Here is a 661,601-nt window from a genome sequence, read left to right as displayed (position 1 = left end):
CGCGCGCCGCTCGACATTCCCGCCATCATCGCGGTGCAGAATTTCAAGGGCGGCGTCGGCAAGTCGACCGTCACCACGCATCTTGCCCATTATTTCGCGGTGCAGGGTTATCGCGTGTTGGTCGTCGATTGCGACAGCCAGGCGACCACGACCACGCTCTTCGGCTTCAACCCGCACTTCAATATTCAGCGGGAAGAGACGCTTTATCCCTATCTGTCGATCGATCCGACCCAGGTCGACCTTCTCTATGCGGTCAAGCATACCGCCTGGCCCAATGTCGACCTGATCCCGTCCAACCTTGAGCTGTTCGACGTGGAGTATGAGCTGGCGGCGGCGGGCAGCGACGGCGGTTCCGTCCTCGCTGCGCGTTTCCGGAAGCTGAAACAGGGCCTGATGGACCTGGCGCGTCATTATGACGTGGTGCTGCTCGATCCCCCGCCAGCGCTCGGCACGATCAGCCTTGCGGTGATGCAGGCGGCCAATGCGCTGCTGGTCCCGCTCGCCGCGACGACGCCCGACTTCTGCTCGACCGTCCAGTTCCTCTCGATGATGGATCAGGTCATCAAGCAGCTGCAAACCGCTGGCATAGAGGTCGATTATCAATTCATCCGCCTGCTCTGCTCGAAATTCGACAGCAATGACCCCAGCCATTCGATGGTCCGCGCGATCATGGAGCAGAGTTTCGGCCCTGCCCTCCTCCCCGTGCCCATCCTCGACAGCGCGGAAATCAGCCATGCGGCGCTGCGCATGATGACGGTTTACGAGCTGGAAAAGCCGATCGGCACGCCGCGCACCCACAAGCGCTGCCGCGCCAATCTCGACGAAGCCATGGGCCAGATCGAAGCGCTGGTCCGCCAAGGCTGGGGCCGCGTCGCCCCCGCGCGTGAGGAGGACATCGTCAATGCGGCCTGATTTCACGCGGAGGCGCGGAGGCGCAGAGATGTCCTGCCGCGCCGCAGGCAACCCTTCCTATCCGACGGTTCAGTCAGGTGCTGCCACCTGCATGACCCATAAAGCTGCGCCGCTCGCACACCCTCTCTGCGCCTCTGCGCCTCTGCGCGAACAAAAATCAACGCTGTCCTACAGCGATGTGTTCACCATATGTTCCCCGCGAATCGGAGGACAAGCCCATGGCGCGTAAGCAATCGGACTATTTGGCAGCCCTTTTGTCAGACGAGGCGGAAAACCCCGCCCCCGTTCCAGCGGCCGACGGCCCGCCTGTGGCCGCGGCCGAACCAGCCCCCTGCCCTGCCCCGGCTCGCCCCGAACGCGCGCGCGGCGCAACGCTGCTCGGCCGCGAAACCGCGCTTGCCCGGCTCGCGTCAGGCGAGGTGCGGCAGGTCACGCAATTGCTGCTCGATCCGGCAAAGGTTCGCATCTGGCGCGGCAACGCCCGGCTCTATTCTCATCTGACAGAGGATAATTGCCGCGAGCTGATCGACTCCATCATCGCGGAAGGGGGCCAGAAGGTCCCCGCCGTCGTTCGCCGCGTCGAAGGCGACCCCGATCACGACTATGAAGTGATCGCTGGCACCCGCCGCCACTTCTCGATCAGCTGGCTGCGGGCGCACAGCTATCCCGACATGATGTTCGTGGCGCAAGTCGCCCAGCTGGACGACGAAGCGGCCTTCCGCCTCGCCGACCTGGAGAACCGCGCGCGCAAGGACGTCACCGATCTTGAACGGGCGCGCAACTATGCCGAGGCATTGGGCGCCCATTATGGCAGCCACCTCACCCGCATGGCCGAGCGGCTGAAGCTGTCGAAGGGCTGGCTCAGTAAGATGATCAAGGTCGCAGGGATACCGGACGACATTATCGACGCCTTCCCCTCGCCCGGCGACGTCCAGCTAAAGCCCGCTTATCCGCTGGCGCAGGCGCTCGATGATCCCGGGGCGGCTCCGGCCATCCGCGCTGAAGCCAATCGGCTCACCACGACACAACGGGAACGCCGTTACGCGGGTGCACCGCCCCTCCCCGCTGCTGAAGTCTTGAAGCGCCTGCTTGATGCGCCGCGCGTAGCCGTATCGGAACCGAAGGAAGAGCCCTTCACCTGGACCACGCGCTACGGCCGCCCTGCCCTCACCGTGCAGTCGGTCAACCGCCAGGGCATCACCATCCGCTTCCATGCGGGCTCGGGCGCGGACATGGCTACACTGGCAACCGCGCTCCGCGACACGCTCGAACATCTTGAACGGCAGGGAATGGGTCTACAGCAGTGACAGGCTCGGGGGGGCACAACGGCATCGCGGCACAGGGAAAGGGCATCTTGCCCAACCTTGGGTCACGCGCTGTTTCCCCGGGGAAACAGGGCAGGCCCATATCGTCCCGCCCTCCCCTCTCCTCCCGGAGCCTCCATTCATTCGCCCTAATCCCATCACCGTTTCCCCGGGGAAACACCCTCGCCACCCTGCCCTTGCCAAGGAGCCGCCCATGACGCGCACCGGCAAGGCCGAGCTTACCGATCAGTTCGAGCTGTTCCTTCCCTATATCGCGGACATGCCGCTGCGCGACCAGCGCGAGATGATGGAGCGCCCCTTCTTCAGCCTCGCCAAGTCGAAGCGCGTCAAACCGATCGATTACACCTCCCCCGATGGCAAAGCCTGGGTCCATGTGTCCGCCAATCCCGATTACGGCATGGCCACCATCTGGGATGCCGACATCCTCATCTATTGCGCCTCGGTTCTGGCCGACATGGCCCGGCGCGGCATCAATGATGTTCCGCGCAAGCTGCATCTCATGCCTTATGACTTGCTGCGTGCCATCCATCGCCCGACCACCGGCCGCGCCTATGAATTGCTCGGCCAGTCGCTCGACCGTCTGGTGTCCACCACGATCAAGACCAACATCCGCGCCGAAAGCCGCCGCGAAGCAACGTTCAGCTGGCTCGATGGCTGGACCCAGCTGGTCGATGAACGCACCGAACGATCGCGCGGCATGACGATCGAACTCAGCAACTGGTTCTATGAAGGCGTGTTGATGCAGGGCGGCGTCCTGTCCATCGATCGCGCCTATTTCGACCTGACGGGCGGGCGCGAACGCTGGCTGTACAAAGTCGCGCGCAAACATGCTGGCGGGGCAGGGGAGGGGGGCTTCTCCATCTCCATGCCAACCCTGTTCGAAAAGTCAGGGGCAGAAGGCGCCTATCGCCGCTTCAAGTTCGAAATCGCCAAGATCGCCGAACGCGACCCACTGCCCGGCTACACATTATTGCTCGAACAACCCCAGGGTAAGCGCGAGCCATCGCTACGCATGAGCCGCCGGTCGGCCGAAGCCCCGCGCGCCTCAAACGACGCCCCGGCTGCGAAAATGGGCATCGCCCCCAAGGTTGCGGCTCTGAACGGTACGCGCGCTTCCACCAGCAAAAGTCCGGCGGCCGATCCGCAACCCTTGCTCGACGCCGGGGATGTCATCCGCCGCACAGTCACCAGCCTTTCCTCTCGCGCGACCGCTGGCGAACTCACCGATGCAACCCTCGCCACGCTGCGCACCGAATGTCCGGGTTGGGACTATCAGTCCCTCCATCAGGATTTCCGCAACTGGCTCGATGCTGACCCAACGCGCACGCCGGTCAACTACCAGAAGGCCTTCATCGGCTTCGTGCGCCGTTTCCATGAAAAGAACCGCCACCGCCTTTGACGTTTCGGCGCAAAAGGTCCCCTCGTCAGTCAGGCCTTGCTCGTTAGCGCATAAGCGTTCCCGAAGTGTCGGTTGCTCCACAGTGCGTTCGGCGCCTGATTTCCCGAAGCTATTGCCAACTTCATTTCATCCACAGCTTTTGAACGACATTAAGCGGCCGACCAATGCAACTGATTCAATCCCCGCTGAAATCCCCACCTTATCCGGGCACCATCGACACTCCAGGAACGGCCAACGCTCCTTCAGGAACGATTCCCCGACACATCAGGAACACCAGCCTCGACACTCCGGGAACGAAAGCCCGACCTTTCGGGAACAACCCTGTTCGCCCGACTCGCCTATCTGCGGCACTTTTGCCGCATCTCGCGTCGGCTTAACTCTCTAACTTTCTACTAAACCCTATAACCAGAAGGAGATTCTTCTAGTTTTTGGAAGGGAGAGAAGAAGCGAGCTGCGACACCAATTTGGTCGCTCCTTGATGGGAGATGCCGAGCAGGCGCGTGATCGCCACCTTGCTCAAACCCGGATAGGCCAGCTCCAACCGCATCAGCAGTGGCGCCTTGCTCCGCTTCGTCACTGGCAGCTCTTCGGGAAGCTTTTTGAGCCGCATTTCAAGCCGGTTAAGTTCCGCTAATCCTTGCGCGGCCTGCCGTCCGATCATTTCGATCAGCTGCCCCGCCAGCGTCCTTATATCCACGCCGGGAAAACGAGGCAGATCGACGAAGGACGGCAGTCGTCGTGCCGTCAACCCGCACGCTTCGAGCGCCGCCGGGATGTGCGCCGCCACCACCCATCCCAGATCCGGCCGTCGAGGATCGATTTGCAACCGCCGTCCATCCGCCGTCGTCAGCAACTGACCCTCGCTCATGGGCGCCGCCAGGCCCTCTCGCGCCGCGATGAGCCGCTCCGCCACCTCTTCCACGCCCGTTGCAGGGTAGGGGGCCTCCACAACCGCCTGAACCGCCCGCCAGGCCGGGCCGAAGCGCACCAGATCGTCTGATGCCCATATCTCCGCCTCTTTCCTGTCGTCCAGCAGCTGGCGTGATATGTTCAACGTCGCCCGCGCTATCGGATCGCGCTCGCCCTCGCTCGCCGAAAGTACGAAATGAACCAGCCCCGCGATCGACAAGGGGTCGTTCAGCCCCTCGCTATGGCGCGGCGGGGGCGTCCGTCCGCAAATCCAGTCCTGCAAATCTCCGACGGAAATGGGCACGGACGCGACACTGGCCAGCGCTGCGGCACCTTTAAGGCGCGACCGGGCAAGCCAGATGTCGGTCGCCGGGCTGTTGGCGAGGCGCCCATCAAGCCTCCCCAACAAAAGAAAGGCCTGCTCCGGAGACGAAGAAAAATCCAGCATTGCCGGGCTATATCAGCATATGCGATGTAACCAAACACATAAGTTGGTTACACATGCTTTTCGCCGTTCAAAACGCGATCAATTCACCTTCTCCTTCATGAATTGAACCCCAATCCAGCTTGAAACCCGCCGCTCCCCACGCCATCTGTCCGGCGGCCAAATTCACTGGAGGGCATGAAAGAAACGCCATGACGAACCCGACCGACGCTGCTCCTGAAACCCGTTCCTTCGAAGCTGACGTAGCCAAATTGCTGCACCTGATGGTGCACTCGGTCTATTCGGACAAGGATGTGTTCCTGCGCGAACTCATCTCCAACGCCGCCGACGCCTGCGAAAAGCTGCGCTATGAAAGCCTGAGCGATCCCGCGCTCGCCGCTGGCGCCGGCCCGCAAGTGACGGTGACGCTCGATCCCGACGCCCGCCAGCTCACGATCGAGGATAATGGCATCGGCATGAGCGAGGCCGAGCTTGTCGAGGCCCTCGGCACGATCGCGCGTTCCGGAACAAAGGCCTTCATGGAACGCGTCGCCAGCGCCAAGGACGCGGAGGGCACGCAGCTGATCGGCCAGTTCGGCGTCGGCTTCTATTCTGCCTTCATGGTCGCCGATCGCGTCGACGTCCTGTCCCGCCGCGCAGGCTCCGATCAGGCGGCGCGCTGGTCGTCCGATGGCCTTGGCACCTATACGGTCCAGCCCGCCGAAACGGCCGAAGCGCCCGAACACGGCACGCGCGTCCTGCTGCATCTGAAGGAAGATGCGGCGTCCTATACGGAACGCTATCGCGTCCAGCAGATCATCAAGGACCAGTCCGGCCATGTACCGGTGCCGATCTTCCTCAAGGAAAAGTCGGACGCAGAGGCCGAGCAGATCGCGGATGGCGCTGCGCTCTGGACCAAGCCCAAGAGTGAGATCAGCGCGGAGGAATATACCGACTTCTACCGTAGCGTCGCCGGTCAGTTCGACCAGCCCGCGCTGACGTTGCACTATCGGGCCGAGGGTTTGCATGAATATTCCGTGCTGGCCTTCATCCCCGAAATGAAGCCGTTCGACCTGTTCGACCCTGACCGTACCGGCCGCATGAAGCTCTATGTCCGCCGCGTCTTCATCACCGACGAGGCCGAGATATTGCCGCGCTACCTGCGCTTCGTGCGCGGCCTGGTCGACTCCAGCGACCTGCCGCTCAACGTATCGCGCGAGATGATCCAGCAGAGCCCCGTTCTGGCGGCGATCCAGAAGGGCGTCAGCAACCGCATCCTCACCGAACTTGAAAAACTCTCCGCCAACGACGGCGAGGCATACATCAAATTCTGGGACAATTTCGGCGCAGTGCTGAAGGAAGGGCTGTACGAGGACTTCGCCCGCCGCGAGCAACTCCTTGGCCTAGCCCGCTTCAAATCCACCGCGTCGAGCGACAGCTGGCGCTCGCTGAAGGACTATGCCGACGGCATGAAGGAGAACCAGACGGCGATCTACTTCGCCACTGGCTCCGATCTCGATCGTCTCGCTTCCTCGCCCCAGCTGGAAGGTTTCCGCGCGCGGGGTATCGAGGTGCTGCTGCTGACCGATCAGGTGGACAGCTTCTGGGTCACCGCTGGCGTCGATTATGATGGCAAGCCCTTCAAATCGGTGACGCAGGGCCTTGCCGACCTCAGCCTCGTGCCCCTGCCCGAGGGCGAGACGGCCGCGCCCGCTGCGTCGGAGGAAGTCAGCAGCTTCATCGATTTCGCCAAGGATCTGTTGAAGGATCAGGTTTCCGACGTCCGCGTGTCCGAACGGCTGACCGAAAGCCCGGTCTGCCTCGTCGCAGCCGAACATGGCATGGATCGGCAGCTGGAAAAGCTGCTGGCGGCTGCCGGTCGCGGCGGCGGGGCTTCCGCACCCGTCCTCGAACTCAACCCGCGCCACAGCCTGATCGTCCGGCTGAGCGGACTTCAGGACGACAGCAGTCTGCGCGAGGATGCAGCCTGGCTGCTGCTGGACGAAGCGCGGATTGCTGATGGCGAATTGCCCACCGATCCGCGCGCCTTTGCCGAACGGCTCGGGCGACTCATGGCGAAGGCTTTGGGCTAAGCGCCGTGGATCAAATCGGCCTTACCCCCTGAAACCGTTCGCCCTGAGCTTGTCGAAGGGCTCTTCTTTCTTCCAAAGAAGTGAAGCGCTTCGACAGGCTCAGCCCGACGGATTGTGCATCAAGATTCAACACACTCTGCTTTGGTCGCGGTCGGCTGGCGCGGCATAATCCCGCGCCAGCAACTATCAGCCGAGCGTCACGAAGATTTCTGCCTCGATCAGCCACTCGTCCCGAAGCTTGCGCCACTTCGCGCTGTAGATGCCGGACGCGCTCGGCTCCTGCGTGTCCGCTGCCATCCCTTTCCATTCGCCCTGTTCCATCGCGATCGGTTCGACCGGAGAGACTGTTATGCTGGTGGGCATCCGAACATAGATGATGCGCTCGGGCGCTGCGAACTCGCGCTTCCATGCCATCAGCTGCGCCTTCCGGCCGCTGATCACGCCGCTGTCACTGCCGGTCACCAGTATCGCGGCGGGTGACAGCAGCGGGCCTATCGCGCTCAGGTCCATCTCCGCCAACGCGCGGTTGAATGCCGCACGCCGCATTCGGATCGCAAGATCGCAGGATTGGGTCACTCTACTATTCCGATCAGCGTCGCTTGTGTCAGCCGCCTATGATCCAGCCCGGTCGCCGCTGCAAGGAAGCAGCACAGAGTGAACCCGGCCGACACCCACCCCGATGGCACCGACGCAATCTCTGCGCCCCACGATGCGCCCGGTCGTTAAGCCATTGCAATGAAGATGCAACCGCCAGGATATTGCCGCGTTATAGCTTGATGATTTTGCGGTGCGGTGCGTCTGATCCTGCCTCGGCAGGCGATGGATTTTGTGACTTGATCGATATGCTGACGGCCGTGCTGACGGAGGCATGGTTGAATGACAGGAATTTTTGATCGCGTTTCGACGGGCAATTCCGGGCTCGATCTGGTGTTGGGCGGAGGCCTGCCTGCCCAGAGGCTGTATCTCCTTGAAGGTGCTCCAGGATCAGGAAAGACGACGCTCGCGCTGCAATTCCTGCTCGAAGGCGTGGCGGCCGGCGAGCCGGTCCTCTACGTGACGCTGTCGGAAACCAGCGAGGAGTTATCGGTCGTCGCTGCCTCGCACGGCTGGGATTTGAACAACGTCAACCTCTTCGAATTGGCTTCTGCCGATTCAGTGCTGGGCATAGGACGGGACCAATCGATCCTTCACAGCTGGGAAATGGAACTGGGTGGCACCATCGAACTCATCCGGGAGGAGGTGCAGCGGCTGAAACCCCGCCGCATCGTGTTCGACAGCCTGTCCGAATTGCGGCTTCTGGCGCAGGACCCGCTCCGCTACCGGCGCCAGCTGCTGTTCCTCAAACAGTTTTTCGCGCAGATCGACACCACGGTTCTGCTGGTGGACGACCTGACCGGCGGCGCGGGTATCCGCGACAATCACCTGCACAGCCTCTGCCATGGAGTGATAACGCTCGAGCGGCTGACGCTCGATTTCGGCGCGGCGCGGCGGCGCATGCAAATTCAGAAGATGCGCGGCGTCGATTTCGTCGCCGGTTATCACGATATGATCATCCGCAAGGGCGGCATCGACATATTCCCCCGTCTCATCGCGTCCGACCATCATGCGCCGTTCGTCGGCGAACCGGTGCCCAGCAAGATTCCGGCGCTTGACGCTATCCTGGATGGCGGTCCCCAACGCGGTACGAGCACGCTCATCACGGGGCCTGCGGGCGCAGGCAAAACCACGCTGGCCCTGCAATATGTCATCGCCGCCTGCGAACGCGGCGAAAATGCGGTGATCTACGAATTTGATGAGCGGATCGGCACGCTGATTGCCAGAGCGCGATTGTTCGGAACGGATCTACAGGCGTTGATGGACGACGGCCGCCTTGTCATCCGCCAGATCGATCCGGCAGAGGTAGCGCCCGGCGAATTCGCCGCCATGGTCCGACAGGAGGTCGAGGAGCGTAATTCACGCATCATCCTGATCGACAGCCTCAACGGCTATCTGGCGGCCATGCCCCAGGAACAGCAGCTGATCCTGCAATTGCACGAACTTTTGTCCTACCTCAGCCACCGGGGCGTCGTGACCTTGCTTGTCAATCCACAGCAGGGTTTCTTCGGGTCGATGCGAACCGACGAGCTGAATGTGTCCTACATAGCGGACATCGTCATCCTTATGCGCTTTTTCGAGGCGGATGGACGCATTCGCAAGGCGCTGTCGGTCGTCAAGCACCGCAGCGGCGCGCATGAGGACTCCATCCGCGAATTCAGGATCGACGCCCACGGCGTTCGCGTCGGTGCCCCCCTCTCTGATTTCAGAGGCGTGCTGACCGGGACGCCGGAATATCTGGGAGCGTCTTCACCACTGATGGAGGACCGCGACGGCCGTGCATAAGGCCGCCGCATCTTCAGCCCTCCGGGTCATCGTCAGCGCACCCTATGGCAGCGACGCGGACAGCGTGACGCGGCTGCTCCGAGGGGAGGGGCATCAGGTCCAAATCTGCCCCACCCTGACCGAGGTGGCAGAGGCGATCGACGAGCAGACGGGCGTCGCGCTCGTCACGGAAGAAGCGTTGTTCACCGACCTTGGTCCCTTGCACCGCGCGCTGGCGGCGCAGCCTGCATGGTCGGACGTTCCCTTCATACTGCTCGCCGGGCGGCAGGCGGGCCGTTTTGCTTCCAGCGAAGCCATAAGGCGCCGATTGCCCGATAACGCGCTCAGCGTCATCCTGCTGGAACGCCCCGTCAGCGGGGAATCGCTGATAAGTGCCGTCGCATCGGGCATAAGAGCCCGGCAGAAGCAATTGCAGATCCGCGACCAGTTTGCGGCCATTGATGCAGAACGTAGCCGCCTCAATACGTTGCTCGAAAACCTCCCGGTCGGTGTCGCCTTCATCAACGCCGACGGCAGCACGCTGCTTTCCAACCCCGCATTCCGCCGTTTCCTGCCAAGCGGAGAACTCCCCGCCCGGTTGCCCGACGCGGAGGACCGTTGGGAAGGCTATGAAGAGGACGGCAGCCGTATCACGCGGGATCGCTTCGTGACGATGCGCGCTCTGAAGGGCGAGCAGGTGCGGGGGATCGAGTTTCTGCATCACCCGACAGAAGGTCCTCCGGTCTGGACCCGGGTAAGCGGCGTGCCATTGCTCGACCCCGGCAGCGCACGGGTCACAGGCTCGATTTCAGTGATCGTCGACATAGACGAGCAGAAGCGGAGCCAGCAGGCGCTTGCCGAAGCCGCTCAGCGACTGGAGCAGGAGGTTGACGCCCGCACCCGCGAATTGCGGGAGGCGCTGCTGCGACTGGAAGCTGAGGCGGAAGAACGCGCCCGGGCCGAGGAAGCGTTGCGCCAGGCGCAGAAGATGGAGGCGGTCGGTCAATTGACTGGCGGGATCGCGCATGACTTCAACAATATGCTTACCGGCATCATTGGAGCCATCGACATTCTGAAGCGCCGGATTTCCAGTGGCCGACTGGACGACCTTGATCGTTTCATGGATGCCGCCAGCACATCGGCACAGCGCGCGGCGGCGCTGACATCCCGATTGCTCGCCTTTTCTCGTCGGCAGTCGCTCGACAGCCGACCCACCGACGTCTGCAAGCTCATTCATTCGCTGGAGGACCTGCTTCGCCGCACCATGAATGAATCGATCGAGGTGGAAATCCTTTCCTCCCCCCCGGTGCCGACGGCGCTGGTGGACGCCAATCAGCTGGAAAGCGCGATCATCAACCTTGCGATCAATGCCCGCGACGCGATGCCTGATGGCGGCCGACTGACGCTGTCATGCGAAGAGGTCGAACTGGATGAGGAGTGCTGCGCGCGCAATCCCGGAATTACGCCGGGCCGCTATATCATGGTTGGGGTGTCTGACACCGGCGTCGGCATCGATGGCGATACGCTGGACAAGGTGTTCGATCCCTTCTTCACTACCAAGCCGATCGGGCAGGGCACGGGCCTCGGCCTGTCGATGGTCTATGGCTTCGCCAAGCAATCCAACGGCTTGGTGCGGATCAACTCGACGGTGGGCGAAGGGACGGTGGTCAGGATATTCCTGCCGGTCGCAGGTCAACAAACTGAAGCCGAATCCGTGGAACATGCCGCCATTCACCATGGCGACGGCCAGTCGGTGCTGCTGGTCGAAGATGATAACTCCGTTCGACTCCTCGTGCGCGATGTGCTTGAGGAACTGGGCTACAAGGCGACCGAGGCCGCCGATGGACAGCAGGCGGTGCGCATATTGGAGTCCGGGCGGCGTTTCGACCTCATGATCTCGGATGTTGGCTTGCCGGGAATGAACGGGCGGCAATTGGCGGAAATCGCGCGAGCGCATTTGCCCGACCTGCCCATTCTGTTCGTCACGGGCTATGCGGAAGGGGCAGCCGTGCGGGGCGGCTTCCTGTCCAACAACATGCAGATGATCACCAAGCCATTCCAGATCGAAATGCTCTCCGCCCGCATCCGCGAAATGCTGGAAAGCTGACGGGAAGCTAGCCGGTTACTCCGTGGGACGATTCGCCTGCGACTAATGGGCGACCTTTTCCACCGCTTCTAAGTATGTTTCCTCATACCTGCTATAGATGACGCGCCTTAACCTGATGCCTTTGTCGTGGAGGCGGTTATGAAGAATATTCTTCTCCTGGTACATGATGATGAGGGTCAGGAAGCTCGACTGCAAGCAGCACTGGATTTGACCCGTGCCCTCGGCGGCCATCTTCAATGCATCGATGTCACGCCATTTCCGGTCATTGCTGGCGATCTTTATGCAGGTTTTGGCGAAACGGCTGTCCTGCTTGATGAGCGCCAGAGCGAAGCCCGGAACAAGACAAAGATCAACGCCCGCCTCGCCAAAGAGGATGTGAGTTGGGACTGGGTCGACATCACAGGAGAGATAGCAAGCTGCCTTCTGAAGGAGGCTGCACTCGCGGACATCGTCGTTCTCAACCGGCAATTGGACAGTTATCCCCTTCCAGACATGCGGACGATCGTCGGTCAGGTGCTGATGCACGCCCGGGTTCCGGTGCTAGCCGTGCCACAAGAGGTCAATGGCTTCAGCATCAAACGGGCATTACTCGCTTGGGATGGCCATCCTTCATGTATCGCAACGATGCGAGCCTGCACGCCTTTGCTCGCGCTGGCGGAGGAAGTCGAAGTGCTGACCATAAACGACGGCTCGATTCAGGCTGAACCCGGTGACGCTGCCCGATATCTCTCGCGCCACAATGTGCACGCGAGTATCCGGGTTCTCAACGATCGCCTTCATCCCGCGGACGCGATAATCGAGGAAGAGGCCGACCAATGGCGGGCGGACTATATCATCATGGGCGCCTACGGCCGCGGAAGGATCATGGAAACATTCGGTGGCGTGACACGGCGTCTGCTTACCCGCAGTCAACGGCCTCTGATACTCGGCCATTGAGCTGATGCCAGCGCTCCATCCCATGTTGCGCGTGGCGTGAAACTCATCCGATCGCAATCCAGACGGCAAGGCTCGCCGCCGCCGCTGCAAGAGCGGCGAACAGCGGTATTGCAGCTCTCATGCCGCCGTGGCCCCAGCCGATGACCACCGTCATCACGCCTTTGGCCAGAGTGTTGGCCAGAACTGCGCCGCCCAGAACGAAGCCAGCGGTTTGATCGTCGATCGCATGTGGGGGGAGCCCCGCCATCGTCATCACGGCGGCATCGACGTCCGATATGCCGGTGAGGGTCAGGACGACCGCCATGCCTTCCTGCCCAAAATGTTCCAACGCCCAACGCGCGGCGAGCGACAATCCCGCGACAAGGGCAGCCAGCAGGAGCGCAGGGGTAAAGCCCAGGGGATTGGCGACGGCGGCTCCGTTGCCGCCTTTGCCGTGGGCACGCCATGCGGTCAGGGCGAAGGCGACGGCTACAAACGCTGCCGGAGCCATGGTCAGAGCCAGAGAGGGCAGCGCGCGGGGAACGAGAACGAGTGCCACCAGCTGCACCCTTATGAACATCACGATTGATGCCACCGCAATGCCCGCCGTCAATAATCCTCGGCCATCGGGTTCGTCGCGGAGCCGCCTGGCATAATCGGCGGTGACGGCGGTGGACGACACAATGGCCCCGGTAAGCGCGACCAGCAAAACGCCGCGATCGCGGCCGAAGCGCCTGGAGATTGCATAGCCGGCGAAGGATAGTCCCATCACGAAGACGACCACCATCCAGATCTTCCTAGGGTTCCAGGCGTCGTAAGGGCCATAGGAGGCATCTGGCAGTAGTGGCAGGATGACGAGAGACACCAGCAGGAAGCGGGACACACCTTCAATCTCGCTCTCATCCATTCCCCGGAGCAGAGCGTGCATCGATTGCCGTGAGCTCAATATCGCAAAGATCGCTGCACCTATGGCCAGGCCCAAAGCAGGCGAGATGCGCGTGGCGCAGAAACCCGCGCCAAAGGTCAGCAGGCCCGCCAATGTTGTGGTTGCGGACAGATGATCCTGATCGGCGCTTCGGCTGTAGCCAACCGTCAGCACAGCCGAGACGCCCAGGCCCAGGGCAGCGGCGACCATATCGGGGGCAAGGCCGCCGAGTCCCCCAAGCAACCCGATCAGCCCGAAGGTGCGAAAGCCCGCAACCCTGCGCCCTTGGCCGAAGTTCCGCTGTGTCCAGCCGCGCTCCATCCCTACAAGCAGGCCCACTGCGATCGACGCGATCAGGGACAGATAAGGGTGAGCGATATTGAACATAGTCGCAGCTAACCTAAGCGCATCGGAGCAGATCGCGATAGGTATAAGTCGCAATCAAACCGTCTTCATCTTCACCGGAATTTTGAGATAGCGAACGCCGTTGCTTTCGGCTTCGGGGAAACGTCCTGCGCGGATATTGACCTGAATCGAAGGCAATAGCAGCCGAGGCACGGGCAGCGTCGCATCACGGGCTTCGCGCATGGAGACGAAACTGTCTTCATCCACTCCGTCATGGATATGGACGCTTGCGCGCCGTTCTTCACCTACTGTCGTTTCCCAACGATAGTCATCGCGGCCGGGCGCCTTATAGTCGTGACACAGAAACAGGCGGGTTTCATCGGGCAAGCTCAGCAGCCGGCGGATGGAACGGTAAAGAATGCGAGCGTCGCCACCGGGGAAATCCGCCCGCGCCGTGCCATAATCAGGCATGAACAATGTATCGCCGACAAAGGCCGCGTCGCCGACCAGATAAGCGATGTCCGCACGTGTATGCCCCGGAACATGCATGACGGTGAAGCGCAGCATGCCCACTGAAAACTGCTCGCCATCTCGAAACAACCGGTCGAAATCGGAACCATCGATTTGCATGTCGTTGAATCCGAAGACGGGACGGAAGATTTTCTGTACGTCGCAAATATGCTCACCAATGCCGATCGGCGCACCAGTCTTGCCCTTGATAAAGGGTGCTGCGGACAGATGATCGGCATGGGCGTGCGTCTCCAGCACCATAGTGATCCGCCAACCCTGCTTTTCAGCAAAGGCCAGCATCTGCTCGGCTGAGCGCGTATCAACCTCCCCGCTGGCAATGTCGAAATCCATCACCGGATCGATGACCGCCGCCTCCCGGGTTTCGGGGTCAGCGACCAGATAGCTCACCGTATAGGTCACCTCGTCGAAAAAGGCTTCGATCAGGGGCTTTGTGTCCATGTCGTCCTCCATTGCTCCTTGACAATATATTACATGTATCTAAATTAGCAATATCTAATGGAGTACATGATGATCCGTCCGTTGATGAACCTCGCCACCTTCGAAAAGAAGGCGGGCGAAGTCTCGAACCTGCTGAAAGCGATGGGCAACGCCCGGCGCCTGATGGTGCTGTGCAAGCTGGTCGAACATGGCGAAATGACCGTGGGCGACCTCGCGCAAGAGGTAGGTTTGTCGCAATCCGCCTTGTCGCAGCATCTCGCCAGGATGCGGGACGAAGGGCTGGTCGCTTTTCGACGGGAGAGCCAGACGCTCTGGTATCGCATCGCCGATGCGCGGACGGAACAGTTGCTCGCCAGTCTCTACACCATCTTCTGCAAGGAATGATCCGATGCCGATCACAACCGTTACCCCGCACGACGCGGACAAAGCCGTGGCCAAGGGCGCCACGCTCGTCGATATCCGTGGACCGGACGAACATGCCCGCGAGAATATCCCGGGGGCGATCCATGTCCCGCTCGATCGTCTGGCGGAACTGCCACAGGTGGCCGGGCCAATCATCTTTCACTGCAAGTCAGGCATGCGAACGCAAGCCAATGAGGCAGCCTTGCAGGCGGCGGCGGGCTTCGCGCCCTGCCATATACTTCAGGGCGGTCTGGACGGCTGGCGCGCAGCGGGACTGCCGACGCGCCTTGACCGGGCACAGCCGTTGGAGATCATGCGGCAGGTGCAACTGGTGGCCGGTGGCCTCGTGCTGCTGGGCGTCCTGCTCGGCTTCCTCGTCGCTCCTGCCTTTTTTGGCCTGTCGGCCTTCGTCGGCGCGGGGTTGATGATGGCAGGGGCGACCGGCTGGTGCGGCATGGCGAAGCTGTTGCAGGCGATGCCATGGAATCGCCGTTCTCTCGGCGCGTAGGCCGATCATGTCTCCGGCCATGATCGTCGCGGCTCTGGCTTCGGGCGGCCTGATCGGCACCGTGTTGGGTCTGGTCGGGGGCGGCGGCTCGATCCTTGCCGTGCCGCTGCTGGTCTATGTGGTGGGCGTGGGGTCTGCTCATGCCGCCATCGGGACGGCAGCGGTCGCCGTGGCCGCCAATGCGGCTTTCAGCCTGATCGGCCATGCCCGCGCCGGTATGGTGAAATGGCCATGCGCCCTTGTTTTCGCGGGAGCTGGCGTCACTGGCGCGGCGATCGGCGCGGAAATCGGTAAGGCTGTAGACGGCCAACGATTGCTGATGCTGTTTGGCTTGCTGATGATCGGCGTGGGGCTTTCCATGCTACGGACGAAGCGCACCACTGAGGCGCCTGATGTACGACTGTCGCGAGCAACCGCTGGTCGATTGTTGCCGCGCCTCGTTCCGATCGGCCTTGGAGTGGGATTGGCCGCTGGCTTTTTCGGGATCGGCGGCGGCTTCCTGATCGTGCCGGGGCTGATGATGGCGACTGCCATGCCGCTTAAAAATGCAGTGGGAACGTCGCTCGTCGTCGTTACCGCGCTGGGCCTCACCACTGCGGCCTCCTATGCGCTGTCGGGTTTTGTCGATTGGTCACTCGTGGGAGTATTGATTGCGGGCGGTGTCGGCGGGGCGGCTATAGGTATTGCTCTCGGCCGAAAGATGGCGGCGCGCAAAGGGCTGCTGGAGCGGCTGTTTGCCGTCACGGTGACCGCCGTGGGCGCATATGTCGCGCTGCGCGGCGTCTGAGTTCCCTTTCATCGCGGTCGAACGTCGGTTCTGCTGGCTCGGATCATGCTCTAAGGGAAGCAAGACCCATCTGCTCTGGCTTGATCGCGCTTGCGTCCGCACATCAGGAAGTGGCAGCCCATTTTCTCGTCCGAGGGTAACGTGGGCTTGTGTCGGCCTGGAGGTATCCAACCGAGAGGGGTTGGGCCGCAGAAATAGGGCGAACGCGCCGCAAAGTGGGGCACCTGTCCGGCCGAGAGGCTGGCAAAGGCGAGGCTTGCCAGCGCCAGCGCACTAAACCGCATGGCTGAACCGCTTTTCCGCTGGTTGCAGATAGCTGTCGAATGCGGCGGCTATGCTGCGGGCGTAGGGGAGCGCGCCGGGGGTCAGTTGCACTCGGCCTTCGCTCAATCGCAATAGGCCAAGTCGCTCGAAGCGCGACAGGTCGGGCTGGGGCAGGGCAGTATCCACATGCGCTTCGCCCCGGCAGAGGATCGCCTCGATGATCCGGCCGCGCCGCCGGTCATCGCCGGTGCGCAGCGTGCCCCGGGTGGCGGAAAGTTCGCCGCGCTCTACGCGTTCGCGCCAAGGTCCGGCCTGCTTCTCATTCTGGATGATGAGGTCCGGGAATTGGCTGATCGCACTGGCGCCCAGACCCAGGAGGATATCAGCGGGATCATCGGTAAAGCCCTGGAAGTTGCGGCGCAGCCGTCCGTCACGCGCTGTTATTGCCAGGCCGTCTTGCGGAAGAGCGAAATGGTCGAAGCCGATCGCCGCATAACCAGCGGCGGTTAACATGCGATAGCCTTGTGCGGCCATTTCGAAGCGCGTGGCGAGATCGGGCAGATTGCTGCCATCGATGCGGCGCTGGCGGGGCAGTAGCTGCGGCATATGGGCATAGCCGAACAGGGCGACACGGGCGGGTTGCATCGCGATGCTTGCTTCCAAAGTCGCCGCAAGATCGTCGAGGCTTTGACCGGGTAGGCCATACATAAGGTCGAAACCGATCGCGATCCCGGCTGCGCGGAGTTGATCGACGGCTCGCTCCACCATGTCGAGCGGCTGAATGCGGCCAATCGCGGCCTGAACATGCGGGGTGAAGGTCTGTACGCCAAGGTTGACCCGGCTGACACCCATGGCCGCCATGGTGGAAATCCAGGTGGCGTCGAGGCGGCGGGGGTCGAGTTCGACGGAAATTTCGGCCTCGCGCGCATCGAAACAGATCAGCAACTGCTGAAGCAGGCGGACGAAATCGACGAGCGGCAGCGAATTGGGACTACCACCCCCGAAGGCGATCCGCGCGACACGTCCGCGTCCGCGCAAGCGCCCCGCGATGGAAGCCATCTCTCGTTCCAGCGCCTCCACATAAGCGGTCAGCCGCTGGGCGCGATTGGCCGCTCCTGTATTGCAGCCGCAATACCAGCATATGTCGTGGCAATAGGGGATATGGACATAGAGGGAGAGGGGGGCATCCGTTTTCACCCCGTCCAGCCGGGCTGCAAGGTCATCGGCGCCCACATCGGCGGTGAACTGCGCGGCGGTGGGGTAGCTGGTGTAGCGCGGCACCGGCTGGGCCAGCAGGTCGGGGTGATAGGTCCACATGCCACAGCGGATCGCATGGGGTGCCGCCCAGCGCATTGAGGCAGGTCAAATTGCCGGTTGCGCCGGATCAATGCTGGGCGTGCGGCACCGGGGCAAAGCCAAGTCACCGACAACAGGGATGGAGACTTTGGAAATGCACATCAAGACTATCTTACTTGGAGCGGCAGCTGGCTGCGCCGCCATGTCCGCACCCGCGCAGGCTGCGCAGGGCGACGTTCTGGTGCGGCTGCGCGCCATCATGGTTGCGCCCAATGAACGAAGCGGGAGCGTGCTGCCCGCCTTTCCTGGCGAAAAGGTGAAAGTCGATAACAGCGTGATGCCGGAGATCGACGTGACCTATATGGCGACTGACCATGTGGGCTTTGAACTGATCGCCGCCACGACCAAACATAGTGCCAGCGGGCGCACTGGAACGACAGGGACGATAGGCCGTCTCACATCCACCTGGGTGCTGCCACCCACGCTGACGGCGCAATATCATTTCCTGCCGGAAGCCAAGATTCGGCCCTATGTCGGGGCGGGGGTCAACTACACGCTGTTCTACAATGAAAAGGCGTCGAACGCGTTGGAGGGCGCGGTGGGCGCGACCATGGTGCACATGTCGGACAGCTTCGGATGGGCGGCGCAGGCCGGGGTTGATGTCGATTTGACGGACCGGGTCTTCCTGAACCTGGATGTCAAATATATCGATATCGATACGACGGCCCGGCTCTCGACCACGGCGGCTGGCGTGCAGAAGGTTCGCGTGCATCTCGATCCGCTGGTCTTTGGCGCGGGTGTGGGCGTAAAGTTCTGAACCCTATGCTGCGGCGAGCGCCTTCACCACGAAGGGCAGGCGCTCGCCATCCCGCTCCGTCAGCGTCAGATAGCTGCCGGGCTGAATTGCATGCGCGTCCAGGCGGAAGAGTTGCTCGTCATCCTCCTCACCCGGCTCATAGGATAGCGCCCAGCCGTTGGAAGTCCGTAGCAGCCAGCCATGGCGGTCGGGTTCATTCGGCCAGAAGCGCCGGACGGTGGCGAGTTCGGGTTTATGCCGATATTCCTGCTCGTCGATCAGGCCGTCCTGACCCAGCGGCAGGCGCATGACATAGCTGCGAGCTGCCGATCCGTTTGGAAAAGCGGGCGTGCGTGCGAGTTCGAGGCGTATCGTTGTCCATGTCATACCACCCAGATCGGGTTTTCGGGGGACAAAGACTATAAGGACTATCCCGGATGGCGGCGGAGGCCGTCAGAACCTAGCCAGCAAAGACAAGGTACGGTTCCTCGGCAGGAGACGTGAGATGAAATCGATACTGCTTCATATCCATGACGATCGAGGCGCGGAAAGCCGCTTGCAGGCAGCGTGCGACATCGCTCGTGCCACGGGGGCGCACATTCGTTGCGCTCAGGTGACGCAAATGCCGGACATGGTGGCCGCAGACATGTATGGCGGCGCGGCGCTGGCGCCTTCCATCATCAACGAGCTGCGTGAAATCGACGAGCGTATCAAGGCGCACACCGAGGAAAGGCTTCGCGCGGAAGGTGTCAGTTGGGATTGGCGGCAGATCGATGGCGATATCCTTCATGGCCTACTGGCTGCCTCGACATTGACCGATGTCATCGTCGTGACCCTGCCCGAAGGGCCGCGCAGGGTACTCACCGATCCACTGCCGATTGCCGCCCAACTGGCCCTGTCAGGGCCTGTGCCGGTGATGGCGGTCCCGCAATCCGCGAAATCACTGATGGTAGCGGGGCGGGCGCTGGTCGCCTGGGATGGATCGCAGGAAGCATCGGCGGCTCTGCGGGGCGCGGTTCCGCTGCTGAAACTCGCGCAGGATGTGCACATCGTGATAGTGGAGGAAGTAGGCAAAAATGCCTTCCCCGCGACTGATGCCCCCGAATATCTTGCCCGCCATGGGATCAAAGCGGAAGTCCATAGCTGGCCACGGGACGGGCGCGCTGTGGAGGATGCCCTGATGGCCGCTGTCGAAGCGCTGAAACCCGACTGGATGGTGATGGGCGCCTATGGCCACAGCCGGTTGCGCCAGTTCGTGTTCGGCGGCGTGACCCGAAAGATGCTGCGCGAAGGGCGTGTGCCTGTCTTGCTGGCGCACTGAAGACAGGGCATTGTAACCCGATGGCGGTGGCGGACGATGACACGGAAGGCTTGAGCGAGCGCGAGCATAGCCTGGAACAGGCGCTGCTGGGATCGATCCTGGCGACGGTGCCCGATGCGCTGATCGTGATCGACATGGCGGGCCGGATCGTGTCGTTCAGCGCGGCGGCGCAGCGCATGTTCCAATATGCTGAAACGGACGTACTGGGCGAAAATATCTCCATGCTGATGCCGTCGCCGGATCGGGAACGGCATGATGGCTATATCGACCATTATCTCAGTACCGGCGAAAAACGGATCATCGGCATCGGCCGCCTGACCAGCGCGCGACGGCGGGATGGATCGACCTTTCCGATCGAATTGTCGGTGGGGGAGGTGCATGACCGGGGACAGCGGCTGTTCACCGGCTTCATCCGCGACCTTACCGAGCGGCAACAGGCCGAACGGCGCGTGGCGGACCTTCAGGCGGAACTGTCCCACGCCAGCCGGGTGACGGCGATGGGAACACTGGCGTCCGCGCTGGCGCATGAGCTGAACCAGCCGCTGACGGCGATCGCCAACTATCTGGAGGCCGGGCGCGACCTGCTGGATGCCGACGGGCCGGTGGACCGCGAGATGCTGCGCGAGGCGATGGACGAAAGTGCGCGGCAGGCGTTGCGCGCGGGGGAGATCATCCGGTCGCTGCGCGAGTTCATCAAGCGCGGCGAGACGATGCGCCAGCCGGAATCGCTGCGGGAACTGCTGGCCGAAGGGGCGGCGCTCGCGTTCATCGGCATGGACAGCCGGGGCATCGACATGGACATCAGCGTCGATCGGCGGGTGGACAGGGTGCTGGTCAACCGCGTGCAGTTGCAGCAGGTGATCATCAACCTCATCAAGAATGCGATGGAGGCGATGGCGCACAGCCCCGCACGCATCCTGCGCCTGTCCGCCGCACCGGCCGACGACGGGCGCGTAGAGGTGATTGTCGCGGACAGCGGAACGGGGCTGGACCCCGACATGTCGCGCACGCTCTTCACGCCCTTCACGACCAGCAAGCCGTCCGGCATGGGCGTGGGCCTGTCGATCAGCCAGACCATCGTCGAAGGCCATGGCGGCCGCATCTGGGCGCAGCCGTCGCAATGGGGCGGCACGGCCTTTCACTTCACCCTCGACCGCGCGGATTAAGGCATGAGCGAACCCTTCCCCATCTATGTCGTCGATGATGACGAGGCGATCCGCCGGTCGCTGTCCTTCCTGCTGAAGACCAGCGGCTATGCGGTGCGGCTGTTCGAGGGCGGCACGGCGTTTCTAAAGGAAGCGGCGGGACTGGAACCGGGATGCGTGCTGCTGGACGTGCGGATGCCCGACATTGACGGACTGGAGGTGCAGCGGGAGTTGCGCGCGCGGGGCGTCATGCTGCCGGTGGTGATCATGACCGGCCATGGCGACATCGACATGGCGGTGGCGGCGATGAAGGCAGGGGCGAGCGACTTCATAGAAAAACCGTTCGAGAAGGCGGCGTTGCTTGGATGTGTCGAAGCGGCGCGGCGGGTGGCGATCGCCGACCGTGGCGCGGGCGCGCGGGCGGAGGATGCGCGCGCGCGGCTGAATGTGCTGACCGATCGGGAGCGCGATGTGCTGGATGGGCTGGTCGAAGGGCTGCCCAACAAGACGATTGCCTTCGACCTTGGGATCAGTCCGCGAACGGTGGAGATTCATCGCGCCAACCTGATGCAGAAGCTGGAGGTGAAGAGCCTGGCCGAAGCGTTGCGCATCGCGTTCCATGCGGGGCTGGAGTGAATTGATGACATCGTCACCCCCGGCTTGACCCGGCGTGACGGATGTGGGGACGGTTAGGGACATTTACGGATAGGTCTGAAACCCGCGCAGGGGCATGCAGCGGGCATGGATATGCAATTTGATCTGGCGCAAAAGGCGCCCCGCGATGCCGAGATGGCGGCGATGATGACTCCGGCGGCCGGAGGCTGCGGAGCGGGTTATTGCGATCGTTGCGAAGTGCGTGACCAGGCGATCTGCGCCGATCTCAACCCGCAGGAGCGCGCCGCGCTCAACCGGATCGGGCGGCGGGTCACGTTGCAGGCCGGGCAGACGGTGATGTGGGAGGGCGATGACAGCATGGTTGTCGCCAATGTGATCGAAGGCACGCTGAAGCTCGCCACATCGACAGGCGACGGGCGGGAGCAGATTGTCGGCGTGGTCTATGCGTCAGATTTCATCGGTCGGCCCTTTGGCGCGCGCACGCCGCATAGTGTGACGGCGCTGACCGATGCGCGGCTGTGCCTTTACCCGCGCGGCGCTTTCGACGGCTTTGCGCGCGAGCATTCGCAGCTGGAGCACCGGCTGCTCCAGAGGACGCTGGACGACCTTGATCGGATGCGAGCCTGGATGCTCCTGCTGGGGCGAAAGAATGCGCGAGAGAAGGTCGCGTCTTTCCTGCTGGACATGAGCAGGCGGCTGCGCGCGGACCCCGACGGCGTGATTGACCTACCTCTGTCGCGCCAGCAGATCGCGGATATATTGGGGCTAACCATAGAAACCGTATCGCGTCAGATCAGCGACATGAAGCGGCTGGGCGTGATCGCGCTTGCCGGGCGGCGGGGCGTGCGGATCTGTGATGCGGACCGGCTGGAGAGCATGGCCGAGGGCGCGTGAGGGCGGGCTTCCGTTTCCGGGACTTTCCCCTCCCGTAAACGGGAGGGGGAGCTTTTAGTCGCAGCCCGCTCCCGCCTGTGGGAGGGGGAGTGAGGCGACAATTTGCCTAAGGACATTCCCCTACATACCCGCCGCGCCGCCTTTGCCAGAGGTCAGGGCATAGGGGCGGCGACCGGACGAGGGGCGTCGCAAGAGACCTTTCGCGGGGAAATCCGATGGATCGATTGTTATTGAAATCGGGCGGCTGGTTCGCGCTGGCGGTGGTCGCCTTGCTGGCGGCGCTGATGGCGGTGGACAGCGGCTTTGCCGTCCATATGGCCATAGCCTGCGCGGCGGCGTTGCTGATGGTGGTGGTGACGATCGGCGGGGCCGATTATGCCGGTATCGCGCGCGGCCTGCTGAAGATGCCGGCCGATCAGGGGAAATATGATGACGATCCGATCCGCTGGGGCGTGATCGCGACCGTCTTCTGGGGGCTGGCGGGATTTTTGGCAGGGCTCTACATCGCCTTGCAGCTGGCCTTTCCCGCCCTGAACCTTGGCATTGAATATACCAGCTTCGGGCGATTGCGGCCGCTGCACACATCGGCGGTGATCTTTGCCTTTGGCGGCAACGCGCTGATCGCGACGAGCTTTTATGTCGTGCAGCGCACCTGCCGCGCGCGGCTGGCCTTTCCCTCGCTGGCTCGGTTCGTGTTCTGGGGATACCAGCTGTTCATCGTGCTGGCCGCGACCGGCTATGTCATGGGCATCACCGAGGCGCGCGAATATGCCGAGCCGGAATGGTATGTCGATATCTGGCTGGCCATCGTCTGGGTCGCCTATCTTGTCGTCTTCGGCGGCACGATCCTGCGCCGCAGCGAGCCGCATATCTATGTCGCGAACTGGTTTTACCTGAGCTTCATCCTGACGATCGCGATGTTGCACATCGTCAACAACCTGTCGGTGCCGGTCAGCCTGCTCGGTTCCAAGAGCTACAGCGCTTTCGCGGGCGTGCAGGATGCACTGACCCAATGGTGGTACGGGCATAACGCGGTCGGTTTCTTCCTGACCGCCGGTTTCCTGGCCATGATGTATTATTTCGTGCCCAAGCAGGCGGAGCGTCCGGTCTATAGCTATCGGTTGTCGATCATCCACTTCTGGTCGCTGATCTTCCTCTATATCTGGGCGGGTCCGCATCATCTTCATTACACCGCGCTGCCGGACTGGGCGCAGACTTTGGGCATGGTCTTTTCGGTCATGCTCTGGATGCCGAGCTGGGGCGGGATGATCAACGGCCTTATGACGCTGAACGGCGCATGGGACCGCATCCGCACTGATCCGATCATCCGCATGATGGTGATGGCGCTGGCCTTTTACGGCATGAGCACTTTCGAAGGGCCGATGATGTCGGTGAAGGCGGTGAACAGTCTTAGCCACTATACCGACTGGACGATTGGTCATGTGCATAGTGGTGCATTGGGCTGGAATGGGCTCATCACCTTCGCCTGCCTCTATTATCTGACGCCAAGACTGTGGAAGCGCGAGCGGCTCTATTCGCTGCGGCTGGTGAACTGGCACTTCTGGCTCGCGACGCTTGGCATCGTTCTGTACGCCGCGTCGATGTGGGTGGCGGGCATCATGCAGGGGCTGATGTGGCGCGAATATGGCAGCGACGGCTATCTCGTCTACGCCTTCTCCGAAGTCGTGAGCGCCATGTTCCCCATGTATGTGATCCGGGCTGCCGGGGGCCTCATGTACCTCGCCGGGGCGATCATCATGGCCTGGAATATCGGCAAGACCATCGCGGGCAGCCCGCTGCGTGCGGAGAAGCCGATGAGTGATGCGGCCTATGATCCGACGGCGGACCGGCCGCTTGTCGCCCAGCCTGCTTAAGGACGCCAAGACATGACTAGCAAAACCACGGGTAAGTTCTGGGACCATGGCAAGCTGGAGCGCAATGTCTCCCTGCTGGGCATTGCGTCGCTGATTGTAGTCGCCATCGGCGGCATCGTGGAGATCGCGCCGTTGTTCTGGATCGATAACACGATTGAGAAGGTGGAGGGTATGCGGCCCTACACGCCGCTGGAGCTGGCGGGGCGGAACATCTACATCCGCGAGGGCTGCTACAATTGCCACAGCCAGATGATCCGGCCGTTCCGGGACGAGACGGAACGCTATGGCCATTACAGCCTCGCGGCGGAGAGCATGTACGACCATCCGTTCCAATGGGGATCGAAGCGCACCGGCCCCGACCTGGCGCGGGTGGGGGGCAGATATTCGGATGAATGGCATGTCCAGCATCTGAAGGACCCGCGGGCCGTGGTGCCGGAGTCCATCATGCCGGGCTATGCGTTCCTCGCCGAGCGTGAACTGAAGGCGGGGGATATGGGCAAGGACCTGACCGCGCTGTCCAATGTCGGCGTCCCCTACAGCAAGGATGCCATCGCCAAGGCTAATGACGACCTGAAGGCGCAGGCCGATCCGGATGCGGACGCCAAGGACCTGATCAAGCGCTATCCCAAGGCGCAGGCGCGCGATTTCGACGGTGATCCCGGCAAGGTGACGGAGATGGATGCGCTGGTTGCCTACCTCCAGATGCTGGGCACGCTGGTCGATGTGGAAAGCGCCAAGCCGCAGGAGGTGGAGCGATGAGCTACGACGCCTTGCGGCATTTCGCCGACAGCTGGGGGCTGGTGTTCATGGGCGTGACCTATGCCGTCCTGATCGGCTGGCATTTCCTGCCAAAGGGGCGTGAACGCAGCGAAGAGGCCGCGCTCGCTATATTTCAGAAAGACCCTGCGGAGGCCGATCATGGCTGATGAAAAGCGGATCGACGCCGCCACCGGCACAGAGATCAAACATCATGAGTGGGACGGTATCCAGGAACTGGACACGCCGCTGCCGCGATGGTGGTTGTGGAGCTTCTATGCGACGATCCTGTTCGCGATCGGCTATGTGATCGCCTATCCGGCGTTGCCGATGATAGATCGAGCGACCGGCGGCGTGCTTGGCTGGTCCAGCCGGGGCGCGCTCGACAAGGAACTGGCGGCGCGGGAAGCGCAGATCGCGCCGATACGGCAGGCGATCGCCGACACCTCCATCGAAGTGCTGCCGACGCGGCCGCAGCTGATGCAGGCGGCGGTCGAGGGCGGGCGCGCGGCATTTCGCGTGCATTGCGTGCAGTGCCACGGATCGGGCGCGGCGGGATCGAAGGGCTATCCCAACCTGAATGACGACGACTGGCTGTGGGGTGGCGATCTCGTCGCGATTGAAAAGACCCTCACTGACGGCGTGCGCAATCCCGATCATGACGCAACCCGTCAGTCGCTGATGCCCGCTTTCGGCAAGGATCAGCTACTGACGGCGGCGCAGGTCGATGATGTGGTGGCGCATGTGCGGGTGATCAGTGGGCAGGACCGTGCCAGCCCGGCATCGCAGCGCGGGGGCAAGGTCTTTGCCGACAATTGCGCCGTCTGCCACGGGCCGACGGGCAAGGGGAACCGGGAGCTTGGTGCGCCGAACCTGACCGACGCGATCTGGCTCTATGGCGGCGACGCGGACACTATCCATGAGACTGTCTGGAACAGCCGCCATGGCGTGATGCCGCGCTGGGACGACAAGCTGGACAAGGCAACGATCCGCATGCTGGCCGCCTATGTCCACAGCCTGGGAGGGGGCGAGGCTGCGCCGGTGAAGGTTGCTGCGGCTAAGGTGCCGGGCGATGCCGCGCAATAATAGCCGCGCCCTTTTCGTCACCCCAGACTTGATCCGGGGTCCCGCTGCCCTTTGCAACGGGTGTGGGGAAGAAGCGGGATCCCGGATCAAGTCCGGGATGACGGAGGAAGGGAGGCGGACATGCTGATGTCGGATTCCCTCTCGCTCTATGAGAAGCGCAAGGGCGTCTATCCCAAGGCGGTGGATGGCTTTTACCGACGCCTCAAATGGGCGGTCATGGCGGTGACGCTTTCCATCTATTGGGGCACGCCCTGGCTGCGGTGGGATCGGGGGCCTTATGCGCCGGATCAGGCGGTGCTGGTCGATCTGGCGCACCGGCGCTTCTACATGTTCGCGATCGAGATCTGGCCACATGAATTCTACTATGTGGCGGGGTTGCTCATCATGGCGGGGATCGGCCTGTTCCTTGTCACATCGGCGGTGGGGCGGGCCTGGTGCGGCTATGCCTGCCCGCAGACGGTGTGGACTGACCTTTACCAGCATGTCGAACGCTTCATCGATGGCGATCGCAATGCGCAACTGAAGCTGGCGAAAGCGCCGTTGAGCATCTCCAAGCTGGCCCGGCGGCTGGTGAAATGGACGGTGTGGCTGGCGATTGCATTCATCACCGGAGGCGCATGGATTTTCTATTTCGCCGACGCGCCCACTTTGCAGCAGCAATTTTGGAGCGGCACGGCTGCGCCGGTCGCCTATGGGACGGTTGCGGTGCTGACCGCCACCACCTTCATTCTGGGCGGCTTCATGCGTGAGCAGGTGTGCATATACATGTGCCCTTGGCCGCGCATCCAGACGGCGATGCTGGATGAGAAATCGCTCGTCGTCACCTATAAGGACTGGCGTGGCGAGCAGCGCGGCAGCCTGAAGAAGGCGCAGGCGCATCCCGGCGACTATGGCGACTGTATCGATTGCAACCAGTGCGTCGCGGTCTGCCCCACCGGCATCGACATTCGGGAAGGCCCGCAAATCGGCTGCATCACTTGCGCGCTGTGCATCGACGCCTGCGACAAGGTGATGGAGCAGGTCGGCCGTCCGCGCGGGCTGATCGATTATTGTACCGAGGATGATGCCGAGGCGGAGAAGAAGGGTGCGGCGGCCAAGCCGGTGCTCAAGACGCTGCTGCGTCCGCGCACGATTGCCTATTTCACGGTCTGGGCGAGCATCGGCGCGGCGATGCTGTTTGCTCTGGGCGCACGTACGCGGCTGGACATCAGCGCGCAGCAGGACCGTAACCCGATCTTCGTGCGCTTGTCCGACGGCGCGATCCGCAATGCCTATACGGTGAAGGTGCGCAACATGGAGACGCGGCCGCGCCCCGTGGAAGTAAGCGTGACTGGCCTGCGCGACGTGAAGATGTGGACCGAGACAGGATCGCGGGAGGCGGCGGGCAGCGCCGTCCGCGTCACCGTTCCCGCCGACAGCGTGGCCAAGCTGCGCCTGTTCCTGACTGTCCCCCCGGCAGGTCCGGTGCGGGAGGATTTCAGCTTCACCGTGCGCGCCATGGACCGTGAAGGCGGCGGCGACAGCGAACCAGCCCGATTTGAAAGGCCCTGACAGATGACCGACGTCCGCAACCGCGCCCGCGCATTCACAGGTTGGCATATGACGGCGATCCTCGTGGCGTTTTTCGCCGTGGTGATCGCGGTCAACATGCTGATGGCGACGATCGCCGTGCGCTCCTTTGGCGGGGCGGTGGTCGAGAACAGCTATGTCGCCAGCCAGAAGTTCAACGGCTGGCTGGCGCAGGCGCGCGCGCAGGAAAAGCTGGGCTGGCGCGACAGGGTGACGCTGGACGCCGCGCGCCATGTGCGGATGGAACTGAATGTGCGGGGCGCGCAGATGCGTGCCGTGGCGCAACATCCGCTTGGGCGCGCGCCGGACATCATGCTGCGCCTGCATGAGGCCACGCCGGGACTTTATGTGAGCGATCGCGCCTTGCCCGGTGGCCGGTGGCAGCTGCGCTTCGACATTCGCCATGGGGGCGGAGAAGAACATTTGCTGCGGGAGATCGACTGATGGCCAGCCAGCCTGTTCTCAATGAGGAAGCTTCGGTTGAGGCAAAGGAAAGCCTGTTCGCGGTGCCCGGCATCCATTGCGCGGGATGCCTGTCGAGATCGAAAACGGCCTGCCGCTGACGCCCGGCATCCATGCCGCGCGCGTCAATATGAGCGCGAAGCGGGTTGCGATCAGTCATGATCCCGCATTGACCCCGCCGGAGTTGAAGGCGGCGATCGTTGCGCTGGGGTTCGATGCCGAGCCGCTTGCCGATCCGGGTCAGGACGTCGCGGCGGCAGAGAGCAGGGCGCTGGTGCGCGCGCTTGCTGTGGCGGGCTTCGCGGCGATGAACATCATGCTGCTGTCGGTGTCGATCTGGTCGGGCGCGGAAGGCGCGACGCGGACGATGTTTCACTGGCTGTCGGCGCTGATCGCCTTGCCGACGATTGCTTATGCGGGCCAGCCATTCTTCCGTTCCGCCTGGGCTGCGCTCAGGCAACGGCGCACCAACATGGACGTGCCGATCAGCATCGGCGTGCTGCTGACGACGGCGATGAGCCTGTTCGAAACCGTCAGCGGCGGCGAACATGCCTGGTTCGATGGGGCGGTGATGCTGCTGTTCTTCCTGCTGGCGGGGCGTTGCCTCGACAGCATGATGCGGGGGCGCGCACGGGCTGGCGTGGCGGCGTTGCTCAAGCAGACGGCGCCGGGCGCGCTGGTGCTGGATGAGGGTGGCCGCAGCCAGTGGACAGCGGCCAGTGCGCTGCGTCCCGGCATGCGCATGATCGTCGCGGCGGGCGAAAGGCTGGCCGCCGACGGCCGGGTCGTTGAAGGAGAAAGCGGCATCGACCTCGCTTTCCTGACCGGGGAAAGCGCGCCGGTACGTGTGAGAGCTGGCGATGCCGTCCAGGCCGGGGCGATGAATATCGAAGGGCCGATCACGGTCGAGGTTACGGCGGCCGGGGCCGACACTGTGATCGCCGACATCGCCCGGCTGATGGAGGAAGCGGGGCAGGGCAAGTCGCGCTATGTCCGGATCGCCGACCGGGCCGCACGCTACTATGCGCCCTGTGTCCATCTGCTCGCCGCGCTGTCCTTCGCGGGGTGGATGATCGCGGGCGCGGGCGTGCATCAAGCGCTGCTGATCGCGGTGGCCGTGCTGCTCATCACCTGCCCCTGCGCGCTTGGCCTTGCGGTTCCGGCGGCGCAGATCGTCGCCTGCGGTGCGCTGATGCGGCGGGGCGTGCTGGTGAAGGACGGATCGGCGCTGGAGCGGCTGGCGGAAGTGAGCGAGGCGCTGTTCGACAAGACCGGCACGTTGACGCTGGGCCGTCCGGTGCCGCAGGCGCTTGACCGCCTGGGGCATGAGGATCAGTCGATCCTGCTGGCGCTGGCAAGGGTCTCTCGCCATCCGTTGAGCGATGCGCTGCGGCAGGCGCTGGAGGCTCGGCAAGTCGCCCCCGCGTCCCTCGACCAAATCCGCGAAATTCCGGGTGAGGGCATATTCGCTGATCATGGCGGCGTGGCGGTGTCGCTGGCCCGGCCACGAAGCGTCGTCAGCCTGTTCGGCCTTGCGAGCGAATATCGGTTCGGCGAGCGTTCGGTGCTGCTGCACTTTTCCGACGCCCTGCGCCCGGATGCGGCCGAAACGCTGAGCGAGATGCGCTCGATGGGCCTCAAGACGTTGATCGCCAGCGGGGATCGTCCCGAAGCTCTGGAAGAGATCGCGCGTGCGACCGGAACGACGGCGATCGGCTATCTGCGCCCGGCGGATAAGCTGGCGCTCGTCGGGCGGTTACAGGCGCGCGGCGAGAAGGTGTTGATGGTGGGCGACGGGCTGAATGACGGCCCGGCTCTGGCGGCGGGTCATGCCAGCATGGCCCCGGCCTCCGCCAGCGACGCGAGCCAGTTGACGGCGGATGCGGTGTTCCTGGGCGACAGGCTGGAGCCCGTGGCGGTGACCGTTCGCGCGGCGCGCCGGACGATCGCCGTGGTGAAGCAGAATTTCGCGCTGGCGATCGGCTATAATGTGCTGGCGGTGCCGCTGGCCGTTGCGGGCAAGGTCACGCCGTTGGTTGCGGCGGTTGCCATGTCCACATCCTCGCTGATCGTCATCGCCAACGCCCTGCGCCTGAAGGGAGCCGCGAAATGACCGGCCTTGGACTGTTGATCCCGATCGCATTGTTCCTTGGGTTGCTGGGCCTTGCCGCCTTTTTCTGGGCGCTGCGGGATGGGCAGTTCGATGACAGCGAAGGCGCGGCGGCGCGGATATTGATCGACGAGGATTGAGGGCGCAACGCCATCAGGGCACGTCGCAAGTCAAATGATCTAACCCCCGTTCGGGCTGAGCTTGTCGAAGCCTTTTCCTTCCTCAACAAAGAAAAGCCCTTCGACAGGCTCAGGGCCAACGGGGTAAGGCAGTGCCCATATGAAAAGGAGCCCGATCCGAATGGATCGAGCCCCTTTTTTTCTGTCTCTAGCGAAGATCAGGAAATGACCATCGCGTCCGCATCAGGATTGCGCGTCCAGTTCCAGTATTCGGCGAGCTTGAACGGGCAGGACACATAGTTGCGGCCTTTGCTGTTCAAATAATAGCTTTTGGCCTTGGGGTGGGTCCAGACCATCTGCTTCATCTGCTCGTCGACCTTCTCGTTCCAGTCGAGATAGGCCTGCTCGGTCGGCTCGATCGCCTTGCCGCCAGCGGCCACGATCCTGTCGAGCGCTTCAACGATATAGTGAATCTGCGCTTCCAGAACCATGTTGACGCCCGCCGCATGATTGGGTGCGCTGTTCGGCCCGAGCGTCATGAAGAAATTGGGATAGGCGGGAGCCATTACGCCCAGATAGGCGCGCGCCTCGTCCTTGCCCCATGCCGCCGCCAGATCGCAGCCGCCCCGGCCATAGACTTTGAGCGGGCCAAGCGCGGGAGCCAGTTCAAAGCCGGTGGCGAGCGCGATCACATCGACTTCGTAACGCTTGCCGCTCCTGGTGACGATCGCATTTTCCTCGACATGGTCGATGGGGTCGGTTTCCAGCGTGACATTGGGCTTCAGCAAAGTGTCGAGCCAGCCGCCATCGGCGTCCAGAACAATGCGCTTGCCAAAGATCGGATAGTCGGGAACGACCTTTTCGATAAGGTCGGGACGGCCCGCCAGCTTGCGATGGATATATTGCAGCGCATAGCTGCGCGCGCCGTCATTCTGGGCAGAGATTGAGACGTCCTGGTTGGGCCAGTTCGGGTCTCTCTTCACATTGCCATAGAGGCCATCGCCGGTGAACCAGTATACGCGAAAGCGGAACCATTCCTTGTAATGGGGAATGTTGCGCAGCGCGAAGCGGATATCGTCGTTCACCGGGGCGGTGATTTCGGGGTTATTGAGCACCCAATGTTTTGACCGCTGGAAGATGACGAGGCTGGAAACCTTGTCAGCGATCGCGGGGGCGAGTTGGGCGGCGCTGGCGCCCGTGCCGATCACCGCCACGCGCTTCCCGGTGAGGTCCATATCCGGGTCCCACCCGGCGGTGTGCATCTTGGTGCCCTTGAAGCTGTCCAGACCGGGGATATTGGGGAAGGACCAGCGGTTCAGAACGCCGTGGGCGAGCAGGACCGCATTGACCACTTCCACTCGTTCGGCGCCAGTCTTCACATCCTGCAAGGTGACGTGCCAGTTGCTGTCCGCATCGCTCCAGCGGGCGGCGAGCACCTTCGTTCCGAACTGGACATGATCGCGGATGCCATATTTGTCGGCGACGCCGGTCAGATAGCTGTGAATTTCCGGCCCCTTCGGATGGTAGCTGCTCCAGTCCGGGTTCAGTTCGAACGAATAGGAGTAGAAGTGGCTGGGCGTATCGACGCCGACGCCGGGATAGCGATTTTCCAGCCATGTGCCGCCAAGGTCAGGGTTCTTCTCGATGATCGTATAGTCATAGCCCGCCTCGCCCAGCTTGATCCCTGCGGCGATGCCGGTCATGCCGCCGCCGATCACCAGCACGCGGAAACCGGCGGGCGGATGGATGCGGCCGGGCATGTCCTTGCGCGGCACCGGGCGTTCAAAGCCCATCTGGTCGTAAAGCACCGGCATGATGGCGGGATCGACATCTTCACCCACGCTGACGCCCATCATCCGGCGCAGCAGTTCAGGATCGATCGGGCGTTCCACCGGCGGCTTCGGGTTGGTCAGCAGCGCGAAGAGGCGATCCCGCAGATCCTGCGCCATTTCGTCCGGCACGTTCGACGGCGCTTCCGCCGTGTATATGCCGGTCAGGTAGGGCGCGAAACTGTCCAGATACTCGCGGTCCTGCGCATAGGTCGTGTAAACCATCAGCAGGCTAGGCAGGTTGGCGTCCTGCAACGCCCTGCGAAGTCCATCCCGGTCGGCGATGGGCAGGGGGCATGTGGTCGCCTGATGTGGCTGGCTATGCGCGTTCATCTTCGCTCCTCTCTTGGTGCGCGGCGGCAGAAATGCCGGTTCGCTCAAGAAGTGAGTATATACTTACTTGGCGCGAACAAATTGACGTGCGTCAAATCGGGCAGTGCATATGGCAGCGGCGGAGCGGCCTTAAGGGAAGCTCCGTCGGCAATCACTCAACTATGGATATTCAGGCCGCAGCCTTGCTCCCGCGCAGGTCCACGGTGGTATGGACGCCGTTGACCCGCTTCTGGAATTCGCTCGCGCGGGCGCGCGGATTGTAGAATTGGCGATGCCATAGCCGCCCCTTGTGGAACGGCCCGTCGTCCGGCACCTGAAGGATGTTGATGGCCGCTTCCTTATATTTCCACAGCTCGAAATCCTGTGAGAAGGCGGCAAGCCCTGCCTCATGATAGGCGCGGGCGGTGGCGCGTTCCTCTGCCGTCGCTTCGCCGTTCGCAGCGGTTTGCGCCATCACGGCGAACCAGACCCGGACCTCGCCATCCTCGACCGGCGTGTTGCAGATCATCATGAGCGAGGGATGCTTGCCCTCCATGCGGGACAGCAGGATGCCCGGCCCGGTGTACCAGGTGTCGGTTTCCAGCAGCCCGCTGCCATCCACCAGCGTCCGGTGGCCCGACGCAAAGCGCTGGCGCATGATGTGCCCTTCAAATTCATTTTCGAAAAATACATTGCCCGACGATCCATGGACCGGCGCGAAATGGGCATAGTCGGTCATGTTGTCGAGGATTTCCTGCGGGTGGATCGGCAAGGTACCGAGAGGGTCCACCTGCCAGCGGACCCATCCCTCGCCGGTGCGGTTCCATTCGGCGAAGTCGGGCAGGTCATGGTCGGGTTCGCCCCCCTCCATATCATGCCATATCCAGATGCAGCCTGCCTTTTCCACGACCTTGTGCGACTTGATGCAGGCGGCCTTGGGGATCTTGTGCGTCGAATAGGGAATGTCGTCGCACTGCCCCTCGGGCGTGAAGCGCCAGCCATGGGCGGGGCAGCGGATCGAATCCCCTTCCACCTGATTGCCGTCGCGCACGACATAGGATGTGCTGTTGCGCGCGATGTTGACGCGCATGTGCGGGCAATAAGCGTTGAGCAAAACGACGCGTCCGCTCTTGCCGCGATAAAGAGCCATGTCCTGCCCGAAGAAGCGGACGGGTTGCGGTTGCTGCGTCACCTCATCGGCGGTCGCCACCATGAACCAGCCACGGGGAAAGGTCAGTTCACCCAGGCCATATTCGGCTGTCTTTGTCATGATCCGCGCCCTTCCTCTTAAATGAAGCTGTCGCCGTTGGGCGCGCCGAGCATGACGCCGCCGAAGTTGCGGCCGACCACGCCCGGATTGTTGGCGACATGGGCTCGCCCGGCGTGGATGTCGCAGAAGGCGCGCGCGATCGGATTGCCGCGATAGATGGCTTCCGCGCCGCTCGCCGCGAAGATGCGGGCGATCAGCGCGCAGCAGCGGCCAGAAATCTGCGCCGACTGGAAACGGTAGTGGAGACGGGTTTCAAGGTCCGCCTGCTCCCCTGCGCGCGCCTTTTCGGTCAGATGCTCGAAGTTGCGGAACAGGATGGTCTTCATCTCGTCGATCGCGACGCGGGTTTCGGCGATCACCATCTGCACATCGGGGTCGGCCGACGCGCTCGCCCCGCTATTGGCGCTCCTGCGCTTGGCGCCCTTTTCGATGAAGCTATCCAGCGCGCCCTGAAGCGCCCCGATGGACGAGGAAGACACGGCCCGCACGAACACCTGCCCGAACGGCAGCTTGTAAAGCGGCGCGGGATTGACCTTTGCGCCGGGGTTGGTGGAGGCAAAGCCATCCTTGGACCGATGCGTGCGGTAAGCCGGGACATAGGCGTCCTCCACCGTCACATCATGGCTGCCTGTGCCGCCCAGCCCGATCGTGTCCCAGATCGGCAGCACCTTGAAATCGCCCCGAGGGACCAGGAAGGTCCAGAAGTCGGGCTCGCCCGTCTCGGGATCGTTGACGAGGCCACCCAGAAATGCCCAGTCGCAATGATCGACGCCGCTGGAAAATCCCCAGCGCCCGCTGATGCGGTATCCGCCCTCGACCGGCGTCACCTGCGCGCGCGGCATGTAGGAGGAGGAGATGAGGGTGGCGTTATCTTTGCCCCACACATCCTCCTGCGCCTGCGCGTCGAACAGGGCGAGCTGCCAGTTATGCACGGCGACGACGCCCAGCACCCAGGCGGAGGACATGCAGCCTTCCGCCAGCTTCATCTGCACCGCGTAAAAGGTATCGATGTCCATCTCATAGCCGCCATGCCGACGGGGCTGGAGGATCTTGAAAAAGCCCGCTTCCTGAAAGTCGCGGATGGTTTGGTCCGGCACCTTGTTGCCCGCTTCGCAGGCATCGGCCCGTTCGCGCAGAACCGGCACCAGCGCTGCCGCCCGATCGACGAGATCGGCCATGGCGGGCGCTGTGGTCGCATTGGCAAGCGTCATATTCCCTCTCCTTATGATCAGGCCGCGTCGGCCAGTTTTGCCTGTTCGTCGGCGCCGAAGCCGACACTGAAATCATGGCCCCACAGGCTGGCCGATGTGCTTTCGAAAACGGTGTGGTGATCCCAATCCATGACCCGCCCGCCGCAGCCATATTCCAGCGCGAAGCCGCCGGGCGTTTCGACATAGAAGCTGATCATGTGATCATTTGTGTGGCGGCCCATCGTCGCCATGAGCCTTGCCCCGGATGCGAGCACCCGGTCATAGGCGTGGCCGACCTCGTCGATGGTGGCGACCTCGACCATCAGATGGACACAGCCCGATGGCACCTCACCCTCGAACAGTGCCAGGCTGTGATGACGGCCGTTGGCGCAATGCAGGAAGTCGATCCGCATTTCGGGGCCGCCTGCTCCTGCCGGACGGTGGACCATGAAGTCGGACAGGCGCAAACCCAGCACTTCGGCGAGGAAGCCGCGCGTCTCTGTGATATTCGGTGCGGGCAGAACAGCATGGCCGTAGCCAAGGCCGTCCGTGACGAAGCGCACCCCTTGCGGCGAGCAGAAGGGAGCGAAGCTGCTTACATAGCCATAGCAAAGTTCATGGCGGTTGCCCGAGGGATCGCGGAACCACACCATCGCGGTAACATGGCGCAGCGCCCGCTCAGCCTGCGTGGCGTGCGTGTACGCGATACCCCGCGCGTCCAGAGAGGCGAGGGCGGCGGCATATTGATCTTCGTTGCGCACTTCCCAGCCGCTGGCGCAATAGCTGTCGCGGTCGCCCTCGACAATGAAGAGCCGCCCAGCGCGCTCGTCAATGCGCAGCGCCAGGCCGCCGGGAAGCGCGTCAACGGAAAATCCCGCAATTTCCTCAGCGAAGCACACCCACTGCTGGGGATCGCGGGAGGTAATGATGCTGTAGGCGAGAGCCGCGACTTCCATGTCGTCCTCCGTGGGTGAGGAGGCCATGATGGACCAGGTCGAGCGAGAGGGAATTGACCATCATCAAATTTCAGGAATTTTCGCTTTCTTGAAGCAATGTTTCTCCGATCATCAGAGGTCAATGCGCTAAATCAGCGACAATATTCGTTACAACTCGATCAAAATTCTACGCGCATGTTTGAAATTTGACCTGCCTCAAAGCGCGTGAGGCGACTTCGTCTTCCTATCAGGGGGCCGGGCGTGTTCGAGGCTGCGGCAGAGAGGAACAGCATGAACGTCCAATCGACCATGCGCGCAAAGGCGGCGCAGACAATCAGCCACATTAACCTGCACTATCCCCGGCCCGAAGATGGTCCGGCGGCTGCGTTGCTGCTGGAAACCGCCGGGCTCATGAAGACCCAGCAAATGGAACTGCCGCAAGGTGGCATATTTTATCGCTTCACCACCAATGTCCTTGCCCCCAATGGCGGGGACAACATCGTCTATCTCAGCCCGCTACCGGCGGCGACAGCGGCGCTACTGACTGCGGCGCGCGAAGCGCTGGGGTTGGGCACCGACAGCGAGCATCCCGCTGTTTCAGCCTATCGGGCAGCACAAGCAGCCGATCCCGAATATGATTTTCATGTTGGGTTCCTTCATGCATCGCTTGAGCAGCTGGAAGATCGCTATCTGGCGCTCCAGGCGCTGGAGGCCAATGACGCGCGCTTTGCCGGGCGATTGAAGTTTCTGGTCAATCGCGCTTTGCCGGGCGACGCGGAGATCGACGCCCGGCTTGATGCATCACCAGTCTATCGGGGCGTCACGCGCTACACCTACGGGCGCAATGGCGTGCAGGCCTTTTGCGAGACAGACCTGATCGTCGATGGTCCTTTGGGCGGCGGCTTGGTTCTGGAGTTCGATTATATCTTCCCCGGCCGTGCGGACCACATACTTGCGGTTTCGGATGCCAGCCGGTGATGCAAAAACTGCCCCCGGCGACCTGCGCGGGGGCAGTCAGAATCAGGCGCGAACCATGGCCGATGCCATCGCGTCGAAGACGCCGCCAATGCGCGCCGCCAGATGCTCTTCCACGCCGCAATCCTCCATCGCCTTCCGCATCGCCGACGTCCATTGAACGGCAACGGCATCGGTGATGGGAAAGCGGGCGTGGAGCGACATCATGCATTTACCGGGGTTGGCCGCGAACCAGTCGCTGTCGCCACCCAGCCAGCCGCACAGAAAGCCGCTCAACGACCGCCGCATAGGCGTCAGGTCATCGGCATGCATCGCCCGCAGGTCGCGATAGGCGGGGACGGAGTCGATGAGGTCATAGAATCGATCCACGATCCTGCTGACCCCTTCGCGTCCGCCCACGGCGTGGAAGGGCGGCTGCTCTTCGCTCAATTCCGGCCGCCGCGCATGGCATCCTGGAGGCTGAGGCCACCAAGAACGAGCATGAACACGATCATCAGGCCAGCGACGAAATGCGGGAAGTAAAGGCCAAACAATTGATCCATTTAATGTCTCCTTTCCAAAGACATTAATTCTTCAGTTCCGGCGACGAATTGACGTGCGTCAAAATCAGCGATTTCAGCGGGACGGAGGGTTTGAGTTCTCGTTCATCGCGATCGGATGTCGGTTCCGCTGATACGGCCGTCCAGCATCGATATCTGCACATCGGCTGCGGCAGCGACGTCGGGATCGTGGGTCACGCACACGACCGCGCGGCCCTGATCATGGGCGAGTGCGCGAAACATTTCGACCACGTGGGCGCTGTTCTGGCTGTCGAGATTGCCGGTTGGCTCGTCACATAACACCAGCGCGGGGTCGTTCGCGATCGCTCGGGCGATCGCCACGCGCTGTCTTTCGCCGCCCGAAAGGCGGTTGGGCGTCTTGTCCATCTTATTGGCCAGACCAACGTCGGCCAGCAGGCTCTGTGCCGTTTCCCGCGCCCGTGGCTGCGTCAGGCGTGCCAGCCTGCGCATTGGCAGCATGACATTTTCCAGCGCCGTGAATTCGGGCAGCAGGAAGTGGAACTGGAACACGAAGCCGAAATGCGCCAGTCGGATCTGCGCGCGCTCGTCGCCGTCCAGTGGGTTCATGTCGCGCCCTTCAAACAGTACGGACCCTTCGGTCGGGCGGTCCAGCAACCCCAGCAGATAGAGCAAGGAGGATTTGCCGCAGCCCGACGGCCCGACGATGGCGACGAAGCTGCCCGGGTCAATCGCCAGCGAAACATCGGCAACCAGCGTGACCGGGGGTGTCCCGGCCAGTTCGCGGGTCAGCCCCTGCGCCTGCATGATCGGGTTCATACCGCGCCCCGCAATATATCGACGGGATCGAGGCGTGCCGCCTTTCGCGCCGGGAGCCAGGCCGCTATCACCCCCGAAAACAGCGATGCGGCAGCGGCGATGGCATATTGGCGGGCGGAGCGATCGAGGGGCAGGCGCTGGTCCTCCCCCGCGATGGGAAATTTGAGGGAGCCCAGGATCGCCATCAATCCGTAGCCAAGCAGCCATCCCGCAAGGATGCCGATCAGCGCCAGCGCCAACCCTTCGAACACGAAAATCAGTTGGAGGTCGCCTTCGGAAAAGCCGATGGAGCGCATGATCGCGATATCGCGTCTCTTGTCCGACACGCTGTTCGACACGACGGTGTAGATGCCGAAGCTGGCGACCAGCAGGATCGCCGAGACGACACTGTACATGATGACATTGCGGGTCACGAGTAGCGAGAGAAAGTCGGCGGATCGCTCCTCCCAGCTTTCGGCCTTGTAGGCAAAGCGCTCTTCCAGGCGTCGGCTGATGGGCTGCGCGCCATAGGGATCGTCCAGATGCACGCCGATGCGGTTGATGATGAAGGGTCGGCCCAGCAGTGATTGCGATTCCCGCAGAAGCACATAGCCGAGCGAAGAGGACAGCTGGGTCTGGCCGCGCTTGAACAGGCCGACGATGCGGAGCGAACGGTTGTTGCCCGATGCCGAGGTCGCACCCACGACATCGCCCATGGCAAGGCCGAGCCGCCGCGCCATTTCCTCGCCGATGATGATGCCGCCTTGCGTGCTTTCCAGATCGCGGAGGCGTCCGGTGCGCAGTTTGTCTTCAATAGCGCTGACCTTCTCCTCGACCGCCGGATCGACGCCAACGATCGTCAACGCTTCCTCCCGCCCGCCGCTGCGCAAGGTGATAGCCCCCGTCAGGCTGGGTGAGCCGACCGCGCCGGGCAGCGCATTGACGGCCCGCAATATCTCCGGCCAGCCTTTTAGGCCGCGCACTTCGTTGCGGACCTTATAGTGGCGTAGGTCTATCGCCGCACCCTTGTATAATCTGACGCCCGGTTGCGGCGGCGGGCTTCGCAGCTCGTCGGAAATGATGATGTGCGGCGCCGCATCGATCAGCGTCTTGATGAAATCATTCTGGCTTCCAATCATCATAGCGGAGACGGCCAGGAAGAAGCCAACGCCTACCGCAACGCCGCTCACGGCAACCAGAGTCTGTCGGCGCCGACCTACCAGATGCCGGGCGGCGATGCTTGCCAACAGCCGTAATTGTCCGCTCATCGCGTTACCCGCACTCGCATATTGTCCGACAGTTTGCCCTCGGGCGCTTTCACGATCATTTCGCCTTGCGATAGACCTGAAAGGATCTGGACATCGCCGGACCCTGCGATGCCCGTCCGCACCGCCCGCGCATGAGCGCGTCCGTCGCGGATGACCCAGACCTTGCCGTCCTCTATTGCGCTCGTCGGCACCAGCAGCGCGCGATCCGCGCGCCGGGTGACAATGTTGACTTCCAGCGTCAGCCCGAGTGGCAGCGCCAGAGGCTGGTCGGTAACGATATAAACGCGGAAGGCGCGCTGTTCGGGATCACCGCCGGGCGTCACTTCGCGGACATGGCCATGCAGCACCCGACCGGGCCAGGCATCGCTCGACATCAGCGCCGCCTGGCCTGCGTGAATCCTCGGCACGTCGCGTTCATCGACGGTCGTGGTAATTCGGACGCGGGCGGGATCGCCCAGCGTCATGAGCGCGCGGCCGGGGGTTGCGAGATCCCCCGGTTCCACATCGCGGCGCAGGACGATGCCATTGATGCCTGACCGCACCACCATCTGATTGAGGCGGGCACGCGCGCCTTCCTCCGCCGCCTTTGCACTGTCGGCTGCGGCAACGGCGGAATCACGGGCGGCCCGTGTGACCCATCCTTTGGCGAACAGCGCGAGCGTGCGCCGCTCCTCCTGCAAGGCAACGCGACGCTGCGCCGTCGCCTGTTGCACCGCATGGCGCTGTTCCTCGTCATCCAGCAGGACGAGCGGCTGGCCGCGCCCCACGCGCTGCGCTTCCTCCACCAGCACCTGACGTACAGGGGCGGTGAGGCGCGCGGATATGGTGACAGGATGTTCCGCCTCGACAAAGCCGGTGGCATAGACCAGTTCGACCGCATCACCGACACGAACGGGCATGAGCCTGACGTCGTGCGCTCGCCCGGCGAGCAGCCAATAAACTGCCGCCGCCGCCAGCAGCGCCAGCGGCAACAGCCAGAGCGCAATGCGTTTCATGCCCCCTCTATAGCATCATGCTGAAATCATTGCGTGCCCGTATCGGTTCGCCAGTCGGGTTCTACTTCGGTCCGATCGGGATCTGGTGTGGCTTGCTTGCCTCGGTCGCGAGACGCGGAACGATGACCTTCAGAAGCCCTTTTTCCAGATGCGCGCTGGCTTTATCGGCATCCGCTTCGAAGGGCAGGGCGACCCGCCGCAAAAAGCTTCCCCGGCTGCGCTCGATCAGATGATAATGCTTCTTTTCGTCCTTCTCTTCGCGATCCTCCTTATGCTCGGCCTTGATGGTGAGTATCCCGTCATGGACGTCCAGCGACACATCCTTCTCGTCAAAACCAGGCAGTTCGGCGGTCAATTCAAGTCCGCCGTCGGTCTCGGCAACGTCCACCTTGGGCAGGAGAAATCCCTTGCGGTCGCCAGTGTCGCTGGTGAGCCAGCTGCGGCCGAAGTCATCGGTCAGGCGATCCATTTCCTTGCGCAGATCGGCAAGCGGATCAAATCCACTACGAAACATGCCGGTGCGTCCAAAGGGAATCAGCGAACGAAAGTCGGTCATTGTCCTTCTCCTGCTTTTTGTGCGTGGCGGTTCGCCCTGTCATTGTTTGGGCTGTTGCGGCTTTTCGGAAGCCACCGGGCTGTGCATCTCGCTGCAATGTTGCATGCCGTCGGGCATCTGCTGAGCTGATCCCATGGCCCCCGATGGCGGGTGCATGCCATCGGAGTGCATCCTGTGGCCGCCTTCATCCTTCATCATAGGGCAATCATGCTGGGGCTCCGCTACCGCAGACGGGGCGCTTTCCGCTGCTTCGGCCGGGTGGTGCCCGGCGTGCGGCTGTGCAGTCTGTGCCGATACACCGGCAATGAACATCAGGTTCAAGAATCCGGCACCGGCGATGAAAAAGCGGCGCATGAACAGTCCTCCGTAACAAGACTCCGGGTGGGAGTGTCGTCCTGCACGCGAAGTGGCGCCATAAGTAGAGTCACGAACTCATGGATCAGGGCACGAGCACTGCGGCGCCTTTGATCTTGCCTGTTCGCAACCGTTGCAGCGCGTCATTTGCATCTTCGAGCCGGAAGGTTTCCGTGACGGTGTGAAGGGGGATGTCACCTGCCAGTTCGAAAAAGGAGGTGCCGTCTTCTCGCGTCAGATTGGCGACCGAGAGTATCTGCCTTTCCTCCCACAAGTCGGCATAGGGGAATGAAGGAATGTCGCTCATGTGGATACCGGCACAGATGACGCGGCCACCTTTCCTGACCGCTTGCAGGGCACGCGGCACCAACTCTCCTGCGGGTGCGAAGATCAGCGCTGCATCAAGTGGCGCTGGCGGATCGTCGGAAGAGCCGCCCGCCCACTCGCAACCCAGCGAACGCGCGAACGCCTGTCCGTCCTCATCGCCATCCTTGGTGAAGGCATAGACGGTGCGTCCCTGATGCCGGGCGACCTGTGCGAGGATATGCGCCGCAGCGCCAAATCCATACAGACCGATGACCGGCGCAGGGCCGGCCAGCCGCAATGCTCTCCAGCCGATCAGGCCGGCGCAAAGGAGCGGCGCTGCTTCCACGTCGGAAAAACGATCGGGCAGATCGAAGCAATAATGGGCGTCGGCAATCACATGGGTGGCATAGCCGCCGTCTCGCGTGGCGCCGGTGAAGAGCGGTGCGTCGCAGAGATTTTCCTTTCCTGCCTGGCAGTAGGGACATTGACCGCATGTATGTCCCAGCCATGGAACACCCACCCGCTGGCCTACTGCAAAACCCTCCACGCCGACCCCGATCGCTGCGACGCGACCCACGATTTCGTGGCCAGGTATGATCGGATAACGTGCGGGGATTTCGCCATCGAGCACATGCAGATCGGTTCGGCAAACCCCGCAGGCAGCCACTTCGATCAGCAATTCGCCGGGACCCGGATGGGGCACAGGACGCTCGATCCGAACCAGGGGTTCCCGGGGGGATTTGATTTGCATTGCGACCATTCCGCTCATGCGCGGGTTCCTTCCGTCCGAAAGGGGCTGTCAGTCTAATCGATCGCTCGGGCAGGCGACGTTCGTGAATCTACGGATGTGGGCCATGATGATCCGTGGCGTTGCGAAATAGCGATCTGCACGGAGCAGTTAATTTCGATAGCGATGCTGCGGTCTTCAGGTCGGATTGGCCGCTGCCATGCCTTTTCTGGCGATACGAATGGTTGGATCGTCCGGATCGACGATCGTGACGAAACCCAGCTCACGCTCCATCCGCAGCGCCGCGTCATGATCGGCGCACTCGACCGATTCAACCATGCCGATGCCTTCCGACTTTGCATAGCTCAGCACATGTTCGAACAATGTCCAGCTTATCCCCTCGCCTTTACTGTCCGTCCGCGTGGTGAGCGCGATTTCCGCCCGGCTGCGGTCGGGGTCCGTCGCCAGCATGGCGATCGCCATGACCTCTCCACCCTCTTCACCGAAGGCCAGGAAGCTGATCGTCCGGACATAGTCCACCCGCGTCATCATGGTGATCTGCTCATGCCGCACCTTGGGAACCCCGGACATGAAGCGGAAGCGCAGGTCTTCGGCTGAAACATGATCGAAGAAGCTTGCGACAGCCGCCTCGTCGTCCGGCCGTACCGGCCGTACGTGAAAACGGACGCCATGCTCCGTCACAAGGTCGGAAGCCCAGCCTTCCGGCGGCGCGCGCAGCACCAGGCGCGATTGTGGCGCTGGCTCGGCGGTGATACGCGCCCGGGCATCCAGCGCAATGACTCCCGCCGCGCTTACCAACAGGGGATTGATGTCGAGTTCAATCAGGTCGGGCAGATCGACCGCCATCGCCGACACGGCGTCCAGCACATCGGCGAGGCTGTCCACATCGGCGGGCGGCACGTTGCGGTATCCGGCAAGCATGGCCGAGATGCGCGTTCGCGCGATCAGGGCACGTGCGCCCGCATGGTCGAGGGGAAGAAGGTCGATAGCCTTGTCGTGCAGAATCTCCGTGGCGGTGCCGCCCGCGCCCGTCATGATGATCGGGCCGAATGTCGGATCGGTCGCGATGCCGACAATCATCTCGGTGCCGCCCTCGGCCTGAATCATGTCTTCCACGGCAAAGCCCTGGATGCGCGCGTCCGGGAAATCGCGTTGGATTCGTCGTTCCATGTCTTGTGCGGCGGCAACTGCCGCATGAGCATCGGGCAGGTTGAGCGCCACTCCGCCCACATCCGATTTGTGCGGCAGATCGCGAGAGACGATCTTGACGGCATAGGGCGCGCTGAGCCAGCTGCAGGCTTCCTCCACTGCTTGCACGGACGCGGCAAAGCGGGTTGGCGCGATGGGGACACCATAGGCTTCCAGCAGCTTCTTCACCTTTAGCTCGGACAGCAGCGTGCAGTTGTCCGCCTGTGCGCTGGCGATAATGGCGCGGGCGGCGGTGCGGTCGGCCTTGACCTCGCGCGTTTGCGCGGGTGCATCGGTCAGGCTTCTGCGAATGCGGCGCGCCTGCGCCAGATAGCCAAAGGCGCGCACGGCGTCATCTGGCGTGGAAAATACGGGGATGCCTGCCGCCGTGAAGATGGACCGTACTGCATTGGCGTTTGCGTCGCCGAGCCAGCAGGCAAGGACGGGCTTGCATATGCGCTCTTGTACCGCCGCGGCGACTTCCCGGCATATCGCCAGCGCCGTCTCGCCTGCTTCGCTGCGTGCCGTGGGGCAGTTCATCACCAGCACTGCGTCGCTTGCCTCGTCCCGCAAGATGGCTCGCAACGCGACGCTGTATCTGGTCGCGTCGGCATCGCCCAGCACATCAACGGGATTGCTGCGCGACCAATCGGCGGTCATGTCCTCCTCCAATATTGCCTGCGTTTCCGGGGTCAGCTCGGCGAGCTGAGCACCGGTTCGTGCAAGGGCGTCGACCGCCAATATACCGGCGCCCCCGCCATTGGTGAGGATCGCCAGCCTGTTGTCAGCGATAGGCTTGCAGGTGCAGAGGATTTCGGCGGCATCGAAAAGCTCCGTGAGGCTGTCGACCAACAGGATGCCCGCCCTGGCAAAGGCCGCCTCATAGACATCATAGGCGCCGATCATGGCGCCGGTGTGAGACAGCGTCGCCCGGGCTGCGAGCTCGCTCTTTCCGGCCTTGATCGCGATGATGGGCTTGGTGAGCGCCGCCGCCCGTGCCGCCACCATGAATTCGGCTGCCTGGGTTACGCCCTCGACGTAGAGAAGAATGGCATGGGTGTGCGAGTCGGTTGCAAGAAGATCGATAAGGTCGCCGAGGTCAGCGTCGGCCATGTCTCCGGCCGAGATGATGGCGGAAAACCCGACGCTGCGGGTCTGCGCCCAATCGAGCACGGCGGTAATCAGCGCGCCGCTTTGGGATATGAGGCCCAGATGGCCGGGCTTTGCCGGGGTGCGTGCGAAGGTGGCGTTGATCTTGGCATGGGGAGACATGATGCCGAGGCAATTGGGGCCGACGATCCGTAGGTCATGCCGCTTCGCTGCGTCCAGCACCTCGCCGCGAAGGCCGCCGGCATCGGTCAGCCCGGCTGAAAGGATCACGGCGCAGCGCGTGCCGAGCCTCCCCAGCTGATCGATGATCGGAGCTACCGTCGATGCCGGTGTCATGACGATCGCTAGTTTAGGCGCCTCGGGGAGGTTGTCGATGGTCGCGAACCATGTCGCGCCTTGTCGGGCGACCGGATGCGGATTGACGACATAGACTTTGCCCTCAAATCCGTCGGCAAGCAGATTGTCGAGCACCAGGGTGCCGACGGCTCCCTTGCGCTCCGATGCTCCGACCAGAACTATGCTTTTGGCATGAAGAAGGGGCGACAGGTTGCGGATCGTCATGGCTCGTACAGCCTTTCACTCAAATTCGCCGCTGGCGCTTGCCTGAGTGATCCTAGGGGATGCGCTGCTCTGGCCGACATTCGTAAATGCCGCAGGCCAATCGCCGAACGGGATTTGAGGAGCATCATCGGTGGAGCGACGCGCGACCGGGCCTCCTTTTTGGAAACTTGCCTAAGACGAGCAATGCTCATCTGCTGTGAACGGTAGTGAGTCGATGAGAACCGCAGCCGTCAGTACGAATCCTATTGGAGCAGAAACTTAGAACTGAAAAATAATCATGTTGATTTTCATAATTTTAAATCGGCATTCATTAGTTCGTATTTCTTGGCGAACCTGAAAGAGATAGCGTCGCATAAGCGAAGTGAACTCCTTCGACAGGTGAGGCAGTGCTCAAGCGGATAACCGCGCCCTTGGCTGGCTATGCGGCGACTGTCCTCGCTGTTGCAATCGCATCGGCGGTGCGGATTTTATTAGATCCCTGGCTGGGCGACAGGTCGGCCTATATGCCATTTATCGTCGCCGTCATGGCCATCGCGCTGTGGGTGGGTGAAGGGCCAGCAATCCTTGCCACATTGCTCGGCATTGCCGCGAACTTCCTTTTCCTGGGCAGGCCCGCCGTCCAAGGCCACGACATATTCGAAGGGGTCATGTTTGGCGCCACAGCCGCCATCATCATCCTGATGATCCGTTTCGTTGGTAAGGCCAACCTGCGTTTGGAGCGGGCTGAATTGGCGGCGAAGGCGAGCGAACAGATGGCCATGGAGCTGAACCTGTTGATCGACGGTGCTCAAGGCCTGGCCATCTACATGCTCGATCCGATGGGGCGGGTCACGATCTGGAACCGGGGGGCCGAGCGGCTCAAGGGATGGACCGAGGAAGAGATACTGGGCCAGCCAAGCGCCCTATTCTATCCCAGCGAAGCCGTTGCCGTCGGCAAGCCGCAAGCCGACATCGAGCGCGCGCGCAAGGAGGGAAGGTTCGAGGAAGAGGATTGGCGGCTCCGCAAGGATGGGTCGGAATTCCTTGCGGCCGTCAGCTGGACGGCTCTTTACGACGAAGGCGGGGAACTGCGGGGCTTTGCGAAGATCATTTCCGATATCACCGAAAAGCGTTCCGCCGAAGACCGGTTGCGTGCCCACGAAAGCCAATTAACCGCCATCTTGTCTACCGTCCCCGATGCCATGGTGGTCATTGATGAAAGCGGCAAGATGCTCTCGTTCAGCGTTGCGGCAGAGGCGCTTTTCGGTTTCACGGAATCTGAGGTGTTGGGCAGGAATGTGCGAATGCTCATGCCGTCGCCGGATCGTGAGCGTCATGACAGCTATATCCACCGTTATCTGGAAACCGGTGAAAAGCGGATCATTGGCAAGGGGCGGGTGGCCTTTGGCCAGCGGGCCGATGGATCGCTCTTTCCGATGGAACTGTACATCGGGGAAGCGGTGCGGGGAAATGAGCGGATATTCACCGGCTTCGTTCGCGATCTTACCGAACGACGTATGATTGAGCAGCAGATGGCGACCTTGCAGGCCGAACTCATCCACGTGACGCGGGTCAGTGCGATGGGCACCATGGCCTCAACGCTGGCGCATGAGCTTAATCAACCGATCGCGGCGGTCACAAATTATGTCGAGGCGGTTCGCGATCAGATGACCAGCCCCGACAAAAGCGAATGGCCCATGATGCGGGAAGCGCTGGGGGAGGCCGCCAGCGAAGCTCTGAGGGCGGGGCAGATTGTGCGTCGGCTTCGGGAATTTGTTTCGCGAGGCGAAGTGGAAAAAACCATCGAAAGCTTGCCCGACCTTGTGGATGAAGCCTCGGTGCTGGGACTAGCGGGATCGAGGGAGATGGGGATTGAGGTGCATTTCGATCTCGATCCCGGTGCGTCACCCGTGCTGGTCGATAAGGTTCAGATCCAGCAGGTCCTTATCAATCTTATTCGGAATGCGTGCGAAGCGATGGTCGATAGCCCGATTAAAAGGCTCACCATTTCAAGCCGTGCCGAAAAGGACGGTAACATCCAGGTCACCGTATCGGACACCGGTTGCGGTATGGCGCCAGGCGTCGCCAAGCAGTTGTTCACCGCATTTGTCAGCACCAAACCCGAAGGGATGGGCCTGGGTCTGTCCATATGCCGCACGATCGTGGAAGTGAACGGCGGCAAGATATGGATGGATACGCACAAGGGGCAAGGCACCGATTTCCATTTCACCCTCATTCGAGCGCAGGCGGAGGAGGCATATGACCGACAGGAAGCTCATTCACATCGTTGATGACGAGGATTCCATCCGGCGATCGGTCGGCTACATGCTCAAGACCTCAGGCTATGCGGTCGAGGTGTGGCGTTCGGGGGCCGAATTTTTGAAGGATTTGCGATCGGTGGAGGCGGGCTGTGTCCTGCTGGATGTCCGCATGCCCCGAATTGACGGTCTGGAGGTACAGCGGACCATGGCGGAGCGCGGGATCACGATGCCTGTCATCATCATGACCGGTCATGGCGAGGTATCGGTGGCCGTGCAGGCGATGAAGGCGGGTGCGGTCGATTTTCTGGAAAAGCCGTTTGAAAAGACCCTATTGATCGACGCGATCGAGCGCGCTTTCGGCCGCGTCCGCTCTGCCCAGGGTGCAGCGGCACAGGCCGCCAGTGCCGACGTGATCATCGGCGCCCTGACGGCACGTGAACGGGAAGTGCTGGAAGGACTTGCTCAGGGCCTTCCCAACAAGACGATCGCCTATGATCTTGGCATATCTTCGCGAACGGTGGAGGTGCATCGGGCTAACCTCATGACAAAACTGCATGTCCACAGCCTGTCAGATGCGCTGCGGATCGCCTTTGCCGCGAGGATGGGACAGAAGGACCTGACTGGGATCAATACTTAAAGACGTAGCGACGCCGCCGTGCCACCACTCGCGCATGTTGCTGAATCCTGCGGCGCAAGGCGCGAAGACAATGGCCGTTCTACCAATCCCCATAGTCATATTGGACGACGACGCGGGATCGAGGAGGTCGATGCAACTCCTGTTGCAGGGACGAGGGTTTAACGTCCGCTCTTTCGCGATACCGGAATTGCTGATCGCCGAGGTGAAGGCGAATAATCCGGCTTGTCTGGTGACCGATTACCTGATGGCGGGGCATGACGGCCTTCAGGTATTGGCCGCGCTCCGCTCGGCGGGATGGAAGGGGCGGGCTATAATGGTGACCGCCTTCGGCTCGACCGAATTGATGCAGAAGGCGATCGCGCACGGCTTTGATGCAGTGCTCGACAAGCCTTGCAAGGAGTCCGCGCTCGTCAATGCGGTTATCGATGCGACGACGCGGGACGTGGATCCGCAGGTGTGACCATGACGGGCATAACCAAGAAGCAGCCACAGCGACGCTCTTCCGCTGTCGCTCTGGACCTTTTGACGCCGCGCGAGCGTGAAGTGCTTGTGGCGGTCGCCAATGGCCTTACCAATCGGCAGACCGGCGAGTTGCTGGGCATCAGCCACAGGACCGTCGAGGTCCATCGCGCGAGGTTGATGCGCAAGCTGGAAGTACAATCGGTGGCCCAGCTTGTTGCGCTTTATCTTCTCAAGGGCTTGCCACGCCCAGGCATCGACAGCGCCCCGACCCCATAGCGGTTCTCAAAAGCAGCCGTCCGCTATCATGCCCGGCCCGCCTGACACCTCGTATATTCCCCAATACCTATTGCCGCCGATTTCGCGATCATGGCGCCTGAGTCCATTTGATGGCGTCATGGATTGGAGAAAATCATGACCTATGTGTCGGAAGTCATGCATCCCGGAGTCGATCGGGTGGCGCCGGACACCGGCCTCGCCGAACTGGCCCGGATCATGAGGGAAAAGGATATAGGCGCGATCCCGGTGAGCGATGGCAACACGCCGTTGGGGATCGTGACGGACCGAGACATCGCCTTGCGCGGCTTTGCCGGGAACGGACAGGCAAGAGCGATGACAGCCGCAGACATCATGTCGAAGCCTGTCGTCTTCTGTCATGCCGAAGACAGCATCGAGGATGCGATCAGGGTGATGGAAAGCCGACAGGTCCGCCGTCTGCCGGTTGTGGATGATCAATCGAACATGGTCGGTATCCTGTCGCTGGGTGACGTCTCGCACTGTGGCCACCGCGATCTTGCGATTGAAGTCATGGGGGCGGTGAGCAGCCATCACGCCTGAGGGAATGACATCCTGACGATGTGAGGAAGAAGATGACCCAGGCAACGATGTTTGACCGCTCGACTACTCAAGCGCCCGATGAGCTTGTACAGGCTCTCAGGCACCATGCTGAGCCATTGCCCTCGCCTGACAAGGTGGACGACTTCGGTGCCTGTTTCGATCGGTTCGGAGATGCCAGGGTCGTCCTTCTGGGCGAGGCGACACATGGAAGTTCCGAATTCTACCGGGCACGCGCCGCGATCACCCGCCGGCTGATAGAGCGGCACGGCTTCACGGTCGTGGCGGTAGAAGCGGACTGGCCCGATGCCGCGCGCATTGACGATTATGTGAGGCACCAGGCGCCGCGTCCCAGGCGGGGCGATGTGTTCATACGCTTCCCGACATGGATGTGGCGCAACCAGGAAGTGCTGGCCTTCGCCGATTGGCTGCGGGGACATAATCAGGGCGTGGCGGAAGCGCGCCAGGCATCAGTCCATGGCCTGGATGTCTACAGTCTCAGCGAATCCATCCATGCCGTGTTGACCTATCTAGACAAGGCCGATCCGGCCGAGGCGGAGGACGCGCGCCGCCGCTATGGATGCCTGACGCCATGGCAAGATGAACCCGCGCATTATGGACGGGCAGTCACTCTTTCCGGTGGCAAAGGGTGTGAAGATGGCGTGGTGGCTCAGCTTCGCCAGCTTCTCGATCAGAGGCTGGACCTGCTCAAACAGGATGGCGAGGCATGGTTCGATGCCTATCAGAACGCCCGCATAGTTCGCGCCGCGGAACGCTATTATCGCGCCATGTACCGCAGCTCGACCGAAAGCTGGAACCTGCGCGACCGACACATGTTCGAAACGCTCCAGGCGCTGATGGCGCATCGCGGCAGCGGAACCAAAGCGGTCATCTGGGCGCATAACAGCCATGTCGGCAATGCAGCCGCAACGGCGATGGGTTGGCAGGGTGAATTCAACATCGGCCAGCTTTGCCGCCTCGCCTATGGTGACGATGCCGTGTCGATCGGCTTTGGGACTGACACAGGACTTGTCGCGGCGGCCAGCGACTGGGGCGGGGCGATGGAGATCAAGTCCATCCGTCCCGCACGCCCGGACAGTTATGAACATGCGTTCCGGCGCACGGGCGTCGTTCGCAGCCTGACTGACTGGCGGGGGCCGGGCAAGGAAGCGCTGCGGGAGTTGCTCGGCCACGCGCTCCTAGAGCGCGCGATCGGCGTCGTTTATCGGCCCGAAACGGAGCGGCTCAGCCATTATTTCGAGGCTGTGCTGGCGGAGCAATTCGATGCCTGGGTCTGGTTCGAACAGACCTCGGCGGTAACGCCATTGGGACCGGAACGCCCTTCAGGCGCGCCGGAAACCTGGCCTTTCGGATTATGACCATGACGCAGATAACGGTGAACCGGCAGGATGTGACAATCGGCAAGCATGGGCTGCAGGGCTTCCTCGACATGCCGGATGGCGCGACGGGCTTGGTGATATTCGCTCATGGCAGCGGCAGCGGGCGGCACAGCCCGCGCAACCAATATGTGGCCGCTGGTTTGCAACGCTCCCAGCTCGCGACTTTGCTGGTCGACCTGTTGACGCCGCAGGAAGAGCTGGACCGACGCAATGTCTTCGACGTGCAGTTGCTTGCGCGCCGGTTGAGGGAGGCTGCTGACTGGGCCGACGGCATGCCGCCGCTCGCCAAGCTGCCGCTTGGCTATTTCGGCGCGAGCACAGGCGCAGCGGCCGCGATCATTGCTGCTTCGATGCCCGATGACAGGGCTGCTGCCCTTGTCTCTCGTGGCGGCAGACCGGATCTTGCGGGGGCTGAGGCTTTGGGCCGGGTTCGTGCCGCGACGCTCCTGATCGTCGGCAGTCTGGACCGTGATGTGGTGAGCCTCAATCATGACGCAAAGGCGCTCATGACGGCGCCTGCGGAACTGGTCATCGTGCCCGGAGCGAGCCATTTGTTCGAGGAGCCCGGAACACTCGATCAGGTCATCAGCCTGGCCAGACGTTGGTTCAACTCTCACCTGAAGGGGGAGACCCGATGAAGCCTCAATCCATGCTGTTTCACGATCGTCGTGATGCAGGCGTCCATTTGGCCAAGGCGCTGGCACGTTTTGCGCCGAGCCATCCGCTGGTTCTTGCCTTGCCGCGAGGAGGCGTGCCAGTCGCCTTCGAGGTGGCAAGAGCGCTTGATGCCGACCTGGATCTTCTCTTCGTGCGTAAGCTCGGTGCGCCGGGTTACGAGGAACTGGGCATTGGCGCGGTGGTTGACGGTGCCGAGCCACAACTCGTCCTCAATGAGGAAATCGTGCGGCAGTTGGCGCCCACGCCGGAGTATATTCGCGCCGAGATGCGCAAGCAGTTGGCTGAAATCGATCGGCGTCGGCTCGCCTATCTGGGGAATAATGAACCCATTCCGGTCGCGGGCCGTACCGTGATCGTGGTGGATGACGGCATAGCAACCGGAGGCACGATCAAGGCGGCGCTGAAGGGCATGAGCAAGGCGCATCCCGCGCGGCTCATTCTGGCGGTTCCGGTAGCGCCTGCGGCGGTGATCGCAGGTCTGCGGGAGGAATGCGACGACATCATCTGCCTTTACGAACCCCATCCCTTCTATGCGGTCGGCGCGCATTATGTGGTATTCGATCAGACGAGCGATGCCGAAGTGGTCAAGCTGCTGACTGATGCGCGTCGGCAAAAAAATACCCAATCGGCGTGATTGGGACCTCGCGGCAAATTCAGCCCAGTTCGTGCTGCAATAGCCCGTTCAGGATGATCCATAGCCATTCTCCGCTGATCAATTGGGTGGCCAGCAGGGTAAGGATCAACGCGGCTGCGACTATGGCCAATATCAGCCATAGACGTGTCGCGGGCCTGTCCCGTTGCGTCATGGTTACTCTCCGGCGGGCCAGCAGTGCACGGTTCGGCCTCAAGGGTTGGTCCGGCTGGCGACCACGGCCGATCCGTCGGGCTGGATTTGGATGAGATGATAAGCCTTATCCTCGCATTGCGCCCTCCAGGCGGCGGACGGCGCGGTGGTTCCGGGCATCGGGCCGCTGTCGATTACTTGCTGGCAAGGCAGGCCAGCATCCCGGATAGCACGGAAAAAGGCCGCATCGCGGGCCTCTTTGGGCAAGGCCGCGATCTCCTCGACATAGTTCATCGTCGAACCATTCGCCTGGGGCGCGGGCGCTTCCGTCTCGTTCGCCGGCTTACACGCGCTGATGATCAACACAGCGGCCAATAGCGGAAGTGTTCGCATTGCGATGCTCCTTCAACTGACAAGATGGAGAAGCCTATTTCCCACGTCCGGGATGCGTCGCCCATCGGGACATATACTTATTCCAGCCGTCGGGAGGGGCGCATAGCCTCACGGGCATGAAGAGGATAGTCACGCTCACGATGAATCCGGCCATCGATGTCGCCTATGAGGCGGATCGGGTCTTTCACACCCGCAAGATGCGGGCGCGCCAGGAACATTATGATCCGGGCGGGGGTGGCATCAACGTGGCTCGGGTGATTGCGCGGCTGGGCGGCACGGCGCGCGCTTATTATCTGTCCGGTGGAGCAACCGGGCCTACGCTCGACGGGCTGCTGGATCAGCATGGGCTGGTCCGGTTCCGCATACCCATTGCAGGCGACACCCGCATCAGCACATCCATCTATGAGCGGGAGACGGGTAAGGAATATCGTGTCGTGCCACAGGGGCCAGAGCTGACGGCCGAGGAATGGCAAGCTGCCCTGCATCATCTCGATGGTCCGCAGGCGGAATTTCTTGTCGCCAGCGGATCGCTGCCTCCCGGCGTGCCGGACGATTTCTACAGCCAGGTGCGTCAGCTGGCGCAACGCCACGGCATGCGCCTCATCCTCGATACTTCAGGCAAGGCGCTGCAAGAGGCGGTCAGCGGCGGGGGCCTCTATCTTGTCAAACCCAGCATCGGTGAGTTGCGGCAACTGGTTGGCCGAGCGTTGATGGAGGAAAGCGAAATCTGCGCCGCCGCGCAGGAAATCGTGGATGGCGGCAAGGCGGAATATGTGGCCGTGACGATGGGCCGCGACGGCGCGATACTGGCTAGCCGCTCAGGGACCTGGCGATTGCCTGCCATCCCTGTGGAAACCAGGAGCGCAGTGGGGGCTGGCGACAGTTTCTTGGCGGCAATGGCTTTCGCGCTCGGCTGTGAGCGCGACCCCGTCGAGGCATTCCGCTACGGGATTGCCGCGGGTGCGGCGGCGGTGCTCACGCCGGGCACTGACCTGTGCCATCGCGAGGATGTCGAGCGCCTGTTCGCCCTCGTGCCATCGATAGCGCCAGCATCGCTGGAAGCAATTCGGGCGGGCGCACAGGCCTAACCTGGCGAAAGAAGGATGATGGTCATGAAAGCAAGCGATGTCATGACGTTGGGAGCGGCCAGCACAACGGTGGACGCTTCTTTGGCCGATGCGATCCGATGCATGGGCGATCACCGCATCAGTGCGCTTCCCGTGCTAGACGGGGAAGGCCATTTGCGGGGCATTGTCTCGGAAGGCGACTTCTTCAGGCGAGATGGCGGGGCGTTGCGGCTCGATGCCTTGGTTGAGGCTGACAGCGCAGAGCGCGCACGCTTGCTTGGTTCAAGAGAAGTTTCAGATATAATGTCCGCGCCACCCGTCACCGTGGACGGACAGGCATCGTTGGAAGAGACAATCGGGATAATGGAGCAGCGTAAACTGAAACGGCTCCCCGTCATGTCGCACGGCAAGCTGGTCGGATTGATCAGCCGCGCCGACATTCTACGCTTTCTGCTGGATAGATGATCTAAACCAGCCCGTTGTCGCGCAGCGCGGTGCCGATCAGGGGCGCGAGATGGGCTTTGCTCGTAGGTCCATCGATACTGTCGCTGCTGAAAATGGGTGCGATACGCTCTGTCTTCATGATGGCAAGATCGTCGGCACTGGCCAGGCAATGTGTCACGATAGCTTCAACCGATTTCGCGCCTGTGTCGTGCAGAAGCCGCGCCGCCTCGATCAACGTCTGGCCGCTGGCAATCATGTCGTCCACCAATATGGCGCGGCGGCCACGAACCTTATTGATACCAGGGATGGCAAGCCTCACCTGCCGGTCGCCCAGCCGCTGCTTCGTTGCCACCAGCGTGCTGAGGCCCAGTGGTGCTGCGATAGCCTCGGTCCATTGACGGGATTCACTGTCCGGCCCGATGATGACGGGATTATCCCGCGCGTCGATCTGCGTAGCGAGTAGGGGCGCGGCGGATAGGCTGATCGCAGGGATGCCGGGAATGACCTCGCTCAGGGTGGTTATGCGATGGAGATGAGGGTCGACCGTCACCAGTCCATCTAAATGGCTGGCTATCAGGCCGCCGATGACTTTCTGGCTGACGGCTTCTCCGGAATGGAAGGCTTTGTCCTGCCGCATATAGGCAAGGTAGGGCGCGACCAGAATGACGCGTTCCGCGCCCTGATCGCGCGCCGCCGAGGCCGCCAGCAACAATTCGATGATCTTGTGGTCGGGATCGTCGAGTGAGCGATAGAAGATGGCGGTGCGAGCTGGCGCCGGCACGCGAACCAGGCATTCCCTGTCTGGAAATCGGTGGACCTCGATGGGGATCGTCGGCACGCTCAACAGCGCTCCCAGCCTGCGCGCCGGTGCTATAGCATCGTCGAAGGCGAAAAAGACCGTGCTCATCGAGCGACCTCATAGCCGGAATCCTCCATTGCCAGATCGCGCGCGAAGCCGAGGCCGGTTCGCGACTGGGCATGGATACGATACAGCGCCTGACCCTTGCGGACGTCGCTGCCAACCTTGTGCAGCAGGTCGATGCCGGCGCCCTTGTCCATCGGCGCGCCGGCAAGCCGGGCGATGCGCGCTATGCGATGGCAATCAATCGCGTTCACCCGTCCATCATGGGGCGCATGAATCTCGTGAACATGCTCGCCCGGCGCATATCGGGTCATCTGCCGCCCCTGCGCCTCGATCAGCCGTTCCATTGCTGCAAGTGCCTCACCCGAGGCGAGCAGTTCCATCGCCCGCGCATAGCCTCTGCCACCCCGCAGCGCGGGATCGAAATCGAGCACTCGTCCGGCCAGAAACAGGGCATGTTCGCGAAGGTCTGGCGGAGCATCGCCGTCGTTGCGCAGCACGGCCATGACATCGCGTGCCTCGAGTACCGGCCCGACTCCGCGACCGACAGGCTGCGATCCATCCGTGGTCACGATGTCGATCACGAGACCGATCTTGTCGGCCACATGTTCGAACAGCTTGCGTAGCCGGACTGCATCATCCTGTGTGCGGACCTTCGCTGTTGGGCCGACGGGTATGTCGAGCACCAGATGCGTGGAACCCGCCGCCAGTTTCTTGGACAGGATGGAGGCGACCATCTGGTCGAACGTGTCAATCCGCAACGGCCGCTCGACCGAGATCAGCACATCGTCCGCTGGCGACAGGTTCACCCGGCCGCCCCAGGCCAGCACCGCCTTTTCGCGGGCGACGATAGCGCGCATGTCCGCCTCGCATATATCGACATTGGCGAGCACTTCCATCGTGTCGGCCGTGCCCGATGGGGAGGTGATCGCGCGTGACGAGGTTTTGGGCATGATGAGGCCGTGGGCCGCTACGATCGGCACCACGATCATCGATGTGCGGTTGCCCGGAATGCCGCCGATACAGTGCTTGTCCACCACGAGCGGGGCTTTCCAGTCGAAACGGTTGCCGACATCGGCCATCGCGCAGGTAACCGCCAGCGTTTCCTGCGTGCTCATGAAGCTGGCGCAGGCGACCAGGAACGCACCGATTTCCATAGGGGAATAGCGATGCGCGGCGATGTCCCGGATGATGACTGAAATTTCGTCATCCTGCAGCGTGTCGCCGTCGATTTTCCGACGGACAAATTCCAGGCTGGTCGGCGGCATCGCCTGTTCGATCGCTACTGGCGTGCCTTCGGGCAAGCCGAGCCGCCGGAACGCCTGCTCGCCCAGGCCGATCTCTCCCGGCTTCAGCATTGTCGGCTCGTCCACGAGCGCCAGCGTCGCGAGGATTTCGGCGCTGTCCCCGCTGACCCGTATCTTGCGCAGCGCCTGAAATTGTTCCGCAGAATAGCCGTTGCTTTGGCGCAGAAGAAAGGCGGTGTTTTCCGGATAAGTGTCGATCGCCAGACGCTTGATCGTCAGCATGGCCTGCCCACCTCATGTCGTTGCCCTTCGCCCATCGGGAATTTTCAGCTTCCGTCGCTCGTGCGTGGGGGCAGGGGCGTTCCAAAGAGTTCCTCGGCCACGCGCGCGCAGATGCTGGCGGCGCGGTCGCGGACCCGCTGGAGTTGGCTCTCGAAAAAGGCGGTATCCGCGCTCTCTATCACGTCCCCGATATGCAGCGCCTCGGATGATTGCATCGCAAAGGCGCGGAAGAGGTAGGTGCCCGAAAGCGCGCGAAGCGCCTCTGTCTGACCCTGGGCGTCAAGCCAGTCCTCCGAAGCACCAGAGGTCGTGATAGCGCAGAGATGACCCTTGCCGAGCAGTCCTTCACCTGACTTGTCCTGAACCTGACGCACAGTCGTTCCCGCGCCCAGAACGCGATCGATATAGCCGACAAGCATGGCTGGCGGCATGCCGAACCAGATCGGAAAGACGAAGACGACCACATTGGCGCCGCGCAATATGTCCAGTTCCGCCTTTACGTCGGGAGACAGGTGGTAGCCCTTGCGATCAGGCCGTTCGCCATTCTTCAGCACCGGGTCGAAATTCATGGCGTACAGGTCGCGCAGGATAGACTGTTGCCCCGCAGCCTCCACGGCCTGGCAATAGGCATGGGCGATGGCGGCGTTGAAGCTGTGGGGATCAGGGTGCGCGAGCACCACTGCATGCCGGATAGGAGAAGGAGCAACTCGGGGCATCGGAACCTCCATCTTCACTTATGGCGATGTCTCGCCTCCTCATATCCATCCAGTATGCGCCGCATTTGGGCGAGGGCCTCGCGGCGCGCCCGCTCGTTCCTGATGCGGCCAAGATGCTGTTTGAGATGGGTGATAAAGTCGGCATAATCATTCTGCCAATCCGGCCCGCTCAGCTGTTCCATGTCCACGCGGCCTGTCTGGATGCGCTTCGCCTGCGTTCCCGGCTCAAGCGCGTAGACCTCGCCGATCTGCGGCGCGATGATATTTGTGGCGGGATCGTCTGCCTGAACGAGGGTCCGCAACGCTGCCACCGCTTCGGGTTCGCCATGATCCAGGAACAGGCTGCCGGCTATCGGTCGGCGCTCACTGATCCAGTCGTGCAGTTCGTCGCGGTCGGCATGGGCGGAATAGCTGTCGATCCGCCGAATGCGCGCGCGTACGTTAACGTCCTCGCCGGAGATACGGACACGCTGCGCGCCGTCGAGCAGGACCCGGCCAAGCGTGCCCTTCGCCTGGAAACCCACGAACAGGATCGTCGATTCCCGCCGGAAGAGATTATGCTTCAGATGATGGCGGATGCGGCCTGCCTCGCACATGCCCGATGCCGCCATGATGATCGCGCCCGACATGGTGTTGAGCCGAATGGATTCCGTGACATCTTCGACATAATGGATCGAGGGATGCCGAAAAATATTCTCGCCGCCCGTATCCTCCAACTCCGAAGCATGAGCCGCGAACACCTTGGTCGCCCGGCTTGCGAGCGGTGAGTCGACGAAGATCGGGACGTTGGGAATCCGGTTGGCATCGGCCAGCTTGGCAAGGTCGAGGAGCATTTCCTGCGTCCGCTCGAGCGCAAAGCTGGGGATCACGAGATTGCCGCCGCGGCTCAAGGCATCCTTGATCTCGGACTCAAGTTGACTGCGGCGCTGCTCGATCGTGAATTTATCCCGCGCGCGATCGCCATAGGTCGCTTCGCAGACCACATGATCGACGCCGGTCGGGGCTTGCGGGTCGGGATGGAAGGCTTTGTTGACCGGCCCCAGGTCTCCCGACATCAGCAGGCGCACGCCCGCTGCCTCGATTTCCACGGACGCCGCGCCCAATATGTGCCCCGCATTCCAGAAGCGCGCGCGAAATCCGGGCGCCGGATCGAACCAGTCGCCCAGCGGCACAGGACGACTGAGCCGCCATGCGTCCAGCGCATCCTCTTCGGTGTATAGGGGCACAAACAGGCTCTCACCCGCGCGGTCGCGGCGTCGGTTACGGCGATCCGCCTCGCTTTCCTGAATCCTGCCAGCATCCGCCAGCATATATTCCAGCAGGTCAGACGTCGCGGGGGTGCACCAGATTGGCCTCTTATAACCCTGCGCCGCCATTTTGGGCAAAAGACCGCAATGATCGATATGGGCATGGGTCAGCACAACCGCGTCGATCTTGGCGGGGTCGAAGCTGAAGGCGCCGTGGTTCAAGGTTTCAAGCGTGCGCGATCCCTGGAACAGCCCGCAGTCGACAAGGATGGCTCGATCGCCGAGCCGTAGTTCCATGCATGAGCCCGTGACCGTGCCTGCCGCGCCGTGGAATGTCAGAGTCAACGCTGAACTCACGCGAACTTCTCCCACTCATCTTTTCCCCGATCATAACTCAATAGGCCAAAGAAGGAGAGAGGCAGTCCGTAGTTATACGGATGAGGCGGCCCCCACGCCTGTCATCCGTATCATTCCCAATGTTCCTGATGGCATGGCCCCTGCAAACTCCCGCCCCATGACCACACAAACGCTAGCTGCGCCCCCGCCCGTCAAGGATGACGTGATCGTCTGGTTCGATGCGCTCGGACGCGCCGATGTCGGGCGCGTGGGTGGCAAGAACGCCTCTCTTGGCGAGATGGTCGCCATACTCGGCAAGGCAGGCGTGCAGGTTCCGCCAGGCTTTGCAACAACGGCGTGGGCCTATTGGGCGCTCATCGACCATAACCGCATTGGGGACCGCCTCGCGGCCATCGTAGCGCAGTATCGGAGCGGGACGATGCCGCTTCATGAAGCGGGTGAGGCAGCCCGCCGCCTGCTTCTGGATGCGGAACTGCCGCCGCAAATCGCCGAACCCATTATCTCCGCTTATCGCGATTTATCGCGCAATGCCTGCAAGCACGAAGTCGCTGTCGCGGTGCGATCCAGCGCGACAGCGGAGGACCTGCCGGACGCCAGTTTCGCGGGGCAACAGGAGAGTTTTCTCAACGTCGTTGGCGAGCGCGCCTTGCTCGACGCATGTCGGCGTTGTTTCGCCTCGCTCTTCACCGACCGGGCGATTGCCTACCGCGAGGCCAAGGGTTTCGACCATCTGCGGATCGCGCTTTCCATCGGCATCCAGATCATGGTGCGATCCGATTTGGCCGGGTCGGGCGTCATGTTCTCGATCGACACGGAGACCGGATTTCCGCGCGTCGCCGTCATCAGCGCGGCCTGGGGCTTGGGCGAGACCGTGGTGCAGGGCCGCGTCGATCCCGACAGCTATCTGGTCTTCAAGCCTTTCCTTTCGGACGGGCGACTGAAACCGATCGTGGAGAAGCGGATCGGTGCCAAGGCACAGAAGCTGGTTTACGCGACGGGCGGCAGCGCGCGCACCCAACTGGTCGATTGCAGCCATCACGAGCGCGAGCATTATGTCCTGGAAGACGAGGAGATACTGGAACTGGCGCGCTGGGCCGTGCTGATCGAGCAGCATTATGGCTGCGCGATGGACATGGAATGGGCCAAGGATGGGGAAAGCGGCAAGCTCTTCATCGTGCAGGCGCGACCGGAAACCGTGCATGGCGCGCGATCCGCCACAGCGCTCAAAACCTGGCGGCTGACGGCCAAGGCGCCCGCGCCGCTCGCCACGGGCGCAGCCGTCGGCGACGCGATCGCGGCCGGGTCGGCCTGCATCATTCGCAGCACCGATGACATAGCGAGCTTTGTCGATGGAGCCATCCTCGTCACCGACAACACCGATCCTGATTGGGTGCCCGTCATGCGGCGCGCGGCGGGCATCGTCACGGATCATGGCGGCCCGACCAGCCATGCGGCTATTGTCAGCCGCGAGCTGGGCGTCCCTGCGGTCGTGGGCACCGGCGATGCCACTAGCCGCATCGCGGCGGGCCAGGAAATAACGCTCTCCTGCGCCGAAGGCGACCGGGGTCAGGTCTATCCCGGCCGGTTGCCTTTCACAGGCGAAGAGGTCGATACGGCCAGCCTGCCTGCAACGCGGACGCAGTTGATGCTGAACGTCGCCAGTCCTGCCAAAGCCTTCCGCTGGTGGCGGCTCCCATCTCATGGCGTAGGCCTGGCCCGGATGGAATTCATCATCAGCAATCTCATTCGTGTGCATCCGATGGCACTTGCCCACCCTGATCAGGTGACGGACATCGCCGAGCGCCGCGAGATTGAAAACCTGACCCGCGGCTACGCCAATCCCCGCGATTATTTCATCGAAACATTGGGTCGAGGCATTGGGAAGATTGCCGCCGCGCACCATCCGCATCCTGTGATCGTGCGCCTATCCGACTTCAAGACCAATGAATATGCCCATCTGCTGGGCGGCGCCGCGTTCGAGCCGCATGAAGAAAATCCCATGCTCGGTTTCCGGGGGGCGTCACGCTATTATCATGAACGGTATCGCGACGGCTTCGCACTCGAATGCCGCGCCATCCGGTTCGTGCGGGAAACGATCGGCTTTGAAAATGTCATTGTCATGATCCCCTTCTGCCGGACGCTGGCCGAAGCCGACAAGGTTGTCACCGAAATGTCGCGCCATGGGCTGATGCGCGGCGAACGGGGGTTGCAACTCTACATGATGGCGGAAATCCCGGCCAATGTGGTCCTCGCTGAACAGTTTGCCGCCCGTTTCGACGGCTTTTCGATCGGCTCTAATGATCTGACGCAACTCGTCCTTGGCGTCGATCGTGATTCCGATCTGCTCGCACCGCTGTTCGACGAGCGCGATCCGGCGGTAATGCAGATGATCGCAGATCTCATCGCTCGTGCGCGAAAGGCGGGCGTCAAGGTGGGAATATGCGGGCAGGCGCCGAGCAATTATCCCGAATTCGCGGAATTCCTCGTGCGCGAGGGCATTGATAGCATCTCCCTCAACCCCGACAGCTTCGTTGCCACGCTGAAAATAGTTGCCGTAGCGGAGGCCAGGCAGAAATCTCCGGTTGCATGATGTCAGGTGCAGCATCTTATAGGTGCAGATCGACCATGGGGAGATAGCCGTAATGATGGCGGGTGGGCAGGAAAGCCTTGTCGGCCTCTCCACGTCACAGGCGCGCGAGCGGCTGGCGGAGGATGGCCCCAACGAATTGCCCCGGCCAAACCGACGGACGCCCCTGCGCATCGCGATGGAGGTGCTGCGGGAGCCGATGTTCGCCATGCTGCTCGCGGCGGGCACGGTCTATCTGCTGATCGGCGACCGTACCGAGGCGCTGGTCCTGCTCGGCTTTGCTGGCTTGTCGATCATCATCACGATCGTGCAGGAGGCGCGCACCGAACGCACGCTTGAGGCATTGCGAGACCTCTCGGCACCGCGCGCCCTGGTGGTACGTGACGGCGAAACCCTGCGCATCCCCGGTCGTGAAGTGGTGAACGGCGACATACTGGTGTTGGAAGCGGGGGACCGGATCGCAGCGGATGCGCTGGTGGTCGAGGCACGGGAGCTTGAAGCCGACGAATCGCTGCTGACCGGCGAGGCTGTGCCGGTTCGCAAACGGCCTGGGGTCGCCGGGGATGCTGAACGGGCGGAACCGGGGGGCGACGATACCCCTCATCTCTTTTCTGGCGCGATCGTGACGCACGGCGGGGGCATCGCACGGGTGACGGCTACCGGCACGCACAGCCGGATTGGCCAGATCGGACGGTTCCTCGAAACATTGGAGACAGAGGCTCCGCATCTTCACAAGGAAACCACCCGAATGGTCAGCCTGTGCGCGGTCGGCGGGGTCGCCGTCGCGCTGCTGGTGGTCCTGCTGTACGGATGGCTGAGGGGCGACTGGATGGCCGCGCTGCTGGCCGGGATCGCGACGGCAATGTCGTTGCTGCCTGAAGAGTTTCCGGTGGTCCTCACCATATTTCTCGCCATGGGCGCGTGGCGCATTGCACAGGTTGGCGTGCTTACCCGGCGCGCGTCCGCCATAGAAGCTCTGGGCGCAGCCACGGTCCTGTGTACAGACAAGACCGGGACTCTGACCCAGAACCGGATGACCGTCATGGAATTGTGGCTGCCGTCAGGTGAGGCGGCGGTCCTTGGCGAGGGATTACCGCAAGCGCCATTCCATGACCTGATCAGCGCGGCCGCGTTGGCGAGCGCTCCCGTGCCGGTCGATCCGATGGAGGTGGCATTCCACACCGCTGCTCGGGATGTGCGGGTTCCCGCCCGCGAAGACTGGCTTCTGGTCCACACCAATGGTCTTCAGCCGGACCTCCTGGCAATGTCCAATGTCTGGCGGCCCGCGAACGCCGGGGAACCATTGCTTGTTGCGGCGAAGGGCGCGCCGGAAGCAATCGCGCGCCTTTGTCGGCTGGATGAAGGGGCACGTTCGGCCCTTGAGCAGGCGGTTCAGGTCATGGCGGCTCGCGGGATGCGTGTTCTGGGCGTGGCTTCTGCCAATATAGCGGAGCCAAATGTCGGGATAGGGCATGAAGCGCACGAGTTCGGTCTTCTCGGGCTGATCGGCTTGTCCGACCCGCTGCGGGCGGGGGTTCCGGAAGCCGTCGCCCAATGCCACACGGCCGGGATCCGGGTGGTCATGATCACCGGCGACTATCCCGCCACCGCGCAGGCTATTGCGCTACAGGCGGGGATCGGCGCAGGCGCGCTCATGACCGGCGGCGACGTCGCGGCAATGTCCGACGCGGAGCTTTGCGCGGGGGTGAAGGACGTCGCTATTTTTGCGCGCACCATGCCGGAACAGAAGTTGCGAATTGTCTCGGCGCTCAAAGCGGCAGGGGAAGTGGTTGCCATGACCGGCGACGGTGTCAACGACGCACCGGCGCTAAAGGCCGCCCATATCGGCATCGCCATGGGCAAGCGCGGCACGGATGTAGCCCGGGAGGCTGCGGCCATCGTCCTGGTTGAGGATGATTTCGGTGCCATCGTCGTCGCCATTCGGCTTGGCCGCCGTATCTACGACAATATCCGCAAAGCCATCGGCTTCATCTTCGCCGTGCATGTGCCGATCGCAGGGCTTGCCGTTTCCCCACTTCTGCTGGACCTTCCGCTGGTGCTGGGGCCAATCCAGATAGCCCTTCTCGAAATGATAATCGATCCGGTGTGCGCGCTCGTCTTCGAAGCCGAACGGGAAGAAAACCGTATCATACGCAGGCCACCGCGCAATCCGGACGAACGCCTCTTTTCCGGGCGTCTCGTCCTGCCTAGCATCGCTTATGGCGGGATTGCCTTCGCGCTGCTCCTCGCTCTCCATGTCTGTGCAAGCCTATGGGGCTATGATCCCGGCCGCGTGCGAGCGCTCCTTTTCTTCGGGCTGGTGGCGTCCATCATGGCGTTGGTGCTGGTCAATCGGTCCTTCAGTACATCCCTGACGAGCGCCGTCTGGCGACACAATGTTTCGCTGCGCTATGTCGCGCTGCTCGTCCTTTTGGCTTGCGCACTGATATTCATGCTGGAACCTCTGCGCCAGGTTCTGGACTTTGCTCCGTTGAAGCTGACGGATTTGGCCCTCCTGATCCTGCTGCCAGCCTGCGTTCTCCTTCTATGCGAACTGCTCAAGGGCCGCATGGGATGGAACGCACGTCGCGCCGCGCGCGCGGATTGACCTGCCCCAGATCAATGCTTGCGCACAAACTCCGCCCGGAGAACCAAGCCTTTGATGCCCTCATAGCGGCAGTCGATTTCCTGTGGGTCGCCGGTCAGCCTGATCGACTTGATCACGGTGCCTTTGCGCAGCGTCTGCCCGGCGCCCTTCACCTTCAGATCCTTGATCGTGATGACGCTGTCGCCGTCCGCCAGAAGGTTACCGGCGGAATCATGCACTTCAACCCGGTCTGCGAGCTGGTCCTTGGCCGCAGCCTCCGCCGCGGAGATCCACTCGCCCGACGCTTCGTCATATACATACTCGTCGTTTGTATCGGTCATTTCAAATCCCTGTTTCTGTTGGTTAGTTGAGCCGCTGGGCCGCGGAAGTTGGTGCGAGAATGATCGCCCTTGCGAGGCGAAGGGCATCGGGAAAATCATCGCTGAAGATGACGCGCCGATCCGCCGGTCCCAGCGATACCCGCTTGAGCATCGCCATGGGTTGTGCCTGGACGCCTGAAACGATGATCTGCGTCCCGGCGGAGGCCGCTTGCCGGACGATTTCCTCGATCGCCGTCACGCCGCTTGCATCAAGCAGGGGCACCTGCCGCAGCCGAAGAATGATGACCTTCGGCGTGGGGCCGACCCGCCGCAGCGTATCGAGCAATTCATTCGCGACGCCAAAGAAGACCGGCCCATCGACACGGAACACCTCGACACCCGGCGGAAGCGCATCGCGCTGGTGGATGTCCTCCCTTTCTTCGGATGGCGGCGTTCCATTACCGCTGTCGTTCGCAATCTCCACCGTGCGGCTCATGCGCATCATGAAAAGCAGCGAAGCCAGCGTCACGCCTACGCCGATCGCCACGGTGAGATCGACCAGAACAGTGAGGCCGAAGGTCAGCAGCAACAGGCCCCGGTCGCCATTGGGCATCCGCAGCAACTGGATGAAGCGATGATGTTCGCTCATGCCCCAGGCGACCATGAACAGGATGGCGGCGAGTGCTGCCAGCGGCACGAACGCCATGAGATCTGAGGCGAACAGGATGAACAGCAACAGGAACAGCGCATGCATCATGCCCGCGATCGGCGTGATGGCGCCCGCCTTGATGTTGGTCGCTGTGCGGGCGATGGCGCCCGTCGCTGGCAGGCCACCGAACAATGCGGATGCGATGTTGGCGATGCCCTGGCCGACAAGCTCCTGATTGGATCGATGCCTTGATCCGATCATGCCATCGGCCACGACCGCGGACAGAAGCGCCTCGATTCCCGCCAGAAACGCGATCGTGAAGGCAGAGGGGACGACCGCCTGAAGCTTGGCAAGAGAGAAATCTGGCAATGCGGGGACAGGAATTCCGGTGGGCAGGTTGGGAAAGCGCGATCCGATCGTTTCCACCGGCAACTGGAGCAGCGCCGCCAACGCTGCCGCCAATATGACCGCGATCAGGAATCCCGGCGCCCGTGGCGCCCATTTGCGCAGGGCGATGATCAGCGCCAGCGACCCGGCGCCAATCGCCAAGCTCAGTATCTGGATGCTGCCCAGCGCAGAGAAATAGGCCTGCCATTTGGGGATGAAATCGGCAGGGACGCCGCCGTCTATCCGCAGGCCTAGAAAATCCTTCACCTGGCTCGACGCGATAATGACGGCGATGCCTGCGGTGAAGCCGATGACGACGGGTTGGGGTATGAAGCGGACGAGACTGCCCAGACCCGAATATCCCGCTATGACCAGCATCAGCCCAGCCATCAGCGTCGCCAGGAGCAGTCCGTCATAGCCATGTTGGGCGATGACCCCGAAAACGACGACGACAAAGGCGCCGGTCGGCCCACCGACCTGGACCCGTGAGCCGCCGAGCGCCGAAATCAGGAAACCGGCTATAACGGCTGTGATGAGCCCCTTGTCAGGAGACGCTCCACTCGCGATCGCCAGCGCCATGGCAAGGGGCAGGGCGACAATCGCGACAGTGAGTCCGGCAATGCAATCGCGCCGCAGGCGATCGGCCGAATAGCCCTCGCGCAGGACCGTGATCAGCTTGGGCGTGAAGGCGAGAAGTCGTGCGTTACGATCCATCGTCTTGGGCCGTCTGATCGAACAGCACGGAGGGCACGCGCCGGGGTTGCTGGCCGGACTCTGTTTCCCTCAGGCGGACACCGCGTCCCGCGCCACTACTCGGGGCATTCTCGCCGATAATCTCGATCCCTGCCGCTTCGAGCGCGCTGATCACCTTCACCAATGTATCAACGACGCTTCGCACCTGCCCATCGGAAGCTTCCATGCGCTGAATCGTCGGCAGCGACACGCTCGACAAAGCGGCGAGTTGGCGCTGATCGATTCCGAGCAATGCTCGCGCGGCCCGCATTTGCTGAGAAGTGATCATTGGTCCTCGAATGATGTATAAAACATCAAATTGCAATCTTTGAACATATATATGCAATGCAAGAGGCCAAATCCAGATTTCTTTTATCGGATTTGTCGGACTGGCGACAGCAGACCCACCGTCGCAATGAAGTCAAACTGAATAGTCCGGAGGACCGTCGTCCTCACGCACCATTTCGCCGCATCAGTTTCTCGCGCGGAAGGAAGAGCAACCCGAAGCCTCACCTCCAACGAAATGCTGGTTTAAGCGCCGCATCGGATCGGCGCGACACCCCTCTTTTACCTTGCGGCAAGCTGGGGTGGCGCTATGAAGAGCGCGCCGGGTCCCGCCATGGGGGGCTTGCACGGATAGATCCGGCGAGGCTGGGGGGATAGCCTTGGGCACTATAGGAAATTTTTGTCGGATCTTGGCCGGGCTGGGCGCTTTGGGCCTGTCATCCGCGCTGGCCGCGCAACCGGAGCTCGACCGGCCGCTGTTGCAGGACAGCTTTCGCATCGGCAGTGGCGGCGGAGCGCTTTGTCAGGCGCAGAGCGTCAACGGCGATCCGGCAAGCCGCACCATGTTCGATCGCGCCTGGGCCGTTGTATGTCGTGACGCCGCGCGTCCGGTAGGCCGCATCCATGCCTTCCGGCGGAGCGAGGCCGATAGCGAAGCGGCGCTGCTTGAAAGACTGTCGGCATCGCGGCGATCGTCCGTGAACTGCGGCGCGCCGGGCGGCATGACCTTGCCCGATATTGGTGCTGTAACAGTCCGCAATTGTTCCAGCGACGCGGGCGCTTACCGCATCCTGTCCGCCGAACGGGGTAAGACGCTTTATGTGACGCAGGGCTTCGCGCCCTATGACACGGTCCTGGACCTTGGCCTGCGCACCGTCGCCTTGGGCCGCACCGTGCCGGGCAAGATCGACATCGTCACGACGGGCGGCAGCAACGCAGCGGCTTTCGCCCGGATGCAGGCTGCGACCCTCGATCCGCAGACTGTGTTGGCGGAGGGCTATCGCCGTAACGCGTCGGGCAATTATGCCGAGGCTGCGGAATTTTTCGACAGCCTGACCGATCGCCTCGCCCGTGATCCCGATACGAAAGCCCTAAGCCCCGCCGAACGGGCGAACCGACAACACGAATATCTCGTGAACCACGGTTTGCAATTGTCCAACCTTGGCCTGTTCGATCAGGCCGATGCCGCCTTTGCCCAGGCTCGCGCCGTGCCGACGGCAGATGCTGTCCAGCTCCGCCTGCGCCGTAATTTCCAAGCGGTGCATCACCTCAATCAGCAGGACCTTCAGGGCGCGCTCGCCGTGCTCGACCAGTCGCTGGAAGGCGGGACGGCGCTTGTCGCTGGCACTGATGGCGCAGTGACCTTGCCGGGCGACGTGGCCGCGGAATTGAGCAGCGGCTCGCCTGAAACGCGGGCACTGGGCGTACGGCAGGATACAGCACTTACGCCGCGTGAGCGGGCGGCCATACTCGATGCGCAAGCACAGCAATTGCGCGGCACCATCTTGCGCCTGTCGGGTAAGCCGCAGGAGGCGCGCACAGTGCTCGTCCAGGCGCTTAACGACGTGCAGCAGGTGCGCGATGGCCGCGTGACATCGATCACCCGGCTGCGCGCGCAACTGCTGGGCGAGATCGCGCTGACGCACGAAGCGGAACAGGATTATGGCGGTGCCGAGGCGCGGCTCAATCAGGCCGTCAGCCTGATCGCCGCGCAATATCCCGAAACGATGGCCCTCAACGGCGCGCGTGCCCGGCTGGGCGCCTTCCTCGTGCGGCGCGGGCGGACGGATGAGGCGCTGAAGACCTATCGCGCGATCATGACGTCCACCGTGGCCAATCGTGGCACGCTGACGGCGATGGCGAACCAGTTGCAGCCCTATTTCACGCTGCTCACAGCCGAAATGCCCCGACGTCCGGAACTTGCAACGGACCTGTTCGAAGCGTCGCAATTGCTGGTGCGACCCGGTGCGGCCGAGACGCTGGAATTGCTGAGCCGCGAATTGTCGGCGGGCGACGGAGAGGCCTCGCGCCTGTTCCGCCAGTCGACATCTCTCTCGCGCGATATAGAGCGCGGCCGCATCGCCCTCGCCCAATTGCGTGAAGCGGGCAAGGGCGACAGCGCGACCCAGGATGAGATCGCGCGGCGACAGGCAGAGATCGACGCCCTGGCGACCGATCAGGCCGCGACGCTGACGGCACTGGCCGCCTATCCCCAATATCGCGCCGTCAGCCCGCAGGCACTGACCCTTGGCGAAATGCGCGGAACGTTGAAAGCGGGGGAGGGCTATTACAAGCTCGCGCAGCTTGGCGATGCCCTTTATGCCCTGTGGATAGACGGGCAGGGCGCGACCGGCTTCCGCTTGCCTGTCAGCGCTGGCGAGGTGGCACGCAAGGTCGCGGCGTTGCGCGACACGATCTCGACCGACGTCGCGGGTGTGCAATCCACCTATGCGCTCGACCTGCCGGTGGCGCGCAGCCTCTATCTCGACCTGTTCGGCCCGATCGATGAGCGGCTGAAGGCCGCGCGCCATCTGATCTTTGAGCCGGACGGCGCGATGCTGCAACTGCCGGTTAACCTGCTGGTCGCCAGTCAGCCGGGCGTCGATGCCTATGCTGCGCGGCTGGAGAAGGGCGGCGACGAGTTCGACTTTCGTGGCGTCGACTGGCTCGGCCGCGATCATGCGGTCAGCACCGCCTTGTCGGCCCGCGCTTTCCGCGACGCCCGGCTGACCCCGCCATCGGGCGCACCGCAAAGCTATATCGGCTTTGGCGACAATGCGCCGATTGCCGGACCAAGGCTTGCCGCCCTGACGCGTGGCGCGTTGCCCGGTCAGGCTGACGATTGTAGCTGGTCGCCTGCCCAATGGAATCACCCGATACCAGCGGACGAATTGCGTCAGGCGGCGCAGGCGGTTGGAACATCGGGCAGCGAACTCGTCACCGGGGCGGCTTTCACAGATGAAGTGGTCAAGGCGCGCAATGACCTCAACCACTTCCGTATCCTGCATTTTGCGACCCACGGCCTTGTCACGCCGCCGCGCGCGGGATGCCCGGCCCGTCCTGCCTTGCTGACCAGTTTTGCGCCCAAAGCCGGGTCGGACGGCCTGCTGCAATTTGGCGAAATCTTCGACCTGCGGCTGGATGCGGACCTTGTCATATTGTCGGCCTGCGACACGGCCGGGGCGGCGGGGGCCGAAACGACCCGCGCGGCCGGGCTTTCCGGCAGCGGCGGAGCGCTCGACGGATTGGTGCGCGCATTCATCGGCGCGGGTGGCCGTTCCATCATCGCGAGCCACTGGCCTGCTCCGGAAGAATATCGCGCGACCGAAAGGCTGATGGCCGGGCTGTTCGCGGCGGCTCCCGACCAACCAGTGGCTGAGGCGCTGCGTTCGGCCCAGATTCAGCTGATGGATGACGCGGACACTTCGCATCCCTTCTACTGGTCCGGCTTTGCCGTCATAGGCGATGGCGCCCGTCCGTTGATCGCCCGACGCTGATCCCGATGGCGGCGCAGGGCCTGTTGCGTCGGGGTGCGCGCGTCATGCAGGACGCGGGGCGATGGCGGCTTGCCGGGACGGCGCTGTTATTGCTGCTGGCGCTGTTCGTTGCGGGGTGGAACTGGACCAAGCCATTGGGCGGCGCCGGTTCAGAGCGGGAGATGCCGACCGCCGACGCAGAACGCGGCCTGTATGATTGGCGCGCGGCCACTTTCGCGCCCCGTGTCGAGCAGGACAAGCGCATCCTGATGGTCGTCTATGATGACCAGACATTGATCGCCACGCGCAAACGCTCACCACTGGATCGCGGTCTTTTGGCGCGGGCGCTGCGCAATCTCGATGCGATGGGCGCAACCTCCATCGGCATCGATATATTGTTCGATCAGCCGCAGGATGAAGACGCGCAGCTGTTGTCGGCGTTGCATGCAATGCGCACGCCGGTCTGGCTCGGCTACGCCAATTTCGGCGACAACCGCGAACAGATCATCTTCGAACAGCAGCAATATCTGGACCGGTTCATCGCTGAGGCGCGGACCTCACGGGTGCGGCCTGCGAGCATCCGCCTGGAAACGGATTCCGACAATGTCGCGCGCAGTTGGCCAAAACCGGTGCCGGGCCAGCCACCGCTGTTGTCGCTGGCAATGCACCCGTCGGCGCCCTTTGCGCATTATGGCGGCGCCATCCGTTTCCGCATGCCACGGCCCCAAGCGGACGGATCGGAAGAACCGGTGATCCCGAGCCTTCAGATCGATCTGCTCGCCGACCCCTCCATGGCCGCTGCTCTGGCGCCGATGGTGCGGGGCCGACATGTGCTGATCGGCGGCGACATCGTCGATATCGATCAGTTCGAAACACCGCTGTCCGGACGGCAGGCGAAATCGACGATGATCGGGCTGGAAGTGCATGCGACCATGCTCGCGCAACTGCTCGATCGCGCTGCGCTGCCTGCGGTCCCCGGCTGGGCATTGTGGATCGCGGCGGCGCTCATCGTGTTGGCCGCAGCGCTGACCAGCCTCGCGGATTTGCGTTGGTTCTGGCTGGTGCCCGCGCTTGGACTTCAGGCCGTGGCCATAGCGGGCTTGCCGCTCTGGTTGCAGGCGAGCGGCTGGGATACCAAGGGGCTGCCTGCCGCCGGGTGGGCGCTGGGCTGGGTCGTCACCTTTGCGGCAGTCAGCGCCGCAGCGCGGGCGGTCAATTCGCAACAGCGCCGCTTCGCGCAGGCGGCGCTGGGCAAATATCTGCCCCGCGACATCGCCGCGCAGATTCTGGCGGAACCCGAGAAGCTGGCGCTGCATGGCGAAAAGCGGCCTATCTTCACCCTCTTCACCGATCTGGAGGGCTTCACGAAGCTCAGTCACGCGATCGCGCCGGAAATGGTGGCGCAGTTGCTGAACCGCTATCTCGACATGTTGAGCGACGTCGTCCTCGCCCATGGCGGGACCATCGACAAATTCGTCGGCGATGCGGTCGTCGCATTCTGGGGCGCGCCGATCGCGCGAGAGGATGACGGGCGCAATGCCGCACTTGCCGCCTATGCCATGCGGCAGGCGGGCGAGGCGTTCCGGCAAGACCTTCCGCCCGGCGTCCCGCCGATCGGTCGAACGCGGGTGGGCCTGCACCATGGTGATGCGATCGTCGGGAATTTCGGCGGCGAAGGGCGCATTCAATATACGGCTCTGGGCGACAGCATGAACACGGCCGCGCGGCTGGAAGCGGCGAACAAGGCGCTGGAAACGTCAGTCCTGGTTTCGCGAGAAGCAATGGAGAGGTCGGGCCTCGACTGGTGGCGACCGATGGGCCGGGTCCGCCTTCGCGGGCGGTCGACGCCGGTCGACCTGTTTGAACCAGCGCCGAATTTCGCGACCGCCGATCGCGCTCGGCTGAGCGCCGCGCTTGCCGCCTTCGACACCGAAGATGCGGAGACGCGGGCGACGGGGCTGGCCGAGTTCAAAGCAGTGGCGCAGGAGCATCCGGATGATGCGGCTCTCGCCAATCTGGTGTATCGCTATGAATATATTGGAGACGGAGGAACTTATGGTCTGGGCTAAGGGGGCGGTGGCGCTCGGGATGGCGGTGGCCGTGGGCGCGGGGACGCCTGCATGGGCCGACAGCCTGGTGGTGCGGTCTTCGGGACCCTCGGCGGGCAGCTATACGCCGGGCAAGAAGCTCGCGGATGGCGGGGCGCTGCTGCTCAAGGCGGGGGACGTTGTGACGTTGCTCGATGCGAAGGGCACGCGAACGCTGCGTGGACCGGGCCGTTTCAACGTGACGGCGGCGGCGACAGTGCCTGCTTCCAATGTGACCATGGCCGCGCTGCTTGATACGAAAAGGGTTCGCCGGGCGCGCACCGGGGCCGTGCGCGGTGCCTTGGGGGACGCGTCAGCGGTGGCGAAGCGGCCCAATCTGTGGTTGGTCGATGTTGCGCAGCCGGGGCCGCTATGCGTGTCCGATCCCGCCGCCGTGCGCCTGTGGCGTGCCGATGCCAAAAAGTCGGCAACCGTCCGCATCAGCGGCGGTGGCGCGCAGGGTACGGCCAGCTTCGCCGCTGGGGAGGCGATGGCGGCATGGCCCGCAGCGCTCCCCGTCAAGGATGGCGCAATCTATCGGGTGGATGCCGATGGGCGTACCACCGACATTCGCTTTGCGCTGCTGGGAGCGCCCGCTGGGGGAATGGACAACACGGCATCCGCGCTGATCGCGAATGGATGCCAGGCGCAGCTTGATCTGCTGATCGATACGGCGGCACGCTAGGGACTTGATAAGCCGACGGGCGGCGGGCAGAGCGCCTTCACCCGGACGGTCGCAGCGACAGGGACGACAGGCCATATGGCCGCTCCCGTCGCACTTTGGGGGAATGAGACGGCTATGGGGTTTCAGGGGGCAGCAACATCCCGCATGACGGGGCGTGCGCAATGGCGGATGGCGTTGGCATTGACTGCCTTGGCGCCAATGCCCGCCATGGCGCAGGTCGCGCCGCGCGCACCGACGCGGGAGGAACTGTCCCCGGGGCAGCAGGCCGCCGACGTCGCAGGCGAAGGAAGCCGTCTGACCGTCGAGGGCGGCGTCGAGCGGGCGCCTTGCCCGCTGGCCGATCCGCGCTTTGCCAATGTCACTGTGAACTTTGCCGATGTGCAGTTTGACGGCCTTCGCGGCGTTGACGCAGCCATACTGAAGGACAGCTGGGGCGATCTGGCAGGGCGCGACGTGCCGATCGCCAGCCTGTGCGAAGTCCGTGATCGGGCCGCGACGGCGCTGCGGCAGCTCGGCTATCTGGCGGCGGTGCAGGTCCCGCCGCAACGGATCGAGAAAGGCGGCATCGTCCATTTCGACATATTGATGGCGCGGCTGGTCGCTATCGAGGTGCGGGGCGACGCGGGCCGGAGCGAACGGTTGATTGCCGCGCATATGGAAGCGCTCAAGGGGCAACCGCTGTTTAACGTGCATGAGGCGGAACGCCACCTGCTGCTGGCGCGCGACCTGCCGGGCTATGACGTGCGGCTGGCGCTGCGGCCCGCCGGGACGGCGCCGGGTGAGGTCATCGGCGAAGTGCAGGTGGTTCGTCGCCGGGTGGAAATGGACGTCAATGTCCAAAACCTTGGCAGCAACGCGGTGGGGCGCTTTGCCGGCCTCGCGCGGGTGCGCTTCAACGACCTGACCGGGATGGGGGACAGCACGGTCCTCAGCATCTTCAACACCGTGCAACCGAGCGAGCAGACGGTGCTGCAGGTCGGGCACAGCATCGCGTTGGGGAGCGACGGGCTGCGGCTGTCGGGCGACTTCACCTATGCCTGGAGCAAGCCTGATATCGACGGGCTGGACCTCTCGTCCAAAACGATGATCGCTTCGGCCGCGCTGTCCTATCCCTTGGTGCGGCGGCAGGTGCACACGTTGTTGGCAAGCGGCGGACTGGATGTGGTCGATCAGGACCTTCGCATCGGCTCTCTGCTCTTGTCCCGCGACCGGCTGCGGGTGCTGTTTCTTCGGCTGGAGGGAGAGGCGATTGATGCCGACAGCCTGGGGAGCACGACCGGCTATTCCGCGATCGAACCCAAATGGCGGATCGGCGGTAATCTGGAGCTGCGCCACGGGCTTGCTGGGCTGGGGGCGAGCGAGCCTTGCGGCAATCAGGCCGCCTGCATTCCGACAGGACAGTTGGACGGAGACGCCTCTGCTTTTCTGGTGAGGGCGGGGGTGCAGGCGGAATATCGCCCCACCCCGAAGCTGACCTTCGCGCTGTCGCCGCGCGCGCAATATAGCCCCGACCCGCTGCTATCTTATGAACAGATGAGCGCGGGCAATTATACAGTCGGGCGCGGCTATGATCCGGGCACGTTGACGGGTGACAGTGGCGTCGGGTTCGGTGCGGAGGTTCGCTATGGGCGGATCACGCCGAAGGGACCGGGCGCGATCGCGGTGCAGCCTTTCCTTTTCTTCGACGCGGCGTGGATGTGGCACCAGAGCAGCGTCTTTGCCGGGCTTGATCCGCAAAAGCTCTATTCGGCCGGTGGCGGGGTGCGGGCGACCTGGTCCAATCATGCGCGGATCGACGTGACGTTGGCAACGCCGCTGCGGCGCGCGGGGTTGCAGACGGAGCGGGGCGACACGCGGTTGCTGTTGTCGGTCAGCACTCGAATTCTGCCGTGGAGGCGTTGATGTCGAAAAAGCGTAGCAAATCCTGGCTTCTGACCCTGTTGGGCCGCTCCAGCGCGGTTGCGCTCGCGGTGGGCTGCGTGGGCGGGGCGAAGGCGCAGACGGCGTTTCAGGGCGGGTTCATTTCCAGCACCGGGGCGCCCTCGATCACGCAGGGGACGTTAGGCGGGACGACGGATGTCATCACGGTAAGCAGCCCGGAAACGATCATCAATTGGCAGCCCACGGACACATCGGCCCCGGCGGAGATTGATTTCCTGCCGACCGGCAAGACGGCATCGTTCGTCAACGGCATGTCGGGCGGCGGCGATTATACGGTGCTGAACCGCATTCTGCCGGTTGATGGCAGCGGGCAAACCGTGTCCAGCATCATTGCGCTGAACGGCACGGTGCAGAGCGGCGCCGACGGCAAGATATGGTTCTACGCGCCGGGCGGGATCGTGGCTGGTCCTAACGCCTTGTTCAATGTCGGGTCGCTGGTGCTGACCAGCAATGACATCGACACGACCGGCGGGCTTTATGGGAGTGGGGGCGAGATCCGTTTTCGCGGTCCCAGCAACGTCCTGACATCGGTCGAACTGAAACCGGGCGCGCAGATCAATGCGCTGTCGAGCGGCAGCTACGTCGCGCTCGTGGCGCCGCGCGTGGTGCAGGGCGGGACGGTGGCGGTCAATGGCGCGGCTGCCTATGTCGGCGCGGAGGCTGCGGACATCAGGATCAACGGCGGCCTGTTCGACATCAGCATCAGCGCGGGCACGACCGATGCCAATGGCGTGGTGCATACGGGCAGCACGGAACGGCCGGGCGCGACGGTTACCGATGCGCAGCATGTCTTCATGGTCGCGATGCCAAAGAATCAGGCGCTGACCATGCTGCTGTCGGGCAATGTCGGCTATGACGCAGCGGCGAGCGCGGTGCAGTCGGGCAGCGCGGTGGTGCTGTCGGCTGGCTATGACGTAGCGGGCGGCGTCATCGGTCCGCGCAATATGACGGGCGCGGGCGAGGCGAGCATCAGCATCGGCGGCGGGATCTGGCAGCCGGATGTGACCGGGCAGGCGACCGGCAATATTGGCGTTCAGCCAAGCGCTGCCGCGAACTTCGCGAACCTCAACCTGACGGCGGAGCGGGCGATTACGCTGCAATCCGGTGCCGCGGGAGCCATAGCGGCAACCGGCACCATGGACCTGAAAGCGGGTGAGGCGATCACCGTGCGCGCCGATCAGGGCGGCAGCATCAGCGTGGGCGGTGACATGAACCTGACCGCCGGGATTGGCGGCACGGGCGGGACCATCGACGTCCTGACCTTTGGCGGCAGCGGCTTGCCATCGGGCAACGGGCAGATCGACGTCACCGGGGCGCTGCGGCTGGATGCCAACGCCTATGGCTTGGGAGGCATTAATTTCCCGGTGCTGGCCGGAGGGGATGCGACGGGTGGTGCGATCAACGTCATCGCGGCAGGCGGTTCGATCAGCGCGTCTAGCCTGCTCGCCCATGCCGATGCGACCGCCGGGGTTGGCAGCGACAGCGCGGGCAATGCGACGGGCGGAGCCATCACCATATCGGCACGGACCGCGGCAGGACCGAGCGGGCCGCTGGCGGGGGGGATCGATTTTGGCACCATGACGTTGAGTGCGTCCGCCGGGGTCGAATACAGCTTTCCCGTCCCCGCCGTCACAGGCGGCAACGCGACCGGCGGAACGATAAACGTTTCGGCGGCGGGCGGCAGCATCACGACCGGCTATTTTGACATATATGCCAATGCGACAGGTGGCGACTCCATCGCGGTGGCGGGCACCGGGACGGGGGGTGGCATCACCTTGTCGGCCAGTGCGGAGAGCGGCTTGCGCGGCAGTTTCGCGGCCGATTGCACCTCTTATTGCAACATCACCGCCGATGGCCGGGGCGGCTATGGCGCGAACGGAGCGAATGGCACTGGCGGGTCGATCCTGATCCATGCGACCGACGCGAGCTTTGTGGCGGATGGCAGTCTGTATCTGCACGCGAAAGGCGTTGGCGGGGAAACGGCGTCTTTTGACGGCGTTGCGGGCCGAGGCGGCGACGGGCTGGGCGGCAGCATATCGGTGGAGAGCAGGGCCGGTGCGGCGGGAAGCGCGGTGATGCGCTTTGGCGCCTTGTCGGCCTATGCTGACGGCGTTTCTACTTACAATGTCGAAGGGACGACCTACAACGAAGGCGATGGCGGGAATGGCACCGGCGGCACGGTGAACCTGCTGGTCGCCGGAGGCAGTTTCGATGCCGCGATGCTGTCGGCGGGCGCTTATGGTCGAGGCGGAGCGTCCTCTGTGAATTGCCCGTCATGCGGTGACGGCGTCACGCCGTTTCAGGCTGGCAGCGGGCAGGGCGGATCGATCCAGTTCCTGATGACCGGCGGCACCGCCAACATCGCCAATCTGGAACTTGGAGCAGGCGGCATCGGCGGCGAAGCGGTCGCGGCGAATGCCAGCGATGAAGTGACCAGCCTGGCCGGGTCGGGCACTGGAGGCACGGCGATATTGGAGTCGCGCGGTGGCGTGCTGAACGCGGATAGCCTTTCGATCGAGGCCAATGGCGCGGGCGGCGGCCCCGACCCCTATTATTCCTTCTACTCCTATAACGGTCCCAATGGCGCGGACGGAGGCGCGGGCATTGGCGGCACGGCCCGGTTGCTGATGGGCGCGGGCGGCACCGGCCAGATCGTCGTGACCACAGAACTGGCCATCCGGGCGCTGGGCCATGGCGGTGCCGGTGGTCAAGCAGGATTGGGCTCACCCGGCGGCCTGTATACGGCAGGCGCTGGCGGCAATGGCACGGGTGGCACGGCGGAACTGACGCTGGCAAGCGGAGCGCTGACCGCGCCGTCGCTGCTGGTATCGGCAGAGGGTATCGGCGGCGCAGGGGGCGACAACAGCAGCGACCTTGCAGGAGGCGCGGCAGGCAATGGCACGGGCGGCAGGGCGCGCGTCGCCTATCTGAGCGAAGGCCATACGATCGGCGCGTTGACCGTGTCGGCGGAAGGCAAGGGCGGCCTGGCGGGGATCAACCGCTACATCAGCGGCTTTGATCAGGTCACAGGCGATCCGATCTATGCCTTTGGACCCGGTCAGGGCGGCGCGGGCGCCGCCGGGACGGGCGGCACGGCGGACATGCTGATCGATGTCGATCCCAGCTTTGTCAGTCTGATCGTCAGCGCCGACGGCTTTGGCAGCGCGGGCGCGGATAGCGCCAGCAGTGGCGCGGGCGGCACGGGTACTGGCGGTATCGCGGCACTCAACATCGGTTTTGGCGCGACCAGCGTCAGCGGCGAGTTGCGCGTGTCGGCTTCCGGCTTTGGCGGTGCTGGCGGAACGGCGTTCAGCGGAGCGGCGGGCCGGGGTGGCGACGCATTTGGCGGCACTGCGACGCTGGGGCTGACCGGGGCATCGACCTCTCTCGACGCGGGGGACATCGGCGTTCTGGCCGAAGCACTGGGCGGCGCGGGCGGCACTGGCGCATTCCAGAGCGGGCTGGGCCTCGCGGGTGCGGATGGCGGTGACGCGCAGGGCGGGACGGCGCTGTTCGCGGTGAATGCCGGGGCGAGCGCGGTGACTGGCGCGGAACTGGTGCTGAGCGGCAACGCGACCGGCGGTGCCGGTTCGGCCGGGATCGACGGACTTGCCGGTGGCGCAGGCGGTTCGGGCGGCAATGCGGCGGGCGGGTCGGCGACATTGCGGATCGACGGCGGGAAATTGCGTGTCAGCAACAGCTTTTCGACGCTGCCCGCCTATAGCATCACGGCGGTTGGTCAGGGCGGCGCGGGCGCCGATGGCGGCGTTGCGAATGGCGCAGGCGGCAATGGTGGAACGGGCGCGGGCGGCGTGGCCTCCTTCGCAGCGAGCGATGGCGATTTCCTGCTGGGGCCGCTTTTCATCGTTACTGACGGCGCGGCGGGACTGGCTGGCGTCGGCGGGATCGACGGCCTGACGAGCGGGGGAACGGCGTCCCTCGCCAACGGCGGCAGCGTCGCGCTGGGCGCGGGTGTGCAGCGGCAGCTGGCTTCACTGGCGATGACCGCCAATGGCGATGCGGGCGGCCGGATCAGCTTTGCCGACAGCAGCAGCGCAGCGGGCGGCGGCCTGCGCGTGGCCGGGCCGATGACCTTGCATGCGACGGGCACGGTGGTGCCGGGCTTCACCGGCATCAGCTTTGCCGCGTCTGGCAATGGGGTGCAGGTCGATGGGGCGGCCGATTTCCTGACGGAAGGGCCGCTGTCCTTTGCTTTCAACGGCGGCGGCGCGCTGGCGGTGACGGGCGCGCTGACCGGCTATTCGGGGACGAGCATCGCGTTCAGCCATGCCGGACGGGCGGCAGGCACGGACAGCCTGTCGGCGGCCAGCATTGCCCTCGATACGCCGGGCAGCATCAGCGCGGCGGGCGCATCGCTGCGTTCGGCGGGATTGCTGACGATGACCGGCGCCGGGATCAGCGCGCAGGCTCTGGCTTCGGGTGGCGCTGCGACTCTGGATGCGGGCGCGGGTGATCTGGTGGTGAACGACCTGCTGGCGCAGGGTGCGATCACGGCCTTGGGGCGGAACATCAGCCTGGGGTCGAGCGGCGGGATGGCGATCGCCAATGCCGTGGCGAGTGGCGACGTGTTGTTGAACGCCGCCGGACTGGTGGCGGTGAATGGCCAGGTCAGCGGGCAGGCGGTGACGATCGGTTCTGGCGACATCGCGATTTCCGCGAATGGGCAAGTGAGCGCGGCGGGGCTGTTGCGCTTCGATGCCTCAGGTGCGCAGGCGTTCATCGGCGGTGGCGATGCGACGGCGGGTTACAGCCTGTCGGCGGCGGAGCTGGGCCGTGTATCGGCTGGCCGCATTGCGATCGCGGGCGCGGGGGATGTGGCTGTGCGCGACCTGACGATCGGGACCAATGTGCTTCCGGGCGACGGCGTGATGAGCATCGGCGCGGCCGGGCTGTTGCGTGTGCAGGGCGCGGTGGCGATGACCGGACGAACGGGCGACGGCGGGCTGACGCTGACGGCCGGAGACGCGCTGGAGGTGATTGCGGGGCTTGGGTCCATCTCGGTCAGTGATGGCAATGGCGGGCTGGGCGGCGTGCTGACGCTTGACGCGCCGTCCATCTATGTCGCGACGGCGGAGGCGATCGCCGATGTGCGGGCGGCGGACTCGCTGACGGCGCGGGATTTGCGGCTGGCGCGGAATGACGGGCTGGCGCTGGACGTGGGGATGTTGCAGGCGGGGACGATCCGTTTGGCCGCGACCGACGGCATCTTCATCCAGAATAGCGGGCTGTCGACCAACTTTGCCGACCGGCGCGGCTTTACCGCCAACAGCCTGATCATCAGCAGCGGGAGTGGGCGGCCGCAAATTGCGATCAACGGGCGACTGGCGACTGCTGGCGGGGGCTTTGCGACCGGGCTGGACACGATCCCGCTGGTGGCGATTGATGGGGAATATGCCGCGGGATCGAAGATCAACGGCTGCTTCATCTTTGGCTCGTGCACGACATTGAGCGTGGATAATCGGGATACGATCGACGGGTTGCTCGATCCGTCGGCGGCGGTGTCGCGCACCTTCCCGGCGGCGCTGATCGAGTTGCGCGATGTCGTGACGGAGGGCTTTCCTCCGCTGATCGACGAGCCGGTGACGGGCGCGGGCAACGAGGATCTGTGGGATCGCCCATGCGGCGGGCCGGGCGAGCAGGCCTGCGATGCGCAATAAGCGGAAAGACCAAGAGAAACGGGATTGAAAGGGTGGCGCGGACGCGGCTAGAGCGGTCGCGCGCAAGGGGGCGTGTGAATGGGGGGCTTCAGAAGCTACGGCGTGAGCAGGCGGGCGGCTGGCATGGTGCTGGGCGCGGCGATGCTGCTCGTGCTGCTGCTGTGCGCCTTGCCGGGGGGTGGCCGGGGGGCGGCTGACGCTGCTCCGGTGACGCGCGGCTTTACCGGCGTTGCCTCCTGCGCGGGATCGACCTGCCACGGGCGGATGGAAGGCGACGGCAAGGTCGTGCGTCAGGATGAGCTGATGCGCTGGCAGGAGCCTTCGACGCCCGGTGGCGCGCATAGCCGGGCTTTTGCGGTGCTGAGCGGCACGCGCGGGCGGCAGATCGCGGCGACACTGGGGCTGGGCGATGCGACGGCGGCGCCTGCTTGCCTGGGGTGCCATTCGACTCCGGCGGCGGCAACCGGCGCGCGGGTCCTCGCGAGCGATGGCGTCGGGTGCGAAGCGTGCCACGGCGCGGCGGGCGGATGGATTGCGAGCCATTATGCGGTGGGCGCGACCCATGCGTCCAACGTTGCGGCTGGGATGATGCCGCTCGACCGGCCGCAGGCGCGGGCTGCTGTCTGCCTCGATTGCCATTTCGGGAGCGACCGGCCGGGGCAGTTCGTCGATCACCGCATGATGGCGGCTGGCCATCCGCGTGTCTCGTTTGAACTCGACCTTTTCTCTTCCATGCAGGCGCATCATGATGAGGATGCCGACTATGCGCGGCGCAAGGGGCGGACGGACAGCCTGAAGCTGTGGGCCGTGGGGCAGGCGATGGCGGTGGAGCGGGCGTTGACGCTCTATGCCAGCGCGAAGGGGGCGGAAGGGGCTTTCCCGGAATTCTATTTCTTCGACTGCCAGAGCTGCCATCGGCGCATCTATGATCAGGCGGAGCGCAGCAAGACGTGGGAGGCGAACCCCGGACGGCCGATCCCGGCGGGCATGCCGCCTTTCAACGACGAGAATATGATTCTGCTGTCGGCTGCGGCGCGGGTGGCTGCACCGGGGCTGGCGGGCCGGTTCGATGCCGACAGCCGAGCCTTCCACGCGGCGATCGCGACCGACCGGCGGGCGGCGGTTGCAGCGGCGGGCAAGCTGGCGGCGAGCGCGCGGGCGCTGGGCGATGCCTTTGCGAGTGGCGGTTTGAAGGGCGACATGGCCTTCGCCATCGTGCGCGAGATCGCGGGCGGCGCGATCAGCCCGCGCTTCACCGATTATGAAGGGTCGGTGCAGGCGGTGATGGCGATCGACACCTTGCTCAACGGCATGGTGAAGTCGGGCCGCGTGACCATGGGCGCGGCGGCGGGTATCCGGGCGGACGTCAACCGCGCCTATGCGGCGGTGAAGGAGCCGAATGGCTATCAGCCTGCCGCGTTCAGGGCGGCGCTGGGCAATGCGGCGCGCAGCATTGGGGCTTTGCGGTGAGGGCGTTGCGGCACAAATTTGGCGCGCTGGTTGCGCTGTCGGCGTTGATGCTGGCGTCCTGCGGCGGTGGCGGCGGGAGTAGCGGCGGCGGGGGATCGCCCACGCCTACTCCTACGCCCACGCCGACGCGGCTCTATGCCGATCCGGCGCAGGAGGCGCTGACGGTTGCCGATGTCGAGACGGTGGTTGCCCATGCGGCGGCGGAGGCGCAGGCGAGGAGCCTGCCTGCGGTGATTGCTGTTACGGATCGCGTGGGCAATGTGCTGGCGGTGTTTCGGATGAATGGGGCGCGGGCGACGGCTACGACCAGCGCGGCGCCTAACGGGCAGAATATCGATGCGCAGAATCTGACGGTTCCGGCGGAGGCTGGGGCTATCAGCAAGGCGATTACCGGCGCCTATCTGTCGAGTGGGGGCAATGCCTTTTCGACACGCACGGCGAGCATGATCGTGCAGGAACATTTCCCGCCCGCGCCGGGGACGGTGGGGCTGGAGAGCGGGCCGCTGTTCGGCGTGCAGTTCAGCCAGTTGCCCTGTTCGGACCTGTCGGCGCGCTATGTGTCTTCGGGTTCACAAGCGATGATCGGGCCGAAGCGGTCGCCGTTGGGGCTGGCGGCTGATCCGGGGGGCTTTCCGCTTTACAAGAATGGCGTCGTGGTGGGCGGCGTCGGGGTGATGGCGGACGGGGTCTATGGGTCCGATGCCGATGTGACCGACACGGACAATGATCCGGAAGAATATATTGCGCTGGCGGGGACGCTGGGGTTCGAGGCGCCGGAGAGCATCCGCGCTAACCGCATCTTCGTGGACGGGACTTCGCTGCGCTATTCGGATGCGGCTTATTCGGGGTTGATGGCGAGCGGCTCGGCGAGCTTTGCCGCGATCAACGGCAGCGCGGGATCGCTGGTGGCGGTGCGCGGCTATTATGGCGATCCTGCGCCGATGGTGCTGGCGGGTGTCGCTTATGGCAGCGAGCTTTCGGGCGTGCGCGCTTCGCGAGTGGCGGAATTTTCCAATCGGGACGCTTTCGTGCTGACCGATGGGTCGGGGAATAACCGTTTTCCGATCCGGGCGGCGACCGATGTCGGGGATGTCGCTCAGCCGCTGACCGCCGCAGAGGTGACGGCGGTGCTGGAGGAAGCCTTCACCATCATGAGCCGGGCGCGGGCGCAGATCAGGCAGCCGCTCGACAGCCGGGCGCAGGTGACAATCAGCGTGGTGGATACGCGCGGCGCGGCGCTGGGGATCGTGCGGTCGCCCGATGCGCCGATCTTTGGCACCGATGTCAGCTTGCAGAAGGCACGGACGGCGGCTTTCTTCTCGGGTGCTCATGCTGCGCCGGATTTGCTGGCGAGCAGCAGTGCGGATGTGGCGGCTTTTGTGGGGAAAGCGCGGACTTTCCTGAATGATCCGGCGGCGCTGACGGGGACGCATGCGTTCACGGATCGGGCGAACGGCAATCTGTCGCGGCCTTATTTTCCCGATGGTGAGGTGGGGCGGCCTAATGGGCCTTTCTCGCGCCCGATCGCGCAGTTCAATCCTTTTTCGACCGGGTTGCAATCGGCTTTGGTCGTGGGTGATCTGGCCGCGCATTTGGCTTTCGTGACGGGCGCAAGTGCGACCGACACGCCGCAGCGTTGTTCGGCGGTGACGGGTGTGGGTGCGGGCAATCGGGTGCAGAACGGCATCCAGATTTTCCCCGGCTCCGTGCCTATCTATCGCGGTGGCGTGCTGGTGGGTGCGATCGGCGTGTCGGGTGACGGCATCGATCAGGATGATATGATCAGTTTCCTGGGCGCGCATAATGGCGGGCAGCGGGGCGGCGGCATCGGCAATGCGCCCGCCGCGATCCGGGCGGATCAGATCGTCGTGGACCTTGGCAATGCGTCGGTGCGGCTGCGTTATGTGAGCTGCCCCTTTGCGCCGTTCCTCGACAGTTCGTCGCAAAATGTGTGTCAGGGGCTGTAGGTGGGACTTGCCGCTTTCCTGCCGCTGTTGGCGCTGGCGCAGCCGGGCGAGCCTGTGCCGCCTCCTCCTCCCGATAATTGGGAGGAGATATTGAATGCGCCCGAGGTGGGGGCGGACGACCAATCAATCGATGGGCGGCGGCGGCCGGGCTATGAAGCGCCGCTGCCCGAGGCGGTGACGCAGAATAATGAGGGGGCGGTGCGGGCACCTCCGCCCGAGGCTTTTCCGGTGGATCAGGTGCCGATCCCGGATCGCTGGCGGTTGATTGAATCGCTGGGCGTGGTCAAGGAACGCTGGTTCGATCCCTATGGGCAGAACACGCTGAAGGGTGACCGGCCGATTGACCGCGAGAAGGTGAAGTGGTTGCCGATCAAGGGCGAGGATTGGTTCTTCGTCGCCAATGCGGTGAGCGACACGGTGATCGAGCCGCGCACTTTTCCCATTCCGGTGGGCGTGCAGACGACCGAGCGGCCGGGCAGCATCGATGTGTTCGGCAAGGATGCGAGCTATGTGCTGAGCCAGACCTTCATCGGCGGCGTGGCGCTGATCAAGGGATCGACTGCGTTCAAGCCGCCGGAGATCGAGTATCGGCTGACGCTGGCCTATAATATCAACCATGTGAATGTGCCCGAACGGCGGGTGCTGTTTGTCGAGCCATCGAAGCCTTCGCACCGCACCGACCATTTTCTGGGCGTGCAGGAGCTGTTCGTCGATTATCATCTGGCGAATACGTCTGATCGCTATGACTTTCGGTCGATCCGTGTGGGCATTCAGCCTTTTCAGTCGGATTTTCGTGGCTTTCTGTTCAATGATCAGCAGCTGGGCATCCGGTTGTTCGGTAATCGGGACAATAATCGGTTCCAGTTCAATCTCGCGGCCTTCTGGCGGTTGGAGAAGGACACCAATTCGGGCCTGAATTCGGTGGTGCAGTCGCCTCGGCGGGACTGGGTTTTTCTGGCGAACCTGTATCGGCAGGATTTCCTGATACCGGGGCTCACCAGCCAGATCACCGCCGTCTATAATATGAACCGCGAGGCCGGGCGGATCGAGGTTGATGATAATGGCTTTCCGGTGCGGCCTGCCTTGCTGGGCGACCTGCGCGGGCGGGATTATGATGTCGTGTATCTGGGCTATAATGCCGATGGGCGGATTGGACGGATCAACCTGACGGCGTCGGTTTACGGGGCGTTGGGGGAGGATCGGAACAGCTTCTTTACGTCGGAGCCTGCGCAGATCAGGGCGTTTTTTGCCGCTGCTGAGGCGAGTATCGACAAGGACTGGATGCGGTTCCGGCTGTCGGGGCTGTATGCGAGCGGGGATGGCGATCCTTACGACAATCGCGAGAACGGGTTTGATGCGATTTTCGAGAATCCGGTCTTTGCGGGGGCGGATACGAGTTATTGGATCAGGCAGACCATTCCCTTTGCGGGCGGTGGGCGTGTCATTGGGATCAATGGGCGTAACGGCATCTTGAACTCGCTGCGGTCGTCGAAGGAGCAAGGGCAGTCGAACTTCAACAATCCGGGTACGATGCTGCTGGGGGCAGGGGCGGATTTCGATGTGCTGCCGGAGCTGCGGGTTTCGGCCAATGCCAATCATCTGTGGTTTCAGAATACGGCAACTTTGCAGGCGCTGCGCAACGAGGGGAGCATTCCCAAGTCGATCGGCTGGGACCTGTCCACCGCCGCGATCTGGCGGCCGAAGGCGACGCAGAATATTGTGTTTCGGTTGTCGGGGGCGACTTTGCTGCCGGGGGCGGGGTTTCGTGATCTTTTCACCAATAGCGAGCGGAACCGGAATTATTATTCGGTGCTCGGCAATTTGATTTTGAGTTATTGATGCGTTTCGTTCGCCTCCTCCCTTCGTCATTCCCGCGTAGGCGGGAATCTATCTCCCGGCGTTTCGGCTGGGGATATGGTGGGAGATGGGTCCCCGCTTTCGCGGGGATGACGGTGTTGGTGTTGGCAGTGTTGTTGTTGCCCGTCGCGATGCTGCGGGCTTCGGATGCGGAGAAGCCGGTCGAGCGCGTCTACGCCAAGACCGCGCCCGCGCCGATGAGCCAGACCTCCGAACAGGTCGCGGCGAAGTCGGACGGTTGCTATAGCTGTCATACCAAGACCGATGAGCCGTCGATGCATGCGACCCCGGCGGTGATGCTGGGTTGCGTCGATTGCCATGGCGGTGATGCGGCGGTGCGGGGCGATCCTTCGCATGGCTTCGAAGATCCCGCCTATGTGGCGGCGCGGGACAAGGCGCATGTGCTGCCGCGCTATCCGGGAAGCTGGCATTATCCGTCCTCGGCCAATCCCAAGCGAACTTACACGCTGCTCAACCGGGAAGCACCGGAGTTTGTGCGATTCGTCAATCCCAGCGATTATCGCGTGGCGCGGGAGGCTTGCGGCTCTTGCCACATGCAGACGATCGAGGCGGCGGAGCGATCGCTGATGGCGTCGGGGGCGATGCTGTGGGGTGGGGCGGCCTATAATAATGGCATCGTGCCGTACAAGAATTACATCTTTGGCGAGGCTTATACCAAGGATGGCAAGCCCGCGAAGATCGTCTCGCCCGGTTCGCCGCCGGGCACCCTGACGGCGGAGCAGAAGGCGCGGGGCGCGCTGGCGGAGCTTTATCCGCTGCCGAACTGGCAGGTGACGCCGCCGGGCGATGTTTTTCGGGTGTTCGAGCGCGGCGGGCGGAACATTGCGACGCAGTTCCCGGAGATTGGCTTGCCAAATCCGACGGGCTCCATTCAGAGACTGGAGGAGCCGGGGCGGCCTGACCTCAAACAGTCGAGCCGGGGGGCGGGGACGGGGCTGCGCGTGGCGATCCCGGTCCTGAACCTGCACAAGACCCGCCTCAACGATCCCTATATGTGGTTCATGGGGACCAATGATCAGCCGGGCGACTATCGCCATTCGGGCTGTTCTGGATGCCATGTCGTTTACGCGAACGACCGTGAGCCGAGGCATAGCCTGACCTATGCGCAATATGGGCGGGATGGGCAGACGGCTACGGTGGACCCGACGATTGCTGCGAAAGTGGAGCATGCGGAGAAGGGCCATGGCGCGCTGAAAGGGGCGCATGACGAGACGCCGGATCATCCGATCGGCGCGGTGAAGGAAAGCGGGCATCCGATCCGTCACACGTTCACCCGCGCGATCCCGACTGCGCAGTGCATGAATTGCCACATGCACCAGCCCAATATCTTCCTGAACAGTTATCTCGGCTATACGATGTGGGACTATGAGTCCGACGCGGCGCTGATGTGGCCGAAGGAGCAGAAATATCCGGACGCGGCGGAGGTTCACAAGTCGCTGGAGCGTAATCCAGAGGGCGCGGGGCCGAAGGGGAATTGGGCGGACCTCGACTTCCTGCGCAACGTCTATGACCTGAACGACAAGGCGAAGGATACGCAGTTCGCCGACTATCACGGCCATGGCTGGAATTTCCGCGCGATCTTCAAGCGCGATCGCGAGGGCAATCTTCTTGACGCGGACGGCAAGATCGTGTCGCCCGACGATCCGGAGAAATGGCGCAAGAAGGGCGAGGGCAAGTTTGTCCAGCCCGGCACCAATCCGGGCAAGTCCGTCCACCTGATGGACATCCATGCCGAAAAGGGCCTGCAATGCGCGGATTGCCATTTCGCGCAGGACAGCCATGGCAACGGCTTCATCTATGGCGAGGTGGCGAACGCCATCGAGATCGGATGCAAGGATTGCCATGGCACGGCGGACGCCTATCCGACGCTGCTGACGTCGGGACCGGCCGCGCCGCCAAAGGGCACCAACCTGGCGCTGCTGCGCAACCCGGACGGCAAGCGGCGGTTCGAATGGTTCTATGACGCGAGCGGGCGGCGCAAGCTGATCCAGCGCTCGATCGTCGATCCGAACCTCGAATGGGAGGTGTCGCTGGTGAAAGACAGCGTCGATCCCGCCAACCCGCACTTCAATGCCAAGGCCGCGCGCGCCAAGCTGATGAGCAAGTCAGGCGCGGAGGATGGCAGCTTCGCCTTCGGCCCCGGCGTGGCGAAGGCCGACCGGGCGCATGGCGATGACTCCATGGCCTGCTTCACCTGTCACCTCAGCTGGACGACGAGCTGCGGCGGCTGTCACCTGCCGATCGAGGCGAACTGGAAGACCTCGCTGCACCATTATGACGGTGAGGAAACGCGCAACTTCGCGACCTACAACCCGCAGGTCGCGCGCGATGAGATGTTCCAGCTTGGCAAGCATATGACGACCAAGGGGAATGAGACGGCCCCGGTGCGATCGACGTCCGCGCTGGTGCTGTCATCGACCAACATCAATCGCGAGCGCATCTATATTCAGCAGCCGCCGGTGTCGGGCATCGGCTTTTCGTCACAGGCGTTCGCGCCGCACTTCCCGCATACGGTGCGCAAGACCGAGACGAAGACCTGTTCCGACTGCCATCTGTCGGCGAAGGACGACAATAATGCGATCATGTCGCAGCTGTTGCTGCTGGGCACGAACTTCGTCAATTTCGTGGGGCTGAATGCCTGGACGGGGCTGGAAGGCGGGTTCGAGGCGATCCGCGTTACGGAGTGGGACGAGCCGCAGGCGGTGATCGGGTCTTACCTCCAGAAATATGCCTATCCCGATTATTGGAAGCTGCATGTCGAGCAAAATGGACGCGAACTGAAGAACTGGGTGCGTGGGCGTACCTTCGACAACAAGGCGTCGGGCGAGACGCAGCCGATCGAGGAATTCCGCAATGTCGTAAAGGGCACCGCCGATCGCGTCGGCTGCCTGCAATTGCGCGGCGAATATATGTATGTGGCCGAAGGGAAGGGCGGCTTTCGCGTCTATGATGTGGCGTCGATCGCGAACAAGGGCTTTTCCGAGCCGATCGTGAGCGGGCCATTCTCGAAGCTCGGTCATAATACAGGCGTAGCGTCGAAGAATGCGACCTGCATGGCATTGCCGACCAATCAGCCGATCAACCCGCTGCGCAGCACCAAGGAACTGCGCGAGATTAATCAGGAACAGCCCTTCCTGCCGATCTACAGCTATGCGGCGGTGACGGACAGTTTCGAAGGGCTCATCATGGTCAATATTGAGACCATGGCCGACGGCGAATTCCGCAACAATTTCCTGAAGCGCGCCGTCACCTGGAACCCCGATGGCGTGCTGAACGGCGCGCGACATATCCAGCTTGCCGGGCAAATCGCCTATATCACCGCCGATGTGGGGCTGGTGGTGGTGGACCTGAGCGATCCGCTGCGTCCGAAGCTGGCGGCGGTGCGGCCGATGCGGGATGCGCGGGCGAGCGCGATCCAGTTCCGCTACCTCTGGGTCACCGACGCCGACGGGTTGAAACTGTTCGACGTGACGAAGCTCACCGATCCGGTGGCCGTGCCATCCGCGACCGTGCGGCTGGCTGACGCACGCCGCATCTATCTGGCGCGCACCTATGCCTATGTCGCGGCGAAGGCCGAGGGCTTGGCGATCGTCAACATCACCAATCCCTTGAAGCCCAGCCTCTATGTCAGGGAGACGTTCGGCGGACAGATGACGGACGTGGAGGATGTGATCGTCGGCACCACCAACGCCTCACTCTTCGCCTATGTCGCGGACGGCCGCAACGGCATGAAGGTGATCCAGCTGACCAGCCCGGCGAGCCAGCCCAATTTCTACGGCTTCTCCCCTGCGCCCAAGCCCGAACTGATCGCGTGGGCACGTACGCCCACGCCTGCGGTGGCTCTTTCCAAGGGTCTGGATCGCGATCGGGCGGTGGACGAGACGGGCGGGCAGATCGCGGTGTTCGGACGCCTCGGATCGCGGCCCTTCACCCGGCCGGAGATGGAGCGGCTGTTCCTGACGTCGAAGGGCGTGCCCTACAAGGTCAGCGACGATGTGGATATGAAGAGCTGGCGACCGCCTTTGCTGCGGTGAGGGGGAGGTGCGGTCGCGTCGGCCATCGAAGGGGGGAATGATATGAGGCTAGCGTCCAAAATACTGATGACGGCAACGCTTATTGCTGTGCTGTCGGGCTGTTCCGTCGGCGTGAAGCGGACGGCGGGCATGAAGGCCTATGGCCGGGGTGATTTCGCAACTGCGATCCCACTGTTGAAGGAAGAGATCGGCCGTGGCGATGTGTCCGCGCGCTATTCGTTGGGTTTGGCATATCGCGACGGCAACGGCGTGGAACAGGACAAGGAACAGGCAGAAATATTGCTGACCGGCGCCGCAGTCGGCGGCGACCCGCGCGCGGTGGCGGCCATCCGCCAGATGCTGCTCACGCAGGCTCTCTGCCCAAAGGACAAAAGGCTGCACGATCTGTGGGGCAGCCTGGCGATGCACCGGAACATCGTTTACGGCACCTATGAGCTGAATAGCGCCCCGCCGGGAATATTGATGGCGATGGCCGCAATATATGACGATCCATGCCGGCCCCGGCCAGTTCAGGCGGAATCTGCGCGCAGCCTTCGGGCTATGGCAGGCGGCCCACGCCATATATGGATATATGTGCCGGGCTGACCAGGACGCTATGAGCTAAAGAGCGATCCCCACAGTTTCCAGCCTACGCCCAGGGTGAGGCCGATCAGCGCGGTGACAATGAGCACATCGAGCGCTGACAGATCGTCGTCGTTCCGGGCCATTGGCTGGTCTCCTGCTGCCGCCGATCGTGGCGCCGACGACGGCCGCGCGCGAGCCTATCATGTTTCGGGAGCGAAATGCGATGGGGACGATGGAGTAGGGAACGGGCGACTGCTTCCAAATACTGATCCCGCTGCCAACCGTTGAGAGTTCAAAGCTGGCATTGCCGCAGTGATACGCTCGCTATAGAGAGTCTGAAGGGGGATCTGCATGAAGCCTGTTTGCATGGGGGCAGCAACGGTGGCTGCGCTATTCTGCTTGGCCACGCCGGCCTTGGCGGAAGGTCCCTATTATTTCCATCAACGCGGCATTGGCCACGATCGTTACATGGACGATGTGAACGATTGTACGGAACTCGCAGGTGGCGTGCGGACGACACATGTTCGCTTCACGGCCTATGGCTCGAGTGCGGCCAACAACGCCATAGCTGCGGGTATAGGCTCTTTCTTTGCTTCAATGGCGGCAAGCCGGGAACGGCGGCGGCTGATTTCACGCGTCGAAAGAACTTGCATGGCGGACAAGGGCTATGAGCGCCGTTCGATCGACAAGGCAAGCCATGCGGAAATCAGGAAGCTGGAAGGTGAAGCACGGATAGATCGCATGTTCGCGCTCGTCGCTGCGGAACAGCCTGTGGGGGAGGTGCTGGTTGAATGAAGCGATATCTTATTCTTTGCCTTGCCATGATAGCCGCCTGGGCCGCGCCAGCAGCATCCAGCGGGCTCAGCAAGGTGCCATCGGCACTCGATCCTACCAAAGCCTATGTGGTGGTGGAAATCGGCAAGCTGGACGATGCCATGCTCTATGGCACGCTGATTCTCGGCCGTTATGATTCCGCCAAAAACGATATTGCCACACCCACGCCGCCGCCCGGCGGTAAGATACCGCGTGGAGGATGGGTCCTCGACAACCGTGTTCACCTCATCAAGCCTGCAATGAAGGACAAGGAGCGGCGCCTCTACATCGCTGAACTTGATCCGGGGAATTGGGTGGTGGAAGGGGCCAATGATACCGCCTTTTCGCTTGGCTCCTCGGCGATGCAGCTTGCGGCAGGCACCGTCACCGACCTGGGTGTCGTGTCCGTCTACAGCGACTTTCCTCAAGGCCAGAAGCGTGATGTATTGACGGCAGGGCGTTTGCTTAAAGGCGCACTTATGGGGGGCATTTTCGGCAGTACTTTGCCGCAGCCAATGCCAAAAGCTGTCGATATTCGACCGCGCGAGCCAAGTGACATGCCGCTGCCCTCTCTGTTGGCACGGGCGACGCCGGTTGTTTGGTCAGGGGAGGTGCGTTTCGGGAACCATCTTGGCGGGTTGATCAATCGGATGGGCGGCCGCAAGGCCCGCTTGCGAGCGCTCGTTGCAGAACAGGCGACGGTGACAGCGGAGGCTGAAGACGAAACCGCCAAGGATGGAGGCAGCGCGTCGGTAGAGCATGTGGCTGCACCAGCGACCCCTCAATAGAGAAGCTGGCGGCGCCCGTCAGGACACGTTCGATCCCCGTCTTCGCTGGATGACCAATGCGACGCCGCCGTCACGCCGGCCGTTCATCCATCAGCATGCGGACCAGCGGCTGCATGCCGGTGTCGAACTTGGCCAGCCCGACATGATCGTCCGCCGTTTCAAAATGCGTGACAAGGCCATGCTCCGTCCAGCGGTGGAGCGCGTAGGCGGGCGCATCGGCGATGATCATCGGCCGGTTGTCCGGGGCGTCCGGATCCATTGGCCGCAGGTCCAGCGCGAGCTGGGGCGCCGTGGAGGAGCAGATGGCGACGGTCGTGCCCTGCCACGGCGCGGTGATGGTGCGGTGAAGGTGACCGCAGAGCAGCGCAGCGATGTTGGGGCGGCTTGCGATGGTAGCGGCGAAGCGCTGGACCCAGGGCTCGTCCGGGTGGGTGTTCATCCATTCGATCCCAGCTTCGACCGGGGGATGATGCATGACGATGAGGGTGGGGGTGGCGCTGTCCTCATTGAGGCGGGCGGCGAGCCATGCGGCGCGGGCTTCGCAGAAGGCGCCGCCGTGGCGGCCGGGCTCCAGCGTGTCGAGGACGAGGATGCGACGGTTTTCCAGCGGGATGGCGTAGTGGACGAAGCCGTCGTGCTGGGGGATGTGGGGGAAGATCGCGGCGAAGTTGGCGCGGTCATCATGATTGCCCATGCAGGGCCAGACCGGGAAAGGGCAGGCGGCGAAGGCTTGCGCCAGGGCGCGATAGCTTTCCGGATCGCCCTGATCGGTGAGGTCGCCGGTGGCGAGCAACAGGTCGGGGCGGTTGGGGCCATCGATCAGGGCGCGCAGGACCTGATCCAGACGCTGGCGGTTCAGCTCGGCGGGGTTGCCGGGGTCGAAGCCGAGGTGAATGTCGGTGATCTGGGCGATCAGCATGGTCCTTGCTCCCCCCTCAACTCTCGCGGCCTGTCTTGCGCGGTCTGTCGGCCTGATCTCTTCTGACGGTTTGATTGGCGGGCGTCCATGGCGCGCCGTCGCCGATATGATAGCTGTGGCACATGGCGCAGCCGGAGGGCACGTCCGCGCGGGACTTTTCGCCGCCGTGGCAGGTGCGGCAGCTGTCGATGCCGGGCAGGAGGAGCTGGCGCGCGTCATGGGATTTGGGCGCGGCGTGGCAGCTTTCGCAGGTTTCGGTGCTGTGCGCTTTGTGGTCGAACCAGCCATTCATCATGTAGCGCATCGGCTGGTTGACGGGGGTGACTTGCCAGTTGATTCCGCCTCCGGTGACGGTGTGGCAGTCGTAGCAGGCTCCGCCTTTCGAGAAGACGGCGCGGATGGCGTCGTCGGCGCGGGAGGGGCGGGCGGCGACTGCGCCGAAATAGGCGTGATAGACGCGGCCCTGCGCATAGTCGCCGGGGCGGCGGCGGGCCATGCCGCCGAGGGAGAGCGGGGTGGCAGGGCTGGTGGAGCGGTAATAGGCGCGCAGGTCCGCGATCACCTGTTCGGGCTGGCCGTGGCGCAGGGTGCGTACGGTGCCGCCGATCGTTTCGAAGGCGAGGCTGTGGCAGGATTGGCAGTCGCGCTCCATATCGACGGGCAGGAAGCGGACGCCGTCTGCGGTCGGCTTGTGACAGTCCTTGCAGGCTAGGGCGTCGCCATAGCCTCCCAGCGTGCGGGCCATGCGGGCGACGCCGCCGGTTTTCGATAGGTGAACGTCGTGCGGGAATTTTAGGCCGCTGTCATCCATCGGTTTCGCGTCGAGGCTGGCGCGGGTGAAGCTGGGGTGCTTGCCGGGGTTGTATTGGACAAGCGCCGAGAATTGCGGGTGGGCGGTGCCGAAGTCGCTGGCGTTGGCGAGTTTCGTGTCTTTGAGGCGGTCCTTCAGGCTGCCGTGGCAGTCCGTGCAGAAGGCCTGGGGCGCGGGCTGCATGGGACCAGCGCCTTCATGTTCGCGATGGCAATCGACGCAGGCGCCCTCGGGGGGCTTGCCGAAGGTGGCGGCGACAGTCGCCAGGAACTTGCCGCCGATGCCGGGTTCCGCGCGCGCCGCCGCGATGCGGGCGGCGGGGGCGTGGTCGTGGACGGACTTGTGGCAGGTCTGGCAGGCTGAATCGCGGACGGAGACGAACGCCTTTTGGTGGCAGGTCTCGCATTTGCCTTCGAGCGCGTGGTGGGCCTGGCTCAGAGGGCCGGAGGACCAGGCGCCGTCGCCCTTCACGCTGTAGATGTTGCGCGTATCGTCGGCGGGGCGGGTGGCGTAGCTGTAGATGGGAACCGCGAGGAAGCCGATGAGGATCGCGAGCACAAGGCCCCATGCGGTCAGGCGCTTGGGCGGGGCGAGGCGAGCGAGAGAGAAGACGCGGGCCTCCTCCTTTTCCTCCGAGGCTTCGGAGACGGCATCGACGCGGCGGATGGAGAGGATTGTCGCGCCGTCTTCGCTGCTGACGGTGATGCGATGGCCGCCGAAGCGCAGTTCCGCGCCCTTGGCCGTGTCGATGTCGGCCGAGCGGGTGGTGCGGCCTTCGATGTCGAAGCCGAGGGTGCCGGTGGCGCGGACACGGAGGGTGCGGGCGTCGAGCTGCTCGATCCGCGCGTGATCGGGTTCCAGCGCGAGGTCGGGGAGGTGGATGTCGTTGGTCGATGCGCGGCCCAGCGACAGCTGCGGCTTGGCAAGCGTCGCGCTGCGGACGATCTCGCGGCCGTCTGCGGTCAGGCTGATCTGGCGGACTGTGAAGCTCATTGCGCTCACCAGTAGAAGAAGACGCTGACGATGTGCGCGGTGAGCGCGGCGAGCAGGGCGAAGGTGGCCGGAACATGGATGTAGAGCCAGATTTCCAGCAGTGCCTTTAATCGCAGGTGCCGGCGGAGGCGGGCGAGCATCGCCTGCTTGCGTTCGAGGAGGGCATCGATCTTTTCGAGCGGTTCCTTGCCTGTGTCGGGATGGTCGCCGGTCCAGTGGCGCAGGGCGGCCTGCGCGGCGGCGGTGGCGCAGCGGGGGTAGCGGCCGGACAGGCGGGCGATGAGGCTGCCGCCGAAGGGATCGTCGTTGAGGGACTGGCGGACTAGGCTCGCCTGTTCGTGGGGCAGGGGCTGGGCGGCGTCGTGCAACTGGCGATCAATGGCGCGGATCGCTTCGAGCATCTGCACCTGCGTCATTTCCGCGCGGTTGTTGCTGAGCGCGGTAGGCAGCGTCGCATAGACGATGATGCCGAACAGGCCGGAGAGGATGACCAGCATCATGAGGACATAGGCGAGGGTGTGGACGTTCCAGCCAAGCTGGAAGCCGGTGTGCAGCGTGCCGATGACGATGAGGCTGAGGCCCAGATAGACATGGGCGCTGGTCCATGCCTTTAGCGACCAGCGGCCGCGCGTCATGGCGCGCTTGCGGAGGCCCAGCAGGGTGAGCCAGAGGATGAGGCCGACGCCGATCGTGCCGAGCGTATAGCCGTACCAGCTGCCGCCGTTATGATGGGGCGTGACGTCGATCATCAGATAGCTGGTGATCGTGAGGATGCAGAGGATGGTGGCGATCTTCAGCCAGCGGAAGTTCGCGTGGCGGAGGAAGCCGTCGTGGAGGGTTTCGCCCTTGGTGCGGCGCGGGCGGGTCGGGGTTGCTCGGGTGGCCATCAGAGCGTGTTCGCTTTGGTGTGGAGCGTGATCGTATCGAAATTAGCTCTCATCCGTTCGGGCTGTTTGAGCGAGCCCCCTGTCTCGCTTAAATGTCGAAGCCCCTTACTCTCTTGAAGAAAAGTGAAGCCCTTCGACAAGCTCAGGGCGAACGGAGGTAGGGGATTGCCATTAGCTGGGAGATCGATCCCCGACTGCGGGGGGATGACGGAAATGATGTAGGCAGAGATGCCCATGCTCAATTCGCCTCCCGATCGAGGCGGGCGACGGTCAGGAAATCCTCTGGCGACACGCGGATGGCGGCGCCGGTGGGGCAGGCGCGGACGCAGGCTGGGCCGCCGTCAATGCCCGAGCACATATCGCATTTGATGGCTTTTTTGGGCTTTTCGACGCCGGGTTCGGTGTTTTTGTAGCGCCATTTCTTGGAGGGCTCGCCGGGGCCGGGGCCTGCGCCGAAGAACATCCAGCTCAAGAGGCCCGGCTTCTTGGGCGGGACGCTGTCCATGCGGATCACGCCATAGGGGCAGTTGCGCTGGCAATTGCCGCAGCCGATGCAGGTTTCGTCGATGAAGACTTCGCCGTCCGGGCCGCGATGGATGGCGTTGGGCGGGCAGTCGGCCATGCAGTGCGGATGCTCGCAATGGCGGCAGCTCGTCGGCACGTGAAGATGGGCGTAGGTGCGCCCGGCTTCGCGATCGAGGCGGGACAGACCTTCATGGCTGTCGGCGCACGCCTTTTCGCAATTGTCGCAGCCGACGCAGAGATGTTCGTCGATGAGGAGGACGTCGGTCGCTTCGCCGATGCCGTTATCGACCAGGAATTTTGCCGTCTCGCTATACATGTCCACGACGGTGGAGAAGCTGTCCTTGCGGCTTTCGATGAAGGCGTTGACGTCCTGCCGCGCGGCCATGTCGCGGCGGGCGCGTTCGAAGAGGGCGGGCTTGGCGGCCATCAGCCGGGCGAAGGCGTCGCCATTGAGCTTGATGACTTCGGACTTGACCGTCGCCTTGACGGTGGCGGTGCGTGGGCCGCCTGCGATCAGGGCCATTTCGCCGACATAGGACCCGGCAGGGAGGTAGGAGAGGAAGACGTTTTTGCCGCCGATCTTCTTTTCCACGATCATGGAGCCGACGCGGATCACGTAAATGTCGTTGCCGAGGTCGCCTTCGGTCAGGATGGCTTCGCCCGCCTTGACGGTCTTGATCTCGGCGCTGTCGAGGACTTCGGCGAGATCGGCGGGGGTTAGCCCTGAGCCGAACATCTGGAGCAGCTGGCGCTCGGTCGAGATGCGGGTGATGGCGCGCTTGGCGGGCGGGTTGGACGACATGAGCTTCAGCGCCGCCGTCCGCGACACTTCCACCATGATCGAGTCCGTCCCCGCGCGTACCGTCGAGCCACGGCGGCGGCCGGAAATGAGGCCGACTTCGCCGAAGATGCTGCCCGCTTCGATGGCGACGTTGGTGTCGGGCGCGACCTCCACCAGCGCCTGCCCGCCTGCGATGCCGAAGAGGGAGGAGCCGGGGTCGTGCTTTTCGAAGATGACTTCGCCAGCGCGATAGGCGCGGACCTCGCTGTCGAGCATGAACTCGCGCATCTGGAGGGGGGAAAGCCCTTCCAGGATCGAGACGTTGGTGCGCAGATATTCGAGCCATTCGGACACGCTGCGTTTTTCGGGAAGCGCGGCGAATTTGGCGGCCAGGATGGGTTCGTCGGCGGGCTTCAGGTCGTTGTTGCCGTTGATGAACTCGACAACGTCATAGCCCTGGTTCATGCAGTGCTTGATCAGCGGATAGCCCGCCAGCGCGCCGATCACGAAGATGCCGGGCGCGGTGCTTTCGAACACCGGGGAGAGCTTCGGGAAGGCCAGGCGGTCGTTGCTGGCGAATTCCACGCCGCAGCTTTCCACGAAGGCGCGCGGCGGGGCGGAACCCATGCGGGCGATGATGCGGTCGCATTTCAGCTTCACCTCGCCATCGCGGCTGTCGAGGGTGATGAAACCCGGCTCGATCTTCGCCGTGGTGGATTCGGTCATGATGGTGAGGCGGCCTGCTTCGGCGGCGGCCATCAGTCCCTTGACGTTGGCGGGTTTGGCGCTGGCGAATTCGGTCGAGCGGTTGAGGATGGTGACGACATTGCCCTGCGCCTCGTCGGCGGCGAGGCCCATCGCATTTTCGATGCCCGCGTCCCCGGTCCCGACGACGAAGATATGTTCGTCATTATAATCGGCGGGGTCGTCCAGCTGATATTGGACATGGGGCAGGTCCGCGCCGGGGACGCGCATCAGGTTGGGATTGCCCTGCGTGCCGATCGCCATGATGACGGCGTCGGCGATGACTTCGCGCTCGCCGGTCAGGGTCAGGCGGTAGGGCGGGGCTAGGCGCTGGATTTCCTTGGTTTCGGTCGTGCCGTCGCGCTTGCGTTCGACGATCTTCTGGATGCTGCCGGGGATGGGATCGCCGGTGCCCGTGATGGCTTTGACCTCGGCATTATAGGCGATGTTGAGGCCTTGGCTCGCGGCCTGCTCGTTCCAGCGGCCAAGGATCGCCTCGCGCTTGCCCGCGTCGAAATCGCAATCGGAACGGAGCACGAGCTGGCTGGGCGTCGCCATCACATGCTTGCCCTTCTGATATTTGAAAATCGTGTCGGACAGATGGTCCGTCTTTTCGATCAGAAGATGCGGGATGCCGAGCTGCGCCGCGCGCGCGGCCGCGCTCATCCCCGCCGGTCCCGACCCGACGATCGCGATACGCACGCGGTCAGTCACTTGATACCCCCCTCTTGCGAGATCACCCGCAGCCCCGGCTTTAGCCCCTGCCGATTTATGGTGCGCGGATCAAGTCTTTGGGCACTCTATCAATTTGAATGGGCGGCGCTAGAGAGCAGTTGGTGATTTCGAGGGGGATGACGTGGCGGCGAAGCTGAGCATGGGACGGGTGGCGCTGATCGGGGCGGCGGCGCTGGCGGTCGTGTCGGTGGGCTATAATATGTGGCGTGACCGGCCGGAGAAGGAGGAGGCCGCGGCTTCTGCGCCCTTCGCAGCGGCGGGGCAACCCGACCCGGAAAGCGTCATTCGCGGCTTGCAGGAAAGGGTAGGCGCCAACCCCAATGACGCGGAAGGCTGGCAGATGCTCGGCTGGGCCTATTTTGACGCCGGGCGCCATGCGGACGCGGCGCGGGCTTATCGCCGTGCGGTGAAGCTGGCGCCGGGCAATGCAACCTTCTGGTCGTCGCTGGGCGAAGCGGTGGTGATGGCGAGCGAGCGCGATCCGATGCCCAAGGAAGCGGCGGAGGCCTTCGACAAGGCGGTGAAGCTGGACCCCAAGGAGCCCCGCGCGCGATATTTCCAGGCGGTGCGCAAGGACCTTGCCAAGGATCATGAGGGCGCGATCCGCGATTGGCTGGCGCTGCTGGCCGACACGCCGCCGGGGGCTCCGTGGGAAGCGGACCTGCGGCGGACGATCGAGCAGGTGGGGAAGATTAACGGGATTGATGTTGCGCAGCGGCTGGCGGCGGTGAAGCCTGTCGCGCCGCATCCGCCGATCGGTTCGGTCGCGACGGCGGCGATCCCCGGCCCAAGCCGCGAGCAGATGCAAGCCGCCTCGCAGCTTCCCAAGGGACAGCAGGACGCGATGATCGAAGGCATGGTGTCGGGGCTGGAGGCGAAGCTGAAGGCCAATCCGGGCAATGTCGATGGGTGGATCATGCTGATGCGTAGCCGGATGACGCTGGGTGAAACGGCCAAGGCACAGGCGGCGTATGAGGCGGCGCGGAAGGCTAATCCGGGACAGGCGGGCAGGCTGAAGGAAGAGGCTCGGGTGCTGGGGGTGCCGGGGGTCAGATAAATCCTCCCCATCGTCAGATGGGGAGGTGGCAGGCCAACGGCCTGACGGAGGGGAAGGAGCGCGACCTGCGTAATTCCCCTCCACCATCCTGCGGATGGTCCCCCTCCCCCCGCCTTCAGCGCGGGGAGGATTAAGGGGGCGGAGCGGAACACTCGCCCCCCTTCACCCGTTGCCTTGCTGAAATGACAGCAGACCCCGCGATCTTCGATCCGCCGCCGGACTCGGTGGCCTTCTACACCGAAAGCCTCCAACATCTGGTGGAATCCGGCATCCCCTTCATGCTTTCGGGCACCTACGCGCTGGGCTGTCACACCGGCATCGTCCGCCCGACCAAAGACCTCGACGTCTTCTGCAAGGCCGGAGACGCGCCGCGCATCCTCGCCTATTTCAAGCATCTCGGCCATGAAGTCGAATTTGAGGACGAACGCTGGATCGGGAAGGTCTGGAAGGACAAGAACTTCTTCGACGTGATCTACAACATCTCATCGGCCAGCGTCCCCGTCACCGAAGAATGGTTCCGCGCCGAAGATCATGCGCAGGTCTATGGCATCAACGTCCGCATCACGCCGCCGACCGAATTCATCCTGTCGAAAATCTTCATCCAGGACCGTTATCGCTATGACGGTGCCGATGTCGTCCATGTCATCCTGCGCCAGCATGAGCGGATCAACTGGCAATGGCTGCTCGACACGATGGAGCTGCATTGGGAATTGCTGCTGATCCATCTGCTCAACTTCCGCTTCATCTACCCGACCGAGCGCCATTGCATTCCGCTCTGGCTGTTCGAAGAATTGCTGGGCCGCTTGCAAACGCGAGCGGAGCTGCCGGTGCCCAACATCCGCGTATGCCGGGGGCGGCTGCTGTCCCCGCGCGACTATCTGATCGACATCACCGAATGGGGTTTCGCCGATGTGGTCGGCAAGGGCCTTGAGGAGAGCCATGACCGCAACAAATGAACCAGCCCGGCACGAAGGTCTGACCCTCGCCGCGATCGGGGACCTGCATGTCACCGACACGTCCGAGCATCGTTACCGCGCGATGTTCGAGGAGATATCGGAAAAGGCCGACATATTGGCGCTGTGCGGCGACCTCACCAATTTCGGCAAGACGCGCGAGGCGGAGATATTGGCGGAGGATTTGCGCGCCTGTACGATCCCCACGGTCGCGGTGCTTGGCAATCACGACTATGAATGCGGCCAGCCCGAAGAAGTCGCCCGCATATTGCATGGCGCGGGCGTCACTGTGCTGGACGACCAGGCGGTGGAGATAAAGGGCGTCGGCTTTGCCGGGGTGAAGGGCTTTGTCGGCGGTTTCGGCCGGGGCGAACTCGGCGCCTTCGGGGAAAAGGGCATCAAGACCTTTGTCGAGGAAGCGATCAACGAAGCGCGGAAGCTGGAAAATGCCCTCCGTTCGTTGCGCACAGACCGTTGCGTGGCCGTGCTGCATTATGCCCCGGTGGAGGACACGGTGGAGGGAGAGCCACGGGAAATCTATCCATTTCTGGGCTCGTCGCGGCTGGCCGAGGCGATCGACCGGTTCGACAATGTCCGTTTCGCCGTGCATGGCCACGCCCATCGCGGCGCTTTTGAAGGTCGCACGCCGCGTGGCGTTCCCGTCTATAATTGCGCGCAGTTCGTCGTGTCTGAACGGTTCGATCGGCCCTACGCCCTGATCGCGCTGTGACTGGAGGGGCGATCTCACCGGTCTGGTGACGATTACCGCTTATCCGACGGAGAATCGGCCGAAATTGCACCAAATCGGTTCTATTTCGGGGGCAAATCGCAAAGACATTGCTCTAGGCCCTGATGCTGGCAGTCGCCATTTTCCATGGCGCGGGGCGGCATGGGGCAAATGGGTTTCGACAGGGTTCTGGATCGGCTGAAGGCGATTGTGGCGGCGGTGGCGCTCGTTACAATGACCGCCCCTGCAACGGCGCAGATCGGCGGGGCGGGAGGGGGTGCGTCTGCGCCCGTGATCGACCGGGACAGGGCCGATCGGGTTGCACCGGGAATTGCGCCTGCGCCTTCCGTCACTGTCGCCGCGCCCGTCCCTGCGGTCGGAGCGGTGGGCAGTTCGGCCGAGAGCGTCAGGCTGGCGCGGGCGCATTATATGGGAAGCTCGCTGCCCGTGCCGCTGCTGGGCAAGGCGATGGCTCCGTTGATCGGACGGCCATTGACGCGCGAGACATTGCAGGCGGTGGCGAAGGCGGTAAGCGATGCCTACGCCCGCAGCGACATCGCCTTCTATTCCGTGTCCATCCCGGCACAGGTGCCCGCAGGAGGACAGCTGATCGTGCGGGTGGTCGAAGGACGGGTGAAGGAATATCGGCTGGCGGGCGTTTCCCCCAGCATGCCGACCCGCCTGATCGAAGCGCAGATGCGGCGGCTGAAGCGCGATACTCCGCTGCGCAAGGCGACGCTGGAACGCGCGCTGGGCCTGCTGCGTGACATACCGGGCCAAAGCGTCGAGGCGCGGGTGCGGCAGGGTGGCGGCGAAGGCGATCTGATCCTGGACCTGATCGTCAAGCGGGAGCAGGTGCAGATCGGCATCCTGATCGACAATAGCGCCGTCAGCAACGTGATCGACGGCGTGCAGGCGCAATTGTCGGTCACGGCCAATGGGCTACTGCGCGAAGGGGACAGTAGCCGGATCGCGGGATATCTGCCCTTTTACCCGGAGCGTTATCAATATTATTCGCTGAGCCATTCGACCCCGATCGGCAGCAACGGCACGACCCTGTCGGCCAATATCGCCCATGTCGAAAGCCGCGTGCGTGACCGGCCGATCGAGGGGGAAGCGACGCTGGCGGGGGTGGCGATCAGCCATGCGCTGGTCCGGTCGAACAAGACGAACCTGACCGTGAACGCCTCGATCGACGGGATCGACAGCAGCAATTATTTCCTCGACGTCCGATTCGGCGACTATAAATCGCGGGCGGTGCGGCTGGGCGCGTCCTGGTCGCATTCCGACCAGCGGCAGGGACAAGCCCTGTCGGCGGTCGTCAGCCGGGGCGTCGGCATACTGGGCGCGCGGGCCTTCACCGGCTTTTCGGAGAAGATTTTCACCAAGGTCAATGTGCAGGCGGTGGCGGTGCGCACCCTGTCGAAGCGCGTCACCCTGAAACTGAATGCGAAGGCGCAATATTCCCGCGACAGGCTGCCGGTGACGGAGCGTTTTTCGCTGGGCGGCAGCGGCGCTGGCATGGCGTTCCCGTTGGGGATCAGGACCGCCGAACAGGCCATTGCAGGCGGCGCTGAACTAAGCTGGACGCCTGCGCGATCCGGGGTTTTGCAGAAGGCGACGCTCTTCACCTATGCCGATGGCGCGGTCGCGCATGCGGTGGCGCGTCCCTATTACCGCCTGCCCGCCGAGAATGTCTCGCTCGCGTCGGCTGGTGGCGGCGTGCGCATCGGCATCGGCAGCAAATGGCGGGCGAGCGCGGAAGTAGCCGTGCCGATCAAGCGCATCGACGGCGCGGATTCGCGTCGGGCGCGCTTCTTCTTCGGGATCGGGCGCGCCTTCTGACCCCGTTTTGCGTGCACGCAAAGGAAGGCTGAGATCATGAACAATGTGTGGGAAGTGTGGCCGTCAGCGCTGACGGCCGCCGAATGCGACGCCATCGTCAAGCGGGCGGATTCCTACGCCGACCAGTCGGCGACGGTCGGCTTTGCGGACAGCAGCCGCGACAATCAGGCTTATCGGTCTTCGATTATCCGCTGGTTCGATCCGCTGCGGGAAAAGGACATCGTCGATCGGGTGATGCAATTTGTCGGCGCTTCCAACCGGACCAACTTCGGCGTGGACATCGTCGCGCCTTACGAAGTGCAGTTCACCGAATATCACGCCACCCAACAGGGCAAATATGACTGGCATCAGGATGTGTGGCTGGAATCAGGCCGCCCCTTCGACCGCAAGCTGTCGGTCGTGGTCCAACTGTCGGAGCCGGACGAATATGAAGGCGGCGCGTTCGAGTTTTTCTGCGTGGCGCAACCCGGCGCGACATTCGCGGCGCGGGGAAGCCTGCTGATCTTTCCGTCCTTCCTGCAACATCGGGTGTTGCCGGTGACGGTGGGGGTGCGGCGGAGCCTGGTGACCTGGGTCGAGGGGCCAAGGTGGCGGTGATGTCGGGCGTATCGCTAAGGGCTTTACATTCCCTCTCCCCTTTAGGGGAGAGGGTGCCGAGCGTAGCGAAGGCGGGAGAGGGGACTGTAAAGCACGACCGTCGCTCCCCTCTCCCCAACCTCGATGAGAGTCACGCGCCTCTCATCGACCCCTAAAGGAGAGAGGGAGCAGGTTTCTTCCCACGGCCGACTGAATCGGAAAGATCGAACCAAAATGGACAAAGCCCAAAAACATCCCCAAGCCGCCTTTTTGCGCGCTTAAAACCTCACCCAGCCCATTTCCCTTATCGTCGCCCCCATTTTCCACCCAAAAATCACACCCTCGCGCCCTTTGCGTACCTAATCCCACGCTTCCCAAATCCCCTCCCACACCTCTTCGCCCCCACCGCCCCAATCTCACCAAATCGGTGATTTTAGAACAAGCCGTAAGGGAATGCCGTGCTTAGCCTTGTGGCCTTGCGATGATGTTCGCATTGAACAGGGAGGTTATAGCATGTCTTTGGTTGGGCCAGCGCGGTCAGGGCGGCGTCTGCTGCTTTGCGCCACGGCGATTCCGCTTTTCCTACTCGGCGCCTGCTCCGATGGCGTGGGTTTCAGTGTCCGCACGGCAGGCGGCAATACGCCCTCCGGGCCATCGGGTCCCGGCGGCCCAACCGGCCCCGGTGGGCCGAGTGGCCCGAGTGGTCCATCCGGTCCGAGCGGCCCGGATGGTTCGGGCGGTCCCACAGGCCCAGGCGGGCCGACAGGTCCCGGTGGCCCCACAGGTCCCGGCGGTCCCACGGGTCCGGGTGGTCCGACAGGCCCCGGCGGCCCAACAGGACCGAACGGCCCGACAGGTCCCGGAGGTCCTACTGGACCCGGAGGTCCCACCGGCCCATCTGGCCCCAGCGGCCCGACTGGCCCCACCAGCGGCTCGCTGATCGGGGTCAATCTGGGCGGCGAAGCGGTCACGGGTCCGACAGGCTCCGGATCATTGGTCGGCCTCAACGCCCTGTCCGCCACCGGGGGCGCGACCGGAACCGTTGCCACGGTCGATCTGCTGAACGGCGATGGCACCGTTGTGCAGGCCACCCTGCCGACCACCGTCACGGGCGTGCAGCAGGGACTGGCGCCTGTGGGTTCGCTCGCCGGAACCTTGCTGGGCGATCAGGCGGGCGGCACCGTCACCCAGTTGACCGATGGCCTCGCGCCCGTAGTGGCAACGGTAACATCCGCCGCCACTCAGGTGACGGCGCCACTGCTCGACACGCTGAACGGCGCGCTCGCGCCTATCACGGCGCCGCTTGTCGGCAGCGATGGTGCGCTTGCCCCCGTTACGGGTCTGGTCGAGACTGTCGCGGGCGGCCTGACAGGTGCGCTCGGCGGTGGCGGCGAAGCGCCGGGCGCGCTGCTTGGCGCTCCGCTGATCGGCGCCAATGTCGGTGGTGAGGCGGTAACGGGTCCCTCCACCAGCGGCACGCTGGCCGGGGTCAACCTGTTGCCGTCCACCACGGCTCCCGCGCAGGGTCAGCTGCTGACCGCCGATGTGCTGACGCAGGGGACGATCGTCGATGTGACGGTCCCGACAACCACGGCGGGTGTGGAGGCCGGGCTCGCGCCGGTCGGCAACCTCGTCGGCGGCGTGCTGGGAGCCGAGGCGGGCGCTGCGGTCAATCAGGTCGTGACCGGCACCGCGCCCGTTGTCGCCACGGTGACATCGACCGTCGACAGCGTCGCTTCCCCCGTGCTCGATGCCGTCAACGGACTGGCCCCGGCGCTGCCCGCAGGCGGTAGTGGCGGCGGGGAATCGCTGCTGGCGCCAGTAACCGGATTGCTCGGTGGCGCTTCGGCTCCACCGACGGGCGAGCAAAGCCCGATTGCGCCGGTTACCGGCCTGTTGGGAGGCTTATTGGGTCGCTGAGCCTTCCCACGGAGGGGAGAGGAGGCGGCAGGCGCGCCGCCTCCTCGAACCTTCCTGTCCCTTTCCTTGTGCGCCGGGTTCACTGAATGGATCTGCCTTTGACGAAACCCCATCAGGCCGAGCATCTGCTCGTTATAAGTCTCAATAATTTTCATGCGATCGAAGCGGCCTATGGTGCCGATGCCGCCGGTGGCGCGGTCGATCATCTGATCCATGCGGCGCGGCGGCATCTGGGCCGCATCAACCTTCGCGGCGTGGAGGGAGGCCAGATCACGCTGACCGCGCGCTATCCGCTCATGCGGTCCCTGCCCATGGGAAGGCTAGTCGAAAGGCTCTGCGAGGCACTCGACAGCGAACCATTCCGGTACGAAGGGCGGGATATATTGCTGTCCATATCCGCAGGCCATGCCGCCGCCGGGGAAGGTGAGGCGCGCGCCCGTATCGCCGCCTCCAGCCTTCATCAAGGGGCTGCTGCCATCCGACCCGGCGAGGCCGCAGCCCAGTACCGCGAGGACATGGCGGAGGCGGCCGCCCTCTTGCATCAGGTGCAGGACGGCACGGCCTTCCTCCGCTGGCGCCCCGTGTCGCAGGCTGAGGATGAAGGCGCTACCCTATATCATAAAGCGACCTTGCAGCGAGTGGGCAAGACCGACTGCGCCACAAGCTACACCGCGCTGGAGCGGCTCGGCCTCGCCCATCTGATCGACCGATTGCTGGTACGCGACGTGCTGCGCGAACTGGAGGGCGACCCGACCGCCTGCCTGTCCGTAGCCCTTTCGCCGCAAAGCCTGTCGCTAAATCTGCATGGCGAAGGGGCGGGCTGGGGCGAATTGGTCGACCGGCTAAGGCACGCCCCCCAAATCGCACGGCGGCTGGTGATCGAGATCAGCGATAATAGCGACATCGTCCTGTTTCGCGACGCGCTGGCCTTCGTCAGGGCCTTGCGCGCGCTGGGCGTCCGGATATCGGTATCGCGCTTCGGGTCGGGCCGAGCGTCGGTAGGGCAGCTGATGGCACTGTCCCCCGATATGGTAAAGCTGGACAGCCCGTTTCTGCGCACGGCCTATCCATCGGAACGCAACCGGTCCTGCGTCGCCTATCTTCTGGGTCTTGCCCGCACCATGACATCGACCGTGATCGTCGATGGCGCCGGGTCATCCTACGCTGATCCCGCTTTTGCGTACACGCAAAGAAGGCTCCCGGCGTCCCTCACTTGCACCATTACGGACGCAGTCCAGCGGGCGGGGCAGGGGACATGGCGCTAGTGCAGTCCCAGCAACGGAGGATGGATGGAATGGTAGCCCTGATACGGGAGATGATGGCGACACTGTCCCGCGATGGCAAAGCTGCACGCGCGGCCATGGCGGAGCAGGAGGCGCTGGGTCGCCTGGACGATCGGCTCACCAGCTTTGCCGAGGCCAGGATCGACAGCCGGGCGCCGATGCTGATCCGGCCGGACGAATGCGTGGTCTGGGACGGCAATTCGCGCGATCAGCCGGGCCTCAATCCCGACAGCTGCCGGTCGCTGATCGAATCCATCGCGGCCGAAGGCGGCAATCGCATTCCCGTGCTGGTGCGGTCGAACCCCGGCGGGTCGGAGCAGCCCTACCAGTTGTTGGTCGGCAGCAGGCGGCGCTTTGCGATCGACTGGCTCAATCATAATGGCCGCCCCGAACTGCGCCTCAACGCGCTGTTGGTCGAGCTGTCCGACGAGGAAGCCTTCCGTCTCGCGGATATCGAGAATCGGGAACGGGCCGACATTTGCGAACTCGACCGCGCGCGCAGTTATCAGCAGGCCGTGGATCGCTTCTATGGCGGCGTCCAGTCGCGCATGGCGCAAGCGCTGGGCCTGTCCAACAGCCAGCTGAGCCGCCTTCTCGCCCTTGCCCAACTGCCCGAAGAGGTGATCCAGGCCTTCGCCACGAAGGAGGATCTGAAGGTCCGCTATTCCGAATTGCTGACCCCGCTGCTGCGCAGGCATGAACAGCGGGCGGACCTGATCGCCGAAGCGCGGATCATCGCGGCAGAGCAGCAGGCGCGCGCGGCCAGTGACGGGGCGATGCTGCCATCCGCAACGGTCCTGTCCCGCCTGCGTCAGGCCGCCGCGCGGCGACCCAGGGATATGGGTGAGATCGCGATCCTCTCAGACGGCGACCGCATCGGGCGGGCACGGGTCGCCAAGGGGGCCGTCACGCTGGACGTCAGCATCGCCAACGATGCCGATCTCGACGCCTTGCTCGCGACCTTGCGCGAAACCATATTGGCCGCGCGGGCTATGGCTTAAGCGGCCACGGCACCGTGACTTTGCGCCTACGCCACGTCGGGGTGACGGCGGGCGGCCGTTTCTCCAATGCGCAGCATTAAGGGCCGGTTCAAGCTTATTGGCGATAAGTAACTTGCGCGGGCGGATGGCTTTGCGTAAATTATATGGCATCAGTTATCATCGACGGGCTGATCGCCATATGGTTCATATGGGCGAACGGCCCGCCCTGCTACGCCAGGTAGCGAGTGAGAGGATCAAGAAATGGCGACATCGTCGGACTATCGTCTGGGAGAATTCACCTTCCCTCGTGGCTGGTTCATGGTGGGTGAGAGCGCCGAGGCGACGAGCACGCCCAAGGCGATGCGCTATCTGGGCCAGGACATGGTGATGTACCGTGGCGAGAGCGGCAAGGTTTATGTGACGGAAGCCTACTGCCCGCACATGGGCGCGCATCTGGCGAAGAACACGACGAGCTATATCGTGCGCGATGGCGAGCAGGTGGAGGGCGAGTCGATCCGCTGCCCCTTCCACGGCTGGCAATATGGCCCCGACGGCCAGTGCAAGAACATCCCCTATTCCGACTTCGTGCCCAAGGCAGCCAAGCTCAAGACCTTTCCCGCGATGGAACGGGCGGGCACGATCTGGATCTGGCATGATCCCGAAGGCCTCGAACCCAATTTCGACCTGCCCGATTTCGGCGGCCATTATGATGCGCCGGGCTGGGTCAACTGGAAGATCGACTATATGGGCGATCTCGACATCCATCCGATCGAGGTGGTGGATAATATGGCCGACTTTGGCCACTTCATCCCGATCCATGGCGCGAAGGACTTTGTCTACTTCGCCAATGAGTTCAAGGATCATATCGTCCACCAATATTATGCCGCCGGACACCGCACGCTGACGCTCAATCCCGAAGACGTGCTGACGCTCGATACCTGGTACACTGGCCCCTCGATCCTCCAGTCGGAGATGGCGGGGACGTTCGACAGCTTCATCATGATCACCCACACGCCGATCGAGGATGGCAAGATCCGCGTCTGGCACGGCCTGATGGTGCAGGTGAATGACGGCACAGCGCCCGTCACCGACGAGCTGCGCGCCGCAGCCCTCGAATATCAGGAAGGCAGCCGCCTTGCTTTCGCCCAGGATGTCGAGATCTGGCAGAACAAGAGGGCCTGCCTCAACCCGCTCGTCATCCCCAATGACGGCCCCTATGGCAAGGTTCGGACCTGGTACAAGCAATTCTACAACCCGCGCGACAAGACGCCCGATCTGCACAAGCGCACCAACGGCCTGCATGTCACACTCGACAAGCGTAGTTCCACGCAGGCGGCATAATGGCGGAGCAGGTTGCGCCGACGGTCGCTTGGCGCAACTAACCGCGTTCAGGATGGATGGCCCGATCGGGCGGATTTTCCAGGCAATGACAGCCGTGTGAGCGGCTGGATCAGGAGGCACGAAAAATGGCGACATTGGCGGTAGAGGCACAGGATTGCATGCGTTCGATGGGGCATGTTGCCCTATATTATCCGAATGCGGAGGACGGCCCTGTCGCGGCCAAGCTGCTGAAGCTTCTGGGCTTCGTGGAAACGCAGATGCTGCCCTTTCCCCAGGGAAACTTCTATCGTTTCGTGGTACATAACGATAACCGCAGCCGCGGCGATGGCATCTTTTACTTGGCCGCGCTGCCCGCGGCGCAGGCCGCGCTGAACAAGGCCGCGCGCGAAGCGCTGGGCTACGGCACGGACAAGGAACATGCGGCGGTTGCCGCGCTGCGCGAGGCGGTGGAGTCCGATCCCGAATATACGTTCCACATCGGCACGCTGGTCGATTCTTTCGAAGTGATCGAAAAGATGACGCTCGCCCTCATCGACGCGAACGAAAATGATCCGGACCTGAAGGGTCGCCTGAAGGTAAAGGTCAATCGCCCCCGTCAGGGCAATGCGGAAATCGACGCGCAACTGGACGCGTCACCCGCCTTCGGCAACGTCACCCGCTATGCCTATGGCCGCAACGGCCTTCAGCTGTTCGTCGAGACGGATTTGCTGACGAGCGGCCAGATCGGCGACACGCTGATCCTGGAGTTCGACTATGTGTGGCCGGGCTTTGACAGCCACATCCTGTCGGTGGTCGAACTCTAATCTACGGGGTAGCAAGGGGAGCCTGCTCGCAGCCGCCAATGGCGGCGCGGGCTGCTCCCTGACCCCCATGATCAGCGTCAGATGTATGCGGCAAGCTGCGCCCCATCGCAGCCCCATGCCGACGATGGATGTCACCACTCCGGCGACTAGAGCGCGCTGCGTTAAATCGGACGCAAGACGGGCGCTCTAGTTCTTTGTTTTCGCATCGTTTTAGGCGCAAAACCGGTTCCCACTTTTGCGCACGATGCTCTAGCGGACGGGAAGGGAAAAGGGAGAGGGTGGTAAGCCCTCCCCTTAACATCCTCTCACAAACCGCCCTACGACAGCATCAGACCCCGAAGCCGCCCGATACTGAAATCACCTGCCCGGTCACATAGCAGGCGCGTTCCGATGCGAAGAACACCGCCGCCTGTCCAATATCCTCCGACTGGCCCCAACGCTTCAGGCACAGCAGCTTCTTGGTCTCCGTGATCCAATAATCGTCGAACACGCCCTGCGCGGTCAGTTCATGGAACATGCCCGCGTCGATGACGCCGACCAGCACCGAATTGGCGCGGATCTCGTGTTTGCCCTCTTCCTTGGCGATGCCCTTGATCAGCGCTTCATTGGCCGCCTTTGGGGCCACCGACAGGCCATCGAGCTTGGGCCACCAGTCATGGCCCGCCGATCCCAGATGGACGAACGACCCGCCGCCCTTTTCGCGCATGTGCGGGATGAAGGCGCGGGCGGCGTTGTAAAAGCCGAACACTTCGACCTCCATCGCCTGCCGGAACTGCTCATCGCTCCATTCGGCGATCGCGACCTGCGGCACCAGCGGCCCCGCGCCCCACACGACGCTATGCACGCGGCCATGGGCTGCGGTGGCGGACGCGACGACCGAGTCCACCGAAGCGCGATCCCGCACATCGACCTGATGCAGGCTGGCCTTGACGCCCAGAGCTTCGATCGCCTGCGCTGTCGCTTCGGCCACGTCCTTCTTGCTGCGATAGCAGATGGCGACATCCGTGCCCGACTTGGCGAACTCGACCGCGACGCCCTTGCCGATCCCGCCGCTCCCGCCAAAGATCAGCGCCGCGCCTTCCGGGAAATCCCTGTTCATTTCTACACTATCCTCTGTTTGTTATGAATGTCATTCGGCCGCTGCGGCCGTCGGCGCCTGATCCAGCCCCTTGGTGGCATGGTCGCCATTGGCGCGGCCCTGATGGCCTGCTGCCTGCGCGCGCGGATTGTAGAATTGCCGATACCATGCGCGGTTGCGGTGGAACGGCCCATCGGTCGGCAGGCGCAATATCTGCAACGCTGGCGCCTTCGTCCGCCAAATCTCGAAATCCTGCGAGAAGGCGGACAGGCCCAGCTGCTGATATTGCCCATGCAGTTCGACATCTTCTGCGGAAGGCGGCACCTGCCGTCCCCGCGTGATGATGCCATGCCACACATGGGTCACGCCATCCTCGACCGGCGTATGCAGCACGATCTGCACCGCATCCGTCTCACCCGAAAAGCGCGCGATCAATATGCCCGGCCCAGTATAATAAGCATCGACGTCCAGCACGCCGCCCTCGCTGGTCATCGTCTCATGACCTCCGCCGGAAAGCTGCCGTCCGGTGACGCCGTCGAAGCGCGAGTTGAAATAGGCGAGCCGTTGCCCATGGACCGGCCCGAAATGCCGCGCATCGACCAGATTGTCGATAATCTCCTGCGGATGCACCGGTATCTGCCCCAGATCATCATAGATGCAGCGCACCCAGCCCGCATCTTCCCATTCCGGCAGGTCCGGCAAGGGGTAGTCGGGCTCCATCTGCTCCGGATCGTGCCATGCGAACAGACATCCGAACCGCTCCTCCACCGGATAGGCGCGCACCCGCGCCGCCGGGGGCAGCGGCCCGTCGAAATAGGGCACATTATTGCAAATGCCGTCCGGCCCGAAGCGCCACGCATGATAGGGACAACGGATCGAGTCCCCCTCGATCCGCCGCGCGCCCGCACCGGAACTTTGCTCGGCCGCCAGATGCGCGCCCATATGCGGGCAATAGGCATCGAGCAGCGCCGCCCGCCCGCTTTCCCCCCGATACAGCACCAGATCGCGCCCGAACATGCGCAGCGCGGTGGGCGCGGCAACGGCATCTTCCGCCCGTGCGATCATGAACCAGCCACGGGGGAAAGCATATTCGCCCAAGCCATAGTCGGCCGTGGTCGCCATCCGTCCATCCTCTCTCTTATCTCGTGCGCATAGTGGGATAAGGACGCCACCGGATCAATTCACGCTTGCCCCCGGCAATCATTATATGATCCGATGCGATCACTTAACGATCGGACTTCAGACATGCCCCAAAATGAAAGCCCCGGCGTCGCCGCCATCCTGGCCCAACTCCGCCACGAACTGCGCGTGCAGGGCGTCCGGGTCGCCGACCTCGCCGCCCGCATGGAGGTAGCGGAGCCGACCCTGTGGCGCTGGCTGCGGGGGAGGGGGCTGACGCTCGACAATCTCGACCGCCTCTGCCTCGCCATCGGCATCGACCTGCGCGACCTGCTCGCCCGATCGGCCGACAGCGGCGCGGATCGCTTCACCCTCGCGCAAGAGCGCATCCTCGCCGCCGACCGCAGCCTGGCGCTGCTCTTCTTCCTCATCCTCAACGGCGCGCAGCGGGCGGAGTGCCAGTCGACGCTCGGCATCGACACGGCGACCCTGGACGAAGCGATCGAGCGGCTGCGGCGCCTCGGCCTGGTCGACCGCCTGCCCGGCGGCCGCCTGCGCCCACTCACCAGCCGCGCCGTCCGCTGGCGCCCAGGCGGCCCGCTCGACCAAGCCTTCAACCGCGTGGTGAAGCATTTCTTCCTCGGCCCCTCACTCCTCGAAGGAGACGCGCGCTATGTCTCCGACATGCTCTGGCTCGGCCCCAACGGCCGCGACCGAGTGCAGGCCCTGTTCGAACGACTGCGCGACGACGTCTATCTGATCGCCCGGCAGGAACGCGAGGCCGCCGCAGACACCGGCGACTGGTCTGCCCTCTTCCTGCTCGTCCGCCCCTTGGCAATGGCCCGCGTCACGCAAGACCTTTAAGCCCCCAGCCACCACAGCATCCCGATCAGCGTGATCGACGCCATCGTCGTCGTCAGCATGACCGCCCATGCGCTCAGCTCCATCGCCCAGCGCCCCGCCTTGCCCGCCAGCACAAAGCTCGACGCCCCGCACGGCATCGCCGCCATCAATATCGCGACCTTCGCCCAAAGCGGCGGGATCGGCGGCAGCATCCACAGCAGCCCTGCCGTGATCAGCGGCTGCACAAGCAGCTTCAGCGCAACGACCCGCCCAATCGGCCCGGGCGTCGCGCTGCGCCGGGGCAGGGCGATGAAAATGCCGATCGCCGTCAGCGCGCAGGGCGCCGTCGCCTGCGCCAGCGTCTGCATCAATATGTCGGCCGGCCCCGTCAGTGGCAGGCGCAGCACCGACCAGACGCACCCCAGCACCGCCATCAGGATCAACGGATTGCGCACCGTCGACCGCGCCGCCAGCTTCAATCCAGTGCCCACCCCATGGCCCTGGCTGGCCGTCACCTCGCTCATCACCAGACCGACCGTGAACACGATCGCCGAGTAGATCAGCATCGTCACGGACACCGGCGCGACCGCCTCCGGCCCCCAGGCCAGCGTCGCCACCGGCAGGCCGATAAAGCCCGTATTGCTGAAACAGGCGCATAAAGCCGCGATATTCGCATTCGCCCCCGACCGCCCGAACCGCCGCGCAATCGCAAAGGCCAGCGCATAGGTGATCAGCGCGCCCAGCGTCACCGCGATGAACATGCCCGGCACGGCCAGATTGCTCGGGTCCATATGCGCGATCGAACGAAAGGTCAGGATGGGCAGGGTGATGGCGATGACAAAACGGTTCAGCACCTCGAACGCGCGATCGCCCAATATGTCATAGCGCCCGCACACATAGCCGATCAGGATCAGCCCGAACACCGGGACCAACGCGCCCAAAATCGTCACAGCCATGAAAAGCGCCCCATCATGCTCGACGGTTTCGCCCCCGTCGCGATGCACCTCCTATGACAGGACCGTTGCGGCGGAAACGCCTTTCTGCGCAATCGTCAGTGCGCGTAGGACAATCAGCTAAGGGACAAACTGCGCCACGCTGCTCTCAAAGCTGCGCCGCGCGGCTTCGGTCAGCGGAAGCTGGCGAAACGCATCGGACAGGATTTCCACGCCATAAGGGCCGTCATAGCCCGCCAGACCCATCGCGCGGATAAAGCCCGGCACATCAAACTCACCTTCGCCGCACAGCTTGCGATGACGCATCGTATCTTCCGTGATCTCACCCTGCATCGCCATCGTCGCGTCGCATAGTTCAGCGGCGATGATGAAACGCGCAGGCAACCCTGCAACCTCCTCCATCGTGCCGCCAGAGCGCATCACATGCCAGATATCGACCAGCAGCCCGCCATTGGGCGCGTCCGCCGCCGCCACCATCTCCAACGCGGCACCCAGGTTCGGCAGCATCGAAAAGGGCAGCATCTCCAGCCCGATCATCACGCCATGATCCGCCGCCTGCGCACAAAGCGCCGCAAACTCGCCAGCCAGATCGTCACCTGCCGGATCGTCGGGCTGGAAGGGCGGCATCACCTTGATATGGCGCGCGCCCAGCGTATCGGCGGCGCGGAACAGCTCCGCCCTTGCCGCATCCGACCGAACCCGGCGCTCCCCCGATGCAAACCAGTCCGCCAGATATTCCAGCTCGACGATCTTCTGCCCGGCATCATCCAGCCGCCGCTTGAGCGAGCCATAATCCCGCCCGCTCGCCTCCCAGGCAAGAAGGTCGCCCAGCCAGAACCCGGTCCCCGCATAGCCCGCGCGCGCCGCCGCATCGATCCGCTGCTCCAGTGGAAAGCGGCCCAGATTGTCCGGCCGGTCGGGCCGGACATTGCCTGCCGTGGTCCAGCAGGTGGCGATCAGTTGCGGCGCGCCCACGGCCTTTCCGGATCAATCCATGCGCGGCGTTTCGACACCTGCGTTGCGGCAGGCATAGTCGAGCAGCGCCGAATAATCCTTGTTCGCATAGTCCGTCGCCCGCGCGCCACCGAACGCGGCATGCGCCGCCGCGCCCATGGGCAGGCCGACGCGGTTTTCCGCCGCCGCGTTCATCGCCAGGCTCAAATCCTTGAACGCCAGGTCAATGGTGAAGCCCGGCTCCATATCGCCCTTCAGCACCTTGTTCACCATCAGCACATGGAACTGGCCGTTGCGCGCCGTGGTGTTGCCGGTCACGTCATGCATGGTCTGGATGTCGAGGCCCAGCTTCGTACCCAGCGCCAGCGATTCCGCAACGATCTGTGCCGTCGAAAGCAGCATGAAATTGTTGATCACCTTCATGCGGCTGCCCATGCCCGGCTTGCCGCAGCGGAAAATGTCGGTGCCCATGGCCTTCAGCGCCGGTTCGACCCGCGCGAATTCCGCGTCCTCCGCGCCGACCATGAACAACGATTCCCCGCGCTCGGCATGCAGCGCCAGACGGCCGATCGGCGCATCGACGAAGCCGATGCCCTTGGCCGCGCAGGCGGCAGCGACCCGGTCGGTGCCCTTGGCGTCGATGGTGGACAGGTCCATCAGCACGGCGCCCGCGTCGATGTTGGCCAGCACGCCGTCCTCGCCCAGCACCACCGCTTCGACATGCTGCGTCGCGGGCAGGACGGTGATGACGATGTCCTGACCCCGGCTCGCCTCGGCGACGGTGGCGGCCTTGGCCGCACCCAGTGCTGCGACCTTGTCCATCTTCTCCGCGTCGATGTCGTACACCGTGACGGCAAAGCCCTTGCGCTGAAGGTTCGATGACATGGGCAGACCCATGGCGCCCAGGCCGATGAAACCGATCTTGGTGGTCATGCTGAAAATCCTCTCAATCTTGAGCCGGGCGTCCCCGGCATGATGAACTGTTGTTTCCCGATCTATCAAGAGCGAAGCGGAGTGGTACTCCTGCAGTCTTCGTCACCCCGGACTTGATCCGGGGTCCCGCTACGCTCACGGCACCGCGAAAAAAAACGGGACCCCGGCTTTCGCCGGGGTGACGGAGGGGAAGGGCCATAATCACCGTCCTCCGCGTCTCTGCGCAAAAATCAATGCAGCTTTTCCGCAATAACCCCCGCTTCCACAAGCGCCGCGATCTGCCCTTCGGACAATCCCAGCACGTCGCTCAACACATCGCGCGTATCTTCCCCCGAACGCGGCGGCGCACGGCGGTAATCGGCGGGCGTCTTGGAAAATTTGCCCGGATAGCCCAGCACCTTGACCGGCGTGCCGTCCGACCGAACCATGTCCTTGATTACACCGCGCGCGGCGATATGCTCGTCCGCAAGGATGTCGGGTATCTCATTGACCCGTCCGCCCGGCAGCTTCGCCGCTTCCATGGCTGCGATCAGATCGTCCGACTTCCACTTGGCGATCGCTGGTCCCATCTCATCCTGCAACGCCTTGCGGTTGGGCGACCGGTTGCCATTGTCGACAAAGCGCGGATCGTCCGGCAGGTCCGGCCGCCCGATCAGATCGCAGAAGCTGCGGAACTGCCGGTCATTGCCCAACGCCACCAATATGTCGCCGTCAGAGCAGGAGAAATCCTGATAGGGCACCGTATTGGGATGCTCATTGCCCAGCCGCCGGGGGATCATGCCCCCGTTCATATAATTGGACGCCTGATTGGCGAGCAGCGCCACCTGCGTGTCGAGCAGCGACATGTCGATATGCTGGCCCTCGCCCGTGCGATCGCGATGGGCGAGCGCTGCGAGGATCGAAATCGCCGAATAAAGCCCGGTCACCAGATCGCTGATCGGAATGCCGACCTTCATCGGCCCGCCGCCCGGCTCACCGTCGGGACGGCCGGTGATCGACATCAGCCCGCTCATGCCCTGAATCAGGAAGTCGTAACCTCCGCGATCCTTGTACGGCCCATCCTGACCAAAGCCGGTGATCGAACAATAGATGAGCTTGGGATTGATCGCCGACAGCGACGCATAATCCAGCCCATATTTATTCAGCCCGCCGACGCGGAAATTCTCGACCACGATGTCCGCGCCCAGCGCGATCTCGCGGATCAGGTCGGCGCCGCGCGGGTCGGCCAGATTGATGGCGACCGACTGCTTGTTGCGGTTCGCGCACAGATAATAGGCCGCGTCCTTCGACCCGTCGTCCAGGAAGGGAGGCCCCCAGCGCCGCGTGTCGTCGCCTTGCCCCGGCTGCTCCACCTTGATCACGTCCGCGCCCAGATCGCCCAGAATCTGCGTGGTCCACGGCCCCGCCAATACGCGCGACAGGTCGAGTACCTTGATCCCCGCCAAGGGACCGGTTGAGGTCTGCTGATCGCTCACTTGTTCTTGAACTCCGGCGCGCGCTTGCCAAGGAAGGCGGCGATCGCTTCATGATGATCTTCGGTATAATGGGCGAGCGACTGATAGCCCGCCGCCATTTCCAGCAGCGTGGTCAGCTTCATGTCCGCGCCTTCGCGCATCAGCCGCTTGGCCATGCGCGTCGCATGACCCGGATTGGCGGCGATCTTGCCCGCCAGTTCCAGCGCCCGGTCCATCAGCTTGTCGGCGGGCAGCACTTCGGCGACCAGCCCATATTCCAGCGCGGTCTTGGCGTCGATGGCATCGCCGGTCAGCGTCATGATATTGGCGCGCTGCGGCCCGATCAGGCGCGGCAACAGCCAACCGCCACCGCCGCCCGGAATGATGCCCAGCTTCACATAGCTTTCGGCGACCACGGCCGTGTCGGCCATCAGGCGGATGTCGCACATGCAACTGATGTCGAGGCCAAGGCCGATCGCCGGGCCATTGATCGCCGCGATGATGGGCACTTCCAGTTCATGGATAGCCGGGCCGATCATCTGCACGCTGGTGCGATAGGCGTTGCGGATTTCATAGGGCGTGCCGCCGAACATGCCCGATCGTTCGGCCATATATTTGACATTGCCGCCTGCGCTGAACGCCTTGCCATTGCCGGTCAGGACGATCGCGCGCACCGAATTGTCCCGCACCATCTGGCGGCAGAAATCGACGATCTCCTCGCTATGCGCGACCTCGGTGATCGTGTTGCGTTCGTCGGGACGGTTGAAACGGGCGATGACGACGGGGCCGTCGCGCTCGACGAGAAGAAACGGGTCCAAGCGGGGCTCTCCCAATCCAAACATGAAAAGATCGCAGGACGCTAGGCGCTCGCTTTCTATCAAGCTAATATTGATTTTCGATTGTTCGATATATGGAAGCTATCATGGAACTGCGCCAGCTCCGCTATTTTGTCATGCTTGCCGAAACCGGCAACTTCCACCGTGCGGCGGAGCGGCTCAACATGTCGCAGCCGCCGCTGACGGTCGCCATCCGCAAGCTGGAGGATGAACTGGGCGCCGCCCTGTTCGTGCGAAGCGCGCGCGGCGTCACGCTGACGGCGGCGGGCCGCGCTTCGCTCGACATGGCGCGGGCGACCCTGGCGCAGGCGGATCGCTTCCGGGAAGCCGCGCGGGAAGGCGCAGCGGGGGAACGCGGCCAATTACGGGTGGGCTTTGTCGGATCGGCCACCTTCGAACTGCTCCCCCGCCTCATCGCCGAATATCGCCGCCGCTATCCCGCCGTCGAGCTGGTGCTGGAGGAAGCGACCAGCGCCGAAATCGCGCGAAAGCTCGCCGCCGCCGAGCTGGACGTCGGCCTTGTGCGCCTACCGCTGCTCCAGATCGCGGCCGTGGACACGCAGGTCATCGACCCCGACGAACTGCACGCGGCCTTGCCCGAAGGCAGCTCCTTCGCCGACGCGGACAGCGTGGAATTAAGCGATCTGGCGCAGCAGCCCTTCATCCTGCAAAGCCGCATCAGCGTCCTCCACTCGATCACGCTCACCGCCTGTCAAAAGGCCGGCTTCATGCCCATCGTCGCCCAGGAAGCCGCGCAATTGAGCGCCGTCCTCGCTCTCGTCCGCTCCGGCCTCGGCGTCGCGCTCGTCCCCTCCCGCGCGGCAGGCTCGGTGCCCCAAGGCGTCCGCCTCGTCCGCCTCGCCAACAAGGTGCCCGTCCTCACCGGCGTAGCCCTCCCCCGCGACGCAGCGAGTCCGCTCGCCAAAAACTTCGCCGCCATCGCCTCCGATAGCCATTGAATATCGAATAACCGAAATTCGATATTGGACTATAAAGTCACAAAACGCGATCTATTCGCCACTTCCTTAACGGTTTCACGAGGCCGGCTTGTTCGAAACACTGACCCTTTCCACCCTCCCGCCCGAGGATGAGGCGATCCGCCCAGCCCTCCGCGCGCTGATCCAGGAAGCCATCGCCGAACTGCCGGTACACCGCCGCGCCCGATCCTGGCAGGGTTTCGACGCAGCCTTCAGCCGCAAACTCGGCCAAGCCGGTTATCTCGGTCTCTCCCTGCCCAAGGAATATGGCGGCGTCGGCCGCGGCCCCTTCACCCGCTTCGTCGTGGTCGAGGAACTGCTCTCCGCAGGTGCCCCGGTCGCCGGGCACTGGATCGCCGACCGCCAGAGCGGCCCGCTGATCCTGCATTACGGCACCGAAGAACAGCGCCGCTTCTACCTCCCCCGCATCTCGAAGGGCGAAGCGCTTTTCTGCATCGGCATGAGCGAACCGGGCTCCGGCTCCGACCTCGCCAGCGTCCGCAGCCGCGCCGATCAGCAGGCCGACGGCAGCTGGTTGCTGAACGGCCAGAAAATCTGGACCACCAATGCGATGCACAGCGATTATATGATCGCTCTCGTCCGCACATCGGGCACCAGCGCCGATCGGCAGCAGGGGCTGTCCCAGCTGATCGTCGACCTGAAGGCGCCGGGTGTCAGCATTCGCCCGATCGTCGACCTCACCGGCGACGCGCATTTCGCCGAAGTCTTCTTCGAAGACGTCCACCTCGCCCCCGACGCCCTCATCGGCGCGGAAGGGCAGGGGTGGAAGCAGGTCACCGCCGAACTCGCCTTCGAACGCAGCGGGCCTGAGCGCATCTATTCCTCCGTCGTGCTGATTGACGCTTGGGTTCGTCATCTGGAGGCGGTCGGCCGCAAGGACAGCGCCACGCTGCGCCTCGTCGGATCGCTGATGGCGCAGCAGGCGGTGCTGCGCGAAATGTCGCTGGCCGTTACCGCCCGACTGGTGGCGGGTGAAAGCCCGGTCGTTGAAGCCTCGCTGATGAAGGATCTCGGCACCAGCTTTGAACAGGCCGTGCCGCAACTGATCGGCGATGATCTGGCCGCCAACCCGGATGAGCCGATCGATCCTGAACTGTACCGCACATTGCTTTACGTCACCCATATCGCGCCCAGCTTCTCGCTGCGCGGCGGCACGCGTGAAATCCTGCGCGGCATCATCGCCCGCGGCCTTGGCCTGCGCTGAAGGGAGCCACTTCATGGACATGTCCGAACTGATCGATCCCTTCGCTCGCCTGATCGAAGATATCTGCACCCCCGCCGCGATCCGCGAGATCGAGCAGGGCGACGACAGCAGCGCGATGTGGAATGCCTTTGTCGAATCCGGTTTCCTCGATGCCCTCGTTGCCGAAGAATCGGGCGGGGCAGGGCTTTCGTTGGAGGACGCCGCGCCACTGATCGCCTTGCTCGGCCGCCATGCTGTGCCGCTGCCGGTCGGCGATACGATGGTCGCACGCGCGCTGCTCGCCGCAGCTGGCGTCGAAGCGCCCGAAGGCCCGATCGCAATCGCCACGGGCGCTGGCGCAGTGCCCTTCGCCGCAGTCGCCTCGCACATCCTGTCTGGCACCCTGGACGCGCCGGTGCTGACCGCCGCAAAGGTCGAGCCGACCGGCGTTCCGCATGATGGCGACGCTTATGTGGCCGGGCTGAACGGGGCCGCATTGCGCCCCATCGCTGCTGTGCTGCGCGCGCAGCTGATCTCCGGCGCGGCGGGTCGGGTGATGGAAATGACCGTCGCCTATGCCAATGAGCGTGTCCAGTTCGGCAAGCCCATCGGCAAGCAGCAGGCGGTGCAGCAGCAATTGTCTGTCCTCGCCGAACAAGCCGTAGCCGCCCGCATCGCCGCCGCGATCGGCGCGCGCTCGGGGCTTCAACCAAAGCTCGCCGACGCCGCGATCGCCAAGCATGGCACCAGCCTCGCGGCAGGGCAGGTTGCGGCGATCGCCCATGCCGTCCACGGTGCCATCGGCATCAGCGAGGAATATGACCTGCAACTGCTCACCCGCCGACTGCATGGATGGCGGTTGGCCGATGGGTCGGAAAGCTATTGGGCCGGTGTTCTGGGCGAATTGAGGCTGGCGTCCGCCGCATCGCCGACCGCCGACTTCATTCGCGGGGCCTGAACGGGCCTTTCATTGGCGGCTGGGTCTTGTCCCTTCCATGGCGGGAAGGGTAAGAGGCCGCCAACTAATGCGCGCGCAGCTGTCCAGTGGATGAGCTTTGCAGCGCATGCCGGACCTGGAGGATCAAGCACATGACCAATTCGACGCCCCGTCCCATCATCGACGGTCAGGAACGCAGCCAAGGTTCGCTCGGTACGATGCAGCTGGTCAACCCGGCGACCGAGGAACTGATCGCGACGCTGCCGTCGTGCGGCGCGGCCGAAGCTGCTGAGGCCGCGCGGCTCTCGGTTGACGGCTTCGCGCAATGGTCCGCCATCTCGCCCTTCGAACGCAGCAAGGTCCTGCGCCGCGCAGCTGACCTGATGCGCGCCGAGGCTGACGAAGCCGCCGCCGAAATGACGCGCGAGGGCGGCAAGCCGCTTGCGCAGGCGCGCGGCGAATGGCTGGGGTCAGCGGACCTGCTCGACTGGTATGCGGAAGAAGGCCGCCGCGCTTACGGACGTCTGATCCCCACACGGGCGAGCGACATGCGCTGGGCGGTGCAGCGCCGTCCGGTCGGCCCGGTCGCGGCCTTCACGCCGTGGAACTTCCCGGCATGGACCGTCATGCAGAAGGTCGCACCAGCATTGGCGGCAGGTTGTTCGGTCATTCTGAAGTGCGCCGAAGAAACGCCCAGTGCGGGCTGGCGCATCGGCCGGGCGCTGCTGGCCGCTGGCCTGCCGCCCCGTGCGATCAGCGTGATCTGGGGTGATCCCGCTGCGATTTCCGCCACCCTTTGCGCGGCGCCGGAAATTCACAAGGTGACGCTGACGGGATCGACCCGCGTCGGCCGCCTGCTCGCAAGCGCCGCCGGGCAGCACCTGAAGAAGGTGACGATGGAGCTTGGCGGACATAATCCGGTGATCGTCGCGCGTGATGCCGACCTTGCCACCGTCGTTCCCCTCGCCACCGAATTCAAGTTCCGCAATGCAGGCCAGGTCTGCGTATCGCCCACCCGGTTCCTGATCGAAAAGCCGCTCTATGCCGATTTCGTCGCGGGCGTGACCGAAGTGGCCAGCAAGCTGCGCGTCGGTGACGGCATGGCTGCGGACACGCAGATGGGGCCGCTAACGACAGCAGGCCAGCTTTCCAAGATCGAGGCGCTGGCGGCTGACGCGGTGCAGCACGGTGCTAAGATCGAAACCGGCGGGTCGCGGATCGGCAATCGCGGCTATTTCTTCCAGCCGACTGTCCTGTCAGGCATGACGCCCGAAATGGATGCGATGAATGAGGAGCCGTTCGGTCCCCTCATGCTCGTGATGCCGGTCGATGACATAGACGCCGCGCTGACAGAGGCGAACCGCTTGCCCTATGGCCTTGCATCCTATGCTTTCACCAACAGCATGAGCACCGAACGCAAGATTTCCGAAGGAATCCATGCGGGCATGCTGGGCATCAACCATTTCGCGATGGCGATGCCGGAAACGCCCTTTGGTGGCGTCGGCGACAGCGGCATGGGGTCCGAAGGCGGCAGCGAAGGCATGGAAGCCTATCTGCGGCCCTTCCTCATCTCCGCCAAAATCGGATGAAATAGCCGTCGTGCCCCGGCGCGAAGGGGCCGCTTAATGCTGATCGAATGATGCTGCCCCGTGCCTGTCAAAAGGTGCGGGGCAGTTTTCGTTCGCGCTACATTCGGCCCGCCGTCAGCCGTTTCCCTTCTTGACTCGGAAACTGATTGGTTTACCAGTTTCGCCGAACAAAAAAGTGAGGAGAGGACGTCATGAGCGATTCCCAAGGCGCGGGCGCTAATCCGGATCAGCAAAATTCCGCAACCATGCCGCTCGCGCGCGTTCATGGCGTTGGCGACATGCGCGTCGATCAGGTCGCGATGCCGGTCGTCGGTCCCCGTGATGTGCTGGTGCGCATCGGCGCCATCGGCGTGTGTGGCAGCGACTTGGGCTATGTCGCCGCAGGTGGCCTGGGCGGCGGCGCGCCGCTCGCTGAACCCCTGCCCATCGGCCATGAATTTGCAGGCATCGTGGAAAAGGTGGGCGCGCAGGTGCACGGCATTCAGCCGGGCCAGCGCTGTGCCGTCAATCCCGACGCGGGCCTTATCGGCGGGGGCGGGCCGACGGGCGCCTTCGCTTCGTTCATCCTTGTGCCCGATGCGCGCGCCGGATCAGACATCTGCCCTATCCCCGACAGCCTCCCGCTTGAAAAGGCGGCGTTGGCCGAGCCCCTGTCCGTGGGGCTGCATGGCGTGAACATCGGCCGGGTGCAGCCGGGCGACAAGGTGGTCATCCTCGGCGCGGGTCCGATTGGCCTCTGCACAGTCATCTGCCTTCGCCATCGTGGCGTGAAGGACATATTGATCGCCGACTTGTCCGACGCGCGGCTCGAACGCGCTCGCCAGCTTGGCGCTGCCGTCACCGTCAATCCCTCGCGCGAACCGCTGGTCGAGGCGATCGGGAAGGCGCACGGAACCGGTGAGAGGTTCGGCATGCCCTTTGTCGGCACGGACGTCATCATCGACGCCGCCGGAGCGCAGCCGCCGTTGGCCGAGTTGCTCGACGTCGCCAAATTCCGCGCGCGGATCGTGATCGTCGCGCTCCACAAAAAGCCGATGCCGGTCAATCTGTGGAAGATGATGGCCAATGAGTTCAGCATTTCCGGATCGATCGCAACCGACCGCGAGGATGAGTTCAACGAATGCCTCCAGATGCTGGCGAGCGGCGAGATCAATGTCGATCCGCTAATCAGCCATCGTATCGCGTTCGACAAATTGGACGAGGCCTTCCGCATCGCCGCCGATACCGAAGCATCGGCCAAGGTCATCGTCACTTTCCCACAGGCTGCGTGAAGCTGGTTTCAGCCACGCCAAAGGATTCATAAAATGAGCGGAACCATGCTGCCGGAAGCGCCGGAAATTCATATCGACGACATGGCGGACCCGATCGTCACGCCAATGATCGCCGCAGCCCGTCAGGGACCCGCCGACCGGCCTGACCGTATGACCGTGGACGATGTTCTGGCCCGGGCCATCGCCAATTCCGGTGGCCTTGATGATTTCGGTGAGGATCAGAGCTTTCGCGAACGCATGGCGGTGACGCTTCAGGCGTGGGATGAGGATGAAGGCCTGACCCGTGGTGGCCGGATAACCTTGCTCGATCATCTTGTCCGCGTCATGGTGAACCGCCTGCGGATCGAGGATATCGTCAAGCGGCATCCGGAAATCCTCGACATCCAGATCGATCGTCCGTTGTTCATTGCGGGGCTGCCGCGTTCGGGCACGACGCACCTCGTCAACTGGCTCGCCCGCGATGAGCGATTGCGATCGCTGACACTCTGGGAAGCCGAGGAGCCCGTCCAGGTGCGCGAACTTGCGCCCGGCGAAGTTGACCCGCGTATCACCCGCAGTGCCGAACTATGGAGCGCGTTCGAGGCGATGCTGCCCCACATGGCGGCGATGCACGGCATGGATGCAGCATCGATCCATGAGGATAATGAGCTGCTCTATATGGATCTCAACTGTTACAGCTGGGAGTTCCAGTCCCGCATTCCCCGTTGGATCGACCATTATTTCGCCCATGACCGGACCCCCAGCTATGCCTATGAAAAGAAGGTGTTGCAGGTGCTCACCTGGCACCGGGGGCCTAATCGTTGGCTGCTGAAATCACCGCAGCACATGGAAAATCTGGCCGCGATCAAGGCTGTTTTCCCCGATGCCACGATGGTCATCACGCATCGTGATCCCATCGCTGTTCTGCGGTCGCTGACCACCATGCTTGGCTATAGCGACCGTATCCGCCGCGATCCGGTCGATCCTCCTGCGCTTGCCCGCCTCTGGCTGGACCGGATCGAGCGGTTGCTGCGCGCCTGTGTCGATCAGCGGGACGCATGGGGGCCGGACCAGTCGGTCGACCTGTTGTTCCACGAATATATGGCCGATCAGGAACGGGTGATGCGGGAGGTTTACGCGCTGGCGGGATTGGAATTGACCCCAGAGGTCGAAAATCAGCTGCTTGGTTATCTCAACGAAAATCCGCGGAACAAGCATGGCAAGGTGATCTACGACCTCGAAGGCGTGTTCGGCCTGGACGAAGCCGCCGCACGGGAACGCTTCGCCTTTTACTATGACCGCTTTCCAGTGCGGCATGAGGCCTGATGGGGACGTCCGCAACCGCATCTGCTGAGGTGGAATCGGTGCCTGTCCCGACGCGGATGGGCCGGGCAGACCAGACTCTCGCGAAGAAGCGGCGTCTGTTGCAGATCGCGCGTGAGGAGTTCATCCGCCAGGGCTATCGTGCGGTCACCATGGATGCGATCGCGCAGGCGGCAGGTGTCTCCAAGCGCTCCCTCTATCTCTGGCATGAGGACAAGGCGGCCCTTTTCCGCGCCTGCCTTGCTGCGGGGATAGAGCGTTTTCCCCTGCCCCAACTTAGCGATCCTGCTGAACCGGAAGCGGATCTGCGTGCTTTTGGGATCGCGCTGCTGATGGAATTTACCAGGCCATCGACCATCGGCATGGCGCGGCTGTTGTTGCGGGAAGCGCATGAGTTCACCGAATTCGGCCCGATGATCCGGCAGAGTCAGGATGATTATCTCATCCTGCCCTTGGCGAACCATCTTGAGCGGGCCGGGATCGCAAATGGTGACAGGATGGCGGCTGCGAAATTGCTCCTCGCCATGTTGCTGATGCCGGTTCATAATTACCTGCTGATCGATGCCGCGCTCCCGGATGAAAGTGGATGCGAGGGTCATGTGAGCATGGCCGTGCGCACCTTTCTTCAAGGGTGCGCGGGGCGCCGGAATAGGACGGATTGACTCAAAAAACGATGTTCATTATCCATAAGTAAGCGTTTACTCACAAACGAATGAGTCGGAGAGGATTTCAGGACGATGGTTGGACATGTCGATGGCGCGGTGATGGCACGAGACTGGCACGACCGTAGCCTGCCGCTTGCCGATAGCGAAGAATTGCGCAACGCGCTGGAGGAAGCCAATATCCAGACGCTGCTGATGGTCTATGTGCATCTGACCCACGACGCGGCGATGCTGGACATTTTCGGCAACTATATCAAACCGCCTTTCTCCGTTCCCAACACCGAAATCCCCACCGAATATAGCCAGGAACTACGCGCCAAGCTGCTCCACGTACTGACGACCCCTGGCGCCGCGCGCGAGGATGATCCCTCCGACGCGCTGATGAAGCGGATGATGAGCGTCGGCGTGGGCGAGGAAGTGGCTGACGAATTCCTGCCGCTGCTGTTCGACCAGATCGGTTTCAAATTGCCCAAGCCGCGCAAGGAAATCGAAGGCCGCCCCGCGCCGAAGGCGGACTTCAAGGTGCTGGTCATCGGCGCCGGCATGACCGGCCTTGCCGCCTCGCTGAAACTGGAAGAAGCCGGTTACGAGCATATCGTGATCGAAAAGAATCCCGAAGTCGGCGGCACCTGGTACGAAAACCGCTATCCCGGCGTGGGCGTCGATACGCCCAGCCACTTCTATTCCTATTCCTTCGAAATCACGCCCGAATGGTCGCATTACCATCCCAAGGGCGTCGATATGCAGAAATATCTGCTGCACGTGGCCGACAAGTACGACCTGCGCCGCAACATCCGCTTCAATACCGAAGTGGTCGCCCTGCGCTATGACGATGCCGAGGCGGTGTGGAACGTCACGGTGCGCGGCAAGGATGGCACGGAAGAAGTCATCCGCGCCAACGCCGTCATCAACGCTCATGGTCCGGTGAACCGCTGGAAGTGGCCCGACATTCCCGGCCGCGAGGAATTTCAGGGCAAGATGATGCACACCGCGACCTGGGATCCGTCCGTCCGGATCGAGGGCAAGCGCGTCGGCATCATCGGCACCGGCGCCAGCGCCGCGCAATTGATCGGCGCGATCGCGGATCAGGTCAGCGATCTCACCGTGTTCCAGCGCACCCGCTACTGGTCGATCTACAATCCCGAGATCAATCATGAGGTGTCGCCGGGCATGAAGTTCGCCTTGCGCTACATCCCGCATTTCCGCGAATGGTTCCGCTTCCGCGTTTACTGGTTCGCGGCGGACGGCCTCTACGCCAATGTCGTGAAAGACCCCGAATGGCCGGTCGACAGCCCGTCCGTGTCGGCGGCCAATGAAGGCGCGCGGCAGTGGGCGCTGGCCCATCTGGAAGCGAAGTTCCACGACCGTCCCGACCTCAAGGAAAAGCTGACGCCGGACTTCCCGATCTTTTCCAAGCGCATCATCCTGGACGCCGGCTGGTTCGACGCGCTCAAGCAGCCCAATGTCACGCTGGAAGATGGCGGCATCGAATGCTTCACGCCCAAGGGTATCCGCACCAAGGACGGCAAGGAGTATGAATTCGACATCATTGTCTGCGCCACCGGCTTCGACGTCGCCAACATGATGGGCAAGCTGGAAATCCACGGCAAGGGCGGCCGATCGCTGCGCGACGAATGGGGTAAGGACGACCCGCGCTCCTATCTGGGCGTGACCGTGCCGGGCTATCCCAACTATTTCATGACGGTTGGCCCCAATAGCGCGCCCAACCATGCGGCGGGCCAGAACCTGATTTCCGAAGCGCAGGTCAACTACATCATCGAATGCCTGGACTGGATCAATGAAAGCGGCGCTCGTGCTGTCGAACCCACGCAGCAGGCGTTCGAACAGTGGAACCGGGAGGTCGAGGAACAGATGAAGAATATGATCTGGACCCACCCACGGGCGAACAGCTACTATAACAACTCGACAGGCCGAGTATTCCTGTCATGGCCGTGGCGACTGGTGGACCTTTGGAACCAGACACGTGGTCCCGCCAAGGAGAATTTCGAGCTGCACTGATCGGATCGGAAGGAATAACATAGCGAAAGAGCCGGTCTGGAAGGACCGGCTCTTATCGTTTCTGCACTTTTTGTATCGATTGGAGCTTCGTGCTTTAAATCGGCTCCATCTACTAATGCCGTTCGCCCTGAGCCTGTCGAAGGGTTCTACTTCTTTTTAGAAAGAGGAGGGCTTCGACATTTGAACGAGGCAAGTGACTCATTCAAACGGCCCGAACCGGCTTGGGTGATTGAGATTGAAGGCACGATGCTCCAGAGTATTTGGGGCGATCGATACGACATCAGCCCGAAACGGTGTACCCACCGTCAACAGCCAAGGTCTGACCCGTGATCCACGCCGCGCCGGGGCTCGACAGGAACAGGATCGCGTTGGCGATATCTTCGGGCGCGCCCGGCCGACCCAGGGGCGTCCTTGCGAGCGTGGGCGCCATCCAGTCTTCCTGCGCGAAGGTTCCTTCGGTCATGCGGCTGCGCGTCAGCCCTGCGGCGACGGCGTTGACGCGGATGCCGCGCTCTCCCCATTTGACCGCGAGTGACCGGGTCAGGCCGAGCAAGCCGGTCTTGGCGGCGCCATAGCCCGGTACGATCGGAATACCGAAATAGCTGCTCATCGATGCGATGCTGACGACGCTTGCGCCGCCTGCCATGCTGCTTTGCGCCAGTAGGTCCGCGCTCTGCCGGGCCATGCGGAAAGCGCCCACCAGCAGCATGTTGACGGCGCGGGCGAATATATCGGGCTCATATTCGTCAAGGCCGAGGCTGGGCAGCGCCATCCCGGCATTGTTCACCAGAACGTCCAGCTTATCGAGGCTTGCGGCCACAGCGTCGATGCTCTTGCCATCTTCTATGTCCATCTGAAGATAGCGGTAGCCTGACAGGTCGCCGTCATAGTCGGCGGCACTGCCGCGCGTGCCGGTGATCGTCACATTCGCCCCGGCTTCAAGATAGGCGGCAGCGGCGGCGGCACCTATGCCGCTGGTGCCCCCGGTAACGAGGACATGCGCCCCGGAAAAATCATAGTATGGGTTCGTCATACAGCCTCCACTTCAACCCAGCGGCCTTCCGCCGCAGAAAGGCGCGCGGCATCGAGCACGGCCTGTCCTGCCGCCGCATCAAGAAAATCGCCCGCCGGATCAGGCAGGGGCGGCGCGCGCCCTTCAATTCTTGCCTTCAACTGGCGGAACAGCTTGGTATAAGGGGCGACATCGAACCCCTGCGTGTGCCAGCGATCCATTTCCGTCTGGATCAGCTCCGCGACGGCAAAGGGTTCGGGCGCGGGATTGACCAGTTCGGCAGGCATCGGAACCTGCCGCGCGCCGTCCGCGTCCTTGATCCACACCTCTTCGGGATCGCCAAAGGCGCTGCCCGACTGGATCCACGCGGCGCCCTTAGTCCCCGCCACCTTGGTCGCCATGACGAACGGGCCGGGGAAGTTCATCGCCGCCTCGATCACGCCTATGCACCCGTTCGCGGTCCTAAACTGCACATTATAATAATCGTCGGATGTCATCGCAGGGCGGGTCGTGGTCAGCTTGCGCAAGATCGCGTTGACCGCGACGATCTCGCCCAACGTTGAACGAACCTGATCGATCATGTGCGTGCCGAAGGCGCCCAGGAAGCCGCCGCCCTGCGCCGCATCGGTCCACCAGTCGGCCAGCGGTTCTTCCTCGCCTTGGCCCGGCTGCTGGTAGATGCGGCTGAACATCAGCGGATCGCCGATCAGGCCATCCTGCACCACGCGCCGCAGCAGCGCCTGCGCACTGTCGAAACGGAATTCCGCGCCCAGCGCGTGGACGATGCCAGCCTTATTCGCTGCATCCAGCATTTCGCGCGCCTGCGCCAGATCGCGCGCAAAGGGTTTCTCGCACATCACATTACGCCCGGCGGCAATGGCCTGTATGACAGGCGTGTAATGCGCATGTGGTGGCGTTGCGACCGTCACCAGCCGGATCGCCGGATCGTTGGCAAGCACCTGTTCCAGATTATCCGACGCCAGCGGGATGCCAAGGGGCGCCGCACGCTCCGCCGTACGTTCCCGGTTGCGCCCGACAATGGCACGAACCTCAAAGCCCGCTTCCCGCAGCGCCCTGACATGCGTGAACAGGCCGAAGCCCGTGCCCACGACCACCGCGCCTATCGGCGTTTCTTCTCCACTCATTGTGTTTCTCTGGCCTTTCTGATGATGTCGCGGGCGGCTGGCGCCCATGAGGCGATGGCTTCGGCCATCGGCGCCGCGCTGGTCGCGGCCGAAAATATCTCGACCGATATGGGCGCAATCGCCCCGATCCGATCAAGCGTGCGAATGAAACGGATGAGGTCGAAGCTGCCCTGTCCCGGCACAAGGCGGGCGGTCATCGTCTCGTGAACCAGGTCTGATTGCGGCTGCGCGGGCGCGTCATTTATCTGGATGGTGTGGATGCGCGACCCCGGAATGCGCTCCAGCAGATCGAAGCTCGACCCGCTGCGGAAGAAATGCCAGCTGTCGAGTGTCAGGCCGCCATTCGGCCGTCCCGCCGCCTGTACGATCGCCCAAGCACTCGCAAGGTCGGGAATGCCGCCAAAGGGAAGGAACTCGATGTGCGCCTTTAAACCATGATCGGCGGCGAGGTCGCACAAATCGGCAAAGGCTTCCGCAGCTTCATCAAGCGACGGAGCGACCCCCATCATCTCCACCGCCGTGACGGAGGGTGACCCGATGCGCGCGGCGGTTTCCACTACGCGGTCGGGCGTCATCGAGCGGAGCAGGGCGGCCATAGGGACATCATCCCCCGCGCTGCGATGGCTGGGCAGCCAGCAGGCCGTGCAATCCATCTCCATGATTGCCAAGCCATGATCCGCTATCCGCATGCCGATGTCGGCGGCATTCATCCCCGCCTCTTCCAAAGCCCAGATGTCGCCGGGCATCAGCGATATGGCGGAAAACCCTGCATCGCGCGCGGGGGTCAGTCGTTCCAGCAGCGGCACATGGACGAAGGGTGGGGCGGACAGGACCAGCATCGGATCGTTCGTCATGCCTGATCCAGACGGAAATTGAGTTCCAGGATGATCCCGTTCCGCTCTTCCACGAACAGTTGGCAGAGATTGGCCGGCGGATAATCCTTGCGCACGACGCCAAGACCGGCGGCTTCCAGTCGCGCGAACATTGTAGGGAGGTCGTCGCATTCCAACGCCACATGATGCACAGCGCCGCTGCCCCGCGCGGGGGTGAAGGGAAACGCATCATCACTGGGATAGCGGCCCTCGACAGGGCCGATATGAATGATCGGACGATCGCCAGGATCATGTATCCAGCAGCCCTTGTCGATGGACTCCGCCCCCGGCGCGACATCGGCGCGCAGGCCTAGCACGTCGCGGAAGAAGGCGGCGGTGCCGGGCACGTCCGCTGTCCGGATGTTCACATGGTCAAGTGTCCGTACAGTCATGACGTCAATCCGCAAACTGGCCGGTCAGGATTGCCGCGCCGGGATCGAGAGCGGCCGTGCCTTCTGTTTCCAAGCGCGCAAGCGGCAGGCGCCACAGATTTACTTCCGCCGTGCTTTCGGTTCGCACCAGCCGAAGCCCCCAAATGCCTCGTTCATGCCCATAGCTATTCACCCAGTTGCCGCCGAGGCCGGGGTCGCGCTCGGCTATGACGATACGGACCCGGCCATCAGGCTCCGCAACGAAACGATAGTTGTTCACCCATCCGTTGCCATCTTCGAACGTGTCGAGATTTTCCTGCCACATGTTGCAGATCTGAAAGTTCCAATATTCGCACTCAGGCGGCACGAATTCCAGCACCAGCGCTTCGTCCAGCCCCTTTTCCCAGCCTCCAAAGGCTACATGGCGGTCGGGTACGCCGCCGTTCGACAGATATTGCGCGCGGCTATAGTCCAGCCGGTTGAGCTTCGCCGCGAAATTGCCCTGCGTGCCGTTCCACCAGTTGCGCACCAGTTCCGCATAGCCCAGCACGCCCTGCGCGGCCCATGCCAGATTGTTCGCCATCAGCGCGGGCGTCACGGGTTCAGGCACCGCGCCATCCATCCGCTCGATCCGCAGACCCGGAGCGATCTCCTTTTCCCGGTCGCTCCAGACCAGCCGGATGAGGATGCAGTTGGTATCGGGTTGCAGCTTCAGCCAGTTCTTGCCTTCGCCCGGATCATTTTGCGACATGATGATCTCGAACGTCCCGTCAGCTTCGATATGAAGCTGCTGACTGCCCAGGAAGCCGGTGGTCTTCAGGTTGGAGGGGTCGAACTGTTTCAATCCCTCTACACCGAGCTGCGCCCAATCACGCGCGCCCAAATCGTCGGGCGCTGGGGCGGTCAATATGGCGAGGACGAAATAGGGTATGGTCCCTCGTGTGCCAATGATCCGGTAATCGCGGGCTTCATCGAACTGGCACATCAGATGGTCCTGATCGACCGTCTGCACGTTGATCGACTGGCGCCACACCATGTCGCGCAGGCGCGGCCGGGTGGGTTCGGCGTTCTCGATCAGCCGCTCAAAGCTCGACCGGGCGACCCGCGTCAGGAACCGATACCATTCCGCCCGGTCGAGATCGGACGGATCATCGCCGAACCGGTCTATCATTTTACCGGCGACTTTCAGGACGTCGCAGAAATCTTCCCATGACTGGCCGGACAACAGCCGCTGCGCGGCCCGCGATTCAATCGCGCGCTTGTCCATCGATCCTTTCAAGGCGTCAGTCATCGCGCCGTATCCTCTCCTTATGTGATGGAGGAAGGTGCCATCATCCCTGTCGCGCGGCCAGCCAATCTTCTGTCGATACCGTGCCATTATCCTTCCTGTGTGACGCAAAACATCCGCAGCGGGGGCGATGGACATTTCCGTGCCGCCGAGGATTGACCAAAAAGTTATAGTACGATAACTTTACGGTGTTTAAAGGCGGATCGGATGATTCGTCCGGTGTCTGGAGAGGAGTTGCAAAGTCATGTTGAGCAATGAACAGAAGCGGCGGTTGTCCGACCTGCTGCAGCCTGTTTCACCCCCCCGTGAATTGAGCAACGTATACACCGAGGATCAACGTCGGCGGCTGCTGGATGTCGTCCACAGCGGCGCCTGGAAGCTCATCATCGCGCAGCATTTTCCGACGCCGGAATCTCTGATCGCCACCTTCGCGGGCGGTTTCCCGGAAGGGTTCGAGCCGACGCTCGACATGTTCCTGACGCCGACATTCCGCGGCTTCTACGCCAATTATTCGACCTGCATGTACCCGGAGATTCAGGATACCTTCTACAATCCGACGTTCCTGGAATATGCCAAATCCTATTGGAATGCGGACTACGCCAAGCCGCAGATGATGCTGTTCAACGTGAACGGCCCCTGCGGCAATACTGATCCGGGCCATCTGGATTCGCCCAGCTTCCGTGGCGTTCGCTATGAAAACTCGCCCACATGGCTATGTTCGATCATGGGCCGTTCGGGCCTGTTCCAGGACTATCTGATCAAAATGGCGCAGGTGATCACCTGGTTCAGCCATGATCCCAATAGCGGCTTCACCTATTGGCCCAAGGGTCCGCTGGAAAAGCCCGCGCGGTTGCAGCCGCCCGTCTATAACCGTGGCGTGGTTGTGCAGAACGAAATGCTCGTCCATCGCGGCGAAGCCAATGGTCCGATCGAGCGCCGCAAGCCGAAGGGCCTGGGCTTTGACTCCCTTTTCAGCGGCGAACCGGGCAACCCCGATGGCTGGCTGGTAAAGACCGGGGACGAAGTTATCGAGCGTTATCATACCGACGATCTGCGTTTCCTGGTCCACTGGTCGGCCGAAGTGTTCGAAGATTATGCCGAGCTCAAGAAGAACATGGATGGGTCGGATAACCTCAGCTATGATCAGGTGTTCGACACGCTGATCAAGGATGTCCGTTCGCGCGGTTTCCAGATCGAAACGCCGATCGATCCGATCAACGATCCGGTTTTCATCAAGGCGCTGAACGCCGCTTACGACTATGGTGGCCCGGCCGAATATCCGGCCGAAGCGCCGCGCGAGCTGGTGGCCGCCTGAGCGCTGCCGGGTCGCAAGACAGGAAGAAGGGGCGTCCCGTCAGGACGCCCCTTTTTTCATGGCCTCCGTTCAGGGGGCTGGTTCCATGTCTTCCGGCCCCCAATAGGCCTTCAGGATGGTGATCTTTCCCTCTCCATCAAACGTGCAGACATCCAGCGACCGGATCAGCAGGCGCGGGCCTTCCGGCGGCTGAAACGTCACATCGAACACGAGCGCGGCCGCATTGGCATGCGATCCCCGGATCGGTGCGACCGGCTGGATGTGTGTGTCAAAAGCGATCGTGTCGCTGAACCATGCACGGATTTCCTCCCCGGTCTTGGGCGGAGAACCAACCGGGTCCTCGATCACCGCATCACGCGCGAATAGCGCCAGAACGCCGTCCCGATCGCCCGCGTTGATGCGATCCACATAGGCCTGAAGCGCGGCCCGCATGTGCGTTTGGTCAGGTCCCGGTACGCCGGGTGGAGAGGATTCGGACATATCCTGTTTACCTCGTTATCCATAGAGTCATAACGGCTATGAATCGCGCATTTAACATATGAACTTGCCTTTATAATGATGTTTTGCGTAGAAAGCGGAAGATTTCAAAAAGGCTATAAGCGAGGCTGTGACTCGCCGCATTAGCTGCTAATTTGCCATGGGCAGTGAGAGGATCAAGAAATGGCGACATCGTCGGACTATCGTCTGGGAGACTTCACCTTTCCGCGTGGCTGGTTCATGGTGGGTGAGAGCGCTGAGGCGACGAGCACGCCCAAGGCTATGCGTTACCTCGGCCAGGACATGGTGATGTACCGTGGCGAGAGCGGCAAGGTCTATGTGACCGAAGCCTATTGCCCGCACATGGGCGCGCATCTGGCGAAGAACACGACCAGCTACATCGTGCGCGATGGCGAGCAGGTGGAGGGCGAGTCGATCCGCTGCCCCTTCCATGGCTGGCAATATGGCCCGGACGGCCAGTGCAAGAACATTCCCTATTCGGATTTCGTGCCCAAGGCGGCCAAGCTCAAGACCTTTCCCGCGATGGAACGGGCTGGCACGATCTGGATCTGGCATGATCCCGAAGGCCTCGAACCCAATTTCGACCTGCCCGATTTCGGCGGCCATTATGATGCGCCGGGCTGGGTCAACTGGAAGATCGACTATATGGGCGATCTCGACATCCATCCGATCGAGGTGGTCGACAATATGGCCGACTTTGGCCACTTCATCCCGATCCATGGCGCGAAGGATTTCGTCTACTTCGCCAATGAGTTCAAGGATCATATCGTCCACCAATATTATGCCGCCGGGCACCGCACGCTGACGCTCAATCCAGAGGACGTGCTGACGCTCGACACCTGGTACACCGGCCCGTCGATCCTCCAGTCGGAGATGGCCGGGACGTTCGACAGCTTCATCATGATCACCCACACGCCGATCGAGGATGGCAAGATCCGCGTCTGGCACGGCCTGATGGTGCAGGTGAATGACGGCTCCGCGCCCGTCACCGACGAGCTGCGCGCGGCCGCGCTGGAATATCAGGAAGGCAGCCGCCTCGCCTTCGCCCAGGATGTCGAAATCTGGCAGAACAAGCGCGCCTGCCTCAACCCGCTCGTCATCCCCAATGACGGCCCCTATGGCAAGGTGCGGACCTGGTACAAGCAGTTCTACAACCCCCGCGACAAGACGCCGGACATGCACAAGCGCGCCAACGGCCTGCATGTCACACTCGACAAGCGTAGTTCCACGCAGGCGGCCTGAAGGAGAAAAGACAATGGAGAGAAGTGAACGTCCGGTCGCCATCGTCACCGGTGCCAGCCGAGGCGCGGGTCGTGGCATTGCGGTGGCGCTGGGGGAGAAGGGCTATCGCGTCTATGTGACGGGCCGCTCCGTTCGCGAAGGCGATGCCGAACTGCCCGGCACCATCGGCGCGACGGCGGCGCAGGTCGATGGTGCCGGCGGCGAAGGCCGCGCGGTGCAGGTCGATCATGCCGACGAGGGTGCGATTGCCGCCCTGTTCGAACGTGTGCGGGACGAAAGCGGCAGGCTCGACATATTGGTCAACAATGTCGCCGCCCTGAACGACGACCTGGTCAAGCCCGGCCCCTTCTGGGAAAAATCCCCCGGCCTCGTCGATATATTGAACGTCGGCCTGCGGTCCCATTATCTTGCAAGCTGGCACGCCGCGCGCATGATGGTTCCGGCTGGCAGTGGCCTCATTGCCTTTACCTCCTCCTTCGGTTCGGTCTGCTACATGCACGGCGCTGCTTATGGCGCGCAGAAGGCGGGCGTGGACAAGTTCGCCGCTGACATGGGGGTCGATTTCCGCGGAACCGGGGTTGCGGCGATCGCGCTCTGGATGGGGCCTCTGCACACCGAGCGCAGTGCCCGCACGCTGTCCGAACATCCTGAGCAATATGAGAAGTTCATGGCCGATGCCGAGACGCCTGAATTCAACGGCCGGGTCATCGCCGCCATCCATGACGATCCAAACCGGGACGAACTGAACGGCCAGACGCTGATCACGGCTGAGATTGCGCAGCGATATGGCATCACCGAAGCTGGCGGGCGCACCCCGCCATCCTATCGCGCGATGCTGGGCGATCCGCGCATCCCGCACCCTGCCATAGTGGCTTAGGAAACGGCGATGGACTTCGGGCGCCGATTTGCAGGCAGGTCGATCATTGTCACCGGCGCTGCCTCCGGCATAGGCCGCGCGACCGCCATCCGGCTGGCTGCCGAAGGCGGTCGGGTGCTGGCGGTCGACCTGGACGAAAAAGGGCTGGAAACGCTAAGGCAGGAACAGCCCGACATCGCCATCCGCGCAGGGTCGGTGGCAGACGAGGCGACTGCCCGCTCGATCGTGGCGCAATGGGTGGAGGAGGCCGGGCAACTCGACGTCCTCGTCAACATGGCGGGCATCATCCGGTCGAGCCACGCGGCAACGACCGACTATGAAGCCTTCATGTCCCTCATCGCGGTCAATATGGGCAGCACCTTCCTGATGTGCCGCGAAGCCTTGCCGCATCTGGAAAAGGTGAAGGGCAACATCGTCAACGCCGCGTCCACATCAAGCCATTTCGGCCATCCCTTCCTCACCGGCTATGCCGCCAGCAAGGGCGCGGTCGCCGCCTACACCCAGAGCCTCGCCTGGGAATATGTGAAGCGCGGCGTGCGGGTGAATGCTGTTGCGCCGGGCGGCATCGAAACACCGCTCGCCAACAGCGTCCAAACCGGCATGGTGGAAGGCGCCGATTGGGAGTTGTATAATCATCTCGGCCCGATCAATGGATTTGCGACCCCGGACAAAATCGCGGGCGTCATCGCCATGCTGGCGAGTGAGGATGGAGGGCACATGAATGGCGCAATCGTGCGTATCGACGGGGGCGTTCACGCCTGAACTATCAGGCGTGGCAGGGGGCTGGTTTTCATGACGCCCCCTGAAAATGGCTTTTGCCTGGACCATCTTTCGCTGGTGAACCTCGACGCCCTGACGGTGATCGAGGCGGCCGCCAGCGCAGGCTTCACCGCCGTCAGCCTGTTCGTGACGCCGATCCCGATCAGCCCGACGCCTGACCTCATCCTGGACAAGAGGGCGCGCAAGGCGATGATTTCCGCATTGCGCGACACCGGCCTTCGGGCAGGTGTCATCGAGCCTTTCATGCTGGATGCCGACCCCGATTGGGGTTTGCTGGAAAGCAGCGCGGAACTGACCGCCGAGTTGGGCGGGACCGTCAATATATTGGGCCTCGACCCGGATCACGCACGGCTGCGGGAGTCGCTGGCGCGCATGGTGGAGATTTGCCAGCGGGCGGGTGCTTCCGCCGTCATCGAACCCTATCCGCTATCTTCTATCCGGTCGCCTTCACAGGCGCTTGAGATCGCCCATTCCCTGGGCGCGGAGGTGGGTCTGTGCATCGATACGCTGCACGTCATTCGTAGCGGCGGAAGCTGGGACGATGTGGCCTGCCTGCCGCCTGAGCGTATCCGCCATGTCCAGCTGAACGACGGCCCGCTTGAGGCGCCTCATGACCGGGTCAATGAAGCCGTGTTCGACCGCTTGCTTCCCGGTGAAGGCGAGTTTGGCCTCGCAGCTTTGCTTCCGCTGCTCCCGGCCCATGCGACCATCGCCGTGGAAGCGCCATCGCGTGCCTCAGCAAAGGGAGAACCACATGAGCGCGCGGCGCGGCTGATAGAAGCGATGAAAGCTTTGTATGCGCAGAGTTAGGCATAGCGCACATCGTCTGTCTCCCCGCCGTTCGCCCTGAGCTTGTCGAAGGGCCTCACTTCTTAAAGAAGAAGGGCTTCGACAGGCTCAGCCCGAACGGGTGGGGGGTAAGCTCTGTGACTCGGACACCGCGCTGCTTCCGATCCCGGGCGAAGCACTGCCCCGCCCGGAAAATTCATCATTCCGCAGCCAGCGTCGCCTGCTCACGGAAATAGGGGATCACCTTCTCGCCGATGTTGCGGATGGTCTCCATGATCACTTCATGCGGGATGCCGCCCATCTGGAACATGAAGAGGATTTCGTCGGCGCCCGCGTCCTGCAGGCGCTTGACCTGCCGGATGCAATCTTCCGGCGTGCCATAGGCGTCTTCGACAACCTCGAAGGATTCGGTGTGGTGGCCACCGATGGTGATCTTCTCTTCCGACAGCCAGGCCACCGTTTCTTCCTTGTGGCGCTGAAGCGCGGCAAGGCTTTCGCTCGCGTCCAGGTCCTCCACATCGGGAGCGGGGCCGCCCGAATACCAGTGGCCCAGCGATTCCACGAAGAAGCGCTGTCCGCGAAGGCCGATGCGGCGTGCCTTCTCCCGGTCTTCCAGAACCACGGCGGGGCAAAGCGCCGCGAGATGCTCGGTCGGACGGTAGCCAACCTGATCCTCTGCCTTGCGGTTGGCGAAGGCCTCACGATAAATGGCGTTCTTCTGCGCGATGTCGCTCGGTCCGGCAAAGCCGAGGACCAGTGCGCCAATGCCGCGCGATCCGGCGGTGGTCAGCGTGTCGGCGCGGGTGCAGGCCATGTAGATCGGCGGATGCGGGTCCTGCATCGGGCTCGGGTGGATCGGGCGGAACGGGATCTTCACGAACTCGCCATCATGTTCGATCTCGCCATGCTTCAGGATCTTGGGGATCAGATACATGCTCTCGTCGATCATCGGCGGCAGGTCTTCGAGATTATAGCCGAAGGTGCCCGCTTCCTGCTGCGTCCCGCCCTTGCCCATACCGAAATGGACGCGGCCATTCGACAGAATGTCCAGCGTGGCGATGCGTTCAGCGACCTTTACCGGATGGTTCATCGCGGGCGGCAGGCAGACGACGCCATGGCCGATGCCGATGCGCGACGTGCGCCCGGCGAGATAGGCCAGGAAAGTTTCCGGTGCGGACATGTGCGCATATTGGGTCAGCGCGGTATGTTCGACGGCCCAGATCGTGTCGAAGCCCATTTCCTCGGCATGGATGGCTTGCTCGATAATGTCGCGGAACACCTGCTGTTCGTTCTGACGCGACGTGTCCGCCATCTGCGCTTCGTAAATGATCGAGAATTTCATCATCTTCTCCACAAAACTTTCTTTCGTGGAGACAGGCTATGCCGAGTGCCGTGCCGCCACATCATCCAAATGGATCAGATTTCAGACTCGCTGCCGATGGAACGCAGCAGCGTGACCAGTTCGACCTGCCGATGCGTGTTGGTCTTGGCGAATATCGCGCGCAGATGGGATCGCGTCGTATTGTAGGCGATGCCCAAAGCGTCCGCGGCGTCCGCTAACGTGGCGCCGTGCGCCAGATGAACGGCAAGTCCCGCTTCCGCCCGCGTGAGGTGAAAGCGTTCGCGCAACAGCTCTTCCGATGGACCGGCGGGTCGGCTGGGGTCCGCGATGAACAGGGCGATCCATGCCCCGTCGCCATAGGCGGACGAAGGAATGGCCCGCGCCCGCGCATGCAGCGGCTGTCCGACGGTAGAAGCGATCTCGAACAGGATTTCCTCGCCCAGTGGCGGCGGGGAGGAAAGGATGCGGTTGATCGCCGCAGCGCTGGAGCCGGTCCTGGCCTCCAGCTTGCCATGCTGCTCGGAAACGATGGCGCCTTCTTCCAGCATATGCGTGGCGAGCGTGTTGCGGCGCAGAATACGGCCTTCCCGATCAAGGATCAGGGTCGCTACCGCCAAACCAGCCATCGCGCTGCTGAACAGTTGGCTTTCCGCCTGTGTGCTTGTGAGCCGCGCGTGAAGGTCAAGCGCGATGCGCAGATGCGGGATCAGCCGTTCGAGCAATTCCCGTTCGGTATCGCCAAATTGCGCATGGTCTTCGTCCCGCGTCAGGCGCAGCCGGACGGCGATATCAGGCAGACGATGCAGGTCTACGCCCAGAATTTCACTGCTGCGCGCCACGTCCAGCCAGTCGCGGAAGCGCGCGGGGACATGGTGCACGAAATCACGGAAGGAAACGACTCGCCCCTCGGGCAGGCCGACGAAGGGATCGGCTTGCGAGATGCGCTGATATTCCTGGGTGCGCTCCGGGTCCGCGCCGGGGGTGACATGAGCATCGATCCCGGCGCTCCCCCGACCGATCAGCAGCGTGGCGAAGGTTGTGTCGGTGATGGCCGCCAGCGCGCGCAGGAAATCCTCCCATGGCGGGGACCGCGTCAGCCCGCCGTAGAGCGTCTGCAACAGGTCGGCAAAGGCGGTGTCATCGCTCATCATTCAGATTCCCGCCTCCAGCCTCGACGATGGCAGTCACCGTCGAGGCCGTACCCGGTTCAGCGTCGCAGGGCCAGCGTCACGCTGTAGCGGCGGGGCGGCGAATAATAAGCCTCCGTAAAGCCGAAGCTGGTCGATGCATCATAGCCCGCCGTGATGATGCGGCGATCGGTGATGTTATCGACGCCCACGCGCACCGACAGGCCGCTGTCCGCAAAGCGCAGTTCGGCGCTGGCGTTGAGGATCACGTGGTCGGGCTGCCGCAGGAGCGGCGTGTTTTCCGCATCGACAAAGACCTGGCTTTTATAGGCTGCGTCGAGCCGCAGCACGCCCTCCACATTGTCGCTGAGCGGCGCCTGATAGATTGCGCTGGCATTGGCGGTGATATCGGGCGCCTGCTTCAGCTTGCGGTCGCTGACGTCGGTCGGCACGCCATTGATGACGGACACATATTCCAGATATTTGGCGTCCAGCAGGCCAAGCGCGCCGGTGACGGTGAAGCGCGGCGAAACCTTGAACGCGCCTTCCAGCTCGATGCCCTGAATACGCGATCGGCCCGCATTCTCGTTGCGGACGACGATCAGGCCGGTCGTCGGGCTGACGGTCGATACCAATATCTGCTGGTCGCGATATTCGTTGCGGAACACGGCTAGGTTGATGGTGGCGATACGGCCGAAACCTGCCTTCAGCCCCGCTTCGTAGGAGGTCAGATGTTCCGGATCATAGGAACCGATTTCCTCAAGCGATGTAGGCCGCCCGTTGAACCCGCCAGACCGGAAGCCCCGCGAATAGGAGACATAGGTCATCAGGTTCGGCCGGAACTTGTAGGAAAGCGAGGCACGCGGCGTGAAGGCGTCCCAGCTCTTTTCCAGCGTATAGCTGGGCGTACCCGCCAGCAGCGGCTCGCCCGAATAAATGCGGATCGCGGATTGGGAAAACTTCTTCTTCTCCCACGTATAACGGGCGCCCAGTTCCAGCGAGAGGCCGTCGGTCAGTTCATAATTGCCGTTCGCGAACAGCGCGAGATTGTCGGTGCGCTGCCGGTTGCGGAAATCGATGTTGAAGTCCAGTGACGACGCCGGAACAGCAAAGGGCGGGAAGGGCACAGGGAAGGGATCAAGCCCTGCCGCCACCAGCGCGTCAAACAACCCATCCGCCACGATCAGCCGCGTATTGTCGCGCGTCTTTTCGCGATAGGCGAATGCGCCCAGCAACAATGTGCCGCGCCCGCCAAGGTCGAGCGACAGCTGCAATTCCTGGCTGATCTGCCGCGCCCGCTCGTCATGAATGTCGCCCGCATAATTGACCGCCGACGAAGCATCGCCATCGCGGCCGAACAGCGCATCGACATAGCGATAGGCGGTGATCGACTTCAACGTCGCCCCGCCCAGATCCTTGGTCAGGGTCAGCGATGCGTTCACCGCGTCGGTCTGATCCTTGTTCAGCTCTGGGTTGCTGTCGGTACGGTCGATGTCGCCCGGCACGGTGCAGCAGGGCGTCAGGAACGTCGATTGCAGGAAGGAGAAGAAGGTCGGCGTGAAGGCGATCATGCTATGCGGCGCGCTGTGCTGGCGCCGGTGCAGACCATCGACCTGCAACACCGCGTCCAGCCCTTCGCCATCATAATGCAGCGCCAGCTTGCCCGCGACGACGTTGCGGTTGCCCAGATTGTCGCCGGACGGGATTTTCTGCCACCCCTCGCCAAACTCGCCCAGCGCCGCGACGCCCAGCGACCAGCTGTCGGACAGCGGCGTTTCGGCGTAGACCCGCCCGCGCACCGTGTTGAACGATCCGTATCGCAGGTCGGCTTCGATCTTCTGCTCCCGGTCCGGCACCGCCGACACGATGTTGATCGCACCGCCAACGGTATTCTTGCCGAACAGCGTGCCCTGAGGGCCGCGCAGCACTTCGATGCGATCGATGCCCAGCAATTCGGTCGTCGCGCCAAATGTGCGGGCGACATAGACGCCATCGATATAGACGCCGACAGCGGGGTCGGAGGTGATGATGAAGTCATTTTCGCCGACGCCCCGAATAAAGGGCGCGATGCCACCGCTATTGCCACCCTGGCCCGGCGTGAACTGAATATTGGGCGCGATCTGGCTGATCTGCGTCACATTGTCGAGGCCCCGGCTGTTCAGAGCCGAAGCATCAACCGCGCTCACCGCGATCGGCACATCCTGCAACCGTTCTTCGCGGCGGCGGGCCGTGACGACAATGTCACTGTCGCTGGCGGCGTCTGCTCCCGCCGCTGCCGTTTGCGACAGCGCGGCCCCCGGTGCGGCCAGAGCGATCAACGATACGATCGGATATAGCGTCTTGCGCATGCTTTCCTCCCCAAAAAAAAGCGTCATTCTGTTATTTGCGCGCGACTATAACGCCGCTCGCTTTATTCTTCAGCAGCCCGCCGCAAAAATGCCGCAGCTGTTGCGTTCGTGCATCATCCGTTGGCTCAGGCCGCTTCCCACTCGATCAAATGGCTGATATCGCTGCGCTGTTCGGGCTTGCGGCCTGCGGTGGCGAGGTGGTGCGAGGTGATCTGCGCGTCGGCGGCCAGCGGGCGGATCATTTCGAACACACGATCATATTCGGTGCGCGCGATCTTCCATACGCCATCTTCACGCCGGTAGGCATCGCGGTAGATCGCGCTGCCTATGGTGTGGCTACCCCGTTCCACGTCGATGAAGATATCCTCCAGATACCAGAGTCCCTCGGCGTCATTTTCGCCGGTCAGGGTGATTTCGGGCATGTGGCCGTGATGCATGGCAACCGCGCCGGAATGGAAGCTGTTCGCCAGAAATTCCAGCATATTGTCGCGGCCCGCCAACCGGACGCGATAGGTGCCGCCACGATAATCGACGGTCAGATCGTTGGTGAAGAGCGTGCCGAGCAGCGCAAGATCGGCGGTATCGATTCCCCGAAAATAACGATGCTTGAGGGTCCGGATATCTTCCAGATCGCTCAGCTGCTGCACAGTATAAGCCATCAAACCTCTCCATATGTGACGCGATATGCGATTATTATGCGTCCCCTATACCTGATCTGCGTAACAATCTGCAATGACCACTGCATTATGTCTGGCGAAGGATGGCGCAGATTGAGTATGGGGCCTATCCATGCGATGCGCCCGCTGCGCATTTCTCGAAACTGAAAGGATAGGGCCGTGGGCGAAACGGGTGTTGGCAAGTTTGCAATCGTCACAGGCGGCACGCGCGGCATAGGCGCGGCGATTGTGCGGCGTTTGTTGGCGGAGGGCTATGCGGTTGCGACCTGCGGGCGCACCGCGCCGGAAGAACCGATTGGGGTCGATGGAAAGACGGCGGAATTCGCATCCTGCGACATTCGCGATCCTGCGGCGGTGTCCGACTGGATTGCCCAGCTTGTCGCGCGCCATGGCCGCATCGACCTTGTCGTCAACAATGCGGGCGGATCGCCGCAGGCCGACGCTGCAACGGCCAGCCCGCGCTTTTCCGAACGCATCCTGCAATTGAACCTGCTCGCCCCGCTGCATGTCGCGCAGGCGGCCTATCCGCATCTGAAGGCCGTGGGCGGATCGATCGTCAACATCGCCAGCGTATCGGGCGCGCGCCCTTCACCCGACACCGCGATCTATGGCGCGGCGAAGGCGGGCCTGCTCAGCCTTACCACCAGCCTGGCGCAGGAATGGGGGCCGGATGTGCGGGTCAACGCCATCATCGTCGGCCTGATCGAGACCGAGACGGCCGAAATGACCTACGGCACGCAGGCGGCGCAGGATCGGATCGCGTCATCGATTCCGCTGAAGCGCATGGGCCGGGGCAGCGACATTGCCGAAGCTGTGGTGTTCCTGGGTTCGTCAGCCGCCGCCTATGTCAGCGGCGCGCGCCTTGAAGTTCATGGCGGCGGTGAACGGCCGCTGTTCCTGGAAATCGTCAAGGAAGAGGCCGCGAAGGCCTGATAAAGAAGGGCCGGGCGAGCCTGAACCCGCCCGGCCTTTGCTTCAGATACCCAGCAGCGCGCGCTGCTGCTCGCCCAGTTCGGGATTGCTCTGTTCCTGGAAGAAGGCGATACGGCCAGCGACCGCCTGCTCGGTCATTTCCGGCTGGCTCGAAATCCAGAATTTGCGTGCGGCAAGGCCCTCGACAAACACGCGGCAGCCTTCGTCCAGATCCATGCCGTAACTGGCCATCAAATGGGCCATGGTGGCACGGTGCCCCGAAGCGCTCTCCGGCTCGCCAACGCCTGCATCGGCGTCGAAGATGCTGGTCTTCAGCATGCCCGGAATGATCGAGCAGACGTTGATCGGTGCCTTGGCGACCTGCATCTCCAGATAGAGGCACTCGCTGAACGACTGGATGGCGTGCTTGCTCATGATATAGGCCGCCTGCGTCGGCATCTGGCCGAAGGAGCCAACGGACGCCAGATTCGCGATCCATGCTTCCTGACCCACGCGCAGCATGTGCGGAACGAATGCGCGGACGCCATGCACGACGCCATGGATGTTGACGTTCAACGTCGTTTCCCAGCGCGCCGTCGGGATTTCCCAGACATTGCCGATGGTCTCGATACCCGCATTGTTGATCAGCAGGCGAACCGCGCCATGCCGGTCGAACACGTCCTGCGCCAGCGCGTCGAGCGCTTCGGGCTTTGACACGTCCAACTGGATCGCTTCCGCCTTGCCGCCAGCTGCCACGATCTCGGCGGCAACCTTGTCGGCGCGGCCCTTGTCGATGTCGGTGACGACGACGGTCATGCCGATCTGGCCGCAGCGGCGGGCAAAGCCCATGCCGATGCCAGCGCCCGCGCCGGTAATGACGGCGACGCCGCCCGAAAAGACCTTTTCTTCTTCAGTCATGTTCATGCTTCTCCGAAAACCAGTAAGCTATTAGATAGAGCTCAATCCCGCAGGCGCAGCAGGCAGATAATGGTGATAATAGCCAGCCGTCCAGCCGCCATCGACCGCAAGTTCAGCGCCGCAGATGTAGCTGGCCTCGTCCGAACAGAGGAATAGGGTGGCGGCCGCGATTTCCTCAGGCTCGCCCATCCGCTGCAACGGCACGCGCTCATAGCCGTAATTCTTCGCATCGCCTTCCAGCGCATTGGGGTTGCCCATGGCCGTGTTGACGCCGCCGGGGTGAACCGAATTGACGCGCACGCCCTGATGGCTGAACTCCATCGCCGCGCTCTTGGTAAAGCCGCGAACCGCCCATTTGGAACTGCTGTAAAGCGATACCGCGTTCACGCCGCGAAGGCCGTCCACCGACGATATGTTGACGATGGCCCCGCGCCCGGCGGCGCACATCTTCGCCCCGACATGCTTCAGGCCCAGCATCGTGCCCTTGACGTTGATGCCCAGAACGCGGTCGATCTCTGCGACGGTCAGGTCAACGATCGGGCCGAAAGCCACGATGGCCGCATTGTTTACCAGCGCGTCGATCCGGCCATGGCGGGCCATGACTGCATCGACCAGCGCGGTCCAGCTGCCTTCGTCCGACACGTCGAGCCGCTGGAACATCGCCGCATCGCCAATATCGGCGGCCAACGCCTGGCCTTCGGCTTCCAGCACGTCGGCGATGACCACCTTAGCGCCCTCGCGCGCGAACAGGCGGATCGTCGCTTCGCCCATGCCACGCGCACCGCCGGTGACGATGGCGACCTTATCTTGCAACCTGCCAGTCATGATTCCTGCTCTTCCTTGCTGATCAAACTTACTGAATAAAGGCCTTGAACGCGTTCCAAGGCACGTCCGAGGTGTAGAGGGCGGCTTCGTCCATCGACCCAGCCGGAATATGGAAACCGTTCGTGTCCATCACTGTGTTGAATTGTGCAAGCGCCGTTTCGGGGGTCCAGTCCTTGTCGGTCGCGCGATAGCCGCGCGTGACGCCCGCGAACACGCGAGTATAGCCGCCCCCGCCCGCCGTGAACATCTCGCCATTGCACGGCGCGCTGTCATGGGCCAGCATCGCTACGACGGGGGCCACCGCCCGCGCGGGGAAGTCACGTTCCATCAGGCCGTGAATTTCCGGTCCCATTAGCTGCGTCATCCGGCTGCCCGCTATCGGCATGATGGCGTTGATCTTGACGTCCTTGCCCTGCGCTTGCGTCGCTGCGGCGAGGCCACGCGTCATGGCCCACACCGCACCCTTGGCGGCGGGATAGGGCACCGCACTGCCCATGCCGAACCATGACCCGGACGAGATGTTGACGATCCGCCCGAAATTGCGTTCCAGCATCCCGTCCCATACCGCGCGGCACAGGTAAAAGGTGCCGCTGGCCGACACGGCCATGTCGTTATCCCATTGCTCGTCGGTCACCGTCGACAATATACCCGATGCACTGACGATGCCCGCATTGTTGACCAATATGTCGACGCGGCCCCATCGCGTCAGCGCGTCCTGCACGATCGCCTCCGCACCCGCCGATGTCGCGACACTGTCGCCATTGGCCTCTGCGATCCCGCCAGCGTCGCGGATTTCGCGGGCGGCGGCGTCGGCATAGCCCTGATCGCTGCCCTCGCCCTGAAAATTGCCGCCAAGGTCGTTGACCAGCACCTTGGCCCCGCGCGCGGCGAGCAGGGCGGCATAGGCCTTGCCCAAGCCGCCTCCCGCACCCGTGACGATCGCCACCTTATCGTCGAAACGCAGATCAGACATCGGCCTCTCCTTTATCTTCCCGATCGCAACAGCGTCAGGCTTTCAAGATCATGTCGGCGGCCTTTTCGGCCACCATCATGGTCGGGACATTGGTGTTGCCGCCGGGCACGCGCGGCATGACCGACGCATCGACGACGCGCAGCCCCGCCACTCCGTGGACACGCAGCTGGGGATCGACGACCGCCATCGGATCATGTCCCATGCGGCAAGTGCCTACGGCGTGAATGTCCGAAGTCGCCGTCTCGCGCAGATAGGCGTCCAGCTCATCATCCGACTGGATGCTTGCGCCGGGCGCCAGTTCCTCGCCCCGGAAGGGATCGAAGGGCGCCTGCGCGAAAATGTTGCGCACCGCGCGGATGGCGGCGCGGCCCATCGCCATGTCGTTGGCGGTCGAAAGGATGTTGGGATCGATCGAGAGCGGCGCGGACGCATCCGCTCCCGTCAACTTGATCTCGCCCACGCTTTCCGGGTTCAGCAGGTCGATATGCGCGAAATAGCCATGATCCATGATGAGCTTGCGCCCCATCGCCTCATAAAGGGCCATCGCGAAATGCACCTTCACGTCGGGATATTCCGCGCCCGGCATGGTCTTCAAATAAGCGCCGATCTCCGCCGGAGGACTCGCCAGCGGCCCCTTCCGGAACAGCAGGAAGTTGGCGACCGCCTTCGCGGCGACCAGCGGGTGGAAAACGTTGAAGAGCGACACCGGCTGCGTGCAATATTGCTTCACGCTGACCGCCACATGATCCCGGTAATTCTGACCGACGCCGGGCAAGTGATGCACCACCGGCGCGCCAACCTGACGCAGATGGTCCGCGTCACCAATGCCGGACAGCATCAATATCCAGGGCGAATGGATGGCGCCTGCCGACAGAATAACCTCGCGCGTCGCGTTCGCCTGTTCAAGCTGTCCCGCGCGCCGCCAGCTGACGCCGGTTGCGCGCCCGTCCTCCACGATCACCCGCTCCACATTGGCGCCGGTGATGACACGCAAATTCGGCCGCTTGAGCGCAGGCGTCAGATAAGCGCGCGCCGCGCTCCATCGCCGCCCGGCCGACGCGGTGACATCGGCGGGCACCACGCCCTCGCGCTGCGATCCGCTGGGATCGTCATTATAGGGCACGCCCGCCGCCACCGCAGCATCGCGGAACGCCTTGGCCAGCGGATTGTGGATGCCCGGTCGCGAGACCAGCACCGGCCCGCCCCGGCCATGATAGCCTTCCTCGCCGCCGGGCTGGAAATCCTCCAGCTTCTTGAAATAGGGGAGCACATCTTCATAGCTCCACCCTTCATTCCCTAACTGCCGCCAGCCATCATAGTCCGCCGCCGCGCCCCGGTCATAGACCATGCCGTTGATGGAGGAGGAGCCGCCCAGCACCTTGCCGCGCGGCGTATACATCTGCCGTCCGCCAGCGTTCGCTTGCGGCACGCTGACATGCATCCACTGGAACATGCCGCGATACATGATCGGTAGCAGCCCGCCCGGCGCATGGATGAAAATGCTTTTATCCTTGCCGCCTGCCTCAAGCAGCAGCACGCGATTGCGCGGATTTTCCGACAGGCGCCCGGCCAATGCGCATCCCGCAGACCCGCCGCCCGCGATGATGAAGTCGTAACTATCGGCCATTATCTCTCCCGCGCGTCATGCTGACGTCTGTTGTGCTGTGCGATGCCGACGCCGCAGGGACTCGGCCGAATATGCCGGTGCAAGCGGGGTCGCATATGATGTCTTGCGTGCTGAATTGGTCAATATGATACGCAGGTCAAGCCGGATTTGCCCGGCCGCCCGCCATTGACCCGCGACCGACCGCTGCTATTGTCTACGCAAACAAACGCGCCATTCAGCGGAAGCTGCGGCATTCGCGTCGCTAAAATGCGGTGCCACGCTGGCCGGTTTGCACATATCAAGGAGAAGAGGATGTCCACCGAAACCCTGACCGCTGATCGCTTCGATCCGTTCAAACTCTATGATCCCGAGACGCTGGTCGCATCCGATCCCATCGAAATCGATGCGCCCGCGATGGTGGTGTGGAAAATCCTGACCGACATGCCGCGTTATGGCGAATGGAATCCCTTCTGCGTCTGGGCGGAATCCACGCTTGAGATGGGCGCGCCCGTCTATATGCGGCTGGTCAATTACGCCAATCCCGGCTCGCTCGCGCCCAATTGCGAATATGTCTGCGCGTTCGAACCGGGCCGCCTCCTGTCTTGGGAACTGAAGGATAGTGAAGCATGGCCCTATCCCGCCCGCCGCGATCAGATCATCGAGGAACTCGGCCCCGAAAAGTGCCGCTATCAATCGACCGACGCCTTCACCGGCCCGAACGGCATCCACGTCATGCGTTTCTGCGGCCCATGGGTGACGCGCGCCTTCAACGACTCAGCCAAGGCTCTGAAGGCCCGCGCCGAAGCGATGCACCGCAGCGAAATAAGCTGATCGCCGCTGCCAAGGGGTGAGGATAACTTTACGCCAGATCGCGGTATTCGAAGCCGTCGCCCGCACCGGCAGCGTGGCGGGCGCGGCTGACGAGATAGGCTTAAGCCCCTCGGCAGCGAGCATGTCGCTCAAGGACCTCGAAACCCACCTCGGCGTCCAACTGTTCGCCCGCTCCGGCCGCCGCATGGCTCTGACCGACCGGGGCCGCCCGATCCTTGAAATGGCTCGCGGCATCTTGGTCCAGGTCGCGGACCTTGAATCCCTCTCCCTGCCCGAAGAAGTGCGCGGACGGTTGCGCATCGGCGCGGCGGTTCCCGTCGGCGATTATGTGCTGCCCGGCCTTTGCGCCGCCTTCATGCGCCTGCACCCCGGCGTTCGCGTCGAAATGCGCATCATGCCGTCCCATGAAGTGATGGAGGGTGTGCGCAACATGGCGCTCGACATCGGCTTCGTCGGCGCGCCGGTCAACAGCAGCTATCTGGAGGCCGAGCCTTGGCTGCGCGACCGGCTGGTCGTGTGCGCCGCCCCGGACCACTCCCTCGCTGGCCGTCCCACGGTGCCGCTCGCGGACCTCGCGGACCAGCCATGGGCGCTGGAAAAAACCTTATCGAGCGAACGCATCTCGTTCACCGTCGAAACACTCAAATCCATGAACTCGCTCAACATCGTGTTCGAAGGCGAAAGCGTCGAAGCGATCAAGCGCATCGTGCGCGACGGCGCAGTGCTCGCCTGCCTTTCCAGCCTGACGGTGGCCGACGAGCTGGCGCGCGGGGAACTGGTCGAACTGGCCGTCCCCGAACTCGACTTCACCCGCATCGTCAGTCTGGTCAGCCGCCGCGACACGCAACAGCCCCATGCCTGCCGCGCTTTCCATCAATTCGCCCGCCAGTGGGGCAATAAACTGCCGGATCAGGAAAATCGGCCATCCTCTCCCTGATCCATCAGTTTTTCTGATGTCATGCGTCGGAATTACGAAATGGTAGCATCGCGTCCAAAGGCCTAATCTGGCCGCGCACGCCCGGTAGGTGTGTTCAAGGAGAGTGATGTGAAGGCCATGGTCTGCAGCGCGTTCGCGCCGGTCGAAAAGTTGCAACATGGCGATTTCCCCGAGCCACAAGCAGGGCCGGGGGAAGTGGTGATCGACGTGGCGGCCGCCGGGGTAAACTACCCCGACGTGCTGATCGTGCAGGGCAAATATCAGACAAAGCCAGCCCTGCCGTTCGTCCCCGGCAGTGAAGCAGCGGGGCGCATCGCCGCCGTTGGACCTGATGTAACAGGCTTCACTGCCGGAGACCGCGTCATCGCCTTCACCGGCAGCGGCGCTTTTGCCGAGCAGGTGCGCGTCCCCGCGACGCAGGTCTGGCCGGTGCCCGATAGCGTCGATCTGGAAGTCGCGGCGGGCATCTCCATCACCTATGGCACATCCTATCACGCGTTGAAGGACCGCGCGCAGTTGAAGCCCGGCGAAACGCTGCTGGTCCTTGGCGCGGGCGGTGGCGTTGGCCTCACCGCCGTCGAACTGGGCAAACATATGGGCGCGCGCGTGATCGCCGCCGCCTCCAGCCCCGAAAAGCTGGCTCTGGCGAAAGCGCAGGGCGCGGACGAACTCATCGACTATGCGCAGGAGGATTTGCGCGAACGCATCAAGCAGCTGACCGATGGGAAGGGCGTCGATGTCGTCTATGATCCGGTCGGCGGCCCCATGAACCTGACGGCGGTCAAAAGCCTCGCCTGGGGCGGCCGCCTGCTGATCATCGGTTTTGCCGGGGGCGAAATCCCCTCCATCCCCGCCAATCTTCTGCTGCTGAAAAGCGCGTCGGCAGTCGGCGTCCTCTGGGGCAACAGCGTCCGCGCCGATCCGGTCGGGCAGGGCGAAAACATGCGTCAACTGCTCGCCTGGCTGGCCGAAGGCGCATTGAAGCCCGTCATCGACACGCGCTTCGCCCTGCCCGACGCAGTGGCCGCGCTCCAGCATCTCGAAAAACGCAAAGTGAAGGGCAAGGTGCTCCTGACCCTCCAGACCGCGTCCTGAACAGGAAATCCCTCATGTCGCAAACAGTCAGCTTCCACACCCACGGCGCGATCGCCGAGGCGGTGATCGACAATCCCCCGGTCAACGCCACCTCTGCCAGCGTGCGGCAGGGCCTTGCCGAAGCCATCCGCAAGCTGGAGTCCGATCCCGCCCTCCACGCGCTCGTCATCCGTTGCGAAGGCAAGACCTTCATCGCGGGCGCGGACATCAAGGAATTTGGCAAGCCCATGGCCGATCCGGGCCTGCCGCTGGTCATGGAAATGATGGACCATTCGACCAAGCCGATCATCGCCGCCGTCCATGGTACGGTGCTGGGCGGCGGCCTCGAAGTCGCGCTCGCCTGCCATTACCGCATCGCCGCGCCGGGCACCAAATTCGGCTTTCCCGAAGTGAAGCTCGGCCTCATGCCCGGCGGCGGCGGCACGCAGCGGACGCCGCGCCTCGCTGGCCTTGCCACCGCAATCAAGCTGGTGACCGAAGGCAATCAGATCGGCACGGATGACGCGCTGAAGTCCAACCTCATCGATGCCGTAGCGACAGGCGGCGACCTCACAGCCGAAGCCCGCAGCTTCGCGGAAAAGCTGGTCGCGGAAGGGAAGGGCGCGCGCAGCTCCTCCACGCTCCCCATGCCCGCCGATGATCCGGCCCTGTTCGAAGAAGCCCGCAAAACCGTCGCCAAGAGGATGCGTGGCCAAACCGCACCCCTGCGCGCGCTCGAAGCCATGCGCCTAGGCTATGAACTGCCCTTCGACGAGGCGGTCAAACAGGAACTCGCCATCTTCCGCGAATGCATGAACGGGTCGCAGTCCAAGGCGCTGCGCCACCTCTTCGCCGCCGAACGCGAAGTCGCCCGCATCCCCGGCCTTTCGCCCGACACCCTGACCCGTAACATCGAGCGGGTGGGCGTCATCGGCCTTGGCGTCATGGGACGCGGCATCGTCATGGCGGTCGTCAGCGTCGGCATCCCCGTCATCGCCGTCGGCCTTGATCAACCAAACATCGACGCCGCGATGAGAGCCATCACCAAAATGTGGTCCTCCTCCGTCGCCAAGGGCAGCATGTCGCAGGAGACGATGGACAAGCGCCTCGCCCTCATCACCACCAGCGACGATCCCCGCGACCTGTCGCCCACGCAATTGGTGATCGAGGCGGTGACAGAAGACCTGGAAACCAAAAAGGCCGTGTTCGCGAAATTGGGTGAGGTGACGCCCGCCGGGACGATCCTTGCCTCCAACACCAGCTTCCTCAACATCGACACGCTGGCCGAAGCATCGGGGCGGCCCGAAGATGTCTGCGGCATGCACTTCTTCAACCCCGCCAATGTCATGCGCCTGCTGGAAAATGTCCGCGCCGCAAAGACGGACCCCGAAGTCGTCGCGACGATCATGGCGCTCGGCAAACGCATCGGAAAATTGCCGGTCCTGTCGGGCGTATGCGATGGTTTCATCGTCAACCGCATGCTCTCCAAGCGCTCACGCGAAGGCTTCTTCCTGGTGGAGGAGGGCGCCAAGCCCGCCGCCATCGACAAGGTGCTGCTGTCCTACGGCTTCCCCATGGGTCCGTTCGCGCTGGGCGACCTTGCGGGGCTGGACGTTCAGGCCGCCGCCCGCAAGGCCCGCGCCGCCACCGCGACGGAGCGCGAATTGCGCGCCGACTTCCCCGAACAGATGGTCGCCGCCGGACGCCTCGGCCAAAAGACCGGCTCCGGCTGGTACAGCTATGACGAAAACCGCAAGGCCAGCGCCAACCCGCTGACCGACGAGATGATCGCGGCCCATGCTGAACGCCACGGCCTCAAACTCCGAGAAATCGGCGAGGACGAAATCCGCGAACGCCTGCTCTACGCCATGGTCAATGAAGGCGCCAAGCTGCTGAGCGAAGGCATCGTACCGCGCCCGCACGAAATCGACGTAGCGCTGGTGAACGGCCTTGGCTGGCCTGCTTATACCGGCGGTCCCATGCATTGGGCCGACCAGATCGGCCTCGACAAGCTGCTCGCCACCATCGAGAAATTCCGCGCCGAACAGGGCGACGCCTATTGGACCCCAGCGCCGCTGCTGGAGCAATATGCGCGCGAGGGCAGGGGCTTCTACGCATGAGCTATGAGCCTAACGCGAAGACTGCGGACCTGCTCGCCCGCCTGCGCACCTTCATGGACGCGCACATCTATCCCCATGAGAAGGCCTATTATGAGGAGGTGGCGACCGGCGACCGCTGGGCGCACGTCACCCTGATCGACCGGCTCAAACCATTGGCGAGGGAAGCAGGCCTCTGGAACCTGTTCCTGCCCGAAAGCACCCACGGCGCCGGGCTCACCAACCTCGAATACGCCCCACTCTGCGAGGAAATGGGCCGCGTCCACTGGTGCCCCGCCGTGTTCAACTGCGCCGCGCCCGACACCGGTAATATGGAAACGCTCGAACGCTTCGGCACCGCCGAGCATAAGGCGCGCTGGCTGGAGCCCATGCTGGCGGGCGAAATGCGCTCCGCCTTCGCCATGACCGAGCCGCAGGTGGCCTCCTCCGACGCGACCAATATCGAAAGCTCGATCGTCCGCGATGGTGATGACTATGTCATCAACGGCCGCAAATGGTGGATTTCCGGCATGGGCGAGGCGGACTGCGCGCTCATGATCTTCATGGGCAAGACCGATCCGACCGCGCCCAAGCATAAGCAGCAGTCGATGATCCTGGTCCCACGCGACACGCCCGGCATCACCGTGCTGCGCCCGATGACCGTGCTCGGCTATGACGACGCGCCGCATGGCCACATGGAAATCCTGTTCGAGAATGTCCGCGTGCCCGCGTCCAACATGCTGCTCGGCGAAGGACGCGGCTTCGAGATCGCGCAGGCCCGCCTCGGCCCCGGCCGCATCCATCACTGCATGCGCATGATCGGCATGGCCGAACGCGCGCTGGAAGCCATGTGCCGCCGCGTGAAGAGCCGCGTCGCTTTCGGCAAGCCGCTCGCCGAACAGGGCGTCATCATCGAACGCATCGCCAATTCGCGCATCATGATCGATCAGGCGCGACTACTGACCCTCCACGCCGCGCATCGCATGGACACGGTCGGCAACAAGGTGGCGAAAGCCGACATCGCGATGATCAAGGTCGCCGCCCCCAACATGGCCTGCCAGGTCATCGACTGGGCGATCCAAGCGCATGGCGCGGCGGGCATCAGCCAGGATTTCTTTCTCGCGAGCTACTACGCCCACGCCCGCAAGATCCGCTTCGCCGATGGCCCGGACGAGGTGCACCGCCACCAGCTCGGCCGCCTCGAACTCGCCAAATATGACTGACGTCCGCACGCTCGACACCAGTCGGCTCGGCCCATGGCTCCACGCCTATGTGCCGGGCGCGCAGGGCGAAATCGGAGCGGAAAAATTCGCAGGCGGCCAGTCCAACCCCACCTATCTCCTTTCGGTGGACGGCGAACCGCGCTTCGTCCTGCGCCGCAAGCCCGATGGCGTGCTGCTCCCCTCCGCCCATGCAATCGAGCGCGAATATCGCGTCACCGATGCCCTGAAGGACAGCGCCGTCCCCGTCGCTCGCCCGCTCGCCCTATGCGAGGACGCCAGCATCGTCGGCACGCCCTTCTTCATCATGGCCTATGCGCAAGGCCGCAACTTCTGGGACGCCCGACTGCCGGACCTGACGCCCCCCGAGCGCGCCGCGATCTATGACGAAATGAACCGCGTCCTCGCCGCCCTTCACGCCATCGACCCGGTGCAGGTCGGCCTCACCGACTATGGCAAGCCCGGCAATTATTTCGCCCGTCAGGTCGCCCGCTGGACCAAACAATATCGCGCCACCCAGACCCAGCGGATCGATGCGATGGAGCAGCTAATCGATTGGCTCCCCGCCAACGACCCCGGCCTGGAAGCCAGCCGCATCGTCCACGGCGACTATCGCAACGACAATATGATCTTCGCCCCCGCCGAACCCCGCATCATCGCCGTCCTAGACTGGGAGCTCTCAACCCTCGGCCACCCCCTCGCCGACCTAGCCCAGCACCTGATGGCCTGGCGCGTCCCCAAGGAAGGCTATCGCGGTCTGTCCGACGCAGACCTCCCCACCCTCGGCATCCCGTCCGAAGCCGCCTATCTCCAGCGTTACGCAGAACGCAGCGGCGCAGGCCGGATCGACCCTGCCCATTGGCGCTACGCCCTCGCCTTCGCCATGTTCCGCAACGCCGCCATCCGCCAGGGCGTCTATCATCGTGCGATCAGCGGCAATGCGTCCAGCGAAGCCGCCGCCATCCACGGCGCCCGAGCCGGAGAAATAGCAAGCCTCGCCTGGCGCATCGCCTGCGGGGAAGAGGACGCGCATCTATGACAGAAAAACGGATCGACGTAGGCGGCTATCACCTCCGCGCTATGGAGCAGGGGGAGGGGCCGCTGGTCCTCATGATCCACGGCTTCCCCGGCCTCGCCTGGTCCTGGCGGCACCAGATGGAACCACTCGCGCAGGCAGGCTTCCGCGCCGTCGCCATCGACAGCCTCGGCTATGGCGGCAGCGACCGCCCCACCGATCCCGCCGCCTATGATGCCGACCATATGCAGGCCTATCTCATCGCCCTGCTCGACCATTATAAGGCGGACAAGGCGGTCATCGTCGGCCAGGATTTCGGCGCCCAATATGCCTGGAACCTCGCCGTCCGCGCGCCCGAACGCGTGGCGGGCCTCATCGCCACCATCCCCTATGACTATGACATGGCCGGACGCGCCATGCTCGGCAGCGCCCCACGCCTCCCAGCCGACGAGCCCGCCCGGCCAGAGGCATCCTCGCCCGACCGCCTCCCCAGCGAACGCTTCGCCGCCATGGCCGCCGAGCATTTCGTCCACTTCCACTATTTCATGGAAGCAGGCCCCGCCGAGCGCGAACTCGCTGACCGAGCCCCCGAATTCCTCGCCCGCCTCTTCTACGCCCTCTCATCAGAAGGCGATCTCTGGAGCTGGAAAACGGTCTCATCAGTAGGCAGCGGTTATCTAGACGTCCTGCCACCCGCACCACCGCTCCCCTGGCCCTGGCTCTCCCAGACAGAGTTCGACCGCTTCGTCAGCGAATATGTCGCCGCCGACCCGATGCTGCGCTTCATCGGCGGCCTCAACAGCTATCGCACCGCTGATGCAAACTGGCGCATCGGCGAGAAATGGGCCGACCATGATGTCGAAACGCCCACCCTGTTCCTCTATGGCGAAAAAGACCCATCCTTCGGCTTCTTCACCGATTGGGAAGCGCGGATGCGCCAACGCGTGCCGGGCCTGCGCGACATCATCGCGGTCCCGGAGGCAGGCCATTTCGTGCAACAGGAACAGCCCGCTGCGTTCAACAAGGCGCTGCTCGACTTCGCCCGCTCGGTGACGCGATGACCACCCGCTGGCCCATCGGCGGTCATCTCGGCCTCAGTTCCCCCGACCGGCCGATGCTCGCCCATCTTGCCCGCTCCACCAGCCCGCTCGACCAGCTCGACGCGCTCGCCGACCATGGCTTTCGCGGCGTGCAGGACCTGTTCCTGAAGCTCCGCCCGCCAGCCGAGCAAGCCGCCATGGCCCAACGAATGTCCGCTCGCGGCCTCGCCCTCTCTAGCTTCGGCGGCGACCCCATGCACTGGAACAAGCCGCTCTGGAGCACACAGGATGAGGCTGGCCGCGACGCCCTGCGCGCCAGCGTGGCCGACAGTATCGAACTGGTCGCCCGTTTCGGCGGCGGCGGCGCGGTGTGCGTCGCTGGCCTCGACGAGCAGCGCCCGCGCCCGGCACAACTCGCCGCAATGACCGAAAATCTGAAGCGCCACGCTGAACAGGCGGCGCGCGGCGGCCTGACGCTGCTCGTCGAACCCATCGCGCCCAGCCGCATTTCCGGCCTCCTGCTCGACCGGCTGGAGGATGCCGTGGAGATGGTGCGCGCCGTTGCCATGCCATCCGTCCGCCTGCTGTTCGACACCGGCCATGTCGCGATGATGGGCCATGACGTACCCGCCGCCTTCGCGTCCTGCGTTTCAGAAACCGGCCTTATCCAGTTCGCCGACATCCCCGGCCGCGTCGATCCCGGCCTTGGCGAACTGGACTGGCCCGCAATCCTTCGCCAGATTGAGCATCAGCACTATCGCGGCATGATCGAGCTGGAGTTTGAACCAGCGGACGCGACTGCGACTGGCGAAACGCAGATGCTCACCCGCTTGAAGGCGATGGCTATCCTCTGACCGGCGACTGCAACCGGCGCCAATGTCCTGATCTGTTCCTAATGACTGATCCTGCTCACAGCCCTTGATAGGCCCTGGCTCACCTCTTTGGTAAAAGGCCGCAAAGAGTGATCAGGAGAGTCTGCCCGATGAGAGTGGTTGCCAATCTTGCCCTATGTCAGGGGCATGCCCGATGCGAAGACCTGTGCCCGGAAGTGTTTTCGACCGATGCGGTGGAGGGCAAGGTCGTGATCGAAAACCCCGAATTTCCGCCTGAACTGGAGGATAAGGTGCGGCTCGCGGTGCGCAATTGCCCTGAAGGCGCACTCCGCATCGCGAAGGGGAACGCGGCATGACGGTCACCTATTTCCCCGCCGCGCCAACCCATGTCCCTGAAGACCTGATCCGCGATTTCGACTTCTTCGACATGCCCGCCGACGTGTCCGATCCGGTGCAAATCTGGCACGGCCTTATCCAAAAAGGTGCGCCGCCCATCTTCTACACGCCGCGCAATGGCGGTCATTGGGTGTTCCTGCGCTACGCCGACATTGCCGAAGCCTATCGCAATCACGAGATTTTCTCGACGCACAAGGCGCAGATTCCCCCGCTCGAACCCTATCCAATTCTTCAGCCCAACGGCGTCGATCCGCCACAGCATGACGTGTTCCGCAAATTGCTGGCCCCCATGTTCACCCCGCTTGCCGTCCGCCGGATGACGGACGGACTGCATAGCCGCGCCGAAAGGCTCATCTCTGGTTTCGCCGGGAACGGCGGCTGCGATTTCGTCAAGGATTATGCAGCCAAATTCCCGACCGGCACCTTCCTTGAACTGTTCGGCCTGCCGGAAGAGCGCCTGCCCGAATTCCTGCGCATCTCCGACACCTTCTTCCGCAGCACCGACCCGGACATTCGCGCCGCGAACCTGCTGGAAATCTTCGATGTGCTGGAGGAACTCTTCCGCGAGAAAGAGCTCAATCCGGGCACGGATATCGCCTCTACCGTCGTGCAGTCGCGCGACGCGGACGGCAATCCCTTCCCCTGGACCGACATCATCAACTGCGGCTTCCTGCTCTTCGTCGCGGGGCTCGACACGGTTACCAACACCATGACCTATGTCTGGCGCTACCTCGCGACATCACCGGACGCGCGGCAGAAGTTTCGCGACAGGCTGGACGATCCATCCGCATTCCTCCTCGCGATCGAGGAACTGATGCGGATCAACGCGGTCTCAAACATTTACCGCCGCGTCACCCATGATTGCGAGTTCAAGGGTGTGCAGTTCCGCCGCAACGACCGCGTCGTCCTGCCTAACACAGTGGCCAATCGCGACCCGAGAATGTTCAACGACCCGCAGACGATCGACCTCGATCGCAAGGTCAATAACCATGTCACCTTCGGCCTCGGACCGCATCGCTGCATCGGATCGCACCTCGCCAAGCGGGAAATCATGATCTCGCTACAGGAATGGCTGCGGCAAATTCCCGATTTCGAACTCGATCCCGATCAGGACGCGGAGTCCGTCTTTGGCGGCCCGGTCATGGGCTTCACCTCGCTCAAATTGCGCTGGTGACGACAAGGCGCGGGGGGCATCGCACAAGCCCTCCGCGCCCCTCACTCCATCAAAGCCGCCGACCGCTGCCGATATTCGCGCGGCGACAATCCCGTTGCACGGCGAAAGGCGCGCGCAAAGCTGTTGCCGTGGGAAAATCCGGCTTGCTCGGCCACCTGCTTCATCGGCACGTCGCCACGCGCCAGCAGCAGCTTCGACTGCTCGATGCGGTAGGTTTCGATATAGTCTGAAATCGTCTTGCCGGTCAGCGCCAGGAACTGCCGGTGCAGATGCCGTGTGCTGATCCCGCACAAGGCGGCAAGTTCGGCAACGCCGGGCATGGGCGCGCCTGCCTCTATCCGTTCGCGAATACGGCGGAACTGCCAGGGAGCGAGACGGCTTGCCGTCGCCGCACCCGCCGCCTGATGGAACACGCGGCCCAATTCTATCCGCACGAGCTGGAATAACGCTTCCATGGCCTCGTCCGAACGATCCACCGGATTGATGAGCTCCCGATGAGCAAGCCGCATCAGGCTACGCAGCGCGTCGTTACGGATATTCAGCAGCCCTTGCAGGAAAGGCAGCGAAGGCGCACCCGCCCCGATGATCGCCGCGCCATGCCGCTCATCGAACACGCATCGTACCACGCGAATTTGCCTGCCTTCCGATCGGCCGCCGATGGCGATGCCCGGATGACGGACGAACAATGCCCCCATGAAGCAGCGGCGATCGGGATCAATGTCGGGGAAATAGGCCGATGCATCGGCTGCCATCGGGGGGAGGGACATTTCCAGCATCAACTGCTGCTGCGTCTGCTCAAAACTCACCATGTCCGGCCAGTGCCATTCCACCAACTCGAACCGCCCGCCCGACACCGGGCAGGATTCGATGACTGTGGCGGTGAAGTCGATTTCGCTCATTGATCTTGGTCCTTAGAACGTCTCTTTCCCGGTTTGAACCATCCGTTCAAGACCACTTTTCCTCCGTTCGCCCTGAGCTTGTCGAAGGGCTCTACTTCTTCATAGGCTTCACGTCAGAGGGGAAGTGAAGGGCTTCGACTAGCTCAGCCCGAACGGGGGTAGGGGTATCTTACCCCTACCGCATCAACGCCCGCCAAGCCCCAGGCGGCCGCCCCGTCTCGCGCCTGAACGCAGCGCAAAAAGACGGCGCCCCCGCATAGCCCAACGCCCGCGCAACCTCCTCAATCGATCCCTTATCCTCCGTCAGCATCGCCTTAGCCCGATCGATCCTCCGCCGCCGGATCGCCGCACCCGGACTGATCCCCGTCGTCTGGTGAAAGCAGCGGATAAAATGATCCCTGCTGATCCCACACCGCTCCGCCATCGCATCGATCGACGGGGCAGGGCCGGGCGCATCAATCATCGCCAGCGCCACCCGCAGCGCCCGCGCGGATAGCCCGCCCCGCCGCCGCCCCGCGCGCTCCGTCGCCTGCGCAAGGAACCGCCGCAAATCGAGCAGGATCAGCGACACCAGCGCCTCCCCAATATCCGCGCTGTCACGTCCGGGATGCTCAACCTCCGCCGCCAGCCGCAGCATCGCCTCTTCGATCGACGGCGCATGCATGTCGAAACAGGCGCTCAGCGTCGCATCATCAAAACTGATCGCCGCCAGCGCCGGGGCAATCCGCTGGTCATCGAAGCGGACGCGGATGGTGTCGAACGCGCCTTGCGCGACATGAAACTCCATCGGCACGCCAGCCGGACGCAGTGCCAGCGCCCCCATGCGCGCGAACGGGCGGCGCGGGTCGCCTGCCTTTCGTCCCTCCGACCCGGTCAGCAGTCGCGATAGGCCCAGCATCAGGACCGACTGCGGTTCGATCATCTGGACCGTTTCTTCGCGCACTTCGGGAAAAGCGCATATCTCCACCACGGCGCCATCGACCCTCAGCGACCCGCGCACGAGATCGGCGCGCTGCCGCGCCTGCCGGATCGAAATGGCATCCATGCCCCGCGCTTATCATATAGCGATGAAAATTACGAGATCATGCGACAATCATGCGCATCGGCTTCGACGATCCTTGAGCCAGCCCTTCGGCGCCGGATAGCAATAGGCCAAGGAGAGTGCCCGCATGAATCGTCCGACCGGACCCATTGCGCCCGCAACGGACGCCATCGCTCAGGAAGAAACGCGCTGGCGGCAGGAAACGCGTGGTCCCGCCATCGAAGGGCGCCCGGAACGCCGCGATCCCTTCGTGACGCAGGCGCTTAAATGGCCGATCAAGCCGCTCTATACACCCGCCGACCTCGATGCGGTCGGCTTCGACTATATGGCGGACCTCGGCTTCCCCGGCGAATATCCCTACACCCGCTCAACCCGCCCCAACGGCCATCGCTCCGATTTCTGGACGATGACCCAGGTCACCGGCTTCGGCAAAGGCGAGGATTGGGCAAAGCGCGCCCGCTACATGCTGGATCAGGGCCTCTCCGGCCTCATCCTCGAATATGACCTCGCCACCACCAACGGCTATGACAGCGACGATCCCATCGTGGAGGGCGAAGTCGGCCGCGCTGGCATGGCGCTCGACAGTCTCGAAGACCTCGAAAAAGCCTTCGACCTCCCCTTCGACAAGCTCAAATATCTGATGAGCGTCTGCAACGCGCCGCAGCCGGTCAACCTCGCCATGATCATCGCCGCGCTGGAGAAGAAAGGCGTCGACCCGAAAGACTTCGTCCTTCACATCGTGAACGGCATCCTGATCGAATATACCTGCGTCGGCCGCTACATATATCCGCCTGAACATGGATTGCGCATCGCCACCGACTGCATCGAATATATCATCCGCAACCATCCCAATTGGGCGCCCATCTCGATCATCTCGGCCCAGCTCCAGCCCGCCAAGGCGAACCCGGTGCAGGAGATCGCCTATTCGCTCGCCATCGCCTGCGCCCATATCGACGCGGTGCTGGAACGCGGGCTCGATATCGACACGGTCGCGCCCTACATCAATCACTTCGTCGTCAATGTGGACATGGATTTCTTCGAAGGCGTCTGCAAGCTGCGCGCCTTCCGCAAATGCTGGGCGCGGCTGATGAAGGAGCGTTACGGCGCGAGCAAGCCCGACGCGCTGAAGATCCGCATGATGACCTCGCCCACCACCATCGCGCTGACGCTCCAGCAGCCGCTCAACAACATCGCCCGCCTCGGCATCATGGCGACCGCCTGCGCGCTGGGCGGGGCAGGGGAGGCGATGACCACCCCCCTCTACGACGAAGCCCACGCCCTGCCAGCCGAAAACGCCATCCGCGTCGGCGCGGCGATCCAGCATATCGTTGCCCATGAAACCGGCGTCGCCGAAACGATCGATCCGCTGGCAGGCTCCTATTATGTCGAGACCCTGACCAAGCAGATGGAGGACGCCGCCTTCGCCCAGATGGACAAGATCTTCGCGATGGGCGGCGCACTTAAGGCCATCGAGACCGGCTACATCCAGCGCGCGCTCGGCCGCGAACAATATGAGCGCAACAAGGATGTCGAGGAAGGCCGCCGCAAATGGGTCGGGGTCAACCACCTCACCCGCGAGGATGAAGAACGCGAAATCGAAATCTTCCGCCTCGATGACGCGATGGAGGAGCAGCAGATCCGCAAGGTCCGCGACCTGCGCGCCCGTCGCGATCAGCCCGCCGTCGCTGCCGCGCTGGAAAAAGTCCGCGAAGCCGCCCGCACCGGCGCGAACATGGTCCCGCCCTGCCTCGAAGCGGTAAAGCTCTACGCCACGCATGGCGAAATCTGCAACGCGATGCGCGACGTCTTCGGCGTTCACAGCGCCGACAGCCAGCTGATGGGGATTTGATCAGCATGACCACATTCAAACGCCCCTTGCGCGTCCTGCTCGCCAAGCTCGGCATGGACACCCACACGGTAGGCGTCACCGTCATCGGCCACGCCCTGCGCGAAGCGGGGATGGAGGTCATCTTCACCGGCCTCAAGCAAACCCCCGAAATGGTCTGCGCCGCCGCCATTCAGGAGGATGTGGACGTCGTCGGCATCTCCACCCTGTCCGCCGGTCACACCCGCAGCCTGCCCAAGCTCGCCCGCCTGCTCCGCGAAGCGGGCGCGGGCGACAAGCTGCTCGTCGCGGGCGGCGTCATCCCCGAAGAGGACAAGCTGATCCTCGAAGAAGCAGGCGTCGATCGCATCTTCACCATGGGTGCCGACACACGCGACATCGTCGCCTATCTCGAAAGCTGGTGGGCGCAGCGTCTGGCGGAGGACGCCGCCTGATGCGGCAGGGCGCGGCTGACATAGCCGACCGCCTCCTCGCCGGAGAAGTCGCGGCGGGGGCACGAGCCATCCGCTGGCTGGACGACCGCGACCCGCGCGTGGCAGAGGTGCTGGCGGCCATCTACCCGCACACCGGCCGCGCCCAGCTGGTCGGCGTCACCGGCTCGCCCGGCGCAGGCAAATCCACCCTCACCGACGCCCTCGTCACCGAATGGCGCAAGCGCGGCCAGCGCGTCGCCGTCATCGCCGTCGATCCATCCAGCCCCTTCACCGGCGGCGCGATCCTTGGCGACCGCGTCCGCATGAGCCGCCACGCGCTCGACCCCGGCGTCTTCATCCGCTCGCTCGGTACGCGAGGCCAGGCAGGCGGCCTGTCCCGCTCCACCCATGACGCCTGCCTGGTATTTGACGCCATGGGCTATGACATCGTCCTCATCGAAACCGTCGGCGTCGGCCAGGACGAAATCGATGTCGTGAACCTCGCCCACAGCACCGTCATCGTCGCGGTGCCGGGCCTAGGCGATGAAATCCAGGCGGTAAAGGCGGGCCTCATGGAGGCAGGCGACATCTTCGTCGTGAACAAGGCCGACCGCGATGGCTATGACGCCACCCACCGCCAGATGGAACTGATGCTCCACCTGCGCGCCCAAACCGTCAAAGACCAACGCTGGGAGGTGCCATTACTGCGCGCCGTTGCTGCAAAGGGGGAGGGGGCAGGCGCCATAGCCGACGCCATAGCCACCCATCGCGCCTTCCTGCAAAAACATGGCGACTTCACCGCTCGCAGCCGCCTGCGCGCAAGGGAGCAACTCTTCTCCCTCGTGCGCGACGCCCTCGCATCACGCGCAATGACCCTGTGCGGCGACGCCATCCTCGATCAGGTCGAAACGCGGCGACTTGATCCCTACGCCGCCGCAGAGCAAATTGTCGCAGCCCTTCCCGACAAGAGTGCCTCCGCATGACCAAGTCCATCTGCGCTCTGGCCCACAAGCCGGGCACCACTCGCGAAGATTTCCAGCATTACTATGAAGAAAATCACGCTCCGCTGGCGATCAGTCATTTCCCCTTTTCTGCCTACGCCCGCAACCACGTCACCGGGGCGCAGCTATTCCGCTGGGACACGATCAGCGAATTCTGGGCCGACGATATAGAGGCAGCGGCGGCGCTCATGGCCGGGCCGGTCGGAAAGATCATGGCCGCTGACGAAGAACGCTTCATGAACCGCCCCCTCATCGCCTCGGCTGGGGTCGAAGAAGTCATCCTTTCCCCCGGAGACCCCGCCGGGATCGACGGCCGCCGAACCGCCTTGCTCGTTCAAAATGCCACCGAAGGCGTCGATCTACGCTCAACGGTGATGAAGTGGGCGAAGGGATTCGCCCATAACATGCCCGGCGTCTCGATCGACTTCTTGAGCAACTGGACCGCCCAAGCCTTTCCAGCAAAGGCCGTCCTGTGGCTGCCGGGATGGCAAGCCCAGGCGGCCATTCCGTACGGTCTTTCCACCCAAACCCTACTGATCCGCCATGTCAAAACTCCGGCTGCCCAATTGCTGGGCGCCCATTCCGCCTCTCGTTAGGCGCCAAGATTGCCAGAGTGCAAATGTGCAACAGCGTAGATATAAACGTCAGATAATACGCAGATTGACGCAATCATCCTTGATGTAAGCGATAATTGCGACTAACGGAGCTGCATCGGACATGTTTATCCATGTTCGGGGTCAACAGGCGCTTTTTCCCGTGTGGCGCGTGCAGATAACGATAAAGAGCCGGGACTGTTGACCAAGAGCAGCATGTGTTGGGAGGATGTATGAAATCCATATTGCTTGCGGGCGTTACCGCAATTCTAGTGCCTTTTTCGGTTTCGGCGAACGCTCAGGAACAAAGCGCCGCTCAGGAACCATCGGCCACTCTCGGTGACATCGTCGTGACTGCGCGCCGCTCTGCGGAAACGCTGCAGGATGTCCCTGTCGCCGTCACCGCACTCAGCGGCGACTTCATCGAACGGCAGAATATCTCTGATCCGACCGATGTGCCAAATTTCGCGCCGAACATCACGATCGAACAGCAGCCGTCCAGCCTTTCGGCCGCGACCATCTATATTCGCGGCATCGGCAACAACGAACCTTCGGCCGTGTCCGAACAGGGCGTGGGCGTCTATCTCGACGGCGTCTACCTCGCCCGTGCGGCCGGTGCCGTGTTCGACCTTATCGATCTGGAACGGATCGAAGTGCTGCGCGGTCCCCAGGGCACGCTGTTCGGCCGCAACACCATCGGTGGCGCGCTCCAACTGATCACGAAAAAGCCCGCCAACGACATGCATGTCACCGCGAAGGCTGGCTACGGCCGCTTCAACGAATGGTATGCCCGCGCGCGTCTGGACACCGGCTATATTCTTGGCGACGTTCTCAAGGCGTCGATCGCCTATCAGCATCGCCAGGGCGACGGCTATGTGAACAACACGCTGACCCCGTCCTCGCAGGACCCCGGTTCGCTCAATGCGGACTCGGTCGCGATCGGTTTGCAGGCAGACCTTGGCGATCTCACGGTCAATTATAATTTCGACTATGACAATCGTAAGGGCACGCCCGCTTTCTTCCAGATCGTGGCGGCCACGCCGACCGCACAGGATTATTATTCGCAGTCGCCCAGTTTCGGCGGCGCGCCTTTCCTCGTCAGCCCGGATCGTCAGGGCACCGTTCAGCAGGCGGGTTTCACCGACCGCAACGGCAACTTCCGCTATGGCAGCAAGACCCGCGTGCAGGGTCATGGCCTGACGCTCAGCTATGAAGCAATTCCCGAGCTGACGCTCAAGTCGATCACCGGCTACCGGAAGTTCTTCCAGGACACCATCCTGAACCTGTCGGGTAACGGCGTGCTGCGTGGTCCAGTTGTCGATTTCAACTCGGCGACCCTTACCTCGATTCAGGATGTCGTTCCCTACACCGGTAACAACGCACCGCAGAAGCAATGGCAGTTCAGCCAGGAATTCCAGGCTCTCGGCAAGGTCGGTGACCTCAGCTACCTGCTCGGCATGTATTATTTCTACGAAAAATCGTCGGAATATAACCAGCAGGCTCTGACGATTTTGGCGCCGGTGGCCGCGCTTGATTTCTACGGCCTCCCCGCCGGCACCGCAGCAGCCGTGGCGGCAGCCAACCCGGGCCTGGCCACCGTTGGCATCAACGCCAACCCCGTTCAGGCATTCGGCGGCACGTCACAGTCGATGGCCCTGTTCGGCCAGGTCAGCTGGAAACCGTCCTCGCTCGACGACAAGCTGGAAGTCACTTTGGGCGGCCGTCACACCGCCGATGACAAGACCATCTATCTGGCCGGTGACGTCTTCCCCGTGCAGCGTGGCCGCCGCAGCTTCGACAACTTCTCCTGGCTGGGGTCGGTCAGCTTTGAGGTGATGGACGATGTCATGGTCTATGGCCGCGTATCGACCGGCTATCGCTCGGGCGGCATCAACCCGCGCGGCGGCAGCATCAACGGCTTCGATCTTGAAAAAGCCACCTCCTATGAAGCAGGCTTCAAGTCGCAATGGTTCGACAATCGCCTGCGCCTGAACGTCGCTGGCTACATCACCGACTATAACGATCTTCAGGTCCAGCAGTTCGCCGCAGGCAGCGGCGGCGCCACCTCGCTGATCGTCAACGCGGGCAAGGTGCGCCTGTCGGGCTTCGAAGCGGAACTGACGGCGGCCCCCTTCCGTGGCTTCCAGATCGACGGCTCGGTCGGTTATGTGAAACATGACTATAAGACCTTCCTCTTCCGCGATCCGGGCACCAACACGGTGGTGGACGTCGCTGACGAGGCACGGCCCCTCTACACGCCAAAGTGGAACGTCCATGTCGGCGCTGAATATTCGCACCCGATCGGCGACGGTGACACGCTCGTCCGTCTGCGTGGCGACTATTCCTATCGCACGAAGATCTACTTCAACGCGCTCGACAACACGGCGCCGTTCAACGAACAGATCGTTTCGCCCAGCCAGACCAACCTAAAGGCGCGTCTGTCTGTCGAAGGCTTCGATCTTGGCGGTGGTAAGCTCGACGTGGGCATCTGGGGCGACAATCTGCTGAACCAGAAGCGTCTGGTCTACGGCATCGACTTCGGCGCCCTGGGCTTCGCGGGCGCGACGTTCAACAAGCCGACCTCCTACGGCGTGGATGCCAAGATCGCCTTCTGACCTCAAAATCCTCCCTGCGCGAAGCGTAGGGAGGGGGACCAGCCACAGGCTGGTGGAGGGGAAAATGGCACAACCTGTGAGATTCCCCTCCACCATTCGCTTCGCGAACGGTCCCCCTCCCCATCTCACGATAGGGAGGATCAATGTCCGCACTTCCACCCTTTAACGAAGAACTGCCTTGCACTGCTCAGCCCGAACCGGGTCAAGCGAACAACGAAAAGACGCCCCCTGAATGGCCTCAGCGGCTACTCATCCCCTGCCATCCCAGCCCCAAGGCCTTCTGAACATTGATAAAACTGACCGTCAGTCCCGCCTCCGCCTGAACCCTCGCGTGCGAAGCCGCCAAAACCAGACGCCGTTGCTTTAAATAATCGATTCCCGAAATCGTCCCCGCCTCACTGCGCTGCCGCGCAAGCTCTGCTCCCATTGCCGCCTGCCGTTCGGCCCGCGCCAGATCGGTCAGGCTTTCGCGTTGCCGCTGAAACCGCGCCAGCGAACCCTCGGCATCCTGCAACGCATTCAGCACCGCCGCGCGGTAATCCGCCGCCGCCTCATCCCGCTGCGCCTCCGCCGCATCGATCCGCGCGCGCGCTTTCCCGAAATCCAGGAAAGACCAGCTGATCCGCGGCACCGCCGCCACCGTGAACTTGTCCAGATCGACCAGATCCTCCGGCGCCGATCCGCCCAGCCCGATCAGCCCCAGGAAGCTGATATGCGGAAAGCGCGCCGCATCCGCCACGCCGATCCGTGCGGTCTGGGCGGCCAGCTTGCGTTCCGCCGCGCGTATATCGGGGCGGCGCTGCAACAGGGCGGCCGGATCACTCACCGCGACCTCGGCAGGGGGCAGCGGCAGAGCAGCCGTCCGGTCGAGCAAGCCGTCCAGCGTCCCCGGCACCGCGCCGGTCAGCACCGCCAGCTTGTCCTTCAACGCGTCAATCTCGGCCCGCATCGGTGCCAACTGCGCGCGCGCCCGATCCCTGTCGGACTCCTGTTGCAGCAGTTCGCCTCGCGCAATCGTCCCGCGTTCAAAACGTTGGCTGGTGAGCGCGACCTCTTCATCCTGCAACGCCAAAGCCTCGACACCCAAGGACAGGCGCTGCTGCCGATCGCGCAGCTCGACATAGCTTTGCGCAACCTCCGCAGACAGGCTGACGCGGGCGTCGTCCAGCCCTGCCTCGCTCGCCGCGACATCGGCGCGCGTTGCCTCGATAGCCCGGCGGCCGCCGCCGAAAAGGTCCAGTTCCCAACTCGCATCGAAACCGACATTGTACAGGTCGAGCGTGGTGGCGCTCCCATCCTCCGACTGTCCGGGCAAGCGCGCCTTTGCATAGATGACGGAGCCGTTGATTGTCGGCAGCTCTTCGGCCCTTTTCTGGCGAAGAGCCGCGCGCGCCTGACGAATGCGCGCCGCTGCCGCGTCCAGGCGTGGGTTCCCGGCCAGCGCGCGGTCCATCAACTGGTTCAGCACCGGATCGCCAAGGCTCGTCCACCATGGCGCGGCCGCTTCCACTGGCCCGGACCCGGCGTCTCCGCGGACGAAATGCGGCGGTGGGGCAGGGGCCACGTCCGCAGGGCCGCGATAGTTGGGGCCAGCGGTGCAGGCCGTGGTCTGTAGCAGGATGAAGGCAAAGGCGGATCGGTTACGCATCGACAATCTCAATGGGCGGCCACAGGCGCGGCATGCTGTGGCAGCGGGCGGAGGAAAAAGACGAGCGGCACGGTGCACAGGATGGCGATGATCAGCATCCAGAACAGGTCGATAAAGGTCATGGTGAGCGCCTGCGTCTGAATGCCCTGTTCGATCACCCGCAATGCCGCATCCCGGCCGCCCAGCGCGAGTGCCTGCGCATCGACATAATGTTGGAGGTCAAGGCCATTGGCGGCCAGATTCTCCTCCATCCTGCACGCGTGCAGCCACAGCCGCTGGTCCTGCACCACCGCGATGCCCGCCAGCGCAAAGGAACCGCCCAGATTGCGCGCGGCGTTGTAGAGGCCTGACGCGTCCGCAGCCAAAGACATCGGCACTGACCGGATGGCCGCCTGATTCAGGAACATCATGACGCAAATGGTGCCAACGCCGCGCATCAACTGGGAATCGACGAAATCGGCACCCGTGGACACCGACGTCAGTGATGTTTCCAAATAGGTGCTGAGGATCAGCAGGACCAATCCGATCAGGACCGAAAGATGGATCGGCACCGTGCGGATCGCCCATGGCATGAACGGCATCATCAGCACCATCGGTACGCCTGACAGCAGCACGATCTGCCCCGACTGAAGCGCATTATAGCCTGCGATCAGCGTCAGGAATTGCGGGATCACATAGGATGTGCCGTAAATCACCATGCCGATCATCATCGCCATGATGAATACGGCCCCAAACTGCCGGTCCAACAGCAGCCGCAGCCGGATCACCGGCCGTTTGGCCAGCAGCTGCCCGGCCAGCAGCATGGCGAACCCTGCCACGGCCGTGACGGTCAGCCATATGATCGTCGATGACTCGAACCATTGTTCCCGCTCGCCCTCCTCCAGCACAACGGTAAGCCCGCCCAGCCCCAGGATAAGGCCGAACACGCCCAGCCAGTCCGCTTCACCGATAAGGTCAAGACGCGGCCTTTCATGGGGAAGCGCGACCAGCAGCAGAAGCAGCAGAGCAAGCCCCACCGGAAGGTTGAGGAAGAAGGCATAATGCCAACTGATATTCTCGGTCAGCCATCCCCCCAGCACCGGCCCCATGATAGGCCCCAGGATCGCGGTCGCCCCGAACAGGGAATTGCCCACAGCTTGCTGATGGCGCGGTAATCGCGTCGCGATGATGGTCATCGCCGTGGGGATCAGCGCCCCGCCCGTAATGCCCTGACCGATCCGCCCCCCGATCATGACGGGCAATGTCTGCGCCATGCCGCAGATCATCGAAAAGCCCACGAACCCCACGGTGGCGATCAGGAGGAAATTGCGCAGCCCCAGCAGCCGCTGCAACCAGCCCGCCAAGGGAATGATGATGATTTCCGCGACGATGAACGACGTCGCGATCCACGTCCCTTCCGTCCCGCTGGCGCCGATTTCGCCCTGGATGATCGGCAGGGCGGAATTGACGATGGAAATGTCGAGCATCGCCATCATCGCACCCAGCGTGCCCGCCGCCACCGCGAGCCAGTCCGCGACGCTGGCGCGCTCGGCTGTCTCAGGCAGTCTTGCATTCACTTATGTGCGTCCCGCCGGACCTGCTTGCTATTCTTCAGCCGTTCCAGCTCCTCGCGGGCCGATCGGGTGTCCACCGAAACCTCAACCGACATGCCGGGCAGCAACAGCTTCTTGATCGACGGGTCCGCATCTATGGCGATGCGCACAGGCACGCGCTGCACGATCTTGGTGAAGTTCCCCGTCGCATTTTGCGGAGGCAGCAGCGAAAATTGCGCTCCAGTACCGGGCGCCAGGCTGGCGACATGGCCATGCAGAGTCACGCCCGGCAGAGCGTCGATTTCAATCTCCGCCGGTTGCCCCTGACGCATCAGCCCCAGCTGCGTTTCCTTGAAATTCGCTTCCAGATAAAGCTGTTCCACCGGCACGACCGACATCAGGCGCAGGCCGGGTTGCACGAACTGGCCGATGCGCGCCGAAAGATCGCCCACCCGCCCCGCGATGCTGGCGCGTATCACCATGTCCCGGACGTTGCGCTGCGCCGCGTCCAGCTGGGCACGCGCGCTCTGGCCTTGCGCTTTCGCCTGCGCGATCTGGGCGCGCAGGCTGGCGATCCGCCGCTCCGCGCCCTGTGTCGATGCTTTCTGCGCCGCCACATCCTGCGCGGCCTGAGCCGCCTGGGTGCGAAGCGTCGCCAGCTTTTCGGCCGGTTCCGCGCCACTCGCCGCCAGCGGACTGTATCGCGCAACTTCGGACGCTGCGAAGCGCGCCTTCGTCTGCGCCGCCGCCAGCATCGCCCGCGCCTGCTCGATCGCCGCTTCCTGTTCCCCGATCAGCGCTTCCGCATTGGCGGCGTTTGCCTGCGCCAGGTTGATCTGCGCCTGCCCCTGCGCCGCCTGCGCCGGATAATCGGGCGCTTCGATCCGCAACAATGGCTGGCCGGGCTTCACATCCTGATTTTCATGGACCAGCACTTCACTGACGTAACCGGACACCCGCGCCGAAACGGTGACGCTGTCGGCCTGCAAATAGGCGTCCTGCGTGCTTTGCTGATATTTGCCGTACAGCTCGTGTCGGGCAAACCAGAACGCACCGGCTATAAGAACAACCACGGCCGCAATGCCCAGAACAAGGCCCAGCCTCCGCCGCTTCGGGCGGCTTGCCCCTTCGCCAATCGCATCGTCGGGCAGGGGCTCTGCATCGACCGCATCGGCCAACGACCCCGTTGGTTCTTTCATGGAAATCCTACCGTCTGGGCTTCGAAGCGATGACTTAAAGTTTGCCGCAGGCGGAAGGCAAGTTTTTTCCGACGCGGAATCGGAAATGAAATTATGTCAGCAGAAGGATGACGCTGAATCCCACTAGCGCGGACAGGCCGCTGGCCAGGCACAGCAATCGAAATGGACAGAGCAGAAATACCGAGCTGTCAGGTTCCATCCTCTTCCCCATTTTCTTTGGCGGGGTTGCATGGATAATAGGCGATTTACGCTCCATCGCCAAATGATTTGGACGGGAAGTCGCCCTGTCGCGAAAATGGCAGACGGGCTCTTTTGCGCTTTCCTTACCGGCGGGATGAGGGCTATCCCGCATAACGATAATATGCGCGTAACCGCCCGCTAATGGAGAGATAGATGTCGCAGCCATTGCTCGACCGGATTGCACTACAGGATCTGGTCATGCGCTACTGCCGTGGATGTGATCGCCGCGACTTCGCCTTGGTGCGGACGCTGTATCATGATGACGCCATCGACGATCACGGGGCAATGTTTCAGGGAGGTCCGGACGACTTCGTTGCCTGGTTGCCGGAAGTCACTTCGCATTGGGACCTCACTCGCCACAATATTACGAACAGCTTGTTCGTCATTGATGGCGACCATGCCGAGGGTGAGCATTATGTGGAGGCGTGGCACCGGACCCATGGGCCGGGCGCAAAGCTGTTCATCGCCCTTGGCCGCTATCTCGATCGATATGAACGGCGGGATGGCGAATGGAAATTCACATATCGCAGCCTGGTGTTCGATCATGGATCGATCGTGCCGGTTGATGAAGAGGCTTTTGAGCGCATGAGCAAGGACGCACCCAATGGCCGCGCGGATCGGGACGATCCGTCCTTCCGTTATCCCCTGCTGGCGGGGTTGAGCGCATGAGGGCCGCAGTCTGGGATGGACAGTCGCTCTTCGTCAGCGACCAGTTGGCGCTTCGTCCCGTCGGTCCGGGCGAGGTGCGCGTCCGCGTGCTGCGGTCGGGCATCTGTCATAGCGACATCGCGATGCTGACCCCGCATCTGCCCAATTTGCCGGTCGTCCTGGGGCATGAAGCGGCTGGCGAGATCGCGGAGCTGGGTGCTGGCGTTGAAGGCTGGGCCATAGGCGATCATGTCTGCGTGGGTACGCAAACGCCTTGTGGGGAGTGCCGTGAATGCCAGCGTGGCGAACCGCATAATTGCGACATCAATTGGGGCTTCGCGCCGGGCTTCCCCTTCACGCTGGATGGAAAGCCCGTGGCTTCCTTTGCCAACGTCTCCTCCTTCGCCAGCGAAATCGTGGTGAAGGCGTCGCAGCTCTTCGCCATCGATGATCTGCCTTTGGATCAAGGCGCGCTGATCGGGTGCGCGGTCTCGACGGGTGTCTGCGCCGCCCGCGTTCTGGGCCGCGTGCGCGCCGGGGACACCGTGGCCGTTTTTGGTGTCGGCGGTATCGGCGTCAACGCTATCCAGGGCGCCGCCCGGAATGGCGCCCATGTGATCGCTGTCGACGCCAATCCCGCCAAGGAAGCGACGGCGCGGCAATTTGGCGCGACCGACTTTGTACTGGCGGACCCCACACAGGACAGCGAAACGGCCGCCGCCGCTTTGGCTAGCGAATATGGCCCTATCGATGTGGTGGTGGAATGCAGCGGCGCGGTCGGTGCCATCAACACCGCCTTGCGCTCCACGAAGCGCGGGGGACGCGTGGTGTTGATCGGCATGTCACGCCCCGGCGCGGAAGCGGCGCTCCCGCTCGGCAGCTTCGTCATGGGCGGCGAGGTGATCGCAACCATGAACGGCGGCGCACTGCCTGATCGGGATTATCCCGAACTCATCGCACAGGCGCGCGACGGCCGGTTGAACATCGCCGACCAGATCAGCGGCATCTGGCCGCTCGATCAGATCAACGATGCCATCGCCGCGCTGAAGGCAGGGGAAGTTACCCGCGCCGTCATCGACCACGAAATGTGATCGAGAGCATCATATTCCCTTCCGTCACCCCGGGCTCGACCCGGGGTGATGATCACTCAAACCACACATCCTAGGACTTCGCGCTTTATTTCGGCACCACCTCATAACCCCGTTCGCCCTGAGCCTGTCGAAGGGCTCTACTTCTATTTAGAAAAGGGAAGGGCTTCGACAGCTCACCCCGAACGGGTTGAGTGATGCAGATTAAAGGCGCTAGGCGTTCAGCATCTGTAGCAACTCAATCCTGTGGCCTTGGGGGTCGAGGATATAGGCCATCTGCAAACCATGTTCGGGTACGTCGGTCGCACCGAGTTCGATCGTCGCACCGGCGGCGGTCGCAACCGCCAAAGTCGCGTGAAGATCATCCACCACGAACCCCGTCGTCGCCTCTCCGGTGGCGGGGCAATTCCGGTTGGGATAGCTGACAAGAATGAAATTGGGCGCGGGCGGCTGAGCGCCAGCAGTCTTGAGGATCACCTCGTTCATCAACGCTTCGCCTTCGCCAAGATTGATATACCCCACCACCTCAAGGCCGAACAGCTGGGTGTAGAAATGTTCGGCCGCTGCAAGGTCCTTGACGATGATCTTGGTGAAACTGAAGGCTAATGCCGTCATTCCTCAACCCCTTTCATGTTACGCATTTATGTGAGACAATCTCCATATCAGCGCCTGAAAATAGCGTAAACCAATCCATCTAATACGCATATAGGAGAGTATGGTGACCGGACAGGAAGGTGGAGAATTGCGGTTGTCGGCCGTCTGGCGGACTTTCTGCGACCAGCTGGCTCAGGCGGGCGACGTTCTGGACCGCCCCAGCGCACCCGGCACCGCGATCGATCAGGCGGAGGGATTGCGTTATCTTTCCCGGCTCACGCGGTCGGCTCTCAACATGCTGGTCGATTCCAGCGATCCGGACTTTCCGCGCATTTTCCTGCTGACCGATGACGCGATCAAGATTGGGGCCGATAATCCGGACAATCTCTATCAGCAAATGGTCGTCCGGGGTGATCGCGACTATCGCATCACTGGCAAGCGGAACAGCGTGCCCTATTTTTCGATCGGGTCGAAGGCAAACCGTTACGCGATCGATGGCACAATGGCCTCCACGGGGGAGATCGAACTTGCCGACATGCAGGTCGGGCCGGATGGCAGCTTCGAGATCATCGTCAGCAAGACGCAAAAGCCCGGCAACTGGCTGCCGATGGCGGACGACACGACGCTGCTGATCATCCGTCAGACCTTCAATGACAAGCGCGCGGAAGTCGCGGCGGACGTGCGTATCGAACGGATCAGCGAGGGGCCTGCCGTCCCCGTCATATTGGCGCCCGAAACGATCGAGGCGCAGTTGAACGGTGCTGCTGCATGGGTGCGCGGAACAGCGAACACCTTCGCGGACTGGTCGCAATGGTTCATGGAACAGCCCAACCGCTTCTATGATGGCAAGGATCAGCCTTTTTACCAGCGCGCCGGGGGCGACCCGAAAATCTGGTATGGTCACATCTATTACGACCTTGCGCCTGATGAAGCGCTGGTCATCACAGCCAAGCCGCCCCGCTGCCGCTTCTGGAACTTCCAGATCGACAATTGGTGGATGGAATCCATGGACCATGTGAACCGCAAGGTGTGGGTCAACGGCGCGCAGGCCAAATATGAGGATGATGGCAGCGTCATACTCGTCTGCGCCGACAAGGACCCCGGCTACGGCAACTGGATCGACCTGTCGGGCCATCGTCAGGGAACGGGCCTCTGGCGCTGGATAGAGGCAGACGAGCATCCGGTGCCGCAATGCAAGGTCGTAAAGCTCTGACCGCCTCGGCTGACCTCCCCGCGCGTATCGCCATCCTTGAAGACCGGGAGGCGATACGCGACCTGATCGCAAGCTATGGCCCGCTGGCAGACGCGGGCGATTGCGCGGGTGCCGCCGCTCTATGGGCCGAGGATGGCGTCTATGAAGTCGGCGGGTTCGGCAGCTACACGGGCCGTGCCGCAATCCAGACTTTGCTGGAGGGTGAAAGCCACCAGAGCTTGATCCATGGCGGCGCCGCTCATGTCCTCAGCCCGCCGGTCATCGATCTGGACGGCGACAGGGCAACCGCCCGAACCTATTCCGTCGTCTTCCGCAAGACGGGCGATAGTTGGGAAGCCCATCGCGCCTCCGCCAATATGTGGCACCTCGTGAGGGTCGGCACGGAATGGAAGGTGGCCCGGCGCGTCAACCGTTTGCTTGACGGATCGGCCGAAGCGCGTGCGCTGATCGGCGGCGGCACTTCACAAGAAATGTGACAGCCTGCTTTGGATTGTGAGGAAGGGCGGCTCAAACTGGTGAGCCGCCCCTTCTAGTGTTCGTTCAAGCGGTCTGACGAGCGACCGCAAACTGCTTTTTCGCAAAGGCGCAGGCATCCGCCATCGCCTCCTGCGCGCCCGGCAGGAAACCGATCCATGACACGAACCCGTGCACCATGCCGGGATAGCGCTTCACTTGGACTTCCACCCCGGCCTTCTCCAGCACCGGAGCATAGGCTTCCACTGCGTCGCGGATAGGGTCGCATTCGGCGCTGGCGATAAAGGCGGGCGCCAGGCCCTGGTGGCTCGCTGCCTTCATCGGACTGGCGCGAAAATCGTCGTAATCGCGCTCGTCCTTGATGTGCAGTTCCCAGAAATAATGCGCATCTTCCAGGCGCAGCACAGGGCCGTTCGCAAATTCAAGCGCGGACCCCTCTTCGGGGATCGGATGGATGCCGGGGCCATACCAGTTGATCTGCGCCGCGATACGGGGCGCGCCCGCGTCTCTTGCGAGAAGGGCGCAGGCGCTCGCCAGCACACCGCCCGCGCTATCGCCAGCAACGGCGATCAGGGCCGGATTGCCCCCCAGTTCGGCCGCATGCGCCGCCGCCCACTGCGTCGCGGCCCAGCAATCCTCGAAGGCCGCCGGGAATTTATGCTCAGGCGCCAGGCGATAGTCAACGGACACCACGATGGTCTCCGCACCCGCCGCCAGTCCGCGCGCGATCATGTCCTGCGTGTCGAGATCGCCGACAACGAACCCGCCGCCATGGAAATAGGCAGTGACTGGGAAAGGTCCCGCGCCCTCGGGCGTATAGATGCGCACCGGAATTTCCCCGGCCGGACCCGGAATGGTGCGATCCGAAATAGACGCCAACGATACCTGCGGAGGTGGCATTTGGATCGAACTTGATCTCACCGCCTCCCGCAATGCGGGTACTGGGACCGTCTTGATCGGCGGCCATTCTGGCTGATTGGCGAACATGGCCTCAAGCTGTGGGTCGAGCGGCATCCCTATTCTCCTCGTTTCAATTGTGCATCTTCTTCTTTAATTCGAGAGCGCCGCCAGGGCCACGCACTGAATATTCCTCACCCTCTAGGTTCTCTTGGCATAGCTAGTCCGCGTTCAGCGATGATGTTGCGCTGGATCTGGTCTGTTCCGGCATAGATGGTGTCGGACCGAGACATGAGGTGCATGGTGGTGAGGGGTCCCATGCGTTCGTCGTTGACGCCGATTTCGCCTGGTTGGCCCATGACCTCCATGGCGAGGTCGCCGAGGGCGACGTGCCAGCGGGACCAGTAGAGCTTGTAGGTGTAAGCGGCGCCGGAGAGGTCTGCGCCTTCGCCGTCGGAGAGCATGCGCAGGCCGTTGTAGCGCATGATCTTGAGGCCCGCATGGGCGGTGGCGATCTTCTGGCGGGTGAGGGGGTCTTGTGCCTTGCCGTTGGCTTTGGCGATGGCGATGATCTCATCGAGTTCGTTGCGGAAGTGCATCTGCTGGGCCAGCGTGGAGACCCCGCGTTCGAACCCAAGGAGGGCCATGGCGACCTTCCAGCCTTCGCCTTCTTCGCCGATGCGGTCGATCGCGAGCGCCTGCGCGCCATCGAAGAACACCTCGGCAAACTCGGCCTCGCCGGTCATCTGGCGGATCGGGCGGGCATCGACCCCGGGCTGGTCCATCGGGACCATGAGGAAGGAGAGACCCTTGTTGCCGACGCTGCCCGGCGTGGTGCGGGCAACCACGAAGCACCAGTCGGCGATGGTGCCCATCGAGGTCCAGATCTTCTGCCCGTCGATGATGTATTTGTCGCCTTCGAGACGGGCCTTGGTCTTGACGTTGGCAAGGTCGGAGCCCGCGCCGGGTTCGGAATAGCCCTGGCACCAGATGGCGCGGCCATGGGCGATGTCGGGGAGGAACCGGGCCTTTTGCTCCTCGGTGCCCATGGCGAGCAGCGTGGGGCCGAGCAGTTCTACGCCCAGATGCCCGGCGCGCGGCGGACCTTTCGCGCGGGCATATTCCTCGGCGAAGATGATCTGCTGCGCGATCGAGGCATTGCGCCCGCCCCATTGCTCAGGCCAGCCCACGACGCTCCAGCGCGCAGCCCCGAGGGCTGCTTCCCAGGCGCGGCGTTCCTCGACATTATCGACCTGGTTGGTCTGGCCGCGAATGGATTTGAACGGGCCTGCGAGCTGTTCGTTGAGCCAGCTCGCGGCCTCCTCGCGGAAGGCTTTGAGTTCAGGGGCGAAGGCGAGTTGCATGGATCAGGCGACCTCGAACAGACCGGCCGCGCCCATGCCGCCCGCGACGCACATGGAGACGACCACATATTTGACGCCGCGGCGTTTGCCTTCGATGAGGGCATGGCCAACGAGGCGGCTGCCGGTCATGGCGAAGGGATGGCCGATGGCGATGCCGCCGCCATTGACGTTGAGCTTTTCGGGGTCAATGCCGAGGGTGCGCTGGCAATAGATCGCCTGGTTGGCGAAGGCTTCGTTGAGTTCCCACAGGCCAATGTCGTCGATCTTCAGACCCGTGCGCTCGAGCAGCTTGGGGATGGCGAACACCGGGCCGATGCCCATCTCGTCCGCGCCGCAGCCTGCGACCTGGAAGCCCCGATAGATGCCGAGGATGGGCAGGCCTTCCTTCTGCGCGGTGGCGAGGTCCATGACCACCTGGGCCGAGGCGCCGTCGGACAGCTGGCTGGCATTGCCTGCGGTGACATGCTTGCCTTCCTTGATGACCGAGCCGTTCTTGAACACGGGCTTCAGTTCGGCGAGCTTTTCATAGGTCGTGCCTGCACGGATGCCCTCGTCCTTGGTCAGGGTCAGCTCTTCCTTGCCGGTCTCATTGCCTTCCTTGTCGAACAGGGCCTTGGTGACCGTGATCGGCACGATCTCGTCATCGAACTTGCCTGCTGCCTGGGCGGCGGCGGCGCGCTGCTGCGACTGGGCGGCGAACCGGTCCTGATCCTCGCGCGAAATGCCGTAACGCTCGGCAACGATCTCGGCGGTCTCGATCATCACCATATAGGCGTTGGGATCGCGCGCCTTGATGAACTCGGAGCGGTTGCGGAAGGCGGGATAATGCTTGTCGATGGTGAGCGAGACATTCTCGACGCCGCCCGAGACGGCGCAGTCGATCTCGTTGGCGATGATGCCGCGCGCAGCAAAGGCGAGCGCGTTGAGGCCAGACGAGCATTTGCGGTCCATCGAGAAGCCGGCGGTGGTGTCGGGCAGGACCGATCCGTGGACGGTCAGGCGGCCGACATTGTAGCTTTGCGTGTTCCACTGGTTGGCGACGCCCAGATACACGTCATCGACGCGGGCGGGATCGATCCCGGCGCGGGCGATGGCGGCGTCCACGACATGCGAGGACATGAACGGCGCTTCGGTGTCGTTGAACGCGCCGCGATAGGCTTTGCCGACGCCAGTGCGGGCGGTGGAGATGATGGCTGCTTCACGCATGTGTATCGATCCTTGGATTAAAAGCCGTGCATGTTGGTGGGACCCCAATAGGCGCGCATTTCGACGACCTCATTGGCTTCGTTGAAGCGGAAGGTGTCGATGACGTCGATGCGCTTGTGGCCGCCATCATAGTTGAGGTTCACCGAGAAGGGGAAGACGGCATAGTCGCCCGCGACCCGGACCGGGCCTTCAAGCTTCAATTTCGCGCCGGTCTTCATGGACTCGGCATAGAAGGCGCGGATCGCCTCGCGGCCATGGTGGATGGGGGAGCCGATCGGGTCTTCGACCGTCGCGTCTGGGGCATAGAGGGCGGCCACCTGGTCGGCGCTGCCCGCCTCGAACGCGGCGACATAGGCGTGGACGGCGGCTTCCATCTTGACGGGATCAGGCATGGTTTTGGCTCCAACGGGATTGGCGGCGAGAAGGCAGAGGGCGAGGGCGGCGCCCAAGCTCAGCTTTCCGGAAAATAGCGGTTGATGGTGTCGACCACGCAGGCGGGCTTGTCTTGTCCTTCGATCTCGACGGTGACGCGGATCACGGCCTGAATGGCGCCGCCCTTCACTTCCTCGACCGAGACGATCTCGCCGGTACCGCGAATGCGCGAGCCCACGACCACTGGACTGAGGAAGCGGGTCTTGTCCATGCCGACATTGACCCCTGCGGAGAAGCGGCGGACCTCGATGATCTGCGGCATGAACAGGTTGACGAGGGCAAGCGTCAGATAGCCATGGGCGATGGTGGCGCCGAACGGACCGTCCTTGGCGCGCACCGGATCGACATGGATCCACTGATGGTCGCCTGTGCAGTCGGCAAAGGCGTCGATGCGTGACTGGTCGATGGTGAGCCAATCGGCGGTGTCGAGCTTGACGCCCTCCTGCCCCAGCAGCGCGCGCGGCGTTTCGAAGATGGTTGCCATCGCGTCAGGCCCGCTGGCTGGAGACCGCGACGATCTCGCCGGTCATGTAGGAGGAGAGATCAGAGGCAAGGAACATCATGACGTTGGCGATTTCCCAGACCTCGGCGGGGCGCTTGAAGGCTTCCTTCTCGACGAGCTTGTCCAATGCTTCCTGGGTCGTCACCTTGGCGAGGAACGGGTGCATGGCAAGGCTTGGCGAGACCGCATTGATGCGCACGCCATGTTCGGCCGCCTCGATCGCGGCGCAGCGGGTGAAGGCCATGACCCCTGCTTTCGCGGCGGCATAATGAGCCTGGCCCTTTTGCGCGCGCCAGCCCAGCACCGAGGCGTTGTTGACCATGACGCCCGACTTGTTGGCGTACATCGACGGCAGGAAAGCGCGGGTCATGCGGAACAGCGAGGTCAGCGTCACGTCGAACACGCGCGCCCACTGCTCGTCGGTCATGTCGACGATGTCGGCCTCGCCGCCCAGGCCCGCATTGTTGATGAGGACATCGACCTTACCCAATGCGGAGAGCGATGCATCGCGCAAGCCCTGCACGGCTTCCTCGCTGGTGACGTCGCACACAAATACAGCGGGGCGCTCGACCTTGGCTTCGTCGGCGATGCGGTCGGCCGCTTCATTGAGGCGGCGTTCGTGGAAGTCGCTGATGAGGAGCTTTGCCCCTTCTTCCGCCGCGCGCTTGGCGGCGGCAAAGCCGATGCCGGTGCCAGCGGCCGCAGTGACGACCACGGTCTTGCCCTTGAGCATGCCGAGCGGGGTCGGATAGGGGGGAACAGGCGAGGTCGGGGTCATGCGGCGTCCTTCATGATGATCTTGGCGAGCGCTTCGCGATGCTGGTCGGGGGTTCCGAGCCAGCTGGCGCAAGCTCTGGCGCGCTTGAAATAGAGGTGGGCGTGATGTTCCCAGGTGAAACCGATGCCGCCATGGAGCTGGATGGCATCGCCCGAAACCGAGCAATAGGCGTCGGTGACATAGGCGCGCGCGGCATGGGCGGCTTCGGCCAGTTCCTCGCCATTTTCGTCGATCGCGGCGGCGGCATAATAAGCGGCCGAGCGCGAGGCTTCGACGAGCAGCATCATGTCGGCGAGCATATGCTTGTAGGCCTGGAAGGAGCCGATGAGGCGGCCGAACTGGACGCGCTGCTTGGCATAGTCGACCGTGGCGTCGAGGCTGTACTGCATGCCGCCGGTCTGTTCGGCGGCGAGCAGGCCTGCGCCGATGGTGAGGGTGCGTTCGATTGCGGCCTTGGCGCTGCCGGGCGCGCCGAGGATCATGGCGTCGGTCACGTCGCAATCGAAGCTCAGCGTGGCAAAGCGGCGGGTGCGGTCGAGGCTGGGGAGTGCTTCGATGGCAAGGCCGGGGGCGTCCGCTTCCAGCACGACGAGGCTGTCGTCGGCGGTGGCCACGACGATCAGCTGCGCGACATGGGCGAAGGTTGCGAACTCCGCCGTGCCGGTCAGCTTGCCGTTCGACAGGGTCGGGCGGCTTGCGGTGCCCGCGAAGCTGGCGCGCGTGCCCGACGCGAGGCGGGGCAGCAGCGCCGCCTTCTGCTCTTCGCTGCCTGCGGCGAGCACCGCTTGCACCGCAAGTACGGCGGTCTCGAAGAAGGGGACGGGTGCGAGCACCCGGCCGGTTTCCTCGAGCACCAGCGCCATTTCGACCGCGCCCAGGCCCAGGCCGCCAAAGCCTTCCGGGATCATGAGCCCGGTAAAGCCCATTTCGGTGAGGCTGGCCCACAGGCTCTCGTCAAACCCGCTCGCCCCTTCGACGGCGGCGCGGATGACGTCGGGGTTGGCGGCGTCGGTCAGGAAGTCACGCGCCGTTTCCTGGATCGCGCGCTGGTCGTCGCTGAGCGCGAAGTCCATCAGGCGGCTCCGTAAACGGGCTTTGCAGGCTCGCGGGTCTGGAGGAGCCCGCGCACGATCGCGTCCATCTCGCTCGCTTCAATCCGCGCGCCCTTGTCGAAGGCGGGGCTGTCGGTCCAGCCCTGCGAGAGGAAGACCTGACCGCCTTTCAGCTCGAACACCTGACCGGTCACCCCCTTCGACTGTTCGGAGACGAGATAGGCGACCAGCGGGGCCATGTTTTCGGGCGCGAACAGGTCGAACTCGCCTTCCTTTGCGTCCATGTCGAACGCGCCGGTATTGGTCATGCGGGTGCGGGCATTGGGCGCGAGCGCATTGGCGGTGATGCCGAGACGGCCCAGCTCGGCGGCCTGCACCAGGGTGAGCGTCGCGATGCCGCCCTTGGCCGTCGAATAAGCCGACTGGCCGACCGAGCCCTGCAGGCCTGCGCCGGAGGTCGTGTTGATGATGCGCGCATCGACCGGGTTACCGGCCTTCGCCTCAGCGCGCCAATATTCGGCGGCGTGACGCGAGGTGCAGAAATGGCCGCGCAGATGGACGCGGATCACTGCATCCCATTCTTCGGGGGAGCAGGTGAAAAACATGCGGTCGCGCACGAAGCCTGCATTGTTGACCACGGCATGAAGCGCGCCGAAGCTGTCGAGGGCTTGCTCGACCATGCGCTTGCCCGATTCCCATTCAGCGACGTCGTCGGTGTTGGCGACGGCTTCCCCGCCCATCGCGCGGATCTCGTCCACGACCTGCTCGGCCGCGCCCTTGGTCGCGCCTGCCTCGCCATGGGTGCCGACGCCAAGGTCATTGACGACGACCTTGCAGCCTTGTGCGGCGAGGCCCAGCGCATAGGCTTTGCCAAGGCCATTGCCCGCCCCGGTCACGATCGCAACACGTCCTTCGCAGATACCCACTTTGTCTTACTCCTTGGCTATAGCATCTTGAGCGGCGCGCTCTTCGCGCAGTTGCGCGGTTGCGCCCGAAAGCCGCACGGCGACGGCCTCTGACTGGCTGCGCTGGCTTAGCCGCTCCGGGGTCGCCTGGCTGAGCGGCTGCGCTTCGACAAGCTCGGTGAGCGCGGCGCGGGCGAGCTTCTGATACTCCCCCTCGCCATTGTTGCGCCAGGTCACCTGCTGCGGCTCGAAACTCTTGACGACCTTGGCGGGATTGCCCGCGACCAGGCTGCGCTCGGGCGTCACCGTGTCGGACTTGACGAGGGCAAGGGCGGCGACGAGATTTTCCGCGCCGATCACCGCATTGTCGAGGATCACCGCGTTCATGCCGATCAGGGCATTTTCGCCGATCTCGCAGCCATGGATGATCGAGCCATGGGCGATGGTCGCGCCCCGGCGGATGATGGTGTCGCGCAGCTGGTTGGCATGGACCGACACATTGTCCTGGATCGAGCTGTCGCCTTCCACCACGATCCGCCCGAAATCGCCCCGCAGCGAGGCGCCGGGCGCGATGAAGCAGCCCGGCCCGACGATCACGTCACCGATCAGCGAGGCGAGCGGATGGACGTAGCTCGATGGATCGACCACGGGGGTGATCCCCTGATAGGCGTAGGCGGGCATGGGACGCGCTTTCCCGTCAGAGCCGCTCGATGATGGTGACGTTGGCCTGGCCGCCGCCTTCGCACATGGTCTGGAGGCCATAGCGGCCGCCGGTGCGCTCAAGGGCGTTGAGAAGCGTCGTCATGAGCCGCGCGCCGGTGGCGCCGATCGGGTGACCAAGCGCGATCGCGCCGCCCTGCACATTGACCTTTTCGTGCGGGATAGCGAGTTCCTTCATCCAGGCCATGGTGACGCTGGCGAACGCCTCATTGCATTCGAAAAGGTCGATGTCGGCAATGCTCATGCCCGCCTTTTTGAGCGCATATTGCGTCGCCGGAATGGGGCCGGTCAGCATCCATACCGGGTTGGCGGCGCGAACCGACAGGTGATGGATGCGCGCGCGGGGCGTGAGACCATGGTCCTTCACCGCCTGCTCGCTGGCGATCAGCAGCGCGGCGGCGGCGTCGCAATTCTGGCTGGCTACCCCTGCGGTGATGATGCCGCCTTCATTGACCGGCTTCAATGACGCGAGGCCCTCCAACGATGTGGTCGGGCGGATAGTTTCGTCGCGGGCCAGGCCCTCAAGCGCCACCACTTCCTTGTCGAACCAGCCATTGTCCCAGGCCGCCTGCGCGCGCTGGTGCGACGCGAGCGCGAACTGCTCCATCGCTTCACGGCTGATGCCCCATTTGTCGGCGATCATCTCGGCGGACTTGATCTGGTTGACCTCTTCCATGCCATAGCGCTCGACCCAGCCCTTCGACCCGTGGAAGGGGCTGTCGAAGCCATATGCCGCGCCAGCGATCATCGCCGCCATGATCGGAATCTGGTTCATCGCCTGGCTGCCGCCCGCGACGACCAGATCCTGCGTGCCGCTCATCACGCCCTGCGCGGCGAAGTGGACGGCCTGCTGGGAGGAGCCGCACTGGCGGTCGACGGTGACGCCGGGCACTTCTTCAGGCAGGCCAGCGACCAGCCAAGCGGTGCGACCGATGTCGCCCGCCTGTCCGCCGATGGTTTCGGTGCAGCCCCACACCACGTCATCGACGCCCGCCGGATCGATGCCGGTGCGCTTCACCAGTTCGCGGATCGGGTGCGCGCCAAGGTCGGCGGGATGGACGGCGGCGAGGCTGCCCTTCTTGCGGCCGATGGGCGAACGGACGGCATCGACGATATAGGCTTCAGGCATGTTCAAGCTTCCTGCTTTTGTCCAGCGTCTCTGGCAAAGGTCTGGTCCGGCCCCATGGGCTGGGTGAAGATGCGCGTGGCGATGCGCGCGCGGTGAGTGGCGGGGGTGCCCCAGCTTTGCGTCAGGGCAAGGGCGCGTTTCAGGAACAGGTGGACGTCCACCTCCCAGCTATAGCCCATCGCGCCATGCACCTGGATCGAGGCTCGGGCGGCCTTGTCGGCGGCTTCGAGCGCGACCAGCTTGGCATGGCTGACGCGGGCGCGGGCTTGCGTGTCGCGCGCGCTGATTTCGGCGGCGGCGGCGGCGATCACGGGCTTGGCGAACTCGATCGCGACCTGGGCGGACGCCAGGTGATGCTTGACCGCCTGATAGCTGCCGATGGGCTTGCCGAACTGCTGGCGTTCCTTGGCATAATCGACGGCGAGGTCGACCGAACGCTGGGCAAGGCCGAGGCCAAAGGCGGCGTTGAAGAGGGCGGCGCGGTCGAAGGCGAGGTCCCAGTCGGCCTTGCCCAGAGCCGTCGCCTTCTCCTTGCTCCACTCGACCGAAAAGAGGCGGCGGAAGGGATCGATGCTCGGCTGCGCCGTCAGCGTCACCTGATCGGGCGTGGCGAGCCAGGCCTCGCCATCGGCATGCAGGAGGATGCCGCCTGCGCTGTCGGCATTGGCGACATAGGGGTTCGACGGATGCTGGATGGCGATCGTCGCATTGGGATCGCTGAGCAGTTCATGCTCGGGTGCCAACGCGGCAAGCAAGGGCGCGGCGACGCCTGCGCTCTCGATCAGCGGCTCAGGCAGAGCAACATAACCGGCCTCCTGCGCGATCAGGGCAAAGTCGGTCTCGGCAAGCCCGATGCCGCCCGCTTCTTCGGGCAGCAGCACCAGGGTGAGGCCGGTCTCGACGATCGAGGCCCAGCGCGCATCGTCGCGTGCGACGCCCGCTTCCATCATCTTGCGCCAATGATCGGGCGTGCAGCTGTCGGCGAACAGGGTTCGCGCCGTCTCGGCGAACATCAGCTGTTCATCGCTGAGGGTGAAATCCATTTCTCTGTTCCCCCTTAGCGCGGCAGGCCGAGCATGCGCTCGGCAATGATGTTGCGCTGAATCTCGTTGGAGCCCGCATAGATGGGTCCGGCGAGCGCGAAGATATAGTCGTCGATCCAGTCGACGGCCCCAGCGCCGGGCGCTTCGTGCGTCAGTTCGGCCTGCGGCCCCAATATGGCGAGCGCGGTTTGCGTCAGGTGAATGTCCAATTCCGACCAGAAAATCTTGTTGGTCGAGGCTTCCGGCCCGATCTTGGCGCCCGCCATCAGCCGCGATGCGGTCTGGTAGATGTTGAGCGCATAGGCGTCGGCATTCATGTGCGCGCGCACGACATCGGCTTCGAGCGCGGGGTCGGCGGTTTCCTTGTTCGCCTGCCACAGTTCCGCAAGCTTGCTTGCCGCCACCTGGTAGCGGGCGGGCGAGCGCAGCATGAGGCCGCGTTCAAAGCCTGCTGTCGCCATGCAGATATGCCAGCCCTGACCCTCGTCGCCGAGGCGATTGAAGGCGGGGACGCGGACATTTTCGAGGAAAATCTCGGCAAAACCGACATGGCCGTTGATCTTCTTGATCGCGTTGACCGTCACGCCCGGCGCGTTCAGCGGGAAGAAGATGAGGCTCATTCCCTTGTGGCGCTCGGAGCCCGGCTCGCGGAACAAGCCGAAGGCCCAGTCGGCGAACACCGCGCGGCTCGACCAGATTTTGTGGCCGTTGAGGATATAGTCGTCGCCATCCCGAACCGCCGTCGCGCGCACGCCGGCAAGGTCTGAGCCCGCCATCGGTTCGGACCAGGCTTGCGCCCAGATTTCCTCGCCCGACGCCATCTTGGGCAGGAAGCGCTGCTTCTGCTCATGGGTGCCGAATTCGATCAGCGTCGGACCCAGCAGGAAAATGCCATTCTGGTTGACGCGGCCCGGCGCACCCGCGCGATAATATTCTTCCTCGAAAATCAGCCACTGGATGAGGTCAAGGCCGCGCCCGCCATATTCCTTGGGCCATGTCACCATGCCCCAGTCGCCGGACTTCAGGGTCTTTTCCCATTGGCGGTGGGCCTCGAAACCCTCGCGCGTGGCGTCGAAATGCTCCAGCGGCTCGCCGGGCACATGGGCTTCGAGCCAGGCGCGGACTTCGGCGCGGAACGCCTGCTGCTCGGGGGTGTAAGTGAGGTCCATCAGAATTTCGCCGCGCCCTTGTTCTCCACGAAGGCGTCGCGCGCCTTCTGGCTGTCTTCATGCATGTACATTTCGAGCGTGAAGCCTTGTTCGATCCGGTAATGGGCCGAGGGGTCGGTGGGCTCGATCAGGTTGAGCGCCTGCTTGGCGATGACCAGCGCGGCGCGGCTCTTGGACGCGATCACCTCGCAAAAGGCGTAGGCCTCGTCCCTGAGCTGCTCCAGCGGCACCACCTTGTGCACCGAACCGTGACGGTAGGCGTCTTCCACCGGAATGCGCCCGCCGGTGAAGAAATTGGCGCGCACCATCTGGACCGGGAGCATGCGGCTCATGAAGGCCGCGCCGCCCATCGCGCCGCGATCGATCTCAGGCAGCGAGAAATAGGCCCCCTCCGCCGCGATCAGCGCGTCGCACGCGCCCGCGATATTGACGCCGCCGCCGATAACGAAGCCATGCAGCGCGCCCACCACGGGGATCGCGCATTCGCGGATCGCCTTGAAGGTCAGGTAATTATCCTTGTTCAATTTGGCGATGCGCTCGGGGTGGGCCGCCATCTCCTTGATGTCGACGCCGCCGCAGAAGCCCCGGCCTTCCGCGCGGATCAGGATGCACTTCACATCTTCGTTCGCCGCAGCTTCGTAAACCATGGCCGGGATCGATTCCCAACCCTTGGTGTCGAAGGCGTTGACCGGGGGATGGTCGAACAGGATTTCGGCGATGGCGCCCTTGATGGTCAGCGTGATCGGCATCTTTTAAGTCCCTTTTCCTCAGGCGGCGCTGGCGGTTTCGCGGCCCATCGCGGCGAGCGCGGCCAGGCGGTCATGCGCCTCTTCGACGATGCGGTCGACCAGCTGTTGGCAGGTCGGGACCTCGCTAATCCGCCCGCCCACGACGCCGGTCGCCATCACGCCATGTTCGATGTCGCCATCGACCACCGCCTTCTGGATCAGCATCGGCATGGTCGCGGCCATCATCGCCTGCTTCAATGGCATCGCGCCATGCGCGGTCATGCCGCGCGCCGACTTGATGAAATCCATCCAGCTCGCGCCGGTCTGCTTCTTCATCGCCATGCCCGCCTCGATCGCGCGCAGCCACATGCCCAATGACCCGGACTTTTCGATCCGGTCCATCAGCTTGGTGCGGACCATCCGCTGCGGGATGCCGTCGAGCTTGGTGGTGACGACGATCCGGTCGGTCGAGGCTTTGAGATATTCCGCCTTGGCGCTGTCAGGCACCGGGCTTTCCTTGGTCAGCAGGAAGCGCGTGCCCATGGCGATGCCGACCGCGCCATAGGCAAGCGCGGCGGCAAGGCCGCGCCCGTCGGCAAAGCCGCCGCTGGCGATCACCGGCACGTTCACTGCGTCCAATACTTGGGGAAGCAGCACGGTGGTCGGCACCGACCCCGTATGCCCGCCGCCTTCGCCGCCCTGTACATTGACCATGTCGACGCCCAGTTCGACCATCTTCTGCGCATGTTTGACCGCGCCGACGGTGGGGATGCACAGGATGCCCGCATCCTTGAAACGGCCGATCATCTTGGTATTGGGGCCACGGCCAAAGCTGACCGCGCGCACCTGATCCTTGTTGGCGAGGATCAGCTCGACAATCTGGTCGGCGCCGGGCTGAAAGCTGTGGAAGTTGACGCCGAAGGGCTTGTCGGTGCCTTTGCGCACGGCGAGGATTTTTTCGCGCGCTTCGTCCGGCGTCATCACCGCTGCGCCCAGAAAACCGAACGCGCCTGCATTGCTCGACCCGATCACCAGCGAAGGCTCGGCGACCCAGCCCATCGCGGTCTGGATGATCGGCCAGCGGCAGCCAAGCCGTTCGGTCAATATGGTGTGCAGCGGATCGCCCATCATTCGCTCGCCTGTTTCTTATTCGCTTCCGCCATCTTCTTGGCGTCCAGGCCCGCGATCGAGCTGCCCTGGACCAGGTCATTCTGGGCATGGGCGAAATGGTGCATATGATATTGCGCCTCCATCGCGTTCCTCTTGCCCATCAGCTCCTCGACATGGTTGATCGCCTGCTTGGTGAGCCAGTTGCCGAGGCGCGGCTGCGCCACCAGCTTGGCCGCGAGTCCCGCGACGGTCTCGCGCAGCGCCTCGCGCGAGACGATCTTGTTGACCATGCCGAAGCTCTCGGCCCTTTGCGCGCTCATTCGTTCGCCCAAAAGGAGGAATTCCTTGGCGACGCGCGGGGGGAGCTCATAGGCATGGGCGAAATATTCAACGCCCGGTATCCCCATGCGGTTGACCGGGTCCTGGAAGAAGGCGTCGTCGGTGGCGACGATGAGGTCGCACACCCAGGCGAGCATCAGCCCGCCCGCGACGCACGCGCCCTGCACCATCGCGATGGTCGGCTTGGGCGCGTCGCGCCAGCGGCGGCACATGCCGACATATTGCTCCTTCTCGCGGGTATAGAGCAATTCAGCGGCGGGCTTGTTGACATGGCCGGGCACCAGCAGCCGGTTCTCGAAATGCTGGTGCACGTCGCGGCCGGGCGTGCCGATGTCGTGGCCTGCCGAGAAATGCTTGCCGTTGCCGCCCAGCACGATCGCGCGCACATCGTCATCGTTCACGGCGCGCACGAACGCGTCATCAAGCGCATAGGTCATCTGGCCGTTCTGGGCATTGTTGAAGCCCGGACGGTTCATCATGATCCATGCGACGTTGTCGATCACCTCATAGGTGACCGGCTCGTCCGTCTCGTAAACAATGTCGACCTGCTGCGGTTCGACCAGGCGGTCGGTCTCGTTCATCTCAGGCTGCCCTTCTGTCTCCGGCCGGGTTGTCCTTGAACACGGTGGCACGGACGTTGTTCGGGTCGATCTTGGCGATCAGTTCCAGCTGCTCGGCCGTCGGTGCAGGGGTGGTCGGGATTTCGCCATCGACCTTTGCCAGCGGGAAGCCGGTATTGTCCTGTACCTCCTCGAAGGTGACGCCCGGATGCAGCGAGATCACGCGGATCTGGTGATCGGGGCCGCCAAAATCCATCACGCACAAATTGGTGATGATGCGGCGCAGGTCCAGACCCTGGGGCGGACCGCCATTGCGGTAGCGCGCCGGGTTGTAGCCCGCCATGCAGACGAAATCGACTTCGCCTTCCACGAACGCACGCTTGTTGTGGTTCTGGAAGAAGAAGCTGTTGGGATGGCTGATCGAATTGCCCGGAAAACCGCGCGCGCCCAGCATCGCTGCCTTGGGCTTCTTATGATCGCCGATCACCGAAATGTTCGCCTGGCCGAAGCGGTCGATCTGCACCGGCCCGACCAGTGCGTGACGGCGTCCGCTCCACAGCGCGGAAAACACGCGGTCATAATTGGCGATGCCTTCGAACTCAGGCTCGGCGGTACGCTTACCGGGGCCGACTGGCTCGCTGGTGTACCAGGCCTCGCCATCGGTGGTCTGGATCGCGGGCGCAAAGCTCAGCTTGGCCAGACCCGCACCGATGCGGGGCAGGGGGCCGATGCCGGTCGCCATCACTTCACCATCGTCGCGCCAGACTTCGGCGCAGGCGGCGATGACCAGTTCGGCGAGCGAATAGCTATTCTGGGTCATGTCAGTCTCGCTCAGTAAATGGGGACGGGCAGTTGCTTGACGGCGTCCGCGCCGCCGATCGCTGCCTGATAATCAGCTTCGGACACGTCGATATATTTCGCCTTATACTCGGCCCACGCTTCGGGCGAGGCGGCGCTTTCGACATAGGTCTTGATGTGCTTGAGATCGAGCTGATAGTCGGGATCGGCGCTCGACGGATGCGCGCCCAGCGGCGCCTCGGCCACGCCGGTGATCATCGCCCGCTCGACCAGATTGTAGCGGCTGTTCTTCTTCATATCGAGCTGCGCCGTCGGTACGATCTTCTCGACCGTGGCGTAGCTCCTGGTTGCCGCACGCACCAGCAGTTCGTCGAACAGCGCGTCCTTGCTCAGCGTCAGGAGGTTGCCGCGCTCGTCGGAACGGTGGGCGTGGATCAGCGCGATGTCGGGCACCAGCGCGGGCATGGCGACGAATTCCTCGCCATCGGCATAGGGGCTCTTCACGAATTTGAAGTCGAAGCCGTCTTGCGTGATGATGTCGGTGCCGATGCCGACGCGGGTCGGCAGGAAGGGCAGCTTCATCGCGCCTGCGCGCAGGCCCCAATGATACATGCCTTCGTCCAGCTCCAGCACCTCGAAGCTGCCTGCCTGGCGGGCGTTGCGGAAATGCGGCTCAAGCGGATAATGGTCGAGGCTGGCAAAGGCGAAGACCAGCTTTTTGATCTTGCCGGTGGCGGCGAGCAGGCCGATGTCCATGCCGCCATAGCCCGCCATGACGGTGAGGTCTTTCAGGTTCGACCGGGCGATGGCGCGAATGAGCGCCATGGGCTTGCGGCGCGTGGCCCACCCGCCGATGCCGATGGTCATCCCGTCGGAAATCTGGTCGACGATGTCGTCCACCGTCATGCGCTTGTCGAGCATAATGTCAGTCATCCTTTTGCGTCAGTCCTGCTCATGAGCCCATTTATGGCCCCAGTCGCTTACAGAAAGGCTGGTGGTGGGGACCCATGTCGCCGGGTCTATTACCAGGCCGTTCCAGCCATATTCGATGTCAAATCCACCCGGCGTCTGCATGTAGAAGCTGGTCATCTTGTCGTTGACATGACGGCCAAGCGTCGCCGAGAGCGGCACCTTGCCCTTGCTCTTCAAGACCCGGTCATAGGCGCGGCCGACATCCTCAAGGGAGCCGACCTCGAGCATCATGTGGACAGCGCCATTGGGGCTTTCAGGCAGCTGGCCGAGCGCCAGGCTGTGATGGCGCGGGTTGCAGTGCAGGAAAGCAAAGCCCACGCCCGGATCGTCTGCGCCGCCGCCCATCAGGTAGAAGCGGCCAAGGTCGGTGTCGCCAAAGCCCATGACGTCCTTGTAGAAGCTGTGGGTCTCGTCGAAATTGGGGGCGGTCAGCACGACATGGCCCATCCCCATGTCGCCGTCCGCGCCGTCCGGGCTGCCGGTGACGAAACGGCTGACGCCTGCGGGCGAGACGAAGGGGGCATAGTCGACGAAGCGGCCGTAGAAGATTTCCATCGGATTGCCCGCAGGGTCCGATGAACGGGCCAGTTCATAGACCTGACGGCCACGTGCTTCCATGACGCCCGCCCGTTCCACCGGACGGCCTGCTGCCTCGAGGCGGGTCAGCACCGATTCGAAGGCGTCACGATTCGCGCATTCCCAGCCCGGCGCCACGAAGCGGTCGGCCGCGCCTTTCTGCACCATGAGGCGCCAGGGCCGGTCGTCCATGCGGAACAGTGCGACGTCTTCGTCCGGCGAAGGAGCCGCCATCAGTCCTGCGATATTGCAGGCAAAATCCTGCCACGGCCCGAGCTCCCGCGCCTCGATCACCACATAGCCTAGCGATATCACTGCCATTTCAAGCGCCTCGCCTTCTTTCCTGTCTGCCAGCCATGCTCTGCCGCAGAGCGTTGCAAAATGACCTTCCCCATACGCATATGGCAAGCGCTGCCGCCTGTTTTGCACTTGCTGGGGGAGGCGCAGTTAAGCGCGCTCACGAGCTTATGGCAATTCGTTCCCAATCCGCCTATAAGCAACGGCCCAAATGCGCAAGCCCTGTTTGCCTTGACAGTTTGCGTAATAGCAGTTTACATAATCTACGCATATAGCAAATCTGAAGCAGAGTCGCCTACAATGGAGAAGATCATGACCGGGGCAGTAGCAAGCCGACCCATTGACGAGGCGAATGCCGGGATACCTTCGCCCGAAAGCCTGATCGCTAAGGCCAAGGCGATGATCCCGGTGCTGCGCCAGCGCGCGCGCGCCTGCACCATCGCCCATGACGTGCCCCCCGAGACCGTCGCCGAGATGAAGGCGGCCGGCTTCTTCCGCGTGCTCCAGCCCAAGCGCTACGGCGGCTATGAGATGCACCCCAATGTCTTCTTCGAGATCCAGAAGGCGTTGGCGCAAGGCTGCATGTCGACAGGCTGGATCTACGGCGTGCTGGGCTGCCACCCCTATGAACTCGCCCTCTTCCATGACGAGGCGCAGAAGGAAGTGTGGGGCGATAACCCCGACATGCTCGTCTCCTCCACCTATCAGCCGGTCGGCAAGGTGGAAAAGGTCGAAGGCGGCTTCTATCTTTCGGGCCGCTGGGGCTTCTCGTCGGGCTCCTCCCATTGCGGGTGGGTGCTGCTTGGCGCGATCAACTTCGACACCGATGGCGGCCCGCCCGACATGCGCACCTTCCTCTTGCCGCGTTCCGACTATCAGGTGATCGAGGGCACCTGGGACACGTTCGGCCTCCAGGGCACCGGCAGCTTCGACATCCTCGTCGAGCGCGTGTTCGTGCCCGAACATCGCACCCACAGGGCCAGCGACGGCTTTGCCGGGACCAATCCGGGCCAGGAAACCAACACCTCCCCGCTCTACCGCATCCCCTGGGCGCAGCTCTTCATCCGCTCGGTCTCCAGCGCCGCCTTTGGCGGCATCCGCGCCGCCACTGGCGCTGCGATGGAGATCATGGGCAGCCGCGTCTCGACCAACACCGGCAAGGCGTCCAAGGCCGACCCCCATCTCCACGCCGCCATCGCCCGCGCGATCGCCGAGACCAATGAGATGGAACTGACGCACAGGACCACGTTCAACGAGCTGATGGGTTATGCCGAGCGCAACGAGCCGGTGCCGATGGAAAAGCGCGCGCTCTTTGCCTATCAGTCCGCCAGCGTCGTGCGCCGCATGGCCGAGCTCGCCGACGGCATGGTCAAGCTGCTGGGCGGCCGGGCGGTCTATATGTCGAGCCCGATCCTCCAGCCCTGGCTCGACCTCCACGCCGCGCGCGCCCATGTCGCCAATGACCCGGCCAACCGCACCAGCGACGTCATCGGCACGATCAATGGCGAACCGCCCGCCTTCACCTTCATCTGACCATCTGGCATCTGACCATCTGGCATCTGATCGGCGTCGGTCACCGGCATCTGGCACAGGCAAAAAAAGAGGATTGCCCATGGGCAGTGAATTGATCCGCAAGAGCTACAATGTTGCGGGCGGCTATGAGATTTCGATCGCGGAAATTGCGGGCGCGCCAGCCAATGCGCCCATCGTCATCTTCATCCATGGCAGCGGTCCCGGCGCGTCGGGCGCGTCCAACTTCCGCAACAATGCGCAAGTGTTCGCCGATGCGGGCTATCGCGTCATCCTGCCCGACCTCATCGGCTATGGCGCCTCGTCCAAGCCCGAGACCGACTATCCGCTCGAGCTGTTTACCCAGACCCTGCTCGATGCGCTTGGCCAGCATGGGATCAGCGGCGGCCACCTCATCGGCAACTCGCTGGGCGGCGGCATCGCCCTCCAGATCGCGCTCGACCATCCCGAGTTCACCATCGGCAAGCTCGTCCTGATGGCGCCGGGCTGCGTGGCTGAACAATCAAGCTATTTCACCATGCCCGGCATCGCCAAGATGCGCTCGGGCTTTGGCAGCCCTGAATTCAACATCGAGGAACAGCGCCGCCTGATCGGCAACCTCATGCATCCCTCGTCCGCGCACCACATCACCGACGCGCTGGTCGAGGAACGCTTCGCGGTCGCGCGCACCCAGCCCAAGGATGTGCTCGCCCGCGTCAAGACCCCCGACCTTGGGCCGCGCCTGGGCGAGGTCACCCAGCCCATCTTCGTCCTCTGGGGCCTCAATGACGAATTCTGCCCCGAAAGCCACGCGCGTCTCTTCCTCGACGCCTGCCCTGACGTTCGCTGCCTCACCTTCTCGCAGACCGGCCATTGGGTGCAGGTCGAGCGGACAGAAGAGTTCAACCGCTACTCACTGGACTTCCTGAAGAATGGCTGACGCTGCTCCTGCGCAATCCGTGCCTGTTCCAGAGCCCGTCGATGTCACCGCTGGTCTGAAGGGCGCGATGCGCCGCCTGCCCTCGGGCGTGGCGATCGTCACCGCGCTGGGCGAGGGCAAGACGCCGGTCGGCATGGCCGCAACCTCGATCACCTCGCTTACCATGGACCCGCCCGCCGTGCTCGTCTGCGTCAACCAGACGGCCGGCATCCACGCCCATCTCTCGCCCGGCTGCCCGGTCAGCATCAACCTCCTCTCGCGCCACCAGCGCGAAGTGTCGGCAGCATTCGGAGGTGCGGTGGCGCGCGAGGCACGCTTTGGCGTGGGGCAATGGACCCCCGATGCCCATGGCCTCCCCATCCTCGATGAAGCGCAGGCCAACCTCTCCTGCACGATCGAGAGCATGACCCCCTTTGGCACCCACAGCATCGTCATCGCCCGGGTCAAGGCGGTGCGTCTGTCCGACGCGGTCGATCCCCTCATCTTCCAGGACGGAGCCTATCTGTGAGCGAGACGCTGAACGAAACATTGGCGGACGAGCTCTACCGCGCGCTGCGGGACAAGCGCACCGTGCCGCCGCTCATCGCGCGGCACCCTGAGCTGACGATCGATGATGCCTATGCGATCTCGCTGGGCGCGCTCGACAAGCGCAAGGCGGACGGCGAAAAGGTCATCGGCAAGAAGATCGGCGTTACCTCCAAGGCCGTGCAGGACATGCTGGGCGTGCACCAGCCCGATTTCGGTTTCCTGACCGACCGGATGTTTATCGAGGGCGATATCGATGTCGCGGCAAACGGCCTGATCGCGCCGCGCGCCGAGGCCGAGATCGGCTTCATCCTGAAAGACAGCCTCAAGGGGCCGGGCGTCACGGCCGAGGACGTGATCGCCGCGACACAGAGCATCGTCCCCTGTTTCGAGATCGTCGACAGCCGCATCCAGGACTGGAAGATCGGCATCGTCGACACCGTTGCCGACAATGCCTCCTGCGGTGTCTATGTGCTGGGCGAGGCCCGCGCGAACCCGCGTGACCATGACCTCCCCAATCTCCACGTCACCGTGACCAAGAACGGGCAGCCGCTCTCCGAAGGCCATGGCCATGCGGTGCAGGGTTCGCCAGCGCAAGCGGTCGCCTGGCTCGCCAATACGCTCGGCGCCTATGGGGTAACGCTCGACGCCGGCGATGTGATATTGTCAGGGAGCCTGGTGCCGCTCGAACCGGCACAGGCGGGAGATGTGTTCGAGATGCAGCTCCACGGGGTTGGCAGCTGCACCGCGCGCTTTATCTGAAGATTTATGAAGAGGGTATCGCTGGCACGCGATGCTGTGAGGAGTATCTGATGACGGGCAAGGTCAAGGCGGCGATCATCGGGTCGGGCAATATCGGCACCGACCTCATGATCAAGATGATCAAATATCCGCAGAATATGGAGCTGGTGGCCGTGGTCGGCATCGACGAGGCGTCCGAAGGGCTCGCCATGGCGCGCGAGCGCGGCGTCGCCACCACCCATGAGGGGCTTGAAGGCCTCATGAAGATGGACGTTTACCCCGAGATCGGCATCGTGTTCGACGCAACCTCGGCCTACGCCCACAAGGTGCATGACGAAGCGCTGCGCAAGGACGGCAAGCAGGTCGTCGACCTCACCCCCGCCGCGATCGGCCCCTACACCATCCCCACGGTCAATGGTGAAGCCAATCTCGACGCCGGGAACGTCAACATGGTGACCTGTGGCGGCCAGGCAACGATCCCGATGGTCGCCGCCGTCAGCCAGGTCGCGACGGTGCATTATGCCGAGATCGTGGCCTCGGTCTCCTCGCGCTCGGCAGGCCCTGGCACCCGCGCCAATATCGACGAGTTCACCCGCACGACTGCTGGCGCCATCGAAAAGGTCGGCGGCGCGGCGCAGGGCAAGGCGATCATCATCCTCAATCCCGCCGAACCGCCGATGATCATGCGCGACACGGTGTTCACTTTGTCCGAAGGCGCCGACGAGGAAACCATCCGCGCCTCGGTCGAAGCGATGGTGAAAAAGGTGCAGGCCTATGTGCCAGGCTATCGCCTCAAGCAGGACGTGCAGTTCGAGCGCTTTGGCGACAATAACAAGCTCACGATTCCTGGCCGCGGCGAGTTCACCGGGATCAAGACCATGATCCTGCTCGAGGTCGAAGGGGCGGGCGACTATCTCCCCAGCTATTCGGGCAATCTCGACATCATGACCGCCGCCGCCAAGGCGACCGGCGAGCTGCTCGCGCAGCGCATCGCCCAGGGCAAGACGGTCGCCGCTTGAAGCGCGCGCCCACGGAGTATCAAGACATGACCAGCACATTCAACGTCGAGGCGGGCGACAAGCTCTATATCCAGGACGTCACCCTGCGCGATGGCATGCACGCCATCCGCCACATGTATGGCATCGACCATGTGAAATCGATCGCCAAGGCGCTGGACGATGCAGGCGTCGACGCGATCGAGGTCGCCCATGGCGACGGCCTCAATGGCGCGAGCTTCAACTATGGCTTTGGCGCGCATACCGATTGGGAATGGCTCGAAGCGGTCGCCTCGGTGCTGACCAAGTCGGTGCTCACCACGCTGATCCTGCCCGGCGTCGGCACGGTCGAGGAACTGCGCCGCGCCTATGATATCGGCGTGCGCTCGGTGCGGGTCGCGACCCATTGCACCGAGGCGGACGTCTCCAAGCAGCATATCGGCATTGCCCGCGATCTTGGCATGGACGTCTCAGGCTTCCTGATGATGAGCCATATGATCGAGCCGGACAAGCTCGCTAGCCAAGCCCTGCTCATGGAAAGCTATGGCGCGCAGTGCGTCTATGTGACCGACAGCGGCGGCGCGCTCGACATGGACGGGGTCAAGGCCCGGTTCGAAGCCTATGACCGGGTGTTGAAGCCCGAGACCCAGCGCGGCATCCACGCCCACCATAATCTCTCGCTTGGCGTCGCCAACTCGATCGTCGCCGCCCAATGCGGTGCGGTGCGGATCGACGCGTCGCTCACCGGCATGGGCGCGGGCGCTGGCAACGCGCCGCTCGAAGTGTTCATTGCCGCTGCCGAGCGCAAGGGCTGGAATCATGGCTGCGACGTCAATGCGCTGATGGACGCGGCCGAGGACCTCGTTCGTCCCTTGCAGGACCGGCCGGTCCGGGTCGATCGCGAAACCCTCGCGCTTGGCTATGCCGGGGTCTATTCCTCCTTCCTGCGCCACGCGGAAAAGGCCGCCGAAACCTATGGCCTCGACACCCGCGCCATCCTGGTTGAACTCGGCCGTCGCAAGATGGTCGGCGGACAGGAAGACATGATCGTCGATGTCGCGCTCGACATGCTGAAAGAACGCGCCTGACCCCATGCCGGGGCGGCCGCACGAGGCCACCCCGGCAGGCCAGCCAACCAACAAGAGGAGAGGATATGGCCGATAGACGCCTGTCGCTCGACCATATCACCGTCACCGACACCACCCCCTGGCAGCTTGCCGAGATCGCCGCAGAGGTGGGCTGCCAAGGCATCTGCCCGTTCCTCCATTCCATGGAGGTGTTGCCCGCCATGCCCAGCTACGACCTGGTGCGCGACCCGCAAGCGCTGCGCCAGACCCGCGCCGCGCTCGCCGCCACCGGGGTCAGCGTCGACCTCCTCTACCCCTTCACCATGGCAGGCCGCACCGATCCCGCCAGCTTCGCCCCCGCGCTCGAAACCGGCGCAGCGCTCGGCGCGCCGCTTGCCAATGTGCTCTGCTACGATCGCGATCCCATCCGCCGCACCGAAAGGCTCGACGAACTCGCCGAACTCGCCGCAAAGTTCGACATCGCGCTCGCTATCGAATTTTATCCCCCCTCCCAGGTCCAAAGCCTAAGCGCCGCCCTCGACGAAATAGCCCGCTCCGGCCGATCCGACATCAAGGTCACAGCCGACCTCCTCCACATCATGCGTGGACCCGAACCCCAAACCAGCTTCCCCCTCCTTGCCCATCCCGCCATCGCCATCGCCCAGATCTCCGACGGCCCAACAACCATCGATCCCAGCGAACTCGAACGCGAAGCCGGCATCCAGCGCCAACTCCCCGGACAAGGCGCGTTCAACATCCCAGCGTTCCTCCACGCCCTCAACCCCAGCACCCCAATCAGCGTCGAAATACCCCAGCAATACGCCATCGACAAAGGCTTCAACCCACAAAGGCGGGCAAAGTGGGCGGTGGATGCGGCACGGAGCGTGCTGGGATCGTGACGGCATTTCTGGGCTGTGCCCGAGAATTTTTTACATAGCTGAATTGCGCGGTTGTTACGCATCGGCTCGCTGAGCGACGATCTCTGTCACAATATTCGGCGAGGTTACGTGGTAGCGTTGCGTCCTCGCGAAAGGCGCCAAGGCGTATGCCGTCGGCTTCATACGCCTCAGGTGGCACTCTCCATTTCCACACGCTATACCTCCGTGGATCGACGGGAGTCATGGCGGCATGCAGATAAGGAATGGGCGGATTACAGCGCCGCCCTCATTGGACGCGCTGGACAATAATATCATCGAAATCTTGCGGACTAACGGACGAGCGACCAATCAGGATATTGCGCAGCAGCTATCGGTGACCGCTGCGACCGTTTCGGCACGGTTGCAGAAGATGGAAGACGCGCGCGCTATGCGCGTGGTCGCCGTGACCGACTTCGCCGCCAGGGGATATAATGTCATCCTGGCCGTGGGCGTCAGGGTGCAGGGGCGCGGCATTCAGGATGTGGGCCGCGATCTGGCGAAATTCCCCGAGGTGCTTAGCGTCAACGCCATGAACGGCGGGTATGACCTGGAACTGATGGTGGCGCTGCACGATTTTTCCGAGGTTCAGCAATTCCTCTACGATCATATTTCCGGCATCGAGGGTGTTGCCCATATCGATTCCGGTATCGCGGTGGATATCGTGAAATATGAATTCAATGTGGTGCCCTTGGGGCCGACCTGACTTTCACGGGGTCTGCCCTGCTGAGAGCGACGGCTTGGGCCTGATGGCGCAGGCGGCGGCGAGATCGTTGGTTACGTTGCCCACCGTGCGAAACAGGTCCGGTATCGCCTCGATCGCGAGGAGCAACGGCAGTGCTGTGACGGGAATGCCCGCAGCAATGCAGACAGGGGCGATCGTCGCGAAAAAGGATATTTGGGCCGGAAGACCTACTGCGCCAAGGCTGATGGGAACGGCGACGAGTGCGATCAGCGCGAGGGTTGCGGCCCCCGGAAGAACGCCGTGTACATGCCCGAGATAAATAGCGACGGCGACGTTTGCGGCTACGCTGGCCGCGCGGAACAGCGAAACCGCCATCGGCAGTACAATGGCAGCTGTTTCTTCGGGAACATTCAGCTTGCGGGCCGCATCCACCATCACCGGTAAGGTCGCGAGTGATGATTGGGTGCCCAGTGCTACCGCCTGAGCGGCCAAGGCCGATCGCCCAAAGCGCAACGGGGAGCGACCGCCTGCCAAAGCTGCCCAGATATAGGCGAGCAGCGTGGCGGCAAGGCAGCAGGCTATGACAACCGCTACATATTGGGCAAAGGCGCCGACCACGCCGACGCCCAGCTTCGCGCCCGCGCCGAATGCCAAGGCGGCTACGCCGACAGGTGCAACTGCCAGCACCCAACCCACGATAATCAGCATGGTTTCGACCAGTCCGCGCAGTAGTCCAAGCAGTGGATCGGCCAGGTCCGTGCTGATGCGGGAGATGGCGAAGCCGAAGAATATCGCGAATGTGACGAGCGGGACCATGGCAGTTTCGGCGGCGGCCTTCAGAGGATTTGCAGGAATGATTCCGCGAAACCATTCGCCTTGTGAAAGAGGGGGAGGGGAGGTGCCTCCGGCCTCCGCCAATCCTTGAGTGACAGGCCAGAGCCGCAACAGCCCTTCTGCCAATAATGCCGCTGTTATGGAGGCGGCGGCCAGCATCAGGGCGAAGAGGATGAGGACGCGGGTCGCGATGCTGCCAGCAGCGGCATTGCGGGAGGCGGAGGCGATGCCGGTGACGAGCAGGCCGAAGATCAGCGGAACCACCGTCATGGTTAGGGCATCGAGCCACAGACTGCCGATCGGCAGCAGGATTTTACCGACCAACTCCTGTGGCCGCCCGCTGGTGGCGATGCCTGCAATCAGGCCGATGAGAAGACCGGCAAGAAGGTGCAACGGCCGACCCTTCACCGCGATCAAGCTGCGCTGTCCTTTCGTTGGATGATCGCGGCTATGAGCGCGATGCGGTCGACATCGGAATAGGCCTGATTTTCCAATTCTTCGCCAAACACATCCGGGTCGATTTCGGTGTAGCGCAGTGCGCAGTTCCGCGCCGCCGCAAGATCGGCCAATCGCTCCTTCAGCTGGTCGCGGCCATCGACGATCGCGCTACCAGTGTAAAGGATGAAGCGCCCGTCAGCGGTCAGCCGGGGAAGGGCCTGCTGTGCCATCATCAGCGATACTTCAGCACCGTGCATGCCCCCGCCGTCACGATAGGCGCGGCCTGCGGCGTCCATGATATAAGGAGGGTTCGCGAGCAGGAGGTCGAACGTCCCATGTGTCGCGGACAGATCGCCGGTCTGGCGGAAGCGGGCCGTGATACCGGCGGCCTGCGCGTTGATGCGGGCGAGATAAAGCGCGAGGGGATTGATGTCGGTCATCAAAATATCGACAGCAGGGCAAAGATGACCGGCCACGATCCCGCCTACCCCAGCGCCCGTGCCGATATCGACAAGCCGCGCGCCTTTCTGCTGTGGGCATCGAGACAATTCATCGCTGATCAATCGCGCGAAACGGTAGCTGTCAGGCCCAAAGAATACCGCTTCCTGACAATCAGTCGGATAAGCGGAGTGAAGGAATAGGTCGTTCCCAAGCGACGACACGCGGAAGCGGCTTTTCACGCCGTCGTCACATCTTTCCAGTGCGTTGGCCTTTGTCAGGATGCGAGCAAGTTCCGCGTCCAGAAGCTTCGGATCGAACGGTAGCGACCAGCCGAAAATATCCCGCAGGTCATGGGCGGGCCGACGCGACGCTCGTTTGACAGCCCGTGCATGCGTGGCGGGCGTGGGCGTGACGAAACTATATCCACGGTTCTTCAGGACGTGTAGCAGATCAAGCAGAGCAGCGGCCCGGCCGTCGCCAGCCGCGATGTCCCCGTCCACGCTATCTTCTTCCGATGGCTCGAACGCCGCCGGTGCCCCCAACTCCATGTGCTCCATGCACGCTTCTCCCATCATGAGGGCAAAACGCGGTGAGTGGCGTGTCGGGTCCCGTTATCGCATTTCTCTGAGGGGTGGGAAGGTCAGCTGTCCATTTTTCTCAGGTTCGAACGGATGCCGTTCAGGAACAGTCCCGTGACCAACTGTGCATGCGCGGCCATTTCGCTGAGAGTAAGCGGAGGCTCGCCGAACAATAAGCGGCGTTGCCATTCGCCAAAGGCCATGGCGACGAATTGCATGGCGAAGCTGCGGCTTTCTGCGGCGGAGGCGCCTTCTTTCTCCAACATCGCCGCAACCGGACTGACCTGATACCTTTCAAACTGGTGACGAGCGAGCTTTCGCAGTTCGTCGAACTCTCCGCCTTCCCGGTAGATTAGCCGGGAAATGCGCATGCTACGGGTCGAGGAAAGCTGGCACTGCATTTCCGTCGCGTAGGTGACAAGGCGCGTGTGTAGGTCGCCCTTTAAGTCGGGGACGTCCGGCTGAAGTTGTGCGCCGGAATATTCAAGGCAGGCGGCAAAAAGCGCCAGCTTGTCGGGGAAATGATTGTAGAGGGTGCGGCTCGACACCTGCGCCTTTTCCGCGATGTCGCGCAAGGATGCCGCGTGAAAGCCCGCACGGGCAAATTCCTCCACCGCGATGAGAATCAGGTTCATGCGCTTCTGTTCGGCCGCCTCCGCCGTCGGGCGGCCCGCTCGCCTCTTGGTGCTCGTTTCATTCATCTTTTGCCTCGTCGCGCAGCGGAGGAGCAATGGCAAGCAGAGTTGTCATTGACCAATTACACACTAATGTGTAATATATTCTCATCGAGTCCGAAAGCGGGCACATATGAGGAGAAACAGGATGCACGAACGGGTGCTGGACACAAATGCCAGGGTCGATGCCGCGATCGATGCGCTGGACCCCACCATGGCGCTGATGGCGTTGATCCAGATGACCGGCAATCGGACGCTGCTGAACCACTATTGGGATGCGATCGACGGCCGCCAGGAAGATCTGGTGGAGACGTTCGTCGATATCCATGCGCACGAGGAGCGGCCGTCCATCGATCCGGCCGTGGTCGCCGAGATCCGCGATCGCCTGCGCGTGGCGGTAAAGTCCGGGAAGCCTCCGGTCATGCCACAGCTGGACCGGCCGATGTTCAAGCGGATGAGCCGTTTGCTGCTGGGCCAGGACCTTCCCGAAATGTCGGTGGATGTCGCGTTCCAGCATGCCGGGTTCACCACCGACACGCGCATTCGCAAGGCTGCCGATGTCCCGCCCGCCGATTTCAAGGTGCTGGTCGTGGGCGCGGGCATGATGGGCATCAACGCGGCCATCAAATTGCAGCAGGCCGGTTTTGACTTTACCGTGCTGGAGGCGATGGACACGGTGGGCGGCAACTGGCTGACCAACACCTATCCGGGCGCGGCGGTCGACACGCCGAGCCGCGTCTATTCCTTCTCCTTCGAGCCCAATGCTTCGTGGACGCAATTCTACCCGCGTGGCCCGGAATTCCTGTCCTATCTCGATCGCGTCACCGACAAATACGGCCTTCGCGACCGGATCCGGTTCGGCACCTGGGTCGAGGGTGCGGAATGGGACGAGAAGCGCAAGATCTGGACGGTGAAGGCGGTTCGGAACGGCAAGCCGGAAAGCCATGAGTGCAACGTCCTCATCATGGCGGTGGGACCCAACAACAATCCCAATTATCCCAAGGTGAAGAATCTCGACAGCTTCAAGGGGCCGGTCATTCATTCGGCCGCCTGGGACCATAATGTCGATCTGACGGGCAAGAAGGTCGTCCTGGTCGGCACGGGCTGTTCAGGCGTGCAGGTGGCGACGGCCATTGCCGACAAGGTCGGCGAACTGGTGATCGTGCAGCGCCAGCCGGAACATATCATCCCCAATCCGCAGGCGCATGCGCCGGTGGCCGAAATCGAGCGCTGGGCGATGGAATATGTGCCCTTCGTGGCGCAGTGGAAGCGGCTGCAAAGCCTGCACAGCCAGATGCGCGACATGCACGGCATGATCATGAAGGATGAGGATTATGCCGCGAAGACGGGCGGCTTTGGCCCGATCAACGATGGCATGCGGATGATGTGCGAAGGCTATCTGAAGAGCCATTTCCCGGACGATCCGGAAATGGTGAAGCTGTTGACACCCAACTTCCCGGTGTTTGCGAAACGGCCCATCCTGGATTGCGGTTTTTACGACACGCTCAAAAAGCCCAATGTGTCGATCGTGCGTGGCGAATTGGCCGAGGCCGAGCAGGACGCGGTGATCCTGGCCGATGGCACGCGGATCGAATGCGACGTGCTGTTGCTATCGACCGGCTATAATCTGCATTTTGGGCGGCAGTTCGACATTCGCGGCGCCGGCGGCGAAACTTTGACGGACGCGTTCGACCCGCATCCCTTCTCCTATGAAGGCATGCTGATCACCGGCTTCCCCAACTTCGTCTTCATGGGCGCGCCCTACAGCTATCTGGTCGCCAACCATGCGGTGGTGAGCGAGCAGCAGGTCCATTATATCATCGAACTGCTGCAATGGATGGTGGACGATCATCTGTCGTCCGTCGATGTCTCGCCAGAGGCGACGCAGGCGTTCATCGACGATGTCGACGCGAACCTGGCCAAGACCGCCTGGGTCCAGTGCGGCAGCGCCCATGGCTATTATCGCGACAAGGGCGCCGACGGGCAGAAGAAGGTCATCCTCGCCATCCCGCGCCACAACTCGCGCATCTGGCATGTCCTGCGCTCGCCCCGCGAAGAAGACTTCAACGTCACCCGCGCCGACGATGCCGTCAAGACCGCACCGCCCGAAATGGAAATGCTGACCATCTGATCAGGGGCAGCGGCGGACAATAAAACAAGGAGAGATGTAATGGAACTTCCTTTCGGTGCCGAGCAAGATATCGACTTCATGTTCACGAAGTTGATCGTTCACGACATAGAAAAGTCTGACGCCTTCTATAAATCTGTGTTCGGTCTAGTCGAAATGAACCGAATGGAAGCGAATATCGCTGGTCGGGCGGTTGTGGAGATCGTTTATCAGCCGACTTACAAGGGCGGCCCGCTGTTCATTCTGGCGAGCTTTCCCGACGACACGCAACCTGCTCGCAATGAATCGATCATCGGCTTTGCGAGCGGAGATTTCGACGCTTGCCTGCAGCGCATCGAGAAGGCTGGCGGAACCGTGTTGGAAGATCGATCGATTCCCAACGTGGGGCGTCACGCTTTTGTGAAGGATCTTGAAGGGCATCTCCTTCAGATCAGTCAGCGGCACGGCTGAGTGGTTATGCAGGGAAATATGCTGATGCACCGTAGATCGCTGCCTGATCGCAAGCTGTTCGACCAATTGCACCGGACGGTTGCGCCGGGCGATCATTATGGTCTTGCATTCCCCATCTCTCCAGAAATGCTGGCGGAATTTGGTGCGGCGTTTCTGACAGAGGCCTTCCGGGCTTCGGGGGTCATGTCCGCCGACAATGAAGTCACGGCAATAGTCGCGCTGAATCCGATCAGTGTTCCGGGAGCGTCCGAACGGGCGCTTCTTACCGTAGCCTATGCGCGGGACGAAGAAGGATTGCACACCGAACTGTTCGCCAAGTTCCCACCGGCGGATGCCGATCATAAATTTGGCCTGATCCGCCTGGGTAGCGGCGAGATCGACATGCAGCGCCTTGCGCGTGAAGTCGATCTTCCGGTCACGACGGCGAAATATTATTTCGGTGACTATTCTGGTAGCACGACCAATTATATCCTGATTACGGAGCGCATCGCCTTCGGCGTGGCGCCGATCGAGCCGGCTCATCGCAAGGGATATGATCACGAGATCAGCAATGTCGAGGACCATTATGTGTTGCTCGCACGATCGTTGGCGCGTCTGGTTGCGGCGCAAAAACGCGGCGCGCTTGGGTCGGACATCGAGAGAATATTTCCCTTTGGAGAAGCCGCGCGCGACTTCGATCCGATACCGGATGCCACCGCCAAGATCGCAACGCTCGAGAAATTCGTCACACGTACCGCGCCACATCTATTCATAGATGAGGTGTCCGATCCAGACTTCATGGCGCGTTGGCGAGAGGATGTGCTGTTCGGGCTGGAGCATAAGGACGCGGTTATTGCTTACCTGCACGAGGACCGCGATTATACTGGCCTTTGCCATCCAAATCTGAACGTGGATAACGCCTGGTATTGGCGCGAACCATCGGGAGAGCTCAAGGTCGGGTTGCTCGATTGGGGAGGCGCGGGCCAAATGAGCATCGCGCAGGCGTTGAGCGGCATGATGATGATGCCGGAGCCGGAAAGATATCGGGAACTGGTCGATCTGGTTCTCCGCACCTTCACGGCTGAACTGGAGGAGAAGTCCGGAGTCCTGTTGGATTCCGTCGAGCTACGCCTGCAATATAAAGCGTCGCTCTATTCCTCGGCGATCTGCATGATCCTGGATATAATCGCCGGTGTACTTGATCAGATTCCGGCAGATTTCTGGGCGTCAATGCAGAACCGTTCGGATCAGGCATTGAGGGATAGTGGACTTTTGCCCGCGATAATCTGGGTCGACAATATTCTGCGCGAATGGTGCGAAGACATCACTCCTGGAGATGCATGCCGTCAGATCGTTGCGCCGCTCCAATCCGCGAAGACTTCATCCGGTCAAGGTCGCTGACGGCATCGACCTTGATCTGTCTGGAGGCCCGAGCCTGAGTTGCTGTATCTGGGCGCGCATGGAGGATGCCGATCGACCGATGGGACAAGACGCTATGGCGATCGGCGTCGGCTGCGCCGGGCGTTGATCCCGGTGCAGCGTGTAGAGTTTACTTGTGATGATGGTTCGAAAGGACATAAGGGGCATAGAGTTTAAGCTTTGGGTGTAACATGCCGCTTACGGGAGAAACGACAGAAAAGGCGGATTCCGGTGAGGCAAAGGCCGCCGATCGGCTGACGCCCAATCGCCGAACCGGCCGACCGCCTAAGAAAAAGGCGGGCCAGATCGATGAGGCGATCTTGAGCGCGGCGCGAGATCTGTTCCTGTCGGTCGGATATGAGGCGACCGCTATGGAAGCGGTCGCCCAAGGGGCAGGGGTTTCCAAAAGAACCCTATATGCGCGCCATTCGACCAAGGAAGCGCTCATGAAAGCGGTTGTGGAAGACCGTGTGCAGAGATGGTCGAATGAAGCAAGCGCCAATAATGTCGATCTTCCCCAGGAATTTCCCGAGCGACTGAAACGTCATGCCCGGACTGCGATGGCGTCATTGGGAAATCCAGAAATTCAGCAGTTCGATCGGCTGATCCTGACAACAGCTTCGCGGTTTCCCGAAATCGCCGAAACCTTCTACAAGATCGGATATTGTTACGAACTTCAGTTCCTGACCGACGAAATTACCGAGGGAACGAAGAATGACCCAGTTCCGGCCGCAAATCCACAGCGCGTCGCCCGGCAATTGCTGAGCATGATCCAGGGATGGCGCCGGACAGAGGAAACGATACGGGTCTTGAGCCTGGAAGAAGCAGCGAGTTTCGCTGACGATGCCGTCGATGTCCTGTTACGTGGGCGGGACAGCTGGTAATCGTCCACCCAAAGCGGAAGCGGTTCAGGACTGGATGCTAATAAACTGGCCGGGACTGATAACCCCGGCCAGTAGCATTTTCCGTCTTATTTCTTTGGGAGCTTCGCCAGGTCTGTGTCAATGTCGGCGAGAAGCTTGTCCGTGATCGCATCAGGCGAATATTGCTGGATATCCTTGAGGGTCATCGCGCGTGCCATGTCGATCTGATCGCTGGTCGTAATTTCGGGAATATGCTTTGCCAGAACAGCCTTTGCTGCGGGATCATCCAGCAAAGTGCCGATTTCCGTCGTAGAGGAGGAATAGGCCGTCTGCGCCAAGGCAGGCATAGGCGACATGGCAATCAAGGCGGCGGCGATCATCCAATTCTTCATCATACTCTCCGTTTGTAAGCCAATTGGGGGTAATGCACCTTTGTAAAAATGCAACGCATATGTTTACTTCGCCACGAATATACGGCTATGCCTTGCTCGCTGCTGAACAACCACGCCGCAGGGATGGATGGAAATATATCTTACCCAAAATTCGAGCGGGTGGCACGGATATATGTCGGCCTGACTCGCAGCGGCGCGGCTGATTGGTCAGATCGTGTTTCAAGAAGCCGGGACGGTGATATTTAAAAGGCGGGAGAGAAGTTGATGGCGAGGGGCAAGAGCGTGGCGATGCGCGTCCTCAAATGGCTGGTGGCGTTCATCGTCCTGGCGGTGATTGCGCTGGCGGTCATGTTCACGATGGCGGTGGGGCCGGGCAATGCAGGCCGCCTCGTCTTGGGCATTGGCGCGAGCTATGACAAGACCCCGCCGCAGCTACCCGCCAAGCTTTCCGGCAATGCTATCCTCATCTTTTCGAAGACGAACGGCTTTCGCGATGATGAGCAGATCGTCGCCGCAAATCGCGCGCTGGAGGAGATTGCCCGGGCGCGTGGCTGGAGCAGCTACACGACGGAAAATGCCGCCATATTCAATCCGGCGCAGCTCGCCCGGTTCAAGGCGGTGGTGTGGAACAGCGTCAGCGGCGACGTGCTGACTCCGGAGCAGCGCAGCGCCTTTCGCGCATGGCTGGAAAGGGGCGGCGGCTTTGTTGGTTTGCATGGCGCAGGTGGCGATCCGCAATATGCGTGGCGCTGGTATGTCGATGATCTGATCGGCGCGCAGTTCATCGGGCATGTCATGGACCCGCAATTTCAGGCGGCGAACCTGAATGTCGAGGATCGCGATCATCCCGCGACGCGTGGACTGCCCAAGGTCTGGCGGCGGACGGACGAATGGTATTCCTTCGCGTCAAATCCGCGAGACAAGGGCTACCATATCCTCGTCACCATTGACGAGAAAAGCTACAGCCCGTTTGAAAAGCTGCTCCCCTTCACCAAGCCCAAGGACATCCGCATGGGCGCCGATCACCCAATGGTGTGGACCCATTGCGTCGGTGATGGACGGGCATTCTATTCCGCGCTTGGCCATGCCGCGTCCACCTATGGCGAACCGCTACATCGCAAGATGATCGGCGGAGCTATCGCCTGGGCGGCGGGGCTGGAAGGGCCGGGCTGTGCTGGTGGCGCGCTTTCGAAATAATGGGTCAGGCGGCGGCGTGTAGCCGCCGCAGTTCGGAAGAAAAACGGCTCAGGGTTTCGCTTGCTTCAACCCGTCCGCTGCTTGCCGGGTCGATCAATATCCCGATCTTGCGACGTTGATCGAAGCCGGAAAGCGCGGGCATCGCTATGCCGGGTTGCAGGAAGCAGCGTGGCATGACGGTGATGCCCAGCCCGGCGCGGAGGAAGGCGATCGCGCGGTCGTCATTGATCGTGCGGGCGGTGAAGAATGGACGGACACCGCGCTGTGTGAAGAAGCGGCTGACTGCGGTAAGCGCTTCGCAATTGCGGCGGACGAGCATGTCCATGCCTGCGACCTCATCCGCGTCCAGCTTTTTTCGATTGGCTAGTGGATGCCTGTCCGACAGGGCAAGGGCGTAGCCTTCTTCGAACAGAGTTTCGCGCGCGCGCGCATCATTGTCCAGCACGCCAATGACGGCATCGATCCGGCCACGTTCAAGGCGCGGCAGCAACTCGCGCATGCGGCCTTCGACTATTTCCAGCCTTTCGCCTTCTGCCTCACAGGCTTGTCGAGTGGCTTGTTCGATCCAGTGGGACGGCAATGTCGATATTATACCCAGGCGGATGAGCTTGCTGCTGTCATTTTCCGCCATCGCCTGTTGCGCGCGGGCGAATTCCGCTTCGATCCGGCGGGCATGGGCGGCAAACCGGCTGCCTGCCGGGGTCAATTCCACCCGGCGATTGGTGCGATGGAACAGGACGTGCCCGATCTGGGCTTCCAGCTTGGCGATGCCCACGGACAATGTGGGCTGCGACACGCCGCATTGTTGCGCAGCGCGGGAGAAGTTGCCGTGATCCACCACTGACAGGAAATAATGGATCAGATAGCGCTCAATCATAGACCACATCTATGATATCATTAGTGTCTGGTCAATTTTCCAGCCGTCTGGCGGCATGGTAGAAGGGCGAAAGATATTCAGGAGAGGCCATGACGCCCGATTTCGACTTCGCTCTGAGTGATAATGCCCAGATGATCCGGGAAACGACCCACCGCTTCGCTGCGGATTTGATCGCGCCGCTTGCTGTGCGGATCGATGCGGAGGACTGGTTTCCGCGTGACGAACTGTGGCCCGCGATGGGCGCGCTTGGCCTGCACGGCATTACCGTTGCGGAGGAGGATGGCGGCCTTGGCCTCGGCTATCTGGAGCATGTTGTCGCGCAGGAGGAGGTCGCACGGGCCTCCGCCTCCATCGGGCTCAGCTATGGCGCGCATTCGAACCTGTGCGTCAATCAAATCCGCCGCTGGGGCAATGCGGATCAGAAGGCGCGCTACCTGCCCAAGCTGATTTCGGGCGAGCATGTCGGCAGCCTTGCCATGTCGGAAGCAGGTGCTGGGTCCGATGTTATTTCGATGAAGCTGAAGGCGGAAAAGAAGGGCGACCGCTATATCCTGAATGGCACCAAATATTGGATCACCAATGCGCCCTATGCCGACACGCTGGTTGTCTATGCCAGGACGGGAGAGGGGTCGAAGGGGATCACGACCTTCCTGATCGAAAAAGGCTTCAAGGGCTTTTCCATCGGTCAGAAGATCGACAAGGTCGGCATGCGTGGATCGCCGACTGCGGAATTGGTGTTCGAGGATTGCGAAGTCCCGGAAGAGAATATCATGGGTCCGCTGAATGGCGGCGCGGGCGTGCTGATGTCGGGTCTGGATTATGAGCGCACCGTGCTGGCGGGTATCCAGCTTGGTATCATACAGGCATGCCTCGACACCGTGGTGCCCTATGTCCAGGAACGCCAGCAGTTCGGCAAGCCGATAGGTGCGTTCCAGTTGATGCAGGCCAAGGTGGCCGACATGTATGTCGCGCTCAATTCGGCGCGTGCTTATGTCTATGCCGTGGCGCGGGCATGTGACGCGGGCAGGACGACGCGGTTCGACGCAGCGGGTGCCATATTGCTGGCGAGCGAGAATGCGGTGCGGGTATCGCTGGAGGCGGTGCAGGCGCTGGGCGGGGCGGGTTATACGAAGGACTGGCCGGTGGAACGCTATATGCGCGATGCCAAGCTGCTGGATATCGGGGCTGGGACCAATGAGATCCGCCGCATGCTGATCGGCCGGGAGCTGATCGGCGCATGAGCGGGCCAGCGCTCGACACGAAGCTGTCATCGCAGGCGGATGGGTTTCGCGCCAATGCTGCCCATAATCTGGCGTTGGTGGAGGAGCTGCGGGCGAAGGTTGCCGCTGCGGCAGTCGGTGGGCCAACCAAGGCGCGGGACAAGCATGTCGGGCGCGGCAAGCTGTTGCCCCGCGAACGGGTGGAGCGGCTGCTGGACCCCGGCAGTCCTTTTCTCGAGATCGGGCAACTCGCCGCCAATGACATGTATCATGGCGAGGTGCCGGGCGCTGGGCTGATCACTGGGATAGGCCGCGTCGAGGGGCGGCAAGTGATGATCGTCTGCAATGATGCGACGGTGAAGGGTGGCACCTATTACCCGCTGACGGTGAAGAAGCATTTGCGGGCGCAGGAGATCGCGCTCGAAAACCGGCTGCCCTGTGTCTATCTGGTCGATAGCGGCGGTGCGAACCTGCCCAATCAGGCCGACGTATTTCCCGATCGCGAGCATTTCGGGCGCATCTTCTACAATCAGGCGCAAATGTCGGCGCAGGGCATTCCGCAGATCGCGTGCGTCATGGGCAGCTGCACGGCGGGTGGGGCCTATATGCCCGCCATGTCGGACGAGACGGTGATCGTGCGCAATCAGGGGACGATCTTCCTTGCCGGGCCGCCATTGGTGCAAGCGGCGACGGGAGAGGTCATCAGCGCCGAGGATCTGGGTGGCGGCGACCTGCATGGGCGCAAGTCCGGCGTGGTGGATCATGTCGCGGAGAATGACGAGCATGCGCTGAGCATCGTTCGGGACATCGTATCGACGCTCCAGCCCGCGCCGGTGATCGATATCAACATGCGCGATCCGGTGCCGCCGAAATTTGATGCGCAGGAACTCTATGGCATCGTGCCGCAGGATGTCCGCGCGCCCTATGATGTCCGCGAAGTCATCGCGCGCATCGTGGATGGTAGCGAGTTTCATGAGTTCAAGGCGCTCTATGGAACGACGCTGGTGTGCGGTTTTGCGCATATCTGGGGGATGCCGGTCGCCATCCTTGCCAATAATGGCGTGCTGTTCAGCGAGAGCGCGGTCAAGGGCGCGCATTTCATCGAATTGGCGTGCCAGCGGAGGATACCGCTGCTGTTCCTGCAAAATATCTCCGGCTTCATGGTGGGGGGGAAATATGAGGCCGAGGGTATCGCCAAAAATGGCGCGAAGCTGGTGACGGCGGTCGCTACCGCCAGCGTGCCGAAAATCACGCTGTTGATCGGCGGCAGCTTTGGCGCGGGCAATTATGGCATGTGCGGCAGGGCCTATAGTCCGCGTTTCCTGTTCACCTGGCCCAATAGCCGCATATCGGTGATGGGCGGTGAACAGGCGGCGAGTGTGCTGGCGACAGTGCATCGGGATGCGGAGACATGGACGGCGGAGGAGGCGGAAGCCTTCAAGGCGCCGATCCGCCAGAAATATGAGGATGAGGGCAATCCCTATCATGCGACCGCTCGCTTGTGGGATGATGGCGTCATCGATCCGGCGCAGACGCGCGATGTGCTGGGCCTGGCCTTTGCAGCGACGCTGAACGCTCCTGTAGCCGAGCGCCCGTCGTTCGGCATTTTCCGGATGTGATGACGATGATCCAGTCTCTTCTCATCGCCAATCGTGGCGAGATCGCATGCCGGATCATCCGCACCGCGCGGCGGATGGGCATTCATACCGTCGCTGTTTATTCGGATGCTGACGCTGATGCGCTGCATGTGCGCTCTGCTGACGAGGCGGTGCATATCGGCGCTTCGCCTGTGCGCGAAAGCTATTTGCTGGGAGAGCGCATTATTGATGCGGCTCGGCGGACGGGCGCGCAGGCTATTCACCCCGGTTATGGCTTCCTGTCGGAAAATGCGGAGTTCGCGCAGACGGTGATAGACGCCGGATTGATCTGGGTCGGACCCAATCCCGACAGCATCACGGCGATGGGCCTCAAGGACGCAGCCAAGAGGCTGATGAGCGAGGCGGGTGTGCCGACGACGCCCGGCTATCTGGGGGAGGATCAGAGACCCGACCGGCTGCAAGCGGAGGCGGACGCTATCGGCTATCCCGTGCTGATCAAGGCAGTCGCTGGCGGCGGCGGCAAGGGGATGCGCAAGGTCGATAGCGCGGCAGACTTTGCCGATGCGCTACTGTCCTGCCAGCGGGAGGCGGCGTCTTCCTTTGGCAACGATCAGGTGCTGCTGGAAAAATGGGTGACGAACCCGCGCCATATCGAGGTGCAGGTGTTCGGAGACAGCCACGGTAATGTGGTCCACCTGTTCGAGCGCGACTGCTCGCTCCAGCGGCGGCACCAGAAGGTGATCGAGGAAGCGCCCGCGCCGGGCATGGATGAACAGACGCGGGAGGCGATTTGCCAGGCAGCGGTTCGCGCGGCCAAGGCGGTCGACTATGTGGGCGCCGGGACGATCGAGTTCATTGCCCATGGGTCGGAGGGCCTGAGGGCCGACCGCATCTGGTTCATGGAAATGAACACGCGCCTTCAGGTCGAGCATCCGGTGACGGAGGAGATTACCGGGCAGGATCTGGTCGAATGGCAGTTGCGGGTGGCGTCGGGCGAGCCTTTGCCCAAGGCGCAGGATGAACTGTCGATCAGCGGTTGGGCGATGGAAGCGCGCCTTTATGCCGAGGACCCGGCGAAAGGCTTCCTGCCCTCGATCGGCAGGCTCGACCGTTTCGATATCGGGCCATGTTATCGAGTCGATACCGGGGTGGAGCGGGGGGCGGAGATATCGTCCTTCTACGATCCGATGATCGCAAAGCTGATCGCCTGGGGTCCAGATCGCGACGCCGCACGGTTGCGCCTGTCGCAGACGCTTGTGGAGACGGTCATATGGCCGCTCAAAACCAATGCCGGTTTTCTGGCGAAGGCGCTTCAACATCCGGATTTCGCTGACGGTCAGGTAGATACCGGACTGATCGGGCGTGAGGGGGAGGCGCTGTTGCCGGCTGCCTTGCCCTCAACGACGGTTCTGGAGGATGCGGCGTCCAAGCTCGCCGCGCCGGGGCCGATGGCGGGCTTTCGCCTGAATGCGGAGGCGCGGCGCGACGGCTGGTTCCTGCTGGATGGAGCGCCGGTGAAGGTTGCGCTGGCGGCTTCGAGCGGGGCTAAGGCCGGACGCAGCGTGATCGTCGCGGAGAGCGGGCAGAGTTGGCAGCTGACGCCTTGGCGAGCTGGCGGGCTGGGAGGCGGTGAGGCGTCCGATGGCGCGATCCTCTCGCCGATGCCTGGGCGGATCATTTCCGTGTCCGTCGCGGCGGGGGACAGGGTGGCGAAGGGGCAGAAGCTGTTGACGTTGGAGGCCATGAAGATGGAACATGGCCTTGTCGCGCCGTTCGATGGGGAAGTTGTCGAACTGCATGGCGTCGAAGGCGGGCAGGTGAGCGAAGGCACGCTGCTCGTCAAAATAGCAAAAGCGGAGGCAGGCTGATGGCGGGGAAGTTTTTCGAACAATGGGAAGTGGGGCAGACCATTGTTCACGAAATCCGGCGGACGGTTACGGAAACCGATAACCTGCTTTTTTCGACGATGACGCATAATCCGCAGCCGTTGCATCTGGATGTCGAAGCGGCCAAGGCGAGCGAATTTGGTCAGATACTGGTCAACGGCACCTTCACCTTTGCATTGATGATCGGCCTGTCTGTAGGTGACACGACGCTGGGGACGTTGATCGCCAATCTGGGCTATGACAAGCTCGTCATGCCCAAGCCCGTATTCCTGGGCGACACGTTGCGCGCCGAGACCGAGGTCATGGAGTTGCGGCCGAGCAAATCCCGGCCGGGTTCGGGCGTCGTCACCTTTTCGCACCGGCTGCTGAACCAGCGGGATGAGCTGGTATGTCAGTGTCTTCGTATGACGCTGATCAAGGGCGGCGGTGCATGATCATTGATGCACAGCTATATGATTTTATCGGCAGTAGCAGCGCCGCCCCAACTCTCGCTGGCTTTTGAAGGAAGTTGTCATGCAGAATGATCCTGTTGTCATCGCTGGATATGCCCGCACGCCCATGGGTGGGTTCCAGGGCATCTTCTCGCCTTTAAAGGCGACCGATCTGGGCGCGGCTGCGGTGAAAGCGGCAGTGGAGCGCGCGGGTGCGCCCGTGGACGTGATCGACCGCATCTACATGGGCTGCGTCCTGCCAGCAGGGTTGGGACAGGCGCCCGCGCGGCAGGCGGCGTTGGGCGCGGGCCTTGGCCTCGACACGCAGGCGACCACCGTGAACAAGATGTGCGGTTCGGGCATGCAGGCCGCCATCATGGCGCAGGAAGCGTTGCAAGCAGGCGCTGCCGACCTGATCGTGGCGGGTGGCATGGAAAGCATGACGAACGCGCCCTATGCCCTGCCCAAGCACCGTTCCGGCGCACGCATTGGTCACGACCGGATCATTGACACGATGATGATGGACGGGCTGGAGGATGCCTATCAGCCCGGCAAGGCGATGGGTGTCTTTGCCGAGGAGGCGGTGCGTGATTATCAGTTCACGCGCGCGGAGCAGGACGGCTATGCGGTTCGATCGTTGGAGCGAGCGCAGGCGGCCATCGCGAGCGGCGCTTTCCGGCGCGAAATTGCGGGGGTGATGGTGCCCGGACGTGGCGGCGATACGTTGGTGGATACCGACGAGCAGCCGGGTAAGGCCCGTCCGGACAAGATCCCCTCGCTAAGGCCCGCTTTCGTCCCCGACGGCACCATCACGGCGGCGAATAGTTCGTCCATCTCCGACGGGGCAGCGGCACTGGTGATGACGCGGCGCAGTGTGGCGGAGCGCATGGGTTTGCCGGTAATAGCCACAGTAGTGGCCAGCGCCGCACACGCCCATGAACCGGCGCGTTTTACGACCGCGCCCGTTCCGGCAATGCGCAAGCTGCTGGACAAGGCTGGCTGGTCCGTGGCCGACGTCGATCTGTTTGAGGTGAACGAAGCCTTCGCCGTCGTTGCGATGATCGCGGCCAAGGATCTTGGCATCCCCGCCGACAAGTTGAACGTGAATGGGGGCGCGACTGCGCTGGGGCATCCGATCGGCGCCTCGGGCGCGCGGATCATTGCTACTCTGCTGGGTGCGCTGGAGGAGCGCGGTCTCAAGCGTGGCGTGGCGAGCCTGTGCATCGGCGGTGGCGAAGCGACAGCGATGGCGTTTGAGCTCGCCTGACGCATTGGCGCCTTCCCTTTTCAGCGCGGCAACAATAAGCCTCTCGCCCTGAGATCAACTATCGAGAGGCAGGTTCTGGATGAAGGCGGTAGGATTCAGGCAAGGCGGCCCGCTGGAGCGGGAAGACTCGCTGATCGACATTGAAGTCGCCGATCCGTCGCCCGGCCCTCGCGATCTGCTCGTTCGCGTGCATGCTGTGTCCGTCAATCCGGTCGACACGAAAGTGCGCGGCGGCGCCAAGCCCGCTGAGGAGCCGATGGTTCTGGGCTATGACGCGGCGGGCGTGGTGGAAGCCATTGGCTCTGACGTCACGCTTTTCGCGCCGGGTGATGAAGTCTTCTATGCTGGCACCATCAAGCGGCCGGGGACCAATTCGGAACTGCATGTCGTCGATGAGCGGATTGTCGGTCCAAAGCCGCGTTCCTTCGATTTCGCACAGGCGGCGGCGCTGCCGCTGACCGGGCTTACGGCATGGGAGCTGCTGTTCGACCGTCTGCGCGTGCCGCGGGGCGGCGGTGAAGGGCAGACGATCCTGATCGTCAACGGTGCTGGCGGCGTTGGTTCGATGCTGGTGCAATTCGCCCGGCAACTGACCAGGCTGCGCGTGATCGCTACCGCTTCGCGCCCGGAAACCATCGCCTGGGTGAAGCAGATGGGCGCGCATGATGTAATCGACCACCGCAAGCCCTTGAATGAAGGGCTAGCCGCGATCGGCGTCAAGGCTGTCAACTTCGTGGCAAGTCTGGCTGCGAGCGAGCAGCATCTGCTAGCCTATGCCCGCATCATCGCGCCTCAAGGAAGCCTGGCGGTTATCGACGATGTAAAGAGCTTCGACATCGTGGCTCTCCGGCAAAAGTCGATCACGGTCGCGTGGGAGGGTGTTTTCACGCGCTCCATCTACGAAACCCCGGACATGATTGAGCAGCATCGCATATTGTCCGAGATAGCGCGGCTGGTGGATGAAGGGGTCCTGCATGGGACGATGACGCGTGATCTTGGACCGATGAATGCTGCCAGCCTGAAGGCTGCGCATGGACTGGTCGAAACGGGCGCATCCATTGGGAAGGTCGTTCTGCGGGTTTAGGTTTTCCCCACTGGGCTTCTTCAGCCATGCTGCTGCGGCCTTGACCTTCCCCTCCCAAGATATGCAAAGACGCACGACGATCAGCAGAAGAGAAAATGCATGGGACGAGGGGATGAGGCGTTGAGCCACGGCAGGGCCACTCTACGGCAAGGTCATGTCGCGCTTGGCATATTTCTCGTCGCCTATATCCTTTCCTTCATCGACCGGCAGATATTGAGCCTGATGGTCGAGCCGATCAAACAGGATCTGGGCCTTACCGATTTGCAGGTCGGATTATTGCAGGGATTGGCCTTTGCCATGCTGTATGCGGTGGTCGGTATTCCCATCGGAATGCTGGCTGACCGCATCAGTCGCCGACGGATCATTGCGGTAGGGGTTTTATTCTGGAGCGCCTGCACCGCGCTTTGTGGCTTTGCAGGGAGCTATGCACATCTGTTCGTCGCGCGCATGGGTGTCGGTTTGGGAGAGGCATCGCTATCCCCTTCGGCTCACAGCTGGCTAAGCGATGCCTATCCGCCAGCGCAGCTCTCCCGGGCGATGGCGATTTATAATCTGGGCATCACCATTGGCGGCGGGCTGGCGCTGCTGGTGGGGGGCGCCGTTGTCGATATGGTCGCGGCGCAGGGTGCGCTGGTTCTGCCCGGCATCGGGCCGATGCCTACCTGGCGGGCGGCATTCCTGCTGGTGGCGTTGCCCGGCCTGTTGGTGACGGCGCTGGTCTTCGTGGCCCGTGAGCCGACACGCCGTGCGGGGTGGGTGAAGGCGGGCATGCCGTTTCGCGCGGCACTGTATCACCTGCGTGCGCATTGGCGGACATTCGCGGCGATCTATGCCAATTCCACCTTGCTGGGGACCATGGGTTATGGCCTGTCGGCATGGTATCCGACATTGCTCATCCGGACCTTTGACATGACGCCCGGGCAGGCTTCGCTTCGTCTGGGGCTGATCTACCTGCTGCTTGGGAGCTTGGGTTCCTTGGCGGGCGGTTTCGCGGCGGAGAGGCTTTCGCTGAAAGGCGTGCGCGACGCCAATTTGAGGATGACGATGATCCTCGCCTTTCTGTGCGTAATTCCAGCGACGCTTGCGCCGGTCATGCCTTCCTCAACGCTGCTGCTGCTGCTCTTTTCAGTGCTGACCTTCTGCTTCAACGGCTATTTCGGCTGCTCGCTGGCTGCGATCCAACTCGCGACGCCACCCAGCATGCGAGCGACCGGAGCCGCGCTGTTCCTTCTGGCAAATAGTCTCGTAGGCTTGTCGCTCGGAACAGCGATCGTGCCGTTGATCGACAACGCCTTGTTCGACGGCAACGGCCAGATCGGCCCCGCGCTGGCCACCGTGGGCCTATGTGCGTCGCTAATCGCGGCCCTCGCCGCATGGTCCGGATTGCGCAGCTATGCCGCAACCAAAGAGGTGGTGGCGTGCGGCTGAGCGCAGCAAGTGCAGCGAACGATGTGATATTACTGATTATAGCGTTGGTTATACCTTGCGTGAAACGCCCCAGTTTTCGGGACAATTCAAAGGTATGGAACCAATGCGCAAGTTTTGCGGACGGTTCGCAGCCGGAACCGTAGCCCTGCAAAGCTGGTTAGCGAGAAGCAGGTTATCCTGCAGTGCGACCCAAACTGCCCTGCCTTCTTCTCCGGAGGTAGGGCTTTTTGCGGTTCAGGTCATACGGTCGAATTGCAGCCGCGCGTGAGATGGTTCAGGCGACGGGCCGCAAATATTCAGGAAGTTCTTCCGCTAAGTGATTGCGGCACTCGATCCGTGGCGAGGCGCTATAGGTGCTGAAGTTCTCAAGGGGTATGGCCGATCCGCAGAAACTGCATTCGGCAGTCATTCGCCCTATGATCCAATGTTGCCTGTCACATCCGGGACAATGATTGGGCTCATCCTCCCGATATAGTGGAGAGTAGCTATAGGTTGCCGACCAGCCCGTCGCGTCTATTTGCCTCATCTTTTTTACGACCTTCCTTGTTAACGGAAGGCGAGGCGTTCAGTTGCATCTGCATAGGACCGCCACTGGGCTGGCGGCTGCGCGACTTCCCCGCTGATCAGGACAGGAATTTGATGATCGAGGAGAAATCCTGACCAGTTTCGCCCTTGTTGGCCAGCAACTGATAAAGGCTTTCCGCCTGCGCGCCCATGGGTACGCTGGCGTTGACGGAGGCCGCCGCTTCCAGCGCGAGTTTCAGGTCCTTCAGCATCAGGGCAACGGCAAAGCCGCCGTTATAGCCATTGTCTGCCGGTGATTGCGGACCAACGCCGGGCACGGGGCAGTAGCTTGTCATGGACCAGCTTTGTCCCGACGAAACGCTGGAAATGTCGTAGAAGGTCTGGGCGTCGAGCCCGATCTTCTCCGCCATGGCAAAGGCTTCGCACGTCGCGACCATGGTCGCGCCCAGCAGCATGTTGTTGCAGATCTTGGCGGCTTGGCCGTTGCCGTCACTACCGGCGTGGATCACGGCCTTGCCCATGGCGGACAGGATCGGTTTTGCCATGGCAAAGGCCTCATCGTCGCCGCCCACCATGAAGGTTAGTGATCCCCCATTTGCAGCGGCGATCCCTCCGGAGACCGGCGCGTCGGCCATCAGGAAACCCTTCGCCTTCGCGGCGGCGATGACGCGGCGAGCCGTCGCCACGTCGATGGTCGAACAATCGAGGAACAGCGCCCCTGCTTTTGCCGCGCCGAAAACCTCGTCATTATAGACCGCTTCGACATGCTTGCCAGCCGGTAGCATCGTGACCACTGCGTCAGCCCCCGCGACGGCTTCAGCCGCGCTGCTGGCACGGGTCGCACCCGCCGCCTCGGCCTTTGCGAGGGCCGCGTCGGAAAGATCGAAGGCGCGCACGGCAAAGCCATTCTTGACAAGGTTGGCGGCCATTCCGCCACCCATGTTACCCAAGCCGATGAAGGCGATAGTCTCAGTCATGCCGACTTCCCTCTGTTGATTGTCTGGCCGCCTTCATGGGCGCAGCAGGTCGCGGGCAACGATCATGCGCATCACCTGATTGGTGCCCTCCAGGATCGAATGCACGCGCAGGTCGCGCCAGAAGCGTTCGACCGGATAGTCCATCAGATAACCGTAGCCGCCATGCAGTTGCAGCGCGCGATCGGCGATGGCGGAGCCCGCGTCGGTGGCGAGCCGCTTTGCCATGGCGGCGAAGCGGGTCTTGTCGGGCGCATTTTCCGTCACCTTGACCGCCGCCATATAAAGCAGCGCGCGCGCTGCCTGCAGCTCGGTTTCCATGTCGGCGAGGGTGAACTGCGTGTTCTGGAAATCGGCGATGGCTTGCCCGAACTGCTTGCGGTCCTTGGTATAGGCAATCGCTTCATCGAGGCAGCGCTGCGCGCCGCCCAGTGAGCAAGCGCCGATGTTGAGCCGTCCGCCGTCTAGGCCCATCATGGCAATGCGGAAGCCTTCGCCCTCAGCCCCCACGAGATTTTCCGCAGGCACGCGGACATTGTCGAAATTGACCTGCGCTGTCGGTTGCGAATGCCAGCCGAGCTTACGTTCCTGCGCGCCGAAGCTGACGCCCGGCATGTCTTTTTCTATGACGAGGCAGCTGATGCCCTTGGGGCCTTCCTCGCCCGTGCGGACCATGGTGACATAGATGTCGTTTTCGCCGCCCCCGGAGATGAACTGCTTGGAGCCGGTGACGAGATAGTCGCTGCCGTCCTTCACGGCGCGTGTCTTGAGCGCCGCTGCGTCCGATCCCGATCCGGCCTCGGTCAGGCAATAGCTGCCCATCTGCTCCATCGGCACCATCGAGGGGAGATATTTGTCCTTGACCGGCTGGCCGCCGAAACGGTCGATCATCCAGGCGGCCATGTTGTGGATCGATATGAACGCGCTGGTGGAGGGGCAACCATAGGCCATGGCTTCCATGATCAGGGCGGATTCCAGCCGTCCAAGGCCAATGCCGCCCGACTCCTCCGACACATAGATGCCGCCAAAGCCAAGCTCCGCCGCCGCGCGGATCGTGTCGCGCGGGAAGATGTGCTTTTCATCCCACTCGGCCGCGTAGGGCGTGATCGCGTCAGCGGTGAAGCGCCGCGCCATCTCCTGAATCTGGCGTTGGTCGTCGGTAAGGTCGAACTGTGTCATCATGCATCCTGTTGCGGCGATGGCGTGCCGCTGGCTTTTGCGGGAGAGCATGCGCTCTCCCCGCGCGGCTGTCACCCCATGGTGGGGATGACGAAGGCGCTGTCGCCCGACGCGCCGCCATCGGGCCAGCGCTGGGTGATCGTCTTCACCTTGGTCCAGAATTTGATGCCTTCCATGCCGTGCTGGTTGGTGTCGCCAAAGGCAGAGCGCTTCCAGCCACCGAATGTGTGGTAAGCGACCGGCACCGGGATCGGCACGTTGATGCCGACCATGCCGACATTCACCCGCGCGGCGAATTCGCGCGCGGCATGGCCATTGCGGGTGAAGATCGCGACGCCATTGCCATATTGATGTTGGCTGGGCAGCGCGATTGCGTCCTCGAAGCTTTCGGCTCGCACCATTTGCAGCACGGGGCCGAAAATCTCTTCCTGATAGGTCCGCATGCTGGGCTTGACCTGATCGAACAGCGTCGGGCCGACGAAAAAGCCCTGCTCATGCCCCTGTAGGGTGAAGCCGCGGCCATCGACCACCAGCTCGGCGCCTTCATCGATACCCATCTGGATATAGTTTTCGATCTTCGCCTTGTGCGCGGCGGTGACGACCGGGCCATAATGGGCTTCGGGATCGGTGGAGACGCCGACGCGCAGCGCCTGAATGGCGGGGATCAGCTTTTCGCGTAGGGCGAGGGCGGTCTTCTCGCCCACCGGCACCACGACGGGCAGCGCCATGCAGCGTTCGCCAGCAGAGCCGAAGGCCGCGCCCGACAGGTCGTTGACGACCTGATCCAGATCGGCGTCCGGCATGACGATGCCATGGTTCTTCGCGCCGCCCATCGCCTGCACGCGCTTGCCGTTATCGACCCCGCGCTTGTAGACATAATGGGCGATGTCGGAGGAGCCGACGAAGCTGATCGCGCCGATGTCCGGATGATCGAGGATGGCATCGACCATCTCCTTGTCACCCTGCACGACTTGCAGAATGCCTTCGGGCAAGCCGGCTTCAAGGAAGAGTTCGGCGAGGCGCACGGGAACGGATGGATCGCGTTCGGAAGGCTTCATGATGAAGGCGTTGCCCGTCGCGATCGCCACGCCCGACATCCACAGCGGGATCATCGCGGGGAAGTTGAATGGCGTGATGCCAGCGCCAATGCCGATCGGCTGGCGCATGGAATAGACGTCGATGCCCGGACCTGCGCCCTGCGTATATTCGCCCTTCAGCGCATGGGGGATGCCACAGCAAAATTCGATGACTTCCAGCCCGCGCTGGATATCGCCGCGCGAATCCGCGATCACCTTACCATGTTCGGACGAAAGCAGATGCGCCAGCTCGTCCATATTCTTCTCGACCAGCGTCTTGAAGTTGAACATGACTCGGGCGCGCCGTTGCGGATTGACTGCCGCCCAGGCGGGCTGCGCCGCCTTCGCCGCCTCTACCGCACGGTCGAGGAGGGCGCGGTCGCCCAAGGCGACACGGGCCTGAACCTGCCCGTCATTAGGATTGAACACATCACTGTAGCGCGGCGCTTCGCTGTCATGAGCAAAGGCGAGCTTGTGGGAAATTTCGCGCATGGCACCCTCTCGATGAGATTTGCCTTATCATGCCGAATGGCGTTAATGCATTCAATTCCCCTTTGTTGCAGAGTTGATCTGCATTTTTGCATAGGTGCGGCCGGATGTTCGATTGGGATGACTTGCGCATATTTCTGTCGGTCGCGCGGCTGAAGAAGGTGGCTCCCGCGGCGCGGGCGCTCGGCATTGATGCGACGACGATTTCCCGGCGCTTGGGGCGATTATCGCAGGCGCTCGATGCGCAATTATTCGAACAGACTGGCGCGGAAAGGGCGCTGACGGAACATGGCGCCGCCTTGCTCCGTCATGCTGAAAGCATTGAAAGCGCCGCGATGTCGGCGATCGTCGATGTGAAGGGGGAGAGGCACAGTCTGAACGGCCAAGTGCGGCTGTCCGTTGCAGAGGGCTTTGGCCGGTGGATTTTGGCGCCTGCTATCCCCGAATTTCACGCGCGCCATCCGGGCATCCGGCTGGACGTGATTACCGCGTCGGGATTCCTAAATCCGTCGAAACGGGAAGCGGACATGGCGGTGATGCTGGCGCGGCCGCAGCGGGGGCATTTGGCGGTGCGGAAGCTGGCTGATTACAAGCTGCACCTTTATGCGTCGCCCGGCTATCTCGCGGCGCGGGGGGCTCCGGTGTCGCGCGAGCGGCTGCATGAGCATGTGCTGATCGGCTATGTGCCTGAGTTTCTCTACTCGCCGGAACTAGACTATCTGGACGAGGTCTATGCGGGACTGGAAGCGTCGCTCCGGTCGAGCAGCATCGGCATGCAGCGCCAGCTGATACTGGACGGCGCCGGGATCGGCGTGCTCCCGGACTTCATCGTCGCCGATGATGAGAAGCTGGTGCGCCTTTTTCCAGAAGAGGTGGAGATTGCGCGCTCTTTCTGGCTGGTGACGCATCCGGAAATGACGAAGCTCGCCCGCATCCTCGCCGTGTCCGACATGCTGCGGGAAAGATCGGAAGAGCTGCTAGGCGGGGGCGCTTCGATCGGTTGAAGCGCCCCGGCGAAGTTTGGCAAGTCAGGCGACCAGTCGTGGCTCGATCGGGTCCTGCGGCACGCCCTTGGGCGTTCCCACATCATAGACTCGGGTCAGCAGGCGAATGAAATTGGTGTCGTGCAGCGGATCGCTCGGCATCTCGAAGATCTCGCCGCGCGCGCGGAGGTCCTTCACGAATATCTCGAACGCCATGTCGGTCGTGATGTCGTCGCTATGGTCGCGCGAAATGCGGAGGTCGTTGAGGTCGGTGTAAACCTGCGCATTCCAATGGAGTAGCAGGCGGAATTCCTGCTCCGGAATCCTGGCTACCACATCGTCGCCGGTCATGATCCGCCAGCCATCAGCGACGTCAGGGTCAGGCGACATGGTCGAGTTGATCGCAAGGCCCGCAGGTTTGCGCTGATCGACCGGGCCGCAGCCTTGAGCGGTGTGAAACATCATTTCATTTTCGACTACGACGCCGCGTCCCCACATCGGCGCTTCGAGGCAGACCGGATCATTTTGCGGCCCGTTCGGCCAATAGTGGAAGCCGCCGCCGATCGAACCCTGATAATACCAGGCGATGACCTGCGCCTTTTTCGCCTGCCAGCGCCGGAATAGCCCGGACTTGGCCATGATGTTGAGCAGCCAGATCGGGCAGTTGACCGCGTATAGTCCGCGAAAATGCGTGCCATCGACATGCGGCGATCCACCCGCCGAGCTTGGACCCTGAATGTTGAACATCAACTGGTCGCATTCGACATAGGGCGTGTTCCAATAAGCGCGCGCCATATCGAGGAACTTCTTGTTATAGAAGCAATCGTCCAATTCCGGATAGCGATTGACGCCATTGTCGGCGAGGTAGCCTCGGAACACCGGGTTCATGAACATGTCCCAGGTGGGCGTGAAGCCTTCCGGAATGGAACCGGTGGAGGTCGCGATCACTTCCTCCGGCGAGGCGAAATATTGCGCCAGGATCAGGGACCAGGGGCCTTCCCGACGGATGACGTCCAGAACCCGCTGATGCTGATCTTCGGTATAGAGATTATCGACGATTCTGGGCGGCGCGACGGGCAGGAAAGTGGAAGCGACATCGGCGGGCATAGGCTCTCTCCAGCAAGCAATTTCCCGGCGCGAACGGCAGGGTCTGAAGACGGGAATATCCCATCACCGCTTCGCTGGCAATAATTTCCGAAAATATGTTCGACTATTCGCCGCGCCGTGCGGCCAATCCGTCTAGGACCAGTGCCAACGTAGCGCGCCAGCGAGGGAGGGCGGTGTCAGCATAGGCGTCTGGATTGGCGGCGATGACCGGTACGTCTTCCGCCGAACGCTGCCTGATCGAGGAGCGCACGGCTTCGCGATATTCCGCTTCGCCGCCTGCAACCGCACGGGCGTAGGAAGAGAGGAATGCGCCCCCGAGTACGATCAGGTCGATGGAACGCAGCAGGTCCAATGCGTCGGGCAGGTCGAACCCGCGTGCCAGCATGACTTGCAGCCATTGTTCCGAACTGTCGATCTCGACCGCTGGTCCCAGATTGCCGCTGACGAGGGTGGAGACAAGCTGCCCTTCCTCCACCAGCTTGTGCAGCGCTTCAGCATATTGGGTGGCATATTCGCGCCAGGATTGGCCCTCATCCTCCGGGAAGGTGGCGGCTCCCGAAGCGCGCTGCGCCGCTAGCCGCACCAGCTCCTTGCGGCCGGTGACATAGGTGTACAGCACCGCCGGGCGGACGCCGAGCCGATCGGCGAGCGCCGCGATCCTGAGGCCATCGAGCCCCATGTCGATCGCGGCGTCGAGTATTTGAGCCAAGGTCAACCGGCGCGGCCGACCAACAGCGCGGGGAGTGGGTGGCGGCCCCTCCACCTTAACAGAGGAAGATTCAAGATTTTCGCTGCTCATGGCCTGACCCATAGCGTTCGAAGGATCAGCCGTCGATCCGGCTCCATGGGGCAACGCAGCCGACGGGGACGATCGATCCGCATAATTATGCGCGCTTCACGACATAAATTGGGGCTGATGACGCACGGGCACCTGCGGTAGGCATCGGTGGGCATGCGCTTCTAACTATGATGCTACGGGCGATGACTTGAATGGCCTCCAACACATTTGGACATCTTCTTTCTCCCGGCCGGATCGGCGGCATGGAATTGCGCAACCGCATCGCCGTGACGGCCATGGGCGCGAGCCTTGCCGAAGCCGATGGCCACTGCGGTGAGCGGATCATCCGCTATCATGAGGAGCAGGCGAAGGGCGGCGTTGGCCTGATCATCACCGGCGTCGCGGGCGTGGCCTGGCCGGTGGGCGGCAACCAGGTCAACCAGATCGCGATTTCCGATGATCGTTTCCTGCCGGGACTGACTGCGCTCGCGGAGGCGGCCCACAAACATGGGGCCAAGATCGCTCCGCAAATCCATCATGGCGGCCTTGTCGCAATGGAGGACATGCTTAACGGACGCCCGGTCTGGTGCCCGTCGCTGCCCGAGGCGCCGGAAGGCGACTTTACCGAGGCGTTCCTTCTTGAAGAACTCGCCGTCGCGCCGTTCAGCAAGATCCAGAGCGTCAGCTTCAAGGAAATGACGCTTGAGGACATTCAGACGGTCGTCGGCCAGTTCGCCGCTGCGGCAGACCGGGCGAAGCGCGCCGGTTTCGATGGCGTCGAAATCCATGGCGGGCACGGATATCTTCTGTCCTCCTTCATCTCGCCCAAATCGAACCGGCGGACGGACGCCTATGGCGGGCCGCTGGAAAACCGAGTCCGCATCTTGACCGAGGTTATTCAGGCGGTGCGCCAGGCCGTGGGTCCTGACTTCCCCGTCTGGTGCAAGCTGGATTCGCGCGAAGTCGGGAAGAAGGGCGGTTTGACGATCGAAGACGCGGCCCAGGTCGCGCGCATGGCCGAAGCGGCGGGCGCCGACGCGATCACGGTGACGGCCTATCATGACACGGCGCAGGGAAAGCTGCACTCCGGATCGCACACGCCGCACGAACCTGCGGTGAACCTTCCCTACGCCGCCCAGATCAAGGCTGCGGTCGGCATTCCGGTCATCGCGTCCGGCCGGATCGAGCCTGAGGTCGGCGACAAGGCGATTGCGAACGGGCAGATCGACTTTGTCTCCATGGGCCGCAAGTTGCTGGCTGATCCGCACCTGCCGCGCAAGCTGACCGAAGGGCGGGCGGCCGACGTCCTGCCCTGCATCTATTGCTATACCTGCATCAGCGCCATCTATGTGTGCGATCCGCTGCGTTGCGCGGTCAATCCCGAGACGGGCTTTGAATATCTGCGTTCAGACGCGCCATCGTCTGCTGGCAAGCGCGTCGTCGTTATCGGCGGCGGCCCGGGCGGCATGGAATCGTCGCGCAGGCTGGACGCCTTGGGGCATCAGGTCATCCTGTTCGAACAAAGCGAATTGCTGGGCGGAACGTTGCGCTTCGCGGCGCTGGCTTACCCTGCGAATGAGCGGCTGCTCGATTGGCTGCAACGGCAGATCGCTTCTTCGAAGGTGGATGTGAGGCTGCGCACGCAGGCGACGCCGGAGCTGTTGAAAACGCTTCAGCCTGATGCGGTCGTCGTCGCCACGGGGGCGGTGCGCGGCATGCCGGACATTCCTGGCAATGATCTGAGCCATGTCTTCTCCGGCGATGACATGCGCCGGATGGTGCTCGGCCAAAGTTCCGATGAATTGAAGCGTAAGACCGGGTTGCTGACCCGAGCGGCGACGAAGCTCGGCTCCATGACGGGCATGACTGCCAATCTCGATTTCGTGCGCAAGGCGACGCACCAATGGATGCCGCTCGGCAAGCGGATCGTCATCATCGGGGGCGAACTGGTCGGCTTGGAGCTGGCGGAGTTTCTGAATGAACGTGGACGCCAGGTGGTGGTGGTGGACGATGCGCCGCGATTTGGCGCGGGTCTGACGATCGTCCGCCGGATGCGGTTGCTGGCGGAACTGAACGAACATGGCGTTCAGCTCTATCCGGCGTCGAGCGCCATCCGGATCGAGCGCGATGCTGTCCGCTTCATGGACAAGGGCGGAACGGAGCAGGCCGCCGCTGCCGACCATGTGATCGTGGCGAAGGGCGCGACGGGCGAACTGACGCTCGCCGGTCAAATGCAAGCACAGGGCTTTACCGTTCACGTCGTCGGCGATGCCAATGGGGTTGGCTATATCGAAGGCGCGATGCGCGGCGCCGCGCAGGCGGTTGGCGCAATAGCCGGGTGAATGCCCAGCCCGTATCCACACGGAACCAGCGGGGGAATGTGCGCTGTGGTCCGCAAATATCGATTGTCGAGGACATATGAACCGTACTGATACACGCCTTTCCTCTCAGGATGCGGAGCCTGCCCCGTCAGGCGGCGGCAACGGGACGCGCGGGAAGAAGGGGCGTCGTGGCTTGCGCCGTGCTGCGCTGATCGGTGTTGGCGCTGTCGCGGTGCTGGGCGGAGGATATTGGGCCTATAGCGCCAACCTGTTCCGGGCCAAGCCAGCGATCGATTATTCCGGGCCGACGGCGGGCTGGAGCTATTATGGCGGGGACGCGGGCGGGACGCGCTATTCGCCGCTGACGCAGATCACGCCTGACAATGTCTGGGCGCTGAAGCCTGCCTGGACCTATCATATCGGCATGGTCACGGCGCCGGAGCCGCTTTCCCCGACATTCCAGGCGACGCCGATCATTGCGGAAAACCGGCTTTATCTCTGCTCCGGCAATGGCCGCATCGCGGCGGTTGACCCGGAGACTGGTAACGAAATCTGGGCGAAGCAGCCAAGCTCGGACAATTTCAGCACCTATCTGCTGAACTGCCGTGGCGTCACCTATGCGCGGGACGAAAGCGTGCCAGCGGGCGCGGAATGCGCGGGACGGATTTTTGCCGGGACGCTGGACGGGCGGCTGGTGGCGCTCGATTCCGCCACGGGTCGCGAGTGCCGTTCTTTCGGGCAAAATTCCGTGGTCGATCTGAAGCCGGCTCTGGGCAAGATAGAGCGGGGCGACTTATCGATCTCTTCACCGCCCGTCGTCATCGGCAATGCCATCGTGGTGAACGGACGGCTGACCGACAATATGCGGGTCGATATGCCCGCTGGAGCGATCCGGGCGTTCGATATTCATTCGGGCAAGCCCCTCTGGTCCTGGAACGGCTTGCCGCCGGGGATGAGCGATGCGCAGAACGCGCCGAAGGGCGAGCAGTTCGTGCGGAGGACGCCTAATAGCTGGGCGCCGATGGCGGTCGATCCCAAGCTCAACCTTGTCTATGTGCCCATGGGCAACGCGCCGCCCGACCATTATGCCGCCAACCGGGCGGGCCTCGACTATTATGCAAGTTCGGTCGTGGCGCTCGATGGGACGACCGGTCAGGTCAGGTGGCGGTTCCAGACGGTTCATAACGACGTGTGGGATTATGACATTCCCGCGCAGCCGGTGCTGTTCGACCTGCCAATGGCGACCGGATCTGTCCCGGCGCTCGCGCAGACCACGAAGGTCGGGCATATCTTCATTCTCGACCGGCGCACCGGCAAGCCGATCTTCCCTGTGATCGAACGCCCTGTGCCGCAGGAAGGCAAGGTGCCGGGCGAAAAGCTGTCGCCGACCCAGCCTTTCCCCGCCAATCCGGCGTTCATCATCCGCGATCCGGACCTGCGCGAAGAAGATATGTGGGGCTTTACCCCCTATGACAAATATAAGTGCCGGGAGTTGTTCCGGTCAGTGAACTATAAGGGCGTCTTCACGCCGCCCTCGACAAAAGGCTGGCTGCAATGGCCAAGCTTTGAGGGAGCGTCCAACTGGGGTGGCGTGACCGTCGATCCACAGCGGGGCATCCTGATCGCCAACACGACGCAGGTGGGCGCGATCATGAAGCTGATCCCGCAGGCCGAGATCGCGTCCCGCACCGCCGCCGGGGAAGCGATCCTGCCGACCAAGGGCGCGCCCTACGGTCTGCAGTTGAAGCCCATGCTCTCGCCCTTCGGCGCGCCGTGCAACCGGCCGCCCTGGGGACGCCTGACCGCGATCGACCTGAAGGCTGGCAAGACGCTGTGGAACGTGCCGCTTGGGACCACGCGCGACCAGGCGCCGCCGCCCATGTGGTTGAAGCTTGGCGTGCCGAACCTTGGCGGCAGCGTCGCCACGGCTTCGGGACTGGTGTTTCTTGGTGCGACCACGGACAATTATCTGCGGGCCTATGACATTACGTCCGGCAAGGTCGTCTGGCGTGTTCGCCTGCCTGCGGGCGGGCAGGCGACGCCGATGACCTACCGCCTGAAGAAGGATGGCCGCCAATATGTCGTGATTGCCGCTGGCGGGCACAAATTCCTCGGCACGAAGCTGGGCGATTCCCTCATCGCCTACGCTTTGCCCAAATGAGCCGCCCGGCGGCGGCTGATCAATCTTGTCGCCGCCGCCGCGTCTTTCCAATAAGAGGGCGCAAAGACTCGCCACGCACATGGCGCGGCGGATGGAGAGCGCAGAAGTGCACGAATATGTCACCTGGACAGAGGAACGTCTTGCTACGTCTCGCATTCCCGGTGTCGTCGTTCGGCTGAACCTTCCGTACGGGGGGAGTTTCCCTCAGCATCTCGCAGGACGGGAGCCTACTCATCAGGTCGGCATGTGGACGTCGAGCATCTACAGGCCGCGCGGCCGGTTTCGCTACGCCACCCAGTCCCACTATCAGGAATTGAAGCAGGCCACCTTTGTCCCAGCCGATATCGACTGGATCGCCGAAGTCGAAAATTCCGGTCCTCTCAAACCCGCAATCTTCTGCGATTTCGAGAAGGAATATTTCAACGAGACCACGGGCATAGAGCCGCTCAACCATGTCGAGCAGCTACTATATTGCGAGAATGGGAACGTCTCTCAACAGGCGTTGAAGCTTCTTGCGGATGAGCTTCGCGCGCCCGGCTTTTCGCATGCCGTGAAGGTGGATTCCCTGTGCCGGTTGATCCTCGTGGAATTGGTGCGGCAGCTTGACGATACGCACATCAATGCGCGCGCTGGCAAGGGTGGAAAGCTCGCATCATGGCAGCTTCGCCGGATCCGCGATATCGTGGAAGCCATCGAAGGACGGCCAATCACCGTCCGCCAATTGGCCGATGAATGCGGTATCAGCGCGCCGCATTTGCGTCGCCTGTTCAAGGCCAGCACGGGAACTTCCGTCAGCGCCTATGTCGATGGCATTCGCCTCGAAAGGGCAAAGACGCTCCTCGCCGACCGATCGCTTCCCTTGAAAGGGATAGCGCACCGTCTGGGTTTCGCAAATGCCAGCGCCTTTTCAGCGGCATTCAAGCGCGAGGCGGGAAGCAGCCCGAACAGATATCGTCAGCAGATCGCATCCTGACGTCGCGAGTTGTCTAACGGCCTGTCGGCGCCGTCAGCACAACGGGTCCAGAAATGCTGTGCAGCTTTGCGTGGTAAGAAGGAACGCCTGGACCCAAGACGCGTTTGCGTCCTGAATTTCAGGGAGAATGAACATGGCGCGTATCACGTCGATGATCCTGGTCGCAGGGTTGACGCTGGCGGCCTGTAATCAGGCGAGTGAGCAGCGCAATGCCGACGCACTGAATGCGGCGAAGAACGTTGCTGAAAATGCTGGTGACAGGATCGAGAATGCGGCGGAGAACGCGATCGATGCATTGAAGCCAACCCCTGATGCGCAGGATTTCGTGAACCTTGCAGCCAGAAGCGATGCGTTCGAGATCGCGGCTGCGAAGCTGGCCTCGGCCAACGCCACGTCCGCTGAGGTAAAGGCCTTCGCCGTTCAGATGATCAAGGCTCATTCGGAGTCTACCGCGAAGATCAAGTTGGCAGCGGGCAGGGCACGGCCTGCCGTCATACCGAACCCTGACCTTACCGCTGGGCAGAAGAAGGATTTGGATGAACTGCGGCAGAAGAAGGGCGCGGCGTTTGACGAGGAATATATCGATAGCCAGGTCGATGCACATGAAGACGCTCTTGCGCTGATGCGTTCCTATGCGTCGGGCGGGACGGACGCGGCGTTGAAGGCGGCAGCGGGCGAGATCGCTCCGGTGGTAGAGGGGCATCTGAAAATGGCACGGGCGCTGGAGAGCAAGACTGATAAGTGATCGCCGTTATCGGTCTTTCTCCTGAGCGCCCTCATCAGCAAACAGGGGCGGACTATCGCCCGCCCCTTGCACTTTAGAGCCCGTCGAGGCCTTTGCTGACGAGCACATTCACCGCGACGCGGCGGTTCTGCGCCTTGCCTTCGACCGTATCATTGCTGCTGAGCGGGTCCGCTTCGGACATGCCGGTGGGGGTCAGCATGCGGTAGGGCTTCCAACCGCAGGTCTGCTGAAGATAGTTGACCACCCGACTGGCCCGCTGTTCGCTAAGCGCCTGATTGAAGTCGTCGCTGCCGGTGGAATCGGTATAGCCCACGACGAGCAACAGGGCGTTGTTCATGCCATCGGCTGCTGACGCAGTGGCGCACAGGTCGTTCTTCGCCTGTTCGGACAATACCGCCTTGCCGACGTCGAAGTTCACGTTGGTCGTGCTTTTGACATTATATTTATCGATGTCGCCCACGCGGCTGCGCAAGGCTTCCGTCGCGGCGGTCTGTTCGGCAAAACCCTGGGCAGTGCCGCTGCGGATCATAGACGCGGTCTTTAGGTCCTTGCTCTTCAAATCGATCTGACTGGCGATCAGGTCAGCACCCGACTGAAGCGTCTTGATGGAAACCGGCAGGCCGTTCAGCAGCGAAGCTGTGGCAAGCTTGCTGCGGCTGAGGCCAAGGAAACCGCCGCTGGACTTGACCCGGGTGGCATCATTGATGGTGACCACGGTGTTGGTGCCGTCGGCAGCGGTCACCTGCAATTTATCGCCGCTGCGTGCAGAGATGAGGCCTTCGATCTCAGGCCCTTCGGTCAGTTGGGCCGCTTCGGGCGCAGGGGCGTTGTAGGTGGCCGACAGATTGGCTTCAGGCGCCTCCTGTTGCGTCTCCTGCGCGAAGCTGGCTGAAGCGGTCCCGACAGCTGCGGACAACAGTAAAAAAAGTTTCGGACTTTTTAGAATGTTACTCATTGCGCTACTCCTTCAAACTCGATCGGTCGGGCCTGCGTGATCGCAGCTTCTCGTCCGACCGCCGCATCCGTGATGTCGTAACGGCTGTCAGAACCCCCTCCATGTAGTCTCATTATGACGCGCGGTATTCGGCCGCACCTGAACAGCATGGGCGTCCTGCCTGTTCAGCCCAACCTTTCGCGGAGATGAACGCGTCCGGTCGCGCTCCGCTGCTGGGGCTGGTAGGACTGCTTCATGCGACGAACCGATGTCGGCGGAGTAAGTTTATTAACCCGAAAGTTAAGATTAAGCAATTTCCCAGCGACGCCGCGATCGCCGCGAGGATTAGCGGCGTGACTCGGACGGCCAGAATGCCACTGGAGCTCCCAGGGATTTTCGGGCATGCTGGCACATACTGGCGGATAGGGCTTACGCGGTTGAAATATCTTGATTTCATCTGGTCTATGCCTTCGCCTTCATTGCCGATCGGTGCTCAGGGCTATCTTCTGATGGTTTCCGATTCCAGCGCGCCCAAGAACCACGGGGTGGAATGGAACCGCCCGGACGCTGAACAGGGGGAATAAACCATGTCCGAACGGCAGCTGAAGGCGTGGCAGGAGGCGGGGCTGATCGACGCCGATACCGCCGAACGCATTCGCGCGTGGGAATTGACGCATAGTCGGCCTGTCGGATTATGGGCTATCGTCGGCCTGGGTGCGTTGACGATCGGGTTGGGGATCATCTCCGTCGTCGCCGCGAATTGGGACGCGATACCCGGTGAGACGCGTCTGGCGATCCACTTCGCCCTAATGATGGGCTTTGCTGGGCTGCTCTGGCGGTATCTGCCCAGGGCAGCGGCGAAAAACCATTATTTCAGCGATGGATTACTGTTCGTGGCTGCGGTTCTGGGTTTCGCCTTCTTTGGCCATGTCGGGCAGGTGTATCAGACCTCCTCGCCGCTCTGGCAGCCGCTGCTGGTGTGGCTGGTCATTTTTTCGCCGCTGCTGCTCCTGTTTGGAAGAGGCTGGCCGGTCGCGGGCCTCTGGCTGGCAGCGGTAGTCGGCACGGCATGGTCTCACGCCGACGAATATGGTCATGCATGGGTATGGGGGCAGCATGTGCCCCAACCTGCTTTTCCGACACTCTATTGGGGCCTGATCGCTTGCCCACCCATGGTAGTGGCTGCCTTCGCCGCGTTCATGCGAGACCGGAGTGACCGGCCCGCCTTCTGGCGTTTGCTGGAACAACTGGCGATCAGCGTGATCCTTTCTGGCATCAGCATCGCCATCATAGCGGGCGGCTGGAGTAGCCGGACCCACGCTGTTCTGGGCAGCGTCGCCATACAGAGTGTGGCGCTGATCGGGGCCGCTGCAATCATATTCCGCGTCGCGCCCACACGATCCGGGACAGCGACGGCGGGGATATTGGCGGCTGGGGCGCTGCTGCATCTCGCGCAGGCCTTGCTGATCGATCTTCATGGCCCGATCCGCAGCCCCTGGATCGGAGCGTCATTCTTCGTCATGCTGTGGGGTGCCGTGGCCGCAGGGGCCATCTTCGCCCGGTGGCGGCGCCTGTTCCAGGGGGCGATCGCACTGGTGGCGCTGCGCATCATCATTTTGAGCTTTGAACTTAATGACAGCCTGCTTGAAAGCGGGGCGGGCCTTATATTTTCCGGGGCTTTCGCCATTGCGGTGGCATGGGCGACCGTCCGTATCTCGAAACGCTATGCACCGGCGGGAGGGATGGTGGCATGAAGAGGTTTGCGTCATCGCCACGGCTTCTGCTCGCCGCCGCCCTGCTGCTGCCGATCATGGCCTTGGCTTATAGCTGGATCACGACCTATCGTCTCGCGCAGCAAGGGCAAGAATGGCTCATTCCCATTCGGGGTTATGATCCAAGGGATTTGCTTCGCGGGCACTATATTCAATATCAATATGACTGGCCTGTGGATGCTTCGCGCGACGGCCACAACGGCGACAAGACTTCCTTTGATGCATCACTTGCCAGTCAATTATGCATTCAGGGCACCGCTCCGCACATTGTAAGGGTTCGCGAATTAAATCCCATTGCAGGTCGTCCCGATGCTCAGCAAATAAAGGGGTGCGCGATCATCGTTCGTGCCTCGATTGGCGCGCGGCGCGAGGTTCGGGGACTGGATTCCGGCATATTGTTCACGTCGCAAGCTAATGCGCTGTCTTTATCGCGCCGATTGGCGGACGCGGACGAGCAGGGTCTGGTGCGCGTCAGGATCAGGCCGGATGGGGTCATGCGGCCGGTAAACCTGGAATTCGGAAAGCGTCAGCACCCAGATTGATCATTCTTTCCGCAATAGTGACAAAAGTGCATCACAATTGCGCATTGCTCAATTGCGTAGTTTGTTTCCCTATTCTACTCTGAAGATCGACCGCCTGCACAAAGGCGGCGAACTAAAATAGGGAGGGGATTTTGAGGAAGCATTCCGCACTGCTTTTCAATAGCGTAGCCTCATGCGCTGTTCTGATAGCCACGCCTGCCTTGGCGCAGGACCTGTCAGGCACCCAGCTTGGTGCAACGGCCGACATCATCGTGACGGCCCAACGCCGCGCCGAACGCGCGCAGGACGTGCCTATCGCGATTACGGCTTTTTCACCCGAACGCCTTCAGCAACAAAACATCACCCAGTCGCAGGATCTGAACGCCAGCGTCCCGTCGCTGGTCGTCGGGTCGGCAGGACAGGGCTCACGCGACTCCCAAACCTTTACGTTGCGCGGTCAGGGGGCCACGTTTCAGGCTTCGCCGGGCGTCGTCCTTTACCTGAACGAAGTACCGCTACCGGCGCCGATCACGCTCAGCTAGCAGGGTGGACCCGGCAACTTCGTCGATCTTGAAAATCTTCAGGTGCTCGCCGGCCCGCAGGGCACGTTGTTCGGCCGTAACACGACTGGTGGCGCGATCCTTCTCGTGCCGCATAAGCCGACGAACGACTTTTCCGGATCGCTGCTTGCGAAATATGGCAATTATGACGCCAAGGAGATTGAGGGCGTCATCAACGTGCCCGTGGTCGAGGACAAGCTGCTCGTCCGCGTCGTTGGCGCCTATCATGATCGCGACGGCTATACCCATGACGTGATCTGGAACAAAGATCGCGACGATACGCACTGGTATTCGGGCCGCATCGGTATCACCTTCCGTCCGACCGAGCGCATCGAAAATTACCTGATGGCCTATGGCTCCTATTCGCGCTTCAACGGCACGGGGCTTATTCATAAGGGCTTCAATATCGATGGCACCGCCGGTCTGGCTCAGCTGGGCCTGTGCTCCAACACGCCGATCGCGACGAGCGGGCCATTTTCGTGCGACGTCTATCGCGCGACCACGGCTCAGGCCGACGCGCTCGGCCCTCGCCAGACTGCCCACGGCATTGATGATTATCAAAAGACCAAGACCTGGGGCATCACCGATACCCTGTCCTTCGATCTCAACGATGAACTCGTGCTGCGTAACATAGTCAGCTATCAGAAGTTCAAGAGCTTCTACCGCTATGACGGCGACGGCACCGTCTTGCAGCAATATGATGTCGATCCCTACAAGCTGCCCGCGCCGGGACAGGTCACGCTTCCGGGCGTCGGCACGCCGGTCGTGTATAATAATACGTCGCCGGTCACGCTGCCGCGTGACAGCTACAAGCAGTTCACCGAAGAATTCCAGATCCAGGGCACCTACCTCGATAACAAGCTGACCTTCACGGCGGGCGGCTTCTACTACAGCCAGAAGCCTGACGGCGATCAGGCGGGCAGCGCGGTCAACTATTGTCCGGCGGGTCTGACTGGCACCCCCCTTCCGGGTATCCCACCTACCTGCGTAGCCAACGCGACGCCGGGCTATGTCGCTACGACCTCAAAGGCGCTCTATGCGCAGGGCACATTCGATTTCGGAGCGATGACGCCGTCTCTCGACAGCCTGCGGCTTACCGGCGGTTTCCGCTACACCTGGGATAAGATCAAAGGCTTCTCGCAAAGCTATACACCAACCCTCACCGGACAGTTTATCTGCTCGGCGGACTCGACGCTGGTGGACGCGATCTCGGATTGCAACTTCACCGCTTCGCTGAAGAGCAAGGCGGCCACCTGGGTCGTCGGGCTGGATTACAAACCGATCCGCGACCTGATGGTGTTTGCCAAGGTCAGCCGTGGCTACAAGGCAGGCGGGTTCAATCCTTACGCGGTTCGCGAAACCACCCGAACGTTCGAACCGGAAAAGGTCACCTCCTATGAGGCTGGGTTCAAGTCGGACTTCCGGATCGCGAGCGTGCCCGCCCGGTTGAATGCCTCCTATTATTATCTGAATTACCAGAATATCCAGAAGGCAACCGGTGATTTCAACACTGTAACCTTGGCCAGCGGCGCGCGGATCAACGCGGCGAAGGCCCATGTTTCAGGTGTCGAGGTCGAAGCGTCCATCCGGCCGTGGAAGCCGATCGAGATCGGCGGCAATTTCAGCTACACGCGCTTTAAATATACCGAATATACTTTGCCATCGAACGGCTTCCTGGCGGATTGTTCCGGCACGGCGCTGCCGCCCGGAGCGCCCACGGACCTGACCTGCCTGCCCGGTCAGTATGTTGTGCCGTACATCTACAGCTTCCACGTGGCGGTGAACCTGCCCATCGCTGAAAGACTGGGAGACCTCTCCTTCTTCGTGAACTATGCGCACAATTCGTCGCAGCATACCGAAGCCACGGTCGTCGCGCCGCAGCAGCCGGGCGAGAAGCTGGACGCCTTCGGCTTGCTGAACATGTCGCTGGATTGGAACAACATCGCAGGTTCCGGCCTGGATGCAGGCTTGTACGTCACCAATGCCACGAACAAGCTCTACCGGATCAGCAACACGGACGTGTACCAAGGCGGCTCGTTGCTGTCCTGGGCGACGATCTACGGTGAGCCGCGCATGTATGGCCTAAAGCTTCGCTATCGTTTCGGCGGAGAATAAGGCTTAAAGAAGGGGACGGCGGTCATGACGGCCGCCCCCCCCACTCAGTATCCCCGGCCGGTTCAACAGTGTTTGCGTTGGACCGGCCGATCTGTTCCGGCAGCCGCTCCTTTAGAGGATGCTGGCAATGGCCAGATGCCCGAAGCCCCCCACCGATCAGTGTTCGTTAGCAGCGAAGGCGCCGATGCCGGTCTCGGCCCGTACGCGCTGCGCCGCATAGCCAGCCCTGTCGATCGCCCCACGTGATGAACGATCGAAGTGCGAGATCAGCCAGATAGCAAGAAAGCCAGTCGGCACTGAAAATATCGCGGCAGAGCTGTACGGGAAAGGAGCCGGACCAAGGTTGAAGGTGCTTGTCCAGACTGTCGGCGACAGCAGCGTGAGGATGAAAGCCGTAAGCAGGCCGATCGTGCCGCCCACTGCTGCGCCACGCGTGGTGCAGCCATTCCAGAGAAGGGAAAGGATCAGCACGGGGAAATTACCCGATGCGGCCAATGCGAAGGCCAGGCTGACCATGAAGGCCACATTCTGCTTCTCGAAAAGAAGACCGAGCAACACCGCCAACGCGCCCAGCGCCAGCGTGGTCAAACGCGACACGCGCAGTTCGTCTGCCGGTTCCGCCTCGCCATGTTTCATCACGGTTGCATATAGATCATGGCTGATCGCGGAGGCTGCCGACAGGGTCAGCCCCGCGACCACCGCAAGAATAGTCGCAAAGGCGACCGCAGAGATGAAGCCGAGGAAGAGATTCCCGCCGATCGCATGACCAAGATGGATCGCCGCCATATTGCCTCCACCCCGCAGCGCGCCTCCGGCATCCAGATAGGCAGGCTGCGTCCCGACCAGCACGATCGCACCAAAGCCGATGATAAAGGTGAGGATATAGAAATATCCAATCCAGCCGGTCGCCCACAGCACCGATTTGCGCGCTTCCTTTGCATCAGGCACTGTGAAGAAGCGCATCAATATGTGGGGCAAGCCCGCCGTCCCCAGCATCAGCGCGAGGCCGAAGGAAATCGCGGACACCGGGTCCTTGATGAAATTGCCCGGCGCCATGATTGAACGCCCTTTGTCAGCAGCATCGGCAGCGCTGGCGCCCGCATCGAACGCCGCCGCCGTCTTGACTTCAACCGCGCGGGCGAAGAGCGCCTCCAACGAGAAACCGAACCGCGCCAGCACCATCACGGCCATGAAGGTGGCGCCGCCGAGCAGCAGCACGGCCTTGATGATCTGGACCCAGGTGGTCGCGCGCATCCCGCCGAACAGGACGTAGAGCATCATCAGCGTGCCAACGATCACCACCGCAACCGCATAGGGCAGGCCGAATAGCAATTTGATGAGCTGTCCTGCCCCCACCATCTGAGCGATCAGGTAGAAGCTGACGACCAGAAGCGTGCTGACCGCTGCAAAGCTGCGCACCGGCGGCTGGGCAAAGCGGTAGGAGGCTACATCGGCGAAGGTAAAGCGTCCGAGGTTGCGGAGCCGCTCCGCCATCAGGAACAGCAGGATCGGCCAGCCCACCAGAAAGCCGGTGGAATAGATGAGGCCGTCATATCCGTCCAAGTAGATCTGTGCTGAAATGCCGAGGAAGGACGCGGCCGACATATAATCGCCCGCCATCGCGAGGCCGTTCTGAAAGCCGCTAATGCCTCCGCCCGCCGTGTAGAAGTCCGAAGCTGTGCGCGTGCGCGCAGCCGCCACCTTCGTGATCCACAACGTCAGCCCGACGAAAGCGACGAACATGCAGATCGCGATCCAGTTGACGGGTTGGCGTTGAGCCTGTCCTCCCAGCGCGGCCGCAAAAGCGGGTAGCGGGGCCAGCGTTATCGAAGCCAGGGCGATCGCTAACAAACGCCCCATCACGCGCTATGGTCCTTTCGCCGATGTTCCTGAAGAATTGCGGCCATTTGTTCGTCATGATGACGATTGGCGTGCGCGACGTAGATTCCGGTAAGGGCGATCGCCAGCAGTATGAGGCCAAGGCCGACGGGTATCCCGACCGACGTCACACCATCAGCAATAGGTGCGCCAAGCGCTGCCTTGTCGAAGGCGATCAGCAGCAGATAGCCGATAAACGCAAGGAAGATGATAGCGGACAGCCACCAGCCCAGACGCGAGCGCCTTGCCACCAGGTCAACATAACGCTGATCGGCCGCCACACTGGCGACCAAGGCATCTTCCCGGGCATTCATCACACTGCTCCCCCTGCAATATTATCATGCTAGGCGCGGCGCCCATGATTGCAATAGCGTCTGCCCAATTTGGAAGACCTTCACGAAGCGCGGGAGTCCGCCGTTTGGAGCGTGAAAGCAGCCTCACCCGCTATCCGAGGGCTGAAGCAATTTGCGGCGGAATTCGGTTGGGGCCATGCCGGTCCATCCGCGACAGGCTCGACGCAGCGCGTTGGAATCGCACAGGTCGAGCCGTTCGGCGATGTCCTCTATCGACAAGCGGCTGTTGGTCAGCATGTCGACGGCCATTTCGTGGCGCAGTTCGTCCCGGATCGCCCGGAAAGAGGTGCCAGCGCTATGCAGCCTGCGCCGCAGCGTCATCGCTCCCACGGTCAGGTGTCGTGCCAGTTCTTCGAGCGAGGGGAGCTTGCGCCTTTCCCGCAATGCCATCGCCATGAAGTGACGCGAACGGCGGACGATTTCCAGCGGATCCTCACCCGTCCGCAACCCGAACAGGAAATTGAGCGTCGGCAACGCTTCGCAATCGGCCATGGTGCGGATAACCGGCTGATCGAGAAGGGATCCCGCAAAGCGCATTTCCAGTTGATCCGCGCCCAGCAGCAGATCGAACGGCAGCAGTTGGCCGTCCAGATGCCGTCGGGCGAATTCGGGGAAATCGAGTGCCAACGTGCCTTCCAACGGCTTGCCGATGAGCCAGCTGAAAATGGAGTGGAACATCAATTGGCCGTGCAGAATGACGATGAAGTCCATTTCTTCATCATCGCTGCGCGCGCCCGTATATGACAGGCAGGCCTGTCCACCTGTCCGCTTCAACGTCATGTTGCCCATGCGCCCGTCGATCGCCAACAGCAGTTCCGCCGTCCGCATGATGGCTTCGCGCAGGGTGCGGCTACCGACCAGGCAGTAGAAAAGCAGGCGCCAGTCGCCACCGCGAAAAGGGAGCCGTCCGGTGGCGTAGGCCTGCATATCGGACAGTTCCACGCTGGCACGAGACGAAAGCTTTTGCAGGCTTGCGATGTCCAGAGACGGGAGGGTGGCGGTCAGAAACCGGTCGAGCGGCTCGTCAAACCCGTTGACCCTCAAGACGCCGACCGCATTTCCCCCGCGTCGTGCGATAAGGCGAAGAAGGCGCGCAACGATGTGATGGCCTGGCTGCCCGATATCGCTGGAAAGCGGACCACGGTCTTGATCGCATCCTCCTCGGGGCGCGGCTTCGTTCACCACGATCTTGTCCATCATCCTCTCTTCTCGTCGCCAAGAAAATCTAACGACGGCGGCGAGTCAATGACGGGCGTGATCGTGCCTGTTCCATATCATGGAATTGGACGGCGAAATATTTGATCTACCCACCGGATTCGGTGTGAAGATGAGCGGTGCTTTAAAGGGGGCGTAGCGCCCGGATAGATTCCGGGCGCTACTGCACGCGGTGGCAGACGACTGACCAACCGCCTTTCCGAGCGCTCAACCCGAAAGATCATCGGCGCACTTCAATGCGTGAATTCGCAGATGTTGCGTGGGAGGTCTTAAACAAAAAGGTCCAGCGGCGTCGCTGAACCTTGAGTTTGGGGGAGGCGTAGGCAGTAGTGACCGGGGGATCGCCTAAGCAATCCCCCGGCCAGTCGATCACCAGTTGAAGCGCAGTGTCGCACCAAATTCGCGCGGCGCTGTAATGTTCGCCAAGCGATAACCGGAGTCGAACGGGATGGTGCCGAATGATTCCAAGCCGGGCAATGCGCCGGTTGCGACCTGGAAGTTTCCTTGCGACACGCGTTGTGCGCGGGTCTGATCGAGCAGGTTCTTCACAAACAGGTTCAGCTCCCAGCGATCTTCACCGCGCAGACCGACGAACAAATCGATCTTGGTGAAGTCGCGATAGGTGTAGTTGCTGTTTTCTGACTTGAATCCTGGACGATAGGACAGGAGCCCGCGAATGAACGGGGTTAGCGAGCCCATACCGAACCGGACTTCGCCATTGCTCGACAGGCTGAACTTCGGAACGTCCGCGATACGATCGTTACGAGCGCAAACCGCGACTTGCTCGGTCCCAGGAACGCTGGGCGTGCCGATCGAATCCGGGACGCCGTCGCCATTATAATCGTTACAATAAAGCTGGGCGTTGTCGTAATGCGCATCAGCATAAGTGGCGTTCACGTTAAAATCGATCCACTGCGAAGGTTGAAAGCCGAGTTGGACCTCAACGCCCTTGCTGATGGCATCACCAAAGGTTGGTAGTGGTGCCGTCGCTGTATCGACAGCACCGGGGACACGGGACGAGTTGGTCGTAAGCCCCGGTGCAAAGTCAACATAATTTTTGAACTTCTGATAGAACGCCGCGATGTTCAGCGTAACTTTGCGGTCGAACAGGCTGGATTTCAGGCCGACTTCAAAACCATCCGACGTTTCGTCAGGGGTTTGAAGATATTGCGGATCAAGCGGTGTTGAGACGCCCGTCGCGGCAACCCCCGGACGGAAGGACCGGCCGTAGTTCGCATAAACGTTCAGATCCGGATTGATCCTCCAACTGATTGCCGCGCCCCCAGTCAACGCGCTTGGCTTCACGACACTCACTGCTGTGGTATCGACGCCGATCACCGGAATGACCAATCGCTGCGAACGGGTCGTCTTGCCCCAGGTTTGGCGCAGACCGCCTGTGATGGTCAGTCCATCAGCTACCTCATATCCCAGCAGACCAGACACTGCGTAGGACTTGCTGAGGATAGGCAGGATGACAGACACGTCCACAGGGAATACGAAAATTTGCGGAGGCACTGGACCGGGGCCGGTCATGCCGGGGAAGATGGACCCGAAAGGATCGGTGAAGAAAGCGTCGTTGCTCTGATTTACGCGGACGTCGTTGAACTTAGAATAATCATAGTTCGCGGCAATTGCCCAATTCAGCCGAGAGCCGCTAGGTGACTGGAGACGAAGCTCCGTCGTCCATAGATCGTAAGGCGTGTGAACATGCTGGTTCAGCTGATAGCCGGGAACCGCGTTGCCTTCGTCCTGATCGCGTTGCTGTTCCAGCCGCGTCTTTTGATATCCTCCATTGAATACCAGTTCGCCCCAGCCAAAATTATAATTGGTGTTGAGGGTGACAAGATGCGTTTCATTGGTGAACCGCAGTGCGCCTTCGCTTACCGCCAAGCGATCGTTAAGGCTGATCGTGGGACCGTTGCGCAGCGGAAAGAAGCTGTTCGGGCTGGGCTGGTTGCCCGGGCCGAATACCGCGCGAAACGGCCGTGTGTCGGTCCAGAGATACTGGTAGACAAGGTCGGCGCGGAAGTCGGACGACGGCTCCCAAGCGAGTGAAATGCGACCGCTCATCGTTTCGTTATATGATTTGCGCCCGTCGATATTCTTGACCTGACCGGCACGGTTGCGATCATAAAGCAATGCGCCCCGGACGGCCAGGCTGTCCTGAATGATCGGAACGGATGCCGCGCCCTGGAAGTTGCTGGCGTGCAGATCGCTGGCTGCGACCTGTGCATAACCGGTTGGCTTGCTTAAGTCCGGACGTGCCGAGCCGATAACGATAGAACCTGCGGGCGATACCTTGCCACGGAACAAGCCCTGAGGACCACGAAGAACCTGGATCTGGCCGAGATCGTAGATTGCGCTGAAGAAAGTGTTGGGATCGACGTCGATTTCATTGAAATAGACCTGAACCGCGTCGCTCGATCCACTATCAGGATTGAACGAGATACCGCGCAAGGTTGCGATGTTGCTGCGGCCGTCTCCGTTTTCGAGCGTGAGGCCGGGGACGATGTTCTGAATTTCTTTGACGTCGAACAGATTGAGCTTGGCAACTTGCTGTCCTGATACGACGTCTACTGCCAACGGCGTTTGTTGTAACGTCTCGCTACGGCGTGTAGCTGTGACGATGATCTCGGCAGCATTCGGTTCCGCAGCGCCTTGCTCAGCTTGCTGCGCAGCCGCGCCGCTGGCAATGGCCAGCCCGCAAGCGCAACTCAACAGCTGTATGAGATGACGACCTCTTGATCTCTTCATAGTCCCCTCCATTTTAACCCCGAAACCTTTTGTTCGGATATTGAACGATTCAGGGTTATATAAGAGCGAGAACATCTTCAGAAGCGGCCATCCCACCATGTGGAACGGAACGCCAATTCTAATTATTGCCGAACGTTCCGATATAGAGTCCCACCGGATGGCCGGACTTTCCGGACGGGTCTTTGATCGCGAAGGCAATGCGGCGGCCGTCGGGGGACACCGTCGATTGATGCGCCTGCGCGCCGGACGGGCTGATGTTGGTCAGCGCCCGGCGGGATTTGCCATCCATGGTGATGACGAAGATATCGAATCCCTTGCCGGAATTCGCCGCAGCGATTTCCGCTGCACGGCTTTCGCCCTTGAAGCGCAAAATCTGCTCGACGCCCGGCCTGATATGTCCGCTGATGCCGCGATAGGGGCCATCCGGATCGGAATGGATATTCGCTTCCTCCAGGCCATAGCGTTCGTCGGGAAATATGTGGGTTTCGTTATGGGAAGGAGTGGCATAGACCTTGCTCACCGCCTTGGTCGCGATGTCGACTTTGTACATTTCGCTGTCCAGCGCCGCCATTTCGGTGGTCCAGAACATGACGCTGCGCCCGCCATCGATGAAGTCATAGGCTTCGGGGAAGCTTGCCGGGCCGGGCTGGCCGGGGCGGTAGCTATAGACGGCCTGCATGTCGGCAAGCCGCGCGGTCCTGCCGTCACGGACCAGCCGAGCCACCGTCAGGTCGAGGCCGGTGGCCGAAGGACGCGACCAGGATAGGTTGATCGATCCATCGGCGTTGGGTTCGCGCGCTATGGCGATGTCGCCCATCGCTCCGCTGTTGAGCGAAACCGGGCGGGCGAGCGACTTCGACATCCAGAACAGTTGGGTTCGGGCGGCATCGGCCGCGCCGCCGCTGCCCCCCTTCATGCCCGGCGCAGCTTCGATCAGGAAGCTGTTGTCGGGCAGGTAAAATATGCGGGTGACGAACTGCGTTTCACCGAATTTACAGGTGAGGCAACGCACTTTTTTCGTGCGTACGTCTATTTCATACGCCGGGCTGTCGATCAGATCGTCTTTGGTGAAGGCAATGCGACGGCCGTCGGGCGACCAATTGGGCCTGTTGCCCCAATCCAGAATGCGCTGCTGGTGAAAGGGTGCGGTCAGATAGTCGATCTTCGTATCCTTGGCCGTGGCGGCAGGCGCTGCCATCAGCGACAGGGTGGCGGTCAACAGCGCCGCGCTCAGAAGTTGAGCAGCAATGCTGGATTTCCTGCGCTTGATAAGGTTCGTCACGTTCAGGCTCCTTGAGTTCAATATTCTAGCTCGTGTGTGCAATGGCCGTCTCCAGACCATGCAGTACGGCAATGCGATCCGGGATGGAGGCCGCCGCGCCGAGTGACTGAACGGCGATAGACGCCGCCATGTTGGCCTCCGCCGCAGCATGTTCGATGCGATCGCCCCGCGCGAGACCGGCGGCGAGATAACCACAGAAACAGTCGCCTGCTCCGGTCGAGTCGACCACAGCCGTAGGCCGTCCCGCTATGCGCTGGACGCCGCTGGCCGCAACGATCGCCACGCCATCCGCGCCTAATGTCACCAACAGGGTTTGGCCATGTTGCAGGCCAAGCAAGGTTTTGCTCGACAGCAATCCTGTGTTGTCCAGCATAGGGACGCCCTCAGCATCCGTCAGCAAGGCCAACTCGCTTTCATTGACAATCAGCAGATCGCAGAGCGGCAGCAGCTGGTGCGCAGCGGTTGACGCTGGCGCAGCGTTGAGGATGGTGCAGGCTCCGGTGGCGCGAGCATGCTGAAACAGCGCTACCGTAGCGGGGACGGGCGTTTCCATCTGGGCGAGGCAGACATCATCCGGGCCAAGATCAATCTCGGCGAAGGTGGCATCGACATCCGCATTTGCCCCGGCGACATGAATGATCTGATTGTCCTGTGGCGATGTCGCCACCAGCGCACAACCGGTGGGGGAGGAAGTGGTGCGTACCCGGCTAACATCGACGCCATGATCGGCAAGCGCCGCGACCATCTGCGCGCCGTCCTCGTCCGCCCCGACCGCGCCCAACAGGATGCAATGCGCACCCGCACGCGCTGCGCCGACGGCCTGGTTCGCGCCTTTGCCGCCCAGTTGACGCGTCAGATTTGTTCCCGACACCGTTTCACCCGCGCAGGGCAGACGCAGGGCGGTGATCAGAAGGTCGAGATTGACGCTGCCCAGCACCACGACCTTGCCCGCGCGCGCCGTCGTCATCCGCCTTGCTCCAGCGATGCGAGCTTCGCGACGCGGCGGCGGAAATGCTCTTCGTCGCTGAACTGTGCGGCCAGGAAATGGCGAATGATGTCGAGGGCTATCTGCGGCCCTGTGATCCACGCGCCGATGCACAATACATTGACGTCGTCATGCACCACCGCCTGCCGCGCGACATAGGTGTCGTGCGCGACAGCGGCGCGGATGCCGCGAACCTTGTTAGCGGCGATGCACGCCCCAGCGCCCGTGCCGCACAGCAGGATGACGCGATCGGTCTCCCCATCCAGGATGGTTTGTACCGCCCGGCGGGTAATATCGGGAAAGTCCACTGGCTCTTCCGATCGCGCGCCGACGTCGATGATGCGGCCGCTGTGGCGGCCTAGCAGGTCCAGCACTGGCGGGCGCAGCGGGAAACCGGCATGGTCGTTGGCAAAGCCGATGACGTCCCGGAAAGGTATATGCTGTTCGTCCCCCGACAATGTTTCTGGCTTGTGCATGGATTCCCCGAGTTCCGCGCCAGTGCCGCTTCCGCAGCATTTCACCGACAGAATCGAACCTGCCCACTGGCGCTTTGATTGCACTGTGGTATTACCAGTTTGGAATCCGATCAAGGGGGAGGACCGAATGACGCGTGGCAGGGAGGATGCGATGGGGCGTGGAAGGCTGGCCGCCTTTTGCGTCACCGCGCTCGCGATCCAGGCTTATGCGACGCTGGTCACGGTGTTCCTGCCCGAATTCTACGCCAATGCGCTGGCTCTGCCGGTCGGTGCGGTCGGCACGGCCTTCATGACGGTGCGGGTGTTGGATCTGATGATCGATCCGCTGCTGGGCGGAATGATGGACGCGACGCGATCGCGCTGGGGGCGCTACCGTCCCTGGCTGGCGGCGAGCGCGCCAATTCTGATGCTGTCGACTTACGCCCTGTTTCAGGCGGAGCGAGGGGTCGGCATGGCTTATCTTTGGGCCTGGCTGTTCATCGCCTTCATCGGCTTTTCGATGATCGTGCTCTCGCATCTGGCCTGGACGGCGACCCTGTCCACGGCATCTACGGAGCGGACGCGCATTTTCGCCTGGTGGCAGGTATTCGCGACGGCAGGGCAGTTTTCGATCCTTGCCATATTGCCGGTGGTCGCCAGTGCCTATCCCGGCGATCCAGGGGCCGGCATGCACGCGGCGGGATGGGTCATGATCGTGCTGATCCCCGGCGCGATCTTGCTGGCGCTGCGGACCACGCCGGAAAAACAGCCGGGAGAGGGCGCTCAGGCGGCGCTCGCCGTGCGGGATTATATCGCGCTCTTCTCGCAAGGGCCGGTTGTCCGGTTGGTGCTGGCTGATCTGCTGATCGCCCTGTCCACGGGTGTCGCCAATGCGGTGGCGTTGTTCTTCTACATGGGGCAGCTTGGTTTCGACCGGGCGGTGGCGAGCACCCTGATCCTCATCGCCTATGCCGCCGCCTTTGCCGGGACGCCATTGTTCGCCAAGCTGGCCGGGCGGATCGGCAAGGCGCGGGCGTTGCAGGCGGGCGCGTTCATTCAGGCGTTGCTGCAATTGGGGATGGCGGTGCAGCCCGCCAATTCCTTCTGGCTGACGGCGGCCAATGTCGCGGCGCTTGGCCTCTGCATCCCGATCGCCTGGTTCCTGCCCCGTGCGTTGATGGCCGATGTCGCCGACGCTACGCGCGCGCGCTTCGGCGTCGATCGCACGGGGCTGCTCTATGCGACGCTTAATGGATCGATGAAGCTGGCGTTGGGGCTGGCGGTGGGCCTCGCCTTCCTGTTGCTCGCCTGGCTCGGCTTCGATCCCGCCCATGCCGGTGACCCGCGCAACGGCCCGCCCCTGCGGAGCTTGATCGGCATCGTGCCAGCGCTCTTTTCGCTGGGCGTAGTCCTGTGCATGATGCGCTACCCTGAAACATCCCTGCGAGAGGCGAGCCGCCAGTCCGCGCTCGCCTGAAACTTCGAAAAGCTGAAAGAGATTGCCAATGAACCGTCGCGACCTGCTCAAATCCTCTGCTCTCCTGATGCTCGCAGCCGGTGTTCCTGCGGCTGCGCGACGGAAATCTGCTCCCCTGCTGGGGGAAGATGGCGCGGGCGTGCAGCTCTATATGTTCGAACCCGACCTGCACCGTGACCTTGACGGGACGCTCGCCGCGATCGCTGCGGCAGGTGTGCGATCGGTGGAGCTTGCGTCGCTGCATCGCCGGACGCCTGCCGAGCTCCGCGCTGCCCTGGACGAGGCAGGTTTGAAATGCCGCAGCGCCCATGTCGCTGCTTCATCGTCGGTGCCCGGCGCGAGCGGGCTGAACTTCGACAATCTGGACAAGCTGGTCGAGGAGCTGAACATATTGGGATCACGCAACGCCGTGCTGCCGCTGTTCCAGTTCCCCAAGGACCCGAAATGGGGTCCGCCGGTGTCCTTCATGTCGCTGATGAAGCCGGGCGGCCCGCCGGTGCCAGCCGAGCGCTACGAACGCATGGCCGACTTCCTCAATGAAAAGGGTTCCGTCCTCAAGAAGCATGGCATCCGCATCGGCTATCACAATCATAATGGCGAGTTGGCTCCGCTCGGGGAGAAGACCGGCCTTCAAATCCTGCTGGAAAAGACCGACCGGCGCATCGTCGATTTCGAAATGGATGCGGGCTGGCTGGCGGCGGGCGGGCAGGACCCGGTCGCCTGGCTCAAACGCTATCGCGGGCGTTTTACCCAAATGCATGTGAAGGACATCGCGGCTGGGACCCAGGTCAATTATCATATGCAACAGAAGCCGACGGAGGTGGGATCGGGCACGATGGATTGGCCCGCCATCCTGAAGGCGGCGCAAATTGCGGGCGTGCGCAACTTCTTTGTCGAGCAGGAGCCGCCATTCCCCGGCGCGCGCATCGGCTCTCTAAAGAAGAGCCTTGCCTACCTTCGGACGCTGGAGACTGCACGATGAACTGCCGCCTGCTGACTCGCACGGCAATCTTCGCCTCACTGATCGTCGCAGCCATGCCGGGACAGGCGCAGAATGATGCAGCGTCAGCCCTGCTGTTTGACGATGTGACTGACACGCATGTGCCCGTTTCCAAATATCTCCACGCGCTGGACGTCGCGCTGGTGGATGTGGATGGCGATGGGGATCTGGACGCGGCGATCGCGGTCGAAATGGGTGCGAACCGGCTCTACATCAATGATGGGCAGGGCCACTTCACCGGGAAGCAGGGCGCGCTCGGCACCAAGGCGCATGACACGGAACATGTGCTGTCGGCCGACTTCAACCGTGATGGCTATCCCGACCTGATCTTCGTCGCGGAAGAGGACCATGCGCACCAGCTGTTTCTGGGCGGACCGGGGGGCGAATTTACCGATGCTTCGAATCGGCTGCCGAAAATGAGCGAGGGCAATGGTCTTGCGGTGGGCGACGTCAATAGTGACGGCCTGCCCGACATCGTGATCGGCAATTCGGCGGAGGTGCGCTGGAACAAGCCGCGCGCGTCGGGGCAGAACTTCCTGTGGCTGAACGATCCCAAACAGCCCGGCACTTTCATTGATGCGACGGCGACGCACCTGCCCGCTTATGAAGACGATACGCAGGACATCGCGCTGGCCGACCTGGACGGTGACGGCGACCTCGACATGGTGGTCGCGAACGAAAGTCCGCCGAACCGTGTGCTGATGAACGATGGTAAGGGGCATTTTCGCGAGACGCCCAAGGCGCTTCAGCTGCTCACGCCGCTGGAGACGCGCGAAGTGCACGTCTTCGACGCCAATGGCGACAAGCGTCCCGACATCCTGTTCCTGAATCTGACCAGCAACAACAAGAAATGGGACAAGGACCCGCAAGCGCGGTTGCTGATCAACAAGGGGCGAGGCAAGTTCCGCGACGAAACCAAGACGCGCCTGCCCGCCAACCGCTTTTCCAGCTGGGGCGGGATGGTGATGGATTTCAATCATGACGGTCATCCCGACCTGATCGTTGGCGCGATCGACGTGCCGGGGTTCAAGCCGTTGCAGCTGCGCGCCTATGCCAATGACGGGAAGGGACGCTTCACCGACGTGACGGCTTCGGTCATGCCTGCCGCGACCGTCGCGCGCAGTTGGAGCATGGCTAACGGCGACGTCAACGGAGACGGCGTGGAGGACTTGCTCGTTGGCAGCTGGGGCACGCAGGCGCGCCTGCTGCTGGGCAAGCGTAAATAAGGGGTGGCCGATTCCTGTTCCGCCAGGCGGAATTGCAGTTTCCGTCAGTTGCAAATTGCAGCTTTCATTGCCGATTTGTAAGTCCAGTGCAGAACGGCGGCGAGGGAACAGGTTTTGACGGACGGCGAGGGTATGAAAAAGGCGCGGATCGCGCTGGCGCGGGAGATGTTCGACGTCGCGCTGTCAGCGGTATCTGCGGAGCGATGCTTGCCTTCGCATATGCCATCCCCGCCGAAAGGACGGCGGCTGGTGCTTGCAGTGGGCAAGGCGGGTGCGGCGATGGCGGATGTCGCGCTTCGCCACTCGCCACCGGGGACGCAAACGATCATCCTTACGCCCTACGGCCATGGCCTGCCGCCCGGAACCTTCCCCGCCGACGCCCTCGTGATCGAGGCCGGGCATCCCTTGCCCGACGAACATGGTCAGCGCGCGGCGCAAATGATCCAGGAAGCCGTGCGAGACCTTGGCGAAGAGGATCAATTGCTGGCGCTGATCTCCGGCGGTGGCTCTGCGTTGTTGGCATTGCCGGTCGATGGCGTGTCGCTGGATGATAAGCGCCGTGTGACGCGCGAGCTGCTGTTTTGCGGCGCCACCATTTCGCAGATCAATTGCGTGCGGACGCATTTGTCACAGGTCAAGGGCGGGCGTCTGGCCGCGCTGGCGCATCCTGCGGAGGTCGTCACGTTGGCCTTCTCCGACGTGCCGGGTGATGATCCAGCCCTGATCGCTTCAGGCCCTACGGTCGCGGATCGCACGACGTTGGCCGACGCGCGGCGGGTGATCGAACGCTATCGCATCACCGTTCCAGACAATGTGATGTCGGTGTTGAGCGACGATCGACATGCGACGCCGAGACCGGGGTCGCCAGAGTTCGCGCGGGCCGATACGCGGATCGTCGCGCGCAACCGCATGGCGCTGGAAGCCGCGGGGGAAGTCGCCATGGCGGCGGGATATAGGCCCGTCTATCTGGGCGACGATCTGGAAGGGGATGCGACCGAACTTGGCATCGTCCATGCGGCGCTCGCTCTGCATCATCAGCGCAAGGGCGGACGCTGGGCGCTGCTGTCTGGTGGCGAAACCACCGTGCTGGTCGGCAATCCGTCAGGCAGTGGCGGGCGCAACAGCGAATATATGCTGAGCCTTGCCATGTCGCTGGACGCCGCGCGGGGCATATCGGCACTTGCGTGTGACACGGACGGCATCGACGGCGTGGGCGGCCATGCGGGGGCCATCGTCGATGAAAGCACTTTGGCGCGGGCTCGTGCCGCGGGCATGTCGGCCAGCGGGATGCTGCGCGAAAATAACAGTTTTGGCTTCTTCAACGCGTTGGGAGATCTGGTGTTTACCGGGCCGACGCGCACCAACGTCAATGATTTTCGCGCTATCCTGATCGACGGGTGAACCCACATGCGGAACGTCAGTCGGCGGGAGCCCCATGAATTTTCCAGGCCGCGCCGATAGCGAAATGGCTAAGGATCAAGTCGTCCGCCACCAGCGCGTCGCCCGCGCGGACAGCTTCATAGATGCGGCGGTGATGATCGACCAGATATTCCCGAGCCATCGGGCTGTCCGCAATGCGTTGGCGCCGTTCGACATGGGACCGTTCCAGCAGGTGCGTGATCGTGCCGTAGACGGTAGACAGCGCAGGTGAATGCGCAGCCGCGACCAGCTGCGTATGGAAATTGAGGTCGGCATGACCACCTTGGGCGACATCGCCGATCGTCGCTTCTATATCTTCCAGCGCCTGTTCAAGGTTTTGGCGATCTTCTTCCGTGGCGCGGGCGCAGGCCAGCCGTAGCGCCTGCCGTTCGAGCGCGATCCGCACCTCGACAATATCGTCGATGATTGCCGGTTGCTGCGCCAGAGCGAGGGAGAAGAATTCGCCCAGCACCGATGCATCGGGAACGCGCACGGTGCTGGCGCGGCCGTGGCGTGTTTCCAGCACGCCGATCATCTCCATCGCCCGTACGGCTTCGCGCACGGCCGGGCGGCTTACCCCAAGGCTCAGCGCCAGTTCCCGTTCGCCCGGCAGGCGGTGGCCGGTCTGGACGCCGCCATTCACCAGCAGCTCGCGCAAATGGGCAAGCACCCGGCGATATCCGGAACTTTCTGGCTCTGCGGCTAGAGTGGCGCACTCCATGGTCATCGTTCGGCTTTATCGCCCGCAAGCGCTGCTGACCAGTGGTTAGTCTGGCTGTCCACATAGTGAAACGGCAATAGGCCCCGCTTGACTTATTACGGCCATCACGTTGCTTGCGCAGGGACAAGGAGACAGATCGATGAAGGCAAAATATCTCTCGCTATCCGTCATGCTCGCGGTGCTGCCCCTGTCTGCGCTTCCGGCGCAGACCTTTACGCGGGGCGAGGCCGTTCCCGCAACGCTGCCGCTGGGGAACAAGCCCGGCAATCCAATCCAGGACATGCCGCCTGGCCAACGGCTGATTTCAGCCTTCGGGGAGCGGCCGGTCTTTTCGCCCAACGGCGAGAAGCTCGCTTTCATTGGCAAATCCTACGGTGATGCTTTCGAATATGACATGACGACGGGGCGCACCCGCAACTTGACAGGCCATGCGCCGAGCGAAGGTTATTTGCGGGTGCATTATTTTGCTGATGGCAGCTACGCGCTGCTCGGTCCCCGTATATTGGGAAAGACAAGGGAAGAGACGCGCCACGGCCGCATCGAACTATTCTGGATGGACCCGCAGGCGGTGCGCGCACCAGTGCCACTGGGCATCACGGTGTTCGAAGGGATAGCGCTCAGCCCACGCAGCAACATGATCGCCTGGAGCCAGGTAAAACCTGCAGCAGGTGGCAAACCGGCATCGACCACCATTTATACGGGGCGCGTTGCCGTTAACGCGCAATCAGCGAAGTTGGAAGATGTACGGGAAATCGTGACAACGACTGAATGCTTCGTCGAAGCGCAAGACTTCCTGCCGGGCGATAAGGGGCTGGTCATGCCCTGCTATGGTTTTGGCAAGGGGCCGACGGGCGTGGAGACAAAGGTGTTGTCCGTAGATTTCGCGACCAAAAAGATCACCGAATATCCGACGCCTTCCACCCTATATGGCGAGGTCGAAGGCATCTTCCCGGATGGCAAGCGGACATTGGTGGAATGCGCACAGGACCGCGCCAAAGGCATGGACCTGTGCGTCCTTGATCTTGATCCAAAGAAGCCGCGCTACACGCGCATGACGAACATCGTGCAGTATGGCGGATGGAAATATGGCAATCCGGTCGTGCGGCCCGATGGCCGGATGATCGCCGCGCAAGTGGGATCGGCGGACGTGATCGACGCGGGCGTGGGGCAGGGCATCGTGCTGATGGACCTGGCGCCGGACTTTTGATCGTATCGGGTTGGGGAGGAACTGAGAGTTTCCTCCCCAACCCCGCAGTCAAGCAAGCGTCAACTGCACCGCTTCGAACGTATCGACTGGCGGCAGGTCGAACCACAGATGGTCGCCATCGCCATTCCTTCGCTTGCCCTTTACCGATTTGCCCGCCACCAGCATCTGCGCCGTGCTGCCCACTGATCCGCGTACCCCCAGCTTCAGGCCGTGGGCGATGACCGGATCGCCATAATGGGTGTCGCGTTGGCCCGAATAGTTGATGACGTGCACCAGCATCTTGCCCGTATCGGCCTGCCGCATCGCCATCATCTCTATCGGTCCCGGACCTTCCAGCACCAGCGGCGGAGGCGGCGCGTAGCGGGCGATCAGGCTTTCGAAAAGCACCCGATGTGCATCCAGTCCGTCGCGATAATAGAGCCAGTCAGGCAGCCATGGGACGTGCACATGGTGCCCCTTGCCATAGGCCATGACCAGCGCGCCAGCGTCGGCGCGCGCCGCTTCGCCCGGCCGCGCATAGGAAAATTCGGGCGGGCCGAAACGCTGGTCGGGCGCGAAGGGGATCAGGCTCGACGCGCCGCTGCGGGGGATGACTGGGAAGAAGTCCGCATCGATTGGCATGCGGCCGGGTCCCATGGGAATAGCGGCCTTGCTCATGTCGAGCGACCAGCCATGGCCATCGCGCGGCTCACCGAAGTTGCTCACCGGGCTGGACTTCATCGCTGAGCCGGAGCGCGGCTTTCCCCCTTGTCCCTGTGCGCCGGTATAGCCGGTCGCGATGAGCAGGCCGCCGGCTTCGACGAAGGCATCGAGCGCATTGGCATCCTCATCGCTCAAGGTCATGATATGCGGCATGATGATGACGTCATAGGCTTTGTCGCGCGTCGCGTTGCGCACCTGCATTCCGTTAGTCATCCAGAAGGGGAGGCGGGCATCGACCAGCGCCTGATATGCCCCGCGCTGCGCACCGATGCCATAGCGCGCCAGCCCGGCGCCGGGTGACTGGAAGATTGATCCTATATTGTAGATCGCGACGCGGGCAGCCGGGGTCAGCCCGGCATAATGCCGTTCATTGGCGGCGTGCCAGTGGAAAAGGCGCGAGACGGGAGGCAGAAACCGAGGATCGTCCTGATCGTTGAGCGTTCCCATCAGATAAAGGTCGAGCTTGGCGCCCGTGCCAAGCGCCTGCGCGAAACGCAACATGTGGTTTTCGGTGCTTTCCGTTACCTGCCGCCACGGATAGTCGATATGCGCAGTGGAGGTTGCGGAAAAGGCCTTGCCCGGTGCAAGCGCCATGAGCGCCCGTGTCTGTTCGCCCATGGCGTACGGCCATTCGGGCGCCTTGCGCGACACCCGGCGCTGCACCTCTCCACGCGCAACGACGCCGCCGAAAAAATCCATCAAAGGCACATCGGGCCGTGCCGCCCCGATGACTGTGCGTGCTTTTGCAGAAAGCTCTGTCATGACGCGTGTTTGAAACTGCTGATAAGCATCCCAATTGGGATCGGTGCCGTCCTCGGTTTTGGGCAGGTCCAGCTTGTACAGTTCCCGGAATCGTCGCTTGCAATTGTCGCATACGCAAATGCCATGATCGACATCGGAATAGTCGGTGCGGACGAAGCCGGTCATGTTGAAGAACAGGCCGTCTACTTCATGGCGTTCGACCCCTTCCTTCAATATCTGAAGGCTGTAATCCTGCGCCCAGCCGCCATTAGGGCAGGCCTGGTAGGTCCCGGCATATTCACGCGGACTGCCATCGCGGTTGCGCATGAACCATTCGGGATGCGCGTCATAGGCAGGCTTCATCGCCTTGGACAGGTCAAAACGGCCGATATAGGCCAGCCCTTCAGCATGGGCGGCGGCGACCATCTCGCCTGCGAAATCGTTTTTCAGATAGGGGTTGCGATAGTGGAGCGGCAGCTCAGTGGGGTAGAAGGCAACGATCCCGCCGATGTTCGAAACGATCATGTTCGCACCGAAGGCCCGGGTTTGCCGGGCGATCTCTCGCGGATCTTCCAGGGCGTCGATTTCGCGCAGGTTGGTCTGGACTATGCGATATTCATGCTTCCACCATTCGCGCCGGTTAAAGCCGCCGATGTTCAGAGCAGACCAGGCTGGGCCGGGAATGGCGCTCATCATAGCTGCGGTGGGCAAGGCGCGTACGAGATCGCGGCGCGAGATCCCGCCGTTCGCTTTCAAGTCCATCCTCCTCATGCTCCTGAATTGACAGATTGGAAGGTTCAGTCTGCACCGGCGTGCCTGGATGGACAATGATGCCACCGACGCCGTTCCGCGATATGGAACGGCACGGCGCCCGCCACAATGTCTGTTCCGCATCGCGGAAAGGCGGGTATCTCTTGCCTGTCATCCCCCTTAGCGACGGTCGAATGGCCAACGGCGGGGACGAGTGGCGATACCACGGAAATTCCGCATGATTTGAAATAGACCATGATAGGAAAAGGGCAGGGATGGCGCCATGATCTGGGCACAAAATTACGACCCTTTCGGCAATGGTTTGCTGTCGGCTCTGGTTGCGGCCGTCCCCGTCGTCGTGCTGCTGGGGGCGATCGGCCTTTTTCATGTGCGGGCGCATATCGCCGCCCTGATGGGCCTGGGTGCGGGCCTGGCGGTCGCGGTGCTGGCATTCGGCATGCCTCCGGGCCTTGCAGTGCGCGCAGCGGGTTTCGGGGCGGCCTATGGGCTGCTGCCGATCGGCTGGATCGTGCTCAACATCATCTTTCTCTACCAGCTGACGGAAACGACCGGGCAGTTCCACATCCTGCGCGGCGCGATCACGTCGATCACCGCAGACAGCCGGTTGCAGCTACTGCTGATCGCCTTCTGCTTCGGTGCCTTCTTCGAAGGAGCTGCGGGGTTCGGGACGCCGGTTGCGGTCACGGGTGCGATGCTGATCGGGCTTGGTTTTACAAGGTTGCAGGCGTCCGGCTTGTCGTTGATCGCCAATACTGCGCCGGTCGCCTTCGGCGCGCTCGGAACGCCGCTCGTTACGCTTTCGGGGGTGACCGGTCTGCCGCTGCTCGAACTATCGGCGATGGTGGGGCGGCAGATGACGCCGTTCGCCATCATCGTGCCATTTTGGCTGCTGGTCGCCTATTGCGGGTGGCGGCGGACGATGGAGGTGCTGCCTGCGGTGCTGGTCGCAGGCGTCAGCTTCGCGCTGGTGCAGCTCCTCATCTCCAACCTTCATGGCCCTTGGCTGACCTCCATCGGCGCGGCGCTCGCGTCGATCGCCGCGCTCATCGCTTTTCTGCGGATATGGCAGCCCGCGCGCATCATGCATGTCAACGAAGCGAAGCTCGCGCCGGGTGACGAGCGGGACGTGGCCGCGACCGTGGACGCCGCCCATGCGCAGCCCCTGCATGATTCCGCTGCCGTCCGGCGTGCCTGGATGCCGTGGATCATCCTGACGGCGTGTGTCTTCCTATGGGGGCTTCCCTTCATGAAGCAGTGGCTGGACGCCATCTTCGCGCTGCGCCTGCCCTTTGCCGGACTGGACGGGGTGATCCAGCGCCTGCCTCCTGTCGTCACCGCGCCGGAGTTTGAAAAGGCGGTCTATAATCTCAACCTGCTGTCGGCGACGGGTACGGCGATATTGGTGGCCGCCCTTGCCTCCGCGCTGCTGTTGCGGGTGCCTTTACGCACGGTCGGTCGCGTTTATCTGCGCACGTGGAAGCTGGTACTGCCGTCGCTGCTCACCATCGCGGCGATGTTGGGGCTTGGCTATCTCACCCGTTATGGCGGCATAGACGCGTCCATGGGCCTCGCCTTCGCGGCGACGGGCGTGCTCTATCCTTTCTTCGGCACCATGCTGGGTTGGCTGGGCGTTGCCGTCACTGGATCGGACACGGCCTCCAATGTCCTGTTCGGCGGATTGCAGAAGATCACGGCTGAACAGTTGAACCTGTCGCCTGTGCTAATGGCGAGTGCGAACAGCGCGGGCGGGGTCATGGGCAAGATGATCGATGCGCAGAGCATCGTCGTCGCCTCCACCGCGACCCAATGGTTCGGTCAGGAAGGCCGCATATTGCGCCATGTCTTCGTTCACAGCCTGGTGCTGGGTTCGCTGATCGGACTTTTTGTGATGCTACAAGCCTATGTCTATCCCTTCACTCTCCTCGTTCCCTGAGATGGCGCCTATTATGCAAACGGCCGCCGCCCGCGCTCTGCTGGAAAGCATCTATCTTGAGGCGCTGCAGTCGGTGCGCGGCGAAAGGCTGGTCGCATCGCTGGGCATTCCCGAGGGTGGCCATTGGTCCATTCGCCACCAGGGCAAAGCCATAGACTGGCCACTGGATTCAGATGGTCGCCTCGTTGTGATCGGCGCGGGAAAGGCCGTGGGGTCGCTCGCGAAGGGGCTGGAAACGCTGCTGGGAGAACGGATTTCGGACGGCTGCATCATCGTCAAACACGGTCATGATGAGCTGCTCACGCGCATCCGACAGCTTCAGGCGGGGCATCCGATTCCTGACGCGCAGGGGATGGAAGCCACCGCCGAAATGCTGCGGACGGTTGAAGGGCTGACCGAGCGTGACAGCGTGATCGTGCTGCTCACCGGCGGCGCGTCTGCGTTGATGGTCGCGCCGGTCGATGGCGTTACGCTGGAGGAGAAGGCTGCGGTAACAGAAATGCTGCTGCGTTCGGGCGCATCGATCGAGGAGATCAACGCCGTGCGCAAGCGCCTGTCGCGGGTGAAGGGCGGCGGGCTGCTGGACCATGTCGGCCCCGCATCGGTGCTGACCTTGCTGATATCCGACGTGCCGAGCGGCGACATCTGTATGATCGGATCGGGGCCAACTCTTGCGGGCGGGGAAGGAGCGGAGGACCCAATCGCCATTCTCAAGCGATATGGGCTGGAAGATATTGTGCCCGTATCGATCCGGCGTGCGCTTGCCAAGGACGTGCATCCGCAGCCCAAAACGGTGGGACGGCGCGAGACATTGCTGCTGGCCGACAGCGCCACGCTGGTGGAGGCCGTGCATCGCATTGCGGCGCGGGAGGGGGTGACCGTGCGAGATGTGGATACGGCGATGGCGGGCAACACTCATGACGCGGCGCTGGCGATGGCCGCTGCCCTGCGCATAGTACCGCCGCAGGATCGCCCCATGCTGTTGGTGTCGGCTGGGGAAACCACGCTTCAGGTGACGGGCGACGGGCTGGGCGGACGCAACCAGGAATTTGCCCTGGTCGCCGCCATGGCGCTGGCTGGGCAGGACAATGCCGTCCTGCTTGCCGCTGGCACCGATGGCACCGACGGGCCAACCGATGCGGCGGGGGCTTTTGCCGATGGCGGGCTTCACGAGCGCGCGCGGGCGGTTGGGCTCAACCCGGCGGAGAGGCTGGCGCGCAATGACAGCTACCGGTTGTTCGACGCGACGGGCGACCTGTTTCGCACCGGACCCACGGGCACCAATGTCATGGATCTGGTGCTGGGTCTCGCCTTCTGACCAGGCGCGAATTGAAAAGAGAGGAAGAGACATGGTCAAGCTGGCCGCCAATCTGTCGATGATGTTCCAGGACCTACTCTTTCTCGACCGCTTCGATGCGGCGGCGGAAGCTGGCTTTTCCGGCGTCGAGTTCATGTTTCCCTATGACCATGGCGCGGAAGAGGCGGGTGAACGGGCGCGGCGATGCGGGCTGGATGTCGTGCTGTTCAACCTGCCCGCAGGCGATTGGGCTGGCGGAGAGCGGGGCATCGCGGCGCTGCCTGATCGCGTGGAGGAGTTTCGCGCGGGCGTCGCTAAAGGGCGGGACTATGCCAATGTGCTGGGCTGCCCACGCCTGCATCTGATGGCGGGGAAGGCGCCCGCGAGCGCGGAATGCCGGGCTGTATTGGTGGACAATATCGCTTACGCAGCCGATCTGGCGTCGGCCCATGGCCTCGAGATATTGATCGAACCGATCAACACCCGCGTGGATATTCCCGGCTATTTCTACGGCACGACCGACGCGGCGCTGTCGGTGATTGACGAAGCGGGCCGCGACAATGTCCGCCTGCAATATGACATCTATCATATGCAGATCATGGAAGGCGACCTTGCCCGCACGATTGAGCGCTTGCTGCCCCGCATCGGCCATATGCAGCTAGCCGACAATCCGGGCCGCGCCGAACCCGGCACCGGCGAGATCAATTATCCCTGGCTGCTGAGCCACATCGACACGCTGGGCTATGACGGGTGGATCGGATGCGAATACCGGCCTGCGGGCGACACGAAGGCGGGCCTTGGCTGGGCGCGCGATTATCTGAAATCTCAGGAGAGCGTGACATGAAGATCGGTTTCATTGGCCTCGGCATCATGGGCCGTCCCATGGCCGGGCATCTACAGGCGGCGGGCCATGCGATCTACAGCTGTGCCAACCGCACGCCGATGCCGGATGAGCTGCGCGAAAGCGGTGCGGTCGCCTGCGCCACGCCCGCAGATGTGGCTGTAGAGGTGGAATGCCTTATCCTGATGCTGCCCGACACGCCGGACGTCGAACGCGTACTGTTCGGCGCGGACGGCGTGACGCAGCGGTTGAAGCCCGGCACGATCGTCATCGACATGAGCTCCATCGACCCGATCGCGACACGTAACTTTGGAGGGCGGATAGAGGCGCTGGGCTGCGCCTATGTCGACGCGCCGGTTTCCGGCGGTGAGGTGGGGGCTAAAAATGCGGCGCTGACCATCATGTGCGGGGGCAAGGCGGATGTGTTCGAAAAGGTCCGGCCGCTATTGGAACTGATGGGCAAGAGCATCACATTGGTAGGCGACGTCGGCGCGGGACAGGTGACCAAGGTCGCCAACCAGATCATCGTTGCGCTGAATATCGAAGCGGTGTCCGAAGCGCTGGTCTTCGCGTCGAAGGCGGGGGCAGACCCCGCGCGGGTGAGGGAGGCGCTGATGGGTGGCTTTGCCGCGTCGCGCGTTCTGGAGGTGCATGGCCAGCGGATGATCGACCGAACCTTCGACCCCGGCTTTCGCATCCGGCTCCACCAGAAGGATTTGAATCTGGCGCTTTCCGGTGCGCGTTCACTGGGAGTTGCGCTGCCTGCGACGGCAAATGCGCAGCAACTTTTCAACAGTTGCGTAGCGCACGGCGATGCGGAAAAGGATCACAGCGCGATGGTGACGGCGCTCGAACGAGCTGCTAACCACTTGGTGAGTGGTTACTCAACCGACGAAGTTTCCAACACCGACAGCTTATCCGGAGGATGCTCATGACCAGCAACAATCGTCTTAAAGACCGCCGTATCATCGTGTTCGGCAGCGCGACCGGTATCGGCGCTGCCACTGTGAAGCGCCTAGCCGAGGAAGGCGCGCGCGTCTGCGCCGCCGACATCAACCTCGAAGGCGCGACGCAGGTGGCGCAGGAAGCGGGCGGGGAAACCTTCGCCGTCTATGTCGACATTGCCGACGAGGCATCGGTGCAGAAGGCGACGGAAGAGGCAGTGAACCGCTTCGGCGGCCTCGACGGGGCGCATATCAATGCGGCAGACCTGCGCGTTATCATGGAAGACAGCGACGCGTTGGCCATTGACCTTTCCACATTTGACCGCACGATCGCTGTGAACTTGCGCGGCCACCTGCTGTGCACCCGCGCGGTCGTGCCGCACCTCGTTAAGAGCGGTAAGGGCGCGATTGTCTACACCAGTTCCGGCTCGGCGCATGGTGGTGAACCGACGCGGCCCTGCTATGCCATGGCGAAGGCGGGCGTGAATGCGCTGGCCCGCCACGTCGGTGCGCGCTGGGGCAAGGAAGGCATCACCGCCAATGTGCTCGCGCCCGGTTTCACCGTGACCGGCGAGATGAAGGCGGCGATGGAAGCGAACGCCGAGGAAGCCACCAAGTGGGCCGACTATTTCATGTCACGCACCCCACACACCCGGCTGGGCCAATCCGAAGACCATGCCGGCGTCGTTGCGATGCTGTTGTCTGAGGATGGCCGCTGGATCAACGGTGCGATCTATGACGTCAATGGCGGATCGATGATGCGCGCTTGACGACACTGGCTGCGGCGCTCGCTTCTGCACCGGCGGGCGCCGCAGCGCTTGTTCAAAAGAGCGCGATCACGCGCGCGGGCATGCCGGTGGCGTTTTCCAGCGGCGCGACGCCTGCGAACAGCAACCCGCCCGCAGCAGGTGCGCGGTCGAGATTGGCGAGCCCCTCCAACGCCCAGCGCCCGCTGCGCAGCCATGCCTGATGAACGGGGAAGGCGGGCATCGCCTCACCCGCATCGATCGACATGGTATCGACGCCGATGCCACGCACATCCCGCTTCATCAGAATGTCGATTATGGTATGATCGAAGCCGGGGCTCTTGCGCCGTTCGGCGGGGGTGAGGCTTGCATAGCTTGAAAAGGCTTTCAGCGGATCGCAGCCCGACAGCATGGCAACGCAGGAACCGGACGGGATGCGGCCATGGCGGCGTTCCCATGCGATGACATCCCGCAGTTCCACCCGAGCGTCGCGATCGGCTTTCACCTTGTCCCTTATGTCGATTATGACGAGCGGAACGATCAACTGGCTGACGGGTAAGTCGCCGACCGATGCCCCATCAGGCGCGAAATGGCGAGGGGCGTCGAGATGCGTGCCGGTATGTTCGACGATCGAGATGCGGTTGAGCGCCATCCCTGCCTTCGTTCCCGATCCTTCCACGGCTTCCATGGTGAGGCGGCCGGGGGTGAAGGCGAAGGCCCGCGTCAGCTTATGCGTGAGGTCGAGGATGTGCAGTTTCCGCCCGTGCAGGGAAAGGCTGGCCTGATCCGGCGTCACTGGAGCAGCATCAACGCGGGAAGCCGTGCCTAGGGCGAGCGCCCCAATTGCTCCCATAGCGAGCATGTCGCGGCGGTCGATCATGGCGGCTTGTTCCTTTTCTTGGTCGAAAGCGACTTGAGTTACATGGGACCATCTCAACTCCGTTCGGGCTGAGCTTGTCGAAGCCTCTTCCTTTTTCTTTCAGGAAGTAGAACCCTTCGACAAGCTCAGGGCGAACGGAACATGAGTTCGCAGGAAGGCTCAGCGCTAGGCGAAATCAATCGCGACAACTTCGTGGAAGTCTATGTACGGCACATCGACTTCCACCCAGCCGTTCGTCGTCCCGTGTGGCACAGCCATCCCTGCGGTCAGCAGCCGGGCCTGCGCAGCGCCTTTGCCTTGTGGCAGTTGCATGCGGACCCGGTAGGGACCGGTCCTGATCGCCTCGCGATAGCTGCCCCGCATCGTCATGGGGTTGTTGAGATTGACCAGATGCGCGGTCATCGATTTTTCCTGGCGCCAGCAGGCGATGTCCAGCAGACCCGGACCTTCGATCTGTAGCGGATGCGCCTCCTGATGGGTCCAGTCGAGCATTGCGCGCAGCAATGTCAGGTGATCGCCATGGCCAAGCTCTGCAAAGGTGCGGTCGATGTCCATGGGCAGATAGGCGATGCGGCCACGGCCGACTTGACCGCAGATCGCCATCGGCAGGTCGGTTTCCGTCTTGTTAGTGAAGACGCGCTCCATCGGCAGGTCGGGATAGCTGGGCACCAGCGTCAGTGCCACGTCCCTCTGGTCGCGCGCGGTGACAGGCTGGCGGAAGAGCGGGCCGATGGCGCGATTGATGTCGCTCAGGTCGGCCATGGCCGGGTGTGCATGGCGTAGGGTGAGATAGGCGTTCTTGAGCGGCCCTTCGGGCTCCCCGGTGATGGAGCAGCCGAACATATCCGCCAGGCCAAAGTCCGCCCGCTGCCGTCCGTCACCATCGTAGAGAGAGGTCTGGTACGTGGCGATCACGTTGCCGCCCCGCTTCACGAAGGCGCGTATCTGATCGCATTGCGCGTCCGACAGCACCGCCGCATTGGCTAGAATGATGGTGCGGAAGCGCGACAGGCTAGCTTCGTCCAGAAAATCCTCATCAATGAGGTCGAAGGGCACGCGCGATTCAAGCGCCGCTTGATAGAAGCCGCGCGAATGACCCTCCAGTTGCCCGCGCTGATTCCAGCCACCCATATAGGCAGTCGTCCTGGGCGAATGGATGATCGCGACCCGCGCCAGATTGCCGTTGTTGCGCAGATAGGCTTCGTTGGCGTGGTGCCAGCTGTAGATTTGCCGGACGACTTCCATCCAGCGGCGGTCAAGCGGCTTGGCATTGAACTTGGTGATCCACGGCCGCGCGCCTTGGGCGATCGCGCCTGCCGCCCAGATGCGGATTTCGGCCGGGCTCTGCACCGAATCCTTCCAGCGATAGGCTTCTTCCACCCCCACGGAGATGATGTGGCCGACCGGCTTGTCCTTCATGAAGGCGCGCAGTTCGCGGGTGTAGCGGCCCGCGCCCCAGACCTCGGGACCCGTGCCCCAGCCCGAATCGTCGGACGAGCGTGCCTGGCGATCGCAAAAGGCGAGAGGAAGACGCTTTGACAGAGCGGGGCCGTTCAGATCGACCAGTCCCCGGCGGTCACCGCCGGGGATGAAGAAGGCCTGGGGCCGGTGCTTGCGCGCCGCCGCGTTCCAAAGGTCCATGAGGGCGAAGAGCCGATCTTCAACCCAGGCCGCATATCGCCGCCCTTCCGGCTTGGAAGGGTCGGGGTCAGCCGGAATCTCCTGGCCAGACGCGGCGCGGTAGAGCGTCCGGCAGCTTTGGCAATAGCAGGTGCCGCTGCCGTTCCAGCGGTTGCCGAAGAAGCCATCCACTGGATAGCGTCGGGCGATTTCCTCGATCACCTTGGGCATCAGCTCGAAATTATAGGGGCCATAGGCGCAGGTGAGTGTCAGATCGGGGGCGCTGCCGTGCCGCTTGATCTTGCCGTCCGGGCCGGTCAGCGCCCATTCGGGATGGGCAGCGGCGGCGGCCGCGTTCATTGCGTGCGGATCGATACGGGCGAGCACGCGCATGCCCAGCTTCTTGCACGCGGCGACCATGTCGCCGAACGGGTCCATGCCCTTGCCGATGCCCTTCGCCATGCCATGATAGGGAATGGCCGTCGGGTAGAAGGCGATGCCTCCTCCGGCACTCAGGCAGACGCCATCGGCGTGAATCTGCTGGAAATAATCGATCCAGAAAGCGGGATCGTAACGGCCCGGATCATCTTCGGTAAAGGCAAGCTGGAACCAACGCATGGGTTCGCTCGCCCAGTCCGGCGCGCCGCTTTGTCCGATTTTGCGGGCAAAGGCGGGCTCGATACCGGACAGCAGCGCACCGGCCCCCAACCTCAATGCCGTGCGGCGATCGAGCGGTAAGATGTCAGGCATGATCCTCTCCTCAACTTGGCCTGATCCTTAACCCAAGGCCGTCGGTCCACAATCGATCATCCCATGATGTGGGACGGCGATGCGAACAGGATGTCTTCCTGAAACGCATGATGGATAAGGGCCGATCGAAGGCCGACGCAAAGCATATCGACAAAGGTGAGGAAACAGGTCATACCAGTTTCTCTAAGGCTGCGTTCGCGCGACGGCGGCTTGGCAGGTGAGGAACAGGATGTGACCGATAGTCAGCAAGAGCCGGAGGACGGTCTGCTTGGGCGAGTCCAGTCGCTGGTGCGGGCATTCGGCATTCTCGACGAATTGGCCAAGAGCGATCATATGACGCTCAGCGACCTGTCCCGTGCCGTGGGCCTGCCGCGATCCACTACCCATCGCCTGCTGACGACCATGGAAGCATTGCGCTATGTCGCTTTCGACCGGCGGAAAAATGGCTGGTCGGTCGGTGTCCAGGCCTTCACCGTGGGCGCGGTTTTCGCTCAGACGCGGGACTTGGGCCAGTTGGGCCACACGATCATGCGGTCATTGATGTCGGAAGTGCAGCATTGCGTGAACATCGCCGTGCCCGAGGGGGCGGGTGTCTGTTATGTTGGTCAGGCTGCGACCAACGGGTTTCGCCAGACTGCGGCGCGACCGGGCGCGGTGCTGCCGCTGCATAGCACGGCGTCGGGCAAGGTGCTGATGGCGCAATGGTCCCGGCCGGAGCTCGACCGCTATCTGGACAGCACGCCGCTCAAGGCCCGCACCGCGCGCAGCATCATCGACGGTGACCGTCTGCGCAGCGAATTGGCGCAGATCAGGGCGCGTGGATATGCACTGGATGACGAAGAGCATAGCGACGGGCTGCGCTGCGTCGCGGCGGTGGTCAAGGATCGCTACGGACTGCCCAAGGGGTCGCTGTCGATTTCGGATCGATCGTCTCATCTGACCCGCGCCCGGCTGGACGAATTGGGGCCTGCGTTGATCAGCGCGGCGCAGCGGATGAGTGTGGAAATCGCGACGCAGAGTTTCTGATCAGCCTGGTCTGTCTAAAGCCAGCCTCACCAGACATATCGGATCACTTCTGCCGCTTCGGTGAACAGTAACGCCGTGGCGCACGCCTGCGCGGCTGCGTGATAACGGACGCAGAAACACCGGCGTAACAGCGCGGGCGGCAGGAGAGGGCGATGAAAGATATGAGATCCCATGTGCGCGACAGGCGCGTCGCGGCGGGATTGCTGGCGGTGGGTAGCATGATGGCGGTTGGTGCGTCCGCGCCGCCGCCTCAGACCTTTTCCTTTGCGCTGACCAACATCTATATCGCGGCTTACGAAGATGAAAAGGCATGCCGCGCACCGTCGCTCAGTTCGTCCGACCTGTTTCTCAAAAGCCTGTCGTCCGCCGAGCGCGCGAAATATGAGGCGCCCGACAAGGTGCAGGAGTTGCACAAGCTGATGGGCCAGCGCCTTGGCTTCAAGATGGTGCCCACCGGCAAGCCTTCCGGCTCCAATGGCAGCATGGCTCAACTGAGCGAAGCGGAACAGGAAGCCTTGCGCCAGAAATATCATATACCGAAGGGGAAGGGCACCGCTGCCTTCCTGGGCACCCGTTTCGCCTATGACAGCTGCACCAATCCGGAAGACTTTCCCTTCATGGAAAAGGGAAATGAGGATTATCGCGGCCCCATCGCCTACGGCATCGATCTGGACGGCCGCGCGAGCAAGGGTGATTATGTCAGCCCCGATCAGAAGCCGGGCGTCGATAACCAGCTGATCCGGGCGGTGGGATGCACTTTTTCCACGCGCGATTTCGGCACGCCCAAGGTGGCGGACGAGGTGATCACATCGATGTCGTCGCCCACGCTGGTCGAGGTGAGTGGCGTCGATGATCCGGTCAACGACGATGATGTGACGGTGCGCCTTTACGCCAGCGGCAATCCTTTGGAACTGTCGGGTGCGGGGAAGCCGCTGGCATGGGCCAGTCTGGATGTTGATCCGGATCGCCGCTTCATGGCGCAGGCCAAGGGAAAAATCCGCAACGGCGAACTGCTAACTGAACCGTTCGACTTACGGTTGCGGCTGCGTGAGCAGATTATCGACAGCTATCGCGAGGTCCGGCAAGCGCGCATTCAGGCGAAGATCAAGCCGGGCGAAGCCATAGAGGGTGGCATTTACGGCTATCACACTTTGGCGAGCATTGAGGACAATTATCATCAATCGACCCAGGTGGGCGCCAATCTGACGCGCATGTCCTGCCCGGCGTTGATCAAGGCGGTGCGGCGCTATGCCGATGCCTTTCCGGACCCGAAGACGGGACGCAACACGGCCATTTCATCAGCATTGCGGTTCAAGGGCGTGCCCGTCTTCCTGATCAAACCGCAGCAAGTGGCGCAAGGGGTGCAGCAGTGAGCGGGTCGGTGAATTCATCGCGCATCCTTCGCGCGCTGTCCGCCGTGACGGCGTTCTGTTCCATCGGCGCAATCCTGATGGGCGCCAGCGCCGGACAGGCGGATGCGCCAGCGCAGCAGCAGGCGCAACCACAGGTGCCCAAGTTCCGTCGGCTGACCGAGGCGCAATATCGCGCGACCATCGCCGATATATTCGGGCCTGACATCAAGGTGAGCGGTCGGTTCGAACCAGACATGCGGATCGGCGGCCTGCTGGCGGCGGGCACCAGCGCAGTCTCGCTCACCCCGGCGGGGGCGGAGCAATATGAGCAGATCGCGCGGGGGATCGCCGAACAGGTGGTTGATGCGAAACATCGCGATCGCCTCGTGGGGTGCGCGCCGTCGGCGTCTGATCCGCAAGGCGCGGCCTGCGCGGCGCATTTCTTCAAGCGGGTCGGCCTCAGGATTTACCGACGGCCCCTGACCAACGGGGAGGTGAAGCTCGCCGTTGCCCAGACGCTGGCAGCGGCGGCGACGGTGAAGGATTTTCACGGCGGGCTGGCGATCATGCTGACGGCGATGCTGTCGGACCTGCCCTTCCTGTTCCAGACCGACCGGGAGGTGGCCGACCCCAGTGCGCCGGGCGGACGGACGATCGATGCATGGTCGCGCGCGAGCAAGCTCAGCTATTTTCTTTGGAACAGCACGCCTGACGAACAGCTGCTGCAGGCGGCGGCCGACGGCAGCCTGATGACGAAGGCGGGGCTTGTCCGGCAGGTCGATCGGCTGATGGCCTCGCCACGGTTCGAAACCGGCGTGCGGTCCTTCTTCGACGACTTCCTCCAGCTGGAAGGCATGATGTCGCTGTCGAAGGACGGGATCATCTACCCGGCCTTCCGTTCTTCCGCCGCACCCGCCGCACGGGAACAGACGCTGCGCACCATCACGACGCTGCTGGTGGAGGAAAATGGCGATTATCGTGACCTGTTCACCACCCGCCGGGTGGCGATGAACCGGCAGTTGAGCCCGCTCTATCGCATACCCTATGGCCCGCGCGATTGGTCGATGATCACCTTGCCGGACAATGATCCGCGCGTCGGGCTGCTGACGCAGATCAGCTTTCTGGCGCTCCATTCGCATGAGGGACGATCCTCGCCCACGTTGCGCGGCAAGGCGCTGCGCGAAGTGCTGATGTGCGAACATGTGCCGACGCCGCCCGCCAATGTGAACTTCACGATCGTTCAGGACACGAGCAATCCCGCCTTTCGCACTACGCGCGAACGGTTGAAGGCGCATCTTGACGATGAGGAATGCGCGGGCTGCCATAAGCTGACTGACCCGATGGGGCTGACGCTCGACAGTTTCGACGGTGCCGGACAGTTTCGGCCTACGGAAAATGGCGTGCCGATCGACACGTCGGGCATGCTGGACAAGGTCGCTTTCAACGATAGCGCGGGTCTGGGCAAGGCTTTGCACGACAATCCCAAAGTGACGCAGTGCCTGGCGCAATCTGCATGGCGCTACGCGGCGGGGCGGTCGCTGCTGCCTTCCGAAGAGCCTCTGACCACGCGCCTGCATGACGATTTCGCCCACGCCGGATTCCGCATCCGGCCGCTGTTCCGGCGGATCGTCATCGATCCCCAATTCTTCGCTGTCCGGGCGCCAGTGGTATCCCGGATCGCGGGCAAGCCATCGTCAGGAAGGAAAGGTTGATGACGCAGTTCGACAGGCGCGGCTTCTTGCTGCGCGGCATGCTTGGCGGTGGCGCGGTGGCCGTGGGCTTGCCGTTCCTCGACTATTTCCTGGACAATAACGGCGCTGCGGTTGCCGCGACCTATGGTGGTGGCCGCTTGCCGGTGCGCTTTGGCACTTGGTTCTGGGGCTGCGGGATGATCCCTGATCGCTGGAATCCCAAGACGGCTGGCGCCAATTACGACCTGCCGCCTGAACTCACGCCGATCAAGCCCGTGCAGGACAAGGTTTCCGTCCTTTCAGGCTTCGGTGTCACCTTGGGCGGCAAGAGCAACCAGCCGCATATCTCGGGCAATGTGGGCCTTCGAACGGGGACGCCCAGCGATACATGGCAACAGCTCGTCGGCCCGACATTCGACGTCAGCATCGCGGACGCCATCGGCTCGGGCACGCTGTTCCGCAGCCTGGAACTCAGTGCCGACGGCAATGCGCGCACCAGCTTTTCCTATCGCAGTGGGACAGAGATGAACCCCAGCGTCGCATCGCCCATGGAACTGTACCGCCGCATCTTCGGCGCCGATTTCCGTGATCCCAATGCGGCGGAATTCACCCCCGACCCCAAGGTGATGGCGCGCCGCAGCGTCTTGTCCGCCGTGACCGACGAGCGCCGCAGGATGCTGGGCAAGCTGGGGGCGGAGGACAAGGCGCGGGTCGATAGCTATTTCACCTCCATCCGTGAGGTCGAAAATAAGCTGGCGCTGCAACTGGAAAAGCCGCCCCGGGCCGAGGCGTGCGTCGTGCCGGCACAGCCTGCTGACTTGCCCGCCAGCACGGACGTGACCGCCCGCCAACAGTCGCACAAGCTGATGGCGGAACTGCTGGCGATGGCCGTCGCCTGTAACCAGACAAAGGTGTTCAACATGGTCTTTTCCACCGCCACTGCCGATCTGCGGCAGGCCGGATCGCCCACCGCCTATCATCAGGCTACGCATGAGGAACAGGTGGACCGGACAAAGGGCTACCAGCCGACGGTCGATGCCTTTTCCACGCAGAGCATGCAGGGATGGGCCGACTTCGTAACCGCAATGTCGGCGATCAAGGAAGGGGACGGCACCTTGCTCGACAACATGCTGGTCGTCGCCCATTCCGAGGTCAGCTACGCGAAAAACCATGACGTGAATGGCATCCCTGTGATGCTGGCTGGACGAGCAGGCGGGAAGGTGAAGAGCGGCATCCATATCGCGGGGCAGGGCGACCCGATTTCGCGCGTCGGCCTCACCATGCAACAACTGATGGGGGTTCCCGTCGATGCCTGGGGCACGGACGCCATGCGGACGTCGCGCAGCTTGTCGGAGATCATGGCATGAAGCGCGCCGCGATGATTGCCCTCTCCGCGCTGCTGGCAACAGCGCCCGTTTACGCGCAGACGCAAGGTCAGCCTGAGCTGTCAGGGTTCAGTTTCCTGTCGCTGGAGGTGGCCGATATGGCCCGCGCCCGATCCTTTTATGTCGATGCTCTCGGCATGAAGCCGGTCTTTACGATCAGCAAGCCGGGTGATCCTGCCGAAAAGATCGCATTCAATTTTTCCGGTGATCCCCGGTCCAGCGAACCGCTGCTGATCCTCATTCACTATGAAAAGCCGAACGCCACCCAGAACCGTTCGACGGGGGCCAAGGTCGGCATTCGGGTCAGTGACAGTCGGGCCGCCGCGCTGCGCGTGCAGACGGCGGGTTTTCCCATCGTCAGGATCGCTGCGGCTGACGAGAAGGGGCCGGTGATCAACAGCGTCGTGCGCGATGCCGATGGCGTAATCGTGGAACTGGTGCAATTGCGGGGTCAGTAGGGCATGTCCGAAGGCGCGGCGAGCTCTGTTCCGTCTCTTCGGGAACGACCTTCTCTCGCCTATTGTCAGCATTGCATGAGACATTTATGGCCGATTCGAACGGTCAGGTGGCGGACTGTGCGCAGACAAGTTCGCCTGATTCTGCTTAAAATGCGGATTTTTTGATCGATCGCCGTCAGGGAATCGCGCCAAAGCTATTCCCTGCCGTCCGCCGCGCGTGTAATGGCGCGCTCGCAAGATCGCACGGAATGGAATGTGAATGGCTTACCCAAGCAAGCAAGGTTTATATGATCCCGGTAATGAGCATGACGCATGCGGCGTCGGCTTCATCGCCAACATAAAGGGATTAAAAACCCACGATATTGTTCTTCGTGGCTTGGACATTCTGCGCAATATCGACCATCGTGGCGCAGTCGGCGCAGACCCTTTGGTGGGTGATGGCGCGGGTATTCTGATTCAGATTCCTGATTCGCTGTATCGCGATTGGGCCACCGGCGCGGGCATCGATCTGCCGCAGTCCGGCGATTATGGCGTTGCTATGTGCTTCTTGCCGCGTGACGGGGATGCCGAAGCCGCCGCCGTGCAGCAGCTTGAGCGCTTTATCCTGAAAGAAGGCCAAGTCCTGCTGGGTTGGCGCGACGTGCCGGTGACGCTCGACGGGCTGGGCCAGACCGTCCTCAATGAGATGCCGACTATCCGTCAGTGCTTCGTCGGCCGAGGCGCCGGAACGAAGGATCAGGATGCGTTCGAACGCAAGCTGCTCGCCATCCGCAAGCAGACGCAGAATCCACTGAAGGAACTGTCCGAAAAGCAGGGGCTGGAAAGCCTGGCGGAATTTTACGTGCCGTCCTTCTCCACCCGGACGATCGTATATAAGGGCCTGCTGCTCTGCGATCAGGTCGGCAGCTTCTATGACGATCTGCGCAGCCCGCTGTGCCAGTCGGCCTTGGCGCTCGTCCATCAGCGTTTTTCGACCAACACCTTCCCTTCATGGAAGCTGGCGCACCCCTATCGCTTCATTGCCCATAATGGCGAGATCAACACGGTTCGCGGCAATGTGAACTGGATGAACGCGCGCCGCCGCACGCTCGAATCCCCGCTGCTGGGCGCGGATCTCGACAAGATGTGGCCGCTGATCCCGCATGGTCAGTCCGACACGGCGTGTCTCGATAATGCGCTGGAGCTGTTGGTAGCCGGCGGCTACCCGCTGGCGCAGGCGGTAATGATGCTGATCCCGGAAGCCTGGGCGGGCAATCCGCTGATGGACCCCAAGCGCAAAGCCTTCTACGAATATTTCGCCGCGCTGATGGAGCCGTGGGATGGCCCCGCCGCCATCGCTTTCACCGACGGTCGCCAGATTGGCGCGACGCTGGACCGCAACGGCCTGCGTCCGGCGCGCTTCATCGTGACCGATGACGATCATATCGTCCTGGCATCGGAAAGCGGCGTCCTGCCCTTCAAGGAAGAAAATATCGTCCGTAAGTGGCGGCTTCAGCCGGGCAAGATGCTGCTCATCGACCTGGATCAGGGCCGCATCATCGAGGATGAAGAGATCAAGGCCCAGCTCGCGGACGAACATCCCTATGAGGAGTGGCTGAAGGAAACGCAGTACAAGCTGGAGGAGTTGCCCGCATCGCTCGGCGAGGACCTGCTGCCGTCGCGCGGCAATGATGCGGCTGCGTTCCTCGATCGCCAGCAGGCGTTCGGCTATACCCAGGAAGACGTGCTGAAGTTCCTGGAGCCGATGGCGCGCAACGCGGAAGACCCGATCGGGTCCATGGGCATCGACACGCCCATCGCCGTGCTCAGCCAAAAATCGCGTCTGCTCTACGATTATTTCAAGCAGAATTTCGCTCAGGTCACCAACCCGCCGATCGACCCGATCCGCGAGGAACTGGTGATGAGCCTGGTGTCGATGATCGGGCCTCGCCCGAACCTGCTTGGCCATCATGCTGGCACGCATAAGCGGCTGGAGACTCTCCAGCCCGTGCTGACCGACGCTGATCTTGCCAAGATTCGCGGCATCCATGATGCGCTGGACGGTGCATTCCGCACGCAGACCATCGACATCAGTTGGCCGACGGCGGAAGGAGCCGCCGGTCTGGAACGCGCGCTCGATCGCATCTGCAATGAAGCGACCGAAGCGGTGCTGGCGGATCAGAACATCCTGATCCTGTCCGACCGCAACGTGTCGGCAGAGCGCATCGCCATCCCCGCTGCTCTGGCGACCGCAGCGGTTCACCATCACCTCATCCGCCAGGGCCTGCGCATGCAGACCGGCCTGGTTGTGGAGACGGGCGAAGCGCGCGAAGTGCATCATTTCTGCGTCCTCGCCGGTTATGGCGCGGAGGCGGTGAATCCCTATCTCGCCTTCGAGACGCTTGAGCAGATCCGCTTGAAGCAGAACCTGCCGCTGTCCGCTTACGAAGTTCAGAAAAACTACATCAAGGCGGTCGGCAAAGGCATATTGAAGGTCATGTCCAAGATGGGCATTTCGACCTATCAAAGCTATTGCGGCGCGCAGATTTTCGACGCGGTCGGCCTCAATTCCGCGTTCCTGGAGCGCTATTTCACCGGCACCGCCACCACTATCGAGGGCATCGGCCTTGCCGAGATCGCGGAGGAAACGGCCAATCGCCATCGCGAGGCGTTCGGCGACAATCCGATCTACCGCAACATGTTGGATGTCGGGGGCGCCTATGCTTATCGCGTCCGTGGCGAGGAACATGCCTGGACGCCGCAGAGCGTCGCGTCGCTCCAGCATGCGGTGCGCGGCAATAATCCGAAGGAGTATGAAGCCTTCGCCGCGTCCATCAATCAGCAGAATGAGCGGCTGCTGACCATTCGCGGCCTCATGAAGTTCAAGTTCGCGGATCAGGCAATCCCGCTTGATGAGGTCGAGCCCGCCAGCGCGATCGTGAAGCGGTTCGCGACCGGCGCGATGAGCTATGGCTCGATCAGCTGGGAAGCGCACACAACCCTGGCCGTTGCCATGAATCGTATCGGCGGCAAGTCGAACACGGGCGAAGGCGGTGAGGACCCCAAGCGGTTCACGCCGCTGCCCAACGGCGATTCCATGCGCTCGGCGATCAAGCAGGTGGCCTCGGGCCGCTTCGGCGTGACCACCGAATATCTGGTCAATGCCGACGATGTGCAGATCAAGATGGCGCAGGGCGCGAAGCCCGGCGAGGGCGGTCAGCTGCCGGGTGACAAGGTCGACAAGACCATCGGCAAGACGCGCCACTCGACGCCGGGCGTTGGCCTCATCTCGCCGCCGCCGCACCATGACATCTATTCGATCGAGGATCTGGCCCAGCTGATCCACGACCTGAAGAACGTCAATCCGGGCGCCCGCATCTCCGTGAAGCTGGTGTCGGAAGTCGGCGTGGGCACGGTTGCTGCTGGCGTCAGCAAAGCTCGGGCAGACCATGTCACCATCTCGGGCTATGAAGGCGGCACCGGCGCGTCGCCGCTGACGTCGCTGACCCATGCGGGCTCTCCTTGGGAAATCGGCCTCGCCGAAACCCAGCAGACGCTGCTGCTCAACGGCCTGCGCACCCGTATCGCCGTTCAGGTCGATGGCGGCCTGCGCACCGGCCGGGACGTGGCCATTGGCGCGCTGCTCGGCGCGGATGAATTCGGCTTCGCCACCGCTCCGCTGATCGCGGCGGGCTGCATCATGATGCGCAAGTGCCATCTCAACACCTGCCCGGTCGGCGTCGCGACCCAGGACCCCGAACTGCGCAAGCGTTTCACGGGCCAGCCGGAACATGTGATCAACTATTTCTTCTTCGTCGCGGAAGAACTGCGCACGATCATGGCGCAGCTCGGCTTCCGCACGATCGATGAGATGGTGGGCCGCGTCGATCGCCTCGACATGCGCGATGCCATCGACCACTGGAAGGCGAAGGGCGTCGACCTAAGCCGCCTCCTCCATCAGGTCGCGCCGGATCAGGATCTGGTCCTTCGCAACACGGAAGGCCAGGAACATGGCTTGGATGCGGCACTTGATCAGGATCTGATCAAGGCATCGATGGATGCGCTGGAAAAGCGCGAGCCGGTTCGCATCGAACGGCCGATCCGCAACGTCAATCGTACGGTCGGCGCGATGCTTTCGGGCGAGGTCGCTCGCCGCTTCGGTCATGCCGGCCTGCCCGACAATAGCATCCTGGTGAAGCTGCAAGGCGTTGCGGGCCAGAGCTTCGGCGCTTTCCTGGCGCATGGCGTGACGCTGGACCTGACCGGTGATGCGAACGACTATGTGGGCAAGGGCCTGTCCGGTGGTCGCATCATTGTCCGCCCGCCAGCAGATACGAAGCGCGTCCCCACCGACAATATCATCGTCGGCAACACCGTACTTTATGGTGCCATTTCCGGTGAAGCCTTCTTCAGCGGCGTCGGCGGCGAACGTTTTGCCGTCCGCAACTCGGGCGCGATCGCAGTCGTCGAGGGCGTGGGTGATCATGGCTGTGAATATATGACCGGCGGCGTGGTCGTCGTGCTCGGGCAAACCGGCCGCAACTTCGCGGCAGGCATGTCGGGCGGCATCGCCTATGTCTATGATCCCGACGGCAGCTTCCGGTCGAAGGTCAATCCCGCGATGGTCGATGTCGATCCGATCCCGGCGAAGGCTTCGGACGACGATGGCCTTGGCCGTCCGCTGCAACGCGGCGTGGACGTCAATGACTGGGGCATGGGCGACATGCTGCGCCACGACGCTGACCGCCTGCGCATCCTGCTCGAACGGCATAAGCTGTACACGGGTTCGGAACGCGCCGAGGCGCTGCTGGCTGATTGGCAGGGCACGCTCGCGAACTTCGTCCGGGTCATGCCGAAAGATTATCGCAAGGCTCTGCAGAGCATGGAAGATGAACGCGTTGCCGTAGCCCCCGTGGCCGCCGAATAGGCTTCATGGGGTGAGGGCATTACTCCCTCGCATGCGACAAGATTGAGAAGTTTGGAGAAAGAGTTTGGGCAAGCCCACCGGTTTCCTCGAGGTTGAGCGCAAAGATCGCAGCTACACCGCGCCCGAAGAGCGTCTGAAGCACTGGAACGAATTCATCGTACCGCTGTCGAAGGAAGAGATTCGCGACCAGGCTGCGCGCTGCATGGCCTGCGGCATTCCTTTCTGTCACAATGGCTGTCCGGTGAACAACATCATCCCGGACTGGAACCACCTCGTCTATGAAGACGATTGGAAGACGGCGCTGGAAACGCTCCACAGCACCAATAACTTCCCGGAATTCACCGGCCGGGTCTGTCCCGCCCCGTGCGAGGCGAGCTGCACGCTGAACATCGTGGACTCTCCCGTCACCATCAAGTCGATCGAGTGCGAAATCGTCGATCGCGGTTGGCGTGAAGGCTGGATCGAACCGCAGCTGCCCGCGCGCAAAACCGGCAAGCGCGTCGCCGTCGTTGGTTCCGGCCCCGCTGGCCTCGCCTGCGCGCAGCAGCTCGCCCGCGCTGGTCACACCGTCACTGTGTTCGAAAAGAATGACCGGGTCGGTGGATTGCTGCGCTACGGCATTCCCGACTTCAAGATGGAAAAGCATCTGATCAACCGCCGCGCCCAGCAGATGGAAGCGGAAGGTGTCGAATTCCGCACTTCGACCGAAATCGGCGTCGCCATTTCGATGGACGCGCTGCGCAGCAATTATGACGCCGTGGTTCTATCCGGTGGCGCCGAACATCCCCGCACGCTGGACATTCCCGGAAGCGAGCTGGCTGGCGTGCGGCTGGCGATGGAATTCCTGACGCAGCAGAACAAGCGCAATGCTGGCGACGATGAACTGCGCGCCGCGCCGCGCGGCACCTTGTCCGCGCAGGGCAAGCATGTCGTCGTCATCGGCGGCGGTGACACGGGGTCGGACTGTGTCGGCACCTCCAACCGACAGGGTGCCGCTTCGGTCACCCAACTGGAAATCATGCCAAAGCCGCCCGAGAGGGAAGAAAAGTCGCTTAGCTGGCCCAATTGGCCGCTGAAGTTGCGCACGTCTTCCTCTCATCAGGAAGGGTGCGATCGCGACTGGGCGGTCACCACCCGGCGGGCGATCGGCAAGAACGGCCAGATCGAGGCGCTCGAATGCGTGCGCGTCGAATGGGTTGATGGCAAGATGCAGGAAATCGCGGGCAGCGAATTCCAGCTGAAGGCCGACCTCGTCCTGTTGGCGATGGGCTTCGTTGGCCCTCGCAAGGCTGGCATGGTCGAGCAGTCGGGTGCCGAACTCGACGCGCGCGGCAATGTGAAGGCGAACATGACCGACTATGCCACCAGCCAGCCGTCGGTATTTGCCTGCGGCGACATGCGTCGTGGCCAATCGCTGGTGGTCTGGGCCATTCGGGAGGGCCGACAGTGCGCGCGCGCCGTCGATCTGCACCTGATGGGGGTCAGCGATCTTCCTCGTTAAGCGCTGAAGGCAATTGCGACGGTGAAAGGCTCCGAAGGACGGGGCCGATCATCCGTGTAACCCTCGCAAGGCCTCGACCCGATCGCTCTACGTCGTTGCTCGCCTGCTCTCGAGTGAGGGGCAGCGGCGTTCGAATGGCGATAGGGGCCGGGGCCTTGTGTTTAACCCTGTGAGTTGGCGACGAACGGATAGCCTCCTCTATAATGAGGACTAGCAGATGCGGTGGACGCGTTGCAGCGTCTCATTCTCGATGACCTGAGGCACGAAAATATTGGCACCATCGCCGAGGGTGTCTATCCCCACCGACGGTTCGTCACCTGGTCGCTGGCCTATATCGTGCCTCCGGGTTCTGAATGGCTCCCGGAGGTGTTCCGCTTTTCCACGAAATCAGTCTATTGACGGCGCGCCATATCGTATTTAGCCCGCGCGGGGCTGGACAACTTCACGGAATAAACCGCGACGCGATCTGGACTTCGAAGGCCCAGCCGAACGTGGCGATCGGCCGCTGCAAAGGACTGGACTATGCTGCTGCCGGGCATCGCTGCGGGAATGTTGATGATGGGCGCACAGGCGGCAACGGTCGACGCGCCGCCACCCGAGGCGTCGCCGACAGTGGATGTGGCAAGCGCTGCGGCAGCGTTGAACATATCTCTGGCTCCCAAATCGGAAAACGGCGCGGAGGAACAGCCCACCGACATCGTGGTGACCGGCGCAGATCGGCCTCCGGCTGGCGACCCGCTTGAGCATCTCAATGCAAAAAGCTTTGAAGCGGTTCAGTCGGTTGACAAGGCCGTGGTCGAGCCCATGGCGAAGGCCTATAATAAGGGGCTGCCCAAGCCCGTTCGGAAGGGCTTCCGCAACTTCTTCGCCAATTTGCAGGAACCGGTGGTGTTCGCCGCTTATATGCTCCAGCTGAAGCCCGGCAAGGCGGTGGAAACGGTGGGGCGCTTCACCATTAACACGACGCTGGGGGTCGCGGGCCTGTTCGACGTCGCCAAGCGCAAGCCCTTCTTCCTACCCTATCGGCCCAACGGTCTCGCCAATGTGCTTGGCTATTATGGCGTAGGTCCGGGGCCATATATGTATCTGCCCATCGTCGGGCCGACCACGTTACGCGATATCATCGGCGATACGGTGGACAAAATGGCGGTGCCCTTCCTGATCGGAAAGCCCTTCACAAAGCCTGCCTACGTCATTCCGGCGACGATCCTCAACCAGCTTGGTGAGCGCGCGGCCTTTGATGATGCCGTCCAGAAAATCCGCAAGGAGGATGATCCCTATGCGGCGTATCGCGAGCTGTATCTGAATCAGCGTAAGGCGGAGATTGAGGCGCTGCACGGCCGGGCGAGCAATGACGTGGTGCCGGTTTATGGGCGACAGATGGGAGAAGGTGGGGCGGCGTCGCAATAACGGGCGCTCTGCTGATCTTCGATACCGATCAACCTGGATTGCATCATGAATTGAAGGGCGCCGGGGGCAGCATGCCACCCCCGGCGAGGACAATCATTCGGCCGCGACGGCTTCAGGCGCCTTTTCGATCCTGACCGACCGGCTGCTGCGGCCGTCGATCGCAACCGGCACATCACCTGCAACCGTGGCGCGGCGCAACGTGCGGCGTTGCAAGCCGAAGTCGGCGATGGCGCGATGTTGCGTCGATCGGTTATCCCAGATGGCCACGTCGCCTGACCGCCAGCGCCAGCGAACCGTGTTTTCCGGCTTCGTGATGTGATCCTGCAGGACGGCGAACAGCCGCTGTGAATCCGCCGGGTTCAGGCCCACAAACTGCTTCACGAAATGGCCGAGCAGCAGGCTGCGCTCACCACTTTCGGGATGAACCCGCACTACCGGATGTTCCGTTTCATACACGGTCGACGCGAAGATCTTGCTATATTCCTCGGAACGCTTGGCGTCCTTGCTGCCCAGAGCGGCGGCATAATCATATTTGTTGGAATGCACGGCCCACAGTCCATCGACCAATGTTTTCAGGGCCTCGGGCAACTCTTCATAGGCGGTCGCGCCATTGGCCCATAATGTGTCGCCGCCCGCCTGGGGAACGTTGATTGCTCGCAGGATGGACGCCTGGGGATAGGCTTCGACGAAGGTGACGTCGGTGTGCCAGCTCGATGCGGCATAGCCTTCCTTCGAATCCAGTTCGAGCAGGTAGCGAGATCCTTCCGCCACTGGCACCGTGGGATGCGCCACCGGGTCGCCCAGGAGGGCGGCGAAATCCTCATGCCTCTGGTCTGTCAGCTGATCCTGATCGCGGAAGAATATGACCTTGTGCCGCACCAGCGCGGCGCGGATCGCGGCAAGTGTCACGGGATCTATGTCGCCCGACAGGGCAATGCCCCGGATTTCCGCGCCGATGCGACCGGCGACCGGAATGATGTCAAGCGGACTGTCGGCGTCCTTGGCATTGATGAAATTGTGAATCTGGTCAGTCACGTCATGTCTCCTTGGGGGTGATGAGAAGGAAGGTTATTCGGCGGGCTGGGCAGCGTGGTCGCGTTCGTCCAGCGCGCGGCGAATTTCGGTGTGAGCGGCCTCATCCAGCGGAAACCCGTGGATCAGCCAGGCGGAAAGAAGATGGGCGATGGCGGGGCCGAGCGCGAAAACCGCGAGCAGGCCGTGCAGCGCTTCGGGCGTGTTGGTCGTGGCTCGTGGATCGAAGCCGAGCCAGCCGACGAGCGGCAGGGCGATGCCCACGGCTGCCGCCATGCCCGCCTTTGACGACAGGCTGAACGCCGAGAAGAAGAGCGCTGTTTGATCCTTGCCGGAACGCAGCCGATGCTCGTCGGCGATATCGGCGACCATGGACCGCAGCATCAGATTGCCCGATCCCTGCGCCAGACCCTGTGCCAGCGTCAGGGCCAGCAGCAGGCCAATCTGGCCCGGCACCACCAGTAGCAGCCCGACATTGATCGCGACCTGCACCAGCTCGCCTGCGACTGCGGCGCGATGCTTGCCGATGCGATAGCCGATTTGCGCCCAGATCGGGCCAGCGACGATGCCGAAGATGAACTGAAAGAGGAACAGGCCGCTCGCCCATTGGGGAAGGCCGATATAGTGGGTCACGAAAAACACGATCAGCGCGCTGCGGATGCTCTGCCCCACCGTCACTGCGAAGTCCGAAAGCAGGACGCGGCGCAGGAGCGAGTGGCCAAACAGGGCGCCAATCGTTTCTTGGAGCGACAGGCGAACCTGCGGGGAGGGCGCTGCGGGCGTTTCGCTCTGGCTGCGCAGCGTCAGTACCAGTGAGACGATCAGGCTGATCAGCACCACGCTGCCCATCGCCGCGAGTTTCAGCGCGCCATCTTGGGGGCTGGTCTGGTCGAGGATCGTGGGCAGGATCAGCACGACCAGCAGGGACACCGATCCAGCGACCGTTTGGAAGGTCGCGATGCGCGTACGGTCGTGATAGCCGCTATATGTCTCGCCCGACCAGGCCAGATAGGGAATCTGGAGCATCGACCAGCCGAGGTAAAAAAGGAACAGGCTCGCGGCCAGATAGAGCGGCGACACCCAGGACGCTGCCGGGAAGAAGAGCAGCGCCCCCGACACGCCGAACAGCGCCGCTCCGGCGACGATCCACGGCCGCCGCCGACCGAAGCGCCCATGGGTCCGGTCGCTCAGCGCACCGATCAGCGGGTCGGCCAAGGCCCCCCACAGCCGCTCGCCCAGGAAGATCGCGCCGATCACCGCCAGCGACAATCCGAACTGCTGCGCGTAGATCGCGGGCAGATGTACGGCGAGCGGCATCTGCGCCGCCGTGATCGGCACAAATAGCGAGGCAAAGCCCGCCAGCCGCCAGCTGCTCACGCGTTTCACATCTTGCGGTGCGGCCCGAACGGGACGATGCCGCGCGGCGTAGGAAAATGCGGTAGCCATCAGAACCTCACAATTTGGTCTTGAGGGTGGCGCCGATCGTGCGCGGGTCGCCGATCGTGCCGGTGACGAACCCGAACGCGCCTGGATTGAGCGCCTGGAAATATTGCTTGTCGGTCAGGTTGCGTGCCCAGACGCTGATGTCCCACAGACCGCTATCGGCGCGGATGCCGATACGGGCGTTGAGCAGGCCGTAGCCAGGCACCTGCGCATAGCGGCTGCTGCTGGACGAGGTGTTGAAGCTGGACCGGTGCGAGAAATCGGCATGGCCGTAAATCTCTGTCCCGCCGCCGCCGATCGGCTGCGCGACGTCCGCGCCCAGCGTGTAGGTGAATTTGGGAATGCCGCTCAACTGCACGCCGGTCAGATCCTGCTTTGGCGCTAGCACCGCGCTGCGTTCGGGGGCCTGAGGGGCGTTCCTGTAATCGCGATAGGTTGCGTCGATATAAGACCCCGACGCCGTCAGGCTGATCCATTTGCTTGGGGCATAGGTCAGGTCGCCCTCGATCCCGCGCGACCGCACCTTGGGAATGTTGGAGATATATTGGACGAAGGTGCCAATTACGTTCGGCTGGGTGATTGCGGTCTGGTAGTCGCTGACCTCGGTCCAGAAGGCGGCGGCGTTCAGCGTCAGGGTGCGGTTCAGCCAGGCACTCTTGAAGCCCAGTTCGTAACTGTCGACGGTTTCCGGTTTTACTTCCGGCACCGCGCCGTTCGGTATGTTGGTAAGGTTAAGGCCGCCTGACTTGTTGCCGCGCGAATAGCTGCCATAGACAAGGGCGTCGGGCGCGACCTTCCAGCTCAGCGTTGCCAGCCCCGACACGCTGTCGTCCTTGGTCGCGGCGGCGTAGCTGGTGCGCGGATTGAACTGGTTGCGGATAGCGGTCGCGGCTGCGGCATCGGTCGCCGACAGGGTCGAAAGATCGGCCCCCCCGGCCCACCACTGGCGAAAGGCGCCTCTCTTGTCCTCATGAGTGTAACGAAGGCCGCCGGTCAGGCTTAGCGCCTCGTAGATGTTCCAGCTCGCCTGTCCGAACAACGCGTAGCTTTTGGTGGTCGGTTCCGAATAGCTGCGCGTCTCAAAACCATTGAGCGCCGCGTTGGACACCACCGGGCTGACAGCGGGCAGGAACCAGTCGGGCGCGGCCGATCCATAGGCCGACGCCCCATATCCCCGGATCGTCTGCCAGAAATAATAGGCGCCCACAGTCCAGTCGATAATGTTGCTGCCGGTTGAACCAAGCCGCACTTCCTGGCTGAATTGGCGCTGCCGGTTGGCCTGCTCCGCCTTGGTCATCACCGGCAGGCTGGTGCTGTCACCGTCATTGGCCGGATCCCAGTCCCACCAGCGATAGGCTATGATGGAGGTCAGCGCGACCTTGCCCAGATCCCAATCGATCTGACCCGATGCGCCATAGCTTTCCATGAACGCCTGATAATGGCTGTCGGAATCGCCTTCGCGGGCAAAGGGGCGGGCGGGTAGCAGCGTGTAACCGGCCCGCGAGGTACGGGCGAAAATATTGTTGGCGATCGTCGCGCCGCTGTCATAATCGCCGAAATAGGCAACGGGAATGTTCAGCACATAATGCTGCTTCTGGTGCGAATAGTCGCCGATGAGCCGGACGGAGAGCGTATCAGTCGGCTTCACCAGCAACTGCCCGCGAATGGAAAAATTATCGTAGTCCTGCGCCTTCGACCCATCGTGCAAATTGGTCAGGAAGCCGTCGCGATGAGTGTCCGCGACTGAAAGACGGAAAGCGACGCGATCGGCGATGATCGGCGCTGACACTGAAGCGCGCAGCTGGTGATAGCCATAGTCGCCGAGGCTGATCTCGCCTTGTGCTTCGGGCGCGAACGTTGGCTCGCGGCTGGTGATGTTGATCGCACCGGCAGTTGTGTTCTTGCCGAACAATGTGCCTTGCGGTCCACGCAGAACTTCGATCTGCTGTAGGTCGACCAGATCGAACTGGGACTGGCCCGGACGACCATAATAGACATTGTCGAGATAGAAGCCGACGCCATTTTCCAGGCCGTCATTGGTCAACGCGACATTAGCCCCTAGCCCGCGAATATTGACGTTTGTATTACGGGGATTGAAACTGAAAATCTGGAGACTGGGTACCAACTGCTGCACCTGTCCCAGCGTGAAGTTCCCGGTCTTGTCGAGTGTGTCAGCGCTCACCACGCTGAGTGCAATCGGTACGTCCTGCGCATCCTCTTCGCGCCGACGAGCGGTGACGGTAATCTCGGCGTCACTTTCAGCTGCGTCGAACGAGGCTGACTCCGCAGTAGCAGCGGTGGTCGGCGCCTCACCAGCGAAGGCCGGGCCGCAACCAGCTGCGCCGAAGAGGGCAACGGACAGCAGGAATTGCTGGCGTGCGGCGAATAAACCCTTTGATCGGTTCTTATGACTCACTGATTTTCCCTGTCGGATTTTTGAAGTGGATTGTTGGCGAGGGCAGAAGCGCCCCGGCGTTGTTCACCGAACGGCGTGACGTCGAAGATCGCGGCGGCAGCCTGCTGCAAGGAAACAGGGTAGACGCGCGGCTTCGCACCGCCACAAAACGTGGCTTCGCTGTTGTTCGTGGCCATGGCTCATCCTTTCGGCCAGCGCAGGTGATGCGCTCGTCGATCAAGTGCGGATGCGCATAATGCTCCGCTGAATGGATCGGATGGACCTCTTCAGGTCAGCAGGTTCGACACGTCCCTGCTCGATGCCCGAACATTGTCGCGTTAAGCGGGCGGACGGTATTGGGATGATGGTTCGTTGGATATCTATGCATCGTCTATTCTCCTGGGGGGAGAACACGATCCCGGGCGTGGTCGCCTTAGCATCGCGCGCTTTAGCCGTTGTTGACGCGGAGCAAGCTGCACCCCTTCAAAAGCCGCGGGTCGGTATATTCGCAAATCCCGGAGCGACGACCAACTGCTCCGTGTGCAATCTCTACATAACCGATAGAGATTATAGCTCAAGGCAAGTTTTGCTTTTCGCCCGCCAATTTCAAGTGTCGCGGCCATGCTTATATCCTGCCCGCGCACTTAGTCATCGGTGCCCCAATGGGAGGCTTCGCGCCCAAGGCCTGATTCCTTGACGCCGCCGAAGGGCGCGACCAGCCTAGAGATCAGACCACTTGGCCGATGACGCCCATAGTGTATTGAGGAAAAACCCTATTATCGCCTTATTGGCCTAGTGCTAAGAGGCGCGATGTCATTTCGGATCGAGGAAATTGAATGAAAACCCGCGCCGCCGTCGCTTTCGAAGCGAACAAGCCCCTTGAGATAGTGGAGTTGGACCTGGAAGGACCAAAGGCTGGCGAGGTCCTAGTGGAAATCATGGCGACGGGCATTTGTCACACGGATGCTTACACGCTCGACGGTTTCGACAGCGAAGGCATCTTCCCCTCGATCCTTGGGCATGAGGGGGCGGGGATAGTTCGGGAGGTCGGGTCAGGCGTGACCTCCGTCAAGCCCGGCGATCACGTCATTCCATTGTACACGCCCGAATGCCGCCAGTGCAAAAGCTGTCTTTCGGGCAAGACCAACCTTTGCACCGCGATCCGGGCTACCCAAGGCAAGGGGCTGATGCCCGACGGCACGACCCGCTTTTCCTACAAGGGGCAGCCGATCTTTCACTATATGGGTTGCTCCACTTTCTCCAACTTCACCGTTCTGCCTGAAATCGCGGTAGCGAAGATCAGGGAAGACGCGCCGTTCCAGTCGAGCTGCTATATCGGTTGCGGCGTCACCACCGGCGTGGGCGCGGTCGTCAACACCGCAAAGGTGAAGGCGGGCGAGAATGTCGTCGTCTTCGGCCTTGGCGGCATCGGCCTCAATGTGATCCAGGGTGCCAAGATGGTCGGCGCGGGCAAGATCATCGGCATCGACATCAATGCCGACCGTGAGGAATGGGGCCGCAAGTTCGGCATGACTCATTTCATCAACAGCAAGGGCCTGTCGCGCGACGAAACCGTGGCGAAGATCCTTGAGGTCACGGATGGCGGGGCCGACTACAGCTTCGATGCCACCGGCAACACAGAGGTCATGCGCACCGCGTTGGAATGCTGCCATCGCGGATGGGGTGAAAGCATCATTATCGGTGTGGCAGAGGCGGGCAAGGAAATCAGCACTCGCCCGTTCCAGCTCGTCACCGGCCGGGTCTGGAAGGGGACGGCTTTCGGTGGCGCGAAGGGCCGGACCGATGTCCCCAAGATCGTCGACTGGTATATGAACGGGCATATTCAGATCGACCCGATGATCACGCATCTTCTGACGCTCGAAGAAATCAACAAGGGCTTCGACCTCATGCACGCGGGTGAAAGCATCCGCTCCGTGGTCCTTTTCTGAAAACACCGATTGAAAGAGAGAGGAATATCCAGATGGCAGTTATCTCCGGTGACGGCGTGTTTTCGCACGCCTGTGTTGGCGCAAATGACCTCGCGCGCTCCTCGGCCTTTTACGACGCTGCGCTAGCGCCTCTGGGCGTCAAGAATCTCGGCCAGTTCGGAGAGAATGCGGTTCTCTACGGTAAGGATAAACCCGCCTTTCTGGTTCTCCGGCCCGGCAATGGCGAAGCCCCTTCCGGCAATGGGGTGACGATCGGCTTTGCGGCGCAGGAGCCGGGTCAGGTTGATGCTTTCCACGCCGCCGGTCTGGCGGCCGGAGGCGTCTGCGAAGGTGCCGCTGGTCCCCGCCAGCACCTGCCCGGCGCCTATGCCGCCTATCTTCGTGATCCGGCGGGCAACAAGATTTGCGCATACGGCTTCACGGAAGACTGACCGATGGGCATAGAGCAGGTCAGCGCCAACCGTTCCTTCGGAGGCGTGCAAGGCGTGTACAAGCACGCGTCTAGCACCACCGGAACAGAGATGACCTTTTCGGTCTTCGTCCCACCACAGGTAGAGGGAAGCAAGCTCCCGATCGTGTGGTATCTGTCCGGGCTGACCTGCAACCACGCGAATGTGACGGAAAAGGGCGAGTTTCGCCGCGCATGCGCTGACCTTGGGCTGATCTTCATAGCGCCGGATACATCGCCGCGCGGCGACGATGTGCCGGACGATCCGGCGGGCGCCTATGACTTCGGCCTTGGCGCGGGCTTCTACGTCGATGCGACCGAAGCTCCCTACAACCGCCATTATAAGATGTGGTCCTATATCACGGACGAACTGCCGCGAGTGATCGCGGACAATTTCCCAGCCGATATGACCCGGCAGTCGATCATGGGCCATTCGATGGGCGGCCATGGCGCCTTGACCATCGGACTGCGCCACCCGGAACGATATGCGGCAGTTTCTGCTTTTGCCCCCATCGTTGCCCCAAGTCAGGTGCCGTGGGGGCAGAAGGCTTTGTCAGGATATCTCGGCAACGACCGCAACGCTTGGCGAAAGCATGACGCAGTAGCCCTGATCGAGGACGGCGCCAGGGTCAGCGCGCTGTTGGTAGACCAAGGTGGGGCAGACACGTTTCTGGATCAGGAACTGCGCCCTCATCTGCTGAAGGACGCCTGCGTCGCAGCGAACATCGATCTCACCCTCAACATGCGCGAGGGCTATGATCATAGCTATTATTTCATTTCCACCTTCATGACGGATCATCTCCATTGGCACGCGTCACGTTTGGCCTTTCATAAATGACCAACGGATTGGCTTCCGTTCCGCTCAGAAGTCGGGCTTCTGACGGGCGCGGAAGGCGGCCACGCCGACCTGGAAATCGGATCCATCGAAGGCGTCATCGAACAGGCGATCGGCCATGGGATCGCCAGCAAGGATGCGTTTCAGGCTAGCGACGCTAGTCCGTGAGTTGGTGGCTATCATGGTGGCGAGCGTGATCGCCGCGTCGCCCGCGTTCGCCGCTCGTTCCTCCACCAAGCCTATGGCTTGGGCTTCGTCCGCCTTTACCGTCATCCCCGAAAAGAGAAGTCGCGCGGCATGACCGGGACCGATCAGGCGCCGCAGCCGCCCGACATCGCCTGCCGGGTAAGCGATGCCGAGTTTGGCGGGGGTTATCCCGAACGCTGCCTGATCACCTGCGATGCGCATGTCGCACGCCAGTGCCAGCGCCACGCCCGCCCCATAGCAGCCGCCGTCTACCGCAGCGATCGTGGCGATGGGCAATGTCGCCAGGGCGTCGAATGTTCGCGCCATTGCTTCGCGGAAACGGCGCCGTAAGCTCACGTCGCTGGCGAGTTGTTCCAGTTCGCTTATGTCTGCGCCCGCACAGAAGGCGCCGACTGTTGCCGATCGAACGATCAGTGCCCGAGCATCGGACGCCGCCACTCGGCCGATCGCCCGATGCAGATCGTCCCAGCCGGCAATGGAGATTGCATTGCGCGCATTCGGATTATTGAGGTTGATACGGGCGACGGGGCCGATGGCATCGATGGAAAACATGTTCAACCGATGGCTCTTCTAACCGGCCTTGTCACCATTCTTCGGTAACTCTGTCCTGAGTATTGCAGCTTTGCGGCGTGGGGCACGTCTTGCCCAAATTTGTTGGGGTTTGGGCGCGCGCTTTCTGGCAGTCAGTGCCCCGGCGTTTCACGAAACTCGCTCACGGGGATGTCGGTCGAACCAGAAGTCGCGCGCCTGAAATGGTCAGCTATCCGTTCAGAGCGCGTAGTCGATCTGCGCCCAGAATTTCTTCGTGTCAGCGTCGCCGGTAAAGCTGGCGGCACCCTTGCGCTCATAATCGGCATATTTGACGAGCGCGCTCAGATGCTTGTTAATCTTCAGCGTGACCTGCGCATTATATTCGTCACCATAATGGATCGACAGCCGGTCGCTGCTGAAATGATGATAGGTGAAGGACGCGACGAGCGGCCCCGCCTTGCCGATCTTGGGCACGGTATAGCCGACGCCCGCATAATAGTCCTGAATGCCCGTGCCCGGTGTCGTCAGGAACTTGTCGGCCCAGCCGTTGAACTTGTGCAGCGTTGCGAAGGGCGTCTGGAAGGCGAAGCCGCCCGCAATCCCCGTCGCGCCCGCATCGGAGCTGAGCAGTTCATATCCGCCGGTCAGCTTGAATGCGGCGACATCCAACCCCAGCTCCGCAGCGGCGTAATCCGCCGAATAATCGACCGGATTGCCCCTATAGTCGCTTTGATGCGCATAGCTGGCGAGGTAGCTGAGCTTCACCTTCTTCGACAGCGGCATCGCGCCCGCGAACCGCGCGCCATAGGTCTGGCTGCTGTTCCGGCGCAGCGCCACCACAGCTTCATCCTCATCGACTAGATAAGCAATGCCGGTCAGCGTACCGAACTTGGTCTTGTAGGAGACATTGGCGAAAACATTATCGCCATCGATTTGGGTCGGGCGGTTGGCCGTACCGAACTTGCCGCCGTCGATACCCCAGATGGTCCGGGCCGAAATCGCGTAGGTCACATCGACCTTCAAATTCTTGACGCCCATATATTCGACCCGCACGGCATCGAACGTCTGTTCATTCTGGCGCCAGGCGACCGATCCGACGAAACGCTGATCGTCCAGATTGATCCGCTGACGGCCGACGGTCACCACTAACGGCTTCGTGCGATACTGGAACTGGAGACGGTTCAGCTCGACATTTTCCGGGTCGGGCACCACCGGATAGAGCGTCTTGCCATTGACGCCGCTATTATAATCCTCGTCGATCGCCAGCGTGCCTTCCCCTTCAGCCAGGAAGGCGAACGGCCCCTTGGAAATCTCGCCGCCCGCGCGCAGGCGCACGGTCACCGCATCGGCATCGCGGCTGCTGGTCAGCGGCGCAGGACCATCCTGATCCACCGTCTCATACCGCAGACGCGCCTCAATGATCGGCTTGAACACAATGTCCTGCGCCAGCACCGGTGTCGCGATCGCGGACAAGGCGGTTGCCGACAACAGAAATGAAACTCTACCCATAAAACCCCCTTAAAATTGCTCCCGATGGCCATTTTCGGCCTATCAGGGCATCCTCTCCAAGCTGGACTATTTTGGTGAAATCTCAGGCGGCGAGCGTTGCAGGATTTCGGTAACGCTCGTGCAGGAAGTGGATGACGGCCGATCGTGCCTCGGCATATTCAGGCGTATCGATGGCTTCGAGCCGGTTGCGCGGCCGGGCGAGGGCGATGGAGCGATCCTCGCCGATGCGCGCCGCCGGGCCGTTGGTCATCATCACCACCCGGTCGGCCAACAATACCGCCTCATCAACATCATGGGTGATCATCAACACGGTGTTGTTGAGCCGCGCCTGCAATTCCATGACGACATCCTGCAACGCCGCCCGCGTCAGCGCGTCGAGCGCGCCGAAGGGCTCATCCATCAACAGCACGCGCGGGTTCATCGCGATGGCGCGGGCAATGCCGACGCGCTGTTTCATGCCGCCCGAAAGCTCGCCCGGCCGCTTGGCAGCGGCATGCGCCATCTGGACCAGTTCCAGATTATGCATGACCCAATCCTTGCGTTCGGCCTTGCTCTTGCCCTGCGCCGTCTTGTCGACCGCCAGCCGCACATTTTCCTCGACCGTCAGCCAGGGCAGCAGCGAATGGTCCTGAAACACCACCGCCCGATCCGGCCCCGGCGCGTCCACCACTTCCCCACCGAGGAAGATGGCGCCGCGCGTCGGCTTGACCAGACCCGCCACGGCATTGAGCAGGGTCGACTTGCCGCAGCCCGAATGGCCGATCAGGGCCACGAACTGTCCTTTGTCGACTTCCAGATCGATCCCGTCGAGCGCGCAGAAGCGTCCCGCCTTGGTCGGAAATTCGACCGTGATACCTTCTAGCGCGAGATAGCTGCGTTGTTTCATGAACGCCTCCCTTGTTCAGCCTGCGCGGCCGATGATGCGGCCCGCAAAGGCGACGATGCGGTCCAGCGCGAAGCCCACCAACCCGATCCAGATCAGCGCGACGATGGTGTCGGTCAGCAGCGAGCTGTTGTAACTGTCCCAGATGAAGAAGCCGACGCCAGTGCCGCCCTGCACCATTTCAGCCGCAACGATGGCGAGCCAGCTCATGCCGACGCCGATACGTAGGCCGGTGAACATATGCGGCACCGTGGCGGGCAGCATGATGCGGGTGAAATATTCGATCGGATTGAGCGCCAGCACCTTTGCGACATTGCGATAGGCCGCCGGAAGGGTTTGTACGCCCGCGGCGGTATTCAGGATGACCGGCCAGATCGCGGTGATGAAGATCAGGAAGATCGCCGAGGGCTGCGCCTGCTGAAAAATGGCAAGGCTGATCGGCAGCCATGCCAGAGGCGGCACCGTCCGCAACACCTGAAACAGGGGATCGAGCGCCCGGAAGGCAAATATGCTCTGCCCGATCAAAATGCCCAGCGCCACGCCGACGACCGAGGCCAGGCTGTAACCGATCAACACGCGGCTAAGGCTGGTCAGCACATGACCGGCAATGCCGACATCGCCGCCGTCCTGAATGCTGAAATGGGTTAAGCCAATGTCCACGCCCTTGAAAGGATGGACGATCACCTCATGACTTTCCTGCCAGACCTTGAGCGGGCTGGGGAAGGTCGCGTCGGGCGAACTGCACAGCAGCTGCCAGAAGGCGAGCAGCCCGACCAGCATCACCAGCGTGGGCAGAACACTGGCGGCCACGGCTTGCGCCGCCTTGACCAGCGGATGCACCGGCGTCGCGACCGGTTCGAAACTGCGACGCGCAATCGCTTCTTCGGGATAGGGCAGGATGACCCCCAATTCGGTGGTGGCTGTAGCGGCACCGGCGGCCGAAGCCGACGGTACGCTTTTGCCGTTGGATGATGGTGAAGCCATGGCTTTCTCCCTCAATCAGACGCGCTTGATCGCCAGGCTGGCCAGATAGGCCTTGGGATTGGCAGGATCGAATGTCTTGCCGTCGAAGAATTTCTCGACGCCGCGGCTGTCACTGGCCGGACCCTTGCCACCCAGCATCGCGGCCGCCTTGCGCCAGATGTCGGATCGGTTGACCTTTGCGATCGTGCCCTTGGTGTCAAGCGCCATGGGCAGCTTGCCCCAGCGCTGCTCCTCGGTCAGGAACCACAGGTCATGGCTCTTGTAAGGGAAGCTGGCATAGCCGTTCCAGAACTTCATCTTGAACGGTGCGTTCGGATATTTCCGCCCGTCGCCCATTGCGAAATTACCCTGCAACCGGTCGGCAATGTCGGTGATCGGACATTTCAGATAATCGCGACCCGCAATAGCCCCGGCGAGGCGCGTGACATTGTTCGGATTGTCGGCCCAGCGCTGCGCCTCCAGCACCGCTGCCGTGATCGCCACCGCCGCGCGCGGATATTTGGCGACCCAGTCGGAGCGCATGGCAAAGCTTTTTTCGGGATGGTTCATCCACATCTGGCCGGTCGACACGGCGGTATAGCCCAGTTGTTGCGCAACCAGCTGGTCGTTCCACGGCTCACCCACGCAGAAGGCGTCCATCGTGTCCGCCTTCATGTTCGCGACCATCTGCGGCGGCGGAATGGTGATCAGTTCCACATCCTTGTCCGGATCGATCCCGCCCGCCGCCAGCCAATAGCGAATCCAAAGGTCATGCGTGCCGCCGGGGAAGGTCATGGCCATGGTGATCTTCTTGCCCGCGTCCTTGCGCTGCGCGATCACGCCCTTCATCTTGGCGGCGTTGATATCGGCCTTGGCACCCAGATATTCCTTGGACACCGAAATGCCCTGGCCGTTGACGTTGAGGCGGGCAAGAATGCTCATTGGCGTTGCCTTGCCGATCCGGCCCAGCGTCAGCAGATAGGGCATGGGGGTCAGTATATGCCCGCCATCGATGCCGCCGCCTGCGCTGCCCAGCACCAGATTGTCCCGCGTCGCGCCCCAACTCGCCTGTTTCGTGACCTGTACATCAGGCATGCCGTATTTGGCAAAAAGGCCCAGTTCCTTGGCGATGATCAGCGGCGCCGCATCCGTCAGCGCAATGAAGCCGAGCTTGGCGCCGGTGACTTCCGGCCCGGCTCCTGCAGCAAAGGCGCCGGACGGAAAAGCCTGTTGCACTGCGGCGAAGATGGCCGCAGTTCCGGTCGTCTTGAGCAGCCCGCGCCGACTAACGCCATTTGGATTGTCCACCTCTGCCATTCCCCAAATTCCTTCCCTGTTGTGCGCTTGCGCTGCGCGAAGGGCGCAGCCAGCCATCGCCGGAAATGCGTTCCGGCGTTTGAAGATGATGTTGAGAGCCGCCCGGCAGCATCCAGGCCGCCAGCGGAAAACCAATAAAAAAGCCGCCTGGATAGAGGTCGATCGACCTATCCGGGCGGCGTCATTGCCGTGCAGATCCGTTCCAGGACCGTAATTGAACCCTGCCGTCATCGGCTCGGTTCAACTTATGGATCGAAGCGCCCCTGCTCCGATCAAGAGCAAGCTGTCATCGATTCATTGGAGTCGCAAGCATTTTTTTGCGGCGCACAAATTTAATTCGGCCAATGGTCCGAGGCGCGAAATGAGGCTATTGAGATAGAGGCCTCCCGATGGTGACATTCGCGCACCCGGGACGAACGATTTGGCACCGTCACCAGGATTAGGGATATGCCAGTGTAATGCCGAACCAGCTGTCGCTGGTATCTCATTCGGAATGCGCCACATGGATCACAAAATCACCGTGAATGGCCGCAGCATGTCGGTCGAGGCGGACGAAGAGACCCCCTTGCTGTGGACCTTGCGGGAACAACTTGCGTTGCGAGGTACCAAATTTGGGTGCGGCCTGGGTCAGTGCGGCGCATGTACGGTGCTGGTCGATGGCAGCCCTAGCCGCTCATGCGTAACGCCAACAGCCTCCATCGGAGACGCGAGCATAGTCACGATCGAGGGCGCGGCTGCGGATGCCGTGGGACAGCGGGTACAGTTGGCTTGGGAAAAGCTGGCCGTCGTGCAATGCGGATATTGTCAGAGCGGCCAGATAATGGCTGCCATCGCACTGCTGAAGTCCACGCCCCGGCCGACGGACGCCGATATCGACGCAGCGATGACCAATTTATGCCGCTGCGGCACCTATCCCCGTATCCGGGCGGCGATCCATCTTGCAGCGAAGACCGAAAATCATGGATGATGCATCTCGCCCCGCTTTTGGGCGTAGGCACTTTCTCGGTGCGAGTGTGATGGCCGGGGCGGCCCTGGTGATCCCGGTGCGATTACTGGCGAAGGTCCCAGAGATGCCGGGAGAAACCGGATTCGCGCCCAATGCGTGGGTCACGATCCTCGCCGACGGGTCGGTTGAGATCACGATGGCATATATTGAAATGGGCCAGGGTGCGCAGACCGGACTTGCGATGTTGGTGGCCGAGGAGTTGGACGTCGCCATGGACGCGGTGCGCCTTCGGCAGGCTCCCGCAGACGAAGAACGCTACGGGCCGCAGATAACGGGCGGTTCCCAGTCGATCCGAAGCGGCTGGCTCCCAATGCGGCGTGCCGGAGCGACGGCGCGAGCGATGCTGGTCGCCGCAGCTGCCGCGCGGTGGGCCGTAAAGCCGGAAAGCTGCTCGACCGCCAACGGGGTCGTGCGCCACGACGCAAGTGGCCGCAGTGTCAGCTATGCTGCCTTGATCCCTGATGCGGCGAAGTTGCCCGCTCCCCTTGAGGTACCGCTGAAGAAACCGTCGGATTTCAAGCTGATCGGACGCACCAGTCCTCGCGTGGAGGGTATCGCGAAAATTCGGGGCGAAGCCGTATTCGGCATCGACGCAGCCGTGCCCGGCGCGCGCATCGCGACACTGATCCAGTCCCCGGTGTTCGGCGGCAAGCTGGTGCAACTGGACGATGCGGCAGCCAAGGTGTCACCGGGCGTCAGCCAGATCGTGCGGCTGGACGATGCTGTTGCAGTCATCGCCGATACCATGCCGCACGCGCGGCAGGCGGCAGCTTTGCTGAAACCGCAATGGGACAATGGCCAGTCCGCGACGATCAATAGCGGCGCGATCCGGGCGTCGTTGCTGGCGGCGCTTGAGGCGCCCGGAGCCGTCGCCAGCAGCGTCGGAACACCGGGTGCGGTGCCGGGCCGACGGATAGCGGCGACCTATGAGCAGCCGTTTCTTGCCCATGCGCCGATGGAACCGATGAATTGTACCGTTCAGGTCACGAACGAACGATGTGACATCTGGACCGGCACGCAGGTGGCCACCACGGCGCGCGCGGCCGTCGCCGGGCAGCTTGGCCTGCCAGTCACCAGCGTCATGCTGAACGTGTATCTCATGGGTGGCGGATTTGGCCGTCGGCTTGAGATCGATGGCATCCTTCGGGCCGTGCAGATCGGCCGTCAGGTGGCCGGACCCGTCCAGGTCATCTGGTCACGGGAGGAGGATATGCAGCACGACATGTATCGGCCCGCTTATGCCGATCGTATCGAAGCGGTCCTCGACGATCACGGTCGGCCGGTCGACTGGATGCATCGCATCGCCGGTTCCTCGATCATAGCGCGCCTGTATCCTCAAGCGTTCAAGGGCGTGGACAGTGACGCAGTGGAATGCGCCGCAAAGCCGCTTTACGATCTGCCCAACCTCAAGGTCGAGTTCCAGCGTGTCGAATCCGGGATTCCGACATCCTGGTGGCGCGGCGTCGGCGCCACCCGCAGCCTGTTCGTCGTGGAAAGCTTCATCGACGAACTCGCATTTGCGGCGAAGGCAAAACCGATCGCCTATCGCCGCGCCATGCTCAGTGACCAACCTGCGCTGGCTGTTCTGGACCGGCTCGAAGCCATGATGACCGCGCCAGCCAACAGGACCTCCACTGGCGCATGGGGGGTGTCGCTGTTCCATGCGTTCGGAAGCTATTGCGGACTGGCGGCTCACGTCTCCCAGGAACAGGGTGGTATAAGGGTACGCAAGGTGCTGGCGGCGCTTGACTGCGGCAGGGTGATAAATCCCGACCTGGTCAAGGCACAAATTGAGGGCGGATGCATCTTCGGCGCTGGGGCGGCATTGTCTGGCGAGATCACTATTGCCGGTGGTGCTGTCGAGCAGAGCAATTTCGCTGATTTTCCGATGATGACGATGGCGACGGCGCCGCAAGTGGATGTCGAGATTCTGGCGAGCGAAGCCGATCCGGGCGGGGTGGGGGAGGTCGGCACCGCCGGTATCGCGCCCGCAATCACCAACGCCATTTTCGCGCTGGGTGGCAAAAGGATCCGCCGTCTGCCGGTGTCGTCGACGATGCCGGTCTGGTCTGCATGAGCGTTCAACAAATGAGGTATGTCAGGGTGATGCATAAGAAATTACTGGCGGCTATTGGCGTGACCATGATCATGTCGTCGGCGGGAGCGGCAGCTCAACCTGCGGCGGCGGGCGCAGCAACGTTCAAGCAGCGGTGCATGATGTGTCATACGATCACACCCGGCGCGAAGGGCACAGCGGGTCCTAACCTGAGCGGGGTCGGCAATAGACCGGCGGCCAGTACCGCTTTCGCCTATTCGCCTGCGTTGAAGCAATCAAAGGTGAAGTGGACGGCCGAAAATCTTGACAAGTTCCTGACGGCGCCAAGCAAGATGGTGCCGGGCACGCGGATGTTCGTCGGAATTCCCGACCCGAAGAAGCGTGCGGAGGTCGTGGATTATCTCCTCTCGCTCAAATGATGGGGGTTTCAGCGGGCACCGATGACCGGGGCGGAATGCGCCGCGATCGCGCAACATCTGCCGCTGCTCCACAGACCCGACTTCCTGGATTATGCTCGTTTCAGCCTGACGCAAAAGCGCGTTGTCAACCACGCCCCGCTACAGCATAACCGGTCGCCCAAGTGGCTTCGCGATGTTGTAGTTATGCGATGGGGGAAGCTGCAGCAGCTTCGAGGGCTGGATTATGAATCAAAAGATCGACACCGAGGCATCGTTGCGCCTGGTGCGTTCGCAGAAGGCATCCATCCCACCCTTTGCGGCGCTCAGGGCGTTCGAGGCGGTCGGGGTTTGCGGAGGGATCAGGCGCGCAGCTGCTGCCTTGTCGGTCGATCATGCCGCCGTCAGCCGTCATTTGCAGGCGCTGGAACATTGGACCGGCATGACGCTGATAGAAAGGGTGGGCGGCGCTTACGGCACATTGACGCCACAGGGGCGAATTTATCATCAACGGATCAGCGCGGCGTTGGCTGAAGTAGCGCGTGCGACCCAGGATCTGATGCGCCGCGACGATGATTCCCGCTTGCGCTTGTGGGTGGCGCCCGGACTTGCATCGGAATGGCTGATGGGCAAGATCGGCGAATTCATCAAGCGCCATCCCAAGATAGACCTGGAACTGCAACCTTCGGGCCATGCGCCGGATTTCGGTGCAAACGAAGCCGATACATATCTGCATTATGTCGCGGACGGGGCTATCGATCAGGTCTTGCCGTCACTTCGTTCGGTCGAAATCGCCAGACCGCCGATCCTGGCGGTCGCCAGCCCGCAATTTGTCGAGCTGACGGGCGTGATCCGTACCCCGGCGGAGCTCCTCGGTCAGACGTTGCTTCATGAGACAAGCCACGATCAATGGCGGAAATGGTTCGCGGCGCATGGTCTTGGCGATATCGGGCCGTTGGCCGGACCCAAATTCTTCCAGGGTCACCTGACCTTGTCAGCCGCGCGGCAGGGGCAGGGTATTGCATTGGCCAACGCATTACTCGTCAGCAACGATATAGCCAGTGGCCGCCTCGTGTCAGTCGGGCAATTTCCCGAGGTGTTCCTCGGAAGCTATAATTTCACGGCGCGCCGGGATTGCTGGCGGACAACTTCAATCGCCAGCTTCCGGCGCTGGCTGGAAAACGCCATTGCGGCAACGCGGTGCGGTGATTCCTAAACACCGGAGATCGGGATTTTATCATCTGGCGGCTTGCAACGTACTCCTTACTCCTGGAGCCACAATGAGGGGCATGGTTGTGACTAACGCCGAGACGATTCTTGAACGACAATTTGTGTGAAGTTCCGATGGATCGGCGAGCGCTATTGACCTCGGCGCTTGGCATGACCGCCCTGAGCGCGTGTGGCGGGCGCATTCGGGATCCGAATGAAGTGATCATCGGCTCTTCTCCGACGGGCGTTCCGTTCAGCTTCGTTGATCCGGCCACGAACGCGCTGACGGGATCGATCGTCGAAATCGCGCAGGCCGTCACCGATAGCCTGTCTCTTCAAGCGGAAATGCGGATCACGCCCTTTTCAGCGTTGCTGCCGTCCCTCCTGGCTCGCAAGATCGACGTCATCGCCGCTGCCATGCTGCGCACGCCTGAGCGTGAGAAGGTCGTGGCTTTCAGCGATCCGGTTTACGCCTATTCCGGCGCACTGGTCGTGCCCGCAGCCGACCGCCACATGTATCGCGACCTGCACGCCGTTCGGGATCTGCGTGTTGGCGCGCAAGTCGGGACGCGTTTCGTTGATCAATTGCGCGACGCGGGCGTGCAGAATGTCTCGACCTATGACGGCCTGTTCGACATCCTGCGCGATCTCGACAATGGCCGTATAGACGCCGGTTACGGCGATGAACCCATATTGCGCTATCAACTCCGGGTAGGCCCGAAGCGCGCCGTCAGGCTGGCGCCGGGCTTTCGGGCGCCTGCACGCGAAGAACTCTGCCTGATACTGCGCAAGGACGACCCCCTGCTCCACCGCGCGAATTTGGCGATCGAGCATATGAAGAATGGGCGATTTCTCGACATTGCGCGACGCTGGAAGCTGGAGGACTGATTTGAGCGAATTTCTTCCGGATGCCGTGCAGTTCATGCCGCTGTTGCTGCGTGGACTTGGGACGACGGTCGTGCTGACGCTGTGCGCGCTGGGATTGAGCCTGATGCTGGGGATGATCTGGGCGTTGATGGCGCTGTCATCGTCCAGACTGTTGCGCTTGATCAGCGTTACGATCGTCCAGACCGTGCGCGGTATTCCGATTATCGTTCAGTTGTTCTGCGTCTATTTCGTGCTGCCGGAGTTCGGCATCGATCTGCCGCCTTTCATGGCGGGCGTGGTCGGGCTGGGTGTGGCCTATTCGGTGTATCAGGCCGAGAATTTTCGTGGAGGGTTCGGATCGGTCGATCCTCAATTGGTCGAGGCCGGATTGTCCCTGGGCATGAGCAACGGCCTTGCTTTTCGCCGCATCGTGTTTCCGCTGGGACTGCGTACGGCCCTCCCCTCCCTCGGCAACACTACGGTGATGTTGCTGAAGGATTCGTCGATCGCATCGACCATAACGATAGCGGAATTGACCAGGGCGGGCCAGCTTCTGGCCATATCCACGTTCAAGAATGAAACGGTCTATCTGTTGGTCGCCCTGCTGTATCTGGCTGCAAGCCTGCCCCTTGCGGCTCTGGTCCGCCTGTTCGAACGCCGGATGGCTCGCGCATGATCCGCCTCTCTCAGGTGACCAAGCATTTTGGTGCGAACCACGTTCTCCGGGACGTCAGCTTCACGATCCCACAGGGGCAAGTGGCTTGTCTTATCGGTCCTTCGGGGTCCGGAAAGTCGACCGTGCTGCGCTGCATCAACGGCCTGGAGCGTCATGACGGCGGCGAAATCGACGTTCTGGGGCATCCGGTCACGGTAGCAAATTATCCCAGCATTCGCCGCCAGGTGGGAATGGTATTCCAGCGCTTCAATCTGCTGCCGCATCGAACCGTTCTGGAAAACATCATCGAGGGGCCGGTGCAGGTGCTCAAGGAAGAACCCGCGCAAGCAAAAGACCATGCGATGGCCCTGCTCGAACAGGTCGGCCTCGCCGATCGGCATGGGGCGATTCCAAGCCAGCTTTCCGGGGGCCAGCAGCAGCGCGTCGGCATCGCACGGGCATTGGCGATGCGCCCGAAAGCCATATTGTTCGACGAGCCGACCTCAGCCCTCGACCCGGAGCGCGTGGGTGAAGTCCTTCAGGTCATGAAGTCGCTGGCGGAAAGCGGCATGACGATGATCGTCGTGACGCATGAAATTGCTTTTGCGCGGGAAGTTGCCGATCGCGCCATTTTCATGGCGGACGGGATCGTGGTGGAAGATGGCCCGGCGCGGCAGGTTCTGGAAAATCCGCAAGCGGCGCGAACCCGCCAATTTCTGGATCGGGTCATCAACCCTTTTTAGGTTTCGACCAGAACCCGATCGGAAGAAAACCCGCGCGACATCGTGTTTCGGGAATGCTGAACTCTTGGCTTCCTGATCCGGTCATATGATTTCCGTAATATTGGGTCCAACCCCTTTTGGGGAAAGTGGTGAACGGCGCCCATCCGGTTTGGATCAACAGATTTCGTGCTCATCGTGCCAGCATGGTGATTGGCACTCACCGGCATCGAAGCAATACACAACTGTCACGCGAGGGATGGAGGAGGCATCGTTCAACGACATCAAAATACGGATATCGCCTAATGCCCGCTGTCTTGTTCGATCCGAAGACCCTTCTCGATACGGCAGGACCGCCGAAAGTCATTACTCCCCGGCTGTCCGATACCGTTCTACGGGCTCGTTCGGCGTCGATCACCTCCGGTTCCAATCCCTCGAACCGTTTTGGCATATGGGAGTGCAGCCCAGGCCGTTGGCGCCGGGAAGTGCGGCAGGCTGAATTCTGTCATTTCCTCAGCGGGCGCGCCACGTTCACACCAGACGACGGACCTCCACTGGAAATCGCCGCAGGAGACGTGGTCCATTTTTCCGCATCGACGCAGGGTGTCTGGGAAACGCATGATGTCTGCGTCAAGCTATTCATCGTCTATGACGAGGGCATCGGACAGTGACCAAGTCGCGCGCCGTTTCCAATGGCCCAGAAATCCAAACGATTGAGGGCGACTATTGGCTATCCACATCTGGCGATGATCTTAAAGTGCGTCCCCCATTAGACGGTGATGCTCTTGTCGATGTTGCTATTCTAGGTGGCGGATTTTCGGGTCTGTGGACCGCCTTTTTTCTACTGACCGAGAATCCCGGCCTTCGGGTTGCAATCGTCGAAAAGCACTTCTGTGGCTATGGGGCATCGGGCCGCAACGGCGGCTGGTGCTCTCCGCGCTTTCCGGTGGATGCTGGCCCCCTTATCCGGCGCTATGGCATGGACCTGGCGCGGCAGACGATCCTTGCTCAACAACGCTGCGTCCGGGATTTCCCGGAACTCCTCGCCAAAGCGGATATCGATGCCGATTTTCGGCGAACCGGGCTGCTGAGCCTGGCGCGAAGCCCGGGGCAGATGGCGTCGCTCGTCTCCACCTTCGAGACTTTCGCCAAGCTTGGACTTTCGGCTGACAGCCAGCTGCTGGGCGCCGATGAAGCTCATGAAAAGGTTCATGTCACGAAATTGTCGGGCGCGTTGCGATCCATTCACGGGGCAAGCCTTCATCCCGGCAAGCTGGTGCGCGGGCTGGCGGGGGCGGTCGAGCGAATGGGGGCGACGATCTTTGAACAGACGCACGCCTTGACGATCCGGGGTGGAGATGACGCGGCGATCGTCACGGAACGTGGCACCGTTCGCGCCCGGCGTGCGGTCGTAACGGCGGGGGAGGCCTATATGACGGATATGCCCCAATATCACCGTGACGTGCTGCCAATGTCGTCGATGATCGTGCTGACGGCACCGCTGACGACGTCGCAGTGGGACGCCATCGGCTGGGCCGAAGGCGAGTGTTTGAGTTCCCAGGTCCACACGAAGAATTACCTGACACGGACGCGCGATGGCCGGATACTCTATGGCAGCCGAGGTGCGCCCTATCGCTTCGCATCGGACATGGCGGAACGCGCGTTGCAGGATGAGGAAACCTTTGCATGGATGCGGTCCACCGTGAAGGAATGGTGGCCCGCCCTGCATGACATCTCGTTCACCCATTCGTGGGGTGGTTATCTCGGCATTCCGCGCGACTGGATGCCCTCGGTCAATTTCGATCCCGTCAGCCGGATCGGGCGACTATATGGCTATACGGGCCGCGGCGTCGCGACGAGTGCGATGTGCGCGCGCCTGCTGGCGGGACGGATCGGGGGATGGACCACAGGCCTGGAAGGCCTGCCGTTCCATCGACCGGAAGCGCCGCGCTGGGAACGGGAGCCGCTGCGGTGGGCAGGCGTTCGATATACGCAGAACGCACTGGAGCGGGTCGATGAAGCGGACGATCAGGGTCGTGCACCGCCGATCGATGCACGGCTCGCCGAATATCTGACCTCGCAATGATCGCGGGAAGGGGCGCCGATCATGCGGGCGCGATGATCATGCAAACCATCTCTATGTTCAGAAATTCATCGCCCCCTAACGCGAAGACTCGCGCCCCAGGCCGGATTCCTTTACGCCACCAAATGGCGCCATCTCTGCCGAGATGACCCGCGTCATCCGGTCGCCGTCACAAGTGAAGGCCAGCTATCGCTTGTCTAACGAGACAGCGTGCACCCCAACTCGGTAGAGGACGCCCGCCCTCTACCGCCCAATGCCACCGATCAGACGCGCGTGCCCCATGGCCATTCATGAAGCACCTGCAACACGTCGGTCGCAATCTCGTTCACGGCCCGGTGAGCTTGATCGAATGCCGCTTGCGTGAGGCATATGGCCCCCGCATCGGAATTGGCGATGGCAATTCGGCCGACACGTTTCCGGCCGACGACCCACGGCCGATCTTCGGGTGCCCAGTCCGGGTCGTATAGCGAATTGGCGCAGGCGGCGTAGCCGTGGGGATGACGGTTGACGGTGATTGAAACGATATCCCGATCAACGTCGAAACCGACCGGCCCGAACGCGGTACGGAGCAGATCCCGCGTCGCCGCCTCGATCGTTTCGATATCCGTCGCCAACAGTTCCGCGCGCCCGGCGCGGAACTGGTCCTTCGCATTCAAACCCGGGCTGGTGGGAACCTTTGAAAGGTGAATCGGCATGGGATCCGAAGGCGTCTCGGCGGGTCGATATCCCCCGACCTTGGAGGGCCAATCCACACCGATCGTGTCCCACCAGAAGGTGTTGCCGGGACAGCTGACGGCACCGATGCCCAGCTTGGCCAGCATTTCCCAGTTGCGGACGACGGCTGTCCCGTACACCAACGGCATCCGCACCGCATTGTGCAGCGCCGCTTTCTGAGGCTCTGGTATTTCCGGAGCGATATAGGGGATGATCGCGTTGTAACAGGCCATGACGACGGCATCTGCGCGCACCATTTGCGCCTTGCCGTTACGGATGTAACTAATCTCAACGCCCGTCGATTTTTCAGGGGTTCCACTGTGCACCACACGTCCGACGGTACTGTTCAACCTTATCCGAACGTCATGTTCCGGCCGGTCCAGCTGGCTGTAATCGGTGCGGGTGAGCACGGAATCCTCTTGCGTGCTGCCAGGCAGCGCCGAGGGGATCAGCCACCTTATCAACAATTTTGCCAGCCCATGATTTCCATCCGGGAAATGAATGTCATCGCCCTCGCCATCCGGTAGCCAGCTTTGCGGCCTAGGCGTCTCGATCCCGAGTTTGGCGAAACCGGGCAAGCCACGCTCGAATGCGTGCATGGCACTGATCGTATCAATGCCGGCTGCCCCGTTGACGCCGCTGTGGATCTCCTTGATCATCATGGTGATGACTTCCGGGTTCACCTTCACATGGCGGGTGAGATAGTCCGCATAGCTCGTCTTTTGCAGCAAGGCGGCCTTTTCGGTCGCTGACATGCCCGCCAGATAATCCACCGGCCGCGTGTTCAAACGAAGCAAATCGTCCTTTGTGCGCTGGGACAGGGGAGCCTTGGCCAAAAATGCGGACCATGCCTTAGGGTTCGATCGATCTGCTCCTTCAGGAATATCGACCACCAGCTTATCGACGCCGAATGTGGCCTTGTCGAACAACACGGCCCGTTTAAGGTTGAATGCCGTATCGAGTCCACGCCAGACGCTGCGAGGTCCCGCCGCCGCCCGAAAGCGTTTAATATCGACGCCCACATCCGCCAGCAATTGGCGTCCCTCGGCCGTGTATGCGCGCGGGCTGAGGATGTACATTGTCCCACCATAACCGAGCACGGTACGCCCATCGACATCCGTCTCGTTACGGCGGGCATGGCCGCCAAAATCATCGTGATTATCGAGGATCAGGATTTTCGCTTTGGGAAACTTCTTTTTCATGAAGTAGGCCGAAGCCAGCCCGCTCATCCCGGCGCCGACGACGACAAGGTCATAACGCTCGCCAATGTCGGGTGCTTCCTTGAGTGCCGAGCCATCCCGAATAGCATGGGCTGCTTCGAATGAAGCCGGGTGGCTGCCGCGCATTCCGGTCAGCGTGGGCGGGTAATAAGTGCCCGGCGGCAAGGGAGGCGACGATGCGGTCGGCTCCGTCGCCGCCTGTGCGATCGTGCTGATCCCGGTGCCGCCCAGGATGGATGCTCCCCCAACAAGAAATCCGGTACCCCCGACCAACTGGCGGCGGGACAAGCCGGGCTCACGGCCGTTCTCATGTTGGTCGTCGTTCATGATCGCATCCTTGGCTCTGTAAAATTGACTTCTTGTTGACAGCGTCAGTCACGGTTTGGCGGGCCGAATGGGGCGTGGTTCATGATCGCTCCAGGCCCTGATTTTGCCATCGACCACCACGAAAACCCCTGTCACACGGAACGGGACCTGCTCTCCGGTTGTCAGCAAAGACGTGTCTTCGCGATCATTCACGACGACATTGCCGCTCTCATAGGCGCTATGGACGCTGATCCGGTAGCGCTGACCGTGAGCGAACAGCCCGCGCAGCTTCTGGGTGACAGCGGATTTGCCGCGCCCGGGATCGTCAAATTCACCGAAACTAACGACCGCGTCATCTGCGAACAGATCGGCCAGGCTATCGACGTTGGGGGTTGGCGATGCGATACCCGCCAGCAATGCCCCCACCACCGTGCGAGCGGGCACAACCGGCGTTTCGGCCTTTGCGGGCAGAGCTCCCGCGAGGGCGATCAAACCGGTCCATCCTGCCAGGCTCGCCGATGAGAATGCCACCATGAGGCCACCCCGAATTTGCTTCGCCTTCATTCTGCGCCGTACAAATCGACAGATATGTACCCGGAAGGTCATTGTTTGAATATCGCTTGCAGAATGAAGGCGCGCGGCCGCCAGGACGTGCCAGAAAATACGGGCCAGCCCTGACTGGGACGGGTACGAGTGAGAAGCTCGCTGGAATTGAGCAGATTATCGACATAGAAGGAAAGACTGAAGCGGCCGACCGTCGTGCCGATACGGGCCGTCACATAGTCCCGTGCGGGAGGCTTCGTCAAAGCGGGGTCATAAGATGTCGTCGCGGGATCCAACTGAGCGGTCAGACCAGCGAAAGTATCGATATGCTGGTAATCGACCCGCGCGAAGCTCTTGTTGCCCAAGGCCTCGAAATTATACTGCCCACCGACGGCCAATGTCCACTCGGGAGCGCCCAGAGATTGCCCGCGGCTGACGATCAGCGCTGGTCCGCTCGGCGGCGCGATCGCCTTCGTCAGGCGTGCATCGGTGTAGGCCGCCGCCAAATTGACGTCGAAATCATTGCCGATCGTGGTTTGAAGTTGCAGGTCAAAACCCTTGCTGCGCGCTTCGCCCAGATTATCGATGTAGCGAAAACCGCAGACCGGTAGCGATATAGCCTGCTGAATGCCCGTCCATTTCACATAGTAAACACTCGTGGAAACGCTGACATCGCCTAATTTGTTCTTTGACCCGACTTCATAATTCCAGGTTACGTCCCCATCATAGGATGAGGGCGCCTGATTCAGCCCCAATTGCGCCAGATCGGATGCGCATGGCGTCACCGGGATCGGAGCGTTGGCGCCACCGATGCGAAAGCCTTTGGAGGCGGTGGCGTACACCATGTTGTCAGGATCGATCTGGAAAGCAAGGCTGGCGCGGGGAGTGAAGGGCTTTTCGGACTGCTGGCCGGTCGATCCGGTGGGGCCACCATTAAGGGGGCCGCCCTGGTCATTCTGGAACTTGATCTTCACCTTCGCATAGCGCGCGCCGAGCGTGAGTTTCAATCTGTCCACAAATTCCCAGGTCGCCTCGCCAAATATGGCGAGCTGGGTATCCTTGACGCTATTGGTCCCGAAATAGTTCAGGTCTCCTACAAGGGATGAACCGTAGTAATCCTCGTAGCTGATGCCATATAACGCCTGGATGAGGCGCTCACCCATGGGATCGACAATCTCTTCATAATTTTTATATCGGTTGTTGCTGTAAAAACCTCCGATAACCCAGTTCAAACGTGAATCAGTGGCTGACTGAACGCGAACTTCCTGAACGAAATTATTCTGACTGTTGTTGATGTGCGCTTCGGAAAAATAATCGCCTATCGGAAGCCTGATCCCCATCGACGTGCCCAGCGAGCCAAAGTCATTGAGCGTAGGAAGGCCCACCGAATCATAGAAGCGCGCCAGATAATCGGTTCCGCTATAGCCAGTACGCTGTCGGCGTCTGAACCAGGAAGTATTGGAAAGAACGGTGACGGCGCCGAGGTTCAGTTCTGCCTTGATGGTCGGCAGATACCAGCTGTCACGGTTCGGCACGACGGTAGCGTCGGTAGTTCGAAAATCGCCCCCGCTGATGTCGGATGCCGCGATATTGAAATAATTCTCTCGCTCCTTCGTATATTGATATTGAAGCGAAGGCGTGATTTCCAGATCACCCAAAGCAAAACGAACGGCGCCGCGCAAGGACACTGTCTTGCGGGAATTGGCGTCTTTCTCGTCGACCTGGTATGTTCGCCAATCGAGCTGGTCGATCCAGCCGCCATCGCGCCGCGCGAAGGCACTGACGCGCACGGCGATCTTGTCCTCGACGACAGGTATATTGAGCGCGACGCCCGTCTCTGCGTCGAAATCACCCTTCGTGATGGCGCCGATTTCGCTGCGAGCGTAAATCTTTGTCGAAGACAGGGAGGGTTGGGGCGTGATGTACCGTACGACGCCGCCCTGTGCGCCAGCACCGAACAAGGTTCCTTGCGGACCACGCAGCACTTCGATGCGATCCAGATCAAAGACCGTTGGCAAGGCATTTTGCGAGAGGATACCAATATTCAGAAGCTGAAACGGCGTGTCATCAATGTAGACACCTGTCGTTGGAGCACCAGCGGACGAACTGATCCCCCGTACCGCTACGGTGCGCGTATCGACATCTATGGTGACGCCGGGCAGTTGGCGCTGGAGATCGTTGAAAGTCTTGATGCCCTGCTGATCAAGCTTGGTCTGGCCATAAGCGCTGATGCTGATCGGAACTTTGGAGGCGCGCATTTCCTGCCGCGTCGCTGTGACGACAATATCATTGCCGATGTCGTTTATACGAGCATCAGACGGCGACGTTGACTGTCCGGCAGGTTGACTATCCCCTTGGAGTGGGGCGCCATGAACTGCTGTAGAAGCCAAACCTAAACCCGCTACTGCCACACTTGTGAACAAGCGCAGACGATGCCTTGTAAGCTTCATTTGAATCCCCTCTACAAGTCGAAGTCTCGCTGAGAGGTCATTCCTCTTCAGGACACTGTTCCGCCCTTAGACGATACGATCCACGGTCTGCGTGCAACAGGTTTTTGCACGCTTCTCTCTGGTTAGGGCATGCGGATATGCAGCGAAGCGGCATTTCTTCGCTGATATTTTTTCCTTTTAATTCAGTATGCTTTCACCAAAAAGATCGCGATATGCCGGGCGAAGCATCTGTCACTTACGACAGGACCAGTGATATTCCGACACCACCTGGGTAGCCGTTTACACCATCATATGGCGAGGCCGAGGGATAGAAGAAAAATCGCATCTTGGATCAAGAGGCGCCGGATGACAGAAGCTGCTGTCCGCGAGAGGAATGAGTTCGAAATCTTATGCCGTGCCATTTTTCCCCGGCCGGATATCGGACTATTCAGAAAAGGCCGACGAAGACTATTTTGGCGCCGAAACGGGCGATGAATATAAAAGGACAGGGAACGGGGATGAAAAACCGCAATTGGGTAGGGTTCAGTGGATCGGCCTTGGTATGGTTACTGTCCACATCGCCTGTTTTTGCAGAGCAAACCTACGCAGATCTTATCGTTACCAACGGCAAGATCGTTACAGTGGACCCAAAGGACAGTATCGTTAGCAGCGTCGCCGTCGTGGGCAACCGGATCGTCGCCGTCAGCGACGACGTCCAGGCGTGGCGCGGTCCCGCGACCAAGGTGGTCGATCTGCGGGGGAGAACCATGCTGCCCGGCTTCATCGACGCGCATTCGCATGTCGAAGGCATGGCCAACGTCGAGGCCAACTTCATCAATATCCAGGCGCCGCCGCTGAAGGACGGCAAGGCGATCATCGCCAAGCTCAAGGAAGCGCAGGCCAAACTGCCGCCGGGCGCATGGCTGGTTGGTCAGGGGACTTATATGCAGGTCATGCCTTCGCGAGCGGAACTAGACGCGGCATTTCCGGACAATCCTGTACGCCTGGACTGGAGCGCACACGACAAGCTCATCAATCATAAAGCTGCGGTTGTGATGGGGATGGACAAGAACTGGCCGGAGCCCCCGGCAAGTTCAGGCGGCCGCTATGAACGCAATGCGCAGGGCGAAGTGGTGATCGTGCGGGATGCTCCGGCCCCGTGGCCCAAAAACCATGAGTTCACCTATCCCGAGATGAAGGAAGGCGTGCGAAAGATATTGGAGGACTTTTATCTTAAAAAAGGCGTCACCACCGTCTCCGACATGTCTCCCCCGAAAACCTACCTCGCTTATCAGGAATTGCGCAAGGAAGGCCGGTTGCCGACCCGCGTGCGTGTGAACTATGTCCTCCGAAACCCGAATGCCACGACTTCCCTCATGGAAGGGGCAATTGCCGCAGACCAGCTCTTGCCGACCGGCATCACGACCGGGATGGGGGACGACTGGATTCGTGTCGGAGCGATCAAGTTATTCATGGACGGTGCCTGGGGAACGACCGTGGCGCTCTATCGGCCGCAATGGAAAGGTGCTGGTACGACCTGGGTGCCCAACAATTACGGCACACCCATGATGGATCAGAGCCAACTCAATGACATCGTCCTAAAGGTCCGGCAGGCTGGCTGGCAGATTCAAATCCATGCGAATGGCGATCGCGCGCAGGATATGACGCTTACAGCCTACGAAAACGCCAACCGACTGTCTCCGAAAGCCGACGCGAGGGACCGCATCGAGCATTTTGGTCATTATCTGACGATCGACCCTCAACGCACGCAGGAACGATTGGCGCGTTTGCAGCGCGACCATGTCATCCCCTCCCCACAGGTCGCCTTTCTGTGGCGATTGACGGACGTCGGTATGAAGGAACCGAACGTCAAATTTTTCGCGATGAAAACGCTGATTGGTCTCGGTCTGCATCCTCCTGGTGGCGTCGATACAGTCGGCACGCAAAATTTTGCGACATATCCGCTATTTTCCATCGAGCGGGCCGTTCATCGCGACACGAAATATGGGAAGATCGTGCAGCCGGAGGAAGCGATCAGCGTGATGGATGGCATCCGCATGTTTACGATCTGGTCGGCCGAAGCGAATTTTATGGAAAAACAGCTAGGTTCGATCGAAACGGGCAAACTTGCTGACTTCGTCGTGCTTGCGCAGGACCCACTGACGATCAGCGCTGACAAACTCAGCGACATTCCTGTCGATATGACAATCCTGGATGGCAAGGTCGTTTATCAGCGGTGACGATCGAGGCCCGTCACCTCGCTTCATGAACTCGACACCGATGCGTCGGCTCCTTGAGCGCACCGCTCAGTGTACCCTTGGACGGTAGTAATGGCTGGACATCAAAACGGAAATAGTGCAGGTCTGGCGCCAAATATCGACCCGACCGATCACGCATATGATTATCCACTTCTTCTAAAATATCTTCTGGCGACAGCGCTGGCTCGCGATCCTGCGCAAGAGATCGTTTATCGCGATCTCGTTCGGCATGACTATCGAACGCTGCGTGATCGAGTCGGCCGCCTGGCGGACGGGCTGACGGCCCTTGGCCTGAAGGCCGGGTCCATCATCGGCGTATTGGATTGGGATAGTCACCGCTACCTTGAAGCCTATTTCGCGATACCCGGGATGGGTGCGGTCCTCCATATGGTGAACGTCCGTCTGTCGCCGGAACAAATCCTCTACACGATCAATCACGCGGCAGACGACGCCCTGTTGGTGCATGTCGACTTTCTGCCGATGCTGGAAGCGATTTGGGACCGTGTCGAGACGGTGCGCACGATCGTGGTGATCACCGACGACGGGCAGCTGGTCCAAACCAGCCTGCCGATCGCCGGGGAGTATGAGAAGCTGCTCAACGGCGCATCGCCGGAATTTCTGTTCCCCGATCTCGACGAGAACAGCAGGGCGACGACCTTTTACACGACTGGCACCACCGGCCTGCCAAAAGGCGTGTTCTTCAGTCATCGGCAACTGGTTCTGCATACGCTGTCACTGGCAACGACACTCGCGAGTTCGCCCACGCAGGGAAGGCTCGATCGCGGCGACGTCTACATGCCGATCACGCCCATGTTTCATGTCCACGCATGGGGCTTTCCCTTCGTTGCGACCATGCTTGGGCTGAAGCAGGTCTACCCGGGACGATACACGCCCGATATACTGATAGCCCTGCAGCAGACTGAGAAAGTCACCTTTTCGCATTGTGTGCCGACGCTGCTGCACATGCTGTTCGCCAGCCCGGAAGCAGCGGCCGCCGACTTCACGGGTTGGAAGGTGATCGTCGGTGGAACTGCGTTGTCGAAGGGATTGGCATATGCTGCGCTCGAACGCGGCATCGACGTTTTCGCAGGCTACGGAATGTCCGAAACATGCCCGGTTCTCACCATCACGCAGGTTACGCGGGATCAGTTGCAAGAAGGCGGCGTCGCGGAGGTTGAGCTTCGGACCCGCGCCGGCATGCCTCTCCCACTGGTGGAACTACAGATCGTAGATGCCGATATGCGTCCTCTCGCACATGATGGGGAAAGTGCCGGAGAAATCGTTGCACGGGCTCCGTGGCTGACAAAGGGCTACCTCGCCGACCCTGGCAGTTCCCAAGCGCTTTGGCGGGGCGGATATCTGCATACCAATGACATCGGCGTCATCCATCCGGACGGTTATCTCCAGATTACTGACCGCATGAAAGACGTCATCAAGACCGGAGGCGAATGGATATCTTCGCTTGAGATCGAGGACATCATCTCTCAGCACCCAGGCGTGAGCGAGGTTGCGGTCATTGGCATCCCCGACGCCAGATGGGGTGAACGTCCGTTGGCCATCGTCGTAGTCAAGGCAGGGCATGCCGAGGCCGTTTCGGAAACATCCATTAAAACTCAGGTGCAGGATTTTTGCGAGCGTGGCATCATCTCAAAATGGGCCGTGCCGTCAACGGTGCTGTTTTGCGATGCGCTCGAGAAAACAAGTGTCGGCAAGCTCGACAAGAAAGCGTTACGCCAGCGATATATAGGCAGTTGAGAGGCGCTGAACGCCTTGTCGTGCGAATGAGCCGCGATCTGAGTAAGGACTCTCATTGCGGCGACGATCAAATCCGATCAAAGATGAGTCGCTGCATGGGGGCATTCGCGATCTCCGCCATGAACAGATGATGATCGGCGAGGTTTATCGCGAGATGGGCGATGCGCCCATTGGTGTCAGGGGAGGTGATCTTCCAGTCGAGAACCAGCGGCTAATGCGGGGCGGCAGGCTGCGCCTGACCGCAGGGCGATGATCCCAGCAGCAGCGCCGCCGCCGATTCTTTCCAGCGGGACGTCAGATTGCCTTGGTTCGCAGCGACGGCAACAAGCTTTAGTGCGGCGGCGAGGTGTCGCGTCAGCTTCTGCGCGTCATCACTGGCCCAGAAGTGCGCGAAGAACAGGCGCGGTTCGATCAGCCTCCGACGCCCTGTTTCATTACTTTCCCCTCAGACGAGGAGGACATAGGCCGCCCCCAAGCCAGCGCACGTAAACAGGACCGGGATCATGCCGACCTTGAAGCGGAAGACGGCGATCGCGGCGCCGACGGCCAGAACAAGCGCCGGAAGGTTCAGCGACGCCAGAACGGGCATATCGAAACTGCTGCCCAGGAGATTGATCGGCCGTACTTCGTGGAACAGGGTATGGATCGCGAACCATAGCGCCAGGTTCAGGATAACCCCAACCACGGCGGCGGTGATCACGCCCAGCGACGCCGAAAGTGCCTGGTTCCCTCTCAGCCTTTCAACAAAGGGCGCGCCCGCGAAAATCCAAAGGAAGCAGGGCACGAACGTAACCCAGGTGGTGAGGATCGCCCCCAGCGTTGCCGCCACGAGCGGGTTCAACCCGGTCGCTTCGCGAAATGCCGCGAGGAAGCCGACGAACTGCGTCACCATGATGAGCGGCCCGGGCGTCGTTTCCGCCAGTCCCAGACCATCCAGCATCTCGCCGGGGCGCAACCAGCCAAAGGTGCCTACCGCCTCTTGTGCCACATAGGCCAGAACCGCGTAGGCTCCGCCGAAGGTCACGACCGCCATCTGGCTGAAGAAGGTCGCGATTTTGGTGAAGACATCGTTGGGTCCCGCGAAAACGAACAGCAGGACTACGGGCGCAAGCCAGAGGAACAGCAAGGTCCCCGAAATCTTGAGCGACCAGAAAAGGTTCGGCCGGGCGTGATACGGCAGCCCTTCGCCAAGTGCGGTGTCGCGGTCATGGACAATGTTGCCGCGGCCCGATCCGTGGCCGCCGCCGCCCTTGAACGCGGGAAGACCCGCTCGGCCGCCAATATAACCGCCCAGTGCGGCCGCCAATATGATGACGGGGAAGGGCGCGCCCAGGAAGAAGATGGCTGCGAAAGCTGCGACCGCGATGCCCCGCATGACGTTGTTCTTGAGTGCGCGGGAGCCGACGCGAACAACCGCCTGAACGACGACCGCCAAAACTGCGGCTTTGAGGCCGAAGAAAAGGCCTTCGATCAAAGGCGCATGACCAAGCAGCACGTAAATGTAGCTCAGTGCCAGGATCGCCAGGAAGCCGGGGAGGACAAACAGGGCTCCTGCGACCAAGCCGCCCTTGGTCTTGTGCAACAGCCAGCCAATATAGGCCGCCAGTTGCTGCGCCTCTGGACCAGGCAGCAACATGCAATAATTGAGCGCGTGCAGGAAGCGTTCCTCACCGATCCAGCGTTTCTCGTCGACAAGGATGCGGTGCATGACGGAGATCTGACCTGCTGGTCCGCCGAAACTCAGGGCGGCGATCCGTGTCCAGACGCGCACGGCCTCACCAAAGGCGATTCCATGATCTCCGTGCGAAACAGCGATGCCGTCGTCAAGATCGGTGATGGTGGTGCTCATCGGTCGGACTTTCTCGTGCTGAAATAGGCGTGGAACTGGTTGAGCGCCTCGCTGGCGGTGGCAATGCGGTGGAGATCGTCGTCAGTCGATGCGCAGACACCCGACAGCATGGCGCCGACGCCCGCCGTTTCCGGCCGGGCGAACTTGCCGTCGCCAATGTCCAGTTCATGGATGATCTCGCCGATCGCCACGAGCGCGTGATCATTCATCAGGTTAGCGCGCAACATCAGCGTCTCGAAGCTGCAACGATCGCCTTCATGTGTAAATTCGGCATCGACCATGTCGAAGCGCAACTCGCCCTCGACGGGATCATAATGGCGGCTATCGACGAATTTGAATCGGGCGTCCCGGTCGATGAAGCGCCGGATCAGCCAGGCGCAGGCGATGCGATCGACATGGACGCCGCTGCGCGTGACCCAAGTACGGCCGACAAGGTCGATCGGCTGTGGCGTGTCCGCCCGTTCGGCTCGGTTTACATCGGGATGTTGATAACGTTGGCGGTCCAGTTCCGCCAGCGCCGCCTCGGCGTCCTGACGACCATGAGCGCCGAAGAAATCCAATCGGCTGACCTCTTCCATCCGTTTTTGCAGGCGCGCAATATCGGCGCCGCCGGGCGGCCCCGTATCCAGCAAACGGCGCGCGGCCTGCGCGATCTCGTCATAATCCGCATCTCGCGCGGTATCGAACAGCGTGCGGACGTCCAGGTCGGTCTGGCCAACCAACAGCCGGGCCTCGATGAGGGTGGCTTCGCCGCCATTTTCCGTGATCTCGGTCAGAAGCTCCCGGAACGCCGCCTCACCCTCGGCCGAGCGCGGCAGGACGTGGACGGCATTTTTGAGAGGAACGGCGCCAATCGCTTGCAATCGCCGCCAGATTTTCACCCGCAGATAGGGCGGCTTCGCGGGAAGCTGATGCAGAAGGGCAAGCCAAAGGCTGGTATCGGTGCGAATCATGATGCATATGTATCATCCAAGTGAAATTGATGAAATATACATATCAATGTTTCGTATATGAATGCTTTGCATACAGGCTTTGCATAGCTGAATGCGATTTCTGTACTTTTCGGCATGGGCCGATGGCAGATAGTGTCTTACAAAATCGCATTTATCGGGATTGAAATGGGCACTGCCGCACAGGAAGAGACGTTTTCAGACATTCGTGAGGGCATCCGCCGTCTTTGTGCGCGGTTTCCCGGCGCCTACTGGCAGGAACTGGACGCTGAGCGGCGCTATCCCACGGAGTTCGTGACCGCGCTCGCTAGCGAAGGCTGGCTTTCGGTGCTGATCCCGGAAGAATATGGTGGCTCGGGGCTTGGGCTGGCTGCTGCAACGGCGGTGCTGGAAGAAGTGCATCGCTCAGGCTGCAACGGCGGCGCGGCGCATGCGCAAATGTACACGATGGGCACTGTCCTTCGACACGGGTCGGAGGAGCAGAAGGCGCGCTATTTGCCCAAGATCGCGTCGGGGGAACTGCGCTTACAGGCATTCGGCGTCACCGAGCCGACGAGCGGCACTGATACGACCCGCATTCGGACATTCGCCAAGCGGGATGGCGATGACTATGTGGTCAACGGCCAGAAGATCTGGATCAGCCGCGCTGAACATTCCGATCTCATGGTTCTGCTGGTGCGCACGACGCCGCGCGAGGAATGCGCCAAACCCACCGACGGCATCAGCGTGCTCTTGGTCGACATGCGCGACGCGGTGGGCAATGGCCTCACCATCCGGCCGATCCGGACAATGCTGAACCACGCGACGACGGAGTTGTTCTTCGACGATCTGCGGGTGCCAGCGGAGAATTTGATCGGCGAGGAAGGCAAGGGCTTCCGCTACATCCTGTCGGGCATGAACGCCGAACGCATCCTGATCGCGGCGGAGTGCATCGGCGATGCGCGTTTCTTCATCGATCGCGCGAGCGCCTATGCGAAGGACAGGTCGGTATTCGGCCGTCCGATCGGCCAGAATCAGGGTATCCAGTTCCCGATCGCGCGGGCCTATGTGCAGACGACCGCCGCCGCTGCCATGGTTGATAAAGCGGCAGCGCTGTTCGATGCGGGCGTGCAGCCGGGCACGGAGGCGAACATGGCCAAGATGCTGGCGTCCGAAGCATCCTGGTTTGCCGCCGACATGTGCGTCCAGACCCATGGCGGCTTCGGCTTCGCGGAAGAATATGACATCGAACGCAAGTTCCGCGAAACGCGCCTCTATCAGGTCGCGCCGATCTCGACGAACCTAATCCTCAGCCATGTGGCGACACATGTGCTGGGCCTGCCGAAGAGCTTCTGATGGGAAAGGTGCTCGAAGGCTTGCTGGTCGTCTCGCTCGAGCAGGCGGTGGCCGCGCCGCTATGCACGAGCCGTCTTGCCGAAGCGGGCGCGCGAGTCATCAAGCTGGAGCGAGCGGAGGGAGATTTCGCGCGCGGCTATGACTCGGTCGTCCATGGCGAAAGCGCCTATTTCGTCTGGCTCAATCGCGGCAAGCAGTCGCTGCGCATCGACCTCAAAGACCCGGTCGACGCGGCGCTGGTCGAACGGATGCTGTCGAAGGCGGACGTTTTTGTCCAGAATCTTGCGCCCGGTGCGGCAGCGCGATCGGGGTTCGGATCGACTGATCTGCGCGCCCGCTATCCGCGCCTCATCACCTGCGACATCACCGGCTATGGCGAAAGCGGCGAAGCGGCGGGGATGAAGGCCTATGACTTCCTGATCCAGTGCGAAGCGGGGCTGGCGAGCATCACCGGCACGGCCGACGATCCCGCGCGCGTGGGCGTGTCGGTCGCTGATATCGCCTGCGGAATGAACGCCCATGCCGCGATCCTTCAGGCGCTGATCGAGCGGGGACAGACGGGTAAGGGGCGTGGCATCGCCGTGTCTCTGTTCGACGGGCTGGCCGACTGGATGACGGTGCCGCTGCTGCACTATGATTATGGTGGGAAGGCTCCGTCGCGCGCTGGGCTGAAGCATCCATCGATCGCGCCCTACGGTGCATTCCCGACCGCCGATGGATCGCAGATCGTGGTGTCGATCCAGAATGAGCGGGAATGGTCGAAATTCTGCGCCACGGTGCTCGGCGACGCGGCTCTTGCGACTGACTCGCGCTACGCGTCCAACACGTTGCGTTGCGCCAATCGCGCTGAACTGGACGCGCTGGTTGGTCGTGTTTTTGCAGCCGAAATGCCGGAAGCGCTGATCGCCCGGCTGGAGGCGGCTGGCACCGCGTGGGCGCGGCTGAACGGCGTCGATGGCCTGTCGCGGCACAGTCAGCTTCGCCGGGTCACCGCCGACACGCCGACGGGGCCAGTCGCCTTGCCAGCCTCACCCATAAGGTGGGATGGGGAGGAAGCGGTCGCGCTGCCAGTTCCGGCTTTGGGCGGTGATGACGAAGCGATACGCGCGGAGTTTCTGTGACCGAAGCGGCCGAACATCGCACCGATATAGCCGCCGCTCGTCAGGCGCACTTGCTCGCCGCGCTGCTGGATCATGACACGCCGCCGTGGCGGCCGGGCGAATTGCCGCTGCTCGCGCACTGGCTGCTGTTTCCGCCGGATACGCGGCAGTCCGGTATCGGGCCGGATGGGCATCCGCTGCGGGAGGACGATGGCCTGCCGCGCCGGATGTGGGCGGGTAGCCGCGTTCGCTTCCTTGCGCCGATCATGCTCGGCAGCGAAGTGGAGCGGGAGACGAGCGCGATCGCGGTCAATGACAAGCAGGGGCGATCGGGGCGGATGCGCTTCGTCACCCTGCGTCACTTGTTGAAGGTGGACGGCCAAGTCTGCGTAGAGGAAGAGCAGGACATCGTTTATCGCGAAGCCGGGCGGAGTGGGGCTCCTCTTCCGCCCGAAACGGTGACTCCTGCGCCGCCAGTAGCGCGTGTGGCAACGATCAATCCTGTGCAGCTTTTCCGCTTCTCGGCTCTCACCTTCAACGCGCATCGCATCCATTATGACCTGCCTTATACGCGAGAGGTCGAAGGGTATCCGGGGCTGGTCGTCCATGGCCCCTTCATCGCGACTTTGCTGATGGATCATTTCCTGCGCCACGCTCCGGCCGCGCAGGTTGCAAGCTTCTCCTTCCGCGCGCAACGGCCGATTTTTGCGGGAGAGCCGTTTACGCTGGGCCTGTCGGGCGGCGACTTGACCGCTATCGATCATGCGGGTGGGCTGGCGATGCAGGCGCGGGTGGAAACGCGTTAGCCTCAGCTATGCTGCCAGGTTGGTCAGCTTTCTAACATCCGGCAGAGAGGCGAGATCAAGTGCAGCCATGGCGAGCGCGTCGGCCTTGTCTGCCCTAAGCACCGGAGCGGCAAGCGCCATAAACTTCTCCAACAGCTTGTCCTTGCTGAGGAAATTGGATGGCTCGCCCAGCGGCACGACAACCTTGCGGCCGAATGTCTGGCCGCGTGCTGTGATGGTGATTTTCCCCGACATGTTGGTGGGGAATTCAGCCTCGATCTCCGGGTCGTGGATGCAATCCACTTTGGGCAGCATCGCGCGGATTACCGGGTCATTCAGCCGCCGATAGCTGTCCCACTCCATTGCGCCCGTCACCAAAGCGCAGGAGAGTACGAACGGCGCGCTGAACTGCGCATCCACGATATTGCGCGGATTGCGCTTATGCTCGATCGGCGCGCCGACCAGCAATAGGCCCGCGTTCGACAGGCCATAGGTGATGCTGTCGACTTCGTCCGGCTGCAATCCATGCTCTGCCCGTAGCGCGAGCACTGCGTCGATACCGGCATGGCCGTAGCGACAGGATGGATAGGGTTTGATGCCAGTATGCATCAGTTCGTAAATTGATCCGAGGTCCTGCACGACCCGTTCTGGGCGCGGCGAGGGCGCATAGCCTTGAAGGAAGCCGTGGCGTCCCTCGATCGCTTCGCCAGGCCCCTTATAGCCATTGCGCGCCAACGTCGCAGCGGTCAGGCCAGCCATCGCAGCCCAGCCCACCTGAAACGGCTTGGTCTGCGCGCCATCGGCCAGGAACTGGAGACTGCCCGCGCTCTGGCTGAGCGCAATGCCCAATGCGGAGCTGATCCCCGCCGCGTCGAGGCCGAAGATGCGCGCCGCAGCGGCAGCAGCGCCGAACACGCCGCAGGTCGCGCTGGGATGAAAGCCACGTGCATAATGATCGCCCGCCGGCAGCGCCACCGCGATCCGGCAGCATGTCTCATAGCCTGCGACGATGGCGGCGAGAATGTCTGCGCCGTACGCTCCGGTTATCTCCGCTGCGGCAAGAGCGGCCGGGATTACTGGCGCGCCGGGGTGCAATGTCCCGGCGGCATGGGTATCGTCAAAGTCGAGCGCGTGGCCCAGTGCGCCATTGAGCAACGCGGCGCCCGCCGGGGCATAGCTGGCTGGATCGCCATACACTCTGGCCGCGCCGTTATGGAGCCCCATTGCGGATACCGTGGCGAGCAAGGGGGGAGCGACCGCTGCCTCGCTGCGCGCTCGGGCGATGCTGCCGATGAGGTCGAGCAGCAGAAGGGGGGTGCGATCGACAACCTCCAGCGGAAGGGAATCTATCGAGACGTTGGCGCAAAAATCCGCCAAGGCTTCCGTGATTTTCATCATCTCACCGGATGACGAAGGGGTTCGACACGGGCGAACCAAGGTCGATCCACACGCTCTTGGTCTGGAGATATTCGTCCATTGCCTCTTGGCCGCTTTCGCGGCCGATGCCACTACGCTTCATGCCGCCAAAGGGGGCCATGAAGCTGACGGCGCGATAGGTGTTGACCCAGACCGTGCCTGCTTCGACCCGTTCCGACATGCGGATGGCGCGGCCGATATCCCGCGTCTATACCCCAGCGGCGAGGCCATAAGGGCTGTCATTCGCGATCGACAGCGCCTCTTCCTCATCATCGAACGGAATGATGGCGAGCACAGGCCCGAACACTTCCTCGCGCGCGATCGACATCTGGTTGTCGACGCCGGTGAAGATGGTGGGTTGCACGAACCAACCGCCTTCCAGACCCGCAATCGTGGGCAGCCCGCCGCCCAGCACGCACTCCGCGCCTGAATGACGCGCGCCCGCGATATGATCGAGTATCTTGCCCCGCTGCGCCAAGGTCGTCACCGGTCCTACTTGCGTATCGACAAGCTTCGGATCGCCGATGCGAGCGGTGTCGGCCAGGGCGACGAGGCGCTCCACCACCTCGTCGTGGACATTGCGCTGCACGAGCAGGCGTGATCCGGCAATGCAGGTCTGGCCCGATGCCGCGAAGATGCCGGACACCGCACCATAGACGGCGCGTTCGAGGTCTGCATCGCCGAAGATGATGTTGGGCGACTTGCCGCCCAGTTCCAGCGTGACCTTCTTCAAGTTTTCGGCCGCCGAGCGATAGACGGCCATGCCGCCTGGCTCGCCACCGGTGAAGGCGATCTTGGCAATGTCGGGATGCTTGACCAAGGGCTCGCCACATTCCTGGGGCAGGCCGGTCACGGTGTTGACGACGCCCGCAGGGAACCCCGCGCGTTCGAAAAGTTCAACAAAGGCGAGCGTGGAACAGGAGGCATGTTCGGACGGCTTTATGACCGCCGTATTGCCCGCCGCCAGCAATGGCGCCAGCTTCCACGCGAGCAGCAACAGGGGCGAGTTCCACGGCGTGATGCAGGCGATCACCCCCAGCGGCTCGCGGCGGGTGAAGGCATGCATCGACGGCTTGTCGATGGGCAGGACATGACCCTCAATCTTGTCGGCCAGGCCAGCGAAATAGCGATAATAAGCGGGCAGATAGCCAAGTTGCGCCCGCATTTCCGCGATCAGCTTGCCATTGTCATGCGTCTCGATCTGCGCCAGCCGTTCCGCCTCTTCAGCGAGGATGTCGGCAAAGCGGTAGAGCAGGGCGCCGCGCGCGGTTGCGGTGAGGCCGCGCCACTCGGGCGAGCGGAAGGCGGTGCGCGCCGCCTCCACCGCTGCATCGACATCGGCAGAGGTGCAGCGCGGAATTAGCGCCCATGCCTCACCCGTCGCAGGATCAAGGCTCTCAAGCCATTCGCCGCCCGTTGCGTCGCGCACGCTACCCGCCAGCAGATTGCGGAACCGGACCAGATCCTCAGCCATCACACATTCTCCCCAAGCCTACGTGGGCCGCTGCTTCAGTTCGGCCCAAAGCCCAGATGTTCGCGCATGCGCGCTTTCAGCCATACACCGTCGCGCGCGGGCAGGGCACGCGGCGTTTCTTCATGGACAATGCGGATGACGATGAGGCGCGGTCCTTCGCCGATGGTGCCGATCGCTTCGCGTGCCCGAGCAATGCCAGCCTCGTCCGTGACCTCGAAACATTCGGTGAAGCCGCAAACGCGCGCCAGTTCGGCCAGGTTGATGCCTGCTCCCGCATGGCTCATCTGGCCGCCCGTCTCGCCATAATGGCCGTTGTCCAGCACGACGATCGACAGGTTCTTCGGCTGCTGCACGCCGATGGTGGCGAGGCCGCCAATGCCCATCAGCTGCTCGCCATCTCCAGTGACGACTGTCACGGGCCGATCCGGCTGCGCCAGAGCCAAGCCTAGCCCGGTCAGTGCCGCGCCGCCCATGGCACCCCAGAGGTAGAAGTTGCCGGGATGATCGCCCGCCGCGAAGACATCATAGGTTGGCGAGCCGAGGCCCGTGACGATCAGCATGTCCTTGCGATCGGCGAGCAGGTCCGCCACGGCCGGGCGGCGGTGGAGACGGTTCACTTCAGCCATTTCTTGGCTCCCAGCATGCTTGCGACAACAGGATGGCGATCGGCTGATCGCTTTCAAACGCCATGGTGGCGGCGGAGGCCATCATGGGGGCGAGGTCTTCCAGCCGGTCGATGCGTATGGTGGTGACGCCCATGATCTCAAGCGCGGCCGGCGTCGCCCGGCCCATCGAAACCTGCCACGGGTTGAATTCCTGAAACTCGCCGCGCATGGTGACGATGGTCAGGAACGGAATGCGGCAGCTCGCCAGCAGTGAGAGCATGTTGATGCAGTTGCCAACGCCGCTCGATTGCATGAGGAGAGCGCTGCGCTCCCCGCCCAGCCATGCGCCGGTGCAAAGCGCGATGCCCTCTTCCTCGGTAGTAAGAACAACGCTCTTCATGTTCTCGGCGGCGCTGCACATGCGGATCAGGCGCGCATGGGCTGCGTCCGGAACATAGCTGACCTGCCGGATATTTGCCTGCTGCAAGGCGTCAAAGATTATCGGTGCCCAGGGGGAGTCGGCGTGCGCCCCTGTTTCCGTCTCGCTAATGGTTGACATGCGGTCCTCAAAGTGGATTTCGCAAAGCCTATTGCGGCATTTGCTAAACCAATAGGAACAATCTACGCGTCCAGCTATGTCGGTTAGGCATGATAGAAAGGTGCGTGCAGGTGGATTTCCGGCGGCTTGAACATTTCCTGAAAATCGCCGAACTCGGCTCGCTCAGCCGGGCGGCTGACAGGATGCGGATTGCCCAGCCCGCTCTTAGCCGCCAAATGCGCATCCTGGAGGAAGAGGCTGGCACGCCCCTATTTTACCGCCATCGTCGGGGCATGCAGCTCACCCCGGCTGGTGAGGAATTACGCCAGCATATCGCAGGGCCAGTACGACAAGTCCGGCAGGCTTTTGACGACATACGAAACCGCTCTGCGGAGGGGGGCGGCCAGATTGCCCTCGGGGTTCCGCCTACGGTCAGCTATATTCTGGCCGGTCGCCTTGCCCGCCGTGTCGCGGAGCAGGCGCCCAATATATCGCTGCGGATCGTCGAGGGCTATGCAGGGCATCTCATCGACTGGCTGCAACGAGGCGAGATCGATGCGGCGCTTCTGTACGGCCCGGCTTCCGATTTCCAGATGAATGTCGCGGAAATGCTGTACGAGGAATTGGTGCTCGTAGGCCCGTCTTCCTCCGATCTGGACCCCGCCGTTCAAGTTCCGATCCAGGATGTCGTCAAGCTGCCCATCGTATTGCCCAGCCAGTCGCACGGGCTTCGGCTGATCGTGGAGGCGGCGGCGCGCAAGGCTGGGGTGCCGCTCAACGTCCGATTTGAAGCGGACTCCTTCCTGGTCCTGAAGGAGTTGGTGGAGTTCGGGCTTGGCTATACAATATTGCCACTGTCCTCCATGAGCCGGGAGGTTGATGCAGGCATCCTGCGCTATGCGCCGATCGGTCATCCGCCCGTTGTTCGCCAGCTGGTGCTCGGGATGCCGCGCGAGGAGCAACTGACCCGATCCACGCGTATCATCGTTCGGCTGGTGCGCGAAGAGATCAAGCATCTGGTGGATAGCGGCGTCTGGAAAGCGCAGCTCCAATATTGATTTTTCAAGCCCCGGCGCGGTGCGGGCATAGCGATCTGGCATAGGTCCCGTTAGCTGTTCTATGACTATCAACACGGCGTACGGCCTATTCTGCCGCGATGCCGGGTTGTAAAAATAGTGGGGAGGACAGCGTTGGATAGGCGGGAAGCCGAGCCATCGGCCCGGATGAAGCGGAAGGTGGCGCGCGTTCTGTCCCTCAATGATTATGAAGCGCTTGCGCGTGCGCACTTGCCGCGCCCGCTGTTCGGCTATGTCGCTGGCGCATGCGAGGATAATCTGACCGTCGCGGCCAATCGGGAGGCGATGCGCCGTGTCACCTTCGTTCCCCGGGCATTGCGGGACATGGCGGGCCGGACCCAGCAGGTCTCCTTATTCGGCCAAACCTGGACTTCCCCGTTCGGCATAGCACCCATGGGTCTATCCGCCCTGATCGCGATGCGCGGAGACGTTGCTCTCGCATGTGCCGCCCATGCCGAAAATGTGCCGATGCTGCTCAGCGCGACGTCGCTCATCCGGCTGGAGGAGGTGCGCGCCGTCTCGCCCTCTTGCTGGTTCCAGGCCTATCTTCCCGCTGATCGCGACTGGATCGATGGTGTGGTCGACCGGGTTGCGGCGTCAGGTTTCGGAACGCTCGTCATTTCCGTCGATGTGCCGGTGCTGGGCAATCGCGAGAATTTGATCCGCGAACGTTTCTCCACGCCCCTCAAGCCTTCTCTTCGACTGGCGATGGATGGCCTGCTGCATCCTCGCTGGCTGCTCGGCACATTCGCGCCGACACTGATCCGCCACGGCATGCCCGCCTTTGAAAATTCCAGCGCTACGCGCGGCGCGCCCGTGATCGCCCGCAATGCCGAGCGCAGCTTCGGGCAGCGCGACAGGCTGACCTGGGATGGCATCAGATATATTCGCGACCGCTGGCACGGCAATCTGATCATCAAGGGGTTGCTTCATGCCGAAGATGCCAGGCTGGCGCGGGAGGTTGGCGCGGACGCCATCATCCTGTCGAACCATGGCGGTCGGCAGCTCGATGGCGCGATCGGCACGCTCGACGCCTTGCCCGCCGCCGTCGCCGCCGCAGGTGACATGCCCGTCCTGATCGACAGCGGCTTCCGGCGCGGCAGCGACATATTGAAGGCGATCGCGCTGGGCGCGCGCATGGTACTGATTGGGCGTCCCTTCCTCTATGCAGCGGCGGTCCATGGGGAAGCGGGGGTACGTCACGCCATCGGCCTGCTGCGTGCGGAGATCGACCGGAACATGGCACTCCTCGGCACCAACTCGCTCGATGAGCTTGGGCCGGACTATCTCCACCGTACGGACGGAGCAATCATATGACAGAGACCGACCAGCCCCGCGCTTGCCCCGGTCCGCCTGCCGGGCAGGGTCCGCCGACCCGCTTCCTGATGCCCGCAGGCGCGATCGACACGCATTGCCATGTGATCGGTCAACCGCCCGAATATCCATTTGCCGCGGAACGGTCCTACACCCCGCCGCCTGCGAGCGCGGAGGCCTATCTGGCGATGCTGGATGCCGTCGGCTTTGCCAAGGGCGTACTCATTCAGGTCAGTGTGCACGGAACGGACAATCGACTGCTCTGTGAGACCCTGTCGGCGCATCGTGAGCGGCTGCGCGGCGTTGCCGTCATGCCTGCCGATCTACCCGGCCGAGCCTATGCCGAGGCGCATGAGGCGGGAGTGCGCGGCCTTCGCCTCAACGACTTCATCCGCGATGGTGGGGGGCTCTACGGCGGAGGAATAGGCTTCAAGGATCTGGAGCGGTTCGATGCGCTGGCCTGTGAGATGGGCTGGCATCTCCAGCTCCTGCTCGACGGCCGTGAGCTGGTGGAACTCGCCCCGCGCATCGCCCGTCTTCGCTGCCCCTGGATCATCGATCATATGGGGCACATCCCTTACACAGCGGGCATCGATCATCCGGGTTTCCAGATGCTGGTCCAACTCGTCGCCGACGGCGGATGGGTCAAGATTTCGGACGCATTCCGCATGTCGGAACAGCCGGACTATCGCGATTCCATCCCCTTCGCCCAGGCGCTGGTCGCCGCCGCCCCCGATCGCTGCGTCTGGGGATCGGACTGGCCCCACGTCGCGCAATGGCGGCCGATGCCCACGGTATCAGGACTGCTCGATCTGCTCGCCGAGTGGGTGCCGGACGAAACGGTGCGCGACCGCATCCTGGTGGACAATCCGGCACGTTTCTACAACTTCTGAAAGGTTGCGACAAAAGGCTCGGTGATCTTATCCGCCGTCAGCACGATCCGATATTCAGGGCCAAGGCCCCGCACCTTGATCCAACAGACAAATTTTCCGGTCTTGCGATTGTGAAGGATGTGCGGGCGTTCGGGGAAGACGCTGGCATTTTGTGCAATGGCAGAGGAAACATGGTTGGCGCAAATCATCAGCGCCAACTTCAATGTGAACGGACTTCCCCGCATCATGTCTCACCTCTCACGAAGACATGCTTAGCCGACCTTAAAAAGAACGGAAACGTGCGTTTTATCGCCATTCGCGAGCCCGAAGCAATAGAAGGCGGTGGTCATGAAGCGCCAGCAATCTGGCGATGTTGAGATCGGGAAGGTTTTTTGCTAATGGCACCCGCTGCGACGCTTCATGCCGCATTTTTTAGCGCCCGGTGCGCGATTTATATCGAATTCAAGGATAAGCATTGCCTTCTTATAAAGCTCCCTCGTTCCAAGATCGTATCGCCGCAGCAGGATCGGCCAAACAGAAGGCCCTGGATGCGTTGAGAGCCAAGCCGCCCGTCGATGAGGCAATTATGGCGGAGCGACGCCGAGCGCGCGAAGCCAAGGATCAAGCAATTGCAATCGAGCGAGCTGCCAAGGCTGAGGCTGCTGCTTTAGCCAAGGTTCAAAAGGCGGAACGCAAAGCGGCGGAACTGGCGGCAGAAGCTGAAAAGCAAGCCGCTGCAGAGGCTGCGGCAGCACTCAAAGCGGCCAGGCTGACGCCCCCCAGCGCCGCTGAAATGAAGGCCGCGCGCGATGCGCGCTACGCTGCGCGCAAAGCTCGAAATAGATAAGTGATGCCCGCGCCGGTGCCAGCAGGCGTCCTGCATATATGGGCAAGCCGGACTCACATCGTCTCGAATGAGCTGCTCAGCACAGCCTATTAACGCTGTGCGTGCCCCGGAATTTCGGAGAGAATATGGCCGATTTGTATCTGAAAGCATTGGAATCGGAGCGCCGAAGCCTATGGGCCGAATGCAGGCTGAAGGGCCTTGCGAAGGATACTCCGGAGCGCATTCGTATAGCGGAACTGGACGGACTGCTCGCAAAGCATAAAGCTAAGAAAAGCAGTGAATCTGCTCCGTCCGGCCCGGAAGCGAAAACTCGATGAACGGGTACGTCAAATTTGAGACCCCCGATGGTGACGTTCTTGTCATCAATGCAGACCGTGTTAGCTTCGTTCGGCGGTACAAAGGCACTGATCAAGCCAGCGCCATCAACTTTGAAAGAGGACACTACATCGTCGTTCGTGGCGGCCTCGAATCAGTAACGGACGCGCTCGCCAAAGCGTAGCTCGCTGAGTGCGACCCTTTGCGGTCGTTCAGCGTCGAGTTTTCGTTCGCGACTCCGGCACGACAGCTTTTCCGCCTTTGCCTCTTGAAACTGGCGCAAAGTCGCCGCGCACTGGCGGGGGATTTCCCTGCCTACGCAGACCGTTCATTCCTAACTTAACGGGATACTGACCGTACCAACAACAACGGCAGGCGCTCGGCCGCCCCGCTCATGATCGTGTGAAGCGCCAGCGATCGTTCTCGCTCTCTTCCGGATCGAACCGGTATCCGTCGCTGTCAAAGCCGCGCATGGCCTCAACGTCGGTGATGTGATGTTCGCACATCCAGCGCGCCATCATGCCCCGCGCCTTCTTCGCGTTGAAGCTCACGAAGCGCGGACCATTGGGACCAGGATCGCGAAAATCTATGTTGATCACCCGCAAGCCTTCCAGCTTGCCTTCGACAGCCGCGAAATATTCCTGGCTTGCGAGATTGAGCACGGTGTCCGATCCCTCCTCGGCAACCTGCGCCCGCATCAGCGTGGCAATGCGATCGCCCCACCAGTCTGTCAGCTTCTTGTGCCGGGGCGCCCAGCGGGTGCCCATTTCCAGACGATAGGGGCGGATCGCGTCGAGAGGCCGGAGCAGCCCATAAAGCCCCGATAGCATCCGCACATGATTTTGTGCAAAGGCGACGCCGGCTTCGTCCAGCGTATCGACCTCGAAACCGGTGTAGACGTCGCCGGCAAAAGCATACAGCGCCTGCCTCTCGGGCAGGTCAGCGAAATCGCGGAAACGGTCTGCATTGAGTTTTGCGAGGCGCGGCGAGATATGCATCAGCTCCGCCAGACGCTTTTGCGACAGGTTCGCCGCCGACTTGGCGAGACCGCGCGCCTCCTCGGCAAAATGCGGGGTAGTGACGGCGAGTGGCGGCAAGGCGCGCTCAAAGTCGAGCGTCTTGGCGGGAGAAAGCAGGGCAATCATGCCTGGGGCGGTAGCTGCGGCAGCCCCGGTCGTCAAACCGTCGATCTTCAGACTTTAAGCGCGACCCCAACTTCAACGGGCGATACAAATTTCCCCGGAGCAGGCTTGCCCACGGTCACCCGATCAGCCGTGACGCGCAGATTTCCGAGCCACGCTGATCATCGCGCGAAACTGGCCATGTCAAACGCGCCTTGCAGAAGGCTCTTCAAGGTTCGAACGAAGCCCGTTACAGCGGGCGCATGCCTCAAATCCTAATCGATGCCGATGCTTGCCCCGTAAAGGACGAGATCTACAAGGTTGCGTGGCGGTATGATGTACCCGCCATCGTTGTTTCCAACAGCCCCATCCGGGTGCCGGTGCATCCACTCGTCTCGCGGGTAGTGGTGAGTGACGGATTTGATGCAGCGGATGACTGGATCGTGGAACATGTGGACGCAGGCTCCATCGTTATCACTGCCGACATATTGTTGGCCGACCGGTGCCTCAAGGCTGGAAGCGGGGCTGTGATCGCCCCGAATGGGAAGCCTTTTACCCCTGCATCCATTGGCAGTGCCGTCGCGACACGAGCCATCATGGCTGACCTGCGGGCGGGCATGGCCGGCGATGCCCTCGGGGGTCCAGCACCGTTCGGAAAGGCGGACCGATCGCGCTTTTTGTCCGTACTGGATGAGACGATAGTAAGGCTCCGACGAAAAATGTAGTGTGCAACCTTCAAAGATACCGGAAACGACAAAAACTTCGATAGGAAGCTCGTTGGAAACATCTATTTACCCTGCGCCTGTTCCCAGAATTACCCCTCCCACAGTGTCTTGATATTCAGGCGGCAAAGCAGAGCGAAATATTCGGCAAGTCTACTCATATGAAAATGAGAGATTGCGTCAACTTTGCCGCATATATCTTACACGGACTCGATCAACACTACGCCTTCAGCCGGAAGATCAACCGTCAACTGGCTGCGGCTGTCGAGGGTTCTTGTTTCGGACTCGGCGATCTCCGCAGCCTTGCGGATCGTCTCCAATTGGTTCCGGGTCGGATATTGCGGCGATCCGAGTGCCCGCCAAGCCGGGTAAGGAGATCCGCGCTGCTGGTCGACATAGCTCAATTGCACACGGTCCCCAAGATTAGCGCCCTTTATCGAGACTGTCAGTGTCTTACGCTCACCGATCACTTTCCGTTCCTTGCTTGCGCCCGGAATACCGGGGGCCTGCTGCACATCTGCAAGGTTCCAGACCAGCGCTGCAAAGTGCCCGTCTGCCTTGCGCGACGCCAATACCGGCCCCTCAGCAGCCAACCTGCGATGACCCAGCCGGTGCAGCAGCTTGTAGGTATTGAACTCCGGCTTTGCGACGCTGCCGCGCGCTAACATTCCCCAGCCATTCTGGCCTTCCTTAAAGACCCAGTTGGCGACCATATTCTCCTCATATTCACTGCTGATCTGCCACTGACACATGGCATGACAATGAGGCAGGCTGTTCGTGATGGCGTGCGCGATCATCGCCGGACTATCGGCGCTCCATTCATTCAGCCACAACTCCGCTCCTCTGTACCGAGTGGCGTCGATCTGACGGCGGGCCAGAGCTATGCCCGCCGGCACCACATCATACTGCTTATATTTATCGGCGGCACCGAAGATGGCAGCCTGATCATCGCCCGGATAGATATGGGTGGATACGAAATCCACGGGAGCGTTGTTCTTTTCGCAAAAGTTCAGGAACTGCGGGATCCATTGCACGGCGGATGTCGCCGGGCCACCGGTCCTTATCGCAGGATCAACTGCCTTCACCGCCTTCGCTCCCGCAGCGTAAAGCGCGAAATATTCTTCCTGCGTGCCAGTCCAGAACCAGGACTTGAGGTTAGGCTCGTTCCACACCTCGAAATACCATTGCCGCACCTCGTCTCTGCCGTAGCGCTGCACAAGATGACGGACGAACTTCTCGACGAGTTCCCCCCATTTTTCAAATGAGGTAGGCGGCGTCACATTGGCATGATAAAAGCCGAATTCCTTGGTTCCGCTCGCCAGTCCGCGCGGCATGAAGCTCAGTTCCACGAATGGCTGAATGCCTCTGTCCAGAAGTCCGTCGTAGACTGCGTTCACATTTTGAAAATTGCCACCCGCGCCAACGCCAAGTTCATCGTTGAATATGCCGTGGAAACGTATGCGCTCTAGCCCCGCTTCATTCTTGAAACGCTCCAGATCCTTGCGCCATGGTTCGCGCAAGGTAATCGCGGCGCGGTCTGAGCCCATGCAGCGGGACCAGATATGATCCAGCGCGCCAGTCTCCTTCCGCAGGTTTATCTCGACGATGTCTGTCCTCGCCTTTGCCTGCGCTGCAACCGGGGAGGCCACGGCAGCGAGAGTGAGCGCTCCCCCGGCCACTGCGAATTCGCGACGCGTCCACTCGCCACTACTCATTACCATCCCTCTCCGTATACGCTGCTATAAGGGGACACCTATCCAAGCGGCGAGAATAATGCAACTCGGTCGTATACTTTTAGCGCTGTTCGCGGCTATGCTCGCGTTCCGCTTTGGAGTGGTAGAGGAAATCGGCACGCGCGCGACGAGTACGCGCTGCTTCGACTGACCGGCCTCCGCGACCCGGCCGTTATAGCCGGGTTCGCGGGCAGGTGCATTGGTCGGGCGAGCATTCTGGCCGCTCGTGCCAAACCGCTCAGTCGCCCTGCACTTCGCGCAACAGGCCCACCGGTCCGATGAGGCCGGATGACGGTAGTGGCGTGTCGGCAGTGTAGGGCGTGCCGCCGAACGGCTTGCCGCCCGGGCCGATCGTGTCGAACACGCTGCGCGGCTGCTTGAAGCCAAGGCTGGCGGCGTCCTCATGGGTGAAGCTGATCCGTTCGGTCACCCCCGGTTGCCGGTCACCGACCACGCGGTTGACCCATAGGTTGCTGCTTTTTACCTCGATCTTGTTGGGGCCGGGCTTCAGCAGGCCGGTGACGTCCAGCTTGTACGGCGCGGTCCAGGCGATCCCGGCGGATCGACCGTTGACCAGCACCTCGGCGATCACTTCGACCCTGCCAAGGTCAAGCTGCAACCGGCCGCCATCCTCCAGCCACGCCTTGGGGACCCGTACGGTGCGGGTGTAGTTCGCCGTTCCCGAAAAATAGCGCACGCCCGCATCGGCGTCTGTGCTGAGGTCGCGAAGCCGGTCGAGCCGCAGCTTCGCAGGTGCCCCCTTGTCTGGCGGGAAAGCGACGGTCCAGTTGTCCGACAGATCGGCGAGCTGCTGCACGGCCGCTGCTGGCAGCTGCCGACTTGCCGCGCCCTCTCCCCGGAACAGCACGAAGACAGACCCGAACGGATCGAACGGAATATCGACGATGGTGCGCCCGCCATCAACCCGATAGCTCGCTGGCCGCGAAAGGCCGGTCACCGGATCCAGTATCTGGACATCCTTGCCCGTGACGCGGAAAGCCGCCTGCACCGTTTGCGCCCGATCCTGGCGATTGGATACGAAATAGAGGTCGGCATCAGGCAACCGTCGATGAAGGAAGCGAACCTCCGCATCGACAGGCGCTTGCACCAGTTCGAAGTCCGGGCGTATCTGTTCTGCGGCAATGGCGGCATCCAGCGCGGTTGTCGGATAGACTCTGCCCGCGCCGACCTTGCGCACCCCGCCATTTTCGGGCCACAGTTCGGCGATCACTGCGGCGACCTTCTTCTGATCGTCGCTCAGGCTGGGCGACCCGAGGGGCCGCTCTCCCACCAGCACCGCACCATCGCGCACCAAGTTGCGCAGCCGTTCCAGCGTGGGCAAGGTCAGCCACTTCGTTTGGCCGCTCATGTAAAGAAGCCGCCAGGACATGCCGTTGGACGTCGCCAATCGTCCGTCCTTGACGGTGAGACGGGTCTTGATCGCGTCCGCGTTGACATAGTCATATTGCAGACCGTTGGGCACGGCGGGGGGCGTCTCGCCGAACAGGCCAGTGATGGACGTGCCCTCGCCATAAAAGACCGCGACGTCGTTCACGGCCTGGCCCTGTTGCAGCAGGTGGGAGGCGCGGGCGAGGTAGGAGACCCACGGTCCCGCCTGCTCGGCCCAGGTGTCGTTGCGATTGAACCAATGACCGAACGGCCCGAGCACGAGACCCGGCGCCTTGTCGAGCAGCGGCTGATGCACCGAACTATGCAGGATGAACCTGTTCACCCCCGCCAGCATCATCAGGTCGGCATCGGGCTTCAGACGTCGCGGAAAGACAGACCAGGGCGAGCCGTGTACGGTCAGGGATTCCGCAGCGACGATATTCTGGCCCCAGATATGGGCGACCGAAGCCGACTCCCGAATGTCGGCAAAGGCCGACGGCTGGAAAACGCCCGGCTTTTCCTTGACCCACATCGCCGCCATCGGAACGTCGGCCGACGCCTTCATCTCCATGCCGTCGCCCATGGCGGCGGGTGGACCTTCATGGGATTCGCCGTAACGGATCATCCCCGCCTTGTGCAGCTCGGCAGTCAGCGTGTCATAATGTTCCGTCTTCAGCAGGTCCTGCAGGGTGCGGCGGAAATCCCACAGGAACCGGTCGCTCACTTCGGAACTATCGACCATATATCCGGCCAGCACGGGCAGGAACGGCGTTGCGTCATAGCCGCGCAGGCGCTTGAACTGGTCGAGGATCGCAGGGGTCCAGTTCGCTTCCCCGGCTTCCCAGCTGTCGAACACCATGTTGGTGACGCCGCCTTTGCCCAGCTTGCCGCCACTCGCCTCGCGATAGCGATCCAGATATTGCGTGATATAGCTGGTGACGTCCGCCTTGCTGAGCTTGTCCACCTCCAGCCCGCGGCCCGACGCCTGTGCAGGCGCGTTGGTCTGACCGGTCAGTGAATAGCCCAGCCGCAAAACCGTCCAGTTCCCCTTGGGCGGGGTCCAGTCGAGCGACCCGTCAGGCCGCAGCCGTGTCGTAAGGTCAACCACATCTCCTGCTCGCACGGCGCCGGCGGCGGACGGAGTAGCCAAGGCGTAATAGTCGCGGGAGAGGACGAAGCCCGCTTTGCTTTCCCAGGCATTGACCATCGGGGCGCCGTGCAGCACCAATTCGGAAACCAGCAGCTTGCCTGCCGTGGATGTCCCAAGATTGAGGCCGCTGGACTTGCCTGCGGGTTCCTTACCCGCTGGCACGATGACCCTGAACCAGCGCGCCGTGGCCGCCTGGACTGCCGTAGTGCGTTGCGGCCCCGCAGTTTCCAGGCCGCCGACCTGCCGCCAGCTGCGGCCGTCGCTGCTCGCTTCCAGCCGAGCGTCAGGTCCAAGACCAGCGCCACCCCGGCCACCAAAATGAGCGTAGCTGCCCGTCGCGACGGTGACCGCCCGAACCGTAACAGGGCGGCCATAGTCGAACTGCAACCATGCTTCGCCGCCCGGAGAGACGGGGGCCAGCTCGCTGGCAGACACAACGTCGCCGTCCGTCAGCTTCTCCGCTGTGAAGCTGCCACCACTTGCGCTGATAACAGGCGTTGGCAGGATGACGCTTCGTGGCGTGCGGAAGGCGATTACCCTGGCGTCGCGGTAAAAGCCTGAGCTGCCGCCAAAACCAGCGCGATTATTCTGGAACAGCCCAGCTGAAGAAGGCGGGCTTGCAAGCTTGCCGGTGAACGGCTGACCACCCGTCAGCTTTGTCTCGCTCCACACATATTTCTTCATGGCCTGTTCGGGCTTGACCCAGGGCGCGCCGGTCTCGCTCCAGCCCGGCGATCCCGCGACGCCGATGTCGAAGCCCTTGACCAGGCTCTGGTCGACGGCCTGCTTGAAAGCCTCCTTCCAGCCTTCGCTCATGTAGGGCAACGGGTTTTCCACCACGCGAGGCGCGCCAAGATCGACGTCGAACGCCTGGTATCCGCCCAGGCCGATCCGCTGCATCCAGTCGAGGTCAGCTGCGATCCCGGCGGCGCTGATCTGTCCGTTGTTCCAATGCCACCACACCCGGGGCTTGGCGGCGAGAGGCGGTGACCGGAACGCCTCCAGCAACTTGTCATCCTGCGCAGCCGCCGTGGGCGCGCCAATCGCCATCAACGGCGCGAACAGCGCGAGCAGCACTGGCGGAAGCGACTGGAGGACTCGTGCACGTGGCTTTGTCTGACAAATCATGCGCGTGAAATCGGCGCATTGAAGCTGACCAGTCAAGCAAAATACCTCGCGATCAATTGGGACTTGGAGCGTATGGAATGGCGGACGGCCCAGGCCACACCTGAGCGAAGAAGGCGTTCGCCACCGCAATATCGTTATAGGATTCAATGTCTCTCTGGCAAATGGGGCACCAATGCCCCCCAGCCAGGTAAAGATTTGGTGACATATGGAAGCTGTGGCCGACGCTGCATTCAAAGTGCGCCGGGGAGTACGGGTCGCAAAGCTCGTCGGCATGGCACTTGCCACCACGATAGGCCGCTGCCGACCTCAGATCTTCGATGGACCATTCATTCTTCGGCTTGCTGTCATCATAGCCATGGTTGAGCGGTGCGGGATCGCGTGAGGGCTGTGCGAACAGGAAGTCATCCCAGCTCGCGGGGATTTGTTCCCATTCTTCGCGAGAGCCGAAATAGGCATTGATATGTTCGACGTCGTTGGTACGCAGCCAATGGACCGGACCGCCAGCGCCTTCCGCCGTCTTCTGGATCTGCTTGCGCGCGAGGCCAGGGAAGAGGCGCATGATGGTACGCACTATCCACGGGATGCGGCGCGGAAGCTCCGCGAAGAAGTCTTCGATCGTGGTGTGGCGGTACGGTACGAGTTCGTGCAGCCGGTCGGAATCCAGATACCATTGGCCGTGGAAGTTTCGGGTGGCCAGCCATTTGGGGTCGAGCAGACGGCGAAAGTCCCTGACCCCCATCGCGGCCATCATCTTGACCATCAATTCATGGTTGACGAGCCGCGCGGACGCACCGCCGCCTATATTGTAGAAATGGCGCCAGAAATGCTCCGGAACATCGTCGCCGCACAACGCCGCCATCAGTCTGGCCGAATCCTCGACTGTTGACCACTCCATCACCCCGTTAGGCGGGTTGTGGAACATGATCGGACCTTGCGTCTTCCACATGTCATAATGTGCCATGCCCGTCTGCCGGATCGACACCCAATGCTTGAGGCCGGATTCCGCGACGATCGCTTCGCCCTGGGCCTTGGTGCCGGCATAATGGCCGTTGAATCCGGTGCAGATCGGGTCTCCGGTGCGCCCCCAGTGGATTGGCGGATTGCGGCTGCCGGTCTGTGCCACGGTGCCGATGTACACCAGGCGGATGTCATCGGCATTCGGCTGCGCCTTGATTGCCTCTACGACGTTGCGGGTGCCGCCGACATTCACTTTCTCAACGATCGCTGGCGGCAGTTCGTCGGCTAGCGGCGAGACGAGTGCGCCCATGTGCAACACGATGTCGGCGCCTGCGACCGCCTGATTGATCGAGGCGGCGTCCGTGAGATCGCCCCAGGCATAGTCGATGCCCTGACGTTTGCGCAGGCGGCGAATGACCGGGTGTTTTCTTTCCTCCGGACGGACCAGCACACGAAGCCTGATGTCTGACTGCTGCAACAGCGCGTCCACTACCGCGCGGCCCATATTGCCGGTCGCGCCGGTCACCAGCACCAGCTTCCCGTTTTTCGGCATGTTCTGTCCTTCGATCCGATGATCTTCGCGTCGTTAAAGCCCGAAAACGCATTTGCCAATTGAAATGTACATTGATGTCCATTTAAGGGCTGCGGGACGATTCTTTTGCCCGGAAGGGAATGCCAGGATGAGCGATTTTCAAACCGAACCACGGCCGGGGGACCCCCACTGGCATAGCGAGGTCGAAGCTCCGCTTGTCGTCGATGATGTTGGCTCGATCGAATGGGATTTCGCTGCGGATGTCGTCATTGTCGGTTATGGCGGGGCGGGTGTGTCAGCAGCGCTGGAGGCGAGGGAGCAAGGTCTTACCGTACTCGCCATCGACCGCACCGACGGCGGCGGCGCGACTCGCATCAACGGCGGCATCTTTTACGGAGGCGGCGGCACTCCCGCGCAGCAGGAAGCGGGTGTGGAAGATTCGGCGGAAGATATGTTCCGCTATCTCCAGCTAGAAACCCAAGGAGTGGTTAGCGACGATACATTGCAACGCCTCTGCGACACGAGTGCGGAAACGGCACGCTGGCTCGCCAGGCACGGCGTGCGCTTCGAAGGGCGGCTCTACGCCAAGAAGACCAGCTACCCGCACACCGATTATACGCTCTACCATTCGGACAACAGCCTCGCGCCCAATTATAAGGCCGTGGCGAGACCGGCGGCACGTGGGCATCGGGCGCTGGTCGATAAGCTCGATGCGCCGATGGGCTACGGGAAGGGCCTCTATGACCCGCTGCGTGCGTCGGCCGATCGATCGGGCGTCGAATGCCTCACCTCCGCCAAGGTGCGCCAACTCGTCGTTGATCGGTCCGGCCGTGTCGTCGGGGCCTGCGCAATTCAGATCCCAGCTCACACAAAGGAGGGACAGCGCCACGCCGCCTTGATGCGGCGCGCGACTGCACTGGTGCTGCGTCTTCCTCCGTCGATGCCTTTTGCCGGGCTGCTGGCGCGCCACGCCGCTGGCCTCTTCGCCAAGGCCAGGGATCTGGAACAAAGCATCGGTATCAAACGGCTGGTACGCGCTCGCAGGGGCGTGTGCCTGTCGGCGGGCGGCTTCATCTTCAATCGGGCGATGGTCGCCCATTATGCGCCCAAATATCTGAAAGGAATGCCGCTCGGCACGCCGGGCGACGATGGCAGCGGCATAAGGCTGGGGCAGAGTGCAGGGGGCTCTGTGTCGCGTCTGCACCATGCCAGCGCGTGGCGTTTCATCAATCCCCCCATGGCGTGGGCACAAGGCATGGTGGTGAACCGCAAGGGTCAGCGATATGTCAACGAGATGCTCTATGGCGCATCAATTGGCATGCCGATGGTTGAGGATCATCAGGGCGTGTGCTGGATTGTGCTGGACGACGAGCAGTTCCGCAAGGCTAAGGCGCAGTGTCGCAGTAAGGCCATATTACCTTTCCAGGGCTATCCGGCGCTTGCTGCCATGTTGCTGGGGTCGAAAAAGGCCGCGAGCGTCAAGGCTCTTGCTCGCAAGTGCGGCATCGACCCTGTGGGGCTGGAACAATCCATTGCAGACTATAACCGGCTGGCGGGCAGCGGTGATCGCGACCCGTTCGGCAAAGCGAACGAGGATATTGTGCCGGTTCGCAAAGGGCCTTTCCACGCGATCAACATGTCCATCGATGCAAAGCTCAGCTTCTTGCCCGTGCTGACGCTGGGCGGGCTGAAGGTCGACGAATCTAGCGGCGCGGTGCTCGACCAGCATGGCGCCGCGATTGCTGGCTTATACGCTGCGGGACGAACTGCCGTTGGGGTCTGCTCAAACATCTACGTTAGTGGCCTGTCAGTCGCAGACTGTGTTTTTTCCGGGCGGCGCGCGGCACGGTCCATGGCTCAGGTCGCTTGACACCTATTGTCATGGACGCAGCTGTGCATCAAAGGCGATAGCATGGCCCATCCGAAGCCCAGCCCAGATAAGCTCGCGATCAAGCGCGGGCGTCCCACAGCCGAGGATGTCGCACGGATCGAACAAGCGATCCTCTCAACGGCACGGGGGATGTTTCTGGCCGAGGGGTTCGACGGCGTCGCCATGGAGGCTGTCGCCGCCGAGACCGGGGTTAGCCGCACTACCCTCTATAGCCGCTACGCGACTAAGGCGGCGCTATTTCGGGCTGTAGTCCAAAATACCGTTGAGCTCTGGTATGCGCGCCCCCGCCCAAACGACTTGCTCGATCATGCTGATATTCGCACCATCCTGCTATCTCGTGTCGCGGACATGGCAGCCGTCCTTGTAGATCCGCTATTCCGCGCCTTCCATTCGCTGACTTTGTCCAACCGGCATCGGTTCCCGGAATTGGGGATGATGATGCACGAGCTCGGCTATCAAAATGCCGTGCGGCTATTATCCCAGGACATACAAAATTCGGCTCAGCGGGACCGCGTTCAAGTTAAGCGCCCTGAATTGGTGGCCCAATTGATCATCAACGGAGTATATGGCTGGTTCGTGCAGCATGATCTGGTCCGGGAAGTAGCAGCGTCCGAGATCGAAGTTCAGGGCCAATCCGTCGTAGATATGCTGATGCAGTCGCGCGAAACCTGGTAGGAGTTTCCAGCAAGCGTGCTCTCATGTGAGCGCATGCAGCGGCCGACCTTCGGATCACCAGGCGGCTTGGCCTCCAAAGATTACCTCAACCGCATCTTTGGCGAATGCCTCTACTTCCCCTTTTTCAAGCTCGCGAACGAGGTCTTGGGTGCGGCGCCACCCGATGATCATGCTGAGCAGCTGTTGCGCAACGCGCTCTGGGTCCTGGACCGGCCTTGAGGTTCCTGCAGATCCCTTGCGGATTTCCGCCGCCAGGAACTCCAGTTCGTACCGATAGCCAAGATCGTGAAAGGCTTTGGCAAATTGAGGGAAACGCGAAGAGGTCGCTTGAATCAATCGGTCAAACGTTCGCACCTCTGTCCCGCCCAAGGCGTGGGCGAAGGTTTGCGCATGCCTGATCATCCTCAGTTTGAAATCGTCAGGCAGATTCACGTCATTCTCACCGGCAGCGGCAGCCCATTGCCTCACGCGATCTTCGATAACCCCATTCATGAGGGCCTCCTTCGTCGCGTATCGGGAGTAGAGCGTTCTCTTTGACACTCCTGCGCCCATCGCCACTGCAACCATTGAAGTTGCGTCGTAACCATGGGTAAGAAATAGCTTTGTCGCCGTTTCCAGAATAACGTTCTCTTTCAAGCCCGCTTCTTCCAAAGTGGGTCTTCCCATCTTGCCCTTTCGGTTCACCCTTTTCGACGCTTCCAAAATCAACGGTCCTCATCAGCTTACCCGCTGCTCCTTTTTGCATCTTGGAAACGCAGGGTTAGGGTCAACCACCGGCTATTATGGCGGCATACCCCTAATCCCGCTTTAGCGGCCCGGCAGAGGAAATTGCAATCAATCTGGTCGCTGACCGCAGGGGCGAGGCGAGCAGCGAAAAAATGATCCTTATGTGTTTACTTCTTGACCGATTCAGTTCAAGTGAATGACGCTACTCTGCAAAGTGAGGGTGTTTGAACTAGGCCAAATGGGTCGAAGCACGGATGATTTGGCCTGCAATGATAGCGCTACCATTCGATCAAAGTTTAAAATGAGGGAGGAAGTATGAAAGGGATGTTACCAAAGAAAAAGCTGCTGTGGCTGATGACCGGCGCAGCTTATGGCGCTTTCTCGGGAGGGGCGGGGGCGCAAGAAAATGCGCAAAATGTGGCTAACGGCGCAAACCTCTCCGACACGGAAATCGTAGTGACTGCTACCCGCCGGGCGCAGGCGCTGCAGGATGTTCCAATGAGCATCAATGTTGCGACTGGCGAGCAGATTGAGCGCCTCAAAATCTTTGACGTCAAGGATGTGCAGCAACTCGCGCCCGGCCTCGAGCTGAGGAACGACAATGGCCGCAGCAATACTGCGACACTGCGCGGCGTCTCCTTCGATCCTGATCAAGGCACCGGCCCGTCAGTAGATCTCTATTTCAACGAAGTTCCCGTGGACGCACAGACCGCGTTCACAGCCATCTATGACATCGACCAGATTGAGGTACTTCGTGGTCCGCAGGGCGGTCTGCGTGGTCGTACGGCCCCATCTGGCGCCATCACCATCCGCACCCGTCGGCCAAACCTTAATGCCATTGAGGGCTATGGACAGGCTACGGTCACGGAGGACGCTGGTTTCAATGTGCAGGGCGGCGTTTCGCTGCCACTGGTGCAGGACAAGGTCGCGCTCCGTGCATCGATGCTGGTCGATGGCAATCGCGGCGCCCAGGTCCGCAACATCAATCGTGACGATTGGACGCGCAGCCGCACTATGAGCGGGCGCCTGTCATTGGCGTTGCAGCCCGCCGAAGGCTTCGACATCAATCTGATGTACCAATATCTGAACGCGGATAACCGCGTCTACCCGCAGGTTTTCGGTTCGGGTAATGCCGCGATCGGCAATCCGCCTATCGCGCTGGGCGATCGGCTGGCTGTCGCCGAGGGTCTCAGCCGCTTCGTTAACAACAGCCATTTGCTCACTCTCGACGCAAATTACGATCTTGGACCGGTTACGGTGGCGCTTGTTGCCGGTCATCAGGAATCGAAGCTGACGCAGACCGGCGAGACTGACGGCGGAAACGCAATCCACAACTACACACCGACGCAGATTACGCGGACGCCCTATAATGTGGATACGGCTGAACTTCGGCTACTGTCGAATAATGACGGCTTCTTCAACTGGACGATCGGCGCCTATTATACCAAGCAGACCGGCAATGTGACCGTCAGCAACCCACTTGACTACATCGTTGGTGCTCCCGGTGTGCCGTTCCCCGTCTTCATTCAGCCTGTTCAGGGCTTCATCCAAATACCTGTCAGCGGTGAAACCATGGCGGTGGCGGGCAGCGTCCGTCTGAAGCCGACCGACAATCTGACGATCGAGGCGGCGGGCCGTTATACCCGCCTCAAGAGCAAGCAATTCGCCACGATCACTATCCCGGGGACCGGAACCTTCCCCATTGTCGATTTCGACTCAAAAGCGCATCCTTTCACTGGATCGGCCACGATCACTTATGAGTTCAGCCCTGATCTCACCGTGTATGGCGCTTATGGTCGGTCTTATCGCGGCGCGACGGCGGGCGTTGGCACTCCGCAAAATGTCAGCACCGACCTTGTGATCAGCAAGCCTGAACGATCTGACTCCTTCGAAGTCGGCTTCAAGTCCGCTTTCCTCGACCGGCGGCTTTCGCTCGACGTGTCGGCCTTCTACCAGAAGTTCGACAATTTCATTTCCCGCTTCACCGGGATCGCCACGGATCAGGGGACCCAAGTCTTCCCTGGCTTCTTCGCAGGGCCACCAAACGGCTCGGTCGATACAAATGCCGACTATAACTACAATGGCAAGGCCAAGGTGAAGGGCATTGAAGCCACCCTGGCGGGCAGGCCGACGGACAATTGGGACTTCTCGGTCAGCGCGTCCTACGTCAAGGCGCGTTTTCAGAATGCTCTTCTGCCGTGCAACATAGTCGATCCCGCAACGGGCCGGAATATTGTTGTCCCCAATGCGGCGTTCGGGGGCCTGAACAATGTCAGCTTCTGTGAGCGTAATTCGCGCCTGGCAGATGTCCCGGACTTCAGCCTTACCGCTAACAGCGAAATCCGCTTCGGTTCCGGCCCGATACAGCCATTCATCCGTGGCTTGATCAGCTATCGTCCGAGCGTATTTTCCGAGCGGCAACAGTTCCGTTATCCGCATCGGGAATTGATCAACTTGTTTGTCGGTTTGCGCGGCGAAGAGAATAAGTGGGAAGTTTCGGCCTTTGTCCGTAACTTGCTGAACCAGAACAAGCTGACAAACGTTTCAATCACCAACGCGATCACAACGGCCAGCAACGATCCGTCGATCACCTATGACTCGGGTTATCGCACCGCTGTCCTTACCAATCCACGCGAATTCGGCCTGTCGGGGTCGATCCGCTTCTGATTGACTAGGCCCGCCAGCCTTATTCCGGCTGGCGGGCCAACTTGCACAGTTGAAATAAACGCAACTGACCTGTTTACTTAATGCCTGGCGGTATTGTAAAAGACTGATAGGATTTTGGCTCGCCTGAGATGGCGAGAGCATTAACATCATTCATGGAGGATTTTGTGGCGGAGCGGCTGGCAGTTACTCGGCGCATGTTTATCGCGACCACCGCTTTGGCCATGCCTGCTGCAGCAATGGCGCAAATGGGAGGCAGGGCCGTCTACCGCGATCCAAAGGCGCCGGTAGAGGATCGCGTCCGCGATCTGCTCAGCCGTATGACGCTGGAGGAAAAAGCCGCGCAGATGCGCTCGATGGCCTATACCAAGGCGTCTTTCCTGGAAGGCGATAATTTCTCGCCAGACAAGGCGATGAAGGTCTTCCAGGACGGCATCGGCCAAATCGGCAATCCAAGTGACACGAACGGCACCAAGCGCGCTGCGACCGACGCTTATCGCGCACCCGGTGAGACGATCGACTTGATCAACGCGATCCAGCGCCATCTCGTCGAACAGACACGGCTCGGCATCCCTGCGCTCTTCCATGAGGAGACGGCGCACGGGCTGAAAGCGCGCGACGCGACCATCTTCCCTATTCCTCTCGGCCTCGGAAGTACTTGGGACCCAAGCCTTATCCAACAGGCGTTCGAACTCGCGGGGCGCGAGGCGCGCATGCGTGGGGCAACGGTCGCGCTCAGTCCGGTGCTCGATCTCGCCCGTGATCCCCGCTTTGGTCGGGTTGAGGAGTTTTTCGGCGAAGATCCTTATCTTGTGAGCCAGATGGGCATCGCCTCAGTGCTAGGCCAGCAAGGGGCGCGGCCACTTGCCGCCGATAAAGTTTTCACCACGCTGAAGCATTTCATCCACGGCTCTCCGGAGGGCGGGCTCAACACCGCGCCCGCCGACATGAGCGAACGGACTTTGCGGGAGAATTTCCTGGTCCCCTTCGAACAGGTGATCAGGAAAGCCGACCCCGCTATCATCATGCCCTCCTATAATGAGATTGAGGGCGTTCCTTCCCACGCCAATTTTGAATTGCTCCAGCGCACAGGTCGTGAGCGGCTTAAGTTCCGTGGCGCCTATTTCAGCGACTATGGCGGCGTTACCAATCTCGTGACCCACCATAATATGGCTGCGAACGATGATGAGGCGGCAGTGCTCGCGCTTCATGCGGGCGTCGATGCCGAATTGCCGGAGGGCCAGGCCTATGCGCGCCTTCCTGAACTGGTCCGCGCCGGCCGCATCCCCGAAGCCAGCCTGGACGCAGCGGTCAGCCGCATCCTTGCGCTCAAGTTCGAAGCTGGCCTGTTCGAAAATCCCTATGTGAACAAGGCCCGAGCGCTGCGACAAGTGAATGCCCCGGCCAGCAAGGCGCTCGCTCGCAAGGTCGCACAAAAGTCGCTGGTGCTTCTGAAGAATGATGGGCTGCTGCCCCTCGATCCCGCTGCTTCGCGCAAGATCGCGGTGATTGGCCCCAATGCGATAGAACCTCTCTTCGGCGGCTATTCATCGGTCAATGCGCACGCGGTCGGCATCCTGGCAGGCGTGCAGGCGGCGGCAGGCAAGAATATCACGATCGAACATGCCGAAGGCGTCCAGATCGTCAAACCCGATAAGATGGCGCAGCATCTCCCCGGCAGGCCCGCGCGCTATGCCGATCCGGCGGAAAATGCCGCGCGCATCGCGCAGGCGGTTGAAGTGGCCAAGCGGTCCGACGTCATCCTCCTTGTCGTGGGCGACGTGCCGGAAATCACGCGCGAGGCAATCCATGCGGGCGCGCCTGGCGATCGCAACAGCCTCAATCTGTTCGGCGATCAGGACGCGCTGGTCGAAGCGATGATCGAGACCGGCAAGCCGATTATTGCGCTGCTCATCAACGGGCGGCCGCTCACCGTGACGCGGCTTGCGGAAAAAGCGAACGCGCTCGTCGAAGGTTGGTATCTCGGACAGGAAGGCGGCAACGCTTTTGCCGACATGCTGTTTGGCAAGGTCAATCCCGGCGGCAAGCTGCCGGTCACCTTCCCCCGCTCGGTCGGCGATCTGCCGATGTTCTACAACCAGCATCCGTCGGCCAAGACCGGCAAGCGCTATGTCGAGGGCAAGCCCATACCCTTGTTCCCGTTCGGCCATGGCCTGAGCTACACGACATTCGACATTTCCGCGCCCCGCCTCGCCAAATCGACCATTGCCGTAGGTGAAACCGCGATTGTCGAGGTCGATGTGACCAACACAGGCTCAAGAGCCGGTGACGAGGTGGTCCAGCTTTATGTCCGCGATGATGTAAGCTCGGTGCCGCGCCCGCTGCTGGAACTGCGCGGGTTTGAACGCGTCACCTTGAAGCCGGGCGAAAAGCGTAAGGTGCAGTTCCGGCTTGATCCGGACAGCCTAGCCTTTTGGAACATCGATATGGCCTATGTCGTCGAGCCAGGGACCTTCACAATTCATGCGGGTCCCAGTTCGGACAAGTTGAAATCAGTGAAGCTGACGGTCGCCTGACCGCGACGCGAGGGAGTCGGATTGATGTGGAACCGCCGGGAAATCATGGGCGCTGGCGCTGCTGCTTTCGCAGCTTCTTCCTTGACCCGGACAGCCTTTGCGCAGGCGGAACAGGAGCAGGTCGAAATCGACCTGCGTCAGGACATCGGCGCGCTTGATCATATCTGGTCGCGTTGCGCCGGCTCGGATCGCGCATCTGCGACCCTGCGGGAGGCGTGGCGGAATGATCTGGAGCGCTTTCGTAACGAAACAGGTCTGGAGCGGGTGCGCTTCCATGGCATCTTCAATGATGATCTGGGCGTCTGGCCAGGCGGCATGAATGGCAAGGACCCGAACTTCCAGAATGTCGATGCCGTATATGACGGCCTGCTGGAGCGCGGCGTCCAGCCCTTTGTCGAACTGAGTTTCATGCCCAAGAAGCTGGCGAGCGGGAATACAAAGCTCAACTTCACCTACAATGCCAATATCACGCCTCCCGCGTCGCCCGAAGCCTGGGGCCAGTTCATCGCCGGGTTCGTGCGCCATTTGATCGATCGCTATGGCGCGAACGAAGTGCGCCAATGGTATTTCGAAGTGTGGAACGAGCCTAATCTGACCTGGTTCTTCAGTGGGACCCAGGCTGACTATTTCGCCATGTACAAAGCAGCGGCGCAGGCGATCAAGGGGGTGGATCACAAGCTGCGGGTCGGCGGTCCTTCGACAGCCGCAGCGCAATGGATGCCGGAATTCCTTGGCTTCTGCGCACAGGAAAATCTGCCAGTCGATTTCGTATCGACGCACATCTACGCCGGCGACGACCAAAAGGAATTATTCGGCCAGGCCAATCGCTATCCACACAAGGATGTGATCCCCGCAGCCATGGCGCAGGTCCGCAACCAGATCGACGCCACCCGCTACAAGGGCGCGGAATTGTGGCTAAGCGAGTGGTCGTCCGACAGCCCGGCGATGATCGCCCATGTGATCAGCAATTGCCTGCCCTACTGCCACGCGATGTCGCAATGGTGCATCAGCAATGTGTTCGAGGAAATCAACTTCCCCAACTTCATCATTAAGGAAGGGGATGGCGGCTGGGGCATGCTGGCGCAGCGCAATATTCCGCGCCCTGCTTTCAACACCTACAAGCTGCTGCACCGGATGGGACAGCGCCGCCTCGCCGCAACTGGCCCAGCGCTCGCAAGCCGGACGAAGGAAGGCGCGGCGGCGCTGGTCTGGAACCTTGCAGAGGTGAAACAGCCTTCCGGAATTCCGGGCATGAGCAGCCAGCGCATCGTTAATGGCGAACGGAAACATATGCTGGTTGCCCTCAAAGGCGCGCGCCCAGGTGCTGCCGTCCGCGTCAGCTATGTCGATCAGGAACGCGGCTCGCCCTTGCCCAAATGGCGTGAACTGGGGTCGCCGCAATATCCCAAGAAAGATGAAATCGATCAGATCCGGCGGTCAGCGGAACTAGCGCCGCCCGAAACCCGGCGGCTGGACAAGCAGGGTATGCTCACGCTCGATTTGCCGCCGGAGGGTGTGGCGCTGATCGAGTTGAAGGCCTGATCGGCAATTGTGAGAAGGGAAGGGGCAGCCGGGTTTACCACCGGCCCCGGTCGGGGGTAGGCTGGCCGGGCATGCTGATCCCGGCCAGCCTCCCGTCTTACTTCTTCAGCTTGGCCAGATCGGCATCGATCTCTGCCAGTACCTTATCGGTAATCTCGTCAGGCGAATATTGCTGAATGTCCTTCAGCGTCATGGCACGAGCCATATCAACCTGGTCATTGGTGGTCATGCCGGGAACATGCTTTTCCAGGATCGCCTTGGCCGCAGGGTCATCAAGCAGCGCGCCGATTTCAGTGGTGCTCGACGAATAGGCGGCTTGCGCGAACGCGGGCATCGGTGACATCGCCATCAGGGCAGCGGCGATAATCCATTTCTTCATCATACTCTCCGTTCGATGGGTGGCTTGCCATGTAAAGCAGCTTCACGAAAAAATGCAACTGAACTGTTTACTTTATGCGGATTAGGCGGCTATGCCTTGCTCGCTGCTGAACGAAAATATCCGGGAACCACCATGACAGTATCGCCGCACCCCCTGGAGCTTCCCCGCATGTCGCGCGACATCTCCGTCAGCCGCCGCTCGCTATTGATCAGTTCCGCCTGCCTTTTCGCGTGGCAGGCGTCAGGCATTCCGGCGGCGATGGCGGCTGTGCGCCGCCCGCTGTCCAGCCGCGTCAAATCGCTGATCGCGCAGATGACGATCGAGGAGAAGGCGGGCCAACTTACATTGATGCCGACCCCCTGGACGTCAGCGGCCGCTGCCAAGATCAACCCTGCCGCCGCTGTCAAAAATGTCGAGAATATGCTGGGCGACGCCGAATCTGGGCGGCTAGGCGGCGTGTTCAACGGCTTTGGCGTGGACGCGCATCGCAAGCTTCAGACTGCCGCGATGAAGGGGCGTCTCGGCATCCCGATGATCTTCGCGGGCGACGTCATTCATGGCTACCGCACCGTTTTCCCCGTACCGCTCGGCGAAGCAGCCAGCTTCGACACCGCCCTGGCAGAGCGCACCGCGCGCGCGGCGGCAGAGGAAATGGCGGCGACCGGTTTCGACTGGGTCTTCGCGCCGATGGTCGATATTGGCCGGGATGCCCGCTGGGGTCGGACGGTCGAGGGGGCAGGGGAGGACGTGCTGCTGTCGAGCGACATGGCCCGTGCCCGCACGCGCGGCTTCCAGGGCCGCTCGCTCGCCGATGTAGGATCGGTCGCGGCCTGCATGAAGCATTTCGCCGCCTATGGCGCGGCGGAAGGCGGTGTCGACTACAACACCGCCGATATTTCCGAACGCACGCTGCGCGAAGTCTATCTGCCCCCGTTCCAGGCGGCGATCGATGCGGGCTGTGCGACTGTCATGGCTGCGTTTGAAGATATTGCCGGCCGTCCCGTCCATGGCAGCCACGAGATGCTGACGGATATACTGCGCGGCGAGATGGGCTTCGACGGGCTGGTCGTCGGCGACTATAATGGCGATGTGGAAATCGCCGCCCGTGGCCTTGCCGCCGATGCCCGCGACGCCGCGCGCATCGCCATCATGGCGGGGCTCGACATGAGCATGGCGAGCGGCATCTATCGCGACCATCTCCCTTCCCTGGTCGCTGCGGGCGAAGTGCCGATGGAGCGGGTGGACGAGGCGGTCGGCCGCGTCCTCACGCTCAAGGAAAGGCTTGGATTGTTCGACGATCCGTTCCGCCGCATGGACCTCAAGCGCCAGCAGGTCCGCATGCGCACCAAGCCAGCCCTTTCCCTGGCGCGAGAAGCGGCGCAGCGTTCGATCGTGCTGCTGAAAAATGAGGGCGATTTGCTGCCCCTGCCGCGCGCGGGCAAGCGCATTGCCATCATCGGTCCCTTTGCCGAAGGGCAGGGCAACCTGCATGGCCCCTGGACCCTGTTCGCCGACAGCAAGGAAGCCGTGGACCTCGCAACCGGCATTCGCGCGGCGGTTGCCGACGCATCTCTGGTGACGGTGGTCAAGGGCAGCGAAGTCACCTCGCCGGTGGATGGCGGCATCGACGCCGCCGTCGCCGCTGCCCGCGCCGCCGATATCGTCATCCTCGCCATCGGCGAGCGTGAGGCCATGTCGGGCGAGGCATCCTCGCGCGACCTCATCGTCCTGCCCGCGCCGCAGCAGGCATTGGCCGAAGCGGTCGCCGCAGTGGGCAAGCCTGTCGTCGTCGCGCTGCGCAACGGCCGCGCGCTGGCGCTGGAAGGCGCGGTGCTGAATGCGCCCGCAATCCTCGTCACCTGGTTCTTGGGATCGGAATCTGGCAACGCCACCGCCGACATCTTGTTCGGCGCGACCGGACCGTCGGGCCGCCTGCCGGTCAGCTTTCCGATTTCGCCAGGCCAAGTGCCCTATTATTACGCGCACCGCCGCCCCGGGCGCCCCACCAACACGCGCTTCATCACGGTAAAGAATGAGGCGCGTTTCCCCTTCGGCCATGGCCTGACCTACGGCAAGATCAGCTATTTGGACCTCAGCCTCTCCGCCAAGCAGATAGGGCGGGACGGGCAGCTACGCGCGACCGTGACCGTGAAGAATGACGGCAAGCACGCCGCGCGCGAACTGGTCCAGATCTATGTGCAGGATGTGGTGGCCAGCGTCACCCAGCCGATCCGTGAGCTGAAGGCGTACCAGCATGTGGATCTCGCGCCCGGCCAATCGAAGCAGGTGAGCTTCACCCTCTCGGCCGCCGACCTCGCCTTCCTCGGCATGGATCTGAAACCGCTGATCGAGCCGGGTCAGTTCATCCTATGGGCCGCGCCCTCCGCCGAAGCTGAGGGCCTTAAGGCCATGTTCGAAGTCACCGCTTAGAAAGTTCCCTTTTGGATCGATATCATCTTTCCACCCCTCCAAGCCTACCAAAAAGATTTTCTACCCATTCAATCCGCCTTTGTGCTTCGTCTTTCTGTTTTTCGCTACGGGCCGTTAGGGAACCACTGTAGAAAGCCATATTGATGACGGATCTGTTCTGCCCGCTGTCCTTCAGCCGCGGCCCTGGCATGAAAAACCGGCTGATGCTCGCGCCGTTGACGAACCAGCAAAGCCATGCCGACGGCCGCCTGTCCGCCGCAGAGTATCATTGGCTAACGAAGCGGGCGAGCGGCGGTTTCGGCTTGGTCATGACGGCGGCTTCCCATGTGCAGGTGGTGGGGCAGGGCTTCCCCGGCCAATTGGGCATATTCGGCGACGAGCACCTCGAGGGGCTCACGCGGCTGGCAATAGGCATAAAGGAGCGGGGTGCGCTTTCGGCCGTCCAGCTACACCATGCAGGTTATAGAGCGCCGAAAGAGCTAGTAGGCACGCCTGTCTGCCCTTCTGATCATGACGAAACCGGGTCGCGCGGCCTTACCCTGGACGAAGTACACCAACTGCGGGAAGATTTCATTGCGGCAGCCCGGCGGGCGGAGGAGGCGGGTTTCGACGGCGTCGAGGTGCATGGCGCGCACGGCTATATCCTGGCCGAATTCCTCTCGCCCGAAGTTAATAAGCGCACGGATCAATATGGTGGCAATGCTGAAAACCGCGCGCGCCTTTTGTTCGAGATCATCGACGGCATCCGGGCCGCCTGCCGCCCTGATTTTCAGGTCGGGTTACGCCTGTCGCCAGAACGCTATGCGCAGCAGTTGGACGAGGTGGTTGCTGTCGCCTCTCGCGTGATGCGAGAGGGGAAGATCGACTATCTCGACCTGTCGCTCTGGGATGTGACCAAGGAACCGGAAGATGAACGGTTCAGGGGCCGCAGCTTGCTGAGCTATTTCACCGAACTGCCGCGCGGCGATGTCCGCCTGGGAGCCGCAGGCAAGGTGATGAGCGGGCAAACCGCCGCCTGGGTCGTCCAATCCGGCTGTGATTTCGTTACCATTGGTCGCGGCGCAATCCTGCGCCACGACTTCCCCGAACGCGTTCGCGCCGACGCCGCCTATGAATCACCTGCGCTGCCTGTCACGATTAGCCATTTGCTGGATGAAGGTCTATCGCCGCCGTTCATCGATTATATGAATAGCTGGCCCGGCTTCGTGGCGGATCAATCGGATAACTGATCCGCCGACGCTGGTTTGGGGGGCGGAGCTGACGACAGCCTCGCCCAACGTTTTGCTCCTGGTGGCTAAGCAGGGGGATCAAGGCTACCGCTCGGCGCTTCGCCCTTATCCCTGCATGTCTTCCAGCTCGATGCCCTTGGTCTCCTTGACCATGCTGTTCACGAAGATCAGCGAAAGCAGCGCGAACGCCGTGTACATGGCATAGGTGAACGGCAGACCTAGATTTTTCGCGAGCCAGGGAAAGCTGAAACTGACGAGGAAATTCGCCAGCCATTGCGCCGCGCCCGCTATCGCCAGGGCCGAACCGCGCATCTGGTTCGGGAACATCTCACCCAGCATGACCCACATGACCGGACCCCAGCTGAGATTGAAGAAAATGACGAAGATGTTTGCGGCGAACAGCGCGACCGTACCGGTTGCGCCGGGCATGTGCAGCACCCCGTTCACCATCTCCGTCTGACTGAAGCACCAGGCGAGGGTGCCGAGAGTCAGCGTCATGCCCGCCGACCCGATCAGCAGCAAAGGCCTGCGTCCCAGCTTGTCGATCAGCATGATCGAAACCAGACAGGCCAGGATCGACACAAGACCCGAAACGATGTTGATTTTCAGCGCGTCGCCTTCGGTGAAGCCAACCGCCTGCCATAGGACGGCGCCATAATAAAAGACGACGTTGATGCCGACCAATTGCTGGAAAACGGCAAGGCCGATGCCCACCCACACGATCGGCCGCCACCCGCCGTCTGGCTTGCGGATGTCGGCCAGGCTGGGCCGGTGATCATGGGAGATGGACGCGTCGATCTCCGCCAGCTTGCTCGTCGCGGCCCGATGTCCCAGCAATCGGGCAAGGACCCGGTGCGCCTCCTCCTTGCGTCCCTTCGCGACCAGGAAGCGCGGGCTCTCGGGAATGCCCAGCAGCGCCGCAAGGAACAGCAACGCGGGGAACGCCTGTACCCAGAACATCCATCGCCAGGCGGGTTGCCCGCCCCAGATGATGCCCAGCGACGATCCGGCAGTCTGCGCCAAATAATAGTTGGCGAAAAAGGCGCCGGTCAGGCCCGAAATGATCATGATCTGCTGCAAGCTCGACAGGCGGCCGCGTATCTCGGCCGGGGTCACCTCGCTGATATAGGCAGGCGAAAGGACGCTCGCGGCGCCGACGGCCATTCCCGCGAAAAAGCGGGCGAGGGCGAGCATCAGGGCGGAGCTGGCCGCGCCTGACGCGACAGCGCTCATGATGAAGAGGACAGCGGCGGTCATCATGACCGTCCTGCGCCCCCATATATCGGCAAAGCGCCCCGCCATGAATGCGCCCAGCGCGCAGCCGGGAAGCAAGGCGCTGACCGTCAGGCCCAGCTGCGTCTCGCCCAGCGCGAATGCGTGTTTCAGGCCGTCCTGCGTGCCGTTGATCGCGCCGGAATCATATCCGAACATGAAGCCGCCGATCGTCGCCACGGCCACGATACGCCCGATCAACGCCAGGTTGAGACCGTCCCGCTCAATTGCCTGCATGAAAGCCATCCTCCCTATGAGAGCGCTAACATCACCTTCTTCTCGTCTGCGTCAAGTGACTGATTGTAATTGTGCGTCAGACTCCCGCCGGACGAGTTCGAACGGCAGGAGAATTCGCTGCATGGTCACGGGTCGAGCATCGTCCTTCCGGCGCACTGACTCGGCCAATATGGTGATGGCGCGATAGGCCATCGCCGACACTGGCTGCCGAATAGTGGTGAGTTCCGGCCAGATCGTCGTGGCGATCGCGGTGTCGTCGAAACCGCAGACCGACAGCGCGCCCGGCACATCCAGGCCCCGCCGGTGCGCAGCGCCCACGACGGCTGCGGCCATGTCGTCATTTGCCGCGAAAATGGCCGTAGGGCGGGCCGACAGGTTGAGCAGGCGTTCGGCCGCTTTCATCCCTGATCTGTAGGTGTAATCGCCTGGTACGATCAGCGTCTCGTCTATGCTGATGCCAAAGGATTCGAGCGCCCTTTCATAGCCGCGTCGGCGCAAGTGGCTCGCGGATTGATCGGGGCTTCCCGAAACATAGCCGATCCGCTGATGGCCCTGCTCCAGCAGGTGCGTCGTCATGGCGAAGGCGGCCGCCTCGTCGTCGATCAGGACGGCATGGGCATCGGGTGCGGGCTTCCCCGTCGCGACCTGTGTGACCTCCAGCCTATGGCTAGCAAGTGACGCCAGCAGCGTCTTATCGTCGCAGAGCGGCGGTGGCAGCAGCACGCCATCGACCCGGTGAGCCGCCAGCCGGGCCGCCAGGGCTGCCGGTCCTTCACTGTTGTCATGTTCTTCGATGATTAGTTCCGCATCGCACTTGCGCGCGGCCGCCAGACTGCCCAGAAGAAACTCGCTCAGATAGGCGGCGCTCGGGTTCGTGTGCAGCAGGACCAGCCTGCACTGACGCGCACCAGCCAGGTTGCGGGCTGCCGGGTTGGGCACATAGCCCAGCTTGCCGATCGCCTCCTGAACGCGATCGCGGGTGGCCTGAAGCACCCGGGGATCGCCATTTATGACCCGCGAGACGGTCATGGGCGAAACCTCCGCCGCGACCGCAACATCCGCGATCCTGGGTCCGTCTCGTCTTTTCCGCGCGTATTTCCTGTCGCTCATGGTTTTGATGTGCTCCCATCCAACCGCTATCGGGCCATCCTCTTGCGAGCAAGCCTGCGGTCTCTCTGGACTCCTTCGCCGGGTTAAAAAAAGGGGCGCCTTAAAGGCGCCCCAGGCGGAGAGGGAGGCGGCTCAAAACCTGCCTCACAAAAAAGGCGTTCAATTCGCTACTTCTTTCGTGATTTCGGCCGCCGAAAATTTGACGCCTGCCGAAAATACCTCATCCTTCAAAAGCCATTGCATATCGGGTGTGCCATCCGCATTCAGGGCGTCGGTGCTATGCGTCACCGGCTCAACACAGAAAAACCCCGCATCTTCCGGGGTATAAACCACCGTGTGCTGGAAAACCGCATCGGGCGTCATCTCCAGCGACAGCCCTCGGCTGGGCCAGTCAATTCGCAGCGGGCCAACCCTGTTGGTATAGACTGTATCGACTGATCGCCGCGTCACCGCCGCGCCACCCCACCAATCCAGGGCCTCTGCCCGCAAGTCGAGCTGTTCAGGCAGGCAGTCGGCGCTGTTCTGCCACTCGCCCCGGTGCAGACCATGATACACAGTGTCGGCGTCACATGGGAAATACGGATGAAAGCCCAGCCCTGTCGGCATCTCCTCTTCGCCCAAATTCACGATCGACAGGGTCATGGAGAGCCCTTCTCCCGAAAGCACAAATCGCTGTTCAGCGCGATAGGGCCAGGGCCACTCACCGCCTGGATAAAGATGCTCGAGCGTCGCACTGCTCTCGTCAGCCTGCATCACATTCCACTGTGACAACCAGCCGAAACCGTGCAGCGTATGCGGATGGTCTGTACCGGGAAAGTTCGGGGCAAGCGTGACCGTCCGTTTGCCCGCTTGGAAACGGCCGAAGGCAATGCGGTTGGAGAAAGGGACGAGGGGAAAGCAGGCAGCATCCAGCACGGATGGACCTTTATCTCGCCGGAAAAGGGGCATCCCGTTCCAGTCGAATTGCAGCACCGAACCGCCCCTGCGCGGGTCGATATCAATCCGATAGTCACCTGCCCCCAGCGTCAGCATCAGAAGCGGTTCGCCATATTTTCGAGCCATTCCTGACGTCCGGAGCGCGGCTGCGGCTGCAAGCCGCGTTCGGCCGCAATATCGGCAATCGACGCCAGCGTCGCATCTTCCTTGTGAATCGCTTGGCCAAGCTCGCCTTTCCACCCGGCATAGCGTTCGGCCCGGAAAGCATCGACGCGTCCATCCTCGATGATAGCGGCGGCCTTCACCAACGCATGCGCGATCGTATCGACTCCGCCAATATGGCCGTGGAACAGGTCCACCGCGTCGATACTCTGGCGGCGCACCTTCGCATCGAAGTTGAACCCGCCGGTCGTGAAGCCGCCCGCACGGATGATCTCGAGCATGGCCAGCGTCAATTCCTCCACCGAATTTGGAAATTGGTCTGTATCCCACCCGTTTTGATGGTCGCCTCGATTGGCGTCGATGGAACCGAAAATGCCCAGTGCGCGGGCCATGGCAATCTCATGCTCGAAAGTGTGGCCGGATAGTGTTGCGTGATTGGCTTCGATGTTCACGCACACTTCCTTTTCCAGGCCGAAGCGCTTGAGGAAGCCGTACACGGTCTGAGTGTCGAAATCATACTGATGCTTGGTCGGCTCGTGCGGCTTGGGTTCGATCAGGATCGTGCCGTTAAACCCAATGCGATGCTTGTGATCGACGACCAGGCTCAGGAATCGTCCGAAATTTTCCTGCTCGATGCCGATTTCCGTGTTCAGAATAGTGTCATATCCCTCGCGGCCGCCCCAAAGTACGTAATTCTGTCCCCCGAGACGATGGGTCGCCTCCAGCGCATCGCGTACCTGACTCGCTGCCCAGGTATAGACTTCGGGATCAGGATTTGTGGCCGCGCCAGCCATGTAGCGCGGATGGCTGAAAAGGTTGGCGGTGCCCCAGAGAAGCTTGCGGCCATGTTTGACCTGCAGTTCCTCCAGATGATCAACCGCTTCGGCAAAGCTCTTTCGGAACGCCCCGATGTCGTCTGCGTCCGCCATGACATCGACGTCGTGGAAACAGTAGAAGGGCAGGTCCAGCTTCTCCACGAACGCCAGCGCAGCTTCCCGCTTTTCGCGCGCTGCCGCGGCGTCGTTCGGGCCGACGTGCCATGGGCGGCGAAATGTGCCACCGCCGAACACATCGCTGCCCGGCCAGCAGAATGTGTGCCAGAAGCACACCGCGAAGCGCAGATGATCTTCCATCCGCTTGCCAAGGACCACGCGATCCTTGTCGTACCAGCGATAGGCGAGATCGTTGGCGCTATCAGGTCCTTCATAGCGAACGGGGGCGAACTCGGCGAAATAGTCAGCGGACATGGGAAATCCTTATTGGAGTGATTTGAGCGCGGAACAGGCTGCGCGAAAACGGGCGAGACGGGGAGCGAGGCGATCCGCAAGGGCGGATTCCGGCTCAACGACATCTGTAATAGGAGGAGGGGCGCAGGCTTCGGCAATGCTGGCCCCGGTTACCGCCATTAAAGCGAGCTTTGCTGCGCCAAGAGCCGGCCCAACCTCTCCGCCGTCGAGATAAGCAAGCCGCACGTTCAGCGCCGATGCCAATATCCGTCCCCAATAGCGCGAGCGCGCGCCTCCGCCGATGACAGACAACTCGCTTATAGTCGTTCCGGCCTCTCGCAATACGGCCATGCCATCAGCATGGGCGAAGGCAACGCCTTCCAGCACTGCGGCAGCAATGCGCCCTTTGTCCGTTTCGTTACCAATGCCAAGCAGCGCGGCCCTGATGTGAGGGTCATTGTGCGGTGTACGCTCCCCAGACAGGTAAGGGAGGAACAATTCGGACCCGGTAGCAGGACCTGCCGCCTCCGCCAGGGAGAAAAAGGCTGCGGCCCCCTCTACGCCTGTCACTCGGGCTCCCCAGTCCACGCAGGAGGCAGCAGACAAATGCACGCTCATCTGGTGCCACATGCCAGGTAAGCAGTGGCAGAAGGCGTGAACCGCGCGCCCCGGGTTCGGACGAAAATCATTTGTTGCAACGAAGATGACGCCCGATGTTCCCAGGGAAAGCAGCGCGTCCCCATCGTTTACGACGCCCACGCCAGCAGCTCCTGCCGCATTGTCTCCACCGCCCGCGACAACGGGGATCGCTTCCATACCCCAGGCCGAAGCGACCTCTCTGCGCAGCATCCCGGTGATTTGGTTGCCTTCGAAAAGCCGGGGCATTTGATCGCGAGCGAGGCCGGTCGCGTCGAGCATCGCATCGCTCCAGTCGCGTTTCGCAACGTCTAACCAGAGCGTGCCGGCACTATCCGCCATGTCGGAAGCCTTGTCGCCCGTCATGCACAAGCGAACATAATCCTTGGGCAGCAGCACCGCGCGGATCCGGTCAAAGAGAGCCGGTTCCTGCCGCTTGACCCAGAGCAGCTTGGGCGCTGTAAAACCTGGCATGGCCAGATTGCCGGTGATCACCCGAGATTGTGGAACAAGTGCTTCCAGTTCCCCGCACTCGGCGAAGCTACGACCGTCATTCCATAATATCGCAGGCCGCAACGGCTTATCGTCCGCAGCCAGCAGGGTTGCCCCATGCATTTGCCCCGCGAGGCCAATACCACGCACTTGAGCACGAAGCGCAGGTTCGAGTGCAAGGACGGCGATCTGTGTCGCATCCCACCAGTCTTCCGGACCCTGCTCCGACCAGAGCGGATAAAGATTGGAAACGCTGAGCGGAACTGTCTCTGACGCTACCACCCGTCCGTCGATCCCGACGATGACGGCCTTGACGCCCGAGGTCCCAATGTCGATGCCGAGAAACATGCCTCACCTACTCCTACAAAATATGGTAGCGCTATCATAGATACCGTGCAAGCCGGTTTTGGCGGCGCGGCGTCCGATTTCATCGGTTATGTCGTGGGCAAACATTATGGTCTGAAATGCTATGGTCAGATCATCGGCCTCATCTGTGCCATTGGTGCTGAAGGGGGACAGTCTGTGGCATCCTCGGCAGCAGGCGAAGAGGTGGCGGTGTCTTCTTTCGTTGAGGTGGCGATGTGAGGCAGCCTCGGGGTGCATCGCGTCGGCAGGACCGTGCGCGAATGGGGTGTGCCCACTACTCCCGGTCCTGCATGGAAGGAACGGGCGCAAGGGCAGCAGGCATCAACCGGGGATTATTCCGGGAGGCGCTGCGGGAGGTCTGAAGGAGTCCGGCGGAACGATTGCGGGGCCGTCCGGTTTCTTACTCCGAGAGTGCGGCCCAATTGGATCAGGTTCGTATGAACTGGGACCTTTCGGATCGCGTTTCTGTTTTCAGCTGCCGCCCGTCACCGTCCCTAAGGTCGAAAACCCATATGCCTTCCGCTTGGCGCACGTCCTCCAAACGCAGTTGGCAGATTTCCTCCTGACGCATTCCCGAAAACACAGCGATCAGGGGCAGCCAGAATTTCTCATCCCGAATGATATGCGTCCCCGGCTTCGACCTCCGGTGTTCGGATTGGCAACCCGTCCAGATCGGCGACTCGAAGAGCTCCTTTAGTGCATCGATCACTACGAATAATTCCTCCGACCGTAGATACAGGCAGCGCGACAGGAACCGCGCTTCTCCTGCTTGATGCGTGAGGAGGCTGCATGTCAATTCGCTGTGTGGCAGCCGTATCCGCAGCCCCACGGGAACCGCCCGCCGGAAGTGATAAACGCCCCCGCGTCGTACCGTATTCGGGATGCCTCCCATGCCCACAAAGCCCCAACTTTGTAGCAGGGTTCTGTAGCAGACGCCCCACCACGGTTCCGGCGTCGTCCGAAAAGCCAGGTTTCGCAGTATGTTGGGAAAAACTTGGCTGGGGCGGCAGGATTCGAACCTGCGCATGGCGGCATCAAAAGCCGCTGCCTTACCGCTTGGCGACGCCCCAGCATGTGTGCGGCGACCGCCGCGCGGGACGGCATATAGCGTCTGTTGCGCGAAAGGAAAGCCTAGTCATGTCACTATGGCTTCGCCAATATGCGGGCTTCGAAATCTTCCTGGACGCCCCGCATGAATGCAAACAGTTCGCCCGCCAATGCACCGGTTTCGCAGATCACGCCTGCGTCGCCCCTCTTCCTGCGCGAGGATGAGATTCGGCGGGGGATCGAGATGCTGTATTTCGGCTATTCCGCGCTTACCCGGTCGATCGACGACGGGCTTGCGGCACAGGGGCTAGGGCGTGCGCATCACCGCGCGCTGTATTTTATTTCGCGTCAGCCGGACCTGACGGTGAAGGAATTGCTGCGCCTGCTGTCCATCACCAAGCAGTCGCTGGGCCGGGTGCTCAATGACCTGATAGAGCGTGGCTATATTGAAACGCGGCAGGGGGCGAGCGACCGGCGGCAGAAGCTGTTGCGGCTCAGCCCGTCGGGCAAGATGCTGGAGGCCGAGTTGTTCCGCGCACTGCGTGAAAAGATGGCGGCGGCTTATGCGCAGGCGGGGCAGGGGTCGGTGACGGGCTTCTGGCGGGTGCTGGAGGGGCTAATCCCCGACACAGATCGATCGATGGTTTCCGGCCTGCGTAGCCGCTGACCCACAGGCAACCATAAGGCTGGCTAACGGTTGGGCTGATGCGTTTGACAGCAAGATGAGGGAAGCATGAAAGCATCAATTGTGGCCGCTTTGGTGATTGTCGCAGGGGTGGGCCTGTCGGCCTGCTCGGAAAAAGCATCTGATAGCCTGGAAAATGCGGGGTCGGCGATTGGCAATGACGTCAGCCGGGCGGTCGATCAGGCAGGAGCGAAGATCGACAATGGTCTTGATCATGCCGAACGGGCGATCGACAGAGGCGCGAACGAGATCGGTGCGGCGACGAGAAACGCAACGCAGGATGCAAGGCGCGAAGCCCGGGAAGTGAAGGAAGATGCGGGTGCCGCTATGGAACGCGCGGGGAATGACTTGAAGAGGGATTGAACAAGCGGCGTGAGTCTCAGGGCTAAGATTCTAACGCCCACTCATGCCTGAGATTGACCGGATAGCCGACTGAGCGCTGCGGCAACATAGCGGCGGCGCTCAGGATCGCGGCTGATCTCCAGCATGGCGCACAGGCTCCCCCGGGCGGCTTCCACCTCGCCATGTTCCAACTGCAATCGGGCAAGCGCCCACCAGCCTGCATCATGTTCGGGTGCAACCACCGTCATACGCTCATAGATCGAGCAGGCCCGCCATGTGTCGTTCGCCTGTTCCGCCCGAGTGGCCTGATTGAGGAGCAGGCGCACAAGGGTCATGCGGTTCGACATCGGCTCAAGGGTCGAAACGTTTTGCCTGCCCGTCGATGCGGCGACCGTGAAAAGCCCGGCCACTTGCCCGGCCTGCACCAGCGCGCCGCCACGGAACGGATCAATGATCGCCGGAGCCTCATCAGGCCCGATGCTGACCAGGACATGGCCGGGCGTGTTCAGCGCATGCGCTTGCCATCCGGCGCGTCGGGCGGCTGCGACATAGAGGATGGAAAGGCTGACCGGCAGCCCCCTTCGACGATCCAGCACCCGGATCATGTCGCCGTTCAAGGGCGCGTCGTAGGTCAGGCTATCGCCTTCAAACCCGAACTGGCCGCTGAATATATGCGCGAGAAGGGTGCCCTGCGCTTCTCCCGATTGCAGATCATCATCATCGATGTCCGCTCGTTCCACCTCGATCGCGTCGCCGATTTCGCGCAGCAGGGCCAGATAGGGTTCGACGTCGATCCCTTCATGGTCCAGAGCGCTCAACATCAAGGCGGCGCTGTCCAGCTCGATCTCTTCGTCAGCCAGCAGGCCGATATAAGCGATGCTCTCGTTCATGCGGGCACCGCGCAGTTAGACGTACGCGATAGCCGATGGCGTTGCGGGAAAGCGGCAGTGAATTTTTCCATGCCCCCTACATGGTGGCTATTGCGCGAATTTGCACCATCTATGGTAGGAAAGGGCATGGCGAAGCGGAAAAGACAATATCTGACAGCAACGATGCCGGACGGATATGTGAAGCGGATCGGGCCGACGACCGACCCCTTCACCCATTATTGGCGGATCGTTGCCGAACTGGAAAATGGCAAAACCGAAATATTCTGGGGTCATGTCAAATCGCTTGCCGAAGCGAAGAGGAAACGCACGGCGGCAGAGGAGGCATCAAGGATGCGCGGGTGGCGCAGCTTCCTGTTCGAAATCGCCGAATTGACTGTCGAGCCCGCCTGAAACAGCCCCGCTATTTTCCTCACACAGCTTGCCACTACAGTGCAGTAATGCCTTAGGATCAAACGGTTTGCTGATGAGCAACCGATCCTGAAACTGTTCAGGCAGGCTTTCGCGTCCATATCCTGTGACGAAGGCGAAAGGTATCTCCCTTTCCGACAGAGCAGCCGCCACATCGTCGACCGGCATGCCTTGCAAATTGCCATCCAGTAGCGCGGCGTCGAAATCCGCATGCTGTATCAACGCCAGAGCCTCTTGCGCACATCCCGCTATGGTGACGGCGGCCGCGCCATCCTCCAAAATGCTGGCAATCTCCATCGCCACAAGCGGTTCGTCCTCGATGATGAGGAAACTGCGCCCCGCTATCGCGCCGCCTTGCACCGCCAACGCCTCTTCGTTCAGATTCATGGCGGCACTGGCGGTGTTGATGCGGCTGATCCGTGGCCCGCAGGGCAGCGTCATGGTCCAGCAAACCCCGCTTTCCTCATATTCCACGCTGGCCTGGCCGCCTTCCGCCTTCAGACTGCGTTCGATCAGAGCCGTGCCAAAACCTCTGCGCGACGGTGGAGTGACGGGCGGCCCGCCGCTTTCGACCCAGCGGATTAACAGCCGGTCCCGCTCCATCTTCCACGATAGCGACACAGTTCCCGCCGGAATGCAAAGCGCGCCATATTTATGCGCGTTGGTCACCAGCTCATGCAGGATGAGTGCGACGTGCAAAGCCAGCTCAGGCGCCAGTTCCAGTTCCGGCCCCTCGATGGTCAGCTGCCCAAGATCGATCGCGCCAATGTCGATCTGCCCATTGACCAGTTCCCGCAGCGACGCGCCTTGCCACGTCGTACTGCTCAGCAACGAGTGCGCGCGGGCGAGGGCATGGATGCGCCCGGTGAAGGTTGGCGCAAAGTCCGACGGACCGGACGAATGCCGCAATGTCTGCACCGCGATCGCCTGAACCGAGGCGAGGGTATTTTTAACCCGATGATTGAGTTCTCCGATCAGCAGGCGCTGCGTGTCCTCGGCCCGCTTCCTTTCCGTCACGTCCAGCACTTGGACGTTGACCGACACGAGCCGCCCCTGACCATTCAGCAGCGCAGAACAATAGCATTCGCATTCCAGCGTCGGCCCCTCTGCCGTCCGCATGCGCAGATGCTGGACCGCGCGAACGGATCGCCCGGCGATAAGGTCACTCATCAGGCTGTCGAACGTGGCCTCGTCTTCCGGGTCGATCCATTTCAGCTCGTCCGCTTTGAAGCCAGCAACTTCCGGCGCCCGCCATCCAAACAGCCGCTCTGCCCCGTTAGACCAGGCCACGATGTGCCGCCCGGCATCGAATTCGATGATCGCGAGCGGGGAATTGTCACTATGGGCATGCAGCCGGGCGAGGGCGGCGGCAATCTCGTCGCGCTGTCGGGCCAGTTCCTGCCGCTGCTCGAATAGCTCCACGAAAACCGCCGTCTTGTTGCGCAGGATATGCGCATCGACCGGCTTCAGCAGATAATCGACCGCGCCTGCTTCATACCCGCGGAAGCGCCGCCGTTCATCGGTCGCGACCGCCGTCAGGAAGATGATCGGGACCCTGCGTGTCCGTTCGGTGCCGCGCATCAGTTCGGCAAGTTCAAAGCCGTCCATGCCCGGCATCTGCACGTCCAGCAGCGCGAGCGCCACATCATGCACCAGCAGCAGTTCGAGTGCCTGAACCCCAGATCGCGCCTTGAGCAGTTCGACGCCTTCCCCGGCAAACAGGGCATCCAACGCCGTCAGATTTTCCTCAACGTCATCGACAGCCAGGATCTTGGGCTTTTCAGGCGGCATGGCGCAGATCCTCCATATCCTTGACGTTGCGGCGGTAGATTTTTTCAGCCTCGTGGAAGTCGGCGAAGGCTTCGGAATAGCGGGAAAAGCGGAGCGTCTCCTTCGACCCCAGACCCAGGAACCCGCCGCGCACCAGCGATCCGCCGAACAGCCCAAGCGCGCGGTCCTGCAATTCTCGATCGAAATAGATCAGCACATTGCGGCTCGACACCAGCTGCACTTCGGCAAACACCTCGTCACTGGCGAGATTATGCTCGGCGAACACCGCGCGGCGGCGCAGCGTCTTGTCGAAGACGGCGGCGCCATAGGCGGCGGTATAATAGTCGGACAGCGACCGCTTGCCGCCAGCCAGCCGGTGATTTTCCGTGAACTGCGCGATGCGGTCGAGATCATATATCCCGGCCTCCGCCTTCTTCAGCGCGGCGGGACTGATGTCCGTGCAATAGAAGATCGTGCGATCCTCCAGCCCCTCTTCCCGAAACAGGATCGCCAGCGAATAAAATTCCTCGCCATTGGCACAGCCCGCGATCCAGATTTTGAGCGACGGATAGGTGCGCAAATGCGGCACCACCATTTCCCGCAGCGCCCGGAAATAGGCCGGATCACGGAACATCTCGCTCACCTGAATGGTCAGGAACCCCATCAGGTCGGCAAACACCGCCGGGTCGCGCAGCAGCAGATGCTGGAGTTGCGACAGGCTTTCGCATTCATGCCGTTGCTGCGCGCGAGCAAGGCGGCGATGCAACGAACCACGCGAATAGCCGCGAAAATCATAATGATAATGCCGCCACAGCGCCTCAAGCAGCAAATCGAGTTCCAACTCCTCGTGAGGTGCGAAAACCTCTTCGCTCATCGCGGCATCCACACGCGCGTGAGGCTCAGCAGCTTGTCGACGTCCAACGGCTTGGCGAGATAGTCGTTCGCGCCCGCGTCCAGGCAATCCTGCTGATCGCGCGCCATCGCCTTGGCGGTCAGCGCGATGATCGGCATCTGCCGACCCCATGGCTGCGACCGGATTTCCCGCGTGGCGGTCAGGCCGTCCATCTCCGGCATCATCACGTCCATCAGCACCAGATCGACCGGATCGGACAGCCCGCGTGCAGCCTCGTCCAGCGTCTGGAGCGCCTCGCGCCCATTGCGGGCAATCCGCACCTTAGCCCCGTGCGGCTCGAATATGGAGGTGAGGGCATAGACGTTGCGAACATCGTCCTCGACCACCAGGATTTCGCGTCCGTCCAGCGCCGCGTCGCGGTTCAACGACTTGGCGATCAACGCCTGTTGCGGTTCGGGCAGGTCCGACACGACCTGATGCAGGAACAGCGTCACTTCATCCAGCAGCCGTTCGGGCGACTTCGCCCCCTTGACGATGATCGACTTGCTGTACCGCCGCAGCCGCATCTCCTCTTCCTGGGCGAGGTCGCGCCCGGTGTAGACGATGACGGGCGGAAAGCCGACGGCTTCGTCGGCGCTCAGCCGCTCCAGCAGGTCGAGGCCGGATGCATCGGGCAGGTTGAGGTCCAGCACCATGCAATCAAAGGTTTCGCGGCCAAGCAGTTCGAAACATCGCGCGGCGGAATGCGCTTCCACTGTTTCGACATCGCGTGACGCCAGCAGCAGCTTGACGCTTTCGGCCTGTTGCGCATCGTCCTCGACCACCAGAACGCGACGCATGCGCTGTGCCATGCGTGCTTCCAGCCCTTCCAGCATCTCGACCAGCGCGTCGCGCTTCACCGGCTTGAACAGATAACCGATCGCGCCGCTGGACAGCGCCGCCTGACTATCGTCGTCAACGGACACTACATGAACCGGGATATGGCGAGTGCGTACGTCGCGCTTGATCCGGTCCAGCACGGACAGGCCGGTATGATCGGGCAGGTTCATGTCCAGAATGACGGCATTCGGCACATATTGCCGCGCCATCAGAGCGCCCTCATCCGCGGTGCTGGCGATCAGGCACTGAAAATTCAGTTCGTGCGCCACATCGCAGAGTATCTTGGCGAAAACAGGATCATCCTCAACGATAAGGATGACGCGGGCGTCCCCCGACAATCTTTCGCGATCGTCCTGCGCAGCGGGGCCTCGGCGCGGGCGGCTAGGCTTGGGATTGGATGGCGCGGATCGGAACTGCTCGGCAGGCCGTATCCTGTCCGCCAATGCCGCCGCCGCGCCGTCATATCGCTCGGGCAGGATCAGCGTGAAGGCGCTGCCTTCGCCAGCGGTGCTTTCTACCTGCACTTCGCCGCCCAGCAACCGGGCAAGCTCACGCGAAATGGAAAGGCCAAGGCCGGTGCCGCCATATTTCCGGCTGACCGTGCCGTCCGCCTGGCGGAACGCTTCGAAAATCACCTGCTGCTGCTCGGCCGGGATGCCGACGCCTGTGTCGCGCACGGTGAACGCGATGCGCCCATCGGGTGTGCCGTTGACGCTCATCTTGACCGATCCGCGCTCGGTAAACTTGATCGCGTTCGACAGGAAATTCTTCAGCACTTGCTCGATCCGCTGAGGATCGCTTTCCATCTCGGCTGGCGCGTTGGGGGAGGGGCTCGCGTCGAAGGCCAGCCCCTTGGACTGAGCGGAGGGGGCGAATATCGCTTCCATCTTCTCGGTCAGCGCGCGGATGCTCATGCGGCGGGGCTGCAATTCCAGCTTGCCCGCTTCGATCTTCGAAATGTCGAGAATGTCGTTGATCAACGTCAGCAGGTCATTGCCCGACGTCTCGATCGTCTCTGCATGGCGGACCTGGTCAGGGGAGAGATTGCCGCCGCGATTTTCCGCCAGCAACCGCGCCATGATCAACAGCGAATTCAACGGGGTGCGCAGTTCATGGCTCATATTCGCCAGGAACTCGGATTTATAGCGGCTCGCCTGCTCCAGTTCGCCCGTCTGGTTTTGCAGCGAATGCTGTGCCCGGGTCAGATCATCGCGTTGGATCTCCAACTGCCGCGCCTGCTCTTCCAGCTGGGCGTTGGTCTGTTCCAGTTCGGCCTGCTGCGCTTCCAGCCTTGCGGCCGATTCCTGCAACTGGCGGCTTTGCTGCTCCAACTCCTCATTATTGGCGCGCAGCTCCTCGCTCTGCGCCTGCAATTCCTCCGCCTGCTGCTGCGTTTCCTCCAGCAACTCGCGCAGGCGCGCACGATATTTGCCGGAACGAATGGCGACACCCAACTGCCCTGCGACCCTGTCCAGCAACGCCAGTGCATCGCCATCGGCATCCTTGGGAAGTCCAAGTTCTATGACGGCATTGATCGTGCCGTCAGCCTGCGTGGTGCTGATCAGCAGGCTGTCCGGTTTCGACTGGCCCAGCGCCGATCCATAGGACAGATAGCCCTCAGGTACATCTTTCAGGAAAAAGCTGCGGCGATCGCTCACCGCCTGTCCTAGCAAACCGTCTCCCACCGAAAAGCGTTCGGGCAGGGGTGCATCAGCAGGAACGGCATAGGTGGCGTAGCGGCGGAAACCTTCCCCATTGGCGATATAAAGCGCTCCTGCCTGTGCCTTAAGATAATCGGCCATGAACGTAAGAGCGCTCGACGCCAGCGTATCCAGCGGCTGTTCGCCACCCACTGCTTTGGCAAGGCCGACTTGCCCATTTTGCAGCCATTCCTCCCGCAATATCGCCAGGCGGTTGCGAATGAACAGGACGCCGACAATCGCCAGTATCCAGCAAGTCACGCCCGCCAGCGAACGGTTGGTGATGGCAACCTGTGGATCGACGCCGACCGGGGCGAGGGCGAAGCCGACGGTCATCAACAGTGTCGCGGCTGTTGCGACGACGATCGGGACTAGTGGACGTCGGGCGACATAGGACAGCACGAGCGGCAGCAAATATGCCACCCATACGGCCGTTCCCAACGGAAAGATTATATCAGCCATAAAGGGAAGCGCGAGCAGGACGACCAGCGCCGCATAAAGCCCCGCCTGCGTGATCGACGATTTGATTTGCTGCATTTTAAAAAAGAGCCCCTGTAACGCTCCAAGCGCACAGGAAGCTCGCTCCCCCCTTTAGATCCATTCCCTGATCGAACATCCAGACCCTGCAATACAGGGCGATCAGTTCCATCCCGGCGAACTCCAACGACCCAAGCGCACATTGGTTCCACGATAATCAGGCTGCACCAATTCACGCCCTTGTTCACTCGGGCCGTTCGCCTCTATGCAGGCGTCTGGGAGCAGGAAGGGCAGGAGGGGCTATGCTGACCGGGACGAACACACCGACCGTTGCGGCGGCATCTGGCGTCAGCAGGCGTGAGCTACGGACGGTCGTGGGCGCCAGCCTGATCGGCACGATGATCGAATGGTTCGACTTCTTCATCTATGGCGTCGCTTCGGCACTGGTGTTCAACCGACTGTTTTTCCCGTCTTTCGATCCGCTGACGGGCACGCTGCTCGCCTTTTCGACCTATGCCCTCGGCTTCCTTGCCCGGCCGCTCGGTGGCGTGGTCTTCGGCCATTTCGGCGATCGGATCGGGCGCAAGACGCTTCTCATGATCAGCCTGCTCACCATGGGCCTGTCGACCACAGCCATCGGCCTGCTGCCCACCTATCAGCAGATCGGAACCTGGGCGCCGATATTGCTCGTTCTGCTTCGGTTGTTGCAGGGCTTCGCCGTCGGCGGCGAGTGGGGCGGGGCGGTCCTCATCGTGGCGGAGGTCGCGCCCGCGTCGCAGCGTGGTTTCTGGACCAGCTGGCCGCAGGTCGGCGCGCCCGCAGGCAACCTGCTCGCCGCCGCCGTATTCGCCGCGTCATCCGCGCTGCTGACGGAAGCGGACTTTATGGCCTGGGGCTGGCGCATTCCCTTCCTTCTGTCGATCGTGCTGGTATTCGTAGGCTGGTGGCTCCGCCGCGCCGTTTCGGAAAGCATGGTTTTCGCACGCGAAGCGGCCGCAGGCGGCGTCGAGCGCTTCCCGGCGGTAGAAGCGATCCGGCGCAAGGGCCGCGCCCTGCTCACCGGAGCCGGGCTCCGCTTTGGCGAGAATATCTGCTACTATGTCGCCGCGACCTTCTCGATAACCTATTGGACCGAAATAAGGGGCGGCGACCGTTCGCTCGTCCTGAACGCGGTGTTGATTGGCTCTGCCCTTGAATGCCTGACCATGCCCTTTTTCGCCGCACTGTCGGATAGGATCGGACGCAGGCTCGTATATGGCGCGGGCGCGATATGCGTTGCAGCCTGGTTCACGATCTTCTTCTCCCTGCTGGACAGCGGGACGATCTGGACCGTCGGACTGGCAATCACCATCGCGATGGTAGCGCACGGCGCCATGTATGCGCCCCAGGGCGCGATGATCACCGAACTCTTCCCGACGCGCCTGCGCTATTCGGGCGCCAGCATCGCCTATCAGGCGACGTCCATCGTGGCAGGGTCTCTCGCCCCCATCATCGCCCTATCACTATACAAGGCGAGCGGCGGAACGGGCATGGTCGCCGCCTATGTGATAGGCGGCCTGCTCCTCACCCTGATCGCCGTCGCTGCGGCCCCCGAAACGCGCGGAGTGGATTTGAACAGCGTGACCTGATGAGAATGGCGCTCTGCTTCTTCTAGCCCGGTGACGGAACAAGCTGAAGGTCCAGCTGTTCAATATCCACCTGGAGGAGGTACAAGATGGCCGAAGTACATAAAGATCCCTATACCGGAGACCGCGTGGTCGTTCATAAGAGCAGCGGAGGGCGCACGGTCGCGATCGTGCTGGTCGTCATTCTGGCGATTGTCGGCATCCTGTTTGCCACCGGCTTCTGGAAGGCCGACGTATCTGGCGGTGATGTTCCGGAAGTCAGCGTGAAGGGCGGAGAGCTTCCCAAAGTGGACGTTGATTCCAAGGAAGTGGTGGTCGGCTCCAAAAAGGAGACCATCGACGTCCCGACCGTTGGCGTAAAGGACAATGGCGAGGAGTAACACTCGCTCAATCAAATATTTTGAATAGATAAACGGGCGAGATGCCGCGATGGCCGAAAAAGCTGTAGCGATATCTCGCCCGCTCTATTCTTTGATAGCAGGCGGCACGGGCGATCAAACCTCAGCGATGATCACCTTCACCCCGGCTTTATCCAGCATCGCTCTCGCTGCCGGGGCGACGCCCGGATCCGTCACGACGATATCCACTTCATTCAGGCCGCATACGATCGCGCCCGATGAAGAGGTGAATTTGCTACTGTCGACCAGCAATATCACCTGCTCCGCTCGATCAATCAGGCGGCGTTCGGCGGCAACCAGAATGACGTCCTGTTGCATCACCCCCTGTGGCCCCACCGCCGCCGCGCCCATGAACAGCTTTGGCGCATGGAAACGCGGCATCGATTCTTCACCCGCAGGCGCGAGAATGATGTTCTGCTCCCTGAACAATGTCCCGGAAGGCAGCAATATCTGCGTTCCCGACTGAGGCAGCAGCGCATTGGCGATGTGCAGCGAATTGGTCAGCACCGACAGGTCCAGTCCGCCAATATGCGGGCACATCTGCAATGTCGTCGTGCCGCCATCGATCATGATGCCTTCGCCATGCTGGCATAGCTGGGCGGCGGCCCGCCCGATCGATCGCTTTTCCGACAGATGTTCCGTGATCGACTGGGCAAAGGGCGTACCCGCCAGCCGGGCGGCGCCTTCAGGCTTGCCGCCATGGCTTTCCGTCAACCTTGCACCACCACGAACGCGGTGGATTACCCCCTCTTCCTCCAGGCGAGTCAGGTCCCGGCGGATGGTGGCGGGGGACGCCGCAAGCCGCGATTCAAGAGCGCGATAGCTGACGAAGCCCGTAAGGCCCATGGCTTCAATGATCAGCCTTTCGCGTTCTTCCGCGTGCATTGTCCCCGAACCCCCTTGATCAGGCAGTCGCCCGTTCAGCCTCAAGCTGTTCCAGCGACTTGCCTTCGTTGCGCGGCGCCCAAAGGGTGCCGATAATGCCACTTATGACGAGGAAGCCTGTCAAAATCCACGCCAGCGTCGTGAAGCCCGTAGCGCTCAGCATCGGAACGAAAAAGCTGAATATGCCAAGGCTGATGCGAACGATGGCAAAGCACAGGCCTTGCGCGGTGGAACGGAGCGCCGTCGGGAACATCTCCGCACTCCACAGCTGGAAGAAGCTCTGGGCGCCGAAACCACCGCCGAACTGAAGCAAGAACACGTGCAGCAGCGCGATGGGGATGGTCAGCGGGAAGATGGCGAGCAGAGCCATGCCGATCACCTGGATGATCGCGGAGATCGCGAACAGCATCCGCTGATTGACCTTGTCGGCATAGCGCATGAAGATGAGGCCGATCGACGCCATGCCGATCGCGAAGGACAGCGCCTGAATGGCGACCGATTGCGCCTGCGTGGCCGCGCCGACCGTGCGCAGAATATAGGGGAAGAAGAAGCCGTTCGTCCCGGCCCACAGGTTCCAGAACCCGTACATGCCCACCAGACCCAGGATGGAGGCGAGATATTTGGGCTGGAACAGCGTGGACACCGGCAATTTGGTGACGCCTTCCTTCTGCGCGGCTTCCCACCGTTCCGACTCCTTCATACGCGAACGCAGAAGGGTCAGGCCAAGCGCGATCACCAGCAGATGCGCAAAGACGATGCGCGCGCCCAGTTGGCCCAGGTTGGTCAGCGCCAGGCTGAGCAGCAGAACGACCACCGGCCCCAGATACCACAGCACCTGCGCAACGCCTGAATGCTTGCCCCGCCGGTCATCTGGCGCCTGCTCCGCGATCAGTGACCAGGATGCCGGAATGTCCGCGCCCACGGCCACGCCCACGATCAGGAAGCCCACCACGATCATCCATGGCGCGAATGCAAAGACCAGCATCGCCATGCCGATCGCATAAATCAGCATGTCCCACTGATAGATCTTCTTGCGGCCCAGCTTGTCGCACAATCGACCCCCCACATAGGCGCCAATCCCGGCGCCGATCGCGTTAGGCCCGAACGCGCCGATCAGGCCGATGAAGTCATTCGACAGGCCATAGCTTTCCTGCCAAAGCGCGAGGGCGGCAGAGCCCGCGACGATCGAACCGGCATCGATATAGTTGGCCAGACCCGCGAGGATCGTATTGCGCCAATTGTCCTTCTGTGCTCCCGCACTCATTTCACGTCCCTCCCGGCCAAAATGCTCTGGTCTATGTCGGCGATATTGGAGCAGCCGGTGAGCGCCATCGCCACGCGCATTTCGGCTTCAATTAATTGCAGCATCTTCGTAACACCCGCTTCCCCCTGCGCTGCCAGCGCATAGGCCCAGGCCCGGCCGAGCAGCACGCCCTTGGCACCCAGCGCCAGCATGCGGACCACGTCCAGACCCGATCGAACGCCGCCATCGGCCAGCACCGTCAGCTTGTCGCCAACCGCCTCGGCAATCGGGGGCAGGGCGCGTGCCGTGGACAGCACGCCGTCCAGCTGTCGCCCGCCATGGTTGGACACGATGATGCCGTCCGCGCCCAGCGCAGCGGCCTCCCGCGCGTCCTCGGGGTCTAGAAGGCCCTTGATGATCAAGGGACCCTTCCATTCGGATCGAATGAAATCCAGATCGCGCCAATTGATCGACGGGTCGAAATTGTTGCGCATCCAGGCGAAGAAATCCTCGATCCCGGTCTTCCCCTTGAGCACGGGAGCGACATTGCCCAGCGTATGCGGGCGGCCGCGAACGCCCACATCCCATGCCCAACCGGGCTTCATGGCGGCTTGAGCGGCACGCCAGATCGCGCCCTTCAGGCCATCCGCGCCCGCAAGGCCACTATGATAATCGCGATAGCGGCTGCCCGGCACCGGCATATCCACGGTGAAGACAAGCGCCGAACAGTTGGCCGCCGCTGCCTGGGCCAGCAGGTCCTTCATAAAGGCCCGGTCCCGGATCATGTACAGCTGGAACCAGAAAGGACGCGATGCCGCACGCGCGACTTCCTCCAGCGAACAGGCGCCTACGGTTGACAGGGTGAAGGGCACGCCAGCGCCTTCGGCCGCCTTCAGCGCCTGACATTCGCCGCGCCGCGCATTCAGCCCCGCCAGCCCGATCGGCGCGAGCGCCACTGGCAGCGCCAGCTTCTGCCCGAACAGGTTGGTCGAAAGATTGAGTTCAGACACATCGCGCAGCACCCGCTGGCGAAGCGCGACATCGCTCAGCTCGCTCACATTCTTGCCCAGCGTTACTTCGGCGTAAGAACCGCCATCAATATATTCGAACAGGAACCGGGGCAGGCGGCGGCGGGCTGCCTCGCGGAAATCGGTAACGCTGGCTATCGGCATTCGCGGAAACCTTTAAGAAGCCATCTCACCAATTCCAGCCAACCAACTGGAACGGTAAGAGGAAATATCCTGATCGAGCGGTTTGACAAGGCTGAGCGATCCCTGCGGCTTCAGGCGCGGATCAATCAGGCGCAGCGCACCGAAGGACACGTCATTATGGGCGTTGGCCGTATAGACCTGCATTTCGGGCCGCAGGGAAGCCAGAGCCCGTACGAACACCTCCGCATCGGCAAAGCGTCCTTCGACCAGCAGGCGGTCGCGCGAGCCGATAAGGTTCAGCATCGTGTCGGCCACCAATGCGGCATAAAGGCAGACCGCCGCGCGCCGCTGATACCAATCTTCCGGCCGTGCGATCCAGTTGCCGCTTCCGGTGGGGTAGGGGCCAAAGCCCTGCGCTAAAGTCGGCAGCAACATCGCGCCCGATTGCAGGACGTCCGACACAGCGGCCAGCAGGGCCGGTTGATCGGGTTTGATATCGACGCGGCGCGTGTCAAATTCGATCACAGTCTCGATTTCGCGGCCACCCATGAAGCGGGCCGAAGGCACGGCGCATCCATAGGCGTCGACGTTGACCAGACAATCGCGCCCTTCGGCAAGGCTGCTGGTTGCCAAAGCTTCTTTTGGCAAGCGCATCGCGATGAACCAGGTGCCGGTGGACAGGATGGTCGAATCGCCTTGTGCGATCTCGTCAAATCCGCGCGCGGCAAGCAGCGCCGCGTTGGAATCGTGCAGCCCGGCAAGAACGCGGATATTGGGAGAAAGGCCGGTGCGCTCCGCCAGCTCGGGCCGGATAGTGCCCAGGCTGTCCGCCGCCTTGACCAGCGGCGCAAAACGCTCCGCCCAGCCGAGCCGTTCGGCCAGCGGCGAGAAACGGGCCTGATCGGGCGTCCATAGGTCGCTGTGGCAGCCGAGGCTTGTCACTTCCGTCGCTGCGGTCCCCGACAGGAACCAGCCCCAATATTGCGCCCAGGGCAGCAGGGTCGCCGCCGTCATTTCGGCCGGGTAAAGGCGATCGAGCCAGTAAAGTTGCGACCCGATATTAAGGCCGTCGGGCAGGGCGGGCGAGCCGGTGATCGCAAAGGCATCGCGCTCCTTGCGATAGGCGTCCATGACTTCGTCCGGAATAGGCTGCTCATAATCGAGCGGCGCGAAGGCAAGTGCATCGCCGACAAGCGCAGCTACGCCTGCGCCATGCGCGACGGGGACGATGACTTCCACGGGACTCGATGCGTAGCGCGACAGTGATTCTGTGAGCCAGTCGGCGATGCCTGCAGTGTCGAGGCGGCGAATCCCGTCCTCGATCCGCACCTCGTTCGGGCGGACCTGGCGGTCCAGAATCTGGCCGTCACGAGACCAAAGGGACACTTTACTCAGCGTTTTGCCGATATCGACGATGATGGCGAAGCCGCAGTTCAGTTCGTCCTCCCGCATGAAACTTTTCTCATATTGTTTGATCGAATATGATCGATTAGTAACGCAAAGGATTGATAGAGGAAAGCGCAAATGATAATAGGAGCGCCATGAACATGCAAAATCCAGTCTCGTCGGCGGCCATCCCCTTTGCCGTTCCCTCCAGCCGCTGGGATGACGGCGTCGCCGCGACTCTCAGCCCTGCCGAATTGCTCCTCTATCGGTCGAACCTGCTCGGTTCGGACCTGACGGTGACCAATTTCGGCGGCGGCAACACCTCCGCCAAGATCGTGGAGACCGATCCCCTGACCGGCGCGCAGACCGAAGTGCTGTGGGTCAAGGGTTCCGGCGGTGACATCGGATCGATGAAGCTGGATGGCTTTTCAACGCTCTATCAGGAAAAGCTGCTAGGCCTTGAGAAGCATTATGGCGGCCCGAACGACGACGACAAGATGGTCGGCTACCTGCCTCACTGCACGTTTAACCTGAACCCCCGCGCCGCCTCGATCGACACCCCGCTGCATTCGCTACTTCCTTTTGCACATGTCGATCACGTCCATCCCGACGCCATCATCGCGCTTGCCGCGTCTTCGGGTGGCGAAGCAGCGACCAAGGAAATCTGGGGCGGCAAGATCGGGTGGCTGCCGTGGAAGCGCCCCGGCTACACGCTGGGCGTGCAGCTGCGCGACTATGTGAAGGCTAATCCGGGCGTCGAAGGCGTAATGCTCGCGGGCCACGGCATCATCTGCTGGGCCGACAGCGCCAAGTCCTGCTACGAGCATACGGTCGAACTGATCGCGGACGCAGCCAATTATCTGAACGCCAAGCTGGCGCAAAAGCCTGCCTTTGGTGGTCAGGTCGTTGCTCCCAATACCGATCGTGCGGCGATCGCCGCCGACCTGATGCCCCGCTTGCGCGGCCTGATGACCGGCGCGCGCACCAAGGTCGGCCATTATTCGGACGACGCCGAAGCGCTGGAGTTTGTCGGTTCGGCCGAATTCCTCCGCCTCGCCGGATTGGGCACATCCTGCCCCGACCATTTCCTGCGCACGAAGATCGCGCCGCTGCCGCTCGATCCGGCGAAATTGCAGGACGATGCCTATCTGGCGGAGCAGATCGCGGCCTATCGCGACATGTATGCGGCCTATTATGAGCGTTGCAAGCGGTCCAACTCGCCCGCGATGCGCGATGCCAACCCCATCGTCGTGCTGGTGCCGGGCGTCGGCCGCATCACCTTCGCCGGTGACAAGACCACCGCGCGCCTGGCCGGAGAGTTCTACGGCAACGCCATCAACGTGATGCGCGGCGCCGAAGCGATCGGTGAATATATCGCGCTGGACGAACAGGAAGCGTTCGACATCGAATATTGGCTGCTGGAAGAAGCGAAGCTCCAGCGCATGCCCAAGCCCAAGCCGCTGGTTGGCAAGATCGCCCTCGTAACTGGCGGCGCGGGCGGCATCGGAGCCGCGACCGCCGCGCGCCTGCTGGCCGACGGTGCTTGTGTCATGCTCGCCGACCGTGCCGCCGACGCGATCGAAGAGGTCCGCGCGGGCTTTGCCAAGCAGTTCGGCAAGGATGTGATTCGCGCCGCCGTCTGCGACGTGACCGACGAAGCGCAGGTCCAGGCCGCGTTCGATGATTGCGCCCGCGAGTTCGGTGGCCTCGACATTCTGGTCGCCAATGCGGGCATCGCCTCGTCGGCGCCGATCGAGGAAACGACGGTCGCCCTGTGGCGCAAGAATTACGATGTGCTGGCCGAGGGCTATTTCCTCACCGCTCGCGCCGCCTTTCCGCTGATGAAGCGGATGAAGGAGCAGGGCGGCGCATCAATCGTGTTCATCGGTTCGAAGAATGGCGTCGCCGCCGCGACCAACGCGTCGGCCTATGCTTCGGCCAAGGCTGCTGCCAACCATCTGGCGCGCTGCCTGGCGCTCGAAGGCGCGCCCTTCGGCATCCGCGTCAACACGGTGAACCCGGATGCGGTCATCAAGGGCAGCAAGATCTGGGACGGCGACTGGCGCAAGGAGCGCGCCGGAGCGCATGGCATTGACTCGGGCAAGGAGCTGGAGGAGCATTACCGCCAGCGTTCGATGCTGAAGCGCGACGTGCTGCCGTCCGACATCGCCGAAGCGGTTTACTTCCTCGCTGGCGACATGTCGGCGAAGTCGACCGGCAACATGATCAATGTCGATGCGGGCAACGCCCAAGCGTTCACGCGCTGATCGGCAACGGAGAGGCTATCAATATGACCAACCTGCCCATTTCCGCCGAACTGATCGCGGAAGCCAATGCCCGCGACACGCAAGCACTGGAAGAAGATTATGCCGCGCTCGGCCGGAAGCTGTCGCGCACCGGCATCGACATCGAAGCGATCAAGGACCGCGTGGCGGGCTTTTCCGTCGCCGTGCCCAGCTGGGGCGCGGGACGGGGCGGCACCCGCTTCGCCAAGTTCCCGATCGCAGGCGAGCCGACGAACATTCACGAGAAGCTGGAAGATTGCGCCGTCATCAACCAGCTGAGCCGCGTCACGCCACGTGTATCGCCGCACTTTCCCTGGGACAAAGTAAGCGATTACAAGGGCCTGCGCGAAGAAGCTCAGAGCCTCGGCCTGGGCTTTGATGCCGTCAATTCCAACACCTTCCAGGATCAGGTTGGACAGGCGCAGACCTACGCCACGGGATCACTGTCCTCGACCGTGGAAGCTACGCGTCAGCAGGCCGTCGAGCACAATATCGAATGCATCGAGATCGGCCGTCAGCTGGGTTCAACCGACCTCACCGTCTGGGTCGGCGACGGCACCAACTTCCCGGGCCAGCAGGACTTCGCCCGCAGCCTGGACCGCTATCTGGAGGCTGCAGCTCAGGTCTATGCGGCGCTGCCCGACGATTGGCGGATGCTGCTGGAACATAAGATGTTCGAGCCGGCCTTTTATTCGACGGTGATCTCGGATTGGGGTTCGTCGATCCTAGCCGCGCAGGAACTGGGTCCGAAGGCCAAGTGCCTTGTTGACCTTGGCCACCATGCGCCCAACGTCAATATCGAGCAGATCGTGGCGCGCCTACACCGGTTCGGCAAGCTGGGCGGCTTCCACTTCAACGACAGCAAATATGGCGACGATGATCTGGACAGCGGTTCGATCAACCCGCACCAGCTGTATCTGGTCTTCAATGAGCTGGTCGAGGCGGAACTGCACCCGCGCGACGGGTTCAACCCCAGCTACATGATCGACCAGTCGCACAATGTGACTGACCCGATCGAATCTATGCTGTCGTCTGCCGAGACGATCACAGCTTGCTACGCCAAGGCGTTGCTGGTCGATCGCGACGCGCTCCACGCCGCGCAGGAAAGCAATGACACGATGATGGCGTTCCAGGCGCTGCGCCGTGCCTATAATGTCGATGTCGCGCCGATCATTGCCAAGGCACGTCTGGAAGCTGGCGGAGCAATTGATGTGCTTGCGACCTACCGCGCCAGTCTATGGCGCGAGCGCAAGGCGCAGGAGCGCAAAGCCGTTGGGCTGGGCGCAGGCATCGTCTGATTTGAGAATGTGAAAGGCCGCAGCCATATTCTGGCGGCGGCCTCCTTGCTCCATTTGTCTTTGTTTCCCGCATTTTTTGCCAGCAGATAATAACATCTGCTTCGAAAAATGCTCTAGGCTAATCGGCCTATTCAGACGCTTGGCGCAGACTGCGGGCGCCATTCGCCAAAAGCCCGATGTCGGTGCCGACAGACAGAAAATCGACCCCTTCAGCGATGCGCTGCTGTGCATCATCAGGTGAAATGGCAAACAGGCCCGCTGGTTTTCCAACCGACCTGATGCGGCTCAGCGCCTTGGAAATTGCCTGCTGCACATTAGGGTGACCGGGATTACCAAGATGTCCTAACGACCCGGCGAGATCGGCGGGGCCGATGAACAGCGCATCCACACCCGGCACGGATGCGATATCCTCTATCGCATCCAGTCCTGCTCGGCTTTCGATCTGAACGATTGTGAATATCCCCTCATGCGCGGACGCCAGATAGGATCTATCGACGCCGAACCCCGATGCGCGGCTGGTCGCGCTTGCGACGCCGCGTATGCCAAGAGGTGGAAACCGTGTAGCCGCGACGATCCTTTCAGCCTGCGCAGCACTTTCCACCATAGGCACCAACAGGGTCTCGAATCCGATATCGAGATACTGTTTGATGATTGCCGTTTCGCCAACGGGAACGCGTGCAACCGGGGCTACCGGATAGTTGGAGATCGCCTGAAGCTGCGCCAGCAACGTTTGCAATGTGTTGGGCGCGTGCTCCCCATCGAACAACAGCCAATCAAAGCCCGCACCCGCGCAAATCTCTGCCGTATAAGGATTCGCCAGCGCCTGCCAAAGCCCGATCAACGGGCGTCCTTCATCCAACAGCGTACGAAAAGCGCTCATGCGAAGCGCACCGAAATGGCGCCCAAGGGACCATAGTCCACATGAAAGCTGTCTCCCGGACGAGCGGGCACCGGCGCGGTAAAACTGCCGCCAAGGATAATTTCTCCCGCCTCCAGATACTCGCCATAAGGAGTCAGCTTGTTGGCCAGCCAGGCCGGGCCATTGGCCGGATGATTGAGCACCGCCGCGGCAACGCCCGAATCCTCGATCACTCCGTTGCGGTAAAGCAGCGCGGAAACCCAGCGCAGGTCAACGTCCATCGGACGGATGGGCCGACCCCCGAGTACGATTCCGGCATTGGCGGCATTATCCGATATCGTATCGAACACCTTCCGCGTCACGCCACTTGCCTTGTCCACCTGCTCAATGCGCGCATCGATGATCTCGATCGCTGGAACAATATAGTCCGTCGCCGACAGAACATCGAAAATCGTGCAACCGGGGCCAGTTAAACGACTTTTGAGGATAAACGCCAACTCCACTTCGACGCGTGGAACAATAAACCGATCGATCGGGATATCCTGGCCATCGGGAAATAACATGTCATCGAGCAACAGCCCGAAATCGGGTTCGCTGATATTGGACGATCTTTGCATCGCGCGGCTGGTGAGGCCGATCTTGCGCCCAATCGCGCGTCGTCCAGCGGCGATCTTCCTAGCAACCCATGCGCGCTGCACGGCGTAGGCATCCTCAATTGTCATGTCGGGATGGGCCAGTGAAAACTGGGCAACCTGCGTGCGCGATTGTTCGGCGGCCTCGAGTTGATCCGCCAGGCGGGCGATGGTTTCATCGGCGAGTGGCATGATCAAAATAATCCGGAGTTTGAGGCAACTAAAGTGCGCATTTTCTGCTCGTTGCGATCATTTCACGCACTTCCTTAGATCGTCCCGCTCGACACGCGGGGCCTCCAATACGCAGCCCGCTATCTATTTAACATGATAACTTGTCAAGGCATATCCCAAAGCTCTGCACGTGATGACGCGGCATCGTCATGCTTCCGTCCACGCCCCACATTGGCGCCCGCGCGCCAGAGGTCTGGCGATGAAAATATATGAAAAAGGAACGAACAGCTATATTCATGAACGATATAAATTAACATAAGATATATTCACATGCCACGCAGAATATAACAATTCACTTCTTCTCGATAAAATCAAGAAAAATCAGCTCAGCAGCAAGCAACTGGTACAGACGCATACGTTATCATTGCAATTTTTTGTACATTAAAGAGGTTGAGAGTTCGGCGCGAGGAACATCAAACAGTCTCCCGTCATCAAGAAGGACGGCAGATGCCTCGTCAACGTTTGGCCGTCCACTAAAGCCTTGAATGAATCCTCATCAAGATCGATAGGGTATGCTCCTTCAGAGGGGAAATGGACAGATTCATTGCAGTCCAACCGGAGCATCTGAAGAACATTTCGGTAATCTTCCAGGTCGTCAAAGGTGCTATGATGTGGGCTTGTAACGGTTCGCAATCCACGCCTGTCGTCTGGCGTGTAATTGCTGGGGCACCCGCTAAGATGAGGTAAACGGCTTGAAGCTATCCCTTTGTAATTCATGAACAAAGAATCTAGAAAGTCCCTCACCGTTTCCTCGTTGAGGAACTAATCTTTTAGAAACAGGGAAACGCCGTCACGCTTTCTTGGATTGAAATTTATTTTCAGGACGGGCAACTGCGACGAGGGATGACCAAAATCGAGGGCTCGTATTCCTGTTTCGAATCGGCATGATGAGGTGCTAACAGTAGATTTTGGTTCCGGTAGCGCGGCAGAGCACATCCATACTGGCTAACGGACATTGAGGTCTTTTTGCATGCAAGAGGCGGCAGCTGCCGAGCGCCTCAGATCGGTATCCGCCTTGCGCAACCGTAGAATAGCGACGGACTGCCAGGGCCTACGACGGGAAATGAAGCCGCGAGAACCCGATGATATGATCGATCAATGGAAGAATATGTAGCGATAAGGCCCGCCAACTGACTCATTGATCGGATGGATATGCTGGCGACCGAACAGGCTTGGATTTAGACACGAAAATGGCATTTTTCGGAGGCTCCGATCATCATTTTGCCTGCACAAATGAGTCCAGCGCTATGTCGTTTGTCCAGTGAGAGGTGTCGCCTTATAACAATGATGGTCAGGCAGGGGGCATGCCCGAATAGCCGCCACGGTCATTATGATCGATAATATATATTATGTTAAATAACTCTCGGGCGAGCGCGCAGAGCCTACCTCGGCGATCCAACCCAGCCCTCAATTCTCAGTCCTGGTAGGGGGTCTACGTACCGCTCCGCTGGCGGTTTCTGCTCGCATGGTTCCCGACCGGTATCGGCGGATCAAATGGAGAAACGAATGTTCGGCTCGAAGCGCCACCGGCCCCATTGACCGATGGCGCTTCGCCTTACTCAACTACCGAAATGATATCGGATCGATACGCCGTACATTCGGGGCTCCCCATATATGTAGGAGTTGAAGCCATTCTGATAGGATACGCCCTGGCTACTGATGATATACTTTACGTTAGTAAGGTTGGTTGCGAACGCGCCAAGGTCGAAGTTCGATCCTCCGACATTCTGCCACTGCAAGTTCATGCTGAGCAAGCCGTAGCCATCACCCGGGCCGCACTGGCCTGACCCGGCATAGGCTCCGGAATTCAGGCGGGGGCAGTTTCCGCCGATATAGGCGAACGGTTCGTCAACGGGTGCCTTCGAAGGCGACGTGTATTGGGCATCGATATAGGAATAGGTAGCGGAAATGCTGACCTTCCCGATAGACTCATCCAGCGGCAAATCCACCCTGCCGGTAATGCTGAACTGGTTCTTCGGCGTGAACTGGAAAGGTATGCCAGTCAGGACGCACTGGCCCGTTGCGCCATTGAACGGAACGCCCACGCCGCAGTCGAAGCCGGGCGGCAGGCCGTAGGCGGGAATGCCGTCAGGAAACAGCGATGGCGCCGTATATTTGTCGTATTTCGCAGCGATGTGCGAATAGGTCCCCGATAGCGTGAGCCAGCTTGCGGGCCGCAACTCGCCTTCGAATTCCACACCCTGGATATGCGCTTTCCCCGCATTGCTGGTCTGAGCGCCAAAGACTTGCTGCCCATTATAGAAATAGGCGGTTCCTCCTGTCCTCTGCAGATCCTTATAATCCGTGTAGTAGTAATTGATATTCGTGCGGATCGGAATGCTGCCGATGTGCCAATCGGCTTTTATGCCTGCTTCATAAGCCGTTACGAATTCGGGCTGGAACGAGCGCAGTTCAGGCGCGGGCGTTGCAGTGCCGACGCCGCCTGTCTTGTATCCACGACTGACCTTTGCGTACAATAACACATTCTTGTCGACATTGTAGTCGAGGCCCGCTGTCCAGTTTGGCGCCTTGAATTTGGCACTCGATGACGTAACCGGAGCGTCGGGGAGGCCGAAGTTTGAGAAGGCCGTCAGCTTGTCCCATGTATAGCGATAGCCGACTGTCAACCGTAGCCCATCAAGACTATCAGAGAAACTGCCGAACGATAACGTTCCCTGCGCATAAAGCGCTTTGCTGTCTGACCTTTGGCCTCTTCTTGTCGGGTTAGACGCGCTGACAAGCTGCGGACCTGTCGGCTTAACATTCTGGTAGTAAGCGCCTACCGTGAAGTTAAGCGCGTCTTCACCCAAATTGCCCTGAATCTGAGGTTCGATCGAATATTGGCGTGCGTCAGTGTAATAGTTATATTTCGAAAATCCACCGGGACTAATCTCATCCCCCCCGATCAAAGTTCCGCCATTTGTCGATAGCGGCCTGTGATCGTCGGGATAACCGTCACCGTCAAAAGGCGCGCTGTTCTTCAGATGCTGATAATTGGCGATGTTGCGGAACGTCAAAACATCCGTGAGTTTTGCCGAGAAGATATCTGTTACGGAGAAATAGCGCGTGCGTTCGCTAAAGAGCAGTGGGCTAAGGGCTACCGAACGGATACCGCGATCAATCTGCTGTTGCAGATATGTGCTGAACGGCAACCCCGTCTGAGGATCCACACCGTCGGGAACCGCGTTGAGCACCGTCCCGGTGCCATGTTCCTGAACGCGAGCGAAGGTCGCAAGAAGATAATTCTCAATCCCCTCCGCCGGGCGCCAAGTTAAGCCTGCGCGGAATGAATAACGGTTGCGATTGTCCAAGTCTGTGTCAGTGGTGATCTCGTGCGTAAAGCCGTCCCGCTTTTGATAAATGCCGGCGACACGCAGCAAGAGTTTGTCTTCAACAATTGGCACGTTGAGAGCACCGCGCAATTCGATCGAATCGTAATTGCCATATTGGATCTGGCCATAGCCTTCGAGACGATCGGTTGGACGCTGCGGCTCGAACAAGACGGCGCCGCCTGTCGTGTTGCGGCCGAACAGCGTGCCTTGCGGCCCGCGCAATACCTGCAGGCTGGCGAGGTCATAATAATTGAGGCCGCCACCATTCTGCGCATTATTGCGCTGATCGGCGATGATCGGAACCTCGGCGGAATAGAGCACCACGCCTGGGGCTGCATTGAAAGTCGCGCCTTGGCCACGGATGGTCACGTTCTCGCTATTGCGCTGCTGGCCAGAGCCGCCGACAACGAGCGACGGCACTTGTCCGAGCAAGTCCTGCGTGTTTGAAATATTTCGCTGCGTGAGCGAGCCAGCATCAAAGGCAGTGGCAGAGATCGGGACATTTTGAAGCCGTTCGGCCCGCCTGCGTGCCGTCACGATGATTTCCGACAGACCGGAGGGCGCAGAACCGCTTGCCGCTGTCGTGGGCTCATCCGGTCCCGTCGACGTCTGAGCAAAGGCCGTTCCAGCGCAGCCGACGAGAGCTACACTCCCCATCAAGGTGCGAACGAGAAATAGATGTCGCGCAATCATGAAATCTCCCCTTTTTGCCTGGTAATATTTTTCGAATATTTTTCGATCATCTAATGGACATAATAGTTATAAAGATAATCGTATATCTAACGATATAAAAGTTCATGCCATCAACCAGAATGGTTATGACTTGAATCACGTCAGAATTCTCAATCACGAATCGATTTACGAACTTATCAGCTCTGATCTTAAACTCAGCAGGATCATCCCGACTCGGAGATCGGATCATCAGCGGATGGAGTCTTTCCTTTCTAACTCTCCGTGATATCTGCCCCTTTCCTATACCTCCCCGCTGAGCAACGTGTGTTCGCGCCAAATACTTGGTGGATGACAAGGTTTTGTCAATGGGGAAAATCAGATGCCCCGGACGATCGTCAGGGAGAAGCGCGATTCGAGCGTCTCACCGCAAGCCCACTGGGTCTCCCTGATCTTTTCCCATTTCTGTTTCGTCGGTTGATCGCCGCCCAGCCAGAGATATAAGCGGCCCATGAACGATGACCGTATTGGAACCAAGCGCCGGAAACCCGGCGTCTATTCGCGCGGAGCCGAAACGGTGAACGCCATCCTTAAGGCGGCGCTGCATGTATTGGTCGAGGAAGGCTCCAGCGCCTTTACGCTCCAACGCATCGCTACCGAATGCGGTTTGAAGGTCGGACACGTCAATCATCACTTTCCGCGCAAGGAGTTGTTGGTCGAGGTGCTGCTCGACGAAATTCTTGTTGCGGGCGAAACCCAGATCAACGGGGCGATGGAACAGCCCAGCCTTTCCGCAGAGGACGGGTTAGCGCGGTTGATCGCCCATATTCTTGATGACGTCAGCACGAAGCAGACCGCGCATCTGTTTACCGAGCTTTGGGCAATGGCCAACCATAACAAATTGGTGGCGGACAGGCTGGGGGTACTGCATCGCCATGTCCATCAGATGATAACCTCTTTCGTGGAGCGGTTGAACCCCGCGTTGAGCCATAAGGATGCGGAAGTGGTGGCCATATTCATATATGGCGCGACAGATGGAATGACGATGTTTTCGGGCTTTGGGCGGCCCTGGGCATCCGACATGCCCGGCGTCAAAAATATCGCGATCAAGGGGTTGGTAGAGCTCGCGAAAACGATCACTCCGCGAGACATATCGAAACTCCCCAAGGCAGACGCTAAATCCCGGGCCAAGTAGGGCTGACGCGCAGGGCGCCAAACGGAAACGGGATGACCAGATGCACGGCCTCTTCTAGGCTTTGCCTCTGCGCGCGCGCAGGAAATGCGCGTTGCTCAAAAAACGGTCATTGACAAAACTTGGTGATTGCCAAATATTCAGACCATGCTTCTGACGACGGAATTGCCCGGCGGCAGGAGCCGTAGTTTCACGACGCAAGGCAAAAGTCGGCACCGCAGCCATACTGCGCAACGGCTGCAATTTCGATCATCCTCATCGTTAGATGGATGAACTGAATAAAGATGTTCCGGACAATAGAATGATATTGTTCTGAATAAGATAATTTCGAGAGGTGATATGGGTATTCAGGACAAGCTGGATCGCTCGCAATACACGGTGTCGATAGATGATTATGCCGAAGGCATTGCAACACGGCTGAAGTTATTGATCGAAACCGATCCGCAAGTCGCGGCAGCGATACCGGACCCTGCAATCAACACTGCAAAGCGTCTCAGCGGTCTCGGCTTCGCCCAGATCGTGGCGATTTGCATGGAGGGCTATGCTGACCGCCCTGCGTTGGCGGAGCGCGCGGTGGAACTGAAGGTCGATCCCGCGACTGGCCGGGCCACGCGGGAAATCCAGAAGCATTTCGAAACAACGAGCTACGCCACGCTATGGGACCGGGCGCGTCGACTTGCGGCCTTCTGGCACAATAATCCTGATCAGTTGCTGGGAGCCGATGAGTTTCTCTGCCTTCTTGCCTTTGGCAGCGTGGACTTTGCGACGGTCGATCTTGCCGCGATCCACAATGGGGCGGTAGCGGTTCCCCTTCAGGCCAATGGGGCGTTCCAGCAGTCGCTGTCCATCTTCAACGAGGTGGCGCCAAGTTGGCTCGCGGTCAGCCTGGAGTATATCGAAACGGCCACCGAACTGGTCATCCAGGGCCATCGTCCGCGCGGTGTGCTGCTGTTCGATTATCATCCGGAGGTTGATGACGAGCGCGAACGGTTCGAAGCCGCCCGGGCAAAGCTCGCCGATGCGGGTCTGTCGCATTTGCTGGTCACGCTGGAAACGGCTCTGACGGAGGGCAGCGCCCTGCCGCCCGCGCCGCTGTTCGACAGGGCGGACGGAGAGCGGTTGAGCACGATTTACTATACATCGGGAAGCACCGGCCTGCCCAAAGGCGCGATGCTGCCTGAGCGGATGATCAAGCAGCTGTGGCTCGTCGATTCGCCCATGCCGATGATCAACCTCATCTACATGCCGATGAACCACACGTCCGGGCGCAGCATCGTCTTCTCGCTCCTGGGGCTGGGGGGCATCGGCTATTTCACGGGTAAGAAGGACCTGTCCGAACTGTTCGACGACATGCGCATTTGTCGGCCGAGCTACATGATGCTGGTCCCGCGCGTGTGCGAAATGATTTACCAGCAATATCAGGTCGCGCTCGACCGGCGCTCCGTACCCGGCGCGGACTTGGACACGGTGAAGGCCGAGTTGCTGCGCGAAACGCGCGATATTCTCCTCGGCGGGCGGCTGCTCGTCGCTTCATTCGCCTCGGCCCCGCTCGCCCCTGAACTATCGCAGTTCATGGAAGAATGTTTGGGCTACAAGCTCGGCAATAATTATGGCGCCACCGAAGTCGCCGCAGTGCTGACTGACAACCGCATTCAGCGTCCGCCGGTGATCGACTATAAGCTGGATGATGTGCCGGAGCTTGGCTATTTCAAGACCGATAAGCCCTATCCGCGCGGTGAGTTGCGGATCAAGACGTCGAGCATCATGCTTGGTTATTATAAGCGACCTGATGTGACCGCCGAAGTTTTCGACGAAGACGGATATTACAAGACCGGCGATATCATGCAGGAGATCGCCCCTGACCATCTGGTCTACATCGATCGCCGCAACAATGTGCTGAAGCTCGCCCAGGGCGAGTTCGTCGCCATTGCCCGGTTGGAGGCGATCTTCACCAACGGCGATCCGCTCATCCGGCAAGTCTATCTTTACGGCACCAGCGAGCGCGCATTTCTGGTGGGCGTGTTCGTGCCCAATGAAGCGACGCTCCAGCAGATGGGCATCGCCGATGATCCGGCTGCGATCAAGGACGCGTTGCGCGAAGCGATCCAGAACATCGCGCGCGCAGAACAGTTGCAACCTTATGAAGTGCCGCGCGACTTCATCGTCGAGCATGAGCCCTTCAGCGCAGAGAATGGCCTGCTGGCGGGCATCGGCAAATATCAGCGGCCCAAGTTCAAGGAACGCTATACCGGCGCGCTTGAATCCGTTTACGACAGGATCGCGGCAAGCCAGCAGGATGAGCTTGAGGCGCTGCGCCGTGAAGGCAAGGAGCTTCCCGTGCTCGAAGCCGTCGCCCGCGCCGTCAAGGCGACGCTCGGATTGGAGGATGTCGATCTTTCCAAGCGGATGAGCTTCTCCGATCTGGGTGGAGACTCGCTCTCGGCCGTGTCCTGCTCGCTGCTGCTTGAAGATATTTACGGCATCGATGTACCGGTATCGGTCATCAACAGCCCTGCCGGAAGCATGCAGGACCTCGCCCAGTTCATCGAACGGGGTCGGAGTGGCGAGGCGAAGGGAACGACTTTTGCGTCGGTACACGGCGCCGGTGCGAAGGAGATCCGCGCGAGCGACTTGACGCTGGATCGCTTCATCGATGGCAGTGTCCTCGACGCGGCGCGCAACGCCTCGCCTCCTTCGACGGAAGTGCGGACGGTTTTCCTCACCGGAGCGAACGGCTTTTTGGGGCGGTTCCTCTGCCTGGAATGGCTGGAGCGCATGGCCGACGTAGGCGGCAAGCTGATCTGCGTCGCGCGTGGTCGCGACGCAGCAGCGGCACGGCAGCGCATAGCGCAGGTCTTCAGCAGCGACCCACAACTTAAGAGCCGCTTCGAGGCACTCGCCGACGTGCATCTGGAGGTTCTGGCAGGCGATCTTGGCGAACCGCAGCTTGGCATTGCCGATGCCGATTGGAAGCGGTTGGCCCAGGATGTGGATCTGATCGTCCATCCGGGCGCCCTCGTGAACCATGTGCTTCCCTATCATCAGCTGTTCGGCCCCAATGTCGCTGGCACGGCGGAGGTCATACGCCTGGCGATCACGCATAGGCTAAAGCCCATCAACAATGTCTCGACCGTGGCAGCAGCCCATACGCCGGACGGCGTGATGATCGACGAAGACGCCGATGTGCGCACGACCTCCCCCGTCCGGCCACTGTCGAGCGAGGGCTATGCCGATGGCTATGCCAACAGTAAATGGGCGGCCGAGGTTCTGTTGCGGGATGCGCATGACCGCTTCGGCCTGCCGGTTGCGACCTTCCGATCGGACATGATCCTGGCGCACAGCCGTTATGAAGGGCAACTCAACGTCCCCGACATGTTCACCCGCTTGCTGCTCAGCATCGTAGTGACGGGGCTGGCGCCGCGGTCATTCTACAGCGGCACGGCCAAGCCCCATTATCCCGGGCTGCCGGTGGACTTCACGGCAGAGGCCATCGCCGTCCTGGGGGCAAAGGCGACGAGCGGCTATCGCACCTACCATGTCATCAATTCCCATGATGACGGCATTTCGCTGGACAGCTTCGTCGATTGGATCGACGCCGCCGGATATCCCGTTCAGCGGATCGAGGATTACGCCGACTGGCTCGAACGTTTCGGCACCGCCATGCGTGCGCTGCCCGAGGATCGGCGGCAACATTCGTCGCTGCCGCTGCTGCACCAGCTGCAATATCAGATGCCGGGAGAATTCGGGACCAGCGTTCCTTCCGCCCGCTTCCGCGCGGATGTGATCCGACATGAAGTGGGCGCTGCCAAGGATGTCCCGCATCTGTCGCGAGAACTGATCGGCAAATATCTGGCTGACCTCTCCGGTCTCGGCCTCATCTAAGGACAATAGACACAGTCATGACCAACTTGACCAAAGGCTATGCCGCGCTGGCCTCCGATACCGATCTGGAGCCCTTCTCCTTCGCCCGCCGGGATCTTCGTGCCGACGACGTGGCGATCGATATCCTCTATTGCGGCGTGTGCCATTCCGACCTGCATCACGTTCGCAACCACGGGGGGTATGTCACCTATCCTACCGTTCCTGGCCATGAGATCGTTGGCCGGGTGGCGGCTGTCGGGAGCAGCGTCAGCAAATTCCAGCCCGGCGACATGGTTGGGGTGGGCTGCTATGTGGACTCCTGCCAGAAGTGCAAGCCATGCAATGCGGGTGAAGAGCCCTATTGCGTGGAATATGCGACGCCCACCTATGGGTTCGCGGATCGGCATGACGGCATGCCATCGCAAGGGGGCTATTCCGAGAATATCGTCGTTTCGGAGAAGTTCACGGTGCGCATCCCCGATGGGCTGGATGCGAAGGCGGCGGCGCCATTGCTGTGCGCAGGCATCACCACCTATTCACCGCTGCGCCACTGGAAGGTCGGCCCGGGGCACAAGGTCGCGGTGATCGGCCTGGGCGGCCTGGGTCATATGGGCCTGAAGTTCGCCAAGGCGATGGGCGCCGAAGTGACGCTGTTCACGCGCAGCCCCGACAAGGAGGAAGAAGCACGCCGCCTGGGCGCGGACCATGTCGTGCTGTCGACTGACGAGGCGCAGATGGCGGCGGCGGCCAACAGCTTTGACTTCATCCTCGACACTGTTCCCAACGCGCATGACGTGAATCCCTATGTCGCGACACTTGCGTGGAACGGGACACTCATCCTGCTGGGATTGCTCGGCCCGATCGATCCGCCGCTGCACAATGTGTCGCTGATGATGGGCCGCAAGTCGGTCGCCAGCTCCAATGTCGGCGGGATCGCCGAAACGCAGGAGATGCTCGATTTCTGCGCAGAGCATGGCATCGCGAGCGACATCGAACTGATCGACATTCAGGACATCAATGCCGCCTATGAGCGCATGGAAAAGGGCGACGTGCGTTACCGATTCGTCATCGATAACGCATCGTTGCGGGAAAAATGAGGCAGCTATTGTGAGCAAAGGTAGCCGCTCGTCACAGTTGATGTGGCGGCTACGCTCGCCTTCTCCACTTTTTTGGGATCGCCATAATATGAGCAGCCTTGCGCAACGGCGCGCCGCCGCTGACCCGAACAGGCGGACAGCGCGCATGATGCTCGTCCGGGCATTTCTCGCGCAGAACACAGCCACAGGGTGCGCGTTTGGCGGCTTTGCGGTCAGCATATTGGCGATTCAGGCCCGTTTCGACACGACGCGGAGCATGGCCGCGATGGTCCTTGCCCTCACGGTGCTGGCGATGAGCGGGCTGGGTCTGATCGTCGCGGGCATGATTTCCCGCATCGGCCTGCGCAACACCATGATGACCGGTGCTGTGCTTTCGATAACAGGCTATTTTCTGCTTGCCTTGGTGCAATCGATTGAGGCTACACTTATCGTATGCACGCTCGCGATCGGCCCTGGCGCTTCTCTGCTCGGAGGCTTGCCGCCTAGTATATTGGCCGGGAACTGGCATCCACATGCGCGAGGAAGGGCGGTCGGGATTGCGTATATTCCGCTATTCGTCACTGTCATTCCCCTGCTCGGCCTTGCAGTCATACAAAGATTTGGCCTGCCGGCATTCTTCGTGACCCTGGCGGTACTGCACATTTTGCTCCTGCCCGTACTGCTGGGCGTTTCGGAGCCGCCGCAGAGCGATTACCCCGAAAGCGCCACAGTGGCTGCGGGCTCACGACCTTCCATCCTCTCGCAGCCGCTGTTCTGGGGGGTGTTGATCGGCGAGGGTGTCCTTCAGGCGAGTACCATCACTGGGTCTGCCCATATCGTTGCCATCGCAACCGAATATGGGGTCGCGGCCCGCTGGGGAGCGCTGCTCCTGTCCATCAAGGGCTTTGCAAGCATATTCGGGTCCATCCTGGCAGGACTGGCTTGCGATAAATTTGGCCCCGCACGCACATTGAGTGCTGCCGGTGCAGGATTGACCGTCAGTTGGATCCTAATTTCAGCAAGTGGCTGGTTTCCCGCATTGGCGCTGGCGATGATCATCATGGGCATATCGGGAGCGGCTATTTTCCCGCTGGTTGCGGTTCTTGTCGCCCAGACATTCGGGGTAGCGGCATTTCCGCGCACTATAGGATTTCTGGGCGCTTTCACTCTGCCTTTCACGTTCGGTGCTCCAGCCGCAGGTTGGCTGCGCGATACGACGAACAACTATCATGTGGCGATGCTGCTGTTCATGGCGCTATCTTTCGGGGCGGCTATCAACTTTGCTTGGATGAGCCGGACACAGGGCGGTAGAGCCTTGGCGTCGTGAAGATTCTCATCCTTGCTCTTACAGCAGAAAGCGCTGGGCTATCTGCCACATACAAATGCTGGCGGTTGGAGACGCAAGATAAAGGCGAGGCGGAAGCGGCCTGATCAACAGGGGAATGGTGGAATGAAGACCCGGATTACCGAGCTTACTGGCACGCGCTATCCCATTATTCAGGGTGGCATGCAGTGGGTGGGCCGCGCGGAGCTGGCTTCGGCGGTGTCCAATGCGGGTGGCCTCGGCATCCTGACGGCGCTGACGCAGCCGACGCCCGAGGCGCTGGCGGCCGAGATCGAGCGGTGCCGGACGATGACGGACAAGCCGTTCGGCGTGAACCTGACCATATTGCCGACCGCGCAGCCGGTCCCTTACGAAGCCTATGCCGAAGTCATCGCCGACTCCGGCGTTGGTGTGGTCGAGACCGCCGGGCGCAGTCCTGCCGAGTTCATCGCCCGTTTCAAGCAGGCGGGCGTCAAGATCGTGCATAAATGCACTGCCGTCCGCCATGCGCTGTCGGCGCAGCGGGCTGGCGTCGATGCCGTGTCGATCGACGGGTTCGAAGCGGCGGGTCATCCGGGCGAGGATGATATTCCGGGCATGGTGCTGATCCCCGCTGCGGCGCGGGCGCTGGACATTCCGATCCTGGCGGCGGGCGGCATGGCGACCGGACGCAGCATGGCGGCGGCGCTCGCCCTGGGCGCGGAAGGCGTGACGATGGGCACTCGGTTCATGCTGACCAAGGAAGCGCCGATCCATGAGGCGATCAAGCAGGCGGTGGTGCAGGGGACGGAGCGCGATACGACGCTGATCTTCCGCCAGTTACGCAACACCGCGCGCGTGTTCCGCAATGCCGTCGCCGAGGAGGTGAACGTCAAGGAACGGGAGCCCGGCGCGACGTTCGAGGATATCCGGCCGCTGGTCGCCGGTGCGCGGGGACGCGCTGCGCTGGAGAGCGGCGAAGTGGATGGCGGGCTGGTCTGGGCAGGGCTTGGCATCGGTTTGATGGACGACATTCCCACCTGCGCCGAACTGATCGGGCGCATCGTGGGCGAATGCCGCGAGGCGCTGGGCCGCGCCGTGGCACTGACCGGGGAGGCAAATTGGGTGATTGACCCGCCTATAAGATAGCGCCGTTTGTGCCATATTCTGCGGCAATTATATCTTTGACCCGAGCGAAGTCTGCGAGTCCGCCATTATGCGGTTAGAGACTTGGCAACGGAACAAGGGGACTGTCCGCAGCGGAGATCGGAGTCTTTTCGACTAAACGACTGCGATGGGTCGCCGTCAGAGGTGACCTATAAGGAAGTTAGGTGAGTTTATCGAATTTCCCTAAGGCGGATGGCGGATTCTATTTCGAAGTGCGAAATCCCAGGATTTATAAGGGTTTGATCCCCTTTCCAGGAAGGCAAAGCAAACCTCACCTCGCTGGTCGAACGTCGCAGCCGTTTCACTTTTCTCGCGCGTAGTCCGAGTCGGCATTCCGCCGGGGTCATGGCCGACATCGATCGGCATTTGCGGGGCATCCGCCCTGCCCTCTGGCGCAGCATCACCTTCGATCCGGACACGGAATTTGCCGCTTTTGCGAAACTGCGAAACAACTCGGCATCTCCAGCTATTTCTGCCTGCCGTCCGCGCCCGGCAGAAAGGCGGCGTGGAAAATTGCAATGGACGGATACGGCGCTTCCTGCCCTCCAACACGTTACGCTGCTGTCGGACAAGGAAATCCACAAGCCGCTGATCGCCTCAACAGCACAACCCTCAAGTGCCTGAGCTATCGCACCCCGCACGATGTCGTGGGAGAACAGGTCGCCCTCCTCAAGCCGGATGAAATACTATGCATAACCCCGGGTGTCACACTTCAAATCAAAGCCGCCGAAAGGGATAGCCATTTTCTGACGGGGAAGGCGATATACCCGTCCGTCGCAATAAGACATGGCGTGTGTGTGTCGACAATAACGAAGCAGCCGACACACACACTTGAAGTTCAGAACGCGATACCGACGTCGATCCCGTATGTGCGCGGAGCCTGGAAGGTGCCGAGTACCCACGTATCGAAGATCGGAAACAGAAACTCTGGCTTATCCGAATTGTTGAGATTTTTGCCCCAGAGGGAAATCTTACCCTTGGCGTTGCCTACCGGGATTTCGGCAAAGGTGAACCGTGCGCCTATTTCCCAAGTTGCCCTTATCACCAACTGGTCGTCGAGCACGGGGTCGCCAGCGCCGATACAACCGTCCGTCGCCGATTGTGTGGCCCCCACCGGGCACTGCAACCGGAAATGATCGCCCTTATACTGGCCATCAATGCGGAAGCTCATTTTGGTGCCATCTGGAAATTCGGGGAACTCATATTGTGCAGCGACATAGCCGGTGCGCCGGGGTTGATATGTACGCACCGGGGTAGCGGCCGGATTAGCCGTCTGTGGCTTTGTGTTGACGTCCGTAAAGCCATAAGTGCCGGTCAGAGTAAGGCCGTCTACCGGGAGGATCGTGGCTTCGATCTCGTAGCCCCGCGCTCTTTCGCTACCGGCATTCAGCAGGATGTTGCCACCCTGATTGGGATCAAAGCCCGTCACCTGGAGGCCTTTTCGATCCGCCTGGAATAAAGCGACGTTAAGCCGGACGCGCCGATCGAGAAATTCAGACTTCACGCCCGCTTCGTAGGATTTAATGGTTTCCGGCTGGAATTCCGCGCCATGGAAGATACCCCCCGAAACGAAGCCGGTGGCAAATTTCGCATAGATGTTGCTGCTCTGGGCAAACTGATACTTCAATGATGCGTCATAATCGACGCGATCCTGCTTGGCGTTGAAGCTGCCGCGCTGAACCGTGGGGGTCCGATCCGCATCAATCAGATCATTCTCCGTGCGATCATCTTTAGAGTAGCGGATGCCGCCGCCCAGTTCGAGCGCATCGGTCAACCTGAGATTGGCATGGGCATAAGCCGCGTAAGATTTGTTGAGCACCTTAAGCAGATCGCCACCCGCAAGATAGCTGCCGGGATTATCGATGGGGATCGGGACGCCCGGCTGGCTGACCTGTCCGAAGATGGTGGGGCTATTGAGGTAGGCCTTTTCGCGATAATAAAACAGGCCACCAACAAAATCCAAACTGCCGGTCTGACCGAGGAGTTGCAGTTCGTGGGACGACTGCCGCTGCTTTGCATAGCGCTCGGCTGCAAGCGCCTGATAATATCCGCCCGTCCCGCCATAAGGGTCCACCAGCGAATTTCCGTCGAGATCAGACGATGAGTTCAGCGTAAATCCGCGCAGTCCGCCGATATATTTAAGGCTCAAAGAATCGCTAAGCTCATAAACAGCCGTAAGGCTGTGGCCCCAGGTTTTCTGGGTAGCTGGAGAAAGGCCATCGATCGGAATGCGGTCGAGACGCGTCAGGCTCTCCACCATCGTGCCGCCAAGTGCAGGCTGGTTCGGGAAGTTGGTGATGCCGCTAAATGCGGCGCCGCTGTGCAGTAATTGCATGGCGTCGAGCGTGGTTACCGCGTCGGTATAGTTGAAGCGATAATCGAGCGTCAGGCCATCGATTCCGGCATAACGGATTGCTGCGAAAAACGACTCGGTGTTGTTCGCGCCAAAGCTCTTCGCGCTGGTGGACGGCCCGAACGGTGCCGGATAAAGGAATGTGCGCTGCGGTGCGGAATTCTTCACATAACCGTCATTTTCGTCATGGACATATGTGAAGCGCGCCGAGAGACCAGCCCATTCAGGCGTGTTGACCGTTATCCGCCCGCGACGCCGCTGATAGTTTCCTAGCGTGCCTTCGGCTTCGACACCGAATTTGCCAGTCGGGCTGGCCGTCACAAATGAGATTGCGCCGCCGGTCGAGTTGCGGCCAAAGAGTGTGCCCTGTGGACCGCGCAGGACTTCGAGATGTTCCAGATCGGCCAGATCGAAGGCGGAGTTGCCGGGTCGGCCGAGATAAACGCCATCTACATAGAGCGCGACGCCGGAATCGACCTGGAAGTTGATCGAGCCGGACGAAACGCCGCGAATATTGAATTGCGGCGCGCTGGGCGAGCCTGCCTGCTTCTGGATATTGACGTTTGGCGCGGTCTTGCCGACGTCCTGGAAGCTCTTGATCTGATAATCCGCGATTTGAAGCGCACCGAGAGCTGTTACAGCTGTTGGGACATTCTGAAGGTTTTCAGTACGCTTCCGCGCAGTAACCACGATGTCCTGAAGGCCCACGCCCTGCGTCGCTTGGGCGGGTGCTGCTGGCGAAGAATCCTGCGCATTTGCCTGCGACGCTACCAGAGCAAGCATCAATGCCGAACCAGCAAGATAATGATATTTTCCGTAAGCCATCTTCGATATCCCCTCAGTCCTGTCCGCTTTGGCGCGGATCCTGTGGGGTTGAACATCGTCCTGCTCAGCGCCTTGCAATACCTTCAAATCAATTAGGTTGGATAATTTAGCGGCGAACGACGGCGAGTTCGGGCAGACTGGTGTGGATGAGATGCACAAGCTGTGATTGGCGGGTCGCGCCCGTCTTGGCAAAGATAGAGCGGAGATGCGCGCGCACGGTGTTTTCGGCAATGCCCAGCCGATGCGCGGTCTCGATCACCGACACGCCGTTTGCAAGCGAAGCCGCGATCGACGCCTCTGTCGGGGTAAAGGCGAACAATTCCCTCAGGGCATCGCTGGTCACGACGCACTGACGTTCCGGATCGCCCAGGAAAAGCGCGATGGCCGGCGTTGTGCCGCCATGCATGAAATTAGGAATAGTGATTGACCGAATGACGATTCCGATGTCCCGGTGGCCCGATGGACGTTCGACCAGGAATACTGAAGGAGATGATCCTGGCGCGACGTTCACCGCATCCTTGAGTTGCTGGCGAAATTCGCGGTCACGGCTGGAATTGGCGATCGCCAGACGCTGCCCCACGATGCTTATCCCATCCCCATCGGCCAGGATGGATGCGGCAAGTTCGTTCATCTTGAGAACATTCAGATTATGATCGAGCATCACGGTGCCGACAGCGAACTGTTCGATGGCGCCGGTCATCACTGCCTGCTCCGAACGGGACACCTCCAGTCGGCGATAGAGTTCGACCGCCTGCCGCAGATGGGGCACGATTTCTTCTATACGGCCGCGCTCTTCAGTATCGAAAGGCGCGCCATGAGGCGCCCTCGTCAGCCGAAGTCGGGCTTCCAGGCCATTGCTTATGCGCAGATCCACGCCAAGAACGTGCGAACCGTCGATGCCTTCCAGCCACCCTTTATAATAGGCTGAATTTTTGAGTTTCGCCTCGGCCACATATTCGTACAACGCCACGACCTTGCCTTCGGGCAGGCCGACAAAGGGGTCGATCTGCATAAAGCGGTCAAGATATTCCTGAATCGCAGGCGGTGGTGCGGTGGGCGTTATCATTGTGCCCAAACCATCCATATTGGGCGGCGTGAGGATCAGCGTTGCCCATTTTGCGTTCACATGATCGCGAAGCAGCAGCAGAAAGTCTCGCCATGGATCTTCGCTGACCAGCGAAGCATTGAGTGCCAGGATCATACGCGAAAAGCAGGCGACCTCATTCGCGTGTGCGACCATCCTATTATCTCCTTCGCGCTCCTTTACCGGATGCGTCTGATGGAGAGCGTAGTCGGTTGCGCGAGGCTTGCCAATCGTCACCATGTCTTTGGCAAGCATCATGCCTCAGCGATCATATACCCGCCGCTCGCCACCAGACATTCCCCCGTCACAAACCGCGCAGCCGCACTGGCGAGGAACAGGGTCGGCCCTGTTATGTCGTCTGGTGTTCCCCAGCGGCCAAGCGCCATCCGCTGCGCCGTGCCGGGACCATAGACAGGGTCATCGGCGTAGCGCGCCGTCATCGGCGTGCGAACCGGACCGGGCGCCACGGCGTTAATCCGCACGCCCTTTGCCCCCCACCCTTGCGCCAGCGATTTGGTCAGTAGCAGAAGGCCAGCCTTGGCCGCGCTATATCCGGGGAACATGGAGTTGCCAAAGATCGCCATCATCGAGGCGATCGTCACGACCGCGCCGCCGCCGTCGTGCCGACTTTGCACCAGCAGCGGCAGGCAGGCGATCGTCAACGCATGGACGCCTTTCAGATTGGCGTCGATGGCTGCGTCGAAATCCTCCGGGACGGACGTACCGCCCGCATTGTTAATGAGGATGTCCAACGCCCCCAAATCCGCCACCAAGGCGTCGATGCTAAGCCGGTCGCCAAGACGAAGTGGGCAATAGGTGGCGCCTGGCGGAATGTCTTCATAATCCGCCTCTGTCGGCCGTGTACCCGTGACGATAACATGTGCGCCCGCAGCGATGAAGGCAGCAGCGATGCCCGCGCCGATCCCGCTGGTCCCGCCGGTGACGAGCACGTGCCGTCCGGTAAAGTCGAACATCGCCATTCCTTTCTTCAAATATCAATCACGGCGTCGGCCGCATCCTGCATCGCACCTTCGATATAGCCTACACCATTGGCGTCGCCGATGCTGCGCACACTGAATCCGGCCGCTTTCAGTTGGTCGGCCAAACGAGAGTCGCCTTGCGCGCCCTTGGCGACGATCACCTGGTCGGCAGCCACCGTTCTCACTTGTCCGAAGCTGTTGCGGTAGCTGACGTTCTTATCGCCAATCGCAATGTCCCCGGCGTTCGGCAGGAGCGTGACGCCCAGATGATGAAGTTCATCAAGCACCCGCCAGCGGCGCACGACCTGAAGACCCGCACCCATCTTGGCCGCTTCGTCGATCACGACGACCTTTCGACCGCGCTTGGCAAGGAATTCGGCCAGTTCCAGCCCAACCAGTTCGCCGCCGATAATCACCACGCGTTCGCCAAAGGGCATGAAATAGGTGCTGGCAGCGCGGATGAAACCGGGCCGCCCCGTCAGGCCAGTGACACGACCTGCACGCATCATCAGCCGCGTCTTGGTATCGACCTTGCGCGCCAGCTTGCCCAGATCCTGTCCCAGCATCAGGCTGCGCATTTCGTCGCCGCTGAACACGTTGTCGCGATCCGCGCCGGGAATGGAGGGCAGCGCACGTCGCGCGCCGGTAGCGACCACGACTTCGTCGGGGATCAGGGTAGTGAGCAGTTCGGGCGTCGCCTTCGTGCTCAGTTGCACGGTGATATTCGGATCGCCCTTCACTTCCCGTTTCAGCCAATCGACAATGCCCTGGTTCGGGGCATAGGCGATCGATGCGAAGCGGGCGGTCCCGCCTAAGGAGTCTGTTGCCTCCAGCAGCGTGACCCGATGGCCCCGCTTTGCCAGCCGACGAGCCGCCTCCATCCCGGCGGGACCACCGCCGATCACGACAATATGGCGAGCGGCGGCGGCAGGAACGAGCGCGCGCTCACGCTCAAAGCCTGTTTCGGGATTGACCGCGCATTTCACCGGACGACTGAAAAATATCTGGCTGATGCAGGTGTAGCAGTAGACGCAGGGGCGAATCTGATCGGCCTTCCCCGCGGCCAGCTTGGCCGGCAAATGAGGGTCGGCCAACAGCTTACGGCCCATCGTCACGAAATCCAGCTTCCCATCAGCGATGAAGCGGTCGGCATCTTCCGGCTCGATCCGGCCGGGACAGATGATCGGTATAGTCACATGTGCCTTGATCCGCGCTGCCGCCTCGACAAACCCGTTGCGCGTGTCGGTTGCATGTCCGGTCGAATAGGTAAGGCCCCGACCCGGATGGCCATCGGCCGATATGTGGATGGCGTCTGCTCCTGCCTCCTGCGCCAGCCGGGCGGTCGCGGCCGCGTCCTCCACTGTGATGCCGCCGTCGATCAGGAAATGCTGGCTGTCCAGGCGCGGCCATATCGGCATGTCGGGGCCGACGGCAGCGCGCACGCCGCGAATGATATCGCATAGCAAGCGCGAGCGGTTCTCGATCGAGCCGCCATAATCGTCGTCGCGCTGGTTGATCAATGGATTGAGGAACGATGAGATCAGGTAACCGTGACCGGCATGAAGTTCGACCGCATCGACGCCTGCGCGCTGGGCGCGTTGCGCGGCGCTGGCGAACATCTGGACCAGTTGCTCGATATCCTGCACGGTCATGACGCGGTAGTTGGGCGCACCCATGGCAGCAAATGGCGCGGTAAAGATGGCCAGTTCATCCTCCAGGAAGCCGTCCATCATATCGCCATCGCTCTTGCCGACCGCCGGGATCGAAGGCGTCCAGATCGGTCGTCCAGCCAGCATGTCATTCATCGCGACCAGACCAGCGTGCTGAAGCTGCATCGCGAGTTTCGCGCCATGAGCGTGGACCGCGTCGGCCAGCGCCCGCACGCCCGGCACATGGCGCTCGTGCGAAATCGCCTCGTTGCGCCAGTTGCCGGAGCCTTCGGGATAGCCGATCGATACCGATCCCATCATGATCAGCGCCGCGCCGCCCTTTGCGCGTTCCTCATAATAAGCGCGCAGCCGTTCGCCGGTGATCCCGTCCTCGTCCGCAAGGTTGGACCCCATCGGCGTCATGAATATCCGATTGCGCAAGTCCATCGCGCCGATACGTCCCGGTGCGAGCAGATGGCTATAGGCCATGTGGCGATCCTCCTTCACCCTGCTCGGATGGCAGGTGCTAAACATCCTGATTGGTGGTTACGCATCAGGCGCGCATCATCAATTTGTAGGGGATCAGCGCCGTTCCAGCATGGTTATGAGCCTGTCCTTCATCGGATCGACCCATTCCGCCTTAAGCGTGGGGCTGAGCAGACCCGCATCCTCCAGCTCATCGCACAGGCGCATCTGGTGGGCGATGTCGAACAGATCATATTGCGATGAAAATTTCCCGCCGCCGCCATAGGTGATCAGCGATACGCCATGCGTCTCGTAAAATCCCCCGTCCGCTCGTCGGCCGGGGCCGCGATTGACCCAGTGACTGATGATCCGATCATCCGCGATCGCCCAGTCCAATATGGGGAAGGTCCAGCCCTCCCACCCTGAACCGACATCCATGTCGCGGCCATAATGGGTCCGTCTTATCGCCTCCCGCCCGTCCGCACGAACGGGCATCGCGCCACCATAGGGACAGATATAGACGCAATCCTCATGGTAGAGTTCGTCGGCGATCCATGACCAGTCGTTACGCGCCTCCGCTTCGACAAAGGCGTCGCGCAGGCGGGTGATGGCGGCCTCGACCTCTTGTTGTGGATAGGATGCCATGCCTAGATGCCGTAGCCACCCGATACGTTGATCTGCTGCCCGGTAACATAGGCGGCGCGGTTGGATGCAAGGAACACCGCCGCCTCACCGATCTCTTCCGGCTGGCCCCAACGCTTGAGGGCAAGGCCCTTTTGCACTTCCGCCACCCATTCGGGACCGAACACGCCCTGTTTCGTCAGTTCCAGGAACATACCGGCCTCGATCACGCCGACGAGCACGCTGTTCGCACGGATGCCGTGCCGTCCCTCTTCCCGCGCAATGCCGCGGACGAGCGATTCATTGCTCGCCTTGGGTGCGACAGACAGACCGTCTTTCTCCGGCCAGCGCATCTGCCCCGCTGATCCCAGCGTGACGAACGATCCGCCGCCCTGTTCGCGAAAATGTGGCAAGGCAGCCTGCACGGCATTGAAGAAGCCATGGACCTCTATGTCGATCGCGCGACGCCATTGTTCGTGGGTGGTATCGCCCAGCATGACCTGATCGACCAGTGGCCCGGCGCCCCAGACAACGGTGTGGATGCGTCCGTGCGCTGCGACCGCCGCTGCGAATGCCGCCTCGACCTGTTCACGATCGCGCACATCGGCACGATGCGTTGATGCCTTCTGCCCCTCGCTCTCAATCGCGCTGGCCAGCGTTGCGGCGGCATCGGCCTTCGAATGATAGCCGATCGCCACGTCCGTTCCGGCTTCTGCGAAACATTGCGCCACACTGCGACCGATCCCGCCGCTGCCGCCGAACACCAAAGCTGCTCCTGCGGGAAATTGTACCTTGCCCATCGTCATCCTCTCAATATTTTTTCAGGCCGCCGCGCTGCTGCCGCGCGTGTCATATGTCGTGATCTTGCCGTCCACCCGATCCTGAAATTCACTGGCGCGGGCGCGCGGGTTGTAAAATTGTCGATACCAGATGCGCACCTTGCCAAACGGCCCATCCGCCGGAATTTGGAGTGGATTGAAACAGGGACGCTTGTTGGCCCAGATTTCAAAATCCTGCGCGAGCGCCAGCCGTCCCGCCTCGGCATAACCATATGCGATTGCGATGTCATCCTGCGTTGGCGGCGTGTTGGCAGCCTTCGACATCAGTGCATGCCACACCATGACCACGCCATCCTCGACCGGCGTATGGCAGATCAGCATCAGCGAGGGATACGCCCCGGTCAGTCGCGCCTGAAGGATTGCAGGCCCGGTATACCATGTGTCGGTTTCCAGCACTGCGTCGCTGCTGACCAGCGTACGGTGGCCCGCGCCGAACGTCTGGTGAAGGATCGGCCCGTTAAAGGCGTTTTCGAAATAGGCGCAGTCGGTCGATCCGTGGACCGGAACCATGTGCGCGGCGTCCGCCATATTGTCGAGTATCTCCTGCGGATGGCAGGGGATGATGCCCAGATGATCGACCTGCCAGCGCACCCAGCTTGGATCGTCCCATTCCGCAAAGGGGGGCAATTCGATATCCGGCTCCTGGCCTTCGGGGTCGTGCCAGTACCAGATGATGCCCGCGCGCTCGATGATCCGGTGGGTCGGCAGGCAGGCAGCTTTGGGGATAAACTTTGAATAGGGGATGTCGTCGCACGCACCATCCGGGCCGAAACGCCATCCATGATAAGGGCAGCGGATCGATTCGCCCTCCACCTGCTGTCCATCGCGCACGATGTAAGAGGTCGTGTTCTTGGCCAGGTGCGCGCCAAGATGAGGACAATAGGCATCGACCATGTGCGCCGTACCACTTTCGCCGCGATACAGGACGAAGTCCCGGCCGAAATAGTGGATCGTGCTTGGGGTTGCCGATACTTCGCTCCCTTCGGCGACCATGAACCAGCCGCGGGGGAATGTATATTCGCCCAACCCATAGTCTGCGGTTTGTGCCATCTTCGCTCTCCAATCCGACTTTTGACCGCTATTTGAGACCTTCGATCCGGCCGCCGATACCTCGAAATAGACTAGGCCGTGCGTGCGCCGCCCGTTTCGCTCCACCCGGCATTCTCACCGAGCACCTTCGACACGACCTGAGGGTTCACATATTCGCGCCAGCGCGTGATCCGGCCTTCGGCGAAATCAAGAATGCTGACATATCGGTTGGAATAGGGTTCGCCCGTCGGAATATAGCGGCTGTGCGAGCTATATTCGGCAATCAGCCGATCCTCGGCGGCCAGATCGTGGATGACCTCAATGCGATAGGCGTAAGGATCAAAATCGCGCCAACTCGCTTCCAACGCATCGCGAAACCAGCGCGCACCACGGTGTTCGAGCGGAAAGCCCTCCATAACGGGAAAGGGCCATTCGAGCTGTATGTCGTCGGCAAGGCAGGATTCGAACGTATCGAAATCCTTGATACCAAGCGCCGTCAGCATCCGAACGAACAAATCACGGTTGGCGGTACTGGTCATCGATCCTCTCCTTTTGCCTGGCGCTAACCGATTTTCGAAAGTCGCGATTACTTGATTTGGGGGGAGGAGCGAGACGCGGCGCAGGATAATGACGGGCGAGATAGGAGAGAGACAATGACCAGTAATAAAATCGTGGTCGTCACAGGCGCGAGCCGAGGCGCGGGCAAAGGGATCGCGATCGCACTGGGGGGCACGGGCGCTAAGGTCTATGTTACCGGTCGTTCGCTGAGCGACGAGGGGCTGCCGCTCCCCGGCACGATCGGTGCCACCGCGCGCGCCGTAGATGACGCGGGCGGACAGGGTGTCGCGGTCGCACTCGATCATCGTGATGATGCGGCGGTGGAAGCCTTTTTTTCGCGCGTCGCGGATGAGGCGGGCCATATCGATATTCTCGTCCACAGCGCCACCGCGCTTTCCGACGATCTGGTGAAGCCGGGACCTTTCTGGGAGAAGTCCGGCGATCTGGCCGATATTCTAGATGTCGGACTGCGTTCCGCCTATATCGCGACACGCGCAGCCGCTCCGTTGCTGCTAAAGGCGCAGGCCGGGCTGGTCGTCGCGGTCTCGTCGCCGGGCGCGCATTGCTACATGCATGGTCCCGGCTATGGCGCGCAAAAGGCGGGCCTCGACAAGATGATGTTCGACATGGCGCACGACTTCCGCCCGTTCGGCGTCGCCACATTGTCGATCTGGCCGGGGCCGATGCGGACCGAACGGCTGGAATTGGGGCGAAAAGAACGGCCCGAAGTCTATGGCCAGATGTATGACGCCGCCGAAACGCCCCAATTGCAAGGGCTGGTGATCGATGCGGTTGCGCGTGATCGGGACCGGATGGCGCTATCGGGCAAGGCCTTTTACACTGCGGATCTCGCCATGCGTTATGGCCTTACCGATATCGATGGCCGTGAACCCGCCTCCTTCGCAGCGATGCTCGGCGAGCCACGTCCCTTCCATCCGGCCGTCATCGAATAGCGCTTCTCAATTTGCGCCCGTTGCATCGCGGGCGGCGATGTAGGCGAAGGTCATCGCCGGGCCGATCGTCGATCCCGCACCGGGATAGGATCGGCCCATCACCGAAGCGGCGCTGTTACCGACCGCATAGAGTCCGGCAACGGGCTGGCCAGCTGCATCAAGCACACGCGCGCTGGCATCGGTGGCAAGGCCGCCGCTGGTGCCGATATCGCCTGCATTGATTGGCAGCGCGTAGAAAGGCGCTTTTTCGAGCGGCAGCAGATTGGGATTGGGCTTCACCTTCTGATCGCCATAATAGCGGTCATAGGGCTGCTGCCCACGGCCGAAATCAGGGTCCTGCCCAACCCGCGCATTTTCGTTGTAGCGGATGACGGTCGTTTCCAGCACGGTCGGGTCGACACCGATCTTCCTTGCCAGTTCCGCGATGCTGTCCGCCTTGCGCATGAGTGCGCGGACAGCGGATGAATGCATCCAGTCCGGTATCATCGGCATCAACGGCCCCATCGGATAGCGCCAGCGGAACCGCGCATCGAGCAGGATCCAGGCCTGCCCCCCGCCTGCAGCGCGCATCGCTTCGCCAGCCTTGTGATAGGAGGCGGCTTCGTTGAGGAATCGCTTGCCGGAACTGTCGACGATCATTGATCCAGGCAGCGAGCGTTCGAAGAAGAGCGGCCGGGCGCGATCTTCGCCCGGAACCTTGATCGTGGGCGCCCACCACGCCGAATCCATCCGTGTCGTGACCGCGCCAACGGCCTCCGCCGCGCGGATCGCGTCGCCGGTATTACCGCTCTGGCTGCCCGACCAGTCGGGGTTGGGCGAGCCGGTGAGATAGCGTGCCCGCATTTGTGCATCACGTTCGAACCCACCGGCGGCCAGGATCACGCCCTTGCGCGCTCGGATACGCCGCTCGCCCGCGTCCGTTTGCACCACCGCGCCCTCGACGCGGCCATCGCGCTGGATCAGGGACAGGAGTGCGTGGCGATAGCGAATATCCACCTTGCGCGTGTCGAGCGATAATTTCAGCCGGGCGAGCAGCGCGTTGCCAGAGGTCAGGAAGCGGCTCCGCTTCGATCGCAGGCGCTGGCCGAAATCGGTATAATGGCGCCACAAGGCCTTCGTCAGCATCTTTTGCCAACCGGGCATCCGCGTGATGAGCGGCGCGGCCTCGGCGGCGGTCCAGCTTATCCGGCCGAACAACATCCCAGCGGGATGCGTCGGCCGCAAGCGATCAAGATCATCGCCCAGCGCGCGGCCATCGATCGGTTGTGGATCATGGCTGCGCCACCCCATTTTGCCACCTGGAAGCTCGGCGTGATAATCGGTGTAGGGGATCGAAGCGTAGCGCACCTGCGTCTCGTGTTCGAGGTAGGCCAGCATCGCCGGGGCATTGTTGACAAAGGCCGTGATCTGATCCGCATCGACGTCATCACCGGCGAGCGCGGTGATGTAGCGCGCGGCTTCTTCGGGGCTATCGTCCGCGCCGGCGGCTTTGGCCAGGTGGCTTGCAGGAATCCAGATCACGCCGCCCGATGTGGCGGATGTACCACCGAACTGGTCGCTTTTTTCAACGATGGCCACCGTCGCATGGTTATCCGCAGCCACGATCGCAGCCGTCAGCGCACCGGCCCCTGATCCCACGATGAGGATGTCGACCTCTTCATCAAATCCGTTCATCGCGCTCATGACTTCTCCATCGTCAGCATCACTTTCAGGGCTTCCGGCGCGCATTGTGCGGCAAATGCCGCTGCCGCCTGGCCGATCGGAAATTGATGGGAGACCAGCCCCCCCCGATCGACTCGTCCCTCCGCCATCATCGCCAGCGCCTCGACCAGTTCTTCTGGTGCATACCCGTTCGATCCCATGATCGTCGGCTGCTTTTGGATCACCGGACCGAAGTCGATCGTCATGCGATCCTCATAACCACCGAAACATACGATCCGCCCGCCATCCAGGGCGATCAACCTCAGCGCCGTTTCCAGTGGCGGTGGGCCGGGCATATGCTTGATGTATCCGGCGCAATCGAACACCACGCCGATCCGGGCCGAGATGCCGTTATAGCCCTCCTCAATACCAGTGAGAGCGGCAATCTGATCGAACACATCACCATCGCGCGCGTTGATCGCCGCGGTAGCACCGACTGCCAGCGCCGCTTCAAGCCGCGCGGCATGCACATCTACCGCGATCAGTGAGCCGGTCTCTATTCCCCTGGCGCGGATCGCCTGGATGACGCCCAGCCCGATGATGCCAACGCCGAATATGACGACATTCTCTCGGCTTCGAATTGCCGCCTTGCGTACCATCTGGAGCGCATCTGCCATTGGCTCCGTGGTTGCCGCTTCAATGAAGCCAACCGCGTCCGGCACGCGCACAAGCTGGTATGGATTGACCGGCACCGCGACAAAGTCGGCCATGCCGCCACCCATGCCGGTAACGCCGACGACCCGGTCGCCAATCGACCAGCCCGTCACACCTTCGCCCAAGGCGGCGATGGCGCCCGCAAACTCGTGGCCGGGGACATGATATCCTTCCGGCGTCGAACGGACGAGTTGATCGCGATAGGCGCCGTTACGGAACATGTGCAGGTCGGACCCGCAAATTCCGCAGGCCGCGACTGCTACTATGACCTCGCCAGCGGCAGGCGCAGGGATCGATGCATCGCGCCGTGCATCGACCGTGCCCGGCTCCACGAAATCGGCGGCGCGCATCACGCGTGGTTCGGCAGATGAATGCATAACAGTCCTGTTCCTCACCCTGGCATGAACTCGCCACCATTGATGTCCAGGCTCGCGCCTGTAACTACCGAACAATAATCCGACAGCAGCATGATGATGGGCCGCGCGCACTCGCGATCGGTCGGCATTCGGCGCAGCGCGATGTTCGCTTCCTGCGCTGCCTTTAGTTCCGCCACCGACTGGCCGCTTTCCTTCGCCATATGGTCGAACGCCTGCTCGACCGAATGACCCCACATCCACCCCATGAAGGTCGAATTGACCCGAATGTTCCACTGCCCGACTTCGGTCGCCATCTGCATCGTCGCCATCGCCATTGCGGCTTTGGACGTGGCATAGGCGGCTTGCTGCACCCAAGGCTTGCGCGTCACCTGTGTGTTTACATTGACTATCGATCCGCCGCCTGTCTCGCGCATCTCCCGTATGACTGACTGGCAAAGGTCCAGTGTTCCGAACAGGTTGACGTCGAAGGTACGCCGCCACTCGTCGAAATCAGCATCCACGACATCGGTGAAGGCGCCGGGAATATAGGCGCTGTTGATCAGGCCATCGATACGTCCGAAACGCTCTTTGGTAGCGGCGACCAGCCGTGCGACATCCTCGCGCCGGGAAATGTCGGTTGGGACCTTCAGTACCTCGACATCATGCCCCGCCTCTCGGATCAGCGCTTCGGCTGCGTCCAACTTTGCAGAAGTGCGCGCGGCCATCACGACATGGCCGCCTTCGGCCGCCACCAGAGAGGACAGTTCCTGTCCCAGCCCCGGGCCAATGCCCGAAACGATCACTACCTTGTCCTTAAGAATCATGTTCATCTCCAGATGTCTTGGAACAATGTCAGTCAGCAGCGCGGCTCGCGCGACGCTCGACCAACAGGAAAATACAGGCGGCCAGGCCGAAGCCGGCGATTTGCAGCACGATCGGCGTCCAGTAACTGCCGGTGGCGTCGAACAGCGCGCTCGCCAGCGGTGAAATACCGAAGGTGAACGGGACGGTGAACAGTGTCACAAGACCCATTGCGCGGGCAAAATTACGGATGCCGAACAGCCGGGTCAGCAGCACGCCCTGCGCTGCCGCAATCCCGCCACCGCACGCACCCACTATAATCGCATCCAGCACCAGCAGCGAATAGCCGACCGGCTGGAGGAAGATGAACCAGACGATGCCCTGGACAAGGCAGTTGAGCGCCAGAGCCTGCCCCGGCCCGAGCCTGTCGGCAAGCCAACCGAACACAATCGCGCCCAATATGCCTGTACCGCCGGAAATGGCGAACAGGAAGGATGCTTCTTCCAGCGGCCAACCCTGTCCCATGACGAGTGGCACCAGATGAGCGGCTTTCAGGATGCCGCCCCCCACGGCGATCCCGATGGCGGCGGTGACGAACCAAGTCACCGGTCGGGACAGCATATTCCGCGCGGATAGCAATGACCGCGCCTCGACCGGATTCTTGGCTTCGTCATGACCGAGCGGAACCTGGCCAACCTGTTCGGGCCGATCGATCACGAACGGCATGAACGGCAGGACGATCAGATGGGCAAGGCCAAGCCCGATGAGCACGGCATCAAGTCCGAACCGCTGGAGTGCCCATGAACTGATCATTGGCACGATCATCACGAACACCGGCATGGTGACGAAGCCCAGTGCACGGCCCTGTCCACGAATGAACCAGTTGCTTGCCAGGATGTTGGACGGCATCACGCCCAGCAACAAGACTCCGGGCGACACGAGCAGACCGAACAACGCAAGGAACATACCGATGCCCGTAGAGAAGGGCAGCAGCACATAGCCACTAGCGGCAAGCAATGCGCCGATCGTCATCATGCGGCGGATCGACATACGCACAAGGAGCATGCCGATCATCGGCGCACCGAGCGATAGGACCAGAATAGTCAGCGAAATGGCCAGCGTCGAAAGCGTTCTGGTCGTCGCGAAACGCTGCTCGATGGCAAGAACAAGCGTGCCGAACGACCCGAAAGTAAGCCCGACCGCCACATTCTGCGTCAACGCGGCGATCCACACCATGCGCCACCCCAGAAAGCGGGATGGCCTGTCCCCTGCCGGCAAGAAAGCTGCTTCACTATCAAATCGCTGCGGTTGCATCGCCTGACCCGTGCTCGCGGTCATTGTGAGCCAGCTTGCCGCTCGGCATGGAAAGCCTCAGCACGGGCCTTGAGCGCGCGGGCGGTATCGTCGAACGCACGTTTCACCCACGGACCGCAAAAGCGCATCACATGGACGCCGTTTTCACCCAGAAACGCGTCAGTCGACCAATAACGGCAAATACCTTCTGCAACGGGTTCGATCATCTGGTCGCGGCGTGCGGCATAGGGCCATGCCTCGTGCCACGGCGCCTCCCACGCCAGTCGCCGCTCTGGCTCAAACGCGCAGACATATTCGCAATTCACCAGCAGCGCGCCGGGATTGGGATAGTTGACAAGGCTCATATGGACCGGCGCGCCGATTTCGAGCGTGGATGCCGCCTTCACGCAAAAGGGGTTCCATTCCCCATAACGGTCCAGATCGACCAGAATCTCCCACACTATTCCAGCAGGTGCCTCGATCGTGACCTTGTCGGAACTCACGACATTGGCCGGATCAAAGCCGGTTTTCTGATCGAAGGCGGTGTCGAGCATGGTTGGTCCTTTGTTCAGTTGGCGTCTGGGGCGGTCGGAAAGGCAGACAGCAGCGCTGCGTCGACAAGCTGCGCCTGCCCATTGATTGCCGCCGATGCCGGTCCCATCAGGAACAGCGCGACTTCCGCCACCATCTGCGGCGTCAGTTCACCACGGTAGGTCGGCGGCGTGATCTTTTCCGGCGGCAAAAGCTCATCCTGCGGAGGTGCGCCTACCATTGGCGTCTGCACCGGGCCGGGACAAATTGCGTTGACCCGCAGGCCGCGCGCAGCAAATTCGCGCGCTGCGGCGCGAACCAGGCCAACGACGCCGTGCTTGGCGGCGGTGTAACCCACGGCATCGGAAAAGCCGAGTAACGCGGCGGCGGACGCCGTCACCACTGCCGCGCCACCGGGGCGCAGTCGCCTTTGCGCCTCTCGCAGCCCCAGGAACGGCCCGCGCAGGTTGATCGCAATCATCCGGTCGAACTGTTCGACCGTGATCGTGTCGAACGGGCCATAGTCCTGCAACGCCCCGGCATTGAGAAAGGCCATGTCCAGCCCGTCGAACGCCGCTTCGGCTTCATCGAAAAAGCGGACAGTATCGGCTTCGCAGGACACATCGCCCGCGATGGCGATAGCATGGCCACCGCGTCTCGCGATCAGGTCGACGATCCGCTGCGCTTCGCCTGCCCGGATATCAGCGATCGCGACGCGGCAACCTTCCTCGGCAAGACGCATTGCCGCAGCGGCGCCGATTCCCGAACCGCCGCCCGTGATCAACGCGGACCTGTTTTTGAACATCATGAAACCGCCCGATCCTCATCCTATGCTGGTCGTATCGCCAGTTCTGTTCCGGCAACATGCTCCGTTGGAAAAACCGGTGCCTCATCCAAACAGAGGAGGTCCCGCAAATCTTCATCTAATCGATTTGGGGGTGGAGCGACGCCGTCTTTTGGACCAGCCAATGGAGATCGGATGCGCCGCACGACATCCGGCTAAGGAGAAGATGTTTGGAACAGCTACGCTATGACGGCCAGGTCGCCATCGTCACCGGTGCGGGGCGGGGTTTGGGCAGAAGCTATGCCCGGATACTGGCTGCGCGTGGCGCAAAGGTCATCGTCAACGATCTGGGTGGATCGACTACAGGTGGTGGAAAATCGTCGGACCTGGCCGAGGCCGTGGTCGGCGACATCATGGCGCTGGGCGGTGAGGCGATCGCCGATGCTGGCGACGTGACGGACCCCTCGACCGCGCAACGCCTTGTCGCGCTTGCACTCGATCGTTGGGGCCGTGTCGATATCGTCATCAACAATGCGGGCAGCATCGCGCCGGACGTCACACAATCCTTCGCTGAGATGGAGTTGGCGCAGTTCGACCATCAGATGCAGATCCACGCCTATGCCCCCTTCCATCTGGTGCACGCCGCATGGCCAGCGATGCTGCGTCAACAATATGGGCGCATCGTGTGCACATTGTCGGATTCGATGTTCGGGATGGGTGGAAGCGCCGGAATCGGCTACCCGGTGGCAAAGATGGCGATGATGGGGTTCGTGCGGGCGTTGGCGATGGAGGGCGCGCCGCACGGGATTACGTGCAATGCGATCTCGCCAGCCGCCTTTACCCGGCTGGTCGCCATGCATCTTCCCGACAGCGACATTCGCGACTGGATGGAAAAGGCCGCCACACCCGAACGCGTGGCGTCGGTGGTCGCCTGGCTGGTCCATCGCGATGCAACCTGCACCGGCCAGTCAATTGCTGCATCCTCTGGCCGTTTCGCCAAAATCGTGACTGGCTTTTCAAAGGGTTATGCCGGTGGTGACCTGACCATCGAGGAAGTGCGCGACCATTTCGATGAAGCCGTTGCGACCGACCATATCGATCTCATCGAAAATACCGGCGATGCGATCGCGCTATACCTTAGTGCGCTCAAGGAACGACGGCTGTCCGAGTTGAACAGTCCGCCCGAATGGGTCGCCTGAACGCCCATGCCACAGAATCACCACGACCAGATCGAAAGTGCACCGACTCATGGCTAAACAGGAAATGGAAACCGGCCACCGCAGATTACGGTTTGCGATAATTGGCGCGGGTATGGCCGGGCTGCTTGCCGGGATTCGGCTGGACCAGAAGGGTGATGCAGATTTCACCATCTACGAAAAAGGCGACACCGTCGGCGGCACATGGCGGGAAAACCGTTATCCGGGCCTGACCTGCGACGTTCCCGCCCATGCCTATACCTATAGTTTCGCGCCCAACCCTGAATGGACGCAGTTTTTCTCCCCCGGCCCGGAGATTCAGCATTATTTCGAACGGATCGCGGACGATTACCGGCTCCGTGACCGCATCCGCTTCAATTCGGAAGTGACGGACTGCCGCTACGTTGATGGCCACTGGCATATCGAGACGTCCGATGGCTGCAAAGACATCGTCGATGTCGTCATCGCCGCGACCGGCGTGTTGCATCATCCCAATATCCCGGCCATTCCGGGCCTACAGAACTTCGGGGGCGATAGCTTTCACAGCGCACGCTGGGACGACAGCGTGGCGCTCGACGACCGCCGCATCGGCGTGATTGGCAATGGTTCGACCGGAGTCCAGATCGTCTCGGCCCTGTCGACCCGCGCCAGCACGCTGGTCCATTTCCAGCGGTCGCCACAATGGATCATGCCGGTCCAGAACTTCATCTATTCGGAAACCGACCGCCACGCCTTTCGTTCGGATGTGTCCAGGATCGACGCGATCCGCTTCGGCGATGAATATTGGGCCGGGATCCGGCGGTTCAACAAGGCGATCATTGAGGTGGATTCGCCCGAAATGGCGGAGATAGAAGGCATCGTCCTGCGTAATCTGGAGGACAATGTTCAGGACCCGGTCCTCCGCGAAAAACTCCGGCCCGATTATCGCGCTGCCTGCAAGCGGCTGATCTATTCGCCCGACTATTATGAGGCGGTGCAACGTCCCGGTGTGATCGTTGAGACGGGGGCGATCGAACAGGTTGAGGCCACGGGCGTCCGCATGAAAGACGGCACGCTGCACGAACTGGACGTGTTGGTATTGGCAACAGGCTTCAAGACCGACCGTTTCGTGCGCCCCATTAAGGTAATCGGACGAGGCGGTAGTAACCTCGATGATGCCTGGGCGCTGCGCCCGACCGCTTATTACGCAATCACCGTGCCCGATTTCCCCAACCTGTTCCTGCTCAACGGCCCCACCGCACCAGTGGGCAATTTTTCGCTGATCGACATCGCTGAGCGGCAATGGGACTATATCGACCAACTCCTCGATCTTTTGCGCGACGGAACCTGTTCCGCGATCGCTGCAAAGCCCGAAGCCATGGCTGATTATGAGGAGCGCCGTATCGCGGCCGCGAAACGGACCATATTCGGCTCTGGATGCACGAGCTGGTATCTAGACGCGCAGGGCGTGCCCCAGACATGGCCATGGAGCTACGACCATTTCGCCCAATCGATGGCCGCGCCACGGATGGAGGATTTCGAACTGGCGTAATCGCTCGCGCAGCCCGCCAGTTTGGGCGGCTTACCACAAATGAAGGTGGATGATCGCCAGAGCCACCAGTAATCTCGATGACGCGGCAAAAGACCGCAAAAGGAATTAAAATGACCGGCGAGGATTATTTCGAGATACAGAATCTCATTTTCACCTACCCCACGCTGCTCGACGGGGGCGATTTCGACGCGGTCGGTCGCCTTTTTGAACATGCTGTCGTTTACAGCGCGGGGATGCTGATGGCCGACCGCGATCCTGCCGCATTGGCAGCGTCGTTCCGCGACTGGGTCATTACCTATTCGGACGGAACGCCGCGGACGCGCCATTTCATAAGCAACGTCATCATTCGGCCGAAGGATGAAGGCACAGCCGTCGTCTCATCCTATGTGATGGTCTTCCAGCAAACCGACACGCTGCCGCTCCAGCCGGTCATTGGCGGAGATTACCGCGACACCGTGGCAAAGGTCGATGGCCAGTGGCGCTTCATCGAACGCCATATGGGCAATGACCTTATCGGCACGCTGACCGATCATGGACGCGATCTGCGCGCGATAACGCCCACGCGAGCGAACAGGAGCGGATCTCATGCGATATAAAGACAAGGTCGTCATAGTAACCGGTGCCGCATCGGGCATCGGCCGTGCCACCGCCCGGCGGATGGCATCGGAAGGCGCGATACTTGTGCTTGGTGATCTAAACGAAGCGGGTGCAAAGGCCGTGGCTGACACGCTCGATACCCTGACCACGCCAGTGGTGATCGGTTTCGATGCTGGCGATCCCGATTCCTGCCGCGCGTTCATCGCTGACGCAGCAAAGGCGGCGGGCCGCATTGACATGCTGTGCAACATCGCGGGCATCATGGACTGGGCTCCCCTCGCCCGTTTCGAAGACAGCCGCTGGGAGCGGATGGTACGCGTCAATCTGAGCAGCGTATTTTACCTCTGCCAGGCGGCGATGCCGCACCTGATCGCCGCGAAGGGCAATATCGTCAACATCAGTTCGGCGGCGGGCCTCGTCGGCATCGCCTACACCACGGCCTACTGCGCCACCAAGCATGGCGTGATCGGCATCACCAAGTCGTTGGCAGTCGAATTCGCAAGCACTGGCGTTCGCGTCAATGCCATCTGTCCGACCGGCGTGAAAACGGCGATGACCGGGGAACTCGTCTGGCCAGATGATGTCGATGTCAGCCTGCTGACGCGAAATGCATCGAAGATGGGCGACATGATCGACGCTGAAGAAGTCGCCGCTGCCATCGCCTTTCTGGGATCGAACGACGCGCGGAGCGTCAGCGGTATCGCCATGCCCGTCGATGGGGCGCAGACGGCGGGATAATGCGCGCGCGCCTTGCCGCAAACAATCAAATGGGAAGAGGGCCAATGTCGGAGCCAAATTCAGAACTCGTCGAGACGATGTTCTCGCGCATGGCGGTATCGCGCGCGATCGAACGGTTAATGCTGCGCCACACGCGGGATCATAAATTCTCCGGCTGGTGGCATCCGGGCGAAGGACAGGAGGCTGCGCCCATCGGCGCGTCCGCCGCTCTCGCGACATCGGATTATCTTTGGTATCAGGGACGCGGCGCTGCCTGGGCGATTGGCAAGGGGATGGCGGCCGGTCCCATCCTTGGCGACCTACTCGGCAAGATGTCGGGCGCGACACGCGGCAAAGGTGGCGGTGTTCCTCATTGGGCCGACTATTCGATCGGCATAATGGGCGAAGGCGCGACGCTGGGCAGCGTCTATCCCTTGGCTGGCGGGTCAGCTCTGGCGTCCAAGATCCGAAAGGACGGGCGGGTCTCGCTGGCCAATTTCGGCGACGGCACGTCCGCAAGGGGCACGTTTCACGAAACCATGGTCCACGCTGCGGCATGGAAATTGCCGCTGATCTATTTCTGCGAGAATAATGGCCTGTTGGTTGGTACGCGTCTGGGATCGGTCAACCCGACGACGGACATCGCTGACTACGCGGCGGGCTATCATATTCCGGGCGTTATCGTCGATGGTCAGGATGCCATCGCCGTCTATGAGGCGACCTGTGAAGCGGTCGATCGCGCGCGCCGGGGGGACGGGCCGACGCTGATCGAAGCCAAGGTCACGCGCCGTCGCGGGCATTATGCTGGCGATCCGCAAAATTATCGCAGTGATAGCGAATTCGACGACTATCGCGATCCGCTGGATGTTCTGGCCGCGCGGCTTTCGGGAAACACCGCCGCTCGGTTGATCGAGGAGGCGGAAGGCATCGTGGATGCAGCCTATCGGGAGGCAAAGGCCGCACCCGACCCCGACATGTCGGTTATCGAACGGGATCTTTATTATGTCGACTGAAACGATGGGCTATAATGCGGCGATGGGCCTTGCCCTGGTTGAGGAAATGCGCGCCGACGGCAGCATATTCGTACTGGGGCAAGGTGTCGCCACGGGCGGATGGTTCGGCACGGAAAAGGGACTGATCGACGAGTTCGGCGTCGACCGCGTTGTGGATAGCAATATTTCCGAAGCGTTCGAGGCGGGCCTGGCCACCGGGGCGGCGATTGCGGGGATGAAGCCCGTCATCAATATGGGCTTTGGCGACTTCGCCCTGATTGCTGGCGATGAAATATATCATAAGCTGGCCAAATGGCGATATATGCACGGCCTGAATGTGCCGATGACTGCCGTCATCATTTTCCCGATCGGAGCGATGGGCGGCGCTGGACCCGAACATTCAAGCTGCACTGAAGTCTTGGGGATGCATTTTCCGGGATTGAAAGTGGTCGTTCCCTCGACGCCGGAAGATGCAAAGGGGCTTATGAAAGCGGCGCTCCGCGAACCCAACCCCGTATTGTTTCACAGTGTCCAAAGTCTGGGGTGGAGCAAGGGATCTGTCCCGCTCGACCCTGAATTCATCGTTCCGATCGGCAAGGCCGCGATCCGCCGCCCCGGCAACAGCATGACGCTGATAACCTATGGGTCGATGGTATCTCGCTCACTTGCTGCGGCCGATCAGCTCGCTGCCGACGGCATCGATGTCGAGGTGATCGATCTTCGCAGCCTTGTGCCACTGGACTGGGACTGCGTGCTCGGATCGGTGCGCAAGACGCATCGTGCAATGGTTGTCCATGAAGCGGCCAAGACCGCTGGCCCCGGCGCGGAAATTGCGGCGCAGATACAGGAAACCGCATTTTTCGATCTGGAAGCACCAATCCTGCGCCTTGGCGCGAAGGATTTTCCGTTGCCGCAGCACAGTGATCTGGAAGCCCTTTCGATCCCGTCCATCGATGCCATCGCACAGATGGCACGGGACCTGATGAGCCTTTGAGGAAATGCCAATGTCCATTCTACACACCCTCAACATTCCGCAAATGGGCTCGGTAGAGAATGCCAAGATCCTTGAATGGCGCATTTCGGAAGGCGACAGTTTCAAAGAAGGCGATATCCTCTACGAGGTGGAGACGGACAAGACCGCAACGGAAGTCGAAGCGGTCGAGGCCGGGATACTCGCCCGACAGATCGGTCGGGCAGATGACGAGATGAAGATTGGCGACAAGGTTGGCCTCTGGGTTCCGCCCGGCACGTCACCGACCGCGATCGCGGAGGCGCTGGCGGCAATTGACGAGGCTGGCCCGGCCGCAGTTGCGGAACAGGCCATTGCGCCCTCGACCGCAACGGCTGACCCGACTGACATGAAAGGCATTGCGGGACGGATAAGCCCGCTGGTTCGCAAACTTGCAAAGGATCATGGCGTTGACCTGTCAGCCGTGACCGGAACCGGACCCGGCGGCAAAGTCACGCAGGACGACGTTCTTGCCGCAGGCGGCGGCGATCGGCCGACGCTCGCGCCGCACTCGATGCGGCGCAAGGCCATTGCCCAAACGCTGACGAAAGCAGCGGCAGTGCCTTCTTTGACGGCGGATATGCAAATCGATCTTTCGGCGCTGTTCGCAAGGCGCGCCGCCCTGAAAGAGGCGGGGCAACCCACGCCTTCCATTCTGGGCTATATCGCCCATGTCACTGCGACAACCATCCTAAAACATCCAAAATTAAATGCGACTTGGGGCGAGCAGGGACTGTCGCTTTGGCCAACGGTCAATCTGGGGATCGCGGTCGATGCGGAAGACGGCCTGATAGTGCCGGTGATCCGTAACGCGGAACAGCAAGACCCGATGGCTCTCACTCAGGCAATCGCCGCATTGGCGGAGAGCGTCCGGGCCGGATCGGTCAGGCAGACGGATCTGGAAGGTGGAACGTTTACGATCTCCAATCCCGGCTCTGTCGGACCTGTCATGCGCGCCGAAGCCTTGCTGAATGTTCCGCAAGTTGCGCTGCTGGGCGTGGGCGGCATCGTTCACTCGCCTCGCGCAGCGATGGTAGACGGTGAATGGACTGTGGCGGTGAAGCCGATGGTCTGTTTTTCACTGACCTTCGACCACCGCGCGATAGACGGAGGCCCCGTCATCGCTTTCCTCAATGCATTGAAAGCCGGGATCGAGGCGCTGTGAGGTCCAACAGGGCAACAGGCAGTCCTTCCGTCCAGCCATGTGCGGGGATACATGTTGATGAAAAATGATCTCGACGAAGCGCAAATCATCGCTGGCAAAGTGGAAGCTTTTGTCAGGAATGTCGTCATCCCTTTTGAGACGGATCATCGCCAAGGAGATCATGGGCCATCCGATGCGTTGGTCCAGGAGATGCGGGCCAAGGCCATCGCTTCGGGGCTGCTGACACCGCATATTCGGCCAGATGGGTCTCACTTCACACACCGAGGGACCGCACTGATCCTGCGCGCGTCGGGCCTGTCACCGCTCGGCCCCGTCGCTTTGAACACATTCGCGCCGGATGAGGGCAATATCTACCTTCTGCGCCATGTCGCAACGAACGAGCAGAAAGCGCGTTTCCTTGACCCGCTGATCGCGGGGCACGGCCGCTCCTGCTTCCTGATGACGGAACCGGCGGAAGAGGGCGGCGCGGGGTCCGATCCCTCGATGATGATGACGATGGCGCGGCAGGACGGCGACTACTGGATCGTGAACGGGCGCAAGGCGTTCGCGACGGGCTTCGAAGGCGCGGCGTTCGCGATCCTGATGGCAAAGACGGTGCGCGATGGCAAGGATACCGCGACCATGTTTCTGGTCGATCTTCCGCATCCCGCGATCAGGCAGGATCGGCTGATCGATACGATCGACAGTTCGATGCCGGGTGGCCACGCGGTCGTCACGATCAAGGATTTACGCCTGCCGACGAGCGCCATCCTCGGTGCGCCGCACGAAGGGTTCGCCTACGCACAGATACGCCTCAGCCCGGCCCGGCTGACACATTGTATGCGCTGGTTGGGGAGCGCTATGCGTGCCAACGAAATTGCGACGGCCTATGCAGTCAAGCGCAAGGCTTTCGGCCAGTTGCTGATCGATCACGAAGGCGTCGGCTTTATGCTGGCGGAAAATTTGATCGACCTCAAGCAGAGTGAATTGATCATCGACTGGTGCGCCGATGCACTCGACCGCGGAGACAAAGCTGTGACTGAAAGCTCCATGACAAAGGTTGCGGTGTCGGAGGCGCTCTACCGTGTGGCTGACCGTTGCGTACAGATATTGGGCGGCACGGGGGTATCACGCGATACGGTCGTCGAGCAGATCTTTCGCGAAATCCGGGCTTTCCGCATTTATGACGGTCCGACAGAAGTTCATAAATGGTCGCTGGCCAAAAAAATCAAGCGCAGCTTCGCGATTGCGAATATTGAATGAGCACCGATACGCAGTCCAATGTGGGCACGACCCCGGTACGCGCGGGTCAGGGCTTCGATGAGCAGGCGATGGCCCGCTGGATGAAGTCGAATGTCGCGGGTTTCACCGGTCCGTTGAGTGTTGACCAGTTCAAAGGCGGGCAATCCAACCCGACTTACCGGCTTATGACGCCGGGTCGGGCTTATGTTCTGCGCTGTAAGCCTATGGGGCAGTTACTGGCCGGGGCGCATGCGATCGAACGCGAGGCGCAGGTATTGACCGGCCTCGAAAAAGTCGGCTTCCCGGTGGCACATGTCTATGGGCTGTGCACTGACGATAGCGTGATCGGCCGATGGTTCTATGTCATGGAATTGGTGGAAGGGCGCATCTTCTGGGATGCTACGCTGCCAGAGGTTAATGTTGCCGACCGCCCAGCCTATTTCGATGCGATGAACGCTGCTATGGCCCAGCTTCACGGGGTTGATTACCACGCCGTAGGGCTGGGTGAATATGGCCGACCTGGCAACTACTTTGCACGCCAGATCAACCGCTGGACACGGCAGTACCTTGGAGATGTCGAGGCCGGACGCGATCCGAACATGGATCAACTGATCGAATGGCTGCCCGCTAATATTCCGCCCGACGACGATTCATCGATCGTGCATGGCGACTTCCGCGTTGACAATATGATCTTCCACCCAACGGAACCGCGGGTTGTGGCCGTTCTCGATTGGGAATTGTCGACGCTCGGTAATCCGCTCGCGGACTTCGCCTATAACGCGATGATGTACCGTATGCCGCCCCACATCGTGGCGGGGTTGGGCGGCGTCGACCTTGCCGCATTCAATATTCCAACTGAGGACGAATATATCGCGGCTTATTGTAAGCGGACAGGCAGAGCCTCTATTCCCAATTACCATTTCTATATTGCGTTCAATTTCTTTCGGTTGGCGGCCATCTTTCACGGCATCAAAGGCCGCGTCATCCGCGGCACGGCGTCATCCGTGCAAGCAGCGGAGCGGGCCAAAGCATTTCCGGAGCTTGCACGATTAGCGTGGCAGCAAATACAAGAGTTTCGCTAGGCTACATCTACACCGGACTATGGCGATTGCGGCTCTGCAACCTAAGGCCTGTGGGGATCATAGAACCCTCACTTTGGCCAGTCCTTCGTCGGCTGCCGCCACGAGAGGATTGCGAAGCCGCATGGTGAAGGCGTCCGCCTCTATTTCGAATATATCGCCCGCCCGCGTTGCCACCTGATCGGTGAAAGAGAGGGTCGCCGTGCCGAAGAAATGCACATGCACGTCGCCGGGACGCCGGAACAAGTCATATTTGAAATGATGATGCTCAAGATTCTCGATGCTGTGAGACATGTTCGCCTCGCCAGAAAAAAATCTACTTTCCCACAATATCTCACCGTCGCGGATAATCCTGCTGGCGCCGCGAACATCGGCGGGCAGGTCGCCCAGCAACAATTCCGCGCCGAGCGACGCCTGACGCAGCTTGGAATGGGCGAGCCAGAGATAATTGACCCGTTCGGTTACGTGGTCCGAAAACTCATTGCCGATTGAGAAGCCCAGGCGAACCGGCGTTCCATCCGGCGCGTTGAGGTAGATGCCGGCGATTTCCGGTTCCTCGCCCCCATCTCCCGCAAAAGCAGGTTTACGGAAAGGCGCGCCCGGTGGCACCAGGATCGATCCATCGCCCTTGTAGAACCATTCGGGCTGCACACCCTCAATTCCGGCAGCTGGCTTTCCACCCTCCTCGCCCATCAGGAACATACGCATGGAGTCGGTGGCCTGACCGGCGGCGGCGGCCTTGTGCATCTTGTCGCGGCCTTCGGCGGAGCCCAGATGCGTGAGGCCGGTGCCGCTGACCAGCAGATGGGCGGGATCTTCATGATCGATCGGCGGCAGCAAGGTAACAGCGGCCAAATCGATCGAGGCCCCTGCCCGTTCCTCGGCAAGAGCGGCAAGCGTGGTAGACGACGCCAGCGCATCGCCAGCCAGCATCCGTACGGACGCCGTATCACGCACGATCAGGGCTGATCCGCTCTCGTCCAGAGCGGCGACGCCACGTCGGCCATCCTGTTCATATTGAACGAGGGATCGGATCATTGGGCAGTCTCCATCTTGCCATCAAGGCGGCGCGGCAAGCGCCAGGGATTACCATCCTGCAATGGCGGCGGGGTCAGATTCGCGCCGATATCCTGAAAGCAGACCGGCCGCAGAAAGCGCGACATGGCGAGGGTGCCGACCGACGTGGACCGTCCGTCCGTGGTGGCGGGGAACGGACCGCCATGAACCATCGCCCAGGTCACTTCGACACCCGTCGGCCAGCCGTTCGCCAGGACCCTGCCCGCCTTTTGCGCAAGAAGCGGGAGTATGGCGGCCGCGTCGGCAGCATCGGAATCCTCCATGTGGATCGTTGCGGTCAACTGCCCCTCCAGTCCAGAGATGACCTGCGTCAGCGCATCGACATCCTTGCAACGGATCACCACGGACGACGCACCGAACACCTCTTCGGCAAGGGCGGGTTCAAGCGCGAGTTGCTCAGCCTGGCTTTCGAACAGCGCCGCACCGGCACGCCCTTCGATAGCTTGGCCCCGTGCGATCAACCTGGCGCCCGGCATGGTCTCCAGCTTGGCCACGCCATTGGTGAAGGCGGCCCGAATGGCGGGCGTCAGCATCACCTGCGGCGACGCCTCGCTGACGGCCGAAGTGGCCGAAGCGAGGAAGCGGTCGAGGTCCGGTCCGTCGATCGCGATGACCAGTCCGGGATTCGTGCAAAACTGTCCTGCCCCCTGCGTCAGAGAGCCCACAAATGCCGTCCCAAGCGTCTCGGCGCGGGTTTTGAGAGCGCCCGGCATCAATATGACGGGATTGACCGCGCTCATTTCGGCATAGACGGGGATAGGTTCAGGACGCCGGGCCGCTATCTCGGCGAGCGCCAGTCCGCCTGCCCGCGATCCTGTAAAGCCGACCGCGCGGATGCGAGGATCGGCCACAAGGGCAGCGCCAAGCGCATTGCCAGTGCCGGGCAGATAGGAAAAAACGCCCGGATGAAGACCGCAGTCCGTCACAGCTTGGGTCACGGCGCGAGCGATGAGCTCTCCGGTTCCGGGGTGACCCGGATGCCCCTTGGCCACTACCGGACATCCCGCCGCGAGCGCCGACGCGGTATCGCCGCCAGCCACGGAAAAAGCGAGCGGGAAATTGGACGCGCCGAACACCGCCACCGGCCCGAGCGGCACATTCATACGGCGAAGGTCGGGACGCGGCGGGGCGCGATCCGGCAAGGCGCGATCGATCGTCACGTCCAGCCAGTAGCCGGCCCGCAATTCAGAGGCGAACAGGCGGAGCTGCCCGGTTGTGCGCCCGCGCTCACCTTCCAGACGCATGCGGGGCAAGCCCGTTTCCGCCATAGCTGTTTCGATAAGCAAATCGCCGATCGCATCGATCCGCTCGGCTGCGGCTTCGAGAAAGCGCGCTCTCGCGTCGGGCGTCAGCCCGGCAAAAGACGGTGCCGCATCAGCCGCTAGGGCGCATGCGTCCGCGATGTCCTCTGGCGAGGCTTGTGAATAGCTTTGGGCAAGAGGTAGGTCCGTTGCCGGATCGATACCCTTGAACCGCTCTTTCTGCTGGCGTGCGTCGCCGCCCACCAGAACGCTGCCGTCGATCACTTGTGCATTCTCCATCACTGATTGTCGCGGGGGCAGACCCGGGGTCTGAAAGGCCGGATAGGAAAACCGCCCTTGCCGCGCCGAAGCTCTGCCAAGGCGGCACTGACGCCGTTAGTGATGGTATATACTCATACTAATTAAATATCAACGAGGGGGACGGGCCTGGCCGATCCATTGAATTGAATGTCCCGCAGCTCACGCCAAGTGGGGCTGCGCGGCCTTTTGTAGAACAGCTTCTTCTTGTCGCGCTTGGCTCACCCAATGAGCGAGAGGGACGGGCCAAGAGCTGCAGCCAGCATCAGGTAAGACGACAGGAGGGCCAGCGGGGCAACGAAGATTGAATGTGTCATTGAACTTCCTTTCATTTTCTGGACCTCAATCTACCGCTTGGCTCATTAGGTGATAATCCACTATAAAGTTGATGGGTCATGTAGCTGGATAACATAATGGATCGCAGTCTTCTCGACGCCATCGAGGCATTTGTTCGCGTTGCGCAGCGCCGCAGCTTTCGTGCTGCCGCTGATGAATTGCACCTTTCCCCTTCGGCTCTCAGCCAGAAGATCAAGGCGCTTGAAGCCAAAGCCGGGGTTGCACTGCTCATGCGGACAACCCGCAGCGTCGGGCTGACGCAGGCGGGCGAGATATTGCTCGCGCGCGCATCGCCTGCTTTCGCCGATCTCGCCAGCGCTTATGATGAAGCCCGGAACCTCAGCACGCCATCGGGCTTGCTCCGCATACATATGCCGCGCGGTATGATCGCCCTGCTCATCGAACCGATAATGAAGGGGTTCTGCGAAGCCTATCCTCAGATCGACTTGGACATTTGGGCCGAAGATCGTCCGACCGATCTGGTTGAGGGCGGATTTGACGCTGGCGTTCGATTGGGTGAACTGCTCGACCCTGACGTGATCGCACTGCGAGTGACGCCACCCATCCGCTTCGCAGTCGTGGGCGCACCGGAATATTTTGCCAAGCACGAAAGGCCCAGCAGTCCAACCGACCTGCGCCGCCATAACTGCATCCGGATGCGGAGCGGGCCTGAAGGAATTGCCAACTGGCACTTTTTGGATAACGGGCGGGCAACGGATGTGGCCGTCGCCGGTCGATTGATCGTGAACGACTTCGGTTTGGGAATTTCAGCAGCGCTGCAGGGATTGGGGCTGCTGTACATCCCCCAAAGCATGGTGGATGATCACATTGCTGGCGGCAAACTGATCACGGTCCTGGACGATTACGGGATAACTTCGTCAGGGGTGTTCCTATATTACCCGAGCCGGACGCAGGCACTGCCAAAATTGAGGGTCTTCATCGACTATATTCTTGGCAATGCGCGTTAGAACATGATCCGATCACGTTGAATCGGATCATGCTCTATCTATCTTTTGTTCTCCGTGTCTTTCGAGACGGAAAATGATTGGCTTCGCCGAACTGGCGTTTCCATCTGCTTCGAACACACCCTAGGCGCGCCGCCAGGTCAAGCGACCTCAAACTCTTCCGTCAGCCCTGCCGCCTCAGCGGACTGCGCGATCCACAATTTGAACCGGCCAGCCTCGATCAAGGGCTTCAGATCGACGCCGATGAAGGCAAGGTCTGCGGCCCGCAAATCCAGCGTCACCTGTTGCGATTGGCCCGGCGCCAGTTCGACATGGCGATAGGCCTTCAGCTCACGGATCGGCTGGGTGACGGATGCGACGACATCCTGAACGTAGAGCTGCACCAATTCCCGGGCGGCATATTGCCCATGGTTGCTGACCGTCACCGTGACCCGCAGTTGGCCGTCCATCCCGATCTTCTTGGAGGAAAGGACGAGATCGGAATAGCTGATCTTTCCATAGGTCAGGCCATGGCCGAACGGAAAGCGCCTCATATTTCGACGTGATATAGCGCGTGTTGTTTGGGCGGCCCGGCCGCCGGTGCGCATAATAATAAGGCACCTGCCCCGCCGAGATGGGGAAGCTGACCGGCAGGCGGCCGGACGGGCCAGTCGCGCCGAACAGGATATCGGCCGTCGCGTTGCCGGATTCCGATCCCAGGAACCAGGTAACAAGGATTGCGGGGCATTCAGCACAGCGCCTTCCAGCGCCAGCGCGCGCCCGTTGCGCAGGGTCACGATCATGGGCTTGCCGACGGCGGCAACGGCTTCTGCCAACGCCTGTTGGGGGGGGGGCTGCCGTTTCGATCATCTCGACCTGATTCCAGCTGCGGCCGTCATTGCTTGCTTCCAGCCGTGCAGCCGACCCAAGGCCCGCACCGCCGCGACCTCCGAAATGGGCGTAGCTGCCGGTTGCGGTCGTGACCGCGCGGACGGCGACGGCGCGACCATAGTCAAATCGCAGCCAGGCATCGCCATCGGGGCCGGGGGTCAACTCCGTGCTTTTCACGACATCGCCGTCGCTCAACATCTGCGCGGTGAAGTTGCCACCGCTGGCCCTGACCGTGGGGGTCTAGCCCCGCACGCTCGCATTACTGCGCTGCCTCGCCAGATATTTCCAGAAGCAGGCCATACTCCACCCCCGGATTAATGCAACGTATCTGTATACTTATTTGCCAGCCTGGCCTATGTCACGGGGCATCTGACGCATCAGTGGGGTAGTCTTGTGGGAAGTTCGGTACGAAACGGGGCGGTATGTAAGGCTCTGCACTGGGTAACGGCGAGCCTGTCCGTCATGGCGTTGGTCCCGTTCGTCCCGGCAGAGGCAGCAGGCAGGTCGCGCATGGCGACCTATGCAAATCCTGTTGATCTACCCTATCGTTACCAGACGCCCGTCAAGATCCCGCAAATCCAGCTCAAGCTCGGCGAAGCCTATCGGGAAGCGGCCGATCCCACGATCATCACATATAAAGGCCTGTACTACCTCTTCGCATCGCATTCGAAGGGCTATTGGCATTCGCCAGACCTCCAGCACTGGACTTTCGTGGAAGCGAGCGGCTACGCCGTGGACAAATTCGCTCCGACCGTCGTCGTGATCCGGGGCCGGATGTATTTGGCCACTAGCGAAAGTACGCGCCGCATTTGGACGACCGACGATCCAAAGTCCGGGCGCTGGTATGAAGCCGCCGTCATCGAACAGCGTTATGAGGACCCGGACATGTTCCTCGACGATGATGGCCGCCTGTACATGTACAGCGGTCTGGCATCGAAAGGTCCGCTCCGCGTGGATGAACTCGACACCACCACCTTCCGCGTGATCAGAACCGCGCAGATATCGCAGTCCCGTGACAAGGATGGTCGCGGGTGGGAGGTGCCGGGCGACAATAATGAAAAGCCCGGCGCGCCCTCCTTCGTCGAAGGCTCCTGGATGACCAAGCACGACGGTCGCTATTATCTGGAATATTCCGCGCCAGGCACCGAGTTCAAGACCTATGCTAACGGCGTCCTCGTTGCGGACAATCCGATGGGGCCATTCGTCTATCAGGATTACAGCCCCTTCGCTGTAAAGCCCACCGGCTTCATTACCGGCGCGGGGCATGGCAATACCTTCAAGGATGAGGCGGGACGGTGGTGGCACGCAGGCACCATGACTATCTCGCAGCGCCATATTTTCGAACGGCGGCTGGGACTGTTCCCGGCTCGTTTCACACGGACGGGCGAAGTTCTGTCGGACACCTACCTGGGGGATTATCCGCGTTACTTCAGCGGCAATCGTGACCTGACGGGATGGATGCTTCTTTCGCGCGGCAGGACTGCCACCGCGTCCTCCACGCTGGACGGCTTTCCGGTCGAAAACGCCGTCGATGAGGAGTCGCGGACATCATGGTCGGCACGATCGGGCGGCGACGAATGGTTCCAGATCGACTTGGGGGCGAAAAAACGCGTCGACGCGATTCAGATCAACTTTGCCGATCAGGGCAGCCAGGGCCGCGGGATCAGCCGGGATAGCTACCGCTATGTGCTGGAGCTGTCGGATGATGGCCAACGCTGGCGCACCGCTATCGACCACGCCCACGATGGGCGTGACGCGCCGCATGACTATCAGGTGCTGCCCCGGGCGCAGCGCGCCCGTTTCGTGCGCCTGCGCAATATGCACGCGCCCGACGGCGGCAACTTCTCCCTCTATGATCTGCGGGTATTTGGCAAGGGCGCGGGGCGGCGTCCCGGACGGGTTGGCGCGGTGCAGGCTATTCGCAGTGTCAAGGATCCGCGTCGCGTGACCATCAACTGGCAAGCCGCTCCGGGTGCCGAGTTCCATATCGTTCGCCTCGGTCGCCGCCCGGATTTGATGAACCAGAACTTCCAGGTTTATGACGGAGTAACATCACTGGAGATCGGTAGTCTGAACCTTAGCAAGAGGTATTGTGTCGCCATCGACGCGGTCAACGAAAATGGCATCGCTCGATCAAAGAATGTCCGCTGCTTCGACTGACTTTATTGCGCGAATGTGGGAGTCGCGGCATCGTAGTGCGGGAGGTAATCAGAAAGACACGAGCCCGACGCGGGTATTGAGATTGTGTCTACAAACGGCACGCTGCATTCCGCCAGGCTCCTGTCGACCAACTTAAGCCGTCATTCCTGTCTCGTTGAGCAGGCCGACAGTGGTATGCCCTCATTTTAGCCGTTCAATTCAACGTAGCGTAGGCAACTTAGCAGTCCGGTGTGCCGCCGCCGATCAACTTCCGCATTACCAGTGTAAGTCACCTTCATCGTCTCCGCCCGGTGGTCGTTGGCTTCTTTAAAGTCTGCAAAAATGACTATCACCGGCAATTATCACTTAAGAGGTTCGAGCAATGATAGACCGCCGTAATTTTCTGAACGCGGGAATATTGACGGCGGCCGGAGCGCTGATCGTCCCAGCGCGCGCTGCGGAAACCCCAGCGACCCTGTCGCTCTCGCTCAATGGATCGGCGCAAGGGCCGCTGGTGCCCCGCGACTTCGTCGGCCTGTCCTACGAGACGCAGCAGCTTGAAACGCCCGATTTCTTCAACGCGCGTAACCGCCCGCTGGTCCGCGCTTTCCGTGACCTGACGCCCGCTGGCATTCTGCGCATCGGCGGCAACACCAGCGAATTTTCCTGGTGGAAGGAGCGCCCCGGCGACAAGCAGCCGCCGCGCATCGAACGGCCGATCAAGCCGGGCCAGCCGCGCCCGGACCTCAGCTACGCCGTCACCCCAGCAGCCATCGATGCGCTCAAGGGATTCCTGGATGCGACCGGATGGCGCTGCATCTACGGCCTTAACCTCGGCAATGGCGTGCCGCGTGACTTGGCCCGTGAGGCAGCCTATGTCCAACGGCGGCTTGGCAAGCGGTTGGTCGCGTTCGTCATCGGCAATGAAGTTGATGTGTTCGGCTCGCACCTGCGCGATCCCAAGACCTGGGGTCTCGACACCTATCTTGCCGAGTGGCTTGCCGCTGCCTATTCGATCACGGCGGTCAGCCCGGATGTCCGCTTCATCCTGCCCGACGTCGCTTACAAGCTCGACTGGCTGCCCGCCCTCGCCGACCGCTGGGCCTCGATCAAGAACCCGCCACGGATCGAGGCACTGTCGCATCATTTCTACAAGGGCGGTCCCAATGATCCGCGGATCAAGACCGACCGCCTCCTACTGCGCTCAACCCGGGAGGCTCAGGAAGGCAAGCTGACCAGCGACGCCGCGCGCAAGATGGGTGTTGCCTACCGCATGACGGAAGGCAACACCGCCTACCACGGTGGCAAGCCGGGCGTGTCGGATAGCTATGTCGCAGCGCTCTGGGCCGCTGATTATATGCTCCAGCTCATGTCGCTGGGCTATTCCAGCGTGAACCTGCACGGCGGCGCTGGCCCTGCGGTTGCCAACTCGGTCGGTGGCCTTGCGGGCGAAAAGATGCTGCCCGACGCGCAGCCCCGCCCGCGCCCCTTCTACACGCCGATCGGCAATATGGACGGGCAAGTGCAGCCGCAGCCGGTCTATTGGGGCATGAAGTTCGCCGGGCTGTTCAGCGGCGCACGCATGCGGACCGTCCAGTTGGACGCGCAGGGCCTCAACGTGGTCGCCTATGCAGCCGACACGGCTCAGGGCACGCTGCTCGCTATCCTCAACAAGGAAGTCGGCACCGACGTTCGCCTGCCACTGCCCCGCCACCAGAGCGTCGCCACGTTGAGCGGCCCGTCCCTCGACAGCCGTGAGGCCCGCCTGGACCTCGCCTCCCGCAGCGTCCCTGCTGCTACTGTCGACATCGCGCGGTCATCGGCCACCATTGTCAGATTGGGCAAAGTCGTTGCGGCTGATTGATTGCAGCTTCGGATCCTGCCGGGGATGGCGTCGCCAACCGCGGCAGGCTTGACGGCCCCCCAGGCCAGGCTTTTTCGACGTGCTCAAAAGAACTCGATAATATAATTAGGCGGGATCGACATTCAACGTAGCCAGATCATGGCGGCGAGGTGAATGAAACCGGCAAAGTGGATGGTTCGCCGATCGTAACGCGTAGCGAAACGGCGAAAATGCTTGAGGCGGCCGAAGCATCGCTCGCTCCGCGCTACAACACGGTGCCCTATGAATCAGCGATCGGTCCGCTTAGGAATCCAGAGGTTTCTGTGAGGTCGCGCGGGGTTGGTCGTGCGTCATGGCGCGGTGCGCGACCTCATTGAAGGCGGATTGAGCGCACTCGCTGTCATGGCAGACGCTAAGGGGTTAGCGGCTCCTGTCCCGGTCCTTGTCAAGAAACAGGCGGTCGTGAGAGGGGGCTGACCGGAGACGGAGGCGTCCGGGATGGTATGAAGGCCGATGTGGGCAATGGTGAGCGGCAAGTACTGTAATGTAGGTCTAGGCGGAGGATGACCGATGTCGAAGGCGACAAGCCCAAGCGGAGCAAGTTCAAGAGCTACCCAATCGGCTTCTTCCACATCGACATCGCTGAGGTCCGCACCGAGCAGGGCAGACTGTACATGTTCGTGGCAACCGACCGCACCAGCAAGTTCGCCTTCGTCGAGTTGCATGAGAAGGCTAAGACCGCGACTCTGCACGCGATTTCCTGCACCGGCTGATCGCGGCCGTTCCCTACAAGGTCCATACCGTGCTGACCGACAACGGCATCCACTTCACCACGCCGGGTGGGGGTGGCTCGGCCGTGCCGCTGATCAAGGATGCGACCGTCAAGCGGTTCTACTACGAGACCCATGACCAGCTGCGCGACCACCGCCGCCTACAACTTCGCCAAGCATCTGAAGACCCTCCACGGCCTCACGCCCTACGAGTTCATATGCAAATGCTGGACAAAAGAGTCCCACCGCTTCACTTCAAACCCGCACCATCAAATCCCGGGACCAAACATCTAGAGCCCGGCGAACAGTACCGATATACCATAAGCCCGCAGGCCCCAGTCCTGGCTTTAGCCCAAAACGCTGCGCCTGCTCAGACCGGCGCATGGCTCGCGAAAGGCGCCATCGCTCCTCGCGAGCCTGTTCCCTACAAAATCAACCGCCGTTCTGGCTCAGTTGAAGCATGTGGCCCTCTGGATCGGCAACAAAGGCAACCTGCATGCCGCCCATGCCGGGAACCTCCCGCGCTGGCTCCAGAACACGTCCACCGGCTTTTTCCACCCGGGCGATCAGGTCGGCAATATCCTTCGTTGCCAGGCCCAGGATCAACTCGTTTGCGGCAGGCGTCTGGGTGTCGTGGAACTGAGCAAGAATGAACAGCGGCCCGCCCTCGTAGGTCGGCATAAACACGACTTCGCTGACCTTCCGTCCATTGATTTCAGCTTCAACGCGGTTCATCTCGACCAGACCAATGGCCGAGGAATAGAAGGACACCGCCTTGTCCAGGTCCTTGACCTGGAGCTTGGTGAACATGAAATCGGTGTCGCCGTTCTTGCCAAAGGGTATAGCCACGTTTTGTCTCCTATTCTGACATTCTCGCACAGCAATCGACTGTTCGCCGAACTGCGTGAAGCGGTGGACGAAGCCGCCCTTAGGCGGCTTCGTCCATTGCATCGGGCGGGATGTTTGTAGGACCGCCAATATCATAGACCTTGGCCAGAAGACCAACGAACGCATTGTCGTTCATGGGATCGGTCGGCACTTCGAACTGGACACCACGCTTCTTCATGTCCTCGATCAACATGTTGATCGCCTGCTCATGGGTGATGTCGTCGCGGTGATCGTAGGTCAGCTTGAAATCGTCCATGTCCTTGAACAGGCGAGCGCCCCAATGGACGAGGAAGCGCATTTCCTCTTCCGGCACCTTCTGGGTGACCTTGCCAAAAGTTTCGATCTGCCAGCCGGTCGGATCCTGCGCATCAGGGCCAAAGGTCGAACTGATGTCGAGCCCTTGCGGCCTGCGCATGGCGACCGGACCCGCAGCCTGTCCATGGTGGAACGTCATCTCGTTTTCGACGACCACCGCGCGGCCCCACATGGGAGCGTTGATCTGCATGACCTCACCGCTCGGCCCATCAGGCCAGCAGTTGAATCCGCCGCCGATCTTGCCCTTATAATACCAGGCGATCACCTGGCCCTTCTTCGAGCGCCAACGATTGAACAGGCAGGACTTCGCCATGGTCAGCAGCAGCCAGAGCGGCGTGTTTTCCATCGTCAAACCACGGAAGACCGTGCCATCCAGATGGGGCGGCCCGCCAAGGGGGGTTGGTCCCTGGATATTGAAGAGGAAGGTCTCGGGCTCGGCATATTGGCAGTCGTAATAATTACGCACCAGCTCGAGAAAGCGGGAGTTGTAGTAGCAATCCTCGATCTCCGGGTAGAAGCAGGTGCCCCCACGCGCCAAATATCCTCGAAATCCGGGATAGATGCCAATCATGTCCCAGGTCAGCTTGACCCCTTCCGGCAATTGCTTGCCTGCGCCTGAGGTTGTGGCGATAACCTCCTCTGGTGTCTTGAAGTTTTCCGCCAGCATCAACGGCCAAGGACCGTTGTTACGAGCAACACTCAACAAACGCGCATGCTGATCGTCCGTATAAGCTTTATCGATCAACTGCGGAGGTGCGACAGGGCGGAACTGCTCAGCGAGATCACGAAGCATCATCTAGTCTCCCAATATCATTCGGTTGTCATCCGTTTCCTGTTTACGGAAGCGGATCAGATAGTCAGCATTTCCATTTCGCGCGGTGGGGTCTTGACGGCATCGTCGGCACGGGTGACGTTGAAGTCTTCTTCGCGGGGCGAGCGCAGGACATGCCAGATGCGCGAGTTGTGGCGCGGGATGGCGAGGATGACCTTCTTCTGCCCGTCGGCGCCCTTGTCGCGATAATAGCCATGGGCGCTGCCGCACTGGACCCAGGCGGTCTTGGCCAGGTTCGCGTCGACATCGTCGATGAACGCCTGCGTCGCCTCTGGCGAGACATCGACGGACGACAGATGATCGTCCACCATCCATTGCAGCAGTTCGATGATATAATGGACCTGCTGCTCGCTCACCACCGCATGGTTGGCGACCAGATAGCTGTAGGGCGCGCCCATGAAGACGAAGTTGGGGAAGCCGGTGATCAGCATGCCTTCATAGGAGAAGGGATGCGGGTCGAACGCGTCCGTCAAAGTTTCGCCGCCGGCGCCGCGAATGTCGAACTGCCGCCCAAAATGCAGATTATAGCCGGTCGATAGCAACAGCACGTCGCATTCGATCCGCGTGCCATCGGCCAGGATCACCGCGTCCTGCTCGGCCTCGGCCAATTCGCCACGCACGATCGACACATTGGGCTTTTTGAGCGTGTCGTAAAAACCGCAATCCAGGATGGGCCGTTTCGCAAACACCGGGAAGTTGGGTGTCAACAGCTTCACCATTTCCGGATCGTCCGGGAAATGGCTCTTCAGATAGCCTTCGCACATCATCCGCATGCCATCGTTGATCGGGCCAAAGCCGCCCGTCTTCGCGGCATAATCCTCATCCTTCATGATCATGCCGTGCATGTCGCGCATCTGGCTGTGCAGGCTTTGCAGCCGCTTCCACTGCGCCACGAAGGGCACATATTCCATCGCCCAGCGCTCGATTTCGGCCACCGGCGCATGCGCCTGCGGATTGGGGATGATATGTTCCGGCTGGCGCTGCACGATCACCAGTTCGCCGACCTTGTCGGCAATGGCCGTCGCCACCTGCACGCCTGAACAGCCCGTGCCGACCAGGACGACCTTCTTGCCCGTCAGATCGACATTATGGTCCCAGGCGGCCGAATGAATGACCGGCCCCTTGAAGCTGTCGAGATTCTTCACCTTGGGATAATTGGGATTGTTGTTGGGTCCCACCGCCATGATGAGGACGTTGCACTCATGGCTTTCCGGCTTGCCGTTCCGAACCGCCTTCACCGTCCAGATCTTGCGCTTCTCGTCCCATTCCGCACCCTCGACCCAGGTGCCGAACCGGATCCGGTCGCGAAGGCCGTATTTGTCGGTGACGCGATCGAGATAGGACAGGAATTCCGGGCCACGCGGGTAGAATTGCGTCCACGAAGCATTGGGCTCGAAGGAGAAGGAATAGACGCGGCTCGGCGTGTCGACCGCCGCGCCCGGATAGGTGTTGGTCAGCCAGTTGCCGCCCACCGTGTCCATCGCCTCCAGCACGGTAAAGTCAAAACCGGCCTGCTGCAATTTGATGGCCGCGTTGATGCCCATCATGCCCGCGCCCACGACCAGCACCTTGAAATCGGCGGGCGGGACATCGGCAGCCTTGCGAATGCGCGTGTCGGTGGTGAACCCGGCATGCTGGAACGCGACATCCACCGACATTTCGGGAAGGTCCTGGCCCAGCAGCAAACGGCTCATCCGCTTGAACATCGGCCGGTCCAGCTGTGGCATGACCGGAGGCTTCCCGGACTTTACCGCCACGCGCAGGCGATCGCGGATCTCGGCGACCACGGCCGGATCGATGGACGGCCGCTCCTCGTGCGCATGGATATCGACGAACGTCTCCACCAGATCTTCCTGGCGGCCGTCGATCGCATCCCAATAGTGGTTCAGCAGCGTCCGATTGCCGGTCATCTGGATCAACGCCATCAGCGCCATGGTGGGGTCCAGCGCATCGATCGCGGCATCGACCCTGGCATTCATGTCCAGCACCCGTTCGTGCATCCCGTTTCTCCTCATATGTGCCCGCTTTCGGACTCGATGAGAATATATTACACATTAGTGTGTAATTGATCAAGCGACATTCGCCGACAGCGGCCAAATGTGATGCCGCGCCGCCCTACTGGCCTGCTCCATGTCAACGGCGATCGCCCCAGGATCATCCGCTGCCAAAACTCACCGAGGGCTTCGTCACCATTCATTGGGGGCGTTGCGCCAAAAATAGCGATGCCGCATCCAAGCTGGTGGCAGCAAAAGCCCCATCCCCATTTTCCGTGTCGGATCAATTGGTGAGCCCATATGGTCACTTCACGTTAGACATGCAGGCGCTGTCCATGAAATGCCAATTCAATCTGTGACAAATTTTCGACATTGGCGATGTTTCCGATGGAGCTTGTCGGCAACGTTAATGGCGAACAACTATCCACCATCTCGTTACGGACTCACCGGCATATGGAACCATCCGCTGCCGGACGGCCCGCTGCGAATTAGCAACGTCCGTCTCGTCAGCTTTTTAGACAAATAGGGTTCATCGCTAGGTTAAAGGAATTCTCTCGCATGTCACTCGCCCCCGCCATTGCCTCCCCTTCCTCTCCGGTCATCATCACCGGTGGCGCATCGGGCATAGGTCTTGCGTCCGCTCATGCGCTGGCTGTCATTGGCCGCCCTGTTGCTCTGTGGGACATCGACGGCGACAAGGCATCGGCAGCGGCCCGCGCCATCGTGGCGGAACATGGCACGGCGTCCACGGGCATTGCGATTGATCTGCGTGAACTTGGTGGCATCGAAGCTGCCCTGGCGGCGACGCGGAAAGCGATCGGCAGGCCAGGCGGACTGGTCCATGCTGCTGGCATTGTTGATACAGCATCGCTGGACGGGCTGACGGCGGAAAGCTGGGACAGTGGGATAGCGATTCATCTCCGATCCCTCGCTTTCATCGTTCAGGCGCTCCATCAGGATCTGGCGGCGCAGCCGGGCTCCGCAATCGTGGCGATAGCTTCCATCAACGCAACGCTCGGCAATGCCATGAACCCGATCTACAGCGCGGCGAAAGGCGGAATATTGTCGCTCGTCCGATCAATGGCCGATCGGCTGGCCCAAGATGGCGTCCGCATCAATTCGGTATCGCCGGGCCAGATCATGACGCCCATGATGCGTCCCGCAGTCGAAGCCCTGCCCCATGGGCATTTCGAAAAGCGCATCCTGCTCAATCGCCTTGGCGATCCAGAGGAAGTGGCGCGGGTTGTACGCTTCCTTTTGTCCGATGAGGCAAGCTATATCACCGCGTCCGAGATTGTCGTCGATGGCGGCAACATCTCGTCCCAAAGAGGATAAGCATAAGGACCGCGGTTTCCTTCCCGATCTCGGCGCATTCTTCCCGAATCCTCGGATAGCCAGAACGAGGGCATTTGACTCCTGTTCATAAATGAAACGTAGTTGTTTACATTGCCGACCTCGCACACTAAAACCGCCGCTAATATGTAGCTTACAGGGCTGCGCTCGCCATGCCGACGACCGGACAAGGCCTGTCACGCCTGGCCCAGTGGCAAGTAGCAAGGCTTACGAATGGTCTTGCCTGAAACGGGCCTAATGAAAGTCGACGAGGAGATCACGTGCGCCACCCCTTCCGTTATCTGACGCTCATGCTTTGCGGCGTTACGCTCGCTGGACAGGCTACCGCTGGTGAAATACCGCGCCTGCGCACGGAAAATGGCCGCCATGCGCTGATGGTTGACGGCAAGCCCTATCTGATGCTGGGCGCGCAAGTTCATAATTCCAGCAATTATCCTTCGGTACTGCCGCAGGTGTGGCCGGTAATGCAGGCTTTGAGCGCCAACACGATCGAGATTCCGGTCGCTTGGGAACAGTTCGAACCGACCGAAGGCAAGTTCGACTATAGCTGGGTCGATACGCTGCTGACCCAGGCCCGCCAGAACGACATGCGCGTCGTGCTGCTATGGTTTGGCAGCTGGAAGAATGGAGAATCGACCTACACGCCGGAATGGGTGAAGAGCGATACCAAGCGCTTCCCCCGCCTGATGCGCCGCGATGGCCGCCCGACAATGACCTTGTCGCCGCTGGGCGAAGAAACGCTCAAGGCTGATCGCAAGGCCTTCACGGCACTGATGCGGCACTTGCGTGAGGCGGACGCCAAGCACACGGTGATCATGGTCCAGGTCGAAAATGAGATCGGCAGCCATGGGGTCGCGCGTGATTATTCGGCCGCAGCAGAGCAGCTGTTCGCGCAGCCAGTGCCTGAAGATGTCCGCGTCGCGTCCGGCAAGCCTGCGGGTACTTGGGCCGAAGCCTTCGGCAAGGAGGCGGATCAGGCATTTGCGGCATGGACATATGCGCGCTTCGTCCAACAGGTGGCGGTCGCGGGTAAGGCCGAGAAGAATCTCCCCCTCTACACGAACGCAGCAGTGTTCGACGCCACGGGGACGGCCATGGCGGCTCAGGTTGCGAGCGGAGGCCCCAATTGGAATGTGTTGCCCATATGGAAAACCGTTGCGCCCGCGCTAGACCTCATAGGTCCTGATCTCTATCTGCCCTTGGAGAAGACCTATCTAGGCCTGCTGGATCGTTATACCCGCCCTGACAATGCACTATTCGTTCCGGAAACGAGCAACGCGGCTTGGGCAGCGCGCTACTTCTGGTCGGCACTAGGTCGTGGAGCTATTGGCTACGCGCCGTTCGGCATGGATGCGACCAGCTATTCAAACTATCCGCTGGGTGCACGGAAGCTGGACGCAGCCACGATCGAAGCCTTTGCCGCGCCCTATCGCCTGTTCCGTCCGATCGCGAGCGACTGGGCGGCGATCGCCAGCAAAAATCCCACTTGGGGCACTGCGAAGAATAACGCGGGCGAAGACTCCACCACTATGGGCAGCTGGAAGATTTCGGTGACCTACGGTCACAACAACTTCGACGTGCCCGCCTGGCCAGGCATGGAACCGCCGCCCTGGGCCAAGGAACCGGTCGGCGGAGGGGTCGTTGCTCAGTTGGCTCCCAACGAATTTTTGGTCGCGGGACAATATAGCCGATTCCAGTTCACGCCGACGGATTCGGCTGTCAACGGGCAGATCCTCAGCGCGGAAGAAGGGACGTTCGTGAACGGCCAGTGGGAAGCACGGCGCCGCTGGAACGGCGACCAGATTTCCTACGGCTTCAATTTCAACGAAGAGCCCGCGCTCCTTCGCATAAAATTATCCACCTATTGAGGTTCAAGCTTGGGGGCGGCCCGTCCGCCCCCTCAACGCTGACCGCCAGGCGGAACGGGCTGCTGATCGATAATCCCGTGATTTCATTGCCACTGCATTGATGCTTCCGCAGTATCAGCGATTTGCACGCCGTTAATCCCCAACTTCATGCGGGCTTGGCGGCCTTTTCGTTGTGATCGATGGGCTGTTTCATTCCTTCTGCACCGCGCCGGGAGACAGGCAGGTGATGATCGGCCCATCCGGCCCCGGTTCGGTACTGGGCCATGCGACGCGGTTCAGCGGCGGCCCTCCGCTGGTGACCGCTATATCGGTCGAACCGAGCATGTTGCTGGAGGTTTTGCGCTATATGACGACACACACCGGGCCGCTTGCAGGCTTCAGCACAGACGTCATGGCTTATCTGCGATCAGGTGCGCCAGGGCATGACGAGCTTGCCGTTGTCTTCACCCCGGACGGAGTGTTCGAGATTACCAAATCCGGCGACCAGCCAACCCGCCTCGTGACAGGAACAAAAGAACTTGCGGGGTTTTGCGCGGAAGTCAGTGAATATTATCAGGGGCTCCATTTTAACACCCCGCCCCGCCTTCGCATTGATGGGGATGTGGCTTGGGGCCAGGTACACTTCCAGTGGATCGGCATCTTCCGGCCCGGGGCAACGCATAGCGGCCAACGCCACGCGGCTGGCTACTATCAGGTGAACTACCGTCGGCTCGAAATCGGCTGGCGTATCGAACGGCGCGTCGAAACGCAGATCAGCGGAAGCATCGTAGAAGTCTTCGACCCGGTAATCGCTGGTATGAGCCGCGACGTTTTCAGTAAACCTTGAATATGACCCATTGATCCAGACGGCGGGTCAAACGCCGATGAACGCCACGCGACTGTCCTGCGACCTTGCAGCCTCGCGCTCGCGCGCCTGTTCCAGCGCTTCATGATTGTCGCCGATCCAGTCGCAAATCTGGCTGACGGTCCCCAGGAACCCCCTGCCCAGATCCGTCAGCCGATATTCCACACTCGGCGGCATGGTCGGCCGGACCTCCCTCGATACCATCCCGAAACGCTCAAGTTCGCGCAGCGTCTGGCTCAGCATCTTGGAGCTGATAGGCGCTGCGCAGCGCTTGAGGTCGGAAAAGCGCATCTCGCCACCACCCAGTCTGTAGGTGACGAGCATTGTCCACTTGTTCCCGACCAGTTCGAGAATCTCCAGCGCGGTTTGCGGGTCCACTTTAGTATCCATAAGATACCTAATACCCTATCGGTGCCTTGTTGCAAATAGAAACTAGAATCGGTAGCCCTCTTTCATCAGGAGGCGCGAGGCACCCGTGGAGAGGAAGCTATCATGAAAATTCTTGTTATCGGCGGAACCGGCATGATCGGCGGCCATGCGGCCCTTCATCTTGCATCGCAGGGGCATGATGTCACCGTCTCGGGCCGCAAGCCTGCGCAACAAAACACCGAATTGTCGCACCTGCCCTTTTTGCAGGGCGATTATGTCGAGGGCAGCTTCACGACTCAGGACTTGACCGGCTTTGATGCCATCGTCTTCGCGGCGGGCAACGACATCCGCCATGTTCCGGAAGGAGCGGATTATGACGCCCATGTGTTGCGCGCCAATGCCGAAGCCGTGCCGCAGTTCGCCGCGCTCGCCAAGCAGGCAGGCGTCCGGCACTTCATCCATATCGGCAGCTTCTATCCGCATATTGCACCAGAACTGCTGGAGACAAATGTCTATATCCGCGCCCGCAAGCTAGCGACCGACGGTATTGCCGCGCTGGCGGACGACAGCTTCCATGTCGTCAGCCTGGATGCGCCGTTCGTCGTCGGCACCGTTCCGGGCATGAGCTTGCCGATGTTCGAAGCCTACACCCGCTATGCCGAAGGACAGCTTGGCATCCCGCCTTTCGGCCCTGCTGGCGGCACTAACTTCATTTCCACCCAGTCCTTGTCGGAAGCCATCCAGGCCGCTCTGGAACGGGGTGAAAATGGCAAAGCCTATCTGATCGGCGACGAAAATCTGAGCTTCGCAGACTATTTCAAGCTGTTCTTCCAGGCCGCCGGAAATGACCTGGATGTGCCTTCGCTCGACCAGGAGCACCCCATGCTGCCCGACGCCGCCATCTTCACCGGGCGCGGAAACATGGTGCGCTACGAGCCCGACGCGCAGACGATGGCCGACCTTCGCTACCGCCGCAACGATGTTGCTCGTGCCGTAAAGGAAGTCGTCGATCAGTTCCGGTCGGTACAATGAATATGGCTTCTCTGGTCGGCCAAACGGCGGTCGTTACGGGGGGCAGCGGCGGTATCGGCACGGCTTGCGCACGGGCGCTGGTTGCCGATGGCGCGCGCGTGCTCATCACGGGACGCAGGCAGGAGGCGCTCAACGCAGCGCGCGCCCGGATAATCGGTGATTTTCCGGAAGCGCAGGTCGCCACCTTTGCCGGTGATGCGACGTCCGAAAAGGACGTTGGCAACGCGCTGGCTCAGGCATATTCCATGGCAGATCGCCTCGACATTCTGGTGCCTGCGGTCGGAGGCGGCGGCTTCGGCCCCTTCCTCTCGACCAGTGTAGAGGATTTGCGCCGGGATCTTGACCTCAACATTACCAGCGCTTTCATCGCGATGCAGGCCGGAGCCAGGTTGATGCGCGAAGGCGGGTCAATCGTGTGCATATCGTCCACGGCCGCGATCCTCCCCTTCCCCGCGCTCGCCACCTATTGCGCCAGCAAAGCCGGGCTAGAAGCATTGATCCGAACCGTGGCCGACGAACTGGGCGCGCTCGGCATTCGCGTGAACGCGGTTCGCCCCGGCCTCACTCGCAGCGACGCGACGGCGGATATGTTCGCCAGCCCGACGGTCATCGATCGCTTTCTGGAGCAAACGCCGCTCAAACGGACGGGAGAGCCGGAAGATATCGCGGCGGCGGTGGCCTATCTTGCCAGCCCCGCTGCGTCCTGGGTCACAGGACAATCCTTCGCGGTCGATGGCGGACAGGAACTGCGGCGCAATCCGGACCTGCTGGGCAGCGCCTGATCAACGGACAGAATAAGCGAGGATAGGATGATGCTGGACTTCACGGGCAAGACGGTTTTGGTGACCGGTGGCGGCGCGGGGATCGGGCGCGCCTGCGCCGATGCTTTTTCACGGCAAGGCGCGCAGGTCTTCGTTGCGGAGATTGATCCGAAACGCTGTGCCGATTTCACCGTTGGCAAAGCGATTCAATGCGACGTCAACGATCCGCAACAAGTTGATGCGCTGGCCGACCGACTGAAACAGGAAACAGGCGGTAAGCTCGATATTCTTGTGAACAATGTCGGCCATTTCCTTCATGCTAAAGCATTTTCTGATCTTTCACGTGATGAGATGCAGGAGATTGTCGGCCTCAACCTGATCAGTCTCATGCACGTGACGAACCGCCTGCTTCCGCTACTGAAGGCATCAGCACCCGGCAGTTCCATCATAAACATCACGTCGATCGAGGCCTATCGCGGCATTCCCAACTGCTCCGTCTATGCCGCCGCCAAATGGGGGATAACGGGCTTCACCAAGAGCCTCGCGCTTGAACTCGCGCCCCTCGGCATCAGGGTGAATGACATCGCGCCGGAAACCACGGACACACCCCAGACCCCGATCGATTATATGGTGCCGCCGGAAAATCGCGAACATGTGCAAAGATGGGTGCCGCTCGGCCGCTTCGGCCATCCGGACGACTGCGCGGGCGCGGCGCTTTACCTTGCCAGCCCAATGGCGTCCTGGGTCACGGGAACGGCCATCAATGTCGATGGCGGTTCGCTGGCGGCGGCGGGATGGATCCGCGATATCAACGGGACCTGGACCAACATGCCGATCGTGACTGGCAACGGAATGAACCTGTGAGCGGCGCGATGAACAAGCTGATCGACGAAGCGGCGCTCCGGCGCTCAGCGGAAATTTACGCTCAGGGTGCGGATCGCAGGGACAAGCAACTATGGCGATCCGTGCTGGCAGACGACTGCCGGATCGAAGGGCCGGGCTTCGTCACAGAAGGGCTGGAGGCGACATTGATGTCGATCGACGGACTTGCGCAGATGTTCCGTTCGACCTTCCACCGCGTCCATAACCAGATAGTTATGATCGACGGTGACAGAGCCAGCGGCGAGACCTATTGCACCGCCGATCATCTGCTCAACGACGCAGACCAGATTTTGCGCTGGACGATCCGTTATCTCGATGAATGGCGTCGTGATGGTGACGCGTGGCGCTTTACCCGGCGCAAGCTCGAACTGTTGTGGGAGGAAATGGTGCCCGTGACGGTTCGTCACGGCTAACGCAAATCCCAATTCATTGGGAAGCAATCAAAATCGCGCTACACATGTTGGACCTGTCCAGCCCGGATCATATACCGCACCGTCGGCGTTGTAGATCCGGGCAACAAAGTGGGATGCGATGAACGAAAGACGTGCCTGCATAAACGCGATAGGTTGCGCCGTTCCTGACCAGGATGTGCATTCCCCTTTCATTCGATGGGCCAGTCAGCAATTAATGGATGAACGGGCGCGCAGCCTGTTCGTCCGCATGGCAGAGCGCAGCGGCATCAATCATCGCTGGTCGGTCCTTCCCCAAGTGGACGCGGAAGCCTCACCTGTCGATCCCGGCGGCTTCTATGCGGACGCCATGCCTTCGACGTCGCAACGGATGCGACTCTATCATCGCTACGCCCCTGAATTGGCCCTGCGAGCCATCGACGCCTTGCGCGCGAAAATGGTTCTCGATGGCGTTACCCATCTCGTCGTCGCCAGTTGCACAGGCTTCGTCGCACCCGGTGTCGACCAGATCATAGCCGACACGCTGGGTCTGGCAGGGGTGGAGCGGACACTTGTAGGTTTCATGGGCTGCTACGCGGCGGTCGCGGCGCTTCGGACTGCGCGGCATATCGTGCGGTCGGAACCCGATGCGCGCGTGCTGGTGGTCACCGTCGAACTGTCGTCGCTTCATCTTCAGCGGGAACAGCAGGTCGAAAGACTGCTGATGATGCTGCAATTCGGCGATGGCGCGGCGGCGGCACTGGTCAGCGCGCAGGATCGCGGTTTCACGATGGATGCGCCCTTCGCGATAAATCTGGAAGATTCTGCCGATCTTATCCGGTGGGAGATAGGCGACGCCGGTTTCGTCATGCACCTGTCCGGTGAAGTCCCCAGCCGCATACAGACCGCTCTGCGAGACAATGGCGTCAGGGACCGGATTTGCGGTTCGACTGATCCCGCATCGGTCGCGAATTGGGCGGTTCATGCGGGGGGGCGGTCCATATTGGACGCGGTCGAAAGCGGCATGGACCTGCAACCCGATGCTCTGGCCGTGTCTCGCGGCATCCTCGCGCGCCATGGCAACATGTCGTCCGCAACCCTGATGTTTATCCTCAGCGACCTGCTCGATGAAGGGAGCCCCGGCCCCGGCGTTGCGCTCGCCTTCGGACCGGGCGTCGCTGCGGAAGGATTCCGCTTTTCGCGAGCCGGATGATGAAAGGAGCGGCCAAGCTGGAGGCGCTCATCATCGGCGGCGGCCCGGCCGGATCGGCAGCGGCCATCACCCTCGCCCGCGCCGGAATGAGGCCGCACCTGATTGAGCGTCAGGTCGCTGCCCCCGCTGGCGTGTGCGGCGGCTTTCTCGGCTGGGACGCGATCGCTGGCCTTATGGAATTGGGAGTGGACCCCTGGAAGCTTGGGGCGCGGCCCATAAGCCGCTTCAGGCTGGCCACGGGGACAGGCTGCGTCGAAGCCGCCCTGCCCGCCACGGCCGGCGGTATTTCCCGCCACGTCCTGGACAATGCCCTTATCGAGGCAGCGGCCGACGCCGGTGCTATTGTCAGCCGGGGCCGAACAGCCCGCACAGCCGATCCAGATAGCCGCGCCGTGCGCTTCGACAATGGCGAGACCCTTACCGCAGACGCCCTGTTCATAGGCGTTGGCAAGCATGAGCTGCGCGGCGTGGTCCGGGATTTCTCAAGCTCATCGGTCGGGCTACGCACCTCCCTCCCTGCGTCCTCCGTATTGCATGGCGCGCTGTCTGGCTTCGTTGAACTGCATTTGTTTAACCAGGGCTATGCGGGACTGCTGTTGCAGGAGGACGGATCGGTCAATCTCTGCCTTTCGGTAAGCAAGGATCGGCTCACTACAGCGGGGAGCGTTCCTGCGCTGCTGGACGAGTTGCAACAGGAGGCGCCACTGCTCGGCAAACGGCTTCAGGGCGTCCCCACCCATTTCGATGCTGTGGCGGGCGTTCCCTATGGCTGGCGCGCGCCGCAAAGCCACAAGGGCGTCTTTCGCATCGGCGACCAGAGCGCCGTCATAGCCTCACTCGCGGGCGACGGCATCGCCATCGCCCTGGCCAGCGGAGCGAGCGCGGCCGGAGCAATGCTGGCCGCAGGACCTGAAGCTTCACCGGCATGGCAGGACAAATGGCGGCGGCAATGCGCGCGGCCTGTCGGCATTGCCGAAGCCTTGCGCCATGGCGCCGCAGCACCCCTGACCCGCAACATCCTCATGTCGCTGCTACGGTTCGCGCCCGGGCTGGGAACGGGCGCCGCATCCCTCACACGGATTAGGAAAGGATAAGCGGCGTCTCCCGCACACGCTCCACGCACAGGCGAAAAGCGAAACGGCGCACTATCCGCACCTGATCCTCGGATATGCCAGCCTGCGCCAGCAGATCGATCCATTCCCGACGCCGGAACGATCGGGCGATCGATAATTGACCGTCTTCCCGCACGATCCTGTGTACGCGCAGCAGTCGCGCCAGAATCGGGAAGCCCCAATGCGCAAAACCGTGGCGGTGCAGGTCGCAGATCAACCAGCCCATCCTCGCATTCGCTTCCATATGATGCAGGAAAGTCATCAGCTGCGCGTCGGTCATATGATGCGTGACCTGGCTTGAAATGATGAAGTCGAACGCTTCCGGCTGATCGAGATAGTCACCGGCCCGATAATCAATCGGCAGGTCTGACGGGGTCGCATGCCGCGCGGCCTGCAAACTCTTTTCGTTCAGGTCCACGCCTATCAGTTCGGCATCGATACCCCGGCGGCGCGCCCATCGGGCAATAGCGCGCAGGACGTCGCCGTCGCCAAATCCGACATCAAGCAGGCGGAAATGTCTTGCCTGTCCCACTGTGCGTTGGAGAAAGGCGATGGTGGGCCAGGATGTGAATGTCCATCGGTTTACCCGCGCCAGATCGTGCAAAACCCGCTCATATACCGCCGGATCGAGATCGGGCGCGTCCATCTGCTCTTCCTGACGCGATCTTGTAATGAGCTTTGCCATCAAAGCGCTTCCCACTGGAATATTCCATAACGCATCGCCCCTGTACGTAAGGCGAGGATGAGGCGCGGAAGGCTCAATATGAAATCACGGCTCGTCGTGGCACGGCCGAGGGCAAGCCGACGAATGTCCTGGTCGCTCAAGACGCTCTTCACCAGACGCCCAAGGCAGATCGACCAGGTACGGCGCACGTCTCGGCTGATGTCCCGATAATCCATCGGGCGAAACCCAGCGTTCGAGGCCATTGTCAGATAATCTTCCCGGCTTCCCATGCTGGGCAACCTGCCCTCCTTGCATATCGGCAGCAACAAATGCCGCACCTCCCAAGCAGATGCCCCCTCCCCCTCCAGCCAGGCGCACACGACCAGACGGCCGCCCGGCCGCAATATGCGCCTTGCCTCGGTGAAGAAGCGCTGCTTATCCGTCATATGCTCGGAACTTTCGATCGCATAGGCGTGGTCGAACGACGCCGTTTCCAGGCCATTGTCCAACCAATCCCGCACCAGACAGGTAAAGCGCGACGAACGCTCTTGAGCAATTCCATGCTGGGCCGCCGACAGCGTCAGGCCGACGATCGACACGTCATGGCGTGTCAGGATATCGGCTGCCGTCGCCCCATATCCGCAACCTATGTCGCAAATTCGGTGCCCGGCCTCGATGCCAAGCCTTTGCTCCACCGCGGCCACCAGCTCGGCAGCGGCCTGCTCAGGCGTTTCGGTCCCGGTGCGCCAATATCCGTGGTGAACATGATCGCCCCAAATGCGACGATAGGCGAGGTCAAGCTCATCATAGTGAAGCGCGACGCTTCGGGACGTTGGCGCTTGATCGGGAACAATCATGCGGTTCAGGGCACCGACCGATCCGCGTGCGTCGCGGTCAGGAAAGACGGATATATCATAGTGACGGAAGCCGCAGCGATAATGACGAGAGCAGCGATCAACGCGGTTCCGCTACTCAACCGCCCCCGATTGCGCGCATAAAGCACCAGGCCGAGCAGGGCTGCGGCGATCAGGATGATGATGGCAGTAAGGCCGGTTAGCGACATCGATCAAACTCCTGAAAATGAGGAAGATCGGTCCCTCGTGCAGGGATCGCAAAGATTGCAATTACCGATGCGGCGATTCGTTCCGCCTCTCGTCCCCAGCTGGTGCTGCGGTTGCAGAGGCTGGGACCGCCACATCGGACGTTCGCGATGCCGGATCGGGCGCACGCACGCTGGTATAAGCTATGAGCGCCGCCAGAGCCAGACCCGCAGCGACGATCGCCCACAGCCATCGCTTGGCATTTCGTCGCTGCCTCCGCTCTTCATCCCTGGGCATTAGCCAGCCTCTCTCTGCGCTTTACCTAATCGAACGGCGGTTAAACCGGTTCCGGCAGATAAGGATGGATATTATGAATGACCGCAATGCACATCTCGCAATTGTATGTGCGCTCAGGCAGGCGGTGGCGCGATCCGGTCGAAGCCCCCTTGCGTTCCCTTCGCGATAGGCAGAACATTGCTTCCACAAGAAGACCGTCTTCGCCACGAAAGACGGGATGAGGAGAGCAAGGATGAGCGGCACGCAATCGCGCTCCATTGCGCTGATCGGCCCCGCCGGAGCGGGTAAAACAAGCCTCGCGGAAGCAATCATGCACATCAGCGGGGCTGTTTCGCGACAGGGATCGGTCGAAGCTGGCACCAGCGTCGGCGATGCAAGTCCGGAAGCGCGAGAGCGGGGAAGCTCCACCGAACTCAATCTCATGCAGTTCGAATGGATGGGGGATCATTTCTCCCTCGTCGATATTCCGGGCTCGCCCAGCTTTGCCGATGACGCGGCCATTGCTCTCAATGCGGTCGATCTTGCCATCGTCGTCATCGATCCGGACCCCGCCCGCGCCCCTCTGGCAGAGCCCACACTGCGCAAGCTCGAACGGGCGGGCGTTCCGCATGCCCTGTTCGTCAACAAGATCGAGCAGGCGCGGGGCAGCATCCAGGATCTGCTTACGGCCCTCGCCCCCATGAGCGCCGCCGCGCTCGTCGCCCGGCAGATCCCGATCCGGTCGGGCGATCGGATCGATGGCTTCGTCGACCTCGCGCTGGAACGGGCCTATCATTATGAAACGGGCAAGCAATCGCAGCAGATCGCACTCGCCGAAGAGTTGAAAGCTGATGAAAGCCAGGCGCGCTTCCATATGCTGGAACAACTGGCCGATCATGACGATATCCTGCTTGAACAGCTTCTGTCGGACGAACAGCCAAGCCTTCAAACCATCTTCGCCGATCTCGCGCAGGAAACCGCCAGCGGCCTCATCGTGCCGGTGCTGTTCGGTTCCGCTGCCAATGGCTTTGGTATCCGCCGTCTGCTCAAGATGCTGCGGCATGACACACCCGCCCCCGCGAAGACGGCGGAGCGGCTAGGCATCAGCGGTGCAGCGGCACAGATATTGAAGATTTCTCACGCCGCGACGGTAGGGCGCCTGGCGATCGCGCGGCTGTTCGGCGGCGATTTGCAGGACGGCGCCGACCTGCAGGACAATGACGGACAATCCCTGCGCGCGGGTGGGATATTTGCGCTCCAGGGTCTTGCCACGACCAAGATCGCAACTGCCGAACCGGGCGCGATCGTCGGTATTGCCAAGATGGACACGGTGAAGGCAGGTGACCTGATCGGCATCGGGGCCAAACCCGGCGGCACAGGGCTGCTCGCTGATCGACCGGCAACCAATTGCGCGGTAGCGATCGCCGCGAAGGATCATAAGGACGAGGTGCGCCTGTCCACAGCGCTCAATCGACTGGCGGAGGAAGATCATGCCCTCCACTGGAGCCAGGACGAAGCATCGCGGGAGACACTGCTTCATGGCGTGAGTGACGAGCATCTGAACGTCGCACTGGCCCGCCTGAAGCGCCGCTATGGCGTGGCCGTATCGGTGCAACAGCCGACGATCGCCTACAGGGAATCGATCCGAAAAGCGGTTACGCAACGCGGGCGGCACAAAAAACAGTCCGGCGGGCATGGGCAGTTCGGCGATGTCGTGCTGGAAGTGCGCCCCCTTGAGCGGGGAGAGGGTCTTCGCTTCGAGGAACGGATCACGGGCGGCGCGATACCCAAGCAGTGGATTCCGGCGGTTGAAAAGGGCGTGCATGATGCTCAGGCAAAAGGCCCTCTCGGCTTTCCCGTCGTCGATGTCGCGGCGACTTTGGTCGACGGCTCCTTTCATAGCGTGGACAGCTCCGAACTCGCCTTCCGCACCGCTGGACGGATAGCGATGAACGACGCACTGGCCGCTGCGTCCCCCTATCTGCTGGAACCGGTCGCGCATGTGACGATCATGACGCCCGGCACCGCATCATCCCGCATCACCTCCACCGTGGCCTCCCGCCGTGGTCAAATGCTGCGGATGACGAGCCGCGAAGGCTGGTCGGCCTGGGATGTGATAGAAGTCCTGCTACCAGAAGCGGGGCTGCAAGGTCTGGAAGCGGAAATCCGTTCGATGAGCCAGGGCATGGCTCATTTCGAAGCGCATTTCGATCATTTGGCGGAGGTTGCCCCGAAACTCGCCAGCAGCATCGTCCAACGAGTCAAGGAGCCCGCCTGATCACGCAGGCAGATGCTGCCGCGCCCAACTGACGATCGCAGCCATCGGCATGGCGCCCGCATTGCGCGCAATTTCCCGCCCCTTGTGCAGGATCACCAGCGAGGGAATGCTCCGGATCGCATAGCGGGCGGCAATATCGGCTTCCGCTTCCGTATCAATCTTCCCCAGCCGGGCATGTGGTTCCAGCTGCGCGGCAGCGGCTTCGAAGGCTGGCGCCATCTGGCGACAGGGACCGCACCAACTCGCCCAGAAGTCGATGATGAGCGGAACGTCGCTGCTGGCCGCATGCTGCGAAAAATTGGCGCTGGTCAGCGTCACCGGCCGACCCTGGAACAATGCCTGCTTGCACCGCCCGCAACGCCCCGCGCCCAACCGTTCCTTCGGCACACGGTTCAGCGTAGCGCAGGCCGGGCAACTGATCACAAGGGGTCCCTCCATGCTACACGGGCCTTTCGCTAAGCCGCCAGCCCGCGCGATCGAAGCAAGGCATCGACTTCTGGCGCGCGTCCGGCGAAAGCCCGGAAGTTGTCGGCAGCGGAACGGCTGGCGCCCGCCGCCAATATCTCGCGGCGGAAGGCGGTCGCGCCTCCCCCCGGCAGATCGGCATGAGAGAATATCTCAAAGGCGTCGGCGGACAGAAGTTCAGCCCACAGATAGGAATAATAGCCCGCCGCATATCCGCCCGCGAAAATATGGCTGAACGCATGGGCAAAGCGGTTCCATTCAGGCGGATGGACGACAGCCACCGCCGCCCGCACCTGTTCCAGCGTCTGCAACACACGCGCCCCCTGCGCCGGATCATAGTCGCGATGCAGCAGCAGGTCGAAGGTCGCAAATTCGATCTGACGCAACAATGCCAGCCCCGCCTGGAACTGACGCGCGGCAAGCAGCCGGTCAAACAGAGGTTCAGGCAACGGCTCGCCCGTGTCCACATGCCCGGACAAGCCGATCAGCGTGTCCTTTTCCCAGGCGAAATTCTCCATGAACTGGCTGGGCAACTCGACCGCATCCCATTCGACGCCCGAAATGCCGCCGACCGACGGCAGATCGACCTCCGTCAGCAGATGGTGCAGCACATGGCCAAATTCATGGAACAGCGTCACCACGTCATTATGCGTCACCAATGAGGGGCGATCACCCGCAGGCGGCGCGAAGTTGGTGGTCAGATAGGCAATCGGCCGATGGAAAGCATCGGCATCCCGGAACCGCGCCCGGCACACATCCATCCACGCCCCACCCCGCTTACGAGCCCGCGCGAACAGGTCGAGATAGACCCCCGCAACAATCTCGCCGCTCGCATCCAGCACATCATAGAAAAGGACATCAGGATGCCAGGTGGAAACAGCTTCCCGTTCCATCAGGCGCACATCGAAAAGCCGCTCAATCAGCTTCTGCGTACCCGCCAGCACACGAGGCAGCGGGAAATAGGCTTTCAGTGCTTCCTGATCGACCCCATGCAACGTCCGTCGCATCGCTTCGGCGACGTAAGACAGGTCCCACGGATAAAGTTGGTTCAAACCAAAATGCTCAGCGGCAAAAGCTCGCGCCTCCTCCAGTTCCTTCTCGCCGACCGGCCGAGCGCGCTTGGCGAGGTCAGCCAGAAAGGCCAGCGCCTCGTCCGCATCCGCCGCCATCTTGGTTTCGAGCGAGTGCGCGGCGGAATCGTTGAAGCCCAATATCTGCGCCGCTTCATGCCGCAGCGCCATGATCTGGTCGATCCGCTCGCTATTATCATGGCTGCGGTCATCCGACTGATCGGACGCACGCGTATTGTGGGCGCGATAAACCCGCTCCCGCAGTGCCCGATCGTCGGCATGCAGAAGGATCGCCACCACGCTGGGCTGGCGCAGAGTGATCAACCAACCCGGCAGGCCCTTTTCCTGCGCATAGGCGGCAAGAATGGCCTTGTCGCTTTCCGGCACCCCGGCGAGCGCCGCCTCGTCGGTCACATGCTCGCTCCACGCTTCCGTCGCGTCCAGCACGGCATTTCCAAAGCGGGTGCCAAGGTCGCTCAGCGCCACGCCAATGTCGAGGAAACGCTGACGCGCCTCGCCCTGCAAAGCCACGCCCGCCAGACGGAACGCCCGCAACGCCAATTCGACGGCCCGCTTCTGCGCAGGAGGAAAATCAGTAAAATCGGGCCGGTCGGCCACGCGCGCGACCGCATCATGATGCGCCCGGTTCTGCCCCGCCTCCATCAGGTAAGCCGTCGTCAAAGCCTGCGCCGCAGCGTGCGCTTCCCGCAATTCCGGCGTGTCGGCTACTCCTGCAAGATGGCCAATGGGCGACCATGTGCGCGACAGGAGAAAGTCCGCCCGCTCCGCCGCCAATATGACGTTGCCGAAGTCATCAGCTTGCCCAGCCGTAATCTGCTCGATCGCCGCGCGATGCTGGTCAATCGCAGCCTCTATGGCGGGAACCACATGTGCTGCCTCGATGGCGGCGAAATCGGGCAGGTCGGTATCGGCAAGGAGGGGGTTAAGCGAAGTCATGATTACTCTTGGTTGAGGCAGCCAAAACGGGCTGGGGAGCTCCTTAATTGGGCCATGACACCCCGCTCTTCAAGCTCCTGTCGCTAGCTCCCCCGCACAATCTTAGCGCGCGTCCACCCCGTTGATCGCCAGGACCGACATGACAAGAGCCGTCGTCCCACTGCAGATACGGATCCGCCACTTGCACGTAGAGCGGAGAATGGTTGGTGGGCGGCGTGAACACCTCGCGCCGCCTTTTTTACTTGGCCAGCAATTCCACAACCTCGATCAGATGCCCCTCGGTATCGGTCACGAAGGCAACCTTCACACCATGAGCTTCCCTGACTTCAATCGGCTGCACAACGTTGCCGCCAGCCTTTTGAACCCGCCCGACAAATGCCTCAAGGTCGCTCGTCTGAAATCCCAGGATCACCTCATCCTGTGCAGCGGTATCCCGATCCAGAAACTTGAACAAAACGAAGGTAGCGCCGCCTTCGCCCGTAGCATTAAACAGGATTTCATCGATCTGCCGATCGCCAACCGTATCCTGAATCCGCGCCATTTCAACCAGGCCCACAACATCCTTGTAGAAGGCGGCGGTGCCCTCCAGATCTTGCACCACAAGCTTGGTAAAACCAAAATGCGAAGTCATTCATCCTACTCCACGAAAGATACAAGAAAGGGCCAGTGGATGGTCTCCACTGGCCCTCTGTGATCCTAAACGAACGACAGGATCAAGATTAGAACCGGAACATTCCGGTCAGGCCGAATTCGCGCGGATTGGTGACATTCACCGTGCGATAGCCGGAATCATAAGGGATTCCCGCGGCCGTATTGATCTGGGCGGTGCCCAGGTTGGTGTTGGTGATCCGCTTCTGGTTAAGCAGGTTCTTCGCGAAAGCGGTCAGCTCAAACCGATCGTCTTCCGTGCGGAAACCTGCAAACAGGTTCAGCAGGGTACGCGAACGGTAGTCATAATCGACCTGGTCGGCATAGAAGCCCGGACGATAGTTGACGAGCGCCCGCACGAACGGGGTGAATTCACCCATCGGGAAACGGATTTCCGTATTCGCGGTGAGGGTGAAGTCCGGGGTCTGGGACAGGCGACCATTGGTCACGCAGTAGCTCACATTGCCAGGGCCAGTTATGACAGGGGAGCCGTCCTGATTGGGAACGCCCGTACCTGCGTAGTCATTGCAAGGTACGCGAGCATCTTTGAAACGCGCACGAACATAGGATGCGCTAATGCCCAAGTTCCAATTATCGTTGATGCGACCATCGATGGAAGCTTCCACGCCCTTGATCTTGGCATCGCCATTATAATTGAAGTCGAAGCCGCCGTTGGTCGGTTCTCCAGGGGCGATCGCCGTTCCATTGACACTGCAGGCCCCGTTCAATTCAGGGCAGTTATACTGGATACCCGTGAACCGGCTCAGATAATTATCAAGCGTCTGGTAAAACGCCGATACTGTGAAATTCACCCGATTGTCGAACAGCTTGCCCTTCAGACCGGCTTCGAAAGAATCGGTCTTTTCGGGTTGTGTACGGATCAGGTCCCGGCTCACCCCGGCGGGAACAGCGACCCCCGTGCTACCGGCCCGATAGGAGTGGCCATAGGCCAGATACACGTTGAGGCGCGGATTGAACTCATAGGAAACCGTCAGGCCGCCTGTCAGAGGCTTGTTCGTAAACCGCTGCAGATCGGCCGGAACGCCTTCCTCAAATCGCTCAAAAGCAGGAATGCCGAAACCAGCATAACCCGGAGAGGTCAGGAAGATGTCCGTCGTCTGAACATTCTTGATAATGGAATAGCGCAGACCGCCTTCGATCGAGAAGCCATTGGAACGGTAACGCAAATTGCCGTTGAACGACCATGTCTGCGCATTCACCGGAGTGAACACCTCTGTATCGATCGGCAGATACACGCCAAACGCGACAGGAAGCGGAGCAAAGAACTGGTCTGATCGCTGATTGGTCACAACGGTGCCAGTCTGTTTCGTGTAGAACGCACCTACACCCCAGCCGAAACCTTCCTTGTTGTTGGACGCCAGGCGCAGTTCCGCTGAGTCCACCTTGTAGGGCGTGTCAATGGTAGACGCTTGCACATAGTTGGGGATCGCGTTGCCCGTGTCGAGGTCGCGTTCCGCCTTCAGCCTGCTGTACTGGTGAGCGCCTGCGAAGGACAAGGTGGCCGGACCAAGATCATAATCGAAGGCCAGATTGACGATGTGGCTCTCATTCTGGTTGCGGAACCGGCCGTCCGACACTGCGGCATAATCCGACTCAGAAAGGGCCGGCCCCGACGGGTTAAAGCCGTCCGGCACATTGCCAGCACCGACAACCTGCTGAAACTGGCTGTTATCCGCAAACAGATACTGGTAGCTCAGATAGGCAGTGAAGTCGCTGCTCGGCCGCCAGCCCAGCGTTACGCGCGCGCTTTCGGTGCGGCTGCGTGAGCGCTCGCCCGTCGTGATGTTGCGGACATTGTTCAGGCGGTTGCCATCGACCAGGCCAGCGACGCGGATCGCAAGCGTGTCGTTGAAAGGCAGGGAAACGCCAGCCTGCACGTTGTAGCCATCGCGCGAGGTAGCGGTCGCCTGCGCATAGCCCTCGATTTCATCGAAGTTCGGGCGGCGGGTCGCGATGGTGATGGAACCGGCCGGTGAAGATAGACCGCGCAGCAGGCCCTGCGGACCACGCAGCACTTCGATCTGCTGAATGTCATAGAGCGCCGTATAAACGGTCTGCGCATCCGTCGGAATTTCGTTATAATAGACCTGAACCGCCGGGCTGGTGCCCTGATCGGGATCGAAGGTCACGCCACGCAGGGTGGTCGTGTTGTTGCGGCCCGAGGTGTTGGTCAGCTCAAGACCAGGTGCAAGCTGCTGCACGTCCTTCGCGTCGAAAATGTTGAACTTCTGGAGCTGTTCACCGGTCGCAACGTTCACGGCCATCGGCACCGACTGAAGCGAACGCGATTCACGAGTCGCTGTTACGACGATTTCGTTGGTGGCGCCGTCATCGTTGCTGACGCCTTCCTGCGCCCAAGCAGCAACAGGGACAATCAGTGCCGCACCGCACAACAATGCAGAAATTCCGTTAACCTTCTTCATGACATCCTTTCCGAGAAGCCCGGACTTGGCCCGAGCGATGTGGAGCCCGCTAACGGCCATAGGACTTCATCGCAATCCGGAGACTCATCACCTTGCCGATTTTCGCACGCAACCGTGTTTTATGAGCAACACCTGACCAATTCATTCGTAGAGAATGCGATCGTGACATCCGCATATATATGAATGAATATTCATCTGATCGTATTTTTCGTTGATCGACGGGGAATCGATATCGATGTCCCGATTGTTCCGCTCAAACTACATTCTTGTTATTGGCACGCCAAAGTGCGATTAATGTCGCATAATTTGGGGACGCATCATGACCGACAGCCGCAAGACAATTTTCCTGACCGGGGCCACCGGTAATATGGGCCGCGAGACGGTGAATCGCATTGCGGAAAAGGCGGACACGCTGCGCCTGCGAATATTGGTAAGGCCAGAGGAAAAGTCGCACCCGGTCGTCAAGGACGTCCAGCGCCGTGGTCTGGCCGAGGTCATATGGGGCGACCTCACCGACCCCGCCTCGATCCGTAAGGGGGTTGAGGCCGCCGATGTCGTGCTTCATGTCGGCGCTCTGGTGTCACCGCTTGCGGATCGCCTTCCGGCCGAGCTTGTGACCCGCGTCAACGTCGGCGGCGCGCAGAATATCGTCGATGCGATCCACGCGGTGGGCGACCCCAAGCAGACACGGCTCATCTATATCGGCACCATCGCCGAAACCGGCAGCCGCAATGCACCTGTGCATTGGGGGCGGACGGGCGATCCGATCAAGATCAGCGCCTATGATCATTATGCGGTCACAAAGACACAGGCTGAAGCGATCGTCGCACAAAGCGGCATCACCCATTGGGCATCGGTGCGCCAAAGCGGGATGGCGCATTTCGAAATGTGGAAGATTTTCGATCCGATCATGTTCCACAATCCGCTCAATGGCGTGTTCGAATGGTCTACCGCCAATGACAGCGGCCGCTTGATGGCGGCACTGTGCGGCGACGACGTGCCGGATGCATTCTGGCGCAATTTCTACAATCTGGGCGGCGGCGCGTCATCGCGCGTGGTGAATCATGAGTTCATGGAAAAATCCATGCCCAACTACCGCAAGGTGCTGAAACCGCACTGGTTTGCCACCCGCAATTTCCACGGCCAATGGTATGCCGACTCCGACCGGCTCGAAGCCTTGGTGCCCTTCCGTGAACAATCGCTCGATGAGTATTTTCGCGAAGCCCCACGGCATATGCCGTGGATCGCCCGCATGGTGCCCAAGCTGATGCCGGGTGTCATATCAAAACAGATCGAGAAACTGGCCAACGGGCCGGACGGCAGCCTCAACTGGTTCGCCACCAATAATGAAGCCAAGATCCGCGCCTATTTCGGATCGCGCGCGGCATGGGAAGCCATTCCCCGCAATTGGGCCGACTTCCACTTCGCCCAGCCTTCGCGGGAACCGACCCTGCTCGATCATGGCTATGACGAAAGTCGTTCGCCGGAAGACTGGCGGATCGATGATCTGAAGGCAGCGGCGGAATATCGCGGCGGCAAATATCTTGGCAACTCTTTCGATGGCCCGGATGTACCCGTCGAATGGCAGTCTGCCGTAGGCCATCGCTTCACGATGACGCCGCGTCTATACCTCCAGGGCGGTCATTGGTGCCCCGTCACCATGCTCGATACCACCGCCTATGAAGCGGAAGCGGCGCGCAATCCCTTCTTCGCGCAGGTATGGGGCGACGCCGCCGGTTAAGCCGGAGAAGATATAGGGAGAGGTGGAATGAAAACGACGCTTGTTTGCCTGGCTGCCGCATGGATTCTAGGGACCACGGCGGCGCCTGCCCAGCTGCCCGCCCCGTCGGAATTGCAGCAGGCGATCCCTCTTGGCACCGGCCCCGTGCCCGGGGGCAACGGACCTGAAATCTGGTTCGGCAAATCCGGCAACATGAGCGTCCGCAACACCAGCGAAGCCGCCTTGCTGCCTGTCCTGCCCGACCCGGCAAAAGCGACCGGCACTGCCATGGTCATTGCGCCGGGCGGCGGCTTCATGACGCTTTCCTGGGATCATGAGGGGATGGAGGTCGCTCGCCTGCTGGCCGATCAGGGCATCGCCGCGTTCGTGCTCAAATACCGGCTGGACCCGACCCCGCGCGACTGGCCAGCTTTCGGAAAGATGATGCAGGGCAGAATGACCGAATGGGTCGGCAAGCCCGGCGAAGGTCTGCGCATCGTCACGCCTCCTTATGCGATCGCCGATGGGATCGCGGCGCTGAAGCTCGTCCGCGCGCGTGCGGCGCAATGGCATGTCGATCCGACCAAGGTCGGCATGATCGGCTTTTCTGCTGGAGCGCGAACGACGATCCGCGTGACCATCGACGCGCCACCCGCCGACCGTCCCGCCTTCTCCGCCATGCTCTATCCGCCGATGGAAAAGGTGGACGTGCCCACCGACGCGTCGCCCGCCTTCGTGGCGATGGCGACCGACGACCCGCTGTCAGGACGCGCGGGCTACGGGCTCATCGAAAGCTGGATCGCTGCTCGCCGCCCGATTGAGTTCCACGCCTATCAACGTGGCGGTCATGGTTTCGGCCTGGGTGACAAGGGCACGGCCACACAAGGTTGGACGGAAGCGTTGTTCCGCTGGATCGACCTCAACGGCTTCGGGGCAAAAGAAGCCCCGAAGCGCTGAGTTCGCTGCCCCGTCCTAGGGCCGATCGAAATTCAGGAGATGGCGTGTCGAAAATGGTGGTTTTCCGTGAGCCGAAGCGCAGCGTACTCAAAGTACGTGAGCACCGGAAGCGCGGAGAACCGCCATTTGCAGGTCGCCAGAACTGAATGTCGATCGGCTCTAGCGTAACGGCACCTTCAGCTTGGTGGTGGCGCGGGTCAGCGGATAGCGCTTGCCATTCCACAGGAAATCCCCCGGCAACCCTGTCGGCCGGGTGATCTCGGCATTCAAGGTGCTTCCCGAAATTCGGTAGCGCACGCTGACCGGCCCCTGAGGCGTGGCAGCGGTTGCGGACAGGCTCTTGAGCGATCCCAACGCGGGCTCAACCTTCAACCGCGCATAGCCCGGCGCGTCAGGTCCAATCCCGGCCACAATACCCAACAAATCCGCGCTCGGGTGCGCGCTCCATGCATGGCTATCCGATCGCGTCGATTGGCCCTTGCCCCCCTGCCCCGCGTCGTCGCGCTCTTCCGGCCAGGTCGTGTAATGCATCGCCAGCAGATCACGCCACGTCTTGAGCATGTCGAGATAACGGTCGCTCTTCCCCGCATGGACCAGCGCCTGCGCCAGATACCAGGAGAAATAATAGCTGACGCTGGTGATCCCTTCCGACGCATCTATCCCTTTGCCCGGCACCATTATCCGGTCGATGATCGCCCCGGCCTCATCACGGCTCGCAACATCATAGAGGACGGCGAGCGCGTTCATATGCTGGCTGAATCGGTCGCCATCAGGATTATCGGCATAAAGACCGCGCGCCGGAACCCAGCACCGGTTGCGGATCGCTGCCTTCACCGTCTCGGCACGCGCGGCATAGCGCTGCGCCTGAGTGGCGTCGCCAAAAGCGGCCTCGATCGCGGCCCCCTGCTGGAGAGCGCCGAGCCAGCTGACGCTCATCAGGCAGCTTTCGTCCGTCTTGCCATAGGAAGGAAAGATGGTCCGATCGGTGGCGGACTGGCCAACCCAATCGATGAAGTTCCATTGCGGGTTCTTACCCAACAGGCCACTGGGGCGCCGGTAAGTCTCGAACCAGTCCAGAACCCGGCGCATGCGCGGGATGTTGCGGACGATGGGCGCGGGGTCAGGCTGGCGCAATCGCCAGTCATCCAGCATGCCGACCCACATCAGCGCGAAGGGCGCGATCACATTATTGCCGCGCGTCGGCCATGCGCCTTCCATAAGCCCGCCATCGACATCGGATGCAGCGAAGGCATCGATCGCCTGCTCGGCCAGACGAGGGTCCCCCGATACGGCATAGGAAATCAGCATCTGAAGGCGCGTGTCGCCCGCATATTGCAGCTGTTCCCAATAGGCCGTGTCCATATAGGTTTCATGCGCATCGACCCGCGCCGTGCGCCAGCCAATATCAAAAATCCGTGCAAGTTCAGGGTCATCGCTTTCAAACTTGCCGACCTCTTGGAACGGATAGCCAGTCTCGTACGCTCTTAGCCCCTCCAGCACCAACGGCTGATCCTTGGTCTCGACGGTGATTTCGACATAGCGCCATGTCCGCCACCATAGCGGGGCAAAACTGCGCTTTCCTCCATCAGCGATAAAGCTGTCCCATATGCCGATCGGCTTGCGATCCTCGATCAGGTTGCGGTCGCCCTTGCGGCCCTGAGCATCGTATAGCGCCTCGGTCCACAGCAGCTTGATCGCCGCCCCCTTCCCGTCGGACACGTCCAACTGAGGATAGGCCGACACCATCGCATCGCGCTGAATGAGCAAAGTCACCTTGCTGTTGGCCGGGATCGTCACCGCCCGCGCAGGAAAGGCCATGGCGGCAGGCAGGTCAGTCCGCACCACCTTGCCCGCTGCCACAGGCGTATAGGATTGCTGCGGCAGCCGGTCGGCCACCAGCGTCCGCTTCGCCGCATCGGGAGCGGGAACCGCGTCCTGCCAGCCCTCGCCCTTTTCCTGCGGCCCGGCGACATCGAAATCAGCCTTCGCCGCATCGATCTTCTCAGGGTTGCCCGCGACATAATACCATCGCTTCACCTGCCCCCAGCCATTGGCGAAGCCACGACCCTGGTCCCGCTTCACCCGCCACCCCTGCCGGTCGGTGGAAAGCTCCGCCGCCTCGCCTTCGCCGATCAGGCGAAACCCGGTCGCGACGCTCTGCTGGAACAGCGGCGCAGTGTTGGTGAACAGCGAGCTGCCCTGAGCCGCCGAAGCCTGCGCGGGCGTGGCATTGGTCGGCAGCTTCAGCGGCTGCACCCCGTTCCACACCGTCGCCGCGATGACGTTGACGCCTCGCTTCATATAGGGCGCAAGGTCGATGCTCTCCTCGCGCCAATGGGCGATGTCGCCCGTCGAAGGCCCTGTGGCCACTCTCACACCATTTACAAACAATATGAAACGGTTATCTGCCGTAGCTCGCACCTTATAAGAGCGCGGTTTGCCCGGCAGGTCGAGCGTGCGACGGAAATGCAGGACGATCGGGCGCACCGCTGGCCCCGCCTCCGCATGGCTGATCCAGCCCTCAGCGCCACCAGTCTGAGCGATAGCGGCGGGCGCAGCGCCCAACATCAGCGAAGCAGCCAGCAATGCGCCCATCCTCATCATTTCTTCTCCGGCGAAAGGGCGCGGGCCAACGCCGCATCGAGCGCGGCATTGAATTGCTGGGATATGGCCGCGCGCGGCACGATCAGCTGGAACCCATGGAAAGCGCCCGGTATCACCAGCAATTCGGTAGGGACATCCGCATCGATCAGGCGGCGGGCAAACTCCACATCCTCGTCCACGAACAGGTCGATGGACCCTACCCCGATAAAGGTCGGCGGAAGCCCATTGAGGTTCTTCACCCGCGCAGGCACCGCGCCTTCAGGCTGAGTGGCAGCGCCAGGCCGCCGCCCAAGCAGCGCCTGCCATCCCTTCCGGTTCCACTCCGCCGTCCAGATCAGCTGGCCGATATGCGGCGGCACAGGACGCGAAGAGCCCGTCCGATCGTCCAGCATGGGGTAGATAAGCGCCTGAAACGCGACCGGCACCTCGCCCCTGTCACGCGCCGCAATCGTCAGCATGGCAGCCAAGCCGCCACCCGCGCTTTCACCCATGACGACAATCCGCCTCGGATCGACGCCCAGCGCGGCGGCATTGCCGTGCAGCCATTTCAAACCCGCATAGGCATCTTCCAGAGGTCCGGGAAAACGCGTCTCCGGCGCCAACCGATATTGCACCGACACGATCACGCAGTTCAGCCGCTCGGCCAGGCTTTTGAGCGCGGGCAGATTTTCCCGCGCATCACCGCCGATGAAACCACCGCCATGGACAAAGAAGATGGCGCCCCGCGGCGCTCCCTGCTCGGCACCAGCGTTCACGACATAGACCGGCACCGGCGGATGCCCGCGCGATCCGGGTGCCTGGCGTTCCTCGACCCCTGCGGGCAGTGGGCCGAGCTTGGCAGGCTTGTACATCGCCCCGCTGCGCTGCGCCTGCATGATGCCGCGCGCGACCGGCCGCAACTCCGGATTGACCGACCTCAATCCTGTTTCCGGAGAAGGTACGACCGGCGCAGCCGCGATCAGCAGGCAGGATGCAATCGCGGCTGCGAAACGCCGCCCTCTCACCGTTGCGCCTCCAGTTTCGCTGGCCCCACCCATCCGGCGGGAACCGGCTTCAGCTTCTTGTAGATCTTGTCCTTGGGATCGATCATCGCATTCTGGGGTACGTTGGCGACAGCAACGCTGATGTCATTCTTGCCCGCGCGAACCAGCTTCGTCACATCGACGCGGAACGGTGCGCTGAACAGGGTAGGCAAGCTTTGCCCGTTGACCGTCACCGTGGCGACGTCGTGCACTTCGCCCAGATCCAGCATCACGCTTGTTCCCTTGGTCAGCCAGCCCGCATCGACATTGATCGTGCGCCTGTAGGTTCCCGTCCCTGCAAAGCGCGCCAGTTCAGGCACCTGCTGCCAGTCCTTCAGACTGATAGAGGCGAAATCCTGGCTATAGGGCTTGCGCTGGACATGACCGGTCGCCTGAAGCCGCCATCCATCCATGGGCAGCGTCATGCTGGCCACGCTAGCGGATGCAGGAACGGTCACAGCCTGCGTCTGCGGATCAAGCATCAGGAGCGCGCTTTCCCCCGCCGCCAGGCTAAGAGGCACGTCCGTCCCCTGCCCAGCGACGCGCGCCGACACAGGCGCAACCGTGCCGTTCATCGCATTCCACCGCGTCACGCCCCCCACTTCGGGCAGCGTCAGCGTCACCTGCCGTGCGGCCTCTCCTCTGTTGTACACAAAGGTCGCTGTGCGGCCGTCGACCTTCCGCTGGACGAAGTAAAGATCGGTCGCATCGCCGGAAAAGCGCAGATTGGCCGGAATCGCCGCTGCCCGCAGAGCATCGATCATGTCAGCGGCGGGAACGATCTTCGCTCCGGATTTCAGCGCGGCGGTCACTGCCTTCTTCACCCTCGCATCGCGCTGGCGAGCCTGGGCCAGCCCTTCATCCCGGCTCGGCGCCCGATCGGTGAAGAACACCGGCAGTCCCGCCTTCGCAAAACGCGCGATCGCCTCGGCTGTTTCTGCCTGAATGCCATCGATCGGCGGCAACACCAGCACCGGGTAGCGCTGGCCACCCTGCGAAACGAGCTGTTTCCCTTCGATCCGGGCATGAGCGATCGAATCCGGGTTGATCCGGTCGAAATCATATCCACCCGCCAGGAACGCCTTTTCCGCTGCCTGCTTGGCCGCGCCGTCATCCTCGATGCCGACATAATAGCCGTAGCGGCCATAGAAATAGGCGACCGGAACCACCGCCTCACCTGCCTGCATCACCGCCTGCAATCGGCCGATATAGCCCGCCAAAGGCTTCATCGCGGGCCAGATCGGATTGGTCTCGTTCAACATGCTGGAAAAGCCCCCGGCAAAGGGGCTTGGCTGGAAAGCGTGCCAGCCGGGCCAATCGTCCGCATGGAAGCGGTAATTATAACCATGCAGGATCATGGAGTTGACGCCACCCGCCATGAAGGCATCGACCCGACGCCGCATTTCGTCGGGCGTCACGTCATAAGGGCGATTCCCCCATGCCAGGCTTTCCGCCGATACGATTGGACGCCCATAGAGATGCGCGCCCGACCGGGCCATGCGCATGAAAAAAGGATCGCCTGAACCGGGCAGATCTTCGGTCTCCGGTATATCGACCAAACCATATCCCCGGATCGTATCGAAAGCGCCGCCATGCGCCTGGAACTTCGCCTTCAGGCCATGCGCATGGTTCCACGCGACGAAAGGCTGGATGAACCCCTCGATCATCATGTCGGAAACCGTGCGGCGATAGTCGGCGCGAACCCGTTCCGCCACATCGCTGTTCGCCGTGTCGAAATAGGGCGGCGACCAATGCTCGCTCCACGCCTGCATCCAACCGGGCTGGACAACGAAGGGCAGATAGGGCGTCAGGTCATATCCGCGCCGCTTCCTGAACTGTTGCAGCAATTCAGGTCCCCACTGAATATCCTGCATCAATTCCAGGCTGTCCACGAATGTCGATCGGATTCCGACCGGGTCATTCCCCAACGGATCACCGACGCGCGCCGCATGGGCTGCAAAGGCTTGCGGGTTCATATGATCCAGTATCAGCTGCGGCCCCTGCCCGGCCGCGCCCAGCACACCGACGTCGGACGCATATTGGCGGAACACGAAGATTTGCCAATCGCCGGGCGGCGGCGTCCAGTCGAGCGTGCCATCATCACGCAACTTGCTGGTCAGGAGCACGCTACTTGCAGGGTCCAGCGTGCCTGCCGTCACCACGTCCCGCCATGGCGTCAACGTCATGCCCATCGCGCCCGGCACGGACGGCTGAAGCACGGGCGCATTGCCCTTGACCGCCACGACCGCGACAGTGCGCGCCCGAGCCTCCATCCGCTTGCCCCAGTCGGCGACCTTCGGGTCCTTGACACGCGCATCGAACATACTGAGCGCACCCAGCCGCTTTGTGCGCTTGGGTATATTAAGCTTGATCGGACCAGCTTCGCCGCCCTTGACCTGGGTGCTGGCCATGGCGAGTTCGGTGAACGCCAGTTCCGGCGTGATGGCAAAGCCGCCGCCGGACGGCCAGGACGAACCCAGCGTATAGTCCAGCGTCAGGCCCAACGCCTTCGCCGCCTCCCCCGCAGCGCGGACATGGGCGAAGAAGGACGGCTCGGCATATTGGTCGACGCGTGCCTTCTCATCCGGCGTAAGCGTCACGAAATTGGGCGTGAAAGACTGAATCTCCGCACCGGCAAATCCGGTGTCCGCCATCAGCTTCAGCTCACGCTGCAATTCCTGATCCGTCACCGCATCGCCCGGCCACCACCAACGCAGCCGGGGCCGAGCATCGACGGGCGGGCTCTGGAAATGATCGTCCAGCGGACCTGCAAAGGCCGGAGCCTCGACAAGTGCAAGCATAGCTGTTGCGGCCAGCAGGCAGGTCTTGATCAAACGCTTCGCTGTCATGGCTCAGGGCCTCCGGATCATACGGTTCAGCCGCGCCGTGCCGGTCAGCACCGGATCAGCGGCGGATGTGCCCACCTCTACCTTGACGTCACCCGCTGGCACCACCCAACGCTGCGCCTTTGCATCGAAGTCCGCGAGCACGCGCATGTCCGCCGTAACCGTGACTTCCTTGCTTTCGCCGGGCTTGAGATTGGGCTTCGCCCACCCGATCAACCGCTTGGCCTTGCCCGGCCGGGTAACGTAGACCTGCGGCACGTCCGCACCGTCCCGCTGGCCGTTATTCACCACGGTGAAGCGGACAGACAGCGCCTTTCCGCCCGTGACCTTCAGCCCTTCATAGCGGAACTGCGTGTAGCTAAGACCGTAGCCGAAGGGGTAAAGCGGCTTCAGCCCCTTCTTGTCGAACCAGCGATAACCGGCGTCCGATCCTTCCGGATAGACGATGTCGAACGGCTTCAAACCCGCCTGAAGACCATAGACGGCGCGCGTTTCCTTATCTGCTGGCGGCGCGTCGGAGCCGGGAAGCACTGGATTGGGCAACTGATCGACGGAGGCCGGGAAGGTCACGGGCAGGTGACCGGACGGGTTGACCTTGCCGGTCAAAACCCGCGCAATGGCAGCGCCGCCACGCTGGCCACCATACCATGCCGACAGGATGGCCGGGACCTTGGCCTGCCAGGGCATCAGGACGGGGTTGCCGGTTTCCAGTACGACGACGGTCTTTCCGTTCACGCTCGCCACGGCGTCGATCAGGTCGTCCTGCCCCTCGCCCAGCGACAGGTCCTTGTGGTCGACGGCCTCGGTCGCGTACTTCTCCGCGAAAACGACAGCGATGTCGGCCGACTTCGCTGCCTGGACAGCGGCTGGCACATCCTTGCCGTCCAGATAGCTGACAGTCGCATTCGGAAACTCTGCGCGCAGGGCATCGAGCGGCGCCGTGCCCCCATAGCCGCGACGGGCAAAGCCAGCAGCGGGGCCGCTTTCCGCGCCCTTGGAAACGCGCTTCAGCCCGCCGACGGGATTGACCTGGCTCGACCCGCCGCCGCTCGGCACGCCAACATCGGCATTGCCTCCGACCACCAGGATCGTCTTCGCCGAAGCGGCCAGCGGCAGGATGCCACCCTCATTGCGCAGCAGGACGATGCCTTGCTCCGCCGCACGCTGCGCGATGTCGCCGTTGGCGTCATAGTCTATCGGCTGCCCCGGCTGTAGCGGCTTGTCGGCCACGCCATGGGCATAGATGGCGTAGAGCACGCGTCCGGCCGCCTTGTCGACCGCCGACTGCGGCACCTTCCCCGCCTTGACCGCTTCCACCATCAGGTCGGAAAAATAGCGCTTGCCGTCGATCTGCTCGCCTGATTGCTGATCAAGGCCTGCGATGATGGCTTCGGTCGAATGCACTGCGCCCCAGTCCGACATCACATAGCCCTTGAAGCCCCAATCGCGCCGCAGCACGTCGTTCAGCAGGAAAGGATTCTCGCAGGCGTATTTTCCATCGACGCGGTTATAGCCGCACATCACGGACCCCGGCTTGCCGCGTTCCATGCCGATCTGGAAAGCCAGCAGATCGCTCTCGCGCATCGCCTGCTCATCCATGTTCACCGATGCGATGTTGCGACCGGTTTCCTGATTGTTGAGCGCGAAATGCTTGATCGTGCCGATGATGTCATTGGACTGCACACCGCTGATCTGACTTCCGACCAGTTCGCCCGCCAGCAGCGGATCTTCGCCCAGATATTCGAAATTGCGGCCAGCGCGCGGGTCGCGCACCAGATTGACGCCGCCCACCAGCATCACGTTGAAACCCTTGGCCCGCGCCTCTGCACCAATCATTGCACCGCCCGCATGGGCGATTTCCGGGTCCCATGTGGACGCAAGCGAAAGCCCTGAGGGCAATGCCGTCGCCACATCGCCCTTGCGCATTTCCATCAGGTTGGACACGCCAAGGCTTGCGTCGCTTTCCACCAGCGTAGGAACGCCGAGATGCTCTACGCCTTCGATATATCCCGCGCTGACGGGTACTCCCTGCGGCCGCTTCGACGCAGGGACGAGGCCAGTCATGGGTCCGTGGATGAGCCGGATCTTCTCTTCACCCGTCATTTTCGACAGGGTCTCAGCCGCCCTGCGCTCAGGTGACTTCTGGGTATCGCGGGCATATCCCGCGACCGGCGTCAACATCGTCCCGGCGGCGGCAAGCAACAGGATGGATGAGGAATTCTTCATGATGTGCAGCCTCTCCGCTGGGGGGACATTTTCCGATTGTCGGCAGTTTACATTCTTACGTTCCAGGAGCGCACACGTCAATATTCGATCGGTGTCGTTCGATTTATTTCAGAAGGCCATTGCTTCCGCCCATGGCTTGAGTCAGAGATGCGGTCATGCCAGCCACGAAGACCGAGAAAGCATTCACCCCAAAACGCGGCCGACCCGACGCGAAACAGGTCGCCGCGATCGATCGTGCTATCCTGGCCACCGCCACCCGGATGTTCCTGGAACTGGGTTATGACGGCGTGGCGATGGAAAATATCGCTGCGGCCACCGGCGTTTCCAAAGGCACGCTGTACGCCCGCTATCCCTCGAAGGAAGCGTTGTTCACGACCGTCATCCATGATCGCGTCAAGCAATGGTCGCTTATGTCGGCAAGCCAGGATCATCTGCTGACCGATGACATTGCCGAACGCCTCCACCATCACGCGCAAGTGATCGCGCGATCGCTGCTTCAGCAGGAAGTGCACGCGTTCCAGGTCCTGACGCTCGCCAATCGTGAACGCTTCCCCGAACTCGCCCGCGCCATGTATGAAGCAGGCTATCTCTACATCGTGCGCCTTATCAGCGACGACATCAGCCAGGCTGCCGCGCGCGACGGCATTCCTGCCCGCGATCCGTCCGCGATCGCTCGACAGCTTGTAGCCGCCATCACTGGCTGGGAATTGCAGGAAAGCAGCGCCGGTCCGATCGTCGAAGCCGAACTGTTGGGCGCCGCCCGGAAAACCGTCGATCTTTTGATGGCCGCCCGCAAAAGCTGGTGACTTGAATTTAGCACGATATCGTGCGATATAGAAAATATTACAAACGGAGGATCCTGTTCCATGCGATTTTTGATTCTTGCTGCCGCTGCCCTGTCGCTCGCCACTCCGGCGCTGGCGGAAACTGCTGCTACCGCCAAGTACACCTCGGCCGACACCGAACTGGGCGTCCTGCTCGACAACCCCGCTGCCAAGGCGATTATCGAGAAGTACATTCCCGGCATGACCAGCAATGATCAGGTGGACATGGCCCGCGCCATGACGCTGAAGTCAATTCAGCAATATGCGCCTGATGATGTCACCGACGCCCGTCTGGCGGCGATCGACGCCGATCTGGCCAAGCTGCCCTAACGACAAAAAGCTCAGGCTTTATTGAGGGAAAAGGGGCGCGCAAGCGCCCTTTTTCTGTTGGGCACCCCTACCGCCTCATAAAAGAAAGGGCCGGTTTGTGGCCGGCCCAGGTAGGTGTAGGAGAGTGCCTGAAAGGCGCATCTAATTGAACATGCATGTTCGATAAGTCAAGCGACCGGCGAGCGCCTGTCAACACTCCCATCATATGGGAAACGGATCGTCATCTCCCGGTTGACGCGGCGTCACCAGACGCGCCGCCCTTGGCGTGATCCACCTTTCGATGCTTTCGACGATCTCATAGATCACCGGCACGAAGATCAGCGACAACGCCGTTGAGGTGATGAGGCCGCCGATCACCGCCAGCGCCATCGGCTGACGAAATTCCGCGCCTTCGCCAATGCCCAACGCGGTCGGCAGCATGCCCGCCGCCATCGCCACCGTCGTCATGACGATCGGCCGCGCCCGTTCACGGCATGCGTTGCGCAGCGCCTCCGTCATCGGCGTGCCCGCCCGCTCCTCCTCGATCGCAAATTCCACCAGCAGGATCGAATTCTTCGCGCACAGGCCAAGCAGCATCAGCAGGCCGATCATCGCGGGCAAATCCAGCGTCTTGCCAAACAGCGTCAACGCGGCAAAGGCACCCAGCAGCGACAGCGGAAGCGCGGCCAGGATGACCACCGGTTTGAAGAAGCCCTTGAACAGCAGCACAAGCACCGAAAAGGTCAGCCCGATACCCCCCACGATCGCCAGCATGAAGCCGCCAAACAGCTCGGACATCGCTTCTGAATCGCCCGTCTTCGCTTCCTGGACCCCGTTGGGCAGGTTACGCATGACCGGCAATGCGTTCACTTCCTGCAAAGCCTGACCCAATGTCCGCCCGGCGATCAGATCCGCCTCCACCGACACGCGCCGCTCCCGGTCATAACGCACGATCTTGCCCGGTCCCGCCTTGAACCGAATATCCGCGACCGCCGACAAGGGCGTCGTCTGTCCATCGATGGTCGGAACGCGAAGGTTCGCGATCGTCTCCAGATCCTGACGCGATCCTTCGGGCAGGCGGACGCGGATCGGCACGCGCTCGTCGCCATCCGAATATTTCGCCACGCTGGCGTCGATGTCGCCGATAGTCGCGATACGCAGCACCTGGGCCAGCGTCCGGCTATCGACGTTGAGGCGCGACGCCTCCTCCGGCCGGGGCGTCACGATCAACTCCGGGCCTGCGGGCGGCGGCGCGGGTCGTGGGTCGGAAATCGACCGCACGTTGCGCATCTGCCGCAACAGTTCGATTTGCGTCCGTTCCAGCGCCTGCCCGTCCTCCCCGGCCAGCACGATGTTGACGCCAGCCGAACCGAACGTGCCCTGATTGGACAGGCGCACGTCAGGAATATCGCGCAATTTCGGCCTTATGATCTGGCGGAACTCATCCGTCGTGACGTCGCGATCATGTTTCAATACCACGGTCAGCGTGCCCGTGCGCATGTCGTCGCCCGCGCTGAAGCCGCCGGACGTCGATCCCACCTGGGCAAAGACCCGTTCCACTGCGGGCTCTGCCGAAAGCATGCGGGTGGCGTCGTTCACTGCCCGCGCCATGTCGTCACGCGTCGCGCCGGGCGGACCCTGCACCGCGATATAGAGATAGCCCGGATTGCCGACCGGCTGAAATCCCACCGGGGTAAGGCTCGCCAGCAGGAGCGACAGAAGGAAAATCCCGCCACCGATCGCCATCGTCATCCATCGGTGGGCCAAGGCCCAATCCAATATGCGGCCGTAAATCGGATTCACCGGCCGCTTTTCCCGATGCACCCGATCCTTGAGCGGCACGAGAAAATAGGCCGCCATCAGCGGCGTCAGCAAACGCGCCACGACCAGCGAGAAGAGCACGGCGACGGCCACGGTCAAACCGAACTCGCGGAAAAATTGTCCCGCCTGCCCTGGGATCAGTGACACGGGCGCGAACACGGCAATGATCGTCGCAGTCGTTGCGATCACGGCCAGACCGATGGCATCCGCGCCGATCAGCGCGGCGCGATACGGTGTTTCGCCGGTCTCGATACGCTTCTCGATATTCTCGACCTCCACGATCGCGTCATCGACCAGGATGCCGATCACCAATGTCAGCGCCAGCAGCGTGATGCTGTTGAGGCTGAACCCCATGGCTGACATCAGGACGAAAGTGGGGATCAGGGATAGCGGCATGGCCACCGCCGCGATGATCGTCGCACGCCAGTTGCGCAGGAACAGATAGACGACGATTACCGCCAGAAAGATGCCCTCGATCAACACATGCTGGGTCGATGCAAAGGTCCGCCGCGTCGAATCCACCGTGGACACCAGCTTGGTGAAGGTGACGCCCGGATGCTCGGCCTGAAGCTGGGCTATCGCCTTGACCGCCCGGTCCTCGACACTGATGTCGCTCGCTTCGCGCGTCTTGCTGATCTGGATCGCGGTCACGGGCCTGCCGTCCAACCGCGCAAAACCCCGCTGTTCGGCCGCGCCATCGCCAATCTCGGCAATGTCGCCCAAGCGGACATAACGCCCCTGAACCGGGATCGCCAGATCACGCAACCTGTCGATGGTGATGGATGACCCAAGGACACGGATCGTCTGTTCGACCGCGCCCACATCGGCACGGCCACCCGGATCGTCGCTATGAAACGCGGCGAGCGCGTTGTTCACCTGCGGCGCTGTCACGCCCAGTGCCGCCATGCGCTGCGCATCCAGCACGACGTTGATTTCCCGATCCGCACCGCCGATGCGGTGAACCTGCGCCACGCCTTGCTGGGCCTGCAATGCGCGCGTGACCACCTTGTCGACGAAGCGCGACAATTCCGTGTTGCCCATCGCGGGCGCGCTGACCGCGTAGGTCAGAATGGGTGCGGCATCGATGTCCAGACGCTGCACCAGCGGCGGGTCGATCCCCGGCGGCAAATCGATGCGCGCGCGCTCCACGGCGGTACGGACATCGTCCGTCGCCTTCTGCATGTCGCTGTGCAGTTCGAACTCGACCGTCGTCGTGGACGATCCCAGCACGGCCGTCGAACTGATATGCTTGACCCCGGCCACGCTGCTCAGCGCATTTTCGATCGGCCGCGTGATCTGGTTCTCGACTTCGCTGGGCGCCGCCCCATTTTGCGTCACCGTCACGCTGACGACAGGGAAATTGACGTTGGGGAACTGCTTTATGGGCAGGCCGATATACGCCACGATCCCCGCGATCGTCAGCAGGATGAACAGCGAAACGACCGGGATCGGATTGCGGATGGCCCAGGCGGAAATACGCATGGTTATTTGCCCCTGCCTGCGGCGATCCGCACCCGGTCACCCTCCAGCAGGAAAGCGCCGCCGCCCAGCACTGCTCGCACGCCGGGCTTCGCGCCGCTCAATATCTCGACCATGCCACCCGCGCGCCGCCCTGTCCGCACCGAAGCGCGATGAACCCGGTCGGACTTGTCGAGCAACAGCATATAGGCGCCGTCGGCATCATAATGCACTGCGGCTTCGGGCGCGGCCAACACGGTGCCGCTGGCTTTGACGAACTCCGCCTTAGCAAATCCGCCGGGCCGCAATTGCGGGTTTACCGGCAAGGCGATGCGGGCGCGTGAAAGCCCTGTCTGATTATCGACACGCGCGCCCAGCAGTCTGATCTTGCCCGACAGCCTGGTGCCCGACGCCAATGTCACCGTGGCGGGATCGCCGATGGACAGCGTTCCCATGGCTGCTTCCGCAACTTCGGCGTCCAATTCGACCAGATCGTCGCGCGCAATGGTGAACAGCACCGTGCCCGATGCGGACGGCTCGCCCGGCCGCGCGGATCGCTGGAGAACACGGCCCGCCACGGGCGATCGGATGATCAACCGGCTCTGGCGGGTCAACAGGTCGTCAAGCTGCGCCTTCGCCACGCCCACGGCGGCCTGCGCCGATCGTGCGGCGATGCGCCGCTGGTCGATCGCCTCCTGCGACAGCACGCCCTGATTGTCGAGCCCCGCCACCCGGCCCGCGTCCATGCGAGCCCGCTCATAGGCGACCTGTTGCTGGCTCAACTGCGCGCGCGCCTGATCGATCTGCGAACGCAGCAGCGTATCGTCCAGCACCGCCAATACCTGTCCCGCGCCTACCCTGGCGTCTTCTTCCACCAGCACGCGCGCGATGCGATAGCCCGAAAGCTCCGGCGCGACCGCAACTTCCTCGCGCGGGATCAGTCGGCCCGAGGCGCTAAGGCCTCCTGCCAGCGCCCGATGATCGACCATGGCCACCGTCACGGTCGGAGGCGGTGGCTCCTTCGCCGCTTCCTTGCCCCCACCGCAGGCAGCAAGCAGCAGGACGAGGGGAAGCGCCATGGCAAAGGGATGCGGCTTGAAGGTCACGGCATTTCCTTGGATTGAATAGGCAGGGCGACCGGCGGCTGTTCAGGCGCCGTCGCGGGATCGTCCGGGCTCCATCCGCCGCCTAAAGCACGGAAGGCGCCGACGGCATTGCCCAGCGCCTGTGTCCGCGTATTGGTAAGGGCACGGCGCGCGGCGCGCCATGTCTGTTCCGACTGAATCAGCGTGGTAAGGTCGATCAGCCCCGCGCCATAGCCCTTGCGCCCCGCGTCAAACGCAAAGCGTGCCCGTTCCTCGGCAAGACTAAGGTCGGCGAGCCGCACCCGATCGGCAGCGACCAGTGCCAGAGCGATGTCCGCATCTCGGAAGGCTGCCTGCACTGCTGCCTCATAGCTCACCACGGCGCGTTCGCCCTGCGCCTCCGTCGCGCGCAGCTGCGCCATCAGTCGGGTGCGGTCCAGGACCGGCAGGCTCAATCCGGCAGCGATGGACCAGAGGCTGGAAACGCCGCCCGCCACCCCGGACGTGCGGTTGATGCTGCCATTGCCTTGAAGCGTGAAACGAGGGAACAGCGCCAGCCTGTCGACCTTGACGGCGCTCGTCGCTGCCGCGACCCGCGCCTCGGCAGCCAATATATCCGGCCGCCGCGTCAGCAGCGACGCGGGCAGCAGCGGCGGCACCGGCGGCGCCGTGTCGAGCCGTGCCTCTATCGGCAGGCTATCGGTCGGGGCGTCCGGCGTTCCGATCAGGACCAGCAAGGACCGCTTGGCGTTTCGCAGCGCCGTCTCGATCCGCGTCAGCTCTGCCTGCGCTGTCGCCGCATCACCTTCCAGTCGAGCCGTTTCCGAAGCCGCTACCAGCCCGCGATCGCGGCCGAGCTGCGAGGCTCGCTCCAATTCTCTCGCAATGCGCAGCCCCTCCTGCGCGTCGTCGCGTTGCACTGCCAATCCTCGCGCCTCGAACAGCGCGCTCGCAACATCGGCGGCTAGGCTCAACCGGGCAGCATGATAATCATAGGCAGCCGCCACATAGGTCGCCCGCGCCCCTTGTCCGATCGCGCCCAGCCTGCCGAACAGGTCCAGTTCCCAGCTGGGGCTGAAGGCCAGCGACTGGCTGTCACTGCGCGCGGTGGACCCGAACAGATCGGTTCCCGACAGCTGGCGGCCATCCTGTATCTTGGCCGATCCGCTGATGGCGCCCGTCGGCATGCGCTGGGACAGCGACTGGTCACGAATCGCGCGAGCCTCGCGCAGCCGGAAATAGGCTGAACGAGCGTCGGTGTTCTGCGCGAGCGCCTGTTCCACAAATGCGGAAAGTTGCGGATCGTTGAAGCGGCTCCACCACCGGTCCAGCCTTTCCTCGGCCGCCGGGGCGGGTGCCGCTTCAAACCGCTCGGGCAACGCGATCCTGGGGCGCGCGAGTTCGATCGACGGTGCGCAACCACACAGCAGCGCACAGAACAGAAGTGATGAACGGCGCGGGCCAGAAAGCGGCAAGCGGAATGACTCCAACCTTGATCGACAGCGACACGGATAGCGCCGCGACAAAAAGAAACAAGATTGTTTATTTTCAACCGAAGCTTTTTTTGCCAATGCTTTCCTTCATGACTTCCACTCCCCCCATCCGCCGCCCCGGCCGCCCCCGCCGCGAAGAAAGCGGCGACGTCGAGCAGCGCCTGGTCGACACCGCGATGCAGCTGCTCGTCGAACATGGGCCGAACCTCACGATGAACTCGATCATCGCCGCATCAGGTCTCTCGCGGAAAACCGTCTACGCCCATTATCCCAACAAATCCGCGCTGTTCGCCGCAGTAGTGCGACAAATGCTGAATTATGGCCTCGAACCGATGACCGTCCCTCCCCGCCCCGACTGGCGCGAAAGCCTGCTCGCGTTCGTTGAGGCCTGTCTTGTCGAGGTGTGCGAACCCTATGCCACCGGCATGCGCCGCCTGTTGATGTTGAACCCCTCCTTCATGGAAGAAGCCCGCCCTCATATCGAACAGGTCGTCGTGCGCCGTTATCTCGATCCCATGATCGCATTTCTACAATCGCAGATCGACCAGGGCACCATCCCCGATCAGGATGTGGCTTTCGCGGCTGAGTCTCTCACCAGCCTCATCCTCTCTGAATCCCATCGCCGCTTTTTTCAGGGCGAGGCCGAAAACCGCATCGACCCGGCCCATCTCAATGCTCATGCACGCCGTTTGACCGGCTTGTTTTGCGGCGGCATCTTGGCGCCAACGCAAAGCTGCTGAAAGAAGGTTTAGCATCACCCTTCCCGCTCGGCTCAACCAACCGACCAAGCAATTTTGCTCATCCGGTTCATTTCGCACGTCGCCGTTCAGAAAAGCGTTGCCAGCGTTGTCCACTCGAATATAGTGCACGAAACGGCCCAAACTAACGAGAGCCGTTTAACAGCAACACCCTCAGGGGAGGATTATCGATGCGAATTAAGCGTGTCTCACGCGTAGCGCTTCTGTGCGCTGGCGTTTCTGCTTTTGCTGTACCCGCGCTGGCTTATGCACAGGCCGGAGCTGAAAATAGCTCAAGCGACATCATCGTAACCGCCACGCGCCGGGCGGAAAAGCTGCAGGACGTTTCGATGTCCGTAAACGTGGCCACTGGCGAACAGCTCGAAAAATTCAAGATCTTCGACATCAAGGACGTCTCGCAACTCGCACCGGGCCTTGAGTTGAGCAACTCGACCGGGCGGAATAATACGACCACGCTGCGCGGCATCACCTTCGATCCGGATCAGGGTACCGCTCCAGCGGTCCAAGTCTATCTTAACGAAATTCCGGCCGATGCGCAGACCGTTTACACCGCCATGTACGACATCGGGCAAATCGAAGTGCTGCGCGGCCCGCAAGGTCTGCTGCGGGGCCTCTCTGCACCTGCGGGTTCCATCACGATCACGACACGGCGTCCGAACTTTGACGCGCCAGAAGGTTATGCCCAGGCAACTGCGACCGACCGCGCTGGCTATAACGTGCAGTTTGGCGCTTCTCTGCCTTTCAACGACAAGCTGGCTATTCGCCTCGCCGGCGTGGTGGACGGCAATCGCCTCAATCACGTGCGCAACGTCAATCGGAATGGCGAACGGTCAAGGAGCCGCACCGAGAGCGTGCGTGGCACCCTGGGATGGAAACCGACCGAGGATTTCACCGCCTATCTGACCTATCAATATCTGTACGCCGACAACCGGCAGTTCCAGCAGGTCATAGGCAGTGGCAACACACCCTTCTATCTTGATGGCTTCGATTTTGCGCAGCCTTCCTATGGTTTCGGCTTCATTGTGGCTCCAGACCCCTCGGTTTCGTCTGGGCCGCCGTTGAGCACTTCCGACTACAAGGCGGTGCAAGAAGGGGTGTTCCGTAACCGCAACGAAACTCATATCGTCAATCTGGTGACCGATTGGGATTTGGGTCCGGCTACGCTTTCCGTCGTGGCCGCTCACCAGTTCACCAAATTGAACATCAGCCGCGACCTCGACACGGGTAATGCCGTCCCCGGTTACGCGCCGGCTTCGACTGTGGTCACGCCATATAAGGTGGATACGGCCGAAATACGGTTGTCGTCGAACAACGACGAAGGGTTTGGCTGGGGCGTTGGCGCTTTTTATCAGAAGCAGACCGGCACCACCGTTGTGAACCAGGCGCAGGATACAATCATCGCCCCAACGTTGCCGCTTACCCTCTCCCCTCTGGATTTGAGGATCGTGGTCCCGGTCGATTCATCGACTTGGTCGTTCAACGGCAATCTGCGTTACAAAACGGGTCCGCTGACGGTCACCGGTGGCCTACGCTACTCCATCATGAAAAATACGCAGGTCACCAGCATCTTTTTCGATCCGTTGCCCGCGTCGATCCCGTCAAATCCCATTGTGGACGGACCATTCCGTGGCAACGAAAAGCCGATCACTGGTGGCGCGACCGTCAACTACGCTTTCTCACCCGCTCTGAATGCCTATTTCTCCTATGGCCATTCTTTCCGTGCGGGCAGCCATGCGGTCGCAGCGCCCACCTTCATTTCCAACGATCTGGTTCAGACCTCACCTGAAAAGACCGATTCCTTTGAAATCGGCCTCAAAGGTTCCGCCCTCGATCGCAAGATCGATTTCACGGTCGCAGCCTTCTATCAGAAGCTCGACAATTTCTTGAATCGTTTTACTGGCATTCATTATAATGTGGTGCGCTTCGGGGGAGCCTATCAGGCTACTGGCAGCTTCGACTTCAACTACAACACTAAAGCCACAGTCAAAGGCGTGGAGGCCGAGATTAATGCTCGTCCGACTCCGGATTGGGATCTGAATATCAGCGGATCATATGCCAAGGCCCGTTTCGACAATGCCACTGTTCCATGCAACACATTCGACGCGAACGGCAACCCAACCGTCGTCGGCACGGGAGACGTGAGCTATTGCACGACCAGCGGACGCATGGCGGAAGTTCCGGATTTTACTCTGAGGGCCAACACGGAAATCCGTTTCCCCATGGGATCGGTTACACCCTATATCCGTGCCCTGCTGGATTATCGCCCCGGCTTCCATTCAGAACGCGTGAACTATAATTACCGGGATCGCGAATTGCTCAATCTGTTCTTGGGCGTGCGCTCGGATGATGCGGGCTGGGGCGTTGAACTGTTCGCACGCAATGTGCTTAATCAGAAACGTATCACGAACATCTCAGCGGGCAACAGCACCATGTCGACCTACTGTGCGCCCGGATATTATCTAAATCCGGCACTGTGCAACGGTAGTGGGTTAACACTCAATTCGGGCTATCGTGGGGTGAACGTGATGAACCCGCGCGAGCTCGGCGCAACGCTCAGCTTCAAGTGGTAATAACCTCTGTGGCCTCCCTCTCCTTTCGGGGGTAAGGGGGCGCAGACCTGTCCAATGTCTGAACCCTGTTCCTGCATTGCGGGGGCAGGGTTCTCTTTTGGCGAACAGCGGCCCTGCTGAAGAAGCGGTCGCAGAGATCAACAGATTTCTCCGCTATCGTTGATGCTTCCCCTGAACGTTCGGGAACCGCGAGCGTCGGTCATGGCAGCCCACTTCAGCAACCGAGTGGTTTTAACCCATTTGGTTCTCCATATATCGGTCAGGGAGTTCTCTATGGCTCGCGCTTGCGCGTCTTTCCTGACGATAGGATGTCGGAGAATGGCCGGTCCATGTGCGAAAGGCTTGGCGGAAGGCGTCTGAATCACAATAATCCAGTCGCCCAGCGATTTCCTCGATGGACAAACCAGTCCTTCGTAACAAATGAAGTGCCAGCTCGCGGCGGCAGCTTTCGCGTACCTGACGGTAGCTTGTGCCCTCCCGCGCCAATTGACGGCGCAGCGTTGCCTCGCTTCCCCCAAGAGTAATCACTATCTCCCCAAAGGCAGGCAAGCGCCGGTCGCTCTTCAGGGCCGCCATAACAATGCCGCGAACGCGTATCTCGGTTGGCATGCGCTCGGTGTCCCGCGCACTCGAAACGAACAGGAGATTGCTGAGCGGCCGACGATGATGATCTTCCCAGCTGCGCATTACGGGATAATCCAGCAGAGACGCACTAAAATCAAAGCCGCTCCAGCCTTCGTTCAGGCGCACCGGAAAAGGCAAGGCTGGCAGGCTCAGCACCTCGAATATTTCCGGAGCATGGTTCAACCAGGCATTGCGTGCTGGGATCGCATGATCGATCAGCCAACCGAACAGGCCATGTATTTCCATCACGCCGAAAAGGTCGATCAAGCAGCCCGCTGACGTCGATCCGCCGGTTCGCATCGCTTCCAATTGAAGTTCAGCCCTGTCCCCATAGGTCCGCAGCGCCATCTTGCCACATCGCCAGTCGATGGCTTCAAAACAGTCGCAGCAGCGCATTATCGCTTCACGCAAGGTTCGTGCGCTCGTCAGGCTGTACATTATGACGCGCCAATCACGTGGGCCTAGCCCCCGGCGTCCTATCATCACCGCGTCCCGGCGCGCCAGTTCGTTAATCGCCTGGCTGGTCATCCGCGCAAGATCGGAAACTGGCAAGCTTCTCAATGAACTTCCGCCATCGATCGACCGGCCTACATGGGCAAAAAGTGGTTCAGTGGACCCGAACGCTTCGGCATAAATGGCGAGCACGCGCTCAGCCACGCTCTCGGCAAGATGCCATTCGCCGGATTCCGTCTGTAATGGCCGCATTGATACTTCCCTTGATTTTCGATCAACCTAGTCGATCCGGCACCCAGGATAAATCTTTCTGTTTCCGGTGTTGGCGCAGAATGGATGCGCGAAATTGCCGCGCCACATGATCGATTTTGGGGTGGTGGCAAAACGCAGGAAGAGTCATGAAATCTGAAGCACCCGCCTAAAGCGGCATCAGAGAGGAATATATGAAGGGCAGATTGGGATCGACCGGCGGTCGACCGACCAGAACATATGTGGCCCTGCCCCTGATCGCGGCGTCCCTCATCGGCGCCGACGCGCCCACCGGCGGTGAAACCGGCGTCCACGCCTTCCTACTCAGCAATGTCTATCTTGCCCAGGGTGGAGAGAAAGACAGCTGTCCCGTGCCCGATAGCGGGGACCTCGATCGATTCTATGCCATGCTGCCGCCTGTCGAACAGGCCAAATATGCCGGTAAGGAGAAACGGCAGGAACTTGAGCAGCGGATGAACGAATATTTCAAATTCCGCAGAATATTTCTGCGCGGCGACCGCTCATCTTCCGTGACCTTCCCGCCGGGTTATGATCCAAAGGCAGAGCCGACGCAGGAGCTGGCGGCGGCGATCGGCGCTCTGAACGGTTTACCCAAAGGCGCCGGGCGGCTCGCCTTCCAGAAGCGCGAAGTGGTTTACAGCGCCTGCTCCAACCCCGCCGATTTCCCGGCTTTGGCGAAGAACTTCAAAACCTATGAGGGCAAGGTTGCCGCCGGTATCAACCTGGACGGTAAAAAAGGAAAATTGGATTTCGAAGGGCCAGATGGCACGAACGGCGTCGATAACCGGCTTTGGCGCGCCGTCGGCTGCGTTTCCACCTTCCGCGAAAACGGCAAGGAAGTAGTCGCGGGTAAGACCATGATCTCGGCCCGCGCGCCCACTGTAATCGAGCTTCGCGGCGTCGACAGCCTTCAGGATGACCCTGAAGTGAGCGTCACCATTCTTGCTGTCAGGGAACCGCTGACCCGCGACGGCCGTGGCGGCCCGCTGGCGCGCGCCACCTTTACGCCCGATCCCGATCCCCGGCTTCGTGCCACAGTATCAGGCCGCATTACCGGAGGCGTCCTGACGACGGACCCGGTCGATCTGACCATGAACTACAAGGAACAGATAGTGGATGCGCCCCGCCACATCCGGGGCGCCCGGTTGCGTGCCAAGTTCAGCCCTGATGGCTCGATAGAAGGTAGCATCTTTGGCTATTACACATTGGACAGCTTCTATGACTCGATCGAACAGATGACCCAGAATGGTGCCAATCTGACGCGAGTATCCTGCCCCGGTGTTCGCAAGGCGATCGATCGCCTGGCCGACGGCTATCGTGATCCGCGCACGGGTCGCTTCACTGCCATATCGTCGGCTTATGATTTCGTCGGCGTCAAAGCCTTCGTTGCTGCGCCCAGCCAAGTCGCACAAAGCGAGGTGCGTCCATGAAGGTCCGCGCCCTTCCCTCGCTTGCCCTGGCTGGCGCCTGCCTCACCCTTGGGCTCAGCATCGCCCTCAATGGAGCGCGCGCCGATGAAACGCACGCGGACACACCTCCCAGCCAGATCCGGCGCTTGACGGAAAGCCAGTATCGCAGCGTCATCGCCGATATTTTTGGCCCCGACATCAAGATTGTCGGCCGGTTTGAGCCAGACCTGCGCATTGACGGACTTCAGGCGGTTGGCACCAGTGCCGTCTCCGTCACGGCAGCAGGCCTTGAACGATATGAGACGTTAGCCCGCAGCATCGCGACGCAGGTGACGGACGAGCAGCACCGCGCCAAACTGATCGGTTGCGCGCCTGCTCCGGCGGACAAGGACGGTTCAGCGTGTGCCCGCCAGTTTATTCAACGTGTCGGCTCGCAGCTGTATCGACGCCCCTTGAGCGAGGGCGAAGTCGCGGCTCTGACAAGGTCAGCGACAGAGGCGGCCGCTACGCTCGGGAATTTTCACGCAGGTCTGGCGGCAACGCTCGGCGGAATGCTGACCAGCCCCGAATTTCTGTTCCGCATAGATCGCCCCGGCCCCTCGCGCCGGAGCGTCGATGCATGGTCGAAGGCAAGCCGCCTGTCCTTCTTGTTATGGAACAGTTCACCAGACCAGACATTGCTCGACGAAGCACGCAGCGGCGCGCTCGACACCCAGGCAGGACTTGCCAAAGCCGTCGATCGCCTGATCGCCTCGCCACGGTTCCATGAGGGTGTTCGCGCCTTCTTCACCGACTATCTTCGCTTGGACGGAATGGACGATCTGGCGAAGGACACCCTTATCTATCCCGCCTATTCGCAGGCCGTCGGCGCTTCGCTGCGAGACCAGACGCTGCGCACCATCAACTGGTTGCTGGTGGATCGGAAGGGCGACTATCGCGACCTTTTCACGACGCGGTCCATCGCGATGAACCGCACGCTCGGCCCGATTTACGACATACCGGTGACCAAGCCCGACTGGTACATTTATGAATTTCCGCAAGGTGATCCGCGAACCGGATTGCTCACGCATGCCAGCCTACTGTCACAGCATTCGCATCCGGGCCGCACCTCACCGACACTTCGCGGGGTAGCGCTCCGCGAGATATTCCTTTGCGAGAAAATCCCCGCCCCGCCGGCCAACGTGAATTTCGCGGTGGTGCAGAATGTCGATAACCCGACGCTCAAGACGACCCGCGCCCGGCTACAGGCGCACCTTGATGACGAGGAATGCGCCAGCTGCCACCGCCGCACCGATCCTATAGGCTTGGGGCTGGAACAGTTCGACGGCGTCGGCCAATTCCGAAAGGTCGAACATGACGAGGTGATCGACGTCACCGGCGATTTCGAAAAGCAGGCCTACAATGGTGCCGCTGCTCTTGGGCAATTGTTCCACGACAGCCCGCGCGTCAGCAGTTGCCTAGTCCAGTCGGCATGGCGCTACGCCAATGGACGCAATCCGGTGGAAGCAGACGGAGCCGGGATAGCGCAACTGAGCCAGGGCTTTTCGGCGGGCGGCTATCGCTTCCCATCCCTGATGCGCGCGATTGCGCTGGACCCCGCATTTTACGCCATGCCGCGCCTTGCTCCTGAAAGCCGCGTGGCAACTGTTCGCAGATCGAAGGAGACTGGCTGATGTTGATGAATGGAACGACACGGCGCGGTTTCCTGCTGCGCGGGATATTGGGCGGCGGTGCAGTTACGTTGGGGCTGCCCCTGCTGGACGCGTTTCTGGACAATAGCGGCACCGCCTTTGCCGCGACGCTGGGGGGCGGGCGCCTGCCTGTGCGCTTCGGCACATGGTTCTGGGGATGCGGGATGATCCCCGATCGCTGGCAGCCAAAGTCCATGGGGGCCGATTATGACCTGCCGCCACAACTTGCACCCATTGCCGCCGTGAAGCAGCATGTAAGCGTCCTGACCGGCTTCGACGTGATGCTGGATGGCAAGGGCAATCTGCCTCATCTGTCTGGCAACACCGCCGTGCGCACGGGCGCGCCCGCAGACGACTGGCTCGCCATTCGGGCACCTACGCTAGACGTCCTTATCGGCGATGCGATCGGCGGCGGCTCCTTCTTCCGTTCGCTTGATCTTTCAGCGGACGGCAATGCGCGCACCAGCTATTCATTCCGCGACGGACGCAGCATGAATGCCGCCACGCCAAGCCCGGTTGAATTTTACCGCAAGATTTTCGGCCCGGACTTCAATGATCCCAACAAGGCCGATTTCAAGCCCGATCCGCGCATCATGGTGCGCCGGAGCGTATTGTCCGGGGTTACCGAACAACGCCGCGCACTGGAAGCCAATCTGGGCGCGACCGACAAGGCCCGCCTGGACCAATATTTCACCTCCGTCCGAGAGATGGAAGGAAAGCTCGCGCTACAGTTGCAGAAGCCCCCCCCGGCCGAAGCCTGCGTCGTGCCCGCCGAAGCACCGGCCATGTCAGGCGACATCACGGATGTCCAGCAGCGGAAGATCAATCACAAGCTGATGGCGCAGATGCTGGCAATGGCGTTGGCCTGCAACCAGACCCGCGTGTTCAACATGAATTTCTCGACAGCGGCGTCCGATCTGCGTCAGGCGGGTCAGACGACGGGGTATCACCAGAACACGCATGAGGAAATGATCGACCGCGCCATCGGGTATCAGCCGACCGTGGATTTCTTCGCCACCCGCAGTATGGAAGCCTGGGCGGATTTCGTATCAGCCCTCGCCGCGATCAAGGAAGGCGACGGCACCCTGCTCGACAACACGCTGGTATTTGCGCATTCGGACGTGTCTTATGCCAAGAACCATGATGTTCTGGGCATTCCGGTGATGCTGGCCGGGCGCGCAGGCGGAAAGGTCAAATCCGGCATCCACGTCCATGGCAATGGAGAGTCGATCAGCCGTGTCGGCTTGACACTCCAACAGGTTATGGGAATTTCGGTCGACTCATGGGGCATGGATGCCATGAATACCAAGCGACCCATCGGCGAAATATTGGCGTGACGATCACAGAAAGAATGAGGCAGAAGATGAAGCTTCCCTACTCCCTGGCTTTGGCAACCCTCGGCTTGGCCGCAAGCTATGCGGCCTATGCCGCCACACCTGCGGTGACCAACGCGATCAAGGCGCGCCAAGCCAGCTACAAGGAGATTGGCGGAGCTTTCAAAAGCATCAATGATGAGCTGAAGTCCGGATCACCCGACATGAACAGCGTCCGCCCGCTGGCGCGTGATATTGCCACTCGCGCCGCTTTGCTGCCGAAATATTTCCCGAAGGGCAGCGGTCCGGAATCGGGCATAAAGACGCGCGCCAAGGCCGAAATCTGGAAGGATAACGCCGCCTTCGTGAAGCTTCAGGGCGACATGATCACGGCTGCGAAGGCCCTGGATGCCGCCGCCGCCAGCGGCAATGTCGCTGGCCTTGGCACGGCGCGCAGCAGCCTGGGCGGCACCTGCAAAAGCTGCCACGACCGTTTCCGCGCGGAGCTTTGATGGTGGATGCGGAAATGAGCGGTGCGCCGATGCGCGTGCGTATCTGGGATCTGCCGATCCGCCTGTTTCACTGGACACTGGTGCCATTGCTGGGTTTCGCCTGGTGGACGGCTGAAGAGCGGATGCTGGATTGGCATCGGCTCGCCGGTTACAGCATTTTCGCGCTGCTGCTCTTTCGTCTGATCTGGGGTTTTGCGGGCAGCAGCACGGCCCGTTTCTCCAACTTCGTTGGCGGCCCATCGACCCTGCTTCGCTATGTCCGCGGCCACATGTTCAACCGGGCCGCCACACCAGCCGTTGGCCATAATCCCGTTGGCGGCTGGAGTGTGATCGCGATGATCACCATTCTCGCGGTGCAGGTGGGGCTCGGCTTCTTTTCCGTGGATATCGACGGTATGGAGTCCGGTCCCTTTTCCTATCTAGTCGATTTCGAAACCGGCCGGATCGCTGCGGAATGGCACGCCTTCATCTTCAACGTCATTCTTGCCCTCACGGCTCTTCATGTCGTCGCCGTTCTTTTCTACCTTCTCCACCGGCGCGACAATCTTGTCGGACCAATGATCAGCGGAACGCGGAAATGGTCAGGAGATCGGCCAACGCTGCGGTTCGCATCGGCCTGGAGCGCGCTTATTCTCTTCCTGCTGATTGCGGGCGGAACATGGTTGTTGATCGCCCAGTTCGGCCGGGCTTGACACGCGACCTGCGCTAATGCGCTATAAGGAAGGCCCTCTTCGCATTCAGCGCAGAGGGCCTTCCTCTCATTTCAGGTAGTCACCTGAAAATCCATCTCAAGCCTTGAGATGCTTCGCCAAATGCTTGTTCATTTCGAACATGCTGGCCTTCTTGCTTCCAAATATCTTTTCCAGCTTGTCATCGGCCAATATCTCCCGCCTGTCCTTCGGATTTTGAAGGTCATTGGCCTTTATGTAGGCCCAAATCTTCTTGACCACTTCGCTTCGCGGAATCTTGCTATCGCCAATAATGTCGGCCAGCTCAGGAGAGGGCGTAACCGGCGCGGTGATCCCTCCGCGCGCGCCACCGGTGGCCTTGCCTGTACTCTTCACCTTGGCGACAGCCGCGTTGGTTTCCTTTTCGCCACGCTGCTCACGAGTCTGCGCCATGAACTTCTCCCTTGCTGGTCGCTAACGGGTTGATGTTCATGCCAAGTCATGAGGCACGAAAAAGTTGCCTCTCATGTGACATTCGGGTGACCGGGGCACCTCTTCGGCTGTATGGGCCAAGCTGTCCCGCGCAGTCTGATGCACAATTTCACCGTTCAGTGCGGCACCCACGATGACGATAGGGGTCAAGCCGTGCCATCTAACCCGCGCACCGGAACATTGAGACGTTTGAGCAGGTGAAGGCTGCGGACGATATTGCCGCTAAGTTCACTCGCGGGGCGGTGGCAAAGTTGAAGTGCCGCTTCCGCCATGGCCTCTACAGGCTCCAGATGGTCTCGCTCATCCCATCCACCAACCGACAACGCACCTTCGCTCGCCACAGCTCCGACCGGCGCCAGCGCATTGACCGCGATCTTCTCGCGCGACAACTCCACCGCCCATCCGGCCGTCAGTCGATCGAGCGCCGCCTTGGTCGTGCCGTAAAGCGTTGCATGGCCATCGCGATTGAAGCGGACGTAGCGATCATCCGTGTCATAGGGCGCGGGCGGCGGCATGTCCGCCGTGGCGCTGGATATATTCAGGATCCATCCTTCACCATGATCGCGGAAATGGGGCAGTGCCTGTTGCGACAATTCTTGCGGCGCGTGGACATTCATCTGGAAGGCCAGGTGAAAATGTTTAGGCTGCGCTTCCCAGATAGGCACAAAGCGCGACCAGGCGGCATTGTTCACCAGAATGTCCAGCCTGCCGAAATGGGCGACGGCTTCAGCGACGATACGGGGCCGATCCTGTGCGTCGGCAAGATTGGCCTTGATGGAGAAACACTCCCCTCCTCCCGCGCGGATCGCCGCCGCTGTTCCGGCAAGTGACCCAGCAAGGCTGCTATCCCCCGCATCCAATGTCCGCGCAACGATCGCGACCCTCGCTCCCTCGGCGGCAAAGCGGCGCGCAATGGCAGCGCCAATGCCCCGGCTGGCACCGGTGATGATCGCGACCCGCCCGCTCAACAGCGCCATGATCTTCTCCCTTCGACCCTTAATCCAACAGCAGATGCATTCGTCCTGTCGCGATGGGCTTGCCCTTGTCCGCCTGCCAGCAAACGGCATCGGCGTTCACAACCCGGCGCCCGACGCGAACAAGCCGGGCCTGCGCATAGCTGTCCACCATCAGCCCACCGCGCAGGAAATCGAAAGACATGTTGATCGGTTTGGGCCAGGGCTCCCTCCGATCCTGCGCGACGGCCTCAAGACATGCGAGTTCCAGCAGACTGGCAATGACGCCGCCATACAGAAACCCCGATCGCCCTTCGAGCGAAGGAGCAGCGGGCATCATCAGGACGGCGGATTCGCCATCCAGCGCAACGCTCCGGATGCCCAGCATCTGCGCGTAGGGCGTGCGAACGATCATGACTCGTCCGTGAAGAAGAAGCTGGCGGTTGCCGTGGCGATCGGCGCCTGCGGGTCGCCATCATGCACATCGCAACGGGTGAAAGCGACTTTGCGCGTTATATGATGACAATGAGCGCGCGCATGGAGGCTGTGCCCTGCCCTTGCTGGCCGCAGATAATCAATATGCAGGTCGAGCGTAGCCATCCCCCGCCACTGCCGCGTGCGCGCTATGATGGCGGAACCCGCCGCCGCATCGACCAGCGATATGATGGGTCCGGACGATACCAGGCCCGCATCGGCATCCATCAGAAATCCGGGAGCGAAAGGGCAAGCCAGTTCCGCCCAGTCCGGTCCGTGATCGACAGTATAGATGCCCAGCAACGCATGATGCCCCCGCGGCGGCAGGTTCTTCAATCGCTCGAAGGCATCTTCTTCTTCCACCGTTCAGGCGTTCCCGCGCGGTTCACGCGGCAGGCCGAGCCCCCGCTCCGCGATCAGGTTGCGCTGGATCTGGTTGGTGCCACCGTAAATGGTGTCGGCGCGAGAGAAGAGGAACAGGTTGGGCAGCGTATCCCATTCATATTCAGCATGATCGCTGATCTCGCCGCCCTGGCCCAACACGTCCATGGCGAGTTCCCCAAGGTCGCGGCGCCAACTGGCCCACTGAATCTTGTAGGTCAGCGCCGCGCCGTCGATTTTGGAATGATCGGTTTGCGACAGCATGCGCAAGGCCCCGTACCGCATCAGCCGCAAGCCCACTTCCGCTTTGGCGAGGCGCTGGCGGATCAGCGGATCATTCGCCGCGCCATTGGCCTTGGCCGCAGCGATGATCTCGTCAAGTTCATTGCGGAATCCCATTTGCTGACCCAGCGTCGACACACCCCGCTCGAAGGCCAGCAGGCCCATCGCGATCCGCCACCCGTCGCCCACCGCGCCGATCAGGCTGTCAGCCGGACACCGCGCGTCGGTGAAGAAGGTTTCGTTGAACTCCGCATCACCGTTGATCTGGCGGATACCCCGAATTTCGATACCCGGCTGATCGATGGGCATCATCAGGAAGGTGAGGCCCTTCGGCCCCTGCGACCCCTCTTCCGTACGCGTCACGACGAAGATCCAGTCGGAAATATGGGCAAGGCTCGTCCAGATTTTCTGGCCGTTCACGACCCATTCGCCGTCTTCAAGCCGCGCCTTCGTCCGCACGCTCGCCAGGTCCGAACCGGCATTGGGCTCGGAAAAGCCTTGACAGAAAATGGTCTTGCCGCCCGCAATGCCCGGCAGAAAGCGCTGCTTCTGCTCCTCGGTGCCGAATGTCAGGATTGTGGGACCGGCAAGCTCGATGCCGATATGGTTGACGCGACCCGGAACGCCCGCTCGGGCATATTCCTCGGCAAAGATCACCTGCTGCGCCAATGTCGCGTCGCGCCCGCCCCATTGCGATGGCCAACCGATGCAGGACCAGCGGTGCGCGGCAAGCTGCTGCTCCCACTCCTTGCGCCGTTCCGGGCTGCCGGTCAGTTTGGTGACGCCCTTGATGTCGCGAAATTCGCCCGCCATCTGGCCATTCAGCCAGTCGGCGCACTCCTGCCGGAACAGTTCTTCTTCTGGGGAAAATCCGAGTTTCATGCCGCTTCTCCCAGGATCATCGTGGCGATCTTCTCACGATGCCAAACATTGGCGCCAAGCATCGTCTGAAGCGCACGGGCGCGCTTGAAAAACAGATGCGCGTCATGCTCCCAGGTGAAGCCGATGCCGCCGTGCAACTGAATCATGTCACCGGCGCAGCGGAAATATGTGTCGGTGGCAAAGGATTTGGCGGCATGAATGGCCATCTCTGCCTCCTCGGCGCCCTCATCCACGGCGCAGGCGGCCCAATATACCGCCGACCGGGCCTGCTCGATCTCCACCATCATGTCCGCCAGCCTGTGCTTATAGGCTTGAAACGACCCGATCGGTCGACCGAACTGAATCCGCTCCTTGGAATAATCGACCGTCCGATCGAGACAAGCCTGCGCGCCGCCCAGTGCTTCCGCAGCCGCCGCGATAAAGCCAGCGCGATGGGCAGCGGCCAGCGCAGCCACCGGGTCAGCAAGCCGCTCGCCCGCCACATTGTCCAGCTGCACATGAGCGAAGGGCCGGGTCTGGTCCATGCTCGTCTGGCTCGCCACGCTGACGCCCGGCGCATCCGCGCGGACAATCCAGACCTGCCGCATGTCGGTCACTACGAACATGTCGGCAGCGGCGCCATGGGCGACGAAACGCGATCCGCCCGTCAGCCGGTCGCCATCCGACCGGATATCCGCACCATAGAAATAACCGCCGATCACCTCGCCAGAGATCAGGCGCGGCAGCCACTCATTCTGCTGCTCCGCATCACCGCCAGCCGCAATCGCCTGAGCCGCTTGCACAAGACTGCTCAGCATAGGCAATGCCGCCACCTGAGCGCCTGCCGCCTCAGCGATGATCGCCAGCTCCACCATGCCCAGACCTGCGCCGCCAGCGCTTTCCGGAAGTCCGATGCCCGATAGCCCCAGTTCCTGACAGAAAGCCTGCCAAAGCGCCCGGTCGATGCCGTCGCCCGCCATCGCCTTGCGCGTGCGCTCGCTAGTGGCATTCTCCGCGAAGAAGCTGCGCGCCGTCTCCGCGATCATTTGTTGTTCGTCGGTAAATGCGAATTCCATCTCGGCCGCCTTTAAATATGCTGGCGGAGATCCTTGCCCCGGCACCCGACGGGGCCAGCCGTCCAGTTGCCCGGCGGCTCTCTCCTGCCAATGACGGTCGGCAGTCATGTCCCGCCAAACGCCGTTCACATCCTGCTATATGAGCTTATTTTCCTTTTCAAGCGCTCATATGCGGAATTATGAAATATTTAAATTCCGAATTTCACTGTTCGGTTCAACTTTAGCTGCCGACCGTTTGCGCGTCCGTGATCCGCACTACGCGGTTACTGAACTTCACAGTTCTGACAGCCAGGGAGGTTTCGACATGATTTACCCCCTCCATCGACAGAATCTGCCCCGACGCCATCTTGTGAAGGTCGTCAAGGTCATCATAAAGGCATGTCGCCATGATGTTGCACGGCCCCAATGTGATCATCACGGCCTTGATCAGCGGTATATGCGCGATGTCGCGCGCGATCTGTCGCACATGACTGACGTCAGCCTGCACCGCGATGAAGGCCACATTGGTCGCCTTCTCAAGCTTCAATCCCGTCAGAGCGGTGAAGGCGATCAGCTTTTCCTGCTGCAACCGCTTGATCCGTCCTCTGACCGTGCCCTCATTCACGCCCAGATCGGCCGCGATCTTGCGGTTGGACACGCGCGCATCCTGCGCCAATATGTCGATCAGCTGGTGATCCAGCTCGTCGAGATCGGGCCTCTTCATGCAAGCCTCCTGCGATCAATCGGCGCGGTGTCCAGGCCATAGCGGACAATGTCGAGCCCGATCGCAGGCGTCATCGATCTTATTCCCCGTACCTTCGACAAACGATCCGTGATCAGCGAGGGAAGCTCATCAATGTCACGGAGCGTCAAGAGCAGGCTAATCTCATAATTACCCGTCACCAGATGCGCGGCGAAGACTTCAGGAAATACAGCCAGTTCTTCCGCTACGTCCAATGCCGACCGCCCACTCACCTGAACCGCCAGGTGGATGAGGACATGATAGCCATGCACCGCAAAATCGGACACGGCCACAACGCGCAGCATCCCCGCATCCTCCATCCGCCGAATGCGCGTCGAAACGGTGGAAGCGATCAGGTTGAGGGATTCCGCGATCTGCTGATTGGTGGCCCGGCCATTTTGCCGCAGCTGTTCGACAATCTTCCGGTCCGTCTCGTCGAACGCAAACGTCTCGCTCATATACCCACTCAACCTCTTTCAACCGCTGCTCTTGCCAGCAAAGGGCAAAAAGGTCGAATCGAAAGCACATCCTCCGGCCAGCAGCATCGCCAGCACCATCCAAGGGTTGGAAGCAGGGGGCATGCCATCAGTCTCGCAAAAGCGATCCGCCATTCACATGCCAAAGCTGCCCGTTGACCCATTCACCGTCGTCGGAGGCCAGGAAGGCAACCGCACCCGCAATGTCGTCGGGCTTGCCGAGGCGACGGTGCGGCAAATTCTCCAGCATATTGTCCACATAATCCTGCGTCAGATGCTGGGCAACCGCTTCGGTCAGGACGACCCCAGGACAAATGCCATTGGCGCGGATGCCCTGCTTACCGAACTTGCGAGCGACGTGCCGGACGAGCGCATGCAGTGCATTTTTCGTCATCGGGTAGGCAACCTGCATAGGATTGCCCGAAATGGCGGCACCCGATGAGGTATAAACCATCGCGCCACCCCCACGCTCCAACAGCACAGGAAGCGCCGCCTGGGTCGCCAGAAAATGGCTCTTGGCATTGATCGCGAAGGACCGATCCAGCACCTCTTCCGAGCAGTTCAGCACATCGATGTCGCCTTCGGTGCCACCCGCCAGATTGCTGTGATAGAAGTCGAGCCGCCCAAACTCGGACAAGGCGGCTTCAACGATCGCCGCCTGAGACGCCGCCTTCGTACCGTCGAGCACCACGCCTATCGCACGTCCACCTTCCTCGCGGATAGCTCGCGCAGTCTCTTCGGCCCACTCGCCAACAATGTCGCCGATCACGACCGACGCACCTTCGGCCACCAGCCGCCGCGCCGTGGCCGCACCGATACCGCGTCCACCGCCCGCGACGATCCCCGCCTTGCCTTCCAATCCGCGCATCATATTCTCCAATATGTCAAATCGCCGGGCGCCTGTTCTTCCACGGCGCGGCGCCTTCCAACTGCCCGGCTAGGCGAAACAGCAGCGCCTCGTCGCCATAGCGTCCCGTAAACATCACCCCGATCGGCAGGCCCGCCGATGACATGGCGAGCGGCACCGACATGGCAGGCTGGCCAGTCATGTTCGCAATCTGGGTAAAGGGCGAGAAGACCGCCGCGCGCTGTCCCCACGCCGCAAAATCGACATCAGGGGTCAGGCTGATCTGCCCCAGCTTCAGCGGCGGAGCGGCCAATGTCGGTGAAAGGATCACGTCATAATTTCCCATGAACTGCGCCATGGTTATAGCGGCTGCCTGCAACGTGTTGTTCGCGCGAGCAAAGTCCATGCCGGTCGCCTTCTGCCCATAGCCGACAAAGCCCAGCGTGATCGGCTCCAGCACATCCGGCCCGACCGCGATGCCCGTCGCCTTGGCGCGATCCATCATGTCCGCAGCCACGGACGAACCGATCAGCACGAAACTCGCCGCGCCCATCGCCGCAATGTCCAGCTTCGGTGCCGCTTCCTCGACATGATGGCCCAGGCTCTCGCACAGCCGCGCCGCCTTGCGCGCCGCTGCCACGCATTCCGGGTCGACCGGCGATCCAGCAGGCGCATTCAGCATCAATGCTATCCGCAATCGGCCCGGAGCCTTCCCGACTTGCGACAGGAAAGTCTCACCCGGCGTCGGCGCGGCATAGCGGCCGCCCGGCTCTGGCCCCTGCGTGGCATCCAATATGGCGGCGGAGTCCCGCACACTGCGGGTGACGGCATGATGCACTGACAGTCCACCCCAGCCTTCGGTGCGCGGCGGCCCCATAGGTACGCGTCCCCGGCTAGGCTTCAATCCGAACAGCCCGCAACAGGATGCCGGAATGCGGATCGACCCGCCCCCGTCAGTCGCGTGAGCGGCGGGCAGAACCCCCGCAGCCACCGCCGCCGCAGCACCGCCCGACGATCCGCCCGTAATCCGGCTCACGTCCCAAGGGTTGCGCGTGTCGCCAGTCAGCTTGTTCTCGGTCGTCCCGGTCAGGCCCAGTTCCGGCACCGTCGTCTTGCCAAAGATGACGAAGCCAGCCTTCTCGATGCGCCGCACCAGCTCGGACGTTACCTCAGGTTTGTATCCCTTGTAGAAGCGGCTCCCGTTTTCGGTCGGTAGACCCGCAATATAGGTGTTGAGGTCCTTCAGTAGCCAAGGAACGCCGCTAAACGGCCCTTGCGGTAAACCCTTGGCAATCGCCGCGCGACCATAATCATAATGTTTCTGCGCAAGGAAGTTGAACCGGGGATTCAGCACCTCCGCCTTGCCGATCGCCGCCTCCAGCAACTCGCCGGGCGAAACCTGCTTCTTGGCGACAAGTTCAGCCAGCCCAAGCGCGTCGTGCGTGTCGAGCGGAGTGGAGCGCGGCGTCGCAGCCTTGCCAGTGCCCGCCAGCCCCACAAGCGCCGCACCGCCTGCCACTGTTTCCCGGCGTGTCATGTCCATTTCTATCTCTCCAAGAGGTTCCTTTGGCGTGACAGCCATAGGGGATCATCCACCGCCGCCCGGTTCGCCCTGAGCCTGTCGAAGGGCCTCACTCTCTTTTTGCAGAAGAAGAGGGCTTCTACATTCGAACGAGACAAGCGGCTCGTTCGAACAGCCCGAAGGGGCCTGGTGGGTGCAAATGGACGTAATCCGCGCTATGCTTCTGCCGCCGCGCTCTGATCCGCATAATAGCGCGCATAATATTTGCGGAACTGCGGGATCGGGCCATCACCATCGCAGATGATCGGGTTCGGCTCGAATTTCTGCCGGTCCCACACGACCTTGTCCTGATCGAACTGCTTGCAGATGTCGCGGATGATCGCTTTGGCGACGCCTGCGCGCTCGCCTTCAACCTGCGCCTTGGGCTGAGTGAAGCAGAAGCGCACATGCACATGATCGAGTTCGACCGGGGCCAGACAGGCAACCAGCAGCGTCTCCGAAATCCCGGTAAAGCGCGTCCAGCTTTGCCCCGGCCCCATCGTATCATAGCTGATACACCCATCGACCTCGCCCCAGGGCGTGCCCATCTTCGCCTTCACGTCTGCCCCACGGCCCCACTCGCCCCAGCGCAGTTCGCCCAGCGGCACGTTCGCGGTGCCGTGGATGAAACGGAAATGCGCTACGTCCACGCCATTTTCCGCCATATTCTGAAGCGAACCCCACACATTCCACTCATGAACCTCATAATCGGTCCATTCAGGATCGCTCGCCTCTGGCAGCACCGCGACTTCGAACAGTGGCGCGACGTCCTGCGGGTGATACCAAGCCCAGATAAAGCGGTTTTCCTCAGTGATGTGCCAGTTGCGCGTGCATTTCCGCTTCACCTGCGGGGGGATGTTGCGGGCGTAGGGCACCTCTTTCACCGCCGCCTCGTCGCCATCATAGCGCCACGCGTGGAAGGGGCATTCCAGCAGATTGCCATGCACCTTGCCGCCATGGCCCATATGCGCGCCCAGATGCTTGCAATAGGCGTCCAGCATGCGAACCTTGCCGTCCTCACCCCGCCAGATCGCCAGATCCTTGGAGAAATAGCGCAGCGGCTTCACCTCGCCGACCTGCAACTCCGACGACAGCAGGATCGGATACCAGCCAAAGGGAATGCCGATATTGAGGTTACGCTCCTCGATCGACGCGCGGTCCTTCACTTCGGCCATCCGCCAGTCGAGCAGGTCCTGTCCTTTCAGCTTTTCAAGGATTTGCCAGACAGCAACGGGCGGCGTGCGCGCATCAGTGGCTGCGCTGGTTTCGGCATTGGACATGGAAAGCTCCGTCAGATTATTTAAAGGCCAAAGACCTTGATGGCGTTTTCGCGCAGAAACTTCGGCCAGACTTCGTCCTTGAAGGGGACATTCTGCATGTCGCTGAATATACGCTCCAGGCTGAGTCCCATCGGGAAATATCCGGCGTAGATGATCTTGTCCGCGCCGCGCGTATTGGCGTAGTCGATGATCGCCTTGGGATAATGTTTTGGCGCAAAAGCGCTGGTCGAATAATAGAGGTTCGGCCATTTCAGCATCAGCTTGACCGCCAAGGCTTCCCACGGCTCCGCACCATGGCGCATGACAACCTTCAGGTCAGGGAAGAACCAGCAGACCTCATCCAGATGCTCGACCTTCTGTGTTTCCATCGGAATACGCGGCCCCGGAATACCGGCATTGAGCAGCACGGGTAGCCCCAGTTCGGCGGCAACCGTATAGAGCGGGAACATATATTTATGATTGATCGCCACCTGCGGCAGCGTGCCCGCCGGGAAGACACTGATCGCCGACAGCCCGACCTCGGCATGGATGCGCTTGATCCGCCTTACTTCCTCCATGCCCTTGTTGGGATCACAGGGCAGGTCGAAGAAGAAGCGGTCGCCGTACATTTCCTTGGCGCGATAAGATGTGGCGTTGTCGCTCCACCCGACCAGCGCCTTGTCGATGCCATATTGGTCCATCTGCTCGACGGTCCAGGACACGAAATCATCGACCTTGCCGGTCTGCGGAATGTCCTTGAACATATATTGCGCGGGCATCGCGAACTGCTGGAGCGTCTGCTGGTCCTTGATCAGCGGACGGAAGGGATCGAACCAGGCGGAGCGGTCTTCCGCGTCCGGAATACCCAGCATGCAATCGATTATCTTTATGTCCTTGGGCATGCCCATGGGAACTCTCCTGTTCAGTTGTTTTCGGCCAACTCGGGCCACAGCGCACGAAGCGCGATCTTGTTGATTTTCTGCGACTGGTTGCGCGGCAGCGGCTTGGCCGAAAAAGCGACACGCACTGGCGCCTTGTACGGCGCGAGCCTGCCCGCCACCCAATCGATGACACTACGTTCGTCCAGGCCATCCGCCTGAACCACCGCGACCAGGGCCTCGCCCAACCGCTCGTCCGCAATGCCGAACGTCGCACATTCTGTGATCTGCGGCATTTCGCTCAGGACGCGCTCGACTTCGGCGCAGTAGATATTCTCGCCGCCTGAAATCACCATGTCCTTGGCGCGATCGACGATGAAGATATAGCCTTCCTCATCCTGATAGCCGATGTCGCCAGTGCGCAGCCAGCCATCGGTCGTAAGGCTCTTTGCCGTATCCTCCGGCCTGTTCCAGTAGCCATTCATGATCATGGCACTGCGCACGATGATCTCGCCGGTTTCATTGGGTCCACAGACCGCGCCGTCCTCCCGCTCAATCCGCAAATCCACCAGCGGCAGCACACGCCCGGCCGACGCGCGCCGAGCCAGAAAGTCCGCGCCTACCGCCTGAGCGATCGCGCCCGATGTCTCGGTCATGCCATAGCCGGTCCCGATCATCGCGTGGGGGCACAGCTTACGCACCTCTTCCAGCAGGTTCAGCGGCAGCGCCTGTCCACCCGATCCGATGTTCCGCACGGAACCCAGGTCCGCATCCTTCGTGCGTGCGCGGTGCACCATGTCCCACAGCATCGTGGGCACGGTCGACAGCTGCGTCACCCGCTCCCGCTCGATCAGCCGGACAGCCTCATCCGCATCCCAGCGGCGCATGACGACGATCTTGCCGCCCGACAGGAATGGCGCGAGGAAGCCAGCGCCCAGCCCCGAAATATGAAAAAGGGGATAGACCAGCAAAATAGCCTGAGGCGGCACCTGCGCCGCGATGGCTTCCACCGGAGCCCCATATTCGCGCGCCATGTTGTGCAGCACCATCATTCCGGTCAACTGCGTGCCCAGTAATCCGGTAATCAGACTGCGGTGTGATAGCACCGCGCCCTTTACCCGTCCGGTCGTTCCCGATGTGAACAATATGGCACACGGATCGCCCGGTCCCGCAGCCGCATTGTTCGCGATCGGAGACGTGTCATCACCCCACGGCTGCGTCACGTCGATCAGACGCCCCGCATAACCTCCGTCGCGCAGCAGCGCCGCCCTTTCGGTGTCCGCCAAAACGAGGTCCGGCGTAACCTCCTCGACCATCGCGTGAAGCTCGGCGGGCGACCCGCGGCTATTGAGCAACGCCGCAACACCGCCCTGCTTCACAACCGCCAGAAACGCCACCACCCACTCCGCGCGGTTGCGCATGCAGATTGCGACCCGCTGCCCCCGCTCGACGCCCAACCGGGCGGCCAGCTCATCCCGCCAGGCAAACATATCCGCAAAGCTCAGCCGCCGCTCACCCTCCGGCCCGTCAAAATCAACGATACAGACCTGCTCTCCGAAGCGGCGCGCGCCTTCTATCAATTGATTGAGGTCCGACGGCGCGTTTACGAAAAATCGCAGCCCATCCTGCTCGCCAATCTCAAAGGGCGTGCCCGGCGCAGTGACTGTAGCGAAAATTGGGTCGATCTTGCTCATGCTATCCTTGGGATCACTCTACCGCCGTGGAATTTCCCGACGAGAGTTGGCGCCGAAGCCGCAGCCCCCGCGCGTTCCCGACATCCTCTATCCTCGACTCGTCGCCTGCTTTTGTTGAGGCCGACTTTATTCCCTCATTCGCGTAATTCAACAATATTATTTTTCCGCACGTTCCAGGCTGCCGTTGATACTTCCTCCGCAAGCGAGGAACTGGCTGAAATACCCTGAAATCGAAAAGATTTTCGCACAATCTCAATCTAAGAAATAGCGGATCACAACCTCATTCCGATGCCGTCATATATCCGTTACGACGCCCCAAAACATCCATATTCGGAATTTATGGATTTACAAATTACGAATTCTGAATGATCCTGAGTCGCATCGCACCGGTCTCGGCAAGAGTGTGATTCTGTTTAGGTGAGGTTCTGGACGTCGAATGAGCGAGGATTTTCAAGGCCGCGTCGCCATCATCACGGGCGGCAGCGATGGCATCGGCCTCGCGACCGCCACCTTGTTGGCGCAGCGCGGCGCTCAGGTCGTCATCTGCGGCCGCAGGCAGGCGCTGCTCGACAGCGCGCGCGACAGCATCTCTGCACAAGGCGGCCGGATCGAAGCAATCCAACTCGACGTCACTGACACCGATGCCCTTGCGGCGATGGTCGAAGGCACCGCGCAAAAATATGGGCGTCTCGACATGCTGGTGAACAACGCCATGTCGACCCATTATGCGCCGATCAGCAAACTGACACTGGAACATTGGCGCAAGGATTTCGCCGTCAACAGCGACGCCGCCTTCGTCAGCACCAAGGCCGCCCTGAAAGTAATGGCTCAGGCGGGCAAGGGATCGATCGTCAACATCGCCTCGACCTGCGGCATCCGCGCGACCGTGAACATGGCAAGCTATTCCGCCTCAAAGGCCGCGCTGGTGCACTTCACCGCCGCCGCCGCGATGGAGGCGGCGCCACTGGGCATCAGGATAAACTCGATCATTCCCGGCCAGGTGCAAACCGCACCCACCGAACTGTTCTCGGCACGCGCAGCGGACACTGCCGCTCGCACCACCGCAGCCATACCGATGCAGCGTGGGGGCCAGCCCGAAGAACTGGCCCATGCCATCGTCTTCATGCTGTCCGACGCTGCAAGTTACATCACGGGAACAGCTCTACCCGTCGATGGCGGGAAGGCGGCTCAACTTTACATGCCGAGCTGAGGCCCGAACCAGTGACATCCAGAACTGAATAGTCCGGCACACGCAAATAGACTTCGGCGCGTCCGCATTCGTCACAACTACGAACCTTATAATATCTATGGGAGAGATATTGATGGCCAAGACATATACATGTGCAGCGCTACAGCTGATCATCGGGGTCAGCGGTCTGGCTCTTGCCAACCAATCAATGGCACAGACCAGCGCGACACCTTCGGAGCCGGGGCTCGACGAAATCGTCGTCACCGCCCAGAAGCGCGCACAGAATCTTCAGGATGTCCCCATCGCCATCAGCGCGATCAGCGCCGAAAAGGTGGAACAGCTCGGCATTCGCGACAGCCGGGACCTCAGCGGCCTTGCTCCAAACGTCGTCGTGACGCAGGGCACCACGAGCAACAGCGCGGCGGTCTTTTCCATGCGCGGCATCTCAAACGGCGGCAGCGAAAGCTTCGGCATCGATGCTGCCAACGGCCTTTACGTGGACGGCGTCTATATCGCGCGCGGCGGTGCCATGGGCCTTAGCGTCATGGACATTGAACGGGTGGAGGTTCTGCGCGGGCCGCAGGGCACCCTGTTCGGCCGCAATACAACGGGCGGCGCAATCCACTTCATTTCCCGCGCGCCCTCATCCACCTTCCGGCTGAAGGCGGAGGCTGGCTACGGCAATTTCAACGCCTGGAACGGCAAAATTTCCCTCGATCCCGGTGAGATTGCAGGCATCTCAACCACCTTCTCCTACAGCCACAGTGAACGTGACGGGGTTATCGACAACATTCTGCAACCCCGCGACTCCCGCGATCCGGGCGCTCGAAAGTCAGATGCGTTTCGCGCTGGCGCCAAAATCGACCTGGGCGGAACCGGCAGCATCCAATATGTTTTCGACTGGAACCGTATCAAGGGCACGCCGCTGCCCTTCATCCTGACCCATCTCGCCGATGGCACGCCCAATGCCCCCATCACCGTCGATGGTCGGCAGGCGCTGGTGACGCAGCAGGCGCCGGTCGCTCAATATCTGGCGGGCGCGACCTTCGCCGATCCCGAATGCGCGGCACTGGCCACCCCCCGCCGCACCTACCGGCACGAAGTCTGCAACAACATCCTCAGCCGCGCCGTCGATAAGACCTGGGGTCATAACCTCCAAGTCCAGAATGATTTTGGCGGGTTCAAAGTCAAGTCGACCACAGGCTATCGTTTCTGGAACAGCGACTATGTAACCGATCTGGACGGCCTTGGCGCGTTTAGTGGCCCGGCCTTCTCCAACGCAACATTGTTCAATGGAATGCCTGCATTCCTGCTTCAGCAAATTCCCACCATACCGGCCGTCGCCATTCCGTTCATTTCTGCCGCGCCGGTGCCGACAGTCAGCCAGGATTTGTTCTTCGTCGACAATAAACGGCGCCACAAGCAATTCAGCCAGGAAGTCGAAATTTCCGGCGACAGCAGCTCGCTGGACTGGGTCGTTGGCGGCTTCTACTTTTGGGAGAAGGGCTCCGAAAACGGCCGTCAAAATAGCGGTTTCATCCTGGACACCAACTCGGTCTTCCTCGCCAATTTCGGCCCTCTTGGACCGGACTTCGCCGCCAACAATCGAGCCCGTTACCGGCTCGTCCAGACGCTTGCCCGGCTTGACTACACTACATCGAGCGAGAGCACTGCGGTCTATGGCCAGTTCACCTTCTATCCGGGTGGCCGTGACAGTGGCATCCGCTTGACTGCGGGCGGCCGTTACACCTGGGACGAAAAGAAGATGATCCGTCTCCAGAACGGCGCAGCCCCGCCTCCCGTCCCGGAATATGGCGCTGCCAAATTCAGCAAGTTCACCTGGAACCTGATGGCGGGCTATGATGTCGCCGATGGCATCAACGTCTATGCGCGCGCCGCCACGGGCTATCGTTCGGGTGGCTTCAATTCTCAGGACCCCGCGCTCACCGGCACCAACCAGCTGGGCAGCTTTGAACCGGAGAAGGTGACCTCCTACGAAATCGGGGCAAAGACGGAATTGTTCAACCGCCGCCTGCGCCTGAACGTCGCGGCCTATCACAACATCTACGACAATTTGGCTGTTATCGGCCCGGTCACCGACGCTCCAGCAGGCACATTTGCTACCCGCATCATCAACGCGGGCAAGGTCGTCTATAATGGCGTCGAAGCCGAAGCGCAGGCGGTCCTTTCCGACAACTTCTCCATCGATGGCAGCATTGGCTATATCGACATAAAATATAAGGAGTTCCTGGCCGGACAGTCGCCCGTGGCCGGGGAGCCTCCGGTCAACATCGCGTCGATCGCAACGCCCGGCTATACATCACCTCTGACCGCCAATGTGGCACTGAACGCGCAATTCCCGCTGAACTGGGGCAATGCCACCCTGCGCGGCCGGATCGGCTATACGCACGAGGACGGCAAATATAATTTCAGCAGCAGCCTCGGTTCCCCGTTCAACGAACAGATCAAGGGCGATAATATCGACCTGATCGACGCACAGATCGGCGTTGACGGCATTCCTCTGGGAACGGGCGAAGGCGAAGTCCGCCTGTGGGTGAAGAACCTCACCAACGCGAAGGATTTCGTTCGCGGCATCGACTTCGGCCAGCTCGGCTATGCGGGCGGATATTATGCCGAACCGCGAACCTACGGCATCACCGTCGGCGCCAAATTCTAACCCTTTTCGGGGCCATCCCGCCCTCCCATGCCCCGTCTCCTCCCGGAGGCGGGGCCTTTTTCTGCCTGGCCTTGGCGATCATTTCACTTCGCATTCAGGCTCATTGCGCTAAAACAAGAAACCGACCTAGCGCGAAGGGATACGCCGAACTTGCTGAAATCATTGGCCGCCGCATCCCTTCTTGCCCTGTCTTCAGGCTTCATTGCGACAGCCAATGCCGAAACCTATTATGTGAGTTCCACGCTGGGCGACGACAGCTTCAACGGCACCTCACCAACGCAGCCGTGGCGCTCTCTCTCCCGCCTATCGACTTTCCCGCTGCAACCCGGCGATCAGGTCAAGCTGATGGCGGGATCGGTATGGCGAGAGCCTCTAACGCTCACCCGTTCCGGAAGTGAAAAGGCCCCCATCACCGTCACTTCTGACGGAACAGGTCCCCGTGCGCGCATTGATGCAGGCGGCGTTTCTCCCCATGCCGTCGGCATCATCAATACAGATTATGTGACGGTCAGCGGCCTCGAAATCACGAACGACAGCCCCCTTCCCGCCCACCGCACCGGCCTTCTCATATCGGCCGAGGATCGCGGCATCACGCGCGGTATCCGTGTTCGGGACATGTACATTCACGATGTACGCGGGACCAACGACCGAAAGGATAATGGCGGCATAGTCTTCCGCGCCACAGGGCAAAAGCTGCCTACCCGTTTCGACGACCTCATCATTGAACGCAACATCGTCTGGCGCGTCGATCGATCCGGCATAGCCGGGATCAGCGATCAGGTAACATCCTCCAACTGGTTTCCCAGCGAAAAGGTCGTCATCCGTGACAATTATGTGGAAGATGTGGGCGGCGACGGCATCGTACCACGGGGCACCAATGGCGCGCTCATCGAACATAATATCGTGCGTTATGCGGGCAGCCGCGCGCCCGGCTATAATGCAGGCATCTGGCAATGGAGCACGGACAACAGTCTGATACAGTTGAACGAGGCCGCCTATACTCGGACCCGTTACGATGGTCAGGGCTTCGATTCCGATTTCAACTCCCGCCGCACGACGTTCCTCTACAACTACAGCCATGACAATGCAGGCGGCTTTCTGCTCATCTGTTCGCCCGGCCAGGACGACAGCGCCAATATCGGCAACCACGGAACAGTCGCGCGCTTCAATGTCAGCCGCAATGACGGCACGCGCATATTCCAGATCGCAGGCAATGTGTCAGACGCGCTGATCGAGAAAAATGTCGTCCATGTCGGAAAGGCGATGGACGTGCAGATGGTCGTCGCGACGCAATGGGACGGATGGGCGCGCGGCGTCCGCTTCCGCAGCAATGTGTTCAAGGTTGCGGGGACTGCCCGCTACGGTAGCGAGATCGGGCGCAACGGCCCTGACTATCTGATCAAGGCGGGCTTTGACCCAGCGGAATCTTTCCGGTTCAAGGGCAATAGCTATCTGGGCAGTCATGTCGATGCCCCCGATGACGGCGGCGCCCAGATCGAAACCAGCTATGAAGAACAGCCTGCTGACTGGCAGGTGCCCGTCTTCGACCCCGCCAAACCGGACGGCTTTCCCGAATATATCGCAAATCATCGGCTGTGGATGCTGGGCATGCTGCGCCGCGAACTCGGAACTTTCGTGAAACTGAAGCAGCCCCGCCGCCTTCATGTTTCAGAAGTGCGGAGGTAGAGCATCTTGGCCACGCCACCTCTCTATGACATGCTGATCGTCGGCGGAGGGATAAACGGCGTCGGCATCGCGCGCGATGCGGCTGGACGCGGCTACCGGCCCCTTCTGGTGGAACAGGACGATCTTGCCAGTCAAACCTCCTCCGCCTCGACCAAGTTGATCCACGGCGGCCTGCGTTACCTGGAATATGGCGAGTTTCGGCTGGTCCGTGAATCCCTGATCGAACGGGAACGGCTTTGGCGCATGGCGCCTCACATCATCTGGCCGCTTGCCTTTCTGATGCCGCAAAACCTCTCGACGCGCCCGGCATGGTTGGTGCGCCTCGGCCTCTTTATCTATGACCATCTGGGCGGCCGACGGAAATTGCCCGGCACACGCACGATCGCGCTCGATCGATCGCCCCTGGGAAACAGCCTTGCGAACCGCAAGGGACGCGGCTTCCTCTATTCGGATTGCTGGGTCGAGGACAGCCGCTTGGTGGTGCTGAACGCGATGGACGCGGCCAAACGCGGCGCGCAAATTGCAACCCGCACCCGCCTGCTCCACGCCCGCCGGGACGGGTCAGTCTGGTCGGCCACCATCGCGGATGCGCATGGCGTGAAGGAAGTGCGCGCACGCATTTTGGTCAATGCCGCAGGCCCTTGGGTCGCCGACATCATCGCCCGCTCCGGCCTCCATAGCCGCCGGAAAATCCGCCTCGTAAAGGGCGGTCATATAATCGTCCCGCGCCTCCACGAAGGGGACCATGCCCTCACGCTTCAGCATGTTGACGGCCGCATCATCTTCGCCATTCCCTATGAACATCACTTCACGCTGATCGGCACCACCGAGCAAGAATGGCACGATCCACCGGGCAAACCACAAATCAGCGAAACCGAGATCGACTATTTGCTCGGCGTCGCAAACAGCTACTTCGCCCGGAAAATCGCGCGCGAAGACATAATCTGGTCCTATTCAGGCATCCGCCCGCTTTATGACGATCAGGCGGGCAATGCCTCCGCCGTCACCCGCGACTATGTTCTCGATCTCGACAGCGAAGGCGCTCCCCTTCTCAGCATCTTCGGCGGCAAGATCACCACCTACCGGAAACTGGCCGAGCAGGCGCTCAACCTCCTCACGTCTCAGGGGATCGAGACGCAGGGCGCCTGGACCGCGAACGCACCGCTCCCAGGCGGGGACATGCCCGGCGGGGACTTCAGCGCCTTCGTGCAAGAATTGGAGCGCCAATATCCCGCCCTGCCCCATTCGCTCCTCCACCGCCTGGCCCGCGCTTACGGCACCTGCGCCCTGAAATTACTGGGCGCGGCCGAAACGCTGGACGATCTGGGGGAGATGTTCGGCGGCGACCTCAGTCGTGCGGAAGTCGATTATCTTGTCAGGGAAGAATGGGCACAGACCGCCGAAGACATTCTCTACCGCCGCAGCAAGCTCGGCCTGCACCTGACGCCGGAGGCAAGCGAGGCGCTTGCCCGCTATCTCGACCATCCTGTTTCATGCCGATCCGATGCCCGGAATGAATGAAGCACAGCGCCCCAGGTGGGGAGATGGGTCTTTGGGACGCTGTGCTTCTCTCCCACAGTGCGACCCGAGGGAGTTGAGGCAGCGCGACATGGCAGGACGATCCCGCACATGATCGCGGTATGTCTGTAACAGGGACCGCGCAGGCTCGATCGATATCCTGCGCCCGCCCGAACGGATGACTAATTCAGCCCCGACGGCAAATCGCGTGGCCAGGCGGCCCAAATTTCAGCAATGGAGAAAAAAGGATAAGCGGTTTCATCGCGTCATGTCCTGCTTCGGTAACCCCGCTGTCTCAATCAAGAGATCGGAAGCTTTGCGTCCTGCCGTCACCAGCAGTTTGCCTTTTCGTCAGATCACTCGCCGCAGCGCGCTTCTCTGCCTTGGGGATTATTTAACCGAATTATCGCCTCAAGTCAAATATTTGTGGCTAAAAAAAGAGGCGGTCTGACAACTTTGCTGCCGATCCATCTGTAGTTGTTCATCTCTTCCCAACAAGCCGCAGCCCCTTCCCCGGAATGATTTGAACCGATAACAGCATCATGCGACGCCAGCGAAACAGGTGGGATAAGAATGACGGATCAGTTGATCATCTTCGTGCAAAATGGCGTCGGCCGCATCCGCCTGAACCGGCCAAGAGCAATACATGCGCTGACCACCGAAATGTGCGCCGCCATGATCGATGCCCTGCTCGCCTGGCGTCACGATGATGACGTGTCAGCCGTCATGCTCGACCACGCCCCCTCCCCCGATGGCGATCCCAAATTGTCACGCGGCTTCTGCGCGGGCGGCGACATCGCCATGATCGCCATCAGCGCGAAAGGCGACTTTTCGGAAGCGGAACACTTCTTCCACACCGAATACCGGCTGAACCATCTGCTGTTCACATATGAAAAGCCCGTGATCGCCTTCATCGACGGCATAGTCATGGGCGGTGGCGTCGGCATATCCGATCCGGCGCGCTTCCGCATCGCGACGGAACGCACCGTCTACGCCATGCCCGAAACAGGCATCGGCCTGTTCCCCGATGTCGGCGGCGGCTGGTTCCTGCCGCGCATGCCGGGCCGGACCGGCACATGGCTAGCCACCACCGGAGCCCGCATCAACGGAGCGGACTGCGCGGCGATCGGCATCGCCACCCATTATATGGCCTCGGAAAAGCTCGACGCCGTCAAGGCCCGGATCATCGCCGACCCCGACGGCATCGGCGAAATCCTCGACGAGATGAGCGACCCGCCGCCCCCCTCCCTCTGGGAAGCACAGCGGGCCGACATAGACCGGCTGTTTGCCTCCAACCGCTACGAAGACATCCTTGCTGCCCTGCGCGCAGACGGATCGGAATGGTCACGCGCGCAGCTAGAGGTTCTCGCAACCAAATCGCCCCAGACGATCAAGGTTGCCCTGCGGCAAATGGCAGAAGGCGCGGCCTTCACGGATTTCGCGGCCAACATGCGCAATGAATATCGCATCGCCTGCCACGTCATCCGCCGCCCCGACTTCATCGAAGGCGTGCGCGCCGTCATCTTCGACAAAGACAATGCGCCAAGATGGAACCCGGCCACCCCCGAAGAGGTGACGAATGCGCTTATCGACAGCATCTTCGCACCACTCTCACCGGACAGGGAATGGACACCGCTTCCCGAACTCGGAGAGTGAATATCTGGCGCCCATTCCCCCCTATACTGCGATGGCACATGGCAATATGAAATCCGGACAGATAATCGGTATTGTTGAAAGGGAGACGACTTGATGAGGCACCTGGCCCTAACCACTCTGACCTTGGCGATTGCTGCCCCCGCCGCTGCGCAAATGCAGATCAAGCCGATCGCCCCACTCACCAAGGGAGAGTTGCCGCTCTACCCCAACGACAAGACCCCCGATAATGAGCAATGGGAGCATGCCAGTGCTCGATATGGCCCACTGGTCATCGAAAATGACACCGTCCGCAACGTCACGCGTCCCACCATAACGCCCTATCTGCCTGATCCTGCCAAGGCCACTGGAGCGGCGGTACTCGTCGCGCCCGGCGGCGCCTTCATGACGCTGTCAATGTCCAGTGAGGGTGAAGTCATCGCCCGCTCGCTCGCCGAGCAGGGCATCGCCGCCTTCGTTCTCAAATACCGCCTCAACGAAACGCCGCGGGACAGCAAAGCCTTCATGGCCGCGATAGGTCAACGCATGGCGCAGGCCGCCCGCGGCACCCCCAACATGGAAATCAAGGAACCACGCGCCACCCAGGATGCTCTTGCGGGCTTGGCCATGGTCCGCAACCGAGCAAAGGAATTCCGCATCGATCCGACTCGTGTCGGCATGATCGGCTTTTCCGCAGGCGCCATGACCGCTCTCAATGCCGCGCTGGAAGGACAAGGCGAAGCACGCCCGGCTTTCATCGGCTATATCTATGGCCCCATGACTGCCGTCACCGTACCCGCCGACGCGCCACCCATGTTCAATGCCATCGCTCTCGACGATAACCTTTTCAAAAAGCAGGGATTCGGCATTGTCGAAGCATGGCGCAATGCGCGCCGCCCGGTCGAACTTCACGCCTACGAACGCGGCGACCATGGCTTCGGCATCGGTCGCCCAAACACCACTTCCACTGGCGTCCTGCCACAATTCGTCGCTTGGTTGCGCATGCGCGGAATTTTGAAACAGCAGGTTCCACAATGAGCGAACGGGCCTTGATCCGGATTCCGCTTTATGCCCCGCCAATCAGTCACACATCCCAAACGCCGCTAGCCGCCGCATCCCGCGCATATTCGGAAAAGCGTCTCGGCTTGCGGCCCAAAACCCGCTCAACATCGTCCGTAACATAGGCCAGCTTGCCGTCAGCGATACCAGAATAGGTATAGGCATATTCCTCGGGCAACCCGTTCGACAGGATCGACTCCCGAAATGCGTCGAAACTGATGGGGGTGAAACTGATCTTCCGTCCCGCCGCCTTCGTCAACGCATAGGCGGCTGCTTCAAAGCCTATCGATTCCGGCCCGGTCAGCTCATAAATCTGTCCACTATGCCGACCGTCCAATAACGCCTCTGCCGCGACAGCAGCGACATCTTCGATATCGATAAACGGCTCGGTCGCGTCACCGACCGGCAGCACGATCTCACCCGCCAGCACCGCGTCGAGGAAGAACATTTCCGAGAAATTCTGCATGAACCATGCCGGACGAAGGACTGTCCAGTCCGCCGCGCTCGCCCTGAGTCCGCCTTCAACCGCATCCAGAAAGCCCTCATCGGCTCGCCCGGAAAGCAGCACCTGCCGCTTAACCCCGCAATCGAGCGCAAGCTGTGCAAGCCGCCCAATCTGTGCGCCAGCATCGGGATGCGTATTGTCATGATGCGCGATATAAAGGCCATCCGCGCCCTCCAGCAGAGGTTTCCAGCTGGCCTCATCCTCCCACGCAAACGGCTGCGCCGCGCTACGCGAACCAATGCGGACAATGTGACCAAGAGCCGTCAGACGATCGGCCAGACGACGACCCGTCTTCCCCGTGCCGCCGACGATGAGAATGGTCGATTTCTGGCTCATTTCTATCCCCTCGGCTGCCATCAGCATATCAATTACAACGATGAATGTAACCTGGCGCCCGCTTTGTCCATGAAGAGTTCCTATACCGGCAGCTCTCCCGGCGACTGGCGCGTTAGCCAAGGACAGGCTATCAGCCCGTCATGAGCGAGGATATCCGCCACATTCTCGATCGCCTGCGTACGCCGCCCGACAATGTCGTGGCCCGCGCCCGCCGTATGGTCGAAGCTTATGTGCCGGAGGATCGTCGTGGCCCCGGTTGGGACCGCCACTGGCGCGAACTGGAAGCCTATATAGAATTGCCCGGCCGCTGGATCGGCGGAGAGAAAACCGAAGATGACGTCTGACAAGATCACCGATCTCCTCGTCGCCCGCCTTGTTCGCGACCACGGCCGCAGCAAGCATCACTGGCGCAAGCTACTCGGCGCCGTTCGCCTCTACAGCCGCGCCACCCATCCGCATTGCAACTGGACGATCACACCAACCGGCACCTTCCATGAAGTTTCGGTGATCGAAGGGCTGATGGATGACCTTAGAATGCGTTATCCGGTGATCAGCGGCTGAAGCGACGATCCGCCTTCAGGCCGATCTCATCAACTGCCTGCTTGCGTATTAACTGGCGGTGCCAGCGGGTTGGGATCCTTCACTTCGCCTTTTTCGATCCTTTTCTCCGCTTCGCCGCTTTCCTGATCGCCACCGGCCAGCGGTGATCCCCGTTCCGGCGGCGGTGTATCGTCCCGGCCTTCTGCCGGTTCATCAGATGATTGGCCGCTCTTCCTGTCCTGCTGCATCCGACTTTTCCTTTTTGCTGCTATCTTTGGTCAACGCCGTGAGGGCAGCAGATATCCATGCGCGAAGCTGACGCTAACATCGGCATGTCGGTTAGCTTGGCATCCCAATGCCATCGAAGGCGTTCAGCCACCATGGCACGCGCGCTCAAGGTCTATCGCACCCCTATCGGCTTCCACGACGCCTATGTCGCTGCGCCCAGTCAAAAGGCGGCGCTGGCAGCCTGGGGCGCCGACGCCAATCTTTTCGCGCGCGGTTCTGCCGAGCAGGTCACCGAAGCAGAATTGATGCGGGAACCACTCGCCAATCCCGGCAAGGTCATCAAACGACCACGCGGCAGTGAGGCGGAACATCTGGCATCCCTTGCCAAATCACCGCAGCTACCCGGCAGGGCGAAATCCCGCCCGGGAAAAGCGACTCCTCCCAACTCGCCACCGAAGCGCGAATCCCCTCCAACACCACGACCCAGTCGGGGACCACTCGACAAGGCGGAAGAAGCCCTCGCCCAACAAGAGGAAAAAAGTAGGGCGGCGCTGAGACAACTCGAAGAAAAACAGGCGCAGCTTCGCATGCAGATCGAACAGCTGCGCAAGCAGCAGCAGGCCGCCGATCGTCAGCTGGCCGAACGCGTGGAAAACGAACGCCGGAAATATGATACCGCGCTTGAACGCTGGCGCGCGTCATGATCGATCAACCCGCCAAAAAGATAAGGATTATTACCGCTTCCCGCCAACAGCTTGGCACCAGATCGACTTTGCATCGTTATCGTCATTCAGGAGGGGTCTTGAATGGACACCCGTGAAGACATTGTTGCGATAGGGCTGCTGACGCAGAACGATATTAAGCGGCTTGGCGAAAGTTTTTCCCGGCTCTTCCCGCTCCCGCGCGACGGCGCCTTCGACGATCTGATTAAGGCGATCGATGAAGCCGACCGCGAAAAGGACCGCCGTCCCAAACCATGATCGGCTGCCCATTGGCTTGGCTCAAGGGCTAAAGGAAAGTCGGGTCCGGCTGTAAAGCTTCGACCTTATAATGGTCGGGGCAACCGGACCCGGTTCCGCGAGATTGGGGGGAACCTCGCGGAAGCCGCAAGCTCCCCGAGCACCGGCGACTGAGCAGCATTCTACAATGACGCGGCTCTGCAAACACTGACGCTTAATGCTGCCAGTCCGGCGATTTGGGAGGAAGCCAAATCTCCTTTAGGAGAGTTGACGGAAAGCAGTGCTATCCCCATGGAATCGCAACTGGCTATCCCGATAACAGCAGGCTTGAGCAGGCCGCCGCTGTGCCGTTATGACGCAACCATGCGATCCTCCCTTTTGCCGCTTTTGCTTGCCCTGTTTATCGCTGGGTGCGCGTCGTACCAGCCCGTATCGGACACGCCGGTTCGCGTCGGGTCGCCCTATACGGTGCGCGGCGTCACCTATGTTCCCGCGCAACAACCGGGCTATGATGAGGTCGGCTATGCCAGCTGGTATGGAAATGAATCAGGCAACCGTACCGCGCGCGGAGAGAAGTTTCGGCCGAGCGGGATCAGCGCGGCCCATCCCACCTTGCCGCTGCCTTCCTATGTCGAGGTGACGGAGCTGGGCAGCGGCCGCACCGTGCTGGTTCGCGTCAATGATCGCGGTCCCTTCACGCGCGGGCGGATTATCGACCTTTCCCGAGGGGCAGCGGAAGCACTCGGGATACGTAATCAGGGGCAAAGCGCCGTGCGCGTCAGGCTTGCCGAACCCCGCGAGAAGGATCGCCAACGCCTGCGCAAAGGCAAGCAAGCGAGCGAACGGCCGCCGCTCACCGGCGAAGCCCTTGCCGCGCAACGCCGCCGCCTTCTTGCACCACGTTGAATTTGGCCTCGCCTTGACGGCCAACCGCTGTATAGCGGCATATATACCTCAGGCGTCAGGCGTCGCATGCATCGGTTCCTTGTTCTGCTCCTTCTGCTCGTTACCGGCTTTGCGTTTGAACCCGCTGAGGCGCGCGAACGCGGGCCTTTGGTGTTGGCCGCCGCCAGTCTCCAGGAATCGCTGACCGCCGCCGCCGATGCCTGGACGGCGCAGGGACATGACCGGCCAATCCTTTCCTTCGCCGCTTCCTCCGCCCTCGCCCGGCAAATAGAGGCCGGGGCGCCTGCCGACCTGTTCTTGTCGGCGGATGAGCCTTGGATGGATGCGATCGCTGCGAAAGGGCTCGTCCGTCGCGGCACCCGTGTTCCACTGCTCACCAACCGGCTCGTCCTGATCGCACCGGCGGGCAACGGCACGAAAATGACGATCCGCCGCGACTTTCCCCTCGCTCGTGCAATCGGCAATGGCCGCCTCGCAATGGCTGACCCAGACAGCGTTCCGGCCGGAAAATATGGAAAGGCGGCGCTTGTGGCACTCGGCGTTTGGCCAGCGCTATCCGGTAAAGTGGCTGCGGCGGAAAACGTCAGGGCGGCCCTTGCGATGGTGGAGCGACAGCAGGCGCCCTTTGGCATCGTTTATGAAACCGATGCGCGGGCTACGAACGCCGTCCGTGTCGTCGGTGTTCTTCCTGCGGCCAGCCACCCGAAAATCACCTATCCCCTAGCGCTGCTAAGGCGCTCCACCCATGCGGAAGCGGCGGGATTCTATCGCTTTCTCCTATCTCCACGCGGCAAGGCGATCTTCCGCCGCTACGACTTTGGGACGCGATGACGATGGCAGCCTTTAGCCCGGAAGAATGGGAGATCGTCCAGCTGTCCCTGAAGGTCAGCTTCGCGGCCATGCTCTTCTCTCTCCCCTTGGCCTTCGCACTCGCCTGGGTCCTCGCGCGCTGGCGTTTTCCGGGCAAGCTGCTGCTCGACGCGGCGGTTCATCTCCCGCTTGTCCTGCCGCCGGTGGTGATCGGGTGGCTGCTGCTCCTGACCTTCGGGCCTGCCGGCCCTGTAGGAAGCGTCCTGGAACGGTGGTTAGGTGTGACCGTCATGTTCCGCTGGACCGGCGCCGCGATCGCCGCAGGCATCATGGCGCTCCCCCTGATGGTGCGCGCCATCCGCCTATCGATCGAAGCCGTAGATCACCGTCTGGAAGAAGCCGCCCAAACCCTCGGCGCCAGCCCCGCCTGGTGCTTCCTGACAATCCTCCTCCCCCTATCTCTACCCGGATTAGCTGCAGCATTCATTCTTGGTTTTGCCCGCTCCCTCGGCGAATTCGGCGCCACCATCAGCTTTGTCTCAAACATTCCGGGAGAAACCCGCACCCTGTCGCTCGCCATCTACAGCGCCCTCCAAATCCCCGGCGCCGACGCCGTCGTGTGGCGGCTCGCCGTGATTTCGATCTGCCTGTCGCTAGGCGCACTGTTGCTTTCGGAAGCGCTCAGCCGCCGGGTATCGGCGGACAGGTCCAGCCATGTCCTTTGACATCGACGTCCGCAAGCTTCTCGGCCCCACCCTCGTTACGGCGCGCTTTGCAGCATCAGATGGCATCACCCTGCTCTGGGGACCTTCCGGCGTAGGGAAGACTTCTATCCTCAACATGATCGCTGGTCTGCTGCGCCCGGATCAGGGCCATATCAGCGTCGATGGAGAAATATTGTTCGATGCCGATGCCGCCATCGATTTGCCCTCCTATCGTCGTCGCATCGGATATGTTTTCCAGGATGGACGCCTTTTCCCACATCTTCGGGTGCGGGCGAACCTGCTCTATGGCTATCGGCTTGCGCCGCCGCAGGACAGGTGGATGTCTCTACAAGCGGTCGTCGATTTTCTCGGGATTGAACATCTACTCAGCCGCTGGCCACGCACGCTGTCAGGCGGCGAAGCACAACGCGTTGCCATTGGCCGCGCGCTCCTGTCTGGCGCCCGGGCTTTGCTCATGGACGAGCCTCTGGCCTCCATTGACCCCGCCCGCCGGGAAGACATCATGGATGTTGTGCTGCGCATACGGGACGAGATTCGGCTCCCAATAATCTATGTCACCCATAATCCAGACGAAGCCGATCGTCTGGCAACGCGAAAGATCGAAATTACGCCTTCATTTCGATAAGGGCGACCAGCCCGCCACCTTCCGCATTCATCAGCCGGACGGACGCATCGAAGGTGAGCGCCAGTGACCGCGCTATAGTCAGACCGATGCCCGTGCCGGGCCGCCCGCCCGGCTGCCCTGACGCCCCGCGAGTAAAGGGCTCAAACATCTGATCTAGTTGTTCCGGCGGTATGCCCGGCCCCTTGTCCCTGATGTGGATGACAAGTCTGCATCCCTGGCGGAAACATCCGATTTCGGCCCCGCCACCATATTTGATGGCGTTACTGACCAGATTACTGATGCACCGGCTCAGTGCATTGGGTTTGGCCCGGATCGTCCCGCCACACCCTCCCGCGAACCGCAATGGAGCGCCCAGATCCTGTGCATCCTCGACCATGCTTTCCAGCATGGAATCGATGTCGATGACGGACCATTCTTCCTGCGTCTCGGTACTGGCGGCGAGATCAAGCCCCTCCTTGACCAAGGTTTGCATCGCCTGATGGTCCTGCAACAGCCGCGCACGCAACTCGTCATTTTCGACGAGTTCAAGCCGCAACCTTAGCCGGGTAAGCGGCGTCTGCAGATCGTGGCTGATGGCCGCCAGCAATTGCGTACGCTCGGCAAAACCAGCACGCGCGCGCCGTTGCATGAGGTTGAAGGTCGATAGCGCCGCACGCACTTCTTCCGGCCCATTTTCCGGGATTTCTTCAGGATCAAGCGACAGGGAGAAGGACTCCGCCGCGTGCTCAAGGCGCCGCAGTGGTTGGGTTACGATTCGGGACACGATGATAGCAAGACCAGCAGATGCGATGATGATCAGGAGCATATAGAGCGGGTTGGCCATCATGCTGGGCGGACGCTCCATGCGCGGCAGGTTGAGCGCCATGGACCGCCGAGCACCAGTGCTATCGGTAAATCGCACGATCCAGCATGACGGGCGCGGCGCGTTGACCACACCCGCAGCGCCCGCCGATGGATCATAACGCAGACGCGGAAAGCAAAATCCTGCAGGAACCTGACTAGCCTCCGGGTTGGACCCGGGGCCGAACCGCGCCCTGAGCGCTTTTGCAAGCTCAGCATCCGGTTCAGCCACCGCGATGCCCTCCGGCGCTAACGCTGCGCCCATGATCTGCTGGGCCGCCAGCATGGCCTCCACCCGCTTGGGATCACGCTGAAGGCGATGGCCGATGTCCTCGGCGCTCGCCACCACCCGCTGCATGCGCCATTGCTGAAAGTCATGGCTCCTGCTCTGTTCAGCGATCAGCAAAGCCAGCATCGCGGCCAACGACATGCCAATCGTCAGCAGCAGGAATATCTGCCCTGTCAGTGAGCGCAGAAAGCCTCGAACACGGCTCCAAAGACGCTCAATCATTCGTAGGACACCGGACTGGCGAGTACATACCCTTCGCCCCGCACCGTCAGAATGAGTTCCTCACCCCCCGGCATGGTCGCCAGTTTCTGCCGCAATCGGCTCACCTGTAAATCGGTCGAGCGGTCGAACGCAGCAGTCGCTCGACGTTCAGGCACAAGGTTTTCCCGTGAGAGGACCACATTGGGCTCATCGATAAACCGGGACAGCAGACGGAATTCCGCTGATGAAAGCATCACAAGTCGGCCGTCTTCAGCGATCAGCCTGCGCTGGAAGAGGTCGAGACGCCAGGGACCAAGCCGGGCGATACGCACGCCTTTGTCGCGCTGCCGGTCGGGTTCGTCAGCATGGGACCGGCGTAACAGATTGCGTATGCGAACGAGCAATTCGCGTGGCTCGAACGGCTTTGTGAGATAGTCATCCGCTCCCAGTTCCAACCCGAGCACCCGGTCGATCGCACTGCCTCTGGCGGATACCATGATGATGGGGACGTCATTTCCTTCGGCCCGCAACTCCCGGCACAGGGTGAGCCCGTCACCGTCCGGGAGGTTGAGGTCAAGCACGATGAGGTCGGCCGGATGCACCACAAGGGCCTGATAAAGCTCTCCCAAGCTGCCTGCGGCTACCACCTCATAATGTTCCTGCCGCAGCTGCTGAACAATCAGGTCCCGAATATCGGGGTCGTCATCAACTACGATCAGGCGTGCTTGGCGGCTGTTCATCTGGTCAGGCATCGCCGCCTTTTAAGGTGTTCAGCATGAAAAGTCTGCCTTCCTCAGAGCCCCTGATACGCGCTGATACATTCCGACATATTGCGATGCACAATGGCACATGTTCGGCCTTTTCAAACACCTGCCAAGAAGCGAAGAGGGGGTGTCGGAGCCGGTCAATAGCTGGCCCGTCCTTCACCCGGCGCTCCCCCTCCCCCTGCGCCGGGTGAAGCTTCCGCACTGCTGAACCCCGCCATTGGATCGCCTGCCGCCATGCCGTCGCGCTTTGCACTCTCCTCATCCCGCTACGCTCAATTAGGCGCGGCATTCTGTTTGCTCGCGACCGCGTGCAGCCAGAGCAAGCCGCCAGAGAAGAAGCAGGTTGAGGTCGGCGTGGTCACGCTTCAGGCGCAGGATGTCACTGTATCGACCGAACTCCCCGGACGCACCGCTTCGACGCTGATGTCCGAGGTGCGGCCACAGGTTGCTGGCGTCATTCAAAAACGCCTCTTTACCGAAGGCTCCTACGTACGGGCGGGCCAGCCATTATATCAGATCGATCCGTCCCTTTATCGCGCCTCTCGCGATGAAGCGCAGGCTGCGCTAGCCAATGCACAGGCAACGGCGGTTGCAGCTCAAGCCAAGGCGCGCCGCTATCAGGCGCTTGGACAGACAGAGGCCGTAAGCGCGCAGGAACGAGACGATGTGGTCGCGGCTTCGCGGCAAGCCAGCGCCGCCATTCAACAAGCCCGCGCGTCGCTTCAGACTGCCAGCATAAACCTGCGCTTCACCGAAGTCCGGGCACCGATCAGCGGGCGCATTGGCCGTTCCTCGGTTACGCCGGGCGCATTGGTCACAGCTAGTCAAACTGCCCCCCTCGCCACGATCCAGCAACTCGATCCCATTTTTGTTGATATCACGCAGTCCAGCGCGCAGCTTCTGGCGCTGCGCCGCAATCTGGCTGCGGGTAAAGCACTGCCCGCCAGTGCCACTATCCGGCTAAAACTGGACGACGGCAGCGACTATCCGCTTGAAGGCCGAATAGAATTTGCCGAGCCCATCGTGGACCCCAATAGCGGCACGATCACCCTGCGCGCGCGCTTCCCCAATCCTGACAGTCTCCTCCTCCCCGGCATGTTCGTCCGCGTCGTGGCCCCGCAGGCAGTCGTCCCCAATGGCATACTCGCGCCCCAGCAGGGGATCAGCCGTGATCCCAAAGGCAATGCCACGGCGCTTGTCGTCAATCGCGCAAACAAAGTCGAGCAGCGTACCGTCACGACAGCACAGGCGATAGGCAACAAATGGCTCGTGACCGCAGGCCTCAAGTCCGGTGATCGGCTGATCGTCGAAGGAACGGACAAGGTGAAACCGGGCGATACCGTACGCGCCGCAACCGTTGGCCAAGGGACCTAGGTCCTCCGATGCTCAGCCGCTTTTTCATCGATCGGCCAATCTTCGCCTGGGTGATCGCGATCGGCATCATGCTGGCCGGACTTGGCGCCATGCTGTCGCTGCCTATCGCTCAGTATCCAGATATCGCGCCACCTGCGGTCAACATCAGAGCAAATTATCCAGGCGCTTCGGCCGATACTGTAGAGACAAGCGTCACGCAGGTCATCGAGCAGCAACTGACTGGCATCGATGGCCTGATGTACTTCTCATCGACATCTACGGCCAATGGCCAGTCGCGTATCACTGTCACCTTTGATAAGGGCACCGACCCCGATACCGCGCAGGTACAGGTTCAAAATAAGGTGCAGCAGGCGTTAAGCCGGTTGCCCAACGCCGTTCAGCAGCAGGGCCTGACCGTCACCAAATCGCAGACCGATTTCCTGATGCTGGTCGCGCTGTACGACCGCACCGATCGAACCACTCAGACTGATATTTCGGATTATCTGGTCAACAATTTTCAGGACCCCATCTCGCGTCTGGAAGGTATCGGCAACGTTCAGATTTTTGGATCGCAATATGCCATGCGCATATGGCTGGATCCTTATAAACTTGCGACGGTAAAGCTCATGCCGTCGGACGTTGAAAGCGCGATCCGGTCCCAGAATGTCGAAGTTTCCGCCGGTCAGATCGGCGCTGATCCGGCGCCCGCCGGACAGCAACTGAATGCCACCGTTCGCGCGCGTGCACGCCTCCAGACTCCCGAAGAATTCCGCAACATCATCGTAAAGACTCAAAGCGATGGGTCCGTCGTCCACCTCTCCGATGTTGCTCGGGTCGAACTTGGGAATGAAAGTTACACCTCTTCAGCCGCGCTGAACGGACATCCTGGATCGGGCATCGCGCTCCAACTCGCTCCGGGCGCCGACGCTCTGAAGACCGCCGAACTCGTCAAGGCAAAGGTCGCAGAGCTGTCCACGAACCTGCCCCATGGGTACAGCATCGCATTCCCGCGCGATACGACACCCTTCATCCGGCTTTCCGTGGATGAGGTCATCAAGACACTTATCGAAGCCGTCGGGCTGGTCGTCGTGGTCATGTTCGTCTTTTTACAAAGCTGGCGCGCGACGCTGATCCCTGCGGTGGCAGTTCCGGTCGTCCTGCTCGGGACCTTCGGCGTGCTGGCCCTTTTCGGCTATTCCATCAACACGCTCACCCTGTTCGGCATGGTGTTGTCCATCGGCCTTCTGGTCGATGATGCGATCGTCGTCGTCGAAAATGTCGAGCGGTTGATGCATGACGAGGGACTTGACGCGCGAACCGCCACGATCAAGTCAATGGAAGAGATCAGCAGCGCGCTGGTCGGCATCGCGCTCGTCCTTTCAGCCGTTCTTCTGCCCATGGCCTTTTTCGGCGGTTCGACGGGGGTTATTTACCGGCAATTCTCCATCACCATTGTGTCCTCCATGCTTCTGTCCGTGGTGGTTGCACTCATCCTGTCGCCCGCCCTGTGCGCCACATTGTTGAAATCGGCCAGTGAAGAGCGCCGTCAGCAGGGATGGGCGGGCCGGTTCAACCGCTGGTTTGGGCGCGTGACCAGCGGCTATATGCGGCGGCTTGAGGCAATCATGCATCGGCGCGCCCTCTTCTGGACGATCTATCTGCTGATACTGGGCATCCTTGCGCTGATCTTCGTCCGCTTGCCGACCAGCTTCCTCCCCGTAGAGGATCAGGGGCAGGTCATGGTGCAGATGACCCTTCCCGCTGGCGCCAAGTCCACGCGAACCGCGCAAGTGGTCGAGAGTGTTCGCAACTACTTCCAAAGCGAAGAAGGAAATAACGTCGGTAATATATTCATAGCCCAAGGTTTCAGTTTTGCAGGACAGGGCGAAAATACCGCGCAAGGCTTCATCAATCTCACCCCCTGGGAAGACCGGGAGGGTGAAGCGAACAGCGCAACCGAGATCGCGAACCGAGCTACAAAGCAGCTCGCAGCCATACGTGATGCGAAAATTCTGGCCATGACACCGCCCGCCATCCGTGGCCTGGGCCAGTCGAACGGCTTCACCTTCGAGCTGCTCAACACAGGCGGCCTCAGCCGAGACAAATTCCTGGCCGTGCGCAACCAGCTACTCGCTGCAGCTTCGCAAAGCCCCATGCTCGCGGGTGTGCGCGCCGCTACACTCGAGGACACGCCTCAGTTGAAGGTCGATATCGATAATGAAAAGCTGGCTGTGCTTGGACTTACACAAAATGATGTGGACAATGTGCTGAGTTCCGCCTGGGGAAGTAGCTATATCAATGACTTCATTGATCGGGGACGCGTGAAACGGGTCTTTATGCAGGCTGACGCGCCTTATCGAGCTTTGCCGACCGACATTGAAAACTGGCAGGTACGCTCTGCCGCCACGGGCGAAATGGTTCCATTTGCCGCTTTCGCTACCACCCATTGGGAAATGGGTCCGACAACAGTGTCGCGCTTTAACGGCCAATCCTCTTACGAAATACAGGGACAGGCCGCACCCGGTGCGAGTTCGGGAGAGGCCATGGATGAAATGGTGCGTTTGCAGCAGCAATTGCCGACCGGAACCAGCTATGCCTGGAGCGGCCTTTCCTACCAGGAACAATTGTCCGGCGGACAGGCGCCTTTGCTCTATTCTCTTTCCGTGCTGGTTGTCTTTCTCTGCCTCGCGGCCCTTTATGAAAGCTGGTCGGTGCCGCTCGCAATATTGTTCGTAATCCCGCTGGGCCTGATCGGGGCAGTCGTCGCGGTGTGGGCGCGCGGGCTGGAGAATAATGTATTCTTCCAGGTAGGCCTCCTTACCACGATGGGGCTGGCGGCCAAGAACGCAATCCTCATCGTTGAATTCGCCGAGTTTGCCTATCGCGATGGCAAGGACGCGATGAGCGCGGCGATCGAAGCAGCCAAGCTCCGTTTCCGACCGATCATAATGACCTCGCTCGCCTTCATTGCAGGCGTTATGCCGCTGGCGCTCGCTCATGGCGCTGGCGCACAGAGCCGCATCGCCATCGGCACGGCTGTCGCAGGCGGCATGCTGACTGGAACCCTGCTGGCGATATTTTATGTGCCGCTGTTCTTCTTCACGATCATGCGGCTTTTCAGACGCAAGGACCATTCTTCTGTCACCGGATCGGAGGTGCCCGCATGAGGCGCTTGATCCCCCTCGGCCTGTCCGTGACCCTGACCGCCTGCAATCTGGCGCCCGCATATGAGCGGCCCACCGCGCCCGTTCCGCCCGCCTGGCCAAATGGGTCCGCATATTCAGCCGCCCTTTCTACAGAAAAGGCAGGTTTGCCCTGGACCGCTTTGGTCGGCGACGAACGGCTGCGGACCATCATTGATCGGGCGCTGATCAACAATCGGGATCTTCGCGTAACGCTGGCCAACGTTCTCGCGGCGCGCGCCCAGTATCGCATTCAGCGGGCCGCCCAGATGCCTACGGTTACGGCAGATGCCAGCGCGACGCTCACGCGCCGGAATGACCAGCGTCAGGACAGCTATAGCGCCGACATCGGTTTTAGCGCGTTCGAAATCGATCTGTTCGGCCGCCTGCGCAACTTGAGTGAGGCCTCCCTTCAATCCTATCTCGCAAGTCAGGAGGGCGCACGCGCCGCGCGCATCGCGCTCGTCGCGGAGACGGCCAGCGCCTATGCGACGCTTGCTGCGGATCAGCAATTGCTCGCCGTAGCTCGCGATACGCTCAGCAGCGCCGAACGAACGCTGGCGCTTACACGATCGCTCAACGGCGTCGGTCTTTCCGGCAAGCTCGACCTCCATCAGGCGGAAACTATCGTCGAACAGGCGCGCTCCGATGTCGCGGCCTCGGTCACGCAGGTGGCGCAAGATCGCAATGCGCTGGACCTGCTCGCCGGGGTGCCGGTGGAAGAAGTCCTTCTCCCGCTGTCGCTCTCCACGCTGATCAGTACGACTGCGCAAGTCCCTGCCAGGATTTTATCAGATGTCCTGCTCCAGCGACCAGATGTGCTGCAATCGGAACACCAGTTACAGGCTGCAAACGCGAATATCGGCGCCGCACGGGCTGCGATGTTCCCGAAGATCAGCCTGACGTCAGCGATCGGTGTCGCGAGTTCAGCACTGTCGTCGCTTTTCACGGGCGGCGCATTCAGTTGGACGGCTGCGCCATCGGCGAGCCTTCCCATCTTCGGCGGCGGTGTCAAAGGCAATGTCGAATATAGTAAGGCGCAACAGCAGGCAGCAATTGCCAGCTATGAGAACGCCATCCAGAGCGCCTTTCGTGAAGTCGCCGATGCCCTGGCACGCGCAGGCACCATAGGTGAACAGCAGCAGGCTCAGCGAGCTCTGGTCATGTCAAATGAGAACGCTTATGCCTTGTCCGAACAGCGTTATCGCGCGGGAATTGATCCGTTCCTGACCACACTTGTGAACCAACGCTCGCTCTATTCCGCCCGACGAAGCGCGATCGCGACAGACCTTGAACTGTTGCTAAACCGTATTTCCCTTTATCGCGCAATCGGCGCCGATTTTTAGGTGTTACTCGTATTGGCTGGAGCGCCGCAACCTCCCTCTCCACCAAGTTCGGTCAAGCCGGGCGAACTGACTTTGGGCGCGACAGTTTCCGTGCAGTTTTCTTTGACGAAATGAGCTTCGAGCCACGCCGCGTTCTGCGCGGCATGGCTCGATCCTCACTCAACAGGCATTGGCAGTCCTCAGCTTTGATTATCAGGCGCTGACCTGAACCTCGCTGATAAGGGCCAATAACTGCTGAGCATGTTCTTTTCTGCAAATGAGCAGGTCGGGCAGATACACATTTGCCTGATTGTAGATCAGCGGGCTGCCATCAATCCGGGAGCAATGCAGGCCATGCGCCTTCGCCACGGCGACAGGTGCCATACTGTCCCATTCATATTGGCCGCCGGAATGCAGGTAAATGTCTGCCTGCCCCAATATCACCGCCATCGCCTTGGCGCCGGCCGAGCCCATCGGAACAAGCTCGGCACCCAGCTTTTCCGCGACCGCGACAGCTTCGGCGGCCGGGCGAGTGCGGCTGACGACCATGCGCAGCTTTTCGGGTGCAGGCGGGATCGGCTGCGGCTGATCCGACCGAACTATTGTACCCTGCCCTGTTCCAGTCAGGTCAAGGCCCGGCAGCGCTACAGCGCCGATCTCCGGCTGCCCATCGATCGCCAGACCGACATGGACCGCCCAATCGGATCGCTCCTCGCCATATTCGCGGGTACCATCGACAGGATCCACGATCCAGACGCGGCTTTGGCTCAGCCGCTCGGCATTGTCCTTCTCTTCTTCAGACAGCAACCCGTCTTCGCCCCGTTGTTCACGCAGGGCGTGAACAAGGAACTGGTTGGCCGTTTGATCGCCCGCCTTGCCCAGCGCCTTGGCGCTGAACATGCCGCTGGCGCGCACCTCAAGCAGGATGCGTCCAGCGGTTTCGGCAAGATGCGCCGCGAGGTCGGCGTCGCTCATGCCGCCGCTCATGGGATCAGCCTGGCGACGATGGCGTCAGCGGCTTCCTCGGCAGTCATGGCCGTGGTGTCGATGCGGATTTCCGGGTCCTCTGGAGGCTCATAGGGGCTGTCTATGCCGGTGAAGTTCTTGAGATCCCCGGCACGCGCCTTCTTGTACAGGCCCTTGACGTCCCGTGCCTCTGCTTCAGCCAGCGGGGTGTCGATGTGGACCTCAATGAACTCGCCCGGTTGCATCATCTGCCGCACCATTTCGCGCTCCGACCGGAAGGGCGAGATGAAGGCGGTGATGACGATCAGACCCGCATCGGTCATCAGCTTGGCGACTTCGCCCACGCGGCGGATATTCTCCACGCGGTCGGCGTCGGTGAAGCCGAGGTCCTTGTTCAGGCCATGACGCACATTGTCGCCGTCGAGCAGGAAGGTGTGGCGGTTCATCCGCGCCAGCTTCTTTTCGACGAGGTTGGCGATGGTCGACTTTCCCGCGCCCGACAGGCCGGTGAACCACAGCACGGCCGGCTTCTGGTTCTTGAGGCCCGAATGGAACTCACGAGTGACATCGGTCGCCTGCCAGTGGACATTCTGCGCCCGCCGCAGCGAGAAGTGCAGCATGCCTGCCGCGACCGTCGCATTGGTGATCTTGTCGACCAGAATGAAGCCGCCGAGCGTCCGGTTCTGCTCATAGGGCTCGAACACGATCTGCTTGTCGGTCGACAGGTTCGCGACACCGATGGCGTTGAGGTCCAGCGTCTTGGCCGCCAGATGCTCCATCGTGTTGACGTTCACCTGATATTTCGGGTGCTGCACCGTCGCGGTGACGGTCTGCGTGCCGATCTTCAGCCAGTAAGGACGGCCCGGCAGCATTTCCTCGTCCGCCATCCAAACGATGGTCGCTTCGAACTGGTCGGCGGCCTGCGGCGGATTGTCGGCGAGCGCGATCACGTCGCCGCGCGAACAGTCGATCTCGTCAGCAAAGCAGATGGTGACCGATTGCCCTGCCACCGCCTGGTCCAGATCGCCGTCCAGCGTCACGATGCGGGTGACGGTGCTGGTCTTGCCCGAAGGCAGCACGCGAATCGCGTCGCCCGGCTTCACAGTGCCGGTGGCGATCAGGCCGGAAAAGCCGCGGAAGTCGAGGTTCGGGCGGTTGACCCACTGCACCGGCATGCGGAACGGCTTTTCCGCGTCGGTCGCGCTGTTGACTTCGACCGTTTCCAGATGCTCGATCAGGGCCGGGCCCTTGTACCAGGGCGTGTTTTCCGACGGGCCGGTGATATTGTCGCCCTTGAAGCCGGAAATCGGCATCGGCACGAAATGTTCGATACCGATCGAGCGCGCGAATTCGGTATAGTCCTTGACGATGCTGTCATAGACCGCCTGGTCATAATCGACCAGGTCCATCTTGTTCACCGCCAGCACGATATTCTTGATGCCGATCAGGTGCGCCAGATAGCTGTGACGCTTCGTCTGCGTCAGCACACCCTTACGCGCGTCGGTCAGGATGACAGCGAGATCGGCGGTCGATGCGCCGGTCACCATGTTGCGCGTATATTGTTCGTGGCCGGGCGTGTCGGCGACGATGAACTTGCGCTTTTCGGTCCCGAAGAAGCGATAGGCGACGTCGATCGTGATGCCCTGCTCGCGCTCGGCGGCGAGGCCATCGACCAGCAGCGCGAAATCGATCTCCTGGCCCTGCGTGCCGACCTTCTTGGAGTCCGCCTCCAGCGCGGCGAGCTGATCTTCGAAGATCATCTTGCTGTCGTAGAGCAGGCGGCCGATCAGCGTGGACTTGCCATCGTCCACCGACCCGCAGGTGATGAAACGCAGCATCGTCTTGTGCTCATGCACCTTCAGATATTCGTCGATATCCTCGGCAATGAGGGCGTCGGTCTTGTAAATGGGTTCGTCGAGAGTGTCGGTCATTGGTCTAATCCCGTCATCCCAGCGAAAGCTGGGATCTCGTTGATCTGGGGGAAGGTTCGGCTTGGAGGCACGAGACCCCAGCCTGCGCTGGGGCTGACGCTTCGGAACGCTCGCGCATTCCGTGGCGCGTCAGAAGTAACCTTCCTGCTTCTTCTTCTCCATGCCTGCGCCGCCTGCATCCTTGTCGATGGCACGGCCCTGGCGTTCGGACGTGGTAGTCAGCAGCGTTTCCTGAATGACCTCGGGAAGCGTTTTGGCCTCGCTCTCCACCGCGCCGGTCAGCGGGTAGCAGCCCAGCGTGCGGAAGCGGATCGACCGCATCACCGGCGTTTCGCCTTCCTTGAGCGGGAAGCGCTCGTCATCCACCATCAGCAGCATGCCGTCACGCTCGACGGTCGGGCGCTTATCGGCGAAATAAAGCGGCACGATCGGCACATTGTTGAGGTGGATATACTGCCAGATGTCCAGCTCGGTCCAGTTGCTGATCGGGAAGACGCGGATGCTTTCACCCTTGTTCTTCTTGGCGTTGTAGAGGTTCCACAGTTCCGGGCGCTGGTTCTTTGGGTCCCAGCCATGCGAGGCGGTGCGGAAGGAGAAGATGCGCTCCTTGGCGCGGCTCTTTTCCTCGTCGCGACGTGCGCCGCCGAAGGCTGCGTCGAAGCCATACAGGTCGAGCGCCTGCTTCAGACCTTCGGTCTTCCACATGTCGGTGTGGAGCGCACCATGGTCGAACGGATTGATCCCGCGATCCTTGGCTTCCTGATTGTGATAGACCAGCAGCTCCATGCCGCTTTCCTTGGCCATCCGGTCGCGCAGCTTGTACATTTCCTGGAACTTCCAGGTCGTATCGACGTGCAGCAGCGGAAATGGCGGCGGCGAGGGATAGAATGCCTTGCGGGCGAGATGCAGCATCACCGCGCTGTCCTTGCCCACGCTGTACAACATGACTGGCTTTTCAGCCTCGGCCACAACCTCTCTCAGAATATGTATGCTCTCCGCTTCCAGGCGCGCCAGGTGGGTGAGCGTTTTTGTATCTGTCATCGTCTTGTCCAGCCTTTCGCAGACCCAGATGACAGAAGGCGCGAATCATCAAACCTCCCAGATGGGAGAGCGATATTTCTTCCATTGCCGCGCGACGAAAATTTAATCAGCTGCAAGAGCGCGAGCCGACTTTTCAGGCATTCTGAGGCGACGCTTCGTCTTCACCCAACCTCAGTTCCACCTCATAGCCAGAGATGATCCGCTCCAGTGTTGTGCAATAATCGCCAAGGATGTCCGGCAGGGGTCCCCAATTGTCGGTCTCGTACTCAGGGAGTTGGATCAGCACCTCCCTCCGCATCATGCTGATCGCAGCACCGATCACGACCTGATTTATCTCGATATAGACGTTCAGGGCCACAGCGGGAGGAAGCCCCCTCGCCTCCAGCATCGCGAGTACCCTCTGTGAATAGTCGAACGAATGCTGTTCAGGTTCTTTTCCAATCAGATTGGTGATGAGGTGAGGCAGGGACCGGAAGAGACGATAGGTAACTGTCGCATGTTCGCGCAGTATATCCTGCCAACTCTGCCCTTCATCCTTGATCAGCGCTTGCCCTACTAGACGCTGTGCCACGAGTTGCAGCAGATGTTCCCGCCCCCGCACATAGCCATATAGCGTAGCGACGCCGGTATGCAGCCTTTCGGCAACCAGACTCATTTCCAGCTTGGCGATACCGACCTCGCAGGCGGCATCGACAATCATTTCCAGCGTCAGCCTTCGGGGACGCCCTACCATCCGTTTCGCCTGCCCTGGCATTCCGCTCTCCAAATTCGATTTCAAAGCGATTCTAGCGCGCCTGTTAATATTGACAACGTTTCCCTGCATTTTTGCACGAACTGGTTGATCTATGGATAAATTATATCGATCGCCTCGTCTCGGCGGTCAGGCGTGTCCGCGCGCCACCGCACCGATCCGGTCGGCCGTTCGAGGCGCCGCCGTACCCGCCCCTCGCTGCGACCCATGTGGAATATATTGGCGGCGTCCTCGATCTGACGGTCGCCCATCGTCATACGATCGCGTTGGTGCAGATAATCTCCCCAGGTTGGACAATGATAATGTTCGGTCCAAAGTTCAGGATCGGCGATGTCACGTGCCACGGACCAGCCAAAGGCACCACTTCGGAGGCGGGCGCTGCGCACCTTCTGCATCGCGGCATAAAAGTCGCGCGCCTTGTCAGTATCTACCCGATAATCGATTTCCACGATGATGGGACCACTGCGCGAGGTCAGTGCAAGGCCAACCTGCGGCTGATGACTGAGAATGCTTTGTTCCAATCCATCGGGGAGCGATCGTGCCAACGGAAAGAAGAGGCCGAGAATAGTGCTGAACACCATCGCTGCCCCCGACATCATCATCGCTTCACCTGTTCCTAGAGCAGTAGCGACCGCTCCCCACAGCCACGCGCCCAGAGCGAGCCCACCCGTCAACGCCGAGCCATAGCAGGCAAGCGCGCGGGCCGTGACCCAGCGCGGCGCTGACATTTGGACAGCAACGTTGAACTGCGCGACCAGGATCATCCAGGCAAAGCCCGCGACCAGCAGTGCCGCGCAAGTCAGGAGGGTGTAACTGCTGATCCCGGCGAGAATGATCATCGCGCCCAGCAAAACCGACAGCAATCGCGCAGCCTGCTCAGGCCGAAGGCGCCGACGCACGAGATCAAGCCCCGTGGCGCCCAGCACCGCACCCACGCCATAGGCGCCCAACAACAAGCCATAGGTGCTTGCCGACCCGTGCAGCAGGTCCTTTGCAATCAAAGGCGTGAGTGCGGAGACCGATGCACCGGCCAGACCCACGACATGGGTGCGGATGAGTACGACCCGAATCGGAGGCGAATGCACCGCATAACGGACCCCCGAGACGATCGCCCGATCGATCCTTTCCGGGGGCAAACGCGATGGCTTATGTTCACGCTGCCACATCAGGAAGGCGAGGATCAGCGGCAGATAGAAGAAAGCGTTGGCCGCAAAGGCCGCCATCGCCCCCAATGAGGCAACGATGATGCCGCCGATCGCGGGGCCGAAACTGCGCGCCACATTATAGCTGATCGTGCCCAGCGCGATCGCTGCGGGCAGATGTTCACCACTTACCTGCTCGCCGATTGAGGCCTGCCAGGCAGGGCCATATAGTGCGACCCCCGTGCCGATCAGGAAACAGAAGAGCAGCAATGTCCAGGGGGATAGCAGTTCCGCACCGGCAAGCAGCGTGAGGCAGATCGCCATCAGCGAAGCGAAGGCAAGACCAGCCAGCGCCACCTTGCGCCGGTCGAACATGTCCGCGATCGCCCCGGCGGGCAGAGCGACCAGCATCAACGGCAGCATGAGGGCCGTTTGCACCAGCGCGACCATCTGCGGCGATGAACTCAGCCGCGTCATAAGCCAGGCCGCGCCGACGCCTTGTATCAGCTGCCCGAAGTTCGAAAACAGGCTGGCGATCCAGATGGTGCGGTAGGTCCGCTGACGCAATGGCTCCAGAAGGGCGAAGCGGCCTGCCGGTGAAGGGGAAGATTCAGCCATGGCCGACCTTGTCGCTCATCTACCTTGGTCTCGTTTCACGCTGAACATTTGTCTTGTCGGGCACCGGGACAGAATATTGCTGAACGTCTTGAAGTTTTCCAGCAAGGGTTTCAATTTAGATAACCTTGTGACTATCAGACGACCGAGAGACGGCTCCCGCTAAGTTCAATCGCGACGAAATACAGGGGCGCGCTTTTCGAAGAAGGCAGCGAAGGCTTCCTGAGCCTCTTCGGATTCCAGCATCTGTTCGAAGAGCCGTGCCTCCTCCTCGATCCTGCCGAGCAGCACGGCAGGATCGCCCTTTAGCAGCCGCCGGGTGGCCGCCAGCGCTTTGGGCGGCTTCTTCATGAGGGCGGCCCCCTTCGCCCGAGCGTGACCAAGCAGTTCCTCGGTGGGTATGACAGCTGTCACCAGACCTGACCGGTCAGCCGTTTGGGCGTCCATTGGCTCGCCCAGCAACAGCATCGCCGCTGCTTTTGCATGGCCCAGCGTCGCGGGCGCTAGCAGGCTTGAGCCAGCTTCCGGCACGATGCCCAGATTGACGAAGGGCATGATGAAGCGCGCGTCGGACGCCGCATAGACAAGGTCGCAATGGAACAGCATCGTCGTGCCCACACCCACGGCCAGGCCCTGGACGGCAGCGATCAGCGGCTTGTCGAAGCCTGCAATGGCGCGGATGAAGGCGAATGCAGCCGCGCCACCCTGCGGTCCTTGAGTGAAGTCCTTAAGGTCATTGCCTGCGCAGAAGGCGTCACCCTTTCCTGCGATCAGGACAGCGCCAATGTCGCTCCGCGCCGAAGCGTCGGAAAGGGCTGCGGTCATGCTGTCGTACATGGCTGCGGTAAGCGCGTTCTTCTTATCGGGGCGGTCGATGTGGATTTCCAGGACGCCGCCCTGTTCGATGATTTCGATCCCGTTGCTCATGACCGCCTCCATTTCCTAAGCGCCCACTAATGTGTCGATCGGTCGGGCGTCTATCCTTTTTCCGTCAGACTGCCTACAGCCACGGCATGAGCCGTCTCCGGGAAATTGCCGACCCCTTCCTGCTGCTGCTGCTCACCATGGTGGCGCTGGCCTCCTTTCTCCCCGCGCGGGGAGAGGGTGCGCATATCGTTGGCATCCTTGCGGATGCGAGCATTGTGCTGCTGTTCTTCCTGCATGGGGCGAAACTATCGCGCGAAGCGATCTGGAGCGGGGCGACGGCGTGGAAGCTGCATCTGGCGACGCTGGGAACGACATTCGCTCTGTTTCCCCTGATCGGTCTGGCGACGCAGCAGGTGGAAGCGATCCCCGGGCAGATGCGAGCGGGGCTGTTGTTCCTGACGCTGTTGCCATCGACGGTGCAATCGTCGATCGCCTTCACGGCGATAGCGCGGGGCAACGTCGCGGCGGCGGTGGTGAGTGCGTCCTTTTCCAACTTGCTGGGGATCGTTCTGACGCCGGTGCTGGTGGCGTTGCTGATGCAGAAGAGCGTCGGGGGGACCGGCGGTCTGATCTCCCTGTCGGCGGTGGAGGGGATTGTGTCGCAGTTGCTGCTGCCGTTCCTGCTGGGGCATCTGGCGCGGCCGTGGATTGGCGGCTTTGTGTCGCGGCACAAGGCGATGCTGGGGCGAGTGGATCGGAGTTCAATCCTGCTGATCGTCTATTCGGCGTTCAGCGCCGCAGTGGTCGAGGGGCTGTGGCATAAGGTGTCGCGGGCAGAATTGTTGTTGCTGGCGCTGTTGTCGATTGCGATTTTGGTGGTGGTGCTGCTGTTCACCTGGGGACTGGGGCGCTTGCTGGGATTGTCGCGGGAAGATGCGGTGGTGCTGCAATTTTGCGGGTCGAAGAAGAGCTTGGCGACGGGGGTGCCGATTGCCGGGGTTTTGTTTCCGGCGAGTGTGGTGGGGCCGATATTGTTGCCGTTGATGTTGTTTCACCAGATTCAGTTGATGGTTTGTGCCGGACTGGCGCGGCGTTATGGAAGTCGTGAAGGAAATGGTGAATAGAACGGGATTTTCCGAAAGTCCGTGAGTTGTTATACATATGTATAAGTATGACGCGGTCATTATCGGGGGTGGGCATAATGGGCTGGTGTGCGCATTCTATCTGGCGCGCGCGGGTTACCGGGTCCGCATATTGGAGCGGCGGCACGTCGTAGGCGGCGCGGCGGTGACGGAGGAGTTCCATCCCGGTTTCCGCAATTCGGTCGCCAGCTACACCGTAAGCCTGCTGCATCCCAAGGTCATCGCGGACATGGCGCTGGCCGACCATGGCTATCGCGTGATCGAGCGGCCGATCGCCAATTTCCTGCCGCAGCCGGACGGACGCTATCTGAAGGTGGGCGGCGGCATCGAAAAGACGCAGGCGGAGTTCGCAAAGTTCAGCGCGAAGGACGCGGCCGCCCTGCCCCATTATCAGGACGCACTGGAGGCGATAGCGGACCTGTTGCGCGACATGATGCTGAAGGCCCCGCCCAACGCGGGCGATGGCCTGTCGATGCTGACGGCGGCATTGTCGCAGGGGCGGCGCTTGGGCGCATTGTCGCTGGACGAGCAGCGCGACATGCTGGACCTGTTCCTGAAATCGGCGCGCGCCTTTCTGGACGGCTGGTTCGAAAGCGAGGCGGTGAAGGCGGCCTTCGCCTTTGACGCGGTGGTCGGCAATTATGCATCGCCCGATACGCCGGGCAGCGCCTATGTCCTGCTGCACCACGTCATGGGGCAGGTGAACGGCAAGAAGGGCGCATGGGGCCATTGTGTCGGTGGCATGGGCGCGATCACCCAGATCATGGCGAAGGTCGTCCGCGCGATGGGCGTGGAGATCAGCCTGGAGGCGCCGGTCGAGCGGGTGCTGGTGGACGGCGGGCGGGCCGTCGGCGTCAGGCTGGAAAGCGGGGAAGAGGTCATGGCGACGGCGGTGATCGCCAATGTCGGCCCCAAGCTGCTGTACGAACGGATGATGGACCCGGCTGACCTGCCGCCCGATTTTCGCAAGCGCATCCGGGGGTTCAGGACGGCGTCGGGAAGCTTCCGCATGAATGTCGCGTTGTCGGCGCTGCCCGACTTTTCCTGCCTGCCGGGACCGGGCGAGCATTTGAAGGCCGGGATAATCATCGCGCCGGACATGGACTATATGGACCGCGCCTTCATGGACGCGAAGACAAGGGGCTGGTCATCCGCGCCCATCGTCGAGATGCTGATCCCGTCGATCATCGACGACAGTCTGGCGCCGCCGGGATGTCATGTGGCGAGCCTGTTCTGCCAGCAATTCGCGCCGCAGCTGCCCGATGGCCGAAGCTGGGATGAGGTGCGGAGCCAAGCGGCGGATGATGTGATCGCGACGGTGGACGCGTATGCGCCCGGCTTTGCTGCGTCCGTGATCGCGCGGGACATATTGTCGCCGCTGGACCTTGAAAGGAAGTTCGGGATGGTGGGTGGCGACATCATGCATGGCGCGATGACGCTGGATCAATTGTGGGCGGCAAGGCCGGTGCTGGGCCATGCGGGCTATCGCGGACCTGCCGAGGGCCTCTATATGTGCGGCGCGGGCACGCATCCGGGCGGCGGTGTCACGGGCGCGCCGGGACATAATGCCGCGCGGGTGGTGTTGACGGACATGGCGCTCGGCGGACGGCTTTGGCGGCGGCGGCGCGCTGATTGAACCGCCCGATGAGGAGCGTGGACTCGTGCCAGACGAGCCGGGATTGATGCGGACGGAACGAGACTCGGGCGCCGCGATCCGGCCTGTGACCCTCGCCAACCCCCTAAATATGTCAAATCCGGCACGAAAATATCGGTTAATGGGCAAAAACACCCCTAGTTGCGGGCGATGAGACAGGTTAAGACCCGTCGTCCACGAAAGGGAGACGATCGATGAACAATACCGAACTCGCCGAAGCAGTTGCAGCCGAGCATGGCCTGACCAAGGCCGACGCCCGCAAATATGTGGACGGCGTGTTTGCCGCTATCGCTGGCGCCGCTGCCAAGGGTGACGAAGTTTCGCTGAGCGGCTTTGGGAAGTTCAAGGTCAAGGATCAGCCGGCACGCGAAGGCCGCAATCCGTCGACCGGCGCAACCATCCAGATTGCAGCATCGAAGAAGCTGACCTTCACGCCCGCAAAGGCGGTCAAGGATCAGCTGAACGGCTAACAGGCCGGGCGCCCCTTCCGGCAAGGAACGGGGCGCCGCGAATGTTACGATTGCATGACGTGCAATCGACATGCCAATCTAAACAATTGTCAGGAGAGGATCGCGGCGGCAAATGCCGCCCTGCCTTTCAGGCATCCTCTCCTAAAAACTCATTAGGCCGGTCCTTTTTGGACCGGCCCTTTTTTTTGGTCCGTAACGCGACGGCCGGTTACTTTCGGCGATGGCGACGTATTTTGGATGCGCATTCTGCGGCCCTCCCCCGGCGATAGTATATAAGATGGTTACGGCCCAAATTGTGGACAGAGCCGCGTTCAATCAACATCTTCACCCATCAGTCGATAATGAGCCGGGACAAGATCAGCCCTCTACTAAGGGCGCCACAGCAGCGGAACATCAGAAGCGTCCTTGATAGGGACAGATATCGCCACACTAAAAGAGTCGAGGTGATTTACATTTGAGTTGAAAGCGCGCAGAAGGTCGCCACAGTTATTCAGTGCGGAGAAGCGTGCCAATGTCTGAAAATTCGCAGCCCGACATCACGACGCTCACGGTTCAGCTTTTGAGTGCGTTTGTCTCCAACAATTCGGTTACGAGCGAGGGGCTCGCCGAGCTTATCCGGACAACCCGGATCGCCTTGACTGAAGATCCGGCTGCGGAGTCTGCCGAGGCGCAGGCAGCGACTTACACACCGGCCGTTTCCGTTCGCAAAAGCCTGTCGTCACCCGACCACATCCTGAGCATGATCGACGGCAAGCCGTACAAGACGCTGAAGCGCCATTTGGCGACGAATGGTCTTTCGCCAGACGAATATCGTCAGCGCTACAACCTGCCCAAATCCTATCCGCTGGTTGCGCCCAGCTATTCCGAAGCGCGCCGCGCCGTTGCCACGCGCCTTGGCCTGGGCCGCAAGCCCGCAGTCGCCAATGGCGTGAAGGCAGCCGCACCCGCGCAGGCAAATGCAGGCACCAAGGCGGCGCCGAAGGCAGCCGGTGCCGCAGCAAGCGCCAAGGCGCCCGCGGGCAAGGCGGCGAAGGCTGCAAAGCCCGTCAAGGCAGCGGCGAAGCCCGCCGCAAAGCCTGCCGCCGCTTCCGCAAAGGCGGCTGACGGCGCGCAGCCCAAGGCGGCCAAGGCAGCACGCAAGCCTCGCGCAAAGGCGGCAGCGGCCGGAGCAGAAGCCAAGAGCTGACGCTCCCTTCCTTTTCGAGATAAGGAACGGGCCGTTGCGGTTGGCGCAATGGCCCGTTCTTCGTCAATCGAAGGTCAGTCGTCCCTGGCGGTCACGCGCACCGGTACATGGCCCACCCGCTTGGCGAGTTCGGCCGCATCGGTCAGTTGCAGGCGGCCCGAACGCAGGATGACATCGCCACGCCGCCGCATCTGTTGCAATGTGCGGTTGACGTGAACGGACGTCAGGCCGAGGGCATCGGCAAGAGCGTTCTGCGTCAGCGGCCATGCAAAGCTGCCCTCGCTCACCAAGCCGCACAGCGCCAGACGGTCGCGCAATTCCAGCATGAGATCCGCGATCCGTTCCTCCGCGCTGAGGCGGCCGAGGCGCGTGATCTGGGCAAGCAGATAGGCTTCGTCCAGGGCGTGGCTTATCCGGTAAGCCTGCTGAAGCGCCGGGGAGCCGATGGAGGGCGCGGCGCAGACCGTCAGCTGGCTGAGCGCGACGACGGTCGATACCGACAAGGGGCGGTCGTGATGGCAATTGCCGACGAGGTCGCCGGGCAGGATTATGCTCATGATCTGCCGCCGTCCGTCGGGCAGGAAGCGCGTTCGAGCGGCCCAGCCATTGAGTATCAGCAGCGGGTTCAGAACAGACGCGCCCTCCGCGATCAACTCGCGGGCGGGCTTCAATATGCGGCTGCGCAGGGCGGCATCGGCCAGCGCCATCTCCGCATCCTGATCGAGAGGGGCAAGCGCGGAGAGCCTGCGGATGGCGGGGCGCGCCGGAGCGGACAGGCGGGTGATGACGGTCATGGCCGGGACACCGCGTTGATGGCGGCGCGTTTTCCGATCAACCACGCCATCGCGAACGGTTTTCCGAACCGGGGCGCGTCAATGGACCGCAAGCCACCCCTAATTGCCATGGATAGCGGCAAGTTCTTCATTGGGAATGCCTGTCCCATTTCACGGACCTCCAGAAGCATCGATTTTGCCTGCAAAGGTTAATATGAACGGATGGGAAACGATGTTGGAGGCGAAAGGGTCCACATGTGGTGGTCAGCCGGGACCGGTTCGTCTTAAGCCTGCCAATGGAGCTTGGCATTCGCCCGATGGCGTCGCGGGCGATGGAGCGTTATGCGCGTCAGCACATGTGCGTCATTGGGGGGGAACAAAGGGGAATTAGAGCGTCGTGCGTTTTATCTGGATCACTCAACCCCGTTCGGGCTGCCCGAAAGAGTCACTCGCCTCATTCGGATGTCGAAGCCCTTCCCTTTCTAAAAAAAGAAAAGCCGTTGGCTTCGCCGGCCTTCGGCTCGACAAGCTCAGGGCGAACGGTAACAGAGGAAGATTCTGATTTAAGGCACTATGCTCTAAGCAGAGTATCGACGGACGCCGTGGGCCGGTTCCATCGATAATGCGGTCGGGGCGGTCAGAGACCAAGCTCCCCCTGTCGCGGGCGCACTGGTGCGGATATTGGCGGGGAAAGCGGCGGATGCATGGGCGGCATCGCGGCGGACGCTATCAGGATGCGAGCGAGGCCGGTGAGCGTATAGACGGCCTGCCGCTGTGCGCCGCGATTATGGTGATCGACGCGGTAGCCCTGATAATGACGGCGCAGCAATCCCGCCGCGACCATTTCCGATACGGCGCGGCTAAGGTTGGTCTTGCCCGAAGCGCGGACGCGCAGCTTCACCTCCTCTTCGACCGCGAGACTGGCGGCGTCGGGATCGGCGGGAAGGCGACCCTGTACGGCAAGTTCAGCGCGCACGCGCGCGGTCAGCGCCATGCGGCGGGGATCGCGGCCGCCCATGGGGGTCAGCGCGTCGCACAGCCAGTCACGCAGGGGCTGCAAGCTGCCCTCTTTCGCCACTAACGGCCCGGCGCTGCCGTCCGGGCGCGCCGCTTCGGCAATCAGGGTCAGCAGCATGAAGGCGTAGCGTGGCCGCGTGCTGACATGGGCAAGCCGGTCCAGCAGGGCGGAAAGATCGCCACTGGCCGAAGAACGAGGCTTGATCGAACCGTGAAACATAGCGGGGACGAATCAAGCACAGGTGGAGGCCAATGTGAATCCCTTGCGTTGGGCATTGGTCGCTTTTGTCGCGAATGACACTTTACCCTCGGGCAAAGTGTCATTGTTGGCACTTTGGTCGGTGGGGTAGTTGACGGAAAGAGGACGGCGATCAGTGGAGGCCTGAACCACCCCCCGCCAGTTCCTTGGCGATGGAGCCGACCATGTCCTTGGCATCGCCGAACAGCATCTGGGTGTTGCTGTTATAGTAGATCGGATTGTCGATCCCGGCAAAGCCCGCGTTCATCGAACGCTTGATCACGAACACCGACTTGGCGCGGTCCGCCTCGATGATCGGCATGCCCGCGATCGCGCTCTGCGGATCGTCGCGCGCCGACGGGTTCACCGTGTCGTTCGCGCCGATGATCACCGCCACGTCCGCCTGCGGCAGTTCGGGGTTTATGTCGTCGAGGTCCACCAACTGTTCGTAAGGGACATTGGCTTCGGCCAGCAGCACGTTCATATGGCCAGGCATGCGGCCCGCCACCGGGTGGATCGCGAACTTGACGTCCACGCCCTTCTTGGTGAGCGCCTGGTACAGCTCGCTCACCTTGTGCTGCGCCTGCGCAACGGCCATGCCGTAACCGGGGATGATGACCACGCTGCTGGCATTTTCCAACTGCATCGCGGCTTCCTCGGCAGACGCCGAGCGCACGACGCGGTCGTCCTTGCCGCCAGCAACGCCCGCGACCACCTTGCCGAAGCCGCCGAACATGACATTGGCAAAGCTGCGGTTCATCGCCTTGCACATCACCAGCGCCAGGATGAAGCCCGATGCGCCATCGAGCGCGCCCGCGACGATCAGCAGCTTGTTGCCCAGCGCAAAGCCCATGGCGCTTGCGGCAAGCCCCGCATAGCTGTTCAAGAGCGCGATCACGGTCGGCATGTCCGCGCCGCCGATCGGGATCACCAGCAATATGCCGAACAGCAGCGCCAGGCCCGCGAACAGCGGGAACAGCCAGGTCTGCGTCGGGTCAAGCGCCAGCGTCACGCCGATCGCCACCGTCGCCAGCGCCACCGCGCCATTGACGATGCGCTGGCCGGGGAAGGACACCGGACGGCTGCCCATCAGTTCCTGCAGCTTGGCAAAGGCAATGATCGAGGCCGTGCAGGTCAGGAAACCCAGCAGCATTTCGAACATCAGCGCCCACAGGATGAAGCCGCCCGCATATTCGGCATGGGCATGCTTATAATATTCAGCGGCACCGATCAGGCCGACGGCCAGCGCGCCAAAGGCGTGGGAGATGGCGGTTCGCTGCGGGATCGCCGTCATCGGCATCAGCAGCGCCATCGGAATGCCCGCCGCCGCGCCCGCGATCATCGCGATGATGATCAGGTTGTAATCAACCACCTCATGGCTAACCAGCGCGCCGATGATCGCGATGACCATGCCGATCTCGCCCGCGCGCACGCCGCGACGAGCGGTCGAAGGATGGCTCATCCACATCAGCGACAGGATGAACAAAGCGGACGCGACGATCGCCGCGAAGGGTACGAAGGCGTCCATCTCTTACTTCCCCCGCGGCTTGAACATCTTGAGCATGCGATCGGTGATCATGAAACCGCTGACCAGGTTCACCGTCGCGCAGAACACCGCGATGAAGCCCAGCGTCTTGGCCAGCGGCGTCGCCCCCGCCTCACCTGTAATCGTGATCGCCCCCACAATCACCACCGCCGCAATCGCATTGGTCAGCGACATCAAAGGCGAGTGCAAAAGCGGCGACACCTTCTTGATCAGCTGAAAACCAAGAAAAGCCGCCAATATGAAGACGAACAGATAATCTGCATTGAAAGCGTTCACTGACTTATCCCCTGTGTTCAGGCCGCCGCTGCCTGCACGAAGCGCGGGTGGACGATTTCGCCATGGCGGGTCAGCGTAACCGCTTCGACCAGCGCGTCATCGGCGGGCATCGTCAATCGGCCTTCGGCCTTGTCCCAATAGGCTTCGATGAAATTATAGCAGTTGCGCGCGAACAGGTTCGATGCGTCCACGGCGACCTTCGCCGCGCCATCGACAAGCCCGATGAGCTTGACGCCATGACGCAACACCATTTCCCCGGCGACGACGCCTTCAACATTGCCGCCGCTTTCGGCCGCCAGATCGACGATCACGCTGCCGGGCTTCATGCTTGCGATCTGCGCATCGCTGATGAGGCGCGGGGCGGGCCGTCCGGGGATGAGGGCGGTCGTGACGACCATGTCCTGCCCGGCGATATGTCCGCTGACGAGCGCCGCCTGACGTTGCCGATAGGCTTCGCTCATTTCCCCGGCATAGCCGCCCACCGCTGCGGTCAGCTGGTCGCCGTCCTGAATCTCTTCGAATATGGGCTTGGCGCCCAGAGACATGATCTGCTCGCGCGTTTCGGGGCGCACATCGGTGGCGGAGACGACCGCGCCCAGTCGCCGCGCGGTCGCGATCGCCTGAAGGCCCGCGACGCCCACGCCCATGACGAACGCCTTGGCGGCAGCGATCGAGCCTGCGGCCGTGGTCATCATCGGCAGGCAGCGATTAAGTTCGGTCGTGGCCCGCGCGACAGCATGATAACCAGCGAGATTGGCCTGGCTGGACAATATATCCATCGCCTGCGCGCGGGTGGTGCGCGGGAGCAGTTCAAGCGCCATCGCTTCCACTCCCAAATCGGCATAAGCCGCCATCCGGGCCGGATCGGCAAAGGGTGCCAAGCCGCCGATGAGCTTCGTTCCCCGCCGAACCCCGAGCAGTTCGGCGGCAGCCGGAGGACGGATCGTGACCACGACATCCGCCTGCGCCAGCGCTTCCTTGCGATCCGCGATCAGGGCGCCCTGGGCGGCATAGGCGTCATCGGAGAAGCCCGCAGCAAGACCTGCGCCGCTCTCGACCAGAGTAGACAGGCCAAGCTTTGCATATCGCGCGACAATCGAGGGCGTCATGGCTACGCGATGCTCACCAGCCACCTGATCGGCCAGGACGGAAATATTTACCATCGATCCTCTCTCTGCCTCAGTCAGCCACGCAACGATCGCCGCAGCTGATATGCCTCGCTATGCGGGGATAGCCCGATTCAGCCTTCGGGGGCCGCGCCAGTGATAAACCTTATCTGACATATGTCAATTATTAATGCGGCCCACGCAGGGGCGTGCAGCAGGCCGTCATGGAGCAGGCGCCGTCATGAAGACTGGCGCCTGCCCAAAGGTTCAAAGCGAAATGCCGCCGTCGACGCAGGTGATCTGGCCGGTGACATAGGACGCCTGTTCAGATGAAAGGTAGAGCACCATGCTGGCAAGCTCCTCGCCCCGACCCGGCCGATTGCCCAGGCGAATGCGGCTGGTCATCCATTCCAGCGCTTCGGCCCCAGCGTCGCCGCCGGTCATGGCACGGCCCGGATCATCCAGCGAAGCCTCCGTCTTGTCGATCGCGCCCATGCCGAAGTTGAACCAGCCCAGGCGGACGACATTCGCGCGCACTCCGTAGACAGCCTCTTCGGCCGCCAGATAGAGGGCCATGCTTTCCAGACCCGCCTTCGGCACCGCCGACTGACCGTCGCGATCGAAGCGACGGGCGTTGCCGAAGCTGGTGCACACAGTGATGACGCCTTTGTTGGCGCGCATCTGTTCCCTGGTGGCGCTGATCACATTGAAGAAACCGAACAGTTCGGTCTTGATGAGAAACTCCATAAAGCTGGGCTTCACATCGGCCAATTGCAGAGTGTTGTCCCACATCGGCCCGGACGCATAGATGACCGTGTGGATATGGCCAAAACGCTTCACCACGCTGCTGATGCATTGTTCGACAGCCTGCAAGTCTGTTATGTCCAGCTTGCTGGCCGATGCCGTTACGCCTTCGCTTTCCAGTTCATTCACCAACGCATTCGCCTTGGTTTCATTACTGTTGTAGGTGAAGGCGATATTGGCACCAGTCTTTGCAAAGGCGCGCACGATCGCTGAACCCGCGCCGCCGGTTCCGCCGATGATGAACACGGCACCTTCGCGCCGCACCGTCAAATTATAGGTCATTTCTTCCTCTCCATAAGTCCGCGTTGCAAGCACCCAATCCGCCAGCGAACGCCAGGTGTTTGCATATTACCTGACGGTTGTCGTTCATTTAGTCAATGACCAATGCGCTGTGCCGCCACCAATGGGCCGCCTCCCCCGCCCCATTTAGTCGGTGCCGCCATTTATCAATTTGACGAATGAAGGCATATTCGTTAGCAGACATTTGTCGTTTGTCGAGAAATCAGCGACGGAGGAGCAGGGCATGAGCCGCTCCGGGTAGAGGATGAATGATCATCAAAAGGTCACCAAAAGCGCTGCATAGCGGACGGCCAGATCGCTCAAGGGCCAGGAAATACGCTGGTTTTCGGACCTGCGGCATGTCCTTGGTCACCAGCGACCGACATGGTCCAATGCCGTCGGCGAAGATCGGATCCCTCGCGCGATTACCCTCACCGTCGAATCAATCATCTGACAATTGTCTTTGAAGGAAGCAACGCCATGAGTGATTTTATCTTCACACCCGCCCTCGCGATCACGCAGATTGCCTTTGTGGTGCCGGACGCCATCGAAGCGGCCCGTGCCCATTCCCGCCGTTATGGATCGGGGCCGTTCTGGGCAGTCGAACATTATCCGCTTCACGTGCATCGCTATCGCGGCAAGGACAGCGTCATCGACGTTACCTCCGTCTATGGTCAGTGGGGCAATATCACCGCCGAATTCGTGCAGCAGCATGATGATGAACCGTCCGCCTATCGCGACCTGGTGAAGAAGGGCGAGTCGCGGATTCATCATTTCGCCATGTTCGTCGATGATCTGGACAAGCGGATGGCGCAATATGAAGCTGAAGGCTGTGAGGCTGCTCTTTATGGCGAAACCTTCCCTAATCGTATGGGCCGCTACGCCATCATGGATACGTCGAAACAACTTGGCGTGATGACTGAACTTTATGAAGAAGAGGGCACCCGTCCCTTCTACGACCATATGAAGAAGTCAGCGGAAGGATTTGATGGAACCGATCCGATCCGCCGGATGCAGTTCACCGACCTTTAAAGCGAAGTGGAGCCGCCCCGACAGCTGACAGGTCGGGGCGGCTACCGCATGTAGCAAACGGATTGTGCAAGCGGCTACTTCCCCGCCAGATTCAATATCGGATGGCAAAATCCGAGCCGTGAACGCGGCCAGAGCATGGTGCCTTAAATCAGAATCGCTCTCTGTTACCGTTCGCCCTGAGCTTGTCGAAGGGCTTTTCTTCTTTTTAGAAAGGGAAGGGCTTCGACAAGCTCAGCCCGAACGGGGTTGAGTGATCCAGATACTGCCAGCAGCGAAAAAGGGAGGGTATCCAGCGCTACCCTCCCTTTATTTATTCCCTGCGCCATTCGGGCGGAAGCAATGCTCCCGCCCGCACCGCTCTGTCGTTGTCAGCTGCTCAGATGCGCCGTGGCACGCGCGGCCACCTCGCCCAGTTCGGACAGGATCGGGTTGCGGCGGAGTGTGAGCCCGCCATTCACCTGAAGATTCTGGCCGGTCATGAAACATTCGTCGGATGCCAGCCACACGACGGCAGCCGCAATATCTTCGCGCGTGCCGAGGCGGCCGAGCGGATATTCCTTTGCAAAGGCGTCGATCAGTTCCTTCACGCTGAAGCTGTCGCCAGCCATCGGCGTTTCGGTGAGGCCCGGCGAAATGGAGTTCGCTCGAATGCCGCGCGCACCATATTCGTTGGCCACGGTGCGGATCACATGGTCGATTCCGGCCTTGGTGCCCATATAGGCGGCGTGATTTTCGAGCATGATGGTCGCCGTGGCGGAAGAGATCTGAATGATCGATCCGCCCTGCCCCATGACCCGCAACATCGCCTGGATGAAGAAGAAGGGACCTTTGAACTGGATGTCCATGATCTTGTCGAGATCGGCCTCCGTCGTTTCATGGGTCGGCTTCATCAGCCCCCAGCCAGTTGCGTTCACCCCGACGTCCAGCTTGCCATAGGTTTTGACGGCAAAGTCGGCGGCGGCATCGACATCGGCCTTGCTGGTAATGTCCATCAATATGTAGCTGCCACCGATCTCTGCCGCGAGCTTGCGCAACGGCTCTTCGTGACGACCGGTCACGACAACCTTCGCGCCCTCCTGAGCGAGGCGCTCGGCGATCTTCTGGGCCATGTTCTGTTCGCCCGCGGCGCCGGTGACCAGTGCTACTTTTCCTTCAAGCCTCATATTCAACTCCTGGGATTTTCGGTGCCTCGCCACTGCCTGATGAAAAGCGAAAAAAGACCGGGCCACCTCGCCAGGCTGACGAGGCGGCCCGCCATATCGTGTCAGAAGCGCGCGGTCAGCGACGCACCCCAGGTCCGGCCTGGCGACGGGTTGGCCCAGTCGATGAAGGTGAATACCGCCTCGCCCGACGTGTAACCGTCGTACGTGGTGTTGTCGGTCACGTTCTTGACGAAGCCCGCGACTTCGAGCGTGGTGTTGCCACTCACCGGGAACTCGTAGCGTACACCGAGGTCGATCTTTGTCACCGGCGGGATCGACGCACGCGGATCGTTGATCACGTCCGTTTGGTAGCGCGACGTATGGAACAGGGCCGCGTTCAGGCCGATGGTCCCCGGACCGGCGTCGAAGCTGTAGTCCGAAATCAGACCACCGGTCCATTTCGGGGTGCGCCGCAGCTTCAATCCGGAAAGGTCCGTCTCTCCCTGACCAAGATTGCCTATGAAGTTCAGATACTTCGCTTCAAGATAGCCGAGCGATCCGGAGATCGTCCACCCCCGCATCGGCGCAACGGCCAATTCGGCTTCGATGCCCTGATAGCGAGCCTTGGCGGCGTTCAGGGTGTTGGTGACGTTCGTGGTTCCGACGACCTGCAGGATATTTTCCTGCTTGTCGCTCAGCGTGTTGTGGAACGCGGAAAGGTTCAGGCGAACCCGGTTATTGAGGAATTCGGTTTTGAGACCGATCTCGAACGCATCCATCGTTTCGGGCAAATAGGCCTGTACCGCAGTAACCAGGTTGCCAGGACGACCGTTGAAGCCGCCGGTGTTGTAACCACGGCTGTACTGGGCATAAGCCATGACGTCGGGCGTAAACTTATATTGCAGGTTCACCTTCGGCGTGAACTTTTTGAACTTGGCGCGCCCCTCAACGCTTCCGACCAGCGGCCCGATAACATCATTGTCCCGCACGGTAGAAAATACGGGACCCCACAAACTATAGGCAGTCGTCTTCCTGTCCCAGGTCTGACGGGCACCAACCGACAACTGCAGTTTTTCGGTGATGTCATAGTCCGCCTGGAAGAACAAGGCGAAGGTCTTGTTGGTCTGATGCGTATCGTAGCGGTTGAGTGAATTGAGGAAGCCTACGCCCGGCGGAGTCGAGAAAGTCGGCAAGCCGTTCGTGAGGATCGGACTCCCCGTGGTGAGAAACCCGTCGGGCAGCATCGACACGTCAAGCGACGGATCTTGCACCTCCGTATAGGAGTAGTTCATGTAAAATGCACCGGCAACGACGTTGAACGGCCCGTCGAACGACGTTTCGAAGCGGGCCTCCTGCGAGAACTGCTTGGCATCGACCCGCGCCTTGTCGCGGAACAGCGCAAAGCGGGTTGCGTCGAAATCGCTGGTCTGCCGTTCGTGGAACTCGCGATAGCCGGTCAGCGAAACGAATTTGACCTGATCGGTCAAATCGTACGACACCTCACCGGTCGCCGCAGTCATGCGCAGAGATGCGGGAAGCTGGGTCGTTTCGACGACATTCTTGCCCTTGTCGAGATTGGCAAGCGGGCCGCAGACGATGCTCGTCGCCGGATTGTAACAGGTCGCGTTTGCGCCACCGACATAGCCCGGCAACGGATAAGGGATGAAATCGGGGACGTTAAGAGGCGTATAGGGCGGAATCTGGCTGTCGTTTTCCAGCCGGTCGAATGCCAAATAGATATTCAGGCGATCGGTGGGGGTTGCAACAGCGGCGAGCGAGTATTGCCGGACATCACGATCGCCCTCCCGTCCGCCGGTCACGATGTTGCGGAACTGGCCATTGTCCTTGCGCACCGAAACGGTCGCCTTGACCGCGAGTACGTCCTTGATCACCGGGGCCATGATGTAGCCTTCGTAGTCGTTCTGACCGAAGCTGCCCACCGTGAAGCGCACCTTGCCCGTCGTGTCCGCCGACGGGTCGGGCCGGAGGCGGATCACGTTGATCACCCCGCCGGTCGTGTTCTTGCCGTTCAGAACGCCTTGCGGGCCGCGCAGAACCTCCACGCGCTGGACATCGAACGCATCCATGAGCGCGCCGCGCTGGAACGCGATCGGAATGCCATCGAGCGTGATGCCGATACCGGCCTCGACGCTGGGAAGCACGTCCTGGATCGAAATGCCGCGAAGGCTGAGCTGCGGAACATCAACCGCTGCGCCCGAACGCGTGACGGTCATGCCCGGCACGAGGCCGCGAAGGCCCGTCAGGCCATCGACGCGGGCCTTTTGAAGCGTGTCATTGCTGAATGCGGAAACGGAGACGGGCACACTTTGCAGCGGCTCTGCGCGCTTTTGCGCGGTTACGATGATGTCCGAAAGTCCTTCGGATTGCTGCGGCTGATTAGCTGCGGTTGCGTCCTGCGCTTGCTGCGGCTCTGCGGCCAATGCCGCCTGAAAGCCGCCCAACGCAGTTGCGATCGCTATTGCCGACGAAAATGCCAGGCCTCGCATATGCCCTCCCCATTCAACGCTGATTTTTAATCCGATGTGGCCGCGACTCTTTCTGAATCGACTTGTCGCTACACAAGTGTGCTAGCTAACTGCTTTTCGCCGGAGGGTCAACAGTGAAGCATGCGCAGCAAGCGCTTGCGAGCATTTTTATCTGACATATGACGGTTATTTTTTCATTTCGTGGCGGGTTAAGCGGCTATCCCTGTCACGCGAGCGACCAGTCTTTGATGCATCATGTCGTCGCTTGAATATCAGACGTTCGTCATTTATCATACGAATGTGCGGTGAGAGCCAGGCTCCGGCCGCGATCGCAAGGAGTGGATATCAGATGAGCGTTTATCTTCAGGCAACGTTGGAACTCGATTATGAGACGCTTCCCGTCTTTTTGAACATAGTTCCTGAGATGAAGCGCATCGCCGAAGGCGCGGGTTGGGAGATGATCGCAGGGCTCGTCACCAAGATCGGGCGGGCCAATACCGTCATCCATCTTTGGAAATTGCCGGACATGAACGCTTTCGATGCCGGTATACAGGCGATGGCGAGCGCGCCTGAAGGTGGCAAAATCTATCAGGAAATCTGCCGGAGCGGTGCGAAGGAAACGCTGATCTTCGCTGATGCAGCGCCCTATTCACCGGCGCATTGACGCAGAGCTGAAAATGAAACGGCGGGAGGCTTAGAGCTTCCCGCCGTTTTTATACGGGTGCTCCCCGGCCGCAGTGACCGGGGACCGTCGCTAATTACAGCTGATCCAGCTCAGCCATTATGTCTTGCGGCAAGACTGTCATGCAGGCCTGCGCATTGGCGTAAACCTGTTCGGGCTTGGTCGCCCCGGCGATCACGGATGAGACGAAGGGCTTTGCGGCGAGCCAGCCGAGAGCAAGCTTCACCATCGGAATGCTCGATTTGCGGGAAATCTCGCCGAGACGGCTGACTTTCTCAAACCTTTCGGGTGTCAGGAACTTGTCGAAGAAAGGTATCTGCTTGAGGGTTTCCAGACGGCCCGAACTGTCGTCGCCGCCCAGATATTTGCCCGTCAGCAACCCGTTGGCGAGGGGGAAATAAGGCAGAAACCCGACGCCATTGGCGACCATCAGGGGCGCAAGTTCGCTTTCGACATCGCGTGCCAGCAGGCTGTATTCGGATTGGCATGATATGAAAGCCGCACGATTGGTGGCTCCGGCTGCGTCCAGTGCTTCAGCGAGTTGCGCGGCGCTGTGGTTCGCACAGCCGACATAGCGCACCTTGCCCTCCTGAATCAGCTGGTCGAATGCGGCCAGCGTTTCGCCGATCGGGACGTTCGGATCGGGATAATGCAGCTGATAGAGATCGACATAATCGGTGCCCAAATTGGCCAGGCTCCCTTCTATAGCCTGCCGCACATAGGCAGGGGCGGCGCCCTGATTATCGTCGCTGTCGCCAACCTTGTCGCCGACTTTCGTGGCGATGATCACGGAATCCCGGCGGCCGCGAAAGGCTTCGCCGAGAATGCGCTCCGATTCCCCCGGAGGAAAACCATAGTTGTTGGCGGTGTCGAAGAAGTTGATCCCGGCGTCCAGTGCAGCCGAGATCACTTCGAGGGATTTTCCCTTGTCGAGGAACCAGCCGAAATTATTGCAGCCAAGACCAGCAATAGAGACTTTAAGGTCGGATTTCCCGAGATTGCGCTTTTCCATGTCGAGAATATCCCCTTCAGGGTTGGCCATATATGTATCGGATGGGATCGGACCCGTCCCAGCCGTCGGCGGCATCCCGCACCATCTTGTAAAAGTCGCTGACGACGGCCTCTTCATAGAATTCGGTCAGCATGCCGAACTCCTTGCGCGTGTCCATCATCGCATAAGGGCTGGGCTTGGAGTCGCCGAGCGGTGAGACGACGGAATAGAGGATGTTATCAAAGCCCTTGCTCTCATAGTCCTTTATCGCGGCGTGAATGTCGTCAACGAACACTGTCATATGGTGCAGGCCGGGACCGCCGGTCGGATAAAGTTCGCTGTAGGCCGATGGCGTGTCACAATGCTGTTCCACCAGTTCGACCATCACATCGCCCCATTGGCCGACGACACCTGTCGTATCGAGGTCGATTTCCTTGCCGCGATAGGTTTGCAGGTCATGGGGAAGGTGCGCGAGCACGAAGAAGGGGCCGGAGCCGAAGCGGGCCATGTGTCGGCGCGCCCATTCGATCGCGTCCGGTACAACGAATGCGATCTGCCGCACCTTTTTGAGTTGGCCTGAAACAGGGTCCAGGAACATCGAGCCTCTCCTTGTCTTTAGAGCGCCGCCCGTGGGTGCGGGCGCACGTCTTGCGTTTCGCCAGTTACCGGACGACATCCGTTACACCAAAGGCGCTGCGGACGCGTACGCCCGCAGCGCCGTTCGTCATTCAGCGGCGATAGACATCCCATTTTCGGCGATCAGTTGATCGATGCGGTCGTGATAGTGGGAAATCCGCTTTTCCTGCCCGGCCAGTTCCGCGCCATTCCACCCGCGCGAATGCATGCCGCGCTGCTGCGCCTCCATGATGCCCGCATCGCCGTCGAGCGTGATGCCAAGGCTTCCTTCGCCGAAGTTGCGCCATTCGCGTTCTACAGGCGCCCGCACGGTGTCGGCCACGCCGCCCGCCGAGGTCAGCATCTTGGTGAAGAAATCCTCTGAACCCGTCGCATAGAACCAGGTGTCGAAGGTGCATTTTTCGGGGTCGGTCGGATGCGGCCAGGCGCGCAGGAACAGCATGCCGTCCGAAAAACAGGTCAGCGTCAGGTTGGGGAAGATCGAATAGAGGAAGGTGTCGGTCAGCTGCGCGTCTTCCATCCGGTCATAATGGCTATGGCCGCGTTCGACGCCCAGCTTCCGCTTTTGCGCGATGATCGCTTCGCGGATCGCCAGCGGCTTGTCCTTGAAATCTTCCGGCTGCAATTCCCAGGTCTTGAGATCCTGGATCAGATACTCGTCGATCGCCAGCTTGCCAGCGGGCAGATAGCGCGAAGGCTGGCTGCCCGGCGTCACAAGGCGCGCGTGCCCGTTCTTCAGCGTTTCGATGACCGCTGTCACATAATAGGGCTCGTTCACATACAGCCCCTCCGGATGGGCGGTGGGGATGTGATATGTTTCGCGGAAATTGTCCGAAATGATCTTCCAGTTGCAGGGCATCCGCACCGATATGGCCTGGGTGCAGTGCATCTGCTCGAAGGGATAGCGCGCCAATGGCTCGTATAGTTCGCCCAGATATTCCTTGAGAGGCATCGGGTTGGCGTCCATGTTCACCCAGACGAAGCTGGCGAAGGTCTCGCTGTTGATCTCCGCGAGCCGCTTGCGTCCGCATGGGGAGCCTGCGGCGAAGTCCTCCGGGTCCTGCGCGCCGATACATTCGCCTTCCAGTGACCATTTCCAGCTGTGATAGGCGCAGGTGAAGGACGGCATGGACCCTTCCGCCACGGACACCAGCTTGTTCCCGCGATGCTGGCAGACATTGTAGAAGGCCTTGATGCCGCCATCTTCCTGACGCACCACCAGAATGGATTCCGCGCCAACCTCTTCCACCAGGAAGTCACCCGGCTCAGGAATCTGGTCTTCGCGGCTAACCACGAGCCAGCTCTTGGTCCAGACCGCATCCCACTCCCGCCCCGCGAAGTCGCGGTCGAAATAGCGCCAACCCTGAAGTTTCGAAGAACGTCCGGCTCCCGCCTCGGCGACCAGATTTTCCGTCATTTCCATCTCCTGTCGATTCAATCCAGGCGCATCCCGGCGCGCTGATCCTGTTTCCAATCGTCCAGCTACATCCAACGGCCCGCTTTACGCGCACTAGGCAAAGGGCGGCCAGGTTCTGGACGATCATGCATAACGGACATTTGTCCGTCAATAGCGGAGTATCCTTCCCTCGCGGAGTCAACGCCTTTACGGCCGACCCCGCGCAAGATTTATGCTTGTGACGGCTTGTCGACCGCCTGGGCGATCTTCATCGCCAAATCTTCAGCAACCGGCTTTAGCATCGGTCCCAGCAGCAGATTGAGAACCGGGCCGGTGGCTCCACCCGCCTGAACGTTCAGCCGGAAAGTGATCTGCGTGTTCGGATCGCCCGCATCTGCCACGGGCGCCGTCGCTTGCACATCGACGCTGTTGGTGACGCGCCGCAGCAACCAGCGGGACAGGCGTTCCCACAATCCGCTGAGCCAGCCGCCAGAGGATGAATGCCCGGGGACGGCGGCGGGTGGCGCGGCATTGGGCATGCCGCCGCCCAGGTCAATTGCCAGAAACTCGCCCGAGCCGGTGACAGGCTCTTGCAAGCCCTGCATCACGAAGGTCACGCGGCTAGGCTCGTTCCATTCCGTAACCTGGACCTTGAACTCCGCACTGCGAGTCAGGCCGCCCAGCTCGCCCTTCACAACCCAGATGGATTCATCGCGGTTGATCTTCTCGTGGCGCTGATACCCTGTGAGGAACGGCGCCCAATTGTCCATGTCCTCGACGAAATTCCAGACCTGAGGCAGGGAGGCGGTGACCGTTGTGGTATGTTCGACTTCGGGCAATGTCGCCTCCTTTTTCAGAACCTGTTGACGCTGGACGCCGCCTCGCGTCCGGCGATGTGGCCGAAGACCAGACCCGGCCCGATCGTGGCCCCGGCCCCCGGATAGGCCATGCCGGTGAACCCGCCGGAGACGTTCCCTGCGGCGTAAAGGCCGGGGATGCGGCCGCCCCTGACATTCACCACTTCTGACTTGGCGTTGATCTTCGGACCACCCTTCGTGCCGAGAACGCCGGAATAGACCCGGCAGGCGTAGAAGGGACCTTGCTGGATCGGTCCTAGCGACTGGAGTGCCCCTTCGCGTGACGGATCGCCATAATGGCGGTCATATTTGCTCCGGCCACGGTGGAAGTCGGGGTCCTCACCCCGTTCGACACTCGCGTTGAAGCGTGTGACCGTGTCTTCAAGGCCATCGGGGTTTACGCCGATTTTCTCCGCCAGTTCGCGCAGCGTCGGCGCGGATTCGAGCCATGCCGGAATCGGATCGCCAGGATAGCGCGTGCCGAACGGATATTTGTCGAGGAAAGTCGCATCCAGGATGATCCAGGCGGGCAGGTTCGGATAGTCGAACGCTACCGGATCGAAATTGCGGAAGGAGCGGCCGACGTCATTATAATTATGGGCTTCGTTGACGAAACGCTTGCCCGCGCGGTTGACCATGATCGAACCGGGGGAGGCTCTTTCGCCGACCACCATGCGATTGAGTTGCTGCCCCTCATATTCGTCACCCGGAATGCGGATCATCGGCATCCACCAGGCTTCATGGGCGTTGGCCATGCTCGCCTGCGCTTCGGCCGCCATGATCAGGCCATCGCCCTCATTGAAAGGGGGGCTGAGCGGACCTTCGATGGGAGCGCCCATCAGGTCGGTCGCCATGTCCTTGTTCCATTCAAAGCCGCCGCTTGCCAGAATGACGGCGCGACGCGCGCCGATCCGGACCATGCGGCCATCCTGTTCGACCTCAATGCCGACAATGGCGCCATCGTCGATCACCAGACGGCGACCACGGGCGTTGCGGCGAAACTCCACGCCCTTGTCCACCGCGCCCTTGATAAGGCCAGCCATCAGCGCCATGCCGGTGCCCACCATGCCCTTGGCGAGGCGGTCGCCGATGATTTCAGGATCCAGCATGTTTGTCCCGTCATCGATGTCGGTCATCGCGACAGGCAGCGGGAAGCAGGGCGCGGAACGCAGATGCGCGCGCAGTTCACCCAACTCGCCCGCAGGAAAGAGGCCGGGGCTTACCGAGCGGCCGAAGGTGCCGCCGGGATGTTCCGGGTGATAGTCGGGCGTCTTGAGCGCCCGGAACGCCAGCTGGGTCTCTTGCTCAAGATAACGCAGCACGCCTGGCGCTTCATCGACATAGGTTTCGGCCAGTTCGATGTCCATTTTGCCGAGCGAAAGGCTGCGAAGATAGGTGAGTGCCTGTTCGCGCGAGTCGGTCGTTCCAACCTCGTGCATGTGGTGATTGTTGGGGATCCACGGCACGCCGCCCGACACGGCGCTCGTCCCGCCCAGCTTGTCGCTGCGCTCCAGCACCAGCGTCTTGCAGCCGCGATGCTGTGCCGCGATCGCAGCCGACACGCCCGCCGCGCCGGAGCCCATGACCACCACGTCGAAAACCTCATCCCATACCGGCATTATAGCTCTCCAGTCGCTCGCGGTTCGCGCCGCTTCCTATGTCGTTTGCACTTGTCACGCATGGCTGCGGCCCCTGACCAGGTCCGCCGCCTTTTCGCCGATCATGATGGCGGGCATATTCGTGTTCCCGCCGACGAGCGTCGGCATCACCGACGTGTCGGCGACCCTCAGCCCGCCAATGCCCCTGACCCGCAGACGGGCGTCGACGACGCTGTCATCGTCCGATCCCATCTTGCATGTCCCGGCAGTGTGATAATCCGCACTTGCATTAGCACGGATGAAGGCATCGATCTGGCTGTCAGTCTGTACCGACGCGCCCGGCGACAATTCATCGCCGCGATAGGGATCGAAGGCGGCCTGTCCGAAAATCTGGCGGCACACTCGGATGCCGTTGCGGAAGTCGACCATGTCGCGGGCATCGCTGAGGTAGCGGTGATCCACGACCGGGGCGGCATGCGGGTCGGGCGAGGCCAGCGTCACATGCCCTCGGCTGTGCGGCCGGACGACGCAGACATGGGCCATGAAGCCATGACGCGGCATCAGGCCGGTCAGCGTGTCATTCATCAGCGCCAGCACCAGCGAGAGCTTTATGTCGGGTTCGGCGACGTCCGGCCGCGATCGCACATAGGCGACTGCTTCCATGCCAGTGCTGGCGAGCGGCCCCTTACGGAAAGCCAGATATTGCGCGAAGGCCAGCGCGCCCTTCAGCGGGCTGACATATTGATAATGGGATACTGGCTGCGTCACCGCCTGCTTCACATAAGTGGACAGATGGTCCTGAAGATTCTGACCGACGCCGGGCAGATTATGGACCGGGTCGATGCCGACCTGTGACAGGGTCGCCGCGTCACCGATGCCGGACAGCATCAGAAGCTGGGGCGAATTGATGCCCCCGCCGCAGAGGATCACCTCGCCCCCTGCACGAAGGTCAAGCTCCTGCCCTTTCTCGCGGATGCGGACGCCGACGGCGCGGCCGTTTTCGACCAATATCTTGAGCACTTGCGCGCCGAGACGCACGTCGAGGTTCGAGCGTGAGCGAACCGGCTTTATGTAGGCGGTCGCCGCGCTCCAGCGGCGGCCCCGGCTGACGAACATGTCGACGGGACCGGCGCCATCGCGAACCGCGCCGTTGGTGTCGTTATTGTAAGGATAGCCAGCTTCTTCACAGGCTTGCAGGAACGCCTTGGCGAGTGGATTATGGACGCCGGGACGGCTGATCCTGACCGGCCCGGAGTGACCGTGCCACCGCGCATCGCCGCCCGGCTCGTAACTTTCGGCCCGCTTGAAATAGGGCAGCACGTCCTCATAGGACCATCCGACATTGCCCAGCGCCGCCCACCGATCATAATCGCTCGGCGTGCCTCGATCATAGATCATGCCGTTGATCGAGCTGCCGCCGCCCAGAACCTTGCCGCGGGGCAGAAAGAGGACGCGGTCGTTCAGTTCCTCCTGCGGCGCGCTCCTGTAGTTCCAGCTATGCTTGCCCGACGTCAAAAGCGGCATCAGTCCGCCGGGCGCATGGATGAGGGGATCACGGTCAGTGCCCCCCGCCTCAAGTAGAATCACTTTGTGACGGCTGTTTTCCGACAGACGGTTGGCGACGGCGCAGCCCGCCGCCCCCGCGCCGACAACGATATAGTCCGCGTTCAACGCCCGCACTCCGGCAACGAGGCCTGCCCATCGTCAGCGGAGGTCCCGCTGCAATGGCTGGCCAGCGCGCAGTGGCGGAAATGCAAATGAGCTTGCAACGATCCTACTCCTTCAAGGCGCTTGTTCCGCCCCAATTTTTCCACTGGCGCCCTTATGCGCCCTGCCGCACCTTATGCGACCCTTGTCACATTACGCAATGGCGGCCGATCGCAGCTGTCTCAACTTACCTCCGCAGGCACCGCGACCTCTACCTGGCCATCCACAACACGCGTTTCGAACGTGCGGAGCGGCTTGTCCGTCAGCTGACCCTTGGGATTTCCGGTTCGCAGATCGAAGGGCATGCCATGTTCGGGACACAGCACCATGCAGCGCCTGATGCGTCCGGCCGCCAGGGAAAATGCGCGATGCGTGCATTCATTCTGCACACAGAAAAACTCTCCGTCCGCGTGACACAGCAGAAGGTCCAGGCCGTTCACTGTTATCGGCTTGCTGCTGTTGTTCGGCAGGTCGGCTGCCGCCGCGACGGGAAGGAAATCGGCGCTCATGCTATGGTCAAGCCTCCATCAACGACAAATTCGGCACCCGTCACATAGGACGCTTCTTGCGATGCCAGGAACAGCGACATGTTCGCGACATCTTCCGGTCGGCCCAAGCGACCGAGCGGGATCGGCGCAGTGGCCGCGTCGATAGCGGCCGGATCGCCCTGAAGCAATTGTTCGACCATCGGCGTTTCGATCGTGCCGGGGTGCACCGAATTGCACCGGATGCCATAGGGCGCTTCATCGAGCGCGACACTTTTGGTCAGCGCACGAACAGCCCCCTTGGTAGCAGCATAAGCAGCGCTTCTGTGAACACCCGTCAGTGCGGCGATCGACGAGATATTGACGATGGAGCCGCCGCCATTGGCACGCATGTGTGGGATCACCGCCTGGCAGCCCAGAAAAGCGCCCCGTAAATTGATTTCGAAAAGGCGGTCGAGCATGGCGACGGGTGTGTCAGAAACATATGCCGCATGATAGATGCCCGCATTGTTCACAAGAATGTCGATGCGCCCGAACCGTTTGAGGACGTCGGCGGCGAGTTCCTGCCATCCCTCTTCCTGACGGACATCCTGTGATCGGGACGACGCAACGCCGCCTTCCTGCGTGATGGAAGCCGCCACCGCCGCAGCGCCCGTTTCGTCAAGGTCCGTCAGGATCACCGACGCGCCTTCCCGAGCAAACAGACGGGCGGTTGCCGCGCCCATGCCGTGCATCGAGCCAGCGCCTGTGATAATTGCCGTCTTGCCAGACAGTCGACCGCCCAACGCACCTCTCCCTACAGCCTGCTCCATACCCGGCGTGATCGACCACCACGGCCTTTCAGAGACAGACAAATGTCATATAAGGACCATCTATCGCGCCGACGGAAAGCTGTAAAGTGATATCGTGCGCTAGGATACTATTTTTGCGACATCGGAGTTGACAGCCGTTGTCGAACCGACTTCACTTGAAACCTCACCCCGCTATGATATGGTTCAATGATGAAAAAACAGGGACTGGCGCCGCTCAAAGGTAAAGCGGAGAAGATATCAGCAAAGATCAAGCCTCACAGTTTGAAAGCGGATTCCGAGACTAATACCCTTCAGCTTCTTCAAAGCGAGTTGCTCTCCGAACGGGAGAAGCTGGGGCAGCGCGCGCCGGGCAGAGCGCGCGTCGACCGGATCATCGAAGCGACGATTGAACTGCTAAAGGCGCATAAGCCAGCTGACATCTCCATCGCCATGATCGCCGACCATGGCGGCATCACCCGGACATCCATCTATTCCCACTTCGCCAGCGTCGATGAGATATTGGGCCAGATCGCGATCCGGTTCGTCCAGCAGACTGGCGTCGAAGTGGAACGCTATGTTCGGCGGCGCAAACCGGAAAGCCTGGAGCAATTGGTCACGTTGATGATCAAGGGAATCCAGGATTATTTCAACCAACCCAGTCCAGCGAAGCCAGGCGCGCTGGCCCGTCACATTCCGTTCGAGTCCCGCCATTTGGTGCGGGATTTCGACAAGGTTGCTGCCCTGCCCTACCATACTTTGTGGCATACAGGCTGGGCGATCGAACCGCTGTCGGAAGAAGACCCGTTCCGCACGCTTGTCATCATCCAGTCAGCCATTTTCGAAGCCAGCATCCAGCAGCAGGGCAAGATCACGGATCTGGCGGTAAAGCAGGCGACAGAAGTCGCGCTGGATTTTCTTGCTCGGGCCGAAGCGCGTTACGGTGCAGCGCCAGAAGAAACCACGCCCGCAGAACCCACGCCGGAAGACAGGATAATGGCGGCCGCCAGAACCCTGGCCGCGCACGACGACCCGGCGCTCATTGAGATGGCCACGGCTCAGATCGAATTGCTCGCGTCCACGGTCACCAAATTGGCGGCCAAGCCAGCGGCAAGGCGTCGCAAGAAAGCGTGAATTAAGCAATGCCGACGCTGTGTCGGCATTTTCGCTGAAGTTCCCCGGCCCAACCGGCACGATCGCTCGGCCGGTGGGCGGGTGGCCGTGAAGGACGAGTCGTTCGCCTTCCCATCACCGCCACATCTCCGTAACCCGGCACCCGTCCGATTACGGCATTGTTCCGCGCCCATGACGCCGACGCGGTGAGCGGCGGCGCGGTTCCCCTGTCGCCCCCTTTGTCTTTGCTTTTCAACGTCCGACAAGCGTCAGATACTGGTCGGCGATCACCGGCTTGGTCCTACGGCCTATTATCCAACTTTCCATTATGTCCGGAATGGGTTTTCATATGATCCGTGGCCGTCCCAGGACGAGCCATCGGTAATCAGATTTATAGTCGCGCGAAAAATGACGCGACAAACGGAAGACCGACAACAGACATAAATGGAGGGGATAACATGCGGACCTTTACAGGAACTTCGCTCTTGGCGCTCAGTTTGGGCGTGATGGCACCCGGTAGCGCCTTGGCGCAAGCTTCGGCGGACTCGAAACAGTCCTCGTCGACTGAGCTGGCGGACATCATCGTCACCGCCCAGAAACGGGCCGTGCCGTTGCAGGATGTCCCCGTCGCCGTGACGGCTTTCACCGGCGAGGCCATGCGCGCGTCCAACCTGGATGCGTTGACGGGCCTGCGCGGCATGGTGCCGGGCATGACGATTTCACGCTCGGGCGCTGCGCTCAACACACCGCAGATCAGCCTGCGCGGCATCTCGCTTCAAGATCCCAACCGCGCCGTTGAATCCGGCATCGGTTTCACCATCGACGGCATTCCGCTGGCATTTCAGCGGGGCACGCTGCTCGACGCGTTCGACATCGAACGACTGGAGATTTTGCGTGGCCCGCAGGGCCTGCTCTTTGGTCGCAACACGACGGGCGGAACGGTGAACGTCATCCGCTCCCGTCCCGATCCCGACGCTCCCACAAGCGGCAGGCTGCGCGCGACGGTGGGCAGTTTCGGACGAACGGACTTTGAAGGTGTCGTGATGGCGCCGATCATTCCCGGCCTGTTGGCGGTCAAGGGCGCGATCGCGATCAAGAAACATAAGGGCGAGTTCCGCAACAGCATCACCGGCGATCGCGAAGGCAAGCGCGATATGCGGGATTATATGCTGTCGCTGGTCGCGACTCCTTCAGATCGGACGAGCATCTACCTTTCGCTCGAGCGGATGGAAGATGATAGCGAAGTGCCGCCCTATGTGCCGCTCCTTACCCCCGACCTCATTCCACTGACCGGCCCCAAGCTGCTGACGGCCAATGGTCTGGGCACGCTGGGATATCCGACTTATGTGTCGGGACAAAACATACAATGTCTCAATCCTGCGACCTCGATCGTTTGCAGGCCGCTCAGCAAGAAGCGTAATGATGTCGAGACGACGCAGTTTCCGGCCTATTATAATCTTAATGCCGTGACGCTGGAGATCGCGCACGAACTTGACGGCGTAAAGTTGGTCAGCCTGTCGGGTTATCGCGAGGATAAGGAAGATCAGCTCGGCGACTTCGACGCGACCCGTTTTGCGATACAGCGTAACGACAAGCGGGAAAGCTCCTGGCAGTTTTCGCAGGAGTTGCGTGCGGAAACGCAGTTCGATGGCCCGATCAACTTCGTGGCGGGCGCTTTCTTCATCGAATATGCGTTCACCGCGCGGCAGTTCCCGTCGGTCGATTTTGCCGGGCTGTCGGCGACTACCGCGCCGGGCACGGCCTACTTCAATTCACTCAACGCCTATCGCATCCGGCAGAAAAGCCGTTCCTTCGCGGTCTTCTTTCAGGGTGACTGGGACATTACGGACAAGCTGCGCCTGACGGCCGGTGCGCGGCAGACGTGGGATCGCAAGCAGACGAACTTCACGCTTTGGGGAAGGCTACAGCAGCCGATCCGCGATCAGTTCGTACTTGGCCCGCAGCAAGGTCCGGTGAGCGCTACGGTCAAGTTCGACGAACTGACGCCGCGCATCGGGTTGCAATATGAGGTCCAGCCCGACCTGCTCGTCTACGCCAATTGGAGCCGGGGCTATAATGCGGGCGGGTTTAATGGTCGCGCAGGAAGCATCGTCAACGCCGTCATTCCCTATCGTCCTGAAATCATGGATGCTTATGAATTCGGCTTCAAGAGCGAATGGTTCAACAAGCGGGTTCGCCTGAACGTCGCGGCGTTCCACAACACGCTGAAGGACAAGCAGGAAGATGTCCTGACGGTCGCACCGGGAGGGGGCATCGTTACGGCGACAGTGAATGCCGCCAAGGCGCGATACAAGGGCGTGGAGGCCGAATTGGCAGTGGTCCCTGTCGCCGGATGGACGATCACCGGATCAGCGGGCTATCTGGACGCGAAATATCTGAGCTTTGTCGGCAACCTCGCCGGTCAGGGCCTTGCGGACCTATCGGACCTGAAGCTGCGCCGCACGCCCAAATGGACTGCGGGTCTGATCTCCGACTATGCTTTCGACCTGGGGTCGGGGCGAGCGGGGCTGAACGCCGCCCTCTATCATACGTCGCGTTATGAGACGAGCGTTCTCAATGATCCGCGCGGATCCATTCCCCCTGTGACCAAGATCGACCTTGCCATGCGCTACCAGTTCCCGGTGCATGACAAACTCGACCTGACGCTGACTGGCTTCGTCAAGAATGTGACAAACAACACCACTTATGACGGGTTCACGTCAAGCAACACGATCGGGTCGTTCATTGACTTCGCGATCCCGTCGGTCGGCAGGACCTGGGGCGTGTCTCTGGCGGCAGACTTCTGATGGGATTGGAAGAACTCATTCCGCGCAATGAGAGGATGGCGCTGTTGCAGAATTGCTGGGTCGTGGCGGACCTGGACGATGCGATGGAGCGATGGCTGTCCATGGGGGTCGGGCCGTTTTTCCGGCGCGACTCCGACTATCCTGGCGCATTGTATCGCGGGCGGCCCGAGCCGCTCGCTTTCAAGGCGGCGCTAGCGCAAGCGGGGCCGGTTCAGATCGAACTGATCCAGCAGACGAGCAAGGGGCCATCCGCCTATCGCGACATGGTTCCCGAAGGCCAGACCGGCTTTCATCACATGTGCCGGATAGTGCACAATGTCGGTGAAGAAATCGGGCGCCTGAGAGCGCGAGGCATAGAGATGGCGAGTGAGTTCCGGTCGGTGGGCGGGGCGCAGGTCGCCTATGCCGACACCCGCAACGAACTGGGCTGCATGCTGGAACTGGTGCCCGCAGAGCCGGTGTTGATCAACCTGTTCCGCGACGTGGCGCAAGCCGCGCAAGATTGGGACGGGACCGATCCCGTCCGCATGCTGGAACTCAAAGACGGCTCGGCCGCACGAGTGGGAGGATCACAGTGAAGACAGAGGCAGCCAAGACGCTGGACGAAGTTACGTTCGCGACGACGGCGGATGTTGTAATTGCGGGGCTGGGAGGAGCTGGCGCTTCTGCCGCGATTGCCGCAGCCGAAGCGGGGGCAGAGGTTCTGGTCATCGAAAGAACCTCCGGCGGGGGAGGCTCTACCGCTATGTCCGGGGGGTTCATCTATCTGGGCGGCGGCACGCCTCCGCAAAAGGCCAATGGCTTTGCCGATACGCCGGAGAATATGGCCCGGTTTCTGAAGGCCACGCAGCCGAAGGCCGCCGTGGACAAGATCGAGGCCTATTGCGAGGGCAGCGTCGGTCATTATGACTGGCTGATGTCGTTGGGCGTCACGTTCAACGAACGCTATTTCGACGGCAAGCATTTCCACCCCCATAGCGATGAAACGCTGGTGTGGACCGGAAGCGAAGCCTGCTGGCCCCTGTCTGAAGCAGCGGAGCCTTTCCCGCGTGGTCACAAGCCGGGGGGCGGATTTGTCGGGCACCTGCTGTTCGACCGGTTGCTCCAGCGCCTGCATGAACTCAAGGTGCGCGTGATCTACGATGCAGCGGTCAACGCGCTGGTTCGGGACGAGGCAGGCGCGGTCGTCGGCGTCCAGTATCGGCAGGAAGGCCGCAACATGGCGGTGGCGGCGCGCAAGGGTGTGGTGCTGGCGACCGGCGGTTGCGAGTGGGACCGGGAACTGGGCCTTGCCCATGGATCGAAAGCTGGACGGGAAGGCATCGCTCCGCTGGGCGTGCCGACTGCCGACGGATCGGGCATAGCGCTCGGCCAGAGCATGGACGCGGCGATCGTCGGGCTGGATCAGAGCATGATCACATCGCCCTTCTATCCGCCCGCAAGTCTGGTCAAAGGCATATTGGTGAATAGCGCAGGCCGCCGCTTCGTGGCGGAGGACGTCTATCACGCATGGTCGACCGACGCGATTTTGAACCAGCCCGAGGGCAAGGCTTACCTGATCTGCGACAATGTCAATTTCGGCCGACCGGAGCTTGGCGACATCCGGTCCGAGCGCAAGCATGAGGTGGTCGATGCCTGGGACAACATACCCGAAATGGAAGCGGACCTCGGCATGCCTGAAGGGGCGCTGGTGGAGACGATCGGCAATTATAATCGCTATGCCGCGACAGGCTATGACGAGGAATTCCGCAAGAACCCCAAGTGGCTCGCCCCGATTTCGGAGATACCCTATGCCGCGATCGATTGTTCGGTAGGTTCGGCCTATTTCTGCTGCATCAGCCTGGGCGGCGTTGATACTGACGTTGATGGCCGGGCGCTGAAAGCCGATGGCACGCCTGTCCCCGGCCTTTATGCGGTCGGTCAGGTCGCCCCCAATCTGTCGGTCGAAGGCTGGGGCTATGCGAGCGGTCTGTTGATCGGCGGCGCGACCTTTTTCGGACGCAGGGCAGGCAAGGCTGCCGCCGCCGAACCGGCTCGCCGCGCTCTCGATCCCGGATCGAAGCACCCCGAATTACCGGCAGATGTCGCCTGATCACGCGCGAGTGATCGGCCGCCCCTCACATACCTATCATTTCAGGAGCATTTCATGACATCCACCCCCACGGCCAATCTCTACGAAAGATTGGAAGAAGATCCCTGGCGCTTCCTGGAACTGAGCCAGGAGGAACTGTTCGACCTGGATTATGCCGAAGTCGAAAAGATCCAGCTCGCCCTCTTCCAGCGGCGGTTCCGGGATTTGAAGCCCAAATTGCGCGCGCTCCAGCGTCTGGCCGAAGAAGTGGGGCTAGAGGAAATCAGCGGGTTCGATGACCTGACGCGTCTGGCAATGCCCCACACCATGTTCAAATCCTATTCCGCGCTGGACGTGCAGAAAGCGCGCTTCGACAAGCTGACCCGCTGGCTTCAGGCGCTTACCACGCACGACCTGTCGGCGGTCCATGCCGAACATTGTGAATCGATCGAACAATGGCTGCTGGAAGTCGAGCGGGTGACGCCATTGCGGCCCGTCACCTCGTCAGGGACGAGCGGCAAGATTTCGCTCTTCCCCCTGAGCACGGTCGAGGAAACGCTGTTTGTCGACAAGAACACCTATATCGTTGAACCTTATCGTGACGAGCCGGGGATCAACGCAAAAAGCGGAGAATATGTTTTCGTCTGTCCCTGGCCTTCCCGCTACGGCCGTCACAACATTCCGCTCATCATGCGTGTCCTGAAGGAAAATTGCTACGATGGCCGCGAGGACATGTTCATCACGCTGGACGATGGCACACTGACCGCAGACGAAATGTGGCTGAACGGACGGCTTCAACGCGCACAGGCGCTGGGTGAGGAGCTGGAACTGAGCCCCGCCGAGCAGGCGATCGCCACTGCGCTCTCAACCCGCGCGGCCAATGCGGATGAACGGTGGACCCGCTTCATCGAAAATGCCGTGATTGGCCTAAAGGGCCAAAAGGTCATGTTCTACGGGGCCAGCATGAATCTCTATCTCATGGCCGAAGCCTGCCGGAAAATGGACATCTTCGTCGAATGGCATCCCGATTCCATGATCATGACCGGTGGCGGTACTAAAGGATTCAGCTTTCCCGAAGGGTGGCGCGATGTCGTCGCCGAACGCTTCCCGCATCATGTGCCGGGGCGCGTGAAGGAAGTCTATGGCATGACCGAGTCCAGCTCGACAGCGGTCTGTTGCCCCCATGACAAGCTGCATCCCCTGCCCTGGGGCATCACGCACCTGATGGACCCGGCAACCGGCCAGTCGCTACCGCGCACCGGCACGCAGACAGGACGCATGGTCGTGTTCGATCCCATGCCAACCACGTTCTGGGCCGGGGTCATCACGGGCGATCAGGTGACGGTCCATTTCGACGGCGGATGCCCATGCGGGCGCAAGGGTCCGTTCATGGACAATGACATCAACCGCATTTCGGAACTGAATGGCGGCGACGACAAGATCGTGTGCGCCCGCACGCCGCAGGCCTTCCAGAGCCTGGAAGATTTCCTGGCCAAGGCGTCCTGATCCAATCTGTCTCGGAGTATCGAAGATGAAAGAATATACTATCCCGCTCATCATCCGGGGCCGCATCATAGAAGATGACCTGGTCCGCTTTGAAGGACGCCGGGGCGAAATCGCGTTCCTGACCCCCGACGTGAACAAATATCTGGACCAGATCGTCCTGCGCAATGGCGCTGACCTTCAGGATTATTATTCCGTAAGCCTGGACAATATCCTCGACTTCCTGGAGGAATTGGGCCGCAGGCTGCACCCGGACACCAATCCCGACATTCGGTTGGCGCTGGAAATGAATATGCAGTCGTCGGGCCAGTCGCCCGATATATTGCGCACCGCCTATGTTTCCTTTGCCGCGAACCTGCGGCGGACCATCGTCGAGGAAGCCGTCGATCAGAATATCGGCCGCGACTATCTGGAAGGCTGGAAGGCGAGGCCACTGCATGACCGCGACGCGATGGTGCGCGCCTTTGGATCGCGCATCGTTCACCTGAACGCAGGCAACGCGCCCAATGTGGCCTTGCACGCGGTGATCAACGGGGCGGTGCTGCGCTGTGACAATATCGTCAAAAGCCCGTCGAACGACCCCTTCACCGCCGTCGCGATCGCCAAGACGATGATCGCGATGGACCCCGATCATCCCATCACCCGCCACATGACGGTCGCCTATTGGAAGGGCGGCGACCTGGGCTTTGAGAAGAAGCTGTATGACACGCGCAACATCGACAAGATCGTTGCGTGGGGTGGCCCTGCGTCGATGAACCACATCCGCCAGCATCTGACCTCCGGCCTCGACCTGATCGCGCTCGATCCCAAGGTCAGCGCCTCGATCATTGGCGCGGAGGCGTTGGAATCGGAGGAGCAGATGGGCTGGGTTGCGCAGCAATTGGCCAAGGATTTCGGCTATTTCAATCAGGAAGGCTGCGGCAACAGCCGCCTCGCCTATGTCGTGTGCGGCAGTGATGATGCGTCGCTCGATCGGCTGAACCGCTTTGGCCGACTGGTGCATGAAGCGTTGCAGGTGCTGCCCGCTGCCTATAGCTCCCCCCATCCCGCGTTCGACCCGGTGTTGCGCGACGAGATAGAGGGCATCCGCTATTCCGACGATTATCGCGTGTTCGGCGTCAAGGCGAACGAAGGCGGCGTCATCGTATCGCAGCAGGCGGAGGCGGTTGAGTTCAGCGACCGGATCGGCGGGCGCGTCATCAATATCATTCCCGTGCCGGACCTGGATGCAGCTGTGGCAGCCGTTACCATCCACACCCAGACGATCGGCATCTATCCCAATGCGGCGCAGGCGGAAATTGCCGACCGGTGCATGTTGCGGGGCGCGCAGCGCCTCTCACCACTGGGCTGCATCGCTTATGAAGGGCTGGGTTATCCGCATGACGCCATGGAAATCATGCGCAGGCTCGCCCGCTGGGGTGTTCGCGAGCAATTTGACGAAGCCGTTGCGGAGGCAGGCGCAGGGATGATGTGCGCCGCCTGACGAGGCGGGGCACATTTTGAAGGGGAGCGGGATCATGGATTCTCCGATGGGCCGCTCAATGTTACGATCTTCCCCGATCGGGCGGCTCCGGTCAAAGCTCCCCTTCCTTTTTTAGCGCGCGGTTAAAGCACCGCCATCACATTTGGCGGTAGCGCTCGTCGATAAGCTTGACGGCCTCTTCTTCCCAATTGTTCAATATGTGACTGATCTGGTGGCCGATCTCCGACATGATCTGGCCCACCAGCATCGGGGAAAGGACAATGGAGGTGATGGAAAAGGCTGCAACTTGCGGGTCGGTATCCGCCCGATAATATCCCTGACTCACCAATGTCCGGACCAATTCCTGCATCCGGATGAAGCTGCCCTGCGATTTCTTCTGCCGATAGGAATTCCATACGGTCGAGTAGGGGCGGAAACTTTCGATCAGGACCACGCTGGCCGTGCCCCGGTGCGTTTCCAAAACCTTCATCCAGGCACTGACAATCTTGCGCGTGGCGTCCTGGCAGTCGGTCAGGAACAAAGTGTTGAGATCATTGAGTATCTGCGCGATGTCGCTGCTCAGATTGTCCAGCGCCGCGTCGATCAGGCCGTTCTTGCCGTGATAATAATAGTGGATCATGCCGGCATTGGTCCCGGCGGCGGACGCGATTTCCCGCGTCGTCAGATCCAGATGGCTCTTGTTCCGCAAGCCATGCTCCATTGCATGGAGCAGTTCGTTCGACACTTCGCGGTGGTCGGAGACCGTCGGCCGACCACGCGCAGAAGCTGCGTCAGGGCGGGCGTCGCCTGCGTTCGTCATGGGTATCTCTCCATCACTGTATCGATGCAGTCACTCCCGCCGACATTGTCCCATGAAAGGAAGAGAGGCGCAACCGCTACGGAAGGTGGCAGCGGCGCGCCTCACTCATGGATCGATTTGTCTTACTGAGCGATCTGGTGCAGCGCGCAGAGCTTGTTACCGTCCGGATCGCGCAGATAGGCAAGGTACAGAGCCCCCATCGGCCCCTCACGCACGCCCGGGGCGTCCTCAATGGAAACGCCGCCATTGGCTACCCCTGCCGCATGCCATGCGTCCGCCTGCTCAGGTCCCTGAACGGCGAAACCGATCGTGCCGCCATTGGCATGCGTCGCCGCCTGGCCATCAATGGGCTTGGTAATCAGCAGCGACAGACCGTTGTGCATGTAGATCAGCCGTCCGTTATCATCGACAAAGGCTGGCGCGCCGCCAAGCGCCCCAAGCGTCGCGTCATAGAAGCGCTTTGATTTCTCTATGTCATTACTGCCAAGCACGATGTGCGAAAACATGAAACTCTCTCCATAAAATATCACCCTTGCGGGCGGGAATGTGCAGATGGGAGCTGGGTATATTTCGAAATAAACGACATATGTCAATAACAGCACGGACTGTAGATTGACAGATGTCCGTCAATCCGTTGTTCAGGCGGGAGCGAGCGCGTCCTGCTCCGCCTCTCGCAAGCAGGACTGAGCGGCCCTGCGCCCTGTGAACACGCAATCCGCCAGGGAAAGGCCGCTGATATAAGTGCGCGATGGTATGCTTCCGGTAGCCCGGCCCGCAGCATAAAGGCCCGCTATGGTGCTGCCATCGGCGCGCCGCACCGCGCCTGTCGCCTCTTCGAGCGCCAACCCTCCCAAAGTATGGAAGGTGATGAAGCTATAGCGGTTGGCGAGGGACACGTTCATTGCGACATAGGGACCGTTGCCGAGCGACTTGAGATGATCCTTCAGCTTCGAAAAGTCATCGTCATGCCGGTTGCGGACCATGTCTTCATAGCGCCGTACAGTCTGGCGCAGGCGATTGGGGTTGATGCCGCATTTTTCCGCAAGCACGTCCAGGTCCCTCGCGCGCTTGGTGCCGCCGAGCATGAGATTCAGCATGGCGGGTGCGCCAAAACGCATGAACGCGTCCAGACCGTCCGTTGCCACCTGGCGCATCGCCTTGCGAATGTCCTTGGTGGACATGATCAGCCACGCCTTGCCCTCCGGTTGATCGGCAATGGCGCGGCCCAGAGTGCCGACATAGACGGCTTCGTTGGCGAACCGGTCCCCTGTCTGATTGACAAGAATGCCATCCAGCAGCGCGGCGGGAGGAGATTGGACCCGCCCAACGAACATCGCGTCCATGCCCACGGTATCCGCGCCCAGCGCCGTGCCGAGCTGCACGGCCGTGCCATCGTCACCCAGGGTGCCGAGGCGCATCATGGTCTTGTAATGCTTGCTCAGCATGGGCGCATGTTGGCCGAGCATGTCGAGGTTGAAGACGAAACCGCCCGTCGAAAGGATGACGCCGGTCTTCGCTCTTACATAGCGTAGCTGGCCATGCTCTCGCTCCATGACGCGCGCTGCACCGCTCGCGGCTTCGGCCTTGCTCTCCTTGAAGGGAGCGGTAGGCGGGAACTTGTCGTAATATTTCTGATGCTCGGCATGCTTGGCGGCCGGAAGCTCCAGCGCAGCGACGCCGACGACGCGCCCATCACCATCGACAATCAGGCTCTGCACGATCGTATGCAGCTTCTTGCGAATGGCTGACCGATCGGCGGTCTCGCGCAAGGCGCGATACAGCTTGTTGCCTGTGAAGCCGCGCCCCAGCGTCCGGTGCCCTCGCGGTGCGGGTTTGGCGTCGCGGCAATAGGCCTCTACTTTCTCATTGCCGGAATATTGCAGGAAATAGCCTTCCGGCGGATAGGTCGTCTTTCCGATGTAAAGCTTTGTCCCGAACACAACGCCATGCGACTGCAACCATTGCAGATTGCCTGCACTTTGATCGCAAAAGCGTTTCAGTGTTTCCGGCTGAACGACATCGCCGACTTCCAGCCGCAGATATTTCAGCATGTTGTCGGGATCGTCCTCAACGCCGTTTTGCCGTTGAATGTCGGTCCCGGCCGCATAGACGACGCCGCCGCTGAAGGCCGTTGCGCCGCCGCCATTGAAGCGGTCTATGGCAATCACGCTGGCGCCGTTTTCCACCAGTTCGAGCGCGGCACAAATTCCCGCGCCGCCATAGCCGACCACGACGACGTCAGCCGTGTCGTCCCATTGGAACATGTCCGCATTTTCGATGGAAATCACCGGCTGACCATCTTGGGAAATCATTTCATCTCTCACGCCATCATTTCCTTCGAAGATATTTCTCTGCCGTAGCTCATCACCGATCCGAACAACCATCCGCTTTTCCGCCAGCGCCGATTACAACCTCATGCCGCCGCTCGCCTGAATAATCTGTCCGGTGAGCCAGCCCGAGGCCGGGGATGCGAGGAACAGAACGATCTGCGCTATGTCATCAGCGGTGCCGATGCGGCCAAGCGCGGCCATGCTTTTGAACATGCGCATTGCCTCCTCACTGTCCCGATAGCCGTTGATGAGGTCGGTATCGACCGGTCCAGGGGCCACAGCATTGACCCGAATATTGCGCGGCGCAAGCTCTACAGCCATCGAAACCGTAAACGAATTCACCGCCGCCTTGCTCATGGCATAGGCGAAGCCGGGCGGCTGCGCCATCAGCCCGCTCATCGACGAGATATTGACGATCGCGCCACCATCATTGAGGCGCTTCAACGCCTGTTGGGTGACCAGTATCGGCGACTTGAAGTTCACCCGATACATGCTGTCGATTTCTTCTTCATCGATCGTGGTGATTGGAGAGGTTCGTCCAGCGCCGGCATTATTGACCAGAATATCAAGCTGCCCTCCAGCCTGTTCGTCAAACTGCTGGAACAGCTGCCCGACGCCTTCGGAATGGCTGAGGTCCGCCTGCACAATCACGGCATCGCCGCCCACTTCGCGCACTGCGGCTGCCGTCTGTTCGGCGCTTTCGCGGCGCGAAGAATAGTGCGCGACAATCCGCGCGCCGCTTTGCGCCAGAGCAACGGCGATCTGCCGACCAATGCCTCCCGAGGCGCCGGTCACCAGCGCAACCTTCCCGTCCAATACAGCCATCTTCACACCTCTCCCAATCAATTGCCCGACGCTTGAGGCCGGGCCAGCCGTCTTCACAAGACGGCGTCTTACGGTGTCATTACGTGACTAATGTCTGACAAACTGTCAATACTGCCCGCATATGTCCTTGATATGCGGTCGGGCAGACAGAGAGGGGAAAGCCCATTGTGTCTGCCAATCCGCCGTGTCATAGAAGCGTATATAAGACGAATGTCATTTAATTTCTGGAGAGGTCATGACTGAGGAGTTCGACTTCATCATTGTGGGCGCAGGCAGCGCTGGTTGCGTGCTTGCAAACAAGCTTTCCGAAAATCCATCGAATCGGGTGCTGCTGCTGGAAGCCGGTGGCGAGAACAAGCATATGTTCGTTCGCATGCCAAAGGGTGTGGCGAAGCTGGTCGGCGACCCGACATTCGCACAATATTTCCCGGTCCAACAGCCGCGTGAAGAAGGACTGGACGCGAGCGAGATCTGGCTGCGGGGCAGAGGCCTGGGCGGATCTTCCGCTATCAACGGCATGATCTATATCCGGGGCCAGCCTGAAGATTACGAGCAATGGGAAGAGCGCGGCGCGAAGGGATGGGGCTGGAACACCATGCTGCGCGCCTTCAACGCGATTGAGGATCATGAGCTTGGCGCGTCCAACGAGCATGGCGTGGGCGGCCCGGTGCATGTCTCGACCTCCAAGTTCCATTATCCTCTTGCAGACCGGATGATCGAAGCGGGCAAGCAAATGGGCTTGCCGCGTAACGATGATTTCAACGCCGGGAGCCGGGAGGGCGTCGGCTATTATCATTATAATATCAAGAACGGGCGCAGGCAGAGCGCGGCGGTCGCTTTTCTGGACCCGATACGCCATCGGCCCAATCTAGTGATCCGGACGGGCGTACAGGTGGACCGCATCATCATCGAACAGCGCCGGGCCAAAGGCGTCATGTGCAGGATCGGCGGACGCAAGACGGAGTTCCGCTGCCGGGGCGAAGTCATCGTGTCGGCAGGCGCGATCGCATCCCCCAAGCTGCTCCAGCTTTCGGGGATCGGGCCAGCCGAGGATTTGAAAGCTGCGGGCGTCGATGTCCTTGTGGACAGCCCGGACGTAGGCCGACGGATGCAGGAACATCCCATCTACGGCATCAACTACGACTTGCAGGGCGAAAAGGGCCTGAACCATCGCTATCGCGGTCTGGGTCTGGCCCGTAGCCTTGCCGAATATTTCCTGTTCAAGGGCGGCCCGATGGCGACGGTCCCGCAGGAGGTCGGCATTTTTGCCCGCAGCCGTCCGAGTGTAACCCGCCCGGACCTCCAATGCTTCGTTGGTGGCGTCACCCTGGCGCAGGGCGAGGCGGATGTTGCGGTTCCGACCAACGGCGTCAACAAGACGCCTGGCATGATGATCGCCACGGCGATGCTGCGAGCCACCAGCGAGGGTTGTCTTACCATTACGTCGCCCAATGCCGACGATCCTTTGCGCATCCATCCCAACTGGCTGACGACGCAGGAGGATTGCGAGACGGCGGTCGCGATGGTGCGTTTCGTGCGCAAGTTGATGACCCAGCCTGCCATCGCGCCCTTCGTGACGCGCGAAATCGCGCCGGGGCTGAACGGTAATGATAGCGACGACCAGATATTGACCGCCGTACGCCGTCATCTGAGCTGCGGAACCCATGCCGTCGCAACGTGCCGGATGGGCAGCGATGATGAATCCGTGGTCGATCCGCGGACCCGCGTTCGCGGAGTGGACGGCCTGCGGGTGATCGACTGTTCGATCATGCCCAACCTGACCTCGGGCAACACCAACGCACCGGTGATGGCAATGGCCTGGCATGCGTCTTCGCTGATCCTGGAAGACGCGCGCTAGAGCGATTTCCAAGCGATCGAGATCGATCGCTGGTTAAGAAATCGCGGCAAACAAAGGGTTAGGGCGACGTAGGGCAGCCGCGAGCAAGACCCGCAAAGGGCGCGCGCGACCAGCCAAAGGATAGAATGCAGGAGAGATAATTGTGACGACCCAATGGGATGAGGAAACAGACGTTCTGGTGGTAGGCTCTGGCGCGGCCGGTTGCTCTGCGGCGCTGGCCGCCCGGACGGCGGGCGCAGAGGTGCTGCTGCTCGAACGCACGGACAAGCTGGGTGGCACGAGCGCCGTTTCAGGCGGCGTACCGTGGATACCCAACAACCATCATATGCATGAGATCGGGCGCACCGATTCCCGCGAACAGGCCCTCACCTATCTTCGCCGCATTTCGCTGGGCAAGATGGACGACGTCATGATCGAAACCTTCGTGGATACGGCGCCGCAGGTACTGTTGTTCCTCGAAAAGGAGACCAATCTTCGCTTCCGCGCGCTCCAGATGCCCGATTATCATCCTGAATTTCCCGGCGGCAATATCGGCCGTTCGGTGACCGCAGGGATTTTCCCCGCTGGGCAGCTTGGCGAACTGCGTCCCGCGCTCCGGGCGAGCGCGCATTTCCCTATCCCCATTTCCATCGCGGATGTGGAAGACGGCATCAATGTGCTGGATTCCGAGATTATCGGCGGGCGCCTTAATGAAGATATGGTCGGCATGGGCGGCGCGTTGATGGCGGGCCTGCTCAAGGGCGCCATGGACCATGGCGTCCAGATCAAGCGCAATATTCGCGTGCTGCGACTTGTGCAGGAAGGCGACGTCGTGGTCGGCATAGAGGCGGACAATGGCGACAAGTCCCTGCGTATCGGCGCGCGCAAAGGGGTGATCCTGGCGTGCGGCGGGTATGAGTGGAACGAGGACATGACCCGGCAGTTCCTGCGCGGCCCGATGCATGGTCCGCACAGCCCGCCGTGGAACGAAGGCGACGGGCTCAAGATGGCGATCCAAGCTGGCGCCGCCCTTGGCAACATGTCGGAGGCATGGTGGCAGCCGTCCGTTACGATACCGGGCGAAGAATATGACGGGCGGCCGCTCGTCCGGCTGACCGGCATCGAACGCTGCGGTCCCGGATCGATCATCGTCAACCGGACAGGTCGCCGATTCGTCAATGAAGCCTGCAACTACAACGACATCGGGCGCGTGTTCCAGGCCTTCGACCCTGTGAACTTCGACTATCCCAACCTGCCCGCCTGGCACATCGTCAGCCAGGATTATATGGATCGCTTCCCCTTCCTGACCCGCTATCCGGGTGATCCGGTTCCATCCTGGATGGTGAGTGCGGACACGCTGGCTGAACTGGCGGGCAAGATCGGGGTCGATCCTGCCGGGCTGGAGGCGGAAGTCGCGCGTTTCAATGATAATGCCCGCAAAGGCGTCGATCCCGACTTCCATCGCGGTGAAAGCGTCTATGAGCTGTATTGGGGCGATGCTCAGGCAGAGGGCGCCGCGAAGACGCTGGGACCACTCCAACGCGGTCCCTATTATGCGGTCGAAACCAAGATCGGAACGATCGGGACGAAAGGCGGCCCACGCACCAACGAGCGGGCCGAAGTGATGAGCCTGTCGGGCGGCATCGTCCCCGGCCTTTACGCAGCGGGCAACGCCATGGCGAGCATCATGGGCATGGCATATCCGGGGGGTGGTGCGACGCTCGGCCCCGCGCTGACCTTTGGCCACATTGCTGGCCGTGAAGCCGCGCGCGGATCAAACCGCTTTTGAACACCCTGTCGAGCGGAAGCGGCCTCCCTCTTCCTGCGATGTTGACGAAGGAATTCCATCATGAATGATCCGAAAATTGTAGCAACCTATTACACGATCGCGGGCGATGCTTATCCCGGTGCGCCGGTCGCCAGCCCTTTTCCGCTGGAACGGCGCGCTGCGGCGGCGGTTGCTGCGGGCTATTACGGCATGGGCCTGTCAGGCGATGATCTGGCCGCGAATGTTGCCTTGCACGGCACGGCCGGAATTCGCCGCATCCTGGACGATGCCGGTATCCAGTTCCTGGAAATTGAGTGCCTGACAGACTGGTTCGCTCAAGGGGAGGCGCGGGCCGCTTCTGACAAGATGCGGCGCCTCTGGCTGGACACCGCCGTCGAGATCGGGACCAAGCATATCAAGATCGTCGGGGACATGGGCGACAGCGGCGTATCGATGGAGACCATGGCCGCCGACTTCCGGTTGCTCAGCGATCAGGCTGCGGAGGTGGGCGCCCATGTATCGATTGAGGTCTTTCCCCTGGCGAATATCCGCGACCTCAATTCGGGGCGGCAACTTATCGAAATGGCCGGGACGGATAATGGCGGGCTGTTGATCGACATCTGGCACATGACGCGTCCGGGTATACCGTATGAAGAGGTAGCTGCCCTTCCCGCCAGCTATATCAAGCATGTCGAGTTGGACGACGCGGCGGCCGAAGTCGTTGGTGGCCTTTTCGACGATTCGACGGACAATCGCCTGCTGCCGGGCGAAGGCAGCTTCGATGTACCGGCATTTCTGCGAGCCATCGCGGCGACCGGATATGACGGCTGTTACGGGATCGAGATATTGTCGCACGAATTTCGTGCGCTTGAGCCGGAGGAAGCGGCGAAGCGTTCCTTCGACGCCGTGGCGCGCCAGTTCGCGCTGGCACGGGAAAATGCCTGACCGGCCGTGGCGGCGCCTTCAATCGCGCCGCTGCAAGGACCATATGACAGTTTCAGGAGGACAGGGTGCCCGAGCAGGATCGGATTGAAGAAACCGACGTCATCGTGATCGGCTCTGGCGCTGCGGGACTCGCTGCGGCGCTGAGTGCCCGTCATGCGGGAGCAGATGTCGTCATTCTGGAACGTTCGGAAAAACTCGGCGGGACCACCGCGATGTCAGGGGGCGTGCCCTGGATTCCGTGCAATCACCATATGCATGAGGTCGGAACCAGCGACAGCCGCGAGGCGGCCCTCACCTATATGCGGCGCCAGTCTTTGGGCCGTATGGATGACGAGATGATCGAAACCTATGTCGATCAGGGCGCGGACGTCATCAAGTTCATCGAGGCGCAGACGGACATTCGATTTCGCGCGCTGAAATGGCCCGATTATCATCCGGAGCTTCCCGGCGGGACATTCGGGCGATCCCTGTCGGCTGGGTTGTTTCCCGGTAATAAGCTGGGAGATTTACGGTCGAGATTGCGGAGCAGCCTGACCTTTCCCATTCCGGTGTCGAGCAACGACCTTGAGGATGGCGTTGACATCTTCGACCCTGCCATAATCGGCGATCGGCTGGAAAAGGGACTGGTGGGCGTCGGCCACGCGCTCGTGGCAGGACTCACCGCCAGCGTGGTTGAGAAAGGCGTGCGCATTCTGTTCGGCATGCGCGTGCAAAGCCTTGTCATGCATGAAGGCGCGGTTACGGGAGTTGCGGGCAGCAAGGACGGCGAACCTTTCGAGATGCGTGCGCGGCGTGGCGTCATCATCGCCAGCGGCGGCTTTGAGTGGAATTCGGGTCTGGTGAAGGACCTGCTGCGCGGCCCGCACGAGGGGGCAGCGAGCCCGCCGGACAATGAGGGCGATGGCCTGTTGATGGCGGCGGAGGCCGGAGCTGCCCTCGCGAACACGGATGAGGCGTGGTGGATGCCGATCATGAAGATTCCGGGCGAGGAATATGATGGCAATCCCGCAATCCGTTTTGCCGTGACGGAGTTGACGAAGCCGGGATCAATTATGGTGAACCGCAAGGGGCAGCGGTTCGTGAATGAGGCCTGCAATTATAATGACCTTGGCCGTTCTTTCTTTCAGTTCGACCCTCAAACGTTCGACTATCCCAATCGGGAGGCGTGGATCATCTTCCATCAGGCTTATCTGGACAAATATCCTGTACTCACGCGCTATCCGGGCGATCCCTTGCCGAACTGGATGATACAGGCGGCGACGCTGAGCGCGCTTGCAGAACAGATCGGCGTCGATGCCGATGGCCTGGAGCGGACGGTTGAACAGTTCAACAGATCAGCCCGCGAAGGCAGCGACCCCGCCTTTCACCGGGGCGAGAGCCAATATGATCGCTACCATGGGGATTGGTCGCTCGACGGCGCATTGCAAACCGTCGGGCCGCTGGATCAGGCCCCCTTTTACGCCTGCCGGGTTTATCCCGGCGTTCTGGGAACGAAGGGCGGCCCGAAAATCAGCATCAGAGCGGAAGTGCAGAATTTGCGTGGAGGCAATATCCCCGGCCTCTATGCGGCTGGCAATGCCGCCGCGAGCATTACCGGCATGGCTTATCCCGGAGCGGGCGGAACGATCGGCCCGGCGCTGGTCTTCGGCCACATTGCTGGCCGGGAAGCTGCGGTCAGGACGAACCGCAGATAGGCTTCCTCAAAAAATAGATACATATATTTATCGTTCGCATGTTTACTTACTTGACAGCCGTCGTTGATGGTGCTGGAATGCGCCCACTTGATAGGGGTGCGGCAGTTGGCACCCGATGCGAAGCGGCCGAAAATGGTACTACTTCATAACAAGGTCAGACAAAGAAAACACAATATTCGCTTTGTCATACTTTCGGTCGAGTAATTCATAATTATAATATTTAGTCGAGGGGAAGATCAATGAAGAAGAAGACATTTTCGATCGTGGGCTTATTATTGGCGAGCGTGGCCCCCATGCCCCTGCTTGCCCAGACTGATGCAGCCCCGCAAAATGACGCAGCGTCCACATCCTCGCCAGTAGGGCTTCAGGAGATCATCGTTACGGCTCAGCGCCGCAGCCAGAACCTGCAGGATGTCCCCGTCGCGGTAACAGCGTTTACAGGAGAAGCTCTGGAAACAAAGGGCATTTTCCGCGTGTCGGACCTACAGCAGGCCGACTCGTCACTATTCGTCTCACAGATGTCCGGCGTTGTTGTGCCGTTCCTGCGCGGCGTTGGAAATCCCGGCGCATCGACACCGGGTAACGAGGCAAGTGTTCCTGTTTATATCGACGACGTCTATTATTCACGTCTTGCGAGCGCCTATCTGGAACTGGCGAACATCGAGCGCGTCGAAGTTCTCAAAGGCCCGCAAGGCACTTTGTTCGGCCGCAATTCAACCGGCGGCCTGATGCAGGTGTTCACCCGCGATCCCGGCGATACCACCGATCTTTCGGCAACGCTGGGCTATGCCAATTACGACACGATCAGCGGCAAGCTTTATGCGGCGACGCCGCTGGGCGAAGGCGTGGCAGCCGGAATTTCCTTCAGCGGTTTGAATCAAGGTGATGGGTGGGGGAAAAACCTGTTCACCGGCAAGGACACCTACCGGCGCAAATTCTATAATATTCGATCCAAGGTCGTGTTCGAACCGAGCGACACAACAAAGATCCGCCTGAGCGGCTTTTATACCTATCAGCGGCAGAACCAGGGCAATTCGGTCCGTATCTATCCGGGAACGACCCGTGGCTATCCTCTGGGATCACCACTTGAGGGCACCCAATATTTCGATCCGCCGGGCTTTTACGATATCAACGAGAATACCGAGATTTTCCATCGCCTGCGCGGTTGGGGTGGTTCGATTAAAATCGATCAGGAACTTGGCTTTGCGGATTTCACCAGCATCACTTCCTACCGGAAAGCCAAGGAATTACTGAATTATGAGGGCGATCATACCGAGTTGAACTGGCTGGCATTTCCGATCAAGATCGGGGACCGGCAGATTACCCAGGAACTTCAGTTGAAGTCTTTGTCTTCATCGAAGATCAGCTGGATATTGGGCCTTTTCTACATGAATTCGCGCACCGACGTGAATATCGCTCTCAATGGTGACGCCCTCACTCTGAACGGTCTTGCCAGCCAGAATATTGGTAGCCAGCAAAGGATCGAGTCGCTGGCTCCCTTCGCGCAGGCGACTTTCCCCGTCGTGGATGACAAGACGAATGTCACGCTTGGCCTGCGCTACACGAAGGATCGCGTGGTAGGGGACGGCCGTGTTTCGCTGACACCGCTAGTTGGAGCCGACATTCCAGCTGGTAGCTATCACCAGGTCGCCAACTTCGACAAATGGACCTACAAAGTATCAGTCGACCACAAATTTACCGACGATATCATGGCTTATGCGACATGGAGTCGCGGTTACAAGTCGGGTACGTTCAATACCATTCCGCTGGCCGCGCCACCGACCAATCCGGAAACGGTGACGTCCTACGAGGCGGGTTTGAAGATGACCCTGTTCGATCGCAGGGTGCGCGCAAACCTTGCCGTGTTCCGCAACGACATCAAGGACCCGCAGGTCCAGCTCGTCCAGCTTGTGAATACGCCAGCAGGACCGACGCCCTTTGTCGCCTTTGCCAATGCGGACAAGGCTCGGACCAAAGGTTTCGAATTCGACACAACAGTTCTGGTGACCGAGCGGTTGAGGCTCGATCTGGCGGGACAGTATCTCTGGGCGAAATTCCTCAGCTTCGACAGTGCGCCGATCAACGTTCCCATCTTCACGCCGCCTTGGGGCGTCGCGCTGGCAGTCGGCGATGTTAGTGGAAACCGGCTGTCCCAGACCCCGAAATGGAAAATCAACGCTGGTTTCAACTATGATCTGCCAACCTCTGTCGGTCAGTTCAGCTTCGCCGGTCAGATGTCCTATCGTTCCAGCCTGAAGTGGGATCCCGACAACGTGTTGACGGAACCGAAGCTGACCCTGTTCAACGGCAGCATCTCGTTCAAGCCGGAATTCAATGACAAGCTGACCTTCCGTCTATGGGGCGCCAACCTCACCAACGAGAAATATTACAACAACGAACTTCCGCAGACCAATACCCCTGCCGGTGATCTGGGCGGCGTTGGAGATCCGCGGACGTACGGGGTCGAAGTCCGCTTCGATCTCTGATCACGGTCGCCTGCATGGTTGCTGAAAAATAGGAAGATGACCCGCGCCAAGTAAGACTGGCGCGGGTCATGGACATAACCGGCATCGCCATATTTATGGTCGACAGGGCGCCTTTGCGCCCTTTTCCCGCTTTTTGGAGGCGATTATGCTCCTGCACGAAGATTATCCCCACACAGTTCCGGCCCGAGCCTGGTTGCGTTGGAAGGAAAATTACTTCTGGGTCTTCATGGACCCCGATCGCGACCTGTGTTGCCTGGCACATAGTACGGCAGAGCCGACCTTCGTCAGGGCTTTTGCCTCCTTCACGGTGCTGCATAAGGGTGTGAAGGTCAGCCATAGCGGCGAGGTTCCCCTGCCCCAGCCGTTCGAACATCAGAAGCTGCTGCGCTACGGCAATCAGACGGTGCATTTTCTGAAACCGCAGGAAGAATTTCTCGTTGAATATGAAGACGAGAATGTCGCTGCGTCGCTGCGCTTTACCCGGCGCATGCATCTGTTCGACTTCCTCGCCTGCGCGGACGTCAATCCCGACCAGTTTTCAATTTCGGAAAATACCGCGCTCGATAGATCCGGCTTCCGCCATCAAGGTCAGTGCATGAATGCCACCGGCAAGGTGACGTTCAAGACAGGAGAGCTTGCGGGTGCGTCCGTTGACGTGAACGGCTCGGGCTACCGCGACCACAGCTGGGGCATGCGCAATGACCAGATTGTGATGGATCACAATTGGTCCTTCTTCAACTTTCCTTCGATGGGCTTCCACCTGTTCACCGTCCGTAACATCGTTCGCCCCGAGAATATGACGGCGGAAGGCTATATCGCGCGGCCGGAGGGGAATGAGGTCATCAAGACGCTCCGGATCGAGAATGTCGGCGAAGGGCCGGAAGGAATGCCCGACAAGGTCATATTCCACACCATGACCCTTGGCGGTGAGAAATTCACCCTGACCGCTGACGTCGGCAACGCCTTTGCCCGCCTGCCGCTGCATTCGCAGAAGCCCGGCGCGAAGGTCTATTATAATGTCGAAAATATGTGCCGGGTGCGATGTGAAGAGACCGGCGAGGAAGGTCTGGCCAATGTCGAGATCGGGACGTTGAAGGACGTATGAAGCGCTGACGCGCCATTCGGGCAGAAAACCCGGATGGCGCGGTCCTACACCTCCCGAATATGCGCGCCGGGGATGGTCCGCTCGTAGCAACCATAACCCTTCACCGTCCCGTTGAGGAGGAGGGTGACGGACTGCTCGTCAACCACGCGCGTCGGACCCGGATCGGTAGGATAGACGCCGACATAGGTGTCATTGGGCGAAGCGAGCGACAGGTAGGAGCTGCCGTGGAATCCTGCCGTCTCGATGACCAGCGTGCCGTTCTCATAACTTAGCACCGTCCGGATCAGCTTTTGGTCGTCATCCACATGGTTGCATCGTTCGATCTGTTCGATCTTGGCTTCGAAGCTCTTGCCATCCTCGTAGATGACTGCCTCTGAAAACACGACCTGCTCGCCCTGATCGATCTCTGCATCGAAGAGCAGAAAGGACATGCCATTTTCAAAATAGCCCTGAAACCACTGGTGGCTGTGCAGATTGCGATTATCGCGCCCGCCAAGGCTATGATCCCGGTTGGCCATCGCGTTGAAGGTGAACTGCTCGCTGCCGACGCGGATCGATCCGGAAAGGAGCCCCGGCTGTTCGATGTGGCCAGCGGGGAGAAATTCCTGCAACGCGCCCACCTTGTGGAGATCCCAGATGTCGGCCGTCGATGTGAAGGTGAGGTCGAACGAAGCGGGCGTGCGCCGTCCGTCTCCGACCAGTCCGTCGAGCATCTGCGCGGCGGGAACACGCATCACGCCGCCTTTGAAGTGGTAGGTCAGCTTGCGCCCTGGTTCGACGATCCGCACCGCCAGATGAGGTCCGCCAGGGCCGGCCGCCGCAACGAAAGCATCGCCTATGGCGCGATGGGCGATCACCGTTCCGTCAGGCAAGCGGATGATCACGACTTCACGGAACTGGGTGAGATCATGATGCCAGCGGCCGATATGGAACCAGAGGCCCACGCCCGATTGCGGATCGAACCCGGCGAGGCAGAAATTCTCGCTCCAATTGTCGATTTCGGGAAAGGCGCCCTCCCAGGGCGTTTCCTTTAGCGGGATGTGCATGATCTTCTCCAACGCACGGGGAGCCCCGCGCCTTTAGCGGACGGAAGGGAAAACCGGCGCGCGCTTTTCCAGAAAGGCTGTCACGCCTTCTTCGAAATCAGCGTCGCCTACGCAGGCAACGATGCCATCTGTTTCGGCATCGAGGATCTGCGCAAGGCTGCGCGCGGCCGCTTCATTGACTAGCTTTTTCGCGGCCACGACGGCGCGCTGCGGCGCCAGCGCGAGGCGGCGGGCGATCTTCATCGCCTCCCCTTCCAACGCTTCTGCTTCAACGATCTTGTGGAGCATGCCCAGCCGGTGCGCTTCAGCGGCGTCGACCTTCGCCCCTGTCAGTAGCAGCATGCGGGCCATGCGCGTTCCCACCACCTGCGGCAGTACAGCTGTCACGCCGCCATCGGGGCTGAGCCCCAAACGCTGGTGTGCGAAGACAAAGGTCGCGCTTTCGTCGCCAATCGCATAGTCGGCGATCAGAGGGTAGAACAGTCCCGCGCCCGCGACCGCCCCTCGCACCGAAGTGACGATTGGCCGATCAAACGCGACGACGGCCTCCACCAAGTGTCGGGCCAAGGGCAGGCGGCGCGCGAAATCCGCCTGCCGCACCGCCACCTCCTGCTTGATCGAGTCCGCAAAGCTCGCGACGTCGCCGCCCGCCGAAAAAACCTTGCCCTCGCCCCGAACCAGGATGCACCGCACGGTTCGATCCGCCTGCGCCGCGCGGAAAAGCTCGGTCAGCAGCGGCACCATCGCCTTGGGAATAGCGTTGCCTTGTTGCGGCCGGTTGAATGACAGACGCAGGACGCCATCTTCCACATCGACCAGATAGCTTTCGTCCGGCGCCGATTGAAGCATGCCCGCTATTCCTTCCCTGTTGATCAGGCCAGCGCTTTGCGAACGGCGGCCTGGATCGTATCGGCGCTGGGCGCGAACGCCTGCTCCAGCGGTTTGGAAAATGGCACGGCGCAATAGGCCGCGCCCACGCGCTGGACCGGGCCTTTGAGCGTGCCCCACAATTCCTCGGAGATGACCGACGCGATTTCGGCGCCGATGCCGAACTGCTTCACCGCCTCATGCACGACAACCGCCCGGCCAGTCTTGCGCACAGAAGCAAGCACGGTTTCCCGGTCCCAGGGCGAGATGGTGCGCAGGTCGATGACCTCGACCGAGATCCCCTCCGCTGCCAGTGCGTCCGCCACGGCCAGGCTGAGCGTCACCATCAGAGAATGCGCGATGATCGTCACATTGGCGCCTTCGCGAGCGATGCGCGCCTTGCCGATCGGCACCACCTGCTTGGTCACCGGCGCGGGGGTCCAATAGCTTGGCATATTTTCGATGAACAGCACGGGATCGGGGTCATCGATCGCCGCCCGCATCAGGCCATAGGCATCATCGGGGGTTGAGGGCGCGACGACTTTTATGCCTGCCGTATGGGCGAACCATGCCTCAAGATAGTCACTATGCTGGCCGCCCGTGGAGAAGCCCGAGCCCGTCATGGTGCGGATGACCATCGGCACGCCGGTCTGGCCGCCCGACATGAAGCGCAGCTTGGCGGCATGGTTGAAGATCATGTCCATCGGGACCGCGATGAAGTTCATCAGCATGATCTCGGCCACCGGCTTATACCCGCCCACGGCTGCGCCAATCGCTGCGCCGATAATCGCCTGTTCGGATATGGGCGTGGATTTGACGCGCTCTTCGCCGAAGCGGGTCGATAGCCCCTTGGTCACCCCCATGACGCCGCCATCCTGCGGATCGGCAACATCCTCGCCAAGGACGATCACCTTGGAATCAGCCTCCATGGCATCGTGAAGCGCCAGATTGATGGCTTCCACCATCGTCATCTTCTTGGGTTCGGTGTCCTGCGACGCGGGTGAAGCCTGCGCGGCGGATGCAGTGATTGTGTCGGTCATTGCCATTACCTCAAGCGATTTCTTCAGCGAACACGTCACGCTTCAGTTCGGCGACGTCAGGGAAGTCTGCGGCCATGGCGGCTTCGATCGCTGCCACGATCCGGCTGTCCGTCTCCTTTTCGATGGCGGCCAGATCGGATTCCGTCGCGATGCCTTCCGACAGCAGCCGGGCGCGCAGGACCGGCATCGGGTCCTTGGTCTGCGCCTCGGCATAGATGGCCTTGTCCATATAGTGACCGGGTTCGCCGAGGATATGACCATTGAAGCGGAAGGTCATAGCCTCGATCAGCGTCGGCCCCTCCCCCGCCCGGGCACGTTCGATCGCAACCTTCGCAGCGCCGTACATTTCGTCGGGATCATTGCCATCCACGGTCACGCCCGGCATGCCATAAGCCGCCGCACGATCCGAGATGCGATCGATTGCGCGCGAATATTCAGGAGCCGTATGTTCGGCATAATGGTTGTTCTGGCACAGGAAAATGACGGGCAGCTTCCACACGGCCGCCATGTTCATCGATTCATGGAAGGCGCCGATGTTGGTCGCCCCGTCGCCAAAATTCGCAACGGATACCCGGTTGCGGCCGTCGAGCTTGGCTGCCCAGCCAAGGCCGGTGGCGATCGGCATGGACGATCCCACGATGCCGGTCGTCACCATCATGCCCTTTTCAGGGCAGGTCAGGTGCATCGGCCCACCCTTGCCCTTGCACGTGCCGGTTACCTTACCCGCCAGTTCCGCCCATAGCTCATCCAGAGGAAAGCCCTTGGCGAGCATGTCGTGGATGCCGCGATAGATGGTGCAGATGTAATCATCGTCATCCAGGCTGACGGAGATCGCCGAGGGGATGATTTCCTGCCCGCGTGGGCTGTAATAGGGCATCACCAGCTTGCCCGCCATCATCTGCTTGATGACATGTTCGTCATTCTGCTTGATGAGCGTTGCCTTGCGATAGATTTCCAGGAGCGTTGCCGCGTCTGGTTTTGGCCAATTGGACATGTCATCCACTCCAGCTGATTTTCTTAATAGGACTTCGGCAGATCCAGGACTTTTTCGGCGATGAAGCTCAGGATCAGTTGCTCGGTGATCGGCGCGATTCGCATCAGGATTGACTCGCGGAACAACCTTTCCACCTGATATTCGGTCGAATATCCCATGCCGCCATGCGTCATGACGGCGCGGGTGCAAGCGTCAAACGCAGCGCGGCCGCCCAGGAACTTGCCCGCATTCGCCTCCGCACCGCAGGATTTGCCCGTGTCATACAGGTGGGCCGCCCGCATGATCATCCAATAGGCGGATTCCAGATAGGTCCAGTTTTCCGCCAGCGGATGCTGGATGCCCTGATTCTGGCCAATATAGCGGCCGAAAACCTTGCGCTCCCCGGCATATTTGGCCGCTCGCGCCAATGCTCCCCGGCCCAGCCCAACCGCCTCGATGCCGACGAGTATGCGTTCGGGATTGAGGCTGTGCAGGATGTAATGGAACCCCTTGCCCTCTTCGCCGATCCTGTCCTCATCCGGCACGAAATAATCATCGATGAAGGTCGCGTTGGAATCCACCGCGTTCCGGCCCATCTTGGGGATACGGCGCACCTCAATCTGACTTTTGTCGAGGTCGGTGTAGAACAGCGTCATGCCGTCGGTCGGCTTCTTGCATTGTTCCTTGGGCGTCGTGCGGGTCAGCAGCAGGATTTTGTTCGCGACCTGCCCGGACGATGTCCAGATTTTGCGCCCGGTGACGCGATATCCGCCCGGCACCTTTGTCGCGAAGGTCTTGATGCTTGTCGTATCTAGCCCGGCGTCCGGCTCCGTCACGCCGAAACAGGCGCGATCCGTGCCCGCGATCAGCGGTTCGAGCATACGCTTCTTCTGCTCGGCCGTGCCGTGAACCACCACGGCATGAGGACCGAAGATGTTGAGGTGGATCGTGCTCGCCGCCGAATAGCCGCCCGCGCTTGCCGACACCTCATGCATCATGATGGCGGCTTCGGTTACGCCCAGATTGGCGCCGCCAAATTCTTCCGGCATGGTGATGCCCAACCATCCGGCATCGGCCATCGCCTTGTGGAATTCGGATGGGAACGTCTTCTCATCTTCGCAGCGGGACCAATAATCGTCCCCGAACTGGTCGCACACCTTCCGCACACTGTCGCGGATGGCTTCCTGGTCCTCTGATAAGCTTATATCCACTGCACTGCTCTCTTTGCGCGGGGCTTGCCGATTCAAGCGCGCCTAAACATTGGTACGCGATATTACTATATGCTTCCTGCCCTGTGTCAAGCGGGCTGAATCTCGACTTCCGACAATGCGTCTGTTGATTAATATGTCATCGTACCATATGCATGCGGTCTAAAGAGGAAGCCAATGACAAACGCACGTCATATTTGGGCCGTGGCCGAAGCCTTGCAGCGGGATGTCCGCCCCTTCGTCACCGACAGCGATGCACGCGCCACGCTGGACAACGGCATACGGGTCCTGACGGCTACGGCGAACGGATTGGAGCCGGGACCGGCTGCCTTCATGGACTCGCCTAGTTCGTCGCAACTCGCTGACACAGATCGTTTAGGAGGCCCCGCTGAAAATGCCGCCGCCTATCGGACGACGGGCGCGGTCATCACAGATATGGCCGGATGTCTGGATCGAGGCGATCAACTTACCGCTTTCCGAGATGCGATAGCCGGTGAACGCGGGCTTCTGGAGGCAGCCGTCGCGCGCATGGACGAGGTCGAGCGTGCCCCGCCCCGGCAAGTGGGAGCGGATAAGGACGCCATCGATCCCAAAAGATTGGAAGCCTATCTGCGGCAACGAACCGGACGCCAGGAATTGCGCGTCGATTCGTTCAAGCTGGTCGTCGGCGGCAGATCGCGCCAGACGGCGCTGCTCGGTCTCACAGATATGGGCAATCTTCCTGCCCGTTTGGTCATCCAGCGCGGCATCCCCAATCTCGCCACCAATGACAGCTTCCTGGACGAACTGACGCAGTTCAATTTGCTGGGCCTGCTGCACAAGGCAGGCATGCGCGTGCCAGCCCCGGTTCTGGTGGAGACGGACCCCGCGTGGCTCGATGCCCCCTTCATGCTGGTCGAGCATGCTCCGGGCACTACCGCGCAACCGGAATATTGGCTGCCGGTCGCTGACCGCAATGTCGTGCTGGATCTCGCCAGGCAGATGGCGATCTTGCACAAGCAGCCGGTCGGCGAAGTGGGACAGGGTCTGCGTCCTTCGCGCAGTTCATTCGACATCGAAAGCTGGAAGACCGAGCTGGAAGAGATGGCGAGCGAATGGCACGCCCTTGCCCGCTGGCCATCCATCACCATGTCGGCCGCCATTTCCTGGCTGCGCGCCAATGTCGACTGCCTGGATGATCGGCGATCGATCGTCCACAATGACATGATTTTTCATAATATTCTGGCTGAGAACGGCAACATCACCGCAGTCCTTGATTGGGAGCAAGCGGCAATCGGTCATCCCGGTGAGGACCTTGGCTATTGCTATCCGGTCGTGATCGCAGCGACTGACTGGGAAAGTTTCATGGACGCCTATCGCACTGCGGGCGGCCTGGACATACCGCAGAGGCAAATCGATTATTTCGCCCTGCGCGCCGGATTGCGGCTCATGAATCTGGTGCTCAAGGGCGGACGCGATACCTTTGAGCAGGGCCTGAGTGACGACATATTGGTTGCAAGCGCAGGGGCGCATTTCACCCAGCGGCTGATGCACCGCATCGCCCTGGTGTTGCGTTCCGTGCTGGAGCGTTCGTGATGTCCCTCATAGAACCGTTCGCGCTGCACGTTCCGCAGGAGCAGCTTGACGATCTCCGCCAGCGGCTGGAGCGGACGCGCTGGCCGGACGAGGCGCCTGTGTCAGGCTGGGAACAGGGCGTGCCATCAGCCCGGCTGCGCGCCTTGGCCGATCATTGGCGGACAAATTATGATTGGCGGAAATGCGAGGCGCTGCTTAACGGCCTTGGCCAATTCCGCACGCGTGTCGACGGTCTGGATATTCATTTCCTGCACATCCGTTCGGCCGAGCCGGATGCGATGCCGCTCCTGCTGACACATGGCTGGCCTGGTTCGGTATTGGAATTCCGCAACGTCATCGGCCCCCTGACAGACCCGCTCTCTTATGGCGGGAAGGCTTCAGACGCGTTCCACCTCATCATACCTTCCCTTCCGGGCTATGGCTTTTCCGAAAAACCCCCGGTCACTGGTTGGGGGGTGGAACGGATTGCAAAAGCCTGGGCCGAGTTGATGCGACGGTTGGGCTATGATCGTTATGTGGCGCAGGGCGGGGATTGGGGGTCGTTGGTGACGATGTGCCTCGCTGTCGATGAACCCCCGGAGCTGGCGGCCGTTCACTTCAACATGCTTTCTATCGTGCCGCCCGATCTGGCGGACTCTCTTCACCCTGAGGAGCAGACGGCGCTGGAATCTATGCGGCAGTTTAATGACGTGGAATCCGCCTATGCCCGGCTTCAGGCGACCAAGCCCCAGACCATCGGCTTTGCGCTGGCGGACTCCCCAATTGGTCAGGCAGCCTGGATTTATGAGAAGCTTCAGCGCTGGTCCGATTGCGACGGAGTGCCGGAAAGCATCTTCTCTCTGGACGAGATGCTGGACAACATCACGCTTTATTGGCTGACCAACAGCGGGGCGTCGTCCGCGCGGCTCTATTGGGAAAGCATGAGCGGTTTCCGGCCCAGATATGTCCGGGTGCCGCTGGGTTACAGCCACTTTCCGCGAGAAATCATCTGGCCTGCCCGCGCGTGGGCAGACCGCTACTTTGAAAACATCATTCACTGGAACAACGTCGATAAGGGCGGCCACTTCGCTGCTTGGGAACAACCCGGCATCTTCGTGCGCGAATTACGCGACTGCTTTCGAGCGCTGCGCAACTGACAGCGCGTGCAGCGCAGCGCGACCCCATCACTGATATTGAGGGCATAAAATGGCGTCTAACAACATACTCCCCCTGACGGGCATCAGGGGAATCATCGCGCAGAAGATGAGTGAAAGTCTGCAAAAGACCGCCCAGCTCAGCTTCTTCTGCGACATTGATGCATCCGCGCTTGTCGCTGCGCGCAACAGTTGGAAAGCGGCCGACACGAAATTGGGCTATGAAGACCTGATCATCGCCGCGCTGACATCCATCCTGCGCGATTTCCCCCTGTTCAATGCGGTGGAGACAGATCGCGGCGTGGAGCCGCAGGAGCAGATTCACGTCGGTTGCGCGATCGCACTGCCCGGCGCGCTGGTCGCACCGGCCATTTTCGATGCAGGCAACCTTTCCTTGCCAGACATTGCGGAGCGACGTGCTGACCTGGTGGCAAGGGCAAAGGTGAACAACCTCACCATCGCCGAACTCACGGGGGCCACGGTGACCGTCACCAATCTGGGCCTGACGCGCGTCGAGCATTTCACGCCGATCCTCAGCTATCCTCAGCAAGCGATCATCGGCCTGGGGCGCATGACAGCCAAGCCATGGGTAGCCGAAGATGGTCAGACCATAGTGGTGAGGCCGGTCATGGGCTTGTCGCTGACCGTCGATCACCGGATCATTGATGGCGCCCCCGCAGGCGATTTCCTCACCCGTTTGGCGCAGGAACTGGAAAGCGGCTCTGCCTTCTCTCCTCCTGCGATCTGATCCCTAGCTGACAGAAAAAGGGGCCGCGCATCATCCGATACGCGGCCCCTTTGGCCTTACCATGCCATTTCTGGCGAAATAGCTTAGCTCAGCCCCCCTTTTTGCCTTCCAGATAGAGATCCAACTCAGCATAGAAATGCTGAATCCGGCGCTCCTGCTCGGAAAAGACGATGGTGCCGTTCAATCCCTTCGATCGCATGCCGCGCTGCATCGTCACCATATTGGCGATGTCCTGCTCGACCACTTCACCAGCCTGGGGGTTGTCGTGGGTCGAACGGCGGATCGGGGGGCGAACCTTGCCCGAAACATCGACGTCGTCCTCCACGCCCATATAGGCTGGCGGCCGCCGACCTTCCGCCAGCTTGGCAGACAAGACGAATACGTCCTGGTATCCGCGTTCCGGGTCGGTCGGATGAGGGCGGAACCGCTGGAGCAATATGCCTTCGGGATGCATGTTCATCGTCACGTTCGGGAACAGCGACGGGTTCCAGTCATCGGTCAGCTGATTGTCGGTATAGCCGGAATAATCGACGCCAAAGGGATTATTCTCGCTTCGCTTGGCCTGCTGCAACGTCCGGCGGACATGCCGCGCGTCGCCTTTAAGCGCCGACATCTTCACGCCCGCTTCCTGAAGAAAATAGGCGAGACCGACATTCACGAAGCGATTATCCGGCCAGCGCGGGCTGACAGAGCCTACCGAGAACAGATTGCGATTATGCCCGTTACGGTAGAAGTCGTACTGGACATAGTGATCATCGACATAGGGTTTGATCTGGGGATGCGTCGCGTGCGCGTGGTACGTCTCATTGAACGCCGAGTACATCGTCTTCCAGTTTGCGGGGATATCGACCGTCAAATGCTTGACGACGAACATCTCCTCAATCTTGTAGGAAGCCAGCATCGGCAGAAGATCGGCGTAATATTCCTCAAACGGCATCGGATTGGGATTCATGCTGACGAACACCAATCCGCCCCATTCCCTGACATGGACCGGGGTCAGGTCCAGATTCTGGCACAGCGCCTCCTCGCGGAATGTCTCCCGGTCGGTCACGCGGACATTCTTGCCGTTCAGGTTGAACCGCCAACTGTGCACGATGCAGGTAAAGGACGTGGCGCCATGGCCGAAATCATCCTGTACCAGCTCATTCCCTCGATGTTTGCACACATTGTAGAAGGCGGCCACGCATTCCTTATTGCGGACAATGATCATGGACTGCTTGCCCACGTCGAACCGGAACCAGTCGCCGACATTGGGGATATCGCTGGAGACCCCCGCCAGCAGCCAGACCTTGCTCCACAGCCGCTCCTCCTCGGCGGCCATGACCGCCGGATCGATGGACCTACTGGTTTTGACGGTGCGATAATCGGCGATATTAGGGTGGAGGTCTTCCAGACGCCAAGGCGACTTTTTTTCAAAGTCGGCGGTGACTTCCCCCGGCTCCAGGATAAAGCTTTCCGGATCAGACAGCTGTTCTTTAATAGGACGGTCGTTGAACCGGATTTCCGCGTAGCGAGCATTGGCCGCCATTTATCTTACTCCTGAGTACCCCCGGATCAGAACTGGACACGCTTCGTAAAGCCGCCGTCGATGACCAGATTGGCCCCCGTGACATAGCCGGCTGCCGGGCTGGCAAGGAATGCGATCGACTTCGCAACCTCTTCCGGCGATCCCAGCCGCCCCATGGGGATCTGGGCAACGATGCCGTTATAAAGGTCCGGCATAAGCGCCTTTGCGCCTTCCCAGTTCCCGCCTGGATAGCTGATCGGACCAGGCGTCACCATGTTTACGCGTATGCCCTTGGGCGCCCAGACCTGCGACAACTGCTTGCCGTAGGTGATCAGCGCCGCCTTGATGGCGTTGAACGCCTGGGGCATCAGGAATGTCTCGATTGCTGCCGTGCTCGACATGAAGATGACAGAGCCAGCTTTTGACTTTTCAAGATATGGCTCGAGTGCTTCGCAGGCATCGACCGCGCCCAGCATGTCGATACGATAGCTTTCGTCCCAGTCCATGGCGCCTTGCGCGCCCGACGAACTGATCGAATGGATGAATATGTCGCATCCGCCCAGTTCATCGGCGAGGCCCGTCAGCATCGCCTTATAACCTTCGCGATCTTCCAGCGTGAATTCCCGCGTGACGGCCTTGCCACCTAACTCGCTGTTGAATTCCTCCAGCGCGTCTCCGTTGCGCGAGAAGAGGCCCAACTGTGCGCCTTCCGCCGCGAACAGTTCGGCGGCGGCGCGGCTGATCCCGCGGGTCGCGCCGCCCATGATGACCTTCAATCCTGACAAGCCGAGATCCATGAACCCTCTCCCATTTTTGGATAATGACTGGCAAAGCCGGACGACCGGCCTCCGCACCCATCATCGTTACTATGCTAGCATACTATTTTCAATAGACGACATTAGTCATTTTTCCAGTAAAGCTGATCCATGCCTTCGCCAGCGTCGAAGCGTGCCTGAATCGCCTTCATGCTGGCCACGCTGTCGGGATGCGCGAACAAGCCCTGGCTGATCAGCTGATCATTCTCGATGCCCTGGCTCTGGTTGAGGTCCTCCGCTTCACCCAGCATCTTCTTCATGCCCGCGACCGACTGCGGCGGGAGCGATGCGATATGCCGGGCGAGCGCAAGCGCCTCATCGACTGCTTTGCCTTTGGGAACCACGCGATTAAGGCCGCCAAGCTCATATAGCCGTTGCGCGGTCAGGGGGCGCCCTGTCAGGACGACTTCGGCAGTGGCCGTCCGCCCTATCAGACGCATCAGGCGGGACGTTCCGCCGATCCCGGTGCCTGCGCCAATGGCTACTTCCGGCTGGCTGAAGCGCGCTTGCTCCTCGGCAATCCGCAGGTCGCATCCCCAGCCCAGCTCACAACCGCCGCCCGATGTGTCACCGTTGATCGCGGCAATCGTGACGGCAGGTCCACGGTTGAGAAGCTGGAGCGAGCGGAACCACCCGGCGGGATCGCCGGTGGCGGCCTTCCCTTCGACCAGGTTCACGATGTCGCTCAAATAGGCATGTTCGAGCCAGTGCCCCTCCATGGATGACGCGAGCACGATGACGCGGGCCTTTTGCTCGATCGCCGCCTCCAGTGCGTCCGCAAGCAGGCTCACCGTGGCGCAGGTGGTAAGGCTTCCCGATACGCCGCCATCGCCCACCGTGATCAATGCGATACCCTCAGCGGGCCATTGCGTGTCCACATTTCCCTTCACGTGCTTCTCTCCTGATTCTGGCAGATCGCGTTTGCGTATCGCTCAACGCTCCTTGACAACCGTCACTACAATATGGCGCATAAACATACAAATGTCATTTATTGATGCAGACGAGGGCATGATGCAAGGTGGTGACGCAAGGCCGTCGCCCAACGCCTGCATGATTCGCTGCGGCATCGACACGGAACAAAGGGGCATGAGGGTGGCGAGAAGCAGTGACAAGATGAAGCGGGCGGAAAAGCCGGATAACGACGCGCAACAATGCTCATTCCCGATGTTCAAGAAGACATTGGCATATCAGGCGCAATTACTGGCACGTATCACGCAAGCGGATTATCTTGAGAGGATCAGGATGACAGGAATAGCGCCCGCGCAAGCTTATGTTCTTGGAGAATTATGGCTGGAAGAACCTCTCTCTCAGGTAGAATTGTCGCGAAGACTCGAGATTGGCAAAGCCACAATCGGGCAGACGCTTCAGAGGCTTGAGAAGGCGGGCATAATAGAGCGGCGGCGTGTCGCGGCTGATCGGCGGTTGGTGATGGTCCACTTGACCGCCAAAGGGCAAACATTGCACCAACCGTTGAAAATTGGGGCGGTTGAGCAGGACGAACTGCTCGCGCGAAAGCTCGGGTCCGCACGAATCGCCATGCTGACTGACCTTCTGGAGGAATCAAACCGACTCTTGTCCGGCAGCTTGCCGATCGACGCTGAACGAACGGAGATATTGGAATGACGCAAATTCTGCACAGGCCACATATTTTCACGGATGATAGTATGCTAGCGTTCTAAGTTCTGCTATCTGTTGCTACAAGGTCGAGCGAACCCAAGCATCACTGGGAGAGGACATGAAGTTCGAGCATTATGAAACCCTGGCTTTCGAGCGTGAAGGACGGGTTCTGACCATAAGGATGAACCGCCCGGACGTGCTGAACGCCGTCAGTTCCGCTCTCCATGAGGAAATGGCCCGCGTCTTCTTCGACGCTGCGGACGACCCCGAAAGCGATATCATAGTCCTGACCGGATCAGGCAGCGCCTTTTCCGCAGGCGGCGACCTGGAGTGGTTGGAAGACCAGGCCGCAGGCCGCCGTGAACCTTTCGTCAATGACGCAAAGAGCATGCGCCGCATCGTCATGGGCCTGCTCGACTGCCCCAAGCCGGTGATCGCCAAAGTGAATGGCGACGCGATCGGCTTCGGCGCGTCGATCGCGCTGTTGTGCGACATCGTCATCGCCGCCGATCATGTCCGGTTCGCCGATCCCCACGTCAAGCTGGGCCTCGTCGCGGGGGACGGGGGAGCCCTGATCTGGCCGCAACTGATCGGTTTCGGCAAGGCGAAGCATTTTCTGCTGACCGGCGAGGCAATCGGCGCGGTGGAAGCGGAAAGATGCAATCTGATCAGCTTCGTGGTCCCGGCCGCCGAATTGGACGATTATGTCGCCAAATATGCGACACGTCTCGCTCGCGGCGCGCAATCGGCGATACGCTACACCAAATCGGTCACCAACATCGCGCTGCGGCAATTGTTTAGTTCCGTGTTCGAAGCTGGCGTCGCTTATGAAGGACTGGCGACCTACACCGCCGATTTCGGCGAAGCGTTGCGTGCGGTTCGCGAAAAGCGGCATCCGTCCTTCACTGGCCGTTGATCGCATGGAAGGAGCGCTTTCCATCTTGCGCCCCCCTGCATTACGTATGTATGCATATTATATTGATACACACTATTTAGGGCTAGGTTGAGCCTATGGATCCCGCCTACAGTGAAGAGGATAAGGCGTTTAGAGCCGAAATCCGAGCGTTTGTGGAAGCCCACCTTCCAGCAGAGCTTGCCCGGCGCGGCCGCCACGACTTTCATCCCCACCGCGAGGATCAGGCGGCCTGGACGCGCATTCTCGCCGAGCGGGGATGGTCGATGCCGCATTGGCCTGCTGCTCACGGGGGTCCGGGCTGGAGCGCTGTTCAACGGTTCATCTTCGAGGATGAGATGCGCCGCGCCTATGCCCCAACCGCGGATCGGATTGGCGCTGAACTGGTCGCGCCTGTCATCTACACTTTCGGTTCCGAAAAGCAGCGGCAGGCCCATCTTCCCGGCATCAGGCTGGGCGAGACATTCTGGGCGCAGGGATTTTCGGAACCGGGCGCGGGCTCCGATCTGTCATCGCTGCGCACGCGCGCGGTGAGGGATGGCGACCATTATGTCGTCAACGGGCAAAAGACCTGGACTACCGAAGGGCATCATGCCGACATGATGTTCATGCTTGTGCGGTCCAACCCCGACGTCAAGCCGCAAGCTGGTATATCGTCGCTGGTCGTGGACCTGAAGACGCCCGGCATCACCCGTCGCCCGATCTGGACATTGGACGAGGGATTGACGGTCAACGAATTCTTCTTCGACGATGTGCGCGTGCCAGTAGAAAACCTCATCGGGGAGGAAGGACAGGGCTGGACCCACGCCAAGTTCCTGCTGGGGAATGAGCGCACCAACAGCGCCGAAGTCCCGCACACCCGGCGCGACATCGCCCAGCTTCGCGAAATCGCGCGGATCGAAAGGAAGAACGGGCGACCGTTGATCGAAGATCCGGTCTTTCGCGCGAAGCTTGCCCGTATCGAGATCGACACGAAATCGCTGGAAATCGCGGTGTTGCGCGCGTTGACGTCCGACAATCATGGCAGCGCGTCCGTCGCGTCTTTGGTCAAGGTTCGTGGATCGGAGCTGCGCCAGCGCGTGGCCGACCTCGCCGCCGAAGCCTTGGGCGACTATGGCATAGCCGTCAGCACCGATGGCGATGCGGAATATCGCCTGTACGATCAGGACCATGGCGCCAGCCCCACGCCGGAACATGGCATCGGCGTCGCGGCCAAGGCGATGTTCCGCCGCGCAACCACCATCTATGGCGGGGCGAACGAAATTCAGCGCACCCTGATCGCCAAGACCGTCCTGGAGCTGTGACATCATGGATTTCAATTATACAGCCGAGCAGGACGCTCTGCGGGACAGCGTCAGGCGTTTCATCGAACGGGAATATGACTGGGAAAAGCGGTTCGCCATAATCCGATCGGCGGACGGGGGCGCGCCGGACCATTGGGGAGCCTTTGCCGAGCTAGGATGGCTGGGCGCGGGACTGACGGAAGAGTCGGGCGGTTTTGGCGGCGGCGTGGTGGAAAATGCGCTGATAGCCGAGGAACTGGGACGCGGTCTGGTGACCGAACCTTTTATTGGGCATGTCCTCGCCACCCAATTGCTGGCGGCTATCGGATCGGACATGGCGGGCACCATGCTCGCGGACCTGGTCATGGGCGAGCAACGCGCCGCTGTCGCTTTGCAGGAACCTCAAGGGCGCGGCGACTGGCGGATGGTCGAAACGCGCGCGGAAGTTTCGGGGTCGTCGAGGCTCCTCACCGGGGTCAAATCTCTGGTTGAGGGCGCGAACCACGCAGATATGTTCCTCGTGACCGCTCGGCATGACGATCAGGTCGGCATTTATCTTGTTAAACAGGGCCAGGCTGGTGTCGATCTGCACCCTTATCGTACCCTGGACAATCGGCGGGTCTGCGACATCCATCTGGAAGGCGCGTCGGCCGAATTGCTCATGGAGGGCGCTGAGGCCGAACGTGCGGTCGCGCTGGCCGTTGATCATGCCATCGTTGCCGTTTGCGGCGAAGCGCTGGGCATTATGGACGCTGCGCTCTGGGCGACGCGTGATTATCTGAAGGTCCGCAAGCAGTTCGGCACGACCATCAGCAATTTCCAGGCTCTTCAACACCGCATGGCAGACATGCTGATCGAGGTGGAGATGACCCGCTCCGCGTTGTTCCATGCGCTGGGTGCGATGGAGGAAGAAGAGGCGATCAGGACTGCCGCCGTGTCAGCGGCCAAGGTTCAGGCGTCAACGGGTGGGTTGTTCGTGGGCCAACAGGCGATCCAGCTTCACGGCGGGATCGGCGTGACCGAGGAGCTGAATATCAGCCACCATTATCGCCGCCTGTTCGTCATCGCGCGGCAGTTTGGCGACGCCGACCTGCATCTTGCTCGCTTCGCTCAAGCGACGGACGAGGTAGAAAGTCGTTAGGGTTGGCCGACACCGCGAAACAGGGCAACTTCCTGGTTCCCTGCTTCGCGTAGCGTGACAAGGCCCATCTCCTCGATCAGCCATTCTCCGGCGGCCAGCCGAAAGCCATAAGAGAGCAGCCCCCAAAGCTCGTGAAGCGGCGGCGTCAGTTCTTCGCAACTGGCCCAGCCATAGCGTTTCGCGCGCAAGGTCGCATGTTCCGCCGTCACGGAGACGATCGGGTTGAGCAACATATGGCAGGACGTCTTGGCGGGAGGATTGAGGGACGCGATTCCTGCCACCAGATCGTCCACAGGCACGACGGCAGCCTCATCGCCTACCAGGACCCCTATCCTCACGGTGACCATGGGCGTGAAGCTACGCCTGACGCGCCGCCAATCTTTCGCATCAACGGCTTCGTCGAGCATATATGCGGCCTTCAATACCGCTTCGACAGGGCTGGGATGGGTCATGGCGCGTTCACCGGCATGCGCGCGCCCCAGCGGATCGCCCGCCGGATGACTTCCATATAGACCGGATTGTCCCACGGTCCCACCTGCGGCTCAATCTCCGCGATAAAGGGCTGCATATCATATCGTCCACAGCTGTGGCCCGGCGCCAGGAACAGCGCCTCGCCCGCGCCGTGTCGATGCAGCACCGCTTGCGGACGCGGCGCATCCTCCAGCCATGGCCCCTTCACATAGCCGGGCGCATCGCCGGTATAGCGGGACTCGAGCAAAATCTCGCTCTCCCCTCGTAGTTCCAGAATATAGGGTTCGTCCACCACCTCGAAAGGCGGCAGGCCCGCTACGATCGGGTGGGCGGATACGGAGCGCACGGTAAAAGGCTGCGGCGCGAGATGGGAAAGAAAGCGGCAACCCAGCAGATCCATATAGGCCGGATGCCGATCGGGCGTATCCGTAAGACCGGGCAGTTTGATGCCGCCAATCTCCACCTCTGGGCCGGAAAACTCGATGTAGGCCGCGCTACCATGGACGGCGAGCCATCTTCCGCCGCGCGCCAGGAATTGTTTCAGTTCTGACAGCGCTTCGCCTTCCGGGAAGATATTCGTGGTGTAGGTCACCAGAAAATCAGCAGCCCTCAGCGCGTCCAAATCATGAAAGTCGTTGGTGCATATCGTCCTGATCCGCTCATGCTCCCCGAGCTGCTCCAGCAAGCGGCGGCGCACCATGTCGAAATCATGGAAGCTGCCACCGATGACGAGCAACGCCCGCACGATGCCACTCGCTGGTTCGTCTTTCATCGCTTCTCCCTTCAGTTCCAGTTCGCCTGACCGCCGTCCACCGGGATTGTCGCGCCGGTGATGTAGGCGGCATCGTCGCTCGCGAGGAAAAGGACGGCGCGACCGATATCGGCTTGGGGGTCACCGATCCGCCGCATGGGGATGGTGGACAGATAGGCGTCCGGTCCTTCCGGCTTGGCGTCCAGCCAGGCGAGCATGGCGGGTGACCCCGCCAATGGCGCGATATTGTTCACGCGGATGCCGTCTGGTCCCCATTCGGATGCCGCCGCCCGCGTGATTACACCGATCGCCTGTTTCGCGGCCGAATAAGCGGCCGTCCCGCTCGTGTCCCAGTTGACGGCGGTCGAAGAGACGATGTTGATGATCGCCCCGCCGCCGCGCCGCTTCATATGGGGATGAACCGCCTTCATCATGCGGAACGCCGCGAACGGCCCGCTCTCGAAGGTCAGCAAGAGCCCCTCATCATCTATGTCGAGCAGCGGCGCCAGCACTGCCTGCTGCGCATTGTTTACCAGAATGTCGATGCCGCCATGGCGATCGACGGCATAGGCGACGAGGGCATCAATGTCGGCCGCGTTCCTGACGTCGGCGGGGGGAGCCACGTCCGACTGGCCACCCGCAGCCGCTATCTCGGCTTGCACGGCCTCCAGTTTGGCCTTTGTGCGGCCTGCCAGTATGACCAGCGCTCCGCCAGCCGCCAACGCCAGCGCGATACCCCGACCCACGCCCTGCCCGGCTCCGGTGACGATCGCGATCTTGCCCATGATGTTCATAAGTCTGAACCCTTCAATATTGCGCCGACTGCCCGCCATCGATCGGGATGATGGCGCCGTTCACGAAGGATGAGTCGGCGGACAGCAGGAAGGCGACGACCGAAGCGACCTCATCGGGATTGCCCATGCGGCGCATCGGATTATGCGCGACGAACTGCTCGGCGGCTTCCTGCCAGTCATCCGGATTTATCTGGCGCAGCGATGCTTCGACCAATGGCGTCAGGATAGCGCCCGGAGCGACCGCGTTGATGCCGATGCCCATGGTGCCATATTCCAGCGCTGCGTTGCGGGTCAGGCCCACGATCGCATGTTTGCTCGCGGTGTAACCGGCCTGCCGCCCAGCGCCGCGAATACCCAGCGCAGAGGCGGTATTGACGATCCGGCCATGTCCCTGCCTCGCCATCACTTTCAGCACATGTTTCAGGCCCAGCAGGACGCCCTTGGCATTGACCGCCATGATGCGATCGAAAAATTCGGCATCCACATCCTCGGTGGCCACCTGACGGTCTTCGATGCCTGCATTATTGAAGAAACCGTCGACTGTGCCAAAGCGGGCGACGGTCTTTTCCACATAGTTGCGGACCTGATCTTCCTGCGACACATCAGCTTGCACCAGCAGAATGTCCGCCTCCGGGCAAAGCTGCAGGACCACCCGCTTTGTTTCTTCCAGACCCTCCGCCTTCACGTCGACCAACACCAACTGCGCGCCATCCTGCGCACAGCGGATTGCTGCCGCCCGGCCAAGGCCCGAACCCGCGCCAGTGATGATGATGACCTTCCGTTCCAACCTTGCCATTGCCGCCTCTCCTACCGGGCCTTCCCCTATATGCTGAGCATTGCCGCAGCCACCAATACGCGACATATGTCATTTTTATTCCTGTGGCACCGCCCTCGGTGCTGACAGATGTTGCATAAACGATCTAAAGCATATAGTACGCATACGGATTAGATGCGTAAAGAGCAAGGACGGGTGGGGCCTATGCGACGGCTCGGTTCGGCCGCTGAGCGCCGACATATTTCCTAGGTAAGCAAGGAAGAGGGCATGAGTTTTCTAGAAGGCAGAGTGGCGATCGTTACGGGCGGCGGGCGTGGCGTCGGCCGCACCTATGCGCTCAAGCTCGCACAGCATGGGGCGAAGGTCGTGGTCAACGACCTGGGCGGCGACGCAGCGGGCGGCGGGGCTGACACGACCCCGGCGCAGGACGTGGTGAGCGAGATCAAGGCCATGGGCGGCGAGGCCGTCGTCAACGGCGGCGACGTTTCCAACTGGGATAATGCCCGGGAGATGGTCAGCCAGGCCGTTGAAACCTTCGGCCGTCTCGACATCCTCGTAAACAATGCGGGCATCCTGCGCGACCGGATGCTGGTCAACATGACCGAGGAGGAATGGGACATCGTCGTCAAGGTGCACCTGAAAGGCACCTTCGCGCCCACGCATCACGCTGCCAATTACTGGCGCACGGAAAGCAAGGCCGGGCGCCAACCGGACGCCCGTGTCATCAACACGACATCGCACTCGGCCCTGTTCGCCAATATCGGTCAGGCGAACTATGCCGCGGCCAAGGGTGGCATTGCGAGCTTCAGCCAGGTCGCCGCCCGCGAATTGCAGCGGATCGGCGTGACCGTAAACGCCATCGCGCCGCGTGCCGAAACGCGCATGACGGCAGGGTTGCGCGAGTGGACGCCTGAGCAGTTGGAACGCCGCGACCCCGAATGGATCGCCGGTTTCGTCGCCTGGCTCGCCAGCGCTGAGGCAAGTCAGGTGAGCGGCCGCGTGTTCGAAGTCTGGGGATACGGCATCACCGTCGCCGAAAGCTGGCAGCATGGTCCCAGCTGCGAAGCGTCGAAGGACCCGACAGTGCTCGGCGAACGCGTCTCCAAGATCTTGAAATTCGCGCGTTCGAACGCCGGGATCAACCCGGGCGAATGGCTCGATCCCTGATAGCAGGGTGACGGCGGCGGGCCGTCGAACGTCCGCCGCCTCTTTGGATGGGTAAGCTCGCAGGAATATGACAATGTCTCTGGACGCTTTGTTTGAACCGCTGACGATAGGGTCGCTGGAAATCCCGAACCGGGTGGTCATGGCGCCCCTGACTCGTGCCCGTGCGGACGACCGGCACGTGCCGACGCCGCTTCAAGGCGAATATTACGCCCAGCGCGCGGACGCGGGCCTCATCATTTCCGAAGCGACTGCCGTCGATCCGCTGGGCATGGGCTGGTATCGCGCTCCGGGCATTTGGTCCGACGAGATGACGGCAGGCTGGAAAGCCATCACGGAGCGTGTCCATGCGGCGGGCGGGCGCATCTATTGCCAGCTTTGGCACATGGGCCGATTGGTGCTGCCGGATTATATCGGGGGGCAGCAGCCGATTGCTCCATCGCCCATCGCCGGGGAAGGCGAAACGATGGCGCCGCCTCCTGAAGACTATCAGGGCGGTTTCCTGCCGATGAAGGCCTATGTAGTACCGCGCGAAATGACGCAGGCGGATATCGGCCAGCTTGTCGCCGCCTATGGCCGGGGGGCAAGGAACGCGAAGCGCGCAGGCTTCGATGGCGTCGAAATCCACGGCGCCAATGGCTATGTCATCGACCAGTTCCTGCAATCGAAAAGCAACCATCGGCAAGATGGCTATGGCGGCAGCGTGGAAAACCGCGTCAGGCTGTTGCGGGAGGTGATCGAGGCCGTGACGGCAGAGGTCGATCCTGCCCGAGTGGGCCTGCGCGTCAGCCCTACAAGCGAGCGCAAGGGGATGGGCGATGTGGACCCGGGAGCCTTGACTGAGGCGATCGGCCGCCTCGCGCAGCAGAGCGGGCTTGCCTATATCCACTTGATAGAGCCCATCGCGTCAGGCTTCATGGAGAAGCCCGATTATCCGGTCATGGAGCGGCTGCGCGCCGTCTTTTCAGGGACGATCATTCAGAATGGCAGTTTCGACGGCCCCGCTGCGGGCGATGCCATTGCCAAGGGCAAGGCGGATGCCATTTCCTTTGGCCGTCCCTACATTGCCAATCCCGACCTCGTCGCCCGGATAAGGCGCGGCCTTCCGCTTGCGGAAGCGAATTTCGACTATGCCTATGTCGGAGAGGAAAAAGGTTACACGGACTATCCTGCTTTCAGCGCGTCGGAGTGTTCCGTCTGAGAGAGACAAATATCAGGCGCATGGACGCGCACGTCGTCCATGCGCCACCATGCTAAATCGATCATCTTCGGCGTCACGGTAGCGCCGCCCAAGGAGAAAATATCATGTCGACTGAAATCCTGCTGCCCAAGCTCGGCTTTTCGATGAATGAAGGGCTGCTGTCCGAATGGCTCGTGGCCGACGGCGGGGCAGTGACGGCCGGGGAACCGCTATTTGCCCTGGAAAGCGACAAGTCCGCACAGGAAGTGGAAGCACCCGCGTCGGGCACCTTGAAGATTTTCAAGGAAATCGGGGAAACCTATCCTGTGGGCACTGTGCTGGGCGAGATTATCTGACGAATTATTGATAAAAACTGTCATCTCTGGAGAGGCGGCGCAAAGCCGAAAGTCATATGAAACGCACTGACAAGGTCATCATTACCTGCGCCGTCACCGGGTCGATCCATACGCCGAGCATGACCCCCCATCTGCCGATCACCGCTGACCAGATCGCCGCCGAGGCGATCGCCGCAGCAGAGGCAGGGGCCGCGATGGTTCATCTGCATGCCCGCAATCCCGAAACAGGGCAGCCATCACAAGATCCGGAGCTCTTCCGGCAATTCCTCCCGCGCATCAAGCAGTCCACCGACGCCATCGTCAACATCACCACCGGCGGCGGCCTGGGCATGAGCCTGGCTGACCGGCTGGCGCCCGCGAAGATGTTCAGGCCCGAAGTCTGTTCGATGAACATGGGATCGGTGAACTTCAACATTTCCGGGGCCGGAGCGAAGATTTCGGATTGGCAGTATGATTGGGAACTGCCCTATCTGGAGATGACCAAAGACTTCATCCTGTCGAACACCTTCTCCCAGATCGAGCAGGCGATGACGCAATTATCGGATCAGGGCACCCGGTTCGAGTTCGAATGCTATGACGTCGCGCATCTTTACAATCTCGCCCATTTCGTCGACCGCAAGATGGTAGAGCCGCCCTTCTTCATTCAGGGCGTGTTCGGCATATTGGGCGGCATCGGGCCTGATCCTGAGAACGTCATGCACATGAAGACAACGGCCGACAGGCTGTTTGGCGAAGACTTCATCTTTTCCGCGCTCGCCGCAGGAAAGCACCAGATGCGGCTCGTCACCCTGTCCGCGCTGTTGGGCGGATCCGTGCGCGTCGGTCTGGAGGACAGCCTCTATGCCGGCAGGGGCAAGCTGGCGACGTCCAACGCCGAACAGGTGGCGAAGATCCGCCGCATACTGGAAGAACTCAGCCTGACCGTGGCCACGCCGGACGAAGCCCGCGCCCTGATGCAGACAAAGGGTGGAGACGATGTCGCATTCTGACGGTGAAGCGATCGGCGGACTGCTGGCGCAGGGTCTGGCGCTCGCGGAAGGGCCGCCGCTCGACGATAGCGGCCTTATCCTGCCGTCCGATTATCCCAATGTCGCTGCCGCCGTTTCGCCCGACAAGCCAGCCATTATATTTGGCGATCATAGTTGGACTTATGCCCAGTTGGACCGTGGCTGCGATGCGGTCGTCACATTACTTGCGGAGCATGGCGTCAAGCAGGGTGGACGGCTGGCCTATCTGGGCAAGAATAACGACCTTTTCTTCCTGATATTGATCGGCGCCATTCGCGCTGGCGCGGTTCTTGTCCCGGTTAACTGGCGCAATACGGCTCCGGAGACGGCCTATGTGCTGGAAGACAGCGAGGTCAGCCTGGTCATTGCCGATAGCGAGTTCCTTCCGCTGCTCAAGGAAGCGGACAAGCGAGGCCTTCCGACGCTAGTCGTGGATGAGGAGGGACCGCAAGGCCTGCGCAGCCGGATTGTGGCAGCTCAGCCAGCGGCTCGCACGCCGATAGACCCGCATGCGCCCTGCCTGCAACTCTATACGAGTGGCACCACGGGGCGTCCGAAGGGTGTCGTCACATCCCAATATGCGTTCGGCATCCATCGCCATGTTGAGAATGTGTCCGGCTATTTCGCCGATTGGGGGGATGACGAGGTTTTGCTGTCCCCCCTCCCCACCTTTCATATCGGCGGGATGTCCTGGGTATGCACAGCCTTGGTGCGCGGTGCGACCGTCCACATCATCGCGGACACCGCGCCTGCGACCATCCTGGATGCTTGCCTGGAATTTGGCGTTACCCGCACCTTCATCGTGCCGACGCTGGTGCGCGGGCTGATAGCGGAAATGGATGCGCGCAATGTTCGCGTGCCGACGCTGCGGGGCATTCACTATGGTGCCGCGTCGATGGACCCCGGCCTGCTGGAACGATCGGTCGATCGCTTCTCCTGCCACTTCCTGCAATATTACGGCATGACCGAAAACACCGGGACGATGTCGATCCTTGGGCCGCAAGAGCATGACATCCGTCGTCCTCATCTGCTCCGGTCGGTGGGGCGGCCCTCGCCCGGTTTCAGCGTCGCGATCCGCGATCCTCAGGGCCAACTCCTGCCCGTGGACCAGCCAGGCGAAATCTGGGTGAAGTCGCCCAGCCTGCTGATCGAATATTGGAACAATCCGAAGGCAACGTCGGAAGCGTTGATCGACGGCTGGTATCGATCGGGCGACGGGGGAAGGCTGGACAAGGACGGTTATCTGTTCCTGACCGACCGGATCAAGGACATGATCGTATCGGGCGGAGAGAATGTCTATCCTGCCGAGGTCGAGGCCGTGCTGCGCGATCATCCGGCCGTGATGGACTGCGCCGTGTTTGGATTGCCGCATCCCAAATGGGGCGAAGGGGTGACGGCGGCGGTGGAAGTTCGTCCCGGCCATGAACTCGATACGGAAGAGCTCATCGCCTTCGCGCGGCAGTCGCTGGCTGCCTACAAGATTCCGCGACGGATCGAACTTGGCGTTACACTTCCCCGCACAGCGTCGGGGAAGGTCCAGCGCGGACTGATCCGCAAGCAATTCCTGGGCGGGGAATAAGCAGAGCATCGGCGCGCACGGAGGCAATCCGCGCGCGCCGATGCCGCCCCTATGCTTCGCTCACCTGCGCCGAGCAGCGATCGAGTACCACCACATCCCGTTCCGCCGCGACGGCGCGGAAACGCAGCTGGCCGCCGCCCTGCTCGTAAAATTCAAAGCGGATCGTCTCGCCCGGCATGACCGGCTTGCTGAAACGGACGAACATGCCCTTGAAGCGCGCAACGTCATTGTCGCAATAATGCGCCAGCACCGCGCGATTGGCCAAGCCCTTGGTGCACAGGCCATGCAGGATCGGCCGGTCAAACCCCGCCTTTCGTGCAATCGCTGGCTCTGCATGCAACGGATTCCAGTCCCCGCTCAAACGATAGATCAGGGCCTGTCCCGGACGGGTCGTAATTTCCACCACCGCGTCGGGCTTTCCTTCGGGCACCGGATCAGCGGCCGGGATGGCATTGCCGAAACCGCCCTCCCCGCCATTGCCGCGCATGAACAGCGTCGATCGCACGGTCGCCAGATGATCCCCCGTGGCCGTATCATACAGCGCCTTTTCCTGATGGAGCAGCGCGCCGCGTCCTTCACCTTTGTCCTCGACCCCCGCCACGCGATATTCACCCCTTATGGTGCCCGCCGGGGGTAGCGGCTTGTGCATCGTCAGATGCTGCTCGGCATGGAGTATCTTCACCCAGTCGATGCCGAATTCCGGCCGTTGCGCCCAGAAGCCGGGATGACACAGGATGTTCGCAAAGCAGGGCAAGGAACGCAGTTCTTTTTCGTAGACGAACGGCAGCTCTGCCTCATCAAGCGGGTCCAGACCATAGCCCAGCCCCAGCGCATGGAGGATCGTGTCGCGTTTGTCATAGGATTGGACGATGGGCTCAATCGTCAGGTTCCTGATTTTCTCAATGTCCAAGCGTCATCCCTCCAATGGCGTTTCAAGACCACTCAACAGCCCCAGTGGCGTTATATGGTGCGTTATCGTACCATACGCATTATATCTGATTTGACAACCTTTGGTGCGGGGATATAGATTGCAGGCATACGAGTTATTGACGCCTGATATGGAGCTTGCGTGCCGGACTTCATTCCTCCGTTCAGCACCCGCCTGACGAACCGGCAGGTGATACTTTCGCACCGTCCGGCCGCCAGCCCCGTCGCTGCCGATTTCGCCCGCAAAGACGTCAGCATTGCATCGCCCGGCGACGGCCAATTTCTGGTGCGCAACCTCTATCTTGCGGCGGACCCGGTACAGCGCGGTTGGGCGGCCAACGAGGGCCTCACTCCATTGGGTCAGCCGATGCGCGCCCTTGCGGTCGGCGTGGTCGTGGAAAGCCGCGATGATGGCATCAGATCAGGCGATGTGGTCTACGGCTTTTTCGGTTGGCAGGATTACAAGGTCGCGGCACGCGGCGACCTGTTGTCGCACATCCCACATCCGCGCGCGCCGCTTTCGGCATATGCCGGGGTACTTGGCATGCCCGGCGTGACGGCATGGCTCGCCTTGCAAGACATCGCTCCCCCCTATGAGGGCGCGGCCATGCTTGTCTCAACGGCGGCGGGGACAGTGGGCAGTGTCGTGGGCCAGATCGGGCAGCGCGCGGGCGCGTTCGTCGTCGGCCTGACTGGCAGCGATGAGAAGGTGGAAAGCTGCGTTCGCGACTATGGCTATGACGTCGCCTATAATTACAAGTCCGTCGATCTGGCGGCTACCCTTGCGGAGGCTCGCCCCGGCGGCTTCAACATCTATTTCGACAATACCGGCGGCCCGATCCTGGACACGGCGATCCGTGCAATGGCGAGGCACGGGAGGATCGTGCATTGCGGCACCGCCGCCACGCCCAGCTGGAATCCTCCGCCGACCGGCCTTCGCAACGAACGCGAGATATTGATGCGCGCGCTTGTCTGCGGCGGGTTCGTTATCTTCGATCATGTCGCCCGCTTTCCCGAAGCCGTGGAAAAGCTGAGCGACATGGTGCTGAACGGCGACCTGAAGTTTCACGACCATGTCGAACCCGGTATCGACCGGGTCAGCGGAGCCCTGGAGGCGCTTTTTGCGGATAGCAACGCGCCCAAGACGCTGGTCTATATCGGCGAGGATTAACGGGCTTTTGGCCGGTGTTTGGGTTTAGAGCATCGTGCCGTAAATCAGAATCATCCTCTGTTACCGTTCGCCCTGAGCTTGTCGAAGGGCTTTCCTTCTTTTTAGAAAGGGAAGGACTTCGACAAGCTCAGCCCGAACGGGGTTGAGAGATCCTGATAAAAGGCACAATGCTCTAATCGGGCCGCCACTCACCTATGGCAGGCCGCACCGGCTGAACGACGAAATTGCCCGTGAACACGCCTTCCTTGGTGAAAGGGTCGCCTGCGAGCAGCGCGCGGACTGCGGCCTCATCTTCGGCCTCCAACAGGAAGGAGCTGCCTTGAGGGCTTGAGTCCGGCTTGTCTCCATCCAGCATCGCGCCAGCGACTTTCACCGCAGCCCCCTGTTCCAGCCAATAATCCAGATGGCGCTGCCGATGCTCCAGCCGAAGCGGAAGCGCATCCGGCTTGTCGGCGGCCAGAACGATGAAAAACATGAGATTCCAGCCTTCCCGTCGCTGTTTTCAGTCCTCGCCCTCGATCAGACTCGAACCACCCTGCTCTCGCAGGACATCCTTCAAATTCTGCTTCACCTGCAACAGCACGTCCTCGCACACTTCCCGGTTCGCATCCGACACGCCTTCCAAGATGCGGCGGTTCATCGTCGCGGCCAGTTCGATCATGAGGCCGATCACATCGAACCCCTTTTCTGTGATGAACACGCGCTTTGCCCGGCGGTCGTTGGCATCTGCCCTGCGTTCGACATGGCCCGACGCTTCAAGCCGATCTATCAACCCGCCGACGGTCACCTTGCCCACTTCCATCAGCCGGGCGAGATCGACCTGCATCATCCCGTCATTGCCTGCTCGCGACAAGGTGCTGAGCACCGACCATTGCGACCGGGTGATCCCGTAAGGCCGCATCAGCAAGTCCATCACGGTGCGCCGGATACGCGATACGTCATGCACCAGATAGCCGAACGTGAACTGTTTCGCAGAGGGCCGTTTCGGCGTCTTCTTTTTCGGTGCGGCAGCTTTCAGCGTGTTCGTCATTCTCACCATCCAGTTAAAGGCAATTTCGGTGCATCATCTTCGTCCGATGATCTATAATTCGCCCTCTATTGCAATAGCGTATGATAGCGAACCCGATGATCAGCAGGCGTATGATGTTTCATAGCCTCTCTATTCTGACTAACTATGATCTGGCAACCGCCTTCATTTGCCGAACAGGTCGCGGCCGATAATCTGTTTCATCACCTCCGCCGCGCCGCCCGCGATGCGCACGATGCGCGCGTCGATATAGGCCCGTGCGATCGGATATTCGGTCATATAACCATAGCCGCCGAAAAATTGCAGGCATTGGTCCACGACCTTCACATGCAGATTGGTGACGACCAGCTTCACCTTCGCCGCTTCGACGCCGGTCAACTCCCCTGCAAGGAAGCGCTTTATGCACCAATCGGTGAAGGTCCGGGCGGACAGGATTTCGGCCGACAGTTCGGCGAGCACGAATTGCGTGTTCTGAAAATCCGCCAGCGTCTGACCGAACATCTTGCGTTCGGCGGTGTAGGCGACGGTCCATTCCAGCGCAGCTTCCGCGACGCAGATGCTACGCACCGCCTGCGTCAGCCTTTCCTGCGCCAGCTTGCCCATCATGATCCCGAAGCCGCCGCCCTCGCGACCCAGAAGCCTCCAGGATTCCGCGCGCGCGTCCTCCAGGAAAATTTCCGACGTATCCTGGGCTTTTAGGCCGATCTTCTCAAGATTGCGGCCGCGTTTAAAGCCCGCTTGATGCGTGTCGATCGCGATCAGGCTGACGCCCTTGGCGCCTGCCGCCGGATCGGTCTTGCAAGCACAGACCATTATGTCGGCGAGTTGGCCGTTGGAAATATAGACCTTCTGCCCATTCAGCACATAATCATCGCCCTCGCGAATGGCGCGGGTGCGGACTTCCTTTACGTCTGAACCAGCGCCCGGCTCGGTCAATCCAAGCGCGCCGATATACTCACCCGCGACCATGCGGGGCAGAACCTCGCGCTTCAGCTCCTCGGTGCCTGCCGTCAGGATATAGGGCGCGACCATTTCCGAATGCACCATGAAGCCGGGGCCGGTGATGCCCTTCTTCGCCAGTTCTTCGATGACGACGACATTGTAGAGCCAGTCGGCGCCAAAGCCGCCATATTCCTCGGGAATGTTGGGGCAAAGGATGCCCACCTCGCCCGCCCGTTTCCAAACCTCGCGGGGGACGACTTCGTCCTTTTCCCACTGATGATGGTTGGGAACCAGTTCCTCATCCACGAACCGCGCGACCGTTTCGCGAAATTGTTCATGCTCGGCGGAAAAGATGCCGCGTCCGCCTTCGCTGCTGTGCTGCACGTCAACCACGGCGCGCCTCGTGCATTGCCAATGTTCTTTCCGCCTGTTTCAGATGAGGGATGTCCAGCATCTTGCCGTCGAGCCCCAATGTTCCGGCATCCGGGTTGGCGGCGAACAGGTCGACCACCCGCCGGGCGAAATCCACCTCATCGGCGGAAGGCGAAAAGCTCTCGTTGATGATGTCCACCTGCGCTGGATGTATCGCCACGCGGCCGGAAAAGCCTTCCGCCCGCGCGGCCTTGCATGAGGCGCGCAGACCTTCAGGATCACGAAAATCGACGTAGAGCGTGTCCACCGCTTCGCCGCCCGCAGCGTGCGCGCCGAGCAGACAGAGCGAACGCACCATCTTGTAGGTGTGCGTCCATTCGCCATTCGCATCGATGTTGCCGCTGGCGCCGATCGCTGAACTCAGATCCTCCGCCCCCCATGTCAGCCCGTAAAGCCGGTCCAGGCCCGCCGCCGCATAATCGCCCAGTCGGAAGGGCGAGACTGCGGTTTCGGTCGCCACCGGCAGGATGCGGATCGAACCCTGCTCGACACCGGATGCCGCTTCCAGCGCACTCAGATAATGGCTGACCTGCGCCACATCCTCTGGCCCGTTCACCTTGGGCAGCATGATGCCATCGGGCGCGACTGGTACGATCGCGGCCAAGTCTTCCAGAGTCCAGGGGGTGTCCAGCGGATTGACGCGCACCCACAGTTGAGACTTTCGTCCAGCGCGCGGACGTCCCTTGATAAAGGCCGGAACCATCTCCCGCGCTACTGGCTTGCGCGCCACGGCGACAGCGTCTTCCAGGTCCAGGATGAAGGCATCGGCAGCGACGCCATCAACCTTGCCCAGCTTCTTCTCGCTGTCTCCGGGGATGAAGAGGAAGGAACGGATCGGCAACGTCATGACGCGGGCCTCTTCATCTGGAGGCCAGACCGCTTGCACGACGCCACCAGTTCATCCTTCTGATTATAGGCCTTGTGAAGGAATGTAACGATCCCGGCTTCGGGCCGCGACTTTGATTCACGCAGATCGATGACCTCGCTCGTGACATGGATGGTGTCCCCGTGAAACAGCGGATTCGGGAAACGTACCTCATCCCAGCCAAGGTTCGCGACCGCAGTGCCCAGCGTCGTGTCCCCGACCGAAATGCCCACCATCAGGCCAAGCGTGAAGGCCGAATTGACCAGCCGCTGCCCGAAGGGCGTCCCTTTCATATATTCCTCATCCAGGTGCAGCAGCGCCGGATTATGGGTCATGCAGGAAAACAGAACATTGTCTGTTTCGGTGATGGTGCGCCGAATGGGATGGTCAAAGACCATGCCGACTTCAAGCTCGTCAAACCAGACTCCAGGCATCACGCAAGTCCCAGGATAGAGATGGCGGCGATGCCCTGATAGGGAACACCGCCCAGATTGTGGGTCAGCCCGATGGACGGGTTCGACAGCTGCCGCTCCCCTGCCCGGCCCAGCAATTGGCTGTAGACCTCATAGGCCATGCGCAAGCCCGAAGCGCCGATCGGGTGCCCGAAGCATTTGAGACCGCCATCGATCTGACAGGGCATCGCCCCATCGCGGTCGTAGCGCCCGTCCAATATGTCGAAAACCGCCCGGCCATCGTCGGAAAAGCCAAGGTCTTCCATCGTCACCAGTTCGGTGATGGAGAAACAGTCATGCACTTCGCTGAGGTTCACCTGGCGCTTGGGATCGGTGATCCCAGCTTCCTTGTACGCCCGCGCCGCCGCGTTGCGGGTGGTGGCGACATAGCTGCCGTCCCACTCATTGGTCTGGGTCTCGCGGCCGGAACTGGTCGACAATTGCAGCGCCTTGATCGTCACCAGGTCCCTCTTGCCCAGAGCTCGCGCGATTTCCGGCGTGGTGACGATCGCACAGGCCGCGCCATCCGACACGCCCGAACAGTCGAACAGGCCCAGCGGATCGGAGATCATCGGCGCGTTCATGATGGTTTCCATCGGCACGGCCTTCTGGAAATGCGCCTTGGGGCTGTGCACGCCATTCTGGTGGCTTTTCCACGACACATGGCTGATGGCGCGCTTCAAGTCTTCCTTACTGGTGCCATATTTGGCCCGGTAGTAGGGCGCGAGCTGAGCGAAGCCGGCGGGCGCGGAGCCCATCGGCATCCACATGTCATTGAACGTCCCTTTAAAGGCTGGAGGCAGGCCGCCAAAACCCGTGTCCTTCAGCTTTTCCGACCCGATCGCCAGCGCGATATCCACCGCACCCGACGCGACGGCATAAGCGGCTCCGCGCAGCGCTTCGGTTCCGGTCGCGCACATATTTTCGACGCGGCTCACGGGAATGCCTTCAAGCCGCAGCGCCATCGCGGCGGGAATGGAGCTGTTGCCGACATTGACGCTATCGCCCCAGCAACCGAACCATGCCGCCTCGATCTGGTTACGCTCGATCCCTGCATCGGCGAGCGCTTCCTCGAACGCCTCCTTCATCAGGTCGGGCGACCCCATGTCCCATCGTTCGCCGAATTTGGAGCAGCCCATGCCCAGAAGGGCCACCTTGTCCTTGATACCCGTCGCCATGTCGCGAACTCCTCAGGCCGCGCTCAGCGGCGTCGATTTCCAGAAGTAGCGGTTATATCCCCGCTGGCGGTCCTTCTCCTTGATGCGGAAGACCATGCGGGCCTGATCGCCCGTTTCGATCCCATCCGGGCCGATATCGACCATCTCCATCAGGACGCGCGCACCATTGTCGAACTTGACGAAGCCGACCCACAGCGGTGGTGAAGGATGATAGGACAGCCAGTCAGCGGTTGACGTCAGGACTTCCGCAGTCTCGTTCCGTAAGGGAACGTCAGTGAACTGCTCCCCCGGGGCGTGACATTGCACGCAATATTGCATCTGGGGGAACTGAACCGCGCCGCAATTGCCGCATTTACCGGCGTTAAAACCTTCGAGTTGGTCGGCGGAGCGATACTGTTCGGTCAGAGCCGTTTTGGCGCTCTTCTCCGAACGCATGCCCCATTCATTTTCGATCCCGCCATAGAATGACAGCATCCGCAGATAGCTGTCCGTTCGCAAGGCATCCGCGATGGAGCCCGCGACGCCCCGCGCAGGGCGGACGGATGCGATTGCCTCTGTCGCCTGGAATATCAGGACATCAGCACCCTGACCGAAACCGACCAGCAAGATCCGATCGCCCGGCTGCGCCTTTTCCAACGTCGCGGAGAGCATCAGCAGCGCATGGGCCGCACCGGCATAACCGACGCCGTCGTCCAACGCCCCGGCTACAGCGCCTCCAAACTTCAGCTTCTTGGCCACCATATCCGCCGCACCCTTCAGATAGGAGGGCATGACGAAATGCTGAATGTCGCCGATGGAGAGTTGCGCTTGATCCAGTGCCGCCCTGACAGCTTGGGGCACGATCTTCGCATAACCTTCGTCGCGGACCCACCTTTCTTCCCAGCCATAGTCGCTCTGGGCGTTCGCCGACCGGAAATGATCGACGAAAACTTCGGTGAGAGACGCTGATCCGATCAGCCGGGCCACGACATCGCGGTCTGAAATCACAAAGGCCGCCGCCCCTGCCCCAAAGCTCATTTCCTGCGTACTGGCGGGTTTCGCGAAGGGATTGTCGGATGCCACCACAAGCGTTGCTTCCACGCCCTTGAGCGCCTGCAGCAAGGCAGAGGTTCCCGCCCGCTGCGACCCAGCAGCGTCGGACGTAGCGACGCTTGCCGGGGCGCCGATCGCCCGTGCCATGATCGCTGCATTCTGAAGGTCGGCATAAGGCAGGCTGGTCGATGCCAGCCGTACGGCCTTTACATCATCAAGGCTGGTATCCGCCAAGGCATCGCGGGCAGCTTCGACGCCCATAGTGATGGCGTCTTCATCCCAACTGGTGAACGCCCTGCTGCCTTTCGCCTGCCCCCGCAGGCTCGGCGCCATCCAGCCATGCGCTTCTGCTATCAAGGAACGATCCAGCCGAAGCCGGGGAACATAGGCGCCATAGCGCGAAATGCCGAGTTGAGTCATTCACCTCACCTGCTCAAGGACGCGGCACTCCGCCGCCTGCCGTCGCTCACCGTGACGGCCATATTCAGCCGAAGACTCATTTAGTTCGCTAGATTACGTTACGCAAGGGTCTTATTCGATGCCGCCGGCTTTACGGCAGGAGGTTCGTGTTATATATGACCGTATGCTTGCATACTTATGGAGAGATGCATGAAGATCCTTGTGCCCGTGAAGCGGGTCATTGACTATAATGTGAAGCCGCGCGTGAAGGCGGATGGGACGGGCGTCGATCTGGCGAACGTCAAGATGAGCATGAACCCGTTCGACGAGATCGCGGTCGAGGAAGCCATCCGCCTGAAGGAAAAAGGCGTGGCGACCGAGGTCGTGGCGGTGTCGATCGGCGTTGCCAAGGCGCAGGAAACGCTGCGCACGGCGCTGGCCATGGGTGCGGACCGTGCGATCCTGATCCAGACCGATGACGAAGCCGAACCGCTGGGCGTCGCCAAGCTGCTCGCCAAGGTGCAGGAAGAGGAAGGCGCTGGCCTGATCATCCTGGGCAAGCAGGCGATCGACGACGACAGCAACCAGACCGGCCAGATGCTCGCCGCGCTGCTCAATCTGCCGCAGGGCACCTTTGCATCGAAGGTCGAGGTTGAGGGTGACAAGGTCAGTGTGACCCGCGAAGTCGATGGCGGCCTGGAAACGGTGAAGCTGAACGTCCCCGCGATCGTCACCACCGACCTGCGCCTGAACGAACCGCGCTATGCTTCGCTGCCCAACATCATGAAGGCGAAGAGCAAACCGCTCGCGAACAAGACGCCCGCTGATTATGGCGTGGACATTTCGCCGCGTCTGGAGACGCTGAAGGTCACCGAGCCCGCCAAGCGTTCGGCTGGCGTCAAGGTCGCCGATGTCGATGAACTGGTCGCGAAGCTCAAGGCTCTGGGAGTTGCAGCATGAAGACTCTGGTATGGGTTGAACATGAGGGCGGCGCCGTCAAGGACGCGACCCTTTCCGCCGTCACCGCCGCTGCAAAGCTGGGTGAAGTGCATCTGCTGGTCGCTGGCGCTGGCGTCGGCGGCGTGGGTGAAGCTGCTGCGAAGATCGCTGGCGTGGGCAAGGTCCATGTCGCCGACGACGCGGCCTTTGGTCATGCGCTGGCCGAGAATGTCGCGCCGCTGGTCGTCGAACTGATGGGCAGCCATGACGCGTTCGTCGCGCCAGCCACCAGCAACGGCAAGAATATCGCGCCGCGCATCGCGGCTCTGCTGGACGTGATGCAGATCAGCGACATCCTGTCGGTCGAAAGCGAAGACACGTTCACGCGTCCGATCTATGCCGGCAACGCGATTGCGACCGTCAAGTCGAAGGATGCGAAGAAGGTCATCACCGTTCGTGGCACCGCTTTTGAGAAGGCGGCGCGCGAGGGAGGTTCGGGCGCGGTGGAAGCCGTGACTTCGACGGGCGACAAGGGGCTGTCGAGCTTCGTCGGCGCCGAGATCGCCAAGCAGGAGCGTCCGGAACTGACCTCGGCCAAGATCATCGTGTCGGGTGGTCGCGCGCTGAAGGATGGGCCGACCTTTGAAGAGGTGATCTATCCGCTCGCCGACAAGCTGGGCGCGGCGGTTGGTGCTTCGCGTGCTGCTGTTGACGCGGGCTATGTGCCCAACGACTATCAGGTTGGCCAGACTGGCAAGATCGTGGCTCCGGAAGTCTACATCGCGGTCGGTATTTCCGGCGCGATCCAGCATCTGGCGGGCATGAAGGACAGCAAGACCATCATCGCCATCAACAAGGACGAGGATGCGCCGATCTTTCAGGTCGCGGACATCGGCCTGGTCGGTGATCTGTTCAAGGTTGTGCCGGAGTTAAACCAGAAGCTTTGAAGCTTCCTTTCTACACCTCGCGGGTGAGCCCTCGATCCTGCGACGAGGGCTCCCATCCGGCCATCGGGGGCAAGCATCGAAACGACTGCCTTGCCTTAGGGCCGATCGACATTCAGGAGATGGCGAGCCGAGCCGAAGGCCACCGAAGGTAAAATGGTGGTTTTCCGTGACCCTTGAAGCGAGTCACGCGCCTCGCTTCAACGCAGCGTACTCAAAGTACGTGAGCACCGGAAGCGCGGAGAACCGCCATTTGCAGGCCGCCAGAACTGAATGTCGATCGGACCTAGCCTTGCCCCTCAAATTCCTCCATCATCGCCTGACGGATCAGATACTTCTGCACCTTTCCAGTCACCGTGGTCGGGAAGGCGTCAACGATCCGTATGAACCGGGGTATTTTATAGTGGGATATCTGGTCCACACAAAATGCCCTGACCTCATCTTCGGCCAGTTTTCCGTCGGCGCGTAACGTTATCCACGCACAGACTTCCTCCCCCATATGATCGTCCGGCACGCCCACGACGGAGACATCCTCGACGGCGGGGTGCCCCCGCAGAAAATCCTCGATTTCGCGCGGGTAGATATTCTCCCCCCCACGAATGATCATGTCCTTTATCCGGCCTACGATGCTCCCATAGCCAGCGTCGTCCAGGACGGCCAGATCGCCGCTGTGCATCCAGCCGTCTGAATCGATGGCGGCCGCCGTCTGCACGGGATCGTTCCAATATCCCATCATGACGGAATAACCTTTGGTGCATAATTCTCCCGGCGTTCCGCGCGGGACGATCGCGCCGTCGGCATCGACGATCTTGCATTCGAGATGCGGTTGGATCTGGCCGATGGTGGTGGTTCGACGTTCGATCGAATCTCCAGGCACGGTCTGGAAACTGACGGGGCTGGTCTCCGTCATCCCATAGGCGATCGTCACATTTCGCATGTTGAGGCGATCCACAACGTCCCGCATCAATGGCTCCGGACAAAGCGCCCCGGCCATGCACCCAGTGCGCAATGAGGACGTATCGGTCGCATCCGTCTCGAGCCGTGCCAGAACCGCAATGAACATCGTCGGAACGCCATATAGGGCGGTACAGCGTTCCTCCGTCACCGTGCGCAGCACCGCCGCAGGATCGAAGGCGCTCGATGGATAGATCATGGCCGATCCATGCGTGATGGCGGCAAGGTTTCCCATAACCATCCCGAAACAATGGTATAGCGGCACAGGTATACAAATGCGGTCGCCGGGGGTCAGACCCATGGCGCTGCCGACAAAATAACCGTTGTTAAGGATGCCGCGATGGCTGAGCGTAGCGCCCTTCGGCAAACCTGTAGTGCCGCTGGTGAACTGAATGTTCACGGCGTCCTCCGCTCGAATTTGCGGCTCAATCGAACGCAGATGATCCAGAGACGGAGCCGACGATAGCAGGTCATCAAAGCGCAGCCAGCCCGGACGCGGCTGTTCACTGATAAGGATGGCCGCCTTGAGCGTCGGCAGCCGCTTTGCTTCCAACTGCCCCGGTACGCAGCGGGGCAGCTCCGGAGCGAGCGTCTCGATCATGTCGGCATAGGCACTGGTCTTGAACCGTTCGGCTGCAACCAGCGCCCGCAGGCCGACATTGTTGATCGTATATTCGACTTCCGACAATCGATAGGCGGGATTGATGGTCACCAGGATCAGACCGGCACGGGCGGCTGCGAACTGGGTCAAGGTCCATTCCGCGCAGTTGGGCGACCAGATGCCGATGCGGTCCCCTGGCCGCAAGCCCAGCTCCAACAGTCCAGCAGCTAGCTTATCGGCAAGAGCAAGTAGATCGTCATAGGTCCAGCGGATGTTCTGTTCCACCGAAACCAAAGCATCGCGATCACCCCACCGAGCGGCAGCGTCCGCCAGAGCCTGTCCTATCGTCAAATCCAGAAGCGGGGGATCCGTTCTACCCCGGACGTAGCTGAGAGCGCTCACTTTCCACATCCCCTCAGGGCCACTGGCATACTCCTCTCGAATATTGGCTGCGGTTCCGCAGCGACAAATTGCATAAGCACCTGATTGTCGCGGACAGCGTCGCCTCTGCAAGTATGCTACTGTTAGGCACTTGCCTGTGAGCCGCCTCACCTTTCCGTTGCTTTGCGACTAAAGTCAGGCAATGTTCCTGAGCCGGGCAAGGATCGATAACCCGACAAATGACGGAGAGGCAACGGTGACGATGAGGCGATCATCCATTGACGCGCGCAGCGTTCCCCCTCTTGGCGCACAGGAGATGCAGGCGCATTTAAACAAAGTGCTGATGAGCCCCGTCTTTGAACGCAGTCCCCGTATGCAGCGATTTTTACGCTATCTCTGCGAGGAGATGTTCGCGGGGCGAGGATCGCTCCTGAAAGAATATAGTATTGCGCTTGGGGTCTTCGACAAGCCTCAGGATTTTGATCCCGGCACCAGCGCGACTGTCCGGGTGGAGGCAGGACGCCTCCGCCGCCTGCTGACAAGCTACCAGATCAACCATGGTCAATCCGACACCATTCAGATTGTCATTCCTAAAGGAGGATATGTCCCAAGCTTCCAACGCAAGACGGAACAATCGGAAATTGTTGAGCGAGACGATGACGCTCCTGCAAAGGCTGCGACCCCGGATTTGCCTTCGCATATGGAACTGCGCAGGGTAACGGTCTTATCCTGCTCTTTCCGGCTAAAAGGCATTTCCCAACTGACGGCTGAGTTTCTTGAAGAATTCGACCGCTTCCACGCATATTTTTCCTCGACCGTGAAGCAGTTGGGCGGCGTCATGGAGAACGGCGCAACGGCTCGACTGACCGTCTATTTCGGCTGGCCCACCTCGCTGGAAGATGCTTCGGGACGGGCCATGACGGCGGCAACGGAGATCATTGCCTATGCGAGGCGTGAACATGGAGATAATTGTGAGGTCCGTGTGGCCATTGATACAGGCAAGGTTCTCTCACGACCCTGCCTGGAACAGCCGCTGATATTGGGTGACGTACCCACCATTGCCCTACAGATAATCGATCACACGCCATCTAACGCAATTCTCGTTTCGGAGGAAACCCGCCAACATTCACGCACCGCATTTGAAACCATTCCGGCTGGATCAATAGAAGGCGAGGATGGGCACCAAATTCTTCTTTGGCGTCTTCTGAGCCCCAGATCGACAACATGCTTTCTAGCCAAACAAGATGCTCCGTCGGCCGACATCATCGGCCGGGGTGCTGAATTGGACCTGCTACGCAACCGTTGGCTCCTGGCTTCCGCCGGAGAGGGACAATCCGTCATCGTGGAAGGTGAAGCGGGTATCGGCAAATCCTGTTTGTCCGAAGCACTGATCAAACGGCTGCGGCCAAGGGGCTATCAAATTCGCCTGCAATGCTCTGCGCACCACAGCAACAGCGCACTTTATCCCATTATCCAAATCCTCCGCCGGTTGATGGCAGGGAACGATCCATCAAACGCCGTACTGGGCCGATTTCTTGAAAGAGTCGGTTTGGACGGGCCGATCAACAGGGCGCTTCTTCAAACATTGCTCGCTCAGGCGGATGTGGAAGAAAATATGGAGGGCATCCTTCCGTCGGCGAGCGAAAAGAAAGAGAAGACACTTCAGCTTCTAATCGCCATCCTTTCTGCCTTATGTAACCGCAGGCCGGTTATCCTTCTTGTCGAAGACATACATTGGGCGGACCCCACGACGCTGGAGTTGATTGGATTTGCCGCGTCGGCATGCCAGGATCTACGGCTCTACCTGCTAACGACGGGCAGGTCAGGGTGCGCGGCGCTCTTTGGACCGGGGCAACCGGTTACTGTTCTTCGTCTCACCCGTTTATCCCGTCAGGATTGCAGCCGGATGATTGACGGTATTGCGGGGGATGCGGCGTTGCCAATCCCAGCCCGGGACACGATTATCGACAAAGCCGACGGGGTGCCGCTCTATCTGGAGGAACTGACGAAGCTCCTGCTTGCCCAAAATGTTGGGAAGGACGATCTGTCGACAGTACCCGATAGCCTGAACGATTTGCTGGCATCTCAGCTCGGCTGCATGGGCTTTGCGCGCCGGGTTGCGCAGGTGGCTTCCATAATAGGGCGGGACTTCCATGGCGAGATATTGAGGGCTCTGGTGGGCGATGAGGATCAGCGGATGGCCGCTGCGATCGACCAGCTGCTGGCCGCCGGCATTCTGACGCGCGGTCGCTCCAACGGCAAAGGTCGATACGCCTTTCGGCACGCGTTGCTCCGCGACGCGGCCTACACGTCAATGATGGACGCAGATCGTCAGGACCTGCATTCTCGAACTGCCGACATCCTGGTTGACTATTTCCCGGAAATCGCAGCCGATCACCCCGAAGTGATCGCGGGACATATGCGCCATGCGGGGCGTTTCGACGAGGCGGTATCCTTCTGGCTGGATGCTGGCCGCAAAGCGGCACAAAGATATGCCCTCGCCGAAGCAATCGCGAACTATCGCGCGGCAATAGAAACCCTTGCATCGATTTCACCAAGTATCGGACGAAGCGAACGCGAACTCGACGCTCTGTTGGAGCTGGGCGCGACTGTCCGGGAAGCAGAAGGCTATTACGCCCCCGATTTGAAGCAAATTTACGAACGCGCGCACCTGCTGGCCAAGGAGGTCGGACGGCCTGAAGCACTGGCGGCCAGCCTGCATGGGCTTTGGACCGTGGCGGCGGGCCGTGGGCGCTGGAAGCATGCTGACCTGTTGGCGATCGAGTTCGACCAGTTCATTCATTCACTGGGACCAAATGCCCGCCTGGAAGCGGAAGGAGGGCGCCTACTGGGCGCTGGCGCGGCATTTCGGGGAGACTTTGCCGCAGCCCGAACGCACTTCGAGCGCGTGGTCGTTGTCTATGATCCCGCGCAACACGGCCGCAGCTTCGGCTATGATCCCGGTGCGGCCTCCACGGCCTATCTTTCCTGGGTGCATTGGCACACCGGCAATCCTGAACAGGGGCGGCGCGAGGCTGAGCGCGCCTTGGCCATGGCGGAAACCCTTGGCCACCCGGCAACTTTGTCGCTGGTGCTGGTGTGGCTGCTCTTCCACGCAGTTTGCGAAAGGGATTACGGCCGTATCCACACCTATAATGACCGGCTTCAAGAGCTATGCTCGCAGCAGCTTTGCCGGTTCTGGCAGCCTTTCGGGCGAGCATGTCTGTCCTGGGCGTCGTTCCATTCGACGCGTGATCCGTCACATCTGGATCAGCTCCTGACCCATACGAAGGCCTTTTCTGAGCATTATCTCACATCCTGCCTGCATCTGCTCGCCGCTGATATCTGCGACGAAATGGGCCATTACGAAAAAGGCCTGCACCATACCGGTTTGTCCGCGACGTTCATGGCCCAACATGACGAGCGGATATGGGAAGCGGAATATTGGCGCTTGACCGGACAGTTGCACGCACGCTGGGGGCCGGACAAGAGTGAGGCGCGGCGTTGCCTGGAACAGGCGCTGGCCATCGCGCGTCAGCAAAACGCGGTCATGCTGGAACAGCGGGCCATCGTCGGCCTGCAAGCTCTGTCGGGAGCGGATATCGGCCTCGTTGTGTGAGCTGCCGACGCTGACCACGAGATGATGCCCGATGATCTGGGAAGCCCGCCTAGCTGCGGGATGTTGCCCGGTCAGCCATAGGGCAGCAGGGACAATGGCATCTCTACAGGCGGCGCCTCCTCAACCGGAAGGGGCCGAGTGTAAAATCGTCCGGTCTCTCCCGAGGGGAAGGGCGTATCTATCCATTGCCTCGGCCGATCGGCGGGCACGACAGGCAACTCGATCGCCGATGGCCGTGCGGCATCGTGATGGATCGTCTGGCGCGCGATCCGATAATCTTTTGGAGCAGCGGTGGAGAGGTCGATGAAATCCTGGGGGTTCACTTCGCTGTTCGGATAATCGCTGCTCGAAATGACGATGCGAACGCGATGCCCCTTTTTGAACAGGTTGCTGGTCGGCGCCAACTCGATCTCATATCTTTCGACGGCATCCGGCATCAGCCCTTCCGGAGCCGTGCGGGATTTACGATAGCGCGCCCGCACCATGCCGCTCGCCAGATTGTAGGAACGGCCGTCCGGAAACAGGTCGATCAGCTTCACGAACCAGTCGCAGTCGGTTGCGGACGATTGCGCATGGAGGATGACCCGGATCGCGCCCGTCACCTCCATATCCTCTTCCAGCGTCGCCGTCGTATAGACAAGAATGTCCGGCCGATGGTCATTGGGCCGTTGATCCGCAGGGCCACCGTGCAACGAATGCCCACCCAGCGAAGACACGGGGTTAGCAGGATCGCTGACATAATGATCAACGGGTTCATCCGCGCCCGGAGCAGCCTGAGACAGCAGCCCGCCGCCCTCTGCGCCGTTCGCGTTACCATCGCTGTGCAAGTAGAACAGCGTCGGCCGAGCATCCGGAAGCGGCCAATCCTGCTCGGCACGCCAGCGATTTTCACCCATCACGTACAGCATGACCCGATGGTCGTCCCCTTCCCCCGCGACTCCGAGAAGATGGCGGTCCATCCACGCCCCCATCATGGCGACGTCATCGACCAGCGCATTGGGGAAATGACACAGCATCCCGTTCGCGACGTGACCCCATGGCCCTATAATCAGCCGCTGCCCCTGACGCGCCGCTTCAGTAGCGCCATGGCGAGAGATATTGACGAACGCGTCCAGCGAATTGCGGTTGAACAGATCGTACCACCCGGTGAAATGCAGGACCGGCACCTTCACTTTGTCAAACCGCGAGGCTGCATCGTTCGGGGCGAAGAATTCCGGATTATCCCTGTTGTCGAGCCAAGCGTTCCAGAATTGCATATGCCGGTTAATCGGGACGTCCTTCAGTGCGTGCCCGCGCGCGATCTCGAAAGCCAGGTCTGGGGATGCCATTAACATTTGCGGAGCCGCAAAGCCGCTGGGCAAGCCGACCGCCCGAGCGTCAGCCTTGATCGCTGCGGTCACCTCTTCGCCCATCCGTGCCGCGGCGGTGAACGCCATGCCCATGGTCCAGCACAAGGCCGTGCTATCCATCACGCCCCCCTTGTAGACCCAGCCATTGTTGAACTGGTTGACGGCCGGAACCTGAACGAACGCGGCGTCGATCTCATTACCTTCGGCCTGGAGGTGCAGCAGCTGCGTCCCACCCATATAGGACTGGCCAGTAGTGCCCACCTTCCCGTTGCACCAACCTTGCTGTTTGATCCAGCGGACAGTATCGATGCCGTCCTGCCGTTCGCCCCACCCCTCATTCATCATCGGGTCGAACACGCCGCCCGATCCGTTCGTACCGCGCACATCCTGAACCAGAACCGCGTAGCCTCGCCGGGTCAGATAAGCAGGTGTGCCGAACGAACCCTGCACAAACAATTTGTTATAAGGGGTGCGGATCACAACCACGGGATAGCCGACGTCGGGCTCCACCTGTCCCGACACCATCGGCAGGTAGAGGTCGGCGGCCAGCTCGACACCATCGCGCATTGGCACGTCAAGGTTCCGGAAAACAGCTGTTTGCGCGGTTGTCAGATCCGATGGCACAATGGTCACTCCACTGATTGAAGGGCGCAGCGGGCCGTATCCCAACCCATCGCTGTGTTTGCCCCGATATACTCTTCCCAGACGCCGTTGGAACATATCAGTTCGCTATCTAACCGTATGCTACTATCATCAAATAGCGCATTGGGAGAGCATTCCCGAAAGGCTCGGATGAGGCCTGAAGAATATGTCGGAAAATGCATTGGAGGGGAATTGAATATGTCTGTCAGGAAGTGGGCGCTATTGGCCTCTGCGCCGCTGTTTCCGGCCATGGCCCATGCGCAAACCCCGCAGTCGGAGGACCAGCCTTCAGGCGCGGGAATGCTGCAAGATATTATCGTCACGGCGCAAAAACGTGCCGAGCCACTGCAATCGGTGCCTGTTGCGGTTTCCGCTTTCAACAGCGAAACATTGGAACATGCACGTCTGGATAACCTGACCGGACTGCGCGGACTGGTGCCGGGGTTGACGATCAACCGATCCGGCGCGTCCGTGGACGTTCCCCAGCTTAGCTTGCGCGGCATGTCCATTCAGGACGTGCTGCCCAGCCTTGAATCCAGCATCGGCTTTACCGTTGACGGCGTCCCGATCGCCTTCCAGCGCGGATCGCTCATGGACGCCTATGACATTGAGCGGATCGAAGTGCTTCGCGGCCCGCAGGGTGTCTTGAACGGCAAGAACACGACGGGCGGCACCATCAACGTCATCCGCTCACGACCCGACCCGGCAGCCGACGCAACCGGCAAGGTTCGCTTCACCATCGGCAGCTTTGGCGAAAATGATTATGAAGGCGTCATAATGGCGCCGATCGTCAATGACCTGTTGGCGGTCAAGGGATCGATCACGGTACGGAAAAACAACGGCCAGTTCAGAAATATCGTGACGGGTGGACGCAATGGAGATCGGGACGTGCGCACGTTCGGATTGGCCTTCGTCGCCACGCCAACGGACAAGCTCAACCTGTATCTCGCGCTGGATCGGGTAGAAAATGACAGCGACTTGCCGCCCTATTCCCAATTGCTGACGCCAAATCTGATCACCTACAAGGTGCCGGGTTATTTCGGCGGCGCGAACTCGCCTTGCCTTAATCCCTATACGGCGTCCATCTGCACGCCTCTCACCAAAGACAAGAATGTTGTTGAATCGAGGCCATTCCCCGGCTCCCTGCGGCTTAATGCCTTGACCGGCGAAATTTCATATCAAGCAACGGATGATGTGCGGCTCGTCAGCCTGACCGGCCTTCGCGAGTTCAAGGAATATACGCTCGGAGACTATGACTCCACGCGCTTCGCCCTGGCGCGCAACGAGAGCAATTTGAAGGCACATCAATTTTCCGAGGAACTAAGGTTCGAAACGTCTTTCAATGGCCCCTTCAATCTCGTCGGCGGCTTCTTCTACATGAACTATGAATATACCCAGAAGACCAACTTGTCGGTGGACCTTGCCGCCTTGCCTCCCATCGCCACGGGATTGCCCGACTGGCTGCCGCCAGGCTTTGCCTACCTCAATTCGGTGGATGCCTATGTCACCAACCAACATAACCGGTCGACCGCGCTATTCTTTCAGGCCGATTATGACCTGACGGACCAGCTTCGCCTGACTGTCGGTGGGCGCCAGACCTGGGACCGCAAGAAAACGCATTATGTCCTTTATTCGGCCGTGCCGGGAACGGTGCGGGACATGAGCGTTCTGGGACCGCTGGTGGGCGACGTCTCCGCTGGGGTGAGCTTTCAGAAGTTCACGCCAAAGGTCAACGTCCAGTATAAGTTCAATCCTGACATACTCGCCTATGCGAGCTACAGCCGAGGTTACAATACGGGAGGCTTCAGCGGTCGCACTGGCAATATTGTAACAGCCGTTCAGCCCTATGACCCCGAAGTGATGGATGCATTTGAAATCGGGTTCAAAAGTGAACTCTTCGATCATCGTGTCCGCTTCAACATCGCGGCATTCCATAATATTCTCGACAACAAGCAAGAGAATGTTCTTCAGGTTGATGGATCGCGCCTATTGTCCAGCACCTTAAATGTCGCGAAGGCGAAATATACGGGGGTAGAGGCAGAGTTGACCCTCGTGCCCACTCGGCACTGGACGATCCTGGCGACAGGCGGCTATCTGCACGCCAAATATTCCGAGTTCAGGGGCAACCTTGGGCAGGGGGACGCTGACCTGTCGGTACTCCGCCTGCGTCGCACGCCCAAATGGACCGCTGGCCTCGTTTCCGACTATACGATGGACGCCGGAACCGGGAAATTCGGCCTGAATGCTGCTCTATACTATACCTCACGATATGAAACCGACGCATTGAACGATCCGCGAGGGTCGATCCCGCCTGTTGCCCGAATGGATTTGGGCATTCGTTACGAACTGCCGGTCAGTGATGCCACCAAGTTGGAAATTTCCGGCTTCGTGAAGAATGTTACCGACAACACCACTTACGACGGCATTACATCGGGCGAGAGTCCCGGCTCATTGGTCGAGTTCGCGAACCCGATCACGGGCCGGACATGGGGCGTTTCCCTGTCCGCGCGCTTCTAAAACGGTTCGATCCGAAAGCTCGTGCCGGTCGCACCAAGTTGCGGCTGGCACGAGCCAGGGAATTATCCAACAAGCAAGCCAGCGACTGATCGCCTGATCAGCGACCGCGCCACGCCCCCGCGCGCTTCTCCACAAAAGCGCTCATGCCTTCTGCCCTGTCCTCGGTAGCGGTGAGGATCTGGAAAAGGCGCCGCTCGGTCAGGATGCCTTGAGCCAGCCCCGTTTCAAAGGCGATGTTCACCATCTCCTTGTTCACCATTGCTGCCATTGGCGGCATCGCGGCGATGGTGGCGGCGGTTTTGAGCGCCTCTTCCAACAGCTGCGCGGCAGGCACGACGCGACTTACCAATCCGGAACGCTCTGCTTCGGCGGCATCCATCATGCGGCCGGTCAGGCACATTTCCATCGCCTTTGCCTTGCCAACGGCACGGGTCAGGCGCTGGGAACCGCCCATGCCAGGGGCTACGCCCAACTTGATTTCGGGCTGGCCGAACTTTGCCGTGTCGCCTGCGATGATGAAGTCCGCCATCATCGCCAATTCGCAACCGCCGCCCAGCGCAAAGCCCTGCACTGCCGCGATCCACGGCTTGCGCGTTGCCACCACGCCAGTTTGCCAGCCAGAAAAGAAATCCTCCAGGAAGAAGTCCGCCGCCTGCTTCTCGACCATCTCCTTGATGTCGGCGCCTGCGGCAAAAGCCTTCTCACCGCTCCCGGTCAACACGGCGCACCGTTGTGCCGGATCGGCATCATAGGCGGCGAATGCAGAGGTCAGATCCTTGAGCACCTGGCTGTTGAGTGCATTGAGCGCTTGCGGCCGGTTGAGCGTGATTAGTGTGACGGCGTCATGCTGTTCGACGATAATGGTTTCATAGGTCATGGCAGGTTTCCGTTTGAGGCAGAGGGGTCCATTCCTTGTCCTGCGGCAGAGGCGCAAAGAGACTATCTATCAACCTGTCATCAACCTCCTCTGGCGTGGACGGAGACCATTTGGGAACGTTGTCCTTGTCAAAGATCACTGCGCGCACACCCTCGACGAAATCGGGACGGCGAATGATATGGCAGGCCAGGCGATATTCGTTCCGCATATTGTCGGCAAAGTCCGTGAAGGCAGCGCCCTCTACCAGTTGGCGCAGGGCGACCTTGACCGCTTGTGGCGATTTGGTTGCAAGCACCGCGAGCTGCTTGTCCGCCCATTCCGACCCGTCCGCCTGAAGGGCAGCAAGGATATCCTCCAGGGCATCGCTCGCGAACAGGCGATCGATCCTGTCCCGCTGCGCCATCAACCGGGATTCCGGAGCGAGTTCATTTGCCTGATCGAGGATGGTCGCAACATCGGAGGGATGCGCAAGGATTTCAGCCTTGAGCGCATCCAGCCCATCAGATCCGACATAATGGGTCGCAATCCCGATCGCGACGCAATCCGCGCCATCCAGACGTGCTCCAGTCGCGGCAAGCCATGTGCCGATCCGCCCCGGCAGCCGAGGCAGAAACCAGCCTCCACCCACATCGGGGAAAAGGCCAATTCCTGTTTCAGGCATGGCAAAGGTCGTACGCTCCGTCGCGACACGATAACGGCAAGGCAATGACAGACCGACGCCGCCCCCCATTACAATCCCATCGATGAAGGCAACGATCGGCTTGTCATAGACAAACAACAGATGGTTCATTCGATATTCGACGCGGAAGAAATGCTGGGCCGCTGCGCAGTCCGTCTTTGCGCTATTGGCGATAAGCGCGATGTCACCTCCGGCACAAAATCCGCGCCCTTCGGCATGGTCGATCATGACCATGCGCACCGCCGGATTGTCGCGCCAGTCCAGCAGCGCCTGATTGATCGCCTCGCACATCTCCGGGGTCAGCGCGTGGATAGCTTTGGGACGGTTCAGCCGGATGCGGCCCACGCCATTTTCGACCGAGAGGATGAGCTGGTCAGTCATATCTTTTCCCTGCACGCGCGGAGCGTCTCCGATCATGATCCGGCGCGTGGTCTGGCTGTGTTTCCCCGGATCGATATTCCAAAGAGCACAGCAGTACCGCCCAATCGCCATGGAGCTATGCTGTCCATGCGCGGGCGCGATTGTGCAATCAACATCTCATATTCGCAAATTAAGTCTGCATTTTTGCAGCAATCGGCATGATCAACATCGACGACGCGTCGCTCGACTGAACAGCTGTTAGCGCAATACTTCTCCCCCAAGCTGCGGGCGAACCCCTATGAAAAAAGCCCGCTGCTTGTGGGGCAGCGGGCTTTGTCTTGTGCGGTTGAGGCGGGGTTCAGTGCAAACCCGAGCCGCCGCCCGCCAGTTCCTTGGCGATGGAACCGACCATGTCCTTGGCATCGCCGAACAGCATCTGGGTGTTGCTGTTATAGTAGATCGGATTGTCGATCCCGGCAAAGCCCGCGTTCATCGAACGCTTGATCACGAACACCGACTTGGCGCGGTCCGCCTCGATGATCGGCATGCCCGCGATCGCGCTCTGCGGATCGTCGCGCGCCGACGGGTTCACCGTGTCGTTCGCGCCGATGATCACCGCCACGTCCGCCTGCGGCAGTTCGGGGTTTATGTCGTCGAGGTCCACCAACTGTTCGTAAGGGACATTGGCTTCGGCCAGCAGCACGTTCATATGGCCAGGCATGCGGCCCGCCACCGGGTGGATCGCGAACTTGACGTCCACGCCCTTCTTGGTGAGCGCCTGGTACAGCTCGCTCACCTTGTGCTGCGCCTGCGCAACGGCCATGCCGTAACCGGGGATGATGACCACGCTGCTGGCATTTTCCAACTGCATCGCGGCTTCCTCGGCAGACGCCGAGCGCACGACGCGGTCGTCCTTGCCGCCAGCAACGCCCGCGACCACCTTGCCGAAGCCGCCGAACATGACATTGGCAAAGCTGCGGTTCATCGCCTTGCACATCACCAGCGCCAGGATGAAGCCCGATGCGCCATCGAGCGCGCCCGCGACGATCAGCAGCTTGTTGCCCAGCGCAAAGCCCATGGCGCTTGCGGCAAGCCCCGCATAGCTGTTCAAGAGCGCGATCACGGTCGGCATGTCCGCGCCGCCGATCGGGATCACCAGCAATATGCCGAACAGCAGCGCCAGGCCCGCGAACAGCGGGAACAGCCAGGTCTGCGTCGGGTCAAGCGCCAGCGTCACGCCGATCGCCACCGTCGCCAGCGCCACCGCGCCATTGACGATGCGCTGGCCGGGGAAGGACACCGGACGGCTGCCCATCAGTTCCTGCAGCTTGGCAAAGGCAATGATCGAGGCCGTGCAGGTCAGGAAACCCAGCAGCATTTCGAACATCAGCGCCCACAGGATGAAGCCGCCCGCATATTCGGCATGGGCATGCTTATAATATTCAGCGGCACCGATCAGGCCGACGGCCAGCGCGCCAAAGGCGTGGGAGATGGCGGTTCGCTGCGGGATCGCCGTCATCGGCATCAGCAGCGCCATCGGAATGCCCGCCGCCGCGCCCGCGATCATCGCGATGATGATCAGGTTGTAATCAACCACCTCATGGCTAACCAGCGCGCCGATGATCGCGATGACCATGCCGATCTCGCCCGCGCGCACGCCGCGACGAGCGGTCGAAGGATGGCTCATCCACATCAGCGACAGGATGAACAAAGCGGACGCGACGATCGCCGCGAAGGGTACGAAGGCGTCCATCTCTTACTTCCCCCGCGGCTTGAACATCTTGAGCATGCGATCGGTGATCATGAAACCGCTGACCAGGTTCACCGTCGCGCAGAACACCGCGATGAAGCCCAGCGTCTTGGCCAGCGGCGTCGCCCCCGCCTCACCTGTAATCGTGATCGCCCCCACAATCACCACCGCCGCAATCGCATTGGTCAGCGACATCAAAGGCGAGTGCAAAAGCGGCGACACCTTCTTGATCAGCTGAAAACCAAGAAAAGCCGCCAATATGAAGACGAACAGATAATCTGCATTGAAAGCGTTCACTGACTTATCCCCCTGTCCAGAAGCTGCGACCCGATCAAGAAACCCTGGCAGTCTTCCAATTTCGCACGGGTTCGGAGCATATTGCCCCTGCCATGATCGCTGGCTCCCATAAAATCCCTCCACGCATTATTGAGCGTGCCATATTGATCGAGTAGATCACAGGCAAGCCGGTCAGAGCCATTTATCACATAGTCGATTCGCGCAACGAATTTATTCAACCTCTACGACAAGTAGGGCTACGGGCATCAGCGATTTTCAAAATCGCTTGCAGCCGCGCCCTTCTTCATCCGCCTTGCTTGAGTGTCAGGGGCAGGCCAGCAGCCACAAATACCACACTGTCGCAAGCGGTCGCCACATGCTGATTGAGCAGGCCCGCTTCGTCTCTGAAGCGGCGGGCAAGTGCATTTTCCGGGACGATGGAGAGACCGACTTCATTGGCGACCAGCACCATGGGAACGGTGCAGCCAATGATGGCGGCGATCAGTTCTTCGCTCCATCGGGCGATGTCCTCTCCAGCCAGCAGCAGGTTGGACAGCCAAAGGGTAAGGCAATCGACTAGGATGGGGCCAGATGGCGTGTGCGCGTGGGCATTCCGGATCGCGGCGGGCAGATCGATTGGCGCTTCGACCGTTCGCCAGCGCACGTTGCGGCGGGCGCGATGCGTCGCGATCCTTTCGTGCATTTCGGCGTCATACGCCTCGGCCGTGGCGATGTAGGTCATGACGCCGGGCAGGGCTTCGCATTGCGCTTCGGCATGGCGGCTCTTGCCCGAACGGGCGCCTCCCAGCACGAGCAGCTTTTGGAAAGCGGTCATGGGCTGACCCCTGCGATCAGCGCCGTCGCGAGCCAGAGCAGCGCGCAGGCGCGAACATAGAGCGCCAGCGCGGCGCGGGCGACAGCGGGTGTGGCTTCACCCCCTTCCCCGCCGATCCATGGCTTGGCATGATATTGGCCTTCATAGGCGACCGGCCCGGCAAGGCGGATTTCGAGTGCGCCTGCCATCGCCGCCTCCGGCCAGCCAGCATTGGGCGATGCATGACGGCCATGGTCGCGCCAGAGGATGCGCCAGCCGCCCAAGCCCGCGAGGCAGATCAGGAAACCGGACAAGCGCGCGGGGATCAGGTTCAGCAAGTCATCGAAGCGAGCAGCAGCCCAGCCAAAGGCCACAAACGGCTCCTCGCGATGGCCAATCAGGCTGTCGGCGGTGTTAACCGCCTTATAGGCCCAGATGCCGGGCAGGCCACCGATGAGCAGCCAGAAAAGGGGCGCGACGACCCCGTCGCAGAAGCTTTCGGCGAGGCTTTCTATAGCGGCGCGGGCAACGCCTGCCTCATCGAGGGTGGCGGTATCGCGTCCGACGATCTGGCTGACGGCGCGGCGAGCGGCGAAGAGATTGCCTGCTTCTAGAGCCTGAACGACGGGAAGGACATGGTCGTACAGACTGCGCTGCGCAAGTGCTGGCCATGCGGCAAGCGCGAGACCGACCCAGGCCCAGGAGCCGAGGACGTGGCGGATGATGAATTCTGCGGCCCAGCCCGTTGCAATGGTGGTCGCGAAGAGCAACAGCAGCGTGGCGATACCGCCGAGGCGGCGGCGCGCAGTACCGAAGTGGCGTCGGTTCAAACGGCGCTCACACGCGGCGATGATCCGGGCGAAGGCGCCGACCGGATGGCCGATGCGCGCATGCAGCCGGGCAGGCCAGCCAAGCACCGCATCGAGGATCAGGGCGGTCAGTTCAACCAAGGGCTTCGTCCAGACGGGCCATGGCGGCATCGTCCGTGGGGAGGCCGAAGCGAAGCCAATGGGGCTGATCTTCGAACGGGCGAGTGAGGATGGCGCGGCACGCGAGGCGGTCGAACAGGGCGGCGGCGTTCCGCGTTTCGATCAGGCGGAATAGCGGGCAATCGCCGCGCGGGATGAAGCCGTGGCGGATGAGTAGTGCGTTTAGGCTGGCGGCGCGGGTCGTCAGGGTCGCGATCGTCTCATGAATCCAGCGCTGGTCGCGATAGGCGGCGCGGCCGAAGTCGATCGCGGCTGCGGACAGCGGCCAGTCTCCCAGCAACCTGCGACAGGCGCCAATGATGGGGGACGGGCCGAGGAGGAAGCCCAATCGCACACCCGCAAGGCCGAAAAATTTGCCGAAGGAACGGAGGATGAGCAGGCGGTGGTGATCCGCGACTTCGGCCACCATGCTGGCACCGGGCATGCAGTCGGCGAAGGCTTCATCAACGATCAGCCAGCCGCCTTCCCTTTCCTGTTGGGCCAGAATCTCCTGCATCTGCGCCTGCGTATAGAGACGGCCATCGGGATTGTTGGGATTGGCGAGCAGGAGTGCGGTGCCCGGTGGCGCGTCTTCGGGTTGCGGCAACGGGCGCGAGTTCGGGAAAGCCTGCGCATGAGTGCGGTAGGACGGCAGCAGGTGATAGCCCGGCGCTTCGATCAGAAGACCAAGCAGGCGTAGGCCGGTTTCGCTGCCCGGCAGCGCGCAGATGTGATCGGGAGACACGCTGAAATATGTGGCGGCGGCCTGTTCAAGATCGGCAAGTGCTGCGGGATCGGGGAGGGATTGCCAGTCCGGGGTGATCGTGGCGGTGCCGGGCCAGGCGAGCGGGTTTATGCCGGTGGAAAGATCGATCCAGGGCCGATCAACGGCTGCATAATGCTTACGCGCCGCTGCCAGACGACCGCCATGCCAGTGGAAGATGTCCCTCATCGTGCCAGCACCAGTGCGGCTAGCAGGCCGCTTTCGATGAGTTCGATCCCGGCACCATGGCCATCGCCCGAAATACCGCCGATCCGGCTGCGCAGCCACCATGCCCAGAGGGGAACGAGGATAGCGGCGGACAGGAGGGCGGGAATGATCAGGCAGAGAGCTACCGCCAGCATCGTCCAGCCTAGCAAATGCACCGGGCTGATGCTTTCGCGGAAGCGGCTGGCCAGACCCTCATGGAGCGGCGGGAGCCAGAGGGTCCATGCCAGCGGACCGATCCGCGCGACGAAGGGCACGGCGATGATCGTCAGGGGCGTGAGATGGTCCGCCCATAAGCGCAGCAGGACCAGCTTCGCCAGCAGTTGCAGGACGATGGTGACGACGCCGAAGCTCCCAATATGCGGATCGGCGAGGACAGCGGACAGCTTTGCCCGGTCGCCATGGGCCGCCCCTGCCCCGTCAGCGATGTCGCCAAGACCGTCGAGATGCAGCGCTCCGGTGATGGCGACCCAGGCGATGAGGCCGAGCAATGCCGCCATCCAGGGATCGACGCTGAGGCCGATCGTCATGGCCGCAGCGACGGCGAGGCCGACGATGAGGCCGGTCGCGGGAAACCATCTGATCGCGGCGGCGAAGTCCTTTTCCTCCGCGCGCACATGCGGAAGCGGCAGGCGGGTCATGAGTTGCAGGGCGAGGATGAGGCGAGTCATGTTACGAGCCCGGTAATCTGCGCGCCGGGATTGTCTCCCGGCCAGACGCGCAGGCTGAGCAAGGCGCCATAGGGAAGGTCGATTGCCCAGGCTTGCTGGTAGGTGAAGCCACACAGCATCGTCAGCGCGCCACGGATCGCACCGGCATGGGTCAGGACCAGTGAGGGCCGGTCGATTTCGCAAAGCGCCGCCTTTACGCGCAGACAAAGGCTGGACCAGCTTTCCCCTCCCGGCGGAGGATGGTCGTCCGGGGATGACCAGAAGCGACTAATTTCCTCGGCGGGGAGAGTTGCGGGATCAGTGCCCTCCCACGCGCCGAAGTGCAGTTCGCGCCAGCGCGCGTCGATGTCGTACGGCACCTGCCGGGCGGCGGCGATTAAGTTGGCCGGGGTGCGAGCTCGTGTCAGGTCGGAGCTGATCAGGCGGTCGAATGCCAGCGCGCGGGATCGTTCGATGCAAAGCTGCATGGCAGCCCGGTCGGGCGGCATGTCCATATGACCGAGCAGGAGGCCAGGCGTTTGTGGCGCTGCGTGGCGCATCAGGTGGAGCGTGAGCGGGCTCATAGCGCGTTAGCCACGGAGGCTTCGGCAAAGGTTGCCATCTGGTCATGCGCGGCGAGGGCCGAGCGGATGAGTTGCGCCGCGACCGCCGCGCCGCTGCCTTCGCCGAGGCGCATGTCGAGGTGAAGCAAGGGGTGCAGGCCGAGCTTTTCTAGCAGCCGGGCATGGCCTGCTTCGGCGGAGCAGTGGGCTGCGAGGCAGTGGGCCGTAATAGCCGGATTGTCGCGGGCCAGAGGGGCGACGGCCGCGCCGCAGATAAAGCCGTCGAGCAGCACCGGCACGCGCATCATGCGCGCGGCGAGGATGGCCCCTGCCATCGCCGCGATCTCTCGCCCGCCAAGGCGACGGAGCGTTTCGAAAGCGTCGGCGCAATGGGGCGCATGCAGGGCATGCGCGATCTGGACGGCTTGGGTCTTGCGGGTGAGGGCTGCTGCATCGATGCCGGTGCCCCACCCCGTCCAATCCTGGGCCTCGCCGCCGAAGGATTGAAGGCACAGTGCGGCGGCGGGCGTGGTATTGGCGATGCCCATTTCACCTGCGAAGAACAGGTCGCAATCTTGCACGACGGCGGCGGCGCCTGCGTTCAGGGCGTCGAGGCATTCGGCCTCCGTCATGGCCGAGGCTTCACATATGTCGGCGGTGGGTTTGTCGAGCGCGAGCGGGACGATGGCCAACTCGGCTCCGCAGGCGCCCGCAAGCGCGTTGATCGCCGCGCCGCCTGCCTGGAAGTTTGCGACCATCTGCGCGGTGACAGAAGGCAGGAAGGCGCTGACACCACGCGCGGCGACGCCATGATTGCCCGCGAAGATGGCGGCGCGGATGCGGTCGGCGCGTGGACGTTCGCTACCCTGCCACCCTGCCATGAAGAGGGCGATATCCTCCAGACGGCCGAGCGATCCGGCGGGCTTTGTCAAAGAGGCTTGCCGCGTCGCTGCGGCTTCGATCGCCGCTGCGTCCGGTTCTGGAAGCGTGGCCAGCGCGTTGTGGAACTCGGTGCGATCCTGAAAGCGGATCATGTGCAAACGAAGCCTTCTGGCGGGGTGCGGACGATGAAATGGCCCTTCACCCCCTGCGGCCATTCGGCGTAACGCACGACGCCTTCTTCGCTGGCGGCGTGGAGCAAGGCATAGTCGAGGATGGCGCGGGCGGCGTCCGCGTCCGGGGTGAAGTCGCCCAGCACATAGCCGACTTTGCCGGGACCACGCACATGGACGGTGCAATGACGCTGGCAGGCGAAGAGGCAGGGCATGTCCTGCACGGCAACCGCATCATAAGCAGGCTCGGCCGCCTGAAGGTCGCGCATGGCCGCAACCAGCAACGCGCCGCCGCGTCGCCCTGCCCCATCTTCCCGCTGTTCGGCGGACAGGCGGCAGGTCGAGCAGACCACCACCGACGCCCCGTTTTCGACCGCGCACAGCATCAGCGGCGCACTTCCATAACCATGTGAACATGAAAGACCGTCATCATGGTCCTCCCCGCAAAATCGAACCGCAAACGGCCCTGCCCCGCCCGAAGGCGAGCAAGGCGGTGGCTGTCGTCCGCGAGGGGAACCCCGTTCGTCCGGCACACCCTGTCCGGTCGAAGAACGACTGCGGCAGGCAGGTCTCCTGGCTCACGGGTCGCTGCGCACCGGCCGCCTTCTCGGGGGAAAAGCTCCCCCAATGGCTGCGTGGCCGGTCCACTCACCGCTTACAGTTGCAGGGGCAGCGCGGGCATTACACCCGACTTCCCTTTTGATCCCCGAGGGGAACCTGTCGCGGGGCTGCTGATAAAGAGACGGGGCCAAGCCCGCAAGCGGTAGATGAAGCGGTTTACGTCAGTCGGGCAGGTCACCCGCCGCCAGCACGGCATCGGGCCGGGCAAGCACGACGATCGGCAATCCGGCGCTGGCCCCGCGCTCGGCTGCCAAACGCGTGGGAGCGGAGATGGTGACGAGCAGGGGGCAATTGGCGAGCGCCGCCTTTTCCACCAGCTCAAAGGAACAGCGGGAGGACAACAGCGCGAAGCCGCCATCCCACGACAATTGCCCCCGCCGCATGGCCCCGATCAGCTTGTCGAAGGCATTGTGGCGGCCCACATCTTCATAGGCGAGGCGGATGGCACCATCCGTCCCGGCCAACGCCGCCACATGGACCGCGCCAGTTTGCCGATTAAGCGGCTGATGCGCGGCAAGATCGTGCAGGGCACCGAAGATCGCTTCCCGGCTCGCGTCCGATCGGGCAGTCACGGCAGGCAAGGGACGCAGCGCCTGTTCCAGATTTTCAACGCCGCACAGACCACAGGAGGAATCGGAGACGCGATGACGGACCCGGCCTAGCAGCCCCTCGACCCGGTCTTCCGGCAGCGTAGCCCGTGCGACCAAGCCCTGCTCCGTAGCATGGACATCGACGTCAAGCGGCGCGTCGGATGGGATGACCAGCCGCTCGGCCAACGCAAACCCCTGCACCAGTTCCGCAACATCGGTCGGCGTCGCCATCAACACGGCATAGCCAACGCCGTTGAACTCGATCGCGACAGGCGCTTCCTCCGCCAACTCGCGCGTCACCGGCGATGCCTCGCCGTCGGGGGTGATGCGGGTGAAGGAGAAGGGCGAAGACATAGACGCCGGTCTAGGCGGGCAAGGTGCACGCGGCAATATGGCATGGCAGGCAATCGGACGCGGCCATGCAACTGCCGCTTTCCTTTGGCGGCCAAGCCATCTATGCACGGCCACGATCGCGCCGGTGCCCGAAAGGGCTTTAAAGGGAATGCGGTGCGGGTTGCTGACAAGGCGCCCAAATCCGCGGCTGTCCCTGCAACTGTAAGCGGTGAGCGAGACGCATAGCGACCTTCCGTCACTTGTCGGAGGGTCAGCCACTGGGCCGGACGCTAAATCATGCGAGGCCTGGGAAGGCCATGTGTCGAGCGATGACCCGCAAGCCAGGAGACCTGTCGGCGTCTGGTCGCTCTTGCTTTGGCCCAGGGGATGGCCGGGGCACGGTATTCCGTCTGAGCGACGCGTGCGGCGGGTCCGCACCGGCATGCGTGCCGGGCGCTATGATGCGTCCGTCCGGCGCGGAATGTCGGCCGCTTAGCGGAGGTCCCGTCCAGTCTCGCTGACGCTGACGGGAGCCATGTTTTTATGGCCATGCAATTTCCGGCGCTGCGACGACGCGCCGCTTTCATGTTCGCGGGGCTGATCGCGATCAATATCGGGCTGTGGCTGTGCGCCTTGCTGATCTTTGCGGGCGACACGATGATGCTGGGCACCGCCCTGCTGGCGTGGAGCCTGGGGCTGCGCCATGCGGTGGACGCGGACCATATCGCCGCGATCGACAATGTGACCCGCAAGCTGATGCAGGATGGACAGCGGCCGCTGACCGTGGGGCTGTGGTTCGCGATCGGACATAGCGGGATCGTGCTGATCGCCGCCGTCGGAATCGCTTTCGCCGCTAGCGCGCTAAGCAGCGTGGAGGCGGCGGGCGAGATCGGCGGGACGATCGCGACGATCATCTCCGCCACATTCCTGTTCGCCATTGCCGCGATGAACCTGATGATCCTGCGGTCGGTTCTGAAGACGTTTAACCATGTTCGCAGTGGCGGCGCCTATGCCGATGAGGACATGGACATTTTGCTCGGCAATCGGGGTTTTCTTGCCCGCCTGTTCCGGCCGCTGTTCCGGCTCGTGACGCGCAGCTGGCACATGGCGCCGCTCGGGTTCCTGTTCGGTCTTGGGTTCGACACGGCGACTGAAGTCGCGATCCTCGGCCTGTCGGCGGGTCAGGCGGCGAGTGGGCTTTCGATCGCGACCGTGCTCATCTTTCCGCTGCTGTTCGCCGCAGGCATGGTGTTGATCGACACGGCGGACGGGGCGCTGATGATGGGCGCCTATCAATGGGCGTTCGTGAAGCCGATCCGCAAGCTCTACTATAATATCACCATCACATCGGTGTCGGCGCTGGTCGCCATCGTCATCGGCGGGATCGAGGCGGCGGCGCTGCTGGGCGACAAGCTGGGCCTGACGGGCGGCGTCTGGTCGGTGGCCGCCAATCTGGGCGAGCATTTCAACAGTCTCGGTTTCTTCATCATCGGCCTGTTCGCCGCCTGCTGGCTGGTGAGCTGGTTCATCTACCGCTGGAAGCGCTTCGACGAGATCGAAGTGCTCCTCTCCAATCAAGGACAGACTTTATGAGCAAGGTTCCTGCTACCGTCATTACCGGATTTCTGGGTGCCGGGAAGACGACGCTGATCCGCCATTTGATCGAAAATGCGGGCGGCCGGCGGCTGGCGCTGATTATCAACGAGTTTGGCGATGTGGGCGTCGATGGGTCGCTGGTGAAGGGGTGCGGCGATGAGGCTTGCCCGGATGACGACATTATCGAGCTGGCCAATGGCTGCATCTGCTGCACTGTTGCGGACGATTTCCTGCCGACGATGCAGCGGCTGCTGGACCGGGATGTGCCGCCCGATCATATCATCATCGAGACGTCGGGGCTTGCCCTGCCCAAGCCGTTGGTGAAGGCGTTCCAATGGCCTGACATCCGGACGCGGGCGACGGTGGATGGCGTCATTGCCCTGGTCGATGCGGACGCTCTGGCGGCGGGGCGCTTTGCGCATGACGAGGCGGCATTGGCTGCGGCGCGGGCGGCTGACCCGACGCTCGACCATGACAGCCCGATCGAGGAATTGTTTGAGGATCAGCTGGCCTGTGCCGACCTGGTGCTGCTGAACAAGACCGATCTGGTTGCGCCGGACGGGCTGGTGGAACTGGAGCAGCAGCTGGGCGGCGAGGTGCGGCCGGGCGTGCGCATCGTCCGCACGGCGCGCGGGGAGATCGACCCTGCCATCCTGCTGGGCCTGGGCGCGGGTGTGGAGGAGCAGATTGACGGGCGCCGGTCCCATCATGACGATGAGGACGATCATGATCATGAGGATTTCGACAGCTTCGTCGTGGAACTGGGGGAATTGGGCAATCCTGCGCCGCTGCTGGAGGCGTTGGGGCGCGTTATCGCCGATCATGACATATTGCGGGTGAAGGGCTTCGTGGCCATTGCGGGTCGCCCGGCGCGGCTGGTCATTCAGGCGGTCGGGCCACGTATCCAGCATCATTATGACCGGCACTGGCAGGCGGGCGAAGCGCGCGCTTCGCGGCTGGTGGTGATCGGTCAGGCCGGGCTGGATCGCGCGGCGATCGAAGGCGCGCTTTCAAAGCAGCTGGCAGGGCAGATGGCGGGCGCCTGATGCATCTGCTGACCGCCACGCCGGGGACCGTTTCGAACGGGGACGAAGCAATCGACCTTGGCCAGTCGCCGGGCGACATCGTGCTGCTGACCGTGGCGGACAGCGACCTTGCCTGCTTTGCGAGCGCGGCGGCGATCCTGGGGGATGGCGCGCCGGTGATCCGGCTGGCCAACCTGCTGCAATTGAAGCATCCCTATTCGGTCGACCTATATGTCGAACAGGTGATTTCGCGTGCGAAGTTCGTGTGCGTGGTGCTGTTAGGGGGCAAGAGCTATTGGCCCTATGGCATTGAGGAAATTGCCAATGTTGCGCGGGAAAAGGGCATCGCCTTTGCCGCGATCGCGGACGGGCGGGAGGATGATCCGGAACTGCGCGCCGCCTCTACCCTGCCGCCGGAGATATGCGATCGGCTGCGCGATTATCTGCGGCAGGGGGGCGTCGCCAATGCCACGGCCTTCCTGAAGACGGCCGCGCGGATCGCGGGGCTGGACGCGGGGGTGGCTGACCCGCCGGTGCCGGTCGCGGACGCCGGATTATATTTGCCCGGCGTGGAACGTCCGGTGCTGGATCAGGTGAAGGCTGGCTGGACAGAGGGGCAGCCGGTGGTGCTGTTCCTTTTCTATCGTGCGCTGATGATCGCGGGGACACTGGAAGCGGTGGACGCGATGATCGGCGGGCTGCGGGAAGCTGGCCTGAATGTGCTGGCGGTGCATGTGCGGGCGTTGCGGGAACCCTTTGCGCGGGACTTTCTGCAAGGGGTGATGGCGACGGTTCGGCCTGACGTCATCCTGAACGCCACCGCCTTTGCCGCGTCCGCGCCGGGCGAGCCGCGCACACCGTCGATATTGGAGCAAGCGGACTGCCCCGTCCTTCAGACATTGTTCGCCAGTGCGGAACAGTCGGTGTGGCAGGACAGCGCACGAGGACTGGGGCCGCGCGATCTGGCGATGCATATTGCCTTGCCCGAGGTGGACGGGCGGATCTTCACGCGGGCGGTCGCTTTCAAGGCGGCGGCGCGCTTTGATGCGCGGACGGAATGCAGCATAGTCGTGCCGCAGGTGCTTTTGGATCGTGTAAGGTTCGTTGCGCAACTCTCTGCCAATTGGGCGAAATTGGCGCGGGAGTCTGTTGAGAACAGGCGGGTTGCGCTCGTGCTTGCCAATTATCCGAACCGGGATGGACGGATCGGCAATGGCGTGGGGCTGGACACGCCGGAAAGCGCGGCGGCGATCCTGCAGGCGTTGGGTGAGGCTGGCTATATGATTGGCGATGCGCCTACCGATGGCGCGGCGCTGATGCGGCATATGACGGGCAGCGAAGAGAGGTGCGCGCTGCCGCTGGGGGTGTATCGGGCCGCATTTACGCGCTTGCCCGAAGGGGTGCAGAGGGCCGTGACGGATCGGTGGGGCGAGCCGGAGGGCGACCCATTTTGTGAGGATGGGGCCTTTCGCCTGCGGGTGCATCGCTTCGGCCATGTCGCAGTCGCGGTGCAGCCGTCGCGCGGCTATGACGTCGATCCCAAGAGCAGCTATCATGACCCGGCGCTGCCGCCGCCGCATGGCTACCTCGCCTTCCATATCTGGCTGAACTGGGAATTTGGCGCGCATGCGGTCGTCCATGTGGGCAAGCATGGCAATCTGGAATGGCTGCCGGGCAAGGCGATCGCGCTGTCGGAGAATTGCTTTCCCGAAATCTGCGCCGGGCCTGTGCCGCAAATCTATCCCTTCATCGTCAACGATCCGGGCGAAGGCACGCAGGCGAAGCGGCGGATCGGCGCATGCATCATCGACCATCTGACGCCGCCGCTGACGCGGGCCGAAACTTATGGGCCGCTGAAGGAACTGGAGGCGCTGGTCGATGAATATTATCTGGCGGCGGGGATGGATCCGCGCAGGCTGGAGACGTTGCGGCGAGATATATTGGCGCTGGCGGCCGCGCAGGGGCTGGACAAGGATGCGGGGGCGCAAGGCAGCGGAGATGATGCGTTAGCAGCGATCGACAACTATCTGTGCGAACTCAAGGAAATGCAGATACGCGACGGGCTGCATGTCTTTACCCGGTCGCCTGAAGGGGCGCTGCGCCGGGACCTGCTGATCGCGCTGGCCCGTTGCCCGAGGGGGCTGGATGACGGGCAGCAATCGCTGTTGCGGGCGCTGGCGGACGATCTGGGGCTTGGCTTCGATCCGATCGATTGCGGCATGGGGGTGCCTTGGGAAGGGCCGAGGCCGGAGGCGCTGGCTGGCGTTGCGCAGGATGTGTGGCGCAGCACGGGCGATACGGTGGAGCGGCTGGAGCTGTATGCCATGCAGCTGATCGACACGGGCGAGGCTGCGCCGGGGCTGTCCAGTGCGCGCGTTCTGGAGGTGATCCGCAACGACCTTGCGCAGCGCGTGGATGCTTGCGGCGGGGCGGAGAAGGCAGCGCTGCTTCAGGCGCTGGATGGGCGGTTCGTGCTGCCCGGCCCGTCCGGCGCGCCGACGCGGGGGCGGCCCGATGTGCTGCCCACCGGGCGCAATTTCTATTCGGTCGATACGCGCGCGGTGCCGACCGTCGCGGCTTGGAACCTGGGGCAGAAGTCGGCAGAATTGGTCGTGCAGGACTATCTCCAGCGCGAGGGGGATTATCCGCGCGCCATCGCCCTGTCAGCCTGGGGCACGGCCAACATGCGGACGGGCGGCGACGATATCGCGCAGGCGCTGGCGCTGATGGGTGTGCGGCCGCGATGGGAGTGGGCTTCCGGACGGGTCGTCGGTTTCGAGGTGATGAAGATTGCCGAGCTGAACCGACCGCGCGTGGACGTGACGTTGCGCGTATCCGGATTTTTCCGCGACGCCTTTCCCGAACAGATCGACCTTATCGACAGCGCCGCCCGTGCCGTCATGGCGCTGGACGAGCCGGATGAGGATAACCCCGCTGCGGCTCGTCACCGGGCGGAAGCGGCCGCGCTGATCGCGGAAGGGACACCCGAGAAGGCGGCGCTGCGGCGCGCGGGTGCTCGCGTCTTTGGGTCGAAGCCCGGCGCTTATGGCGCGGGCTTGCAGGCGATGATCGACGAGCGGCTGTGGCATGATCAATCGGACCTTGCGAACATCTATCTGGATTGGGGCGGCTATACTTATGGCAGCGGGGTCGAGGGCGATGCGGAACGAGGATTGTTCGCGCAGCGGCTGACGGAGGCCGACGCCCTCATCCAGAATCAGGACAATCGCGAGCATGACCTGCTCGACAGCGATGATTATTATCAGTTCGAGGGCGGGATCGCGGCGGCGGTCGAGCATCTGTCGGGGCGCACGCCGCTCAGCTATCATAATGACCATAGCAGGCCCGAGCGGCCGGTCGTCCGCACGCTGGAGGATGAGATCGGCCGGGTGGTTCGGGCGCGCGTCACCAATCCCAAATGGATCGCGGGCATGATGCGCCACGGTTACAAGGGCGCGTTCGAGATTGCCGCTTCGGTCGATTATCTCTTCGCCTTCGCCGCCACGACCCATGGCGTGAAGGACCATCATTTCGACGCCGTCCACGCCGCCTTTATCGAGGATGAGGCGGTGCGCGCCTTCATGGCCGACGCCAACCCCGCCGCGCTGCGAGAGACCGCCGCGCGCCTCCACGAAGCGCTGGACCGGGGGCTGTGGCGGCCACGGTCGAACAGCGCGGCCATGATCCTTGCCCAACTGAAGGAAGACCGCCCATGATCGAACGCACGCCGGAACAACATGCCGAAAAGATGAAGAAGAAGCAGGCCGCCCATGACAAGATCATGGCGACCAAAACCCAGGAAAAAGGCCTGCTGATCGTCCACACCGGCAAGGGCAAGGGTAAGACGACTGCTGCGCTGGGCATGGTCGTGCGCGCTATCGGTCATGGCAAGCGGGTCGGCGTCGTCCAGTTTGTGAAAGGCGCGATGACCACCGGAGAAAAAGTGGTGTTCGATGCGTTTCCGGACAATGTCATATTCAAGCCGATGGGCGAAGGCTTCACCTGGAACACGCAGGACAAGACCCGTGACATTGCGCTCGCCCGTGAAGCGTGGGACGAGGTAAAGCGGATGATCGCCGATCCTGCCTATGATATGGTGCTGGCAGATGAGCTTAATATCGTCCTGCGCTACGATTATCTGCCCGTTGATGAGGTGCTTGAGGCCGTGGGGAGCAGGGACGAGATGAAACATGTCATCATCACCGGCCGCAACGCGCCCGAGGCTCTGATGGAGGCGGCGGACCTCGTGACAGAGATGACGCTGGTCAAACACCCCTTCCGCAGCGGCGTGAAGGCGCAGGCAGGGATTGAATTCTGACATGAGCGGACCCGCTATCACCCCGATTGACAGCGCGCAGTTCGAGGCGCTGGTGCGGGCGCGGCGGGACATTCGCCATTTCAGGACCGACCCGATCGACGAGGCGGACGTCGAATGGCTGCTGAGCATGGCGCATCGCGCGCCGTCGGTGGGATTGTCGCAGCCGTGGCGTTTCGTGCGGATAGAGACGGCGGAGTTGCGCGAGGGGCTGGCCTGCCATGTCGACCGCCAGGTGCGGGAAGCGGGCAAGGAATATGACGGTGATCAGGACCGGCTCTATCGCAGCCTGAAACTGCATGGGCTGCGTGAGGCGCCGGTGCTGTTTGCCGTCTATTGCGACGATGGAACGGAGACCGGCCATCATCTGGGCGCGGTCACCATGCCCGAGGCACGGCGCTATAGCTGCGTCATGGCGGTGCATACGCTCTGGCTGGCGGCGCAGACGCGGCGGATCGGCATGGGGTGGGTGTCGATCGTGGAGCCGGAAGGCGTAAACGCGATGCTGGATATTCCGGCGGGCTGGGCGTGCCTGGGGCTGCTGTGCCTTGGGCGGCCGGTCAGCGAGGAGGATGTGCCCGAGCTGGAACGGCGGGGATGGGAACAGCGGACGGATTGGCATTCGGTCGTAGTGCGGCGTTAGGGATTACGCCCACACCCCTGCCCGTTCGGGCTGAGCCTGTCGAAGCCCACTCCTTCTTGAAAGAAAGTGAAGCCCTTCGACAAGCTCAGGGCGAACGGGGGAGAGATTAGCTGTTCACCCCCGCAAAAAGTCCAGAGCCAGCGCTTCAAACCGGTCCTTGTGCTCGATCATCGTCCAATGGCCGCAGCGCGGGAAGACGTGCAACTCGGCATTAGGGATAATGCGCATCGGCAACAGCGCGCCGTCCAGCGGGCTGACCTTATCATCGCGACCCCACATGATCAGGGTCGGCGCCTGGATTCTGCCGAGATAGTCGATACGCTGCGAAACGGCGGGGCCGCTCATCGACTGGGCGATGAAGCCAAGCGCGGTGCGCGTATACATCTTGCGGCTGCTTTCCATCGTCACCGGCTCCAGCGCCGCCTTGTAGCGCATGTCGATCAGCTCATCGGTGATGATCGACTTGTCGTAGACCATCGATTCCAGCCAGGCGATGATGTTTTCCCGCGTCGGATTTTCGATGAAATCGACCAGGCGGGTCAGCCCTTCATTGGGAAATGTCGATGTGATGTTGAAGCCGATGCCGCCAATCGTGATGTAGCGCAGCACCCGGTCAGGATGGGACGCCGCCAAATGCCCGCCCACGATCCCGCCATAGCTGTTACCGACGACATGCGCGGCACCGATGCCAAGCCCGTCCATGAGCGCGACGACGGCATCCCGCGCGACAGCCACCGGATCGCCATCGGCGGGATCGCTCTTCCCATAACCAGGCGCGTCGAGAATGATGGTGCGGAAATGCCGGGAGAAGAAGGGCAGATTGCCCTGGAAATTCGCCCAGCCGGTGACGCCGGGGCCTGATCCGTGGAGGAGCAGGAGCGCAGGACCCGATCCCGCTTCATGATAATGCAGCCGCCCCTTGTCCGTTTCCAGAAAGCGGCTGGTCGCTTCGAAGCTGAAATCGCTCATCTTTTCCTCTCCATTCTGCGTATGTTGATGCGGGCGTAGCGGCGGCAGGTGATTGGCGCAAGGAAGCGGCCTGTGACTACTTCCCTTTCCCCTGCATCCCCCTTATGAAGCGGGTCGAGCCGGGTCCGCCCGGTTCATCGATCGCGCCGGTGCCCCGCTAGAGGGGCTTAAATGGGAATGCGGTGCGGGAGGGTTTCCTCCCTAATCCGCGGCTGTCCCTGCAACTGTGAGCGGCGAGCGAGGCATGGACCGGCCAGTCCCGACAACGGGGGCGGCCAGCCACTGGAGCGATCCGGGAAGGCCCCATGCCAAGCTGTGACCCGCAAGCCAGGAGACCTGCCGGAGCAAAGGTCGCTCTTGCCATGATCCAGGGGATGGTCACGGCTCGGTTCTCCGTTTGAGCGACGAATTTCGTGCGGCTGCGGCCGTGCAGGCGTGCGGCCTGTCCGCCTGCCTGTGCGTGCCGTCCGTCTGTCGTGGCGCTGGTGCGGGAGGGCTGGATCAATGCAGGAGCTGATGCCGTGCGACGCGGTCGGCACAGGCGTGCGCGGCTGGTGCCCGACCGCATGGCGGCCGATGATGGCGGGCGACGGCCTGCTGGTAAGGGTGCGCCCGGCGCTGGGGCGGATGATCCGGGCGCAGGCGATCGGTTTGTGCGAAGCCGCCATCGCCTTTGGCAACGGCCATATCGACGTTACCAATCGCGCGGCCTTGCAGATCAGGGGAGTGGCCCAAGCGAAGCATGCCGCGCTGATGGAGCAGCTGGTCTCGCTGGGGCTGGCGCATGCCGATGCGGAGCAGGACGGCCGGATGCCGATGCTGATCAACCCGGATTGGCGTGAGGGTGATAATAGCGCGACTATCGCGACGGAGCTGGCTGGGCGGCTGGACGACTTGCCGGATTTGCCCCCGAAGGTTGGCTTTGCGATCGACGTCGGCCCCGCGCCGGTGCTAAGCGACGCTCCGGCCGATTTCAGGGTGGAACGGTCTGAGAGCGGCGCGCTGATCCTGCGGGCTGACGGGCGAGCGCATGGCACCCCGGTCCACGCAGCGGGCGCAGCGGAGGGGCTGATCCGCATGGCCCATTGGTTCGTGGCGAGCGGTGGCGTTCAGGCGGGACGCATGGCCCGACATGATGCGCCGCTGCCCGAAGTTGCGGTCGAAGCCCCCGCCCCCGCGCGATCCCGTGCCGCAGCGCTGGCCGCTGCGCCCGGTCCCTTTCGCGCAGCGCCCTTTGGCCGGATCGAGGCTGCGACGCTGCTTGCCATGATCACGGACGATATGCAGGCGGTGCGGGTCACGCCATGGCGGGGGCTGGTGCTGGAAGGCAGCAAAACGCCGGGCGATGATCCCGCCGACCCACGCCTTTTCGCCGATGCCTGTCCCGGTGCTCCTGCCTGCCCACAGTCCAGCGTCGCGACCCGTGAACTGGCCGCGCGGCTCGCGCCCTCTGTGCCAGGACTGCATGTCTCCGGTTGCGCCAAGGGCTGCGCCCGCCCCTCGCAAGCGCCGGTCGTGCTGACCGGGCGGGAGGGCCGCTTCGACCTTGCCCATGATGCGCGCGCAGGTGCGCCGCCGCTGCATGCGGGCCTGTCGCCCGATCAGATATTCGCCCATTTCGGAGCCCATTGATGCCGCATCTTTACGAAACCGACGGCGCGGAAATCTATCGCCAATCCTTCCGCATGATCCGCGCGGAATCGGCGCTGGACCGTTTTTCGCCGGAGGAAGAGCGGGTCGCCGTGCGGATGATCCACGCGGCGGGCATGACCGGTCTTGCCCCGCACATCCGCTTTTCCCCTGAGTTCGCCAAGGCGGCGATTGCCGCTCTGGAGGCGGGCGCGCCGATCCTGTGCGATGCGCGGATGGTGTCGGAAGGGATCACGCGCGCTCGCCTGCCCGCTGGCAACGCGATCATCTGCACCCTGAACGACAGCCAAGTGCCCGATCTCGCCCGGTCGATGGCGAACACTCGATCGGCGGCAGCGCTGGAACTGTGGCGGCCTCATCTGGCAGGTGCAGTCGTCGCGATCGGCAATGCCCCGACCGCACTGTTCCACCTGCTCAACATGCTGGAAGACCCCGCCTGCCCACGCCCGGCGGCGATCATCGGCTGTCCGGTCGGCTTTGTCGGCGCGGCAGAATCGAAGGAGGCGCTCTGGGAGAGCCAGCCCGTGCCCTGCTGCATTGTCGAAGGACGTCTGGGCGGCAGCGCAATCACGGTGGCCGCAGTCAACGCGCTCGCGAGTGCGGCGGAATGAGCGGGACGATCCACGGCGTGGGACTAGGCCCCGGCGCGCAAGACCTGATGAGCGTGCGGGCCGATCGGCTGATCCGCGAGGCTCGCCACATCGCCTATTTCCGCAAGCCCGGCCGTCAAGGCCATGCGCGGAAGATCGTGGAAGGGCTGCTGCGCCCCGACGCGGTCGAATTTGCGATGGAATATCCCGTGACGACCGAAATCCCGGTGAGTGACCCGCGCTACAATCAATGCCTGTCCGCCTTCTACGCCGAATGCACCGCGCATCTGCATGGGCTGGCGAAGGCGGGCGAGGATGTGGTCGTACTGTGCGAGGGCGACCCCTTTTTCTACGGCAGCTTCATGCATCTGCACAGCCGCCTGTCCCCCCTCGCGCCGGTCCGGATCGTGCCTGGCATTACCGGCATGTCGGGCGCTTGGACGGCGAGCGGGACCCCGATTAGCTGGGGCGATGATGTGCTGACCGTGTTGATGGCGACCCTGCCCGAAGAGGAGCTGGCGCGGCGCATCCATGACAGCGATGCTTTGGTCGTGATGAAGATCGGCCGCAATCTGGCGAAGCTACGCCGCGCGGTGGAGGCGGCGGGCAAGGATGACTGCGCCTGGCTGGTCGAATATGCGACGATGGCGGACCAGAAGATCACGCCGCTGCGCGAGGCGGAGGCGGTCACCAGCTATTTCTCCATCCTGCTGATCCATGGTCAGGGTCGGCGGCCATGAGCGGCTGGGTAGCAGTGGCTGGGCTTGGTCCGGGCGCTGACGGGCTGGTAACGCCGGAGGTGACGCAGGCGCTTGCCGAGGCGACCGATCTGGTGGGCTATGCACCCTATGTCGCTCGAGTGGCGGATCGCCCCGGCCTTTTGCGCCATGCGTCGGACAATCGGGTGGAGCTGGAGCGCGCCGCCCATGCGCTGGAACTGGCAGCTGCGGGGAGGCGAGTGGTGGTTGCTTCATCCGGCGATCCGGGCGTGTTTGCGATGGCATCGGCGCTGTTCGAGGCGCTGGAGGCGGGGCCGGAAGCTTGGCGCGCGATCGACATTCGGGTGCTGCCCGGGATTACCGCGATGCTGGCCGCCGCCGCGCGGGCGGGTGCGCCGCTGGGCCATGATTTCTGCGCGATCAACCTTTCGGACAATCTGAAGCCCTGGGCGTTGATCGAGCGGCGCTTGCGTCTCGCGGCGCAGGCTGACTTCGCCATGGCCTTCTACAATCCCCGGTCGAAAGCACGGCCGGATGGCTTCGCCAGCGTGCTCGATGTGTTGCGGGAGGAATGTGGGGGGGAACGGCTGATCCTCTTTGCCCGCGCCGTGTCGATGCCGGAGGAGCAGTTGCGGGTCGTCACGCTGGACGAGGCGACGCCTCAGATGGCAGACATGCGCACGATGGTGATCATCGGGTCGAGCCGCACGCGCCTGATCAAAGGAGCGGCCCGCCCGATCCTCTATACGCCGCGATGGGCCGAATGATCGATCCACGCCAGCACATCGCCAATGTCATGGACGGTTGCCACCGGCGGCACGGCTGGCCGGTCGATCATGATGACGGGCACGCCAAGCGTCCGCGCCGCGTCAATCTTGGCGCGCGCGCCCTCCCCACCGGCATTTTTGGCGACGACCAGATCAATGCTGTGATCGCGCATCAGGACAAGGTCTCCGTCCAGCGTGAACGGGCCGCGATCCACCAGCAGATGGTGGCGGGACAGTGGAGGCGGCACCTCTGGCGCGTCGACGAAGCGCAACAGATAATGATGCTGCGGTTGCGCGGCGAAGGCTTCGACATGCATGCGCCCGAGTGCGAGCATGACGCGGCGGGGCGGGCCGTCGAGCGCGCGGACAGCGCTGGCGATATCAGGGACATGGGTCCAGCGGTCGCCCTGCCCCGCTTGCCATTCCGGGCGGGTGAGCATCAGATGCGCCACACCCGCAACGCGCACGGCGGCCGCGGCATTGGCGCTGATCGTCGCAGCAAAGGGATGGCTCGCGTCAATGAGGTGAGTAAAAGCTCCAGCCTTCAGGAACGCCGCCAACCCTTCAGCGCCGCCAAAGCCGCCAACACGCACCGGCACCGGCTGGGCACGGGGATTGCCGGTGCGTCCGGCATAGCTCAGCATGGCGATTTCGCCGCGATGGGCAAGGGCTTTCGCAACCGCGCTCGCCTCGGTGGTGCCGCCAAGGATCAGGATATGGCGCATGGCGGCTGAAGCTCCCTGGCTGACGATCATCGGCATTGGCGAGGACGGGGCGGCGGGCCTGTCCGATGCCGCGCGCGTGGCGCTGGAACAGGCGCGGGTCATCATGGGCGCGCCGCGCCAGCTGGCGCTGCTGCCACCCCTTAGGGCGGAACGGCTGACCTGGCCAGTGCCGTTTGAGGACGGCGTGGAGGCGCTGCTTGCCCGGCGGGGTGAGCCGATAGTGATGCTGGCTTCGGGGGACCCATTCTGGTTCGGCGCGGGGGTGAGCATCACACGACACCTGGCGCCGGATGAATGGGTGTCGCATCCGGCGCCGTCGAGTTTTTCGCTGGCGGCTTCGCGGCTGGGCTGGGCGTTGCAGGATGTCGCCTGTCATGGCCTGCATGCCGCGCCATTTACGCGGCTGAGGCCCATGCTGGCGCCGGGGCGCCGTGCCGTCATACTACTGCGTGATGGGGCGGCGGTGCAGGCGCTTGGCCGTTATCTGGCGGAGGCGGGATTTGGCGCATCGACGCTGCATATCATGGAAGCGCTGGGCGGGCCGCGCGAGCGGGTGCGGCAGGCGTTCGCCGAGCAGATCGCCTTTGACGATATCGCGCATCCCGTGGCGGTCGGAGTGGACGTGGCGGGGGGTGGCGAAGTGATGCCGTGCGTCAGCGGACTGGCGGATGACTGGTTCGACCATGACGGGCAGATCAGCAAGCGGCCGGTGCGCACGCTAACGCTGTCTGCGCTGGCCCCGCATCCCGGCGAGACATTGTGGGACATTGGCGCGGGATCGGGATCAATCGCGATCGAATGGCTGCTGAGCCATGCTTCGACGCAGGCGGTGGCATTTGAGGCCGACCCGATCCGAGCGGCGCGTGCGAAGGGCAATGCACAGCGGCTGGGCGTCGATAGGCTGACGCTGGTCGAAGGGCGAGCCCCGGCAGTGCTGGCGGGCCGCGTCCGCCCTGACGCCATCTTCATCGGCGGCGGTTTGAACGAGGCAATGATGGAAGCAATCATCGCCCTGCCGGGGAAGCGGACGCGGCTAGTCGCAAACGCGGTGACGTTGGAATCGGAAGCGCTGCTAGCGCGATGGCATGAGCGGCTGGGCGGCGAACTGCTGCGGATAGAGATGGCGAGCGCCGCGCCGATCGGCACGCGGCGGGGGTGGAAAGCCGCCTACCCGCTGGTGCAGTGGAGCGTCACGATATGATCGTCGCTGGCTTTGGCTGTCGCAGCGGGGCGAGCCAGCAAGCCTTGCGGACGGCGCTGGGCGGGCATGGCGCTCGCGTCACCGCGCTGGCGACCTTGGCGCATAAGGAAGCGCTGCTTGTTCCTCTCGCCCGCGCATTGGGCTTGCCGCTGATCCTGATCGATCCTTGCGCTATCGAGGGCGTGGAAACGCCCACGCGCTCCAGCGCCAGTCTGGCGGCTTACGGCACCGGCAGCGTCGCCGAAGCAGTCGCTCTGGCGGCAGTGGGGCCGGGCGCGCAACTGATCGCCACCCGCATCATCTCGCCGGATGGGCAAGCCACCTGCGCGCTGGCCCAAGGAGTATCGCCATGACCGTTCATTTCATCGGCGCGGGGCCGGGTGCGCCCGACCTGCTGACGCTGCGCGGCCGCGACCTGATCGCCGCCTCGCCCGTCTGCCTCTATGCCGGGTCGCTGGTGCCGCGCGCTCTGCTCGATCATTGCCCGCCCGGTGCGCGGATCGTGAACAGCGCGCCGCTGACGCTCGACGAAATCATGGCCATCATCGCAGAGGCGGACGCGGCCGGACAGGATGTTGTGCGGCTGCATTCAGGCGACCTGTCAATCTGGTCGGCGATGGGCGAGCAGATCCGCCGCCTCAGGGCTCTGGGCATCGCCCATACGGTGACGCCCGGCGTTCCGTCCTTCGCGGCGGCGGCGGCGGCGCTGGAGGCGGAGCTGACGCTGCCGGGGCTTGGCCAGTCGCTCGTCCTCACCCGCACGCCGGGCCGGGCGAGCGCGATGCCGCCGGGCGAGACGCTGGCGGCCTTTGGCGCGACCGGCGCGACGCTGGCGATCCACCTGTCCGTTCACAATCTGGCGCAGGTCGTTGCGGACCTTACGCCGCTCTATGGCGAGGACTGTCCGGCGGCGATCGTGTGGCGGGCGAGCTGGCCGGACCAGCGCGTGGTGCGGGGAACGCTCGCCACCATGGAGGCGCTGGCGGCGGGCGGGCCGGAGCGGACCGCGATCATATTGGTGGGGCCAGTGCTGGGCGGGGGGGACTTCGCCGAGAGTCAGCTTTATGCGCCCGGCTATGACCGGCGATTTCGGCCTGCCACGGCGGAATCGCGCTTTGTCGGCTTGGACGAATGACGCCCGGCCTCCTCATCGCCGCGCCGCGATCCGGGTCGGGCAAGACGGTCATTACGCTGGGCCTGCTCAGGGCTTTGAAACGGCAGGGCGTCTGCGTTCAGTCCTATAAATGCGGGCCGGATTATATCGACACGGGCTATCACCGGCTGGCGAGTGGACGCCCTGCCTTCAACCTCGATAGTTGGGCGATGGACGGGGCGCTGCTCCACAGTCTGGCGGGTGAGGCAGCGGACGCCAGCCTGATTGTCGCGGAAGGCGTGATGGGCCTGTTCGACGGCGCTCCGGCGCGGGGCGCGAACGGTAATGGGAGCAGCGCGGACATAGCGGCGGCGCTTGGCTGGCCGGTGGTACTAATCATCGATGTGTCGGGGCAGAGCCAGTCGGCCGCCGCCATCGCGCATGGATTTCGCATGCTGCGGCCAGACGTGCGGGTGGCAGGCGTTATCCTCAACCGCATCGCCAGCCCGCGCCATAAGGCCATGATCCGGCAGGCGACGGACGAAATCGCCATGCCCGTGCTGGGCGCGATCCCGAGATCCGATGCCCTTTCCATCCCGGAGCGGCACCTTGGCCTTGTGCAATCGGGCGAGCAGGAAGAGGTTGAGCAGACGATCGACGCAATTGCGGACCTGATCGAAGCGCATGTCGATCTTCCGGCTCTTCGGAGGGTGGCCGGTGCGTTGCCCGGCACATCAGCAGCCCCCTATCGCTGCCCGCCGCCGGGGCAGCGGATCGCGCTGGCGCAGGATGCGGCCTTTTCCTTTACCTATGCCCATATTTTGAACGGCTGGCGCGCAGCGGGGGCGGAGATATTGCCCTTTTCCCCTTTGGCCGACGAGGCACCCGATCGCCAAGCCGACGCCATCTGGCTGCCCGGTGGTTACCCCGAACTGCATGCGCCACAACTTTCCAACGCCGCGCGATTTCTGGAGGGTTTGCTCCGACATGCGCTCGACCGTCCGATCCATGGCGAATGCGGCGGTTATATGGTGATGGGGCAGGCCATCATTGATGCGCAAGGAAAGGCCCATGCGATGGCGGGACTGCTGGGGCTTGTGTCCAGCTTCGCCAAACGACGGTTGCAACTGGGTTATCGGCAAGCGCGGCTGCTGGCGCCGATGGGCGGCCATGAGGCGGGCGCGACGCTGCGCGGACATGAGTTTCACTATTCCACGATTGTCGATCAGCCCGACGAACCGCTTGCCCATGTCGTGGATGCGACGAGCGCGCCGGTTGCCACAACCGGATCGCGCCGGGGGCGGGTGTCGGGCAGCTTCTTCCATCTGATCGCGGGTGCCGCATGATCCGCTTGTCCCTGATCGGCATCGGCACGGGCAATCCCGATCATCTGACGCTCGCCGCCATTCGGGCGATGAACGATGCTGACCTCATCCTGCTGCCGCGCAAGGGAGAGGCCAAGTCCGACCTGATCGACCTGCGCCGGTCCATCTGTGCGCAGCTGCTCACCGGCCCTGCGCGAGTGGTCGAGTTCGACATGCCCAGGCGCGCGGATCAGACCGCTTATGTCGAGGCGGTGACCGACTGGCATGACGCGATCGCGGCGATCTGGATGGAGCAGATCGCCCAACACCTGCCCGATGGCGGCACGGTTGCGCTGCTCGTCTGGGGCGACCCTTCGCTCTATGACAGCAGCCTGCGGATCGCGGAGAGGCTTGGCCCATCGATCGCGATCGACGTCGTGCCCGGCATCACCAGCATCCAAGTGCTGACGGCCGCGCATGGCATCTGCCTTAATCGGCTGGCGGACCCGGTGTTGATCACCACCGGCAGGCAGTTGCGCGAACGGGGCTGGCCCGGCGACGTGCACGATGTCGTCGTAATGCTGGACGGGCATTGCGCATTCCAGACGCTGGAGCCGGAGGGGCTAACGATCTGGTGGGGCGCCTATCTGGGCATGGACCATCAGTCGCTGGCCCACGGGCCTTTGGCGGTCACGGGACCAACGATCGTCGATCGCCGGGCACAGCTGCGCCAGCGGCATGGATGGATCATGGACGTGTATCTGCTGCGCCGGAACGCCTGAGGAAATGCGGCTCAGGCGGCGTTGACGGTCAGCTCGATTACCGGTTTGCTGATCACCGGGCTGACTCCGTCGATGGTCCCCATCACGGCGCGGCGGCGAAATTCGGCGGCCATTGCCTGATGCATGGTCCGCGCAGACGCATCGGCAGTTGTCGCCGCAAGCTGTTCATGCATCCGGGCTCGTTCAAGACATTCCTGTGCATTGAGGGCATGAGTCATGAAAATGCTCTCCTGCTTCTTGTTGAGCGCTCCATGCATCGCAGGATGCGACCGATCGCTGGAGCCACTCGCGAAACGCGGCAGAATTTACGCTTTTCCGCCCTGCTTTGGAAATGGAATCTTTGGACCGCCGGCGGCTTGCCGCCACGGCGCACCGCTTCAGCCGATCCAGCCCTGCTGTGGCTGGCAACGATGGCTTTTCAATTCCTTGCGGCTCTCGGCATGAACTTCACTCAACGCCACTTCATAACCCCATAGATTGGCGAGGCTTTGCAACACCATCGTCGCGTCGGACGCGTCCAGCACCACGCCATCGGTGACCGCATGTTCCAGCATCAGCGTCCGGTCGCCCGCCAGATCGACATCCACCACCTGAATATCGGGCTCCTGCCGGGCAATGTCATGCTCGCGGGCGAGGGCGCGGCGGATACGGCGATAACCGCGCTCATCATGAATGGCATCGACGCGCAGTTCCGACTCGCTTTCCTTGTCGATCAGCTTGAACAGGCGCCACTGGCGGATAAGATGCGGGCTAAGGAACTGCGAAATGAAGCTTTCGTCGCGATAATTGGCCCAGATATCCTTCAGCACCTCGACCGGGTCGCGCGAACCGGCAAAATCGCTGAACCATTCGCGATCCTCTGGCGTCGGGTCCATGCAGATCCGCTCGATATCGGACATGATGCCAAAACCCAACGCATAGGGATTGAAGCCACCGAAATGGCCTGAATCGAAAGTCGGCTGATAGACGACACCTGTGTGCGACTGGATGAATTCCATGAAAGCACCATCGGTGATCCAGCCGCGATCGTGCAGGATCGTCATGATGCGATAATGGGTGTAGGTCGCACACCCCTCGTTCATCGCCTTGGTCTGGCGCTGGGGGTAGAAATATTGGGCGATCAGGCGGACGATGCGCAATATCTCGCGCTGCCAGCTTTGAAGGAGCGGCCCGCTTTTCTCCAGGAAATAAAGGATATTCTCCTGCGGCAGGCCAAGCGCGGCACGGCGCTCGTCCGACGGGACGGCGGCAGCCTTCGCGCCCACCGGCACCGTGCGCCAGAGGTCGTCATAAATGCGATCGCGATAGGCCTGGCGCTCCGCCTCCCGTTCGGCTTCTGCCTTCAAATCGCGGGGACGAATGCGCGGATAGCGATGCACGCCCTGATTCATCAGCGCATGGGCAGCATCCAGCACCCGCTCGACGGCGAGCTGACCGAAACGCTCCTCGCAACTGGCGATGTAGCGTTTGGCGAACTCCAGATAGTCGAGAATACCTTCCGCATCGGTCCATTGGCGGAAGACATAGTTGTTCTTGAAGAAGTGATTATGCCCGAATGCGGCGTGGGCGATGACCAGCGTCTGCATGGTCGCGCTATTTTCCTGCATCAGATAGTTGATGCAGGGATCGCTGTTGATCACCAGCTCATAGGCAAGCCCGCGAAGCCCCTTGCGATAGAGCATTTCATTGGTCACGAACTGCTTCCCGAACGACCAATGTTTGTAAAATAGCGGCATGCCGATGGATGAATAGGCATCCAGCATCTGTTCGGCACTGATGATCTCTATCTGATTGGGATAGATGTTGAGCTTCATCTCCTGAAGCGCGATCGGCTCGATCACTTCATAGATGCGATTGATCAACGAGAAATCCCAGTCGCTGCCAGCGAACAGCGGGGCGGGTGCGCGCGCGCCCGTCAAGCGGGCGTCCTTTCACCCACGCCGCGCCGCTGGAAAAGCTCACGGAACACCGGATATATTTCCCGCCGGTGTGACACCTTGCGCATCGTAAATTGCCGGTTGGCCTCGCTCACGGGCGCATAGGCTTCCCAAAGGCCCGTGGCGGAGGTTGCCGCTTCGATCGAGGCGAATTCTTCCCGACCAACCTCCAGATAGGCGAAATATTGGCAGAAGGGCAGGATTTCATTCTGCATCAAATTGGCCACGCGCGCATTATCCGATGCCAGCGTGTCGCCATCCGAAGCCTGCGCGACATAGATGTTCCAATCGCTCGGGCTATACCGATCCTTCACCACCTCGATCAGCTTGTCGAGCGCGCTCGATACCAGCGTGCCCCCCGTCACTGTGCTGTAGAAGAAGGTCTGCTCATCCACTTCGGCGGCGCGGTCGGTGTGGTGGATGAACACCACGTCCACATGCTCGTAACAGCGCGACAGGAACAGGTGCAGCAGCGCAAAGAAACGCTTGGCGAGATCCTTCATATGCGCCGTCATGGAGCCCGACACGTCCATCAGGCAGAACATGACCGCCTGAGCCACAGGCCGGGGGACCGGCTCGAAACGGCGGAAGCGTAGGTCAACAGGGTCGATATAGGCGATGAGGTTGCGGCGGCGAATGATGCGCGCCCGCTCCTCCCGCAGCCTTTCCAGCGCCACGGCATCGTCAGGCAGGGGCACCGCACGCGCCTCGATCTCGGCAATGGCCTCATCGATGCGGGTGAGGTCTCTGCCACTCGGGCGGCGCAGTGCGATGCGGCGGGACATGGCCTTTTGCATCGTGCGCGGGACGGACAGATTGGACGGGTTGCCGATCGTCGAATAACCCGCGCGGCGTATGCCTTCTATCTTGCCCGCGACCAGCTTTTTCTTGGCCATGTCGGGCAGTTCAAGGTCGTCGAGGAACAGGTCGAGAAATTCCTCCCGGCTGAGCGCGAAGCGGAAATCATCCTCATCCTCGCCCTCCCCCGCCTGTGACCCGCCACCACCGCCGCCGTCGGGGCGCTTGATCCGGTCGCCTTCCAGAAACTCCTTATTGCCCGGAAGCACGCGCTCCCGGTCGCCGCCCTTCGCCGATCGATGCAGCGTCGGTTCATGGATCGCGTCGCGGCGGATGGTGATTTCGCCTTCTCCGGCGAGGTCCTTGATGCTGCGGTCCTTCAGGCTGTCGCGCACCGCCTGACTGATATAGGCCTTCGCCCTCCTCAGGAACCGTTGCCGGTTGACAAGGCTCTTGCCCCCTGGGTTCAGCCGTCTGTCGACTATGTGCATGGTGGCCTAAGCACCTCCATCCGTTTACCCGGCCTGCTTGACCCTTATATACCATTCCACCAGCCGACGGACCTGCCGTTCGGTGTAGCCCCGTTCGATCATCCGCGCGACGAATTCGTCATGCTTGCCCGCCGTGTCGCCGTCCTTCTTGGACCCGAAACTGATGACGGGCAGAAGGTCCTCGACCTGGCTGAACATCCGCTTTTCGATGACTTCGCGAATCTTCTCATAGCTCGTCCAGCTGGGATTGCGCCCGTCGTTGCTGGCGCGCATGCGCAGCGCGAACTTCACCACCTCGTTCCGGAAATCCTTGGGATTGGCGATCCCGGCGGGCTTTTCGGTCTTGGACAATTCCTGATTAATGACTTCCCGATCCAGAAGCTGCCCCGTGTCCGGGTCCTTGAAATCCAGATCCTCGATCCACGCGTCGGCATAGGCAACATAGCGGTCGAACAGGTTCTGACCGTAGTCGTTATAGCTTTCCAGATAAGCCTTCTGAATCTCATTGCCGATGAACTCGGCATAGCGCGGCGCAAGCTCGCCCTTGATGAATTCCAGATATTTGGCTTCCACATCGGCGGGGAATTGCTCCTGCCGAACCATCCCTTCCAACACATACATGAGGTGGACGGGGTCGGCGGCTATTTCGCTGCTGTCATGGTTGAAGGTCGCAGACAGCGCCTTGAAGGCGAAGCGGGTCGATGTGCCCGACATGCCCTCATCCACCCCGGCGGCATCCCGATATTCCTGCATGCTCTTGGCGCGCGGATCAATCTCCCGCAGCATTTCGCCGTCATAAACGCGCATCTTGGAATAGAGATTGCTGTTCTCATGCTCCCGAAGGCGGGTAAGGACAGAAAAGCGCGCAAGCATGTCCAGTGTCCCCGGAGCGCAAGGCGCCTTGCTGAGGTCAGACTCCCTCAGAAGCTTTTCATACACATGCCGTTCCTCGGTAGCCTGCAAGCTATAAGGCACCTTGATGACATAGATACGGTCGATGAAAGCCTCGTTATTCTTGTTATTCTTGAAATTCGACCATTCCGATTCATTGGAATGCGCCATGATGATGCCGTTAAAGGGGATGGCGCCGATATTCTCGGTGCCGATATAATTGCCCTCTTGCGTCGCGGTCAGCAGCGGGTGGAGCATCTTGATCGGCGCCTTGAACATCTCGACGAACTCAAGCATTCCCTGGTTCGCACGGTTCAGACCACCCGAATAGCTGTAGGCATCGGGATCATTCTGGGACAGCATCTCCAGCTTGCGGATATCGACCTTGCCGACCAGCGAACTGATGTCCTGATTATTCTCGTCGCCCGGCTCGGTCTTGGCGATGGCGATCTGCCGCATGCGCGATGGCATCAGGCGGATGACCTTGAACTGGGAGATGTCGCCGGAAAACTCGTCCAGCCGCTTGCGTGCCCACGGGCTGATCATGCCGGTCAGGCGGCGGCGCGGAATGCCGTAATTTTCCTCGATGAACGCGCCGTGCGTTTCCGCGTCGAACAGGGCCAGCGGGCTTTCGAAGATCGGGCTGATCTCATCCCCGGCCTTCAGCGCATAGATGGGATGCGTTTCCATCAACGCCTTCAGCCGTTCGGCCAGCGACGACTTACCGCCGCCGACCGGGCCAAGCAGATAGAGTATCTGCTTGCGCTCCTCCAGACCCTGGCTGGCATGACGCAGGAAGCTGACGATATGTTCGATCGTCCCTTCCATGCCGTAGAAATTGGCGAAGCTTTTGTAGCGGCGGATGGTGCGGTTCATGAAGATCCGCCCGAGCCGCTGATCGCGTGATGTATCTATGATTTCCGGCTCGCCAATCGCCGCCAGCAGGCGTTCCGGTGCTGATGCATGCATCAGAGGATCATTGCGGCATCCCAGCAAATAATCCTCAATCGACATCTCGGCTTGACGCCGTTCGTCAAAATTCCGCGTGAAGCTCGAAAACAGTTCGTTTTTCGTCACTGACGACTCCCGCCGCAGTAGTCATGTTACGAATATAATACGCACGAGCCTGCAAAAATAGGCCTACAAAATTGAATGACTGCAAAAAAATATTTCTGACCAGCTGAACATTTCGCGATAAGGTGTCTGCCGGGCCGCGTCTCTTGCCGATGCCTGTGCCCCGCTGCGAACTTTGCTGGAGTGAGCGAAGCCAACCTTCTCGCCGCGCCCTCCAACGCTTCAATTATTGCCCCTGCCGTTGCCCGAGCTTCCATTCCCGGAACTGCCGTTCCCCGAATTCCCGTTGCCCGAGCTGCCATTTCCTGAACTTCCGTTGCCCGAACTGGCCCCGCCCGTCGTCGTCCCGCCAGTGCTCGTCGTCGTGGTACCACCTCCGCCGGTGCTGGAGCTACTTCCCCCGCTTGATGAGCTTGACGAACTGGTCGAGCTACTCCCAGCGGATGATGCGAACAGGGCTACCTGCTGATTCATCTGACTGCCCACCGCCTGCCCCAAAAGCCAGGTCGCCCCGACCATCCCGCCGCCGATGATGGCCAGCAAAAGCGCATATTCGGCTGCCGTAGCGCCTCCACGATCGCGCCACAATCCTGATATTGAAGCTGAAAAGATTCCAGGCATGATGCTTCCCCCATTCGCCGATGCGCCTTCCCGGCGCACGGCGTCCACACCCGCCTTTGGATATATAGCATAAATGCTATTAACCGCGATGGGCAAAGAAGGGTATAAGAAGGCGACCATTTTTCGCGGTCTTAAGAGCATGGAGAGGCGCGATGACATCCATTCTGCTCCACATCCACGACGACAGCGCTATGGAGAGCCGACTCCAGGCCGCCAGTGACATCGCCCGCGCGCTAGATGCGCATATCCACTGCGTGCAGGTCACCTCCATGCCTAATCTTGTCGCGGGGGATCTTTACGGTGGTGCATCCATCGCCCCCGCGATCATGGCCGAACTGCATCAGATCGATGCGCGCATGCGTGTTAAGGTAGAGCAACGGCTGCAACGCGAAGACGTGAATTGGGATTGGCGGCAGGTCGATGGCGACATCGTTCACGGCCTGCTTTCAGCGTCCGCCTTATGCGACTTAATGATCGTGACGCTGCCCGCTGGCCCTCGGCGAGAAATGAGCGATCCATTGCATCTCGCCGCCGATCTGGCGATGGGCGGCCGCACGCCGGTCCTCGCCGTGCCGGAGGACGCGCGGGGCATGATGATCACGGGCCGGGCGCTCGTCGCCTGGGAAGGATCGCGCGAAGCGTCGGCCGCGCTCCGTCTGGCCGTGCCGCTGCTCAAGCATGCCGCAGAAGTAGATGTGGTGACCGTGGAGGAAGCGGGCAAATACTCCTTCCCCGCGACCGACGCCCCCGAATATCTCTCCCGCCATGGCGTCAGGACGCAATTCCATACATGGCCGCAGGATGGCCGCACCGTTGAGGCGACGCTCAAAGCCGCGATCAATGTGCTAAAGCCCGACTGGATGGTGATGGGCGCGTTCGGGCACAGCCGCTGGCGCGAACTCGTCTTCGGGGGCGTGACCCGCACGATGCTGCGCGAGGCGCATGTCCCGCTGTTGCTGGCGCACTGACGAGGCTGCATCGAAGCTCCGATCCGGAGAGATTGCGCCAAATTGAACCTTTCACGTGGTTGGGCACACGCAAGAAAAGCCCTTGCGCGCGCCGCGCCACGCAAATGCCGGGCGAAGAAGTTAACGGCGGGCAATATTTGCCCCTCCGGTCCCATCAAATCGGCGGCATCTCCGGTCCCCTCGGCCGCCGATAACGCATAGATTCCCCGAAGCTACAGGGTCTTGCCTCGATGCGGGGCGATTTGCGTGGACGCAAGATCAAGGGGGAAATTGATGCAATTGGGGTGGAAAGCCAGGATCATGATGGTTGCGGGCATGGTTGCCGCCATGCTGTTCCTGCTGCTGGGCGTGCGTGAAATGCAACGGTCATCAGCCGCGACGGTCCCGCCGATCCGGTCGGCAACGGACAGTCGATCCCCCCAGCCCGTCGTCCTTGCATCCGCCGCCCGCCCGATCCGGACAGGCGAGACGATCACTGCCGCCATGATCCGCAATGCGATAGCTGACCCCACTCGCCACCCGACCGCCGCCACGCCCGCCGAACTAATCGGCAAGGTCGCCACCCGCGCCATCGCCGCAGGCGCGCTCATCCCCCGGGACGCGGTCGGCGGCGAGGAAAAGCTCGCGATCCGCGTGCCCGTCGGTATGCGGGCGGTCAGCATCGACACCACGGCCGAAATCGCGGTGGCGGGCCTCGTCCGCCCCGGCGACCGTGTGGACGTACAGGTCGTCTATCCCGGCGCCGATGCCATCAGCGGCGCGCGCGGCGCAGGCCGCAGCCGCGCCCAGACATTGTTGCAGATGGTTCAGGTCCTCGCCGTGGGTGAGACGGTCCTCGGCACGACGCCAGTATCAGGGACGAAAGACCAGCTCTCCTCCCCGCCACCGCCCGCCCGAACCGTGACACTGGCACTCGATCCCCGTCAGGTCTCCATCCTGTCGCTGGCGAAAAGCACGGGCGCCCTTACGCTCTCCCTTCGCAATCCGGTGGACAGCGAGCAGGTCGCGGTCGCACCAGCCAATTCCCAAGGACCTGATGCAGCCCCGCTCACCCCGGCCCTACCCGTGCGCCCCGCGCCCGTGGCGGCACAGCCCCGTCCCGCCCCTGCCCCCCGTCAGCCGATCGAGCTGGTCATCGGCGACCGCCGCGAAACCCTCTATTCGGGGAGCGCCCGGCGTTGAAACTCATCCTCGCCCTCGCAGTGGCGCTCGCCCCAACAACTTCCGCCCAGGCGCAGGAACAAAGGTCGCTATCGATCCAGCAGAAGCGCACGCTCACCTATCCCCGCCCCATCGGCCGGATAGAAGTCGATCGCGACGACGTCATTTCGGTCGCCGCGCCAACCGCCCGGTCCTTGAGCGTCACCGGAATAGGCGCTGGCACCACCACGATCAGCATATTCGGCCGCGACGGGGCACTGATGGCGGAAACGCGCTTTGCCGTGTCATCCTCCCCCGCAACCGCACGAGTGCCGGGCGCGCTCATAAGCCCCCGCATCGTCGCAGGCGAACAGGTCGTTGCCGTCGATGTGCAGTTCGCCGCCGTGTCTTCCTCCACGCTCAAGGCGTTGGGCTTCAACTTCTCTAAATTGAGCGGCGACATTCAGGGCGCGGTCGTCTCTCCCAGCAGTTTCAAGAGCGCCAGCTTCGCGCCCGGCGGCTCCTCGCTCGACGCCAGCGTGCCCATCCAGAATGCCTTCAACCTGTTCCTGTCCGCCCCCAATCGCGGCATCAACGCGGTGCTCAGCGCCCTTTCCTCCAACGGCCTGTCCGAACTGCTGGCCCAGCCCACCCTGCTGGTGCGCTCGGGCGAGCAGGCGAGCTTCCTCGCCGGGGGCGAAATACCGGTCCCCGTGCCGCAAGCGTCAGGCACCGGCAACGCCATCTCCATCCAATATAAGGAGTTCGGCGTCCGCCTCTCCGTCACCCCCTTCGTCCTCTCCCCGGACCAGATCGTGCTGAAGATCGCGCCGGAAGTCAGCGAACTCGACTATAATAGCGGCGTCCAATTGCAGGGCTATGTCGTGCCCGGCCTGCGCCGCCGCTCGGCAGAGACCACGGTCGAACTGGGCAGCGGCCAGAGCTTCGTGATCGCAGGCTTAAGCTATTCCAGCCAATCGACCACACGAGAAAAGACACCGCTGCTAGGCGACATCCCCGTGATCGGCGCCTTCTTCCGCCGCCAGCAGACCCAGAAGGAACGGCAGGAATTGGTCATCGTCGCCACGCCCCGGCTGGTGGGGCCGGTGCAGGCCAAGGATGTGCCCGCCCTACCCGGATCGCTGCTCGACACCAAGGACCCTGCCGTCCCCTTCGGCGTGGTGAGGCCATGACGATGGCGCGCATCATCCTCCTTTCGGTCGATCACAGCCTCGCGGCGCGGATCAGCGAAGCCATGCAGGGCCGCGCGGCGGTCGAACTGGCGCAGGCGGTCACGCCGGATATGGTCGAAGGCCCCTGCGTCATTCTGGTGGACCGGGACGCAATCCCTCCAGAACGCTCGATAGCAACAGCCCTGTCGGCAGTGGCCGAAGGCGCGTCCGGACGCCCGATCGTGCTTGTCACCGGCGAAACAGGAGCCGACGAGATATTGCACGCCATCCGCTCCGGCGCCGACGATGTCATCCCCCGTGAGGCGGAGGGAGAAGAAATCGCCGCGATCCTCGGCCGCCTCCTCAACCGCTCAACCGCCGATCATGGCAAGGGCGGACGGCTGACCCTGGTCCTAGGCGCCGATCCGGAAGCCGCCGCGATGGTCGCGACCGACATGGCGGTCAGCCGCGCCCGCGCCGGTTCCTCGACGCTGCTGATCGACTTCACCATGCCGACCAGCGCGGCCGAAGCCTATCTCGACCTCCCGGTAAGCTACGGCATTGCATCAGCCATAGCCGACATAGAGCGTCTGGACGCAAGCCTGCTGTCCAGCGCGCTCGCCCGGCATGATCCAAGCGGCCTCATGCTCCTCACGCTGGACGGCGGCGCAGGAACGGAACCGGCCGGGATAGCCCCTGCCGACATAGCCGCGCTCGTCCGCCTGCTGCGCGCCTGCTGCGGCGACCTTATCCTCTGCGCGGGCAGCCTGCGTCACCCGGCGTTACTGCGCACGCTGGCCTCCCTTGCTGACCGGATCGAGCTGGTCTGCGCACAATCGATTCGCGAGATGGACGCATGCCGCCGTCTCATCGACCGGATCGGCGACGATGAAGCCACGCTCGCCCGCACGCAGCTGCTCGTCTGGGATCATCAACCCGCCATTCTGCTCGATACCCGCCGCATGGGCGACATCCTGCGCACAAACAGCACCCTACCGCTCCCCATCGACCAAGTCCGCCTGCGCAATGCCCTGAACGCAGGCCGTCCGCTTGCGATGGAAGCCACCCCAGACCGCTACATGCGCGCGATCCGCACCGCCTGCGGCATCGAACCACAGCGATCGTCCAAGAGCCTGGAGCGTCTCCGCCGCCTCCTCCAGCGCCCGGTGGAACCAGCAGCATGAGCCTGCTCTTCGACACCGGCCTGCCACGCGGCACGGCACGCCCCGCTCCGGTAGCGCAGCCAGCCGCCCAGCGGATGAGCGACAGCTATCAGGCCGTCATGGCCCAGACCTGCGCGCAAGTCATCGAACAGCTGGAAGCACGCGGCAGCACCGCCGAAACATTAGGCGCACGGGCACTGCGCGCTGAGATCGAGCAGGTCATCACCAGCCGAAGCAGGCGCGGGCAGTTAGCCCTCAATGCAGCGGAAAGATTACTGCTAATCGAGGATGTGGAGGACGAAGTCGCCGGACTCGGCCCGCTAGCCCCACTACTCCGCGATGGCAGCATCGACGACATCATCGTCAACGGCCCCGGCACCATCTATGTCGAACGCAGCGGCTTGCTGGAGAAGGTCGACCGGCGCTTCCGCGACGACGCCCACCTCATGAACATCATCCAGCGGATCGTCGGCCCCATCGGCCGCCGCGTGGATGAAGCCAGCCCCTATGTCGACGCCCGCCTCGCCGACGGCTCCCGCGTCAATATCGTCATCCCGCCGGTCGCGCTCGACGGGCCGATGCTGTCCATCCGCAAGTTCCGCATGCAGGCGCTGGGCATAGAGGATTTCATCAACCGCCAGGTGATGAGCGCCGAAATGGCCGCCTATCTGGCCGCCGCCGTGCGGTCACGGCTCAACATCCTCATCTGCGGCGGCACGGGCGCGGGCAAATCCACCCTGCTCAACATGCTGTCCCACTTCATCAGCGATCGCGAGCGGTTGATCACCATAGAGGACGCAGCCGAGTTGCAGTTGCGGCAGGACCATGTCGTCCGGCTGGAAACCCGCCCGCCCAATGTCGACGGCAATCGAGAAATCAGCGCACGCGAACTCGTCCGCAACGCGCTGCGCATGCGCCCCGACCGCATCATCCTGGGCGAAGTGCGCGGCGTCGAGGTGGTGGAGATGCTGCAAGCCATGTCCACCGGCCATGACGGATCAATGGCGACCCTCCACGGCAATAGCCCACGCGATGCCTTCGCCCGTCTCGAAATGCTGATGGGCTTTGCCGGGGTTCAGAATGACATCCGCGCGATCCGGCGCTTCATCGCCAGCAGCGTGCATGTCGTGGTGCATATTCAGCGCCTCTCGAACGGCAGCCGCCGCGTCACCGGCGTGACGGAAGTCACCGGCATCGAGGGCGAAACCTATTCCTTCAACGAGCTGTTCAGCTTCCACGAACAACCCGCCATGTCCGGCATGGGCGAATTTCGCAGCCACTCGCCCCGCCCCTATTTCGCCCCCCGTCTGCGCGACTATGCGCCCGCCCCCCTCCGGCAGAGCATAGTGTGAAAGCGGCGGCCTTCATCCTGCTCGCGCTGCTGACGCTGGCAGCTTCGGCCTCCCCCCTGCTCGCCATGCGCGCGCGGGAACAGGCGCGCTTGTCGCGACGGCTGGCGGCAATCGCGCCCGGCAATGCCCCCGCGTCCCGCCAAAGCGTCCGCCTGACCGTCCCCAGCCTCGCCGCGCCACTGCTGGCCCGCGCGCAACTGGAGATCACGACCCGCGCGATCGGCATCTTGGGCGGCTGCATGGCGTTATTCACCCTCGCCACACTGCTGGCCACCGGGCCGGTGATGACGGTCGTCCTATTACCGCTCCCCCCCGCCATAATATTCCTGTGGATCAGGGCACGGGCGCAGCGCCGCGTGAATGCCCTTATCGAAGCACTACCCTTCTACATCGATGCCGTGCGCCAGATGCAGGCAGTCGGCAGCTCCCTGCCTCAGGCGCTGGAACGATCGCTCACCGACGCACCCGGCATCGTCCGCAGCTATCTAGCTCCAGCCGCACGCCGCCTCGAACTCGGCGCCCCGGTGAGCGAGGCGATGCAGCAACTTGCCGACCGGCTGCGCGTTCCTGAAATGTCGATGCTGGCCGCCGCGATCCGCACTAATATGCGCTATGGCGGCCCCGTCAGCGCGGCGCTGTCGAACCTCTCCGCCATCCTGCGCGAACGCATCCGCATCGCGCGCGAACTGAAAGCCGCGACGTCCGAAGCCAAGGTCAGCTCCCGCGTGCTGATCGCCATGCCGATCGTCGCGATGGCGCTGCTGATGGCGTCCAACCCCGCCTATATCGACTTCTTCCTCGACGATGCGCGCGGGCACCGGATGGCATTCATCGCCATCGGACTTCAGATCGCAGGCATGCTGGTCATGCGCCGGGTGATGAGGCTCGCCTTCTGATGCCCTCGGCCTTTCTCCTCGCCTGCCTCCTCATGGCGCTCGTCGGGATCGGGATCGCCATCCTCGGCGGCCGGATGCTGATCGCCGACCAAAGGCTAGAAGCACGGCTCGCCCGGCTTACGCCAACGAGGCAAGCCAAGCCCGCGCTGCGCCTACCCACCATCCTAGGAGCTGAGGGCCGCAACCGGTCCACCCTCGAACGCCAATTGCAGCTCGCAGGCTATCAAGACCCGCGCGCCATCAACCACTTCCTCTGGCTGCGCCTAGCCACAACAATGTTCGCGGCCCTGCTGACCGCGCTCCTGTGCCGCATCGTCTGGCACGGCTGGCTATCACGCCCAATGCTCATCATCATCGCCGCAGGGCTCGCCTTCGTGGGCGCGCGCCAAGCTCTGAACCTGCTCGCCTCCGGCCGAGCCAGGAAGATCACCGCCGAATTCCCTTCCTGCTCGACCTCATGCTGATGATGCTGGAAAGCGGCGTGTCGCTAGACCAGTGCTTCCGCTCCATCGCCCGCGACGAACAGGTCGCTGTGCCGCACCACGGCCAACTGATCGGCCTGCTGGTGACCGACCTCGATAGGGGCATGCGCTACGAACTGGCACTCGATCGCTGGGCCTCACGGGTAGCAGTCAGCGGCGCGAAAGAACTCGCATCCCTCTTCCGCCAGGCCATGTTCCAGGGGATAGAGCTTGCCCCCGCCCTACGCGAATTCGCCCGCGAATTCACCCAGCGCCGCGTAGCCCGCGCGCGCGAAGCGATGGGCGGCATCACCGTGCGCATGGTCGTGCTGATGATCCTCTTCTTCATGCCTGCCCTGTTCATCGTTCTGGGCGGGCCTCCCGTAGTCGCCATCCTCGACACCTTGCGGGCAAGCGCGCGATGATGTGGCTCCTCCCCCTGCTGCTCGCTGCCGCCGACACATCCGGTTCGACCCGCAGCCTCTATCTACAACTCATCCATCAGGCGCGCGCCGACGGCAGGCCGCGCGCCGCCATCGCCTATCTCGACGATTTCGACCGCCGCTACCCCGGCGACCGCGACGCCCGCATCCTGCGCGTCAACAGCCTGCTAGACCTCAACGACCTCAATGCGGCCGAAGCAGCAGCCGCAGCGCTCCCCGACCACGGCGGCAGCGCGTTACGCGGCCACCTGCTCGCCGCACGCGGACACTGGTCCGAAGCCATAGCGTCCTACAGCCAAGCCGTGCAGGCAAGCCCCGCCGACCCCATGCTCCGCAACGCCCTCGGCTTCGCCCAGCTACGCGCGGGGCTAGCGGCAGACGCGGCGGAAAGCCTGCGCGGCGCGCTGGACCTGTCGCCGGGCACACCAGTGATCCGCAACAACCTCCTGCTCGCGCTAAAGGCAGCCGGTCAAAATGCCGAGGCGGAAGCCCTCCTCTCCACCATCCGCGATAGCCATGAGCGCGACGCGCTTCGCCGTCAGATCGCCGCGCAAGCCGCTCGTCTTCCCGCACCAAAGGACCGCTGATGCTCTACCTTTGCCTCCTGTCGGCCGCTGCCCCCACGCTCCCCCAGCCTGATCAGGCGCGCCGCGTCATCGAATGGCAGCTACGCTCACCACCCCGCGCCCCGGAAAGCACCGGCCTCAGCGCGGAAGAAGCAGAGGTCATTCGCAACCGCTACCTGCAATCCATCGGCCAGCCCCTGCCCCGCTCCGCCGATCAGGACGCCCCCGCCTTCCCATGATGCTGCTCCGCCGCCTCCATCCCCTGTGGCAAGACCGGCGCGCAGCCGTGGTGCCGATGGTCGCGGCGTTCGGCGCAGCGCTGGTCGGCGCGATGGGCTTCGCCCTCGACGCAGGCCTCTATTATGCGGGAAACCGCGACCTGCGCGCCGCGACCGAAAGCGCCGCCCTCGCCGCCGCCCTGTATCCCGCACAAGCCGAAGCGCGCGCCCGCGACAGCCTCAGCCGTAACGGCTATGATCCCGCAATCCTGCGTTCGGTGGAGCTTGGCCGCTATTGCCCCGACGCGGCCCTATCCGCGCCCCAGCGGTTCGACGCCAGCTTCTCCCGCTGCCCCGGCAACGGCCAGCCCAATGCCATCCGCATCCGCACCGGCAAGCCCAGCCGCCAATTCTTCACCCGCGTTCTGGGTGGCGCCAATCCCATACCTGACCTGTCCGCCACCGCCACCGCCGCGCGCATCGACGAAGCAGGCGTCGGCGTCAGTTCCGGCATCCTCGCCGTTACCAATTCGCTGGTGAACAGCGTCAACGATCTGCTCGGCGGGCTGCTCGGTATCCAGTTGCAGTTGGGAGCCAGCGACGTTCAGACGCTGATGGGCGGCTATGTCGATGCAGGCCGCTTCTTCGACGCACTGGCGCAGCGCGTAGGCGAAACGGGCACCTATGGCACCCTGACCAGCCGCAGCGTGGGTTTGCGCGACCTGATGCTAGCGGCGGCAAGCGCGGCCGACCAACCAGCCACCGCCGCCACCCTGACCCTAGTCGCAGGCCAGGTGAGCAATAGCTACTCCGTGCCATTGCAGGGCCTCTTCGGCCTTGGCGTCTGGAAGAACATGCCCGTCGGCGAAGCGGACGAACAACCCGGCCTGCGCGCCGGGCTCAACGCCTATCAGCTTTTCGCCTTCGCCGTTCAGGCAGGCAATGGCAGCATCGACCTGTCCGACGCCATCAGCCGCGTCGCTTCTGGCAGCACGATCCGCCTCGCCGCCGTCGCCACCGGCCCGGTTGACAGGCCCCGCTTCTCCTTCGGACCAGCGGGCGAGACCAGCGCCAGCACATCGGCGCTACGGTTGCAGCTGACCCTCGGCCTCAACCTCAACATATTGGGGATCGGCGTCGAATCCGTCCCCCTGCTTATCGACGTCGCCGCAGCCCGAGCGGACGTCAGCGCGATCGATTGCGCCAACACAGCGGAGCAGGCGCGCGACAGCCGGGTGAGCATTCTCGCCAGCTCCGGCCTCGTCAACGCCTATATCGGTCAGGCGCCCGCCAACGCCATGACCCGCCCGATGCCGCCGCTCTCTGCCGACGATATAGCGCCCGCACGGATCCTGAGCGTCCTCAACCTTATCACCGCCGACGCCCGCGCGGTCGCGCAGCCGGTGATGGGCAATAGCGGAACGCTGCTTTTCGGGCCGGGCGGTCAGGGCACGATCGGCCGCCCGGGAACACCGGGCACGCCAGCCAGCATCGGCAACGGGTCGCAGACGGGACCGCTGCTGACATCACTCACCAACAGCCTCAGCGACGTGAACGGCCTCCAGGTGAAGGCGCTCAACCTCTGCATCTGGCCCGTCTGCGACGCAAGCGCCACGCGGACCCAACTGCTCGGCGCCATCACCACCCCGCTGGCGGCCCTCATCGGCACCACCGCCGATCCACTGCTCGACAATCTGCTCGCCGCGCTCGGCATCCAGCTCGGCCATGCGACCATGTGGGTCACGGGCGCCCGCTGCGGCGTGCCGGTGCTGATTTAAGGAGACCGGCGGCGCGATCCCCTCCACGCGCCGCCGATCATGACCGGAGGGATTTGAGGAGAAAGACGATGATCATCGATGTGGCACGAAAGTTCATGAAGCGCCTGGCGCGCGACGAAAAAGGCCTCACCGCCGTGGAATATGCGGTACTGGGCGGCGTGGTCGTAGCCGCCATCTCTGCACTAAGGGGCGACTTCACCGCCGCGCTGGACGGCGCCTTCACGTCCCTGTTCAACAGCGTCACCTAAACCCCCGATGAAAGCCCATCGCAGGAGGAGCCGCCCGCGCGCGTTCCGGCTCCTCCACCGGCTCCTCGATTGCCAGAAAGGCATCGCCGCGCTGGAATTCGCGCTCGTCGCTCCAGCGCTGCTGATGCTCATCTTCGCGATCATCATCTATTCCTTCTGGTTCTCCGCGCTGCTCGGCGTCCGCCATGCCGCTGCGGAAGGCGCGCGCGCCGCGATGGCGGGCCTTTCCTCCAGCGAACGCGCCACGCTGGCCCGCGCCCGCGCACAGGCTGTCATCGATGGCTATGGCGCACTGCTCTCTGCCGGAGGGACGCCCGACATTCAGGCGCAGCCAGACGGCGTCGGGCAGTTCAAGGTGCAAGTTCGCTACGACATGAGCGGATCACCACTGATGCGCTATTCCACCTTTATCCCGCTGCCTTCGACCACGCTCGGCGCAACGGTGATCGTCACCAATGGCAGCTATTGATCGGCCCGGCTGCCCGCCCTGCCGTAACAGCTACGAATATCAACAATCCCCCTTTCCTTTTCGCCGACGGCTGCGTAACTGTCCGCTCTCGCCATGACGCGCGCGCAACATTGATTGTCCGCGCGTCGCGGGATGTCCGGAGCGGCGCTTAGCACTAGCTCGGATGTCCGCGGGGTAGTTTAGGGCACACTTTTGCACCCGCAAGAGACGCCGCCATGCAGGAGTTAGCCATGCTTTCAAAGGTCACGCTCGCCAATACCGACCTCTCGGTCAGCCGTCTGTGCTATGGCACCAACATGCTCGGATGGTCGATCGACCAGGACCGCAGCAACGCGATCCTCGACAAGTTCCTGGAGCTGGGCGGCAATTTCGTCGACACCGCCCGTTCCTATGGTGACTGGATGCCCGACGCGCCGAAGGGCGCCAGCGAACGCGCCATCGGCGCCTGGTTGAAGGGCAAGAAGCGCGAAGACGTCATCGTCGCGACCAAGGGCGGCCATTTCGACATGCGCGCTGGCGACTATCGCAACCGCGTCAACCCGACCGACATCGGCAGCGACCTTAACGAGAGCCTTGAGCATCTGGGTGTCGACACGATCGACCTCTACTGGGTCCACATGGACAATCCGGAAACCCCGGTTGCCGAACTGATCGACTTCCTGAACGACGCCAAGAATGCGGGCAAGATCCGCTATTTCGGCGCGTCCAACTGGTCCGACGCCCGCGTGCTCGAAGCCAATGAATACGCCAAGGCGAACGGCAAGGCTGGCTTCATCGCCGTCGAGCCCTTCTGGGGCCTCGCCAAGCCGAATGAAGAGGCTGCCACCGCCCAAGGCTACCAGATGTATTTCGAAGATCATGGCGGCAAGCTCAAGGATGCCGGCCTCGCCATCATCCCCTATTGCTCGCAGAGCCGCGGCTACTTCGCCTTCGCTGAAAAGGGTGAAGTGCCCGAACATCTTCAGGGCTTCTACGACAACCCGGTCAACAAGGATCGCCTGGCCGCCGCCAAGGACATCGCCGCAAAGCATGGCGTCAGCGTTTCGGACGTAGCGCTCGCCTATCTGCTGAACCAGCCGCAGCAGGTGATCCCCATCTTCGGCGCGTCCAGCCCGGCCCGTATCGAGGAAGCCGTCAAGGCCGCCTCGCTCACCCTGTCGGCTGACGAGGTAGCGGCGCTGAAGATCGGCTGATCTTCCTAAGCTCAAAATGAATGAAAGGGGGGCGATCCGACGATCGTCCCCTTTTTTATTGTTCATCCCGATCAAATTTGCGCGAAGCGATCAATCTGGAGTAGATCGTGCAAATTCTTACGCGATCACCATTATTTTTGCCTGACTAACGACAAAGAACGCGATAAAAGGATGACGACCATACGCATGTGGCAAATCTAGGAGATCATGATGACCGCTGCCCTTTCACAATCACGGTCGGGCGCAGCGCCTGCATCTCTCACCAGTCCGGGCCAGATCGGCGCGCTGGCCCTCCCCAACCGAATCATCGTCACCGCCATGGGCGTCAGCCTGGCCGAAGCAGACGGCACGGTCAGCCAGCGCCTGATCGATTATCATGTCGCGCAGGCAAAGGGTGGCGCGGGCCTGATCATCATGGGCGTCACCGGCGTCGCTTGGCCAGTAGGCGCGGTTCAGCCCAACCAGACCGCAATTTCCGACGACCGCTTCCTGCCGGGACTCACGAAACTCACCGAGGCCGTCCACGCAGCCGGCGGCCGGATCGCGGCACAGCTTCACCACGGCGGCCTCGTCGCAGGCCATAGCGCGCAGGACGGCCATCCCCTTTGGGCTCCGGCTTATCCGCCCCCCTTCGCGGGCGATTTCCCCGACTTTTTCCTGCCCGAAGAAATGGCGGCCTTCGCTGGCGGCGTGGTGCCGGAAATCAAGGTTCTAGAGAAAGCCGACATCGACCATGCCGTCCGCCAGTTCGCCGACGCAGCGCTCCGTGCCAAGCGCGCCGGAATGGACGGCCTGGAAATCCATGGCGGCCATGGCTACCTCCTCTCCTCCTTCGTGTCGCCGTCCACCAACACGCGGCAGGATGAATATGGCGGCGACGTAGCGGGCCGAGCACGCCTGTTGCTGGAGGTCGTACGCGCCGTCCGCGCGGCGGTCGGTCCCGACTTCCCGATGTGGGTCAAGATGGACTCACGCGAACTGGGCAAGAAGAACGGCATCACCATCGACCATGCCCTAGAACTGGCACCATTGGTCGAAGCAGCGGGCGCCGACGCCCTCACCGTCACCGCCTATCATGATGTGGGTCAGGGCAAGCTCCACTCCGGCTCCAACATCCCGCACGAACCCGCCTTCAATCTGGAAGCTGCCGCAGCCATCCGGAAGGTCGTTTCCATCCCCGTGATCGCATCGGGCCGGGTGGAAATCGACCGCGGCGAAAAGGGGTTGGCGCAGGGCGAATTCGACTTCCTCGCCATGGGCCGTAAGCTGCTCGCGGACCCGGACCTGCCCCGCAAGCTGGCGGAGGGCCGGGTCGCCGACATCCGCCCCTGCATCTACTGCTATACCTGCGTCAGCACCGCCTATCTGCGCGAACAGGTCCGCTGCGCCGTCCGATCGGAAACGGGCTATGAGGACCTCGACTGGTCCCCCGCGAAGGTTCCCGGCCATGTCGTGATCGTGGGCGGTGGCCCCGGCGGCATGGAGGCCGCGCGCAGGCTGGACCTCGCGGGCGCCAAGGTCACGCTCATTGAAAAGTCCGATCGTCTGGGCGGCACGCTGCGCTTTGCGGGTCTCGCCTATGAACCCAATGAGCGGCTGCTCAACTGGCTGCGCGACCAGATCGGCCAATCGAAGGTCGATGTGCGCCTGAAGACGGTGGCGACCCCAGAACTGATCGCCAGCCTGATGCCCGACAAGGTCATCGTCGCGACCGGCGCCGTGCGCGACATGCCGCCGATCCCCGGCAATGATCAGGACTTCGTTCTGTCGGGCGACGATCTGCGCGGCATGATGCTGGGTGAGGACTCCGCCGAAATCCGCCGCAAGACCAGCTGGACGACCCGCGTCGCCACAAAGCTCGGCGCGGCAACCGGCGCAACCGCCAATCTCGATCTGGTGCGCAAGGCGACCCACGCCTGGATGCCGCTCGGCAAGCGTGTCGTCATCATCGGCGGCGAACTGGTCGGCGTGGAGCTAGCCGAATTCCTGATGGAGCGCGGCCGTGAAGTCACGGTCATCGGCGAAGCCGTGAAGTTCGGCGGCGGCCTGCTGCTGGTGCGCCGCATGCGCCTGCTGGCGGAACTGCGCGAACATGGCGTGGCCATGTTCCCCGGCGCGAGCGGCATCGCGATCGGCAAGAACAACGTCAGCTTCACCAATACAGACGGCGAGCAGAAGAGCGTCGCTGCCGATCATGTGGTGGTGGCCATGGGCGCCCACGGCGACTCCACCCTCGCCAACGCGCTCCGCGCGCAGGGCCATGATGTGGTGGAGGTCGGCGACGGCACCGGCGTCACCTATATCGAAGGCGCGATCCGGGGCGCGGCTGAAGCGGTTGCCGCCATGGGCCGCTGATCGGACGTTCAACGCCAAAGAAGAAGGGGAGCGCGACAACGCTCCCCTTCTTCATTTAAGCTGCCCTTATCGAGAACACCTAACCCCCGTTCGCCCTGAGCCTGTCGAAGGGCCTTACTTGTCTTAAGAAGTAAGAGGCTTCGACATTTGAACGAGACAAGCGGCTCGTTCAAACAGCCCGAACGGAATTGAGGAATCAAAATCCCTACCCCCCAACCAATTCCGCCCCAGCCTCAACCCGATAATCCGCCAGCACCGGAGCCGCCATCGCATCGGCAAACGCCTCATAGCTCCAAGGCCAGCTAGCCGGGACGCCCGTCGCATCCAGATACCAGCTGTTGCAGCCCGATCCGAAGATTGTCGTGCGCGCCGCCGCGATGCGCCTTTCCTCATAATCAGCATGAGCGTCAGCACTCGGTTCAACCGTCCGCGCCTCTCCGGAGCGAAGGAGGTCCAGCAACTGATCGACATAGGCCCATTGCTTCTCCGCAATATCGATCAGGGAGAAGTTGCCGACCGGCCCCGTCGGCCCATTCAACATGAAGAAGTTCGGAAAGCCCGGTATCGTCACCGCATAATAAGCGGTCGGCCGAACGGCCCACACATCGTCCAGCGCAACGCCGCCCCGGCCCAACACCGTTGTCGGCCGGATGAAACGATCGGCATGGAAACCCGTCGCCAGCACCAGCGTATCGAGTTCATGGAGCCGTCCATCCTCCATCCGCACACCCTTGGCTTCGACGCGCGCGATGCGGTCACGCTCCACCTCGACGTTCGGCGATTGCACGGCGTCATAGTATGACCAGCTGTAGATCAGCCGCTTGCACGCCGCCCGATAATTGGGGCGCAGCTTTTCCTTCAATTCAGGATCACGGATGCTGTTTTCCAGATTGTCGAGGCAATATTGCTCGATCGCCGCGATCTCCGGGCCATGCGTGTCCGTGATCGCATGCGTAAAGCGGAAGATGTTGTCCCAATATTCCTTGTTGTTGCGAATGTCGTCGATCAGCGCGGGATCGCGACGAAATGCTTCCTTTTCCTCTTCGCTATACTGGAAATAGGGAACCGGCATGATCCACTGCGGCGACCGCTGGAAATGCACCAGTTTCGACGCACATGTATTGAGTGCCGTGATGATCTGCACGCCGGTAGACCCATTGCCAATCACGCCCACCCGCGCGCCATCGACCGGGGCATCATCCTGCCAGCGGGCACTGTGGAAAGCCTGCCCCTCGAAACTGTCCAGCCCTTCAATGTCGGGCAGCTTGGGATGGTGCAGCACACCCGAAGCGGCAATCACGACTTCGGCCTCAACCTCTTCGCCAGTGATCAGCCCCAGCCGCCAGACGCCAGCGCCCTCGTCCCACGCCGTAGACACGACTTCGCTGTTGAAACGGACATGCGGCATGATGCCGTATTTCTCCGCCGTCTTTTCGAAATATCTCTGTATTTCGCCGCCCTTCGCATAATAGGCGTCCCA

557 protein-coding genes, 1 tRNA gene, 7 pseudogenes and 4 riboswitches (2 of these 569 running past the window's edge) are annotated in these 661,601 nt (G+C 61.8%); of the genes and pseudogenes, 300 read left to right on the top strand and 265 right to left on the bottom strand.

Annotated elements, in window-relative coordinates; all coding sequences use genetic code 11:
* The 3 genes from ACZ5TB_RS16745 to ACZ5TB_RS16735 form a co-directional block, all read left to right on the top strand.
* On the top strand, positions 1–912 hold the 3' portion of the coding sequence (locus ACZ5TB_RS16745; protein WP_464780649.1) for an AAA family ATPase. Its footprint begins 285 nt before the window's first position; 912 of the gene's 1,197 nt are visible here — the last part of the coding sequence; its start codon lies beyond the left edge, outside the window; its stop codon occupies positions 910–912.
* A gap of 218 nt (positions 913–1,130) precedes the next feature.
* Complete coding sequence (locus ACZ5TB_RS16740) at positions 1,131–2,219, top strand: ParB/RepB/Spo0J family partition protein (RefSeq protein WP_464792799.1); 1,089 nt, start codon at positions 1,131–1,133, stop codon at positions 2,217–2,219.
* A gap of 211 nt (positions 2,220–2,430) precedes the next feature.
* Positions 2,431–3,636 carry a replication initiator protein A gene (locus ACZ5TB_RS16735; protein ID WP_464792798.1) on the top strand — a complete coding sequence of 402 codons (1,206 nt, stop codon included), beginning with the start codon at positions 2,431–2,433 and terminating at the stop codon, positions 3,634–3,636.
* Between the two features lie 421 nt (positions 3,637–4,057).
* Here the strand turns inward: ACZ5TB_RS16735 and ACZ5TB_RS16730 are convergent, their stop codons facing one another.
* Positions 4,058–4,993, bottom strand: a complete 936-nt coding sequence (locus ACZ5TB_RS16730; RefSeq protein WP_464792797.1) for a hypothetical protein — start codon at positions 4,991–4,993, stop codon at positions 4,058–4,060.
* Between the two features lie 188 nt (positions 4,994–5,181).
* Between ACZ5TB_RS16730 and htpG the strand changes: the two genes are divergently transcribed.
* Positions 5,182–7,062, top strand: coding sequence for a molecular chaperone HtpG (gene htpG / locus ACZ5TB_RS16725; RefSeq protein WP_464792796.1), 1,881 nt, complete (start codon positions 5,182–5,184; stop codon positions 7,060–7,062).
* Positions 7,063–7,248: 186 nt separating this feature from the next.
* Here the strand turns inward: htpG and ACZ5TB_RS16720 are convergent, their stop codons facing one another.
* Positions 7,249–7,638 (bottom strand): nuclear transport factor 2 family protein, encoded by a 390-nt coding sequence (locus ACZ5TB_RS16720; RefSeq protein ID WP_464792795.1) that lies wholly within the window; start codon positions 7,636–7,638, stop codon positions 7,249–7,251.
* A gap of 300 nt (positions 7,639–7,938) precedes the next feature.
* Between ACZ5TB_RS16720 and ACZ5TB_RS16715 the strand changes: the two genes are divergently transcribed.
* The 3 genes from ACZ5TB_RS16715 to ACZ5TB_RS16705 all read left to right on the top strand — a co-directional run bounded on the left by ACZ5TB_RS16715 (position 7,939) and on the right by ACZ5TB_RS16705 (position 12,463).
* The gene (locus ACZ5TB_RS16715; protein WP_464792794.1) at positions 7,939–9,441 is read left to right on the top strand and encodes an ATPase domain-containing protein; all 1,503 of its coding nucleotides are present in this window, start codon (positions 7,939–7,941) and stop codon (positions 9,439–9,441) included.
* Complete coding sequence (locus ACZ5TB_RS16710) at positions 9,434–11,527, top strand: response regulator (RefSeq protein ID WP_464792793.1); 2,094 nt, start codon at positions 9,434–9,436, stop codon at positions 11,525–11,527. Before ACZ5TB_RS16715 ends, ACZ5TB_RS16710 begins: the two co-directional genes overlap by 8 nt.
* Before the next feature lie 138 nt (positions 11,528–11,665).
* The gene (locus tag ACZ5TB_RS16705; RefSeq protein ID WP_464780641.1) at positions 11,666–12,463 is read left to right on the top strand and encodes a universal stress protein; all 798 of its coding nucleotides are present in this window, start codon (positions 11,666–11,668) and stop codon (positions 12,461–12,463) included.
* Positions 12,464–12,506: 43 nt separating this feature from the next.
* On the opposite strand, the gene ACZ5TB_RS16700 is transcribed toward ACZ5TB_RS16705, so the two are convergent.
* Complete coding sequence (locus ACZ5TB_RS16700; protein WP_464780640.1) at positions 12,507–13,754, bottom strand: MgtC/SapB family protein; 1,248 nt, start codon at positions 13,752–13,754, stop codon at positions 12,507–12,509.
* 54 nt (positions 13,755–13,808) lie between these two features.
* A complete protein-coding gene (locus tag ACZ5TB_RS16695) occupies positions 13,809–14,681 on the bottom strand; it encodes an MBL fold metallo-hydrolase (RefSeq protein ID WP_464780639.1) in 873 nt (290 codons plus the stop codon).
* A 66-nt stretch (positions 14,682–14,747) separates the two neighbouring features.
* On the opposite strand from ACZ5TB_RS16695, the gene ACZ5TB_RS16690 reads away from it, so the two are divergent.
* The 3 genes from ACZ5TB_RS16690 to ACZ5TB_RS16680 are packed head-to-tail and all read left to right on the top strand — an operon-like array spanning position 14,748 to position 16,378.
* Entirely contained in the window at positions 14,748–15,065 is a 318-nt protein-coding gene (locus tag ACZ5TB_RS16690) for an ArsR/SmtB family transcription factor (RefSeq protein WP_464780638.1), read from the top strand.
* A gap of 4 nt (positions 15,066–15,069) precedes the next feature.
* Positions 15,070–15,591: a rhodanese-like domain-containing protein gene (locus ACZ5TB_RS16685; protein ID WP_464780637.1), complete on the top strand. Its 522-nt coding sequence runs from the start codon at positions 15,070–15,072 to the stop codon at positions 15,589–15,591.
* Between the two features lie 7 nt (positions 15,592–15,598).
* Positions 15,599–16,378 carry a sulfite exporter TauE/SafE family protein gene (locus tag ACZ5TB_RS16680; RefSeq protein ID WP_464792792.1) on the top strand — a complete coding sequence of 260 codons (780 nt, stop codon included), beginning with the start codon at positions 15,599–15,601 and terminating at the stop codon, positions 16,376–16,378.
* A gap of 273 nt (positions 16,379–16,651) precedes the next feature.
* On the opposite strand, the gene hemN is transcribed toward ACZ5TB_RS16680, so the two are convergent.
* Positions 16,652–17,959 (bottom strand): oxygen-independent coproporphyrinogen III oxidase, encoded by a 1,308-nt coding sequence (hemN, locus tag ACZ5TB_RS16675; RefSeq protein WP_464793273.1) that lies wholly within the window; start codon positions 17,957–17,959, stop codon positions 16,652–16,654.
* 133 nt (positions 17,960–18,092) lie between these two features.
* Between hemN and ACZ5TB_RS16670 the strand changes: the two genes are divergently transcribed.
* Positions 18,093–18,755, top strand: coding sequence for an OmpW/AlkL family protein (locus ACZ5TB_RS16670; protein ID WP_464792791.1), 663 nt, complete (start codon positions 18,093–18,095; stop codon positions 18,753–18,755).
* 3 nt (positions 18,756–18,758) lie between these two features.
* Here ACZ5TB_RS16670 and ACZ5TB_RS16665 read toward each other — a convergent pair whose 3' ends face one another.
* A complete protein-coding gene (locus tag ACZ5TB_RS16665; protein WP_464792790.1) occupies positions 18,759–19,121 on the bottom strand; it encodes a hypothetical protein in 363 nt (120 codons plus the stop codon).
* A 118-nt stretch (positions 19,122–19,239) separates the two neighbouring features.
* On the opposite strand from ACZ5TB_RS16665, the gene ACZ5TB_RS16660 reads away from it, so the two are divergent.
* The 12 genes and pseudogenes from ACZ5TB_RS16660 (at position 19,240) to ccoS (ending at position 30,706) form a co-directional block, all read left to right on the top strand.
* Complete coding sequence (locus ACZ5TB_RS16660) at positions 19,240–20,055, top strand: universal stress protein (protein ID WP_464792789.1); 816 nt, start codon at positions 19,240–19,242, stop codon at positions 20,053–20,055.
* A 20-nt stretch (positions 20,056–20,075) separates the two neighbouring features.
* Complete coding sequence (locus tag ACZ5TB_RS16655; RefSeq protein WP_464792788.1) at positions 20,076–21,221, top strand: sensor histidine kinase; 1,146 nt, start codon at positions 20,076–20,078, stop codon at positions 21,219–21,221.
* Positions 21,222–21,224: 3 nt separating this feature from the next.
* Positions 21,225–21,836, top strand: a complete 612-nt coding sequence (gene fixJ / locus ACZ5TB_RS16650) for a response regulator FixJ (protein WP_464792787.1) — start codon at positions 21,225–21,227, stop codon at positions 21,834–21,836.
* A gap of 105 nt (positions 21,837–21,941) precedes the next feature.
* Positions 21,942–22,709 (top strand): Crp/Fnr family transcriptional regulator, encoded by a 768-nt coding sequence (locus ACZ5TB_RS16645; RefSeq protein WP_464792786.1) that lies wholly within the window; start codon positions 21,942–21,944, stop codon positions 22,707–22,709.
* A gap of 215 nt (positions 22,710–22,924) precedes the next feature.
* Positions 22,925–24,583, top strand: coding sequence for a cytochrome-c oxidase, cbb3-type subunit I (gene ccoN / locus ACZ5TB_RS16640; protein ID WP_464792785.1), 1,659 nt, complete (start codon positions 22,925–22,927; stop codon positions 24,581–24,583).
* Between the two features lie 12 nt (positions 24,584–24,595).
* A complete protein-coding gene (gene ccoO / locus ACZ5TB_RS16635; RefSeq protein WP_464792784.1) occupies positions 24,596–25,342 on the top strand; it encodes a cytochrome-c oxidase, cbb3-type subunit II in 747 nt (248 codons plus the stop codon).
* A complete protein-coding gene (locus ACZ5TB_RS16630) occupies positions 25,339–25,509 on the top strand; it encodes a cbb3-type cytochrome c oxidase subunit 3 (protein ID WP_464792783.1) in 171 nt (56 codons plus the stop codon). The genes ccoO and ACZ5TB_RS16630 overlap by 4 nt, the downstream gene beginning before the upstream one ends.
* Complete coding sequence (ccoP, locus tag ACZ5TB_RS16625) at positions 25,502–26,425, top strand: cytochrome-c oxidase, cbb3-type subunit III (protein WP_464792782.1); 924 nt, start codon at positions 25,502–25,504, stop codon at positions 26,423–26,425. Before ACZ5TB_RS16630 ends, ccoP begins: the two co-directional genes overlap by 8 nt.
* Before the next feature lie 120 nt (positions 26,426–26,545).
* Entirely contained in the window at positions 26,546–27,976 is a 1,431-nt protein-coding gene (ccoG, locus tag ACZ5TB_RS16620; protein WP_464792781.1) for a cytochrome c oxidase accessory protein CcoG, read from the top strand.
* A gap of 3 nt (positions 27,977–27,979) precedes the next feature.
* On the top strand, positions 27,980–28,438 hold the full coding sequence (locus ACZ5TB_RS16615) for a FixH family protein (RefSeq protein ID WP_464792780.1): 459 nt from the start codon (positions 27,980–27,982) through the stop codon (positions 28,436–28,438).
* Positions 28,438–30,569, top strand: a pseudogene (locus tag ACZ5TB_RS16610) (heavy metal translocating P-type ATPase). Before ACZ5TB_RS16615 ends, ACZ5TB_RS16610 begins: the two are co-directional and overlap by 1 nt.
* Positions 30,566–30,706, top strand: coding sequence for a cbb3-type cytochrome oxidase assembly protein CcoS (gene ccoS / locus ACZ5TB_RS16605; protein WP_464780621.1), 141 nt, complete (start codon positions 30,566–30,568; stop codon positions 30,704–30,706). The pseudogene ACZ5TB_RS16610 and the gene ccoS overlap by 4 nt, the downstream one beginning before the upstream one ends.
* A 197-nt stretch (positions 30,707–30,903) precedes the next feature.
* Here the strand turns inward: ccoS and ACZ5TB_RS16600 are convergent, their stop codons facing one another.
* The 4 genes from ACZ5TB_RS16600 to ACZ5TB_RS16585 form a co-directional block, all read right to left on the bottom strand.
* Positions 30,904–32,847 carry a flavin-containing monooxygenase gene (locus tag ACZ5TB_RS16600; protein ID WP_464792779.1) on the bottom strand — a complete coding sequence of 648 codons (1,944 nt, stop codon included), beginning with the start codon at positions 32,845–32,847 and terminating at the stop codon, positions 30,904–30,906.
* 169 nt (positions 32,848–33,016) lie between these two features.
* The gene (locus ACZ5TB_RS16595; RefSeq protein ID WP_464792778.1) at positions 33,017–34,096 is read right to left on the bottom strand and encodes a Rieske 2Fe-2S domain-containing protein; all 1,080 of its coding nucleotides are present in this window, start codon (positions 34,094–34,096) and stop codon (positions 33,017–33,019) included.
* Positions 34,097–34,113: 17 nt separating this feature from the next.
* The gene (locus tag ACZ5TB_RS16590) at positions 34,114–35,307 is read right to left on the bottom strand and encodes a flavin-dependent monooxygenase (RefSeq protein WP_464780617.1); all 1,194 of its coding nucleotides are present in this window, start codon (positions 35,305–35,307) and stop codon (positions 34,114–34,116) included.
* A 17-nt stretch (positions 35,308–35,324) separates the two neighbouring features.
* A complete protein-coding gene (locus ACZ5TB_RS16585; RefSeq protein ID WP_464792777.1) occupies positions 35,325–36,242 on the bottom strand; it encodes a VOC family protein in 918 nt (305 codons plus the stop codon).
* A gap of 240 nt (positions 36,243–36,482) precedes the next feature.
* Between ACZ5TB_RS16585 and ACZ5TB_RS16580 the strand changes: the two genes are divergently transcribed.
* Complete coding sequence (locus ACZ5TB_RS16580; protein WP_464792776.1) at positions 36,483–37,199, top strand: hypothetical protein; 717 nt, start codon at positions 36,483–36,485, stop codon at positions 37,197–37,199.
* 42 nt (positions 37,200–37,241) lie between these two features.
* Here ACZ5TB_RS16580 and ACZ5TB_RS16575 read toward each other — a convergent pair whose 3' ends face one another.
* The 8 genes from ACZ5TB_RS16575 to ACZ5TB_RS16540 form a co-directional block, all read right to left on the bottom strand.
* The gene (locus ACZ5TB_RS16575; RefSeq protein WP_464792775.1) at positions 37,242–37,625 is read right to left on the bottom strand and encodes a group II truncated hemoglobin; all 384 of its coding nucleotides are present in this window, start codon (positions 37,623–37,625) and stop codon (positions 37,242–37,244) included.
* 215 nt (positions 37,626–37,840) lie between these two features.
* The gene (locus ACZ5TB_RS16570) at positions 37,841–38,533 is read right to left on the bottom strand and encodes an ABC transporter ATP-binding protein (protein ID WP_464792774.1); all 693 of its coding nucleotides are present in this window, start codon (positions 38,531–38,533) and stop codon (positions 37,841–37,843) included.
* Positions 38,530–39,780 carry an ABC transporter permease gene (locus ACZ5TB_RS16565; RefSeq protein ID WP_464792773.1) on the bottom strand — a complete coding sequence of 417 codons (1,251 nt, stop codon included), beginning with the start codon at positions 39,778–39,780 and terminating at the stop codon, positions 38,530–38,532. Before ACZ5TB_RS16565 ends, ACZ5TB_RS16570 begins: the two co-directional genes overlap by 4 nt.
* A complete protein-coding gene (locus tag ACZ5TB_RS16560; RefSeq protein WP_464792772.1) occupies positions 39,777–40,775 on the bottom strand; it encodes an efflux RND transporter periplasmic adaptor subunit in 999 nt (332 codons plus the stop codon). Before ACZ5TB_RS16560 ends, ACZ5TB_RS16565 begins: the two co-directional genes overlap by 4 nt.
* A 61-nt stretch (positions 40,776–40,836) precedes the next feature.
* A complete protein-coding gene (locus tag ACZ5TB_RS16555) occupies positions 40,837–41,331 on the bottom strand; it encodes an Hsp20/alpha crystallin family protein (protein WP_464792771.1) in 495 nt (164 codons plus the stop codon).
* 39 nt (positions 41,332–41,370) lie between these two features.
* On the bottom strand, positions 41,371–41,685 hold the full coding sequence (locus ACZ5TB_RS16550) for a hypothetical protein (protein ID WP_464792770.1): 315 nt from the start codon (positions 41,683–41,685) through the stop codon (positions 41,371–41,373).
* Between the two features lie 85 nt (positions 41,686–41,770).
* Complete coding sequence (locus ACZ5TB_RS16545; protein ID WP_464780814.1) at positions 41,771–42,751, bottom strand: zinc-dependent alcohol dehydrogenase family protein; 981 nt, start codon at positions 42,749–42,751, stop codon at positions 41,771–41,773.
* 165 nt (positions 42,752–42,916) lie between these two features.
* Entirely contained in the window at positions 42,917–45,598 is a 2,682-nt protein-coding gene (locus ACZ5TB_RS16540; protein ID WP_464792769.1) for a bifunctional acetate--CoA ligase family protein/GNAT family N-acetyltransferase, read from the bottom strand.
* A 386-nt stretch (positions 45,599–45,984) separates the two neighbouring features.
* Here ACZ5TB_RS16540 and ACZ5TB_RS16535 point away from each other — a divergent pair, with 386 nt between their 5' ends.
* The 8 genes from ACZ5TB_RS16535 (at position 45,985) to ACZ5TB_RS16500 (ending at position 52,480) form a co-directional block, all read left to right on the top strand.
* The gene (locus tag ACZ5TB_RS16535; protein ID WP_464792768.1) at positions 45,985–47,868 is read left to right on the top strand and encodes a PAS domain S-box protein; all 1,884 of its coding nucleotides are present in this window, start codon (positions 45,985–45,987) and stop codon (positions 47,866–47,868) included.
* Positions 47,837–48,475, top strand: a complete 639-nt coding sequence (locus tag ACZ5TB_RS16530; protein WP_464792767.1) for a response regulator transcription factor — start codon at positions 47,837–47,839, stop codon at positions 48,473–48,475. Before ACZ5TB_RS16535 ends, ACZ5TB_RS16530 begins: the two co-directional genes overlap by 32 nt.
* Positions 48,476–48,509: 34 nt before the next feature.
* Positions 48,510–48,935, top strand: coding sequence for a response regulator (locus tag ACZ5TB_RS16525; RefSeq protein ID WP_464792766.1), 426 nt, complete (start codon positions 48,510–48,512; stop codon positions 48,933–48,935).
* A 2-nt stretch (positions 48,936–48,937) separates the two neighbouring features.
* The gene (locus ACZ5TB_RS16520) at positions 48,938–49,213 is read left to right on the top strand and encodes a response regulator transcription factor (RefSeq protein WP_464792765.1); all 276 of its coding nucleotides are present in this window, start codon (positions 48,938–48,940) and stop codon (positions 49,211–49,213) included.
* A gap of 135 nt (positions 49,214–49,348) precedes the next feature.
* Entirely contained in the window at positions 49,349–49,771 is a 423-nt protein-coding gene (locus ACZ5TB_RS16515; RefSeq protein WP_464792764.1) for a CBS domain-containing protein, read from the top strand.
* Positions 49,772–49,803: 32 nt separating this feature from the next.
* Entirely contained in the window at positions 49,804–51,147 is a 1,344-nt protein-coding gene (locus ACZ5TB_RS16510) for an erythromycin esterase family protein (protein ID WP_464792763.1), read from the top strand.
* Positions 51,148–51,149: 2 nt separating this feature from the next.
* Complete coding sequence (locus ACZ5TB_RS16505) at positions 51,150–51,806, top strand: dienelactone hydrolase family protein (RefSeq protein WP_464792762.1); 657 nt, start codon at positions 51,150–51,152, stop codon at positions 51,804–51,806.
* Positions 51,803–52,480, top strand: coding sequence for a phosphoribosyltransferase (locus tag ACZ5TB_RS16500; protein ID WP_464792761.1), 678 nt, complete (start codon positions 51,803–51,805; stop codon positions 52,478–52,480). Before ACZ5TB_RS16505 ends, ACZ5TB_RS16500 begins: the two co-directional genes overlap by 4 nt.
* A 19-nt stretch (positions 52,481–52,499) precedes the next feature.
* On the opposite strand, the gene ACZ5TB_RS16495 is transcribed toward ACZ5TB_RS16500, so the two are convergent.
* Entirely contained in the window at positions 52,500–52,652 is a 153-nt protein-coding gene (locus tag ACZ5TB_RS16495) for a hypothetical protein (protein ID WP_464792760.1), read from the bottom strand.
* A 38-nt stretch (positions 52,653–52,690) separates the two neighbouring features.
* Positions 52,691–53,023, bottom strand: coding sequence for a hypothetical protein (locus ACZ5TB_RS16490; protein WP_464780600.1), 333 nt, complete (start codon positions 53,021–53,023; stop codon positions 52,691–52,693).
* 116 nt (positions 53,024–53,139) lie between these two features.
* Here ACZ5TB_RS16490 and ACZ5TB_RS16485 point away from each other — a divergent pair, with 116 nt between their 5' ends.
* Positions 53,140–54,111: a 1-phosphofructokinase family hexose kinase gene (locus tag ACZ5TB_RS16485; RefSeq protein ID WP_464792759.1), complete on the top strand. Its 972-nt coding sequence runs from the start codon at positions 53,140–53,142 to the stop codon at positions 54,109–54,111.
* 24 nt (positions 54,112–54,135) lie between these two features.
* On the top strand, positions 54,136–54,555 hold the full coding sequence (locus ACZ5TB_RS16480) for a CBS domain-containing protein (RefSeq protein ID WP_464792758.1): 420 nt from the start codon (positions 54,136–54,138) through the stop codon (positions 54,553–54,555).
* A 1-nt stretch (position 54,556) separates the two neighbouring features.
* Here the strand turns inward: ACZ5TB_RS16480 and ACZ5TB_RS16475 are convergent, their stop codons facing one another.
* Genes ACZ5TB_RS16475 through ACZ5TB_RS16460 form a run of 4 tightly spaced genes read right to left on the bottom strand, consistent with a single transcriptional unit; the run spans position 54,557 to position 59,245 of the window.
* Positions 54,557–55,441: a ribose-phosphate diphosphokinase gene (locus ACZ5TB_RS16475; protein ID WP_464792757.1), complete on the bottom strand. Its 885-nt coding sequence runs from the start codon at positions 55,439–55,441 to the stop codon at positions 54,557–54,559.
* Positions 55,438–56,925, bottom strand: coding sequence for a thymidine phosphorylase family protein (locus tag ACZ5TB_RS16470; RefSeq protein ID WP_464792756.1), 1,488 nt, complete (start codon positions 56,923–56,925; stop codon positions 55,438–55,440). Before ACZ5TB_RS16470 ends, ACZ5TB_RS16475 begins: the two co-directional genes overlap by 4 nt.
* A gap of 44 nt (positions 56,926–56,969) precedes the next feature.
* Positions 56,970–57,641, bottom strand: coding sequence for an NAD(P)H-dependent oxidoreductase (locus ACZ5TB_RS16465; RefSeq protein ID WP_464792755.1), 672 nt, complete (start codon positions 57,639–57,641; stop codon positions 56,970–56,972).
* Between the two features lie 14 nt (positions 57,642–57,655).
* Entirely contained in the window at positions 57,656–59,245 is a 1,590-nt protein-coding gene (locus tag ACZ5TB_RS16460) for an MBL fold metallo-hydrolase (protein WP_464792754.1), read from the bottom strand.
* Positions 59,246–59,402: 157 nt separating this feature from the next.
* On the opposite strand from ACZ5TB_RS16460, the gene ppsA reads away from it, so the two are divergent.
* On the top strand, positions 59,403–61,835 hold the full coding sequence (gene ppsA / locus ACZ5TB_RS16455) for a phosphoenolpyruvate synthase (protein ID WP_464792753.1): 2,433 nt from the start codon (positions 59,403–59,405) through the stop codon (positions 61,833–61,835).
* 52 nt (positions 61,836–61,887) lie between these two features.
* Complete coding sequence (locus ACZ5TB_RS16450; protein ID WP_464793272.1) at positions 61,888–64,440, top strand: cation-translocating P-type ATPase; 2,553 nt, start codon at positions 61,888–61,890, stop codon at positions 64,438–64,440.
* 11 nt (positions 64,441–64,451) lie between these two features.
* Here the strand turns inward: ACZ5TB_RS16450 and ACZ5TB_RS16445 are convergent, their stop codons facing one another.
* From ACZ5TB_RS16445 to ACZ5TB_RS16435, 3 genes are read right to left on the bottom strand one after another with little or no spacing between them, the layout of a single operon-like run.
* The gene (locus tag ACZ5TB_RS16445; RefSeq protein ID WP_449469547.1) at positions 64,452–64,760 is read right to left on the bottom strand and encodes an alkylphosphonate utilization protein; all 309 of its coding nucleotides are present in this window, start codon (positions 64,758–64,760) and stop codon (positions 64,452–64,454) included.
* 22 nt (positions 64,761–64,782) lie between these two features.
* Complete coding sequence (locus ACZ5TB_RS16440) at positions 64,783–66,489, bottom strand: SulP family inorganic anion transporter (protein WP_464792752.1); 1,707 nt, start codon at positions 66,487–66,489, stop codon at positions 64,783–64,785.
* Positions 66,479–66,796 (bottom strand): helix-turn-helix domain-containing protein, encoded by a 318-nt coding sequence (locus tag ACZ5TB_RS16435; RefSeq protein ID WP_464792751.1) that lies wholly within the window; start codon positions 66,794–66,796, stop codon positions 66,479–66,481. Before ACZ5TB_RS16435 ends, ACZ5TB_RS16440 begins: the two co-directional genes overlap by 11 nt.
* A gap of 424 nt (positions 66,797–67,220) precedes the next feature.
* Between ACZ5TB_RS16435 and ACZ5TB_RS16430 the strand changes: the two genes are divergently transcribed.
* The 12 genes from ACZ5TB_RS16430 to ACZ5TB_RS16375 all read left to right on the top strand — a co-directional run bounded on the left by ACZ5TB_RS16430 (position 67,221) and on the right by ACZ5TB_RS16375 (position 92,173).
* Positions 67,221–70,289 carry a CHAT domain-containing protein gene (locus ACZ5TB_RS16430; RefSeq protein WP_464793271.1) on the top strand — a complete coding sequence of 1,023 codons (3,069 nt, stop codon included), beginning with the start codon at positions 67,221–67,223 and terminating at the stop codon, positions 70,287–70,289.
* A 5-nt stretch (positions 70,290–70,294) separates the two neighbouring features.
* Positions 70,295–72,337 (top strand): CHASE2 domain-containing protein, encoded by a 2,043-nt coding sequence (locus ACZ5TB_RS16425; RefSeq protein WP_464792750.1) that lies wholly within the window; start codon positions 70,295–70,297, stop codon positions 72,335–72,337.
* Positions 72,324–73,040 carry a hypothetical protein gene (locus tag ACZ5TB_RS16420; RefSeq protein ID WP_464792749.1) on the top strand — a complete coding sequence of 239 codons (717 nt, stop codon included), beginning with the start codon at positions 72,324–72,326 and terminating at the stop codon, positions 73,038–73,040. Before ACZ5TB_RS16425 ends, ACZ5TB_RS16420 begins: the two co-directional genes overlap by 14 nt.
* A gap of 144 nt (positions 73,041–73,184) precedes the next feature.
* Complete coding sequence (locus ACZ5TB_RS16415; RefSeq protein ID WP_464792748.1) at positions 73,185–74,942, top strand: ShlB/FhaC/HecB family hemolysin secretion/activation protein; 1,758 nt, start codon at positions 73,185–73,187, stop codon at positions 74,940–74,942.
* Entirely contained in the window at positions 74,942–80,659 is a 5,718-nt protein-coding gene (locus tag ACZ5TB_RS16410; protein ID WP_464792747.1) for a beta strand repeat-containing protein, read from the top strand. Before ACZ5TB_RS16415 ends, ACZ5TB_RS16410 begins: the two co-directional genes overlap by 1 nt.
* A gap of 78 nt (positions 80,660–80,737) precedes the next feature.
* Entirely contained in the window at positions 80,738–82,129 is a 1,392-nt protein-coding gene (locus tag ACZ5TB_RS16405; protein ID WP_464792746.1) for a multiheme c-type cytochrome, read from the top strand.
* Positions 82,130–82,176: 47 nt separating this feature from the next.
* Entirely contained in the window at positions 82,177–84,096 is a 1,920-nt protein-coding gene (locus ACZ5TB_RS16400; protein WP_464793270.1) for a heme-binding protein, read from the top strand.
* Positions 84,097–85,935 (top strand): hypothetical protein, encoded by a 1,839-nt coding sequence (locus tag ACZ5TB_RS16395; RefSeq protein WP_464792745.1) that lies wholly within the window; start codon positions 84,097–84,099, stop codon positions 85,933–85,935. It begins immediately after the preceding gene.
* 107 nt (positions 85,936–86,042) lie between these two features.
* Positions 86,043–90,008, top strand: coding sequence for an LVIVD repeat-containing protein (locus tag ACZ5TB_RS16390; protein ID WP_464792744.1), 3,966 nt, complete (start codon positions 86,043–86,045; stop codon positions 90,006–90,008).
* Positions 90,009–90,074: 66 nt separating this feature from the next.
* Complete coding sequence (locus tag ACZ5TB_RS16385; protein WP_464792743.1) at positions 90,075–90,593, top strand: tetratricopeptide repeat protein; 519 nt, start codon at positions 90,075–90,077, stop codon at positions 90,591–90,593.
* A gap of 378 nt (positions 90,594–90,971) precedes the next feature.
* Entirely contained in the window at positions 90,972–91,367 is a 396-nt protein-coding gene (locus tag ACZ5TB_RS16380; RefSeq protein WP_464792742.1) for a hypothetical protein, read from the top strand.
* Entirely contained in the window at positions 91,364–92,173 is an 810-nt protein-coding gene (locus ACZ5TB_RS16375; RefSeq protein ID WP_464792741.1) for a hypothetical protein, read from the top strand. Before ACZ5TB_RS16380 ends, ACZ5TB_RS16375 begins: the two co-directional genes overlap by 4 nt.
* A gap of 70 nt (positions 92,174–92,243) precedes the next feature.
* Here ACZ5TB_RS16375 and ACZ5TB_RS16370 read toward each other — a convergent pair whose 3' ends face one another.
* From ACZ5TB_RS16370 to ACZ5TB_RS16355, 4 genes are all read right to left on the bottom strand, one after another.
* Positions 92,244–93,092: a metallophosphoesterase gene (locus tag ACZ5TB_RS16370; protein ID WP_464780579.1), complete on the bottom strand. Its 849-nt coding sequence runs from the start codon at positions 93,090–93,092 to the stop codon at positions 92,244–92,246.
* Between the two features lie 16 nt (positions 93,093–93,108).
* Positions 93,109–94,896: a cytochrome c3 family protein gene (locus ACZ5TB_RS16365; RefSeq protein ID WP_464792740.1), complete on the bottom strand. Its 1,788-nt coding sequence runs from the start codon at positions 94,894–94,896 to the stop codon at positions 93,109–93,111.
* A gap of 5 nt (positions 94,897–94,901) precedes the next feature.
* Positions 94,902–95,783: a hypothetical protein gene (locus tag ACZ5TB_RS16360; protein WP_464792739.1), complete on the bottom strand. Its 882-nt coding sequence runs from the start codon at positions 95,781–95,783 to the stop codon at positions 94,902–94,904.
* Positions 95,784–96,021: 238 nt separating this feature from the next.
* Positions 96,022–98,535 carry a cyclic nucleotide-binding domain-containing protein gene (locus tag ACZ5TB_RS16355; protein ID WP_464793269.1) on the bottom strand — a complete coding sequence of 838 codons (2,514 nt, stop codon included), beginning with the start codon at positions 98,533–98,535 and terminating at the stop codon, positions 96,022–96,024.
* 232 nt (positions 98,536–98,767) lie between these two features.
* Here ACZ5TB_RS16355 and ACZ5TB_RS16350 point away from each other — a divergent pair, with 232 nt between their 5' ends.
* The 10 genes from ACZ5TB_RS16350 to ACZ5TB_RS16305 all read left to right on the top strand — a co-directional run bounded on the left by ACZ5TB_RS16350 (position 98,768) and on the right by ACZ5TB_RS16305 (position 110,053).
* Entirely contained in the window at positions 98,768–99,625 is an 858-nt protein-coding gene (locus ACZ5TB_RS16350) for a tetratricopeptide repeat protein (protein WP_464793268.1), read from the top strand.
* A 182-nt stretch (positions 99,626–99,807) separates the two neighbouring features.
* Positions 99,808–100,581, top strand: a complete 774-nt coding sequence (locus ACZ5TB_RS16345; protein WP_464780576.1) for a nucleotidyltransferase family protein — start codon at positions 99,808–99,810, stop codon at positions 100,579–100,581.
* Positions 100,565–101,308, top strand: a complete 744-nt coding sequence (locus ACZ5TB_RS16340; RefSeq protein WP_464780575.1) for a metallophosphoesterase family protein — start codon at positions 100,565–100,567, stop codon at positions 101,306–101,308. The genes ACZ5TB_RS16345 and ACZ5TB_RS16340 overlap by 17 nt, the downstream gene beginning before the upstream one ends.
* 144 nt (positions 101,309–101,452) lie before the next feature.
* Positions 101,453–103,150, top strand: coding sequence for a ShlB/FhaC/HecB family hemolysin secretion/activation protein (locus tag ACZ5TB_RS16335; protein WP_464792738.1), 1,698 nt, complete (start codon positions 101,453–101,455; stop codon positions 103,148–103,150).
* Positions 103,151–103,186: 36 nt separating this feature from the next.
* The gene (locus ACZ5TB_RS16330; RefSeq protein ID WP_464792737.1) at positions 103,187–103,747 is read left to right on the top strand and encodes a 2OG-Fe(II) oxygenase; all 561 of its coding nucleotides are present in this window, start codon (positions 103,187–103,189) and stop codon (positions 103,745–103,747) included.
* Between the two features lie 492 nt (positions 103,748–104,239).
* Positions 104,240–105,646: a hypothetical protein gene (locus ACZ5TB_RS16325; protein ID WP_464792736.1), complete on the top strand. Its 1,407-nt coding sequence runs from the start codon at positions 104,240–104,242 to the stop codon at positions 105,644–105,646.
* A 98-nt stretch (positions 105,647–105,744) separates the two neighbouring features.
* Positions 105,745–106,911 carry an EAL domain-containing protein gene (locus tag ACZ5TB_RS16320; RefSeq protein WP_464792735.1) on the top strand — a complete coding sequence of 389 codons (1,167 nt, stop codon included), beginning with the start codon at positions 105,745–105,747 and terminating at the stop codon, positions 106,909–106,911.
* A 29-nt stretch (positions 106,912–106,940) separates the two neighbouring features.
* Entirely contained in the window at positions 106,941–107,930 is a 990-nt protein-coding gene (locus tag ACZ5TB_RS16315; RefSeq protein WP_464792734.1) for a ParB/RepB/Spo0J family partition protein, read from the top strand.
* A gap of 240 nt (positions 107,931–108,170) precedes the next feature.
* The gene (locus ACZ5TB_RS16310) at positions 108,171–109,250 is read left to right on the top strand and encodes a Rieske 2Fe-2S domain-containing protein (RefSeq protein ID WP_464792733.1); all 1,080 of its coding nucleotides are present in this window, start codon (positions 108,171–108,173) and stop codon (positions 109,248–109,250) included.
* Positions 109,251–109,375: 125 nt separating this feature from the next.
* Positions 109,376–110,053: a hypothetical protein gene (locus ACZ5TB_RS16305; RefSeq protein WP_464780568.1), complete on the top strand. Its 678-nt coding sequence runs from the start codon at positions 109,376–109,378 to the stop codon at positions 110,051–110,053.
* A gap of 328 nt (positions 110,054–110,381) precedes the next feature.
* Here the strand turns inward: ACZ5TB_RS16305 and ACZ5TB_RS16300 are convergent, their stop codons facing one another.
* Together ACZ5TB_RS16300 and ACZ5TB_RS16295 are read right to left on the bottom strand one after the other, a co-directional pair.
* Positions 110,382–111,152, bottom strand: a complete 771-nt coding sequence (locus tag ACZ5TB_RS16300) for an SDR family NAD(P)-dependent oxidoreductase (RefSeq protein WP_464792732.1) — start codon at positions 111,150–111,152, stop codon at positions 110,382–110,384.
* Between the two features lie 30 nt (positions 111,153–111,182).
* Complete coding sequence (locus ACZ5TB_RS16295) at positions 111,183–112,253, bottom strand: Rieske 2Fe-2S domain-containing protein (RefSeq protein WP_464792731.1); 1,071 nt, start codon at positions 112,251–112,253, stop codon at positions 111,183–111,185.
* A gap of 123 nt (positions 112,254–112,376) precedes the next feature.
* On the opposite strand from ACZ5TB_RS16295, the gene ACZ5TB_RS16290 reads away from it, so the two are divergent.
* Positions 112,377–113,114, top strand: a complete 738-nt coding sequence (locus ACZ5TB_RS16290) for a helix-turn-helix domain-containing protein (RefSeq protein ID WP_464792730.1) — start codon at positions 112,377–112,379, stop codon at positions 113,112–113,114.
* Here ACZ5TB_RS16290 and ACZ5TB_RS16285 read toward each other — a convergent pair.
* From ACZ5TB_RS16285 to ACZ5TB_RS16265, 5 genes are all read right to left on the bottom strand, one after another.
* Entirely contained in the window at positions 113,111–114,049 is a 939-nt protein-coding gene (locus ACZ5TB_RS16285; RefSeq protein ID WP_449469512.1) for an AEC family transporter, read from the bottom strand. The two genes, ACZ5TB_RS16290 and ACZ5TB_RS16285, sit on opposite strands and share 4 nt — an antisense overlap.
* 117 nt (positions 114,050–114,166) lie before the next feature.
* Positions 114,167–115,021 carry a sugar phosphate isomerase/epimerase family protein gene (locus ACZ5TB_RS16280; RefSeq protein WP_464792729.1) on the bottom strand — a complete coding sequence of 285 codons (855 nt, stop codon included), beginning with the start codon at positions 115,019–115,021 and terminating at the stop codon, positions 114,167–114,169.
* Positions 115,022–115,033: 12 nt separating this feature from the next.
* Entirely contained in the window at positions 115,034–115,933 is a 900-nt protein-coding gene (locus tag ACZ5TB_RS16275; RefSeq protein WP_460988624.1) for an NAD(P)-dependent oxidoreductase, read from the bottom strand.
* Between the two features lie 230 nt (positions 115,934–116,163).
* On the bottom strand, positions 116,164–117,408 hold the full coding sequence (locus ACZ5TB_RS16270) for a CaiB/BaiF CoA transferase family protein (protein WP_464780561.1): 1,245 nt from the start codon (positions 117,406–117,408) through the stop codon (positions 116,164–116,166).
* A complete protein-coding gene (locus ACZ5TB_RS16265; protein ID WP_464792728.1) occupies positions 117,405–118,205 on the bottom strand; it encodes a crotonase/enoyl-CoA hydratase family protein in 801 nt (266 codons plus the stop codon). The genes ACZ5TB_RS16270 and ACZ5TB_RS16265 overlap by 4 nt, the downstream gene beginning before the upstream one ends.
* 104 nt (positions 118,206–118,309) lie before the next feature.
* On the opposite strand from ACZ5TB_RS16265, the gene ACZ5TB_RS16260 reads away from it, so the two are divergent.
* The 8 genes from ACZ5TB_RS16260 (at position 118,310) to ACZ5TB_RS16225 (ending at position 128,184) form a co-directional block, all read left to right on the top strand.
* The gene (locus tag ACZ5TB_RS16260; protein ID WP_464792727.1) at positions 118,310–119,182 is read left to right on the top strand and encodes a LysR family transcriptional regulator; all 873 of its coding nucleotides are present in this window, start codon (positions 118,310–118,312) and stop codon (positions 119,180–119,182) included.
* Between the two features lie 88 nt (positions 119,183–119,270).
* A complete protein-coding gene (locus ACZ5TB_RS16255) occupies positions 119,271–120,425 on the top strand; it encodes an acyl-CoA dehydrogenase family protein (RefSeq protein ID WP_464792726.1) in 1,155 nt (384 codons plus the stop codon).
* Positions 120,426–120,438: 13 nt separating this feature from the next.
* Entirely contained in the window at positions 120,439–121,362 is a 924-nt protein-coding gene (locus tag ACZ5TB_RS16250; protein WP_464792725.1) for an acyl-CoA dehydrogenase family protein, read from the top strand.
* A 131-nt stretch (positions 121,363–121,493) separates the two neighbouring features.
* On the top strand, positions 121,494–122,930 hold the full coding sequence (locus ACZ5TB_RS16245; RefSeq protein ID WP_464792724.1) for an NAD-dependent succinate-semialdehyde dehydrogenase: 1,437 nt from the start codon (positions 121,494–121,496) through the stop codon (positions 122,928–122,930).
* Positions 122,931–123,121: 191 nt separating this feature from the next.
* Complete coding sequence (locus ACZ5TB_RS16240; protein WP_464792723.1) at positions 123,122–124,201, top strand: zinc-dependent alcohol dehydrogenase; 1,080 nt, start codon at positions 123,122–123,124, stop codon at positions 124,199–124,201.
* A 33-nt stretch (positions 124,202–124,234) separates the two neighbouring features.
* Positions 124,235–125,506: a sulfotransferase family protein gene (locus tag ACZ5TB_RS16235; protein ID WP_464792722.1), complete on the top strand. Its 1,272-nt coding sequence runs from the start codon at positions 124,235–124,237 to the stop codon at positions 125,504–125,506.
* Complete coding sequence (locus ACZ5TB_RS16230) at positions 125,506–126,165, top strand: TetR/AcrR family transcriptional regulator (protein ID WP_464780553.1); 660 nt, start codon at positions 125,506–125,508, stop codon at positions 126,163–126,165. Before ACZ5TB_RS16235 ends, ACZ5TB_RS16230 begins: the two co-directional genes overlap by 1 nt.
* 75 nt (positions 126,166–126,240) lie before the next feature.
* Positions 126,241–128,184, top strand: coding sequence for a flavin-containing monooxygenase (locus ACZ5TB_RS16225; RefSeq protein ID WP_464792721.1), 1,944 nt, complete (start codon positions 126,241–126,243; stop codon positions 128,182–128,184).
* Between the two features lie 280 nt (positions 128,185–128,464).
* On the opposite strand, the gene ACZ5TB_RS16220 is transcribed toward ACZ5TB_RS16225, so the two are convergent.
* The 5 genes from ACZ5TB_RS16220 to ACZ5TB_RS16200 are packed head-to-tail and all read right to left on the bottom strand — an operon-like array spanning position 128,465 to position 132,875.
* Positions 128,465–129,217, bottom strand: coding sequence for an SDR family NAD(P)-dependent oxidoreductase (locus tag ACZ5TB_RS16220; RefSeq protein ID WP_464792720.1), 753 nt, complete (start codon positions 129,215–129,217; stop codon positions 128,465–128,467).
* Entirely contained in the window at positions 129,214–130,341 is a 1,128-nt protein-coding gene (locus ACZ5TB_RS16215) for a Gfo/Idh/MocA family protein (protein WP_464792719.1), read from the bottom strand. The genes ACZ5TB_RS16220 and ACZ5TB_RS16215 overlap by 4 nt, the downstream gene beginning before the upstream one ends.
* Positions 130,338–131,195: a sugar phosphate isomerase/epimerase family protein gene (locus ACZ5TB_RS16210; RefSeq protein WP_464792718.1), complete on the bottom strand. Its 858-nt coding sequence runs from the start codon at positions 131,193–131,195 to the stop codon at positions 130,338–130,340. The genes ACZ5TB_RS16215 and ACZ5TB_RS16210 overlap by 4 nt, the downstream gene beginning before the upstream one ends.
* Positions 131,192–131,605, bottom strand: a complete 414-nt coding sequence (locus ACZ5TB_RS16205; protein WP_464792717.1) for a VOC family protein — start codon at positions 131,603–131,605, stop codon at positions 131,192–131,194. Before ACZ5TB_RS16205 ends, ACZ5TB_RS16210 begins: the two co-directional genes overlap by 4 nt.
* 4 nt (positions 131,606–131,609) lie before the next feature.
* A complete protein-coding gene (locus ACZ5TB_RS16200) occupies positions 131,610–132,875 on the bottom strand; it encodes a DUF1214 domain-containing protein (protein ID WP_464792716.1) in 1,266 nt (421 codons plus the stop codon).
* A 241-nt stretch (positions 132,876–133,116) separates the two neighbouring features.
* Between ACZ5TB_RS16200 and ACZ5TB_RS16195 the strand changes: the two genes are divergently transcribed.
* Complete coding sequence (locus ACZ5TB_RS16195) at positions 133,117–134,187, top strand: hypothetical protein (protein ID WP_464792715.1); 1,071 nt, start codon at positions 133,117–133,119, stop codon at positions 134,185–134,187.
* Between the two features lie 69 nt (positions 134,188–134,256).
* Here the strand turns inward: ACZ5TB_RS16195 and ACZ5TB_RS16190 are convergent, their stop codons facing one another.
* Positions 134,257–134,667 carry a nuclear transport factor 2 family protein gene (locus ACZ5TB_RS16190; protein WP_464792714.1) on the bottom strand — a complete coding sequence of 137 codons (411 nt, stop codon included), beginning with the start codon at positions 134,665–134,667 and terminating at the stop codon, positions 134,257–134,259.
* Between the two features lie 180 nt (positions 134,668–134,847).
* On the opposite strand from ACZ5TB_RS16190, the gene ACZ5TB_RS16185 reads away from it, so the two are divergent.
* The 4 genes from ACZ5TB_RS16185 to ACZ5TB_RS16170 are packed head-to-tail and all read left to right on the top strand — an operon-like array spanning position 134,848 to position 138,394.
* Entirely contained in the window at positions 134,848–135,927 is a 1,080-nt protein-coding gene (locus ACZ5TB_RS16185; protein WP_464792713.1) for a Rieske 2Fe-2S domain-containing protein, read from the top strand.
* A 13-nt stretch (positions 135,928–135,940) separates the two neighbouring features.
* Positions 135,941–136,804 carry an SDR family NAD(P)-dependent oxidoreductase gene (locus tag ACZ5TB_RS16180; RefSeq protein WP_464792712.1) on the top strand — a complete coding sequence of 288 codons (864 nt, stop codon included), beginning with the start codon at positions 135,941–135,943 and terminating at the stop codon, positions 136,802–136,804.
* Positions 136,805–136,813: 9 nt separating this feature from the next.
* Positions 136,814–137,566 (top strand): SDR family NAD(P)-dependent oxidoreductase, encoded by a 753-nt coding sequence (locus ACZ5TB_RS16175; RefSeq protein ID WP_464792711.1) that lies wholly within the window; start codon positions 136,814–136,816, stop codon positions 137,564–137,566.
* 30 nt (positions 137,567–137,596) lie between these two features.
* Positions 137,597–138,394 (top strand): sugar phosphate isomerase/epimerase family protein, encoded by a 798-nt coding sequence (locus ACZ5TB_RS16170; protein WP_464792710.1) that lies wholly within the window; start codon positions 137,597–137,599, stop codon positions 138,392–138,394.
* Between the two features lie 178 nt (positions 138,395–138,572).
* Here the strand turns inward: ACZ5TB_RS16170 and ACZ5TB_RS16165 are convergent, their stop codons facing one another.
* From ACZ5TB_RS16165 to ACZ5TB_RS16150, 4 genes are all read right to left on the bottom strand, one after another.
* Positions 138,573–139,715: an LLM class flavin-dependent oxidoreductase gene (locus ACZ5TB_RS16165; RefSeq protein WP_464780807.1), complete on the bottom strand. Its 1,143-nt coding sequence runs from the start codon at positions 139,713–139,715 to the stop codon at positions 138,573–138,575.
* A gap of 74 nt (positions 139,716–139,789) precedes the next feature.
* On the bottom strand, positions 139,790–140,866 hold the full coding sequence (locus ACZ5TB_RS16160) for a helix-turn-helix transcriptional regulator (protein WP_464792709.1): 1,077 nt from the start codon (positions 140,864–140,866) through the stop codon (positions 139,790–139,792).
* Positions 140,867–140,922: 56 nt separating this feature from the next.
* The gene (locus ACZ5TB_RS16155) at positions 140,923–143,190 is read right to left on the bottom strand and encodes a TonB-dependent receptor (protein ID WP_464792708.1); all 2,268 of its coding nucleotides are present in this window, start codon (positions 143,188–143,190) and stop codon (positions 140,923–140,925) included.
* A 125-nt stretch (positions 143,191–143,315) separates the two neighbouring features.
* A complete protein-coding gene (locus ACZ5TB_RS16150; protein WP_464792707.1) occupies positions 143,316–143,849 on the bottom strand; it encodes a nuclear transport factor 2 family protein in 534 nt (177 codons plus the stop codon).
* 177 nt (positions 143,850–144,026) lie between these two features.
* Between ACZ5TB_RS16150 and ACZ5TB_RS16145 the strand changes: the two genes are divergently transcribed.
* The gene (locus ACZ5TB_RS16145; protein WP_464792706.1) at positions 144,027–144,800 is read left to right on the top strand and encodes an SDR family oxidoreductase; all 774 of its coding nucleotides are present in this window, start codon (positions 144,027–144,029) and stop codon (positions 144,798–144,800) included.
* A 42-nt stretch (positions 144,801–144,842) separates the two neighbouring features.
* On the opposite strand, the gene ACZ5TB_RS16140 is transcribed toward ACZ5TB_RS16145, so the two are convergent.
* Genes ACZ5TB_RS16140 through ACZ5TB_RS16125 form a run of 4 tightly spaced genes read right to left on the bottom strand, consistent with a single transcriptional unit; the run spans position 144,843 to position 149,122 of the window.
* On the bottom strand, positions 144,843–145,697 hold the full coding sequence (locus ACZ5TB_RS16140) for an SDR family NAD(P)-dependent oxidoreductase (RefSeq protein WP_464792705.1): 855 nt from the start codon (positions 145,695–145,697) through the stop codon (positions 144,843–144,845).
* 30 nt (positions 145,698–145,727) lie between these two features.
* Positions 145,728–146,522 carry a glucose 1-dehydrogenase gene (locus ACZ5TB_RS16135; protein ID WP_464792704.1) on the bottom strand — a complete coding sequence of 265 codons (795 nt, stop codon included), beginning with the start codon at positions 146,520–146,522 and terminating at the stop codon, positions 145,728–145,730.
* A 28-nt stretch (positions 146,523–146,550) separates the two neighbouring features.
* A complete protein-coding gene (locus ACZ5TB_RS16130; protein WP_464792703.1) occupies positions 146,551–147,495 on the bottom strand; it encodes an SDR family NAD(P)-dependent oxidoreductase in 945 nt (314 codons plus the stop codon).
* Positions 147,496–147,529: 34 nt separating this feature from the next.
* On the bottom strand, positions 147,530–149,122 hold the full coding sequence (locus ACZ5TB_RS16125; RefSeq protein ID WP_464792702.1) for a GMC family oxidoreductase: 1,593 nt from the start codon (positions 149,120–149,122) through the stop codon (positions 147,530–147,532).
* A gap of 291 nt (positions 149,123–149,413) precedes the next feature.
* Between ACZ5TB_RS16125 and ACZ5TB_RS16120 the strand changes: the two genes are divergently transcribed.
* The 10 genes from ACZ5TB_RS16120 (at position 149,414) to ACZ5TB_RS16075 (ending at position 159,717) form a co-directional block, all read left to right on the top strand.
* Positions 149,414–149,932: an SRPBCC domain-containing protein gene (locus tag ACZ5TB_RS16120; RefSeq protein WP_464792701.1), complete on the top strand. Its 519-nt coding sequence runs from the start codon at positions 149,414–149,416 to the stop codon at positions 149,930–149,932.
* A gap of 16 nt (positions 149,933–149,948) precedes the next feature.
* Positions 149,949–150,869: a LysR substrate-binding domain-containing protein gene (locus ACZ5TB_RS16115; protein WP_464792700.1), complete on the top strand. Its 921-nt coding sequence runs from the start codon at positions 149,949–149,951 to the stop codon at positions 150,867–150,869.
* Positions 150,870–150,977: 108 nt separating this feature from the next.
* Entirely contained in the window at positions 150,978–151,964 is a 987-nt protein-coding gene (locus ACZ5TB_RS16110; protein ID WP_464792699.1) for an NADPH:quinone oxidoreductase family protein, read from the top strand.
* A 14-nt stretch (positions 151,965–151,978) separates the two neighbouring features.
* Positions 151,979–154,063: a 3-hydroxyacyl-CoA dehydrogenase NAD-binding domain-containing protein gene (locus ACZ5TB_RS16105; protein ID WP_464792698.1), complete on the top strand. Its 2,085-nt coding sequence runs from the start codon at positions 151,979–151,981 to the stop codon at positions 154,061–154,063.
* Positions 154,060–155,262, top strand: a complete 1,203-nt coding sequence (locus ACZ5TB_RS16100; protein WP_464792697.1) for an acyl-CoA dehydrogenase family protein — start codon at positions 154,060–154,062, stop codon at positions 155,260–155,262. The genes ACZ5TB_RS16105 and ACZ5TB_RS16100 overlap by 4 nt, the downstream gene beginning before the upstream one ends.
* On the top strand, positions 155,201–156,298 hold the full coding sequence (locus tag ACZ5TB_RS16095) for a phosphotransferase family protein (protein WP_464792696.1): 1,098 nt from the start codon (positions 155,201–155,203) through the stop codon (positions 156,296–156,298). The genes ACZ5TB_RS16100 and ACZ5TB_RS16095 overlap by 62 nt, the downstream gene beginning before the upstream one ends.
* Positions 156,295–157,335 (top strand): alpha/beta fold hydrolase, encoded by a 1,041-nt coding sequence (locus tag ACZ5TB_RS16090; RefSeq protein ID WP_464792695.1) that lies wholly within the window; start codon positions 156,295–156,297, stop codon positions 157,333–157,335. The genes ACZ5TB_RS16095 and ACZ5TB_RS16090 overlap by 4 nt, the downstream gene beginning before the upstream one ends.
* Positions 157,332–158,168 (top strand): TIM barrel protein, encoded by an 837-nt coding sequence (locus tag ACZ5TB_RS16085; protein WP_464792694.1) that lies wholly within the window; start codon positions 157,332–157,334, stop codon positions 158,166–158,168. Before ACZ5TB_RS16090 ends, ACZ5TB_RS16085 begins: the two co-directional genes overlap by 4 nt.
* Positions 158,169–158,296: 128 nt before the next feature.
* Entirely contained in the window at positions 158,297–158,503 is a 207-nt protein-coding gene (locus ACZ5TB_RS16080; RefSeq protein WP_464792693.1) for a ferredoxin, read from the top strand.
* Positions 158,500–159,717, top strand: a complete 1,218-nt coding sequence (locus ACZ5TB_RS16075) for a cytochrome P450 (RefSeq protein ID WP_464792692.1) — start codon at positions 158,500–158,502, stop codon at positions 159,715–159,717. The genes ACZ5TB_RS16080 and ACZ5TB_RS16075 overlap by 4 nt, the downstream gene beginning before the upstream one ends.
* Before the next feature lie 41 nt (positions 159,718–159,758).
* Here the strand turns inward: ACZ5TB_RS16075 and ACZ5TB_RS16070 are convergent, their stop codons facing one another.
* The gene (locus ACZ5TB_RS16070; protein ID WP_464792691.1) at positions 159,759–160,616 is read right to left on the bottom strand and encodes a helix-turn-helix transcriptional regulator; all 858 of its coding nucleotides are present in this window, start codon (positions 160,614–160,616) and stop codon (positions 159,759–159,761) included.
* Positions 160,617–160,791: 175 nt separating this feature from the next.
* Entirely contained in the window at positions 160,792–161,661 is an 870-nt protein-coding gene (locus tag ACZ5TB_RS16065) for a helix-turn-helix domain-containing protein (RefSeq protein ID WP_464780521.1), read from the bottom strand.
* 124 nt (positions 161,662–161,785) lie between these two features.
* Here ACZ5TB_RS16065 and ACZ5TB_RS16060 point away from each other — a divergent pair, with 124 nt between their 5' ends.
* The 5 genes from ACZ5TB_RS16060 to ACZ5TB_RS16040 all read left to right on the top strand — a co-directional run bounded on the left by ACZ5TB_RS16060 (position 161,786) and on the right by ACZ5TB_RS16040 (position 168,126).
* Positions 161,786–163,507, top strand: a complete 1,722-nt coding sequence (locus ACZ5TB_RS16060) for a methylmalonyl-CoA mutase family protein (protein WP_464792690.1) — start codon at positions 161,786–161,788, stop codon at positions 163,505–163,507.
* A gap of 5 nt (positions 163,508–163,512) precedes the next feature.
* Entirely contained in the window at positions 163,513–163,938 is a 426-nt protein-coding gene (locus ACZ5TB_RS16055) for a cobalamin B12-binding domain-containing protein (RefSeq protein WP_464792689.1), read from the top strand.
* Entirely contained in the window at positions 163,938–164,900 is a 963-nt protein-coding gene (gene meaB, locus ACZ5TB_RS16050; protein ID WP_464792688.1) for a methylmalonyl Co-A mutase-associated GTPase MeaB, read from the top strand. The genes ACZ5TB_RS16055 and meaB overlap by 1 nt, the downstream gene beginning before the upstream one ends.
* Positions 164,897–165,514: an EthD domain-containing protein gene (locus tag ACZ5TB_RS16045; RefSeq protein ID WP_464792687.1), complete on the top strand. Its 618-nt coding sequence runs from the start codon at positions 164,897–164,899 to the stop codon at positions 165,512–165,514. The genes meaB and ACZ5TB_RS16045 overlap by 4 nt, the downstream gene beginning before the upstream one ends.
* A gap of 230 nt (positions 165,515–165,744) precedes the next feature.
* Entirely contained in the window at positions 165,745–168,126 is a 2,382-nt protein-coding gene (locus tag ACZ5TB_RS16040; RefSeq protein WP_464792686.1) for a TonB-dependent receptor, read from the top strand.
* Between the two features lie 238 nt (positions 168,127–168,364).
* Here ACZ5TB_RS16040 and ACZ5TB_RS16035 read toward each other — a convergent pair whose 3' ends face one another.
* The 3 genes from ACZ5TB_RS16035 to ACZ5TB_RS16025 are packed head-to-tail and all read right to left on the bottom strand — an operon-like array spanning position 168,365 to position 172,505.
* Positions 168,365–169,774, bottom strand: coding sequence for an efflux transporter outer membrane subunit (locus ACZ5TB_RS16035; RefSeq protein ID WP_464792685.1), 1,410 nt, complete (start codon positions 169,772–169,774; stop codon positions 168,365–168,367).
* A gap of 8 nt (positions 169,775–169,782) precedes the next feature.
* Positions 169,783–171,330, bottom strand: a complete 1,548-nt coding sequence (locus ACZ5TB_RS16030; protein ID WP_464792684.1) for an MDR family MFS transporter — start codon at positions 171,328–171,330, stop codon at positions 169,783–169,785.
* Positions 171,327–172,505, bottom strand: coding sequence for an HlyD family secretion protein (locus tag ACZ5TB_RS16025; RefSeq protein ID WP_464792683.1), 1,179 nt, complete (start codon positions 172,503–172,505; stop codon positions 171,327–171,329). Before ACZ5TB_RS16025 ends, ACZ5TB_RS16030 begins: the two co-directional genes overlap by 4 nt.
* Positions 172,506–172,898: 393 nt before the next feature.
* Between ACZ5TB_RS16025 and ACZ5TB_RS16020 the strand changes: the two genes are divergently transcribed.
* Both ACZ5TB_RS16020 and ACZ5TB_RS16015 read left to right on the top strand, forming a co-directional pair.
* The gene (locus ACZ5TB_RS16020) at positions 172,899–173,414 is read left to right on the top strand and encodes a nuclear transport factor 2 family protein (protein ID WP_464780512.1); all 516 of its coding nucleotides are present in this window, start codon (positions 172,899–172,901) and stop codon (positions 173,412–173,414) included.
* On the top strand, positions 173,411–174,484 hold the full coding sequence (locus tag ACZ5TB_RS16015) for an alcohol dehydrogenase catalytic domain-containing protein (RefSeq protein WP_464792682.1): 1,074 nt from the start codon (positions 173,411–173,413) through the stop codon (positions 174,482–174,484). The genes ACZ5TB_RS16020 and ACZ5TB_RS16015 overlap by 4 nt, the downstream gene beginning before the upstream one ends.
* 210 nt (positions 174,485–174,694) lie before the next feature.
* Here the strand turns inward: ACZ5TB_RS16015 and ACZ5TB_RS16010 are convergent, their stop codons facing one another.
* Positions 174,695–175,096, bottom strand: a complete 402-nt coding sequence (locus tag ACZ5TB_RS16010) for a VOC family protein (RefSeq protein ID WP_464780510.1) — start codon at positions 175,094–175,096, stop codon at positions 174,695–174,697.
* A 100-nt stretch (positions 175,097–175,196) separates the two neighbouring features.
* Here ACZ5TB_RS16010 and ACZ5TB_RS16005 point away from each other — a divergent pair, with 100 nt between their 5' ends.
* Entirely contained in the window at positions 175,197–176,288 is a 1,092-nt protein-coding gene (locus ACZ5TB_RS16005) for a DUF1214 domain-containing protein (protein ID WP_464780509.1), read from the top strand.
* Complete coding sequence (locus ACZ5TB_RS16000) at positions 176,267–176,764, top strand: nuclear transport factor 2 family protein (protein WP_464792681.1); 498 nt, start codon at positions 176,267–176,269, stop codon at positions 176,762–176,764. Before ACZ5TB_RS16005 ends, ACZ5TB_RS16000 begins: the two co-directional genes overlap by 22 nt.
* Before the next feature lie 64 nt (positions 176,765–176,828).
* Here ACZ5TB_RS16000 and ACZ5TB_RS15995 read toward each other — a convergent pair whose 3' ends face one another.
* The 18 genes from ACZ5TB_RS15995 to ACZ5TB_RS15910 all read right to left on the bottom strand — a co-directional run bounded on the left by ACZ5TB_RS15995 (position 176,829) and on the right by ACZ5TB_RS15910 (position 193,363).
* On the bottom strand, positions 176,829–177,776 hold the full coding sequence (locus ACZ5TB_RS15995) for an alpha/beta hydrolase (protein WP_464792680.1): 948 nt from the start codon (positions 177,774–177,776) through the stop codon (positions 176,829–176,831).
* Positions 177,777–177,853: 77 nt separating this feature from the next.
* On the bottom strand, positions 177,854–179,023 hold the full coding sequence (locus tag ACZ5TB_RS15990) for an acyl-CoA dehydrogenase family protein (RefSeq protein WP_464792679.1): 1,170 nt from the start codon (positions 179,021–179,023) through the stop codon (positions 177,854–177,856).
* 3 nt (positions 179,024–179,026) lie between these two features.
* Complete coding sequence (locus tag ACZ5TB_RS15985; RefSeq protein WP_464792678.1) at positions 179,027–180,229, bottom strand: acetyl-CoA C-acyltransferase; 1,203 nt, start codon at positions 180,227–180,229, stop codon at positions 179,027–179,029.
* Between the two features lie 17 nt (positions 180,230–180,246).
* Complete coding sequence (locus ACZ5TB_RS15980) at positions 180,247–180,621, bottom strand: steroid Delta-isomerase (RefSeq protein WP_464792677.1); 375 nt, start codon at positions 180,619–180,621, stop codon at positions 180,247–180,249.
* 59 nt (positions 180,622–180,680) lie between these two features.
* Positions 180,681–181,145, bottom strand: a complete 465-nt coding sequence (locus ACZ5TB_RS15975) for a MaoC family dehydratase (protein WP_464792676.1) — start codon at positions 181,143–181,145, stop codon at positions 180,681–180,683.
* Between the two features lie 4 nt (positions 181,146–181,149).
* A complete protein-coding gene (locus tag ACZ5TB_RS15970; RefSeq protein WP_464792675.1) occupies positions 181,150–181,941 on the bottom strand; it encodes an SDR family oxidoreductase in 792 nt (263 codons plus the stop codon).
* A complete protein-coding gene (locus ACZ5TB_RS15965) occupies positions 181,938–183,014 on the bottom strand; it encodes an acyl-CoA dehydrogenase family protein (protein ID WP_464792674.1) in 1,077 nt (358 codons plus the stop codon). The genes ACZ5TB_RS15970 and ACZ5TB_RS15965 overlap by 4 nt, the downstream gene beginning before the upstream one ends.
* Positions 183,014–183,919: an SDR family oxidoreductase gene (locus tag ACZ5TB_RS15960; protein WP_464792673.1), complete on the bottom strand. Its 906-nt coding sequence runs from the start codon at positions 183,917–183,919 to the stop codon at positions 183,014–183,016. Before ACZ5TB_RS15960 ends, ACZ5TB_RS15965 begins: the two co-directional genes overlap by 1 nt.
* Before the next feature lie 6 nt (positions 183,920–183,925).
* The gene (locus tag ACZ5TB_RS15955; RefSeq protein WP_464792672.1) at positions 183,926–184,579 is read right to left on the bottom strand and encodes a gamma carbonic anhydrase family protein; all 654 of its coding nucleotides are present in this window, start codon (positions 184,577–184,579) and stop codon (positions 183,926–183,928) included.
* Between the two features lie 16 nt (positions 184,580–184,595).
* Positions 184,596–185,747 (bottom strand): acetyl-CoA C-acetyltransferase, encoded by a 1,152-nt coding sequence (locus ACZ5TB_RS15950; protein ID WP_464792671.1) that lies wholly within the window; start codon positions 185,745–185,747, stop codon positions 184,596–184,598.
* A gap of 2 nt (positions 185,748–185,749) precedes the next feature.
* Positions 185,750–186,790: an acyl-CoA dehydrogenase family protein gene (locus tag ACZ5TB_RS15945; RefSeq protein WP_464792670.1), complete on the bottom strand. Its 1,041-nt coding sequence runs from the start codon at positions 186,788–186,790 to the stop codon at positions 185,750–185,752.
* A gap of 14 nt (positions 186,791–186,804) precedes the next feature.
* Positions 186,805–187,959: an acyl-CoA dehydrogenase gene (locus tag ACZ5TB_RS15940; protein ID WP_464792669.1), complete on the bottom strand. Its 1,155-nt coding sequence runs from the start codon at positions 187,957–187,959 to the stop codon at positions 186,805–186,807.
* The gene (locus ACZ5TB_RS15935; RefSeq protein WP_464792668.1) at positions 187,959–188,708 is read right to left on the bottom strand and encodes an enoyl-CoA hydratase family protein; all 750 of its coding nucleotides are present in this window, start codon (positions 188,706–188,708) and stop codon (positions 187,959–187,961) included. The genes ACZ5TB_RS15940 and ACZ5TB_RS15935 overlap by 1 nt, the downstream gene beginning before the upstream one ends.
* Before the next feature lie 18 nt (positions 188,709–188,726).
* Complete coding sequence (locus tag ACZ5TB_RS15930) at positions 188,727–189,815, bottom strand: NAD(P)H-dependent flavin oxidoreductase (RefSeq protein WP_464793255.1); 1,089 nt, start codon at positions 189,813–189,815, stop codon at positions 188,727–188,729.
* Complete coding sequence (locus ACZ5TB_RS15925; protein WP_464792667.1) at positions 189,815–190,717, bottom strand: enoyl-CoA hydratase; 903 nt, start codon at positions 190,715–190,717, stop codon at positions 189,815–189,817. The genes ACZ5TB_RS15930 and ACZ5TB_RS15925 overlap by 1 nt, the downstream gene beginning before the upstream one ends.
* A gap of 1 nt (position 190,718) precedes the next feature.
* Complete coding sequence (locus tag ACZ5TB_RS15920; RefSeq protein WP_464792666.1) at positions 190,719–191,516, bottom strand: CoA-transferase subunit beta; 798 nt, start codon at positions 191,514–191,516, stop codon at positions 190,719–190,721.
* A gap of 11 nt (positions 191,517–191,527) precedes the next feature.
* A complete protein-coding gene (locus tag ACZ5TB_RS15915; RefSeq protein WP_464792665.1) occupies positions 191,528–192,427 on the bottom strand; it encodes a CoA transferase subunit A in 900 nt (299 codons plus the stop codon).
* A 9-nt stretch (positions 192,428–192,436) separates the two neighbouring features.
* The gene (locus ACZ5TB_RS15910; RefSeq protein ID WP_464792664.1) at positions 192,437–193,363 is read right to left on the bottom strand and encodes a VOC family protein; all 927 of its coding nucleotides are present in this window, start codon (positions 193,361–193,363) and stop codon (positions 192,437–192,439) included.
* A 288-nt stretch (positions 193,364–193,651) separates the two neighbouring features.
* Between ACZ5TB_RS15910 and ACZ5TB_RS15905 the strand changes: the two genes are divergently transcribed.
* From ACZ5TB_RS15905 to ACZ5TB_RS15870, 8 genes are all read left to right on the top strand, one after another.
* Entirely contained in the window at positions 193,652–194,872 is a 1,221-nt protein-coding gene (locus tag ACZ5TB_RS15905) for an acyl-CoA dehydrogenase family protein (protein WP_464792663.1), read from the top strand.
* A gap of 79 nt (positions 194,873–194,951) precedes the next feature.
* Positions 194,952–195,788, top strand: coding sequence for an alpha/beta fold hydrolase (locus ACZ5TB_RS15900; RefSeq protein WP_464792662.1), 837 nt, complete (start codon positions 194,952–194,954; stop codon positions 195,786–195,788).
* Complete coding sequence (locus ACZ5TB_RS15895) at positions 195,781–196,296, top strand: flavin reductase family protein (protein ID WP_464792661.1); 516 nt, start codon at positions 195,781–195,783, stop codon at positions 196,294–196,296. The genes ACZ5TB_RS15900 and ACZ5TB_RS15895 overlap by 8 nt, the downstream gene beginning before the upstream one ends.
* On the top strand, positions 196,293–197,075 hold the full coding sequence (locus ACZ5TB_RS15890; RefSeq protein ID WP_464792660.1) for a fumarylacetoacetate hydrolase family protein: 783 nt from the start codon (positions 196,293–196,295) through the stop codon (positions 197,073–197,075). Before ACZ5TB_RS15895 ends, ACZ5TB_RS15890 begins: the two co-directional genes overlap by 4 nt.
* A 50-nt stretch (positions 197,076–197,125) precedes the next feature.
* Positions 197,126–198,073 carry an acetaldehyde dehydrogenase (acetylating) gene (locus ACZ5TB_RS15885; protein WP_464792659.1) on the top strand — a complete coding sequence of 316 codons (948 nt, stop codon included), beginning with the start codon at positions 197,126–197,128 and terminating at the stop codon, positions 198,071–198,073.
* A 26-nt stretch (positions 198,074–198,099) separates the two neighbouring features.
* Positions 198,100–199,137: a 4-hydroxy-2-oxovalerate aldolase gene (dmpG, locus tag ACZ5TB_RS15880; RefSeq protein ID WP_464780127.1), complete on the top strand. Its 1,038-nt coding sequence runs from the start codon at positions 198,100–198,102 to the stop codon at positions 199,135–199,137.
* A 65-nt stretch (positions 199,138–199,202) separates the two neighbouring features.
* Positions 199,203–200,015 (top strand): sugar phosphate isomerase/epimerase family protein, encoded by an 813-nt coding sequence (locus ACZ5TB_RS15875; RefSeq protein ID WP_464792658.1) that lies wholly within the window; start codon positions 199,203–199,205, stop codon positions 200,013–200,015.
* A 229-nt stretch (positions 200,016–200,244) separates the two neighbouring features.
* Complete coding sequence (locus ACZ5TB_RS15870) at positions 200,245–200,736, top strand: Lrp/AsnC family transcriptional regulator (protein WP_464792657.1); 492 nt, start codon at positions 200,245–200,247, stop codon at positions 200,734–200,736.
* Positions 200,737–200,739: 3 nt separating this feature from the next.
* Here ACZ5TB_RS15870 and ACZ5TB_RS15865 read toward each other — a convergent pair whose 3' ends face one another.
* The 3 genes from ACZ5TB_RS15865 to ACZ5TB_RS15855 form a co-directional block, all read right to left on the bottom strand.
* Positions 200,740–201,957 (bottom strand): dicarboxylate/amino acid:cation symporter, encoded by a 1,218-nt coding sequence (locus ACZ5TB_RS15865; protein WP_464793267.1) that lies wholly within the window; start codon positions 201,955–201,957, stop codon positions 200,740–200,742.
* A 5-nt stretch (positions 201,958–201,962) separates the two neighbouring features.
* Positions 201,963–202,976, bottom strand: coding sequence for a methyltransferase (locus ACZ5TB_RS15860; RefSeq protein WP_464792656.1), 1,014 nt, complete (start codon positions 202,974–202,976; stop codon positions 201,963–201,965).
* Positions 202,977–203,068: 92 nt separating this feature from the next.
* The gene (locus ACZ5TB_RS15855) at positions 203,069–203,707 is read right to left on the bottom strand and encodes a TetR/AcrR family transcriptional regulator (protein WP_464780130.1); all 639 of its coding nucleotides are present in this window, start codon (positions 203,705–203,707) and stop codon (positions 203,069–203,071) included.
* 121 nt (positions 203,708–203,828) lie between these two features.
* Between ACZ5TB_RS15855 and ACZ5TB_RS15850 the strand changes: the two genes are divergently transcribed.
* The 4 genes from ACZ5TB_RS15850 to ACZ5TB_RS15835 all read left to right on the top strand — a co-directional run bounded on the left by ACZ5TB_RS15850 (position 203,829) and on the right by ACZ5TB_RS15835 (position 208,540).
* Complete coding sequence (locus ACZ5TB_RS15850) at positions 203,829–205,811, top strand: flavin-containing monooxygenase (RefSeq protein WP_464792655.1); 1,983 nt, start codon at positions 203,829–203,831, stop codon at positions 205,809–205,811.
* 39 nt (positions 205,812–205,850) lie between these two features.
* Positions 205,851–206,258, top strand: a complete 408-nt coding sequence (locus ACZ5TB_RS15845; RefSeq protein WP_464792654.1) for a VOC family protein — start codon at positions 205,851–205,853, stop codon at positions 206,256–206,258.
* Positions 206,259–206,282: 24 nt separating this feature from the next.
* Positions 206,283–207,638, top strand: a complete 1,356-nt coding sequence (locus ACZ5TB_RS15840) for a hypothetical protein (RefSeq protein ID WP_464792653.1) — start codon at positions 206,283–206,285, stop codon at positions 207,636–207,638.
* A gap of 209 nt (positions 207,639–207,847) precedes the next feature.
* On the top strand, positions 207,848–208,540 hold the full coding sequence (locus tag ACZ5TB_RS15835) for a TetR/AcrR family transcriptional regulator (protein ID WP_464780134.1): 693 nt from the start codon (positions 207,848–207,850) through the stop codon (positions 208,538–208,540).
* Between the two features lie 86 nt (positions 208,541–208,626).
* On the opposite strand, the gene ACZ5TB_RS15830 is transcribed toward ACZ5TB_RS15835, so the two are convergent.
* The gene (locus ACZ5TB_RS15830) at positions 208,627–208,914 is read right to left on the bottom strand and encodes a hypothetical protein (RefSeq protein WP_464780135.1); all 288 of its coding nucleotides are present in this window, start codon (positions 208,912–208,914) and stop codon (positions 208,627–208,629) included.
* Between the two features lie 261 nt (positions 208,915–209,175).
* Between ACZ5TB_RS15830 and ACZ5TB_RS15825 the strand changes: the two genes are divergently transcribed.
* Entirely contained in the window at positions 209,176–210,108 is a 933-nt protein-coding gene (locus tag ACZ5TB_RS15825; RefSeq protein ID WP_464792652.1) for a ThuA domain-containing protein, read from the top strand.
* A gap of 4 nt (positions 210,109–210,112) precedes the next feature.
* On the opposite strand, the gene ACZ5TB_RS15820 is transcribed toward ACZ5TB_RS15825, so the two are convergent.
* The gene (locus ACZ5TB_RS15820; RefSeq protein ID WP_464792651.1) at positions 210,113–210,985 is read right to left on the bottom strand and encodes a LysR family transcriptional regulator; all 873 of its coding nucleotides are present in this window, start codon (positions 210,983–210,985) and stop codon (positions 210,113–210,115) included.
* 89 nt (positions 210,986–211,074) lie between these two features.
* Here ACZ5TB_RS15820 and ACZ5TB_RS15815 point away from each other — a divergent pair, with 89 nt between their 5' ends.
* The 7 genes from ACZ5TB_RS15815 (at position 211,075) to ACZ5TB_RS15785 (ending at position 219,899) form a co-directional block, all read left to right on the top strand.
* Positions 211,075–212,226 carry an acyl-CoA dehydrogenase family protein gene (locus ACZ5TB_RS15815; protein ID WP_464792650.1) on the top strand — a complete coding sequence of 384 codons (1,152 nt, stop codon included), beginning with the start codon at positions 211,075–211,077 and terminating at the stop codon, positions 212,224–212,226.
* The gene (locus ACZ5TB_RS15810) at positions 212,223–213,824 is read left to right on the top strand and encodes a carboxyl transferase domain-containing protein (RefSeq protein ID WP_464792649.1); all 1,602 of its coding nucleotides are present in this window, start codon (positions 212,223–212,225) and stop codon (positions 213,822–213,824) included. The genes ACZ5TB_RS15815 and ACZ5TB_RS15810 overlap by 4 nt, the downstream gene beginning before the upstream one ends.
* Before the next feature lie 5 nt (positions 213,825–213,829).
* Positions 213,830–215,671, top strand: coding sequence for an acetyl/propionyl/methylcrotonyl-CoA carboxylase subunit alpha (locus tag ACZ5TB_RS15805; protein ID WP_464792648.1), 1,842 nt, complete (start codon positions 213,830–213,832; stop codon positions 215,669–215,671).
* On the top strand, positions 215,671–216,123 hold the full coding sequence (locus tag ACZ5TB_RS15800; protein WP_464789787.1) for a MaoC family dehydratase: 453 nt from the start codon (positions 215,671–215,673) through the stop codon (positions 216,121–216,123). Before ACZ5TB_RS15805 ends, ACZ5TB_RS15800 begins: the two co-directional genes overlap by 1 nt.
* A 79-nt stretch (positions 216,124–216,202) precedes the next feature.
* Entirely contained in the window at positions 216,203–217,387 is a 1,185-nt protein-coding gene (locus ACZ5TB_RS15795; protein WP_464792647.1) for an acetyl-CoA C-acyltransferase, read from the top strand.
* 79 nt (positions 217,388–217,466) lie between these two features.
* Positions 217,467–218,471 carry a zinc-binding alcohol dehydrogenase family protein gene (locus tag ACZ5TB_RS15790; RefSeq protein ID WP_464792646.1) on the top strand — a complete coding sequence of 335 codons (1,005 nt, stop codon included), beginning with the start codon at positions 217,467–217,469 and terminating at the stop codon, positions 218,469–218,471.
* Positions 218,472–218,570: 99 nt separating this feature from the next.
* The gene (locus tag ACZ5TB_RS15785) at positions 218,571–219,899 is read left to right on the top strand and encodes an MFS transporter (protein WP_464792645.1); all 1,329 of its coding nucleotides are present in this window, start codon (positions 218,571–218,573) and stop codon (positions 219,897–219,899) included.
* 623 nt (positions 219,900–220,522) lie between these two features.
* On the opposite strand, the gene mmsB is transcribed toward ACZ5TB_RS15785, so the two are convergent.
* The 3 genes from mmsB to ACZ5TB_RS15770 all read right to left on the bottom strand — a co-directional run bounded on the left by mmsB (position 220,523) and on the right by ACZ5TB_RS15770 (position 224,145).
* Complete coding sequence (gene mmsB / locus ACZ5TB_RS15780) at positions 220,523–221,401, bottom strand: 3-hydroxyisobutyrate dehydrogenase (protein WP_464792644.1); 879 nt, start codon at positions 221,399–221,401, stop codon at positions 220,523–220,525.
* 33 nt (positions 221,402–221,434) lie between these two features.
* Positions 221,435–222,577, bottom strand: coding sequence for an acyl-CoA dehydrogenase family protein (locus tag ACZ5TB_RS15775; RefSeq protein ID WP_464793266.1), 1,143 nt, complete (start codon positions 222,575–222,577; stop codon positions 221,435–221,437).
* Positions 222,578–222,648: 71 nt separating this feature from the next.
* Positions 222,649–224,145: a CoA-acylating methylmalonate-semialdehyde dehydrogenase gene (locus ACZ5TB_RS15770; RefSeq protein ID WP_464792643.1), complete on the bottom strand. Its 1,497-nt coding sequence runs from the start codon at positions 224,143–224,145 to the stop codon at positions 222,649–222,651.
* A gap of 104 nt (positions 224,146–224,249) precedes the next feature.
* On the opposite strand from ACZ5TB_RS15770, the gene ACZ5TB_RS15765 reads away from it, so the two are divergent.
* Positions 224,250–225,146 carry a LysR family transcriptional regulator gene (locus ACZ5TB_RS15765; RefSeq protein ID WP_464792642.1) on the top strand — a complete coding sequence of 299 codons (897 nt, stop codon included), beginning with the start codon at positions 224,250–224,252 and terminating at the stop codon, positions 225,144–225,146.
* A gap of 24 nt (positions 225,147–225,170) precedes the next feature.
* Here ACZ5TB_RS15765 and ACZ5TB_RS15760 read toward each other — a convergent pair whose 3' ends face one another.
* Together ACZ5TB_RS15760 and ACZ5TB_RS15755 are read right to left on the bottom strand one after the other, a co-directional pair.
* Complete coding sequence (locus tag ACZ5TB_RS15760) at positions 225,171–226,232, bottom strand: hypothetical protein (protein ID WP_464792641.1); 1,062 nt, start codon at positions 226,230–226,232, stop codon at positions 225,171–225,173.
* A 103-nt stretch (positions 226,233–226,335) separates the two neighbouring features.
* Complete coding sequence (locus ACZ5TB_RS15755; RefSeq protein WP_464792640.1) at positions 226,336–227,031, bottom strand: TetR/AcrR family transcriptional regulator C-terminal domain-containing protein; 696 nt, start codon at positions 227,029–227,031, stop codon at positions 226,336–226,338.
* A gap of 191 nt (positions 227,032–227,222) precedes the next feature.
* On the opposite strand from ACZ5TB_RS15755, the gene ACZ5TB_RS15750 reads away from it, so the two are divergent.
* From ACZ5TB_RS15750 to ACZ5TB_RS15735, 4 genes are all read left to right on the top strand, one after another.
* Positions 227,223–229,352 (top strand): oxidoreductase, encoded by a 2,130-nt coding sequence (locus ACZ5TB_RS15750; protein WP_464792639.1) that lies wholly within the window; start codon positions 227,223–227,225, stop codon positions 229,350–229,352.
* Between the two features lie 76 nt (positions 229,353–229,428).
* Positions 229,429–231,492 (top strand): pyrroloquinoline quinone-dependent dehydrogenase, encoded by a 2,064-nt coding sequence (locus ACZ5TB_RS15745; protein ID WP_464792638.1) that lies wholly within the window; start codon positions 229,429–229,431, stop codon positions 231,490–231,492.
* Between the two features lie 79 nt (positions 231,493–231,571).
* Complete coding sequence (locus ACZ5TB_RS15740; RefSeq protein WP_464792637.1) at positions 231,572–232,465, top strand: helix-turn-helix transcriptional regulator; 894 nt, start codon at positions 231,572–231,574, stop codon at positions 232,463–232,465.
* 133 nt (positions 232,466–232,598) lie between these two features.
* On the top strand, positions 232,599–233,210 hold the full coding sequence (locus ACZ5TB_RS15735) for a DUF4142 domain-containing protein (protein ID WP_464792636.1): 612 nt from the start codon (positions 232,599–232,601) through the stop codon (positions 233,208–233,210).
* A gap of 73 nt (positions 233,211–233,283) precedes the next feature.
* Here ACZ5TB_RS15735 and ACZ5TB_RS15730 read toward each other — a convergent pair whose 3' ends face one another.
* Complete coding sequence (locus ACZ5TB_RS15730) at positions 233,284–234,165, bottom strand: OmpA family protein (protein ID WP_464792635.1); 882 nt, start codon at positions 234,163–234,165, stop codon at positions 233,284–233,286.
* Between the two features lie 566 nt (positions 234,166–234,731).
* On the opposite strand from ACZ5TB_RS15730, the gene ACZ5TB_RS15725 reads away from it, so the two are divergent.
* The 4 genes from ACZ5TB_RS15725 to ACZ5TB_RS15710 all read left to right on the top strand — a co-directional run bounded on the left by ACZ5TB_RS15725 (position 234,732) and on the right by ACZ5TB_RS15710 (position 239,112).
* Positions 234,732–235,898 carry a DUF2157 domain-containing protein gene (locus ACZ5TB_RS15725; protein WP_464792634.1) on the top strand — a complete coding sequence of 389 codons (1,167 nt, stop codon included), beginning with the start codon at positions 234,732–234,734 and terminating at the stop codon, positions 235,896–235,898.
* The gene (locus ACZ5TB_RS15720) at positions 235,841–236,458 is read left to right on the top strand and encodes a GDYXXLXY domain-containing protein (protein WP_464792633.1); all 618 of its coding nucleotides are present in this window, start codon (positions 235,841–235,843) and stop codon (positions 236,456–236,458) included. Before ACZ5TB_RS15725 ends, ACZ5TB_RS15720 begins: the two co-directional genes overlap by 58 nt.
* Before the next feature lie 131 nt (positions 236,459–236,589).
* Positions 236,590–236,979: a TonB-dependent receptor plug domain-containing protein gene (locus ACZ5TB_RS15715; protein ID WP_464792632.1), complete on the top strand. Its 390-nt coding sequence runs from the start codon at positions 236,590–236,592 to the stop codon at positions 236,977–236,979.
* 42 nt (positions 236,980–237,021) lie between these two features.
* Positions 237,022–239,112: a TonB-dependent receptor gene (locus ACZ5TB_RS15710; RefSeq protein ID WP_464792631.1), complete on the top strand. Its 2,091-nt coding sequence runs from the start codon at positions 237,022–237,024 to the stop codon at positions 239,110–239,112.
* Between the two features lie 156 nt (positions 239,113–239,268).
* Here the strand turns inward: ACZ5TB_RS15710 and ACZ5TB_RS15705 are convergent, their stop codons facing one another.
* From ACZ5TB_RS15705 to ACZ5TB_RS15675, 7 genes are all read right to left on the bottom strand, one after another.
* Entirely contained in the window at positions 239,269–240,972 is a 1,704-nt protein-coding gene (locus ACZ5TB_RS15705) for a cation acetate symporter (protein WP_464792630.1), read from the bottom strand.
* Positions 240,972–241,304 carry a DUF485 domain-containing protein gene (locus tag ACZ5TB_RS15700; protein ID WP_464792629.1) on the bottom strand — a complete coding sequence of 111 codons (333 nt, stop codon included), beginning with the start codon at positions 241,302–241,304 and terminating at the stop codon, positions 240,972–240,974. The genes ACZ5TB_RS15705 and ACZ5TB_RS15700 overlap by 1 nt, the downstream gene beginning before the upstream one ends.
* Before the next feature lie 123 nt (positions 241,305–241,427).
* Positions 241,428–242,543, bottom strand: a complete 1,116-nt coding sequence (locus tag ACZ5TB_RS15695; protein ID WP_464792628.1) for a helix-turn-helix domain-containing protein — start codon at positions 242,541–242,543, stop codon at positions 241,428–241,430.
* 384 nt (positions 242,544–242,927) lie between these two features.
* The gene (locus tag ACZ5TB_RS15690; RefSeq protein ID WP_464792627.1) at positions 242,928–245,411 is read right to left on the bottom strand and encodes a TonB-dependent receptor; all 2,484 of its coding nucleotides are present in this window, start codon (positions 245,409–245,411) and stop codon (positions 242,928–242,930) included.
* Positions 245,412–245,430: 19 nt separating this feature from the next.
* Complete coding sequence (locus tag ACZ5TB_RS15685) at positions 245,431–246,594, bottom strand: hypothetical protein (RefSeq protein WP_464792626.1); 1,164 nt, start codon at positions 246,592–246,594, stop codon at positions 245,431–245,433.
* A gap of 25 nt (positions 246,595–246,619) precedes the next feature.
* A complete protein-coding gene (locus ACZ5TB_RS15680) occupies positions 246,620–247,561 on the bottom strand; it encodes a ribokinase (protein WP_464792625.1) in 942 nt (313 codons plus the stop codon).
* Entirely contained in the window at positions 247,558–248,055 is a 498-nt protein-coding gene (locus tag ACZ5TB_RS15675; protein ID WP_464789764.1) for an RpiB/LacA/LacB family sugar-phosphate isomerase, read from the bottom strand. Before ACZ5TB_RS15675 ends, ACZ5TB_RS15680 begins: the two co-directional genes overlap by 4 nt.
* Positions 248,056–248,182: 127 nt before the next feature.
* Here ACZ5TB_RS15675 and ACZ5TB_RS15670 point away from each other — a divergent pair, with 127 nt between their 5' ends.
* The 4 genes from ACZ5TB_RS15670 (at position 248,183) to ACZ5TB_RS15655 (ending at position 253,138) form a co-directional block, all read left to right on the top strand.
* The gene (locus ACZ5TB_RS15670; RefSeq protein ID WP_464792624.1) at positions 248,183–249,511 is read left to right on the top strand and encodes an MFS transporter; all 1,329 of its coding nucleotides are present in this window, start codon (positions 248,183–248,185) and stop codon (positions 249,509–249,511) included.
* 28 nt (positions 249,512–249,539) lie between these two features.
* The gene (locus tag ACZ5TB_RS15665) at positions 249,540–250,493 is read left to right on the top strand and encodes a sugar phosphate isomerase/epimerase family protein (RefSeq protein ID WP_464792623.1); all 954 of its coding nucleotides are present in this window, start codon (positions 249,540–249,542) and stop codon (positions 250,491–250,493) included.
* Positions 250,490–251,737, top strand: a complete 1,248-nt coding sequence (locus tag ACZ5TB_RS15660) for an FG-GAP repeat domain-containing protein (protein ID WP_464792622.1) — start codon at positions 250,490–250,492, stop codon at positions 251,735–251,737. Before ACZ5TB_RS15665 ends, ACZ5TB_RS15660 begins: the two co-directional genes overlap by 4 nt.
* Positions 251,738–251,869: 132 nt before the next feature.
* A complete protein-coding gene (locus ACZ5TB_RS15655; protein ID WP_464792621.1) occupies positions 251,870–253,138 on the top strand; it encodes a glycerate kinase type-2 family protein in 1,269 nt (422 codons plus the stop codon).
* Positions 253,139–253,154: 16 nt separating this feature from the next.
* On the opposite strand, the gene ACZ5TB_RS15650 is transcribed toward ACZ5TB_RS15655, so the two are convergent.
* Positions 253,155–253,883, bottom strand: a complete 729-nt coding sequence (locus tag ACZ5TB_RS15650; protein WP_464792620.1) for a FadR/GntR family transcriptional regulator — start codon at positions 253,881–253,883, stop codon at positions 253,155–253,157.
* A 133-nt stretch (positions 253,884–254,016) separates the two neighbouring features.
* Between ACZ5TB_RS15650 and ACZ5TB_RS15645 the strand changes: the two genes are divergently transcribed.
* On the top strand, positions 254,017–255,084 hold the full coding sequence (locus tag ACZ5TB_RS15645; protein WP_464792619.1) for a TolB-like translocation protein: 1,068 nt from the start codon (positions 254,017–254,019) through the stop codon (positions 255,082–255,084).
* 48 nt (positions 255,085–255,132) lie between these two features.
* Here ACZ5TB_RS15645 and ACZ5TB_RS15640 read toward each other — a convergent pair whose 3' ends face one another.
* A complete protein-coding gene (locus ACZ5TB_RS15640; RefSeq protein WP_464792618.1) occupies positions 255,133–257,289 on the bottom strand; it encodes an alpha-amylase family protein in 2,157 nt (718 codons plus the stop codon).
* A gap of 271 nt (positions 257,290–257,560) precedes the next feature.
* On the opposite strand from ACZ5TB_RS15640, the gene ACZ5TB_RS15635 reads away from it, so the two are divergent.
* From ACZ5TB_RS15635 to ACZ5TB_RS15615, 5 genes are read left to right on the top strand one after another with little or no spacing between them, the layout of a single operon-like run.
* On the top strand, positions 257,561–259,231 hold the full coding sequence (locus tag ACZ5TB_RS15635) for an L-lactate permease (protein ID WP_464792617.1): 1,671 nt from the start codon (positions 257,561–257,563) through the stop codon (positions 259,229–259,231).
* A gap of 13 nt (positions 259,232–259,244) precedes the next feature.
* Positions 259,245–260,549, top strand: coding sequence for a glycerate kinase type-2 family protein (locus ACZ5TB_RS15630; RefSeq protein WP_464792616.1), 1,305 nt, complete (start codon positions 259,245–259,247; stop codon positions 260,547–260,549).
* Between the two features lie 31 nt (positions 260,550–260,580).
* The gene (otnI, locus tag ACZ5TB_RS15625; protein ID WP_464792615.1) at positions 260,581–261,372 is read left to right on the top strand and encodes a 2-oxo-tetronate isomerase; all 792 of its coding nucleotides are present in this window, start codon (positions 260,581–260,583) and stop codon (positions 261,370–261,372) included.
* Positions 261,369–262,304 (top strand): 2-hydroxy-3-oxopropionate reductase, encoded by a 936-nt coding sequence (locus ACZ5TB_RS15620; protein WP_464792614.1) that lies wholly within the window; start codon positions 261,369–261,371, stop codon positions 262,302–262,304. The genes otnI and ACZ5TB_RS15620 overlap by 4 nt, the downstream gene beginning before the upstream one ends.
* Positions 262,301–263,083, top strand: coding sequence for an SDR family NAD(P)-dependent oxidoreductase (locus ACZ5TB_RS15615; protein WP_464792613.1), 783 nt, complete (start codon positions 262,301–262,303; stop codon positions 263,081–263,083). The genes ACZ5TB_RS15620 and ACZ5TB_RS15615 overlap by 4 nt, the downstream gene beginning before the upstream one ends.
* A 52-nt stretch (positions 263,084–263,135) precedes the next feature.
* On the opposite strand, the gene ACZ5TB_RS15610 is transcribed toward ACZ5TB_RS15615, so the two are convergent.
* Together ACZ5TB_RS15610 and ACZ5TB_RS15605 are read right to left on the bottom strand one after the other, a co-directional pair.
* Positions 263,136–263,939, bottom strand: coding sequence for a cyclase family protein (locus tag ACZ5TB_RS15610; protein ID WP_464792612.1), 804 nt, complete (start codon positions 263,937–263,939; stop codon positions 263,136–263,138).
* A gap of 165 nt (positions 263,940–264,104) precedes the next feature.
* Positions 264,105–266,309, bottom strand: a complete 2,205-nt coding sequence (locus ACZ5TB_RS15605) for an alpha-amylase family protein (protein WP_464792611.1) — start codon at positions 266,307–266,309, stop codon at positions 264,105–264,107.
* A gap of 231 nt (positions 266,310–266,540) precedes the next feature.
* On the opposite strand from ACZ5TB_RS15605, the gene ACZ5TB_RS15600 reads away from it, so the two are divergent.
* The 9 genes from ACZ5TB_RS15600 to ACZ5TB_RS15560 all read left to right on the top strand — a co-directional run bounded on the left by ACZ5TB_RS15600 (position 266,541) and on the right by ACZ5TB_RS15560 (position 280,038).
* A complete protein-coding gene (locus ACZ5TB_RS15600; protein WP_464792610.1) occupies positions 266,541–267,335 on the top strand; it encodes an IclR family transcriptional regulator in 795 nt (264 codons plus the stop codon).
* A gap of 152 nt (positions 267,336–267,487) precedes the next feature.
* The gene (locus ACZ5TB_RS15595) at positions 267,488–268,708 is read left to right on the top strand and encodes a hypothetical protein (protein ID WP_464792609.1); all 1,221 of its coding nucleotides are present in this window, start codon (positions 267,488–267,490) and stop codon (positions 268,706–268,708) included.
* The gene (locus tag ACZ5TB_RS15590) at positions 268,705–270,399 is read left to right on the top strand and encodes a DUF1592 domain-containing protein (RefSeq protein WP_464792608.1); all 1,695 of its coding nucleotides are present in this window, start codon (positions 268,705–268,707) and stop codon (positions 270,397–270,399) included. The genes ACZ5TB_RS15595 and ACZ5TB_RS15590 overlap by 4 nt, the downstream gene beginning before the upstream one ends.
* Entirely contained in the window at positions 270,399–271,745 is a 1,347-nt protein-coding gene (locus ACZ5TB_RS15585; protein WP_464792607.1) for a DUF1552 domain-containing protein, read from the top strand. Before ACZ5TB_RS15590 ends, ACZ5TB_RS15585 begins: the two co-directional genes overlap by 1 nt.
* Positions 271,742–272,221 carry a VOC family protein gene (locus ACZ5TB_RS15580; RefSeq protein ID WP_464792606.1) on the top strand — a complete coding sequence of 160 codons (480 nt, stop codon included), beginning with the start codon at positions 271,742–271,744 and terminating at the stop codon, positions 272,219–272,221. The genes ACZ5TB_RS15585 and ACZ5TB_RS15580 overlap by 4 nt, the downstream gene beginning before the upstream one ends.
* A 259-nt stretch (positions 272,222–272,480) precedes the next feature.
* The gene (gene gltB, locus ACZ5TB_RS15575) at positions 272,481–277,127 is read left to right on the top strand and encodes a glutamate synthase large subunit (protein WP_464792605.1); all 4,647 of its coding nucleotides are present in this window, start codon (positions 272,481–272,483) and stop codon (positions 277,125–277,127) included.
* A gap of 64 nt (positions 277,128–277,191) precedes the next feature.
* Positions 277,192–278,628, top strand: coding sequence for a glutamate synthase subunit beta (locus tag ACZ5TB_RS15570; protein WP_464780185.1), 1,437 nt, complete (start codon positions 277,192–277,194; stop codon positions 278,626–278,628).
* Positions 278,629–278,850: 222 nt separating this feature from the next.
* Entirely contained in the window at positions 278,851–279,027 is a 177-nt protein-coding gene (locus ACZ5TB_RS15565; RefSeq protein WP_464792604.1) for a BLUF domain-containing protein, read from the top strand.
* Positions 279,028–279,150: 123 nt separating this feature from the next.
* Complete coding sequence (locus tag ACZ5TB_RS15560) at positions 279,151–280,038, top strand: MlaA family lipoprotein (RefSeq protein ID WP_464792603.1); 888 nt, start codon at positions 279,151–279,153, stop codon at positions 280,036–280,038.
* 93 nt (positions 280,039–280,131) lie between these two features.
* On the opposite strand, the gene ACZ5TB_RS15555 is transcribed toward ACZ5TB_RS15560, so the two are convergent.
* The 4 genes from ACZ5TB_RS15555 to ACZ5TB_RS15540 are packed head-to-tail and all read right to left on the bottom strand — an operon-like array spanning position 280,132 to position 285,105.
* Positions 280,132–281,073, bottom strand: coding sequence for a TauD/TfdA dioxygenase family protein (locus ACZ5TB_RS15555; protein WP_464780187.1), 942 nt, complete (start codon positions 281,071–281,073; stop codon positions 280,132–280,134).
* Between the two features lie 33 nt (positions 281,074–281,106).
* Positions 281,107–282,516: an MFS transporter gene (locus ACZ5TB_RS15550; RefSeq protein WP_464792602.1), complete on the bottom strand. Its 1,410-nt coding sequence runs from the start codon at positions 282,514–282,516 to the stop codon at positions 281,107–281,109.
* A gap of 7 nt (positions 282,517–282,523) precedes the next feature.
* Positions 282,524–284,929: a TonB-dependent receptor gene (locus ACZ5TB_RS15545; RefSeq protein WP_464792601.1), complete on the bottom strand. Its 2,406-nt coding sequence runs from the start codon at positions 284,927–284,929 to the stop codon at positions 282,524–282,526.
* The gene (locus ACZ5TB_RS15540) at positions 284,926–285,105 is read right to left on the bottom strand and encodes a hypothetical protein (RefSeq protein WP_464792600.1); all 180 of its coding nucleotides are present in this window, start codon (positions 285,103–285,105) and stop codon (positions 284,926–284,928) included. The genes ACZ5TB_RS15545 and ACZ5TB_RS15540 overlap by 4 nt, the downstream gene beginning before the upstream one ends.
* A gap of 639 nt (positions 285,106–285,744) precedes the next feature.
* Between ACZ5TB_RS15540 and ACZ5TB_RS15535 the strand changes: the two genes are divergently transcribed.
* The 3 genes from ACZ5TB_RS15535 to fghA are packed head-to-tail and all read left to right on the top strand — an operon-like array spanning position 285,745 to position 288,143.
* The gene (locus ACZ5TB_RS15535) at positions 285,745–286,857 is read left to right on the top strand and encodes an S-(hydroxymethyl)glutathione dehydrogenase/class III alcohol dehydrogenase (protein ID WP_464792599.1); all 1,113 of its coding nucleotides are present in this window, start codon (positions 285,745–285,747) and stop codon (positions 286,855–286,857) included.
* 32 nt (positions 286,858–286,889) lie between these two features.
* The gene (locus ACZ5TB_RS15530; protein WP_464792598.1) at positions 286,890–287,288 is read left to right on the top strand and encodes a VOC family protein; all 399 of its coding nucleotides are present in this window, start codon (positions 286,890–286,892) and stop codon (positions 287,286–287,288) included.
* A gap of 9 nt (positions 287,289–287,297) precedes the next feature.
* Positions 287,298–288,143, top strand: a complete 846-nt coding sequence (gene fghA, locus ACZ5TB_RS15525) for an S-formylglutathione hydrolase (RefSeq protein ID WP_464793265.1) — start codon at positions 287,298–287,300, stop codon at positions 288,141–288,143.
* A 24-nt stretch (positions 288,144–288,167) separates the two neighbouring features.
* Here the strand turns inward: fghA and ACZ5TB_RS15520 are convergent, their stop codons facing one another.
* The 5 genes from ACZ5TB_RS15520 to ACZ5TB_RS15500 all read right to left on the bottom strand — a co-directional run bounded on the left by ACZ5TB_RS15520 (position 288,168) and on the right by ACZ5TB_RS15500 (position 293,550).
* Positions 288,168–288,899, bottom strand: coding sequence for an enoyl-CoA hydratase/isomerase family protein (locus ACZ5TB_RS15520; protein ID WP_464780824.1), 732 nt, complete (start codon positions 288,897–288,899; stop codon positions 288,168–288,170).
* Positions 288,900–289,115: 216 nt separating this feature from the next.
* Positions 289,116–290,387, bottom strand: a complete 1,272-nt coding sequence (locus ACZ5TB_RS15515) for an alginate export family protein (RefSeq protein ID WP_464792597.1) — start codon at positions 290,385–290,387, stop codon at positions 289,116–289,118.
* 82 nt (positions 290,388–290,469) lie between these two features.
* On the bottom strand, positions 290,470–291,273 hold the full coding sequence (locus ACZ5TB_RS15510) for an ABC transporter ATP-binding protein (protein ID WP_464792596.1): 804 nt from the start codon (positions 291,271–291,273) through the stop codon (positions 290,470–290,472).
* A 15-nt stretch (positions 291,274–291,288) separates the two neighbouring features.
* Complete coding sequence (gene ntrB / locus ACZ5TB_RS15505) at positions 291,289–292,254, bottom strand: nitrate ABC transporter permease (RefSeq protein ID WP_464792595.1); 966 nt, start codon at positions 292,252–292,254, stop codon at positions 291,289–291,291.
* 15 nt (positions 292,255–292,269) lie between these two features.
* A complete protein-coding gene (locus ACZ5TB_RS15500; RefSeq protein WP_464792594.1) occupies positions 292,270–293,550 on the bottom strand; it encodes a CmpA/NrtA family ABC transporter substrate-binding protein in 1,281 nt (426 codons plus the stop codon).
* Between the two features lie 502 nt (positions 293,551–294,052).
* Between ACZ5TB_RS15500 and ACZ5TB_RS15495 the strand changes: the two genes are divergently transcribed.
* From ACZ5TB_RS15495 to ACZ5TB_RS15455, 9 genes are all read left to right on the top strand, one after another.
* Positions 294,053–294,517, top strand: a complete 465-nt coding sequence (locus ACZ5TB_RS15495) for a (2Fe-2S)-binding protein (protein WP_464780196.1) — start codon at positions 294,053–294,055, stop codon at positions 294,515–294,517.
* 49 nt (positions 294,518–294,566) lie between these two features.
* Positions 294,567–296,633 (top strand): xanthine dehydrogenase family protein molybdopterin-binding subunit, encoded by a 2,067-nt coding sequence (locus tag ACZ5TB_RS15490; RefSeq protein WP_464792593.1) that lies wholly within the window; start codon positions 294,567–294,569, stop codon positions 296,631–296,633.
* A 29-nt stretch (positions 296,634–296,662) separates the two neighbouring features.
* A complete protein-coding gene (locus ACZ5TB_RS15485) occupies positions 296,663–297,031 on the top strand; it encodes a c-type cytochrome (RefSeq protein WP_464792592.1) in 369 nt (122 codons plus the stop codon).
* Between the two features lie 223 nt (positions 297,032–297,254).
* Positions 297,255–298,223 carry a LysR substrate-binding domain-containing protein gene (locus ACZ5TB_RS15480; protein WP_464792591.1) on the top strand — a complete coding sequence of 323 codons (969 nt, stop codon included), beginning with the start codon at positions 297,255–297,257 and terminating at the stop codon, positions 298,221–298,223.
* A gap of 164 nt (positions 298,224–298,387) precedes the next feature.
* Complete coding sequence (locus ACZ5TB_RS15475) at positions 298,388–299,104, top strand: substrate-binding periplasmic protein (RefSeq protein ID WP_464792590.1); 717 nt, start codon at positions 298,388–298,390, stop codon at positions 299,102–299,104.
* A 1-nt stretch (position 299,105) separates the two neighbouring features.
* Positions 299,106–299,759 carry an amino acid ABC transporter permease gene (locus tag ACZ5TB_RS15470; protein WP_464792589.1) on the top strand — a complete coding sequence of 218 codons (654 nt, stop codon included), beginning with the start codon at positions 299,106–299,108 and terminating at the stop codon, positions 299,757–299,759.
* Positions 299,756–300,481, top strand: a complete 726-nt coding sequence (locus tag ACZ5TB_RS15465) for an amino acid ABC transporter ATP-binding protein (RefSeq protein WP_464792588.1) — start codon at positions 299,756–299,758, stop codon at positions 300,479–300,481. Before ACZ5TB_RS15470 ends, ACZ5TB_RS15465 begins: the two co-directional genes overlap by 4 nt.
* Before the next feature lie 281 nt (positions 300,482–300,762).
* A complete protein-coding gene (locus ACZ5TB_RS15460; RefSeq protein WP_464792587.1) occupies positions 300,763–301,128 on the top strand; it encodes a cupin domain-containing protein in 366 nt (121 codons plus the stop codon).
* Positions 301,125–302,543 carry an NAD(P)/FAD-dependent oxidoreductase gene (locus ACZ5TB_RS15455; protein ID WP_464792586.1) on the top strand — a complete coding sequence of 473 codons (1,419 nt, stop codon included), beginning with the start codon at positions 301,125–301,127 and terminating at the stop codon, positions 302,541–302,543. The genes ACZ5TB_RS15460 and ACZ5TB_RS15455 overlap by 4 nt, the downstream gene beginning before the upstream one ends.
* A gap of 19 nt (positions 302,544–302,562) precedes the next feature.
* Here the strand turns inward: ACZ5TB_RS15455 and ACZ5TB_RS15450 are convergent.
* The 4 genes and pseudogenes from ACZ5TB_RS15450 to ACZ5TB_RS15435 form a co-directional block, all read right to left on the bottom strand.
* Positions 302,563–302,690 (bottom strand): annotated as a pseudogene (locus ACZ5TB_RS15450) (aldehyde dehydrogenase family protein); the annotation flags it as partial.
* Between the two features lie 113 nt (positions 302,691–302,803).
* Positions 302,804–304,801, bottom strand: a complete 1,998-nt coding sequence (locus ACZ5TB_RS15445; protein WP_464792585.1) for an NAD(P)-binding protein — start codon at positions 304,799–304,801, stop codon at positions 302,804–302,806.
* A gap of 48 nt (positions 304,802–304,849) precedes the next feature.
* A complete protein-coding gene (locus tag ACZ5TB_RS15440; RefSeq protein WP_464780206.1) occupies positions 304,850–305,344 on the bottom strand; it encodes a nuclear transport factor 2 family protein in 495 nt (164 codons plus the stop codon).
* A gap of 38 nt (positions 305,345–305,382) precedes the next feature.
* On the bottom strand, positions 305,383–307,581 hold the full coding sequence (locus tag ACZ5TB_RS15435) for a TonB-dependent receptor (protein ID WP_464792584.1): 2,199 nt from the start codon (positions 307,579–307,581) through the stop codon (positions 305,383–305,385).
* 644 nt (positions 307,582–308,225) lie between these two features.
* Here ACZ5TB_RS15435 and ACZ5TB_RS15430 point away from each other — a divergent pair.
* Positions 308,226–309,992, top strand: coding sequence for an amidohydrolase (locus tag ACZ5TB_RS15430; protein ID WP_464792583.1), 1,767 nt, complete (start codon positions 308,226–308,228; stop codon positions 309,990–309,992).
* A gap of 90 nt (positions 309,993–310,082) precedes the next feature.
* Positions 310,083–311,765 (top strand): long-chain fatty acid--CoA ligase, encoded by a 1,683-nt coding sequence (locus ACZ5TB_RS15425; RefSeq protein ID WP_464780209.1) that lies wholly within the window; start codon positions 310,083–310,085, stop codon positions 311,763–311,765.
* A gap of 445 nt (positions 311,766–312,210) precedes the next feature.
* Here the strand turns inward: ACZ5TB_RS15425 and chrA are convergent, their stop codons facing one another.
* A complete protein-coding gene (chrA, locus tag ACZ5TB_RS15420; RefSeq protein ID WP_464792582.1) occupies positions 312,211–313,614 on the bottom strand; it encodes a chromate efflux transporter in 1,404 nt (467 codons plus the stop codon).
* Positions 313,611–314,567 carry a chromate resistance protein ChrB domain-containing protein gene (locus ACZ5TB_RS15415; protein ID WP_464792581.1) on the bottom strand — a complete coding sequence of 319 codons (957 nt, stop codon included), beginning with the start codon at positions 314,565–314,567 and terminating at the stop codon, positions 313,611–313,613. Before ACZ5TB_RS15415 ends, chrA begins: the two co-directional genes overlap by 4 nt.
* Positions 314,568–314,732: 165 nt before the next feature.
* Here ACZ5TB_RS15415 and ACZ5TB_RS15410 point away from each other — a divergent pair, with 165 nt between their 5' ends.
* Genes ACZ5TB_RS15410 through ACZ5TB_RS15400 form a run of 3 tightly spaced genes read left to right on the top strand, consistent with a single transcriptional unit; the run spans position 314,733 to position 317,805 of the window.
* Positions 314,733–315,899 (top strand): acyl-CoA dehydrogenase family protein, encoded by a 1,167-nt coding sequence (locus ACZ5TB_RS15410; RefSeq protein WP_464793264.1) that lies wholly within the window; start codon positions 314,733–314,735, stop codon positions 315,897–315,899.
* Entirely contained in the window at positions 315,899–317,020 is a 1,122-nt protein-coding gene (locus ACZ5TB_RS15405; RefSeq protein ID WP_464792580.1) for a CaiB/BaiF CoA transferase family protein, read from the top strand. The genes ACZ5TB_RS15410 and ACZ5TB_RS15405 overlap by 1 nt, the downstream gene beginning before the upstream one ends.
* The gene (locus ACZ5TB_RS15400; protein ID WP_464792579.1) at positions 317,017–317,805 is read left to right on the top strand and encodes an HTD2 family dehydratase; all 789 of its coding nucleotides are present in this window, start codon (positions 317,017–317,019) and stop codon (positions 317,803–317,805) included. Before ACZ5TB_RS15405 ends, ACZ5TB_RS15400 begins: the two co-directional genes overlap by 4 nt.
* A 6-nt stretch (positions 317,806–317,811) precedes the next feature.
* Here the strand turns inward: ACZ5TB_RS15400 and ACZ5TB_RS15395 are convergent, their stop codons facing one another.
* The 4 genes and pseudogenes from ACZ5TB_RS15395 to ACZ5TB_RS15380 all read right to left on the bottom strand — a co-directional run bounded on the left by ACZ5TB_RS15395 (position 317,812) and on the right by ACZ5TB_RS15380 (position 321,838).
* On the bottom strand, positions 317,812–319,182 hold the full coding sequence (locus ACZ5TB_RS15395; protein WP_464792578.1) for an MmgE/PrpD family protein: 1,371 nt from the start codon (positions 319,180–319,182) through the stop codon (positions 317,812–317,814).
* Position 319,183: 1 nt separating this feature from the next.
* Positions 319,184–320,674 (bottom strand): annotated as a pseudogene (locus ACZ5TB_RS15390) (aldehyde dehydrogenase).
* Between the two features lie 35 nt (positions 320,675–320,709).
* Complete coding sequence (locus ACZ5TB_RS15385; protein ID WP_464792577.1) at positions 320,710–321,300, bottom strand: thiamine pyrophosphate-dependent enzyme; 591 nt, start codon at positions 321,298–321,300, stop codon at positions 320,710–320,712.
* Positions 321,288–321,838 (bottom strand): annotated as a pseudogene (locus tag ACZ5TB_RS15380) (hypothetical protein). The gene ACZ5TB_RS15385 and the pseudogene ACZ5TB_RS15380 overlap by 13 nt, the downstream one beginning before the upstream one ends.
* An 89-nt stretch (positions 321,839–321,927) precedes the next feature.
* Here ACZ5TB_RS15380 and ACZ5TB_RS15375 point away from each other — a divergent pair.
* The 3 genes from ACZ5TB_RS15375 to ACZ5TB_RS15365 all read left to right on the top strand — a co-directional run bounded on the left by ACZ5TB_RS15375 (position 321,928) and on the right by ACZ5TB_RS15365 (position 325,100).
* The gene (locus ACZ5TB_RS15375; RefSeq protein WP_464792576.1) at positions 321,928–322,875 is read left to right on the top strand and encodes a LysR substrate-binding domain-containing protein; all 948 of its coding nucleotides are present in this window, start codon (positions 321,928–321,930) and stop codon (positions 322,873–322,875) included.
* 165 nt (positions 322,876–323,040) lie between these two features.
* On the top strand, positions 323,041–324,210 hold the full coding sequence (locus ACZ5TB_RS15370) for an alpha-hydroxy acid oxidase (RefSeq protein ID WP_464793263.1): 1,170 nt from the start codon (positions 323,041–323,043) through the stop codon (positions 324,208–324,210).
* On the top strand, positions 324,207–325,100 hold the full coding sequence (locus tag ACZ5TB_RS15365; protein WP_464792575.1) for an amidohydrolase family protein: 894 nt from the start codon (positions 324,207–324,209) through the stop codon (positions 325,098–325,100). Before ACZ5TB_RS15370 ends, ACZ5TB_RS15365 begins: the two co-directional genes overlap by 4 nt.
* Here the strand turns inward: ACZ5TB_RS15365 and ACZ5TB_RS15360 are convergent.
* Positions 325,088–325,327: a hypothetical protein gene (locus tag ACZ5TB_RS15360; protein ID WP_464792574.1), complete on the bottom strand. Its 240-nt coding sequence runs from the start codon at positions 325,325–325,327 to the stop codon at positions 325,088–325,090. The two genes, ACZ5TB_RS15365 and ACZ5TB_RS15360, sit on opposite strands and share 13 nt — an antisense overlap.
* A gap of 227 nt (positions 325,328–325,554) precedes the next feature.
* Between ACZ5TB_RS15360 and ACZ5TB_RS15355 the strand changes: the two genes are divergently transcribed.
* Both ACZ5TB_RS15355 and ACZ5TB_RS15350 read left to right on the top strand, forming a co-directional pair.
* On the top strand, positions 325,555–325,926 hold the full coding sequence (locus ACZ5TB_RS15355) for a DUF6481 family protein (RefSeq protein WP_464792573.1): 372 nt from the start codon (positions 325,555–325,557) through the stop codon (positions 325,924–325,926).
* 125 nt (positions 325,927–326,051) lie between these two features.
* Entirely contained in the window at positions 326,052–326,243 is a 192-nt protein-coding gene (locus ACZ5TB_RS15350) for a hypothetical protein (RefSeq protein ID WP_464792572.1), read from the top strand.
* Positions 326,244–326,633: 390 nt separating this feature from the next.
* Here the strand turns inward: ACZ5TB_RS15350 and yaaA are convergent, their stop codons facing one another.
* Positions 326,634–327,386 (bottom strand): peroxide stress protein YaaA, encoded by a 753-nt coding sequence (gene yaaA / locus ACZ5TB_RS15345; protein WP_464793254.1) that lies wholly within the window; start codon positions 327,384–327,386, stop codon positions 326,634–326,636.
* A gap of 239 nt (positions 327,387–327,625) precedes the next feature.
* Here yaaA and ACZ5TB_RS15340 point away from each other — a divergent pair, with 239 nt between their 5' ends.
* Entirely contained in the window at positions 327,626–328,087 is a 462-nt protein-coding gene (locus ACZ5TB_RS15340; protein WP_464780221.1) for a YaiI/YqxD family protein, read from the top strand.
* A 197-nt stretch (positions 328,088–328,284) separates the two neighbouring features.
* Here the strand turns inward: ACZ5TB_RS15340 and ACZ5TB_RS15335 are convergent, their stop codons facing one another.
* The 3 genes from ACZ5TB_RS15335 to ACZ5TB_RS15325 all read right to left on the bottom strand — a co-directional run bounded on the left by ACZ5TB_RS15335 (position 328,285) and on the right by ACZ5TB_RS15325 (position 334,994).
* Positions 328,285–329,799 carry a GH39 family glycosyl hydrolase gene (locus tag ACZ5TB_RS15335; RefSeq protein ID WP_464793253.1) on the bottom strand — a complete coding sequence of 505 codons (1,515 nt, stop codon included), beginning with the start codon at positions 329,797–329,799 and terminating at the stop codon, positions 328,285–328,287.
* 256 nt (positions 329,800–330,055) lie between these two features.
* Complete coding sequence (locus tag ACZ5TB_RS15330; RefSeq protein WP_464793252.1) at positions 330,056–333,433, bottom strand: glycosyl hydrolase; 3,378 nt, start codon at positions 333,431–333,433, stop codon at positions 330,056–330,058.
* 103 nt (positions 333,434–333,536) lie between these two features.
* The gene (locus ACZ5TB_RS15325; RefSeq protein WP_464793251.1) at positions 333,537–334,994 is read right to left on the bottom strand and encodes an NAD-dependent epimerase/dehydratase family protein; all 1,458 of its coding nucleotides are present in this window, start codon (positions 334,992–334,994) and stop codon (positions 333,537–333,539) included.
* A 127-nt stretch (positions 334,995–335,121) separates the two neighbouring features.
* Between ACZ5TB_RS15325 and ACZ5TB_RS15320 the strand changes: the two genes are divergently transcribed.
* Positions 335,122–336,843, top strand: a complete 1,722-nt coding sequence (locus tag ACZ5TB_RS15320; RefSeq protein WP_464793250.1) for an FAD-binding protein — start codon at positions 335,122–335,124, stop codon at positions 336,841–336,843.
* A gap of 42 nt (positions 336,844–336,885) precedes the next feature.
* On the top strand, positions 336,886–337,539 hold the full coding sequence (locus ACZ5TB_RS15315) for a TetR/AcrR family transcriptional regulator (protein ID WP_464780226.1): 654 nt from the start codon (positions 336,886–336,888) through the stop codon (positions 337,537–337,539).
* A 54-nt stretch (positions 337,540–337,593) separates the two neighbouring features.
* Here the strand turns inward: ACZ5TB_RS15315 and ACZ5TB_RS15310 are convergent, their stop codons facing one another.
* On the bottom strand, positions 337,594–338,205 hold the full coding sequence (locus ACZ5TB_RS15310; RefSeq protein WP_464793249.1) for a TetR/AcrR family transcriptional regulator: 612 nt from the start codon (positions 338,203–338,205) through the stop codon (positions 337,594–337,596).
* 375 nt (positions 338,206–338,580) lie between these two features.
* Between ACZ5TB_RS15310 and ACZ5TB_RS15305 the strand changes: the two genes are divergently transcribed.
* The 3 genes from ACZ5TB_RS15305 to ACZ5TB_RS15295 all read left to right on the top strand — a co-directional run bounded on the left by ACZ5TB_RS15305 (position 338,581) and on the right by ACZ5TB_RS15295 (position 345,008).
* On the top strand, positions 338,581–340,932 hold the full coding sequence (locus ACZ5TB_RS15305; protein ID WP_464793248.1) for a TonB-dependent receptor: 2,352 nt from the start codon (positions 338,581–338,583) through the stop codon (positions 340,930–340,932).
* Positions 340,933–341,084: 152 nt separating this feature from the next.
* Entirely contained in the window at positions 341,085–343,466 is a 2,382-nt protein-coding gene (locus tag ACZ5TB_RS15300) for a glycoside hydrolase family 3 N-terminal domain-containing protein (protein ID WP_464793247.1), read from the top strand.
* 24 nt (positions 343,467–343,490) lie between these two features.
* Positions 343,491–345,008, top strand: a complete 1,518-nt coding sequence (locus ACZ5TB_RS15295; RefSeq protein ID WP_464780230.1) for a GH39 family glycosyl hydrolase — start codon at positions 343,491–343,493, stop codon at positions 345,006–345,008.
* A gap of 97 nt (positions 345,009–345,105) precedes the next feature.
* On the opposite strand, the gene ACZ5TB_RS15290 is transcribed toward ACZ5TB_RS15295, so the two are convergent.
* The gene (locus ACZ5TB_RS15290) at positions 345,106–345,387 is read right to left on the bottom strand and encodes a hypothetical protein (protein ID WP_464780231.1); all 282 of its coding nucleotides are present in this window, start codon (positions 345,385–345,387) and stop codon (positions 345,106–345,108) included.
* A 168-nt stretch (positions 345,388–345,555) separates the two neighbouring features.
* Between ACZ5TB_RS15290 and ACZ5TB_RS15285 the strand changes: the two genes are divergently transcribed.
* Both ACZ5TB_RS15285 and ACZ5TB_RS15280 read left to right on the top strand, forming a co-directional pair.
* Entirely contained in the window at positions 345,556–347,817 is a 2,262-nt protein-coding gene (locus ACZ5TB_RS15285) for a glycoside hydrolase family 3 N-terminal domain-containing protein (protein WP_464793246.1), read from the top strand.
* Between the two features lie 143 nt (positions 347,818–347,960).
* Positions 347,961–349,046, top strand: coding sequence for an NADH:flavin oxidoreductase (locus ACZ5TB_RS15280; protein ID WP_464780233.1), 1,086 nt, complete (start codon positions 347,961–347,963; stop codon positions 349,044–349,046).
* A 105-nt stretch (positions 349,047–349,151) separates the two neighbouring features.
* Here the strand turns inward: ACZ5TB_RS15280 and ACZ5TB_RS15275 are convergent, their stop codons facing one another.
* The 5 genes from ACZ5TB_RS15275 to xylB form a co-directional block, all read right to left on the bottom strand.
* Positions 349,152–350,555: a sugar porter family MFS transporter gene (locus ACZ5TB_RS15275; RefSeq protein WP_464793245.1), complete on the bottom strand. Its 1,404-nt coding sequence runs from the start codon at positions 350,553–350,555 to the stop codon at positions 349,152–349,154.
* 51 nt (positions 350,556–350,606) lie between these two features.
* On the bottom strand, positions 350,607–351,665 hold the full coding sequence (locus ACZ5TB_RS15270; RefSeq protein ID WP_464780235.1) for a LacI family DNA-binding transcriptional regulator: 1,059 nt from the start codon (positions 351,663–351,665) through the stop codon (positions 350,607–350,609).
* A gap of 159 nt (positions 351,666–351,824) precedes the next feature.
* Positions 351,825–352,697, bottom strand: coding sequence for an aldose 1-epimerase (locus tag ACZ5TB_RS15265; RefSeq protein ID WP_464793244.1), 873 nt, complete (start codon positions 352,695–352,697; stop codon positions 351,825–351,827).
* The gene (gene xylA / locus ACZ5TB_RS15260; protein ID WP_464793243.1) at positions 352,697–354,010 is read right to left on the bottom strand and encodes a xylose isomerase; all 1,314 of its coding nucleotides are present in this window, start codon (positions 354,008–354,010) and stop codon (positions 352,697–352,699) included. The genes ACZ5TB_RS15265 and xylA overlap by 1 nt, the downstream gene beginning before the upstream one ends.
* Before the next feature lie 9 nt (positions 354,011–354,019).
* A complete protein-coding gene (xylB, locus tag ACZ5TB_RS15255) occupies positions 354,020–355,465 on the bottom strand; it encodes a xylulokinase (protein ID WP_464793242.1) in 1,446 nt (481 codons plus the stop codon).
* Positions 355,466–355,510: 45 nt separating this feature from the next.
* On the opposite strand from xylB, the gene ACZ5TB_RS15250 reads away from it, so the two are divergent.
* Positions 355,511–355,702, top strand: a complete 192-nt coding sequence (locus ACZ5TB_RS15250; RefSeq protein WP_464793241.1) for a hypothetical protein — start codon at positions 355,511–355,513, stop codon at positions 355,700–355,702.
* 208 nt (positions 355,703–355,910) lie between these two features.
* On the opposite strand, the gene ACZ5TB_RS15245 is transcribed toward ACZ5TB_RS15250, so the two are convergent.
* Positions 355,911–356,375 carry a DUF6538 domain-containing protein gene (locus ACZ5TB_RS15245; protein ID WP_464793262.1) on the bottom strand — a complete coding sequence of 155 codons (465 nt, stop codon included), beginning with the start codon at positions 356,373–356,375 and terminating at the stop codon, positions 355,911–355,913.
* Between the two features lie 103 nt (positions 356,376–356,478).
* A tRNA-Gln gene (locus ACZ5TB_RS15240) sits at positions 356,479–356,553 on the bottom strand.
* A 122-nt stretch (positions 356,554–356,675) separates the two neighbouring features.
* Here ACZ5TB_RS15240 and ACZ5TB_RS15235 point away from each other — a divergent pair.
* Positions 356,676–357,197 (top strand): MarR family winged helix-turn-helix transcriptional regulator, encoded by a 522-nt coding sequence (locus ACZ5TB_RS15235; RefSeq protein ID WP_464780242.1) that lies wholly within the window; start codon positions 356,676–356,678, stop codon positions 357,195–357,197.
* A gap of 66 nt (positions 357,198–357,263) precedes the next feature.
* Entirely contained in the window at positions 357,264–357,578 is a 315-nt protein-coding gene (locus ACZ5TB_RS15230) for a hypothetical protein (protein ID WP_464780243.1), read from the top strand.
* 41 nt (positions 357,579–357,619) lie between these two features.
* Here the strand turns inward: ACZ5TB_RS15230 and ACZ5TB_RS15225 are convergent, their stop codons facing one another.
* Positions 357,620–358,447 carry a transglutaminase family protein gene (locus ACZ5TB_RS15225; RefSeq protein ID WP_464793240.1) on the bottom strand — a complete coding sequence of 276 codons (828 nt, stop codon included), beginning with the start codon at positions 358,445–358,447 and terminating at the stop codon, positions 357,620–357,622.
* Positions 358,448–358,573: 126 nt separating this feature from the next.
* Here ACZ5TB_RS15225 and ACZ5TB_RS15220 point away from each other — a divergent pair, with 126 nt between their 5' ends.
* Positions 358,574–358,837 (top strand): hypothetical protein, encoded by a 264-nt coding sequence (locus ACZ5TB_RS15220; protein ID WP_464793239.1) that lies wholly within the window; start codon positions 358,574–358,576, stop codon positions 358,835–358,837.
* On the opposite strand, the gene ACZ5TB_RS15215 is transcribed toward ACZ5TB_RS15220, so the two are convergent.
* Genes ACZ5TB_RS15215 through ACZ5TB_RS15205 form a run of 3 tightly spaced genes read right to left on the bottom strand, consistent with a single transcriptional unit; the run spans position 358,772 to position 364,594 of the window.
* Positions 358,772–360,646 (bottom strand): response regulator, encoded by a 1,875-nt coding sequence (locus ACZ5TB_RS15215; protein ID WP_464793238.1) that lies wholly within the window; start codon positions 360,644–360,646, stop codon positions 358,772–358,774. The two genes, ACZ5TB_RS15220 and ACZ5TB_RS15215, sit on opposite strands and share 66 nt — an antisense overlap.
* Complete coding sequence (locus ACZ5TB_RS15210) at positions 360,636–361,499, bottom strand: CheR family methyltransferase (RefSeq protein WP_464780247.1); 864 nt, start codon at positions 361,497–361,499, stop codon at positions 360,636–360,638. The genes ACZ5TB_RS15215 and ACZ5TB_RS15210 overlap by 11 nt, the downstream gene beginning before the upstream one ends.
* Positions 361,496–364,594 (bottom strand): response regulator, encoded by a 3,099-nt coding sequence (locus ACZ5TB_RS15205; protein ID WP_464793237.1) that lies wholly within the window; start codon positions 364,592–364,594, stop codon positions 361,496–361,498. The genes ACZ5TB_RS15210 and ACZ5TB_RS15205 overlap by 4 nt, the downstream gene beginning before the upstream one ends.
* Positions 364,595–364,836: 242 nt before the next feature.
* Here ACZ5TB_RS15205 and ACZ5TB_RS15200 point away from each other — a divergent pair, with 242 nt between their 5' ends.
* Together ACZ5TB_RS15200 and ACZ5TB_RS15195 are read left to right on the top strand one after the other, a co-directional pair.
* Positions 364,837–366,162: an MFS transporter gene (locus ACZ5TB_RS15200; protein ID WP_464793236.1), complete on the top strand. Its 1,326-nt coding sequence runs from the start codon at positions 364,837–364,839 to the stop codon at positions 366,160–366,162.
* An 86-nt stretch (positions 366,163–366,248) separates the two neighbouring features.
* Positions 366,249–366,539 carry a hypothetical protein gene (locus tag ACZ5TB_RS15195; protein ID WP_196227272.1) on the top strand — a complete coding sequence of 97 codons (291 nt, stop codon included), beginning with the start codon at positions 366,249–366,251 and terminating at the stop codon, positions 366,537–366,539.
* A gap of 114 nt (positions 366,540–366,653) precedes the next feature.
* Here ACZ5TB_RS15195 and ACZ5TB_RS15190 read toward each other — a convergent pair whose 3' ends face one another.
* The 4 genes from ACZ5TB_RS15190 to ACZ5TB_RS15175 are packed head-to-tail and all read right to left on the bottom strand — an operon-like array spanning position 366,654 to position 371,288.
* Positions 366,654–367,442, bottom strand: coding sequence for a DeoR/GlpR family DNA-binding transcription regulator (locus ACZ5TB_RS15190; RefSeq protein ID WP_196227271.1), 789 nt, complete (start codon positions 367,440–367,442; stop codon positions 366,654–366,656).
* Positions 367,443–367,461: 19 nt separating this feature from the next.
* On the bottom strand, positions 367,462–368,706 hold the full coding sequence (locus ACZ5TB_RS15185) for an MFS transporter (protein ID WP_464793235.1): 1,245 nt from the start codon (positions 368,704–368,706) through the stop codon (positions 367,462–367,464).
* Entirely contained in the window at positions 368,703–369,857 is a 1,155-nt protein-coding gene (lldD, locus tag ACZ5TB_RS15180; protein ID WP_464793234.1) for an FMN-dependent L-lactate dehydrogenase LldD, read from the bottom strand. The genes ACZ5TB_RS15185 and lldD overlap by 4 nt, the downstream gene beginning before the upstream one ends.
* Before the next feature lie 12 nt (positions 369,858–369,869).
* On the bottom strand, positions 369,870–371,288 hold the full coding sequence (locus tag ACZ5TB_RS15175; protein WP_464793233.1) for an FGGY-family carbohydrate kinase: 1,419 nt from the start codon (positions 371,286–371,288) through the stop codon (positions 369,870–369,872).
* Positions 371,289–371,377: 89 nt separating this feature from the next.
* Here ACZ5TB_RS15175 and ACZ5TB_RS15170 point away from each other — a divergent pair, with 89 nt between their 5' ends.
* A complete protein-coding gene (locus ACZ5TB_RS15170; RefSeq protein WP_464793232.1) occupies positions 371,378–373,489 on the top strand; it encodes a bifunctional rhamnulose-1-phosphate aldolase/short-chain dehydrogenase in 2,112 nt (703 codons plus the stop codon).
* A 23-nt stretch (positions 373,490–373,512) separates the two neighbouring features.
* Positions 373,513–374,805 carry an L-rhamnose catabolism isomerase gene (gene rhaI, locus ACZ5TB_RS15165; RefSeq protein WP_464793231.1) on the top strand — a complete coding sequence of 431 codons (1,293 nt, stop codon included), beginning with the start codon at positions 373,513–373,515 and terminating at the stop codon, positions 374,803–374,805.
* A 127-nt stretch (positions 374,806–374,932) separates the two neighbouring features.
* Here rhaI and ACZ5TB_RS15160 read toward each other — a convergent pair whose 3' ends face one another.
* The 4 genes from ACZ5TB_RS15160 to ACZ5TB_RS15145 all read right to left on the bottom strand — a co-directional run bounded on the left by ACZ5TB_RS15160 (position 374,933) and on the right by ACZ5TB_RS15145 (position 381,041).
* A complete protein-coding gene (locus ACZ5TB_RS15160; protein ID WP_464793230.1) occupies positions 374,933–375,685 on the bottom strand; it encodes an HpcH/HpaI aldolase family protein in 753 nt (250 codons plus the stop codon).
* Complete coding sequence (gene hpaH, locus ACZ5TB_RS15155) at positions 375,682–376,488, bottom strand: 2-oxo-hept-4-ene-1,7-dioate hydratase (RefSeq protein ID WP_464793229.1); 807 nt, start codon at positions 376,486–376,488, stop codon at positions 375,682–375,684. The genes ACZ5TB_RS15160 and hpaH overlap by 4 nt, the downstream gene beginning before the upstream one ends.
* A 1,598-nt stretch (positions 376,489–378,086) precedes the next feature.
* Positions 378,087–380,552 carry a TonB-dependent receptor gene (locus tag ACZ5TB_RS15150; protein WP_464793228.1) on the bottom strand — a complete coding sequence of 822 codons (2,466 nt, stop codon included), beginning with the start codon at positions 380,550–380,552 and terminating at the stop codon, positions 378,087–378,089.
* Between the two features lie 354 nt (positions 380,553–380,906).
* On the bottom strand, positions 380,907–381,041 hold the full coding sequence (locus ACZ5TB_RS15145; RefSeq protein WP_464793227.1) for a hypothetical protein: 135 nt from the start codon (positions 381,039–381,041) through the stop codon (positions 380,907–380,909).
* Here ACZ5TB_RS15145 and ACZ5TB_RS15140 point away from each other — a divergent pair.
* The 6 genes and pseudogenes from ACZ5TB_RS15140 to ACZ5TB_RS15115 all read left to right on the top strand — a co-directional run.
* Positions 381,040–381,723, top strand: a complete 684-nt coding sequence (locus ACZ5TB_RS15140; protein ID WP_464780261.1) for a TetR/AcrR family transcriptional regulator — start codon at positions 381,040–381,042, stop codon at positions 381,721–381,723. The two genes, ACZ5TB_RS15145 and ACZ5TB_RS15140, sit on opposite strands and share 2 nt — an antisense overlap.
* Positions 381,724–382,059: 336 nt before the next feature.
* The gene (car, locus tag ACZ5TB_RS15135; RefSeq protein ID WP_464793226.1) at positions 382,060–385,602 is read left to right on the top strand and encodes a carboxylic acid reductase; all 3,543 of its coding nucleotides are present in this window, start codon (positions 382,060–382,062) and stop codon (positions 385,600–385,602) included.
* A 17-nt stretch (positions 385,603–385,619) separates the two neighbouring features.
* Positions 385,620–386,678 carry an NAD(P)-dependent alcohol dehydrogenase gene (locus ACZ5TB_RS15130; RefSeq protein WP_464793225.1) on the top strand — a complete coding sequence of 353 codons (1,059 nt, stop codon included), beginning with the start codon at positions 385,620–385,622 and terminating at the stop codon, positions 386,676–386,678.
* Between the two features lie 88 nt (positions 386,679–386,766).
* The gene (locus ACZ5TB_RS15125; RefSeq protein ID WP_464793224.1) at positions 386,767–387,984 is read left to right on the top strand and encodes an MFS transporter; all 1,218 of its coding nucleotides are present in this window, start codon (positions 386,767–386,769) and stop codon (positions 387,982–387,984) included.
* A 123-nt stretch (positions 387,985–388,107) separates the two neighbouring features.
* Positions 388,108–389,109 carry an NAD(P)H-dependent flavin oxidoreductase gene (locus tag ACZ5TB_RS15120; protein WP_464793223.1) on the top strand — a complete coding sequence of 334 codons (1,002 nt, stop codon included), beginning with the start codon at positions 388,108–388,110 and terminating at the stop codon, positions 389,107–389,109.
* 276 nt (positions 389,110–389,385) lie between these two features.
* A pseudogene (locus tag ACZ5TB_RS15115) lies at positions 389,386–389,801 on the top strand (IS30 family transposase); the annotation flags it as partial.
* Positions 389,802–389,965: 164 nt separating this feature from the next.
* Here ACZ5TB_RS15115 and ACZ5TB_RS15110 read toward each other — a convergent pair.
* The 8 genes from ACZ5TB_RS15110 to ACZ5TB_RS15075 form a co-directional block, all read right to left on the bottom strand.
* Positions 389,966–392,305, bottom strand: a complete 2,340-nt coding sequence (locus ACZ5TB_RS15110) for a TonB-dependent receptor (protein WP_464793222.1) — start codon at positions 392,303–392,305, stop codon at positions 389,966–389,968.
* A gap of 106 nt (positions 392,306–392,411) precedes the next feature.
* Positions 392,412–393,545: a helix-turn-helix transcriptional regulator gene (locus tag ACZ5TB_RS15105; RefSeq protein WP_464793221.1), complete on the bottom strand. Its 1,134-nt coding sequence runs from the start codon at positions 393,543–393,545 to the stop codon at positions 392,412–392,414.
* A 98-nt stretch (positions 393,546–393,643) separates the two neighbouring features.
* Entirely contained in the window at positions 393,644–394,363 is a 720-nt protein-coding gene (locus ACZ5TB_RS15100; protein WP_464793220.1) for an SDR family NAD(P)-dependent oxidoreductase, read from the bottom strand.
* A gap of 14 nt (positions 394,364–394,377) precedes the next feature.
* On the bottom strand, positions 394,378–396,507 hold the full coding sequence (locus ACZ5TB_RS15095; RefSeq protein ID WP_464793219.1) for an FAD-dependent oxidoreductase: 2,130 nt from the start codon (positions 396,505–396,507) through the stop codon (positions 394,378–394,380).
* Between the two features lie 93 nt (positions 396,508–396,600).
* Positions 396,601–397,128 carry a nuclear transport factor 2 family protein gene (locus ACZ5TB_RS15090; RefSeq protein WP_449469274.1) on the bottom strand — a complete coding sequence of 176 codons (528 nt, stop codon included), beginning with the start codon at positions 397,126–397,128 and terminating at the stop codon, positions 396,601–396,603.
* 2 nt (positions 397,129–397,130) lie between these two features.
* On the bottom strand, positions 397,131–397,904 hold the full coding sequence (locus tag ACZ5TB_RS15085; protein ID WP_460989099.1) for an SDR family NAD(P)-dependent oxidoreductase: 774 nt from the start codon (positions 397,902–397,904) through the stop codon (positions 397,131–397,133).
* A gap of 21 nt (positions 397,905–397,925) precedes the next feature.
* The gene (locus ACZ5TB_RS15080) at positions 397,926–398,993 is read right to left on the bottom strand and encodes a Rieske 2Fe-2S domain-containing protein (RefSeq protein WP_464793218.1); all 1,068 of its coding nucleotides are present in this window, start codon (positions 398,991–398,993) and stop codon (positions 397,926–397,928) included.
* Positions 398,994–399,064: 71 nt separating this feature from the next.
* Entirely contained in the window at positions 399,065–399,511 is a 447-nt protein-coding gene (locus ACZ5TB_RS15075; RefSeq protein WP_464780273.1) for a nuclear transport factor 2 family protein, read from the bottom strand.
* Positions 399,512–399,625: 114 nt separating this feature from the next.
* Between ACZ5TB_RS15075 and ACZ5TB_RS15070 the strand changes: the two genes are divergently transcribed.
* On the top strand, positions 399,626–400,483 hold the full coding sequence (locus ACZ5TB_RS15070) for an SDR family NAD(P)-dependent oxidoreductase (RefSeq protein ID WP_464793217.1): 858 nt from the start codon (positions 399,626–399,628) through the stop codon (positions 400,481–400,483).
* A gap of 6 nt (positions 400,484–400,489) precedes the next feature.
* Here ACZ5TB_RS15070 and ACZ5TB_RS15065 read toward each other — a convergent pair whose 3' ends face one another.
* The 6 genes from ACZ5TB_RS15065 to ACZ5TB_RS15040 form a co-directional block, all read right to left on the bottom strand.
* Positions 400,490–402,166 (bottom strand): FAD-dependent oxidoreductase, encoded by a 1,677-nt coding sequence (locus ACZ5TB_RS15065; RefSeq protein WP_464793216.1) that lies wholly within the window; start codon positions 402,164–402,166, stop codon positions 400,490–400,492.
* A complete protein-coding gene (locus tag ACZ5TB_RS15060) occupies positions 402,163–403,215 on the bottom strand; it encodes a zinc-dependent alcohol dehydrogenase (protein ID WP_464793215.1) in 1,053 nt (350 codons plus the stop codon). Before ACZ5TB_RS15060 ends, ACZ5TB_RS15065 begins: the two co-directional genes overlap by 4 nt.
* Positions 403,216–403,229: 14 nt before the next feature.
* Positions 403,230–404,024 carry an SDR family NAD(P)-dependent oxidoreductase gene (locus ACZ5TB_RS15055; RefSeq protein WP_464789691.1) on the bottom strand — a complete coding sequence of 265 codons (795 nt, stop codon included), beginning with the start codon at positions 404,022–404,024 and terminating at the stop codon, positions 403,230–403,232.
* 22 nt (positions 404,025–404,046) lie between these two features.
* On the bottom strand, positions 404,047–405,231 hold the full coding sequence (locus ACZ5TB_RS15050) for an MFS transporter (RefSeq protein WP_464793214.1): 1,185 nt from the start codon (positions 405,229–405,231) through the stop codon (positions 404,047–404,049).
* A 98-nt stretch (positions 405,232–405,329) separates the two neighbouring features.
* Positions 405,330–405,842 carry an SRPBCC domain-containing protein gene (locus tag ACZ5TB_RS15045; protein ID WP_464793213.1) on the bottom strand — a complete coding sequence of 171 codons (513 nt, stop codon included), beginning with the start codon at positions 405,840–405,842 and terminating at the stop codon, positions 405,330–405,332.
* Between the two features lie 14 nt (positions 405,843–405,856).
* Positions 405,857–406,627 carry an SDR family NAD(P)-dependent oxidoreductase gene (locus ACZ5TB_RS15040; RefSeq protein ID WP_464793212.1) on the bottom strand — a complete coding sequence of 257 codons (771 nt, stop codon included), beginning with the start codon at positions 406,625–406,627 and terminating at the stop codon, positions 405,857–405,859.
* Between the two features lie 206 nt (positions 406,628–406,833).
* Here ACZ5TB_RS15040 and ACZ5TB_RS15035 point away from each other — a divergent pair, with 206 nt between their 5' ends.
* The 9 genes from ACZ5TB_RS15035 (at position 406,834) to ACZ5TB_RS14995 (ending at position 416,113) form a co-directional block, all read left to right on the top strand.
* Positions 406,834–407,802, top strand: coding sequence for an SDR family NAD(P)-dependent oxidoreductase (locus tag ACZ5TB_RS15035; protein WP_464793211.1), 969 nt, complete (start codon positions 406,834–406,836; stop codon positions 407,800–407,802).
* A gap of 64 nt (positions 407,803–407,866) precedes the next feature.
* Entirely contained in the window at positions 407,867–409,330 is a 1,464-nt protein-coding gene (locus ACZ5TB_RS15030; protein WP_464793261.1) for a flavin-containing monooxygenase, read from the top strand.
* A 110-nt stretch (positions 409,331–409,440) separates the two neighbouring features.
* A complete protein-coding gene (locus tag ACZ5TB_RS15025) occupies positions 409,441–409,926 on the top strand; it encodes a nuclear transport factor 2 family protein (protein ID WP_464793210.1) in 486 nt (161 codons plus the stop codon).
* On the top strand, positions 409,916–410,665 hold the full coding sequence (locus ACZ5TB_RS15020) for an SDR family NAD(P)-dependent oxidoreductase (RefSeq protein ID WP_464793209.1): 750 nt from the start codon (positions 409,916–409,918) through the stop codon (positions 410,663–410,665). The genes ACZ5TB_RS15025 and ACZ5TB_RS15020 overlap by 11 nt, the downstream gene beginning before the upstream one ends.
* A 44-nt stretch (positions 410,666–410,709) precedes the next feature.
* On the top strand, positions 410,710–411,657 hold the full coding sequence (locus ACZ5TB_RS15015; RefSeq protein WP_464793208.1) for a thiamine pyrophosphate-dependent dehydrogenase E1 component subunit alpha: 948 nt from the start codon (positions 410,710–410,712) through the stop codon (positions 411,655–411,657).
* Complete coding sequence (locus ACZ5TB_RS15010; protein WP_464793207.1) at positions 411,647–412,630, top strand: alpha-ketoacid dehydrogenase subunit beta; 984 nt, start codon at positions 411,647–411,649, stop codon at positions 412,628–412,630. Before ACZ5TB_RS15015 ends, ACZ5TB_RS15010 begins: the two co-directional genes overlap by 11 nt.
* A 10-nt stretch (positions 412,631–412,640) precedes the next feature.
* Entirely contained in the window at positions 412,641–413,810 is a 1,170-nt protein-coding gene (locus ACZ5TB_RS15005; protein ID WP_464793206.1) for a dihydrolipoamide acetyltransferase family protein, read from the top strand.
* A gap of 57 nt (positions 413,811–413,867) precedes the next feature.
* A complete protein-coding gene (locus ACZ5TB_RS15000) occupies positions 413,868–415,052 on the top strand; it encodes an acyl-CoA dehydrogenase family protein (RefSeq protein WP_464793205.1) in 1,185 nt (394 codons plus the stop codon).
* Complete coding sequence (locus ACZ5TB_RS14995) at positions 415,049–416,113, top strand: phosphotransferase (protein ID WP_464793204.1); 1,065 nt, start codon at positions 415,049–415,051, stop codon at positions 416,111–416,113. The genes ACZ5TB_RS15000 and ACZ5TB_RS14995 overlap by 4 nt, the downstream gene beginning before the upstream one ends.
* A gap of 57 nt (positions 416,114–416,170) precedes the next feature.
* Here the strand turns inward: ACZ5TB_RS14995 and araD1 are convergent, their stop codons facing one another.
* Together araD1 and ACZ5TB_RS14985 are read right to left on the bottom strand one after the other, a co-directional pair.
* Positions 416,171–417,148 (bottom strand): AraD1 family protein, encoded by a 978-nt coding sequence (araD1, locus tag ACZ5TB_RS14990; protein WP_464793203.1) that lies wholly within the window; start codon positions 417,146–417,148, stop codon positions 416,171–416,173.
* Complete coding sequence (locus ACZ5TB_RS14985; RefSeq protein WP_464793260.1) at positions 417,145–418,713, bottom strand: aldehyde dehydrogenase (NADP(+)); 1,569 nt, start codon at positions 418,711–418,713, stop codon at positions 417,145–417,147. The genes araD1 and ACZ5TB_RS14985 overlap by 4 nt, the downstream gene beginning before the upstream one ends.
* 446 nt (positions 418,714–419,159) lie before the next feature.
* On the opposite strand from ACZ5TB_RS14985, the gene ACZ5TB_RS14980 reads away from it, so the two are divergent.
* Positions 419,160–420,050, top strand: a complete 891-nt coding sequence (locus tag ACZ5TB_RS14980; RefSeq protein ID WP_464793202.1) for a LysR family transcriptional regulator — start codon at positions 419,160–419,162, stop codon at positions 420,048–420,050.
* 137 nt (positions 420,051–420,187) lie between these two features.
* On the opposite strand, the gene ACZ5TB_RS14975 is transcribed toward ACZ5TB_RS14980, so the two are convergent.
* Positions 420,188–420,580, bottom strand: a complete 393-nt coding sequence (locus ACZ5TB_RS14975) for a fibronectin type III-like domain-contianing protein (RefSeq protein ID WP_464793201.1) — start codon at positions 420,578–420,580, stop codon at positions 420,188–420,190.
* A 91-nt stretch (positions 420,581–420,671) separates the two neighbouring features.
* Positions 420,672–420,896 (bottom strand): annotated as a pseudogene (locus tag ACZ5TB_RS14970) (glycoside hydrolase family 3 C-terminal domain-containing protein); the annotation flags it as partial.
* Between the two features lie 483 nt (positions 420,897–421,379).
* Here ACZ5TB_RS14970 and ACZ5TB_RS14965 point away from each other — a divergent pair.
* The 3 genes and pseudogenes from ACZ5TB_RS14965 to ACZ5TB_RS14955 all read left to right on the top strand — a co-directional run.
* Entirely contained in the window at positions 421,380–423,077 is a 1,698-nt protein-coding gene (locus ACZ5TB_RS14965) for a family 43 glycosylhydrolase (protein ID WP_464793200.1), read from the top strand.
* Positions 423,078–423,438: 361 nt separating this feature from the next.
* Entirely contained in the window at positions 423,439–424,920 is a 1,482-nt protein-coding gene (locus ACZ5TB_RS14960; protein WP_464793199.1) for a hypothetical protein, read from the top strand.
* A gap of 539 nt (positions 424,921–425,459) precedes the next feature.
* A pseudogene (locus tag ACZ5TB_RS14955) lies at positions 425,460–425,963 on the top strand (DDE-type integrase/transposase/recombinase); the annotation flags it as partial.
* Positions 425,964–426,101: 138 nt separating this feature from the next.
* Here ACZ5TB_RS14955 and ACZ5TB_RS14950 read toward each other — a convergent pair.
* Genes ACZ5TB_RS14950 through ACZ5TB_RS14940 form a run of 3 tightly spaced genes read right to left on the bottom strand, consistent with a single transcriptional unit; the run spans position 426,102 to position 429,704 of the window.
* Positions 426,102–426,620, bottom strand: coding sequence for a VOC family protein (locus tag ACZ5TB_RS14950; protein WP_464793198.1), 519 nt, complete (start codon positions 426,618–426,620; stop codon positions 426,102–426,104).
* Positions 426,598–427,668, bottom strand: a complete 1,071-nt coding sequence (locus ACZ5TB_RS14945) for a hypothetical protein (RefSeq protein WP_464793197.1) — start codon at positions 427,666–427,668, stop codon at positions 426,598–426,600. Before ACZ5TB_RS14945 ends, ACZ5TB_RS14950 begins: the two co-directional genes overlap by 23 nt.
* A 53-nt stretch (positions 427,669–427,721) precedes the next feature.
* Positions 427,722–429,704, bottom strand: a complete 1,983-nt coding sequence (locus ACZ5TB_RS14940; RefSeq protein ID WP_464793196.1) for a flavin-containing monooxygenase — start codon at positions 429,702–429,704, stop codon at positions 427,722–427,724.
* 552 nt (positions 429,705–430,256) lie between these two features.
* Between ACZ5TB_RS14940 and ACZ5TB_RS14935 the strand changes: the two genes are divergently transcribed.
* Positions 430,257–431,033, top strand: a complete 777-nt coding sequence (locus tag ACZ5TB_RS14935) for an SDR family NAD(P)-dependent oxidoreductase (RefSeq protein ID WP_464793195.1) — start codon at positions 430,257–430,259, stop codon at positions 431,031–431,033.
* A gap of 278 nt (positions 431,034–431,311) precedes the next feature.
* Entirely contained in the window at positions 431,312–432,919 is a 1,608-nt protein-coding gene (locus ACZ5TB_RS14930; protein WP_464793194.1) for a DUF5597 domain-containing protein, read from the top strand.
* 189 nt (positions 432,920–433,108) lie between these two features.
* Here ACZ5TB_RS14930 and ACZ5TB_RS14925 read toward each other — a convergent pair whose 3' ends face one another.
* Entirely contained in the window at positions 433,109–433,243 is a 135-nt protein-coding gene (locus ACZ5TB_RS14925) for a hypothetical protein (protein WP_464793193.1), read from the bottom strand.
* A 22-nt stretch (positions 433,244–433,265) separates the two neighbouring features.
* Between ACZ5TB_RS14925 and ACZ5TB_RS14920 the strand changes: the two genes are divergently transcribed.
* The gene (locus ACZ5TB_RS14920) at positions 433,266–433,745 is read left to right on the top strand and encodes a nuclear transport factor 2 family protein (protein WP_464793192.1); all 480 of its coding nucleotides are present in this window, start codon (positions 433,266–433,268) and stop codon (positions 433,743–433,745) included.
* Between the two features lie 27 nt (positions 433,746–433,772).
* Here ACZ5TB_RS14920 and ACZ5TB_RS14915 read toward each other — a convergent pair whose 3' ends face one another.
* Positions 433,773–434,153: a winged helix-turn-helix transcriptional regulator gene (locus ACZ5TB_RS14915; protein WP_464793191.1), complete on the bottom strand. Its 381-nt coding sequence runs from the start codon at positions 434,151–434,153 to the stop codon at positions 433,773–433,775.
* A 102-nt stretch (positions 434,154–434,255) separates the two neighbouring features.
* On the opposite strand from ACZ5TB_RS14915, the gene ACZ5TB_RS14910 reads away from it, so the two are divergent.
* The 6 genes from ACZ5TB_RS14910 to ACZ5TB_RS14885 all read left to right on the top strand — a co-directional run bounded on the left by ACZ5TB_RS14910 (position 434,256) and on the right by ACZ5TB_RS14885 (position 439,503).
* A complete protein-coding gene (locus ACZ5TB_RS14910) occupies positions 434,256–435,164 on the top strand; it encodes an NAD-dependent epimerase/dehydratase family protein (protein ID WP_464793190.1) in 909 nt (302 codons plus the stop codon).
* Positions 435,161–435,946: an SDR family NAD(P)-dependent oxidoreductase gene (locus ACZ5TB_RS14905; protein ID WP_464793189.1), complete on the top strand. Its 786-nt coding sequence runs from the start codon at positions 435,161–435,163 to the stop codon at positions 435,944–435,946. The genes ACZ5TB_RS14910 and ACZ5TB_RS14905 overlap by 4 nt, the downstream gene beginning before the upstream one ends.
* A gap of 30 nt (positions 435,947–435,976) precedes the next feature.
* On the top strand, positions 435,977–436,789 hold the full coding sequence (locus ACZ5TB_RS14900) for an SDR family NAD(P)-dependent oxidoreductase (protein ID WP_464780829.1): 813 nt from the start codon (positions 435,977–435,979) through the stop codon (positions 436,787–436,789).
* Positions 436,786–437,220 (top strand): nuclear transport factor 2 family protein, encoded by a 435-nt coding sequence (locus tag ACZ5TB_RS14895; protein ID WP_464780311.1) that lies wholly within the window; start codon positions 436,786–436,788, stop codon positions 437,218–437,220. The genes ACZ5TB_RS14900 and ACZ5TB_RS14895 overlap by 4 nt, the downstream gene beginning before the upstream one ends.
* 118 nt (positions 437,221–437,338) lie before the next feature.
* A complete protein-coding gene (locus ACZ5TB_RS14890) occupies positions 437,339–438,409 on the top strand; it encodes a type III polyketide synthase (protein ID WP_464793188.1) in 1,071 nt (356 codons plus the stop codon).
* Complete coding sequence (locus tag ACZ5TB_RS14885; RefSeq protein ID WP_464793187.1) at positions 438,406–439,503, top strand: NAD(P)/FAD-dependent oxidoreductase; 1,098 nt, start codon at positions 438,406–438,408, stop codon at positions 439,501–439,503. The genes ACZ5TB_RS14890 and ACZ5TB_RS14885 overlap by 4 nt, the downstream gene beginning before the upstream one ends.
* Here ACZ5TB_RS14885 and ACZ5TB_RS14880 read toward each other — a convergent pair.
* From ACZ5TB_RS14880 to ACZ5TB_RS14870, 3 genes are read right to left on the bottom strand one after another with little or no spacing between them, the layout of a single operon-like run.
* On the bottom strand, positions 439,490–440,206 hold the full coding sequence (locus ACZ5TB_RS14880; protein WP_464793186.1) for a methyltransferase domain-containing protein: 717 nt from the start codon (positions 440,204–440,206) through the stop codon (positions 439,490–439,492). The genes ACZ5TB_RS14885 and ACZ5TB_RS14880 overlap by 14 nt on opposite strands.
* Entirely contained in the window at positions 440,206–441,042 is an 837-nt protein-coding gene (locus ACZ5TB_RS14875) for an SAM-dependent methyltransferase (RefSeq protein WP_464793185.1), read from the bottom strand. Before ACZ5TB_RS14875 ends, ACZ5TB_RS14880 begins: the two co-directional genes overlap by 1 nt.
* A gap of 5 nt (positions 441,043–441,047) precedes the next feature.
* A complete protein-coding gene (locus ACZ5TB_RS14870) occupies positions 441,048–441,248 on the bottom strand; it encodes a hypothetical protein (protein WP_464793184.1) in 201 nt (66 codons plus the stop codon).
* Positions 441,249–441,754: 506 nt separating this feature from the next.
* On the opposite strand from ACZ5TB_RS14870, the gene ACZ5TB_RS14865 reads away from it, so the two are divergent.
* The gene (locus ACZ5TB_RS14865) at positions 441,755–443,779 is read left to right on the top strand and encodes an elongation factor G (RefSeq protein WP_464793183.1); all 2,025 of its coding nucleotides are present in this window, start codon (positions 441,755–441,757) and stop codon (positions 443,777–443,779) included.
* Here ACZ5TB_RS14865 and trxC read toward each other — a convergent pair whose 3' ends face one another.
* The 4 genes from trxC to ACZ5TB_RS14845 all read right to left on the bottom strand — a co-directional run bounded on the left by trxC (position 443,780) and on the right by ACZ5TB_RS14845 (position 449,363).
* Positions 443,780–444,217 carry a thioredoxin TrxC gene (gene trxC / locus ACZ5TB_RS14860; RefSeq protein WP_464793182.1) on the bottom strand — a complete coding sequence of 146 codons (438 nt, stop codon included), beginning with the start codon at positions 444,215–444,217 and terminating at the stop codon, positions 443,780–443,782.
* A 17-nt stretch (positions 444,218–444,234) separates the two neighbouring features.
* Positions 444,235–446,271: a M3 family metallopeptidase gene (locus ACZ5TB_RS14855; protein ID WP_464793181.1), complete on the bottom strand. Its 2,037-nt coding sequence runs from the start codon at positions 446,269–446,271 to the stop codon at positions 444,235–444,237.
* A 238-nt stretch (positions 446,272–446,509) separates the two neighbouring features.
* A complete protein-coding gene (locus ACZ5TB_RS14850; RefSeq protein WP_464793180.1) occupies positions 446,510–446,902 on the bottom strand; it encodes a VOC family protein in 393 nt (130 codons plus the stop codon).
* Between the two features lie 88 nt (positions 446,903–446,990).
* Positions 446,991–449,363 (bottom strand): TonB-dependent receptor, encoded by a 2,373-nt coding sequence (locus tag ACZ5TB_RS14845; protein ID WP_464793179.1) that lies wholly within the window; start codon positions 449,361–449,363, stop codon positions 446,991–446,993.
* A 319-nt stretch (positions 449,364–449,682) separates the two neighbouring features.
* Here ACZ5TB_RS14845 and ACZ5TB_RS14840 point away from each other — a divergent pair, with 319 nt between their 5' ends.
* On the top strand, positions 449,683–451,104 hold the full coding sequence (locus tag ACZ5TB_RS14840; protein WP_464793178.1) for an NAD-dependent epimerase/dehydratase family protein: 1,422 nt from the start codon (positions 449,683–449,685) through the stop codon (positions 451,102–451,104).
* 27 nt (positions 451,105–451,131) lie between these two features.
* On the top strand, positions 451,132–452,040 hold the full coding sequence (locus tag ACZ5TB_RS14835; RefSeq protein WP_464793177.1) for an alpha/beta hydrolase: 909 nt from the start codon (positions 451,132–451,134) through the stop codon (positions 452,038–452,040).
* A gap of 159 nt (positions 452,041–452,199) precedes the next feature.
* Here the strand turns inward: ACZ5TB_RS14835 and ACZ5TB_RS14830 are convergent, their stop codons facing one another.
* Genes ACZ5TB_RS14830 through ACZ5TB_RS14815 form a run of 4 tightly spaced genes read right to left on the bottom strand, consistent with a single transcriptional unit; the run spans position 452,200 to position 460,738 of the window.
* Complete coding sequence (locus ACZ5TB_RS14830) at positions 452,200–454,644, bottom strand: alpha-L-rhamnosidase-related protein (protein ID WP_464793176.1); 2,445 nt, start codon at positions 454,642–454,644, stop codon at positions 452,200–452,202.
* Entirely contained in the window at positions 454,641–455,648 is a 1,008-nt protein-coding gene (locus tag ACZ5TB_RS14825) for an alpha/beta hydrolase (protein ID WP_464793175.1), read from the bottom strand. The genes ACZ5TB_RS14830 and ACZ5TB_RS14825 overlap by 4 nt, the downstream gene beginning before the upstream one ends.
* Positions 455,645–458,515: a glycosyl hydrolase gene (locus ACZ5TB_RS14820; RefSeq protein ID WP_464793174.1), complete on the bottom strand. Its 2,871-nt coding sequence runs from the start codon at positions 458,513–458,515 to the stop codon at positions 455,645–455,647. The genes ACZ5TB_RS14825 and ACZ5TB_RS14820 overlap by 4 nt, the downstream gene beginning before the upstream one ends.
* A 3-nt stretch (positions 458,516–458,518) precedes the next feature.
* Positions 458,519–460,738 (bottom strand): glycoside hydrolase family 3 C-terminal domain-containing protein, encoded by a 2,220-nt coding sequence (locus ACZ5TB_RS14815; RefSeq protein WP_464793173.1) that lies wholly within the window; start codon positions 460,736–460,738, stop codon positions 458,519–458,521.
* Between the two features lie 155 nt (positions 460,739–460,893).
* On the opposite strand from ACZ5TB_RS14815, the gene ACZ5TB_RS14810 reads away from it, so the two are divergent.
* Entirely contained in the window at positions 460,894–461,544 is a 651-nt protein-coding gene (locus ACZ5TB_RS14810; protein WP_464780329.1) for a TetR/AcrR family transcriptional regulator, read from the top strand.
* Between the two features lie 60 nt (positions 461,545–461,604).
* Positions 461,605–461,892: a hypothetical protein gene (locus ACZ5TB_RS14805; protein WP_464780330.1), complete on the top strand. Its 288-nt coding sequence runs from the start codon at positions 461,605–461,607 to the stop codon at positions 461,890–461,892.
* Between the two features lie 201 nt (positions 461,893–462,093).
* Here ACZ5TB_RS14805 and ACZ5TB_RS14800 read toward each other — a convergent pair whose 3' ends face one another.
* From ACZ5TB_RS14800 to ACZ5TB_RS14790, 3 genes are read right to left on the bottom strand one after another with little or no spacing between them, the layout of a single operon-like run.
* The gene (locus tag ACZ5TB_RS14800) at positions 462,094–465,174 is read right to left on the bottom strand and encodes an efflux RND transporter permease subunit (protein ID WP_464780331.1); all 3,081 of its coding nucleotides are present in this window, start codon (positions 465,172–465,174) and stop codon (positions 462,094–462,096) included.
* A gap of 2 nt (positions 465,175–465,176) precedes the next feature.
* On the bottom strand, positions 465,177–466,256 hold the full coding sequence (locus ACZ5TB_RS14795; RefSeq protein WP_464793172.1) for an efflux RND transporter periplasmic adaptor subunit: 1,080 nt from the start codon (positions 466,254–466,256) through the stop codon (positions 465,177–465,179).
* Positions 466,253–467,710, bottom strand: coding sequence for an efflux transporter outer membrane subunit (locus ACZ5TB_RS14790; RefSeq protein WP_464793171.1), 1,458 nt, complete (start codon positions 467,708–467,710; stop codon positions 466,253–466,255). Before ACZ5TB_RS14790 ends, ACZ5TB_RS14795 begins: the two co-directional genes overlap by 4 nt.
* On the opposite strand from ACZ5TB_RS14790, the gene ACZ5TB_RS14785 reads away from it, so the two are divergent.
* Together ACZ5TB_RS14785 and ACZ5TB_RS14780 are read left to right on the top strand one after the other, a co-directional pair.
* Positions 467,683–468,468 carry a TetR/AcrR family transcriptional regulator gene (locus ACZ5TB_RS14785; RefSeq protein ID WP_464793170.1) on the top strand — a complete coding sequence of 262 codons (786 nt, stop codon included), beginning with the start codon at positions 467,683–467,685 and terminating at the stop codon, positions 468,466–468,468. The two genes, ACZ5TB_RS14790 and ACZ5TB_RS14785, sit on opposite strands and share 28 nt — an antisense overlap.
* A 188-nt stretch (positions 468,469–468,656) precedes the next feature.
* The gene (locus tag ACZ5TB_RS14780; RefSeq protein WP_464793169.1) at positions 468,657–471,056 is read left to right on the top strand and encodes a TonB-dependent receptor; all 2,400 of its coding nucleotides are present in this window, start codon (positions 468,657–468,659) and stop codon (positions 471,054–471,056) included.
* A gap of 231 nt (positions 471,057–471,287) precedes the next feature.
* Here ACZ5TB_RS14780 and ACZ5TB_RS14775 read toward each other — a convergent pair whose 3' ends face one another.
* Positions 471,288–472,385, bottom strand: a complete 1,098-nt coding sequence (locus tag ACZ5TB_RS14775) for an AraC family transcriptional regulator (RefSeq protein WP_464793168.1) — start codon at positions 472,383–472,385, stop codon at positions 471,288–471,290.
* 191 nt (positions 472,386–472,576) lie between these two features.
* Here ACZ5TB_RS14775 and ACZ5TB_RS14770 point away from each other — a divergent pair, with 191 nt between their 5' ends.
* From ACZ5TB_RS14770 to ACZ5TB_RS14750, 5 genes are read left to right on the top strand one after another with little or no spacing between them, the layout of a single operon-like run.
* Positions 472,577–473,833 (top strand): hypothetical protein, encoded by a 1,257-nt coding sequence (locus ACZ5TB_RS14770; RefSeq protein ID WP_464793167.1) that lies wholly within the window; start codon positions 472,577–472,579, stop codon positions 473,831–473,833.
* Positions 473,830–475,485: a DUF1592 domain-containing protein gene (locus ACZ5TB_RS14765; RefSeq protein WP_464793166.1), complete on the top strand. Its 1,656-nt coding sequence runs from the start codon at positions 473,830–473,832 to the stop codon at positions 475,483–475,485. The genes ACZ5TB_RS14770 and ACZ5TB_RS14765 overlap by 4 nt, the downstream gene beginning before the upstream one ends.
* Positions 475,485–476,840 (top strand): DUF1552 domain-containing protein, encoded by a 1,356-nt coding sequence (locus ACZ5TB_RS14760; protein WP_464793165.1) that lies wholly within the window; start codon positions 475,485–475,487, stop codon positions 476,838–476,840. Before ACZ5TB_RS14765 ends, ACZ5TB_RS14760 begins: the two co-directional genes overlap by 1 nt.
* A 26-nt stretch (positions 476,841–476,866) precedes the next feature.
* A complete protein-coding gene (locus ACZ5TB_RS14755) occupies positions 476,867–477,328 on the top strand; it encodes a c-type cytochrome (protein ID WP_464780340.1) in 462 nt (153 codons plus the stop codon).
* Entirely contained in the window at positions 477,328–478,020 is a 693-nt protein-coding gene (locus tag ACZ5TB_RS14750; protein WP_464793164.1) for a cytochrome b/b6 domain-containing protein, read from the top strand. The genes ACZ5TB_RS14755 and ACZ5TB_RS14750 overlap by 1 nt, the downstream gene beginning before the upstream one ends.
* Before the next feature lie 96 nt (positions 478,021–478,116).
* On the opposite strand, the gene ACZ5TB_RS14745 is transcribed toward ACZ5TB_RS14750, so the two are convergent.
* The 13 genes from ACZ5TB_RS14745 to ACZ5TB_RS14685 all read right to left on the bottom strand — a co-directional run bounded on the left by ACZ5TB_RS14745 (position 478,117) and on the right by ACZ5TB_RS14685 (position 489,951).
* Entirely contained in the window at positions 478,117–478,449 is a 333-nt protein-coding gene (locus ACZ5TB_RS14745) for an SWIB/MDM2 domain-containing protein (protein ID WP_464793163.1), read from the bottom strand.
* Positions 478,450–478,634: 185 nt separating this feature from the next.
* Positions 478,635–479,465 carry an SDR family NAD(P)-dependent oxidoreductase gene (locus ACZ5TB_RS14740; RefSeq protein ID WP_464793162.1) on the bottom strand — a complete coding sequence of 277 codons (831 nt, stop codon included), beginning with the start codon at positions 479,463–479,465 and terminating at the stop codon, positions 478,635–478,637.
* Between the two features lie 19 nt (positions 479,466–479,484).
* Positions 479,485–479,856, bottom strand: a complete 372-nt coding sequence (locus ACZ5TB_RS14735) for a PaaI family thioesterase (RefSeq protein WP_464780344.1) — start codon at positions 479,854–479,856, stop codon at positions 479,485–479,487.
* The gene (locus ACZ5TB_RS14730; RefSeq protein ID WP_464780345.1) at positions 479,853–480,278 is read right to left on the bottom strand and encodes a PaaI family thioesterase; all 426 of its coding nucleotides are present in this window, start codon (positions 480,276–480,278) and stop codon (positions 479,853–479,855) included. The genes ACZ5TB_RS14735 and ACZ5TB_RS14730 overlap by 4 nt, the downstream gene beginning before the upstream one ends.
* 3 nt (positions 480,279–480,281) lie before the next feature.
* Positions 480,282–481,460, bottom strand: a complete 1,179-nt coding sequence (locus ACZ5TB_RS14725) for an acyl-CoA dehydrogenase family protein (RefSeq protein WP_464780346.1) — start codon at positions 481,458–481,460, stop codon at positions 480,282–480,284.
* Entirely contained in the window at positions 481,457–482,515 is a 1,059-nt protein-coding gene (locus tag ACZ5TB_RS14720; RefSeq protein ID WP_464793161.1) for an acyl-CoA dehydrogenase family protein, read from the bottom strand. Before ACZ5TB_RS14720 ends, ACZ5TB_RS14725 begins: the two co-directional genes overlap by 4 nt.
* A 220-nt stretch (positions 482,516–482,735) precedes the next feature.
* Positions 482,736–483,218, bottom strand: coding sequence for an Lrp/AsnC family transcriptional regulator (locus ACZ5TB_RS14715; protein WP_464793160.1), 483 nt, complete (start codon positions 483,216–483,218; stop codon positions 482,736–482,738).
* Complete coding sequence (locus ACZ5TB_RS14710) at positions 483,215–483,694, bottom strand: Lrp/AsnC family transcriptional regulator (protein ID WP_196227172.1); 480 nt, start codon at positions 483,692–483,694, stop codon at positions 483,215–483,217. Before ACZ5TB_RS14710 ends, ACZ5TB_RS14715 begins: the two co-directional genes overlap by 4 nt.
* Positions 483,695–483,821: 127 nt before the next feature.
* The gene (locus ACZ5TB_RS14705; protein WP_464793159.1) at positions 483,822–484,583 is read right to left on the bottom strand and encodes an SDR family NAD(P)-dependent oxidoreductase; all 762 of its coding nucleotides are present in this window, start codon (positions 484,581–484,583) and stop codon (positions 483,822–483,824) included.
* Between the two features lie 13 nt (positions 484,584–484,596).
* Positions 484,597–486,096 (bottom strand): amidase, encoded by a 1,500-nt coding sequence (locus tag ACZ5TB_RS14700; RefSeq protein ID WP_464793158.1) that lies wholly within the window; start codon positions 486,094–486,096, stop codon positions 484,597–484,599.
* A 200-nt stretch (positions 486,097–486,296) separates the two neighbouring features.
* Positions 486,297–487,400 carry a Rieske 2Fe-2S domain-containing protein gene (locus ACZ5TB_RS14695; protein ID WP_464793157.1) on the bottom strand — a complete coding sequence of 368 codons (1,104 nt, stop codon included), beginning with the start codon at positions 487,398–487,400 and terminating at the stop codon, positions 486,297–486,299.
* Positions 487,401–487,420: 20 nt separating this feature from the next.
* Positions 487,421–488,287, bottom strand: coding sequence for an amidohydrolase family protein (locus ACZ5TB_RS14690; protein ID WP_464793156.1), 867 nt, complete (start codon positions 488,285–488,287; stop codon positions 487,421–487,423).
* A gap of 14 nt (positions 488,288–488,301) precedes the next feature.
* Complete coding sequence (locus ACZ5TB_RS14685) at positions 488,302–489,951, bottom strand: class I adenylate-forming enzyme family protein (RefSeq protein WP_464793155.1); 1,650 nt, start codon at positions 489,949–489,951, stop codon at positions 488,302–488,304.
* Between the two features lie 436 nt (positions 489,952–490,387).
* On the opposite strand from ACZ5TB_RS14685, the gene ACZ5TB_RS14680 reads away from it, so the two are divergent.
* The 6 genes from ACZ5TB_RS14680 to ACZ5TB_RS14655 all read left to right on the top strand — a co-directional run bounded on the left by ACZ5TB_RS14680 (position 490,388) and on the right by ACZ5TB_RS14655 (position 499,691).
* Entirely contained in the window at positions 490,388–491,161 is a 774-nt protein-coding gene (locus ACZ5TB_RS14680; protein WP_464793154.1) for an SDR family NAD(P)-dependent oxidoreductase, read from the top strand.
* 112 nt (positions 491,162–491,273) lie between these two features.
* Entirely contained in the window at positions 491,274–493,817 is a 2,544-nt protein-coding gene (locus ACZ5TB_RS14675; protein WP_464793153.1) for a TonB-dependent receptor, read from the top strand.
* 150 nt (positions 493,818–493,967) lie between these two features.
* Entirely contained in the window at positions 493,968–495,503 is a 1,536-nt protein-coding gene (locus ACZ5TB_RS14670; protein ID WP_464793152.1) for a right-handed parallel beta-helix repeat-containing protein, read from the top strand.
* A 30-nt stretch (positions 495,504–495,533) separates the two neighbouring features.
* Entirely contained in the window at positions 495,534–497,024 is a 1,491-nt protein-coding gene (gene glpD / locus ACZ5TB_RS14665) for a glycerol-3-phosphate dehydrogenase (RefSeq protein WP_464793259.1), read from the top strand.
* A gap of 274 nt (positions 497,025–497,298) precedes the next feature.
* A riboswitch (cyclic di-GMP riboswitch) is annotated at positions 497,299–497,376 on the bottom strand.
* A 218-nt stretch (positions 497,377–497,594) separates the two neighbouring features.
* The gene (locus tag ACZ5TB_RS14660) at positions 497,595–498,677 is read left to right on the top strand and encodes an enoyl-CoA hydratase/isomerase family protein (protein ID WP_464793151.1); all 1,083 of its coding nucleotides are present in this window, start codon (positions 497,595–497,597) and stop codon (positions 498,675–498,677) included.
* Positions 498,678–498,770: 93 nt separating this feature from the next.
* Positions 498,771–499,691: an alpha/beta hydrolase gene (locus ACZ5TB_RS14655; protein WP_464793150.1), complete on the top strand. Its 921-nt coding sequence runs from the start codon at positions 498,771–498,773 to the stop codon at positions 499,689–499,691.
* Between the two features lie 46 nt (positions 499,692–499,737).
* On the opposite strand, the gene ACZ5TB_RS14650 is transcribed toward ACZ5TB_RS14655, so the two are convergent.
* The gene (locus tag ACZ5TB_RS14650) at positions 499,738–500,553 is read right to left on the bottom strand and encodes an NmrA family NAD(P)-binding protein (RefSeq protein ID WP_464793149.1); all 816 of its coding nucleotides are present in this window, start codon (positions 500,551–500,553) and stop codon (positions 499,738–499,740) included.
* A gap of 140 nt (positions 500,554–500,693) precedes the next feature.
* On the opposite strand from ACZ5TB_RS14650, the gene ACZ5TB_RS14645 reads away from it, so the two are divergent.
* Both ACZ5TB_RS14645 and ACZ5TB_RS14640 read left to right on the top strand, forming a co-directional pair.
* Positions 500,694–500,897, top strand: a complete 204-nt coding sequence (locus ACZ5TB_RS14645) for a hypothetical protein (RefSeq protein WP_464780361.1) — start codon at positions 500,694–500,696, stop codon at positions 500,895–500,897.
* Complete coding sequence (locus ACZ5TB_RS14640) at positions 500,887–501,114, top strand: hypothetical protein (RefSeq protein ID WP_464780362.1); 228 nt, start codon at positions 500,887–500,889, stop codon at positions 501,112–501,114. The genes ACZ5TB_RS14645 and ACZ5TB_RS14640 overlap by 11 nt, the downstream gene beginning before the upstream one ends.
* A 29-nt stretch (positions 501,115–501,143) precedes the next feature.
* Here the strand turns inward: ACZ5TB_RS14640 and ACZ5TB_RS14635 are convergent, their stop codons facing one another.
* Positions 501,144–501,341: a hypothetical protein gene (locus ACZ5TB_RS14635; protein ID WP_464793148.1), complete on the bottom strand. Its 198-nt coding sequence runs from the start codon at positions 501,339–501,341 to the stop codon at positions 501,144–501,146.
* Between the two features lie 132 nt (positions 501,342–501,473).
* Between ACZ5TB_RS14635 and ACZ5TB_RS14630 the strand changes: the two genes are divergently transcribed.
* From ACZ5TB_RS14630 to ACZ5TB_RS14605, 6 genes are all read left to right on the top strand, one after another.
* Positions 501,474–502,025, top strand: coding sequence for a hypothetical protein (locus tag ACZ5TB_RS14630; RefSeq protein ID WP_464793147.1), 552 nt, complete (start codon positions 501,474–501,476; stop codon positions 502,023–502,025).
* 102 nt (positions 502,026–502,127) lie between these two features.
* A complete protein-coding gene (locus tag ACZ5TB_RS14625) occupies positions 502,128–502,301 on the top strand; it encodes a hypothetical protein (RefSeq protein ID WP_464793146.1) in 174 nt (57 codons plus the stop codon).
* A gap of 342 nt (positions 502,302–502,643) precedes the next feature.
* Complete coding sequence (locus ACZ5TB_RS14620; RefSeq protein ID WP_464793258.1) at positions 502,644–503,186, top strand: septal ring lytic transglycosylase RlpA family protein; 543 nt, start codon at positions 502,644–502,646, stop codon at positions 503,184–503,186.
* 66 nt (positions 503,187–503,252) lie between these two features.
* Complete coding sequence (modA, locus tag ACZ5TB_RS14615) at positions 503,253–504,017, top strand: molybdate ABC transporter substrate-binding protein (protein ID WP_464793145.1); 765 nt, start codon at positions 503,253–503,255, stop codon at positions 504,015–504,017.
* 2 nt (positions 504,018–504,019) lie between these two features.
* Positions 504,020–504,721: a molybdate ABC transporter permease subunit gene (gene modB, locus ACZ5TB_RS14610; protein WP_464793144.1), complete on the top strand. Its 702-nt coding sequence runs from the start codon at positions 504,020–504,022 to the stop codon at positions 504,719–504,721.
* Entirely contained in the window at positions 504,711–505,346 is a 636-nt protein-coding gene (locus ACZ5TB_RS14605) for an ATP-binding cassette domain-containing protein (protein ID WP_464793143.1), read from the top strand. The genes modB and ACZ5TB_RS14605 overlap by 11 nt, the downstream gene beginning before the upstream one ends.
* On the opposite strand, the gene ACZ5TB_RS14600 is transcribed toward ACZ5TB_RS14605, so the two are convergent.
* Together ACZ5TB_RS14600 and ACZ5TB_RS14595 are read right to left on the bottom strand one after the other, a co-directional pair.
* Positions 505,327–506,697, bottom strand: a complete 1,371-nt coding sequence (locus ACZ5TB_RS14600; protein ID WP_464793142.1) for an ATP-binding protein — start codon at positions 506,695–506,697, stop codon at positions 505,327–505,329. The genes ACZ5TB_RS14605 and ACZ5TB_RS14600 overlap by 20 nt on opposite strands.
* The gene (locus ACZ5TB_RS14595; RefSeq protein WP_464793141.1) at positions 506,694–507,428 is read right to left on the bottom strand and encodes a response regulator transcription factor; all 735 of its coding nucleotides are present in this window, start codon (positions 507,426–507,428) and stop codon (positions 506,694–506,696) included. The genes ACZ5TB_RS14600 and ACZ5TB_RS14595 overlap by 4 nt, the downstream gene beginning before the upstream one ends.
* A gap of 249 nt (positions 507,429–507,677) precedes the next feature.
* On the opposite strand from ACZ5TB_RS14595, the gene ACZ5TB_RS14590 reads away from it, so the two are divergent.
* Genes ACZ5TB_RS14590 through ACZ5TB_RS14580 form a run of 3 tightly spaced genes read left to right on the top strand, consistent with a single transcriptional unit; the run spans position 507,678 to position 513,324 of the window.
* Positions 507,678–508,817, top strand: a complete 1,140-nt coding sequence (locus ACZ5TB_RS14590; RefSeq protein ID WP_464793140.1) for an efflux RND transporter periplasmic adaptor subunit — start codon at positions 507,678–507,680, stop codon at positions 508,815–508,817.
* Between the two features lie 8 nt (positions 508,818–508,825).
* Entirely contained in the window at positions 508,826–511,963 is a 3,138-nt protein-coding gene (locus ACZ5TB_RS14585; RefSeq protein ID WP_464793139.1) for an efflux RND transporter permease subunit, read from the top strand.
* On the top strand, positions 511,960–513,324 hold the full coding sequence (locus tag ACZ5TB_RS14580; RefSeq protein ID WP_464793138.1) for an efflux transporter outer membrane subunit: 1,365 nt from the start codon (positions 511,960–511,962) through the stop codon (positions 513,322–513,324). The genes ACZ5TB_RS14585 and ACZ5TB_RS14580 overlap by 4 nt, the downstream gene beginning before the upstream one ends.
* 192 nt (positions 513,325–513,516) lie before the next feature.
* Here the strand turns inward: ACZ5TB_RS14580 and ACZ5TB_RS14575 are convergent, their stop codons facing one another.
* The 6 genes from ACZ5TB_RS14575 to ACZ5TB_RS14550 form a co-directional block, all read right to left on the bottom strand.
* Positions 513,517–514,278 (bottom strand): 3'(2'),5'-bisphosphate nucleotidase CysQ, encoded by a 762-nt coding sequence (locus ACZ5TB_RS14575; RefSeq protein WP_464772820.1) that lies wholly within the window; start codon positions 514,276–514,278, stop codon positions 513,517–513,519.
* 8 nt (positions 514,279–514,286) lie between these two features.
* Positions 514,287–516,200 carry a sulfate adenylyltransferase subunit CysN gene (cysN, locus tag ACZ5TB_RS14570; protein ID WP_464793137.1) on the bottom strand — a complete coding sequence of 638 codons (1,914 nt, stop codon included), beginning with the start codon at positions 516,198–516,200 and terminating at the stop codon, positions 514,287–514,289.
* Positions 516,201–516,329: 129 nt separating this feature from the next.
* The gene (gene cysD / locus ACZ5TB_RS14565) at positions 516,330–517,241 is read right to left on the bottom strand and encodes a sulfate adenylyltransferase subunit CysD (protein ID WP_464780373.1); all 912 of its coding nucleotides are present in this window, start codon (positions 517,239–517,241) and stop codon (positions 516,330–516,332) included.
* Positions 517,242–517,374: 133 nt separating this feature from the next.
* Complete coding sequence (locus ACZ5TB_RS14560) at positions 517,375–517,974, bottom strand: TetR/AcrR family transcriptional regulator C-terminal domain-containing protein (RefSeq protein WP_464793136.1); 600 nt, start codon at positions 517,972–517,974, stop codon at positions 517,375–517,377.
* 110 nt (positions 517,975–518,084) lie between these two features.
* Positions 518,085–519,752: an MFS transporter gene (locus ACZ5TB_RS14555; RefSeq protein WP_464793135.1), complete on the bottom strand. Its 1,668-nt coding sequence runs from the start codon at positions 519,750–519,752 to the stop codon at positions 518,085–518,087.
* A gap of 165 nt (positions 519,753–519,917) precedes the next feature.
* Positions 519,918–520,676 (bottom strand): enoyl-CoA hydratase, encoded by a 759-nt coding sequence (locus ACZ5TB_RS14550; protein ID WP_464793134.1) that lies wholly within the window; start codon positions 520,674–520,676, stop codon positions 519,918–519,920.
* A gap of 86 nt (positions 520,677–520,762) precedes the next feature.
* On the opposite strand from ACZ5TB_RS14550, the gene ACZ5TB_RS14545 reads away from it, so the two are divergent.
* The 4 genes from ACZ5TB_RS14545 (at position 520,763) to ACZ5TB_RS14530 (ending at position 525,068) form a co-directional block, all read left to right on the top strand.
* Complete coding sequence (locus tag ACZ5TB_RS14545; RefSeq protein ID WP_464793133.1) at positions 520,763–521,740, top strand: bile acid:sodium symporter family protein; 978 nt, start codon at positions 520,763–520,765, stop codon at positions 521,738–521,740.
* A gap of 37 nt (positions 521,741–521,777) precedes the next feature.
* Entirely contained in the window at positions 521,778–523,394 is a 1,617-nt protein-coding gene (locus ACZ5TB_RS14540) for a phytoene desaturase family protein (RefSeq protein ID WP_464793132.1), read from the top strand.
* Between the two features lie 212 nt (positions 523,395–523,606).
* Positions 523,607–523,882 carry an HU family DNA-binding protein gene (locus ACZ5TB_RS14535; RefSeq protein ID WP_097093579.1) on the top strand — a complete coding sequence of 92 codons (276 nt, stop codon included), beginning with the start codon at positions 523,607–523,609 and terminating at the stop codon, positions 523,880–523,882.
* A gap of 511 nt (positions 523,883–524,393) precedes the next feature.
* Positions 524,394–525,068, top strand: coding sequence for a Ros/MucR family transcriptional regulator (locus tag ACZ5TB_RS14530; protein WP_464793131.1), 675 nt, complete (start codon positions 524,394–524,396; stop codon positions 525,066–525,068).
* 74 nt (positions 525,069–525,142) lie between these two features.
* Here the strand turns inward: ACZ5TB_RS14530 and ACZ5TB_RS14525 are convergent, their stop codons facing one another.
* From ACZ5TB_RS14525 to ACZ5TB_RS14500, 6 genes are all read right to left on the bottom strand, one after another.
* A complete protein-coding gene (locus ACZ5TB_RS14525) occupies positions 525,143–525,907 on the bottom strand; it encodes a Crp/Fnr family transcriptional regulator (RefSeq protein ID WP_464793130.1) in 765 nt (254 codons plus the stop codon).
* Between the two features lie 571 nt (positions 525,908–526,478).
* A complete protein-coding gene (locus tag ACZ5TB_RS14520; RefSeq protein WP_464793129.1) occupies positions 526,479–527,078 on the bottom strand; it encodes a hypothetical protein in 600 nt (199 codons plus the stop codon).
* A 151-nt stretch (positions 527,079–527,229) separates the two neighbouring features.
* Positions 527,230–528,624: an NAD(P)(+) transhydrogenase (Re/Si-specific) subunit beta gene (locus ACZ5TB_RS14515; RefSeq protein ID WP_464793074.1), complete on the bottom strand. Its 1,395-nt coding sequence runs from the start codon at positions 528,622–528,624 to the stop codon at positions 527,230–527,232.
* Between the two features lie 3 nt (positions 528,625–528,627).
* Entirely contained in the window at positions 528,628–528,918 is a 291-nt protein-coding gene (locus tag ACZ5TB_RS14510; RefSeq protein ID WP_196227069.1) for an NAD(P) transhydrogenase subunit alpha part 2, read from the bottom strand.
* Positions 528,919–528,935: 17 nt separating this feature from the next.
* The gene (locus ACZ5TB_RS14505; RefSeq protein ID WP_464793128.1) at positions 528,936–530,081 is read right to left on the bottom strand and encodes an NAD(P) transhydrogenase subunit alpha; all 1,146 of its coding nucleotides are present in this window, start codon (positions 530,079–530,081) and stop codon (positions 528,936–528,938) included.
* A 210-nt stretch (positions 530,082–530,291) separates the two neighbouring features.
* On the bottom strand, positions 530,292–531,110 hold the full coding sequence (locus ACZ5TB_RS14500) for an SDR family NAD(P)-dependent oxidoreductase (RefSeq protein ID WP_464793127.1): 819 nt from the start codon (positions 531,108–531,110) through the stop codon (positions 530,292–530,294).
* 477 nt (positions 531,111–531,587) lie between these two features.
* On the opposite strand from ACZ5TB_RS14500, the gene ACZ5TB_RS14495 reads away from it, so the two are divergent.
* Positions 531,588–532,139 carry a VOC family protein gene (locus tag ACZ5TB_RS14495; RefSeq protein WP_196227136.1) on the top strand — a complete coding sequence of 184 codons (552 nt, stop codon included), beginning with the start codon at positions 531,588–531,590 and terminating at the stop codon, positions 532,137–532,139.
* A gap of 368 nt (positions 532,140–532,507) precedes the next feature.
* On the opposite strand, the gene ACZ5TB_RS14490 is transcribed toward ACZ5TB_RS14495, so the two are convergent.
* Positions 532,508–533,302: an SDR family oxidoreductase gene (locus ACZ5TB_RS14490; protein ID WP_464793126.1), complete on the bottom strand. Its 795-nt coding sequence runs from the start codon at positions 533,300–533,302 to the stop codon at positions 532,508–532,510.
* A gap of 101 nt (positions 533,303–533,403) precedes the next feature.
* Complete coding sequence (locus ACZ5TB_RS14485) at positions 533,404–535,788, bottom strand: TonB-dependent receptor (protein ID WP_464793125.1); 2,385 nt, start codon at positions 535,786–535,788, stop codon at positions 533,404–533,406.
* Between the two features lie 328 nt (positions 535,789–536,116).
* Here ACZ5TB_RS14485 and ACZ5TB_RS14480 point away from each other — a divergent pair, with 328 nt between their 5' ends.
* A complete protein-coding gene (locus ACZ5TB_RS14480; protein ID WP_196227133.1) occupies positions 536,117–536,431 on the top strand; it encodes an NIPSNAP family protein in 315 nt (104 codons plus the stop codon).
* A 94-nt stretch (positions 536,432–536,525) separates the two neighbouring features.
* Here ACZ5TB_RS14480 and ACZ5TB_RS14475 read toward each other — a convergent pair whose 3' ends face one another.
* From ACZ5TB_RS14475 to ACZ5TB_RS14440, 8 genes are all read right to left on the bottom strand, one after another.
* Entirely contained in the window at positions 536,526–537,461 is a 936-nt protein-coding gene (locus ACZ5TB_RS14475; RefSeq protein WP_464793124.1) for an aldo/keto reductase, read from the bottom strand.
* 16 nt (positions 537,462–537,477) lie between these two features.
* Positions 537,478–538,038 carry a VOC family protein gene (locus ACZ5TB_RS14470; RefSeq protein ID WP_196227132.1) on the bottom strand — a complete coding sequence of 187 codons (561 nt, stop codon included), beginning with the start codon at positions 538,036–538,038 and terminating at the stop codon, positions 537,478–537,480.
* A gap of 126 nt (positions 538,039–538,164) precedes the next feature.
* Positions 538,165–539,493: an aromatic ring-hydroxylating oxygenase subunit alpha gene (locus ACZ5TB_RS14465; RefSeq protein WP_464793123.1), complete on the bottom strand. Its 1,329-nt coding sequence runs from the start codon at positions 539,491–539,493 to the stop codon at positions 538,165–538,167.
* Positions 539,494–539,702: 209 nt separating this feature from the next.
* Positions 539,703–540,311, bottom strand: a complete 609-nt coding sequence (locus tag ACZ5TB_RS14460; RefSeq protein ID WP_464793122.1) for a CoxG family protein — start codon at positions 540,309–540,311, stop codon at positions 539,703–539,705.
* A gap of 14 nt (positions 540,312–540,325) precedes the next feature.
* Positions 540,326–541,948: an FAD-dependent oxidoreductase gene (locus ACZ5TB_RS14455; RefSeq protein WP_464793121.1), complete on the bottom strand. Its 1,623-nt coding sequence runs from the start codon at positions 541,946–541,948 to the stop codon at positions 540,326–540,328.
* A gap of 54 nt (positions 541,949–542,002) precedes the next feature.
* Positions 542,003–543,607, bottom strand: a complete 1,605-nt coding sequence (locus ACZ5TB_RS14450) for a GMC family oxidoreductase (protein WP_464793120.1) — start codon at positions 543,605–543,607, stop codon at positions 542,003–542,005.
* 209 nt (positions 543,608–543,816) lie between these two features.
* Positions 543,817–544,143: a Rieske (2Fe-2S) protein gene (locus ACZ5TB_RS14445; RefSeq protein WP_196227127.1), complete on the bottom strand. Its 327-nt coding sequence runs from the start codon at positions 544,141–544,143 to the stop codon at positions 543,817–543,819.
* A complete protein-coding gene (locus ACZ5TB_RS14440) occupies positions 544,140–544,973 on the bottom strand; it encodes an SDR family NAD(P)-dependent oxidoreductase (RefSeq protein ID WP_464793119.1) in 834 nt (277 codons plus the stop codon). The genes ACZ5TB_RS14445 and ACZ5TB_RS14440 overlap by 4 nt, the downstream gene beginning before the upstream one ends.
* Positions 544,974–545,192: 219 nt before the next feature.
* On the opposite strand from ACZ5TB_RS14440, the gene ACZ5TB_RS14435 reads away from it, so the two are divergent.
* The 6 genes from ACZ5TB_RS14435 (at position 545,193) to ACZ5TB_RS14410 (ending at position 553,884) form a co-directional block, all read left to right on the top strand.
* The gene (locus ACZ5TB_RS14435; protein WP_464793118.1) at positions 545,193–546,041 is read left to right on the top strand and encodes a TetR/AcrR family transcriptional regulator; all 849 of its coding nucleotides are present in this window, start codon (positions 545,193–545,195) and stop codon (positions 546,039–546,041) included.
* Positions 546,042–546,478: 437 nt separating this feature from the next.
* Positions 546,479–548,827, top strand: coding sequence for a TonB-dependent receptor (locus ACZ5TB_RS14430; RefSeq protein WP_464793117.1), 2,349 nt, complete (start codon positions 546,479–546,481; stop codon positions 548,825–548,827).
* A complete protein-coding gene (locus ACZ5TB_RS14425; RefSeq protein ID WP_464793116.1) occupies positions 548,827–549,405 on the top strand; it encodes a VOC family protein in 579 nt (192 codons plus the stop codon). The genes ACZ5TB_RS14430 and ACZ5TB_RS14425 overlap by 1 nt, the downstream gene beginning before the upstream one ends.
* Positions 549,402–550,919: an FAD-dependent oxidoreductase gene (locus tag ACZ5TB_RS14420; RefSeq protein ID WP_464793115.1), complete on the top strand. Its 1,518-nt coding sequence runs from the start codon at positions 549,402–549,404 to the stop codon at positions 550,917–550,919. Before ACZ5TB_RS14425 ends, ACZ5TB_RS14420 begins: the two co-directional genes overlap by 4 nt.
* Before the next feature lie 54 nt (positions 550,920–550,973).
* Positions 550,974–552,404: a long-chain-fatty-acid--protein ligase gene (locus ACZ5TB_RS14415; RefSeq protein ID WP_464793114.1), complete on the top strand. Its 1,431-nt coding sequence runs from the start codon at positions 550,974–550,976 to the stop codon at positions 552,402–552,404.
* Between the two features lie 25 nt (positions 552,405–552,429).
* A complete protein-coding gene (locus tag ACZ5TB_RS14410) occupies positions 552,430–553,884 on the top strand; it encodes an acyl-CoA reductase (RefSeq protein ID WP_464793113.1) in 1,455 nt (484 codons plus the stop codon).
* A 136-nt stretch (positions 553,885–554,020) separates the two neighbouring features.
* Here ACZ5TB_RS14410 and ACZ5TB_RS14405 read toward each other — a convergent pair whose 3' ends face one another.
* The 4 genes from ACZ5TB_RS14405 to ACZ5TB_RS14390 form a co-directional block, all read right to left on the bottom strand.
* Positions 554,021–554,683, bottom strand: a complete 663-nt coding sequence (locus ACZ5TB_RS14405; protein WP_464793112.1) for a TetR/AcrR family transcriptional regulator — start codon at positions 554,681–554,683, stop codon at positions 554,021–554,023.
* 122 nt (positions 554,684–554,805) lie between these two features.
* Positions 554,806–555,189 carry a VOC family protein gene (locus ACZ5TB_RS14400; RefSeq protein ID WP_464793111.1) on the bottom strand — a complete coding sequence of 128 codons (384 nt, stop codon included), beginning with the start codon at positions 555,187–555,189 and terminating at the stop codon, positions 554,806–554,808.
* A gap of 132 nt (positions 555,190–555,321) precedes the next feature.
* Positions 555,322–557,007 (bottom strand): FAD-binding protein, encoded by a 1,686-nt coding sequence (locus tag ACZ5TB_RS14395; protein WP_464793110.1) that lies wholly within the window; start codon positions 557,005–557,007, stop codon positions 555,322–555,324.
* 81 nt (positions 557,008–557,088) lie between these two features.
* Entirely contained in the window at positions 557,089–557,838 is a 750-nt protein-coding gene (locus ACZ5TB_RS14390; RefSeq protein ID WP_464793109.1) for an SDR family NAD(P)-dependent oxidoreductase, read from the bottom strand.
* Between the two features lie 235 nt (positions 557,839–558,073).
* On the opposite strand from ACZ5TB_RS14390, the gene ACZ5TB_RS14385 reads away from it, so the two are divergent.
* The 6 genes from ACZ5TB_RS14385 (at position 558,074) to ACZ5TB_RS14360 (ending at position 567,673) form a co-directional block, all read left to right on the top strand.
* Positions 558,074–559,696: a GMC family oxidoreductase gene (locus ACZ5TB_RS14385; RefSeq protein WP_464793108.1), complete on the top strand. Its 1,623-nt coding sequence runs from the start codon at positions 558,074–558,076 to the stop codon at positions 559,694–559,696.
* 142 nt (positions 559,697–559,838) lie between these two features.
* Positions 559,839–561,464 (top strand): FAD-dependent oxidoreductase, encoded by a 1,626-nt coding sequence (locus ACZ5TB_RS14380; RefSeq protein ID WP_464793107.1) that lies wholly within the window; start codon positions 559,839–559,841, stop codon positions 561,462–561,464.
* Positions 561,465–561,524: 60 nt separating this feature from the next.
* Positions 561,525–562,388 carry a sugar phosphate isomerase/epimerase family protein gene (locus ACZ5TB_RS14375; protein WP_464793106.1) on the top strand — a complete coding sequence of 288 codons (864 nt, stop codon included), beginning with the start codon at positions 561,525–561,527 and terminating at the stop codon, positions 562,386–562,388.
* A 65-nt stretch (positions 562,389–562,453) separates the two neighbouring features.
* Positions 562,454–564,082 (top strand): FAD-dependent oxidoreductase, encoded by a 1,629-nt coding sequence (locus ACZ5TB_RS14370; protein WP_464793105.1) that lies wholly within the window; start codon positions 562,454–562,456, stop codon positions 564,080–564,082.
* 239 nt (positions 564,083–564,321) lie between these two features.
* Positions 564,322–566,568 carry a TonB-dependent receptor gene (locus ACZ5TB_RS14365; RefSeq protein ID WP_464793104.1) on the top strand — a complete coding sequence of 749 codons (2,247 nt, stop codon included), beginning with the start codon at positions 564,322–564,324 and terminating at the stop codon, positions 566,566–566,568.
* A gap of 145 nt (positions 566,569–566,713) precedes the next feature.
* The gene (locus ACZ5TB_RS14360; RefSeq protein WP_464793103.1) at positions 566,714–567,673 is read left to right on the top strand and encodes a hypothetical protein; all 960 of its coding nucleotides are present in this window, start codon (positions 566,714–566,716) and stop codon (positions 567,671–567,673) included.
* Positions 567,674–567,717: 44 nt separating this feature from the next.
* On the opposite strand, the gene ACZ5TB_RS14355 is transcribed toward ACZ5TB_RS14360, so the two are convergent.
* From ACZ5TB_RS14355 to ACZ5TB_RS14335, 5 genes are all read right to left on the bottom strand, one after another.
* On the bottom strand, positions 567,718–568,719 hold the full coding sequence (locus ACZ5TB_RS14355; protein ID WP_464793102.1) for a hypothetical protein: 1,002 nt from the start codon (positions 568,717–568,719) through the stop codon (positions 567,718–567,720).
* A 33-nt stretch (positions 568,720–568,752) separates the two neighbouring features.
* Positions 568,753–569,568: an enoyl-CoA hydratase/isomerase family protein gene (locus tag ACZ5TB_RS14350; protein WP_464793101.1), complete on the bottom strand. Its 816-nt coding sequence runs from the start codon at positions 569,566–569,568 to the stop codon at positions 568,753–568,755.
* Between the two features lie 23 nt (positions 569,569–569,591).
* Positions 569,592–570,557, bottom strand: a complete 966-nt coding sequence (locus ACZ5TB_RS14345) for an alpha-ketoacid dehydrogenase subunit beta (protein WP_196227445.1) — start codon at positions 570,555–570,557, stop codon at positions 569,592–569,594.
* 79 nt (positions 570,558–570,636) lie between these two features.
* Positions 570,637–571,620, bottom strand: a complete 984-nt coding sequence (locus tag ACZ5TB_RS14340) for a thiamine pyrophosphate-dependent dehydrogenase E1 component subunit alpha (protein WP_464793100.1) — start codon at positions 571,618–571,620, stop codon at positions 570,637–570,639.
* Between the two features lie 23 nt (positions 571,621–571,643).
* On the bottom strand, positions 571,644–572,810 hold the full coding sequence (locus tag ACZ5TB_RS14335) for an acyl-CoA dehydrogenase family protein (protein ID WP_464780412.1): 1,167 nt from the start codon (positions 572,808–572,810) through the stop codon (positions 571,644–571,646).
* A 174-nt stretch (positions 572,811–572,984) separates the two neighbouring features.
* Between ACZ5TB_RS14335 and ACZ5TB_RS14330 the strand changes: the two genes are divergently transcribed.
* Genes ACZ5TB_RS14330 through ACZ5TB_RS14320 form a run of 3 tightly spaced genes read left to right on the top strand, consistent with a single transcriptional unit; the run spans position 572,985 to position 576,263 of the window.
* On the top strand, positions 572,985–574,382 hold the full coding sequence (locus ACZ5TB_RS14330; protein WP_464793099.1) for a phosphotransferase family protein: 1,398 nt from the start codon (positions 572,985–572,987) through the stop codon (positions 574,380–574,382).
* On the top strand, positions 574,382–575,518 hold the full coding sequence (locus ACZ5TB_RS14325) for an epoxide hydrolase family protein (RefSeq protein ID WP_464793098.1): 1,137 nt from the start codon (positions 574,382–574,384) through the stop codon (positions 575,516–575,518). Before ACZ5TB_RS14330 ends, ACZ5TB_RS14325 begins: the two co-directional genes overlap by 1 nt.
* A 49-nt stretch (positions 575,519–575,567) precedes the next feature.
* Complete coding sequence (locus ACZ5TB_RS14320) at positions 575,568–576,263, top strand: 2-oxo acid dehydrogenase subunit E2 (protein ID WP_464793097.1); 696 nt, start codon at positions 575,568–575,570, stop codon at positions 576,261–576,263.
* 88 nt (positions 576,264–576,351) lie between these two features.
* On the opposite strand, the gene ACZ5TB_RS14315 is transcribed toward ACZ5TB_RS14320, so the two are convergent.
* The 3 genes from ACZ5TB_RS14315 to ACZ5TB_RS14305 all read right to left on the bottom strand — a co-directional run bounded on the left by ACZ5TB_RS14315 (position 576,352) and on the right by ACZ5TB_RS14305 (position 579,475).
* Positions 576,352–577,791 carry an aromatic ring-hydroxylating oxygenase subunit alpha gene (locus ACZ5TB_RS14315; protein ID WP_464793096.1) on the bottom strand — a complete coding sequence of 480 codons (1,440 nt, stop codon included), beginning with the start codon at positions 577,789–577,791 and terminating at the stop codon, positions 576,352–576,354.
* Positions 577,792–577,817: 26 nt separating this feature from the next.
* Positions 577,818–578,567, bottom strand: coding sequence for an SDR family NAD(P)-dependent oxidoreductase (locus ACZ5TB_RS14310; RefSeq protein ID WP_464793095.1), 750 nt, complete (start codon positions 578,565–578,567; stop codon positions 577,818–577,820).
* Between the two features lie 101 nt (positions 578,568–578,668).
* Positions 578,669–579,475, bottom strand: a complete 807-nt coding sequence (locus ACZ5TB_RS14305; protein WP_464793094.1) for an enoyl-CoA hydratase/isomerase family protein — start codon at positions 579,473–579,475, stop codon at positions 578,669–578,671.
* A 91-nt stretch (positions 579,476–579,566) separates the two neighbouring features.
* Between ACZ5TB_RS14305 and ACZ5TB_RS14300 the strand changes: the two genes are divergently transcribed.
* The 4 genes from ACZ5TB_RS14300 (at position 579,567) to ACZ5TB_RS14285 (ending at position 583,539) form a co-directional block, all read left to right on the top strand.
* Entirely contained in the window at positions 579,567–580,208 is a 642-nt protein-coding gene (locus tag ACZ5TB_RS14300; RefSeq protein ID WP_464793093.1) for a MarR family winged helix-turn-helix transcriptional regulator, read from the top strand.
* Between the two features lie 112 nt (positions 580,209–580,320).
* The gene (locus tag ACZ5TB_RS14295; protein ID WP_464793092.1) at positions 580,321–581,118 is read left to right on the top strand and encodes an enoyl-CoA hydratase/isomerase family protein; all 798 of its coding nucleotides are present in this window, start codon (positions 580,321–580,323) and stop codon (positions 581,116–581,118) included.
* A 95-nt stretch (positions 581,119–581,213) separates the two neighbouring features.
* Positions 581,214–582,419: an acyl-CoA dehydrogenase family protein gene (locus ACZ5TB_RS14290; protein ID WP_464793091.1), complete on the top strand. Its 1,206-nt coding sequence runs from the start codon at positions 581,214–581,216 to the stop codon at positions 582,417–582,419.
* A 4-nt stretch (positions 582,420–582,423) separates the two neighbouring features.
* Positions 582,424–583,539 (top strand): acyl-CoA dehydrogenase family protein, encoded by a 1,116-nt coding sequence (locus ACZ5TB_RS14285; RefSeq protein ID WP_464793090.1) that lies wholly within the window; start codon positions 582,424–582,426, stop codon positions 583,537–583,539.
* Here the strand turns inward: ACZ5TB_RS14285 and ACZ5TB_RS14280 are convergent.
* From ACZ5TB_RS14280 to ACZ5TB_RS14265, 4 genes are read right to left on the bottom strand one after another with little or no spacing between them, the layout of a single operon-like run.
* Positions 583,536–583,991, bottom strand: a complete 456-nt coding sequence (locus ACZ5TB_RS14280; RefSeq protein ID WP_464793089.1) for a nuclear transport factor 2 family protein — start codon at positions 583,989–583,991, stop codon at positions 583,536–583,538. The two genes, ACZ5TB_RS14285 and ACZ5TB_RS14280, sit on opposite strands and share 4 nt — an antisense overlap.
* Positions 583,988–584,782, bottom strand: a complete 795-nt coding sequence (locus ACZ5TB_RS14275; RefSeq protein WP_464793088.1) for a ThuA domain-containing protein — start codon at positions 584,780–584,782, stop codon at positions 583,988–583,990. The genes ACZ5TB_RS14280 and ACZ5TB_RS14275 overlap by 4 nt, the downstream gene beginning before the upstream one ends.
* 11 nt (positions 584,783–584,793) lie before the next feature.
* On the bottom strand, positions 584,794–585,555 hold the full coding sequence (locus ACZ5TB_RS14270; protein ID WP_464793087.1) for an SDR family NAD(P)-dependent oxidoreductase: 762 nt from the start codon (positions 585,553–585,555) through the stop codon (positions 584,794–584,796).
* 13 nt (positions 585,556–585,568) lie between these two features.
* On the bottom strand, positions 585,569–586,351 hold the full coding sequence (locus ACZ5TB_RS14265) for a glucose 1-dehydrogenase (RefSeq protein WP_464793086.1): 783 nt from the start codon (positions 586,349–586,351) through the stop codon (positions 585,569–585,571).
* A gap of 246 nt (positions 586,352–586,597) precedes the next feature.
* On the opposite strand from ACZ5TB_RS14265, the gene ACZ5TB_RS14260 reads away from it, so the two are divergent.
* The 5 genes from ACZ5TB_RS14260 (at position 586,598) to ACZ5TB_RS14240 (ending at position 591,616) form a co-directional block, all read left to right on the top strand.
* Positions 586,598–587,497, top strand: coding sequence for an SDR family NAD(P)-dependent oxidoreductase (locus tag ACZ5TB_RS14260; RefSeq protein ID WP_464793085.1), 900 nt, complete (start codon positions 586,598–586,600; stop codon positions 587,495–587,497).
* 79 nt (positions 587,498–587,576) lie between these two features.
* Positions 587,577–588,695 (top strand): alkene reductase, encoded by a 1,119-nt coding sequence (locus ACZ5TB_RS14255; RefSeq protein WP_464793257.1) that lies wholly within the window; start codon positions 587,577–587,579, stop codon positions 588,693–588,695.
* Positions 588,696–588,799: 104 nt separating this feature from the next.
* Entirely contained in the window at positions 588,800–589,030 is a 231-nt protein-coding gene (locus ACZ5TB_RS14250; RefSeq protein WP_464793084.1) for a biotin/lipoyl-containing protein, read from the top strand.
* 56 nt (positions 589,031–589,086) lie between these two features.
* Positions 589,087–590,019 (top strand): 3,5-dioxohexanoate:acetyl-CoA acetone transferase, encoded by a 933-nt coding sequence (gene kce / locus ACZ5TB_RS14245; protein WP_464793083.1) that lies wholly within the window; start codon positions 589,087–589,089, stop codon positions 590,017–590,019.
* Entirely contained in the window at positions 590,006–591,616 is a 1,611-nt protein-coding gene (locus tag ACZ5TB_RS14240; protein WP_464793082.1) for a class I adenylate-forming enzyme family protein, read from the top strand. Before kce ends, ACZ5TB_RS14240 begins: the two co-directional genes overlap by 14 nt.
* A gap of 49 nt (positions 591,617–591,665) precedes the next feature.
* Here ACZ5TB_RS14240 and ACZ5TB_RS14235 read toward each other — a convergent pair whose 3' ends face one another.
* Positions 591,666–592,526, bottom strand: a complete 861-nt coding sequence (locus tag ACZ5TB_RS14235; protein WP_464780431.1) for a MaoC/PaaZ C-terminal domain-containing protein — start codon at positions 592,524–592,526, stop codon at positions 591,666–591,668.
* A 159-nt stretch (positions 592,527–592,685) separates the two neighbouring features.
* Between ACZ5TB_RS14235 and ACZ5TB_RS14230 the strand changes: the two genes are divergently transcribed.
* Positions 592,686–593,714 carry a zinc-binding dehydrogenase gene (locus tag ACZ5TB_RS14230; protein WP_464780432.1) on the top strand — a complete coding sequence of 343 codons (1,029 nt, stop codon included), beginning with the start codon at positions 592,686–592,688 and terminating at the stop codon, positions 593,712–593,714.
* Positions 593,715–593,886: 172 nt separating this feature from the next.
* Here the strand turns inward: ACZ5TB_RS14230 and ACZ5TB_RS14225 are convergent, their stop codons facing one another.
* The 7 genes from ACZ5TB_RS14225 to ACZ5TB_RS14195 all read right to left on the bottom strand — a co-directional run bounded on the left by ACZ5TB_RS14225 (position 593,887) and on the right by ACZ5TB_RS14195 (position 600,062).
* Entirely contained in the window at positions 593,887–594,189 is a 303-nt protein-coding gene (locus ACZ5TB_RS14225; protein WP_464793081.1) for a YciI family protein, read from the bottom strand.
* Positions 594,190–594,216: 27 nt separating this feature from the next.
* Positions 594,217–594,744 (bottom strand): MarR family winged helix-turn-helix transcriptional regulator, encoded by a 528-nt coding sequence (locus tag ACZ5TB_RS14220; RefSeq protein WP_464793080.1) that lies wholly within the window; start codon positions 594,742–594,744, stop codon positions 594,217–594,219.
* 162 nt (positions 594,745–594,906) lie between these two features.
* Positions 594,907–596,067, bottom strand: coding sequence for an acyl-CoA dehydrogenase family protein (locus tag ACZ5TB_RS14215; protein WP_464793256.1), 1,161 nt, complete (start codon positions 596,065–596,067; stop codon positions 594,907–594,909).
* Position 596,068: 1 nt separating this feature from the next.
* On the bottom strand, positions 596,069–596,962 hold the full coding sequence (locus ACZ5TB_RS14210) for an HpcH/HpaI aldolase/citrate lyase family protein (RefSeq protein WP_464780435.1): 894 nt from the start codon (positions 596,960–596,962) through the stop codon (positions 596,069–596,071).
* Complete coding sequence (locus ACZ5TB_RS14205; RefSeq protein ID WP_464780436.1) at positions 596,959–597,414, bottom strand: MaoC family dehydratase; 456 nt, start codon at positions 597,412–597,414, stop codon at positions 596,959–596,961. Before ACZ5TB_RS14205 ends, ACZ5TB_RS14210 begins: the two co-directional genes overlap by 4 nt.
* A complete protein-coding gene (locus ACZ5TB_RS14200; RefSeq protein WP_464780437.1) occupies positions 597,414–598,610 on the bottom strand; it encodes an acetyl-CoA acetyltransferase in 1,197 nt (398 codons plus the stop codon). The genes ACZ5TB_RS14205 and ACZ5TB_RS14200 overlap by 1 nt, the downstream gene beginning before the upstream one ends.
* 12 nt (positions 598,611–598,622) lie before the next feature.
* Entirely contained in the window at positions 598,623–600,062 is a 1,440-nt protein-coding gene (locus tag ACZ5TB_RS14195; RefSeq protein WP_464793079.1) for a hydroxymethylglutaryl-CoA synthase family protein, read from the bottom strand.
* Between the two features lie 189 nt (positions 600,063–600,251).
* Between ACZ5TB_RS14195 and ACZ5TB_RS14190 the strand changes: the two genes are divergently transcribed.
* A complete protein-coding gene (locus ACZ5TB_RS14190) occupies positions 600,252–601,001 on the top strand; it encodes an electron transfer flavoprotein subunit beta/FixA family protein (RefSeq protein WP_464793078.1) in 750 nt (249 codons plus the stop codon).
* The gene (locus ACZ5TB_RS14185; RefSeq protein ID WP_464793077.1) at positions 600,998–601,927 is read left to right on the top strand and encodes an electron transfer flavoprotein subunit alpha/FixB family protein; all 930 of its coding nucleotides are present in this window, start codon (positions 600,998–601,000) and stop codon (positions 601,925–601,927) included. Before ACZ5TB_RS14190 ends, ACZ5TB_RS14185 begins: the two co-directional genes overlap by 4 nt.
* Before the next feature lie 283 nt (positions 601,928–602,210).
* Here the strand turns inward: ACZ5TB_RS14185 and ACZ5TB_RS14180 are convergent, their stop codons facing one another.
* Positions 602,211–603,890, bottom strand: coding sequence for an AMP-binding protein (locus tag ACZ5TB_RS14180; RefSeq protein ID WP_464780441.1), 1,680 nt, complete (start codon positions 603,888–603,890; stop codon positions 602,211–602,213).
* Between the two features lie 313 nt (positions 603,891–604,203).
* Here ACZ5TB_RS14180 and ACZ5TB_RS14175 point away from each other — a divergent pair, with 313 nt between their 5' ends.
* Entirely contained in the window at positions 604,204–607,479 is a 3,276-nt protein-coding gene (locus ACZ5TB_RS14175; protein ID WP_464793076.1) for an ATP-binding protein, read from the top strand.
* Positions 607,480–607,550: 71 nt separating this feature from the next.
* Here ACZ5TB_RS14175 and ACZ5TB_RS14170 read toward each other — a convergent pair whose 3' ends face one another.
* A complete protein-coding gene (locus ACZ5TB_RS14170) occupies positions 607,551–609,395 on the bottom strand; it encodes a CocE/NonD family hydrolase (protein WP_464793075.1) in 1,845 nt (614 codons plus the stop codon).
* A gap of 273 nt (positions 609,396–609,668) precedes the next feature.
* Here ACZ5TB_RS14170 and ACZ5TB_RS14165 point away from each other — a divergent pair, with 273 nt between their 5' ends.
* A complete protein-coding gene (locus ACZ5TB_RS14165) occupies positions 609,669–611,987 on the top strand; it encodes a TonB-dependent receptor (protein ID WP_464780443.1) in 2,319 nt (772 codons plus the stop codon).
* A gap of 97 nt (positions 611,988–612,084) precedes the next feature.
* Here the strand turns inward: ACZ5TB_RS14165 and ACZ5TB_RS14160 are convergent, their stop codons facing one another.
* The 12 genes from ACZ5TB_RS14160 to ACZ5TB_RS14105 all read right to left on the bottom strand — a co-directional run bounded on the left by ACZ5TB_RS14160 (position 612,085) and on the right by ACZ5TB_RS14105 (position 622,529).
* A complete protein-coding gene (locus ACZ5TB_RS14160) occupies positions 612,085–612,864 on the bottom strand; it encodes an enoyl-CoA hydratase-related protein (protein ID WP_464780444.1) in 780 nt (259 codons plus the stop codon).
* Complete coding sequence (locus tag ACZ5TB_RS14155; RefSeq protein WP_464780445.1) at positions 612,854–613,924, bottom strand: enoyl-CoA hydratase/isomerase family protein; 1,071 nt, start codon at positions 613,922–613,924, stop codon at positions 612,854–612,856. Before ACZ5TB_RS14155 ends, ACZ5TB_RS14160 begins: the two co-directional genes overlap by 11 nt.
* A 337-nt stretch (positions 613,925–614,261) precedes the next feature.
* Entirely contained in the window at positions 614,262–615,656 is a 1,395-nt protein-coding gene (locus ACZ5TB_RS14150) for an NAD(P)(+) transhydrogenase (Re/Si-specific) subunit beta (protein WP_464793074.1), read from the bottom strand.
* Between the two features lie 3 nt (positions 615,657–615,659).
* Positions 615,660–615,950 carry an NAD(P) transhydrogenase subunit alpha part 2 gene (locus ACZ5TB_RS14145; protein ID WP_196227069.1) on the bottom strand — a complete coding sequence of 97 codons (291 nt, stop codon included), beginning with the start codon at positions 615,948–615,950 and terminating at the stop codon, positions 615,660–615,662.
* 283 nt (positions 615,951–616,233) lie between these two features.
* Positions 616,234–616,764, bottom strand: a complete 531-nt coding sequence (gene cobU, locus ACZ5TB_RS14140) for a bifunctional adenosylcobinamide kinase/adenosylcobinamide-phosphate guanylyltransferase (protein ID WP_464793073.1) — start codon at positions 616,762–616,764, stop codon at positions 616,234–616,236.
* Positions 616,761–617,723: an adenosylcobinamide-phosphate synthase CbiB gene (cbiB, locus tag ACZ5TB_RS14135; RefSeq protein WP_464793072.1), complete on the bottom strand. Its 963-nt coding sequence runs from the start codon at positions 617,721–617,723 to the stop codon at positions 616,761–616,763. The genes cobU and cbiB overlap by 4 nt, the downstream gene beginning before the upstream one ends.
* A complete protein-coding gene (locus ACZ5TB_RS14130; RefSeq protein WP_464793071.1) occupies positions 617,686–618,663 on the bottom strand; it encodes a threonine-phosphate decarboxylase in 978 nt (325 codons plus the stop codon). Before ACZ5TB_RS14130 ends, cbiB begins: the two co-directional genes overlap by 38 nt.
* Positions 618,660–619,370 (bottom strand): adenosylcobinamide-GDP ribazoletransferase, encoded by a 711-nt coding sequence (locus ACZ5TB_RS14125; RefSeq protein WP_464793070.1) that lies wholly within the window; start codon positions 619,368–619,370, stop codon positions 618,660–618,662. The genes ACZ5TB_RS14130 and ACZ5TB_RS14125 overlap by 4 nt, the downstream gene beginning before the upstream one ends.
* Positions 619,367–619,933 (bottom strand): histidine phosphatase family protein, encoded by a 567-nt coding sequence (locus ACZ5TB_RS14120; RefSeq protein ID WP_464793069.1) that lies wholly within the window; start codon positions 619,931–619,933, stop codon positions 619,367–619,369. The genes ACZ5TB_RS14125 and ACZ5TB_RS14120 overlap by 4 nt, the downstream gene beginning before the upstream one ends.
* Positions 619,930–620,946 carry a nicotinate-nucleotide--dimethylbenzimidazole phosphoribosyltransferase gene (gene cobT / locus ACZ5TB_RS14115; protein ID WP_464793068.1) on the bottom strand — a complete coding sequence of 339 codons (1,017 nt, stop codon included), beginning with the start codon at positions 620,944–620,946 and terminating at the stop codon, positions 619,930–619,932. Before cobT ends, ACZ5TB_RS14120 begins: the two co-directional genes overlap by 4 nt.
* Complete coding sequence (locus ACZ5TB_RS14110) at positions 620,943–621,350, bottom strand: DUF1636 domain-containing protein (protein ID WP_464793067.1); 408 nt, start codon at positions 621,348–621,350, stop codon at positions 620,943–620,945. Before ACZ5TB_RS14110 ends, cobT begins: the two co-directional genes overlap by 4 nt.
* A gap of 160 nt (positions 621,351–621,510) precedes the next feature.
* A riboswitch (cobalamin riboswitch) is annotated at positions 621,511–621,700 on the bottom strand.
* A gap of 46 nt (positions 621,701–621,746) precedes the next feature.
* Entirely contained in the window at positions 621,747–622,529 is a 783-nt protein-coding gene (locus ACZ5TB_RS14105; protein WP_464780454.1) for a formate dehydrogenase accessory sulfurtransferase FdhD, read from the bottom strand.
* Positions 622,530–622,634: 105 nt separating this feature from the next.
* Positions 622,635–622,880: riboswitch (cobalamin riboswitch) on the top strand.
* A gap of 171 nt (positions 622,881–623,051) precedes the next feature.
* Between ACZ5TB_RS14105 and ACZ5TB_RS14100 the strand changes: the two genes are divergently transcribed.
* Genes ACZ5TB_RS14100 through bluB form a run of 5 tightly spaced genes read left to right on the top strand, consistent with a single transcriptional unit; the run spans position 623,052 to position 630,087 of the window.
* The gene (locus ACZ5TB_RS14100) at positions 623,052–624,101 is read left to right on the top strand and encodes a HoxN/HupN/NixA family nickel/cobalt transporter (RefSeq protein ID WP_464780455.1); all 1,050 of its coding nucleotides are present in this window, start codon (positions 623,052–623,054) and stop codon (positions 624,099–624,101) included.
* Entirely contained in the window at positions 624,098–625,150 is a 1,053-nt protein-coding gene (gene cobW / locus ACZ5TB_RS14095; protein WP_464780456.1) for a cobalamin biosynthesis protein CobW, read from the top strand. The genes ACZ5TB_RS14100 and cobW overlap by 4 nt, the downstream gene beginning before the upstream one ends.
* Positions 625,150–628,845 carry a cobaltochelatase subunit CobN gene (cobN, locus tag ACZ5TB_RS14090; protein WP_464793066.1) on the top strand — a complete coding sequence of 1,232 codons (3,696 nt, stop codon included), beginning with the start codon at positions 625,150–625,152 and terminating at the stop codon, positions 628,843–628,845. The genes cobW and cobN overlap by 1 nt, the downstream gene beginning before the upstream one ends.
* Positions 628,842–629,447: a cob(I)yrinic acid a,c-diamide adenosyltransferase gene (cobO, locus tag ACZ5TB_RS14085; RefSeq protein WP_464793065.1), complete on the top strand. Its 606-nt coding sequence runs from the start codon at positions 628,842–628,844 to the stop codon at positions 629,445–629,447. The genes cobN and cobO overlap by 4 nt, the downstream gene beginning before the upstream one ends.
* Before the next feature lies 1 nt (position 629,448).
* Positions 629,449–630,087, top strand: coding sequence for a 5,6-dimethylbenzimidazole synthase (gene bluB / locus ACZ5TB_RS14080; RefSeq protein ID WP_464793064.1), 639 nt, complete (start codon positions 629,449–629,451; stop codon positions 630,085–630,087).
* Between the two features lie 114 nt (positions 630,088–630,201).
* Here the strand turns inward: bluB and ACZ5TB_RS14075 are convergent, their stop codons facing one another.
* A complete protein-coding gene (locus ACZ5TB_RS14075; protein WP_464793063.1) occupies positions 630,202–631,056 on the bottom strand; it encodes an alpha/beta fold hydrolase in 855 nt (284 codons plus the stop codon).
* 130 nt (positions 631,057–631,186) lie between these two features.
* Positions 631,187–631,414: riboswitch (cobalamin riboswitch) on the top strand.
* Between the two features lie 146 nt (positions 631,415–631,560).
* Between ACZ5TB_RS14075 and ACZ5TB_RS14070 the strand changes: the two genes are divergently transcribed.
* From ACZ5TB_RS14070 to cobJ, 4 genes are read left to right on the top strand one after another with little or no spacing between them, the layout of a single operon-like run.
* On the top strand, positions 631,561–632,688 hold the full coding sequence (locus tag ACZ5TB_RS14070; RefSeq protein ID WP_464793062.1) for a cobalamin biosynthesis protein CobG: 1,128 nt from the start codon (positions 631,561–631,563) through the stop codon (positions 632,686–632,688).
* The gene (locus tag ACZ5TB_RS14065) at positions 632,688–633,317 is read left to right on the top strand and encodes a precorrin-8X methylmutase (RefSeq protein WP_464780462.1); all 630 of its coding nucleotides are present in this window, start codon (positions 632,688–632,690) and stop codon (positions 633,315–633,317) included. Before ACZ5TB_RS14070 ends, ACZ5TB_RS14065 begins: the two co-directional genes overlap by 1 nt.
* Entirely contained in the window at positions 633,314–634,036 is a 723-nt protein-coding gene (gene cobI / locus ACZ5TB_RS14060; RefSeq protein WP_464793061.1) for a precorrin-2 C(20)-methyltransferase, read from the top strand. Before ACZ5TB_RS14065 ends, cobI begins: the two co-directional genes overlap by 4 nt.
* Complete coding sequence (gene cobJ / locus ACZ5TB_RS14055; protein ID WP_464793060.1) at positions 634,033–634,782, top strand: precorrin-3B C(17)-methyltransferase; 750 nt, start codon at positions 634,033–634,035, stop codon at positions 634,780–634,782. Before cobI ends, cobJ begins: the two co-directional genes overlap by 4 nt.
* Here cobJ and ACZ5TB_RS14050 read toward each other — a convergent pair.
* Positions 634,758–635,507, bottom strand: a complete 750-nt coding sequence (locus ACZ5TB_RS14050; protein ID WP_464793059.1) for a cobalt-precorrin-6A reductase — start codon at positions 635,505–635,507, stop codon at positions 634,758–634,760. The genes cobJ and ACZ5TB_RS14050 overlap by 25 nt on opposite strands.
* Between ACZ5TB_RS14050 and cbiE the strand changes: the two genes are divergently transcribed.
* The 5 genes from cbiE to cobF are packed head-to-tail and all read left to right on the top strand — an operon-like array spanning position 635,506 to position 639,887.
* Entirely contained in the window at positions 635,506–636,708 is a 1,203-nt protein-coding gene (gene cbiE, locus ACZ5TB_RS14045; protein ID WP_464793058.1) for a precorrin-6y C5,15-methyltransferase (decarboxylating) subunit CbiE, read from the top strand. The two genes, ACZ5TB_RS14050 and cbiE, sit on opposite strands and share 2 nt — an antisense overlap.
* On the top strand, positions 636,705–637,061 hold the full coding sequence (locus ACZ5TB_RS14040; RefSeq protein WP_464793057.1) for a cobalamin biosynthesis protein: 357 nt from the start codon (positions 636,705–636,707) through the stop codon (positions 637,059–637,061). The genes cbiE and ACZ5TB_RS14040 overlap by 4 nt, the downstream gene beginning before the upstream one ends.
* Entirely contained in the window at positions 637,058–637,843 is a 786-nt protein-coding gene (cobM, locus tag ACZ5TB_RS14035) for a precorrin-4 C(11)-methyltransferase (protein WP_464793056.1), read from the top strand. Before ACZ5TB_RS14040 ends, cobM begins: the two co-directional genes overlap by 4 nt.
* Positions 637,840–639,147, top strand: a complete 1,308-nt coding sequence (locus tag ACZ5TB_RS14030; protein ID WP_464793055.1) for a cobyrinate a,c-diamide synthase — start codon at positions 637,840–637,842, stop codon at positions 639,145–639,147. Before cobM ends, ACZ5TB_RS14030 begins: the two co-directional genes overlap by 4 nt.
* Positions 639,144–639,887, top strand: a complete 744-nt coding sequence (gene cobF / locus ACZ5TB_RS14025; protein WP_464793054.1) for a precorrin-6A synthase (deacetylating) — start codon at positions 639,144–639,146, stop codon at positions 639,885–639,887. The genes ACZ5TB_RS14030 and cobF overlap by 4 nt, the downstream gene beginning before the upstream one ends.
* An 11-nt stretch (positions 639,888–639,898) precedes the next feature.
* Here the strand turns inward: cobF and ACZ5TB_RS14020 are convergent, their stop codons facing one another.
* From ACZ5TB_RS14020 to ACZ5TB_RS14005, 4 genes are all read right to left on the bottom strand, one after another.
* Positions 639,899–640,105 (bottom strand): hypothetical protein, encoded by a 207-nt coding sequence (locus tag ACZ5TB_RS14020; protein ID WP_464780471.1) that lies wholly within the window; start codon positions 640,103–640,105, stop codon positions 639,899–639,901.
* Between the two features lie 159 nt (positions 640,106–640,264).
* Positions 640,265–641,806, bottom strand: coding sequence for a SpoVR family protein (locus tag ACZ5TB_RS14015; RefSeq protein WP_464793053.1), 1,542 nt, complete (start codon positions 641,804–641,806; stop codon positions 640,265–640,267).
* Positions 641,803–643,113, bottom strand: coding sequence for a YeaH/YhbH family protein (locus tag ACZ5TB_RS14010; protein WP_464793052.1), 1,311 nt, complete (start codon positions 643,111–643,113; stop codon positions 641,803–641,805). Before ACZ5TB_RS14010 ends, ACZ5TB_RS14015 begins: the two co-directional genes overlap by 4 nt.
* A gap of 24 nt (positions 643,114–643,137) precedes the next feature.
* Complete coding sequence (locus tag ACZ5TB_RS14005; RefSeq protein ID WP_464793051.1) at positions 643,138–645,081, bottom strand: PrkA family serine protein kinase; 1,944 nt, start codon at positions 645,079–645,081, stop codon at positions 643,138–643,140.
* Between the two features lie 770 nt (positions 645,082–645,851).
* Between ACZ5TB_RS14005 and ACZ5TB_RS14000 the strand changes: the two genes are divergently transcribed.
* The 15 genes from ACZ5TB_RS14000 (at position 645,852) to ACZ5TB_RS13930 (ending at position 660,121) form a co-directional block, all read left to right on the top strand.
* The gene (locus ACZ5TB_RS14000) at positions 645,852–646,667 is read left to right on the top strand and encodes a universal stress protein (protein WP_464793050.1); all 816 of its coding nucleotides are present in this window, start codon (positions 645,852–645,854) and stop codon (positions 646,665–646,667) included.
* Positions 646,668–646,940: 273 nt separating this feature from the next.
* Positions 646,941–647,849 (top strand): Flp pilus assembly protein CpaB, encoded by a 909-nt coding sequence (gene cpaB / locus ACZ5TB_RS13995; RefSeq protein ID WP_464793049.1) that lies wholly within the window; start codon positions 646,941–646,943, stop codon positions 647,847–647,849.
* Complete coding sequence (locus ACZ5TB_RS13990; protein WP_464793048.1) at positions 647,846–649,000, top strand: type II and III secretion system protein family protein; 1,155 nt, start codon at positions 647,846–647,848, stop codon at positions 648,998–649,000. Before cpaB ends, ACZ5TB_RS13990 begins: the two co-directional genes overlap by 4 nt.
* 2 nt (positions 649,001–649,002) lie before the next feature.
* Entirely contained in the window at positions 649,003–650,163 is a 1,161-nt protein-coding gene (locus ACZ5TB_RS13985; RefSeq protein ID WP_464793047.1) for an AAA family ATPase, read from the top strand.
* Complete coding sequence (locus ACZ5TB_RS13980) at positions 650,160–651,494, top strand: CpaF family protein (RefSeq protein WP_464793046.1); 1,335 nt, start codon at positions 650,160–650,162, stop codon at positions 651,492–651,494. Before ACZ5TB_RS13985 ends, ACZ5TB_RS13980 begins: the two co-directional genes overlap by 4 nt.
* Entirely contained in the window at positions 651,491–652,390 is a 900-nt protein-coding gene (locus ACZ5TB_RS13975; protein ID WP_464793045.1) for a type II secretion system F family protein, read from the top strand. Before ACZ5TB_RS13980 ends, ACZ5TB_RS13975 begins: the two co-directional genes overlap by 4 nt.
* Entirely contained in the window at positions 652,390–652,854 is a 465-nt protein-coding gene (locus tag ACZ5TB_RS13970; protein WP_464793044.1) for a hypothetical protein, read from the top strand. The genes ACZ5TB_RS13975 and ACZ5TB_RS13970 overlap by 1 nt, the downstream gene beginning before the upstream one ends.
* On the top strand, positions 652,848–653,276 hold the full coding sequence (locus tag ACZ5TB_RS13965; RefSeq protein WP_464793043.1) for a type II secretion system F family protein: 429 nt from the start codon (positions 652,848–652,850) through the stop codon (positions 653,274–653,276). Before ACZ5TB_RS13970 ends, ACZ5TB_RS13965 begins: the two co-directional genes overlap by 7 nt.
* Positions 653,273–653,881, top strand: a complete 609-nt coding sequence (locus ACZ5TB_RS13960; protein WP_464780483.1) for a tetratricopeptide repeat protein — start codon at positions 653,273–653,275, stop codon at positions 653,879–653,881. The genes ACZ5TB_RS13965 and ACZ5TB_RS13960 overlap by 4 nt, the downstream gene beginning before the upstream one ends.
* A complete protein-coding gene (locus tag ACZ5TB_RS13955; RefSeq protein WP_464780484.1) occupies positions 653,881–654,099 on the top strand; it encodes a hypothetical protein in 219 nt (72 codons plus the stop codon). Before ACZ5TB_RS13960 ends, ACZ5TB_RS13955 begins: the two co-directional genes overlap by 1 nt.
* Positions 654,096–655,856, top strand: a complete 1,761-nt coding sequence (locus tag ACZ5TB_RS13950; RefSeq protein WP_464793042.1) for a TadG family pilus assembly protein — start codon at positions 654,096–654,098, stop codon at positions 655,854–655,856. The genes ACZ5TB_RS13955 and ACZ5TB_RS13950 overlap by 4 nt, the downstream gene beginning before the upstream one ends.
* Before the next feature lie 68 nt (positions 655,857–655,924).
* A complete protein-coding gene (locus ACZ5TB_RS13945) occupies positions 655,925–656,104 on the top strand; it encodes a Flp family type IVb pilin (protein ID WP_449468804.1) in 180 nt (59 codons plus the stop codon).
* Between the two features lie 7 nt (positions 656,105–656,111).
* Positions 656,112–656,573, top strand: coding sequence for a TadE/TadG family type IV pilus assembly protein (locus ACZ5TB_RS13940; RefSeq protein WP_464793041.1), 462 nt, complete (start codon positions 656,112–656,114; stop codon positions 656,571–656,573).
* A 230-nt stretch (positions 656,574–656,803) separates the two neighbouring features.
* Entirely contained in the window at positions 656,804–657,766 is a 963-nt protein-coding gene (locus ACZ5TB_RS13935; protein WP_464793040.1) for an aldo/keto reductase, read from the top strand.
* 207 nt (positions 657,767–657,973) lie between these two features.
* The gene (locus ACZ5TB_RS13930; protein WP_464793039.1) at positions 657,974–660,121 is read left to right on the top strand and encodes an oxidoreductase; all 2,148 of its coding nucleotides are present in this window, start codon (positions 657,974–657,976) and stop codon (positions 660,119–660,121) included.
* A gap of 205 nt (positions 660,122–660,326) precedes the next feature.
* Here the strand turns inward: ACZ5TB_RS13930 and ACZ5TB_RS13925 are convergent, their stop codons facing one another.
* Positions 660,327–661,601, bottom strand: the 3' portion of a protein-coding gene (locus ACZ5TB_RS13925) for a flavin-containing monooxygenase (protein ID WP_464793038.1). 222 nt of this gene lie beyond the right edge of the window; only the last 1,275 of its 1,497 coding nucleotides appear in the window; its start codon lies beyond the right edge, outside the window; its stop codon occupies positions 660,327–660,329.

It is taken from the genome of Sphingobium sp. TomTYG74, from assembly GCF_055393875.1.
The sequence above is the reverse complement of the archived record's forward strand: the minus strand, read 5'-3'. Positions and strand labels throughout refer to the sequence as shown.

Excerpts from the sequence above, each read along its gene's own strand:
- ACZ5TB_RS16740 (WP_464792799.1), top strand. The coding sequence starts at position 1,131 with ATGGCGCGTAAGCAATCGGACTATTTGGCAGCCCTTTTGTCAGACGAG.
- ACZ5TB_RS16735 (WP_464792798.1), top strand. The coding sequence starts at position 2,431 with ATGACGCGCACCGGCAAGGCCGAGCTTACCGATCAGTTCGAGCTGTTC.
- ACZ5TB_RS16730 (WP_464792797.1), bottom strand. The coding sequence starts at position 4,993 with ATGCTGGATTTTTCTTCGTCTCCGGAGCAGGCCTTTCTTTTGTTGGGG.
- htpG (WP_464792796.1), top strand. The coding sequence starts at position 5,182 with ATGACGAACCCGACCGACGCTGCTCCTGAAACCCGTTCCTTCGAAGCT.
- ACZ5TB_RS16715 (WP_464792794.1), top strand. The coding sequence starts at position 7,939 with ATGACAGGAATTTTTGATCGCGTTTCGACGGGCAATTCCGGGCTCGAT.
- ACZ5TB_RS16705 (WP_464780641.1), top strand. The coding sequence starts at position 11,666 with ATGAAGAATATTCTTCTCCTGGTACATGATGATGAGGGTCAGGAAGCT.
- ACZ5TB_RS16700 (WP_464780640.1), bottom strand. The coding sequence starts at position 13,754 with ATGTTCAATATCGCTCACCCTTATCTGTCCCTGATCGCGTCGATCGCA.
- ACZ5TB_RS16695 (WP_464780639.1), bottom strand. The coding sequence starts at position 14,681 with ATGGACACAAAGCCCCTGATCGAAGCCTTTTTCGACGAGGTGACCTAT.
- ACZ5TB_RS16690 (WP_464780638.1), top strand. The coding sequence starts at position 14,748 with ATGATGATCCGTCCGTTGATGAACCTCGCCACCTTCGAAAAGAAGGCG.
- ACZ5TB_RS16685 (WP_464780637.1), top strand. The coding sequence starts at position 15,070 with ATGCCGATCACAACCGTTACCCCGCACGACGCGGACAAAGCCGTGGCC.
- ACZ5TB_RS16680 (WP_464792792.1), top strand. The coding sequence starts at position 15,599 with ATGTCTCCGGCCATGATCGTCGCGGCTCTGGCTTCGGGCGGCCTGATC.
- hemN (WP_464793273.1), bottom strand. The coding sequence starts at position 17,959 with ATGTGGACCTATCACCCCGACCTGCTGGCCCAGCCGGTGCCGCGCTAC.
- ACZ5TB_RS16670 (WP_464792791.1), top strand. The coding sequence starts at position 18,093 with ATGCACATCAAGACTATCTTACTTGGAGCGGCAGCTGGCTGCGCCGCC.
- ACZ5TB_RS16665 (WP_464792790.1), bottom strand. The coding sequence starts at position 19,121 with ATGACATGGACAACGATACGCCTCGAACTCGCACGCACGCCCGCTTTT.
- ACZ5TB_RS16660 (WP_464792789.1), top strand. The coding sequence starts at position 19,240 with ATGAAATCGATACTGCTTCATATCCATGACGATCGAGGCGCGGAAAGC.
- ACZ5TB_RS16655 (WP_464792788.1), top strand. The coding sequence starts at position 20,076 with ATGGCGGTGGCGGACGATGACACGGAAGGCTTGAGCGAGCGCGAGCAT.
- fixJ (WP_464792787.1), top strand. The coding sequence starts at position 21,225 with ATGAGCGAACCCTTCCCCATCTATGTCGTCGATGATGACGAGGCGATC.
- ACZ5TB_RS16645 (WP_464792786.1), top strand. The coding sequence starts at position 21,942 with ATGGATATGCAATTTGATCTGGCGCAAAAGGCGCCCCGCGATGCCGAG.
- ccoN (WP_464792785.1), top strand. The coding sequence starts at position 22,925 with ATGGATCGATTGTTATTGAAATCGGGCGGCTGGTTCGCGCTGGCGGTG.
- ccoO (WP_464792784.1), top strand. The coding sequence starts at position 24,596 with ATGACTAGCAAAACCACGGGTAAGTTCTGGGACCATGGCAAGCTGGAG.
- ACZ5TB_RS16630 (WP_464792783.1), top strand. The coding sequence starts at position 25,339 with ATGAGCTACGACGCCTTGCGGCATTTCGCCGACAGCTGGGGGCTGGTG.
- ccoP (WP_464792782.1), top strand. The coding sequence starts at position 25,502 with ATGGCTGATGAAAAGCGGATCGACGCCGCCACCGGCACAGAGATCAAA.
- ccoG (WP_464792781.1), top strand. The coding sequence starts at position 26,546 with ATGCTGATGTCGGATTCCCTCTCGCTCTATGAGAAGCGCAAGGGCGTC.
- ACZ5TB_RS16615 (WP_464792780.1), top strand. The coding sequence starts at position 27,980 with ATGACCGACGTCCGCAACCGCGCCCGCGCATTCACAGGTTGGCATATG.
- ccoS (WP_464780621.1), top strand. The coding sequence starts at position 30,566 with ATGACCGGCCTTGGACTGTTGATCCCGATCGCATTGTTCCTTGGGTTG.
- ACZ5TB_RS16600 (WP_464792779.1), bottom strand. The coding sequence starts at position 32,847 with ATGAACGCGCATAGCCAGCCACATCAGGCGACCACATGCCCCCTGCCC.
- ACZ5TB_RS16595 (WP_464792778.1), bottom strand. The coding sequence starts at position 34,096 with ATGACAAAGACAGCCGAATATGGCCTGGGTGAACTGACCTTTCCCCGT.
- ACZ5TB_RS16590 (WP_464780617.1), bottom strand. The coding sequence starts at position 35,307 with ATGACGCTTGCCAATGCGACCACAGCGCCCGCCATGGCCGATCTCGTC.
- ACZ5TB_RS16585 (WP_464792777.1), bottom strand. The coding sequence starts at position 36,242 with ATGGAAGTCGCGGCTCTCGCCTACAGCATCATTACCTCCCGCGATCCC.
- ACZ5TB_RS16570 (WP_464792774.1), bottom strand. The coding sequence starts at position 38,533 with ATGAACCCGATCATGCAGGCGCAGGGGCTGACCCGCGAACTGGCCGGG.
- ACZ5TB_RS16565 (WP_464792773.1), bottom strand. The coding sequence starts at position 39,780 with ATGAGCGGACAATTACGGCTGTTGGCAAGCATCGCCGCCCGGCATCTG.
- ACZ5TB_RS16560 (WP_464792772.1), bottom strand. The coding sequence starts at position 40,775 with ATGAAACGCATTGCGCTCTGGCTGTTGCCGCTGGCGCTGCTGGCGGCG.
- ACZ5TB_RS16555 (WP_464792771.1), bottom strand. The coding sequence starts at position 41,331 with ATGACCGACTTTCGTTCGCTGATTCCCTTTGGACGCACCGGCATGTTT.
- ACZ5TB_RS16550 (WP_464792770.1), bottom strand. The coding sequence starts at position 41,685 with ATGCGCCGCTTTTTCATCGCCGGTGCCGGATTCTTGAACCTGATGTTC.
- ACZ5TB_RS16545 (WP_464780814.1), bottom strand. The coding sequence starts at position 42,751 with ATGGTCGCAATGCAAATCAAATCCCCCCGGGAACCCCTGGTTCGGATC.
- ACZ5TB_RS16540 (WP_464792769.1), bottom strand. The coding sequence starts at position 45,598 with ATGACGATCCGCAACCTGTCGCCCCTTCTTCATGCCAAAAGCATAGTT.
- ACZ5TB_RS16530 (WP_464792767.1), top strand. The coding sequence starts at position 47,837 with ATGACCGACAGGAAGCTCATTCACATCGTTGATGACGAGGATTCCATC.
- ACZ5TB_RS16525 (WP_464792766.1), top strand. The coding sequence starts at position 48,510 with ATGTTGCTGAATCCTGCGGCGCAAGGCGCGAAGACAATGGCCGTTCTA.
- ACZ5TB_RS16520 (WP_464792765.1), top strand. The coding sequence starts at position 48,938 with ATGACGGGCATAACCAAGAAGCAGCCACAGCGACGCTCTTCCGCTGTC.
- ACZ5TB_RS16515 (WP_464792764.1), top strand. The coding sequence starts at position 49,349 with ATGACCTATGTGTCGGAAGTCATGCATCCCGGAGTCGATCGGGTGGCG.
- ACZ5TB_RS16510 (WP_464792763.1), top strand. The coding sequence starts at position 49,804 with ATGACCCAGGCAACGATGTTTGACCGCTCGACTACTCAAGCGCCCGAT.
- ACZ5TB_RS16505 (WP_464792762.1), top strand. The coding sequence starts at position 51,150 with ATGACGCAGATAACGGTGAACCGGCAGGATGTGACAATCGGCAAGCAT.
- ACZ5TB_RS16500 (WP_464792761.1), top strand. The coding sequence starts at position 51,803 with ATGAAGCCTCAATCCATGCTGTTTCACGATCGTCGTGATGCAGGCGTC.
- ACZ5TB_RS16495 (WP_464792760.1), bottom strand. The coding sequence starts at position 52,652 with ATGACGCAACGGGACAGGCCCGCGACACGTCTATGGCTGATATTGGCC.
- ACZ5TB_RS16490 (WP_464780600.1), bottom strand. The coding sequence starts at position 53,023 with ATGCGAACACTTCCGCTATTGGCCGCTGTGTTGATCATCAGCGCGTGT.
- ACZ5TB_RS16485 (WP_464792759.1), top strand. The coding sequence starts at position 53,140 with ATGAAGAGGATAGTCACGCTCACGATGAATCCGGCCATCGATGTCGCC.
- ACZ5TB_RS16480 (WP_464792758.1), top strand. The coding sequence starts at position 54,136 with ATGAAAGCAAGCGATGTCATGACGTTGGGAGCGGCCAGCACAACGGTG.
- ACZ5TB_RS16475 (WP_464792757.1), bottom strand. The coding sequence starts at position 55,441 with ATGAGCACGGTCTTTTTCGCCTTCGACGATGCTATAGCACCGGCGCGC.
- ACZ5TB_RS16470 (WP_464792756.1), bottom strand. The coding sequence starts at position 56,925 with ATGCTGACGATCAAGCGTCTGGCGATCGACACTTATCCGGAAAACACC.
- ACZ5TB_RS16465 (WP_464792755.1), bottom strand. The coding sequence starts at position 57,641 with ATGCCCCGAGTTGCTCCTTCTCCTATCCGGCATGCAGTGGTGCTCGCG.
- ppsA (WP_464792753.1), top strand. The coding sequence starts at position 59,403 with ATGACCACACAAACGCTAGCTGCGCCCCCGCCCGTCAAGGATGACGTG.
- ACZ5TB_RS16450 (WP_464793272.1), top strand. The coding sequence starts at position 61,888 with ATGATGGCGGGTGGGCAGGAAAGCCTTGTCGGCCTCTCCACGTCACAG.
- ACZ5TB_RS16445 (WP_449469547.1), bottom strand. The coding sequence starts at position 64,760 with ATGACCGATACAAACGACGAGTATGTATATGACGAAGCGTCGGGCGAG.
- ACZ5TB_RS16440 (WP_464792752.1), bottom strand. The coding sequence starts at position 66,489 with ATGGATCGTAACGCACGACTTCTCGCCTTCACGCCCAAGCTGATCACG.
- ACZ5TB_RS16435 (WP_464792751.1), bottom strand. The coding sequence starts at position 66,796 with ATGATCACTTCTCAGCAAATGCGGGCCGCGCGAGCATTGCTCGGAATC.
- ACZ5TB_RS16425 (WP_464792750.1), top strand. The coding sequence starts at position 70,295 with ATGGCGGCGCAGGGCCTGTTGCGTCGGGGTGCGCGCGTCATGCAGGAC.
- ACZ5TB_RS16420 (WP_464792749.1), top strand. The coding sequence starts at position 72,324 with ATGGTCTGGGCTAAGGGGGCGGTGGCGCTCGGGATGGCGGTGGCCGTG.
- ACZ5TB_RS16415 (WP_464792748.1), top strand. The coding sequence starts at position 73,185 with ATGACGGGGCGTGCGCAATGGCGGATGGCGTTGGCATTGACTGCCTTG.
- ACZ5TB_RS16410 (WP_464792747.1), top strand. The coding sequence starts at position 74,942 with ATGTCGAAAAAGCGTAGCAAATCCTGGCTTCTGACCCTGTTGGGCCGC.
- ACZ5TB_RS16405 (WP_464792746.1), top strand. The coding sequence starts at position 80,738 with ATGGGGGGCTTCAGAAGCTACGGCGTGAGCAGGCGGGCGGCTGGCATG.
- ACZ5TB_RS16400 (WP_464793270.1), top strand. The coding sequence starts at position 82,177 with ATGCTGGCGTCCTGCGGCGGTGGCGGCGGGAGTAGCGGCGGCGGGGGA.
- ACZ5TB_RS16390 (WP_464792744.1), top strand. The coding sequence starts at position 86,043 with ATGACGGTGTTGGTGTTGGCAGTGTTGTTGTTGCCCGTCGCGATGCTG.
- ACZ5TB_RS16385 (WP_464792743.1), top strand. The coding sequence starts at position 90,075 with ATGACGGCAACGCTTATTGCTGTGCTGTCGGGCTGTTCCGTCGGCGTG.
- ACZ5TB_RS16375 (WP_464792741.1), top strand. The coding sequence starts at position 91,364 with ATGAAGCGATATCTTATTCTTTGCCTTGCCATGATAGCCGCCTGGGCC.
- ACZ5TB_RS16370 (WP_464780579.1), bottom strand. The coding sequence starts at position 93,092 with ATGCTGATCGCCCAGATCACCGACATTCACCTCGGCTTCGACCCCGGC.
- ACZ5TB_RS16365 (WP_464792740.1), bottom strand. The coding sequence starts at position 94,896 with ATGAGCTTCACAGTCCGCCAGATCAGCCTGACCGCAGACGGCCGCGAG.
- ACZ5TB_RS16360 (WP_464792739.1), bottom strand. The coding sequence starts at position 95,783 with ATGGCCACCCGAGCAACCCCGACCCGCCCGCGCCGCACCAAGGGCGAA.
- ACZ5TB_RS16350 (WP_464793268.1), top strand. The coding sequence starts at position 98,768 with ATGTGGCGTGACCGGCCGGAGAAGGAGGAGGCCGCGGCTTCTGCGCCC.
- ACZ5TB_RS16345 (WP_464780576.1), top strand. The coding sequence starts at position 99,808 with ATGACAGCAGACCCCGCGATCTTCGATCCGCCGCCGGACTCGGTGGCC.
- ACZ5TB_RS16340 (WP_464780575.1), top strand. The coding sequence starts at position 100,565 with ATGACCGCAACAAATGAACCAGCCCGGCACGAAGGTCTGACCCTCGCC.
- ACZ5TB_RS16335 (WP_464792738.1), top strand. The coding sequence starts at position 101,453 with ATGGCGCGGGGCGGCATGGGGCAAATGGGTTTCGACAGGGTTCTGGAT.
- ACZ5TB_RS16330 (WP_464792737.1), top strand. The coding sequence starts at position 103,187 with ATGAACAATGTGTGGGAAGTGTGGCCGTCAGCGCTGACGGCCGCCGAA.
- ACZ5TB_RS16325 (WP_464792736.1), top strand. The coding sequence starts at position 104,240 with ATGTCTTTGGTTGGGCCAGCGCGGTCAGGGCGGCGTCTGCTGCTTTGC.
- ACZ5TB_RS16315 (WP_464792734.1), top strand. The coding sequence starts at position 106,941 with ATGGTAGCCCTGATACGGGAGATGATGGCGACACTGTCCCGCGATGGC.
- ACZ5TB_RS16310 (WP_464792733.1), top strand. The coding sequence starts at position 108,171 with ATGGCGACATCGTCGGACTATCGTCTGGGAGAATTCACCTTCCCTCGT.
- ACZ5TB_RS16305 (WP_464780568.1), top strand. The coding sequence starts at position 109,376 with ATGGCGACATTGGCGGTAGAGGCACAGGATTGCATGCGTTCGATGGGG.
- ACZ5TB_RS16300 (WP_464792732.1), bottom strand. The coding sequence starts at position 111,152 with ATGAACAGGGATTTCCCGGAAGGCGCGGCGCTGATCTTTGGCGGGAGC.
- ACZ5TB_RS16295 (WP_464792731.1), bottom strand. The coding sequence starts at position 112,253 with ATGGCGACCACGGCCGACTATGGCTTGGGCGAATATGCTTTCCCCCGT.
- ACZ5TB_RS16290 (WP_464792730.1), top strand. The coding sequence starts at position 112,377 with ATGCCCCAAAATGAAAGCCCCGGCGTCGCCGCCATCCTGGCCCAACTC.
- ACZ5TB_RS16285 (WP_449469512.1), bottom strand. The coding sequence starts at position 114,049 with ATGGCTGTGACGATTTTGGGCGCGTTGGTCCCGGTGTTCGGGCTGATC.
- ACZ5TB_RS16275 (WP_460988624.1), bottom strand. The coding sequence starts at position 115,933 with ATGACCACCAAGATCGGTTTCATCGGCCTGGGCGCCATGGGTCTGCCC.
- ACZ5TB_RS16260 (WP_464792727.1), top strand. The coding sequence starts at position 118,310 with ATGGAACTGCGCCAGCTCCGCTATTTTGTCATGCTTGCCGAAACCGGC.
- ACZ5TB_RS16250 (WP_464792725.1), top strand. The coding sequence starts at position 120,439 with ATGGACATGTCCGAACTGATCGATCCCTTCGCTCGCCTGATCGAAGAT.
- ACZ5TB_RS16245 (WP_464792724.1), top strand. The coding sequence starts at position 121,494 with ATGACCAATTCGACGCCCCGTCCCATCATCGACGGTCAGGAACGCAGC.
- ACZ5TB_RS16240 (WP_464792723.1), top strand. The coding sequence starts at position 123,122 with ATGAGCGATTCCCAAGGCGCGGGCGCTAATCCGGATCAGCAAAATTCC.
- ACZ5TB_RS16235 (WP_464792722.1), top strand. The coding sequence starts at position 124,235 with ATGAGCGGAACCATGCTGCCGGAAGCGCCGGAAATTCATATCGACGAC.
- ACZ5TB_RS16230 (WP_464780553.1), top strand. The coding sequence starts at position 125,506 with ATGGGGACGTCCGCAACCGCATCTGCTGAGGTGGAATCGGTGCCTGTC.
- ACZ5TB_RS16225 (WP_464792721.1), top strand. The coding sequence starts at position 126,241 with ATGGTTGGACATGTCGATGGCGCGGTGATGGCACGAGACTGGCACGAC.
- ACZ5TB_RS16220 (WP_464792720.1), bottom strand. The coding sequence starts at position 129,217 with ATGACGAACCCATACTATGATTTTTCCGGGGCGCATGTCCTCGTTACC.
- ACZ5TB_RS16215 (WP_464792719.1), bottom strand. The coding sequence starts at position 130,341 with ATGAGTGGAGAAGAAACGCCGATAGGCGCGGTGGTCGTGGGCACGGGC.
- ACZ5TB_RS16210 (WP_464792718.1), bottom strand. The coding sequence starts at position 131,195 with ATGACGAACGATCCGATGCTGGTCCTGTCCGCCCCACCCTTCGTCCAT.
- ACZ5TB_RS16205 (WP_464792717.1), bottom strand. The coding sequence starts at position 131,605 with ATGACTGTACGGACACTTGACCATGTGAACATCCGGACAGCGGACGTG.
- ACZ5TB_RS16200 (WP_464792716.1), bottom strand. The coding sequence starts at position 132,875 with ATGACTGACGCCTTGAAAGGATCGATGGACAAGCGCGCGATTGAATCG.
- ACZ5TB_RS16195 (WP_464792715.1), top strand. The coding sequence starts at position 133,117 with ATGTTGAGCAATGAACAGAAGCGGCGGTTGTCCGACCTGCTGCAGCCT.
- ACZ5TB_RS16190 (WP_464792714.1), bottom strand. The coding sequence starts at position 134,667 with ATGTCCGAATCCTCTCCACCCGGCGTACCGGGACCTGACCAAACGCAC.
- ACZ5TB_RS16185 (WP_464792713.1), top strand. The coding sequence starts at position 134,848 with ATGGCGACATCGTCGGACTATCGTCTGGGAGACTTCACCTTTCCGCGT.
- ACZ5TB_RS16180 (WP_464792712.1), top strand. The coding sequence starts at position 135,941 with ATGGAGAGAAGTGAACGTCCGGTCGCCATCGTCACCGGTGCCAGCCGA.
- ACZ5TB_RS16175 (WP_464792711.1), top strand. The coding sequence starts at position 136,814 with ATGGACTTCGGGCGCCGATTTGCAGGCAGGTCGATCATTGTCACCGGC.
- ACZ5TB_RS16170 (WP_464792710.1), top strand. The coding sequence starts at position 137,597 with ATGACGCCCCCTGAAAATGGCTTTTGCCTGGACCATCTTTCGCTGGTG.
- ACZ5TB_RS16165 (WP_464780807.1), bottom strand. The coding sequence starts at position 139,715 with ATGAAATTCTCGATCATTTACGAAGCGCAGATGGCGGACACGTCGCGT.
- ACZ5TB_RS16160 (WP_464792709.1), bottom strand. The coding sequence starts at position 140,866 with ATGATGAGCGATGACACCGCCTTTGCCGACCTGTTGCAGACGCTCTAC.
- ACZ5TB_RS16155 (WP_464792708.1), bottom strand. The coding sequence starts at position 143,190 with ATGCGCAAGACGCTATATCCGATCGTATCGTTGATCGCTCTGGCCGCA.
- ACZ5TB_RS16150 (WP_464792707.1), bottom strand. The coding sequence starts at position 143,849 with ATGGCTTATACTGTGCAGCAGCTGAGCGATCTGGAAGATATCCGGACC.
- ACZ5TB_RS16140 (WP_464792705.1), bottom strand. The coding sequence starts at position 145,697 with ATGACTGAAGAAGAAAAGGTCTTTTCGGGCGGCGTCGCCGTCATTACC.
- ACZ5TB_RS16135 (WP_464792704.1), bottom strand. The coding sequence starts at position 146,522 with ATGACTGGCAGGTTGCAAGATAAGGTCGCCATCGTCACCGGCGGTGCG.
- ACZ5TB_RS16130 (WP_464792703.1), bottom strand. The coding sequence starts at position 147,495 with ATGTCTGATCTGCGTTTCGACGATAAGGTGGCGATCGTCACGGGTGCG.
- ACZ5TB_RS16125 (WP_464792702.1), bottom strand. The coding sequence starts at position 149,122 with ATGGCCGATAGTTACGACTTCATCATCGCGGGCGGCGGGTCTGCGGGA.
- ACZ5TB_RS16120 (WP_464792701.1), top strand. The coding sequence starts at position 149,414 with ATGTCCACCGAAACCCTGACCGCTGATCGCTTCGATCCGTTCAAACTC.
- ACZ5TB_RS16105 (WP_464792698.1), top strand. The coding sequence starts at position 151,979 with ATGTCGCAAACAGTCAGCTTCCACACCCACGGCGCGATCGCCGAGGCG.
- ACZ5TB_RS16100 (WP_464792697.1), top strand. The coding sequence starts at position 154,060 with ATGAGCTATGAGCCTAACGCGAAGACTGCGGACCTGCTCGCCCGCCTG.
- ACZ5TB_RS16095 (WP_464792696.1), top strand. The coding sequence starts at position 155,201 with ATGGCCCGGACGAGGTGCACCGCCACCAGCTCGGCCGCCTCGAACTCG.
- ACZ5TB_RS16090 (WP_464792695.1), top strand. The coding sequence starts at position 156,295 with ATGACAGAAAAACGGATCGACGTAGGCGGCTATCACCTCCGCGCTATG.
- ACZ5TB_RS16085 (WP_464792694.1), top strand. The coding sequence starts at position 157,332 with ATGACCACCCGCTGGCCCATCGGCGGTCATCTCGGCCTCAGTTCCCCC.
- ACZ5TB_RS16080 (WP_464792693.1), top strand. The coding sequence starts at position 158,297 with ATGAGAGTGGTTGCCAATCTTGCCCTATGTCAGGGGCATGCCCGATGC.
- ACZ5TB_RS16075 (WP_464792692.1), top strand. The coding sequence starts at position 158,500 with ATGACGGTCACCTATTTCCCCGCCGCGCCAACCCATGTCCCTGAAGAC.
- ACZ5TB_RS16070 (WP_464792691.1), bottom strand. The coding sequence starts at position 160,616 with ATGAGCGAAATCGACTTCACCGCCACAGTCATCGAATCCTGCCCGGTG.
- ACZ5TB_RS16065 (WP_464780521.1), bottom strand. The coding sequence starts at position 161,661 with ATGGATGCCATTTCGATCCGGCAGGCGCGGCAGCGCGCCGATCTCGTG.
- ACZ5TB_RS16060 (WP_464792690.1), top strand. The coding sequence starts at position 161,786 with ATGAATCGTCCGACCGGACCCATTGCGCCCGCAACGGACGCCATCGCT.
- ACZ5TB_RS16055 (WP_464792689.1), top strand. The coding sequence starts at position 163,513 with ATGACCACATTCAAACGCCCCTTGCGCGTCCTGCTCGCCAAGCTCGGC.
- meaB (WP_464792688.1), top strand. The coding sequence starts at position 163,938 with ATGCGGCAGGGCGCGGCTGACATAGCCGACCGCCTCCTCGCCGGAGAA.
- ACZ5TB_RS16045 (WP_464792687.1), top strand. The coding sequence starts at position 164,897 with ATGACCAAGTCCATCTGCGCTCTGGCCCACAAGCCGGGCACCACTCGC.
- ACZ5TB_RS16040 (WP_464792686.1), top strand. The coding sequence starts at position 165,745 with ATGAAATCCATATTGCTTGCGGGCGTTACCGCAATTCTAGTGCCTTTT.
- ACZ5TB_RS16035 (WP_464792685.1), bottom strand. The coding sequence starts at position 169,774 with ATGCGTAACCGATCCGCCTTTGCCTTCATCCTGCTACAGACCACGGCC.
- ACZ5TB_RS16025 (WP_464792683.1), bottom strand. The coding sequence starts at position 172,505 with ATGAAAGAACCAACGGGGTCGTTGGCCGATGCGGTCGATGCAGAGCCC.
- ACZ5TB_RS16020 (WP_464780512.1), top strand. The coding sequence starts at position 172,899 with ATGTCGCAGCCATTGCTCGACCGGATTGCACTACAGGATCTGGTCATG.
- ACZ5TB_RS16015 (WP_464792682.1), top strand. The coding sequence starts at position 173,411 with ATGAGGGCCGCAGTCTGGGATGGACAGTCGCTCTTCGTCAGCGACCAG.
- ACZ5TB_RS16010 (WP_464780510.1), bottom strand. The coding sequence starts at position 175,096 with ATGACGGCATTAGCCTTCAGTTTCACCAAGATCATCGTCAAGGACCTT.
- ACZ5TB_RS16005 (WP_464780509.1), top strand. The coding sequence starts at position 175,197 with ATGGTGACCGGACAGGAAGGTGGAGAATTGCGGTTGTCGGCCGTCTGG.
- ACZ5TB_RS16000 (WP_464792681.1), top strand. The coding sequence starts at position 176,267 with ATGCAAGGTCGTAAAGCTCTGACCGCCTCGGCTGACCTCCCCGCGCGT.
- ACZ5TB_RS15995 (WP_464792680.1), bottom strand. The coding sequence starts at position 177,776 with ATGCCGCTCGACCCACAGCTTGAGGCCATGTTCGCCAATCAGCCAGAA.
- ACZ5TB_RS15990 (WP_464792679.1), bottom strand. The coding sequence starts at position 179,023 with ATGCAACTCGCCTTCGCCCCTGAACTCAAAGCCTTCCGCGAGGAGGCC.
- ACZ5TB_RS15985 (WP_464792678.1), bottom strand. The coding sequence starts at position 180,229 with ATGCGTGAAGCAGCCATCATCTCCACCGCCCGCACTGGCGTCGGCAAA.
- ACZ5TB_RS15980 (WP_464792677.1), bottom strand. The coding sequence starts at position 180,621 with ATGCCTGATCCCGTCAAGATGGAAGCCGCCGTCCACGCCTATGTCGCC.
- ACZ5TB_RS15975 (WP_464792676.1), bottom strand. The coding sequence starts at position 181,145 with ATGGCAACCATCTTCGAAACGCCGCGCGCGCTGCTGGGGCAGGAGGGC.
- ACZ5TB_RS15970 (WP_464792675.1), bottom strand. The coding sequence starts at position 181,941 with ATGACCCCGACCTCGCCTGTTCCCCCCTATCCGACCCCGCTCGGCATG.
- ACZ5TB_RS15965 (WP_464792674.1), bottom strand. The coding sequence starts at position 183,014 with ATGGACTTCGCGCTCAGCGACGACCAGCGCGCGATCCAGGAAACGGCG.
- ACZ5TB_RS15955 (WP_464792672.1), bottom strand. The coding sequence starts at position 184,579 with ATGCCCGCCTACGCCTATCAGGGGATCACCCCCGTGGTCGATCCATCG.
- ACZ5TB_RS15950 (WP_464792671.1), bottom strand. The coding sequence starts at position 185,747 with ATGCCTGAAGCCTATATCGTCGATGCCGTCCGTTCGCCCATCGGCCGC.
- ACZ5TB_RS15945 (WP_464792670.1), bottom strand. The coding sequence starts at position 186,790 with ATGGATTTCACCCTCAGCGATGAACAGCTGATGTTCGCCGAGACGGCG.
- ACZ5TB_RS15940 (WP_464792669.1), bottom strand. The coding sequence starts at position 187,959 with ATGGACCTCACTTACACCCCCGAGCAGCAGGCGTTCCGCGCCGAAGTC.
- ACZ5TB_RS15935 (WP_464792668.1), bottom strand. The coding sequence starts at position 188,708 with ATGCCGATCACGCTGACCATCAAGGGCGCCATCGCCGAAATCCTGTTC.
- ACZ5TB_RS15930 (WP_464793255.1), bottom strand. The coding sequence starts at position 189,815 with ATGGGCGATCCGCTGCACACCATATTGACCGAACGGCTTGGCTGCCGC.
- ACZ5TB_RS15925 (WP_464792667.1), bottom strand. The coding sequence starts at position 190,717 with ATGAACGAGACCGACCGCCTGGTCGAACCGCAGCAGGTCGACATTGTT.
- ACZ5TB_RS15920 (WP_464792666.1), bottom strand. The coding sequence starts at position 191,516 with ATGACCCAGAATAGCTATTCGCTCGCCGAACTGGTCATCGCCGCCTGC.
- ACZ5TB_RS15915 (WP_464792665.1), bottom strand. The coding sequence starts at position 192,427 with ATGACTGACATTATGCTCGACAAGCGCATGACGGTGGACGACATCGTC.
- ACZ5TB_RS15910 (WP_464792664.1), bottom strand. The coding sequence starts at position 193,363 with ATGGCAGTGATATCGCTAGGCTATGTGGTGATCGAGGCGCGGGAGCTC.
- ACZ5TB_RS15905 (WP_464792663.1), top strand. The coding sequence starts at position 193,652 with ATGACCGGGGCAGTAGCAAGCCGACCCATTGACGAGGCGAATGCCGGG.
- ACZ5TB_RS15900 (WP_464792662.1), top strand. The coding sequence starts at position 194,952 with ATGGGCAGTGAATTGATCCGCAAGAGCTACAATGTTGCGGGCGGCTAT.
- ACZ5TB_RS15895 (WP_464792661.1), top strand. The coding sequence starts at position 195,781 with ATGGCTGACGCTGCTCCTGCGCAATCCGTGCCTGTTCCAGAGCCCGTC.
- ACZ5TB_RS15885 (WP_464792659.1), top strand. The coding sequence starts at position 197,126 with ATGACGGGCAAGGTCAAGGCGGCGATCATCGGGTCGGGCAATATCGGC.
- dmpG (WP_464780127.1), top strand. The coding sequence starts at position 198,100 with ATGACCAGCACATTCAACGTCGAGGCGGGCGACAAGCTCTATATCCAG.
- ACZ5TB_RS15875 (WP_464792658.1), top strand. The coding sequence starts at position 199,203 with ATGGCCGATAGACGCCTGTCGCTCGACCATATCACCGTCACCGACACC.
- ACZ5TB_RS15870 (WP_464792657.1), top strand. The coding sequence starts at position 200,245 with ATGCAGATAAGGAATGGGCGGATTACAGCGCCGCCCTCATTGGACGCG.
- ACZ5TB_RS15860 (WP_464792656.1), bottom strand. The coding sequence starts at position 202,976 with ATGGAGTTGGGGGCACCGGCGGCGTTCGAGCCATCGGAAGAAGATAGC.
- ACZ5TB_RS15855 (WP_464780130.1), bottom strand. The coding sequence starts at position 203,707 with ATGAATGAAACGAGCACCAAGAGGCGAGCGGGCCGCCCGACGGCGGAG.
- ACZ5TB_RS15850 (WP_464792655.1), top strand. The coding sequence starts at position 203,829 with ATGCACGAACGGGTGCTGGACACAAATGCCAGGGTCGATGCCGCGATC.
- ACZ5TB_RS15845 (WP_464792654.1), top strand. The coding sequence starts at position 205,851 with ATGGAACTTCCTTTCGGTGCCGAGCAAGATATCGACTTCATGTTCACG.
- ACZ5TB_RS15840 (WP_464792653.1), top strand. The coding sequence starts at position 206,283 with ATGCACCGTAGATCGCTGCCTGATCGCAAGCTGTTCGACCAATTGCAC.
- ACZ5TB_RS15835 (WP_464780134.1), top strand. The coding sequence starts at position 207,848 with ATGCCGCTTACGGGAGAAACGACAGAAAAGGCGGATTCCGGTGAGGCA.
- ACZ5TB_RS15830 (WP_464780135.1), bottom strand. The coding sequence starts at position 208,914 with ATGATGAAGAATTGGATGATCGCCGCCGCCTTGATTGCCATGTCGCCT.
- ACZ5TB_RS15825 (WP_464792652.1), top strand. The coding sequence starts at position 209,176 with ATGGCGAGGGGCAAGAGCGTGGCGATGCGCGTCCTCAAATGGCTGGTG.
- ACZ5TB_RS15820 (WP_464792651.1), bottom strand. The coding sequence starts at position 210,985 with ATGATTGAGCGCTATCTGATCCATTATTTCCTGTCAGTGGTGGATCAC.
- ACZ5TB_RS15815 (WP_464792650.1), top strand. The coding sequence starts at position 211,075 with ATGACGCCCGATTTCGACTTCGCTCTGAGTGATAATGCCCAGATGATC.
- ACZ5TB_RS15810 (WP_464792649.1), top strand. The coding sequence starts at position 212,223 with ATGAGCGGGCCAGCGCTCGACACGAAGCTGTCATCGCAGGCGGATGGG.
- ACZ5TB_RS15805 (WP_464792648.1), top strand. The coding sequence starts at position 213,830 with ATGATCCAGTCTCTTCTCATCGCCAATCGTGGCGAGATCGCATGCCGG.
- ACZ5TB_RS15800 (WP_464789787.1), top strand. The coding sequence starts at position 215,671 with ATGGCGGGGAAGTTTTTCGAACAATGGGAAGTGGGGCAGACCATTGTT.
- ACZ5TB_RS15795 (WP_464792647.1), top strand. The coding sequence starts at position 216,203 with ATGCAGAATGATCCTGTTGTCATCGCTGGATATGCCCGCACGCCCATG.
- ACZ5TB_RS15790 (WP_464792646.1), top strand. The coding sequence starts at position 217,467 with ATGAAGGCGGTAGGATTCAGGCAAGGCGGCCCGCTGGAGCGGGAAGAC.
- ACZ5TB_RS15785 (WP_464792645.1), top strand. The coding sequence starts at position 218,571 with ATGGGACGAGGGGATGAGGCGTTGAGCCACGGCAGGGCCACTCTACGG.
- mmsB (WP_464792644.1), bottom strand. The coding sequence starts at position 221,401 with ATGACTGAGACTATCGCCTTCATCGGCTTGGGTAACATGGGTGGCGGA.
- ACZ5TB_RS15775 (WP_464793266.1), bottom strand. The coding sequence starts at position 222,577 with ATGACACAGTTCGACCTTACCGACGACCAACGCCAGATTCAGGAGATG.
- ACZ5TB_RS15770 (WP_464792643.1), bottom strand. The coding sequence starts at position 224,145 with ATGCGCGAAATTTCCCACAAGCTCGCCTTTGCTCATGACAGCGAAGCG.
- ACZ5TB_RS15765 (WP_464792642.1), top strand. The coding sequence starts at position 224,250 with ATGTTCGATTGGGATGACTTGCGCATATTTCTGTCGGTCGCGCGGCTG.
- ACZ5TB_RS15760 (WP_464792641.1), bottom strand. The coding sequence starts at position 226,232 with ATGCCCGCCGATGTCGCTTCCACTTTCCTGCCCGTCGCGCCGCCCAGA.
- ACZ5TB_RS15755 (WP_464792640.1), bottom strand. The coding sequence starts at position 227,031 with ATGAGCAGCGAAAATCTTGAATCTTCCTCTGTTAAGGTGGAGGGGCCG.
- ACZ5TB_RS15750 (WP_464792639.1), top strand. The coding sequence starts at position 227,223 with ATGGCCTCCAACACATTTGGACATCTTCTTTCTCCCGGCCGGATCGGC.
- ACZ5TB_RS15745 (WP_464792638.1), top strand. The coding sequence starts at position 229,429 with ATGAACCGTACTGATACACGCCTTTCCTCTCAGGATGCGGAGCCTGCC.
- ACZ5TB_RS15740 (WP_464792637.1), top strand. The coding sequence starts at position 231,572 with ATGGCGCGGCGGATGGAGAGCGCAGAAGTGCACGAATATGTCACCTGG.
- ACZ5TB_RS15735 (WP_464792636.1), top strand. The coding sequence starts at position 232,599 with ATGGCGCGTATCACGTCGATGATCCTGGTCGCAGGGTTGACGCTGGCG.
- ACZ5TB_RS15730 (WP_464792635.1), bottom strand. The coding sequence starts at position 234,165 with ATGAGTAACATTCTAAAAAGTCCGAAACTTTTTTTACTGTTGTCCGCA.
- ACZ5TB_RS15725 (WP_464792634.1), top strand. The coding sequence starts at position 234,732 with ATGTCCGAACGGCAGCTGAAGGCGTGGCAGGAGGCGGGGCTGATCGAC.
- ACZ5TB_RS15720 (WP_464792633.1), top strand. The coding sequence starts at position 235,841 with ATGGGCGACCGTCCGTATCTCGAAACGCTATGCACCGGCGGGAGGGAT.
- ACZ5TB_RS15705 (WP_464792630.1), bottom strand. The coding sequence starts at position 240,972 with ATGGGGCGTTTGTTAGCGATCGCCCTGGCTTCGATAACGCTGGCCCCG.
- ACZ5TB_RS15700 (WP_464792629.1), bottom strand. The coding sequence starts at position 241,304 with ATGAATGCCCGGGAAGATGCCTTGGTCGCCAGTGTGGCGGCCGATCAG.
- ACZ5TB_RS15695 (WP_464792628.1), bottom strand. The coding sequence starts at position 242,543 with ATGATGGACAAGATCGTGGTGAACGAAGCCGCGCCCCGAGGAGGATGC.
- ACZ5TB_RS15690 (WP_464792627.1), bottom strand. The coding sequence starts at position 245,411 with ATGGTGGGATGGCCGCTTCTGAAGATGTTCTCGCTCTTATATAACCCT.
- ACZ5TB_RS15680 (WP_464792625.1), bottom strand. The coding sequence starts at position 247,561 with ATGACGACGGCGCGCGCGGGCAAGGTCGTGGTGCTGGGCAGCGTCAAT.
- ACZ5TB_RS15675 (WP_464789764.1), bottom strand. The coding sequence starts at position 248,055 with ATGCACAAGCCAGAAACATTGTCGGGGGACGAACAGCATATACCTTTC.
- ACZ5TB_RS15670 (WP_464792624.1), top strand. The coding sequence starts at position 248,183 with ATGACGCGTGGCAGGGAGGATGCGATGGGGCGTGGAAGGCTGGCCGCC.
- ACZ5TB_RS15665 (WP_464792623.1), top strand. The coding sequence starts at position 249,540 with ATGAACCGTCGCGACCTGCTCAAATCCTCTGCTCTCCTGATGCTCGCA.
- ACZ5TB_RS15660 (WP_464792622.1), top strand. The coding sequence starts at position 250,490 with ATGAACTGCCGCCTGCTGACTCGCACGGCAATCTTCGCCTCACTGATC.
- ACZ5TB_RS15655 (WP_464792621.1), top strand. The coding sequence starts at position 251,870 with ATGAAAAAGGCGCGGATCGCGCTGGCGCGGGAGATGTTCGACGTCGCG.
- ACZ5TB_RS15650 (WP_464792620.1), bottom strand. The coding sequence starts at position 253,883 with ATGACCATGGAGTGCGCCACTCTAGCCGCAGAGCCAGAAAGTTCCGGA.
- ACZ5TB_RS15645 (WP_464792619.1), top strand. The coding sequence starts at position 254,017 with ATGAAGGCAAAATATCTCTCGCTATCCGTCATGCTCGCGGTGCTGCCC.
- ACZ5TB_RS15640 (WP_464792618.1), bottom strand. The coding sequence starts at position 257,289 with ATGGACTTGAAAGCGAACGGCGGGATCTCGCGCCGCGATCTCGTACGC.
- ACZ5TB_RS15635 (WP_464792617.1), top strand. The coding sequence starts at position 257,561 with ATGATCTGGGCACAAAATTACGACCCTTTCGGCAATGGTTTGCTGTCG.
- ACZ5TB_RS15630 (WP_464792616.1), top strand. The coding sequence starts at position 259,245 with ATGCAAACGGCCGCCGCCCGCGCTCTGCTGGAAAGCATCTATCTTGAG.
- otnI (WP_464792615.1), top strand. The coding sequence starts at position 260,581 with ATGGTCAAGCTGGCCGCCAATCTGTCGATGATGTTCCAGGACCTACTC.
- ACZ5TB_RS15620 (WP_464792614.1), top strand. The coding sequence starts at position 261,369 with ATGAAGATCGGTTTCATTGGCCTCGGCATCATGGGCCGTCCCATGGCC.
- ACZ5TB_RS15615 (WP_464792613.1), top strand. The coding sequence starts at position 262,301 with ATGACCAGCAACAATCGTCTTAAAGACCGCCGTATCATCGTGTTCGGC.
- ACZ5TB_RS15610 (WP_464792612.1), bottom strand. The coding sequence starts at position 263,939 with ATGATCGACCGCCGCGACATGCTCGCTATGGGAGCAATTGGGGCGCTC.
- ACZ5TB_RS15605 (WP_464792611.1), bottom strand. The coding sequence starts at position 266,309 with ATGCCTGACATCTTACCGCTCGATCGCCGCACGGCATTGAGGTTGGGG.
- ACZ5TB_RS15595 (WP_464792609.1), top strand. The coding sequence starts at position 267,488 with ATGAAAGATATGAGATCCCATGTGCGCGACAGGCGCGTCGCGGCGGGA.
- ACZ5TB_RS15585 (WP_464792607.1), top strand. The coding sequence starts at position 270,399 with ATGACGCAGTTCGACAGGCGCGGCTTCTTGCTGCGCGGCATGCTTGGC.
- ACZ5TB_RS15580 (WP_464792606.1), top strand. The coding sequence starts at position 271,742 with ATGAAGCGCGCCGCGATGATTGCCCTCTCCGCGCTGCTGGCAACAGCG.
- gltB (WP_464792605.1), top strand. The coding sequence starts at position 272,481 with ATGGCTTACCCAAGCAAGCAAGGTTTATATGATCCCGGTAATGAGCAT.
- ACZ5TB_RS15560 (WP_464792603.1), top strand. The coding sequence starts at position 279,151 with ATGCTGCTGCCGGGCATCGCTGCGGGAATGTTGATGATGGGCGCACAG.
- ACZ5TB_RS15550 (WP_464792602.1), bottom strand. The coding sequence starts at position 282,516 with ATGGCTACCGCATTTTCCTACGCCGCGCGGCATCGTCCCGTTCGGGCC.
- ACZ5TB_RS15540 (WP_464792600.1), bottom strand. The coding sequence starts at position 285,105 with ATGGCCACGAACAACAGCGAAGCCACGTTTTGTGGCGGTGCGAAGCCG.
- ACZ5TB_RS15535 (WP_464792599.1), top strand. The coding sequence starts at position 285,745 with ATGAAAACCCGCGCCGCCGTCGCTTTCGAAGCGAACAAGCCCCTTGAG.
- ACZ5TB_RS15530 (WP_464792598.1), top strand. The coding sequence starts at position 286,890 with ATGGCAGTTATCTCCGGTGACGGCGTGTTTTCGCACGCCTGTGTTGGC.
- ACZ5TB_RS15520 (WP_464780824.1), bottom strand. The coding sequence starts at position 288,899 with ATGTTTTCCATCGATGCCATCGGCCCCGTCGCCCGTATCAACCTCAAT.
- ACZ5TB_RS15515 (WP_464792597.1), bottom strand. The coding sequence starts at position 290,387 with ATGGGTAGAGTTTCATTTCTGTTGTCGGCAACCGCCTTGTCCGCGATC.
- ACZ5TB_RS15510 (WP_464792596.1), bottom strand. The coding sequence starts at position 291,273 with ATGAAACAACGCAGCTATCTCGCGCTAGAAGGTATCACGGTCGAATTT.
- ntrB (WP_464792595.1), bottom strand. The coding sequence starts at position 292,254 with ATGGCTTCACCATCATCCAACGGCAAAAGCGTACCGTCGGCTTCGGCC.
- ACZ5TB_RS15500 (WP_464792594.1), bottom strand. The coding sequence starts at position 293,550 with ATGGCAGAGGTGGACAATCCAAATGGCGTTAGTCGGCGCGGGCTGCTC.
- ACZ5TB_RS15495 (WP_464780196.1), top strand. The coding sequence starts at position 294,053 with ATGGATCACAAAATCACCGTGAATGGCCGCAGCATGTCGGTCGAGGCG.
- ACZ5TB_RS15490 (WP_464792593.1), top strand. The coding sequence starts at position 294,567 with ATGGCCGGGGCGGCCCTGGTGATCCCGGTGCGATTACTGGCGAAGGTC.
- ACZ5TB_RS15485 (WP_464792592.1), top strand. The coding sequence starts at position 296,663 with ATGCATAAGAAATTACTGGCGGCTATTGGCGTGACCATGATCATGTCG.
- ACZ5TB_RS15480 (WP_464792591.1), top strand. The coding sequence starts at position 297,255 with ATGAATCAAAAGATCGACACCGAGGCATCGTTGCGCCTGGTGCGTTCG.
- ACZ5TB_RS15475 (WP_464792590.1), top strand. The coding sequence starts at position 298,388 with ATGACCGCCCTGAGCGCGTGTGGCGGGCGCATTCGGGATCCGAATGAA.
- ACZ5TB_RS15465 (WP_464792588.1), top strand. The coding sequence starts at position 299,756 with ATGATCCGCCTCTCTCAGGTGACCAAGCATTTTGGTGCGAACCACGTT.
- ACZ5TB_RS15460 (WP_464792587.1), top strand. The coding sequence starts at position 300,763 with ATGCCCGCTGTCTTGTTCGATCCGAAGACCCTTCTCGATACGGCAGGA.
- ACZ5TB_RS15445 (WP_464792585.1), bottom strand. The coding sequence starts at position 304,801 with ATGAACGACGACCAACATGAGAACGGCCGTGAGCCCGGCTTGTCCCGC.
- ACZ5TB_RS15440 (WP_464780206.1), bottom strand. The coding sequence starts at position 305,344 with ATGAAGGCGAAGCAAATTCGGGGTGGCCTCATGGTGGCATTCTCATCG.
- ACZ5TB_RS15435 (WP_464792584.1), bottom strand. The coding sequence starts at position 307,581 with ATGCGCGCCTCCAAAGTTCCGATCAGCATCAGCGCTTATGGCCAGACC.
- ACZ5TB_RS15425 (WP_464780209.1), top strand. The coding sequence starts at position 310,083 with ATGGCTGGACATCAAAACGGAAATAGTGCAGGTCTGGCGCCAAATATC.
- chrA (WP_464792582.1), bottom strand. The coding sequence starts at position 313,614 with ATGAGCACCACCATCACCGATCTTGACGACGGCATCGCTGTTTCGCAC.
- ACZ5TB_RS15415 (WP_464792581.1), bottom strand. The coding sequence starts at position 314,567 with ATGATTCGCACCGATACCAGCCTTTGGCTTGCCCTTCTGCATCAGCTT.
- ACZ5TB_RS15410 (WP_464793264.1), top strand. The coding sequence starts at position 314,733 with ATGGGCACTGCCGCACAGGAAGAGACGTTTTCAGACATTCGTGAGGGC.
- ACZ5TB_RS15405 (WP_464792580.1), top strand. The coding sequence starts at position 315,899 with ATGGGAAAGGTGCTCGAAGGCTTGCTGGTCGTCTCGCTCGAGCAGGCG.
- ACZ5TB_RS15395 (WP_464792578.1), bottom strand. The coding sequence starts at position 319,182 with ATGATGAAAATCACGGAAGCCTTGGCGGATTTTTGCGCCAACGTCTCG.
- ACZ5TB_RS15385 (WP_464792577.1), bottom strand. The coding sequence starts at position 321,300 with ATGGCTGAAGTGAACCGTCTCCACCGCCGCCCGGCCGTGGCGGACCTG.
- ACZ5TB_RS15375 (WP_464792576.1), top strand. The coding sequence starts at position 321,928 with ATGATAGAAAGGTGCGTGCAGGTGGATTTCCGGCGGCTTGAACATTTC.
- ACZ5TB_RS15370 (WP_464793263.1), top strand. The coding sequence starts at position 323,041 with ATGAAGCGGAAGGTGGCGCGCGTTCTGTCCCTCAATGATTATGAAGCG.
- ACZ5TB_RS15365 (WP_464792575.1), top strand. The coding sequence starts at position 324,207 with ATGACAGAGACCGACCAGCCCCGCGCTTGCCCCGGTCCGCCTGCCGGG.
- ACZ5TB_RS15360 (WP_464792574.1), bottom strand. The coding sequence starts at position 325,327 with ATGATGCGGGGAAGTCCGTTCACATTGAAGTTGGCGCTGATGATTTGC.
- ACZ5TB_RS15350 (WP_464792572.1), top strand. The coding sequence starts at position 326,052 with ATGGCCGATTTGTATCTGAAAGCATTGGAATCGGAGCGCCGAAGCCTA.
- yaaA (WP_464793254.1), bottom strand. The coding sequence starts at position 327,386 with ATGATTGCCCTGCTTTCTCCCGCCAAGACGCTCGACTTTGAGCGCGCC.
- ACZ5TB_RS15340 (WP_464780221.1), top strand. The coding sequence starts at position 327,626 with ATGCCTCAAATCCTAATCGATGCCGATGCTTGCCCCGTAAAGGACGAG.
- ACZ5TB_RS15335 (WP_464793253.1), bottom strand. The coding sequence starts at position 329,799 with ATGAGTAGTGGCGAGTGGACGCGTCGCGAATTCGCAGTGGCCGGGGGA.
- ACZ5TB_RS15325 (WP_464793251.1), bottom strand. The coding sequence starts at position 334,994 with ATGCCGAAAAACGGGAAGCTGGTGCTGGTGACCGGCGCGACCGGCAAT.
- ACZ5TB_RS15320 (WP_464793250.1), top strand. The coding sequence starts at position 335,122 with ATGAGCGATTTTCAAACCGAACCACGGCCGGGGGACCCCCACTGGCAT.
- ACZ5TB_RS15315 (WP_464780226.1), top strand. The coding sequence starts at position 336,886 with ATGGCCCATCCGAAGCCCAGCCCAGATAAGCTCGCGATCAAGCGCGGG.
- ACZ5TB_RS15310 (WP_464793249.1), bottom strand. The coding sequence starts at position 338,205 with ATGGGAAGACCCACTTTGGAAGAAGCGGGCTTGAAAGAGAACGTTATT.
- ACZ5TB_RS15305 (WP_464793248.1), top strand. The coding sequence starts at position 338,581 with ATGAAAGGGATGTTACCAAAGAAAAAGCTGCTGTGGCTGATGACCGGC.
- ACZ5TB_RS15300 (WP_464793247.1), top strand. The coding sequence starts at position 341,085 with ATGGAGGATTTTGTGGCGGAGCGGCTGGCAGTTACTCGGCGCATGTTT.
- ACZ5TB_RS15295 (WP_464780230.1), top strand. The coding sequence starts at position 343,491 with ATGTGGAACCGCCGGGAAATCATGGGCGCTGGCGCTGCTGCTTTCGCA.
- ACZ5TB_RS15290 (WP_464780231.1), bottom strand. The coding sequence starts at position 345,387 with ATGAAGAAATGGATTATCGCCGCTGCCCTGATGGCGATGTCACCGATG.
- ACZ5TB_RS15285 (WP_464793246.1), top strand. The coding sequence starts at position 345,556 with ATGTCGCGCGACATCTCCGTCAGCCGCCGCTCGCTATTGATCAGTTCC.
- ACZ5TB_RS15280 (WP_464780233.1), top strand. The coding sequence starts at position 347,961 with ATGACGGATCTGTTCTGCCCGCTGTCCTTCAGCCGCGGCCCTGGCATG.
- ACZ5TB_RS15275 (WP_464793245.1), bottom strand. The coding sequence starts at position 350,555 with ATGCAGGCAATTGAGCGGGACGGTCTCAACCTGGCGTTGATCGGGCGT.
- ACZ5TB_RS15270 (WP_464780235.1), bottom strand. The coding sequence starts at position 351,665 with ATGAGCGACAGGAAATACGCGCGGAAAAGACGAGACGGACCCAGGATC.
- ACZ5TB_RS15265 (WP_464793244.1), bottom strand. The coding sequence starts at position 352,697 with ATGCTGACGCTGGGGGCAGGTGACTATCGGATTGATATCGACCCGCGC.
- xylA (WP_464793243.1), bottom strand. The coding sequence starts at position 354,010 with ATGTCCGCTGACTATTTCGCCGAGTTCGCCCCCGTTCGCTATGAAGGA.
- xylB (WP_464793242.1), bottom strand. The coding sequence starts at position 355,465 with ATGTTTCTCGGCATCGACATTGGGACCTCGGGCGTCAAGGCCGTCATC.
- ACZ5TB_RS15245 (WP_464793262.1), bottom strand. The coding sequence starts at position 356,375 with ATGGGAGGCATCCCGAATACGGTACGACGCGGGGGCGTTTATCACTTC.
- ACZ5TB_RS15235 (WP_464780242.1), top strand. The coding sequence starts at position 356,676 with ATGAATGCAAACAGTTCGCCCGCCAATGCACCGGTTTCGCAGATCACG.
- ACZ5TB_RS15230 (WP_464780243.1), top strand. The coding sequence starts at position 357,264 with ATGAAAGCATCAATTGTGGCCGCTTTGGTGATTGTCGCAGGGGTGGGC.
- ACZ5TB_RS15225 (WP_464793240.1), bottom strand. The coding sequence starts at position 358,447 with ATGAACGAGAGCATCGCTTATATCGGCCTGCTGGCTGACGAAGAGATC.
- ACZ5TB_RS15220 (WP_464793239.1), top strand. The coding sequence starts at position 358,574 with ATGGCGAAGCGGAAAAGACAATATCTGACAGCAACGATGCCGGACGGA.
- ACZ5TB_RS15215 (WP_464793238.1), bottom strand. The coding sequence starts at position 360,646 with ATGCCGCCTGAAAAGCCCAAGATCCTGGCTGTCGATGACGTTGAGGAA.
- ACZ5TB_RS15210 (WP_464780247.1), bottom strand. The coding sequence starts at position 361,499 with ATGAGCGAAGAGGTTTTCGCACCTCACGAGGAGTTGGAACTCGATTTG.
- ACZ5TB_RS15205 (WP_464793237.1), bottom strand. The coding sequence starts at position 364,594 with ATGCAGCAAATCAAATCGTCGATCACGCAGGCGGGGCTTTATGCGGCG.
- ACZ5TB_RS15200 (WP_464793236.1), top strand. The coding sequence starts at position 364,837 with ATGCTGACCGGGACGAACACACCGACCGTTGCGGCGGCATCTGGCGTC.
- ACZ5TB_RS15195 (WP_196227272.1), top strand. The coding sequence starts at position 366,249 with ATGGCCGAAGTACATAAAGATCCCTATACCGGAGACCGCGTGGTCGTT.
- ACZ5TB_RS15190 (WP_196227271.1), bottom strand. The coding sequence starts at position 367,442 with ATGCACGCGGAAGAACGCGAAAGGCTGATCATTGAAGCCATGGGCCTT.
- ACZ5TB_RS15185 (WP_464793235.1), bottom strand. The coding sequence starts at position 368,706 with ATGAGTGCGGGAGCACAGAAGGACAATTGGCGCAATACGATCCTCGCG.
- lldD (WP_464793234.1), bottom strand. The coding sequence starts at position 369,857 with ATGCCGATAGCCAGCGTTACCGATTTCCGCGAGGCAGCCCGCCGCCGC.
- ACZ5TB_RS15175 (WP_464793233.1), bottom strand. The coding sequence starts at position 371,288 with ATGCGGGAGGACGAACTGAACTGCGGCTTCGCCATCATCGTCGATATC.
- ACZ5TB_RS15170 (WP_464793232.1), top strand. The coding sequence starts at position 371,378 with ATGAACATGCAAAATCCAGTCTCGTCGGCGGCCATCCCCTTTGCCGTT.
- rhaI (WP_464793231.1), top strand. The coding sequence starts at position 373,513 with ATGACCAACCTGCCCATTTCCGCCGAACTGATCGCGGAAGCCAATGCC.
- ACZ5TB_RS15160 (WP_464793230.1), bottom strand. The coding sequence starts at position 375,685 with ATGAGCGCTTTTCGTACGCTGTTGGATGAAGGACGCCCGTTGATCGGG.
- hpaH (WP_464793229.1), bottom strand. The coding sequence starts at position 376,488 with ATGCCACTCGCCGATGAAACCATCGCCCGCCTGGCGGATCAACTCGAG.
- ACZ5TB_RS15150 (WP_464793228.1), bottom strand. The coding sequence starts at position 380,552 with ATGATTGCGCGACATCTATTTCTCGTTCGCACCTTGATGGGGAGTGTA.
- ACZ5TB_RS15140 (WP_464780261.1), top strand. The coding sequence starts at position 381,040 with ATGAACGATGACCGTATTGGAACCAAGCGCCGGAAACCCGGCGTCTAT.
- ACZ5TB_RS15145 (WP_464793227.1), bottom strand. The coding sequence starts at position 381,041 with ATGGGCCGCTTATATCTCTGGCTGGGCGGCGATCAACCGACGAAACAG.
- car (WP_464793226.1), top strand. The coding sequence starts at position 382,060 with ATGGGTATTCAGGACAAGCTGGATCGCTCGCAATACACGGTGTCGATA.
- ACZ5TB_RS15130 (WP_464793225.1), top strand. The coding sequence starts at position 385,620 with ATGACCAACTTGACCAAAGGCTATGCCGCGCTGGCCTCCGATACCGAT.
- ACZ5TB_RS15125 (WP_464793224.1), top strand. The coding sequence starts at position 386,767 with ATGAGCAGCCTTGCGCAACGGCGCGCCGCCGCTGACCCGAACAGGCGG.
- ACZ5TB_RS15120 (WP_464793223.1), top strand. The coding sequence starts at position 388,108 with ATGAAGACCCGGATTACCGAGCTTACTGGCACGCGCTATCCCATTATT.
- ACZ5TB_RS15110 (WP_464793222.1), bottom strand. The coding sequence starts at position 392,305 with ATGGCTTACGGAAAATATCATTATCTTGCTGGTTCGGCATTGATGCTT.
- ACZ5TB_RS15105 (WP_464793221.1), bottom strand. The coding sequence starts at position 393,545 with ATGGTCGCACACGCGAATGAGGTCGCCTGCTTTTCGCGTATGATCCTG.
- ACZ5TB_RS15100 (WP_464793220.1), bottom strand. The coding sequence starts at position 394,363 with ATGTTCGACTTTACCGGACGGCACGTGCTCGTCACCGGCGGGACCAGC.
- ACZ5TB_RS15095 (WP_464793219.1), bottom strand. The coding sequence starts at position 396,507 with ATGGCCTATAGCCATCTGCTCGCACCGGGACGTATCGGCGCGATGGAC.
- ACZ5TB_RS15090 (WP_449469274.1), bottom strand. The coding sequence starts at position 397,128 with ATGGCATCCTATCCACAACAAGAGGTCGAGGCCGCCATCACCCGCCTG.
- ACZ5TB_RS15085 (WP_460989099.1), bottom strand. The coding sequence starts at position 397,904 with ATGGGCAAGGTACAATTTCCCGCAGGAGCAGCTTTGGTGTTCGGCGGC.
- ACZ5TB_RS15080 (WP_464793218.1), bottom strand. The coding sequence starts at position 398,993 with ATGGCACAAACCGCAGACTATGGGTTGGGCGAATATACATTCCCCCGC.
- ACZ5TB_RS15075 (WP_464780273.1), bottom strand. The coding sequence starts at position 399,511 with ATGACCAGTACCGCCAACCGTGATTTGTTCGTTCGGATGCTGACGGCG.
- ACZ5TB_RS15070 (WP_464793217.1), top strand. The coding sequence starts at position 399,626 with ATGACCAGTAATAAAATCGTGGTCGTCACAGGCGCGAGCCGAGGCGCG.
- ACZ5TB_RS15065 (WP_464793216.1), bottom strand. The coding sequence starts at position 402,166 with ATGAGCGCGATGAACGGATTTGATGAAGAGGTCGACATCCTCATCGTG.
- ACZ5TB_RS15060 (WP_464793215.1), bottom strand. The coding sequence starts at position 403,215 with ATGCATTCATCTGCCGAACCACGCGTGATGCGCGCCGCCGATTTCGTG.
- ACZ5TB_RS15055 (WP_464789691.1), bottom strand. The coding sequence starts at position 404,024 with ATGAACATGATTCTTAAGGACAAGGTAGTGATCGTTTCGGGCATTGGC.
- ACZ5TB_RS15050 (WP_464793214.1), bottom strand. The coding sequence starts at position 405,231 with ATGGTGTGGATCGCCGCGTTGACGCAGAATGTGGCGGTCGGGCTTACT.
- ACZ5TB_RS15045 (WP_464793213.1), bottom strand. The coding sequence starts at position 405,842 with ATGCTCGACACCGCCTTCGATCAGAAAACCGGCTTTGATCCGGCCAAT.
- ACZ5TB_RS15040 (WP_464793212.1), bottom strand. The coding sequence starts at position 406,627 with ATGATGTTCAAAAACAGGTCCGCGTTGATCACGGGCGGCGGTTCGGGA.
- ACZ5TB_RS15030 (WP_464793261.1), top strand. The coding sequence starts at position 407,867 with ATGGAAACCGGCCACCGCAGATTACGGTTTGCGATAATTGGCGCGGGT.
- ACZ5TB_RS15025 (WP_464793210.1), top strand. The coding sequence starts at position 409,441 with ATGACCGGCGAGGATTATTTCGAGATACAGAATCTCATTTTCACCTAC.
- ACZ5TB_RS15020 (WP_464793209.1), top strand. The coding sequence starts at position 409,916 with ATGCGATATAAAGACAAGGTCGTCATAGTAACCGGTGCCGCATCGGGC.
- ACZ5TB_RS15015 (WP_464793208.1), top strand. The coding sequence starts at position 410,710 with ATGTCGGAGCCAAATTCAGAACTCGTCGAGACGATGTTCTCGCGCATG.
- ACZ5TB_RS15010 (WP_464793207.1), top strand. The coding sequence starts at position 411,647 with ATGTCGACTGAAACGATGGGCTATAATGCGGCGATGGGCCTTGCCCTG.
- ACZ5TB_RS15005 (WP_464793206.1), top strand. The coding sequence starts at position 412,641 with ATGTCCATTCTACACACCCTCAACATTCCGCAAATGGGCTCGGTAGAG.
- ACZ5TB_RS15000 (WP_464793205.1), top strand. The coding sequence starts at position 413,868 with ATGAAAAATGATCTCGACGAAGCGCAAATCATCGCTGGCAAAGTGGAA.
- ACZ5TB_RS14995 (WP_464793204.1), top strand. The coding sequence starts at position 415,049 with ATGAGCACCGATACGCAGTCCAATGTGGGCACGACCCCGGTACGCGCG.
- araD1 (WP_464793203.1), bottom strand. The coding sequence starts at position 417,148 with ATGATCCGATCCCTCGTTCAATATGAACAGGATGGCCGACGTGGCGTC.
- ACZ5TB_RS14980 (WP_464793202.1), top strand. The coding sequence starts at position 419,160 with ATGGATCGCAGTCTTCTCGACGCCATCGAGGCATTTGTTCGCGTTGCG.
- ACZ5TB_RS14975 (WP_464793201.1), bottom strand. The coding sequence starts at position 420,580 with ATGAGGCGCTTTCCGTTCGGCCATGGCCTGACCTATGGAAAGATCAGC.
- ACZ5TB_RS14965 (WP_464793200.1), top strand. The coding sequence starts at position 421,380 with ATGGCGTTGGTCCCGTTCGTCCCGGCAGAGGCAGCAGGCAGGTCGCGC.
- ACZ5TB_RS14960 (WP_464793199.1), top strand. The coding sequence starts at position 423,439 with ATGATAGACCGCCGTAATTTTCTGAACGCGGGAATATTGACGGCGGCC.
- ACZ5TB_RS14950 (WP_464793198.1), bottom strand. The coding sequence starts at position 426,620 with ATGCAATGGACGAAGCCGCCTAAGGGCGGCTTCGTCCACCGCTTCACG.
- ACZ5TB_RS14945 (WP_464793197.1), bottom strand. The coding sequence starts at position 427,668 with ATGATGCTTCGTGATCTCGCTGAGCAGTTCCGCCCTGTCGCACCTCCG.
- ACZ5TB_RS14940 (WP_464793196.1), bottom strand. The coding sequence starts at position 429,704 with ATGCACGAACGGGTGCTGGACATGAATGCCAGGGTCGATGCCGCGATC.
- ACZ5TB_RS14935 (WP_464793195.1), top strand. The coding sequence starts at position 430,257 with ATGTCACTCGCCCCCGCCATTGCCTCCCCTTCCTCTCCGGTCATCATC.
- ACZ5TB_RS14925 (WP_464793193.1), bottom strand. The coding sequence starts at position 433,243 with ATGCTCGGTTCGACCGATATAGCGGTCACCAGCGGAGGGCCGCCGCTG.
- ACZ5TB_RS14920 (WP_464793192.1), top strand. The coding sequence starts at position 433,266 with ATGACGACACACACCGGGCCGCTTGCAGGCTTCAGCACAGACGTCATG.
- ACZ5TB_RS14915 (WP_464793191.1), bottom strand. The coding sequence starts at position 434,153 with ATGGATACTAAAGTGGACCCGCAAACCGCGCTGGAGATTCTCGAACTG.
- ACZ5TB_RS14910 (WP_464793190.1), top strand. The coding sequence starts at position 434,256 with ATGAAAATTCTTGTTATCGGCGGAACCGGCATGATCGGCGGCCATGCG.
- ACZ5TB_RS14905 (WP_464793189.1), top strand. The coding sequence starts at position 435,161 with ATGAATATGGCTTCTCTGGTCGGCCAAACGGCGGTCGTTACGGGGGGC.
- ACZ5TB_RS14900 (WP_464780829.1), top strand. The coding sequence starts at position 435,977 with ATGCTGGACTTCACGGGCAAGACGGTTTTGGTGACCGGTGGCGGCGCG.
- ACZ5TB_RS14890 (WP_464793188.1), top strand. The coding sequence starts at position 437,339 with ATGAACGAAAGACGTGCCTGCATAAACGCGATAGGTTGCGCCGTTCCT.
- ACZ5TB_RS14885 (WP_464793187.1), top strand. The coding sequence starts at position 438,406 with ATGATGAAAGGAGCGGCCAAGCTGGAGGCGCTCATCATCGGCGGCGGC.
- ACZ5TB_RS14880 (WP_464793186.1), bottom strand. The coding sequence starts at position 440,206 with ATGGCAAAGCTCATTACAAGATCGCGTCAGGAAGAGCAGATGGACGCG.
- ACZ5TB_RS14875 (WP_464793185.1), bottom strand. The coding sequence starts at position 441,042 with ATGATTGTTCCCGATCAAGCGCCAACGTCCCGAAGCGTCGCGCTTCAC.
- ACZ5TB_RS14870 (WP_464793184.1), bottom strand. The coding sequence starts at position 441,248 with ATGTCGCTAACCGGCCTTACTGCCATCATCATCCTGATCGCCGCAGCC.
- ACZ5TB_RS14865 (WP_464793183.1), top strand. The coding sequence starts at position 441,755 with ATGAGCGGCACGCAATCGCGCTCCATTGCGCTGATCGGCCCCGCCGGA.
- trxC (WP_464793182.1), bottom strand. The coding sequence starts at position 444,217 with ATGGAGGGACCCCTTGTGATCAGTTGCCCGGCCTGCGCTACGCTGAAC.
- ACZ5TB_RS14855 (WP_464793181.1), bottom strand. The coding sequence starts at position 446,271 with ATGACTTCGCTTAACCCCCTCCTTGCCGATACCGACCTGCCCGATTTC.
- ACZ5TB_RS14850 (WP_464793180.1), bottom strand. The coding sequence starts at position 446,902 with ATGACTTCGCATTTTGGTTTTACCAAGCTTGTGGTGCAAGATCTGGAG.
- ACZ5TB_RS14845 (WP_464793179.1), bottom strand. The coding sequence starts at position 449,363 with ATGAAGAAGGTTAACGGAATTTCTGCATTGTTGTGCGGTGCGGCACTG.
- ACZ5TB_RS14840 (WP_464793178.1), top strand. The coding sequence starts at position 449,683 with ATGACCGACAGCCGCAAGACAATTTTCCTGACCGGGGCCACCGGTAAT.
- ACZ5TB_RS14835 (WP_464793177.1), top strand. The coding sequence starts at position 451,132 with ATGAAAACGACGCTTGTTTGCCTGGCTGCCGCATGGATTCTAGGGACC.
- ACZ5TB_RS14830 (WP_464793176.1), bottom strand. The coding sequence starts at position 454,644 with ATGATGAGGATGGGCGCATTGCTGGCTGCTTCGCTGATGTTGGGCGCT.
- ACZ5TB_RS14820 (WP_464793174.1), bottom strand. The coding sequence starts at position 458,515 with ATGACAGCGAAGCGTTTGATCAAGACCTGCCTGCTGGCCGCAACAGCT.
- ACZ5TB_RS14815 (WP_464793173.1), bottom strand. The coding sequence starts at position 460,738 with ATGAAGAATTCCTCATCCATCCTGTTGCTTGCCGCCGCCGGGACGATG.
- ACZ5TB_RS14810 (WP_464780329.1), top strand. The coding sequence starts at position 460,894 with ATGCCAGCCACGAAGACCGAGAAAGCATTCACCCCAAAACGCGGCCGA.
- ACZ5TB_RS14805 (WP_464780330.1), top strand. The coding sequence starts at position 461,605 with ATGCGATTTTTGATTCTTGCTGCCGCTGCCCTGTCGCTCGCCACTCCG.
- ACZ5TB_RS14800 (WP_464780331.1), bottom strand. The coding sequence starts at position 465,174 with ATGCGTATTTCCGCCTGGGCCATCCGCAATCCGATCCCGGTCGTTTCG.
- ACZ5TB_RS14785 (WP_464793170.1), top strand. The coding sequence starts at position 467,683 with ATGAACGGCGCGGGCCAGAAAGCGGCAAGCGGAATGACTCCAACCTTG.
- ACZ5TB_RS14780 (WP_464793169.1), top strand. The coding sequence starts at position 468,657 with ATGCGAATTAAGCGTGTCTCACGCGTAGCGCTTCTGTGCGCTGGCGTT.
- ACZ5TB_RS14775 (WP_464793168.1), bottom strand. The coding sequence starts at position 472,385 with ATGCGGCCATTACAGACGGAATCCGGCGAATGGCATCTTGCCGAGAGC.
- ACZ5TB_RS14770 (WP_464793167.1), top strand. The coding sequence starts at position 472,577 with ATGAAGGGCAGATTGGGATCGACCGGCGGTCGACCGACCAGAACATAT.
- ACZ5TB_RS14765 (WP_464793166.1), top strand. The coding sequence starts at position 473,830 with ATGAAGGTCCGCGCCCTTCCCTCGCTTGCCCTGGCTGGCGCCTGCCTC.
- ACZ5TB_RS14760 (WP_464793165.1), top strand. The coding sequence starts at position 475,485 with ATGTTGATGAATGGAACGACACGGCGCGGTTTCCTGCTGCGCGGGATA.
- ACZ5TB_RS14755 (WP_464780340.1), top strand. The coding sequence starts at position 476,867 with ATGAAGCTTCCCTACTCCCTGGCTTTGGCAACCCTCGGCTTGGCCGCA.
- ACZ5TB_RS14750 (WP_464793164.1), top strand. The coding sequence starts at position 477,328 with ATGGTGGATGCGGAAATGAGCGGTGCGCCGATGCGCGTGCGTATCTGG.
- ACZ5TB_RS14745 (WP_464793163.1), bottom strand. The coding sequence starts at position 478,449 with ATGGCGCAGACTCGTGAGCAGCGTGGCGAAAAGGAAACCAACGCGGCT.
- ACZ5TB_RS14740 (WP_464793162.1), bottom strand. The coding sequence starts at position 479,465 with ATGGCGCTGTTGAGCGGGCGGGTCGCGATCATCACCGGTGCCAGCCGG.
- ACZ5TB_RS14735 (WP_464780344.1), bottom strand. The coding sequence starts at position 479,856 with ATGATCGTTCGCACGCCCTACGCGCAGATGCTGGGCATCCGGAGCGTT.
- ACZ5TB_RS14725 (WP_464780346.1), bottom strand. The coding sequence starts at position 481,460 with ATGAAACTCGGATTTTCCCCAGAAGAAGAACTGTTCCGGCAGGAGTGC.
- ACZ5TB_RS14720 (WP_464793161.1), bottom strand. The coding sequence starts at position 482,515 with ATGGAATTCGCATTTACCGACGAACAACAAATGATCGCGGAGACGGCG.
- ACZ5TB_RS14715 (WP_464793160.1), bottom strand. The coding sequence starts at position 483,218 with ATGAAGAGGCCCGATCTCGACGAGCTGGATCACCAGCTGATCGACATA.
- ACZ5TB_RS14710 (WP_196227172.1), bottom strand. The coding sequence starts at position 483,694 with ATGAGCGAGACGTTTGCGTTCGACGAGACGGACCGGAAGATTGTCGAA.
- ACZ5TB_RS14705 (WP_464793159.1), bottom strand. The coding sequence starts at position 484,583 with ATGATGCGCGGATTGGAAGGCAAGGCGGGGATCGTCGCGGGCGGTGGA.
- ACZ5TB_RS14700 (WP_464793158.1), bottom strand. The coding sequence starts at position 486,096 with ATGACACGCCGGGAAACAGTGGCAGGCGGTGCGGCGCTTGTGGGGCTG.
- ACZ5TB_RS14695 (WP_464793157.1), bottom strand. The coding sequence starts at position 487,400 with ATGTCCAATGCCGAAACCAGCGCAGCCACTGATGCGCGCACGCCGCCC.
- ACZ5TB_RS14690 (WP_464793156.1), bottom strand. The coding sequence starts at position 488,287 with ATGGGCATGCCCAAGGACATAAAGATAATCGATTGCATGCTGGGTATT.
- ACZ5TB_RS14685 (WP_464793155.1), bottom strand. The coding sequence starts at position 489,951 with ATGAGCAAGATCGACCCAATTTTCGCTACAGTCACTGCGCCGGGCACG.
- ACZ5TB_RS14680 (WP_464793154.1), top strand. The coding sequence starts at position 490,388 with ATGAGCGAGGATTTTCAAGGCCGCGTCGCCATCATCACGGGCGGCAGC.
- ACZ5TB_RS14675 (WP_464793153.1), top strand. The coding sequence starts at position 491,274 with ATGGCCAAGACATATACATGTGCAGCGCTACAGCTGATCATCGGGGTC.
- glpD (WP_464793259.1), top strand. The coding sequence starts at position 495,534 with ATGCTGATCGTCGGCGGAGGGATAAACGGCGTCGGCATCGCGCGCGAT.
- ACZ5TB_RS14660 (WP_464793151.1), top strand. The coding sequence starts at position 497,595 with ATGACGGATCAGTTGATCATCTTCGTGCAAAATGGCGTCGGCCGCATC.
- ACZ5TB_RS14655 (WP_464793150.1), top strand. The coding sequence starts at position 498,771 with ATGAGGCACCTGGCCCTAACCACTCTGACCTTGGCGATTGCTGCCCCC.
- ACZ5TB_RS14650 (WP_464793149.1), bottom strand. The coding sequence starts at position 500,553 with ATGAGCCAGAAATCGACCATTCTCATCGTCGGCGGCACGGGGAAGACG.
- ACZ5TB_RS14645 (WP_464780361.1), top strand. The coding sequence starts at position 500,694 with ATGAGCGAGGATATCCGCCACATTCTCGATCGCCTGCGTACGCCGCCC.
- ACZ5TB_RS14640 (WP_464780362.1), top strand. The coding sequence starts at position 500,887 with ATGACGTCTGACAAGATCACCGATCTCCTCGTCGCCCGCCTTGTTCGC.
- ACZ5TB_RS14635 (WP_464793148.1), bottom strand. The coding sequence starts at position 501,341 with ATGCAGCAGGACAGGAAGAGCGGCCAATCATCTGATGAACCGGCAGAA.
- ACZ5TB_RS14630 (WP_464793147.1), top strand. The coding sequence starts at position 501,474 with ATGGCACGCGCGCTCAAGGTCTATCGCACCCCTATCGGCTTCCACGAC.
- ACZ5TB_RS14625 (WP_464793146.1), top strand. The coding sequence starts at position 502,128 with ATGGACACCCGTGAAGACATTGTTGCGATAGGGCTGCTGACGCAGAAC.
- ACZ5TB_RS14620 (WP_464793258.1), top strand. The coding sequence starts at position 502,644 with ATGCGATCCTCCCTTTTGCCGCTTTTGCTTGCCCTGTTTATCGCTGGG.
- modA (WP_464793145.1), top strand. The coding sequence starts at position 503,253 with ATGCATCGGTTCCTTGTTCTGCTCCTTCTGCTCGTTACCGGCTTTGCG.
- modB (WP_464793144.1), top strand. The coding sequence starts at position 504,020 with ATGGCAGCCTTTAGCCCGGAAGAATGGGAGATCGTCCAGCTGTCCCTG.
- ACZ5TB_RS14605 (WP_464793143.1), top strand. The coding sequence starts at position 504,711 with ATGTCCTTTGACATCGACGTCCGCAAGCTTCTCGGCCCCACCCTCGTT.
- ACZ5TB_RS14600 (WP_464793142.1), bottom strand. The coding sequence starts at position 506,697 with ATGATTGAGCGTCTTTGGAGCCGTGTTCGAGGCTTTCTGCGCTCACTG.
- ACZ5TB_RS14595 (WP_464793141.1), bottom strand. The coding sequence starts at position 507,428 with ATGCCTGACCAGATGAACAGCCGCCAAGCACGCCTGATCGTAGTTGAT.
- ACZ5TB_RS14590 (WP_464793140.1), top strand. The coding sequence starts at position 507,678 with ATGCCGTCGCGCTTTGCACTCTCCTCATCCCGCTACGCTCAATTAGGC.
- ACZ5TB_RS14585 (WP_464793139.1), top strand. The coding sequence starts at position 508,826 with ATGCTCAGCCGCTTTTTCATCGATCGGCCAATCTTCGCCTGGGTGATC.
- ACZ5TB_RS14580 (WP_464793138.1), top strand. The coding sequence starts at position 511,960 with ATGAGGCGCTTGATCCCCCTCGGCCTGTCCGTGACCCTGACCGCCTGC.
- ACZ5TB_RS14575 (WP_464772820.1), bottom strand. The coding sequence starts at position 514,278 with ATGAGCGACGCCGACCTCGCGGCGCATCTTGCCGAAACCGCTGGACGC.
- cysN (WP_464793137.1), bottom strand. The coding sequence starts at position 516,200 with ATGACCGACACTCTCGACGAACCCATTTACAAGACCGACGCCCTCATT.
- cysD (WP_464780373.1), bottom strand. The coding sequence starts at position 517,241 with ATGACAGATACAAAAACGCTCACCCACCTGGCGCGCCTGGAAGCGGAG.
- ACZ5TB_RS14560 (WP_464793136.1), bottom strand. The coding sequence starts at position 517,974 with ATGGTAGGGCGTCCCCGAAGGCTGACGCTGGAAATGATTGTCGATGCC.
- ACZ5TB_RS14555 (WP_464793135.1), bottom strand. The coding sequence starts at position 519,752 with ATGGCTGAATCTTCCCCTTCACCGGCAGGCCGCTTCGCCCTTCTGGAG.
- ACZ5TB_RS14550 (WP_464793134.1), bottom strand. The coding sequence starts at position 520,676 with ATGAGCAACGGGATCGAAATCATCGAACAGGGCGGCGTCCTGGAAATC.
- ACZ5TB_RS14545 (WP_464793133.1), top strand. The coding sequence starts at position 520,763 with ATGAGCCGTCTCCGGGAAATTGCCGACCCCTTCCTGCTGCTGCTGCTC.
- ACZ5TB_RS14540 (WP_464793132.1), top strand. The coding sequence starts at position 521,778 with ATGTATAAGTATGACGCGGTCATTATCGGGGGTGGGCATAATGGGCTG.
- ACZ5TB_RS14535 (WP_097093579.1), top strand. The coding sequence starts at position 523,607 with ATGAACAATACCGAACTCGCCGAAGCAGTTGCAGCCGAGCATGGCCTG.
- ACZ5TB_RS14530 (WP_464793131.1), top strand. The coding sequence starts at position 524,394 with ATGTCTGAAAATTCGCAGCCCGACATCACGACGCTCACGGTTCAGCTT.
- ACZ5TB_RS14520 (WP_464793129.1), bottom strand. The coding sequence starts at position 527,078 with ATGTTTCACGGTTCGATCAAGCCTCGTTCTTCGGCCAGTGGCGATCTT.
- ACZ5TB_RS14515 (WP_464793074.1), bottom strand. The coding sequence starts at position 528,624 with ATGGACGCCTTCGTACCCTTCGCGGCGATCGTCGCGTCCGCTTTGTTC.
- ACZ5TB_RS14505 (WP_464793128.1), bottom strand. The coding sequence starts at position 530,081 with ATGGTAAATATTTCCGTCCTGGCCGATCAGGTGGCTGGTGAGCATCGC.
- ACZ5TB_RS14500 (WP_464793127.1), bottom strand. The coding sequence starts at position 531,110 with ATGACCTATAATTTGACGGTGCGGCGCGAAGGTGCCGTGTTCATCATC.
- ACZ5TB_RS14495 (WP_196227136.1), top strand. The coding sequence starts at position 531,588 with ATGAGTGATTTTATCTTCACACCCGCCCTCGCGATCACGCAGATTGCC.
- ACZ5TB_RS14490 (WP_464793126.1), bottom strand. The coding sequence starts at position 533,302 with ATGAGGCTTGAAGGAAAAGTAGCACTGGTCACCGGCGCCGCGGGCGAA.
- ACZ5TB_RS14485 (WP_464793125.1), bottom strand. The coding sequence starts at position 535,788 with ATGCGAGGCCTGGCATTTTCGTCGGCAATAGCGATCGCAACTGCGTTG.
- ACZ5TB_RS14480 (WP_196227133.1), top strand. The coding sequence starts at position 536,117 with ATGAGCGTTTATCTTCAGGCAACGTTGGAACTCGATTATGAGACGCTT.
- ACZ5TB_RS14475 (WP_464793124.1), bottom strand. The coding sequence starts at position 537,461 with ATGGAAAAGCGCAATCTCGGGAAATCCGACCTTAAAGTCTCTATTGCT.
- ACZ5TB_RS14470 (WP_196227132.1), bottom strand. The coding sequence starts at position 538,038 with ATGTTCCTGGACCCTGTTTCAGGCCAACTCAAAAAGGTGCGGCAGATC.
- ACZ5TB_RS14465 (WP_464793123.1), bottom strand. The coding sequence starts at position 539,493 with ATGACGGAAAATCTGGTCGCCGAGGCGGGAGCCGGACGTTCTTCGAAA.
- ACZ5TB_RS14455 (WP_464793121.1), bottom strand. The coding sequence starts at position 541,948 with ATGCCGGTATGGGATGAGGTTTTCGACGTGGTGGTCATGGGCTCCGGC.
- ACZ5TB_RS14445 (WP_196227127.1), bottom strand. The coding sequence starts at position 544,143 with ATGAGCGCCGATTTCCTTCCCGTCGCGGCGGCAGCCGACCTGCCGAAC.
- ACZ5TB_RS14430 (WP_464793117.1), top strand. The coding sequence starts at position 546,479 with ATGCGGACCTTTACAGGAACTTCGCTCTTGGCGCTCAGTTTGGGCGTG.
- ACZ5TB_RS14425 (WP_464793116.1), top strand. The coding sequence starts at position 548,827 with ATGGGATTGGAAGAACTCATTCCGCGCAATGAGAGGATGGCGCTGTTG.
- ACZ5TB_RS14415 (WP_464793114.1), top strand. The coding sequence starts at position 550,974 with ATGACATCCACCCCCACGGCCAATCTCTACGAAAGATTGGAAGAAGAT.
- ACZ5TB_RS14410 (WP_464793113.1), top strand. The coding sequence starts at position 552,430 with ATGAAAGAATATACTATCCCGCTCATCATCCGGGGCCGCATCATAGAA.
- ACZ5TB_RS14405 (WP_464793112.1), bottom strand. The coding sequence starts at position 554,683 with ATGACGAACGCAGGCGACGCCCGCCCTGACGCAGCTTCTGCGCGTGGT.
- ACZ5TB_RS14400 (WP_464793111.1), bottom strand. The coding sequence starts at position 555,189 with ATGTTTTCGCACATCGTGCTTGGCAGTAATGACATAGAGAAATCAAAG.
- ACZ5TB_RS14390 (WP_464793109.1), bottom strand. The coding sequence starts at position 557,838 with ATGGCTGTATTGGACGGGAAGGTTGCGCTGGTGACCGGCGCCTCGGGA.
- ACZ5TB_RS14385 (WP_464793108.1), top strand. The coding sequence starts at position 558,074 with ATGACTGAGGAGTTCGACTTCATCATTGTGGGCGCAGGCAGCGCTGGT.
- ACZ5TB_RS14375 (WP_464793106.1), top strand. The coding sequence starts at position 561,525 with ATGAATGATCCGAAAATTGTAGCAACCTATTACACGATCGCGGGCGAT.
- ACZ5TB_RS14365 (WP_464793104.1), top strand. The coding sequence starts at position 564,322 with ATGAAGAAGAAGACATTTTCGATCGTGGGCTTATTATTGGCGAGCGTG.
- ACZ5TB_RS14360 (WP_464793103.1), top strand. The coding sequence starts at position 566,714 with ATGCTCCTGCACGAAGATTATCCCCACACAGTTCCGGCCCGAGCCTGG.
- ACZ5TB_RS14355 (WP_464793102.1), bottom strand. The coding sequence starts at position 568,719 with ATGCACATCCCGCTAAAGGAAACGCCCTGGGAGGGCGCCTTTCCCGAA.
- ACZ5TB_RS14350 (WP_464793101.1), bottom strand. The coding sequence starts at position 569,568 with ATGCTTCAATCGGCGCCGGACGAAAGCTATCTGGTCGATGTGGAAGAT.
- ACZ5TB_RS14345 (WP_196227445.1), bottom strand. The coding sequence starts at position 570,557 with ATGACGATGGTGGAAGCCATCAATCTGGCGCTTCACGATGCCATGGAG.
- ACZ5TB_RS14340 (WP_464793100.1), bottom strand. The coding sequence starts at position 571,620 with ATGTCCAATTGGCCAAAACCAGACGCGGCAACGCTCCTGGAAATCTAT.
- ACZ5TB_RS14330 (WP_464793099.1), top strand. The coding sequence starts at position 572,985 with ATGACAAACGCACGTCATATTTGGGCCGTGGCCGAAGCCTTGCAGCGG.
- ACZ5TB_RS14325 (WP_464793098.1), top strand. The coding sequence starts at position 574,382 with ATGTCCCTCATAGAACCGTTCGCGCTGCACGTTCCGCAGGAGCAGCTT.
- ACZ5TB_RS14320 (WP_464793097.1), top strand. The coding sequence starts at position 575,568 with ATGGCGTCTAACAACATACTCCCCCTGACGGGCATCAGGGGAATCATC.
- ACZ5TB_RS14315 (WP_464793096.1), bottom strand. The coding sequence starts at position 577,791 with ATGGCGGCCAATGCTCGCTACGCGGAAATCCGGTTCAACGACCGTCCT.
- ACZ5TB_RS14310 (WP_464793095.1), bottom strand. The coding sequence starts at position 578,567 with ATGGATCTCGGCTTGTCAGGATTGAAGGTCATCATGGGCGGCGCGACC.
- ACZ5TB_RS14300 (WP_464793093.1), top strand. The coding sequence starts at position 579,567 with ATGTCATTTATTGATGCAGACGAGGGCATGATGCAAGGTGGTGACGCA.
- ACZ5TB_RS14295 (WP_464793092.1), top strand. The coding sequence starts at position 580,321 with ATGAAGTTCGAGCATTATGAAACCCTGGCTTTCGAGCGTGAAGGACGG.
- ACZ5TB_RS14290 (WP_464793091.1), top strand. The coding sequence starts at position 581,214 with ATGGATCCCGCCTACAGTGAAGAGGATAAGGCGTTTAGAGCCGAAATC.
- ACZ5TB_RS14285 (WP_464793090.1), top strand. The coding sequence starts at position 582,424 with ATGGATTTCAATTATACAGCCGAGCAGGACGCTCTGCGGGACAGCGTC.
- ACZ5TB_RS14280 (WP_464793089.1), bottom strand. The coding sequence starts at position 583,991 with ATGACCCATCCCAGCCCTGTCGAAGCGGTATTGAAGGCCGCATATATG.
- ACZ5TB_RS14275 (WP_464793088.1), bottom strand. The coding sequence starts at position 584,782 with ATGAAAGACGAACCAGCGAGTGGCATCGTGCGGGCGTTGCTCGTCATC.
- ACZ5TB_RS14270 (WP_464793087.1), bottom strand. The coding sequence starts at position 585,555 with ATGAACATCATGGGCAAGATCGCGATCGTCACCGGAGCCGGGCAGGGC.
- ACZ5TB_RS14265 (WP_464793086.1), bottom strand. The coding sequence starts at position 586,351 with ATGGCAAGGTTGGAACGGAAGGTCATCATCATCACTGGCGCGGGTTCG.
- ACZ5TB_RS14260 (WP_464793085.1), top strand. The coding sequence starts at position 586,598 with ATGAGTTTTCTAGAAGGCAGAGTGGCGATCGTTACGGGCGGCGGGCGT.
- ACZ5TB_RS14250 (WP_464793084.1), top strand. The coding sequence starts at position 588,800 with ATGTCGACTGAAATCCTGCTGCCCAAGCTCGGCTTTTCGATGAATGAA.
- kce (WP_464793083.1), top strand. The coding sequence starts at position 589,087 with ATGAAACGCACTGACAAGGTCATCATTACCTGCGCCGTCACCGGGTCG.
- ACZ5TB_RS14240 (WP_464793082.1), top strand. The coding sequence starts at position 590,006 with ATGTCGCATTCTGACGGTGAAGCGATCGGCGGACTGCTGGCGCAGGGT.
- ACZ5TB_RS14225 (WP_464793081.1), bottom strand. The coding sequence starts at position 594,189 with ATGTTTTTCATCGTTCTGGCCGCCGACAAGCCGGATGCGCTTCCGCTT.
- ACZ5TB_RS14220 (WP_464793080.1), bottom strand. The coding sequence starts at position 594,744 with ATGACGAACACGCTGAAAGCTGCCGCACCGAAAAAGAAGACGCCGAAA.
- ACZ5TB_RS14210 (WP_464780435.1), bottom strand. The coding sequence starts at position 596,962 with ATGACGTTGCCGATCCGTTCCTTCCTCTTCATCCCCGGAGACAGCGAG.
- ACZ5TB_RS14205 (WP_464780436.1), bottom strand. The coding sequence starts at position 597,414 with ATGCCTGGAGTCTGGTTTGACGAGCTTGAAGTCGGCATGGTCTTTGAC.
- ACZ5TB_RS14200 (WP_464780437.1), bottom strand. The coding sequence starts at position 598,610 with ATGGCGACGGGTATCAAGGACAAGGTGGCCCTTCTGGGCATGGGCTGC.
- ACZ5TB_RS14195 (WP_464793079.1), bottom strand. The coding sequence starts at position 600,062 with ATGACTCAACTCGGCATTTCGCGCTATGGCGCCTATGTTCCCCGGCTT.
- ACZ5TB_RS14190 (WP_464793078.1), top strand. The coding sequence starts at position 600,252 with ATGAAGATCCTTGTGCCCGTGAAGCGGGTCATTGACTATAATGTGAAG.
- ACZ5TB_RS14185 (WP_464793077.1), top strand. The coding sequence starts at position 600,998 with ATGAAGACTCTGGTATGGGTTGAACATGAGGGCGGCGCCGTCAAGGAC.
- ACZ5TB_RS14180 (WP_464780441.1), bottom strand. The coding sequence starts at position 603,890 with ATGTGGAAAGTGAGCGCTCTCAGCTACGTCCGGGGTAGAACGGATCCC.
- ACZ5TB_RS14175 (WP_464793076.1), top strand. The coding sequence starts at position 604,204 with ATGAGCCCCGTCTTTGAACGCAGTCCCCGTATGCAGCGATTTTTACGC.
- ACZ5TB_RS14170 (WP_464793075.1), bottom strand. The coding sequence starts at position 609,395 with ATGCGCGATGGTGTCGAGCTGGCCGCCGACCTCTACCTGCCGATGGTG.
- ACZ5TB_RS14165 (WP_464780443.1), top strand. The coding sequence starts at position 609,669 with ATGTCTGTCAGGAAGTGGGCGCTATTGGCCTCTGCGCCGCTGTTTCCG.
- ACZ5TB_RS14160 (WP_464780444.1), bottom strand. The coding sequence starts at position 612,864 with ATGACCTATGAAACCATTATCGTCGAACAGCATGACGCCGTCACACTA.
- ACZ5TB_RS14155 (WP_464780445.1), bottom strand. The coding sequence starts at position 613,924 with ATGACTGACCAGCTCATCCTCTCGGTCGAAAATGGCGTGGGCCGCATC.
- ACZ5TB_RS14150 (WP_464793074.1), bottom strand. The coding sequence starts at position 615,656 with ATGGACGCCTTCGTACCCTTCGCGGCGATCGTCGCGTCCGCTTTGTTC.
- cobU (WP_464793073.1), bottom strand. The coding sequence starts at position 616,764 with ATGACCGCTTTCCAAAAGCTGCTCGTGCTGGGAGGCGCCCGTTCGGGC.
- cbiB (WP_464793072.1), bottom strand. The coding sequence starts at position 617,723 with ATGCCGCCATGGCCCGTCTGGACGAAGCCCTTGGTTGAACTGACCGCC.
- ACZ5TB_RS14130 (WP_464793071.1), bottom strand. The coding sequence starts at position 618,663 with ATGAGGGACATCTTCCACTGGCATGGCGGTCGTCTGGCAGCGGCGCGT.
- ACZ5TB_RS14125 (WP_464793070.1), bottom strand. The coding sequence starts at position 619,370 with ATGACTCGCCTCATCCTCGCCCTGCAACTCATGACCCGCCTGCCGCTT.
- ACZ5TB_RS14120 (WP_464793069.1), bottom strand. The coding sequence starts at position 619,933 with ATGAGCCCGCTCACGCTCCACCTGATGCGCCACGCAGCGCCACAAACG.
- cobT (WP_464793068.1), bottom strand. The coding sequence starts at position 620,946 with ATGATCCGCTTTCAGGATCGCACCGAGTTCCACAACGCGCTGGCCACG.
- ACZ5TB_RS14110 (WP_464793067.1), bottom strand. The coding sequence starts at position 621,350 with ATGCTGTGCGCGGTCGAAAACGGGGCGTCGGTGGTGGTCTGCTCGACC.
- ACZ5TB_RS14105 (WP_464780454.1), bottom strand. The coding sequence starts at position 622,529 with ATGTCTTCGCCCTTCTCCTTCACCCGCATCACCCCCGACGGCGAGGCA.
- ACZ5TB_RS14100 (WP_464780455.1), top strand. The coding sequence starts at position 623,052 with ATGGCCATGCAATTTCCGGCGCTGCGACGACGCGCCGCTTTCATGTTC.
- cobW (WP_464780456.1), top strand. The coding sequence starts at position 624,098 with ATGAGCAAGGTTCCTGCTACCGTCATTACCGGATTTCTGGGTGCCGGG.
- cobN (WP_464793066.1), top strand. The coding sequence starts at position 625,150 with ATGCATCTGCTGACCGCCACGCCGGGGACCGTTTCGAACGGGGACGAA.
- cobO (WP_464793065.1), top strand. The coding sequence starts at position 628,842 with ATGATCGAACGCACGCCGGAACAACATGCCGAAAAGATGAAGAAGAAG.
- bluB (WP_464793064.1), top strand. The coding sequence starts at position 629,449 with ATGAGCGGACCCGCTATCACCCCGATTGACAGCGCGCAGTTCGAGGCG.
- ACZ5TB_RS14075 (WP_464793063.1), bottom strand. The coding sequence starts at position 631,056 with ATGAGCGATTTCAGCTTCGAAGCGACCAGCCGCTTTCTGGAAACGGAC.
- ACZ5TB_RS14070 (WP_464793062.1), top strand. The coding sequence starts at position 631,561 with ATGCAGGAGCTGATGCCGTGCGACGCGGTCGGCACAGGCGTGCGCGGC.
- ACZ5TB_RS14065 (WP_464780462.1), top strand. The coding sequence starts at position 632,688 with ATGCCGCATCTTTACGAAACCGACGGCGCGGAAATCTATCGCCAATCC.
- cobI (WP_464793061.1), top strand. The coding sequence starts at position 633,314 with ATGAGCGGGACGATCCACGGCGTGGGACTAGGCCCCGGCGCGCAAGAC.
- cobJ (WP_464793060.1), top strand. The coding sequence starts at position 634,033 with ATGAGCGGCTGGGTAGCAGTGGCTGGGCTTGGTCCGGGCGCTGACGGG.
- cbiE (WP_464793058.1), top strand. The coding sequence starts at position 635,506 with ATGGCGGCTGAAGCTCCCTGGCTGACGATCATCGGCATTGGCGAGGAC.
- ACZ5TB_RS14050 (WP_464793059.1), bottom strand. The coding sequence starts at position 635,507 with ATGCGCCATATCCTGATCCTTGGCGGCACCACCGAGGCGAGCGCGGTT.
- ACZ5TB_RS14040 (WP_464793057.1), top strand. The coding sequence starts at position 636,705 with ATGATCGTCGCTGGCTTTGGCTGTCGCAGCGGGGCGAGCCAGCAAGCC.
- cobM (WP_464793056.1), top strand. The coding sequence starts at position 637,058 with ATGACCGTTCATTTCATCGGCGCGGGGCCGGGTGCGCCCGACCTGCTG.
- ACZ5TB_RS14030 (WP_464793055.1), top strand. The coding sequence starts at position 637,840 with ATGACGCCCGGCCTCCTCATCGCCGCGCCGCGATCCGGGTCGGGCAAG.
- cobF (WP_464793054.1), top strand. The coding sequence starts at position 639,144 with ATGATCCGCTTGTCCCTGATCGGCATCGGCACGGGCAATCCCGATCAT.
- ACZ5TB_RS14020 (WP_464780471.1), bottom strand. The coding sequence starts at position 640,105 with ATGACTCATGCCCTCAATGCACAGGAATGTCTTGAACGAGCCCGGATG.
- ACZ5TB_RS14010 (WP_464793052.1), bottom strand. The coding sequence starts at position 643,113 with ATGCACATAGTCGACAGACGGCTGAACCCAGGGGGCAAGAGCCTTGTC.
- ACZ5TB_RS14000 (WP_464793050.1), top strand. The coding sequence starts at position 645,852 with ATGACATCCATTCTGCTCCACATCCACGACGACAGCGCTATGGAGAGC.
- cpaB (WP_464793049.1), top strand. The coding sequence starts at position 646,941 with ATGCAATTGGGGTGGAAAGCCAGGATCATGATGGTTGCGGGCATGGTT.
- ACZ5TB_RS13985 (WP_464793047.1), top strand. The coding sequence starts at position 649,003 with ATGGCGCGCATCATCCTCCTTTCGGTCGATCACAGCCTCGCGGCGCGG.
- ACZ5TB_RS13980 (WP_464793046.1), top strand. The coding sequence starts at position 650,160 with ATGAGCCTGCTCTTCGACACCGGCCTGCCACGCGGCACGGCACGCCCC.
- ACZ5TB_RS13970 (WP_464793044.1), top strand. The coding sequence starts at position 652,390 with ATGCCCTCGGCCTTTCTCCTCGCCTGCCTCCTCATGGCGCTCGTCGGG.
- ACZ5TB_RS13965 (WP_464793043.1), top strand. The coding sequence starts at position 652,848 with ATGCTGATGATGCTGGAAAGCGGCGTGTCGCTAGACCAGTGCTTCCGC.
- ACZ5TB_RS13960 (WP_464780483.1), top strand. The coding sequence starts at position 653,273 with ATGATGTGGCTCCTCCCCCTGCTGCTCGCTGCCGCCGACACATCCGGT.
- ACZ5TB_RS13955 (WP_464780484.1), top strand. The coding sequence starts at position 653,881 with ATGCTCTACCTTTGCCTCCTGTCGGCCGCTGCCCCCACGCTCCCCCAG.
- ACZ5TB_RS13950 (WP_464793042.1), top strand. The coding sequence starts at position 654,096 with ATGATGCTGCTCCGCCGCCTCCATCCCCTGTGGCAAGACCGGCGCGCA.
- ACZ5TB_RS13945 (WP_449468804.1), top strand. The coding sequence starts at position 655,925 with ATGATCATCGATGTGGCACGAAAGTTCATGAAGCGCCTGGCGCGCGAC.
- ACZ5TB_RS13940 (WP_464793041.1), top strand. The coding sequence starts at position 656,112 with ATGAAAGCCCATCGCAGGAGGAGCCGCCCGCGCGCGTTCCGGCTCCTC.
- ACZ5TB_RS13935 (WP_464793040.1), top strand. The coding sequence starts at position 656,804 with ATGCTTTCAAAGGTCACGCTCGCCAATACCGACCTCTCGGTCAGCCGT.
- ACZ5TB_RS13930 (WP_464793039.1), top strand. The coding sequence starts at position 657,974 with ATGATGACCGCTGCCCTTTCACAATCACGGTCGGGCGCAGCGCCTGCA.